The following is an 889,577-nucleotide window of genomic DNA, read 5'->3' as shown; positions in this document are numbered from 1 at the left end:
GAGATGGAGATTGAGCATGCTCGCGCCATGGCTGGCCAACCGGTTGATACAACGCTCATTCGACCGGCAAGGGATGATCCCGCCACGCGCATGATCACGACGACTTCGCCCGCCGCGATCCTTCAGCCCAAGAGTTCGCTCAGTCTCGCTGAGGCGTATCGTAACTATATAAACGATCCGACACGCGCGTGGACCGCAAACACGCGAAAGGCGTATGAGACGAGCCGAAAGCTCGCTATCTCGCTAATTGGTGGGGCGGTGCCCGTCGCGTCTATTTCGCGCGCGCACTGCCGCGAGATGCTCGATGTGCTGCGCTTCCTTCCAGCTAACGCGAGCAAACTTTTCCCGAAACTCTCGCCGCGCGAGGCGGCTGAGCGCGCACGCTTGCGCGGCAACATCAAGATCATCAGCGCGGCAAACGCCAACTCCCTCATGTCGAACATGAGCAGCTTCCTAAACTGGGCCGTCAATGAGGAACTGCTGGCTCGAAACCCGGCTCGCGGGCTGCGCTTGCCTGATCCCATTAACAAACGCGACAAGCGCCTGCCGTTCGAGCGAGAGCAGCTTCATGCAATCTTCGACGCGCCGCTCTATCGCGGCTGCGTCGATGGGGGACGTGGTTACAACAAGGTCGGTGACCAGCGACCACGCGACGCGCGATTCTGGGTGCCGCTGATCGCGTTGTTCTCGGGTGCGCGGCTCGGCGAAATCTGCCAGCTTGATACCACCGATATCCGAGCAGTTGATGGCGTCGAATGTATTGTCGTTAGCCTACGGTCACTGGTGGGGACCACCGACAAGCAGTTGAAGACCACCGCCAGCGATCGGCTTATCCCGGTCCACCCCACCCTCATAGGCTGCGGTCTCCTCGGCTTCGTCGAGGCGAAACGGGAGAAAGGCGAAAAGAAGTTGTTCAACGATATTGCAACGGGCTCGACCGGGTCGAGACCGGTGGCCTTCAGCAAATGGTTTACCCAGTTCCTCCGTGCCTGCGGTGCGCAGCGGAGCCGCACCTCGTTCCATTCTTTCCGCCACAACTTCAGGGACGAGTTACGCGCCGCGCGCATCGATCATGGCATTTCCCTGCTGCTCGGCGGATGGACAACGGGCTCGTCCCGAACCGCTGTCCATGAAAACTACGGCAGCGGCTATCGCGTAGCAGCCCTCAATGAGGCCGTGCGCAAGCTTACGTTCGATCAAGTGGATGTCCGCCATCTGCTTCTTCGCGCTATTTCAATTCAAGACGAGGCCGACGCGTCTCGTGGAAGTGCCGATATGTCGCAAGGCCAACGGGGGGGGGGGGCTTAAGAATCTAACTTTCCCGACGATCTGAGCGCGACACTCCTACGCTTGCTTCACACCGGCATATGTTCTCGCAGCAACAACGATCGCGGTTTTCATCTCCGCAACCGCAGTGTCGATGTCTGCGCATTCCTTGTTCAGGCGCGGCATCCAAGCGCGCCGATCAAGATCGCCATCCGCTCGATAGGCCTGCTCAAGCTCCGACGCGAACCGATTGAAACTACCACGGGCATCGAGCACTTTGGCAAGGGCGGGACGGACGCTTGGAAAATATATCTCGACGAGCATCGTCATTGTCTCATGACCTCCATGCTCTCGCTTCTGCGAATAACCGGCCTGCATCTCACGCATTTGGCTCCAAGTCGCCTCACCTTTGACAAGCGGGAAGAAGGGTATGCTGTAGATTGACAGCGCTCGACCAAATTCATCGCTGGCGAGATAGAGAGTTTCTGCCTTTGTGCGCATGAACTGTTGCTGGTCCTTGCGCCGGTTGAGCCATGACGTGACGACCGCTGATGTGATCCCACTGCTCAGGACGGTGCAAAGGCCAAGCCCGAGTGTAATCCAGTCTCTCGTATCCACTACCGCTCGCCTAAGCTGTCTGAAAAACGACTTGGCTATAACCTTCAAAGCCGACCCCGCCGTTTCCAATCTTTTCAAATGGGTTCGCGCGCTTACGCATTTCCTCGATCACGGATGTCGCGGCGTTATGACAGGCTTTCAGAAGCATGCCGCCAAGCGTGTCTGTCTCTCGATCGGAGGCATATACCAGCGTCGCCCATTCAGGCAGCAATTGGTCACCGTAATAGCCAATTTTCCGTGCGTTGATATCGCTATGCAGCCCAAGCTCGCTGTCGGTCACAAGAGCCAGCCTGCCATGTCGGCTGGGATCATATGCAGGAGAAATGTTGTTCATGAGCGTAAGATGCCAGCCGATCCGCTCGGGGTTTACGCCGTCTTCGATGCCAACGATAAAATAGGCTGCAAGCGGATTGTAAGGGATATCGCCAGTATGCTCGCTAAGCTTCACGGGGATAAAATAGGAAAAGCAAACCGCACATTGTTTGCCCCCTATAGTGCGCTTGTTGGTATCCATCGCAACGACGTTCTCGAAGCTTTTCAGAGCATCGTCGGGATCAAAAGGTGCACCGGGTTCGTGTGGAACTGAGGAGACAACCTTATCCTCCTTTCCAGTGTCACGCTTGTAGCTGCGCACCACCCTCGTTGATCCGGCTTCTGCTCCTACAAGTTCGATTTTCCCGGTTCGGGAGTCATAACGAACGTGTATCTCGCCGGTTTCACGCGCGTCAACGATGCCGTAGACGTAATCGTCGCGCTGTTTACTCTTGCCATGCTTCTTCGCCATTTAATTCTCGATTTTTAACTACCCAAAGCAACACAGCATCAATTTCCGTTTGCGCAACACTAAATTGCAGGTCGCTTGGTTCCCCAATTCGGCGGGTAGCAGTCACGGCGCTCGATAAGGACGTTTTTCCGCGACTTTCCGCCCGATGATTGGTCATTTTCCCGTAGCAGTTTGTCGTAGCAAACGCTCTCTGGGGACCGTCTTTCCGACGATCCCCGTGCATTTTCAATGCTTTGAGAGTAGCTGGTGCCCAGAAGAGGATCGAGCATCACCGATGTTGCGGACCCTACTTGGGCAGGCGAAGGGACAGCACTGGTGGTCACCTGATCGACGGTCTTATCATCGTCTCGGTTAGCACTTCCGGAGGCTATCCGATCACTCTCCGAGCCTACGCCGATGCCGATCTGATCAGGCTCGACCGTTTCTGCGCTGACGATTGAGGTAACGATGTTTGGAGCGTTTGGATCGATCATGCCGCCACAGTCACATGGATCGTCAGTTCGTCAATGAGTTCGTGGCGTCGGAGGATCGTGCGCAAAAATGAAGGCCGTGCGACTGGCACGGCCTCATTCCCCATCCATGACCGGAAAGATGACAGTCATCGATAGTGCGGTGGTATTTATCGAGTGCCGAAGGCAGGGATGCCCAACTGTGCGGCGATCATGGGATCGAGGCGATAGGACCGTGCTTCGCGTGCGCGACCGCTAAATTTCAGGATGCCGGGCTTGCGACCGTCGGCGCAAACGAAGCGACCATCTTCGCCGTCGATCAGGATGGCACGGGCGAAGTCTGTGATGCTAGTCGGTTTACTGCGGCGGTCCTTCCCGAATTGGAAAGTGCCGTCGATGATGGCGGCGAAGCGTTCGTCGCCATCGCTGTCGATCAGGGCGAGCTTGAGATCTTGATTCATTTCAGCCTCGTTCGTTGTGAGTGAGGCCAACTCAGCTACACACGAAGGCTTCCAATAGCCAATGGCTTTAGAGGCGGCATATATGACGCCTTTCTTTTGCCACATTGGTCGCTTATATGCCGCCTTGCCCGAGCAGGATGCGCCTAACGCATCAACGCGACGGCTACGCCATTACGGCTACCTCATAGAAGGAACAATACAATGTCGAATAAGACCTACACGATCGATTCCGTGTCGCTGCAATCGGACCCGAACATGTCCGATCTGTGCTTCTATCCCGGCTCCCACACCGCCGCATACGAGTCGGAGACCGGACAGGCCATCCATGATTTCCTGACCTCGCGCTTGGGTGTGGCAGTGCTGATGGGCGCGGTGATCGCCGCGCCGTCGCGTCCTCCGGTAATCGCGACCGAGCCATTCGTCGCCAAGCTGATCGGCGATGCTGCATTCACTGACGAGATGAAGAAGTATACCGGACGCGTCGTCCGCCAAATCATTGAGCATCTCGGCGGTCAGTTTGTCCGTCGCGGCGTAAAGGTGACGGTGATCTCGCGTTACGGTAGCGGATCAATCTACACGTTCGGCGGGAAGCTTGCTTTGGAAGTCGCAACCTAATCCCACCAGAAGTCAGATCACTATGAGGGCCGGGACGATCTTCGTTCCGGCCCTTGCTATGTTCACCGCTTCCTCGGCTCGAAGAACGCAGCGGTCTTTGCAATGCAGCCTTCGGGCATCGCTTTTCTCTTCGTCTGCACATAACCCGCCTCGGCCATGACCTCGGCCATGAAGGTGCCAGCCCAGCTTGTCGTATCATGGTTGCCATACCGAGAGCCCAGCGCGTTGCTGAGCATGGCATCCACCCCTGCCATTGCGGGAAGACCCTGATCTGACGCGTGCTTGCCTGCTGCGCGCGCCTCGTCCGACATGATTATCTCTTCGATCTCTTGGATCGTCGGATGGTCGCGCGGAAGACCACCACCGGCACGGGTGAGCAGATCATGCTCGACGAAGATGTCGATGATGCGCTGTGCCTCGGGTGTGGCATTGGCTCGCGCATTATCGAACAATGCCTCCCGCTTTTCGGGAGACAAGGCTTCGATCTTCTCTTTCGTCCATTCCATATAGCCGCTCCTATGCTGCCAGCGCCCGATATACGCTCGCCCGACCGATACCCATCTCACGTGCGATCGCTGCCGGTCCCAGACCATTGTCATGAAGCTCGCGGACACGATCGGGATCGACGGTTGGTTTCCGGCCTTTGTATTTCCCGGCGAGCTTGGCCTTTTCGATTCCTTCGCGCTGGCGTTCGAGCCGGATATCGTTTTCGAACGAAGCCACGGCCCCGAGGATCGCGAGCATCAAGCGCCCGGTGCTGGAATCAGTATCGACGCCGGACTGGTTGAGGCAGCGGAACGCGACCTTCTTCTCGGTCAGCGTCTCGATGATCCGGTGGAGGTCGCCGACGCTTCGGGCCAGACGATCAAGTCTCGTCACGACGAGCGTGTCGCCTTCACGGACGAAGTCGATCGCATTGGCCAGTTCGATACGATCCTTCATTGACCGTCCACTCAGCTTTTCGGCGAACACCTTCTCGCACCCGGCGTTGACCAGAGCTTCATTCTGGATGTCGAGCGACTGCCCGGTTGAACTTACGCGCGCATAGCCAACGAACATCGGGTCTCCTGTCTCAATAAGGTGTAGACCCAGACTCTCATATGTTTCAAAAATGTCGAACTAATTCTAATGAGACGCGGCGATCGTCTCGCCGGTGATGTCTCGTGAGGGTTTGCCTCAATGGGACGGTGAGAACGGCAGCTTGGTTAGACGATCGGCGACCGCTTGAAGTTCGATGCGTTGGTTTTCGACGGTCCGGGTGTCGGTGGAGACACGGGTGTAAATGGCGACGCGTTTGCTCATCCGGGAAGGGTCTCACAGATCGGCAGTTCGTCAAGCAGTTCATCTTGCGCATCAGGTCGTAAGCAACGAGCCGTCTCACGGCAGGCTTGCATGTAATTCGATGAGAAGCCAAGGCTTCCTAACATCATGGGGGAGACAATGACGGTGGAGCAGCTTTGGAAGTCAATAAAAGAATACGGCCCGATCGTGATTTCTATCGCCGCCATTCTCATTACAGTTGGCGTCTATATGAACACCGTGGACGGTCTGGAAGAACGGGTCGCGAAGTTGGAAGCGCAGCCGCGAGTCATCCAAACTGCCCCCGACCCGAGATTAGAAGAGTGCGCGCGTCTTGCGCGTTCTGCGTATGGCGATGGTTCTCGAAGCGAGATGGATGAGCGCACCGACATCTTGATGCTTCGCCTCGGCTGCAATCAAAAATCTACGAACGGTTCTGAACCCTAAGCGCTCTCGTCCTTTCCCCAAGCTCTCGATTCAGGAATGGCCAAAACAGGCCGTCCGCATCGGTGGAAAAACGTCGATCAAAATGCTCAGCGACAACGAGGGTTTTGGAATAGGGATCGATGCTCAATTGGGCGTCATTGCTGAGAACATCTCAATAGGGTCTATCCACATGTTGCCGCGTGATGGTGGGAAGCGAAATGATCCGCTCAGATCGGTATACATGGAGAGATAAAAGGGTGGGCGAGACCGAGGTGATAAGCGTCCTACACTCGTTGGAAGCTAAACGGCGCGACGTAATTGCCGGACCTTTGCCACAACTTCATGGCGATCCCGTGCATCTGCCTCATAGCTGGCTTACGAAGGTCCTTTGCGTGGTAGGGGATCACGACATGCGCCTTAGCGCGCGAGATCGCGACATTGATCAGGCGGTCGCCTTCCGCCCCGTTGAAAAATGTGCTCGACGCATCCACCGGGTCGAAGATGACCAATGTCCGCTCGCTGCCTTGCGCACGATGCACCGTGCTCACGCTCACCTGCCCGTGATCGCGGCGCAGCATCGATCTCAATAGAGCCACTTGCGCTCGGTAGGGCGTGAGGACCACGATGTCCTTCGGGTCCACATAGGAACCGGCCAGTTCATCCAATGCGGCGAGCACCAGCTTGGCGGATTCGAACCGGATGAAGCCACCATATTTGGTCGAGAATGTCGCTTCCTCGCGCACCGGATCGAAACAGACCCTCGGCACTTCGCGCCCGTTGACGAAAAAGGGTGAACGGCTCGCCCGCCATCCCTCATCGCGGTTGGCCTTCTTACAGACGAGCAGGTCGCCGCCGTAGAATGTCGTGCCTACGATATGACAGATAGCCTGCGCCATACGCGATTGCTCGTTCAGCCGCTCAGTTCTCGCATGGGCGAAAACATCGAAGGCGGTGCGGGTGAGAGCCCCGCGAACCGCCGCGCTGTCCGATCTGGCGATGGGAGAAAGCTGCTGGGGATCGCCCGCAAAGATCGTCTGCGCGCCCAGCGCGGCCATCATCATCGCGGCGGGGCCGAGCACCTGTGAGGCTTCATCGCACAGCACGAAGGGGAAGCGCGGGTTTTGCAGGCAGTGATGCCAGCGCACCGCCGTGGCGACGGTGACACCGACGACGCGCGCGGAGGCGGCGGTCGTCTCGATGTCGGCACTGAGATTCTGGCGGGCAGCATCCATCCGGCCCTTCCACTTCACATAGTCGGCAATCTTCGCCTTGGGCGGCTCGGAGGCTTCGAGCACGAGGTATTCGTTGACCTTCTGCGCGATCCCCGGTGCCAGCAGATGTGGTCGATCGACATATTTGCGCGGATCGAAGTGCGCGCCGATCCGCTTCACCTGTGCGGCCAGATCGCCCTTGCCGATCCGCTGTAGCCAGTCGTCGATCGAGAGGATCGCGGTATCCACGGCGACATTGGTCGGCCCGACGACGAGGATGCGGGCCTTGGGGAAACGGCGCAGCAGATAGGCGGCGATGGCTCCGATCGTATAGCTCTTGCCGGTGCCGGGAGGGCCGATCACAATGGAGCATCGATAGGCGGTGTTCTGGACCGCCTCGACCTGCCGTTTTCGAAGGTCCGCGAAGTCAGGCGGAAGGGGCCTGACCTCCTGAATGGGATCGACATCCAGCTTCGACTGCTTGAGCGCTTTGGCGGCTCGATCCGCCATCGGCCCCTGCCACATCTCGATGAGCGGGCCGAGAAAGTCATTGAGGAAGACCCATGCGGTCTCACCCTCCTTCGGTGCCGCACCTTCGAGCGGCTGCACCACCACCCGGTCATTATCGACATCAACGAACTTGATTATCCCGCCAAACTCAAGCTCGCGGCCCCAGCGGATGCGCCCGCCTTCCAGCCCTTCGTCCAGCGGCACCTTCTTCCGTGCGGCTCCCGGCTTCATCGACAGGACGATGAATTCGTCCGCCCATTCGGCTCCCAGCACGGTGAACGGCGCACCCTGAAGGGTCAGCGCCCGCTCGCTGGTCAACGCCTCAATGATCCTCTCGCGCGTAAGCCCCACGGCGTCCCCCGATGCCTTGGGTGAGAGAGTGGTCGGAAGGGTATGAATTTGCAACGAGGAATGCGTTTTGCTGGCGACATCCTGCCCTCGTCACTATGCTGTCGGGATGAATCCTGTTGAGATCGAAGAAGCCGTTTCGCAGCTTGCGCTTGAACCCTTTGACCGGGGGGAGTTTCCCTTTTCGTTCCTGCGCGCCTTCGGCAACCCCGAGACGACCATCAAGCGACTGCGCGCCGGTTCGACCAACCAGTCCGATGTCGGCGGCGTGCTCCAGCGCAGCAACATCCACATCGCGACCTGCGATGCCGGTGAGGTCGAGGCTACGCTCGGCCTGCTACGCGACAGCCCGAAAACGGCGACGGCCAAGGCCAAGTTCATCCTCGCGACGGACGGCGATTCCTTTCAGGCTGAAGATCGGACGAGCGGTGAGACGGTCGCGTGCAACTATGCCGATTTCCCGGATCACTTCGGCTTCTTCCTGCCGCTCGCGGGCATCACCACCGTCGAGCAAATCCGGGAAAGCTCGTTCGACATCCGGGCGACGGGGCGTCTCAACAAGCTCTATGTCGAGCTTCTGAAGGACAACCCTGACTGGGCGAAGGCCGAGCGTCGCCCGGACATGAACCACTTCATGGCACGGCTGATCTTCTGCTTCTTTGCGGAGGATACCGACATCTTCGTCGGCGAGGGGCTGTTCACCAAGACCGTCGAGCAGATGAGTGCGCGGGATTCATCAGACACCCACACCGTCATCAGCGAGATTTTCCGCTCGATGGATACGAAGATCGCGGATCGCCAGTCGGCGGGGATTGCGCGCTACGCCAATCAGTTTCCCTATGTGAACGGCCAGCTTTTCAGCGGCAGCACCGAGGTGCCGCGCTTCACCAAGATTGCCCGTTCCTACCTTAACCACATCGGCAACCTGAACTGGAAGAAGATCAACCCGGACATCTTCGGGTCGATGATCCAAGCCGTGGCCGACGACGAGGAGCGCGGTGCGCTGGGCATGCACTATACAAGCGTGCCGAACATCCTGAAGGTGCTGAACCCGCTGTTTCTCGACGATTTACGTGGGAAGCTGGAAGAGGCGGGCGATAATGGCCGCAAGCTGCTTAACCTGCGCAACCGTATGGCGCGGATCAGGGTGTTCGATCCAGCGTGTGGGTCGGGCAATTTTCTCGTCATCGCCTATAAGCAGATGCGAGAGATAGAGGCCGAGATTAACCGGCGACGGGGCGAACCTGATCGGCGAAGCGACATTCCGCTGACAAATTTCCGAGGGATCGAACTTCGCGACTTCCCGGCAGAGATCGCGCGGCTTGCTCTCATTATCGCAGAGTTTCAGTGCGATGTATTACATCGCGGGCAGCAGGAAGCACTCGCCGAATTCCTACCTCTGAATTCCGATAATTGGATCACCTGCGGCAATGCGCTTCGACTTGATTGGATAAGCATCTGTCCGCCAACCGGGACAGGTGTAAAGCTCAAGGGTGACGACCTGTTCGAAACGCCTCTCGATCAGTCTGAGATCGATTTTGAGAATGCTGGTGGAGAAACCTATATTTGCGGAAATCCACCTTATCTCGGAAGCACATGGCAAAACGAGGATCAAAAAGCCGATCTGGAGAGACTCTTCTCTCGTCGAATCACAAGCTGGAAGTCACTCGATTATGTGGCTGGATGGTTTGTTAAAGCAGCCGATTATGGTCTTCATACACAAACTGTATCAGCTTTCGTCACCACCAATTCTATTTGCCAAGGGCGTCAAGTCGAAAGCCTGTGGACCATCATTTTCTCTTTAGGCTACGAAATCCGATTTGCGCACACATCCTTCAAATGGAAAAATCTCGCGAGTCACAATGCGGGTGTCACGGTGGCAATCGTTGCCATCGCAAATAATTCTAACCGGGCTAAAATTCTCTACTCTATCAGCGAGGATGGCGAAACGGTTTCAAAGCAGGTCGAAAATATCAACGCTTATCTCGTTGCTGCGCCGCATATCATCGTTGGCGGCATGTCGAAAACTGCTGACGGAAGGCCCGATTTCATTTCAGGCAATGTTGCTGACGACGACGGAGCTTTATTTGCTGCGTCGATTGAAGAATTTGGCGAAATTCCACCAAATGCGCGACACATGGTCAGAAGGTTCCTCGGGTCAAGTGAACTTATTAATGGAAAACAACGATATTGCCTCTGGATTGAAGATTGCGATCTTGAGATCGCGAACCAAATATCGAATTTTACCGAGCGTTTTGAGAAAGTGAGAACTAAGCGCTCCAATCCCAAAGCAGGCCCGCGAGCGAAATCATCAGCACACGAGCCTCATAAATTTGCATTTCGGTCAAATCGTGAAGAGCGGGCAATAGTGATTCCTCGTGTTTCATCGGAAAACCGTCCCTACCTCCCAGTCGATCTGGTGGATCGTTCAGTAATTTTGGGCGATAGAAATTTTGCGCTGTATGACGCTGATCTCTGGAATATGGCGCTGATCGCATCGCGCCTTCATTGGGTGTGGATTGGAACGGTATGCGTGAGAATGAGAACGGACTTCTCCTATTCTAACACGCTTGGCTGGAATACCTTCCCGCTTCCAAAGCTTACCGATCAGAACCGGGCTGACCTCACGCGCTGCGCAGAGAGCATCCTCTTAGCTCGCGAAGCGCATTTCCCGGCTACGATCGCGGACCTCTACGATCCTGACGAAATGCCCGAGAACCTGCGTCATGCTCATGAGGAAAATGACGAAGTGCTCGAACGCATTTACATCGGTCGCCGCTTCCGCAACGACACCGAGCGTCTCGAAAAGCTGTTCGACCTCTACACCAAGATGACCGCCAAGAAGGTGGCGGCGTGAGCAAGCCGGATCGAGTTTTTCTCCAAATGTGGGGACCGACGCGCGATCACCTGATCGCGAACCACGACTTCTATGTCGCGGAGGCGAAGCGTCGGCTACTCGATCCGTTCGACGACGAGACGATGAAAGCCGATGCCGATCGTCACGCGGATGCGTGGCTGGCCGAGCGAGGAAGATATTTCAATCCCGACCGTGACGATCCGGGCGACTATTATGAACGGGCATACGACGAAAACATAAGCTTCTATCTCAGCCTCGTCGGGTTGCGCGAAAACACCCGGCTAAGCATCATCGCGGGCATGTCTCACGAGTGGGAGAAACAACTTCGCGATTGGTTGGGCAAGGAATTCGGGCATCACGGCTTCGGCAATCACACGCACGGCGCTGTATGGCGGGTCACTTTTGATGATCTGATTGATTTGCTCGAATGCTGCCAGTGGCCGGTGAGGGCGCGCCGCTATTTTCGTGATCTGCACCTGTGTCACCTTGTGACCAATGTCTACAAGCACGGCAACGGCGCGTCATTTCAGGCTTTGAAGGCGCTTGCGCCCGATCTGGTCGGCAAAACGGATGACCTCCCCGCGTTTTTTGTATCTGCACTCGACTTCACATCGCTGAATGTCGGGGATGCAGACCTTGCGCGCTTTGCCGACGCCATCGGCACGTTCTGGCGTGATGTGCCGGAGAACATCTTCTTCTCACAGGTCGCCGAGCCGCCGAAATGGCTCGAACGCGCTCTGAAGAAGGAACAAGAGGAACGCGCGAAGTGATCGGCGCGCGCGTAGCGCGGGGCGCTTCATGACGAATCAGGATCGCTCACCGGGATGGGACAAACGAGAGGTTAATCGCATCGCCAGCGATCTCTATGGCGGTCTCGGCGCACTGTTCGACGCTCATGGCTGGACGACAGATGGTCGCGTCATCAGCCAGATCGCTCCGACCAAGGTCGTCCAGACCTATGGCAGTGTCGAAGCGTTCGCGCGCGCCCATGCGGATGGCATCGATCAAAATCCGATGCTCAACCCGATGGCGGCTATCGCGGGTGATCCGCCCGAAGTCTGGCTGACTAGCCTGTATGGCTTCACGACTGAAAGCTGGGGTTTCCTCGGCTTCACCGATGTCAGGATGAGAACGGCCTTCCTGAACAAGAGCAAGTCGGGGGCGCTGGTCGTGGTGTATGCGGCTGGCCGAGCGCCAGCGGATTTGCGCGGCAAGGTCTTGGGCGTCCAGCAGGTGTCCCACCGCATCGGAACGAAGTGGGACTTCCTCGCGCCCGAGCGGGTGGGTGTGGAGCGCGCCGATCCCGATCGCGCGGCCAAATGGCTTCATGCGCTGAAGCTGATACGCGGGTGGCGGGTTGCGCCCGAATGTCGCCCGTCGATCGAGGAATTCGCGCCCGAAACCTATAATGCCAGAAACGCGAGGGCCATCGGCTCGATGTGCTTGCGGCTGACGCCCTCCGAAGCGCGGCGGGTGCTGGACCTCAACCTTGTTGAGATTCCCGTATATGGCGGTGCCCACGTCGAGCCACAGCTTCCCGGTCCTGCCACACAGGTGCTGCTCCCAAGTCGACCGGGACCGGTGTCTCAATCGGGCTACATGGTCCGTGAGGCTGAGGGACCGAAGCACCTTTACATCCTCCGCCTGCACGGGGACGCCGACAAGTTTCTCGGTTATGAGGCATCCGGTCATTCGATCATAAAGGTCGGCTTCTCGGTCAGCCCACAGACCCGGTGCGATGCGCATAACGGCGCGCTCCCGGCCTGTGCGTTCGAATGGAAGATCGAGAAATCCACATATGCGGAGCAGCGATCTCCGTTTCCCTCGTCGCGCCACGCGCTGGCCGGGGAAGGTGAGATGAAGAAGTTGCTTGCTAACGAGGGCAAATCGCTCGGCGGAGAATTTTTCCTCGCCGAGACAAAATCAGTTGATCGCGCATGGAAGGCTGCGATCCTTGCAGCCGAGAATTGGAAATCATGACCACTGCCAAGCCCATACCCGCCGTCTCGTTTCAGACCGCCCGCACCGGCATCTCAGCCAAGCCCAATGCGATGGGCATGCGCGAGATGCAGGAGCGCGCCTATAACAAACGGGGTGAGCAGTATCTGCTGATCAAGTCGCCCCCCGCCTCGGGGAAGTCACGCGCGCTGATGTTCATTGCGCTCGACAAGCTCCACAATCAGGGGCTGAAGCAGGCGATCATCGTCGTGCCTGAGAAGTCGATCGGCGGCAGTTTCTCAGACGAGCCGCTCTCCAAATTCGGTTTCTGGGCCGACTGGACGGTGAAGCCGCAGTGGAATCTGTGCAACGCGCCGGGGCCGGATGAGGAGCGCGTCGATCCCTCCAAGGTCCGCGCGGTCGGCCAATTCCTCGCCAGCGACGACCACGTGCTGGTCTGCACTCATGCGACCTTCCGCTTCGCGGTCGAGCAGCTTGGCGTCGAGGCGTTCGACGACCGGTTGATCGCGGTGGACGAGTTCCACCATGTCTCGGCCAGCGCCGACAATCGCCTCGGAAGCCAGCTTGCCGACTTCATCCGCCGCGACAAGGCGCACATCGTCGCGATGACGGGCAGCTATTTCCGGGGTGACGCGGTGCCGGTTCTCATGCCGGAGGATGAGGCACGGTTCGAGACGGTCACCTATACATATTATGAGCAGTTGAATGGCTATGAGCATCTCAAGACCCTCAACATTGGCTATTTTTTCTACTCCAACCGCTATCTGAGCGCGATTGAGGCGGTTCTCGATCCAGCCAAGAAAACGATCGTCCACATCCCCTCGGTGAATTCGCGCGAAAGCACGAAGGACAAGATCAAGGAGGTCGAGGAGATCATGGAGTATCTGGGCGAATGGCAAGGTGCCGATCCCCAGACCGGCTTTCACCATGTGAAGCTCCCTGATGGTCGGGTGATCAAGATCGCCGATCTGGTCGATGACAGCGACCCCGCGAAGCGGGCCAAGGTGCTCGCCGCGCTGAAAGACCCGGCACACCGCAACGACCGCGATCATGTCGATATTATCATCGCGCTGGGCATGGCGAAGGAAGGCTTCGACTGGATTTGGTGCGAGCATGCACTGACGGTCGGCTATCGGTCGAGCTTGACCGAAATCATCCAGATCATCGGACGCGCCACCCGCGATGCGCCGGGGAAGGAGACCGCGACCTTCACCAACCTGATCGCTGAGCCGGATGCATCCGAGGCGGCGGTGGTCGGCGCGATCAACGACACCCTCAAGGCCATAGCCGCCAGCCTGCTGATGGAACAGGTGCTTGCGCCGAGGTTCACCTTCACGCCCAAGGATCGCGGCCCGATCGAAGATTTCGACTACGGCCCCGGCGGCTATCAGGAGGGGCAGACCAATGTCGGCTTCAATGAGGAGCGCGGCCAATTCCACTTCGAGATCAACGGCCTTGTCGAACCCAAGAGCGAAGAGGCCGTCCGCATCTGTCAGGAAGACCTGAACGAGGTCATCACGCAGTTCGTGCAGGACAAGACCGCCCTTGAGCGCGGTATGTTCGACGAGGAAGTGGTGCCCGAGGAACTGACCCAGCTTCGCATGGGCAAGATCGTGCGCGACCGCTATCCCGAGTTGAGCGCCGAGGATCAGGAGGCTGTTCGCCAGCACGCCATCGCCGCGCTCAATCTGACCCAGCGCGCGAAGAAGCTCGCCGGGGGAGGTGATGCTGAGGATGGCGAGCCTAAGCTGAACACCGCCCTGATCGATGGCGTGCGCAAGTTTGCGATGGATGTCCGCGATCTGGACATCGATCTGATCGACAGCATCAATCCGTTCGAAGCAGCTTATTCGGTGCTCGCCCGGTCCATGGATGCCAACATCCTCAAGCAGGTGCAGGCCGTGATTTCGGCGCGGAAGGTGAAAATCTCGCCCGAGGAGGCCCGCGACCTCGCCGAGCGCGCGCTGCGGTTCAAGAAGGAGCGCGGACGCCTGCCCGACATCAACGCGCAGGATGCATGGGAGAAGCGGCTCGCGGAAGGGGTTGCCGCCTTCGCCCGCTATCGCGCAGAGGCTGCTGCCAATGGCTGACCTCTCTGATGATGAACTGCTCGCCGAACTTGGCGTAGCGATCGAGCAACCCAAGGCCCGGACCTACACGCCCCGCGAGGAACGGATCATCGCGGGGTTTGAGGATGTTGTGCGCTTCCATGACGAGCATGGTCGCGCGCCCCTGCACGGTGAGGATCGCGACATCTTCGAGCGCCTTTATGCCGTTCGCCTCGACCGCCTGCGGGAACTCGACGAATGCCGCGAGCTTCTCACGCCACTTGATACCCATGGCCTGTTGAATATCGCTGAGGCGGAAGCTGCGATGCCCGTCGAGAACATCGACGACGACGCCCTGCTCGCCGAGCTTGGGATCGCGGTCGATCCTGCCGCTGATGACATTCGCGTGCTGCGGCATGTGCCGTCCGCCGACGAGCGCCGTGCGGCTGAGGAAATTGCGAACCGCGAGAAGTGTGAGAACTTCGCCGCATTCAAACCCCTGTTCGAACAGGTCGAACGCGACCTCGACAGCGGCGCGCGCGTGACGCGCCCATTCGTGAAAGACGCCGGGTTCCTCAAGGCTGACATCACCAAGGGCCAGTTCTTCATTCTTGGCGGGCAGATCGCCTATGTCGCCGAGGTGGGCGATCCCATCCGCGCGCCCAACGGTGAGACGGACGCCCGCCTGAAGGTGGTCTATTCGAACGCCACGGAGAGCAACCTCCTCCTGCGCTCGTTGCAGCGGGCGCTCTATAAGGATGATGCGGGACGGCGGATCACCGAACCCGAGGCAGGCCCGCTGTTTTCAGCCACGGCGGAAGATGGCGATTTGGAGAGCGGCACCATCTATGTCCTGCGCAGCAAATCAGACCACCCGACCATTGCTGAGCATCGCGACCTGATCCACAAGATCGGAGTGACAGGTGGGTCCATTGAGGCCCGGATCGCAAATGCGGCGAAGGAAGCGACCTACCTTTTCGCGGGTGTGGATGTCGTTGCCAGCTACACACTGTTCAACATCAATCGCGCCAAGCTGGAAGCCCTGATCCACCGCGTGTTCGCGGCGGCGCAGGTTGATCTGACGGTGCAGGTTGGAAGCCCGGTCAAGCCGCGCGAGTGGTTTCTCGTGCCGTTGCAGGTAATCGATGAGGCCGTGGATCGGATACGCGATGGTTCAATCACCGGCTACATCTACGATCCGAAGCAGGCGGCGTTGGTATCTGCCTAAAACCTCTCAGCCAAAATGCTGCTCAGCATAGAATTTGTATATTTTTTGTTGATTCTGCAAAACTGATGGCTTAGCGTTCACGTGACTTAGACGGGGAGGTCGGCGTGGCCGCTGATATCGATGCTGTTCGCAAGGCGCTTACGCCTTATCACGGAAAAATTCATGCCAGTGTGCTGGGTGGCTTTGCTGAATGGCGAGACACTCAGGCCTTCCGCGTCTCGAAGGGCTACGCGCCGAACCTCTACTCCCGCACCAACTCGAACGACATCTTCGACGCCATCATGCGCCGTGCGATTCCGCTACTGGGCGCTGAGGAGCGCGTCTTCGTTAAAACGGAAGCGCAGACCGCCAAGTTCGTCATCGCCGGTGTGGCTGCACGCTTCAAAAAGGCGGGAGAGGACGGCCTCGGTTGCAACATTCCGACGCAGGCGGCGATGGCTTTCATGGATGCGGAGCGCACCCTCCCCGGCCTTCCTCCTGAGACTGCCAAGATTGAGTTGATCTGGGAGCCGAACGCGATCTGGACCAAGGTTGAGCGGGTATTGGTCGTCGCTCGTGATGGTGACCGTCTGCTGTGGGATTATGAGATCGTGGCCGACGCCGGTGAGGGTGAGATCACCCCGCTGACTCTGACGGGCCGCAGCGACCAGCCGGACGATGCGAGCGATCTGGTCAAGCCAAAGGTTCTTCCGCAGATCATGCCCGAAGCGAAGTAGGGATTGTGTCTACTGTTGGCGATATGCTGCGCTTAGCGCGGCAGCGATTGGGATTTACGCAAAAGGCTGCTGCCGAACGGATGGGCGTAGCCCAGCCCGTATTATCTCGTTTCGAGAACGGACCTACGGAACCTGACGATAGCTTCTTGCACAAGGCCGCATCGGTCTACAGCCTGCCCCGCGAGTTCTTTGACCTGCGCGACCCTGTTTATGGCCCACCGGTAAGTGTCCACCCGATGTTGCGAGCAAAGGCCGACATCTCAGCGCGTGATCTCGACATGGTGGTTTCAGAGATGAATCTCCGGGTCATGCATGTGCGCCGCTTTCTCGACGCGGTGGACTACGCTCCCACCAGCACGCTGCCGTCGTTGGAGATCGAGCAATATGGCTTGCCAGAGCGAGTAGCGAGTGTGGTCAGGGCGCACTGGGGTGTTCCATCTGGGCCAGTCAAGAATCTGACCACGTTGGTGGAGCGATCAGGCGTCATTGTGGGCACATCGGATTTCAGCGGTGCATCGGTCAGCGGCATGACTTTTCGTGTGCCGGGTCAGCCACCGTTGGTGCTGCTGAACAGGAATCACCCGGCTGACCGCATGAGGTTCACTCTTGCGCATGAGCTTGGGCATCTGGTCATGCACCGCTTCCCAACCCCCGAGATGGAAGACGAAGCGAATGCCTTTGCGTCCGCTCTCCTTCTCCCGGAAAGGGAGATGCGCGAAGCGTTCGCTGGTCGCAGGATCACGCTGGAATTGCTCGCTGCGCTCAAACCCGAATGGCGCGTGGCAATGCAGGCGCTGCTCATGCGCGCAAAAGGGTTGGGCTATCTTACAGATAATCAGAACCGATATCTTTGGCAGCAGATCAGTTCGCGTGGCTGGCGGACGCGAGAGCCATCCGAGTTAGATTTCCCGCATGAGCGCCCGACCGTGCTCAATGCCATCATTAATGCGCACTTTTCTGATCTGGGTTTCACCATGGCGGAGTTGAGTCGCCTCGTGCCGTTGCATGAGGCGGAATTCGTCAAGATGTATGACCTTGCCGACGATGGTCCGAGCAAGCCGCGATTGCGCTTAGTTGTTTGATTTTTGGCTGCGCCTGACGCGAAGCCGATGGAAGGGGGACGCATGCAGCCCAGCTACATCTGGGTAACGAATGTTTTCACGCAGCGGACCCGCTACATGATGCAACGCTGTTCGAGTGCGCCAGACACAACTGGCCTACTGCTGGTTTAGCATAATGGCCCCGATAACGACGGGACTTCTGTTCCACGGCGATGATCTGGGCTGCAAGGCGTTCCTCGCCGGACAACCTGCACACTATGTCTACATCTTACGCCGTCCGGATGGGCGTCCGTTTTATGTCGGTAAGGGCTACGGCCCGCGAGTCTTTCAGCATGAGAATGAGGCACGGCATCCAAACAATCGCCTGTCGAACGCCTACAAGCTGAATGTCATTCGCTCGATCTGGAAAGCCGGTCTCAAGCCCCTCTACGAGATCGATCTGGTCACTGCGTCGGCGGACGAAGCCTATGCACGAGAAGCTGCTCTGATCGGCCTGATCAAACGGCTTCACGAGGGCGGGCCGCTGACAAACCTTGCGGCGGGAGGTGGTTCGACAGCGGGACCGGCCCCAGCTTCCGTAGAACGGCACTCCGCCACGCTGGGTGGCATCCCGGATGATAATCCCGAACGCGCGACCCTGAACGGGTTCGTTCTCAGTATCGCGCATATGAATTCGGTTGTCATTAAACCGATCGGGCAATTCATCGCTCGCCCGACAATCCCGTTCCCCAACAAATCTCGCCAGTTATCGCTCCGACAAGCAGTTGCTGTGATCGCCTCCGCCGCAGCCAATGGGATCAACATGGACGGCGATTGCCAAATTCCACGCAGGGTGATCGTAGATGGTGTCGCAGGCTTAATTGAAAATGGCGTTTCGTGTGATTTACTGACCAGCAAGGCCGTTACCGTCACAGCCGCGCCAAGCCCAGCCGATGAGCACTTTGTGATGAACGCGCAGCAAAGCGCCTCTATCGTCGGCCAGTTGGGCAGACAAAAGTGCTTTGATCTCGGGGTGCTGTCTGGGCGTTAAGCGCCCAAATGACGCAAGCGGCTCTCATACTCGTGAACCATCGCGCGAAACTGGGCCGCGCGACCGTGATCGCCGCGAGCTTCCGCCTGTGACAGTGAATATGCCGCGTCGCTAAGTTTCCGTTGCAGTCTCGCGATCTCGCGAGCCCGGTCATCGTAGCCAAAGTTATCGTCATCGCCTTCCCGACCGACAAACGCGAAGCCGAGATAGATGACGCATGACGTCACCAGAATCGTCGATACTTCTATCGGCTCACCTTTCGTAAGTCCCAGCACCTGCCCAAGATATGCAATCCAGCAGAGGCCCAGAAGGCAATAGAAGCCAAATCTTCGTGCGGCGCTCCATGTCGAGATATCCAGCACGCTCATTCGTGACCCCCTTGCGCTCTTAACCGATACCGCTTATTTAAGCGGTATCGGTTAAACGTCAATTGCAGAAATCATTGATTGGGGACTGGATGCGAGAAACCGATACCGCTATCTCTCGCCGAGTGACGAAGCCAAAAATCTTCGACGAAGCCTTACACGTGCGGGCGCGTAAGGGAACGAGGGCGCGTATCGATCGGCTTCGAGGTGATATGCGGCAGGGCGACTTCGTTCGTTTGCTGCTTGAGGAAGCCTTGGATCGCCGTGAACACGGCGAACCTTCTCAGGGTTCTGGCGGTAGTCCTGACTGATCGTCAATCCGTGCCCATGGTCGCAGGTGCACAGAAGGAACAAGGCTTCGAAGGCGAGCAATCTGCTCTTCAGACCCTCCCCAAATCAAGAGCATCAGGGAAAATGGTGCGGGCCATGCAATGCCTTGGGCACTTTCAAAACGCATTCGTCCGCCGAGAAATAACGTGTGAGCTTCACGGCTAACTCGCGCCTGATACGTTTCAGAATCGGTGCGGACCGGGACCAACATCACTATCGTTTGCACTTCTTGATCGGCCCAAGCGCTTGCTGCTCGCGCCATCCATTTCGTCACCGCTGAATAAGGTGGATTGACGAAAGCAAGCCGATGGCCCGCCCATGACGAAGATAAGCCGCATTCGGGTAGAATTATGCGCCTGCGTGCCGAAACCGCAGCCAGTTCATGTCCGCAGGGGTCAAGATCGATTGGGCCGAACGCTTCGACGATGTGCGCCAAAAACCATGCCGGAGTGAAGCGCTTGTCGCGCTCGTCATGACTGCGTGGATCGAAGGCCCATGAGGCTCGGGCTGGTTCCGTCTTTTTCGCGGCAGGAGCCAAAGCTTTGAGCAATAGGATCAGCGACGCAACGGTGCCGTGGCCATTTTCGATCGCTTCAACAGTTCGATGATCGAGCATCGATTTCTGAGCAACGTCGCGTGTGGTCATGCCAAGTCGAATGCGCCGTGCTCGTAATTGATCGGGCAAACGCCCCCCTCGCGCCACGCCTGAAAGGCGAAATCCGATCTCATCCATGGCTTTGCACAGCAGCGGAATCGAGCCGATCCCAGCCTCCAACCGCGTAATCGCCAGTCGAGCGACGCCCAATCTGGATGCCAGTTCGCGCTGCGACATTCCGCAAGCGATCCTCGTAGCCGAAATTTCAGAAAGCAAATTCATAAACAAGTTGGTATCATATTTTGCTCGCCCCGCCAGTGCGGGTTCGCGCTACTGATTACTCGGGCAAAGCCCTTGTCGCGGCTGCGCCGCCCCATTGAAGCAGCAACAAATGGAACCCGCGAAAACGAAGGTTCAGGCAATGGAGAGCGAGAGCGATGCCATTGATTGAGCCTTTGATTTCGCCGTCGATCCGTTCGAAGTCGATGACGACGGGGGACGGATCGAGGTTATAACATACATGACCGGCCACGCCGAATTGCGTGCCCGATCACCCGAAGCGCGATCTCAGTCGCCTGCGTCCCGCAGCCGCCAAACATCGCTCTCGGCATTCCATTGAACTCATGTGGATGTCACGGTGAATTAGCTATAGATTGTAAGGGAATAGAGCGTGACCTATCAATAGTAGCGCCATTTTCAGAAACATATCGACTTATGGAGACCAAGTGATCCAAAAAAGTTACAGCCTTTCGGAATCAATCGAAAGCATGGAGTAACATGGATCGTATAATGGTGAAAGTTTATTATGATAATAGGCCGTGCGGATCAGGTAAGACATACGCAGAGCTTTTATATATGGTAGTTAACAGAGGGAAATACCTTCTTGCCGTCGATAGAAAGGAGGCGATGCGTGACCGTGAGAAAGAAATTCAGAGGCTCGCGCGTAAGGCAGGAAAACGCGTCGCCACGGTAATCCTGATGAGCGGTGATCATAATCATCAATCGAGTGCTGGCTCAACGACGTTTCAGGTGTCGACATCGGTCCGCGCTGCTGTCGCTGCCATCCCCTTCGTTCACGACATTGGCCATGTCGTTGTGATTATCAGTCATGAGGCGCTGAAACTCGCCGACCTCGACGGCTTTTCGGGATGGCATCTCGTGATCGACGAGACCCCGTCCATTCTCGATCAGCAAGGTCTCCAAACCGATCTAACCCGCGACTTCTTTGAAAAGCACTATAAGCTGAATGCGAATGGGAAACGTTCGGAGATCACTTCGGTGAGCCGAACGACCGCCGCTGACCTGCGTCGGGACACGCTCGCGAGTCCCATCGCAGTGATGCATTCGCGTGTGCTGTCCGATCGCACAGTCGTGTTGACTGACATTATGGATTGGAAGGAACTTAGCGAGGATGGACAATGGACTTGGACCTCGATCTGGTCGCCCGACCAGTTGGCGGTGTTCAGCAGCGTCTTGATCCTCGCCAATGCTTTCGAGAGATCGTTGACGTTCGCGATCCTGAAAAGGGTCTGGCCTGAGATAGAATGGGTTCCTCATCACAGGCTGGCGCTCCGCCAATACCGTCCGCGCAAGATGGTGATTCGATATTTTGCCGATAGGCACGCGGCGTCACGGTCGCTGTTTTCATCAGACCTTGGGAAAGACCGTCTTGCAAAAGTGGCGCGCTGGATCAGCGCCGAAGTCGAACCTGCATCGCATATTTGGACATGCAATCAGGCCGACGCCGCCGTGATTCAAAAACATCTTAGCGAGCCGACGAGACTGTCCCCTCGCCAAGCGGGCAGCAATTCTTTCGCGGCGGCGACTACGGTGTCCGCCATCTACACCGCCAAGGCGACGCCAGCCGAGCGGACGCTGTTTCGTGATCTCGGCATCGATCCGCACGTCGCCACCGAGACGCGCGAGTTTGAAACGATCTTCCAATTTGTGTGCCGCTGCGCCGTGCGAGACCCTGAAAACGATCAAGATTTGACGGTTCACGTATACGACCGAAATCAGGCCGCGTATCTCGCCGAACTGTTCGCAGCGACGGGGTATGTGGACGCGACGACGGAGTTGATCGACCTCGGTTTCGCTGATGCGCTACCGCCGCGCGGGAAACCCGGACCGAAGATCAAACCGAAGTCTGCCGCCCAGAAAGCCGCTCGCGACGAAAAAGCGAGGTCCAAAGCGCGCAACCGGAAGCGGAGGCAGCGAGCACGAAACGCAATGGCGCAAGATCAAATGAAGGAAAATTCAGCGCAGCGTAGATTGTGGGTAAAGGGGCGTCGATAAAGGGGGTGGGAGGCGTCAGGCGGTGGAGCCTGATGCCTCTCCCACGTCGCTACCTGTCGTTCGACGACGGAACCGCCAAGCGATTCACGATCATCCATAAGGCTTGATTTTCTTCACCCGTCAGATTTCGGGCTAACCAATCGAAAGTTCCCCCACGTCCGGGTAAACGTGGTATAATAGCCGCATGCAAAAGCCGCACGGAAAGGCCCCCGGTCTTCGATTACGATAATCGGAGACCGAAATGACAAACATCACATCATTCAACGGATGGTTGCTCGACCGCGCGGTCGAAATCGACGAAAATCATGCAGGGTTTGCGGGTCATCTCCTCCGCGCATCGATTGAACGCCGTCATGTTATTGCGGCCCATCTGTCAGTTCCAAAACCTATCCGGCGCATCGGCTCAGATGCTGAACTTGGAGCATTTCTTTCCCGCGCTTCACACGACGAAATTCTCGGAGCCGCGTTTGGAGAAGTGCCGACCGGATTTCGCGCAGCACTCGGACGGGGCAGTGCTCAGCCCTACAAACCACGGCATTACAGGTATCTTCACGGGCTAATGTCCGCATCATCGCGGCCCACCGTTCAACGCCTTCTGCCGAAGTTGGCGCGCGTCAATCCTACTCGCCTCAGGATCATTCGTGCGCTGCCCGCCGACCTTCACTTCGCGCCGCTGGTAATGGGACTTCGTAGCGTGGACGCGGCGCGCGATCTTTCCGTTCTTATCGGCTTGCTGGAGGAGGCGGGGGCGAGCCGTGCCGCGATGGTCGCGGCCCTCGCAGAAGTCTCCGACATGGACGGCGTTAGAAAATTTGCGAAACGCTGGGCATTTCGGATTGCTCTGCCGGATCATCCTGTTCCGGCCATCGACGGCTACCGTCCGATCGTCGAAACTGCTGAACTTCGGAAGCTGTCGATCCAGTTTCGTAATTGCGCGCGCAATTATCTCGCGAACTCGCTCGAAGGAAGGTCGGCATTTGCGGTGGTCTCCAATGGCGCAGTGGAATCGGTTGTTCATTTGGTCCGGCAGAAGGATCGCTGGTGCATCGACGATTTCTACGCCCGTGAGAACATGCCTCCCGATCGTCGTCTCGTCGAGCGGTGGACTAAGTTTCTTGCTTCGCACAACATCACGGCGCGCCAATTTCGCCGTGATTCCACGCATCGCTGGGGCAGCTTGCGAAGGATCGCCGGATATGTGGATTATGAAGAAGAGGTTCTTGCCTGACTAAATAAGATATGACCTTTTCAACCACCGAACTCCAACTCCTTCAGCAGGAGCACCAGACATATCTCGACCGGATTATTCCGACGATAAAACAACGATTGCGCGCGCGAGGCATTTCTCCGGAACAGATCGCGCGTTACGTCGAGGAGCTACCGAAAGCGCATTTCTTGATGACCCTTGCGCGGGTCCTCAAGGCTCCCCGTTTATAGAAAAGCTTCCAATATTTGCGGCTCTGATCAACCTCACAGGTGGGCGAGCCCATTGGAGCAGTGATCGAAACGGCGCTCATACCGCTGGCATGAAGCTGCAAGTCATCTACTCACGATTTCTCACCCGCGCTGTTCGAAATCCATTCCTCAAACCGGCGAACTGCCTCAACCGCTTCTGGAGGAAATTCAGCGGGTAATGTTTCCGAATTATAGCCCTCAGCTACAAGTTCGTTGTCGTTTGAAAGGTCCCTCAATTCAAAGCAGCGAGCAAAATCGTATAGCTCCATACCAAGTTTAAAGCCGCCAAAGGTTACGCTGAAAGAAAAATAACCGAGTGGATTGTCAAAGTTTGGTTCGCTCATCACCACATCCTTTTTAGTGCGCTGCGATGCGCAGCGTTTCAATGTGGCAGTCCATATCTCGGCTAATCTGGCTGTCCGCAATACCCTTTTGAAACATTCTGCACGCGATTAGGAGCGCTTGACCAAGCATCCATCGTCCATCTCAAGCGGTATACCGATCTGAGCGGATCATTTCGCTTCCCACCATCACGCGGCAACATGTGGATAGACCCTATTGAGATGTTCTCAGCAATGACGCCCAATTGAGCATCGATCCCTATTCCAAAACCCTCGTTGTCGCTGAGCATTTTGATCGACGTTTTTCCACCGATGCGGACGGCCTGTTTTGGCCATTCCTGAATCGAGTGATTGGGGAACGTGGCCACCGCGCACCTCAAGCTGATCTATTCAACAATCTCATAGGGCCATTGCCAAGGAGATTGCAGGAAGGGTGTTCCACCTTTGATGTCGGACTCTTTGACCCAGATGCGGAAACGGGACCCGACAGGATGCAGATCGCGCAACTTTCGAGACCATTGCACCTTCATGTCCTGCGGGAACATCTGACCGGCAATCGGTCGCAGACGGACCTCGAATTTGCTCCCAGCCTTCCGGGCCGAATAGCTCTCGACAATAATCTGGTGGTGATGTTCCCATGGCATTGCCATCGATTCTGATGCTCCCGTTCCGATAGAACCAAGGCACTGGGTTATGCGCGGACCAGCATCAACTAAAGGCAAAAAGCATCGGGACCCAGAATCCTCAGTCTACATTTGTTGTCTCGGAATCGAGTGCATGCAGAAATGGGTCGTTTACCGTTCGGGCGATAATGTCCGGTCATCATGATGTATGGCCCGACCGACATGTGGAACGAAGACAACGCCATTTATGACGATGGTGAATGGATCACGTGGACCGAGATCAATTCGCATCTCGAACGGCTGGAGTTCCAAGCGCGCTTCCCCAACCTCGATGTTGATCTGGTGCCAATCTTCCAAGACCTGCTTTCGGTGGCTCAGAACTATCACTGGCTCACCGGGAGCCATTTACAGGTCTATGGCGATCTCGGTGAACTCTATGGTGCGATCACCCACGGGATCAAACTGCATCGCAATTATGCGCAAGGGTCAGACGGCAAACTCGGCAATCACTTCGTCGAAGTGAAGACCATCACTCCGTTCAAGCGCAACGACACGATCACGCTCAACCTCAAACGCAACTTCAGCAAAGTGTTGATTGTCAAGATCGACAGCGCTTTCGAAGTGCAGGGCAAGCTGATCGATCGCAAGGCGCTCCCTAAGGTGAAGGGTGACAAGCTATGGCTTAACTGGGGGGACTTCGACCATGTCGAGATGTCTCACGCCTCCTTCGCGTAGTGATCGACTGAATCCAAGGTGCTGCCGGGCTCTTGATGTAGGCGGCCAATTGGAGTTACCAGCATACGCTCAGCATACGGTGCTCGTCCTTTCGGGATGACATCGGGAAATAGGCTGCAACAGGGCAGGGCGAAATTCGGCGAATTCGGGTGAGTTGGTGATTGTCAGAGCCGTCAGAAATGGCGCTTCTGATCATTCGTAATGATGGGGCCACAGGTTCGAGTCCTGTAAGCGGCACCACAAATCCCCGAAAATCCGTGACTTTCTCCACCAACAGTTGGCAATTGTGGCGCTCAAAAGCGTCCCACAATTTCCGAGAGCCGCTTTTCCCATATTTGTAGCGCACGACGCTTTTCGGCGTAGTAGTCATTGCGGTCATAGATGCCCTCAACGCCGCCGATCGCGTGGCTCATCACCCGCTCGATGTGGTCCTTTGCGATGAGACGGTTGCCCTGAGGGTCGCGGATGCCGTTGGCGTGAGACGAGAAAGTTCGCCTCAGATCGTGGAATGTCCAATGAGGAAACGCACACCCCTCCGGCGCGGCGAGTTTGACGACGGCCTCGCGAATTCGTTCCATAGATTTGCTGAACCCTGAGATGTGACGCGGGGCTTCGCCTGTGCGATGGGATGGAAATAGATAGGGGCTCGTCGACTGTTGGAGACGTCTTTTGATAATCGCCCAAGCTTGATCGCCCACCGGGACGATGTGGGAATTACCGTTCTTCATCCGCGCACCTGACAGTTCAAGATGCCGCTCGGCGGGATTAATTTCGAAGGAGGTGAGGCCGAAAATCTCGGTCCTGCGTTGCCCTGTAAGCAAGCCAAGTCTGTATGCATCTGCCCACACCAGCGGTTGGTCATCGAGAGCCATCCACAGCCACCGAATTTCCATAGCATTGAGGAAGCGCTGTCGCTTTCGTGTCGCGCCTATGGACAAGTCTTCAGCAGGATTGGAGCGCAACCCCGTCGTTCGTCGTTCCGCCTTGGCCCATTTGAAGAATGCCTTGAGATAGGCGGCGGCGGAATTAGCTGCTGCCATATCGCCGTCGTCTCGAATTGACTGGATAATGTCGAACAGCGTGTCGTCAGTCACGTCGGTAATGAGGCTTGAGCCGATCTCGCTCTGAAATCGCCTGCGCCACGCTCCTTTCTTGTAGGAAATGGTGCTGGGTTTGTTGCCCGACTTTCCATGCACATTCGTGCCAGTTTCAAGGCCGCCGATATATCGATCCCAAGCTTCCTCACAGGTCATTGCGGTTGCTGAGACGCTAATGTCGCTCGTTCCGACGCCATGGGTCAGGTAGACATCCTCGCCTGCATTAAGGTCGGCAACAATCTTGCAAGCCTTGATGCGTGCGTCGGCCAGACCAAGCGCTGGAAACCGCCCAAGCGTAATCACGCGAGGTATTCCGCGAACTCGTGCCCTCCAAACCCAAGTCTTCCCCGATTTTGTAACTTTGAGGGCCAAGCGATTGCCATGGGGATCAAGGATGATCGCATCCTCACCCCCGTGCTTGACGGCCATGAGCCCTTTATGATTCCAACTGACCATGCCGATCACCGTATGCTGGCATACGCAGCGAGCATGGCATTCGAGGATTATTGGATGCTATCGTTCAGCGCGCACTCGCGCCAAAAATACCCCAAAAATTAGCCCGACCGTATGCTGAGCGTATGCTGGGGACGCTTTTGAGCGCCACAATTGCCAACTGTTGGTGGAGAAAGTCACGGATTTTCGGGGATTTGTGGTGCCGCTTACAGGACTCGAACCTGTGGCCCCATCATTACGAATGATGTGCTCTACCAACTGAGCTAAAGCGGCAACGAGGGGCGCCTCTACCAGCGTGCCGGAACGAAGACAAGCACCCTCGCGCAGAAACTGATCCTGGCCCCATGGGGGAGCCTTCGGCGGTACGGAACGGCGTCTGGGCGCAGCTTCGCAGCATTTTCCTTGTGAAACGAACTTCGCCATCGGACGCTGCTTTGCATTCGATTTCAGATATCTATCAAATGCGCCCATCCGGCCGGCAGAAAGGCCACCTCCGCCTGCTCGGGTGTGCGTTCGTCCTTCGGTCCAAGAATGAGCGTGGGCCCAAATCGGAGCTCGGCGTCGAGCTTCCCGACGCGTTCGAGGAGAGTCGGGGCGATCATTCCTGACGGGGGCGATTGGAACGACCATAGCTACCGGAATTTTTCCGACCAGATATTCTTCGGCACGGACGACAAAGAGGTACTGCTTCTGCGTCCGCAGCGGAGAATTCGCGATGGCTCAATTCGTCGCGCAGGCCGTTGCGTCCGCAGAAAATGGGAGCATTCTTCTCCTCGTTGAGCCGCAGACTCGTCTTCACCCCACGATATTTCGACCTTAGCCGGACGACCATATGGCCGTCCGGCCTGTGTCGCCTGTCAGGTCGCGGCCAGCGGATCGCTGATGCCATGGGTGCCGCGTTCGATCCGCCCGGCGAGGCGGGCTTCCATGCCGGGTAGCGTGACGGTGACGTCGTACCAGCCATGCTCCTTTGCGGTGGGCCAGTTCGCTACCGCCTTGCCGCGGTTCGCGACGGTCACCGTTCGCGCCGCTGCGGCGGTGTAGGCGTCGCCGGCGATGCGTATCTGCTGCACTTCGCGTCCGTCGTTGGTGAAGGCGAAAGCGAGCTGTTGCCCGGCGTGGCGCATGGTCATCGCAGGCGCGGCCGCGGCTTCGCCGAGCGTGCCGCGGAAGGCGCGATGGAAGCCGTTGGGGCCGAGGATCCAGAGGTCGAACGCCCCGCCGGATGCGGCGTCCCAGCTGTCGCTGATCGCTTTGCCCGCCTCGACCGTATAGCGGCGCGGGATGCGGTCGAGCCGGTTCTTGTCGTAGACGTGAAAAACCGCGCCCGCCGTGCCCTCGTTGATGAAATCGAGCACGATCGACTGGCCGCCCGCGTCGATGCGTGCGTCGACGTGGAGTCTATAGGGGAGTGCACGCGAGCGGCGGATGCCCCGCTCCTGAAACAGCTCCTGCGGCGCGCGCGGCGGCAGCGCCTTCGGCCGCTGGAGATGCGCGTCGAGGATCGTCGTCGAACCGCTGACGTCGGGGAGTGCGGGGAAGGCGGCGTCGGCGCCCTTCGAGAAATCGAAGCAGGAGGTCAGGTCGCCGCAGACCGACCGGTGCCACGGGCTGATCGCCGGGATGGTGACCCCGAAGCGCTTTTCGAGGAACTGACCCACCGAGGTGTGGTCGAAGACCTCGCTGCTGACCCAGCCGCCCTTGCTCCACGGCGAGACGACATACATCGGCACGCGCGGGCCGAGCCCGAAGGGGCGCGTCGTTCCCGAAATAGTGTCGTCGCGCGACAGATATTTGTCCTCATGATCGTCGAAATAATGGCCGGGCAGCGCGAGCGTCGCCTTGCCCGCGAGCGTGCCGTCGGCGTTGTACGACGGCGGCGCGGCGGGGGGCAGATGGTCGAACAATCCGTCATTCTCGTCGAAGGTCTGGAAGAAGACGGTGCCCGCCCATGTGTCGGGATTGGCGGTCAGCGCATCGAGCACGCGCGCGGTGAATTCGGCGCCCTCGATCGGCGTCGAGGCCGAGGGATGCTCCGACCATTGCTTGGGCGGCAGCACCCATGACACCGCGGGCAGCGTCCCGTTTTTCGCGTCCTCGGCCAGCTTTTCGAGCGAATGATGCGACATGCCGCGTTCGTAGATCGGCAAACCCGGCTTCGCGTCGCGAAAACCCTTGAACGCGAGGCCGCCGTGCATGGCACCGGTCCAATTGTCATTGGGGTCCTGATAGATGCGCCAGTCGACGCCCGCCGCCTCGAGCACTTCGGGGATCGTCGCCCATTCGAGCGCGTTGCCGGCATAGGTGTAGCCGGGTTCGGGCAACGCGCCCTTGATCCAGCAGCGGAGGTTGTTGGGTTCCGATTTGTCGTCGCGGCAATTGGTCCCGGTGGCGGCGACCTCCGGATCGAAATTGGAGCCGGACCAGAAGACGATGCGGTTGGGATCGGTGCCGGTGGTGATCGAGCAATGATAGGCGTCGCAGATGGTGAAGGCTTCGGCGAGCGCGAACTGGAAGGGAATATCCTCGCGCCTGTAATAGCCCATCGAATAGTCGGTCTTGAACTTCGGCCACAATCCGAACTTGCCCTGGTTCCATGCGGCCTGCGCGTCGGAAAAGCTGTGCGGGGTGCCGGGCACCTTCAGCGCGTTGGTGCGCGCGGTGTCGAGGTGGAAGGGCGGCAGATCGCGCGCACCATTGCTCTGGAACCAGACATTCTTGCCATCGGGGAGGGGGATCGGGTGGCGGTCGCCAAAGCCGCGCACGCCCTTCATCGTCCCGAAATAATGATCGAACGAGCGATTTTCCTGCATCAGGATGACGATGTGGCGCACATCCTTGATCGTGCCCGTCGTACGCTTGGCGGGGATTGCCAGCGCGCGGCCGATGCTGGCGTGGAAGGCCGCGGCCGATCCCGCGACGCCGGCCGCTTTCAGGAAATTACGTCTCGACTCGCTCATGCAAACTACTCCGGGTTGGAAGAAAGGGCTGGTTTTATCGCCACGCCCGACGCGCCCGCGACGCGATCAGGTCGAGGGTCAGGATGACGAGGAAAATGGCGATCAGGATCGTGCCGACATGGCCATATTCATACATGTCGAAGCGGCCCTTCAATTCCTGGCCGATACCGCCCGCGCCGACGAGGCCGATCACTGCGCCCATGCGGACGTTGCGGTCGAAAGTGTAGAGCGTGCAGGCGATATGCTGCGGCAGGATCTGCGGCAGGACGGCCGTGCGCCAGATCGTCAGTCGCCCGGCGCCCATCGCCGCCAGCGCGGCTTGCGGACGCGGGTCGGCATCCTCGATGTCGTCGGCATAGAATTTCCCGAGGAAACCCGCCGCATGCAGGCCAAGCGCGAGCACCCCGGCGATCGGGCCGAAGCCGTAAGCGACGACAAGGAACAGGGCGGAGACGAGTTCGGGCACCGCGCGGAGAAAAGCCGATGCGGCGCGTGCGGCGGTGCGGACCGCGGGGTGCGGCGTGACGTTGCGTGCCCCGAACAGCGCCAGCGGCAGCCCGATCAGCACCGCGATCAGCGTGCCCCAAAGCGCGATCTCGATCGTCTCGATCATCTTCGCCGCAACGTGAAAGGCATAGCCGAAGGGTTCGACCAGCCACGCGGTGCGCACGACGCGCTCCTCGTGGCGCAATGTGTCGGGATCGAGCTCGCTGACGCGCGTTTCGACCGTTTTTATATGCGCGAAGAGGGGGAGGCGCCCGGGATCGAAATTCTCGATCCGGCTCACCTCGCGCCGCGACGATAGCTGGATCGGTACCAGCTGGCTGAGCGTCGACGCCAGCCCCCCGGCGACCTGCGAGTGATCGACGAGCCCCGCTTCTGCCAGTACCGCTTCGCCGCTGAGCGCCAGCATCCGCCCGATTTCGACGCGCTGGCCGGTGTAGCCGAACAGCAGCAGCACTGCGACGAGCAGCGCGGCGGTCCGCGCATTGAAAACAGCCGGGAAGCGCCAGGGGAGGGGCGCATTCATGACCGCGCTGCCACCAGGCGCGGCCGTGCCATGTCGCCGTCGAACATGGCGGCGGTCCCGTCGAAGACGATGCGACCGGCGTCGAGCAGGATGATGCGGTCGGCGAAGCGGCGCGCGAGGTCGGGCTGATGCAGGCTGCAGACGAGCGTTGCGCCGAGGTCGCGCGCTTCGTCGCGAAGCAGGGCCAGCGTCGCTTCGCCGGTCGCGGGGTCGAGGCTGGCGACGGGTTCGTCGGCAAGGATGATCGCCGGGCGGTGGAGAAGCGCGCGGGCGATTGCGACGCGCTGTTGCTGGCCGCCCGAGAGGCTGTCGGCGCGGCGCGCAAGATGGGTTTCGTCGAGCCCCAGCGCGGCGAGCAGCCGGGCCGCGCGCTCGCGTGCGGGCCGCGGGTAGAGGCCGGTGAAAGAGCGCCAAAGCGCGATATCGGCGACCGCCATGACATTGCCCGCGACGCGCGCCCGTCCGCACAGCGCGAAATCCTGCGGGACCAGCCCGAAGCGGCGGCGGAGCGCGGCGCCCAGAGGCGCGCCATCGTACAAGATGCCCCCGGTGTCGGGGGCGGTCATTCCCGCGATCACGCGCAGCAAGGTCGATTTGCCCGCGCCCGATGCCCCCAGCACGGCGCAGAACTGGCCTGCGGAAATGTCGAGCGATATGTCGGCGAGAGCTTCGGCGCCGCCGGGATGGCGGACGCCGAGATCGATGATGCGGATGTCGATCATCGGCGCGGCCTCGCGGCTGACTTGCGCAGCATCTCGTTTTTCAGCGCATCGCTGATTTGCGCCATTTTCCGCGCCGCGGGGGCGAAATGGTCGGGGGCGATCTGGCCGACGTAGGAATCGACCTGCGCGCCACCATAGCCGCGGATCATGGCGGGCGCGACGTCCGGCCGGTCGTCGAGATTCTCGAAGGCCGCGCGCAGTTGCGCACGCAGTCCAGGCGGCAGGCGGGGGCTCGCGATCAGCGGCGGATAGGGGATCGGGTCGCTCCGCGCGATCACGCGCAGCGACCGCGCACCGGGGACATTGGCGCGTACCGCCTTGTCGTAGGAATCGAAGGAAAGCGCCGCAGCGTCGACTTCGCCATTGATCAGCGCCGCGAGACTGTTGGCGTGGGTGCCCGTCATGCGCACCGCGGACAGGTCGCGCGCCGGATCGATGCGGGCATCGAGGAGCATGGTGACGGGAAAGACGAAGGCCGAGGTCGAGTTGACGTCGCCAAAGGCCACGCGTTTGCCGGGCAGGTCGGCGATCGCGTGGATGGAGGATTCGGGGCGGACGAACAGCCCGGCATAGTAGACCGATCGACCCGATTTGACCGCGACCGCCAGCGGTTCGGCGCAGCCGCGCTTGCGGGCCTGCAAATAGGTGACCGGGCCGACGAAGGCGATATCGGCGACATTGTTACACATCGCCTCGACCACCCCGCCGTAGGATTGGGCGACCTTCAGGTCGAAGCGCATCCCGGTGCGGCGTGCCACCGCGTTGAAGATCGGTCGATAGTCGGCGAGCGTGCCGCTCTCGGTCCCGCCGTCGGCGGGGATCAGCAGCACGCGCAGCGGCGGCGGCTGTGCCGATTGCGGACGCCGTGCCAGCCAGCCCGCGCCGACGGCGAGCATCGCCGCCAGCACGCCCGCGAAGATCCAGCGTCCCATATGCAACCTCCATCGACCCGTAAGACGGAGGGCTGCTAGGGGCGGGCTGTGACAATGCCATGAACCGGACTCCAAACGGGCCCGGCGCCGTCGCCGGTGCCGGACCCGCGAACGATCAGAATTTGGTCGTGTAGGAGATGTAGACGCTGCGCGGCTTGCCCTCGAACTCATAGCCGTAGAAATATTCGGGGCTGTTGAGCGCGATCTCGCCGCGGTTGAACGCCGAGCTGTAGCGCATGTTGCCATAGCCGTAGCGCTCGGCATATTTCTTGTCGAAGATGTTGACGATGCGCAGCTGGAACTGGTGTTGGCGCTCGTCGCCCGCGCGATAGCCGATCGATCCGTTCATCAGGAAATAATTGCCGAAATTGTGGCGCAGCGACTGGTTGACGCCGCCGGTCGCATATTCGGCGCCCTGGTAACGCGGGAACAGCGTGATGTGGAAACGCTCGTCCGGGCTGCGCCAGCTGACATTGCCGCCGATCATATATTCGGGGGTCTCGTTGATCTGCAATTTGCTGCCGTCGAGATGCGCCTTTTGCTTGGTATAGTTGACGCTGAACGAGAGGCCGTTGCCGACCCGCACGTCGAGTTCGGCGGTCAGCCCGCGGATCTGGGTGATCCGGTCGTTGTTGAAGAAGGTGTTCGGGGTCAGGCCCGACGTGCTCTGGATGCGGTTGGTGACGTCGGTGCGGAAGGCGCCGATTTCGGCATTCACCGCGACATTGCCGAAGTCGGTCGCAAAGCCGACGCCGCCATTATAGGTTTCGGTCTCTTCGGTCTTGAGATTGGGATTGCCGACCAGCGTCGGCGTATCGATGAACAGTTCGTTGGTCCGCGGCAGGCTGTACGAGGTGCCGCCGTTGCCGCGGATATAGAAGTCGCCGATCGGCTGGCGGAAACCGAATTTCCAGATCGTGCGCGATCCGAAGCTGTCGGCGAAATCGGTACGCAGCGCGAGCGACAATTTGGTGTCGCGGCTGAACGGAAGCACCGGGCGGAAATCGGCGTAGACGCCGGTGATCGTGTTCGACTTGTTCGAGATCGGGAAGACGGGGTCGGAATCATTCTTGTACGAAACGACCTGGACGCCGGTGACCAGTTCGAACAGGTCGGGATAGGACAGGGTGTTGCGGAGGTTGAGCCCGAGTTCGCGGAAGCCGCCGACCTTCGAATCCTTGCCGAAGCCCTTGTTGGGGAAGGGTATCGACTTGCCGGTGGCGTCGCCGAACGCGATCGGCTTGCCGGTCGAGGGATCGGTACAACCCGTGGCGACCTTGCAGATTTCGGCGTAGGTTTCGGTGTTGTTGAGCCGCGGATTGCTCCAGTAGCCGGCGATCTCGGTGTAGACATGGTCCGACCAGCGGCGGTCGAGCGTGACGTCGATGATCGGATAGCGCACGCGGTTCGGTGAATAGGTTTCGGCGTCGGGGAACGGATCGTGGAACTCGATCTGGGTATATTGCCCACCCACGCGAAACTCGCTCCTGTCGTCGACCTTCCACAGATATTTGAAGCCGAGATTGCCGCGGTTGAGCGGATATTTCTGGATGCCGCCGGCCTTGGCGACATTGTCGACATAGGATTCGGGGGCGAAGATGCGCGGACCGTCGGTCTGGATGCTGCCGCCGTAGAACATCAGGCTGTGGCGCCCGTCGGCGTCGAGCGGGAAGCTGGCGTTGCCCCAGATTTCGCGCGTGTTGAACGCGCCATATTGCGCGCCGAATTCGAACTTGCTGGTGCCGTCGGGGCGCTTGGTGACGAGGCTGATCACGCCGATGCCGCCGTTGCTGCCAAAGAAGAGGCTGTTGCCGCCACGGAACACCTCGGCGCGCTCGATCATGTGCGGGTCGATCGTCGTCGTGCCCCAGATATCCTCGAGCGCGGGGCCGCGATCGTAAAGCGGCACCCCGTCGAGCACGACCAGCGTGTCGCGGTCGCTGCCGCCGTCGAGGCGGATCGTATATTCGCCTTCGTCGGGCGAATAGCCGATGTTGGCGCCCTTGATCAGGAACTGGGCGATTTCGGCGAAGTTGGTCGCCCCGGTCTCGGCAATCTGCTCGGCGCTGATGATCTGGACGGCGTTGCCATATTCGATCGCCTGCGCCGCGGTCGGTGTCGCTTCGGCCGTCACCGATCCGGTCACGACGATCTCGTCCCCGGCCTCGGCGGCGTCCGCTGCCGCTTCGGTGGCGAACGCGGCGCAAGGCAGCGCGCTGGCGGTCAGGAACAGGCCAAGACGAACGGCGGCACGAAATTTGGGAGAGTTTTGCACAATATTGCCCCTGTTGAAGGATCGCGGTCACATTGGCAGTGCAGGGGCCGGTCGCGTTGGGCGACTCGATGCTGCGCCGCATCAATGTTCGAGGCCCGGCTAGGCGCGGCATGTGACAGTTGAATGAAATTTTCTCATTTTTATGATATCATTAAATGAGGATATTTTGTTCTTGAGATGGGGGGATTCCGGGGTAGCATGATCGGTCCCAAGGGGGTTGGGCAACGGATTCAGTCAGAGAATTTCCGGATATGACCGAGAAAATCACGGAAGAACGGGGCGCGGCCGATGATCGGGGGCCGGTCGAAAATGCGCTTGTACGAATGAGGATGGCGCATGGCGGTATGGCCAAGGGCGCGCGACGCATCGCCGACTATATCCTTGCGCAGCCCGAGGGAATCGTGCGGATGTCGATCACCGAACTCGCCGACGCGGTCGGGGTGAGCGAGGGCAGCATCGTCAATTTCTGCCGCGGTATCGGCCTCTCGGGCTTTCAGCATCTGAAGCTCAGCCTGGCGCGCGAGATCGTCGAGCCGGTGCAGTTCATTCATGAAGACGTCGGGCGCGACGATGATATGGATATGATCTGCCGCAAGGTCTTTCATTCGGGGATTCAGGCGCTGCGCGATTCGCTTTCGGTGCTCGATCCGCAGTCGCTCGCGCGCGCCGTCGATGCGATCCGCACGGCAAAGCGTGTCGAAATCTATGGCATCGGATCCTCGGCGCCGATGGCCGAAGACGCGCATTATCGCATGCTGCGCATCGGGCTCGACGCCCGCGTGGTCACCGACAGCCATGTCCAGGCGATCAGCGCCTCGCGCTGCGACCCCGATGTCGCGGTGCTGACGATTTCGCACAGCGGCGCGACGCACGAGACGGTCGCCGCGACGCGGCTCGCGAAGGAGGCGGGCGCGCGGACCATCGTCATCACCAATTTCGCGCGTTCACCGATCCAGGCGCATGCCGATGTCGTGCTCTTTACGATGGCGCGCGAAACGCGCTTTCGCACCGAGGCGATGACGAGTCGTATCGCCCAGCTCTGCGTCGTCGATGCCCTGATCGCGGCGCTCGCGCTCGGCGATTATGACCATGCGATCGATACGCTGCGCCAGACCTTCGAGGTGCTCTCGATCAAGCGTTTCTGACCGGCTGTCGGGATGCGCAATGGCTTGGGGTGGCAGGAACTCGTCCCCGCGCCTGAACGCCGCCGATCCGCAAATGGCAATCGGGACACGATCCTTCCGTCCCCGATCCGGTTGGCCGGCTCACCGGCCCCTCGGTTTCTACCGATATATCGCGCGCGAGGTCTGGTGATCATGCCGGTCGACGCCCGCTCCGTGGCATGCGCTATCCAGCCCACCGTTCGGGCGATGGCGAACAGGCCGAAACCCGACCGCGGCGGCGAAAATCGCCACCCACCGCGGCGGGGTTCGATCCGTCGGCGAGAATGCCAAGGTTCGACGCGTCGTCATGACGCCTGCCCGTGGGAGAGGGCGCCGTCCCGGCTAATAGCCTTTGCGGCCGGGCTGCGCGAGTTCGGCTTCGGAGGGCCAGTGTCCCTGCGGATTTTCCCGGATGATCTCGGTCAGCAGCGCCTTTGCGCCCGCCTCGTCGCCGGCGAAGCGGCGCTCCATCGCGATCGCGAACTTGATCGTGCTGTCGCGCGTGTCCTTGAAATCCGCGGGGTCGAGCCGGCCCTGCATGATCTGGACCGCCTGGTAATAGGTGAAATTCTCGATCAGTTTCAGCCCCGGTTCGATCGCGTCGATCGCCGCGCGCGCCTTGTCGTGCTGGCCCATCTTGCGCAGCGCGATATAGGTCCAGTAGGCGGTCGGCACGCGCATGTCGTCGCGCGCGAAATCGGCCGCAAGCTCGAGCGACCGGGCCATTCCGGTTACCATCGTCGGATAGTCGCCGGTCGCGAAGCTGGTCTGCGCGTGATAATAGACGATGTTCCCGCGATAGGTGCTGATCGTCAGCCCGATCGGGTTGGGCATGCCGTCGGGTTCGAAGCTGTCGGGGGTGTCGCCCATCAGTTCGAGCGCCTTTTCATAGTCGGCGAGCGCTTCCTCGAAGCGCCGCGCGCGCGTCAGGTCGCGGGCGCGGAAGCGATAGAGTTTGTAGCTGTCCGGGAACTGCTCGATCCCGGCGCTGAACGCATCGACCGCGTCGCAGATGCGACCGGCATAGTCGAGCCGGCGCCCGTACCAGATATGGCTGTCCTCGCGGCCCGGTGCGATGCGCAGCGCCGCCGCCGCGATCGCGATATCCTCGTCGAGCATCTTCTGCGTCGCGGCCGGATATTCGGGGATGGTCAGCTGGGTGCCGATCAGGCTCGTCGCGCAACGCCCCGCGTCGGCACCGGGGACATCGGCCGACGCGGGGGCTGCCGCCAGCAGCATGGACAGGGCGATGGCGGCGCGGAGCGGGAGCCGGCTCATCCGATCACTTCCTGATAGATGCGGCGGACGTTGGTCCCCATGATCTTTTCGACGACGCTTTCGGGGTATCCCAGCTTGCGGACGCCGTCCCACACGACTTCCATGCGCCGCGGGCCGTTGAGTTCGTTGATGAACAACGGCCAGTCGGCGTCGTTGAAATTGGCACCCTCTTCGGCCTTGAGTTCGGCGATATAGGCATCGGTCATTTCGACGACGCGGTGGTCGCGGTCGCTGCCGATCGCGACATGGTCGGCGCCCATGACATTGACCGCATGCGCGATGTGGCGGAAATATTCGGGCAGCGCGTCATCGCGCTTCGTCGTCAGGAACGGCCGCATCTGGCAGATTCCGGCGACCCCGCCGCGGTCGGCGAGCAGGCGCAGGTTCGCGTCGGTCGTGTTGCGGATATTGCTGTGCACCGCCATGCACGCGGTGTGCGAGACGATCACGGGCACCTTCGACGCTGCGATCGTGTCGGCCATCGTCTGCATGTTGGAATGGGAGAGGTCGATCAGCATGCGGCGTTCGTTCATGCGGCCAACGAGGTCGCGGCCGAAGTGCGTCAGGCCGTTCGCGCCGAGTTCCTTGCATCCCGCGCCGGCCCAGTTCTGGTCGTTGTAGGTGATCTGCGCCGACGTCACGCCAAGCTTGCGGAACAGGTCGACATTGTCGAGATCGCGGCCGAACTGGGTGCTGTTCTGGAACAGGTAGAAAAGCGCGAGTTGACCGTTCCGGCGCGCGACTTCGATGTCGCTGGCCTTCGTCGCCTTCAGGAACAGCTCGGGGTGTTTCGCGATGTGTGCATCATGGTCGAGCACGGCCTGGATGGCTTCCTCATAGGCCTGACCTTCATAGACCTTGGGATCGCAGAGGGTGACGGTGATCGCGTCGAGGCCGCTCGCGCGCATCTCGCCGATCAGCGCCGCATCATATTCGAAGCGCACTTCGCCCATCGCGTCAAAGGTGAGGGGGCGCGCCTTCGCAAACGCCGCCGTCGCGGGTGCCAGCGCCATCGTGGCCGACAAGGCCGCCCCCGACAGGATGAAATTCCGTCTGTCCATAGCTTCGCCCTCTCCAATTCTCTATTGGAAAGAAATTAGCGTATCGGAAAATTATTGCAAGCGTCGATCGGATCCGGCGGCGGGGAATCAGCCGGTGTTGACCCACAGCACGACGGCGTCCTGCTCGCTCGTCGAATAGCAGGCGTGCTGCATGCTGCTGTTGATGTAGATGCTGTCGCCGACCCCGAGGATCGCGGGTTCGTAATGCTCGGTCTGGAAACAGATTTCGCCTTCGAGCACGTAGAGGAATTCCTCGCCGCTGTGCTGCGACCAGCTCTTGAAATCCTCGAGGCTGCGCGCCTTGATCGTTGTGACGAAGGGCAGGAGCTTCTTGTTCTTGAGTTCGGCCGCGATCAGCCGGTGGCGATAGACCGCGGTTTCCATCAGGCGCCCGGCGCCGTCCATCGTGACGCTGCGCCGTCCGGTCGCGCCCTGGCCCGAATTGCTTGCGAACAATTCGGTGATGTCGATGTCGAAACCGACCGCCAGCTTTTGCACGACGTCGAACGTCGGCGACATCTGGTCGTTCTCGATCTTCGAAAGGGTCGAGGCTGCGAGCGCGGTCAGGCGCCCCGCATCCTCCAGCGTCATGCCCCTTTCGCGGCGCAGCTGGCGCAATCGCTCGCCCAGATGAAAGGTTTCGGAACGAGGCCGCCGGGCGCTGCGCACAGCGTCCAGAACGTCCGGCTCGTTTCCACTCCTGGGCGGCATAAGTCTCCAATCCTCAACTTGCTCGAGATCGTGCGGCGATCGGGGACGGGGAATGATCCGATCAATCGTCCGTCGCAATCTATAAAACACAAATTTCCGATAGGCTACGGGATTGGCATATACGCTATGCCTTTCATCGCCGTGCCTACCGGAAATCCATGCTCGTCTCGAACGAACGGGATCAGAACTTAAATTTGGCGTTCAAATAGTAAAATCCGCCCGCGACCCCGAACACGCTGTGGTTGTCGTAGATCAGGCCGGCGCGCGCGCGCGCTGCGCCGCGGCCCGGGGGGAAGATGTTGAACAGGTTGCGCGCGCCGATGCTCAGGTCGACATTCTCGATACCCGAATAGGTCACTTCGGCGTCGAACAGCGTCACCGCCTTGCGCGGCAGGAAGCTCGCGCCGTCCAGCCGGCGCCAGGCGCCATAATGGATCGCACGGCCCATGAAGGCAAAGTCGCCGACCTTGGTCGTCGCCGAGAAATTGCCGCGCCAGCGCGGGGTGCCGCGTTCGAACTCGGTGACGATCGCGGGGCTGAAGCCCGGGGGCGGCGCGCCGCGCAGATGCTGCTCGTTGTAGTTGACCGCCAGGCTGAAGTCGGTCGAGGCATTGTCCGACCAGCTGTGGCGATAGGTGCTCACCAGGTCGAAACCGCGCACGCGCGTGTCCATCTCGTTCTGGAAATAGCGCACCTGCTCGATGTCGGCGCCGTTGGGGAAACCGATCGCGGCGAGCGCCGCGCGTTCGGCCGCGGTCGTGTTGCGCGACGGGGTCAGAAGCAGGCGGTCGTCGACGTCGATCTGGTAGAAATCGAGCGTGGTCAGGAACCCGTCGATGCCGGTGAAGACGATGCCCGCCGACATGTTGAACGAGGTTTCGGGGGTCAGCGCGTTCGACCCGAACACCTTGGCCGCGGGCGAACCCGGGACCAGCACGGCGTCGAGGATGAAGCCGCCGAGGCCGTCGAGCTGCGAGGTCAGGCTGGTGCCGAACACCTGACCGGCGGCCGGGGCGCGGAAGCCTGTGCTGACTGACCCGCGCAGCGCGAAGGCGTCGCTCAGCTCGAAGCGCGTCGCGGCCTTGTAGCTGAAATTGTCGCCGAACTGGTCATAATCCTCGTAGCGCGCGGCGACCGACAGGTTCCACCAGGGGGTGATGTCGGCATCGACTTCGCCGAACACCGCATAGCTCTTCGAATCGAAGCTGCCGGCGAATTCGGGCGAGAAGCCCTGGAAGCCGTTCGATCCGGCGGGCAGATCGCGCAGCGGCCCGGTGAGGTAGCTGGCGAGGTCGCCCTCGCCGATGACATAGGTTTCCTTGCGGTAGCTGGCACCCGCAAAGGCGAGGATATTGTCGGTCAGTTCATACGACAGCTCGGCGTCGAACTGCAGTTCGCGCTGGGTCAGCGAACCCGGCTTGAACGAGGTCGGCGAATTGACCCCCATCGACGCGTTGATCGTGCCGGTGATCGTATAGTCGACGGTGTTGGTGCCGTAGCGCGCCGACAGGTCCCACTTCAGGCGGCCGACCTCGTCGCGCAGCCCGACGAGCGCGCTGAAATCCTCGAGGTCGCCCGAAAATTCGGGGGTGAAACCGCCCGGATAGATGGCGGCGAGGTTGAACAGCTGCGGGTGGGCGGGGCTGAGGTCGAACGCCGAATTGGCGTAGGTGCTGTGGCCGTTGAGGCCGCCCGCCGCGAACGGCTGGCGCAGGCCGAAGGTCACCGAGCTTTCGCCCGTCATATAGTTGCCGAACGAATAGAGTTCGAGCTCGTCGCCGAGTTCGACACCCGCGTTCCACACCGCCTTGAAGGCCTTGTAGCGCGGGTCGAGGTTGCCCTCGGGATGTTCGGGCACGCCCGGAACGCCCTGCGCGCGCAGCGCCTCGGCCCCCGCGTGGGTTGCCTTCTTGGCATAGGCCTTGGCCTGGTCGGTATATTGGGCGGCGATGTTGAAATAGGCGTTGTCGCCCACCGGCACCGCAAGGTGGCCCTGAAGGTCATAGGTGCGGCCGCCCGACGAATAATATTCGCCGACCTGCCCGATGAGCGAGCCGCCGCTCTTCTGCTTCTTGAGCTCCATGTTGATCACGCCCGCGATCGCGTCCGAGCCATATTGGGCCGACGCGCCGTCGCGCAGCACCTCGACGCTCGACAGGGCGATTGGCGGAATGACGTTGAAATCCTGCCCCTGCGAACCCGAGGTCGAGGCGTGGCCGGTCCCGATCTGCACGATCGAGGCGCGGTGGCGGCGCTTGCCGTTCATCAGCAGCAGCACGTGATCGGCCGGCGAGCCGCGCAGCGTGATCGGACGCACGAAGGACGATCCGTCGTTGCCCTGGAGTCGTTGGGCGTTGAACGCGGGGACCAGCGTGCGCAGCGCATCGTTGACGTCCGAATAGCCCGTCGCGTTGATCTGTTCGGGCGAGATGACGTCGATCGCGACCGAACTGTCGGTGATCGAGCGATCCTTGCGGCGCGTGCCGATGACGACGATGTCGCTGCCGCCATCGCGGGCGTCGGCGCTGTCATCCGCCGGCGGCGGCGTCTGTTGTGCATAAGCGGCTGGCGCCATCGCGAATGCGAGAGTCGATGACAGCAGCAGGCGTGACACGATTTTCGACATATTCCCTCCTTTTGGACCCGTTTTCCCGGCCAGAATCTTTTCTGATTTCCGGTCCATGCCAAATTTTCCATAATTTTCCTATCATAAAATTTATTGCCCCTCCAGCAATAACTTCCTATGCGAATGGAGTGGCGCCGCAGACGGGGTCCGCGGGGCGAGGGCCGACAGGAGAATTTGCGTGAACGGCACGGAAAAAAGGCCGGCTCGGGGCCGGTGGGGGCGGGGCTCCGCCGCGGCGGTCGCGCTCGCTGCGGGGCTGCTGGCGGTGCCCGCGGCGCGGGCCGTGCCCGCCGAAGCCCCGCGGGCCGACACGCTGCTGATCCACGCGGGTGCGGTCATCGCGGTACCCGGCGAGCGGCCGCTCGGGCCGAGCACGATCATTGTCGAAGGCGACCGGATCGCAGCGATTCGCGCCGGCCATATCGAGCTGCCCGGCGCGCGCGCGATCGACCTGAAGGGCCGGACGGTGCTGCCCGGGCTGATCGACACGCACGTCCATTTCAGCTTTTCGCCTGAAACGAAACTATGGTCGGCGGCGATCGACACGCCCGAGGATGTCGCGCTCTTCGCCTTTGCCAATGCCAAAAGGACCCTGGAAGCGGGTTTCACTACGGTGCGCGACGTCGGCTCGGACGGCTATTCGATCCACGCGCTGCGCGATGCGGTGAACGAGGGGGCGCTCGTCGGGCCGCGCATCTTCCTTTCGGGCACGTCGCTGTCGATCGTCGGCGGGCATGGCGACATGTCGGGGCTCAACCGCAAGACGACCGAGGCGCTCTATCCCTATGACTATACCGGCGCCTGCACCGGCGGCGTCGAGTGTGCGCTGCGCGTCCGCGAAGCCGCCAAATATGGCGCCGACCTGATCAAGATCACCTCGACGGGGGGCATCATGTCGCAACAGGCGCGCGGCCTCGGCCAGCATCTCAGCGACGAGGAGCTGAACGCGATCGTCACCACCGCGCACAGCCTCGGTCTCAAGGTCGCGGCGCATGCGCATGGTGGCGCGGGCGTCGCGGCTTCGGTGCGCGCCGGGGTCGATTCGATCGAGCATGGCACCTGGCTCGATGAAGAGACCGCACAGGCGATGGCAAAGCGCGGGACCTGGCTGGTGCCGACGCTGGGCCTGCTCGACGGGCGCAAGGACGCCGATGCGACCCCCGAAGTGCAGGCAAAGATGGCCGAGGCGCGAGCCGTTGCCGGCCGGAACATCCGCCTCGCGGTCCGGTACAAGGTCAACATCGCCTTCGGTACGGACGCGGGTGTGTCGCCGCACGGGCAGAATGCGCGGCAGTTCCGCCATATGGTCGAACAGGGGCCGATGACGCCGGCCGCCGCACTCCGCGCCGCCACGGTCGATGCCGCGGCGCTGCTCGGGCAGTCGGGCAATATCGGTACGATCGAGGCCGGGAAGTTCGCTGATCTGATTGCGGTCGCGGGCGATCCCTATCGCGATGTGACGGTGCTCGAACATGTTTCCACCGTCATCAAGGGCGGTCGCGTCATCGTACAGGAAGGCGCTGCCAGCCCGTGATGCCACCCTCGGGTATCTCCCTCATTCTCCCCATTTCAACGGACAATAAAATGAACGCTCTGGATACGAAAATCTCCCATCACGCCGCACCGGGCGCCTTTGCCCAGGAGGTGGCCGGCATCTTCGACGAACTCGGGCTGTCGCTCGATGCCAGCCGGGGTACGGACCTCGAGGTTCGTTCGCCGATCGACGGTTCCGCGCTCGCGCTCCTGCGCACCGACCGGGCGGGCGACATGGACGCCATGGTCGCAAACGCCCGCACCGCTTTTGCCGCCTGGAAGGACGTGCCCGGCCCGCATCGCGGCGAGCTGGTCCGCCGCTACGGCCTGCTCGTGCGCGAGCACAAGGAGGCGCTGTCGCGGCTTCTGACCATCGAGAATGGCAAGATCCTCACCGAAGCGCGCGGCGAAGTGCAGGAGGTGATCGACATCTGCGAATATGCCGTCGGCCTGTCGCGCCAGCTCTTCGGCCTGACCATCGCGTCGGAACGCGCCGAGCACCGGCTGACCGAATATTGGCACCCGCTGGGCGTACTCGGGCTGATCTCGGCGTTCAACTTCCCCGCCGCCGTGTGGGCATGGGGGACGACCGTCGCGCTCGTATGCGGTGACAGCGCGATCTGGAAGCCGTCGGAAAAGACTCCGCTCACCGCGCTCGCCTTTGCCGGTCTGTTGCAGCAGGTTGCGGCCGAATACGACCTCGCGCCCGATCATCTGGTGCAGGTCGCGATCGGCGACGCCGCGTGCGGCGCGATGCTCGCCGATCACCCCGATGTCGCAATCCTCAGCGCGACGGGCAGCGTGCGCATGGGGCAGGACGTCGGTGTGCGCGTCCAGCGTCGCTTCGGCCGCCCGATCCTCGAACTCGGCGGCAACAACGCCGCGATCGTCGCGCCGAGCGCCGATATGGGGCTGGCTCTGCGCGGCACCATCTTTGCGGCGACGGGCACCTGCGGCCAGCGCTGCACGACGCTGCGCCGCCTGATCGCGCACGAGGATATCCGTGCCGGATTCGTGAAGCGACTGATCGCCGCGGTCGGCAGCCTCAACATCGGCAGCCCGCTCGACGATGCGACGCACGTCGGCCCGCTGATCGACAAGGCGGCGTTCGACGCGATGCAGAGGGCGCTCGAACAGGCGCGGCGCGAGGGCGGTACCGTCCACGGCGGCGAGCGGATCGAGGTCGCGGGATCGCCCGACGCCTGGTATGTCCGCCCCGCGATCGTCGAAATGCCCGCCCAGACCGACATCGTCCGCGAGGAAACCTTCGCCCCGATCCTTTATGTCCTGTCCTACACGGCATTCGACGATGCCATCGCGCTCCAGAACGGGGTGCCGCAGGGGCTGTCGTCGTGCGTGTTCACCGGCGACGTGCGCGAAGCGGAGAAGTTCCAGTCGGCGCAAGGCAGCGATTGCGGCATCGTCAACGTCAATATCGGGACGAGCGGTGCGGAGATCGGCGGCGCCTTCGGGGGAGAGAAGGTCACCGGCGGCGGCCGCGTGTCGGGGTCCGACAGCTGGAAGAATTATATGCGCCGCGTTACCGCGACGGTGAATTACTCGACCTCGCTGCCGCTTGCGCAGGGCGTGAAGTTCGATCTCGACATCGACTGAAGACACGGAATTTGTTCGGAGAGGATCTATGATGAAATCCAGCCATTTGAAATTGCTTGCGTCGGCCGGCCTGCTGCTGGTCGCCGCGCCGCTCCCCGCTGCGGCGCAGGACGGCAGCTTCCAGGGCACCTCGCTGCTCGGCCAACCGATGTATACGGCGCCCTCGCGCAACGCGAATGTCGCCGCGACCGAGACGCTCGAGCGCGCGGCGCGCGACGCCAAGGCCGCGTTCGACGCGAACATGACCGTCGACAGCGCGACCTGGTACGGCCGTATCCTCTTCTATCAGGGCTATACGAAGGAATCGGCGGCGGTTTACGATCAGGCGCTCAAGCGCTTCCCCAATTCGGGCAAGCTGCTCCGCCACCGCGCGCATCGCCATTTCTCGCTGCGCGAATTCGACAAGTCGATCGAACTGGGGCTGAAGGCGGCAAAGCTCTACGAGAACCAGCCGCTCGAGCGCGAAAAGCCGGGTCCCGACTATTTCAGGGGCGACCCCGATGTCGTGCAATATTATCTCTATTACCACCTCGGCCAGGCCTATTTCGGCAAGCATGATTTCGAAAATGCCGCGAAATGGTTCGCCAAATCGGCGGAATCGGCGGCCTTCACGCACGATGTCGAGGCGCGCACCGCGAACACCTATTGGGAATATCTGTCGCTGGCGCGCGCGGGCAAGCTGCGCGAGGCGCAAAAGCTGCTCGATGCTTATGACCTGACGCTGTTCGAAGTGCATCCGAAGGGCGGATCGGATACCTATTTCGACGGCATCCAGCTGTTCAAGGGCAACCGCGCCGCCGACAGCTTCTTCAGCGACAAGGACAGCGGCCGGGCTTTCGCAACCGCCGACGGCGTCGCGGCATCGACCGCATACAGCCTGGCCAACTATTATATCCTCAGCGGCGAGCCCGAAAAGGCGAAGCCCTGGCTGCAGCGCTCGATCAACGTCGACAGCTGGAGCTTCTTCGCGCGCATCCAGGCCGAAGCCGACTGGGTGCTGCTGTTCCCGAACGAAAAGCCGTGAACTGACGCGACCGGGCAGGCGGCGGACCCGAACGATCGGGCCGCGAATTTGGGGAGAGATGCACCGTGAACAATTGGACCCGCCGCAAACCCGTGGTGGCAGCGCAAGGGCGCAGCGCCGACGCGCTGCCGCCCAGCCTGTCGTGGCCGCAGCTCATGGCGCTCGGTGTCGGCGCGATCATCGGGACGGGAATCCTGACGCTGATCGGCGTCGGCGTCGACCGGGCGGGTCCGGCGGTGCTGATCTCCTTCGCGATCGCCGGCGTGGTGTGCGCCTGCGCCGCGCTCGCCTACGCCGAACTCTCGTCGATGATGCCCGCCGCGGGCAGCGCCTACAGCTACTCCTATGCGGGGATCGGCGAAGCCTTCGCGTGGGTGGTCGGGTGGAGCCTGATCCTCGAATATTCGCTCGTGGTCTCGACCGTCGCGGTGGGCTGGTCGGGCTATGCGTCGCCGCTCCTGATGGGGATCGGTTTCCCCGAAGCGCTGACGCGCGGGCCCGAACTCGGCGGGCTGATCAACCTGCCCGCGATCGCGATCATCGCCGTGGTCGCCGGCCTGCTGCTGCTTGGAACGCGCGAAAGCGCGCGGATCAATTCGGTGCTGGTGGTGGTAAAGATCGTCACGCTGCTGCTCTTCGTCGGCTACAGCCTGCCCTATTTCGACGCGGCGAATTTCGACCCCTTCATGCCCTATGGCTATGCGGCGCATGTCGATGGCGACGGGGTGCAGCGCGGGGTGATGGCCGCGGCGGCGATCATCTTCTTCGCTTTCTACGGCTTCGACGCGATTTCGACCGCGGCAGAGGAGACCAGGCGCCCGGCGCGCGACCTGCCGATCGCGATCATCGGGTCGATGGCGGTGTGCACGCTCATCTACATGCTCGTTGCCGCGACCGCGGTCGGCGCGCTGCCGTTCGCGCGCTTCGCCGACAGCCCCGAGCCGCTCGCGCTGATCCTGCGCTCGATCGGGCAGGGCGGCATCGCACAGGTCGTCGCGACCACCGCGGTCGTCGCGCTGCCGACCGTGCTGCTCGCCTTCCTCTACGGGCAAAGCCGCATCTTCCTCGCGATGGCGCGCGACGGTTTCCTGCCGCAGCGGCTCGCGCACATCTCGCGGCGCGGTACTCCGACGCGGATCACGCTGCTGACCGCGGTGATCGTCGCGGTGCTCGCGGGGCTGCTGCCGATCGGCAAGGTCGCCGCGCTCGCCAACGCCGGGACGCTGATCGCCTTCATGGCGGTCGGGCTTTGCCTGCTCGTGCTGCGCCGCCGCGCTCCCGACGCGCCGCGCCCGTTCCGTGTCCGCGCGGTGTGGCTGGTCGGCCTCGGCACGATCGGCGGCTGCCTGTATCTCTTCTTCAGCCTGCCGGTCGAAACGTTGCTGTGGTGCCTCGTCTGGAACGCGATCGGCCTCCTGCTCTACGCCGGCTACGGGCAGCGGCGGAGCCGGCTGGCCGACACCCGGGCCTGACCGCGGAGCAGCGTGGTGCGGCGATCGACTGCCGCGCGATCCGCCGGTGTAGACCGGGTTCTCGCGCCGCGCTGCCCTATTGCGCGAGCAGCGTCGACAGAAAGCGCTTGTCCGACCATTCGTCCTCGCGGCCGGCGAGCATCGCGGCGACGTCGAGGCGGGCCTGGCGGACGATGGTCAGTCGCAGCGACGGGATGACGTAGAGGCGCTGGTCGCCGGCACCCGCCGCGACGACCAGGTCGGCGGGCAGCCCGGCGGGGTCGATGATGTCGGTCGACCGGGTGACGGGATCGTCCGATGCGGTCGCCCGCGGGAGCCACCAGGTGAGGCCGTAGGCCGGATTGGCTTCGCTGCCCCGGAACAGCGCGGCAAAGGTGGTTTCGTCGACCAGCGGTTTGCCGCCCGACCGGCCGCCGAGGCGCACGAACTCGCCGATCTTTGCCCATTCGGTCGCCGCAAGCGCTAGCCCCTGCGGCATCAGCGGATGGCCGTCGGGCCCGTTCCTCCACCCGCCGACCCTGACGCCGAGCGGGGTCAGCAGCCGCCGTTCGAGATAGCGGCGCGGGTCGGGGGCCTGCCCCGCGGCGGCGAGCTTGCGGCGCATCACCTCGCCGAAGATCTGCAGGGGCGTCGGGCCATACTGGAATTTGGCGCCGGGCTTTGCGGTGAGCGCAATGTCGAGCGACGCCGCATAGCCCTGCGGACGGCCGACCGCCGAGGGCTGGCCGCTGGTCATCGCGAGCAGCTGGCGCAGCGTGATCGCAGCCTTTTCGGGGTCGCCGCGCCATTCGGTGATCGTCGCCGCCGCCGACTCGTCGAGCGTCAGCAGCCCGTCCTGCACCGCCGCCGCCGCCATCAGCCCGACGAGGCTCTTGGTCCCCGACCAGAGCTCGTGCGGCGTGGCCGTGTCCTCTGTCTCGCAGACCGCCTCGCCGTCGCGCAGGACGAGCAGCGCGAGCCCCCTGTTCGCGTTCGAATAGGCGATCGCCGCGGCGCAGCCGGGGATCGTCTCGCTCGCCGTGGCCGACGCGGGCAGGGGGATCGTCGCCGCAGCGGCGGCAAGCACAAGGAGGTGGCGTGCGATCATCTTCCGCTCCCGGGATTCGCTGACTTGTCTTCGCAAATATTATCGATAATAAACGTCGTTGCAATCGAAGATTGTCCCGCTCGTCACCCGGGCTAGGATGGGACGCCCGGATGGGGAGCAGGCAAGGCATATGGCGGCGATGACGAGCGACGAGGACAATGCGCCGACGCAGGACCGCGTGATCGCGCGGCTGCTGATCGACGATATCGTCGCGTGGCGGATCCCGCCGGGGTCGTGGCTGCGCGAACGCGAGATCGCCGCGCGCTTCGGGGTGAGCCATGCCCCGGTCCGCGAGGCGTTCCGCCATGTCGCGAGCCTCGGCCTGATCAAGGTCGTGCCCTGGCGCGGCGCCTTTGCGATCGACGTCGACGATCACGGGGCCGACGAGATCTACGAATTGTGGAAGGCGCTGTTCGGGGTCGTCTGCCGGCTCGCCTGCACCGCGATGAGCGATCGCGACGGGCGCGAACTGATGCACCGGCTCGTCGAATATAAGGATGTGACCGAACGGACGACCAATTCGGCCGAGCATCTCCGCGTTTCGAACCGCATCGGGCGCTTCATCGCCAAACGGTCGAACGCACCGCTGGCGCTCGAGCTGCTCGACCGGCTCGCGCTGCTCGCCCGCTGGCAGCATAATGTCTATACCGACGAATTCGTCGCCGCGCATGGCGAGGGCGAGGTCGGGCGCCGTTCGGCGGTGCTCTACGAACAGCTCTGCCGCCATATCGTGGCGCGCGAACCCGACGACGCCGACCGCGTCGCGCGCGATCTGATCGCGACCTCGCAGCAGAATTTCGCCGAGGCGCTGGCCGACTACAAGGCGCGGCGGGTCAGGCCGAAGCCCGGGCGCCGCCGCGCCAAGGCGACATGACGCGCGGCCCGACCGGCCGGCGCAGCCTGCTGAAGGCGGGGCTCGCGGCGCCGCTCGCGCTTCAGGCTGGCGCGGCGGTGCCCGCCGCCGCCCGGTCCGCGGACATGGCGATGTTCGAACCCGAACGCCTCCTTGCCGATGTCAAAGCCTATGCCGGTGCCGGGAACAAGCGCTCGGGCGGGCCCGGCGACCGCTGGACCGCCGACTGGACGGCGAAGCGCCTCGAGCGGGCCGGCTTCGCGGTCGAGCGCCAGCGTTTCGAGGCGCCCTGGTTCGACGCCAGCGCCTGCCATCTCCGGATCGGCGATCTCCGCGTCGAGCTGGTCGCGCAGCCGCTCGCCGTGCCGACCGCGCTGGGCGGACTGGCCGCGCCGCTCCGGCTTGCCGAGCTTCCGGGGCGTCTCGATGGCGCCATCGCGCTCGTTCGCCTGCCGCACCGGCGCTGGTCCAGCCTCCTCGACCGCACGGTGCGGGCCGCGCTGGCCGACGCGATCGAGCGGGGGGCGGCGGCCGTCATTCTCGTGACGATGGGCCCGACCGGCGAAGCGCTGCTGCTGAACGTTCCCGCCGATCGCCCGGCATCGGCGCGGCCGCTCGCGCTGCTCGCGCCGCGCCTTGCGGCGCCGGTCGTCGAGGCCGCCCGCCACGGCCGCGAGGCGCGCCTCATTCTGGCGGGCGAGGGCGGTACGCGCCCGGCGGAAAATGTGATCGGGCGGATTCTGCGTCCGGGGCAGCGATGGATCGTCGTGTCGACCCCGCGATCGGGGTGGACCGACTGCGCCGGCGAACGGGGGCCCGGGATTGCGATCTGGCTCGCGCTCGCCGGCTGGATGTCGCGCGCCTTTCGGCGGCACAGCCTGCTGTTCGTGTCCAACAGCGGGCACGAATATGAAAATCTCGGCGCGTCGCATCTCGTCGAGGCGTTCGGTCCTCCGCCGGCCGAGACCGATTTCTGGCTGCATCTCGGGGCCAATGCCGCGACGCGCGACTGGCACGAGATTCCAGGGCAATTGCTGCCGCTGCCGAGCGCCGATTCCAATCGTTTCCTCATGCTCTCACCCGATCTCGTCGCGCGCGCGCGGGAGATTTTCAGGGGGCAGCCGGGAATCGAAATGGCGTATCCCTCGGGCGAGGGAACGGCGGGCGAGCTCACCGAGATCGTCAGGGCCGGCTATCCGCGCCATGCCGGGATTTTCGGCGCGCATCGTCACCACCATGCCGCAACCGACGATTTTTCGACCGTCGCGGCCGAGCCGCTCGCCGCTACGGCGCGCGGCTTTCGTGACCTCCTTCTCCACGCGGTTCCTGCTCACCGCTGATCGCTGAAAGGCGTCTCCGGCGCTTTCCGGCTTGACTCGCGTCGCTTGATGCACAAAATTATCGATAATAATAGCACAATACATCTGGGAGGGATTCATGGAGCGCAAGGCGCATCTTCTGTTCTGCACGGTTGCGGTCTGGTCCGCGACGGCGGCTTCGGCCTTCGCGCAGGAGGCGGCGGCCGACGCACCTCGCTCCGAATCGTCGGCCGACACGGTCGTCGCCGACACCGGCGACACCGGCGACGACGGCGCGATCGTCGTCACCGCCCGGCGCCGCGAAGAGCGGCTCGCCGATATTCCGACCGCGGCGTCGGTGATCGACGGGGCGGCGCTCGCCGATCGCGGCGGCGCGACGGGCAGCGGCGAACTGCTCGCCGACCAGCCGAGCGTCCGCTTCAACAACCTCAGTTCCTCGATCACGTCCGAAATCTCGATCCGCGCGTCCTCGACCGCGCGTGCGACCAACGGCGATCCGAGCGTCGGCCTCTATCGGGGCGGCGCCTATATCGCGGGCGGCCCGGTCGGCGGGCGCAACTTCACCCGCCTCGACCTGCTCGACATCGGCCGCGTCGAGGTGCTGCGCGGTACGCAGGGCGCGCTCTATGGCCGGAACGCGGTCGGCGGGGCGATCAACATCATCTCGGCCGAACCCGAATTCGACCTCTCGGGCTGGGGCAGCGCGCGCTACGCGTTCGAAACCGACGCGCTGCAATTGCAGGGTGCGGTCAACGTCCCGCTCGGTGACGGGATCGCGATGCGGCTCAGCGGCGATCTGGTCGAACAGGACAAGGGCTTCTTCTACAACCCCGACAACGACGTCTATTTCGATCGGCAAAAGGGGCACGGCCTGCGCGGCCAGATCCGCGTGAAGCGCGGGCCGGTCGATGCGATCGTCATGGCCGAAACGCAGCGGCTGACCACGCCCGCGATCCATTACCAGATCTTCATTCCCGCCGGCACGCCGGGCTTCCCGGGCGGCTATGTCCAGGACCGCTTCAACTATCCGTGGAACACCGCGCCGCGCGCGTCGCAGGACATCGACGGGTTGCAGGCGATCGTGCGCGTCGACCTCGGCGGTGCCGACCTCAGCTCGACAACCTCGTACCGCAGGCGGCACAGCGAATATGATCTCGACAATGACGCGGTCAGTCCGGCCGAACTGGCGCGCGCGCGCGCCGCGGGCCAGGTCGGCGCTCTGACCCCGATCGATCCGAACAGCGCCTCCTATGTCGTCGACACCACCGACAATTTCTCGCAGGACATCCATGTCGCCGGCAGGTCTGACCGGCTGACCTGGCTCGTCGGCGCCGACATGCTCCTGCTCGACAGCGATTTTTCGGTCACGACGACGCGCACCCCGACCCCCGCCAATCCCTCGCCCGGCAACATCGCCCCCGCGCGGCTCCATTTCGAAAGCTATGCCGCGTACGGCTCGCTCGGTTTCGATATCAGCGACAGCCTCAACCTGACCGGCGAGTTGCGCTACACGCACGACAGCCGCAGCATCACCGCGCGCCTTTATGATCTGGGAACGGGGCTGCCGACCGGCGGACCGTCGCGGATCATCGACGACAGCATCACTGCCGACAATCTCTCCTACAATGCGACGCTGTCGTACAAGCTCGCTTCGGGCATCCTCGCCTATGCCAAGGTCGGCAGCAGCTATCGCGCCGGCGGCTTTAACACGCGCCTTTCCGATCCGCGCGCGCCGAACCCGGTCGAGGTGCTCTTCGGCAACGAGAACAGCACGTCGTACGAGCTTGGCATCAAGGGCAGCCCGATGCGCCGCGGCTATTTCGCGATCGCGGGCTATTATACCGATCTCGAGGATCTGATCGCGCAGGTCGACGACGGCTGCGCGCTGACCAACCCGACCTGCCCGGTCGCGGCGGTCAGCTACCTGACCAATGCCGGCGATGCGAAAAGCTGGGGGATCGAGGCCGAATATAGCCAGGGCTTCGATCTCGGACCCGGCAGTGGACGGCTCGCGTTCAGCGGATCGCGGCAGGGCGGCCAGGTCCGGAGCGGTCGCTACGACGGGCTCGACCTCGCGCAGGTTCCCGACTGGCTCGCGTCGGCCAATCTCAATCTTCGCTATCCGGTCGCGAACGAGGTGACGCTGACGAGCAATATTCTCGTGAGCGGGCAATGGGGCGGCAAACAGGAACTGACCGCGACCTCGGTCGACCTCGACGACTATGTTCTCGTCAATCTTCGCGTCGGGGTCGAGTTCGGCAAGGTCGGCATCAGCGTCTTCGCCAACAACCTGTTCGACAAGATTTATTATGTCGCACAGGCGCCGACGATCAATCGCTACAGCCAGCCGCGCGTGATCGGCGTCGAAGGACGCATGTCCTTCTGACCCGCCGGCCGCGCGGCGCGGCCCCTCCTTTTCGAAACGGTGCAACGAAGACGGGAGAGCAGAGATGGCTGAACGAAAGATATTGGCGTGGCTCGCGGCCGGTGTCGCGGTGGTCGGGGCAGGGGCGTTCGCCGCGCAAACGCGCATGGCGGGTCCGGACGGCGGCGACGCGCCTCCGATGGTACAGCTACCCCCGCTGGCGGTGCCTTCGTCCAGGACCGCGTCGCCGGCCGTGGTTCCGTCGGCCTTGACCGGCCTGACGACCACCGCCGGCGGCTATACCTATGACTGGACGGCACTTCAGGCCGCGATCGACGCCGACAGCGAGGTCGCCAACGGCTATTTCATCGTCGGCAACGCGACAGACCCCGACTATTTGTTCGCATATGAAAAGGGCAGTTTCGGGATCGACCGTGTCACCCCGCTTGCCTCGGCGTCCAAATGGTTCGCCGGAGTGCTGGCGATGCGGATGGTGCAGGCCGGCATCGTGACGCTCGACGATCCGATGCGGCCATCGCTGGCCTTCTGGACGACGAGCGGGACAAAGAAGGACGTCAAGCTCAAGCATGCGCTGTCGATGACCTCGGGGTTCAACGGAAGCCCGCTCGTCGGCGGCTGCCAGCTGACGCCGGCACTGGTCCTCTATAATTGCGCCAAGAATATTCACGACCTGCGCTACGACATCCTGCGTCCCGGCAATGCGCCCGGCGCGCAATACAGCTATGGGCCGCATGCGATGCAGGTTGCGGGCGCCTATCTGGAGGCGAAGGACAGCAGCATCCAGCCGGGAACATCGCCCGCTCGCGAGCGCACGTTCCACGAACTGTTCGCCCAGCATGTGACGACCCCGCTCGGAATGGCCAGCACGACCTGGTACGATCCCGCGGGCAGCGCGCCGACCAATCCATGGGTCGCGGGGGGCGCCTATTCGACGCCGCGCGACTATGCGAAACTGTTGCGCGCGCTGCTCGGCGGGGCCTTCGTCACCGACATGGCGGGCTTCACCCAGCAACGGACGGCGGGGCTGCCGCGCATCTTCGTTCCGTCGGGCGCGACGGGTTGGGAATATGCGCTGGGATCGTTCGTCGAATGCGACACGGTTGCGGCTTGCGCGACGTCAAAGGTCAATTCGTCGCCGGGGGCGTATGGCTGGGTCGGATGGATCGACCGCGACACCGGCTATTACGGTCTCATCGCAACCGAGATATCGAGCGGCGGCGACCGCAAGGGGGTCGAGCTCGAACAGGAGATGCAGGGGCTGATCGAAGCCGCCATTGCGAGCCGAACCCCGATACCCTGAAGGTAGCGGACCGAATGGGGACGTCGTCCCCGCTTCCCGCCGCATGAGGCCGCAGGCGGACGCGTCCGCCCGCGGTCCGTGCGGCGGCTTTTCCAGGCTGCGCCTGCGAACCGGGTCGGTACGGCCTCCCCGTGCATCGGCGGAGGGCGGCTTGCGCGCGCGAACAATGCTCCCCTCAAGGGGAAGAGATATCTGTCCAATTTTCTGAAAAGACGCCATATTCTGGCGATGATGGTGCGGTCGAGAAGACTCGAACTTCCACGGCCTTTCGGCCACAACGACCTCAACGTTGCGCGTCTACCAGTTCCGCCACGACCGCACATCATGATGGTCCGGACGGGCCGGCACCAGGTAGGAGCGGGCGCCTAGCAAAGCTTTCCGGGTGATGCAAGCGGGCTGTGGCGCATTTATTTTTCCCGACGCGAAGTCGCGGCCGCGCGCGCCGCGGCGCCTGTCACCGAAACGACTCCAAACCGTCACCGCACTGTCATCGCTCTGGCGTCAGACCGTCACCGAATCACCCTAGTGGCGGCGGCATCGGGGGTGTGGAGGGATTCCTCCTTCGCACCCGCCGGTGATTTTCAGCAGGGGCGCCGCTCGACCTTTTGGGGGCGCACAGCGGACAACGGAGAATTTCATGGCGGCTTTCGCGCGCGTTCGTTTGGTCATGCTCAGCGGCGTGGCCTGTTCCATTCTCGCGGCGTGCGGTGCCGATGGCGTCGCCTCGCCGGGCGAGGGCGTCATCGTGATTCCGACGCCGACCCCGACCCCGACCCCCACGCCGACCCCCACGCCGACCCCGACCGGCGTCACCCCCGCCGCCAACTGCCCGTCGATCACCGGCGCGGTCCAGCTCACTGATCTTGGCACGATCAGCGGCCCGCAGGGCACGTGGCGCAATTGTGGCTTCCCCGCGCGCTTCACGGCCTCGACCGCGATCCCCAAGGTCGCGGGTGTCATCTACTCGCTTCCCGGCCGCGTCGACGTCGGCACCGACCAGGGTGCGGCGAGCACCAACACCGACGTCACGCTGACGATCGATCCGGGCGTTACCATCTTCGGCGCGACGGGCGTCTCCTACCTCGTCGTCAACCGCGGTAACCGCATCGACGCGGTCGGCACCCCGACCCAGCCGATCGTCTTCACCGGTCGCGGCAACGTCGTCGCCACCCCCGACGACAATGCGTCGCAGATGTGGGGCGGGGTCGTCCTGCTCGGCCGCGCGCCGGTCACCGACTGCCTCGCGCCCGCCGCGACGCCGGGCACCGTGGCGTGCGAACGCGATACCGAGGGCACGTCGAACGCGCTCTACGGCGGCGCGCAGCCGGCCGACAATTCGGGCCGCATGTCCTACGTCCAGATCCGCTATTCGGGCTTTGTCCTCAGCGCCGACAAGGAACTGCAGGGGCTGACCCCGTCGGGCACCGGTTCGGGCACCACGATCGAGAATATCCACGTCCACAACAGCTCGGACGACGGCATCGAAGTGTTCGGCGGCCGCGTCAACATGCGCAACATCGCGATCACCGGCGCCGAGGATGACAGCCTCGACACCGACGTCGGCTACAAGGGCAACATCCAGTATCTGCTCGCGGTCCAGCGCGCCGGCGGCGGCGTCGGCGATTCGATCATCGAGGCCGATTCGAACGGCAACGAGGACGCGGTTCCGCGCCAGAATGTCGCGATCTCGAACTTCACCTTCGTCCAGCGCGCCAACGGCGCGGGCAATGCCGCGGCGGTGCTGATCCGCGGCGGCGCCGACTATCGCCTGATGAACGGCATCTTCGTCTCGCCGGGCGTGTCGTGCCTCCGCCTCAACTCGGCGACGACGGTGCAGACCACGGGCGCCGACGAGGCGGGGCCGCCGAAGTTCGACTCGGTCGTGATGCAGTGCGGCGGCACGGGGCCCTTCACCGGCTCGGGCGGCGTGACCAACGACGCGGTCGCGGCGATCTTCAACGCCGGCACCAACAACAGCTCGACCTTCACGCCGTCGCTGACGGGCGTCTATGTCAACGGTGCGAGCGAGACCGGCCGCGCGGTGTTCAACCCGACGAGCATCAGCAGCTTCTTCGCGGTCCCGACCTATATCGGCGCGGTCCGCGACGCGAGCGACACCCGCTTCCAGGGCTGGACCTGCAACAGCGCGACCGCGAGCTTCGGTTCGTCGAGCGGCGCCTGCAACGCGATCCCGGTCTGACGCGCCTTCGCGCCCGAACAGGAGCGGGGCGCGCCACGAGGGTGCGTCCCGCTCCGCTTATCATCGAATAACAGGGGTTTTTACGGCCATGACCAACAGGTCGCTTTTCGCCAGCATGCTGCTCCTCTCATCGGCGATGGTCTCGCCCGCCGCACTGGCACAGGACGCCGCGCCCGCGGGGGCGGCCGCCGAAACGCCGCCGGCCGCCGACGCGGCGACGCCGGCGGAGGACGAGGCCGACGTCTCGATCCCCGGCGGCGCGAACCAGGAGATCGTCGTCACCGGCCGCTACACCCCCAATGTCGTCCGCGCGACGCCCGAGGTCGTCTCGGTGCTGTCCTCGGCCGATATCGCGCGCACCGGCGAGGGCGACATCTCGGGCTCGCTCCAGCGCGTCACCGGCCTGTCGGTGGTCGGCGGCGGTTTCGTCTATGTCCGCGGGCTCGGCGACCGCTATTCGCTCGCGCTGCTCAACGGGTCGCCGCTGCCCAGCCCCGAACCGCTCAAGCGCGTCGTCCCGCTCGACATCTTTCCGTCGAACGTGATCGATTCGACGCTCGTCCAGAAAAGCTATTCGGCGAACTTCCCCGGCGAATTCGGCGGCGGGGTGATCAACCTCACCACCAAATCGACCCCGCGCGAGAATTTCCTGACCGTCTCGGGCGGCATCGGCTGGGACAGCGAGACGACGAACGAGCTCGGCTACACCTATTATGGCGGCGACGCCGACTGGACCGGTTTCGACGACGGCACGCGCGACGTGCCCGACCTGCTCAAATCGGCCTTCGCCAGCGGCAAGCCGATCATCGACGGCGCCGATTTCAGCCGCCAGGACCTGCAGGCGATGGCGATGCAGCTCGTCAACGCGCCGACCGCGCTGCTCCAGCAGAACAACCATATCCCGGTCAACTGGTCGGCGGGGCTCACCGGCGGGCTGACGATCCCGATGTCCGACGGCGAACTCGGCATCATCGCGACCGCCGGGATCAGCAACAAGTGGCGCACGCGCGACACGCTGCAACAGACCTCGGTCGAGGCCGACCTGTCGGGCGATCCGCAGACGAGCTACAACCGCGTCGTCACCGACAACCGCGTCGTCGTCAACGGCCTGCTCGGCTTCGGGCTCGAACTCGGCGAGCACAAGCTGCGCTGGACCAACCTTTATATCCGCGACACGCTCAAGCAGGCGCGGCTCGCGCTCGGCACCGACGCGAACCAGGTCGGCCGCGACATCATGAAGCAGGACACCGCCTGGTACGAACGCCAGCTGATCAACACCCAGTTCGTCGGCGAATTCCATTTCGACCGGTTCAAGCTCGACCTGCGCGGCGGCTACGCCAATTCGCAGCGCGAAGCGCCATACGAACGCAGCTTCACCTATGTCCGCACCAACCTGCCCACCGCGCAGGACCCGGTCGGCGACAAGTTCGTCAACGATCTTGGCGGCAACCGCGGCGACGCGACGATCGCCTTTTCGGACCTGAATGAGGATCTGTGGTCGGGCGGTGTCGACCTGTCGTACGAAATCGCGCCGCAAATCAGCGCGACGGTCGGCTACGCCTACAGCGACACGCACCGCGTGTCCGAACGCCGCGCCTTCCAGTTCCGCGCGTCGAACCTGCCGGTCGCGGTGCAGCAATTGCGCCCCGACTATCTGCTCTCCGACGCGACGATCCAGCTCTACGACATCACGCTGCTCGAAACCTCGGCGCAGGACGGGACGGCGGCCTTCGACGCCAAGCTCCGCACGCACGCGGGTTATGCTCAGCTCCAGGCCGAACTGACCCCGGGGGTCAACATCAACGCGGGCGTGCGTTACGAGGACGCCCGCCAGGCGGTGTCGCCGATCGACCTGTTCAATTCGGGCGCGTCGTCGATCGTCCCGACCAACCTTGCCAACGACTATTGGCTGCCCGCGGTGACGCTGACCTGGGAAGTCGCGCCCGACATGCAGCTGCGGCTCAGCGGGTCGAAGACGATCGCGCGCCCGCAGTTCCGCGAACTCGTGGCGCAGGTGTACCAGGACCCCGAATCGAACCGCCTGTTCCGCGGCAACCCGTCGCTGACCGACAGCGAATTGTGGAATGCCGAAGCGCGTTACGAATGGTATTTCGGACGCGACCAGCGCTTCACCGTCGCGGGCTTCTACAAATCGATCGACAAGCCGATCGAGGCCTATACCTCGATCTCGGATTCGTCGGTGAACACCAGCTATGCCAACGCGCCCAAGGCGAAGCTCTACGGCGCCGAGTTCGAGCTGCAGAAATATGTTCCGCTCGACACGCTGTCGGATGCGCCCTTCTGGCAGAGCCGCCGCCTCGTGCTGATCGGAAACTATACCTGGACCCGGTCCGACATTTCGGTCGGCGACGGCGACACGACGGTGATCAACGGCATCGTCCAGGATGCCGCGAACTTCTTCACCGACGGCACGCCGCTCACCGGCCAGTCGGACCATCTGGTCAACGTCCAGATCGGACTCGAGGATCAGGACAAATTGTCGCAGCAGACGCTGCTCCTGACCTATGCCAGCCCGCGCGTCACCAGCCGTGGTCCGTCGGGGCAGCCCGACCTGATGGAAAAGCCCGGAATCCAGCTCGACTTCGTCGCGCGCCAGGGGCTGACGCTGTTCAAGAAGGAAATCGAGCTCAAGTTCGAGGCGCGCAACCTGACCGGGCGCACCTACAAGGAAGTGCAGGAATCGGGCGACAACCGCATCTTCTTCAACCGTTACAAGCTCGGTCGCAGTTTTTCGCTGAGCGCGTCGCTGAAATTCTGATGAAAAATCCTCCCTGCCGCAAGGCGGCGGGGAGGGGGACCACGCCCGAAGGGCGTGGTGGAGGGGCGTCGACGCTGCGTCCATGCCCCTCCGTCGGCCCCGCGGGTTGCCGCTCCCCCCGTGGCCTGGGCACGCGAAGGCCCCATGCGGCGAGCCGCCGCACCCCGGACTCGCCCCTCTGACAAAAAACTGTAATCTTCCCGTCAACTGATTGTCACCGATCGCGCCTAGGCGATTCGCGAGACGCAATTTCAGTCGGGGGTTTGGGCAGATTTCATGGCGACGCTGATGTCCGGATCGGCCGTTCGGTTGCCGCGTGCGCTGCCGGCATGGCTGCGCCCGCGCCGCAAATCGCCGCGCGCGCTCGCGCCGCTCCTCCTTGCCGGACTGCTCGGCTTCCTTCTCGTCTGGCAGGCGGTGCGCCTCGTCTGGGCGCTGATCGTGCCGCTGTCGCCGCTCGGCGCGTGGCAACCGCAGGCGGCGGTGATCGCCTCGCCCGCCGAACGCCGCGCGCTCTTCGCCAGCTTCGACCCTTTTTTCCGTACCGGGGGACAGGGCGCCGCGAACGCCACCGTCACCGCGCTCGGCCTGACGCTCTACGGCATCAACCTCAACGAGGCGACCGGCGGCGGTTCGGCGATCATCGCTGGCGAGGACGGGGTGCAGTCGAGCTATGCCGTCGGCGACGAGATCGCGCCGGGGGTCAAGCTTGCCGGCGTCGCCTTCGACCATGTGCTGCTCGATCGCGGCGGTGCGCGCGAAAGCCTGTTCCTCGACCAGAGCGGCGAGGCCGCGGTCGCCGCGCCCGCGACCCCGTTGCCCGCGCCGACCCCCGAAGTGGGGGCTGCCCCGGCGACCGGCGGCGAACTTTCGCCCGCCGCGCTCAAGGCGGGCGTCGGCTTCGCGCCGCGTACCGAGGACGGGCGCGTTACCGGCGTCACCGTCCAGTCGCAGGGCGACGGGGCGGCCTTCCGCGCCGCGGGCCTGCGCCCCGGCGACGTGATCCGCGGCGTCAACGGCCGGCCGATCGGCTCGGCGGGCGACGCCGCCGCGCTCGCGGGTCAGCTGACTCCCGGCGCGCGCCTCTCGCTCGAGGTCGAACGCGGCGCCAGCGTCGTTCCCATCGCCATATTTGTCTCGAAGTAGAGTTTATGCGTCTCAAACTGTCCCTGATGCTTGCCGCCGCACTGGTTTCGGCCGCGCCCCTCCCGGCGTCCGCGCAATATACGCTTAACGTCCGCGACGCCGATATCCGCGCCTTCATCCAGGATGCGGCGCGGATCACCGGGCGCACCTTCGTCATCGACGGGCGCGTCAATGGCAAGGTGTCGGTGGTCACCGATCGGCCGCTGTCGCGCAGCGAATATTTCGAGATTTTCCTCGCCACGCTGCGCTCGAACGGCCTCGTCGCGGTCCCCGGCCCGAACGGCGCCTATCGCATCCAGCCGATCGACGGCGCGGCGGCGCAGCCCGGCCGCATCGGCGGCAGCGGCGCGGCGCAGAACCAGTTCGTGACCGAGATTATCCGCCTGCGCCACATCGACGCGGTCGCGGCGGTCGAAACGCTGCGCCCGCTGGTCAGTCCGCAGGGTTCGCTGACCGCGAACCGCAACGCCAACAGCCTTGTGGTCGCCGACTTCGCCGACAATATCCGCCGCATCCGCGCGCTCGCGGGCAGCATCGACCGCGACACGACCACCAGCCAGATCGTCACGCTCAAAAATGCCGGCGCGCGCGAAATCGCCGCCGCGCTCCAGGCGCTCGTGCCTGCGGCGGGCGAGGGCGCGCAGTCGCCCGTCGCGATCGTGCCGATCGACAGCAGCAACGCGATCGCGCTGCGCGGCGACCAGGCGCTCGTCGCGCGCTTCGTCGTGATGGCGAACGACCTCGACGCCAAGGCGGCGGGTGGCACCGAACTCCGCGTCTACTGGCTCCAGCACGCCAATGCCGAAACCCTGTTGCCGACGATCCAGCAACTCGTCGGCGGGGGCAGCGATCCCGCGCAAAAGGCCGGCTTGCCGCCGGCTTCCTCGTCATCGACCCCGTCGGGCGGCAGCACGTCGGCGGCCCCTGTCTCGGCTGCTGCGCCCGCCCCGGCCGCGGTCGGCGGCGCGGGCGGCAGCATCGCGACGCGCGGCCCCGCGATCGTCACCCGCTACGAGGGCGCGAACGCGATCATCGTCGCCGCCAACAGCGAAGTGCAGCGGATGCTCGGCGAACTGATCCGCCAGCTCGACAGCCGCCGCGAACAGGTTCTGGTCGAGGCGATCGTGGTCGAAATCGGCGACGATGCCGCGAAACAGCTGGGCGTCCAGTTCCTGCTCGGCGGCAAGAATATTCCCTTTGTCGCGACCAGCTACACCAATGCCCAGCCCAACATTCTGACGATCGGCGGCGCCATCGCCGCGAACCAGCTGTCGCAGCAGACGACGACGGTCAACGGCACCACCACGGTGACGCAGACGACAAGCTCGCTCGGCAACAGCCTCCAGGAAGCCGCCGCGGCGTCGCTCCTGTCGGCGACCGGCGGCTTCGCGGGCTTCGCCGGGGATATCGGCAAGAACACCGTGTTCGGCGCGATCATCAACGCGGTGCGCTCCGACACCACGTCGAACCTGCTCGCGACGCCGCATATCGTGACGCTCGACAATCAGGCGGCGAAATTCCTCGTCGGACAGGAAGTCCCGATCACGACGGGCGAGGCGCTCAGCGATAATTTCGACAATGCCTTCCGCACCGTCCAGCGCGAGGAGGTCGGCATCAAGCTCGAGGTCACGCCGCAGGTCAACGGCGCGGGCGAGGTCAAGCTGTTCCTCCGTCAGGAAGTGTCGAGCGTCGCGGGCCCCGTCTCGTCGCGCAACAGCGACCTCATCCTCAACAAGCGGGCCTTCGAAACCGTGCTGACCGTCGACGACGGCGAGATTCTCGCGATCGGCGGACTGCTCAACGACGATGAGCGGCGGACGCTCCAGCGCGTGCCGCTGCTCAGCGACATTCCCTTGCTCGGCGAACTGTTCAAATCGCGCAGCCGGACGCGTGCCAAGACCAATTTGATGGTCTTCATCCGGCCGACGATCCTGCGCAACCGCGAGGACAATGCCGCGCTGACCGCGCGCCGCTACGGCTATATCCGCGACACCCAGCTGCGCCGGAACCCCGACGATGAACCCGCGATCGACACGCTCGTCCGCGACTATATGGGCGCGACCCCGCCGTCGCCGCCGCAGCCCACCGACATCACCGTCGGGCCGGTCAACCTCCCCGCGCTGCGCAGCGAGGGCGGGACGATCTCGACCACCGACGTTCCCCCCTCGATTTCGGAGGCGCCCGCGCCCCCGCCCGGAGAGTTTCCGTGACCGATCCCGAACCGATCGCCGCTCCCCCGGCGCCGGTCGATATCCCCTACGGCTTTGCCCGCACCCACGGCGTGGTCATCGCGCCGGGGGAGGATGGTGTGTGGCGGGCGACGCTGCGCGGGGGCAGCGATCCCGCGGTGCTGATCGAGGTGAAGCGCTATCTCGCGGCGCCGCTCACCGTCACTACCGCCGATAGTGCCGATTTCGACCGGCTGCTCTCGGACCATTATGCCGTCGATGCGTCGGCCGCGGCGATGGCGGGATCGCTCGACGGCGGCGATCTGGATTTCAGCCTGCCCAGCGCCGAGGACCTCCTCGACAGCGCCGACGACGCACCCGCGATCCGGCTGATCAACGCGATCATCGCCGAAGCGGTGCGGCAGGGCGTCAGCGACATCCACATCGAACCTTATGAAAGCGGGCTAGTCGTCCGCATGCGCACCGACGGCGTGCTGCGCGAACATCTGCGCATGCCGCCGCACGTCGCCCCCGTTGTCGTCAGCCGCATCAAGGTGATGGCGCGCCTCGACATCGCCGAACGCCGCGTGCCGCAGGACGGGCGCATCGGCCTGACGCTCGCGGGCAAGGCGGTCGACGTCCGCGTCTCGACGCTGCCGAGCCGCGCCGGCGAACGCGTCGTGATGCGCATCCTCGACAAGGACAGCGCCGGGATCGACTTCGACATCCTCGGCCTGACCGGCGCCGCGGACCAGATCCTGCGCGAGGCGCTTGCCGAACCCAACGGGATCATCCTCGTCACCGGTCCGACCGGCTCGGGCAAGACGACGTCGCTCTACGCCGCGCTCAAGCAGTTGAACGACGGCCAGCGCAATATCCTCACCGTCGAGGATCCGGTCGAATATGCCGTCGACGGCATCGGCCAGACGCAGGTGAATGCCAAGGTTGGGCTCGATTTTGCCGCCGGTTTGCGCGCAATCCTGCGTCAGGACCCCGACGTCGTGATGGTCGGCGAAATCCGCGACCGCGAAACCGCCGACATCGCGGTGCAGGCGTCGCTCACCGGTCACCTCGTGCTGTCGACGGTGCACACCAACGATGCGGTGGGCGCGATCACCCGACTCAAGGATTTGAAAGTCGAGCCTTTTCTTCTGGCATCGACGCTGCGCGCGGTGATCGCGCAGCGCCTCGTCCGCAAGCTCTGCGACCAGTGTCGCGAGCCGGTCCAGGCCGACAACAGCATCGCCGCGATGCTCGGCCTCGACATCGGCACCGTCGTCTGGCGCGCCAAAGGCTGCAACGATTGCACCGGCACCGGCTTCAAGGGCCGCGTCGGAGTATTCGAGGCGATCAAGGTCGACGAGACCGTGCGTCGCTATATCTACAATGGCGGCGACGAGGCGATGATCGCAAAACACGCTTTCCTCAAATCGCCGACGCTCGCCTCGGCGGCGCGGACGATGGTGGCAAAGGGGCTGACCACCGCCGAGGAAGCGATCCGCATCGCGCGGCGCGAGGATGTCGATGCCTGATTATCGCTATGTGGCGATCGATCCGCAGGGCCGCGAGCGCAAGGGACGGCTGACTGCCGTCAACGACGATGCGGCGTGGGCCGACCTTGTCGCCCGCAGGTTCCACATCGTTGCGGTCGAGGCGGCGGGGGCGAAGCCTGCGGGCCGTTCGCTGCTCGCCTTTCGCCGGACTCGATTGAGCAGCAAGGACCTCGCGCTCTTCACCCGCCAGCTCGCGACACTTGCGGAGGTCGCGCCGCTCGAAGAAGCGCTGCGCACGCTGACGCGCCAGAGCGAGGCCGAAAGCGCGCGCGCGGTGATCGGCGACATCCATGCCGGCCTGCTCGAGGGGCGACGCCTCGGCGATGCAATGGCCCGCCAACCGCACAGTTTCCCGCCGCTCTACCGTGCGATGGTCGCCGCCGGCGAGACGACGGGCAGTCTGACAGTGATCCTCGCGCGGCTCGCCGACCTGCTTGAGCGCCAGGCCGAGGTGCGCGGCAAGCTGATCGCCGCGCTTGCCTATCCGATCGTGCTGGCAGTGGTCGCGATCGGCGTCGTCGCGGCGCTGATGATCTTTGTCGTGCCGCGCGTCGTCGAGCAGTTCACCGACACCGGGCAGCAATTGCCCTTTCTGACCCGCGCGGTGATCGCCGTCTCGAACTTCGCGGCGAACTGGTGGTGGCTGATCGCCTTGCTGCTCGCAGCGAGCATTTTCGGCTGGGTCGCGGCGATGCGCCGTCCAGTATTCAAGGCGCGCGTCGATGCGCGGCTGCTGCGCCTGCCCGTGCTCGGGCGGCTGCTACGCGATCTCTACGCCGCGCGTTTCGCGCGTACGCTGTCGACGATGGTGTCCAGCCGGTTGCCACTGGTCGAGGGGCTGCGCCTGACGGTGCCGACGATCCGCAACGCGGCGCTTGCCGGCGCCACCGCGGCGATCGTCGACCAGGTGCGCGCGGGGGGCAGCCTGTCGGCCGCCTTGCGCGATGCCGGAGTCTTTCCGCCGCTGCTGGTCTACATGACCGCGAGCGGCGAGAGCGCAGGGCGCCTCGAGCAGATGCTCGAACGCGCTGCCGACTATCTCGAGCGCGAGTTCGACCGTTTTACCGCCGCCTCGATGGCGCTTCTCGAACCTGTCATAATTGTCGTTATGGGGTCGTGCGTCGCCCTCATCATCCTTGCCATCCTGCTGCCGATCCTCCAGTTGCAGAACCTAGCCGGACTTTGAAAATGTCGCTGATGAAGCTTTTCTTTCGCCTGATGCTCGACCCCGCCCGCCCATCGGCCGCCACGCGCCGCAAGAAGGACGAGCGCGGTTTCACGCTGACCGAACTGATGGTCGTCATCTTCATCATCGGCCTGCTCGCGACGGTGGTCATGATCAACGTCCTCCCGAGTCAGGACAAGGCGATGGTAACCAAGGCAAAGGCCGACATCGCGACGCTCGAAACCGCGCTCGAACAGTATCGCCTCGACAATCTGGTCTACCCTGCATCGGGCGACGGGCTGAATGCACTCGTCACCGCGCCTCCCGCGCTGGCCCAGCCCGAACGCTATCGCCGTGGTGGCTATATCAAGACGCTGCCACAGGATCCGTGGGGGCGCCCCTATCACTACCAAGCGCCCGGTGCGAACGGGAAGGCGTTCGACGTGTGGTCAATGGGCGCCGACGGGGCTCCCGGCGGGACTGATGAAAATGCGGACATCCGCGCCGACAGCTGATCCCGTGCGGCCGAACGGCTTCACCCTCGTCGAACTGATGGTTGTGCTGGCGATTCTCGGACTCGCCGCGACTGCGGTCGTGCTCACCATCCCGGGCGAGGAGCGCAGCGTGCGCAGCGAGGCCGACCGGCTCGCCGCGCGCCTTGCCGCCGCGCGCGATGTTGCGGTGGTTGAGGGGCGGAGCGTGGCGGTGAATTTCGCGCCGTCGGGTTACGGGTTCGAGCGGCGGATCGCGGGGGAATGGCAACCGCTACCGGGCCGAGCCTTCGAACAGCGCAACTGGCCGTCTGGCGTGCACTTCGTCGCCGCAAACGGGCAGGGGGGGGCACGCGTCCTCTTCGATCGCGTGGGCACCAGCCCGACGCCGCAGGCGATTGTGCTGGCGGGCGGCGACGCGCGCGAGGCTGTGCGTGTCTCGGCGACCGGGGAGGTCAGCCGTGGCGAATGAACGATCCGAAACCGCAGAGTGCGGCTTCACCCTGCTCGAAATGCTTGTTGCCCTGAGCATCATCAGCATCGCCGCGCTGACGCTCGTGCGCCTCGATGCCTTTGCAGTCCGCAGCGCGGGCGACCTCGACGAGCGTACGATGGCAGGCATCGTCGCGCAGAACCGCGCGGTCGAATTGTGGACCGATCCGGCGCCGCCGACGATCGGCAGCAACGTCTCGTCGGTCGCCAACGCCGGGCGCAACTGGCAGATCGAGCAGCGTGTCGCGCCGACCGCCGACGACAGCCTGCTCCGTATCGATCTCACCGTGCGTCCCGAAAGCGGCCGCGGACAAGCCACCCTCACGATCATCCGGCCCAGCCGATGAAGGGGCGCGATCCATCCCAACCCCCGGTCGTCCCGCGCTTGCCGAAGGGTAGTTGTTTCATTCGGCCTCGCCGGAAGAGGGGCAATGCTTCGACAGGCTCGGCACAAACGGGAGTGGGGCAAGGCGACGGCGGTTTCACCCTCGTTGAAATGCTCGTCGCGCTCTCGCTCTTCGCGGCGATCGCTGCGATGGGGGTCGGGCTGCTGCGCAGCAGCATCGACACGCAGGATGCGGTGCAGGGCCGGCTCAAAGCGATGGGCAGTGTTAACCGACTGCGCGCGCTGATGGCGAATGATCTGGCGCAGGCGCTCCCGCGCGCGACGCGCGGACCGTCAGGAGAGACGGTTCCTGCCTTCGTCGGTTCCGAAAACGGCTTTGCGCTCGTTCACGGCGGTGCCGGGTCGCTCGAAACCGGGTCGCGACCCGACGTCGAGCGCGTCGCCTATGCCTTTTCCGGCGGCGAATGGCGCCGCGCGGTGCAGCCGATGCTCGACGGTGTCGCGCCCGGCGACGGCGATCGCCTGATCGGCGAAGTGACCGGCGTTGCGCTCCGCTATCGCGACGATCAGGGACAATGGGGCGGAAGCTGGATCTCTGATCCCGGTGATCGCCTGCCGCGCGCGGTCGAGGTGCGGCTGACGCGCCAGGGTCGCGCGCCACTGGTGATGATCTTCCTGACGGCGCCTGCGCCGCCACCGTCTACGGTTCCGGTCAAGGACGGTGCACCATGACCGGACGTCGGTCCGACGAAAGGGGGGCGGCGCTGCTCAGCGTCCTGCTGCTGGTGTCGGTGATGGCGGTGATCGCCGCAACCGCGCTCGACCGGCTGACGCTCGCGACGCGCATCGCGGGCAGCGTCGCGACGGTCGACCAAGGGCGCGCTTTTGCTTTCGCCGCCGAGGAAATTGCCTTGCGCCGCGTTGCCGACCTTGTCGGGCGCGACAAGGCAAAGCTCACTTTGGTCGGCGACTGGCTCGGCCGCGATTTCACTCTGCCGCTCCCGGGCGGGCACGGCACGGCGCGCCTGAGCGATGCCAATAACTGCTTCAATCTCAACAGCCTGGTTGCCGAAACCGCACCGGGACGATTCAGCCAGCGCCCCGGCGCGACCGGCCAGTTCGCCGAGCTGATGACCTTGCTCGGCGTCGGCGCCGACGAGGCAAGGATGATTGCGGGCGCCACCGCCGACTGGCTGGACAGCGACAGCATTGACGGCCCGCTGGGCGCGGAGGACGGCGTTTACCGTTCCCTGCCGGGCAGTTACCTGCCCGCCAACCGCACGATGGTCGATATCAGCGAACTGCGGGCGGTACGCGGCGTCACGCCCGGGATTTACGGCCGGCTGCGGCCTTGGCTCTGTACGCTACCCGTCGCCGAACCGGTGAAGCTCAACGTCAATACGCTGTCGCCCGCACAGGCACCGCTCGTGGCAATGCTTCTGCCGGGGCAATTGAGCGTCGCCGATGCGCGCGCGGCGCTGGTCGCGCGCCCTGTCGGCGGCTATGGCAGCAGCGTGCGATTCTGGCAGTCCGGGCCGCTGGCCCGCCTGACTCCGCCTGACGATGTCGCCGGGCAGGCGGGGGTGGCGAGCCGCTGGCTGGCGCTGACGACCGAAGTGACGATGGGGGATGGTTTCTTGACGGCGGATTCGCTCATCGATGCCTATGGTGGGGCACCCGCTGCCGGGGCCGCGCGTCCCGTCATCGTGCGCCGCGACTGGGGCGAAGCCGACTGATATGGCGCGGACCCTGCTTATCTGGCTGCCGACGCAGGCCGCGCTTTCGGGCGGTGAGGCTTTGCGGCCCGCATGGCTGCGCGTCGATGACGGTGTGATCGTCGATTCGGGACAGGATGACGGCTGGGTTGATGCATGGGAAAAGCCTGACGAAGAGGGCGACGATCGCTTGATTGCGCTAGCTCCGGCCGCGGACGCCCCGCTTCGCTGGCGCCACTATCCCGACGCCGCGCCTGCACAGGCGGCGGCGGTTGCGCGGATCGATACGCTGCGCGACAGCTTGGGCGACGCGGCGGCGTTGCACATTGTCGCCGGTCAGGCGGCGCAAATCGGGCAAGCGGTGCCCGTCGTGGTTACCACGCATTCGGCAATGACCGCATGGAACGACTGGTTGAAGGCACAGGGGTTGGTCGCTGAAGCGATTCTGCCAGCCGCTGCGACCGTGCCGCCGCCCGACGAGGATAGTCTGTGGTCGGTTGAGGTGGGGCGCGAACGGGTGCTGCGCAGCGTCGACCGTGCGTTCGCATCCGATCCCGAACTCGACCAGCTGGTCGCGGCGGGGCGGCCGATCGTGCCGCTCGATCCCGACCGAATGCGTGAGGCACTGTTGCTCTCGCTCTCGGCTCCGCCGCTCGATCTGCTCAGCGGTGCGTGGCAGCCCAAGCGGCGCTGGGCGATCGATCCGCTGCTCGTCAAATGGATCAAGCGTCTCGCCATAGCCTTGGTGGCGATCAGCCTTTTGATCCCTCTCGTTCACGCCATCCGTCTTTATGCCGACACCGATCGCGCGGACGCGGTAGCGGTCGCAACGGCGAAGAAGGCGGGAATCGGCGCGAGCGATGCCGCCGCCGCCGAGGCCGAACTCGATCGCCGTCTCGCCGCGGCGGGGGGCGGGCCGCTCGCTTTCTCGGTACCCGCCTCGGCGCTCTACGAAGCGATGCAGGGCGCGCCCGGCGTTGCGCTCAAGAGCCTGTCGCATCGCACGGATGGTACGCTGACCGCGATGCTTGTGGCGCCGCGCGTCGAGGATCTCAATGCGGTGCTGCTTGCGTTACAGGCGAGGGGTTACAAGGTTACTGCCCAAGCGGGTGCGGGCACCGACGGGCAGCAGACGGCGAATATCACGATAAGGGCGGTGCCATGATCGCGCGGATCGGCAATTGGTGGCAGGGGTTGTCGCGCCGCGAGCGCTGGCTTGTCGGCGCGGCGGGCGCGCTCGCGCTCGGCGTGCTCGGCTGGGCACTCGGGCGGCCGGCCATCGCCATGTTTGTCGATCTCGAAAGCCGCCATCGCGCCGCCGTCGAGCGCGAGGGGCGCGTCGTCGCCAAGGTGCAATTGCTCGGCCAGCGTCCGGCCGGCGCTGCGGCTGCAGCCGCCGATGCGACGCCTGTCGACCAGCTTCTCGCGCAATCCGCGGGCGATATCGGATTGACGCTCGACCGCAACGAGGCGCGCGGGCCGGGACAGGCGACGATCGCCATCGCCACCGCCAAGGCGCCGGTGCTCGCCGACTGGCTCGCCGGTCTGGAAGCGCAAGGCTTCGTCGTCGATCAGCTGACGATTACGCCGGGGAACGATGGCACGGTCGGCATGACCGCCGAATTGCGGCGGGGCGGGGCGTGATGCGTCGCCGTATAATCGTTGCTGCGATCTTGATCGCTCTCATCCTGGTCGTCGCGACCTTTCCGATGCGGCTCGCGCTCGCCATGGCCGGTGCCGAACGATCGGGGCTCACCGCGCGCGAGGTGACGGGATCGGTCTGGGCCGGCGAACTGGTCGAGGCCCGGCTCGGTGCGCTGCCGCTCGGCAATGTGCAGGCCAGCCTGTCGCCGCTGGCGTTGCTGGGCGGAAATGTCGAACTGGGTTTTGTGCGTTCCGACGCGCGGCTCGGCGAACTTGCGGGGCGCCTGCACGGCAGCGATCCGCGCGGTGTATCCGGTCTCGTCGGGGCCACCTCGCTGTCGGGCGGGCTCGGGGTCGTCCCCGTCGACAGCCTGCGGTTCGAGGGCGTCGAAGCCCGGTTCGATGATCGCGGGCGCTGCATCGCCGCGGGCGGGCGGATCCAGTTGGCGGTGGGCACGTCGATCGCCGGCCTCGACCTGGCGCGTGGCCTGTCGGGTCCGCTGCGCTGCGTCGACGGGCGGGCGCAGGCGGCCCTCACCAGCCAGTCGGGGATGGAACGGCTCAGCTTGAGTTTTGACGGCAGCGGCGCCTATCGCGCGCGCTTCGCGATCGCTGCCGATGACCCCGCTCTGGCGGCGGCGCTGACGGCGATCGGCTTTCGTGCCGGTGATGGCGGGTTCGTGCTGGTCGCCTCGGGCCGGTTCTGAACGATGATCGCGGCGCTCGACGCCTTGCCCCATGGCGCCGGCGTCGCGCTTGCCGCGCTGATAGGGCTGGTTCTCGGCAGTTTCATCGCAACGCTGGTGCTGCGCTGGCCGGCCGGGCGTTCGATACTGGGGCGCTCGCGCTGCGACGGCTGCGACCGCGTGTTGGGACCACTGGAGCTTGTCCCGCTTGCGTCGGCGCTGGCGTTGCGTGGCCGGTGCCGGGGGTGCGGTGCGCGGATCGATCCGTTCCACATGCAGGTCGAACTCGCGTCGGGGCTGATCGGGGCGCTGGCGCTGGCGATCATGCCGGGGATGGCGGGCTGGCTGTGGGCGCTGTTTGGCTGGCTGCTGCTGCCCCTCGCCTTGCTCGACGCGCGGTTCATGTGGTTGCCCGACCGCCTCAACGGTGTGCTGGCCGTCGCCGGCCTGCTTCTCGCCGGACCATTGCTGGGTACGAGCCTGTTCGATCGCTGGATCGGCGCGGTCGCGGGCGGTGTGCTGCTTGCTCTCGTCGCGCTCCTTTTCGAACGGGTGCGCGGGAAACGGGGCATGGGGGGCGGGGATCCCAAGCTCGCCGCGGCGACCGGCGCGTGGATCGGTTGGCAGGCGATGCCGCTGATGATCCTTCTCGCGAGTGCGGGCGGGATGCTGTGGGCGCTCTGCACGCAAGGAAAAGGGGACCGCCCGCTTTCACTGCGCGCGATCCCCTTCGGTGTTTTTCTGGCCGTTGCCGCCTGGGCGACGGTGGCCTTGTGGCCGCTGCTCAGCGCTGGATGACTACGGTCACCGCGCGGCGGTTCTTGGCATAGGCGTCCTCGGTCGAGCCGAGCTCGGCCGGACGTTCCTTGCCATAGCTGATTACCTGGATGCGCGACGGATCGATGCCGAGCGATGCGAGATAGTTTTTCGCGGCGTTGGCGCGGCGTTCGCCGAGCGCGATATTATAGTCGCGGGTGCCGCGTTCGTCCGCATGGCCCTCCAGCAGCACACGCACCGCGGGGTTGCGCTGCAGCCACTGGGCCTGGCTCGCCAGCGTCGCCTGGTCCTCTGCATCGACGTTGAACTGGTCGAAACCGAAGAAGATGCGGTCCGACGAGACGCTGTTGACGAAGTCCTGTTGCGAGCCGGGGATGATGCCTCCGGTCCCCGGTCCCGTATCGGTGCCTCCGGTGCCCTCGGGGACAGGCGGCAGCGTTTCGGGCGCCTTTTTCGAGCAGGCCCCCACGGCGAGCATCGCGATCGCGGCGACCATGGCGGTGGTTTTCTTTATCGTCATGTTTTCGTCCCTTTCGTGTTGTTCCGGATTGTCCTGTTCAGGCGCAGCTTAACCCATGTTGAACCCGGGGGTCCAACCCTGGTTTCCCTTTTTGGTTCCGTCAGCCGCGCAAGCCCTTGGTTTCCCGTCAGGGCCGGACCGGACCCCAGCTCGGGTCGGATCCATCCTGCGGGGTCGGCAGGCGCCGCATGTTCACGCCGGTCAGGTCAACCTGCCACAGGCTCGACTTGCCGTCACGGCCCGCCGACGTGCGGAAGAACTGGATGACGCGGCCGTTCGGCGACCATGTCGGCGCTTCGTCCTGCCAGCTGTTGGTCAGCAGCCGCTCGCCGCCGCCTGCCGGTGTCATGACACCGATGCGGATATTGCCGCCTCCAAGCCGGGTGAAGGCGATCAGATCACCGCGCGGCGACCATTCGGGGGTCGCGTAGCGCCCGCCGCCGAAACTGATCCGCTGCTGGTTCGACCCGTCGATGTTCATCGTATAGATTTGCTGGCTGCCCGACCGATCGCTTTCGAACACGATCTTCCTGCCGTCGGGCGAAAAGCTGCCGCCGACGTCGATGCCGGGGGTGCTGGTCAGCCGTACCGGCGTGCCGCCATTCGCCGACACGCGATAGATGTCGGTGTTTCCGCCGACCGCCATCGAGAAGAGGATCTGTGTTCCGTCGGGCGACCAGCGCGGGGCGAAGGTCGCGTTGCGGCTTTCGGTCACGAGCTTCTGCGTACCCGCGTCGACATCATAGACGAAAACGCGGACGCGGTCGTTCAGATAGCTGACGTAGACGATCTTCTTGTAGTCGGGCGAAAAGCGCGGGCTAAGCGCGAGCGCCTGGCCGTTGGTGATGAAGCGGTGGTTGCCACCATCCGAATCCATGATCGCGAGTCGCTTGATCCGGTTCCCCTTGGGACCACTCTCGGCGATGTAGGCGACGCGGCTGTCGAAGAAAGGCGATTCGCCCGACAGGCGCGAATAGATGGCGTCGGCGCACTTGTGCGCGGCGCGGCGCCAGTCGGAAGGCTGGATTTCGAAACCCTGCCGCACCAGCTCGCTGCCGAGATCGGTGTCATAGAGATAGCAGCCCACGACCAGCCCGCCGGTGCTGTTGGTGCGCACGAAGCCGTGGACGACATTTTCGGCGTTGCGTGCCTGCCAGTCGGCGAAGCGCGGTGCGGTGACTTCGGGCATGGAGATGGCGCGGACGCTGCCGGGGCCGAGCGGGGCGTAAAGGCCGCTGCGTTCGAGGTCGGCGGCGATGACCTCGGCGATCTGGCGCCCAAGGCTGTCGGTGCGCAGACCCGCGACGGTGGTGACCGCGGGGGTGGCAAGTGCGGGGACGGCGATGACGGTGCGGTCCTGCGACAGCGTTCCTTCGATCGTTTCGCGCGGCTCGGTCTGGGCGGTTGCCGGAGGCGCGACGCTTTCCTGTGCGAACGCGGGCGCAGTGGTCAGCATAAGGGCGAGCGTCAGGGTGATCGGGCGCAACATGGACTACCTCTTGATGAAATCGAGCGTGTAATTCTGCCAGAAGCTGTAATTTTCTTCGGGCAGGTCGAAGGGCGCGGCGAGTTCAACCGCGCGTTTTGCGCACTCCTGGTGGCGCTGGACCTGAAACTTGTTGCTGTCGTTCTCACCGGTGGTGGTGACGCCGGAGAAGCCCGCGAGAGCGCCCGACGGGGTCAGGCGGAATTTCACCACGGTCTTGAGCTGATCGACATCGACGCCACTGACGCGGCAGCTGTCCCAACGCGGACGGATGGCCGCCTTGATGCTGACATCGATCGATCGCCGCACCTCGGCCGCCGTCTTGCTCGCGGGCGCGCCCTTACTCGGCGCTTTGGTCTGTTCGCGGCCCAGTCCTTCGGTGATTCCGTCGAGACGGCCCGTCGGGCGGGCGCCCGCGTTTTTAGTCGGCGCCTTGGGGGCCGCTTTGGGCGGTGCCTTCTTCGCGGCCGGAGGCGCCTGCTTCGGCGGCGGCTGTTTGGGGCGTGCGACCTGCTTGGGGGTGGGCGCGGGGGGCGGACGCACCACGGGTTCAGGAAGCGGCGGGGCGGGGGTCGGCAGAGGCTCGGGCGCCGCTATGTCTACCGCATCCTCTTCGCCGAGCCGCGCGGCGGGCGGTGTATCGCTGATCACCGGTGCGCTGGATTCGGTTGCGGTTTCGGCGATCAGGTCCACCTCCATCGGCGGATTGTCGAATCGGCGATCGCCTGCGGTCCATTGCACCGAAAGCAGGCCGATGATCAGCACATGCGCGACCACCGCGATCGCAATGCCGCGTTGCTGATTGCCCCTGTCTGCCGGTGTTGCGGCCATGATCGTCAGCCTATTGACCGGTTTCTGAACCATCGGTGACCGCGGCTTCGGCGGTGGTCGGGGTTTCCCCCTGGGCACCCGTCGTCACCAGCGCAATCCGCGACAGTCCAGCGCGGTTGAGTTCGCCCATCACGCGCATCACGCGACCATAGTCGAGCCCCTTGTCGGCGCGCAGCATGATCTGTTGCGGGCGCTCTCCTTCCTTCTGCGCCGCGGCGATCGCGTCGAGCCGTGCGGGAAGCTCGCTCTCGGGAACGACCTCTTCGCCGATATAGATGGTGTCGTCGGCATTGATCGACAGCTGAACCGGTTCCTGCTCCTCGGTCTCGACAGGCTTCGCCCGGCTTTCGGGCAGGTCGATCGGTACCGCGGAAGCGAGCAAGGGTGCGGTGATCATGAAGATGATCAGCAGCACAAGCATGACGTCGACCAGCGGGGTGACGTTGATCTCCGACATCGGTGCGCGGTGTGCGCCGCGACCGCGCCGACGGCCGGCGCCGGTGGAAGGGCCCGACATCGCCATCAGGCGTCGACCTCGAGCTCGCGGCTGAAGGTCGCGTGGAGCCCGTCGGCGAAGCGGCCCAAGCGCGATTCGAGGCGGTTCAGCCGCTGCGAGAAGCTGTTGTAGGCGATGACGGCGGGGATCGCGGCGAACAGGCCGATCGCAGTGGCGAACAGCGCCTCGGCGATGCCCGGCGCGACGACGGCCAGGCTGCTGTTATTCTCGGCGGCGATTGCGGTGAAGCTGCGCATGATGCCCCAGACGGTGCCGAACAGCCCGACGAAGGGCGCGACCGAACCGATGGTCGCCAGCACGCCGATCTTTTCGGCGAGCTTGTCGACCTCGCCCGCCACTGCGCTGTGCATCGCGATGCCCAGCCGTTCGCGGGTGCCGTCGCGGTCGACGGCCTTACCCGCGGTCGACCGGCGCCATTCGGAAATGCCCGCGCCGAGGACCTTGGCGCTCGGCAGCTCCTCGCGGCCGTTTTCCTCGTAAAATTTGTCGATATTGCCCGCGCGCCAGAAATCGCGTTCGAAGCGCTCCGATGCCGCCATCATCTTGCCCACGCCGCGGCCGTGGGTGAAGATCACCGCCCAGACGTAGATCGAAGCAGCGAGCAGGCCGATCATCACGGCCTTCACGATGATGTCGGCCTGAAGGAACAGCGCGATCGGCGACAGCGTCGCCGCGTCGGCGGCCAGCTTGATATTGTCTAGCAAGGGGAGGTCTCTCCATTCATGACGGCGGTGAAGCGTTGGATCCAGTCCGCGGGCTGGCGACGGGGCCGTCCCTCGGGCGACAGGAAGGCCGCGGTGACGCGGCCCTCGGTAAGCGTGTCGGAGCTGAACGCATCCTGACCGCGAAGGATGCGCTGCGCGATGATCACGCTGGCGCCGCGCACCGCCTCGACCGTACTGACGACCAGCAGGTCGTCGTCGAGCCGGGCGGGGCTGCGATATCTGATGGCGAGGTCGGTGACCGCCCAGGCGCCTTCGCCCGCTTCCATCGCCGCGCGCTGGTCGATGCCGGCGAGGCGCAGCATGTCGGAGCGCGCGCGCTCCATATAGCGCAGATAATTGGCGTGATAGACGATGCCGCTGAGGTCGGTGTCCTCGAAATAGACGCGCGCGCGGAAGTGATGCGCGGCCCCGGCGAAAGCGCCGGGGACAAAAGGAGGAAGGGCGTCGTTCATTGTCCCGACCGATAGCGATGCAACGACTCGTCGCAAACCCCTGATCAACACTTCGTCGCGGTGGCGCGGCGATTGGTGGCAGAAAAGTGCGGAAGTTGGCGAAGGTGCCGCGCGGCGCCGATCACGCCTCGGGGGCGAAGAGGCTGTCCTGCGATCCCGCGGGTGGCGATAAACCCAAATGTTTCCATGCGCTTGCGTTTATCATTCGGCCGCGAGCAGTGCGCGCGATGAGCCCGATCTGGAGCAGATAGGGTTCGATCACATCCTCGATCGTGTCGCGGGGTTCCGAAAGCCCCGCTGCGAGCGTTTCGACCCCGACCGGTCCGCCGCGATAAATGTCGGCGATCATTAGGAGATAGCGCCGGTCCATCGCATCGAGCCCGAGCGCGTCGACTTCGAGCCGGTTGAGCGCTGCGTCGGCCGCCTTTGCATCGACGATCGCATGCCCGGCGACGGTCGCGAAGTCGCGCACGCGGCGCAGCAGCCGCCCGGCGATGCGCGGGGTGCCCCGCGCGCGGCGGGCGATTTCGAGCGCCCCGTCGGGGGCCAGCGGCAGCGCGAGCAGCCGCGCGGCGCGCGTGATCACCTGTTCGAGTTCGGCGTGGGTGTAGAAATTGAGCCGCACCGGAATGCCGAAGCGGTCGCGCAGCGGGGTGGTGAGCAGGCCCTGCCGCGTCGTCGCGCCGACGAGGGTGAATTTGGGCAGGTCGATGCGCACGCTGCGCGCCGAGGGGCCTTCGCCGATCATGATGTCGAGCGCGCGGTCCTCCATCGCGGGGTAGAGGATTTCCTCGACCGCGGGCGACAGGCGGTGGATTTCGTCGATGAACAGCACGTCGCCGTCATCGAGGTTGGTGAGCAGCGCGGCAAGGTCGCCCGCCTTGGCGATCACCGGGCCGCTGGTCGAGCGGAAGCCGACGCCGAGCTCGCGCGCGACGATCTGCGCCAGCGTCGTCTTGCCGAGCCCCGGCGGGCCGAAGAAGAGCACATGGTCGAGCGCATCGCCGCGCGCCTTCGCGGCCTCGACGAAGATGCGCAGATTCTCGCGCGCCGCCGCCTGTCCGACGAATTCGGCGAGCGACTTGGGCCGCAGCGCGGCGTCGGCATCCTCGGGGGTGCGGTGCGGGGTGGTGAGGGCCGGCTCAGTCATGGTGCTCTATTGCCTCGCCGGTGATCGAAACCCAAGGCTCCTTGCGTTCCTCCCAGACCGAATAGTCGGGGACGAAGCCGTGGCCGGGTTCGAAATTGCCGAGCGGGATCGCATAGGCGTCGTGATAGGGTCGCGCGCGATACCAGACGCCCGCGCCGCAGGTGGAGCAGAAGAAGAAGTCGGCGGTGTGGCCGCTGGCGCCGGCATATTGCCACATCCTCGCGTTCGCCTCGCCCTCGATGCGGAGCTGTTCGGCGGGGAAGCGCACCTGCGCCGCAAAAGCGCTGCCGCTGCGCGCCTTGCACTCGCGGCAGTGACACACCGACACGCGGATCGGCTCGCCGGTGCAGGCGATGCGGATCCGGCCGCAGCGGCAGGCGGCGTTGCGAACGCGGTCGGTCACTTGGCGGCCTTCTTGAGCGCCACACGCACCAGCGCGTCGAGACTGGCGCCCGCGCCCAGTTCCTCATTCGCCGCGGCGACGGCGGCGCTGGCTTCGCCGGGTTTGAAGCCGAGGCTGGTGAGGGCGGCGACGGCGTCACCGAGCGGGCCCGCGATGGCGGTGCCGGGGATGCTCGCTCCCCCCGCGATGCCGCCCAATGCCCCGGCCTTGTCCTTCAGCTCGTGCGTGATGCGCTGCGCGAGTTTGGGGCCGACGCCGTTTGCCCGCGCGATCATCGCGCTGTCGCCGCTGGCGAGCGCGCGCTGGAGTTCGCCGACTTCGAGCGCCGAGAGGATCGCCAGCGCGACCTTGGTGCCGACGCCCTGGACGTGGGTGAGCAGGCGGAACCAGTCGCGTTCCTCGGCGCGCGCGAAGCCGAGCAGGCGCAGGAAATCCTCGCCGACGAGCATTTCGGTGTGGATGGTGACGTCGCTGCCGACGCGGCCGAGCGCGTCGAGGGTGCGCGCCGATGCCTCGACCAGATAGCCGACGCCGCCGACGTCGATCACCGCATGGCCTGCGCCGCTGCTGTCGAGCTTTCCGGTGAGTTTCGCGATCATGCGACCGGGTTAGCGCGGCAGGAATGAAAAGGGAACAAAATTGGTTCGCACGAAGACACAAAGACACAAAGGGGGTAGCGCGAGACGGAGCAGGTTGTTCCCCGGCGAAAGCCGGGGCCCAGATGCGGCGTTGATATGGGCCCCGGCTTTCGCAGGGGAGCAGTTCCTCTTCGCGCCTTTGTGCCTTCGTGTGAGGATTCTTCCTGAATCCTATCGCAACGGCCGGTGGTGGGCGTGGCAGATCGCGACGGCCAGCGCGTCCGCGGCATCGGCGCCCGCAACCTTCGCGCCGGGCAGGAGGATGCGCAGCATCGCCTGCACCTGTTCCTTCGCCGCGCCGCCGGTGCCGACGATCGCCTTCTTGACGACGCGCGGCGCATATTCGCCGACCGCGAGCCCGCCGCGGGCGCAGCCGAGCAGGACGACGCCGCGCGCGTGCGCGAGCTTGAGCGTCGATTGCGGATTGTCGTTGACGAAGACCTCCTCGACCGCGGCCGACACCGGCGCATGGTCGGCGATCACCGCGGCGAGCACGGTGTCGAGATAGGCGAGCCGGTCGGGCAGGGAGGCTTTGGCGTCGGTCTTGATCTGGCCGTTGGCGATATGGCTGATCCGGCTGCCTTCGACGCGGATCACGCCCCAGCCGGTGCAGCTCAACGAGGGATCGAGGCCGAGGATGATCATAATTTTGATCCTCCCTGTGCCGCAGGCATGGGGAGGTGGCAGCGCGAAGCGCTGACGGAGGGGCCATGACACATTGACCCCTCCACCACCGGCTTCGCCGGCGGTCCCCCTCCCCATCGCATTGCGACAGGGAGGATTTTCATCAACCCAGCTTTTCCATCACCGCGTCGGGGATTTCGTAATTGCCCCACACGGTCTGGACGTCGTCGTCGTCGTCGAGCGTGTCGATCAGCTTGAAGAGCGTCTGCGCGATGCTTTCGTCGGCGATTTCGCTCTTGAGCGTCGGCCGCCACGCGAGTTTGACGCCCTCCGCCTCGCCGAGCTTGGCTTCGAGCGCCTTCGCGACTTCGTGCAGGCTGTCGACGCTGGTCCAGATGTCGTGGCCGTCGTCGGACGATTCGACGTCGTCGGCGCCCGCGTCGAGCGCGGCCTCGAACACGGCGTCGGCGTCGCCGGCCCCGGCGCTATAGTTGATCAGGCCGAGGCGGTCGAAGCCGTGGCTGACGCTGCCCGAGGTGCCGAGGTTGCCGCCATTCTTGCTGAACGCGGTGCGGACGTTGGTCGCGGTGCGGTTGCGGTTGTCGGTCAGCGCTTCGACGATCAGCGACACGCCGCCCGGGCCATAGCCTTCGTACCGGATTTCCTCGTAATTGTCGCCGTCGTTGCCCGCCGCCTTGTCGATCGCGCGCTGGATATTGTCCTTGGGCATCGACTGCGCCTTGGCGGCGTTGACCGCGGCGCGCAGGCGGGCGTTGGCGTCGGGATCGGGCAGCCCCATCTTCGCCGCGACGGTGATTTCGCGGCTGAGCTTCGAGAAGAGGCTGCTGCGCTTTTTATCCTGCGCACCCTTGCGGTGCATGATGTTCTTGAATTTGCTATGGCCGGCCACAGCCTACCTCCATCCGATGGAAAATTGTGACGCCGCCCTAGCGCGGCGAAGGGCCGCGCACAACCGGAGCCGGTGCGGTAGAGCGCGGCGAAGGACCGGCGTCGTCAGAGGACGACCGCCGTCCCGCTGGCCGACACCATCAGCATCGAGCCGTTCTGGCCGAGCACTTCGTAATCGAGGTCGACGCCGATCACGGCGTTGCCGCCGAGCCGCGCGGCTTCGGCTTCCATCTCGGCGATCGCTTCCTTGCGGGCGCGGGCGAGGACATCCTCATATTTGCCCGAGCGGCCGCCGACGATGTCGGTGATGCTGGCGAACAGGTCGCGGAACAGGTTGGCGCCGACGATCACCTCGCCGGTGACGATGCCCAGATATTCGCGGACCGGACGGCCCTCGACGGCGTTGGTGGTGGTGCTGAACATAGGGAGATTCCCTCCTGCCGGGGTTTTGGATATGAAAGGTGATCGCTTGGCATGCGGTTGGTCGCAACAAATGGGGCGGGACGTGACGGAAATCAACGATGTACGCCCAAGCTTTATTCGCGTGCTGATACTCGATGTCGATGACGCGTTGCGACGCCAAAAGGCGGATGACAGTTCGACCAACCGAAGAGGCCTGATCCGCACGCTTATTGCAGCCGTCGAAGGGCAGGCATGGATTTATCGCAGGCACGTGGTCGAGGCTGCCGACGAAATCGGTGTCCTCGAAGAGGCCGAAAGAATCGCGCTTTCAGAATCGATGGTTACGGTCGATGACACCGGCCGCATATCGAAGCAGCCGCGATTCCTGTCCACGGCAGCCTCGATCCGGTTGACGAGCCGCATAGCGGCAAAATTCGCTCCCGACGCGACCCCCGATTTCGGTGGTGCGGGATGGGCCGACCTCAAAGGCACGATCGCCCTGAGAAACCGGATCACCCACCCCAAGCAAAATGAGGATCTCGAAATTTCCGAAGACGACATTCGTCGGGCGTTGCTGGCATTTCACTGGTTCAGTGAGGCGATCGTTTCCGTCATGGAAAAATCCAACGCTGCCTTCCGAAGCCATGTGGCCAGTGTGACGGCCATCCTGGAGCTTCTGAAGGCAGGCGATGGGGACATGCTCAAACTCTACTGGGAAACAAACCCATAATCCTCAAGCGAGGCCGAGGGCCGCCTTATATGTGTCCAGAATGGCTTCCATTTCCATCCGGTCGTGTTGGGACATCTTCCGCAGCTTGATCACCTGCCGCATGATTTTGGTGTCATAGCCCTGGGCCTTGGCTTCGTTATAGGTGTCGCGGATATCCTCGCCGACGCCCTTTTTTTCTTCTTCCATCCGCTCGATGCGCTCGATGAACAGGCGCAATTGCTGGTCGGCTGTGGTGGCTTCGCTCATTTGGGACTCCGCTGGATGGATGATGGCTGCGCGAGAATCGCGCCTGGCGCGTCCCTAGCGAGGTCGGGGATTCTTCGCCATGCTTTCTTCCATCCGCGCGAGCTGTTCGGGGGTCGCGGGGGTGTGGTGGAGCGCCTTCCACGCGGTGGTCGGCATGCCGTGGACGATCGCGCGGCCGGCCTCCTTGTCGAGCCCGCCGGCCTCGGCGATCCAGTCGCCGAGGCAGTTGCGGCAGAAACCCGCGAGCCCCATCAGGTCGATGTTCGCGGCGTCGCTGCGGTGGCGGAGGAGGCGGACGAGGCGGCGGAACGCCGCCGCGGCGGCGGCATCGTCGAGTGTGTCGAGCGCGTCGTTGGCGGGCGGGGCGTCTTCGCTGCAGGACATGGTCGGGCTCCATCGGTCGCGGGGAGGGCGTGAATAGCTATACGCAGCTTGCCTTGCCCATCGCAACGCGCCTAGGCAAGCCGCCGACATTCACCCCCATTTCGACCGGAGCTTTCGTGGTCCAGAGTTTTACCCCCCGCCAGCGCAAGGTCCGTATCCTCGCGACGCTGGGCCCCGCCAGCGCCAATCCCGCGATGATCGCCGAACTGCATCGCGCGGGCGCCGACGCCTTTCGCGTCAACATGAGCCATGGCGATCATGAAGGCCATGCGAAGGTGATCGCGGCGATCCGCGCGCTCGAGAAGGAAACCGGGCGGCCGACGACGATCCTCGTCGACCTGCAGGGGCCGAAGCTGCGTGTCGGGGCGTTCCGCGACGGGCCCGCCGAACTGGTCAAGGGCGCGGGCTTTGTTCTCGACGCCGACCCGGCGCCCGGCGATGCGACGCGCGTCCATCTGCCGCATCCCGAGCTGTTCGCGGCGCTCGAAGCCGGCACGCGGCTGCTGATCGACGACGGCAAGCTGGTGCTGCGCGTGCAGGCGGTTTCGCCCGGGCGGATCGAGACGGTGGTCGAGGTCGGCGGCAGGATTTCGGACCGCAAGGGGGTCAACGTTCCCGATGTCGTGGTGCCGCTTGCGGCGCTGACCGAAAAGGACCGCCGCGACCTGACCTTTGCGCTCGAACAGCATGTCGACTGGATCGCGCTGTCGTTCGTCCAGCGCCCCGAGGATGTCGCCGAGGCGCGGCGGTTGATCGGCGGCAAGGCGGCGCTGCTCGTCAAATTCGAGAAGCCCGCGGGGGTGCAGCGGCTCGAGGAGATCCTCGAGCTCGCCGACGCGGCGATGGTCGCGCGCGGCGACCTGGGGGTCGAATTGCCGCCCGAAGCGGTGCCGCCGCTCCAGAAGCGGATCGTCGCGACCGCGCGGCGGATGGGCAAGCCGGTGGTCGTCGCGACGCAGATGCTCGAATCGATGATCGTCTCGCCCTCGCCGACGCGCGCCGAAGTGTCCGACGTCGCGACCGCGGTCTATGACGGCGCCGACGCGATCATGCTGTCGGCCGAGACCGCGGCGGGCGCCTGGCCGGTCGAGGCGGTGACGATGATGGACAGCATCGCGCGATCGGTCGAAAGCGATCCCGACTATTACCGCCGGCTGCACTTCACCGAGACGGTGCCCGACGCGACGACCGCCGACGCGCTCGCCGAGGCGGCGGGGAGCATCATCGGGACGATCGCGGCCGACGCGATCATCTGTTTCACCGCGTCGGGATCGACCGCGCGCCGCGTCGCGCGCGAGCGGCCGGGCGCGCCGCTGCTGGTGCTGACGCCCAGGAAGGAGGCGGCGCGGCGCATGGGGCTGCTCTGGGGCGCGCATGCGGTGCCGACCAAGGACATCGGCAGTTTCGAGGAGATGATCGCCAAGGGCAAGCGCATGGCGCTGCGCCATGGGATCGGGCGCGCGGGTGCGAAGCTGGTGATGATGGCGGGGGTTCCGTTCGGCACGCCGGGGTCGACCAACGTGCTCCACGTCGCGACGCTGACCGGCGACGAGCTCAAGGGTTACGCCTGAGCGATTCAAATCGGCACAAAAGTTAGCGGTCGATTCAGGAAGTTGCGAACTTGATTCAGTTCGGGACGCGCAAAAATGGTAAATCTCCTTTGCACCATTGACGTGCGGCGGCATAGTCGGTGCAGATGGCGCGTCGGACCCGCATCGGGGGGATCCGCATCACAGTCCGGAGGTCAAATTCGCGTGTCCGCCCCGTTCCGTTTTCCGCGCTTTTTCGTCACCAGCCCCGCGCCATGCCCCTATCTGGCGGGCAAGACCGAGCGCAAGGTGTTCACCGAGCTCAACGGCCACAGCGCGGGCGAACTCAACGATGCGCTGGGACGCATCGGCTTTCGCCGCAGCCAGTCGGTCGCCTACCGCCCGAGCTGCGCCGACTGTTCGGCATGCGTGTCGGTGCGCGTCGCCGCGGCCGATTTTGCGCCGAGCAATTCGCAGAAGCGCAACCTGCGTCGCAACGGCGACCTGGTCGCCACCGCGTGCAAGCCCTGGGCGACAGAGGAGCAGTACGCGCTGCTGCGCGCCTATCTGGGCGCGCGCCATCCCGATGGCGGCATGGCCGACATGGACGAGCAGGATTTCGCCGACATGGTCGAGCAGACCCCGGTCGATAGCTATCTGATCGAATATCGCGAGCCGCCGGCGGCCGACGGCAGTCGCGGCCGGCTGATCGGCTGCTGCCTGACCGACCGGCAGGGCGACGGACTGTCGATGATCTACAGCTTCTTCGACGCAGCGCACCCGATGCGCGAGGGGTTGGGGACGTATATCATCCTCGACCATGTCGCGCGCGCATCGAGGGCCGGGCTGCCCTATGTCTATCTCGGCTACTGGATCGAGAATTCGGCGCGCATGGCGTACAAGGCGCGCTTCCGTCCGCTCGAACGACTGGGTCCCGACGGCTGGTCGCGCTTCGAGCCGATCGCGTCGGACGCGATCGCGGCCCAGTTCGAGCTGGCCTGAACGCGCCGTTGACGCGGGGCGATTTCCATATCATTGAACGGACAGGGGAATAAGAGGCGGGAAACGAAGGAGACCGCCTTGTTTCGAAACCGTACCGCCATCCGGATGCTGTTCCCGGCCGCCCTGTTCAGCCTGCTCGCCGCTTCGCCCTCGCTGGCAATGCAGCGGAGCGAAGGTGCGGGAACCCGCAACGGCTCGACGATCAACGGCGTCGACCAGATGCACGAGGTCGATTGTGAAGGACGCCCCGCCGAAGTGTCGGGGACGGGCAACCGCATCAGTTTCACCGGTGACTGTCCCGCGCTGACGGTCAACGGAGTCGACAACCGGATCGCCATCGTCCTGCGTCCCGGCGCGCCGCTCAGCGTCTCGGGCGTCGACAATGTCGTGACATGGCGCGTGAACGGAAAGGGCAAGCCGCGCATCGCGGTACAGGGCGTCGACAACCAGGTCCGGCCCGCACCCTGACGGGCGACAACCGCTCTGTTGCGAACGTATCGCAGCAAGGCGAATCTCTGCCTCGCTTGTTGACCTGCCCTCGCTTTCAAGGGCATAGCTTTCGTTCCAGGACATAAGTCCGGGTCGCATCCGTTTTGTGTTCGCCGGGGGGCTGGCGATAGGGGGACAGGGATGCCCGTGCGCAGGTTCGTCAACGTCATGGCCGGATTCGCTCGCGTCGCCCGCCGTGAGGGCGCGCGCGCATGAGCGAGCCGGCTCCCGATATCGTCCGGGTCGCGATCATCGGCTCGGGTCCCGCGGGGCTGAGCGCGGCGTCGCGCGCGGGACAGCTCGGCATGAGCCACGTCCTGCTCGAAAAGACCGACCATCTCTCCGACACCATCTTCAAATATCAGAAGGGCAAGCGTGTGCTCGCGACGCCCGATCGGCTCGACCTGCGTTCCGACTGCCGTTTCGCCGAGGGCGCGCGCGAATATATCCTCGCCAACTGGGACGAGGATGCGGCGAACAACAAGGTCAACGTCGTCAAGCATGCCGAGGTCACCGAAGTGACCGGGCAGCAGGGCGCGTTCGAGATCAAGACCGCCAGGGGCGACGTCTACAGGGCCGAAAATATCGTCCTCGCGATCGGCACGCAGGGCAATCCGAACCGGATGCGCTGCGGCGGCGCCGACCTGCCGCACATCATCTACACGGTCGACGACCCCGAGGATTTCAAGGACAAGCATATCACCGTCGTCGGATCGGGCGACGCGGGGATCGAAAACGCGCTCGGGGTCGCCGAGGAAGCGCTCGAAAACACCGTCACCATCCTCAATCGCTCAAAGGATTTCGCGCGCGCCAAGGCCAAGAATGTCTCCGACATGATGGAGGCGGGCGAGAATGGTTTCATGTCGATCCGCACCGAGACCCAGCCGAAGCTGGTCGAACCCGGCTGGCTGACGCTGGAGACCCCGACCGGCGACGAGCGGATCCAGTGCGACGTGATCGTCGCGCGACTGGGATCGGTCGCGCCGCGCGGCTTCGTCGAATCGATGGGGATCGAGTTTACCGGTCCCGACCGCGAAGCCTTTCCGAAACTGTCGCCGACGTTCGAATCGACGGTTCCCGGCATCTTCGTGATCGGCGCGCTCGCGGGTTATCCGCTGATCAAGCATTGCATGAATCAGGGTTATGACGTCGTCGAGTTCATCAACGGCAACACCGCCCTGACCCCCGCCGACGAGAAGGATCTGGCGGCGATCTTCGCCGACCTGCCGGAGAAAAAGACGGTCAGCGAGTGGCTGGAATATCTGCGGTCGCGGGTGCGCATCTTCGCCGACGTGTCGCCGCTCCAGATGCGCGAATTCATGCTCGATTCGAAGGTCGCCTTTTACCGCAAGGACGACGTCGTTTTCGAAAAGGGCGAACCGGGATCGTCGTTGTTCGCGATCGCCGACGGTCATGCGCTGGTCGAGGTCGGTCCCGATTTCACCGTGCCGATCGAGGAAGGGTCGATCTTTGGCGAGGTCGGGCTGATTTCGGGCCGCAAGCGCGGCGCGACGATCCGCGCGGGTGAGGACAGCATCTTCGTCGAGGTGTCGCGCACCGCGGCGCTCAAGCTGATGGCGGCGGTGCCGGGCGCCAAGCGCGTGATCAACCGCATTTCGCTCGAACGCCAGCTGCTCCAGATCTTCAAGGGTGGGCTGACCGTCGAGGATCTGGGCCCCGTCGTCGACACCGCCGAGGTCGAACGCGTACCCGCGGGCAAAGTCGTGCTAACCGAGGGCGAGCAGGGCGACGACGTCTATGTCATCCGGTCGGGGTCGATGGTGGTCGAGAAGGATATCGGCGGCAAGCCGATCTTCCTGCGATATCTGCCTGCGGGCAGTTTTTTCGGCGAAATGGGCGTGCTCAGCGGGGCGCCGCGCAACGCCACGGTGAAGGCGGCGGTCGGGGCCGAACTGATCAAGCTGACCGGCGACAGCTTCCGCAAGATGCTGGCCAAACGGCCGCAGGTCCGCGAGGCGACCGAGGCGGCGGTCGCCGAACGCGCGCAGATGAACAACTTCATCGAATCGCGCAAGGCCAGCTATTCGAGCGCGGTCGATCTTTATTCGGACACCGCCAGCTTCATCATGAAGGAAGGGTTGGGCGAGGCGACCGACGCGCTGCTGATCGACGAGAATCTGTGCGTCGGCTGCGACAATTGCGAAAAGGCGTGCGCCGACAGCCACGAGGGCCTGTCGCGGCTCGATCGCGAGGCGGGCAAGACCTTTGCGCACCTGCATGTCCCGACGAGCTGCCGCCACTGCGAGCATCCGCACTGCATGGCCGATTGCCCGCCGAACGTGATCCATCGCGGCCCCGACGGCGAAGTGTTCATGGAGCCGGGCTGCATCGGCTGCGGCAACTGCATGCGCAACTGCCCCTATGGCGTGATCCGCATGGAAGCGGCGCCGCCGCCCAAGCCGAGCCTGCTGCGCTGGCTGCTCACCGGCTTTGGTCCGGGGCCGGGCGAACCGTCGCCCAAATGGACCAAGAAGCAGCTGGGCGAAGAGAAACCCAAGAAGATCGCGGTCAAATGCGACATGTGCAAGGGTATCGCCGGCGGCCCGGCGTGCGTGCGTGCGTGCCCGACCGGCGCCGCGATCCGCGTGTCGCCCGAGGAGTTCCTGTCGATCGCGCGGCTCGAGGAGGACGCCGGCTGATGGCCAGTCTGTTTTCGCGAAAATTTTTGGGGCGTCGCAGCAAGGCGACCCAGGTCGAGCGCGTGCGCGAGCGGCGCCACGAGGGCTTTTTGCGTTACGCCGGTTTCCGTTGGGCGAAGATTTCGGGCGGGCTGTGCCTGCTGATCATCGTCTCTTACATGCTGGTCGACGTCACTCCGCGTCACAATGGCGGCAGCTGGTACGGCTATACGCTCGGCACGCTCGGCGCGGGGCTGATCCTGTGGCTCACCGCGCTGGGGTATCGCAAGCGCAAGATGACGCGCGATTACTGGTCGCTCAAGGCGTGGACCTCGGCGCATGTCTATCTGGGGCTCAGCCTGATCGTCGTCGGCACGTGGCACACGGGATTCCAGCTCGGCTGGAACGTCCATACGCTCGCCTGGACGTTGATGATGCTCGTCATCCTGTCGGGGATGTACGGCGTGGTGGTCTATGCGATGCTGCCCGCCGCGCTGTCGAACAACCGCGACGAGATGACGCAAATGCAGATGCTGGAGGCGATCCGTGCCTTCGACCGCCAGCTCCACGTTGCGGCGCAGCCGCTGACGCCGCAGGATACCGCGCCCGTGCTCGCCAGCCTCGACGAGGATCCGTTCGCCGGCGGGATCCGCGCGCGTCTGTCGGGGCGATACCCCAATGACGCGACGGCTGCCGCGCTGCGCGCGCTCGGCGCGTCGCGCAGCAGCGAGATCGAGGCGCGCGACAAGGTGATCGGGCTGTTGTCGCAGAAAGAGGCGGCGCTCGCGCGGCTGCGCCAGCACCTCCGCCTGCGCGCGCTGCTCGAAATCTGGCTCTATGTGCATGTGCCGCTGACCTTTGCGCTGATCGCGGCGCTGTCGGCGCACATCATCAGCGTCTTTTTCTATTGGTAAGGCGGGGGAGGGGACCCATGAGCTTCATCCTGCGCCGGATCTCGACGACGAAGACGGGCAAGCAGATCATCCGCGACCAGGCGCTGCCCGGCGATACGATCACGCTCGGCCGCGAGGGCGGCAATGTCATCCATATCGCCGACCTGGCGGTGAACCCGCACCACGCGACGATCAGCAGCACCGACGGGCGGCATGTCCGCATCGCCGCGCTGGAGGGGCTGGGGTTCGATATCAACGGGCGGCCGGAAACACTCGCCGATATCGACAGCGCGGCGGGGGCCGAGCTGCGTTTCGGCGGGCACCGGCTGACGATCGCGCGCGAGGCCGAGCAGATCATCCTGCTCGTCGAACGCATCGACGAACTGTCGCAGTCGTCGAAGGACGTTGACGAGGTCAAGGCCTTCTCGCTGGCGGGGGTGATGCCGGGCAAGCGCGTCGGCGCGTGGACCTTTGCGGTGCTGATGCTGCTCGCCTTTCTGGTCGGGCCGATCTGGGCGTGGCACAGCTATCGCAACGTCGACGAACGGCCGCAGGGGTTCCACGCCGACAGCAGCTGGAGTTCGGGGCCACTGTCGAGCGCGCACAAGAGCCTGAAGGACGATTGCCAGTCGTGCCACGTCGAGCCGTTCGTCGCGGTGACCGACACGGCGTGCGTCGGCTGCCACACCGGCGAGCACAAGGCGATGAGTGCGGCGCACGCCAATGCGCCCACCGCGATGCTGCTCGCCGCGCGCGCGCCGAAGGGTGGGTTCGACAAATTGCTCGCCAATGTCGGCGAGGCATTCAACCGCCCGCAGGGGCGCTGCGTCGAATGCCATACCGAGCATGAAGGCGCGGGGCCGATGGCGGCGACGCCGCAGAAATTCTGCGCCGACTGTCACGACGGTATGGCGGGGCGGCTGAAGGCTGCGGGGCATCCGACCGCGCTCGCCGATGCGTCCGATTTCGGTACCGGCCATCCGGAGTTCCGCCCGCTTGTCCGCGCCGCGCCGGGGGCGAAGCCGGCGCGCACGCCGATGACCAAGGGGCTGGTCGACTACAACGGCCTCAAATTCCCGCACGACCTGCACCTGCAGGCGACCGGCGGGGTCGCGCGCATGGCGGCGAGCTTCCGCGGGCGCTACGATTTCGGCAAGCAGCTCGAGTGCCAGAACTGTCACCGCGTCGAGGCCGACGGGGTGCGCGTGAAGCCGGTCGAGATGGAGCGCGACTGCGCGATGTGCCACAGTCTGGCGTTCGAGACCGTGGGCGGGGTGACGCGGACGCTGCGCCACGGCGAGCCCGGACAGGTGGTCGCCGACCTCACCGCCTATTATCGTTCGACCCCGCCGGCGCGCCCGCTGCAACTCGGCGGCATGCAGCGGCGGCGGCCGGGCGCCTATGCCGAAGGGCAGGTGTACAACATCTATTTCCGCGAGGTTGCGGTGCGCCCCGGCCGAGCGGAGGATGCGGTGCGCGCGGTCTTTTCGAAGGGCGGGGCCTGTTACGACTGTCACACCATCTTTGCTCCGGCATCGGGTAACAATTGGCGCGTGATGGCGGTCAACCAGACGCCGCGCTTCCTGGAGAAGGGCTGGTTCGACCATGACGCGCACCGCGAGACCGACTGCGCCGACTGCCACACCGCGGCCGAAGGGTCGAAGGCGTCCACCGACTTCCTCGTTCCCGGCCTCACCCAGTGCCGCGACTGCCATGTCGGCGAGGACGGCGCGCGGCTGGTGAAGGTCGAGACCGCGACCGAATCGCCGTGCGCGATGTGCCACGAATATCACAGCGACGACGGCAAGCCGTGGATGCCCCCGCAGCAGCGCAAGAAGAAAGTGATCGCAATCACAGACGCGCCGGGGCAAGGGCGGCAGACTGGGCGCAAGGTCACGGCTTCGACAGGGCGGGGGCTCTATGAGGTGACGTGGCGGGCCCCGGTGTTGCGCCAGGCGGAACGGGGCGGATGAACAAGGGGCGGTCGGACCAACCGGCCCAAGGCAGGGGACGCGCATGCTGATCGCCCAGATCACCGATATCCACATCGGGTTCGATCCGGACAATCCGGCCGAATATAACCGCAAGCGGCTCGACGAGGTGCTCGACGTGCTGATCGAGGGCCCGAACCGGCCCGACCTGCTGCTCGCCACCGGCGACATCACCGACCGCGGCGATCCCGACAGCTATCGCCGCCTCGCCACCGCTTTCTCGCGCTGCCCCTTTCCCGTATGGCCTAGCGTCGGCAATCATGACCTGCGCGCCAATTTCCACGCGCAGTTCCCGGGCTTCGCCGACGGCAACGGTTTCGTCCAGTACAGCGTCGACCTGCCCGAACTGCGGCTGGTGACGATCGACACGCTCAAGGAAGGGCGCCACGGCGGTGCCTTTTGCGAAGGTCGCGCGGCGTGGCTCGACGCAGAGCTGGCGAAGGTGCCCGACAAGCCGACCTATATCGTGATGCACCATCCGCCGGTCGAGAGCGGGATCGAGTGGATGAACACGCATCCCGACGAGCCGTGGGTCGCGATCTTCACCGACGTCGTGCGGCGGCACGGCCAGGTGCGCGGGCTGATCTGCGGGCATCTGCATCGCAGCGTCACCGTGGCGTGGGAGGGGCGGACGATCGCCATCTGCTCGTCGACCGCGCCGCAGGTGTCGCTCGACCTTCGCCCGATCGACGAGGATCATCCCGATGACCGCCCGATGATCGTCGCCGAGGACCCCGCCTATGCGCTCCACCGCTGGAACGGACGCGAACTGGTGAGCTTCTACGACCATGCCGGCGCACACACGATGCTCGCCAAATATGACGCGCGGCTGCAGCCGCTCGTGCGCGAACTGAAGGCTGAGCGGCCGGGTTAATAGCCGAGCAGCAGGTCGACCTGCGGCGCGACGGCTTCGCCGCGGTGCCAGCGGCCGAGATTTTCGAGGAAACGCTCGGCGGACCGGAGGAACATCTTGTCCTGCGCGCGGCCTGACAGGTGCATGGTGATATGCGCGTTGTCGAGGCTCCACAGCACATCGTCGACGGGCAGCGGCTCGGGGTTGGTGACGTCGAGGAAGGCGGCGCCGATCTGCTGGCTGTCGAGCGCGGCGACGAGCGCTGCCTGGTCGACGACGCTGCCGCGCGCGATGTTGACCAAAGTCGCCGTCGATTTCATCGCCGCGAGTTCGGCGGCGCCGATCATGCCGTCGGTCTCGGGCGTCGCGGGCACCGCGAGGATCACCCAGTCATAGTCGCCGAGCCGTTCGCGCCACTGGTCGGGACCGAGGGAATTGGGGCCCGGTGTCCGGCGCACGATGGTGACGTCGACGTTGAACGCCCGCAGCCGCTCCTCGACCAGCTTGCCGATCGCGCCGTAACCGAGCAGCAGCGCCTTCGACCCGTAAAGTTCGACCTTGCCCGGAGATTCGTGCAGCCACTCGCGGCGTTCCTGCGCGCGCACGACCTCGCGATAGCCCTTGGCGACGGTGAGCATGCCCATCACGACATATTCGGCGATGGTGATCGCGTTGATGCCGACGCCGTTGGTGACGACGGTGCCGCGCTGCGCGAGCAGGTCGAGCGGGATGCCGTCGACCCCGGCATAGATCGAATTGAGCCATTTCATCCGTGTCGCCGCGGTGATCGCGGCGGCCATGTCGCGCTTGTCGTACATGTCGAACCAGCCGATTTCGGCTTGCGGCGCGAGGCTCATCGCTTCTTCCTTTGACTGGAAGAAAAGCGGCTCGACCCAGTCGGGGAGGCGGTTCTCGACGAGCGGCCGGATCAGGCCCGAGAGGACGGTGACGGTTTTGGTCATAAATCTTCCTTTTTGTCCTCCCCATCGACCTGCGATGGGGAGGTGGCATCGCGAAGCGATGACGGAGGGGCCTTGGCGAACTCTACCAAGCGATTTTCGACAATGTCGACAATAGATTGGGCAACGGAAACCAGACTGTCCAGCGCGTCGCGAGCGGAAAGTCACAATGTGTTGATACGGCGAGCGTGCAGCCATTGGTGCGGACGGATCGGGCGAGTCTGTCAGGACGCATCGTCGTTACCCCTCCACCACTCGCTTCGCGAGGGGGGCCCTCCCATCGCAAGTCGATGGGGAGGATTGGAAACCTCCCGACCCTCTCCGCTGAGTTGCAATGGGGCGGTGGCAGTCCGCAGGGCCGAGGGAGGGCCGTCAGGCCTCCAGTCGCCAGTCCCAGCCGAGCGGGTCGCCGTCCATCACTTCAACCCCGGCGGCGATGAGTTCGTCGCGGAGCGCGTCGGAGGCAGCGAAATCCTTGGCCGCGCGGGCTTCCTTGCGGCGCACGAGCGTGGCTTCGATCGCCTCCGCGGTGATCGTTGCTGCCTTCGGGCGAAGGCGCAGGTCGGCGCGGTCGATCGTCAGCAGGTCGAGACCGAGCACCGCATCCATCGCGGCGATCGCCGCGCGTTTCTGTCCGGCGTCGAGCTTTTTCATTGCCGCCGCATCTTCGAGCAGGGTCAGTGCGACCGCGGTGTTGAGGTCGTCCGAAATCGCCGCATCGAATTTTGCGAGCAGGTCGGTCAGGCGGCGGTCGGCCACCGCGACCGGATCTGCCTCGCGCACCGATGCCGCCGCCATCACCAGCCGCTTCAGCCGCGTCAGCGCCGCACCAAGCCCCTCCCAGGAAAATTCCAGCTCGCTGCGGTAGTGCGCCTGAAGGCACATCAGCCGGTAGGCGAGGGGGTGATAGCCGCGATCGACCAGCAACTGAAGCCGCAGGAATTCGCCGGTGCTTTTCGACATCTTGCCGCCGCGGTCGATCAGGAAATTATTGTGCATCCACAGCCGCGCGCCTGAATGTTCGGCGCAATCGAGGCTGCCGCAGCCGCGATACGCCTGATTCTGCGCGATCTCGTTGGGGTGGTGGATTTCGCGGTGATCGATGCCGCCGGTGTGGATGTCGAACGGCATGCCGAGTTCGGCCTCGCCCATCACCGAGCATTCGAGATGCCAGCCCGGCGCGCCGCGACCCCACGGCGAATCCCATTCCATCTGCCGCGTCTCGCCCGCCGGGGTCTTGCGCCAGATCGCGAAATCGGCGGCGTGGCGCTTGCCCTCCACCTCTTCGATCCGGGCTTCGCCTTCGTCGGTCACCGCGCGCGCGAGCCGGCCGTAATCGGCAACGGTCGAGACGTCGAAATAGAGGCCGCTTTCAAGTTCGTAGCAATGCGCGTCGGCGATCCGCTTCGCAAATTCGATCATGCGCGGAACATAGTCGGTCGCGACGGTCCATTTCGCGGGGCTGCGAACATGGAGCCAATCGAGGTCGCGCTTGAACTCGGCGGTATAGAAGGCGGCGATGTCCCACGCGGTCTTGCCCTGCTGCGCGGCCGCTTTCTCCATCTTGTCGTCGCCGGCATCGGCGTCCGACGTCAGATGGCCGACGTCGGTGATGTTGATGATGTGGCGCAGCGCATAGCCCTTGAACGAGAGGGCGCGGCCGAGGGTGTCGGCGAAGACATAGGCGCGCATATTGCCGATATGCTGGTAGTTATAGACCGTCGGACCGCAGCTGTAGACACGCGCCTCGCCGGAGTGGACGGGCTCGAAGATTTTGAGACTGCGCGTCAGGCTGTTGAACAGCTGGAGCGGCGGGGCAGGGGTGTCGGTCATCCCCGGCCCATGCCCCGCACCGGGGTTTGCCGTCAACCGGATTGCACGCACGGGATATGCGGAGGGGAGACGGTGCCGCGCTATGGCCCTTCCGTCAGCGCTACGCGCTGTCACGTCCCCGTCGCTGCGCGGCAAGGCTGAATGGCAGTAAGCGACCGGAAGCGGCCATTCTTCTCCCCTCCCGCTTGCGGGAGGGGTCGGGGGTGGGCCGCGGCGTCGCGATGGCCCACCCCGCTGCGGCTAGCCAGCAAGCTGGCAAGCCTCGCTGCCCCTCCCGCACGCGGGAGGGGAAACCGGTTCGTCGCTCAATCCGCAGCTCCCCACCCCAAAGCGGGCCTCTGCTTTCAGGGGTGGCGAAGCATTCCCGGACCGACGCCGGCCTATTCGCTCGGCGGCGACCACAGGTCGTCGTTGCCCGCGCCGGTCACCGGATCGTCGACGAGCGGCTCGCCGGTGAGCGGATCGAGGTCGCGCATCGTGATCAGCGGGGTCGGAAGGCCCTGACCCTCGCCGTTCTTGCCCGCGCTTTCCTTGTCCTCTTCCTCGATCAGGTCCTGCACCGGGAAGCTCGTTTCGAACTCCTGGAAGGCGCAGGCGCCCGAGCTGACGATCAGGCAGCCGTTCATCGTCGAGCGCGGGTCGAAACTGCCCCCGGTCGAGGGCGCGCTGCCCACCGCGGTGCCGTTGATCGAAAGCTGCGCGATGGCGTCGAGCCCGGTGACGGGCCCCGAGGCGCCGAGATGGACGCCGTTGACGACGATCCGCGTGTCGGTCCCCGCGGTGGTCACATTCAGCCCCTGCGCCCCGAAGGTCAGCCCGCGGCGTTCGGCGAAACGCGTGCCCGCGCCGCTGTTCTGGACGTAGAAGCCGCCCTCGACGCCGACATCGATGCCGCCCGCGTAGAGCGCGCCATCGTCGCTGGTGATGCCGTCATTCTGCGCCAGCCGGTCGTCGATCGCGTCGGTATCCGCGGCCGCCGCGACGTCGGCGATCACGCTTGCGGTCGCGACGATGACGTCCGCCGACACGAGGGTCAGCAGGCCGGCGGGGGTGGTTGTCCCGCTGCTGCTGGCGCCGGTCAGCCTGATCGAACCTTCGCCGAGGATCACCTCGAGCGCGTCGCGTGCGCGGATCGTGAGGCCGTTGGTGTCGCTCATGCCCGTGAACAGCACGTCGCCGACCACCCGCGCCTTGCCCGGGGTTTCGATCGTCAGCGTTCCGCTGGTGCCGAGGTTGCTGCCCGATCCGCCCGCGGTCATCGTGAAATCGTCGATGATCACATCGGGCTGGCTGCTGCTGCCGACCGAGCCGATCGGGAGCCCGCCGGGCGCGGCGGCCACGAAACCGCCGTTGTTGTTGTCGACCTGCGGCGCGAAAATGCCGATGTCGGTGCCGTAGAGGCGCGTCATTTCGGCGGCGTCGAGATGGTAGCCGCTGCGCGTGCCGGTTCCGCCGACGAAGGTCTGGGCGCGGCCGTTGGTGTTGCGCAGATCGAGCGTCCGGGTGGTGCCCGTGGTGCCGACCCGCCCGTTCGACGCGATCGCGATATCACCTGAGCCGAGCGATATGTCGCGCGCCGTGACCACGCCGTTGACGGCGAGCGTCCCGCCGGCTTCGCCGAGCAGGCCGTTGGTCGCGGTCACATCGCCGAGGGTGAGTGCGTCGTCGGCGCCGAGCTGGGCATCGGCGGCGGCGAGCTGGGTCACGGCGAGGTCGCCGTTGGTCGAGCGCAGCGTCGCGCGGCCCGCGACGTTGGCCGCGGTCACCGACAGGTCGCCCGTGCTGGTGACCGAAGCGTCGCCAACAGCGGCATCGAGCGCGCTGAACACGAGGTTGCCGCTGCCACCGGCGATCGTGATGCTGTCGCCGCGCGCTGCGACGGGCCCCGCCGAGGACAGGCCGTCGACCAAGATGGCGCCGCCGTCGCTGGTCAGGCTGGTCGCGCCGCCGCCTGCAACGAAGCCGGCGGTGAGGCCGTCGGCGCCGTCGAGCGCAAGCGTGCCGCCCGCGCCGGTTGCCGCGCGGCGCACCGCGAGCGTTGTTCCGGCGGTCAGCGACAGGTCGCGCCCCGCGCGCACCGCACCGGCGTCGATGTCGCCCGATGCGGTGACGGCGAGGTCGCGGCCCGCGACGATTGCATCCACCGGATCGCCATTGGGTTCGCCGAGGGTCGCCGTCGTGATCGCGGCGGCGCCGATCGTCGCGTCGCGGCCGGCGCGCACCGGGGCGGTGACGGCGACGGTGCCGCTCGACCCGACGATGATGTCGTCGAAGGCGTCGAGCCCGTCGAGGGTCGCGTTGCCGCTCTGGGTGCGGATGCTGCTGTCGCCGCCGGTCTGGCCGAGCCCGAGCGTCGTCGCGCCGCTGACCGCCAGCGTCGTCGCCGCATCAAGGACAATGTCGTCGCCTGCCGACAATCCGGTCGCCGTGATCGATCCGCCGCTTGAGCGCAGGTCGATGTCGGCGCCGTCGAGCGACGAGACGCCCTCGCCCTGCCCGATGGTGAAGCCGCTCGCGCCGTAGACGAGGGCAAAGCCGTCGAGGCCTTCGCCGGTCGCGCTGACGCCGGTCGCGGTGATCGCGCCGGCGGCACGGACGTCGAGGTCGTCACCGACGGTGATTTCCGAAAGGTCGGCGGTGGTCGCGGCCAGGACGAGCATATCCTCGCCCGCGCTGGCGTTGGTCAGCGTCGCCGCGCCGCCCGCATTGACCCCCAGCGTGCCCGCGGCGCTGCTGTCGGTCAGCGTCACGTCGCCGCTCGCATCGACGAAGACATGACCCGCGGTTTCGACGTCGCCATTGCTCAGGTCGACGAAGCCACCGGCGGCGTTGGCCGACGCGGCGATATCGCCCCCGGCGCTGAGTGCGATGTCGCCGCCCGCAGCGTAGCTGCCGGTGATGTCGCCAGCGGCGGAAACACCGATGTTGCCCGCAGTATCGGCGCTGGCGATGCTCACCGGTCCGCCCGTCGCGGTCGCGGTCAGCGAGCCGCCCGCCTGGACATTCCGGAGCGCGATGCTCGTCGCATCGAACACCACATCATCGGCCGAGAAAATATCGCCGGTGACGGTGAGCGCCCCGGCGACCGTGCCGCGGACGTTGCTGCCGATTTCCTCGCCCTGCGGGTTGCTGCCGTCGGCGCGCATCGAGGCGATGGTGACATTGCCGCCTGCGCCGAGCACGATATCGTCGCCCGCGACGAGCGCATTGAACTGCCCGCCGCCCGCGGCGTCGAGGATCACGTCGGTGCCCGCGTCGATCGTCCCGGTCGAATTGATCGCGCCGCTGGTCGCGGTGAGCGCGACATAGGTGTTCGACGAGACATCGTCGACCGAGATCGAACCGCCGGTCATCTCGACGAAATTGCCGCCGCGCGTTTCGCCAGACACGCCGATCGCGCCGGTCGCCTGAACCTCGACCGAGGCCAGCGTGGTGACGTCGCCGTCGGCGGTCACGTCGCCGCCCGTCGCGCGCAGGACGATCTGGCCGCTGTTGCCGTCGGCGTTCATGAGGGCGACGTTGCTGCCTTCGATGAACATGCCGCCGCTGGCGATGTCGCCGGTGACATTGACTGCGCCGCCGGCGTCGATGAAGCTGTAGTCGGCGGTGATCGCGCCGGTGTCGACGGTGCCGCCGGCGGTCAGCCGCGTCTGGCCGACCGTGCTGGTCGCACCGGTGATGGCGATGCTGCCCGGCGTGTCGACATAGGCGCCAGAATTGTCGGATTCATTGTCGAGACCGCCCGCTGTAGTGAGCAGCGAGGCGGCGGTCACGTTGCCGTTCGCCGCGATGCGGATGTCGTCACCCGCGGCGAGGTCGGCGAAATTGCCGTCGGCTGCCGAGGTGATGGTGAGGTCGTGCCCCGCCGACAGTGCGCCGGTCGCGGTGATGCCGCCGCTGGTCGAGGTCAGCAGGATGTCGGTGCCCGCCGTCACCGATTCGAGATCGAGCGCGCTGCCGGTGATCGTGGTGACCAGTCCCGAACGGAGGGTGCCGGTCGAGCGCACGACGTCGCTGGCGGTTGCGGTCAGATTGTCGAAGGCGTTGGCGTCGGCCGCGTCGATCGTGCCCGCCGAAGCGGTCAGCGCGATGCTCGAGAGGTCCGCCGGACTCGTCTGGATCTGCCACATGTCGGGTCCGCCCGACGAGAAGGGGCCGAAGATCAGGCTGCGCCCGTCGGGACCGGCGCCGGTGGTCGAGACCGTGTCGACGATCACGCAGCAGGTACCGGCGACGATCATGTCGTCGCCCGCGACCGAATTGGTCACCGTCGCCGTGTTGCCAGCGAGGACATAGAGATCCTCGCCCGCGGTGGTTCCCGCGACGGTCGCGTTGGTGCCCGCGCGGACGCCAACCATCGTCGCGGCGCCGCTGCCCGTGAGCAGGTTGGCGGTGCCGCCGGCGTTGACGAACACATAGCCCTCCGACACGCCGTTCGGCCCGACATAGCCGCCGCTGGTCGCCGCCTGCGCCGTGACATTGCCGTCCGCGGTCAGGGTGATGTTGCCCTGCGCGGCGAAGGCGCCGCCGATATCGCCGGTCGCGTTGACGGTGATGTCGCCGTCGGTCGTCGCCGAGAGGCTGGCGTTGCCGCCGGTCGCGCCGGCGAACAGCGACGCCGAGGTGACGACGCCGTCGTTGATGCGGATGCTGTTGCCGACCAGCGTGACGTTGCCGCCGGCATCGATGCCGTTGCCAAGGATACCCTCGGCCCCCGGCGCGGTCCCGGTCGCGTTGAGGCCGACGGTGGTGCCAGCCGTGATGGTGTCGAAGACGATCGACTGGCCGTTCACCGATACAAAACCGCCCGCCGACGAATTGCCGAGGTCGACCGCGCCGACCGCGGTGATGTCGATGTCGCCGCCGGTGATGATCGAATTGGGTCCGGTCGCGAAACTGCCCGCGTCGGCGACGAAATCATTGTCGGCTTCGGCGTGGTCGACGCCGGCCGCGCCGACGGTGCCGATGACGATGTTGCTGCCATCGAGTTCGGAATCGAGCCCGGTGCCGTCGGTGATCAGCCGGCCGGCGACGATGGTGCCGCCCTGCAGGTTGATGTCGTCGCCGGCGATGGCGTTGGCGATCGCGGTTTCGTCGCGGGCGCTGGCGACGAGGTCGTCGCCCGAACGGGTGGTGCCATAGACGTTGATGCGCCCGCCGTCGGCACGCAGCAGCGTCGAACCGCCGGCGTCGAGCGAATCGACGTCGATCGCGCTGTTGAGGCCCGTTACGGTCATCGTCAGGCTGGTGCCCGCGCTGACCAGGCTGCCCGGCGCGCTGCGGATGCTGTTCGCCGCGGTGAAGGACGCGCTGCCGCCGGTCTGGATCGTCGGCGCGGTACCGGCGCGGAAATCGTGACGGATATCGACCTGGTCGTCGGCGGTGACGTCGAGCGTTCCGCCGACGTTGAACTGGCCGGTGCCCTGGGCATAGACGCCCACCGAGCTGCCCGTCGTCAGCGATACGGCGCCGTCGGTCTGGATCAGGCCGCCGTCGTTGATGCCAAGGAAGATGCCCGCGGGTGCGAGGTCGGTGTCGTTGTTGGTGAGCACCGCAAAACCCGCCGCCGTGACGGTCAGGCTGGGCATGGTGATGCTGCCGTCGGCGATCAGTTCGACGCGGCCGGCGGTGTCGCCGCTGGCGTCGATGACGGTGTCGCCGAGGTTGATCCGGCCGCGGTTCGATGCCGAATTGCGCGATTCGAGGACGACGGTGCCGCCCTGGGTGCCGAAGCTGCCGCCGCCCGCGCCGATGCCGCCGCTGCCGTCGCCGCCGTTGCCGCCATTGCCCGACGTGCCGTTCGCCACGATCGCGACGCTATTGCCGCCCGAGGTGATGGTGCCGCCGTTGGCGGTCAGCCGCACGGTGCCGCCGTTGCCGCTGCCGCCGATGCCGCCGTCGCCGCCGATGCGCCCCTGGACGATGTCGTCGGGGGTGCCGGGAATGCCGTCGGGACCGGGCAGGGTGATCGAGCCCGGGTTGCCGCTGCCGTTGCCGCCGTCGCCGCCGATCCCGCCACTGCGGAGCCCCGCGACGCCCGAGCTACCGATCGCGACTTCGATCGTCCCGTCATTGGCAACCAGTTCGACGGTGCCGCCGCGACCGTCGCCGCCGTCACCGCCGCGTGGCCCGATCAGCGGACCGTTGCCGCCGAACAGGCCGCCGCTGCCACCGTTGCCGCCGGTGCCGGTGGTGATGAAATTGGCGTCGGTGACGCGCGCATAGGCGCCCGTGCCTTCGGCGCGGACGCGCGCGGTGCCGCCCTCGGCATAGCCGCCGCGCCCGCCTGCGCCGTTCATGGCGCTGCCCCCGGCGCCGCCGTCGGCGCGCGCGTCGAGGACGACGCCGCCGGTCGAGGCGCTGATGTCGGTGATCACCAGTTCGGCGGTGCCGCCGCGCGCTTCGCCGCCATCGCCGGCGATATTGCCCGCGCCGCCGTCGCCGCCGCGCCCGGTCGCCAGGCTTCCGATATCGCCCGTCGTGGTGATCGTGGTCGCCAGCCCGATGGTCGCGGTGCCGCCCTGGCCGTTGCCGCCATTGCCGCCGCGTCCCGCAGCGGGTGACGACGACGAGCTGAAATCGAAGAACTGACCGCCGTTGCCGCCGACGCCGCCGGCATCGGTCGTGATGTCGGTGGCGGTCAGCGAGCCCGCAGTCAGCGTGATGGTGGCGGTGCCGCCGAGCGCGCCGCCGCCGTTGCCGGCATTGCCCGCGATGCCGTTGCCCGAGAAATAGTCGCCGCCGCCGCCGCCGAGCCCCGACGCGAAGGCGCTCAGCGTCGTGGTCGTGACCACGGCGTCGCCGTCGAGCGTGATCGTCGCGGTGCCGCCCTGGCCGAAACCGCCGTCTTCGCCGTCTACCGCGTTGGCCGGGTCGCTGTCGGTGCCCGGATCGCCGAAACCGCCGCGGCCGACCGCCTCCGCGGTGATGTCGCTCGCGGTGAGCGCGCCGCTGGCGAGCGTGATCGTGGCGGTGCCGCCCATGCCCATGCCGCCGAGGCCGCTGCCGCCCGAGCCGTCGGCTGAAACCGCAAGATTGCTGAGGTTCACCACCCCGCCGGTCTGCGAATAGGCGGCGAGGCCGCCGCTGCCCAGGCCATCGCTGTCGCCGGTCTCGCTGCCGAAGCCGCTGGCCGAAAGCTGGATCGAGTTGCCGGTGAGCTGCCCTCCCTGCACGTCGAAGGTGACGTCGCCGCCATAGCCCGCGGCGGTGCCGCGCAGAAAGCCCGCCCCCTCGAACGGGGCCTGCGCGCGCCCGTCGGCATTTGCGAAAATGTCGGTGAAGTTGATCGTGCTGGGGTTCAGATTATTGTCGAGCGACTGGAACAGGATCGACCCGCCGCGCCCGGCAACAAGATTGCCGGCCGCGCTCTGGTCGCCGCCCGCGATTCCCGTCGCTTCGAAAAAGGCGCGTGTGCCGAATGTCAGGGTGCCGCCGTCGACAACGACACCGATGCGGCCGCCTGTCGCGGGCGATCCGCCCTGCGATACGCCGGCTCCCGCGTTGGTTTCGAAACGGCTGATGTTCGAGGTTCCGGTCGAGCTGATGGTGCCGGTATTCGCGGCGCGCAGGTCGATCGTGCCGCCCTGGGCGGCGCCGCCGAGGCCGGTGCTGTTGTCGCTGGCGGCATTGGCGTCGACGCTGAAGAAGTCTGCGGTAATCGTGCCCCCGTCGGCGGTGAAGTCGATGTCGCCGCCGGTGGCGCTGCCGGTGCTCGCCGGAATGGCAAAGCTGAAGCCGCCCGCGCCAGCATCGACCCGAAATTCGCCGAGCGTCGTGATGCGGCTGTCGCCGCCGCTGCCGACGGCGGCGACGCGGACCGTCCCGCCCTGTGCGTTGCCGCGATTCTCGCCCGCAGCCGCAGTGGCGCTGGCGTCGAGAATGATCGAACCGCTGGAGGTCAGCGCCGCGCCGCCGTTCGCGGTGATGTCGATATCGCCGCCGGTAGCGTCGCCGGTGCGCGAACTGGTGCCGTTGCTGCTCGTCGCACCCCCGCTGGTGGCGCGTACGTTGACCGTCAGCGAATTCAGCGACGCCGACAGGCCGCCGTCGGCGCTGATCGTCGCATTGCCGCCCTGCGCGTCGCCGCCCGCGCTGCCGTCGCCGTTCGCGCTTCCCCCGGTGCCCGCCGCATTGAGCGTCGCGTTGCCGAGCAGGGCGGTCGTGGTCTGGTCGCCCGACAGCACCAGTTCGACCGTGCCGCCGGTGCCGTTGCCGCCCGCCGCTGACAGGAAGGTGCCGATGTCGATTTGGAGGGGAGAGCCGCCGATCCCGCCCGCGATGATCGTGGTGGTCGGCGCGGAGAAATAGGTGCCGGCGTCGGCGACCTCGATACGCGCGGTGCCGCCCTGGCCGTTGCCCGACTGGACATTGCCGATCTGGCCCGCGCCGCTGGCGTTGACCGTGACGCTGGCGTTGGCGGTGATGCTGCCGCCGCCGCTCGCAACGATGCCCGCCGAGCCGCCGGTGCCGTTGCCGCCGCGATCGGCGATGATGATGTTGGACATCGAATCGATGGTTACGCCGCCGCCGCGGCCGCTGGCCGACACGTCGATGACATCGGCCGTCAGCGTGCCGCCGATGCCGCTGACCGCGATGTTCGCGGTGCCGCCGAAACCGCCGCCGCCGCTGCCGTCGCTGGCGAGACCGCCGGTGGCCGTCGCCGCGACCGCGACGCCGACCGCCTGGACGTCGCCGCCCGCGATCGACAGCGTCGCGGTGCCGCCGCGGCTGTCGCCCGTCGTCGCGTCGGGGCGCCCGCCGGCGAGGATCGACAAATTGCCGCCGGGACTGCTCGGCAGGCCGACGCGGAAGGTGCCGCCATCGTCGACGTTCAGCGTCGCGCTGCCCGCCGCCGCGCCGCTGCCGTTCGACTGGAGGGTGAAGTTGCCGAAGGCGCCGCCGCTCTGATTGGTGCCGATCGACACGGTCGCGCTGCGATCGCCGATGAAGGTGCCGTTGCCCTCGACGAAGAAGCGGCCCTGTCCGGGCGGGGGGGCGGAGGGCAGGACGGGCGGAGGGAGTTGCTGCACCGCGCCGCCGGTGAAATCGCCGCTGGCGTGCGCCACCACGTTGCTGGCGAACAGCACGTCGTTGGCCACGATGTTGGCGGCGGTCGTGTTGACCGGCGCCGCCGCGATTTCGCCGCCGACGATGTTATAGCCCGCCGCGAGGCGCACCGAACCGTCGGGCTCGGTCTGCGCGCTCAGCGCGTCCTGATAGCCGATCTGGCCCGAGATCAGCATGGTGACCGCGTCGTTCTTCGGGATCGCGACCATGTAGACGCGGCTCTGGTCGGTATCGCCTTCCTGATGCGCGGGCCCGCCGGTGATCCCGCTGTGGGTGATCGCGTTGCCGCCCTCGGCCCCGACGGTGACATTGATGTCGAACAGGCCGTTGTTGATCGTAATGTCGGCCTGTTCGGCGGCGACGAGCGCCGACGATCCGTCACTGCTGATCGCACCCGACTGGACGATGCGCGGCGCGACGAGGGCGACATAGCTGCTGCCCGGATTGCCGGGCTTCATGGCGTTGATGAAGCTGCGCGGGGCGATTTCGATCGCCGCGGTGCTCCCCGGCGCGCCGCGAAAACGGATTTCGCCGCCGGAACCGAAGAGGCCGTCGTTGAAGTCGATGTCGTTCGCGGTGAGCACGAGGCTGCCGACGTTGAGCACGGCGTTCGTGCCGATCAGGATGCCGCCGGCGTTGTAGAACCAGATGTTGCCGCCCTGCGGCGCGCTCGATCCCGCCGCCGGCGTTCCGACATAGGAATTGACGTTGCCGTTGATCGCGATCTGCTGATTGAGCGGGATCGGATTGCCGGCCCCGTCGCGCGCGACGAAACGGTTGAGAACGGTGTAATCGCCGGTCCCGTAATATTCGAGCGTGTTCCCGGTCGCGAGAAACTCGATCGGCGAGCCGGCGGGTGCGGTGCCGCTGGGAGTCCAGTTGATGACGGTCTGGTTGCCATTCGCGACGACCTGCGTCGTGTTGGGCTTGCCGACCGGGGCGTTGTCGATCGTCGCGGTGCCAAGCCCAGTGCCGATTACGACTTCGCCCGACCCCAGGACCTGCGCCCGCGACGGGCCGCCGAATGCGAGCGCCGAGAGCCCGGCAGCGATCGCGCAACTCGCCAAAAGACGCTGCTTGCCCGTGCGGGCGGGCGAAATCGAAGCGGTGGCACGCATGGCGAAAATCCTCGAAGCAAGGCTCATGTCAGCGTGCCCGCACGCCGAACTGGGTGGTGAAGGAGAGGAGGAAGCGCGGGTCGGGTTTTTGCGGCAGGAAACCCGCGCGGTTGAGCGGCACCGCGACCGTCATGTCGATCCGCCCGATGTCGCCATAGGCAAGGCGGAGCCCGCCGCCGGCCGAGTAGAGTTTTTGCGGGTTGAACCCGGCGAAGGCGCTGTCCTTGTTCCACACCCAGGCGGCGTCGAAGAAGGCGAAGGGCTGGAGGGCGAGGCTTTGGCGGTTTCGCGGAATGAGCGAGCCGTAGCGCGCCTCGAGCGACACCGCGACGCCGCTGTCGCCGATCACCGTGCCGGGGTCGAAGCCGCGCCCGATGGTGAAATTGCCCCCCGAAAATTCCTCGTAGGCGAGCAGCGGGTCGCTCGCCCATTGCGCGCGCGGCGCCGCCGACAAGGTGAAATTCTTGGCCGGACGCCATTCGGCGAGCGCGTTCGCGCGCACGAGGAAGGCGTCGGGTTTGCCCTCGATGCGCGACAGCGGGATCGCGCCGGGCAGGAAACAGGCGGCGCCGGTCGGGCCGCAATCGTCGCTGGCACCGAGGAATTTCACACCCTGCCGCGCCTCGACCGAGGTGCCGAAGAACCAGCGCGGTTCGGCGGGGCTGAAGCCGCCGCGCCCGGCGACCGACGCGGGGTCGGTCCAGCTGGCATCGGCGCGCAGGTTGAACACGCGCAGCCGGTCGCGGTTGAGCGCCGCGGCGCCGAGCCCGATGTCCTGGTTGATCAGGTCGAGCCCGCCGGTGACCGTGACCTGGTGCGCCTGGGTGAGTACGAGTGGATAGGATGCGTACAGGCCGATCACCTGCGTTTCCGACTTGATCGGCAGCGCGGCGACGTCGGGCCGTGTCCAGGCGTAGGTGAAGCTGCCGCCGAATTTCAGCCCCTCGTCGCCGACGCGGAATTCATGCGCGACCTGCGCGACATTCTGTTCGTCGAAATCGGGGGTCGAATAGAAGCTGACCGTGGTGAGGTCGCCCATGCCGGTCAGGCCGGGGATGCGCGCACGCACTATGCCGCCCCAGCGGCCGACGTCCTTCGACCCGAAATTCTGGACATTGGCGTCGAAAATCGCGGCGGTGCGGTCGACCGTCACTTCGCCGACGACCTCGCCGGGGACCGCGCCGGGGCGCAGCGTCAGCCGCGCCGACAGGCCCGGGATATCGCGCGCGAGCAGCAGATAGCGCTCGGCGTCGATGATGTTGAACACCGGCTGGTCGCCAAGGTGCGACAGATAGCGCTGGAGCAGGCCCTCGCTGGCGCCGGCATCGCCGCGCACCTCGATCCGGCTCATCCGCGCCGCGAGGATGTCGAGCTTGACGATGCCGTCGCCGATCGTCTGCGGCGGCACGCGCACCGCAGCCAGATAGCCCTTCGCGCGCAGGATCGTCGCCGCGCGGTCGCGGATGTCGCACACGGCGGCGATCGGCAGATCCTGCCCGACGCGATCGCGCCAGGCCGGGTCGAGCATTGTCCGGTCGATCCCCGCGACGTCCGAAAATTCGACGCCGCGCAGCGTGATGCGGATCGCCGCGAATTCGGGGTTGGCGAGCGGGCAGGGCGCGCGCTCGATCGCGTCGTCGGCGGTGACGATCTGTTCGGCCGGGGACGGTGCCTGGAGCGGGGCGGGGCGCTGGATTTCCTCGCGCGTCGGGATCTGCGGGGTCGCGACCTGCGCGTGCGCCGCGGCGGGAAGCGCCGCCAGTAACAGTCCGGGGCCGGCGAGCGCTCCCCTCAGCCCACGCCGCGTCGGACGGGCGAGGCCCGCCTGCTTCCGATACCCCTTGACGTTCATCGTCACCCCTTGCCCTCGATCCCGCCCGGCGGTGTCGCCGCGCGGTCCATTCATCATGCCCAGTCGCGATGACGACTGCGCGAATTTTCGACCCAAGGAAAGGATTTGCCGCTCGTGTGGCGGCTTTTCATTCCATTATTATCAGATGGATGGGGTCGGTTCAATGCCCGCCCGGCTCCATTCATCCCGTTGCCGACGCGGGATCCTGCAACGCATCGACCAGCCGGTCGAGCTGCGGCGTGCAGCCCTTTGCGGTCAGGATGTCGGCCGAGGCGTCGGGGGTTTCGGGGAGGGTTTCGAGCGGGGTGAAGCGTATCGTTACCGGCGCGGCGAGCCCGCCGCCCGAGAAGCGATAATCGACGCCATATTGCAGCGGCACGTCGGCGGGCCAGCGCTTGAACTGCGAATCCGCTTTGAGTTCGGCGCGGCCGGTCTTGCCCGCGCCTTCGACCGTGACGATCGTGCCGGTGCTCGCGTCGGGACGCCACAGCAGCAGCGCGGCGGGGTCGGCGACGCAGAAGGTGCCGCCCTCGCGATAGTCGAGCAGCCAGAGGTTGGGCGCACGGACATAGGCGGGTTCGATTTCGCCCGGGCCGCGCGAGGCTCCGGCGCGCGATTGCAGCGGCGGCTTTTTCGCGATCATGCGCGACACCGTCGACCCCATCGACTGGCTGACCTGCACGACGCCGCTGGCGTTGAAGGTGCCGGCGCCGCTGAGCGTGCGCGTCTTGCCGCTCTGGATCAGCACCAGCTTGTCGCCCGCGACCAGCGTCACGCGGTCGCCCGCCTTGAATTTGGTGCCGGTCGGATATTTGGTCGCCGACGGCCCCGTCGACCGGACGACCATCGACTGCGCCGCGGCGGCGCCGGCGACGGCGATGGCGATACAGGCGGCCGCGGTGGTCAATCCCAGCCGGCCGATCCGGAAATCAGGACAGGACATAGCTCGCTCCTTCTTCGGTCTCGTTCAATCGTTCTATCAAGAACATGATGGATGGTTCCTGACTGAATTCCCCGGCCAGCGCTGTGGCACAGGTCACAAAGACATTTTTATCGCCCGCGGCGTGCGCGGCAACCATTTCGGCGATCCGCGCGCGCTGCTCCGCCGACAGGTCGGGGCGCGGGGTGAAGACGTCGACGGGCTGCGCGCGGCCGCGCAGGGTGACGCGGCCCATCGGCACCAGATCGTCGCGGCCGGCGCGCGCCGCGGCCTCGGCCGAGATCAGAACCCCGGTCTTGAGGCTCTTGTTCGCCGCCTCGAGCCGCGAGGCGGTGTTCATGCTGTCGCCGAGCGCGGTATACTGGATGCGGCCTTCGCCGCCGAAATTGCCGACGATCGCGTCGCCGACGTGCAGCCCGACGCGCGTCATGCCGAGCGGCGGCACGTCGGCGGCGGCAAGGTCGACGCGGAATTTCTCGCCCGCCCGGTACATGGCGAGCGCCGCGGCCGCCGCCTGCGGGCCGTCGTCGGGGCGGCTGAGCGGAGCCCCCCAGAACGCGACGACCGCGTCGCCGACGAACTTGTCGATCGTGCCGCCGTGCGCGAGCACGACGTCGGAGAGGCGGTCGAGATATTCGTTGAGCAGTCGCGCCACGGTTTCCGGGGTCGTCGCGTGGCTCAACTTGGTGAAGCCCTCGAGATCGGTGAAGACGCAGAAGATGTTGCGGCGTTCGCCGTGCAGCGACAATTGTTCGGGGTCGCGCATGATCTGCGCCGCGACATCGGCAGGCAGATATTTGCCGAGCGCCGATTGCGCGAAGGCGCGCTGGCGCGAGCCGATCGTCCGCGCCGCGCTGCCGACCGCGACGAACCCGAACAGCCAGCCGAGCGCCTGGCCGAAGGCGGGCAGGTTCGTCGTGTCGACCCCGATCTTTTGCAGCCAGAAGGGGTAGGCGAGGAAGAAGACCATCTGGAGCGCGAAGATCAGGATCACCCAGCGCGCCTTGAGGTCGACGAGGCTGGTGATCCCGCCCGCGATCACGACGAGCAGCGCGAGCAGCCACAGTCCCCAGCCGGGCACCGGCCGCGACCAGGCGCCGTCGAGCTGCTGCGCCAGCATGTGCGCGTGGACCTCGAGCCCGATCATCGTCTCGCGTTCGCCCGACTGAAGGTCGGGCAGGCGGCTGAGCGGGGTGCTGAACTGGTCGTTGTCGATGATGTCGCCGCCGATCAGCACGTATCGCCCGCGGACCAGTTCGGCGAAGCCGGCGCGCGTTTCGGCATCCATCGGCACCGCGAAGGTGTCGATCGGGATGTTGGCGAACACCGGTTCCTCCTGATCCGCGGTCGCGCGTTCGGGCATCAGAAAGCGGATATTGCCCTGATAGTCGGCGTGCGCGGGATCGACCGGCGCCAGCGCGTTGGCCATCAGCGGGGGCAGGCCTTTGGGCCGGTCGGGCCAGTTGCGCACGACGCCGTCGTCGGTCGCCATCAGCCGGACGCTCGTCGGCCGCGTTCGGTCGGTGGTGACGTCGGTGAGGAAGGATTCGAGGAATTTCTGCTGTTCGAAATAGATGGTGTTGGGGTTGCTGTCCTGCGTGACGTAGGCGAGCCAGGTCGGCGTCCGCATCGCGCGCAGCTGCGCCTTGAGCGCGTCGTCGTCGGGCCGCGGCGAATCAAAGAGGATGTCGATGCCGATCGCCTTTGCCCCCATCGCGTCGATGTTGGCGAGCGCGTGGGTCAGCAAGGTGCGGTCGAGCGGCGAGCGGATGCCCGTGTTGAACAAAGTCTCGTCATTGTAGGTGACCATGACGATCCGCGGGTCCTGGCTGACGTGCGGGGCCATCAGCGTCGCGCGGCTGTCGTAGAGCGCGCGTTCGGCGTCGCCCGCGAGCGGCAATTGCCAGCTCATCCGCGCGATGAACACCGCGACGAGCAGGAACAGGATCGTCGTCGCCATGCGCGCCGGGCCGAGCTGCGTCGCCAGGCGCCGCAGCTGCTTGCGCAGCGGCACGGCGGCGGGCCGGTCGGGCGGCGCCTCTGTCGCGGTTGCCGGGGCGTCGGTCATCGGGTCAGCGCGCGGCGCGGCCCGTCGTTTCGCCGGCCTGTGCCGTGACGGCGGCGGGGCCGGCGTGCAGCAGCGCCTGCGCGCCGTCGCCGATGATCGCGAAACCCGCCCAGTAATAGGGGTGCGATGTCTGTTTATCGTCCATCAGCCGTACCTGCGTCGCCCACAGCGCGTCGGCGACGCTTTCGCCCTGCTGCGCCGCGAACAGCCCGCCGATCAGCCGCTTGGTCGCGTCGAAATCGTCGGGGGCGGGCCAGTGGCTGGCGATCACCGAGCGGCCGCCGGCGCCGATGAAGGCGCGGACCAGCCCGTCGAGTGCGTTGCCGCCGCCGCTGGCGAGACCCGCTTCGCGCGTCGCGCCGATCGACGCTGCGCCCGCCGTGTCGCACGCCGACAGGATGACCAGATCGGCGTCGATCTTGAGATCGTAGATTTCCTGAAAAGTCAGCAGCCCGTCCGAATCGCGGTCGCCGAACGAGGTGACGAGCGCGGGACGCGCGGGGCAGGAGGGGCGCGGCGCGGTGACGAGCCCGTGGGTCGCGAAATGGATGATGCGATAATCGTTGAGGTCGCCGCGCGCCTTGACCGCGGTATCGGTGAAGGCGCCACCGGTGAGCAGCGCCGCCGACGCGTCGCCCATCGCGCTGCGCGCGGTGGTGAGTTCGTCGGCGGAGATCGGCCGGTTCCACTGGGCGAGATCCCACTGGCAGCTGCCGTCGATCCCTCCCGCGGCGCCGCGGGTGCCGAGCGACGGCAGGACGGTGCCGACCGGCTGGTTGTGGCCGAGCCCGAAATACTGGTTCGTTGCCTTCGACGGCGGGGCCTGTCGCGCGTTGCGAAAGGCGAGCGCCGAGACCGCGGTGCTCGGCCGCGTCGCGCGTCCGAGCCATGCGATGCGGCGCATGTCGAAGGCATCGGCTTCGGGGTCGAGCAGCTTGGCTTCATATTCGTCGAGGCCGGTGTCGGCGGTGATCAGCAGATTGATCGGCAGGCGCAGCATGGCGCCGTCGGGTTCGAAAATCAGATGCGGCGTCGTCGGCAGCCGGTCGGCGACCGGAGCGAACAGTCCGGTATAGAGGCTGCGCGCGGTGGCGGCGTCGAAGGGATAGGTCACCCGGCGCCCGCCCTCGACGATCGAGATGGTCGACCGGATGCTGTCGACCGCGGTGTCGAGTTGGGACGCAGAGAGTCCAGCGCGCCACAGTTTCGCGCCGGCGGGGTCGATCAGCATCGCATAGACCGCGTCGCCGACGACGAGCATCTTGAGATAGGCTTCGTCGGGGCGGAGCGCCTGTTGCAGTTCGGCGAGGTCGAGCTTGCCGGGGGCGACGACGCGATATTGCGGAAAGGCCGAGAGCCGGGCGACGGTTTCGGCCTGCTGGAAACCGAGATTGTCGAGCCGCGTCTTCAAGTCGGCACGCAGCGTGTCGATTTCGGGGGCTTCGGGCAATTGCGCGAGGCGGGCGTCCTCGATCCGCGCGCGTTCGATGTCGCGGTTCAGCGTCGTGGCCTGGCGGAAGAGGCGCGCGCCTTCGTCGCTTCCGCTCGACAATTCGCGCGCGAGCACCGCCTGCGTGTCGGCAACGCCGGGGCGTACCTGAAGCTGGCTTGCGACGAAGAAGTCGCCGATCGCGGCCGGATCGGTGGCGGACCGTTCGGCGAGCAGCCGGTAATAAGGCGCCATCATGTTGGCCATGCCGGTCGTCGAGCGCTGCGATCCCGCGAGCGCGCCGACGACCGCGCGATAGATGGTCAGCGCTTCGTTGTTGCGGCCCTGGCGGGTCAGGAAAGCCGCGTAGCGGGCCCGCGCCGAGGCGAGGGCGTTGGTTTCGGGATATTCGATCGCAAGCGCATTGACCGATTCGAGGAAACGCGCGTCGGCGGCGGCGCTGTCGCCCGACGCCTCCTCGGCGAGAGCGAGTTCGCCGAGCATCTGCGAGCGCAGCCGGATGATCGAGGTGACGCGGCCTTCGCGCACCGCCACGGCATCGGCCAGTCCTTTGATCTGCGCGGCCTTCGCCGCCGCGGCATTGCCGCGCAGCCGTTCGACCGTGCCGAGCAGGTGGACCGCCTGCGCATCGATGATCTGCGCGCGTTCGAGCGGGGTCAGCCGCTCGTCGTCGGACGTCTGGCGGATGGCGCGGGCGCCGCTGCCACTGTTCACCCCGGCGACGATTTCCGGGGTCAGCGTCACCGCGCCGTCCGTGACCGTGACCGCGCCGGTGAGCGGGGCGATCGGTGTCGTCAGTATCGCGGCGGCGCCGTCATAGTCGCGCTGGTTGAGCGCGTGGATTGCACGAAAATTGCGGCGCAGGCGCAGCTGGACGGGGTCGGCGGTCGGGATCGCCTCGACCTCGGCGAACAGGCGTTCGGCTTCGGGGAATTCGCCGAGGTTCGATTTCTGGAGCGCGCGGTTGAGGGTGAATTCGGTCGGGTCGATGCCCGCCGCAGCCTGCTCCTCGAGCGCGCGGCGCGACAGCGCCTCGAAAAATTCGGCGGCTTCGGCATAGTCGCCGCTGTGGTTGCGGCGATACCCCTCCGCGAGCGCGCGGTCGACATCGATCGCTCCCGCAAGCGTGCGCGCAAAGCCGTCGTTGCCGCCGACCGAGGTGGTCGCGACGTCGATGACCCCCGACGCGACCTTGCGCCGCCGGATCGATTCGAGCGCAAGCGTCAGCGCATCGTCATAGGCGGAAAAACCCTCGACCGTGTAAGCGGTATTGCCGGCGGACTCGATGCGGGTGGTCCACGCGACGTCGCTGTCCTTGACGGTGCAGCGTTCGGGCCCGGCGCAGACGATCGACGCGCCGCGGGCGCGCTCGATCCGCGCCGCCGCGTCGGCCGGGGTGGCGCGCAGCATGCGAACATAGCCGACCGGCTGGCTCGCATCGCGGCACAGGATGGTCCACGCGCGGTCGAACATGCCGGTGATCACGGGGTCGCGCACCGTCGCCTGGACCTCGCACAGCGACCCGCCCTTGTCGCCGATCGCGAAACGGTCGCGCAATGTCGGGTCCTGTACTTCCTGCGCCGCTGCGACCGCGGGAAGGCCCAGAACCAGGGCCCCCAGAGTCGTCAGCGCATACGGACGTCGAGCGGTCATCGTCGTAATCCCCCAAAGCAGGCATCAGGGCACCCGGCAGCTCTATGGCGGCAAGGCGCAGTCATTCGTTGCTGCGGTACGACCCATAACCGTTGCCGTGAACCCTAAACCCTTCGGATGAAAAAGGGAAGTGATCTGGGGCACAGGTGCCTTGCGCCGCACCGCCCGGCGACCTATCTGCGAGGCATTGGGTTAATTCCGGCGAGGACAAGATGAGCACATTCGACGATCGCGAAAAGGCATATGAGGCGAAGTTCGCCCGCGACCAGGAGGTGCAGTTCCGCATCACCGCGCGGCGCAACCGGCTCGTCGGCGAATGGGCGGCCGCGCGCATGGGGCTGACCCCCGAAGAAACCGACGCCTATGCCAAGGCGGTCGTCCAGGCCGATTTCGAAGAAGCGGGCGACGAGGACGTGATCCGCAAGCTCGCGGGCGACCTGACCGCCGCGGGGGTCGAGATCAGCGACGCGGAAATTCGCGAGGCGCTGGGCGAAAAGACCGTCGAGGCGCGCCGCCAGTTCATCGACACGCTCTGACCACGGGGCGGGGCGCACGCGATGGGCATGGCCGAATCCGACCTGCGGGCGATGATCGTCGCGGCCTTTCCCGATGCCGCGGTGACGATCACCGACCTTGCGGGCGACAATGATCATTATGCGGCGCATATCGTGAGCGAGGCATTTCGCGGCATGACGCGCGTCGCACGGCACAAGGCGGTCTATGCCGCGCTCGGTGGCCGCATGGGCGGCGAACTTCATGCCTTGCAATTGACCACCGCCGTCCCTTCATAGGGGCGAGAGGGATTTTCGGGCGCGATGGCGCCCCATCGGAGACAGGACATGACCGAAGCCACCAACGACCGCATCGCCAAGCTGGTCGCCGATCACCCCGTGCTGCTGTTCATGAAGGGCACACCGCTTTTCCCGCAGTGCGGCTTTTCGTCGCGCGCGATCGCGATGCTCGACCGCCTCGGGGTCGAATATGACACCGTCGACGTGCTGCAGGACATGGAAATCCGCCAGGGCATCAAGGACTATTCCGACTGGCCGACGATCCCCCAGCTGTATGTGAAGGGCGAGTTCATAGGCGGCTCCGACATCATGATGGAAATGTGGGAAGCGGGCGAACTGCACCAGCTGATGACCGGAATCCCGACGCGCGCCGAATAGGGCGCGCGCGGCGATGAGCGACGAAAAGCCCTGGCCCGACAGCATTCGCGCGGGCGATTGCGAGCAGCACGAGCCGCTGGTGCGGCGCGTGCTCGCGCCCAACCCGTCGCCCTATACCTTCACCGGTACCCAGACGTGGATCGTCGGCGCGGGCGCCGACGTCGCGGTGATCGATCCGGGCCCGACGGGCAGCGGGATGAGTATCGGCGATCCGCCCGACGCGAACGGGCAGGGGCATGTCGACGCGATTTTGCGCGCGGTCGAAGGCCAGCGCGTCGCGGCGATCCTGTGCACGCACACCCACCGCGACCACAGCCCCGCCGCGCGGCCGCTGAAGGAAGTGACCGGCGCGCCGATCATCGGCTGCGCCCCGCTCGCCCTTTCCGACGACGGCCCGCGCGCCGATTCGGCGTTCGACCCCGACTATGCCCCCGACCGCGTGCTGGCCGACGGCGAGCGGATTTCGGGCGACGGCTGGACGATCGAGGCGGTCGCGACCCCGGGGCATACGTCGAACCACCTCTGCTTCGCGCTGCCGGAGAGCGGCGCGCTGTTCACCGGCGATCATGTCATGGCGTGGTCGACGAGCGTCGTCAGCCCGCCCGACGGCGACATGGCAGCCTATATGGCGTCGCTTGCCAAGCTCTATGAGCGCGACGATCGCGTCTATTATCCGGCGCACGGTCCGGCGGTGAGCAAGCCGAAACAGCTGGTGCGCGGCATGCTCGGCCATCGCAAGCAGCGTGAGCGGCAGATTCTGCGGGAACTCGAAAAGGGCACAAGCGTCATCTCCGACATGGTGCAGCATATGTACAGGGGGCTCGACCCGCGCCTGACCGGCGCTGCCGGACGCTCGGTGCTGGCGCACCTGCTCGACCTTGAGGCGCGCGGCCGCGTCGCGCGCGACGACGAGCAATGGCGGCTCGTCGCATGAGCGTCGCATGAGCAAGGGGCTGTTCCGCGTCGCGCTGGTCGCGGTGCTTGCGGCCGCGCTCTTCCTCGGCTGGCGCGCCTGGCAGGACTGGCAGCGCGGCTACGAACCCGAAACCGTCGTCGCGGCGAGCCTGCAGGGGTTGCAGGAACAGAATGTGCTGGTGCCCTTTACCGCGCGCTACGTCGCGGTGGTGACCTCGACGCAGAGCCGGCTGGGGCTCGAGGCGAAAAAGACGCTGATCATGCCGGGAACGGTGCGCTACGAACTCGACCTCGCGAAGTTGAAGCCGTCGGACCTCGACTGGGATGCGGCGACGAACGCGCTGACCGTGACGCTGCCGCCGCTGCGCCTTGCGGGCCCCGAGATCGACATCGACGCGATCAGCGAATTTCAGGGCGGAATGATCCTGCTGACCCTGACCGACGCCGAAAAGACGCTCGACGCCGCGAACCGCAAGGCGGCGCAGGAAGAGCTGATCAAGCAGGCGAAGGGGGCGACCCCGATGCGCCTCGCACAGACCGCGGCGCGCAATGCGATCGAACAGAGTTTCGCGATGCCGCTCCGCGCGGCGGGGATCGACGCGAAGGTGACCGCGCGTTTCGCGTCGGAGCCGGCGCGCTGAACCATCTTTCCCGCCGGGCATCGCTGCGCTAGTCAGGCGCATCGGAACCGGGCCGAGGGGGATTGGCATGGCGACGGCAATGACGGGTGCGGGGCGCGTCGAGCGCTTCTGGCAGCGGCTGGCGATCGGGCTCGCCATCTTCATCATCCTGGGTTTCGTGCAGTTCGCGCTGCGCGGCTTCGCCGACCCGGTCGCGGCGCCCTGGTGGGTGCACCTGCAGGGGGCGGCGATGCTCGCCTGGCTGGGGCTGTTGATCGTCCAGCCGATGCTCGCGATGCGGGGCGACATGGCGCAGCACCGCCGGCTCGGCCGGATCGGCGGCGGACTTGCCGCCTTCATCGTGCTGCTCGGCATCTTCACGGGCTGTGCGGCGCTGGCGCTGCACCGTTTTCCGCCTTTTTTCGCGCCGCCCTATTTCCTGGCCCTGACCGCGACCGAATCGATCGTGTTCGGCGCGATGGTCTGGTCGGCAATCCGCCGCCGCCGGACGACCGACTCGCACCGGCGGTTGATGATCGGGGCGACGATCATCATCCTCGAACCCGCGCTCGGCCGGCTGCTGCCGATCCCGATCATGGGGCCGTGGGCCGAACCCGCGGTCGCGCTGGGGCAACTCGCGGTGGTCGTGATCGTCGCGGCCTATGACCGGCGCACGCTGGGGCAGGTGCACCGCGCGACCTGGATCGTCGCGGCGGTTGTCATCGCGACGCGCATCGCCATATCGCTGCTTGCGACGACGCCCCCCGTCGTCGCGCTCGCGGAACGGCTGACCGGTGGCTAGCATCGGGTTTGCCCTGCCGCCGGGTGCGGTGTAGAGGGGCGCCCAAGGCAAAAGCCACATAAGGACAAAGCGATGACTGCTCCCATCCGCGAGAATCTCTCGGGCCTCGACCTGCGCGCTGAAATCGACCGCCTGCGCAAGGAACGCAATGCCGTCATCCTCGCGCATTATTACCAGAAACCCGAGATTCAGGATCTTGCCGACTTTGTTGGCGATTCGCTCGAGCTGTCGCGCAAGGCTGCAGAGACCGACGCCGACGTGATCGCCTTTTGCGGGGTCAAGTTCATGGCCGAGACCGCAAAGATCCTGAGCCCCGAAAAGATCGTCGTGCTGCCGGACATGGACGCGGGCTGTTCGCTGGAGGACAGTTGCCCGCCCGAACAGTTCGCGCGGTTCCGCGCGCAGCATCCCGACCATATCGCGCTGACCTACATCAACTGCTCGGCGGCGGTGAAGGCGCTCTCCGACATCATCGTCACCTCGTCGAGCGCCGAGACGATCATCAGCCAGATTCCCGCTGACCAGAAGATCATCTTTGGCCCCGACCGCCACCTCGGCGGCTATATGAACCGCAAGTTCGGCCGCGACATGCTGCTGTGGCCGGGGGTTTGCATCGTGCACGAGGCGTTCAGCGAGACCGAATTGCTCAAGCTGAAGGCGCAGCACCCGGGCGCTCCGGTCGCGGCGCACCCCGAATGCCCGCCCTATATCGTCGACCATGCCGATTATGTCGGCTCGACGAGCGGCATCCTGCAGTTCGCGAAGACCTTCGACGGCGACACGCTGATCGTCGCGACCGAGCCGCACATCATCCACCAGATGGAAAAGGCGCTGCCCGAGAAGAATTTCATCGGCGCGCCCGGGGCCGACGGCAACTGCAACTGCAACATCTGCCCCTATATGGCGCTGAACACGATGGAGAAGCTCTACCTTGCGCTGCGCGATCTCGAACCGCGGATCGAGATGGACGAGGAATTGCGCCTCGGCGCGAAGAAGAGCCTCGACCGGATGCTCGAAATGGCATCGGGCACGGTGGGCAAGGGCGACCTCGGCCGCGCCTGAGTCGCGGACGCCCGAGGCCGAGTCGCGGGCGTGCGCCGTGCGGCGGGCGTGCTGCGGCGAATCCGAAAATGCTGCACTGCTGTTACAAAAATGCTGCAGCGAATCCGCTTGTTGCTAATGCCGGACTTATCCACAGTCGGTAGCGGTTTTGGCGTGTTTTTCGTGCGTTTTCGCTTGGTGTCGCGCGCGCTTCATGACAGCTTTCAATCATCGGACGAGAGAGACGTCGGACCACCGGGACAACAGGGTTGGTTGCAAGACCAGCCGGAAGAGAACGGACCGGACCAGCGAGGACATCGAACGATAGCCTGATCACGGAACGCAGCGATTCCCACGAGTTGAGGCGAACCCGATCGGGACAGGAAATGCAGTCCATCGCTCGGACGGCAGATGCTTCGGCAGACGCAGCGAAGAGATGATGAAGGGCTTTCCAGGTGCGGCCGGCCCCCGAAAGGGGGCCGACCAAACCATCGCCGGGTAGCTCCGGACTGTGCCGCAGATCGCGTTTTGCGGGCCGCCGATCGCAAGAGAAGCGGACCGGGATGGGGTCTTGGCAGGCTGGGCCGGGAGGACGCCGGATAGTGGGGGTTGGCAGCGATGCCGGCCCCCATTTCGTTTGCGCGGCCGCGTTCGGGCGAAGCGCAGTTTCCGCGTTATCCTTGTGCTTTGGCCTCGTCGCGGTTCTGCTTCAGGCGGACGAAGGTCCGATTTCGACCGGAGGCGGCCATTCTTCTCCCCTCCCGCTTGCGGGAGGGGTCGGGGGTGGGCAGCGGCGTCGCGATGGCCCACCCCGCTGCGGCTAACCAGCAAGCTGGCAAGCCTCGCTGCCCCTCCCGCACGCGGGAGGGGAAACCGGTTCGTCGCTCAATCCGCAGCTTCCCACTCCAAGACGGACATCGCCTGCAAATAGGCCTTTCCTATATTATCCGGCTGTGTCGTCCTTCGTCGGACGCTTTCATTTGGAGAATAAAAGCGGTCGCGGCCCGGCTTGCCAATGCGGCCACGGCGCCCCGGCTCGGGCGCCTCCAGTCCGGCGCGAAGCCCCAATCGGGGAAGCGCACAGGGCTGACCTTTATTGAACTTTGGAAGGCCGCGCGGCCCTTGCGCCGACCGGATCCAACCCGGGAGACGGAAGGCCATGGCGGTTTGCCCGCCCCAAGCCGACATGCCGTCCGGCGCTGTCGCGCGATCGGTCGCGACGGCGCCTCTGTGCGAAAAAAGGACAGCCTGTGATGGCCATCACACCCTGGGTGTGCGCCGCCGGCTATCTCGGCGCTGCGACCCGGAACAGTTCCCCGATCGGAGCTGATCCCACTATCCCGGCCGCGCCTTTCGGGGCGGGCCGGGAACCTTTTTCGCCCTCATCGCATTGTGCTGACATCGGCAAAACGACATTCGGACGCGACCGCGCGTTGCCGAAAACCAACCGGCCTGCACGTTGCGGCGCCGGGCGAGAAGGGAGTCTGTCATGGGTATCATCATCACGTTGATCGTCGGCGGCATCATCGGCTGGCTCGCCAGCATCGTCATGCGCACCGACGCGCAGCAGGGCATCATTCTCAACATCGTCGTCGGCATCGTCGGCGCGTTCCTCGGCAACATCCTCGGCGGCATGTTCGGCATGGGCGCCGACCTCAGCACCTTCAATCCGATCGGCCTGCTCTGGGCGTTCATCGGTGCCGTCGTGCTGCTGGGCATCATCAACCTGTTCCGCCGCGGCAGCGTCCGCTGACATGTGCCAATTCACTAGTGTAGCCAATTCACTAGTGTATCGGACTGAACTGGTTTAACTTCCATCGGCCTGCAACGTCAGGCGTCCCAATGATCGCAAGGGGGTCAAAGTTATGATCGATTTCATCATTGCCATCATCGTCGGCGGTATCATCGGTTGGCTTGCCAGCATTGTGATGCGCACCGACGCGCAGCAGGGCATCTTCCTGAACATCATCGTCGGCTGCATCGGTTCGATTCTCGGCCGGCTCCTGCTCGGCGGGTTGATCGGTGGCGGTCATCTGCGCGGCGACGCGTTCGACTGGCGGACGCTTCTGACCGCGTTCGTCGGCGCGATCATTCTGCTCGCGATCGTCAATCTGGTGCGACGCGGTCGCGTTCGCTGACGCGGCGCAACGGTCCGGTACGGACCCGGTTTGAAGAGCGGTCGGCGCGAGCCGGCCGCTTTTTCGTTGCGAGGTGAGACATGCACCGCAAGGCGGTGCCGGTCGCGCCGCATTGGAGTGGTCCGGAGGCCGGTTCGATCCCCCTTGTCAGTGGTGATCTAATTCGATAATACACCACGGAAAGGCGGAGGGGATTCCGTCTGGTGAAACGAGGGGGCAAGGGTCGCAAAGGCCCGTGCATGCCGGCGCCGAGGAATTGGCGTGAACTACGAGCGGAAAGTGGGATCGATGGACAGCCTGGCGGGCACGACGCAGAGCTATTACGAAGAAGCCGACAACCGGCGGCGCCGGACGCGGCTGATCATCGCGGTCGTGCTGATCGCGCTCGCGCTTGCCGCCGCATGGTTCGCCTTTTCGGCGGGCAAGGGTGACGGCGCGGCGACTGCGGGCGGTACCGGCGCTGGCGGCGAGTCGACACAGAGCGTTCCGAACATCACCGTGGTGATCCCGGGCAAGCAGTCGGTGCAGGCCGAGATTGCGGCGAACGGCACGATTGCCGCGCGCCGCGAGATGCCCGTCGGCGTTGCAGGTGAAGGCGGCCAGGTGGTGCGCGTTCTGGTCGAACCCGGCCAATGGGTCGGCGCGGGGCAGACGCTCGCGGTGATCGACCGGTCGGTCCAGACCCAGCAGGCCGAGGCGCTCGCCGCCTCGATCCGGGTGTCGCAGGCCGATGCGAGCCTCGCACAGGCCGAGCTCGAACGCGCCGAGGCACTGGTCGGCCGCGGCTTCATTTCCAAGGCCGATATGGACCGCAAGCGCGCCACGCGCGACGCCGCCAATGCGCGCGTCCGCGTCGCGCAGGCGCAATATGCCGAAGCGCGCGCGCGCAACGGACGGCTCAACATCGTCGCTCCGGCGGCGGGGCTGGTGCTCACGCGGCAGGTCGAGCCCGGCCAGATCGTCGGTGCGGGCAGCGGTGTGCTCTTCCGCATGGCGAAGGGCGGCGAGATGGAAATGCTGGCGCAACTGGCCGAAGCCGATTTGCAGCGCGTCGCCGTGGGTACCCGTGCAACGGTGACGCCGGTCGGGACGAGCCTCAACATCGCAGGCCAGATCTGGCAGGTGTCGCCGGTCATCAATCCCGACACGCGTCAGGGCACCGTGCGCATCGCGATCCCCTATACGGCGGTCCTGCGTCCCGGCGGCTTCGCCGACGCGCGGCTGATCTCGGGATCGGCCGAAGCGCCGCTGCTCCCCGAAAGCGCGGTACAGAGCGGCCCCGAAGGCAGCTTCGTGCTGGTCGTCGGCAAGGACAACAAGGTCGAGCGCCGCGCGGTCAAGGTCGGGTCGGTGTCCGACGCCGGCGTCGCCATCGCATCGGGCCTGAACGGCAACGAGCGCGTGGTCGTGCTGGCCGGAGCCTTCCTGAACCCCGGCGACACGGTCAAGCCGGTGCTTCAGAAGGCGTCGGACTGATCCATTCGAATATCGGACCTGCGCACAAGGGCGTTTGAACCATGAGCTTCCGCAACATTTCCGCCTGGTGCATCCGCAATCCGGTGCCGCCGATCGTCCTGTTCGCGCTGCTGCTGCTGGCGGGTATCGTCAGTTTCAACCGCATGGACGTCAACGACAATCCCGACGTCGAATTCCCGGCGGTGCAGGTGCTGGTATCGCAGCCGGGCGCCGCGCCGACCGAGCTCGAGACACAGGTCACCCAGCGCGTCGAGGCCGCGGTGCGCGCGGTCAGCGGCGTCGAGGACATGTCCTCCTATGTCGGCGAAGGCAGCAGCAGCACGATGGTGCAGTTCGCGATCGGCACCCCGATCGACCGCGCCTATAACGACGTCAACCAGGCGGTTCAGCAGATCCGCAGCGACCTGCCCGACGGCATCCTCGAGCCGCAGGTGGTCCGCGTCGATTTCGCCGGCGGACCGATCACCTATTTCGCGGTCGAGGCGACCGACATGACGCTCGAACAGCTGTCGTGGTTCGTCGACAACACGGTCGCCAAGGACCTTCTGTCGATCCCCGGCATGGCGCGCGTGCGCCGGTCGGGCGGGGTCGACCGCGAGATCCGCGTCATCCTCGATCCCGCGCGCATGCAAAGCTATGGCGTGACCGCAAGCCAGATCAACCAGCAGCTGCGTCAGGTCAACGTCAACGCCGCGGGCGGGCGCACCGAAATCGCCGGGTCCGAACAGGCGGTGCGCGTGCTCGGCAACGCCGGTACCGCGAACCAGCTCGGCAACTACCAGCTGTCGCTCGGCAACGGCCGCACGATTCGGCTCAGCGACGTCGCGACGGTCACCGATGGCTATGCCGAACAGCGCAACCTCGCCAAGATCAAGGGCCGGCAGGTGCTGTCCTTCTCGATCGAAAAGGCCAAGGGCTCGTCGGACGTCACCGTCCACGACGAGGCGATGAAGAAGCTGGCCGAGATCAAGAAGAACAACCCCAAGGTCAATTTCAAGATCCTGTTCACGCGCACCGAATATACCAAGGAACAATATCGCAGCTCGATGGCCGCGATGATCGAGGGCGCGATCCTCGCGGTGGTCGTCGTCTTCCTGTTCCTGCGCGACTGGCGCGCGACGATGATCTCGGCGCTCGCGATCCCGTTGTCGGCGATCCCGACCTTCTGGTTCATGGACATGATGGGCTTTTCGCTGAACGGCCTGTCGCTGCTCGCGCTGAGCCTTGTCGCGGGGGTGCTCGTCGACGACGCGATCGTCGAGATCGAGAATATCGTCCGGCACATGCGCATGGGCAAGACCGCCTATCAGGCGTCGATCGACGCCGCCGACGAAATCGGCCTCGCAGTGGTCGCAACGACGATGTCGATCGTCGCGGTCTTCCTGCCGGTCGCGCTGATGCCCGGCGTGTCGGGGCAGTTCTTCATCCAGTTCGGGATGACGGTCGTCTTTGCGGTGCTGGTCAGTCTCGCGGTCGCGCGCATGATCACGCCGATGATTGCGGCGTATTTCCTGTCGGCGCAGGGCGAACAGGAGCATGCCTCGGGGCCGTGGGTCGACCGCTACGAAAATGTGCTGCGCTGGACGCTCGACGACAGCAAGCACAAGAATGTGCGCGCACGCTTCGAGGCGACGGCAACGCGGCTGACCTTTCTGATCCCGGCCTTCCTGGTCGCGGCGGCCGCGCTGGTCGCGATGACGATGATGTATTTCCAGCCGGTGCCGGTCGGAGGGAGCGCGCCGAATGCGGCGATACACTTCCTGCTGGCGACGCCGGCCGCGACGCTGGTCGCCTTTCTGCTGAGTGCGCTGCTGTCCATCCTTCTGGGCGCGCTGGCCTATGCAGCCGGAATGCGCCGCTGGGCCTTCACCCATTGGGCGAAATTCATGCTCCAGCGTGCCTATGCGCGGCTGTTCGACCATCGCGTGTGGATCGTCGGGATCGGTGTGGCAGCATTCGTGTGGAGCATCATACTGTTCATGACGCTGCCCAGCCAGTTCCAGCCGACGATCAACAGCGACTACAGCCAGATCACCTATGAACTGCCGCCGGGCTCGACGCTGGCGCAGAGCGAGGTGATATCGAACCAGATCAATGCGATCCTGGAGGCCGACAAGAATGTCGAGAACGCCTTCTACGACGTCAATGTGGGCGGCGGTAGCGTCTATATCACGCTGAAGAAGGCGCGCGAGACGAGCAGCGTCGACTGGGAACGCAATCTGCAGCCCGAGATGGCGGCCATCCCCGATGCCCGCGTGTCGTTCCAGAGCCAGGCCGGCGGTTTTTCGGGTCGCGACATCAGCTTCATCATCGGCGGCGACGATCCGGTCGCGCTCGAGAAGCACGCGCTCAAGATCGTCAAGGAGATGAGCACGCTCAAGGAACTGCGCGCGGTTCGTATCGAAGGCGACATTCCGCGCCCCGAGATCATCGTAAATCCGCGCATGGACCTTGCCGCCGACCTTGGTGTCACCACCGCGGCGCTCAGCCAGACGATCCGCATCGCGACGCTGGGCGACATTGACCAGAATGCGGCGAAATTCTCGCTGTCCGATCGCCAGATCCCGATCCGCGTCCTGCTGTCCGAAGATTCGCGCCGCAGCCTTGCGACGCTGGAAAATCTGCCGGTGCCGACGACGCGCGGGACGACGGTTCCGCTGAAGTCGGTCGCAGAGATCAGCTTCGGCGCCGGGCCGACCGAGTTGCGCCGGTACAACCAGACGCGCCGCATCGTCATCGGCGCCGACCTCGCCAAGGGGCTGGTGACCAGCAACGCGCAGGAAAAGATCGACGCGCTCCCCTCGGTCAAGAATATGCCGCAGGGCATCCGCAAGATCGTGCAAGGCCAGCAGAAGTTCATGGAGGAACTGGCGATCAACTTCGTGATCGCGGTCGTCGCGGGGCTGGCGCTCGTCTTCTCGACGCTTGTCCTGCTCTACCGCCGTTTCCTCTCGCCGCTGGTCAACATGTCGTCGTTGCTGCTCGCGCCGCTCGGCGGCCTTCTCGGCCTCTGGGTTGCCGGCATGGAAATCTCGATGCCCGTCTATATCGGCATCCTGATGCTGCTCGGCATCGTTGCCAAGAACTCCATCCTGCTCGTCGACTTCGCGATCGAGGAGATGGATCATGGTATCGCCAAGCGGGCGGCGCTGCTCGACGCCGGGCGCAAGCGCGCGCAACCGATCGTCATGACGACGATCGCGATGGTCGCAGGCATGGTGCCGACGGCGATCTCGCTGTCGGGCGACGGGGCATGGCGCGCGCCGATGGGGGTGGTGGTGATCGGGGGGCTGTTCCTGTCGACGTTGCTGACTTTGCTGATCGTGCCGGCGGGTTTCAGTCTGGCCGACAGCATCGAGAAACGCCTCGGCCGTTTCTTCTCGCGCAATCTGCTGACCTACCGGCACGGCGACGATACGAGGCCGCATGGCGCACCCGCGACGCACCCGGCCGAGTAATGGCGCGTCGCGGTTGCAACCTTTGCGCCGTGACGCCATTTGAGGGTCATGACGGAAAGCGTTTCGCCGCAGGCTGATACCGGACACGCCCACCCCCCTCTCATCAGCCGGGGGGTGGGCGTTGCCGTTCCGACGGGCGGACTCAACGTCCGCGTCGTCGCGACGGGCATGCTCATCGTCATGGCGCTCGTCTTTGTCGGCGCCAAATATTATCAGGACGTCCACCCCGCGGTCGGCTTCGTGCGCGCCTTTGCCGAGGCGGCGATGGTCGGCGGGCTCGCCGACTGGTTCGCGGTCACCGCGTTGTTCCGCCACCCGATGGGGCTGCCGATCCCGCACACCGCGATCGTGCCGCGCAACAAGAACCGCATCGGCGACACGCTCGCGCGTTTCCTGCTGACCAATTTCCTGCTGCCGCGGCTGATCGCGCGCAAGATGCAGAGCGTCGACGTCGCGGGCGCGGTCGGCAAATTCCTGTCCGAACCGGGCGAGGGCGGCGGGCGCCTCCGGCTCGGCGCGTCGCGGATCATCGCCGACGGGCTCGGCGCGCTCGACCAGCAGCGGCTTGGCGGCATGGTCAAGTCGGCGATCGCCGACCGCTTGCGCGAACTCGACGTCGCGCCGCTGCTCGGGCAGGCGCTACAGGCGGCGCTCGCCGAGGGGCGGCACCAGCCCTTGCTCGACGCGATGGTCAAATGGGGATCGAAGACGCTCGAACTCAACGAGCATCTGATCCACCAGATGGTCCACGACAACAGCAATGCGATTGTTCGCTTTACCGGCCTCGACGAGAGCATTTCGAACCGTATCGTCGCGGGGCTGTCGAAGCTGCTCAGCGAGATGGCGGTCGACGAGACGCACCCGCTGCGCATCCGCGTCGAGGAAGGACTCGCCAAGATGGCGCTCGACCTCCAGCACGACCCCGAGGTGCAGGCCAAGGTCGCGCGGGTCCGCGACGAACTGCTCGAGAACAGGGCGGTCAAGCGCTGGCTCGACGGTTTGTGGGAACAGGGGCGCGGCGCGCTGCTCAAGGCCGCGCGCAACCCCGACACGATGCTGGCGGGGCGGATCGGCGAACTGGTTACGCAATTCGGTTCGATGCTGGGCGAGGATGCGCATATCAAGCGCACGCTCAACCGCTATGCGCGCCGCGCGGTGGTCGGCATGGTCGACAGCTATGGCGAGACCGCGCTCAAGCTGGTCTCCGACACGATCCGCGGCTGGGATGCGAAGACGATCACCGACCGGCTGGAAAATGCGGTCGGCGACGACCTGCAATATATCCGCATCAACGGCACGCTGGTCGGCGGGCTGGTGGGGGTGCTGATCCACACGGTGGATGTGCTGATCTGATCAAAATCTTGTCCTTGCGGGGAGTGAAACGGCGCGGCATCCAGAATGCGCGGTAACCGCCCTCGATTGCTTCGCTTCGCTCGCAATGACGAGATTTGGGACCTAGCCGCAGGCCGCCAGCCCCTCGCGAAAGGTCGGATATTTGGGCGTCCAGCCGAGCAGGCGCCGTGCCTTGCCGTTCGCGACGCGGCGGTTTTCGGCGTAAAAGGCGCGCGCGGCAGGGGACAAGCCGGCTTCATCGAGCGTCTGCATCGGCGGCAGCGGCGCGCCGAGCCGCGCGCAGCCCCATTCCACGAGCCGGTTCTGGTGACAGGGTTCGTCGTCGGCGAGATTATAGACTCCCGCCGAACCCCTGAACGAGGCGATCACGCCGCCGGCAATGTCGTCGACGTGTACGCGGCTGAAAACCTGGCCGGGCAGGGCGATGCGGTGCGCGCGGCCTTCGACGATGCGGTCGAGGATCGAGCGGCCCGGGCCGTAGATGCCGGGCAGGCGGAAGACGCGCATGTCGCCGCGCAGCGCCGTCCAGGCCGCGTCGGCGGCGTTGCGGTCGGGGCGGCGTCCCCGGACCGGTGCGCTCTCGTCGATCCACGCGCCGCGCGCATCGCCGTAGACCCCGGTCGAGGACAGGTAGCCGGTCCATGTCGCAGGCGCGAGGGCGATCGCGTCGCCATAGCGAGCGAGCACGGGGTCGGTGCCGTCGGCAGGCGGGACCGACGACAGGATATGCGTCGCCGTGCGCAGCGCCGCGCGCACGGAATCGTCATCGGCAAAGGCGATACTGCCCGCGCGCCCGTCGCGCGTCGTGCCGGTGACGTCCCAGCCGCGCGCCTCGAGCCGCCGCGCGAGGTGGCCTGCGGCATAGCCCATTCCGAATATCAGCATCTGTCCCATGGCGCGCCTTATTGCGCGGCGCGCGGCCCAAGCCTAGACCGGGTGATCGACAATTTCCGTAGCCCTGAGCCTGTCGAAGGGCGCTTCGCGGTGAGGCGCCCTTCGACAGGCTCAGGGCTATGGTGCAGAGCATAGAGAATGGGTTTCACGAGCATATGACCGACGCTTCCTCGACCCCCGCCATTCCCGTCACGATCCATCGCGGCGATTATCGCCCGCCCGAATGGCAGGTACCCGACATCGCGCTCGACTTTGCGCTGGGGATCGAGCGGACCGCCGTGACCGCCGCGCTGTCGGTGGTGCGCGCGGTTCCGAACCCGGCGGCGCTGGTGCTGCGCGGCGACGGTATCGCGGTGCAGGAGGTTCGCGTCGATGGCGCGGTCTGGAACGACTGGCGCATGGATGGTCCCGATCTGATCGTCGATCTGGGCGAGCGCGACGCCGCGACGGTCGAGGTCGACACGCTGATCGATCCCGGCGCCAACACGCAGTTGATGGGGCTGTACGCGTCGAATTCCATGCTCTGCACCCAGTGCGAGGCCGAGGGCTTCCGCCGCATCACCTTCCACCCCGACCGCCCGGATGTGCTCAGCCGCTATCGGGTCCGCATGTCGGGGGACAAGGCGCTGTTCCCGATCCTGCTGTCGAACGGCAATTGCGTCGCGCAGGGGGATGGCGAGGGCGGCAGCCACTGGGCGCTATGGGAAGATCCCTGGCCCAAGCCCTCCTATCTCTTTGCGCTCGTCGCTGGCGATCTGGTCGTCAATCGCGACCGCTTCACCACCATGTCGGGGCGCGAGGTCGAACTCGGCATCTGGGTTCGCGCGGGCGACGAAGATCGCACCGGGCATGCGATGCAGGCGCTCAAGGACAGTATGGCGTGGGACGAGCGCGTCTACGGCCGCGAATATGACCTCGACCTGTTCAACATCGTCGCGGTCAGCGACTTCAACATGGGGGCGATGGAGAACAAGGGGCTCAACGTCTTCAACACGCGCTACATTCTCGCGGACGCCGATACCGCGACCGACCTCGACTATGACGGCGTGCAGGGGGTGGTCGCGCACGAATATTTCCACAACTGGTCGGGCAATCGCGTCACCTGTCGCGACTGGTTCCAGCTGAGCTTGAAAGAGGGGTTCACCGTCTTTCGCGACCAGAGCTTTTCGGCCGACATGGGGTCGGCGCCGGTCAAGCGGATCGAGGATGTCCGTCTGCTCCGCGCGGCGCAGTTTCCGGAGGACGCGGGACCGCTCGCGCACCCGATCCGCCCCGACTCCTACCAGGAGATCAGCAACTTCTATACCGCCACCGTCTATAACAAGGGCGCCGAGATCATTCGCATGATGGCGACGCTGCTTGGCCCTGACCGCTTCCGCAAGGGCACCGACCTCTATTTCGACCGCCACGACGGCGAGGCCGCGACGTGCGAGGATTTCGTGCGCGCGATGGAAGAAGGTGGCGATATCGACCTGTCGCAGTTCCGCCGCTGGTACGAACAGGCGGGGACGCCGCGGCTGGCGCTGTCGCTTGCCCAGGAGGGGGGTGACTGGTTCCTCGACGTTGCGCAGACGGTGCCGCCGACCCCGGGCCAGCCCGAAAAGGCGCCGATGATGATGCCGCTGCGCCTCGCCGCCTTTGCGATGGACGGCAGCGGCGCGGCGATGGCCGACACGCTGGTGACGCTCACCGGGGCGAGCCAGCGCGTGGCGCTCGGGCGCTTCGCGGCGCGACCGGCGCTTTCGGTCAATCGCGGTTTCTCGGCGCCGGTGATCGTCGATTATGTCCGGGCTCCCGGCGAACTCGCGTGGCTTGCGGCGCACGACGACGATCCGTTCGCGCGTTACGAGGCGCTGCAGCAGCTGATGCTCGACACGCTGGTTGCAGGGGTGTCGGGCGAAAAGGCCGATCATGCGGCGGTCATCGATGCCGTCGCGGGCACGCTCACCGGGCGCGCCGGCGATCCGGCCTTTGTCGCCGAGGCGGTGCTGTTGCCGAGCGAAGCCTTTATCGGCGACCAGATGGTGATCGTCGATCCTGACGCGATCCGGCGCGAACGGCTGGCGTTGCAGACGGCGCTCGGCCGTGCGCTCGAAAACGAATGGCGGGCGGTGCTGTCGGGCGCCGCCCCGCTCGCGACCGACCTGAGCCCCAAGGCCAAGGGCGGCCGCCGTCTGCGCGGTGTCGCGCTCGCCTATCTGGCGGCGACGGGGTTCGCCGACGTGCCCGCGCTGGCGTTCGGCATCTTCTCGGACGCCGACGGCATGACCGAGCGGCAGGCCGCGCTCGCGACACTGGCGCATGGAGACAGCGACGAGCGGGTGGCCGCGCTCGACATCTTCTACCAGCGCTATCGCGACAACCCGCTCGTGCTCGACAAATGGTTCCAGGTGCAGGCCTGGTCGCTGCGCCCCGACACGGTGGGCGCGGTGCGGACGCTGGGTGAGCATCCCGACTTCACCCTGACCAACCCCAACCGGGTGCGATCGCTCTATGGCGCGCTGACGGGCAATCAGGCGGCGTTCCACCAGGCCGATGGCGCGGGGTACCGGCTGATCGCCGACCTCGTCATCGCGCTCGATCCGAGAAACCCGCAGACCGCGGCGCGGATGATCCCGCCGCTGGGGCGCTGGAAGCGTTTCGACGAGGCGCGCGGCGCGAAGATGAAGGCCGAACTCGAGCGCATCCTCGCCCAACCGGGACTGTCGCGCGACTCCACCGAGCAGGCGTCGAAGAGCCTGCTGGGGTGAGGCGTGCGCGGGGGCGAGGATTGACGGCAGCGTTGGGGTGGGGAGCCGCCATGACCTTGTTTCGTCGTCCCGCGTTGGCCGGGTCGGCGCAAGGGCTGCGCGGCATTTTCAAAGTTCAGTAAAGTTCAGCCCTGCGCGCTTCCCCGATTTGGGCCTCGTGCCGTGCCGGATGCGCCCGGCCGGGTGCGCCGCGGTCGCATCGGCTAGCCGGACAGCGACCGCCTTTATCCGCCAGATGAAAGCGCCGGACGAAGGCGGGCACAGCCGGATAATTTGGGAAAGGCCTATTTGCAGGCGATGTCCGTCTTGGGGTGGGGAGCGGACGTTCCCTTGAATCCTCCCTGTCGCGTAGCGATGGGGAGGTGGCAGCGGCGTCAGCAGCTGACGGAGGGGCCGACGCCGTCAGGCGTCGCAGGGCCTTTCGGCCCCTCCACCAGTCCCCCTCCCCATCGCTGCGCGACAGGGAGGATTTCCGATGCCCGCAACCGGTCGAGAGAAGGCAGCGGCGTTTGCGCCGTGGGTTCCGTCGTGGAGGGCGCCCGGGAACCGGGCCCGTGCCGCGCGCGCAAAGCAAAAGGGGCGCCGCCTTCCGGCCGCGCCCCGTTCGTTCCGCAGTCGGATCGATATTATCGCGATGCCAGCCGGACCGCCCCGGGGGCCGCGGCCCACTGGATGCTCTCGGCACCGTCCATCTTGCGGATGAAGCACGACTGGCCGACCGCGCGCAGGTCGCCGCACAGGCGTGTCGCGTCGGCCTGCGTGCGGATGCCGTTGACCGTCAGGCGATAGAAGGTGCGGCCGTTGACCTTGGCGGCGTGGCTCGACGCGGGCAGGGCGGCCAGCTGACCGTTGCGCTTTTTGAGCGTGTTCCACTTTTCCTTGGCGATGCCCAGCGTGTCGTAGGCGCCGAGCTGGACCGCCCATCCCGAAGGTCTTTTCGCATCGAACGCGGCGAGTTGCGGCACGAACTTGACGGCAAGATCGCGCGCTTCCTCGTGGAAGGGGCGCTTGGCCGACGGCGCGGCGCGATAGGGTTTGGCATCGGCGAGGATCACCGGTGCAGCGGCGGGCGAGGGCAGTTCGGTGACCGGCACGACACCATTGGCATCGCGCTGCGGCATCGGCAGCGCGACCGTCCGGATCGGCGAGGTGTCGGCGACCGGCGGTGGCGGCGCGAAGCTGTCTACCGGCGCCGGATCGGCGCTGGCGAGCTGGACCGGTTCGGGGGCGGCCGCCATCTGCACATCGGCGAAATTGGCGAGCGCGAGGCGCACCGGCATGCCGGCGTCGGCCTTCGGCCTGGCACCGATCAGGCTGGCGACGCGCAGCGACTGGCTTTCTTCCTGCGCGAGCGTCGACCATTCGGCCATGCGCGCTTCGACCTTGGCCAGCGACAGATCCTGTGCCGCAAGGACGCGCGCCTGTGCCCAGCGACCGTCGAGCGCATAGGCGAGCGCGAGATTCTGGCGCGTCCGTGCGCTGGCGCCCTCGGCGCGGGCGGCTTCGGTGAGCACATAGATCGCCGAATTATTGTCCCCGGCGAGCGCATAGGCGAGCCCCATGTCCGAGGCGGGGAGGGTGTCGCGGTGCGCGTTGATGAGCGCGAGCGCGTCGCTCGTCCGGCCCTGGCCGAGATGCGCGAGGATCAGCGCGAGCACCGTGTTGCCGTCGGTGTTGCCCAGCTCCATCGCCTCGGTCAGCGCGGTGGCGGCCGATGCGAAGCGGCCGTCGTTGAGGTAGGCCTGACCGAGCAGCGCGCGATAGCCGCCATCGCGCGGGCTCGCCGAGACGGCGGCTTCGGCGAGGCCGACTGCCTTGCCCGCCTTGCCGCTTTCGAGCGCGGTGCGGGCCTTGTCGGCCGACTTGCCCGCGGTTTCGGGTTTTCCGAGCGCGTTCGACGGCGCGTTGGCCATCTTGCTCGAGCTGCAGCCGGTGGTCGTGATACCGAGCACGAAGCCCGACACGGCCAGTTTCATCAGCAGGTTGCGGTTCATCGAAAGATCCCCCTCAATTCGCTTCGGGCCGGCGGCTCAGGACGCCGCGCGGCGCATCGGACGTTCGGCGGGCACGCGGCTCGCCATCGCGTCGATCTCGGGCAGCGAGGCCAGATAGTCGTCGAGCAATTCGGTCAGGATGACCTGCGACGAGCGTCCGGTCACCGCGCTGGCGAGGCGCAGGCGCAGGTGGCGGTCGGCGTCGAGGCGCAGCGTGAACGCCGCCTTTTCGCGGGCGCGCAGCGTGCGCGGAGCGCGCGGCGCCTTGGGTTCGGCGGGGCGCGCCTCGACCTTGCGCGCGACGGCGGCGACGCGTTCGCTCAGCGATTCCTGCTGGCGGACGATCTCGGGGATCGGCGGCGGGGCCGCGGCCTCTTCCTCGAACTGCCACTCCTCGGCGATCTCGTGGCCGATGCTGTCGCCGACGGCCTGTTCGGCCTCGACATTATGTTCGGGCACCGATCCCGCGAGCAGCGGTTTCAGGTCGACCAGATCCGCGGGTTCGCTCGACTGCACCGGATCGACGTCATAGCCCATGTCGTTCCAGCCGAGGTCGTCATAGCCGGTGCCGGCCATCGGCGCGGGGCCGCTGCCGAGCGGCTGGCGGCGCATCGCGGGGCGCGCCGCGCCCTTGCGGGCGAGCAGGCCGGCGCTCAGCGAAGCGAGGGGTTTGGGTTCGCCCATGGCTTCCATCTCCCCTTACTGACCGGCGATGCGGCGGCCGAAGCCTCCGCCCATCGGGCGCACGGTGCCATAGCCGCTGTGTGTCGGCATCGGCGACGAAAAGACCGTGCGGCGGAAATTCTTCTCGAGCCGGTCGTTCATATAGGTCCACAGCTGGCGGACCTCCTCGGCCGAGCGGCCGTTGGGGTCGACCTCCATCACCGTGCGGCCGTCGATCATCGAGGCGGCATAGTCGGTGCGGTGGTGCAGGGTGATCGGGGCGACGGTGCCGTGCTGCGACAGCGCGACCGCGGCCTCGCTGGTGATCTTGGCCTTGGGGGTGGCGCCGTTGACGACGAAGACCAGCGGCTTGCCGGCGCGTTCGCACAGGTCGACGGTGGCGCCGACGGCGCGCAGGTCGTGCGGGCTGGGGCGCGTCGGCACGACGATGAGTTCGGCGACCGAAATGACGCTCTGGATCGCCATGGTGATCGCCGGCGGGGTGTCGATGACCGCCAGCTTGAAACCCTGCTGGCGCAGGATTTCGAGATCGGAGGCGAGCCGAGCGACGGTGGTCTGGGCAAAGGCCGGAAGGTCGGTTTCGCGTTCGTTCCACCAGTCGGCGAGCGAGCCTTGCGGGTCGATGTCGATCAGGACGACGGGCCCTGCTCCGGCAAGCTGGGCCTGCACCGCGAGATGTCCCGACAGGGTCGTTTTTCCCGACCCGCCCTTTTGTGAAGCCAATGCCAAAACGCGCACGACTGTCCCCCTGAAATGGCAACCAATTGCGGCGCGGAATGCCATGGCGGGAGCTAAGATTGGGTTAACGATGTCAAAAAGAAGGTGAAGGCTTCGTGGGCAGTCGTGGTAAACACAGGCTTAAGGTCAAGCTGTCCCGTATCGGACCAGAATCGGACGGATGTGATTGTCGCTAACGCGCTGTTAGCCAATTACGCCTAGGGCGGGTTCGGGGACTGTCGATCGCCGCGTTCGCGCGCGGCGCGTCGCACGTCAGTGGAGACTATCATGCCTAAGTTCCGCATCGCGCTTTTGCTGGCCTTGCCGCTATCGGGAACGGGGCTCGCGATGCCTGCGGCCGCGGCGCCCGCCGCCAAGCCGGCGGGCGCGGCGCAGCCCGATGTCAAGGCGGGGGTCGATGCCTGGGAAGGCGGCGATTATCAGCGCGCGGTCGCGATCTGGCGCCCGCTGGCGCTTGCCGGAGACCCCGATGCGCAGTTCAACCTGGGGCAGGCGTACAAGCTGGGGCGCGGCGTTCCCGCCGACATGGCGCAGGCCGAGACCTGGTACACCCGCGCCGCAAAACAGGGACATCTCCAGGCCGAGGACAATCTGGGGCTCGTGCTGTTCACGGGCAACCGCCGGCAGGAAGCGATGCCGCATATCGTGCGGTCGGCCGCGCGCGGCGAACCGCGGGCGCAATATGTCTTGGGCACCGCGCATTTCAACGGCGACCTCGCCGCGCAGGACTGGCCGCGCGCCTATGCGCTGACCAAGCGCGCGAGCGACGCCGGGCTCGGCATCGCCTCGGCGCGGCTGGCGCAGCTCGACAATCTGATCCCGCTCGAGCAGCGGCAGGCGGGGCTGGCGCTGATTCCCGAAATGGAGAAGAGCGAGCAGCGCGCGCGCCTTGCCGCGGTCAACGCCGCGGCGCCGGCTCCCGCGCAGCCCGCGCCGTCGCCGGTCAAGACCGCGAGCCTGCCCGCGTCGGTTCCCGGCACAAGCTACACCCCGCCGCCGGTGATCGCACCGGTTCCGGCTCCGGTCGCGCCCGTGCCCGTCAAGCCGGTGTCCGGTCCCGCCGCCACCGCCGCAGCTGCGGCCGCCGAAGCCGCCGCCGCGGCCAAGGCGGCGCCGCCGGCAGCGCCCGCCGAACCCGGAACCAGCTATGCGCCGCCGCCCGAAAAGCCCGGTGCTCCAGCGGAGAGCCCGCCGGTGCCGGTGAAAGCCGCCACCCCGAAACCCAAGCCCGCGCCGCCTGCACCCGCACCCGCAGCTTCATCATCCGCCGCGGCCGACAATTGGCGCGCACAGCTCGGCGCTTTTGCGCAGGATGGCAACGCCCGGCGGCTGTGGAGCGCGCTCGAGAAGAAATATCCGGCGATCGCTGCGAACCAGCCCTATCTGGTCAAGAGCGGGACGCTCACGCGCCTTCAGGCGGGCAATTTCGCGATCAAGGCGGACGCCGACCGCTTCTGCGCCACGGTCGGATCGGCGAGCCAGCCGTGCGTGGTGATGCGCAGCCGCTGAGCCGCGCCGATCAGCCCCCGGCGCTGAGCAGGAACAGCCGGGTTCCGTCCTGCGAGACGAGTTCCAGCCCTTCGTCCGTGGTGCGTGCGCTGCGGACAAGCTCCAGCCCGTCGAGGAAGGCGATGGTTTCGCGGACCAGCGGGCATTTGTCGTCATAATAGGCCTCGACGTCGCTGATGGTGAGCGCCGGCAGGTTCATGGTGACGGTGCCGCTCCAGCCGGTCGCGCAGGGCGTCTGGCCATCGGCGCTCCGGCCATCATTGATGGTCAGGGTGGGCGCGCCCATCGTGCCGACGGCATCGGTCTGTCCGGCAAAATCGATCACCACCCATGACAGGTCGAACAGGTCGCGGCTCAGCGGGACGGCAGTCTGCGCCGTGGCGGGCGCGGAGAGGGCGAGCAGTGCGGACGCGGTGGCGGCGGCGAAGAGGCGGGACATTCGGTTCGGCATGGCAATTCCTGAAAGACGGGATGAAGGGTTCGAACGGTCGGGCGGCGTCGGCACCGACCACCGGTGGCTAGCGGGTCGGCCGGTCGCCGCCTGTGAGGGCGATCACCGAAGGCCGGGGTGAAGCGGTCCAATGGCGTCGACGCGGCGCGGGCCGGCCGACCCCGCAGGGCCGGCGCCGACATAGGGTAGGTGAGGCTGAATTGGAGATTAAAAATTTGACAAATAAAGATTTTTTGTAACAAGCCGCCCGCAATTGCGCTGGAGGATCGATAGGATGATGTCGACATTTTTGCGGTGGAGCCTGATTGTGGCGGGGACGGCATCGGCTGCCGCTACGCCGGTCGCGGCGCTGGGGCGGGACGAAGGCCGCGACCCCGCCTTTCTGCCACGCTTCGCCGGGGCCGAAATCCGCCGCTATCGTCAGCCGTCGCTGGACGAGATCGTCATTCCGACCGGCGCGGTCGCCGATGCCGAGCGTCCGGCAAGCGTCGAGCTTCTGCACGGCGAGGTTGCCCATATCGACTATCGCGTCGAGCCGGCGGTGGCGCCGCTCGCGGTCGAGCAGCATTATCGCAAGGCGCTTCAGGACGCGGGCTACGGCATCCGCTTCGCCTGCCGGGGCGCGCAATGCGGCCCCGACATGGGCGTGCTGATCCTCAACAGCGGACGGGTCGCGCCCTCCGGGCTGGCGAACGGCATCTTCGGCGACCAGATCCGGGTTCTGGTGGCGCAAAGGGGAAGAGACTGGGTGCTGATGCACGTCAACGTCGGGCCGCAGGCGGCGCTGGTCTATGTCGCCACCGTGACGGACGGCGTGGCGCCGCAATAGCCGTGCGGCGCTCCTCTGTCGGTCAGCTGGTCGAAAACAGCTTCGTTCCGACGACGCCGACGACGATCAGCGCCATGAAGCCGATCTGCACCGGGCTGACCTTCTCGCCGAAGATGACGACGCCGCCGATAATGACCCCGACGGCGCCGAGGCCGGTCCAGATCGCATAGGCGGTGCCCGCCGACAGGTCGCGCATCGCGAAAGCGAGCAGCGCCATGTTGAGGAAGCTCAGGGAGACTGGGACGGCGGAGGCTTGCCAGGTGCCGAGCGTGGCCGCCCATTTGAGGCTGAGCGCCCAGCAGATTTCGGTAAAGACGGCGATACCCAGGATGAACCAGCCCATGGCGGATTCCTTTCGGCTGCGGGCTCGAAAGGAAATGTGCCGGCCGGAAACCCGGAAGAGGCCGCACGCAGGGACACGGGACTGTCGGCGGTCCCCCTAGGTGCGGCGGGATGAAATGGCAAGCCGGGACGGGCGGGTTGCACGGCCGCCCGGGTTGGCGGCTCAGCTTGCGAGCCAGTCCGCGACCTCGACCGCGACCTTGTTCGCGGCGCGTGCCAGCGCTTCGCCGACGGGCTTCGCCTCGACCTTGCCGCCGAGCGCCTCGCGCACCTCGAAGCGGCGCTGGGTAACCGACTTGCCGCCCGCGGCGACGAGCATCGCCTGGTAGACGACGACGGCTTCGTTGGTGCGCGCATCGACGCCGAATTCCATGAGCTGACCCGCAAGCTGTTCGCCCGGCGCGGTCAGATATTGCCCCTCGTCGAGCACGACGCGGCTGGTGCGCGCGGCAACGGTTTCGCTGATCAGGCGCTGGAATAGACGCTGCGGCGCCTCGACCCACTGTGCGTCCTGAACATAGGCGACGCTCGATCCGTCCTGCTGCACCGGGATGCGTACCGTGCGCAGCTTTTGCGGCGCGGTGGGGATCAGGATGGTCAGCGCCTGTGCCTCGGTCGCGGTGCGCGCGGCGCCCGCGGGCGGCGCGGCGTCGGCGTCGAGCGTCAGCAGGAACGGGGGCGGCTTCGCCCCGAAGCTGACGCAGGCGGAGAGCGTCGCGGCGGCCGCCGCAAGGAGCAGCGGCGTGCGGAGGCGGCGGGTCATGGACATCATCCTCATGGCTTGTAGTCGGGCAGCTTGCTGCCGCCGATGACGGCGCCCGCGCCCTGCTGGTCGAGCTTGTCGGTCAGGCTGGAGAGCGAGGCCGAAGTGCGGCGAAGGTCGCGGATCAGCGCGTTCGCCTCCGGGATCGTCGTCTGGCTGAAGGTCTGGAGACCCGGGCGCGCGTCGGCGATCGCGCCTTCGAGCGTCTTCATCGACGCGTTCGCCGATGCGAGCGTGTCGCGCAGATTCTTCATCGCGGGATCGATGTTGCGGTCGACCGTGCCCTGCGTCGCGGCGGCGAGATTGCCGATCTGTTCGGCGGCGAGGCCGGTCTGCTGGATCGCGATGCGCGTGTCGGCGAGCGCGCGTTCGATCGCGGGACCGTTGCGCGCGAGGATCGCGGTCGATGCCTCGACATTGTTCAGGATGCCGCGGATGCTCGCCTGATTTTCGTCGTCGGCCATTTCGGCAAGGCGTTCGGACAGCGTCGAAAGCCGCTGGAGCAATTGCGGCGCGGTGTTGAGCAGTTCGCCGAGCCCGCCGACGCGGACGGGGATGGTCGGCTTGCCCGCCGGACCCTTGTCGGTGATCGGCGGCGCGCCCTTGACCCCGCCCGCGAGCGAAATCTGCGACACGCCGGTAAAGCCGACCCCTTCGAGCGCAGCGGTCGTGCCCTGGAGGATCGGGACGCCTTCGTTGACCTCGATGCGGACGCGGACGAAGCCGGGGTCGTCGGGGAGCAGCGCGATGTCGCGCACCTGCCCGACGGGGACGCCCGAATATTGCACCTGCGCGCCCTTGTTCAGCCCGTCGACCGCCTGCTTGAAATAAATGTCATATTCGCGCTTCGCACCGCCGCTGTCGTTGGCGAGCCAGACGACGAAAAAGGCGAGCGCCGCCGTGAAGAAGAGGACGAAGGCGCCGACGAGGACGTTGTTCGAGCGAGTTTCCATCTGCTGTTCCTATCGCCGCCCCGCGGTTTGGTTCCCGCTCGCGGCCGCCCGGCCGCGGGGACCATTGAAATAATCCTGTATCCACGGATGCTCGGTGGCAAGCAGTTCCGGGATGGTGCCGACCGCGATCACCTTTTTCTCGGCGAGCACCGCGACGCGGTCGCAGGTCGCATAGAGGGTGTCGAGGTCGTGGGTGATCAGGAATACGGTGAGCCCCATCGTGTCGGCGAGCCCGCGCAGCAGTTCGTCGAACTTCGCGGCGCCGATCGGGTCGAGCCCGGCGGTCGGTTCGTCGAGGAAGAGGAGCGCGGGGTCGAGCGCGAGCGCCCGCGCAAGCCCCGCGCGCTTGACCATGCCGCCGGAGAGTTCGGCGGGATATTTGGGGCCGGCGTCGGGGGGCAGGCCGACCATCTGGACCTTGTAGGCGGCGATCTCGTCGAGCAGCCGCTGGTCCATGCGCGGATAATATTCGCGCAAGGGGACCTGGATATTCTCGGCGACGCTGAGCGTCGAGAAGAGCGCGCCGCCCTGGAACATCACGCCCCAGCGGCGGCGAAGGTCGCGCGATTCCTCTTCATCGGCGATCTCGCCGAGCGACTTGCCATAGACCTCGATCTCGCCCGCGGCGGGGATCTGCAGGCCGACGATCGAGCGCATCAGCACCGACTTGCCGGTGCCCGAGCCGCCGACGACGCCGAGCACCTCGCCCGAGCGCACGTCGAGGTCTAGCCCGTCGTGGATCACCGCGTCGCCGAACTGGTTGCGCAGGCCGCGGATGCAGATCGCGCGTTCGAAGGTTTCGGGGCGCACCGCGTCGGCGGCGGCGAGTTCCTCGGCGATCGCCTGTTGCTGCTCGTCGTCGGGTGCCATCAATTCCATCCGATCGACGAAAAGAAGACCGCGAACAGCGCGTCGAGGACGATGACGAGGAAGATGGCGGCGACGACCGCCGAGGTCGTGCGGCGACCGACTTCCTCGGCATTCTGGCGCACCTGCATGCCTTCGTAGCAGCCGGTCACGCCGATCAGCACGCCGAACACCGGTGCCTTGATCAGCATGATCCAGAAATCGGTCATCGGGATGATCTCGCGTAGCCGCTGGATATAGGTGAGCGGCGGCATGTCGAGCCCGACCCAGACGAAGGCGCCGCCGCCGATGATCGCGCAGATGCTGGCGTAGAAGCCGAGCAGCGGCATGGTGATTGTCGACGCGGCGACGCGCGGCAGCACGATCGCTTCCATCGGCGAGACGCCGATCGTGCGCATCGCGTCGATTTCCTCGGTCAGTTTCATCGTGCCGATCTGGGCGGCAAAGGCGCTGCCCGAGCGACCCGCGACCATGATCGCGGTCATCAGCAGGCCGAGTTCGCGAATCGAGGCGCGCCCGACGAGGTTGATGGTGAACACTTCCAGCCCGAACTGGCGGAGCTGCACCGCGCCCTGCTGCGCGATGACGATGCCGATGAGGAAGCTCATCAGCCCGATGATCGGCAGCGCATCGAGGCCGACGGTCTGAAATCGCGTGACCACCGCGTTCCAGCGCAGCCGCCGCCGTGCGCGGATCTGGATGCCGAGCGCGATGATCATCGCGCCGAAGAAGGCAACGATGCCGAGGAGTTCGTGCCAGATCGAGCGGCTTGCGGTGCCGACCTGTTCGAGCATGCGGACCCAGGCGGGGCGGCGGTCGCTGTGGACGCGATATTCGCTCTTGTCGCTGGCGAGCGCGTCGAGCAGCCGCTGGGCGTCTTCGCTCGCCCCGGTGATCCGGGCGCCGCTGTCGCGCGCGGTGCGCGTGACGATCCACGCGCCGACGGTGTCGATGCGCTCGACCGCTGACAGGTCGAGCGAGGCGATCGGGCCGATATCCTCGAGGCGCGCGGGAAGATCGCCGAGGCGCGCGAGCGTCAGCCGCCCGGTGAAGCGGACATCGGCGCCGCCGGCGCCATCGCTGTGTTCGAAGTCCGCCTTGGCCACCATCGTGCGACGACCTTGTATTATTTGGGGAATGACGGCAAGCCATTCCACCTTGGGCGAGGCGGTCCGGTGACAGGCTTGGCCCGGCCGCGCGGGGAGGCTAAGGGCCTGTGATGGATGAATTGTCCGTCCCTGCCGCCCCGGCCTACACGCATCGCGTCGCGATGTACGACATGGACCGCACGATCACCCGTGCGGGTACCTACAGCGGTTTCCTGATGCACGTCGTGCGGCGGCGCCAGCAGTGGCGCGCGCTCTTGCTGCCGCTCGTCGGAGTCGCGGGGCTTGCCTACACGCTGCGGCTGATCGACCGGTCGCGGCTGAAGGCGATCAATCTGCGGCTGCTCGTCGGCCCGCGGTTTCGCCGCGACGAGATCGCGCCGCTCGCCGAAAGCTATGCCGACAAGGTGGTCGCGCGCGGGCTGCACGCGGCGGCGCTCGACCAGCTTGAGGCCGATCGCGCCGCGGGGTATCGCGTGCTGCTCGCGACCGCGTCCTTCCACCTTTATGTCGATGCGATCGCGCGGCGGCTGGGGATCGAGGATGTGCTGGCGACGCGGCTCGACGAACCCGACGGCGCCGATCATGTCCATGCCCGCCTGTCGGGCGCCAATTGTTACGGCGAAGACAAGTTCGCGCGCATATCGGGCTGGCTGGCCGACAATGAGATCACGCGCGAGGACGCGCATATCCGCGCCTATTCGGACCATGTCTCCGACCATCCGATGCTGCATTTCGCCGACGAGGCGGTCGCGACGACGCCGTCGCGCGGGCTGAAGAAGCTCGCACCGCAGATGGGGTGGATGGTGGTCGACTGGCGAGCGCGGAAGTAGGATTACGCATCGTCATTGCGACCCCGGCAAAAGCCGGGGGAAGCAATCCAGAGCAGGTTTGCGCACCTCCGGATTGCCGCGTCGCCTTCGGCTCCTCGCAATGACGAAGTCAAACGGCCTCCAGCGCCTGCGCGAAGTCGGCGATCAGGTCGTCGGCGTCCTCGATGCCGATCGACACGCGCACGAGATTGTCGGTGATGCCGAGTGCCTTCTTGCGGTCCTCGGGGACCGACAGGTGGGTCATCGCGGCGGGGTGGCTGGCGAGCGTCTCGGTGCCGCCGAGGCTGACCGCGAGCTTGGCGATCTTGAGCGCGTCGAGGAAGCGGAAGCTTTCGGCCTCGCCGCCCTTGATGAACAGCGAAAAGGTCGATCCCGCGCCGCTGCAATGGCGGTCGAAGATATCCTTCTGGCGCGGATCGCTGATGAAGCCGAGATAGCCGAGCCCTTCGACCTTGGGATGATCGCGGAGATAGGTGCAGACCTTGAGCGCATTTTCCCCCGCGCGGCTCATCCGCAGTTCGAGCGTTTCGAGGCTGCGGAGCAGCATCCATGCGGTGTTGGGGTCGCAGATCGTGCCGATCGTGTTGCGCATCGGGCGGATCGCGTCGATCAGCCGCTGGTCGCCCGAGACGCCGCCTGCGACGAGGTCCGAATGGCCGCCGGCATATTTGGTGAGGCTGTAGACGACGAGTTCGGCGCCCTGGTTCAGCGGCTGCTGCCACAGCGGGCCGAGGAAGGTGTTGTCGATCGCGATGGCGGGTTTCTGGTCGCCGGGGAAGGCCGCGTCGCGGGCGGCGCGCACCGCCTCGACGTCGACGAGCGCGTTGGTCGGGTTCGCCGGACTTTCGAGATAGACGAGCGCCACCTTGCCCCCCTTTTCGTCGGCGAGGGTCCGGGCGCGGGCGAGGATGGCGTCGAGTTCCTCGCGCGTCGCACCGGCGGGGAAGTCGAGGAAGCTGACCCCGAAGCGCGACAGGATGCGCGCGATCAGCGTTTCGGTCGCGGCATAGAGCGGGCCCGAATGGACGATCACGTCGTTCTGGCTCACGAGCGCGAGCAGCAGGGTGGCGATCGCCGACATGCCGCTGGAAAAGACGAGGCAGTCGTCGGCGCCGTCCCAGACGGCAAGGCGATCCTCGAGGATTTCCTGGTTGGGGCCGTTGAAGCGCGAATAGACGAGGCCGTCGGCCGGCCCCTGCCGCTTGCCGGTGATATGTTCGAAGAAGCGCTTGCCCGCCGCCGCATTTTCGAAGGCGAAGGTCGATGTGAGGAAGATCGGCGGCTTGAGCGATCCTTCGGAGAGCATCGGGTCGTAGCCAAGCCCCATCATCAGCGTCGCCGGGCTGAGGTCGCGGTCGCCGATCTTGCGGGTATTGGTCTTGGGTTTGCCGCGCATGGCCATGAAATGCTCCTTGGATGATTGCCCCGTCCTATAGCAGGAGCGGTTTCGATTGAAACCAGTTCCGCCGGTTCAGGCGAGCATAGCGATGCTCCAGATGACCCCGATGAGCAGCGGCACGCCGATGACGTCGAGCGCCAGCCCCGCCTTGAGCATGCGCGGCAGCGCGATGTGGTCGGTCGCCCACGCCAGCGCGTTGGGACCGGTGCCTGACGGAAGCATGAAGCCCCAGCTCGCCGCCATCGCGACGGGCAGCGCGAGCAGCACCGGATCGACCCCGGTTGCGGCGATCAGCGCCGCGAGCACGGGCATGATGCCGCTTGCGGTCGCGACATTGCTGGCGAATTCGGTGATCAGGATCGTCAGCGCGACGATGACCGCCGCGAGCAGGATCGTCGGGATGCTGCCGAGCGGCGCCAGCACTGCGCCCAGCCAGGCGGCGAGCCCGCTTGCGGTAATCGCCGCGGCAAGCGCGAGACCGCCGCCGAACATCATGATCACGCCCCAGGGGGCGCGGTCGGCCTCTTTCCAGACGAGCAGCGGACGGCCGGTACCGTCGGGCAGGACGAAGAGCAGCAGGCTGCCCGCGACCGCGATGGTGCCGTCGGTCAGTGCGCCCTTGGGGAGCAGCGGCTCGATCCACGGCTGGGCGATCCAGGCGACGAGGACGAGCAGGAAGACGGGGACGACGCGGCGTTCGGCGGTCGACCAGATCGCCTGCTGGCCGAGCGCCGTCGCTGCCGTCTGCCCGTCGAACGGGTGCGCCGACAGCCGCTGGACACGCGCGATGATGAACATCGCCGCGGGGGTGGCGAGCAGCACGACGGGAACACCGTAGATCGCCCAGTCGAGGAAGGAGATGCGCAGCCCGAGTGCCTTTTCGATCAGGCCCGCGGCGATCGCGTTGGTCGGGCTGCCGACGAGCGTGCCGAGCCCGCCGATCGAGGCGGCGAAAGCGATGCCCATCATCACCGCGCCCGCGAAGCCTTCGCGTTCGCCCTCGGCGATGCCGCCGGCGCGCACGACGGCGAGCGCGATCGGGATCATGATCAGCGCGGTCGAGGTGTTCGAGATGAACATGGAGAGCAGCGCGGTCGCCGCCATGAAGGCGAAGAGCAGCCCGGTCGCGGTCGGCGCGGCGCGCTTGAGCAGCGCCAGCGCGAGCCGCCGGTGCAGCCCGACCCGCTCGATCGCGAGCGCGAGGAAGGCGCCGCCGAGGATGAGGAAGAGGATCGGTGAATAATATTCCTTGGCGATGGCGTTGGCGTCCATCACCCCGAAAGCGGGGACGGTGAGGAAGGGCAAAAGCGCGGTGACGGTGAGCGGCAGGGCCTCGGTCATCCACCAGATCGCCATCAGCACGGTCAGCGCGGCAACGCGCCACGCGGTGGTTTCCATGCCGGCGGGGGCCGGCATTGCCAGCATGAGGACGAAGACCAGCAGTCCGCCGATCAGCCCGAACAGGCGCGTTTTTGTCATCCTTCCCCCATTTTCCGTCTCTTTTTACTCGTCATCCCGGCGAAGGCCGGGATCTCCACATCGCGTCGGAGGGCAACGGCGAGATCCCGGTCTTCGCCGGGATGACGAAGCAGATATCGGGCATCGATTATTTTGCGAGTCCGATCACCGACAACTGGCGCCCATAGCTGTTTTCGGCCCTGTGGCACGCACGGCGGTAACTGAAATAACCCTCGGCATCGGCATAGGTATCCTGTCCGCCGATGGCAATTCGCGTCACCCCGGCCGCCGCGAGGCGCGCGGCGACATAGGCGGCGATGTCGAACATCGCATGACCCGGTCTGCCCGCTGCGAAGAAGCGTTCGTTGGCGGGATCGTCGGCAACGAAAGTGGCGACGAAGCCGTCATCGACCTCGTAGGAGGCACGGCCGATGCACGGCCCGATCGCGGCGGCGATGCCTGCGCGCGTCGCGCCGAGGCTTTCCATCGCGTCGAGCGTCGCGTCGGTAATCCCGGCGATTGCGCCCTTCCATCCGGCGTGCGCAGCGGCGACGACGCCGGCCTCGCGGTCGGCGAAGAGGACCGGGACGCAGTCGGCGGTCAGGATGCCGAGCAACAGGCCCGGCGTTCGCGTCGCGAGCGCGTCGGCTTCGGGCCGGGTGAAAAGATCGCTGCTGCCGTCGACGGTGACGCAGCGGTTGCCGTGGACCTGGTAGAGCCCGGTCAGCGCCGCGCCGGGGATGAGCGCGTCGCCGACGCGCCGCCGGTTCTCGGCGATCAGCGCGGGGGCGTCGTTCGAGCCGAGGCCGCAGTTGAGCGAGGCGAGATCGCCCGTCGAAACGCCGCCCCGGCGGCCGAAGAAGCCGTGCACGACGCCATCGAGGGTGGGCGCAGTGACAAAGGGGACGGTCACAGGTCGAGCCTCCAGATGCGGTCCTCGTCGATGTGGTTGCCGACGCGGAACGGGTTGCGGCCGACATCGACAAAGCCGTAGCGGCGGTAAAAGGCCTGCGCGCGGGGGTTTTCGGTGAAGACCGAGAGGTAGAGGATCGCCGCGCGGGTCCGCGCCCAGGCGATCCCCCATTCCATCAGCGCGGCGGCGACGCCGCTGCCTTTCGCTTCATGATCGACATAGAGCTGGTGGAGCTCGGTCGCATCCTCCGAAGGCTGGCCGGCGGGCAGGTCGAAATCGATCGGGCCGAGCTTGACGAAGCCGAGAATCGCGCCGCCGTCGCCGCGGACCAGTGCGATCGTCCAGTCGGGATCGGCGAGTTGCGCGCGGATGCGGTCGGGCGGGTTCCAGCCCGTAAGGAAGCTCGCGAGGTCGGCGGGATCGTAGATATGGCCGAAGGTATGCCGGAAGGCGGTTTCGGCGAAGGCCGACAGCGCGTCGGCGTCGTCGGGGCGGGCGAGGGTAACGACGGTCATGCGGAAAATCCTGCGGGAAGCGGCCATGCGGGCGCGGTGAAGGCCATGGCCTTGAAGAGCGTGCCCATCGCGTCGGGTTCGACCAGGCGGTCGCGCTGGCCGCGCAGTTCGTCGGCGCGGCCGGGCGATGCGGCGGCGAGGGTTTCGAGCCGTGCGTCGATGCCGAGGCCGCGGAGCCAGTCGCCCTGCGTCGCCAGCGTGCTGGCTTTGACGCCCGCGGTACGCGCGGCGTCGGCGAGTGCGGTGAAATCGACATGCGCGGTGAGGTCGGCTTCGCCGGGATCGGTGAAGGGATCGGCGTATTGATGCGCTTTCATCGCCTGCAGCGTGTCGCCGACGGCCGGGCCGGCATAGCCATAATCGATCGCGAGCAGCGCGCCGCCCTGTCGCACGAGGCGAAAGGCGCAGCGCTGCAGGATCGTGGCGGCGACGGGTGCGGTCTCGACGATCGCGCCTTCGGCGGCATCGCGCAGCGCCGCGGGGATCGCCTCCTCGGCCGGCACCGGACCCGGCACGGCGACGAGGCCGCGCTCGCCGCGTTCGACCATCCGTTCGCGCCAGCCGTCGCGGGTACGAACATATTGGTGGATCGGCAGCGCATCGAAAAATTCGTTGGCGACCATGATCAGCGGCGCGTCGTCCGGCAGGGCGTCGACCTCGTCATGATGCTCGGCGCCGGGCAGGCGGGCCAGCTGGGCGGCGCGCAGCGTCGGGCTGGTCTCGACGAGGTGGATGCCGGCGGGCACGCAGCCGAAGCGCGCCGCGGCGCGCAGCGCGTCGGCAGCGAGCGTGCCGCGGCCGGGACCGAGCTCGGCATAATGAAAGGCCGGGCGGCCGGCGCGCGACCACAGGTCGGCGATCCAGAGGCCGACGAGTTCGCCGAACATCTGGCTGATCTCGGGCGCCGTGGTGAAATCGCCCGCGGCGCCGAGCGGATCGCGCGTCGCATAATAATGCGCGTTCGCCGCCGCCATATAATCGGCGACGGTCGTCGCGCGCGCCGCCGCCACCTGCCTGATCAGTTCCTCGGGCGTCGGCGGGCCGTCAGGCAATTGCATCGGGTCCCGCAATCGGCTCGACGCGCTGGCGCCGCCGCTTTGCGGTCAGCACGAGCCACAGGCCGATCAGGATCATCGGCACCGTCAGCCACTGTCCCATCGACAGGCCGGTCGCCTCGACGATGTTCATCCGCTGCGCATCGGGCTGGCGGAAGAATTCGACGATGAAGCGGCTGAGGCCGTAGATGATCGACGCCGTGCCGACGAGCAGGCCGGGCTTGTAGCGCGCATCGGTGCGCCAGAAGAGGAAGGCGAGCACCGCCATCATCACCAGCCCCTCGAGCCCCGCTTCGTAGAGCTGGCTGGGGTGGCGCGGATCGTCGGTGCCGCTGCCGGGAAAGATGATCGCCCAGGGCACGTTGGTGGCGCGGCCCCAGAGCTCGCCGTTGATGAAGTTGGCGAGGCGGCCGAGGAAGAGGCCGAAGGGCACGGTGCACGCGATATAGTCGCAAAAGCGCAGGAAATCGAGTTTTTCGCGGCGCGTGACGTACCAGATCGCGACCAGCACGCCGATTACGCCGCCGTGGAGCGACATGCCGCCGTCCCACAATTTGAAGATTTCGAGCGGCTCCTGGATATAGCGTTCGAGATTGTAGAAGAGCACATAGCCGAGGCGCCCGCCGAGGATGATGCCGAGCATCGCATAGAAGATCATGTCGTCGGCATGGCGGCGCGCCATCGGAGCGCCGGGCTGCGCGATCAGCCGGAGCAGATACCAGTAGCCGAGGAAAATGCCCGCGAGATAGGCGAGCGCATACCAGCGGATGGGAAGGCCGAACACGCTGAAGGCGATTTCGGAATTTTCGCCCATCAGGTCGTGGAAGTTCACATATTGCGTCGCTTCGGCTAAGGTTGCAAAAAGAAACATATAGTCGCGCTGTCCTTCCCCAGGAGAGGCCTTCCCCATAGGGGGTAAGGCGAGCGAGACCAAGAGGAGAGATGCCCGATGCCATCCGCGCTCGATTTGCGCCTGGAAGCCGCCTATAATCTGATCACCGGCCCGGGCGGGCCGATCCAGGTCGGAACCGTCGAACGCTTCGGCGTGCAGATGCCGATCATCACCAACGCGCCGACCAATCTGGCCGATTATATCGCCTTTTTCGCCGCGACGCACGGCGATGCGACCTTCCTGGTCGAGGGCGGCGAACGGCTGAGCTTCAAGCAGGTCTATGCCGCGGCGCGCAAGGTTGCGGCGGGGCTGGTCGAAGGCCATGGCGTGCAGCGCGGCGACCGCGTCGGCATTGCGATGCGCAACGCCAACGCCTGGTGCGTGACCTATGTCGGGGTGCTGCTCGCGGGCGGCTGCGCGACGCTGCTCAACGGCTGGTGGCAGGGCGGCGAAATGGCCGCGGGAATCGCCGACAGCGAAACGCGCCTCGTCGTCGCCGACGTCCAGCGCGCGGCGCGGCTGGCCGAGGTCGAGCATGGCGCCAAGGTGATCACGCTTGACCTCGCGCAGCCGATCGATGCCGCGATCGCGCCGATCACCGATGCGGGCGGCAGCGCCGAGACGGCCCTGCCGCAACTCACCGGCGACGATCTGGCGACGATCCTCTTCACCTCGGGGTCGACGGGCCAGTCGAAGGGCGCCTATTCGCGCCACCAGGCGGTGGTGCAGGGCATCTTCAACTATGTCGCGCAGACCGCGAGCATCGTCCATCTGCTGACCGAGGACGGGCTGATGTCGGACATCCAGCCCGCGACGCTGATCTGCACCCCGCTGTTCCACGTCACCGCCGAGATTCCGGTGTTCCTCCAGAGCTTCGCGCTCGGCCGCAAACTCGTATTGATGCCGAAATGGAACGCCGAGGAGGCGATGCGGCTGATCCAGGACGAGCAGTGCAATTATTTTGTCGGCGTGCCGCTGATGAGCTACGAAATCCTGACCCATCCGAGCCGCAAGAATTACGACCTGTCGACGTGCAAGAGCTACGCCGGCGGCGGCGCGCCGCGTCCGCCCGAGCATGTGAAGCGTTTGTCGGAGGAGATGGGCGACGCCAAGCCGCTGCTCGGCTACGGCCTGACCGAAACCAATGCAGTCGGGTGCGGGATCATCAACGAAAATTATCTCGAAAAGCCGCTGTCGACGGGGCCGGCGTCGAAACCGCTGGTCGATCTGGCGATCCTCGATGACAATGGCGCGCCGCTCGCGCAGGGGCAGGTCGGTGAGGTGTGCATCCGCTCGATCGCCAATTTCGAGGGCTATTGGAACAACCCCGAAGCGACGAAGGCGGCCTTTTTCGACGACGGCTATTTCCGCACCGGCGACCTCGGCTATCTCGACGCCGACGGCTATCTGTTCATCGTCGATCGCAAGAAGGACATCATCATCCGCGGCGGCGAGAATATCAGCTGCCAGGAGGTCGAGGCGGCGATCTATGAACATGAAGACGTCAACGAATGCGCGGTGTTCGGGCTGCCCGACGAAAGGCTCGGCGAAGTGGTCGGCGCGGTGATCTGGGTCAAGCCCGGCAGCGGAGCCGACGCCGATGCGATGACCGCCTTCATCGCCCAGCGGCTCGCGCCGTACAAGGTGCCGAGCAAGATCTGGATGTCGAACGAGGCGCTGCCCAAGCTGGGCAGCGAGAAGATCGACAAGGTGTCGCTGCGGAGCCGCTATCGCGAGACCTATCAGGCGGAAGTCGCGGCATAGGTCGGCATAGGGCATCTCCTCCCGTCATCCCGGCTTTCGCCGGGATGACGATCGAAAGGTGGACTGGAGACATATGAACGAAGGGCAGGTTCCAGTTCCTCCGCCTCCCCGGCCGCCGCCGCGCCTTTATCGCCACCGCCTCCCGGTACGGCTCTGGCACTGGCTCAACGCGGTGACGCTGCTGATCCTGCTGATGAGCGGGCTGATGATCTTCAACGCGCATCCGCGGCTCTATTGGGGCGATTATGGCGCGAACGCTGATCATGCCTGGCTGGCGATCGCCTCGACCCCCGACACCGGCTATCTGCGTATCGGCGACACGCGCATCGAAACGACAGGACTGCTCGGGCGCTGGACCGACGGCGACGGGGTCCAGCGGACGTGGGCCTTTCCCGGCTGGGCGACGATCCCGACCAGCTATGACCTTGCGAGCGGGCGGCGCTGGCATCTTTTTTTCGCGTGGATGCTCGCGGGCGCGCTGACCCTGTTCATGCTGTGGAGCCTGTTCGGCGGGCATGTGAAGCGCGACCTGCACGTGCGCCGGCACGAATGGGCGCCGCGCCACATCTGGCAGGACATTCGCGATCATGCGCGGCTGCGTTTTCCGGTGGGCGCGGCGGCGGCGCGTTACGGTATTTTACAGAAGCTGAGCTATATCGGCGTGATCTTCGTCCTGTTGCCGCTGATGATCTTCACCGGGCTGGCGATGTCGCCGGGGGTGAACGCCGCGTGGCCGTGGCTGGTCGACGTCTTCGGCGGGCGCCAGTCGGCGCGCTCGGTGCATTTCATCGCGGCGTGGGCGCTCGTCGCCTTTTTCCTGATCCATGTGACGATGGTGCTGCTCACCGGACCGGTGAACCAGTTTTGCGCGATGCTGACCGGCTGGTTTCGCCTGCCGCCGGAGAGAGAGAGATGAGCGGCGGGCTGATCCTGCCGCGGCGTCGGCTGATCGCGGGCGCGGGCGGTCTGGCGGCGAGCCTGCCGCTGCTCGCCGGCTGCGACGCGATCAACGAGGCGCCCGCGGTGCGCAAGATATTGTCGATGGGCGAGGAGATGCATCGCGCGAGCCAGCGCGCGCTGATGGACCGCGATGCGCTGGCGCGCGAATTTACCCGCGCCGACCTGTCGCCGACCTTCCGCTCGAACGGGACGAAACTGCCCGCAGGCGACGCCTATGCCGCGCATGCCGCGAGGGGCTTTGCCGACTGGCGCGTCAGCGTGTCGGGGCTGGTGGCGCGGCCGCTGTCGCTGTCGCTCGCCGATATTCGCGGCATGCCGCAGCGTAGCCAGATTACGCGCCACGACTGCGTCGAGGGGTGGAGCGCGATCGGCGAATGGACCGGGGTCCAGCTGTCGCGCATCCTCTCCGCGGCAGGGCTGAAGGACGCCGCGCGCTACATTGTGTTTCGCTGCGCCGACCGCATCGGCGACGCGCTCTATTACGAAAGCTGCGACCTCGTCGATGCCCTCCATCCGCAGACGATCCTCGCATGGGCGCTCAACCGCGCAATCCTGCCGATCGCCAACGGTGCGCCGCTGCGCCTCCGGATCGAGCGCCAGCTCGGCTACAAGCACGCCAAATATCTGACCGGGATCGAGGCGGTCGCGAGCCTTGCGGCTATCGGCGCGGGCAAGGGCGGTTTCTGGGAGGATCGCGTCGATTATGAATGGTACGCCGGCATCTGACGGGAACCGATACCGGGCATCGTCGGTTCTGTTCGCATAACGATGTCGATACTGCATCCGTTCCTCTCCCGCGTGGTCCGCAAGGGCCGGTTGACCGTCGTCCTGCCCGATGGCGGACGGGAGGCGTTCGGCACGCCCGCGCCGGGCTTTCCCGAGGTGACGATCGGCTTTGCGAGCGGCCGGGGCATGCGCCGCATCCTCCTCGATCCGCGGCTCGGTGCAGCCGAGGCCTTCATGGACGGCGACCTGCGGATCGTCGAGGGCGACATCATGACGCTGATCGGGCTGATCCGCATGAACACGCCGTGGGACCGCGGCGCGACGCTGAAGGACAAGGGCTGGCTCGGCCGCCGCGCCGAATGGGTGTCATCGCGGCTGGGTTCGATCAACCGCCGCCGCCAGTCGCGCGCGAACGTCCGCCATCACTACGACATCGGCAACAACCTCTATCGCCTCTTTCTCGACGCCGACATGCAGTACAGCTGCGCCTATTGGACGCGCCCCGGCATGACGCTGGAAGCGGCGCAGGTGGCGAAGAAGGCGCATATCGCGGCGAAGCTCGCGCTCGCGCCCGGGCAGCGCATTCTCGACATCGGCTGCGGTTGGGGCGGGATGGCGATCACGCTGGCCGGGCTGGCCGATGTCGAGGTGCTCGGCATCACCCTGTCGGAGGAGCAGCTCGCGCTGGCGCAGGAGCGCGCCGCGGCGGCGGGGGTGGCCGAACGCGTGCGCTTCGAACTGGTCGATTATCGCGATCTGGCCGCGCGCGAGGCGGGACGTTTCGACCGCATCGTGTCGGTCGGCATGTTCGAACATGTCGGAACGCACAATTTCGAGACCTTCTTTCGCGCTTGCGCGAACCTGATGACCGCCGACGGGGTGATGCTGCTCCACACGATCGGCCGCTTCGGCAAACCCGGTGCGACCGACGCCTTCACGCGAAAATATATCTTTCCCGGGGGGTATATCCCGGCCCTCAGCGAGACGCTGGCGGCGAGCGAGAAGAGCCGGCTGATCGCCACCGACGTCGAGACGCTGCGGCTGCATTATGCGCTGACGCTGCGCGAATGGTATGCGCGGACGGTCGCGCACGAGACCGAGATCGTCCGGATGATGGGCGACCGCTTCTTTCGCATGTGGACCTTCTACCTTGCCGGCGCGACCGCGGCGTTCGAGAGCGGCGGCATGGGCAATTTCCAGATCCAGTTTGCGCGGAGCCGCAATGCGCTGCCGCTGACGCGCGACTATATGCACATGGCCGAACGCGGTTACGTCGGGTAGCGCGCGTTCATCACGTCCCAGCTCAGCGCGACGATCCGTTCGAGGACCTCTAGATCGACGTCGGCGAGCTTGGTCACGTAGAGGCAGGCCTTGCTCGTCCTGTGCTTGCCGAGCTGCGCGAACAGCGCGCCGGCCTCGGCCTGCCGGTCGCCATAGTCCATCATCACATAGAGCGTGATTGCGGCCTTGCGCGGGCTGAAGCCGGCGCGGCACATCGTCCCCGAATGGCCGCTATCGTAGCGATAGTTATAGCTGCCGTAGCCGATGATCGACGGCCCCCACATTCTGGGCTCGAGCCCGGTGACGCGGCGGTGGATGGCGTCGATGACCGGGGCTTCCTCGCGGCGGCGCGCTTCGGGGAGCGAGGCGATATAGCCGGCGACCGTCGCATCGGTCGCCTTGGTCTTGATCTCGGTCTTGGCCATCGGGTCTCTCCTCAAGCTTCGGCGCGGCGCATCAGCAGGCGCGCGGCGGGGCCGAAGCCGATCAGCGCGGCGCCGAGGAAGGGCAGCGCGACGACCCAGAGGCGGACCCCGGTTACCCCCAAGGGACTCGCGATGCTGATCGCCGCGGTCATCGCGAGCCCGGTGCAGATCATCAGCATGCCGAGGATCAGGCGGACATGGGGGACGTCGCCCTCGGCCGTCTTGCCGCCGCTTTCATGGCGCGCGAAGAGCAGGATGAAGGGGAAGAGCACGGCGATGTAGAGCGCGAACCAGAGCGGGCGCGCCAGCCACCATTCGCCGCTGCCCGGTGCGGCGTGCAGGCCGATGCCGCCGAGCAGCCAGGCGGCGACCATCACCAGCACGAAGGCGGTCAGGTGCCAGAGATAGACGGTCATCACCATGCCGTTGATCAGCACGACCGCGGTCCATGCGGTGATGCCGTCCAGCATCGCGCGCGCCGGCCTTTCGAGCGCGAGCGCCAGCCCGGTCTGCGCGACGCCGAGCGCGAGCAGCGCAAGCGTCGGCGGCATCGAATTGCTCAAGGTCGCGCCGGGCACGCCGATCATCGCGACCGGATAGGGCCCGAAACCGACGAGCAGCGCCAGTGCGGCCAGACCGGCGGCCGCCCAGAGCAGCGGCACGGCGAGGCGGCCATCGTGCCACGCATAGCCGAGCTGGTGGATCGCGACCCAGACAAAGGCGAAATTCAGGAAATTGACATAGGGAATGCCAAATTCGAGCGTGGCGACGTCGACAGCGATCGCGGCGGCGACGAGCGCGAAAAAGGAAGCGAGGCCGAAGCGCTTCCAGGCCGCGTGCGTCAGCGGCGTCAGCGCGGTGACGATCAGATAGACGGCGAGGAACCAGACGGGGACGAGCGCGAGCTGCGCCGCCATCTTCACCACCGTCCGGTCGATCCCGACCTGTGTGCCGAACAGGGTGACGAGCGCCCAGATCGTGAGCAGCGGCAGCACCGGGTTGATCAGCCGCCGGATGCGTGCCGCGAACCATGCGGTGAAGCGGCCGCCCTTGCGCCGCGTCGCCGCCCACGACAGCCCGTTCGAAAAGCCGCCGACGAGGAAGAAGAGCGGCATCACCTGAAAACCCCAGGTCAGCCACTGCGTCCAGGGCAGGATGCCGAGCAGATGTCCGCCCTCGACCGCGCCGTCCTTCATATAGGGCGCGGCGACGAGCCAGTGACCGACGACGACCGCGAGGATCGAAAAAGCGCGCAGGAAGTCGACATAGCGGTTACGCTCGGGCGGCGCCTGCAGCGCCATTGCGCGGGCCCGCGACCAGAGCGTCTTTCCGGGCGGCGTCGCGGTGTCCATATCTCTCTCCTCGCCCGACAAGTAGACGGCAGGGAATGATAATGGGTTGGCCGCGATCCGCAACGGACGATGGTCGGGAAGGCATGCCCGAACGCCGGGAGCGGTGAGCGAAGCATCGGGAGCAACGCCTGTCCGGGCAGGATCGCGGCGCCGCTTTGCGCCGCATATGGACGCGGCGCCTACCCGTCGCAGTCGCTCCAATAATCCTTGTTGGTCGTGCAGCTTTGCAGCCCCGAAAAATGATTGACCGTGCACACGGTCTTCATCGGACAGGCCTTGTATGCGCGCGGAACATATTGCGGCGGGGCCTTGGCCTTGGTGAAGGCCGCGATCACCTGCTCGCGCATCGGGATCAGCTTGGTACGGATATTCTCGTCACCCTTTTCGATGCCGAGTTCGATCCAGTAGAGGATCTCGTCCTCATGCTTCAGCGGGTCCTTCATCTGGAGCAGCGACGAGGCCGCCATGACGGCGCCATAGGCTTCGCCCTGCTCGGCGACGGTGCGCGACAGGCGATAGGCGAGGGCGAAGTCCTGCTTTGCGCCGCGGCCGCTGTTGATCATGTCGAACGCCATGATGATCGCATAGAAATGCCCGCGTTCGGCGGCGGCGCGGAACTGCTCGAACGCCTTCTTATAGTCGCGCTTGACGCCCAGCCCCTCGTGATAATGGAGCCCGACGCGATAGATGGCGTCGATATGACCGGCGGCGGCCGACTGGCTGAGCAGTTCGAATGCCCTGGCATAATCCTGCGTCGCGCCGAGGCTGCCCGACGCATGGATGGTGCCCATGGTAAACAGCGCGACGGGATCGCCGAGCTTCGACGCCTCGTTGATCATCTCGAGTCCGTCCTGCGCGCTGCCGCCCGCGACCGTGCCGTTGAGCCAGGCGATGCCGAGGTCGCTGAGCGCCGCGGGGTCCTTTTGCTTGTGATAGAAGGCGGCGGCGGTGTCGCGGCCCTCGATCGTCCGGATGTACCAGTTGCCGCCGCGCGCGATCATTTCGGGCAGCGGCGGTGCACACGGCGTGCCGGCATTCGCCGCGCCTTCGTGCGCGACGGCCCATTCGCGGGCGGCGGGCGAAATCGCGGCGCCGGCCTGCATGTCGGCGACCAGCCGGTCATAGGCATTGTGGCAGTCGACGCTCTGGTGAAATTCGCGCGACGGGTCGAGCATGACGCCGTCGGCATTGGCGGTGGTGGAGGAAGAGGCCGTCGCCAGCGCGAGCAGGGGCGCGGCGAAGCTCAGCAGCATTCGCATGATCGATCATCCCAAAGGTCGCGTCCCCGCCGCCACCCTGCCACGGCTTCGGGCCCGAAACTTGTAGGAACGCGCCAAGGCGTTGCGCGCGCGGGCCGGGCCTGCTAGCCGCGCCGCGTCTTTCTTCCGCCAAGGGTGTCACCATGTCCGAGTCCATCAAGCGCGTCGTCCTCGCCTATTCGGGAGGGCTCGACACGAGCGTCATCCTGAAATGGCTGCAGGTCACCTATGGCTGCGAGGTGGTGACCTTCACCGCCGACCTCGGGCAGGGCGAGGAACTCGAGCCCGCGCGCGCCAAGGCCGAGCTGATGGGGATCAAGCCCGAGCATATCTATATCGACGACGTCCGCGAGGAGTTCGTGCGCGATTTCGTCTTTCCGATGATGCGCGCCAATGCGCGCTACGAGGGCGATTATCTGCTCGGAACCTCGATCGCGCGCCCGCTGATCTCGAAGCGGCTGGTCGAGATCGCCAAGGAAGTCGGCGCCGATGCGGTCGCCCACGGCGCGACGGGCAAGGGCAACGACCAGGTCCGCTTCGAACTGTCGGCCTATGCGCTGAACCCCGATATAAAGGTGATCGCGCCGTGGCGCGAATGGGACCTGACCAGCCGCACCGCGCTGATCGACTTCGCCGAGAAGAACCAGATTCCGGTGCCCAAGGACAAGCGCGGCGAAAGCCCCTTCTCGACCGACGCCAACCTGCTCCACACCTCGTCGGAGGGCAAGGTGCTCGAGGATCCGTGGGAAGAGACGCCCGACTATGTCTATTCGCGCACGGTGGACCCCGAGGACGCGCCCGACACACCCGAATATATCACGATCGATTTCGAAAAGGGCGACGGCGTCGCGCTGAACGGGCAGGCGATGTCGCCCGCGACGCTGCTCGCGGCGCTCAACGACCTCGGCCGCAAGCATGGCATCGGCCGCCTCGACCTCGTCGAGAACCGCTTCGTCGGCATGAAGTCGCGCGGCATGTACGAGACCCCCGGCGGCGAAATCTATGCGCGGGCGCATCGCGGCATCGAGAGCATCACGCTCGATCGCGGCGCGGCGCACCTCAAGGACGAGCTGATGCCGAAATATGCCGAGCTCATCTACAACGGCTTCTGGTTCGCGCCCGAACGCGAGATGCTGCAGGCGGCGATCGACCATAGCCAGACGAACGTCACCGGCACGGTCCGGCTCAAGCTCTACAAGGGCAACGCGAGCGTCGTCGGACGCAAGTCGCCGTTCAGCCTGTACAGCGAGCGTCACGTCACATTCGAGGACGACGCCGGCGCCTACGACCAGAAGGACGCGGCAGGCTTCATCAAGCTCAATGCCCTGCGCTTGAAATTGCTGGCAAAACAGGGGCAGTAAGGCCGTCGGGCAGGGACCTGCTCCACCGCGAGCCGGTCCCGCTCGCTCTGCCGCTCGCCGCCGCCGGGTTCGTTGCGCACCGCCGTGTCGCGGGCGAACCGGTCGTCGATCGGGGCGAGGCGGCGGATTTCGGGCCAAAGCGGACGGGCCATCCCGAATCGGGATGCGCAGCACCGCAAGGGAATCGACGCCGCCGCACAGCGATGATAAATGGCCGCTGACCGGCAGCTTGGCCACCGGCGGCGCGGGGGCGGCCGCTTGGCGAATATTCACGACCGACGAGAAAGACTAGCGACAAGGTAAACGAAACGACCGGGGACGAGGCTGCCGCCATCCTTTGGAGTGGGCGACATGGACGACGAGACGAGCGGGGGCTTTTCATCGGATCGTGACGAGTGGCAGGAGCGCCATCTCCTGTTTCCGCGATATGGTTTGCGCGTCAGCCGGCACGGGATGCGGCTTCGCATCATCTGGCCGGGCGCCTATCAGGTTCGCTGGTCGCGCACGCATCGCCGCTACGTCTATCGTCGCTACTGAGCCGCCGGTCGAATCAAGCATTAGCGTCGGACCCGCGGCTGCGCTAAGGCGCGGCGCATGACCGCGACCCGCTTTTTCTCCGACAATGCCGCGACCGTCCATCCCAAGGTGATGGAGGCGCTCGCCGCTGCCAACCATGTCGACACCGCCTATGACGGCGACGCGCTCAGCCGGTCGCTCGACGCCGCCTTTTCCGACCTGTTCGAAACCGACTGCGAAGTCGTCTGGATCGCGACCGGGACCGCGGCGAACAGCATCATCCTCGCGCATTTCGTGAGGCCGTGGCAGGGGATCCTCTGCTACGAGGAAGCGCATATCGAGGTCGACGAGTGCGGTGCGCCGAGCTTCTATTCGGGTGGCGCGCAACTGATGACACTGCCCGGGCAAGGGGCGAAGATCGATGCCGACGCACTCAGGGCGCGGATTTCGGGGATCCGCCAGGATGTGCACCAGGTCCAGCCTGCCGCGATCAGCATCACCAACGCGACCGAATATGGGCTGGCATGGCGCCCTGACGAAGTGCGCGCGATCAGCGCGGTCGCGAAGGAAAAGGGGCTGAAGCTCCACATGGACGGTGCGCGTTTCGCCAACGCCGTCGCTTTCCTCGATTGCGCGCCCGCCGACGTGACGTGGCGCGCCGGGGTCGACGCGCTGTCGTTCGGTTTCACCAAGAATGGCGCGATGATGGCCGAGGCGCTGGTCTTTTTCGGGGGCAGTGGCGGCGCCGGGGTGCGCGAACTCAAGAAGCGCGGCGGGCATCTGCTCAGCAAGGGGCGCTTCGTTGCGGCGCAGATCCGCGCGATGCTCGACGACGATCTGTGGCTCGCCAACGCGCGCGCGGCCAATGCCGGCGCACAGGCGCTCGCGGCGGCGTGCGGCGACCGGCTGCTGCATCCGGTCGAGGCGAACGAGCTGTTCGTGCGGATCAGCGCCGAGGATGCGGCCGATCTGCGCGCGAAGGGCTTCGACTTCTATGACTGGGGCGACGGCGCCGCGCGGCTGGTGGCAAGCTGGGATCAGGACGCGGCGGCGGTGGCGCCGCTCGCCGCGGCGATCGCGGCGCTGTGACGATGGACGGCCCTTTCGGCGGCGTTCCAGCGCGCGAGCGCGCTGCATGAGTTCTTCGCCCTCGCTCCTCACCCCGCGCATCCTGCTTCCCTTCGCGCTCGTCACGCTGATCTGGGGCTCGACGTGGATCGTCATCACCGGGCAGCTCGGGGTCGTGCCGCCGAGCTGGTCGGTCGCGTACCGCTTCTTCGTCGGTGCCGCGGCGATGTTCGCCTATGCGGCGTGGCGCGGCGAACGGCTGACGCTGTCGGGGCGGGCGTGGGGCTTCGCCGCGCTGCTCGGACTGGCGCAGTTCGCGTTCAACTTCAACTTCGTCTACCGCGCCGAACAGCATATCACCTCCGGGCTGGTCGCGGTGCTGTTCGCGCTGCTGATCGTGCCGAACACGCTGCTCGGCCGGCTGTTCCTGAAGACGCGGGTCGAGGGGCGCTTCCTCGCCGGCGCGGCGATCGCGATCGTCGGGGTCGGGATGATGATCCTCCACGAATATCGCGCCGCTGCGGTCGGCGCGGGCGAGGTGCTGATCGGCACCGCGCTCACGCTCGCCGGCGTGATGAGCGCGTCGACCGCCAACGTGATGCAGGGCACGGGGATCGCGCGCGCGCAATCGATGGTGGTGATGATCGCCTGGGCGATGCTGTTCGGCGCGCTCGGCGACGCGAGTTTCGCCTGGATCACGACGGGCCCGCCGGTGATCGAGGCGACTGCGGCCTATGTTGCGGGTGTGCTCTATCTGGGGGTGATCGCCAGCGCAGTGACCTTTCCGCTCTATTTCAATATCATCCGTGCCGTTGGGCCGGGGCAGGCGGCATGGTCGAGCGTGCTGATCCCGATCATCGCGATGGGTTTTTCGACCGTGCTCGAAGGGTATCGCTGGGCGCCGCTGTCGATCGCGGGCGGCGCGGTGGCGCTGATCGGGCTGGTGATCGCGGTGGTCAAGCGGCCCGAGAAGCCGTCGGTGAGCGGCGGCAACATGGTGTCAGTGCCGTGCGACAAGGATGATTGAACCGCCTGGTCGGCCGGCCGGCACGACCCGCGCGATCGAACTGGACGCTGACCGGTTTTTTCCGCATCCTGCGATGCGGGCCAGCCACCGGTGACGACCGGTGCGGCCGCAGTCCGGCCGGCGCGGTCGCCCGGCTTCGATGGGAGAGACACCGATGAAAAATCGCCTCAAGATTGCAATGATCATCGGGTTCGGCCTGTCGCTGGCGGTCGCGCCGATGCCGGGGGTTGCAGCGCTTCAGCAGGGAGCGAAGGCGCCAGACTTCACGCTCCAGGCCGCGCAGCGCGGCAAGGCCTTCAGCCTGTCGTTGAAGCAGACGCTGCGCAATGGGCCGGTGGTGCTCTATTTCTTCCCCGCCGCCTTCACGCCGGGGTGCACGGTCGAGGCGCACCTGTTCGCCGAGGCGAATGGCCAATTCAACCAGCTGGGTGCGCGCGTCATCGGCGTGACGGCGGGCAACATCGATCGCGTCGCGGAATTCTCGCGGTCGGCATGCCGCGACAAATTCGCCGTGGCAGCCGATCCGGGCGCAAAGGTCGCGGCGCAATATGACGCCACGATGCCCGGGCCGAACGAGACAACACTGTCGAGCCGGACGTCCTTCGTCATCGCCCCCGACGGAACGATTTTGCTCAGCTACACCGATCGCAAGCCGCAGGCGCATATCGAAAAGACGCTGGCGGCGGTGCGCGCGTGGAACGCCCGGAATCACTGAGACAGGGGTTCGAGACGGATCGGGAGGCGGGCGGACACGCTGCGGTGTCGGGCGCGTCATTTTGAACGGAATAGCATGAAAACAACGACACTCGGGTTCGCGCTCGCCTTCGCCACCCTGTCCTCGCCCGCTGCCGCGCAGCCGGCGTGCACGCCGGGGACCTATGCCGCCGCGAGCGGCGATTTCGTCGTTCTCGCACCGGCGCCGAACATTGCCGCGCCGGGGCTGCGCTACCTGTTCCGCGACGGGCGCCGCGGCGCGACGAGCGACGCGGGCGTCCCGCTGCGGTGCGAGAATGATGCGGTGACGGTCGGAAACGCGCGCTGGCAGCGCATCGCCTTTCGCGAAACGCCGACCAGCTTCGACAGCGTCGCGACAAAGTTGACGGGGGTGCTGATCGAACCGCCGGGTGCGGCCGACCCGAAGCGACCGCTGGTGGTGATGGTGCACGGGTCCGAGCGCACGTCGCCGATCGGCGGGGTCTATGGCTATGCGATGGCGGCGCAGGGGTTATCGGTCTTCGTCTACGACAAGCGCGGGACCGGCGGGTCCGAGGGCGAATATACGCAGAACTTCGAGTTGCTCGCGGCCGATGCGGCGAAGGCGCTGGAGACGGCGCGTGCGCTGGCGCCGGGGCGGTACGGGCGCGCGGGCTTCTTCGGCGGTAGTCAGGGCGGCTGGGTCGCGCCGCTCGCGGCGACGCGCGCGCCCGCCGACTTCGTCGCGATCGGCTTCGGCCTCGTCGCCTCGCCGATCGAAGAGGATCGCGAGCAGATGGTGTCGGAGGTCCGCGCGGCGGGGCTCGGCAAGGACGCCGAAGCGCTTGTCGGCCGACTGTCGGCGGCGACCGCGAAGCTGCTGCTGTCCGGTTTCGAGCAGGGTTATGCCGAACTCGACGCGGTGCGCGCCGAGATGGCGCGCCAGCCGTGGGCGGTGAAGATCGAAGGCGAATATAGCGGCGCGATCGCGCGCCTGCCGGACGACGAATTGCGCCGCGTCGGGCGCGCGCGCTTCGACAATCTGGAACTGATCTGGGACTATGACGCCGTCGCGGCGCTCAAGCGACTCGATGCGCCGCTGCTGTGGGTACTCGCGGGCGAGGATCGCGAAGCGCCGATCGAGACGACGCGCGCGGCGCTGATGGGCCTGAAAGCTGCCGGCAAGCCGATCGACGTCTATCTTTTTCCGCAGACCGACCATGGCATGTGGGAATTCGTCACCGATGCGCAGGGCGAGCGACAGGTCACGCGGATCACCGACGGCTATCTGAAATTGCTCGGCGACTGGGTCCGGAGCGATGTTCATGGCGCCTATGGCCGCGCGGAGCGTCTGACGGCGCAATAGTGCGGAACCATAGCTCCGAGCCTGTCGAAGGGCGCGCCTCGGACAGGCGCCCTTCGACAGGCTCGGGCCTATGGTGAAATTCGGCCGATGAAGGCGCTAGCCCGCGCTGATCCGTTCGATATCGGCACCGACGGCCTGGAGCTTTTCCTCGAGCCGCTCGTAGCCGCGGTCGAGGTGGTAGACGCGGTTGACCTCGGTCTGGCCCTGCGCCGCGAGCCCGGCGATGATCAGGCTCATCGACGCGCGCAGGTCGGTCGCCATCACGGGGGCGCCGACCAGATGGTCGACCCCGCGTACCACCGCGCTGCGGCCGCGCACGTCGATGTCGCAGCCCATCCGCGCGAGTTCGGGGACGTGCATGTAGCGGTTTTCGAAGATGGTTTCGGTGAACAGGCTGGCACCGGTGCCGAGCGTCGCCATCGCCATGAACTGCGCCTGCATGTCGGTGGCGAAACCGGGGTAGGGCGCGGTCGACAGGGTGACGGGCTGGGCACGTCCGTCCATCGCGACGCGGATGCCGGTCTTGGTGACCTCGACCGTTGCGCCGGCGTCGCGCAGCGCGGCGAGCGTCGCTTCCATCTCGCTTGCCTTGGCGCCGACGAGTTCGACGTCGCCCTGGGTGATCACCGCGGCGCAGGCATAGCTGCCTGCCTCGATGCGGTCGGCCATCACGCGATAGGTCGCGCCATGGAGGCGGTCGACGCCCTCGATCGTCAGCGTTTCGGTGCCGATGCCGTCGATCTGCGCTCCCATCGCGACGAGGCAGTTGCACAGGTCGACGATCTCGGGTTCGCGCGCGGCGTTTTCGAGCACGCACGTGCCCTTCGCCAGCACCGCGGCCATCACCGCATTTTCGGTCGCGCCGACCGAGACGACGGGGAAGGTGAACTTGCCGCCCTTCAGGCGTCCGCCGGGGGCGACGGCCTTTACATAGCCCGAGGCGAGTTCGATTTCGGCACCGAAGGCTTCGAGCGCTTTCAGGTGGAGGTCGATCGGGCGGTTGCCGATCGCGCAGCCGCCGGGCAGCGACACCGTCGCTTCGCCTGCCCGCGCGAGCAGCGGGCCGAGCACGAGGATCGATGCGCGCATCTTGCGCACGATGTCATAGGGGGCGACGGTCGAGGTGAGCGTGGTCGCGCGCGCGGTCATCACGCGGCCGAAATCCTCGGGTCGCGATCCCTCGATCGTCGTCGAGCAGCCGAGCTGGTTGAGCAGGTGGCCGAAGCCATCGACGTCGGCGAGACGCGGCAGGTTCCTGAGCGTCAGCGGCTCGTCGGTGAGCAGCGCGCAGGGCAGCAGGGTGAGCGCGGCGTTCTTGGCGCCGGAGATGGGGATACGGCCCTTGAGTCGCTGGCCGCCGCGTATGACGATTTGATCCATCGGCTGTCTTTAGCGGATGCGCGGAGGCGCGCAAGCGCGCGGCGCGGCGCACGTCGATGGTTAAGCTCTGATTTCACCGCCCTTCTTTTGCGATGGCAAAGCAGAGCGAAAGATGGAAATATCGCTGCAAATATCGATTGGTAAAGGATCGGGGACAGAACGGGTTCGACTTCAACAAAAGGGGCAAGGACATGAGGAATATTGTCGTCACCATCGCCACATCGGTTTCGCTGGTCGCCACGCCGGTCGCCGGCCCCGCCTTCGCCCAGTCGACCTTGCCCTATCCGCCGCCCGGCGGGCCGCAGATCCAGCCCCCGCGCCCCGGAGACGGTTTCGCCGGAACGCTCCGCTGCGAATCGCGCAACAACAAGACCAAGCGCTGCTATGCCCGCACCGAAAACCGCGTCGAGCTGCGGCGCGTCGTCGGCGGGCGTTGTTCGAAGGGCCGCGACTGGGGCTTCACCGCGAGCCAGATCTGGGTGTCGGGCGGTTGCCGCGCCGATTTCGCTTACGGCTATGCGGGCGGCGGCGGGGGTGGCTATCCGGTGCCGCTGCCGCAGCCGGTGGGCGATTATGCGGGGACGATCCGCTGCGAATCGCGCGGCAACCGTTACGAGCAATGCAACGTCCGTACCGACAACCGCGTCGAACTGCTGCGCCGGCTCGGCGGACGCTGCAACGCCGGGCGCCAGTGGGGCTATACCTCGAGCCATGTCTGGGTGAACGAGGGCTGCCGAGCCGAGTTCGGTTATGGCTACCGCGGCAGCACGCGGCCGCCCGAAAAGGACAAGGGGCCGAGCACCGGACTGATCGTCGGCGGTATCGTCGTCGCGGGCGGGCTGATCGCGCTGCTCGCGAGCCAGGGCAAGAAGAAGAAGGAAGGCGAGGCGGCGCCGGTCGAAGAGACGGTGACGCCGACCTATCCCGCCGGGCCGCCGGCCACGCTCTCCGCGAATCTCTCGGCGCTGCCGGCCGCGGCGCGTCCGTCGGTGCAGAATTGCCTGAACGATGCGGCGCGGCAGATCGGCGTGACGGGCGGCACCCGGCTGTCGTACGACCGGCTGGTCAATCTCGAGCAGGGCAATGGCGGCTGGCGCATCCGCGCGGCGATGACCGCCGCCTATCCCGACGGCAATCGCACGCTCGAGATGTATTGCCGCGCGACGCCGACGCAGATCATCCAGCTCGACTTCAGCTAGGGTCCTGGTGCTGGACGCAGGGGGCGCCGGCGCTATGGTCGTCATCCCGGCGAGATCCGGGATGGCGAATCTCGGAACGAAGCTGGGTCGGCAAGTGATGGTGAAGGATCGTGGGGGCGCCATGGCGGCGCTCTGGTCGCGGGCGTATCCGCTGCTGACGGTGACGGCGCTGTTCTGGGCGGGCAATTCGATCGTCGCGCGTGCCGCGCGCGATCTGGTGCCGCCCGCCGCGCTGTCCTTCTGGCGCTGGGCGTTCGCGCTTGCGTTGCTGCTCCCGCTGGCCTGGCCGCATCTGAAGCGCGACCGGGACGTGCTGCGCGCGCACTGGCCGGTCATGGCGGTCCTCGGCGCGCTCGGCATCGGGGCGTTCAACACGCTGCTCTATACCGGGCTACAAACCACCACCGCGCTCAATTCGATGCTGATCCAGTCGGCGCAGCCGGCGCTGATCCTGATGCTCGGCGGTCTGGTGATGCGCGACCGGACGAATGCGCGGCAGGTCGCGGGCGTGCTGGTGTCGCTCGTCGGGGTGCTGACCGTCATCGGTCGCGGCGATCCTGCGCTGCTGCTGGCGCTGCGGCTCAATGCCGGCGACGCGATCATCGCCCTCGCGGTGCTGCTCTGGGCGCTCTATTCGGTGCTGCTGCGCCGCCGTCCGCCGGTGCATCCGCTCAGCCTCCTCGCGGCGACGATCATGGTCGGGCTGGTCGTCATCGCGCCCTTCTATATCGCCGAGATCGCCTCCGGGCGGCTGATCGTCCGCGCGCCGGGAAGCGCGCTTGCCATCGCCTATGTCTCGATCTTCCCGTCCTTCCTCGCCTATCTGTTCTTCAACCGCGGGGTCGAACTGATCGGGTCGGCGGCGACCGCGCAATATATGAATGTGATGCCCCTGATGGGGGCGGGGCTGGCGATGCTGTTCCTCGGCGAAACGCTCCACCTGTTCCATGTTGCCGGATTGGGGCTGGTGGTCGCGGGCATCTGGGTGGCGGGGCGTCCCGCGACCGAATAGCGGGTCAGCCGAGCGCCTCCTCGACCTGATCGAGCCGGTCCTTGCCGAAGAACATCTCGGCGCCGACGAAGAAGGTCGGTATGCCGAATACGCCGCGCGCGACCGCGGCGTCGGTATTTTGGGCCAGCTTCGCCTTGATGCCGGGCTCCTGCGTGCGCGCGAGCAAGGCGGGGCCGTCGAAGCCGTTCGCCGACAGGAAGGCGGCGGCGACTTCAGGATCGTCCATCTTGAGCCCGTCCTCCCACATCGCGCGGTTCACTGTGTCGACATATTCGTCGAGCACGCCTTCGTCCCCGGCGACGATCGCGCCGCGCATGATCAGCAGCGTGTTGACCGGGAAGTGCGGGTTGAGACGGAATTTGGTCAGGCCGTGCTTCGCGATGAAGCGCCGCATTTCGAGATGTTCATAGGCGAGTTTCGCGGGGGCGTCGGCATATTGGACCATCGGCGCCTTGTTGCCCGTCGCCTTGAAGATGCCGCCGAGCAGGCAGGGGGTGATGACGAGGTCGGCGCCGGTGCGGTCGAGCAGGTCGGGCAGCGCCTTCAAGGTCAGATAGGCGTTGGGGCTACCGAAATCGAAAATCAGTTCCAATGTCTTTTCAGGGCTTTTGGTCACCATTTTTCTCCCCAAGGGCGGAGGTCGAGTTCGTGCGTCCAGGCGCTTTTCGGCTGCTTGTGGAGCATCACATAATTGGCGGCGATGGCCACGGGATCGAGGATCAGTTGCTGCGCCTTGGCCTTGTCGAAATCGGGATGGCGGCCCCTGATGAAATCGGTGTCGATCGCGCCGTCGATGATGGTGTGCGCGACATGGATGCCCTGTGGTCCGAGTTCGCGCGCCATCGACTGCGCGAGCATGCGCAGCGCGCCCTTCGCCCCCGAAAAGGCAGCAAAACCCGAGCCGCCGCGCAGACTCGCGGTCGCGCCGGTGAAGATGATGGTGCCGCGGCCGCGCGGCGCCATGCGCTTCGCCGCCTCGCGTCCCATCAGGAAACCGCCGAGGCACGCCATTTCCCAGACCTTGGTGTAGACGCGCACGGTCGTCTCGGTGATCGGGAAGTTCACGTTCGCGCCGATGTTGAACACCGCGACCTCGACCGGCCCGACCTCGGCTTCGACCTGATCGAAGAGGGCAATCATGTCATCCTCTTCGCGCGCGTCGCCGGGGAAGGCGCGCGCCTGATGCCCAGCGTCGCGGATCGATTGCGCGAGCGTTTCGAGCTGGCCGGCGTTGCGCGGGCGGCGGTTGACGCAGGCGGTGAGGCCCTCGGCGGCAAAGGCCCGCGCGATCGCGCCGCCGGTGGCGTCGCCGGCTCCGATGATCACGGCGGCGGGTTTGGGCATGACGACTCTCCTCTTGCCGTGCATCGTAACTATGATAATCATAGTGACAAGCAAAAAATTGAAGCGCGGCGGGGTAGATTGATACAAGGTTGTTCGTCATTGCGAGCGAAGCGAGGCAATCCAGTGCGGTTACCGCCCACTCTGGATTACCGCGTCGCCTTCGGCTCCTCGCAATGACGAGGTATTGAGGAAATCCATGCCCAAACGTGCAGACCTGTCGGATACCTTCTGCCCCGTCGGGCGGTCGGCCGAACTGCTCGGCGATCGCGCGGTGCTGCTGATCCTGCGCGAACTGTTCTTCGGGCGCCGCCAGTTCGAGCTCATCGCCGCGAACACGCGGCTGGGGCCGCAACTCGTCTCGGCGCGGCTCAAGCTGTTGGAGAGGGAAGATGTGGTCGAGCGCCGCGCCTATCAGGACCGGCCGCCGCGCCACGAATATCGACTGACCGACAAGGGCAAGGATATGTTCGGCGTGCTCTATGCAATGCGCGGCTGGGCCGAGCGCTGGGCCTATGCCGAGGGCGAGACCGGCGGCGGGCCGGCGATGCGCTATGTCCATCGCGCGTGCGGGACCGATGTCGGGACGGCACTGGTGTGTCCGGGCTGCGGCGCGGCGCTGGGCTATGGCGATCTGAAGGGCGAGCCGTCGCCAGCGCTCAGGGCCGAGCAGGCGGCGCGGTCGGGGTAGACGTCGGGTCGCGGTCTGATAGGCTTGCGTCTCGATGCTATGGAGGTGCCTGTGCGCGGCCGATCAGTTGCCAGTCTTGGCGCCCTTCTGGCTTTTGCCATGCCGGTGCATGCGATTCCGCCGCCACCGCCGCCGCCCGATCCGGTGGTGATGACCGAAGCCGATAAACTGGCTGAAGCGCTGGTAGCGCTGGACGATGGAGACTTGCGGTTGCGGGCGCGCTCCGCGCTGTCCCGGGAGGCGTTCAACTGGCTGATGAATGTCCATCCCGATGTTCGGGAACCCGCTGTTCACCGGGCATTTCTCGATGTCGTTTATGCCCGCGCTGACGCGATCTGGCCCGAAGAACAGGTCAACATACGGGCGGGACTGGTGAGCCAGTTTCGGTTGATGACGGCGACCGACCTAATCGCGGTGCGGAGTTTCATCGCCAGTCCTGCCGGGCAGAATTTTGGCCGGATCCTCGTCGACTCCTATTTCGGCCTAGCCGACAGGACGGCAAGCGAAGTCCTGTACCGCCGGTTGTTTCCGGAGCTGCCGGGGCTGCTTGACACCGCGCAAAAGCGGGCCGCCGAATAGGCGTCAGGCCTTTTCCAGCGTGCACTGCAGCGGGTGCTGGTTCTGCCGCGCGGCGTCCATCACCTGATTGACCTTGGTTTCCGCGACCTCGTAGCTGAATACGCCGCACACGCCGACGCCCTGCTGGTGGACGTGCAGCATCACCTGTGTCGCCTGTTCGATGTCCATGTTGAAGAAGCGCTGGAGCACCATCACGACGAACTCCATAGGGGTGTAGTCGTCGTTGAGCAGCAGCACCTTGTACATCGAGGGCTTCTTGGGCTTTGCGCGCGTACGTGTCGCGATGCCGACGCCGGGGTTGCCGGGCGCGCCATCATCCTTGTCCGCCATGGCGCGGACCGGCTGGAAGGTCGGGATTGGAAGCATCGTCACCAAATATCGCACGCCGAAGGGGAATCGCAAGGGGGAGGGGCGTCATTAACCCCTTTTCGTCCCCCCGCGAAGGCAGGAGGGGCGGCAAAAACAAGAACCGCCCGCTTCCCGGAGGAAGCGAGCGGTCTTGGTTGCGTCGGCGCAGGCGGGGAGGAGGGGAGAGAGTGCCCGCGCCAACTGCGGAAGTGAAGGTCCTTAGGCGGCCTTCATCTTCGAGCTGATGACCGAAACGCGGTTCGAAATCGGCGCGAAGCTCTCGTTGGCGAGCTTGACGACCAGTTCGCTGGTCTTCGAAGTCTGCGCAACGGCGGCGTCGAACGCCTTCTTGCTGTTCTCGGCATAGAGCTTGAAGAATTCGGTCGGCGACTTGACGGCGGTGTAGCCCTTCAGCGCGGCCGACGTGTCTTCGAAGCTCTTGCGGGCGAAGGCGACGCCTTCCTGGCCGAGCGTCTCGAAGCCCTTGGCTGCGATCTTGCCCGACTCGACGAGCGCTTCGACGTTTGCCTTGTTGAACTCGACGGCTTCTTCGGCGAGCTTGCTCGACTTGGCCATCGCTTCCTTCGCCTTTTCATTGAAATCGGCGGTCAGCGCTTCGGCGCGGGTCTTGGCGTCTTCAGCGAACTTCTTGACGGTGTCGTTCATGGTCTTGAATCCTTTGGTGGCGGCGGCGACGGGCTTCGGCGCGGCCTTCAGGGCTTTGGGGGCAATCGTCTTCGCGGCAGCCTTCTTCGGGGCGGCCTTTTTGGCGGCCGGCTTTGCAGCATTCTTTTGGACCGGCTTGGCCTTCGCCTTTTCGGTCGGGGTCTTCACGGGCGCCGCAGCGATCTTTTCCGCCGAGGGGGCGGCAACCGCGGGGGCCGCAGGAGTCGCCACCGGCTTGGCGGGCGTTTCCAGCGTCGCGGCTTCGAAGGCCTTTTCGGCACTATCCATCTTGGTAGCCATCGGGACAACTCCTTTATGTTGCAGTGCACAATATAGGAGCGGAGCGGCGATTTCAAGGATATTTTTGTGCAGCGCACAAAAATATCGCAAGAGCCGCCCCTGACGCGATATATTCGCTAGATATTACCGCTGCTTGACATAGCGGCCGGGTGCATCCTCGATCGCTTTTTTGGTCCCTTTTCCGGGGATGCGCGCGCCCTTGGCGGGGATTCTGGCGCTATCCTGCGCGGAAATCCAGCCGATCCAGTGCGGCCACCAGCTGCCCTTGGTCTCGGTCGCACCCGCAACAAATTCGTCGAGCGTCGCGGCACGATTGTCGCCGGTCCAATATTGATATTTGCCCGCGGCGGGCGGGTTGACCACGCCCGCGATATGCCCCGATCCCGCGAGCAGAAAGGTCTTCTCGCCCGACAGATGGTCCATCAGCCGCCAGACGCTGGCGAGCGGGGCTATATGATCCTCGCGTCCGGCCTGGATATAGGCGGGGGTCTCGATCTTGCGGAGGTCGACCGGCGTGCCGCACACCGACAGGCTGTTCGGGATCACCAGCCGGTTGTCGCGATACAGGTCGACCAGATACTGGCGGTGCCATTTCGCGGGCAGGTTGGTCGTGTCGCCGTTCCAGTAGAGCAGGTCGAAGGGCGGATAGTCGTTCCCGAGCAGGTAATTGTTCACGACATAATTCCAGATCAGGTCGCGCCCGCGCAAGCTGTTGAAGGTCGCGGCCATATAGCGCCCGTCGAGGAACCCCTGCGCCGACAATTGCTGGAGCAGCGCCAGATAGCTCTCGTCGACGAACAGCTTGAGGTCGCCTGCCAGTTCGAAATCGACCTGCGCGGTGAAGAACGTGACCGACCGCACCTTTTCGGCCTCGCCCCTGGCCGCGAGCATCGCCAGCGTCGCGGCGAGGGTGGTGCCCGCGACGCAATAGCCGATGGCGTGGACATGCGGCACCTTGAGCAGGGTGCGGATCGTGTCGATCGCGTCGACCTGCGCCGCGACATAATCGTCCCAGACGACGTCCTTCATCGACGCGTCGGCCGATTTCCACGACACCATGAACACCGACAACCCCTGTTCGACCGCCCATTTGACGAAGCTTTTCGCGGGGTTGAGGTCGAGGATGTAGAAGCGGTTGATCCACGGCGGGAAGATGACGAGCGGGACGGTGAAGACATCGCCGGTCACCGGCGCATAATGGATCAGCTGATACAGATCGGTCTCGTGGATCACCTTGCCCGGCGTCGTCGCGATATTGACCCCGACCTCGAACGCGTCGGGGTCGACGTGGCTCAATTGCCCGCGTGCGAGATCGGCGAGCATGTGACGGAGGCCCTTGAGCAGGCTCTCGCCGCGCGTCTCGACCGCGCGCTTGATCACCTCGGGATTGGTCGCGGCGAGGTTGGTCGGCGAAAAGGCGTCGGCCATGCTCTTCGCGGCGAACTCCATCTTGGCGCGCGCGTCGGCGTCGAGCCCCGACAGCTGGCGCGTCGTTTCGAGCAGCTGGTCGGACAAGAGGCCATAGGTCTGGCGGATCAGTGCAAAGACGGGGTTCGCCGTCCAGTCGGGATCGGCGAAGCGGCGATCCTTCGCGGGGGCTTCGGTGACCGGCGCGAAGGACGGGCCGAGCGTCGCGAGCGAGGTCCAGAAATGGACGCCCTGTTCCCACATCTTTGCCGATTGTTCGGCCCAGAGCTTCGTCGCCGGGCTGTCGAGCCATTTGGCCGGGTCGAACAGCGGCGTGGCTGCCTTTTCCGCGTCGGCCTGACCCATCGCATATTCGAGCATCATCTGCTGCGCCCGCGCCATCACGCTCGTCCAGTGCTGCAGGTCGTCGGGCGAGGGCAGGAAGGGATTGGCGGTGCCGCTGCCGTCGTTCTCGCCCGTATCGCTCATGTCTGCTTGTTCCCGCTTCTCAGTGGCGCCAATTCGCCTATAACAAGGCGCGTCGCGACTGGCGACAGCCCTTCGCGAACATATCGTCCTGTAACGAAAAGGAGTTGTTCTAGTTTCCCATGTCCGAAGATGAATTCTATCGCATCAAGCGCCTGCCGCCCTATGTCATCGCCGAAGTCAATGCGATGCGAGCGGCCGCGCGTGCCGCGGGCGAAGACATCATCGACCTGGGGATGGGCAACCCCGACCTGCCGCCACCCGCGCACGTGATCGAGAAATTGTGCGAAGTGGCGATGAAGCCCGACGCGCACGGCTATTCGCAGTCGAAGGGCATTCCGGGACTGCGCCGCGCGCAGGCCAATTATTATGCGCGCCGCTTCAACGTCGAACTCGATCCCGAAACCGAGGTCGTGGTGACGATGGGGTCGAAGGAGGGGCTGGCCAGCCTCGCGACCGCGATCACCGGCCCCGGCGACGTTGTGCTGGCGCCGAACCCCAGCTATCCGATCCACACCTTCGGCTTCATCATCGCCGGCGCGACGATCCGCAGCGTGCCGACGACGCCGAACGAGGATTACTGGCGCGCGCTCGACCGCGCGATGGCCTTCACCGTGCCGCGCCCGTCGATCCTGGTGGTCAACTATCCGTCGAACCCGACCGCCGAATCGGTCGACCTTGCCTTCTACGAGCGGCTCGTCGCCTGGGCGAAGGAGAACAAGGTCTGGGTCCTCAGCGACCTCGCCTATTCGGAACTCTATTACGACGGCAACCCGACCCCTTCGATCCTGCAGGTGCCGGGGGCGAAGGATGTCGCGATCGAATTCACCTCGATGTCGAAAACCTATTCGATGGCGGGCTGGCGCATGGGCTTCGCGGTCGGCAACAAAAGGCTGATCGCGGCGATGACGCGCGTGAAGTCGTACCTCGATTATGGCGCCTTCACCCCGATTCAGGCGGCGGCCTGCGCCGCGCTCAATGGGCCGCAGGACATTGTCGCGAAGAATCGCGAACTCTATCAGAAGCGCCGCGACGTGATGGTCGAAAGCTTCGCCCGGGCCGGCTGGGATATCCCGAGCCCGCCCGCGTCGATGTTCGCCTGGGCGCCGCTGCCGCCCGCGCTCAAGGAGATGGGCAGCCTCGAATTTTCGAAGCAGCTCCTGACCCATGCCAAGGTCGCGGTCGCGCCGGGGGTCGGCTATGGCGAGGACGGCGAAGGCTATGTCCGCATCGCGATGGTCGAGAATGAGCAGCGCATCCGTCAGGCCGCGCGCAACATCCGAAAATTCCTGCAGATGCACGGAGTCAACACGCCGTCGGTCGCGGCCGGCGGCGGAGGATAATGTCGGCCGACGCGAGCGCGATTGCGCAGACGATCCAGCTGTCGGTCACGCCGGTGTTCCTGCTGGTGGCGACCGGCAGCCTGCTCAACGTCATCGCCGGGCGCCTGGCGCGCGTCGTCGATCGGTCGCGCAACCTGATGGAGCGCCTGCCGGGCACCGAAGGCAGCGAGCATGAACGGATCGTCGGCGAACTGCGCATCGCCGACCGGCGGATGGGGATCATCAACAATTCGATCCTGTCGGCGGTGGCGTGCGGCATCGTCGTGTGCGTGCTCGTCGCGCTATTGTTCACCCAGGCCTTCACCGGCATCAACCTGGGGGTTGCCGCGTCCTGGGCCTTTGCGGCGGCGATGCTGTTGCTGCTCGTCTCGCTGATCCTGTTCCTCGTCGAGGTGCGGCTGGCGGTGCGTGCGATCCACGTGCCGATCGAACTGCTCGAATTCGAGGAAAAGGGCCGGAACCGGCCAGCGTAAAAGATGGCGTCCTAAATATCCCGTCATTGCGAGCGAAGCGAAGCAATCCAGAGCAAGCGTAGACCGCCCTGAATTGCTTCGCTTCGCTCGCAATGACGATTGATTGTTACGGTTCAACGCCCACCCTGAAAGCCGGCGCCACGCGCTTGCGGCTCGCCTGTTCATAGGCATAGCCTGCCGCGAGCACGTCGGCGTCAGCCCATTTGGGGCCGATGATCGACAGGCCGACCGGCAGGTCGCCGACCGCGCCCATCGGGACGGTGAGGTGCGGATAGCCGGCGACGGCGGGAAGCTGGCTCGCGCTCGGGCCGCTGTAATCATCCCCCTTGCCGAGCGTGCTGACCCACGCCGGGCCGTTGGTGACGCCGACGAGCAGGTCGACCCGGTGTACCGCGCGCAGCCGGTCGATCCCCTCGGGCCCCGCGAGCCGCGCCGCGGTGTCGCGCGCGGCGATGTAGGCGGGGCTGTCGAGTCCGCCCTTGCTTTCGGCGAGTTCGAACAGCGACTGGTCGAACCATTCGAGCTCCGCGGGGTTCGCGCGGTTGAAGGCGATGAGGTCGGCGAGCGTCTTCGGCCCGTCCGGCGCGGGCAGCGTCGTCAGATAGGCCGCCATGTCGGCCTTGAGTTCGGTCAGCAGTACCTCGAACTCGGCATCCTCCAGTTCGGCAAGACCGGTGCGGCTGTCGGCGATCTCGACGATCGTCGCGTCGAGCGTCTCCATCTGCTTCAGCGCGGCGTCGAACAGCGCGGCGATATCGGCACGGTCGCCGATCCGGTCGCGCAGGACGCCGATGCGTTTGCCGCGGAGCGCGTCGGGGGACAGCGCCGCGACATAGTCGGCCTTGCGGGCGTCGGCTTCGGCGGTCGCGGGGTCGGCGGGGTCGCTGCCGGCGATGACGTTCATCACCGCCGCGGCGTCGTGCACGCTCAGCGTCATCGGTCCCGCGGTGTCCTGGCTGTGGCTGATCGGCACGATATGCGTGCGGCTGACCAGCCCGACCGACGGCTTGAAGCCGACGATGCCGTTGAGCCCGGCGGGGCAGGTGATCGAGCCGTCGGTTTCGGTACCGATCGCGAGCGGCGCGAGGCTGGCGGCGACCGCCGCGGCGCTGCCCGATGACGACCCGCATGCGTTGCGGTCGAGCGCGTGCGGGTTTTTCGTCAGTCCGCCGATTGCGCTCCACCCGCTGGTCGAATGGTTCGACCGGATGTTCGCCCATTCGCTGAGATTGGTCTTGCCGAGGATGACCGCGCCCGCGTCGCGCAGGCGCGCAACGATGGAGGCGTCGCGGTTCGTGACATTCTCCTTGAGCGCCAGCGAGCCGGCGGTAGTCGGCAGCGGCCCTGCCGCCTCGATATTGTCCTTGAGCAGGACCGGGATGCCGTGGAGCGGGCCGCGCGGTCTGCCCGCCCGGCGCTCGAGGTCGGTCCGGTGGGCATCACTCGTGGCGGCGGGAAAGGTTGCGATGACGGCATGCAGCTGCGGTCCGGCATCGTCGAGTGTGCGGATGCGTTCGAGATAGGCCGATGTGATGACGTCGCTGCTGATCTCGTCGCGCACCATTTCCGCCTGCAGCGTCGCGGCGTCCTTGCCTTCGACGGGGGGCAGTGGCGGCGGCATCGCCTGCGCCGGAGCAAGGTCGAGCAGGGCGGCGGCGGCGAGCAGCGAAATTTTTTGCATGGCCGGCAGGCTGGCAGCCGTAGCGGCAATTGCAAGGGCGGATTTTCGGCACGCCGCAACGGCGTTGACACCAAGGTTCCAATCTGCCCCCTTGGCGGCGGGAGAAAATGATGACCGAAAAAACGGCCGTGTCGCAAGGCCTCGTTCCGCCATCTTCCGACAGCGTCGCCGCGCAGACGCGGACGATGCTGTGGGTGCTGCTGATCGTCTATATCTTCAACTTCCTCGATCGCCAGATCGTCAATATCCTTGCCGAGCCGATCAAGGCCGACCTTGGTCTCAGCGATACCGAGCTCGGGCTGCTCGCGGGGCCGGCGTTCGCGGTCTTCTACGCGCTGCTCGGCATTCCGATCGCGCGCTACGCCGACCGCGACGGGACCAATCGCATCCGGCTGATCTCGCTTGCGCTCGCGATCTGGTCGGCGATGACCGCGGTGTGCGGACTCGCGCAGAATTTCGTGCAGCTGCTTTTCGCGCGCATCGGGGTCGGTATCGGCGAGGCCGGTTGCACCCCGGCGGCGCATTCGCTGATCAGCGACAGCGTGCCGCCCGCAAAGCGATCGTCGGCGATCGCCTTCTACGGCATGGGGGTGCCGATCGGTTCGCTGCTCGGGCTGATCATCGGCGGCATCGTCAACGATCTCTACGGTTGGCGCGTCGCGCTGATGCTCGTCGGGCTGCCGGGACTGGTGCTGGCGCTGGTCGTGCTGTTCGTACTGCGCGAGCCGCGGCACCTGCGGCCGGCGGAGGCGGTCGCGGCGACCGCCCCCGAGCCGTTGTCGACCGGTGCCGCGATGCGCGAAATCTTCGCCTCGCGCGCTTTCGTCTACATATTGATCGCGGCGTCGGTCACCGCCTTTCTCGGCTATGGCAAGGCGTTGTGGACGATCAGCTTCTTCATCCGCAGCCACGGCCTGTCGACGACCGAGGCGGGATTGTCGATGGCGGTCGTGCTCGGGCTGGCAGGCGTGCTTGGCACCTGGCTCGGCGGCAAGGTGGCCGACCGGTTCGGCGCGCACGACAAGAGGCACATCCTGACCTTTCCCGCCTATGGCATGGCGTTCGGGGCGCCCGTCCTGTTCCTCGGCTATTACATGGAAAACTGGATGGTCGCGGTTGCACTGCTGATCGTGCCGACGGTGCTCAATTCGGCCTATTACGGGCCCGCCTATGGCTGCGTGCAGGGACTGGTGCGGCCGCAGGCGCGCGCGGTCGCGGCGTCGATCATGCTGTTCGGCCAGAATCTGATCGGGCTCGGCTTCGGTCCCTTCCTGTTCGGTGTGCTGTCCGACGCGCTCGCGCCGACCTATGGCCAGGAAAGCGTGCGCTACGTCCTCTACGGCGCGGCGTGGTTGGGGCTGATCCCCGCTTTCTTCTTCTGGCGTGCGAGCCTGCGGCTGAACGCCGAACTCAGGACGAGCTAGGGCTAGAAGGGCGCGGCCTGTCCGGCGCGTTGCCCGCGCGCGGCGTCAATCCACCAGCCGAGGTCGTCGGCGAAACGGGGAAAGGCTTTCGCGATGCGTCCGCCGTCCTCGCCCGCCGGCAGGCCTTGCTCGTCGAACGCACCGCCGATGCGCGCGAGCGACAGCGGCGTCGAGGTCACGACCATGCCCATCGCACCCAGCGTCGTGCGCCATGCGGTCGCGGCGCGGACGCCGGCGAAGGGGCCTGCCGAATAGGAAGCGATCGCCGCGGGCCGCCACGCGAATTCGGGGAGGAAATGATCGACCAGATTCTTGAGCCCCGGTTGCAGCCCGCCATTATATTCGCCGGTGACGAAGACAAAGCCGTCGGCCGCCGCGATCGACGCGGCGAGTGCGGCCATTGCGGGCGGCGCCTCCCCGGCGCGATAGTCGCTGTGGCGCTGGTCGAGCATCGGCAGGTCGACAGCCTTGGCGTCGACCAGTTCGGCATTGTCGCCGCGCGCGCCGATCGCCTCGACGATCCAGCGGGCGAGCTTGATGCCCTGCCGGTCGCGACGATAGCTGCCGTAGAAGACGAGGATGGTGCGGGACATGCGGGGGACTCCTAGGGGGTGATGGTGATCGGGGTGCCGTCGGGGACGATATCCCATAATTGCTCGATCTCGGCGTTCGATACCGCGATACAGCCGTCGGTCCAGTCGTGCGTCAGCGTCGGTCCGGGCCAGGCATTGGGCTGGCCGTGGATGAAGATGTCGCCCCCGGGGGAGCGCCCGCGCGCCTTGGCATAGGCGCGGTCGGCGGCGTTGGGATAGGAGATGCGCAGCGACAGGTGGTAGGCGCTCTTCGGATTGCGGCCGTCGATGACATAATCACCCTCGGGGGTGCGTTCGTCGCCCTCGAAGCGCTTGTGTCCCGACGGCGCGTCGCCGAAGCGGATGTTCGTGTAGCGCGCGATCTCGCGACCGCCATCATAAGCGATCAGTGTGCGTTTGCTCTTGTCGACCAGCAGCCGGTCGGCCTTTGTCCCTTCGCGAGGCGGCGGCGAAGCTGCGGTTCCGCAGGCGGCGAGCAGCAAACATGCGAGGGGGAGGGCACGGCGCATGCCCCCGACCCTAAGCTTCTGTCGCGATCGGGCAAGTGGTTGCCAGCGCCGCCGCTCCGGTTAAGATGGTCGCGGGGGGGACCAGCCATGACCATATTTCGCACGCCCGATGCGCGCTTCGCGGCGCTGCCCGACTGGCCTTACGCGCCGCAATATCGGGAGGTCGAGGGCGGACTTCGTGTCCATTATGTCGACGAGGGCGCGCGCGACGCGCAGCCGGTGCTGATGCTGCACGGCGAACCGACCTGGGGCTATCTCTACCGCAAGATGATCAGGCCCGCGGTCGATGCGGGGTTTCGTGTCGTCGTACCCGACCTCATCGGTTTTGGCCGCTCGGACAAGCCGCTCGACGCCGGCGCCTACAGCTATGCGGCGCAGGTCGCATGGATGCGCCAGTGGATCGAGGCACTGGATTTGCGAAACATGATCCTCGCCTGTCAGGACTGGGGTTCGCTGATCGGGCTCAGGCTGGTGGCGGAGATGCCCGAGCGCTTCGCCGGGGTCGCGCTGTCGAACGGCGGCCTGCCCGAGGGGCAGCCCGCGCCGCGCGCCTTTGCGATCTGGCGGGCCTTTTCGCGCTTCAGCCCGGTCTTTCCGATCGGGCGCATCGTCAATGCCGGCGCGAAACGGGTGCTGACGCCCGGCGAGATCGCCGCTTATGACGCCCCCTTTCCGACGCGCAGGTCAAAGGTCGCGGCGCGCATCTTTCCGTCGTTCGTGCCGTTGGGAGACAATGTCGCGGTGCCTGACCAGAAGCGCGCGTGGGAGGCGCTCGAGCGTTTCGACCGACCCTTCCTCTGCTGTTTCGCCGACGGCGATCCGATCACCCGCGGCGGCGACGCGCTGTTCACCGCCCGCGTGCCCGGTGCGCGCGGCATGGCGCACCGCACGCTGCACGGCGGACATTTCATCCAGGAAAACGACCCCGAAGGTTTTGTCGCGGCAATCCGCGACGTCGCGGCGGCGGGCCGCTGATCCTCTCCATGGCCGCGCCACGGGGAGGATCGGTGATCAATCGCTGAACGGATCGCGGATCAGGATCGTGTCCTCGCGCTCGGGGCTGGTCGACACGAGCGCGATCGGGGTTTCGATCAGTTCCTGCACGCGCTGGATATATTTGATCGCCTGCGCGGGCAGGTCGGCATAGCTGCGCGCGCCCGCGGTCGATTCGTGCCAGCCGTCCATTTCCTCGTAGATCGGCTCGACCTCGGTCTGATCGGCGGAATGCGCTGGGAAATAGTCGAGGATCTTGCCGCGCAGGCGATAACCTGTGCAGATGCGGATGGTGTCGAAGCCGTCGAGAACGTCGAGCTTGGTAAGCGCGATGCCGGTGACGCCCGACACGGCGCAGCTCTGGCGCACCAGCACCGCGTCGAACCAGCCGCAGCGGCGCTTGCGTCCGGTGACGGTGCCGAATTCATGGCCGCGCTCGCCGAGCTTCTGGCCGGTTGCGTCCTCGAGTTCGGTCGGGAAGGGACCGCTGCCGACGCGCGTCGTATAGGCCTTGGCGATGCCGAGCACGAAGCCCACCGCCGAGGGGCCGAGCCCCGATCCGTTCGCGGCGGTGCCGCTGACCGTGTTCGAACTGGTGACGAAGGGATAGGTGCCGTGGTCGACGTCGAGCAGCACGCCCTGCGCACCTTCGAACAGGATGCGCGCGCCCGCCTTGCGGACCTTTTTCAGGCGCTTCCACACCGGCTGGGCATATTCGAGCACATAGTCCGCGATCTCGGCGAGGTCGGCCTTCAGCCGGTCGCGGTCGATCGGCGGTTCGCCGAAGCCCGCGCGCAACGCGTCGTGGTGCGCGGTCAGGCGGTCGATCTGCGGATCGAGCTTGTCGAGGTGCGCGAGGTCGCAGACGCGGATCGCGCGGCGGCCGACCTTGTCCTCATAGGCAGGACCGATGCCGCGCCCGGTGGTGCCGATCTTGCCCGCGCCCGCGGCGGTCTCGCGCAGCGCGTCGAGGTCGCGGTGGAAGGGCAGGATCAGCGCGCAATTGTCGGCGATCGCGAAATTCTCGGGGTTAATGGCGACGCCCTGGCCGCGCAGCTTGGCGATCTCGTCGCGCAGCGCCCACGGATCGAGTACGACGCCGTTGCCGATGATCGACAGCGTGCCGGTGACGATGCCCGAGGGGAGGAGCGAGAGCTTGTAGACCTGTTCGCCGACGACGAGAGTGTGCCCGGCGTTATGTCCGCCCTGGAAACGGACAACGGCGTCGGCGCGGCTCGCAAGCCAGTCGACGATCTTGCCTTTGCCCTCGTCGCCCCATTGCGACCCGATGACGGTAACATTTGCCATGATGCTGTCCTGCTGAGCGGCCAATTTTCGGCCCGGCGCGGCCTTAGCGGATTTGGCCGCAGAGGCAAGGGCGGCGGGACATCGCGCCAATCCATTTTGCACCCCTGCCAACCGGGTGCGAGGTTGCCGCGGGGACGGGGGCGGGTGGGCGCTCCAGACCTTGTCCGCCGGGCCGCGCCATGATCTATCGATGCGATGACCGATCCCGACGCGCCCCACCACGCCCATATCTATTACAATCCCGCCGAACGGGCCGCCGCGGCGATGCTGCGCGAAGCTTTCGACAGCGACCCCGCGATCCTGTTCGTCGGGGCGATGACCGACGGTCCGGCGGGGCCGCATCCGATTGCGCAATATGAGGTGCATTTCCTCGGCGCTGCGGTGCCCGCGGTCGTCGCGGCGATCGAAGCGGCGGGGCTGCGCGCGCTCGTCCATCCGCTGACCGACGACGACCTTGCCGATCACACGACGCTGGCGCACTGGATCGGCGAATCGGTCGCGCTCGACGTGAGCGTGCTCGATCCGCCGGGGGTCAACCAGGGGATTCCGCGCTTCGGGGTGTCGGACTTCTGATTTTTCAGCCGTAGCCCGGAGGCGGGTTCAGGCCTCTACTGGCCCGTCGGGGCCGAGGCGCCAGGCACAGCCGAGCGCGCGCGCATCATCGCCGTCGGACAGCGCCGCGACCGTCTGCCAGTCGTCGGCACGCAGGCTGGCGGCGATGGCGGGATCGTGGCCGAGCGGCAGGAAGATGCGGCGTTCGGCGATATCTTCGGCGCCCAGTCCATCGTCGATCAGCGGGTCGGGGTAGAGCGAAAAGCCGATCGCGGTTTCTTCGCGGCTTTCGCCGACCGGGATCGCATAGCTGCCGCCGCGGCCGATCGCGTCGCCCTGGCCGGGGACGAAGATCTGGAAACCGAACCAGCTCTGATAGGCGAAGCCGTGGCGCTCGGTCGGATCGAGCGTCAGGTCGGCGCGGTCGCGCACCGGCGCCGCGATCGCTTCGAGTGCGTCGATGCGGCTGGTCAGGACTCCGGTGGTGTCGAAGGCGCGCAGGTCCGCGATCGCCTGGTCGAACGGTCCGGTCGCGCGCAGCAGCGGCAGGTAGCTCGCGGCGCCGAGGCGGACGAGCGCGCCGGCATCCTTGGCATCGAGCGCATCGCGCAGTTCGTCGCGCGATGCCGCGACCGGCAAGGTCCCGGCGAGCAGGTCGACGATGTCGGGCAGGGTGAAGTCGATCGTCGCACCGCCGATGCCCGCGGCGTCGAGCGCGTCGATCGCGACGGTCACGATCTCGCGCGCCGCGGCGACGCCGTCGCTGCCGATCAGTTCGGCGCCGACCTGGAGCATCTCGCGCGCGGGGCGGAGCTGACTCGCGCGCAGCTTGACCACCTGCCCGGCGTAGCAGAGCCGCAGCGGGCGCGGCGCGGCGGCGAGAAGCGACGTCGCGATGCGGCCGACCTGCCGCGTGATGTCGGGGCGCAGCGCGAGCGTGCGCTGCGACACCGGGTCGGTGAAACGGAGCAGATCGCGCGCGCTGCGGTCATCGTCACCGCCCAGCGTCTCGCGAAATTCGGCGAGCGGGGGCGACACGCGACCATAGCCGTGCGCGCGCATCGCATCGACGAGCGCGCGGGTGACGCGCGACGCCGCCTCGGCCTGCGCGGGCAGGCGGTCGCGGAGGCCTTCGGGCAGCAGGGCAGGGGCCTTGGTCATCGGTGCGGCCTTAGGCTGGTCGCGCCCGGAGTCAACGATCCGGTGCGATTCGTCCGCGTCGGGTGGCGCCGAAACACCTTGGAGGAGAGAGAGCCTGTTTCAGCATCCCGGTCTCACCCGACGCGGACTGGAGCGGGCTTGAAGCTTAGAAGTTCAAGCCCTTCACCGTCTTGACGCCGGGCAGCTGGCACAGCTGCCACAGCAGGGGTTCGGGCATCGCCGAATCGAGCGACAGCAGCAGCACGGCCTCGCCGCCCGCAGCGCGGCGGCCGAGGTGGAAGGTGCCGATGTTGAGTCCCGCGTCGCCGAGCGTCGTGCCGATACGGCCGATGAAGCCGGGCGCGTCCTCGTTCACGATATAGAGCATGTGGCCGTCGAGGTCGGCCTCGACCTTGATCCCGAACATCTCGACGAGGCGCGGGTCGCCGTTGCTGAACAAGGTGCCCGCGACCGAGCGGTCGCCCTGTTCGGTTGCCACGGTGACGCGGACGAGCGTGTGGTAATCGCCGTCGCGGTCGTGGCGCACTTCGCGCACGTCGAGCCCGCGCTCGCGCGCGAGGTGCGGGGCGTTGACCATGTTCACGCTGTCCGAATAGCGGCGCATCAGCCCGGTGAGCACCGCGGCGGTGATCGGCTTCAGGTTGAGTTCGGCGGCGGCGCCCTCGACTTCGACCGAGATGGTCGTAAGGTTGTCGTGCGCGAGCTGGCCGACAAGGCTGCCGAGCTTTTCGGCGAGGCTCATATAGGGGCGCAGCTTCGGCGCTTCCTCGGCCGACAGGCTGGGGACGTTGAGCGCGTTGGTGATCCCGCCGGTCAGCAGGTAATCGCTGATCTGCTCGGCCACCTGAATGGCGACATTGACCTGCGCCTCGTCGGTCGACGCGCCGAGGTGCGGAGTGCAGATGAAGTTCGGCGTGCCGAACAGCGGATGGTCGGCGGCCGGCGGCTCGGTCTGGAACACGTCGAGCGCCGCGCCCGCGACATGGCCGCTGTCGAGCGCCGCCTTCAGCGCCGCTTCGTCGATCAGCCCGCCGCGCGCGCAGTTGATGATGCGCACGCCCTTTTTGGTCTTCGCGAGATTTTCGGCCGACAAAATGCCGCGCGTCTGGTCGGTCAGCGGCGTGTGCAGCGTGATGAAGTCGGCCTTGGCGAGCAGAGTCTCGAGGTCGGCCTTTTCGACGCCCAGCTCGATCGCGCGCTCGGGGGTCAGGAAGGGATCGAAAGCGACGACCTTCATGCGCAGCCCGATCGCGCGTTCGGCGACGATGCTGCCGATGTTGCCGCAGCCGATCAGGCCGAGCGTCTTCGAGGTGAGCTCGACGCCCATGAAGTCGTTCTTCGGCCATTTGCCCGCCTGCGTCAGTGCATTGGCTTCGGGGATCTGGCGGGCGAGCGCGAACATCATCGCGATCGCATGCTCGGCGGTGGTGATGCTGTTGCCGAAGGGCGTGTTCATCACGATGACGCCCTGCTTCGACGCCGACGGAATGTCGACATTGTCGACGCCGATCCCGGCGCGGCCGACGACCTTGAGGTTCGTTGCGGCGGCGAGAACGTCGGCGGTGACTTTCGTGGCCGAGCGGATGGCGAGGCCGTCATAGTCGCCGATCATCGCGATCAGCTCGTCCTTGGTCTTGCCGGTGATGACATCGACGTCGATGCCGCGTTCCTTGAAGATTGCGGCGGCTTTGGGGTCCATCTTGTCGCTGATGAGGACTTTGGGTGCGGTCATTGGTTTTCTCCGTCATCCCAGCGAAAGCTGGGATCGTTGGGAATGGGTATGATCGATAGCGGTCCCAGCTTTCGCTGGGACGACGTCAAGCGTTGAGCGAGGCGTAGGCCCAGTCGAGCCAGGGGCCGAGCGCTTCGATATCGGCGGTGTCGACGGTTGCGCCGCACCAGATGCGAAGTCCCGGGGGAGCGTCGCGATAGCCCGCGATGTCGTAGGCTGCGCCTTCGGCCTCAAGCAGCCCTGCGAATTTCTTGATGAAATCCGCGTCGGCCCCGGCGACCGACAGGCAGACCGAGGTCTTCGAGCGGCTGGCGGGATCGGTCGCGAGATGGCTGAGCCACTCGCGGTCGGCGACGATCTTGTCGAGCGCCGCGGCGTTCGCGTCGCTGCGCGCCTTCAGCCCGTCGAGGCCGCCCAAGGACTTCGCCCATTCGAGCGCGAAGATCGCGTCCTCGACCGCGAGCATCGACGGGGTGTTGATCGTCTCGCCCTTGAACACGCCCTCGGCGAGCTTGCCCTTCGACACGAGGCGGAACACCTTGGGCAGCGGCCAGGCGGGGGTGTAAGTTTCGAGGCGTTCGACGGCGCGAGGGCCGAGGATCAGCACGCCGTGACCGCCTTCGCCGCCGAGCACTTTCTGCCAGCTGAAGGTCGCGACGTCGATCTTGTCCCACGGCAGGTCGTAAGCGAACACCGCCGAGGTCGAGTCGGCGAAGGACAGACCTTCGCGGTCGTCGGGGATCCAGTCGCCGTTCGGGACGCGGACGCCGCTGGTGGTGCCGTTCCAGGTGAAGAGCACGTCGTTCGACCAGTCGACCTGGGTCAGGTCGGGAAGCTGGCCGTAATCGGCGCGGATGACCGTCGGGTCGAGCTTGAGCTGCTTGACGGCGTCGGTGACCCAGCCCTCGCCGAAGCTCTCCCATGCGAGCGTCGTGACCGGGCGCGCGCCGAGCATCGTCCACATCGCCATTTCAAAGGCGCCGGTGTCCGAGCCCGGAACGATGCCGATGCGGTGCGTGTCGGGAAGCTGGAGCATCTCGCGCATCAGGTCGATGCAGAGAGCGAGGCGCGTCTTGCCGATCTTCGCGCGATGCGAGCGGCCGAGCGATTCGGTGGCGAGTTTTTCGGGGGTCCAGCCCGGCGGCTTGGCGCAGGGACCGGAAGAGAAGAAAGGACGCGCAGGCGCTGCCTGCGGTTTACGCACTTCAGTCATGTAGACTCTCCTTACAGAGAGCTCGCGCGGCGTTGGGACCGCGTGGCCCGGCGCTGCGTTTAAGGGGAGCCGCGCAACTGTCAAACAAATTGCGCCGCCCGCGCGAAATTATCGACGAACGGAATCGTGGGTTAGCGACTTGTTAACCAAATCGTCGATATTTTGACGTCATGGCGAAACCCGCGTTCCTCCGGCTCCGAGTCCTGATCGCAAGCGCCGCGGCGCTCGCGCTTTCGGCCTGTTTCGGAGCCCCCGAGGTTATGAAGGGCGGCACCGGATCGAAGCAGGCGGCATCGAGCGGACCCAAACGGCCGCAGGTGAGCGGTGCGCCCTCCTTTAACAGCCCCGAGGCGCAGCAATGCGCCTTCGACCTGAAGCAGGCGGGGGTGAAATTCACGCCGCTGCCGAACCAGGACCATGGCGGCGGGTGCAGCTCGATCGATTCGGTCAAGCTGCTCGACGTCGGCACGCCGACGTCGGGGCTCGGCGCGATGACCTGTCCGCTCGCGCGCAACTTCGCGGCGTGGGCGCGCTATGCGGTCAAACCCGCGGCGCGCCAGTATCTCGGGACCGAGGTCGTCAGGATCGAAACCTACGGCACCTACAGCTGCCGCAATATCTATGGCGGCCGGTCGGGGCGCCTGTCGCAGCATGCCTATTCGAACGCGGTCGACGTGGCGGGCTTCGTGCTTGCCGACGGGCGGCGCATCATGCTCGACGGCGGCTGGAAGGGCGACCGTGCGTCGCAGGAGTTCCTGCGCGCGCTGCACAAATCGGCGTGCCGGCGGTTCGGGACCGTGCTCGGTCCCGACTATAATGCGGCGCACTATAATCATTTCCATTTCGACATGAGCGGCAACGGTTACTGCCGCTGAACCGCGGCGCGTCTTGGCTTTCGGGGCGGAAGCGGCTAGCCGTTCGCCAATGACAAAAGACAAACAACCCCATCGTTCGCGTTTCCACAAAGCCAAAGACGACGCGCAGTTCGCCAAACAGGCGACCACCACCCCGCAGACGGCGGACCCCGCCTACAAGCTCGCCTTTCAGGACAAGGACTTCCTGCTGCGTGAGGATCTGCGCCCGGTGCGCTTCCAGCTCGAGCTGCTGAAACCCGAACTGCTGCTCGACGAGGCGGGGATCGAATCGACGCTCGTCATCTATGGTTCGGCGCGCATTCCCGAGCCGTCGCAGGCCGACGCGCTCGAAAGCGCCGCGACCGATGACACACAGCGCAACATCGCACGCCGGCTGAAGGCGAAGGCCAAATATTATGACGAGGCGCGCGCGCTGGCGCGGCTCGCGAGTCAGGTTCCGTGCGACGACAAGGGCTGCCGCCACTTCGTCGTCTGTTCGGGCGGCGGACCGTCGATCATGGAAGCGGCGAACCGCGGCGCCGACGACGAAGGGCGCGAATCGATCGGGCTCAACATCGTGTTGCCGCACGAGCAGGCGCCGAACCGCTTCGTCACGCCGTCGCTGAGCTTCCAGTTCCACTATTTCGCGCTCCGCAAGATGCACTTCCTGCTCCGCGCGCGCGCGGTCGCGGTCTTCCCCGGCGGTTTCGGCACCTTCGACGAAATGTTCGAGCTGCTGACGCTGATCCAGACCGGCAAGATCAAGCCGATCCCCATCGTGCTGTTCGGCGAGGAATTCTGGCGCCGCGTCGTCAATTTCGACGCGCTGGTCGAGGAAGGCGTGATCAGCGCCCGCGATCTTGGCCTGTTCCGCTTCGTCGAGACCGCCGACGAGGCGTGGAAGATCATCTCGGATTTCTACGAGGGCGCCGACGCGCGGAGCTGAATTCCCGTCGCGCCGCGCCGCATCGACCGGTGCGGCGCGGTTCGCCTGCCGGGCGGGTACGCGATGACGAAGAAGCCGTATGAAGGCCTGCGTCAAACCCCGACAACCGACGGGAATAGATAATTGTCCGGATCGATCCAGCGGCGTCCTTCCGGACCGGCGCAGCAGGATTATTTCTGGGCTTCCAGATAGAGAAGCAGCGCCTTGCGGTCGGCGGGGTCGTAGACGCCGGCAAAGGCCATGCGCGTGCCGGGCAGGTTCTTCATCGGCTCGGCCAGATACGCGTCAAGCGTCGCGACGTCCCAGACGCCGCCCTTTGCCTTCATCGCCGACGAATAGTTGAAGCCGGCGTGCGACGCGACCGCGCGGCCGACGACGCCGTGCAGATTCGGGCCGATGCCGTTGCGGCCGTCCTTGTCGATCGTGTGGCAGGCGACGCAGCGCCGGAAAATCTGTTCGCCCATCGCCGCGGTCGGTTCGACCGCGGGGGTGTCGGCGGCGGCCGGAGCCGCGGCCGAATCGCCGGGAGCGGTTTCGGCCGCCGGATCGGCCTTGCCGCAGCCGGCGAGCGCCAGGACGCCCGCCAGCAGGACGGGCGCGAGACGCATTATTTCTTGGCTTCGGCCGGGGCCGGCGCTGCGGCGGCGCCTTCGGCGGGTGCGGCCGGTGCGGCGGCCGCGCCATCGGCCGGGGCGGCGGCGCCCTCGGCTGCCGGAGTTGCGCCCTCGGCGGGCGCGGCGCCTTCAGCCGGTGCGGCTTCGGGGGCGGGCAACGGCAGGTTCGAACCCATGCTGTTCATGTAGACGATCAGGTTGGCGCGATCTTCGGGGTTGCCGAGACCGGCGAACGACATCTTGGTACCGGGCGCATATTTGCTCGGCTTGGTCAGCCAGGCGTCCATGCCCGCGAAATCCCAATTGCCGGGAACGCCCTTGAGCGCGCCCGAATAGGCAAAGCCCGGGACATGGCCGTGGGCCTTGCCGAGCGCGCCCCACAGATTCGGACCGATGCCGTTGGCGCCGCCCTGTTCGATCGTGTGGCAGGCGGCGCACTTCGCGAACACGGCCTTGCCCTTTTCGGCGTCGGCGGCAGCGAGAAGGTTGGGAAGCGGCACCGCCGCGGCTCCGCCGCCGGCACCGGCGTCGGTGTCTTCGATGACGAAACCAGGCTTTTCGGGCGCATGGCCGGCCGACAGCATGCCCGTGCCGATCGACAGGCCGAGGGCGCAGATGCCGGCAAACAAGACCCAGCCGGCGATAGTGTTGTTGCGATTGTCCATGCTCTGCAGCCCCGTACGCTCGCGCCCGTGATCGGGCGCATGTCTGATTTGGTCGACCCCTTACTGGTGCGCGCGCGGCGGCGCAAGGGGATGAAAGGGCTTTCGCGCGGTTGCGTGAAATGCGGTGCCCCGCTATGCGCCGCCGCGCACTTCGGGAAGGCGGATATGGGCAGCTATACGGTATCGGCGCAGCGACTGGTCGACACGATGAAGGAGGCGGCGCTTGCCGAGCCCGCGCGCGGGCTGGCTTTTCAGGGCGCGCCCGGCGCGAACAGCGACCTTGCCGCGCGCGAATATGATCCCGATGCGCTGCCGCTTCCCTGCTACAGCTTCGAGGATGCGATCGAGGCGGTGCGCGACGGGCGCGTCGACCGCGCGATCATCCCGATCGAGAACAGCCTGCACGGCCGCGTCGCGGACATCCATTTCCTGCTCCCCGAATCCGGCCTGTCGATCGTCGGCGAGCATTTCCTGCGCATCCGCTACGGGCTGATGAGCCGCAATCTCGGCCCGGTGACGCGCGCGATGAGCCACGAGCAGGCGCTCGGCCAGTGCCGTCAGTGGCTGCGCGCCAATCACATCGATCCCGTCGCGCACAGCGACACCGCGGGCGCCGCGGCGTGGGTCGCCGACAGCGACGAGGTCGGGCTCGCCGCGCTCGCGCCGCCGCACGCTGCCGATCTCTACGGGCTGACGCTGCACGGCACCGGCATGGAGGACGCCGATCACAATATGACGCGTTTTGTCGTGCTTGCGCGCGAGCCGCTGGCCGAACTGCCGCAGGGCGTACCGCTGATGACGACGTTCATCTTCGAGGTGAAGAATATCCCCGCGGCGCTCTACAAGGCGCTCGGCGGCTTTGCGACCAACGGCGTCAACATGACCAAGCTCGAAAGCTATCAGGTCGGCGGCAGCTTCGCCGCGACGACCTTTTATGCCGACATCGTCGGTGCGCCCGGCGAGGAACATATCGACCGGGCGCTCGAAGAGCTCGATTTCCAGACCAAGTCGCTGCGGCTGCTCGGCACCTATCGCCAGGCGCGCGTACGCGGCTGACGACGGCGATCGCGCAAATCAGTCGCGTCGGTGCGCGAGCTGGCGCGCGGTCGTGAAGCTCTGCGTCACGAACAGCGTGACGAGAATGCTCGAGACGAGCAGGCCGAACAGGTCGAACGCCGAAAAATTGATGCCGCGGACGTCGGCGCCGCCGACGACCGGCATCAGCGCGGTCATCGCGATCAGCATCAGCCGCAGTTCGGTCGGGCCGCCCGCCATATAGGACAGGCGGAATTCGCCGACGACCTTGGCGGCGAGGAAGGTGTGGATCGCGAGCAGCAGGTAGCCGATCACCGCGATCAGCGCGACGTCGAAGCGCATATAGGGGCTGAGCCCGATGCCGCCGACCATCAGCAGGATCGCGAGCCCGTCGACACTGTGGTCGACGAAATAGCCGTAGGAGGGGCGCTCGATCCGCCGCCAACGGGCAAGGCTGCCGTCGAGCGAGTCGCCGAACCAGTTGACGACATAGCCGGTGATCGACAGCGCGAGCCACGCCGGGCTCAGCCAGCTCAGCATATAGCCCATCGCCACCATCGCCGCGCCGAGGAAGCCGAGCGTCGTCAGCTGGTCGGGGGTGACCCACATCGGCAGGCGCGCGCAGAGCCAGTCGAGCAAGCGGCGTTCGCGGCGCGCGAGGATATTCTGCTGGATGCGGACAGGGGGTGTCGCCTGCCGGGGGTTGCTGCTCATATCGGCCTTTCGTCGAGAGCTGTCACATCTGTGTCAGCCAGACGTCACGGAGCGGCCATAGGCGCTTTTCGCAGGCGGCGAAAGGGCGCCGGGTGCGGTCAGTCGCGCCAGGGACCGATCTCACCGACTTCGCCGACGGTCCGGTGGCGCACCGCGCCGTCGAGCCAGACGATTTCCCACATCGGGGCCGGGCGCGCCCATTCGCCGATGACGAACAGCGGCAGACGGTTCGCGGCGACGAAGGCGAAGTCGTCGGCGGTCGGGCCGGGGACGACGGTTTCGGTGCGCTGGTGCAGCCGTACGACCGCGAGCGTGCCGTCCGGCGGAGCGGGGAGCGACTGGCGCACCGGGATCGCAAGGCTCGCGCCGATGTCGGGATTGCCCCGGCTGTCGCGGACCAGCAGCAGGATCTTGTCGGCGGTCGGGTAGGGGCCGCCGACGGGCCGCCCCGCAACCTTGCGCCCCGCGATCGCGGCAAACAGCCGGATATCCTCGTCGGGGATGGCCGCGGGGGCGGCCGCAACCGCGGGCAGGGTAACGACGACGGGCGGCGGGGCCGGGGGCACCGCGGGGGGGATCACCGGATCGGCCGCAAGGATTGTCAACAACAGGGCGGGAATCATCATGGCGGCATCGTAGGGGTTACAGCAGGACCGGCAATATCTTGCGCGCTTCGGCCGCAGGAACCTCGGTCATCAGTTCCAGCAGACTGCCAACCACGGCGCAGCGGTCGGCATCGGGCGGGCTGTCCGATGACAGTGCGGCGCGCACGCGCGCCTCGGGTAGTCCCGATCGCTTGATCAGCTTGCCGATCAGCGCGCCCGAAATATCGGCCTTGTCCGAAACGAGCGGCCATTCGCGGCCGTCATATTCGTCGTGGACCACCGAAAACATGCGATAGCCATAGTCTGCCGGGACAGTGTCCGCATTGTTGCCCTGTCGGAGGTAGGAGCGCGGATTATTGGTGAATGCGGCGCAGGCCGGCGCATCCTTCTTCAGCGTCTTGATCATCCCGACCCGGAATCGGGCATCGGCGACCTGTTGCTCGTACGGCAGCTTGTCGATGATGTAATAATAGGTGTCGGTGATCTCGCGCATCATCGCGCGGTCGCGGGGTTCGGCGGAATCGGCAAAGCGTGCCCCGGCCCTGCCCAGCGTGTCGTACATGTGGGGGCTCTTCTGCTTGAGCGTTTCCGGGGTGCGTCCATCGGCGGCGGCGCCGGGAAAGCGGCTCGCGACAAAGGCGGCGACCGCATCATCGGCCTGCTGTTTTTCGGCAACGGCCGCCGCCTGACGGTCGATGCCCGTCGATGCGCCACCGTCGAGCATCCGCGGCAGCATGGCGAAGAAGATCGCGACCAGTACCAACCACACCCAGGGATTGGGGCCGCTGACGCCGCCGTTCGCTGTCTTCTTTTCCCAGCGCGCGACGAGGTCGGACTGCCAATGTTCCTGTTCGAGCCAGGGATAGTCGCGGCGGATCGTCGCGATCAGGTTTCCCATCCGCTGCTTGTCGACCGCGCGCAGCCACAGCGGGCCCTTGGGCTTGCCGCGCGCGAGTTCGATCCACTCGCGATGATAGGCGTGGCCCGGCGTGCCGAGCTCGCGCACGAGGCTGTGCCCTTCGTGCGCGTTGAACAGCCAGGGGATTGCGGGATGAATACCCAGTTCGTGGGCGCGGGCACTCCACTGGAAATGCTCGGCGATGCGCGGAAACAACGCTGCGCCGCGCGGGTAGCGCTCGGCGAGCAACTGCGCGAGCCACGTCTCCACGCGCGCATAATGGCCGAGGTCGGCCATGCGTTCGTCGGCGAGCAGCGCGTCGAGGTGCGCGTGCAATTCCTCGACCTGCGACGGAGCCATCTCGCCTTCGCCCGTGAAAAGCTCGACCATGCGCTGGAAACACTGCTCGTCCTCGTCGTTGTAGTCGACCGTGAACCGGGGCTTTTCCTCAGGGCCCGGCGCGGGAGGCGGCGGCGCGGCGTCGCCGTCGAGCGGGTCGCCCAGGCCGAAATCGTCGGCCTGCGTCTCGTCGTCTGCCAGCTGCGGCGGATGCAGGAAATGCCCCGACAGCGCGGCATCGCGCGCGTCGCGCAATTCCATGAACGCCTCGGTCGCGGCGTCGGGGTCGAGCGCTTTCAGCAGCCGGGCATAGGCCTCGCGGATGGTCTTGCGGTCGTCGGTCGGTGCGATGCCGAGGATCGGCCACGGCCAGTGCAGGCCGCTCACAGGCGGTAGTCCCTTTCAAGCTCGCCGAGCGCCGCGCTGAACGCCTCGCGCGCCTTTTCGATCGCGCGCGGGTCCTGCGTTTCGATCACGCCCTCGAAGTCGAGCAGCATGCGCGCGATATGCTCGCGCCGCTCGTCGATGAAATCCTCGTAGAGGCGCGCCGCCCAGCCGAGCACATATTGGTTCTCGGCGGCGTCGCGCGGGTGCGTCTTGAGCGCGGCGAGCTGTTCGCGCCGCGCCGCGAGCTGCTCGGCGGTCAACGCTTCGGCATCGTCGCTGATCAGCATCGACCGGGTCTCGCCGGTTTCGGGGATGGTCACGTCGACGTCGAGCAGGCCCGAGGTGTCGTAGGTGAAGCGGCAGTCGATCGACACCTGTCCCGCGGGCTTTTTGGGGATCGGAAATTCCATCGTCCCGAGCAGGATGTTGTTAGCGACCTCGCGCGATTCGCCCTGGTAGATGTTCAGTTTGATGTGCGTCTGGTTGTCCGACATCGACGCATAATTGTTGGTGCGGCTGATCGGGGTCGGGCTGTTGCGGCTGATGATCGGCGAGAACAGCCCGCTGCGCAGGCGGCCGTGGCTGTCATATTCGGTGACCTCGACCCCCAGGGTGAAGGGGCAGATGTCGGTGAGCCGTACTTCGTCGAGCGCGGCGTTGCGCGCGACCAGCCCCGCCTGGATCGCGGCGCCGATCGCCACCGCATGGTCGGGGTGGACGACATGGTTCGGAAAGCGTCCGAACATCTTGGTGATCGCCTTGCGGATGATCGGCATGCGCGTCGCGCCGCCGACGAGCACGATGTCGCTCAGCGCCTCGATCCGCAAATCGCTGTCGCGCAGCGAGCGCAGGATCGGATCGCGCAGCCGGACGAGCAGCGGCTCGGCGAGCTTTTCGAAGGTTGCGGCATCGATCGACAGGTCGAACTGACGCTCGCCGACGGTCAGCGCGACCGTGGCTTCATCCCGGTCGGTGAGCATGCGCCGCGCGCTGTCGGCGGCCTGGAACAGTCGTGCCTGGAGCAGGTTGCTGCGCACATCGGTGGGAAATTCATGGCGCTCGGTCCAGTGGGCGACGATCGCATCGGTAAAATCGTCGCCGCCGAGCCGGTTGTCGCCCGACGAGGCGCGCACCTCGACGATCGCGTCGAACATCTCGACGATCGACACGTCGAAGGTGCCGCCGCCGAGGTCGAAGACGAGGAAGGGTTCGCGATCCTCCTTGTCGGCGATGCCAAAGGCGAGCGCCGCGGCGGTCGGTTCGTTGAGCAGGCGCGCGACCTTGAGGCCCGCGAGTTCGCCCGCGCGGCGCGTCGCCTTGCGTTGCTTGTCGTTGAAATAGGCGGGGACGGTGATGACCGCCTCGGTCACCTCCTGCCCGGTCGCGGCCTCGATATCCTCTTTCAGGCTGCTCAGCACGATTGCCGAAAGATCCTCGGCGCGGAACGAGAAACGGCCGATCTTGATCGTCTTGTTCGTGCCGATGAAGCGCTTGAAGCTGGTGATCGCCTCGGCGGGCTTGAGCGCCCAATGGTTGAGCGCGGGCTTGCCGACCAGCGTCGTCCCGTCGGGCAGGATCGCGACCGCCGAGGGGGTCAGCAGGTCGCCCAGCGCATTGGGGATCAGCCTCGTTTCACCATTTTCAAAAAGTGCCGCCGCGCTGTTGGTCGTTCCCAAATCGATACCGACGATCATCCTGCCCCCGAATAGCCCTCAAGAGTCGCTGCGCGACATTGGTCCGACATGCACCGACCTCCGCGCCGGATCAACGAAAGTTCGCGGATATCAATGCGCTTCGCCCCAGCTCTTGCCGGTGCCGATCTCGACCTCGAGCGGGACCGACAGCGTCAGCACCGGTTCGGCGGCGCCCATCATCACGCGGCGGATGACGTCGCCCGCCGCCGCGGCCTTGCCTTCGGGTGCCTCGAACACGAGTTCGTCATGAACCTGGAGCAGCATCTTCACCTCGGCGAGGCCGGCTTCCTCCAGTGCCTTCGGCATGCGCGCCATCGCGCGCTTGATCAGGTCGGCGCTGGTACCCTGGATCGGGGCGTTGATCGCGGCGCGCTCGCTGCCCGCGCGCTCGTTCTGGTTCGGCGCCTTGATGCGCGGGAACCAGGTCTTCCGGCCGAACAGGGTCTCGGTATAACCCGTCGCGCGCGCGCGCTCGAGCGTGTCCGTAATATAGTCGCTGATGCCCGGAAAGCGCTCGAAATAGCGGCTGATCAGTGCCTGCGCCTCGTCGGGAGTGACTTCGAGCCGGCCCGCGAGGCCCCAGCGCGAGATGCCGTAGAGGATCGAGAAATTGACCGTCTTCGCCTTGGCGCGGGTGTCGCGGTTGACCTCGCCGAACAGCTCGATCGCGGTCGCGGCGTGAATATCCTGCCCCTGCGCAAAGGCTTCCTTGAGTTCGGGGACGTCGGCCATGTGCGCGGCGAGACGCAGTTCGATCTGGCTGTAGTCGGCGGCGATCAGCACATGCCCCGGTGCGGCGATGAAAGCGTCGCGGATCTGGCGCGCGGTTTCGGTGCGGATCGGGATATTCTGAAGGTTGGGATCGGTCGACGACAGCCGTCCGGTCTGTGCGCCGACGAGGCTGTAGCTGGTGTGGACGCGGCCGGTCTTCGCATTGATCTGTTGCTGGAGCGCGTCGGTGTAGGTCGACTTGAGCTTGGCGAGCTGGCGCCATTCCAATATCTTGCGCGCGATCGGCACGCCGTCGCGTTCGAGCCGTTCGAGTTCGTTCTGATCGGTCGACCAGTCGCCCGACTTGCCCTTGCGCCCCCCTTTCAGTCCCAGCTTGTCGAACAATATCTCGCCGAGCTGCTTGGGGCTGCCGATCGCGAAGGGCTGGCCCGCCAGTTCGTGGATCTCGCCTTCGATGCGCAGCATCTCGTTCGCGAACTCGCCCGACAGTCGCGCCAGATAGTCGCGGTTCACCATGATCCCCGCGCGTTCCATCGTCTCGATCGTCGCGACGAGCGGGCGGTCGACCATCTCGTAGACACGCGTGCCGCCTTCGAGCGGCAGGCGGAGCTTCAAGAGCTTCCACAACCGCCATGCGACTTCCGCATCCTCGGCCGCATATTGCGTCGCGCGGTCGAGCGGAACTTCGGCGAAGCTGATCTGCGACTTGCCGGTGCCGCATACCTCCTTGAACGACAGGCAGGCATGGTCGAGGTGGAGCTTGGCCAGCTCGTCGAGCCCGTGCTGGTGCTTGCCGGCGTCGAGCGCGAAGCTCATCACGAGCGTATCGTCATAGGGCGCGATCGTGATGTCGTGCTGTGCGAGAACCCCGATGTCATATTTCAGATTGTGCCCGACCTTGAGCACCGCATCGTCGGCGAACAGCGCGCGCAGGCGGTCGAGCGCGTCGGCCAACGCGATCTGTTCGGGTTTTTCGGCGAACATGTCGGTGCCGCCATGGCCGAGCGGAATGTAGCAGGCCTTGCCCGCGCCGGTCGACAGGCTGACCCCGACGAGGGTGCCGGTGACGCTGTCGAGGCTCGCGGTCTCGGTATCGACCGCGACGACATGCGCGGCCTTCGCTTCGGCGATCCAGCGGTCGAGCGCTTCGACCGTGGTGACGGTTTCGTAAAGCGAACGGTCGATTGCGGACCATGCGGGCAGCGCCGGGGTCGACGGCGCGGGGGGTGTTGCAGGCGCCGGTGCCGCGCCGGCGCGCGGCAATGTCGGCGGACCGCCCGGCGTCGCGCCATTGTCGAGCTTGGCTGACAGCGAGCGGAAGCCATGCTCGTCGAGGAAGGCCTTGAGCGGTGCGGGCGGGATCGCGCCCAGCTTCAGATCGTCGAGCGCGTCGGGCAGCGGGCAGTCGCGCTTGAGCTCGACCAGGATGCGCGACAGCCGGGCCATGTCGGCATGCTCGATCAGATTTTCGCGCAGCTTCGACGCCTTCATCGTCTCGGCGCCCGCCAGCGCCTTTTCGAGGTCGCCATATTCGGTGATCAGCTTGGTCGCCGTTTTCGGTCCGACCCCGCGCACGCCGGGGACATTGTCGACGCTGTCGCCCATCAGCGCGAGCACGTCGCCGACCAGATCGGGGGGGACCCCGAACTTCTCGTTGACCGCGTCGAGGCCCAGCCGGACATTCTTCATCGTGTCGAGCATGTCGACGTGCGGGCCGTCCGCGGGTTCGCGGATCAGCTGCATCAGATCCTTGTCGCTGCTGACGATCGTGACGTCCCAGCCCGCTGCGACCGCGGCCTCGGTATAGCTGGCGATCAGGTCGTCGGCCTCGAAACCCTCCATCTCGATGCAGGGCAGCGAAAAGGCGCGCGTCGCGTCGCGGATCAGCGGGAATTGCGGGCGCAGGTCCTCGGGCGGCTCGGGGCGGTTTGCCTTGTACTGGTCATAGATTTCGTTGCGGAACGACTGGCTCGAATGATCGAGGATCACCGCAAGGTGCGTCGGATCCTCGGCATCGTTGAGGTCCTTCGCCAGCTTCCACAGCATCGTCGTATAGCCGTAGACCGCACCGACGGGCACGCCCTGCGGGTTCGTCAGCGGCGGCAGGCGGTGATAGGCGCGGAAGATGTAGCTGGAGCCATCGACCAGATAGAGATGATTCTTTTCGGACATGGCGCGGGGTGTAGCAGGCGAGTGGCAGGCGGCCTAGCCACGCGGCTTCGGCGGCAGGTCGAAATGGAGCACCTCCTCGCGCACACCGAGCTTGGTGTAGAGCGCGATCGCGGGCGGATCGACATAGTCGGCCTGCACGAACACCGCCCAGGAGCCGGTGTCGGCGGCGATATGCTGGAGCTCGGCGATCAGCGCGGTCGCAACGCCGCGGCGGCGATGCGTTTCGGCGACGGCGAGGTCATAGAGATAGATTTCGCGTCGCGCCGCCTCGAGCTTGGGCAGTTCATAGGCAGTAAGTCCGCCGATGATCGCCCCTTCGCTTTCGGCGACAAGCAGGATGATCGTCTCGCGGCCAAGCTGGTGCGCGAGCCAGGCGTCGTCAGGCGTGTCGCGGCGATAGGTCTCATGATCCTCGAAGGCGTCGGCGTAGAGCGCGTTGAGGTCGCGCATCGCCCCGATGTCCGCGGAGCCGAGGCGGCGGACCGTCAGGCTCATCGATAGTCGATTACGAGCTTTGCTGCGGCCTCAACCGCCGCCTTGCGTGCATCGTCGGTGGTGCCGCCTGCGACCTTCGCGAGTGCGACACCCATGCGGCGGTACGGGCGGGTGACGGGCTTGCCGAAAATGCGGGCGTCGACCGCGGTGTCGCCGTCGGGCGGGGTCAGCGCCTCGGCAAGGCCCGTGATCGCGAAGTCGCTCGCGTCGCGGTCGGCGAGCAGCACCGCGCTCGCGCTCGCCTGCGGAACGTTGATGGCGGGGATCGGCAGGCCGAGAATCGCGCGCGCGTGGAGGTCGAACTCGGACAGCGACTGCGAAATCAGCGTTACCATCCCGGTGTCGTGTGGGCGCGGTGACAGTTCGGAAAAGATCACCGCGTCGCCCTTCACGAAAAACTCGACGCCGAAGATGCCGTGGCCGCCGAGCGCGTCAACGACCCTGGTGGCCATGTCCTGCGCGCTGGCGAGTGCGGCCGCCGACATCGCCGCAGGCTGCCAGCTTTCGCGATAGTCACCGCGCTCCTGGCGATGACCGATCGGCGGACAGAAGGAAACGCCACCCTTGTGGCGTATGGTGAGCAGCGTGATTTCATAGTCGAAATCGATGAACGCCTCGGCGATCACGCGGAGGCGATCGCCACGCATGCCGGCGGCGGCATAGTCCCACGCGGCGGCGATTTCATCTGCGCCCCTGACCGTGCTCTGCCCCTTGCCCGACGACGACATGACTGGCTTGACGACGAGCGGGAAACCGATGCGCGCGGCGGCGTCGTCGAGTTCCTCGCGGCTGGTCGCATATTCGAAGGTCGAGGTAGCGAGCCCCAATTCGCTCGCCGCGAGGTCGCGGATCGCGTCGCGGTTCATCGTCAGTTGCGCGGCGCGCGCCGAGGGAACGACATGGAAGCCTTCGGCTTCGACCTCGGCCAGGATTTCGGTGCGGATCGCCTCGACCTCGGGGACGATATGGTCGGGCCGGTGTTTCGCGATCGCCCCGCGCAGCGCTTCGCCGTCGAGCATCGAGAAGACCTCGAAAGCGTCGGCGACCTGCATTGCGGGCGCGCCTTCATAACTGTCGCACGCGATCACCCGGCAACCGAGCCGCTTCGCCGAAGTGACGAACTCGCGGCCGAGTTCGCCCGAGCCGAGGAGGAGGATGGTGGCGGTGGGGGTCATTCGGGCCAACTTTCGGTGTCGTGATCGGGGTGCTGGTGATTGGTGGCACGGATCGCGTCGACGAGGTCGCTCATCGTCTCTTCGGTCGTGCCCTCTTCGGTCAGCGCGGGAAGCGCGTCGAACCACGGCATGCGCCCTTCGGTGCCGAACTGGACCCGCGGCGGGAAGGCCCCCGGATTGTCGAGCGAGCCCGTCGTGACGCTGAGGTGCCGGCTGCCGGCATAATCATAATAGAGCGGGGTGCCGCAGGCCCGGCAGAAACCGCGCTCGACATGCTCCGAGCTTCTGAAGGTCGCGGGGGTGCCGCGCGTCCAGATGAGCGCGTCCTTTGGAATGCCGATCAGCGCGATGAAGAAATTGCCCGCCGCCTTCTGGCACATCCGGCAATGGCAGATATGCGACGTGTCGAGCATCGCGCTCGCGCGATAACGCACCGCGCCGCACTGGCAGCCGCCGGAGGCTGTAACGTCGATTCGCTCGGGCTTGTTCATGCCATATCACTCCTGCCAGCGATCATGCGGTCAAAGAGTGTAGCCGAAGATTTCCAGTTCGTCCGCATTCAACCGTTCGACCAGACGGCGGGCCTTGTCCGATTCGCCGAACAATTGCTGTGCGCTGCTGTTCTTCGGTCGCGTTCCGTTCTTGGTCGTGATTCGGGCGAAACACTCGCTCAGCCCTGCCAGTCCGGGCATCTCGGCTTCGAGCGCCGCGATATCCTCGGCGAAATGTTCGAAGCGGATATAGGTGTCGATGACATTGCGGTCGTCGATCCGGTATTGCGCCTTGTTCTGGGTCAGCACCGCCTCGTTCGCCAGGCACCAGGTTTCGAAAGGCTCAAGTTCCTGCCGGTTTCGCTGGCGCCAGAAATAGGAAGACACGACCATGTCGTACGGATTGCGCACGATCGAAACCTTGCGGCACGCATTCCAATCGGCGTCGCCGACACGGGCCTTCGCGTCGGCAGCGGAAATATGATTATAGAATTTGCGGGCTTCTTCCTTCAGCCGGATCGCCAGCAGCGTTTCGCGTGGCGCGCGGAGCAGCCCTTCCACATACGACCAGCGATAATTTTGCGGGCCGCAAAAGCCGAGCCGCGATCGGATCGCTTCGTCGACCATCATGATCGGCGTGACGACGTCGCCGGCATCGGCGAATTTGGACAAGGCGATTTCGAAAGATGTCCCCGCGACCTTTCGGGGTTTGAGAAACAGCAGATTGTGGCCGCGAAGCAGCAGCATGATTGGTCCCCCCCATTATTGCGGCGAGCCCGCCCCCGAACTCGCCCCAACATGCGCTATGTGCCGGCTATTCCCACTCGATCGTGCCCGGCGGTTTTGACGTATAGTCATAAACGACACGATTGATACCCTGTACCTCGTTGATGATGCGCGTCGCGCAGCGGCTGAGGAAGCTCGCGTCGAAGGGGTAGATGTCGGCGGTCATGCCGTCGGTCGAGGTGACGGCGCGCAGCGCGCAGACATGGTCGTAGGTGCGCCCGTCGCCCATTACCCCGACGGTCTTGACCGGGAGCAGCACCGCGAAAGCTTGCCAGATTGCATCATAGAGGCCCGCGTTGCGGATCTCCTCGAGGTACACCGCGTCGGCCTTGCGCAATATGTCGCAGCGGTCCTTGCTGACTTCGCCCGGAATGCGGATCGCGAGGCCGGGGCCGGGGAAGGGGTGGCGACCGACGAAGATGTCGGGAAGGCCGAGTTCCTTGCCGAGCAGGCGGACCTCGTCCTTGAACAGTTCGCGCAGGGGTTCGACGAGCTTCATGTTCATCCGCTCGGGAAGGCCGCCGACATTGTGGTGGCTCTTGATCGTCACGCTCGGCCCGCCGGTGAAGGAAACCGATTCGATCACGTCGGGGTAGAGCGTGCCCTGCGCGAGGAAGTCGGCGCCGCCGATCTTCTTCGCTTCTTCCTCGAACACGTTGATGAATTCGGCGCCGATGAACTTGCGCTTCTTTTCGGGGTCGGTGACCCCCGCGAGCCCCGCCATGAAGCGTTCCTCGGCGTCGACGACGACGAGCGGGATGTTGTAGTGGTCGCGGAACAGGCGTTCGACCTGCTCGCGCTCGTTCATGCGGAGGAGGCCGTGGTCGACGAAGACGCAGGTGAGCTGTTCGCCGATCGCTTCGTGGATCAGTACCGCGGCGACCGCGCTGTCGACCCCGCCCGACAGGCCGCACAGCACGCGCTGGTCGCCGACCTGCGCGCGGATTTCGGCGATCTTGGTGGCGCGGAACTCGGCCATCGTCCAGTCGCCCGAGCAGCCGCAGACGTGGCGGACGAAATTGGCGATCAGCTTTGCGCCGTCGGGGGTGTGCACGACCTCGGGATGAAACTGCGTACCGTAATAGCGGCGCTCATCGTCGGCGATCAGCGCGAAGGGCGCGCCGTCGCTGATCGCGACGATGCGGAAGCCGGGCGCGAATTGCGTGACGCGGTCGCCATGGCTCATCCACACCTGATGACGCTCGCCGACCTCCCACAGGCCGTCGAACAGGACGCAAGGCTCGGTGACGGTCAGGAAGGCGCGGCCGAATTCGCCGTCGCGTTCGCCATCGGCGCCGCCGGGCTCGACCTGTCCGCCGAGCTGCTGGCTCATCACCTGCTGGCCGTAGCAGATGCCGAGGATCGGCAGGCCGCTGTCGAAGACGGACTGCGGGGCGCGGGGGCTGCCGGCGGCGGGGACCGACGCGGGCGAGCCCGACAGGATAACGCCCTTGGGCTGCATGCGTTCGAGCGCGGCTTCGGCGGCGCTGAAGGGGACGATCTCGCTGTAGACCCCCGCTTCGCGGACGCGGCGGGCGATCAACTGGGTCACCTGCGATCCGAAATCGACGATCAGGATGGATTCGCCGGTTTCGGCTTTGGGGGCGGGAGCAGTGTCGGGAATCGGCATGGCTGGCCGATAAAGAGGCGCGCCGCCGCTGTCCAGCGGTCGATATGGCCCGTTCGTGGAACTTCGGTGGCCTTGCCATATTGTTGCGACAAACGCCGCCTAGCTGAACGGCCATAACCGCTGCGTGTCAGCGCGGGTTCAGCCCGACCCGGTCAAAAGAACCGGAGACAGAACAGAAAGCGCCTCTCCCGATGTCCTACCGCCCTTCCTCCCTTTCGGTTCGTGCCGCGCTGCTCGCGGCGGGCGCATCGCTGGCGGCGCCGGCGATCGCGGAAACCGCGGCCCCGGCGGTCTCTGTGACCGCGATGGCCGGCCAGCCTGCCGATGATCGCGTCGCTGTACCCGAAGAGGATTATGACGATATCGACGGCGAGGAAATCGTCGTCACCGCGCCGCGGCTCGCCGGCCAGCTCGACACCGATTTCGCGGCCGAGGCCGAACTCGACGAGGCGGCGATCGCCAGTTACGGCGTGTCGAACGTCGAGGAACTGCTCACCGCGCTCGCGCCGCAGACGCGCTCGGGGCGCGGACGCGGCGGCGGGCGGCCGATCATCCTCGTCAACGGGCGCCGCGTGGGCGGCTTCGGCGAGGTTCGCAACCTGCCGCCCGAAGCGATCGCCAAGGTCGAGATTTTCCCCGAGGAAGTCGCGCTGCAATATGGCTATTCGGCCGACGAGCGCGTCGTCAACCTCGTGCTCAAGCCCAACTTCCGCCAGGTCGCGATCGAGGCCGAGGGCGGCATTCCGACGCAGGGCGGACGTTTCCAGAGCGAGATCGAACCGAGCTTCCTGATGATCGGCGACAAGGGACGCTTCAACCTCAACGGCGGCTGGGAGCACAAGACGATGCTGCGCGAGGATGAGCGCGATCTCGACTATGATCCCCTCACCAATCAGGCGGACGAAGCCCCCGCGCGCAGCCTGCTCGCCGCGACCGACGAGTATAAGGTCGACGCGACGATCCAGCGCAGCCTCAACAAGCTGACCGACGCTTCGCTCAACGTCCGGTTCGACCAGACCGACTCGCTCTCGCTGCTCGGCCCGCGCCTGAACGATGTGACCGATCCGCTCAAACGCGATGGCCGCAGCCGCAACCTTGCGGCGACCGCCAGCGTCAACGGCATGCTCGGCGACTGGCGCTGGTCGCTGTCGGGCAATTATGCCGACGCGGACCAGCGGACGCTGACCGACCGCAACACGGCGGCGGCGGCCCGCGACCGCTTCGACAGCAGCCAGCAGACCTTCGGCGGCAGCGGCAACCTTTCGGGCACCGTCACCGAGGGCTGGGCGGGGCCGATCCGCCTGTCGGCGACCGCGAGCTATTCAGGGCTGCGCTTCGACAGCCGGTCGGACAATGCTCGCGGAATCACGACGACCGATCTGGCGCGCGACCTGCCCGGCGTGTTCGGCTCGCTGACCGTTCCGCTGCTCGACCCTGAATATGAGGTGGGCAAGATCGGCCGCGTGTCGCTGACGCTGAGCGGCCAGTATCAGGACCCGAGCGATTTCGCGGCGCTCAAGAGCTGGGGCGCGAACCTCAACTGGGGCGTCACCGACAATTTGTCGCTGATTGCGAGCTTCAACAATGACGAGGCCGCGCCGGGCATCCAGCAGCTGGGTGCCGCGCCGCTGGTGACCCCTGCGGTGACCTATTACGATTTCCGCACCGGCCAGACGGTACAGATCGAGACGACGACGGGGGGTAATCCCCTGCTGCTCGCCGAGCAACGCCGCGACCTCAAGCTGGGGCTCAACTGGTCGCCGCCGATGCTTGAGGGGTTGAATGTCTCGATCAACTACAACAGCAACAAGAGCTACGACACCGCCAACAGCTTTCCGTTGCTGACCCCCGAGATCGAGGCGGCCTTCCCCGACCGCGTGACGCGCGACATCGACGGCGTGCTGATCGCGCTTGATCAGCGGCCGGTCAATTTCGATCGCAGCGAAAATTCGCAAATTCGCTGGGGCTTCAACTTCGGCAAGAGCTTTGGTCAGCAAGCTCAGGGTGGTCCGGGCGCGGGTGGGCGTACGGGTGGCGGTCGCCCCGAAGGTGCGGGCGCTGCACGCGCGCCGGGCGGCGAGGGCGGTCCTCCGCCGGCCGAGGGCGCGCGGCAGGAGGGGGCTGCTCCGGGCGGTCCCGGTGCCGGCGGACGCGGCCCCGGTGGCGGTCCGCGGATGGGTGGTGGTCGCGGCGGCCGAGGCGGTCCCGGCGGGATGTTCGGCGGACCGCAGGGCGGGCGCTGGCAGGTGTCGTTCTACCACACGATCAAGCTCACCGACAAAGTGCTGATCCGCCCCGGCGTCCCCGAACTCGATCTCCTGAACGGCTCGGCGACGGGCAACAACGGCGGCAGCAACCGCCATCTGTTCGAACTCGACGGCGGTCTGTTCAACAAGGGCATGGGGGTTCGGCTCAGCGCGAAGTATGACAGCGGCAGCACCGTCACCGGCGGCAGCGCCGGCGACCTGAAGTTCGGCGACCTTGCGACCTTCAACCTGCGCTTCTTCATGGACTTCAACCAGAAGGCCAAGCTGATCGAAAAGCTGCCTTTCCTCAAGGACTCGCGCTTGCGCCTGTCGGTCGACAATCTCTTCGACGCGCAGCGCCGGATCACCGATGCGAACGGCCGCGTGCCGTTCAACTACCAGCCGGGCTATATCGACCCGCTCGGGCGCTATGTCGAACTCGAGTGGCGCAAGGCGTTCTAGGCAGCGACGCTCGCGGCGCCGGCGGGGAGCTCGCCCGCCGGCTCGGCCGGCACGAAGGTCAGCGCCTTGACGAATTGCGCGGTGCATCCTGCCCAGTGATAGCGCGCGCCGAGCGCCGCTGCCGCGCTGCGGTCGCACGCGATCGCGTTCGTGATCGCCGTGTCCAGATCGTCGTCGAGCGCGCCCGCTCCATCGCGGACGATGTCGCCGGGTCCCGGCACCGGATAGGCTGCGACCGGGGTGCCGCACGCCAGCGCCTCGATCACCACCAGCCCGAAGGTGTCGGTCTTGCTGGGGAAGACGAAGACGTCCGCGCCGGCGAAGGCCGCGGCGAGCGCTTCGCCGCCGAGCTTGCCGAGAAAGAGGCTGCCCGGATAGCGCGCGCGCAGGTCGGCGAGCGCGGGGCCGTCGCCGACGATCACCCTGGTTCCGCTCTGTGCGGTGTCGAGGAAAGCCTCGATATTCTTTTCGACCGCGACGCGGCCGACATAGAGCTGGATCGGCCGCGCGAGGCCGGCATAGGCCGGGTGCGGCGCACGGTCGGGGCGGAACAGCGCGTGGTCGACCCCGCGCTCCCACATCATCGTCTGGTCGAGGCCCTGCTCGGCGAGCTCGCGCATCAGGCTGCGCGTCGCGACCATGATGTGCCGCGCGGGGCGGTGGAACCAGCGAATGAAGCGCCAGACGAAGCCGGGCGAGACGGGAAGGCGCGCCGCGACATAATCGGGAAAGCGCGTGTGATAGGCGGTGGTGAAGGGGAAATTGTTGCGCAGGCACCAGCGGCGCGCGGCCATCCCCAGCGGTCCCTCGGTCGAGATGTGGATCGCCTGCGGAGCGAAGGCGCGGATGTGGCGTCCGACGCGGCGCCAGCCGGCGAGCGCGAGCCGGATTTCGGGGTAGGAGGGGCAGGGGATCGAGCGGAACAGGTCGGGCGAGACGATGCCGACGACATGCCCCGCGGTGCGCAGTTCGGCGATGGTCGCCTGCAAGGTGCGAACGACCCCGTTGACCTGCGGTTCCCAGGCGTCGCTAACGATCAGGATCCTCATCAGGCGGCCTTGGCCGCCGCCGGCAGCGCGAGCGGGGTCGGTGCGTTGCGGGCCGCGACTTCCTGCGCCCAATGCAGGATTTCCATCCGGCCGTCGTGATGCTCGACCAGCGCGGTGCAGCCTTCGACCCAGTCGCCGTCGTTATAATAGTCGACGCCGTCGATTTTGCGCATCTCGGCGCTGTGGATATGGCCGCACACCACGCCGTCGACCCCGCGCGAGCGCGCGGCATGCGCGACGACTTCTTCGTAGCGGCCGATGAACTGGACGGCGTTCTTGACCTTGTGCTTGGCGACCATCGACAGGGACCAATAGGGCAGGCCGAAACGGCTGCGGATGGCGTTGACCACCACATTCATCTTCATCAGCGCGGTGTAGGCAGCGTCGCCGACGAAGGCGAGCCAGCGGTGCGCGAGCATCACCGCGTCGAATTCGTCGCCATGCACGACCAGCAATTTGCGCCCGTCCGCGGTTTCGTGGATCGCCTCGCGGCGGATTTCGACCCCGCCGAAATCGAAGCCATCGAACGGCTTGACCATCTCGTCATGATTGCCGGGAACATAGACGACGCGCGTTCCGCGCTTGGCGCGCTTGAGCACGCGCCACACGACGTCATTATGCTCGGGTGGCCAGAAATGGCGCTTTTTGAGTCGCCAGCCGTCGATGATGTCGCCGACGAGGTAAAGCGTCTCGCAATCGACATGGTCGAAGAAGTCGATCAGCAGCGGGGCGTTGCACCCGCGCGTGCCGAGATGGATATCGCTGACCCACACGCTGCGATAGCTCCGCCGCTCGCCGATGATGCGCTCGGGAATATGGGGGTCGGTGGTAAAGGGATCGGGAAAACGGGCGGGGATGGGCAGGGTCGAGATCGATGCCATGTCTCACTCCGGTGGCAGCCTTGGCTGCCCACGGGCTAGACAGGAGTTTTGTTACAGCGCGCAAAGCGAAGTCGCGACAGTTCGGAGAAAGTTTCGCGGCGGTTTGGTGACGGCCTTCCCGATCCTCCCTGTCGCGTAGCGATGGGGAGGTGGCAGCGCGAAGCGCTGACGGAGGGGCGAAGGCGCGGACCTGGCTGGCCCCTCCACCGCTCGCTTCGCGAGCGGTCCCCCTCCCCACGGCTTCGCCGCAGGGAGGATCAAATGCGCCTTATCACCAGATTGCGGATCTCGCTCATATCCTCGATCGCGAAGCGCACGCCTTCGCGGCCGAGCCCGCTGTCCTTGACCCCGCCATAAGGCATGTTGTCGACGCGGTAGCTCGATACGTCGTTGACGACGATGCCGCCGACGTCGAGATGGTCCCACGCCTCGAGCACCTTGTGCAGGTCGCTGGTGAAGAGTCCGGCCTGGAGGCCGAACTTGCTGTCGTTGACCTCCGCAAGTGCCTCTTCCCATTTCGAGAATTTCGACAGCACCACGACCGGGCCGAAGGCTTCCTCGACCACCACATCGGCATCGGCGGGCACATTTTCGAGCAGTGCGGCTTCGAGCATATTGCCCGCGCAGCCGCCGCCCGCGAGCAGGGTCGCGCCCGCGGCGACCGCGGCGTCGATCCATCCTTTCAGCCGTGCAGCTTCCTTGGCCGAGATCATCGGGCCGATGAAGGTGTCGCGAAGCTTGGGATCGCCCGATTTCAGCGTCTTGACCTTCGCGGTGAGCCGATCGCGGAAGGTCTCGTAGATGTCCTCGTGGATGATCACGCGCTGGACGTGGATGCAGCTTTGCCCCGACTGGTAGTAGCCGCCGAAGATGATCCGCGCGAGCGCATGGTCGAGGTCCGCGTCCTTGTCGACGACGACCGCGGCGTTGCCGCCGAGTTCGAGCACGACCTTCTTCTTGCCCGCCTTTGCCTTCAAATCCCAGCCGACGCCCGGCGAGCCGGTGAAGGAGAGCAATTTGAGGCGCTCGTCGGTGGTGAACAGGTCGGCGCCGTCGCGGCTCGCGGGCAGGATGCTGAACGCGCCCTCGGGCAGGATATCGCATTCGGCAAGCACCTCGCCCATGATGATCGCGCCCAGCGGGGTCATCGAGGCGGGCTTCATCACGAAGGGGCAGCCGATCGCGATCGCCGGGGCGATCTTGTGCGCGGCGAGGTTGAGCGGGAAGTTGAACGGCGAGATGAAGCTGCACGGGCCGATCGGCACGCGCTTCCACATTCCCATATAGCCCTTGGCGCGGGCCGAAATGTCGAGCGGCTGAATCTCGCCGTAATTGCGCACCGCTTCCTCGGCGGCGATGCGGAAGGTGTCGATCAGGCGGCTGACCTCGCCCTCGCTGTCGGCGATCGGCTTGCCCGCCTCGACGCACAGCGCATAAGCGAGTTCGTCGGCGCGCTCCTGGAAGCGCGCGACGCAATGGTTGAGCACGTCGCGCTTCTCGAAGCTCGCCAGCCGCGCCATCGGCTCGGCCGCGCGCACGGCGCCCGCGATAGCCTCGTCGATGACGTCGGGGGTGGCAAGCGCGGTGCGGAACGCGACCTCGCCGGTATATTTGTCGATCACCTCAAGATCGGTGTTCGGCTGCACCGCCTTGTTGTTGAGGTAGAGCGGGTAGACGTCCTTGAGTTTCATTCAGCTTCTCCAATACTCGCCAAAGCTGTCATCCCCGCGAAAGCGGGGACCCAGGAGCGGCCTTAACCGTTCAGTCGATCGTACAGATCGAGCCACTGCGGATTGCCACGCTCGATCAATTCCAGTTTCCACGCCCGCCGCCATTTCTTGATGGCTTTTTCGCGCGCGATGGCGTCGTTCACGTTGGTAAAAGCTTCGGCATGGACCAATCGATGCACACCGTATTTCGAAGCAAATTTCGCGCCTTTACCGTTCCGATGCTGCCACATCCGCTGAGCCAAATCACCCGTTACACCCGTATAGAGTGTGCCGTTGCGCGCGCTGGCGAGGATATAGACATGATAGGTCTGGTTCATTCGACTCCTGGGTCCCCGCTTTCGCGGGGATGACAGACGGACGCTGCTTCATGTCATCCCCGCGAAAGCGGGGACCCAGGAGCGGTCAACACGACCCTACAACTCCTTCGACAGCTTCTTGATGTCGATATTCAGAATCTGGTCATTCTCCGAATAGTCGACCGGGCAGTCGATCAGGTGCACCCCCGGCGTATCGCGCGTATGGGCGAGAAGCTCCTTGAGGTGCGCCGCCCTTTCGACGCGATAGCCCTTGGCACCATAGCTTTCGGCATATTTGACGAAATCGGGGTTGCCATAGGTCAGGCCCCAGTCCTTGAACCCCATGTTCGCCTGTTTCCAGCGGATCATGCCATAGCTGTTGTCGTTGAGGATCAGCACGGTGAGGTTGAGCCCGAGGCGCACCGCGGTCTCCATCTCCTGGCTGTTCATCATGAAACCGCCGTCGCCGCAGATCGCCATGACCTTGCGGTCGGGATAGATCATCGCCGACATCATCGCGCTGGGCAGCCCCGCACCCATCGTCGCGAGCGCATTGTCGAGCAGAACGGTGTTGGGGCGATAGGCGGTATAACCGCGCGCGAACCATATCTTGTAGACGCCATTGTCGAGACAGATGATGCCGTCGTCGGGCATCGCGTCGCGGATCGACTGCACCAGATGCGGCGGAAAGATCGGGAAGCGTTCGTCCTTTGCCAGCGGCGCCGTGTGCTCGACCTCGGCCTGGCGATAGGCGAGCAGATGGTCGAACTTCCATCCGCCGTTGGGGACGATATCCTCCTTCATCTGCCACACCGCATTGGCGATGTCGCCGATCACCTCGATATCGGGAAAATAGACCGGGTCGACCTCGGCGGTCTTGCTCGACACATGGATCACCTTCGGCCCGCCCTGCTTCATGAAGAAGGGGGGCTTTTCGATCACGTCATGGCCAAGGTTGACGATGCAGTCCGACGCCTCGACCGCGCGGTGGACGAAATCGCCCGCCGACAGCGCGGCACAGCCGAGGAATTTCGGGTGGCGCTCGTCGATCACCCCCTTGCCGAGCTGGGTGGTGAGGAAGGGAATGCCGGTCTTTTCGATGAATTGCAGCAGCATGCGGCTGGTCATCGTGCGGTTCGCGCCCGCACCGATGACGAGTACGGGCGACGTCGCCTCCTCGAGCGCCTTCACCGCCTCGCGGATCGACTTGACGTCGGCGTTGGGGCGGCGGCTGTGGCTGCGTTTCAGCGGCAGGCTGTCGGTATGTTCGTCGGCGATGTCCTCGGGCAGCTCGATATGCACCGCGCCGGGCTTTTCTTCCTCGGCCAGACGGAACGCCTCGCGCACGCGGCTCGGGATATTGTCCGACGACGCCATCTGGTGCGTATATTTGGTGATCGGCCCCATCATCGCGACGACGTCGAGGATCTGGAAGCGGCCCTGTTTCGACTTCTTGATCGGCTTTTGCCCGGTGATCATCATCATCGGCATGCCGCCCAATTGCGCATAGGCGGCCGCGGTGACGAAGTTGGTCGCGCCGGGGCCGAGCGTCGCGAGGCAGACGCCGGTCTTGCCGGTGTGGCGCCCGTAAGTGGCGGCCATGAAACCCGCGCCCTGTTCGTGGCGGGTCAGGATCAGCTTGATCTTGGTCGATCGCGACAGGCTGTCGAGAAAGTCGAGATTCTCCTCGCCGGGAACGCCGAAAATATATTCGACGCCCTCTTCCTCGAGGCAGTCGATGAACAGGTCGGATGCTTTTTTCATGTGACAGTCGCCCCCTCAGCCTCGCATCGGATGATGCGGCCCCTGGTCGTGCCGGCGACCCCCAGCACAGTTCCGGCACCGCGGCGCTCGTCGTAAATCCGCGAGTCCCTGCTGCACCGGGAAGCGGTTGTAACGAGGGGGAAAGGGGTTGTCACGGGGGGCGTGGCGAGGTGATCGATCCGCCTTGCCTTGGCGCCGCCGGGCCTTTCCGCTTGGGATGGCCCCGATATTCTCCGTTTCTTAATCGGCAATGTTCATTGTCGCCGCGCGAAGGAGGCGTTCCGATGTATCAAACCTTGCTGCTGACGCTGGTCGATTGGCTCATGCCCAATCCCGAAACGGACACGCCGGTCCGATGGGCGATGCGCATCGCGCTGCTTGTCGTGCTTGCCTGCGCGTATACGGCGCTTCGCTAGGGCGCCGGCGGTTCAATCGATGTCGAAGAGCCCCGCGAGCTGCTCGACCATCGTACCGCCCAGCTGTTCGGCGTCCATGATCGTCACCGCGCGGCTGTAATAGCGCGTCACGTCATGGCCGATGCCGATCGCGCACAGTTCGACCGGCGAGCGGTTCTCGATCCATTCGATGACCTGGCGCAGATGCTGGTCGAGATAGGCGCCGTGATTTACCGACAGCGTCGAATCGTCGACCGGCGCGCCGTCGCTGATCACCATCAGGATGCGGCGTTCCTCGGGGCGGTTGATGATCCGCTGGTGCGCCCACATCAGCGCCTCGCCGTCGATATTCTCCTTGAGCAGCCCTTCGCGCATCATCAGCCCGAGCGACTTGCGTGCGCGGCGATAGGGTTCGTCGGCGGGTTTGTAGATGATGTGGCGCAGGTCGTTGAGGCGGCCGGGGTGCGGCGGGCGCCCCGCGGCGAGCCAGTCCTCGCGGCTCTGCCCGCCCTTCCAGGTTCGCGTCGTGAAGCCGAGGATCTCGGTCTTCACGCCGCAGCGTTCGAGCGTACGCGCGAGGATGTCGGCGCTGATCGCCGCGATGCTGATCGGGCGCCCGCGCATCGACCCCGAATTGTCGATCAGCAGGGTGACGACGGTGTCGCGGAAATCGGTGTCGCGTTCGATCTTGTACGACAGCGAACTGCCGGGCGAAACGATGACGCGCGCGAGGCGGGCGGCGTCGAGCTGGCCTTCCTCCTGGTCGAAATCCCACGCGCGGTTCTGCTGCGCCATCAGGCGGCGCTGGAGGCGGTTGGCGAGCTTGGTCACCGCGCCCTGCAAATGCGTCATCTGCTGGTCGAGATAGGCGCGCAGCCGGGTCAGCTCGTCGGCGTCGCAAAGCTCGGTCGCGGCGATGATCTCGTCATGCTTTTCGGTGAAGCGGATATAGTTGAAATCGGGGATGTCGCTCGGCAGGCGGTTGGGCCGCACGGGCAGCATGCCCTCGTCGCCTTCGCCGCCCATTTCGGGCTCGCCGTCGGCTTCCATCTCCTGCGCGTCGGGGTCGCTGTCGCCGTCGTCGGCCTGGTCGCCCGCCATTTCGGCGCGCGCGTCAGCCTGCGATTCGCCGGCGCCGCCGTCCTCGCTCTCCTGCTCCTCGGGCGATTCCTCGGCCTCGCTCTGGTCATCCTCGCCATTGTCCTCGGCGCCTTCCTCCATCGGCTCGTCGCCATGGATCAGGTCGAGGTGACGGAGCGCAAGCTTGGCGGTCTCGGCAAAGGCGGCCTGATCGTCGAGCAGCATCGACAGCGCGGTGATGTCGCCCCCGGCGTCCTTGCTGATCCATTCGCGCACCAGCGACAGGCCGGTCTCGGTCCCCTGCGGCGGGGCTTCGCCGGTCAGCGCTTCGCGCAGCAGCAGTTCGAGCGCGCTCGACACCGGGACGTCGTCGCGGTTCTGCGCGCGCGTGATCGGGTCCGACCGCATCCGCATCGCGAGGCTCGCCGACAGGTTGGCGCGCATGCCTTCCATGTTGCGCGCGCCCAGTGCCTCGATGCGCGCGCGCTCCATCGCGTCGAACGCGGCAGCGGCGAGCGGCTCGCCCGGACGCGCCGCGGCGTGCAATTTCTCGCTGTGGTGCTTCATGCGCAGCGCATAGCCATCGGCGAAACCGCGCGCTTCGGCGACCTGCTCGCGCGGTAGCGTGCGCGACGGGGTCGGCACCTTGATCTGCTTGCCGATCGTGACCGGGGCGTCGGCGGTGAAGCCGACCTCGACCTCGCTGTCGCGCGTCACCGCGCGCGCGACGCTCGACAGCGCGGCCTTGAAATCGTCGAGGGGAGAAGAGGCGGACATGAGTCGGCTCTAACCAGCTTTGACGGCGGAAGAAAGAGCTACTCCAATCGTCGCCCCGGACCTGATCCGTGGTGATGAAAGACGGCGTCGGCGGCGTGAATGCCGTGCCCGCTTGACGCGAACGGAAGGCGGGCGCATCCGCGCCGGATGCACTCTTCCGCGCTCTCCCCCATGAAAAAGCCCTGGATCGTCATCGCCTGTGCGGCCTTCATCGTCACGCTGGCGATGGGGGTGCGCCAGTCGTTCGGGCTGTTCCTGCCGCAGATGAGCGTCGATATCGGGATCAGCCGCTCGGACTTCGGGCTCGCGATGGCGCTCCAGAACCTGCTGTTCGGGCTGGTCCAGCCCTTCGTCGGCGCGCTTGCCGACAAGCATGGCGCGGGACGGATCGTGCTTGCCGGGGCGCTGCTCTATGCGCTCGGGCTGCTCGGCGCGGCGCTGGCGACCGACGCGCTCGGGCTGCACATCAGCTTCGGCTTGCTGATCGGCATGGCGCAGTCGGCGACGACCTTCGTCGTCGTGCTGGGCGCGGTGGGGCGCGTCGTCAGCCCCGAAAAGCGCAGCGGTGCCTTTGGCATCGTCACTGCGGGCGGCTCGCTCGGGCAATTCCTCGTCGTGCCGCTTGCGTCGATGCTGCTCGGCGACATCGGCTATCATCAGACCCTGTGGATCATGGCGGGGCTCGTCGCGCTGTGCGGATTGCTCGCGATCGGGGTCGCGGGGCGGACCGACGGCGCGCCGGGCGTCGTGCAGGAGGTCGAGCAGAGCGCGCGCGACGCGCTGCGCGAAGCGGCCGCACACCGCGGCTACTGGTTGCTCAACGCGGGTTTCTTTGTGTGCGGTTTCCACATCGCGTTCATTGCGACACATCTGCCCGCCTATCTCGACGACAAGGGGCTCGGGACCCAGATCGGCGGGCACGTGCTCGCGCTGGTCGGGCTGTTCAACATCCTCGGTTCGTATGTCTTCGGCCGCGCGGGAGACATGATGCGCCAGAAATATGTACTCTCGGCGCTCTACACGGCCCGCTCGGCGGTGATTGCGCTCTTCCTTGTCCTGCCGCTCAGCCATGCCAGTGCGCTCGTCTTCGCGGCCGCGATGGGGTTTCTCTGGCTTGGCACCGTGCCGCTGACCAGCGGCATCGTCGGGCGTATCTTCGGCATCCGCTATCTTTCGATGCTCTACGGCATCGTCTTTCTGAGCCATCAGGTCGGCAGCTTCTTTGGCGCATGGATGGCGGGGCTGATCTTCGATGCCACCGGCAGCTACAATATCGCCTGGGGTTTCGCGATCGCGCTCGGCCTGTTCGCGGGGCTCGTCCACCTGCCGATCGCCGACGCCCCGGTCAAACGGATGCAGCCTGCATGAAGCTTCAGCGACAGGATGCCATCGCGCTCGCGCTGTTCGCGGCGGTCGCGATCGGCGGGCTCTGGATCTGGCGCGGCGAGGGCCCCGTCGTCTGGCTGACCGACGTCGCGATCATGTGCGGCTTCCTCTGAAGTCCGCGCTCACTCGTCTTCGTCGCCGGGCGTCCGGCTGCAGGCCAGATCGTGGTCGGGCTTGGGGTCGGCGGGGTCGGGGACCAGCCGGAACACATGCGCCAGATGCGTCGCGACGCGCTCCGGCCGGCTTTCCTTGCCCGCGATGGCGTCGATGAAGTCGCGGCACGCGACCGCGCTGCGCAGGAAATTGCTGTGCCCGGTCGATCCCTGCGACACTTCGGTCGTGTCGACGACGGTCAGCCCGGGGACCGCGGCGGGGTAGCAGCGTTCGGGGAGCCCCTTCGCCTTGAGGTCGGCCGCTGCGAACGGATCGAAGCAATAGGGCGATCCCAGCCGCGGATAGCCGTGCACCGCGCGCGATATCGCGAGCGCCTTGTCCTTCAGCGAGGCATAGACGGTGATGCGGCGGCCGAGCGCGACGCGGTCCGCCGCGAGCAATTCGCCGCCGATGTCGCGTTCGAAAGTCTCGCGGTCGATGTCGGGCGACGCGAGGATGATCGTCGCGATATTGCCGGTGCGGTCGGCGCGCCGTGACAGGCGGTCGGCCGACGCGATCGCGGGGATCACCAGCCGCGCGCCCAGCGAGTGCGACACGACGACGATCTCCTTCACCCACGGCTTGTCGGCAAGGCCGCGCAGGAAGTCCCGGAAATTGTTCACATCGTGATACATGTTGGTTTCGTCGACCGCGTAGCCGAGCACTTCGCCCTGCGAGGGCCAGCTATATTCGACGACGGGCCCGTCGAAGCCCGTCATGCGTGCGATCTGCGCGGCGTCTTTCGTCGTCGTTTCGAACGTCTCGCGGTAGCCGTGGACATAAAGGAGGACGCGGCCCTGCCGCCGGTCGGTCTCGGCCTGCAAGCTCTTCCACCAGTCACCCTCGTCCTGAAAGGCAATCGGCGCGCGCAGCTTCGTCTTGCCCGCGATCTCGGTCGGGCGCGGCGCCGCGGCACGACCGTAGCGGAGCCGGTCGCCGCGATAGGCGAGCAGGCGGATGTCGGCGGTGCGGCAATCGGGCAGTCGGCTGGTGACGAAGAACAGCGGCAGCGCTTCGCCATCGACGATCGCACCGGGCTGCGCGGAGCAGCGCGGGTCGGCGACATAGTCGGCATGGCGAATCTTGCCGTAATCGACCGGCGTGATGCAGCCGGCGAGGGCGAGCATGGCCAGCGCGGCTGACGCTGCGCGGAGGATGGGTATGGCCGGGTGCGCAGGGCGTATCATGTCGGGCATCGGCGGGCGTGGCACATCATGACCGCGTCTTATCCGGCCACGCGGCTGTCAGGCAAGGCCAGCAGGGGCAGCATGCGCCGGGCGATCCGGCGCGCGCCGGCGAGGGTCGCATGATTGTCGTCCGAATAGAGGAGCTCGCCGTCGATCGCATAGGGGCAGAGGCCGTCGCGGCATAGCGCCGGACCGGGGTCGACGACCGTCACGGCGCCGGGCGCGGCAAGTGTCGCGAAGTCGGCGCGGAGCGCGGCGCTTTGCGCGCGATATTCGCGCTCGGAGATCGCCGTCGGCACGTCGCTGCGCGCGTTCCACAGCCGCCGCACCAGCCCGCTCGGCACGTTATAGTGCGGTTTGGGCAACGGGCCGACGATGATCACGCGCTTGCCAGCTCTCCGCATCGCCTTGACGCTCCGTCGCAAACCGGCGAGCCGCTGTTCGCGGCCAAGGCCGAGGTGGCGCTCATAATAGGCGATCAGAACGACGGTCTCGACCGACGGCATCGCGGCCAGATCGGCGGCGATCCGGTCGTTGAGAGCAGCGCAGCCGGAGTGTCCCGCAATGTTTGCCCCGATCAGCGGCGGGCAGCCGGGCGAGGTGAAACGGGCGATCGAGCGGTTCATGCCCGCCAGTTCGTCGCCGAGCACATAGCCGAGCTGCTGGCTGTGGCTGTCGCCCCAGATCGCGATCTCGGGCGGCACCGTCCGGTCGCCGAAAAGGCAGCCGGGGGCGGGCACGAAAGGCGAGGGGACGGGGGCGCAGGCGCTACGCTCCTTGCGGACCGCCAGCAGCGCCCGTTCGCGCTCGGGCAGCCGGTCGGGGAAACCCCGCGCATGGATCAGCGCGGTGGTCGCCGCGACGACGAGGCCGGCGGCGAGCAGCGCCGCGCCATAGACGCGGATCGCTGAGGTCCCCGGGCGGTTGGCCCAGCGTCGCACCGGGCGTTCGACGACGAACCAGCCGAGCCAGGCGAGCAGCAGCGATGCGAGCAGGAGCAGCAGGCGCCAGCCGGGCGGCAGCGGCTCGATATGCCAATATTGTGCCAGCATCAGCAGGGGCCAGTGGGCGAGGTAGAGCGAATAGGAAATCAGCCCCAGCCCGCGGATCACGGGCATCGACAGCAGCCGCGCCACCGGGTTGGCGGGCGCGCCGAGATTGGCCGCCAGCAGCAGCGCCGTGCCGGCGACGCACAGCAATTGCCACGCCGCGCGGGGAAGGAAACTCAGCGGCATGGCGACGAAGGCGGGGATCAGCATCGCGAGCGCCCCGGCCGTGGCTGCGACGAGCGCGACACGCGGGGACCATATGCGGACCGGCATGACGGCGATCGCAACTCCCGTCAGGAACTCCCACGCGCGCAGCGACGAGAAATAAAAGGCGTGGCGCGGCTCCCCGACCCCGATCAGCAGGTAGGCGGCGAGGCTGGCCGCCAGCAGCGCCAGGATGGCGGACAACCGGAACAGTCCGAAGCGATGGAGCAGCAGCGCGGCGATCGGGAAGGCGACATAGAATTGCGCCTCGACCGACAGCGACCAGCTGTGCAGGAAGAACATGTCGCGCCGCGGCCGCCCCATATAGTCGTGCTGGGGTTCGTAGAACCAGTTGGCGATGCTGAGGCTCGCCGCGCGGATCTCCTGCGCGAGCCGGGCGAAATCGCCGGGCAGCAGCAGCCAGTAACCCGCCGCCAGCGTCACCGCGGCGACCGCGAGCAGTGCCGGCGCGATTCGCGCGATCCGCCGGCGATAGAAATCGACGATGCCGAAGCGCCCGCCGACGAGCGCCGTCCGCACGATCCCTCCGATCAGGAAGCCCGAGATGACGAAGAAGATGTCGACGCCGAGGAAGCCCTGCGCCGCACCGGCAAAGCCGAAATGGAACAGCAGGACAAGCGCGATCGCGACCGCGCGCAGCCCGTCGATATGACCATGGTACGATGTCGACCTGGGCGATTCGGCCGTCGTCATCGTGCGGGCGCTATTTCCCGATCACGCCCTCGGGCAGGTCTTCGCCGAACACGCGCTGGTAATATTCGGCGACGATCATCCGCTCGGCTTCGTCGCACTTGTTGAGAAAGCTCAGACGGAAGGCGAAACCGATATTGTTGAAGATCGCGGCATTCTGTGCCCAGCTGATCACCGTGCGCGGCGACATCACGGTCGAGATGTCGCCGTTGATAAAGCCCTGGCGCGTCAGGTCGGCGACCTTGACCATGTTGGCGACGGTCGTGTCGTCGGTCCCCGGTACCTTGGCGAGGATGATCGCGCTCTCGGTCGCGGCCGGGAGGTAGTTCAGCGTGACGACGATGTTCCAGCGGTCCATCTGGCCCTGGTTGATCTGCTGCGTGCCGTGATACAGCCCGCTCGTGTCGCCCAGCCCGACGGTGTTCGCGGTCGCGAACAGGCGGAAATGCGGGTTCGGGCGGATGACGCGATTCTGGTCGAGCAGGGTCAGCTTGCCCTCGGCCTCGAGCACGCGCTGGATCACGAACATCACGTCGGGACGGCCCGCATCATATTCGTCGAAGACGAGCGCGGTCGGCGTCTGCAGCGCCCAGGGGAGCAGACCTTCGCGGAATTCGGTGACCTGCTGACCGTTCTTGAGCACGATCGCGTCGCGCCCGACCAGGTCGATGCGGCTGATGTGCGCGTCGAGGTTGACGCGGATGCACGGCCATTTGAGCCGGGCCGCGACCTGCTCGATATGCGTCGACTTGCCCGTGCCGTGATAGCCCTGCACCATCACGCGGCGGTTGAACTTGAACCCCGCGAGGATCGCGAGCGTCGTGTCGCCGTCGAAGACATAGGCGGGGTCGAGGTCGGGGACGCGTTCGTCGGCCTCGCTGAACGCCGGGATCTTCATGTCGATATCGACCCCGAAGACCTCGCGTGCGTCGACCTCGATATCGGGCGCGCTGAGAAGCGTCGAGCCGTGGTGGTCGGGGAGGCTGTTCGGGATATCGGTCATGGCAATGTTCCAACGGGACAGGCAGGGAAGGTCGCCGCACGGCGACGGGTCGGCTAGCCGGTATCGCCATGGGTTGCGGCTTGCAACGTCTATTCTAGAGGATGTCGAGTGCCTTGAGCACCGACGACTGGTCGTAATAAGGGCGTTCGCAGACGATCCTGTCGCTGCCGGGGGCGAATTCGAAGCTCGCCGCCATGCGCACGCGAAACGCCTTGCCGGTGGGCTCGATCGTGCGCAGCCCGAGCCTGAGCGGGCCGAGATGCGTGCCGGTCAGCCAGAATTCGACGAGCACCGTGTCGCTGTCCGGATCGGCGGCGATCGCAATCACTTCGTTCGCCTGGTCGGGAAAGGGTTCACGCGACGAGGAGAAATAGGATCGCACCGCGGCCTCGCCGTCGAAGATCGCACCCGGCCCCAGCAACTCGTAGCGCGGATGCTCGAAGGTCGCGATGACGCCGTCCCAGTCGTGCGCGATTTCCAGCGCCATATGGCGCCGGACCATCGCGATGCGCTTCTCGTCCAGCTCGGTCATCGTCGTCTCCCTATGCGAAGGCCTTTGCCTTGCGCAGCAGTTGATATGCCGCAACCACCTCGCCGAGTCTCGTTTCATGGCTGCGGTCGCCGCCGTTGCGGTCGGGGTGATATCGCCGCACCAGCTCGCTGTAGCGGCGACGCAGCGCACCGCGGTCGGCGCGGCTTTCGAGCCCGAGCGTGTGCAGCGCGCGATGCTCCTCGCGGGTGAAGCGCGGATCGGCCGCTTCGCGCCGCGCCTCGTCCATCCGCTGGCGGAACCGCGCGCCGAGTGCGTCCATCGGATCGCGAAAATCGGCCCAGCGCGGCGGCAGGTCGGCACTGCCCGCAGCGCGGAAGGCGCGGCTTTCGGTTTCCCAGCCCGCGGTGGGTGACTGCGCCGCCATGATCTGGTCGGCGTTCATCCCGTCGAAGAAATTATAGCTCGCGTTGAATTCGCGGACATGGTCGAGGCACAGCCAGCGCCAGGGTGGCGGACCGTCGGGCGAACGATGCGACGACACCGGCGCCCGGAACTCGCCCGCTTCGCGGCATCCGGGCACGGCGCAGACTTCTTCGCGATCGACGCGGCCGTGAAAGCGGGACGGGCGGGCAGAGGAGGACAAGGCAGGCCTTCGGGAAGCGGGGGAGGCCTTATCATTTGGCGACGCAGCGCCTATGGTCAACCCCATGACGACCCCCGGACCCGTACAGCAAGAGATGGAAAGCCTGCTCCGCGCGGCTTTTCCCGACGCGATTTTCGCCCTCAGCAACGACAGCGCCAGCCATCACGGCCATATGGGCGATGACGGCAGCGGCGAATCGCATTTCAGCCTGAACATCGAATGGGTGGGCTTTGCCGGCATGAATCGCGTCGCGCGTCAGCGCGCCGTGAACAAGGCGCTGGGCGACCTGCCGGGACAGCGCGTGCATGCGCTGGCGCTCCGCGCGACGGTGCCGGGCGAAGGCTGAATGATCGCGCTCGCGCTGCTGCTGTCCGAGCCGATCGTCATGCCGCCGCCGTCGGTGCGTCCGCCGATGGCGACTTCGCGCGCGCCGGCACGTCTTGCCTTCGATGTCGACGCGCAACGCTATGCGATGCCGGTTCCGACCGGCTATTGCACCGCGCGGAACCTGCCCGCGATGTACACCGAGGACACTGTCAACGAGGCCGGCGTGATATTGGCAAAGCTCGCCTTTGTCTTCCTGTGCGAGACGATCGGCAAGGGGCCGAACGATCAGGATTTCATCTACCTAAAATATCTCAAAAACTATCGAACGCGTTTTGCCGATCGCGCTGAATTCATCAGCGCGACCGCCGCCAAGTTCGCCAGCCCCGAATATCTGAAGCAGCGCGAGTCGGAAGAATTTTCGGATGATGTCGAGCGGAATACGGAGCGCGACACCGGTGCGAAGGTCGAGGCCGACATCTCGGGCGTCGCGCTCGGCCATGATGATGCGTGCATCTATACCGGATCGCGTATGACGATCACTGCGACGGCAGAACGCGAGACGATTACGATCCTGACGGTGACCTGTACGACGATGATCAACGGCCGGATCGTGACCGCAGACATCGCCAGCCGCGCGGATCGCGGTTTCGATTTCGACGCCTTGATTCCCCGGCTGAAGCAAGCCGTCGAAACGATCGAACCGGTGGGAATGTAGGAGAAGCGGACGATGACGACGGACAAGGTCAATCTGGCCGACGCTTTCGCGACGTTCCACGATCACTGGAATCCGCGCGTTGCGGGCGATATCAACAACTTCCAGATCAAGCTGGTCAAGCTCGATGGCAAATTCGACTGGCATCACCATGATGTCGAAGACGAGTTGTTCCTCGTCGTCGCGGGGCGGATGAAGATGGCGTTCCGCGACCGCGACGTGATCGTCGAACCCGGCGAGTTCATCATCGTGCCGCACGGAACCGAACATTGTCCCGAAGCGCTCGACGGCGAATGCCAGGTGCTGCTGCTCGAACCGGGTTCGACGCTCAATACCGGCAATGTCGAAACCGAAAAGACTCGCAAGACCCTGGAAAGGCTGGACTGACCGATGGACGTCATCACCCCCTCGAGCCACGATCTCGGCGCCTTCGAAGTGCGGCGCACGCTGCCGAACAAGGCGCGCACGATGGTCGGGCCCTTCATCTTCGTCGACCAGTTCGGTCCTGCGCATTTCGATATCGGCCGCGGCATGGACGTGCGCCCGCACCCGCACATCAACCTCGCGACCGTCACCTATCTGTTCGAGGGGGCGATCGAGCATCGCGACAGCCTCGGCACCTTTGCGACGATCCGTCCCGGCGCGTGCAACCTGATGACCGCGGGGCGCGGCATCGTCCATTCGGAGCGCACCCCCGCGGCCGAGCGCGCGACCGGATCGCCCATTTCGGGAATGCAGACCTGGCTCGCCTTGCCCGACGGCAAGGAGGAGATCGACCCGGCGTTCGAACATGTCGCGAAGGACGACCTGCCGCTGGTCGAGGACAGCGGCGTATCGGCGCGCATCATCATGGGCAGCCTGTGGGGCGCGACAGCGCCGATCACCCAGCATGCCGCGACCATCTATGCCGACATCCTGATGAACGCGGGCGCGACGATCCCGATTGAGGCCGAGGCCGACGAGCGCGCGATACTGGTCGCGCTCGGCGATGCGAGCCTCGATGGCGAAGCGCTCGAGCGCTACAGCCTTTATATCCTGAAACCCGGTCAGGCGATGACGCTGCGCGCCGACAGCGATGCGCGGGTGATGCTGCTCGGCGGCGAGGCGTTCACGACCCCGCGCCATGTGTGGTGGAATTTCGTGAGCTCCAGCCGCGATCGCATCAACGCGGCGAAGCACGACTGGAAGGACCGCAAATTCCCGCTCGTCCCCGGCGACAGCGAGGAATTCATTCCGATCCCCGAGATCCCCAAGACGGTGAGCGATCCGTGAGCCTGTTCCTTGCGCTCGCGCTGGCTGGGGCGCCCGAACCGGTCTTTGACTGCGCGATCGGCGCCAGGCGGCTGACGGTGACGCAGCAGGGAAAGGCGCTCGTCTATCGCTACGGGACGGGACGGAAAGTCGAACTGCGGCTGGTCGCCGATGCGGCGAGCGGCCGCCTCTTCTATCACCGCACGCTTTATGCCCGCGGTGAGGACCAGACTTTGCGGTTCGTCAACGGTGACTACAGCTACATCGTCTACGCCCATTGGACCGCACCGAGCATGGGGATGACCGAAGAAGGCGGCAGTCCCGAGATCGCCTATGGCGGACTGATCATCCTCAAGGACGGCACCCAAATCTCGTCGCGACGCTGCAATGACGAGGGCGGTGACATGCGCGAATGGCCGATCTTCAAGACGCTGCCGGTCGATGAGGAGAACCGGGTGCCGACGTTCTGATTTTTTCATCGGGCGGCGCCGCGGCTTTGGGGTGGGGAGCGGACTGCCCGTTTTCAGTCGTCATCCCGGCGAAGGCCGGGATCTCGCCGGAGCATCATGGCTTGCAGGGTGGGATCCCGGCCTTCGCCGGGATGACGGAAAATGACCGAAGTCCGCCCTCCGTGCACCCCGGCGAAAGCCGGGGTCCATTGCAGAAACACGCCGGGTTCGTGTCGGCATTCTGGGCCCCGGCTTTCGCCGGGGTGCGCATCTCTATCGGCGACTAACGGTCGTTGGCGGATATCTAAATCCTCCCTGTGGCGAAGCCATGGGGAGGGGCCGCAGCGCTGCGTCCTTCGCCCCTCCGTCAGCGCTTCGCGCTGCCACCTCCCCATGGCTTCGCCACAGGGAGGATCTTGAAGTTCGCAACCGGTCGTGAGTCGACGCCGCGCCGCTTGCCAGCTCCGCCGATCCCAGCCATCAGGTTGCGAAACGCAACCCGAGGGAGAGCAGGATGACCGGCGATTTCGAGCAGCAGCGCGTGAAGCTTTCGACCGGGGTCGAACTCGATGTCGTCGACATGGGGCCGCGCGACGCGCCGGTGCTGATCTTTCTCCACGGCTTTCCCGAATCGCACCGCACCTGGAGGGGCCAGCTGCCGCATTTCGCGACCCGCTTCCGCTGCATCGCGCCCGACCAGCGCGGCTATCGCGGGTCGTCGAAACCGCAGGAGGTCGACGCCTATTCGCCCGACAAGCTGATCGCCGACGTCTTCGCGCTCGCCGACGCGCTGGGCGTCGAAACCTTCACCATCGTCGGCCACGACTGGGGCGGGGCGATCAGCTGGGGCGTCGCGCTCGGCGGCCAGCCGGGCGGGCTGCACCCGCAATGGGCGGGGCGCGTAACGCGCGCGGTGATCGCCAACGCGCCGCACCCCGGCATCTTCGGCCGCCTGCTCCAGGTCGATCCGGCGCAGCGCGCGGCGAGCCAGTATATCCGGATGTTCCGCGAACCTGCGAACGACGCACTCGTCCGCGAACAGGGGCTCGCGGGCCTGCTCGCCAAGGCGTTCGAAGGGCGGCTCGAGGGAGCGCCGACCCCGCCCGAGGAGATCGTCCGCTCGCTCGCCGACTGGCAGGATCGCGACACCTGTTTCGGGATGCTCAACTGGTATCGCGCCTCGCCGATCGAGGTGCCGGCGATGGATGCGCCCTACGCCGAACCGCCTGCGATGCCTTTTCCGAAGCTCATGATCCCGACGCTGGTGATCTGGGCGCTCGACGACGTCGCGCTGCCGCCGTCGAACCTCGACGGAATGGCGGAGCTGGTTCCGAATGCCGCGATCGTCAAGGTGCCCGGTTGCGGCCATTTCGTGACGTGGGAGGCCCCCGACGCGGTCAACGCGGCGATCGACGCCTTTCTCGCGCCGGACGGCTGAAAAAGCTGGCGGGCGGCCAAAGGGGGAGAGACCGCCCGCCGGGAGGGGTCACTTGGTCGTGTAGCCGCCGTTGACCAGGATCGTCTGGCCGGTCATCCACCAGCCGTCGGTCACGAGGAAGCGGATCCACGGCACGATATCCTCGATATGCGTCAGTCCGGTCGGGCTGAAGGGCGACAGCGCCGCCGCCGACTTGTGATAGGCGACCGCCTCGGGCCCTTCGGCGGGGTAGAAGAAGGGCGTGTCCATCGGACCCGGTCCGATCGCGGTCACCGAAATGCCGCGGTCGCCGAACTCCTTCGACGCGGCGCGGGTATAATGTTCGACCGGCGCCTTGGTGCCAGCATAGCTTGAATAAAAGGGCGTGTATGCGCCGAGCAACGACGTGACGAGCGTGCAGATCTTGCCATTGTCACTGACATTTTTGCCCGCCTCTTTCAGGAAGAAAAAGGCGGTCTTTGAATTGACCGCGCTCATCGCGTCAAACTCGGCTTCGCTGATCTCGACCATCGGCTTTTTCAACACTTTGCCGACGGTGTTGATCGCGATGTCGATGCCGCCCATCGCGGCCTTTGCGTCGGCAAATAGTCGCTCCATCGCCGCCGCGCTCGTCAGGTCGGCCTGGAATGCATGCGCTTCGATGCCTGCCGCGCGGATCGCATGGACGGTGTCGTCGGCTTCGGCGCGTGATGCGTCGCTGTTATAGTGAACCATGACGGCACGGGCGCCCTCTATGGCAAAATCGCGGGCGATGAGGCCGCCGAGATTCTTGGCGCCGCCGGCGATGAGGACGGTTTTTCCGTTGAGGCTGTGGTCGGGCATGGTCTGTTTTCCGGAAAGGCTGGAGGCGTGGGATTCGAATGTAGGCGCGTCCGAAAAACGAGGCTTTCAGATTCTCCCAGAATTGGCATGATGGCGCCATGGATGGGGTGGGGATCAGCGCGGCCCGTATCGTCGACCGGATCGGTGGCCCCGAAAGCTGGACGATCGAGTCGGGCGTCCACGCGCTGATGCTGCATGAGGCGGGCAGCTATCACCGGCTGGAGACCTGGCTCGACGGACGGCGCACCTCGCTCGGCGATCCCTTGCCCGGCGAGCTGTGGCTCGCGCCGGCGGGCCATCATTATCGCGCCCGGGCCGAAGGCGGCGCGGTGCGCTATGTCCGTGTCGCCATCGACCCCGGACTGTTGCCAATCGGCGCATCGGCCCGTGCGCTCGCCAGCCACCGCGATCCCGCCATGGCGACGCTGGTCCGCGCGCTCGCCGATGACGACCGGATGGCAGCGGATCCCCTCCTGACGCTGCTCGCCGCCGCGGTCGAGGGTGTGCCGGTGGCGCGGGCGTCGGCGCGCACCGAGCACCGAATCGACGCGCTGCTCCCGCTGATCGAGGCGCGGATCGAAAACCCGTTCACGGTCGAGGAGATGGCGGCGGAGGCGGGCATGTCGGTCAACAGCCTGATCGTCCATTTTTCGCGCGCGACGGGACGCACGCCGCGGCAATATCTGCTGCGCCAGCGGCTGCGCCGCGCCTGCTGGTATCTGATGAACCGGCCGCTGACGGTCGCGGAGATCGCCTTTGCCACCGGCTTTTCGAGCCACGCACATCTGTGCGCGGCCTTTCGCGACAAGCTTGGCCTGTCGCCGGGCGAATGGCGGATGCGGTACGCCGGGGTCGCCACGACGGGGGAGGAATGATCATGTCGCATACCGCCATCATGCTGATCGCGGGGATCGCGTTGCTGATCGTGCTGCGGCTGGCGATCCGCGATCGTCGCCGTGCGACGCGGTTGTTCATCCTGCTGTGGCTGATCGTCTCGATCGGCAACCTGCTCGTCGGCGTCCTCTACGCCGGTTATGGCTGGGCCGAGGAAGCCGCGATCTGGATTCTCGTGTTCGGTGCGCCGGCGGCGGTCGCGGTGGCCGCGGCCCTGTTCGGCGCCGATTCCGAATCCTAGTCCTCGGGACGGAGCAGGCAGCCGCTGGCCCCCGCGTAGCGCGCGCTGCGCGAGGCGAGCAGCGGGACGCTGCCAGTGATCGTCTTGGTTGCCGGGTCCTCGCTCAGCGAGACCAGCTCCATGCCCGGTTCGAAATCGGTGGCGCAGCTTTCGAGGCTGCGCCCCTGGACGTAGCGGCACGAGCAGCCGACGCGCGCGGCATAAGCCGACCCAAGCTCGGCCTGCGCGCGGAATGACGGGAATTTCCAGACCAGAAATCCGGTCGCCAGCACCGCGAGGATCAGCGCCCACGGCAGGCAGCCGCCCCAGCGGTTTCCGCGCCGACGCCCGCGCAGCCGCGCCGGGACTTCGGGCGGGGGCACCGACGGCGTGGGGGCGGGCGGCTCGGGCGTTGCCGTCGCGGGCGGGTTGATGTTAGTCACCCGGTCCATGATCACGAAAAAACTGCTGCTGGCAAGTGGCGCGCTCGCGCTGGTCGGGGCCTGGTCGCTGACGCAGGCGGCGGGGCAGGGGACGATCGCGCCCGCGGCGCCCGCCCCGGCGATCGGCCCACCGGATGCGGTCGCGGCAGCGGAGGCGGTGCCGCCGCCTGACGCGCTCGCCCCCGCGATCAGGGCAAGGGCCGACGCGCTGTTCGTCGACGCCGACGATGTCGGCGAGACGCGGGCGCTGCTGGTGCTGCGCGACGGCGATCTGGTCTACGAACGCTATGGTCAGGGTTTCGGACCCCAAAGCAAGATGATCAGCTGGTCGATGGCCAAGACGATCACCGCGGTGCTGACCGGCTTCCTCGTTGCCGACGGGCAATTGTCGCTCGACGGTCCGGCGCCGGTCGCGGCGTGGCAGCGCAGCGGCGATCCGCGCGGTGCGATCACGCTGCGCCACCTGCTGCACATGTCGGCGGGGCTCGAACATGTCGAGAATGGCGATCCGATCTGGGACGGCGACACGGTAGCGATGCTGTTCGGCAACGGTGCGGGCGACATGGCGGGCTTCGCCGAAGCCAAGCCGGCCGCGGCGGCACCGGGGGAGATGTTCAACTATAGTTCGGCGACCAGCGTCATCCTCGCCGACATCCTGGCCGACACGCTGACCCCGTCGAAGAGCCCCGACGCGCGGCGCGAGGCGGTGCGCGAGTTCATCGCGGGGCGCCTTGCCGAGCCGCTTGGTATGACCAGCCTGACCCCCGAATTCGACGCCGCGGGGACGATGATCGGCGGGTCGATCATGCACGCGACCGCGCGCGACTATGCGCGTTTCGGCGAATTCCTGCGCAATCACGGCGTCGTGAACGGCCAGCGGCTGCTGCCCGAAAGCTGGATGCGCTTCATGCTGGCCCCGTCACCGCGCGACGGCGGTTACGGCGGGCACATCTGGCTCAATCGTCCGCGTCCGCGCGGATCGGACGCCGCGCTCTGGCCCGACCGCGGCCCGAACGACCTGTTCGCCTGCATCGGGCACCAGGGGCAATATATCATCGTCTCGCCGTCGCAGCGCCTGACGATCGTCCGGCTCGGCGTGACCAGGGGCGATCAGTTTCCCGAACTTCGTCGCCATCTCGCCGACCTGGCGGCGGCGCTATAGCAGGAATTCGCCGACCACGGTCGTCACGCATGTTCCGCTGAGCTCGACCATCGCGCCGTCGAGCCGGCAGCCGACATGGCCGCCGCGCGCGGAGGATTGATAGGCTCCGAATTTGTCGCGGCCGAGCCGCGCGCTCCAATAGGGCGTGAGCACGCTGTGCGCCGATCCGGTCACCGGATCCTCGTCGATCCCGGCGCCGGGGGCGAAGCAGCGGCTGACGACATCGGCGCTCGACGGATCACCGGCGCCGGGCGCGGTCGCGATATAGAGGATGTCGCCGTCCGCCTTCAGCGCCCGCAGGTCGGGATCGAGCGCGCGCACGCTCGCGGCGTCGGGATAGACGACCAGCGCATAGCCGCCGTCGTGCCACAGCGTCTCGACCGGGTGGCCGCCCAGCGCCCTGACGGTGCCGGGCATCGCCTTGGCGGCCGGCGGATAGGCGGGGAGCGCCAGCTTGTAGCCGTCCTCGCCGTCGCGCGCGACGCGCAGGATGCCCGCCTTGCGCGTCCGGAAGCGCATGTCGTCGCGCCACGGCGCGGCCGACAGCAGCACATGGCCGCTCGCGAGCGTCGCATGGCCGCACAGCGCGACCTCGACCCCGGGGGTGAACCAGCGCAGCTCATAATCGGCTTCGCCGCTTTCGTCGGGGATCAGGAAGGCGGTTTCGGCGAGGTTGTTCTCGGCCGCGATCGCCTGGAGCACATCGTCGGCAAGCCATTCGTCGAGTGGCATCACCGCGGCGGGGTTGCCGGTGAAGGGCCGGTCGGCGAAGGCGTCGACCTGCGTGATCGGAAAGCGGCGCCAGCTCATGGATAAAGCAGCCCGCTGGTCCAGCCGCCGCCGTCGCGCTCGAAACGCGTGCGTTCGTGCAGGCGATGCGCTCGATCCTGCCAGAATTCGATCGCGTCGGGCGTCACGCGCCAGCCCGACCAGCGCGGCGGACGCGGAACATCCTGTCCTTCGAAACGCGCCTGCATGGCGGCGAAGCGCGCCTCGAACGTCTCGCGGTCGGCGAGCGGGCGCGACTGGTCGCTGGCCCAGGCACCGAGCTGGCTGTCGCGGCTGCGCGTCGCGAAATAGGCGTCGGCGGTCGCGGCGTCGACGGGCGTCACGGCGCCTTCGATGCGGATCTGGCGCCGCAGCGACTTCCAGTGAAAGAGCAGCGCGACATGCGGGTTCGCCGCCAGTTCGCCGCCCTTGCGGCTGTCGAGGTTGGTGTAGAAGATGAAACCGTCGGGGCCGTGTCCCTTGAGCAGCACCATGCGCTGCGACGGGCGTCCGTCGGGCGTCGCGGTCGCGAGCGCCATCGCGTTGCTGTCATTGGGCTCGCTCGCGCGCGCTTCGGCGAACCAGGAATCGAACAGGGCAAAGGGATCGGTCATGCGCGCGCTTCTAATGCGCGGCGCCCGCGGGGTCGAGGCTCAACGTCATTGCGCGCGGCGGAACTTGACCGCCGAAACGGCCGTTCCCACATGGCGCACGCAATCGGGCCTTTCCGGCCAACATCTTATCGGGCTACAGGAGAAAAATGGCAGATCCCTATTCCACCCTTGGCGTTGCGAAGAGCGCGAGCGAAGCGGAGATCAAATCCGCGTATCGCAAGCTCGCCAAGGAGTTGCACCCCGACAAGAACAAGGACAATCCGAAAGCGTCGGAGAAATTCTCCGACGTCACCCGGGCCTATGACCTTCTGTCCGACAAGACGAAGCGCGGCCAGTACGACCGCGGCGAGATCGACGCCGACGGCAATCCCGCGATGCCCTTTGGCTATGGCGGCGGCGGTTTTCGCGGCGACCCGCGCGGGCAGGGCGGCTTTGGCGGCGGGTTCGGCGGCGAGGGTGCCGATTTCGGCGATATCTTCGACGGCCTGTTCGGCGGGCGCGGCGGTGGAGGCGGCTTCGGCGGTTTCGGCGGACGCAGCGCGCCGCCGCAGAAGGGCGCGAACGTCGCCTACCGTCTGGCGGTCTCCTTCGTCGACGCGGCGACGCAGGCGATGCAGCGGATCACGCTCGCCGACGGCAAGACGATCGACCTCAAGCTGCCCGCGGGGGTCGAAACGGGCACGCAGATGCGGCTCGCGGGCAAGGGACAGCCGGGCCCCGGCGGCAGCGGCGACGGCATCGTCACGATCAGCGTCGGCGACCATCCCTTCTTCGTGCGCGAGGGCGGCAATATCCGCCTCGATCTGCCGGTGACGCTGAACGAGGCGGTCGCAGGCGCGAAGGTCAAGGTGCCGACGGTCGACGGACCCGTGATGCTCTCGATCCCGGCCGGATCGACCTCGGGCAAGGTGATGCGCCTCAAGGGCAAGGGCTTCAGCCAGAAGGGCGGCGGTCGCGGCGATCAGCTCGTGCGGCTGATGGTCGACCTGCCCGCGGGGGATTCTGCGCTCGAGGCGTTCGTCGCCGGCTGGACCGACGCGCGCGCCGTCAGGGCCGACCTCGGCGTGTGATGCGTGGCTGATCGCGCCGAGAAAGGGATCGTCGCGGCGCTCGAGCGCGAAGTCGCCGAGGAGGTCGCCGACGAGTTTCTGGCCGAAGGTCATTCGCCGCATTCCCCCGAAGCGCGCGCCGAGCGCGAGAAACGCGTCAAACTGCGCGCGCGGGCGCAGGGGGTCATCGATCGCGGCAAGGAAACGCTGGGTCCCGGCACCCGCGTGTTCCGCATCGCCCGTCGCGTCGTCGTCGGAACCTACACCGACGGCTTCATCCACGCGGGCAATCTCGCCTATCTGGCGCTGATCGCGCTCTTTCCCTTCTTCATCCTGCTCGCGGCGGCGCTGTCGCTGTTCGGCGGCAGCGCGGGCGGCGAGGCGGCGATCGAGGCGATCTTCTCGCTGATGCCGCCGACCGTCGCCAAGGCGCTGGCGGGGCCGATCCGCGAGGTGATGACCGCGCGCACCGGCATCTTCCTCTGGCTCGGCGCACTCGTCGCGCTGTGGACCGTCGGCAGTCTCGTCGAGACGATCCGCGATATCCTGCGCCGCGCCTATGGCACCCATTTCAGCCGCGGCTTTTTCCACTACCGGCTGCTGTCGATCGGAATCATCACCGGCGCGGTCGTGCTGATGCTGCTGTCGTTCAGCATGCAGGTGCTGATCGTCGGGATCGAACAGTTCGTCACGCGCGTGCTGCCGCAGGAGTTCCAGGCGTGGGGCGTCGTCGCCATTTCGCGCGGGGTGTCGGGGGCGGGGCTGTTCCTTGCGATCTACATGCTCTTCTACAGCCTGACGCCGTCGAAATACCGGCGGCTCAAAAACTGTCCGAAATGGCCGGGCGCGCTGTTTACCACATTGTGGTGGATCGGCGTCACGCTGGCACTGCCGCCGCTGCTCGCGGGGCTGCTCAGCTATGACGCAACCTATGGCAGCCTGGCGGGTGTCATGGTCGCGCTCTTCTTTTTCTATCTCGTCGGATTGGGTATGGTGATCGGCGCCGAACTCAACGCCGCGCTCGTAGAGGTTGAGGATTTGGGACACGACGCTATTGGGCGCGTGGACGACGTGACTGTCGGAAATGAAGAGGCCGGAGAAAATATATGACGGGTCTGATGAAGGGCAAGCGCGGGCTGATCATGGGGCTTGCGAACGACAAGTCGCTCGCCTGGGGGATCGCCAAGGCGCTCCACGGTGCGGGCGCCGAGCTGGCGATCAGCTATCAGGGCGACGTGATGCTCAAGCGCGTGAAGCCGCTGGCGGACGAGCTCGGCTGCGATTTCCTGATCGATTGCGACGTCGCCGACATGGCGAATCTCGACGCGGCCTTCGCGACGCTGGCCGAGCGCTGGCCGACGATCGATTTCGTCGTCCATGCGATCGGCTACACCAACAAGGAGGCGCTGCGCGGCCATTATGCCGACGTCGGGCTAGAAGACTTCCTGATGACGATGAACATCAGCGTCTACAGCTTCACCGCGGTCGCGAAGCGCGCGGCGGCGATGATGACGCCCTTCGATCCCGAAACGGGCAAGGGCGGCGGTTCGCTGCTGACCCTCAGCTATTATGGCGCCGAAAAGGTGATCCCGCACTACAACGTCATGGGCGTCGCCAAATCGGCACTCGAAACCAGCGTCAAATATCTCGCCAACGACTACGGCCCGCAGGGCGTGCGCGTGAACGCGATCTCGGCCGGCCCGATCAAGACGCTCGCGGCTTCGGGCATCGGCGATTTCCGCCTGATCCTGAAATGGAACGAGTATAACGCCCCGCTGCGCCGCAACGTCACCATCGACGATGTCGGCGGATCGGCGCTCTACCTGCTCAGCGACCTCGCGAGCGGGGTGACGGGCGAGACGCACCATGTCGACGCCGGCTATCATACGATCGGCATGAAGCAGGAAGACGCCCCGGACATCGCGCTTGCCTGATACGCCGGTCATCCGATCCGCGCGCGCGGAGGATGCCGGGGCCATCGACGGGGTCATCCGCGCGGCGTTCGCCGCGACGGCGCATGGCTATCAGGGCGAGGCCGATCTTGTCCGCATGATCGAGGCGGACGGCGACGCGCTGGTGTCGCTGGTCGCGGACGCCGGCGGCGCGATCGCCGGGCATGTGCTGTTCAGCCGCATGTATGGCGAAGCCGATGGCGCCGCGCTTTCGGCGGCGGGATTGGCGCCGGTTGCGGTCTCGCCCGACCGCCAGGGCCGCGGCATCGGTGATGCGCTGATCCGCGCAGGGCTCGATGCGCTGCGCGATCGCGGCGTGGCGATGAGCTTCGTGCTCGGGCACGCGGCCTATTATCCGCGTTTCGGCTATTCGCCCGAGCTTGGCGCGCGCTTTGCCTCGCCTTTCGCGGGACCGCATTTCATGGCGATGATGCTGGACTCGGGCGCGGCTTGGCCGCAAGGCGGCCGCGCCGACTATGCGCCCGCATTCGGCCGACTGGGACAGGACTTATGAGTTTCAACAGCTTCGGACGCGTATTTCGCTTCACGACGTGGGGCGAAAGCCATGGACCGGCACTCGGCGCGGTCGTCGACGGCTGTCCGCCGCGGCTGTCGCTCGGCGAAGGCGATATCCAGCCCTTTCTCGACAAGCGCCGCCCCGGCCAGTCGCGCCATACGACGCAGCGGCAGGAACCCGATCAGGTGCGCATCCTGTCGGGGGTGTTCGAGGGCAAGACGACGGGGACCCCGATCAGCCTGATGATCGACAATGTCGACCAAAGGTCGAAGGATTACGGCGACATCGCGCAGGCCTATCGTCCCGGCCACGCCGATTACGCTTATGATGCCAAATACGGCATCCGCGACTATCGTGGCGGTGGCCGGTCGAGCGCGCGCGAAACCGCGGCGCGCGTCGCCGCGGGCGGCGTCGCGCGGCTGATCATCCCCGACGTCCAGATTCACGCCTGGGTCGCCGAAATCGGCGGCGACGCGATCGATCCCGCGAACTTCGACCTCGAAGAGATTGATCGCAATCCCTTCTTCTGCCCAGACCCCGTCGCGGCGCAGCGCTGGGAAGGGCTGATGGACGCCGCGCGCAAGTCGGGGAGTTCGCTCGGCGCGGTGATCGAATGCGCGGCGAGTGGCGTGCCGGCCGGCTGGGGGGCGCCCGTCTATGCCAAGCTCGACAGCGACCTCGCCGCCGCGATGATGGGAATCAACGCGGTGAAGGGCGTCGAGATCGGCGCGGGTTTTCATGCAGCGCGGCTGCGCGGCGAGGAAAATGCCGACCCGATGCGCCCCGCGAGCGACGGCAGCAACCGCCCCGATTTCCTGTCGAACAACGCCGGCGGCATCGCGGGGGGCATTTCGACCGGCCAGCCGGTGATTGTCCGCGTCGCCTTCAAGCCGACGAGTTCGATCCTCACCCCGGTGCCGACGATCAACAAGGCGGGCGAGGCGGCCGACATCGTGACCAAGGGCCGGCACGACCCCTGCGTCGGCATCCGCGGCGCGCCCGTGGTCGAGGCGATGATGGCGCTCGTCCTCGCCGACCACAAGCTGCTCCACCGGGCGCAGTGCGGATAAGCGCGACGTGGATCCCGTCGCCGCCCTGATCACCGAGTACCGCGCCGTGCTCGGGCTGGTGGTGCTGGCGGGGATCTTCATCGCTTTTCTGTGGGAGCGTTTTCCGCCGTCGGTGGTCGCGGTCGCGGGTGCGGGCGTGATGCTGGCGCTCGGCCTGCTCGACGAAAAGGCGGCATATGGTGTCTTCTCGAACAGCGCGCCCCTCACCGTGGGCGCGATGTTCATCCTCTCGGGCGCGCTGATCCGGACCGGGGTGATCGACAAGGTCGGCAATTATGTCGTCGGCCGGGCGCGCCGGAACCCCCGGCTCGCGGTTGCCGAAGTGTTCGGCGGCGGCTTGCTCGTCTCGGGCTTCATCAACAGCACGCCCTTCGTCGTGGTGATGATGCCGGTCTGCTTCCGGCTTGCCGAGGCGCTCGGCGTGTCGCCGAAGAAGCTGCTGATGCCGCTATCGGTGATCGCGGTCCTTGGCGGTTGCCTGACCCTCATCGGCACCTCGACCAACCTCGTCGTCGCGGGGATTGCCGAGCAGGCGGGGCTCGAGCCCTTTGGACTGTTCAGCATCACCCCCTACGGTCTCGCGATCGCGGCTGCGGGCGTGCTCGGACTGCTCGTGATGGCGCGTTTCCTGCCGTCGGACTATCCGCGCATCGCCGAGCGTGCCGACGGGTCCGAGCAACTCTACCTCACCGAACTCGGGCTCGCGGAGGGCGATGCGGCGATCGACATGGCGCTCGACGCGGTGAATATCGGGGTGCCGCCCGGTCAGGTCGTCGGGGTGATCGCCGGCGGCCGGCTCATCTCTGGCGAGGAGGCGCAGCACCACCGGCTTGCGGCCGGCAATCGCATCGTCGTGCGGATCGACGGTGCGGCGCTGATGACGCTGCGCGCCGAGGGCCGCTATGTGATGGGCATCGGCGGTGATACGGGCGACAAATCGACCGTGGTCGAAGTGACGATCGCTCCCAACCACCGCGCGATCGATCGCCCGCTTAGCGAGATTCCGTTTCTCCAGCGCCAGCGCGTCCGCATCCTCGGCGTCGCGCGTTTTCGTCACAATCCGGGGCCGACGCTCGCCGACAACAATATCCGCGCCGCCGACCGCCTGCTCGTCGAGGCCGACGACGCCAATATCGGGCTGCTCCGCGAAAATACGGGACTGATCGGTCTCGCGATGACGTCGATGACCGCCTTTCGCCGTCGCAAGGCGTGGATCGCGATGCTGGTGATGGCAAGCGCGGTGCTGCTGTCGGCGACGGGGGTGATGTCGATCGGCGTCGCGGCCTTCATCGGCGTCGGCATCGTGCTCGTCACGCGCTGCCTCGACGCGACCGAGGCGTGGCGCAGCATCGACGGCGACGTGCTGATCCTGATCTTCGCGATGCTCGCCGTGGGCGCCGCGCTCGAACAGGCGGGCTCGGTCGCGCTGATGGTCGACGCGATCCAGCCTTTCCTGATGCATGCGCCGCGCTGGGCGGTTATCGCGACGGTCTATTTTTCGGCGTTGCTCTTGTCCGAACTGCTCAGCAACAATGCCGTTGCGGCGCTGATGGGGCCGCTGGTAATCGGTATCGCCGAGGCGACGGGGGTGTCGCCCTATCCGCTGCTGATCGCACTGATGATGGGGGCGTCCGCCTGTTTCGCGACCCCGGTCGGCTATCAGACCAATACGCTCGTCTATGCCGCCGGCGATTATCGCTTCACCGATTTCGTCAAGATCGGGGTGCCGCTCAACATCCTGACCGGCGTCGCGGGCTGCTTCGCGCTCGCCTTTTGGACGCCCTGACCCCGCGCCCTTGACGCTGCGGGCCGCGACCGCTCAAAGGGGCGCATCCTCGCGCCGCGATCGGGACGCGAACAGACAAGGTTTCAGAGGGGGGAACGGCCGCATGGACCGTAAACTGACGTGGTATATTCTCGCCGGCATGGTGCTCGGCGTGGTCGTGGGCTATGCCGTCCACGTCGGGCTTCCGGCCGACAATGCATGGTTCGGACATCTGTCGAAGACGTTCAAGCTGCTGTCCGACATTTTCCTCAATCTGATCAAGCTGCTCGTTGCCCCGCTGGTGCTGTCGACCATCGTCGTCGGCATCGCGCATATGGGCGACAGTTCGGCGCTCGGCCGTATCGGCACGCGCGCGATCATCTGGTTCATCACCGCCAGCTTCGTGTCGATCGCGCTCGGCCTGCTGATGGTGAACCTCTTCACCCCCGGGGTCGGCGCCCCGATCCCCGATGCCGCCGAAGCCGCGAAGATGGTGGGTGAGGTGAAGAAGCTCGACGCGTGGGAATTCACCCTGTCGATCTTCCCCAAGAATGCGCTCGAGGCGCTGGCGACGAACAATATTCTCCAGATTCTCGTTTTCTCGGTCTTCTGCGGTGTCGCGCTGTCGGCGATCGGCGAAAAGGGGGCTCCCCTGGTGCGCGGCGCCGATGCGCTCGCCGAGATGATGCTCCAGATCACCGGCTATGTGATGCGCTTTGCGCCCTTCGCGGTGTTCGGGGCGATCGCCAATGTCGTCGCGAAGAGCGGGCTCGGCATCCTCGCGACCTATTTCGAGCTGCTCATCGAATTCTATGCTTCGCTGATTCTGCTGTGGGTCATCCTGCTGACGGCCGGCTGGGTCTTCCTGCGTCAGCGCATCTGGATGCTGATCCGCTATATCCGCGAACCGCTGCTGATCGCCTTCTCGACCGCGTCGTCCGAAGCGGCGCTGCCCAAGATGTTCGAACAGCTCGACCGCTTCGGGGTGCCGCGGCGCATTTCGGGTTTCATGCTGCCGCTCGGCTACAGCTTCAACCTCGACGGTTCGATGATGTATATGAGCTTCGCGACGATCTTCATCGCGCAGGCTTATGGCATGGACCTGTCGATCAGCACCCAGATACTGATCCTGCTGACGCTGATGATCAGCTCGAAGGGGATCGCAGCGGTGCCGCGCGCCAGCCTGGTCGTGATCACCGGCACGCTCGCGCAGTTCGGCCTGCCGGTCGAAGGGGTCGCGATCATCCTCGCGATCGACCAGTTCCTCGACATGGGCCGCACCGCGACCAACGTCGTCGGCAACGCGGTGGCAACCAGCGTCATCACCAAGTGGGAAGGCATGCTCGAAGTGCCCGATCCCGCCGAGATGGAGCTGCCGCACGCCCCCGCCCATACCGCGCACGGCGGCGCGCGCGGGCTCGTGCTGGAAGAGGATATGGTCCGCGATGAACGGAGCAGGACCGACTGATCGTCGCATCCGTCCGGATCGGCTGCTTGCCTGAAGGCGCTCGCCGCGGGCGCTCTCATGGAACCCCCGGGCGCGATCTGCGTGATGATGGAGGGGACGGGGAAGGCAAACCCGCGGCCGACGTCTGACGCCTGACGTCCGGCCGCCCTGCGCAGGGCGCGAGGGAGCCGGACGATGGCAGAGACGGAAGCGGGCTCGACCGCAGGGCGCGACGAGGCGCGCGCGCGGCGCCTGCAATGGCGGATGCTCGCCGGATTCCTCGTCGGTCTCGCGGCGGGGCTGGCGGTCCATTATGGCGCCGGCGAAGCGCGGTGGGTCGGCGAGGCGATCTTTTATCTGGGCAAGGTCGGCGACGTCTTCCTGCGCTTGCTCTTCATGCTCGTCATCCCGCTGCTCGTTTCGGCGCTCATCGTCGGCGTCGCCGAAATGGGGGAGGTTCGCGCGCTCAGGACGGTCGGGTTGCGCACCCTGGTCTACACCATCGTCGTTTCGTCGATCGCGGTCGCGATCAGCCTGCTCCTCGTCAACCTGCTCCGGCCCGGCGCGGGGGTCGATCCGGTGCTGGCGAACTCGCTGATTGCCGAAGGCGCCGAACGCGCGGGGAGCATCATCCAGACCAGCCGCGAGGCAAAGGCCGGCGCGGACGCGATCGTCGCCATCGTCCCCAATAATGTCTTCCTTGCGATGAGCGAGAGCGACGTGCTCGCGGTTATGTTCTTCGCGCTGTTCTTCGGCATCGGGCTGATGCTCGTCCAGACCCCGCAGACGCAGGCGCTCAAGGCCGCGATCGAGGGCGTGTTCGAGGTCGCGATGAAGCTGATCGGGTTGGTCATCCAGCTCGCGCCGATCGCCATCTTCTGTTTCATGTTCAATCTGGGGGCGCAATTCGGCGTCGACCTGCTGGTCCGCCTGTCGGCCTTTGTCGGGGTGGTGCTGCTCGCGCTCGGGCTCCAGATGTTCGTGGTCTTCCCGATCCTGCTCAGACTGCTGGCGAAGAAGTCGCCGATCGCCTTTTTCCGGCAGACGCAGGAGGCGTTCGTGATGGCCTTCGCCACCGCCTCGTCGAACGCGACCCTGCCGACCGCGCTGCGCGTCGCGCGCGACCGGCTGCGGCTGCCCGACCGCGTCGCGCGTTTCGTGCTGACGATCGGCGCCACCGCGAACCAGAACGGCACCGCGATGTTCGAGGGCGTGACCGTGCTCTTCCTCGCGCAATTCTTCGGGGTCGACCTGACGCTGCAGCAACAGGTCATGGTGATGGCGGTGTGCATTCTCGGCGGGATCGGCACCGCGGGGGTGCCCGCCGGATCGCTGCCGGTGATCGCGCTGATCCTCGCGATGGTCGGGGTGCCCCCCGCGGGCATCGGGCTGGTGCTCGGCGTCGACCGCTTTCTCGACATGTGCCGCACGACGCTCAACGTCATCGGCGACCTTGTCGCCGCGACGGTGGTGTCGGCGGGGATCGGGGACGAGCCGGCGGCGGAGGACGTCGCCGCCGGCTGATCCGTCTATTGCTCGCGGACCTGGTTCTGGCGCTCGACGCGGCTCGGTCGCGGCGGGGTCGGCCGGCTCGGCCGCGGCGCGCTCGCAGCGGGCGGCGGCGGCGGTGCCGGCCGCGCGGCGGGGGCCGGACGCGCGGGCTGTGACGCCTGCGGCCGGTCGGGGCGCGGCGCGGGCTGCCACGGCTGCCGCGGCCGGTTCACGCCGCCGGTGCCATCCTGCGACGGGCGCGGCCGGCCGGCGCCCGGAACGCGGTCGGGCCGGCCGGGGCGATCCGGCGTCGCGGCCGGCGGATTGGGATTGCCGCCGCCCGCGCCCGGACGACCGGGACGGGTGCCGTGCGGACGATCATTGTCGTGGTCGCCGCCCCAGCCGCCGGGGCGGCCGGGCCGAACCGGGTTGCCGGTGGTCGGCGGCGTGCCGTTGCCCGCGCCGGGGCGATCCGGACGGGTGCCGTGCGGACGATCATTGTCGCGGTCGCCGCCCCAGCCGCCGGGGCGGCCGGGCCGAACCGGATTGCCGGTGGTCGGCGGATTGCCGTCGCCCGCGCCGGGGCGGCCCGGGCGGGTGCCGTGCGGACCATCATGGTCGCGATCGCGGTCCCAGCCGCCGGGACGCCCCGGCCGGCCGTCGCCGCGCGGGCCGTCATGGTCGCGGCCGCGCCAGCGCCAGTTGGGGTCCTTGCCATGATGTTTCCACCAGGCGCGGCGCCCCCCCCAATAGTTCAGATACTGGCCGCGGAGCGGGTAGCGGTTGCGGTAGTTGTCGAACATCCACAGGCCGTAGCCGGGGTAATAATAATTGTCGTACCAGCCGCCGCCGAAACCGATGTTGACGAAGCCGCCGCCATAGTCGCCGCCATCGTAGCAGTCGTAGCCATAACCGTCGTCATAGGCATAGGGGTCATAGTCGTAATAGGCGTCGCCGTAGCGCGCCCGGCAGTCGTTGCTGGCATAGCCGTCGCTGTACGCGCCATTGACGTCGCCATAATAGCAGCCGCCCAACGTGGTCGTCGCGAGCGCGCCGAGCAGCAGGGAGAGGGGACGGCGAAAGGATTTTGCCATGTTCGGTCCTTCGAAACGACCCGGGTGCGGGCCGATCATCATGATGCCGGATTGCGCGAGTCGAGTTGAATTTGCGGTGAATGGTGCCGCGGCCTGCTCGCGGCGTTACTTGCATCGATGTCAGTAGTCCGATAGGCTTCGCCCGAAACCCAACGACGAGGACCTTCCGCATGAACGCCCCCGCCCAGATTCAATGGTCCGAAAAGCGCTTCGGCCCCGAAACGCAGCACTGGTTGCCCCGCAATCCCGGAACGACGCTCGACCATATACCTGGCGAGGACGGGCTGCCGGTGCTCGGCACGACGCTCGACCAGCTGCGCGACTATCCAGGATTCGCGCGGCGCATGGTCGCCAAATATGGCCGCGTTTACCGCAGCAACAGTTTCGGCGGGCGCAGCGTCGCGCTGCACGGTCCCGAGGCGAACGAACTGGTGATGTTCGACCGCGACAAGATCTTCTCGTCCGAACAGGGATGGGGGCCGGTGCTGAACCTGCTCTTTCCGCGTGGACTGATGCTGATGGATTTCGAAAAGCATCGCGCCGACCGCAAGACGCTCTCGGTCGCCTTCAAGCCCGAACCGATGCGCCACTATGCCGATTCGCTCAACGCGGGGATCAAGGACCGCGTGGCGCGGTGGAGCGGCAAGACCTTTGCCTTCTATCCTGCGATCAAGGAACTGACGCTCGACCTTGCCGCGACCAGCTTCCTCGGTATCCCCTGGGGCCCCGAAGCGGACAAGGTCAACAAGGCCTTTGTCGACATGGTACAGGCGTCGATCGGCATCGTGCGCGTGCCGCTGCCCTTCACCGCGATGGGACGCGGGGCGAAGGGGCGGGCCTATCTGGTCGACTATTTCGGCCGCATGGTGCCCGAACGGCGCGAGGGCGCGGGCGAGGATATCTTCAGCCAGATCTGCCGCGCGCGCGACGAGAATGGCGACTATCTGAGCGCCGATGCCATCGTCGACCATATGAACTTCCTGATGATGGCGGCGCACGACACGATCACCAGCTCGGTCACCTCGCTCGTCTGGATGCTCGCCAAACACCCCGAATGGCAGGACCGCCTGCGCGAGGAAATGCTCGCGGTCGCGCCGGCGGGCGAGGGCGTCGGGCACAACAGCCTCGGCGAGCTCGAACTGACCGAATGGGCGTTCAAGGAATCGCTGCGCCTGATCCCGCCGGTCCCGACCTTTCCGCGCCGCGCGCTCCGGGATTTCGAATATGGCGGCTACCGCATCCCCGCGGGCACCTCGGTCGGGGTCAGCCCCGCGGTCACGCACATGATGGAAGAGCATTGGCCCGATCCCGAAAAATTCGACCCGATGCGCTTCTCGCCCGAGGAAGTGCGCGGCCGGCACAAATATGCGTGGGTTCCCTTCGGCGGCGGCGCGCACATGTGCCTGGGGCTCCACTTTGCCTATATGCAGGCGAAAATCTTCTTCCATCACGTCGTCACCACGCACCGGATCGTCGTGGCGGAGGGCTATGACCCCGAATGGAAGATCTTGCCGATCCCGCGACCGAAGGACGGGCTGGTCGTGACCTTCGAACCGATCGCCTGATCGCGAGGCGAGGGGCGCTCGCCCGACGCCGGGCCATTGTGCTCGGCGGGCCGGCGCCCCACTATGGCGGGGTGAAGACCCTTCGCCCCTATCTCGTCTGGTTCGCCGTTGCCCTGCTGCTCAGTCTCGCCGCGATTCGCGCGATGCAATGGGTGCGCGATCATCCCGAACATGATCCCGCCGCGCGCTTCGAACTTGCGCATCCGCAGGGCTGGGCGACGCATCGCAAGCTGATCGGGCTGGCCGGCGACGATGCCGCCTGCTTTGCCGCCTTCGATCGCGCGAACGCCGGTTACGAACGGCGTCCGGTGGTGGGACAGGATCAGTGCCGCGCGAGCCAGCGCATGGTGCTCACGGGCAATCGGCTGGTGCCGACGATGCGCCCCGCGAACGCCGCGCCCGGCTGTGCGGTCACCGCGGCGATGGCGCTGTGGACCCGCGACGTCGTCCAGCCGCTCGCGCAGCAATATTTCGGGCAGAAGGTCGTCCAGCTCGAAAATCTGGGCAGCTACAATTGTCGCAAGATCGCGGGAAAACAGGCGCAGAGCCAGCATTCGACCGCCAATGCCATCGACATTTCCGCCTTTGTGCTCGCCGACGGGACGCGGATCGCGCTGATCAACGACTGGGAACCGGGCGACCGGCGCGGCGAATTCCTCCACGCGGTGCGCGACGGATCGTGCGACCTGTTCAGCACCGTGCTCTCGCCCGACTATAACGCCGCGCACGCCGACCATTTCCATCTCGACATGGCGAAACGGACCGTGGGCTGGTCGGTGTGTCACTGAGCCGTTGCAAGCCGTGCCATCGCCCGGTGACCCGGACGCGGCGGAACCGCCCGTGGCTCAGACGGTAAAGCTCTCGCCGCAGCCGCACGCGCCCTTGGCGTTGGGGTTTTCGAAGACGAAGCCCGCGGCGAAATCATCCTCGACCCAGTCCATCGTGCTGCCGATCAGGTACAGCACCGACGCGCCATCGATGTAGAAGACCCCGCCGGGGGTCTCGATCTTCTCGTCGAACTTCACCTCTTCGGTGACATAGTCGACCGAGTAAGCGAGCCCCGAGCAACCGCGGCGCGGGGTCGACAGGCGGACGCCGATCGCCCCCTCGGGGGCCGACACCATCAGCGTCGCGATCCGCTCTTCGGCGCCGGCGGTGAGCGTCACAGCGGCGGGCCGGGCGCGGGTCTTGGTCTCGGTCATCACAGCATTCCCAGCTCGAGGCGCGCTTCGTCGCTCATATTCTCCGGACTCCACGGCGGGTCCCAGACGAGATTGACCTCGGCATCGCCCACACCGGGAACCGCGCCGACGCGCAGCTCGACCTCGGCGGGCATCGATTCGGCGACCGGGCAATGCGGCGTCGTCAGCGTCATCGTGACCATCACATGCCCCTCGTCGATCTCGACATTGTAGATCAGGCCGAGGTCGTAGATGTTCACGGGGATTTCGGGGTCGTAAATATCCTTGAGCGCACCGACGACCGCCTCGTAAAGGTCGCCGCCGACCGCGCCCGGTTCGCTCGCCGCGGGCTTGGCCGCGAGGAATCCTTCGAGATAGTCGCGCTTGCGCTCCAGCTTTTCGGGCGCCGTTTCGACGTCGCCGACGCGCGCTTTGGGCGGCGCCTCGACGCTCGTCACTTCCTCGACCCTGATCGTCCGTTCCTCGTTCATCCGAAAATCCTCTCGACGCGAGCGAGGCCGTCGATCAGCGCCGCCACATCGTCGTCATTGCTGTAAACGCCAAAACTCGCGCGCGCGGTCGCGGGCACACCCAGATGCTCCATCAGCGGCTGTGCGCAATGATGCCCGGCGCGGATCGCGACCCCGCTTTCGTCCAAGATAGTGCCGATGTCGTGCGGATGAACCCCCGCCATCGCAAAGCTTACGATTCCGGCGCTGTTTTCGGGGCCGAACAGCGTGATGCTGTTCCGCCGCGCGAGTGCCTCGCGCAAGGTCCCGACCAGCGCGACCTCATGCGCGTGGATCGCCGCGACGCCGACCGCATCGACATAATCGATCGCCGCCGCGAGCCCGATCGCCTCGACGATCGCGGGCGTGCCCGCCTCGAAGCGCGTGGGGGCGGGGGCGTAAGTCGTCTTGGCAAAGGTCACGCGGTCGATCATCGATCCGCCGCCCTGCCACGGTGGCAGTGCGTCGAGCTTATCGCTCCACAGCACGCCGATGCCCGTCGGGCCGTAAAGCTTGTGCCCCGAAAAGACATAATAGTCGCAGCCGAGCGCGGCGACGTCGACCGGTAGCCGCGGCACCGCCTGGCAGCCGTCGACCAGCAGTTCGGCACCGACGCGGTGCGCGAGTTCGGCCGCGCGGGCGACGTCGAGCGGGCTGCCCAGCACGTTCGAGACATGCGCGAAGGCGACCATCTCATGGTCAGGGGTCAGCATCTTTTCGGCTGCATCGAGGTCGATGCAGCCGTCGGCGGTGAGCGGGCACACGTCGACCTGCCAGCCCGCCAGCTGCCACGGCACGATATTGCTGTGATGCTCCAGCACCGACAGCAGCACGCGGCCCTTCTTGGGGTGCGAGTAAGCCACGAGGTTGATCGCCTCGGTCGCGCCGCGCACGAAGGCGATCTGCTCTTCCTTCGCGCCGATAAACGCCGCGATCCGCCGCCGTGCCGCCTCATAGGCGAGCGTCATGTCGGCCGATCGCGCATAGACGCCGCGGTGCACGGTCGCATAGTCGCGGCCCATCGCATGGACCGTTGCGTCGATCACCGCCTGCGGCTTCTGCGCGGTCGCGGCGGTGTCGAGATAGTGCCAGCCGGGCGTCAGGCCCGGGAAATCGGCGCGGACGTCGGGGAAGGTGCGGAGGGCGGTCGTGGTGCTCACACCAGCTCCCCCAATTTCGCGAGTGCGAGCGCCTGCAACTGCTCTTCATCCTCGGCGCCGTCGAAGACGCCCGCGACGAAGGCCTGCAGCAGGATCTTCTTCGCTTCGGCCGGAGGAAGCCCGCGCGACTGGAGATAATAGAGGCTCATCGCGTCGAGTTCGCCGATCGCGCAGCCGTGCGCGCATTTGACGTCGTCGGCGAAGATTTCAAGCTCGGGCTTGGCGTTGGCGGTCGCGCTGCGGTCGAGCAGCATCGCCTTCACATCCTGCTCGCTGTCGGTCTGCTGCGCATCGCGCGCGACCGCGACCTTGCCGAGATAGGTGCCGGTCGCGGTGCCGCCGAGGACCGACCGCACCATCTGCCGCGACGTCGCGCCGGGTTTGGCGTGGGTGACGGTGGTGACGATCTCGAGATTTTGTTCGCCGCCGCCGATCTGCGCCGCGCCGAGGTTGAAGTCGGCACCTTCGTGCAGCGTCACGGCGAGTTCAATGCGGCCATAGGCACCCCCGATGTTGAGGACGTGCAGGGATGCCGTCGCGCCCTTGCCGACGCTCATTTCGATCTGATGGATCGCGCCTTCGTCCTGGACGATCGCGCGCCTGAAATCGCCGCCCGCGGGCACGACGATGCTCTCGGGCGCGGGCAGCGGCCACGCCGCGGTCACCGCTTCGATGTCGCTATAGCGCCACGCTTCGTCGCGCCGGGTGGGGACGGCGGTCATCCGATCCTCCCTGTGCCCGCAGGGCATGGGGAGGGGAACCGCTCGCGTAGCGAGTGGTGGAGGGGCGGTGTCATGGCCCCTCCGTCAGCGGCTGCGCCGCTGCCACCTCCCCATCGCTTCGCGACGGGGAGGATCAAGGCGTGCGCGCGCATCACGCCGCGATCTCCGCATAGCCTTCGCGTTCGAGTTCGAGCGCCAGTTCGGGGCCGCCCGACTTGACGATGCGCCCGCCCGCGAGGACGTGGACGAAATCGGGCTGCACATAGTCGAGCAGGCGCTGATAATGGGTGATCAGCAGCACCGCCTTGTCGGGGCGGCGCATGATCGCGTTGATCCCGTCGCCGACGACGCGCAGCGCGTCGATGTCGAGGCCCGAGTCCGTCTCGTCGAGGATCGCGAGCTTGGGATCGAGGATGCCCATCTGCACCATCTCGTTGCGCTTCTTCTCGCCGCCCGAGAAACCGACGTTCACCGGGCGCTTGAGCATGTCCATGTCGAGCTTGAGCAACCCCGCCTTCTCACGCGCGAGCTTCAGGAAATCGCCGCCCGACAGCGGTTCCTCACCGCGCGCCTTGCGCTGGGCGTTGAGGCTCTCGCGCAGGAACTGGACGTTCGACACGCCGGGAATTTCGACCGGATATTGGAAGCCGAGGAACAGGCCGGCGGCGGCACGCTCGTGCGGATCCATGTCGAGCAGATCCTGCCCGTCGAAGGTCGCCGACCCTTCAGTGACCTCGTAACCGGGCCGCCCGCCAAGGACGTAGGAGAGCGTCGACTTGCCCGCGCCGTTCGGGCCCATGATCGCATGGATTTCGCCCGCATTGATGGCGAGCGACAGGCCCTTCAGGATCGGCTTGTCGGCGACGGTGGCGTGGAGGTTATCGATTTTGAGCATTATATATCCGCAATAATTCAGGGTTTTGTTTCAGGTGGCGTGCGAGCCGCACGTCGCGAAGGCGCTTCGCCAGTCGGTGAATATAAAAGAAGGCGAGCAATGCGCCGACCGAGGCTGCGGTCGGATTATCCCGAGTGAAGCCGAGATAGCTCCCCGCGCAGCAGAGCAAGAGCATGAACAATGCAAACCAGAACTCGCTTCCGAGATTTTCGGGCAAATCGTTGCTCACCCAACTGACCCCTCAAGGCTGATCCCCAGCAGCTTCTGCGCCTCGACGGCAAACTCCATCGGCAGCTGCTGCAGCACTTCCTTGGCGAAGCCGTTGACGATCAGCGCCACCGCCTCTTCCTGCCCCAGCCCTCGCTGCATCGCGTAGAAGAGCTGGTCGTCGCTGATCTTGCTCGTCGTCGCTTCATGCTCGACGGTCGCCGTGGGGTTGCGGACCTCGATATAGGGCACGGTATGCGCCCCGCACGCGCTGCCGAGGAGCAGGCTGTCGCACTGGGTGAAGTTGCGCACCCCCTCGGCATTGGGCGCGACGCGGACGATGCCGCGATAGGTGTTGTTCGACTTGCCCGCGCTGATCCCCTTAGAAACAATGGTCGAACGCGTGCGCTTGCCATTGTGGATCATCTTGGTGCCGGTGTCGGCCTGCTGGTAATTGTTGGTGACCGCGACCGAATAGAATTCGCCGACGCTGTCGTCGCCGTTGAGCACGCAGCTCGGATATTTCCACGTGATCGCACTGCCGGTTTCGACCTGCGTCCACGATACCTTGCTGCGCTTGCCCTGGCAGAGCGCGCGCTTGGTCACGAAATTATAGATGCCACCCAGACCCTCGGCATTGCCGGGGTACCAGTTCTGGACGGTCGAATATTTGATCTCGGCATCGTCCAATGCGACGAGCTCGACCACCGCGGCATGGAGCTGGTTCTCGTCGCGCATCGGCGCGGTGCAGCCTTCGAGATAGCTGACGTAAGCGCCCTTGTCGGCGACGATCAGCGTCCGTTCGAACTGCCCCGTATTCTCGGCATTGATGCGGAAATAGGTCGACAGCTCCATCGGGCAGCGCACACCCTCGGGCACATAAACGAACGTCCCGTCCGAAAAGACTGCGCAGTTCAATGTCGCGAAATAATTGTCGTGCATCGGCACGACCTTGCCGAGCCACTTCTTGACCAGCTCGGGATATTCGCGGATCGCTTCGCTGATCGAGAGGAAGATCACGCCCGCGCGCTTCAGTTCCTCGCGGAAGGTCGTCGCGACGCTGACGCTGTCGAACACCGCGTCGACCGCGACCTTGCGCGCGCCCTCGACGCCCGCGAGCACCTTCTGCTCCTCGATCGGGATGCCGAGCTTTTTATAGACTTCGAGGATTTCGGGATCGACCTCGTCGAGGCTCGAGAGCTTCGGTTTCGCCTTGGGCGCCGCGTAATAATAAGCGTCCTGATAGTCGATCGGCGGGACGTTGAGTTTCGCCCAGTCGGGCGTCTCCATCGTCTGCCAGTGGCGGAACGCCTTCAGCCGCCAGTCGAGCATCCATTCGGGCTCGTTCTTCTTGGCCGAGATGAAGCGGACCGTATCCTCGGTCAGCCCCTTGGGCGCGAAGTCGGTCTCGATCGCCGAGGACCAGCCATGCTCGTAATCGGCGACTTTCGCCGCGGCGTCGTGCGCGGCCTGATCCTTGATTTTCACTTCATCCATCTCAAAAACCCGTTCGTGCTGAGCTTGTCGAAGCACTGCTCTTTTCTGTGCCGCTGCCCACAAGGAAGGACGACCCTTCGCCAAGCTCAGGGCGAGCGGCTTTGGGAAGCACGCTCAAACTCGCCAGACTGATCCCCGCCAGCGCCCCGCGCACCGCGCCGTTCACCACGCCCCAGTGCGGCTGCACCTTGCAGCTGCCCTCGAGCGAACAATCGTGGCGCCCCTCGGCGACGCACGCGGTGAGCGCGATCGGCCCTTCGACCGCCTCGATGATGTCAGCGACGCTGATCGCCGCCGCGGGCCGCGCGAGCCTTACCCCGCCGCCGCTGCCGCGCGACGCGACGAGCAGCCCGGCCCGCGCGAGCCCGCTTACCAGCTTCTGCGCCGTCGGGCCGGGAATGCCCGTCTGTTCGGCGAGCATGCCGGCGTGAATCGGCACCGACCCGCACTGGCGGGCGGCGGCGCTCATCAGCACCACGGCATAGTCGGCAAGGTTGGACAGGCGCATCGTTTCTCCGTTCGCAAATTGCGAACGATTCTTAACTGGAGTAAATTACTCCACTTATATAGGCGGGGCATCGCCGCGGCGCAAGCAAGCGCGGTCAGGAACGCGCAAACAAAAAAAGGCACCCACCCGGCCGGAGCCGAATGAGTGCCAAGATGAAGGTCTCTAGTCCTCGCGAGGAGGAAGAGCTCTTCTGGGTCGCAGCACCCGAATATGGCGCCGCGCTGAGTCGCGATTGTACGGAAACGCCAAAACGACGATCGGCGAAATTTTTGATGGTGAACGGTCCGCTCAGGTATCCGATACCATCGGGCTCACCCGGCCGGCGAGTTTCTTGCGGCCCTTGGCCGTCGCCTCGGTGTAGCTCGACGGCCGTGCGAGCTGCCCCGGCGTGGCGCCCGCGAAGCGCTTGATCTCGCGGATCAGGTGCGACTGGTCGTAAAAGGCATCGCCGAGTTCGGCCTCGTCGAGCTTTTCGCCGCGCGCGAGAATCGCCGCGGCGCGCACCGCGCGATATTTGCGCGCGAGCATCCGCGGCGACAGGCCGTAATAATGTTTGGTCATCCGCTCGACCGAACGGATCGACATGCCCGTCGCCTCGACCAGATCGGGGACCTGCGGCGACGCCGATTCGGTCAGCCAGCGGTCGACGATCCGGATGAACCACAGCGGTGCCGGCTGGTCCTGCTTCAGGATCTCGCGCACGATATTGTTCGCGATCACCAGCCGTTCCTCGACCGTGTCGGTGCCGAGCAGCGCGGCGCTGGCCTCGCCGATCCAGTCGCCGAACAGGTCGGTCGCATCGATCGCGCGATCGGTGAATTTCTCGGCGCCGTCGCCCATCAGCGCCGCCCATCCGGCGGGCATCAGCCCGAAGCCATAGAGGCAGGTCGGCCCGCGGCAGATCGCGCGCACGCGGCCGCTGGTCGGCCCGATCACCTGCGCCGAAAGGGCGGCTTCATGGTGTCCGTCGGCGAACACATATTCGCCGTCGGCATAGGTCAGGAACCGGAATTGCGGTCGGTCGGCGCGTTCATATTCGTCGAACACGGGCATATCGATGCGCGCGAAATAGAAACTGGACACCAGTTCGGCCAGATCGGGATCGGGCGCGAAATAATGCAGTTCGAACGGCGCCTTTGCATCCGCGCCCGCGGGCGTAGAGGAAGTTTCCGACATCACGAGACCGACCCCCGGGCGACTTTGTGCCGCCGCTCTGACTTGGGAAAACCCTTTGCCTTTTGGTGCGGCGCGTCAAGTCGCAATCGTCAATCGCGTTAACTCTTCCGGGTCGCGATCCACGCGTCGACGCGCCGTTCGAGGACGTCGAGCGGCACCGGACCCGATTCGAGCACGACCTGGTGGAAATCGCGATAGTCGAAGCGCGGGCCCAGCGCGGCCTGCGCGCGGCCGCGCAATTCCATGATCTTGAGCTTGCCGATCAGATAGGCGGTCGCCTGTCCCGGATAGACGACATAGCGCTCGATCGCCTTTTCGATATCGCCATCGGGGTTCGGCGTGTTGGCCTTGAGGTAGGCGATCGCCTGTTCGCGGCTCCAGCGCTTGTCGTGGATGCCGGTGTCGACGACGAGCCGGCACGCGCGCCACAGCTCCATGCCGAGCCGCCCGAAATCGCTGGAGGGATCGGTATAGAAGCCCATGTCCTTGCCGAGTTCCTCGGTATAGAGGCCCCAGCCCTCGGTATAGGCGGTGAAGCCGCCGAAGCGGCGGAAAGGCGGCAATCCCTCGAGTTCGGTCTGCACCGCACGCTGGAGGTGATGCCCGGGGACGCCCTCGTGATAGGCGAGCGCCTCGAGCTCGGTCTTCGACATGTCGCGAAGGTCGTAGAGGTTCACATAATAGGTCCCGGGGCGCGATCCGTCGGGCGAGGGCGAGGAGTAGAAGGCCTTGCCCGCCGATTTCTCGCGGAACGCCTCGACCGGCTTCACCACCAGCGGCGCCTTGGGCAGCGTGTGGAAGAAGGCGGGCAGGCGGGCTTCCATCGCCTTCACATGGCTGTCGACGTCGGCCAGATAGCCCTCGCGCGTCGTATGATAATATTGCGGGCTGGTGCGCAGATGCTGGAAAAAGGCCTGCAGGTCGCCCTTGAAGCCGACCTTTTCACGGATCTTGTTCATCTCGCCGTGGATGCGCGCGACTTCGGACTGGCCGAGGTCGTGGATCTCGGCCGCGGTCATGTCGGTCGTCGTGTAGCTCGCGAGCAGGGCTTCATAATAGGCCTTGCCGCCGGGCATGCGCCACACGCCATCCTCGGTCGGCGCGGTGGCCTGCTGGCGCTTCATCTCGGCGAGCAGGCGCGTGTAGGCGGGGCCCGCGCTTTCGGCCCACGCTGCCCTGGCGGCGCCGGTCAGCCGCGCCTTCTCGGCCGCGTCGACATCGAGCTTCGCGATCTTTGCCTCGATGTCCTCGATCACCGCATTGCCGGGCTTGAGCAGGTTCTCGATGTCGGAAATGACATAGGGATAGACCCATTTCGGCGGGGCATATCCCTTCGCTGCGCGTTCGGCCGACTGCGCCGACAGCGCGTCGAGAACGGGCCCCATCCCGCGGATGCGCGCGACATAGGCTTCGGCCTCGGCGACGCTGGCGACGCGGTGCATGTTGATCAGAAAGGCGGGCATCTGGCTTTGCGCGCCGTTCATCTGGTCGAAGACATAGCCATGGTCGCGGAACGGGAAGAGGCGTTCGGCGCGCGCCGCCTGCGCCTCGAACAGCTCGAACGACAGGGCTTCGTCGGGGGAAAGCGCGGCGGGGTCGAAGCTCGTCTTCAGCGCCGCCGCGGTCGCAGTCTGCAGCTTGTGCCGCGCGACCTCGGCCTCGTCGCTGACGTCGGTCCATTTGCCATAGTCGCCGTCGCGAATTCCGCGCCGCGCCTTGCTTTCGGGCGACAGCGACAACTGGGCATCGTCATATTTCCGGAACAGCTCGGCGAGCCCCGCGCCCGCGGGGGCGACCTCGGCGGGCGGCGGCGCGGTCGACGCGGTGACGGGCGCCCGGTCGGCCGCGGCCGGCGCGCAGCCCGCGACGGCGAGCGCGAGCAGGCAGGTGGAAAGGCTGGCGGCGAGGCGGGCGTGCGACACGTTTTTCTCCGGCTTGTCGTTGGACTTGGCTGACCGGGGAGGGGCTTGCCATAGCCCCCCGCGCGGCGCAATGGCGGGGACCATGTCGCTCTTCGCCTCGCTCACCGACGCCGCCTATGCGCTCGCCCGTCCGATCGTCAACGCCAGCGACGGCGAGGCGGCGCACAATCTCACCATCGCCGCGCTCGAACCGCTGCCGCCGGCGAAGACCGCGCTGACCAGCCCGATCCTCGCCACCGAGGTCGCGGGACTGCGCTTCCCCAACCCGGTCGGGCTCGCGCCGGGCTTCGACAAGGACGCGCGCGCCGCGGCGGTGATGCCGCGCTTCGGTTTCGGCTTCGTCGAGGTCGGCACGCTCACCCCGCTGCCGCAGGAGGGCAATCCCCGCCCGCGCCTGTTCCGCCTCGTCGAGGACAAGGCGGTGATCAATCGCATGGGGTTCAACAACGGCGGACAGGCGGCGGCGGCGGTGCGCATCGCGGCGATGCGCACGTGCGGGATCGCGGTGCCGCTCGGCATCAACATCGGCGCGAACAAGGACAGCGACGACCGTATCGCCGACTATGCGAAGGGCACCGCGGCGATGGCGCCGCTTGCCGACTATCTCACCGTCAACATCAGTTCGCCCAACACGCCCGGGCTGCGCGCGCTACAGGACAAGGGGGCGCTCGAGGCCTTGCTCGACGCGGTCGCGGCGGCGCAGCCCGCCGACGGTGCGAAACCCGTGTTCCTCAAGGTCGCCCCCGACCTCGAGCCCGCCGACATCGACGATCTGGTGACGGTGGCGATCGACAAGCGGCTCGCGGCGCTGATCGTCTCGAACACGACGATCGGACGCCCCGCGCTGCGCTCGCGTCACGCGGGCGAGGCGGGGGGGCTGTCGGGGGCGCCGTTGCACGATCTTGCGCTCCAGCGGCTCCGGGATTTTTACAGCGCCAGCGGCGGCCGGGTGCCGCTGATCGGCGTCGGCGGGATCGGGAGCGCCGAACAGGCGTGGGCCCGCATCCGCGCCGGTGCCAGCCTCGTCCAGATCTATTCGGCGATGGTCTACGCCGGCCCGGGGCTCGCGCAGCGCATCGCGCGCGGGCTGGAGGATCTGGCGGTACGCGACGGCTTCACGCGCGTCGCCGATGCGGTCGGGGTGGGTGCGTGAGCCGGCCCGCGGTCATTCGACGGTGGCAAGCGGCGGGTGCGGCCTTGCGCTAACCGAACCGCCGCGCCAATGTCGCGCGATGTTCAAACGATTCCTCACCAGCGTCGCCCTTGCCACCCTCGCCATTCCGTCGCTCGCGGCGGCGCAGGGGGTGACCTCGTCCGCCGATCCGCGCGCTACCGAAGCGGGGCGGCAGATCCTCCACGAGGGCGGCTCGGCTGCCGATGCCGCGATGGCGATGATGCTCGTGCTGACGCTCGTCGAACCGCAATCGAGCGGGGTCGGCGGCGGCGGTTTCCTCGTTTATCATCAGGCGAAAACCGGCGAGATCGGTACGGTCAACGGCCGTGAAATGGCCCCCGCGAGCGCGAAGCCCGAACGCTTTCTGGGCGCGGACGGCCAGCCGCGCGGCTATGGCGATGTCATTCCCGGCGGGCTGTCGGTCGGTGTGCCCGGCAATGTCCGCCTGATGGAACTGACCCACAAAAAATGGGGCAAGCTTGAATGGAAGGCGCTGTTCCAGCCGGCGATCAAGCTCGCCGACGCGGGGTTTCAGGTCACCCCCGCGCTTTATGGCTGGCTCGAACGCTATCAGGATACGTGGAAGGATTTCCCCGCCGCGCGGGCGCTCTACTATGTCGACGGCAAACCCGCGCCGGTCGGCACGCTGATCAAGAACCCGGCCTATGCCGCGCTGCTGCGCGATATCGCCGCCAAGGGGCCCGATGCCTTCTACACCGGCGCCAACGCTCGCGCGATCAGCGACGCGGTGGCGAAATCGGTGCGCAATCCCGCGACGATCACGACCAGGGATATCGCCGCCTACAAGGCGCAGGACAAGCCCGCGGTTTGCACCACCTATCGCGTCTACAAGGTCTGCGGCATGGGCCCGCCCTCGTCGGGCGCGACCACCGTCTTCGGCATCCTCGGCATGATCGAGGGCTGGGACATGAAGGCGATGGGCAAGGATAATCCGATGAGCTGGCACCTGCTCGCCGAAGCGATGCAGCTCGCCTATGCCGACCGCGAGATGTATCTGGGCGACGGCGATTTTGTCGAGGTTCCGGTGAAGGGACTGCTCGACAAGGCCTATCTGGCCGAGCGCCGCGACCTGATCTCGCCCTACGGCAAGGCCGCCGCCTATCCCGCGGGTTCGCCGCCGGGCGCGCCGAAGCGCAGCCCTTCGGGACCCGTCGCCGAACAGGGGACGACGCATTTCGTCGCGGTCGACCGTGACGGCGATGTCGCCGCGATGACCTCGACGATCGAAAGCATCTTCGGCAGCAATCTGGTCGCGAACGGATTCTTCCTCAACAACGAACTCACCGACTTCGATCTCAGCCCGGTCCGGGCCGGCGCGCCCGCGGCGAACCGGGTCGAGCCGGGCAAGCGCCCGCTGTCGTCGATGTCGCCGACGATCGTCTATGGCCCCGACGGCAAGGTCGTCTTCGCGGTCGGCTCGGCGGGCGGCAAGCGCATCATCATGCACGTGACCAAGGCGCTGGTCGGCGTCCTCGACTGGGGGCTCTCGGCCGAAGACGCGCTCGCGCTGCCCAACCTCTTTTTCGGCCGCGACGGCGTGCTGATCGAGAATACCGAGGCGGGCAAGGCGATCGCGGAGCGGATGGCGCCCTTCGGCTATGGCTTCACCGCCACCGATCTCGGTTCGAAACTCAACGCCGCACAGCAGGTCGACGGCGTCTGGCACGGCGCCGCAGATCCGCGCGGGCCCGGCACCTCGTCGGTCGACGGCGCCCCCCCGCAAGGCTAAGAACCCCAAAAAAAGAGCGGACATGATCCTCCCCGGGAGAGCGTAAGGCATGAAGCTGGAAAACCCCCATCTCGACCAATTTCCGAGTCTGGTCGCGATGTTCTTCGACCGCGCGGACAAGGGCGGCGACGACCCCTTCCTGTGGCGCAAGGCCGACCGCGCGTGGCAGCCGCTCTCGTGGCGCGAGGTCGCCGAACAGGTCGCGGCGCTGGCGCACAACCTCCGCAAGCTGGGGCTGAAGGAGGGCGACCGTGTCGTGCTGGTGAGCGAGAACCGGCCCGAATGGTGCATCGCAGACCTCGGCATCATGGCCGCGGGCTGCATCACCGTGCCGACCTACACCACCAACACCGAACGCGATCACCAGCACATCCTCGACAACAGCGGCGCGCGCGCGGTGATCGTGTCGACCGCAAAGCTGGCGCGGGTGCTCATGCCCGCGGTGATGCGCTCCGACGCGCAGCACGTGATCACGATGGAAAGCCTGCGCGTCGGCCAGCAGGGCGACGTGCGCATCCACGACTGGGCGCCGCTGGTCGAAGGCGGAGCGACCTTCGTCGAGGAGACCAGGGCGCGCGGGCTCGGCGTCAAGCGCGCTGACACCGCCTGCCTGATCTACACCAGCGGCACCGGCGGCGCGCCGCGCGGCGTGATGCAGCATCATGGCGCGATCCTGCACAATGCCGCGGGCGCGGCCGAGGTTCTCGTCAACGACTTCGGCATCGGCGACGAGGAGGTGTTCCTGTCGTTCCTGCCGCTGAGCCACGCTTACGAGCATTCGGGCGGGCAGTTCCTGCCGATCATGGTCGGCGCGCAGATCTATTACAGCGAGGGCCTCGAAAAGCTCGTTTCGAACATCGAGGAGACGCGCCCGACGATCATGGTCGTCGTGCCGCGGCTGTTCGAGGTGATCCGCGCGCGGATGATCAAGTCGGTCGAAAAACAGGGCAAGCTCGCCAACTGGATGCTGGGCCAGGCGCTGCGCGTCGGCGAAAAGGATTATGAGCGGCGCATGGGGGTGCTCGACCGCCCGGTCGACCTCATCCTCGACAAATTGTTCCGCCCCAAGATCCAGAAGCGTTTCGGCGGTCGGATGAAGGCGCTGGTGTCGGGCGGCGCGCCGCTCAACCCCGAAATCGGTGTGTTCTTCCACTCGATCGGGCTGACCCTGCTCCAGGGCTATGGCCAGACCGAAGCGGGGCCGGTGATCAGCTGCAACCGCCCGAGCGCGGGGATCAAGATGGACACCGTCGGCCCGCCGCTGATGAACACCGAGGTCCGGATCGCCGACGACGGCGAGATCCTCGTCCGCGGCGAACTGGTGATGAAGGGCTATTGGCGCAACCAGGCCGAAACCGAGCGCGTGCTGGTGCCCGATCCCGCCGAACCCGGCGGCGCGCCCTGGCTGCACACCGGCGACATCGGCCATATCGACGACAAGGGCCGCATCGTCATCACCGACCGCAAGAAGGACCTGATCGTCAACGACAAGGGCGACAATGTCTCGCCGCAGCGCGTCGAGGGCATGCTGACGCTCCAGCCCGAGATCCTGCAGGCGATGGTCTATGGCGACAAGCGTCCGCACCTTGTCGGCATCCTCGTGCCCGATCCCGAATGGGCCTTCGAATGGGCCGAGGCGGAGGGGTTGCCCAAGGATATCAAGCTGCTGCGCGAACATGAAAAGTTTCGCGCCGCGCTGCGCGAGGCGGTCGACCGCGTCAACGCGCAGCTCTCGGTGATCGAAAAAGTGCGCAAGTTCGATTTCGCCGACGAGGCGTTCACGATCGAGAACGAACAGATGACCCCGTCGATGAAGATCCGCCGCCACGTGCTCCGCGACGTGTACGCCGACCGGATCGCCGCGCTGTACCGGGGGTAGCATCGTGATGCCGCGCGAGCGGCCGCTTTGGGGTGGGGGGCAGACGCTCCCTTGTATCCTCCCTGTCGCGCAGCGATGGGGAGGTGGCAGCGGCGTCAGCCCGCTGACGGAGGGGCCGACGCCGTCAGGCGTCGCGCGACCTTTCGGCCCCTCCACCACTCGCTGCGCGAGCGGTCCCCCTCCCCATGGCCTGTGGCCACAGGGAGGATTTCCGATGTCCGCAATCGGTCAAAAGCCGATCGCCTGTTCCGTCCCGGCACGCCCCTCCCCGGGCACGCACCGTCGCTACGGCGATATGATCAATGACAGGCGGGGAGTGCGACCCGAAGAGCTCGGTGCAAACCGACGCCCCGCCTGCCGCTGAACCGGTGGTTCAGCCTTCGTTCCCCGCCGGTTTGCGATAGGGAACGAAATCGCCAAGCACGCAGGTCGGACCGCGGATGCCGCTCGAGCGGTCGACCAGATGAAAGAAATCGCCGGCGCAGGTCTGCGACCCGAACTGGCGCACGACCATGATATCGCTGTCGCGCGCGAGCCCCGGACAGCTGCCGCGCAAATCGTTGCGGTACACGAGCCGGCCCGACTGGCGGTAGAGCAGGATATCGTCCGACACGCGGATCGTCTCGTTGCTGGCGGCGTTCGAGATACAGCGCACCGGCTCGCCGGGAACCTTGCCGCCGAGCTGCTTGTCGAGCAGCTTCGCCTGCTTGGGCGTCAGCGCCTCGGCGCCGGGCGCGGCGGTGCCGGCCGGCGCACAGCCCGCGACAAGCGGCGCGGCGACGGTAACGAAAACCGCGGCGATCAGGGGATGGATCTTCGCCATGACAGGCTCCTGCGACGATGGCCGGTTAGGGCCGGGGCGATGAATGGTTGCTGAAGCGGCTCATGCGGCGTCCTTGAGCGCGCGGATGCGGGCGAGTTCGGCGGCGTCGGGCGCGCGCAGGAAGGGGTTGGTCGCGCGCTCGGCGCCGATCGTCGTCGGCACCGTTGCCTCGCCCGCCGCGCGCGCCGATTCGACCGCAGCGAGGCGCGCGGCGAGTGCGTCGTTGCCGGGGTCGACGGTCACCGCGAAACGCGCGTTCGACAGCGTATATTCGTGCGCGCAATAGACGCGCGTTGCGTCGTCGAGGGTGCCCAGTTTCTGCATATTGGCGAACATCTGCTCGGCGGTGCCCTCGAACAGGCGGCCGCACCCCATCGCGAACATCGTGTCGCCGACGAAGATCGCGGCGTCATCGGCGAAATGATAGGCGATATGGCCCGCGGTGTGCGCCGGCACGTCCCACACCTCGGCGACCGCCGCGCCGAGCGTCACCCGGTCGCCGCCCTTGACCTGCACGTCGAGCGTCGGGATGCGCGCAAACTCGGCCGCGGGGCCGGTGATCGTGCACCCTGTGGCTTCCCTGATCGCGGCGTTGCCGCCGGTGTGGTCGGGGTGCCAGTGGGTGTTCCAGATGTCGGTGATCGTCCACCCGCGCGCGGCGGCGGCTTCGAGCACCGGTTCGGCGACCGCGGGATCGACGACCATCGTCGCTCCGCTGTCGCGCTCGTGGAGCAGCCAGACATAATTGTCGCTGAGGACGGGAATACGGACGATCTCCAGCGCAGCCACGCTCTTCTCCTTTTGCGCCGCCCTTGTCCCGAAGACGGACCGGGCGGCCGTCAGCCTTGATCTTCGCCCGCCGCGATCGCGTCATAACCCTGCGGGTTGAACGCGATCAGGCAGAATCCGTTGCCGAAGGGGTCGGCGAACATCGCCTGCTGGCCATAGGGCAGGTCGGTCGCCGGGTCTTCGAGTGTCGCGCCCGCGGCGACCGCGCGCGCGATGGCGGTGTCGAGGTCGTCGACAATGAAGTCGGGATGCACCGGTGTCCAGTGGCGGTTGTAGCGGCGGAAGTCGCCGCCCGCGGGGCCGATCGCCGATCCGGCGCGTTTTTCGAGCAGATAGAACCGGGCGCCGTCGCCGATCAGCTCGACAATGGTCGATCCCAGCCGGCGCCCGGCGGCGAAGCCCAGCCCCTCGGTATAGAAACGCTCGCCGGCGGCGAGGTCGGGCACGTCGATGTTGATCAACAGGCCCGGCATCGCGTGTTTACCAGCTGCCGGTATTCGGCATCGACGCCCAGGGTTCCTGCGGCGGCAGGTGGCCGTCCTGCAGCAGCTCGACCGAAATGCCGTCGGGCGAGCGGACGAACGCCATGTGGCCGTCGCGCGGCGGGCGGTTGATCGTCACCCCGGCATCCATCAGCCGCTGGCACGTGGCGTAGATATCGTCGACGCGATAGGCGAGATGGCCGAAATTACGCCCGCCCGAATAGGATTCGGGGGCGCTGCCGTCGGCAGGCGGCCAGTTCCAGGTCAGCTCGACTTCGGCGATCCCCGCCTGTCCCGGCGCGGCGAGGAAGATCAAGGTGAAACGGCCCGCCTCGCTGTCGAAACGGCGGATTTCCTCCAGCCCGATGAGCCCGAAGAAGGCGATGGTCGCGTCGGGATCCGACACGCGGATCATCGTGCGCAGAAATTGCGTCATGCCCGCACCATAGCCGCGATCAGGCGAAATGAAACCGCCTTGCTGCCGGTCACGCGGCGGGCGGGCGACGCAGGATCCGGTCCATCGCCTTGCCCTTTGCGAGTTCGTCGACCAGCTTGTCGAGGATGCGGATCTCGCGCATCGTGCCCTCCTCGATGTTCTCGACGCGCACGCCGCAGACGACGCCGGTGACGAGCGACCGCGCGGGATTCATCGCGGGGGCCTGCGCAAAGAAATCCTCGAAACTCGTCGCTTTCGCCAGCTGGTCGTCGAGCGCCTGCTGGCTGTAGCCCGTAAGCCAGCGCAGGATTGCGTCGACCTCGGCCCGCGTGCGGCCCTTTTTCTCCGCCTTGGCGACATAGAGAGGGTGGACGCTCGCGACGCTGACCGAAAAGATGCGATGCTTCGTCATGCCGCCTCCTGTCGCGGTTCAGTCGCGCAGGCGCCGGCCCTCGAAATTTTCGAACAGCGACACGAACGCGTCGGGCACCGGCGCGGGCGCGCCGCGTGCCTCGGCGACATGGACGCTAACCTCCAGCCCGGTCGCGCGCAAATCCTCCGCGCCCTTGCCGTGCAGTTCGAACAGGAAGGTCATCGAGCTGCGGCCGACGCGCGAGCAGCGCACGCAGATGTCGATTTCCTCGTCGAGCAGGATCGGCACCTTGTAATCGATCTCGGCGCGCGCGACGTGGAATTCGGGGCTCTCGCGCTCGGGCCACGTGTCATAGACTCCCGCGGCGCGCCAATATTCGGTGATCCCGATGTCGAAATATTCGAGGTAGCGGCTGTTGAACACCACCGCCTGCGCGTCGATTTCGGCGTAGCGGACGCGTTTGGTCAGGTGGAATTTGAAGTCGCTGCGGGCCATGATGATCCTTTGCTAGGGCGTCGCGAGGCGCGCGACGGTGTCGATGAGCAGCGCGATGTCGCCATCGCGCGAAAGCCGGTGGTCGCCGCCCTTGACCAGCGTGACCTGCACGTCGTCGCTGGCGAGCGCGGCCGACAGGCGCAGGCTGATCGCGCTCGGCACGTCGCCATCGTCCTCGCCGTGGAGCAGCCGGACGGGGCAGGCGAGCGCGATCGGCGCTTCGAGCAGGCGGTTCGCTTCGCCCGACTGCCAGAAGCGGCGCGTCGTCACATAGGGTTGGTCGCTGTACGGCGTTTCCTCGCGCAGTTCGCCCTCGGCGAGGATGATCGCCTTTTCTTGCGCGGTGAAGCCCCAGTCGGTGAAATCGGGCGCCGCGGCGATGCCGACGAGCCCCGCGACGCGTGCCGGTCCGTCGCGCGCGACAAGCGCGAGCGCGGCGAGCAGCATCAGCCAGCCCCCCATCGACGATCCGACGATGACGACGGGTCCCGCGACGCGGGCGTCGATCAGGTCGAGTATGTCGCCGCGCCAGTCGAGCAGGTCCTGTTCGGCGAACAGCCCGTCCGACGTCCCGCATCCGGCATAGTCGAGGAGCAGGCACGCATGCCCTTCGGCCGTCGCCCAATCGAACAGGGCGGTCGCCTTGCCGCCCTCCATGTCGGACATGTAGCCGGGCAGGAAGACGATCGTCGGACCCGCGCCGGTCACATGACGATAGGCGAGCCGCGGCCGCGCCGCGCGCTCGAGATACTGGATCGGGCCGGCCACGCCGTTCAGATCACCCAGTCGATGGTGTTCATCTGCATCACCGCCTGCCCCTTGGCGCGGCGCTGTTCGACCATGATCTTGTTGAGCCGCGCGATCGTGTCGCTGCCGGTGGTGATGCACCAGCCGGGAACGACCGCATGGACCAGCGCGCAAAGGCCGCCATAGATCATCGTCGCGCCGAAACGCGAGGCGACGCCGAAATGCTCGATGTAATTTTCATCGACGCTCTTCGGATGATCGACGAACAGGCGCTTGAACATGGGGGAGGCTCCTTTTCCGTTGGGCCGCCCTAGCGGGGGAGCGGGGAGGGGGCAAGGGTGACCGCCAGCGGCAAGCGCTACTCGGCCAGAAATGCGTCCACGGCCTTTGCAAAAATCTCCGGCTGGTCGAGCATGATGAAGTGGCGGCTGCCCCGCACCATCTCTGCCTTGAAACGCGCGACCCCCGCATATTGCGGTTCGAACGCCGCCTTCGCGCGCTCGGCGGGCATCGCGCCGTCGTCCTGCGCATAGAGCAGCGTCACTGGCGCCTTCACCGCGGCGAGTTCGCCGCGCATGTCGGTGGTCATCACGTCGCGAAAGACCTGCGCCGCGACGCGCGGGTCGGCGTCGCGCGTCCAGCGCGCGATCGCCGTCCGGCCCGCCGGTGTGTTCGACATGCTGCCGGCCACGCTCATCGGTCCGGGATCGGCGACCGGGCCCTCGGGCTTCGGCTGGCCATATTGCGCGCGCATCATTGCCGCCATGCGGTCGGCCTGCGGCGTCACGCTTTCGACCGTCGCGGCGGGGTCGAAAAGCGTGCCGATGAACGGCACAGCGTCGACGATCATCAGCCTGCCGACCTCGTCCGGCGCGCGCGCCGCGACCATCAGCCCGGTCAACCCGCCCATCGAATGCCCGATCACCGCGGGTGCGGGGCGCCCGGCGTCGGTGATGCAATCGTCGATATAGTCGGCGACCTCGGCCGCCACCCCGTCGAGCACCGGTCCTTCGGCATTGATCCCCGCTTCGTCGCCGAAACCGCGAATCTGGACGCGGTGCAGCCGGTATTTTCCCTTCAGCCGCGCGGCGGTTGTATCCCACACCGCGCGCGGGCTCGACAGGCCGGGGATCAGCACCACGTCGGGGCCCCCAGGAGCGTCGGCACCCTCGACCAGCACGGTGATGCGCTTGCCTTCGTTGAGCCCGGCGGGGCAGGGTTCGGCCGCGCCGGCGCGCGCGCCGACGAGCAGCGCGATGCCCAGAATGAACGTCGCGGCGACGGAAAAACGATGGTTCATGGCGTCAGTCCTTCTGGAAAATCTCTTCGATGCGCATGCCGAACAGGTCGGCGATGCGAAAGGCGAGGGGCAGCGACGGGTCATATTTGCCGGTCTCGATCGCGTTGACCGACTGGCGCGACACCTCCAGCCGTTCGGCAAGGTCCTGCTGGCTCCAGTCGCGTTCGGCCCGCAGGACCTTCAGCCGGTTCTTCACGGACAGGCCCCGCTGTCGCCCAGCGTCAGCCGGTTCACCAGCGCGCCGACCCCGAGGCCGAGGCACCAGACCGGAAAGACCCAGAAAAGCGGGACGCGCGGCACGTCGGTGTAAAGCTCCAAGATGCCCCAGGTCGCGGTGAGCGCCAGCGTCAGCCCGGTCGCGACCAGCGCCTTGCGCACTTCGAGCAGGCGGAGATATTCATCCTTGAGTTCGCTGAAATAGCTACCGATCGCCCAGATGAAACCAAGGATCGCGAGGCCGGGGACCAGCGCGATGCCGATCGTCAGCGGCGTCGCCGTCGCGCCCTCGGGGATGATCGCGCTCGCGGCGAAGATCGCCGCGACATAGGCGATCGAGACGGGGATCATCCGGCCGATATAGCGGCGCTGTGCGGGGTCCATCGCCATCGGTCAGGCCGTCCGGGTGCAGCCGCGGCGTGCCCCGGAGAGCGTCGCCACCATCACCAGCGGCAGCACCGTGACCAGCGAATTGGCGACGGACGCCGGGATGATGTCGGCGGCGCCGGCTAGCGCGATCGACAGGATGGCAAGCGCCCAGGGCAGGGCGCGAAGCATTTGCGACATCGGTCAAGCTCCCTTGGTAATAAGTAAAGGAACATTGACATGATGATTTGTCGTTGTCAAGTGTCATTGACAAAGTGACAAGGGCGCCAATCTTTGCACGGCATTTCGGGCGAGCTGCGGTGGCGCAGCCGCCAGTTGGCGAGATGCGCCACCGCGAGCGTCAGCGCGCCGAGCGAGGTCAGCAGCCGGTCGGCGGCTTCGCGATCGGACAGGCCCAGCCAGCCCTGGTGCGCCGCCAGTCCCAGTGCGAGCAGGCCGAGTCCCGCGCCCGCGAGCAGCCCCGGCGCGAACCGGCCGTGCCGTCGCCATCCGTCGCGCATCGCGACAAGGGCGGTGGGCAGCGCGAGCAGCAGGATCGCGGCGTGGACCCCCTCGGGTAGCGCGAGCCAGACGCTCAGCGCGGGCGCGAGCAGGATCAGCAGCGGCAGCGCGAGGCAATGGATAAGGCACGTCGCCGAGAGCGCGACGCCGATCATGTCGGCGAGGCGCGGGCGCGAGGCGGGGAGGCACATGGCGGGACTTTCGCGGGAGGGCGGGAAGGGGAGCGCTGCCCAGATAATGATATAATGTATCATTGCAAGGGCGATTGTGAATCCGCCCCTTGCCGCTCCTTTCGCATACTGGCAAAGGGGCGCAGTTTTGGCGCCCTTTCCGGGCGTCGACCCGAACCGCCAGAAAGGCCGATTTCTCGATGTCCCAGATGATCCGCGTCACCCTTCCCGATGGCTCTGCCCGTGAAGTCGCGCGCGGGACTACCCCGGCGCAGATTGCGGCCGACATCGCGCCCAGCCTCGCCAAGGCCGCGCTCGCCGCAAAGATCGACGGCGAACTGCGCGACATCATGCGTCCGCTCGAGGAGGATACGAACCTTGTCCTGGTGACCAGCCGCGACGAGGCCGACGCGCTCGAACTCTTCCGCCACGACTTTGCGCACGTCCTCGCCGAAGCGGTGCAGAACCTGTTTCCGGGCACGCAGATCACCTTCGGCCCTTCGACGAACGACGGCTTCTACTACGACTTCGCACCGACCGCCGAGCATGGCCCGTTCCGCGACGACGAACTGCCGCTGATTGAGGAGGAGATGCGCCGGATCATCGCCGCCGACCTGCCGCTCACGCGCGAAGTGTGGGAGCGCGACAAGCTGATCGCCAAGTGGCAGGCCGAGGGCGAGAGCTTCAAGGCCGAATGGGCGCACGAACTGCCCGAGGGTGAGGAACTGACCGTCTACCGCTCGGGTGACGGCTGGATGGACATGTGCCGCGGCCCGCACCTCGCCTCGACGGGCAAGCTCGATCCCGCGGCGTTCAAGCTGACGCGCGTCTCGGGCGCCTATTGGCGCGGCGACCAGAAGAATGCGCAACTCAGCCGCATCTACGGCACCGGCTGGCTCAACAAGAAACAGCTCGCCGAGCATCTCGTCCGGCTCGAGGAGGCCGCGAAGCGCGACCACCGCAAGATCGGCCGCGAAATGGACCTGTTCCACCTGCAGGAAGAGGCGCACGGCAGCGTCTTCTGGCACCCCAAGGGCTATCGCATCTACCGCGAGCTCGAGGCCTATATGCGGCGCGCGATCGACGGTGCCGCCTATCAGGAGGTCAAGACGCCGCAGGTGATGGACGCGCGCCAGTGGGAACAGTCGGGCCACTGGGGCAAATATCGCGAGAATATGTTCGTCATCCCCGACGAGGTGCCGAACATCGAGGACGAGGGGCCGATCGTCTCCGATGCCGCCGAGTGGATGGCATTGAAGCCGATGAACTGCCCTGCGCATGTCCTGATCTTCCGCCAGGGGATGAAGTCGTATCGCGACCTGCCGCTGCGCATGGCCGAAATGGGCTGCTGCCACCGCAACGAGCCGCACGGCGCGCTGCACGGCATCATGCGCGTGCGCCAGTTCACGCAGGACGACGGCCACATCTTCTGCCGCGAGGACCAGATCGTCGACGAAGTGCGCGATTTCTGTGCGCTGCTCGATCGCGTCTACAAACAGCTCGGCTTCGAAAACTATGCGGTGAAGCTCGCGCTGCGTCCCGAAAAGCGTTTCGGGACCGAGGAAATGTGGGACAAGGCCGAGGCGGAACTGCGCGAAGCCGTCGTCCGCGCCGGCATGGCGACCGAGGATTATGGCTGGGAAGAACTGCCGGGCGAGGGCGCCTTCTACGCGCCCAAGCTCGAATTCCACCTGACCGACGCGATCGGCCGGACGTGGCAGTGCGGGACGATCCAGTCCGACCGCGTACTGCCCGAACGCCTCGACGCGAGCTACATCGGCGAGGATGGCGAGCGCCATCGCCCGGTGATGCTCCACCGCGCGATCCTCGGCACCTACGAACGCTTCATCGGCATTTTGATCGAGCATTTCGCGGGCCGCTTCCCGACCTGGCTCGCGCCCGTGCAGGCGGTGGTCGCGACGATCGTTTCGGACGCCGACGATTATGCGAAGGATGCGGTGGCGCAGCTCGCCGCCGCGGGCATCCGCGTCGACAGCGACCTTCGCAACGAGAAGATCAACTACAAGGTCCGCGAACACAGTCTCGCCAAGGTTCCCTATCTGCTCGTCGTCGGCAAGCGCGAGGCCGAAGAGGGCACGGTCGCGATCCGCACCCTCGGACAGGACGGCCAGCGCATCATGCCGCTGGCGGAGGCGATCGCGATGCTCAAGGCCGAGGCGACCCCGCCCGACCTCAGGGATTGAGCGCGCCGGCGAAGCGCCGCCGCGGGCTCTGGCTGATCGGCCTGCTGCTCGCCGGGCTTGCGCTGGCCGGCAAGGGATTGTGGAACGCGCGCGCCGAACCGGTCGTGCGCACCGCCAGCCTCGCGGTCGCGGGCTGGCCCGCCGATGCGCCGCCGATGCGCGTGCTGCTCATCTCGGACTCGCATGTCGCCGGTCCCGACATGCCGCCCGCGCGGCTGCGCGCGATCCTCGAGCGGCTCAATGCGCTGCAGCCCGACCTGATCCTGCTCGCGGGCGATTTCCATAGTGAAAAGCTGGTTGCGACGCGGCACTATTCGGCGGCGGACGTCACCGCACCCTTCGCCGCGGCGAAGGCGAAATATGGCGTGATCGCGGTGCTCGGCAATCACGACTACTGGTTCCAGCCCGAACCGATCGCGCGCGGCATGCAGGCCGCGGGGGTCACCGTGCTGCGCAATCAGGCGGTGCGCCGCGGACCACTGGTCATCGGTGGGGTCGACGACGAAGTCACGAGGCACGACAATCTTGCGCGGACCTACGCCGCGATGGATGCGCTCGGGCCCGGGCCGCGCATCCTGACGACGCACAGCCCCGACATCGTGCCCGACCTGCCTGCGCCCGTTGCGGCGGTGTTCGCGGGGCACACCCACTGCGGCCAGATCGCGCTGCCGCTGGTCGGGGCGCTCACCTATGCATCAGACTATGGCGACCGTTTCGCGTGCGGCGCGATGACCGATCGCGGACAGAAACTCTTCGTCGGCGCCGGACTGGGAACGAGCATCCTGCCGCTGCGCTACGGCGTGCCGCCCGATGTCTGGCTGGTGACTTTGGGCCCGCCGGCATGAGTGCCATCGGTATCGGCCGGCACGACGCGCATGCGCGCCTGCCCCGGCACCGTCATGCCGATGCCTATATCGCGCTCGTGCTCGCGGGCGGCTATCAGGAGGCGGGCGACGAGGGGCGGATCGCGGCTCGCCCCGGCACCGTCATCGTCCACGGCCGCTGGACCGCGCATCAGGACAGTTTCGGGGCAATCGGTGCCCGGGTGCTGAATCTGCCGTCGATCGACGGTCTCGCCGCCGGGGTGGGTCACATCGCCGATCCCGACACTGCCGCGCGGCTCGCCGAGCGTGATCCGCATGCCGCCGCCGAACATGTGCGCGACAGCCTGCGCCCCGGCGCAACGCGACTTTCCGACTGGCCCGACCTGCTCGCCGCGGCGCTCCGGAACGACCCCGACGTCGCGCTCGCCGACTGGGCGCGTACGGCCGGTCTCGATCCCGCGTCGGTCAGCCGCGGTTTCGCGCGCGCCTATGGCGTCAGCCCCAAACGGTTCCGGCTCGAGTCACGCACGCGCCGCGCGCTCGCGGCCCTCGACGGGTGGACCGGCAATCTGGCCGGACTGGCGGCAGATCAGGGCTTCGCCGATCAGGCGCATCTGACGCGCTCGGTCGCCGCGCTCACGGGGGCGCCTCCGATCCGCTGCCGGGCAAAGTCCGTTCAAGCCGGGAGCTGCGTTCGGGGATAGAAAGGGGGCATGGATCGCCGCCTCTTCCTCGCCGCCGCTCTTGGCAGCTTCGCCGTCCCCGCTCTCGCGCAAAACGCGCGCCCTCCGATGCGTACACGATGGAAAGTCCGGGCGTCCGAAGGCTTCGATGCGCTCGCCTTCCTCGGGCCGCTCGCGGGCGGCACCCTGTATCTCGACTATTACAAGGCCGACGCCGACGCCTTTGCCGCGCGCTTGCCCGGCGCCGTCCGCGCCGACATAGGCGCGTTGTGGAAGGAGGCAGAAACGGCGAAATTCGGACTGCTCGGGCCGAATCTGTCGGTCCTCTTTTCGAACGGCAACGACAGCGATCTCGCGACGCTGATCGCCGGTGCCGCCGACCCCGAGGCGCAGCTGCTGCCCGCCTATCGTGCCAGCCCCTATTGGGCCGAAGCCGACTGGCGCTGGTTCACGGGCGCCGCGCCGCGGTTGAAAGCCGTGTTCGAAGCGATGCAGACGGCGGATTTTGCGGCCTTTCGCCGGACTCGCATCGGCGCCATCGACGCGCGTATCGCCGACCTGACGCGCGATCTCGCCGACTATGACGTGATCCGCTGGCACGAAAAGCTCACCGGCCGCAGTTTCGACCCGCAGATCGAGGTCGTGCTGCTGCAATTCTGCAAGCCGCATGGGATCAAGGTGCAGGGCCAGACCTTCCTTCAGGCCACCGACTGGGGCGTGCCGGTCACGGTTCGCAACGCCGCGCACGAGATGCTGCACCCGCCGGTGCCGATGGATGGACCGGCCGCCAGGGCGGCGCTGGCGCTGCTCGAAAAGGACGCGCTGATCATGCGCGTGGTCAGCGAGCATGATCCCAAATGGGGCTATACGACGCTCGACGGGCTGCTCAACGAGGATCTCGCGCAGGCGCTCGACCAGCTGATCGCCGAGGCACTCGGCGTCGCGCGCAATCCCGCCGACCGCTGGCGCCGCTCCGACGACGGCATCCACGTCCTCGCCGGCGCCTTCTATGGCATGTTGCGGCAGGACAAATGGGTCGAAACCGGCGGTTCGATCGAAACCTGGCTGGACGATGCAATCCGCGCGGGCCGCCTCGCGCCTGCGAGGCTCCACGCCGCGGCGGCGCAGGTGCTCGAACGGCCGGTCGACCGGCTCTGGCCGCTTTCGTAAGCCGGGGCTAGCCGCACCCATCGTCCTGCGTTAGGGCGCGCCTTCGACCATCGGGGGTAGCCTTTGTCCTTTTCGTCCGCTTCCGTCCGATGACGGGCATCCAGCAACTTGTCGGTCTTGCGCCGCTGACCCTTGCCGGTGCGGCGGCGATGACCTTCGGCGCCGCCTATGTGCGCGGACTCACGGGTTTCGGCATGGCGATCATCCTCGTGCCGCTGCTCGGGCTGATCATTGCGCCCGCCGAGGCGGTGGTGCTCGGCATCCTGCTCCAGCTGCTGATCGGGCCGGTGGGCATCCGCATCATCCTCGCCGACGCCGACCGGTCGACTGCGATCCCGATCGCGCTGGTCGCGATGGCGACGACGCCCGTCGGCATGGTCGCGCTCGATGCGACGCGTCCCGACATCGCGCGGCTGCTGATCACCCTCGCGGCGGTCGCCGCCTTCGTCGCCGTGCTGCTTCCCAAGCATCCCGACGGACACCGGCCGGGCCGCGCCGCGGTGGCGGGGACGGGGCTTGCATCGGGCATCCTCACCGGCTTCGCGGCGATGCCGGGGCCGCCGGTCGTGCCCTTCTATCTCCGCCGCTCGCTCGATCCCAAGGTGGCGCGCGCGTCGATGCTGCTGATCTTCTTCGGCACCGCGATCGCGGGTACGCTTGCCGCCCTGTGGGTCGGCATCGCGACGCTGAAGCTGTTCCTGATTTCGCTGCTTCTCTTCGCGCCGATGTGGCTCGGCAACCGCATCGGCGCGCGCCATTTCGGCCGCGTTGCGCCGCATGTGTGGCAGGCGATGGTCGCGCTCGTGCTCGGCATCGCCGCGGTTTCGGCGGTGGTGCGGCTGCTGAACTAAAGGTCGCGCAGCGCCTGCGCCGGCTTGGCCGACAGCAGCGGCCAGCTTCCCGCGATCCCGATCAGGAAGGCAAGCCCCGCGCCGCCGAGCAGCGTGATCCCGACCGCGAACGGATCGGGCGCGAAGGCGAAGTCGAAGATCTGGGTCACGACATACCAGGCGGCAGCGAGCCCGAGCCCGAGCGCCAGCGCCGCGACGACCGCCGCGAGCACCGCATATTCCAGCCCCTGTGCACCCAAAATCTGCCCGCGCGTCGCGCCGAGCAGCTTCAGGATGACGCTGTCATAGACGCGCCGCTCGCGGCTCGCCGCGATCGCGCCGATCAGCACCGCGATCCCCGCAAGGATCGCAATGCTCGCCGCCGCGGCGATCGCCTGGCTCATCTGGGTGAGCAACGTCGTCACCTGTCCGATCACATCCCGAACCGCGATCACCGAGGCGGAGGGAAAGGCGCGCGGGATGCTGCGCGCCAGCTCGGTCTCGGCGCCGGGGCCGACCGCGACCGTCGCGACCATGTTGTGCGGCGCCGCATCGAAACTGCCCGGCGAGAAGACGAGCACATAGTTCAGCCCGAAATTGTCCCATTCGACGGTGCGCAGGGAGGCGACCCGCGCCTGGACCTCGACCCCCAGCACGTTGACCGACAGCGTGTCGCCGATCTTGAGCCCGATCGAGGTCGCGACCTCCTGCTCGACGCTGACCAGCGGCGGTCCCTTATAGTCTGCCGCCCACCAGCGCCCGGCGACGAGTTCGCTGCCGTTGGGGAGCGCCGGGCTGTAGGTCAGCCCGCGGTCGCCGCGCAGCACCCACGCCCCCTCGGGCAATTGTTCGAGTTCGTCGACGCGCTTCCCGGCATATTCGGTGACGCCGCCGCGCAGCGCGGGGATCAGGTTGATCTCGGCCCCGGGATCGGCCTTCGTCACCATCGCGCGAAAATCCGCGGCGCCGTCGCGCGGAATGTCGAGCACGAAAAAGCTCGGCGCGCGCTGCGGCACGGTGCGCGCAATCTCGGCGGTGATGCTCGTCTGCACCGCCGCGAGCGTCACGAACAGGGTCAGGCCGAGCCCGAGCGCCACCACCAGCGCCCCGGTCGCCGCACCGGGACGGTGCAGGTTCGCGACCGCGAGGCGGAGCAGCGGTTGCCGGGGCCGCGGCACGCGGCTTGCGATGGTGCGCACCAGCCAGCCCATCGCGACGAGCAGCAGCAGCAGCGCCGCGGCCGCGCCGACGAAACCCAGCGCGAACAGTGGTTCGCGCGCGGTGCCAATCGCAATCGCGACCACCGCCGCCAGCGCGCCGCCCACCGAAAGGACCGTTCGCATCTCGGGCCGCGCGAGTCCTGACACGGTGGCGCGGTACAGCCCCGCCGCGGGCACGCGCCGCGTCGCGGCGAGCGGGGGTAGGGCAAAGGCGATGGCGATCAACAGGCCATAGGCGGCGCTGATCGCGAGCGGCAGCGGATAGAGCGCGATCCCCGGCTTGACGGGCAGCACGTCGCCCGCGACCGCGGTGATCGCTGCGGGGGCGAGCGCGCCGACCGCCAGCCCGGCGAAGATCGCCAGCGCGGCGACCGCCAGGATCTGCAGGCCATAGATGCGCATCACCGTGCTGCTGTCGGCGCCGAGCACCTTGAGCGTTGCAAGCCCCGGGCGCTTGCCCGCAAGATAGGAGGCGACGCCGTTGCCGACGCCGATGCCCGCGATCACCAGCGCTGCAAGCCCGACCAGCGACAGGAATTGCCCCATGCGTTCGATGAAGCGCCGGGTTCCCGGTGCGCCGTTGCTGCGGTCGGTGATGTCCCAGCCCGCGCCGGGGAACTGCTTTTCGAGCGCCTTGCCGACGGCTGCGGGGTTGGCGTCGTCGGGGAGGCGGACGCGATATTTGCTTTCATAAAGGCTGCCGGGCTGGATCAGCCGCGTCGCGTCGAGATCGGCGATGCCGATGATCGCGACCGGACCCAGCGCAAAGCCCTCGCCGAGCCGGTCGGGTTCGTCGGCGATGATGCCGTCGATACGAAAATTCTTCTCGCCGAACTTCACCGCCTCGTCGACACTCAGGTCGAGCCGCGAGGCGAAGTCCTTGCCGACCCAGATCGTGCCGGCGGGCGGCGGACCGCGCCGCGCACCGCTTTCGAGCCGCATCGTGCCATAGAGTGGATAGGCGGCGTCGACCGCCTTCAGTTCGGCAAGCAAGGCGTCGCCGCCGGGCGCGTTGGCCATCGCGCGCAACCGCACCGTTGCGGAGGTCGTCCCGGCGCTGCGGAACGCCGCCATTTCGGCCTCGTTCGCCTGCCGCTGGGGCATGCCGAATTCGATATCGCCGCCGAGGATCGTCTGCCCGCGCGTCTCGAGTTCGGCGGTGATCCCGCGCGTCAGGCTGCCGATCGCCGCGAGCGTCGCGACGCCGAGGAACAGGCATACCGCAAGCAGGCGAAGCCCGCGGATGCGTGCCGCCAGATCGCGTCGCGCGATGCGCCAGAGGGTGGCGAGGGGGAGCATCTAAATCCTCCCTGTCGCGAAGCGATGGGGAGGGGGAGCGTCCGCGAAGCGGATGGTGGAGGGGCCGCGACGCCAGCGCCATTGCCCCTCCGTCAGCGGCTGCGCCGCTGCTATCTCCCCATGGCTGCGCCACAGGGAGGATATGTGCGCCATCATCACGTGGCCCGTTCCTCGATCCGCCCGTCGTGCATCACGACGACGCGGTCGCAATGTTCGGCGAGCTCGGGATCGTGGGTGATGATCAGCAACGTCGCGCCCAGCGCGGCGCGGCGCGCGAAGATCAGCTCGATGATCGCATGGCCGGTCGCGGTGTCGAGATTGCCCGTGGGTTCGTCGGCAAAGATGATCGCGGGCTCGCTCGCCATCGCACGCGCGATGGCGACGCGCTGCTGTTCGCCGCCCGACAATTGCGCGGGATAGTGCGTCAGCCGGTGGCCGAGCCCGACGGCTTCGAGTTCCTGAGCCGCGCGCCCGAACGGGTCGGCAATGCCTGCAAGTTCGAGGGGCACCGCGACATTTTCGAGCGCGGTCATCGTCGGGAGCAGGTGGAACGCCTGGAGCACGATCCCGATCCGCCCGCGCCGCGCCCGCGCCAGCGCATCCTCGTCGAGCGCGGTGAAATCCATTCCGGCGACCTGCACGCTGCCGCCGCCCGCGCGTTCGAGCCCCGCGAGCACCGCCATCAGCGAGCTTTTACCCGACCCCGACGGGCCGAGCAGCGCGACCGACGTGCCCGCCGCGACCTCCAGATCGACACCGCGCAATATTTCGACGGGGGCCTTGTCGCTGCCCAGCGTCAGCGTCACATTGCGGGCGGCGATCGCCACATCGGGCGACGGTCGTTGGGCATCGGTCAAGAAGGGACCCTTTGGAATGAACAAGGCCGGATGGCGTTCGTTTGCAATATATGGTTGTGTGCTCGCGCTTTGCCAACCGCTCGCCGCGTGCGGACCGGCGGAAAAGGCGGCGCCTTCGACCAACGATGGCGCTGCTTCGACGAAAGCGGCCACGATCCCCGCCGACGCGCCGCTCGTCATCGCCTTCGGCGACAGCCTCTATGCCGGATATCAGCTCGGCCCGAAGGAAGGGCTGGCGCCGCAGCTTCAGGCGGCGCTTGCCGCCGACGGGGCGGTCGCGCGCGTCCAGAACGCCGGCGTGTCGGGCGATACCACCGCCGCGGGGCGCCAGCGCCTCGCCTTCGTGCTCGACAATGCCCGGACAAAGCCTGCGGTGGTGCTGCTCGGGCTCGGCGGCAACGACATGCTGCGCGGGATCGACGCGGCGCAGACGCGCGCCAATCTCGATGCGATGCTCGCCGAACTGCACAAGCGGGGCATTCCCGTCGTGCTCACCGGCATGGTCGCGGCGCCGAATCTCGGCGCGGACTATGCCGCGAAATTCAACCCGATCTTTCCCGAACTCGCGGCCAAATATGACGCAAGCCTCTATCCCTTCATCCTCGACAATGTCGTCACCGACAAGGCTTTGATGCTCGGCGACAATATCCATCCCAATGCCCAGGGGGTGAAGATCATCGCCGAAGCGCTCGCCCCGCTGGTCGAGGAGCAATTGCCGGGCGCCGACTGAGCGATCTTCGCCGCCGTCCGATGACGGCGAAGGTCAGCCGGGGAGCAGTTTTTCCGCGCGCACGCGCCACGTCTTCGCAAGGGCCTCGGTCGTCGCCAGCGTGCGCAGCGCGGCGGGCTCGCGTTTCCCGCCGCCGCCGATCAGCAGCGTGAACACGCGTTCGACGCTCCAGTCGGGCAGCGGGCGTTCGACCAGCGCCAGCGCGTCGCCGGCTGCGACCGAGCCTTCTTCGATCACCCGATAATACCAGCCGCTGCGGCGCGTGCTCACCACCGTCGCGGGCACGCTCGCCACGCCGAAGCGGTGGCCGAGCTTCCAGCAGGGCTGGCGTCCCTGGCTGATCTCGACGAGTGCGCTGCCGAGCCGGTAGCGGTCGCCGAGGCAGGCTTCGCTCTCGACCAGCCCGGCGGTCGAGATATTTTCGCCGAACGCGCCCGGCGCCGCGAGCAGCGCATGATCGCCCAGCGTGCCGCGCCACCAGTCATAATGGTCGCGCGGATAGTGATGGATCGCCTTGTCGGGGCCGCCGTGCACCATCAGGTCGGCCTGTTCGTCGCCCGCGATGCCGAGGAAGCCGACGTGCAGCGCCCCGGCGACGGGCGTCTTGGCGATCGCGCTCGCTTCGCCCTTGGCGCCGAAGCGCCGCGCCTTGCCGGTCAGCACCGCGTCGATCCGAAAAGTCATGCGGCCTCCTGTTCGGCACAGATCGACCCGGCGTCGGCGGGGGTGAGCGCGGTGGCCAGAAGCGCGCAGAAATGGGGGTTTCCCTGCGGGGAATCGCGGTCGAAATGGCGGCAGTCGGCGCACAGGCCGAACGCGCGATAGCCCCGGGCAGCGAGATGGGCCGTCAGCATCCGCTCGAGCAGCGGCGCAAAGGCCGCGCGGTCGGCCGCCGTCATGCGGGCGAGCATCGCGTCGGCAATGCCGTCGGGCGCTGCGTCGAGCGTCGCGCGGCCGGCGGGGGTGAGCGCAAGCCGCACGACACGCCGGTCGTCGGGGTCGGCCGCGCGCTCGACCAGCCGTTTGCGTTCGAGCGCCGCGATCGTCTGCGACACCGTGCCCTTGGTCTGCCCGAGCCAGAGCGTAAGTGCACCCGGTGTGCGCGAGAAGCGGTTGGCGACGGCGAGATAGCGCAGCGCCTGCCATTGCGCCGGATTGAGCCCGGTCGAATAGCCGTCGCTCGCGATCAGGCGCGCGGCGCGTGTGAGCATGTCGGAGAGGCGATCGGTCATCGGCCCAATGGTATCGACTAAAAACCATTTGCTCAACCCCTGTGAAGGGGGCAGGTTATTGGTATCGAGTCGCTATTAGTTGCGATCGACAGGAGGAGTGACGACATGACCGAGAAAGCGATCTTCTATCATGCGGGCTGCGCGGTGTGCGTCGCGGCGGAACGGGCCGTGGCCGATGCGATCGATCCCGTCCGGTATCGCGTCGAGAGCGTCCATCTGGGCGAGGCGCCGGACCGGATCGCCGAAGCGGAGGCCGCGGGCGTGGTTTCGGTGCCCGCGCTCGTGTTCGGCGGCGGCGCATATCATATCAACCATGGCGCTGCGCTCGATGCGCTGAAATAGCGGGCGGGCATGAAAAAGGGCGACCCTCGCGGGCCGCCCTTTCCATGTTCGTTTCGGGTTCCGAAAGATCAGAACGCGAAGCCAACGCCCGCGACGAAGCTGTCGTAGTCGCTGAAGTTGTTGATGAACTGGTGGCGATATTCCAGCTTGCCGTACACGTTCGAGCCGAACTTGTGCTGGTAGCCGGCACCGATGTACGGATCGTCGATCTGGCCGAAGGTGTAGCCGCCGGTGGCGTACAGCTTGCCGCTGGTGCCGACCTTGGCACCGGCGCGCGCGCCGGTCGAGAACTGCACCTTGGTGCCGCCGACGAGGACCTTGTCGCCAGCGATTTCGGCGCCGATGAAGGCGGTGTCGCCGAGGTCGAAATCATAGCCTGCGGCAACGCCGAGCACGCCTTCTTCGTCACCGCCACCGGTGACCAGGCCGCCGCGCACTTCGACGCGACCTTCGCCGCCTTCGGCAGCCATGGCGGGGGTTGCAACGATGGCCGTCAGGAGAGCGGCTGCAACTGCGAATTTCTTCATTATCTTGTCCTTTTCTTTCACGGGGTCGTTTCGTTTTTTGGTCGCGACCCGAGCGCCTAAATGGCGTTTGAAGCTGTCGCGTCAATGAACGCACCGTTCAGAATATGACAATTTTCTTACCTGTGTTGTTTTTGCAACACAGGGGGAGGGGTAGGAATATGGTGCGCGATGCGACCCCGAAAGGTCTTTGCAACATACTGGAAACGCCAGATTTTCTGGCGGTTTTGGCGCGAAGGGCGTCAGCCCAGCGCGGCCTGCTTTTCCTCGGCGATGCGGTCGAGTTCGGCGCGGCTCGGTTTGGTCGCGGCGCTCTTGAGCTGGCCGCAGGCGGCCATGATGTCGCGCCCGCGCGGGGTGCGCACCGGCGCCGAAATGCCCGCCTTGAAGATCAGGCTGCTGAACGCGCGCACCCGCTCGGGCGAGGAGCATTCATAGGGCGCGCCGGGCCAGGGGTTGAAGGGGATCAGATTGACCTTCGCGGGCAGCTTGTACTGCTTGATCAGCCGGACGAGCTCGCGCGCGTCGTCGTCGCTGTCGTTCTTGTCCTTGAGCATCACATATTCGAAGGTGATGCGCCGCGCATTGTTCGCGCCCGGATAATCGGCGCACGCCTGAAGCAGTTCCTCGATGCCGTATTTGCGGTTGAGCGGCACGATCTCGTCGCGGATTTCCTTGGTCACCGCGTGGAGCGACACCGCAAGATTGACCCCGATCTCGTCGCCCGCGCGCGCCATCATCGGCACCACGCCGCTCGTCGACAGCGTGATGCGGCGCTTCGACAGCGCGAGCCCGTCGCCGTCCATCACGATCCTGAGCGCGCCCTTGACCTCGTCGAAATTATACAGCGGCTCCCCCATGCCCATCATCACGATGTTGGTGAGCATGCGCCCGTCGGCGGTATAGTGGCCCGCCGCATCGTCGTCGGCGTCCTCATCCTCGGGATCGGCGCCAAAGCCCGCCATCGTGCCCTTGGGCCATTCGCCGAGCGCGTCGCGCGCGAGCAGCACCTGCCCGACAATCTCGCCCGCGCCGAGGTTGCGCACGAGGCGCATCGTACCCGTGTGGCAGAAACGGCAATTGAGCGTGCAGCCGACCTGGCTTGAGACACAGAGGGTTCCCCGATCGGCGTCGGGGATGAATACCATCTCATATTCCTGGCCGTCGGCGGCGGCGAGCAGCCATTTGCGCGTGCCGTCGCTCGACACCTGCGCCTCGCGGACGGTCGGGCGGCCGATGATGAAACGGTCGGTCAGCCAGGGGCGCATCGTCTTGGCGATATCGGTCATCGCCTCGAAATCGGTGACCCCGCGGTGATAGATCCAGTGCCAGATCTGCTTGGCGCGCAGCTTCGCCGCCTTGGCGTCCAGCCCGGCCTCCACCAGCACGCCCCCGATGGCGTCGCGGGTCAGCCCGACAAGGTCGATACGGTTGCCCCCGCGCAGGGGAACGGTGCCCGTGGTCACGGGATCGATATGGCCGGGGATCTGCATGATGCGCGGCCATATAGGGGGGAAGGGCGCTTTAGGCAATAATGGCCCCGCCTCCGGTGAAAGCGGGGCGGAGGGCTTCAGTGGGGCAGCGATTCGCCCAGGGCTTCCTCGAAATCTTCGATCGACCCGACCTGTTCCTCGTGCGGCAGCCCCGGCGCCTGCGGAAAGATCGCGTCGAGCCGGCGCTTGAGCGTGTCGTCGAAGGTCGGCTGGTTCGAAATCCGCGCGTTGCACACTGTCAGTTCGGAGCGGATCGCGCCCTTGATTCGCTCGAGCCCATCGGGCGTCAGGATGCCCGCGTTGAGCAGTTCCTCGCATAGTTGAATCAGCCCGACCGTCGTCGCATGGGCGCGCAGGCCGATGAAATCGAGCGTGCGATGGCGCTCGCGGGCTACCGCGTCACAGCGGCTCTGTGCAGTCATCTCCGACATTCTCCCTCTCCGATCCTTCAACGCGGTGCGCCTTCGGGGCGTCTGTCCGCGTCGATTGGTTGCGATGATGCGCCAAGAGGGGGGTGTGGGCAAGAGCTTATGTAACTAAGTGTCCCGTCCGGGGGCGTTCCGCGCAATTCTTCTCTCGGACGGCTGCGGGCCGGTCGGCATCCGGTATTGTGCCGCAGGTGATGGCGATGCCGACCTTGCGGCGCCGGTCATTTCTGGATCGAAGTCACCCGGATGGGGTCCGCGCGCGTCGCGCCGGCGACGACCGCGCCGGCCTTCGCGGTCGCGAGGTGCCGTGTCTCGCGGCGGCATTCGCGTACCTCGTTCCTGCCTTCAAGGTCGAAATCCGAGGCGGTTCCGCACACCGCGACGACGGCGCGCCAGATTCGCCGGTCGAGCGTCCGGGTGCCCGCTGCGGTGCGGAGGTCGAGGTCCTTGTGCGGGACGACGACGCTCGGATTCGCGGGTGACGTCCGGGCGAAGGCGGGCTGGCCGGCCGCGGCGGCGGCGAGCACGGCGAGGATCAGAAGCTTTTTCATCTCATGTCTCCATCGACCGGCCGGAAAGGAGGGGAGGAAGCCGGTGGAGACCGAGATAATCCCGACGCCGCGGCCGCGGGAGCAACGAGTTTGCGCACCCATTCTGCAAAATTGCAGAATGCCGTCGCGGGCATTATGACGCACAAGGTGCCATGTACGACTGGAACGATCTCAAATCCTTCCTTGCGGTAGCCGAGACGGGGAGCACCCTCTCGGCGGCACAGGCGCTGCGCGTCAGCCAGACGACCGTCGCGCGGCGTATCGCCGCGCTCGAGGCGGCGACCGGGCTGGCGTTGTTCGAGCGCCGTCAGGCGGGCTATGCGCTGACCGCGGCGGGCACGGCGCTGCTCGAAAACGCCGCCGCCGTGCGCGACGCCGCCGAGCGTTTCGGCGAAGCGGCGGGCGCGCGGTCCCGCGACGCGGGCTGCACGGTGGGCCTGACGGTCATGGAGATTTTCGCGGTCACCATCCTGCCGCCGATCCTGCGCGACCTCCGCGCGGCGCACCCCGACATCCACATCCATCTCGATACGTCGGACGAACCGCGCGACCTGGCGGCGGGCACCGCGGACATCGCGATCCGCAGCAGCAAGCAGCCCGCCGGGGCGGGGCTCGTCGGGCGGCGCATCGCCGACAATCCATGGACGCTCTATTGCAGCCGCGACTATGCCGACCGCCACGGCATACCGCACACCCGCGACGAGCTTGCGGCGCACCCGTTCATCGGTGGCGGCGGCGGGGTGTGGGAACCCTATCAGGCATGGCTGCGCCAGTACGGGCTCGAGAGTTCGGTGGTGATGCAATATGACAGCGCCTCGGGACTGCTCGCCGGGGTGCGCTCGGGCATGGGGCTCACCATCCTGCCCGCCTTCCTCGCCGACCGCGAACCCGACCTCATCCGCTGCATTCCGCCGCGAATCGAGGACACGACGGGTCTTTGGCTGCTGACGCACGAACGGTTGCGTCATGTTCCGCGCGTGCGGATGGTGCTCGATTTCCTCGCTGCGGAGCTGACGAAATTGGGGCGGGGGTAGGTGCTGCCATCCGCTTTGCGAAGCAATGTCGGCTTAGGGGTGGGAAGCGAACGTTTGCTCTCAGTTTGTACCCCGGCGAAAGCCGGGGCCCAGGGCGTTAGAAAGTCAGCGTTGCGTAGTTCCGCTTTGGGCCCCGGCTTTCGCCGGGGTGCACATCTCTATCGGCAACTACCGGTCGCTCGCCGTCGCTCCTCCCTGTCGCGCAGCGATGGGGAGGTGGCAGCGGCGTCAGCCGCTGACGGAGGGGCCGACGCCGTCAGGCCTCGCGCGACCTTTCGGCCCCTCCACCACTCGCTGCGCGAGCGGTCCCCCTCCCCATGGCTTCGCCACAGGGAGGATTTCCGACGTCCGCAACCGGTCGAGACCGGTCACGCGACTACCGCCGAAAATCGCTTTCCTAAAATGCCGCACCATGCTCCAAGCTGGTCAATGAACCCCGGCCCGCCTCGTCCCATTGTTATCAATCCAGCCGCCCGGTTCCGCGCGACACCGCAATCGCGAGTAAAGTTACCCAGTTTTCTGCGATTTCTTGCCGCCCGCCTGTCCGTTTTTCTCGTTATCGCGGACGTGATCCGCAATCCATGCCGGCTGGCGCATGCCGATCGACCAAAGACCGACGACGACGTCACCAAAAAACGTGCATTGCGAGTAAAGTTGCGCAGAAATCTGCCACTTTTCCAACCCGCCTCAGCCCAGCCTCGCGCATCCCAGCGCCGCGGCATCGATCGCCGTTGCCGCGCCGCGCAGGCGATAGGTGTCGGCGATCGCGCCGCCGCTGGTGGCGCTGCTCTCGATGCTCATGCTTGGGGCCGATCGCATCGCGGCGATGATCGCGGCGTCCATGCGCGCATCGCTGGCCCAGCCGTGGACGCCGTTGCCCGCGAGGATGAAGCGGCGGCTGCCGATCGTCAGGCGCAATTCGCTGCGCGCAGCGCGCGGTTTCGACAGGCGGACATAGAATTGGCCGCGGACATTCGACCTGGGCCAGTAACCGACGCTGGCATAGGCGCGCACGGCGGGCGACCCGATCGTCGCCGCCGGGGTGGCGATCGCGTAGCAGCGCGGCGTTGCGGGATCGCGAAACGCGCCCCAGCCGTCGAAGATGCCGAGCGCCATGCGCGGCGCGGCCAGCGCCGCCGCGGGCAGGGCGGCGAGCAGCAGCGACAGGGCGAACAGGCGACGCATGGTGCATCGATTGCGCGAACCGCCCCGTTTTGCAAGCATCGCTTGCGCACGGCGATGCGCACGTTAAGGAAGGTGGACATTTTCGGGGGCAGGGAATCGCGGTGACGAATCGCCCGTGACGTCCGCCTCTTTCAGGGACTTCTCCCGCAAGCCAGGGTGACGGATTAGAATGAAAGCGACGATCGAACGCGCAGTGCTTCTGAAGAGCCTCGGCCACGTCCAGTCGGTGGTCGAACGGCGCAATACCATTCCCATTCTGTCGAACGTGCTGATCGAGGCCGATGCCACCGGCCAGCTCAAGCTGATGGCGACCGACCTCGACCTCCAGGTCGTCGAGACGATCGCCGCAAAGGTGGAGACGCCGGGGACGACCACCGTGTCGGCGCACACGCTTTTCGAAATCGCGCGCAAGCTGCCCGAAGGGGCCGAGGTCAGCCTCGCCGCCGCAGAGGGCAAGATGCAGGTCAAGGCCGGCCGCTCGAACTTCAACCTGCCGACCTTGCCGCGTGACGATTTTCCGGTGATCGCCGAGGGCGACCTGCCGACCAATTTCGAACTGCCCGTTGCCGAGCTGATCCAGATCATCGACAAGACGCGCTTTGCGATCTCGACCGAGGAAACGCGCTATTACCTCAATGGCATCTTCTTCCACGTTGCCGAGGATGCGACGGGGCCGGTGCTCAAGGCCGCGGCGACCGACGGTCACCGCCTCGCGCGCTACACGGTGACGCGTCCCGATGGCGCGGCGTCGATGCCCGACGTGATCGTGCCGCGCAAATGCGTCGGCGAAATCCGCAAGCTGCTCGACGAAGCCGAGGGCAATGTCGAGATCAGCCTGTCGGCGACCAAGATCCGCTTCCAGCTCGGCAATGCCGTGCTGACCTCGAAGCTGATCGACGGAACCTTCCCCGATTACAGCCGCGTCATCCCGACCGCGAACGACAAGCTGCTCAAGGTCGATCCGAAGAGCCTGTTCCAGGGCGTCGACCGCGTCTCGACGATCGCCAGCGAAAAGACGCGTGCGGTCAAGGTCGGGCTCGATAAGGATCGCATCACGCTCAGCGTCACCAGCCCCGAAAACGGCACGGCGGCCGAAGAGCTTGCCGCGGGTTATGACAGCGAGGCGATGGAGATCGGCTTCAACGCGCGCTATTTGAGCGACATCCTCGGCCAGGTCGACGGCGACAATGTCGAACTCCACCTCGCCGACGCCAACGCCCCGACGCTGATCCGCGAAAGCGAAAAGAGCCCGGCGCTCTATGTGCTGATGCCGATGCGGGTCTAGGCCCGGCCGCGACGAAGCGGTCCGAAAGGAAAAAGGCCCCGCAAAGTGCGGGGCCTTTTCTTATCCGGCTTTCGCGACCCGCCAGATCACCCCGCCGGTGTCGTCGGCGATCAGTGCGCTGCCGTCCTTCGCGACTTTCACGTCCGCAGGACGACCGCGGGTCGTCTTGCCGTCCTTTGCCAGGAACTGGTCGAGCAGGATGATCGGCAACGCATCCGCCGGTTTGCCGTTGGCGCCGAATTTGACGAACACGACATCGTAGCCCGCAACCGGTTCACGGTTCCACGATCCGTGGCGCGCGACGAGCGCACCGTTGGCGAAGCGCTCGCCGAGGTCGAGCCCCTGGGTGAACGTCATGCCGAGCGGCGCGGTGTGCGCGCCGAGCCCATATTCGGGACGCTTGACATATTGGCGGCGATCCTCGGCCTCGGGCGGCACGCGGGGATCGATGAAACCGCCCCAATAATACCAGGGCCAGCCATAGAAATCGCCCTCGTCGACCGACGCCATATAGTCGGGAACGAGATCGGAGCCGAGCATGTCGCGCTCGTTGACCACGGTCCACAACTGGTCGCTGCCGGGATAGAAGGCGAGGCCGACGGGGTTGCGGATGCCCGCTGCGAAGGTGCGCATATATTTGTTTTCGGGCCGGACCTCGAGCACGCTGGCGCGGCGGAATTCGGCGTTCATGCCTTTCTCGCCGATGTTCGAATCGGCGCCGACGCCGATGTAGAGCCAGCCGTTTGGTGCCGCGGCGAGGCTCTTGGTCCAGTGGCGGTTGGTGCCCTTTGCGGGCAGGTCGACGACCTTCACGGGCTTGCCGCTCATCTTCGTCTCGCCGGCGACATAGGGAAAGGCGAGCAGGGCGTCGGTGTTGGCGACGTAGAGCGTGTTGCCGACCAGCGCCATGCCGTAGGGCGAATTGAGACCCTCGATATAGGGCGTCTTCACCTCGGCCTTGCCGTCGCCGTCGGTATCGCGGAGCAGGGTGATGCGGTTCGCCGATGCGCCGCCGGCGCCGGCCTTGCTCATCAGGCGGCCCATTACAGCGCCTTCGATCCCCGATGTGTCGCGCGGCGGGCTCTGGGCCTCGGCGGCCAGCACGTCGCCGTTCGGCAGCACAAAAATGGTGCGCGGGTGGTCGAGCCCTTCGGCGAACCGCTGTACGTTCAGCCCCGGCGCGGCGCGGGGAGCCTCGCCCGCCGGCCATTTGGTTGCTTCGGGGACGTTGGTCGTGGGGATCGTCTGCACATCCTGTGCCCCCATGATCGGGACGCGGCCGCTCGTCTCGGCGGTCGAGAAGCGCGCCACATCGGGGCGCGACATGACGTAGAGCGTGATGCCGCCGACGATCAGGAGCAGCAGCAGGGCGAGGGCGACATATTTCAGGATCTTGCGCATGGATCCTGTCTACACGCACCGGCCGCGGCGTCAAAGGGACGAAAGGGGGCGCATTCGCGGTTAACGAGCGGGGCGCAGCAATTAACCTTACCGGGCTGTTCAGTACTATTGGGAACGGCGCGGTCAGGCGGTCACGCTAGGATGATCGCCATGACCGGGGACAGTTTTCAATTGCCAGCGCCATTTCTCGCGGACCGGGGGACGGTCGACGATGCCGACCGGCTGATCCGCGAGCATGGCGACGAGGCGGGTTTCGCGGCCGCCGCGCGCGCCGAGCAGTTCCGCGCGCTCGGCAATCACATCCACTTCGCGCGCTGGCGCCAGATCGAACGGCTCATCACCTATCTGGCGATCGAAACCGCACTCGATACGGTGCACTGAGGCTCAGAGCCGGAGGCCTGCAGTCTCGGGCAGGCCCGCCATGATGTTGAGGTTCTGGACGCAGGCGCCGCTGGCGCCCTTGCCCAGATTGTCGAGCCGCGCGACCAGCCGGAGCTGGGTGCCGTCGACGCTGGCGTAAAGCATCAGTTCCATCGCGTCGGTCGCGGTATCGCCCTTGCGGAGCAGCAATTCGCTCTCGTCGCCCGCACGCCGCACGCTCACCAGCTGCGACCCTGCATAATGCGCCGCGAGGGCTTCATAGGCCGCATCGGCGGCCGGCGCGTCGAACGCCAGGGGCACTTCGACCAGCATGCCGCGATAGACCGGCACCACCGCCGGGGTAAAGAGCGGCGGATGGGAGAGGCCCGCGCCTTGCTGCATTTCGGGCACATGCTTGTGGCCGAGCGACAGGCCATAGCTGCGAAAGCCGATGTCGGTTTCGGTCTCGAAGCGCGCGATCAATTCTTTGCCGCCGCCCGAATAGCCCGACACCGCGTTGACGCTCAGCCGCGCGTCCTTCGCGACAATCTTCGCCGCCACCAGCGGCGCGATGAGCGCAAGGAAGCCGGTCGGATAGCAGCCGGGATTGCTCACCCGCGCCGCCGCGGCGACAGCGGCGTGCTGTCTGGCGTTCAGTTCGGGAAAGCCGTAGGTCCAGCCCGCCGCAACCCGATGCGCGGTCGAGGCGTCGATCACCTTGGTGCGGGTGTTGGCGATCATCGACACCGCCTCGATCGCCGCCGCGTCGGGCAGGCAGAGGATGACAAAATCGGCGTCGTTCAGCGCCTCGCGGCGCGCGGCGGCATCCTTGCGCCGTGCCTCGTCCAGCGTGACCAGGCTGAATTCGCTGCGCCCGGCCAGCCGCTCGGCGATTTCGAGGCCCGTCGTTCCCGCCGCGCCGTCGATGAAAACCGTCTGTGTCATAAATTATCGCAGTCTTTTGTATCCGCGCACCGGCGGGTCATGATCCTTGGCCGCCGAGCGTGCGATCACGTCGGCGAGCGGTTCGGTCTGGACGGCCATCCATCGTCGGCTCGCATGGATGATGTTGCGATCGTCGGTCATGATACCGACGTGCCCGGGAAAGAAGACAAGGTCGCCGCGCGCGAGCTCGCCGGGGAGCACGTCCTTGTCGGGGCCGAGCGCGGCGAACTGAAGATCGCTGTCGCGCGGCAATTGTACGCCCGCCGCCGCCCATGCCAGCTGGACGAGGCCCGAACAGTCGATGCCATTGGCGGTGCGTCCGCCCCACAGATAGGGTGCGCCGGTCAGGGCTTCGGCGATGCCGGCCGGGTCTGCGCTCTTCGCGCCGGCGTCGACAAGCGCGGCAAGCGGCAGATAGCCGTGCGCGGTGGCGAGCCATTCGCCCTCGACGCTGCCCATGACCAGCGCGCCGCGGGGCAGGATCGCCGTGCCGCCTGCCGCGGCATCGGGCGCGCTGTGCAGGATCGCTTCGGCTGCCGCGACCCGGTGGCTCGGGGCGATCGGCGAGCCAAGTGCGTCGGCGGCGAGATAGCCGACATAATGGTCGGCGAGGCAATAGCCCCACGCCCAGCCGCCGGTCAGATCGAGCAGCGCAAACCCCTCGCCGAAGAGGAGTTCGCTGGTCTGGTCGGCGTCGAGCGACGGCGATCCGCGCAGGACGGCCGAGGGCAACAGGCAGCTCGTCATCATCGGCGCGGCATAATGGGGGGCAAAATGCTGTCCCGCGACGGCAATGTCGGCCAGGTCGGGACGAATGGCGACGATGCGCGGATCAAAAGCCTGCGACGTGCCGGTCAGCCCGAAGCGGTCGCGCCCGGCACCGACGACGCCGGGGCGTCCCATGCGCACGCGGCTCGCCGCCAGATATTCGCCACCTTCTGCTGTCAATTCTGTGTCCGATATTTCGTGAGACCGCCATCGGGCGGACAATCGCGGCGCATTAGACCAGCGGTGCCACCTTGATCAAGCCGGATCGCTCTTGCGCCGACGGTCGTAGCGCGCCTGCAGCATCGCCCATGCGGCGCGCAGCCCGAGCGCGGCGCCGCCCTTGGGCCGTCCGGGCTTTGCCGACGGACGCCACGCGAAGGTGTCGAGATGCGCCCAGACGATGCCTTCGCCGACGAAGCGCTTGAGAAACAGCGCGGCGGTGATCGTACCGGCGAAGGGCGAGGAGCCAGCATTGCCGAGGTCGGCGATGTCGGTTTCGAGCAATTCGGCATAGCCGTCCCACAGCGGCATGCGCCACAGCGGGTCGTCGCGGTCGATCCCGCCCGCCAGCATGGCTTCTGCCAGCGCGTCGTCATTGGCGAAGAGCGGCGGCAGGTCGGGGCCGAGCGCGACGCGGGCGGCCCCGGTCAGCGTCGCGAAATCGACGATCAGTTCGGGCTTGCCCTCGCTCGCCTTCGCGAGCGCGTCGCCGAGCACCAGCCGGCCCTCGGCATCGGTATTGCCGACCTCGACCGTCAGGCCGAGCCGGCTGGTCAGCACGTCGCCCGGACGAAAGGCATCGGCCGAGATCGCATTTTCGGCCGCCGCGACAAGGCAATGGAGGCGCACCGGCAGCCCGCTCGCCATCACCAGTTCGGCGAGCGCCAGCACATGCGCCGCGCCGCCCATGTCCTTCTTCATCAGGCGCATGCCCGCCGACGGCTTGATGTCGAGCCCACCGCTGTCGAAACTGATGCCCTTGCCCACGAGCGCGACGCGCGGGTGATCGGGTTTGCCCCACTCGATCTCGATCAGCCGCGGCGCATGATGTTTCGCCGCCGCCCGCCCGACGGCGTGGATCATCGGAAAGCCCTGCTCGAGCGCTTCGCCCTTGGTCACGGCAACCGTGGCGCCATGCGCTTTGGCGATGCGTTCGGCTTCCTTCTCGATCGCGGCGGGCCCCATGTCGGCGGCGGGCGTGTTGACCATGTCGCGGACCAGCGCCGTTGCGCGCATTTCGGCGACCATCGGGGCGATCGCGCCGACGTCGCCGGTCAGCAGGACGCGGGTCCCGCGCGCTTCGGCCTTGGGACGGTAGCGGTCGAAACGATATTGGCCGCTCATCCAGCCGAACAGCGCCTTGCCGGGCTGGCGGCCGTCGAGGCGGTAGCGTCCCTCGGGCAAGAGCTGTCCCAGCTTGGCGAGGCACCAGGCCGACAGATTGTCGCTGTCGGCCACCGCGGTGACGACCGACCAGTCCTCCGGGCCGTCGCCGGGCAGGATCGCATGCGCAAAAGCTTCGGGTTTGTAGGCCGCCGCGGCGAGTGCGGCGCGTTCGCGCGCGCTTCGTCCCTTCAGCCAGCTGTCGTAGCTCGCCTTGTCGACAAGGTGGATCATACGGGCATCCTGCCCCTTGTCGGGCTGGATCAGGTCGGAATAGTCGGTCATGCAAAACTGCTAGGCCTGCAGGGAAACTTTGTCGATTCCCGGCGTTATCCGCGCATGAAGCTTTCACATCCCTCCCGTTTCGCTGCGGCCCTTGCGCCGCTGGTGCTGATCCTGGCCGCCTGTTCGGGTGAACCCGAACCGACGCCTGCTGAAAAGGCGGCCGCTGCCGCCGTGCCCGGTGCTCCGCCGAGTGCGGCTGAAAATTTGAAAGCGGCGAACGCCGTCGCATCGAATGTCAGGGAGGAGGGCGAACTGTTCGAGTTCGCCTACAGCTATCCGAAAGAGGCGGCCGCGCTTCCCGGGCTGGCGGAATGGCTCGACGCTGATCGTGCGGCCAAGCGCGATGCGCTCGCGGCGGAATCGCGGCGTGATCAGGCGCTGGCGAAGAAGGAAGGGTTTCCGTACCGCCCGCACAGTCACCTCCAGGCGTGGCAGCGTGTCACCGACACACCGCGTTTTCTCAGCCTGTCGAGCGAGATTTCGACCTATACGGGCGGCGCGCATGGCATGACGAATTTCGACACGCTGCTCTGGGATCGCAATCACGCGGCGCGGATCAAGCCGCTCGACCTGTTCGTCAGCGGAGAGGCATTCGATGCGGCGATCCGCGATGACTTCTGCGCCGCGATCAAGCGCGCGAAGGCTGCGAAGGGTATCCAGCCGCCCGATGAGGCCGACTCGGTCTTCGCGAAATGCCCGCCGGCTTCGGCGCAGACGATCTGGCTCGGATCGTCCGACGGGCGGCGCCTCGACCGGATGACGATCGCCATCGCGCCCTACGAGATCGGCGCCTATGCGGAGGGCGACTATCGCATCAATCTACCCGTGACCGCCGCGCTTTTACGCGCCGCCAAGCCCGAATTCGCCGCCGACCTTCGGGCGGGTAGGTAGGAACGACACGATGGCCAAATCCCCCCGGGCCGGCAAGGTCGGCGAAACCGCAGCGGACAAGAAGGGCAAGAAGCGCGCGGCGGCGAAGTTGAAGAAGGAGATCGGCACCGGCAAGACGATCGTCAGGCCCCCGGCGGATCGCGAGGCCGATCTTGATCGCGCGCCCCGATGGCAGCCGCGTTATCCGGGATCGGGACGGCTTGCGGGCAAGGTCGCGATCGTCACCGGCGGCGACAGCGGTATCGGGCGTGCGGTCTGCGCGCTCTTCGCGCGCGAGGGCGCCGATCTCGCCATCGTTTATCACAGCAACAGGAGCGACGCCGACGACACCGTAGCGATCGTCGAGGGCGAGGGGCGCCGCGCGGTCAGTATCAAGGCCGACGTCGGCAAGCCGGGTGCGGGCTCCAGGATCGTGGAGAAGGCAGTGGCGAAGCTCGGCCGCCTCGACATCCTCGTCAACAATGCCGGCGAGCAGCATCCCGCCGAGGACATTCGGGACATCAGCCCCGAACAGCTTGAGCGCACCTTTGCGACGAACATCTTCGGTATGTTCTATCTCGTGCAAGCCGCGCTGCCGTACCTCGGGAAGGGGGCGGCGATCGTCAATTGCACCAGCGTTACCATGTACCGGGGATCGGGCGGCCTGCTCGATTACAGCGCCACCAAAGGAGCGATTACCGCCTTCACGCGCTCGCTCAGCGAAAATCTGGTCGCAAAGGGGATTCGCGTCAATGCGGTCGCACCGGGACCGATCTGGACCCCGCTCAACCCGCGTGGCGGTGCGCCCGCCGACAAGATAGCGACCTTTGGCGAAAGCACGCCGATGAAGCGCCCGGGCGAGCCCAATGAGGTTGCACCGTGCTTTCTGTTCCTCGCCTGCGACGACAGCAGCTATATGTCGGGCCAGGTGCTGCATCCCAACGGCGGGACGATCGTTAACGGATAGGGGGCAGGCAGGAGAAAGCCGATGCCAGCCAGGTCCAAAGCCCAGCAGAAAGCCGCCGGAGCCGCACTGAGCGCCAAGCGCGGCGATACGCCCAAGTCGAAGCTCAAGGGCGCGTCGAAGGAAATGGTCCGGAGTATGACCGAAAAACAGCTTGAGGATTTCGCCCGCGGTTCGACCAAGGGCAAACCCGAGCATGTCGATTGAGGCGAGACGGCGGGTTCCGGCCGGTCGGGGCCGTCTCTTGTTGTTACCCGGGATTTGATACGGGGTTCCTTGTCGCTGCGTTGCAGGGACGAATCCCCTTCAAGTCCGAGAGGACGGATGGAATGACGGCAAACGACCGTTAGTCGCCGCTAGAGATGTGCACCCCGGCGAAAGCCGGGGTCCGGAATGCCGGCACGAACCCGGCGTGTTCCTGCACTGGGCCCCGGCTTTCGCGGGCGCGCAGGGAGGGCTGGCGTTGGTCATTTTCCGTCATCCTGGCGAAAGCCGGGATCCCGCCCACAAGCCATGATGAACCGGTGAGATCCCGGCTTTCGCCGGAATGACGACCGGAAATGGTCGGGATCCGCTTCCCACCCCAAACCCGCCTTGCAAGCTTGCAGCAGTCGAAAGAAAAAGGCTCCGGAACGATGTTCCGGAGCCTTTTCTGTCTCTCGCGAGCGGGAAGCGATCAGGCTTCTTCGCCCTCGGCGTCCGCAGCAGCGACGTCCGAAGGGGGCGTGCCCTCTTCATATTCGTCTTCGCTGTCGGGTTCCAGCGCCGACGCAACCGCTTCGGCCTGTTCTTCCTCGAACATCGCGGCGATGACGTCGATGCCCTGCTTCTGCATTTCGGCCTCGTCGGGCGAACGCGCGACGTTGACGCTGACGGTCACGATGACCTCGGGGTGCAGCTTGACCTTGACGTCGAACAGGCCGAGCGACTTGATCGGGCGCTCGAGCTCGACCATCGCCTTGGTGACGGCGGCGCCGTCCTCGACCAGCGCGTCGACGATGTCGCGCACCGAAACCGAACCGTACAGCTGGCCGGTGTTCGACGCCTGACGGATCAGGACGACCTGCTTGCCGTCGATGTCCTTCGAACGGCCTTCGGCGGCGGTGCGGCGTTCGGCGTTGTCGGCCTCGATCTTTGACCGGTTGGCTTCGAACAGCTTCTTGTTGGCTTCGTTCGCGCGCAGCGCCTTGTTGTTGGGCAACAGATAGTTGCGGGCAAAGCCGTTCTTGACGGTGACGACGTCGCCGATACCGCCCAGTTTCTCGATACGTTCGAGCAGGATGATTTCCATCGTTCCGCCCTCCTTACTTCACGATGTAGGGGAGCAGGCCGATATGGCGGGCGCGCTTGATCGCCTTCGCCAGCTCGCGCTGCTTCTTGGTGGACACCGCGGTGATCCGCGACGGGACGATCTTGCCGCGCTCCGACAGGTAACCCTGGAGCAGGCGGACGTCCTTGTAATCGATGACCGGTGCGTCCTTCGCGGTGAAGGGGCAGGTCTTGCGGCGGCGGAAAAAGGGTCGTGCCATGATCGTTATCCTTATTCTTCGCCGTCGCGTTCACGGCCGCCACGGCCGCCACGACGTTCCTGCTTGCGCATCATCACCGACGGACCCTTTTCGAGTTCGTCGACCTTGATGGTCATCCAGCGGATGATGTCTTCGTTGATCGCCGCCTGGCGCTCGATCTCGGCGACGGCTTCGCCCGGCGCTTCGGCCGACAACATCACATAATGACCCTTGCGGTTCTTCTGGATCTTGTAGGCGAGCTGCTTCAGGCCCCAGGTTTCGGTCTTGTGAACCTGGCCCTTATATTCGCCGATGACGTTGGTGACGGTTTCCGCCAGCGCGTCGACCTGAGCCTGGCTCAGGTCCTGACGCGCGATAAAGACATGCTCGTAAAACGGCATGGAGCGCTTCCTTCGATTTGGCCGATCGCTGGTCCCGCGCCAATCGCGAAACCCCTCCGGCTGTCGTCCTGCCCTGCGATACTGGTGCAAAGCAAATCGGGGCGACGGCACAGAGCCTCGCCCCAATCCGGCGCGCCTATACAGATTCGCGCGGGAAAATCAAGCGCGGGCGAGCCGTTCCAGCAAGTCGCGCCCGAAGTCGGTCAGCGTGTCGTCGCGCGCGCCGAGAATGAGGATGCGGTCGCCCGCCTTCGCTTCGTCAAGCATCGCAGCGCCGCAGTTTGCACGCGTCGTCAGGTGGAGCGCATCGCCGCCGCCCGCAACGATGTCGGCGACCAGCGCCTCGCTGCCCGTGCTGCGGTCGACGGTGCCGCCGAAATAGACAGGGTCGCACACATAGAGCTTGTCGCTGCCGCGCATTCCGCGGGCAAAGCTCGCCGCCAGTTCCTTGCCCATCTGGCGCAGCGGGCCATAGCCGTGCGGCTGGAAGAAGAAGAGGGCGCGCCCCGGCAGTTCGGCGACCGCAGCGAGGGTCGCTGCGACCTTGTCGGGGTTGTGCGCGAAATCGTCGATGACCGTGATGCCGCCGGCCTGTCCCAGCACTTCGTAACGGCGCGCGAGCCCGGAGAAGCCTGCGAGCGCATCGGCGGAATCCCCGATCGCGATGTTGAGCGCGCGCGCGGCGGCGATCGCGGCGAGCGCATTCATCGCATTGTGGCGCCCCGGCATGCGCAGCCGCACCGTGCGCTGCGTGCCCGCGAACTGCACGGTGAAGCGGCACCCGTCGGGCAGCGGCTCGAAATCGCTGCCACGCACCGCCGCTCCTTCCGAAAAGCCGAAGCGGATCACATTGCCGCCCGCCAGCAGCGGCGCGGATTCGGGATCGTCGGCGTTGATCACCGCGACGCGCGCCTTTGCCGCGAAATCGCCGAACAGCGCGTGCAGCTCGTCGAGGCTCTTGTGGTCGAGGCTGATGTTGGTGACCACCGCGACATCGGGGCGGTAGAGCGCGATCGAACCGTCGCTCTCGTCGACCTCGCTGACATAGGTCGCCGGATCACCGACCAGCGCGCTCGCGAAGGGCATGGCGTCGCTGGCGAAATTGCGCATCACCGCGCCGTTCATCACCGTGGGCTTGCGGCCGAGGCTTTCGAGGATCCATCCGATCATGCCGGTGACGGTCGACTTGCCGCTGGTGCCGCCGATCCCGACCGCCTGCGCCGCGTTGTTGAACAGCGCGGCGTTGAGTTCGGCGCGCGTCATGCGGGGCAGGGCAAGGGCGTTCGCGGCGGCGACGTCGGGCACGCTGTCCTCGACCGCGGCCGAGGCGACGAGCGTCTGGCCCGCCGCGATGCCGCTGCCGTCCTGCGGGAACAGCGCGATGCCGCGGCCTTCGATCCAGCCGAATTTCTCGGGGCTGCGGCCCTGGTCGCGGCTGCGATCCGACCCCGAAACCCGCGCGCCGCGCGCCGCGACGATCATCGCCAGCGGCAGCATGCCCGACCCGCCGATGCCGCAAAAGAAATAGGATTTGTTTTCCGCCATGGCGCGGCGTTATGGCCTCGGCGAAGGGTTTGCAACACAGGGCGACATTCCCTTTCCCGTTCGCATCGAGCGAAGTCGAGATGCCCATCGACTTGGCGCTTGCCCTCGGGGTGTCTCGACTTCGCTCGACACGAACGGAATCTATAGGCCGGTCATGCGCATCGGAATTGTCGCTCCTTCGACCCCCATTCTCCCCGACGATGCCGAGGCGGTGCGCGCGCTGGCGAGTCTGGGCTATCCCGGCGTCGAGCTCGAATTCGACCCGCAATGTTTTGCGGTGCACGGTCATTTCGCGGGCGAGGACGGGCATCGCTTCGCGGCGCTGGTCGAGATGGCGAACCGCCCCGACATCGACGCGGTCTGGTTCGCACGCGGCGGCTATGGCGCGTGCCGCATCGCCGAAGCGGCGGTCGCGGCGATGACCGATGCCGCGCGCGGCAAGGCCTTCCTCGGCTATTCGGACCAGGGCAATCTGCTCGCCTGCCTCTATCGCGACGGCTTCGACCATGTCGCGCACGGCCCGATGGTCGCCGACGTGCGCCGCGAGGGCGGCGATGCCGCGGTATTGCGCGCGCTCGACTGGCTCGTCGCGCGCGATCCCGCGGCGTGCGAGCCGGGGCTCGAACATGGCGCGCGCCACGCGGCGTTCAACCTGATGACGCTGTCGATGCTGCTTGGCACCCCGCTCGAACCCGACCTTGCGGGGCATGTGCTGCTGGTCGAGGAGGTCAGCGAATATCTCTACGCCTTCGACCGCGCCTTCTTTCATGTCGCAGGCTATCTTGGTCCGCGCGGGCTCGCCGGGCTCCGCCTCGGCCGCGTCAGCGACGTTCCCGAAAACGACCGTCCGTTCGGCATGGACGCGGAGGAGATCGCGCAGGACTGGTGCGCACGCGCCGGCATTCCCTTCCTCGGCCGCGCCGACATCGGCCACGACGCGGCGAACAAGGTCGTGCCCTTCGGCTTGCATCGCGCGGGGTGAGCGAATAGGCGCGGCCCATTCAAAAACGCTAGGGGACGCAATATGCGCGCATTCATCTTTCCGGGTCAGGGCAGCCAGTCGGTCGGTATGGGCAAGGCGCTCGCCGACGCATCGCCGGTCGCGCGCGAGGTGTTCCAGGAGGTCGACGAGGCGCTCGGCCAGCATCTCTTCAAGCTGATGAGCGAGGGTCCCGAGGATCAGCTGACGCTCACCGAAAACGCCCAGCCGGCGATCATGGCGAACGCGATCGCCACTCTGCGCGTGCTCGAAAAGGAAGGCGGCGTGACGCTTGCGGGCAAGGCCGATTATGTCGCGGGCCACAGCCTCGGCGAATATAGCGCGCTCTGCGCCGCGGGCGCCTTCGACCTCGCGACCACCGCGCGGCTTCTGAAGACGCGCGGGCAGGCGATGCAGGCGGCGGTGCCCGTCGGTGTCGGCGCGATGGCGGCGCTGCTCGGCGCCGATATCGAGACCGCGCAGAAGCTCGCCGATGCCGCCGCCGAGGGCGAGGTCTGCACCGTCGCCAACGACAACGACCCGTCGCAGGTCGTGATCTCGGGCCATAAGGGCGCGGTCGAGCGCGCGGTCGCGCTGGTCAAGGATTATGGCATCAAGCGCGGCGTGCTGCTGCCCGTGTCGGCGCCCTTCCACTGCCCGCTGATGCACGCGGCGGCGGATGCGATGGCCGAGGCGCTCGCCGCCGCCGCGCCTGCCGCGCCGCTGGTCCCGGTGGTCGCGAACGTCACCGCCAGCCCGGTGAGCGACGCCGACACCATCAGCGACCTGCTCGTCCAGCAGGTCACCGGTCGCGTCCGCTGGCGCGAAAGCGTCGGCGCGATGGAGGATATCGGCGTCCACCAGTTCGTCGAATTCGGCGGCAAGGTGCTCGGCCCGATGGTCAAGCGCAGCGCGTCGGGTGAGGTCGAAGTGACCAGCGTCATTTCGATGGACGACGTCGAAGCTTTGCTCAAGACCCTCTAAGATCCAGATTTCGGGAGACTCATCAATGTTCGACCTCACCGGCATGACCGCCCTCGTCACCGGCGCCTCGGGCGGCATCGGGTCCGCCATCGCGCAGGCGCTCGCGGCGCAGGGCGCGCGGCTCGCGGTTTCGGGTTCCAACGCCGAAAAGCTCGAAGCCTTTCGCGCCAGCCTCGGCGGCGACCATGTCGCCTTGCCGTGCGACCTCGGCGATGGCGCCGCGGTCGACGCGCTCGTTCCCGCGGCGGTCGAAGCGCTCGGCGGCAAGCTCGACATCCTCGTCAACAATGCCGGCGTCACGCGCGACAATCTGATCCTGCGCATGAAGGACGACGAATGGTCGGATGTCATCCGCATCAACCTCGAGGCCAATTTCCGCCTCGCACGCGCCGCGGCGAAGCCGATGATGAAAGCGCGCTTCGGGCGCATCATCTCGATCACCAGCGTCGTCGGCGCCACCGGCAATCCGGGGCAGGCCAATTATGCGGCGTCGAAGGCAGGCGTGACCGGCATGACCAAGGCGCTGGCGCAGGAGCTGGCGAGCCGCGGCGTCACCGTGAACTGCGTCGCGCCCGGTTTCATCGCCACCGCGATGACCGAAGTGCTGCCCGACGCGCAGAAGGAGGCGCTCAACACGCGCATCCCGGCGGGCCGCATGGGCGAGGGCAGCGACATCGCCGCCGCGGTCGTCTATCTGGCGTCGAAGGAAGCGGGCTATGTCACCGGCCAGACGCTGCACGTGAACGGCGGCATGGCGATGCTGTCCTGACGAACGGCGATTTCCGGGGGCTGTCCCGGGGAAGGGAATGACGATGCTGAAATCACTGCTGGCGGGCGCGGCGCTGCTGCTGGTCGCCGCTCCGGGCGCCGCCGCGGCACAGGCAGGCGCGGCGCTCGATTGCGTGGTGCAGGCGACCGACGCCGATCTCAAGGCGTCGATCGGCAATGCGATGACCGGCGCGGGCGACGATGCGTCGCGCGAGGCGCTGTTCAAGCGGCTCGCGGCGGTCGTCGACGGCTGCATCGGGCGCCACGGCATCGCCGACGCGCAGAAGGGCGATTATTTCGACTATAGTCTCGCGCGCATCTCGCGCGAGTGGTTGATCGGTGAGCTTACCCGGTCGAAGCTTTCGAACCTGCCGGTCGACAAGGTGCTCGATTTCGGGCCTGACGGGGCGAATCCCGACCTGTCGGCCGACATGACCGACGACCAGATCGGGGCGATCGTGCAGGCCTATACCGACGCCGGGATCGATATCGAAACCATCGACCAGACGGTGTGGGAAAAGGTCGGCGCCTACGCCGCGGCGACCTCGATCTACTGGAACAAGCGCAAGGCGCTGCCCTTCTGACCCCCGGCCCGCCCGGCCCGGCGGCGGCCGGGACCGGGCGGCTGGCGGGCTGCGGTCAGAAGCTCGCCCGCGCGGTGATGCGGATGTCGCGCCCGGCCAGCGGCACATAATCCTTGGTAAAGCTGGCGTGGCGCCGCGCGTCGACGTCGAAGATATTGTTCGCGGCGAGGCTCAGCGTCAGATTCTTCGTGTCGGGTAGCGGACGCCAGCTGATCGACGCGTTGACCAGCGTGAAGCCGTCGGTCGGCGTCTCGAAAGCGGCGATGCGCTTCTGGTCGTCGGTCCACTCGACCTCGACGCGCGCATCGACGCGCTCGCCCTGCGCCTCGATCCCGCCCAGCACGCGCAACGGCGGGATGCGCGGCACGTTGCGGTCGGCCCCGGCGCCCTTGATCGTCGCGCGCGTCATGTCGGCGGTGACGTCGCCGACGATGTTGAAACCGCCGACCTGTGCCAGCCGGGCGCTCGCCTCGGCCTCGAAGCCCCATACGCGCGCGTCGCGCTGGAAATAGCGGAACACGGGCAGGCCGTCCTCCTCGGCGCCGGTCGCGGCCGAATAGATGAAGTCGTCGAACCAGTTGGAATAGCCGGTGAGCGACAGGTTGAACGCGTCGGTCTTGACCTTGAACGACGCCTCGGCGCCCCAGCTCGCCTCGCGCTTCAGGTCGGGGTTGCCGACCTCGAAGCTCTGCGTCGCGATGTGCGGGCCGTTCGAGAACAGCTCCTCGGCCGAGGGAGCACGCACCGCGCGCGCGACCGACACGCCGAACTTTACGGTTTCGCCAAGGTCATAGGTGGCGCCGAGCGCGCCCGAAAATGTGTCGAAACTGCGGGTGATGCCCAGCGTCGGCGCGCGTACGCTGGTCGCCTCGAACCGCCCCGCGGCCTCGAGTCCGATCGGGCCGGCGGTCCATTCCTGCAGCGTGAACAGCGCGAACTGGTCGGTCAGGTTGCGCGGCACGAACGCCTCGGCGCCGACCGCGTCGAAATCGCGGTGGCTGTACTGCACCCCGCTCGCGCCGCGCCAGCCGCCGCGCTCGTTCTGGGCCAGCTCGAGCCGGCCCTCGACGCCCGTGTTGGTGAACACCGTGCCGACCGCGTCGCCTTCATATTCGGTGTGCTCATAATCGGCGTAGCCTGCGCGGATGCGCAGCTTGTCGAAGAAGCCGTCGCCCATCTCGACCTCGCCGCGCAGGTCGGCGCGCCATTGCTTGAGGCCGATGGTGACGGGGCCTTCGCCATGATCGTGGCCGTGGTCGTCGTCGTCATGATCCCCGCCATGGTCGTGCGCGGTGTCGGGGCGGCTCGGGACGCCGTAATTGCTGTCGAAATAGCTCAGCGAGATGCCGAGCTGGCCGCCGTCGTTGATCAGCGACAGTCCGCCGGCGGCGGTCCAGGTCTCGCTCGCGGTGTTGGCGATCTTGCCGCGCGAATTGGCCTGCGCGGTCAGTTCGGCCGCCTCGTCGGCATGGCCGTCCTCGATCTCGTGCTCGGCGAGGTGGAGCAGGTCGCCACGAATGCCCGGCGCAAAGACATAGCCGCCCGCGCGCGCGTCGCCGCTCTTGCGCCAGCTGCCGTCGAGGTGCGCGACGATCTGCGGCGACAGCGCGACGTCGATCGAGGCGCCGGCGTTGCGGTCGTTCGCGGCGGTCGCATAGCCGCCGATCGCGTCGATATGGACATGGTCGGCGGGGACCTTGCGCGGAATCCGGCGGTCGAACAGATTGACCGCGCCGCCGATCGCCTGGCTGCCGAACAGCAGCACCGCGGGGCCGCGCAGGATTTCGATGCGTTCGACGGTCAGCGGGTCGATCGTCACGGCATGGTCGGCGGAGGTGTTCGACACGTCGATCGATCCGATGCCGTCGGTCAGCACGCGCACGCGCTCGCCCGAAAAGCCGCGCAGCACCGGCCGCGACGCGCCGGGGGCAAAGCTCGTCGCCGACACGCCCGGCTGGCGCGTCAGCGTGTCGCCGATCTGCCCGCGAATGTCGCGTGCCAGCTCTTCGCCCTCGAGCACCGAGACATTGCCGAGGATGTCGAGGCTGCGGACATAGGGCGCGGTGACGACGATCGGACCCGAATCATGCACGTCGTCGCCGGCGGGCGCGTCGCGCTCCTGCGCAAGGGCGGGGGCGGCAAGGACCAGCCCGAGGGAAAAGGCGGCAGAAGCAAGCAAGCGCATGGGGAGGGGGTTCCTGTTGTGATGGGCGACTGCGGCGGGTCAGTAATGATATACTGTTACAATGGCAAGCGCCGCTGTTGCCGTTCGTCGGCGCCAGGGAGCCGTCTGTCGACAAGCTGTGTGGGAAGGCTGCTGCCGAGGGGCGTCCGGGACCGACAGATTGCGGACATCAGGCGGGCGCGGTTCGTCTTTCGGTGAAGACAGGGCTCGCCGCCAATCGGAAGACAGCCATCCAGCCACGCGGGATGTTGTGTAGACCCAAATGTCCAAGCGCCATCCATCGTGCGAGGAAGAGTCTTGCCATCGGATGCCCTTGGTCGGCAGCATGCTCCATCAAAGGACGGACTTTTTGGCATGTTCGTGGGGTCTTCGAACGCGCGTAACGACACCAGCCCAGCCAGAAATAGGCAGGCACGAAGCCCGACGCGACGGCTCCGTTCAGGGTGCTTTCGCAATCATCATGATGTCCTAATTCGGCGAGCAGGCGGGCGTAACAAAGCGTAGCCATCCAGGACCCTGCGCCTATGGCGCGATGATAGTATTTCAAGGCCATATCCGGATCGGCCGCGATTCCGGTACCGGTCCAGTAATGCACCCGACTTTTTCCATCGACCAGGCCGAACCGCCTTCTGCGGCTTCAAGGTATAGCTGGAAAGAAGCTGTCGGATCGTCTTCGGCTCTCTTGCCGGCACGCTGGATCAGGTCCCAGCTATCGTCCGTCTCCTCGGATAGAAGTTCGGTTTGGTTGGAAATGTCCCTTTCCCACGCATCCGAGCGCGCCCAAAGACGGTCCCACTCCACGTCGCGTTTCGCGCAGGTCAATTGGCTCACCATCCGTACATGTGACCATCGGTTTCGCTATCCTTGGCCTGCCGAATTCTACCGCGCTTGATGCCCGCTTTCCACCCCATCTTCGTCGTTCGCTGTCGATCGGGAGCGAATATCAGGAAACGACCGGTTGCGGACGTTAGCTTCCCGCTCGATGGCGTGGTTTGGGGTCAAACCAACTTGGCTCCGCTGCACCTTCAGGCCAATAACGACTGTATCGGAGGCCGCCAGTCGCCTTGCTGATTAATAGCCATTCCTTGTAAGATGGGTTAGGAAACGACATCTGCACAAGAAAATCAGCAGCAGTTTCGAGGATTATGTCGATAGGGCATGAACGTGCCAGACCATTTAGCATCATGTCGGCCATCCACAGGGCTGTCGCTCGATCAGTTGGGCCTGTTCTACTAACACACTTTAGGCGCTCTCGTTGATCCGCAATCCAACGCGCTATCCCACTATGATGTTTATAGGCCTCTGCTAAGGACAGCGCTTGACGTGCCGCTTCCAAATCCGACGGAACTTGATGCACGGTACTGTTTCGGGTGAAGTCGTCCCAGATTTCTAGGAGATATTCTGCTTTTGGGCAGCTTGGATCGGCCGCCAAATCCAAAATCGTGGCTGCGAAACTCCAATCATGAAGGACAAGGTCCTCATCTTGTTGAACAAGTTCGGCCTCGAGATCGAATGCCCAACGGCGGATCATAACCTCATCAAGTACACCTTCATCGAGGAGATAACGTTCCACGCACGCCCCTTACCCTGCTAGTCCGTGCGATGGGTATTGCAGTAGTCACGTGCTCAAGCAACGTCTGCTTCCCACCCCATAGCGGCCGTGCCTGGAATGGATTAGCCCCGGAGCCCTTTTTAGGGATTCCGGGGCTATCGACTGCGGCCCAGTGCAGCCCTATTTTTTCGGCGGCGCCTTCGCGGGCGCGGTGCCGCCCGCCTTCACCGGCAGCTTGTTCGGCACTTCATACGGCGACCCCATGGCAACCATGTGGCTGATCGCGATACGGCGCACGGGCAGAGCCTTCGGCTGGATGCCCTGATAGGAAAAGCTGGTCGCGCTGTGGCATTCGAAACAGTTGTTGCCCTGCTGCCCCTTGGCGCTCTGGAGGAAGGTCTCCGCGGTGCTGTTCATCAGGCTGATCGCGCCGACCGCGTTGGTCTGGTTCAGCTTCTGCCAGTTGGGGTTGGTCGTGACATAGCGGTTCGGCTGGAACCACACCGTGCCGATCAGGTTGTAATTCTGGATCGGCGAATTGTTCGGGAAGCTGGCGGCTTCCTTTTGCGATGCGGCGTTGATCGCGGCGATGTTCGCGGGGCCGTTCGGCTGCGTGTCGCCGCCGGTCCGGTTCATCTGGACGATCTGCGTCGCCGGCGAGAACGTCCCCGTATTCGCATCGAAGCTGACGGTCGCGGGGGTGGTGTTGGTCTCCACCAGCAGCGCCGCCTGCGAAAAGGGCGTGCCTGCCTTGTAGAAGGTATGATGGTTCGGGTTGCTGGCATTGGCATCAAAGACGAAGCTGTTGTCGGCAAACATTGGCGCATTCAGCTTGTGCTCGAAGGTCGCCCACAGGAATTCCGGGTGGTTCTCGACATAGCCCACGACATGCGTGCCGACGAGCGCAACCGTCGCCACTTCATACCGGCCGCTCGGCACGGCGATGCAGCCGGTGTCCGTGCAGCTATTCTGCAGCACCGGTACCTCGGCGCTTGTCGTATAGGCTCCCGCAGGCGCGGTTTCGCCGTCGGCGAGCCGGTACCAGGTGGCTTTGACGATCGCATCGCCGGGAGAGAAATAATCGTCATGGTTCGGATTGCTTTCATAGGCGCCGGTGGCGATCAGATTGCGTTTGACGACGTCGAAATAGTTCGACGTCATATGACTCGATGCATAGACCGGATAGCCGTTGGGCCCGATAAGCATGCTGCCGTCGGCCTCGACGATCGCCCCGTCCTGATTGTTTGCGCCCGGCGCCGTGGGGACCGGTTTCATATGGGCGTCGAGCCGCAGCAGCGAGGTGCGCGGGACCCTGGCGGTGTTGGCGAGCAGATCATCGGGGACCCGCCAGGTCAGAAAGCGCGGGGTGCCGTTGATCGGCGCATTGGCCCAGACAAAGGTTTCCCACGACCATTGATTGAACAGGCAGTCGTCGGCGGTCGCGCTCATCGCCGTCGGCATCGTCGCGGTCGGGCCGAGATAGGCTTCGAGCCCTTCGGCCCAGCCCAGACCTTCGGGACAGCTGCCTGCCGCGGCGACCTTTGTGCCCTTTTCGCCGTAGCCACTGTCCTGGCACCCGGCGAGCAGCATGGCTGCGATCAATCCTGTTGTAGTCGAAAAAAGTTGTCTTGCGGGGAATATGCTTTCAGAAAAATCCATGATGCGCCCTCCTCATGAACTTATTCAAGTTACTACGGAGAAGGTTGGGAGTAAATACTGAGGGGCGGAGCGGGATTTAATCCGCACATATATTGATACCAATCTGGATGTGTCTTCGCTTTCCCGATTTTTCATCCCGCCGACGTGCGCATCGACGGACTGGATTCCATTGGCGCAATCCGGCATCATCCGCGGCAATTGCCGGGCAATTGAGGGGGAGGGGAATATGCGCGCGATTGTTGCGGGAGTGGCGGGGCCGATGGTCCTGATGGTTTCGGGTTGCAGCTACCAGGCGGCACTCGACAAGATGGTGTCGCCCGAGCGACAGAAGGAAATTGTCGATATCGGGCAGCGTTTCTGCACCGACCCGGTTGCCAACACGCGTTTGCTGCATCCGGAGATCGCCGGGACCGCGGCGGAGGCGGCGCCGTTGCTGCCGCGCGAATGCCCCGCAGGTCGCGCGACCTGGCAGCTCGCGTCCTATCAGTGGAAAACCAACGTCGAACCCGGGCTGAAGCAGCAGCAGGAAGAGGCCGTGGTCATCGGCACGGGCAAGGGCAAATGGACGACGGTGTCGCTGCGCTTCTTCGCCGAGAATGGCGGGCCGACGCAGATCACCTCGTGGAATGTTCTGGGCAGCGCGACCAAGCCTGACGCCCTGCGCTTTGCCGAACAATATGAAACCGGGGTGAAGGTGATCGCAGCGGTCGGTGCAGCCGTGCTGCTGGCAATCGGCGGATTGGTGTTCTGGCTGGTGCGGCGTAGCCGGGCCCGAAAGGCCGCTACGCCGCCGCTCGCCTGATTACTCGGCCGCCTCGAGGGCCGGCGCCGTTTCGGCGACGTGGGGCTTGCCGAATGCCAGCACGCCGTCGTCGATCGCGCCGGTGCGCATGTCGATGCGATCCTGGATGTAATTCTGGCTGAGCCGCCAGGGCAGCGCGACCGCGCTTTTCGGCATGATGTGCAGCGACCGCTGGATATAGCCCGACGAGAAGTCGAAGATATTCTCCTCGGTCAGGGTCGACGGATCCTCGAGCAGCGGGAGCGCGATCTCGGTTCCCGTCGCCCGCATGTGATTGAGCACGCGGCAGACATATTCGGACACGATGTCGGCGCGCAGCGTCCAGCTGGCGTTCAGATAGCCGAACACCGCCGAGAAGTTCGGGACGTTCGAAAACATGCACGCCTTGTAATAGAAATGCTCGCTCCAATCGACGGGATCGCCGTCGACGCGAACCGGTATCTTTCCTGCGACCGCCAGCTTGAGCCCGGTCGCGGTGACGATGATGTCGGCGTCGAGGTGCTGGCCCGACTTGAGCTGGATGCCGGTCGCGTCGAAGCGCTCGATATGGTCGGTCACGACCGACGCCTTGTCGGCTTTCATCGCCTCGAAGAAGTCGGCGTCGGGGACGAGGCACAGCCGCTGTTCCCACGGATTGTAGGGCGGGGTGAAGGCCTTTTCGTCATAGCGGTCGCCGAGCGCGGCCTTGACCTTCTTGGTCAGGAAATCCTTGACCTTCTGGGGCTTGTCGCGGGCCTTTTTGAAGACGATGTCCTGCAGCTTCACATTCTTGAAGCGGGTGATCTTGTAGGCGAGTTCCTCGGGCAGGATCTTGCGCAGGAAATTGGCGAAGCCGTCCTTGGCGGGACGGATCGCGTACCAGGTCGGGGTGCGCTGGAGCATCGTCACGTGCCCCGCCTCCTTTGCCATCGACGGAACAATGGTCACCGCGGTCGCGCCCGAACCGATCACGACGACCTTCTTGCCCTTGTAGTCGAGGTCCTTCGGCCAGAACTGCGGGTGCAAAATCTGTCCTTGGAAATCGGCCCGGCCGGCGAAATTGGCATCGAAGGGCTCGTCATAGTCATAGTAGCCCGCACCGAGATAGAGCCAGCGCGCGGTCGTCGTCGATTGCGTCCCCTGGCTGTCCTCCATCGTCACGGTCCAGCGGGCGTCGGCGCTGTCCCAGTCGGCGCCGACGACCTTGCGATCGAAGCGGATACGCTCGCGGATGCCGCGCTCGTCGACGATGCGGTTGAGATAGTCGAGAATCGCGGGGCCGTCGGCGATCGATTTTTCATGCTTCCACGGCTCGAAGACGAAGCCCAGCGTGTGCATGTCGCTGTCCGATCGGATGCCGGGGTAGCGGAACAGGTCCCATGTGCCGCCAAGGTCGGCGCGGCGTTCGGCGATGCCGAAGCTGCGGTCGGGGCAGTTCATCTGCAGATGCACCGCCATGCCGATGCCCGAGATGCCGGCGCCGACGATCAGCACGTCCTGATCGACCGGCGCGGCCGCGTTGCTTCCCGTGCGCTCCATGGTCGCGGTACCTGCCATGATTTCGTCTCCCATATATCTTTAGGATGCAGCTTACGCACCACGTTGCATTTTGCAATCGAATTGACGTTAACGGAAAGCGGGCGGGGAAGGCGGCTCCGCTTGCTGCTGTCACATTAATGTCATAGGGGCGAAACCGATTTGTCACGCATCGGCGAGCGCGCCGGGCCAAGCATAGGAAAGGACTGATAAAATGCGTCAAATTGCGGTCCTTCCCTACCGATTCGGCGGCCCCGCACAGGATGGCCCGACCGAAATCCTGCTCATCACCTCGCGCGAGACCAGGCGCTGGGTGATCCCGAAGGGCAATCCGCTGACCGGCATGACCCGCCACGCCGCCGCCGCGATCGAGGCCGAGGAAGAGGCGGGGGTGATCGGCGCGGTCTGTCCGACGCCGATCGGCAGCTACCAGTATCGCAAGCGCCGCGCCAATGGCGCCGCGGTGATGCTCGACGTCGAAGTGTTCCCGCTCGCGGTCACCAACGAGCTTCCCGAATGGAAGGAAGACGGCGAGCGTGACCGCCAGTGGTTTCCGTTCCACGCCGCCGCGGCTGCGGTGGAGGAGCCCGATCTGCAAGCCTTGATCCGATCGTTCGGCGACAGCGGTTTCCGCGCCGCCGCGCGGCCGGACGGGGTCGTTTTCAATGTTGCCGAAAAAACAGGGGTCAACCGCATGTTCGCATGGTTCCAGCGCTTGCTGCCGCGACAGGGCAATTTCTTCGAACTGTTCGAAAGCCACGCCGCGACCCTCGTCGCCGGGGCGAATGCGCTGTCGCGCCTGCTGCAGGGCGGCAACGGCATGGCCGACCATATCCAGGAAATCATCGAGCGCGAGCATGACGCCGACGCGATCACCCGCGAAGTGCTGCAGACGGTGCGCCGGACCTTCCTGACGCCGTTCGATCGCAGCGCGATCACCGACCTGATCGCGTCGATGGACGATGCGATCGACGAGATGCAGAAGACCGCGGGCGCGGTCGACCTGTACGACGTCACCGAATTCGAGCCCGAGATGCGCGACATCGCGGGGATCATCGTCGACGCCGCGCGGCTCACCGCCGAGGCGCTGCCCCTGCTCCGCAACATCGGTGCCAACGGGCCGCGGCTGCACGAACTGACCGAGCGGCTGGTCCGCATGGAAGGGCATGCCGACGAGATTCACGCGGCGGGACTCAAGCGCCTGTTCCGTGAAATCGGCGCGACCGACACGACGCAATTCATCATCCGGCGCGAGCTTTACCGCCATCTCGAAACCGTCGTCGACCGGTTCGAGGACGTCGCCAACGAAATCGACGGTCTGGTCATCGACCACGCATAAGCGGGGGCGTCCACCATGCACGAAATCGCCTTTCCCCTGCTCGTCGGCCTCGTCATCCTGGCGCTGGCGTTCGATTTCCTCAACGGACTGCACGATGCGGCGAACAGCATCGCGACCGTCGTCGCGACGCGGCTGCTCAAGCCCGTCCAGGCGGTGATCTTTGCCGCCTTCTTCAACTTCGCCGCCTATTTCCTGAGCCTTGCCTTTCCGGCGCTGCACAAGGTCGCCGAGACGATCGGCGCGGGGTTGATCGACAAGGATCTGGTGACGCCCGCGGTCGTCTTTGGTGCGCTGGTCGGGGCGATGTTCTGGAACGTCGTGACCTGGCTCAAGGGCATTCCCTCGTCGTCGAGCCACGCGCTGGTCGGCGGCATCGTCGGTGCAGGCGTCGCGCATGCCGGGTTCGAGGGCATCCAGTGGACCGGCCTCAACAAGACGGTGATCGCGATCTTTCTGTCGCCGATGCTCGGCATGCTGCTCGCGATGCTGGTCATGCTGCTGAGCAGCTGGGCGCTGCGCCGCGCGAGTGCGAAATTCGCGGAGCGGACCTTCCGCACGCTCCACCTCTTCTCTTCCGCGGCCTATTCGCTGAGCCACGGGCTCAACGACGCGCAAAAGACGATGGGGATCATCGCGGTGCTGCTCTACTCGACCGGATATCTGTCGGGCGAGTTCCATGTTCCGCACTGGGTGGCATTCGCCTGCTATATCGCCATCGCGCTCGGTACGCTGTCGGGCGGGTGGAAGATCATCGAAACGATGGGCGGGCGCATCACCAAGCTGTCGCATCATCAGGGTTTTGCGGCGTCGACCGGCGGCTCGATCATGGTCTTCACCGCGAGCCTGCTCGGTATTCCGGTGTCGACGACGCACACGATCACCGGCAGCATCATCGGCGCCGGCGTTGCGCGCCGCGCGAGCGCGGTGCGCTGGGGTGTCGCGAGCAACGTCGTCGCGGCGTGGTTCATCACCATCCCCGCCAGCGCGGTCGTCGCGGCGCTCTTCTACGCGCTCACCCGCCTTTTCTGACCCGAGCGGGGTTGTGTTCGAGTGAGAACATAATAAGAACATGTCGGTCGATGCGATAGCGGAGAACCGGTCATGGCGGGTGATTTCGATTTCCAGATCGGCAGCTGGCGGGTGCGGCATCGCCGCCTGAAAGCGCGGCTGGTCGGCTGTGATGATTGGGAAGAGTTCTACGGGCTTTGCGACATGCGCCCGATTCTGGGCGGCGATGGCAATGTCGAAGACAATATCCTCCATATCCCCGGCGGAACCTACCGGGCGATCGCGCTGCGTTCCTTCGATCCCGCCCGAAAGAGCTGGGCGATCTGGTGGCTCGATGCCCGCAGCCCGCACAGTCTGGACGTCCCGGTCATCGGCCGGTTTGCGGATGGCGTCGGGCATTTTTACGCCGACGACACGCTCGACGGGCGGCCGATCCGGTTGCGCTTCATCTGGAGCCGCACCGACAGCGCATCGCCGCGCTGGGAGCAGGCGATGTCGGCCGATGGCGGCGCCAGCTGGGAAGTGAACTGGACGATGGATTTCATCCGGCGATAGCCGGGCTGTCCCGTTTCACCTCGTCGGGCGGTAATCGACACGCGCGCCGCCGGTCATCCGCACCGGCAGGTAGAGGCCGTTGCCATAGGCCCGGATCGCGCCGGTCTCGAAACCGTCGACATGGGTGCGGATGACGAAGGGCCCCTCGCGCCGCTCGTCGACTGCGCGGCGGATCTTGCCCTGCAGTTCGGCGAGGTCGCGCGCGAAATTCTGGGTCAGCGCCTCGGCGATTAGCGGTGCGAATTCCTCGCTGCGCCCGATCAGGATGAGCACGTCGCCCGCGACGCCGTCGGTGTCGCCGTTGATCACGAGATCGGTGAAGCGGATTTCGGCCGACCCGGGCGCATTGACCGGGATCGCGGTCATCCAGATCCGCCCGTGCGTCGGCTTGCCGGTGCGCGCTTCCAGCCGGGCATCGACGTCGACGCCCACAGCGACGCGGCCGCCGGGGGCTCCATAGACGGTCGACGGGCCGAACTTGACCATCATCGGGCCGATCTTGGGCAGTACGAAGGGACGCGTCGCGCGCTTGGCGAGCGCGCGGTCGATCACCGGCTGCAACGGCGCATAGTCCGCGACGACGGGAACGCGGATGTCGAGATGCGGACGCGGCGTCTTGCGGACCAGCGCGGGCAGCGGCGTCGGGTCGGGGGCGGCCGGCCGGTCCCCGACGAAGGTTTCGGTGAGCCCTTCGATCCCGAGATCGAGCCGCAGCCGCTGGCCGTCGAGATGGTAGCCGCCGTAAAGGATGCGCTGCGGCGTGACGCGCATCCACACCGGCGGGTTCTGATGGTTGAGTTCGAGCGCGGTGAAGCTCTGTCGCCAGATGTCGGCCGCCTGACGGCGCAGATCGATCTTTACGATCTCGCGGTTCACCTCGCGCTCGATGCCTGCGACCACGGGTTTGAGCCTGGCATCGGCTTCGTCGGTGAAGGTGATGCGCTTGCCGAGGAAGTCGATGCCAGGCGCACTGGTCCAGCCATAGGCGATGCGCGCCTTGCCCTGCATGCGCCAGTTCGCGGCGAGGTCGAGCCGGATGCGCGCGTGAACGAGCGCCGATCCGGTCGCGGTCTCGCCCTTGAGCACCCCGCCGACGTCGCGCGCGCTGATGCGCGCATTGATCGGCACATCGACGACGATTTCATTGCCTTCGCCGCGAAACTTGAGCGGCCCGCGCGTGACCTGCCCGACGATCGTGCAGGGGATGGCGGGGGTGACCTTGACCTTCCTGCCGAAAACCTTGACCCGCTGCGGCGGGACGCACGCCTTTTCGTGGCGGTCGATTGTCCACAGCGTCCGCGGGATCGCGCGTTCCAGTTCGCGCTTGAGCGGGCTGATGTCGGCGTTGATCGGAACCGCGATCAGCGAGGTCTGCGTCGGCGAGGGCGCGGTGTCGGTGGCGCGCGGCGGGGCTTCGGCGCCGCCCTTGGCGGGGTCGCAGGCGGTGAGCGCCGGTGTCAGCAGCAAAGTCGTGATAGCCAGTGGGATCAATCGCATGTGGTGCCCCTGATGCGGTGTCAGCTTCCATAACATGGCGGGCGCGAACCTGTTCCCTACCGAATGGATCCGGTGGAACGGAAACGAAATCCCCCTTGCGAGAGCACCCTGCTTCGGCTTCCGTCCGTGGTGCCCGTCTCGGCGGCGCGTGAGCGAAGGCGCCTTGGTATTCCTCCCCACTGAGGCGGTGGCTGCTGGTCGCCACCGACAGGAGCCGGGGAAGGCGGCTTGGCAATCGGGCCGGGTGTCGGCACAACGATTCCATGACATGGGGAGGGTTAATTTTGTCGCGATCGACTTTGGGGAGCGTCCTAGGGGCACTGATGGCGTTTGCGGCCGTGCCGGCATCTGCGCAGGAGGGCGGCGACGGGGCATCAGCGCGGATCAACTATACAACTTACAGCGACGATCAATTGTCGAGTGCGTTTGATGCGCAGGTGGCGCTCGACCAACCCGACTGGTGTCGTGTCATGGTGCCGTTGACGCGCCAGATGATCACGCGTGGCAGTTTTTCGTCGCGGCTCGACGCGCTCGAAGCCTATTCCAACCTGATGTGCTCGGCCGGCGAGAAGCGTTGGTCGGACGCCTATATGTGGATGATCGCGCTGGAGCGGAGGAGCGGCAAGCCGTCGGCCTTTCCGATGGGGGTCGGGGTCTCTCACCTCGCCGAACGCTATGACGCCGCCGAGGAAAGGCTTTTCGCATACATTGATGCCGACGACCGGATGACGCTGACCGACGGCGATTCGAAAGTCGTGTGGGATCTGGCTCAAGCCTATGTGAAGGCGAAGGAGCGCGAACGCAGTCTTGCACTTTTTCGCGCCCTGATACGCCCCGAACGGTTGGCGAAGTTCCCCGCCGCGGATCGGGATATCATCGGCTCGGAGCTTTTCCAAATTGAGGTGGAGACCGGAGACACGACCGCTGCCGCCACGAACCTCGCTTATTTGAAATCCCCCTATGCCTTCAAATCGGCTTTGGGGGATCGCCGCTACGCGAAGCTGTGGCCGCAGATCGAAGCTAAGGCTGGCCGCAATATGGTGCACGTGATCGACGCGCAGGTTGATCGGAGCAAGGCAGACTTTGAGGCCGCGCCAGATAATATGGCGCTGATGAAGGACCTCGCAAATGCCTATCTGATCGCGGGGCGCTTCGATGATGTCGTGACTTTGGTTGGCGCACACGAACCGGCTCGCGACGCCTATGCCGATATGTTGACCGAGGATATGGGATGGGCGCTCAACGTAAAGGTCTATGCGCTCGACGCGCTGGACCGTTCGGCTGAGGCCGAGATGATTTTCGACGATATCGCAGCGCTTGATCTCGACGGACGATCGCGCGGCTGGCTGGTCAATTTCGTCATCAACCGTGCTCTAAGATTCGTCGACCTGGGACAGGGTGAAAAGGGGCTTGCCGCCGCCAGCCTAGCGAAAGAGGTCGCTGCTGAAACAGGGAATGAATTTGCCCGCATGCTCGTACGGCGTGCGACCCTATGCGCGCTGCAGGCCGAGGGGCGTACGGACGAGATGCCACCGTTGGTCGCCGAGGTCATCGAGCACCAAGCGGAGGCGCCTGCGGAGGCTGCCGCAGCGTTGCTGTGTGCCAATGCGGACGATGAAGCGGCGCGGATTGCACGCGCAGCGCTCGAAGATCCGACGCGTGCGGGCGCGATGATCAACGCGCTGCAGTCGCGTGAATTCGAACTTTTTTACAATGATTCGGTAACGCCGGGTATGTTCGATCGCATTCGCAAGCGACCGGATGTGGCGCCGCTCTTCGACAAGCACGCGCGCGATATTCCGCGCGATTTTGCGCCGCCGTTCACCGAGCGTCGGTCTGCCTTGCGTGCGGCGCGTGACGCGGCGGAATAACTGCCGCCAAGCGCTCTGTTTTAGCCCGCGACCACCCCGAACAGGTCGTGCTCGTCGGCATCCTCGATCGCGACGTCGACGATGTCGCCGGCCCTGAGCGTCGCCGCGACGTCGCGCAGATAGACATGGCCGTCGATCTCGGGTGCGTCGGCCTGGCTGCGGCCGGTGGCGCCGATGCTGCCGTCCCAGTCAGGATCGTTGGGGTCGGCTTCGCCGACTTCGTCGATGATCACGGGCAAAGTGCGGCCGATCTTGGCCTCGAGCTTCGCGGCGCTGATCGCGGCGGTCTTGGCCATGATGCGCTGGAAACGTTCTTCTTTGACCTCTTCGGGCACGGGGTCGGGCAGGGCGTTCGCCTGCGCGCCCGCGACGGGTTCGAAGCGAAAGGCGCCGACGCGGTCGAGCTGGGCTTCGTCGAGCCAGTCGAGGAGATATTGGAAATCCGCCTCGGTCTCGCCCGGGAAGCCGACCACGAAGCTCGATCGGATCGCGATGTCGGGGGCGATCGCGCGCCAGCTTTTGAGCCTTTCGAGCACCTTCGCTTCGTTCGCGGGGCGCTTCATGCGCTTGAGGACGCTGGGCGACGCGTGCTGGAAGGGGATGTCGAGATAGGGCGTCAGCAACCCCTCGGCCATCAGCGGGATCACCGCATCGACGTGGGGATAGGGGTAGACATAGTGGAGGCGCACCCACGGGGCCTTGCCTTCGCTGGTCCGAAGCTGGCCGAGTTCGCGGGCGAGGTCGGTCATATGAGCGCGGACTTCGCGGCCCTTCCACTCGCGCGGATCGTGGCGCGTGTCGACACCGTAAGCCGACGTATCTTGGCTGATGACGAGCAGTTCCTTCGTCCCCGCGGCGACGAGCTTTTCGGCCTCGCGCAGCACCGCGTCGATACGGCGGCTGACCAGCTTTCCGCGCAGGTCGGGGATGATGCAGAAGGCGCAGCTGTGGTTGCAGCCTTCGGAAATCTTGAGATAGCTATAGTGCCGCGGCGTCAGCTTGAGCCCGCCTTCGGGTACCAGATCGACGAAGGGCCCCTGCGTCGGCGGCGCGGCGTCATGCACCGCATCGACGACCTGTTCGTACTGGTGCGCGCCGGTGACGGCGAGCACCTTCGGGAAGCGCGCGCGGATCACCTCGGCCTCGTTGCCCATGCAGCCGGTGACGATGACGCGGCCGTTTTCGGCCATCGCCTCGCCGATCGCCTCGAGGCTTTCCTCCTTGGCGCTGTCGAGGAAGCCGCAGGTGTTGACGAGCACGACGTCGGCGCCGGCATAGTCGGGCGAGAGGCCGTAGCCGTCGGCGCGCAGCTTGGTGAGAATCCGTTCGCTGTCGACGAGCGCCTTCGGGCAGCCGAGCGACACCATGCCGACCTTCGGCTGGGCAGGGAGGGTTTTGACTGTCATGATCGGTCGCGCCCATAATCGATTCCGTCGCGCTTGTCACGCGCGGCGCTTGGCGCCATGCGGAGGCGCAAAACCGGTAATGCGAGGTGGACGATGGCGATAGGTGTCTGGGCGGCGATTTCGGCGGCGGTCGCGGTGGCGGCGGGGGCGTTCGGCGCGCACGGCGCGGCGGGGCCGCAGCAGGCCGAATGGCTGCGCACCGGCGGATTGTACCAGCTGATCCACGCGGTTGCGGCGCTGGCGATCATGGGCGTCGCGCGGGGCCCGGCGATCGTGCTGCTCGCGGGCGGGGCGCTGTTCGCGCTGACGCTCTATGCCATGGCGCTCGGCGCGCCGCGCTGGCTCGGCGCGATAACCCCGGTCGGCGGCACCCTGCTGATCATCGGTTGGCTGTGGGCGGGGTGGATTTACTGGCGGGGGTGAAGGCCGGAAGCCGCCCTGTCGAGGCCAGATCGGTCTTTCGTCACGGCGCTGCATGGCGCTGAGTGTATCGGCGTTTATCCCGCTCGCATCCGTATGGCGTCATTGCGCGCGAGGCGAAGCAATCTCCGGCCATCGCTCTGTCTTGCCGATGGCAGGAGATTGCTTCGTCGCTCCGCTCCTCGCAATGACGATAAAGGAGCCACGGATGCCAAGGGGATAAACGCCCAGCGTATCGACCGGTGCCTTGCCGAGAAGCGCCCTTCGACAGGCTCTGCGCTGCGGCGCAGCCTGATCCCGACCGTCTAACCCGCGGCCACGCTCGCCTCGCATTCCTCGCAGCGGACGACTTCGACGACCTGGTCGCCCGGTTCGAGCCGCCGCGCCTCGGGCTCCCAGAAGCCATAGGGCTTGCCCGCGCGATAGATGCGCAGTCCGCGCCCCTCGCTCGCGAGTTCGTCGATGCTGCGACCCACTTCCTCGGCCGCCACGGGCCGTTCGCGCAGCTGGACGCGCCCGCCGATGCTGGCGAGGTCGGCCATATAGTCGGCGACATGCGCGCCCTGCGCCGATCCGGCGAGCAGCAGCCCGGTGAAGCTGACCGGGTTGATGACGTTGTTCGCGCCCGCCTGCCGCGCGAGCAGTTCATTGTCCTGCGCGCGGATGACGACGCTGATCGGGACATGGGGCGCAAGGTGGCGGACGGTGAGCACCATCAGGATCGAGCTGTCGTCGCGGCCCGCCGACACCAGCACCGACTGCGCCTGTGCGATGCGGACGTCGATCAGCGTGTCGTCGTTCGAGGCATCGCCCTGGAGGACGTTGCAGCCCATCGCTTCGGCCTGCTCGATCCGCGCCGCCGACTGGTCGATGACGACGATGCAGCCGGGGTCGGTGCCGCGCGCGATCAGTTCCTTGACCGCCTCGCTGCCGCTGATGCCGAAGCCGAGGACGACGATATGATCGGTGAGCTTTGCTTGAATGCGGGCCATGCGCCATTTGTCCCATGTGCGTTTGATGACGAAATTATAGGCGGTGCCGACGAAGATGAAGAGCACCATGATGCGGATCGGGGTGACGATCACCGCCTCGATCAGCCGCGACCGGTCGGACACCGGCGCGATGTCGCCGAACCCGGTGGTCGTGACCGAGATCATCGTGAAATAGACGACGTCGAGGAAGCTGATGTGCCCGTCGTGGCTGTCCTTGAGCCCGGCGCGGTCGATCCAGTGGACGAGGATGACGACCCCGATCAGGAAGAAGGCAAGCCCCAGCCGCGCGATGACGTCGGCCCAGATCGGCCATTTCGCGGCGCGGCGCAGCAGGTTGAAGCTGTGCTGCAGGTGCAGTTTCGGGTTGGGCTTGCGGCTCATCGGGCAGGCAGCTGCCTGAGCGGGTCGATCGGCAGGCGGTTGCGGCGCAGCTGGAAGTGGAGCTGCGGCGATTGCACCTGGCCCGTCGCGCCGGCGCGGCCGATGACCGCGCCCGCCTTCACCGCCTGGCCGCGCCGCACGTCGAGTTGCTGCGCATGGCCATAGGCGCTGACCCACCCGCCGCCATGGTCGATCAGGATCAGCCCGCCATAGACCCCGATCTGGTCGCCGGCATAGGCGACGACGCCGTCGGCGGCGGCATGGATCGGGGTGCCCGCGGCGACCGCGATGTTGATGCCGTCGTTGACCTTGCCCGGCGCGAGCGGACCGAATTTCGCGATCACGCGCCCGTCGAGCGGCCAGCGGAAGCGGCCCGAAAAAGCGGCGGGCGGGGCGATCGCCGTGGTGACGGCGCCGCGCGGGGCGGCGCTGGCCGTCGCGGGCGCCCGGTTTTCGGCGAGCGCGGGCTGGCTGCCCGTCGCGATATCGTCGATGTCGAGATTGAAGGCGGCGGCGCGCGCGGCGATGTCGACCTGCTGCGGGGTCTGCGCGCGTGCGGCGTTGGGCAGCTTCAGCCGCTGGTCGATGCGCAATATATAGGGTTCGCTGAGCGCGTTGAGCGTCACGATCTCGCCCCAGTCGACGCCATAGGCCTGCGCGATGCCGATCCCGGTCTCGCCCGCGCCGACGCGGTGGTAGAGGCCCGCGGGAATGCGCAGCCGCTGGCCGGGAACAAGGCGGAAGGGGGTGGACGAGGCGTTTTCGATGCGGATCGCCTCGACGCCCGCGCCGGTGATCTCGCTGATTTCCTGGATCGACTGGCCGCGGCTGACGATATGGATCGACGCCTCGACGCGCTGCGCATTGGGGACGACCGGCTGGAGCGTCCAGGTCGGGCGGCTGTCGCCGCCGGTGACGCGCTCGGCGGGCGGGAGCGGGGCATAGCCCGGCGTCGGCGCCGGGGTCGGCGCGGGCGCCACCGCGCGGTGCGGCGGCGCGGACGCGGGAATGCAGGCCGCGAGCGGCGCGGCGAGCAGCGGAAGCAGGATCAGGCGATGCGGACGGTCCCCCATGCGCCTTATGTGCCAAAGCCTTGGCGGCTTGACCAGCCGCGACGTCATGGTGGCGGGCGGCGGGTCGGGGACAGGCGCGCACGCGGGCCGGGGTACGGAAGGCGGACCGTCAAACCTCGACATGCTGAAACAAGGTCGGGGCGACGAGATCGGATTCACTCGGCTTTCGGCCGTTTTCGGGTTTTCGCCGCGTGGTTCCGGATCAATCCTGCCGCGGCGCCTTCGGTTTCCATGTCACGACGCGGTAGACGTAGAGCAGGATGATCGAGCCGATCGCAACCAGCGCGACGGGGCCGATGAAGCGTTCGACCTCGTGGAACTGCCGGCCGAACCAGCTGCCCGCGCCGGCGAGCGCAGCGATCCAGATCGTCGATCCGGCGGCGGTCCAGAGCAGGAATTTGAGCTGGTTCATACCGACCATGCCCGCGGGCAGCGAGATCATCGTGCGCGCGATCGGCAGAAAACGGCAGACGAAGACGATGCCCGAGCCATATTTGAGGAACCAGTCGTGCATCTTCTCGACCTCGTCCCAGTCGAGCGTCAGCCAGCGCCCGAAGCGGTCGACGAGCGGCTTCAGCCGTTCGTAGCCGAACCAGCGCCCGATCCAGTACCACACCCAGTTGCCGAGCGTGGTGCCGATCACCGCCACCGTCACCAGCGTCCAGTAGTCGAAGCGACCCTGGCCGACCATCACGCCGCCGAGCCCCATGATCACTTCCGACGGGATCGGCGGAAAGACATTTTCGAGGAACATCAGGATCGCGATGCCGAGGTAGCCCCACGACTGGATGAGATCGAGAATGAATTCGGTCATGGGGAGGTCCTGCAACGGGTCTTCAAAGGCGCGTCATTGCGAGCGGAGCGAAGCAATCGAGGGGTATTCGATACCCCGCCGGATTGCCGCGGGCCTACGGCCCTCGCAAGGACGAGGCAAAGGAAATCGTCAGCCGATCCGGCGCGCGATGGCGTCCCAGATCATGCCCGCGGTGTCGCTGTTGTTGAAGCGGTCGATCGCGACGATGCCGGTGGGCGAGGTGACGTTGATCTCGGTCAGCCATTCGCCGCCGATCACGTCGATGCCGACGAAGATCAGCCCGCGTTCCCGGAGCGCGGGGCCGAGCGCGGCGCAGATTTCAGCTTCGCGCGGGGTCAGTTCGGCCGCCTCGGCATAGCCGCCGACCGCGAGGTTCGAGCGGAACTCGCCTTCGCCGGGCTTGCGATTGATCGCCCCTGCGACGACGCCGTCGACGAGCACGATGCGCTTGTCGCCCGAGGCGACGCTCGGCAGGAACTGCTGGACCATGAAGGGTTCGGGCCACACCTGGCCGAAGAGTTCGACGAGCGCACCGAGGTTCGCGCCGTCGGCGTCGACCTTGAACACCGCCTTGCCGCCGTTGCCGTGCAGCGGCTTGATCACCACCGCGCCGTAGCGCGACTGGAAATCCCTCACTGCGTCGAGGTCGCGCGTGACCATCGTCGGCGGCATATAGTGCGCGAAATCGAGCACGAAGACCTTTTCGGGGGCGTTGCGCACCGAGACGGGGTCGTTGACGACCAGCGTCTCGTCCCGGATGCGTTCGAGCAGCCATGTGCCGGTGAGATAGCCGAGGTCGAAGGGCGGGTCCTGCCGCATCAGCACGACGTCGACGTCGCGGCCGAGGTCGAGGATGACCGGATCGCCGAAACGGTAGTGCGCACCCGCCTCGCGCTGCGCCTCGAGCACGCGATGGGCCTTGGTCGTGAGCCGCCCGGCCTCCCACGTCAGTCCGCGCACGTCGTAATGATAGAGGGTGTAGCCGCGGTCGAGCGCGCTGAGCATCAGCGCGAAGCTGCTGTCGCCGGCGATGTTGATGCCGTCCATCGGATCCATTTGTACCGCGACGCGCAGGGTCATGCTTTGCTCCATCACAAATATGCCGTTCGCCCTGAGCTTGTCGAAGGGCCGTTCTTTTCTGCGGCGTCGCAAAGAAGGACGGTGCTTCGACAAGCTCAGCGCAAACGGGGGAGGGGGACTCCCGATGTCTGTCCGACGCCTAGGGTTGCCAGACGTGGACCAGATGGCGCGGCAGGCGCCGCGGCGCAAGGAGCATCACGTCGATGCGGATGTCGTCGCGCGGCCGCGCGAAGCGCGAGCGGAGCATTTCGGCGGCCGCGGCGACGCGGCGCAGGCGGTACGGATCGATCGCGAGATCGAGGTCGGCGGGCCGGTCGCGCCATTTGACCTCGACGAAGGCGACGACGCGGCCGCGCCGTGCGACGAGGTCGACCTCGCCCACGGGGACGCGCAGCCGTTGCCCCAATATCCGCCATCCGTGCAGCCGCAGCCACCAGGCGGCGCGGCGTTCGGCCTTGCGCCCGCGCGCTTCGGCCGCGGCGCGCTTCACCCCGCGTCTTTCAGTGCGAGCGCGCGGGCATAGACGTCGTGGCGGTCGAGCCCGAAGCGTTTGGCGACCGCCTTTGCCGCCTGCGCGACGGGCTTGTCGGTCATGGCGTCGCGCAGCGCCGCGTCGAGCGTCGTGTCGTCGGCGGCTTCGGGTAGGGCCTCTCCCGGCGGTGCGACGACGATCACGATCTCGCCCTTCGGTGGCGCATCGGCATAGCGCGCCGCGAGGGTGGTCAGAGGGCCAGTGACGCATTGTTCGTAGAGCTTGGTGATTTCGCGCGCGACCGCGGCTTCGCGGTCGCCGAGCCCGTCGGCGAGCGCGGCGAGGCTGGCGGCGAGGCGCGGGCCGCTTTCGTAGAAGACGAGGCTGGCGCGCAGCCCGGCGAATTCGGCGATGGTGTCGGCGCGCGCCTTGGCCTTGTTCGGCAGGAAGCCCGCGAAGAGGAAGCGGTCGCTGGGCAGCCCCGACAGGGTGATCGCGGCGATCGCGGCGCAGGGACCCGGGATGGTGGTGACGTGGCGCCCCGCCGCGCGTGCGTCGCGCACCAGCTTGTACCCGGGGTCGGAGATCAGCGGCGTGCCCGCGTCGGAGACGAGCACGACAACTTCTTCGGCCATGCGCGCAACCAGCGCGGCGCGGGTGCGTTCGTCGCTATGGTCGTGATAGGGGGTCATCGAAATGCGCAGGCCGAGATGCGACAGCAGCTTCGCTGTCACACGCGTGTCTTCGGCCGCGATCAGGTCGGCGCGGGCAAGCGTCGCCGCGGCGCGCGCGCCGATGTCGCCAAGGTTGCCGATGGGCGTCGCGACGATATAGAGACCGGGGACAGGAGAATCTGAGATGGTGGAATTCGGCATGACGCAGCAGATGGCAGAAACTGCGGCGCAGCGCCAAAACAATGCGTCGCCGCGGCGGCAAATGCTGCGCATGGCGGCGACGCTGGCGATGGCGGGTTTTCTGGCGGCGTGCCAGGTCGTGCCCAAGGGCGACGGCCCCGGCACCGCGCCGCCGCCGCCGAAAACGTCCGAAACCGACATCGGACCCGGCCTGCCGACCGATACCGACCGCCACCGCGTCGCGCTGCTCGTGCCGCAGACGGGACCGAACGCCGACGTCGGCACCGCGATCGCCAATGCGACGACGCTGGCGCTGCTCGATACCAAGACCGAACGGCTGCGCATCACCACCTATGACACCGCGCTGGGCGCCGCCGCCGCGGCGCGGCAGGCGGTCGCCGACGGCAACAAGCTGATCCTCGGCCCGCTGCTGACCGAGGACGTCGCCGCGGTCGCGCCGATCGCGCGCGACGCAAAGGTCCCCGTGCTGAGCTTCTCGAACGACAGCGGCGTCGCGGGCAACGGCGTGTTCATCATGGGCTTCGTCCCCGGCCAGTCGGTCGAGCGCGTCGTCGGCTATGCGCGCGGGCAGGGACATACGCGCTTCGGCGCGCTGGTGCCCAAGAATGTCTATGGCGACCGCAGCCTCGCCGCGTTGCGCGCCGCGGTCGCGCAGGCGGGCGGCACGCTGGTCGCCTCGGAAAGCTACGACCGCAGCGCAACCGCGCTGTCGGGCGCGGCGCGGCGGCTCGCCAACGGCCCGGCGATGGACGCGGTGCTGATCGCCGATTCGGGCGGCAATGCGATCCGCGCGGTGCCGGTGATCAAGAGTAGCGGCCCCAAGCAGATTCTCGGCACCGAATTGTGGAACACCGAATCGTCGCTGGGCAGCAACGCCGCGATGCGCGGGGCGTGGTTCGCGAGCGTGTCCGACGGGCTCTATGGCCAGATGGCGACCAGCTACCGCAATCGCTTCGGCAAGGCGCCATACCGGCTTGCCAGCCTGGGGTATGACTCGGTGCTGCTGACGGTGCGCATCGCGCGTGACTGGAAACCGGGGACCAGCTTTCCCGCTAACCGGCTGCTCGCCGCCGACGGCTTCGGCGGAATCGACGGCATCTTCCGCTTCAACAACCGCGGCATCGCGACGCGCGCGCTCGAGGTCAGCGAAGTGGGGGCGGGCGGTTTTCGCGTGATCGACCCCGCGCCGACCAAATGGGATGCCGGGCGGTAAGGACACCGCCTTAGTGGCATCGCCGCCACAGTCGGGCAAAAAGCGTTACGGCGGCGCGCCTCGCGGCCTTTACGCCGCGCCCGCGTTCACTATATGAGCATGGCGCGCGGGCGCATCGATTCCGCGCGCCCTTCGACAACGACCAGGAGATAAAGCAATACGCCCGCCCATGACACGCCGCCCGATGGCACCGCTGCCGCCGAAGAACGGCCCGCGATACAATGAATTCATCGCCTCGCCCAAGGTCCGCGTGATCGACGAGGAAGGCGAAAATCTGGGCGTAATGCTGACCGCCGAAGCCATCGAGCAGGCGGCCGAAGTCGGGCTGGACCTGGTCGAAGTCTCCCCCAACGCCGATCCGCCGGTGTGCAAGTTCCTCGACGTGGGCAAGTTCAAATACGAAGCCCAGAAAAAGGCGAACCTCGCCCGCAAGAGCCAGAAGACGCAGGAGATCAAGGAGATCAAGATGCGTCCGAACATCGACGACCACGACTTCGAAGTGAAGATGAAGAAGGTGTTCGACTTCCTTGGCGAAGGCGACAAGGTCAAGATGACGATGCGTTTCCGCGGCCGCGAGATGAGCCACACCCAGCTCGGGCTCAACGTGCTCCAGCGCGTCGCCGAGATGACGGCGGAAATCGCCAAGGTCGAGGCGCACCCGCGCACCGAGGGTCGCCAGATGCTGATGGTCCTCGCGCCGAAATAAGCGCCGGCGGCGTCAGCCGATCCGAAAATCGAGGGCGGTCGTTCCGTTGGAGCGGCCGCCCGCTTCGTATCGGCGTTCGGTCATGCGCACCGTGCCGTCGGTGGCGACCGCGACGAGGGTCGAGGCGCGCGTGCCGTAAACATCGCCGCCCAGGAACAGCGCCGGGTCATCCTCTTCGGCCAGCGTGTCGAGCAGGGTGGCCGGATCCGCGCCCGCCTCGACCGCAGCCGCGAGCGCGTTGCGCAGCCGCTCGGCGCGCGGGCAGGGCTCGTCGACGGGTTCGTTGGCGAGCGCGTGCACGCCGGGCGCCAGCGGCATGATCAGCGGCACCGGCCGGCTGGTGAGCAGCCGCGCCTCGCCGCCGCCGACCGCAAAGAGATTGAAGGCGTTGAAGCGCCGCAAATCCTCCGCCGCCGGGTCGCTGAAGCGTCCCTGACCGCGCAGCAGGTCGCTGACCAGCGCGCCGCGCGATTCTTTGGCCGGATCGGGCATCGCGCCGCGGACGTTGGTGACGACGACCGCGCGCCCGCTCGGCGCATGGACCCCGAGCCAGGTGCCCCCGGCCTGGAGGTCGCGGCCCGCGACGATGCCGCTGCCGTCGTCCCATAGGTGCAGCGGCGCGGCGGGGCGGCCGTGGAACTCGTCGCGGTTGCCGACGAGGATCAGCGGCCAGTCGGGGTGGACGCGGTGGGCAAGGGCGACGACGCACATGACGGGGCCTATCGGGTGCTGCGCCGCATTTGCCAAGCCCGTTCACGGCGCGCCGCTGTATTGCGGAGCTATATCACCGAATTGCCGGTGGCGGCGAAGCATGCTAGCTTCATCGGCGTTTCTGGAGGGGGAGACCGATTATGATACAAGCTGGCAAAACGCCCTGGCACCTGTGGGTCGTCGCGGGGGCTTCGTTCCTGTGGCACATGATTCCGGTGTCTGACTATGTCGGGTTCAAGACCAAGGCGGCTTGGTATCTGGAAGGCGCGCAGTTGAAGCCCGAACAGATCGCCTGGATCGATGCCTATCCGATGTGGGCCGATATCGGCTGGGCGCTCGGCGTCTGGGGCGCGATGGCGGGAACCCTGCTGTTGCTGGCGCGCAGCCGCCATGCAGTGACGGCCTTTCTGGTCTCACTGGTCGGCCTCGGGTTGATGAGCATCTATCAGGTCGGGCTCAAGTCGGCAGAGTATCAGGCGCTGTTCGGCACCAGCGTCCTGGGCTTCCTCTTCGTCATCTGGGTCGTCGCGATCGCGTTGTTCTTCTATGCCCGCGCGATGGCGGGCAGGGGCGCACTGCGCTGACGGAGGGGCCGACGCCATCAGGCGTCGGGCGACCTTTCGCCCCCTCCACCATCGCTCGCGGCGGTGGTCCGCCTTCCCGTGGCTTTGCCACAGGGAGGATATATGTCTGCGGCAGCCGCTGTCCCGTCGTTGCCATCCCGCGCCTGAATCCGGGCCGATTTCCCCCTTTCGCGCAGACGGGCGCCGATTATGTCCGCGGGGCAGGGCTAGCGTGATCATTTGCCGTCATCAGATGCGCGGGGAAGGGGGCAACGAGGGTTTGGGCGTCTTTCCAGTCGGCGGCCAGCCAGCGCTCCTCGTCACCGGCGTGGAGGATCAGCGGCATCGCACCGGCGGCGAGGCGCGCGACGAGCGGGTTGGGATCGGTTGCCAGCAGCGCGAAATGCGGGATCTCGTCGGCGAAGCGGACGATCCCCGCGAAGGCGAAGAGCGGCCGGTCGGCGACCGAGAGCCACAGCTGACGGCGGCGGCCCGCGGCGCCCGACCACAAGGGATAGCTTGTCGCGGGGACGAGGCAGCGCAGCTCGCTGTGGCGCAGCGTGCCGATCCAGAAGGGGCTCGCCAGGTTGCGCACGGTCGTCACAGGGGCGTCGCCGCGCGGCGGCGGGACGCCCCAGAACATCGGGCGCAGGCGGCGCAGGCCCGATTTGGCGTCGCGGACGATGACGGGTCCCGGACGGCCCGGCGTGACGTACCCGCCGCTCCACGGATCGCCGCCCGCATCGGCGCCGAAGGTCGCCGCGACGGCGGCGGCCGGGGCGTCGAGGCGGTAGAGGTGCGTCAGTCCGGCATCGCCCCATAGGCGCTGCGCAGTGCGGCGAGCGAGGCGTCGTGGGTCAGGTCGAGCTGGAGCGGGGTGACCGAGATATAGCCGTCGTCGATCGCCTCGAGGTCGCTGTCGTGGCCGAGGCTGTGCTCGATGCCGTGGAGGCCGAACCAGTAATAGCGATAGCCGCGCGGATCGGTGCCCTCGACGATCGAACCGCGGCCGTAATCGTGGAAACCCTGCCGCGTGACGCGGATGCCCTGGACGTCGGCGGCGGGGATGGCGGGGAAGTTGATGTTGATCAGCGTGCGCGGCGGCATGTCCCGGTCGAGCAGCGGGCGCAGCACCTTGGCGCCCCAGGCTTCGGCCGCCTCGAAGGGGACATTGTCGCCCATGCCTTCCTTGGCATAGACTTGGCTGAGCGCGATCGCGCGGATGCCCGCGAGCGCGCCCTCGATCGCCGCCGAGACGGTGCCCGAATAGGTGATGTCGTCGCCGAGATTGGCGCCGCGGTTGACGCCCGAGAGGATGAGGTCGGGCTTTTCGGGCATCAGCCTGCCGATCGCCATCATCACCGAATCGGTCGGGGTGCCGGTGCACGACCAGCGGCGCGGCCCGTGCTCGCGGATGCGCACCGGACGCGACAGGGTGAGCGAGTGGCCGGCGCCCGACTGTTCCTCGGCGGGCGCGCATACCCAGATATCGTCGCTGAGCTGGCGCGCGATCGCTTCGAGCACCGCCATGCCGGGGGCGTGATAACCGTCGTCGTTGGTGAGGAGGATGCGCACGTTTTGGTTCTTTCAGACTCGTTCGCCCTGAGCTTGTCGAAGGGCCGTCCTTTCTTTTCGCAACGTCAAAGAGAAGAACGGTGCTTCGACAAGCTCAGCACAAACGGATTAGGGGGTGAGCGAGGTGATCCCGCCCATGTAGGGCAGCAGCGCTTCCGGAATCGCGACGCTGCCGTCGGCCTGCTGGTAATTTTCGAGGATTGCGACCAGCGTCCGCCCGACCGCGAGCCCCGAACCGTTCAAGGTGTGGACAAACTCGTTGCCCCCCTTTTTCTGGCCGGAACCCGTTGGGCTTCCGGCGGGGACGCCCTCGCGGCGGAAGCGCGTGTTCATGCGGCGCGCCTGGAAATCGCCGCAGTTCGAACAGCTCGAAATCTCGCGATAGGCGTTCTGCCCGGGCAGCCAGACTTCGAGGTCATAGGTCTTGCGCGCGGCGAAACCCATGTCGCCCGCGCAGAGCAGCATCTTGCGGTACGGCAGGCCGAGCCCTTCGAGGATCAGCTCAGCGGCGCGCGTCTTGCGTTCGAGTTCGGCGTCGCTGTCCTCGGGACGGACGACCGAAACCAGCTCGACCTTCCAGAACTGGTGCTGGCGGATATAGCCGCGCGTGTCGCGCCCCGCCGAGCCCGCCTCGGAGCGGAAGCAGGGGGTGAGCGCGGTCATGCGCAGCGGAAGCTGATCTTCGGGCAGGATGTCCTCGCGCACCGCGTTGGTCAGGCTCATCTCGGAGGTCGAGATCAGCCAGCGGCCGTCGGTGGTCTGGAACAGGTCCTCGCGGAACTTGGGGAGCTGCGTCGTGCCGAAGGCGGCTTCGTCGCGGACCATCAGCGGGGTCGCGCATTCGGTGTAGCCCTGTTCGACCGTCTGGCGGTCGAGCATATATTGGCCGAGCGCGCGTTCGAGCCGCGCCATCTGGCCTTTGAGGAAAGCGAAGCGCGCGCCCGACATCTTCGCCGCGGTCTCGAAATCGAGCCCGAGCGCGGGGGCGAAATCGGCGTGCTCCTGCGGCGCGAAGTCGAAGCTGCGCGGGGTGCCCCAGCGCGATATCTCGACATTGCCGTCTTCATCCTCGCCCTCGGGCACGTCGGCGGCGGGGAGGTTGGGGAGCGCGGCGAGCTTGTCCTGCAAGGCGGCGAGCTGTTCGCGTTCGGCGTCTTCCTGCGCCGGGAGCGATGCCTTGAGTTCGGCGACCTCGGCCTTGAGCGCCTCGGCCTCGTCCTTGCGGCCCTGCGCCATCGCCTGGCCGATCGCTTTCGACGCTTCGTTGCGGCGCGCGAGCGATCCCTGGATTTCGGTCTGGAGCGCGCGCAGCGACGCGTCCATCGCGAGGATTTCGGCGGACAGGGGGGCAAGGCCGCGGCGCGCGAGGCCGGCGTCGAAAGCTTGCGGGTTTTCGCGGATCAGGCGGATATCGTGCATGGCCGCGCTATGGCGTCGCGGCTGGCCGGGCGCAAGTATGATCCTCCCCATGGGGAGTTGGCAGCGGCGTAGCCGCCGACCGGGGGCATGGCGCGACGTTGCCGCCCCTCCACCACCGCCTGCGGCGGCGGTCCCCCCTTCCCGCGGCTTCGCCGCAGGGAGGATTATCGTTCCAGCAGCGCGGCGAGCTGGTTCAGCACTGTCCCCCAGCCGTCGTGGAAGCCCATCGCTTCATGCTTTGCCGCATCGTCGGGGGTGCGATGCAGCACGCGCGAGGTGTAGAGCGTGCCGCCGTCCCGCGCTTCGAAGGTCAGGATCGCGGTCAGCGCGAGCCAGGGTTCGAGCGGTTGCCAGCCTTGCTTGAGAACGGTGGTCCAGACCAACCGCTCGTGCGGCACGGCTTCGAGGAAACAGCCCTCGACGTGCGGCTGCCAGTCGCCGTTACCCTCGCGCATATGCGTCTCGAAACCGTCGCCGGGGTGAAGATCGAGCCTGACCACACGGCATGCGAGCGGCGCCGGAATCCACCAGCGCGCGAGCTTGGCGGGATCGGCCCACGCGTCCCACACCGCGGCGGGCGGGGCGGCGATGCGGCGTTCGATCGTGAGTTCGGTTTCGGCGGACATGATCATCCCTCCGCTGGTTGCGATTCGACGAAGGCGGCGAGGCGGTCCGCGCGCCCCTGCCAGACGGTGCGTTGTTCGGCGAACCAGTCCTCGGCCGCGGCGAGTCGCGCGGCCTCGACATGACAGGTGCGCACGCGGCCGCGCTTTTCGGAGCGGACCAGCCCCGACGCTTCGAGCACCGCGAGATGCTTGAGAAAGGCGGGCAGGCCGATCGCGAAGGGTTCGGCGAGCTGTTTGACCGGTGCCGGCCCGCGCATCAGCCGGCCGACCACCGCGCGCCGCGTCGGGTCGGCGAGAGCATGGAACAGCGTGTCGAGTGCGGGCTGTTGGTTTGCCATGTGGTGAAGTTTAATTGAAGTATCGCCGATTGGCAAACTATCTGTCGGAGCCAAAAGAAAGGGCCGCCTTTTGGGGGCGGCCCTTCGACAGGTGGCGGGACGAACCCGCCGCCAGTGGATGGCTCAGGCCGCGTCGCGGTCTTCGTCGTTGCGGTTGGCGGCGCGGCGGCGCGCGACGAGCGCGGCGGCGGCGGCGCCGAACAGCAGCAGCATCGGCGGGGCGGGAACCGGCGTGGGGTCGCCCGACGAGCTGCTGGTGCTGCCGCCCGAACTCGACGACGAGGAAGAAGAGGACGAGGAGGATGACGAGCTCGACGACGAGCTGCTGCTCGACGAGGAGGAACTGCTGCTCGATCCGCCGAAGCTGCTCGTGCCGCCCGTCGCGCCCGACGAGGTCGCGCCCGACGAGCTGCTGCTCGACGAGGACGACGACGAACTGCTCGACGAGGAGGAGCTGCCCCCCGAGGAACTGCTGCTCGACCCGCCCGAGCTCGACGACGAGGAGCCGCCCCAGCCCGAGCTGCCCTTCGACGAGCTGCCGTGGCCGTGCGAGCTGCCGCCCTTCGACGAGCCGCCCGACGAGGAAGAGCTCGACGACGAGGAGGACGAAGAGGAAGACGAGCTCGACGACGACGAGCTGCTGGTCGAGGTCGTGTTGCCCGACGTGGTCGAAACATTGCCCGAGGTGGTGCTGACGCCGCCGGTCGAGGTCGAGATGCCGCCGCTGGTCGTGGTCGTGCTGATCCCGCCGGTCGTCGTCGACGACGAGGTCGTGCTGACGTTGCCCGACGTTGTCGAGGTCGTCGACGCGACATTGCCCGAGGTGGTCGAGGTGACATTGCCCGACGTGGTGGTGGTCGTGGTCGTCGTGCTCGACGGATTGGGTTCGCCGCCCGACGTGCTCGACGTGCCCGTCGAGGTCGTGGTCGAGGTGATCACGACGCTGCCGCTGCTGCCGCCGCCCGACGAGCCGCCGAAGAAACCGCCGAAGAAGCCGCCGCCGAAACCGCCGCCGAAACCGCCGCCGACCACGGTCACGCCGCCGCCGCTACCGCCGCCTTCCCATCCGCCGCGCGCGGGGAAGGGGGCATAAGGGATCGGGGGCAGCGGGATCGTCTGGGTGACGACCTGCGTCTGCGGGGTCACGGTGCGGATGACCTTCTTCGTGGTCACGACGCGGCGCACGCGCTTGACCGGCTTCTTTGCGGCGTAGCGCTTGCGCACGACCTGCTTCTTGCAGCAGTTCCCGGCCTTCTGGACCTGGGCCGTGGCGGGCACGTCGCTGATCTTCATCGCGCCGGTGCCGATGATCGCACCGCCGCAGGTGCAGGCGCAGAGCTTTGCGAGGGCCATTCGGACAGACATAAATTGCTCTCTCTTTTCCCGTTGCTTGGTGGGAAGGCGCCACCCCCGGCACCTGTTTGCACCTCTGTTAGCGCCAAAAGGCCAAAGCTTTGTGAACGCGTCCACGGTGTTAACCGCGTTTGACTGTCCGACAGCGGGAAAAGGGTCGCGGAATCAACCCTGCAGGCCTCATATGTGCCAAAATCGGACAGGAGTTGGCTCGATTCTCTCGATTTGGTTAACCGCAGCGCGTGCGCCGGGGCAAATCGGGACGCGCGCGCGGCATCGGGAATCGCTCGCGCGGCGCCCGCCGGTTCACCGGCGCTTCACGCAGCGCGCGCTATCCGCCGCTTCGGCGCTTGTATCGCCTTCGTCGGCTGGTTATAGGCGCGCCACTCCCCGGTCCGCCACGCCCGGCGGCACCGCGAGACGAAAGGACGCAAGAGCCCGTCATGCCCACTCAGACCGCCGACATTGGTGCAGACGCGCTCCGCGAAGCCAAATCCAACCTCGATTCGGACTATCTTCCCAGCGACAGCGAAGAATTCATGAACGAGCGGCAGCAGGAATATTTCCGCGGCCTGCTGCTCGCGTGGAAAAAATCGATCCTGTCCGAATCCGAATCGACGCTGGCGCACCTGCAGGACGGCCCGCTGCGCGAGCCCGACCTGGCCGATCGCGCGTCGAGCGAGACCGACTGGGCGATCGAACTCAGGACCCGCGACCGCCAGCGCAAGCTGATCGCCAAGATCGATTCGGCGATCCGCCGCATCGACGAAGGCGAATATGGCTATTGCGCGGTGACCGGCGAGCCGATCTCGCTCGCGCGGCTTCAGGCGCGCCCGATCGCGACGATGACGCTGGAGGCGCAGGAGCGCCACGAGCGCAACGAGCGGATTTCGCGCGAAGACTGACGCGCTCCCCGCGCCCATCGCCGCATTCTGCCCCGCGGCGGGACGCAAACCGCTCCGTTTACGGTATTTACGTTTCCGCAAGGGCTGCGCCCTAGATTCGCCCCCTCGACTGTTACGGGGAAGATCGGCGATGGATTCGCAAGGGCCAGCATCTTTGGACGAGGAAGTCGCGGCGCTGTCGCGCGGCGCCGACCGCGACAGCCTGTTCATGCAGGCCAATGTCATCATCGCCGGCAGCACCGAACCCGTGCTGGTGCGCGTGCGCAACCTGTCGGCGGGCGGGATGCTCGCCGAAAATCCGGTCCGGGTCGAACAGGGCGCCGCGGTCGAGGTCGAACTGCGCAACGTCGGCCCGGTGCCGGGACGCATCGTGTGGGCGGGCGAGGGGAAGTTCGGGATCGCGTTCGACCGGGCGGTCAATCCGCAGGCGGTCCGCCGTCAGGTTGTCAACAAGACCGAGCTTCCGGTCAGCCTTTCGGGGCTGGGCCTGAGCAAGGGGCGGCCGGCGATCCGTCCGCGCTGACCCGTTCCGCTTGCGGAAGGAGCAGCCGGGGATCGCGGCCGGAAACGGGGCCGTATCGTGTACGGCCCCGGCGATCGTCAGGCGATCGCGTGCAGCTCTTCCTTGATCCTGAGCTTCTGTTTTTTCAGTTGTGCCAGCACGCCCACGTCGGGAGCGGGGCGCCGTTCTTCATTCGCAATCTTCGCGTCGAGGTCCGCGTGGCGGGACTTCAGGGCGGAAAGGTGCGAGATGTTCATCGGCCAGTCTCCTTCATTGCGACTCGGTTGGCAGGACGGAGTTAATCATGGATCGGCGCCTTTGTCGCGGGGGGAGCGGGCCGATTCGCCGAGCCGGTTCCCGTTGCGGACAAAATGCGATTCTGGCAGGAGGGGATTTGTGACGTCCGAAGAAATCACCCAGCGCCTCGAACTGCTCCGCGTCGAACATCGCGACCTCGACGCCGCGATCACCGCGCTCGGCGCCGCGGCGATCCCCGACCAGCTCCAGCTCGCGCGGCTCAAGAAGAAGAAGCTGAAATTGCGCGACGAAATCGCCTGGTGCGAGGACCAGCTGCTTCCCGACATCATCGCATGACCCGCGGCGCCCCGCCGCCGGGTTCCGAAAAATGGTTAGCGCGCTTGTAAGCGGGCGCGGTGGCATGGCATTCCCGCACCATGATCCGGGGGCACATAAATCGAGCGGCGATCGGCCTGCCGGTCCAGCGCGCGCAGGTCGAAAATCTCTATGTCGAGGCGATGCTGCTCGCCGACGAGGCGTACACCGCCTTTGCAACGCAGCGCGGCGCGTTTGCGCACGATGCGCGGCGCGGCGCCGACGACAGCCTGCTCCAGGTCAGCCTTGCCTGCGAATCGCTCAAGACGACGACGCGGCTGATGCACATCATCGCCTGGCTGCTCCACCGCCGCGCGATGATCGCGGGCGATCCCGGCGCGGGTCCCGACGACAGCGCGGCGCGGATCGGCGAGCCGGTCGCCGCCGACTGGGCGATTTGCGACCGCCTCGATGGATCGCTGCAGCGGATCGTCGCTGCGAGCGAGCGGTTGTTCGAGCGGATTGCCGCGCTCGAGACGGGCTGGGAAAGCCCGCTCGCCGTGACGCCGGTGCAGGCGATGCTCGCCCAGCTCGAGGCGCGGCTCTGAACCGGGGAAGGCTCACCGGGCGGAGGCGGGCGCGGGAAAATGGTTTAAATCGACCGGTTGCGGACGTCGGAAATCCTCCCCGTGGCCGCAGGCCATGGGGAGGGGGACCGCCGCCGCAGGCGGTGGTGGAGGGGCGGCCGAAAGGTCGCGCGACGCCTGACGGCGTCGGCCCCTCCGTCAGCGCTGCGCGCTGCCACCTCCCCATCGCTGCGCGACAGGGAGGAGCAACGGAAAGCGACCGTTAGTCGCCGCTGGAGATGCGCACCCCGGCGAAAGCCGGGACCCAGAATGCCGACACGGATCTCGCGTGTTGCTGCAATGGACCCCGGCTTTCGCCGGGGAGCACGAAGGGCTGGATTCGGTCATTTTCCGTCATCCCGGAAATGGGCGACGTCCGCTCCCCCCAAGCCGACGTCATAGTAACGGCCCTAGGTTGAATCGACATTCAGCACCAGAAGGCGATGGCGGCGAGGTATAGAGTTGCGAGGTAGTTGTGTGGGAGGCGGTCGTATCGCGTGGCGACGCGGCGTAGCTGTTTGAGCTTGCCGATGGTGCGCTCGATCCGGTTGCGAAGCCTGTAGATGGCAGGGTCGAAATCGCGTCGGCGTGGCATGCAGACGCGCTGGGGGATGACGGGCCGAGCGCGGCTGGTTTCGACATGGTCGAGGATGGCGTGGCTGTCATAAGCCTTGTCGGCGAGGACATGGCGAGCGTCGAGACCGGTCAGCAACGGGATCGCGAGCTTGGCATCGCTGACATGGCCGCCGGTCAGGATGAAGCGCACCGGTCGTCCGAAGGTATCGACCGCGATATGCCATTTGGAGGTCAGTCCTCCTCGGGAGCGCCCCAGAGCCTGGTCGCCGAGCCCCCTTTTTGACCCGTCGCCGCTTGGGCATGGGCGCGCACGATCGAGCTGTCGATCATCAGATACTCATTGTCCCGATCGCGGGCGAGCGAGGTGAAGATGCCTTCCCACACCCCGGCAGCGGCCCAGCGGGTGAAGCGCTTGTGAACAGTCTTGTACTTGCCATAGCGCTCCGGCAGGTCCGACCAGCGCGCACCCGACCGCAAAACCCACAAAACACCGTTCACAAACAGGCGGTTATCCAATGCTGTGCGGCCAGGATCAGATGCCTTGCCGGGCAGCATCGGCGCGATCCGAACCCACTGCGCCTCGCTCAACTCGTACCGCTTGATACCCATGATACCTCCGCAATCTGCGGAAACTCATGAATCAGACACCAACGCTCTTGGGAATCCCTGAATGTCGATACAGCCTAGCCCAGCCACTCGACCCACGCCCCGTGCGCGTGCGCGCGGCCGAGCATCGTCGGGGCGCCGCCGCCCGGCCAGTGGCGCACCACCAGTTCGTGGTGGTGCACGGTCCGGTTCGCTTCCAGCGCGATCCACGCGAGCGGGCGCTCCGGCGTCGCGCGGGCGCCGGCCGCCTCCATCGCGGCGGTGACGCGCGCCTGCTGGTCGGCGGGGACATATTGCCAGACGATCGAGTGCATCAGCACGCGCGTGGTGCCCGCGGCTTGCGGTTTTGCCAGTTCGGCCTCGACGAAATCGGCGGCGTTCATCCGGACGATATCGGGCTTTTCCTCGGTCGCGGCGGCGATCGCAGCCTCCATCCGCGCGAAGCGGACATGATGTTCGGGCCAGATATAGGCCTTGAGCCGCAGCGCCTGTACCGGGTCGGTCAGATCGACGGGGGCGACGTCGCAGCCGTGGGTGCTGGCGATCCCGATCCTGTGCTGTGGCGGATGGTTCCCGCGCCATTCGGGGGCAAAGGCCATCGCCCCGGGCTGCGGCCCGACCTGCACCCCGGCGAGGTCGTAATGATAGCGCGCGAGCATCAGGTTGATCCCCGCGCTCGACCCGATCTCGAGGCACTCGAAGCGCGGCGGCAGGCCCCGGTCGGCGAGCCACAGCATCGCGGCGATGAAGTTCGACGAGCGCCCCGCCTCGTTGGTCTGCGGCGGGCCGTCGAGCCACGGGAGCAGCACCGCCTCGTGCCGCGTCACCACCCCGGCGACGATCGCGGCGTCGTTGATGTCGTCGGCATCGGCATAGACCGGCGCCAGTTCGGGGGCAGCGCCCGCGAGGTGGAGCGCGTGGAGCCCGCCCGCGGCGCGCAGCGGCAGTGCGTCGGCGAGCGGCGCGCCCTGCCACCCCGCAAGGCGGCGCGCGAAACCGGTCGCGGGGCGGTCGAGCAGCGCCGCGAGCGCCGCGACGATCCGCGCGGTCACCGGGGCGTCGTTGGCGCGGCAATAAAGCACCTGGTTGTGAAAGGCGGCGCGCACCGCGTCGCCGCCGGTGTCGCCGAGTTCCATCGGCTGGTAACGCTCGCTCATTGCCCTTTCTCCCGTCGCCGCTTATGGGCTGGCGCGCTTATGCCCGAACCGATCATCTTTGCCATCCCCAAGGGACGGATCCTCGACGAGGCGCTGCCGCTGCTGGCGAAGGTCGGCATCGAGCCCGCCGCCGATTTCTTTGACAAGAAGAGCCGCGCGCTCATCTTCGGCACCAACCAGCCGCATGTCTCGCTGATCCGCGTGCGCGCCTTCGACGTCGCGACCTTCGTCGCGCACGGCGCGGCGCAGCTCGGCATCGTCGGCTCGGACGTGATCGACGAATTCGATTATTCGGAACTCTATGCCCCCGTCGACCTGGGCATCGGCCATTGCCGCCTGTCGCTCGCCGGACCGGAGGGCAGCGCGCCGCCGGGAATCGGGTCGAGCCACATCCGCGTCGCGACCAAATATCCGGGGACGACGCGCCGCTGGTTCGAGGCGCAGGGCATCCAGGCCGAGTGCATCAAATTGAACGGCGCGATGGAGATCGCGCCAAAGCTGGGGCTCGCCTCACACATCGTCGACCTTGTCTCGACGGGGCGGACGCTCGTCGAAAATGCGCTCGCCGAGCAGACCGTGATCAGCGAGGTATCGGCGCGGCTGATCGTCAACCGCGCGGCGTTCAAGCTGCGCTCGGCGGAAGTGCCGGCGCTGGTCGAGAAGTTCCGCGAGGCCGCCGGCAATGCGGCGGCTTGACGCCTCCGAGCGTGGCTTTGCCGCCGAATTTGCCGCGCTGGTCGACGACCGGCGCGAAAGCGCGCCCGACGTGTCGGCCGATGTCGCGGCGATCATCGCGCGCGTCCGCGCCGAGGGCGACGCCGCACTCGCCGACTATACCGCAAAGTTCGATCGCTTCGATCTCGACGCGAGCGGCTGGCGCATTTCGAAGGAGGCGTGCGCCGCCGCCTATGCGGCGCTGGTGCCCGAACTCCGCGACGCGCTGAACCTCGCCGCGACGCGCATCCGCGCCTATCACGCCGCGCAATTGCCCGAGGATCGCGATTATCGCGACGGCGCCGGGGCCCGCCTCGGCGCGCGCTGGAGCGCGGTCGACGCCGCGGGGGTCTATGTCCCCGGCGGGCGCGCCGCCTACCCCTCGTCGGTGCTGATGAACATCCTGCCTGCCAAGGTTGCGGGGGTGGGGCGCATCGTGATGATGACCCCGACCCCGGGCGGCGAGGTCAATCCGGTGGTGATGGCGGCCGCGCATATCGGCGGGGTCGACGAGATCTGGCGCGTCGGCGGCGCGCAGGCGGTTGCGGCGCTCGCCTATGGCACGACGAAGATCGCGCCGGTCGACGTCGTCACCGGTCCCGGCAACGCGTGGGTCGCCGAGGCGAAGCGACAGGTCTATGGCGTCGTCGGCATCGACATGGTCGCGGGACCGAGCGAGATCGTCGTCGTCGCCGACGCGAAGAACGATCCTCATGTCATCGCCGCCGACCTCCTGAGTCAGGCCGAGCACGACCCGACGAGCCAGTCGATCCTGTTCACCGACGACGGCGATTTCGCCGACGCGGTTGCGGCGGCGGTCGCCTTCGTCATCCCGACGCTCGCGACCGCGGCGACGATGCAGGCGAGCTGGGCCGACAATGGCGCGGTGATCGTGGTGCCGGCGCTGGCCGACGCGATCCCGCTGTGCGACCGGCTGGCACCCGAGCATCTCGAGCTTGCGGTCGACGCCGATGTCGCCGATGCGCTGTTCGCCAGGGTGCGCCACGCGGGATCGGTGTTTCTCGGCCGCCATACCCCCGAAGCGATCGGCGACTATGTCGCGGGGCCGAACCATGTCCTGCCCACCGGCCGCCGCGCGCGCTTTTCGAGCGGGCTGTCGGTCACCGATTTCATGAAGCGCACGAGCTTCCTCGCGCTCGACGCGGCGTCGCTCGGGGCGATCGGCCCCGCGGCGGTCGCGCTCGCGGGGGCCGAGGGGCTTCCCGCCCACGCGCTCAGCGTCCAGAACAGACTGAAGTAGACAAAGCCATGAACAAACGCGCCCAATCCCGTTCCGCCGCCCGCCTTGCCGCCGTGCAGGCGCTCTACCAGCACGAGATGGAAGGGACTCCGGTCGCGACGCTGGTCCATGAATTCCACCAGCACCGGATCGGCGCGACGATCGAGGACGCCGAATATGCCGGCGCCGACGTCCCCTTCTTCGACGATATCGTCAAGGGCGCGCTCGCGCGGCTGGCCGAGGTCGACGCGGCGATCACCGCGCGGCTGGCGAGCGGGTGGACGATGGACCGGCTCGACCGCACGCTGAAGGCGATCCTGCGCGCCGGCACCTACGAACTGATCGCGCGCGGCGACGTGCCGGTGGGCGCAGTGGTCAGCGAATATGTCGATGTCGCCAAGGCCTTTTTCGACGCGCGCGAGGCGGGCTTCGCCAACGGTCTGCTCGACGCGATCGGCAAGGACGTGCGCGCGAAAAGCTGAGCCGTTCTCTCAGCCGTTCGGGCTGAGCTTGTCGAAGCCCCGTCCTTCTTTTAGCGACGTCAGGAGAAAGGGCAGCCTTTCGACAAGCTCGGGGCGAACGGAGGTCGTAAATTGAGCGAAGCCGATTTCATCGCCCGCCTGCGCACCATCGCGACCGATCCCGCGGCGCGCGGCCTCGCCGACGATGCCGCGGTGTGGGAGGGGTTGGCGCTCACCCACGACATGATCGTCGAGGGTATCCACTTCCTGCCCGACGACACGCCGCAGGACGTCGCGTGGAAACTGGTCGCGGTGAACCTGTCCGACCTCGCGGCAAAGGGCGCGGCGCCCGTCGGGGTGCTCGTCGGCTACAGCCTCGGCGATCCCGCGTGGGACGAGGCGTTTGCGCAGGGGCTCGACCTCGCGCTGCGGCGCTTCGGCGTGCTGCTGCTCGGCGGCGACACGGTGCGCGTACCCGACGGGGCGCCGCGCAGCTTCGGGCTCACCGCGATCGGCCGCGCGCCCGAGGGCGGTGCGCCGACGCGCGGCGGCGCGAAGCCCGGCGACCAGATCTGGGTCACCGGCACCATCGGCAACGCCGGACTGGGGCTCGCGATGCGGCTGGGGCAGGAGGAGGCGAACGAGACCTGCCTCACCGCCTATCGTCGCCCGCAGCCGCAGCTGACCTTCGGCCAGGCGGTGGCGCCGCTGGTGCATGCGATGATGGACGTGTCCGACGGGCTGCTGATCGACGCGCAGCGCATGGCCGAGGCCAGCGGGTGCGCGTTCGGCATCATGATCGAAAGGGTTCCGCTGTCGGCGGCGCTGCTCGCGGTGCGCCCCGATGTGCTCGACACGCGGCTCGCGGCGGTGACCGCGGGTGACGATTACCAGCTGCTGTTCACCGCCGATCCGGGGCAGGCGCCGCGCATCCGCGATATCGGATCGGCGCTGAACGTCGCGGTCACCCCGATCGGCCATACCGGGGTCGGCACGGGGCTCGTGCTGACCCACAATGCCCAGCGACTGGTGCTGCCGGCGCGCCTCGGTTTCACGCATTGACACGCTAACCGACGAAAAACCGTGAAAAGACCGGGCTTGCCCTGCGCTTTCTTTCTTCCCATAACCCCTGCGTCTAAATTTGGGGCGGTCGCATCAGGGGAGAGAGCGTACCGGCAACAATAAGTCGGACGTGCTCGACTGCTAACCTGTGTCCGCCCTCTTCATTGGGGAAGGAACAGACACGCATGGATCCGGTTTTGATCGCGATAGCGTGCGGCCTCGTGGCCGTACTCTATGGCTTCGTTACCTCCCGGCAGGTGCTCGGCGCCTCGGCCGGTAACGAAAAGATGCAGGAAATCGCAGGCGCCATCCAGGAAGGCGCCAAGGCCTATCTGGGCCGCCAATATCGCACCATCGCCATCGTCGGCGTCGTCGTGGCCGTACTGGTCGGGGTCTTCCTCGGTCCGATCTCGGCGAGCGGCTTCGTGATCGGGGCGGTGCTGTCGGGCGTCGCGGGCTTCGTCGGCATGAACATTTCGGTCAAGGCCAATGTCCGCACCGCGGCGGCGGCGCAGACCGGACTGCAGGCCGGCCTGACCATGGCGTTTCGCGCCGGCGCGATCACCGGCATGCTGGTGGCGGGCCTCGCGCTGCTCGCGATCGCGGTCTTCTTCTGGTATCTGACCGGCCCCGGCGGCTACAGCGTCGGCGGTGACGACCGCACCGTCGTCGACGCGCTCGTCGCGCTCGCCTTCGGCGCCTCGCTGATCTCGATCTTCGCGCGTCTCGGCGGCGGTATCTTCACCAAGGCGGCCGACGTCGGCGCCGACCTCGTCGGCAAGGTCGAGGCGGGCATTCCCGAGGACGATCCGCGCAATCCCGCGGTGATCGCCGACAACGTCGGCGACAACGTCGGCGACTGTGCCGGCATGGCGGCCGACCTGTTCGAAACCTATGTCGTCACCGTCGGCGCCACGATGGTATTGACCGCGCTGCTGCTGAAGGGGGCGGGCGACGCGCTCGTCCCGCTGATGAGCCTGCCGCTGCTGATCGGCGGCGTGTGCATCATCACCTCGATCATCGGCACCTATTTCGTCCGCCTGGGTTCGTCGAACAATGTCATGGGCGCGATGTACAAGGGGTTCCTCGTCACCGCGGTCCTGTCGATCCCGGCGATCTGGTTCTCGACCCAGTTCGCGCTCGGAGACATGGCGACCAATATCGCGGGCACCGATTTCAACGGCGAGGACCTGTTCTTCTGCTCGCTGCTCGGGCTCGTCATCACCGGACTGATCATCTGGATCACCGAATATTATACCGGCACCAACTATCGGCCGGTACGTAGCATCGCCAAGGCATCGGAAACGGGCCACGGCACCAACGTGATCCAGGGCCTCGCCATCAGCCTTGAATCGACCGCGCTGCCGACGCTCGTCATTTGCGTCGGGATCATCGTCGCCTATCAGACCGCGGGCATCATCGGCATCGCCTTCGGCGCCACCGCGATGCTCGCGCTCGCGGGCATGGTCGTCGCGCTCGACGCCTATGGCCCCGTCACCGACAACGCCGGCGGCATCGCCGAAATGGCGGGCCTCGACGACAGCGTGCGCGAAAAGACCGACCTGCTCGACGCCGTCGGCAACACGACCAAGGCGGTGACCAAGGGCTATGCCATCGGTTCGGCGGGGCTCGCGGCGCTGGTGCTGTTCGGCACCTACACCGCCGACATCGCCGAATATTCGGCGAAGCTCGGCATCGACGCGCCGCTGACCTTCTCGCTCTCGTCGCCCTATGTCATCGTCGGGCTGCTGCTCGGCGCTTTGCTGCCCTATCTCTTCGGTGCGATGGGCATGACCGCGGTCGGCAAGGCGGCGGGCGATGTGGTCAAGGACGTCCGCGACCAGTTCGCGACCAACAAGGGCATCATGGACGGCACCAGCCGCCCCGACTATGCCCGCACCGTCGATCTGGTTACCAAGGCCGCGATCAAGGAAATGGTGATCCCGTCGCTGCTTCCGGTGCTCGCGCCGATCGTCGTCTATTTCGTGATCCGCAGCGTTGCGGGTCCGGCGGCGGCATTGGAAGCGCTCGGCGCACTGCTGCTCGGCGTGATCGTCGGCGGGCTGTTCGTCGCCATCTCGATGACCTCGGGCGGCGGCGCATGGGACAATGCTAAAAAGTACATCGAAGACGGCAACCACGGGGGCAAGGGCAGCGAGGCCCACAAGGCCGCGGTGACCGGCGACACCGTCGGCGATCCGTACAAGGACACCGCGGGTCCGGCGGTCAACCCGATGATCAAGATCACCAACATCGTGGCGATCCTGCTCCTCGCGGCGCTGGCGCACGGCGCGGCCTAGGCCGCACCGGCCTTCGGGCAAAACGAAAGCCCCGCCGGCGCAATCCGGCGGGGCTTTTTCGTATCTCGATTCACGCCACCCCCGACCTGGTTCAGGATGGGCAGAGGGGAGGTCATCCGAGGGGGCAGAGGTAGAAGGCCGTTGCTGATGGCCCCTCCACCGTTCACTTCGCGCTCGTGGCTTTCATCTGCTGCGCATAGCCTGCGCGAACCATCGCGTTCATCTGATCGAACAGCGCGTCGGGGTCGCTGCGGCGCAAGGCGGCGATCGCCGTCTCCATGCCGCCGGCGACGACGAGTTCGCGCGTCCCCGCGTCGACCGCGGCGAGAATCTCGCTTGCTGCGAAATCGGGCGACAGGCCGTTGTCGATCGCGTCGTCGCTCGTCCCGCGAACGCTGCCGTCGGCGTTGAGCGCGTTGCGGCTGACGTTGGTCGCGACCGATCCCGGCGCGACGACCAGCACCTTCAGCCCCAGGTGCGCATTCTCGGCGCGGACGCTGTCGTGGTAGCCGATCAGCCCGTGCTTCGCCGCCGAATAGGCGCTGCGTAGCGGTACGCCCGCGATCCCCGCGACGCTGGAGATGGCGACGATCTGGCCGCCGCCGGCACCGACCATGCGCGGCAGCAGCGCCTGCGTCAGCGCGATCGGCGCGAGCAGGTCGACCGCGACGATCCGTTCATAGACCGCGAAGTCGGTCTCGATCGCGAGGCTGCGCTGCGAGATGCCGGCATTGTTGACGAGGCCGTCGATGCGTCCGCCCCAGTCCCACGCCTGTTCGACGAGGCGGGGAATCGCCGCATAGTCGGTCGCCTCGAAGGGCAGGATCATCGTGCCCGCGCCGCAATCCCTGGCCACCGCATCGAGCGCGGCGACGTTGCGGCCCGACAGGATCAGCCGCGCGCCGCGCGCCGCGAGCGCGCGCGCCAGCGCCGCGCCGATGCCCGACGAAGCCCCTGTAATCCACCAGCATTGACCCTGCATGGCATCCTCCCCATCTGTGATTTCGTGCCAGCGTGGAACGGGTCCGCGGGAGCGTCAAGCCGCCAACCCGCGGTTTTCCGCGCAAGGGGTGGCAATTTTGTTGCGACGCTGTTATAATAAATATCAACACGCCGACATTCTGCCTCTTCCCGTCGCTGGGCTGGGGCACGTTCGACGTTCCGATGGAGCCATATCCCTTGCCACTTTGACGGGCTAGCGCCGACGAAATGCCTCGATCCCCCTCTTGCGAGGGCCGGATGGACCCGCGTTGACGCGCTTCTCCCGCCCCGGCAGGGCACAGAAAGGAACTTGCATGTCCGCAAACACCCTCCTCTTCGAAGTCGGTGACTATGTCGTTTATCCCAAGCATGGCGTCGGGCGCGTCATCGAACTGCAGAAGTCGGAAATCGCCGGCATGCAGCTCGAACTTTACGTGCTGCGGTTCGAAAAGGAAAAGATGACGCTGCGCGTTCCCACGAACAAGGCCGAAGGCGTCGGCATGCGCAAGCTGTCGTCGGACAAGACGCTGAAGGAAGCGCTGCAGGTGCTGACCACCAAGCCCAAGGTCAAGCGCACCATGTGGTCGCGCCGCGCGCAGGAATATGAAGCGAAGATCAATTCGGGCGACCTCGTGTCGATCGCCGAAGTGACCCGCGACCTGTTCCGTGCCGACGACCAGCCCGAACAGAGCTATTCGGAGCGCCAGATCTTCGAAGCGGCGTCGAGCCGCCTCGCGCGCGAACTCGGCGCGATGGAAGAGAGCGACGAAAAGACCGCGCAGGCGAAGATCCTCCAGATCCTCAACGAGCATGCGCCGAAATATTACACCGAGAAGGCGGTCTGACGCGACGCGGCAGCCCGTCCCGGCGAAGGCCGGGATCTCGGTGAACCAAAAAGGGCGGTCCTGCGGGGCCGCCCTTTTTTGCTGCCGTCATTGCGAGCGCAGCGAAGCGATCTCCAGCATCGTTTCCGCGGTGCCGGTGGCCGGAGATTGCCGCGTCGCCTTCGGCTCCTCGCAATGACGGGGCTTAGGGATAAGTCGCGCGCACGAAATAGAGCCCGTCGGGGGGCGCATTCAGCCCCAGCGCTTGCCGGTCGGCGGCGTCGAGCGCGGCCTTCAGGTCGCGCGCTGACCATTTTCCATGCCCCACCAGCGTCAGTGAACCGACCATCGAACGCACCTGATGGTGGAGGAAGCTGCGCGCCGCGGCCTCGATGATGATCTCCTCGCCGTGGCGGCTGACCGACAGCCGGTCGAGCGTCTTCACCGGGCTTTCGGCCTGGCAATGCGCCGAGCGAAAGGTCGTGAAATCGTGCATCCCGATCAGCTGCTGCGCCGCGGCGTGCATCGCGTCGGTATCGAGCGGGCGCGCGACCTGCCACGACAGACCCTTGTCCCAGGTCAGCGGCGCGCGGCGGTTGACGATGCGATATTCATACGAACGGCCGGTGCAGGCGAAGCGCGCGTGCCAGTCGTCGGGGACGATTTCGCACCCGATGATCGCAATCGGGGCGGGGCGGAGCTGTGCGTTGAGCGCTTCGGTCAGCTTGAACGGGGTCAGCGGCTTGTCGATATCGACATGCGCGCGCATCGCGATTGCGTGCACCCCGGCGTCGGTGCGCCCGGCGCTGAACACCGACACCGTTTCGGCCGTGAAGCGGTGAATGGCTTCCTCGATCGTCTGCTGGACGCTCGGGCCGTGCGCCTGGCGCTGCCAGCCCATATAGGGGCGGCCGTCATATTCGATGGTGAGGGCAAATCTGGTCATCGGCGCCCCTTAGCCGTTCGGGCCGCGCGAAGTCGAGATGCCCCAAGGCCTGGCGCTTGCTTACACGTGTCTCACGTCGCTCGACACGCACGGAAACTCAGGTGAGGCGGGTGGCTTTGGGGATGGCGCGGCCGCGCAGCAGTTCGGCGGCGTCCATCGCGGGCTTGCCCGCGCGCTGGACGCGCGTCGTGCGGATCGCGCCGGGGTTGCACGCGATCGTCAGCGCATCGTCGAGCGTAGTGCCGGGCGCCGCGCCGGCGATCGTCTCGGCGGGATGCACGACCTCGGCCGCCAATATCTTGTAGCGTTCGCCGTCCAGTTCGAAAAAGGCCCCGGGCATCGGGTTGAACGCGCGGATCTGGCGCTCGGTCTGCACCGCGCTCACCAGGAAATCGAGCCGCGCCTCGCTCTTGTCGATCTTGGCCGCGTAGGTGACGCCGTCGTCGGGCTGCGCGGCGGGCGCAAAGGCGTCGAGGTCGCCCAGCACCCTGACCATCATCGCGGCGCCCATCGCGGCGAGTTCGTCGGTGAGCATGCCCGCGGTCTTGCCCCGGGTCGGCGTGGCTTCGACCAGCCGCATGCCGCCGGTGTCGAGCCCGGCATCCATCTGCATGATCGTCACGCCGGTTTCGGTATCGCCCGCGAGGATCGCGCGCTGCACCGGCGCCGCGCCGCGCCAGCGCGGCAGGATCGAGCCATGGACGTTGAGGCAGCCGGCGCGCGGCGCGTCGAGGATCGCCTGCGGCAGGATCAGGCCGTACGCCGCGACCACCGCGACATCGAGATCGAGCGCCGCGAAATCGGCCTGCGCCTCTTCGCTGCGGAGGCTCTTCGGCGTGCGGACGGGCAGGCCATGCGCCTCGGCCCATTGATGCACCGCGCTCTGCTGCAATTTCTTGCCGCGCTGCGCGGGGCGGGGCGGCTGGGTGTAGACCGCCACGATCTCGTGCCCCGCGGCGTGGAGCGCGGCGAGCGTCGGTACCGCAAAGGGCGGCGTTCCCATGAAGGCGATGCGCATGGTGGGGGGCTTTGGCGGAGGGATACGCAGCGCGCAAGTCCCTCTCCCGACGGGAGAGGGGATATTGTGCATGTTATCCGCACTCACTACCACCACCGCATGGCCTCCACCGAAATCGAAGCCCTCGTCCAGCAACTCGCCCGCCTGCCGGGCCTCGGTCCGCGCTCGGCGCGGCGCGCGGTGCTGCACCTGATGAAGAAGCGCGAGAGCAGCTTCGCGCCGCTGCTCGCGGCGCTGCAGACGGTGTCCGAACGGCTCGTCACCTGCACCATCTGCGGCAATGTCGACACGCGCGATCCGTGCGCGATCTGCGCCGACTCGCGCCGCGACACCCGCAGCCTGTGCGTCGTCGAGGAGGTGTCGGACCTGTGGGCGCTCGACAAGTCACGGCTGTTCCCGGGCAAATATCATGTGCTCGGCGGGCGGCTGTCGGCGCTCGAAGGCGTGCGGCCGCAGGACCTCAGCATCGATACGCTGGTCGCGCGCGTCGCGGCGGGCGGGATCGACGAGGTGGTGCTGGCGATGAACGCGACGCTGGAGGGGCAGACGACCGCCCATTATCTCGCCGAGCGGCTGGAGGGCTATCCGGTGCGGCTGACGCAGCTCGCGCACGGGCTGCCGGTGGGCGGCGAGCTCGATTATCTCGACGAGGGGACGCTGGCGCAGGCGCTCAGGGCGCGGCGGCCGGTCGGGTGAGGCGGCTTTCGATCCTGCCGCTATTGCTGCTGTCCGCGTGCGCCACGCGCGAGATCAAGCCGGCCGAGGCCGAGATGGACCGTGTCGAGGCGGCGCTGGCGGCGGTGCCCTGTGTCGCGAGGCTCGCCAGTCTGGATCGTCACTATTATTACCGCCCGCGCTATTATGCCGAAGAGATCGCAGCGGCGAAGAAGGAAGGCCGACCGCCGCGTTCGAGCAACCGGGTGACGTCGGTGGTGCAGTTCGACCTTGTGCCTGCACCTGCCGACCGGGCCGGCGCGCGGACGAGCCATGCGGTTCCGCCGCAAGGACCGGGCGCGGGCGATGGGGCGGTGCATGGCGCCTATCATCTGGAAACGGGCGAGCTCGATCTGGCCGGTTGCGCGTCGGCCGCAGATGTGGCGGCTTAATAGGTCGACAAGAAGTGCAGCACGTCTTCCTTGCTGCACACACCCTCGCCAAGCGCGAAGAAGGCGAGCAATGTCAGCGGCTTTTGAGCTTGGGCGGCCGCCGCGACCTTGTGATGACCGTCGATCAGATAGTGCGCCATGCACCAGTGCGGAGCGCCGCGCACGACTTCCTTGATGTCGAGAACCGACAGGGAGACGGCCGTCGATGATCGTCCGGAATCGATTCGCGCACGATAGGATGCGACGGTCGTGGGATCGATGGCCTGCGCCAAGGGCATGACGAAATCATATCTGGTTCCACCATAGCCATTGGGATCTTCCCCCTACCGCTATTCCCGACCGACCGTACAACCGGTAATAGGGAGTATTGGTCGTGAAATAGAGATCGAAAAACTCTTCGCCGGGCAGCCAGTGACGGTCTTTTGCAGATGTCAGGTCTTCGAAGAAATAGTCGCCCGGCTGACCCGGTTCGATCCGGATTGGCAGGCATTTCAACAGCGCCACGACATATTCACCTTCGGGGATCAATGTGCCTATGGCGTCGATCACGCGCTGCTTCAATTCGACCAAGCCCGTGGCGAGTGTCTCCCGCAACGCGTCCATTTCGGCGATCGGCATCGGGACTGCGCGCTGTTCGAACATGAAGCCGCAGGTGTCGCAGCCGTTGCCGATCCATGCGACATTGGCGTTGTGGATCGTCAGATGCCGGTTCCATTCGACCCCGGGGCCAAGGCTTCCCGCTTTGGAAAGGCCGACAACGGGTGCCGTGCTGCCCAGCCGGATCTGTTTGCGGGTGCGCGGGTGGAACAATTGAGCCATGGCCCCGACTAAGACGGTCTCAGCCTTTGCACCAGCCTTGACTCTGTACGGCGGCATTCATACCTGCACGCCATGGCCCTACTCCCCATCATAGAGACCCCCGATCCGCGGCTGCGCGTCATTTCGAAGCCCGTCGAGACGTTCGACGCCGAGCTCAAGACGTTGATCGCCGACATGTTCGAGACGATGTACGACGCCCCCGGCATTGGGCTCGCCGCGATCCAGGTCGGGGTGCCGAAGCGGATCCTCGTCATCGACCTTCAGGAGGTCGATCCCGAGGACGAGGAGGGCAAGCGCGTCATCCGCGAGCCGCGCGTCTTCATCAATCCCGTCTTTTCGGACGAGAGCGAGGAGCATAGCGTCTATCAGGAGGGGTGCCTGTCGGTTCCCGAACAATATGCCGATGTGACGCGCCCCGCCGAGGTCACCGTCGACTGGCAGGACGCCGACGGCAAGCCGCACCGCGAACGCATGACCGGGCTGATGGCGACGTGCATCCAGCACGAGCACGACCATCTCGAGGGCATCCTGTTCATCGACCATCTGTCGCGGCTCAAGCGCGACATGGTGCTGAAGAAGCTTGCGAAGCTGCGCAAGGCGGCCTGACCCTGCCACGAACAAATATCCCGGCGAAAGCCGGGATCGGGCGCCAGAGCGCCAAAGGAACCCCGGCTTTCGCCGGGGTTCGCATTTTGGGGAGGCCTATCCCGCCTTCGCCACCCCGACCATCGCGGGGCGCAGCAGGCGATCCTTCATCATGTATCCGGCCTGCATTTCCTGCACGATCGTGCCGGGTTCCTTGTCGCTCGGGATTTCGAGCATCGCCTGATGCTGGTTGGGGTCGAGCGGCAGGCCGATCGCGGCGATGCGCGTGATGCCGTGGCGTTCGAACACGCTCATCAGTTCGCGCTCGGTCGCCTCGAGCCCGGTAACGAAGGGCTTGAAGCCTTCGTCGGCGCGCTGCTCGTCGCCGATCGCGGCGAGCGCGCGGCCGAGGTTGTCGGCGACCGACAAGATGTCGCGCGCGAATTTGGTTGCGGCATAGGCGTGCGCGTCGGCGATTTCCTTGTCCTTGCGCCGCGTCACATTCTGCGTTTCGGCGCGCGCGTAGAGCAGGTCCTGCTGCAACGCGGCGAGCTGTTCGGCGAGTTTCGCCACTTCGTCATTCTCGCCGGGCGTCGCTTCGGTCGCATCGGCCTCGGCCGCGACGGTCTCGGGGGTCAGCGCGTCGTCGTCGACGGGCGTATCATTGTCCATATTCGTCATAAACCTATCGTATCAGTCTGGAGAGCGATTGAGCGGTGAAATCCACCATGGGTACGATCCGCGCATAGTTCAAGCGCGTCGGGCCGATTACTCCGACGACGCCGACCACCCGACCGTCGCTGCCATGATAGGGCGCGGCGATAACCGACGAGCCCGAGAGCGAGAAGAGCTTATTCTCCGACCCGATGAAAATGCGGGTCGCGCTGCCTTCGCGCGCGCTGTCGAGCAGCCCGGCGATTTCCTGCTTGGTTTCGAGTTCGTCGAGCAATTGCCGCACGCGGTCGAGGTCGCCGACCGCGCTCTCGTCGAGCAGATTGGCTTGTCCGCGGACGATCAGCACCGGGCGATCGGCGCCGTCGGACGACCAGATGGCGAGCCCGCGCGACACCAGATCCTGCGCGGCGCGGTCGATCGCGATCCGTTCGGCCTCGATTTCGCGCCGCACGCGCGCCATCGCTTCGGCGAGGGTCAGGCCCGCCAGCGTGGCGCTGATGTAATTGCCCGCCTCGACGAGCGCCGAGGGGCCCAGCCCCGGGGGCACGTCGATGACGCGATTCTCGACCGCCCCGTCGCCCGCGACGAGCACGACGAGCGCCTGGGTTCCCGACAACGGCACGAAGGCGAGCTGTTTGAGCACGCGCTCGTGCTTGGGGACAAGCACGAGCCCGGCGCAGGCCGAGAGGCCCGATAATGCGGCGGTGGCCTGCGCGAGCGCGCTTTCGATCGGTCCGGCGTCCGAGAGCGAGGCCTCGATCTGTGCGCGGTCCTCGGCACTCGGTTCGGCGACCTGCATCATGCCGTCGACGAACAGGCGCAGTCCCTGTTCGGTCGGCAGGCGCCCGGCGCTGGTGTGCGGGCTGGCGAGCAGGCCGAACTCCTCGAGGTCCTGCATGACGTTGCGGATCGACGCGGGCGACAGGTTGAGCGCGGCAAGCTTCGACAGGGTGCGCGATCCGACCGGCTGGCCGGTTTCGAGATAGGCGTCGACGACCATCCGGAACACGTCGCGCGCGCGCGTGGTGAGTTCGGTGATCGGCGGCGTGGTCATGGAGGGGATTTAGGGATGGCGAGGGGTGGGGGCAAGCTTCGCGGTCCAACGATCCTCCCTGCCGCGTCGCGGTGGGGAGGGGTGGGGAGGGGGACCGCTCGCGCAGCGAGGGGTGGAGGGGCCGGCAACGTCGCACCATCGCCCCTCTGTCAGCGCTTCGCGCTGCCACCTCCCCATGGCTCCGCCACAGGGAGGATTGCGTTACGCCGGATCGCCGCTAGCCTCCCGCCCGGGGGAGAATGCCATGACCACACGCCCGCTCAATCAGGATGACCCGCTCGACGATTTCGAGCATCGCGACATCGCCCTGCTCGGCCGCAAGCAGCGCGTCTATGCGATGGGCCGCGGCCCCGCGGTGATCGTGATGACCGAAATGCCCGGGATCAGCCCGCATGTCGCGCGTTTCGCGCGCTGGGTCGTGGGTGCCGGCTTCACCGTCTACATGCCGCATATCTTCGGAAAGGACGGCGCGGTGCCGCGCATGCCCGGCGCGCTCTTCACGATGCTCGGCGGCTGCGTCAGCCGCCAGTTCCGGGCGTTCCAGGCGAATGAAAGCTCGCCCGCGACGCGGTGGCTGCGCGCGCTCGCGGCGCTCGCGCACAAGGAGTGCGGCGGCAAGGGCGTCGGGGCGATCGGCATGTGCTTCACGGGCAATTTCGCGCTGTCGATGATGCTCGAACCGTCGGTGCTCGCCCCGGTCCTCGCGCAGCCGTCGCTGCCGCTCAACGATCCCGCGGGCCTGCACATCGCCCCCGACGAACTCGCCGCGGTCAAGGCGCGGATGGAGGCCGAGGATCTGACCGTGCTCGCCTACCGCTTCGAGGGCGACAAATATTGCAGGGCGGCGCGCTTCGCGGCCTATGAGGACGCACTCGGCGACCGCTTCGTCGGCAGGGTGCTGCCCGACGAGGCCGCGAACCCCGACAGCCCGATGAAAAACCCGCACAGCGTCGTGACGATCCACCTGATCGACGAGGCGGGGCAGCCGACGGTACAGGCGCGCGACGAAATCCTCGATTTTTTCCGGATGCGGCTGCGCTAGTGCCTCATTCGCTGCGATAGAGGCGGCCAGCTACCTCGGGCCGCAGATCATATTTGTCAGGGAGCAACGGGGAGAAGGGGGCGACGGCGCCATCGAGGTTCGTTGCATTTGCCTTCTCGTTCGCAATACACTTTGCGTTGCCAGGTAGCTTCGCTTTCTCCCCATACACCGAAAGCGTCGCCATCCGGGCGCCTGATTTCGTAATTGCCAACAATCGATCAGGAAACGACAATGTCCTACGCTCGCATCCTGTCGAATAGGTGCTCTTCTGATATTTGGGCGCTTTCCATTCGGCTTTCCATGACAACCGCTCCAGGCGATCGACAAATCTCCCCAGGGCAGCCGGGCCAAGCGTCAATTCGGTCCGCGCCACTTTCGGCTCGTCCCACTTTTCCTTTTCATCAAGGTCTGATCCGAAATCCGCCGCTCGCACGCATCCATGGTCATCTGGCCGTTGGGCGTACCAGCTGATTTGCGTCTTTCCGGTACGTTCGATGATGATCTCGCGCTCAAGCGGGCAGTCGCCGAGAAGCGCCAAGCGACCGTGTTCGACGTTGCGCACGTAGATGATCTGCTCGAAGCCATCGATCCGGTTCGACGAGCTGTCGGACGTCACGCCGCCCAACGCGACGCCGATCGCTATCAGCGTTGTCGTTGTAACCACTATCGCGGCGTTTCTTCGCATGGGCCGAGCTTAGGCCGCCGACATGGAATTGCCATTTCCTTTTTCTGGTCAATGGCGCGAAGCACGGCTAAGCGCCCCGCACACTTCACAGGAGAATCCCGACATGCGCCCTTCCGGCCGCGCGCCCGACCAGATGCGTCCCATCGCCATCGAGACCGAATTCACCATCCATGCGGAGGGCAGCGTGCTCGTCGCCTTCGGGAACACCAAGGTGCTGGTGACGGCCAGCGTCGAAGAAAAGGTGCCGCCCTTCCTGCGCGGCAAGGGGCAGGGCTGGGTGACGGCCGAATATGGCATGCTGCCCCGCGCGACGCACACGCGCGGCAGCCGCGAGGCGGCGAAGGGCAAGCAGTCGGGCCGCACGCAGGAAATCCAGCGGCTGATCGGCCGCAGCTTGCGCGCCGTGGTCGATTTCAAGAAGCTCGGCGAACGGCAGATCGTGATCGACTGCGACGTGCTGCAGGCCGACGGCGGCACGCGCACCGCGTCGATCAGCGGCGCGTGGGTCGCGCTGCGGCTCGCGGTCGACAAGCTGATCGCGGCGGGCGCGCTGGCCGAGGATCCGATCGCCGATCAGGTCGCGGCGATCTCGTGCGGCATCTACAACGGCACGCCGGTGCTCGACCTCGACTATGACGAGGATTCGGTCGCCGAGGCCGACGGCAATTTCGTGCTGACCGGCAAGGGCCAGATCGTCGAAGTACAGGCGAGCGCCGAGGGCGCGACCTATGACGAGGAAGGCCTGCTGCGCCTGCTCCGCCTCGCGCGCATCGGCTGCGCCGACATCTTCGCCGCGCAGGCGAAGGCGGTGGGGCGCTGAGTTCCATTTTCGTCACCCCGGGCTCGACCCGGGGTCCCGCTTTGCGTCATCCGAGGAGCGGGACCCCGGATCAAGTCCGGGGTGACGATGACAGAAAGGGCTCGCCATGACCCACCGCAAACTGACCCCCGGCAAGCTCGTCATCGCGAGCCACAATGCGGGCAAGGTGCGCGAGATTCGCGCGCTGCTCGAACCCTTCGGGATCGAGCCGGTGTCGGCGGGCGACCTCGGCCTGCCCGAGCCCGCGGAGACGGGAACGACGTTCCGCGAGAATGCGCTGCTCAAGGCGCATGCGAGCGCGTCGGCGGCGGGGCTTCCCGCGCTCGCCGACGACAGCGGGCTCGAGGTCGCGGCATTGGGCGGCCGGCCGGGGGTCTATACCGCCGATTGGGCCGAGCGGCAGTGGTTCGAGGGCAATCCGGGGCGTGACTGGTATCTGGCGATGGGCAAGGTCGAGGGCCTGCTCGCCGCACAGGGGCTCGACGTCGATCGCAGCGCGCGCTTCGTGTGCACGCTGGCGCTGGCGTGGCCCGACGGGCATGCCGATGTTTACGAAGGTGCCGCGGAGGGGAGCCTGACCTGGCCGCCGCGGGGGAAGCTGGGTTTCGGTTACGACCCCGTCTTCGTTCCGACCGGTAATTCGCTGACTTATGCCGAAATTGACCCGGCGGAAAAGCATGCGATCAGCCACCGCGCCGACGCGTTCGCCAAGCTCGTCGCCGGGGCCTTCGACTAGCGGAAATTTTACCCGGGTAAATTGACTCAAATTTTATCCGGGTATAATGGGGCCGCATGACCCACGATACCGAAACCGTCACCGCCTTTCTGGGCGACATGCAACTTGCGTCGGGGCGCCGCGATGCGGTCACGCGCACGATCGAGGACCGTTTTCCCGCCGATATTGGCGCAATCCTCGTGTTCGACGACGCGACCGGCAAGCTGACCGATCTCGACTATTGGGACGTGGCGAGGGCCGCTCCTGCCGCGGGGCGGCCGAAGCTGGGCGTCAGAGCGCGCGAAGTGACGCTGTTGCCGCGGCACTGGGACTGGCTCGCGGCGCAGCCCGGTGGAGCGTCGGCGGCGCTGCGGCGACTGGTCGAGGCGGCGAGCAAGCGCGCGCCCGACGCGAAGCAACGCAGGGACGCGGCCTATAATTTCATGAGCCATGCCTGCGGCGACCGCCCCGGCTACGAAGAGGCGCTGCGTGCACTCTATCGCGACGACGAAGCCGCTTTCGGTGCGCTGATCATCGACTGGCCTGCGGACATCCGCGCGCATATCGGGCGTCTGCTGGCGTCATAGGACGAAGACCGGGCGATTCGGGCTTTGGCCCTAACGGGGAAAGGGAGTAGGGGCGGCCGATGGCCGAACCGCTCGCCCTCTATGTTCATTGGCCCTTTTGCGTCAGCAAATGCCCCTATTGCGACTTCAACAGCCATGTCCGCGAAAGCGTCGATCAGGAGGTCTGGCGCGCGGCGCTGCTCGTGGATTTGCGGCATGAGGCGGCGCTGCTGCCGGAGCGGCGCGTGTCGTCGATCTTTTTCGGAGGCGGGACGCCGAGCCTGATGCCGCCCGCGACGGTGGCCGCGGTGATTGCCGAGGCCGGGGCGCTTTGGGGGCTCACCGCCGACTGCGAGATCACGCTCGAAGCCAATCCCAATTCGGTGGAAGTTGCCGCTTTCGCCGATCTGGCCGCGGCGGGGGTCAATCGCGTGTCGATCGGCGTCCAGAGCTTTGACCCCCAAGTGCTTGAATTTCTGGGGCGGGCGCACAGCGGCGACGAGGCGCGGCGCGCGATCGCGGCGGCGCAAACCTGTTTCGACCGCGCAAGTTTCGACCTGATCTATGCGCGGCCGGGGCAGATGCTGGCCGACTGGGAGCGCGAACTGGCGGCGGCGCTGGCGTTCGGGACCGGGCATCTGTCGCTGTACCAGCTGACGATCGAGCCGGGGACGCGTTTTGCGACGCTCGCGGCGAAGGGCCATCTCGTGATCCCTGACGGCGATGCCGCGGCGGACCTGTTCGACGCGACGCAGGCGATGACGCGCGCCGCGGGGCTGCCGCGCTACGAGGTGTCGAACCACGCGCGGCCGGGCGAGGAGAGCCGGCACAATCTGACCTATTGGCGTTACGGCGACTATGCCGGGGTCGGGCCGGGCGCGCACGGACGGCGGCTCGCACAGGCGACCGAGCGCCACAGGAAGCCCGAGAATTTTGTCGCGGCGGTGACACGCAACGGCCACGGGCTGAAGGCCGAGGCCGACCTGCCCGCGCACGAGCGCGCGACCGAAGCGATGCTGATGGGGCTGCGGCTGAGCGAAGGCGTCGACCTGGCCCGCATCGAGGCGCGAAGCGGGCTGGGACGCGAGGCGTTCGTCGATGCGGAGGCGGTGGCGCGGCTGGTGGGCATGGGGCTGATGTGCGCCGGGGGCGATCGTCTGGTCGTCACCGATGAGGGAATCCTGCTCCTCGACTCGATCCTTTCCGAGGTGGTTCGGACGGGATAAACTCCTCCAAAGCCCGTTCGCCCTGAGCTTGTCGAAGGGCCGTTCTTCCTTTTGAGGCTGGAAGAAAGGACGGGGCTTCGACAAGCTCAGCCCGAACGGAATATGAATTGGCCGACGGATTGATCCGCGACTGGGATGCTCATCTGGCGCACGAAAGGCGCCGGTCGGAGCATACGCGGCGCGCCTATATCGCGACCGCCGAGCGTTTCTGCCTCTTCCTGTCGCACCATCACGGCGGCGCGGTCGATGCCGCGCTGCTGCGGCGGACGAGTGCCAACGACCTGCGCGCCTATCTGGCTACGCGGCGCGCCGAGGGGCTGGGCAATGCCTCGGCGGCGCGCGAGCTGAGCGCGCTGCGCGGCTTCCTGCGCTTCGTCGGCGGCGAGGGCGCGACGCTCCCCGCGCTGCGCGGGCCGCGCGTCAAGAAGGGGCTGCCGCGCCCCGTCGCGCCCGCCGAGGCGATCGCGCTGGCGCAGGACGTCGAGGACAATGCCCGCGAGGGCTGGGTCGGCGCGCGCGACTTCGCGCTGCTGCTCCTGCTCTACGGCGCGGGGCTGCGCATCGGCGAGGCGCTCTCGCTGACCGGCGCGGCCTTGCCGCTCGGCGAGACGCTGCGCGTCACCGGCAAGAGGAACAAGACGCGCGTCGTGCCGATCCTGCCCGCGGTTGCCGCGGCGGTGGCGCGCTATGCCGCGGCGTGCCCCTGGCCGCTGGGCAAGGAGACCCCGCTTTTCCTCGGCGCGCGCGGCGGGCCGCTCCAGCCCGGCGTGGTGCGCGCGAGCGTGCGCTCGGCGCGGCGCGCGCTCGGGCTGTCCGAACGCACGACGCCGCACGCGCTGCGCCACAGCTTTGCGACGCACCTGCTCGCGGGCGGCGCCGACCTGCGCAGTTTGCAGGAACTGCTCGGCCACGCGAGCCTCGCGTCGACGCAGGTCTACACCGCGGTCGACGCGGCGCACCTGCTCGACATCTACCGCAATGCGCATCCGCGGGCGTGAGGCGGCGGCGTTCGGCCGCGCGGCAACAGATATTGGCAATCCTTCCCATCGCCTCGCGCCAGGGAATATCCGCGTTCGCTGTTGGCCGAACGCTGCCCCGCGCGCCGGGGCTTAGCGCGCGCGGATGAAGGCGCGGACGTCCTCGGACAATTTGTGGCGGTCCTCGTCGCGGATATACATCATGTGGCCTGCGTCATAATAGGTGTAGCGAATGCGGTCCTGCGGGATGCCGGTGCGCGAGAGCGCATATTCGGCGGCGAAAAAGGGCGTCGCGAAATCATAATAGCCCTGCGCCACCAGCACCTTCAGCCCCGAATTCTCGCGCAGCGCCTGCCCGATATAGGGCGCGACGTTGAGATAGGCGTTGGTGTCGCGCCCGCCGAGGCGCCAATCCCACTGGCCGCCGATGCGGCCGATCGACTGATATTCGCGGTCGGTCTTGAACCCCAGGCCATCGCGCGCCCAGCTGTTGATCGCGGCGGTGTAGCTCGCGTCGATGCCATAGAAGCTGGGATCGTTGTCGGGGGTTTCGCCGGCGCTGTCATAGTCGCGGCCGGTGTAGCGGCTGTCGAGGCGGCCGACGGTGAGGCCGCGGTCGCGCAGCAGTTCCTTGTAGAAACGCGCGGGCGTGACGCGCAGGTCGGCGGCTTCGAGGAAGGTCTCGCTGAGCCCGGTGAAGCGCGACAATTCGCGGCGGATCGCGGCGCGTTCCTCGCCCTGCAGCTTCTGGCCCTTGAGCAGCGCGGTCGCATAGGGGCCGATCGCCCATTGCCGGGCTTCCTCGGCAAAGGCTTCGGGCGACGCGGCGCTCGCCTTGCCGTGATAGAGCGCGGTGACCGCCATCGAGGGCAGGTTGGTGACCGGCGACAGTTCGTTGCCCGGCGTGTCGGCGCCCGCGGCGAAATCGAGCACGGTCGAGATCAGGATAATGCCGTTCAGGGCAACATCGTTGTACGTCTCGTTCATCAGCTGGTTCGCGACCGCGGCCGAGCGCGTTGTGCCATAGCTTTCGCCGCCGAGGAATTTGGGGCTGTTCCACCGGCCATTGTCGTTGAGCCAGCGGCGGATCACCTCGGCGACGAGCTTCGCATCCTGCGTCACGCCGTAATAATCCTCGGGCTTCGCCTTGCCGATCAGGTGCGAGAAACCGGTGCCCGGCGGGTCGATGAAGACCACGTCGGTCACGTCGAGCAGCGCGTCGGGGTTGTCGACGATCGGATAGGGCGGGGCGCCGTCGTCGACGCCGGTACCGGGGATCGCGACGCGCTTGGGCCCGAACGCGCCCATCATCAGCCACACCGTGCCCGATCCCGGACCGCCGTTGAACAGGAAGGTGATCGGGCGGTTCGGGTCGCGCGGTTCCTTGACATAGGAGGTGGTGACGACCGCGACTTCGGGCACGCCGTCCTTGTTCCTGATGATCGTCTCGCCGATCGTCGCGGCATAGCTGATCCGCTGGCCGCCGAAGGTGCCGCTGAGCCTGGTGGTGCGAACCTGCGGTTCATAGTCGGCAGATTTCTCCGCCTTCGCCTTCCCGCCCGAGGAGTCGGCGGCGGGCGCGTCCTGCGCCTGAACGGTGGCAGGCGCGGCAAAGGCAAGCGCCAGGGCGATGAGCGACGGACCCGATTTCATATGATTCTCCCCGGTTGAGGCGGCGGACGCTAATCGGCGCGCGGGGAGGGGGCAAGGTTGCTTGTCGGCTGCAGCAGGGCTTTGGTCGAAGGCAAAGAGGCCTTAGTGGTTATGTTACCCTCGCTCCTTATTGTCGACGCCACCTGCGCGGCTTGTACCCTCCATTGGTCCTACTTCTTCGTTGGAGGTTCCTGCTGACACCAGAGCGTGAGCCAAGGACGAGTCCTTGAGGTATCGGATCAATGCCGAACTGTTCGGCTACTCGGGGTTCCGCACCCTTCAACATGTAAAGTCGGAGGCCGTGGCAATTGTAGACGAATGTCGTGTGAATCGCATTCGACGGCAGTTGTTGCCCAGCAAGCTCCCGAACCCAAATTGGCAGCCTGCCAAGAAACTCGGTTTTCATGTCCTTGGGAATATGGAGCGCCCAATGAAGGCCCGGACCGCCTTTGCCCTCGCGGACCCAAATGTATGTCGGAGGAACCGAATGTCGATTGGCTTTAGCGCGACGGAACCACGGACAAAAGCGCTGTGAGATCAGCTTTGAAACAAAGGTACTTGCTTGTTCTTCAACGACCCCCGCGAGATGCAAATTCAGGGTGACGCTGATATTCAGCGGAACACCCTGAAGCCTTGCAAACTTTTGGGCGTGGTGAGTTGCGTGGACGCGTCGGTACGACAGTCCCCGTGACGATCTGACCATGCCTTATGTTACGCCGTCGGCACGCGGTTAGCAATATGTTCGTGAAGCGTACGCAGATGTTCCTAAAGCGTGTATATATACTATTAGAGCGCTACCGCCCCCACTTGGTCTTGCTCTGTTTCCCGAAGCGGCCCTTGCGCGTGCCCGGCTTGCCCTCGTTCGAGCGGCCGACGCGCGGCGCGACCTGGTCGTCCGGCGGCAGACCGAGTTCGTCGGCCTCCAGCCGGCGGATTTCGTCGCGCAGGCGGCCGGCCTGCTCGAATTCGAGGTCGGCGGCGGCGTCGCGCATCTGTTTTTCGAGGTCCTGGATATAGGCGCGCAGATTGTGCCCGACCATGTGCTGCGGCTTGTCCTCGCCGATGTCGATCGTCACCTGATCCTTCGACGCGACATGCGCGATGATGTCGCCGATGTTGCGCTTGATCGTCGTCGGAGTGATGCCATGCTCGGCGTTATAGGCTTCCTGCTTTTCGCGACGGCGGTCGGTTTCGCGCATCGCGCGTTCCATGCTGCCGGTGATGCGGTCGGCGTAGAGGATGACGCGGCCGTCGACGTTGCGCGCCGCGCGGCCGATCGTCTGGACGAGGCTGGTCTCGCTGCGCAGGAACCCTTCCTTGTCGGCGTCGAGGATCGCGACCAGCCCGCATTCGGGAATGTCGAGTCCCTCGCGCAGCAGGTTGATCCCGACCAGCACGTCGAATACGCCGAGCCGCAGGTCGCGGATGATCTCGATGCGCTCCAGCGTCTCGACGTCCGAGTGCATGTAGCGGACCTTGAGCCCCGCTTCGTGGAGGAATTCGGTCAGATCCTCGGCCATGCGCTTGGTCAGCGTGGTGACGAGCGTGCGATATCCGGCCGCCGCGGTCGCCTTGGCTTCCATGATCAGGTCGTCGACCTGTTCCTCGACCGGGCGGATGATCACCGGCGGATCGATCAGCCCGGTGGGGCGGATCACCTGCTCGGCGAACACGCCCTGCGTGCGGTCCATCTCCCACGTCCCCGGCGTCGCCGAGACGCTCACCGTTTGCGGGCGCATCATGTCCCATTCGGAAAAGCGCAGCGGCCGGTTGTCGATGCACGACGGCAGGCGGAAGCCATATTCGGCGAGTGTGATCTTGCGGCGATGGTCGCCCTTTGACATCGCGCCGATCTGCGGGATCGTCTGATGGCTTTCGTCGACGAAGAGCAGGGCGTTGTCGGGCAGATATTCGAACAGCGTCGGCGGCGGTTCGCCGGGCAGGCGGCCGGTGAGGAAGCGGCTGTAATTCTCGATCCCCGCGCAGCTGCCCGTAGCGGCGATCATCTCGAGGTCGAAATTGGTGCGCTGTTCGAGCCGCTGCGCCTCGAGCAGGCGGCCCTCGGCCTCGAGTTCCTTGAGGCGCTCGGCGAGTTCGTGCCGGATCGCCTCGGTCGCCTGCTTCAGCGTCGGGCCGGGGGTGACATAGTGGCTGTTCGCATAGACGCGGACATAGTTGAGGCTCGCGATCTTCTTGCCGGTGAGCGGGTCGAACTCGGTGATCTCTTCGATCTCGTCGCCGAAGAAGCTGACGCGCCAGGCCATATCCTCATAGTGCGAGGGGAAGATTTCGAGGCTGTCGCCGCGCACGCGGAAATTGCCGCGCGCGAAGGCGGCGTCGTTGCGCTTGTACTGGAGCGCGACGAGCTTGCGGATGATCTCGCGATTGTCGGCGACCTGACCCTTTTTGAGGTCGAAGATCATCGCCGAGTAAGTCTCGACCGAGCCGATGCCGTAGAGGCACGACACCGACGCCACGATGATCACGTCGTCGCGTTCGAGCAGCGCGCGCGTTGCCGAATGGCGCATCCGGTCGATCGCTTCGTTTACCGAGCTTTCCTTCTCGATGTACGTGTCTGACCGCGGCACATAGGCCTCGGGCTGGTAATAGTCGTAATAGCTGACGAAATATTCGACCGCATTGTTCGGGAAGAAGCTCTTGAACTCGCCATAGAGCTGCGCCGCGAGGATCTTGTTCGGCGCGAGGATCAGCGCCGGGCGCTGCAATTCGTCGATCACCTTCGCCATGGTGAAGGTCTTGCCCGACCCGGTGACGCCGAGCAGCACCTGGTCGCGCTCGCCCGCGCGCGCGGTGTCGACCAGCTCGCGGATCGCGGTTGGCTGGTCGCCTGCGGGGTCGTAATCACTGACCAGTTCGAAGGCCTTGCCGCCCTCGACCTTGTCGGGGCGTGCGGGGCGGTGCGGGACATAGTCCGCCGCCGTGTCGATTTCGTCGAGCGAGGTGCGAATCTGAATTGCCATCGCCGCCAATATGGAGGTTATGGGCGCCAATCCAAGGCCAAAGGCACGGGATGGGGCTTTCGAGGAGAATGGGGTGTCACTGCCTGTTTTGCCGTTCATTTTCATGGCAATGATGACGCAGGAGGGCGGCGTCGCCGCACCGGCTGCGCCGCCGACCGACAGCGCCGGACCCGCAAGGAGCCCGGCGATGGTCGAAGCGCTGGCGAACCAGGCGCAAATGGCACGGGGCCCGCGGCTGATCGGCGATTTTCAGCCCGCCCATAGCCTGGAACAGCGCGCCGCCGGGATGCAGGGGCAGGGGCGCGTATCGATGATCGTGACCGCCGAGGGGTATGTCGATGAGGCTTCGATCCGGTACAGCAACGCGCCGCCCGAACTTGACGCGTCGGCGCTGGCCGCGGCGCGCCTGCTGAAATTCACGCCGGCGGTCGACAAGGCGGGCAAGGCGATTGCGGTGCCCGCGCTGTTGCCTTTTTCGTTCGAGGCGGCGAGCGGTCATCCCATGTATGCGGTGCGCGTCGAACCGGTCTTCAGCGACGCTGCGCGCGCGGCGGGCGAGCATGGCAAGGTCGTGATCGACGGCAAGATCGGTCCCGACGGGCGGCTGGTCGATACCACGATATTCCAAAGCAGCCGGTCGGCGATGCTGGACGCGGCGGCGCTGGAGGCCGCCAACGCGTCGCGCTATCGACCCTATCGCGACGGCGCGGGCAAGCCGTTTGCACTGCCGGTGCGGATACCCTTCAGCTTCGACAATTATCGTACGCCGGGGCCGGGCGGCGGCGTCTTGCGCTATCGCTGCGACCAGTTCGCGCGCGACGAAAGCTGGTGGGCGGCGAATTGGCCGGCGAACGAGAAGAATGAATTCTACACGATGATGCTGGGGCTCAGCGCGCTGTCGCAGGACATGCTGAGCGGCGTGTCGCAGTTCAGGGAAAAGAAGGCCGCGTTCGACATGCGCTATGCGGCGGCGCGGCTCGAATGCGTGGCACAGCCCGACAAGCTGTTCGTCGACGTGATGAAGGTCGAAGGACCGATCGCGCGGAGGATGGCCGAGCGGGCGAAATAGCGCCGCGATATTAGCCGTTGCCAGGGCGGTCGATATGGTAAGGAGTGGCCGTGTCCACAATCGGACTCGGCAGGGGAAATAGCATGAAAAAGACTCTGATGCTCGCGGTCGCGAGCAGCCTGGTGCTGGCTGCGTGCGGCGACAAGGCGTCGAAGGACGGCGAAGGCGGCAGCGCGGCCGCGGCGAAGACGCCCCCCGAAAAGCCGCAGCCGGGGAGCTGGTCGTCGAAGATCGAGGTGGTCGAGTTCAAGGGTGAGGGCGTTCCGGCGAACGCCAAGGACCAGATGAACCAGATGTTCGCGGCGATGAGCGGCGTCAGCGTCTGCATCACGCCCGAAGCTGCCGAGCAGCAGGATATCGCCAAGCGGATTTCGCAGATGGGTTCGCAGGGGCAGGACTGCACGATCGACAAGGAAAACCACAGCGGCAAGAACGTCGATTTCGCGGCGACCTGCAAGCGTCCGGGCGGCGAGATGAAGATGGTCGCAAAGGGCACCAGCGGCGCGACGGCGCAGGATGTGACGATGACGATGACGATGCTCAAGGCCGGCGGCGGCGAGGAAGGCACGATCGTCATGCGCGTCTCCGGCGCGCGCAAGGGCGAATGTGGTCCGAACGACATCACTCCGCCCGCCGAACCCCCCGAGCCGCCCGCCAAGAGCTGATCGCGCGGTCGCCGGCCGTCATGCGGCGCTGGCACGCAACCCCCGGTCTTTTCATGCGTTTTCGATCCGTCCAGCAGGAGGATGATACGCATGAACAAATTGGTGACGGTTGCGGCGCTTGGCGCCGCCTTGATGGTGGCCGGTTGCGGCAAATCGGATGAAGCGGCCAAGGCCGGCGGTGATACGGCCGCGAGCGGCACCGCCGCCACCGGTACGGGCGACGCGCCCGTCGCGGCGGCCGGGGCGGTCAAGCGCGAGGCGGGCAACTGGAAGACCGATATCAAGCTCGTCAAGTTCGACATGCCCGGCATGCCCGCCGCGGCCAAGGACCAGATGAGCAAGCAGTTCGAGACACAGAGCGGCTCCGAACAATGCCTCACCCAGGCGCAGGTCGACCAGGAGAATATCTCCGAGGCGCTGTCGAAGGGCTATGGCGAGGCGTGCAGCTGGTCGAAGAACGCGGTCGGCGGCGGCAAGCTCGACGTGGCGGGTACCTGCACCGCCAACGGCCAGAAGGTCGATCTGGCGATGCTCGGGACGCTCGACCCCAGGAAGACCGACATGCTGATCACCTCGAAGGGCCCGGCGCCCACGGGCGGCCAGATGGAGGTGCAGATGCAGGTCACGAGTACCCATATCGGACCTTGCAAGAGCTGAGGCGACTGATATCTCCCGAGCGCGGAGGCGCGCGGCCGGCCGGCCGCGCGCCTCTTTCTTTTGCGGGGGAAACGCGATGATCGGCTATGTCACCATGGGGACCAACGACATCGAGCGGGCGCGGGCTTTCTACGCCGCGCTGCTCGCGACGATCGGCGCGAGCGAACTGATGCGCATGTCCGACAGCGAGGCGAACGGCTTCACCCTCTACGGCACCGGCTGGGGCCAGCCGGGGATCGCGGTGACGCGGCCCCATGACGGCCAGCCCGCCGATCGCGGCAACGGCCATATGGCGGCGCTCGTCGTCGACGAACGCGCCAAGGTCGACGCGCTCCACGCGCGGGCGCTCGAACTGGGCGGGACGTGCGAGGGCGCGCCGGGCGTGCGCGGCGAGGAAGGCGCGCAAGCCTTCTACGCCGCCTATTTCCGCGACCCCGACGGCAACAAGCTGTGCGCCTTCCGGATCGGGCCGGCGGCCTGAGCGCGACCGGCTGGCTCGATCGGCGCCGGACGCCGCTCCTTGCCGGGCTCGCGGCGGGGCTGGTCGCGGTCGCCGCGGCGCTGGTCGCAGGGCACGGTGCCCCGCAGGAGGCGCTGCTTGCGGCGCGCTGGACCGCGCGCGCCGCGGCGCCGCTGTTCCTCGTCGCCTATCTTGCCTCGACGCTTCGCACGCTGTGGCCGGGGCCTGTCACCACGGCGCTCCGCCGCCGCCGGCGCCAGTGGGGGCTGGGTTTCGCGCTCGCGCACAGCATCCATCTCGCCGCGCTGCTCGTGAACATCCTCGCCTTCCGGCCGCGGCCGGTCGCGACGCTGGTCGGCGGCGGCCTTGCCTATGCGCTGATCTATCTGATGGCGCTGACCTCGAACGACGCGTCGCAGCGCCTGCTCGGGCGCGGGTGGATCTGGCTTCACCGCATCGGCATCCACCATGTCTGGCTGGTCTTCACGATCAGCTACACGGGCCGGGCGTTCCACGCCGATCCCGGCTACCATGCCGAGGGGCGAATTTTGGCGCCGCTCTTCCTTGCCGCGCTGGCGCTCAGACTCTATGCGCAGTGGCGGCCGCGCCGCTAGGCGCAACAGACGGGTATCGATGATCGTGGGAAGCGGACTTGCCGGGCGGAAAAACGGGTGGGGCCATTTCGCCGCCCGGCGAAGTCTCTGTGTATGAAGCCGTCCAATCCTGCGACAGGTGCCAGGGACCAGCTCGCACCCGTCGATCGATCGACTTCAATTCGTCGAGCCGGGCAAGGCCCGGACCAGACAGCAACGTCCTGGAAGGCGTCGCCACGCTGTTGGGATGCCCGATATGGGACAAGATGGTGAGTTACATCGGGTCACGTAGCGGGTTGTCGCATTCGGGTAAGCAATTATTAACCTCGTTTCGCCTTTTTGCGTGCGCTCTTGGGGTTCGCGCAATTATATGTTAGGAAGGCTGGCTTTGTTGTTACCGTTACATAGAAGTAACAACGCTGGTCGCGCCCGGTTATTGGCGTATCTACCGCACCGCAGCCCGTTCGAGGGCATTGAAGGGTAGTGATGGACCGCACGAAGGCGAGCGTGGGACAGGACGGCGGCGACACCGAACAGGTGATCGCGAGCGAGTTGGTGCACCTTCTCGAATCGCCGATGTTCGTGCGTTCGCCGGTGCTGTCGCGGCTCCTGCAATATCTGGTCGACCATCGGCTGCAGGGCAATCGCGCGGCGCCCAAGGCCTATGCGATCGCGACCGAAGCGCTGGGCCGCAGCGCCGATTTCGATCCCGCGGTCGACAGCTATCCGCGCGTGATGGTCGGTCGGCTGCGCAGCCTGCTCGACCGCTATTATTCCGAAAAGCCGTGGCTCCACCGTCTGCGCGTGCCGCAGGGCAGCTACGAGGTCGTCGTCCAGTATCGCGCGGCGCCGCCGGGCGCGCGCGGCGGCGATGCGGGCGAGGCGCCGCCGGGCGAGGAGGCGGGCGCTGCCGCGGCCGCCGGCGCGCCGCCGTCCGCGGGCGGCGCCGCGTCCGGAGCGTCGTCGTTGCTTCCCCCCATGCCGCGCCCGCGCGCGCGCTGGCTCTGGCTCGGCTTCGTCGTCGCGCTCCTTCTCGCGGCGCTCGCGGGCTGGCTGGCCGCACGGTCGAGCGGTTCGCTGCTGGGAAGCGATTTCGTGCCGATGCCGACGATCGAGGTCAGCAAGCCGGTGGCGGGTGAAACGGGACCGTCGCGCGCGATGGCGCGCGCGCTCGACAGCAAGCTGCGCGACGGGCTGCGGCGATTCGAGCTGATCCAGCTGCTGGCGGCGCGCGATCCCAAGGCGGCGGGCGCGCAACTGCGTGCCGACTATCGGCTCGACGCGTCGCTCGTCCGCACGCTCCAGGGGCCGGTCGACGTCACGCTGGTGCTCAACCGCGTCGCCGACGAGCGCGCCATCTGGTCGCAGCAGATCCGGCTGACCGATCAGGATATTCCCGAATTCACCGGGATCGAGCCCGCGATCGCGCAGGTGGCGGGCGATTATGGCGTCGTCGTGCGCGACCAGTTGCAGCGCCAGCCCGACAATTATGCGTCGGGTTTCCCCTGTCTGGCGCAGTTCAACCGGACGCTCCAGATGCGCAATCCCGAACGGGTCCGCCGCGTCGACCGCTGCCTGCGCGCGACGCTCGTCGACCTGCCGCAGGACCCGGTGCCGCTCGCGGCGCTGTCGCTGCTGCGCTTCGGCGACTGGCAACCGCAGCGCACGACCGACGAAGGAAAGAAGGCGTTCGCCGAGGCGCAGCTTTTCGCGAAGCGCGCCTATGATGCGGGGCCGACCAGCGCCGCGGGGCTGTTCGCGATGGCGCGCGCGCATTTCTATCGCGGCGAATGCGGACGCGGGGCGGTGATGGGCGAGGCGGCGGTGACGCTCAATCGCTACGACGCCGATCTCACGGGCTTCCTCGGCCTGTTCAAGGCCGCGTGCGGCGACCGCGAAGACGGCGCGGCCTTGCTCGCGCGCTCGGTCGCGCTCGACGCGTCGCATCCCGGCGTCCCCGCGGTCACGCTGGCCTTTCTCCGTTCGCAGCAGGGCGATCAGGCCGCGGCGCTGGCATTGCTCGACAGCCTGCCGTCGCCGAGCAATCTCGAGCCGCAATATCTGATGGTGCGCTCGATCGTTCTCGCGCGAATGGGCGAAGTTGAACAGGGGCGGCGGGTGTGGCGTCGCCTCCTCGACTATACCCACCAGCCCGCGAGCGCGTCGCCCGAACGCGTCCTCGGGCGGTTCATGATTTCGCCCGCGGTGATCGCCACCGCCTCGGACGCGCTGCGCCAGTCGGGCGTGGTCGGTGCCGGGGCCGCCGCGGGGCCGAAGCCGGGGAGGGGCGGCTGACGCGGCCGGCCGCGTGCCCCATGTCCACGGGGCCGGCCCGCGCGGCTCCCGCCTTTCGCCGGTCTTGCGGTATCGGAGTTGTTCGACCTTGATCGCGGCGGCGGCATTCCCTATTTCGGCGCCAGGTGCCGGTGGGGCAGAAAGGGGGACGGTCGGTCGATAGCGCCGCAGGCGAGGCATTGGCCGATCCGCATGCGCCGGGCACCCCGACGCCAGCCCTCTTGCCAGCCCGGCTGGCGCACATTAGGGCAAATTCACATTCACGGCTTAGTCAGAAAAGGAATAGCGCATGAGCGATTCGGCCGAAAAAGTTAAGAAGATCGTCGTCGAGCATCTGGGCGTCGAAGCCGACAAGGTCACCGAAGAAGCGAGCTTCATCGACGATCTGGGCGCGGACAGCCTCGACATCGTCGAGCTGGTGATGGCGTTCGAGGAAGAATTCGGCGTCGAAATTCCTGACGACGCGGCGGAAAAGATCGCCACCGTCAAGGACGCGATCGACTATATCGAAGCGAACAAGGGCTGATTCAGCCTGTCCGGCCTGGCCGGATGCGGCGGCGACGCTGCCCACGCATTTCCGGCTTCCCGGTCTCGAGCGCTCGCGCGCAGTGACCGGGAAGCTTTTTTTATGCGCTGAGCTTCTCTAGAAGCGCCGACGATGATGATGCGGGCCGCCGCGCGGACGGGGCCGACGAAAGGAATGATTATGCGCCGGGTTGTGGTGACGGGTTTGGGTTTGGTGACGCCGCTGGGCGGAGACGTCGAAACCAGCTGGAAAAATCTGATCGCCGGGAAATCGGGCGCGGGGCCGATCACGCATTTCGATGCATCGGACCAGAAATGCACGATCGCGTGCGAGGTCAAGGGCCCCGACCATGAATATGGGTTCGATCCGGGCAAGCGCGTCGACCACAAGGTCCAGCGCCAGGTCGATCCCTTCATCATTTTCGGCATCGACGCCGCGGGGCAGGCGCTCGAGGATGCGGGCCTGACCGACCTCACCGAGGAACAGAAGGTGCGCGCCGGCTGCTCGATCGGCTCGGGCATCGGCGGCCTGCCGGGCATCGAGAGCGAGAGCCTGCTGCTCGCCGAAAAAGGGCCGGGCCGCGTCAGCCCGCACTTCGTACACGGCCGCCTGATCAACCTGATCTCGGGTCAGGTCAGCATCAAATACGGCCTCAAGGGCCCGAATCATGCCGTCGTCACCGCCTGCTCGACCGGTGCGCATTCGATCGGCGATGCGGCGCGGATGATCCGCGACGACGACGCCGACATCATGCTCGCGGGCGGCGCCGAGGCGACGATCTGCCCGATCGGCATCGCGGGATTCGCGCAGGCGCGTGCGCTCAACATGAGCTACAACGACCGCCCCGAACAGGCGAGCCGTCCCTATGACAAGGACCGCGACGGCTTCGTGATGGGCGAGGGCGCGGGCGTCGTCGTGCTCGAGGAATATGAGCATGCCAAGGCGCGCGGCGCGAAAATCTACGCCGAAGTCGTCGGCTATGGCCTGTCGGGCGACGCCTATCATGTCACCGCGCCCGATCCTGAAATGGACGGCGCTTTCCGCTCGATGAGCGCGGCGCTGAAGAAGGCGGGCATGACCCCCTCCGACATCGACTATATCAACGCCCACGGTACCTCGACGATGGCCGACACGATCGAACTCGGCGCGGTCAAGCGCCTGTTCGGCGATGCGATGGCCAATGTCTCGATGAGCTCGACCAAGTCGGCGATCGGCCACCTGCTCGGCGGCGCGGGCGCGGTCGAGACGATCTTCTGCATCCTTGCGATCCGCGACCAGATCGTCCCGCCGACGCTCAACCTCGACAATCCCGACGAGGGCACCGAAGGCGCCGACCTGGTTCCCAAGGTGGCGAAGAAGCGCAAGGTCAAGGCCGCGCTCAACAACAGCTTCGGCTTCGGCGGCACCAACGCCAGCCTGATCGTCAAAGCGGTCGATTAGTAGCTAATCCTCCCTGTCGCGAAGCGATGGGGAGGGGGACCGTTCGCGAAGCGAATGGTGGAGGGGCCAGCGACGTCGCGCCGTCGCCCCTCCGTCAGCGGCTGCGCCGCTGCCACCTCCCCGTCGCTGCGCGACAGGGAGGATTAAAACCTCTTTCCTACATTATTACGCCGTGCTTTACCTCTCGGCACGACCCGCCGGCCACCGGCGCTAAGGCGGCAAAGGAGACAGTTTCGGCGTGCGCGTCCGAGTCCTTTGTCTCCTTAAGGCCCGGAATCAGGAGAATATCGTGCATCGGTTCCGCTGGCTGACGATTATGATCGCCGCCCTGCTCCTCGCCGCCTGCTCGGGCGGCGCGCCGAAGGATGCGGAGGTCGTGATCCCGCCGGGCGCAAGCATCGCGAAGGCGGGACAGATCCTTGAGGAAGCGGGTCTCGTTTCGGCATCAGAGTTTCGCAATCAGGCGCGCTTCTTCGGGGGCGACGATCCGATCAAGCCGGGCGAGTATAAGATCGAGAAGGGGATGGACGCGGGCGACATGCTGGCGCTGTTCCAGTCGGGCAAGACGATCCAGCGGCTCGTGATGATCCCCGAAGGCATGCCGTCGATCATGGTCCGCGACCGGCTGATGGCCGAACCGCGGCTGAAGGGTGACATTCCGGTGCCCGCCGAGGGCAGCATCTTGCCCGATAGCTATGCCTTCACCACCGGCGAAAGCCGCGCTGCTGTCGTCAAGCGCATGCAGGCGGCGATGGACAAGGCGTTTGACGAACTCTGGGCGAAACGCACTCCGCGCGCGGCGGTCAAGGACCGGAACGAGGCGATGACGCTCGCCTCGATCGTCGAAAAGGAAACCGCGGTGGCATCCGAACGCCGCACCGTCGCGGGGGTCTATACCAACCGCCTCGGCGTCGGGATGCGGCTCCAGGCCGACCCGACGATCATCTATCCGATCACCCGCGGCAAGCCGCTCGGCCGGCGCATCCTGCGCTCCGAAATCCAGGCGGTGAACGACTACAATACCTATGCCATGGCGGGGCTGCCCAAGGGGCCGATCGCCAACCCCGGCAAGGCGTCGATCGCCGCGGTGCTCGATCCCGAGGCGAACGACTATCTCTTCTTCGTCGCGAAAGGCGACGGCAGCCATATCTTCGCGCGCACGCTCGGCGAGCATAATGCCAATGTGCAAAAATGGTACGCGCTCCGCCGCGAGCGCGGGGAGATGGAGTAGGGGCTGATTGCCGCCCGTACGGGGCGGCGGAGGAGGGATCCGGGATGCGCCACCTGTTGGGACTGTCCGCCGCGGCGTTCGCGCTTGCCGCCTGCATGAACGGCGGCGGCGCGGCCGAGACGGGAGCGATCGACGTCCGCATCGAAACCGGCCCCCGCCTTGGCGCACCACGCGCGACGCACCAGCTCGTCGCGGCAGGCGAGGGGCGGCTGCTCGCGATCGGCGGCTGCGTCCGGACGGGGTGCGAGGCCGGGCCCGCCAGCGGCACGGTCGACATCATCGACGCGCGACGTATGGTGCTTGCCGGTAGCGGGGAATTGCTGGCCGCGCGCATCCAGCCGTCCGCGGCGGTGCTGCCCGGCGGACGGGTGCTCGTGCTCGGCGGCTGGGTCGGCGGGCGCGTCAGCGCGACGACCGAAATCTTCGACCCCGCGACCGGGCATTCGGTCGCGGGTCCGGCGATGGCAGGGCCGCGCAACGCGCCGACGGTGGTGGTGCTGGCCGATGGCCGCATCCTGATCGCGGGGGGCTATGACGGCAGCGATGTGCGCGCCGATGCCGAGATTTTCGACCCCGCCTCGGGGACGATGACCGCGACGGCGCCGCTGGGTACCGCGCGCAGCGGCGCGACGGGAACGCTGCTCGCCGACGGACGCGTGCTCGTTGTGGGCGGCGGACGGCCCGACCGCGCGCCGCGACGCGCGCTGGCGAGCGCCGAGCTCTTCGATCCCGCGACGGGGCGCTTCGACCCCGCCGGGACACTGGCGCAGGCTCGCTACAAGCATGGCGCGCTGCGTCTCGCGAGCGGCGACGTGCTCGTCGTCGGGGGCTCCGACGCGCGCGACTATGACGGCAAATTGCGCTCGGTCGAGCGTTTCGACGTCGCCGCGGGGCGTTTTGTGCCCGCGGGGCGCCTCGCCGATGCGCGCTTCAAGATCGCCGACGGGCTGCTGTTGCTGCCCGGCGAGCGCGTGCTGGTGGCGGCGGGCGATACCGCCCCCGAAATCTTCGACGTCGCCGGCGGCACCGGCCGGCGGCTCGCCTATGACCTTGGCGGGCAATGGAATTACATGACGCTCGTCCGCGCCGATGCCGGCACCGCGCTGCTCGCGGGCGGGTATCGCGAAGGGCGGATCGAACCGACCGACCAGAGCTGGATCATCCACCTGCCCGGGGGAGGCGAATCGTGACGACCGCAAAATTATTCCTCCACGGCGTCCCCGACAGTCCGGCGATCTGGCATCCGCTGCTTGCCGAGCTGAAGCTCGGCGGCACGCCCGTCGCCGTTCCCGCGCTCCCCGGCTTCACCGGCCCGCTCCCCGCGGGGTTTCCGGCGACGAAGGAGGCCTATGCCGACTGGGCGGTGGGTGAGGCCGCGGCGCTGTTCGCGGCGCACGGCCCGATCGATATCGTCGGGCACGACTGGGGCGCGCTGATCGCGCAGCGGGTGGCGATGCTGCGACCCGACCTCATCCGCAGCTGGGCGGCGTCGAACGCGGTGATCGACCCCGACTATCGCGGGCACCGCGTCGCGCGCATCTGGAACACCCCGATATTGGGCGAGATTTTCATGGCGCTGAGCACGCCGGCCAAGCTCGCCCAGGGACTCGCCGCACAGGGCATGCCGGCCGACATAGCCGCCGAAGAGGCGGCGCAATGGACGCACAAGGACAAGCGTCGCGCGATCCTGAAACTCTACCGGTCGGCGAAGGGGCTGAGCTTTGCGCACGACTGGGCACTCGATATCCCGAAACTGCCCGCGAAGGGCGCGCTGATCTGGGGCGCGGACGATCCTTATGTCGACCTGTCGGTCGCGCAGCGTTTCGCCGCGAACCGCGGCGTGCCGCTGACCGTCATCGAAGGCGCGGGGCATTGGGCGATTGCCGAGCGGCCGGTCGAGGTCGCCGCGGCGCTTCGGACCTTTTGGGAGGAGCGCTAAGCGCCGGATAATATTATGTCATCGTTTTATACGATTATTGTGACCGACTTTATCGATTGGCGCGCGCCGGGCGGTTCGGCGAAGGGCACGGCCATCGCGACGGGGCGTCCCATGGACGTCGGCCATCCCCCAAGCGCTAGCCGCGCCCATCTCCGTCCGTGAACAGCGATCCGGTCATCCCCCCTCCCGACCGGGCCGCTGGAGCCGCGCCCATCATCGTGACCGCGACGATGGGTGCGGCCGACCAGCGGCACTTCGACGCGCTGCGCGCGCGGTATTTTCCGCCCGACCGCAATGTTCTCGCCGCGCATATCACCCTCTTCCACCAGCTGCCGCCGTCGGCACTCGGCGAACTCGAGCGATTGATTCGCGCCATCGCGGCGGACACCTCGCCGCCCGCGGCGTCGCTGCGCGGGATATATTCTCTCGGGCGGGGCGTGGCCTTTCGCATCGAGAGTCCTGCCCTGCTCGCGATCCGCACGCGCATGGCGGAGCGGTTCGCCGGCCTGCTCACCGCGCAGGATCGGGGGACGCCGCAACTCCACATCACCATCCAGAACAAGGTGGATGCGGGCAGGGCGCGGGCACTGTTCGCCGAACTGGACCGCAACTTTCGCCCAGGCCCGCTGGAAATCGTGGGACTCGCGGCGCATCACTACCGCGGAGGCCCGTGGGAAACGGCATTCGCGCGCAATTTTCGCGGAGCGCGCAGAGGATATTGACCGCGACCGGCGGCGTGCCTATAGGCGCACCTCGCCCAAGCGGCGGCCTTTCGGGGCGGAGTAGCTCAGCAGGTTAGAGCAGCGGAATCATAATCCGCGTGTCGGGGGTTCGAGTCCCTCCTCCGCTACCACGAAATTCGCGGATTTCTGCGGCAGCAAGTGCTACCAACCCCCCTTCAAATTTGCAGACTGCCTGGCGACCGACGAATGTCCGAAATGGGGTGGGAAGCGGACATTAGGTTTCCTGCGCCGCCAGCCCCTCGGCTTCGATCAGCAATTCGCGCAAAACGATAACCGATTCCTCTGTGAGAGGGCCGGTCACGGCCGCCGCCCTGCGCCTGATATCGTCGAGCTGCGAATTAGCGATTGGCACCGACGTGAAATCATCCCAATCCCAGTCTGCGCCGGTTCCTTCAATATGGTCCCGCAAGGACTTTGCGACGTCTGTGGCTGAAAGCTTCGCCTTCAAATTTAAGAACCAAGATAGCAACCCAGCGAACACGGCAACTGGAAACGCAAGGACAATCAGTAAGGCTTTTGAGGTTGTCGAAGTCGTCGTCTGCATCGCGGGAGCTTCCCAGATTCCACCAATGTCCACAATCGGTCGTTTTCTGCCATCACGCCGCGAACTAGGTCGAACGGCGAAAACGGGGTGGTTAGCTGCCAACCAGCCCAGCTTTATGAAGCGCGCTTCGGGAACGAAAACGGATTCGAGCGCATCTGTCGCGTTGCTCGGCTGGCGCATCATTAGGACAGTCACACCGCTCCGAAAGCCATTCAAGATCAGCGGGATCAAGCCATAGCGCAATCCGTCCAGCTACAATTTCGCGCTCCGAATCTGTTGGCTTCACTGGCTGCGACATAGGCAGATTGTAGCTAATGGTGCCACACAAGCAATGTCCGCAATCGGTCGCTGCTGCCCCCGGCGATCTTGGCTAATCAGGGTAGAACCTTGAGCGGTCTGCAATCTCGCCGGTGCCTCTGATTTCGTCGAGATCAAACGAAAAGACTTTTTCGATTTCTTCAAAAAAGATGCCGTAGGCGACGACATCTTCTGACTCTGGGCTAGAGCCGCTTGGTTCTTCCGAGTACGATTTTCCGAGTATGTAGCCGAACATCCCAATTAGATCGGGATTTTGGCGGCAAACCAAGATTTCGACCTTCTCATAGAACTGTAGCGCCATCGCTCACTCCCCCTCTGGCAATTTGCCATTGGAAGCGAATGTCCGCAATCGGTCGATTCCCGACCTTACGCCACCCCGAGATCGGTCGCGCGGAAATCCCCGGCCCGATGATCCGCCGATTTGACATGGCGCAATGTTCTTGCTGCGGCGGCGCGGCAAAGCCGCCGGGTTGACGGCGCAGGGCGGGCGGGCGAGAGGAGAGCGCCGGGTCGCGCCGGGCAAATGGCTGGACCCATAGGGCCGGCTCCCCTAAGGACGACGCGAAACCGATGCACGCCTATGCCAACCCCACCCGTTTCCTCGCGATTGCGAAGCCGCTGACGCCGTGGTTGCTCGGCGTCGGTGCGCTGCTCGTGCTGGCGGGGGCTTTTGCCGGGCTGACGATGGTGCCGGGCGATTACAAGCAGGGTGAGACCGCCCGTATCCTGTACGTCCATGTGCCGTCGGCGTGGCTCGGCATGGGCGGCTGGACGTCGCTCGCCGTCGCGGGGCTGGTCCAGCTTGTGTGGCGCCACCCGCTGGCGGGGATCGCCGCGCGCGCGATCGCGGTGCCGGGCATGCTGTTCACCGCGCTCTGCCTTGTCACGGGATCGATCTGGGGCAAGCCGACGTGGGGCACCTGGTGGGAATGGGACGGCCGGATGACGTCGATGCTGGTGCTGCTGTTCCTCTATGCCGGTTTCGTCGCGCTGACGAGCGGCGACGAGGGGCAGAGGCAGGGCGGCACGCTGTCGCGCGGCGCGGCGATCTATGCGCTGGTCGGCGCGATCAACATTCCGATCATCAACCGCAGCGTCGTGTGGTGGAACAGCCTGCACCAGGGGCCGAGCATCACGCTGGGCGGGTCGAGCATCGACGGGGCGCTGCTGTGGCCGCTGGGATTGACCGTATTCGGCTTTTCGCTGCTGTTCGGTGCGATCGTGCTGATGCGGATGCGGCGGATCATTGCCGACAACCGGGTTGCAGCGCGGCTGCGGCGGCTCGCCGACGACGAGGGGATCTGACCGATGGCGGGAGTGATCAGCGGGGGCGGGCAGTGGGCCTATGTCCTTGCCGCCTATGGATTGACCGTGCTGCTCACCGGCGCGGTGCTGTGGGCGAGCTGGCGTGCGATGACGAAAGCCGAGGGGCGCAGCGACGCGCTGCGTAAGGACCGGAAATGAAAGCGAAACATCAAAGACTGATCCTCGCGCTCGTCGCGGTTGCGGGAATCGCGGGGGCCGGCGTGCTCGGCGCGAGCGCGCTCCGCGACGAAGCCGCCTATTTCCGCACCCCGGTCGAGGTCAAGGACGGCAAGACGAGCGTCGGCGAGCCGATGCGGCTGGGCGGCATGGTCGCCGCGGGCAGCATCGTGCGCCAGCCCGACGGGCTGACGATCCGCTTCGTCGCGACCGACGGCAAGGCGTCGGTGCCGGTCGAATATACGGGCATCGTCCCCGACCTGTTCGCCGAGGAAAGCGGCATGGTCGCCGACGGACGGATGCGCTCCGACGGCACCTTCGTCGCCGACCGCATCCTCGCCAAGCATGACGAACGTTATATGCCGCCGCAGATGGGCGACATGCCCGAAGGCGTAGCGAAGATGGCGCCGAAGGCATGATCGCCGAACTCGGGCTCGCCCTCTTGTGGATCGCGGCGGCGCTGGCATGCCTGTCGCTGGTTGCGGGCATCCTGTTCGTGCGCGGCGGCAACCGCGACCTCGCGGCGCTGGTGCGCCCCGCGAGCGTCGCGCAGGGCGTGCTGACCGCAGCGGCCTTCGGCCTGCTGATCGCGCTGTTCGTGCGGTCGGACATGTCGGTCGAACTGGTTGCGCGCAACAGCAACAGCCTGAAGCCGATGATTTTCAAGATCGCGGGCACGTGGGGCAATCACGAAGGGTCGATGCTGCTCTGGCTGACGATCCTGACGCTGTCTGGGGCATTGATCGCGATCTTCGAGAAGCGGCTGCGCGAGGACACGCTGATCGCGACGCTGGCGGCGCAGGCGGCGCTGGGGCTCGGCTTCTTCGCCTTCCTGCTCTTTTCGTCGAACCCCTTCAAGCGGCTCCCCGTCGCGCCGCCCGACGGGCAGGGGCTCAACCCGCTGCTCCAGGACATCGGGCTCGCCTTCCATCCGCCGACGCTCTACGTCGGCTATGTCGGGCTGTCGGTGGCATTCAGCTTTGCCGTCGGCGCGCTGATCACGCGCGAGATCGGTCCCGCCTTCGCCCGCGCGATGCGGCCGTGGGTGCTCGGCAGCTGGATTTTCCTGACGATCGGGATCACCGCGGGCAGCTATTGGGCCTATTACGAGCTCGGCTGGGGCGGCTGGTGGTTCTGGGATCCGGTCGAGAATGTTTCGCTGGTGCCTTGGCTCGCGGGTGCGGCGCTGCTCCATTCGGTCGCGGTGACGGCGACCCGCAACGCGCTGCGGGCGTGGACGGTGATGCTCGCGGTGATCGGTTTCTCGATGTCGATGGTCGGGACCTTCATCGTCCGGTCGGGGCTGCTGACCAGCGTGCACAGCTTTGCGGTCGACCCCGAGCGCGGTACCTTCCTGCTCGTGCTGATGGCGATCTACATCGGCGGCGCGCTGACCTTGTTCGCGCTGCGCGCGGGCACCGTCGCCGAAGGCAAGAAGTTCGCGCTGATGAGCCGCGAAGGCTCGCTGGTGATCAACAATCTGCTGCTGACGACGATCCTCGCACTCGTGCTGCTCGGGACGCTCTATCCGATCGTCGCCGAGGCGATGGGCGAGAAGATTTCGGTCGGGCCGCCCTACTACAACAAGGTCGCGGGGCCGCTGGCGCTGATCCTCTGCCTCGTGATGGTCGCGGGGCCCTTGCTGAGCTGGCGCAAGGATGACGGCAAGAAGCTGTGGTCGCGCCTGCCGCTCGCGGTGTTCGCGGGCGCGCTGATCCTGTTCGGGCTGGTCCTGTTCGGCGGCAAGGTGGGCATATTGCCGTTGCTGGGGATGGCCGTGGCGGGCGTTGTCGCGGTTGCAAGCCTCGCGCCTTTGTGGGGCCGCAACCTGCGCCGCACGCCGCTCCCGACCTGGGGCATGGTGATCGCGCATTTCGGCGTCGCGGTCTGTCTGGCCGGGATGGGCGCCGAAAGCGCCTTCATCAAGGAGCGGCTGGTCGCGGCGAAGCCCGGGGACGTCGTCAAGGTCGCCGATTTCGAGGTGCGTTTCGCTGGCGTGAAACCCGTCGCCGGGCCGAACTATACCGCGATCGAGGGCACGCTGGTCGCGACGACGCCCGGCGGCGGCACGCATGTGCTGAAGCCCGAATCGCGCATGTTCCCAGGCCTGATGGGGACGGCGCCGACCGAAACCAACGAGGCGGCGCTGCTGACGCGGCCGGGCGGCCAGCTCTACGCCGTTCTCGGTCAGCCGGTGGTCGGGGCCGACGGCGCCGACCGGTATCAGCTGCGCTTGTGGTGGAAGCCGCTGGTTTGGTGGATATGGCTCGGCGGCGCGCTGATCGCGCTCGGCGCCACGCTCTCGCTGCTCGGGCGCGCGCAATTGTTGACGATCTGGCGCGTGCGGCGCGCCCGCAGGAATGAGGAGCGCTTTGCGCCATGAAGAATCGTTGGGTCCTGTTCGTTCCGTTGGCGATCATGGGGCTGCTCTTCGGCGCCTTCATCTATCGGCTGACGACACCGGCCGACACGCTGATCCAGTCGCAATGGATCGATAAGCCGATGCCGCTGTTCGACCTGCCGCCCGCGACCGCGGGAGTCGAGGGACTGAAGAGCAGTCAGCTTGCCGACGGCCGGCCGCGGCTGGTCAACGTCTTTGCCAGCTGGTGTATTCCGTGCCGGGCCGAAGCGCCGCAACTCGAGGCCCTGAAAAAGGCAGGGGTGCCGATCGACGGTATCGCGATCCGCGACCGGCCCGAAGATGTTGCCGCCTTTCTCAACGAATTCGGTAATCCGTTCGACCGCATCGGGGCGGACACGCAGAGCAGCGTCCAGATCGCGCTGGGTTCGTCAGGGGTGCCCGAGACCTTCCTGATCGATGGCAAGGGGATCATCCGCGAACAGATCCAGGGCGTGATTCTGGCCGAACAGGTGCCCGAGATCATCGCCAAGCTGGAGGCGATGAAGTGAGACTGGCGGGCGCCCTGCTGGCGCTGTTCGCACTGGTCGCGCCACCGCTTGCGGCGCAGGACCGGCTGCCGCCCGCGCCCTATGCCTATCAGCAGCTGAACGACCCGGCGAAGGAAGCCCGCGCGAAGGCGCTGATGGACACGCTGCGCTGCCTGGTCTGCCAGGGGCAGTCGATCGCCGACAGCGATGCGCCGCTGGCGGGCGACATGCGCCACGAAGTGCGCAGCAAGATCGCCGCCGGCGAAAACCCCGATGAAATCCGCAAATGGCTTGTCGCGCGCTATGGCAATTGGGTGACCTACGATCCGCCGTTCGATGCGGCGACGGCGCTGTTGTGGCTTGGTCCTCTGCTGTTCCTCGGCATCGGTGGCTGGCTCGCGTTCGGACGTTTCCGGCGCGGCGACGGCGAAGGGGAGGATGCGGCATGACCTGGCTCTGGGTAGTACTGGCCGCGATCGTCACCCTCGCCGGTCTCTTCTGGGTTGGCAGGATGCCCGCCGGGGCGCGGCCGCTCGCGGCAGCGGCGGTGATGCTCGGGCTCGCCGGCTATGCGTTGCAAGGCAGCCCTTCGCTGCCGGGCAAGCCCGTGGCGGCGCCCGCCGAGCCCGAAGGTTTCGGCGAGGCGATCACCGACCAGCGGCGGGGCATGGCAGACCGGTTCGGGCCCGCGGCGCAATGGCTGGGCATGTCCGACGGCTTTGCGCGCACGGGCAAGACCGCGCTGGCGGCGCAGACGCTCGAAAAGGGGCTCGCGAAATATCCCGACAATGTCGACCTGTGGGTCGGGCTGGGCAATGCGCTCGTCGCGCATGGCGGCGGGGCGATGTCGCCTGCGGCGGCGCTGGCGTTCGACGAGGCGGCGAAGCGCGATCCGTCGCATCCCGCACCGCCGTTTTTCGCAGGGCTGGCGATGGCGCAGGGCGGCGACCTGAAGGGGGCCGAAGCGGTATGGAGCCAGTTGCTCGAACGCAGCCCGCCCGACGCGCCCTGGCGCGCCGACCTCGAAATGCGGCTCGCGCAACTGCGCCGGGCGCTCGGGCCGCAGCTGCCGCCCGAGACGGCGACGGAGCGCTGAAATCTCTGCTATTCGTCCGATGCCGGCTCGGCTAAAGGCGCGCGATGACTGCTGAGTCGCAACATGCGGCTGGCGGCGCCGATGGTGTCGCCGCGGGCGCCGCCGACACCGGCCATCACGGCCACGGGCACCAGGGGGATGGCAGGCTGAAGCTTGCCGTCGGCGCGATTGGCGTCGTGTTCGGCGACATCGGCACCAGCCCGCTGTATGCGTTCCGCGAAACCTTTGCCGGGCATCATCCGATCGAGCCCGACAGGCTGCACATCTATGGCGTGCTGAGCCTTGTCTTCTGGTCGATGATGCTCGTCGTGACCTTCAAATATGTCATGACGATCATGAAGGCCGACAACAAGGGCGAGGGCGGCAGCCTGGCGCTGCTCGCGCTGATCAGCCGTTCTTCCGAAGGCAAGCGCTGGACCTGGCCAATCGTGCTGCTCGGCGTGTTCGCGACTGCGCTCTTCTATGGCGACAGCATGATCACCCCGGCGATGTCGGTGTTGTCGGCGACCGAGGGGCTCGAATATGTAAACCCAGGGTTCGAACCCTATATCGTGCCGATCGCGCTGGCGATCCTGATCGGGCTGTTCGCGATCCAGGCGCGCGGAACGGCGAAGGTCGGTGCGCTTTTCGGGCCGATCATGCTCGCCTATTTCCTGATGCTGGCGGTCCTCGGCATCATCCATATCGCCGACAATCCGTGGATCATCGTCGAGACGCTGAACCCGCTCAACGCGCTGCGCTTCTTCTATCTCGACGGTTTCACGGCCTTCATCGCTTTGGGTGCGGTCGTACTCGCGGTGACGGGCGCCGAGGCGCTCTATGCCGACATGGGGCATTTCGGACGCGGTCCGATCGGGCTGTCGTGGCTCTGTTTCGTCCTGCCCGCGCTGATGCTCAACTATATGGGGCAGGGCGCGATGGTGCTTGCGGCCGAGGTTGGACCGCGCGCCGATCTCATTTCTGACCCCTTTTTCCAGATGATGCCCGATGCGTGGCAGGTCCCGGTCGTGCTGCTCGCGCTCGCGGCGACGATCATTGCCAGCCAGGCCGTGATCTCGGGCGCCTTTTCGCTGACTCAGCAGGCGATCCAGCTCGGCTTCATGCCGCGCCTGCGCGTCGAGCACACGAGCGCGTCGGCGCAGGGGCAGATCTATATCCCGATGGTCAATTGGGGCCTGATGGTGATGGTCATCATCCTCGTGCTCTTCTTCGGATCGTCGAGCAACCTTGCTGCGGCCTATGGCATCGCGGTGACGGGGGCGATGTTCATCGACACCTGCCTGCTCAGCGTCGTGCTCTTCACGCTGTGGAAATGGCCGGCGTGGAAGGCGCTCCCGCTGCTCGCGGTCTTCTTCATCGTCGATATCGCCTATTTCGGCGCCAATCTGATCAAGGTGCCCGACGGCGGCTGGGTGCCGCTGGCGATCGGCCTGACCATCTTCACCCTGCTCACGACCTGGTCGCGCGGGCGCAAGCTGATGCAGCAGGAAATGGCCGAAGGCGCGATGCCGATCCCGGTGTTCGTCAAGTCGGCGGCGAACAGCGCGACGCGGGTGCCCGGCACCGCGGTGTTCATGACGTCGAGCGCCGATGGCGTCCCGCACGCGCTGCTCCACAATCTGAAGCACAACAAGGTGCTGCACGAGCGGATCATCCTGTTGACGATCAAGATCGCCGACGTGCCCTTCGTTGACGAGAAAAAGCTCTACACGCTCGACGGTCTGGGGCAGGGCTTCCACCGGCTGATTCTGAACTATGGTTTCATGCAGCCGGTCGACGTTCCCGCGGCGCTGCACCGCGTCACCGGCTGTGGCGGCGATTTCAAGATGCTCGAGACGAGCTTCTTCCTTTCGCGCCAGACGCTGATCGCCGCGGCCAAGCCTGGGATGCCGATTTGGCGCGAGAAATTGTTCGCGTGGATGCTGCGCAATTCGGAAAGCGCGATGGAATATTTCCGCCTGCCGACGAACCGCGTGGTCGAACTGGGCAGCCAGGTCGCGATCTGATGCCACTCCGTTTCGGAGGCATCGGTCGCGTGGCGACTTGAAGCGCCGCGGCGATCTTGCGAAGCAGCGGGAAGCCGAAATGAGCAGCGGAGCCTGACGAGATGAACGGCGGCAATCGCGACAGCCCGATGCCTGAGGACCGTCCGTTTGCGCTGCTTGTCGCCTCTGCACGGCCGGTCGATGTAGAAACCGCGCTGCGTCACATGGGGTTACAACCCGAAGCGCTTGCCGGGGATCCGGGGGCGTTCCGTCTGCGCCTTGGCTCGTTGCAGGTCCTGATGGCGCACGCGGGGCCCGACTGGACGACACTGGCCGATCCGCAAGCCCGCAGCACCAGCGTGCTTGGCGCTGCACTGGACCCGCAGTGGCGCGACGCATGTTGGGGCATCTGTCCCGAGGGCGAAAACGACGCGGGAGGGCAGGCGCTCTATCGACTGGCGCAGATGATGGTGCTGCTGATCGATCTGCTCGGTGCGGTGCATCTCTTCTGGGCACCTGCACGGCTGTGGAGCGAGGCGGGAGCGTTCCGGCGCGCGGTTGCCGAGATGGAGGCGAGCGGGATGCCGCCCGTGCTGCACCTCGTCGCCTTTCGTCGCCTGGACGTGGCGGGCAGGGCAGCCGTGGCGACGCGAGGGCTGGCCGCCTTTGCCGGGCAGGAGGTTGAAGCAGCGATCCCGCCGGGGTGGGACATGGCGGCGATGGTCCGGCGGCTCGCACGGGTCGCGCTCGACATCATGCTCCATGGGCCGATCCGTCAGGCCCAGCAGGCGCCGGGGCTCGAAGCCGGCGAATGGGTGGCGATGACGCCGCGCCCCGGAAGCGAAGGCGCGCCCGGTGCGGTGCGGGTCGCGTTCCGCCGCGACGGTTGACGTGCCACAGCGCTCCTGCTCCGGCCGGTCAGGGCAGCGCTGGCGCGGAACGGTCGGTGCGGCGACGGGGTATCAGCGGCACCACCTGATCCCGGTTGCCCTCCTTGCCCGGCCGCAGATGGTCGCGATGTTTGATCAACTGGGCGCAGAGGGTTTCGCGCTGCACCGTTTCGAACTCAACGGACTCGCGCTTCCGGGTGACGAGCGGCTGGCGCTGCAGTCGGGCCATGCGCTCCATCGCGGGCCGCACCGGGCGTATAGCGATGTGGTGACGGCGCGCGTCGAGCGGATCCGGGTCGATTTTTCGGGTGCTGCCGGCGGCGATTGCCGCGCCGCTCGCCGGACCGCTGTCATGCGCCTGCGTCTGCTGCAGGACACGCTGCGGCGATCGCTCACCGACCGGCATGGCCTGCGTTTCTGGCTCAACCGGCGCGACCCGATGCGACTGTTCCTCGACCGGCCCTATCTCGACAATGCGATCGAGCGGTTGTTCGGCGGAGACGAGCGCGCGGGCGCCACCTACAGCCGGACCTTCGCCTGAAGTTCGGCATAGGCGTCGCGATATTGCGCTTCGAGTTCGGCGACGAAGTCGGCGACCGGGAGCACCGAGCGGACCGGGCTGATTCCCTGGCCCGAGCCCCAGATGTCCTTCCACGCCTTGGCCTTGGTGTTGCCCCCCGAGCCGAAGTTCATCGTCTTCAAGTCTCCCTCGGGCAGATTGTCGGGGTCCATGCCCGCCGCGGCGATCGAACCGCGCAGATAATTGCCGTGCACCCCGGTGAAGAGGTTCGAATAGACGATGTCGGCGGCGCGGCCCTCGACGATGCCGTTCTTGTAACCCGGATCGGCGTTCGCTTCCGCCGTCGCGATGAAGGCGCTTCCCATATAGGCGAGGTCGGCGCCGCACGCCTGCGCGGCGAGGATCGAGCGGCCGTGGCCGATCGCGCCCGACAAGGCGACCGGGCCGTCGAACCATTCGCGGATTTCCTGCACCAGCGCGAAGGGCGACTGGACGCCGGCGTGGCCGCCCGCACCCGCGGCGACGGGGATCAGGCCGTCGGCGCCCTTTTCGACCGCCTTGCGAGCGAAACGGTCGTCGATGACGTCGTGGAGGGTGATGCCGCCCCAGCCGTGCACCGCCTGGTTGAGTTCCTCGCGGGCGCCGAGCGAGGTGATCGTGATCGGCACCTTCCACTTCTCGCAGGTTGCGATGTCGGCTTCGAGCCGGTCGTTCGACTTGTGGACGATCTGGTTGACCGCGAAGGGCGCCGACAGGCGGTCGGGATTGTCGCGATCCCACGCCGCAAGTTCTTCGGTGATCTGGTGCAGCCATTCGTCGAGCAGCGATTGCGGCCGGGCGTTGAGCGCCGGGAAGCTGCCGACGACGCCCGCCTTGCACTGGGCGATGACGAGTTCGGGCCCCGAGACGATGAACAGGGGCGAGCCGATGACGGGCAGGCGCAGGCGGTCGAAGATCGGGGGAAGGGCCATGGAATCAGTCTCTCTGGTTGCGATATGCAACTAACCTTAACGTAAACGGAAAGCGAGGCAAGGGGGGTGTCGCTGCGCGCTTTTGGGAGGGGGCATGCCGGTGCAAGCGGCACTGCGATGCGCGTTCCGGGACGGGACGAAGGACCTACGCCGTGGGTGGCCCCTTGATCTCGACGACATTGCCCTCGGGATCGCGGATGTAGATCGAGGGGCCTTCGCCTTCGGCGCCGTAGCGCGGGCCCGCCTGTTCGACCGCGATGCCGTGCGCGGCGAGGTGGGCGCGGATCGCGGCGTCGTCGAAGGCGTCGATGGCGAGCGCGAAATGGTCGAGGTTGCGGCCTTCGGCGCCGGGCGGCGCCCCGCCGGCGGCGCCGAGCGGACCGTCGACGGCGACGAGGTCGATCAGCGATGCGCCGGCGCGCAGCTGGAACAGGCCGATTTCGGCCTGGTCGCGTTCGTCGGTGCAGCCGAGCACGTCGCGGTAGAAGGCCTGCATCGCGCCGAGGTCGACGACGCGCAGCACGACATGGTCGATACCGCGCAGCGCGAAGGGGGGACGGGTCATGATGCGGCTCCTTGCTCGCTCAGTTTTGCTCGCTCAGTTCAGCGGTTCGCCCGGTTCGCGGCACTTGAGGTCGATCACCCGCGCCTCGAGCGCGCTCGGCGCGCCGCCGAGGCGCTTGCGCTCGTCGGCGGCGCAGTGTTCGGAACGGGTGCCGGTCCGGCGGCCACGCTCGAGCGCCTCGGCGACCGCGAGCACGTCGCCGAGTTCCTGCCGGCTGAGCTGGCGGACATGCTTGCGGCCGGTCATCAGCGCCTCGTAATTGGCCTGCGCCGCGGCGACGCGCGCCGGATCGAAGTTGAGAGCGGGCGGCTGGGCCAGTGCGAGCGTGGCGGCGAGTGCGGCGGTCAGCATGGCTTTTCCTTTCCTAGCGCGACCCGATCCCGGGCCCCTGTGCGTCCTTCCAGTCGACGCGGTAGAGGTCGAAGCGCCGGTCGCGCAGATTCTGCACCGCGCCGCTCTGGCGGCTGGTGAGCAGGTCGGCGAGGCTCAGATCGGCGATCGCGATCGTCTCGGTGTTCGGCGCGGTGTCGGCGGCGACGCCGTCGCGGGCAAAGGCGAAGTCCGACGGGGTCAGGATCGCGCTTTCGGCATAGTGGATGTCCATATTCTCGACATTGGGCAGGTTGCCGACGACCCCCGAGGTGACGACATAGCATTGATTTTCGACCGCGCGGGCGTGGCAGCAATAGCGGACGCGGAGATAGCCGCGGCGCTCGTCGGTGCAGAAGGGGACGAAGAGCATCATCGCGCCCTGGTTGACGAGGTGGCGGGCGAGTTCGGGAAACTCGCTGTCGTAGCAGATCATCACCCCGATCGGCCCGCAATCGGTGTTGATCGCGTCGGCGCCATAGCCGCCCTTGATGTTCCACCAGCGGCGTTCGGACGGGGTCGGGTGGAGCTTCTCCTGCGTGTGCACCGACCCGTCGCGGAGGAAGACATAGGCGATGTTGCGGATGTCGCCGCCCTCGACCCGCGTCGGGTGCGAGCCGCCGACGATGTTGATATTGTAGCTGACCGCGAGCTTTTCCATGAAGGCGACGTAGCGGTCGGTGTAATCGGCGATCTTCTGGATCGCCTGTTCGGGGGGCAGCTTGTTCTTTTCGATCGACAGCAGTTCGAGCGTGTAGAGTTCGGGGAAGGTCACGAAATCGCTGCCGTAATCGGCGGCGACGTCGACGAAATATTCGACCTGCTCCTCGAACTGTTCGATGCGGTCGATGCCGCGCATCTGGAACTGCACCGTCGCGACGCGGACCGAGGCGGGGAGGCGGTCGGGGGCGGTGCCGCGCGCCCGCGCCCCGGCGTCGCGCGCCGGCGGGGCGAGCGGATTGTCCCACAGCATCAGCACCGCATGCCCGCCGCTTTCATGGTCGGTGGGCAGATAGTCGTGGAGCACGCCGCGCGCCTGGAACCCCTGGTTGATCTGGAAATTGATCACCGGATCGCGCAGTTGCTTGTCGAGCACCGCGGCCAGATAGGCCTCGGGATCGGGATATTTGCGGCGGCGGCGCGCATAGCCCGGCATGCGCCCGCCAAAGGCGATGCCCTTGAGCTCGAGCGCCTGGCACAGCTCCTGCCGCTTGCGGTAGAAGCGCTGGCCGATGCGCAGCCGCCGGTAATCGGGGTCGACGCACACCTCCATGCCGTAGAGGATGTCGCCGTCGGCGTCGTGCGCGGTGCCGAAGCCGCCGCCGCTGATCGCGGTCCAGCGATGGTCGGCGAGCGCGACCGCTTCGGACACGATGAGCGTGGCGCAGAAACCGACGATCACCCCTTCATATTCGGCGAGGAACTGGCCCTCGGGGAAATTGTTGATCTGGCCGCGGATCTGCGCCGCCGAATAGGCCTCGGCGCGGCCGTAGACCTTGGCGGTGAGGCGCGCGATCGCGGCGGCGTCGCGCGTTTCCGAATGGCGGATGACGAGCTTGGGGGCAGTGGAGTCCATCGCCCCGGCATAATCGCCGCGCCGCCGCCTGTCCAACCGCGGGGACGGACGACGCCAGCCCGTCAGCCCGTCGCGGTGCGCGGCCCTGCGCGGCCCGCCCCCGCACCGGACGCGCCGGAGGCACCGGGCGCCGCGGGGTCGTTGGCGGGGTCGGGGAGCGCGAAGAAGGCGCGGCGCGCGGCCTCGCCCGCGCGGCGCAGCGGCGCGCAGGCGCGCGCGTGCGCCGCGTCCCACGCTTCCTCCTCGTCGGGGTCGAGCGTGCGCTCATACTCCTCCTCGCCGAAGCGCCCCTCTTCGTCGCCCAGATAATCGTCGGGCGGCGGGAAATTGGTGCGCCATTCGCCCTGCTCCTCGTCGTACCAGACGGTCATCGCGGCGGCCTCTTCCTCGGGGGTCGGCTCGGCCTGCGGTCCGGGGTGCGGATCCGGGTCGGAAACGGCGGAAAACTGCGCAACTTCATTCGCGATCGCGCTGTCCTTCCACAGCGTCGCGAGCGGGTTCGCCCGGTTGTCGCACCCCGCGAGCCAGAGCGCGAGCGCGGCGGCCATCCCGCCCGCGGATGCGTCGTCGACGCGCGCGGTGCCGGGGCAGTCGGGCGCGTGGTCGGGCGCGCCGTCGTCGGGGAGGCCGGGCGCGTCTTCGCCAGGGCGGGCGGTTGCGTGCGCGGCCCCGGCGGCGCGTGCGGCCTCGGCCGCGTCGAACAGCGACAGGAAACCCGGCCAGTCGCCGGCGACGAGCTGCGCCAGCATCGCCTCGCCCGGCCATTCTCCTTTTTCGGGCGCGCGCGTCTCGACCATGCGGTCGAGACGCGCGAGCATCGCGAGGCCGAGGCGGCTGTCGATGCGGCGGCGTTTGTAGAGGCTGCGGTCCTCCTCGCGCATCACGGTGGTCATCTCGTCATGCCCCCAGATCGCGCGGTCGAGCAGTTCGTCGACCAGCCGCCCGCGCGCGATCAGCACCGCCGCGGCGCAACCGAGCTTGAACGCTGCGCCCTGCGGCCGCTGTTTGAGCTGATAGACGGCGGCGGGCGACATGCCGACGCGCGCGGCCGAAATCTTCACCGACCCGGTGGTGGCGAAACTCTCCAGAAACTCGCGCTGGAGCCGCGGCGTCCAGTGATAGCTGGCGGGGGCGGGAATGTCGGCGGGATCGGGAGGAAGGTTTTCCATCGAGTCGTTACTTTTGGTAAGGTGAAACTGGAAGAATAAACCATATGGGTGAAAATTAGGAAAGGGAGATTTTGGAGTTTGAAGCGGCTTCCTTTGCGCCATATCGGCTGTAATTTTAGTTACCTTTGTGAAATTTGTTGACTATATAAAGTCTAGCGACAGCCTGTGCAATTTGGGGAGGGGCTAGGGTGCAGTCGAAATGATCCCAGAATTTGGGCTAGGCAGTGTTTTGCCTCCATTCATGGATGAAGATGTTGTTGGGCAATTCGCGCCGCGTTCGCCGTACCAATCGACAATGTCGGAGTTTGTTGTTCGTTTCGCTACCTCTCCGGAGCGAGCTGCGATCCTGCGTGGCTTTTTGGAGTACAGAGAGGGACTGCGTCAGATCGGGTTTGTTGAAGGGTTTCAGTGGATTGACGGAAGCTTCGTCGAAGCTTGCGAGCAGGTGAACGGTCGACCACCGGGCGACGTTGATGTCGTTTCGGTTGTCCATAGACCTGTCGCACATGCTGCGGAACAAGATTGGTTAGCTTTTCTCGATCAGCACGGGGATACCCTGCTGGATCAGGCACATTGTAAGGTAACCTATTCCTGCGATTCGTACTTCATCGATCTAGACATTCCCCAGCGGATGATTTCCGAGCAGACAGCCTATTGGTTTGGCCTGTTTAGTCACCAACGAGATACCTTCCGCTGGAAGGGGCTGGTCCAACTGGACATTCAGTGCGATGATCAAATTGCGACTGAGGCTTTGGAAGAGATAGAGGCGGCGGGATGGTAACAAAGATCCATCGCAACGCTCTCCGAAGCGAGATTGCCACACTTCGCAGCATGCTGGAGCATTCGGGCGGGCGGGATCCTTTGGGTTCCCGGTCTTTGCAGAAGCGGCTTGCTATCTTGGAAGCGGAGTTGGCAGAGGCCGAGGGGCAGGAGCTGCACGTGGCTCAAGTCGCACTCGTATTTGATGGTGAACCTGTCCGTGGTTCGTCAGCGATTGAGGCGGACTTTGCTGGGCGAGCATTGCAAGATTATCAAGAGTTGGTCGCAAAGCATGTTGCTGTAGAGGGAGGGCAGCTAGCTGAGCGAGGCCGGTTGCCCGACCAAATTCACCAGCAAGCGCGTATGAACGTGACCGGCCTTGTCCACGGCTCATTCGGTTTCATTCTTCAAGAAGACAATGGCGCTCAATTGGGCATGTTTGAATCTGCTGCTCAGAAGGCAGTGCGCTCCGTCACCGACTTGCTCACCCAAGTTGCAGATGTCGACGGCCAGCAATTCGAGGCGAGGCTTGATGAACTCGATATTCGGATTTTTCAGACACTCAAACGTTTCGTTAGTACGCTCCATCGCGCTCGGTCGACCCTGCGAGTTGCGGAAGATCGGCGCGAATTGAAACTGGACGTTGTGAGCGTCGAACGAGCGTTCGATCGCGTGTCTCGGGTTGATGTCGAAGAGCTGGATGAGGTGAGTGAAGGCGAACTTCTTGGGCTAGTTCCTGTCCAGCGCAGATTTGAGTTTAGACGCGGCGACGATGGCGAATTGTTGCAAGGACGTGTGGCGCCTAACCTCAGTGCTGACTATTTGGAGCGCATTGAAAGAGAAGGCCTCATAGCTGGTGGCCGTTGGCGCGCAACTATCCGCACTAAGACGGTCAATCATCCGGACGGACGTCATTCGTCCGTGTCGCGCGTACTTATTGATCTGGTTCGACTCTAATTCCGCCCAATTCGCCGGACTTAGGATTGCCGGTACATTCGCGGTTGCGACGTCGGTATCAAGGCTCCGGCCCGACTGAAATGTCCTCGCAGATCGTAAGGCGGCGTTTCGATACTCGCCCCTCCACCACTCGCTTTGCGAGCGGTCCCGCTGGCGCTGCGCGCCGTCTGCGACTCCCCCATCGCTTCGCGACAGGGAGGATTGGGGGGGCTTGTCCGGAATGGGGGTGGTTCGGCTTTCGGTATTCCTCCCTGTGCCGTAGGCATGGGGAGGGGGACCGCCGGAGGCCGTGGAGGGGCGGCGGCGTTGCGTTCTTTGCCCCTCCGTCAGCCGCTTTGCGGCTGCCACCTCCCCATGGCCTTTCGGCCACGGGGAGGATTGGAGTGGGAGGTTGGGGTGCGGCAGACTTCCAAGGATACCGTCAAGATGGCGCGCGGGTTGCGGCGGGTTATGTCGCCGCCTGAAGTGCTTTTATGGCAGCGGTTGCGCTTGCGGCCTTGCGGGGTGAAGTTTCGGCGGCAGCATCCGGTGGGTGCCTATGCGGCGGATTTTTATGCGGTCGATGCGCGGATGATCGTCGAGGTGGACGGGTTGGCGCACGATGCCCGGGCGGAACGGGATGCTGGGCGCGATGACGGGCTCAGGGGGCAGGGGTTTGTCGTGGTGCGGGTGGCGGCTGTCGACGTGTTGAGGGATGTTGACGCTGTTGTCGATGGGTTGGTTCGGGTGATTTTGGCGTCGCGCTAGGGGGCCCTCCACCACGCCCTTCGGGCGCGGTCCCCCTCCCCATTGCTTCGCAACAGGGAGGATTTCGGCTCGCTTCGCATCGCTTGTTCCTCCCTGTGCCGCAGGCATGGGGAGGGGGGACCGCGAAGCGGTGGAGGGGCGGACTTCTACGCGCCGTTGGCGGCGCTGAGGATCGCCCGCACGCTCGCGGTCGCGACGTCGGTGTCGAGGCCGCAGCCGAACAGGCTCTTGCCGTCGGCGGTGCGGCATTCGACATAGGCCGCGGCCTGCACATTGCTGCCCTGGCCGATCGCGTGCTCGCTGTAATCGACGATGTCCATCACGGGGCCGCCGCTTTCGCTCAAGGCGGCGATGACGCTCGACATCAGGCCGTTGCCGCGGCCGCTGACGCTGCGCGGCGTGCCGTCGATGGTGAGCTTGCCCGCGAAGATGCGGTCGGCGCCGCTGTGCGTTTCGGACCAGTCGACGAGCTGGAAGCGCCGGGCTTCGGTCGCGAGATAGGTGGCCTCGAACGCCTGCCAGATGTCGTCGGCGGCGAGCTCGCGGCTCGTCTCGTCGGCGAGCGCCTGGACGACGTGGCTGAAGCTCGCCTGCATTTTCTTGGGCAGTTTCAGCCCCTTGTCCTGTTCGAGCACCCACGCGACGCCGCCCTTGCCCGACTGGCTGTTGACGCGGATCACCGCTTCGTAGCTGCGCCCCAGATCGGCGGGGTCGATCGGCAGGTAGGGAACCTCCCATTTTTCGTCATTCTGGCGTTCGCGCGCGGCGAAGCCCTTCTTGATCGCGTCCTGGTGGCTGCCCGAGAAAGCGGTGTAGACGAGGTCGCCGCCATAGGGATGGCGCGGGTGGACGGGGATGTTGTTGCAATATTCGACCGTCTGGATGACCTCGTCGATGTTCGAGAAATCGAGCTCGGGGTCGACGCCCTGCGTGTACATGTTGAGCGCGACGGTGACGAGGCAGGTGTTGCCCGTGCGCTCGCCATTGCCGAACAGGCAGCCCTCGACGCGGTCGGCGCCCGCGAGCAGGCCGAGTTCGGCCGCCGCGACGCCGGTGCCGCGGTCGTTGTGCGTGTGCAGGCTCAGGATCGCGGCGTCGCGGTTCGGCAGGTTCTTGCCGAAATATTCGATCTGGTCGGCGTAGATGTTCGGGGTCGCCGCCTCGACCGTCGCGGGCAGGTTGAGGATGATCGGGTTTGCCGCGGTCGGCTGCAAAATCTCCATCACCGCGGCGCAGCATTCGATGCTGAAATCGAGCTCGGTCGAGGAGAAGCATTCGGGGCTGTACTGGAAGCGCCAGTCGGTGCCGGGCAGGCGCGCGGCATTGTCGCGCAGCTGCTTCGCGCCCTCGACCGCGATCGCCTTGATCTCGGGCTTTTCCATGCCGAACACGATCTTGCGCCACGCGGGGGCGACGGCGTTGTAGACGTGGACGATCGCGGTTTTCGCGCCGGCGAGGCTGTCGAAGCTGGTGCGGATCAGGTCGGCGCGGCTCTGCGTCAGCACCTGCGGGGTGACGTCGTCGGGGATGCGCCCCGAGCGGACGAGGCCCTGGATCCAGTCGAAATCGGTCGCGCCGCTGGCGGGGAAGCCGACCTCGATCTCCTTGAGCCCGCATTTGACGAGCAGGTCGAAGAAGCGCGTCTTCTTCTCGGCGTCCATCGGGTCGATCAGCGACTGGTTGCCGTCGCGCAGGTCGGTCGAGAGCCAGATCGGCGCGCGCGTGGTGACGCGGCCGGGCCATTCGCGGTTCGCCAGCGGAACCTGCGGAAAGGCGGAATATTTCGCGGACGGGTCGCGGAGCATGGTCATGGGAAAACTTCTTCTGCTGTGGGTTTCGGTCTGCTGTCGGTCGGGCCCTTGGGCGCGTTGGCCGGCGACTAGCGCAGGCCGAAGGTCACGCCCAAGGGCGTGTAAGTCGCAGAAGAAGGAGGGCGTTGCCGCGCATGCGCAGGCTATTGGTTGAAAATGGCGCGCTTGGCAAGGGGTGAGTGCGAAAATTGCGCACGCGGACCGGGAAGGCGGGGGCGATCAGCCCGCCACCCACCCGACCTGCGGGTCGGTGAAATCGACGACGTCGGCGAGTTCGTGGACGTTGGCATAGCCATAGCCGGCGAGGTTGATGAAGGTCTGGATATTGAGCGCGAGCGGCGCCGATTTGAGCGGCACCGGGCTGGTGTGGTTCGAGAAATTATTGTTGCAATAGATGAGGATGCGGCGGTTCGGATCGGCGCCGATCACCGCCGCGAGACTGTCCGCGGTGAAATCGGTGAGCGGCAGGTTGACCGCGCCCGCGATATGCCCGCGCGCGAAGGCGTCGCGCGAGCGCGCGTCGAGGAGGAGCGTGCCGGGCTCGGCCGCGGCGGCCTTGAAGGCGGCGAAGCCGAGCAGCCGTTCGGCGCGCCGCGGCGCGACGCTGGCGGTGAGCGCCTGGAAGCCGGGATAGTCGATCTGGGTATTGCCGGGCGCGGGCGCGCTTTGGACGAGCGGGCCTTGCGCGAGCGCGGGGGCCGCGACGAGCATGAGGATGGAGAGCAGGGCAGCGCGCATGATAATCCTCCCGTCGAGGCCCGCGAGGATAGGCGCGCGAACATGGCCCTGCGATGAACTTTCGCGCCGCGGCGGTGGCGGCGGGACCGGCGCGGCGCCGGACCCGCCGGACCGGTCAGGCGGCCTCTGCCTCACCTTCGCCTTCGCCTTCGTCCTCACCCTCGTCTTCGTCTTCGTCGTCGAACTCGAAAATCTCGTCCTCGATCATATTGTCGATCGCGTGGACGCGCACGCCGACCACCCACTCCTCGAGCGGGCCTTCCCACACGGCCTCGACGGGCGCGGGGGTTTCGGCGGCGGGGTCGGAGGGACGGTCGCCGACGAGGTCGAAATCCTGATAGCCGTCCTCGGGCGGGGTGACATGGACGTGCGGTTCGAGCCGCACCTTTGCCCAGCCCGCGGTGGGGGCGAGGCCCTCGGCCTCGACGGTCAGCAGGGGGCTTTCCTCGTCGCCGCCGACGAAGGCACTCAGTTCGACGATTTCACGCACCAGTTCGCTCATCGCACGCACTCCTCGCGAAAGAAAAGGGGCGGGCGCCGTCGCCGGCCCCGCCCCGATCCTACGCGGCGCGTGTGACAGCTGTGCGCGCGCCTACTGTTTTTCGAAGGCGGCGTGGATTTCGAGCTCGACCTCGTCGCTGACCGCGGGAATGCCGAAGGTGATGCCGAAATCGCTGCGCTTGATCTTGCCCTCGGCCTGGAAGCCGACGGTCGCCTTCTTGTTGTAGGGGTTGGTGCCCGCGCCGTGGAAATCGACGTCGAGCGTGACCGGTTTGGTGACGCCGTTGAGGGTGAGGTTGCCCGTCACCTTCGCCTCGTCGCCGTCGTCGTCGAGGACGATTTTGGTCGAGACGAATTTGGCGTCGGCGGGGGCGGCGCCGAAGAAGTCGGGCTTGCCGCCGTCCTTGCCCGCGCGCAGCAGGTGGGCGGTGAGGCCGGCGCTGGCGGTGGTGACCTTGGCGACCGGGATCGTCACGTCGAGCCGCGCCGCGGCGAGGTTCGCGGGATCGATCGCGAGCGTCCCGGTGACGTCGCCGAAGATGCCCGAATATTTGCTGAAGCCAAAATGGTCGACCTCCCACACCACCATCGTGTGGCCGGGGTCGGCGGCGTAGGTGCCCGCGGCGACGCGCGCCCGGTCGGGGGCGCCCGGAGGGCCGCTGTTCTGCGCGATGACGGGGACGGCGGCGATGACGAGGATCGGCGCGGCGAGGATGGCGAGGGGGCGGATGCGGGGACGGGCGAGGCGCATGCGGGAAAACTCCGTGCAAAGGGGAACGGCGGCGCAGGCTAGGGCGGCGAGGGGCGCGGCGTCAATGGATCGCGGACGTCCGGCGCGGCGCAGGGTGGAAACGCTGCGTTTCCGCTTGGCGCGCATGCGGCGGGGCAGGCTGCGGAGCGGCAAACGCCTTCGGCCCTTACCGCCCCGCGCAAAGCAGGCTAGGCTGCCGCCCATGTTCGTCACCCCGCCCCGGCCATGATCAGCGAGTCGAGCGCCATCGCCGCCGCGGGCGCGTGGGTCGCCGGGGTCGCGACCGGATCGATCGCGACCGGGGTCGCGACGATCGCGATCGCCGGGGTCGGCTTCTCGATGCTCGCGGGCCGGATCGACGTGCGCCGCGGGGCGGCGGTGATCCTCGGTTGCTTCATCGTCTTTGCGGCGCCCGCGCTGGCGGGCGCATTCGTGCAATGGGCGGCGGGCGGCGAGGATGAGCGGCTGGCCGCCGCCGCGGCGCCGATGGCGCCGACCCCGGCACCGCCGCCGCAGCAGCCGCGCGACCCCTATGCCGGGGCATCGCTGATCCGTTAGCGCGGGGTGCGTTAAATTCGCATCATGCCCGAGCCCGTTTGTGCCGAGCCTGTCGGGCCGAAGGCGGCCGCAGGCCTGCCACCGTTCTTCTTCCTTCACCGTTGAAACAAAGGACGGCCCCCTTCGACTGCCTGCCAAGGCAGGCGCTCAGGGTTGAACGAGGCACGTGACTCGTTCAACGCTTCGACAAGCTCAGGGCGAATGGTTCATATGTAACGCACGCTGCTCCATGGGATGGCGCGCGTTCCGCATGCCCCGTTCGGCATGATCGGGCAAAGGCGTCCGGGGATTGTACGGATCGCGCGGGATGCGCGCAGGCCGGGCGATCCGGCCGCGGGCGCGCTTCAGCGCGACTGGCGGCGTTCGGCGAACCATTGACGCAGCATCGCGCTGGTGCAGCCGGAGAAGCCGTAGGAGCCGACGACCGAGCAGCTGTTCGGGCGCCCGAGGCGCGCGACGTCGTCGTGCGCCTCGACCGCCGAGGCCCAGCTGCCGCCGCCCGCGGGGGCATCGTCCTTGAGCTCCTCGCGCAGCTCGACGGGGACGCGATAGCGGTCGGATTCGGGGCGGCGCGCGCAGACGATGATTTCGTCGCCCTCGGCCTCGGGGCAGGGTTCGTCGCCATAGGCGATAAGGATCGAAAAGCGGTCGGGCGGGCGCGAGCTTTGCGCGAGATCCTCGACCTGCGCCGCCGCCGGCGCGGCAAAGGCGAGCGCCGCGAAGGGCGCGAGCAGCAGGCGGGTCGGGTTCGTCATCGGCGCATATTCCCTCGATCCCCGTCCCTGTCGCCGAGCTTTAGGGGTGAAAGATGAACGGGAGCCGAACTGACGACGCGAGAGCGGTCCCGGCGGGGGAGGGCCGGCGTGGCAATGTCGGGGTCGGGGTGGGAAGCGGACTCGTCTCCTGACTTCGTCATCCCAGACTTGATCCGGGATCCATGGCAGCGTCGAAGTCATGGACCCCGGATCAGGTCCGGGGTGACGATGAAAGACAGGCGCGTAGCGGGTCGAAGCGACCCCGCTCCTCCCTGTCGCGTAGCGATGGGGAGGTGGCAGCGGCGTCAGCCGCTGACGGAGGGGCCGACGCCGTCAGGCGTCGCAGGGTCTTTCGGCCCCTCCACCACTCGCTGCGCGAGCGGTCCCCCTCCCCATGGCTTCGCCACAGGTAGGATCTATGTCAGCAACCGGTCGTATTCTTCCAACCCTCCCTGTCGCGCAGCGACGGCGAGGCGGCAGCGCTACGTAAAGCCAGCCTGACAGAAGGCTGACATTGATCACCTTCAATGATTCAGGCTCTCCATGAGCCGATATGATCTGACCCATTTCGAGTGGCACGTGACCGGGCCGCTCCCGCTCAACATGGCGAGAGGAGCACCGCGCACCGGATGAACCAACTCGCGCGCCCGGGAGGAATGGTCGGCGGCCTTCCCAAAAGCGAACGGCTCCTGTAGGGCGGCCGGGTGACTGATTGTGCAACCTGTGTCGTTCGCAACCGCGCGATTTGTGCCAGCCTCGACGCCGCCGAACTGGCGGCGCTGGGAAAGATGGGGCGTCGCCAGAAAGTACGGCAGGGACAGACATTGTTGTGGGAAGGCGACGGGGCACCCGTCGTTGCCAACGTCCTGACCGGCGTCCTCAAGCTGGTCGTGTCGACCGCCGACGGACGCGAGCAGATCGTCGGCATCGTTTTTCCGTCGGATTTTATTGGGCGGCCTTTTGGGCGGGAGAGCCCTTACAGCGTTACAGCCATGACCGACGCGGAAGTGTGTATTTTCAATCGCAACGCGTTCGACGATTTTGCGAGCACGCACCCCGATCTGCAGCAGAAACTGCTTCGCCGCACGCTCGACGAGCTCGATCGCGCGCGGCACTGGATGATGCTGCTCGGCCGCAAGTCGGCGTCGGAGAAGGTCGCGTCCTTCCTGCTCGAAATGTCCGAGCGATTGTCGGGGCAAGGGTGCGAGGGCGGCCGGAACGCGGCGTTCGAGCTGCCCTTCGGCCGCCAGCAGATCGCCGATATCCTGGGACTGACGATCGAGACGACGAGCCGCCAGCTCACCAAAATGCGCGCCGACGGCGTCCTCGACCTGCCCTCGCGCCGCGAGATCGTGATCAACGACCGCGCGGCGATGGAAGAACTGGCAGGCTAGAACCGACCGCCGGCGCCAGTTGGGAGGCTAGAAACGGAAGCCGACGCCCGCGCTGATCACCCACGGGTCGAGGCGGTGTTTGGTGCGCAGCACTTCGGTATTGCCGGCGAACCAGCGCGCGGTCGGGCGCAGGAAATAGCGCTTGGCGTCGAAGGTCACCGACAGCCCCTTGTCGTTGACGGGCACGTCGACCCCCGCCTGGAGCGCGACGCCGAAGGTGTCGTTCATCTTTTGCCGCGTCGCGCCGAGCGTCCGCGTCGTCGCGCCGGGCTTTTCGTCGATGAAGATGAAATAGCTGGGGCCCGCGCCGACATAGGGCTGGATGCCGCCTTCCTTGCCGAAATGATATTTGAGCGTCAGCGTCGCGGGGACGATCTTGGCATCGGACACGAGTTCGGCGCCGGCGAGCGCGCCGCGGCCATCGACGTCGTGCTGGGTCACCCCGGCGATGGTTTCGATCGAGAGCGCGTCGGTGAGATAATATTCGACCGCGACGGTCGGCACGACATTGTCGTTCGCCTTTGCCTGGCTGCCCGCGGGCAGGCCGATCGCGTCGAGTTCGACGTCCTTGATCTTGCCGTCGGGCGCGACGAGCGTGCCGAGCAGCTTGAATTGCACGTCACCCTGCTTGGCCGCGGCCTGACCGGGCACCGCCAGCGCGGCGGCGAGGGCGATCAGGGGGAGATATTTCGTCATGCTATTGGCTCCTTGGTTGACGGAGCGGCTTTTGCGACGGGCGCGACGGGCGCGCATTGACGCGGCGCAAGAAGTTCCTTGATCCCGATCAATGTTTGTCCGAGGCTTAGGGGCCAAGGGCGGTTTTGATCCGCGCGGCACAATGCGCCGCGCCCAGCGGAGACAGGGAAAATGGACAGTCTGGTAATGAAGGCGGGAGGCTGGCTGGCGCTGGCCTTTCTCGCGCTGGTGATGGCGGCGTTGGCGGTCGATGCGCCCTTTGCGGTGCATATGGGCATCGTCGCGGTCGCCTGCTTCGCCATGCTGTGGGCGACCGTCTCGCGCGCCGACTATGCGGGCATGGCGCGCGGCCTGTTCAAGATGCCGGCCGACGAGGGCGTCTATGACGACGATCCGGTCCGCTGGGGCGTGATCGCGACGGTCTTCTGGGGGCTTGCGGGCCTTGCCGTCGGACTGATCATCGCGTTGCAGCTTGCCTTTCCGGTGCTCAACCTCAACCTCGAATATACGACCTTCGGGCGGCTCAGGCCGCTGCACACGTCGGCGGTGATCTTTGCCTTTGGCGGCAACGCGCTGATCGCGAGCAGCTTTTACGTCGTCCAGCGCACCTGCCGTGCGCGGCTGGCGTTCCCGACGCTCGCGCGCTTCGTCTTCTGGGGGTACCAGCTTTTCATCGTGCTCGCCGCGACCGGCTATCTGATGGGCATGACGCAGAGCAAGGAATATGCCGAACCCGAATGGCATGTCGACCTGTGGCTGACGATCGTCTGGGTCGCCTATCTGGCGGTGTTCGCGGGCACGCTGGTCAAGCGCCGCGAGCCGCACATCTATGTCGCCAACTGGTTCTACCTGAGCTTCATCATCACCATCGCGATGCTCCACATCGTCAACAACCTGTCGATTCCGGTGAGCATCGTCGGTTCGAAGAGCTATTCGGCCTTTGCCGGGGTGCAGGATGCGCTGACCCAATGGTGGTACGGGCACAATGCGGTCGCCTTCTTCCTGACCGTGCCCTTCCTGGCGATGATGTATTATTTCGTGCCCAAGCAGGCCGAACGCCCGATCTACAGCTATCGCCTGTCGATCCTCCACTTCTGGTCGCTGATCTTCCTCTATATCTGGGCGGGTCCGCACCACCTTCACTATACCGCGCTGCCCGACTGGGCGCAGACGCTGGGCATGGTCTTCTCGATCGTCCTGTGGATGCCGAGCTGGGGCGGCATGATCAACGGTCTGATGACGCTGAACGGCGCGTGGGACAAGATCCGCACCGACCCGATCATCCGCATGATGGTGATGGCGATGGCCTTTTACGGCATGGCGACCTTTGAAGGTCCGATGCTGTCGATCAAGGCGGTGAACAGCCTGTCGCACTACACCGACTGGACGATCGGCCACGTCCACGCCGGCGCGCTGGGCTGGAACGGCATGATCATCTTTGCCGCGGTCTATTATCTGGTGCCGCGCCTGTGGGGCAAGAAGCGCCTCTACAGCCTGCGCATGGTCAACTGGCACTTCTGGCTCGCGACGGTGGGGATCGTGTTCTACGCCGCCGCGATGTGGGTCGCCGGCATCATGCAGGGCCTGATGTGGCGCGAATATGGGGCCGACGGCTATCTGGTCTACAGCTTCGTTGAGACCGTCGCTGCGATGCACCCGATGTACATCATCCGGGCCGCGGGCGGGGCGCTCTACCTCGCCGGGTTCCTGGTCATGATCTACAACGTCTGGGCGACGATCGCGGGCCGCGTCCGCGAGGAACGGCCGATGACCGAGACGCCGCACAATGCCGCAGCGGACCGCCCGCTCGCGCCCGTCCCCGCCGAATAAGGAGCCAGATAATGGCCAGTGAAAAAGCCGAAAAGCGCTTCAGCCACAAGCGTATCGAGCGCAACGTCAGCCTGCTGGGCTTTCTTGCCCTGATCGCGGTGGTCATCGGCAGCATCATCGAGATCGCGCCGCTGTTCTGGATCGACAACACGGTGGAGAAGGTCGACGGCATGCGACCCTATACCCCGCTCGAGCTGGCGGGCCGGAACGTCTATATCCGCGAGGGCTGCTACACCTGCCACAGCCAGATGATCCGTCCGTTCCGCGACGAGGTCGAGCGCTATGGCCATTACAGTCTGGCGGCGGAAAGCATGTACGACCATCCGTTCCAATGGGGGTCGAAGCGCACCGGGCCCGACCTGGCGCGCGTCGGCGGCCGCTATTCGGACGAATGGCACAAGGCGCATCTGATCGACCCGCGCAGCGTCGTGCCCGATTCGATCATGCCCGGCTATGCCTTCCTCGCCGACCGCGACCTCGACATGGGCGACATGCGCAGCGACCTGACCGCCCTGTCGCGGGTCGGCGTGCCGTACAGCAAGGAAGCGATCGCCGCGGCGAACGACGATGTGAAGGCGCAGGCCGATCCCGACGCCGGCGGCGCGGCCGACCTGCAGAAGCGCTACCCGAAGGCGCAGGTGCGCGATTTCGACGGCAATCCGGCGCGGATCACCGAAATGGACGCGCTGATCGCCTATCTCCAGATGCTCGGCACGCTGGTCGACGTCGAAAAGGCGGCGCCGCAGGAACAGGGCGACGCCCCCGCCGTCCAGTCGGGGAAGGCGCCGTGAGCTATAACGACCTGCGCCATTTCGCCGACAGCTGGGGACTCCTCGGCATGGCGATCATGTTTCTGATCTTCGTCGCCTGGCCGTTCCGCAAGGGTGCGCGTCAGCGCAACGAGGACGCCGCGAACATGATCTTCAAGGAAGACGACCATGGCTGACAAAAAACGTATCGATGAAGTGACCGGAATCAGCACGGTCGGACATGAATGGGACGGGATCGAGGAACTCGACAACCCGATGCCGCGCTGGTGGCTGTGGACCCTCTATGCCACGATCGTCTGGGGCGTCGTCTATGTCATCCTCTATCCGGCCTGGCCGCTGGTCAACAGCGCGACCAAGGGCGTGCTCGGCTGGACCAGCCGCAGCCAGCTGGCCGAGGAAATGGCGGCCGACGCCAAGCGGCGCGCGCCGGTGGTCAACGCGATCGCGGCAACCGCGATCGTCGACCTGCCGGGCAAGCCCGAACTGATGCAGGCGGCGGTGCAGGGCGGCAATGCGGCGTTCAAGGTGCATTGCGTCCAGTGCCATGGCGCGGGCGGTGCGGGGGTGAAGACCCTCTATCCCAGCCTGACCGACGACGACTGGCTGTGGGGCGGCGACCTGGCGAACATCGAATATACGGTGACGCACGGCATCCGGAACCCCGACCACAAGGAGACGCGCACCAGCCTGATGCCCGCCTTCGGCCGCGACGGCATCCTCGATGCGGCGCAGGTCAACGACGTGGTCAGCCACGTCCGGGTGATCAGCCGGCAGGAAAAGCCGAGCGCGTCGTCGACGCGCGGCGCGGCGCTGTTCGCTGCCAACTGCGCGGTGTGCCACGGCCCGGCGGGCGAGGGCGACCGCAAGGTCGGCGCGCCCAAGCTGACCGATGCGATCTGGCTGTACGGCGGCGATCGCGACAGCCTGGCCGCGACGATCCACCAGCCGCGCAACGGCGTGATGCCGCGCTGGAACAACCGGCTCGACCCGGTGACGATCAAGATGCTGTCCGCCTATGTCTATTCGCTCGGTGGCGGCGAGCAGACGCCCGCAGTCGCGGTCGGAGTTGAACAGAAAGCGACGGGAGCCGATGGCCAGCCCTGAGAATCTCGCCGGACCATCCTCGTCGCTCTACGAAGCGCGGAAGGGCGTTTACCCCAAGGCGGTAAACGGCCCTTTCCGCCGCTTCAAATGGGTGATCATGGCGGTCACGCTGGCGATCTATTACGGGACGCCGTGGATCCGCTGGGACCGCGGCCCCTATGCCCCCGACCAGGCGGTGCTGGTCGACCTCGCCAACCGCCGCTTCTACATGTTCCAGATCGAGATCTGGCCGCATGAATTCTATTATGTCGCGGGCCTGCTCATCATGGCGGGGATCGGGCTGTTCGTCGTCACCAGCGCGGTCGGCCGCGCCTGGTGCGGCTATGCCTGCCCGCAAACGGTGTGGACCGACCTGTTCCAGCATGTCGACCGGCTGGTCGACGGCGACCGCAACGCGCAGATCCGCCTCGCCAACGGGCCGTGGACCGCCGAGAAGGTCGCCAAGCGGACGCTGAAATATGCGATCTACCTGACCATCGCCTTCTGGACCGGCGGCGCATGGATCATGTATTTCGCCGATGCGCCGACGCTGACAGTCGATTTTTGGACCGGGCAGGCGGCGCCGATCGCCTATGCCACGGTTGCGATCCTGACCGCGACGACCTTTCTGCTCGGCGGTTTCCTGCGCGAGCAGGTGTGCATCTATATGTGTCCCTGGCCGCGCATCCAGACCGCGATGATGGACGAAAAATCGCTGCTGGTGACGTACAAGGACTGGCGCGGCGAGCCGCGCGCAAGCGTCAAGACCGCCGAGAAGAAGCCCGGCGCCTTTGGCGACTGCATCGATTGCAACCAGTGCGTCGCGGTGTGCCCGACCGGGATCGACATCCGCGAGGGACCGCAGATCGGCTGTATCACCTGTGCGCTGTGCATCGACGCGTGCGACGGGGTGATGGCGCAGGTCGGGCGGCCGCGCGGGCTGATCGATTATTGCACGCTCGACGATGCGACGCTCGAAAAGGCGGGCGGGTCGGCGCAGCCGGTCCGCAAGACGCTGCTGCGGCCGCGCACGCTGATCTATTTCGGCCTGTGGGCGGCGATCGGCGTCGCGATGCTGTTTTCGCTGGGGCAGCGGACGCGGCTCGACCTTGCGGTCCAGCACGAGCGCAGCCCGCTCTATGTCCAGCTGTCCGACGGCCATATCCGCAACAATTACACGCTGAAGCTGCGCAACATGGAAACGCGGCCGCGGCGGGTCGAGATCGTGATCAGCGGGCTCGACGGGGCGGTCGCCTGGTCCGAGGCCGGATCGCGCGAACGCGCCGGACAGCGGATCGAAATGCAACTGGCGCCCGACAGCGTCACCAGCGTCAAGCTGTTCATCGCGGCGCCCGGCGACGGGCCGGCGCGGCAGGACTTCACGATCGCGACGCGCGGGCTCGACGGCGACCCGCACGGCGACAGCGACACCATCCAGTTCGACCGGCCGGAGACGGGACAATGAGCGACGACAAGGCGGGCAAGCCCTTTACCGGGCGGCACATGGCGATGATCCTGATCGCCTTTTTCGGGGTCGTCATCATCGTCAACCTGGTGATGGCGCGCTTTGCGGTGACGACCTTTGGCGGCAAGGTGGTCGAGAACAGCTATGTCGCCAGCCAGCATTATAACGAATGGCTGGAGCGCGCCGAGGCGCAGGAACGGCTGGGCTGGGAGCAGGTGATCGGCGTCGATCCCGACCGCCACGTCCGGCTGGCGGTGCGCAAGGACGGCGCGGCGCTGACCGGGCTGGCGGTGACCGCGACGCTCAACCATCCGCTCGGCCGCGCCGCGCCGGTGCCGGTGCGCTTCGTCGCGGCGCCCGACGGCAGCCTGCGCTCGGCGGCGCCGCTGCCCGCGGGGCGCTGGCGGATCGACCTCAGCGTGCGGCACGGCACCGACACCGCGCATTACCGGACCGAGCTGCAATGACCGCCGCGGCGCTGATCGAACGCGACTTTGCGGTGCCCGCGATGCGCTGTGTGGGGTGCATCGCCAAGCTCGAGCAGGGGCTGGTGCGCGACGGGCGCATCGCGGCGGCGCGGGTGAACTTCACCGAAAAGCGCGTCCACCTGTCCTTCCTGCCCGACACCGACCTGCCCGACCTGATCGGCGCCTTTTCGACGCTGGGGTTCGAGGCCTATCCGATCGGCGACGAGCCGGGCGAGGGCGATCCCGAGGCCGAGACGAGCCGCGAACTGCTGCTCGCGCTCGGCGTCGCGGGCTTTGCGATGATGAACGTGATGCTGCTGTCGGTGTCGGTGTGGTCGGGGGCGACGGGGGCGACGCGCGACCTGTTCCACTGGCTGTCGGCGGCGATCACGCTGCCCACCGTCGCCTTTTCGGGGCGGCCCTTCTTCCGCTCGGCGTGGCGCGCGCTGCGCCACGGGCGGACCAACATGGACGTGCCGATCAGCATCGGGGTCGCGCTGGTGTGCGCGATCAGCCTCTACGAAACCGCGATGAGCAGCGCGCACGCCTATTTCGACGGCGCGGTGATGCTGCTCTTCTTCCTTTTGTGCGGGCGCGCGCTTGACAGCGTGATGCGCGACCGCGCGCGCGGCGGGGTGACGCAGTTGCTGCGCAACATGGGGCATGGCGCGATGGTCGTCGAGGCCGACGGGCGCAGCCGCTGGGTCGACGCGGCGGCGCTGGCGCCCGAGATGGTGATGATCGTCGCGGCGGGCGAACGGCTGGCGGCCGACGGCATCGTCGTCGGCGGGGCGAGCCGCATCGACCTGTCGCTGCTCACCGGCGAGAGCGCGCCGCAGGCGGTCCACGCCGACGCGCGGGTGCATGCGGGGACGCTCAACCTCGACGCGCCGATCCGCGTGCGCGTGACGGCAGCCGGCCCCGATACCGCGCTCGCCGACATCGCACGGCTGATGGGCGAGGCGGCGCAGGGCAAGTCGCGCTACGTCCGCTTTGCCGACCGCGCGGCGCGGCTCTACGCGCCCGCGGTGCACCTGCTCGCGCTGACCGCCTTCGCCGGCTGGATGATCGCGGGGGCGGGGTGGCACCACAGCCTGCTGATCGCCGCCGCGGTGCTGATCATCACCTGCCCCTGCGCGCTGGGCCTGGCGGTGCCGGCGTCGCAGATCGTCGCGGCGGGCGAGCTGATGCGGCGCGGGGTGCTGATCAAGGACGGTTCGGCGCTCGAACGCCTGTCCGAGGTCGACCATGTATTCGTCGACAAGACGGGAACGCTGACGCTGGGGCGGCCCGAGCCGATCGGGCTCGACGCGATCGACGCCGACACACGCGCGCTGATCCTGGCGCTGGCGCAGGCGAGCCGCCACCCGCTGAGCGACGCGCTGACGCACAACCTCCAGCCCGAAGTGCGCGCGGCCGAGGTCGACGCGATCCGCGAGACTCCGGGCTTCGGGGTCGAGGCGCGGTGGCGCGGGCGCACCGTGACGCTCGGCCGGCCGCAGCGCGGCGAACTGGGCGACGCGCTCGCCACCGAGCTGGCGATCGACGGCACTCCTGTCGCGACGATCCGCTTTGCCGATCGCCTGCGCCCCGACGCGCGCGCGACGATCGACGCGCTGCGCGACGCCGGGATCGCGCCGATGATCCTGTCGGGCGACCGCGCCGAAGCCGTGGCCCCGGTCGCGCGCGAACTGGGGCTGACCGCGCAGACGGGGATGAGCCCGCAGGACAAGCTCGCCGCGATCGCCCGCGGTGCCGCGCAGGGCCACAAGGTGCTGATGATCGGCGACGGGCTGAACGACGGGCCGGCGCTCGCCGCCGGGCACGCGTCGATGGCGCCGGGATCGGCGAGCGACGTCGGCAAGAATGCCGCCGACTGCATCTTCCTGGGCGACCGGATGATGCCGGTGGTCGAGGCGATCCGCATGGCCCGGCGGACGCAGCGGACGGTGAAGCAGAATTTCGCCATCGCGATCTGCTACAATATCATCGCCGTCCCGCTGGCCTTCATGGGGCTGGTGACGCCGCTGGTCGCCGCGATCGCGATGTCGGGATCGTCGCTGATCGTCGTCGGCAATGCGCTGCGGCTGAAGCGGGCGCTGCGATGAACGGGCTGGTCTTTCTGATCCCGATCGCGCTGGGGCTGGGGCTGCTGGGCCTCGGGGCCTTTGTCTGGTCGCTGCGCCGCGGGCAGTTCGACGACCTCGACGGCGCGGCGCTGCGCATCTTCGTCGAAGACGAAGAGGATGAGGAAAAGGGCAAGCCATGACAGCCCGCCCCTGGCCCTTGCTGGTCGCCGCCGCGACGCTGATGCAGCCGCCGGTTGCGGCCGAAGCGCATGTGATGACGATTCCGGCCTGCGGCGGCGCGGCCGCCGAACGCATGCTGGTACCGGGCGACCCCGCCGACCCCGCGCAGCGGCGCGAATGCGCAAAGGCCTGTCACGCGATGACCGACCGGCGCGGCAAGGGGAACGGCAGCAAAAGAGATTGCTGCTGATCGCGCAGCATTGATCCCGGTCAATGTCATGCCGTCCTTGCGCGGCTAACCACATAATATGTGGACCTATCATCCCGATCTGCTCGCCCGGCCCGTGCCGCGATACACCAGTTATCCGACCGCGATGGAGTTCGCCGAAACGGTCGGGGCCGAGGAGTATGCGCGTGCGCTCGACGGGCTGGAGGCGGCGACGCCGGTGTCGCTCTATGTCCACATTCCCTATTGCGAGCAGATCTGCTGGTATTGCGGGTGCAACACCGGCGCGGCGGGGCGCAAGCAGCGGCTGACCGATTATCTGGACGCGCTGCGCGACGAGATCGCGCTGGTCGCGAAACGGCTCGGCGGGCGCGTCCGCGTCCAGCGCATCGCGTTCGGCGGCGGCAGCCCGAACGCGATCGCGCCGGTCGAATTCGTGCGCCTGCTCGACCGCATCCTGACGGTGTTCGACGCGAGCCGGCCCGACATCTCGATCGAGATCGACCCGCGCGGCTTTACCGCCGAATGGGCGCTTGTGCTTGCTGCGTCGAACGTCACGCGCGTGAGCATGGGGGTCCAGACCTTTGCCCCGCACATCCAGGCGGCGATCGGGCGCGTCCAGCCGCTCGCCGATATCGAGCAGGCGATGGCGGCGCTGCGGCTGCGCGGGATCGACGCGATCAATTTCGACCTGATGTACGGGCTGCCCGACCAGAGCCTCGACGATCTCGACGCGACGCTCGACGAGGCGATCCGGCTGGCGCCGAGCCGCATCGCGCTGTTCGGATACGCCCACCTGCCCGACATGCTGCCGCGCCAGCGGCGCATCGACGCGACGAACCTGCCCGACCAGCGGCTGCGGTTCGAACAGGCGGCGCTCGGCTATCGGCGGTTGACCGGGGCGGGCTATATCCCCGTCGGTTTCGACCATTTCGCGCGGCCCGACGACCCGCTGGCGACCGCCGCGGCCGAAGGGCGGGTGAACCGCAATTTCCAGGGCTTTACCGAGGATGACGCCGAGGTTCTGATCGGTTTCGGCGCCAGCGCGATCAGCAAATTCCCCGACCTGCTGGTCCAGAACGAAAAGCGCGCGGGTCCGTATCGCGCGCTGGTGGCCGAGGGACGGCTGACCGCGGTCCGCGGGGTGCGCGTCGGCGAGGAGGAACGCGTCCGCGCCGCGATCATCCGCGACCTGCTGTGCCGCGGACAAGCCGACCTCGATCACCGCTGGGCAGAAGCGGCGCGTGTCGCGCTGGCGGGGCTGGAGGCGCGGAACCTGCTCGAATGGGAGGGCGACAGGCTGCGGATCGGCGCCGATGCGCTGCCTTACGCGCGGCTGATCGCGGCGCAGTTCGATGCGGTCCGCGGCAGCGTGTTCGCCGATGCGGTGCCGATGGGGCTGTCGGCATAGCGGGGCTTGGCGGGATAGTCTTCTGGCGCACGCGTCGCCGATCCCTTTCTTCACGGTTCAAAGAAAGAGCGGCCCTTCGACAGGCTCAGGGCTACGGTGATGAGAGCTTTTCCGGACAGGCCGGCGTCAGGCGTCGCCTTCGTCGATCCGCAGCGTGAAGGCGGCTTCGGCCATCGTCCGGCCGTTGACGATCAGTTCGATCGCGTGACGCCCCGGGTGGTGCCGCCGGGTGCTGAAATCGCGGATCGTCTGGCGGATCGACAGCGATGCTGCGGCTCCGGCGGGAAGGTCGAGGCCTTTCCATTTGAAGACCTTGGCCGCGGTCCGGCCGCCCGGGCGGGCGTAGTGGATGCGATAGTCGACGACCAGCGCCTGCGCCGCGGGCGCGGTCGAGACGAGGTCGGCGTCGAGCCGGATCGGTGCGCCGAGGCGCAGCACCGCCGGTTCGACCGCAAAGCGCCGGACCGCGATATCGGCGCCGTGGCCGACGCCGATCAGCGCCAGCGCGCGCGGCTCGCCCGCCTTGATCAGCGTGCGCAGCGCGTGGCGGACGATCCAGCGCGTCGCCGGCGCGTCCTGCGACCAGCCCGCGAGCCGGTCGAGCAGCCAGTCGGGGCGTTCCCTGGCGATGTCGTTGAGGTGGTTGGCGACCGACTTGCGGACATAGGCCGCGGGGTCGGCCTTGAGCGCTTCGAGGATCGGCGCGCCGAGCGTCGGGTCCGCCTTGAGCGCGGGGACGCGCGCCGCCCACGGCAGGCGCGGGCGGCAACCCTCGCTCGCGAGGCGGCGGACATGCTCGTCGCCGCTTTTTGTCCAGCGCTGCATGGCGCCGAGCGTGCGCGTGCCGTCCTGCGCCAGAAAGGGCCGGATCGCGAATTCGGCGGTGCCGAAACGGGTAAGATCGGCGAGCGCCGCCAGCGAGGCGTCGATGTCCGCCGTCCCCCGGCGCGCGACATATTCGGTGATCGCGACCGCCTGGAAGCCGTGCGTCAGCCGCGGGGCCATCGCGCGGAGCAGGTCGAGCGCGGACGGGTAATCCTGCGGCAGCGCGGGGACGAGCGCGTCGGCGATGTGGCGCACGCGTTCCATGATCGAGAGCGGTTCGAGCCCGTCCGACGCCGCCGCGAGAAAGGCGGCCCGGTCGAAGCGCGGCGAGGCGGCGGTGCCGGCGTCGGCGATGGTTGCCAGCGCCGCGGGGCCGAGCAGATCCTTGAGGAGCGGCGATGCGCCCGCGGCGGTCACGGCGCCTTTGGCGCGCGCAGCGCGTCGGCCGCCCAGTCGGCGGAGTGGACCGCGGCCTCATAGGCGGCGAGATGCGCGGGATCGGCTTCGAGCCAGCGCGTCAGCGCGTCCCAGTCGTCGAACGCGGGGTCGCCGACGCGGATCGCCCAGTCGCGGGCGACCTCTTTCAGATCGGATGGATGCGTCGGCATTCGCCACTTCCCTGTCTCGACGGGATTTTATCCCATGACGAAGCCGGGACCGCTATTCCGCATCGAAACGCGTCTTCAGATCGGCGAGCGTCCGATACGCCTTTTGCAGATCCTTTTCGACCGAACTCAGGCTGATCCCCCATTCCGCCGCGATATCGGCCTGACCGACGCCGTCAAGCCGGTAGCGCCGGAAAATTGCATCGACGCGGGGGCCGAGCGTGGCGAGCGCGGTTTCGACCGCGGCAATCTGTTCGCGCGCGATCAGCGCGCGTTCGCCGCCCGGCTGATCGCCGGGGGCGTCGGCCAGCGCGTGCCAGTCGGTCTGGCGTCGGTCGCGGCTGAGTGCCGCGCGCCGCGTGTCGCGCATCAGATTTTCGGCGGCGCGGAACAGATAGGACAGCGGCTCGCCGACGGGGCGGTCGGTGAGCGCGCCGAGCTTTTGCCACAGGTCGTGGAACAGGTCCTCGGCCTGGTCGCCCGCGCCGCGCGCGGCGAGGAACCGCACCAGCCGCGGTCGCTCGCCGAGAAGCAGCTGCCGGAGTTTCGCCGCGGTGTCGCTCGCCGCCATCGCTCAGCGCACCGCTTCGCCGCTGGGGAGGGCCGCGTTGAGGGCGTCCGCGCCCGCCGGCGCGGGGGATGCGCGGCGGCCGGCGAATTGTGAGACATGGGGGGCGGACGGCACCTGCACGGCGACCCGGCGCGGCGCGGCGGGGGCGGACGCACCGCCGAACCAGCCGAGCGGGTCGGTGGCGCGGCCGTCGACACGGACTTCGAAATGCAGGTGGGTGCCCGTCGAGCGGCCGGTCGAGCCCATCAGCGCGATCGGTTGTTGCCGGGCGACCGCGTCGCCGCGGCTGACGAGCAGCCGCGCGAGGTGCGCGTAGCGCGTGGTGAGCCCGCCGCCATGGTCGATCTCGACCATCCGGCCATAGCTGCCCGCGGTGCCGGCAAAGGCGATCGTACCGCCCGCCGACGCAAGGATCGGGGTGCCCGCGCCGCCCGGAATGTCGAGTCCCATGTGCATGCGGCGTCGGCCGTGGATGGGGTCGGTGCGCAGGCCGTAACCCGACGAGCGGCGGGGCAGTATCGCGGGACCGGCCTGCGGATCGGGGGCGGCCGTGGCGGGAGCGGGTTCGAGCGGGGGCGCCTGCCACTCGGTCATCCGCTCGCGAAAGGCGGTGCTGTCGCCCGCGGGGAGCGCCGCCTGCTCGGCAGCGGCCGCGCTTCCGGCGACGCCGGGAAGCGACAGGAGGAGGAGCAGGCGAAGAGCCGGGGGCACAGGCATTTCCTGTAATGACGGAACGGCGTGCAGCCACCCTTGATCGGCCAGCGGAAATATTTTTCTGCCCAAATCGTTGCGGAACCGGCCGCGTCCCTTCGTCTTCCATCGTGTCACCAGCCTTTGCACCGAAGGGAGACGGAAGATGAATTCCACCGAAAAGCGCATGCTCGACATGCTCAAGAAGGGGCGCGACCACCATGGCGTGGTTGCCGTGAAGGCCGAGTTCGAAGCCGAGGGCACGCGCCCCGACGAACTGCTCCGCCTGCTCGAACTGGCGTGGCGCGCCGACCTCAAGCTCGCGCTCAAGATCGGCGGCTGCGAAGCGGTGTCGGACCTTCATGCGTCGAAGCTCTATGGCGCCGACTATATCATCGCGCCGATGGTCGAGACGCCCTATGCGCTCTCCAAATTCGTCGATGCGGGGCAGAAGCTCTACGGCGCCGAGCGCGGCGACACGCGGCTGCTGTTCAACCTCGAAACCGAAACGGCGCTGCAGAATCTCGATGCGATGCTGCCGCTTGCCGCGGGGATCGACGGCATCGTCTTTGGCCGCGTCGATTTCACCCTGTCGCGCGGCATGGCGCGCGGCGCGATCAACGACCGGTCGATCACCGATGCGGTGCTGCGCGTCGCGCACGCCTGTGCCGACCATGATCTCGAGCTTGTCGTCGGCGGTTCGGTGGCGGTCGAGGCCGCCGCGGCGCTGCGCGAGGTGCGCGCGGTGCGGCTCGACCGTTTCGAAACGCGCAAGGTCGTGTTCGACGGCGCCGCGGTCGAGGGCCCGGGCTTCGAGGCCGGGGTCGCCAATGCGGTCGCGTTCGAGCTGGCGTGGCTCCAGAACAAGCGCGACTATTATGGCGCGATCGCCGCGGAGGATCTGCCGCGCATCCGCATGATGGAAGAGCGCAGCGCGGCGGGCAAGCGCGCGCACCTCGCCAGCGTCGCCGCCTGACGCCGATGGACCTGCGCGACCGGGTTTCGATGCTGATGCGCGACGTCGCGGCCAGCGCGGTGATGCCGCGCTTTCGCCAACTCGCGCCCGGCGAGATCGACGAAAAGACGCCGGGCGAGATCGTGACGATCGCCGACCGCGACGCCGAGGCGCGGCTGCACGCGGGGCTGGCCGCGCTGGATCCCGGCGCGCGCATCGTCGGCGAGGAGGCGGCGGGGCAGGACCCGCGCCTGCTCGACGGCATCGGCGACGGGCGCGTCTGGCTGATCGACCCGCTCGACGGCACTGCCAATTTTGCCGAAGGGCGCGCGCCCTTCGGGCTGATGGTCGCGCTGGTCGAGGACGGCGAACCGGTTGCGGGCTGGATGCTCGACCCGCTGAGCGGACGGATGTGCCACGCCGAACGCGGCGGGGGCGCGAGCTGCGACGGCCAGCCGGTGCGCGCGCGTGCGGCGCTGCGCACCCCGCCGCGAGCGGCGCTGGGCACGCATTTCATGACCGCCGAACGGCGCGCGCGCGTCGAGGCGGCGGCCGAGGGCGCGCTGGCGGTGCAGCCGGTGCCGCGCTGCGCCGCCGAAAGCTATCCGCGCCTTGTGCTCGGGCACGACGATATCGCGCTGTTCCAGCGCATCCTGCCGTGGGACCATGCCGCGGGCGCGCTGTTCCTGACCGAGGCCGGGGGCAGGGCGACGCATTGGGACGGCACGCCGTGGCGCGTCGGCGGCGCGGGGCAGGGCATGCTCGCCGCGGCGACCCCCGACCTGTGGCGCGTCGCCGCCGAGCTGTTGCTCGGCGTGCTCGCCGAGACCGCCGCGAACGAAGAAGGCATCGCATGATGATCGGGTCTAGACCGCTGGCAGCGGGTTCGCTGGTGCTGGCGCTGAGCCTTGCGGCGCCGCTGTCGGCGCAGCTCGCGCCGCCGGTGGGCGGCACCGGCGCGGGGGGCGGGATGGCGACCGAACAGATCGCGGTGCCGCCGGTCGAGATCGGGACGGTCGAACCCGCGGTGATCGCGGCGGACGATCCCGTGCGTCCGGGCGAGCCGGGGGGAGCGGTTGCGGCAAAGGCCCCGCCGCCGCCCAACGAGTTCGAGACGTGGGTGTCGGCGGTCGCGGGCAAGCCGCTGCGCCGCTTCGGGGCCGAACTGCTCGTCCCCGGCGCGCGCGATTTCACCGCACCGCCGACCACGGCCATTCCTCCGGACTATCGCCTGGGCCCCGGCGACGAATTGCTGCTCGGGCTCACCGGATCGGTGCAGGCGTCGGGGCTGCGCCTCGTCGTCGACAGCGAAGGGCGGATCTTCGTGCCGCGCGTCGGTGCGGTGCGCGTCGGCGGGGTGCGCTACGGCGACCTGCACGGGGTGATCGAGCGCGAGGTGTCGCGTCAGTATCGCGGTTTCCACCTCGAGGTCGGGGTCGCGCGGCTGCAGGGCCTGACGGTCTATGTCACCGGCTTCGCGGCGCGCCCGGGTTCCTATACGGTGAACAGCCTGTCGACGCTGGTCAACGCGGTGCTCGCGGCGGGCGGTCCCGCGGCGGGCGGCAGCTTCCGGTCGATCCAGCTCCGCCGCGGCGGGCAGCTCGTCTCGGATTTCGACCTCTACGACCTGCTGCTCAAGGGCGACAAGCGCGGCGATGCGGCGCTCCAGAACGGCGACGTCATCTATATCGCGCCCGCGGGCGCCGAGGTCGCGGTGATCGGCAGCGCCAACCGCGAGGCGATCTTCGAGCTCGCGCCGCAGGAAGTGCTGACCGACGCGATTCTCTATGCCGGCGGGGTCAACACCGTCGCCGACGACAGCCGGCTGATGCTGCTCAACGCGCTCAGCCCCGACGCCGCGGGCTGGCGCGAGGTTTCGGCCGCCGACGCGGGCACGCAAAAGGCGCGGCGCGGCGACGTGATCCGCATCCTGTCGAACATCGGCATCGCGCGGCCGCTGCGCCAGCAGCCGGTGCTCGTCACGGTCAGCGGCGAGGTCGCGCGCCCCGGCCATTATTATGTCCAGCCGGGCACGCGCATGGCCGACGTCGTCGCGCAGGCGGGCGGGCTGACCACCGAGGCTTTTCCCTATGCCAGCGTGATCAAACGCGAGAGCGTCAAGCACCAGCAGAGGCTGAGCTACGACCGCGCGATCGACGATGTCGAACTGCTCCTGTCGAGCCAGCCGGTGACGTCGGTCAACCGCGCGCAGCTCGTCCAGCCGGGCAATGTCGCGCTGATCAAGTCGATCGTCGAGCAGCTCCGCCGCCGCGAGCCCGACGGGCGGCTCGTTTTCGATCTGCCGGTCGATGCCGCGGCGCTGCCCGGCGACCTGATCCTCGAGAATAACGACAATATCCATGTGCCGTCGCGCCCGGTGACGGTCGGCGTGTTCGGTGCGGTGCCGAGCCCCGCCTCCTTCGCCTATCGCCCCGGCGCGACCGTCGGCGATTTCGTCGAATCGGCGGGCGGTTTCCAGAAGATCGGCGACAAGAGCGAGGTGTTCGTGGTGCGTGCCAACGGCACGGTGGTGGCCGAGGGCAAGCGCACGCTGCGCGCGCCCGCGCTGCCCGGCGACCTCGTCTATGTCCCGATCGACGCCAACCGCGGCGAGTTCTGGGCGCGGCTGCGCGACATCACGGGCAGCCTGTTCGGCGGGCTGGTCGGCGCGGCGTCGGTGAAGGCGCTGGTCGAATGACCCGCGTGACCGCCTGGATCGCCGACCCGCGGCTGCGCCGCCGCGCCTATGCGCTCGCCGCGCTGGTCCTCGCGCTGCTGACGGTCTTTCCGCAGCCCTATGTCGCGCGCGCCAAGATCCTGCCGCAGGACAGCAACAGCATCGGACTCGGTTCGATGATGAACGCGCTCGGCGGCCAGCTCCAGGGCTTTGCCGCGCTGTTCGGCGGCGCGAAGCAGCAGATCGACATGTATCTGGCGGTGAGCCGCAGCGACGAGGTCACCGCGGCGGTGATCAAGCGGCTGAAGCTGGTCGGCGAGGGGGGCTATGCGTCGCCCGAAAAGGCGCGCATCGCGCTGGCGCGCAAGGCCGACATCCACTCGCTGACCGGCGGCATGATCGAGATCGAGGTGCGCACGCACGACGCGAAGGAGGCCGCGGCGCTGACCGCGGCCTATGTCGAGGCGATCAGCGACCGCATCGTCGCGCTGGGCAAGGACCGCGTCGAACGCAAGCGCGCCGTGGTGATGCAGCGTTTCAAGGAAGCCGCCGACCGCGTCGCCGGGACCGAGAGCGCGCTGAACGACTTCCGCCGCCGCAACCGGCTCGCCGAACCGCAGGCCGAACTCGGCTCGGCGCTGTCGGTACGCGCGGGGCTCGAGGCGCGATTGCAGGCGAAGCAGGTCGAACTCACGACGCTGCAGAAATTCCAGGGACCCGAGAATCCGCAGCTGATGGCGGTGCAGTCCGAGGTCGCCTCGCTCCGCGCCCAGATCGCGCGCAGCGCGACCCCCGCGTCCGGCGCGGCGGGCCCGAATGTCGCGGGGCTGAGCGAGGTGTCGGGCGAATATCTTGACCTCTATCGCGACTATCGCTTCGCGCAGGCGCTGTACGAGGTTTATGCGCGTTCGTCCGAAGAGGTCGCGGTCGAGACGCTCGCGGGCGAGACGGCGTCGAGCGTGCAGGTGCTGGAAGCGCCGCGGGTCGACGCCGACCGCAAATATAATATCGCCGCGGTCGCCTTGCTCGCGCTCGTCGTCCTCGGCGCGCTGTTCACCGAAATCTATGCGCCCGCGACCGGCGTCCGCCTGTTCCGGAGCCGGGGGACGGACGGCGCGCCATGACCGCGGAGGAGGGGCGCCCCGAACTGTCGATCGTCATTCCCTGCTTCAACGAGGCAGAGAATGTCGCGGCGATCGTCGCGGCGGTGACCGCCGAGGCGGTGCGCCACGCGGCGAGCCACGAGATCATCCTGATCGACAATGGTTCGACCGACGGCACGCGAGCGATCATGCGCGAGTTGTGCCGCGTCGATGCGCGCGTTCGCGTGATCTTCAACAACCGCAACTACGGCCAGATGCGCTCGCCGACCTATGGCCTCTATCAGGCCGAGGGGCGCGCGGTGATCGGGATGTGCGCCGATTTCCAGGACCCCCCCGATATGATCGGCGATTTCGTCGCGCAGTGGCGCGGCGGCGCACAGGTCGTACTCGGCCAGCGCCGGTCCGAGCGGGCGGCGCTGCCGCTCCGCGCGGCGCGGCATCTGGGCTATGCCTTTCTGCGCCGCTTCGGCGACTATCCGGTGATCCCCGGGGCGACGGGGTTCGGGCTGTTCGACCGCGCGGTGATCGACACGCTGGCGGCGTGGAACGAGCCCGAACCCTTTTTTCGCGGCATGGTCGTCGAGAGCGGTTTCCGCCTCGCGCTCGTGCCGTTCGACCGGCCGCAGCGCGCGGCGGGCGAGAGCAAGAATGATTTTGCCGCGCTCGCCTCCTTTGCGCTGTCGGGGCTCGCGGGATCGGCGAAGTCGCTGCTGCGCCTGCCGCTGCTGCTGTCGGGCTGCACGATGGCGCTGGCCTTCGTGCTGCTGGTCGGCGGTATCGCCGCGCTGGCGCTGGAGGGGCCGGTCTGGGCGCTGCTCGGCCTTGCGCTCGGCGCCGCGCTCTTTGCGGTGTTGCTGCTCTTCCTCGGGCTGATCGGCGAGCAGGTCCGCATGCTCGCCGAGCGCAGCCGCGGCGTGCCGCTGGTGATCGAGGAGGAGCGCATCAACTTCCCGCCCGCGCGCCGGCGTCCCGCCGCGCGCACGCTGATCCAGCGCCCGTGACGCGCGCGCGCACCCGCCTGCGGCCGCTGCTGCCCGAGATCGCGCTCGCGCTCGCGGTGCTGGCCAGCCTCGGCTGGACGCTGCGCCTTTTCTTCGAATTCGGCTATCTGTCGCAGCCCTTCGTGTTCGACACCAACGACACGTTCATGGACTGGTTTAACACCGCCTATTGGGCGAACAACCGCGGCATCTACGACGTGTGGCGGAGCATCTATCCGCCGCTCTCCTTCGTCTTTCTCGATGCGACCAGCCTGCCGGGCTGCTATCTGCAATCCCCCTTTTACGCGCGCGATTGCGACTGGCTGGCGCGTTCGACCATCACCGCCTTCTACCTTGTCGACGTGGCGCTCGCGTGGATCTGTTTCCGCCGTCTCGACCGCCGCACCGCGCCGATGCGCACGGTCGCGATCGCGCTGGGGCTGCCGATGCTGTTCACGCTCGAGCGCGGCAATCTGATCCTCGTCGCCTTTGCCTTTTTCATCGTCGCGCACGGGCCGGTCACCGCGTCGAAGCCGTGGCGATGGTTCGCCGCCGCGGTGACGATCAACTTCAAACCCTATCTGGTGCTGCCGATGTTCGCTCATGCGGTGAAGCGCGACTGGCGCACGCTCGAGGTCGCCGGGATTGCGACGATCGCGCTCTATCTCGTCACGCTCGCGCTCGTCGGGTCGGGCACGCCGATGGAACTCGCGTCGAACACCGCCAACTGGGTCGTGTTCCAGGGCGGGCAGGTGTGGAACGAGGTCAATTATTCGACGAGCTACGCCCCGCTCCTGATGTTCCGCACGCTCGATGTCCCGCTGCTGCAATTCGTGCCGTCGCGGCTGATCGAGACGATCGAATTTCTGGTGCCGATCGTGATCCGCTCGACCCAGCTGGTCGCGCTCGCGGCGCTTGCCGCGGCCTGGCTCCAGCCGAAGGCGCTGCCCGCGCAGCGCATCGCGGCGATCCTGCTCGGCGCCTATCTGGTGACGCAGTCGCCGGGGGGATATACCCAGCTTTTCCTGCTGTTCCTCGTGCTGATGGAGCGCTGGAGAGGCGTGGGGCCGATCGCCGCCATCACCGCAGCCTATCTGCTCTGCCTCGTCGGCGACTGGCCGCTCGCGACCGTCCTCGACGTCACCGGGACGAGCTGGCTCGGCGAGCGCACGGTCACCGCGAGCTTCGGGCTGACCGCGGGGCATTTTCTCCGGCCGGGGCTGATCGCGCTGATCGTCTGGGCGCTCGCGCTCGACAGCCTCGCGCGCGTCGTGCGCGCGCACCGCAGCGCACGCCCGTCGCTGGGGCTGGCGGCGGCATGATCCTCGCCGAAGACCTTGCCGCGATCGATCGCCAGCTTGCGCCGCACTGGCCGCGGCTGAACGGCGCGCGCCTCTTCATGACCGGGGGCACGGGCTTCATCGGGCGCTGGATGCTCGAGGCGCTGGCGGTCTCGGACTGCGATGCCGAGGTCGTGATCCTGAGCCGCGATCCCGATGCCTTTGCCGCGCGCGCGCCGCATCTGGCCAGGCGGTTCCAATTCGTTGCGGGCGATGTCTGCGACTTTGTCGCGCCGCCGGGCGGATATACGCACATCATCCACGCCGCGACCGACGCGAGCGCGCATCTCAACGCGCATGACCCGCGCCGGATGTTCGACACGATCGTCACCGGCACCCGCAAGACGCTCGATCTGGCGGTCGAGCGCGGGGCAGGGCGGATGCTCTTTTTGAGTTCGGGGGCGGTCTATGGCGCGCAGCCGTGGGACGTCACGCATGTCGCCGAGGCGTGGCCCGGCGGCCCCGATCCGCGCGATCCCAAATCGGCCTATGGCGAAGGCAAGCGCGCCGCCGAACTGCTCTGCGCCATCTATGGCAAGCAGTTCGGGCTCGACGTCGTGACGTCGCGCATCTTTGCGCTGCTCGGCCCCTTGCTGTCGCTCGACATCCATTTCGCCGCGGGCAATTTCATCCGCGACGCGATGGCGGGGCGGGCGATCCGGATCGAGAGCGCGGGCAGCGCGGTGCGCTCCTATCTCTACGCCGCCGACCTGACCGCGTGGCTGTGGCTGATGCTGCTGCGCGCGCCGCGCGGCGCGACGTGGAACCTGGGGTCCGAGGAAGCGGTGTCGATCGCCGATCTCGCGCGCCGCACCGCCGCCGTGCTCGGCGGTCCGGGTGTCGAGGTGCTCGGGCGCGCGGACGCGGGGTGGAACCCCGGCCGCTACGTCCCCTCGACCGCGCTCGTCCGCGACCAACTCGGCGTCGCGCCGACAGTCTCCCTCGATGCGGCGATCCGCCGCACCGCAATCTTCAATGGATGGAAAATATGAGCCAGATCAAGCTCTCCGACTGGGTCGCCCAATATCTCGCCGATCGCGGACTCACCGACGTGTTCATGCTGACCGGCGGGGGCGCGATGCACCTCAACCATTCGCTCGGCACGCATCCCGCGCTGACGACCACCTTCACGCACCACGAACAGGCGCTGTCGATGGCGGCCGAAGCCTATTACCGGCTCACCAACCGGCTCGCGCTGGTCAACGTCACTTCGGGACCCGGCGGCACCAATGCGATCACCGGCGTCTATGGCGCCTTCGTCGATTCGATCGGCATGCTGGTGATTTCGGGGCAGGTGAAGACCGAGACGACGGTGCGCGCGACCGGGCTGCCGCTGCGCCAATATGGCGATCAGGAACTCGACATCGAGGAACTGGTGCGCCCGATCACCAAATATGCGGTGATGGTGACCGACCCGCGCTCCATTCTTTATCACCTTGAAAAGGCGATATACCTGGCGACGAACGGGCGGCCGGGACCGGTGTGGCTCGACATTCCGCTCGACGTGCAGGCGGCGAAGATCGATCCCGGCGATCTGCTCCCCGGCTTCGACCCCGCCGAGCTCGACGAGCCCTGGCGGCGCGACGATCTGGGCGCGGTGGCGGCGGAGATACTGGAGCGTATCGCCAAGGCCGAGCGGCCGGTGGTGTTCGCCGGCAGCGGGGTGCGGCTGAGCGGCGCGCATGCCGCCTTCATCGACCTGATCGAGCGTCTGGGGGTTCCCGTCGTCACCGGATGGAACGCGCATGACGCGCTGTGGACCGACCACCCGCTCAACTGCGGCAAGCCGGGAACGGTGGGCGACCGCGGCGGCAATATGGTGACGCAGAGCGCCGACCTGCTGCTCGTGCTGGGGAGCCGGCTCAATATCCGGCAGGTGAGCTACAACTGGTCGAGCTTCGCGCGCGAAGCCTTCAAGATCTGGGTCGATATCGACCCCGTCGAGCTCGCCAAGCCCAATGTCGTGCCCGACATGCCGGTGACGGCGGACCTTGCCGCGCTGATCCCCGCGCTGCTCGCCGCGCCGTGGGCGGGGCCGACTGCGGCGCATCGCGACTGGCTCGGCTGGGCGCGCGCGCGCGTCGCGGCCTTCCCCGCGGTGCTGCCCGAATATCGCGAGCATGACGTGCTGGTGCACCCCTATGTCGCGATGGACGAACTGTTCGCGCAGCTGGGCGGCGAGGACATCGTCGTGACCGGCAACGGCAGCGCGTGCGTCGTCGGTTTCCAGGCCGCGCACCTGCACCGGGGGCAGCGCCTCTGGACCAATTCGGGCTGCGCGACGATGGGGTACGACCTGCCCGCGGCGATCGGCGCCTGCGCGGCGACCGGGAGGCAGCGGCGCGTCGTCGCGATCGCGGGCGACGGCAGCATCATGATGAACCTGCAGGAGATGCAGACGATCGCGGGTTACGACCTGCCGGTGAAGGTCATGCTGATCAACAACAGCGGCTATGTCTCGATCTTCCAGACGCAGCGCAATTTCTTCAACGGGGTCGAGGTCGGCGGCGGACCCAAGAGCCATGTGACCTTTCCCGATTTCGCGAAGATCGCGGCGGCCTTCGGCTTCGCCTACGCCCGCGCCGACGACCATGCCGGGCTGGCGGGGGCGATCGCGGCGACGCTGGCGGCGGACGGACCCGCGCTGTGCGAGATCATGGTCGACGAGCATGTCGGCTTTGCACCCAAGCTCGGCGCGAAGCAGCACCCCGACGGGCGCATCACCTCGCCCGCGCTCGAGGATCTGTCGCCCTTCCTGCCGCGCGAGACGCTCGCGGCGAACATGCGCATCGCGCTGCTGGACGAAGCGTGAGCGGGGCGGTGACCGGACGTTTCCTGCGGCTCGGCACGCCGGTGCGCTTCCTTGCCGCGGGGGCGCTCAACACCGCGTTCGGGCTCGCCTTCTATCCGTTGCTGCTGTGGGCGGTGCCGGGGTTCCGCACCCATTATCTGGTCGCGCTGGGCGTCGCGCAGATCGTCTGCCTCTGCTTTGCCTTCGCGACCTACAAGCTCGGTGTGTTCCGCACGCGCGGCGACCTGCTGCGCGAATTCGGAACTTTCTCCAGCTTCTATGCCGCGAATTACGCCGCCAACTGGGCGGCGCTGCCGCTGCTCGTCGAGCTGGGTGGCGTGCCCCCGGCGATCGCGCAGGTCGGCTTCACGCTCGTCCTCGTGATCGGCAGCTGGTTCTGGCACAGCCGCGTCACCTTTCGCGCGCGCGGCGAGGGATGACGCGCCCGGCGCTTCGCGACCGCGCTTGCCCGCTCTGCGGCTCGCACGATGCGCGCGCCGAGGTGGCGAGCGCGCCGCGCGCCGAGGCCTGTTCGCTCCGCGACCTCCACGCCTATTGGTACGGGATCGACCGCGAGCGGCGTTTCTTCACCTATCATCGCTGCACCGGCTGCGGGCAGCTTTACAACCGCGCCTTCTTCGACGCCGCGCAGCTCGCGAGCCTCTATTCGGCGATGCTGCCGAATATGGCGGCGGTTCCCGAAAGCGCGGTCCGGGCGACGCAGCGCGGCTATTACGACGATGTCGCGGCGTCGGTCGTCGCGGGGGGCGCTTATCTGGAGATCGGACCCGATGTCGGGCATCTTGTGCGCGAGGCGGCGCGGCGCGGGCGTTTTCGCCATTTCTGGCTGTTCGAGCCCAATCGTGCAGTCCATCCCGCGCTGAAGCGCGCGGCGGGGGCGGTGCCGACGACGATCGCGGACGGGATGACCGACCTGTCGGCGGTTCCCGACCGCTCGGTCAGCCTCGCCGCGATGGTGCACGTGCTCGACCATCTGCTCGATCCCGCGGCGATGCTGCGCGCGGTGCGTGTGAAGCTGCGGCAGGGCGGGGTGCTGATGATCGTCACGCACAATGAAGGTTCGGCGATGCGCCGCCTGCTCGGGCGCCGCTGGCCGGTCTTCTGCCTCCAGCATCCGCAGCTCTACAATCCGCGGACGATCCGGCGCCAGCTCGAGCGTAGCGGTTTTGGCGCGATCGAGGTCCGGCGCAGCCGCAACGTCTTTCCGGTCGATTTCCTCGCGCGGCAGGCGTTGCAGGCGGCGGGATGGCCCGGCGCGCGGGTGTCCCTGCCGCGATGGCCGGTCGGGTTGCGGCTCGGCAACATGCTCACGCTCGCCAGCGCCGACTGAGATGGCGGCGTCGGCTTCCCGGCAGCGCTGGCCCGAACGCGCGGCGCTGCTCGTCATCCTGCTTGCCGCGCTTGCGCTGCGGCTCGACGGGGTGGGCTTCGGGCTGCCGTCGCTCAACGACCCCGACGAGCCGCTGTTCATGATGACCGCGCTCGAAATGCTGCAGAAGCAGAGCCTCAATCCCGGCTGGTTCGGTCATCCGGGGACGACGACGCTCTATTCGCTCGTACTGGTGATCGTGACGGTGGGCGGGATCGGCCTCGCGAGCGGACGCTTCGCCGACGTCGATGCGTTGGCTGCGGCGGCGTACGCCGATCCGGGAATATTGTTCCTGCCCGCACGGCTGATGATCGTGGCGTTCGGCCTGCTCTGCGTCTGGCTGACCTATAGGCTCGGCAAGCGGCTCGGCGGTGCGCGGCTCGGGCTCGTCGCTGCGGTGATCCTCGCGGTCAATGCGGTGCATATCGAATATTCGCAGATCATCCGCACCGACGTGCAGGCGAGCGCCTTCATGCTGCTCGGCGCGGTTGCCGCGCTCGGCATCGCCGAACGGGGGCGGCGGCGCGACTATGCGCTGGCGGGGGTGTGCGCGGGGCTTGCCTGCGCGACCAAATGGCCCGCGGCGGCGATCGGGGTGACGGCGCTGTGCGCGTGGGCGGGCCGCCTTGCGGAGGGCCAGCGCGACCGGGGCGGGCCGGCATTGCTCGGCGCGGCCGCGGCCCTGACCCTGATCCTCGTTTCACCCTATCTGCTGCTCGACCACGCCACCGTCGCGCAGAACCTGTCGGGCGAGGCGCGCCCCTTTCACCCCGGCGCGACGGGGGGCGGGTTTTTCGCCAATCTCGGCTGGTACGCGGCCGGGCCGCTGCTGTCGTCGCTGGGCTGGATCGGGCTGGCGCTCGCCGCGACCGGGCTTGTCTGGGGCGCGGGAAGGACGCGGTACTGGGCGGTCGTCATCCTGCCTTTCTGCCTGTTCTTTCTCGCGATGATCAGCCTGCAGTCGCTGCGCTGGGAGCGCTGGATCGTCCCGCTGCTGCCGTTCGCGGCGCTGGCCGCCGCGCGGGCCCTGTGCGGGCTCGCCGCGCTTCTGCCCGCGTCGCGTTGGCGCTCCGCCCTGCTGGCGGGCGCGCTGATCGCTGTGCTTGCGCCGATGATCGGCGCCGCGCGCAGCGACGCGACCGAGCGCCGCCATGATACGCGCCAGCTCGCGACCGCCTGGCTGCGCGCGCATGCGCCCGCGGGCAGCCGCATCCTCGTCGAGCATGCCGCCTTCGACCTGATGGCAAGTCCCTATGACCTCAGCTTTCCGCTCGGGTCGGCGGGCTGCGTCGACGTGCGCGCGCTGCTCGCGGGGCGGGTGCGCTATTCGCGCGTCGAAAGCCTGCGGGGCCAGAGCGCGATCGTCGACATCGGCCATGTCGACCCCGCCCAACTGGCGACGTGCCGCGCCGATTTTGTCGTCGTCAGCAATCGCCTGCGTTACCGCGCCGACCCCGCCGCCTGGGCGGGCGAACTGGCGCGCTACGATCGCCTGCTCGCGGGCGCGCGCCTGCGCTTTGCTGCAAGGGCGGAGCCGGGCAGGCGCAGCGGACCCGCAGTCGAAGTCTACGAGCTGCGGCCTCCCCGCGGAGCCGGGGAACCGGGGCCTAGCTGATGCGCGTCCAGATCTTGGTACGGCAAAAGACCGCGACGCAGCCCTTGAGTTCGAGCTTGCCGTTCGGCAGCAGCTTGAGCTGTCCGCGCGATGCGCCGTCGCCGGTTTCGGGGTCGTAGACCGGGCCGCCCTTCCATTCGCGCGGGCCGCCGGTGAAGCCGTTCAGAACCACGAGCCCCTTGAGCTTGCGCTGACGGAGCCTGGGGTCGGAATTGCGCACGTCGCGCAGGTCGGGGTTCGCGCGCAGCCGCTGCGCATCGACGACCTTGCCGCACAGCGCCGACCCGCAGCGATAGATTTCGACGCGGCCGCCCTCGCTGCCCGTCGCCCACACACCGGTGATGTCGGCGGCCGAGGCGGCGACGGGGAGCGCGAAGGCGGCGGAGGCGGCGGCGAGCGCCAGCGCGCCGCGCATCATGCGGCGAGCCCCTGCGGCTTGCCGGCTTCGAGCAGGCGCAGCGCGTCGGCCAGCAGCGGGCGGTCGTCGACCTCCCACGGGTGGAAACCCGGCTTCATATAGGTGAAGACGCCGCGCAGCAGCGCGCGCATCAGTCCGTGGCGGCCATAGAGCCATGCAAGCAATTCCTTCCACGTCGCGAAATCGTTGCGACCGTCCTGACGCAGCAGGTCGGCGGTGTTGCGGAAGATAACATAGTGGAAGCGCAGCGTCGTCACCCCCATCACCGTACAGCGCTTCAGCCAGCGGCGCGCCGGCGTCATGCCGCGCGCGGCGTGGAGGTACGTGTCGAAGGCGACCGCCTTGTGCTCAATCTCCTCGATCGCGTGCCAGCGCCACAGCTGGCGCGCCTCCTCGGCCGCACCGCCGAGATGGTCGGGATTGGCGAGCGCGTCGTGCGCGAGCGTGGCGGTGAAATGTTCGAGCGCGCAGGTCGCGGCGAGCTGCTGGATCGGCGAGCGGCGCTTCACCCACGCGATCGTCCGCCGCGCGCGATCCTCGGCCGAAGCGATGTCGAAGCCCGCATCCTCGGCCTGGCGGTTGAACACTACATGTTCCCGCGAATGCATCGATTCCTGGTAGAGGAAATCGTCGATCTGGCCCCGCAGCGGCTGCGGCGTGCCGTCGCGATAATGGCGCACCGAGGTCATGAAGAATTTCTCGCCGACCGGGAAGGTCGAAGAGAGGGCGTTGAAAAAGGCGGTGCGGCCCGGATCATTGCTGTGCCACCAGCGCGGGGGCGGGGTCTCGCGCCCGAATTTCAGGTCGCGCTTTTCGATATGGAGATCGCTGGGCGTGTGGGTCGCCGTGGACATGGTCTTCTCCTGCGAATCATTACATTGACATCAATGTTTATATCATTTGGTCGCGGGATCGGCAAGCCCGCGCGCGGGAACGATCGGGCGGGGCCGGAGGCGCGCTTTCGCGATTGTGACAAACGCGCGGCATTGCGCTAAGGGGCGGCGCAACGGCCCCGTGGGGTGGCGGCTGCAAAGGACAGCGATGACGTACAAGCAAGCGCGCCCGCAACCGAAACGGCGCAAGCGGCTCGGCGCCGAAGTGCGCGAAGAGGGGCTTGCCGCAGCGCGGCGGTTGTTGCTCGCCGGCGGCCCGTCGGCGGTGACGCTCGCCAACATCGGCGAGGAAATCGGCATGTCGCATGCCAATGTCCTCCATCATTTCGGTTCGGCGGCGGCGTTGCAGTCGGCGCTGATGGGGTCGATGATCAACGATCTGACCGTCGCGCTCGACGACGTCGTGACGCTGCTCAGGACCGACGCCGCGGCACCGCGTGCCGTCGCCGACCGCGTGTTCGATGCATTCGACAAGGGCGGGGCGGGGCCGCTCGCGGCATGGATCATCCTGTCGGGGGACCTCGGCCAGCTCGAGCCCGTGCGCGATGCGGTGCGGGCGCTGGTCGATGCGATCGTGGGGCAGACGGGCGATGCGGCGGCGACCGAGCGCGTGCGCGCCGCGGTGCTGATGATGGCGGTGAGCGCGTTCGGCGATGCGGTCATCGGCCCGAGCATCCGCGGCATGCTGGACCAGGACAGCGACGCGATGCGCGACCTGATCGCGCGCATGCTGCCGCTGTTCCTGCTCCCGGGCGGGATTCCGCCGGCGTCACCGCCTGTCGTTGCCTGAGGCCGCCGACCCGCCGGTCAGTTGGCCGAAAGCAAGATCTCGCTGTCCGATGCCGAAACGCGGTGCGCGGTGCCGTTGAGTTCGAGCGCCTTGACGAAGCCGTCGACGTCGCCCGATTTGAACACGCCGACGACGTCCTTTGCGGGAATCGTCCCGTCCTTGAAAACGAGCTTGCGGTCCGAATAGCGGTTCATTTCGGCGATCGCGTCCGACAGCGGATCGCCCATGAAGATGAGGCGGCCGTCGGTCCAGCTCGTTTCCTTTTCGACATCGACGCGGTTCATCGTCCAATTGTGGTCGGCGCCGATCACGAGCTGCGCGCCGGGTACCATATCGGCGCTGTTCCCGGGCTTCGATCCCGGCGCCGCTTCGGCGACGCGGACCTTGCCCTCGGCAAGGGTCACGACCATGTTGCCGTTGTCGAAGCTCACCTCGAACGCCGTGCCGAGCGCGCGCACGCTCTTGTCGCCCGCGACGACGATGAAGGGGCGCGAGGGGTCCTTGGCGACGCGGAAAAAGGCGCGGCCGCCGAGCAGTTCGACCCGTCGTTCATGGGCGTTGTCGCCCAGCCGCACCATTGTTTCGGCGTCGAGCGTCACCACCGACTTGTCGGGAAGCGTGATCATCGTGCGCTGGCCGGTTCCGGTGCGGAAAACCTGCTGTTCCGATGGGGCCGGGGCGCCGGCGCCGAACAGGCCGCTATCGAGCGCGGTCCAGCCGATCGTGACCGCGAGGAGCAGCGATGCGGCCATCGCGAGCGCGCGCCAGCGTTGCGGCGGTGCCGGAACCTCGTCGGGTTCGGCGATGGCGGCGCCGGCCGTGCGCAGCGCGGGGTCTTCGGCGGCGGTGCCGGCGATCGCCCAGACGCGCGCGACGCGATCGTAGGCGAGGCGGTGATCGCCGGACATGTCGAGCCATTCGCGAAAGCGCCGCGCATCGTCGACCGTCATGTCGCCCGACCGTTCGAGGTTGAACCATTGCGCGGCCGCGGAACGGATCGCCGCGCGCGCGGTGGCCTGCGCGCCGCTCATGCGTCGGCCTCCATGGCTTCGGCGAGCCGGACGATCGCGCGGTGCATCAATTCCTTCACCGATTCCTTCGAAATGCCCATGCGCTGTGCGATCGCCTGATAGGTGAGATTTTCGAAGCGGTGGAGCTGAAACGCCTCGCGCGCGCGCGGCGGCAGTTTCGATATCGCCTCGACCACGCGCAGATATTCCTGCTGGCCGATCGCGATCCGTTCGGGCGACAGCTGGTCGGCGATTTCGAGGCTTTCCTCGAATTCGTCGTGGAGGAAAGCCGAACGCGCGGCCTGACTGCGGTAGCGGCTGATCAGGACGTTGCGCGCGGTGGTGAAGAGGTAGCGTTCGACATTGTCGATCGGGGTGCTGAGCTGCGCGGCCTGCAGCCGCACGAACACGTCCTGCACCAGATCATCGACGTCGGCATCGTGCGCGCGGCGGCGAAAGAAGCGGCGCAGTCCCGGGCCATAGGCGGTCATCCATTCCGCCAGGTTCCGGTCCTGCTGAGGTACCGCCATCGTCAGCGCAGATCCTGCAAAGGCAAGCATGGCCAGCCGCTCCCAACCCCAAAATCCATTCCGGCAGCATCCTCACCATGGTCGATCCCCGTTTTTCCGGGGTTGATCGGGCAGACGCTGGGCGCGGCAAAGAGGGGGGATGGGGTGGCCATTATTTCTGTATTCATAGTCGCACCGGTTCGAATTTGCGCAAACCGCAATTTTCATTAACATCGATGAAAATTACAGGGACCATCCCCCCGACGCCGGGATCATGGCGTCTGACCCAGTGAGGCCGATGAAGGGCGCGACCGCAACGGGAAGGAAATTCCCGGGCGAAAACAGGGAGAGGGAGAGGGGAATGCGTTTCCAGGGACGGGGTTTGCGTAAGATTTTTCTGGGCAGCGTGGCAGTGGGATGCCTCATGCTGTCGGCCAATGCGGCGTCGGCGCGCGATCGCGTGACCGCCTACAAGATTCCGGCCCAGCCGCTCGACCGGGCGCTGCGCGACTTCGGGCTGCAGAGCGGCATGACGATCATGGGCGAGTCGGTGATCATCCGCGGCAAGCGGAGCGCGGGGTTCAGCGCCAGTTCGGATCCCGAAACGGCGCTCCAGACGCTGCTGCGCGGCACGGGGCTCAGCTATCGCCGCGACGGCAATGTCTTCGTGGTCACCCCGGAGGGAAACGCAAATCCCGCGACGAGCGCCGCACCCGCCGCCGCGATCGAGAGCAATGACGAGATCATCGTGACCGCGCAGAAGCGCGAGGAAAAGATCATCGACGTGCCGATCGCGATGACGGCGCTGTCGGGGCAGGCACTCGACGACCGCAAGATCGAGGGCGGGTCGGAATTGCTGCGTGCCATCCCCAACGTCAGCTTTTCCAAGACCAATTTCAGCATGTATAATTTTCAGATCCGCGGCGTCGGAACGCAGTCGATTTCGGCATCGAGCGATCCGGCGGTGGCGGTCAGCTTCAACAATACGCCACTCGTGCGAAATCGCCTTTTCGAATCCGAGTTCTTCGACATGCAACGGGTCGAGGTTCTGCGCGGTCCGCAGGGCACTCTCTACGGCCGCAATGCGACCGCAGGCGTCGTCAATCTCATTCCGGCCCTTCCCGCTTCCAGCTTCGGCGGAGAGATCAAGGGCGAGGTCGGAAGCTTTGACACGACCCGATTGAGCGGCATGCTCAACGTGCCGCTGGGGAATACGCTCGGGGTACGGGTCGCCGGCGCGTGGACCAAGCGCGACGGGTTCGACTATAACAGCTTCACGCAGCGTCGGGTGAACGGCCGGGACCTGTGGTCGACGCGGGCAACTCTGGCGTGGGAGCCGAGCGATCGTTTCCGCGCCAGTCTGATCTGGCAGCATTTCGAGGAAGACGACAACCGCTCGCGCACCGGCAAGCAGCTTTGCACCAATGACCCGGGCCCCACGAAGGTTGGCAACGTCAACGTCCCCAACGCGATCCTGCAGGGGCGGCTGAGCCAGGGATGTCTGCCCGGTTCGCTATATGACGATGCAGCCTATGGCGTGCCGAACGGCACCAGCCTTGTCTATCTGTATGTGCCCGCCACGATCAACATCGGCTACGACAGTCCGACCTTCCCGAAGAACCGGGTGATGCTGACCAAGGGAACCGATCCCTATGCCGGCGTGACGCAATCGCGCAATCTCCGCGAGATCTCGACGAGTTTTGACCCCGTATTCAGGGCCAAGAACGACATCATCCAGTTCAATATGGATTTTGATCCTTCGGACAGTTTGAAGATCGTTTCCCAGACCGCCTATGCGCGCGATCGCTTCTACTCGATGCAGGATTACAACCGCTTCGTCGGAAATCCTCTTTTCAACGATTCAACGCAGCGGCTCTTTGACGTCATCGGGCGCCCGCTGGACACGGTCAACTATCCCGGGCCGACCCCCGGGGGCGTATTCTGCGATCCGCAACTCGGCTGTTCCGATCGCATGGTTTCGGCGGATTTGAGCCGGTCGCGCAACCGCCAATGGTCGCAGGAACTTCGGCTCCAATCGAGTTTCGACGGGCCGGTCAACTTCCTGGCCGGAGTCAACTATCTCGATTTCAAATCGCAGGACGATTATTACGTCTTCAACAATATGTTCAGCTTGCTCGCGGGATGGTTCTACAACAGGCAATCTCCCAATCTGATCGGAGGAAATAACGGGCAGTTGCCATGTGAACTCGGTTTCGAGGGTCGGGAATGCGTCTATGTCGACCCCAATCCGATCGACAAGCTCAACAACCAGGGGCATAATTATTTTCTCAGCCAGAACGGCATTCGCATTCGCTCCTGGGCGGCCTTCGGGGAAGTCTATTGGGACCTCGGCGATACGCTCAAGCTGACGCTGGGCGGGCGGTATACGCACGACCGCAAACGTTCCACGCAGATCCCGAGCCAGTTGCTCCTGGGCGGAGGGGTGGACAACACGCTCGGCCTGCCTGCCGGGGACACGACCGGCGGGCGTGTCAACAGCGGTTATCCGGCCCTGGCCGATATTTCCCAGAAATGGGGGCGGTTTACCGGCCGGGCGGTTCTGGACTGGAAGCCCGATACGAGTTTTTCCGATGAAACGCTGGTCTATCTGTCTGCCACGCGCGGCTACAAGGGCGGCGGTACCAATCCGCCGCGTGTCGATTTCAACCCGGCCGTCGTGCAGTACCAGTTTCTCCCCCAGACGTTCCGCCCCGAATATGTCAACGCATTGGAGATCGGAACGAAGAACAGCTTTTCCGGTGGGCGATTTACGCTCAACGCGACCGGTTTCTATTATGATTACAAGGACTATCAGGTCTCGCAGATCGTTGATCGCATCGCCTACAACGAGAATTTCGACGCCACGTCATGGGGGTTGGAGTTCGAAGCCGCATGGCGTCCGTCGCGCGCGTTCAGGATGGATGCGAACCTCGGCTATCTGCGTACCCGGCTGAAGGATGGATCGCAGTCGATCGACGTGATGAACCGCACCCAGGGGGATCCCGACTGGGTCGTCGTCAGGCCCTGGCTGCAGGTGCCGTCGAACTGCATCGCACCCCGTGCTCTTGTGGAGAAAGTCCTTGCGAGGCCCCTCTCGCCGGAAACCGCCCTGGCAACGCTCTGCCCGGGGGCGGATCGAATCGGCACGTGGGACCCGTCCCGGCCGTCAAAGGGGCTGAACTATGGGGCGCTCTATGGCGTAACCTATAATCCGCTGGCTCCGTATAATCCCGACACCGTGGGTTTGCCGATTGCGCAGGGCGGCAGTGGCGCGCCGAATGGCGGGCGCGGCTTCTATGCGGATCTCGGGGGCAACGAATTGCCCAACGCGCCGCGCTGGTCGATGAATGTTGGCGCACAATACACCTTCTTCCTCGATAGTGATGATTGGGAGCTGACCTTCCGAGGCGACTATTATCGCCAGTCAAGCAGCTATGGCCGCGTGTATAACACGGCGTTTGACCGCCTGCGTGCGTGGGACAATGTGAACGTCGCCGTCACGCTGACCCGTCCGGACTCCGGACTGGCATTCCAGCTCTATGTGAAGAACCTGTTCGACAAGACCCCGATTACGGGATTTTTCGTCAACTCGGACGACACTGGATTAACAACAAACGTATTTACGCTCGATCCTCGGATAGTTGGATTTAATGCGTCTGTGAAATTTTGACCTTAAAATGTTGAGATGTGACTTATTATTATTGATATTCCTGGGTAGTTCATTGTAAAATAATACAGAAGAAATTGATTCGTCTTATATCTTAATCTGCTGATCATTATAAATTCTTGATCACGTCTACTTCGTGATTTGGAATGCTGCGTCCTTTTTTTGGCGTTAGCTTGTGTGGTGCGAATTGCACTTGAGTAGTATTGGGAGAGAGAATGATGAAAAAGCTTCTTACTGCGTTTGCGAGCTGTGCGGCGCTGGCTGGCGCCCAGACTGCGGCGGCACATGGTCATATCGACCCGTATATCACGCCCGCCGCGCCCTGGGTCATCGAAGGCACAACGACGGTTTCGAAGGGGATCACGCTCGACTGCGATTTCAAGCTCACGCTCACCGGGCCTGAAGACAATCCCGACACCGGCGGGCCGGGCGTCAGCCACACGGACGTGCATCACCTGACGGCGAACCTCGAACTCACGGGCGGCGGTGGGCTGTGCTCGCTGGTCACCGTGGATCCGATCCCGGCCCCGAACGTGGAGTATTCCGGCAGTTCGAATACCGGGACGTTCACGCTGCGCAATGTCTACGCGCATACGATCACGCTCGGCGACTGCACCGGCGATATCAATGTCGCGTGGAACAACGGAAACGTGACGTTCAATCAGACTCTGCCGGCTGCGACGGCCGGGTCGCCCTGCACCCTGGCGGGCGCGGGTATCCTGACGTCGCCTGCCGGCGGTCAGGTAAAGCCCTGATCCAGGCATCTGCTTCCTCCGGGAAGTATGTTCATCCTTGGAAACTGGCGGGCGGGTGGTTTCCACTCGCCCGCCTTTTCCCCGCGTCGGGACAGATATTGAACCGATACTGGTCCGAGGCAGTTGGAGGGCGATATGAAAAGGAAAATTCTCGCTTTTGTGGCCGGCGTCCCCCTTTTGGCAGCGCAAGCCGCTTCGGCACAGATCCTCGAGCCGGATGGAAACTGGACCTTCCAGGGGACCGTCATGGTGACCGGATTGGGGGCCGGCCCCTTTCCCTGTACCATGAATGTATCGGTTCTTGTCCCGGATAACAGCCCGCATCCGCCGCTGTCGGGGCATCCGGCGGGACCGCACGGTCACGGGGTGACGTCCGTCGACCTCGACGTGATCGCAGGGGATCCGCGTTGCGGCCTGGTCAGCATTCGTTCCAACCCCCATTCCGCTACGGTTGCCCAGGCCGGCCTCGATACCATCATCACGCTGAAGGATGTCGATCTGGGTTCCATTTCGATTGGGGGCTGTTTTGGCGATGTGGCCTTGAAATTTGAAGACAGCCCGGATCTCCTGAAAGTCGACGCGCTCGTGCCGGAATATTCGCCGGGAACCGGGGTGTGCAAAATCGTCGGATCAGCCTCGCTTTTTTCGCCTGTCGATGTCAGCGTCACCTTTTGAAGCAGCGCCGGATCGGGCCGCGGCTTCATGGTGACCTTGCACGTCATCCGATTTCCTCCAATCGAGAGGCGCGCCTTTTCGGACGAGCGAGGCGATCGAGCGGGCTTTTCATGGCAACGAATGAGAGTGCGGACATGAATAGCTGAAGAAAATGAGGCTGAAAGCAATTCAGTTCCGGCTTTTGACGCTGCTGCCGTTGTTCGTTGTCGGCGAAGTGGCGGCTCATGCCGAAACCGACAAGGGGGACGTCGCGGCGGGGAGTGTTTCGCAAGGAACCTCCCCGCCGGGCGTTGTCGCCTTGCAAGAGCAACCCGACGAGATCGTCGTTACGGCCGACAGGCGCGGCGAAGCCGCGGTCGCCTCTGAAAGTGAATTCAATGAAGACGAGATCGCCAGCCACGGTGCCGACAGCATCCAGGATCTCGTGGTGCGGCTCGCCCCATTCATCGGCAATGATGGTGAGGAGCCTGTCGTTCTCATCAACGGCAAGCCGGTGGGTTTCGATCGTTCGATTCTCTTCTATCCCCCGGAAGCGCTGGAGAGGCTGGCGGTTCTGAAACCGGAGGCGGCAGCGCACTATGGCGAACGTCCGGGCCAGCGCGTCGTAAACCTGGTACTGAAGAAAAATTTTTCGACATGGGATGCCGACACCGGGATCAATTTCGCGACGGCAGGCGGTCGATACGGCGGCTCATTTTCGGTCCGGCGAACAGCGATCAATGGCGATATCCGCTGGAATGTTCAGGCCGGGGCGGGAGGCGACAGCGCGCTTTTCAAGTCGGCCCGCCGCATCCCCGCCCGCGAAGGGGTATTCGACAGTGTCGGTTTCATCGCGGCGCCGGGAGGAGGGGAAATCGATCCCGCGCTCAGCCTTGCGGTCGGCCGACCGGTATTGGTCGCTGCCATCCCTCCAGGGACGCGAACCGAAACAGCGATTCTCGACGATTTCGTTGCGACCGCGAATATGGTCCATGCCGTCGATCCCAATCGGTTCGAAACCCTCCAGCCTTCTCAGCGCAATGCTTCGATCATCATCGGAATCACGCGTCCTTTCGGAAGGTTTTCCGCGTCGCTGAATCTCAACGCCGGTCGAAACAGCAGCGACGGCTTGCGCGGCCTGCCGATGGCTTCGGTGATACTTCCCGCAGGGCATCCCTCGTCGCCTTTTGCCGAAGACGTGCTCCTGACGCGGCCGCTCGCGGACGAACGACCGCTACGCACCGGCAATGATGCGACCTCGGCCGGTGCGTCTCTCTCGATCAATGGCGCCATCGGCGGTTGGCAAACCAGCGTCGGGATCAGCTATTCGCGGAACTGGACGAACAATCTGCTGGAAGCCGGCATTGATACGGCGCGCGCGCAGGCGCTCATCGACGCTGCCGATCCACGCTTCAATCCCTTTGGCGTCTGGGACGACAGCCTTCTCATCGCAACGCGCAGTCGCACGAACAGCGAAAATCTTGGCGCCAGGCTCAATGTGCGCAAGACCGTTGCGGAGCTTCCCGCAGGCCCCGTCGTTTGGAATTTTACCGCGCTTGCCGGGAGCAACCGCACCGAAGGCCTGCGATACGATGCGGCAGGCGCCCTGGTCGGGACAAGCCGCATATTGCGACGGCATTCGAACGGGCAAATGACAATCGCCGTACCAATTTCTCGCCGCGCCGCAGAGGAGGCGAGTCTCCTCGGCAACCTGTCCGCCGAAATCAGCGCCGCCATACAGGCAATGACACGGAGCAGTCCGCAAAAGCGGTTCGGCGGCAATCTTAGCTGGTCGCCGTCCCCGGTTGTCCAGCTTAGAGCATCGATCGACTATGTCGAAACCGTGCCCTCGTTCGAGCAACTCGATGCGCCGTTCCTGGCAACCATCAACCGCATCTTTGACTATGTACGCCAGGAAGTCGCCGAACCGGTGTGGATCACGGGCGGCAATCCCGACCTGCGCCGGGGGCGTCAGCAGGCGTTGTCGATCGCTGCCAGCGTCCGGCCTCTGGGAAATGAAAGCTTCGCGATCAACATGGCCTACCGGCAATCGGTGGCCAAGGGCGGAGTGGCTGCGTTTCCCGAACTGACACCGGTCATAGAGGCGGCCTTTCCCGAGCGCGTGACACGCGATGGCGAGGGGCGGCTGGTCTCGGTCGACGCCCGCGCGATCAATATTGCGCGCGATACCAATTCGGATTTGTCGACCGGGGTGGCGCTGCGCCTGGGACAGACACGTCCGGGCGGGCAGGGCAAGGCACCCGCCAACCCCCTCCAGTTCAGCGTCTCGCTCAATCATCGCTGGCGACTGAAGGACGAGTTGCAGACCCACCCCGGCCTGCCGGTGATCGACCAGCTCGCGGGCAGCGGGCAATCGCGTCACAATGTCTCGCTGCAGGTCACCGCGGGCAAGCGCGGGATCGGCGCGACGATCAACGGAAACTGGAGCAGTCCGGCCGAGGTGGCGAACGGCGACCAGCGCTTCCGCTTCAAGCCGCCGATGCTGTACAACCTGTCGTTGTTCGTCGAGCCCGACCGGTTGTCCGGCGGGTCGAAAAAGCGCTCGCTGTTCAAGGATCTCAAACTCTCGCTCGACGTCCAGAATCTCTTCAACGGCTATCGCCGCGTCACGCTGGAGGACGGGAGCGTTCCGCAGGGCTACAGCCGCGACGAGATCGACCCGCTCGGCCGCACCGTCCGCCTGACGGTCCGCAAGAAATTCTAGCGGGCGCGATCGGGCCGCCGGTGCCTTGCCGGCGGCGCGCGAACCGGCCTTTCCATTCGCGATGGCCATCGCCCGTCCACCCTGTATGATGGGCGCAGGCAAGCGCTGCAGAGATGGTCCGATGTCCGGGAACAGGCCGAAGTACAGGAATTACACCAGCCCCGCGGGCGGCTGGGGCGCGGCGGCGGCGACCGCGAAGGTGCTGATGGAGCAGAGCGTCGTCGGCAAGGGATCGCGCGCCTTGCTCGCGATGAACCAGCCCGGCGGGTTCAAATGCCCGAGCTGCGCCTTTCCCGATGCGACCTGCACCAAGAAGCTCGAGTTCTGCGAGAATGGCGCGAAGGCGCTCGCGCACGAGGCGACGGCCTTTCGGGTGACGCGCGATTTCTTTGCGCAGCACAGCGTCACCGACCTGATGGCGCAGTCGGACTATTGGCTCGAAATGCAGGGGCGGCTGACCGAGCCGATGCGCTACGACGCCGCGACCGACCATTATGTGCCGGTGAGCTGGGACGACGCCTTTGCGATGATCGGCCGGCACCTCGGCGCGCTCGACGATCCGAACGAGGCCGAATTCTACACCTCGGGGCGCACCGCGAACGAGACCGCCTTCCTCTATTCGATCTTCGTGCGCGAGTTCGGCACCAACAATTTCCCCGACTGTTCGAACATGTGCCACGAACCGACGAGCCGCGGGCTGCCGCATTCGATCGGGGTCGGCAAGGGGACAGTGGTCCTCGACGATTTCGAGCATGCCGAGGCGATTTTCCTGATCGGGCACAATGCCGGGACCAATGCGCCGCGGATGATGACCCCGCTCGTCGAGGCGCGCAAACGCGGGGTGCCGATCGTCGCGGTCAACCCGATGCCCGAACGCGCGCTGATCAAATTCACCGAGCCGCAGGACATCGTCCAGATGGCGACCTTTGGCGCGACCGAGATCAGCAGCGAATTCGTCCATATCGCGATCGGCGGCGACCTTGCGCTGCTCAAGGGCATGATGAAGGTGCTGTTCGAGCGCGATGCGGCGGGCGAGGCGGTGCTCGACCGCGATTTCATCGCCGCGCATACGGCGGGGTACGAGGCGCTGCGCGCGGATGTCGACGCGGCCGACTGGGCCGAGATCGTCGCGGTGTCGGGCATCGACGAGGAACAGATCCGGCGCTGCGCCGAAATCTATATCCGCTCGAACGCGACGATCATCTGTTACGGCATGGGGATCACCCAGCATCAGGAGGGTTCGCGGCTCGTCCAGCAGATCGCCAACCTGCTGCTGCTCAAAGGCAATTTTGGCAAGCCCGGCGCGGGCATCTCGCCGATCCGCGGCCATTCGAACGTGCAGGGCGACCGGACGGTCGGCATCGACGAGAAGCCGTCCGACGCCTATCTCGACAAGGTGCGCGAGGTCTTCGGGTTCGAGCCGCCGCGCGCGCACGGGCACCACACGGTCGAATCGGTCGCGGCGATGCAGGCGGGGACCGCGAAGGTCTTTATCGGGCTGGGCGGCAATTTCGTGCGCGCGGTGCCTGATACCGAGCGCGCCTATGCTGCGATGCGCAAACTCAAGCTGACCGTCGGCATCGCGACCAAGCTCAACCGCGGGCATCTGGTGCACGGCGAGGAAGCGCTGATCCTGCCGGTGATCGCGCGGTCGGAGCGGATCGAAACCGCGAAGGGCGAGCAGTTCGTCACGATCGAGGATTCGATGTCGAACGTCACCGCGTCGCGCGGGGTGCTCGATCCGGCGAGCGAGCATCTGCTGCCCGAGACCGAGATCGTGTGCCGCATGGCGATGGCGACGCTGCCCGGCAGCAAGACCGGCTGGGCGCGCTACATCGACGATTACGACGCGATCCGCGACGCGATCGCCGCGGTCTATCCGGCGATCTACGGGCGCTTTTCGGAGCGGATCAAGGACCCGGCGGGTTTCCACCTCGACATCCCGCCGCGCCGCCGCGTGTGGGCGACCCCGAACGGCAAGGCGAATTTCCTGATCCTGCCGGGGCTCCACGCCAACGCGCCCGTCGCCGACCCCGCGATGCTGCGGCTCGCGACGGTGCGTTCGCACGACCAGTTCAACACCACCGTCTACAGCTACAACGACCGCTACCGCGGCGTGTACGGCGACCGGATGGTGCTCTTCGTCAACGCCGGGGACCGCGCCGCGCGCGGCTTCGAGGCGGGAGCGCAAGTGACGCTCGAGACGATCAGCCCCGATGGCGTCGTGCGCCGCGTCGAGGGGCTTACCCTGCTCGACTATCCGATGTCGCGCGGCGCGGTGGCGGGCTATTATCCCGAACTCAACCCGCTGTTGCCGCTCGCTTATTACGACAAGGTCAGCGGCTGTCCGGCGGCAAAATCGATCCCGGTGCGGATCGTCGCCGCGGGAGCCTGATCCGCGTGGCGGGCGGGCGGGGCTTCGCGCCGGGGCGCCATATCGCGCCGCTTCGTTTCCTGCTCTTCGCCGCGGTCCAGATCGTCGCGTCGGGCGGTGCGCATGCGCTGGGGTACGACGCGCGGACCGCGCTGCTGATCGGCTTCGATGCAGCGGCGTTCGTCTTCCTCGTCTCGGTCGTGCCGCTGCTGTCGGGCGACGCCGACGCGATGCGCCGGCGGTCCGAGGAGAATGACGCGAACCGCGCGGGGCTGCTTGCGGTTTCGGTCTTGCTGTCGCTGGTCGTCCTGTTCGCCGTCGGCGCGCTGATCGCCGACCCGGGCAGCATCGGGCGCGGCGATGTCGTCCTGATCATCGTGACGCTGGTGCTCGCGTGGCTGTTCGCGAACATGGTGTTCACGCTCCACTATGCGCATCTGTTCTACCTGCGTGCGAAGGGGCGCGACCGGGGCGGGCTCGAGATGCCGGGGACGGCCGAGCCCGATTATTGGGATTTCCTCTATTTCGCCTTCACGCTGGGCATGACCTTTCAGACCTCGGATGTCAGCATCACCGGCGCGCATATGCGGCGCGTCGTGCTGGGCCATTGCATGGCGGCCTTCCTGTTCAACATGGGAATCCTGGCGTTCACGGTGAACGCGCTCGGCGGGCTATAGGTCCGCCAGCCGGTCGAGGTCGCCCGGACTGTTGATGTTGGGCGGGACGAAAGCGGCGGCGACGGCGCGCGCGCCGATACGGCGCGCGAACGCCTTCATCGACCGGTCGCGATCCTCGCCGAGCAGGGTTTCGAGTTCGTCGCAGGCGGACACGGGCCACAGACCGATGACCGGCTGGCTTTCGAGAAAGGCCGGGGCGGGGGCAAGCTGCGCGCGCAGGTCGGGCGGCAGGCGCACGCAGTCGACCGATATGCTGAGCAATTGTTCGAAACCGTTCGCGCGGGCATGGCGCAGCGCGCCCGCGATGCCGCCGAGCGGCCCCCGATCGGGCGCGGGCCAGTCGGCGACCGGCGGCAGGCCGGCGACGACGCGGCCGACCACGATCGCCGCGTCGACATGCGGGTGCAGCGCGGCGATCGCATGGTCGAGCAGGCTGTGGCCGGCGAGCATCGCCGCCGCCTTGTCCGACCCGAAGCGCATCGAACGCCCGCCCGCGAGCACCGCGCCGAGCGTCTTCACGCGATCATTCCGTGCGGGTCGCTGACGATCAGCGCCGAATCGGCGCGCGCCAGCGCGACGAGCGTCAGCCCTGCGGCGGCCGCGCGCTCGGCGGCGAGGCTGGTCGGGGCCGAGATGGTGACGAGCATCGGGCAGCCCGCACGCACCGTCTTTTCGACCAGTTCGTAGCTACACCGCGCCGACAGCAGGATGAAACCGGTGCCCGGATCGACCCCGGCCCGCGCCAGCGCGCCGATCAGCTTGTCGAGCGCATTGTGGCGCCCGACATCCTCGCGGACGAACCGGATCGTGCCGTCGGGCGCGCAGAAGGCGGCGGCGTGCGCGGCGCCCGTCGCGCGGCCGAGCGGCTGGTGATCCGCCAGCGCCGCTAGCGCCGCGGCGATCGCGGCGCGCGTCGTTGCGATCCGCGCCGCGACGGGGGGCAGGGGGCGCAGCACCTCCTCGATATTCTCGATCCCGCACAGGCCGCAGCTGCTCTCGCTCACGCGCCGGCGGGCGCGGTCGAGCGCCTTGTCGGTGCGTTCGGGGGGCAGCCAGATGCGCAGCGCGACGCCGCCTTCGACCGGATGGACATCGATGCTGCGGATATCGGCGGCGCTGTCCGCCAGCCCCTCGGCGAGCACGAAACCGGTCGCATAGTCCCGAAGGTCCGCGGGGGTCGCCATCATCACGGCATAGCCGATGCCGCATATTTCGACCGAGACCGGCGTTTCGACCGCGATCTCGCGGAAAAGGTCGGCGTCGGCGACGCTACCGAAGCCGAGCCGGCGGACGGGCAGGGACTGGGTCGACGAAGCGGCCATGGGCCAGCCATAGGCGTCCGGGCGGCAGGTGCAAGCGTCTCGACCCGAAGCGGGGCGGCCGTCCACCGATGCCGAAGCCGGGTTCGGGCAGCCGTGACGGCTGGTTCGGGTACGGCGCGATCGGGAAGGTGCCCCGCCTCCTCGGTGAGACGTAGGAGAGAGGGAAGCGGGGCGCGCGGGCTTAAGCAGGTCCGGGATTGCGGCGCGATGAACGAAAATGAACTTTTTCAGACTTCTATGTCGCGAGGGAAGCCGGGCAGGTCGGCTTACCCCGCCCAGACTTGCGCATAGAGCATCGCCATTTCGTCGGCGTCGGGGACGCGCGGATTGTTTGCGGGCGATCCCGACGCCGCCGCCTGCGCACACATCGTCGGGACGAGCGCCTCCCAGCGCGCCGCGTCGATGCCCCACGCGGCGGGGCCCGGGACGTCGAGGTCGCGGTTGAGCGCGGCGAGTTCGTCGAGCAGGCGCGCGACCGCCGACTGGTCGCCCTCGGACGCGTCGGCGATGCCCATGGCGCGTGCGCAGTCGCCGTAACGGTGCAGCGCCGCGGGCGCCGACCAAGCGGTGACGGCGGGTAGCAGCATCGCGTTCGACAGCCCGTGCGGGACATGGAAATGCGCCCCGATCGGGCGGCTCATCCCGTGGACGAGCGCGACCGAGCTGTTCGAGAAGGCGATTCCCGCCTGCGTCGCGCCGAGCATCATCGCTTCGCGCGCCGGGGCGTCCATCGGATCGGCGCACACGCGGCGAAGATTGGGGGCGAGCGCGCGCATCGCAAGCAAGGCCATGCCGTCGCTGAACGGATTGGCGCGTTTCGACACATAGGCCTCGATGGCGTGGACGAGCGAGTCGATGCCGGTGTCGGCGGTGAGGCGCCTCGGCTTGGTGAAGGTCAGTTCATAGTCGACAAGCGCCGCGACGGGCAGATAGGCGAGGCCGGGGCAGAGCATCTTTTCGTCGGTCGCCTCGTCGGTGATGATCGTGAAGCGCGTCGCTTCCGACCCGGTGCCCGCGGTGGTCGGGATGGCAATGATCGGCAGGCCGGGTTCGTCCTGCACATGCGGCGCCTTGTAATCGGCCATCGCGCCGCCGTGACGGGCGAGCAGCGCGATCGCCTTGGCGCTGTCGAGCGGGCTGCCGCCGCCGAAGCCGATGACGCAGTCATGATCGCCGTCGCGGAGGAACGCGAGCCCCGCATCGATCGAGGCGACCGTCGGGTCGGGGACGGTGTCGGCGAAGATTCGGGCGGCGATACCCGCCTTTGCCAGTCCTTCCTCCATCTCGGCGACGCGGCCGCTGCCGGCGAGATAGGGATCGGTGACGATGAGCGGCCGCGACAGGCCGAGCGAGGTCAGCACGTCGGCCAATTGCCTCGACGCGCCGCCGCCGATGCGCAGGATGCGGGGCAGGGCGATGCTGGCAATGCTCAATCTCATTCTCCTCGACCGGACGCCGCGCGATTGCCCGGAAACGCGCGCGTGAATCCGCGCCCGCCGCGTCCGCCGTCCCTTGTTTTTCCGACGTTGGAAGAAAAAGCGCGCTTCGACAAGCGTCGGCCCCCAAGCGGCGGAGGCGCAGCCCGCGGTGCCCGAATAAGCGCTTGGGTTTGCCCGGCCGCCACCGCATAAGGGCTTCAAAACAGGGAGAGGCATGGTGGAACAGCAGCACGGGACGGACGACGGGACGGCGGGCCGGACGCAGGCGATCGAGGCCGACGAACGCTACCGGCGGCTCGTCGCGACGCGGTCGCGCTTCGCCTGGACGCTCACCGCGCTGATGCTCGTCATCTATTTCGGCTATATCCTGCTCATCGCCTTCGAACCGCAGTGGCTCGCGCGCCCGATCGGAGCGGGAGTGACCTCGATCGGCATCCCGCTGGGGATCGGCGTCATCGCCGCCGGTATCGTGCTGACGGCGCTTTATGTCCGCCGCGCCAATGCGGTGTTCGACCGCGACCTCGACGCGCTGCGCAAGGATCATGGCGCATGAGCGGCTTTCGCATCACGCGGACCGCGCTGATCCTCGTCGCGCTCGGCTGGCCCGCGATCGCCGCCGCCGATGCGCTGACCGGCCAGACCGAGCAGCAGGCGGCGAACTGGCCGGCGATCCTGATGTTCTCGGCCTTCGTGCTCGCGACGCTGGGGATCACGCGCTGGGCGGCGAGCCGGGTGCGCACCGCGTCCGATTTCTACACCGCGGGCGGCGGCATCACGGGTTTCCAAAACGGGCTGGCGATCGCGGGCGACTATATGTCGGCCGCTTCCTTCCTCGGTATTTCGGCGCAGATTTTTTCCGACGGCTATGACGGGCTGATCTATTCGACCGGCTTCCTCGTCGGCTGGCCGATCCTGCTCTTCCTGCTCGCCGAACGGCTGCGCAACCTCGGCCGCTACACCTTCGCCGACGTCGCGAGCTTTCGCTTCGCGCAGCCGCCGGTGCGCATGTTCGCGGCGTTCAGCACGCTTGCGGTGGTGCTCTTCTACCTCATCGCGCAGATGGTCGGCGCGGGGCAGCTCATCAAGCTGCTCTTCGGGCTGCCCTATGCCACCGCGGTGCTCGTCGTCGGGGTGCTGATGACCTGTTATGTGCTGTTCGGCGGCATGATCGCGACGACATGGGTCCAGATCATCAAGGCGGTGCTGCTGCTCGGCTGCGCGAGCTTCATGGCGCTCGCGGTGCTGTGGAATTTCGGCTTCTCGCCCGAGGCGCTGTTCGCGAGGGCGGTCGAGGTCAAGACGGGCCTCGCGGCCTCGGCGGGGGCGGCGCCGGCCGAGGCGGCGGCGAAGGGGCTGTCGATCATGGGCCCGGGCGGCTTCATCAAGGATCCGCTGTCGGCGATCAGCTTCGGCATGGCGCTGATGTTCGGGACCGCGGGGCTGCCGCACATCCTGATGCGTTTTTTCACCGTTCCCGACGCCCGCGAGGCGCGCAAGTCGGTGCTGTGGGCGACCGGCTGGATCGGCTATTTCTATATCCTGACCTTCATCATCGGTTTCGGGGCGATCACCTTCGTCGCCGCAAATCCCGACTATCTGATGCCCGACGGCAGCCTGAAGGGCGGGGGCAATATGGCGGCGATCCACCTTGCCGCGGCGATCGGCGGCGACCTCTTCCTCGGCATCGTCAGCGCGGTCGCCTTTGCGACGATCCTCGCGGTGGTCGCGGGGCTGACCCTATCGGGCGCCTCGGCGGTGTCGCACGACCTCTACGCCTCGGTGATCAAGCGCGGCGCCGCGCAGTCGGCCGACGAGCTCAAGGTGTCACGCGCCACCGTGCCGGTGCTGGCGCTGATCGCGATCGGGCTCGGTATCGCCTTCGAGAAGCAGAATGTCGCCTTCATGGTCAGCCTTGCCTTCGCGCTCGCGGCGTCGGGGAATTTCCCCGTGCTCGTCATGTCGCTGCTGTGGCGCGGCTGCACGACGCGCGGGGTCGTGGCGGGCGGGCTGGTCGGGGTCGCGCTGGCGCTGGTGCTCACCATCCTGTCGCCGGCGATCTGGGAGGCGGTGCTCGGCCATGCGGACGCGCCTTTCCCCTATAGTTCGCCGACGATTTTCTCGATGCCGATCGCCTTCCTGACGATCTGGCTGGTTTCGCTCGCCGACAACAGCGGTCGCGCGGCGGTCGACCGCGCGGGCTATGCCGCGCAGCGGGTTCGCGCCGAGACCGGGATCGGCGCGGCGGGGGCCTCGGGGCACTGAAGGCGCCGCCGCGGCGGCCGAGCAGTCGCGGTTCTGCCGCAACCTTTTTTGGGCGCATATTGTCCGTTCCGGGACACGCTGCGTCACAACGGGCTTGCGTTAATGCGTCCTTCATGATTCACTCGGGCGATAAGATAATGGGGTCGGCGTCCGCCGATGGTTTCGCAGCGAGCGGGGACTAGATATGAGACATCACGCCCGGCCGGGCGCGACGACGCCTGTTGTGCGTCGTCCAGTGGCGCACGAGGGGCGGCGCCGCGGCCGCGCGCGCGTCCGTTTACACTTGGTTAGTAAACTTGATTTCGACTCGTGAACCACTATTCCCGAACCGTGCAAGGCGATCCCGATAATTACATCAGCCTCCTGTCGGCCGCGCAAATCGAAACGCTGCGGCATGTTTTCGAGCACAAAAATTCCAAGGAAATCGCCCGGCTGATGGACGTGTCGCCGCACACGGTCGACGAGCGCGTGCGGCGGGCCCTAAAAAAACTCAACGTTTCCAATCGCGTGGATGCCGCAACGATATTGGCTCGTAACGGTGTCTTCGACAATGTTACCCCCTATCAGCCTTTGACATATCAACCATCCGACCTAGCCGACGATGCCGCCACCGACGATGCGGACCGGGGGCAAGGTTCGGTCTGGCAGCTGCTCAACATCGGTCTGCCATTTCCCACCAGGTCCCAGCCGACCAATCGGCACGGGTTGATGGAAAGGATTATCTGGCCAATCCTGATCGCATTCGCGACGATTTTGGCCTTCTCCGCCCTCTATTCGATCCTTGTCGGACTTGGTCGGGTTCTAAGCTGACCGAATGCTGCGGGGGGGTCCTCAGCATTCTCTTTCAAGGACCAGGACAATGCTGAACGAACGAGTTTCCGCAGCGAAGAAGATCGCCTCCGAACTGCATCACGCCGAGGATGCCATCGACGAAACGATGATCCGCATCGCCCAGCTGGCCGCGACGCTGCCCACCGTGCGCCGCGACATCAACATGTCGGCGATCGTCGGCCAGGAAGCGATGGCGAAGGTCGCCAATGCCCTCGCCGCCGCCGGCGAGGTCCGCCAGCTGCTGACCGACGCGCATCTGGCGCTGACCGCGACGCAGAAGCAGGTCGGGCTCGGAACGCGCATGTTCGGCGCCGGGGTGAAGCCGCCCGCCGCGTCGCTCGTCGAGCAGGGGAGCAACGACGGGGCGGACCGGCTGGCGCACGCCGGCTGATCCGACCCCGGAAGGTTGACGAATATCATGTGGACCGTGGCGGTCTATTATTCCGTCCTGCTGATCACGATCGTCGTCGCGGTGAGGCGCGGCGGCATCTTCGAACGCTGGGCGGCCTATACCGCGCTGATCGCCTCGGTCTGCACCACCATCATGTCACCTGCTCCGCTTTGGACGGACATCGAAATCAACATCTTCATCATCGACCTTGTCGTTCTGGCAAGTTTCTGGTTCATCGCATTGAAAACCGATCGTTTCTGGCCCTACTGGATCACCGGCTGGCAATTGATCGCGATTCTCGGGCACGTCCAGAAGCTGATGTTTTCGGAGATATTGGCGCGCCCCTATGCGCTGCTTTCGATGTACATATCCTACCCGATCCTGTTCGTGATCATCTACGCGGCGGGATCGGCGAAGCGGAGGGGTGACGTGCGGGCGACGGCTTGACCTCGCCCTCCAAGGGTCATCACATGCAGCAATTTTCGAACCAGGAAATGGCCGAAATCCGGTCGCGGATCGATCAGATACAGGAAATGCTGACCGGGTCGGGGGGTATCCAGCCCGCGGCGGCGGCGCAGCCCGACCGTATCGACGGCATCCGCACGCCCCTCGACGCGTCCGAAGCGGCGCTGATCGACCAGATTTCGTTCAGCATCCAGATGCGGCGCGCGCGCAAGGGCCATTTCGGCAGCAGCCAGCTGTCGGGACCGACCTGGGACATGATGCTCGACCTGATGCTGGCGAAGACCAACGGCCGCGAACTGAGCGCGAGCGATCTGGCGACGGGGGCGGGGGTTCCGCTGTCGTCAGGGCTGCGCATGATCGCGGTCCTCGAACAGGCGGGGCTTGCCGAGCGCTTCACCGACACGCGCGACCGGCGCCGGTCGATCGTTCGCCTGACCGATCATGGCAGCGCGAGCATGGCGAGCTATTTCGCAAAGATGAGCCAGGCGTGGGCGAACCGCCACCGCCGGGCGATGTGAGCCCCTCCCGGTCGGGATGCGGCGGCTGGTCCTCCCCGGCCGCCGCGCCCGGCCATCGCGCGGTGCGCAGCGCTATTCGGTGATTTCGCGCAGCATCCGGTCGACCCTGGCCATCGCGCCCGCCTTGATCTGGCACACCCGCGCCGCGCTGACGTCGAGCGTCAGCCCGATCTCCTGCAGATTGAGTTCTTCGAAGAAATAGAGCTGCAGCACGAGCTGTTCGCGTTCGGGGAGCCGCGCGATGCATGCGCCGAGCGCTTCGAGCAGATCGTCCTGCTCCATCCGCGCGTCGGTGCCCTCGCTGTCGTCGGCGAACAGGAAGCTGCCGTCGTCGACCATCGCGTCGAGCGAGGTCGAGCGGCCGTAGGTCGCGCTGCGTTCGAGCGCGAAATATTCCTCGGGGGTCATTTCGAAAGCGGCGGCCATCTCGGCGGTCGTCGGCGCGCGCATCAGATGCTGTTCGAGCGCGGCGCGCACCGATGCGATGCGCCGCGTCGCGACCATCGCCGAGCGGCCGACGTCGGCCTCGCGGCGCAGCTGGTCGATCATCGCACCGCGGATGCGCGTCGAGGCGTATGTGGCGAAGGCATAGCCGCGATCCTCATAGTGGCGGCTGGCCTCGATCAGCGCGATCAGTCCGGTCTGGACCAGATCGTCGAGGTCGCTCGTCCGCGACAGCCGCGAAAAGACCTGCCAGGCGATCTTGCGGACCAGCGGCGCATATTCGTCGATCAGCTGTTCGGCGCTTGCCCCATAGCCCTGCGGCGAGGCCGCGCGCGCCGCGGCGCCTGCGAAATGTTCGGCAGGCTCAATTTTCATGATGATGGTCCTTCATCTGGTCGGCGTCGCCGCCGGCGAGGCGGGGCACTTCGGCGCCGATCGTCGCGACGATCTCGGTCGCCTTGGTCGGCGGAATTTCGAGGTAGGAAATGACCGCGACGTCGGGGAAGGTCGCGCGCACGAGGCGCGACAGCGGCGGGCGGCAGATCGGCGAGGCGACGAGCGCGAAGCTGCGCGTCTGGAGGAGCAGCGGCTCGACCGCCTGGCCGATCTGTTCGATGATCTTCATCGCCATGCCGTGCTCGAACGGCCATTCGGCGCCCGGATTGGCGCGCACCGCCTGATTGAGCAGCATCTCGATCTCGGGGCTGAAGGTGACGACGGGGAGCGGCATGCGGCTGGGCACGATCGTCTGGACGATCAGCGCGCCGATGCGCTGGCGCACGGCCTCGACCAGATCGGTTTCGCCGAGCTGCTGCCCCGAGACCGCGACCATCGCCTCGGCGATCTTGCGGAAATCGCGCAGCGGCACGCGTTCGATCAGCAGCGCCTTGCACAGGCTGGCGACGCGCGGCAGCGGATAGCCGCCGGGCGTCAGGCTGGCCGCGAGCTGCGGATAATGCGCCTTCAGATGCTCGACCAGCGCCTGTGCATCGTCGATGCCGAACAGTTCGGCGGCCGACCCTACGATGCTGTTGTTGAGGTGGGTGGCGACGACGGTCGCGGGGTCGACGACGGTGTAGCCCGCCGCGATCGCGTCGGCCTGCGCCGCACGCGGGATCCACAGCGCGTCGAGCCCGAAGGTCGGGTCCTTGCACGGCCGGCCGGCGACCTTGGTGACGATGTCGCCCGAGTCGAGTGCGAGCATCTCGTTGGGGAATACTTCGTCCTCGCCGACGATCACGCCGGCGACCGAAATGCGATAGACGTTGCCGGGCAGCGACAGGTCGTCGCTGACCTTGACCGCGGGGATGACGAAGCCGAGCTCCTTCGACAGCTGGCGGCGGATTCCGGTGATGCGGCCCATCAGCGGAGCGCCCTTGCGTTCGTCGACGAGGCTGACCAGCGCATAGCCGATCTCGAGCTGGCACGCGCTGGCGTCGCTCACATCGGCCCATTCGATATGGTGCGGATCGGCGGCCGGCGCGCTCGCTTCGGGTATGGCGGCGGCGTTCGCCGCGGCGGCGCGGCGGAGCTGCCAGCCCATCGCGAACGACAGCGCGGCGGCGGGCAGGATCAGCATCTGCGGCATCGCCGGAACCATGCCGAGGATGAACAGGATGCCGCCGACCGCGAACCAGATGTGCGGCGAGGCGAATTGCGAGCCGATCTGACCCGACAGGTCGAGCGGCGAATTGACGCGGGTGACGATCGACGCGGCGGCGATCGACAGCAGCAGCGCCGGGATCTGCGCAACGAGCGCGTCGCCGATCGCGAGCGTGACATAGGTACTGCCGGCTTCGGAGAAGCTCAGCCCGTGGCTGAAGACGCCGAGGATCAGCCCGCCGATGATGTTGACGAACAGGATCAGGAGCCCGGCGACCGCGTCGCCCTTCACGAATTTGGAGGCGCCGTCCATCGAGCCGTAGAAATCGGCTTCGGTCGCGACTTCCTGGCGGCGCGCCTTGGCTTCGTCGGGGGTGAGCAGGCCGGCGTTGAGGTCGGCGTCGATCGCCATCTGCTTGCCCGGCAGCGCGTCGAGGGTGAAGCGCGCCGACACTTCGGACACGCGCCCCGCGCCCTTGGTGATCACGACCATGTTGATGATCATCAGCACGACGAAGACGAACAGGCCGACGACATAGTCGCCGCCGATCAGCACCTGCCCGAAGGCTTCGATGACATGGCCCGCCGCATGCGTGCCCTCGTGTCCGTGGACCAGCACGACGCGCGTCGAGGCGACGTTGAGGGCGAGGCGGAAGAGGGTGGTGAGCAGCAGCACGGTCGGAAAGGCCGAGAAGTCGAGCGGCTTCGCCGCCGACAGCGCGACCATCAGCACCGCAAGGCTGATCATGATGTTGGCGATGAAGCTGACGTCGAGGATGAGCGGCGATACCGGGATCACCATCAGCGCGACGAGGATCAGCATCCCGGCGGGGAGCGCGGCAGCGCCCGCAAAACGGCCGACCCGGTTCGCGTTCAGCGAAGCGCTCATGCGGCGCCTCCGAGCGAAGCGAGGCGCTGATAGGCCTGGGCGGCGAAGCCCATCGACAATTTCCTGGGCATCGGCTGGATATCCATCATCGGCAGCGGCGGACGGCCGCCATCCTGCGTTCCGCTCGCGCTCGCCATCCGCATGCTCCATCCGGGGGCGGGCGGGGGGCCGAAGCCGCCCGGCAGAAGGCCGGGTTCGCCGCCTTCGTCGAGCTTGGCGCGGAAGCGTTCGCGAATGTCGTTCAGGCTGCGCATGCTGCCGTCGGAGGCATAGAAGACCGAGCGGTTGGCGGCGGCCGCCTCGGGCATCATCGTCGCGCCGGGCTGGTCGGGATCGGCCGCCCAGGCGGACAGGAAGCGCACCGCGCCCCCCGAGCCCAGAAAGTGCGCGAGATAGAGGTCGACGGGTTCGGCGGCGCGGCCGGTCCGGCTTTCGACATAGGCGCGATTGTCGGCGGTGAAGGCTGCCGCCATGCTCGCCGAGGCGGCGGGGTCGTTGCGCAGGTCGAAAATCTGCTGGCGCAGCGCCGGGTCGGCGATCGACAGGCGGCCCGCGGCGTCGCGGCCGATCGCGTCGGCGGCCCAGCCGAGGCCGTGATCGGCGCCGTGCCGGTCGAGGGTCGCAAGCCAGGTCGATTTGGTGAACTGGTAAAGCCCGCGCGCCGACGAGGTCGGCGCCTTGGCGGTCGGATCGAAGCGGCTTTCGACGCGCGCGACGTCGACCAGATAGTCGAAATCGATCCCGGTGCGCGCCGACGCATCCTGCACCGCCGTCATGACGGGCGAGGCGATGCCCTGACCGGGCGCGGCGTTGTTGATCGTCGTCATGGCTTTTGGTTCCGCTGCATTCGGGAGACCAAAAGCAATCATCATGCCATTCGCTGAAAATGGCCGGTTATCGGTGTGTTATCAGTAGGAGAGCGCGATCCCGCCCGATTGCGATCCGCGGATCGCATGGTTTCTGTCAATCCTCTGACGTGTCCAGTCCTTGAGGATGTTGACGCGGATCGCCGCGGCTTCGAGCTTGCGCAGCACGCGTTCGATCAGCAGGCGCGCATGCTCCTCGCGGCCACCCGGAACCCGGCTGCCCTGGAACAGGATCACCGCGGTCGCGAGCGCTTCGGTCGCGGCGATGATCGCGCCGGCGTCGTGCCCGTCGAGCGCCGCGACCAGCGCGTCGAGCTGGACCTGCACATCTTCCATCGGCGTCGGCATCAGGCCTTGCCGCCGCTATAATGCTGGAGCATCGCCCGCGCCGTGGCGCCGGGGTCGAGCTGGTAGCGCCCTTCGGCGATCGCGCTGCGGATCGCGGCGACGCGCGCGCCGTCGACCGGTGCCGGCTGGCTGGCGATATCGGACGCAAGACCGATCAGGCTCGCGGCCGCGACCGGGTCGGCGGGTTTCGCCTGCGCGGGGGCCGGCGCCGGGCCGGCAGCGTGGCCGGACAGGCGGCGCACGGCGCCGATGCGCACGACATTGCTGACCTGAAGGCCGATCTTGCCGTCTCCCGTCATGTCCGCCTCCTTGTCCTTGCGTCGGAAAATCGACGCTGCGTTCGAGGGCTATAACGGACCGGCAAAGCGGGGATTAAGGCGCGGCCTCGGAAAAAATCAAAGAAAAGGCCCGCCGGCGTCGGAAAACCGACAGCGGGCGGGCCGGGGCAAGCGCGAAAAGCCGCGTCAGTCGGCGAGACGGGCGCGACCGGGGCCGGTGACGATGGCGCTCAGGCTGCTCTTGGCGTCGCTGCCGCGCAGCGCGATCAGGTCGCCGACGCGGCCGTCCTGCGTCGCGGTGGCCGAATAGCTGATCGCGAAGCTGGCGGTATCGATCGTGACGCGGACATTGTCGCCGCGGCGGATAACGGGTGCGGCGGCGGCGGGCTTGGCGACGAAACCGCCGCCGGCGGCGGCGTTCGCGGGGCCGCTCATCGGTACGCGCAGCCGCCAGCCGAGCGACGAGCAGCGGACCGCGAGGGTCTGCGCATCGATCGCGGTGACCGACGCCTGTTCGGGGCAGCGCGCGAGCCGGATGCGGCGGTCGATCGGGGTGGCGGTGCGGCCCATCGTGCTCGCCACCATCTGGGTGAGCAGGTCGATCGTTTGCCAGTCCTCGAGGGGAAGCTGGCCGGGGGCCTCGGCGGGTGCCATCATGGCAAGTGCGGCGACACCCAGGGCAAGATTGCGGTTCATGACCCATCTCCTTCGGTCCAAAATGGTCGCCCGCCTGATTGCAGGATGTGTGCCAGTCGCGCTTTGCCGCGCTTTTGCGGGTGCGCGCGGGACGAGGCGTCAAAAATCTGACCCCCGCCGCGCACCAGCTGTCGGTGCTTTGGCAGATGCATATTCAAGATACTGAAAATCATCAGAAAAACGAATTTGGCACGCCCATTGCATTTTGCCTTGGTGTTTCCGCGCGTCTGCGCCGGCCGGTGCCGGACGGGACCGCCCAAACAAGGCCCGTCGTCGGCAGGACGACAAGCGAAGGAATGGTACGATGGCATCCGACAAGCTCTTTGGCATCCACGCCACCGCGCTTCAGCTGCGCAGCCAGCGCATGATGATGCTGGCGTCGAACATCGCCAACGCCGCGACGCCCCATTACAAGGCGCGCGACCTCGACTTTTCGAAAGCGCTCGACCTCGCGCAGCAGGGCGGGTCGATGGAGGGCGCGGTCGCGTATCGCGTTCCCGTTCAGGCGTCGCTCGACGGCAACACCGTCGAGATGGCGACCGAGCAGACGGCCTTCGCCGAAAACGCGCTCGCCTATCGTTCGAGCCTGTCCTTCCTGTCGGGGCGCGTCAACACGCTGACCCGCGCGCTGAAGGGCGAATGACGATGAACGGCAATTTCTCGGTCTTCGACATCAGCGGCCGCGCGATGTCGGCGCAGCTCGTCCGGCTCAACACCACCGCGTCGAACCTTGCCAATGCGGGAACCGTCGCGGGCAGCGAGACCGGCGCCTATCGCTCGATGAAGCCGGTGTTCCGCACCGTGATGGACGATCATGGCCGGGCGACGGTGCAGATCGATCAGGTCACGACGACCAAGGCCGCGCCGTCGAAACGGCACGACCCCAACAACCCGCTGGCCGACAAGGACGGCAACGTCTGGGAGGCCGCGGTCGATAGCGCCGCCGAGCTGGTCGAGATGGTCGAGACCGCGCGCCAGTATCAGAACAATGTCCAGGTCCTCGAAACCGCGAAGGGCCTGATCAACGAAACTCTCAGGATGGGACAATAAGATGGCCGTCAGCAGCGTCACCAACAACAGCAATGTCGTGCTTCAGCCCAAGGGCAGCGCGAACCAGATGGGGCAGGGTGATTTCCTGCGCCTGATGACCGCGCAGCTGAGCCAGCAGGACCCGTTCAACCCGGTCGATAACCAGGCGATGGTCGCGCAGATGGCGCAATTTTCGAGCCTCGCCGGGATTACCGAGACCAACACCACGCTTCAGCAGATTTCGGAGCAGCTCAAGGCGCAGACCGACCTGCTCAAGGACATCAAGGCGGCCACTCCGGCGCCGACCACCACCCAGACCACCACGCAGGAGGGATAATCCCATGTCGTTCTATACCTCGCTTTCGGGCCTCAAGGGCGCGCAGACCGAAATGTCGGTCGTCTCGAACAATATCGCCAACGCCGGATCGATCGGCTTCAAGCGCAGCAAGGCGCAGTTCGGCGACATCTTTGCCGCGTCGCCGAACCAGTCGACCAAGATGATCGCGGGGCAGGGCACGCGCCTCAACGGCATCACCCAGCAATTCACGCAGGGGTCGTATGAATCGAGCGAGAAGACGTTCGACATGGCGATCGTCGGCGACGGCATGTTCGTCGTGAAGGGCGAGCCGCCGCGCAACCAGGTCACCTACACGCGCAACGGCTCCTTCTCGCCGCTCGAGGACGGCCGCGTGATCGATTCGACCGGTGCGACGCTGCAGCTGCTGCCCGTCGACGCCGCGGGCAACGTCACCAGCCGCGACCTTGGCGCGACGCAGGATTTCGTGGTGCCACAGCACGCGCCGGGCAATCCCGACGCGGCGCTCGTCAACATCTCGATCGGGCTCGACGGGCTTGCCACCGCAACCTTCGCCGACGGGTCGGACCAGACGCTCGGCAAGATTGCGATGGCGACCTTTCCCGCGATGGAGGGGCTGCGCCCCGTCGGCGACGCGCATTGGCAGTCGACCGGCGAAAGCGGTCCGCCGACGATCGACGCCGCGACCAACGGCCCGATGGGATCGATCCGCTCGGGCGCGCTCGAGCGCTCGAACGTCGACATCACCGAGGAGCTGGTGATGCTGATCGCCGCGCAGCGCAATTTCCAGGCGAACGCCAAGGCGATCGAGGGTGCGTCGGCGCTGACCCAGACGATCATCGGCCTGCGCTGACCCCGACCGACTAACCGCCCGCCGGAAGGATTCCCATGGACCGCGTCATCTATACCAGCCTCACCGCGATGCGCGGCAGCATGGCCCGGCAGACGGCGATCGCGAACAACCTCGCGAACGCCCAGACGCCGGGGTTCCGCGCCGACCTGGCCGAGGCGCAGACGCTGTGGCTGGATGGCAATGGCATCGGCGGCCGCGCCGTGTCGTCGGAGGAAGTCGTCGGCGCCGACATGCGCGCCGGCACGATCACCGCGACCGGCCGTGACCTCGACATCGCGATGGCGGGCGACGCGATGCTCGTCGTCCAGGCCCCGAACGGCGAGGAGGCCTATACCCGCCGCGGCGACCTCCAGATTTCGCCGAGCGGGCTGCTGACCACGGGCGATGGCAACCCGGTGCAGGGGCAGCAGGGACCCGTCACGATCCCGCCCGCCGATTCGATCAAGATCGACCAGGAAGGCCACGTCTTCGTCGTTCCCGCAGGCGGCGACCCCGAGAACCCGCTCGAAGTCGACCGGCTGCGGCTTGCGACGACCACCGGGTCGGACGTGGTCAAGGGGCTCGACAATCTGTTTCGCGTGCGGAACGGCGGGATCCTGCCCGACGATCCCGAAGCGCGCGTCATCACCCGCTCGATCGAGGGCTCGAACGTCACCGCGACGGTCGCCCTCGTCGACATGATCGAGGCCAGCAAGGCCTGGGATTCGCAACTCAAGCTGATCGAGGACGCGCGCGACATGGACAGCGCGACCGCCAACCTGATGCAGCTGCCCCGTTAAGGAGATACGATAATGAGCTATGGTGCCTTGCACGTCGCGCGGACCGGTCTGGATGCCCAGGGCTTCCGGATGCAGGTGATCGCGAACAACCTCGCCAACGTGAACACCACGGGCTTCAAGCGCGACCGCGCCAATTTCGAGACGCTGGGGTACCAGATCATGACGCAGGCGGGGGCGCCCTCGTCGGCGGAAAACCGCTATGCGACCGGGCTCAACCTCGGCACCGGGGTCGAGCTGGCGGGCACGTCGCGCATGGATACGCAGGGGACGCTGCAGACGACGGGCAACGCGCTCGACATCGCGATCGAGGGCGCGGGCTATTTTCAGGTCCAGATGCCCGACGGGCGTATCGGTTACACGCGCGCGGGCAATTTCAACCGCGCGGCCGACGGCACGATGATCACCGCCGACGGCAAGCCGCTCCAGCCGCAAATCCAGATCCCCGAGGATGCCACGGGCATCTCGATCGGGGCCGACGGCACCGTATCGGCGCAGGTCGCGGGGCAGGCCGATGCGACCGAACTCGGCCGGATCGAGGTCGCGCGCTTCGCCAATCCTTCGGGATTGCAGGCGATCGGCGACAATATCCTGGTCGAGACGGCTTCGTCGGGCGCGCCGCTGGTCGGCGCGGCGGGCGAGGAAGGCCGCGGCACTCTGCGCGGCGGGATGCTCGAAGGATCGAACGTCAATGTCGTCGAGGAGCTGGTCGACATGATCGAGACGCAGCGCGCCTATGAGGTCAATTCGAAGATGATCCAGGCCACCGACGAGATGCTGAAAAATGCCACGCAGACGCTCTGACGCGATCGCGGGCGCCGTCCTTCTGCTGGCCGTCGCGCTGCCCGGCGCGGCGCAGGCCAAGAAGGACAAGGTCGCCCCCGACGCCTTTTCGGTCACATTGCCCGAACCGGTGCCCCCGGCACCGCCGGCGAACGGCTCGATCTTTCAGGGCGGCTATGTGCCGCTGACTTCGGGCGCGCGCGCGGGGCAGGTCGGCGACATTTTGACCATCCAGCTCGTCGAGCGCACGATGGCGGCCAAGAGCAACAGCGCGGGGACGACGCGCGACGGCAATATCGGCCTGACCCCGCCGACGACCGGCCCGCTGTCGCTGTTCGACCCGAGCGACGTCGCGATGGGCGGCGGATCGCAGTTCAAGGGCAAGGGCGAGGCGACGCAGTCGAACACGCTGTCGGGGGAAGTCACCGTCACCGTCGCTGCCGTCTATCCGAACGGCACGATGCTGGTGAAGGGCGAGAAGCTGCTCACCCTCAACCGCGGCGACGAGCGCGTCCAGATCGCCGGGATCGTCCGGTCGGCCGACATCGGCCCCGACAACCGGGTGCTGTCGACGCGCGTCGCCAACGCCCACATCCGCTACGTCGGCAAGGGCGAGATCGCCCGCGCCAGCCAGCAGGGCTGGCTCCAGCGCTTCTTCTCGATCATCAGCCCGTTCTAAGAGGGATCCTATCGTGCGCCAGCGTCACGCTCTTCTCACCTTCCTCGCGCTCCTGATCGCCAGCTTCGCCCTGTCGGCGCCCGCGGCGGCGCAGCGCATCAAGGACATGGGCCAGTTCCAGGGCCTGCGCGCCAACCAGCTCACCGGCTACGGCATCGTCGTCGGGCTCGCGGGGACCGGCGACGACAGCCTCGATTATTCGACGCTGGGCATGAAGGGCGCGGTGCAGCGTTTCGGGCTGACCTTGCCGCCGGGGGTGAACCCGGCGCTCAAAAATGCCGCGGCGGTGATGGTGACGGCCGAACTGCCGCCTTTCGCCAAGCCCGGCCAGCGGCTCGACGTCACAGTGTCGGCGATCGGCAAGGCCAAGAGCCTGCGCGGCGGCACGCTGGTGCTCGCGCCGCTTTATGGCGCCGACGGCCAGATCTATGCGATGGTGCAGGGCAACCTCGTCATCGGCGGGCTGGGCGTCGATGCCGCCGACGGGTCGAAACTGACCGTGAACGTCCCCTCGAGCGGGCGTATCGCCAATGGCGCGACCGTCGAGCGTGCGGTCGATACCGGTTTTGCGACGGGCGACTGGCTGACCTTCAACCTTCACCAGTTCGACGCGACCAACGCCAAGCGCGTCACCGACGCGATCAACGCCGCGGTGCCGGGCAGCGCGTCGATGATCGACGGCGCGAGCATCGCGATCCGCACCGCGGGCAACGGCGACGAACGCATGCGGCTGATCTCGCAGATCGAAAACCTTGGCGTCCAGCGCGCCGAGCCGCCGGCGAAGGTCATCGTCAACGCGCGCACCGGCACGGTGGTGATCAACGGCGCGGTCCGCGTCGGGACCGCCGCGGTGTCGCAGGGCAAGCTCACCGTCTCGATCAAGGAATCGCCGATGGTCGTCCAGCCCGCGCCGTTCAGCCGCGGCCAGACCGCGGTCGAACAGTCGAGCAATGTCGAGGTGACCGAGGAATATCGTCCGATGATGGCGGTCAAGCCGACCGCCTCGCTGTCCGAGCTCGTCGATGCGATCAACCGCATGGGCGTCCCCCCCGGCGACCTTGTCGCCATCCTCGAGGCGCTGAGCCAGGCCGGCGCGCTCACAGCCGAACTGGTGATCATATGACGACACCCATTTCTTCGATCGGCGCGGCCCCGGCCCCGGCCGGCGGCGGCGACGGCGGGCTGCGCAAGGCGGCCGAGGCGTTCGAGGCGGTGATCCTGCGCCAGCTGATGGCGTCGATGCGCCAGGCGAAGCTGGGCGACGACATCTTCGGGTCGAGCGCGACCGACAATTTCCGCGAAATGGCCGACGCCAAGACCGCCGACACGATGGCCTCGCTCGGCCAGTTCGGGATCGCGGCGCTGGTCGAGGCGCAGTTCCGCGGCCGGGCGTCAAGCCTTGGCGGAGGCCCGCAATGAGCGACCTCTTGAGCATCGGCTACAGCGGGCTGCGCGCCTATTCGCGCGCGATGTCGACCGTGGGCGACAATATCGCCAACGCCCAGACCGTCGGTTATGCGCGGCGCACGCTGGCGCTGCGCGAAATGGCGAGCGGGACCGAATCGGCGCTTGTCGGCCGCAACGTCAGCGGCGGCGGGGTCACGATCGGCGGGCTCGATCGCTCGGTGGACAAATGGCTGATCGACGATGCGCGCGTTTCGGCGGGCGACGCCGATCGCGCCGCGACGCGGCTGTCGTGGATGACCCGCGTCGAAGGCGCGCTCAGCGACGACAGCAACGGCATATCGACCAACCTCACCAAATTGTTCACCACCGCCGACCAGCTTACCGCCGACCCGAACAACCCGACCTTGCGCGCGCAATTCCTTCAGTCGGCGGCCGACATCGCGACGGGTTTCCGCGACAGTGCGGGGCAGCTTTCGGGCATGGCCGACGGCATTTCGGGCGCGGCGCAATCGTCGGTGAGCGAGCTCAACGCCAATCTCGACGCGCTCGAGGGGATCAACGCCGGCCTGCGCAAGGCGCGTCCGGGGTCGACCAACGAGGCGAGCCTGCTCGACGAGCGCGACCGGCTGGTGGGTGCGATCTCGTCGCAGATGGCCGTGACGCCGAGCTACGACGACAAGGGCACGGTGACGCTGCGCGCGACGTCGTCGGGCGACACGCTCGTCGGCGGCGGAACGGTCACACATGTCGCGGTCACCGCCGCGGCCGACGGCCGGCTGAGTTTCTCGGCCGGCGGCGCTGCGATCGATCCGGGGTCGGGCAATCTGGCCGGGCTCGGGCAGGCGGCGGACCATGTCGCCGATCAGCGCGCCGGGCTCGACGCCGCGGCGGCGCAGTTCGCGGGCCAGCTCAACGCGGCGCATCAGGCGGGCATCGATGCGAACGGCAATGCCGGGCAGCCGCTGTTCGCCGGCACGACCGCCGCGACGCTCACCGCGACGCCGCTGTCGGCCGATCAGGTCGCGGCCGCCAACGCGAGCGGGAGCAACGGCAATATGCTCGCCTTCGGGGCAATGCGCGGCGCGAACGATCCCGAAGCCGCCTGGTCGGGCCGGCTCGCCATGCAGGCGCAGGCGACCGCCTCGGCGCGCGCGCAGGAAGCGGCGGCGTGGACGCGCGCCGACGGTGCTGCTGCCGCGCGCGACAGCGTGAGCGGGGTCGATCTGGACCGCGAGGCGGCCGACCTGCTGCGTTTCCAGCAGGCCTATTCGGCGGCGGCGCGCACGATCCAGGTCGCGCGCGAAACGATGCAAGCGCTGCTGAGCGCGATTTAAGGAAGGGACCGCGCGATGATCAACGCCGTCGGGAACCGCATGACGCGCGAAATCGCGCGCCAGGCGAAACTGGCCGACCAGCTCGAACGCCTGCAGGTGCAGATTTCGAGCGGCAAACGGCTCCAGCGCGCCTCGGACGACCCGGTCGCCGCACGGCGCATCGCGACGATCGGCAAGACGCAGGCGAGCGCCGCGACATGGGCCGCCAACGTCAAGACCGCCGAATCGCGGGTCGCGCAGGCCGACACGGCGCTGGGATCGGTCGGCAATCTGCTCGTCCGCGCGCGCGAGTTGACGCTGTCGGCGGCCAGCAGCACGACCAACCCGGCCGACCGCGCGAGCATCGCGGCCGAGCTGGCGGGGATCGCCGACGAGATCCACGGTTTTGCCGCGACGCGCGACGCGAATGGCGAGCCGCTGTTCGCGGCGGGCAGCGCGCGTCAGGTGCGCTTCGACGCCGACGTCAGCTTTGCGCCGGTGCCGTCGGCGAGCGACGTCTTTGTGATGGGGGGCAACAGCCTGTCGACCGGGCTGCGCGATGCCGCTGCGGCCGTGGCCTCGGGGGATCAGGCGGCGATCGGCAGTGCGCTGACCGCCTTGTCCGACGGGGTTTCGCACGTCGCCGACCAGCGCGGCGCGATGGGCCTGTCGGCGGGGCGGCTCGAACGCATCGGCGACAGCCTGAAGGCGCGCGGCATCGAGCTTTCGGACGAACGCTCGGCGGTCGAAGACACCGACCTGTCGGTCGCGATCGCGCAGCTCAACGCGCAGGATATCACGCTCCAGGCAGCGCAGGCGGCCTTTGCGCGCATCAACCGGCAGACACTGTTCGATATTTTGGGCTGATCGCCCTCAATCTTTCGCCGCCGCTGCCGTTAATCATCAAGACGTCCCGTTTTGCCGGGGGTGAAACCCCCGACTGGAGTAGACCTGCATGTTTCCCGTTGTCGGCATCATCGTCCTGCTGCTGCTGGTTTTCGGGGGCTTCGCGCTGACCGGCGGCAATCTCGAACCGGTGCTGCACGCGTTGCCGCACGAGATGCTGATCATCGGCGGCGCCGCGGTCGGATCGCTGATCATCGGCAATTCGGGCAAGGAACTGAAAGCGCTCGGCGGCGGCTTTGCCAAGGTGTTCAAGGGGCCGACGTACAAGAAGGCCGATTATCTCGACTGCATCCTGCTCGTCTCGACGCTGATGAAGATGATGCGCACCGAGGGGCCGGTCGCGGTCGAACCGCATATCGAGGATCCCGCGAATTCGCCGATCTTCCAGCAATATCCGCGGCTCGCCAAGGACCAGACGCTCGTCCACCTGATCTGCGACACGCTGCGCCTCGTCGTCGTGTCGTCGGGTACGCTCGACCCGCATGCGGTCGAGGAGGTGATGGACAGCGCGCTCAAGAACCACCACCATCATGCGATCAAACCCGCCGACGGCCTGCAGAGCCTCGCCGACGCGCTGCCCGCGCTGGGCATCGTCGCGGCGGTGCTCGGTGTCGTCAAGACGATGGGGTCGATCGACCAGCCGCCCGAGGTGCTCGGCGCGATGATCGGGTCGGCGCTCGTCGGCACCTTCCTCGGCGTGCTGCTCGCCTATGGTCTCGTCGGCCCCTTCGCGACGCGCGCACGCGCGGTGATCGAAAGCGACGCCGCCATCTATCACACGGTCAAGCAGCTGATCATCGCCTCGCTCCACGGCCATCCGCAGCCGCTGGTCATCGAAGCCGCGCGCTCGGGGGTCGACCATGACAACCAGCCGAGCTTTGCCGAGGTGTTCGACGGGATGCGGGGCCGCTGATGGCTGCGCGTCCGAATACGCCGCTCCGCCCGATCATCGTCAAGAAGGTCATCCAGGAAGCGCATGGCGGCCATCACGGCGGCGCGTGGAAGGTCGCCTATGCCGACTTCGTGACCGCGATGATGGCGTTCTTCCTGCTGATGTGGCTGCTCGGCGCGACGACCGAGAAACAGCGCAAGGCGCTCGCCGACTATTTCGCGCCGACGATCGTCCAGACGAAGCAGGACACCGCGGGTTCGACCGGGCTGTTCGGCGGAGAGTCGCTGGTCGCCGTCGACAAATATCCGCACGAGGCGGGGCAGACCGGCACCAAGGCGATGACGATCCCGCGCGACGCGACCGGCGGCCCGCGCGAGGCGATGGGGCGCGACCGCGAGCGCGCGAAGTTCCAGGCGCTCGCCAAGGCGCTGATGGTGCGGATGGAAGCCAAGGCCGAACTGCGCCGGCTCGCGCCCAACGTCCGCTTTACCGAAACGCGCGAAGGGCTGCGCATCGACATCGTCGACGATGCCGACTTTGCGATGTTCGCGATCGGCACCAATCAGCTGACCCCGCCCGCGAACCGCCTGTTCGGCGAGATCGCGTCGCTCGTCGCCGACGTGCCCAACCAGCTGATGATCCGCGGCCACACCGACGCGGCGCCCTGGTCGGCGAAGGCAGGGACGAACAACTGGCGCCTGTCGGTCGAGCGCGCCGAAGTCTCGCGCCAGTATCTCGAGTTTCGCGGCATCGCCGCCGACCGCTTTTCGCGCATCGAAGGGGTCGCCGATCGCGAACCCTACGTCCCGTCGAACCGATTCGACCCGCGCAACCGGCGCATCTCGATCACCCTCGGCTGGGACGATTAGTGCCAATCTGGCAGCATTGTCATCGTTAACGACGTGATTGCGCAGGCAATGCTGCCAATCTGGCAATAACTCTTTGTTTTGAATGGGTTAGTGCGAATGCGTTAGCGTCTTGTTTACCAATTTCGTCAATTTCCTGATCCATCGAGAGAGCGCCGGGGGGCGCGGTGGAGACCGAAATGACTGAGGTGGGGCGAAACGGCGACCAGGCCGTGCTGGAAACATTGATCATCGGGCAGAGCCCGGCGACGGTCCGACTGCGCGAGATGATCCGCCGCGTCGCCCGTTCGAACGCATCGGTCATGCTGTGCGGCCCGTCGGGGTCCGGCAAGGAACTGGTGGCCCGCGCGATCCACGACGAAGGCGCCCGGTCGGGCAAGGCCTTTTCGGCGATCAACTGCGGTGCGATTTCGGCCGACCTCATCGAATCCGAGCTCTTCGGCCATGAAAAGGGCAGCTTCACCGGCGCCCATGCCCGCCGCACCGGCCATTTCGAGGCCAGCGAAGGCGGCACCATCTTTCTCGACGAAATCGGCGACATGCGCTTCGACATGCAGGTCAAGCTGCTCCGCGTGCTCGAAGAGCGGACGATCGTCCGCGTCGGCAGCAGCGAGGTCCGCCCCATCGACGTGCGCGTCATTTCGGCGACGCACCAGGATCTCGGCGCCGCGATCGCCGATGGCAAGTTCCGCGAAGACCTGTTCTTCCGGCTCGGCGTGGTTGTGCTTCAGGTCCCCAGCCTTGCCAGCCGCGTCGAGGATATTCCCGCGCTGATCCGTCATTTCCAGCGCAAGATGCCCGCCGACGCCAAATGCCGCTACGACGATGCCGCGATGGCGCTGCTGATGCAGCACGACTGGCCGGGCAACGTCCGCGAGCTACGCAACTTCGTCGAGCGCGCCAGCGTGCTCCACGGCGGCGAAACGCTGGGCATCGAGGATGTCGCCATCCTGATCAACCCCACGGCCGCGCTCCAGCCGCGGCGGACCGCGCCCGCGGCGCCGGTGGCGATGCCGATCGAGTGCGACGACGCCGCGCCCGCCATGCCGTTCGGCAAGACGCCGGCGCCGGGTCGCCCGATCGACCTCAAGCGCGAGATCGAGACGATCGAGCTCGAACAGATCCACGTCGCGCTCGACCTGGCCGACGGCATCATTTCGGAGGCCGCACGCCTCCTGACGCTCAAGCGCACGACGCTGATCGAAAAGATGCGCAAATATGGAGTTCAGCAACAGGCAGCCTGAGCGTCCCCACCCGTCTCAGTGCCGCTGAATCGGCACCGGTTCGCTTCCCACCCCATACCAGTCCCCACCTTGGTCGCGGGGCAGGGGAGCGAGCCGGTGCCGTACCCGTTTGCGCCGATGATTTTCCCGATGTTTACGATAGTGCCGCGCAAGGGCGCACCAGCGGCCGGCCCCGAGGGTCGGTCCTAGCGCAATTGCCGCCAGGCGCCGCTGACCGTCTGGATCCCGTCGAGCAGTTCGGCCAGCCCGTCGGCATCGTTCGCCGCGACCGTCTTGTCGAGCTTGCGCCGCATGCTGGCATAGACGCGCGACAGCGCGGCGGCGACGTCGCCGCCTGCCTCATGGTCCAGTCCCGCGTCGAGCCCGATCAGGATCGCGCGCGCGCGATGCGCGGGTTCGGTGGCCGAGATCGGCTGCCCCTGCCGGACCATCGCACCGAGCACGCCGACGGCGACCTCGAGCTCGTCGTAGAGCATGGTGACGAGTTCGACCGGGTCCGCGCCGGCGGCGCGGCTTTCCGCCTGCATGCGGCGATAATGACCCGTCGCCCGGACGGTCGAAGCGGTGGCTGCCACGATCGTCGCCCTCAGCTCTTATACTGATTGTTCCAGATCTCGATCTGTTGCTCGAGATAGGATTGGGTCGCCTTGAACGCCGCCAGCTTGGCGTCGAGACCGCCGAACTGCTTTTCGAGCCGCGCCTTGTAGGCGCTTTCGCGCAATTCGATCGCCTCGAGCTGCTCGGTCAGCGTTTCGGCCTTGTCGGCGAGCGATTTCGAGACGCGGTCGATCACCCCGTCGGTCGCGATCGCCTTGTCGCGGATCGCATCGAGCGCAAAGGCGATGCCGGGGTCGCTCGTCTGGTTATGCGTCGCATCGCGGCGCGGGTTGAAGATCGCTTCGACCGCGCCGGCATCGGCCGCCAGTATCTTGTCGAGCTTTGCCGTGTCGAGCGCCAGCGTCCCTTCCTTGGTGGTCGCGATGCCGATGTCGGTCAGCTTGTTGATGCTGCCGTGGCTGGTGAGCACCTTGCTCATGAGATTGTTGAGCTCGCGCTCGAGTTCGCGCAGCCCCGTGGTCGCCCCCGACAGCTTGGTCGCTGCGGTAATGCTGGTCTTGAGCTGGTTGTACACCGCGACGAAATCGCCGACGGTCTGCTTGATCATGTCGAGCGGGCGGCTCGCGCCGATGTCGACCGGCTGGCCGGGAGCGGCCTTCTTGAGCGTCAGCGACATGCCGGGGACGACGTCGTCGACGATGTTGGTCGCGCGGCTGAAGGCGATGCCGTCGATCATGAACCGGGCGTTCGTCGCCGACTGGCCCAGCGTCATGCCGCCGCCCGAACCATAGGAAAGTGCGGTGAGGCCGGGATCGGCGCCCGCGTCGGCGGTCAGCGTGAAGCCGTTCGCTTCGCCCGTCGGACCCTTGACGATCATGCGATGCCCGCCCTCGTCGGCGATGATCGACGCGGTGACGCCCGCGCCGCTCGCGTTGATCGCATTGGCGAGGCCGTCGAGGCTGTTGTTGGTGCTGCCGATCGAGATCGTCTTGGCGACCCCGCCGACGGTCAGCGTCATCGTCCCGGTGCCGATCGCGGCGGCCTTGTCGGCGACGATACCCGAAAACACCGTCTGCGCGCGCGCGAGCTGGGTCACCTCGACCGTCGCCGAGAAGCTGTCGGCGGTCATTCCGGCGCGCGCGGTCGCGCCGAGCACGCTGTCGTCCGAAACCGTCGGGGTGCTGCGCAGCGTCCCGTCGGATATCATCTGTTCGAGCGAGTCGGCAAAACCGACGAGGTCCGATCGCGCCTGTCCGAGCGCGCTGATCCGCGCCTGGTTCTGCTTGGCGAGCTGGGCGACGCGCTCGACCTTCGGTGCGCGCGACGCGGCCGACAGGTCTGCGACCAATTGCGCGACGTCGACGCCCGATCCGAAGCCGAGGCTGTTGGAGATTGAACTGACCATGGTCTGTTAACGGCGCGGCGCGGCGGCGATTAAGCCTGTTTTCGCCCCTCGGGGTCGAAGCGGTGCGAGGCGGGCACATCGACCGCGGGCTGCGCGAGCCCGTCGGCGACCGCGCGTTCGAGGCGGAAGACGAAGGCGAGGATCGTCGCGACCGCGACGAACAATTCCTCGGGGATCGTCCGCCCGGCGCGTGCGGTGAAATAGATGGCGCGGCAGAGCTGCGGATATTCGAGCATCGGGACGTTGGCGGTGCGCGCGAGGTCGCGGATCGCGAGTGCGACGTCGCCGCGCCCGCGCGCCACGACGACGGGCGCGGCATCGACCCCGGGGCGATAGCGCAGCGCGACCGAAAAATGGGTCGGGTTGGTGAGGATCACCGTGGCGTCGGACACCGCCTTGCGCGCCGAACCGCTCAGGATTTCGTGCGCGCGCTGGCGCTGTGCCTGCTTGAGTTCGGGGGCGCCGTCGGACTGGCGCATCTCCTCCTTCACTTCCTGCTTGCTCATCATCAGCCGCTTGCGCCGCTGCATCCATTGCACGGGCACGTCGATCAGCGCGATCACGACCAGCCCGCCGGCCATCGTCATCACCGCCTGGCCGACCGCCTGGCCGGCGAGGCCGATCGCACCGTTGAGGTCGCTCGCGGCCATCTGAACGATCGCGGGCAGATTCTTTGCGACGAGCCAATAGCCGATCGTGCCGAGCAGCAGCACTTTCGCCAGCGCTTTGCCCAGTTCGGTCGCGCCCTGCGCGCCGAACATGCGCTTGAGCCCGCTCATCGGGTTCATGCGGTTGCCCTTGAAGGCGAGCGCCTTGCCGCGCCAGCCCATCGAACCGAGCAGCGCGGGACCGGCGACGGCGGCGAGCAGCGCCGCGGCGAACAGGCTGGCGAGCGGCAGAACGACATAGAAGCCGACACGCAGCAACGCTTCGGCCGGGGCGAAATTCGCGATGTCGCCATGGTCGATCGTCAGTCCGCGCGTCACGACCTCGCCCGCCGAGCGCACGAACCAGCCGCCCGCGGCGAGCAGCCAGCCCGCGGCGACGAGCATCATCAGCGCGGTTGCGAGTTCGCGCGACATCAGCACATCGCCCTCGCGCGCCGAATCGGCGAGTTTCTTGGGCGTCGGAAGTTCGGTCTTCTGGTCCTTTTCGGTCTGCCCGGCCATCGATCAGCCCGCCGCGACCATGCGCGCCGCATCGAGCGCGTCGGAGAGGATCTGGGCCAGCGCTTCGGCCATCACCGGCGTCGCGACGCCGAGCAGGATGACGCCCGCGAGCAGGGTGGCCGGAATGCCGACCGCGAACAGGTTGAGCGCCGGCGCCGAGCGGCCGATCACGCCCATGATGATCTGGACGAGGATGAGCACGAAACCCACGGGCAGCGCGATCGTCAGTCCGGCGGCGAACATCAGGCTGCCGAAGCGGATGATCCCGCCGATCGCATCCCACGAGGGAAAGGCGCCGCCGGGGGGCAGCGCGTCATAGCTGTCGACGATGATCGAGATCAGCACGAGGTGGCCGTCGGCGGCGAGGAAGATCGCGGTCGCGAGCATCGAGAGAAACTGGCCGATCGCCGAGCTGGCGGTGCCGCTCAGCGGATCGACCATCGACGCGAAGCCGAGCCCCATCGCATTGCTGATCGCCTCGCCGCCGAGCAGCGCCGCGGCGAGCCCCATCTGGAGCACGAAGCCCATCGCGAGGCCGATCACGACCTCGCCGGTGATCAGGATGAAGCCGGGGAAGGAGACGAGCCCGTCGGCGGGCAGCGTCATGCCCGAGGCCGCGACCGCGGGAACGCCGACGGCGAGCGCCATCACGAGACGGAGCTGGATCGGCACATTGGTCGCGCCGAATACCGGGGCCGCGAGGAAGGCCGCGCCCGGGCGGATCATGCCGAGCATCCACAGCTGGAGCATCGCTTCCACATTCGGGATGTCGGCGGGGTTCATGCCGGCTTATCGGACGAGCGTCGGAATCTGGGCGAAGAGTTCGCGCGTGAAGTCGGTGAGCAGGACGAGAATGCTGCCGCCGAAAATCGCGAGGCAGATCGCGGCGACGATCAGCTTGGGCACGAAGGTCAGCGTCTGTTCGTTGATCGAGGTCGCCGCCTGGACCATGCCCAGCAGCACCCCGACGACGAGCACGGGGATCAGCAGCGGGGCGGTCGCGAGCGCGAGGATCCACAGCGACTGCTGCGCGACTCCGATGAAATAGTCGGCTTCCATGCCGCTACGTCCCGAAGGAGGAGGCGAGCGAGCCCATCGTCAGCGCCCAGCCGTCGACGAGGACGAAGAGCAGCAGCTTGAAGGGCATCGAGATGATCGTCGGCGACAGCATCATCATGCCGAGCGACATCAGCGCCGACGCGACGATCAGGTCGATGATCAGGAAGGGCAGGAAGATCAGGAAGCCGATCTGGAAGGCGGTCTTGAGTTCGCTGGTGACGAAGGCGGGGAGCAGGATCGAGAAGGGTACGTCCTTCGGGCTCGCGTAGCTGGGCGCCTTGGCGATCTTGGCGAACATCATCAGGTCGGACTTGCGCGTCTGGGTCAGCATGAAGCCGTGCAGCGCGTCGCCCGAACGCACCACGGCGGTGCCGATATCGATCTGTTCCTGGCCATAGGGGGCGATCGCGACGCGGTTCACTTCGCTGATCACCGGCTGCATCACGAACAGCGAGAGGAAGAGGCTGAGACCGACGAGAACCTGGTTGGGCGGGGTCTGTTGCAGCCCGAGCGCGTGGCGCAGGATCGACAGGACGATAATGATCCGCGTGAAGCTGGTCATCATGAGGAGCAGCGACGGCAGCACCGTCAGCAGGCTCATCAGGACGAGGATCTGGAGCGAGAGGCTCAAGGGGCGGCCGTCGCCGCCGATCTCGTTCACCGCGCGGCTGAGGCCGTCGGCGGTCTGGGCATAGGCCGAAGGCGCCGCAACGAGCAGCGCGAGGCCCGCGCCGAGCGCGACGGGACGAAGCCAGCGGCTAGTCGACATGGAAGTCGCCCTGGCTGTTGTCTGCGAGGCGGGTGATGCCGCTCCGCGACACCGCCAGCAAGATGCGCTGGCCGGCGAATTCGACGACGGTGAGCTTGCTCCCGGGACCGAGCGGCAGCATGTCGATCATCTCGATCGCGCGCGCGCGCTTCGCGCCCTGTCCGGGCAGCTGCAGCGTGCCCATCTGGACCTTTTTCCACAGCCAGAGGCTGCCCCACGCCATGCCGCCGACGAGCGGCAGCAGGATCAGCAGGCGCAGGATATATTCGAACATCAGGCCCTCCGGTCGAAACCGGCGAGCCCGCGGTCGGCGGCGACGACCTCGGCGACCTGGATGCCGTAGCGCCCGTCGACGTTGACGATCTCGCCGCGCGCGATCAGCGTGCCATTGGCATAGATGTCGAGCAGGTCGTTGGCGGCGCGATCGAGTTCGACGACGCTGCCTTCGCTCATCGAGAGGAGCTCGGCGAGCGTCATCGAGGTCGAGCCGACCTCGACCGACACGCGCAGCGACACGCCCGCGAGCAGGTCGAAATTGGGCGCGGACGCGATGTCCTTGTTGCCGCGGCGATCGCGGGCAGGGGCTTCGCCGATGTCACTCATGGTCCGGTCCTTTTTCGATCGCTTCGATCATGATGGCGGCGTTGCCGTTGGCTTCGCCGATGGAACCGACCGCGAAATTGCGACCGGCTACGGTTATCGGAACATTGCGCGGAATGGTTAACGGAATGATATCACCGACCTCCAAACCGAGCAGTTTGACCAAAGAAATTTCGGGACGGGCGAGAACCGAGCGCACCGGAAGGCGCACGCCCTTGAGCGCGCCGTTCAGCGTCGCGTTCCAGGCGGCGTCGACCGGCGGCGTTTCGCGCGCGTCGGCGGCGGGTTCGACGTCGGCGATGCCGCGCAGCGCCGCGACCGGATAGGCGCAGGCGATCGTCCGGCCGTCGAGCACGCCGCCGCGCAGCGTGAAGCGCTGGACGAGCAGGTCGTCGTCGGCGCGCACTGCAGCAAGCTTGGCGGGATCGCTGGTCACGCAGTCGAGTTCGGGCGCGAGGCCGATCCTGTCGCCCCACGCCGCGGCGAGCTGCAGCCCCATGTCGCCGCCGAGTCGGGCGGCGAAGCGCTCCTCGGCGTCGGTCAGTTCCTCGCGCTCGCTCGCGAGCTGGCCCTTGCCGCCGTAGAAGATGTCGACGAGCTGGAGAAGCAGCGCGCGCGAACCGGCAAGCAGGACGGGACCCTTGAGCGGCTGGGCGTGATAGCGCCAGAAGATCGCAGGGGCCGACGCGCTGCACCAGTCGGCGAAGCGCATCTGCTCGGCGTCGGCGCGTTCGACCTGAACGGTCGGTGCGCCGAGCGCGCGGATCAGGTCGCGCAGGCTGCGCGCAAACTGGTTGGCGACCGTCTCGAGCAGCGGAAAGGCATAGCCGTCCTCGGCCTTGCGCAGCAGCAACGACGCCTTGGCGTCGGTCGCCGCCGCGGCCCTGGCGGCCGGCGCTTTCGGCGCCTTGAAGGGATTGCCCTTGGCGCTCACTGGATCACCATGCTCGTGAAATAGACATTGTCGATGCCGCCGAAGCCTTCCTTGTCGCGCAGCACGGTGTTGATCGCGCCCGCGAGCTGGCGTTGCAGCTGCTGTTTGCCGTGCGAGGTGGAGATCAGCGCCGGATCCTGTTCGGCGAGAACCATCAGCACCGCCGAGCGGATCGGCACTTCCTGGCGGCGGACGTTCGCGATCACCTTGCCGTCATAATAGGTCGACAGGCTGATCCCGACCTGGAGGAAACCCGACCCGTCGGCGAGGTTGGTCGTGAAGGCCTGCTCGATCGGATAATAGGTGATCTCATATTTGCGCGGGTCGACCTTGTAGCGATCGTTGGGAACGATGACGGTGCCGACCTTCGGCGGCGCCTCCTCATTCTTCTTCGCCTCGGGCGCGGCCTCGCCATCGGCGCTGCGCTTGACCAGCCGGGGATAGAAATCCTCGGGCTTCGGCGGGGAGGCGGCCATGCCGACGCCGAAATACAGCCCCGCACCCGCGCCGGCGCCGATCAGCACCGCCGCCCCGACGGCGATCATCAGCAGCTTCTTCATCTTGCCCTTCTTCACGGGTTCGGCCTCGGCCTTGTCCTTGCTCATCGTTCAGCTCCTCGTCAGGCAAAGCGGCCGCGGCGACCCGCGGCATGTTCGGTTTCGCGCGCGTCGGCGCGGTCATCGGCGGTTTCGATCAGGTGCGCGGCGTCGGGGGCCGGGGCGCGGCCCTGGCCGTGCTGCGACTGGCGCCCGGTCTCGTTGGGGGTGCAGTTCACCTGCGCGTCGGCAACGCGGACGCCCTGCTGGCGCAGGTCCTCGACGAGGCGCGGCTGCGCGGCGGCGACGATCGTGGCCGCCGCCTCGTTCTGCGTGTCCATCCGGACCGTCACGCCCTCGTCGCCCGCCATCATCGCGACGTCGAGGCGGCCGAGGTGGCGCGGCATCAGGCGAAAGCTGACCTCGTTCGTCGCCGATTTGGTCGCGGCGATGTCGGAGGCGAGCTGTTCGATCCAGGCGTCGTCGCTCGTGAGATCGAGCGTGCGCTCCGCAACGATGACGGGCTTCGCCGCCTCGGCGATCCCCGCCGCGGAGGCCGCGGGCTGGGTGAAGAGCACCGCCATCGACGGCTCGGCGGCGGGCCGGGCCGCCTGCGGTTCGGCGGCGGCGAGTGCCGGTGCCGGCAGCGGCTGGGCGGCGTCGCGCGGCCGGGGCGTGACCATCGGCAGCGCGGCGGCTTCGTCGCGGCGCGCGGCCGGGCGCGATGCGCTTTCCGCGGCGGGTTTGGGGGCGGCGGGCGTGACGGTCGCGGGCGGCGTCGGCAGCCCGGGCAGGGCTGCTGCACCGGCCTCGGCGTCTGCGCCGGCCGCTTCGCCGTCGGCGACGGCTTCGCCCGGCTGCGCGCCGGCGGCAGGCTTGGCGGGCTGCGCGGCAGTGGGGGCGGCAAAGCGGCCGATCGCGTCGACCAGCCAGTTGGCGGCGGTCACGGCATCGTCGGCGGTCGGAACATCGGCTTTCGGCGCCGGGGCGACGGCGCCGGTTTCAACTTCGACCTGTGGTTCGGGAGCCGCCGCCGGGGGCAGGGCGAGGGCGGGCTGCGCGGCCTGCGGTGCCGAGGCGGCCGCGGCATCGGGCAGCGCCGGAGCCGATCCGGCGGGCAGGGTGAAGGCCGGCAGGGCAGCGACCGCGCCGGTTGACGCGGGCGCCGCCGCATTCGCCTGTACGGCGACGAGTTGCTCGAACCCGCCCGCTTCGCCGGCGCCCTGCGGCAGCGGCAGCCCCGTCGCCGCGAGCGGCGCGAGCAGCGTGGGAACCGAGGTTTGCGGCAACGCGCCCATCATGCGACGCCGCCGTCGATCAGGCGCAGCCGCATGCCGCCGCGCGCGCGGTGCGGACGGTTGGCGTCGCTGCGGCGTTCCATTTCGGCCTCGGCGGATTTGCGGCTGCGTTCGTAGAGGCGCACCGCCGATTCTTCCTTGGCCATCGCGCTCTGCGCGAGCGCCCCCATCTGGTCGCGGCGCGCGCTGGCGCCCGCCAGCGGCGCGACGAGGTTTTCCTTGGCCATGTCGAGCCGCATACCGAGCTCGCCGATCGTGTTGAGCGCGCGCCCGGCAACCGCTCCCTTCGCCATCGCGAGGTCGGTGCGTAGCGTTTCGAGGCGCTTCGCGAGTTCGACAAGGTTCGCGAGCTCGCCATTGGCGCGCGCAAGATTGGCCTCCGCCATCTGATGTTCCACGCTGCGAACGCGAATGATCCGTTTGCGGCGCGCGGTGCGAGAGGTCATGCACTATATCCTTCTACGAGGGTTTGACGGGAAATTTCGAAATCGACCTGAGCCTTGGCCGGCTGCGACACGAAGGCGAGCTGGTCGGCGCGGCGGGCGATGGCTTCGTCGAGCACCGGATCGCCCCCGGCGACGTAGGCACCCATCAGCATCAGGTCGCGATTTTCTTCATAGGCCGACCAGAGCTGGCGAAAGCGCGCGGCGGCGGCGGCATGTTCGGGATCGACCGAGTCGACCATCGTGCGCGACAGCGATCGCGCGACGTCGATCGCGGGATAGACGCCCTGTTCGGCCATGGCGCGCGACAGGATGATGTGGCCGTCGACGATCGCGCGCGCGCTGTCGACCACCGGATCCTCGATGTCGCCGCCGTCGGCGAGCACGGTGTAGAGCGCGGTGACCGATCCGCCGGTCTGGCGGTCGATGCCGGCGCGTTCGCAGAGCGAGGGAATCAGGGCGAAGACCGACGGCGGATAGCCCTTCATCGTCGGGGGCTCGCCCAGCGTCAGCCCGATCTCGCGCTGCGCATGCGCGACGCGGGTCAGGCTGTCGATGAGCAGGAGCACCTTCTTGCCCTCGTCGCGAAAGGCTTCGGCGATCGCGGTCGCGCGCATCGCGGCGCGCAGACGAAGCAGCGGCGGATGATCGGCGGGAACCGCAACGACGACCGATTTCTTGCGTACCGCGGGAGGGAGCTTGGTTTCGACGAAGTCGCTGACCTCGCGGCTGCGCTCGCCGATCAGCCCGACGACGATGACGTCGCAGTCGGTGCCGGCGATCATCTGGCCCATCAGCACCGACTTGCCGACGCCTGAACCCGCGACGATCGCGACGCGCTGGCCCTCGCCGACGGTGAGCAGCCCGTTGATCGCGCGCACGCCCATGTCGAGCGCGCGGGTGACGCGACCGCGGCGCAGCGGATTGACCTTGCGCCCGGCGAGCGGCCACAGGAATTGCGACTTGACCGGCGGGCGGCCGTCGAGCGGATTGCCCTGTGCGTCCATGATGCGGCCGAGCAGGGCCTTTCCGACGGGAACCATCGACGATGCGCCGTGCGGCTCGACCGGCGCGCCGGTGACGAGCGGCTTGTTCATGTCGAAGGGCAGGACGAGGCTGCGGTGGCCGCGAAACCCGACGACCTCGCCATAGACATAGTCGTTGTCGGCCGACTTGATGCGGACGTTGCTGCCCAAGGGCTGCGGGAAACCCGACACCTCGAGCATGATGCCCTCGTGCGCGACGAGCGTGCCGATGCGGCGCGGGCTGGCCCTGGCGATGTCGACGGGGGCGAGCAATTGCTGCGCCGAGAGGGCGAGGCGGCGGGTCATGCGGCGTCATCCTCGCGGCCGAGTGCGGCGCGCAGTTCATTGAGATAGACGGCGCGGCCATGTTCGATCCAGCCCGCCGAGGTTTCGATGCGGACGGTCCCGCGGAGCATCGCAGGGTCGGCCTCGATCGGCAGGCGGATGTTCGCATCCATCAGCAAGGCGGCATCCTGCGGATGCACCCACAGGGAGCGCGCCTTGTCGGCCTCGGCGACGAGCGCGGCGGCGATCTCGGCCTGATCCTTCAGCCATTCGGCGTCGATCGGGGCGCTGACGACGATCTGGCGGACGAGCCGCTCGACGGTCTCGGCGATGAGCTGCGCCAGTTCCTCGCTCGGTTCGTCCTGCAGCGCCTCGGCGCCCGCGACGAGCGCGAGCAGCTGCGCCCGCTCGACCGCGAACGCGGCCTCGGCCAGGCGCTGGCCTTCGGCGAGCCCCTTTTCGAACGGGTCTTCGCCGGGCTCGGCTTCGACCGGTGGCGGCACCGCGTCGGCGGTTTCGCGCGCGCGGACGGCGGGATCGAAGGACAGCGGCCGGAAACCGCCGGGCTTCGCCATCGCCATCGCGAGCGCGGTGGGAGCAAAGCTCTGGTCAGACATAGTCGTCGCCCGCGCCGGCGATCATGATCTCGCCCGACGCCGCCATCTGGCGGACGACCTGCATGATGCTCTTTTGCGCGTCGTCGACGTCGGTGCGCTTGACCATCGTCATTTCGGCCATTTCGTCGCGGATCGTTTCCGACGCGCGCTTCGACATCGTCGACAGGCAGAGGTCGACCATGTCGTCGTCGGCGCCCTTGAGCGCGATCGCGAGCTGCGCCGCGTCGACGCCGCGCAGGATGGTGCCGAGGCTGCGCATGTCGAGGTCGCGCAGATTTTCGAAGATGAACATCTCTTCCTCGATCGTCTGGGCGAGCTGGCGGTCGGCCTTCTTGAGGTTGCGGATCGTCCGTTCCGACAGCGACTTGGGCATCTTCTTCATGATCTTGGCGACGTCGCTCGGGCCGCCGATCGGCTGCTTGGCGACGCGCTGACCGCCGACATTGGCGGCGGCGAGCACCGATTCGAGATCCTCGATCGCCGCGGCGGGCACCGAAGTAAGCTGCGCGGCGCGAAGCACGAGGTCGGCCTGGAGCCCTTCGTCGAGCGTTTCGATCGCGCGGGCGGCGATGTCGGGGACGAGCACCGAAAGGATTAGCGCGCCGACCTGCGGATGTTCGCTGGCGAGCAGGCCGCTGATCGCGTCGATGTCCATCCAGCGCAGCATTTCGAGCGAGGCGGCGCTGCGCTGCGGCGCGACGGTCGCGAGGATATTGTCGGCGCGGACATTGCCGACCGCCTGCGTCATCACGGTGCGGATGCGCGTGTCGGCACCGATCGCGAGCGCGCTGACGTCGCGGCTGCGCGCGACGAAGCGGTCGAGCGCCTGCTCGATCTGCACCTCGTTGGCGTTGGCGGCGTCGAACATGCCCTTGGCGAGGAGGCGCACCTCATCGGGATCGAGATGTTTGAGGATGGTCGCCGCTTCGCTTTCGTCGAGCAGCATCAGCAGGATCGCGGCGGCCGCCGATCCTTCGACCGGGGCTTTGGCGGGGGCGCTGTCGATCGCGACGTCGAGCTCAGCCACGGGCGCCCTCCTGCATCAGCTGGCGTACGACGAGCGCGGCGCGGGCCGAATCCTGACGGACGAATTCGCGGACGAGATTGGCGCGCGCTTCGTAGCTCGGCGCCGCCTCGATCATGTCGAGCGTGATCTCGCGGCCGCGCGGGCGGGCGAGTGCAGCCGTGCCGCCTTCGCCGCCGGCGGCCGCCATCAGCGATTCCTCGAGCGCGGCGTTGCGTTCGGCGCGTGCGGCGGCGCGTGCCTTGGCGGCCTTGATCAGCGGCCGGCCGATGAAGAGGAAGGCGAGGAGCGCGATGAGCAGCGCGCCGACCTGCTGGACCAGCGGGAGGAACCAGCCCTGTTCGTAGAAGGCGGGCGCGGCATCCTCGATCTTGGCGAAGGGGCGCTGGCCGATCGCGACCTGATCGCCGCGGTTGGCGTCGAAGCCGATCGCGCCCTTGACCAGATTGTCGATCTTGGCGAGGTCGCCCTGGCTCAGCGCCTTGCTGCCCTGATTGAGCGCGACGGCGACCGATACGCGGCGAAGCTGGCCCTGCGGGCGGTGCGTCACCGAAATCTCGCGGCCGACTTCATAGGCGCGGGCGGCATTTTCGTTGCTGCTCGTCTGGCCGCCGGCCGGGGCGGCGCCGGGAGCAGGCGCCGCGTTGAGGGTCGAGGCCGGCGGGGGCTGGTTCGACAATGCGCCGGGAATGCCGACGGCGGGCGGCGAGCCTTCGCCGCTGACCGAGCGCGTCACCTGTTCGCTGCGCAGCGCGCGGTCGTTTTCGGGAAAGCTTTCGCGCGTCGCCTGGCTTTCGGACATGTCGACGTCGGCGTGAACCTCGACGGTATAATTGCCGGCGCCGAGCATCGGGCCGAGCAGGCTGTCGAGCGCGCGGCGGAAGCGATCCTCGACCTGCGTCTGGAGCTGGAAGGCCTGCATGTCGCTCGACGTCGCGCTTTCGGAGAGCAGCGCGCCGCGCTGGTCGATCACCGACACCTGATCGGCGTTCATGCCGGGAACCGACGAGGCGACGAGGAAGCGGATCGCCTGCACCTGACCATCGGACAGGGTGCGACCGTTCTGGAGCGTGAGCATCACCGACGCGGTGGCAGGCTTGTCCTCGCGGACGAACAGGCTGGGTTCGGCGGCGGCGATGTGAACGCGCGCGCCCTTGACCGCGTCGATCGCCTCGATCGTGCGCGCGAGGTCGGCTTCGCGCGCGCCGCGCAGCGTTTCGCCCTCGATCGCGCGGCTCGCGCCCATCGGGAGCGAACCGATCATCTCGCTGCCGTCGGCGCCCGCCTTGGGCAGGCCCTGGCCGGCGAGCGCGATACGCGCCTGGTGGAGCTTGTCGGCGTCGACGGTGAGCGCGCCGGTGGCGGGATCGATCGTATGGCCGATGCCCTGCGCGGTCAGCGCGTCGGCGACCGCGGCCTTGTCGGCGTCGGCGAGCCCGGCAAAGAGCTGGGTCTGCGGCGCGGCGGCGGTCGCGAAATAGGCGAGCGCGGCGATGCCGATCGCCGCGGTCGTGGCGATTGCGGGGAGCGCGCGCTGGACGGCGGGCTGGCGCACGAACTGCTGAAGCGGTTCGAGCCGGCCGCCGAAGCTGGGGACGGGGAGGCGGTTGGCGCCCGTATCGACGGGGGTCAGGGCTTGGGTCTCGGCCATGGATTACACCGGCATGTTCATGATGTCGCGATAGGCGGACAGCAGCTTGTTGCGGACCTGCAGCGTCGTTTCGAAACCGAGCGAGGCTTTCTGGCGCTCGATCATCACGCTGACGATGTCGTGCGTGTCGCCGCGCTCATAGGCTTCGGTGACGTCGCTGGCCTTCGACTGCTGTGCGTTGACCTGCTGGATCGCGTTCGAGATCGCCGACCCGAAATCGGCCATGCCCGTCGTGTCCTGCACGCCGTCGGTCGCGCTGCCGCGACCCGCCGCGCGTTGCAGCGCCTGGTTCTGATTGAGGATCGAACTGCGCATCTGCAGCAGCCGGCTCTGGTCAATCGTGCTCATGCTTCCCATCCGTTCCGAAGCGGCATCGCGCCGCGTACAGAATGAAATGCAAAGTGCGTGCCAAAAATATTTTTCGTTGAAATACAGGTGGATATATTTGGATTCTGTCGCCACGACATCCGCTTCGGCGTTTTTTTGACGCCGCGGCTTAAGCCCCGCCGCCGCCCGCCGTTAACGCAATCGTGAAGCTCGCCGAGCCGCACACCACGGGAATGGCCCTTGGGGGGCCGGAAAGGGAATGAAATGACTGTTATCAACACCAATGTGAGCGCGCTTCGCGCCCAGAACAATTCGCGTGTTGCCAACCGCATGCAGTCGCAGGCCATGGAACGTCTGTCGAGCGGCAAGCGCATCAACAGCGCGAAGGACGACGCCGCCGGCCTCGCCATCGCGACCCGCATGGACGCCAATGTTCGCGGCCTGAACCAGGCCGTCCGCAACGCCAACGACGGCATCTCGCTGGCGCAGACCGCCGAAGGCGCGATGGGCGGCATCTCGAATATCCTCGTCCGCATGCGCGAACTTGCGATGCAGGCGTCGACCGGAACGCTTGGCGACGACGACCGCGCCGCGATCCAGACCGAAGTCACCGCGCTGGTTTCACAGATCGGCGACATCGCCACCCGTTCGGACTTCAACGGCACGAAGCTGCTCGACGGCACCGCTTCGCTGAGCATCCAGACCGGCGTGAACAGCGGCGAAACCGTCGCGATCACCATCGGTGACCTGCAGGCCGACGCGATCGGCGAACTCGATTCCGGCGGTGCGCTGGTCAGCGGTTCGGCGGTTTCGGACATCGATCTGTCGACCGCGTCGGGCGCTTCGGACGCGCTGGCGATCCTCGACGGCGCGATCCAGACGGTCGCGACGCAGCGCGCCAACCTGGGTGCGCAGCAGAACCGCCTCGAAGCCACTGTCGACAATTTGACGTCGACTGTCGTGAATCTGGCGGACGCCAAGTCGCGCATCGAAGACACCGACTTCTCGGCGGAATCGACGAAGCTCGCGGCGGCCGGCATCCTCGCGCAGGCCTCGACCGCGATGCTCGCCCAGGCGAACCAGAGCCAGCAGGGCGTGATGAACCTCCTGCGCTAAGACGCGTTACCAAGAATTCAGGCCATATTTGGTTGGTCCCTTGATGGCCTGATTCGCGATGCCCCGGTCCCCCACGACCGGGGCATCCACCTTTCTGGGGTACTTAGAAGGCGAAGGCTTGCCCCCGACCGGCAAATGATCCAACGGGTTCCGCGAAAGCCATAGGGGAACCAGGACATGAGCCAGCATCAGACCGCCGCCGCGCAGACCGTTTCCGATCGCGCGCGCGAAATCGGCGAACGCGTCGAAACCTTCGTCCGTACCGTCGTCGCGCCTTACGAGGACGACCCGCGCCGCGACCATCACGGCGCCCCGACCGATGAACTGGTCGACGAACTGAAGGAAAAGGCGCGCGCCGCCGGTGTCCTGACCCCGCACATTCTAGCCGATGGCGACCATCTGTCGCAGGTCGAAACCGCTTATGTGTTGCAAAAGAGCGGCCTGTCGCCGCTCGGCCCGCTTGCGTGCAACACCGCGGCACCCGACGAAGGCAATATGTATCTGCTCGGCAAGGTCGGCAGCCCCGAACTGAAAGAGCGGTTTCTGAAGCAACTCGTCGAAGGCCGGGCGCGCTCGGCCTTCTTCATGACCGAGCCCGCCGAGGACGGCGGCGCGGGGTCGGACCCGTCGATGATGCAGACGACGTGCCGGATGGACGGCAACCACTGGGTCATCAACGGCCGCAAATGCTTCATCACCGGCGCCGACGGCGCCCGGGTCGGCATCGTCATGGCGAAAGCCGAGGATGTCGCGCAGGGCGGCGGCGCCTGCATGTTCCTCGTCGACCTGCCCGATCCCGCGATCCGCATCGAGCATGTGCCCAACACGATCGACAGCTCGATGCCCGGCGGCCACGCGACCGTGATCATCGACAATCTGCGCGTCCCCGCCGACCAGATGCTGGGCGAGGCGGGCGAGGGGTTCAAATATGCGCAGGTGCGCCTGAGCCCGGCGCGCCTGTCGCACTGCATGCGCTGGCACGGTGCCTGCCAGCGTGCGCACGAGATCGCGACCGACTATGCCAATCGCCGCCACGCCTTCGGCAAGCCGCTGATCGACCATGAGGGCGTCGGCTTCATGCTCGCCGAGAATCTGATCGACCTGAAGCAGGCCGAACTGATGATCCGCTGGTGCGCCGAGGTGCTCGACACCGGCGATCTCGGCACCGCCGAAAGCTCGATGGCGAAGGTCGCGGTATCCGAAGCGCTGATGCGCATCGCCGACCGCTGCGTCCAGGTGATGGGCGGCACCGGGGTCACCGACAAGACGATCGTCGAGCAGGTGTTCCGCGAGGTTCGCGCCTTCCGCATCTATGACGGCCCCACCGAGGTCCATAAATGGAGCCTCGCCAAGAAGATCAAGCGCGACTGGAAAAACGCCGGCGCGGCATAAGAGCCAAGGGTGCGGGCCGGGCGTCGCCGCCCGGTCCGTGCTAGGCGCTATTTGTAGATGCAGCTATCCAGTCCGTCGCGGCGGACCTGCCCGATGCGCGCGGCGATGGTGTTGCCGTAGCGGCGGGTGAAGCCCGACGGGCTCACCGCCTCGCGCTTCTTGGGCAGCGGCAGGATCGCGGCGATGCGCGCAGCTTCGGCCGGGGCGAGTTTCGCCGCACTTTTCTTGAAATAACGCTGTGCACCCGCCTCGACGCCATAGGTGCCGATCCCCGTCTCGGCGACGTTGAGATAGACTTCCATGATCCGGCGCTTGCCCCAGATCTGTTCGATCAGGAAGGTGAACCACACTTCGGGCACCTTGCGGACATAGCGCGTCCAGCCGCTGCCCTGCCACAGGAAGACATTCTTGGCGGTCTGCTGGCTGATCGTCGAACCGCCGCGCAGGCGTTTGCCCTTGCCGCTGGTGTTGCGCTCGATCGCCTGTTCGATCGCGTCGCGGTCGAAGCCGTCGTGGCTGCAGAATTTGCCGTCCTCGGCAGCGATCGCGGCGCGCACCATGTTGCGATCGATATTGTCCAGGCTTTCCCAATCCTTGGTGATGCCGTTGCCGTCGAGCAGCATCGTCAGCGTCACCGGCGGGGGCACGACGGCATAGACGAGCACCCACGCAACCGAGGCGATCACGAACCAGAGCAGCCATTTGAAGGGTCTCAGATACCAGGGAAGCTTGCGCCCGGGCGCGCGTGATTTCGTTGCCATGCGGGCAAAGTAGCTTCTTGCCGCGGCGAGGCAAGCGGACTTGATCCCGCAGCCGGCTTCCTCGACAAGAATAAGAGGACAGGAAGGGAAATGCGATGCTGCTTCGACCGATGGCGCTGATCGCGGCGTTCGCGGCCGCCACGCCCGCCGCGGCGGAAGGCGCGCGCGATCTCTGTCCCGACCGGCCGGGTCTCGGTACGCCGGCGTGCACGGTCGCGGTGGGCGACGTGGTGGCCGAGCTGGGGATCGGCGACTGGACGCTCGAGAAGGATGGCGACCGCCGGACCGACAGCTGGGCCTTCGGCGACGCGCTGCTGCGCGCGGGGCTGACGTCCTCGCTCAAGGTGCAGGTCGGCTGGACGATGCTGGGGCATGTGCGCGAGCGTGACCGGACGACGGGCGAGACCGCCCGGTTGACCCGAACGGGCGACGTCACGCTCGCGTTGCGGCAGAATTTGCGCAATCCCGACGGATCGGGCTTTTCGGCCGCCGCGATGCCCTATGTGACGTTGCCGCTCGGTGGGGCGGGGGTCGGTGCGGGCGATTGGGGCGCGGGGCTGATCGTTCCGGTCAGCTTCGAACTGGGCGCGCTGTCGGTCGGCCTGACGCCGCATGTCGACGCCGCGGTCGATGCCGACGGCGACGGGCGCCATCTGGCGTTTGGATCGGTCGCCGGGCTGGGGTTCGACCTCTCCGACACCGTGTCGGCGGCGGTCGAGGTCTCGTTCAGCCGCGATCGCGACCCGGCCGGGCGTGCGACCGCGTGGCTCGCGGGATTTTCGGCGGGGTGGCAGCCCGGTGCCGACAGCCAGTGGGACGCCGGCGTCAACGTCGGGCTCAACCGCGACAGCCCCGATCTCCAGCTTTACGCGGGCTATGCACGGCGCTTCTGAACGATCCCGTTCAGTCGACGATCACCTTGCCCGTCATGCCCAGCGACGAATGCATGAAGTGCGAGCAATGCGCCTTGTAGGTGCCGGCGCGCGGAACCAGCGTCACGTCGCTGCTCTCGCCCTTGCCGAGCGAAATGCGGCCTTTCGTGCCGCCGACGCGCGCACGGTTCGCGGCGTCCATCGTCGCGGCGGCAAAGAAATCCGCGGCGGTGAAGTCGTGCCCGCCCGATCCGTTGTTGACGAAATGGATCGTCACCGGATGGCCGGCGTGGAGGTGCAGGTCGGCGGGCGTGAAGCTGAAGTTGGCGAGCGCCACCGTCACCTTCGCCGGGGTTTCGGCAGCGGTGACGGGGACCGCGAGAACGAGCGCGGCGAGGGTCAGGGGCAGGATACGCATCGGACGGACTCCTTCGTGCCGGAAAAACCGGCGTGGGTCGGCCCCGTTGTTCCCCTGTGGCTCAGGCGCCGACCAGTCGCCTTTCGCCCGCGAGCTTGAGCATCGCCTTTTGCAGCTTTTCGAAGGCGCGAACCTCGATCTGGCGCACGCGTTCGCGACTGACATCATAGACCTGGCTCAGATCCTCGAGCGTCTTCGGGTCGTCGGTCAGGCGGCGTTCGGTCAGGATATGGCGCTCGCGCTCGTTGAGCGTTTCGAGCGCCTCGTTGAGCAGCGCGTGGCGCACGTCGCGTTCCTGCGCCTCGGCGACGCGTTCGTCCTGCAACGGGCCCTCGTCGCCGAGCAGATCCTGCCACTGGCTGTCGCCGTCCTCGCCCATCGGCACGTTGAGCGACGTATCGCCGCCCATCGCCATGCGGCGGTTCATGCTCACAACCTCGTCCTCGGTCACGCCGAGGTCGGTCGCGATCTTGGCAACATGTTCGGGCGACAGGTCGCCGTCCTCGAACGCCTCGAGATTATTCTTCATCCGGCGCAGGTTGAAGAAGAGCTTCTTCTGCGCCGCGGTGGTGCCCATCTTCACAAGGCTCCACGAGCGGAGGATGAATTCCTGGATCGAGGCGCGAATCCACCACATCGCATAGGTGGCGAGGCGAAAGCCGCGGTCGGGATCGAATTTCTTCACACCCTGCATCAGCCCGATATTGCCTTCGCTGATCAGTTCGCTGACCGGCAGGCCATAGCCGCGATAGCCCATCGCGATCTTGGCGACGAGGCGGAGGTGGCTGGTGACGAGCTGCGCCGCGGCTTCATTGTCGCCATGCTCCTGAAAGCGCTTGGCGAGCATGAATTCCTGTTCGGGGGTGAGCAGGGGGAATTTGCGGATTTCGGCCAGATAGCGGTTCAGGCTCGCCTCGCCGCCGAGCGCGGGCACCGTAGCTGGAACATTGCTTTTGTTGGCCATTGGAGAGTGTCTTCCCTAAAATCCTGTGGTCATTGTGCCGCGATTGGATTTCGCGGTCAAAATAGATTTTCATTCGAAACCTAAACGCGCAATATGTCGATCAGTTCCCGCATATCGGGGGGCAATTCGCTGTCGAGCGCGACGACGTTACCGGTCACCGGATGAATAAAGCCCAAATGGGCGGCGTGCAATGCCTGCCGCGCGAAATTCCGCGCTTTCAGCACGTCCGACAGCGGCTTTCTGGCGCGGCCATAGACCGGGTCACCGACGAGCGGATGGCCGATGTGCGCCATATGGACGCGCACCTGATGCGTGCGGCCCGTTTCGAGCCGGCATTCGACGAGTGTCGCGCCGTTCAGCGCTTCGATCGTCCGGTAATGGGTGATCGCATGCTTGCCGCGGCCCGCGGCGACGACCGCCATCTTCTTGCGGTTCGTGCCCGACCGGCCGAGCGCGGCGTCGATCGTGCCGTTGGCGGGCATCGGCCGTCCGGTGGCGAGCGCACTATAGCGGCGGTCGATGCTGTGCGCGGCAAACTGCTTCGCAAGCCCCTCGTGCGCCTTGTCGTGCTTGGCGGCGACGAGCAGTCCGCTGGTATCCTTGTCGATGCGGTGGACGATCCCGGGACGCGCGACACCGCCGATGCCCGACAACTGGCCGGCGCAATGGTGGAGCAGCGCGTTCACCAGCGTGCCGTCGAGATTGCCGGCGGCGGGGTGGACGACGAGGCCCGCGGGCTTGTCGACGACGATCAGATGTTCGTCCTCATAGGCGACGACAAGGTCGATCGCCTGCGCTTCGTTGTGCGCGGGCGCCGGGCGGGGCAGGCGCAGTTCGAACGTCGCGGGCGCCGGCGCCTTGGCCGAAGGGTCCCACAGCGTGGTGCCGCGCGCATCGGCGACGCGGCCGCCCTTGATCAGGCTCTTCACGCGCTCGCGCGACAGGTCGGGAAGGGCTTCGGCAAGGGCGCGGTCGAGGCGTAGTCCGGCGGCGCGCTCTTCGAGCGCTACGGTCAAGACTTGTTCATCCCCCTGCATCGCTCGCGATATGGTGGGAGGTGCGCGATTTTCAAGATGGCGCAGGGGGATCGCGCTTGCCCTGCGGGGCGTCGCTGCCCTAGGAGCGTGGGCGGACCCGAAGCGGTCCACTGCGCTGGGGAGCCCGTTCATCCATGTCCGACGATCGCGTCGATTTTGCCTCGATGCTGGCCTCGCGCCTGTGTCACGACCTTCTGAGCCCCGTCGGGGCTTTCGCCAACGGGCTCGAACTGCTCGCCGACGAGAAGGATCCCGCGATGCGCGAGCGCTGCATCGACCTGCTCGAACAAAGCGCACGCACCTCGGCGAACAAGCTCAAATTCTTCCGTCTCGCCTTCGGGTCGGCGGGCGGTTTCGGCGAGCGCGTTCCGCCCGAGGAAGCGAAGGCGGCGATCGAAGGAATCATCGGCGACCGCGCGATCACCCTCAACTGGATGATCGGTGCCGACCCGCTGCCCAAGCCCGCGGTGAAGATCGTCCTCAACCTCGCGCTGATCCTCGTCGACGCGCTGGTGCGCGGCGGGCGGCTCGACATCGGGTGCGAGACGCAGGCGAGCGGGATCGAGATCGCGCTGCATGTCGAGGCCGAGCGCATCTTCCTCGATGCCGATGTCGAGCGCATCCTGGCCGAGGGTGAGGGGGCATCGGCGATGACCTCGCGCACCGCGCCGGCGATCCTCGTCCAGGCGGTCGCGGCGCAGAATGGCGGCACGGTGATGCTCGCGCGCGAGACACCGACATCGCTGCTCGTCGGCGCCGTGCTGCGCGGCTGAACGCGGCATTCGCGTCCTTCGCGGGTATTTTCGGGGCGCCGTCGCGGCGCCGATCCCCCCTGTCGTGCGCGCGGTGCGTCTGACACTATGCCTCCTTCCGATGGGCAGACCTGCCGCCGGGGCTTTGCCCTCGGCGGCCTTCGTCTGCATGCGCCGGCAATAGGCCCAGATTGGCAGCGATTGCGCTCTGCGCCGGGCCATGTGTAAAACCTTGTTTAACCATTGTCCTTCATGGTGGCGGCCCTGAATATTGGGGGCGTGCCGATAGCGTGATGGACGATCTGCTCAACGATTTTCTGGCCGAGACGGCGGAAATTTTGTCCGAGGCCGGCGGCGCGCTCGTGGCGTGGGAGGCTGATCCGGCCGACCGCGCCCAACTCGACGCGATCTTTCGGCTCGTCCACACTATCAAGGGCAGTTCGGGTTTCCTGTCGCTGCCGCGTGTCACCGCGCTGTCGCACGCGGCGGAGGACGCGCTCGACCAAGTGCGGCGCGGCAATCGTCCCGCCAACGCTGCGCTGGTCACCGCCGTGCTCGCGATCGTCGACCGGCTGGGCAGTCTCTGCACCGCGCTCGGCACGGCAGGGATCGAGCCCGAAGGCGACGACCGCGACGTGATCGACGCGATCGCGGTCGTCGATGCCGGCGCGGACGCGGCGCCCGTGGTGGTGCCCGTTGCCGAGGACGCCGTGCCCGCCGAAGACGAGATCAGCGCCGACCTGTTGCAGAGCTGGCGCTCGATCCGCGTTCCGCTGCCGCTGCTCGACAGCGTGATGACGGGGGTCACCGACATCGTCCTCGCGCGCAACGAATTCGCGCGGATGCTCCGCGAATCGGGCGCCGACGCCTCGGTGATCGCCTCGTTCGATCGCCTGTCGGACTCGATCGCGGGAATGCGCCAGTCGGTCAGCCAGATGCGCATGCAGCGTATCGACAAGCTCTTTTCGCCGCTGCCCCGGATCGTCCGCGACCTCGCGCAGGAGCTGGGCAAGAAGGTGCGTTTTGCGACGAGCGGCGGCGAGGTCGAGCTCGACCGCGAGATGATGGAGAATATCCGCGATCCGCTGATCCACATCGTCCGCAACGCGATCGACCATGGGATCGAGCCGCTCGACGAGCGCGTCGCGGCGGGCAAGGGCGTCACAGCAAGCATCGCAGTGTCGGCGCGCCAGTCGGGCAACCAGATCGAGATCGAGGTGCGCGACGACGGCCGCGGGCTATCGCCGGACCGGCTCGTCGCCAAGGCGCTGGCCGTGCGCGTGATCGGCGAGAGCGAGGCGCGGGCGCTGAGCCCGCGCGAAAAGCTCGAACTGATCTTTCGGCCCGGCTTTTCGACCGCGGCCAGGGTCACCGCGATATCGGGTCGCGGCGTCGGCATGGACATCGTCAAGGCGAATGTCGAAAAGATCGGCGGCGTCGTCGACCTGCGCAACGAGGAGGGGCGCGGGCTCGCGATCGTGCTGCGCGTCCCGATGACGCTGACGATCATCTCGGGCCTGATGGTGCGCGCGTCGGGGCAATATTTCGCCATTCCGCGCGGTTCGGTGCGCGAAATCCTGCTCGAGACGAGCGACAGCGTGCGCATCGACCGCGTCGGCGGCGGCGAGCTTGCCACCGTGCGCGGCGAGCAGTTCCCGCTGTTGCGGCTCGAACATGTGCTCGGCTGCGCGGTCGATACGAACGAGGATGCCGACGATCGCGCGATCATCCTCGTGCGGCCGGGGCAGGGGCTGAGCTACGCGCTGAGCGTGGCCGCGATCCACGACCATGAGGAACTGGTGATCAAGCCCGCCGCGCCGATGATCATGGCGACCGGCCTCTATGCGGGGACGACCCTGCCCGACAACGGGCGTCCGGTGCTGCTGCTCGACGTGCAGGGACTGCTCGCCGCCGCCGGCGTCGACGCATCGGAGGCGGGCCGGCTCCACGACGCCAATGCCGAAGCCGCCGCCGAGGTCGCCGCTGCACGCGACGCGGCGCAACTGCTGCTGTTCCGCGACGCGGGCGACCGCGTACGCGGCGTGCGCCTGTCGGTGATCGAGCGCGTCGAAGAGGTGCCCGCGCCGGCGCTGTTCGAAAGCGCGGGTGCGGTGCAGGTGCAGATCGGAGATCACATCTATCCCGTCCACGCCGCGCGCGTGCCCGAGGGGCAGGGGGCGGTGAAGCTGCTCCGCCTCCACGACGGCCGCTCGGTGCTCTGCTATCCGATCGAGGGGGTGATCGATATCGTCCGCCTTCCCGACGCGGTGCAGCCGGCGCCAGCGCCGGGGCTGATCGCGGGCGTCGTGCTGATCGGCGGCGAGCCCGTCGAGCTGATCGATCCCTTCTGGCTGATGGCGCAATATGGCGCCGACGAGGCGGCGCATCCCGTCCGCGAGCCGCTGTGCCGGCTGGTCGAGGACGCTGACGGCTGGGCGAGCAATTTCCTCGCGCCGATCCTGCGCAGCGCGGGGTACCGCGTGGTCGGCGGCGACGATCCCGAGGGCGTCCGCGCGGACGTCCAGCTCTGCCTCGCCGAAACCGGCGCCCCGACGGGGCCGCTCGCCGCCGACGTGCCGCTTGTCCGGCTGCGCTCGACGGTTGCCGCCGCGGGGCCCGGGGACGACAGCATCTATCGTTACGATCGCGCCGCGCTGCTCGATGCGCTGCGCAGGCAGGTTGCAGGAGGCCGCCCATGATGGAGAAGCTCTATCTGATCGCGCGCATCGCCGACACGCGCGTCGCGCTGCGCAGCCGCGCGATCAATTCGGTGGTAACCGTCGGCACACCCGTCGAGGTTCCCGCTGCGCCGCCGCACGTCGCCGGACTGTTCGCGCTGCGCAGCCGTGTTTTCACGCTGATCGACCCGCACGTCGTGATCGGCCTGCCGCCGGTCGCGGTCGCGCCGGGGCAGCGGGTGATCGTCGTCGACGTCGCCGAGCACGGCTATGCACTGCTCGCCGACGCGATCGAGGATGTCTGTTTCATCGAGGCGCCCGAGACGCGCGTGACCGGCCGGCTGCTGCCGGGCTGGGCGCGCGTCGCCGACGCGATGATCGAACATGAGGGCGCGTCGCTGCTCGTCGTCGATCCCTCGCATTTCATCACCTTGCCCGTCGCACGGGCCGCCTGACGTTAACGGCCTGCACACGCTTTTCGCGGTAGCAAGGCACATCCCGGGGGTCGGAGTAAATCATGTCGAAATCCTGTCTGGTTGTCGATGACAGCAAAGTGATCCGCAAGGTCGCGCGTCATATACTGGAAAGCATGGCCTTTTCGGTCGAAGAGGCGGCCGACGGACAGGAGGCGCTGACCTTTTGCCGCGCCAATCGTCCCGACGTGATCCTGCTCGACTGGAACATGCCGGTGATGAGCGGGATGGAGTTTCTCGGCGCGTTCAATGACCTCGACTACGGGCATGAGGAACGGCCGCGGGTCGTCTTCTGCACCACCGAGAACAGTATCGACCATATCCGCACCGCGATCGAGGCGGGGGCCGACGAATATGTGATGAAGCCGTTCGACCGCGAAACGCTCGAAGGGAAGTTGCAGCTCGTCGGCGTCGCCTGAGGCCGCGCGTGGCAGCGTCCCAGCCCCTGATCCGCCAGCCCGCCGCGGGCGATGACATGCCCTCGGTGCGCAGCGTCCGCGTCATGCTCGTCGACGACAGCCTTGTCGTCCGCTCGATCCTCGAACGCATCATCGACCAGAGCCCGGGGCTTTCGATCTGCGCTTCGGTGGCGTCGGCGGGCGATGCGCTAGCCTATCTCGCCCGCGAACCGGTCGATGTCGTGGTGCTCGATATCGAAATGCCGGGAATGAACGGGATGACGGCGCTGCCGCTCATCCTCGAGCGTGCGGCCAATGCGCGCGTGCTCATCCTCTCCTCCAATTGCGTCGAAGGCGGCCCGGCCGCGATCGAGGCGCTCGCGCTGGGGGCCAGCGACACGCTCGCGAAGCCCGGGCGCGGCAGTTTTTCGGGGCGCTTCTCCGAAGTGCTGACTGACCGCATCCGCTCGCTCGGCGAGCAGCCGTCGCTGCCGCCGGTCGCGCTGCGCGTCGCCGAGCGGCCCGCGCCGCGGGTGCCGCCGGCCGCAATCGCTCCCGACCAGCCGCTCGAATGCATCGCCGTTGCGGCCTCGACCGGCGGGATTCCGGCCTTTGCGAGTTTCCTGGCGCATCTCGATCCGCGCATCGCGGCGCCGATCCTGCTGACCCAGCATCTGCCCGACGCCTTCATGGAATTTTACGCGAAGCAGATCGCGACGATGACGTCGCGGCGTGTTCTCGTCGCCGCGGCGGGCATGCCGGTCGAGAAGAATCATATCTACATCGCGCCCGGCGATGCCCATCTGCTCGTCGTTGCGACGGGCCGCCGCCGCGAGATCGCGCTCGATCACCGGCCCGTGGCCAATGGTTGCTGCCCTTCAGCCGATCCGATGTTCGATTCGCTGGCCGAGGTCTATGGCGCGCGCTGCGCCGCGGTGGTGCTCAGCGGCATGGGACGCGACGGCGCCGACGGCGCCGCGCGGCTCAAGGCGGCGGGGGGCACCGTCTTTGCGCAGGCGCCCGAAAGCTGCGTCATCTGGGGCATGCCGGGTGCGGTCGCCAAGGCGGGGATCGCCGCCGCGACGCTCAACCCCGACGCGATCGCGCTGATGCTCGGCAGCTTCCTCAAAGGACGGAACCGGCCATGATGGGGGGGACGGCCAGCGAGTCCGCCTATCGCGTGCTGATGGGGGTGCTCGAATCGCGTACCGGGCAGACGCTGTCGCCGAACCGCATCTGGCGCATCGAAATGTCGCTGAAGCCGGTGATGCAGCGCCACGGTATCGCCGACCTCGACGCGCTCGTCGCTGCGCTGGTCACCTCGAACAGCCGCCAGCTGCTCGACGATACGGTCGATGCAATGCTCAACAACGAGACATTTTTCTATCGCGAACACAGCGTATTCGACGACATAGCGAAGACGGCGCTTGAGGAGGTGCGGCGGATCAACGCCGACCGGCGGCGGTTGACCATCTGGCATTGCGGCGTGTCGACGGGGCAGGAAGCCTATTCGATGGCGATGCTGCTCGCCGAGCAGGAAGCGCGGTGGGCGGGGTGGCAGGTCGACATCGTCGCGACCGACGTCAGCTATCATGCGATCGGCCGCGCGCGCGTCGGCCTCTACAGCCAGTTCGAGATCCAGCGCGGGCTGCCCGTGCAGCGCATGGTCCGCTGGTTCGACCAGACCGACGCGGGATGGCTCGCCAAGGCCGACCTGCGCCGCCGGATCGATTTTTCGGTGCAGAACATGCTCACCGACCGGCCGCCGCTGGCGAGCCCCGCCGACCTGATCTTCTGCCGCAACCTTTTACTCTATTTTTCGCTGCCGATGCGGCAAAAGGCCTTTGCGCGGCTGCGCATGGTCGCGGCGCCACAGAGTTTCCTCGTGCTCGGCGCGGGCGAGACGGTGCTGGGGCAGACCGACCAGTTCGTATCGAGTCCGCGCCTGCGCGGCCTCTACGAACCCGCCGACCAGCAGGTGCGCCGGCCGCAGGCCGCCTGACGGCGTCCGCGCCTTGCATTTTGGTGACGGCTGGCGCAGGTGAAGGGCGAACGAGACAGGATCGGGCCGCAAACCGCATGAGCGATTTTATCGAACGTTGGTCCCCCAATTTCGACGAACGCCTGTTGCCGGTTTCGATGATCGTCCTGCACTATACCGGTATGAAGAGCGGGGACGAAGCCATTGATTGGCTGGCCAATCCCGAAGCAAAAGTTTCCGCGCACTATGTCGTCGGCGAGGATGGGCAGATTGTCCATATGGTGCCCGAGGACAAGCGCGCCTGGCACGCCGGGCGCGCGCGCTGGCGCGGCACGAGCGACATCAATTCGGCGAGCGTCGGGATCGAGATCGTCAACCCGGGGCACGAACATGGCTATGTGCCCTTTCCCGATGCGCAGGTCGCGTCGGTCGTCCGGCTGGTCCATATGATCAAGGACCGGCACGAGATCACGCGCGGCAATGTCGTCGGCCACTCCGACGTCGCACCGACGCGCAAGCAGGACCCGGGCGAGCTTTTCCCATGGAGCGCACTGGCGCGCCGCCGGCTTGCGCTGCCGCGCCCGACCAAGAAGCTGACCGATCCGCTGTGGACCGATGCGGGTTTCCTGCTTGCGCTCGAACGCTTCGGCTACGACGTGACCGACGGCTTCGCCGCGACGGTCGCCTTCCAGCGACGCTTCCGCCCCGAACTGATCGACGGCACGATCGACGGCGAATGCCGCGCGATCCTGCTGGCGCTGCTGCTGCCGCAGCCCGAAGGGGACTGATCGGCCGGTTTCGACCGATTGCGGACATTGGCTTTAGATGTATCCTCGGCGCTATCCACTAAATGTCCGGGGAGTGATCCATGATCGGCAGGCGAAAAGCAATCACAGCGGTGGCGTGCGCCACGTTCATGCCGGGAACGGCACTGGCTTGTCAGATATCGTCGCCTCGCCGCGACCCTATATTTGATAGACAGGCGCAAGAAAATCGCTTGAGACTAGTCGAAAGGTTTTTTGAAAAGATCGATCGGGCAGGGTCGTTCGAAGAAATCGAGCGCTCGACCGAGAGTATGCGACGGGCCAGTTTTCGGTGGCCCGCTCCGCAACCAGCCGAACTGCTGGAAGCCACGCCAGTGGGCGATTTGGTGATTGCGCGCGCGCGAAGTATTGAAGCGACGCCCGAGAACGAGTGCAATTCGTTCGCTATGGTTCACGCTTACTACGCGTTCCATTTCGACCAAGACAAGATCGCTCTGATGAATACGATTAGCTATGGCTGACCTGCTTTATCGTATGGCTGCAGGCGACATCAGGAAAGCTTCGATTGAGGCAGCGGCCCCTCGGGCTTCTCTGGCCGGCCCCAGGGGGTAATGGAGATTGCTTCGCCGAGATGAGGCCAAGGTCACTCTTCAGCAGCCGCGTCCTGCGTCCGCTTCCCACCCCAAAACCGATGCGCCGCGGCCGGATCAGCCTTCCAGCAGCGCGCGGGTCGCGGCGGTGACGTCGTGCTGGCGCATCAGGCTTTCGCCGACGAGGAAGCTGTTCACGCCGCTGTCCGCGAGGCGGCGGCAGTCGGCGTGGGTGGCGATGCCGCTTTCGCCGACGAGCAGCGTACCGGGGGGCACGAGGCTGGCTAGGCGTTCGGTGACCGCAAGGTCGGTTTCGAACGTCCGCAGGTCGCGGTTGTTGACGCCGATCAGGCGCGAGCGGAGCTGCGTCAGCGCACGCTCCATCTCGGCCTCGTCATGGACCTCGACGAGCACGTCCATGCCGCGTTCGAACGCCGCGGCCTCGATCTCGCGCATGGGGGCATCGTCGAGCGCGGCGACGATGATCAGGATCGCGTCGGCGCCGATCGAACGCGCTTCGGCGACCTGCCAGGGGTCGACCATGAAATCCTTGCGCAGCACCGGCAGCGCGCAGGCGGTGCGCGCCGCGATCAGAAATTCCTCATGCCCCTGGAAATATGGCGCGTCGGTGAGCACCGAGAGGCAGGCGGCGCCGCCGGCTTCATAAGCGCGCGCGTGGGCAGCGGGGTCAAAGTCCTCGCGGATCAATCCCTTGGACGGCGAAGCTTTCTTGATTTCGGCGATGAGCGCGAATTTTCCGGCGTCGATCCTCGCTTGCAGCGCGGCGTGGAAACCGCGCACCGGGCCGGCGTCGATCGCGTCGAGATCGGCGACCGAGCGCGACTGGCGGCGTTCGGCGACTTCTTCGGCCTTGGTCGCGAGGATTTGGGTGAGCTTGTTCATTTATAGGCGATCCAGCAGTCGAGCAGCGTGTTGGCGAGACCCTTGTCGATCGCTTCGGCGGCTTCCTCGACGCCGCCGACCAGCGTGTCGACCGCGCCGGCGACGATCAGCGCCTCGGCGGCGTTGTAGAGCACCGCGTCGCGATAGGCGCCGGGTTCGCCCTGGAGCAGCGCGCGCAGCGCGCGGGCGTTGTGCGCGGCGTCACCGCCGCGGATGTCGGCGAGCGGGCGCGTCGGCAAGCCGGCGTCGGCGGCGTGGCTGCGCTGCATCAGCACGCTGTCGCGCGTCACCACCGCGACCTCGTTGCCGCCCGCGAGCGAGAGTTCGTCGAGCCCTTCGTCGCCCGAAATCACGCGCGAATGGTCGGTACCGAGCCGGTGCAGTGCCTCGGCATAGACGGGGACATAGGCGGGGCGCGCGATGCCGACGAGCTGGCGCGCGACGCGCGCGGGATTGGCGAGCGGCCCCATCAGGTTGAAGATCGTGCGCTGGCCGATCGCCTTGCGGATCGGCATGATGCGCTTCATCGACGGATGGCGCGTGCCGGCGAAGAGGAAGCAGATGCCGAGGTCGGCGAGCTGTTCCTGCGCCATGCGGTCGGCGCGGTTCATGTCGAGTCCGAGCGCCTCGAGCGTGTCGGCGGCACCAGATTTCGACGAAGCGGCACGATTTCCATGCTTTGCGACCGGAACTTCGCACGCCGCGACGACAATCGACACCGCGGTCGACACGTTGAGCGTGTGGTGGCCGTCGCCGCCGGTGCCGCAGACGTCGATCGCGCCCGCGGGCGCCTCGATCGCGATCAGCCGGTCGCGCATCGCCTGCGCCGCGGCGGCGATTTCGACCATCGTCTCGCCGCGGTTGGAGAGGGCGATGAGGAAATCGGCGACCTGTTCGTCGGTGCCGCCGCCATCGAGCATCGTCGCAAAGGCGTGTTCGGCCTGATCATGGTCGAGCAGTTCGGCCGGATCGGGCAGGGGGCCGAAGCGGCTCATGCCGGCATGCGCTCGCGGACGGGCAGCCCGGCGAGGCGGAGGAAGTTGGCGAGCATCGCATGGCCATATTCGGTGGCGATGCTTTCGGGGTGGAACTGGACGCCGTGGATCGGGAGGCCGGTGTGACGGAAGCCCATCACCGCGCCGTCGTCGCTGGTCGCGTTGATCGCGAGCGCGGGCGGGATGTCGACGACTTCGAGGCTGTGATAGCGCGTCGCGGTGAGCGGCGAGGGCAGGCCGGTGAACAGGCCGGTGCCGTCGTGGCAGACGGGCGACGTCTTGCCGTGCATCAGGTGGCCGCGCTGCACGGTGCCGCCGAAATGCTGGCCGATCGCCTGATGGCCGAGGCACACGCCGAGCAGCGGGCGCGCAGCGTCGGCGCAGGCGGCGACGAGGTCGAGGCTGATTCCGGCTTCGTTCGGGGTGCACGGGCCAGGCGAGATGAGGATCGCATCGGCGCCGGTCGCGAGTGCCGCCGCGGCGGTCAGCGCGTCGTTGCGTTCGACGCGCACCTCTGCCCCGAGCTCGATCAGATAATGAACGAGATTGAAGGTGAAGCTGTCGTAATTGTCGATGACGAGGATCATGATCGGGCGCCCTAACGGTTTTGCGGGGGCGGGGGAAGGGATAGAAGCTTGGCGGTGCGCAAGCCGCGCTTTGCGCCGGTCAATCGATCATGCGCACGACGACCTTGCCCTTTGCGCGGCCCGATTCGAGATAGGCGATTGCCGCGGCGATGTCGGCGAAGGGAAAGATGCGGTCGATCACCGGTTCGAGCTTGCTCTGCGCGATAAGCGCCGCGAGTTCGGCGAGTTCGGCGCCGCTGGGGTGCATGAAGAGATAGCGGTAGGTGACGCCATGGCGGCGCGCCTTCGTACGAAGCGCAAAGCTGGCGAACCAGAAGAGCGCGGCAAGCAGCGCACCGCGGCCGAGATCCTTGGTGGCGGTGCGCGGTTCGGGCATGCCCGCGACCGAGACGACGGTCGCGCCGGGCTTGACCACCGAGAAGCATTTTTCGAGCGTGTCGCCGCCGATCAGGTCGAAGGCGCCGTCCATGCCCTGTACGATGTCCCCGAAATCCTGCGTGGTGTAATCGACGACATGGTCGGCGCCGAGCCGTTCGACGAGGGCGCGACCGCGCGGCGAGGCGGTGGTGGTGACCTCTGCCCCCAACCATTTGGCGATCTGGATCGCGAAGGTGCCGACCCCGCCCGCGCCGCCGGGGATGAAGACGCGGCTGCCCGGCTGGAGTTTCAATTCGTCGCGCAGCGCCTGAAGCGCGGTCAGCCCCGCGAGCGGGACACCCGCAGCGGCGGTGAAGTCGAGCGACGCGGGCAGGTGCGCGGCGTGATCGGCGGGGACGAGGGCCATTTCGGCGAAGGCGCCCATGCGGTCCTTGGGCACGCGCGCGAAGATGCGGTCGCCGGGCGCGAAGCCGGTGACGTTCGCGCCGCACGCCGCGACCACCCCGGCGAGTTCATTGCCCATGACGACGGGCATGTCATAGCCCTGGACGATCTTGAGCATGCCGTCGCGGGTCTTGAAATCGACCGGGTTGAGCCCCGCGGCGTGGACGCGGACGAGCAGGTCGCCGGGGCCGGGCGCAGGCGCGGGAACCTCGCGCAATTCGGTGGCTTCGGGGCCGCCGTAGCGGGTGAGGACGAAGGCTTTCACGGCGTTTCTGCCAGCAGTTTTGCGAGATCATCCTTCCAGAATTTCGCCCAGGTATGCGTGCTATGGCCCTTGGTCTCGGCGCTGGCCGGGATGAGGATGAATTTCGCGCGTGGCATGCGCGGCGCGGCCTTTTCGGTGATGCCATAGGCCGGCGGATTGATGAAATCGTCGGCGCTGTTGATCCACAGCACCGGCACGGCGATTTTTTCGAGGTCGGGCCACGGGTTGTAGCTGCGCGAGCTGTCGAGCTGGTAGATCGTGTCGTTGGCGTCGTTGCGACCGTAGGTACGCGCGAACGCCTCGTCCTTGTATTTTTCGGCGGCTTCGCGGGTCGGATATTGCGCCTGCAGCGCATAGGGGTTGGCGCCCGCGATCAGGTTGAGCGAGGCGGCGGTGCGCAGCCCGGCGGCGGGCGGTTCGCTGTAGTTGCCGTCCTTCCACAGGGGATCGGCCTTGATCGCGTCGATCGACAGCGTGCGCCACATCCGGTTCTGCCCCGCGATTTCGACCGGCAGGCAGGCGAAGGGTGCGAGGCGCTCGGCGAAGCCGGGGTGCGTTTCGCCCCAGACGAAGGCGTGCATGCAGCCCATCGAGGTTCCGAGGATGAGCTTGAGCTTCTGCACCCCGAGTTTTTCGGTGAGCAGCCGGTGCTGCGCCGCGACCATGTCGGCATAATCGTAGCGCGGGAATTTCATGCGGAGCCCGTCGCTGGGCTTCGACGAGCCGCCGTGGCCGATATTGTCGGGCAGGATGATGTAATATTTGGCGGTGTCGAGCGGCTGGCCGGGGCCGAAAAGCTCGTTCGCGAACTGCGGCTGGAAGAATTGCTGGCCGGTGCCGCCGGTGCCGTGGAGGATCATCACCGCGTTGGTGACATGGCCCGCCTTGTCGCGCCGCGGGGAACCGAGCGTGGTGTAGTGGAGCTTCAGTTCGGGGAGTTTCTCGCCCGAGGCGAAGGCGAAATCCTTGATAATGGCGTCGGCTTCGGTCGCGCCTTCCACTTGAGCGTGGGCCGGGGAAACGGCTGCGAGCAGCAGGGCGAAGGGAGCGATGAATTTCAGCATGGAGCGAAGCTAGTCCCGTGAGCGATGAGTGACAAGGATCAGCGGGCCGAGCGGGTAAAGGCCGTCGATGCGGCCGGTCGCCGGGTCCCAGAGCGCCGAGACGGTGCCGTCGAGGAAGAGCGCGTCGCGGGTTCCGGCATGGTCGCGCATCAGTGCGGCGAGCGTGCCGAAGGACACCGGCTCGTCGGAAATGACGAAATGCGCGCGACCCTCGGCATCGACGCCGACCGCGTTGCGGATCTTGCGCGACGTGCCGTCGGGCGAAATCCGGGGATGGAGTTTGCCGTCCAGCAGCAGCATCGGGCCCGACTGGGTGCCGAAATTGGGTCGCTGCACGACCCTGGCAGCGAAATCGTCGCTGGTCATCACCCGCCAGTCACCGTCGGCGGCGCCGAAGAAGACACCATTGGGTTTCAGGTAGAAATTGCCACCGCCGTCGCGGCTATTCAGCGGATAGAGGCGTTCGCCGTCCTCGGCATAATAGCCGATTGGCTCGCTGCCCGTGTCGTACATGCCGCCGTTGACCGCGAAGGCGACCGTGGCGGGATCGACATCCTCGGCAAGGCCGGCGAAGCCGCGGTAGATCACGCCGTTCTTGCCGGTGATTTTTGTCGTGATGCGGTGCCGGCCGGGCACGGCGATGCATTCGGTGAAGCGCTTGCCGTCGAAGGTGATGGGCTTGCAGGCCGAGGGCGCGTGCGGTTCGGCGGGCGGCCCAGCCTCGTCACGGCTCAGCGCGACATAGGTCCCGGAAAGGAGCGCGGCGCCCAGCAGGAGCGCCGCGCGGCGTTTCACTGGCCGTAGCCCGGCGTCCCTGCGATGCGCACCGCCTCGCGGGCGGCGGCGAAGAGCGCCCCGGCCTTGGCCTCGCACTCGCGCTGCTCATAGGCGGGGTCGCTGTCGGCGACGATGCCCGCACCCGCCTGGACGTGCATCTCGCCGTCCTTGACGATCGCGGTGCGCAGCACGATGCAGCTGTCCATGTTGCCGTCGGGCGCGAAATAGCCGACGCCCCCGGCGTAAGGCCCGCGTGCGTCGGCCTCGAGCTCGGCGATGATCTGGCAGGCGCGTACTTTGGGCGCGCCGCTGACGGTGCCCGCGGGGAAGCCCGCGAAGAGCGCGTCGATCGCGTCCTTGCCCGGCGCGATGCGGCCGATGACGTTCGACACGATGTGCATGACGTGGCTGTAATATTCGACGGTGTAGCTGTCGGTGACGGTGACGCTGCCGCCGATCGCCGCGCGGCCGACGTCGTTGCGGCCGAGGTCGAGCAGCATCAGATGCTCGGCGCGCTCCTTGGGATCGGCGAGCAGGCTTTCGCGATTCTCGACATCCTCGGCGCCGGTGCGCCCGCGCGGGCGCGTTCCGGCGATCGGGCGGATCGTGATCTCTTCGTCGCGGACGCGCACCAGAATCTCGGGCGACGAACCGATCAGCGCGAAGCCGGGCAGGTCGAGGAAATAGAGGAAGGGCGAGGGATTGATGCGGCGCAGCGCACGGTAGAGGTCGAACGGCGGCAGGTCGAACGGGGTGGAAAAGCGCTGCGACAGCACGACCTGAAAAATATCGCCCGCGGCGATATAATCCTTTGCGGCCGCGACCATTTCGGCGAAGCGCACCGGGCTGGTAGCGGGATTGGCGGCGATCGTCGCCGGATCGACAAGCGTGGCAGCGCGCGAGCTGTGCGGGTTCGCGCTTGCAAGGCGCGCGGCGATGGCGTCGAGCTTTTCCCCGGCGGATTCGATCATCCGGTCGATCGCGCCATTGGCATCGGGCCAGATCGGGGCGATCAGGAAGAGCTCGTCGGCAAGCCGGTCGAAGACGAGGATGACCGTCGGGCGCACGAACACCATGTCGGGCAGGCCGAGCCCGGCGCCCGGTGCGCGCGGAATGCGCTCGACGAGGCCGATCGTTTCATAGGCGAAGAAACCGACGAGCGTCGCCAGCGCCTTGGGCAGACCGTCGGGCACCGCGAAGCGGCATTCGGCGACAAGGTCGCGCAGCGCCTGGAGCGCGGGGGCGGCAACGGGCGCGAAGGTTGTGCGGTCGCGCTGCCAGTCGCGATTGATCCGCGCGGCGTCGCCGGTCACTTCGAACATCAGGTCGGGGTCGAGCCCGATCAGGCTGTAGCGCCCGCGCGTCTCGCCGCTTTCGACCGATTCGAGCACCCAGTCGCCGCGACCGGGCTCGATCAGCTTGAGCGCCGCCGAGACGGGGGTTTCGACATCGGCGATCAGCCGTTGCCAGACGACCGCGCCTTCGCCGCGCGCGAGCGCTTCGAGCGCCGCGGCGCGTCCCTCCAGCGACATGCGAAGCCCGGTCCTATTCGGCGACCGGCAGCTTGCCGGTCAGTTCGTCGCGGAGCTGATCGAGCAGCTTCTGGTTGATCTTCACTCCGACGCGCTTGCGCGCTTCGGTCATCATCTGCGCGACGAGTTCGTTGCCGAAGGCCGGGGCGAGCGGACCGGCGATCGCCGTGACGCGCGCGGGCTCGATCGCCTTGGGGTCGGGGCGCTCCACCTTGCCGAGCGAGAGCACCATCCAGCCGCGGTTGCCCGGGATTTCGAGCGTCTTGACGCTGTTCTGGGCCATCGAGAAGAGCAGCGCGAGTTCGGGCGGGACGGGCTGTCCGCCGGCGCCGAGTTCGCCGCGCTTGCCGCCGATCGTCTGGACGGTGCCGATGTTCGAACCCGCGGCGCGCGCGGCGTCGGCGAAGGCCTGCCCCCCCTCGACCGCCTTGGCGAGCGCGCGCGCCTTGTCGCGCGCGACCTTCTGTCCCTGCGCGAGCTTCCAGTCGGCGAGCAGGTCGGCACGGATCTGGGCGAAGGGCGGAGGGGCTGCCGCAGCGATCGACTTCACCGCATAGACCGCGAATTTCTCGTTCTCGACCAGCGTCGCGAGATGCGCTTCGCCTTCGCCGCTGCCCTGGAAGGCCTGGGTGATCATCGGTGCGAGGTCGGCCGCCATGGCAAAGCCGGGCTGCGCCGGGGCGCGGCCGTTGGGCAGGATCGCGGGGGTCTCGACGAGCGTCAGCTTGCGCGCCTCGGCGATTTCTTCGATCGAGGTGCCGCTGTTCACCGCATCCTGAATGGCGTTGTAGAAGGTGATGATGCCTTCGTTGGCCTTGTTCTTTTCGAGCTGTTCGCGAATTTCGGGGGTTGCCTGCGCGAGCGTGCGGGCCGGGGTCGCGGTGATCGCGTCGACCTGTGCGACCGACCAGCCGAGATCGGTCTGCGTCGGGCCGAGCACGTCGCCGCGGCCGGCGGCGAAGGCAGCCTTGGCGGCGGCGGCGTTGGTCTGGCTCGAATAGGCGGTCTGCGTCACGTCGCCCGACGAGGCGGCGGTGAGGCCCGACGCCTTGGCGGCGGCGGCGAGGCCGGTGCCGCTGCGGACCTTGGCCGCGATGCTGTTCGCGGTCGCCTGATCGGGGGCGATCACCTGCATGAAGCGGCGCGTTTCGGTGGCCGCGAAGCGCGCGGCGTTCGCCTTGTAGATGTCGGCGATTTCCTTGTCGGTGACCGCGGCGGCCGGGGCGATCGCGCGATCGAAGAGTGCATATTGCAGCACGCGCCGTTCGGGGATGCTGAAGCGCGCGCGATTGTCCTTGAGATAGGCCTGCAGCGCGGCGTCGCCCGGATCGGCGGTCGGCGCGAAGCTGCTCGACGGAATGTAGACGGCCTGACCCTGCCGCTCTTCGAGCAGGAGCGCGGCATAGGGCGCCGCCATCGCGGGCGCGATGCGCGGCATCGTGCCGACCGGAACCGCGAGCTGTTCGCCGAACAATTGCTGTTCGATGTCGGCGCGCAGCTGTGCCTCGCTGAGGTTGTTGTCGCGCAGGAAGGCGGTGTAGCGCGCCTGGTCGAAGCTGCCCGAGACGCCGGTGAAGACCGGCAGGTCGGCGATGCGCCCGTCGACGAGGCGCTTGCTGAGGCCGAAGCCGATCGTGCGCGCATATTGGCTGAAGGCGATGCCGTCGACCATCTGGTCGAGCGTCTGCTTGAGCCCGCCGCCTTCGACGAAGGCGTCCATCGTCAGGCCCGGCTGCTGTTCGCGTGCTTGGTCGTAAGAGCGGCGCACCTGGTCGCGCAGTTCGGCGAGGCCGATGTCGGTGTCGCCGACGCGCGCGACATTGGCGCCGCCGATCCCGCCGCCGCCGAAGCTCGAACTGCCGGTGACGTCGCTGAGCGCGAAGGCGAGGCCGACGAGTGCGACGAAGGCGAGGGCGAGGACCTTGCCCAGCGTGGAGGAAAAGAGGCGGCGGATCGCGGTAATCATCGAGCGGGCATTCTTTCCTTGGGGGCGCGGGCGACGCGCGGTCAGGCGCTGCTTTAGGGAAGCAGGCCAGCCGCATCAAGGCGGGAAAGGGCCGCGGCGCCTTTGTCCCGCGACTTGCCTATCGCGGCTGCGGGCCGCTAGGGGGCGGGGCAATCGAAACTGCAGCGAGAAGGACGAGCGATGGCACGGCGCAAATATGTGGTCGGCAACTGGAAGATGAACGGGCTTCGGGAGTCGCTCGACGAAGCGGGTGCGATCTTTGCCGCAGCCGCCGAACATCCGTCGGTCGATGTCGCGCTGTGCCCGCCCTTTACGCTGGTCGGCGCGATGGCGGCCGCAGCGCCCGGAGCGGCGGTCGGCGGGCAGGATTGCCATGCGGCGGCTTCGGGCGCCTATACCGGTTCGGTCGCGGCGGCGATGCTGGTCGATGCCGGTGCGCGGATCGTGATCGTCGGCCACAGCGAGCGCCGCGAAGGTTGCGGCGAGAGCGATGCCGATGTGAAGGCGAAGGCCGAAGCCGGGCTCGGCGCCGGGCTCGACGTCATCCTGTGCGTGGGCGAACCGCGCAAGATCCGCGAATCGGGCGGGGCGATCGACTTCGTCCTCGCGCAGGTCCGCGAATCGCTGCCCGACAGCTTCGACCCGACGCGGCTCGCGATCGCCTATGAGCCGATCTGGGCGATCGGGACCGGGCTGGTGCCGACGACCGAAGATGTCGCGGCGATGCACGGTTCGATCCGCGCGGCGCTGTCGGAGCGGATCGGCGCGGGCGCGGAAAAGATGCGGCTGCTCTACGGCGGATCGGTCAACGGCGACAATGCCGCCGAATTGCTGGGTGCGGGCGACGTCGACGGCGCGCTCGTCGGCGGTGCGAGCCTGACGGCGGGCAAGTTCCTGCCGATCGTGGCGGCGGGCGCGGCGCTTTCGTAACGGCTGGCCCCCGCGAAAGCGGGCGCGCGAGCAAAGTTGCACCAGACCGCCGGCCGTCCCTGCCTTCGCGGGGGCGACGGGAGTCCTTGCGGGTTGAAGAAACGCCGCTTCGTCTCTATGTGCACCGCCAGATCGGCCGGTTGACGGTCCATCCCGTTTTCAGGAATTTTCGATGTCGAACCTCTTCACCTTCCTGCTCGTCGTCCAGGCCGTCGTCGCGGCCGCGATGATCGGCGTCATCTTGATGCAGAAGTCGGAAGGTGGCGGGCTCGGCGTCGGCGGCAGCCCGGCCGGACTGCTTTCGGCGCGCGGCGCGGCGGACTTCATGACGCGTGCCACCACCATTCTCGCGACCGCCTTTGTCGGCCTGTCGATCGTCCTCGCGGCGATGGCCTCGGTCGGCGGTACCGGCGGTTCGACGATCGATACCTCGCTGTCGAAGAGCGGCCAGGCGGCCGGCGGCAGCGCATCGCCGCTGACCGCGCCGGCGCAGGCCCCGGCGGCCGGCGCCCCGGCGCAGGCGCTGCCCAGCGACGATCCGCTTGCGGCTGCCGCCGCGGCGGCAGCGGCCGACAGCGCACCCGCGCAGCAGCCGGCCCCAGCCAAGAAATAAGCGCGGGCGCCGTCCGGCGCCTTCGCATTCGCCGCGGCGGAATATTTTCCGCCGCATGTGATTCGACGGCTTGCGCCGTCCCCCTCCTGTTGAGTAAGTCTTTCCTCCCATGGCGCGGTTCATTTTTATCACCGGCGGCGTGGTCTCCTCGCTTGGCAAAGGTCTGATGGCGGCAAGCCTCGCGGCTTTGCTGCAAGCGCGTGGCTATCGCGTCCGTATCCGGAAGTTCGATCCCTATCTCAACGTCGATCCGGGCACGATGTCGCCCTATCAGCACGGCGAGGTCTATGTGACCGACGACGGCGCCGAGACCGACCTCGACCTCGGCCATTACGAGCGCTTTACCGGCGTCGCGGCGCGCCAGAGCGACAATGTCACCTCGGGCCGCATCTATCAGCAGATCATCACCAAGGAACGCCGCGGCGACTATCTGGGCGCGACGGTGCAGGTCGTCCCGCACGTCACCGACGCGATCAAGGCTTTCGCCCGCGCCGAGACCGACGACCTCGATTTCGTGCTGTGCGAGATCGGCGGCACCGTCGGCGACATCGAATCGCTTCCCTTCATCGAGGCGATCCGCCAGCTGCGCAACGAGGAAGGGCGCGACAAGACGCTGTCGGTCCATGTCACGCTGGTGCCGTACATCGCCGCCGCGGGCGAACTGAAGACCAAGCCGACCCAGCACAGCGTGCGCGAACTGGCGTCGCTCGGCGTCCAGCCCGACATATTGCTGTGCCGCTGCGAAAAGCCGCTGCCCGAGGGCGAGCGCGCGAAGATCGCGCAGTTCTGCAACGTGCGCAAGGAAGCGGTGATCCCGGCCCTCGACGCCGATTCGATCTATTCGGTGCCGGTACAATATCATGGCGAGGGGCTGGACAGCGAAGTGCTGCGTGCTTTCGGTATCCACGACGCGCCCGATCCCGACCTGACCCGCTGGTACGATATCATGGATCGCAAGCGGCACCCCGAGGGCGAGGTGACGATCGGCGTGGTCGGCAAATATGTCTCGCTGCCCGATGCGTACAAGAGCCTCAACGAGGCGCTGGTGCACGGCGGCCTCGCGCACCGCGTCAAGGTGAACATCCGCTGGCTCGATGCCGAGATGTTCGAGGCCGATGACGATCTTGCCGCCAACCTCGAGCCGCTCCACGGCATTCTCGTCCCCGGCGGTTTCGGCGAGCGCGGGTCCGAAGGCAAGATTTCGAGCGTGCGCTTTGCGCGCGAACGCGGCGTACCCTTCCTCGGCATCTGCCTCGGCATGCAGATGGCGTGCATCGAGGGCGCACGCAACACGAGCGGGATCGCGGGTGCGTCGAGCACCGAATTCGGTCCGACCGACGAACCCGTCGTCGGCATGATCACCGAATGGATGAGCGCCGAGGGGCTGCAGCAGCGCGGCGCCGACACCGACCTGGGCGGCACGATGCGGCTCGGCGCCTATGAGGCGAAGCTGTCGCCGAACAGCCATGTCGCGGCGATCTATGGCGCGAACGCGATCAGCGAGCGCCATCGGCACCGCTACGAGGTCAATGGCGCGTATCGCGACCGGCTCGAATCGGGCGGACTGGTCTTTTCAGGCATGTCGCCCGATGGCATGCTGCCCGAAATCGTCGAGCGGCCGGACCATCCCTGGTTCATCGGGGTGCAATTCCATCCGGAGCTCAAGTCGAAACCCTTCGAGCCGCACCCGCTGTTCGCCGGGTTCGTCGAGGCGGCGGTGAAGCACAGCCGGCTGGTCTGACGCCGGCAAACAGGGGAAGCAGGGCTTATGGATCACGCGAAACTCGCCGCACTTCAGGGCCCCGACAGCATCTTCACCGGACTGGGCGCCGACGACTGGGCCGAGATTGCGGGGCGCGCGGTCGAAATGCGCTTCGCCAAGGGCAAGGAATTGCTGGCGCAGGGCGATGCGGGCGACAGCCTGCTGATCCTGACCGAGGGCAGCGCGCGCGTGTCGATGCTGACCGCGGGCGGGCGCGAGATCGTGCTCGCCTATGCCGAGCCCGGTGCGGTGCTCGGCGAGATCGCGCTGCTCGACGGCGGCGAGCGCACCGCATCGGTGACCGCGACGAGCGCGGGCAGTGCGCTCCAGCTCGGCCGCAACGCGCTGCGCGACTTCGTCACCAGCCACCCCGATTTCGCCTGGTCGCTGATGCAGCAGCTCGCGCGGCGACTGCGCACCGCCGACCAGACGATCGAGAGCGACCGCGCCTATGCCTCGGGTCCGCGGCTGGCGCGCTATCTCAAGCGTCTGATTCGCAAGGACAGCCCCGAAGCGGCGCGCGTGGAGCTGAGCCAGACCGAGCTCGGCAATTTCGCGGGGATGAGCCGCGAGCATATCAACCGCCAGCTCAGGAGCTGGGAGGAATCGGGGATCATCTCGCTCGAGCAGGGACGGGTGCGCGTGCTCGACGTCGATACGCTCGAGGATATCAGCGAGAGCGAGGGCTGAAGCGAAGATCCCCCGCTTGCAGGGGCGGCGCGCTGCGCCGGAATCAGAGTTTCACGCAGGAATCACAACGCCCGGGCCTCGATATCGAGACCCGGGCGCCTGTGACGAACATCGCCATCCCCCTTTGCGCAGGCCAGGCGAAAGGCCTGCACTCCCTGGAACCGGGCCTTCGGGCCGCTTGATCCAGAAGTCGTTGGGCTAGGGCGCGCGAGGCGGATTGTCACCCTCTGGCGGCACCCGCGGCGTCACTTTGCGGCGCGCTGTGGCCGTTGGGCAACAGATTCTGCGACTCGTTCGCAACAATCGCCGTCGCAGCGGCCCATTGCCAGCGCCCGGGCCGCCCCCTAAAGCGGCGCCATGACCGCCATTTCGCGCGCTTGCGAGGGACCGACCGCATCATGATCCTGCGTCCATATGAGCGCACCATCTTCAAACGCTATCTGCTGCCGCAACGCGGCGAGGGCTTCATCTTTGTCGCCGCGGCGTTCAGCTTCACCGCCGTCATGCTCGGCGTCGCGGCGCTGGTGATCGTGATGAGCGTGATGAACGGCGTGCGCGCCGACCTGTTCGACAAGATCGTCGGACTGAACGGTCACGCGGTGGTGCAGGGGTTCGGCGGACGGCTCGACGACTGGCAGGGCATGCTCAAGGAGGTCAAGGCGACCCCGGGGGTCGTGTCGGCGACCCCGTTGATCGAACAGCCGCTGCTCACCACCTTCAACGGCCGCGTCGAGGGCATTTTGGTGCGCGGCATGACCGTCGCCGATATCCGCCGCAACGAGGTGCTGGGGGGCAAGGTCGGGCAGGGCAGCCTCAATGCGCTGATCCCGGGATCGGGCAATGTCGCGATCGGCACCGAACTGGCGCGCAACCTGGGCGCGACGGTCGGGTCGAGCATCACGATCATCAACCCCGCGGGGCGATCGACCCCCTTCGGCACCGTTCCGCGCGAGATCAGCTATCGCGTCGCCGCGGTGTTCGAGATCGGCGTGTATGATTTCGACAAGGCCTATGTCGTGATGCCGATGGAGGATGCGCAACTGCTGTTGCTCACCGGCGACCAGGTCGGGATGATCGAGATCAAGACCAACGACCCCGACCGCGTCGGCGAGATACTGGCGCCGCTGCAACAGAAGATTGCGGCGCAGGCGATCATTTCCGACTGGCGGCAGATGAACAGCAGCCTGTTCGAGGCGCTGTCGATCGAGCGCGTCGCGATGTTCGTCATCCTGTCGCTGATCGTGCTCGTCGCGGCGTTCAACATCATCTCGTCGCTGATCATGCTGGTGCGCGCCAAGACGCGCGACATGGCGATCCTGCGCACGATGGGCGCGCCGCGCGACGCGGTGATGCGCATCTTCATGGCGATCGGCCTGTCGATCGGCGTTGCGGGCACGCTGGTCGGCATGGCTATCGGGTTCGGGCTGCTCTATTTCCGGCAGGGTGTGCTGCGGTTCTTCGAATGGGTGAGCGGCCAGCCGCTGTGGGACCCGTCGATCCGCTTCCTCACCGAACTGCCGTCGAAACCCGACCCGTTCGAGATCGTCGGCATCGCGCTGATGGCGATTGTCTTCAGCTTCCTCGCGACGCTCTATCCGGCGCTCAAGGCGGCGAACACCGACCCCGTGCAGGTGCTGCGTTATGAATGAGCTCGCGCTTCAGCTGACCGACCTTCGCCGCAGCTTCACGCAGGGCGAGGTGACGATCGACGTTCTGCGCGGGGTCAACGCGAGCTTGCGCCGCGGCGAAATCGTCGCGCTGCTCGGCCCGTCGGGATCGGGCAAGTCGACGATGCTGCAGGCCGTCGGGCTGCTCGAGGGCGGCTTTCAGGGCAGTATTCGCATCGACGGCGAGGACGTCACGCGCTTCGACCAGGGCGAGCGAACGAAGATACGGCGCGAGAAGATCGGCTTTGTCTATCAATTCCATCACCTGCTCCCCGATTTCAACGCGATCGAGAATGTCATCCTGCCGCAGCTGATCCGCGGTGCGCCGCAGGCCGAGGCAGAGGCGCGCGCCGCCGACCTGCTCGGCCGGCTGGGGCTTGCCGAGCGGTTGCACCACAAGCCGAGCAAGCTGTCGGGCGGCGAGCAACAGCGCGTCGCGGTCGCCCGCGCGCTCGCCAACCGGCCGTTGCTGGTGCTCGCCGACGAACCCACCGGCAACCTCGACGAGGCGACCGCCGACCGCGTGTTCGACCAGTTCGTCAAGCTGGTGCGCGACCATGGCTCGGCGGCGCTGGTCGCGACGCACAACGAACGGCTCGCGGCGAAGATGGACCGCGTCTTGCGCTTGCACGACGGGCATATCGAGGCCTAGGCTGCGGTTTCAACCGGAGGGGACCGACGATGGCGCTTTACGATCTTTCCGCGAAGCTGCCCGGTGGCGGCACGCAGTCGCTGGCCGATTACCGGGGCAAGGTGCTGCTGATCGTCAACACCGCGTCCAAATGCGGCTTCACCCCGCAATATGAGGGGCTGGAGGAACTGTATCGCGATTACAGGGATCGCGGGTTCGAAATCCTCGCTTTTCCGTGCAACCAGTTTGGCGCGCAGGAGCCCGGCGATGCGGAGGAAATCAGGAATTTCTGTTCGCTGACCTATGATGTCAGCTTTCCGCTGATGGCGAAGATCGACGTCAACGGCGACGGCGCCGACCCGATCTTCCAATATCTAAAAAAGGAAAAGACCGGGCTGCTGGGCAGCGGGATCAAGTGGAACTTCACAAAATTCCTCGTCGGGCGCGACGGCAAGGTGGTGTCGCGCCACGCGCCGACGACCAAGCCCGAACAGCTCCGCAAGGAGATCGAGGACCTGCTGGGGTAGCGCCGCCCGATCGGGCAGGCGGGGCGGGACGGGGGCGCAGGCACCCGGTACGGAAACGGGCTCAACCTGACGCGAAGCCGAAAGCCCCCTTCCCGGAGAGGAAGGAGGCGTTCGCTGAGAAGTTTGCCTCGCCCGGATCGAGCGTAGGCCCGACCCGTCGCCGGGTACTTTCCGGACAGGCGCCCTTCGACAGGCTCGGGGCCACGGCGAGGAACGATCCGGACTAGCCGGACGCGAAGCTATGCTAGGCTAGGTAGGTCGCGTCGGCGAGGCTGATCGTCACCGGCGGCGGGGTCAGGAATGGCTGCGTCAGGGTGCTCGCGATCATCCCCATGACGATATAGACGACGATCGTCGCGACGATGATGATCACGACATAAAGCACCGCGCGGTCCTGCGGCACCTTCATCACTGGGGTGGCGCCGAGATAGAGGAGGTAGAGACCGTAGAGGCCGGCGAGGATGCCCAGCGCCGCGACGGCGGGTACCAGTCCGAAGACGCCGCCGAGATAGCCCGCGGTGGCCGAATAGGCGGCGAGCTTCATCGCCTGGGTGCGATCCGATGCGCCGCCGAACTGGGGGGCGAGCGCATCGATGATGAAGGTCAGCACCCACACCGACACGAGTGCGAGCACATAGGACACGACCGCCTGCGTCAGTCCGCCCATCAGCGTGGGTTTGAAACTGATGCCGAGGAACTGCAGTCCGAAGACCTGCATGCCGATGAAACCGGCGATCGGGCCGATTGCGGCGAGCGGGACGACGTAGCGCATGAAGATCGCCTGCGCCGAGTCGGGTTCGGCCGCTACGGTCTCCCATTCGGTTTTAGGTTGCAATATCATGGCCTTGGCTCGATCGATCAAACCGGCGGAACCAGGCTGGCCGGGCGTTGTCATGACGGTCTCCCCTTTGCTGTTTCGACGGACGCGATTGGGACATGGATTGGCGGCGGATGCAATGGCGCCGATCACAGATGCGGCGGGCGCGATGGGCCTTTCGCGAATCGCGCCGCGCGCCTAGCGTCGCGCGATGGCCTACAGCCCCTTTGTTCCCCTGCGCGTCTTTTCCAGTTTCACCATGCTGGAGGGGGCGATCGAGCCGAAGTCCATTGCCAAGGCGGCGCGCGAGCGCGGCTTTCCGGCCGTCGCGATCTGCGACCGCAACGGGCTCTATGGCGCGATGGCATTCGGCGACGCGTGCAAGGCGGCAGGGGTCCAGCCGATCGTCGGAATCTTCCTGAGCGTCGCGCGGCCGGGGCCGCGGCTCGCGAACGGTGCGCCGCAGATCGACTGGCTCGCGCTCTATGCGCAGGACGAGGCGGGGTACGACAATCTGTGCGCGCTGGTATCGGCGGCGCATCTCGGCCGCCCGGTGGAGCAGGACCCGCACGTGCCGCTGTCGGCGCTCGCGGGCAAGGCCGACGGGCTGATCTGCCTGACCGGCGGCGGCGAGGGCGCGCTCGCGCGGCTGCTGGCGGGTGAGCAGAAGACGGCGGCGAATGACTATGTCGAACAGCTCGAAGCGCTGTTCGCGGGACGGCTCTATATCGAATTGTCGCGGCGCGGCGATGCGACCGAGAAGGCGGCCGAGGCGGCGCTGATTGACCTGGCCTATGCGCGCGCGCTGCCGCTGGTCGCGACCAATCCCGCCAATTTCGTCGAGCCGCAGTTCCACCCCGCGCATGATGCGATGCTGTGCATCGCGCAGTCGGCCTATGTCGAGAGCGAGGACCGCCGCGTTTCGAGCCCCGAGGCGTGGCTCAAGCCCGCCGAGGCGATGGAGGACGCGTTCAGCGACCTGCCCGAAGCGATCCGTAACAGCCTGACCGTGGCGCAGCGCTGCGCCTTCATGGCGCCGAAGCGCAAGCCGATCCTCCCCAGCCTCGCGGGCGACCGCGAGGGCGAGGCGGCGCAGCTTGCCGCCGATGCGCGCGCCGGGCTCGAGGCGCGGCTCGCGCACTATCCCGATCTGGGCGAGGAAGAGCGCAACGCCTATCTCGCGCGGCTCGATTTCGAGGTCGGGGTCATCGTCCAGATGGGCTTTCCCGGCTACTTCCTGATCGTTGCCGACTTCATCAAATGGGCGAAGGCGCACGACATCCCGGTCGGGCCGGGGCGCGGGTCGGGCGCGGGAAGCCTCGTCGCCTGGGCGCTCACCATTACCGACCTCGATCCGCTCAAACTCGGCCTGCTGTTCGAGCGCTTCCTCAACCCCGAACGCGTCTCGATGCCCGACTTCGACATCGACTTCTGCGAAACGCGGCGCGGCGAGGTGATCCGCTATGTGCAGGAGAAATACGGCCGCGATACCGTCGCGCAGATCATCACCTTCGGTAAGCTCAAGGCACGTGCGGTGCTCAAGGATACCGGACGCGTGCTCCAGATGAGCTATGGTCAGGTCGACCGGCTCGCGAAGCTGGTGCCCAACCATCCGACCGACCCGTGGACGCTCGAACGCGCGCTGAACGGCGTCGCCGAGCTGATGACCGAGTATAAGCAGGACGACGGGGTGCGCCGCCTGTTCGACATGGCGCGCCAGCTCGAAGGCCTGCCGCGGCACAGCTCGACGCATGCCGCGGGCGTCGTCATCGGCGACCGCCCGCTCGACCAGCTCGTCCCGCTCTATCGCGATCCGCGGTCGGACATGCCGGTGACCCAGTTCGACATGAAATATGTCGAGAGCGCGGGGCTGGTGAAGTTCGACTTCCTGGGGCTGAAGACGCTGTCGGTGCTCAAGGAAGCGCGGCGGCTGCTCGCGCTGCGCGGGGTCGACGTCGATCTCGACGCGCTCGGCTGGGACGATCCGGGGGTCTATGAACTGCTCCAGCGCGGCGAGACGGTGGGGGTGTTCCAGCTCGAATCCGAAGGCATGCGGCGCACGCTGTCGGCGGTGAAGCCGACCAATTTCGGCGACATCATCGCGCTCGTCGCGCTGTATCGGCCGGGGCCGATGGACAATATCCCGCTGTTCGGCGCGCGCAAGAACGGGCGCGAGGCGATCGCCTATCCGCACCCGCTGCTCGAAGGCATTCTCGCCGAAACCTATGGCATCTTCGTCTATCAGGAACAGGTGATGCAGGCGGCGCAGATCCTGGCGGGCTACAGCCTCGGCGGCGCCGACCTGCTCCGCCGCGCGATGGGCAAGAAGGTCCAGGCCGAGATGGACGCGCAGCGCGAGACCTTCGTCAAGGGGTGCGGCGAGCATAACCAGATCGCCCCCAAGGCGGCGAACGAACTGTTCGACTTGATCGACAAATTCGCCGGCTATGGCTTCAACAAGAGCCATGCCGCGGCCTATGCGCTGCTGTCGTACCAGACGGCGTGGCTGAAGGCGCATTATCCGCACGAATTCTTTGCCGCGTCGATGTCGTTCGACAGCCACCAGACCGACAAATTGTCGATCTTCATCGACGACATGCGCCGGCTGGGCGTCGCGGTGACGCCGCCGTCGGTGAACGACAGCGAGGCCGATTTTGCGGTCGGCCGGTCCGACGAGGGGCTGGCGGTGCGCTACGCGCTCGGCGCGCTCAAGGGTGTCGGCGAGAAAGCGATGGAAGCGCTGGTCGCCGAGCGCCACGCGCACGGCGATTTCGCGAGCCTCGACGACTTCGCCGGGCGCATCGACCCCAAGCAGCTCAACCGGCGTCAGATCGAAGCGCTCGCCGCGGCGGGTGCGTTCGACTGTGTCGAGCCCGAGCGCCCGCGCGCCTTTGCGGGAGCCGAAGCGCTGCTCGCCTGCGCCAACAGCTCGGCGCACGAGCGCTCGACGGGGCAGGGCGGGCTGTTCGGCGGCGACATCGCGATCGCCCCCGCGCTCCAGCTGCCCGCCGCCGAGCCCTGGACGCTCGCCGAGCGGATGACGCGCGAGAAGGAGGCGTTCGGCTTCTATTTCTCGTCGCACCCGGTCGAGCAATTTGAGGCCATCATTCTGGCGCGCGGCGCGCGCAGCTATGGCGACATCTGCGACAATGTCGAAATGACGCCGGGCACGCGCATCCCGATGGTGATGGCGGCGATGGTCGAAAGCGCGCGTCCGCGCGTGTCGCAGCGCGGCAACCGCTTCCTCAACCTGACGTTGTCGGACCGCAGCGGGCAGTTCCAGTCGAGCTGTTTCGACGAGATGGCGGGCAAGACGCTCGAGACGCTGGCCGCCGAGGGCGGCTGTGCGATCCTGTCGGTCGAGCTCGACCTGCTCGAGGGCGAGGAAACGCCGCGCGTCACGGTGCGCGGCGCGCAGCCGCTCGCCGACATCGCGGCGACCGCCGCGCTCCAGCTCGAATGCCGTGTCGACGCGGCCGCGGCGATCGACGAGATCGCGCGCTTCGCGGCGAGCAGCGACGAGGCGCGCGGGCGGATCATCGTCACCACCCCCGACCCCGACACGGGGCTCGACATTCGCATCGAGCTGGGGCGGCGTTTCGTGCTCAACCCCGATCTGGTCGCGCGGCTCGACATGGTGACGGGGATCGCCGATCCGCGGCTGTCGCTCGTCGCGCCGCGCGATTTCCGGGTGCGATAGATCCGATGACGCGAACGACCCGGGGGAGCTGCCTTTGCGGCGCGGTCCGGTTCGAGGTGTCGGGCGACTTCGACGCCTTTTTCCTGTGTCACTGCTCGCGGTGCCGCAAGGACAGCGGCTCGGCGCATGCGGCGAACCTGTTTTCGGCGAGCGCGACGATCGCATGGCTGGCGGGACGCGAGCGGGTCACCTCCTGGCGCCTTCCCCGCAGCCGCCATGCGCGAAGCTTTTGCGGCGCGTGCGGCAGTGCGCTGCCGAGCGTGCAGATGGACGGGGCCCTGCTCGTCGTGCCGGCGGGGAGCCTCGACGATCCGATCGCGATCCGGCCGACCGCGCATATCAGCTGCGCGAGCCGCGCGGACTGGGATATCGGGCTGGAGCATGTCGCGAAGCTGGACGGCTTGCCCGGCTGAGGCCGTCGTTGCGGCAGGAAAATGCGCCTTTGGCCTTGCGCGGTGCGCCCTGCCGCCCCTATCCCGGAGCAAAGCCATAAAGAGGATGCCGAACCGATGGGAATGCAGGGCCAGCCGCTACTTGTCACCAGCCTGATCGACCATGTCGCGCGCGAGCATGGCGGGCGCGAGATCGTTTCGCGCTGGGCCGACGGGAGCATGACGCGATCGAGCTGGGGTGAGGTCGGTACCGACGCGCGCCGCTTCGCCGCGGCGATGGTGCGGCTCGGCATGCGGAAGGGCGATCGCATCGCGACGCTGGCGATGAACCACGGCCATCATCTGGTCAGCTGGTACGGCAGCGCGGGCATGGGCGGGGTGCTCCACACGGTGAATCCGCGGCTGTTCGACGAGCAGCTCGTCTATATCGTCAACCATGCCGAGGATCGCGTGCTGCTGTTCGACGCGGCCTTCCTGCCGATCGTCGAGCGGCTGCGCGACCAGCTCCCCACGGTCGAGCATTTCATCCTGTTCGACGCGCCGGCGCGCGACGGCTTTCTTTCCTACCGCGACCTGATCGACGCCGAGGACGGCCGCTTCGAATGGGTCGAGCTCGACGAGCGCGATCCGGTCGGTCTCTGCTACACCAGCGGCACGACGGGCAATCCCAAGGGCGTGCTCTATGAGCACCGCTCGAACGTGATCCACGCGATCACCGAAATCCAGCCCGACGTGTTCGACATGTCGAACCGCAGCGTGATCCTGCCGATCGTGCCGATGTTCCACGCCAACAGCTGGGGCATTCCCTTTGCGGCGGCGACGGTAGGGGCGAAGCTCGTCTTTTCCGCCACCAACGACGCGCAGGTGCTGTGCGACCTGATGCACGAGGAAGGCGTGACCCACAGCGCCGGGGTGCCGACCGTGTGGCTCGCGATGTTCGCGCATATGGACGCGACGGGGATCGGCTACGGCAAGCTTTATCGCGTGATCATCGGCGGGTCGGCGGCGCCGCGCGCGATGATCGAACGCTTCATGAAGGCGGGAGTCGACGTCGGCCACGCGTGGGGCATGACCGAGACGAGCCCGATCGGGACGATGGGCAAGCGCCCGTGGAACTGGGACGAGATGGGGTTCGACGAGCGCGTCGACATCGTCTGCCGCCAGGGCTGCCCGCCGTTCGGGGTCGAGCTGCGCATCGTCGACGACGAGGATAATATTCTGCCGCGCGACGGCGAGACGAGCGGGCGGTTGCAGATCCGCGGGCCGTGGATCATCCAGCGCTATTTCAAGGCCGGCGAGGATGCCGCCGACGATGATGGCTGGTTCGACACCGGCGACGTGTCGGTGATCCACCCCGACGGCGTCATGCAGATCACCGACCGCGCCAAGGACGTGATCAAGTCGGGCGGCGAGTGGATCAGCTCGATCGAGCTGGAAAATGCCGCGGTCGGCGCCCCCGGGGTGCAGGAAGCCGCGGCGGTCGGCGTCTTCCACCCCAAATGGGACGAGCGCCCGGTGCTGCTGATCGTGCGCAAGCCCGGCGCCGCAGTGAACGAGGCGGAGATCGTCGAATATCTGAAGGACAAGGTCGCGAAATGGTGGCTGCCCGACGAGGTGATCTTCGTCGAGGACCTGCCGCACACCGCGACGGGCAAGATATTGAAGCGTCAGCTGCGCGACGATTACAAGGATTACCGGCTGCGGTCGCTGGCGGAGGCCTAAATTCCCAAATGCCGTTTGCCCTGAGTTTGTCGAAGGGCCGTTGTTTCTTCGGGGTAACGCGACAGAAAAACGGTGCTTCGACAGGCTCGGCACGAACGGATTTGGGTTGGGCTTCAGAACATCTCCATCTGCCCGTCGCGTTCGGGCGGGCGGAACAGGTCGCTGCGCAGCGGCGGGAATTTGCGGTCCATGCCATGTTCGCGCGCGGCGCGCTTGACGCGCTGGCGGATGAGCTGCGGCCAGACGCCGTGCCCCTTCATCCGCGAAAAGAAATTCGGATCATTGTCACGGCCGCCGCGAATGTCCTGGACCATGTGCATCACCTTGTCGGCGCGGTCGGGGTAATGTGCCGCGAGCCAGGCGCGAAACAGCGGCGCGACCTCGTGTGGCAGGCGCATCAATATCCAGGAGGCGCGGATCGCCCCGGCTTCGGCTGCCGCCTTCATGATCGCCTCGATCTCGTGGTCGGTGATTGCGGGGATGATCGGCGAGATATTGACCTGCGTCGGCACTCCGGCGTCGATCAGCGCGCGGATCGCCGCGAGCCGGCGACGCGGGTGCGGCGCGCGTGGCTCTAACGTGCGCGCGACCCCGGGATCGAGTGTCGTGACCGATACCGCCACGCCGACCAGATCGTCGCGCGCCATGGCGGCGAGCAGGTCGATGTCGCGCAGCAGCCGGTCGGACTTGGTGGTGATGATCAGCGGATGTTTCGTTTCGGCGAGCACCTCGATGATCGCGCGCGTGATCCCCCACTCGCGCTCGATCGGCTGGTAGCCGTCGGTGTTAGTGCCGATCGCGATCGGCGCGACCCGATAGTTGCGCTTGGCGAGTTCGGCGCGCAGCAGTTTCGCGGCATCGGGTTTGGCGAACAATCGGCTTTCGAAGTCGAGCCCCGGCGACAGGTCGTGAAACGCGTGGGTCGGGCGCGCGAAGCAGTAAATGCAGCCATGCTCGCAACCGCGATAGGGATTGATCGAGCGGTCGAAGCCGATGTCGGGCGATGCGTTGCGCGCGATGATCGTTTTCGGATGCTCGACGGTCACCGAGGTGCGCAGGCGCGGTGCCTCGCCGTCGATCCCCTCGGCCGCATCGAGCCAGTCGCCGTCGGCCTCGCGGGCGAGCGATCCGGTGCGCGTCGGGCGGAGGTTGGTCGGCGCGCCGCGGCCGGCGATCGGGGGCAGGGGTTTGGGCGATTCCACTTGGCGAGGATATAGCGCCGAATGGAACAAAGAAAGAACATTTCTCTTCCATCGTCATTCCCGCGAAAGCGGGAACCCAGTTCCAGCAGCTAGGGTTAGCGCAATTTCGCTCTGGGTCCCCGCTTTCGCGGGGATGACTAATATGGTTGTTATTCGGTCAGCCGGGGGATCAGATCGACGAAGTTGCAGGGCTTGTGCCGGCTGTCGAGCTGCGACGCGAGAATGCCGTTCCACGCGTCCTTCACCGCACCGGTCGAGCCGGGGAGCGCGAAGATATAGGTGCCGCGTGCGACGATCGCGCAGGCGCGCGACTGGATCGTCGAGGTGCCGATGCTCTGGTAGCTCAGCCAGCGGAACAATTCGCCGAAACCCGGAATGTCCTTGCCGTCGAGCATGTGCAGCGCTTCGGGCGTCACGTCGCGGCCGGTGACGCCGGTGCCGCCGGTGGTGATCACCACGTCGACGCTTGCGTCGTCGATCCAGTTGTGCAGGCGCGAGACGATCAGCGACTTTTCGTCGGGGATGATCGCGCGGTCGGCGAGGATATGGCCGGCACCGGTGAGCAGGTCGACGAGCGTGTCGCCGGACCGGTCGTCGGCGGCGCTGCGGCTGTCCGAAACGGTCAGGACGGCGATGCGGACCGGCCTGAACGCCAGACTTTCGTCAATCGGCATTGGCGAGGCTGCCGGCGTAGCTCAGGCGGACGCGGTCCTTGCTGTCGGGGAAGCGCGGCCATTTGCCCTGCGCGAGCGCGGCGCGGCTGACCGAGGGTTTGCCCTGCTGCGCCTCGTACATCCAGTAATTGCGCAGCACGATGCCGACATAGCCGCGCGTTTCCCAATAAGGGATCGATTCCATGTAGAGCAAAGGGTCGCCCTGATCGCGGATTTCGCTCTGCCAGCGCGCGATCGGCGCGGGGCCGGCGTTGTAGGCGGCGATCACCTTGGGCAACTGGCCGCCGGTCGAGCCGTCGCGGCTGAGATATTCGAGGTAACGCTGGCCGAAATCCATGTTGACCGCGGGCGATTTGAGATCGCCGGGCCCCGCTGCGTCGCCGTTCCAGCGCGCGAGGTCGCGCGCGGTGCCCGGGCGCACCTGCATCAGACCCATGGCGCCCGCGCCGCTGACCGCAGCGCGTTGAAAGCGCGATTCCTGCAACGTGTGGGCAAAGACCAGCGCCGGGTCGACGCGCCAGCCGCCGTTCGGTTCCCACCTGGGTTGCGGATAGCGCGTCGCGGCGGCGAGCTTGCGGCCCTGCGGGGTGTTGTGCGCGAGGTAGAGCTGCGTTTCGGGCAGGCTGAGCGCCCCCGCGAGCCCGATCAGCTGTTCGTGCTGGTCGCCGCGGCCGATGCGGGCCTGGTGGCGGATAACCGCGTCGGCATATTTTTCTTCGCCGATCTCTGCCAGCGCAATCGCGACGCGGACGTTGGGCTGATCCTCGAGCGCGCGCCAGGCGCTGCGGTCGGCGCGGACATTCTGCTGCTGGTGGACCGCCGCCTGCCCGAGCGTTTCGGCGGCGAGCAGGCCGTAGAAGGTTTCCTCGTTCGCGGCGGCGGCGCGCAGGCGCTGCTGCACCGATGCGGGTTCGCCCGCCGCCATCGCGGCGCGCGAGGCCCAGTAATGGCCCGCCGCGCGCAATTCGCTGTCGGGCGCTTCCTTCGCGACGCGGTCGAAGGCGACGAGCGCGGTGCGATAGTCGTGGAGCCGCCACGCCGCGAGCCCCTGAACCCATGCACCCTGCGTCGCCCATGGCCCGCTGCTCTGCGTGCACGCCAGCGACAGCCGCAGCGCGCTCTGGTCGTCATTTTCGATATAATAGGACCAGGCGACCTTCTGCGTCCATTCGGCGCGGGCGTCGGGTGAGAGCTTGTCGATCACCGCGTTGAGCAGCGCCTCGGCGCCGGCGGGATCGTCGTTTTTGATTCGCTCGGGAATGCTGCTCGAGAGGCCGTTTGCAAAGGGGTCGTTGACGCTGTTCGCGCCGACGCGCCGCGGGGCGCTGCCCGACCAGCTCAGCCGCGCCTGCGCCGGCAGCGTCGGGACATCGGTCGCGCCGCGGCGTGCGGCGAGGCGCCCGAGCTGCTCGGCCTGCGGCAGGCTGGGCGATCGCGCCAGAATCGGCATGATGTCGGCGACCTCGGCGCGCGGGCTGTTGGCCGCGGTCAGCAGTTCGGCGCGCAGGAAATCGTTCAGCGGACCGTTGTCGGCACCGTCGAGCAGCGCCTTCGCTTCCGCCCAGCGCTGGCCGCGGATCGCGGCAACGACCTGCGAATAGGTTTGTTTCTGCTTCGACGACAACACCGACGGTACCGTCTGCGGCGCCGATGCCAGCGGAAAGGCGGCGTCGGCGGCGAGCGCGGGCGCCGCGGTCAGGGTGGCGGAAAGAAGCAGGGTGGCGCCGAGCGCCGCGGTCATATTTTTCATCTGTCAACGTCCCCGGTTGAACAGTTTGAGGCTATCCCAGGCCGCCGCCTTGTGCGCGGGCCGGGCCAGCAGCATCGCGGGGTGCGCGACTGCCGCCGCCTCCATCTTGCTGCCATCTTGGTTAATATCGAGTAACCTTCCGCGTGCGTCGGGTAGCGCGATCTTCGCCGCCATTCGCGTGATGTCGCTGCCGACAAGGAGCAGCCGGCCGGGCCGCGCGAGGCGCAAGTGGTGCCAGAGCAGCCGGTCGAGATCGGCCGCAGCCTCGGCGTCGCAGCGCCCGCCGGGGGGGCGCGTGACAGCAAGGCTGGCCAGATAGCAGGCGTCGCGTGTCATGCCGATCGCGCCGAGCATCGCATCGAGCAGCTTGCCCGCGGGGCCGCTGAAGAGGGTTCCGTCGCGCTGGTCGTCGATTTCGGGCCAGGCGGTGAGCAGCATCAGCGGCGCACCGGCCTCGCCGACCGGGAGCACGCGGCGCGCGTCCCACTGGCTGCCCGGCACGTCGGGATGCCCGGCGAGCCAGATGCGGAAGGCGTCCCAGTCCTCGGGAAGCTCGACGGGCCCCTTTTCGGCGGGGGCGTCGACGGCTTCCTGCCGCTGAAGCGCCGCGGGCAGCGGGAGGGGTTCGGGTTCGGCCGCAACGATGATCCGCGGCTTGGGTGCCGCGTCGTTTGCCGCGGGCACGGCGAGCCAGCCCGCCGGTGCCTCGCCGACGAGCGCGTCGACACCCGCAAGCGACCACCAGTCGCAATAGCTTTCCGCCAGCAAGGCCGATTGTTGCCCACCCATGAAATTGTTTCAAACAGGCGGTTGACGGACGCGTCAATTGGCGGGCATCGGAAATCGTGACAGAATGAGCGCCGGACACGATGAATGATCGGCGCGGGGACGGCAGAAAGGTATTTGCGGTGAGCGAACGGGAATCGATGCCCTATGACGTGGTCATCGTCGGCGCAGGGCCGGCGGGGCTTTCGGCGGCGATCCGCCTCAAGCAGCAGGCGAATGAAGCGGGCAGCGAATTGTCGGTCTGCGTCCTCGAAAAGGGATCCGAAGTCGGCGCGCATATCCTGTCTGGGGCGGTCATCGACCCCAGGTCGCTCGACGAACTGATTCCCGACTGGCGGACGCAGGGGTGCCCGCTCGCCGAAGTGCCGGTCAACGACAATCAGCATTGGGTCCTGACCAAGACGAAGAAGTTCGGCGTGCCGCACTTCATCACCCCGGGCTTCATGCACAACAAGGGCACCTATACCGGCAGCCTCGGCAATCTGTGCCGCTGGCTTGCCGAACAGGCCGAGGGGCTGGGGGTCGAAATCTTCCCCGGCTTCGCCGCGGCCGAAATCCTCTATAACGAGAATGGCTCGGTGAAGGGCGTCGCGACGGGCGACATGGGCATCGCGCGCGACGGCAGCCACAAGCCCGACTATGCGCCGGGACTCGAACTCCACGCCAAATACACCTTCTTTGCCGAGGGCGTCCGCGGACACCTGACCAAGATGCTCAAGCCGCAGTTCGCGCTCGACAGCGACTGCGAGCCGCAGGTCTATGGCATCGGCATCAAGGAATTGTGGGACATCGATCCCGCGAATCATGCACCGGGCCGCGTCATCCACACGCAGGGCTGGCCGCTTGACGAAAATTCGAACGGCGGCGGCTTCCTCTATCACCAGGCGAACGGGCAGGTCGCGCTGGGCTTTGTGACCTGGCTCAACTATCGCAACCCGCACACTTCGCCCTTCCAGGAAATGCAGAAGTGGAAGACGCACCCCGAGATCGCGAAGATCCTCAAGGGCGGCAAGCGCATCTCCTACGGCGCGCGCGCGATCAGCGACGGCGGCTATCAGTCGGTGCCGAAGCTGGCCTTCCCTGGCGGTGCGCTGATCGGCGACACCGCGGGTTTCCTCAACGTGCCGCGGATCAAGGGCACGCACACCGCGATGAAATCGGGCATGATGGCCGCCGAGGCCGCCTTTGCTGCGGTGGCCGCGGGCCGCGAGGGCGACGTGCTCACCGCCTATCAGGACGCCTATGACGACAGCTGGGTCAAGAAGGAGCTGAGCGTCGTCCGCAACGTACTGCCGCTGGTCGAAAAATGGGGCGATCTCGCGGGAACGATCCTCTCGGGCATGACGATGTGGCTCGAAACGCTGGGCGTTCGCGTGCCCTTCACGATGAAGCACCATCCCGACAATGCGTCGCTCTATCGCGCCGACCAGATGCCGAAGCCCGACTATCCGAAGCCCGACGGCGTGCTGACCTTCGACCGTCTCTCCTCGGTGTTCCTTTCGAACACCAACCACGAGGAAGATCAGCCGGTTCATCTTCAGCTCAAGGATCCGACGATCCCGGTCGAATATAATCTGCCGCTCTACGACGAGCCCGCGCAGCGTTATTGCCCGGCGGGTGTCTACGAGATCGTCGGGCAGGACGAGGGCGATCCCAAGTTCGTGATCAACGCGCAGAATTGCGTGCATTGCAAGACGTGCGACATCAAGGATCCGACCCAGAACATCAACTGGGTCACTCCCGAAGGCGGCGGAGGCCCCAATTACCCGAATATGTAAGGCCGGCGCATCGGTCGCGGCGCTTGTCGCGATCGCAACGTTCCTGACCCCTTCGACGGCCGGCGCCGACGAAGGCGAACGTGCGACGCTGGGCGCACTAGCGCGTGCCGCGCTGGCCGAGGATGCCGGCGATCCGCAGCTGGCACTCGCCGCGCTGACGACGGTGGCGAGCGCGTCGCCGAACCTGCCAGGACTGCGCGGGCGGATGCTCGAACAGGCGATCGAGGCGGGCGACCTTGCCGCCGCGCGCAGCGCCGCGGGGCTGTTATGGCAGGCGGGCGACCGCCGTTTCGATGCGCAGCTTGTCCTGATCGTCGATGCGATGCGCCGATCCGACTGGAAGGCGGCACAGGCCTATGTTGCGGGACGCGCCGCTTCGACGGGCGGCGATGCCGTCGCGCGGCTGGTCGGGCCGCCGCTGGCGAGCTGGATCGCGCTGGGCGCGCGCGAGAAAATGCCCGAACGGCATCTGCTCGATGCAGGCGGGCGCGCCGCGCCGCAGCCGGCATTCCAGCTCGAGGCGGCGCTCGTCCAGCTGGCGGGGCGGCGGCCCGCCGATGCGGTGGCGCTCGCCGACAAGGTGACGCTGACCGACCGCACGAGCCAGCTTGTCGCGATGCGCGTCGCGGCGGCACTCGACAAGGCGGGCGAGGGCGCAGCGGCGAAGCGGCTGCGTGGGCGGATCGCGCTTGCCGCGGGCGAACGCGAGGACCCGTTGTTGCTGCTTCCCGATCAGGATGTGGCCAGCGCGCGCGCTGGCGTCGCACACTGGTTCGCGCTGCTCGCCGACGGTTTTGCGCGCACGCCGAACAGCAATCCGAAGGTTCCCCTGCTGTTTGCGCGCGTCGCCTTCTGGCTCGACGGCGCGGACTGGCAGGCGCGCTCGGCGCTGGTCGAGGCGCTCGACCGCAACGATCGCAAGGCCGACGCACTGAATTTGCTGCAGGACGCGTCGCTTCCCGCGGTGCTGGCGATGCGGCAGGCCGAATTGCTCGCCGACACCGGTAAGGTTCCCGAGGCCCTCGCGCTCGCCGAAAAGGCGGCTGCGGGCGAGGCTCCGGGGCGCGGGCTGCTCGTGCGCTATGCCGACGTCGCGCGGCGCTCGAACGATGCGAGCGCGGCCGAGCGGGCCTATGCGCGGCTCGAGCGGGATCTGGGCGACAATGAGTTCGACCGCGCGCTGCACGGAAATATCCTGATCGCGCGCGCCGAACTTCTGCTTCAGGCGGGCGACTGGGATGCGGCCGAACCGCTGCTCGCCAAGGCGGTCGCGCTGCGCCCGAACGATCCGGCGATCCTCAACTTCGTCGGCTATTCGTCGATCGAGCGGCGCCGCAATGTCGACGCGGCCTTTGCGCAGATCGAAGCCGCCTGGGCGCAGGACCCGCAAAATGCGGCGATCACCGACTCGCTCGGCTGGGCCTATTTCCTGACCGGACGCGCCGGGGAGGCGGTGCCGCTGCTGGAGAAGGCGCAGGCCGGCGATCCCGGCAATGCGGTGATCGTCGAGCATCTGGGCGATGCCTATTGGACGGCAGGCCAGCGGTATCAGGCACGCTATACCTGGCGCGCGGCGGCGCTGCTGGCCGAGGCCGAGATGGCGACGCGGATCGAAGCGAAGCTGCGCGACGGGCTGACCCCCGCGACGACGGCGCCATGACAAGGCTGGCCGAGACCGGCTGGGCGAAGATCAACCTGGCGCTGCACGTCCGCGCACGGCGCCCCGACGGCTATCATGAGATCGAGACGCTATTCGCTTTTGTCGACCATGGCGACGGGATTATGGCGCGGGTCGCCGAAGCCGACAGCCTGAAGATCGACGGCGAGTTTGCCGAAGGGCTGAGCACGGCCGCCGACAATCTGGTGTTGCGCGCGGTCGCGCTGCTGCGCGCGCGTTATGGCGCCGATCGCGTGCCGCCGCTCGCGGTGACGCTGACCAAACGGCTGCCTGTCGCGGCGGGGATCGGCGGTGGATCCGCCGATGCCGCTGCGATGGCGCGGCTGATACGGACGCATTTCCTGCCCGAGCTGGGCGACGGCATATTGGCGCGGGTGGTGACGCCGCTGGGCGCCGATGTCGCCGCCTGCGTGGCGAGCCGGACCTGTCTGGGGACCGGCGTCGGCGAGGAACTGTCGCCGGTGCCCGAACTCAGGCTCGGCGGGACGCCGGTGCTGCTGGCCAATCCGCGGCAGCCGGTGACGACGGGGCCGGTATTCGCGGCGTGGGACGGGATCGACCGCGGCGCGCTCTACGGCGATCCGGCAGGGCGGGCAAAACTGCTCGCGGCGCGCAACGACCTGCAGCGTCCGGCGATCGCGCAATGCCCGGCGATCGTCGATGTTCTGACCGAACTCGGCGCGCTTGGCCCGTGGCTCGTGCGCATGTCGGGATCGGGGGCGACCAGTTTCGCGCTGTTCGACGCGCTCGCCGAACGCGACGCGGCGTCGGTGAGGCTGGCGCAGAGCCATCCGCACTGGTGGCAGATGGCCGGGGTGCTGCGATGAACGAGGCATGGACCGCGCTGGGAGCGCCGCGCGCGGGTGGAATATTGCTGATCGGCGACCATGCGTCGAACCTTGTGCCCGCCGACATCGATCTGGGCATCGATCCGGCGTTGCTGAACGCGCATATCGCCGTCGATATCGGCGTCGCCGCGGTTGCCGAGCGGCTGGTCGATGCGGGTGCGGTCGATGCCGCGATCCTCGGCGGCGTGTCGCGGCTGGTGGTCGATTGCAACCGCGACGTGGATGCGCCGGGCGCGGTGCCGATCGCGAGCGACGGACATGCGATCCCCGGCAATGCGCTGGATCATGCGGGGCGCGAGGCGCGCATGGCGCGGTTCTTTCATCCGTATCACGACCATATCGCGGCGACGGTGGCGGCGCAGCGCCCGGCGATGATCCTGTCGCTGCACAGCTTTACGCCGTCGCTGGCGAGCGATCCGGAGCAAGCGCGGCCGTGGCAGGTCGGGGTACTCTACAACAAGGACGAGCGGCTGGCGGCGCCGGCAATCGCGGCCTTGGCGGAAGAGGGGCTGATCGTCGGTGACCAGCTTCCTTACTCGGGCAAGCTGCTCAACGCGACGATGAACCGCCACGCCGAGGCGAACGGCATTCCCTATGTCGGGATCGAGATGCGGCAGGATCTGGCGGGCGATACCGCAGGGCAGGCCTTGTTCGCCGAACGGCTCGCGCGCATGCTGGGCAGACTGGCATTGAATGTTGCAGGGTAGGCGTGTAGAGGCGCCGTTCTTCGTCATAATTTGAAATATTATTATCGGGAATGCCAAAAATGCCTTCATATCGTTCGCGCACCACCACCCATGGCCGCAACATGGCCGGTGCCCGCGGCCTCTGGCGCGCAACCGGGATGAAGGACAGCGACTTCGGCAAGCCGATCATCGCGGTGGTCAACAGCTTCACCCAGTTTGTGCCCGGCCACGTCCATCTGAAGGACCTGGGGCAGATGGTGGCGCGTGAGATCGAAGCTGCGGGCGGGGTCGCGAAGGAGTTCAACACGATCGCGGTCGATGACGGGATCGCAATGGGGCACGACGGCATGCTCTATTCGCTGCCGAGCCGCGACCTGATCGCCGACAGCGTCGAATATATGGTCAACGCCCATTGCGCCGATGCGATGGTGTGCATTTCCAACTGCGACAAGATCACGCCCGGGATGCTGATGGCCGCGCTGCGCATCAACATCCCGGTCATCTTCGTATCGGGCGGCCCGATGGAAGCGGGCAAGGTCGTGCTCAAGGGCAAGGAGGTCGCGCTCGACCTGGTCGACGCGATGGTCGCCGCCGCCGACGAAAAATACAGCGACGCCGAAGTGACCGCGATCGAGCAGGCGGCGTGCCCGACGTGCGGCTCCTGTTCGGGCATGTTCACCGCCAATTCGATGAACTGCCTGACCGAAGCGCTGGGGCTGTCGCTGCCCGGAAACGGCTCGACGCTGGCGACGCACGCCGACCGCAAGCAGTTGTTCCTGCGCGCCGGCGCGATGATCGTTGAGATGTGCCGCAGGCACTACGAGGAAGAGGATGCGAGCGTCCTGCCGCGCAATATCGCGACCTTCGAGGCGTTCGAGAATGCGATGAGCCTCGACATCGCGATGGGCGGGTCGACCAACACGGTGCTGCACCTGCTCGCCGCCGCCTTCGAAGCCGGGGTCGATTTCACCATGGCCGACATCGACCGGCTGTCGCGGCGGGTGCCGTGCCTGTCGAAGGTCGCGCCGGCGAAGAGCGACGTCCATATGGAGGATGTCCACCGCGCGGGCGGGATCATGGCGATTCTGGGCCAGCTCGAGCGCGCCGGTCTGCTTCATGCGCATCTGCCGACGGTCCACAGCGCGACGCTGGGTGACGCACTCAACAAATGGGATATTTCGCGCACCAACGACCCCGAAGTGCAGACCTTTTTCAGGGCGGCCCCGGGCGGCGTCCCGACGCAGACCGCGTTCAGCCAGGACCGGCGCTGGGACGAACTCGACCTCGACCGCGAAAGCGGCGTGATCCGCTCGGCCGACCATGCGTTCAGCAAGGATGGCGGGCTGGCGGTGCTGTCGGGCAATATCGCGCTCGACGGCTGCATTGTGAAGACGGCGGGCGTCGACGAGAATATCCTGACGTTCAGCGGCCCGGCGAAGGTCTATGAGAGCCAGGATGCCGCGGTCGCGGGAATCCTGACCGGGCAGGTCGAGGCGGGCGACGTCGTGGTCATCCGTTACGAAGGGCCGAAGGGCGGACCCGGGATGCAGGAAATGCTCTATCCGACGAGCTACCTCAAGTCGAAGGGGCTCGGCGCCGCGTGCGCACTGATCACCGACGGACGCTTTTCGGGCGGCACGTCGGGCCTGTCGATCGGCCATGTCTCGCCCGAAGCGGCCGAGGGCGGCGCGATCGGGCTGGTCGAGAATGGCGACCTGATCAATATCGACATTCCGTCGCGGACGATCACGCTGGCGGTCGCCGACAGCGTGCTGGCCGAGCGCCGGGCCGCGATGGACGCGAAGAGCGACGCCGGCTGGCAGCCCGAAAAGGCACGCCCGCGCAAGGTTTCGGTAGCACTTCAAGCCTATGCTGCGATGACGACGAGCGCCGCTCGCGGGGCGGTGCGCGACCTGTCGCAACTCGCCAATCGTGGCTCAGGGGGAAGCAAGGGTTGAGAATTTTCGCGATCGCGGCGCCGCCGCTGCTGCTGCTCGCGGGATGCAGCGACAGACCCGACAATGGCGATATGGCCGAAGCCGAGGCGCGCGCGTCGCGCGATGCGGCGGATGACGGCCGTATCGAATGCGCGCTCGAGGGAGCCAAGTTGTTCGACCGCACCTGTACGGTTCAGGAAATGAACGGCGCCGACGGGACGGTGCTGATCGTCGGGCGCGGCGATACCGGTTATCGTCGTCTGCTGATCACCACCGACGGTCGCGGCGTGATCTCCGCCGACGGCGCCGAGCCCGCCAAGGTGACGATCGCCGGCGAAAAACTGATCGAGGTGGCGATCGGCGCGGATCGCTATCGGTTGCCTGCGAATACGGGCGGGTTGAACTGAGGTTTTTGCAGTTTCAGGGTGGGAAGCGGATCGTCCTCCATGCCCGTTCGCTCGACACGAACGGACTTGAGCGAAGCGATTCGTCCGCAACCGGACGTTTCCCGCCGCCCCTCTCCACGATCTTGCTTATGGGCCGCGTCGCCCGCCGGCGTCAGGCGATATCGAGCGACGCCGCGATCGTGGTCCACACCTGCGCGAGGTCGTCGGGCGCGATGCAGTAGGGGGGCATGACGTAGACGCTGTTGCCGAGCGGGCGGAGGAGGACGCCGTGGTCGCGGTAGAAGGCGATCAGGCGCGGGGTGAGGGTCGAGAGATAGCCCGAATCGGGGACGGTGATGTCGAGCGCGGCGATGGTGCCGAGGCGGCGGGGATTGGCGACGCGCGGGTCGTGCGACAGCATCGACAGATGCGCCGCCTGCGCGTCGGCGAGCGCGTCGATCCGCGCCTGCACCGGCTCGTCGCGCCAGATTTCGAGATTGGCGGCGGCGGCGGCGCAGGCGATCGGGTTCGCGGTGTAGCTCGACGAATGGTAGAAGGTCTTTGCGCGGTCGGTCGAATAATGCGCCGCAAATATCGGCTCGATGCAGAGCGTCACCGCGAGCGGCAGCGCGCCGCCGGTCAGCCCCTTCGACAGGCAGACGATGTCGGGAATGACCCCCGCCTGGTCGCAGGCGAAGCGCGTGCCGGTGCGCCCCCAGCCGGTCATCACCTCGTCGGCGATGAAGAGCACGCCGTGGCGCGCGCAGATGCTGCGCATTTCGGCGAGCACCCATGCGGGATAGATCAGCATGCCCCCGGCGCCGAGGATGAGCGGTTCGACGATGAACGCCGCGGGCTTTTGAACGCAGGCCGCGTCGAGCGCATCGAGCGTTGCCTGTTCCAGGCCTTCGTGCGGGAAGGGGATGGTGTCGACGTCGAAGAGCAAAGGTTGCCAGGCGCGATTATAGACGCCGCGCTCGCCGACCGACATCGTGCCGATCGTGTCGCCGTGATAGCTGTGTTCGAGGACGAGGATGCGGCTGCGCGGCTCGCCGATGTTATACCAGTAGCCGAGCGCCATCTTGAGCGCGACCTCGACGCTGGTCGACCCCGAGTCCGAGAAGAAGACCCGGGTGAGCGGGTCGGGGGTGATGCGGATCAGTTCGGCGGCGAGGCGCTCGGCGGGCTCGTGCGTCCAGCCGGCGAAGATGAGCTGGTCGAGCCTTTCGGACTGGTCGCGGATCGCCGCCATGATGCGCGGGTGCGCGTGGCCGTGCGTCGTCACCCACCAGCTCGAGACGGCGTCGATCCAGTGGTTGCCGTCGGCGTCGTAGAGCCGCGCGCCCTCGCTGCGGGCGATGAGCGGGATGGTGTCGCCGAGGCCGTGCTGGGTGAAGGGGTGCCAGATGGGGGAGGGGAGGTTGGTCATCGCGGGCGCCATACAGGCATTTGCGTTTTTCGCGAATCCCCGAGTGGAGCGCGACGATGGACGTCGCGGCGGCGTGCGCCTAAACGATTGGCCCGTCGAAACTTTGCCGGAGCAATGCGATGCGCTTCCCGATCGGTCCCGGTGCCCTGGCGGTGCTGTTCGCCAGCCTGTCCCCCGCGGCGGCGCAGGAGACGCCGGGCGTGGCGTGGAGTGCGCCCGCGACGGTGCAGGTCGCGGCCGAGGAACGGCGCTTTACGAGCCGCGGCGCCGAACTGGGCGGGACGCTGCTCGTCCCGCGCGGCGACAGGCCGGTGGCGGCGGTCGTGGTGACGCACAGCGCTTCGTCGCCGCTCGGCGACGCGTCGCTCTACGATCATCTGAAGACCATGCTGCCCGCGCTGGGGATTGCGGTCTTTACCTATGACCGGCGCGGGTCGGGGCGATCGGGAACCGAGAATGCCGGGGGCGATTACGCGCTGCTGGCCGACGATGCCGCGGCGGCGGTGCGCAGCCTGCAAGCCGATCCGCGCATCGACCCGCGGCGCGTCGGCATCTGGGGGCTGAGCCAGGGCGGCTGGATCGGTCCGCTGGCGGCGGCGCGCAGTTCGGATGTCGCCTTCGTCGTGTCGGTGGCGGGACCGGTCGTCACCGCGGACGTCCAGATGATTTTCTCTTCGACCAATCATCTGCGGGCGAACGGCCATTCGCAGGCCGAGATCGAGCAGATGGTCGCGACGCGCAGGGCGGTCGACGATTATATGCGCGGAACCGGAAGCCGTGAGGCCGCGCAGGCGCTGGTCGACCGGGCGAAGACGCAGCCGTGGTTCAAATATCTCTATATGGGCGAGACCGTGCGCGACCGGTCGGTGTCGGGGTGGCGCCGGGAGATCGAGAATGACCCGCTGACCAATTTGACCGCGGTCACCGTGCCGGCGCTGGTGCTGTACGGCGCCAACGACGCGGTCGTGCCCGTCGCCGAGTCGACCAAACGGCTGGCCGCGGTGGCGCCGAAAATGCCCAATATGACGGTGCATGTGGTGGCGGGGGCGGACCATGCGATGCAGATGGCGGCCGACGAGAAGACGTCGCTCGACCCCAAGCACGACGGCACCGAACGGCCCGATTCGGCCGAATATGTCGCGGTGCTGACGCGCTGGCTCGCCGAACGGGGGCTGGTCGCCGACTGACCGGCGGCGACGCCGCTAGACGAAGTCGGCGCGGTCGAAGCTCGCCGCGAAGGCCTGCGCCAGCGCGTCGGGGGTGAGCGGATCGACGATCGGCAGGCGGCCGAGGCGGCGGACGCCCGAGAGGTCGGCGACGATCGCCTCGCTGTCCTCCACCGGATCGCCGAGGAAGGCGAGGCCGTGGATCGGGACGCCGCGGCTGCGCAGCGCCTCGATCGTCATCAGGCTGTGGTTGATCGTGCCGAGCCCGGTGCGCGCGCAGACGATCACCGGGACCTGCCAGCGCGCGAAGAGGTCGGCGTAGAGCAGGGTGCGGGTGACGGGGACGAGCGCGCCCCCCGCGCCCTCGACGATCAGGTCGCCGGAGGGCGGCGTCAGCGCGTCGGGATCGAGGGCCACGCCGTCGATCTCGGCCGCAAGATGCGGCGAGACGGGGGTGACGAGGCGGTAGGCCTCGGGCAGGACCGCGACGCCCGCGAGGCGCGCCACCGCCTCGCTGTCGGTTTCCTCTTCGAGGCCCGACTGGATCGGTTTCCAATAGGGGATGCGCAGCGCGCCCGCGAGCGCGGCGGCGAACACGGTCTTGCCGATGCCGGTGTCGGTGCCGGTGACGACGAAGCGGGTCATGCCGCGGCCATCGCGGCTGACAGGCTTTCGGCCATCGCGTCGATGTCGCGCTCGCTGGCGTTGAGCGTGAGCGCGACGCGCAGCCGCGCGCTCCCCTGCGGCACCGTCGGCGGGCGGATGCCGCGCACGTCGAAGCCGTCGGCCTTCAGCGCTGCGGCGATGCGCATCGTGCGTGCATTGTCGCCGATCACGACGGGGATGATCTGGCTGCCGCTGGGGGCGATGCCGAGCGCGGCGAGGCGGTTTTCGGCGTGGCGGACGAGCGACTGGAGGCGCGCGGCGCGCTCGGGCCCGGTCGCGACGATTTCGAGCGCCTGGCGGACGAGCCACGCCATCAGCGGCGACGGCGCGGTCGAGAAGATGAAGGGGCGGCCGCGGTTGACGATGAAGTCGCGCACGATCGCCGGGCCGCAGAGCAGCGCGCCTTCGCAGCCGAGCGCCTTGCCGCAGGTGTGGAGGGTGACGAGATTGTCGCGGCCCGCGAGGGCGTGCGCGAGCCCCTGTCCGGCGGGACCGTAGACGCCGGTCGCATGCGCCTCGTCGACGACGAGCACCGCGTCGTGGCGGTCGGCGACCGCGGCAAGCTCGGCGAGCGGGGCGATGTCGCCGTCCATCGAATAGAGGCTTTCGACCGCGATCCACGGCGTGCCGGTGCCGCCGCGCGCGCGCCAGGCGGCGATCGTATCGGCGAAGGCCTGCGGATCATTGTGCGCGGCGGCGATGCGGTCGGCGCGGCCGAGCTTCATGCCGTCGTGGACGCTCGCGTGGATCAGTTCGTCGTGGACGATCAGGTCGCCGCGCTGCGGCAGCGTCGCGAAAAAGGCCGCATTGGCGGCGAAACCGGTGGGGAAGAAGAGCGCCGCCTCGCTGCCGTAATGGCGCGCGGCGTGCGCTTCGAGCGCTTCATGCTCTTCATGGTTGCCGCGTAGCAGGCGCGAGCCGCCCGATCCGGCGGGGAGTCCCGCCGCGAGCCCCTTCGCCATCGCCTCGTTGAGCGAGTAGGAGCCGGCGAGCGCGAGATAGTCGTTCGAGGCGAAGTCGATCCCGGCGCGCGGCGCGAGCGCGCGGCGGCGGTCGCCGGCGGCGAGCGCGGCGAGATCGGCGTGGTGGGCGGCGAAGGGGGAGGGGGGCATCATTTTCTTTCACGCGTCGTGGCGGGGAGCGGCAGGCGGCGCGGCAATCCGGAGCGGGCGCAAACCCCGCGGGACTGCTTTCCCCGGCTTGCGCCGGGGTCGCCTGGCGAGGTTCAGGGCCGCAGGGCCTGCCGTTCTTCGGCGGTCAGCCGGTACGGGGTCGCGACCGGTTCGAGCGTCGCGGGGTCGAAGAGCGCCGCGCGGCGACGGTCGCCCGAAACAATGTCGCGGATCGCCCGCGCGAAGAAGCGCCGCATCAGCGTGACCATGCTCATTCGGGGCAGGCCGCTGGTGTCGCCGGTGCCGTCCTGCGTGAAGAGATGCCCGCGCGGCGGGCCGAGCAGCCGGTCGCGCGCCGCGGGATCGCAGGCGCCGAGCTGGACCGTGATGAAGGGAAGCCGCCCGGTCGCGACGGTGTTGAACAGCGGCATTCGGCAGCAGGCGGCGTACCAGCGCAGCGTCGGCTTGTCGGTCAGATGGACGCAGGCGAGCCGGTCGCGCCCGGTGTCGAGCCGCATGCGCGCGCACCGCGTCTGGTAGAGCGCGGTGCCGCCGTGCGCGTCGAGCAGCTGCGGGTGGCCGAGATAATCGACGAGATGCTGGCAATCGGAGCAATGGCATATGAGGTGATCGCCCTCCGCGCCGATGCGCAGCGTTCCCGAAACGGCGCCGCATTCGCAGGCGAAGGGAAGGTCGGACGACATGGCCCGGTCCTAGCGCTTCGCCGACCGATGGGGAAGGCGTTGCCGCCGGCCCATATGGAATCCTCAATTCGTCATCCCGGCGAAGGCCGGGATCTCATCCTCGCGATAGAACGAGGCGGCGAGACCCCGGCTTTCGCCGGGGTGCCGGCCTGTCGGGGCCGTCAGTTCTTCGACTTGTCGACGAGCTGGTTCTTGGCGATCCACGGCATCATCGCGCGCAGTTTTTCGCCGGTCTGTTCGATCGGGTGCGCGGCGGCGGCCTTGCGGCTGGCCTTGAGCTCGGGTTGGCCGGCCTGGTTGTCGAGCACGAAATCCTTGACGAAGCGGCCCGACTGGATGTCCTGAAGCACGCGCTTCATTTCGGCCTTGGTCTCTTCGGTGATGATGCGCGGGCCGGTCTTGATGTCGCCATATTCGGCGGTGTTCGAGATCGAATAGCGCATGTTCGCGATGCCGCCTTCATAGAGGAGGTCGACGATCAGCTTGGTTTCGTGGAGGCACTCGAAATAGGCCATTTCGGGCGCATAACCCGCCTCGACCAAAGTTTCGAAACCCGCCTGGATGAGGTGGGTGATGCCGCCGCAGAGCACCGCCTGTTCGCCGAAGAGGTCGGTTTCGCACTCTTCCTTGAAGGTCGTCTCGATGATGCCGCTGCGGCCGCCGCCGACGGCGCTCGCGTAGGAGAGGGCGAGTGCCTTGGCAAAGCCGTTGCCCGACGCGCCCGCACCCTGCGCTTCCTGCGCGACCGCGATCAGGCAGGGGACGCCGCCGCCCTTCTGATATTCGCTGCGCACGGTGTGGCCGGGGCCCTTGGGCGCGACCATGAAGACGTCGATGTCGGGGCGCGCGTCGATCAGGCCGAAGTGGATGTTGAGGCCGTGCGCGAAGGCGAGCGCGGCGCCGGGCTTCATGTTCGGGCCGATGTCGTCGGCGTAGATCTTCGCCTGATGCTCGTCAGGAGCGGCGATCATGATCACGTCGGCCCATTCGGCGGCTTCCTTGTTGGTCATGACCTTGAAGCCCGCGGCCTCGGCCTTTTTGGCGGTCGCCGAACCCGGGCGGAGCGCGATCGCGACGTCCTTCACGCCGCTGTCGCGCATGTTCTGCGCGTGCGCGTGGCCCTGGCTGCCGTAGCCGACGACGGCGACCTTCTTGCCCTTGATCAGATCCTGGTCGGCGTCGCGATCGTAATAAACCTGCATGTCATTCTTCCCTATTATTCGTCATCCCAGCGCAAGCTGGGATCGGTCTCGGTTTTAAACTGCGTGCGATCCCAGCTTTCGCTGGGATGACGGTGACTCAGAGCGCCTCCGGCCCGCGGCCGATGGCGACGACGCCGGTGCGGCCGACCTCGACCAGCCCGCATTCGCGCATCAGCGCGATGAAGCGGTCGACCTTGTCGCTGTTCCCGGTGATTTCGAAGATGAAGCTGGTGAGCGTGGTGTCGACCACCTTGGCGCGAAACACGTCGGCGAGGCGCAGCGCCTCGATGCGCTTTTCGCCGGTCCCCGCGACCTTGACCAGCGCGATCTCGCGCTCGACGTGCGCGCCCTGGTCGGTGAGGTCGGTGACCTTGTGCACCGGAACGAGGCGGTCGAGCTGCGCGATGATCTGGTCGATGACCGGCGGCGGTCCCGAGGTCACGATGGTGATCCGCGACAGCGCATGGTCGGCGGTGATGTCGGCGACCGTCAGGCTTTCGATATTATAGCCGCGCGCGGTGAACAGCCCGGTGATCTTGGCGAGCACCCCGGCCTCGTTGTCGACGGTGACGGCGAGCACGTGGCGCTCGCCCGTTTCGGTTTGGATTTTCATGGATTTACACCAGTGCCTTGGCTTCGTCGTCCATCGTGCCGGTGACGTCGCTCGGCTGGAGGATCATGTCGGTGTGCGCCGCGCCCGACGGGATCATCGGGAAGCAGTTGGCGAGTTTTGCGACGCGGCAGTCGACGATCACCGGACCCGGGGTCTCGATCATCGTGCGGATGCCGTCCTCGAGCTCGCCCAGCGTGTCGATGCGCAGCCCGGTCCAGCCATAGGCGTCGGCGAGCTTCACGAAATCGGGCAGGCTGTCCGAATAGCTGTTCGAATAGCGGCTTTCGTAGGTCAGCTCCTGCCACTGGCGGACCATCCCCATCCATTCATTGTTGAGGATGAAGATCTTCACCGGCAGGCGGTACTGGCTGACCGTGCCCATTTCCTGGATGTTCATCTGGAGCGAGGCTTCGCCCGCGATGCAGATGACGAGGCGGTTCGGGTTGGCGATCTGTGCGCCGACCGCGGCGGGAAAGCCGTAGCCCATCGTGCCGAGCCCGCCCGAGGTGAGCCAGCGGTTGGGCGCCGAGAAGCCGAAATGCTGCGCCGCCCACATCTGGTGCTGGCCGACCTCGGTGGTGATGATCGGGTCGCGCCCGCGCGTCGCGTCGAACAGCGCGCGCACCGCGCGCTGCGGCATGATTTCGGCGCCGGCTTCCTTCTTTTCGGGGAAGTCGAGGCAGCGCGTGGCGCGCCAGCCGTCGATGCGGCGCCACCATTCGCCATAGTCGCGCGCCTTGTGGTTCTTGTCCTGCCACGCCGCGATCAGCGCGTCGAGCGCGCGGCCGGCATCGCCGACGATCGCGAGGTCGACGGGGACGATCTTGTTGATCGACGAACGGTCGATGTCGATGTGGATCTTCTTCGAATCGGGCGAGAAGGCGTCGAGGCGGCCGGTGACGCGGTCGTCGAAGCGCGCGCCGACCGCGATGATCAGGTCGGCACGGTTCATCGCCATGTTCGATTCATAGGTGCCGTGCATGCCGAGCATGCCGAGCCATTTGGGATCGTCCGACGGGAAGGCGCCGAGCCCCATGAGGGTCGAGGTGATCGGCGCGCCGGTGAGCGACACGAGCTGGCGCAAGGCGGCGCTGGCGTCGGGGCCGGCGTTGATCACCCCGCCGCCGGTGTAGAAGACCGGGCGTTCGGCGGCGGCGATCATGTCGATGGCCTGGCCGATCGCGTCGGCGTCGGGTTCGACCTGCGGACGATAGCTCTGGTGGTCGATCATCGCGGGCACGCGATAGGTGCCCGTGGCGACCTGCACATTTTTCGGGATGTCGATGACCACCGGGCCGGGGCGGCCGTGGGTGGCGATGTAGAAGGCCTCGTGCATGATTGCGCCGAGGCGGTCGGGGTCCATCACCAGATAATTATGCTTGGTGCAGTGGCGGGTGATGCCGACGGTGTCGCATTCCTGGAAGGCGTCGGTGCCGATCAGCGTCGTCGGGACCTGGCCGGTGAGCACGATCATCGGGATCGAATCGAGCAGCGCGTCGGTGATGCCGGTGACGGCATTGGTCGCGCCTGGGCCCGAGGTGACGAGCACGACGCCGGGCTTGCCCGTCGAGCGCGCATAGCCCTCTGCCGCGTGGGTCGCCGCCTGTTCGTGGCGCACGAGGACATGCTTGATCGTCGGGTGGTTGAAGAGCGCGTCGTAGATCGGAAGGACTGCGCCGCCCGGATAGCCGAACACTGTATCGACCCCGAGGTCGACCAGCGCCTGAACCACCATGTCGGCACCGCTCATTTCCGTCACGATTTTACTCCTTCCTCGATCCTTGCAGGCGCGCAAGCGGGGGCGCTTGTGCGCTGCAACAGGGCTGCGGGCAATAGGTGCATGATTCTATCTTGTCAACAGCGTATCGCGTAATTTTATTGCTAATTGGTCAATTGAATCGATGGATAATGACTCGTCGTGGCGTGGCCAGCCCGCAGGCGGCTGGTGGCGGAACCACGTATATTGGCGCTTGGCATATTGGCGCGTTGCGGCCTGCGCCTGTTCGAGCGCGGCGTCGCGCGACAGATCGCCGCGCAGCAGCGCCGCGATCTGCGGCACCCCGATCGCGCGCATGGCGGGAAGGTCGGGGTCGAGATCGCGCGCGAGCAGTGCCTCGACCTCGGCGATCGCGCCGCCGTCGAACATCGCTTCGAGCCGGCGGTCGCAGCGCGCGCGGAGCCAGTCGCGCGGCGGCAGCAGGATCATCGGCGCGAGGGCGATGCGGTCGGCGATGCCGCCTTCGCGCGCCTCCTGCCATGCGGCGAGGGTGCGGCCGGTGGCGCGGACGACCTCGAGCGCGCGCGCGACGCGGGTGGTGTCGGCGGGGGCGAGACGCGCCGCGGCGGCGGGATCGGCGAGCGCGAGCGCGGCGTGCGCGTCGGCGACGGGCAGCGCGCGCACGGCCTCGCGGATCGCCGGGTCGATGTCGGGGACGGGCGCGATGCCGAACAGCAGCGTGCGCAGATAGAGGCCGGTGCCGCCGACGAGGATGGGAAGCTGTCCCGCGGCGTGCGCGTGCCCGATCAGGTCGCGCGCCGCATCGGACCAGCGCGCGGCGTTGCAGGCGTCGGCGGCGTCGACATGACCGAAGAGATGGTGCGGCACGCCCTGCATTTCCTCCGCGGTCGGGCGGGCCGAGAGGATGGCGAGGTCGGCATAGACCTGGCTCGCGTCGGCGTTGACGACGATGACATCCTGGCCGATGCTCTTTGCGAGCGCGACCGCCAATGCGCTCTTGCCGCTCGCGGTCGGTCCGGCAATAAGCGCCACCGGCGGCCGCCGGGCGTCGAGAAAAGGAGAATGGGCCATGTTCGTCGCGACGCTGATAGCAGCCGGAAAGCTGACCGACGAGGTGGTTCGCGAAGCGATCGACCGGCTCGACGCGACGGGGCACGACGTCGGCGCGCCGCACTGGCTCGACGAGCATGACGCCGCCGACATCATGTTCCAGGGTAGCCTGGTCAGCGCGCGCGCCGAACTGGCGAAGATGGATCATGGCGCGCTCGACGTCGTCGTCCAGCCGCTGGGCGACCGCGCCAAGAAGCTGATCATCGCCGACATGGATTCGACGATGATCACCGTCGAATGCATCGATGAACTGGCCGATTATGCCGGGATCAAGCCGCAGATCGCGGCGATCACCGAGCGCGCGATGCGCGGCGAACTCGATTTCCGCGCCGCGCTGTTCGAGCGCGTCGGGCTGCTCGCGGGGCTCGCCGAAAGCGTGCTAGCCGAATGCCGGATGGAGCGGGTGAAGCTGACGCGCGGGGCGCGCACGCTGGTGCAGACGATGAAGGCGCACGGCGCGCATGCGGTGCTGATTTCGGGCGGCTTCACCGCCTTTGCGGGGCCGGTGGGCGAGGCGGTCGGTTTCGACAAGGTCGTCGCCAACCATCTGGAGATTGCGGGCGGCCAGTTGTCGGGGCGCGTGCTCGAACCGGTCGTCGACAGCGCCGCGAAGCTCGACACGCTGCGCGCCGAGGCCGCCGCGCACGGGCTGCCGCTGGCCGAGACGCTGGCGGTCGGCGACGGCGCGAACGACATTCCGATGATCACCGCCGCGGGGCTGGGGATCGGTTACCACCCGCACCCGGCGTGCGCCGAGGCGGCCGACGCCGCGATCCGGCACCACGACCTGACCGCGCTGCTGTGGGCGCAGGGCTATCCGCGGCGGTCGTGGGTGATGGGCTAGGGCCGATCGACATTCCGTTCTGGTGGCCTGCAAATGGCGGCCTTCCGCGCTTCCGGTGCTCACGTGCCATGAGCACGCTGCGCTCCGGGTCACGGAAAACCACCATTTTCGACTCGCCATCTCCTGAATGTCGATCGGCCCTAGAACGACGGCGTCCGGTCGGCCGCCGCCGCGGTGTCGGCATTTTTCGCCTGTTGCTGCGTCGCCGCGATCCTGGCGTCGGTTTCCTGCATGACCTTTGCCGCATAGCTGCCGTTGTCGAGGCTCAGCCGCATGTTCGACACCAGCTGCGGGTTGCCCGAATCGATGCCGATCCGCGCAAAGATGCTCGATCCGCATTGCGCATCGCGCGCCGCATAGCCGTCGCCGCCCCAGCAGCGGTTCTGCATCATGCCGTCGCTCGTTCGCGGCAACGGCGCACCGGCGCTGTCGCGCGCGATGCCGATCTCTTCGGCGAGGCCGCTTCCCATGTTGGGCGGCGCGATCGGTTCGAGCGCGCCATATTTGGCGACGAGTTGCTCCTTCGTCTTGTCGATCAGCGGCTGGCCGCCGGCATAGAAGAAGATCTCGCGATACACGCCGATGACGCGCTCCTCGCCCTTCAGCCCGTAGATCTCGACGCTGACCTTGTCCTGCGACTTGTCGTCCGAACGGCCGCCGACGATGCTGAGGCGCATATAGGTGCCGTCGGGCAGCCAGGGCACGCCGGTGCCGCTGCGCGGGGCATAGTCGGCGCGGTAGCCGGCGTCGGCGCATTTGAGCGCGGCGATCGCCTCGGCCCCGGTCATCCCGATCGCGACGCCCTGGATGGTGGGCGCGCCGGCGGGTGCCTTGGGGCAGGCCGATGAGGTCGACGCGGCGGGTGCCGCGTCGGTCGTCGCGCCGCCCTTGTCCTTTGCCCGATCGCCGGCGTCGCCGCCGCCGCCGCATCCCGCGAGCAGCAGCATCGCCGCCGCCCAAAGTCCCGTGCCCGTGTTCAATTGCATCCGACCCTCCACTCAAAGAAACCCAAACCCGATGGGCGGGGTTCGGCCTAGGCGGGCGGATCGCGGGGGTCTTGACGGACTTCTGAAGAATTTCTGAAGCCGGGCCGCGGAAAGGGCGGGGGCTAGCGGATGCGGATGCCGCCCTTCCAGAGCATCGTTGCGCGGCCCTGCACCGGCATGCCGTCGAACGGGGTGTTGCCCGCCCACGCCGCCATCTTCTTGGCATCGACCTGCCACGGGGTGCCCTCGTCGATCAGGATGAGGTCGGCTTCCATGCCGGGTTCGAGGCGGCCGGCATCGAGGCCGAGCAGCGTCGCGGGGTTGGCGGCGAGCAGGTCGAAGAGCCGCGCGGGCGAGACATGGCCGTCGCGGACGAGCTGGAGCCCCATCGCGAGCAAAGTCTCGGCGCCCGCCATGCCCGGCAAAGCTTCGGCGAAGGGTAGGCGCTTGTCTTCGGGCCCGCGCGGGTCGTGGCCCGAGGCGAGCACGTCGATCGTGCCATCGGCGATCGCGGCAAGGCAGGCGCGGCGGTCGTCCTCGCTGCGCAGCGGCGGCGACAGGCGCGCGAAGGTGCGGAAATCGCCGATCGCGGTGTCCGAGAGGAAGAGATGCGCGGGGGTGATGCCGCAGGTGACGGGGAGGCCCTTTGCCTTGGCTTCGCGGATCAGGTCGAAGCCATATCCGGTCGTGACCTGACGAAAATGCAGCGGTGCGCCGGTTTCCTGGACGAGGATCAGGTCGCGCGCGATCGCCATTGCCTCGGCGATCGCGGGGGCCGAGGCGAGGCCGAGGCGCGTCGCCATCTCGCCGTCGGTCGCGACCGCGCCCGCGGTCAGCCCTTCGTCCTCGGCATGCGCGATGACGGTGAGGCCGAGCGAGGCGGCGTAGGCGAGCACGCGGCGCATTACGCCGCTGTCGGCAATGCGTGCACGGCCGGTGGCGACGGCGCGCGCGCCGGCCTGTTTCATCAACCCGATCTCGGCGAGTTCCTTGCCCGCGAGGCCCTTGGTCGCGGCGGCAATCGGATGGACCCAGAGGTCGGGCTTGCCGCCCTTGGCGGCGCGCTCGACGAGCCCGGCGCCGTCGAGCGGGCCGCTGTCGGGCATCAGCGCGGCGCGCGTGATACCGCCGAAATGAAAGGCGGGCTTGTCGGTCGCGAAGACGCCGAGGTCGATGATCCCGGGGGCGAGCCACTGGCCGTGCGCGTCGACGGTTTCGGTACCGATCGGCGTGTCCGACGGGTTGAGCGCGGCGATGCGGCCATCCTCGACGAGCAGGCTGACGCTATCGCCGCCGAGCAGGCGCGCGTTGGCGATCAGGAGCGGGGTCAGTTCCATCCCGCGACTCCCCGCTTGCGGCGCGTCAATATGTCGAGGCACGCCATGCGCACCGCGACCCCCATTTCGACCTGTTCGGTGATCGTCGAGCGCGCCGGGTCGTCGGCGACGCTGCTGTCGATCTCGACCCCGCGGTTCATCGGGCCGGGGTGCATCACGATCGCGTCGGGCTTCGCCTTTTCGAGGCGTTTGGGGGTGAGGCCGTAGAGCGCGTGATATTCGCGCGCGCTGGGGAGATAGGCGCCGTCCATGCGCTCGTTCTGGAGGCGGAGCATCATCACGACGTCGGCGCCGGCGATGCCTTCGTCCATGTCGGTGAAGGTCGTGACATGCAGGCGCTCCATCGCGGGCGGGGTGAGCGTCCGCGGCGCGACGACGCGCACCTCGTTGCCGAGCAGGGTGAGCGCGAGAATGTTCGAGCGCGCGACGCGGCTGTGGAGGACGTCGCCGCAGATCGCGATCGTCAGCCCCTCGACGCGCCCGAGGCGGCGGCGGATGGTGAGCGCGTCGAGCAGCGCCTGCGTCGGATGTTCGTGGCGGCCGTCGCCGGCGTTGAGCACGGGGCAGTCGACCTTGTCGGCGATCAGTTGCACCGCGCCCGACGAGGCATGGCGGATCACCATCGCGTCGGCGCGCATCGCGTTCAGCGTCATCGCGGTGTCGATGAGCGTTTCGCCCTTCTTCACGCTCGACTGCGCCGCGTGCATGTTGACGACGTCGGCGCCGAGGCGTTTTCCGGCGATTTCGAACGACAGCAGGGTGCGCGTCGAATTTTCGAAAAAGGCGTTGATGATCGTCAGCCCCGCGAGCCGGTCGTCATGCTTGGCGGCACCGCTGCGGTTCATTTCGACCCACTCTTCGGCGGCGTCGAGAACGTAGCTGATCTCCCACGGAGTGAGCTGGGCGATGCCGGTGAGGTGGCGGTGCCGAAAGGCATCGCCGCCGGGCGGATAGTCGCTGGCGGGTCGGATGGTTGAGGCTGTCATTAAAGCCGAGCGTCTATGCCGAGCCCGCGAAAATCGCAAGTCGAGATCCTCCCTGTTGCAAAGCAATGCGGAGGTGGCAGCGCGAAGCGCTGACGGAGGGGCCAATAGCGTGACGTCGCGGCCCCTCCACCACGCGCTACGCGACAGGGAGGATCAGTCGGTCGACAAGGCCGAGCGCCCAGAACGCCAGCAGCAAGGTCCACAATATGAGCCAGACCAGCATCCACATCGCGAAGGGCTGTTTGCGCGTCTTGTGGCGGACGAGGCGCGCGGCGGCGGCGGTGCCGAGCGCGCCGCCGAGAAAGGCCCAGCGGAGCAGCGTCGATTCGGGGATGCGCCGCGCGCCGGCTTCGGCGCGGCGCTTGTCGACGACCATCAGGCCGAAACCGATGCCGTTGGCGGCGGCGAGCCAGTAGAGGATATAGTCGGTCAAGCGCGCGGGCCGTCAGCGCGTCATGGCGTCAATCGCGCCCTGGAGGATGAAGGCGGCGGCGGCGCTGTCGACGCGTTCCGCGCGTTTCGCGCGGCTGACGTCGGCGGCGATCATCGCGCGCTCGACTGCGGCGGTCGACCAGCGTTCGTCCCAGAGCAGCAGCGGCAGCCCGAGTGGCGCGAGGTTGCGCGCGAAGGCGCGCGTCGACTGGGTGCGCGGGCTGTCGGTGCCGTCCATGTTGAGCGGCAGGCCGACAACGAGGCCGATGATGCCATGCTGCGCGATGAGCGCTTTGAGGGCTTCGAGGTCGACCGAGAATTTCTTGCGGATGAGCGTCTTGTCGGGGGTCGCGAAGCTCCAGTTCACATCGCAGAAGGCGACGCCGATGGTCTTGGTGCCGACGTCGAGGCCCATCAGGCGTCCGCCGTCGGGCAGCGCGGCGGCGAATTCGGGGGCGGCGGTGGTGATCATGACAAGCCCTCTCTACCCGTTCGTGTCGAGCGAAGTCGAGACACCCATCGGGGCGCGTGACTTCGGGGTGTCTCGACTTCGCTCGACACGAACGGAATTAGGGCTGGGCACGCTTCATCAAGCTTTCGCTTTTGCAGCGGTCTTGGTCGCTTCCACCGGCTCGGGCGGCGCGAGCGGTGGGACGGGCGAGGGTTTGCCTTCGTAGGTCGCGAGCCGGCGCAGCACGTCGGCGCGGACATTCTCCCAGAAGAGGGTGATGTCGAAGACGTGGTAATTATTGCCCGGCAGGACATAGCTCGGGGCATAATCCTTGGCGATGTCGGCGTTGCCGATCATCAGCAGGCCGCGCGCGTCGTCGCAGTGCGCGCCGATCTTGCCGGCGACCAGCGTGCCGCCCTTGAAGCCGTCAACGGGCTTGAGCGTGCCGAGATTGGCCTGAGCCTTCGCCGCGGTGTCGGGGATGCCGGTCAGCGGATTGGTGCACAGCATGCGCGTGTCGCGGCGCGGGCGGCCGTCGAAACCGACGGTGCCGTCATAGGCGTCCAGCACCATCGACGGATCGGCGGGTTCGGCGAAGCTCGCCCAGCTGAGGATGCAGCCCTTTTGCTCGGGGGTCTGGCAGGCGGGGAGGCCGAGTCGGGCGATGTCGGTGTCGACGCTGACCGGCCAGCCGATGATGTACGCCGCGACGATGCGTTTCGCGAGCGGAGTGCCCGCGATGCGGTTCTTGAGCAAGGTGGTGAGGTGGAGCGCGCCCTGGCTGTGCCCCGCGAGGATGATCGGCTTGTTCGCCGGAATGCCCTCGAGGAAGGCGTCGAAGGCCTGTTCGACGTCGCGATAGGCGGCGTCGATCGCCTTGCCCGCGGTGACGCGGTCCTCGGCAAGAAAGGCGCCCAATGTCGCCTGCCGGTAGCGCGGCGCCCACACCTCGCCCGCATCGCCGAACGCACTCGCCATGCCCTGCATGAACAGCGTCGCGCGGTGGTTGGCGTCGCGGTCGTCGAGCGGGGCGTTCCAGCTCGAGCGGCTGTAATAGCTCGTCGGGTGGACGAAGAAGATCGCGGCGTCGCCCTTTGGCACCGGTGCGTCGGTCGCCGGCGCGGCGGTTGCCGCCTTTGCGGGCGGGATCAGCTTGTCGGTCGCGGCTTTGGCGCTGTCGGGCGCGCGGCCATCGCCACCCGGCTCGGGCGGGCGCCAGCCCGACGGGTCGTTTTCGAGCCCGGGGCGCGCGAACCACATGTTCGGATCGTCATAGGCGTTGGGCGCCGCGGCGCTCTGTTCGACGAACTGGGTGCTGGGGACGAGCGCGGTGCGCGCGAACCAGCCCGGCGCGAGCTGATAGGCGATGCCGATGCCGAGCAGGATGAAGATGACGGCGGCGATGAGGTAGAGAAATTTGCGGGCCATTGGGGCTCCATGGGGCGGGGAGAGGGGGAGGCGGTCTGGTTCTTGCCTCTTTATCCGCTCGCATCGCGCGAAGTCGAGATACCCATCGTCCGTGCATGACCTGAGGCTGTCTCGACTTCGCGCGACACGAACGGAAAAACGGTCCGGTCGTCCGGTGCCGCGGCGCGCTATTTGGCTTGCCGCAGCGCGCCAAACAAGCCCAGATGTGGGGATGACCGAGACCCATGCAAGCGGGCCCGCGCCCGATTCGCCGCATCTGTCGCACCGGCTGGACGCGAGCGACGCGCCGTGGCCGCAGCGGCCGTGGATCATGGCGACGCTGTGTGCGCTTGGCGGGCTGTTGTTCCACATGTTCGTCGACCGCAAATATGTCGCCGAACCGGCCCCGTTGCTCGACGCGGCGGCGGCGTTCGTCGCGGTCGCGACGCTGGTCTTCGTGCTGGGGGTCGAGCGGCGGCGCTGGCACTGGGCGGCGGGGTTCGCGCTCGCATGGGGCGCGGTGATGGCGCTGATCGTGTGGAATGGCGCGGGCTATAACGTCCAGGCGTCGCCGTTTGACTGGCCGTTCTGGTCAGGAATCCTCGCGGTGCTGGTCGCGACGCCCTTGTTCCAGACGCGGCGCGACGTCGCCGCCGACTGGCGGTTCTGGAAATTGTGGCAGATGCCGTACGACCGGCTGCACAGCCACGCGTGGACCGACGCGGTGCTGGGTGCGGCGGGGCTGGCCTTTACCGGCGTGACCTTCCTGCTCGTGCTGCTGATCGGCGAGATGTTCAACGTGATCGGCATCACGCTGATCCGCGACCTGTTCAACGGCGAATGGTTCGGCTGGATGCTCGCGGGCGCGGCGTTCGGCGGCGCGGTCGGGCTGCTGCGCGAGCGCGACCGACTGGTTTCGACCCTGCAGCGGCTGGTGATGATCGTGCTCGCGGTGCTGGCGCCGGTGCTGGCGGTGGCGCTGCTGCTCTTCCTGCTCTCGCTGCTCGGAACGGGCCTTCAGAAATTGTGGGATTCGGGCTTTTCGACCGCGGCGCTGATGTTGGCGGCCGCGGCCTTTGCGGTGCTGCTGCTCAACGCGGCGATCGGCAACGGGCGCGAGGAGCGGTCGCCGAACCGCCTGTTGCAGGGCGCCGCCGCGGCGCTGGCGGTCGCGGTGCTGCCGCTCGCGGGGATCGCCTTTTACGCGATGCATTTGCGCGTGATCCAGTACGGCTGGACCCCCGAACGCATCTGGGGCGTGATCGCGGCGATCATCGCGCTCGCCTATGGCGTCGCGGGGCTGTGGGCGGTCGTGAAGGGGCGGCGCGATTTCGACGACCTGTTGCGGCCCTTGCAGCAGCGGCTGGCGATCGGGCTGGTGTTGCTGGCGCTCTTTCTGGCGCTGCCGATCGTCGATTTCGGTGCGATCTCGACGCGCGATCAGGTTGCGCGGCTGCAATCCGGTGCCGTCAAGGCGGAGAAATTCGACTGGGCGGCGATGGCGTTCGATTTCGGCCCGAGCGGGCGCAAGGCGCTGGGCGAACTGGCGAAGGCGGCCGACAAGACGAAAGCGGGCTTCGCGAGATGGGCACTGAAAAGCCGGGACCGTTGGGCGCTCGATCACGACGGCGCGGATATGACGGCGCGCGACGCCGCTTTCGGTGCGCGCCGGATCGAGGAGAAAGTCCGTGTATTCCCGGCGACCCGGCCGCTGTCCGCCGAACTTTATGCGCTGCTGGACGAGCGGAGCTTTTGCCGCACGGCGCCCTGCATCGCGCAATGGGTCGGCGACAGCCACGTCGCGGTAGTCTCGCATACCGGCATGGTGTCGCACTTCGCCATCGATCCCAAGACGAAGGTCTGGAGCGACTATTATGAGGGAAGGGACCCGGCTGAACAGAAACAGCGCGAGCTGACCGTCGACGACGTCGAAAAGGGCGGGGTCGAAGTGCGCAGGGTGACGCGCCGGCAGATGTTCGTCAACGGCAAGCCGGTGGGCGACGATTTCGAATGAGTTGCTCCTCCCTGCCGCGGAGCGGTGGGGAGGGGGACCGTCGGCGTAGCCGATGGTGGAGGGGCTGCGTCATCGCCCCTCCGTCAGCGCTTCGCGCTGCCACCTCCCCATGGCTTCGCCACAGGGAGGATCATGGTTGAAGCGATCCGGCGGGGGTGCTAGCGGCGCGGCTTCGTTAAAGTTAGGGCGATCATGGCAATCGATCAGGCAACGGTCAGGAAAATAGCGTCGCTGGCGCGCATCGCGATCAGCGATGCCGAAGCCGCCGCGATGGAAGGCGAACTCAACGGCATCTTGGGCTGGGTCGAGCAACTCGGCGAGGTCGATGTGACCGGGGTCGAGCCGATGACCGCGGTGATCCCGAACAGTCTGCGGCTGCGCGACGATGTCGTCGACGCCGACCCGCTGACCGGCGGCAACCGCCGCGACGATATTCTCGCCAACGCGCCCGCGCCGCAGCACGGGTTCTTTGGTGTTCCCAAGGTGATCGAATAGTGACTGATCTTACGAATCTTACCGTCGCGCAGATCCGCGACGGGCACCGCGCGGGTGATTTCAGCGCCGTCGAGGTCGCCGAGGCGTTCAACGCCAATGTCGCGGGCGCCAAGGCGCTCAACGCGTTTATCGTCGAAACCCCCGAGCATGCGCTGGCCGCCGCGAAGCAGGCCGATGCCGACCGCGCCGCGGGCAGCCTCAAGCCGCTGTCGGGCGTGCCGATCGGGATGAAGGATCTGTTCGCGACGAACGGCGTCCAGACCACCGCGGCGAGCCATATGCTCGAGGGTTTCGTGCCGCGCTACGAGTCCACCGTGTCGCAGAAATTGTGGGACGCGGGTTGTGGCATGCTCGGCAAGCTCAACCTCGACCAGTTCGCGATGGGATCGTCGAACGAGACGAGCTATTTCGGCAATGTGATCTCGCCCTGGCGGCGCAACGACGGCGGCAACGCCGCGCTCGCGCCGGGCGGCTCGTCGGGCGGTTCGTCGTCGGCGATCGCGGCGCGGCTGTGCCCCGCGGCGACGGGCACCGACACCGGCGGCTCGATCCGCCAGCCCGCGGCCTTCGTCGGTATTTCGGGCATCAAGCCGACCTATGGCCGCTGCTCGCGCTGGGGCATCGTCGCCTTCGCAAGCTCGCTCGACCAAGCGGGGCCGATGGCGCGCGACGTGCGCGACTGCGCGATCATGCTCGAGAATATGGCGGGCTTCGATCCCAAGGACGCAACGAGCCTGAACATGGCTGTGCCAAATTGGGAAGCGGCTTTATCGAGTGATCTCAAGGGCAAGAAGGTCGGTATTCCCAAGGAATATCGCCTCGAAGGCATCGATCCCGACATCGACGCGATGTGGGATGCGGGCATCGCGATGCTGAAGGATGCGGGGGCCGAGGTCGTCGAGATCAGCCTGCCGCACACCAAATATGCGCTGCCGGCCTATTATATCATCGCGCCCGCCGAGGCGTCGTCGAACCTCGCGCGCTACGACGGCGTGCGCTACGGGCTGCGCGACCTGCCGCAGGGCGCGGGGTTGCAGGACATGTATGCCGCGACGCGTGCCGACGGCTTCGGGCCCGAGGTCAAGCGCCGCATCATGATCGGCACCTATGTGCTGTCGGCGGGCTTCTATGACGCCTATTACACGCAGGCGCAGAAGGTGCGGACGCTGATCGCGCGCGATTTCGAACAGGCGTTCGGGGTGTGCGACGTGATCCTCGCGCCGACCGCGCCGTCGGCAGCGTTCGGGCTGGGCGAAAAGATGGCCGATCCGCTGGCGATGTATCTGAACGATGTGTTCGCGGTGCCCGCGAGCCTTGCGGGGCTGCCCGCGATGTCGGTTCCCGCCGCGCTGAACCGCGAAGGGCTGCCGCTCGGGCTGCAGATCATCGGCAAGGCGTTCGACGAGCAGGGCGTGCTCAACGCCGGGCTGGCAATTGAAGAGCGGGCGGGCTTCAACGCCCGCGCCGAAAAGTGGTGGTAAGATGAGCGATTATCGCATCAAGGGCGAAACCGGCGAATGGGAGGTCGTGATCGGCCTCGAGGTCCATGCGCAGGTCACCTCCAACGCCAAGCTGTTCTCGGGCGCCGCGACGGCGTTCGGCGCCGAGCCCAATACGCAGGTGTCGCTGGTCGACGCCGCGATGCCGGGGATGCTGCCGGTGCCGAACCGCGAGTGCATCCGCCAGGCGGTGCGCACGGGCATGGCGATCGAGGCCGAGATCAACAAATGGTCGCGGTTCGACCGCAAGAATTATTTCTATGCCGATCTGCCGCAGGGGTACCAGATTTCGCAGCTTTATCATCCGCTTGTCGGCGAAGGTTCGCTGACGATCGAGGAAGATGAGAAGGCGGGGATTCCCGAAGCGAAGCGCATCGGGATCGAGCGCATCCATGTCGAGCAGGACGCCGGCAAGCTGATGCACGACCAGCATCCGACGATGTCCTACGTCGACCTCAACCGCAGCGGCGTCGCGCTGATGGAGATCGTCTCGCGCCCCGACATGCGCTCGCCCGCCGAGGCGGGGGCCTATGTGCGCAAGCTGCGCTCGATCCTGCGCTATGTCGGCTCGTGCGACGGCAATATGGAAGAGGGCTCGATGCGCGCCGACGTCAACGTCAGCGTCCGCAAGCCCGGCGACGAATTCGGCACGCGCACCGAGACGAAGAACGTCAATTCGGTGCGCTTCGTGATGGCGGTGATCGAGGGCGAGGCGAAGCGCCAGGTCGAACTGATCGAGAGCGGCGGCACGGTGGTGCAGGAAACGCGGCTCTACGATCCCGACCGCAACGAGACGCGCTCGATGCGGTCGAAGGAAGATGCGCATGATTACCGCTATTTCCCCGATCCCGACCTGTTGCCGCTCGAACTCGACGATGCGTTTCTGGCGGAATGCCGCGCGAGCCTGCCCGAACTGCCCGACGCCAAGCGCGCGCGCTATCTGGCGGCGGGGATTTCGGCGTACAATGCCGACGTGCTGACCGCCGAGGTCGAGGCGGCGCGCTGGTTCGACGCGCTGCTCGAAGCGGGCGCGAAGCCCGTCGCGGCGGCGAACTGGGTGACGAGCGAGCTGTTCGGCGCGCTCAACCGCATGGGTCGCGATATTTCCGACTCGCCGGTCTCGCCCGGGCAGGCCGCTGAATTGCTCGGCCTTGTCGCCGATGGCACGATTTCGGGGACGATCGCGAAGACGGTGTTCGAGAAGATGCTCGAAAGCGGCGACGCCGCGGGCGCGATCGTCGAGCGCGAGGGGCTGAAGCAGACGAGCGACACCGACGCGATCGAGGCCGAGATCGCCAAGATCCTGACCGCCAACGCCGACAAGGTCGAGCAGTACAAGGGCGGCAAGGAAGCGCTGTTCGGCTTCTTCGTCGGGCAGACGATGAAGGCGATGCAGGGCAAGGCGAACCCGCAGGTCGTCAACGAACTGCTGAAGAAGGCGCTCGGCTGATCGGCCGAGTGACCGGGTTCACAGCGAATTCACCGGCCTTGTTGTCAGGGGCATTGAAATCAATGCATGATGGCGATGAAGGATGGCGACGATGAAGCGATTTCTGGTTCCTGTCGGCGGCGCGCTGGCGCTGGTTCTGGGCGGCGCGGCGAGCGCTGCGACGGCGCCCGCGGTGAGCGACGGTTACGACTGGGCGATGCGCGTCAACGACGAGGAGCGCGTGCAGAGCGCGATCCTTGCCTATGAGGTCGACGGCACCGACGACCAGCCGCTGAACTTCAGCTGCGAGGAGGGCGGCGACCGCGTCTTCGCGGGGATTTCGGGCGGCGCGCCCGACCTGACCGCGATCGAGTTCGAATCGGGCGACCAGCGCGTGCGCCTGACGGGGACGACCGACGCCGACGAGCTGCCGACCTTTACCGCGCAGGAAATGCCCGCGACCTTTCCCTTTTTCCGCGCCTTTGCCGCGAACGGCTGGCTGCGGATGACCGCCGACGGCACGGTCACCGACATGGCGGCGACCGCGAGGGGCGCGCAGGCGATCCGGGATTTTGCGGCCTTCTGCGCGGGTTGACGCGGCGCAGCGCCTGCTGCGTGCGCTGCTGGCGCTGTGGATGATGCTCGCCTGCGCGGCGCTCGCGCGGGCGGGGACGGTCGTCTTCGAGAATGTCAATGTCGTGCCGATGGACCGCGAGCGCGTCATCGCGCGTACGACGGTGATCGTCACCGACGGGCGTGTCGCGAGCATCGGGGCCAAAGCGAAGCTGCCCGCCGGAACGCCGGTGATCGACGGCAAGGGCGGCTGGCTCGTCCCCGGGCTCGCCGACATGCACAATCATGTGACGACGCGCGACGACCTGCTCCTGCTGCTCGCGAACGGCGTCACGACGATGCTCAACATGGGCGAGGCGACCAACGCCTTTGCCGGGCGGACGCGGATCGCGGTCAATGCGGGCGAGGCGCCGGGGCCGCAAATCTTCACCGCGCTCGCGGTCGACGGCGATCCGCAATATGGCCATCTGGTGATCCGCACCCCCGAAGAGGCGCGCGCGATCGTGGGGATCGCGAAGACCAACGGCTACAGCTTCATCAAGGTTTACAATAATCTGTCGGCCGATGCTTTCATGGCGCTGGCCGACGAGGCGCGGCGGCGGGGCGTTGGGGTGGTCGGCCACAATGTGAAGGCGGTCGGGCTCGCGAAGCAGCTCGCGGCAGGGCAGGCGATGGTCGCGCACGTCGAGGAATTCTTCTACGGCTTCTTTCCGGAACCGCCCGCCGACGATCCGCACGCGCCCCCCGCCGACGCACAGATTGCCGCGGCGATCGCGCTGGTGCAGGCGCACGGGGCATATGTCGTCTCGGACCTTTTCACCTATCGCACCATCGCGGCGCAGTTCGGCCGGCCCGAAGCGGTGGCGGCCTATCTCGCGGCGCCCGAGGCGCGCTACCTGTCGCCCGACGACCGGATCGGCTGGGCGGGGTCGGGCTATCAGAAAAAGCCGGTCGACCTGGCGCGGCGCGTGGCGTTCGAGGCGCGCTTCGTGAAGGCGATGGCCGACGCCGGCGCGCCGCTGATCGCCGGCGGCGATGCGCCGACGATCCCGGGGCTGGTGCCCGGCTTTGCGCTGCACGCCGAGATCGACGCGATGCGGACGGCGGGACTGACGCCCTGGCAGGCGCTGTCGGCGGCGACGCGCACGCCGGGCGAATTCATCGCGAAGACGGTGCCGGGGGCGGCGAAGTCCGGCGTGATCGCACCGGGCGCGCGCGCCGACCTGTTGCTCGTTGCCGAGAATCCGTTGGCGAACCCCGCAACGCTGCGTACCCCGCTGGGGGTGATGGCGGGCGGGCGCTGGCACGATGCCGCGGCGCTGGCGGCGATGCTCGCCGGGGTGGCGGAGCGGCGCGGGGCAAGCGGGCGCTAGCGGGCGGGCCGGACGTTCACGAGCCCGTTTTTCGTCCAGATCAACAGACCGCCCGATCCGTCTTCGGCGCGTGAAACGAGGGGGCCATAGAGGCCGGCGCCAAAAGCCTTCTCCCGATCCTTGGCGTCGAAAGCCTTGAGTTCGGCGGGGGCGAGGTTGAGTGCGTAGGGGATCAGCCGCTCGAGCTCGGCAAAGGCGACGGTCAGCGAGCTTTTGGCCAGCGCGCCGTCGGCGGCACTCCACAGCGCGACATTTTCGCCATGGTCGTAGGAGCGTTTGGGCAATTCGATGATGCTTGTGATGGTCTGGCGATAGAAGGCCGGGGTTACCGTTGCCGCCTTGTCGCCCTTGGCGGCGACGCGGCGGGCCAGCCGGATATCCGCATTGACGCGAATCTGGGTGAAATCGGGGGACAGTCCGTAATTGTATGTGATGAAGGCGATTTGCGGCGTTTCGCCGTCGGCGACGAATGCGCTGCGAACGGCAGGCGAGGCGTCGGCGGACAGCAGGATTCGCTGCGGAGCGAACCATTGCGGGATCGCGAGTGCCCGTTCGGTGCTTGCGAGGGCGAGTGCCGCGACGTCAAAATCCCCGAGCGCTTCGCGCAACGGTACGACCGTCGCGTCGGCGCGCTGCTGTGCATTTTCAGTCATTCGCTCGCGCTTGTCGTCCATCCCGCTGATGATCAGCATGCCGAGCAGCCCGCCGCCGCCGCTGTCGTCGGTCATGACCCGTCCGATATCGACGCTTGTCGCGATCTGTTGCTGTGCCAGAACGATCTGCACCGCACGGCCGCCGGCGACGGCCCGGTCCTTCTCGGCGAGCGTTGCGGGCGCATCGGGCGCATCGGGCGCCTTGGGGGCCGCGAGGCTGACGGGGGCGACGAGGACGGTGGGCGCAGCAAGAGCGGCGCAGATGAAATTCCGCAAGCAAGCCTCCGGATCAAAAAGGGAAAAGAGGCCGGGAATCCCATCGGATTCCCGGCCCCGGCCGGCTTACTTCGCGGCCTTGATGCCTTTCGCATATTCGAGGAAATTCTTGACGAACACGTCGCGCAATTCCTTTTCGGCTGTTTCGGTCTCGTCGGTGGTCTTGGGCGGGAAATGCTCAAGGCCGTTTCCGCCGCGCCCCTTGACCATGGCGGTCTTGGTCTTGCCGCCCCGGAAATCCTTGAAAATGAAACGGTTGTTGAGTGACCGGCCGTAGATCGCCTTTTTGGTGTAGAAATTTTGCGTCACGAGCAGTTCGACATAGCAGGGCGCCGTCGAGTTGCTGAGGCGCGTCGTCGCCTTGGTCGACACCTTGCGGTCGGCGATCGGCGTTTCCCAGATGATCTGCGACGGCGGCAGCTTGAGCGCTTCGAGAAGGTCGATCGATTTGAGCGCGTCGACCTGCATCTGCGGTCCGAGCGCTTCCTTCAGATATTCGGCTTCGCTGAGGTTGCGGTCCTTGTTTGCCGCGGCGTCGGCGACGGCGCCGACAATCCCGAAGCCCGAGAGCCATCCGGTCGTCTGGGCCTGGCCTTCGAGTGTCGGAAAGATGCGCAGCTCGCAGGAGGGCGCGGCGACGGGTGCCGCGGCGGCTTCGAGGACCGGCGTCGTCGCTGCCACTTCGGGGACGGAACCCGCATCCTGCGCGATGGCTGGTGCGGCGGACAGGCACGTCGCGGCGATCGCGGTTGCGACGGCTGGGGGTAGGAATTTCATCGTCATTCTCCTGTTGCAAACTGTGTTTGGAATGGGGTGGTGGTCAGCGCGAAGGACGCTGCGTCGATTTCGGCGACGGGAAGCGGCGGGACGGGGTAGGCGATCTCTTCCCCCGTGCGCGCCTGAAGCTCGCGCCCCTTCGGGATTGTGCCGGGCTTGCCCTTGATGAACCCCGCAAAAACACCGACTGCAAACCACGTGGCAACGGTGGCGCCATTCTTATTGCCGCCTTCTTCCCGGTAGCGACCATCGAGCCGCACTTGCCGGTTCCCAAGGGCCAGCCCGCGAAGCGTGATGCCGATGATGCCGGGTTTGCCAAAGCTTCCCTTGTTGGTGACGAAGGTCACTTCGCCGTAGCCGGTGGTGCCTCGCGGTATGACGGTGCGGTTGAGATCGACGACATCGTGCAGCACGGTGACGCCGAACCGGTCGCCGACGGCGCGATCCATGCTCGACAGTTCGTCATCGAGCATCAACGCGACGGGCGTGCCGGCGGGCAGGGTCGCGGTCGTGCCGGCGGGCGCTGTTTCCTTTTCGGCAATCGGCGATTGCGCACCGCCGCTCGTCCCGAGCAGCGCGGCCAGACAGACGGCTGCCGACGTGCGGCGAGCCCAGCGCCCCCATTGCATCCTTTTGCGACCCCCAAGGGGCCCACCCCCCGGCGGACCCTTTCCGGTTGCTAGCCGGGTCGAGCGCCTTTGCAAGTCTTTTTGCGCAAGCGGAAATTCATCGGGAGACGGAGGTCAGAAGCGGCGGGTGCCCGCGCCCCGGGCGTCGCTGCCGCACTGGCCCGGGAAAGTGGTCACCGTCTCGATCGTGAGGCGCCCCGAGCGGCGATCGACCGTCAGCGTCGGCTTGCCGGGCCCGTTGATGCGGTTGCTGGCGGCTGTGCGATCGGGGGGCGACGAGGTGCCGATTTGGCGTCACTCCTTCGCCTTCCACACGCTCCGGCCTTCCTTCACCGTTTCGAGCACGCGGATCGCCCTGATCGCATCGACGGGGGTCGTCAGCGGGTTTTTGTCGAGGATGACGAAGTCGGCGAGCAGGCCGGGCCTGATGCGGCCCTTGCGATCTTCCTCGAAGATCTGCCACGCGGGGCCGGTGGTGAGCGCCTGGAGCGCGCCATAGGCGTCGAGGCGTTCGGCGGGGCCGCTGACGACGCCGGTGGGCGAGACGCGCGCCATCGAGGTCCAGAGCATGAAGCGCGTGTCGAGCGGGGTGACGCTGAAGTCGCTGTGGTTCGACGGGATCAGCCCCGCGGCGCGCGCCGAGACGAAGGGGCTGATGAAATCGACCACCCCGGCGGGGAAGTTGGTGCGGTGGACGTCGCCCCAATACCAGGCGTGGTTCGAGAAATAGGCGGGGCCGACGCCGATGCGCCGGTACGCGGGCAGCTGGTCGCGGCGCTGGAACTGCGAATGGATGACGATCGGGCGGCGGTCGTCGGCGGCCTTGATCCCGAGCGCGTCGAAGCCGCGGATCGCCATGTCGATCGCGGCATCGCCATTGGCGTGGACGAACAATTGCCAGCCGCGGGCGTGGACCTTGCGCGCCTGTGCCTGGAATTCGGCGTCGGACACGATCGGCTGGCCGTGCCAGGGGTGGTCGCCCTCGGGGCTGCCGCGCGCGTAGTCGCGCGTGAAGAAGCCGGTGCGCGCCTGCACCGAGCCGTCGAGCACGAACTTGATGCCTTGCAGCTTCACATGCCCCCGATACGCCCCGAAGCGGATATCGGGGTTTGCGAGCAGCGCGTCGAGCCCGGTCGAAAAGGGGAGGAGGGCGAGGTCGATGCGCAGCCGCTCGCGCGCCGCCGGGCTGGTCAGGAAAGCGATGTCGGGCGGCTGCGACGCGCCGTCCTGCGCATGGGTGTAGCCCTCGGCGAAATAGCGGTCCTGCGCGGCGTCGAGCGCCGCGAGCTTCTGTTCGGGAGTCGGCTGCGGAAGCGCTCCGAACACGGGGTAGAGCGCCTTTTCGAGGAGAACGCCGTTGAGCTTGCCCGCGGCGTCGCGCGGCATGATGCCGCCTTCGGGCACCGGCGTCTTCTCGTCGATGCCCGCCGCGGCGAGGGTGGCGCTGTTGGCGACGAGCCCGTGCAGCGAGACGTGGAGGACGACGATCTTGCGGTCGGCCGCGACCGCGTCGAGCTCGGCGCGGGTGATATGGCGCTTTTCGGCGAGGTTTTCATGGTCATATTGCCCGACGATCACCCAGCCGCCGGCGGGAATCGCGCGCGCCGCGATATAGTCGCGGATCGCGGCCTGTAGCCCGGGGATGTCGGTGACCGGCGGGTGGCCGCCGTCGCGCAGGTCGAGCCCGCCCGCCATCATCGTTGCGACGGTGAAGTGCGAATGCGCGTCGATGAAGCCGGGGAGCATGGTCGCGCCCTTGAGGTCGCGGACAACCGCATCCTTGCCCGCCGCGGCGCGCGCCGCCTTCTCGGGGCCCGCAAAGGCGATCCTGCCGTCGCGCGCGACGACGGCTTCGACCGTCTGCGGCGTGTCGCCGTCCATCGTGACGATCGTGCCGCCGCGGTAGAGGGTGGCGTCCTGCGCGGCGAGCGGCGTGGTCGTGAGCAGCAGCGCGAGCGCCGCGGTAATATGTTTCATCCTGTCAGTCTCCCGCCGCCATCAGTGGCGGCGGGGGAGGGGCGCGGTCAAGTGCTTAGCCAGCTAAACTTTCCGCGCGCGCGCCGCGCCGGGGTCACACCTGTCCGGGCGGGACTTCGCTCGGACCGCGGCCGGGCTGGTCGATGTCGCCGCCGCCGGGGCTTCCGGGGATTTCGAGCGGCTGGCCGGCGGGGTCTTCGAGCGGGGCGGGCTGCACGGGCCTTTCGGGCGGCGCGACCGGATCGATCACGTCGGGTTTGGGTTTGGGGAGCGGATCCGCGGCGTGGACGCGGAGGCTGGATTTGAAGGGCATCGTCATTCTCCTCACCCGGTCAACGAGCGGGAGGGGGCGGGCGTTCCGAACTTCGCCCGCGGGGGCGTTCCGGGCCTTGCCCTCCCTCGCGGGTCTGCTATAGCGCCGCGCGGCCCGCACGGGCGTGCGCGGCACCTCCGCGCCTATCCGTGCACCCGGCCGACAGCTCCTGCGGGCGTGGCGGAATTGGTAGACGCGCTGGTTTTAGGTACCAGTATCGCAAGATGTGGGGGTTCGAGTCCCTTCGCCCGCACCAGTTCCGCAAGCTGAAGCCGGGACCCAGCAACGCCGCCGTCCGGCCGGGGTTGTCGAAACGAGATTTTGAGCAAGGATAAGACCAAGGCAATGAAGACCGTCGAAACGCTGAACGAAGGCCTGAAGCGCGAATATCGCGTCACCATCACCGCCAAGGATATCGACGCGCGCGTCGACGACGAGGTGAAGAGCATTGCCCCGACGGTGCGCATGCCCGGCTTCCGTCCCGGCAAGGTTCCGCCGAACCTGATCCGCAAGATGCACGGCGCCGCGCTGTCGGCCGACGCGCTGAACAAGGCGATCGACCAGGGCGTGCGCGACCTGATCGCCAAGGAAAAGCTGCGCCCCGCGCTGCAGCCCGCGGTGACGCTGGGCGACGGTTACGAGACCGGCAAGGACGCCGAACTGACCGTTGCGCTGGAAGTACTGCCCGAAATCGCCACCCCGTCGATCGAGGGGCTGAAGCTCGAGCGCCTGACCGTTCCCGCCGATGATGCCGCGGTGATGGGCAAGATCGAGGAATTCGCCGCGCAGATGAAGCGCTTCGAAGACGCGCCGAAGACCCGGAAGGCCGCGACCGGCGACCAGGTCATCATCGACTTCGCGGGCAGCGTCGACGGCGTCGCCTTCGACGGCGGCACGGGCGAGGACATGGCGGTCGAAATCGGCGCGGGCCAGCTCATCCCCGGTTTCGAGGACCAGCTCGTCGGCGTGAAGACCGGCGACGAAAAGACCCTCAAGGTGACCTTCCCCGACGATTATCCGGTCGAGGACCTGAAGGGCCAGCCCGCCGAATTCGCGATCACCGTCAAGGCGATCAAGGTTCCGGGCGAGTCGAAGATCGACGACGAGTTCGCCAAGTCGCTCGGCCTCGAAAGCCTCGACAAGCTCAAGGAGCTGATGAAGGACCAGGTCGAGCAGGAACTGAACGGCCTGACGCGCACCCACATGAAGCGCAAGCTGCTCGACCAGCTCGCCGCGAGCCACGATTTCGACGTGCCGCCGACGATGGTCGAAGCCGAGTTCGGCCAGATCTGGCAGCAGCTCGAGCATGAAGCGAGCCACGAGGAAGACCCCGAGGCGGCGAAGGCCGAACTCGAAAAGGACAAGGACGAATATCGCAGCATTGCGGTGCGCCGCGTCCGTCTGGGCCTGCTCCTGTCCGAAATCGGCCAGGCGCACGGCGTGCAGGTCAGCCAGCAGGAAATGCAGCGCCTCGTCATGCAGGCGGCGCAGCAGTATCGCCCCGAAGACCGCCAGCGCTTCGTCGAATATGTCCAGCAGGACGCGCTCGCCGCGGCGCAGCTCCGCGCCCCGCTCTATGAGGACAAGGTCGTCGACTTCCTGTTCGAAAAGGCCGAGATCAGCGACCGCGAAGTGACGCGCGAAGAGATCGAGGCGGCGATCGAGGCCGACGACGACGGCCACGTCCACGGCCCGGGCTGCGGTCACGACCATGACCACGACGCCAAGCCCGCGAAGAAGGCGGCGGCGAAGAAACCCGCCGCCAAGAAGGACGCGGTGAAGGACGAAGCCGAGGAAGAAAAGGTCGCGGCCCCCGCGAAGAAGGCTCCGGCGAAGAAGGCTGCGCCCAAGGACGAGCCGGCCGCCGAGGAAAAGCCGAAGAAGGCTCCGGCCAAGAAGGCGGCTACCAAGAAGTAAGACGGTCTGGCCGTCGCTGAAAAAGGCCGGTAGGACGATGTCCTGCCGGCCTTTTTCGTGCGCGGCGCGGGGGATGGGCGATGGGGAATGAATACAGCGGGCTTTCGCGACGCGCCCTGATCGCGCAGGGCGCCGCCGCGCTGGCGATGCTGCCGCTCGCGGGACGCGCCGCCGCCGCCATGCCGCGCTGGTCGCCCGAGGTCGCGGCGCTGATCGACGCGATTCCCTTCGAACGGATCGAGGTGCCCGGCGCGCAGGCGCTCGCGCGGCGGGAGGCGCTGCGGACGGCGCGCCCCGACGTCTGGCCGGTGATCGTCGGCGGCGACGAGGATCTGGGGCAGCTTGCCGACCAGATCGGGATGATCGACGAACGGCCGGTCGAAGCCATCCTCGCGGCGGCGGCCAGGCTCGAGCATCCGAAGAGCCTGTCGGACTTGCGCGCGAAGGAGCAGGCCGACTGGCGCGCCTATCTGAAGGCGCATCCCGAACTGGGGCCCGAGGATGAGGATTATGTCGCCGAACTGGGCGAATGGCCCGCGGTGCCGCCGCAGGAGCCGGAGCTGACCGTCGCGTCGGATATCCGCACCGGGCAGCCCTATGCGCACGCGCATATCCTGCTGCTGCCGACCGTGCGCGGCTTCGAGGCGCCCGCCTATCTGAAATGGGGCGGCTGGAATGCGTGCCCGCCGCCTGAAATCCATGTCGCGGCGCTGCGGCGCTGGGGCGCCGACTATGGCGCCGAGATCGTCGGGATCACCGGCGACGTGATGAATGTGCGCGTGAAGCGGCGCCCCGCGACCCGCGACGAAGCGATCGCGCTCGCGCGCGAGCAATATGCCTATTGCGCCGACATCGTCGACCAGGGCGTCGACAGCATCGCGGCGCTCGCCGCCAGCCTGATGGCGTCGGACTGGTGGTATTTCTGGTGGGATTGATCGCCCGCGCTCAGAGCGCGCGCGCCCAATATTGCAGCCGGTGGGTCTCTTCGCCGCCGCCGACGACCTTCCAGTCGAACGACGCCGTCACCCCCGCCAGCGGCGCATAGCCGCGGCCGCGCCAGAAGGCGTCGAGCGGGCGGTGATCCGCGGGGCGGGTGGGGTGGCCGACGGCACGGATGACGCTGCAGAAGGCGGCGTGCGCGGCGCCGAGCGCGCGTGCCTGCGCTTCGCGATGGTCGAAGAAGGCGTGGCCGATGCCGCGGCCGCGATAGCCGGCCAGCAGCACCGATTCGCCGAAATGGAAGGTGCGGCCGATGTCCAAGCCCGCGGCGGCGAGCGGTGCGCGCCAGGCGTCGTCCTGCGCCGCGAGCGGGGCGGCGGTCGCGGCGCCGACGATCCGCTCGCCGTCGCGCGCGACGACGACGACCGCGCCGTCGGCGGCGGCGAAGCTGGCGAGATAGGCGGCCTCATAGGCGGCGTCGCCGTCGTAGAGATAGGGAAAGTCGCGGAACACCGCGATGCGCAGCGCGGCGAGCGCCGGGATGACTTCGGTCAGGCCGGCGCCGGTGACGGGCGCGACGGTCAGGGTCATCCGCCGACCTGTTCGAGCCAGTCGGCGAGATTATAATAGGTGGTGATGCGGTCGATCAGCCCGTCGGCGTTCACCGACAGGAAGGCGCCGGCGGGAAGAGTATAGGTCTGGCCGCGCGCGTCGGGCAGGCCGTCGTCGGTCGCGAGATAGGTGCCGTTCACGGTGAATTCGGCGGCGGCGCGCGACCCTTCGGCAAAGATCACCATGTCGGTGAGCCGTTCGCGGTAGCAGCGCGTCATATGCGCGTTGAAGGCCCCGAACAGCGCTTTGCCGTGGCGCGGCTTGCCCTGGTTGACGTCATGGCGGACGTCGTCGGCGACGAGCGCGAGCATCGCGTCGGTGTCGCCGGCGTCGAACGCGGCATAATAGGCGGTGACGACGTCGCGGGTGGTCATATGATTTTTGGTCCTCGAAGCAATCCAGCGCAGTCTGCACCGAAACCGGATTGCCGCGTCGCCTTGCCCCCTGCAATGGCGAAGATCGGCAAATGGCCGGTCAGATCACCGCCATATTGTAGCAATGCCAGCTGAAAATCGCCGCGGCGCCGCGGTGCGGGCGCCAGGGTTCGGCGAGCGTGCGCACCGCCTTTTCCGCCGGACGCGCGTCGAGCCGGAGGATGCGCCCGACCGCTTCCTGCACCGCGAGGTCGCCCGCGGGCCAGATGTCGGGGCGGCCCTCGGCGAAGAGCAGATAGATTTCGGCCGACCAGCGGCCGATGCCCTTGACCCGCGTGAGCAGCGCGATCGCTTCCTCGTCGTCGGCGGGGAGCGCGTCGAAGGACAGGTCGCCGTCGATTACGAGCTGCGCGAGGCTCTTGGCATAGCCCTGCTTCTGCGCCGACAGGCCGCAGGCGCGCAGTGCGTCGAAATCGGCGGCGGCCATCACCTCGGCGGGACAGCCGGCGCCGAAACCGGCCTCGAGCTTGTTCCAGATCGAGGTCGCGGCGGCGACGCTGACCTGCTGGCCGACGATGGTGCGGAGCAGGGTGGTGTAGCCGGGTTCGCGAATCCGCGGTTCGGGATAGCCGGCATGGCCGAGCGCGCGCGCGAAATGGGGTTCGATGCCCGCGAGCGCATCGATTCCGGCGTTCAGCTGCTGCTGGCTCAGGCCCATCGCGATATTCTCCTTTTGTTCCCCACCTGTCTACCTAGCAGCGCTTGATTTGTCGCGCAACGCGCGACATAGCCCACCCGAATCAAACGATATGGGGATGAGCATGGCCAAGCTGATTGTGGTGACGCGCGACGGGACCGAGCACGAGATCGAAGGCGACACCAGCCTGACCGTGATGGAGAATATCCGCGACGCCGGTTTCGACGAACTGCTCGCACTGTGCGGCGGCTGCTGCAGCTGCGCGACCTGCCATGTCCATGTCGAGGCCGGCGACGCCGCGTCGATGCCCGCGATGAGCGAGGACGAGAACGACCTGCTCGATTCGACCACCGACCGCGACGACAATTCGCGCCTGTCGTGCCAGATCCCCTTCACCGACGCCCTCGACGGGCTGAAGGTGCGGATCGCTGCCGAAGACTGACGCTTCCTCGAACAATCGTCATTGCGAGCGAAGCGAAGCAATCTCCAGCTATCGGCAAGACACTGGCCGGTAGCTGGAGATTGCTTCGTCGCGACGCTCCTCGCAATGACGGTCGTTACTTGCCCGCCGTCGCCACCGCGTAGAGCGCGATCGCCGCGGCGTTCGAGATGTTGAGGCTCTCCATCCGCGGCGAGATGGGGAGCTTTGCCAGCACGTCGCAATGCTCCATGACATTGTGGCGCATGCCGTCGCCTTCGGAGCCGAGCACCAGCGCGACCTTGCTGCCGTCGAGGGTTTCGCCCAGCGTCGTTTCGGTGTCGCCCATCAGCCCGATGCGCCAATATTGCGCCTCGGCGACCTCCTCCAGCGCGCGCGACAGGTTGACGACGCGCACCCACGGCACGGTTTCGAGCGCGCCCGACGCCGAGCGCGCGATGACGCCGCTTTCGGGCGGGCTGTGGCGGTCCTGGGTGATGATCGCCGCGGCGTCGAACGCCGCGGCCGAGCGCAGCACTGCGCCGATATTGTGCGGGTCGGTGACCTGGTCGAGGATGACGAGCGGGCGCTTGCTGCCCGCGTCGACCTCTGCCTGGAGCAGGTCGCCGAGATAGATGCCCTCGAGCGGGTCGACCTCGATCACCAGCCCCTGATGCGGCGCGTCGCGTGCGACGAGTCGCGCCAGGTCTGCAACGTCGGCATAGGTGACCGGAATCACCGGCGGCAGGTCGAGCTGGCCGAGCGCTTCGCGCGTGCCCCAGATGCGCTTGACGGTGCGTTCGGGGTTGGCGAGCGCGGCGAGAACGGCGTGGCGGCCCCAGAAACGGACGGCCTGGCCGCGCGAATTCTGGCCCTGCGGGCGGCGGTGACGGGAAAATTGTCTCATGGGCGCGCCTTTCCCATGACTGCCATTGACAGGCAAGCCTCGTTTCGCCATTGGACCGCTTCCCAAAGCGGGCCCCATGGACAGGTGGCCGAGTGGTTAAAGGCAGCAGACTGTAAATCTGCCCGGGTTTCCGTACGCTGGTTCGAATCCAGCCCTGTCCACCACCCTCGGGTCCGAGGGCATCCCCTAAAATCCCTAGAAATGGCAGAAAACCTAGCGTATCATCGCATGGTTCGGTCCTCTGCGTTCCACTCCGTTTCACTGCAGCTCAGCAAAAACTGTGGGAGGAATGTGGGGATAGATTTTTTAGCCTTCGAGAATCGGTCTCCCAGGTGTGGGGATAAAATTTGGGGGTAACCCTATGAAAAAGCTTACAGCTTTCGCGATCAAGGCAGCTATGACACGTCCTGGTACCTACCAAGACGGTGACGGGCTGTTTTTGAAGGTAAACAAAAGCGGCGGCGCGTATTGGCTTTTGCGTCTGCAACGTGACGGCAAGCGTCATGATATCGGCTTGGGCAGCGCCAAATTGTTATCGCTCCTGGAGGCTCGTCAAAAGGCCAATGAACTTCGCAAGGCGGTCAAAATCGATCGCCGCGATGTACTGGCGGAAAGGAAAGATGAAGCCGCGGCCAAGGTGACCTTCCGCGAAGCCGCGCGCCAATATCATAGCGAGAATGCAGCAGGCTGGAAAAGCGCCGTTTATGCGCGCCAGTGGCTTGCCAGCCTCGAAAGTCACGCCTTTCCGAAATTGGGCGACATTCCCACCGGGCGAATCACGGCCGCGGCGATTATCGACGTGCTGTCGCCGATCTGGCAGGAGATTCCCGAAACGGCGCGCCAAGTGCGAAACCGGATATGCGTCGTCCTCGATTATTCCCACGCGAAGGGCTGGCGTTCCACAGAGGCGCCATCGGGCAACGGCAGCTTGAAAGCGGGACGGGGCTTGCCGCGTCAGGTGAAAGCGCGGGAAAATCGTAAGGCCATGTCGTATACCGCGCTTCCTGCCTTCATCGCAGCTCTGCGGCAAAAGCCAGCTTTTGGCCGATTGGCGCTCGAACTGCTCATCCTCACGGGCGTGCGAAGCCAGGAAGTCCGATTTGCTACATGGAGCGAGTTCGATTTCGAAGGGCGGCTCTGGACCATTCCAGCCGACCATATGAAGCGAAGTAAGACCCACATGGTTCCGCTGTCCGATGCGGCTCTGGGGGTGCTGGCCAAGGCGAACGCCTTCCGGCTTCCGGGCACCGATGTCGTTTTTCCAGGCGTGGCTGGAAAGCCTATGTCCGACATGACCTTGCTGAAAGTGCTACGCGACATGAAAGTGCCGTTCCATGTCCATGGTTTTCGATCGACATTCACCGACTGGGCGGCCAACGAAGACTTTGCTGATGCCGTGGTGGAAGCGGCGCTGGCTCACAAGACACCCGACGCCGTGCAGGCGGCCTATCGCCGCACAACCTATCTTGGCACGTCCGCGCAGCCGGGCGCCCGCGTCAGGCTGATGGAGGCGTGGGGAAGCTATTGTACCGGCAGCGCCGCCGGAGCGGACACTATGGTTTCGCCGGCCGAAGGCGAGCGTAGCCTCAATTGAGTGCGCACTGGCGGCGGCGGGCCTGTCGCCAGTGCGTGATTTCACGGTAAGCCGAGAGCGGGCGAGGATCTCGGCCGTCGCGAAAGCGTCTCCCGGGCTTCAGGACGCGGGCCGTCCGGCCATCCAGTTTTCGATCTCGGATTCACGCCATGCGACGCATCGGCGGGTGAGTTGAAGCTGGCGCGGAAAGCTGCCGTCGTGGATTTGTCGGTAGAGCGTCGCGCGGCTGAGGCCGGTCCGGTCGAGCACGCTTTGCATTCGCAGAAATCGTTCGGGTTCCATGACATATCCTGTCTTCGCTTTGACACTCCCGAATGCGATCTGGATGTGCGGAATCCTTCGATCAAGCCTCGGCGGCCGGTGATGGGCGGGCGTGCGGCGATGCGCCGGCAGGTGCTGCACACCGTTCCGCCATGCGATATCGTGCACGACCCTGCCGGCGTGTGCCGTCAATCGAACCATGGACCGCTGAGCGGCGCGGCGAGATAGCGGCGCGCGAGCCTCGCCGGTCTCAAGCTTGCCGACACCAGCATAACGAGCGCGGTCCTTGTGCCGGGCAAAGCGGCGGAGACGTCGATCGCCGGCGATACGGCGGGATATCGCAGCTTCTGCCGTGTCGTCGCGCACGTCCGTTCAGCGCCCGGGTCCGACATCGGCGTCGAAATCTGGTTGCCGTTGGAGGGATGGGCCGGCGTCTTCCATGGCAATGGCAACGGAGGCTTCGCCGGCATACTCGCGGGCGGCTATTCGGGGATGGCGGATGGTCTGCGGCGCGGCTTTGCGACCGCGACGACCGATGCCGGGACGGCGCCCGCGACGCCGCTGGAGGGCGATGCCCTCATAGGCCAGGACCGCAAATGGCGCGACTGGGGACGGCTCTCGACCCATGTCATGACCACCACCGGCAAGGCGATCACCAATGCCTTCTATGGTCAGGCGGCGAAACGCTCCTATTACACCGGCTGCTCGACCGGTGGACAGCAGGGGCTCATAGAGGCGCTCTATTATCCTGAAGACTATGACGGGATTCTCGTCGGCGCGCCGGTCATGAACCGGACCTGGGGCCATGCCGCGGTCTTATGGGACTATGCCGCCGCGCATCGCACGCCGGGCAGCCTGCTATCGGATACCAAGCTCAGACTGCTGAACAAGGCCGCGGTCGCTACCTGCTGGAAGCAGGGGCACGGCCTTGCGGGCGACCGGTTCGTCTCGGATCCGATGAGCTGCACATTCGATCCCGCTGTCCTCGCTTGCAAGGGCGGGGCGTCCGACGCTTGTCTCACGCCGGCTGAGGTCGAGACCGCCCGCGCTTTTTACTCGGGTCCACGAACCGCGGAAGGCAAGACAAGCTACTTCGGCTGGTTGCCCGGTAGCGAGATGCCCGACACCTTCGGCTGGGCTTTTCTCCAGAAGCCGATCAACGAACAACCGCCTTTCGGCGCCCTGTTCAAATGGGTGTTCGGCGCCGACTGGGACTGGAAGAGCTTTGACTTCGACCGCGACATGCCGCTGGTCGATCGGCGTTTGGACGCGATCGTCAATGATGCGACGCGCGGCAGTCTCAAGGCATTTGCCGCCCGCGGCGGCAAGCTGATCGTCTATCATGGGCTCGCCGATACGCTCGTCGCGCCGGGGCAGTCGGTCGCCTTTTACGAACGGCATGCGAAGGATTTCGGCGGCGTGGACAAACTCGCGAACAACGCGCGCCTGTTCCTCGCACCTGGTATGATGCATTGCGGCGGTGGCGCCGGTCCCGATGCCTTCAATGGCACGCTCGGTATCCCGCCGCAGCCGCCCGGCTATGACGCGGGACACGACATTTTCTCGGCGCTGATCGACTGGGCCGATGGCGGCAAGGCGCCTGAGAGCATCATCGCGACCAAGTTCGCGAGCGACGATGCCGGAAAGGTGGAAATGCAGCGGCCGCTGTGTTCCTATCCCAAAAAAGCAGTATACCGCGGCTGGGGTTCGACCACTTCAGCGAGGAATTTCAGCTGCGCCGCGCCGGGCGCGCGTTGAGGGACGGATGCTGAACCGCAGGGAGTTTTCGGGTCTCGTTGCGACGGGCTCGGTAGCGTCGGTCGCCGTGCCTGCCTTAGCGTCCGCGCCAGATACCGAAGGGACGATAGGGTTTCACAATTTGGCGTCGTCCAACGTGCCGGGCGATGTCGGCGTCGCGATCTATGAACCGCCGGGCTATGATGCCGCGCGCGCGGACGCGTACCCGCTGCTTCTTTGGCTCCATGGGGGGAATGGCAGCGAGAAAGATATACTCTTCTTCAAGAGCGTCTTCGACCGCGAAATTGCATCTGGCCGCGTGCCGCCGCTCGTCATCGCGACCCCGAGCGGGCGCCGCTCGCTCTATATGGACTTCCTCGACAGTAGCGAGCGCTGGGAAAGCTATATCCTGTCAGACGTGCTGCCCTTCGTTCGCCGGTCGGCGCATGTCGAAGTGTTACGCGAGCGGACCTTCATCGGAGGCGTATCGATGGGCGGCCTCGGCAGCCTCCGGATCGCGTTCAAGCATCCCGAGCTGTTTGCCGGCGTCATCGCGCTCGAGCCTGCGATCGAGGCGGCGCTGGAATGGACAGGGGCGGGGACAGAGACGCGCTTCTGGCGGCCGGAGCGCGCCTTGCATCCGATGTTCGGCAACCCCGTCGATCGGGGCTATTGGGCGGCGAATAATCCCGCGACGATCGCGAGCGTTGCGCCCGGCCGATTGCTCGATCTTCGCATCTATATCGAGGTCGGCGACCAAGACGCGCTCTATCTCTACGAAGGTGCGGAATATCTGCACCGGATCCTGTTCGACGCCGGGCTCGCGCACGAATATCGACTGGTACACGGTGCCGATCATGTCGGCCCATCGCTCCTGCCGCGCATGGCAGATGCGCTGGGATTTCTTGGACGACAGCTGTCGCCGCCCGGCTGGATCGACCAAAACGTCCTGACCTTTCGCAGTGCGATGGATGAGGGCAAGCGCGCTGCCGGGATCGAGGTGGAGCAGGCCGATCCTCGCCGCCTGAACCATCGTTGAAGAACCGTCTGGCAAATCATCGCACGCGGAATGCAGATCGTCTGGTCTCCGTTCGCCGGGGCCGGGCTTACGCGACCGTCCGTATCGGCCTGTTTTGGCGTTTCGATACAATCATCGGGTGGTTGGCCGATATAGTGGCGCCCCTGCGACCCAGAAGCGTTCTTCCTCGTCGAGGACGAATCTTCATTACTGGCGCCCGTCGGGTTTCAGCCCGACGGGCGCCATTTTGTTTCCCCACAGGATCGAAAACGGTCGCGGCCATGATCCGGTACGCTGCACGGAACGTGGCGGCTGCATGGGCGGCCTCATATTCAGGGATCAGGGCCTCGGTGCCGGGTTCTCGCGGGAGCACGGCACAGTGTCCGGGAATGCAAGCCAATGATGCCGATCCTTCGTCCACACCGCTTGCGCGGGCGCGGGAAATGCCGGGTCCTCGAACGTACCGGCAGCGATCCCGACAAGGTGGGGGAGGCGCTCGGCTTCCCACCAGAGCGACGTTCCGCACTTGCGGCAGAAATGGAAGGTGATCGGAAATCCGCTCGCCGAGTCCCGGCGAAATGTGCCGCAATCGCCAGACATTTGCCGGACCGATCCACGCGGGAAGAAAGCGGCGACGCTGAAGAGCGATCCGGTACGACGCTGACAATCGAGGCAGTTGCATAACGAGATCTTGGCCGGTTCACCGGTGCATTCGAGCCTGACCGCTCGGCAGTGGCACGCCGCTTCTCTGGTCATAAGGCGATTACATCATTTTGAAGCGGCACACGCAAGCGGTGCCCGCCGTGCGGTCGTCAGAGCGGGGTCAAAAAGGCCGGTAGAAGCTGAACAGCTCTGCGTCGCAGTCGCCGTATCCGCCGATCAGGCCGCGCAGAAGCTGCGCCGCCATCATCGAAAAAGTGATGCCGTTGCCGCCGTAGCCCATCGCGGCATAGCAGTTCGGCATGCGCGGAATGCGGCCGACGGTCGGCGTGCCGACGGGGCTGTTGCCGAAGCTTCCCGTCCAGGCATAAGCGGGTGTCGGATCGAGGCCCGGCAGGAGTCTTCTGAGCTTGGTCGCGAGGCGTTCGGCCTTCGCCCCGATCATGGCGTCGCGCCGCTCCTCGTCGTCGAACGGCTCATCCTCTCCGCCGCAAATGACGGCACCGTCCGGCGTGGTGCGGACATAGAGATAGGGGTCGGATGCCTCCCATATGAGATCGGCGCCGGGCCAGATCGCTTTCGGCTGGGGTGCGGTGGCGATCGACCAGGTCGACATGATATAATTGCCCTTCGACGGGATTCCCTTGAGGCGCTCATAGCCCGTCGCGATCACAAGATGGCGCGCCTTTACGACATGCCCCTCGCGCGTTCGCACGGTAACGCCCCGGTCATGCGGTTCGATCGCGCTGGCCTCGCAGGGCGCGTGAATGCGGCATCCCGCCGCCTGCGCGACGCGCAGATATTCGATCGTCAGTTGCCGCGGATCGGCAATATAGTTGCCATGGCCGATGATCGCGTGCCGGCGGGGGATGCCATAGCGCCGCTCGGTCTCGGCGGGGCCGATGAGTTCGACTTCGAACCCGGCACGGCGCCGCGCATCGGCCTCGCGCGCGAGTCCGGCCGGATCGAGGATATTGCCGTCGAGATAGACCGAGCCGCGCGTCGCGGCTCCCACGTCGAGCCCGAGCCTTTCAGTGCGCTCGCGCAGCGCATCGACCGCCAGTCGCGAGCGCTGCCAGATCCGGGCCGCACGATCATGCCCGATCCTGTCCGCCATGAGGCTGAGCGGCGTGTCGAGTTCATATTGGAGCATCGCGGTGGACGCGGTTGTCGATCCCAGCGAGGGACCGCGTCGGTCGATCACGATGACCTCATGGCCGGCCTCGGACAGCGATTCGGCAATAAGGGCGCCTGAAATTCCTGCGCCGATCACCAGCACCCCGCACACCGCGTCCTGTTCGAGGTGTTGGGTCTTGAGCGCGGGTCTCCGCCGATCCATCCAGATCGAGCGCCCGGTGCGCAGATCGCGACGCTCGGTCGGCGAGATTTGGTTCGTCGTCATTGAGGGGGGCGCCGCAAGAGGAAAAGGGTGTTTTTGGAAGAAGCACATCATGTGCCGCCCGCGGCTCCAGGAGAGCCCCGCGGGCGGCGGCATGCTTAGCACATGGCGCCGGCAGACAGCCAGATCTCCGTGCGGCCCGTGCGGATTTATAAACCGGAATCGGATCGAAAAGTTTCAGCGAGTGCCGAAAATATATTCATGCCGTTCGCCGCAACTATCAGGCCTTGTCATTGGTTCGAGTGGGCATCGATCGATAATCTTCCCGAGCTGGCAACGGCAGCAAATCTGTGGACCCGCTTCGGCGGGTTCCTTTTTGCGCCCGTCGGCAGCGCTTCTCCCGAACGAAAGGAGCTTTCATGAAGAAACCGGCAATCATCGCAGCCCTCGGTGCGGCTGTCACGGCGCCTGTCGTCTGGGCGGCCTGGAAATATATTCCGCGACCGGGACCCGTCGGGAACCCCGCCGTGCCCGAACCCGCCAAACCGGTCGATCTCGTTCGTTACGGCGGCCGCTGGTACGAGCAGTTCCGCTACGAGGCTTCCTTCCAGAAAGGCATGGATGCCGTGACCGCCGATTACAGCCTGGGTCCCGACGGCAGCGTTCGCGTCGTCAACCGCGGACGCAGGGGCGGCGAGGTAAGCAAATTTGACAAGTCGGTGGGTAGGGCAAAGGTCGTCGACAGGGCGACCAACGCCAAGCTGAAGGTGCGCTTCTTCGGGCCTTTCGCAGGCGATTATTGGGTTCTCGACCATGGCGACGATTATGACTGGTCGATCGTCGGGGAGCCATCTGGCCGGTATCTCTGGGCGCTGACCCGCGAGGCCCGGCCCGGCCCCGAGATTCTCGAGCATCTCGAAGACCGGGTGCGGTCGCTCGGCTACGACTGGTCGCTGGTCCGGATCACGGCGCAGTAGATCATAACCCGCATCCATAGCCGGATTTGCGGGAGCGACGAGGCGCGCCGGATCGTCCCGCCAGCGCCGCCAGATTGATCCATGTTAAATTTCGCCCCGGCGTGCCGGCACCGCCTCGTACCGGGGGCTTGCGCCCGGCCCGATCCCCCGCCATGCAGCGACACCAGTCGGCGCGCGGGGGAACCGGATAAGATGACATCGGAAAAGCTCGCGTCGCTCGGACGCGACCGGCGCGCAAGCCGTGTCATCATCGCCTTGCTTGCTCTCGGTTTCACAGCGCTGCTCGTGGCCGCGGCGGCGACCTACTGGACGCAGCGGCAGAATGAAGAGAATGCGCAGCTCGTCTCGCACACACTCGCGGTCGAGGCGCGCCTCGGCTCCTTTGCGAGTGTCAACGAACGGATGGAAACCGCGCGCCGCGGGCTTCTCCTCACCAACGATCCTGCCTTCGCCCGTATCATGGCGGCTGCGCAGCGGAGTGCTATCGCGCAGGTAAAGGATCTCGATGGGCTAATCAGTGACAATCCGGGGCAGCGCGCCCGCGCCGCGCGCCTCCGCGAGCTTCTCGATGCTTATCAGGCCTATAACCGTGAAGCGGTTGGCGGCGATGCCGCCGCGCGCCGCGCGGTTGTCGAGGGTTTCATGACCGATACGGGCGTCGCTTATGTCCGCGAGGTTCGCAGCGTCGTCGACGCGATGCTGGCGGAGGAGCTTGGACTGCTTCGCGAGCGTGAGGCCGAGCAGCGGCGTACTCAGGCCTTGTTCAACACCACGCTGCTGCTGACCGGAATGCTGATCGTGGCGGTCGCCGCCGTCACCCTGCTTCTCATTCGCCGTAATCTCGCCGAGCTTCGCGAGTCGCGCGAGCAGCTTCGGATATTGAATGAAGATCTGGAAGAACTGGTAGACGCGCGGACCGCCGAACTCAGCCGGGCCAATGCCGAGATCCAGCGCTTTGCCTATATCGTCAGTCACGACCTGCGGTCGCCGCTCGTCAACGTGATGGGCTTCACCGCCGAACTCGAGGCCGCCCGCAAGGCGATTGCCGATTATCTCGCGCGGAGCGATGCCGGGACGTGGCAGGCCCCCGATGGGCCGACCCGCCTCGCGATCGAGGAGGACCTCCCCGAGGCGATCAATTTCATCCGCAGTTCGACGCAGAAGATGGATCGCCTCATCAACGCGATCCTCAATCTCTCGCGGCAGGGAAGGCGCTCGCTGGCCCCCGAGCGGCTCGACCTTGGCGTCCTTGTCAAAGGGATCGCCGAGAGTCTCGAACACCGCATCCAGGAGACGGGTACACGGGTCGAGATCGGCGATTTACCCGGGATCGTGAACGACCGGCTCGCGGTCGAGCAAATCCTCTCGAACCTCGTCGAAAATGCCCTGAAATATCTGAAGCCCGGACGCGCCGGCGTCATCACCGTCAGCGGGAGTACGGAATATGGCCGGGCCTTTGTCGAGGTGAAAGACAATGGGCGCGGGATCGACCCGCGCGACCATGACCGCATATTCGACCTTTTCCGAAGGTCGGGAACACAGGACCAGCCCGGTGAGGGCATCGGTCTCGCACACGCCAGGGCGCTCGCCTATCGCCTCGGCGGCACGATCGACGTGCAATCGGTTCTGGACGAGGGGTCGACCTTCCGTCTCAGTCTGCCGATCGAATGGAAAGGCGGAGATGAAAATGCCTGATCAACAACAACCCGTGAACATCGTGATGATCGAGGATGACGAAGGTCATGCCCGGCTGATCGAGAAGAATATCCGCCGCGCCGGTATCTCGAATACGATCCATCATTTCACCGACGGCACCTCGGCGCTCGCCTTTCTCTACGATGCCGAGGACGGGCCCGCGCGCAACGGTCCGGCGCTCGTCCTGCTCGATCTCAATCTGCCCGACATGAGCGGCACCGACATTCTCGCCCGATTGAAGGGCGATGGAAGCGCGCTGCGCCGCACGCCCGTTGTCGTGCTCACCACGACCGACGACAAGGTCGAAATCCAGCGCTGCTATGACCTCGGCTGCAATGTCTACATAACGAAGCCGGTGAACTACGAAAATTTCGCCGATGCGATCCGCCAGCTTGGTCTCTTCCTTTCGGTGATCCAGGTCCCCGACCCGGATCCGGCTTGAGAAGCGGGGCGTCCGCCGCCGTGGCGCATATCCTCTATATCGATGACGACGAAGGCATAAGGCGTCTCGTCTCGCGCAATCTTGCGCGCGACGGGTTCGAGGTCAGCCTCGCGGCGAGCGGCGCCGAGGGCGTGGCGATGACCCGCGAGGGACGATTCGATCTGATCGCCGTCGATCATTATATGCCCGGGCAGGACGGGCTTGCGACGCTCGAAGCCCTGCGCGCGATCGCGGGCTGTCCGCCAGTCGTTTATGTAACGGGCTCGGAGGAAAGCCGTGTCGCGGTGGCCGCTCTCAAGGCGGGCGCCGATGACTATGTCGTGAAATCCGTGGGCGCGGATTTCTTCGATCTGCTCGCGAACACCTTCGGACAGGTTCTCGAACGCGCAGCCCTCCGCCGCGACCGCGAGCGGGCCGAGGAGGAATTGCGCGCGAGCAATGCACGGCTCGAGGCGCTCCTCAAGGAGGTCAATCACCGGGTCGCCAACAATCTCCAGATGATCATGTCGTTCGTCGCGCTGCAGGCCAAAACGCTGCCCGATCCAGAGGCACGCGAGGCGCTGCAGAAGACGCAGCAGCGGATTGCGACCGTCGCGCAGGTCAACCGCCGTCTCTACACGACCAATGACGTCGAATATGTCGCCATGGACGATTATCTGGCGGGCCTCGCCGCCGATCTTGGCGAGAGCTGGTCGACGGGCGCGGCGCGCCGCGACGTGCGGACCGAGGTGGAGCCGCTGCGGATCGCGACCGACAAGGCCGTCGCGCTGGGCATGATCGCCAATGAGTGGGTCAGCAATGCCTGCAAATATGCCTATGATGTGGCGGACGACGGGCAAATCCGGATCGGGCTCAGCCGTGTCGGCGACCGATCGATCGAGTTGAGCGTCGAGGACGATGGTCCGGGTTTCGCGAGCGACCGGCCGGCGCAGGGCACGGGACTCGGTACGAAGCTCATCGCCGCTATCGCAAGGACGCACCGCGCCGAGGTTCATTACGGGACGAGCGAGCGGACAGGGAAAGGGATGCGCGCGCGGATAGTGCTTCCGCTCGCGGCGCGCGAACTACGCGACTGAGCGGGGATTCAGGCGAGCGCCTTGCCCGCGAGCGCGTCGCAATCGGCGGGCGCTGCGCTCGGGGTGGGAGGCTTGCCGCGATCCTTCCGCAATCCGAGGGCGCTTCCGATCGAGCGCCCGATCGCGCCGATGATTCCGCCCGACTTGCCAGTGGGCTTTCCAGGCGGCGCAAGCGTGATCGACGGGCTCGACAGCGTTCCGCCGATCCTGATCGGATCGACGAGCTTGAGTGCGGCGTCACCCTTGGATGCACCACCGAATATGAGCGCGATCGTCTCGCCGTCGAGGTCGATCCGGCCGCGTGCAGCGCCTTTCGAAATACTGGTGTCTATGAGCAAGGGCGCGGGCGTGAGGAGACCCTGACGCACAGTGAAGGCGAGGACGGCGCAGCGGATGGGGACCATCGCGTCGTCGTCGCCAAGCTTCTGTCCGATCGCGCCGCCAAGATCTTGCCCCAGGATGAAGGCGGCCGCCCGGTTCATGGCGCCGCCGCGCGCGACAAAGGCAATCTTGCCGTTGCCGCCGGCGAAAGCGGCGCGGATCGTGTCGCCGCGCCCCTGCAGGCGGACCAGGCCTTCGAGCGGCCCGCGGATCATCGACGGCTGCCCTACGAGGGTGTCGAGCGAGGTGCCGGTCACCCGCAGCTCGGTGGAGAGAAGGGGGGCGCTGCCTCGGGAATCGACCTTGACCCAGCCGGTCATCTGCCCTCTGTCGAGGCCGGCAACGGCGTTGCGAAGCGTAAGCACGCGCTTCTCCAGAACGAGATCGCCCTTGAGGCTGCGGAAGGCCGAGCCGCCCTTGATGAGGAGCCGCGGCGCGTTGAACCTTATGATACCGTCGGTGGGCCCAATTTTCGAGAGGTTGATGCGCGTCTCGGGGATGATGCGCGGACCGGTCCGGGCTTCCCGCACGCGGGCCGCCGCGAGCCCTGCATCGTCTGCAAGATCGTCGAAATCGAATTGCGGCGCATCGATCGTCGCGTCGATCCTGGTGCGCCCCTCGCGCTTGAGGACACTTGCCTTCGCATGGATCGTCGAGCGGCCGATCGTGCCGCCGAGCCTGTCGATGAACCAGTCGGGCCCGCGGCGCCGGACTTTGCCCTCGAAGTCGATATCCTGAGTGCCGAAGAGCCCCGCTTCGATGATATAGTCGAGCTGCTTGAGAGTCTGCCCCCGCGTACTCATCTCGATATCCATCTCACGCATGTTCAGCCCACCCGCCATCGTGCCTTTGGCATCGAGCCGGAACGTCGGCGACGCGAGGCTGGCCGAAAAGGGCCAGGACGCCGAGCCCTTTGCGGCTCCGAGCGGTGCGCCCGTTGCTATAAGGCGCGCAGGAACGCCGTCGAAGCGGCCTTCGGCGCGCAGCGTGACGCTGCGGTCCGCCGCTGCCTCTAGCGTTCCGGCAATGTCGAGACGGCGCTTTGCGTCGAGTAGGCTGAAGCGGCTGTCCCTTATGCTCAGCGCGTCGAGCTTCAGCTCGCGGTCGGCCTCATCCGGTCTCTTATCCCCGGAGCCTTCCCAATTGCTCTTGCCATTGGCGTCGCGAACGAGATTGGCTTCGAGCCCGACGATGTCCAGCGAGCGAATGGCGGGGTCACCCGAGAGCAGTGACAGGATCGGTGTCCGGGCGCTCGCGCGCCTGACCTTGAAAAGCGACCCTGTGCCGGCCCACGTCGGCTGCGCGATGCTGACATCCTCGACGACGAGCGTGGGTGTGAAGGAGAAAAACTCCGCACGCGACAGGGCGCCGATGCGGACCGGGGCGCCGAAATGTTCGCCAAGCTGGCGTTCGGCAGTGCCGTGCAGCACCGAAACGGGAAAGGCCCCGATTCCGAGGGCGCCGATAATCAGAAAAGCGCCGCCCGCGCCCGCCGCGAGCCTCGCGCGGCGCGAGAGAGCGTCGAACCCAAACTTTCCGTGACGAAAGAGCATGCCGCTGGTTGTCGTGGTCATCTTGCCCCTGTCGCCTTGCCCGCTCCCACCCGGGCACGGAAAAGTCCGCGCGACAGGGCCGCGCGGACTTTCTTCGATCCAGGAAGGATCAGTAGCTGTTTTCGAACTCGTCAATCTCGCGCTCGGCTTCATCCTGCGCGCGACCATATTTTTCCTGGATTTTACCAGCCAGAATCTTGCGGTTGCCGTTGATCTGGTCGAGCTCGTCGTTGGTGAGTTCGCCCCACTTCTTCTGGACATGGCCTTTGACCTGTTCCCAATTGCCCTTGATCGTATCGCTGTTCATGATCAGTCTCCGTTGAAGTTCGATCGTTTAACGCGGGGCGCACGGCGACTGTTCCTCCGAAAGCTGAATTTGTGCCGCGTGCGAACGACTTGCATAACATAGGTTAAGCTTATGATTTCAATGGAACATTGGGGCCGGAAAGCCTCTCCTCGATACCCGCTTTGGGCGGTTTCAGGAAGAGGACTGGCGGTTCGCTCGGAACAATCAGCAGGGCGGCAATCAGCCGGGCGGCGGTCGCCAGCAGGAACGGCAGGACCGCCGGAACCGTCCGCCGGGCAAAGAGCGCATGGATGACCGGAACCCGGGCAGAAGCGATGATCGGAATCGTCGGAACCGCTGACCGCAGTCCTGCTTCTCGTATCTGGAAGACCGCTCGCGCGCGCCCGTTTCGTCCCTAATCCTTCTCGGTCGCGAGGGTTGCGAGATTTCCGTTTGCGTCGACTGAGGTGACCAGTAGCGTGTAAAGGAGCCTTCCTGCATCGTCGACGCACTCGACGCGCAGTCCGTGGTCGTGTCGCAGAATATGAGGGTCGTCGGCGAGAAGGCTTCCGCCATAGCGTATCGCCTCCAGTCCCGCGGTTTTGTCATCGGGAAGGTTGATGCCTACTTCGTCGATCTCGCGATAGCCGTCACGTGTGTGGAAGAAATAACGTCCCATCTCGTCTGCTCCTTCGGGGGTCAGGGCTGGTCACGGTGGAGATAGAGGTCGGAGAATTCCGCAGTGCCGATCAATGATTGCAGATCGGCGATGCGAATACCGCGGCCGTCGCGGGCGATGGCGCCCGTGCGTTCCAGCGCCTTCAGTGTCCGGTTCACATGGACAGGGGTCAGACCGAGCACGTCGGCGAGCTGTTCCTGGGTGAGCGGCATTTTGTGAATGTCGAGGCCGCCCGAGCCGGTATCGAGCAGCCGGTAGTGGAGCTCGCAAAAGAGGTGCGCGAGACGCGCGAGCGCATTCCGGCGGCCATTGTTGAGAAGCCATTCGCGGCCGATCGAGGCTTCGATGAGAATGTCGACCATGACGGCGCGCGCGATTGCGGGACGCGCCTGTACCAGGCGTTCGAAATCCGAAATCATGATGACGGTCAGTTCGACGGCGGTCAGCGCCTGCAGATTATGATCGACGGTGCGAAGATACATCGACTGGAAGTCGAGCGGGTCGCCCGGGATCTTGATCGAGACGATCTCGCGCCCGCCGCCCTCGGTTATCTTCTGCCGGTAAGCGAAGCCCGACCGCAGGACCGGGCAGATATCGGACCGGTCGCCTTCGCGCAAAATATAGTCGTTGGGCTCGAGGCGCCGCGTCTGGTGCGGAAGAGCGGCGATCGCCGCCTAGTCCTCGGTCGAAAGCAGGCTGTGGCTGAGCAGCTTCGCAAGAAAGATCGCCATGCCCGGCGGCGCCATATCCCGATCGAACATTATGCCAGCTCTCCTCATCTAACGTCTGACGGTACATCCGCTGCCGAAATGCGAGCGACGTCGTCATGGTTCCCGCGGGGCTGACAGGGGGCTCGCCACGTCTCAGGCATCGGCGCCGACACGCACCACGGTCTCTATGATTGCGTCGCAAAATGCCGGCAGATCGTCGGGACAGCGGCTGGTGATAATATTGCCGTCGACCACGACCTCTTTGTCAAAGACTTGGGCGCCGCCATTGGCAACATCGGTGCGGATCGACTTGTAGCAAGTCATGTTTCGGCCTTTCGCAAGGCCCGCCTCGACGAGCAGCCAGGGCGCATGACAGATCGCTGCCACAGGCTTGTCGGCGTCGGCGAAAGCCTGGATGAGCGCGATCGCCTCCTCCTCGACGCGCAGCAGGTCGGGGTTGATCTGGCCGCCGGGTAGTACAAGTGCGTCGAAATCTTCGGCGCGGGCGTCCGCGATCAGCAAGTCGACGTCGATCTCGTCGCCCCAATTGTCGTCGTCCCACCCCTCGATCTGTCCCTCTTTCAGAGACGCGACCCGGACCTCGGCGCCGGCCTCCTCCAGTTTTTCGAGCGGAACCTCAAGTTCGGACTGCTCGAATCCATCGGTTGCCATGATAAGAATGCGGCGAGCGGCGAGGGGCGCGTTCATGGGAATTTCCTTTTCGAATGATATCGGCAACGGGGGACGGCGGACCAGCGCGTTTCGGTGTCGTCACGTCGCTCGGGATTTAGCCGTTCCCCGATATAGCGAAGCCGGACCGTGCGGGAGCGACGGCCCGGCCCAGAGAGCGCCGCAAACGCGCTCGTCTGTCGCTGGATGATCAGCGGTTCTGACGATTTTCGTCGTCGCGGCCGGCCTGGTTGCCACCCTGATTGTCGTCCTGGTTCTGGTTCGGCTGGCGGCGGGTCTGATCCTGCTGTTCTTGCTGGCCGTCCTGACCGGGGTTCTGGTTGGGCTGGTTGCCGCCCTGCTGGTTATTCTGCGCCATGATGGCCTCTCCTTCGCGGTGTTGCCCTCGGGGGTGTGGGCCTCATGGAGACGCGCTGGATGGGCAATTGTTCCATTAAAATCATGAACTTAATCTATGTTATGAAACCCATTTGTCAGCGATATTGCTGGAACCAAATATGTTCGTCTGCGTTGTCGTCTGCGTTGCGTGCACATCCACTTCGGATGAATGGTACGGCGTGCTTCGCTGCCTCTTCGCTTGCGCGCGGGGCGCGAGGACGCGCCCAACAGCGGGAGAAATATCATGTTCAGATGGGCCATCATCTTCGCCGTCGTCGCCCTTGTCGCAGCGTTGCTCGGCTTCGGTGGCATCGCCGGTCTCTCGGCCGACTTTGCGAAGATTCTTCTCGTCATCGGCGTCGTTCTTTTCGTTGTTGCCTTCGTCTTCGGGCGCGGTCGCCGCACACTGCCATGATCTACCGGGCTCTGCAGTTCGGAGCCCCGCCTTCCGGGGATGATGGAAGCCTCCTTCCGTCTTCCCCCACGGGTGCCGGCGGCCAACCCTTCGGTCGCCGGCACACGACTATGTCAGGGCGCGCGTAGCGTGGGCGGCAGGCCGTCCTTGCAAAGCCACCCTTCCATTATCCGGTTACGCCCGATGGCCGCTCCTTCAAGGTTCGCGGTCGCCCCCTTGGCGCATATCAACCCGGCATTGTCTGAAGACGATCGCGCGCGTCTTGCGTCCCAGCGGATGGCAGCGCGGAGCGCGGTTCGTGCGGCACGAGGCGGGAAGGACGCAGCCGCCATTCGCCGGGCGAGGGCGGCCGTCGATCGCGCCAAACGGGCGCTTGGCGAGCGCGGCCCGTGCGGTGAGCCGACGGTCCTCCCGACTTCGATCGCCACAAGGCGATCAACATGGCTTATGCTGGCGCTGCCGCCGGATTGAACTGTCAGGGTTTAGCGGTCATCAGCGGGGCGGTTGAACCGCGGTGGACGGTCAGTATCACGCTGCCGAGCCCGGCGGCGGGGATGATCTTCAATCGCTCGGAACCGATGCCCCGTTCATCGAGCATGGTTGCCAGCGCCTTCGCCTGGGCCTCGTCCCCCGCGATTTCGAGCGATGCAGCCGGAGCGGCACGGAGGATAGTCGCGAGATCGGCCGCGGATCCAAGTCCTTTGCTGGTCAGCCGCGGCCGATCTTCGTCGAATCCGGCAAATGCGAACCGCGCTTCGTCGCCTTCGCGCGATGCCAGCCATTCGGCGATCCCGCGAGGCAGCGAACCCTCGGCAGCGACGAAGGTCGAGCCGTCGGGAAGGGTCAGTAGCGCGTTGACCGGGCCGCTGGGCGACGCGGCCTCGACGCTTTGGGCACCGCATGACTGTAGCGAGAGGGTCGCGGCCCCGATCGACAGGGCCGATGCCATAACCAACAGCAAGCGCGTCATATTATCTCCCTTTCCTGTTGTTTGCTCAACGCGCGCCGAATGCCGATGTTGCCAGGCAAAAAGGCTTCAGCGCGTCCCGGATCGGGCCATTACGCGAGGTCGCGCACCTTGGGCTCGCGGTCCCAGCGGCGGCGCGTGCCGACCTTTATGAAATCGGCGAGAGCGACGATGCCCTCGTCGAACTCCACCCCGGCCTTGTCGAGCAGCACCCGGCTCGCTTGGTCGTGCGCGATCGTCTTGCAATGGCCGAAGGCGTCCATGAACCATTGCACCGCCGCGCCTTCACGGCTGAGCTTGTTCGCGGCCTCTTCGGTCAGGACCGAGGCCACCGCGTCGAACAGCACCGAGGGCGAGCCGGCGAGCTGCCCGTCGGCCTTCAGCGTTCCGCCGGACACAGGAATGCCGCCGACTTTGGGGGCGACGAGGAAGGTGCTGCCGCCGGCTTTCTCGATCTGCGTCCTGAGCTTGTAGATCGTGTCCTTATCGGAGCCTTCGGCGAACAGGATCGCGACTTTTCGTCCCTTGATGTCGGGACGGTCGTCCTTCTGGATCGACAGCGCATCTGACGGCGCCATGTCGATGGCGGCCTTGGCGGGCTTGATCCTCGCGGGAAGATCGGTCGCGAGCCCCTTGGCGACGCGCTTCGCGAGATCCTCGTCGATATTGCGAAGCTGACCGACGACGCGGGCGCGGACATGGTCGAGCGTGACCTTCGAGAGCTCGAACACCAGCGCCGAGGCGATATGTGCCTGCTCGTTCTCCGTCTGCGAGCAAAAGAAGAGCCGTGCCTGGCTGAAATGATCGGCGAAGAGGTCGGCGCGGATGCGCAGCTTCTCGGCCGGGTCGTTCCGTTCGTTGTTCGCCGGAAAAGTGGTGAAGCCGGCGTCGGGGCAGGCGCGCGGACCTGCATCCTCGCCCGCTTCGGCAAGGCTGTTCGGCTCGTAATTGGCGCGGCCCTTGGGAACCAGCGTCTGCATCAGCCCGTCGCGCTGGAAATTGTGGAACGGGCATTTGGGCGCGTTGATCGGGATCTGGTGGAAGTTTGTCGTCCCGAGCCGCGACTTCTGTGTGTCGAGATAGCCGCGCATCGCCGTTCAGCACCGATCCCTCGGCGAGGAAGAGGGCATCGCGCCCGTCGCCCATGTCGATATCGCCGTTGATCGTGCCCGCGTTACGGATGCTGTCGTCGCCGGTACCGGTCGCGATATCGTCGTCGATGACGCCGCCGGACCCGTTTTCGATGCTGTCGTTCCCGTCCGCGAGCAGGATGTCGCCGTTTATGCGCCCGGCGTTGCGAAGCTCGAAGCGCATGCCGTCGTCGCCGCGGATCGCCTGCGCGCCGGCGGTCATGCCGGCATGGCCGATGGTTCCGAGCGCGGCGTTGGTGATCTTGTGCACCATTTCGGGGCCGCCGATATTGTTGCTGAACGCGATCACCGCGCGATCGGCCGCAATACCGGCAACGTCGATGATCCCTTCGTTGACGATTTCGATATTGCCGTCGTTCAGGTCGAGCGCTGCATCGGTGCCGCCCGTCGAACGGATGACCGCATTGGGGCGGTTCACGACACTGCCGCCGCGGCCCATATAGATGCCGTTGCTGCCGGCGATGATTTCCGACGAATTGTCGACCGTCGACCGGTCGGTCAGCACCACGCCATTGCCCTCCGCCGCGCGGACGGGCGCAAGGATGCTGACATCGGCGCGCTCGCCACTGATCGCGGTGCCGCCGAGACCGCCTATTTCGATCAGCGCGTTGGGGCCGGCGTGCAGGATACGGGCATTGCCATAGGCGAGGATGCCGCCGCCATAGGGGCCGTCGGCCTCGATGCGCCCGGCGTTCTCGATGATGGTCGTCAGCCCGGCGCCGCTTTGTTCAACCAGGATGCCGAAATTATTGGCGCCCCGCGACTGGCTGTTGTCGACGGTCAGCGTGCCATTGTTCGTGATTCGCGCGCCGGCCCGAAGGCTCTTAACCGATATGGCCGAGGAGAGGTCGCCACGGATCGTGCCGTCGTTGACGATTCCGGCGCTGCCCGGGCCGCCGGTCACGCCCGATCCGGGAGTTCCGGCCGCGGGGGTGATGGTGCCGCTGTTCCGGAACTGGTCGATGTCAACGGGTACGGCGACCGGTCCCTCATTGTCGCCGGTACAGGTCAGGATCTTGCGCTGCTGGTCGTCGATCAGGGTCGTGCAGGCGGCGCGGGCCGGCTGCGCCGTTCCCAGTGCGACGAGCGCAAGCGTTCCGTAGAGCGCCGAAGCGCCCAGAAGATTGGGTTTGCAATTCATAGATGTCCTACCGGCGCACGCCGGCCTCCTTGATACACATGATGGGGTGATGGCCCGCCCGCCATCGGGGGTATGGCGGACGGACCATGCGAACCTTCCGCACATGGCGATCAGGCTCTTTTCGGGGTGCGATCCCGGTTCCTGAGTTGCCCGCGCAAGCGAGAGCACCCCGGTGGAGGGCCGAATAGTCAAAGGATCGCGGGCTCCGCCTCGTATGAATGAATGAGGCGAAGCAGTTTTTTTGCGTGTCTGGGGACGGACGGATCGTCCTTCCGGTACGTTTGTCCGCATTCCGCCGATGGCGCGGAGGGGCGATCCTGACCTTGATCAGGATGGCTGCCCATGAATTCCCCTTCGCCGCACGACGGCCGTTTCACGATGCTGATCGACGCCGTCTACAAGGCCGCGACCGATCGCGACGGCTGGCGACCCTATCTCGACCTGGTATCGCAGACATTCGGCAGCGTCGCCGCGATGCGGATCGCGCGCAGCAGCAATCTGACCGACGTCCGGTCGGCCGAAGCAACGATCGACCCCGACTATCTGGACCGATATTATCGGCACTATGCCGGCAAGGACCCGATGTCCGAACGCGACCGGGTCGCGGCGTCGCCGCCGATCGTGGTGCAGGAGGCGCTGATTTCGATGGCCGACCTGCGGCGCACCGAATTCCATGCCGACTGGATGCGCCCGCAGGGGCTCGATCTTTCGATGCGGTGGCGCGTCGATGCCCCGATGGGGGTGATGGACCTGTTGCTGCTGCGCCCCGAAAGCGCGGGCGCGTTCAGCGCCGACGAGCAGGCGCTCAGCCATGCCCTGCTGCCGCATCTGCGCCGCGCGATCATCATCGCCAACCGGCTCAACGTCTTCGATGCTGCCGACGCCGCGTCGCTCGACGCTTTCGAGCGGCTGGGGGCGGGGGTGCTGCTCGTCGACGCGCGGCGCACGATCCGCTTTGCGAACGGGGTCGCGGAAACGATGCTCGAGGCGGGCGACGGGCTGTCGTCGACCGGCGGCCGGCTCTGTGCCGGCGGCGCCAGCGACCAGCGGCTCACCCGGGCGATCGCCGACGCGGCCGGGCAGGGGCGATACGCCGCGGGGCGGACCGCGACGCTGGTCGCGGTGCCGCGCGCGAACAGCCCCAATCCCCTGTCGGTCGCGGTCAGCCCCTATTCGGAAGCGCGTCGTTCGCTGTTCGACGGCGGGCCGCTCGCGCTGGTCATCGTCGGCATGCCCGACCGGCGCGCGGCCTTTCCTGTCGAGGCGCTCCGCGATCTTTATGATTTCACGCCGGCCGAAGCGCGGCTCGCGGTGGCGCTGTGCAACGGCACCAGCCTCGCCGATCATGCGCGCGCCAGCGGCGTCGCGCTGACCACTGCGCGGACGCACCTGACCTCGATCTTCCTGAAGTCTGGCGAAAACCGGCAGGCCGACCTGATCCGCCGGTTGATGAACGACCCGGTCCTGTTGCTCGCGCGATGATCGCGGGGCTCAGTCGGCCTTTTGCAGCCAGGGATTGCCGGTCAGCAGGCGGACGAGATCGGCCTGTCGGTTCGTGTTCGTCTTGGAAAATATGGCGGCGAGGTGGGTGCGGACCGTCGACAGGCTGACCCCCGTGGACGACGCATAGGAGGGCAGGGTGGTGCCCGACGCGATCGCCGCGGCCAGCCGCGCTTCGGCGAGGGTCAGGTCGAAAGCCGATCGCAGCGCGCCGGTGTCGAGGTCGACGGACCGGCTGCCGTCGCTGACGACGACAAGCGCGAGCGGCCCCGTACCGAACATGATCCGGTCGCGTTCGTCGAGCGGCGCGATGTTGAGCGAGAGCGGCGACCCGCCGGTGCGCGGAACCGACAGGATCTTGCCCGTGCGCCCGCCGGCCTCGCGGCCGCTGCCGGTCGCGGCGTCGATGGCGGCGCGCAATCCGGCGTCGAGCGCGGGCCGGGTCAGGCCGAGCCGGCCGCCCGGCGCACGTAGCGCGCTTTCGGTGGCGAGCAGTCGCTCGGCGAGCGGGTTGGCGAAATGGATCCGGCAACCGGCATCGACGAGCAGGGCGCCGACGCCGAGCGTGTCGAAGGCGCGGAGCATGCCCGAACTGCGTTGCTGGAACGCCTCGAGTACCTGCCCGAGTTCGAGCGCGCGGCTCATGTGGGGCAGGATATCGGCCAGCAGCCGCTGTTCCTCGCCGGTGAAAGCGCCGAATTCGGGGCCGCGGATGATCCCCAGATTATAGGAGAAGTCGTGACCGTCGCGGAGCAGGCAGGAAACGCCGTGCTTCAGCCCCTGCGGCTGCATCCAGTCGCCGTAAAATTCGGTGCGTTCGAGCCGGTCGTTGCTCACCAGCCCCTCCGAGGGGACGATGGCGCGCGCCGAGGTTGGGCGGTCGACCTCGGTCACCCAGACGTTGCGACTGTGAAAATGTTCCCTGTAGAGATCGCCGAACTCGCCGAAATTGTCGAAGAGCGGGCTGTTGTCGCCGGGATTGCGGTTGGGCCAGCGATAGATCGTCGAAAAGCCGGAGAATGTCCGGGTGATCTGGTCGAGGAACGCGGCCCAGCGCTCGGGATCGACCGCGCAGGCATAGACGCTATCGATCAACGCGAGGCGTCCCTCCGCTCCATCCCCCGCGCTGTTCCTCATGTCAAAAGCCTGGCCCGACCTTTTCGTGTGATGCCCGGAAGCCGGCCCGGACGACGCCGGGATCGCTACGTGCGTCTACGCCAGATTTTCAACCCCCGTGCAATCGGCATTCGCCGGGCGTTCGCGCCTCGGCTGGCGTCGATCATGCGCGGAGGGGCGGTGCAGCGCGGCGTGCATCCCGGAGTCCGAAGATTATTTCTTTGGAACGCGCGATGAGCCGCATTTTCCTATCGGATTTTTCTTCGGGATCAAAAGGCTTCGCCGACTCCGTTTCGCATGGGAAAATGACGTTCGGCCGGGATTGGATGATTATATTATTAGTTTTCATATCGATATGTCGCGACGTTCGAATCTTCCCGCCGAACCGCCTTTTTGGGGGATTTGTTGACAGCCCTGTCAGCCGCTCCCGCATATCCGAAGATATGACGATTTTTTTACACATCGGCGAATAAATTCCGGCATTGAGGCGGAAATACCACGTACATTCGGGGTGTGAGCTGTTAGCATCAGAAAAATTCAAAAATGGGTCCACGGTTGAAAAAAGGGGAAGACTGAATGCGAAATCACGGAAGAAATGTTCGCCGTGGCGCTTGGGCGGCGCGCACTGCGCTCCTGCTGTCCGGCATGTGCGTGATCGGCGTCTCGCCTGCGATGGCGCAGGAAGAGGACGCCGGGCAGGGCCAGGACGTGGCGGCTTCGACGGGCGGCGAAATCGTCGTTACCGCGCTGAAGCGCGGGACGCGCCTGCAGGATACGCCGCTGGCCATTTCGGCGGTGACGGGCGATTCGCTCGAGCGCGCCGGCACGACCAGCTTTACCGAACTGACCCAGAACACCCCGAGCCTGCGGATCGTCGACAATGGTCCGGGCAACCGGCGCGTCATCCTGCGCGGCGTCGTCGGCGCCGGTGAGCCGACCGTCGGCGTCTATTATGACGAATCGCCGGTCGCCGGATCGGTGGGAACGACCAGCGACGCGGCAGGCAGCACGCCCGACTTCCGCGTCTTCGACGTCGAACGCGCGGAAGTGCTTCGCGGGCCGCAGGGAACGCTCTACGGTTCGGGTTCGATGGGCGGAACGGTGCGCATCATCTATGAAAAGCCGAAGGCCGACCAGCTCGAAGGCGCGGCGAGCGTCAATCTGTCGGCGGTGAAGGGCGGCAATCCGGGCGCCACCGTCGACGGCATGATCAACCTGCCGATCGTCTCCGACAAGCTCGCGCTGCGCGTCGTCGGCAGCTATCAGCAGTTCGCGGGCTACATCGACAACAGCTACTACGGCACGAAGAACATCAACGACGGCTACAGCTACAGCGGCCGCGCGCTGCTGCGCTTTACCCCCACCGACGAGCTCACGATCGACCTCGGCGCCTATTACACCAAGGTTTCGACCGACGCATCGCGCTGGTTCTTCGAAACGGGTCAGCGCCACACGACCAACGCGCGTTCGGAATCGGGCAATTATGACGAGAACCGGATCTACAGCGGTACGCTGCGCTACGATTTCGGTCCGGTCGCGCTGACCGCGGTTTCGACCTATTTCGATCGTGATCGCATCGTCGTCGGCGACGTCAGCGACAATTTCAACGGCCGCGACACCGCGACGGGCTGTGCGACCTATCTGAAACCGGTCGGCGGCGTGTGCACCCCCGCACAGCTTGCGCCCTATCTCGCGCTGACGCGGACCATCCAGTTTTCCAGCCTGTACCAGCCGCAGAGCGTGAAGAACTGGTCGAACGAGGTCCGGCTTTCGTCGACCGGCAGCGGCCCGTTCAACTGGACGGTCGGCGGCTTCCTCGAGGATCGCAAGTCGAAGGTGCGTTCGACGCTGCTGAGCGCCAGCCCGCTGACCGGCGAACTCAATCCGTTCGTCGCCGCGAACATCTATTACGACCGCACGATCAACGACCATCTGAAGCAGAAGGCGCTGTTCGCCGAACTGTCGTACAAATTCTTCGACAAGCTGACCGCGACGGTCGGCAGCCGCTGGTACGAATATGACAAGACGGTCGGCGGCGTCGTCGATCAGGGTCAGATCCACTACGCGTCGGTGCCGTCGGCCTATACCGAGGCGAACACCACCGAAAACGGCTTCGTCCACAAGTTCAACCTGTCGTACGAATTCAGCCGCAACCTGATGATCTATGCGCAGGCGGCCGAAGGCTTCCGCCCGGGCGGCGTCAATCAGGCGATCGGCCTGCCGGTCGCGCTGACCGGCTACAGCGCCGACAGCCTCTGGAACTATGAACTGGGGGTCAAGAGCCAGCCGATCCAGGGCGTCTACCTCAACCTGACGGGGTACCAGATCGACTGGACGAACATGCAGGTGTCGGCGCGTACCGCGGGCACGGGATCGGTGTTCGGCCTGATTTCGAACGTCGGCGCGGCGCGGATCAAGGGCGTCGAACTCGAACTCAACGCGACGCCGGTCCAGGGACTCTCGCTGATCGCCAACGTCGGCTACACCGACGCGAAACTGTCGGAGGATCAGGTCAGCTCCATCGTCGTGGCCGCCGGCCGCAAGGGCGACAGGCTGCCGTTCGTGCCCAAGTGGAACGTCAGCGCGTCGGCCGAATATGTCTGGACGCTGAGCGACACCCTCGAAGGATCGGTGCGGCTCGACGGCAGCTATGTGGGTTCGTCCTATTCGACGCTTGCGAAGACCGACGTCTACCGCCGCAAGGTCGACGACTACGGGCTGATCAACGCGCGGATCGGCATCCAGGCGCCCGACGGCAACTGGAGCGCGAACCTGTATGTGAACAATCTGTTCGACGCGCTCGCGATCACGACCAAGTCGAGCAGCGCCAACACGGGCGGTCTGACGGTCACGCACGGCGCGCCGCCGCGCACGATCGGCGTCGCCTTCACGAAGCGGTTCCGCTGATGAGAGGCGGGCGCGGCCGGAGCATTCCGCCGCGCCCGCCATCTTTGGCGACATATTCGGATCTTGATGGGTTTTCAGGGGAGAGCTTGAGATGGTGAAATTGCGCGTGGCCGCATGGCGGACGCTGATGGCCGGGACGGCCGGACTCTTGTGTTCCATTCCGGTGGCATCGGCGCAGGCGCAAAATGCCGCGCCCGCCGCCGAAGCGGTCAAGCCGCGCGCCGGTGCCATCGCGGCGCCTGCCCGGCAGGCAGGCGAAGGCGCCGGCCCGTTCCGCAAGATGGTGATCCGCGGCGTGACGCTGATCGACGGCAGCGGCGCCCCGCCGCGCGGCCCGGTCGACGTCGTCGTCGAAAACAACATCATCACCTCGATCGAGGCAGCGGGTACGCCCGGGTTGCCGCTGGTGTCGGGCCGCGCGCCGCGCGACGCTGACTATGAACTCGACGCGACCGGCATGTTCATGCTGCCCGGTTTCATCGACATGCACGTCCACGGGTCGAGCGACGACAAGGCGCCCGACCTCAGCTATTCGTACAAGCTGTGGCTGGCGCATGGCGTCACCACGGTCCGCGGCGTCGATCTGGCGCCCTTCGAAATCTCGCTGAACGAGCGCGCGCGGTCGGCGCGCAACGAGATCGCCGCGCCGCGCATCTTTTCCTACCATCGCCCGGGATCGGGCCGCGGCTGGACCGGCGGGCTGACCAACACGCCCGAAAAGGCGCGCGAATGGGTGCGCTGGGCCGCGAAGGCGGGGATCGACGGGATCAAGGTGGCGGCCGATCCGAACCAGCCGCCCGAAGTGCTCGAGGCGATTTATGACGAAGCGAAAAAGCAGCATATCGGGACCGTTGCGCACCTGTCGCAGGTCGGCGTCGCGCGGATGGACGCCCGGCATGCAGGCGAAACCGGGCTCGGCACCGTCACCCACTTCTATGGCCATATGGAATCGCTGCTGAAGGAAGGCCCGGTCCAGAACTGGGATCCGAGCTACAATTACATGGACGAGCAGGATCGCTTCAGCAATGTCGCCAACCTGTATCGCGAGAGCTTCGAACCCGGCACCGACGAGTGGAAGGACTATCTCGAGACGCAGAAGAAGAATGGCGTCACCTTCGACCCGACGATGACGATCTACGCCGCGTCGCGCGACCTGATGCACGCGCGCAATGCCGACTGGCACGGCAAATATACGATGCCGCAGCTCTGGAACTTCTTCCAGTCATCGCGCGAGAACCACGGGTCCTATTTCTTTGACTGGACGACCGAGAAGGAAGTGCGCTGGCGGAATTTCTACAAGAAATTCATGCATCTGGTGAACGACTACAAGAATATCGGTGGTCGCGTCACCACCGGATCGGACTCGGGTTTCATCTTCAAAACCTATGGCTTCGGCTATGTCGAGGAACTCGAACTGCTCCAGGAGGCCGGCTTCAACCCGACGCAGGTCGTGCAGGCGGCGACGCTGAACGGCGCGCTGACGCTCTACGAACCGAAGGGCAATGTCGCGCCCCCGATCGGCACGGTGCGCGTCGGCAAGCTTGCCGACATGGTGCTGGTGAAGGAAAATCCGCTCCAGAACTTCAAGACGCTCTATGGCACCGGGGCGCTGCGCCTCAACGAGCAGACGCAGAAGCTCGAGCGCGTCGGCGGGGTCAGCTACACGATCAAGGACGGCATCGTCTATGACGCGAAAAAGCTGCTCGCCGATGTCGCCGAGATGGTGAAGGCCGAAAAGCGGCGGATGGGGCTTCCCGAAGAGGGCGTTCCGCTGCCCTGAACCGATCGCCGGGGCGGTGCAGACGCCGCCGCCCCGCCGCTCGATCGTACATACACAAGCTGGTCAATCAGAACGGGGAAACGGGTCGAATGAAGTTGAAGCTAACCAAAATAGCGCTGGCTGCGGCATTGCTCGCGGTGCCGGCAACCGCGCACCAGGCCGGCGAGAAAAAGGCTGCCGCGGCGGCCGAAACCTTCCCGGTCAGCGCAGGCGCGCCGGCGCGCAAAGCCGGCGAGGGTGCGGGCCCGTTCCGCAAGATGGTCATCCGCAACGCGACGATCATCGACGGCACCGGCGGACCGCCGCGCAGCCGTTTTGACATCGTCGTCGAAGGCAACCGCATTACGTCGATCAAGCAGTCGGGCTGGCCGGGGCTTCCCTCCGCCGCCAATCGCGCGCCCGACGATGCCGATTATGAAATCGACGCGACCGGCATGTACGTCATGCCCGGCTTCACCGACATGCACGTCCACCTGCCCGGCGCCGACAAGGCGCCCGACGCCAGCTATGCCTACAAGCTGTGGCTCGCGCACGGCGTGACGACGGTGCGGGGCGTGCCGCTGGGCGCGCCCGCGGTCGCCAGCCGCGAGAAGGACCGCTCGGCGCGCAACGAGATCGCCGCGCCGCGCATCTTTAACTATCAGACGCTGGGGGCCGGCTGGACCGGCGGGGTGGTCGACACGCCGCTCAAGGCTCGCGAATGGGTGCGCTGGGCCGCGAAGAACAACATCGACGGCATCAAATTCTTCAATCGCGAGAATGAAACCCCCGATGTCTTTTCCGCGGCGCTCGACGAAGCGAAGAAGCTTGGTCTCGGCACCACCGCGCACCTCAGCCAGATCGGCGTTGCGAATTTCAATGGCCGCCAGGCGGGTGATGCCGGGCTGAACACGATCACCCACTATTACGGGCATATGGAATCGCTGCTCAACGGCCGCGCCATCCAGGATTTCCCGTCGCAATATGATTACAACAACGAGCAGCACCGCTTCGGCGAGGTCGCCGAGATCTGGGATCAGGTTTACGGGCCCGGCACGAAGCAGTGGCAGGAATATCTGGAAGCGCAGAAGGCGAACCACGTCACCTTCGACCCGACATTCAACATCTACGCCGCGTCGCGCGACCTGATGCGCGCGCGCAATGCCGACTGGCATGCGCGCTATACCACGCCCCAGCTCTGGAACTACTTCCAGTCGACCCGCGACAATCATGGTTCCTATTTCTTCGACTGGACGACCGAGAATGAATTTGCGTGGAAGAAATTCTACGGCCTCTTCATGCGGTTGATGAACGATTACAAGAATATGGGCGGTCGTGTCACGGTCGGCACCGACTCGGGCTTCATCTGGAAAGTCTATGGCTTCGCCTATGTCGAAGAGCTGGAATTGCTGCGCGAGGCGGGCTTCTCGCCGCTCGAGGTGATCCGCGCCGCGACGATGATGGGCGCGCAGACGCTGTACGAACCGCGCGGTGAAACGCCGCCGATCGGCGCGGTGCGCGCAGGCATGCTCGCCGACCTCGTGGTCGTACCGGAAAACCCGCTGCAGAATCTCAAGACGCTCTACGGCACCGGCTTCCAGCGCCTCAATTCCGAGACGAACAAGCAGGAGGTCGTCGGCGGGGTGAAGTTCACCATCAAGGACGGCATCGTTTACGACGCGAAGCAACTGCTCGCCGACGTTGCGGCGATGGTCGAAAGCGAAAAGGCCAAAACCGGCCAGTAACGCGCGGTTTTCCGCCGAGAGCACCGGCGCCACGCCTGCCCCTGACAGGCATGGCGCCGGTTACCGATGTCGATCCCGACCGTCGTGATGGTCGGGCGGGGGACGTTCATGTCATTTCTTACCAGACGAAAATCGATCGAAACGGTCACCGCCGTCAACGAGGCGCAGCGGCTGCACCGGACACTGGGTTGGCCGCACCTTGTGGCGCTGGGCGTCGGAGCGATCGTCGGCACGGGAATCTATACGCTGATCGGCGTCGGTGCCGAGCGCGCGGGCCCTGCGGTCCTCGTCGCCTTCATCGTCGCCGGGCTGGTCTGCGTCTGCGCCGCGCTCGCTTATGCTGAGCTCGCGACGCTGATGCCGGTTTCGGGCAGCGCCTATACCTATAGCTATGCGGTGATCGGCGAAGGCGTCGCGTGGGTGATCGGCTGGAGTCTCGTGCTGGAATATTCGGTCGTCTGCGCCGCGGTCGCCGTCGGCTGGTCGGGCTACGCCGTCGGCTTTCTGCAGGCGGCGGGGATAGACGTTCCGCTCGCGCTCGCTGCGGGGCCGCATGCGGGAGGGATCATCAACCTTCCCGCGATCTTCATCGTCGCCGCGGTTGCGGGCATGCTGCTGATCGGCACGCGCGAAAGCGCCTCGGTCAACGCCATCCTCGTCGTGCTCAAGCTGGGCGCTCTCGCGGCGTTCGTCCTGCTCGCCCTGCCGGCGTTCGAACCCGGTCATTTCGACCCCTTCATGCCCTATGGTTTCGCGGCGCACGAGGTCGACGGACAGGTGCGCGGGGTGATGGCGGCGGCCGCGATCATCTTCTTCGCCTTCTACGGCTTCGATGCGGTGTCGACTGCGGCCGAAGAGGCCAAGAATCCCGGCCGCGACCTCACGATCGGGATCGTCGGGTCGATGGTCGTGTGCACGGTCGTCTATATGCTGGTCGCCGCGGCCGCGATCGGCGCGATGCCCTTCCTCGAATTCTCGCGTTCGGGCGAGCCGCTCGCGCATGTCCTGCGCACGCTGGGCCATCCCGGGGTCGCGACGCTGATCGGCGCGGTGGCCGTGGTCGCACTGCCGACCGTGATCCTCGCCTTCATGTTCGGGCAGAGCCGCATCTTCTTCGTGATGGCGCGCGACCGGATGCTCCCCGAGCGGCTGGGCCGGCTGAACCGGCGCGGGACCCCCGTCGCCGTCACGGTCGGCACCGCGGCGGTAGTCGCGGCGATCGCGGGCTTCTTCCCGCTTTCCGAAATCGCTGAGCTGGCGAATGCGGGAACGCTGGCGGCGTTCGTTGCGGTCGGGCTGTGCCTGATCATCCTTCGCGTCCGCCAGCCGGACCTGCCGCGGGTGTTCCGCGCGCCAATGCCCTGGGTGGTCGGTCTGGTCGCGATCGGCGGCTGCATCTACCTGTTCTTCAGCCTGCCGGCGATCACGCAGAGCCGGTTCCTGATCTGGAACGTGATCGGCGTCGTCGTCTATCTGGCCTATGGCGCCCGCAAGAGCCGGCTGGCCGGGCAGGCGACCTAGACGTGCCCGGCTGATGTCACAGGGGCAGGCTGGTCACGTTCTTGACTTCATCGAGAACGGCATAGGTTCGCGTTTCGCGGATGCCGGGCATGTGAACCAGCGTGTCGGCAAGGAACGTCCGGTACGCGGCCATGTCGCGCACGCGGACCTTGATCAGATAGTCGAACCCGCCCGCGACCATGTGGCATTCGAGGATTTCGGGCATGGCCGACACCGACGCCGCGAATTCCTTGAACACGTCCCCCGTCGTGCGGTCCATCAGCACCTCGATGAAGATCAGCAGCGACCGGTCGAGCTTGTTCGGATCGAGCAGGGCGTGGAAGCCGAGGATATATTCCTGCTCGCGCAGCCGCTTCAGCCGGTCGAAGCAGGCCGATGGCGAGAGGCCGCAGCGATTGGCCAGTTCCTGATTGGTGATCCGGCCTTCGGCTTGAATGATCTTGAGGATGCGATGGTCTGCTTCGGTGAGCATCGAAGATTCTCCTGACATGATCGGATATCGCTCGATGATAATTTCACGTTTCGACAGAAAGCTCAAATTTATTCCGGAATAATGACGGAATCGACGAGCCGGACTGGAGGAGTTTTGCAGTGAGTGAGAAAAAGCAGCGCATGTGCGTCGTCAATCCCGACCTAGTCGACGAGATCGGCCATCTGGTGGGCGGACAATGCGAGATCATGACGCGGATCGGCATCAGCTGGAACAGCTGGATCAAAATTGCCGGCGGATTGCCCGTCCGGCATTCGCTGGCGCACCGGTTCAAGGCACGCGTTCTGGCCGACGCCGACAGGGTCGAGGGTTTCCAGCAGAAATTTCCCCTGCCGGGCGGGGGGCTCGACTATGCCGCGCTCGAAGACGCCTTCCTGCTGCCGAGCCCCGCGACGCGTGCGGAGCCGAACATGCTCCGGTCCTGAAAGCGCCAGCCGGCGGCGAGCGCCGATGACCGGCGACGGCGTCAGCTCCAGCCGCCGCCGAGAGCCTTGAACAGGTCGATCCGCGCCGACCCCAGTTGCTGTTCGGACTCGGCCAGCGCGGCGCGGGCGTCGATGAGCGATTGCTGCGCGATGACGGTGTCGAGCAGCGATACCGATCCGGCGCGATAGCGGGCCTGCGCGAGGTCGTAGGCGGTTCGGGTCCGATCGTGCGCTTCGGCGAGCGCGGCGCGGCGCTGCTGCCGGGCGTCGTAGCGCGCGAGCGCCTGCTCGACCTCCTTGAGCGCAGCGATCACCCTGCCGTCGAACGCGGCGAGCGAGGCGTCGCCCTGTGCTTCGGCCTGTCGGACCCTTGAGCGCGCGACCGCGATATTGGGAAAGCTCCACGACAGCAGCGGGCCGAGCGAAAAGCTGAAGCTGTCGCTGCCCTTTATGGCGTCGTTGCGCAGGATATTGCCATTCGCGCCGAGATGGATGCGCGGATAGAGATCGGCCATCGCCACGCCGATGCGCGCAGTGTCGGCAGCGAGGCGGCGTTCGGCTTCGCGCAGGTCGGGGCGACGGCGGAGCAGGGCGTTGCCGTCGCCGACCGGAAGCGTGGCCACCGGCGCGGGAATCCGGGTGCAGTTCCCGACCCCGGCGGGGATGTCGCCGGGCTGGCCGCCGAGCAGCGCCGCGAGTTCGAGCAAGGCGACGCGGCGCCGGCCCTCGACCTCGGGAATCGCGGCGCGCGCCGTCGCGACGCTGCCCGCGGCGCGCTCGACCTCAAGCTGGCCGACCGATCCGGCGCGCTGCTGCGCGGTCACGATGCGCAGGCTGTCCTCGGCGGTTGCGAGCGAGGCGCGCGCGATCGCCGCCGACGCGCCTAAGGCGCAGACGTCGCCATAGGCCCGCGCGGTTTCGGCGGCGACGGTGACGCGGACGGCGTCGCGGACCGCCGCGACGGCATCGGCATCGGCGCGCGCTGCGCCGATCGCGCGGCCGACGCGTCCGAACAGATCGACCTCCCACGCGACCGTGAGCCCGCCGCTGTGCGTCCATTGCCGGTCGCTGGCGGGCTGCGCAAAGTCGCCCGCAGCACTGCCGTAGCTGGTTCCGCCGCTGACATCGGTTGTCGGGAGGCGCCGGGCGCGGGCTTCGCCCAGAACGGCGTCGGCCTTTGCCAGATTGGCGTTCGCGACGCGCAAATCGGTGTTGGCGGCGAGCGCGCGTTCGATCAGGCTGTCGAGGATCGGGTCGTTGTAGAGGCGCCACCAATGATCGGGCAGTTCGGCCGCGCCGTCGACGCCGGCGGCGGCGGTCGTATAGGCGCCCGCCGCCTTCACCACCGGTTGCGGCGGCGCGTAGCGCGGGCCGGCGGCGCAGCCGGCGGTGGTGAGGGCGAGCAGGAAAAGCAGCTTATGCATATGCAATCTCCGCCGCCGCCAGTTCGGTTTCGCGCACGCTGTGCGACGCGGCGCGGTGGTCCCTGGCGATCAGGCTGTAGACGGTGGGAAGGACGAAGAGGGTGAACAGGGTGCCGATCAGCATGCCCATCACGACGACGATGCCGATCGCGAAGCGGCTCGAAGCGCCCGCGCCGTTGGCGAACAGCAAGGGGACGAGCCCCGCGACCATCGCCGCGGTGGTCATCAGCACCGGCCGCATGCGCACCGCTGCCGATTTGCGGATCGCCGCGATCCGGTCGAGGCCCTCATGTTTCTGGATCTGGTTGGCGAAGGACACCATCAGGATGCCGTGCTTCGAAATCAGGCCGATCAGCGTCACCAGCCCGATCTGGGTGTAGATGTTGAGCGTCGCGTAACCGAGCCACAGCGGCACCAGCGCCCCGCAGATCGCGAGCGGCACGGTGACGAGGATGACCAGCGGGTCGCGGAAGCTTTCGAACTGCGCCGCGAGCACGAGGAAGATGACGATCAGCGCGAAGCCGAACGAGATCGTCAGCCGGTCGCCCTCGGTCACATATTGACGGCTGTCCGAAAGCCAGTCGACGCTGGTTCCGGCGGGCAGCGGCTGGCCTTTCAGGAAGTCGACCGCCTGTCCCATCGTCACGCCGGGCGCCAATATGGCCGAAAGCGTGACCGAGTTCATCTGGTTGAACTGCGACAGCCGGTTGGCGCCGGGGTGCATCTCGACGCTGGTCACCGTCGACAGCGGCACCAGCGTGCCCGACGCGGTCTTGATGTGATATTGGCCGAGATTGGCGGGTGTCAGCCGATGCGCCGAGGGAACCTGCGCGATGACGTCGTAGGACCGGTCGTGCCAGTTGAAGCGGTTGACGTAATTTTCGCCGACCATCGTCGCCAGCGTGTCGGCGACGGCTTCCATGGTGATTCCCATTTGGCCCGCCTTGGCGCGGTCGACAGCGATCCGCGCCTCGGGGCTGTCGAAGGCGAGGTCGCTGTCGACGAAGGCGAACAGCCCGCTCTGCCAGGCGGCCCCCTTCACCTTCTCCAGCGCCGCGTACAGCACCGGAAAATCGTCCGAAGACCGGATGACCATCTGCACCGGCAGGCCGCCGCTCGAGGCGGGCAGCGCGGGGGGCTGGAAGGCAGCGGCGTAGACGCCGGTGATCCCCGCGCCCCTGGCATTGAGCTCGGCCTGGATCGCGTCGGCGCCGCGTGCACGGTCGCCCCATTCCTTGAGGATGACGCCGCCGAAGCCGTTGTTGAGGCCGTCGGTGCCATTGTCGAACCAACTGCTCACATATTCGGGCAGCCCGCGGAACATCCGCTCGACCTCATGGGCGTAGCGCGCGGTATAGTCGACATTGGCATATTGCGGCGCCTTGGTCTGGACGAAGACATAGCCCTGGTCTTCCTGCGGCGCGAGTTCGCGCTGGGCGCCGGTGAACAGGATGACGATCGCGCCGAGCACCACCGCACCGACCAGCATGACCGCGGGCCGCGCGGCCAGCGTCGCGCCGAGCAGGCGACTGTACCCCGCGGTCGCGCGTTGCATATTGTGCTCGATCGCCCGCGACAGCCGGCCCTCGTTCATCTGGCTATGGAGGAGCAGGCTGCTCATCATCGGCGACAGCGTCAGCGCGACGACTCCCGAAACGACGACCGCCCCGGCGAGCGTGAAGGCGAATTCGCGGAACAGCGCGCCGGTGAGCCCGCCCATCAGTCCGATCGGGGCATAGACCGCCGCGAGCGTCAGCGTCATTCCGATCACCGGCCCGACGATCTCGCGCGCGCCGAGCAAGGCGGCGCGGACCGGCGACAGGCCCTCCTCGATATGCCGGTGGATATTTTCGACCACGACGATCGCGTCGTCGACGACCAGGCCGATCGCCAGCACCATTGCGAGCAGGGTCAGCAGGTTCAGCGAAAAGCCGAAGGCGAGCATCAGCGCAGCGGTGCCGACGAGCGACAGCGGGATCGTCACCACCGGGATAAGCACCGCGCGCAGCGAGCCGAGGAACAGGAAGATCACGATGATCACGATGACGATCGCTTCGACCAGCGTCTTGCTGACCTCGTCGATCGAGGCGTTGACGAAATGGGCGACGTCGAACTGGCTGATCACCTCGACCCCCGGCGGCGCCACGCGCTGCATGTCGGGGACGAGCGCCTTGACCGCCTTCACGATTTCGAGCGGATTGCCGTCGGGGGTGGGTGTGATCGCGATGGTGACCGACCGGCGGCCCGAGGTCATCGCGCTGCTGTCGTAATTCTGGCCGCCGATCTCCACGGTCGCGACGTCGCCGAGCCTGACGATTCCGCCGTCGACGCGCTTCACCACCATCTGACGGAACGCCTCAAGGTCGCGCAGGTCGGTGCCGGCGGTGATGTTGATCGCGGTGTCGGTGCCTTTCAGACGCCCCGGCGCGGACTGGACATTGTTCGCGCGCAGCGCTGCGGCGATGTCGCCGGCCGACAGGCCCCGCGCGGCGAGGCGCACGGGATCGACCCACACGCGCATCGCCAGCGTCTGGCCGCCGCTGATTTCGGCCGATGCGACCCCGGGAACCGCGGTGATCAGCGGCTGCGCGATGCGCGTCGCGAAGTCGGTGATCTGCGGGACGGGCAGGGTGTCGCTGACGAACGCCAGATATTGCACCGCCGACGCGCCGTCGGTCATCTTGGTGATGACGGGGTCGTTTGCGCCCGCGGGCAGGCGATATTTCACCTGCTGCACCTTGGCCAGTATCTCGGTCATCGCGCGGTCGGCGTCGGCGTTCAGCACCAGCTTCGCCTTGACCTGGCTCTTGCCGAGCGTCGAGGTCGAGGTGAGATAGTCGATGCCGTTCGCGGTTGCGATTGCCTGCGCGATCGGGGTGGTGACGAAACCCTGCATCACGTCCTGCGTCGCGCCGGGATAGCCGGTGTCGACGACGATCGTCGCGCTCTCCATGTTGGGATATTCGCGCACCGGCAGCGAAAAGAGCGCCGCGCCGCCGACGAGCAGGATCAGCAGGCTGACGACGACCGCGAGGATCGGGCGGCGGATGAAGATATCGGTAAAGGCCATCTCAGCGCCCCCCCTTGGCCGGCGCCGGGCGCGCGGGTGCCAGCGTGACCGGAGCGCCGGGCTGGACGCGGAGCTGGCCGTTGGTCACGACGATATCGCCGGACCGGAGCCCGCTGGTCACGACCACCCGGTCGCCGAAGCGGCGGCCGGTGGTGACCGGCACCACCTCGGCGGTGCCGCCGCGGCGGTCCTTGCCCATCTTCACGCGCATCACGCTGTCGCCCGATGCCGATGTCTGGATCGCGGTCGCGGGGACGACGAGCGCGCCGGCGATCGGCGGCAGCGCGAGCCGCGCGGTGACATACATGCCGGGCCGCAGCGCGAGGCCCGGGTTGGGCAGCGTCGCCTGAACCATGACATTGCGCGTCTCCTTGCCGACCTGCGGCTCGATCGCGGTGACGCGGGCGGTGAAGCGCCGGTCGGGCCAGGCGTCGGAGAGGATGTCGACCACGGCGCCCGGCTGCAGCCGCGAAAAGTCCTGCTGCGGCACGGCGAAATCGACATAGAGGCTGTCGAGTGCGGTCAGCGTCGCCACCGGGTCGCCCGGATTGAGATATTGCCCCGGGTTGACCTGCCGGACACCCAGCGTGCCGGCGAAGGGCGCGCGAAGCTGTTTCTGGAAGAGGCGGGCATCGATCTGCCGGACTGCGGCATGCGCCTGCGCATGCTCGGCGCGCCGCTGATCGAGAAGTTCGCGCGGTTCGGCACCCGATGGCGCGAGCTCGTGCGAACGTGCGAGCTGCAAGCCCGCGAAATCGGCCTTCGCCTGCGCTGCGGCGCGGTCGGCCCGCTCGGGCGCGTCGAACAGCTGCACGAGCAATTCGCCTGCGCCGACGCGGGCGCCTGCCACGAAGCGGATCGCGGTCACGCGCCCCGCAACTTCGGGGGCGAGCACCACTTCGCGAACGGCGCGGAGCGAGCCCACGGCTTCGAGCGCGGCGGCGACGTCGGTCGGCGTCACCACGATCGTAGAGACCGGCACCGGCGGCATCGGGCCCACCGCATTCTCGGCGGTTCGGGCCGACCGCCAGGCGTAGAGGCTGCCCGCGAGCAGGAGCAGCGCGATCGCCGCAAAGAATATCGGGCGTCCGCGCGGCGGGCGGGATCGCGTGGGTTCGGCGGGGGTTTGGGCAGGAGACACGGGAGGACCTCATGAATGCCGACGCTGGGCCGGTTCGTTGCACAGGATTGCCGCAGGTGGCGGCGGGGTCGCGGGAGGCGGGCGGACGCATGCCGCCAGATCGCCCCGGTCGCGGCGGAGATTTCACTCCCGACGGTCGGGTGTCGGTGTCGCCACGTCGTCGGGCCCTGTCCTCGGGCGCGTGTTTCTCCTTGCGCGGGCAGGGCGGACACGCGGGAGAGACCGCGAGGGCGCGGCAGGTTTTGCGGCGGGAAAAGCCGTTTTCCGATTGTCGATATGCAAGGAAATGCTCCGTTCGCGAATCGTGGAGCCTCTCCATAAAAGCTCAACCCAGATTGAGGTAAAGCGCCAAGGTGCGGGAATGAGGCGGGGCGTCGATGCCGCGGCGCGCTGCCGGTCATGCGCTGCTCGCGATGCTGCATGCGCCGAAAGCGGCGCGCGCTTGAGCGTTCGGTCGGGCGCGGCCGTCGGTTCGGCGCATCCGCTGCACGCCCCGACAGCAGGGCATTTGGGGGCTGGGCCGCGAAATGCGACACGGACGGCCCTTGCCGTTCGACAGGAGCGTTCCATGTTCAAGCCCATTGGCGCGGTCTCCGCGCTATGCCTCGCCGCCGCGGCGCTGCTGGCCGGCCCCGCCGCGCTGGCACAGGGAGCCGCGCCGACCAGTTCGCTCGGCACCGGTGCCAGGGTTTATGACCAGAATGGTGAGGAGGTCGGCCGGATCGTCAAGGTGTCGGGCGACAAGATCGCGGTGTCGATCGACGGTAACGGGCTGGTCGTCCCCAGAAACGCCTTTGTGAAGGGCGCCAAGGGACCCGCGCTCAAGGCGCCCAAGGCCAAGATCGTCGCAGTGCTGAAACAGGCCGAGGCCGACGCGGCGGCGGTCGACGGGGCGCTGAAGCCGGGCGCCGAAGTCCGCAGCGCCGATGGCGCCGCGGTGCTGGGCAAGATCACCGCGATAGCGCCGCAGGGCGCCGTGCTGACGACGCGCGAGGGCAATGTCACCATGCCGCGGGCGGCCTTCTTCCTGTCGGACAAGGGGCCGGCGGTGAAGGTCAATGAAAAGCAGTTCGTCGAGGGCGTCAAAGCGGCGCGGGCGCGCAAGAAGGGCGGTTGATCGCGGCCCGGGCGACCGAAAGGAGCGAGACAATGACGATCGAGGCGGCGCTGTTCGGGATCGAGCAGGGGTTCTGGCTCGAAGGCGAGGCCTATTTTCTGGCGCATGTCGACGAGCGCTGCCTGCTCGCTTTTCCGCAGGCGGGGGAAATGCACGGCGTGCATTCGCGCGAAGCGGTTGCGGCGACGGCGACCAGCGCGAACCGGTGGCGCGACCTGACGATGCGCGACCGGCACCTGCTGCACGATGGCGGCGACTTCGCGGTCATCAGTTACCGGGCGGAGGTGACGCGCGCCGACGGCGAGCCCTATGCCGCGCTGGTCAGTTCGGCCTATGTGCGACGCGCGGCGGGCTGGAAGCTGGCATTTCACCAGCACTCGCCGGTCTGAGTTCCCGGCATTCGCCGGGCCGCGCCTCGCCAATGGGCAAAGGTTGCGATCTTCCGAACGAGCCGCGAGGTCGGGGCCGCGCCGCGATCCGCGATGTCGGCGCGTCAGTCGACGATATCGCCGCGTTCCTGCATGCTCATCATCGTCGCGGTCAGGAATGCGACGAGCTTTTGGTTCGCGCCGCGATCGGCGAAGACTTCGGCGACCGCCAGCGTCAGGGTCCGGCCCGCCTTGACGACGCGCCCGCGCGCAATGATCCGGTCGCCGACTGCCGGCGCGACCAGGTTGATCTTGAATTCGGTGGTCAGGACGCCGTGCCCGGCGGGCATGAGGCTCAGCGCCGCATAACCGGCCGCGGTATCCGCGATGGCGCTGACCGCGCCGGCATGAACGAAGCCGTGCTGCTGCGAGACCGCGGACGATGCGGGGAGGATGATCTCCACGGCGCCCGGTGCGATGTCGCCCAGAACGGCGCCAAGCGTCGCCATCAGCCCCTGTTTTGCAAAGCTTCCGCGAATTCGCGCTTCGACGCGAGCCTGTTCAGCAGCCTGTTCGTTCGTCATCGGGCATCGTTGGCAGCATCGTGCCCGGGTGGCAATGCATGCCTTGCCATGCGCGTCGGGGCCCGCGGAACGCAGACGGGGATTGTATCGGTCTCGGCGACTTGGTAACCGTGCGGCATGGTCGCCAGCGCCGCCCTTTTGCACGACATGGCCGAATATCCCGTGTCGGTGGCCCCTCCCGTCGCGCTGCCTGACGCGACGATCGGAACCGTGCGCGCCGGGCGCCGCCGCCACCGTTCGCCTTGACCGCCGCTGGCTGATCCGGCCGGCTGAACGCCCGCGCTTCGCCGCGGGACAAGATTGTTTCAGGTGATTTCCAATGACAAACCGTTATTTGTCGGCGTTCGTGCCGACGGGTGTTTTCGTGCTGCTGTGGAGCAGCGGCGCGATCGTTTCCAAGATCGGTCTCGAGCACGGCTCGCCGTTCGCGTTGCTCATCGCGCGCTATGGCGTCGCCCTCGCCATTCTCGTCGCATATGCGATCTGGCGCGGCACGCTGCTGCCCGCGCGCGGATCGCGGCCGCGTGTCGTGCTCGTCGGCCTGCTGATCGCGGGGGTCTATTCGGCTTGCTATCTTCTCGCGCTCGACAACGGGATGACTCCGGGGGCGCTTGCCACCTTACTCGGCGTGCAGCCGATCCTGACCGTCTTCCTGACCGAACGGCGCGCCACGGCTCCACGCCTGTTCGGGCTGGCCTGCGCGCTCGGCGGGCTGACGCTCGTCGTCTTCGACGGGCTGGCGGCGGCAAGCTTTGACGCGCTGGGGCTCCTGTTCGCCGGCCTTTCGCTGCTCGGGATCACGGCAGGGTCGATCGTCCAGAAGCGCGAAACGCAGGCGCCGTGGGCGGTGCTGCCGTTGCAATATGGCGCCGGACTCGCCTTCGCCGGGGCGGTCGCGCCGTTCGGGCCGCTGCATGTTTCGTGGGATCCGGGTTTCCTGTTGCCCGTCCTCTGGCTCGGGCTGGTCATCTCGGTCGGGGCGACCTTCCTGCTCTACAGGCTGATCGCGCGCGGCAATCTGGTCAATGTCACCAGCCTCTTTTACCTCGTCCCCGGGGTGACCGCGGCCATGGATTGGCTGCTGCTCGGAAACCCGATGCCGATGCGCGCGCTGGGCGGGCTCGCGCTCGTCGTGGTCGGACTAGTCATCGTGTTCCGGCAAAGGCCGCTTTGACAGCAAGGATCAGCCGCGCCGTTCCGCAATCGAGCAGGTGTGGAGCGGCGAAGGCCCCTGATCCCGTCAATTTGCGGAGGCGCGGCACGGTTGCCGAAATGGTCGTGGATGCGACCCATTCGCTTCGATTTTCCGCGAGCGCGTGCATGTCATTGCTGGTCTGTTTCGAGACAACGGGCTTGCCCAGGGCGGAGGATCGCTCCAAAGGCCGCGTCCGGTTGTCGAATATTGGGAAGGGGACGGGACCGGCGTCATGCGCCACCGGACCTCGCACAACACCGCCTTCCGTTTTTCTGCAGGAGACCAGATCGTGAGCGATACGCTTCCCGACGCCATTCTCGACCAGTTGTTCCGCACCGCGCGTTCGTACAACGGCTATCTCGACAAGCCCGTTTCGCCGGCGCAGCTTCGCGCCATCTGGGACCTGATGAAATTCGGCCCGACCAGCGCCAACAGCCTGCCGGCGCGGATCATCTGGTGCGTAACCGACGCGGCGCGCGACCGGCTCGCCGGGCTCGTGTCGCCGGGCAATGCCGCCAAGGTGCGCAGCGCACCGGTGACCGCGATCATCGGGATGGACCACGCCTTCTACGAGCTTCTTCCCGAACTCCTGCCGCACGCCGACGCGCGCAGCTGGTTTGCCGGCAACGACGAACTCGCGCGGACGACCGCCTTTCGCAACTCGAGCCTGCAGGGCGGTTATTTCATCCTCGCCGCGCGCGCGCTGGGGCTCGACACCGGGCCGATGTCGGGGTTCGATCACGACGCCGTCGATGCCGCCTTCTTCGCCGACCAGCCCGGCGTGAAGAGCAATTTCATCGCGACGCTCGGCTATGGCGATCCCGCGAGCATTTTCGAGCGCAGCCCGCGCCCCGACTTCGAGCGCTTCAACCGGATCGCCTGATCGCGGCCGCTCAATCGCCTGCGGGCCGGCCGGTCGAACTGCGCAGCACCAGCTCGGACGAGCTGATCGCGTGGTAGGAGGCGACCAGCTGGTCCCCGGGGGTGCGCAGCCGGTCCATGAACCACAGCGCGCAATTGGTCGCGAGCGACTGGATCGGCGGGCGGATCACCGTGATCGGCGGCTGCCACCATTCGCTCCAATTGGGGTCGCCGAAACCGATCACCGACATCTGGTCGGGAATGTCGACGCGCGCCCGGCGCAGCGCGGCGATGATCCCCATCGTGACATGCGCCGACCCCGAAAGGATCGCGGTCGGCCGTTCGGGCATCGCGAGCACCTCGTTGACCGCGCGCTCGCCCCAGGTCGCGGTCGGCGTGCCCAGACAGACGGTGAGCGCCTCCGGTGCGATGTCGCGCTTGCGATAGGCTTCGTGCACGCCCTCGAGCCGGCGGCGGCCGGTCGACAGCCGCTCCGACGCGGCGACATAGGCGATCCGGCGATGCCCGAGGTCGAGCAGATGGCTCGCGGCGCGCTCCATCGCGTCATTGTCGTCGATCCCGAACCAGAGGTCGTCGGGGCCGCTGGCGTAGCGCAGCAACTGCACGTGCGGCACCTGGCGAAGCAGCGCGACGCCCTCGCGCTTCAGCCCCGCGCTCGGCACCAATATGATCCCCGCGACCCGCGCGCCGACGAAATCGCGGATGTGGCGCATCTCGGTTTCGGGGTCGTCACCTGTTATCGATAGCACAATCCGATAGCCTTCGCGATCGCAGCTTTCGGACAGCGCCTGGGCGATCGAGGCGAAGAAATCATTCTGGATGTCGGGCAGGATCAGGCCGATCAGATTGCTCGATCCGCCGCGCATCATGCGCGCCGGGAGGTTCCCGACATAGCCGAGTTCCTCGGCCGCCTTGCGAACGGCCTGCTTGGTCTTTTCGCTGATACGCGGGTCACCGGACAGCGCACGTCCGATGGTAGACACTGAAAAACCTAGCTTTATCGCAATATCTTTGGTCGTCACCATGATTGGCCATCCTTGTCCCCCGGCGATCCGGCCGCGCTGGAGCCCCCGGTTGCGGGGCGCTCGCCGGCCCGGCGGATCGCCGCCGCATCCTTGCAGCGCGCCTTCATAGGTCATCGGGCGACGGGCGCGCAACTCCGCGATCCGATCGTATGGTTGCCATATGCTCTGTTTATGCTATCGATGGCGCAAATGAGGCGAGAGGAGCGCGAGATGATTCGCACGATTAATCATGTGAAATTCCACCATGAAGGCGACATGGAAGCCATCAAGCGCTTCTTCGAGGATTTCGGCCTGTTCGTGTCGCACGAGGACGAGGCGCGCGTCTATTTCCGCGGCTATGAAAGCCGCCCCTTCATCTATGTCGCCGAACGCGGGCCGCGCCGCTTCGGCAGCATCGGCTACGAAGTCGAAAGCCGCGAAGCGCTCGAAGCGCTGGCGACACGCTTCGGCACCCCGATCGTTGACGGCACCACGCCGTGGGGCGGCGAGCAGATCACGGTCCGCGACGCCGACGGCAATGAAATCGAGCTGGTCCACGGGCTTCGGCAGCTCGACCCGATCCCGCTCCCGCGCGAGGCGGTGCCGCTCAACACCGGCAACCTCGTCCAGCGCCGCGGCCGCTTCCCGATTTTCAAGCGCGGTCCCGCGCCGGTGCTGAACCTCGCGCACGTCGTCCAGAACACCCCCGATCCGGGCCGCCTGATGGACTGGTATGTCGACAATCTGGGGGCCTATCTGTCCGACGTCATCATGACCGGCGAGACCCGCGCGGGCGCCTTCATCCGCTTTCCGCGCGGTGCCGAATATGTCGACCACCACAATGTCGCGGTGTTCCAGGGTCCCGCGAACACCGCGCAGCACAGCTGTTTCCAGACCATCGACGTCGACGCCGTCCACATCGGGCATCAGTATCTCGCCGACAAGGGCTATCGCCCGGCGTGGGGCGTGCTGCGCCATGCCGTCGGCGGCGCGCTGTCGGACTATTGGTACGATCCGTCCGACTTCCGCGTCGAGCATGTGACCGACAGCGACCTGCTCAACGACGAATATCCGACCGGATACCATCAGCGCAGCCCCGAAATCGGGATGCAGTGGGGCGGCGACATGCCGGATCACTTCCGCGACTGACGGCCCCGCCGCGACACCTGACCGGAGAATTGGGAGCGTTTCAATGCAGGAAACCCGCGACGCCGCGTTCGAGCGCGGCATGGCGATGCGCAAGCGTATCGCCGGCCCCGTCAGCCGCCCATCGGGCCTCGACGAGGATCTTTACGACCTGATCATCCGCTACGCCTTCGGCGACGTGTGGAGCCGCCCCGGGCTCGACATCGACCAGCGGCGCCTGCTGACGCTGTCGATGACGCTCGCGGGCGGGCATCTTGAGGAATTCAAGCTCCACCTGCGCTTCGCGCTTGCCAACGGGATGGACCGCGCGGTGGCCAAGGAACTGATCATTCACAGCGCTGTCTATTGCGGCATCCCGGCCGCGCTCGGCGCCTTCCGCGCCGCCAGCGACATCTTCGCCGAATTCGACGCACAGCCCGGCGCGGGCGAAGCCGAAGCCTGACCACGTCGGCCGCGCCGGCACCCAGCAGACGGGATCACATGATGCAAAGTTCCAATCTGGCGGAATGGAAGTCCGGCTGGCCGGTGGTCCTCGTCGGCGTCGCGGGTGCCGCGACCTCGTCGATCCAGACCGTCGCCCTCAGCCTGATCATCCCGTCGCTGTCGGCCGAACTCGGCTGGTCGCGCGCCGCAATCTCGGTGAGCTTCACGATCACCACGCTCGGCGCGCTGCTGCTCAGCCCGCTCGTCGGCGCGCTGCTCGACCGCGTCGGCACACGCCGCGTCGCGATCGTCGGGGTCCTGCTGAAGGCGGCCGCGCTCGCCGCGGTCTCGCTGACCACGTCGGCGATCTGGACATGGTATCTGGCGTGGATATTCGTCGCGATCGCGGCCCCCTTCGCCAGCCTGGTCGTCTGGACCAAGGCGGTCGCCGGGCGCTTTGCCAAACAGCGCGGACTGGCGCTCGCGATCACGATGACCGGGCTGCCGATCGCCAATATCCTCTTCACCTTCGTCGCCTCGACGACGATTGCGGCGATGGGGTGGCGCGCGGTCTATCCGGTGCTCGCCGCCTCGGCGCTGTGTGTCGTGCTGCCGCTTGCCTTCTTCTTCCTCTATGACCAGCGCGACCTGCTGCGCCGCAAGGCGGCCGAAGCCGGCGAAACGGTGCAGGCGGCGCTGCCGCGCGTGCTCGGCCACGGCGCCGAGGTCCGCGACGCGCTGCGCAATCGCCGCCTGTGGCAGATTTTGATCCCCGGCTTCCTCGTCTCGATGTCGCTCGGCGGGCTGATGGTCCACCTGCCGTCGATGGTCACCGACGCCGGCGCGACGCCGGCCGAAGCCGCAACTGTCTTCGCGCTCGCCTTCGGCCCCTTCGCCTTTGCCGGGCGCGTCGCGACGGGCGTGCTGCTCGACCGGCTGCACGCGCCCTTCGTCGCGGGCATCGCCTTCATCCTGCCCGCGCTCGCCGCAACGATCTTCTATTTCGCGAACGGCGACATCACCTGGCTGATCGCCGCGGGAGCGCTCGCCGGCTGCGCGCTCGGCGCCGAACTCGAAGGCATCGCCTATCTGATCAGCGTCTATTTCGGACAGAAGAACTACGGTTTTCTCTACGGCATCGGTTTCGGCTTCTATTCGATCGGCTTCGGCCTCGGCCCCGTCGTCGCCGGCTATATCTACGACAGCTCGGGCAGCTACGACCGCTATTTTGTCCTGATCGCCTCGGCGCTGCTCGTCGCCGTGCCCTTCATCGCCTTCCTCGGGCGCTACCCCGACTGGACGAACGCGGCCGACGGGACCGCCGCCGACACCTGATTTTTTGAAAGCTTCAGTCGTCCGGATTGCCGGGTCGACGCGAAACAAGTGGGAGACTGACTATGAAAAACATGAAACTGATCCTGCGCGCGGGCATCGCCGCGGCGGGCCTGATCGTCGCGATGCCGGCGTTCGCGCAGGAGGCCGACGCGGCCGCCGACGCGGGCGCCGATGCCGCATCGTCGGGGATCGAGGACATCGTCGTCACCGCGCGCAAGCGCGCCGAAAGCGTCCAGGACGTCCCCGTCGCGATCACCGCGATGAGCGGCGACCAGATGGTCGACCGTTCGGTCAAGGACATCACCGACATCGCCGCCTCGACCCCCAGCTTCTTCGCGCAGACGTCGAGTGCGGATCCCGCGGCGCTGCTCGTGTCGATGCGCGGCCAGTCGGCAACCGATGCGCTGATGACGCTCGACTCGCCGGTCGGCGTCTATGTCGACGGCGTCTACCTGCCGCGTTCGATCGGCCTGCGCGCCGCGATGGTCGATATCGAGCGCGTCGAAGTGCTGCGCGGCCCGCAGGGGACATTGTTCGGCAAGAACACGACCGGCGGCGCGGTCAGCATCACGACCCGCCAGCCCGATCTTCTCGAAACGGGCGGCTTCGTCAGCATGATCCTCGGCGAACGCGGCAAGATGGAGGCGACGGGTGCGCTCAACGTCCCGCTCGTCCGCGACGTGCTCGCGGTGCGCGCGGTGGTCCAATATTCGGGGAACAACGGCTATGGCCGCAACCTCCTCGGGCAGCGGATCGGCGGCGACGTGACCAAGACGGGGCGGCTCAACGTCGCCTTCGCGCCCAGCGACCGGCTCAGGGTCAATCTTTCGGCCGACTATCAGCGGATCAAGGGCGACGGCATCATCACGCGCCTTTCGTGGCTGAACCCGATCGGCGGCGCGGCGCCGCTGCCCGCACCGACCAATTTGCTGCGCGCCACGCTCGCGCAGCAGGGGCTGGCCGATACCCCCGCGAACCGCGCCACCGCCTATGCCTTTTTGCAGCAGGCGTTGCTCGGCAACGGCACGGGGTCCTTCTACGACGCGCCGACCACCTCGCCGCAGTCGAACGAATATGAAGGCTATGGCGTGTCGGGGACGATCGAATATGACGTCAGCGACTATCTGAGCGTCAAGTCGATCACCGCCAACCGCTGGGCCGACCGCGACAGCTATGTCGATTTCGACGGCACGCCGATGGTCCTCTTCGAACCGCATTATGTGACGCAGTCGAAAGTCTTCAGCCAGGAACTGCAGCTCCTGTCCGATCCGGCCGAGCGCCTGTCGTGGATTCTCGGCGGCTATTATTCGAAGGAAACCGGCAACGAATTCACGGTCAGCCGCACGCTGCCGCCGATCCTGCCGACCAATCCGGGGATCAGCGACGGCGACGTCACGAACAAGAGCGTCGCGGTGTTCGGGCAGGCGAACTATCGCGTTTCGGACGCGGTGCGCGTCACCGCCGGGCTGCGCTGGACCGAAGAGACCAAGTCGCTGCTGACGCGCAACCGCAACGCGCTTGGCTGCAATATCCCGACGTCGATCCGCATCAACGGCGCCTGCGAGGGCTATCTGTCGGACACCTATTCGGACTGGTCGTACCTGGTCAGCCTCGACTGGACCCCGGGTTCGGGCACGCTCTTCTATGCGCGCACCTCGCGCGGCTTCAAGGGCGGCGGGCAGAACCTGCGCGGCCAGGCCTCGGACCCGCGCACCTTCAACCCCTTCCGGCCCGAAACGGTCACCGACTATGAAGTGGGTGCGAAGCTCGACCTGTTCGACCGCCGCCTGCGCATGAACCTCGCCGGCTATCACGCCATCTACGAGGACATCCAGCGCAGCACGAGCATCCAGCCGCCGGTGGGCAGCGCGACGACGCTGATCACGAACGCCGCGAAAGCGAAGATCAACGGGATCGAAGCCGAGATCACCGCCCAGCCGACCGACCGGCTGACGCTGAACGTCAACTCGAGCTATACCGATGCGGGCTATTCGCGCTTCATCGACCCGATCCTCGGCGACCGCAGCGACGAACGCTTCCCCGTGCCGCGCTGGACGCTGGCGACGAACCTGACCTACGAACTGCCGACCTCGCTCGGCGACCTCAAGTTCATCGCAGGCTGGAACTGGCGCAGCGCCACGTCGCTTCGCCCGGCGGCACTGGTGCAGTCGAGCGTGACGCAGAAGGCCTATGGACTGGTCGATACGCGCATCAGCCTGCACGTCGATGCGATCGATGCCGATGTGGCGGTCTTTGCAAAAAACCTGTTCGACAAGAAGTATATCGTCGGTGCGGTCGATCTCGACCGGACGCTCGGATACAACATCGTCAACGTCGGAACGCCGCGCCTGATCGGCGTCGAATTCCGCAAGAGCTTCGGCAGCCGTTAAATGTGATCGCGGTGCTATCGTTAGCTTTCGTGGCTGGCGACGGCACCGCTCCATCCCCAATGTGGAGGAAGATATGAGCTTTGCACTTTGCGTTCTGGAAAAGAACGGCCAGCAAATCCCCGCCGTCAAAATCGGCGACCAATTTTACGCGCTGAGCGACGTCGCCCCCGGGCTGATCGCCAATCCTGCCGAAGGCTTGCTCGACCTGCTGCCGCAGTGGGACGAGAGTTTCGCGAAGCTGGAACAGGCCGTCGCCGGTTTCGACGGCACGGGCAAGGCGACGCTGACCCCGGGCGCCGACGGCGTGCGCTACGACCTGCTCGTCACCAACCCCAAGAAGATCGTCTGCGCGGGGATGAATTATTACTGCCACCTGCGCAAGGACGCCAAGCGCGAGATCAAGAAGGAGGATTATGACTGCCTCTTCTTCCTCAAGGGTTCCGACCAGCAGCTCGCCGCCGACCGCACCATCCCCTTCCCCAGCCACACGGTGAAATATGACTGGGAAGTCGAGATCGTCATCGTGATCGGCAAGGAAGGCCGGAACATCAAGGCCGCCGACGCGGCGCAGCACATCGCGGGCTATGCGGTCGGCAACGACCTGTCGGCGCGCGACTGGCAGTTCAACCCGCGCCACATCCGCCAGTTCGACCTCGTCGCCGGCAAGGCGTTCGACAACGCCGCCCCGGTCGGTCCGTGGCTGGTTCCCGCCAAGTTCGTCGACATCGAAAATCTGTGGCTGAAGCTGTGGGTCAACGACGATCTGAAGCAGGATTCGACGACGAAGGAGATGATCTGGACCGTCGGCGAACTGATCGAATCCTACAGCTCGCACAGCACGCTGCGCCCGGGCGACCTGCTGTTCACCGGCGCGCCCGCGGGGGTCGGCATGGCGACCGACACCTATCTGAAGCCCGGCGACGTCATGGTCGCCGAGGTCGAAGGCCTCGGCCGCCTCGAAACGCGGCTGCGCGCCGACTGACGAACGGGTGGGGCCGACGCGCGCCGGCCCCGCCAACCGGACACGGGAATGAACCAGACCATGGACCTGCACGCGCCATCCGATGCGGTGGACGCGATCGTCGCCGCTTTGCTCGAATGCGGGGTCGTCGCGAGCGAAGCCGACGTCCGCCGCGTCGCGCCGATATCGGGCGGGGTGTCGTGCGACGTCTATCGCGTCGACCTGACCGACCGCACGGTGTGCGTGAAGCGCGCGCTGCCCCGGCTGCGCGTCGCCGCCGTCTGGGAGGCGCCCGTCGAACGCGCGGCCTTCGAGGTGCTGTGGCTGCGCAAGGCGCAGGCGAGCGGCCTGTCGGTGCCCGAGGTGCTGGCCTGGCTGCCCGAACGCAACATGTTCGTGATGCAGTGGTTCGATCCCCCTGCGCATCCGGTGTGGAAGGCCGAACTGCTGGCCGGCACGGTCGACACCGGCTTTGCCGCCGGGGTCGGCGCGGCGCTTGCCGCGATCCACAATGCCACCGCCTTCGACGACGCGGTGGCGCGCGATTTCGCCAGCGACGACCTGTTCCGCCAGCTCCGCATCTCGCCCTATCTCGATGCGAGCGCCGCCGCGCACCCCGACCTCGCCGGGCGCATCGGCGCGATCGCGGCGCGGCTCGCCGAAACCAGAATTGCTCTCGTCCACGGCGACGTCAGCCCCAAGAATATCCTGCACGGCCCCCAGGGCCCCGTGATCCTCGACGCCGAATGCGCCTGGTACGGCGACCCGGCGTTCGACGCCGCCTTTTGCCTGACGCACCTGCTGCTGAAATCGCTGCAGCGCAAAAGCCCCGCCATGCTCGTCGCTTTCGACGCGCTCGCGGGGGCCTGGCTGGGCGCCGTGCGCTGGGAGGACCCGGCCGCGCTGTCGCGCCGCACCGCGCCGCTGCTCGCCGCGCTGCTCCTCGCCCGCGTCGATGGCAAATCGCCGGTCGAATATCTCGATGATCCCGCGCGGGATTTCGTGCGGCGCTTCGCCCGCGAAGCCCTCGCTTCTCCGGTCGGCGACGACGCCGACCTCGCTACGCTCAGAAGGAACTGGTCCCAATGCATGGCAGCTTGATGAACAACAGGATTTCCCGCGTCCACGCCCGCTCGGTGTGGGATTCGCGCGGGCGTCCGACGGTCGAGGCCGAAGTGCATCTGGAGGGTGGCGCCATCGGCCGCGCGATCGCCCCCGCGGGCGCCTCGCGCGGCAAATATGAGGCGGTCGACCTGCGTGACGGCGGTGCACGCCACGGCGGCATGGGGGTCGAAAAGGCGGTCGCCGCGGTCAATGGCGAGATCGCCGCCGCGCTGCACGGCGCCGACGTCCGCGATCAGGGCGACATCGACGCCGCGCTCTGCCGGTCCGACGGCACCCCCAACAAATTGCGCTTCGGCGGCAATGCGACCGTCGCGGTATCGATGGCGGCGGCACACGCGGCGGCGGCGGCCGAAGGCGTGCCGCTGTGGCGCTGGCTGGCGCAGGACGGGCCGGTGTCGCTGCCGCTCCCCGAAATCCAGATTTTCGGCGGCGGCGCGCACGCCGGGCGGCGCACCGACATCCAGGATTTCATGGTGATGGTACCGCGCGCCGGTTCGATCCGCGAGGTGCTGGAGGTCACCGGCAACGTCTATCGCGCCGCGGGCGAAGTGATGCACGATCGCGGCCGGCTCGCCGGCACCGCCGACGAGGGTGGCTGGTGGCCGATGTTCGACACCAACGAGCAGGCGCTCGAAACTTTGGTCGAGGCGATCGAACGCGCGGGGCATCGCCCCGGCGAGGACGTCTTCATTTCGCTCGACATCGCCGCCAGCGAATTCGCCGACGGCAACGGCTATGTCATGGCGCTCGACGACGCCCGCGCGACGAGCGCCGAAATGGTCGAGCGCGTCTGCGCCTGGGCCGATCGCTATCCGATCCTGTCGATCGAGGACCCCGTGGGTCAGGACGACACGCCGGGGATGGTCGCGGTGACGCAGCGGCTGGGCTCGAAGATCCAGATCATCGGCGACGACTATCTGGTGACCAGCGCCGAGCGCGTCGCCCGGGCCGCGCAGGCGGGCGCGTGCAACGCGGTGCTCGTCAAGGTCAACCAGGCCGGATCGGTGAGCGAGGCCAGGGCGGCGCTCGATGCCGCGCAGGCGCACGACTGGGCGACGATCGTCTCGGCGCGATCGGGCGAGACCGAGGATCTGACGATCGTCCATCTCGCGGTCGGCTGGAACGCGCGCCAGCTCAAGGTCGGCTCGTTCGCGCGCTCGGAACGGATGGCGAAGTGGAACGAACTGCTGCGCATCGAGGAAGCGATGGGGGCCGACACCAGGTTCAACGGCATCGCCGCCTTCGCGCCGACCGTCAACGCGGGCCTCGGCGCATGAAGGCGGTGCTCCACTATCGCGCGAGCCCCGGCTTTCGTGCGTCGCTCGCCGCGCTCGCCGACGAACTCGCGATCGTCGTCGTCGACGAGGACAGCCCCGACTTCGGCCGCGAGATCGCCGATGCGGAGGTCTTGCTCCACGTACTGAAACCAGTGACGCGCGACATGATCGCGGGCGCGCCGCAGCTCCGGCTGATCCAGAAGATCGGCGTCGGGGTGAACACGATCGACCTCGATGCCGCGCGCGAGCATGGCGTCGCGGTCGCCAACATGCCCGGCACCAACAGCCAGGCGGTCGCCGAACTGGCGCTGGGGCTGATGATTTCGGTGCTGCGCCGCATCCCGGCGCTCGACGCGCTGACCAAGGAAGCCGCACAATGGGCGCCCGAGCCCGCGTTGCTCGACACCATGGGTGAAATCGGCGGCCGCGCCGTCGGCTTCCTCGGCTTCGGTGAGGTTCCGCGCCGGATCGCACCCGCGGTCGCAGCGCTCGGCGGACGGGTCCTCTTCCACGATCCTGCGGCGAAGGACCAGACCATCGGCCAGCCGGTCGATCTGGACACATTGTTCGCCGAAAGCGACATCCTGTCGCTTCATGTCCCGCTGACCGACGGCACACGCGAAATCGTCGACGCCGGACGGCTGGCGGCGATGCGCCCCGGCGCGATCGTCATCAACACCGCACGCGGCGAACTGATCGACGAAGCCGCGCTGTTTGCGGCGCTCGCGAACGGGCGTCTGCGCGGCGCCGGGCTCGACGTGTTCGCCGCCGAACCGGTGCGCCCCGACAATGTGCTGCTGACGCTGCCGCAGGTCGTCGCCACCCCGCACCTCGCGTGGCTGACCCCCGAAACGCTGGCGCGCAGCATGGCGGTGGCGCGCGAAAACTGCCGCCGGATCGCGGCGGGCGAAGCGCTGCTCTACCGCGTGGCATGACGAGGACAGGATGATGGACCGACCGACGACGCTTCCCGCGCTCGCCGCGCATTTCGCGGCGACCACCCCCGACAATCCCGCCTTCGTCTTTGCGGGACGGACGATCGGCTTCGCGGCATTCGCGGCGCGCTGCCGCCTTGTCGCGGGGGCGCTCGCCGCCGCGGGCGTCGGTCCGGACAGCCGCGTCGCCTGGCTGTCGAAAAACCATGTCGCGGGTTTCGAACTGTGGGTCGCGGCGAACATGCTCGGCGCGACCTTCGTCCCGCTCAACTGGCGCCTCGCGCCCGACGAACTCGCCTTCATCATCGCCGACGCCGAAGCGCCGCTGCTCTTCGCTTCGGCCGAATATGACGCTGCGGCGCGGCAGGCGGCGGGGGGGCTCGATATCCGTATCGTCGTGCTCGACGAAGGCGCCGACTGGGCGAACGGCGCGACCCCGCTGGCCGAAACCGCCGCGGACGCCGCCGAGGCCATCTCGCTCCAGCTCTACACCTCGGGCACGACGGGCAAGCCCAAGGGTGCGATGCTCAGCCACCGCGCGCTGCTCGGCGCGCGGCCGCTGTGGCGCGACATCGACTGGTATCGCTGGGACGACGGCGACGCGGGGCTGCTCGCGATGCCGATGTTCCATATCGGCGGCATGGGCTGGGCGCTGATGGCGTTCGATTCGGGCCGCCCGAACATCATCCTGCCCGAATTCGATGTCGAGACGATCCTGTCGCTGATCGAGGCGCGCGCCTTTTCCAAGACTTTCCTCGTCCCCGCCGCGCTGCAACTGCTGCTCGACCATCCGCGCGCCGAGGCCATCGACTTCGGCGGCCTTCGGACCATCCTCTACGGCGCCAGCCCGATGCCGATGGCGGTGCTCGATCATGCGATGCGGCGGCTGTCGTGCGATTTCGCGCAGCAGTACGGGATGACCGAAACCTCGGGCACCGTGGTCGCGCTGGCGCCCGCCGACCATGTCCCCGGCAACCCGCGGCTGGCCTCGGCGGGGCGGGCACTGCCCGGCGTCGAGCTCGAGGTCCGCGATGCCGAGGGCAAGCCGCTGCCTGCCGGCGAGACCGGCCAGATCGCCATTCGCGCCCCGCTCAACCTCAGCGGCTACTGGCGCCGCCCCGACGCGACCGCGGCGGCGATCGACGCCGATGGCTGGCTGCTCACCGGCGATGCCGGCTATCTCGACGCCGACGGCTATCTCTTCGTGCGCGACCGGCTCAACGACATGATCATCAGCGGCGGCGAGAATGTCTATCCGGCCGAGGTCGAATCGCTGCTGTCGGGCCATCCCGCGGTCGCCGAGGCCGCGATCGTCGGCATGCCCGACGCGAAATGGGGCGAGGCGGTGACCGCCGCCGTCGTGCTGCGCGACCCTGGCGTTGCCGATCATGACATCATCGACTGGATGCGCGGACGCATCGCCGCCTACAAGATCCCGAAGGCCATCGTCCGGCTCGACGCGCTGCCGCGCAACGGCGCGGGCAAGATATTGCGCCGCGCGATCCGCGAGGAACTGGCGGCGCGTGGGAGTTGATCCACGCCCAATGGCTTCCTGCGCGGCGTGAACTGACGGTCCGGGGCGATCCGACCGCCGGCAACGGTCGTCATTGCGATCGGGCATGATCGCATCGGGGGCAGGACAGGGCGTCTGTCGCTACCGATCAACGATATGCTTGCCATGGATCGGACCCGCGACGGACGCATGCCCATGGCTGGTGCGCGGTTTCTGGTCCTGCGCCGTCCGCCGCCTTCTCCAGTCGGATGCGAAGGCGCGGGCGCCGCCAATGCAGCGTCGCAAAACGGCCCGTTCGTCGGCGATGGCCTGCGTGATAGGCGGAACTCAGCGCAACCGGCGTGACCGACCCGGTAGAGGGCAGGGGCGAGCTGTTTTCACAAGCGAGTGCGCACGTTCGTCGCGTCGGGAGGCGTCTTGAGGATTTCATTCACGCTCGTGATAGTGAATATTGACTCTTGTGAGAGTGTCGTCGATAGATGCTGTCCAGATCGGCAGCGACGACTGCCGACGGGAGGGAGAGTTTTGTATGAAGGCTCAGCTTTTTGCGTCCGCCTCGGCGGCCGCCCTGTTCGTGTCGCCGGCCGTCGCCATGGCCCAGTCCGCGGGAGGCGTCGCGCCGGCTGACACCGTTGCCGAAGGACAGCGCGACGAAAACGACATCATCGTTACCGCGACGCGCCGTGCCGAGCGGCTTCAGGACGTCCCGCTCAGCGTCACCGCCTTCGGCCAGCAGGAACTCGACGACCTCGGCGTCGTCGGTTTCGAGGGCATCGCCCAGAATACGCCGGGCATCGTCGTCAACCGGCCGACCCAGAATTTCAACAATTTCACCAGCCGCGGCATCAACACCAACGGCTATTCGGCCGGGCTGCAAAGCGCGGTCGCCATCTATGTCGACGAACTGCCGATTTCGGCGAACGGCAATTCGACGATCCTCGACCCCAATCTGTACGACGTCGAGCGCGTCGAATTCCTGCGCGGGCCGCAGGGCACCTTGTTCGGATCGAATTCGCTCGCGGGCGCGATGCGCATCCTGACCAAGAGCCCCGACCTCGACGAATTCCAGGCATCGGCGAGCGTCGATATCGGACTGACCGGATCGAGTTCGGTGCGCCAGCGCTACAATGCGATGGTCAACGTCCCGATCATGAAGGACGAAATCGGGCTGCGCGTCACCGGCTACTACCGCGACGAGGACGGCTGGGTCGACAATATCGGCACCGGGGTGAAGGATTCGAACAGCCTTGAGGCCTATGGCGGGCGCGCGATCCTGCTGCTCCAGCCGAGCGACCGGATGAAGGTCAAGCTGCTCGCATCGTACGAGAACAGCAAACCCGCCGACTCGGCGCTGACCAACCCGCTGCTCGGCAAGTTCGTGCGCCGCTCGGACCGTCCCGACCTGTTCCAGGGCAAGCTCACCAATTACAACATCACGGTCAATTACGAGTTTGATTTCGCCGAGTTGATCAGTTCGACGACGCTGTCCGACTATGACGCGTCCTTCTACGTCGACCTTGCGGGCACGTTCGCCCAGGCCTTTCCCTTCGCGCTCGACGCTTATGGCTATGACGATCTGTTCGTCCAGGAAACGCGGCTCGTGTCGCGCCACGACGGGCCGTTCGAATGGGTCGCGGGCTTTTTCTATTACGACAAGCGCCGCACCGTCGATTTCGCTTATCGCTCGAGCCCCGAATATCTGGCGGCGAAGCGGCTGACCGGGCTGCCGAACGAATATTACCAGCGCTTCAACAGCTACACCGACCAGACCGAGATCGCGGGTTTCGGCGAAGCGACCTATCGCTTCAGCGACCGCTTCTGGATCACCGGCGGGCTGCGCTACGGCAGCACCGAGGTGCAGAGTTTTACCCGCGGGGGCGGCTACAACAGCAATTATCTGACCGCCGCCTTCTTCAACCTTCAGAATCTCGCGCTGACGGTCACGCCGATCGATTATGCCGCGGGGCTCAAGGTCAAGGACGATCGCCTGTCGTGGAAAGGCAGCGTGTCGTGGAAACCGACCGACAGTCTGACCACCTACGCCACGGTGTCGACGGGTTTCCGGACCCCCGTGGTCAATGCGCGCGCCGGGCTGGTGAGCACGATCAACCCCAACGACATCGTCATTCCCGACGGTGCCAAGTCCGACAGCGTGACCAATTACGAACTCGGCCTGAAGGGGCGCTGGCTCGGCGGCGACCTCACCGCCAATCTCGCGGCCTATTATATCGACTGGAAGGATATCCAGGTCCAGGCGAACCGCGTGTCGGATTCGATCCAGTTCGCGACCAACATCGGCGCGGCGGAGAGCTACGGGCTCGAGTTCGAGGTCATGGCGCGGCCGGTTGCGGGGCTCAGCCTCGCGCTCAACGGTTCGTTCAACCGCGCCAAGGTCACCGAGCTGACCGCGGTCGAAGCGGCGATCTCGGGGGCCGAGATCGGCACCCGGCTCGCTTCGCCGAAATTCCAGGGGTCGGGCACGCTGCGCTACGATTTCGCGATCGGCGGGTCGAACAGCGCCTTCGCCGCGGTCAATGTCTCGCACGCGGGGGCCTTCCCCAACCAGTTCCCCAACGTGCCGGGCAATCCCAATGCGGTCAGTCCGACCTATGACTTCACCGAAGCCTGGACCAACGTGAACCTGTTCGCGGGGGCGAAGCTCGGGGCGCTCGACCTCACCGCCTATGTCGAGAATATCTTCGACGACAGCTCGATCACCTACGTCCATCCAGAGGCGTTCCTCGACGGCCGTTACGCCCGGCTGCGGCCGCGCACGATCGGCGTCCGCGCCAATTATCGCTTCTGATCGGCGACGGGGATGAACGCTCGAACGATCCGCCGTCTGTCGCTTCCGGTACTTGCCGCCGTGGTGCTGTTTTCGGCGCCCGCGGCGGCGGTACCGCTGGTCGCCGCGCCCGCGGGCACCGTGACGGGCAGCGAGGCGAAGGGCGTGCGCGTATTCAAGGGCATTCCCTATGCCGCGCCGCCCGTGGGCAAGCTGCGCTGGGCGCCGCCGCAGCCGGCGCTCGCGTGGGACGGCGCGCGCGATGCGACCAGATTCGGCGCCGCCTGCCTCCAGCCGAAACCGCGCGGGCCCAGCATCTACGGCTGGGACCTGCCGGCGATGAGCGAGGATTGCCTGTCGCTCAACATCTGGGCACCCGAGGATGCGGCGAATGCGCCGGTGTTCGTGTGGATCCACGGCGGCGCGCTGACCAGCGGGTCGGGGGGCGACCCGCTCTATGACGGCAGTGCGCTCGCCGCGCGCGGCATCGTCGTCGTATCGATCAACTACCGGCTCGGCGCGCTCGGCTGGTTGGCGCACCCGGCGCTTAGCGCCGAATCGGTCGATGGCGTGTCGGGCAATTACGGGCTGCTCGACCAGATCGCGGCGCTGCAGTGGGTCAAGCGCAACATCGGTGCCTTCGGTGGCAGCGCGGGCAATGTGACCATCGCGGGTGAATCCGCGGGCGCGCTCAGTGTCATGTATCTGATGACCGCGCCGCAGGCGCGCGGCCTGTTCCACAAGGCGGTCGCGCAGAGCGCCTACATGGTGTCCGCCCCCGCGCTGCGCGGAGCATTGAACGGCATGGTTCCCGCCGAGACGCAGGGCGCTGACCTTGCCGCGAAGCTCGGGGCGGCCGACCTCGCGGCGCTGCGCGCGATGCCGGCGGAGGAGATTGCCGAAAAGGCCCCGGCGACCGGCTATTTCCCGTTCCCCGTGATCGACGGTCAGGTCGTTCCGCGCCAGCTCGTCGACAGCTTCGACCGCAACGAACAGGCAGCGGTGCCGATCCTCGCGGGCTTCAACGCCGGCGAAATCCGCTCGCTGCGCTTCCTGCTGCCGAAGCCGCCCGCCGGTGTTGCCGCGTACGAAGCGGCGGTTCGCACCGGTTACGGCGACCTCGCGGGCGCCTTTCTCGCGCGCTATCCGGCGAAGGCGATCGAGGAGAGCATGCTCGCGGCGACGCGCGACGCGATGTACGGCTGGACATCGGAGCGGCTGGTCTCGAACCAGGCCGCGCTGGGGCAGGGCGCCTATTATTATTATTTCGATCATGGCTATCCGGCGATGCAGGAATGGAATCTCCACGCCTTCCACGCCGCCGAACTGCCCTATGTCTTCGGCACCGCGGGGCGGACACCCCCCCTGTGGCCCAAGATTCCCGACAGCCTGACCGAACGCAAGCTGGCGGGCGCGATGGGCGATTATTGGGCAAGCTTTGCCGCGACCGGCATCCCGCGCGCAAAGGATGCGCCCGACTGGCCGTCCTACGCCGACGGCCGCGGCTACCTCCATTTCGCCGGCGCGCCGCGCGCAGGGCGCAACCTGTTCCCCGGCGCCGCGGCGCTGCACGAGGCGGTGGTGTGCCGCCGCCGCGCGGCGGGCGACATACCGTGGAACTGGAATGTCGGGGTCGCGTCGCCGCCGCTGCCGCCGAAGGCCGAGGGGTGCCAATGACCGACGGTGCGATGCAGGATTACGGCCTGACGCTCGACAAATTCCTCTCCCACGCTGCCAAATGGCATCCCGGCGCCGAGCTGGTGTCGGCGGGGACGGACGGGACGGTCGAGCGGATGCGCTATGCGGTGCTCCACGATCGTGCGCGGCGCGTGTCGGGGGCGCTGCATGCAATGGGGGTGCGTGCCGGCGACCGGGTCGCGACCCTCGCGTGGAATACGCGCGGGCATTTCGAAAGCTGGTACGGGATCATCGGCATGGGCGCGGTGTGCCACACGCTGAACCCCCGCTTGACCGCGGCGCAGCTCGGCGCGATGCTCGCGCAGTCGGCGGCGGGGATTCTGCTCGCCAGCCCCGACTTGCTGCCGCTGGCGCGCGCCGCGATCGAAAAGGGCGGTGCGGTCAGGCGCATCCTGCTGCTCGACACCCCTTCGGGCGACGTCGCGGCGCTCGACACCGCGATCGCCGCGGCGCCGACGGACGTCGCATGGGGCGCGTTCGACGAGACCAGCCCCTCGGGACTCTGCTTTACTTCGGGTACCACCGGAGCGCCCAAGGGCGTCACCTATACCCACCGCGGCTGCTACCTGCACACGATGCGGCAGCTTCAGGCTGATGTGATGGGGGTGCGCGCGCGCGACGCGGTGCTTGCGGTGGTGCCGATGTTCCACGCCAATGCCTGGGGGCTGCCCTTTTCGGTCCCCGCTGCCGGTGGCAAGCTTGTGCTGCCCGGCCGCCACAGCGATGGCGCGCATCTCGCCGCGCTGATCCGGTCCGAGGGCGTGACCGCAGGGGTCGGCGTCCCGACCGTATGGCTGGGGCTGGTCGACCATCTCGAGCGTGAGGGCGGCGAAGTACCGTCGCTCGAGCGCATCCTCGTCGGCGGCGCGCCGATGCCGCCGGCGCTGATGGAGCGGATCGAGCGGCGGCTGGGCGCCGAGGTCCAGACGAGCTGGGGCATGACCGAATTGTCGCCGCTCGGAACCGCCGCGGTGCCCGGCGATCCCGGCCGCCGGGCGGGGGTGTCGGGGCGTCCCGCGATCGGCATCGACCTGCTGCTCACCGATGCCGACGGGCACGCGATCGCCGATCAGCGCGCGGGCGAGGGGCATTTGCGCGTCCGCGGGCCGAGCGTCGTCGGGCGCTATTTCGGGCACGACGAACCCGCGACCGACGCCGACGGCTGGTTCGACACCGGCGACCTCGCGCGCATCGACGCCGAAGGCAATCTGACGATTACCGGCCGCGCAAAGGACCTGATCAAGTCGGGGGGCGAATGGATCAATCCCGCCGAGATCGAGGCGCTGGTCGGTGCGCTGCCGCAGGTGTCGCTCGCCGCGGTGATCGGGCGGGTGGACCCCAAATGGGGCGAGCGCCCGATCCTGATCGTCGAAACCAATGATGCGACGGTCGGCGACGATGATCTGCTCGCGCCGCTGCGCGACCGGGTCGCGTCGTGGTGGGTTCCCGACGCGATCGTCCGCCTGGCCGCCATGCCGCTCGCGCCCACGGGCAAGATCGACAAAATGCAATTGCGGGCGGATTACGGACAGGTGTAGGCCGGTCGCGGTCGCCGCGGCAGGAACAAGGGTGCGGAAGGAATAGGATTTGGCGTCGAAGGCAAAGACTGTGGCGAAGCGGCCGTCGAAAGCGGAACAGCGCGCCGAAATGATGGAGCAGATTCTCGATGTCGCCGAATATCTGTTTTCGAAGCACGGCTTTTACGGGGTGACGCTAAAGGATGTCGCCAAGCAGGTCGGTGTCCATCACACGTTGCTCAACTATTATTTCGACGACAAGAAGACGCTGTTCGATGCGGTCTTCGCGCGGCGTGCGGTCGTCACGATCGACAAGCGGATGCAGGCGCTCGACGATTATGATCGCGCGGCGGGTGGCGCCCCGACGGTCGAGGGCGCGCTCCATGCCTTCCTCGACACCGACCTCGATCTCTACATTCAGGGCGGCGAGGGCTGGAAGAATTACGGCGCCTTTGGCGCACAGGCGTCGAACAGCCCCGAAGGCGCCGAATTCATGGACAAATATTTCGATCCCGTCGTGCTGCGGCTGATCGACATATTGAAAAAGGCGCTCCCCGACGCCGCCGAGGAGGATATCTTCTGGGGCTATCATTTCGTTACCGGGGCGTTGATGTTGACGCTCGCGCGCACCGGACGCATCGACAAATTGTCGCACGGACTGTGCCGCTCGGACGATTATGCCGCGGTCAAGGCGCGCATGGCGCGCTTCATGGCGGCGGGTTTTCGCGACATCTGCAACCAGCGCAAGGCCGAACGCGAGGAGTAAGGCGCGGCGCGGGGCTGCCCCCGACGCGTTCGCGACAACCCGGGGTCTGGTGAAGGCATGGTGATTTAACTAACTCACTGGTGAGTTAATAAAAACGAGGGAGAGGCGAGATGGATCTGGCGGGACGCGTTGCTGTCGTCACCGGCGCGGGGGGCGGGCTAGGCCGCGCGCACGCGCTGCTGCTCGCGCGCCACGGCGCGCGCGTCGTCGTCAACGATCGCGAGGCGACCGCGGCGGAGCGGGTCGCGGCCGAGATTGCGGCGGCGGGCGGGCAGGCGATGGTGGCACCGGCGTCGGTGGCCGACGAGGGCGAGGTTGCCGCGATGATGGACGCCGCGACGGCGGCGTGGGGCGGCATCGACATCCTGATCAACAACGCCGGCATCCTGCGCGACCGGAGCTTCGCCAAGATGGACCTCGCCGATTTCCGACTGGTCGTCGATGTTCACCTGATGGGCGCGGCGATCTGTGCGAAGGCGGTGTGGGACCAGATGCGCGACCGGCGCTTCGGTCGCATCGTCATGACGACCTCCTCGTCGGGACTCTACGGCAATTTCGGCCAGGCCAATTATGGCGCCGCCAAGATGGCGCTCGTCGGGCTGATGCAGACGCTGGCGATCGAGGGCGAGAAATACGGCATCCGCGTCAACTGCCTCGCGCCGACCGCGGCAACCGCGATGACCGACGGGGTGCTTGCCGCCGGGGCGCTCGCGCATCTGGCGCCCGAGGCGGTGAGTCCGGGGCTGCTCGCGCTGGTCGGCGAGGATGCGCCGACGCGCGCGATCCTGTGCGCCGGGGCAGGACATTTCGCGTGTGCGAACATCACGCTGACCGACGGGCTGTTCGTCGGCGCGGGCGACGACGCCGCGGCACGGGTCGTTTCCGGATGGGACCGGGTTGCCGACCGTCGGGGCGAAATTGTCCCCGCTTATGGTTTCGCGCAGGCCGAACGCGAACTGGCGAGTGCGGGCTGCACGGCGCCGACGATGGCGGTTGTGTACTGAACATCCCCGGGAGCGTGGCGGACGGGCCGGACAAGTCCCGCCGCCGCTGCCGGGGCGAGAGGGAGAGAGACTATGGCAGACCAGATGGAGAGCCCGGCGGTTGGATCCGGCATGGGACAGAGCGAGCGGCGCGTCATCGTCGCATCGTCGCTGGGGACGGTGTTCGAATGGTATGATTTCTACCTCTACGGCCTGCTCGCTACCGCGCTGTCGCGCCATTTCTTTGCGGGGGTCAACGAGACCACCGGCTTCATCCTCGCGCTGATGGCCTTTGCCGCGGGGTTCGCGGTGCGCCCCTTCGGCGCGCTGGTCTTCGGGCGCGTCGGCGATGTCGTCGGGCGCAAGAATACCTTCCTCGTCACGATGGCGATCATGGGGTTGTCGACCTTCGCGGTCGGTTTCCTTCCGGGGTACGACACGATCGGCATCGCGGCGCCGATTATCCTGATGATCCTGCGCCTGCTCCAGGGGCTCGCGATCGGCGGCGAATATGGCGGCGCGGCGGTCTATATCGCCGAACATGCGCCGCCGGGAAAACGCGGCTTCTACACCAGTTTCATCCAGACGACCGCGATGCTCGGGCTGATCCTCGCCTCGTCGCTGGTCGTCGGGCTGCGCACCGTGATGGATGCCGACAGCTTCAACGACTGGGGCTGGCGGCTTCCCTTCATCTGCTCGATCATCCTGCTCGCGGTCACGCTGTGGATCCGCGTGCAGCTCGAGGAAAGCCCGGTGTTCCAGCGGATGAAGCAGGCGGGGGCGACATCGAAGGCGCCGCTGCGCGAAGCCTTCGGCGAATGGAAGAACCTCCGGCTGGTGCTGATCGCGCTGTTCGGCGCGGTCGCGGGGCAGGCGGTGATCGGCTTCGCCGCGCATCTCTACCCGCTCTTCTATCTCGAAAAGATCGCCAGGGTCGACGGCGCGACCGCCAATTTCCTCGTCGCCACCGCGCTGTTGCTGATCATCCCCAGCTTCGTCTTCTTCGGCTGGCTCAGCGACCGGATCGGCCGCAAACCGATCATGATGACCGCGTGCGTGATCGCGGTCTTCACCTATTTCCCGCTCTACAAGGCGCTCGTTGGGGCCGCGAACCCGGCGATGGCGGCGGCGGTCGAGCGTGCGCCGGTGACCGTCGTCGCGCATGGTGGAGACTGTTCGTTCCAGTTCGACCCGATCGGCAAGAACAGCTTCGACCGGACGAGCTGCGACATCGTCAAATCCTACCTCGCGCGCGGCGGGATCAACTATGCCAATGCCGAGGCGCCCGCCGGGACGATCGCGACGGTGCGCATCGGCGACGAAACCCACGCCGCGCCCGATCCTGCGCGGCTCGCGGGCGACGCGAAGGCGGCGGCCATCGCCGCGCTCCACGAAGAGGTGCAGGCGGGGCTCACGCGCGCCGGCTATCCCGCCGCCGCCGATCCCGCCGCGATCGACAAACTCCGGGTGATCCTCATCCTCTGCGTCTTCGGCATCCTCGCGACGATGGTCTATGGACCGCTCGCGGCGCTGCTCGTCGAACTGTTCCCCGCGCGCATCCGCTATTCCTCGCTGTCGCTACCCTATCATATCGGCAACGGCTGGATCGGCGGTTTCATGCCGACGATCGGCTTCGCGATGGTCGCGGCCACGGGCAACATCTACCAGGGGCTCTGGTACGCGGTCGTGATCGCCGCGGTGACCGCCGTGGTCGGCATCCTGTTCCTGCCCGAAACCTACAAGCGCGACATCGACGCCTAGCGGGAGGGGGCGAGCGATTGCCGGTCGCGCCGGCGATCTTTTCTTTCGCGCCGGCCCGACATAGGATTGCCGCCTCTTTCGGCAGGGGAGGGGTTATGAAACGATTGTTGGCGGCCATGCTTCTGGTGGCGGCAAGTCCGGTGCCATGTGTCGCGGCGGACACGAGCGAGGCGGCCGCGACGGCGGCGGCCACCGGCTTCGTCGTCGAGGCCGAGGCGTTCATGCGCGACTATGCGAACGATCTGGTCACCGGCGACCGCGCGGCGATCGTGGCGCGGTACGATCCCGCGGGCGCCTATCTGATGGGCGGCGGACTGAAAGCCTTCGAACGGCACCCGGCGATCGAGGCGCGCTACGCCGCCGACAGCTGGACTCGGCCGGCCAGTTTCGAGTGGCGCGACCTCAGCTTCGATCCGGTCGGGCCCGATGCGGTGCTGGTCGCGGGGCTGTTCGACTGGGGCTGGGGCGACGCGCCGATCGAGACCTGGTCGTATACCGCGGTGCTCGTGCGGCGCGGCGGCACGCTGCGCATCCGCCTCGAACATGAGGACCCGACGCTGCCTCCCGCCGACGCCGCGGTCGAATAGGCCTGCTGCGCTCGGGTTTCGGACGCCGGCAGGCACGCACGCGGGGGTTTTGATGGCGACCGGCCGACCGCCGCGCCGATGGAGGGGACGTCATGCGCAATCCGGTCCGGTCGGTGCTGCTGCACCTGTCGCTGGTCATCCTCGGCGTACTGCTGCTGGGGATCGGCGTCGCGCGCCTCGACCGCGCCGGCGATCAAGGGGCGACTGCGCTGGTGATGGCGGCGGGCGTGCTGCTGCTCTTTTTCTGCCCGGTCTTCCTGATACGCGCGCTGCTGCTCGCGCGGGGGCGGGCCCGGTTGCTGCGCGGCGAGGGCGAAATCGCGCGCTGGCGTGTCGGGCCGGCCGACTGGGCGGCGTTCCACGCCTTCGATGCCGCGCGTTCGGCGAGCGATCCCGCGCGGCTCGGCAACGAAGCCCTGCCGCGCGCCGATGTGCCCGCCGAGGGGGCTGAAATCATCGCCGGGCGGACCGCGATCCTCGTCGACGGCAGCTATCATGTGCTGCGCCCGCGCGGCATTCCCGAACTGCAGGCGATGCGCTGGCTCGCGGTCGCGGGCACCGACCTCGCGTGCCTCGAATTCGCGCTCGCCTATCCGGCCAAGAGTGGGACGGTGCGGACGGCGCTGCGCGTGCCGGTGCCGTCCGCGGCGACCGATGCAGCGCGCGAGGTTCAGCGCTGGCATGCGGCGCGTATCCCGAGCGGCGAAGCGCTCGCGCTCGGCGGCAAGGCGCGGGCGCTGCGCGTCGCGCTGATCTTCGCCGGTGCGGGAGCCGCCGCGATCGCGATCGCGCTGGCGTGGGGGCTGCCCGCCGCCGACGCCGTCGACCCCGAGGATTTCGGCGCCGTCGCGCCCTGGCTGCTCGCCGCAGCGGGCGGCGGCGCCCTGCTGACCGCAGGGGTCGTCGCGCTGATCGCGCTGCTGCGGGGGCGGGCGGACTGACCCGCGATCCTCGTCGATGCGGTTGACAGCCGCACGATGATCGGCCGCACTCGCGGCCCCGCCGCTGCCTATTTCGTGTCGACCAGTTCGCGCAACAGAAATGCGTGGAGCATCGCCGCGCGCACTGCATCCTCGGCGTGGTCGGCGCCGACCGAATGGCCGCCCTCCAGATATTCGTGGTAATAGACGCGGTTGCCATAGTCCTTGAGCCGCGCCGCGAATTTGCGCGCGTGGCCGGGATGGACGCGATCGTCCTTGGTCGAGAGGTAAAGGAAGATCGGCGGATATTTCACGCCCTTGCGGATGTTCTGATAGGGCGAATATTGCGAGATAAAGGCCCAGTCCCCGGGTTTGTCGGGATCGCCATATTCGTCCATCCACGACGCGCCCGCGAGCAGCTTGGTATAGCGCTTCATGTCCTTGAGCGGCGAGCCTGAGATCACCGCGCCATAAAGGTCGGGGCGCTGTTCCATCGCCGCGCCGACGAGCACGCCGCCGTTCGATCGGCCCGAGATCGCGATCTTGCCCTTGGCGCTGACTCCGGTCCGGACCAGATCCTCGGCGACCGCGTGGAGATCGTCGAAGCTGTTCTGGCGCTTTTCATAGAGCGCGGCCTGGTGCCAGGCGGGGCCATATTCGCCGCCGCCGCGGATATTGGCGAGGACATAGGCATTGCCGTTCTCGACCCAGAACAGCCCCAGCGGGCCGGCGCGATAGGGCTGGCCGGTCAGATACCCCGGCGTCTGCGCGGCGCGGAAACCGCCATAGGCGTGGACGAGCGCGGGGACGGGGGTTTCGCTGTCGCTCTTCTTGCGGACGAGGAAATAGGGCACTTTGGTGCCGTCCTTCGACGTCGCGAAGCGTTTCTCGACGTGCATCTGGCTCGCGTCGAACAGCGCCGGCAGGCTCTGGAGGGTCTGCGGCGCGCCGGTTTCGGTCACGGCATAGAGGGTGGGTGGCTGGAGCATCGTCTCGGCGGTCGCGAGCAGGCGGTCGCTCTTGCCGATCGCGCCCGCGATCTGCACCGTCGCATTGGCGGCGAGCGGGACTTCCTTCTGGCTCCAGCGGCCGTTCGGCTGGTCGCGGCGCAGCGCGAACAGCTTGCCCTCGACATCGTCGAGCGCCTTGACCCACAGGATATGGTCGGTCGCGGCGACGCTTTCGATCGCCTGCGCCTTCGTCGGCGTCATCACCGGGACGATCGGGACCTGGCGGTCGGCGGCCATGTCGGCGAGCGACAGCGAGATCAGCGATCCGGCGGGAAAGCCCTCGCCGAAATCCTCGTTGAGAAAGACGATCGCCTGCCCGTCGATCACGTCGCGCAGGTCGGCGCTCTCGGGAATGATCGTGCTCTTGTACGCCGAACGGTCGGCGTTCGGCAGGTAGTGGCGGGTGGTGTAGAAGCTCATGTTGCGGCTGATCACCGGCCAGCGCGTGTCGCCGTCCATGAAGGCACCGACCCCCATGCCGACGTCGGCGGCCTCGCCCTCGACGAGCGTCACAGCCGCGGCGAGCGGGGTGCCGCGCGTCCAGCGCTTGACGATCCTGGGATAGCCCGAACTCGTCATGCTGCCCGCGCCATAGTCCGTCGCGACGAGCAGATGGTCGGCATCTTCCCACGTCACGCTGCTCTTGGCGAGCGGGACGGTGAAGCCGCCCTCGACGAAGCTTTTCGTCGTGCGGTCCCATTCGCGGACGATATCGGCATCGGTGCCGCCCGGGCTCAGCGAGACGAGGCAGCGCCGGTAGTCGGGCGCGAGACAGTCGGCGCCGTGCCACACCCAGCTCTGCTTTTCGGCCTTGCCGAGCGCGTCGACGTCGATCAGCACCGTCCATTCGGGCTTGCCCGACAGATAGGCATCGAGCGGGCTCTGGCGCCAGACACCGCGCGGATTGGCGGCGTCGCGCCAGAAGTTGGTGATCGTGTCGCCCATCACCGCGTCGGGTATCGCGATCTGGCGGTCGTCGTCGAGGATGGTGCGCGCGCGCTGGCGGTCGGCCTCGAAGCCCGGACGGCCGGTGATCAGCCGGTCGGTGGCGGCATTTTCCTTCTTGACCCAGTCGAGCGCCGCCTTGCCCTCGATATCCTCCAGCCAGAGCCAGGGGTCTTCGGCCTCCTTTGCGGCAGCCGCGACGGCGGTGAAGGAACAGCCGAGGGCGAGCGCGGCGAGTGTGGCGCGGAACATCCGGATCTCCGATAGAATCTGAAGGCGCTGTGCTAGCACCATCAGACAGTCGGAGGGAAGCAGCGACTATTGATCGATGATCATCGTCCCCGGGTGATGCTTGTCGAGATGCTTCTTGATGATCTTGAGGTTGCGCGTGTTCGACCGGAAGAGAAGGTCGAAGGCATCGCCGACGAGCGGGATCGCGCCCAGCGTCGTGTCGACGCCGAGATTGCCGATCATCCGCCAGATCTTCCATTTCGGCATGCCCAGGTTGCGAGCCTCCCAGATCAGATAGGCGCCCATCAGGCCGGATATCACGTCGCCGACGACGGGGACGAGCCCGACGATCGCGTCGAGCCCGACCGGGCGGTTGATGCCCGGGATGGTGAAGCTGCGTTCGAGCAGGAATTCGAGCGTCTCGACGCGCTTGCGCAGCGCCGCGGGGTCGCGGCGGTCCTGAATCAGGGCATCGAACATCGCGTCGGTGTCGCGGGTCGAAGGGGCCATCCTTGGGTCCTTTTCGGCAGCGCCCGGATTTGCGGCGCCGCTGTATTATCTGGGTAAGGCAATAAGGCGATTCAAGGGGTGCTGGCCGCGGCCGTTGGCGCGCAGCGCGGTCAGCCGCTGCGCCGCGACCGACCAGCGCAGCGGCGTCGCGATCGGGATGAAGGGCGAATAGCCCGCCAGCCGCACTTCGGCCTCGCCGATCAGCCGCGCGCGCTCGGCGGCGTTCGGCGCCGCGGCGGCTTCGTCGATCAGCGCCTGCGCATCGCGGTGACAGATGGTGTCGGGTCGGCACGACAGGCGGCGCAGGCCCCACAGCGCGTCGTCGTTGGGCATCACCTCGTCGATCAGGCGGAGCTCGGCAGGGGCGCCCGTCGCGACGCGGCGGGTCGGTACGCCGAGGCGGGCAAGATCGGCGGCGACATAGGCGAAGAGGATGCGCCCGCCGGGCGAATCGGGAACCGCGATACGCAGCGTTTCGATTTCGCGTCCGCCCGCGCGCCACGCGTCGATCGTGCGCTGCGCCTGCACGAAGCGCGACTGTTCGTCATAGTCGGCCCACGCCGGCAGCAGCGGCGCCGGGCCGGTGTCGCGCGTGTAGAGATCGGGACGCAGCGTCATCTGCGGCTCCCATTCCTGAAGCCCGAAGGCGGCGATCAGCCGTTCGCGGCGGATCGCGCGCGACAGCGCTTCGCGATTGGCCTGCACCGCGAGAAAGCCCTCGTCGCTGACGAAGCTGAGCCCGAACAGCCCGGGCACCGGATCGACGACGAGGCGCGAGCGCCCGATGTTCGAAGCCGCGAAATAGGGAAGGGTGGAGAAGCGCCCGCCGACGACGCCGTCGGCATAGCCATTTTTGAAGCGCGCGAGCGCACGCGGCGCGGTGGTGCCGGTGAGTTCGATCGACGCGGCGGGATCCGCCGCCGCGGCCTCGGCCGCCTCGGGGTCTTCGGCCAGCGGGTCGGGGACCGGCGACAGCAGCGCCGACCGGCCGTTGCGCCGCGCGCGCATCGGCCCCCAGCCGAGCCCGCGGTTGACGATTGCCATCGAGGGCTGTGCGAGCAGTTCGAGGATCGCCGGTTGCGGCACCGACAGGCGGATCTCGACCACCGTTTCGGTCATCGCCTTGATCGTTTCGATTTCGGGGAAATCGTCCTTGAGCACGTGCCGGCTGCGCGGCGCGAGATAGGATTGCAGGATGCGGGCGACGTCGGCGGTGGTGACCTTGCGACCGTTCGCCCATTTGGCCTCGCGAATGCGGAAGATATAGCTGCGGCCGTCGGCGGTGACCGTCCAGCGTTCGGCGAGGCCGACGTCGACCTGTCCCTCGGCGTCGAAGGTGACGAGGCCCTGCGCGCTGAGGTTGAGCAGCGCCGCATTCGCGGCGTCGAGCTCGCCGTTGATCGGGCTCGGCGAAGCGGCGAGCGTCCCGATCGCCGCAATGCGCACCGGCCCCGCCTCGCCGAACAGCCCGCAGCTGCCGAGCGTCAGCGCCAGCAGTCCGGCGGCGCCGGCCCGTAGCATCAGTCTTTTCTTCGCGGGGATATCGATCGTCGGCGGCATCGGTGCCATCATAGCCATGCGGCACGAAACGGGAAGGGTGCTAACGCGCCGCGGCGTGCGGCGGTTGGTGCGGACGGCGGGACTTGAACCCGCATATCCAGAGGATGGCAGATTTTAAGTCTGCTGCGTCTACCGATTTCGCCACGTCCGCACGCCGGTGCCGGTCAAGCCGATGCCCCGGGGCAGGTCAAGCGCTGTTTGCGGGTTCACCCGATCGGCTCCGTCAGCTAGACGAATGACGATGACAGCTGTCCTTACCATTTCCGGCCTCGGCAAGACGTACAAGAGCGGTCACACCGCGCTGTCGTCGGTCGATCTCAGCATCAACAAGGGCGAGATTTTTGCGCTGCTCGGGCCGAACGGCGCGGGCAAGACGACGCTGATCAGCATCGTCTGCGGGATCGTGACCCCCTCGAGCGGCACGGTGACGGTCGGCGGCCACGACCATCAGCGCGACTATCGCGCGGCGCGCTCGATGATCGGGCTGGTGCCGCAGGAACTGCACACCGATTCCTTCGAGACAGTGCTGACGACGGTGAGCTTTTCGCGCGGGCTGTTCGGCAAGCGCGCCAACCCCGCCTTCATCGAACAGCTGCTCCGCGACCTGTCGCTGTGGGACAAGCGCGACGCGAAGATCATGGAGCTGTCGGGCGGGATGAAGCGCCGCGTGATGATCGCGAAGGCGCTCTCCCACGAACCCGAAATCCTGTTCCTCGACGAGCCGACCGCGGGGGTCGACGTCGAACTGCGCCGCGACATGTGGCAGATGGTGCACGGGCTGCGCGAGCGCGGCGTCACGATCATCCTGACCACCCATTATATCGAGGAGGCCGAGGAAATGGCCGACCGTGTCGGGGTGATCAGCAAGGGGCAGCTGATCCTCGTCGAAGAGAAGCATGCGCTGATCAAGAAGCTCGGCCGCAAGACGCTCACGCTCAACCTCGCCGAACCGCTCGCGGCGGTGCCCGCCGAACTCGCCGACTGGAAGCTCGAGCTCGCGGGCGACGGACACGAACTCGTCTATGAATTCGACAGCCAGGCCGAGGCGACGGGGGTGCCGTCGCTGCTGCGCCGGATGAGCGACATCGGGGTCGGCTTCAAGGATCTCCACACCAAACAGAGTTCGCTCGAGGAGATTTTCGTGGGACTGGTGCATCAGCCGCGCGGCGGCGAAGGAGCCGCGGCATGACCGCCAACTGGCGCGGCGTGCGCGCGATCTATCTCTTCGAACTCGCGCGCTTCGGGCGCACCGTCTGGACCAGCCTCGCGCTGCCGGTGATCACCACGGCGCTCTATTTCGTCGTCTTCGGATCGGCGATCGGCGGGCGGATGAGCGAGGTGTCGGGGGTCCCCTATGGCGCCTTCATCGTCCCCGGGCTGATGATGCTGACGATGTTCACCGAAAGCATCAGCAACGCCAGCTTCGGCATCTACATGCCCAAATGGTCGGGAACGATCTACGAAATGCTCTCGGCGCCGCTGTCGCCGCTCGAAACGGTGATCGCCTATGTCGGCGCCGCGGCGACGAAGTCGCTGATCATCGGCGCGATCATCTTTGCCACCGCGCATCTGTTCGTCGACGTGCAGGTCGCGCATCCGCTGTGGATGGTCGCCTTCATGGTGCTGATGGCGGTGACCTTCTGCCTCTTCGGCTTCATCATCGGCATTTGGGCGCAGAGCTTCGAGCAGTTGCAGGTGATCCCGCTGCTGGTCGTCTACCCGCTGACCTTCTTGGGCGGCGCCTTCTATTCGCTCGACATGCTGCCCGCGGCGTGGCGGACGATCACCCTGTTCAACCCCGTCGTCTATCTGATCAGCGGGTTTCGCTGGACTTTCTTCGGCAAGGGCGACGTCGGCATCGAGGTCAGCATGGGCGCGGTCGCCTTTTTCTTCGCGCTGTGCCTTGCGGTGATCTTCTGGATGTTCCGTACCGGCTACCGGCTCAAGAACTGAGCGCCGACAGCCTTCACGCCCGCGCAAGGGCGCGCCGGAAGCCGCCCGGGGCGTCGCCGACGGCCCCGGTTGGCTTCACGACAATCGCAGTGACCGAAATGCGCGGCGTCAGCTGTTCAGCCGCTCGCGCATTTCCTTGCCCGGCTTGAAATAGGGCACGCTCTTGGCCTGCACCGCCACCGCGGTACCGGTGCGCGGGTTGCGCCCGGTGCGCGAGTCGCGGCTGCGGGTCGAAAAGGCGCCGAAACCGCGCAATTCGACGCGGCCGCCGTTCGCGAGCTGGTCGACGATCGAATCGAAGAAGGCATCGACGATCTTTTCGACCTCCTCAAGTCGCAAATCACTGTTTTCGCTTGCGATTTTTTGAACCAATTCCGACCGGATCATTGGCTTCCCCTTATTGTCACGCGCATCCTGAGATGCAGGAATTCCGGTCGTTGCCGGCCCTGGCGTGAGACCCCTCCCAACGCTGTCCTCAGACTAACATGAATCGGGGGGCGGTCAAAAGCATATCGCCGAATCAAAAGGCCCGCCGGACGCATCCGGCGGGCCTCCTGTCCCGTTTCGGCAAAGGGGCTGGAATCAGCCCTTCTTGCCGGCCTTCAGCGCTTCGCCGAGGATGTCGCCGAGCGAGGCGCCCGAGTCCGACGAACCGTACTGCGCAACGGCTTCCTTCTCTTCGGCGATCTGCATCGCCTTGACCGAGAAGCTGGGCTTCTTCGAGCGGTCGAAGCCGATGACCATCGCGTCGAACTTCTGGCCGACCTGGTAACGCTCGGCGCGCTGCTCGTCGCGGTCGCGGCCGAGGTCGGCGCGCTTGATGAAGCCGGTCGCACCGTCTTCGCCGGCCTGGACTTCGAGGCCGTTGTCGCGGACTTCGAGGACCGAGACGGTGACGATGTCGTTCTTCTTCAGCGAACCCGCGGCGCTGGCGCCGCCGCCGACGGCCGGAGCACCCTTTTCAAGCTGCTTGATGCCGAGGCTGATGCGTTCCTTCTCGACGTCGACGTCGAGAACGACGACCTGAACGGCCTCGCCCTTGCGGTGGAGGTGCAGCGCTTCTTCGCCCGAGATGCCCCACGCGATGTCCGACATGTGAACCATGCCGTCGACGTCGCCGGGCAGGCCGACGAACAGGCCGAATTCGGTGGCGTTCTTGACTTCGCCATCGACGACCGAGCCGACCGGGTGGGCGTCGGCGAACGCGCCCCAGGGGTTCGACTGGGCCTGCTTGAGGCCGAGCGAGATGCGGCGCTTGTCGCTGTCGACTTCGAGGACGATGACGTCGACTTCCTGGCTCGTCGAAACGATCTTGCCGGGGTGGACGTTCTTCTTGACCCACGACATTTCGCTGACGTGGACCAGGCCTTCGATGCCGGGTTCGAGTTCGACGAACGCACCGTAGTCGGTGATGTTCGTGACGGTGCCCGAGAGCTTCGCACCGACCGGGTACTTGGCGGCGACGCCTTCCCACGGATCGCTTTCGAGCTGCTTCATGCCGAGGCTGATGCGCTGCGTGTCGCGGTTGATGCGGATGATCTGCACCTTGACCGTGTCACCGATGTTGATGACTTCGCTCGGGTGGTTGACGCGCTTGTAGCTCATGTCGGTGACATGGAGCAGGCCGTCGATGCCGCCGAGGTCGACGAACGCACCATAATCGGTGATGTTCTTGACCGCGCCTTCGATGATCTGGCCCTCTTCTAGGTTCTGGATCAGGCCCGAACGCTGTTCGGCGCGCGTTTCCTCGAGGATGGCGCGGCGCGACACGACGATGTTGCCGCGACGGCGATCCATCTTGAGGATCTGGAACGGCTGCGGCAGGTCCATGAGCGGGCCGACGTCGCGCACGGGGCGGATATCGACCTGCGAACCCGGAAGGAAGGCCACGGCGCCGCCGAGGTCGACGGTGAAGCCGCCCTTGACGCGGCCGAAGATGACGCCTTCGACGCGGGCTTCCTTGTTGAATTCTTCTTCGAGGCGATCCCACGCGGCTTCGCGGCGCGCACGGTCGCGCGACAGCATGGTTTCGCCATTGGCGTTTTCGACGCGGTCGACATAGACTTCGACTTCGTCGCCGACCTTGAGGTCGGCCTTCTGGCCGGGCATCGCGAATTCGCGAAGCGCCACGCGGCCTTCGCTCTTCAGGCCGATGTCGATCACTGCCAGGTCGTTTTCGATCGCGGTCACGGTGCCCTTGACGACGCGGCCTTCAAAGCCGCCATCAGCACCACCCAGCGATTCGTCGAGCATCGCGGCGAAATCGTCGCGCGACGGAAAAGCCGTAGAGGCCATAGATGTGTTCCTTACTTCATTGTTTCCGGCCAAGCGGTTGGATCCGCTGGTCTTGTGGCCGAACCGTCCCGCCCGCCGGATGCGATGCAGGACATCCTTGGGGCGCAGGATCGGTGAAGCGCGGACAAGGCAAAAAGGCGCGACGGGTGTGTCCCGTCACGCCCGACGCCCGGTTGGGGCGGCGGCCTGTCCGTTCTTCGACCGGACCGGAAGCCCGTCGGACGGCGCGCATATAGTCGCGCGGGCGGCCGGCGGCAAGGCAAAAGGGCGGAGGCCCGGCCGGCCGCTGCCGCGCCGGCCGCGATATTCAGGAGGATCGCCCGACCCGCCCCTCGACAAAGGCGATGGCGGCGGCGATCGCTGCATCGCGGTCGAGCGCCGTATTGTCGAGCAGCAGCGCGTCGGCCGCGCGCAGCAGCGGGGCGTCGGCGCGGCCGGTATCGCGGGCGTCGCGGGCGTGGATGTCGGCGAGCACCGCCTCGTAACTCACCTCGACCCCGCGTCCCAGCATTTCGGCATGCCGCCGCCGCGCGCGCTCCTCGGGCGATGCGGTGACGAACAGCTTGGCGTCGGCGTGCGGCGCGATGACGGTTCCGATGTCGCGCCCGTCGAGCACCGCCCCGCCGGGCTGGTTCGCGAAATCGACCTGCCGCTGGAACAGCGCGGCGCGCACCGGCGGATGGACCGAGACGCGGCTCGCGAGGCTGCCTGTGCTTTCGTAGCGCAGCGCCGGGTCCTCCAGTAGCGTAGCGGGAAAGTCGCACGCGGCGAGCGCGTCGGCGGCCTTGTCGGGGTCGCCGTGATCGAGCTGGGTCTGGTATCCCACCGCGCGATAGAGCAGCCCGGTGTCGAGCACCGGTAGCCCGAAATGCGCCGCCAGCGCGCGCGCGATCGTGCCCTTGCCCGACGCGGTGGGGCCGTCGACGGCGATGATCATCAGTTGATCTGGAACGCGTCGATGCGCGCGCTGGTCAGACGGTTGTCGGGGCCGAACAGCAGCTTGAACCAGCCGCCGTTGTCGAACGATCCGCTGCACGATGCGATGCCCGGACCCTCGCCGGCCTTGCCGGGTTCGAGGCAGTCGACCGCGATTTCGGGCAGCAGTGCACGAACGCCGGCCAGCACGTCGGCGCGCGACCGTGCGGTGCCGATGCCGAGCGCCGCGATCGGGCGATCGCCCCGCATTGCAGTATCGACCAGCTTGATCGCCAGCGTGTCGCCGGCGAAGATATGGCGCACCCCTTTTTCGTCTTCCCACTCGCAGGCGATGCCTTCGTCATCGTCGCACACGTCGCCGTTGACCAGCCTGCCGATCGCCTGGGGCGTGCTTCGGAGGTTGAGCGGGTAGCGTGAAAAGCTCGCGTCGGCGCGGTCGAACGGGTCGGCGATGCGCTCGGCGGCATGGGCGGGCGTGGTGCCGAGAAGCGCGGCGGCGATCATGGCGAGGGCGGGGCGTGTCTTCACGAACATATCCTTTGGCGGGCTGTTGACCGGCCCGGTCGCTCGCACGGTGCGGCCTCCGCCACGATGACCGCGGTCACAGCAAAGGGAAATCCGCGATGCGGCATCATGCGTCATGGCCGCGTCCCTGAAGCTGGGCGAGCAGCGTTTCGAAATTGGGAAAGCTCGTCGCGACCGGTTCCATGTCGTCGATCGTCACCGGCGCCTTGCTGACCAGACCCGCGATCGCGAAGCTCATGCAGATGCGATGATCGAGATGGCCCGCGATGGTGGCGCCGCCAGGCAGCGCGTCGCCGCCGGTGCCATCGATCACCAGCCCGTCGGCGCTTTCCTCGACGCGCGCGCCGATTGCCGCAAGGCCGGCCGCCATCACCGCCAGCCGGTCGCTTTCCTTGACGCGCAGTTCGTCGAGCCCGGTCGCCACCGTGCGTCCCTCCGCGAGCGCCGCGGCGACGAAGAGGATCGGATATTCGTCGATCATGCTCGGCGCGACCGCGGGATCGACGTCGATTCCCCTGAGCGCGCTGTGGCGCACGCGCAGGTCGGCGACCGGTTCGCCGCCGACCTCGCGGGCATCGATCAGTTCGATATCGCCGCCCATCTGGCGCAGCACCTCGATCAGGCCGGCGCGGGTCGGGTTGAGCCCGACATTGGCGATCGTCACGTCCGAACCGGGAACCACCAGCGCCGCGACGATGAAAAAGGCTGCCGACGACGGGTCGCCGGGGACAGTGATCGTCTGCGGCCGGAATTCGGCTTCGCCGGTCAGGCGGATGTGCCGCGTGCCATCGGCGGCGGTCTCGACCGTCAGTTCGGCGCCGAAGCCCCGGAGCATCCGTTCGCTATGGTCGCGCGTTGGTACCGGCTCGATCACTTCGGTGACGCCGGGCGTGTTGAGCCCGGCAAGCAGCACCGCGCTCTTCACCTGCGCCGATGCCATCGGCAGGCGATAGGCGAGGGGGATGGCGGGGGCGAGCCCGCGCATCATCAGCGGCAGGCGGCCGCCGGGCGAGGCGCTGATGTCGGCGCCCATCTGCGACAGCGGATCGATGACGCGGCCCATCGGGCGGCCCGACAGGCTGGCGTCGCCGGTGAAGGTGACGGTGATCGGGTGGCTCGCGACAAGCCCCATCAACAGGCGGGTCGAGGTGCCGCTGTTGCCCATCTCGATCGCTCCGCGCGGCTGGAGCAGCCCGCCGACCCCGACGCCGTCGATCACCCACTCGCCGTCGTCGCGACGGTCGATCGAGGCGCCCATCGCGCGCATTGCGGCGGCGGTCGCGAGGACGTCATGGCCTTCGAGCAGCCCGGTGACGCGGCTCGTTCCGACCGCGAGCGCCGACAGCATCAGCGCGCGGTGTGAAATGCTCTTGTCGCCGGGAATCGTGATCCGGCCGTGAAGCGGGACAGAGGCGGAGAAGGTGCGCGGACTGGCGGTTTGATCGATCATGGCGTGCGGCTTTTGACAGCGGCCCTGCAATCTGGCAAGGCGCACGCCGATTTGGCGGATAGCTATTCAGTTCCCGCCGTTTTTCCGATATTTTTATCCTGTTTCCAGAAGGATACGAGGTTCATATGGTAAAGGCTGAATGGGGCACGAAACGCAGCTGCCCGAAATGCGCCACCCGATTCTATGATCTGACCAAGGACGATCCGGTCAGCTGCATCAATTGCGGATATGCGTGGCTTCCGGAATCGGTGCTCAAGTCGAAGCAGCCGATGCCGTTCGAGGAAGTCGCGAAGCCCGGCAAGGCCGCGCCCGAGACCGAGTCCGACGACGATCTGGATCTGGACGTCGATGTCGACGAGGACAGCGATTCGCCCGACAATGACGTCGACCTCGGCGGCGACGACGATCTGGGCGTCGCGACGGGCGACGACAACGACGACGAAAGCTGATCTTTTTCGCGCGAGGTCAAAAAAGCGTCGCGAGATGCATTTGACCTCTTGCATATGGGGCGGGCGCTGGTAAAGGCGGCGTCCCGGTCGCACCACCCAGGGCGGCCAGCGAAATGGCACGGGGCCTTAGCTCAGCTGGGAGAGCGCTACAATGGCATTGTAGAGGTCAGCGGTTCGATCCCGCTAGGCTCCACCATTTCCCGAAAAGGCCCGCGCGCATCGCGCCGGGCCTTTTTTCTTGGGCAATGCGGCGCGTGCGGACCCGCCGCGCGGGCGGCGGTTTTCGGCCGACGGGAATGACCGGCGGCAAGCGACGCGCAACAAGTGCAAGATCCTGCCTGCGCCGCAGGCATGGGGAGGTGGCAGCGCGCCGCGCTGACGGAGGGGCTATGGCGCAACGCTGCCGGCCCCTCCACCATCCGCTTCGCGGACGGTCCCCCTCCCCATCGCTGTACGACAGGGAGGATATGGATATCCACTAACGACCGTTAGTCGCCGCTAGAGATGTGCACCCCGGCGAAAGCCGGGGCCCAGAATGCCGACACGAACCCGGCGTGTTTCTGCAATGGCCCCCGGCTTTCGCCGGGGCGCACGAAGGGCTGGATTCGGTCATGTTCCGTCATCCCGGCGAAGGCCGCAATCTCACCGGTGCATCATGGCTTGCAGGACGGGATCCCGGCCTTCGCCGGGATGACGACTGAAAACGGGCAGTCCGCTCCCCACCCCAAAGCGGCCGTGACCGCCACGATCGAACCTGCGACGCGGTTTATTCGGCGGCGTCGGCGGTTTCGAACACCGGCTGCATCTCGATCGGGTCGGCCAGGCTGATGCGGTCGAGAATCGATGCGGTGTCGTCGCGCACCTTCAGCATCAGGCTGCGCATGCGGCAGTCGACCTCGGGCAGGCAGTTCTTGCAATGCTCGTGCGCGTTGCGCGCGGCGCAGGGGACTAGAGCGAGCGATCCGCGCGTCAGCCGCACGAGGTCGCCATAGCTGATGTCGATCGGGGGCAGCGCGAGCTGGTAGCCGCCGTCGCGGCCGCGCTGCGAGATGAGCAGCCCCTCGCGCGCCATTTCGGACAGGATCACGGTCAGGAATTTGGGCGGAATGTTCTGCGCCTCCGCAATGTCCGCAAGCTGCACCTGCCCCTTGCCCCAATGGTCGGCGAGGTGCTGGAAGGCACGGATCGTATAGCGGGTCTTTTGCGACAGCATGGAGCGTTACTGATCCATATTCAGCTCTAATTCAACCGGTCTGCATGACTTATCGTGCGGAGTTGATGAAAATCACAGCGAGTGGCATGAGTCACCGATAAAAGGGTCGCCGAAGCGTCCCCGCAGTGGGCGGATTTGGCTGGAGCATATTCGATGCGCAAGATTTTGGGAGTACCGGCGGTTCTGGCCGCCTGTCTGCTCGCGGTGGCGCCCGCGCAGGCGCAGTTCGGCGGGCTGCTGCGCAAGGTGACCGCGCCGACTCCGGCGCCGAGCCCGAGCGAAAGCGACAATGGCGGCTGTCCCAAGGGCAAGAAGGGCAGCGGCGTCGGACGCAGCATATTGGGCGGCGTGATCCGCGACGCTGTCGGCGACGCCGCGAGCAAGGCGGGTGTCTACAGCTATGTGCCGATTTCGGAGGTGAGCGGGACGCTGACCGACGCGATCGCGTGCCGACTCGATCCGGGCGAGCAGGTCCAGGCGGCCGCCGCGACCGAAGAGGTCACGCGCGGCGAGGAAGTCGGCGCGACCGCGAACTGGACCAGCGCGACGCGCGAGAATGTCAGCGGGTCGTCGACCGTGGCGTCGATCAACGACGAAGGCGGCGGGCGCAAATGCATGAACGTCAACGACTTCATCATCGTCGACGGCGAGGAGACGCAGGTCAGCAAGCGGATGTGCAAGGGACCGGGCGACACCCGTTATGTCCTTGCGGCGTAGAATAGCGCGACTCGCACTCGCGGCGGTCGCGCTGGCCGGCCTGACCGGCGCGGCGGAGGTCGACCCGGCGAATCCGACCTGTCCGCTCAACCCGAACTGGTCGGCCAATCCGACCATGAAACTGACCGTCGAGAAGCGCGGCGGCATGAAGGTAATGCTCGCCGAGGGACGCGTCGACGCGGGTCTGCCCGACCGCCTGGCCGCGGCGCTCAAGGCCAATCCCGACGTCAGCGAGATCTGGCTGCGGTCGCCGGGGGGCGACGCGCGGGCGGGCAATGCCGCGGGCCGGATCATCCGTTCGAATCTCGGCGTGGCGACGCGCATTCCCAGCGGCTGGGCCTGCTTCAGCGCCTGCAACTTCGTCTTCATGGGGGGCGCCCCGCGCGTCATCGATCAGGGCGGGGTGTTCATGGTCCACATGTTCACGCGCACCGGCGACCGCTCGGCGATCGACATGAGCGTCGCGATGGGCACCGATGCGACCAAGGAACTGATCGGCAGCATCGAGCAGGATTCGGCGCTGCTCGCGAGCGAGGACAATGATTTTCTGATCCGCATGGGTGTGTCGCGCAAATTGCTGACCGACATCATGTATCGGCAACAGGCTGTCGCGACCGACGAGGACAAGTCGACGCGGCGCTGCCTGACGCTCGACGAAGCACTGAAATACGGGGTTACCTACGCCCCCGAATAGGGCAACGGCGACGGTGCACGGGCGGGAAGGTTGCAAGCTGCAACGAATGGCCTACACTCGCCCGAAACCGGGAGAGGCTGCCATGACCGATATGACGCACGATCACGCGACGTTCCGTTCGATGATCGACGGGACGCAGGAAGATTGGGATATCATCGCGCGCGAGCAGAAGGAGTTCGCGCCGCAGAATGGCAAGCGCATTCTCGAGCATCTGAAGCTACTCGGCGGGGATTACGGGGGGTTTCCGGTCGACAGGCTGGAACATTGTCTGCAGACCGCGACGCGCGCCCACCGCGACGGCCGCGACGAGGAATATGTCGTGATGGCACTGCTCCACGACATCGGCGACACGCTCGGTGCGTTCAACCATCCCGACGTCGCGGCGGCGATCCTGAAACCCTTCCTTTCCGAAGAGAATCTGTGGATCGTCCAGCATCACGGCATCTTCCAGGGCCATTATTTCTTCCATTATCTCGGCCTCGACCGCGACATGCGCGACCAGTTCCGCGATAACCCGCACTATGCGGCCTGCGCCGAATTCTGCGAGAAATATGACGCGCCGGCGTTCGACCCTGACTATGCGAGCGAACCGCTGGAATTTTTCGAGCCGATGGTGATGCGTCTCTGCTCTTACCCGCGCGCGAGCATCTACAAGAAAGTGATGGTCGAGGAAGCCGCGGAGTAGCCTGGGAAGCTCGCCCCCGCCTGAGCGGGGGGCGTTGCTTTTATTTGCCCTTGAATTCGGTCTTGCGCTTCTGCTGGAACGCCAGCACGCCTTCGACCGCATCCTCGCTGTTGCCCGCGACGAACTGGCCCATCGCCTCGGCATCGAGGGTCTGGCTGTAATTTTGCGACAGGCCGGCGCGCAACACCTGGCGCATCGTGCCGAGCGATACCGTCGGGCCGTTCGCGAGGCGCGTCGCGAGCGCCTTTGCCTCGGCCAGCAGGTCGGCGTCGTCGACGCATTTATAGACCATGCCCCATTCGGCCGCCTGTTCGCCGCCGATCTTTTCGCCAAGCATCATCATCTGGGTCGCGCGGGGCAGGCCGATCAGGCGCGGGAGCAGCCACGACGACCCCCCGTCGGGGACAAGGCCGATGTTGACGAAGGCCTGAAGGAAATAGGCCGATTTGCCGACGAGCGTGAAGTCGCCCGACAGCGCGAAGCTGCACCCCACGCCCGCTGCCGGGCCGTTGACGGCGGTCACGACGGGAATGTCGAGGTTGGCGAGCGCGAGCAGCATCGGGTTGTAGTGATTGCGCAACGCCTTGCGGCTGTTGGCACCGCCGCCGACCGCCGATGCGGCGCGGTCGCCGCCGAGGTCGGCGCCCGAGCAGAAGCCGCGTCCCTCGCCGGTGATCAGCAGCGCGCGTGCGCCGAGCGAGGGCAGATGGTCGAGCGCGTCGCGAATCTCGTCGGCCATCGCGGGCGGCATCGAATTGAGCCGTTCGGGACGGTTGAGCGTCAGCGTCGCGACATGGTCGGCGACCTCGAGCTTGATCGTTTCGTAATTGGGGGTGCTGGTCATGGGGAAGAACTCCTCTCGCGGCGGCCTTGTCGCCTTACCTTTACGTTCACGTAAAGTTGTGGCCGATTCGCCCCCCGAGCGCAAGGGGGAAGGGGCGCCGCCGGGCCCGATCGCGACCGGGAGCGCCGGATGCGGAGATTTGTTCGACGGAGGCGCGGCGGAGCTATTGGGCTTTCTCATCCTCGACAGGCACTTGGGGTTCGATCCGCACAAAACGCATTTCCCCTTCCTTGCGCGTCAGTACGGCCCCGCGGTCGCGCGCCGCGAGGCAGGCGCCGGTCAGGTCGACCAGTCCGAGGTCGTTGGGAATGAGCTGCACATGCAGCCGCCCCTTGTCCGCCTCGGCCAGTTCGAAACGCGGTGCGCCGATGTCGTAGATCGGCTCGTGTATCTCGATCCAGCGCGGGACGCGCTGCTCGCCGTCGGGCAGGCTCCAGCCGTTATACTGGGTATAGCCCGTGACGGGATCGCCGCTGTCGAACCCGATGACGAAATCGACCCCCGACACCGCTTCGCCGTTGGGCCAGGTGACCAGGATCGTCGGCACGACGCCCTCGATCGCGACGGGTTCGGCCCTGGCGAAGGCCGGGGGCACCGGCTTGGGTTCGGTGATAAGGCAGATGCGTTCGCCCTCGGCCCGCCAGCGCCCTTCCGAAAATTCGTCGAGCGCGCCGGCGGCGAGCCCATAGCGAAAGCTGCCGTCGGCCGCGATGAGCAGGCCACCCCCGACGTCGGGACCTTCGGCGAGGCGATATTCGCCGATCAGGTCGTGCGCCGCCGCGGACGCGGTCAGGGCGGCGAGCGCGAGAACAAAGAGGAAGCGTCGCATCGCGCGATGCTGCACCCGTTCGCGGTGCGGCGCCAGCCCCTTTCCACGCCCTGCCGCACCTGCTAACCGCCGCCGCCATGACCGCCCCGCATCCCGACCGCCGCACCTTCGCCATCATCTCGCACCCCGACGCGGGCAAGACGACGCTGACCGAGAAACTGCTCGTTGCGGGCGGCGCCATCCATATGGCGGGCGAGGTCAAGGCGCGCGGTCAGGCGCGGCGCGCGCGCTCCGACTGGATGAAGATCGAACAGCAGCGCGGGATTTCGGTGACCTCGTCGGTGATGACTTTCGAGCATGCCGGGCTGGTCTTCAACCTGCTCGACACGCCGGGGCACGAGGATTTCAGCGAGGACACCTATCGCACACTGACCGCGGTCGACAGCGCGGTGATGGTGATCGACGCCGCGAAAGGCATCGAGCCGCAAACGCTCAAGCTGTTCGAGGTGTGCCGCCTGCGCTCGGTGCCGATCATCACCTTCGTCAACAAGGTTGACCGCGAAGGCCTGCCGCCGTTCGAACTGCTCGACGAGGTCGCCGACCGGCTGGCGCTCGACGTCTGCCCGATGAACTGGCCCGCGGGTATGGGAGGGCAGTTCGAGGGGATTTACGATCTCGTCGATCCTGCGATCATGAAGCCCGGCGGCGATGCATCGCGCATGTACGAAGGGCACCGTGCCAAGGTCGCCGGGCTCGACGATCCGGCGCTCGCGGCGGAACTGTCGGCGGGCGGGCTCGCGCATCTCCGGGAAGAGACCGAGCTCGCTTCGGCTTGCTATGCCCCCTTCGATGTCGATGCCTATCGCAACGGCGACCTGACCCCGGTCTATTTCGGCTCGGCGCTCAAGGAGTTCGGCGTCGTCGATCTGCTCGCGGCGCTCGCGAACCACGCGCCCGGGCCGCAGCCGCAGCCCGCCGAACCCGCGCCGGTGCAGCCGGGCGACGACGCGGTCACCGGTTTCGTGTTCAAGGTGCAGGCGAACATGAACCCCGCGCACCGCGACCGCATCGCCTTCATGCGCCTCTGTTCGGGCCGGTTCGAGCGCGGCATGCGGCTGATGCAGGGCGGGACGGGCAAGGCGATCGCGATCAGCCGCCCTATGCTTTTCCTCGCGCAGGACCGCGAAATGGCCGAGGAGGCCTTCCCGGGCGACATCATCGGCATCCCGAACCATGGCACTTTGCGCGTCGGCGATACCCTGTCCGAACGCACCGACATCACGATCACCGGCCTGCCCAATTTCGCGCCCGAGCTGCTGCGCCGCGTCGCGCTCGTCGACCCGACGCAGACCAAGAAGCTCCGCAAGGCGCTCGACGACATGGCCGAGGAGGGGATCATCCAGGTCTTCTATCCCGAGATCGGCGCCAACATGATCGTCGGCGTCGTCGGTCAGCTTCAGCTCGAAGTGCTGATCAGCCGGCTCGACGCCGAGTACAAGGTCGAGGCGAAGCTCGAACAGTCGCCGTGGGACACTGCGCGCTGGATCGCGAGCGACGATGCCGCGGCGCTCAAGGCGTTCCAGGCCGACCATCGCGGCGCCAGTGCCACCGACCGCGACGGCGCGCCGGTGTTCATGGCAAAGGATGCGTGGGAGGTCGGCTATGTCACCCAGCGCCACCCGGCGATCCGGTTTACCGCGACGAAGGAGCGGCGGTTCGCGGTGGCGGGGTGATTCGCGGGAAGGTGCGAGGATTTCTGGTAGCCCGTTCGTCCTGAGCTTGTCGACGGGCAGTTCTTTTCTGTGACGCCACAAGAAGAACGGTGGTTGGCCTGCGGTCGCCTCGGGCCCGACAAGCTCGGCACAAACGGAGAGAGGAAGCCTTGGTGGTTTCGCGCCTTTGTGCGCGCTAGATCAGACTCAGCAGATCGGCCGGTCCCGTCGCTTCTTCCTCATCATCCTCGCCCTCGAACTTGCTCAGCGTGACCCCCAGCAACCTTATGCCCTGTTCCACCGGAAGCAGCGGCGCGAGGATCGTCTCGCCGACGGCGAGCAGCCCCGCTCCGTCGCCGATCGCGAACGGCACCGATCTCGCGCGCGTGATCGTCCGGAAATCGGCGTAGCGCAGTTTCAGCGTCACCGTGCGTCCGCGCGCGCCCTTTTTTGCGGCGCGGTCCCACACCACAGTGCAGACATGCGCGAGCGCCTCGCGGATTTCGGTATCGGTGATCAGGTCGTTGAAGAAGGTGCGCTCGCCCCCCAGCGATTTCAGCGGCCGGTTCGACCTGACGCGGCGATGGTCGATCCCGCGCGCCAGGTTGAACAGCCAGTCGGCGCTGTTCCCGAAATGCAGGGCGAGCCACTCCCTCTCCTTCGCCGCAAGGTCGGCCCCCGAAAACACGCCCAGCGCCTCCATTTTCGACGCGGTCACCGGCCCGATGCCGTGGAAACGGCGGATCGAGAGCGTCTGGACGAACGCTGCGCCCTTGCCGGGCGGGATGACGGTCATCCCGTCGGGCTTGTTCTGATCCGACGCCAGCTTGGCGATGAACTTGTTGTACGACACGCCCGCGGAGGCGGTGAGGCCGGTCTCGTCGCGGATGCGGCGGCAGATCAGCCTCGCGGTCGCGGTGGCGCTGCCGAGCCCGGTCTTGTCGCGGCTGACATCGAGATAGGCCTCGTCGAGCGACAGCGGCTCGACCTCGTCGGCATAGTCGCGAAAGATTGCGCGAATCTGGTGCGAGATGTCGCGATAGACCTCGAAGCGCGGCGGCACGAAGATCAGCCCGGGGCACTGGCGCTTTGCGGTGATGCTCGGCATCGCCGACCGCACCCCGAACTTGCGCGCCTCGTAGCTCGCCGCCGCGACGACCCCGCGCCGCGACGATCCGCCGACCGCGACGGGCTTGCCTCGCAGCGCCGGGTCGTCGCGCTGTTCGACCGACGCGTAAAAGGCATCCATGTCGACATGGATGATCTTGCGGACCGGAAACTCCGCCGCATCGATATCGTCCTGATCTTCGCGGTCCTCCACGGCGGCAATCTACCGCGTTTCCCAAATGTTCTCAATGGGCCCGTCGCGGGACGCTTGACGGCGGCCGGGCAAAATGGCAAGCGCCGCCAGCCTTGGAGACGCGGGTATAGCATAGTGGTAATGCTCTAGCCTTCCAAGCTAGCTAGGCGGGTTCGATTCCCGCTACCCGCTCCAGAGGCCCTTCCGAGAACGTCCGGCAACGTCCAGAAATCGTCTGATTTCTCCCGTTTTTTCTGCTATAATCGTCCCTGCTGATGTGGGCGTATCCCGACGCACCCGGAAAATTTGCGGGTATATTTGAGGGTATCTCCCGAGCGGTGATGGAGAGATACCCCCATGGGACTGACAGCAGTAGCGATCAAGGCGGCGAAAGGCCGCGACAAGCAATACAAAATGAGTGATTCGGGCGGCCTCTGGAGTCTCAAGCCCGGCAAGGACGAAGAACTGAGTTCGTTCTTCGTTGCCTTCACCCGGGCCGAACAGCGGGCATTTTTCACGAGTTGCAGGGAGCGCGGTGGAGGTATCCCGCTGGCTTGAGCAATTGCTGGGCGATGGCGTTCCGCGAATGACGGGGCCGCTCGACCTTTAAATGCCCCGCTGCCTAGCAATTTTCGCGTGATCGCTGAGGGCCGATTACCACTCTGGACAACGCATCGAGGGGAGTCTGAACCGCCGGTTCGGCCAATCCCTCATCGGACTCTACCAGAGTGTGGCGGCCGCCGTTGCAGGCCAGCGCCCCGCGACACGCGCCGCGTAAATCATCCTGCTGGTCTCAGCGCGGCGTTGCCGCTCACGCACCGATATCGCCTGCATTCCAGTCAGGCCGAGCCCGATCTCTCTCAGCCGCCCGATCATGTCGGTCTTGTCTTTCGGCAGCGGGTGGAAGACACTGCCACCGCGGCCACCTCCCGGGTCCTTGTGGGCAGCAGTGAAGCGAGGCCGCCAAGCGAGGCGTCCCTGATCGCCGCCGGCATCGTGTCGGCTATGCCTTTCGACAGCGCGTCCCAGTCGGTCGCGCGCGGATCTTCGTCGTGCCCGTTGACGCTCACAGACCGCGCGGCTGCATCGCGCTGCTCCTGCTGCTCCTGCTGCTCCTGCTGTTCGCGCTGCCGAATGGCGAAACGCGTCGGTCTCCATCGTCAGGCGAGCGGATGATTGAGTTCGAGGCCGAGCTGCTGGCGCCCGACGAGTTCGCGCGTGGTGTCCCAGTCCCAGAAGGCGTGCGAGCAGACGGTGTTGAGGTCGCGCCAGAAGCGTTGCAGCGGCTGGTCGACATGGAAGCTCGACGCGCCCGCCGCCGCCATGATTGCATTGGCGCTGTCGCGGACATGCTGCGAGACGAAAGCGAGATGCCCCTTGAGCGCGATGCGGTCGTCGAGCGTGAAAGGCCGCTCGTGGAGAATCGCGTCGACCTTTGCGATCAGCCCGCGCGCCAGATCGTGCGCGATCATCGTGCGCAGTTCGAGGTCGCCGAGCGCGACATGCGCGTGCTGCTGGTCCTTGACGACCGAGCCGCTGAAATTGCGCACCCGTTTGGCGACGATCTCGCGATAGGCGCGCATCATGCCCGCGAGGCCGCCCGACAGCACGCCGACGACGGTGCAATAGGCGAGCGGCAGTTGCGGCATCGAATAGAGCGGATTGGCATATTGCGCCGACCCCGCCGTCGGTCCGGCGCGGAATTCGGCGCCGTTGGTGACGCGATAGTCGGGGACGAAGGCATCGTCGATGACGATGTCGTTGCTGCCGGTGCCGGCCATTCCGGTCATGTGCCACACATCCTCGACGCGGACGTCGGCGACGGGCAGGGCAAAGGCGCGCGGCCCCTCTTCGGTCAGCCCGCTGACATAGACCCAGTCGGCGTGCATCACCCCCGATCCCCACGAGGCGCGGCCGCTGACGCGCCAGCCGCCTTCGGCGTGCACCGCCTTCATCGTCGGGGCATTGGCGCCCGGCATCAGCGTGAACCCGCGCGCCCCGAAAATCTCCTGCTGGAGCCGGGCGCTGAACTTCGCGGCATAGACATTGTGGTTGATGTAGAAGGACGCGATCCAGCCGGTCGAAACGCACGCGGCGGCGATCTCTTCGACCACCGCGAACATCGTGGGCAGGTCGGATTCGGGCGCTCCCCACTGCGCCGGGACGAGCATCTGGAGAATTTCCGCCCCGACCAGCGCCGCGATCGTTTCGTCGTGCGGCTTGCGCAGCTTTTCGGCGTCGCGCGCGCGTTCGGCGATGATCGGGGCGAGCGCGCGGGCACGTTCGATCAGCTGTTCGTTGGTGGTTGGCATCGCGAATCTCCCTCTGGTTGGTTAGGGGGCTAAGTATTAAATAGTCACATGTCTATTAAAATTTCACGAGCGACGGTTTCCGATGCTATGGGACAGAGCATGGACGAGGATATTCAGCACAGCGGCCGGCGCCGCGGCCGCCCGGCGAGCGCCGGGGACATGGCGGTCGACGAGGCGGCGTGCCTGCACGCGGCGCTTTCGGCCTTTGCCGAACATGGCTTCGAGGGGACGTCGGTGCGCGAGCTCGCGCGCACGCTCGGGATCAGTCACGGGCTTCTCGGCGCGAAATTCGGGTCGAAACGTGCCCTGTGGGAGGCCGCGGTCCGTCACGGAATGGATCTGCTCCATGCCCATATGTCGGGATTGCCCGGGGACCCGGGCGGCGACGGCGATATCGTCGAGCGCATGCGCGCCGCGTGCCGCAGCTTCGTCGTCGGGCTGGCCGAGGTTCCGGCGATCATCCAGTTGATGAACGTCGAAGGCGCGCGGGCGGGCGACCGGTTGACCTTCATCGCCAACAGTTTTTTTCGCGGCCGCGTCTGGCCGATCCAGAGTCTGCTCGTCGAAGGGCAAAAGGCGGGCGTGTTCCGCGCGGTTCCCGTAGCGGTCCCTTTCACGCTGCTCGCGCACGGCGCGGGGGCGCTGATCGCGCTGCGACCGCTCGTCGAGGCGACCGGAGCCGGGCCTCGTCCGACCGGGGCGAACCCGCTCGACCATGCCATGGCGGCGGCCGATCTGATCGTGCAAGGCCTGATCGCCGACGCGGGCGGTTGACAATCATAACTCTGCGGTTATGAAAAATTCATAGCCAATGAGTTATGAGTTTATGATCGATGCCCGTGATTTGCTTTTCCGCACGCTTGCCGATCCGACGCGGCGCGCGATCTTCGAGCGGTTGTGCCGCGACGGCGAGCAAACCGTCGGCGCGCTGACGCAGCGCGCAGGCGTGTCGCAGCCCGCGGTGTCGAAGCATCTCGCTGTACTGAAGGCAGCGGGGCTCGTTCTCGACCGGCCCCAAGGGCGTCAGACGCACTACCGCGTCCCGCGCGGGGCGCTGGCGCCGCTCGCCGACTGGACGCGCGATATGGAGAGTTTCTGGGAGCATCGTTTCGACGGACTCGACGATCTGCTGAAGAGGATGGATCAATGAACCCTTCCGCTGCCGAAACGCGTATGGTGATCGTCGAGCGCGAATTCGCGCACCCGCCGGCGAAGTTGTGGCGCGCACTGACCCAGCCGCACCTCGTTGCCGAATGGCTGATGGCGGGCGATGTCGCGGCGATGCCGGGGCATCGTTTCAGCTTTGAAGCCGACTGGGGTGCCGTCGATTGCGAAGTGGTTGCGGTCGAGCCCGAGCGCAAGCTGTCGTACAGCTGGACCGGCAAAGGGCTGGAGAGCGTCGTCACCTGGACGCTGACGCCCACGGCGGGGGGCACGCATCTGCGCATGGAACAGGTCGGATTCCGGCCCGAACAGGCGCTCGCCTATCATGGCGCCAGGGCGGGCTGGCCGCGTTTCCTGAACCGGCTCGAGGCGTTGCTGGCGACGGGCGATTGACGAGGACCGCGAAAGGAGAATTGCATGCGCTGGAACGTCTGGATCAGGCAGGCGCACCGCTGGGTGTCGATGTTGTTCACCATCGTGGTTGCGGGGATTTTCGTGGCGCTCGGGCTCGGTAGAGAGCTTGCCGAATGGGCGTTTTACCTGCCGCTGCCGCCGCTGTTCCTGCTGCTGGCGAGCGGGCTTTATCTTTTCGCCTTGCCCTATTTCGTCCGGGCGCGGCGCGGTGCGGAGGTCGGCTGATGGCGGGCGCAAAGGGCGAGGTGGTGCTGCTCTCGGGCGGTAATCCGCAGATTGCCAAGGGCGACGGCGACGCCCCGGTGCAGGCCTATATCGCGGCGATGCCGGGTTGGAAGAGCGCGGCGGGCAAGGCGCTCGACGCGCTGATCCAGCGAACGGTGCCGGGGGTCGAGAAGGCGGTGCGCTGGAACTCGCCCTTTTATGGACTGCCGGGGCAGGGCTGGTTCCTCAGCTATCACTGCTTCACCAAATATATCAAAATCACTTTCCTTCGCGGCGCACGGCTCGACCCGCTGCCGCCCGTGGGGTCGAAGGATCCCGACACGCGCTACCTGCATATCGTGGAGGATGAGCTGGTCGACGAGGCGCAACTCGCCGACTGGATCCGTCAGGCCGCGGCAATACCGGGGTGGAAACCCTGACGGGAGGGATGACATGGCGAGGAATGAAAGCGGCAAGAGCCCGTCGGAACTGATCGACCAGCGCATCGCCGAACTCGGCGACTGGCGCGGCGAAACGCTGGCACGGATGCGCTTGCTGATCAGGGAGGCGATCCCGGGCGTCGTCGAGGAATGGAAATGGCGCGGGGTTCCGACCTGGTACAAGGACGGGATCATCTGCACCGGCGAAACATATAAGGACAAGGTCAAGCTGACCTTTGCCAGGGGCGCTGCGCTCGACGATCCGGCCAGGCTGTTCAATGCGAGCCTCGACGGCAACGTGCGCCGCGCGATCGATATCGCGGAGGGGGAAGCGGTCGATCCGGCGGCCTTCAGGGCGCTCGTCGGTGCGGCGGCCGATCTCAACGCGGCGCGCTAGTCCGGTCGCGGACGCGTGACGGCACGCCTCCGCGACCCGACCGGTCAGAAGCGTTCGCCGACCAGTTCCTCGCTCTTTGTCCAGAGCGCCTGCGCACGCGCGACGTCGAGGGCATAGGAACGCACGCCATCGCGGATACCGTCGCCTTCGACGATCGCACCGACGCGGCAATCCTCGCAATAGCGCCCGCCGACCGCCTCGGCATCGGCAACCGCCGCCGCCCAGACCGAGGTTGCGGCACCCTGCGGGATCGATTTGTACTCGAACGCGGGCGCGCCTGTCGCGGCGGCGGTGGCGTTGAGCTGCGCGACGAGGGCTTCCATGTCCTCGTCGGACAGGTGGCGGCCGAGCTCGGTGGCGATGCCGCCCGGATGCACCGCGACCGCGCGAACGCCCCTGTCCCGGTGCCGCCGGTCGAATTCGACCGCGAACAGGATGTTGGCGGTCTTCGACCGGCCGTAAGCGATCCACGGATCATAGGGCGCGGCGTCGAAGTTCGGATCACCCAGATCGACATCGGCAAAGCGATGCCCTGCCGACGCGAGGTTCACGAGCCGCCCGCCCGCGTTGATCAGCGATGCGATGCGGTTGATGAAGGTGAAATGGCCGAGGTGGTTGGTGCCGAACTGGGTCTCGAAGCCGTCGGCGGTGCGCCCCTGCGGGGTCGCCATCACCCCGGCGTTGGCGATGACGATGTCGAACATGCGGCCGTCGGCATGAAGCGCATCGGCGGCGGCGCGGACGCTGGCAAGCGAGGCGAGGTCGAGCGCGATCAGGTCGAAGCTGCCACCGCTGGCATCGGCGGCGGCACGGACGGCGTCGGTCGCCCGCCGCGCCTTGGCGAGATCGCGTGCGGCGCCGACGACATCGGCGCCACGCGCGGCGAGCGCGCGTGCGGTCTCGACACCGAGGCCGGCCGACACGCCGGTGACGAGGATGCGTTTGCCGGAGAGGTCGACGCCGGCAAGTACGTCGTCGGTGGTCGATTTGGCATTGAACAGGGTCATGCAAAGGCTCCTTGGAGTTGACGGGGGCGGGGATGTCCCGTCCTTGCCGCAAATAGCGCCGGCGGCGGCAAAGACGGTGCCCGATCGTGGCGATCGCTTGCCTGATCCTCGCAAAACGCGCTAAATGTCGTGGAGCGCTCTTGCGGATGGAGGCGTCGCGGACGAGGTGGGATCCATGCAGGATGGTCTTGAACCGATACGACGACAGGCGATGCGCCACGCGAATTCGCCATATGACGAGACGGTCATTCCTCGGGTTGCGCTCGCGACGCTCACCGCGCCCAGCAGCGGCATCGTCAGCATCTACGAACCCGTGACCTGCCTGATCCTGCAGGGAACGAAACAGGTGGTGATCGGGGACCAGCTGCTTCGATACGACAGCGCAAGCTATTTCGTCGCCTCGCTCGACCTGCCTGCGGTCAGCCATGTCGTCGAAGCGAGCATCGAGCGGCCCTATGTCGCGGCGGCGCTGACGCTCGACCGCGCGGTCATTGCCGATCTGATCGCGACGATGCCGGCAGAGATGATCGGCGCCGGCACCGACAGCATGGATGGGCCGGGCTTTGCGGTGAGCGCGGTGACACCCGATCTCGTCGAAGCCTGGGCGGGGCTGCTCGCCTTGCTCGATCGTCCCGACGATGTCGCGATGCTGGCGCCGCTGCGCGAGCGCGAAATCCTCTATCGCCTGCTGCAGGGACCGCTCGGCGGTCAGCTTCGCGAGATTGCGCAGAGCGACAGCCGCACCGCGCAGATACGTCGCGCGATCGAATGGATGCGCAGCCATTACGAAGAGGCGCTACGGACCGCTGCGCTCGCCGAGATTGCGGGGATGAGCGTCGCCTCCTTTCATCGTCACTTCAAGGCCGCGACCGCGATGAGCCCGCTCCAGTATCAAAAGCTGTTGCGGCTGCATGCGGCGCGGCGCCTGCTCGCGGGTGGAGCCGAAGCGAGCCGCGCCGCCTATGCGGTGGGCTATGAGAGCGCGTCGCAGTTCAGCCGCGAGTATCGCCGCGCCTTCGGCCTGCCGCCATCGCACGATGCCGAACGACTGCGCGGCACCGCCTGGCAGGCCGTCGCGGCCTGATCGTGCCCATGCTCACCGGGACGGTCCGAAAAAGAGATTGGCAAGCCGGGCGGGCGTAACCACATAGGCGCCGACTGCCCGTCGCAGTCCATCATCCACAGGGGTCCGTTTTCATGAGCCAGTTCGACTATGATCTCTTCGTCATCGGCGCGGGGTCGGGGGGCGTGCGCGCCAGCCGTATCGCGGCGTCGCACGGCGCTCGCGTCGCCGTTGCCGAGGAACATCGCGTCGGCGGCACTTGCGTCATCCGCGGCTGCGTTCCCAAGAAGCTGCTCGTTTACGGCGCGCATTTCGCCGAGGATTTGAAGGACGCGCGCAAGTTCGGCTGGGACGTGCCCGACTGCAAGTTCGACTGGGACGTGCTGCGCGACAATGTCCTTGCCGAGGTCGACCGGCTCGAAGGCCTTTACGGCCAGACGCTCGACAACCACAAGGTCACCGTATTCCGGTCGCGCGCGACGCTGGTCGGGCCGCAGAAGGTCCGGCTCGCCGACGGGCAGGAATTGACCGCCGAACGCATATTGATCGCAACGGGCGGCTGGCCCTTCGTCCCCGAATTCCCGGGAAGCGAGCATGCGATCACGTCGAACGAGGTCTTCCATCTCGAGACGCTGCCGAAGCGGATCGTGATCGCGGGCGGCGGCTATATCGCCAATGAATTCGCCGGCATCTTCAACGAATTCGGCAGCAAGGTGACGATCGTCAACCGCGGCGACACGATTTTGCGCGGCTATGACGAGCAGATCCGCGACCGGCTGCTGCAGATCTCGATGACCAAGGGGATCGATTTCAAGTTCAATGCGCCGTTCCGCTCGATCGCGAAGAACGACGACGGGTCGCTCACCGTCACGCTCGACAATTGCGAGCCGATCGTCGCGGATGCGGTGCTGATCGCCACCGGGCGAACCCCCAATACCCGCGGCCTCGGCCTCGAGGCGGCGGGGGTCGAACTCGACGATCATCAGGCGATCAAGGTCGATGAGACGAACCAGTCGTCGGTGTCGAGCATCTATGCGGTCGGCGACGTCACCAACCGCATCCAGCTGACCCCGGTGGCGATCCGCGAAGGGCAGGCCTTTGCGGATTCTGTGTTCGGGGGCAAGCCGACGGTCGTCGATTATGCCAATGTGCCCAGCGCGGTGTTCTGCCATCCGCCGATCGGCGCGGTCGGGATGACCGAGGCACAGGCGCGCAACAAGCTGGGGTCGATCCGTACCTACACCAGCGATTTCCGTGCGATGAAGAATGTCCTTGCGGGCCGCAACGAGCGTGCGCTGTACAAGATGATCGTCAATGCCGCGACCGATCAGGTCGTCGGACTGCACATGATCGGTCCCGACGCACCCGAAATCCTCCAGGCTGCGGCGATCGCCGTGAAGGCGGGGCTGACCAAGGCCGACTTCGACGCCACGGTCGCACTGCACCCGAGCATGGCCGAGGAACTGGTGCTGATGAAATGACCGCGCCGACCGGCTTTTCGTCCGACGAACGGGCGCAGTTGCTGGCGGTGAAAGGGGTTGGCCCGACGGTCGTGGCGCGGCTGGAGGAAATCGGCATCGTTTCGCTGGCCGATCTCGCGACGCGGGACGCCGACGACATCTGCACGCGCGTCAGCCTGCTGCTCGGCGCCAGCTGCTGGCGCAACAGCCCGCAGTCGCGGGCCGCGATCGCCGGCGCCATAGCGCGGGCGAAGGACCGGCTGACGGCGCGCTGAAACCGCCGGCTTCCGCCGGGATGCGGCAGCTGTTAGTCTCCCGACCGCAAACGACGGGAGGCGGCGCATGGCGGGAACGGCTTTGGTCACCGGGGGCAGCGGCTATATCGCGGGCTTTCTGATCCGGCAGCTGATCGGCGAGGGCTGGAACGTTCGCACCACCGTGCGCAACCTGACACGCGAACCCGAGGTCCGCGGCTGGCTCGATGTCGACGACGCCAGACTGCGCCTTTTCGCCGCGGACCTTGAGCATGATGCCGGCTGGGCGGAAGCGGTCGCAGGGTGCACGCATGTCGCGCATGTCGCCTCGCCCTTTCCGCTGGCTGTTCCCGGGCATCCCGACGAGTTGGTCGTGCCGGCGCGCGAAGGCGCTTTGCGCGCGCTTCGCTTCGCGCGTGCGGCGGGCGTGAAGCGTTTCGTCCTCACATCGTCGATGGCGGCGGTCGCCTATGGCCATGGCAAGGGCCGGGACCTCTATGACGAGGGCGACTGGACCAATCTCGCCAACCCTGAGGTCATGCCCTATCCGCGCTCGAAGACCGTCGCCGAGCGCGCGGCGCGTGACTGGGTGACGGCCGAGGGCGGCGATATGGAGTTCGCATCGGTCAACCCCGCCGCGGTGTTCGGCCCGCTGCTGTCAGACGATCTGTCGACCTCGATCGAGGTCGTGAAGCAATTGCTCGAGGGCAGGGTTCCGATGTGCCCCGACGTCGGTTTCGGTATCATCGACGTGCGCGACGTGGCCGACCTGCATTATCGCGCACTGACGGCCGAGGGGCTTCGTGACGAGCGCTTTATCTGTTCGGGGCCGTTTCTGAAGTTCATCGACGTCGCGCATATCCTGCGGGCGAATCTCGGCGCGCAGGCGCGCAAGGTCCCGACGCGCAGGATGCCCGGCTGGCTGCTCAAGGCGCTCGCGATTTTCCGGCCCGAACTCAGGCAGGTCGTTGCCGAACTGGGCAATGTCCGCGGCGGCGACAGCCGCCATGCGATGGAGAGGCTCGGTTGGACGATGCGGCCGCCGGAGGAAGCCATCCTTGCGACGGCGCATAGTCTGATCGAGCGGGGGATCGTGAAAAACTAGCCGATCCGGTAGGGTACGACGTCGCGCCGGTCGGGGTCGACGAGGATCGGCCGGTCGCTGGGCGGGAAGGCGCGCTGGTCGCAGTCGTCGCGCGGGCAGATGCGGCACGAGGAGCCGATGCGCGTCGCGGCATGGGCGGCGGCGACATCGACCCCGTCGGCATAGACGAAGTCGCCGGCATATTGCGCCTCGCACCCCAGCGCGACGGCGTAGCGGCGCGGGCTGCGCGCATAGCTTCCCGAGGGTTTCACCAGCCCCTTCGCCATCGACACGTAACGGAGGCCATCGGGGGTTTCGGCGAGCTGGAAGATGATGCGGTCGGGGATCGCCGCGGCCTCGTGGACGACCCATAAAGGACAGGCGCCGCCGAAGCGTGCGAATTGCAGACGCGTCGCGCTATGGCGCTTGGTGATGTTGCCCGCCATGTCGACGCGGCAGAAGAACATCGGGATGCCGCGCGCGCCGGGGCGCTGAAGCGTAGAGAGGCGGTGGCAGGCCTGTTCGAAGCTCACGCCATATTCGAGCCGCAGCCGGTCGATGTCGTGGCGCACCGCGCGTGCGCTGGCGCGAAAGGGGGCATAGGGCATCAGCACCGCGCCAGCGGCGTAGTTGGCCAGCCCGACATGGAGCAGCTGGCGCGCGGCGGTGGTGCGCAGCGGCGACGCCTCGACCACCGCGGCGATTTCGTTCGCTAGCGCCAATGCTGCGAACTGGTGCGCGAGCTGGAAGCGGCGGGTTTCGGGCGGCTGCGACGGGTCGATGACGAGGTGGCGCATCGTCGCGTCATAATCGCGCAGCGCCTGTGCCTGCTGATAGACGATTGAAATGCCGAGCGCGTCGCGCAGGCGACGCTCAATGGTTTCGATCGCGGGCGAGGGCGATTTGCCGCGTAGCCCGGCCGCGAGTATCTCGGCGGCGCGGTCGATGCTGTCGACATAGTTTCCGGCGTCGTGGAACCAGTCGCGAACCTCCTCCCACGGCAGACGGCTGCCCTCGGCGGTGCCGCCGGTCAGCGCCTCGTCGATCATCTGCAGGCGCTGGCCCGCGCGGCGGTAGGCGGCGTGGAGCGCGACGAACTGGTCGGCGAGCTGGGGTTGCTGGAGCGCGGCGCGCTCGAGTTGCTCGGGGGGCAGGGGGGAGGCGGCGAAGAGCGGGTCGGCAGCGGCTTCGCGCAGCGCCCCCGCGCGGCGGTCGCCGGTATCGGCGGAGACTTCCTCCCATTCGAGCGGGAAGAGGCGTTGCAGCCGGTCGAGCAGCGCGGGGGTCAGCGGGCGGTCGTCGTGCTCGATCTGGCTGAGGTAGGAGGCCGAGATGCCGAGCTGCGCGGCGAAGTCGGCCTGGCGGAAGGCGCGGCTTTCCCGAAGTTGGCGAAGTTGCCGCCCAGCGTAGAGTCGGGTGGGGGTCATGGATGCAAGGCTAGTTTGCAAATATGAACTTTGCAACTTTGCAAATTCGCATTTGCATCGGGGCGCGGGCGGGGGCAGGGGGTGCGTTCGAGAACAACCGGAGAGACGCATGTCCGCCAATATCGCCGAAATGGAAGCCCGCCGCGCCGCCGCCGCCCTGGGGGGCGGGCAGAAGCGCATCGACGCGCAGCACGCCAAGGGCAAGCTGACCGCGCGCGAGCGGCTCGACGTGCTGCTCGACGAGGGCTCGTTCGAGGAGCTTGATACCTATGTCGAGCATAATTGCACCGATTTCGGCATGCAGGATCAGAAGGTTCCGGGCGACGGCGTCGTCACCGGATCGGGCACGATCAACGGCCGCCTCGTCTATGTCTTCAGTCAGGACTTCACGGTTTTCGGCGGCTCGCTGTCCGAGCGTCACGCCGAGAAGATCATGAAGGTGATGGACAATGCGATGAAGGTCGGCGCGCCGGTCATCGGCCTGAACGACAGCGGCGGCGCGCGCATCCAGGAAGGCGTTGCGTCGCTTGGCGGCTATGCCGAGGTGTTCCAGCGCAACGTGCTGGCGTCGGGCGTGGTGCCGCAGATCAGCCTGATCATGGGCCCGTGCGCGGGCGGCGCGGTTTACAGCCCCGCGATGACCGACTTCATCTTCATGGTGAAGGATTCGAGCTACATGTTCGTCACCGGTCCCGATGTTGTCAAAACCGTTACCAACGAGGTGGTGACGCAAGAGCAGCTCGGCGGCGCGATCACCCACACGACCAAGAGCTCGGTCGCCGATCTGGCGTTCGAGAACGACATCGAGACGCTGCTCGCGGCGCGCGATTTCTTTGATTACCTGCCCGAAAACAATCGCAGCGGCGTGCCGGTGCGTCCGACGAGTGACCCCTATGACCGCGCCGAGATCAGTCTCGACACGCTGATCCCGCCCAATGCGAACCAGCCGTACGACATGCACGAACTGATCCGCAAAACGGTCGACGAGGGCGATTTCTTCGAGGTGCAGCCGGCGCACGCCGCGAACATCATCGTCGGTTTCGGACGCATCGAGGGGCGCACGATCGGCATCGTCGCGAACCAGCCGATGGTGCTCGCAGGCGTGCTCGACATCAATTCGTCAAAGAAGGCCGCGCGCTTCGTTCGCTTTTGCGACGCGTTCGAAATCCCGATCGTCACCTTCGTCGACGTTCCCGGTTTCCTGCCCGGCACCGCGCAGGAATATAACGGCATCATCAAGCATGGCGCGAAACTGCTCTTCGCCTATGCCGAAGCGACGGTACCCAAGATCACGGTGATCACGCGCAAGGCCTATGGCGGCGCGTATGACGTGATGGCGTCGAAACATCTGCGCGGCGATTTGAACTATGCCTGGCCGACCGCCGAGATCGCGGTGATGGGCGCGAAGGGCGCGGTCGAGATCATCTTCCGCAGCGATATCGGCGACCCCGAAAAGATCGCGCAGCGGACGAAGGAATATGAGGACCGCTTCGCGAACCCGTTCGTCGCGGCATCGCGCGGCTATATCGACGAGGTGATCCACCCGCACAACACGCGCAAGCGGATCGCGCTGGGGCTGCGCAAGCTCAGGAACAAGCAGCTCGAAAACCCGTGGAAGAAACACGACAATATTCCGCTGTGATAATCGGCGTCACCCCGGACTTGATCCGGGGGGCCGCTCGGCAACGTCGCAAAGCGGGATGCCGGATCGAGTTCGGCATGACGAATGGAGAGTTATTCGGCCTGTGATGGCCGACACAAGCTTTCCGGCGGGTTGGAGGCAAGGGTAAAGGGCGGCTAGGATGCTGCCGCGATGCCCTTGATTCCAAATGAGGTTTGAAGATGCGAAATTTGCTTCTTGGTGCCCTGATCGTCCCCGCGCTGCTGGCTTCGTCGGCGGCGTCGGCGTTCGATCCCGATACCCCTGTCGGCAAGCCCGAGCCGGCCTTTCCGATCACGCTCGGCAGCGAGGAAAGCGAAACGATCGACATTGCGTTCCGTGCGGCCTTCGGTCTCGGCAAGGGCGCCGTGGCGATGGCGGCGCGCGAAATCGACGGGCGGACCTATCATTTCCGTCCCGCCGCGATCCACCTGTTGCCGAACAATGTCGGCGTGCTGCTGAGCCTCGGCAGCCTCGACGAGGCCGGGCATGGCGACGGCGGGATCAACGCGATCCACTATCTGCAGGGCGGCCCGTCGGGCTGGCAGAAGCAGGGTGAATGGTTTGACCGTGGCGCGGTCGGCACCGTCGGCAATGCCGCGACGTCGTGGGCGTTCAGCGACGCGATCGGCAAGAATCCCTATCTCGTCACCGCGGGCGGCGGGGTGTGGCAGGGCTGCGCGATCAGCACCGCGACGCTGACCGAATTGACCCCCGATGGCCCGGTCGATCGGGCGGGCTTCACCGACGCGATGAGCTCGGGCGCGGGCGTCGGGCAGGCCGATGGCGAATATGAGGGCAAGATCGTCGCGGCCGAGCCCGACAAGAGCTTCACTGTCGGCTACACCGGCACGCGGTCGTTCACGCAGCGCTATGTGTTGAAGGACGGCAAATATGCACTGGTCGGCGCCGACCGGGTTCCGGGTTGCTGAGGCGCGGGTGATGGAATGGTTCTGGGCCGCCATCTCGGTCTGCTGGACCATCGGTGCCTGGGTCATTGCCCGGACCGCATGGGCGATGGCGCGCCATTGGGGGCAGGCGGGCGTCGTCGACCGGGGCATGGGGCGCGGCCTGTCGCGCGAGGATAATCCGGTCGGCTTTGCGCTGGCGTATCGCGGGACGCAATTCGTCGCGCTGTTGGGACTGGTTTTCGTCGCGGTCGGGATCGCGATCACATTGGGATGGATATCGAGGGCTTTATGAAACTGGGACGTTTGAACCATATCGGCGTTGCGACGCCGTCGATCGCCGACAGCATCGTCTTTTACCGCGACGTGATGGGCGCGACGAAGATCCACGAACCCTTCGACCTGCCCGATCAGGGCGTGAAGGTGTGCTTCGTCGATACGCCGGGCGCCGATGGCGCGCTCAACGGCACGCAGATCGAACTGGTCGAGCCGCTGCCGGGCAACACGTCGATCGCGGGCTTCCTGCAAAAGAACCCTGCGGGCGGGCAGCACCATGTCTGTTATGAAGTCCCCGACATCTACGCCGCCAAGGCCGCGTTCGAGGCGCTGGGCAAGCGCGTGCTGGGCGAGCCGCGCATCGGGGCGCACGGGACGCTGATTTTCTTCCTGCACCCCAAGGATATGGGCGGGGTGCTGACCGAGATCATGGAAACGCCGAAGGAGGCGCATTGATTTCCCGTTCCCCGGCGAAAGCCGGGGCCCCCGACTTCTGGACCCCGGCTTTCGCCGGGGCATAACAATGAGACTGTATATGACCGACAAGCCGACCATCGACCAATGGGCCGCCGCCGCGACCAAGGAAGTCAAGGGCAAGGACCTGACCTGGGCGACGCCCGAGGGGATCGACGTCAAGCCGCTCTATACGGCCGACGATGTGACCGTCGATCCTGGCTTGCCCGGTTTCGCGCCCTTCACGCGCGGCGTGCGCGCGTCGATGTATGCGGGGCGTCCGTGGACGATCCGGCAATATGCGGGCTTCTCGACCGCCGAGGAATCGAACGCCTTCTATCGCCGCAACCTCGCCGCGGGGCAGAAGGGGCTGTCGGTCGCGTTCGACCTTGCGACGCACCGCGGTTATGACAGCGACCATCCGCGCGTCGTCGGCGACGTCGGCAAGGCGGGGGTCGCGATCGACAGCGTCGAGGATATGAAGATCCTGTTCGACGGTATCCCGCTCGACCAGATGTCGGTTTCGATGACGATGAACGGCGCGGTGATCCCGATCCTCGCTTTCTTCATCGTCGCGGGCGAAGAGCAGGGGGTCGAGCGCAAGCTGCTCGACGGGACCATCCAGAACGACATCCTGAAGGAGTTCATGGTCCGCAACACGTACATCTATCCGCCCGAACCGAGCATGCGGATCATCTCGGACGTCTTCGGCTACACCAGCCGCGAGATGCCCAAGTTCAACAGCATCTCCATCTCCGGCTATCATATGCAGGAAGCCGGCGCGACGCAGGTGCAGGAGCTGGCCTTCACGATTGCGGATGGCGCCGAATATGTGCGCTACGGCGTCGCCTCCGGCCTCGACATCGACAAGTTCGCCGGGCGCCTGTCCTTCTTCTTCGCGATCGGCATGAACTTCTTCATGGAGATCGCCAAGCTGCGCGCCGCGCGCGTGCTGTGGCACCGCGTGATGACCAATCTCGGCGCCAAGGACGAGCGGTCGAAGATGCTGCGCACGCACTGCCAGACGTCGGGGGTCTCGCTGACCGAGCAGGACCCGTACAACAATGTCATGCGCACGACGATCGAGGCGATGGCGGCGATGCTCGGCGGCACCCAGTCGCTGCACACCAACGCGCTCGACGAGGCGATCGCGCTGCCGACCGACTTCTCGGCGCGTATCGCGCGCAACACCCAGATCGTCATCCAGGAAGAGACCGGGATGACCAAGGTCGTCGATCCGCTCGGCGGCTCCTATTATGTCGAGGCGCTGACGCAGGAACTGGTCGACAAGGCGTGGGAGATCATCGAGCGCGTCGAGAAGGAAGGCGGCATGGCGAAGGCTGTCGCCGCTGGCTGGCCCAAGGCGATGATCGAGACCGCTGCCGCAGCGCGGCAGGCGCGCGTCGACCGCGGCGACGACGTGATCGTCGGGGTGAACAAATATCGCCTCGCCAACGAGGATCTGCTCGAAACGCTCGAAGTCGATAACACCAAGGTCCGCGAGGCGCAGATCGCGCGCATCAACAAGATGAAGGCGAGCCGCGACGAAGCCGCGTGCCAGGCGGCGCTCGACGCGCTGCGCAAGGCGGCGGCGGGTGAGCAGTCGATCGAGAACAACCTGCTCGCGCACGCGGTCGAGGCGGCGCGCGCGCGCGCGACGCTCGGCGAAATCAGCCTTGCGATGGAGGAAAGCTTCGACCGCTATGGCACCCAGCCGACGCCGGTGAAAGGCGTCTATGCCGCGCCCTATGAAGGCGATGCGCGCTGGCAGCAGGTGCTCGACGGCGTCGCCGCGGTCGAGCGCCGCATGGGGCGCAAGCCGAAACTGCTCGTCGCCAAGATGGGGCAGGACGGCCACGACCGCGGCGCGAACGTCATCGCCTCGGCCTTCGGCGACATGGGCTTCGATGTCGTTTCGGGGCCGCTGTTCCAGACTCCCGAGGAGACGGTGGTGCTGGCGCTCGACAGCGGCGTCGACGTCGTCGGCGCCTCGAGCCTTGCCGCCGGGCACAAGACGCTCATCCCCGAGCTGATCGGCAAGCTGCGCGAGGCGGGGCGAAGCGACATCAAGGTGATCGCGGGCGGGGTCATTCCGCCGCAGGATTATGACTATCTGCGCGACGCCGGGGTGCAGGGCATCTATGGCCCCGGGTCGAATGTCGTCGAATGCGCCGCCGACGTGCTGCGCCTGCTCGGGCATAATATGCCCCCGCTGGAGGATGCCGCATGACCGAGATGAAACCCGAAACGCTGAGCGTCCACGCCGGCACCGCGCCCGACCCGACGACCAAGGCGCGGATCACGCCGATCTACCAGACCGCATCCTATGTCTTCGACGATGTCGATCACGCATCGCGGCTGTTCAACCTCCAGGAATTCGGGAACATCTACACCCGGATCATGAACCCGACCAACGGCGCGCTCGAAGGCAAGATCGCCGCGCTCGAGGGCGGACAGGCGGCGCTGGCGGTCGCATCGGGACATGCCGCACAGTTCCTGGCGTTCCACACGCTGATGGAACCGGGGTGCGAGATCGTTGCGGCGAAGAAGCTGTACGGCGGGTCGCTCAACCAGCTCGGCCAGAGCTTTCGCAAGATGGCATGGACGACGCATTTCGTCGACGCCGACGATCCGGCGAACGTCGCGGCCGCGATCAACGACAAGACGCGCGCGGTGTTCATCGAGAGCCTCGCCAACCCCGGCGGGGTGGTGCAGGACATCGAGGCGATCGCCAAGGTCGCGCACGACGCGGGCGTGCCGCTGATCGTCGACAACACGATGGCGACCCCGATCCTGTGCCGGCCGATCGAGCATGGCGCCGACATCGTCGTCCATTCGACCACCAAATTCTTGAACGGCCACGGCAATGCCATCGGCGGGGTGATCGTCGACGCGGGATCGTTCGACTGGGCGAAGGGCGGCAAATATCCGACGCTGAGCGAACCCAACGCTTCGTATCACGGGCTGAAATTCACCGAGGCGTTCGGCAATCTCGCCTTCATCCTCGCCGCGCGCACGCTCGGACTGCGCGACCTGGGACCGGCGCTGGCGCCGATGAACGCCTTCCTCGCGCTGACCGGCATGGAAACGCTGGCGCTGCGCATGGAGCGGCATTGCAGTAATGCGATCACGCTCGCCAAATGGTTGCAGGCGCATCCGGCGGTGAGCTGGGTTTCCTATGCCGGGCTGCGCGACAACCCCTATCACGAGCTGGCGCACAAATATCTGGGCGGCAAGGGCGGGTCGGTGTTCACCTTCGGCCTCAAGGGTGGCTACGACGCCGGGGTCAGGCTGGTGTCGTCGGTCAAGCTGTTCAGCCATCTCGCCAACCTCGGCGATACGCGCTCGCTGATCATCCACCCCGCCTCGACGACGCACAGCCAGTTGTCGGCCGACGAACTGGTGCAGGCGGGCGCAGGCCCCGACGTGGTGCGCGTGTCGGTGGGCATCGAGCATATCGACGACATCATCGCCGACCTGGCGCAGGCGCTGGACGCGGCGGCTTGATGTCGCGGATCGCCTCGCTTGCCCTGCTGTTGGCTGTCGCCGCACCCGCGGTGGCGAAGGCTGACCTTCGTCCGAGCGACTATCGCCCGGGCGTGACGGTCGAGCCCCTTTACCGGCAGCAGATCGACGCCGTCTATCACACCGACTGGTCGGGGCGGCTTGAAAAGACCGATGGCGGCTGGCGCGACGTCTATTTCGAAACCGGCGACAAATTCGTCAACAAGGGGCTGATCAGCTTCAACTGCGCCCGGCCGAAGGCGGATATCGGGCTGATCCTGTACGGCACCGGCGCCTATGGCGATGCCGGCGATCGGCGCGTCGTCCGCGTCCGCTTTGCCGATCGCAAGGCGTGGGCGGCGGACCGGTTCGCACCCCTCGCGGGGGAAACTCCGCCCCACCCATTCTACCTCGCGGCGCACAAGCGCTTCTGCCGATAACAAAGGGCCGTTCCCATGACTCTCCCCCCCGCCGAAAACCTGCCCCGCACCGACTGGACGCGCGAAGAAATCGCCGAACTGTTCGACCTGCCGTTCGACGAGCTGATGTGGGAGGCGCAGGGCGTCCATCGCCGCCACCACGCGCGCGGAGAGGTGCAGCTGTGCACGCTCCTGTCGATCAAGACCGGCGGCTGCGCCGAGGATTGCGGTTATTGCTCGCAGTCGGCGCACGCCGAGACGGGGCTGAAGGCGACCAAGCTGATGGACGTGCGCGCGGTGTTGCAGGCGGCCGCCGAAGCGAAGGATGCGGGCTCGCAGCGTTTCTGCATGGGCGCCGCGTGGCGCAACCCCAAGGATCGCGACATGCCCGCGATCGTCGAGATGATCGAAGGCGTGCGCCAGATGGGCATGGAAACCTGCATGACGCTGGGGATGCTGACCAAGGAGCAGGCCCAGACGCTCGCGGTCGCGGGGCTCGACTATTACAACCATAATGTCGACACGAGCCCGGAGAATTACGAGAACATCATCTCGACCCGCACCTTCCAGGACCGGCTCGACACGCTGGAGGAAGTTCGCAGCGCGGGCATCAACGTCTGCTCGGGCGGGATCGTCGGCATGGGCGAGACGCGCGGCGATCGGGTCGGCTTCATCCACGCACTCGCGACCTTGCCGCGCCATCCCGAAAGCGTGCCGGTCAATGCGCTGGTGCCGGTGAAGGGCACCGTGCTCGGCGACATGCTCGCCGACACCCCGCTTGCCCAGATCGACGAGATCGAGTTCGTGCGCACCGTCGCGGTCGCGCGCATCACGATGCCGCTGAGCATGGTCCGCCTGTCGGCGGGGCGCGAGAGCATGTCGGAGGCGACGCAGGCGCTCTGCTTCATGGCGGGCGCGAACAGCATCTTCACCGGCGACAAATTGCTCACCACGGGCAATCGCGGCGACAGCGCTGATGCTGCGCTGTTCGCGAAGCTCGGGATCGTGCCGATGGTGAGCGAAGAGCCGATGCGCCGCGACGAGGCGCTGGAAGCGGCCGAATAGTGACCCGCAAGCCGCTCCTTGCCCTGTTGACCACGCTGTTCTTGCTGCCCGCTTCGTGCGCGAGCGGCTACGCCGCAAACCGGATGCAGGGGGTGCGGCTGGGCACCGAAGCGGGCGCGGGCGGGCCTTTGTGGGTCGAAAATCTGCTGTGGCTCGGCGCGCTGGTGCTGGTCATCGTCTGGGCGCGGCAGATGAAACGGATTTTTCCGGCGCCCGCGGCGCCGCAGGAGACGGGCGAATGATGCTGATGTCGTTGATGCTGTTTGTCGCCGCGGCCGAGGAGCCGGAGTTCGATTGCGACAATCCGCAATATCAGATCGAGATGAACCACTGCGCCTATCGCGACTATGAGGCGGCCGATGCCGAGCTCAACGTGCAATGGAAGCTGACGTCCGCGAAGATGAAGCAGATCGATGCCGAGTTCGACGGCACATATGACAATCGGCCGGGCTATCACGACACGCTGTTGGCCGCGCAGCGCGCCTGGCTGACCTACCGCGACCGGCATTGCGAGAGCGAAGGCTATTCGATGCGCGGCGGATCCGCAGAATCGATGGTGATCAGCGGCTGCCGCGCAACCCTGACCAGAGAACGTACCGAACAACTCAAGGCACTTGTCGAGGAATATTGATGTTCAAGAAAATCCTGATCGCCAACCGCGGCGAAATCGCCTGCCGCGTCATCAAGACCGCGCGCCGCATGGGCATCGCCACCGTCGCCGTCTATTCGGACGCCGATGCGCGCGCGCTCTTCGTGCAGATGGCTGACGAGGCGGTGCATATCGGTGCCTCGCCGGCAGCAGAATCCTATCTGATCGCCGACAAGATCATCGCCGCGTGCAAGGCGACCGGCGCCGAGGCGGTGCATCCGGGCTATGGTTTCCTGTCCGAGCGCACCAGTTTCGCCGAGGCACTCGCCAAGGAAAATATCGCCTTTATCGGACCGCCGGTGGGCGCGATCGCGGCGATGGGCGACAAGATCGAGTCGAAGAAGCTCGCGATGGAAGCCGGCGTCAACGTCGTCCCCGGCTTCGTTGGAGAGATCGAGGATACCGAGCATGCGGTGCGCATCTCGAACGAGATCGGTTATCCGGTGATGATGAAGGCCAGCGCCGGCGGCGGCGGCAAGGGCATGCGCCTGGCGTATAGCGAGCAAGACGTCCGCGAGGGCTTCGAGAGCGTCAAGCGCGAAGGGCTCAACAGCTTCGGCGACGACCGCGTGTTCATCGAGAAATTCATCCTCAACCCGCGCCACATCGAGATTCAGATCCTCGGCGACCAGCATGGCAACACGCTGTACCTCAACGAACGCGAGTGCAGCATCCAGCGCCGCCACCAGAAGGTGGTCGAGGAGGCTCCGTCGCCCTTCGTCACCGAAAAGATGCGGAAAGCGATGGGCGAGCAGTGCGTCGCGCTGGCGAAGGCGGTCGGCTATTACAGCGCGGGCACGGTCGAATTGATCGTGTCGGGCGCCGATCCGACCGGCGAGAGCTTCTACTTCCTCGAAATGAACACACGCCTCCAGGTCGAGCATCCGGTGACCGAAGCGATCACCGGCATCGACCTGGTCGAGCAGATGATCCGCGTTGCCGCGGGCGAAAAGCTCGATCTGAAACAGGAGGATGTGAAGCTCGACGGCTGGGCGATCGAGAACCGCGTCTATGCCGAGGACCCGTATCGCGGCTTCCTGCCCTCGACCGGGCGGCTGGTGCGCTATCGCACCCCGGTGCCGGCGTGGGAGGGCGACGAGCGCGGCGAGGACGGCGTGCGCGTCGATGCCGGGGTCGAGGAAGGCGGCGAAGTGTCGATCTTCTACGACCCGATGATCGCCAAGCTGATCACCTGGGGCAAGACGCGCGACGAGGCCGCCGACCTGCAGGTCGCGGCGCTCGACCGCTTCGAACTCGAAGGGCTCGGCCACAATATCGACTTCCTCTCGGCGATCATGCAGCACCCGCGCTTCCGCTCGGGCGAGCTGACGACGGGTTTCATCGCCGAGGAATATCCCGAGGGGTTCCATGGCGCCGACACCGATGCCGACGTGACGCGTGCACTCGCCGCGATCGCGGGCTTCATGGCTTCGGCCGAGGCCGATCGCGCGCGGCGCACCGACGGTCAGCTCGGCGACCGGCTCGATCCGCCCGCCAAATGGCAGGTGACGATCGACGGCGAAGCCCACAAGGTCAAGCTGGGCAAGAAGCATATCAAGGTCGACGGCGACAAGGTCGATATCGCGCTGGAATATGCACCCGGCGACCGGCTGGTCGTCGCCGGGATCGACGGCAGCGAGCTCGCGGTGAAGGTCGCCAGAACGCGCAGCGGCTGGCGCATGACGACGCGCGGGCGCATCCACGAGGTGCGCGTGCTGCCTTGGCACGTCGCGCCGCTGGCGACGCACATGATCGAAAAGGTGCCGCCCGACCTGTCGAAATTCCTCATCTGCCCGATGCCGGGGCTGCTTGTGACGCTGCACGTCGGCGAGGGCGACAAGGTCGAGGCGGGCCAGCCGCTCGCGACGGTCGAGGCGATGAAGATGGAGAATATCCTGCGCGCCGAAAAGGCGGGGGTCGTGAAGACCGTGAACGCGGCGCAGGGCGACAGCCTTGCGGTCGATGCGGTGATTCTGGAGATGGAATAGCCTGGCGCTTCTCGTCATTGCGAGGAGCGAAGCGACGAAGCGATCCCGAGTGGCGCAGGGCCGCTCGGGATTGCTTTTCCCGGCTTTCGCCGGGATCGCCATGACGGAGTTTATTTGAATGCACGTAAATCACGACGCGGGTGCCCCCGCTGGCGACCCCATTGCCTTCGACGATTTCCTGAAGGTCGACATCCGCATCGGCACGATCGTCGCGGCCGAACCCTTTCCCGAGGCACGCAAACCCGCGTTCAAGCTGAAGATCGACTTCGGCCCCGCGATCGGGGTGAAGAAGAGCAGTGCGCAGATCGTCGATCGCTACGCGCTGGAGGAACTGCCGGGGCGGCAGGTCGCGGCGGTGGTCAATTTCCCGCCGCGCCAGATCGGCAAGTTCATGTCCGAGGTGCTGACGCTGGGCTTCGCCGACGAGGAAGGCGCGGTGATCCTGTTCGCGCCCGACCGTGCGGTGCCCGACGGGTCGCGGCTGTTCTGAGCTTTCCCAGGCCGCCGGTCGGGTCTAGCCTCTCCGGCAAAGGGGAGGAACGATCATGACTTTGCCGGTAACCGCCTTCGTCGGCGCCGTCTGCGCATTTTTGCTGCTGTTCACCGCGATCCTGACCGTGCGCCAGCGGCTGCGGCTGAAGGCCGCCTTCGGCGATCACGGTGATACGAAACTGATCGCGGCGAGCCGCAGCCACGGCAATCTGGCCGAACATGCGCCGATCGTGGTGATCCTGCTCGGCCTGCTCGAAAGCGCGCGCGCCAATCATATGGCGCTGATGGCGATCGGCGCGCTGTTTCTGATCGGCCGCGTCGCGCACATCATCGGCCTGCATGCGCCCGCCGAACCCGGCAAGCCGCCTGTGCCGCGCCAGATTGGCGTGGTCGCGACATGGGCCACGCTGCTGGTGCTGGGCGGGTGGACCCTGTGGATGCTGGCAACGGTGAATTTGTGAGAGGCTCGCCGCCGCCTGACTGAATGGCGGTTTTGGGGTGGAAAGTGGACGTTGTGGCTAAGCGGACGTCGACTATCCCAAACCACTAGCCATGGACTTGCTAATGGGCATCGTGGCCAACGCGAGCAAGAGACGTTTCATAGGCGGCGACAGCCCTACGAAACTCTAGCTGCTTCCGTTCAAGCGCCTTGCGTCGAGTGTAGGCGATAAATGAAAAAAGGACCGCACCGCCGATCATCGGCATCACGCCATCAAGTTCACGCCATTTCGCATAATAATAGGCTGCTCCGGCAACCAACGTAGCCGCCATCACCCAGGCTGTCCAAGTAATGAAGCGCTCCGTCTGCCAAGAGTCGCTCGGCTCAGGGCGGCCACTGTGCCGGTTGGTTGTATGGTCATGGAAACCGATCATCGCGACACTGTTTCATAAGAGGCTGGCAATCGCAACAAGCCCGATGATCGCGCAACCGCAGGCTAGCGGCAATTTTAACATCCGCAACCGGTCGCTTGTTGCCGCGCAGTGACGGGGAGGTAGCAGTGCGAAGCGCTGACGGAGTCAGCGTCGCGCGACCTTTCGGCCCCACCACCACCACCCGCGGCGGTCCTGCTGGCGCTATCGTCGTCTTCGACTTTCCCATGGGTTTCCGCCATAGGGAGGATACAGCAGCGGCGCCGGTCGCCGGCGAATATTCGGCATCCGACCGACCCAAAATGCCGCGCCACACGACGGCGCTTGCGGCGCTCAATCCTCCACCAGCGCCACCGCGCGAATCCAGCCCGCGCTCGCGCGCTCGATCTTCACCGGGAAGCAGCTCAGCGTCCAGCCGGTCGGGGGCAGGGCGGCGAGGTTGGTGAGTTTTTCGATCTGGTAATAGGGCCGGATCCGGCCCGCCTTGTGGCCTTCCCAGATGATCGACGGGTCGCGGGTTTCGGCCCAGCGCTTCGCGGTGTGGCTGAACGGCGCGTCCCAACTCCACGCGTCGGTGCCGACGACCTGCACCCCGCGCTCGGTCAGGTAGAGCGTCGCTTCCGCGCCCATGCCGCAGCCCTGGTCGGTGAAATTGTCGGTGCCATAAAGCGCGCCCGACTGGACGAGGACGATGTCAAAGGGCTGGAGCGTGTGGCCGATGCGCGCGAGTTCGGCTTCGACCTCGGCGGCGCCGATCACATGCCCCGCGGGGCGACCCGAAAAATCGAGCTTCACCCCGGGGCGGAAGAAGAGGTCGAGCGGCGCTTCGTCGATGCTCGGCGCCGGGGTGGCGCCGCGATCGGTGGTCGAGTGGAAATGCCAGGGCGCATCCATATGCGTGCCGTTGTGCGTGCTGAGCGTCAGGCTCTCGACCGCCCAGCCTTCGCCGTCGGGCAGATCGTCCTTGACAAGGCCGGGGAAGAACATCGCGATCTGTTCCCACGTATTCTCGTGGGTCATATAGTGGATCTGGGGCCGCATCACCGGCGGATCGGACACCACGTCGTTGGTGATCGGGATCGAAAGGTCGATGAAGCGGGTCATGCCGCGAAGCTGCCCCCACGCGCCCGCTTGTGCAAGGCCGAACAGCGTTTATGACGGAGCCCGAAAAATGTTCCGCCCGCGCGGCGGGATGAGGGAGAGTATATGACCGCAAGTGCCGCCGGCGCCCGTCATGGCGCGGACTATCAGCCGACCGCGAAAGATATTCGTATGGTCATCGCCGCATCCTCCGCGGGGACGATCTTCGAATGGTATGATTTCTTCATCTACGGCACGCTGGCGGCGATCATCGGCAAGGCGTTTTTTCCCAGCGACAATGCGACGCTCGAGATATTGCTGGTGTGGGCCGGTTTTGCGGTCGGATTCGGGTTCCGGCCGCTCGGCGCGGTGCTGTTCGGTTTCCTCGGCGACCGGCTGGGACGCAAATATACCTTCCTCGTCACCGTCACGCTGATGGGCGTCGCGACCGCGGGGGTCGGCATGATCCCGTCGGCGACGACGATCGGGATCGCCGCGCCGATCATCGTCATCGCGCTGCGCATCCTGCAGGGGCTCGCGCTCGGCGGCGAATATGGCGGCGCGGCGGTCTATGTCGCCGAACATTCGCCGCCCGAAAAGCGCGGTTTCTATACCAGCTTCATCCAGGCGAGCGTCGTCGGCGGCTTCGTGCTCAGCCTGATCGTCGTGCTCGGCTGCAAGGCGGTGATGTCCGACGCCGTGTGGGAGGCGTGGGGGTGGCGCGTGCCGTTCCTGCTGTCGATCATCCTGCTCGCCATCTCGCTGTGGATGCGGCTCAAACTGTCCGAAAGCCCGGTGTTCCAGGCGATGAAGGCCGAGGGCGAACTGGCGAAGAATCCGCTGAAGGAAAGCTTCACCTATCCGGGCAACAAGCTGCGCATCTTCGTCGCGCTGTTCGGTATCGCCGCGGGGCTGACGGTGATCTGGTACACGGCGATGTTCTCGGGTCTGTCGTTCCTCAAAGGGCCGATGAAGGTCGAGGATAGCGCGGCCGAGATCATCGTCGGGATCGCGGCGGCGCTCGGCATGGGGTTCTTCCTGTGGGCGGGGCATCTGTCCGATCGCATCGGGCGCAAGAAGCCGATCGTCCGGGGCTATGCCGCGACGCTCGTGCTGCTCTTTCCGCTGTTCTGGCTGATGGGGAGCGTCGGCAATCCGGCGCTGACCGCCGCGGCCGAAAAGGCGCCGGTGGTGGTCACCGGATCGCAGTGCAGCTTCGACCCCTTTGCGCAGAAACAGGCGACCGCGTGCGGACGGACGCTGGGCGAGCTGACCAAATTGGGAGTGCCCTATGATGTCGTGGCGCACGGCGGCGGTTTCGACAGCGTCCGGGTGACGATCGGCGGACGCGAGGTTGCGGGCGAGGATCCCGCGGTGCTCAAACCCGCGCTCGAGGCGATGGGCTATGATTTCGAAAAGCAGGTGCCGGGGCCGCTCGGCATCGCGGTGATCGTCGCGGCGCTGCTCGGACTCAGCGCGCTGTCGGGCTTCACCTATGGCCCCGTCGCGGCCTTGCTCTCCGAAATGTTCCCGCCGCACGTGCGCTATTCGTCGCTGTCGATTCCCTATCATCTCGGCACCGGCTATTTCGGCGGCTTCCTGCCGCTGATCGCGAGCTTCATCATCGCCAAGACGGGCGATGCCTATGCCGGGCTGTGGTACACATGGGGCGTGGTGCTGGTCGCCTTCCTCGTGTCGTGGTTCTGGCTGAAGGAGCCGGTCGAGGGGCAGTGGGACCGTGGGCCCGGCGCACCGGGCGCCTGAGCGCGCCATTGGCGCTGCCGCCGACCGGGGGTAGGGGCAGGGCATGATCACCATCGCCCCGCCGCAGCGCCTTCGCCTCGATTCCGCCGCGCTGGTTTCCAACTGGCGCTGGCTTGCCAAGGCGAGCGGCGCGGCGGCGTGCGGCGCAGCGATCAAGGCCGACGGCTACGGCCTTGGCGCGCGCGAGGTCATGAAACGGCTCGCGGCCGCGGGCTGCCGCGATTTCTTCGTCGCAACCTGGGCCGAGGCGGCGGCGCTGATGCCGCTACCCGCGGGGACGGCGCTGTCGGTGCTCCACGGCGTCGGGGCGAGTGACATGGTCGCTGCGCTGACGCTTCCTGTCCGTCCGGTGCTCAACAGCGTCGAACAGGTCGCGCGCTGGCGCGCGGCAGGCGAGGGGCGGGCGTGCGACGTGATGGTCGATACCGGCATGGGCCGGCTCGGGCTGACCGCGGCCGAGGCGACGGGCGGCGCGCTCGCCGGGCTCGCCGTTGCGACATTGCTGAGCCACCTTGCCTCGGCCGACGAGGAGAGCGCGCAGAATGCGCGGCAGCTGGCGGCGTTCCATGCGGTACGCGACGCCGTGCCCGCGCAGCGCTACAGCCTCGCCAACAGCGCCGGCATCTGTCTCGGCGCCGACTATGGTTTCGACCTGACGCGTCCTGGGATCGCGCTCTACGGCGGTCTGCCGCGTCCCGAGGCGGCGGGGCACATCCGTCAGGTCGCCTTTCCCGAGGCGCGCGTGCTCCAGGTCCGTGAGGTCGCGGCGGGCGAAACGGTCGGTTACGGCGCGACCTGGACCGCGTCCGCGCCCGCTCGGATCGCGGTCGCCAATATCGGCTATGCCGACGGCTATCTGCGGTGCCACGGCGGCGGCACCGGTTCGGCGTGCTGGCAGGGCCGCGTGCTGCCCGTCGTCGGCCGCGTGTCGATGGACCTCACCGCCTTCGACGTCGGCGATGCCGCGATCGGCGAAGGCGACTGGCTGACGCTCGATTACAACCTGCCCAAGGTGTCGGCGCGCTGCGGGCTGTCGCAATATGAACTGCTGACCGGGCTCGGGGCGCGGTTCGGGCGCGACTGGCGCTGACGCGTCATGACAATCGCGGATTGGCTTGTACGATTTCATTCATGCGCAATAAAAAAGGGCCCCGGTTTCCGGGGCCCTTTCTTTTGAGGTTCGAAGTTCGAGTTAGAACTTGAACGAGCCGTTCACAAAGAACGTACGGCCGCGGTAATCATACCCCGAATAGAGCGGCGCGTTGCCGATCGTCGTGTAGCCAATCGCGGTGATCCGCGGCGGCTTGCGGTCGAAGAGGTTCTGGACACCCGCCGTGAACTCATACTTGTCGGCAATGTTGAACTGGATCGATGCCGAATGGACGAAATAATTCCCGACCTCAAGATAGTAGTTGTCCTTGTAAGCCTGGACCAAATCCGGATCGGAAACACCGGTCAGTTCGTCATATGCGAAGTACTGGTAGGTCTTTTCACGGTCGCCATCGATCCAGTCGACGCCATAGCGGAAGGTCACGTTGTCGAGGCGGTAAGTCGCGTCGAAGTTACCAACCCAGTCGGGGCTGGTGACGGTACCGTTCAGGTCGGTCAGGAACTCCTCAGGGAAGAGGCGGCTCGACTGTTCGGTGTACTTCGTGACGTTGGCGTTCAGCGTGAAGCGTCCGCCGAAGAGGTCACGCGAGTAACGGCCGTTGAACTCGAAACCCTTCACGATGTCTTGCGACAGGTTGACGTAGCTGCCGATCACTTCAAGCGCGTTGTTGGAATCGCGCGTTACGAAGCGACAGAAGCCGGCATTCGGATCGAAATTCGGGTCCGAATAGCAACGGTTCATGATCGTCGAGGCCGTCAGGTTCGCCACGCCGTTGCTGACTTTCGTGTCGAAATAGTCGAGCGCGAGCGAGAGCTGGCCGAACGATTCAGGCAGAACCGGGCGCAGGACAACCCCGACCGTCCAGCTCTTCGAGGTTTCAGCCTCAAGGCCGGCTTCCGCACCGCCGACCGTGAAGGTCGTGATGCCGCTGGTCTGCTGGAAGTCCGCCGGCAGGCCGATCGACGCGCAATTCTGCGCGATGATCTTCTCGTTCGGCGACTGATCAGCCGGAACCGGCAGGTCGTCGCAGGGATCGAGCGAGCCGCTCAGGAAGCCGCTGGTGGCGCCGAGGAACTGCTCGGCAAGTGCCGGAGCGCGGTACGATGTGCCGTAGCTTGCACGGAAGCCAACACCGCGGATCGGTTCCCATTCGGCCGCGATCTTGTAGGTCGTGTCCGAACCGTAGGAAGCATAGTCGGTGTAGCGCGCCGAACCCGTCAGATTGAGGCGGTAGAAGCCCGGGGTGTCCGACAGGATCGGCAGGAAGATTTCGCCGTAGACTTCCTTGACATTATCCTTGCCGACCGTGGGCGTGCCCGCGGTCAGGCCAAGCAGGTTGCCGTTGATCGAGTTGGGATCGGGCTGGTCGTTGATGCTCTGGCGGCGATATTCCGCGCCCAGCGCGAGCTGCGCATCTCCGCCCGGCAACGCGAACAGCGGACCATCGACGTTGAACGCGAAGGTCGTTTCGCGGAACTTGGTCTTGCCGATCGTATTGACGAGAATCCAGTCGCGGAAATCCTGCGGAAGACGGCCGCCGATGACGTCCGCCGACAGCACAGGAGCGACGACGCAGTTCCGATTGACCGCCTGCGAGGCGCAGCTGAAGGTGCCATTGCCGTTTGCAACGGCGTCGAGCGAAGCCGCGAGGCGATCGATCAGGAAGGATTCGATCTCGTACGAGCCATCGTTCCACGACTTGCCGACATAGGCGTCGTAGCGCCAGCCCGGAGCGAAGAAGTCGCCGCGGACCCCGCCGCCAACACGAACATAGTCAACCTGCTGCTTCGAATCGGTCAAACCGAAGCCGATAAACGCGCGGGCCGCGACGATCTTGCCGCCCGAGGTTTCGTTCGGGTTCAGGAAGGCGCCGTTGCGAAGGTTTTCGGGGAGCAGCGGGCTTCCGCGGACGTAGTCCAGCGAAAGCTGGCGATACAGCGGCGACTCCGACTTGCGGCGGGTGGCGAGGAATTCACCGTAGATTTCGGCATCGCCGAGAATGTCGGTCTTGTACGTCCCCGACAGGAAGCCCGTATAGATTTCGGCCTGGGTGATCAGCGGCTCTTCCTGCGACGCGGGGTCGAAGGTGTCGCGGTCATAAGTGCCGACGCCCAGATAGCCGGGGAACGGACCGGTGGTAACGCCAGGGGCCGGAACAAAGCGGTTGAAATTGCCAACCTGGCCGCTGGTGCGACCGATAGCCTGACGCGTCGGTGCACCGAGCGTGTTGATTGTTACACCGCCGTTGTCGAGCGTGAAGCAGTTGCGCGGGTCGCCGATGGGGAAAGCGTCCCCCGATCCGAATTCCGAACCTTCGCCGTCGAGGAAGCCGCCGACCGGGCAGCTGAGCCACGGCACGTCGTTGAGCGACAGCTGATCGCGCTTGCGGTATTCGAGCGAGCCGATGATGCTGAGACGGTCGCTTTCAAAACCGAAGCTCGCGGCAACGCGCCGGTCGATGCCCGCGCCGACTTCCGGAATGTTGACCTGAGCGTCGATCTGCAGCCCGCGCAGCTTCTGGTCGGTGATGATGTTCACGACGCCCGCGACGGCGTCCGAGCCGTAGATCGACGAAGCGCCGGCTTTCAGAACTTCGATGCGATCGACGATCGCGGTCGGCAGGACGTTAAGGTCGGTGGCGAGCACCGAACCGCGCGTGCCGCCCGGCGCGAGGCGACGGCCGTTGAGCAGGATGAGCGTACGGCTCGGGCCGAGGCCGCGCAGGCCCAGCGTGTTGGCGCCGGTGCCACCGTCGGTGACGAAGCCGCCGTAGAAGTTGTTGATCTGGCCGGCGCCTTGTGTGACCGCAGTGCTCTGCAGGGCATCGGTGGCGCTGTTGAAGCCAGCCTGAGTGATTTCGTCCGACGTGATGACAGTGATCGGCTCTGCGGCGGTGAATTCGTCGCGGCGGATGCGCGAACCCGTGACGACGATGACATCGGATTCTTTGGTGGCGGTTGCCTCGTCCGCCGAAGCAGTTTCTTGGGCAAGGACTGGCTGACTCGCAGATATAGCTACTGCAAAAGCAGCAGCACCCATAAGCAGGTGCGACTTATTCATCAATGTAACTCCCCGGTTGTCCGTTCAAAAATCGAGATGAACGGATTGGGCATAGACAAAGACGGAAATTGAAATGCGCACAAGTCCTTGATGGCAATTTTCTGACGAGTCGAAGCTATCGGTGTGACATTGTGTCATTTTCGCAACAGTAGGCGGCAGGTGCGCCGGAAAAGCGCTGCGTAACATGATTGTGGCGTCGTGACACGAAGCATGGTTTTTTGCCTGGAAGGCGTGTGATTGTGTCAGTTTAAAAGTTTCATGTGTAACTATATTGCGTGAGTTGATTTGGCGCGATTTGCGGCTGGTAGAGGTGATGTGCGTTGATCGGGCGCCGCTGCGGTCTGCGGTGCTGTCGCCAGCGAAGGCGAATCGCTCCATCGTCTAGCCGCCATGTTGCGATGCATCATCTAATGATCTAATGCCTTGCTTTCATAATTATGCCCGACGCGGCGGGGGTCGCCTTTTTGTCACGGGCCGAGGGAGTTTTTCACCATGGCCAAGCCCAAGGCGCCGGCCGACGACGGCGTCGTCACGATTAAGAAATATGCGAACCGGCGGCTCTACGACACCGAGCGCAGCTGCTACATCACGCTCGAGGATCTGGGCGCGATGGTGCGCGAGGGGCGGGAGTTTCGGGTTGTTGATGCCAAGAGCGGTGACGACATTACACACAATGTGCTGACGCAGATCATCATGGACACCGAGACGCGCGGCGAGACGCTGCTGCCCGTGCCCTTCCTGCGCCAGCTGATCGGGCTCTACGGCGACAAGATGCAGGCGATGGTGCCGCAATATCTGGAAGCGTCGATGGCGAGTTTCCGCAAGAACCAGCAGGACGTGCGCGCCGCGTTCGAGGGCGCGCTGGGAGCGAACCCGCTCGCCGAACTGACGCGCCGCAACCTCGAGATGTTCCAGCAGGCGGCGGGCGCCTTCATGCCAGGCGTCGGCACCGGCAAGGCCAAGGACGCCGAGATCGCCGCGCTCAAGGCCGAAGTGGCCGAACTCAAGGCCGAACTCGCCAGGAAGAAATAGTCAGGGCTTCTCCCGCCCGCAGCGACGGAAAACACGAAAATCATGGTCAAACATGCGCTCAGCGTAACCCGTCAGGCCGACTTCGCGGCCTGGTATCAGGATGTCATTGCCGAAGCCGATCTCGCCGAGGAATCGGGCGTGCGCGGCTGCATGGTGATCAAGCCGTGGGGCTATGGCATCTGGGAACGCATCCAGAAGGTGATGGATGCCGCGATCAAGGATGCGGGGGTCCAGAACGCCTATTTCCCGCTCTTCATCCCCTTGAGCTTCTTTGAGAAGGAAGCTGATCATGTTGATGGTTTTGCAAAGGAAATGGCGGTCGTCACCCACCATCGCCTGATCGGGGACGGCAAGGGCAAGCTGGTCCCCGATCCCGAGGCGAAGCTCGAGGAGCCGCTGATCGTCCGCCCGACGTCGGAGACGGTGATCGGCAATGCGATGAGCCGCTGGGTCCAGAGCTGGCGCGACCTGCCGCTCAAGGTCAACCAGTGGGCGAACGTCGTGCGCTGGGAAATGCGCACGCGCATGTTCCTGCGCACGAGCGAATTCCTGTGGCAGGAAGGCCATACTGCGCACGCCGACAAGCAGGATGCGATGGCCGAGACGCTGCGCGCGCTCGAAATGTACCGCGCCTTTGCCGAGGATGTGCTGGCGATGCCCGTCGTCGCCGGAGAAAAGCCCGAGAACGAGCGCTTTCCGGGCGCGGTCGCGACCTATTCGATCGAGGCGATGATGCAGGACGGCAAGGCGCTGCAGGCGGGCACCTCGCATTATCTGGGCACCGGCTTCGCCGAGGCCGCGAATATCCGCTACCAGGACAAGGAGGGCGGCCACAGCCTGTGCCACACGACGAGCTGGGGCACCTCGACGCGCATGATCGGCGGCGTCATCATGACGCATGGCGACGACGATGGCCTCCGCTGTCCGCCGCGCATCGCGCCGCACCAGATCGTGATCGTGCCGATGCTGCGCGACAATGACGAGGATGTCGCGATCCTCGATTATTGCCGCGACCTCGAAGCGCAGTTGAAGGCGCTTGACGCGTTCCGTGAACCGGTGCGCGTGCTGCTCGATACGAGCGGCGCGAAGGCGCAGACCAAGCGCTGGGGCTGGGTCAAGAAGGGCGCTCCGGTGATCGTCGAGATCGGTCCGCGCGACGTCGCGGGCGGCAATGTCGCGGTGATCCGCCGCGACCGGCTGTATCAGGAGAATGGCAAGCTCGACACGGCGTTTGTCGCGAAGGACGATTTCGTCGCGGACGCGGTGGCGATGCTCGAGGCGATTCAGGCCAGTCTCTACGCCGAAGCCAAAGCGCGGCTCGATGCGAACATCAGTCGCGATATCACTGATTTAAAAGCGCATTTTTCGGGCGACGACAAGTTCGTGGGCTGGGCCGAGGTGCAATGGTCGCGCCCGACGGGTGCGGTGCTCGACGGCATCGTCGAGCAGTTGAAGGCGCTCAAGCTGACGATGCGCAACACGCCGCTCGACGCGGCGCCGGCCGACGGCGCCTGTATCTTTACCGGCGAGCCGGCGGTCGAACGGGTTCTGGTGGGGCGCACCTATTGATATCGAGGTCGCGAAGGACAAGGGTTCGCACGAAGACACAAAGGCACGAAGGGGGCGGGGCATGGACATTGAACAGCTCTGCTCCATCGTGGTCGATGCGGGTTTCAAGCTTCACAAGGACATAGGCCCCGGATTGCTGGAATCTGCCTATGAAATCATGCTCGCCGCGAAGCTTGAGGCGACGGGTTTGAAAGTCGATCGGAAAATGCCGATCGATCTTCTTTATGACGGCGTGGTGATATCGAGCGCCTTTCGCCCCGATCTGCTCGTTGAAGATCGCCTCATCATCGAACTGAAATCGACCGAGGCAACGCTGCCTGTTCACGCGAAGCAGGTTGTGACCTATTTGCGTTTGATGGGCTTGACCCACGGATTTGTTATGAACTTCGGAACTCCCACCTGCAAAGACGGCGTCCGGCGGCTGCTGAATGACCCGAGCCTCTTCGTGTCTTCGCGTCTTCGTGCGAACAAATTTGGCGACACCCGATGAAAAAGCCCAAGCCGCAGCCCGGTCTTCCCTCGCGCGAACAGGTCATGCGCTTTATCGCAGACAGCCCCGGAGCGATCGGCAAGCGCGAGATCGCCAAGCATTTCGGGCTGCACGGCGCCGAGAAGATCGCGCTCAAGGCGCTGCTCAAGGACATGACCGACGAGGGGCTGGTCGACATGGCCCCGGGGCGGGCGTTCCACAAGCATGGCGGATTGCCGCGCGTCACGGTGCTGCGCGTCGCGGCGATCGAGGGCGATGCCGTGTGGGCGGTGCCCGACCGCTGGGAGGGCGCGGGGCCGCCGCCGCGGCTGCGCGTGATGGAGAAGGGGCGGCGCAGTGCCCTCGGCGTCGGCGAACGCATTCTTGCGCGCACCGAGGAGCGCGGTAACGGCCATGTCGCGCATCCGATGAAGACATTGCAGTCGAGCGCCGAGCTGGTGATCGGGGTGCTCGTCGCCGACACCGGTCCGGGCGGCAAGCCGATGACCTGGCTGCGCCCCGCCGACAAGCGCGCGCGTTTCGACTTCGCGGTCGGCGACATGGGCGATGCGGCGATCGGCGACCTCGTCCGCGCCGAACTGACCGGGCGCGGCCCGGCGACCAAGGCCAAGGTGATCGAGCGCATCGGCGACCCCTTCGCGCCCAAGGCGCTGAGCATGATCGCGATCGCGCGCCACGAAATCCCGCACGTCTTCGGCGCCGAAACGCTCGCCGAGGCCGAGACGGGGGCGAAGCTGCCGCTGACCCCCGACGGCCGCGAGGACCTGCGCGACCTGCCGATCGTCGCGATCGACCCGATCGACGCGCGCGATCATGACGATGCGGTGTGGGCGGCGCCCGACGAGGATGCGGGCAACAAGGGTGGTTTCAGGGCGATCGTCGCGATCGCCGACGTCAGCTTCTATGTCCGCCCCGACGGCGCGCTCGACCGCGAGGCGCGGCGGCGCGGCAACAGCGTCTATTTCCCCGACCGCGTCGTGCCGATGCTGCCCGAAACCCTCTCGGCGGGGGTGTGTTCGCTGAAGGCCGGCGAGGATCGCGCGGCGATGGCGTGCCATCTGGTCATCGACCGGCACGGCAAGGTGACGTCATGGCGTTTCACGCGCGCGCTGGTGCGACTGCGCGCGAACATCGCCTATGAACATGCGCAGGCGGCGTATGACAAATCCACGTCGCCCCGGCGAAAGCCGGGGCCGCAGGCGGTCGGGCAGGACGCCAGCGATCCCAGCTTGCGCTGGGATGACGATATTATCCCCGCGTTGCAGAATCTCTGGGCTTGCTGGGCGCTGCTCGCGAAGGCGCGCGCCGCGCGTTCGCCGCTCGACCTCGACCTGCCCGAGCGGCAGGTGATCCTCGACGAAGCGGGGGGCATCGCCGAAATCCGCGTCCGCGAGCGGCTCGATTCGATGCGGCTGATCGAGGATTATATGATCGCGGCGAACGTCGCGGCGGCGAAGGCGCTCGAGGCGAAGAAGTCGCCGGTGATGTACCGCATCCACGAGCCGCCGAGCCGCGAGAAGCTCGTCAGCCTCAAGGAATATCTCGAAACCTTCGACCAGAGCTTCGCGCTGGGGCAGGTGATCACGCCCGCGGTGTTCAACCGCCTGATCGACGGCTTTTCGGAGGACGACCGCCTGCCCGAGATCATGCAGGCGATCCTGCGCAGCCAGACGCAGGCCTATTACGGCCCCGCCAATGCGGGGCATTTCGGGCTCGCGCTCGGCAGCTACGCGCATTTCACCTCGCCGATCCGCCGCTACGCCGACCTGATCGTCCACCGCGCGCTCGTCGACGGCTATCGGCTCGAAGTGCCCGGAAAGGCGAAGGATCTTCCCGCGCGCACCGGGCTGGGCGAGGCGGATGCCAAGGGGCTGTCGCGCATCGGCGAGGCGATCAGCGCGCTCGAGCGCCGCGCGATGGAGGCCGAGCGCGAGACGATCGACCGCTATGTCGCGGCGTATCTCGCGAACAAGACCGGCGAGATCGTCGCGGCGCGGATCACCGGGGTGCAGCCCTTCGGCTTCTTCGCGACGGTCGACGGGCTTGGCGGCGACGGGCTGGTCCCGGTGTCGACATTGGGCAACGAGCGCTTCTTCTACGACGAGGCGGCGCGTTCGCTCGACAGCGAGCATGGCCGGGTGAGCTATACCGTCGGCCAGCGGCTCGACCTTCGCCTGATGGAGGCAAATCCGGTGAGCGGCGCGCTGCGCTTCGAGCTTCCCGACGCGCCCGAGGGCGGCTTTCGCAACCGTCCGGTGCGGCGCGACGGGGCAAAGAAGGACAAGGCGGGCAAGCATATGGTCGGCAAGCGCGGCCGGCCCGCGAATATCAAGCACAAGGGCAAGCGGCGCTGAACTCCCCTCCCTGAAAGGGAGGGGGTGGGGGTGGGTGCGAGCGAAGCGAGCCGTGCCGTAGTGACGTCGCCGACCCACCCCCAGCTGCGACTAGCCAGCAAGCTGGCAAGTCTCGCTACCCCTCCCTTGCAGGGAGGGGAGATTACTTCCCCGCCAGCCCCGCCAGCCTCGCCAGCAAAGCCGCGCTCTCCGCATCCGCCGGGAAAAAGGCTTCGATCGCCAGTTCCGACAGCGTGATGTCGACCGGGGTGCCGAAGATCGTCACCGTCGACACGAAGGAAATCCGCCCGGCGATCGTGTCGAGCACGAGCGGCACCGCGATGCTGCTCACCGCGCCGTCATTGTCGTTCGCGGGCCCCGGGTAGGCGGCGATCTCGTCGCGCAGCGCGATGAGTCCGGCGTCGGCGCTCGCCTCGATCTGGAGGTCGAGCCGGTGGAGGATATGCGCGCGCCAGAGGCCGTAATTGGCGATCTGCGGCGCGAGCCCTTCGGGGTGAAGCGCGATGCGCAGCGCATTGACGGGCGGCGCCAGCAGGGCAGGCGACACCTGTTCGATCAGGATCGCGATCGCGTCGTTCGCCGCGACCATGTTCCAGTGGCGGTCGACCGCGAGTGCCGGATAGGGTTCGTGCCCGCGGAGTATATGTTCGACGATCGCCTTCATTCCCGCCATTTCGGCGCTGTCGAGCGGCCGTTCACGATAGTCGGGGGCGTAGCCGGCGGCGAGCAGCAGCGCGTTGCGCGCGCGGTGCGGAACGTCGAGGCAGTCGGCGATCCGCTGGAGCATCGCCGCGCTCGGTTTCGAGCGGCCGGTCTCGATGAAGCTCAAATGGCGGGTCGAAATCTCGCTGTCGAGCGCGAGGTCCATCTGGCTCATCCGGCGGCGCGTGCGCCATTCGCGCAATTGTTCGCCCAGTGGTGCGACGTGCATCATCGTCTCCTTCGCAGTGCAGGCTAGACGCCGGCTTTCGGCATTTCCATTACCTCGGGCGTAATCGACGCGCTGCAATTACGGGTTCACCTGGGCCGGGTTCGAAAGGAGAATCCATCATGTCGATCCGCAACCTCAAGACCATCCTGATCCTCGACGCCGCGACCTGTGCGGGCGTCTTCCTCCTCGGCCTGTTCGCCGCGGCGCCGGTCGGCGCGCTGCTCGGCCTGCCCGCGGGCGTCGTCGCGACCGGCGGCTGGATCTGCCTCGCCGCGGCGCTGCTGATGCTGTTCGCGGCGCGGCAGGCGGTGCCGGGCGCCGCGCTGATGAAGCTGATCGCGCTCGGCAATATCGGCTGGGTGGCGGCGAGCCTGGGGGTGGTCGCGGCCTTCGGCGCTGCGATGACCGGTCTCGGCCTCGTCGTCGTGCTGGCACAGGCGGCCGCCGTGCTCGCCTTCGCCATCGTCGAATGGAAAGGCGCGGATGCGGGCGGGCGCGTCGCCGCCGTCTGAAACCTCGTCATTGCGAGGAGCCGAAGGCGGCGAAGCAATCCGGGGCGGCGCAGTACCGCCCTGGATTGCTTCCCCCGGCTTTCGCCGGGGGCGCAATGACGAACGGTTTGAAAGCGATTTCAGCTCAGCGCGTCGAGCCGCGCGATGTCGATGCCGCCGGGCACGAGCATCACCGGGCACGGCAGACCGCCGGCATCCTGACCGGTGAAATGCGCAACCAGCGGTCCGGGCGCGCCCGACGCCGCGGTCGCGAGCACCAGCGCCGCGATCTCGGCATCGCCCGCGATCACTTCGCGCACCACTTCTGCGGGCTTGCCCGTCCGTACCATGATCTGCGGGGTGACATTGCCCTCCTGCGCGATCGTCGCGGCCGCCGCGGCGACGAGTTCTTCGGCATGTTCGCGCGCCTCGGCCTCGATCGTCGCCTGGACGCCGCCGAAAGCGACGAAATCCTGCGGCGGGACGATCGCGAGTACCGCGACCCCGCCGCCGGTGCGCACGGCGCGGCGCGCCGCGAAGCGCAGCGCCAGCGCCGCTTCCGGGCTGTCGTCGATCACCACCAGATAGGTCCGCATGCCCCCGACCCCTTATGCTTTTTGCGGGTGGAGAGTGCGTCACATTCGTATGAAACGCAAGTTCGCCCGATGGACCTTGACCACGCAACCGCTTATGGCGAGGAGAACGCAAGGAACAGGGCGCCCGCCCTAACGTCATCCGGGACAAGGAAACTCATGCCGATCGAACTCAAAATGCCCGCGCTTTCGCCGACGATGGAAGAGGGCACGCTCGCCAAGTGGCTGGTCAAGGAGGGCGATACGGTGAAGTCGGGCGACCTGCTCGCCGAGATCGAGACCGACAAGGCGACGATGGAGTTCGAAGCGGTCGACGAGGGGGTGATCAGCCAGATCCTCGTCGCCGAGGGCAGCGACAATGTGAAGGTCGGGACCGTGATCGCGGTGATTGCGGGCGAGGATGAGGACGCGGGCGCGGCGAAGGCGGCTCCGGCGGTGAAGGAAGAAGCGCCCAGGGCGGCCGAGCCCGCCAAAACCGTCGCCCCAGCGAAAGCTGGGGCCGCTCCCGTCAGTGCACCCACGCCAGCGGTCCCAGCTTTCGCTGGGACGACGGACGATGGCGAGCGCATCAAGGCGAGCCCGCTCGCCAAGCGGATCGCCGCCGAAATGGGCATCGACCTGTCGACCATCACGGGCAGCGGCCCCGGCGGCCGCATCGTCAAGGACGACCTCGAGGGCGCCCCGGCGGTCGCGCCCGCTGCTGCGGCTGCAGCTCCGGCCGCGACCGCCGCCGTACCGGCGGCCGCTCCGGCGCCCGCCGCGGCCGGACCGATCCCCGATTTCGGTATCCCGCACGAGGACGAGAAGCTCAGCGGCATGCGCAAGACGATCGCGCGCCGCCTGAGCCAGTCGATGCAGGAAGCGCCGCATATCTACCTGACGGTCGACATCCGCCTCGACGCGCTGCTCAAATTGCGCGGCGAGCTCAACGCCAGCCTCGAGGGGCGCGGCGTCAAGCTCAGCGTCAACGACATGCTGATCAAGGCGCTCGCGGTCGCGCTCGAGCGCGTGCCGGCGTGCAACGTCAGCTTCGGCGGCGACGTGATGCGCCGCTACCAGCGCGCCGACATTTCGGTCGCGGTGAGCATCCCCGGCGGGCTGATCACTCCAATCATCACCGACGCCGGCGGCAAGTCGATGTCGAAGATCTCGACCGAAATGGCCGAACTCGCGGCGCGCGCCAAGGAAGGGAAGCTCCAGCCGCAGGAATATCAGGGCGGTACCGCCAGCATCTCGAACATGGGGATGATGGGGATCAAGCAGTTCACCGCGGTGATCAACCCGCCGCAGGCGATGATCATGGCGATCGGCGCGGGCGAGAAGCGGCCGTACATCGTCGACGACGCCCTGTCGGTCGCGACCGTCATGACCGCCACCGGCAGCTTCGACCACCGCGCGATCGACGGCGCCGACGGCGCGCTGCTGATGAAGACCTTCAAGGAACTGGTGGAAAGCCCGCTGGGGCTGGTGGCCTAAACCGCTCCCGTTCCATCGGGCTTCCGCCATGTCGCGCTGAAGCTCGACCCCGCCATGCCGATCGACAGGCCGAACGGGGCGAGCAGCCCGCCGATCGTGCGCGCGGCGCGCAGTCTGGCGGGGGGCTGGCCCATCGCGGCGCGGGCGGCGCACCAGCGCGCGCCGCGGTCGGCGCGGTCGAGGTTCGTATAGCCGCGAAAGGCGCGGAGGATCGGCAGCGGGTTGACCCCGCGTTGCGGCGGCTCGCGGCGTCCGAACAGCCGGTCGAGCGCGCGCGGCCAGTAATTGACCAGCCAGCGGCCCGAATGCACCTCGCGCGGTGCGAGGCGGCTCGCGGTGCCCGAGACGATGACCAGCCCGCCGGGTTTGAGTACGCGGCCGATCTCGGCGAGCACCGCGGGAAGATGGCCGGGGACGACATATTCGAGCACGCTGATGCACAGGATGATGTCGAAGCTCGCGTCGGCGAAGGGCAGGGCGCGCGTATCGGGCAGGTGGTGCAGCGCGATGCGGTCGCCGAAGCCGTGGCGTGCGGCGTTGGGGCGGGCGAGGGCGATCGCGCCGGCGTCGACGTCGATCGCGGTGACCCGCGCCCCCATCGCCGCGGCGACGATCGAGCTTGCGGCATAGTTGCAGCCGAATTCGAGCAGGTCGGCACCGGTCACGTCGCCGGCGTAGGCGGCGAGCAGGTGGCGGACCTCGTTCCAGGCGACGGGGACGTAGCCGCCGACCCAGCGGTCGTCGGGGTCGAGCCCCATCGCCTGCGCCTGCGCGCGAAAGCGCGCGTCGCCCGCCGGGTCGACGACGGCAGGGGCGTTCGCGTCGGGGCGCGGCGGGACGGAATAGCTATGGGTCGGTTGCATGGGCGTGGCGACGATCCTAAACGCAAGGCATGAAATCATCCTTAACCCACCGGAAACAGCCGATTTCCGTAGCGGCGCGGCGGGGGCGACGGTTTTGCGAAGGCCTCTATGCCGCGCGCCGGGTTCAGGCTATTCGCGCTTCGGATATCAGGTAAAAAGGGACGCCCAGCATGGCTGACACCAATTATGATCTCATCGTCCTCGGCTCGGGTCCCGGTGGCTATGTCGCGGCGATCCGCGCGGCGCAACTGGGCCTGAAGACCGCGATCGTCGAGCGCGAACTGCTCGGCGGCATCTGCCTCAACTGGGGCTGCATCCCGACCAAGGCGCTGCTCCGCTCGGCAGAAATCTATCACTATATGCAGAATGCCGGCGCATACGGCCTGAAGGCGGCCGAGATCAGCGCCGACATCGACGCGGTCGTCAAGCGGTCGCGCGGGGTCGCGAAACAGCTCAACCAGGGCGTCGCGCACCTGATGAAGAAGCACAAGATCGCCGTCCATATGGGCACCGGCAAGCTCACCGCGCCGGGCAAGCTCGAAGTGACGGGGGAGAAGAGCAGCGAGACGCTGACCGCCAAGAATATCATCGTCGCGACCGGCGCGCGCGCGCGCGACCTGCCCTTCGCCCCCGCCGACGGCAAGCGCATCTGGACCTATCGCCACGCGCTCGTCCCGCCCGAAATGCCGAAAAAGCTTCTGGTCATCGGATCGGGAGCGATCGGGATCGAATTCGCCAGCTTCTACAAGGACATGGGTGCCGACGTTACGGTCGTCGAGATGCTGGACCGGCTGGTGCCCGTCGAGGATGCCGACGTTTCCGCCTTCCTCGAAAAGGCGCTCAAGAAGCAGGGCATGACGATCCACACCGGCGCCGGGGTCGAGGAGCTGAAGGCGACCGCGACGGGTGTTTCGGCGAAGATCAAGGGCAAGGACGGCAAGGTCGAAAGCGCCGAGTTCAGCCACGCGATCGTCGCGATCGGCATCGTCCCCAACACCGAGAATATCGGCCTCGAAGCGCTCGGCGTGAAGACCACGAAGGGCCATATCGACACCGACGCGATGTGCCGCACCAACGTCCCCGGCCTGTGGGCGATCGGCGACGTCACCGCGCCGCCGTGGCTTGCGCACAAGGCGATGCACGAATCGATCATCGCGGTCGAGGCGATCGCGGGCAATCATCCGCACGCGATGGACGTGCGCAACATTCCCGGCTGTACCTATTGCCGCCCGCAGATCGCGAGCGTCGGGCTGACCGAGGCGAAGGCGAAGGAGCTGGGGTACGAGGTCCGGGCCGGCACCTTCCCCTTCATCGGCAACGGCAAGGCGATCGCGCTGGGCGAGGCCGAAGGCTTCACCAAGACGATCTTCGACGCCAAGACCGGCGAACTGCTCGGCGCGCACATGATCGGCGCCGAGGTTACCGAACTGATCCAGGGCTATACGATCGGCAAGACCGCCGAGCTGGTCGAGGATGATTTCATCGGCACCGTCTTCCCGCATCCGACGCTCAGCGAGACGATGCACGAAGGCGTGCTCGCGGCGTTCGGTCGCCCGCTGCACATCTGATGCCGTCCGGGCCGCGGCGGCGACGCGCGCGGCCCGGGGCATTGGCGCTTTCGGTCCCGGGACCGAAGGCGGCAGGCTGCGCCCGATGAACCCGTCGATCCTCCATTTCTCCCGCGCGGGAAACGCCCTCAAGGCGCTGTTTTTCATCGGATTCGCGGCGCTGGCCTTTGTCGTGGCCGGCGCGCTCCACCGCGAGGACGCAGCGCCGCCGCCGCGCATCGATTTCGACGGCGCGGTCCCGCCGCCGCCCGCGCCGCGCCGCGATCCGCTGGCGCCGGTCAAGATTCCCGCGCTGATCGTCGCGGGGGGCGTGTGTCTGTTCCTCGCGGGACGGCACGGCGCACGGATGGTCACGCGGCGCGTGGCGGCCCGCATCGAGGGCGGACATCTGCATTGTCATGCGAGCCTGGTTTCGGCTGCCGAGCCGATCCCGGTCGCCGCGATCGTCGACGCGGTCTTCGATCGCGCCGACCGCCTGCCCGGCGAGGGATCGGGCGCGGTGCGGCTCGGCGCGCGCCTGCGGCACGGTCTGTATCTGCGCTACATGGTCGACGGTTCGCTCGGCGAGCTGCGGCTGGCCGACAATGATATCGACGGCGGGGCCGAGCAGTTGCGCCGTTTCGCGGCGCATCTCGACGCCTGGCGCCAGTCGGCGGCGCGGACCGCGCAGCGGGGCTGATTTGCAGCGGCGACGCGATTTTGCCATGGCAGCGCGATGACTTCGCCACATTCGAACGCCGTCCTGCCGCCGCCGTATCGCAACGCGCTCGTCGCCGTCGTCCTGCTGTTCCTGTTGACCAGCGCGATGGTCTGGTCGGGCCACACCGAGGCGATCGATCGCCGGATCGGCGCGGCGCTCGGCCTGTCGGCCGAGAGTTCGCCGCGCTGGCTGATCCTCTTCATGCAGGGCGTGAGCTGGTTCAACGGCGGCCTGCCGCGCTGGGGAATCGTGATCCTTCTGTGCCTGCTCGTCTGGCACTGGTGCGGGCCGCGCTGCGCGGTGGCGCTCGGCGGCGCGTCGCTGCTCGCGAACCTCGCGTCCAGCCTGCTCAAGATGGGTTTCGGGGTGGCGCGACCCGACATCGTCCCGCACCTCGACCACCAGACGAGCTTTTCCTACCCCAGCGGCCATGCGACGAGCGCGGCGGTGGTCTATCTGCTGCTCGCGTGGCTCGCGCCGCCGCGCTGGCGCGGTGCGGCGTGGGCGCTCGCCGCGGCCATGATCCTGCTCGGCGGTCTTTCGCGCATGATGCTGGGCGTTCACTGGGCGAGCGACGTCGCCGGAGGCACGTTTCTCGGCGCCGCCTTCGCCCTGCTCGGCGCCGCATTCGTGCGGCGGGGCCGGGCGGCATAAGGAAATCCTAACCGCGCGGCGCTATGGCGATGCGAACGTTGGAGGATTTCGCATGCGCAGTGTCGTTGCCTGGCTCGCTGCCCTTGTCCCGGTGGCCTATATCGGTTTCCTGCTGTGGCATTTCATGGGGGTCGGCGGCAATTCGATGGAAGGCGTCGTCGGCATCGGCCTCGGCCCCACCGTGCTCGGCCTGTCGATCGTCGCGCTGCTATTCCTGATCGCACCGCTGGTCAGGCTGATCCGCGCCGTATCGGGCACCAACCGGGTGCCCGGCGCGAGCCTGAAGGTCGGCGACGACCTGCCCGCGACCGAGGGATTCGACGCCGATGCCGCGCTTGCGCGCTATATGAGCGAGCGCGGCGAAGCGCCCGCGCTGGTCGAGGAACGCCCCGCCGCCCCGGCGCCGCGCCCGCAGTTCGGCCGCAAGGTCGTCTGACCGGCCCGGGCCCGGCGCTTCGCCGGGCCGCTCTGTACCACGGAAAAGTGCGCCGGCCTCGTCCGCATTGCGCATCCTGCTCAGCTTGCGTTCAGCGTTTTGCGGCTATTCGGGCTGTCGTTATGACAGGCTTTGGCGCGTTTGCGCTGGACCAGCGGGCGTGTCCGCTGATACGGAGCGTCCCGGAACCTTCTTCATAGGGTGAAAATGACCAAAATTTCGACCATCTTCGGCTTCGCTGCCGTTGCCGCCGTCGCCGTGACGCCGGTGCTGGCCCAGACCGTCGCCGATACCGACGTGCCGAACACCAGCCTCAACATCCCGGGCAATGTCCAGGTCTATGGCGACGCCAAGTCGAACGTCTATCGCCCGTCGGCGACGGTGAACGGCGAGATCATCACCGCGACCGACATCGAACAGCGCATGGCGCTGATCCGGGTCGCGAACAACAATATGGAACTGCCCGCCGATCAGGAACAGGCGCTGCGCCAGCAGGTGTTCAGCAACCTGATCGACGAGAAACTGCAGATCCAGGAAGCCCGCGCGGCGGAGATCACGATCGACGAGAATCTGGTCAACGACCAGTTCGCGCGGCTCGCGGCGCGCTACAAGCAGTCGCCCGAACAGTTCACCGCCTATCTGGCGTCGAAGGGATCGTCGGCAGCGGCGGTGAAGCAGCAGATTCGCGGCGAATATGCGTGGGACCGCCTGTTGCAGCGCAACGTCCAGTCGACGACCAACGTGTCGAAGGACGAGGTCGACGCGATCTACAAGCGGACGATGGAAGCCAAGGGGCAGGATGAATTCCACCTCGCCGAAATCTATCTGACCGCGACTCCCGAGACCGTCGAGGCGGTGGCGCAGAATGCGCAGAAGATCGTCCAGGCGCTCCAGGGCGGGGGCAGTTTCCAGGCCTATGCCCGGCAGTTCTCCGAAGCGTCGACCGCGGTCGTCGGCGGCGATCTTGGCTGGGTGCGCGCCGGCCAGCTGCCCGACAGCATGGCCGATGCCGCGCGCCAGATGCAGCCCGGCCAGCTCGTCGGACCGATCGAGGTTCCGGGCGGCGTGTCGATCATGCTGATGGTCGACCGGCGCCAGGTGCTGACCGCCGATCCGCGCGATGCGGTGCTCAGCCTCAAGCAGATCTCGCTCGATTTCCCCGCCGGCACGACCGAGGCGAAGGCCTCCGAACTCGCCGGGCAGTTCGCCGAAGCGACGCGTTCGATTGCGGGTTGCGGTGCCGCCGACGCGGTGGCGCAGAAGCTGGGTGCCAGCGTGGTGTCGCGCGACGGCATTTCGATGCGCCAGCTTCCCGCGCCTTTACAGGGCACGCTGATCAACCTGCAGGTCGGCCAGACCACGCAGCCGTTCGGCGCGGCGAACGAAGGCGTGAGCGTCCTGGTGCTGTGCGGCCGCGACGTGCCGAACACCGTGGCCGAGCCCAATATCGAGGAAATCGAGAACCGGCTGCTCGAGGAAAAGGTCAACAAGCGTGCCCAGCGCTATCTGCGCGACCTGCGCCGGGATGCGGTGATCGACTTCAGCTGATGAGCGATTTTGCACAGCCGCGGCCGATCGCGGTCACCCTGGGTGACCCGGCCGGCGTCGGCCCCGAAGTGACCGCGCGCGCCTGGGCGGCGCGGCGCGAGCACGACCTGCCGCCGTTCGTCGCGATCGGCGATGCGGCCTCGATCGCGGCCGTGTGGGACGGCCCGGTCGAGCGCATCGACGACATCGCCGACGCCGTCCGGCGGTTCGACGACGCATTGCCGGTGTGGCATCTCGAGGACAGCGGGCCGGTCGTGCCCGGATCGCCGAGCAAGGCCGGCGCGACCTGTGCGCTCCATTCGCTCGAAACCGGGATCGGGCTTGCCCGCACGCCCGCCGCCAGCGCGCTCGTCACCGGGCCGGTGTCGAAGCTCCAGCTCTATGGTGTCGGCTATACGCATCCGGGCCAGACCGAATTCATCGCCGAACGCTGCGGTGTGACCGCGACCAATGCGGTGATGATGCTCGCCGGGCCGTCGCTGCGCGTCGTGCCGCTGACGGTGCACATCCCGCTCGCCGAAGTGCCCGAGCGGCTGACGCAGGAACTGATCGTCGCCAAGGCGCGGATCACCGTGCGCGCGCTGAAGCGCGATTTCGGGATCGAGCGCCCGCTGCTCGCGATCGCCGGGCTGAACCCGCACGCGGGCGAGAGCGGCGAGATGGGCGACGAGGAATTGCGCGTCATCCGCCCCGCGGTCGAGCAGCTGCTCGCCGACGGCATCGCGATCGAGGGGCCGCTCGCCGCCGACAGCCTGTTCGCGCCCAATGTCCGCACGCGCTACGACGCGCTGCTCTGTCCCTATCACGACCAGGCGCTGGCGCCGTTCAAGGCGCTGCATTTCCACGACGGGGTTAATCTGACGCTCGGGCTGCCGATCGTGCGCACGTCGGCCGACCACGGCACCGCGTTCAACATCGCGGGCACCGGCGCCGCCGATCCGGGGCCGACGATCGCCGCGATCCGCATGGCGGCCGAACTCGCGGCGACGCGCGAGCGCAACTGCGCCCCCGCCGCGTGACGCGTCCGCCCGCGCCGACCCTGCCGCCGCTGCGCGAGACGGTGCGCGTGCACGGCCTGTCGGCGAGCAAGGCGCTGGGGCAGAATTTCCTCTTCGACGAACAATTGCTCGACCGCATCGCGGCGCTTCCGGGCGAGCTTGACGGCGAGACGGTGTTCGAGGTCGGCCCGGGGCCGGGCGGGCTGACGCGCGCGCTGCTGCGCGCCGGGGCGCGGGTGATCGCGGTCGAGCGCGACGACCGCTGCCTGCCCCTGCTCGGCGAGCTGTCGGCCGCCTTCGACGGGCGGCTGGCCGTGCTTGCCGAGGATGCGATGGCTATCGACGCCGACGTCGAGGCGGGCGGCCCCTATCACATCGTCGCGAACCTGCCCTATAACGTCGGCACGGCGCTGTTCACGCGCTGGCTCGAACCCGCGAGCTGGCCGCCGCTCTGGAAATCGCTGACCCTGATGTTCCAGCTCGAGGTTGCCGAGCGCATTGTCGCGCAGCCCAATACCTCGGCCTACGGGCGGCTGAGCGTGCTCGCGCAGTGGCGCTCTACCGCGAAGATCGCGATGAAGGTGCATCGTTCGGCCTTCACCCCGCCGCCCAAGGTGATGTCGGCGATCGTCCATGTCGTGCCCGCCGGACAGCCCGCGGACGTCGATCCGAAAATCCTGTCGAAGCTGACCGAGCGGGGTTTCGGGCAGCGGCGCAAGATGCTGCGACAGAGTCTGAAGGGCGTCGCGGGAGCGATCGAGGCGCTGGAGGCGTGCGGCATCGACGCGACGCGCCGCGCCGAAACGGTCACCGTCGCCGAATGGGTCGAACTGGCGCGCGCGCTGGGACGGCGGGGCGGCTGACGGCCCCGGATTGGCGGCGCGATTTTCCGCTGTCCTAACCCGTTTTGTTTTGCCATCTTGTTTGCGGGCATCGGCAACAGGGGCGGTTTGATCATGCAATCGAGAGTGAAGTTCGGGACTTTTCTGCGCGGAATCGCCCTGGGCGGCACCATGTTCGCCGCGGCGGTGACCGTGCCGGCGCAAGCGCAGGACGGCAGCGGCCAGACGGTGATCACCGCCGCGCGCTACCTCGACGTGCTGTCGGGCAGAACGGTCGACTTCCCTGCGATCTTCGTCGGTCCCGACGGACGCATCACCAGCATCGCCGACGCGCGCACGGTGCGCTGGGGGGCAGACGTCAGGCACGTCGATCTGGGCGACAAGACGCTGCTGCCCGGGCTGATCGACATGCACGTCCACCTCGACGGCCCCGCCGACATCGGCGGCTATCGCGGGCTTGAATTCACCGACAGCTTCTGGGGCATGACCGCGGTCAAGAATGCCAACGACATGCTGAACGCGGGCTTCACGACCGTGCGCAACGTCGGTTCGTCGGACCGCAACGACGTCGGGCTCAAGCAGGCGATCGACGCGGGTTACGCCACGGGGCCGCGCATCGTGCCCGCGGGCTATGCGCTCGGCGCGACGGGCGGACATTGCGACAGCACCTTCCTGCCGCCGAGCCTCGAAAAGAAGGACGGCAAGGAAGAAGGGATCGGCGACAATCCCGAGGAACTGCGCTACCAGGTGCGGCGCCAGCGCAAATATGGCGCCGAGGTGATCAAGGTGTGTGCGACCGGCGGCGTTTTCTCGCGCAACACCGAGCCGGGGCAGCTCCAGGTGTCCGAAAAGGAACTCGCGGCGATCGCCGACGAGGCGCATCAATGGGGGCTGCGCGTCGCCGCGCACGCGCACGGCGCCGAGGGCATCCGCGCCGCGATTTCGGCGGGGATCGACACGATCGAGCATGTCAGCCTGCTCGACGACGAGGGCATCCGCCTCGCGCTCGCGCGCAAGCGGCCGGTGTGGTTCTCGATGGATATCTTCAACACCGAATATACGCAGGCCGAGGGCGCGAAGAACGGCGTGCTCGAGGATAATCTGCGCAAGGATCGCGAGATCGCGCAGATCCAGCGCGACAATTTCCGCAAGGCGCACAAGGCTGGGGTGCGCATGGTGTTCGGGTCCGACGCGGGGGTGATGCCGCACGGACAGGTCGGCGGCCAGTTCCGCGTGATGGTCGAATATGGGATGACCCCGCTGCAGGCGATCCAGGCGGCGACGAAGAACGGCGCCGAGGCGCTCGGCCGCGAAAAGGACGTCGGTGCGATCGCGGTCGGCCGCTATGCCGACATCATCGCGGTCGACGGCGACCCGCTGGCCGACGTGCGCCAGCTCGAAAGCGTCGATGCCGTGGTCAAGGGCGGGGTGTTGGTCAAGGGCCTGTAAAGAGCAATCACCGTAGCCCTGAGCCTGTCGAAGGGCGCCTATCCGAGAAGCGCCCTTCGACAGGCTCAGGGCTACGGCTTTTTTACACCACCAGCTTGTCGATCATCGCCTCGTGCATCTCGGGGGTCAGGTTGAGCACCGCCTCGGCATAGGTCGCCACGTCGCCATGGTCGCGGCGCACCGTCGCGAGCGCGGCCTCGAGGAAGGCGGGGTTCACCGACATCAGCGCGCGGATGGCATCCTCGTCCATCTCGACGCCGTGACGCGCGCGGATGTGCCCCGCGCCCTGCGCGATGCGCTCCTCGATCTTGCCGGCGCTGTTGGTGAGCAGATAATCCTGCATCAGATCATCCTCGTGGACGCCGAGCAGCCTGTGGACGACCGCGACCGCGAAGCCGGTGCGGTCCTTGCCCGCGACGCAGTGGACGAGGCTGGGCGCGTCATATTCGGCGAGCGCCGACAGGTAGAGCCGCAGCGTCGCGACCAGCGCGGGGCGATAGGGCATGCCGGCGTAGGTGTCGATCATCCGCGCCCGTGCGGTCTGGGCGTCGATCGCGCCGCCTGCTGCCTGCAAATGCGGCGCGAGGCCCGCGGTGACGCCGCCCGCGAACAGGACGCGCGCGCTGAAACTCTCGCTGCGACGGCAGACATGCTCGGCGCGCTCGTCGTCGCCGCGCAGGTCGATCACGGTCTCGATCCCGAGCGCGTCGATCGCGGCGAGATCTTCGTCGCTCGCCTCGACATGGTGCGCCGAGCGCCACAGTACACCGCCGCGGAGCCGCCCGCCCCCCTCGACGTCATAGCCGCCATAGTCGCGGAAATTGTGGATGCCGGACAGCGGCAGGACGCGCTCGGCGAGCATGGTCAGTCTCCTGTGAAAACGGGCGGGCGTTTCTCGACGAAGGCGTTGATCGCCTCGCGATTGTCGGCGGTTTCGTGGACGATCGCCTGATAGGCGGCGCTGAGTTCGAGGATGTCGCTCATCCGGCTGTGCTGCGCCTCGCGGAGCAGGCGCTTGGTGAGCCGGAGCGCGCGCGGCGGATTGCACACGATGCGTTCGGCGATCGCGATGGCGCGACCCAGCAACTCGGCGTCGGGCACGACTTCGGTGACGAGGCCATAGTCCTTTGCCTGCGCCGCGCCGAAACGGTCACCGGTCAGGAACAGCTCGGCGGCGCGCGGATAGCCAAGAATCTTTTGCAGGAGCCAGGCGCCGCCGTCGCCGGGGACGATGCCTACCTTGATGAAGCTGCACGCGAACTGGGCGCTCTCGGCCGCGATGCGGATGTCGCAGGTGCAGGCAAGGTCGGCGCCGAGGCCGATGGCGTGGCCGTTCACCGCGGCGATCATCGGGACTTCGCAGTCCATCAGCGCACGGATCACCGCCTGCACGCCCTTGCGGTAGTTGGCGCGGGTCGAATCGGGCTGGTCGAGCACCCCGATGCCCTGCCGGTCCTTCATGCCCTTGAGGTTGCCGCCGGCGCTGAACGCCTTGCCGCTGCCGGTCAGGATGATCGCGCTGACGCTACGGTCGTCGCCAAGCGCGCGCAGCGTGTCGATGATGTCCTGACAGTCTTCGTGGGTGCCGATCGCGTTCATGCTCTCGGGCTTGATCATCGTCAGAATCGCGATCTTGCCGCGCCGTTCGACGCTCAGAAATTCGCCCATGATAGTCTCCTTATCGGCCGCGACAGGCTACGCCTCGCCGCGGTCTCGTGCAAGTTCAGCGCACCGCGCCACCGCTGCGCAGCGCCGCGATCTTGTCGGCGTCGTAGCCGAGCCCGGCGAGGATCGTGTCGCCGTCGGCACCGACCACCGGGGCCGGGCGCGGGGTGTCGGCGACCGTCGCCGAATAGCGCGGCGCGGGCGCCGGGTGCGGCACACCCGCGACGGTGACGAAGGTCTCGCGCGCGACATTGTGCGGGTGGTGGGGCGCCTCGCTCAGCGACAGGACGGGGGCGAAGCAGACGTCGGTCATCTCCATCAGTTCGCACCATTCGTCGCGCGTCCTGGTCGCGAACAGCGCGGCGACCTTTTCCTTCTTCGCGGGCCAGTTCTCCTGATCGTCCTGCACGTCGAAGTCGGGATCGGCGTCGAGCCCGGTCTTGGCGCGCAGCAGCGCATAGAATTGCGGTTCGATCGATCCGATCGAGATGAACTTGCCGTCGCTGCAGGTGTAGGTGTCGTAATAGGGTGCGCCGCCGTCGAGCCGGTTCACGCCGGCTTCGTCCTTGAGTACGCCGGCGCCGTGGAACCACCAGCTCATGCCCGCGAGCAGCGCCGATCCGTCGGTCATCGCGCAGTCGATCACCTGGCCCTCGCCGGTTTTCGCGGCGTGGAGGAGCGCGCTCGACATGCCGAAGGCGAGCATCATGCCGCCGCCGCCGAAATCACCGACATAGTTGACCGGCGGCACGGGCTTGCCCCCGCGCACGCCGACCGTGTGCAGCACGCCCGAGAGCGAGATGTAATTGATGTCGTGGCCCGCCGCCTGTGCATAGGGGCCGAACTGGCCCCAGCCGGTCATGCGGCCATAGACGAGCTTTGGATTGTCGGCGAGCAGCACATCGGGGCCGAGGCCGAGGCGTTCCATGACCCCCGGGCGATAGCCTTCGATGATGCCGTCGGCGCTCTTGCAGAGGTCACGCGCGGTCTGCACGGCGTCGGGATTCTTCATGTCGAGCGCGATCGAGGTGCGGTTGCGCGACAGCGGATCACGCGGGTCCATCATGCCGCCGGGGCGGTCGATGCGGATCACTTCGGCGCCATGGTCGGCGAGCATCATGCCGCAGAAGGGGCCGGGGCCGATACCGGCGAATTCGATGATGCGGATGCCTTTGAGCGGGCCTGCCATGTCTCTTTCTCCCTAAGTTTCAGGCGGCCATGCCGATGCCCAAAGGGCAGGGCAAGGCCAAAACGCTTTGTGTCGATGGATGAAACCGCGGTGCAGCCGCTTTGTCACAAAGCGTGCCTATCGCCCGCGGCAAAGCTGATTTCCGGAGTCGTACCAGATGCTCGATCGCCGCCGTTTCGCCATGACCGCACTCGCCTTTGGCGGGCTTGCGCTGCAGAGCCGCGCGGCGGCGGGCGGCATGATGGCGGTCGATCCCGGCTATGGCCCGTTGCAGCCCGATCCGGGGGGGCTGCTCGACCTGCCGCCGGGATTTTCCTATCGTATCGTTTCGCGGTTCGGCGAGGCGATGAGCGACGGCTATCGCGTGCCCGACCGCGCCGACGGCATGGGCTGTTTCAAGCTGGGGGGCGGCAAGGTCGCGCTGGTGCGCAACCATGAACTGGAACCCAAGCATCTCGGCGATGGGCCGCTCGCGCCCGGCGCGGCGGTGCCCGCGGGGACGTTCGACAGCGCCGCGGGCGCGGCGCTGCCCGGCGGGACGACGACGCTGGTGCTCGACGCCGATACGCTGGCGGTCGAGACACAATATCTGAGCCTGCTCGGGACGATCCGCAACTGTTCGGGCGGGGTGACGCCGTGGGGCAGCTGGCTGAGCTGCGAAGAGAGCGTCGACGGTCCCGGCGAAGGCGTCGGCAAGCCGCACGGCTGGATCTTCGACGTGCCCGCCGATGCCGGCAAGCTGGTCGGGGCCGAGCCGCTCAAGGCGATGGGGCGCTTCAACCGCGAGGCGGCGGTGGTCGATCCGCGCACCGGGGTCGTCTATATGACCGAGGACCGCGACGACAGCCTCTTCTATCGCTTCCTGCCCGACGACGCGGGGGCGCTGCACAAGGGCGGACGATTGCAGGCGCTGGCGTTCGACGACCCGTGGCTGCGCGACAGCCGCAACTGGGACGGCACGAAATTCGCGCCCGGCAGCTGGCAATTCGCGCGCTGGATCGATCTCGACGACGTCGAAAGCCCGCGCGACGATCTGCGCGTACGCGGGGCAAAGAAGGGCGCGGCGGTCTTTGCGCGCGGCGAAGGGATCCACTGGGGCAAGGACGAACTTTATTTCACCTGCACCTCGGGCGGGCGCGCGGGGCAGGGGCAGATCATGCGCTATCGCCCCTCGCGCCACGAAGGCAAGGACCGCGAGAAGGCGATGCCGGGACGCATCCAGCTCTTCCTCGAATCGACCGACCCCGCACAATACAGCTTTGGAGACAATCTCACCGTCGCGCCGAACGGCCATCTGATCGTTTGCGAGGATCAATATAGCGACACCGTCGACAATCATCTGCGCGGAGTGACTCCGTTCGGCGAGGTCTATGCCTTCGGCCGGGTGCGGACGCAGACCGAGCCGGCAGGCGCGTGCTTCGCGCCCGACGGCCGGACCTTGTTCCTCAACCTCTACAGCCCGGCGATGACGCTCGCGATCCGCGGGCCGTTCTGAACGAAGCCCCTCGCGGAGAGGGGCTTCGCGTCAGTGTCAGATGCGTTCAATGATGATCGCCGGGGCCATGCCGCCCGCGGCGCACATGGTGACGAGGCCGTAGCGGCCGCCCGAGCGCTCGAGTTCGTCGAGCGCGGTGCCGATCAGGATCGAGCCAGTGGCGCCGATCGGGTGGCCGAGCGCCATGGCGCCGCCGTTGATGTTGACCTTTGCGCGGTCGAGATCGAGGTCGCGGATGAACTTCTCGGCAACCACCGCGAAGGCCTCGTTGATTTCCCAGACATCGATGTCGTTCGTGGTCAGGCCGGCCTTTTCGAGCACCTTTCTGGCCGCGGGGACCGGGGCGTTGAGCATCAGCGTCGGATCATCGCCCTGGTTGGCGTAGGCGACGATGCGCGCGCGCGGCTTCAGGCCGTGCTTGTCGGCATAGTCCTTCGAGGTCAGCAGGATCGCGGCCGCGCCGTCGACGACGCCCGACGAGTTGCCGGCGTGGTGGACGCCCTTGAACTCGAGGTCGGGGTAGCGGCGGGTGATCTGCTTGCGGAAGGTGACGCCACCGCCGAGGTCGAAGTCGGCGAGCGCGTCGAAGCTGGCCTTGAGCCCGGCGAGGCCTTCGGCGGTGGTTTCGGGGCGCGGGAATTCCTCGCGGTCGAGCGCGACGCTGCCGTCCTCGTTATGGACGGGGACGACCGACTTGTCGAAGCGCCCCTCGGCGATGGCGACCGCCGCGCGCTGCTGGCTGACGAGCGCGAGAGCGTCGACGGCTTCGCGGCTGATGCCTTCGAGCGCGGCGATCGCGTCGCCGCACACGCCCTGGTGCGACTGCGGGTGGATCGCGTCGAGTGCGGCGTTGCCCGACCCCATGCCGAGCGGCTTGATGCCGGCATTGGCTTCTTCGGCGCCGATCTGCGCGGTGTAGCTCATCATCTCGGTGCCGCCGGCGATGACGCAATCTTCCATGCCCGACATGACGGTCGCTGCGGCGAAGTTCACCGAGCTGATGCCGCCGCCGCAGAAGCGGTCGAGGGTCGTGCCCGACGCCGTGACGTCATAGCCCGCGGCGAGCGCGGCCATGCGGCCGAGGTCGCCGCCCTGCTTGCCCTTTTGCGTCGAGGTCGACCAGATGATGTCGTCGACGGTCGCGGTGTCGAGATTGTTGCGTTCCTTGATCGCCTTCAGCACCGTCGCGGCGAGGTGTTGCGGGTGGAGGTGCGAAAGCGCGCCCTTGCCGGGCTTGCCGATCCCGCGCGGGGTGCGGACGGCATCGATGATATAGGCTTCGGACATCACAGGTTTCCTTCTTCGAGGGGAGTTTGACGATTAACGCGGGGCCATGCGGATCGCGCCGTCGAGGCGGACGGCCTGGCCGTTGAAATAGGAGTTGCGGATCATTTCCATCGCGAGGCTGGCATATTCCTCGGCGTGGCCGAGCCGCTTGGGGAAGGGGACCGACGCGCCGAGGCTGGCGAGCACGGGTTCGGGCAGGCCGGCGACGAGCGGGGTCTTGAACACCCCGGGCATGATCGAATTGACCCGGATGCCGAGGTCCATCAGGTCGCGCGCCATCGGCAGGACGAGGCCGTTCACCCCGGCCTTGGCCGAACCGTAGATGACCTGGCCGATCTGCGCATCCTGCGCTGCGACCGACGCGGTGAGCACGATCGCGCCGCGCTCGCCGTCTTCGAGTTCGGGGAGGGTCGCCATGCCTTCGGCTGCGATCGACGCGACGCGGTAGCTTGCGGTCAGGATGCCCGCGACGCCATAGGCATAATCCTCGGTCGGGGTGCGGCGGAAGCTGCCGCTCGCCTTGTCGAAAGCGAGCGTCTTGCCGCGCCGCGAGGTCATCGCGCAGTGGACGCAGATGCGCTCCTGTCCGTGCGCGGCGCGCGCGGCCGCATAGCCATCGAGGACCGACTGCTCGTCGGTGATGTCGACATGAACGAACAGCCCGCCGATCGCCTTGGCGACTTCCTCGCCGAGCGCGTCGTTGATGTCGAAGATGGCGACCTTGACGCCCTGCGCCGCGAGCGTCTCCGCCGTGGCGCGGCCGAGGCCCGAGGCGCCGCCGGTGACGACGGCGGCCGTGCTGGAATCGATCTTCATGCGCTGGCCCTCCTCAGGCCGGAATCTGGTTGAACGGTACGCCCTTGTCGGGGCGGTGATCCTGCGGGAGGCCGAGGATCTTTTCGGCGATGGTGTTGAGCAAAGTCTCGTCCGAGCCCCCCGCGATGCGGCCGGTCGGCGCGTTGATCCAGCTCGACGTCCAGTCCTCCTTCTGCGAGGCATGATCGTCGTAACCGAAGCCGCCCGACCCCTGGAGGTCGATCGCAAGCTCCGACAGCTTCTGGCGCGAGCGCACCGCGACGAGCTTGTTGAGCGACCCCTCGGGCCCTGGCGTCATGCCCGCCTGCATCATCGCCATCGCGCGCGCGGTGATCGACTGGAGGCCGCTCCGCATCGCAAAGTTGCGCGCGATCTGCTGGCGGATACGGCCATCCTCGATCGCCGGCTTGCCGTTGAGTTCGACCTCTTTCGCCAGATCGACGAACAGGTCGAGGTGCGGGCCGAAACCGGCGCTGTCGGTCGCGACATAGCGTTCGATCATCAGCGTCGCGATCGCGACCGCAAAGCCGCCGCCGACCGGCGACATGCGGTGATCGTCGGTGATCTTCACATCGTCGAAGAAGACTTCGTTGACGTGGCTGTCGCCGCCGACGAGCTTGATCGGGCGCACGGTGACGCCCGGCGCCTTCATGTCGACCCAGAAATAGGTGAGGCCCTTGTGCTTCACGACATTGGGGTCGGTGCGAACGACGATGACGCCATAGTCGCAATATTGCGCCCAGCTGGTCCAGATTTTCTGGCCGTTGATTTTCCATCCGTTGCCGTCGGCCTCCGCCCTGGTGCGCAGGCCCGCGAGGTCCGAACCGCCCGCAGGTTCGGAGAAAAGCTGGCACCAGATCTCTTCGCCCTTCAGCGCCTTCAGAACCCGTTCCTTGACGAACTCCTTGTCGCTGCCGAATTGCATCAGTACCGGGATCGGCATGCCGAGCGAGATGCCGAAATAGAAGCTCGGGAAGCCGTGCTTCATTTCCTCGGTATCGAAGGTGACTTTTTCGAGGTGGCCGAGGCCCTGGCCGCCGAACTCGGTCGGCCAGTTGATCCCGGCATAGCCCGCGTCGAACTTGGCGCGCTGATATTTGCGGCCGACGGCGAGATCCTCCTCGACGCTCAATCCCTTGCGGGCTTCCTTGCCGAAGGTCGGGACCATCGATTCCAGCCAGGCCGCCGCCTTGGCGCGATAGGCTTCAAGGTTGCTCATGCAGCTTCTCCCGTCAGGCGGTCGACGAGGACGTCTTCCCAGAAAAACAGATTGCCCTGTTCGATGGCAAGGCTGCGCGCGCGGCGCGTGTGGAGGTGGAGCCCCAGTTCCCACGTCACGCCCATGCCGCCGTGAATCTGCACGCAGTCGCGCGACGCGGTGTCATAGGCCTCGGTCGCCGAGAGGCGGGCGGCGGCGGCGGCGGTGACGAAGTCGGCCTGTCCCTCGCGCGACGCAGCGTGAATGCAATTGGCGCGCGCCAGTTCGACATGGCCGTAAAGCTCGGCAATCCGGTGCTTGATCGACTGGAAGGCGCCGATCGGCTGGCCGAACGCCTTGCGCGTCACGGCATAGTCGCGGGCGATTTCCATCATCACCTCGGCGCCGCCGGCCTGTTCGTGCGCGGTGATGACCGCCTGCAACGCCAGGACGTGGAGTGCCGCATCGCGCGCCGCATCGCCCGCGACGAGCGTTTCCGCGGGCGTCGCCTGGAAGACAAGGTCGGCGAAGAGACGGCTGTTGTCGAAGCTGTCGATCGTGTTGCGCCGCGCGCCCGCCAGTTCGGCGATGACCAGCGCGGGCGTGCCGGAGCTGTTGGCGAAAACCACTGCAATGTCGGCGGCGAGACCGCCTGATACGCCGGTCGCGGTCCCGTCGAGGCGATTGTCGGCCAGCGTGACCGCGGGCGCTGCCGGCAGCGCGCTCGCTCCCGATGCGAAGGCCACCGCCCCGATCGTCTCGCCGCTTGCGAGCCCGGGCAGGTATTTCGCCTTCTGCTCTTCGCTGCCGTACAGCTCGATCGCCTTGGCGGCGCCGAAGCTGGAGGTGAGGAAGGGCGCACCGCTCAGCGAGCGGCCGGCTTGATGCGCGATCAGCCCCAGTTCGATCAGCCCGAGGTCGAGCCCGCCATAGGCTTCGGGCAGCGCGAGGGCGGTCCAGCCCTGTTCCTTCGCGGTGGTCCAGAAGCCGTCATGATAGCGGCCGGTGGTTTCGAGCAGCGGCAGCAGCTCGTCCTTGTTCACCCGGGCTTCGAGCACGCGCCGCGACTCGGTCGCGATCGCCTGTTGCCCCTCGTCGTATAAAATCGACATGCGCGTTCGAGTCCTCACCCTCTGTGTGTTGCGGTCATCCAACCGGACGTTGACGTAAACGTCAAGCAGTAGTTGACGCTACGGCTATCGGACCGTGAATTTCTTGGCCTTGTCGGCCATCAGCGCGGCGCGGTTCACCTGCGGCACGCCGACCGGATTGCCGATCTGGCAATATTTGAGACCCTGTTGCAGCGCGACCGAGCGCGGCAGGTCGAGCGATTCCCAGATCGCCTTGACCGATCCGGCCGTCGCGGCGGGGGGCTTGGCAGCGATCGTCGCCGCGAGTTCGGCGGCGCGGGGCCAAAGTTCGTCGAGCGTCGTGATTTCGCTGACCAGTCCGATGCGCAGCGCGGTGCCCGCGCCGATGCGTTCGTCATTGCCGAGCAGCACCATGCGCAGCACGTCGTGGAGCGGCATGTGATAGGTCATGCCGATCGGTTCGAGCGCGCTCGTCATGCCATAAGTCACGTGCGGGTCGAAGAAGGTCGCGTCCTCGGAGCAGATGATGATGTCGCTCTCGTTGAGCCAGTAGAAGGCGCCACCTGCCGCCATCCCGTGCACCGCTGCGATCACCGGCTTCCAGCAGTTCATCGACTTGGGGCCGAGATAGTTGCCCGGATCCTCGCAGTGCCAGATGTTCGCGAGGTCGACGACGGTGCCGCCCGGCTTCTGCGATTCCTTGACGTCGACCCCGGTGCACCAGGCCTTGCCCGGCGCGGCGCGCAGCACGCAGCAGTGGACGTCGTCCTCGCGCCCGATCCACTTCCACAGATGTTCGAATTCGTCCATCATCCGCCTGGTGAAGCTGTTCATCGCTTCGGGGCGGTTGAGCGTGATCGTCGCGACATGGTCGGCGACATCGACGAGGATGGTTTCATATTGCATGGCCAGCGATTCCCCTCCGGGCGTTTGTCATGGTTGACCTAGTTATACAACTCGCTATGACATGGATCGCAACGATTGGGCAAGGGCTGCGATGAATTTCGACCTCAGCGATGAACAGAAAATGCTCGGGGAGCAAGCCCGGGCGCTGCTTTCCGACCTCTCCTCCTTCGACCGGCTGCGGGTGCTGATCGATTCGGGCGCCGAGTGGGACGAGCCGCTGTGGCGCGCGCTCGCCGACATGGGTTTCCTTGGCGCGGCGATCCCCGAGGCGTATGGCGGGCTGGGGCTCGGCGCGCTCGACCTGGGGGTGATCATGGAGGCGCTCGGCGCCGCTAACGCAGCGGTGCCGTTCATGAGTTCGATCGTGCTGGGCGCCGAAGCGATCCGGCTGGCGGGCAGCGAGGCGCAGAAGGCGGCGTGGTTGCCGAAACTCGCGAGCGGCGAGGCGGTCGCGACCTTCGCCTATGCCGAGGGGCCGGGGCCGGTGTTCGCGACCGGCGTGACGCTGGAGGGCGGCAGGCTCAACGGCAGCAAGTCACCCGTCGCCGACGCCGGTATCGCCGATGTCGCGGTGGTGCTCGTCGCGGGCGGCGGGTTCGCGCTCGTCGAACTCGGACAGCCCGGCGTGGCGAGGACCAGGCTCGACAGTTTCGACCAGCTCCGCGCGCATTACCGCCTCGATTTCGCCGAAGCCGCCGCCGAAGCCATGCCCGGCGCGGGCAAGCTCGACCGATTGATCGATCAGGCCGCGGTGCAGGCGGCGTTCGAGGCGGCAGGGGCGGCCGAAGCGTGCCTGAAGATGGCGCGCGACTATGCGATGGAGCGGCAGATGTTCGGGCGCCCGCTTGCCGGCTACCAGGCGATCAAGCACAAGCTCGCCGATGTCGCGGTGGCGACCGAACTGGCCAGATCAAATGCATATTATGGCGGCTGGGCGGCCGAATCCTCCCCCGACGATCTGCCCGCGGCGGCAGCGGCGGCGCGGCTTTCGGGTATCAAATGCCTCGAAATGGCGGCGCGCGAGAATCTCCAGGTCCATGGCGGCATCGGCTATACGTTCGAGGCGAATTGCCATTTCTATTACCGGCGCGAGCGGATGCTCGCCGTACATCTCGGCAATCGGGGCTTCTGGGCCGACCGTCTGCTGAATGCCCAGCCGGGAAGCCAGGGAAAGGCGGCATAAGATGGATTTCAACGACAGCCCCGCCGAAGCCGCCTTCCGCGCCGAAGCGCGCGACTGGCTTGCGGCGCACGCCCCGGCGCACGAACTGGCGGCCGGCACGAAGATGCCCGACACCGAGGAAGCCGATCGCGGCCGCGCATGGATGCGCGAGCTCTATGCGGGCGGCTGGTCGGGGCTGACCTTTCCGAAAGCGCTTGGCGGGCGTGGCCTGTCGGGGCCGGAAGCGGTGATCTTCGCCGAGGAAGAAGGCAAATATCATCTGCCCAAGGGACCTTTTACCTCGATCGGCACCGGCATGGCGCTACCGGTGATCGCGAAACACGGCACGGAGGCGCAGAAACAACGCTTCATCGAGCCGACGCTGAAGGGCGACATCACCTGGTGCCAGCTCTTCTCCGAACCCGCCGCGGGATCGGATCTCGCCGCGCTGCGGACCAAGGCGGTGCGCGCCGACGACGGCTCGGGCGACTGGATCGTCAACGGCCAGAAAGTCTGGTCGAGCTGGGCGCACCTCACCGACTGGGGCATCCTCGTCGTGCGCACCGATCCCGCGCTGCCCAAGCACAAGGGGCTGACCTTCTTCGTCGTCGACATGAAGACGCCGGGGATCGAGACGCGCCCGATCCGCCAGATTTCGGGGGCGAGCGAATTCAACGAAACCTTCCTGACCGACGTGCGCATTCCCGATGCGAACCGCCTCGGCGCCGAGGGCGAGGGCTGGGCGTGCTGCATGACCGTGCTGATGGGCGAACGCCTCGGCTCGGGCGCGCACCGCAGCGGGGTCGAACCGCTGATCGACTATGCCGCCGCGACCCCCGACGGGCAGGGCGGCACGATGCTCGACGATCGCGCGATCCGCCAGCAGCTTGCCGAGGCGCTGGCCGAGGAACAGGGCGAGCGATTCTTCCAGGCGCGGCTGCGCACGATGGTGTCGAAGGGCGAGAACCCCGGTGCGCTCGCGGGCATGGTCAAGCTCGCCTATGCGTCGCGCTATCAGAAGACCAACGGCCTTGCGCTCGAACTGCGCGGGCTCGCGGGGATCGCGCCCGAGGCAGGCGATACCGCGACCGGCGACGTCCAGTACGACTATATCTATTCGACCGTGATGCGCATCGCCGGCGGCGCCGACGAGGTGCTGCGCAACCAGATCGCCGAACGCGTGCTCGGCATGCCCGGCGAGGTGCGGATGGACAAGGATGTCCCGTTCGAAAGCCTGAAGGGGTAGGCTATTCACCGTAGCCCTGAGCCTGTCGAAGGGCGCCTATCAGAGAAGCGCCCTTCGACAGGCTCAGGACTATGGTTTTTCTTATCCCGACCTCAGGCCACCCGCCGCCGCGCCTCGGCGGCATTCGCCAGGGGCTCGGCCAGTTCCTTCTTCAATATCTTGCCGTTCGGATTGAGCGGCATATGGTCCATCACGACCAAAGTCCGCGGGACCTTGTTGTCGCCGAGATGTTCCTTGCAGAAGCCGATGATCTCGTCGGGAGTCGCGGCCTGTCCCGGGCGCAGCGTCACCGCGGCGGCGATGTCCTCGCCCAGCACGTCGTGCGGCACCCCGACCACCGCCGCCTGCTGCACCGCCGGGTGGAGGTGCAGCACGGTTTCGATTTCGAGCGGGGTGATGTTGTAGCCGCCGCGGATGATCAGCTCCTTCGACCGGCCGGCCATGATCAGGTCGCCGTCTTCGTCGACGAAACCGAGGTCGCCGGTCTTGGTCCAGCCGCCCTTGAAGCTTTCGGCGGTCGCTTCGGCATCGTTCCAGTAGCGTCGCGCGTGTTTCTGCCAGCCGTAGATCTCGCCGACGATGCCGGGTTCGGCGATGACCGCTCCGGTCTCGTCGCGCAACTGCATGTGCGCGGGCATCCGCCCGACGCAGCCGGGTTTCAGAACCTGTTCCTGGCTCGAGGTGCCGATGCCGACCCCGCCTTCGGACATGCCGTAGCTGTTGCGGATGCGCAGGTGCGGCCACAGTTCGGCGGCGCGCTTGACCGAATCGTGCGGCAACGGCGCGGTGCCGGTCATGAGATATTTGACCCCCGCCATGTCGTACTCGCCGACATCGGGGTGGTCGAGCACGAGCCGCAGCATCGAGGGGACGAGATAGACGAGGTTCGGTCGCTTTTCGCGTGCGAGGTCGAGAAAACCCTTGGGGTTGAACTTCGGCTGCGTGATCGCGGTCGCGCCGCCGCGCGCGGGCAGCATGACGATGCCGATATTGCCGCCCGATCCGGTGAGCGGCAGCGCGCTGAGCGTCGAGCGCGAGCGGTCCATATTATAGCCGGTGACCCCGGTCATGAGGTCGGGGTGCGAGACGACGACTCCCTTGATCTTGCCCGTGGTGCCCGAGGTGCCAAGGATTTCGGCGTCGGCGCCGGGGTCGAGGCTCGCCTGGTCGGGGAGCGCGGCGATATCGCGCGGCATCGCGTCGACGTGCCAGGAGCCCGCGAGGTCGAGGTCCCGCACCAGGTCGGGCGCGTCGGTCAGGCAGAAGCGCGGCTCGCACAGCGCGGCATAGTCGGCGATTTCGCGCGGGTTGAGGCGGGTGTTGATCGGGCAGGCGATGCCGCCGGCGCGGAAGACCGCGAAGACCGCGATCGCCATTTCGACCGCACGCGCGTTGCTGATCGGCAGGAAGACGCGGTCGCCGGGGACGAGCCCCGCGGCCGCGAGCCCGCCGCCGACTTCATCGGCCTCGCGATCCCATTCGGCGAAGCTGATCTGCCGCCGCGTATCGTCGTGCGCGATCGCATCGGCCTGGTGCGAAGCGCGCACCTTCAATGCATCGCTGATGCGGCGTACGTTCATGATCGGCTTTATCCCCTTGCGTCGCTGTTGGGGATGTATTACCTAGTTATATAACTCGTGACAAGGGAGATATGCGATGGCCGAAACGAAAAGCGACATCAAGCAGAGCGATGAGTGGCAGAAGGCCGTCGCTTACGAGATTACAGACGAAGATATCGAGCGGCAGCGCAAATTGCTGGGTTTCGACCAGGCGGCGAAGACCCGCGAATATATCCAGACCGCAACCGAGGATAATATCCGCAATTTCGCGCACGGCATGGGCGACGACAAGCCGCTCTACACCGACCCGCATTATGCGAGGAAGACGCGCTGGGGCAGCGTGATCGCGCCGGGGATGATGGCGGGCATCATCAACCGGCCGATGAAGGGCGACCCCGTCCCCGACGAGATCAAGGCGCTGAGGAAGAGCCTGTTCCGCGGCATCCACGTCTTCGTGTCGGGATCGCAGTGGGATTTCTATCGCCCGATCTTTCCGGGCGACACGATCTACAGCTTCAACGGCGACGAGACGTGCGAGGTCAAGCAGTCCGAATTCGCCGGCAAGTCGGTGATCACCGTGCGCCGCGACGTCAAGATGAACCAGCGCGGCGAGGTCGTCGCGGTGTACCGCATCCTGCGCGTGCTCACCGAGCGCAAGACCGCCGCCAAGAAGGGCAAATATTCGGCGATCGAACCCGCGTCCTACACCGACGAGGAAATGCAGGCGATCGAGGATATCTACGCCGCCGAGCGCGTCCAGGGCGCCGAGAAGCGCTGGTTCGAAAATGTCGAGAAGGGCGATTCGCTGGGCCTGCAGGCCAAGGGGCCGCTGACCGTCACCGACGTCATCTGCTTCCACGCCGGCGGTTACGGCTTCGTGCCCTATGCGCCGACCGCGAACCGCCTCGCGCACAAGAATCGTCAGCGCATCCCCGCCTTCTATGTGAAGAACGAGCATGGCATCCCCGACGTCGCGCAGCGGCTGCACTGGGACCCGCTGTGGGCGCAGGCGATCGGCAATCCGATGGCGTATGACTATGGGGTGATGCGCGAGAATTACCTGTGGCAATATCTGAGCGACTGGGCGGGCGACGACGCGGTCATCACCCACATCCACGACGAGATCCGCAAGTTCAACTATATGGGCGACGTCCAGCGCGTCACCGGCGAGGTGCTGGCGAAGCGGCAGGAGGGCGGGCAGAGCCTGGTCGACGTCGCGGTCAAATTCACCAACCAGCGCGACGAGGAAACGGTGCGCGCGACCGCGACGATCGCGCTGCCGAGCAAGGATCGCCCGTTGCCGCTGTACCCGCAGGTGCCCGACGAACTCGCCGAGAAGGCCGTGCGCATGCTGGCACGCCACCGCGAACTCGGCGGGGATTGACCGGGCGGTCCTTTCCCTATCTCGTCACCCTGAACTTGTTTGGTGATTGTCCTGGCGGGAGAGGTAAGATGCTGTTCCCCGGCGCAAGCCGGGGCCCAGATGGCAAATGCAGCCTTCTCCTCCTGGACCCCGGCTTGCGCCGGGGAACGGCTGCTTGGCCGACGGGAGACAATCACCAAGAAGGCTCAGCATGAAGAAAAGAGGGATGGCGGGGAGAAATTATGAGCGAAATCCTGATCGACGATGATGCGGGGGTCCGCACCATCACCCTCAACCGGCCCGACCGGCTCAACGCGCTGACCGGATCGATCATGGCGCCGCTCGCCGACGCTTGCGCCGACGCGGCGCGCGATGGATCGGTGGGCTGCGTGATCGTGACCGGGGCGGGGCGTGGTTTCTGCGCCGGCGGCGACCTCAAGGAGGGCGGCGCCGACAAGGCGGTCGTGCCTGCCAATGCCGAGACCGGCAGCCGTACCGAACAGGGCTTCGTGCGGCTGCGCGGCTTCATGGAAACCTCGCGGCTGCTCCACGAAATGCCCAAGCCGACGATCGCGATGATCAATGGCCCGGTGGCGGGGGCGGGGATCGGCATCGCGGGGGCGTGCGACCTGCGCTTCGCCGCGAAGAGCGCGAGTTTTCTGACCGCCTTCGATCGCATCGGCGGCGGCGGCGATTTCGGATCGACCTGGTTCTGGACCAAGATCGTCGGCACCGGGGTGGCGCGCGAGCTTTTCCTGCTCGGCGAGAAACTGTCGGCGGAGGAGGCGTTTGCGAAGGGGCTTTACACGCGCCTGTTCGACGACGCGACTTTGGCGGGCGAGACGATGAAGGCCGCCCGCCGCCTCGCCGACGGGCCGCGCATGGGGTATCGTTATATGAAGGCGAACCTCAACAATGCCGAGGACTGGGCGTTCGAGGCCGCGCTGGATGCCGAGGCGCTCAATATGGGGCTGTCGACCAGCGCCACCGCGATGATCTGGCGGGAGAAGAAGAAGCAGGAGGAACAGGGCGGTGGCTGATTTCGCGCATATCCGGATCGACCGGCACGACGCAGGCATCGCGGCGGTGGTGGTCGCGCGCGCCGATATCGGCAACGCCTCGTCGCCTGAGATGCTCGGCGAAATTCGCGACGCCTTTGCCGCACTGTCGGCCGACCGCGAGGTCCGTGCGATCGTCTTTGCCGCCGAGGGCAAGCATTTCTCGGTCGGCGCCGATTTTGCCTTTTTGCAGCGGCTCACGGGCATGACAGCCAGCGAGATCAAGGACACCGTCTACGCCAATTTCCAGGGCGCGGCGCGCGCCATCTATCGCTGTCCGAAGCCGACGCTGGCGCTGGTGCAAGGGGCGGCGGTGACGGTCGGGTGCGAGCTCGCGCTCGCGTGCGATTTCCGTATCGCGGCCGACAGCGCGATGTTCCAGGAAAGCTGGATCAAGCTGGGCATCATGCCGCCGCTCGGCGGGACTTTTTTGCTGCCGCGGATCGTCGGGCTGGGCCGCGCGATGGAGATGTGCCTGCGTGGCAAGCAGGTGCGTGCCGAGGAAGCGCTCAGCATCGGGCTGGTCAGCGAGGTGGTCGCAAAGGACGAATTGTCGGCGCGCGGCATGGATCTCGCCCGCGAACTCGCGGCATCCGCCCCGCTCGGCTACGCGACGGTCAAGCAGTCGATCCAGCGCGCACTCGAAAGCAGCATGGAGGCCGAGTGGCAGGCGAACCTGCCCAATCAGGCGCTGCTCCTCGGCAGCAAGGACCATCGCGAGGGGCTGGCGGCGGTGACCGAAAAGCGCGCGCCGGCGTTTACCGGGGAATAATCGCCCGCGTGATTGAGGCCGTGGCGAAAGCCGGGGGGGAGCAATCCGGGGCCGTTTAGAGTATCATCCGCAAAATTTGCACCCTCCCCAAGCCCGTTTGTGCTGAGCTTGTCGAAGCACCGCTCTTCTTCATTCACCGTTGAAAGAAAGGACAGCCCTTCGACAAGCTCAGGGCGAACGGTTCATATTAAACCCACGCTGCTCTAAGCGATCGTCACTCCGCTCCTCGCAATGACGAGGTTCATGACAGTTCCTGTCCCGGCGCGACGAAGATCGTCTGCGTGCCCTTGGCATAGACGCCATCCGCGTCGGCAAAGATATTCTGCGCGACCGCATGGCCGTTGCCCGCGCCTTCGGTGAAGGCGTCGAGCAGGAACCATTCGCCGCGCGGCTTGCGGAAGAACTGGATCGAGATGTCGAGATTGGCATAGCTCCATTCGGCGGCGTGGGTCGAACTGCCGACGCCGTTGCCGAAATCGGCGAAGAGGCAGGCCTTGGCAAAGGGCGAGGCGGGAGTGCCGAGCACAACCTCGCCGTCCATGCGCAGCCACACGACGCCGCGTCCCGGCGCGCGGGCTTCGCCCATGACCGGACGGGTTCGGATCGCGCCTGCCATCGTCGCCCCGGCGAGGAAACGGCGTTCCTCGACCTCCAGAGGGGCGGGGTGCGGCTGCGGCGCGGGGACGGTAGGGGTGTCGAGATGGCGCGCGAGCAGCAGATGCGCCTGCGCCACCAGCTTGCCGTCCGCGAGCAGTTCGATCCGGTGCAGTTGCGCCTGCCGCCCCTGGCGGACCGGCACGAAACGCGGGGTCAGCGCCGCGTGCGGCACCACGCCCAAGATGTCGATCGTGAGGCGGCAGACCTCGAACGCGGGATCGAATCCCGCCTCCTCGACGGCATGGCCGATCAGGGCCGCGATCGGGCCGCCCGCGACCGCATTGGCGAACCATGGATTGCGCGCGAGGCCCGAAGGAAGGAAGCTGTCGCCATCGCGGACGAAATAATGCGGGATGCGGTCGGTGGGATCACTCATGCGGCGCGTCCTATCACGCTTCCCGTGCAACACAACATGTTTGACGTAGTTATATAACTCGGGCATAGGATTCGCCGGAAACGAGGGAGACGAGCGATGGATCTGAGCTATGGCGAAGCCGCCGAGGCCTATCGCGCCGAAGTGCGGGCCTTTCTGTCGCTGCACTGGCCGCCGCCCGCCGAGCTGCGCGGCCCCGACCTGAAGGCTTTCGTTCGCACCTTTCGCGCGCTCGCGACCGAGCAGGGGCATCTCTATCGCGCGATTCCAAAGCAATATGGCGGGTCGGAGCAGCCGGTCGACGTGATCCGCGCGCAGGTGATCCGCGAGGAATATCAGCGCGCGCGCGCGCCGATGGAGGTCGGCGGTAACGGCATGAACATGACCGTGCCGACGCTGCTCGAAAAGGGCAGCGAGGAGCAGAAGGCGCTTTTCATCCGGGCGACGGTCGAAGGCGATTATATCTGGGGGCAGGGTTATTCGGAGCCCGGTTCGGGCAGCGACCTGGCCAGCGTGCGGACGCGCGGCGAATTGTCCGCCGACGGCAGCAAATGGATCATCAACGGCCAGAAGATCTGGACGTCGCAGGGCATGCAGGCGACGCACATGTTCATGCTGGTGCGCACCGAACCCGACGCGCCCAAGCATGACGGCATCACCTATCTGCTGATCGATCTGGACCAGCCGGGCATCACCCGCCGCCCGATCCGCCAGATGACCGGCGAGGAAGGCGACCATACCTTCTGCGAATTCTTTTTCGACAATGCCGAGACGCCGGTGAGCTGGCAGGTCGGCGCGCGCGGGCAGGGCTGGTACGTCAGCCGCACGACGCTGAAGCACGAGCGCGCGAGCATCGGCGGTGCCGACGGGCTGGGCCGCCAGTTCGCGAAGCTGGTCGAGCTGGCGAAGGAGGTCGGGCGTATCGACGAACCGCTGGTGCGCGACAGGCTGGCCCAGATCGAGGGGTTCGTGCTGTCGCACCGCTATTCGAGCTATCGCCTGTTCAGCTGTGCCGCCGCGGGCGAGGATGCCGGGCCGGTGGCGCTGATGATGAAGCTGCTGCTGACCGAGACCGGGCACGAAATGGCATTGCTGGCGCAGGAACTGATCGGCGAACATGGTTTCGTCGAACCCGTGGGCGCGGGCGGGCGCGGCCATCGCGGGCCGCGGGGCCCCGAAAAATGGATGGACCAGATCATGGGCAGCCTCGGCAATTCGATCGCGGGGGGCGCATCGAACATCCAGCGCAACATCATCGGCGAACGCGGGCTGGGCCTGCCCCGCGACCTGGCGATGAGCGGGGAGCGCTGAGCGATGCATTTTCACCTGACCCCAGAACAGACGGCGATTCAGGACGCGGTCCGCGGGACGCTGGCCGACCATTGGCCGATGGAAAGGCTGCACGCCTTTGCCGACGGTGCCGACGATTTCGACCGGGCGAGCTGGGACGCGCTGATGGCGCTCGGGATCGGCGGCTTGCTGGCGCCCGACAGCGGCATGGGGCTGCTCGAGGCGGCGCTGGTCTGCGAGATCGCGGGCGAGGCGGCAGCGCCGGGGCCGCTGATCGGTCAGCTGCTGGCCGTCGCAGCGGTGGCGTGCAGCGGCGATGCCGCGGCGAAGGCGCATCTCGACGGACTGGCCGGGGGGACAAAGGTCGCGGCGCTGGTCGACGGCGGCAGCGCCTATGTCGCCTGCGCGCGCGCCGCCGACCTGTTCCTGATCGTCGACCGGGCAGCCGGGGTGCGGCTCGTCGCCGCCGCGGACGCAACGATCGAGGCGGTTCCGGCGTCCGACCGCAGCCGGCCGGTGTCGAAGGTCGGGGTTGCGGCCGACGCCGGCACGGCGCTGTTCGCGGCGTCCGACCCGATGACCGCCCGCCTTGCCGACGCGGCGCTGGTGCTCGTCGCCGCCGACGCGCTGGGGGGCGCGCAGAAAGTGACCGACATGAGCGTCGCCTATGCCAAGGAGCGCGAGCAGTTCGGCCAGCCGATCGGCCGTTTCCAGGGGCTGAAACACCAGCTCGCGCACATGGCGCTCGACGTCGAGCCCGCGCGCGCGCTCGTCTGGTACGCCGCCTATGCGTGGGATTCGCAGCTGCCCGACGCGCCGCGCGCCGCGGCGATGGCAAAGGCCCACCTGTGCGACGTCTACGTCAGGGCGACCCGGGCGGCGGTCGCCGCGCACGGGGGTATCGGGTACACTTGGGAATATGGACTCCATTACTGGTTTCGTCGCGCGGCTTTTGACCGGGCATGGCTCGGAAGCCCCGCCGCGCACCGCGCGCGGGCGGCGGCGCTCGCGGGATGGTGACGCGGTGAGCGACGCCGCCGACCCGCTGCAGCTCGCCCCCGGCGTGCGCCGGCTGCGCCCCGACGATCATTTCATGATCCTGTCGGAAACCGATGCGTCGCCGATGCATGTCGGCGCGCTGATCCTGCTCGACGTGCCCCCCGCGGAGCAGGAGGGGTTTGCCGCCGCGATCCGCCGCCAGTTCGCCGAGCGGCTGCCCGCGACGCCGCTGCTCGCGCGGCTTCACGAAGCCCCCGACGGGTTCGATTCGGACGTCTGGGCCGATCTGGCGACGTGCAATCTCGATGCGCTCGTCGCGGTCCAGCCGCATCCAGGGGCGTGGAGCGAGGCCGAACTGTACGAGGCGGTCGCGATGCTCAACATGCGGCGGCTCGACCTCGAAGGGCCGCCCTTTGCGGCGCATGTCTTCGAACGGCTCGCGGACGGCGGCAGCGCGCTCTACCTCAAGATGCATCACAGCGTCGCCGACGGCATCGGCTTTCAGACGGTGCTCGGGCTGCTCAGCGATGCCGCCCCGCCGGTGCCGCCGCGCAGCGCCGATGCGGTGCTGCCCGACGCGGGCACCTGGCGCGTGCTGGCGCAGACGCACTACGCCGACCAAGCCGAATTGCGCGCCGCCCAGTCGGAGCGGCGCAAGGCGGCGCTCGCCGAACTCGAGGGGCACAAGGGCGAACGCGCGTCGACGCCGCAGCTCAGGATGTCGGGACCGACCTCGGCGCGCCGCCGCTATGCGACGATCAGCGTGCCGCTCGCGCGGGTCAAGGCGGCCGGGCAGGCGCTGGGCGCGACGGTCAACGACATCTTCCTGACGCTCGCGAGCGGAGCGATCCGCGCCTTTCTGATCGAGGCCGGCGACCTTCCCGACACCCCGGTGGTGATCAATTCGGCGCGCTCCTATCGCCGCCCCGAGCATGGCGATTTCGGCAACCGCATCGTCGCGCTGCACCCGCATCTCGCGACGCATCTCGCCGATCCGGTCGCGCGGCTGCGCGCGATCCAGGCCTCGATGGCGGCCGAGATGCGGCGGACACCGCACGACGAGGCGCTGCTCGACGCCGCCGACAAGCCCTTTGGCGCCAAGGACCGCCGCGCCGCCTTTGCCGAGCGGATGGCGGGCGGCAGGAGGCTATTGCCGGGCAATCTGACATTGTCGAACGTGCCGGGGCCGGCCGCGGCGCGCAGCTATGCGGGCTTTCGCCAGCGCCACAACTATCCGGTGCCGATCATCGGATCGGGCCGTTTTCTCAACATTACCTCGCGGCGCAGCGGCGACAATCTCGACATGGGCGTGATCGCCGATGCCGAAAAGATCGCCGACGCGGGGCGCATCGCGGCGCTGTTCGCCGCCGCACTCGACGAACTGGAGGGGCTTTAGATGACCGACGATCTGGCGTTCAGGCCGGAAGACGACCGCTATCACCAGCTGTCCGACGATCCTTATGAGACCGAGACCAACTGGTGGTCGTTCAACATCCCCGAACGCAAGATCGGCTGCTGGATCCACGCGCCCTATTATCCGAACCGCAAGGCGGTGACCTGGCGCATCTTCGCGTGGGACGATGAAGGCTATGACCAGGCGCGGATGGCCTATTACCGCAAGGTCGAGGAAGCGGCGATGCCCGACGCCCCCGACCTCACCGACATCGTCTTTCCGGGCGACAGGAACGGGGCGGGCTACAGCCTCAGGATGATCGAGCCGGGGATGAAATATCATCTGCAGTATGAGGACCCGGCGCGCGGCTTTGCGCTCGACTTCACGCACACCGGCCTCCACGAACCGCATCGCTTCCCGCCCGGCAAGCCGCCGTTCATGGCGACCCCGCATTACGACCAGCTCGGCCATGTCGAGGGCTGGATGACCCTGCGCGGCGAGAAGATCCGCATCGACGGCATCGGCGTGCGCGACCGCACCTGGGGGCCGCGCGGCGGGCCCTATGCCGCGAGCCCCAAAGTCTATGCGAGCGACATCGAGCGGGTGAAGCACCCCGGCGGTGCGCGCTGGCGCGAGATCGAACGCGAGCGTGGGCGCGGGCGCATCCAGTATATCTTCGGCCACCGCAGCGACGGCACGGGTTTCCTCGGCTTCGCGCGGGTGCAGGACGGCGACGCCGAGGGCTGGTCGCCGATGAATGCGGGCTGGATCCGCCGCGACGGCCAGTTCGGCAGCCTCGACGCGAGCAAGTCGCGCATGCGCGTGTTCCGCAGCCCGCACACCGGCTGGAGCACGCATATGCAGGTCGAGCTGGTCGACGAGCATGGCCGCGAAATGAAGAGCGAAGGCTTCACCGTCAGCACGATGAGCGAGGCAGGCTATGGTGTGAACCAGCTGATGCGCTGGGACATTGACGGCGGCATCGGCTGGGGCGAGGATCAGGATGTGTGGAACCCCATCCATTTCGTCCGCGTGCTCGACGCGCTGAAGGCCACCGCCTGACCGCGATGTTCGCGAACCTTGCGCTTCCGCTAATGTGCGCGCCAATGAGCTTTGCTTCGTCGGTGCCGCTCGCCACCGCCTGTTGCCGCGCGGGCGTCGTCGGCGGCTGGCAGGGCGGCACCATCACGCCGTTCGAACAATTCGAGGATTATCTGAAGGCGCTTGCCGACGCGGGCGGCGCGCCGCCGATCGTCAACATGCCCGCGCGCTGGGGCAGCGATCCCGCGGGCGCCGACCGGCTCGACCTGCTGGAGCGCTATCGCGTCCCGCTCGTCCTCTCGAGCCTCGGCGACCCGTCGGCGCTCGTCGAGCGGGTGCATGGCTGGGGCGGGCGGGTCGTCCACGACGTCACCACGATGAAGCATGCCGAAAAGGCGATCGCGGCGGGCGCCGACGGGTTGATGCTGACCTGCGCCGGGGCCGGCGGGCATACGGGTTTCCTGACCCCGATGGCGTTCGTACCGGCGGTGCGGCGGATGTTCGACGGCTTGCTGATCGTCGCGGGCGGCATCGCCGACGCGCACGGAATCGCCGCAGCGCTGGCGCTCGGTGGCGACATTGCGTGCATGGGGACGCGCTTTATCGCGACCCCCGAAAGCGGGGTGGTCGCGGGACATCGCGACATGATCCCCGCGGTCGGCGCCGACGACATCGTCGCTTCGGCGGCGATGAACGGCGTGCCCGCGCACTGGATGCGGCAATCGATTGAGGCGGTCGGGCTCGATGCGAAAGCGCTGCCCACTGTCCGCTCGCCGATGCCCGAGGGCGTGAAACCGTGGCGCGATATCTGGAGCGCGGGGCAGAGCGTCGGGCTGATCGACGCGGTCGAGCCGGTTGCGGCGTTGGTCGCGCGGTTGAAGGGTGAGTTCGAGGCGCTGCCGGTGGGACCGGACTGGCGCAGGCGGTTGGCGGACGTGACGGCGGATTGGGGGTGAACTGGCGGCAAGGGCATCGTCATCGCGCGTAGCGAAGCCGTCTTCGGCGCTTCGCCACGGTGCACGGCCAGAGTTCTGCCGGGCCTCAACCGAACCGTAGCCCTGAGCTTGTCGAAGGGCGCCTCGCCGAGACGCGCCCTTCGACAAGCTCAGGGCTACGGTCATGAACGATCTGGCCCGAACAGGGCGGACTATTGACCCGTCACCAGCACGACGCGCCCCGCGCTCTTGCCCGCCGCCGCATCGGTCATCGCCGCGCGGAACTGGTCGAGCGGATAGGTCCGTGCGATCGCCGGGCGCAGCTTTCCTTCGTCTGCCAGTGCGAAGATCGTGTCGCGGTTCGCATCGCTCCTTTCGGGTTCGAAGATGCCGAACTGGCGGATGTCGACCCCGATCAGGCTTGCCCCCTTGAGCAGCGGCAAATTGGTCTTGAGCGCCGCGATGCCCGCCGGGAAGCCGATCACCAGATGCCGCCCGTTCCAGGCCAGCGAGCGAAAGGCGGGGTCGGTCGCGTCGCCGCCGACGGGGTCAAAGACGACATCGACCCCCTTGCCGTCGTTCGCGGCCTTCACGGCCTCGCGCCAGTCGCTGCTGCGCGCGTCGACCACCGCATCGGCACCGCCCGCGATCGCGAGGTCGCGCTTGGCCGCATCGGACGCCGATCCGATCACCCGCGCGCCGAGATATTGGCCGATCTGCACCGCGGCATAGCCGGTGGCGCCGCCCGCGCCGAGCACGAGCAGGGTCTCGCCCGCCTTGAGCCCGCCGCGATCGACCAGCGCATGCCAGGCGGTCGCGTAGCTCACCGGGAACACCGCGGCCTCGGCAAAGGACAGGGCGTCGGGCATCCGGCGTACGACGCGCGCGGGCAGGTTCGCGGCGTCGGCGAACATGCCGCCCCAGCCGCTTGCGACCACCCGGTCGCCCACCGCAAACCCCGACACCTCGGCGCCGATGGCCTCGACGACCCCCGCGCATTCGCTACCGGGAATGAAGGGGACGGGCGGTTTGACCTGATAGCCGCCCCCCGCAGTGAGCACGTCGACGAAGCTGATCCCCGCCGCCCTGATAGAAATCCTTACTTGAGTGGGGGAGGGCGGACCCGGATCATGATCGACGAGCGTGTAGTTTTCGGGCGGGCCGAGTTCGTCGGCACGCACGGCGCGGGGCAGGGGAGCAGTCATCGGACACCTCTTGTCATTGCGAATTTAGAAGTATAACCAAGTTATATAACTATTGGAGGATAGGCTGATGGCTTTCAAGACGCGGATCACCGAAATGCTGGGGATCGAACATCCGATCGTGCAGGGCGGCATGCAGGCCGTCGGCACCGCCGAGATGGCGAGCGCGGTGTCGAACGCCGGCGGCCTTGGCATCATCACCGCGCTGACCCAGCCGACGCCGCAGGCGCTGCGCGACGAGATCGAGAAGTGCCGGTCGATGACCGACAAGCCCTTCGGCGTCAACCTGACCGTCTTTCCGACGATCAACGCGCCCGACTACAACGCCTATGCCGATGCCGTCGTCGAGAGCGGGGTCAAGATCATGGAAACCGCGGGCACCCCGGCGGTGCGCGAGATCTGGGCGCGGGTGAAGCCGCACGGCGTCACTATCCTGCACAAATGCACCGCGGTGCGCCACGCGCTGTCGGCCGAAAAAGCCGGCTGCGACATCATCTCGATCGACGGCTTCGAATGCGCGGGGCACCCGGGCGAAGACGACATCCCGGGGCTGATCCTGATCCCTGCCGCCGCCGACAAGGTCAAGATTCCGATGCTGGCGAGCGGCGGTTTTGGCGACGGCCGCGGGCTGGTCGCGGCCTTGAGCCTTGGCGCCGAGGGGATCAACATGGGCACGCGTTTCTGCGCGACGAAGGAAGCGCCCGTGCACGACAATGTGAAGCAGGCCTATGTCGACAATGACGAGCGCGGAAGCTTCCTGATCTTCCGCAATTTCAAGAACACCGCGCGCGTCGGCAAGAGCCCGGTCAGCGAGGAGGTCGTCCGCCGCCTTGCGCAGCCCGACGCCAAGTTCGGCGATGTGCAGGAACTGGTGGCGGGCACCGCGGGGCGTGAGCTGCTCGCTACCGGCGATCTTTCGAAGGGCGTTTTCTGGGCCGGGATGGTGCAGGGGCTGATCCACGATATTCCGACCTGTCAGGAACTGATCGACCGGATCATCTCGGAGGCCGAGGCGATCATCGATCAAAGGCTGGCCGGGTTCCGGCGATAAGCTAATGGCCCAATCCTCCTTGTCGCGGAGCGATGGGGAGGTGGCAGCAGCGCAGCCGCTGACGGAGGGGCAAGGACGCGACGTCGCAGCCCCTCCACCCTTCGCTTCGCGAACGGTCCCCCTCCCCATCGCTTCGCGACAGGGAGGATTATCATTGCTGCCCGCCGTCGACGCGCACCAGCGCGCCGGTGGTGTAGGATGATGCCGGGCTGGCGAGCATCAGGGCGGCGGTGACGATCTCCTCGGGCCGTCCGGGGCGCCCCAGCGCCACCGGCTGGCTCTCGCGCTTCTTCGGGTCCCATGCCTCGGCGATGTCGGTCAGGAAGGGGCCGGGGCTGATCGTGTTGACGCGCACCTTCGGCGCATATTCGCGGCTCAGCGACACGCTCATCGCGTTGAGCGCCGCTTTTGCCGAGCCATAGGGGACGACCATCGGCAGCGGCATCAGCGCGCCGGTCGAGCTGATGTTGATGATGCAGCCGCCGCCGGCCTCGCTCATCCGGTGCGCGACCTGGCTGGCGAGCCGGAACGGGCCCTTGAAATTGAGGTTGAGCACCGAATCGAACAGGTTTTCGGGCATTTCATGGCTGGGGCAGGCGGGCGACATGCCGGCATTGTTGATCAATATGTCGATACGGCCGAACTCGGCATAGACGGCCTCGACCAGCCCGTCGATCTCGTCCCAGCGGCCGCAATGCACGCCGTAAGCCATCGCCTTGCGACCGAGCGCGCGGCATTCGTCGGCGACGCTCTCGCAATTTTCGAGCTTGCGGCTCGCGACGATCACGTCGGCGCCGCGTTCGGCAAGCGCCTTGACCATGCGGTAACCGAGCCCGCGCGAGCCGCCGGTGACGAGCGCGACCTTGCCGGTGAAATCGAAAAGCGGATCGGGAATCATCTCATTCTCCTGTCGGGGGGGCGGTCATTGCCGCGGCGGCGGCGAGCAGCCCGGCGTTGCAGCGCTGGGCCGCCGCGGCGTCGGGCAGCGCGTTGAAGGCGTGGATCGCGCCGGCGTAGCTGTGGAGTTCAACGGACACGCCCGCCGCGGTCAGGCGCCGCGCATAGTCGAGATTCTCGTCGAAAAAGAGGTCGAGGCTCCCCGTCGCGATATAGGCGGGGGGCAGGTTCGCAAGGTCGTCGGCGAGGCTGGGTGAGAACCAGCCCTTGCGGGCATCGTCGGCGGCGTAATCGCCCTGCAGCGCGCTCCAGCCGAAGCGGTTGCTTGCGCGCGTCCAGATGAACTCGCCGGTGACGGGATTGTTGTAGGGGCAGCTGTCGCCGCCGGTGCGATGGTCGAGCATCGGATAGGTGAGCAATTGCCCCGCGATCGCCGGGCCGCCGAGGTCGCGCGCCATGATCGCGAGCGCCGCGGCGAGGCCGCCGCCCGCGCTTTCGCCCGCGACGACGATCCGCGCCGGATCGAAGCCGAGCGTGTCGGCTTGCCCGGCGAGCCACAGGAGTGCCGAATGGCAATCCTGCTGCGGCGCCGGAAAGGGATGCTCGGGCGCGAGACGATATTCGACCGAGGCGACGGGGACGCCCGCCGCCATCGCCAGCGCCGCGGGACCCGCCTGGATCTGGGTCGCCGACCCCATCACCATGCCGCCGCCGTGGATGTGCAGGATCGCGCCGCCGCCCGGACGCGGCGCCGGCGGGCGATAGAGGAAGACCGCAATGTCGGGGCCGCCATGGACCGACGGCACGCGTCGTTCCTCGGGGGCGATCACCGGGGGCGGCATGAAGGCATAGGTCTGTGCCGCGCGGGCACGGATGTCGGCGATCGGCGCCGCGTCGAGGTCGACGCGCGGGAACAGGTCGAGCAGCGGCAATATCTCGCGGTCGACGAGATGGCGGGTGTCCATGCGAAACTCTCCTCTCAGCCCCGCGCCCGGATCGCCTCCAGCCGGGTCGGGATATGTTCGCTCGGGAAGAGTCCCGGCGCGGGTCGAGCGTTCCTGATATACGCCCTGGCGACCTGCACCTTGTGCACTTCGGTGGGGCCGTCGGCCAGCGCCATTGCGGGCAGCCCCATCCACATGTCGGCGAGTGGCAGTTCCAACGTCATGCCGAGGCTGCCGTGCAACTGGATCGCGCGCTGGACGATGTCGTGATAGACCTTCGCCATCTGGACCTTGCACATCGCGATATGGGTGCGCGCGCCGCCGTGCGGCAGGCGCCCGGCCTCGACCTCGTCGATGATCCACGCGGTTTTGAGCACGAGCAGGCGGAATTGTTCGAGTTCGATGATCGAATCGGCGATCGCGCCCTGCACGAACTGATGCTCGCTGAGCAGCTTGCCCTGCGTGCGGCGCGACACCGCGCGTTCGAGCATCATGTCGATCGCGCGCTGGCATTTGCCGACGGTGCGCATCGCATGGTGGACACGCCCGCCGCCGAGCCGCGCCTGCGCGACCTTGAAACCTTCGCCGGGGGCGCCGAGCATCGCGTCCAAGGGCACGCGGACCTTGTTGTAGCGGATATAGGCGTGGGTGCCGTCGTCCTCGCCCTTGCTGTCGCCCATCGTCTGCGAATGGCGGATGAATTCGACCCCCGGCGTGTCGGTGGGGACGATCAGCATCGACATGCGCTCGTGCGGGGCGTTGTCGGGGTTGGTGACGACCATCACGATCAGGAAGGCCGCGAAGCGCGCGTTCGACGAGAACCATTTTTCGCCCTCGATCACCCATTCGTCGCCCTCGCGCCAGGCGCGGCAGGTGAATTCCTTGGGGTCGGCGCCCGCTTGCGGCTCGGTCATCGAAAAGCAGGAGACGATGGTGCCGTCCATGAGCGGTTTCAGGTAGCGCGCCTTCTGTTCACCGGTGCCGAACATCGCGAGGATTTCGCTGTTGCCGGTGTCGGGCGCGGCGGTGCCGAACACCGTCGGCGCCCAGTAACTGCGCCCCAAAATCTCGTTCATCAGCGCGAGGGTGAGCTGGCCGTAGCCGGGGCCGCCGAGCTCGGTGCCGAGGTGGCAGCCCCATAATCCCTGCGCCTTCACTTGTTCCTGGAGCGGCGCCATATAGGCGCGCGATTCGCCGTTCGCGACGTCATAGGGCGCGCCGTGGCCGGGAAAGAGCAGATCCATCGGTTCGCACTGCTCGCGGACGAATTTCGCCATCCAGTCGAGCTTCGCCTGCAATTCGGGTTCGATGCGGAAATCGATCATGCGCTGTTCCTTGGTTAGCCGATGAGGGGGGTTAGCCGATGAGGCGGATCAGCTTTTCGGCTTCGGCGAAATTGCCGCGAACCAGCCGGTCGAAGAAGCGCCCGGTCTCGGCGCTCAAAATGCCTTTGGCGGCTTGCGCGACCTTGTATTCGAGGATGCAGCCGCCCTTGAACATCGCGAGGATGAGGTAATAGTCGAAGCTCGCCATGTCGCGGCGGGTGCCCGCGGCATAATGCGCCATCAGCTCCTGCCGGGTCGGCCAGTCCATGACATTGTAGAGCGATTTTTCGGGAATATGGCCGGGGAAGCGCTCGTCGCGGATACCGTTGCAGAACCAGGCGAGGTCGAGCAGCGGGTCGGCGATCGTCGACAGCTCCCAGTCGATCAGCGCGGTGAGCCGGCACGGCGGGTCGAAGGCGAAGAGCGCATTTGGGGTGCCGACGTCGCCGTGGATGATGCCGGGGCGGAAGTCGGCGGGCCGGTTCGCGCGCAGCCAGTCGCGCGCGAGCGCATAGCCCGGCAGCTCGCGCCACTCGAAATCGTAAAGCTGCTTGTAGCTTCTGATCTGGCCTTCCCAGCGGTCGACCTGGCGCTCGAGGAAATTGTCGGGGCGGCCGAAGTCCTCGAGGCCGACGGCCCTGTAGTCGACGTTGGCGAGCGCGATCAGCCCGTCGACCATCGCGAACGGCACTTCGCGCGCGTGCGGGGGCCGGTCGAAGGGTGGCCGGTCGTGGATCCTGCCATCGGTCAGGTCGGCGGGCCAGCCCTCGACGCGGTCCATGACATAGAAGGGCGCACCGATCACGTCGGGGTCGGCGCAGCTGCCGTGGCATACGGGGTGAGGGACGTCGGTGCCGTTCAGCGCCGTCAGCACACGCGCCTCGCGCAACACGCTTTTCTCGCTGCCCGGCGGCGGCACCGCGGGCGGGCGGCGCAGGACCAGCGTCCGGTCGCCACGGTTCAGCGAGAGGATGACGTTCGAGGTGCCGCCGTGGATTTTTTCGACGACCAGCGGTCCGTCGCCTAGCGCGGGGATATGCACGTCGAGCCACGGCGTCAGGCGCGCGGGATCGGCCAGCGCGTGCAGGTCGTCGCTCATCCGTCGCGCTCCTTCAGATAGGCTTCGATCTCCGACCGGATCGCATGCATCCGCTCGGCGGCATCGGCGAAGGCGGGCGCGTCGACGCGCGCGAGCACGGCGCGCGTGACGACCTCGGCGCGCGCATGGTCGGCCGCCTTCAGCGCGCGCCCCGCCTCGGTCGCGACGATGAGCGACGCGCGCTTGTGTTCCGGATTGTCGGCGAAACCGACCAGCCCCAGTTCGGCGAGGCGGTTGGCGGCGCGCTGCACGACCTGCCGCGGATGGCCGAGGCTGCGGCCGATCTGCGCGACGGTCGGCGCGCTCGCGGCGTTCACCACTGCGGTCAGCACGGTGAGCTCCATTTCGGGCAGGCCGCTTTGCGCACGCGTATCGGCGTAGAGCGCGCGCATACGCCCGCGCAGCCGTGCCACCTCGTCGGCGAATCGTTCGAATTCGGTGAAGCGTTGAGACATGGCACCTTGATGTCCATTTGACACTAAGGTGTCAATGTATCTCGTGCCGCGACCCGGTCCCGATCGGCGATCCGTCCGTTCTTGCGGAAAAGCGCGGTTCCCGGATCAGCCCCGCGACGAAGAGCGGAGGATCAGCGCGTCGTCATCCTGTCGAACAGCGAGCCTTCGGCCTGCCAGTCGATCCGCACCCGCCGGTGCGCGAAGCGCCAGCCGTGCGCGGTAAGGACCAGCCGGTCGTCATAGGTGCCGCTGTGGTCGGGGCCGAAATTGCTGTGGACGGTGAAATAGCTGCGCGCGCTGGCGGTGTCGCCGTCGACCGCGATCAGCGGATTGGTGATGTGATGGCGCACGAAGGTCAGTCGCGGGTCGCGCGTTCCCGCCGACAGCGCGGCCTTGATCGCCGCGGGGCCCTGCGGTGCCTTGCCCGTATATTCGAGCACCCCGTCGTCGGCGAAACAGGCGGTCATTGCGTCGAGGCGGCCGCGGTCGCCATTGTAGGTGTAGCGCGCGAGCAGGTCGCGGATCGCGTCGCGGTCGGCGGCCAGGCGGATCTGCGGGTCAGCCATTGTAGTGCAGTTCCAGCCCGGGCTCGTCCCAGCGCATCTTCGCGATCCGCCCGGTCTGCGACAGGGTGATATAGGCGTCCTGCCGGTCGCCGCCGCCAAAGGCGATGTTGGTGACATAGGGTTCGCCCGCGATGTCGAGCTTGGTCACCCGCCCCTCGGGAGTGATCGTCGTGATGCCGCCCTGATAGAGCGTCGCGACGCAGATGTTGCCCGCTGCGGTCACCGCGAGACTGTCGAAACCCACCGGCCCCGGCGCGGTCGCCACCCACGCGGGGCGCTGCGCCTCGAGCCGGCGGTCGTAGCGCCACAGCCGCGCCTGATGCGTGTCGGCGACATAGACGTGGCGTCCATCGGGCGAGAGGCCGACGCCGTTGTACGACACCGCATGCCGGTTGATTGCGACGACGTCCGATCCGTCGGGCTGCGCGCTGAAGAGCCCGCTCGCGGTGCGGACGCCGTCGTGCGTTTTGCCGAGGTCGGTGAACCACATGCGCCCGTCGGCGTCGAAGACGATGTCATTGGGCGCCTGCAAGGCGATGCCGCCGCACGCGTCGTAGAGCCGCTCGAACTTGCCGGTGGCGAGGTCGACGCGCTCGATACGCCCCTCGTGCCCCGGCCCATGCGCATTCTGGAAGCGGACGAGATCGAGCCCGCCGTTGTTGCACAGGTAAAGCGCGCCGTCGGGCCCGATCGCGGCACCGTTCGGGCCGCCGCCGATCTCGCAGACCACTTCGGTCCGCCCGTTCCAGCAGCGCGTGATGCGCCCGCCGGCGAGTTCGACGACGATCACCGATCCGTCGGCCATCACCACGGGCCCTTCGGGAAAGGCGAGTCCCTCCGCGACGATTTCCATCACCCTCTCCTGTATAACCTAGTTAGTCATGTCTTGACATGCGGGAGCGGGACGCGCAACCCTGCCCGCAAGGAGAGAGACTTGCCCGTTCCAGCCCACCACATCGTGGCGACCCCGCCGCCGTTCGACGCGCCGCCCTATCCGGTCGACATTTTTGCAGGACGGACGGTGCTTGTCACGGGCGGCGGTTCGGGCATGGGGCTCGCCATGGCCAAGGCCTTTGCGCAGGGCGGGGCGAATGTCGCGATCATGGGGCGCAGCATCGAGCGCGCGCAGGAAGGCGCCGCCGAGGTCGCGGCGATCGGCGTGCGCACGCATGCGATGAGCTGCGACGTGCGGTTCCCCGAAGCGGTTGCAGCGGCGTTCGACGAGGCCGAGGCCGCGCTGGGCCCGGTTTCGCTGCTCGCCAACAATGCCGGCGCCAATTTCCCGATCCTCGCCGAGGATATCTCGCCCAACGCGTGGAACGCGGTGACGCGGATCGCGATCGACGGAACCTTTCTCTGCTCGACCGAATTCGCCCGCCGCCGCATCGCGGCGTCAGAGGGCGGCGCGATCGTCAACAACAGCGCGCAATATATCTGGACAGGCTTTCCCGGCGATGCGCACAGCGCCGCCGCCAAGACCGCGCAGGCGACAATGACGAAGAAGCTCGCCGCCGACTGGGCGCCGTACGGCATCCGCGTCAACGCGATCGCGGCGGGCTTCTTCCCGCACGCGACCTCGACCGCGGGCAACCGCGAGGGCGGGACCGAACCGCTCCAGAATATGATCCCCGCCGGACGCACCGGCAGCATCCGGGAGTTCGGCTGGCTCTCGGCGATGACTTGCACGCCCCTGTTCGGCGGAATGACGGGGCAGGTGATCGTGCAGGACGGTGGCGAGAGCCTGCGCCGGTCGCTGATCATGCCCGATTATGTGCCGCCGCGCGAACGCGCCGACGGACCGTGGGGGTGGAAATGAACGACTGGCTGGCGGGCAAACGCGTGCGGATCGAGGGTGACAACCCCGCGATTGCCGCGGCATTCGAGGCGGCGGGTGCGGCACCGGCGGGTGACGACGACTGCGACATCTGGGTCCATGTCGCCCCGCCAACGCCGGTCAGGGCGGCGCACGAACTCACCCACGCCCAATGGCGTGCGGCGATGGACGCCGGGCTCGATCGCCGCTTCCTCGGCGCAAGGGATTTTGCCGCGCAACGCCGCGCGCGCGGGCAGGGCGGGGTGATCCTCTTCATCGGCGCGCCCGAACAGGCGCTCGGCGCCGATCAGGCGGCGGCTGCGGGCGCACTCGGCAATCTTACAAAGACGCTGGGCGTCGAGTGGGCGCGCGACGGCATTCGCGTGAACAGCATCCTGACGCACGAAAGCGGCGACACGCTCGGCCACCTCGCCGCCTACCTCGCCAGCGACTATGCCGCCTATGTCACCGGGGCGGTGATGGGGGTGGGCCTCGATGACTGACCGCATCCGCCTCGACGGGCAGGCGGCGTTCGTCACCGGCGGCGGCGGCGGCATCGGCCGAGCGATCGCGATCCGGCTCGCCGAAGCGGGCGCCGATGTTGCGATCTATGACATCTTTCCCGAGCGCGCCGAAGAGGCCGCCGGGTGCGTTCGCGAGACAGGGCGCCGGGCGCTGGCGATCGCCGGCGACGTGATGGACGGCGACGCGTTGCGCGCGGCGGTCGATCGCGCCGCGGACGCATTCGGCCGGCTCGACATCCTTGCCAACAATGCCGGCGGGGTGTCGGCGCGGCCCTTCCTCGAACAGAGCGAGCGCAGCATGCGCAAGCATATCGACATCAACCTGATGTCGATGCTGATCGCGACGCAGGCGGCCGCCAGGCATATGGTCGCGGGCGGGCGCGGCGGTTCGATCGTCAATGTTGCGAGCATCGAGGCGAGCCGCGCGGCGCCGAATTTTGCGGTCTATGCCGCGTGCAAGGCGGGGATGCTCAGCTTCACCAAATCGATGGCGGTCGAACTGTCGGGGCACGGCGTCCGCGTCAACTGCATCGCCCCCGACCATACGATCACCCCCGGCAACCAGGGGAATCGCGCCGGTCCCGTCGACCCCGCGACCTGGAAACACCGCAGCGAGGAGGAGGTCGACGCGATGAACCGCCTGATCCCGCTGGGGCGCGAGGGTGTCGATATGGAATGCGGCGATGCGGCGGTGTTCCTGTCGAGCGCGATGGCGAGCTATATCACCGGCGTGCTGCTGCCGGTCGACGGTGGAACATGGGGGTCGTCGGGCTGGGTCCGCGCAAGAAACGGCAAATGGACACTGAACGAAGGCCTGTCCTTTGGGAGCTAAATAGAAGAAATCGCCGCAACATTGCGGGGTTGCGCCAAAAGCCCTAAAGGCGCAGCTAGAGTGAGTACAAATGAAACGATCCGGGCAGGGGCAGGATTTGTGAATATGGAAAATGGCAGCGCGCGCATCCGGGTGCCGAAGACTTCGGAACTGGTTGCCGATCAGATCAGGGCCCAGATCATCCGCGGCGAACTGACCGAAGGGGATTCGCTGCCGCCCGAGGGCACGCTGATGACGACGCTCGGCATTTCGCGCCCGACGTTGCGCGAGGCCTTTCGCATCCTCGAGGCCGAGAATCTGATCAGTGTCGTGCGCGGTTCGCGCAGCGGTGCGCGCGTGCACCAGCCCTCGACCGACCTCGTCTCGCGCTACGCCGGCTATGTGCTCGAAGCGCAGGGCACGACGATCGCCGACCTCTATGCCGCGCGGCTCGCGATCGAGCCGACCGTCGTGCGCTGGCTCGCCACCGCCAAGGGGCAGACGCCGGGCTTCGCGCGGCTGAAGCAGGTGCTCGCCGATCTCGACGCGATGCTCAAGGCCGAGGGTTATGCCGAGTTCGTCGACAATGTCTCGCACTTCCACCAGACGCTGGTCGAGGCGACGGGCAACAAGACGCTGAGTTTCATGAACCGCATGCTGCTCAACCTCGGCCGGCATCACCAGAACGACTATCAGCGTCGCCACCCGCGGACGACCGAGGACAAGTACAAGAGCCTGCGCGCGGGCTTCAAATCGTTCGAGAAGCTGGTCACGATGATCGAGGCCGGCGACGTCGAGGGCGCGGTCGCGCACTGGCGGCTCCACCTGCGCAACGCCAACGAGACGTGGGCGACGCGCGGCGAGGGCGAACGGATCGTCGACTCGCTGCACGGATGAACTTCATCGACGCGATCATCGCCGCCGCAGCGCGCGCTCCCGCTGCGGCGCTGACCGTCGTCTCCGATACATGCCCCGCCGAAACGACGCTCGGCGATGTCGTCGCGGCGGGCCGCCGCATGGGCACGCGAATGACGGCGGCGGGGATCGTTCGCGGCGATGTCGTCGCCTGCATGCTGCCCAACTGGCGCGAATGGCTCGTCGTCGCGGTCGCGGCGGCGCAGGCGGGGGCGGTGATGCTGCCCGTCGTCACCATCTACGGCGCGAAGGAACTCGGTTTCATCCTGCGCCAGTCGGGCGCCAAATGGCTTTTCACCCCCGACCGCTTCCGGGGCGTCGATTACCGGCAGGTGGTGGCCGATTGCGGCGCCTTGCCCGCGCTCGCGCGCCATGTCTCGACCGGCCCGGATTTCGGTGCGCTCGAAGCCGACGGCTCGATCGCCGACCCGGTGCCGCGCGCGGAGGATGAACTGGCGCTGCTCGTCTATACTTCGGGCACCACCGCCGATCCCAAGGGCGTGATGCACAATGCCCGCGCGATCCTTGCCGAAATGCAGTCGATGCGCGAGATGCGCGGCGGCGGCGGCGGCGGCGGCGGCGGCGACGACGAGGCGGTGATATCGCCCTGGCCGCCGGGGCATGTCGCGGGCGCGCTGTCGATGTACCGCTTCCTCTGCCAGGCGACGCCGCTGGTGCTGATGGACCAGTGGGACGCGGCGCGCGCGGCCGAACTGATCGCACGGCATCGCATCGCCTTCACCTCGGGCACGCCCTTTCACCTGTCGGGACTGATGGCGGCGGCCGACGCGCACGGTCACGACCTGTCGTCGCTCCGGCATTATATGGTCGGCGCGGCACCGGTGCCGCCCTCGCTGATCGCGCGCTGTCAGGCGCAGGGGCTCGCGGTCTTTCACTGCTATGGGTCGAGCGAGCATCCGACGGTGACGTCGGGGATCGCCGAAGATCCGCTCGACAAGCAGCTCGACACCGAAGGGCGCGCGATCCCGGGGTCGGAACTGCGCTTCGTCGACGATGACGGGCATGACGTCCCCGCGGGCGAGGATGGCGAGATCTGCACGCGCGGCCCGGAATTGTTCATGGGCTATCTCGACCCCGCGCTGAACGAAAGCGCCTTCCTGCCGGGCGGCTGGTATCGCAGCGGCGATATCGGGCGGCTCGATGCCGACGGCTATCTGCTGATCACCGACCGCACGAAGGACATCATCATCCGCGGCGGCGAGAATATCGCGTCGAAGGAGGTCGAGGCGCTGCTGCTGGCGCATCCGAAGATTGCCGATGCCGCCGCGGTCGCCGCACCCGACGATCGCATGGGCGAGGTGGTGCGCGCGTGCGTCGTGCTGGCGCCGGGGGAGACGCTGACGCTGAACGAACTGCGCGACCATTTCTTCGCCGCGGGGATCGCGAAGCAGAAGACGCCCGAGCGGCTGAGCCTGTTCGCCGAACTGCCACGCAATGCTTCGGGCAAGGTGCTGAAGCACGAATTGCGGCGGACAGTTTAAAGCCCCTCCCCTTTAGGGGAGGGGTTGGGGTGGGGGCCTGCGAGATAGTGCAAGGCCCATGGCCCCCACCCGCTGCGACTAGGCAGCAAGCTGCCAAGTCTCGCCGCCCTCGCCTAAAGGGGAAGGCGTGCTCTAGTTCCGCATGATGAACCCGCCGTCGACGTTGAGCGCCTGCCCGGTGATCCAGTCGCCCGCGGGCGAACAGAGCAGCAGCAGCGCGCCGACGAGATCCTGTGGTTCGCCGCGCGGTTGCTTGACCACGCGCGCCATCGCCGCCTGGACGAAGGGGCTTTCCTCGGGGGTCAGCGCCTTGCCCGCGTCGGACATCGTCATCCCCGGCGCGATCGCGTTGACGTTGATGTTCATCCGCCCGAGTTCGGTCGCGAGCGTCGTCGTCAGCCCGAGCAGCGCGACCTTGCTGATCCCGTAGGTGGTCTGCGCGGGAAAGCCGCCCGCCGACAGCTGGTTGACGATCTTGCCGCCGCCGCGCGCCTGGAACAGGGGCACCGCCGCCTTCGAACAGATCAGCGCGCCGGTCAGGTTGACGCGCAGCAATCGGTCGAAATCGGCGATGCTCGTGCTGATCGCGGGGGTGCCGACCGCCTCGACCATCAGCGCGGCGTTGTTGACGAGAATGTCGAGCCCGCCGAACGCGCTCTGTACCGCGTCCATCATCGCGCCGACCGATGCCTCGTCGGCGATGTCGACCTCGACTGCGACGGCCTTGCCGCCCGCGGCGGTGATTTCTCCCGCGACGCGTTCGGCGCCCTCGCGGTTGAGGTCGGCGACGACGACGCTCGCCCCCGCATTGGCGAGGCCGACGGCATAGGCGCGGCCGATGCTGTTGCCGCGCCCGCCCGCGCCAGTGACGATCGCGACCTTGCCGTCGAGGCGGAACTGATCGTTGGTGAAATCACCCATGGTCACGCCTCCTGCTTCGGGAAGATCGGAGCGCCGACGCCGATGGTGACGGTCTTGTAGTGGAGGAATTCGTCGATCCCCGCCTTGCCGCCTTCCTTGCCGAAGCCCGAGATGCCGATGCCGCCGAAAGGCGTGTGCGGATTGATCTGGAATCCGCCATTGTTATAGACGCCGCCCGCGTTGAGCCGTTCGGACAGGCGGTGGACGCGCTGGAGGTCGTTCGACTGGATATAGGCGGCGAGGCCATATTCGCTGTTGTTGGCGATCGCGACCGCCTCGTCCTCGGTGTGGAATTTCATCACGACGACGGCGGGGCCGAAGATCTCGACCTGACTGATCTCGTGATCGGGGTCGGCATCGACGATCAGCGTCGGTTCGATGAAATTGCCCTCGGCGAGATCGCCGCCGCAGCGCCCGCCGCCGAGCAGGAAGGTCGCCGCGCCGTCGGCCTTGGCGCGGTCGAACATGCCGGTGATGCGATCGACCGCCGCCTTGTTGATCACCGGGCCGACCGCGACGGTCGGATCGAGCGGGTCGCCGACCTTGAACTGGCCGATGATCGCTTTGAGGCGCGCGACGAAATCGTCGTAGATGTCGGCGTGGACGAGCTGGCGGGTGGGGAGGGCGCAGCCCTGGCCCGACAGGCAGCCGACGGTCCAGAACACCGCGCGTTCGGCTGCCGCCTGGATGTCGCAGTCGGGAAAGACGAGGCTTGCCGACTTGCCGCCGAGTTCCATCACCGACGGCTTGATCTCCTCGGCGCAGGCGGCGAGGATCTTGCGCGCGGTGATGGGTCCGCCGGTGAAGCTGATCTTGCGGATCTTCTTGTGGCGGACGATCGCCTCGCCCGCCTCGGCGGTGCCGGGCAGGATCGACAGCACGCCGTCGGGCACGCCGGCCTGCTTGCACAATTGCGCGAACAGCTCGGGCGCGAAGGGGGTGATTTCGGCGGGTTTGCAGATCACGCAATTGCCCGCGGCGAGCGCCGCGGCGACCTTCATGCCGAGCGAGATCAGCGGACCGTTCCACGTGATGATGATGCCGACGATGCCGATCGGTTCGGGCACGGTGTAGCTGAGTTCGCCGCGCGTATCGAAGGTGCTGAGGAGTTCGCCCGACATCTTGTCGCACCAGCCCGCATAATAGCGCGTCCAGCCGACCGCGGTGTCGACCCCGCGCTCGCCGACCATCAGCGTCGTGCCGCCGTCGAGCGCCGCCATTTCGGCAAGCTTCGTCTTGTTCGCTTCGAGCAGGTCGGCGAGGCGATTGAGGATATCGCGGCGCGCCTCGGGTGCGGTGCGGCGCCATGACTCCTGCACCGCAGCGGCCTTGGCGACGGCTTCTTCGACTTCCTTCGCGCCGGCGAGCGGGATATCGGCCTGGACCTCCTGCTTCACCGGGTGGAGGTGCGGATGCGTACCCCCGCTGCCGCTCGTGCGTTGTTCGTGCCCCAGATGCAGATGCACTGCGGGTGCTGCGCTAGCCATGTCTCTTGTCTCCCAATGAAAGTCTTCAGGCGTCCCACGCCAGATGCAGATGTTCGAGCGCCATCACGCTGCCGCCGCGGCAGCTTTCGTCACCTTTGGCAATTTGCCGGAAATGGCCGACGCGGGCGAACCAAGCGCGGTAGAAGATGATCAGCTCCATGCGCGCGAGGTGCAGGCCGAGGCATGTGTGGATGCCCGAGCCGAAGGCGGCGTGGCGGTAGAATTGACGCTCGACCGAAACGGTTTTCGGGTCTTCGGTCAGCCCTTCGTCCCAGCCCACAAGCGGCAGCGGCGCGAGGATGCAGTCGCCGGCGCGCAGCTGCGCGCCCTCGAGTTCGGTGTCCTCGACGATATAGCGCGGGGTCGCGACGAAGGCGTAGCGGCGCAGCAATTCCTCGACCATGTTCGGGATCACTGCCGGATCGTCGATCGCACGCTGACGCAGCTTTTCGTCGTGCGCGAGGTGGCGCATGCCGAAGCTCATCGCGTTCGTCACCGTGTCGAGCCCGGCGAGGAACATCAGAAAGCCGATCGACATCAATTCCTCGAAGGCGAGCTTGCGCCCGTCGACTTCGGAAACGATGATCTTCGAGATCATGTCGTCGCGCGGTTCGGCCATGCGTTGCTGGATTAACTTGGCAAGATTGCCGACGATCTGCTGCGCGAGGCCGTTGCGAACTTCGTTGCTCGCCTGCGAGTTGAAGAAGCCAGTGACGAGTGCGCGGAATTCCTCGAACTTTTCCATCGGGAAGCCGAACAATTCCATGAACACCGCAACCGGCAGGCGCGACCCGATCGCGCCGACGAATTCGCATTCGCCATGGCCGACGACCTCGCCGAGCAACGCGTCGGTCCATGCCGCGACGCGGTCTTCGAGCGGTTCGATCGCTTTCGATTCAAAGAAGGGGCGCAGCATCTGCCGATACGCACGGTGCTCGGGCGGATCGAGCATTTCGGGGATCATCTTCGGCTGGTTCGGATTGGGCGGGATCGACAGATAGCGGCTCGAGAAAATCTCTGGGTGCCGCACGACATGCTGCACCGATGCGGCCGTGTTGCAGACCCAGTGGCCACCGTGCGCGCTGGTCCAGAACACCGGCGGGGCGGTCTCCTTCAGCTCCCAGTATCGCGCGTGGCAATCGGCGAGCAGGCCGGGGTCGGCGATATAGTCGAACTCATGGACCGGCGAACGCGCCGGGGATTGCGACTCGGTCATCCATCCTCTCCTCTTGACGTAAGTAAACGATCGTTTACATTCGGAGTCAACGGAGAGATGCGATGGCGACGACGACTGAAACACCCGCGCGCGACGCGGACCGGACGCGAACCGCGATCCTCCATGCTGCGCAGCAAATTTTCGCGACCAAGGGCTTCGCCGAGGCGGGGGTGCGCGACATCACCGCGCTCGCCGGGGTCAATCCGTCGCTGGTCAGCCGCTATTTCGGCGGCAAGCTCAAGCTGTTCGAGGCCGCGCTCGACGCCGCGCTCAACACACGGATGATGACCGACCTGCCGAAGCAGGGGTTCGGGAAGGCGATCGTCGCGCGCTTTGCCGACGACGACGATCGCGTCAGTCCGCTGCCCATGATGTTTCGCGCCGCTGCCGACAGCGAGGCGCGCGCGGTGGCGCAGCGATTGCTGCGCGAACGCGTGTTCGATCCGCTGCAGCACTGGTTCGGGGGCGAGGCCGCGGCGGTGAAGGCGGCGCGTTTCATGATGGTCTCGCTCGGCTTCTTCGCCTACCGCGACCAGCTGCCGCTCGCCGAATTCGCCGGACCGGTCGAACCCGGCCTGCGGCGATGGCTGGAACAGGAATTCCAGGCCATCGTCGACGACTGACACGGCTCAGGCCGCGAGCAGGGCCGCCGCGTCGACCGACGCGACGAATTGCAGCAGATGCGCGCGCTTCAGGCAGAAGTGCGGGAACGCCTCGTCGGTCATGCCGATGCCGCCGTGAATCTGGATATTGGCGCGGCCGTTATCGAGCGCCGCCTGATCGGCGAGGCGTTTCGCCGCGGCGACATGGAAGGTCGTGTCGGCATCCTCCGCGTCGAGCGCGCAGGCGGCATAATAGAGCTGCGAGCGCGCGACCGCGGCGCGCACCGCCATGTCGGCGCACATGTGCTTGATCGCCTGGAACGACCCGATCGGACGTTCGAACTGTTCGCGGACCTTGGCATAGTCGACCGCCATGTCGCGCGCCGCATCGGCGCAGCCGACCGAAAAGGCGGCGGCCAGCAACTGCAGGTGAAGCGCGGCGCGCGGGTCGTCGACCGTCTCGGTCAAGGGCATCGCGGACAGCCGGACCAGCGTGGCAGAGGGGTCGAGGGAGTGGCCGGGAACGAGCCCGGCGGGCAGGGCGAAATGGCCGATCCTTCCGTCGAAAATGCCGAGCCCATGCTGCGCAGCATCGCCATCGAGCAGACGCAGGCCGTCTGAAGCGGCGACGGCCAGTGCGGTCTTGCCGCGCGTTCCCGTCCAGCGGGCGGCGACCGCCGAAGCGGGCAACGCGACCGGTGCCAGGTGGCGGCCGAGTTCGGCAAAGACCAGCACCTCGGTCGCATGATCGAGCGCGAGGCCGCCATTCGCTTCGGGCGCGGTGATGCCCGGCAGGCCCATCGCCTCAAGCTGGTTCCACAGGTCCGCCGGGCGATCGCGGGCGTCCTCCAGCGGCATGGTGTCGCGGCACCAGTCGGCGGTCGCGGTGACGAAGGCGCGCTGGTCGTCGTCGGGGGTCAGGTTCATGAGGCGTCCTTGGTTTCTGGGCCCCGACCGGTGCCGGGGCGCGATGCCCGCTGCGCGTTCATCGCGATCTGGGTAGGCCGAGCAGGCGCTCGCCGATGATGTCGCGCTGGATCTGCGCGCTGCCGCCGGCGATCGTCCCGGCAAAGCCGCGCAGATAGTCGCCGACCGCATTGTCGTCGCCATAGGCGAAGTCGAGCATCTCGGGCCCGGCCAGCGCCACCGCCATGCGGTCGAGCCGCTGGCCGAGTTCGGCGGTGAACAGGCGGATCAGCGATGCCTCGGCGCCTGGCTGGCCGGTGCGCACGACTTCGGAAATGTTGCGATAGGTCATGGCGCGCAGCGCCGCGACCTCGGCGCGCATCTGCGCCAGTTCGTGAGCGATGCGGTCGTCCCCGATCATGCCGTTCGCGCGCGCTGTCGCGATCAGGTCGTCGATCTCCTGCCCCTGCTTGACCTGGTCGGCGATGAAGCCGGTGCCGCGCTCGAAGCTCAGCGTCGACATCGCGACCTTCCAGCCGTTGCCGAGCCCGCCCACGACATTGGCGAGCGGGATGCGAACGTCGTCGTAGAAGACCTGCGCAAATTCGATCTGTCCCGACATCTTGCGGATCGGGCGGACGGTGATGCCGGGGGCGTGCATATCGCAGATGACCCAGCTCAGCCCGCTGTGCCGGCGCGATCCGTCCTCGGTGCGCAGCACCAGTTCCTGCCAGTCGGCGACATGCGCGAAGCTGGTCCATATCTTCGACCCGTTGACGACGAGTTCGTCGCCCTCGATCCGTCCGCGCGTCTTGATCCCGGCGAGGTCCGATCCCGCGCCGGGCTCCGAGAAACCCTGGCACCAGATCGCCTCGCCCGTCAGGATGCGCGGCAGGTGGTATGCCTTCTGCTCTTCGCTGGCGTTGATGATCAGTGTCGGGCCGCCGTGATTGATGCCGACGAAGTTCGCGCCGATCCACGGCGCGTGCGCCTTGGCATATTCCTCGAGCCAGATGACCTGCTGGACGATCGACAGCCCGCGGCCGCCATAGTCGGTCGGCCAGTTGATCCCCGCCCAGCCGGCGTCGAACAATTGCCGCTGCCACGCCTTGTCGAACCCGATCGCGTCGGCGGCGTCGAGCGGGCGCGTTTCGGCGGGGACATTGGCGTGCAGCCAGTCGCGGCACTCTTCGCGAAAATGCGTTTCCTCGGGTGAAAAGCCGATGTCCATCAAGCGTCCCCCCGCGTTTTCGCGATTGCCGCCTTCGCGCTGCCGCTTTCGATCGCGCGCTTGCCGAACTGTTCGCGGATCGGCACGAATTCGGGCATCACCAGCGACCGGCGGAGCCAGTTGGCAGCATCGACGACCAGCGTGTGGCCGCTGATGTAGCTGGCGTAGGGCGAACAGAGGAAGGTCGCCGCCCAGCCGAGTTCGCGCACCTCGCCGACGCGTTGCCCCGGTATCGTATTGTCGCCGCGCTCGCCTTCGCGGTGGCGCGTCATGTGGCCGGGCAGGTCGTCGTGCGGAAAGCGCCCCGGGGCGATGCAGTTGACGCGGATGCCGTCGGGTGCCCATTCGACGGCGAGGCTCTGGGTGAGGTTGGTGACGCCGGCCTTCGCCGCCGCCGAGTGCGAGGTACCGGGGCCGCCGGTCCAGCTGTAGGTCGCGCCGATGTTGAGGATCGCGCCGGGCTTGCCGTCGCGCAGCCGCCGGATCGCGAATTCGCGGCTGCAATTATAGGTGCCGTTGAGCACGATGTCGACGACGGTGCGAAAGCCGTTGGGGGTCATTTCCTCGGCGGGCGCTGGGAAATTGCCCGCGGCATTGTTGATCAGCACGTCGACCGGGCCGAACTGGGCCTCGATCGCGTCGAAGGCGCGTGCGATCGCGTCGGGATCGCGCACGTCGCAGGCGACCGCGATCGCCTCGGCGCCGACCGCCCGGATTGCCGCCAGCCCGGCTTCGAGATGTTCAGGCTTGCGGCTCAGCACCGCGATCCTGGCGCCGAGCCTTGCAAACTCGACCGCCATGCCCTTGCCGAGCCCGGTGCCGCCACCGGTAACCGCGACGACCTGTCCGGCATAAGTGCCGTCGGGCAGCGCCTTGGCGCCGGGCGGGGGAGGGGAAGGGAGCGCCATCTTATTTCCCCTTGTAGCTGGGTGCGCGCTTCTCGCGGAGCGCAGCGCGGGCTTCCTGATAATCCTCGGTCTTGAACAGATAGGATTGGGCGTAGAGCTCGGCGCGGGTGCCGGTGCGGATCGTCGAGCCGTGCATCAGGTTGATCATCTCCTTGGCCAGCGCGAGGTTGATCGGCGGTTTCGCCGCGATATCGCGCGCGATTTCCAGCGCGCGGGCATCGAGTTCGTCGGGCGCGACGACGAAATCGACTGCGCCCCATTCGAGCGCGGTCGCGGCGTCGATCTTCCGCCCGCTCATCACCATATATTTGGTCCGCGACGGGCCGATCAGCGCGGTCATCATCTGCGTCCCCCCGGTGTCGGGCAGCACGCCGTAGAGGATTTCGGGCAGCGCCATCTTGAGGCTGGTGTCGGAAATGCGAATGTCGGCGGCGAGCGCGAGTTCGCATCCGCCGCCGATCGCGCCGCCCTTCAGCGCCGCGATGATCGGCTTGGTCGATTCCTGCATCCGCAGCCGCCCCTCCTGATGCCGCCGGATGAAGTGGAAATCGCTCTCGTCGCGCGCGCGGTGGCCGAGCACATCGGTGTCGCGCCCCGAACAGAAGCTCTTGCCTTCGGCGCGGATCAGGATCGCGCTGCTGTCGCTTTCGTCGAGCGCCTCGCCAAGCAGCGTCTGGAACAGCGACGACATGTCGTCGTCCATCGCATTGTGCCGGTCGGGCCGGTTCAGCGTCAGGATACGCAGCGCGCCGTCGCGCTCGCTCAGGATCAGTCGAGACATGTCCACTCCCTTTTTCTTTTCGGCAGGGCTTGCACCACATGTATAACTAAGTCAATTATGTTGAACGATATGGGGAGAGCGTAATCGATGGAACTGAGCGGAAAAACGGCGCTCGTCACCGGCGCCTCGCGCGGTATCGGCGCGGCGATCGCGCGGCGACTCGCGGGGGCCGGCGCGCATGTCGCGGTCAACTATGCGGGCAGCCGCGACGCCGCCGAAGCGCTGGTCGCGGAGATCGTCGCGTCGGGCGGCAAGGCCTTTGCGGTGCAGGCCGACGTCGGTAGCCTCGACGGCATTCGCGCGATGCTCGCCGCGTGCGACGCGGTGTTCGGCGGGGCACCCAGCCTCGACATATTGGTCAACAACGCCGGGGTCGGCGGCGAAGGCGACGCCGGCAGCCTTGCCAAATGCAGCGAGCAATTGTTCGACCGCATGATTGCGGTGAACCAGAAGGCGCCGCATTTCATCACCCAGTTCTGCCTCGAACGCCTCCGCGACGGCGGGCGCATCGTCAACATCGGCTCGCTCGGCGGACGCTCGGCGCTCCCGCCCTTCGCCGCCTATGCCGCGACCAAACGCGCGTTGCAGAGCCTCACCATGTCGACCGCGGTCGTCGTCGCGCCGCGCGGCATCACCTGCAACCTCGTCGCACCCGGTGCGGTCGACACCGAATTCAACAGCGCGCTGCTCGAAAAACCCGGCTGGGCCGAAAGCACGGCGAAGCTCACCCCGATGAAGCGCCTCGGCGTCCCCGACGATATCGCCGGCGCCGTGATAATGCTCGTCCGCGACGACGCGCATTGGGTCACCGGCCAGATCGTCGAAGCGAGCGGGGGGCTGTTCCTGTGAGCGAATTGATCGGCAAGACCGCGCTCGTCACCGGCGGATCGCGCGGAATCGGCGCGGCGATCGTGCGGCGGCTGGGACAGGCGGGGGCGCATGTCGCGGTCAACTATGCCGGGAGCAAGGACGCCGCCGACGCGCTGGTCGCGGAGATCGTCGCGGCGGGCGGCCGGGCCTTCGCGGTGCAGGCCGACGTGTCGTCGCTCGCTGGAATCGAGGCGATGTTCGCCGCCTGCGATGCGGAGTTCGGCGGCGCGCCCAATCTCGACATATTGATCAACAATGCCGGGGTCGGCCGCGGCGGGCGCGACGGTTCGCTCAAGGGCGCGGACGAGGCGCTGTTCGACGAATTGTTCGCGGTCAATGTGAAGGGGCCGCATTTCGTGACGCAGGCGGCGTTGCCGCGCCTCCGCGACGGCGGCCGCATCGTCAATATCGGGTCGATGTCGGGCAAGGTCGGCCAGCCCTTCGCCGCCAGTTATGCAATGACCAAGCGTGCGATCCAGAGCCTGACGTTTTCGACCGCGCTTGCGGTGGCGAAACGCCGGATCACCTGCAACTGCGTCGCCCCCGGCGCGGTCGCGACCGACTTTATCGCGGCGCTGCGCGAACAGCCCGGCTGGGACGAAGCGACCGCGAAGCACACACCGATGGGGCGGGTCGGCGAGCCCGGGGACATCGCGGGCGCGGTCATGATGCTGCTCGGCGACGACGCGCGCTGGGTGACAGGGCAGGTGATCGAAGCGAGCGGAGGCCTCGCGCTCTGATGGCGATGATGACCGAGAAACTGCGTGCGATCATGGCACTCGATCCCGATCGCACCGAGATCGATTTCGAAGGCGCCGAATATAGCTGGGCGCGGATCGCCGGCAATGTCCGCGCGATCGAGGCGGCGCTCGACGCGATGGGGCTGCCCGAGGATGCGCGCGTCGGCATCATGCTGCGCAACCGCCCCGGCCATGTCGCGGCGATCGTCGCGGTGCTGTCGACCGACCGCTGTCTCGTCACGCTGAACCCGGTGCTGCCCGACGCGCGGCTGTTCGCCGATGTCGAAGGGCTGGAGCTGCCGGTGGTGATCGCCGACGCCACCGACCTTGCGCGCCCGGGCCTCGCCGAAGCGCTGGCGCGTGCCGGGTCGGCGGTGATCGAGGTCGGACCGCGCCTGGAGGGCGTTCGCATCGTCGCCGGAGATGTCCGTGCTGCGATGCAGACCTCGCCCGGGGTCGCGATCGAGATGCTGACTAGCGGCACCACCGGTGCCCCGAAGCGCGTACCGCTGAGCCGTGCCGCGTTCGACGCGAGCTTTCGCGGCTTCGCCAAATATGAACGTGGCAAGAGCTTCGACGATCCGCCGCGGCTCGGATCGGGTGTGACGATGGTCATGAACCCGCTGACCCATATCGGCGGCATTTACGGCTGCATCGGCGCGCTGATGGCAGGGCGCAAGATCGCGCTGCTCGAAAAATTCAGTGTCGACGCGTGGGTCGATGCGGTGCGGCGCCACCGGCCCGCGGTCGCCTCGGCGGTGCCCTCGGCGGTGCGCATGCTGCTCGACGCCGATGTCGATCCGGCCGATCTTTCCAGCCTCAAGTCGCTGATCTCGGGGACCGCGCCGCTGTCGCCCGATCTCGTCGACGCCTTTTACGCGCGTTACGGCATCCCGATCTGCGCCAATTACGGCGCGACCGAATTCGCGGGCGCGGTCGCGGGCTGGACGATCGACGATTTCCACCGCCACTGGACCGAGAAGCGCGGCGCGGTCGGGCGCGTCCACGCCAATATGGAGGCGCGCGTCGTCGATCCCGAGAGTGGGGCGGTCCTGCCGTCCGGCGAGGAAGGCCTGCTCGAACTCAGGGGCGAGCAACTCGGCAACGGCCTCGAATGGCTGCGCACCACCGACCGCGCGATCCTCGACGCCGACCGCTTCCTGTTCATCCGCGGCCGCGCCGACAATGCGATCATCCGCGGCGGCTTCAAGATCCACCCTGACGACGTCGTCGGGATACTCAACACCCACCCGGCGGTTCGCGAGGCGGCCGTCGTCGGCGTGCCCGACGCGCGGCTCGGCGCGGTTCCCGCCGCGGCGATCATCCTCAGGGACGGTGCCGCAGCGCCGGCGGCGGACGAGCTCAAGGCGTGGCTCAAGGACCGGCTGATCGCCTATCAGGTGCCCGTCCATTTCCGCATCGTCGCCGATTTTCCGCGCACCCCGTCGATGAAACCGTCGGCGCCGGGGCTGCGCGCGCTGTTCGAAGGAGAGGGCTGATGGAAAGTTTCGCCGGCAAGTCGGTGATCGTGACCGGGGGCGGCAAGGGGGTTGGGCGCGGTATCGCCGAGGCCTTTGCTGCGGCGGGTGCCGAGGTCATGCTCGGCGCGCGTACCATCTCCGCCGCCGAGGATGTGAAGGCGGCGATCGAAAGGGCGGACGGCATCGCCGAATGCTTTGCCGCCGACATCGCGAAACATGCCGACTGCCGCGCACTCGTCGGGGCGACGGCGCAGGCGTTCGGCGGGGTCGATATCGTCGTCCATGCCGCCGCGGACATCCCGCACGGCGGGCTCGGCCATGTCGACGACGAACGGCTCGAAGCGGGGTTTGCGAGCATCGCCAAGGCGGCCTGGTGGCTGCTCGACGCCGCGCGCCCGCATCTCGTGAACGCCCGCGACGGCGGGCGCTTCATCGCGATCGGATCGGTCAACGGTACCTTCAGCGTCGTCCCGAACATGACCGCCTATGGCATGGCGAAGGCCGCGCTCGACGCCTTCATTCGCGCCGCGGCGGGCGATGTCGTGGGCGAGGGGATCACCGTCAACGCGGTCAATCCGGGGCTCGTCGCGAGCGACCGCGCCCGGTCGGTGCTCGGTGACGAGGGGCTCGCCGCCTATGGCGCGACGGTGCCCGTCGGGCGTGCGGGGACACCCGCCGACATCGCCCACGCCTGCCTTTTTCTCGCCTCGGCGCGCTCGGACTATATCACCGGCACGACGATCAAGATGGACGGCGGCTCGACCGTCGCGGCGTCGCCCGGGCGCAATGATATTTTGCAGGAACGGCTGAAGCTCCAGCACGGAAAGGCGCCCTGATGGACCTCGGCATTTCGGGAAAGGTTGCGCTCGTCTTTGGCGGTTCGAAGGGCATCGGGTTGGGCTGTGCGCATGAATTCGCGCGTGAAGGCTGCAAAACCGTCATCGCTGCGCGCACGAAGGCGACGATCGACGACGCGGTGGCCGAGGTGCAGGCGGCGGGTGGCCAGGCCGTCGGCATCTCGGCCGACTGCACGAGCAAGGATGGGATCGCCAACGCGGTGCGGGCGGCAACCCACGCCTTCGCACCTCCAGACATCCTGATCTTCAACGTGGATTCGGGGCCGAAGGGCAGCTTCCTCGAGGTCGACGACGACACTTTTGCCGCGGCGAACACCAATAATGTCATGGCTTTCCGCTGGGCGGTGCAGGCAGTGATTCCGCACATGCAAGCGCGGGGCTGGGGGCGTATCCTGACCATCGGCACCAATTCGGTGAAGGCGCCGCACCGCAAGCTCGCGCGCGCGGCGCAGAACACGTACCGCGTCGGTGCACTCGCGCTGTCGAAGACGCTCTCGGCCGAACTCGGCCCGATGGGGATCACGGTCAACACGCTCGGCACCGGCGCGATCGCGACCCCGCAGTTCAAGGAGGTCTTTACGAAGATCGCCGCCGAGCAGGGCCAGAGCTACGACGAGCATATCGCCGAGCGCACCGCCGCTTACCCAATCCCACGCATGGGCACGCCCGAGGATATGGCGGCCGCCGCCGCTTTTCTCTGCTCCGACCGCGCGGGTTTCATCACCGGACAGGTGCTGGTGATCGATGGTGGCAATCTCGAAGTTCTGCAGTAACGATTAGCAATCAAAGGAAATGACATGAAACTGGGAAGTGACATTGCGGCGGTGGTGACGGGCGGTGCGTCGGGGCTCGGCCGCGCAAGCGCCGAAGCGCTGGCGGGCGAGGGGGTGAAGGTCGCGATCTTCGACGTCAACGAGGAAGGCGGCAAGGCCGTCGCCGACGCGATCGGCGGGGTGTTCTGCAAGGTCGATATCACCAGCGAGGACAGCGTGGTTGCCGGGTTCGAGGCGGCGCGCGGCGCGCACGGACAGGAACGCATCCTGGTTCATTGCGCGCAAATCTCGAAAGGCGGCAAGACCGTCCGCTACGACAAGGCGACGGGTGGCTATGTGCGCTATTCGACCGACGACTACGCCTTTTCGGCGCAGGGCATCCTGATTGCCAGCTATCGGCTCGCCTCGCTCGCGGCGCTCGGCATGGCCAATGCCGATCCGCTCAACGAGGATGGCGAGCGCGGCGCGATCGTGCTGACCGCGTCGGCCGCGGCGCAGGACGCGCAGATCGGGCAGGTGGGCTACGGCTCGCTCAAGGCGGGCGTGAACGGGCTCGTGCTGCCGCTGGCGCGCGACCTGATGGACCTCGGCATTCGTGTCAATTCGATCATGCCCGGCATCTTCGCGACCCCGCCGATGCTCGCGGTCAAGGACAAGGCGCCCGCGATCTTCGAAGGGCTCGCCGCGTCGGTGCCCTTTCCGAAACGCCTTGGCCATCCGCACGAATTCGGCAGCCTTGTGCTCGAACTCGCGCGCAACGGCTATTTCAACGGCCAGACGCTCCGCCTCGACGGTGCGATCCGCATGCCCCCCAAATAGGCCCCAAGCAGGAATGATGATTTGAACGCACCCCAGCAATTTCCGTTCGCGTGCCGGTCGGCCGGACCGGCACCGCTCCGCCGCCCGGGTTCGATCCGGCGCACCACCTCGATCGATTCAGACTGGCCCGACGGGTTCGGCGAACCGTGGATCATGACGGGGCGCGCGCGCGACCTGCTCACGTCCGATACCGGCGAGGCGGTCGAACTCGCGGGCGGCGAGTTCCGCATCCGGACCTCGCCGGCCCGCGAGATACTGGAAATTGCCGTCGCTCCCGACCATGCGCGCGCGCAGGACATGGTCGGGGTGCGGGCGGGGGGAGCGAGCCGTACGGGGCTTGCCGAAACCCTCGGCGAGCTTCGCGGTACGCCGCTGTTCCAGGTGCTCGACGACTTCGCCGGCGCCAGCCTGGTCGCGGGATGGATCTGGTCGCGCTGGGTGCCCGACTGGCACGCGCGTATGCGCGCGGCGCGCGCGCAGTCGCCCGCGGGCAACAAGGGGCGCATGGTCGGCATCTGCACCGGCTTTACCGAAGGTGCCAGTTCGCTGGCCGATGACGGTACGGTCGATCATGGCGATCAGTCGGCGACCGAGGTCGGTCCACTGGTCAATCCCGACGACCCTCTTGGCTGGCACGAACTGCCCGAGCAGGCAGGGCGTCCGCTCGCCCGCCGTGCCCGCCGTATCGATGTCTGGCGCGCCGAGGGCGTGCTCAAGGTCGATGCCGGTTTCCAGGACAGCGGCCCCAATCCGCAGGGTACGCGCACCGCGATCCACGAATATCGCGTCTATGCCGAGGTCGACGAGGCGAGCGGGACGCTGCTCGCGCTGCAGGCATTGCCGCTGATCCTGCCGTTCCGCGAATGTCCCGGCGCGTCGATGAAGGCGTCGCGCATGGTCGGGCAGAATGTCGGGGAGTTTCGTCAGGCGGTGCTCGACACGCTCGCCGGAACCGTGGGCTGCACCCATCTCAACGACGTGCTGCGCGCGCTCGCCGATGTGCCCGCGCTGGCAAGAAGCCTGCCCGACTGAAGGAGTGCATACGCGTTCCGTAACGGCATGCGAGAAAATCGCGCAACCCACTTGTCTGTCTTGTTAGACTTAGTTATACAACTCGGGAAGCGGGGACGCCAGGAAGCCTCGCGGGGAGGATGTTGACCATGATTTTCAAGCAAAAGCGCGATTCGGTCCGGATGCTGGCGACGGTGTCGCTCACCGCCGTCGCCCTGTCGTCGGCCCCGGCCTTTGCCCAGGCGGCTCCCGCAGAGACCCAGTATGACGACGACGCGATCGTCGTGATCGGCGTGACCAAGCAGGACGCCAATATCCAGGACACGCCGATCGCGATCACCGCGTTCAGCGGCGAGACGCTGAACGAGCAGGGTATCTCCAAGGTCGAGGATATTGCGAGCTTCACTCCCGGCTTCAACATCCGCGGCGCCGGCAACAATCCGACGGCCTTTTCGCTCGCGATGCGCGGTCAGGTCCAGAACGACAATATCGCGACGCTCGAACCGTCGGTCGGGACCTATCTCGACGAAATCTACGTCGCGCGCGCCTATGGTCTCAACGTCGAACTGGTCGACGTCGAGAATGTCCAGGTGCTGAAAGGTCCGCAGGGGACGCTGTTCGGCCGCAACACCTCGGCGGGTGCGGTGCTGATCCAGACCGCCAATCCGCGCTACGACGAAATCTCGGGCAAGCTCAGCGCGACCTATGGGCGCTTCGACGAGCGCACCGGGCAGGCGGTGCTCAACCTCGGCCTCTCGGACAGCCTCGCGATCCGCGGTGCGCTCTATTACCAGAAGCGCGACGGCTACAAGACCGACGTCAACACCGGCGCCAAATATGAAGGGCGCGAGACGATCAACGGCCGGGTCAAGCTGGGCTGGAAGCCCACCGACACGCTTGAGGTCCTGCTGTCGGGCGAATGGTACGACACCTATATCGACGGTCCGGTCCGCCAGAACCTCTTCTTCAACGCCCCCGCCGCCTTTGGTCCCGCCAAGCCGATCGTCGACGGTATCGCCGCGGCCGAGCGTGCCGATTTCGGCGGCAACCCCAATCTCGCCGCCTACACGCCGCCGTCGGCCGTCGTCGGCGCCGATCCGCGCGGGCCGTTCAACAAGACCCAGACGCAGACCTATTCGGCGAAGTTCATTCTCGACACCAACTTTGGCCAGATCCGCTGGATCAACGGCTATCGCGGCGTCCAGAGCGAGAATCTGATCGACCTCGACGGATCGAGCGTCGTCGGCCACTTCACCGAGGGCACGCAGGACCTCAAGCAATATTCGTCCGAGCTCCAGCTGACCGGCACCGCGCTCGACGACCGCCTGAATTTCGCCACGGGCATCACCTATTTCCGCGAAACCGGGTTCGACCAGTCGCGCTCGAACCTGTTCAACGGCAAGTTCACCGCAGGGCCAACGGTTCCGCCGCAGTTCGTGGGCCGCACCAACTGGTCGAACTTCTCGGGCCAGCTCGATAACGACAGCTATGGCATGTACGGCCAGCTCAACTACAAGCTGACCGACGCGCTCCGCGTCACCGGCGGCCTGCGCTATTCGATCGACGACAAGCGCGTGACCACCCAGACGGGCGACGTGGTCGACAATACCGGCCAGTTCGTGCGCTGCACGCCCGCGACCGTGGCGATCCCCTGCGACCGCGAACGGCACAAAACCTTCACCAACCTCTCCTACACGATCGGCGTCGACTATGACGTGACCGACGACATTCTTGTCTATGCCAAGCACAGCAAGGGCTATCGTTCGGGCGCGCTGCAGTTGCGCACGGTGACCCTCGCGGACTCGATCCCGTCGGATCCCGAAATCGTGCACGAGCAGGAAATCGGCATCAAGACGACCTTCCTCGACGGGCGTGCGCGCTTCAACGTCGCGGGGTATCACAACAAGGTGCGCGACGCGCAGCGCAGCCCGGTGCTCGCTCCCAACGGCATCAGTCAGACGGTGATCGAAAATGCCGACACCGAAACCTGGGGCGTCGAGGCGGATGCGTCGATCGAAGTCGTCGACGGCTTCACCCTCTTCGCGTCGGGCGCGCTCAGCGACCCCAAATATACGCGCTACGAGGGCAAGGCGCTCGACGGCGTGCCGCCGAACCAGGCGATCGTGACCGTCGACAAGAGCGACTATCTGCTCATCGGTCTGGTCAAGAAGCAGTTCACCGTCGGTGCCAACTACAAGCAGGACTTTGGCGGGGTCGGGCTTGACGCCAACATCGTCTATGCGTGGCAGGGCAAGATGCCGCAGATCGACATTCCGGTGAACATGTTCACCTCCACCGCGCCGGGCGGGCTCGGGCTGACGCAGGCGCAGGCCGATCAGCTCGCGGCGGTGGCGCAGTCGGGATCGCTCGGCCTGCTCAACGCGCGCGTCGCGCTCAGCTTCGGCCCCGAGAAGAATTTCGAGGTCGCGCTGTGGGGCAAGAACCTCACCAACGATCAGGAACAGCAATACACGCTTTTGCTGAGCAACATCTATGTCGGGACGTCGTACAACGAACCGCGCAGCTATGGCGTGACCGCCAGCTTCAAATTCTAGGAACCACAGGGCGCTCTCAAGGGAGCATTGGGGGAGGGACGGGCGACCGGACCTCCCCTCTTTTTTGTCCGTCCTCCCGGCGAAAGGAAAAGCATGTCTTCGGAACCTTCGAGCCGCCGCGGCCTGACGCTCGGCCTGCTCGTCGTCGTCGCGATCCTGAGCTATGTCGATCGCCAGGTTTTTACGCTCTTCCAGGACGACATCAAGGTCGAGCTCGGGCTCGACGACGCGCAGCTCGGCCTGCTCACCGGCATCGCCTTTGCGGCCTTCTATGCGCTCGCGGCCTTTCCGATCGCGCGCTACGCCGACCGCGGCGATCGCCGTCTGGTCATCGCGATCTGCGTGTCGATCTGGAGCATCGCGACCGCGCTTTCGGCCTTCGCGCATAATTTCTGGCAGATGCTACTCGCGCGCGTCGGACTTGCCGCGGCCGAAGCGGGGGCCGGGCCGGCGGGGCTGTCGCTGCTCACCGATATCTTCCCCAAGGATCGCCGCACCACGGTGATCTCGATCATGCTCGCCGCCAATGCGGTCGGCCTGTCGGGCGGGCTCGCGCTCGCGGGCTGGCTGTCGCAATGGTACGACTGGCGGACCGTCTTCCTGATCGTCGGGCTGCCCGGCGTCGGGGTTGGCCTGCTCGTCTATCTGCTCGCCGCCGAGCCGAGGCGCCGCGGGGCCGTCGCGGCCGTCCCGCCGCGCCAGTCGAGCGTCGGCGAGGTGCTGCGCACGATGGCGGGCAATCCCTCGCTGCGCTGGGTCGGGCTGCTGCTGTGCATGGTGCCGCTCACGGGCTTCGCCTTCATCCTGTGGGGCGCCTCCTTCTTCCAGCGCGTCCACGGCATGGACAAGACCGAAACCGGCTTCTGGCTCGGCGGTGCGATGGCGGCGGGACTGGTGATCGGCAATCTCGTCGCGGGCTGGGTCAGCGACCGCTACGGCAAGGCGAACCCGCGTTTCAACGGCTGGTTCGCGGGGATCGGGCTGCTTGTTTCCTTTCCCTTCGGTCTCTATTTCGCGATCAGCGACAATGCCTATGTCGCGCTTGCCTGTTTCGTCGTCGTCAAGTTCATGATGACGCTGCATCTGGGCCCGATCATCGCGCTCTGCTTCGCGCAGGTGCCCGAACAGATGCGCGCGATGATGTCCGCGACGATCAACATGTTCATCGGGCTTGCGGGCGTGGGGCTGGGCGGCACCGTCGCGGGCTTCCTCAGCCGCTATTTCACGCCCGGATACGGCGACCTCTCGCTCCAGCCGTCGCTGGCCACGCTCAGTTTTTGCCTGCTGGTCGGCGGGGTCGCCGCGATCATGGCGGGGCGGACGGCAAGGCCGCTGGAGGCGTGACCTCCCCAAGCATCGTCATTGCGAGCGAAGCAATCCAGAGTGGCGTAAACCCGCTCTGGATTGCTTCCCTTCGCTCGCAATGACGCAATGAATCGAATGCGTCGAAAGCTTACGCCGCGACCTTCGCGCTCGTCGCCACCACCGGCTCGATCCCGAACAGCCGCGCGGCGTTCAGTCCCAGGATATTGCGCCGGACTTCGTCGCTGACGTCCATCCCGTCGAACAGTTCGTCGACGATGCGGCGGCTGATCGGGAAGGTGCCTTCGGCGTGCGGATAGTCCGATCCCCACATGACGTTCTTCGCGCCGGGTAGCCCCGCTGCTGCCGAGGCGATGCATGCGCGGTCGTGCTGGAAACTTGCCCACACCTGATCGTCGACGATCCGGCTCGGCGAGCGGCCGAGCTTGGGAAAGACGAAGTTGGCATGCGCGACCGACACCTCGTCCATGCGTTCAGCGAGCGCGACGAGCCAGCTCGCGCCGCTCTCGATGAACGCCACTTTGGCGCCCGGATTGCGGTCGAGCACGCCGCCCGCCACCAGGTACATCACGCTGTGCTGCGCGTCGTTCATCTGGTTGGTGTAGTTGATGATCCCGGCGCCCGGGCCGCGCTCGACGATCACGCTTTCCAGCCCCGTGCCGGTGTGCATCACGAACACGATGCCCAGCGTCGCGGCGCGGGCGAAGATCGGGTCCCACGCCTCGCTGTTATATTTGGGCAGCGCCGGGGGCGTCGTCGCGGGCAGCATGGCCGCGGTGAAACCCTTAGACGCCAGATAGTCGAGCTCGGCGAGCGTGTTCGAGAAATCGAGTACGGGCAGCATGCCGCAGCGCACGAAGCGGTTCGGATGGCCGCCGAGGAAGGCGTCGTTCCAGTCGTTGTAGAGCCGCGCCGACGCCGCTTCGGCCTCGGGATCGTCGAGGCAATAGAGCCACAGGCCGAGCGACGGGAAACAGATTTCGCTGTCGATCCCCTCCAGCTCCATATCCTCGAGCCGGCCCGGGATTTCGCGGATGCCCTTGCGCTGCGCGTCGCCGAGCTGCTTCTCGCGATGCTGGCCGACGCGCAGGCGATAGATGATCTTGTCCTTGGTCCCGGTGACCAGATATTCGCCCTCCATGCGGGCGTGGATCGCGTGATCCTTGAGTGACGCGGGCAGGCCGTCGAGGAAGATGTCGGCGGGTTCCATGATGTGGCTGTCGGCGCTGAAGATGAAGGGTTTCACGGCAATCTCCTCTCGACTCGCTGATCGATCTCTGCGCGATTAAAAGATACCTAGTTATATAAGTCAAGCGCCGCATGGGATAGACATCATCCATCTTGTCGCATAAATAGATATCTAATTGAACGTGAATGCCCAATCTCCGTTCGCCCTGAGCTTGTCGAAGGGCTGTCCTGTCTTTGGGCCTCGAAAGGAAGAACGGTGCTTCGACAAGCTCAGCACGAACGGGTGAGGGGAGAGGCGTCGGAAACGTTGGCGAGCCGTACCGCCCGCCAGCTTTCTCAGCTCAGCCTCGCCGCCGACCCCGGCACGCATCTCGGCGCCGAGGACGATCTGATCGCACGCTTCGGCGTCAGCCGCCCGACGCTGCGGCAGGCGGCGAAGCTCGTCGAGCGCGACCGGCTCATCAGTATCCGCCGCGGTGCGCAGGGCGGCTATTTTGCCGCGCGCCCCGACGCGCGCGACGCGATCCAGTCGCTCGCGCGTTTTCTCCGTATGAAGGGCGCGGACCTGCTCGACGTGATCCAGGTGACGCGTCCGGTATCCGAAGAGGCCGCCGCCGCTGCCGCGAACAGGCGCGGCAACGCCGACGTCGCGCGGCTGCGCGCCTTTGCCGCGACGATCGACGCCAACGACACGCCGCGCGAGCTGATCGCCGCCGAGGTCGAAATGGCGCGGCTGATCTCCGCGATGAGCGGCAATCCGGTCGTCGAACTGGTGATGGAGATCGGTTACAGCTTCGGTCTCGACGAACGCGGCAGCGACCTCTACGCCGATCCCGACCGTCGCGACCGGACGCGCGCGATGCAGCGCAGCCTGATCGCCGCGATCATCGACGGTGACGCCGACATCGCGCGGCTGATGATGCGGCGCCGGTCGGAACAGTTCGACGCGTGGCTGCACGCGGCAAAGAAGGATCAGGAATGAGCATCGTCGAATATCGGGGTTTCGCGGGGGTCCGGCTCGAGGCCGAGGTCGCGGGTTCCGAAAACGACCCCGCGGTGCTGCTCGTCCATGGCGCGGGGCAGACCCGCGGCGTATGGGCGAGCGTCGCCGATGCGCTCGAACAGGCGGGGCGCCGCGTGATCAGCCTCGACCTGCGCGGTCATGGCGGCAGCGAATGGCCCGAGGACGGCCGCTATGATTTCGAGGCGCTGGTCGAGGATTTGCGCGCCGTGCTCGCACAGATGGGGACGCGTCCCGTCGTCGTCGCGTCGACGCTCGGCGGCTGGATCGCCAGCGCCGCGCTCGAACGCGATGCGGCGCTGCTCGCATCGGGGCTCGTGCTCGTCGATTCGCCCGTCGACGTCGATCCGGCGGTGGCGCGGCGGGTCGGCGAACGGCTGCGCGAGGCCGCGACGCTCGCACCGGGGCAGGCGCGCTGGGACCTGCGATTGTTCGATACGCTCGACACCTCGGCAATGGCCGACCGCCTCGATGGGATCGCCGGCAAGCTCGCGCTGCCGACGCTCTATGTGCGCGGCGCGATCAGCGAACTCGTGTCGCGGACGGATGCCGCCGCGTTCGTCGCCCAGCTGGCCGACGGCGAACTGGCCGAGGTCGAGAACAGCACGCTCGTCGTCACCGACGACCGCGCCGACGCGCTCGGCGGCTATCTGATCGACTTTCTCGAACGCCGCGCCCCGCGCGGGTCGCCCGAATATCGCGCGGGCAGCGACGCTCGCACCTTTCGCGATGCGCTCGGCTGTTTCGCCACGGGGGTGACCGTCGTCACCGCCATCTGTCCCGACGGCACGCCGATCGGGTTGACCGCGAACAGCTTCACCTCGGTCTCGCTCGATCCGCCGCTGCTGCTCGTCTGCATCGCCAACAACGCCGGCAGCGCCCCCTATCTCAAGGATGCCGAACGCTTCGCGGTCAACGTCCTCCAGATCGGCCAGCAACCAACCTCGAACCGCTTCGCGGGCAAGGGCGAGGATCGCTTCGGCATTACCCCGTGGGAACTCGGCGAATTTGGCACGCCGGTGCTCAGCGGATCGCTCAGCAGCTTTGAATGTTCGCGCGATGCGGTGCACGACGGGGGCGATCATTTCATCCTCGTCGGACGCGTGCTCAAGGCGATTTTCGAGCCGCGCCGCGACCCCTTGCTCTATTTTCGCGGCAAATATCGCAAACTCCATTTCGCTTGACGGCTGGACAAGCAGCCGCCAGCATCATATCCAACCTAGTTATATAACTAGGATTCGGAGGAGAGGCGGATGGCCTGGGTCAATCAGGACAAGTGCGCGATCGTCGGGGTCGGGGCGACCGACTATTATGTGCGCGGCAAGAGCTGGCCGCGCACGATCAACGACATGGCGGCCGAGGCGATCGTGAACGCCTGCGCCGACGCGGGTATCAGCCACAAGCAGATCGACGGCTTCTCCTATTATTCGACCGCGGGCGCGGGCTATCTCGACAAGTTCGACACCGCCAGCCTGATGGAAACGCTCGGCATGCCGCACATCAGCTGGTCGGCGACGCTGACAAGCGGCGGCGGCGGCTGTCCCGGCGCGATCGGGCTCGCGACCGCGGGGCTGATGAACGAGGATTGCACCTATTCGGTGACGCTGATGGCGCTGCAGCAATTGCCGCAGCATCGCCTCGGCGTCGTTTTCGGCTCGGCGGCGCCCAACCCCGAAAACAGCTTCCTCCAGCCGTCGGGGCTCGTCGGGCCTGGCCATCTGATGTCGGTGCTCGCACGCCGCCATATGCATCTTTACGGCACGACGCAGGATGCCTTCGGCGAGGTGGTGATGGCGACCCGCGCCAACACGCACAACCGGCCGAAGGCGGTGCGCAAGGCGCCGCTGACCAAGGAAGAATATGACGCCTCGGTGATGCTCGCCGACCCGCTCCGCCGTCTCGACTTCTGCCTCGAAACCGACGGCGCGGTCGCGGTGATCACGACGACGATGGACCGCGCGAAGGACTGCCGCCACAAGCCCGCGGTGGTCCACGCCGCTGCGCATGGCGGCCAGCGCGAATGGGGTAGGGCCTTTGCGTGGATGGGTATGCCCGACCCTCATTTCGCGAGTTCGGGGCACAAGTTCACCGCCGACCGCGTGTGGGCGCAATCGGGCCTCAGCGCCAAGGACATGGATGTCGCGCTGATCTACGATCACTTCAGCCCGATGGTGCTGATGCAGCTCGAAGATTACGGCTTTTGCGAAAAGGGCGAGGGCAATGACTACGTCCTGTCGGGCAAGCTGCGCTACGATCCCGCGACCGGTAAGGGCGTCAACGGCGGCGTCCCGGTGAACACCCATGGCGGCAACCTCAACGAAGCCTATATCATTGGCATGACGCATATCGTCGAGGGCGTCGAACAGGTGCGCGGTACCGCGATCAATCAGGTCAGGGACGCCGAATTCGCGCTCGTCTCGGGCGGCCCCGCGTCGCTCCCCGTCTCCAGCCTCATCCTGCGCAAGGACTGATCCCATGACCTACGGCCCCGCCCGCGCGCTTCCCGGCGACCAGATCCGCATCACCACCAACCCTGATACCGAGCCCTTCTGGCACGCCGCGAAGGAGGGCAGGCTCACCGCGTGCCAGTGCGGCGATTGCGGCCATTTCCGCATGCCGCCGACCGCGGTCTGCCCCGAATGCGGCAGCCGCGCCAAGGAGTGGCCGACGCTTCCCGGCACCGCGACGATCTTCAGTTTCGCGATCTGCAGCAAGAATCCGAAAAATGGCGAGGATTATGTCTATGCCCCCGTCGTCGTCGATCTCGACGGCGCGCCGGGCACGCGGCTCAACGCCAATGTCTCGGGCTGCGATGCCGAGGATGTCCATATCGGGATGAAGGTGACCGTCGACTGGACCCCGATCCAGGACGGCTGGGTCCTCCCCAACTTCCGCAAGGTCTGAGCGATGCTCGGCGACCTTCGTATCGTCGAGATCGGCGAGGGCATGGCGGTGCAGGTCGCCGGGCTGATGCTGGCCGAACTCGGCGCCGACGTCCTGAAGGTCGAGCGCCCGGGCGGCGACCCCGCACGCGGCACCGCGCCCTTCGCCAACTGGAATCGCGGCAAGAAGAGCCTCGTCCTTGATATCGAAACGCCCGAAGGACTGGCGATGCTCGACGACCGCCTCGCCGGCGCGGACGCCTTGCTTCACCAGTTCACGCCCTTGCGTGCAAAGGCGTTCGGGCTCGACGACGCGAGCCTCGCGGCGCGCCATCCGCATCTCGTCGTCACCGCTATCACCGGCTCGCCCGCGAACCATCCCGATGTCGAGCGCAGCGACGACGAACTGCTCGTCGCGGCGCGCGTCGGGGCGATGTACGAAAACGACGGCCACCGCGCCGGCCCGATCGTCTACCGCTATCGGCAGGGCAGCTGGTCCGCGGCGCATCTCGCCGCCGCGGGACTGCTCGCGCGGCTCGTGATGCGGCTGCAAAGCGGGAAGGGAGGGGCGGCACACACCTCGATCTTCCAGGGATTCCTCGCGACGCTGCCGCTCGTCTGGGCGCGCAACAGCGAAGGGCCGATGCCCAATCCCGTCCCCTATCCGCCCGACAAGCCGCGCGCGATCGCGCAGCAGCTCTTCCAGTGCGCCGATGGCGACTGGCTCCAGATCATGGATCCGACGCGCCAGTTCGACTATGCGACGATGCCCACCATGTGGGACGTCATGGCCGAAACCGACATCGACCTCGAAACCGAGGCCGGGCAGGCCGAAGCCTTCCGTCGCCGCCCGCTCGACGCCTGGCTCGCCGACCTGCGCGCCGCCGATATCGCGGCCGAGCCAGCCTTTCCGATGGGTGGGGTGTTGCGACACGAGGACGCGATCGCCAACGGCTATGTCGTCGACGTCGACGACCCCGACTTCGGCCCGACGCGCCAGCCGAACGTGCCCTTTCATACCAACGCCGACCTGCCGCAGGGCCGCCCCGCGCCGCGTCTCGGCGAGGGCGGCGACGTCGATTGGGCGCCCCGACCGGGCCCGGCGGCGAGCGCAGCCCCCGCCGAAGTCCTCGAAGGCGTGCGCGTGCTCGACCTTGGCATGTTCCTTGCTGGACCGATGGGACCATCGATGATGGGCGACATGGGCGCCAACGTCGTCAAGGTCGAGGCACTGACCGGTGATCGCATCCGCTTCATGCACCGCTATTATCAGGCCGCGGCGCGCAGCAAGCGCAGCCTCGCGCTCGACCTGACCAGGCCCGAAGCGCAACCGATCCTTGAACGGCTGCTGCAATGGGCCGAACTGGTGCACCACAATATGCGCTTCAGGGGCGCCGCGAAGCTCGGCCTCAGCGAAGAGGGCATCCGCCGGTACAATCCCGACATCGCGTTCAACTATTCGAGCGCCTATGGTCAGCGCGGCGCGCGCGACAACTGGCCCGGATATGACTCGATCTTCAACGCGATCGCCGGCTGGGAGTTCGAAAATGCGGGTGAGGGCAACCGTCCCGTCTTCAACCGCCCCGGCACGATGGACGTCGCAACCGCGCAAAGCAGCCTCGTCGAACTGATGGCCTCGCTTTACGCAAAGCGTACGACAGGGCGGGGCTATACGACGCACACCTCGCTGCTCGGGATGGCTACCTTCACGCAGGGCGAGCGGCTGATCGGCGCCGATGGCGAATTGACCGGCACCTATCATCTCACCAGCGACCAGACCGGCTTCTCGCCCTATCATCGCATCTACCAATGCGCCGATGGCGCGTGGGTCGCCGTCGCTGCGCACAAGCCCGGGCAGCAGGCTGCGCTCGGCGAGCTGCTTGGCGAGGATTTCGAGGCCGGGGCCAAGGCGCGGGGCGCCGCCGACCTGCTGGCCGACCTCGAAACCGTCGGCGTCCCCGCCGACGCGGTCAATTTCGAAAATGCGATGCACCGTTTCTTCGACGACCCGCAGAATCGCGAACTGGGCCTGATCTCGGCCCTGCCCCAGCCGCTCTACGGCATAGTCGAGCAGCCCGGCGCCTTCTGGAATTTCGGCGACACGCCGGTGGTCTTCAAGCGCTGCTGTCCCGCGGTCGGCGAGCATAGCGACGAAATCCTCCGCGAAATCGGCTATTCGGATGCGGAGATCGCCGCTTTCCGCGCAGCGAAGGTCGTCGGATGAGCCACCCGCACGAGCGTCTCCCGCCGGACCTTGCGTCTGCGGTCGAAACCGCCAGCGGCGCAAGCGTCGTGGCGGTCCGCCCACGCGGCGGCGGCGGCGCCTCGCGCGAAGGTGCCGAACTCGACCTTTCCTGGCCCGACGGGCGCACCGTCAGCGCCTATATGAATTACGACGTCCACAAGGCGGGGGCGGGCGACGACGCTGCCTTCCTGCGCGAAGCAGCGGTGCTGCGCGCGCTCTCGGGCCCGCTCGCCGACGCGGGTGTCCGCGTCGCGCCTTTCTATGCCGCGGTCCCCGACCAGCGCGCGCTCGTCTGCGGCCTCGTTTCGGGCAAGGACCGGTTCGGGGGCATCGCCGACGCGGCGCAGCGCGACGCGCTCGCCGCCGATTTCATGGGTCAGCTCGCCGCGCTCCACCGTATCGACGTCGCGGCGACCCCGGTCGAGGGTATGGGAGCGGTCGAGCCCGCCGAAACCTTTATCCGCCGCCGCATCGCCGAACTGCGCCACGGCAACGGCGGCGGGAACTGGGATCCGCTGATCCACCTGTCGCTGAACTGGCTCGAAGCGAATATCCCCGCCGGCATGCCCGCGCCGGTGATCGTCCATGGCGACGCCGGTCCCGGCAACTTCCTCTACGAAGGCGACCGGGTCACTGCGCTGCTCGACTGGGAACTCGTCCACTACGGCGACCCGATGGCGGACCTTGCGATGCTCGCGCTGCGTATGCTGTTCCAGGGCTTCGTGCCCTTGCCGCAGGCCTTTTCTGCCTATGAAGCGGCGGGCGGGCATCGGATCGATCTTGCGCGTATCCGCTATTGGCGTCTGCTCTTCCAGACCAGCTTCGCGCGGCGCTCGCGCTACGACGATCCCGACGCGCCGCCACCCCCCAATCTCGGCATGAACCTCGTCTATTCGACGATCCACCGCCGCGTGCTGTCGCACGCGCTGGCTGAGGCTGCCGGCATCGCCTTGCCGTCCGTCGTGCTACCCGATGCCCCGCGCGGCGCGCACGACAAGAGTTTCGCCATCGCTCTCGACGACATCCGCGACACCATCGTCCCGCGCCTCGCGGACCAGCAAGCCGCGGTAAAGGCCAAGGGCATGGCCCGCCTCATCAAATGGTGGCGGGCTATCGAGCGTTTCGAGCCCGGCTTCCACGCCGCCGAAAAGGCCGAGATCGAAGCCGCGCTGGCGCTCGATTTTCCCGATTACCGCACCGCCTGGTCCGCTTTCCGCGACGCCGTCGCGGGCGACCGCATCGCCACCGACGCCGCGATCATCCTCTGCAACGCGCATGAGGTGCGCGAAGCGGCGCTGATGGCCGACGCGATGGGCGGCCTCGCCGACACGAAATTCGCACCGCTGCAATAAGATCTGAAAGGGTAGAGACCATGTCGAAGGATATTCTGGGCTATAGGGGCAAGCGCGTCGTCGTCATGGGCTGCTTCTCGGGCACCGGCGAGGCTTGCGCCCGCGCGCTCGTCGATCTCGGCGCCGAGGTGCATGGCGCCGACATCAAACCCTCGCCCGTGAACCTCGCGAGCTTCACTGAAGTCGATCTCAAGAACCCCGATGCCATCGCCGCGGGCATCGCCAGCATCGGCGGCAAGATCGACGCCGTGTTCAACGTCTCGGGCCTGCCGCAGACCTTCCCGGGCGAGGATGTCGTCACGGTCAATTTCCTCGGCATCCGCGCGTGGACCGAAGGCTGGATCCCGCACCTCAACCCCGGCGCTGCGATCGTTTCGGTCTCTTCGCTCGGCGGCATGAAATGGTTGACGCGCCAGCCGCTGCTCCGCGAGTTCATCGCGATCGAGGATTTCGCCGAGGCGCGCCAATGGTATCTCGACCGCGCCGAGGAAGTGGGCGATCCCTACAGCCTCGCCAAGGAAGCGATCAACACCTGGACGCAGGTCCGCGCGCCTGACCTGATCGGCCGCGACATCCGCATCAATTGTACCATGCCCAGCCCGATCGACACCCCGATGCTCGGCGAATTCCGCAAGGTCGCGGGCGACGCGGTGCTCGGAGCCTTTGCCAAGGCCAAGGGCCGTTACTCGACCGCCGAGGAACAGGCGCTGCCGCTGATCCTGCTCAACAGCGATGCCGCGAGCTTCATCAGCGGGGTGTGCCTGCCCGTCGACGCGGGCCTTGCGGGCGGCCTCGCGACGGGCGTGCTCGACATTCAGAAGATGATCGCCGAAGCGGCGGGCTGAATCGGTCCGCCCGCCGCCTCCCTCGCGAGGGGGAGGCGGCAGGCGGGCGGGTCTATTCGATCCGGGGCGCGGCACCCGTCGACGAAGCCGCCGCCTCTTGCACCGCGCGGCGTCCGCGGGTCCGCCCGAACAGCGGAAAGAACACCTCTTCGTACCAGGGTGGGGTCGGGCCGGGCAGGCCGTATTGTGCCGGTCGGCCTTCGGGAATGTGGAGCGTGCCGAACAACCGGTCGAGGAAGGAAAAGGTCACCGCATAGTTGCGATAGGCGGCGCCGTCGCGGCCATAGCCATGGTGCGTGTGGTGGATGCCCGGCGACACCAGGAATTTCTCGACCGCGCGAAACGCCGGCCCGAACCGCGGCGAACGCCGGATTTTGTCGTCCCAGCGGAAGTGGGCGTGGGTGACAAGATTCCAGCCATAGACGGTCAGCAGGCTCGCCACCGCGGCGGGTTCCTGTCCGAAATAGACCGCTGCGCCGAGGATCCACGTCGTCGGGACGAAGATCGTCCACAACGGATGGATGCGCAGCGTCACGAGCACATTCATATATTTGCCGGCATGGTGCGTGCGGTGCAGTTTCCACAGCCAGTCGCGTCCGGGCTTGCCCTTGGCCTCGTGCGCCCAGCGATGCACCCAGTAGAAGGTGAATTCGCAGGCGAAGAGCAGCACCAGATAGGCGGGGAGGAAGGCGATGTCGGCGAGCGCGCCGCGTCCTGCCGGAAAGAGCGCGGTCAGCGCGAAGGCGATCGCGAGCGCGAGGAACGGCCGCGTCACCACCCGCGCAACCGCGATGCACAGGATCAGCGTCGCGAAATCGTTGCGGCTGTAGATGCCGCGATGCGCCCCGCGCAGCAGTTCGAGCACCAGCACCGCCGCCGTCGCGGGAAGAACATAGATTCCGATTTCCATCTCAAACCCCTTTCGCCGGGCGGTGTAGACAGGCCCAGAAAATTCCTCCAATGAATGTTATTCGACATATTGATAACTAATAGGAATGATGGAGCTTCGCCATCTCGTGCATGCCAAGGCGCTGGCCGAAGAGGGGAGCTTCGCCGCCGCCGCCGACCGGGTCGGACTGACGCAGCCCGCGCTTTCGAAAAGCATCCAGGCGCTCGAGGCCGAAGCGGGCATCCGCCTTTTCGACCGCAGCAAGCGCGGGGTTTCGCCGACCGTCGCGGGCACCGCCTTGCTTCGCCGCGCGGTCGGGCTGCTCGACGGGGTCGCGGACCTGAAGGCCGAATTGTCGGGGATGCGCAGCGGGCGCCTCGGCAAGGTGCATATCGGGCTGGGCCCGCTGCCCGCGAAACTGGCGCTGGCGGCGGCGATGACCCGCTTCGCACGCGACGAAACCGGGGTGGAGATTTCCGCCGAAATCGGGTCGGCGCCCAACCTGCTGATGAAACTCGCGCAGGGCGAGCTCGACTTCCTGATCGCCTCGCTGCCCCCGGGGACCGCGATCGAAGGCATCATGACCACCCGCGTCGGGCTGATGCCGCTGGCGCTGCTCGCGCGGCGCGGCCATCCGCTGTTCGGCCTGGATGCGCCGGGTGAGGCCGATTTCGCGCGCTATCCGGTGCTCGGCGGCACCTTTTCCGAACCGCTGGCCTATGGTCGCCGCAGCCGCGACGGGGGCTATCATCCGCTGCTGTCGTGCGACGATTACGACCTGCTCGCGCGGGTCGCGCTCGACAGCGATGCGCTCGTCGTCGCGACCCCGGCCCTCACCGATTTCGGCTGGCCCTATGCGCTGCTCGAAGCGCTGCCGCTGCCGGCGTCATGGCCCGTCGACTATCGGCAGGGGCATCTGGTGCTCGCGGTGCGCGAGGGCAAGATGATGGCTCCCGCGGCCGGGCTGGTGCTGGCCGAACTCCGCCGCCACCTCGATGCGGCGCTGGCCGGTTAGCCTCTCGCGATCGGGGCGGACCGTTGACCGCCCCTGCGGTCAGTCGCGCGCGCCCAGCATCATCGCGATGCTGTGCGCCGCCGCGGCCTTCAGGTCGTCGTAACCGACGCCGTCGGCGTGGCTACTCATCGGGCCGATCGCCGACAGGCGTTCGAGGATCATCAGCACCGTGCCCGCGCACGACCGCGGCGACAGGCCTGCGGGCGTCCGTCCCGCGGCCTGCGCCCGCACGACCTGTTCGCTGATCGCGTCCATCATCGGCCGTGCCTGCGTCATCCGCGCTTCGTAGAAGCGCGTGTCGCCTTCCTCGGCGGCGAGGTTGCGGACGACGAAGATCGTGCGGTTGCGGTTCCACAGCTCGGTATATTCGTCGACGAAATCGCGTGCCGCGTCGGCGGCGCCGGGGGCAAGCCAGTCGCGCGCGATGATCGCATCGAGCGCGGGCGAGGTCTGGCTGGCGCTTTCGAGTGCCGCGAGCACGACTTCGGGCACGCCCTTGAAATAGACATAGAAGGTCGCGGGCGACGCCTGCACCGCGCGTGCGACGTCGACCACCGACACGTCGCGCAGCCCGTGCGTTTCGAGCAGCGCGACCGTCGCATCGATCAGCTGCTGCCGCGTGCGCTGACCCTTTGCGCCGAGCTTGCGTCCGCTCGCGTCGGGGATGGTTTCCGCCGTATTGATTGCCTGTTGCTGCGCCAAAACGATGATCCTGCCCCGATTTCTTCCCGCCATCCTAACAGCGGGCTTGCGATATGGCAAAAAATTGACGTATCGTCAAAAATGACACGACAACGATAGAAATCGGGGATTCGGGATGGGAAGGCTTGCGGGCAAGGTCGCGATTGTGACCGGTGCGTCGAAAGGGATGGGACGGCATTTTGTCGCCGCGATGGTCGAGGCGGGGATGAAGGTCGCCTGCCTTGCCCGGCCTTCGGACGAACTGGCGTCGCTCGCCGGCGAATTCGGCGACGCGGTGCTTGCGCTGCCGTGCGACGTCGCCGCGCCCGATGCGGTCAATGCCGCCGTCGCGCACACCGCCGAGCATTTCGGCCGGATCGACGTGATCGTCGCCAACGCCGCGATCTTCCACCCCTTCGCGTTCGAGGCGGGCAGCGACGACATCATCCGCAGCCATATCGACATCAACGTCCTGGGCGTCGCCTGGCTGGTTCGCGCCGCGATCCCGCACCTGCGCGAAACCAGGGGACAGGTGGTCGCGATCAGCAGCGAATCGGTGAACATGCCGTTCCCGATGCTGGCGCTCTACGCCGCGACCAAGGCGGCGGTGGAGACCTTGTGCCACGGGCTGCGCGACGAGCTGCGCAGCGACGACATCCGCGTCACCGTGCTGCGATCGGGATCGGTCAAGGGCGGGTCGGGCGGCAAGAGCTGGTCGCAGGAGACCGTCGCGGCCTTTTACAAGAAGATCGTCGAGACCGGTCACGCCGCGATGACGGGCGAGGGGGCGACCCCCGAATCGATGGCCGAGGCGCTGCTTTCGGTCATCGGCCTGCCCGCCGACATCGGCGTCGACCTGATCGAGGTCCGAGCCGCGCAGGTCGGGGTGCCCGAGGGTGCGAAGAAGGTCGACGGGTGAGCCTTTCTCGCTCCAGCAGCCGCAATCCCGAGTCCGTCGAAGGGTGCTTCTCGGGCAAGCACCCTTGGACGGGCCCAGCGCTATGGCGCCGACGCGCATGACGGCTCCTTCCCGCAACCTTCCGCTCGTCATCGGCGCGCTGTGGATCGCCGAGGTCACGGGCTCGTTCGAAACCGCGATGATCCTCGCCGCGCTCAAGAAGCTGATCGAGGATTTCGGCAGCCCTGCGATGGTCGGCTGGCTGATCACCGGCTATCTGATCGTCGGCGCGGCGATCGCGGCGATCGTCGGGCGGCTGGGCGACCTGTTCGGGCGACGGCAGGTGCTCGTCGTCGTGCTGGCCATCGGTGCGGCGGGTTCGCTGATCAGCGCGCTGTCGACCAATTTCCCGGTGCTCCTCGCCGGTCGGCTGATGCAGGGCGTCACCGGCGCGATCCTGCCGCTGTGCATCGGCCTCGTCCACGAAAATGCCGGCAAGGAACGCGCCCCGATGGCGATCGGGCTGATGATCTCGGGCGCCTCGATCGGCACCGCGGCGGGGCTGGTCGTCGGCGGGATGATCGTCGACAGCTTCAGCTGGCACGGCGTCTTCTTCACCAGCGCGGGGCTGTGCGCGGTGTCGGCGCTCGCGATCTTCGCGCTGTTGCCGCCGTCGCCGCGGCACCCCGCGACGCAGCGCGTGGACTGGCTGTCGGGGCTCGCCTTTGCGCCCGGCGTCGCGCTGGTCCTCGTCTATTTCAGCATGGGCAAGGACTGGGGCTGGTCCGCGCCGCTGCCGCTCGCCGCGCTGGGTACGGGACTTTTGCTCACCCTCTGGTGGTGGCGCGCCAGCCTTGCCAGCCCTAACCCGCTGATCGCGGTGCGCAGCTTTTCGGATCGCACGATCGCCATCGGCAGCGCGGTCACCGCGCTGGTCGCGATGAGCGCGCTGCAGATCACGGTCTTCTTCTCGCTCTTCATGCAGGCGCCCGCGTGGACGATCGCTGGACTCGGCTTCACCGCGACGCTCGCGGGGGTCGCCAAGCTGCCCTCGAACCTCAGCTCGGTCTTTGCGGGGCCGCTCGGCGGCTGGCTTGCCGCGCGCGGGGGCGGGCGTTTCGCGCTGATCGCGGGCGGCATCGTCACCGTCACCGGCTGGCTGCTCTGGTTCGTGATCGACGTCGACAGTTTCGCCAAGGTCGTCGTCCAGTTGATCGTGATCAGCTTCGGCACCACCATGCTCTTTTCGGTCGCCCCGACGATCATCGCGCAGGCCTCGCCGCCCGAACGGATCAGCGAGATTTCGGGCCTGCTCACCGTCATCCGCCAGCTTTTCATGGGCATCGGTGCGCAGATGGTGACGACGCTGCTCGCCGCCGACGTCGTGCGGCGCGGCACCGAAGCCTATCCGTCGCCCTTCGCCTATGACGTCACCGTCGCCGTCATCGCCGCTTTGTGCACCGCCGCGGTGCTCACCGCGCTCGCGCTGCCGCGCCAACAGCCATCGCAGGAATTGCCATGAGACCGCTTCCCGAACTCACCCCCGAAAACACCGCCTTCTGGACCGGCGGCGCCGAAGGCAGGCTGATGATCGCCTTTTGCGACGATTGCGCCCGCGCGATCCATCCGCCGCAGCTCGTCTGTCCGGAATGCTGGAGCGAAAAGGTCGAAAGCCGGGCGGTCCCCGGCACCGGCACGGTCTATACCTATACCGTCAATCATCAGCCGTGGGCCCCCGGCATGGCGGTGCCCTTCGCGCTCGCGGTGGTCGATCTCGACGGCGCGCCGGGGGCGCGCGTGACGGCCGAGGTGGTGAATGCCGATCCGGAAAGCATCGCCATCGGGCAGAAGATGAAGGTCGGCTTCCTCAACATCGACGATGTCTGGTTCCCGCAGTGGGAGCCCGCGCAATGACCCTCAACGCCGCCATCACCGGCGTCGGCATGTCCGACATCGGCCGCAAGACGGGTCGCCCCGCGATGATCCATCTCGCCGAAGCCGCGCGCCGCGCGCTCGAATGCGCGGGGCTCACCAAGAACGATATCGACGGCATTTCGACCTATCCGGGCAAGGCCGACAATTCGCCCGGGATGTCGCCGCTCGGCACCGGAGAGGTGCGCAACGCACTCGGGCTCAAGACGCGCTGGCACAGCGCGGTCCCCGACGGGCCGTCGCAGATGGCACCCATCCAGGTCGCGGCGATGGCGGTCGCGACGGGGCAGGCGCGGCATGTCCTCTGCTTCCGCGCGCTCACCGAAAGCTCGTCGCAGACCGCGAGCCAGCGCGCGAGCATCCCCGGCGCGGGCCGCGCGCGGCTTGGCGGCTGGTACAGCTATCTGGTACCCGCCAACGCGATGTCGGCGTCGAACTGGGCGGGCTGGATGGCGCAGCGCTATTTCCACGAATTCGGCATGACGCGCGAGCATCTCGGCCTCGTCGCGACCGGCCAGCGCGCCTTTGCGCAAGCGAACCCCGCGGCGGTGATGCGCACCCCGCTGACGATGGAGGATTATCTCGGCGCGCGCATGATCTCGTCGCCGCTCGGTCTGTTCGACTGCGACGTGCCGATCGACGGGGCGTGCGTCGTGATCGTCTCGGCCGCCGATGCGGCGAAAGATTGCGCGAAGGCCCCGCTCACGATCGAGGCCATGGGCGCCGCGCTCGGCTCGCAGGAAACCTGGGACCAGCGCGCCGACCTCACGACCATGGGTGCCCATGACAGTGCCGCCGACATGTGGGCGCGCACCGACCTGAAGCCCGCCGATGTCGATGTCCTCGGTCTCTACGACGGCTTCAGCATCTTCGTGCCCTATTGGCTCGAAGCCATGGGTTTCTGCGGCCATGGCGAGGCGAAGGATTTTATCGCCGAGGGGCATATCGGCCCCGGCGGGCGCTTTCCGGTGAACACCGGGGGCGGGCAATTGTCGGGCGGGCGCCTGCATGGTTTCGGGCTGTTACACGAGGTCTGCACCCAGCTTTGGGGACAGGCCGGCGGGCGTCAGGTCGATGGCGCGAGCGTGGGTGCGTGCGGCATGGGTGGCGGCTTCATTGCGGGATCGATGCTGATCCGGCGGGCGTGAGAATCGGTGGCCAGACAATCACCGTTCGTGCTGAGCTTGTCGAAGCACCGTTCTTCTCTTTGACTTCGAAAAGAAACAACGGCCCTTCGACAAGCTCAGGGCGAACGGATTTATAGGTCTGGCGCGGTGATATCGATCCAGCGGCGCTCGTCCGACGCCAGTACCGCCGCTTCGACGACTTCGTGCACGTGCAGCGCCTGCGCAAAATCGGGAGCGGCCGATCCCGCCCCGCCGATCGCATCGCGCATCTTCGCAAAGATCGAGGCCAGCGCGAGCAACCCCGTCTCGGGGCGATCCGCGACGGCATGGCACCCCGGCACCGCGAGATATGTGGGTTCGATCGGCAGCTGTTCCATCGCCGCGCTGCCGAGCGCCGGATTCTGCGTCCCGAACAGCCGCGTATCGTGCGCCATCGGGAACACCGGTGCACGCGCTTCGAGCCGCCCCTGCGAACCCCAGACCGAAAAGCGGAAACCCTCGCCGCCGATCTTGGCCCAATTGGCTTCGAGCCGCGTCGGCAGCCCCGAGGCGTGGCGCAGCAGCAGCGAGGCGCGGTCGGGTACCGCGGGACGGATGGTCTCGCCGTCCAGCGGCCATGCCCTCAACGCCAGTGACTGGTCCGAAGCCAGTGACGCCACCGGCCCGAAGAAGTGCACCAGCAGGTGCAGCATATGGCTGCCGAGGTTGCGTCCCGCGCTCGCGCCGTTGGCGGGGTCGGCGAACCAGACATAGCCGGGCACATTGGTCTGCGCGGCGCTGAACAGTGGCACTTCGAACGCGACGTCGGCGCCGAACACGTCGCCGATCCAGCCGGCTTCGATCATCGCCTTCATCTGCACCATCGCGGGCACCGCCTGCATGAAGGCGTCGACCACCGCGACCGTCCCCGCACGCCGCCAGGCGTCGTGCATCGTGCGCGCGTCGGCGAGGTCCTTCGCGAAGGGAATGCCGTTATAGACATGCTTGCCCGCGCCGAGCGCCGCCATCACCATCGCGTGGCGCAGCGGCGGGCGCGTGCCGCAATCGACGATGTCGATGTCGGGATCGGCCGCCATCGCGCGGAAATCGTCGAAAGCGCGCGCGACCTTGAAATCCTCCGCGGCCTTTGCTGCGGTTTCGGGCCGCGAGGTGCAGATCGCCGTGACTTCGATGCCGTCGAGGCTGCGCCAGGCCGGAAGATGCGCTTTCGCGCCCCAGGCGGCGCTGATGATGCCGACGCGAAGGGGAGGGGACGCCATGCCGTGCCCGCCGGTCAGGCGATCGCCTTGCGGTTCTTCAGATCCTCGATCCGGTCCCAGTCGAGCCCCAGTTCCATCAGGAAGAGTTCGGTATGCTCCGACGCCTCGGGCGCGCGGGTGTTCTCGACCCCCGCATGGTTGAACTGCACGGGGTTGGCGACGAGGCGGATCGGTGCGCCGCCGTCGGCGGACTCGACCTCGAAGATCAGGTCGTTCGCCAGCACCTGCTCGTCGCTCGCGACGTCGTGCACCGACTGATACGCCGCCCATTGGCCCTTCATCGTCTTGAGATGCTGGCACCAATAGTCGAAGGGTTTCGCCGCGATCGCCGCCTTGACCAAGGGATAGGCCTCCGCCGCATTCGCCATGATCGCCTCGGCGGTCGAGAAACGTTCGTCCTGCGCCGCCTCGGCGAGGCCGAGATGCCCGAAGACATCCTCGATATAAGGTCCGGGTGACAGCACGGTCAGGTTGATGAACTTGCCGTCGGAGGTCTTGAACACCCCCATGAAGGGGTTGGTCCCGACCGACTGCCCGCCACCGGGCATCAGATTCTCGAACGGGTCCTTGTCCAGTTCCATCGCGACGTCGACCGAGCAGGCGGTCGCCCAGATGCCCGACGACAGCAGCGACACATCGACCTCGGTCGCCTCGCCGGTGCGCTCGCGGTGGAACAAAGCCGCGGCGATCCCGCCCGCGATGTTCATGCCGCCGATCGTGTCGCCATAGGCCGGCCCCGGCTGGGTCAGCGGGCCGTCGAGGTCCTTGGGTGTCACCAGCACCGCCGACCCGCCGCGCGCCCAATAGGCGGTGCTGTCGAACCCGCCCTTGTCGCGCTCGGGCCCCTTGTCGCCGAAGGCGCTGCCGCGCACATAGATGATGTCGGGGTTCGCCGCGCGGATATGCTCGATGTCGATCTTGAGCTTCTGGCGCGCCGAGGGGAGGTAGTTGGTCAGGAAGACGTCGGCGGTCTTCGCGATCTCGTAGAGCAGTTCGCGGCCTTCCTCGGTCGAGATGTCGATCCCGACGCTGCGCTTGCCGCGATTGGGATGCTGCATCAGCGACGAGCGTTGCGGATTGACCGCGAGCCGCTGCAGCATCTGGATGCCGCGCTGCGCGTCGCCGCGCACCGGATGCTCGATCTTGATCACATCGGCGCCCCAATCGGTCATCACGCCGCCGGCGGCCGGAACGAAGGTGAATTGCGCAACCTCGAGGACGCGGATGCCCTCCATGACCTTTGTCATCGCCGTGTCTCTCCCTTTTGGCCCTTATTCGGCGTGAAAGCTGATCACCTTTTGATAGGTGAATTCGTTGAGGCCATCCTCGCCATATTCGCGGCCGTAGCCCGAGCGTTTGATGCCGCCGAAGGGCGCGTCGGACTGCATCGTCCCCGCACCGCCGTTGATCGAAACCCCGCCGGTGCGGATCTTGAGCGCCATGCGATAGGCTTCACCGGCGTCGGCCGAATAGATCGCGCCCGACAGGCCGAAATCGCTGTCGTTCGCCATCGCGATCGCCTCGGCATCGTCGTCGAAGCCGATGACCGCGCCGATCGGCCCGAACACCTCTTCCTGCGCGATGCGGCTGTCGTTCCGGACATTGTCGAACAAGGTCGGCTCGTAATAATAGCCCTTGTCGAGACCGTCGGGCCGCTTGCCGCCGGCAACGAGCGTTGCACCCTCGTCCTGCGCGATCGCGACATAATCCTCGGTGCGCCGCCGCGCGACTTCGCGGATTAGCGGACCGTAGTTGACGCTCGGGTCGACCGGGTTGCCGATCTTGAGATGCCCGAGCATCGCCTTCATCGCCTCGACGAACTGCGGGCGGACGCTGTTGTGGACGAGGTGGCGCGTCGTGAGCGCGCAGCCCTGGCCGCAGTGCGTCGTGAAGCCCATGATCCCCGCCGCCGCGGCCTTGGCGATATCGGCGTCGGCGCGCACGATCAGCGCCGACTTGCCGCCGAGCTCCATGACGATACGCTTCAGCGTCGGCGCCGCCTGCGCCTGGATCATCGACCCGACCTTGTCCGACCCGGTGAAGTGGACCAGGTCGACGCGCGGGTCGGTGGTGAGCAGCTTGCCCGTCTCGATATCGCCGGTGACGATGCTCAGCACGCCCTTGGGCAGCCCGACCTCGTCGGCGATTTCGCCGAGGATCAGCGCCTGCATCGGCGTGTAGGGCGAGGGTTTGAGCACCACGGTGCAACCGACCGCGAGCGCGGGGATCACCTTGCCGATGTTGAGGAAGAAGGGGAAATTATAGGGTGAGATCGCCGCGACGACGCCGACGGGCTCGCGGCTCACCACCCCGGTGCCGAGCGTCGTGCGACCCTGCGCATTGGGGGTCAGCTCGACCGGGAGCGACGAGACCGCGGGGCGCGAGGCGACCTCGACCGTCCGCCGCGCGTGCTTCATCGGGATGCCGTACTGCAGGAATTCGGCGAGCATCCGCGTCGCGCCCGCTTCGGCGACGATCATGTCGACAATCTCGCCCTTGCGCGCGTCGAGCGCGTTCAGGAAGCGCGTCAGCACCGCCTGTCGCTCCGAAACCGGCAGATGCGGCCAGTCGCCCTTGTCGAACGCCGTGCGCGCGGCGCCGATCGCGGCATCGACCTGGGCCGCGCTGCCGACCGGGGCTTCGATCAGCAGGCTTTCGTCGGCGGGATTGATCACCGCCTCGCGCTGGTCGGTCTTTTCCCATTCGCCGCCCACGTAAATGGCGTCGGCATATTTCAGAAATGCCATGTTTTCCTGTCCTTATGAAGCGGCTTTGGCATCCCAGACGATCGGCAGGTTGCGGATCGACAGGAGGCTGGGGACGACCGTCGTGTCGGCGCCGTCCCTGACGCGGAATTCGTGCGGGATGCGCTCGAACCACAGATCGAGCAGCACGCGCAATTCGCGCCGCGCGAGATGCGCGCCGAGGCAGATATGGACCCCGCCCGCCAGCGTGAAATGACGGTTGTTCTTGCGCGCCGGATCGAAGCGGTGGGGGCATTCGAACTGTTCGGGGTCGAAGTTGCCCGAGGTGTTGAACACCGTGACCCAGTCGCCCGCCTTGATCTGGACGCCGTGCCATTCGAAATCGCGCTTCACCTTGCGGCCCGAATTGACGAGCGGCTGGGTGCGCAGGAATTCCTCCACCGCCGAATTGATCAGCCCCTTGTCGGCGCGGATCTGCGCCTGGAGTCCGGGGTGCATCGCGAGGCGGCGGAACATCTGGCTGACGGTCGAGGCGACGGTGTCGAGCCCGCCGAGCCACAGGAACCAGGTCATGCCGATGACTTCGTCGTCGGTCAGCTTCTGGCCGTCGATCGCGCCGTTGGCGATATAGCTGCCGAGCGTGTCGTCGGGCGCCGCCTGCTTCTCGGCAATGAAACCGCGCAGATAGGCGAGCACGCCGCGCAGCGCCTGGGCCTTCTTCTCCAGGTCGTCTTCGTGCAGGATGTTCCATTCCCAGTCGAGGAACTGTTCGAACATCGTGAAGGGGAAGCCCATCAGGTCGAGGAAGACGCGCACCGGGAACACGCGCCCGAAGTCCCAGGCGATGTCGACCTCGCCCTTGTCGGCGAAGCGGTCGATCATGCCGCCGATGATCTCGCGGATACGCGGTTCGCGCTCGTTCATTGCGACCGGGGTGAACCAGGGGTTCAGGAACTTGCGGTATTTGCCGTGGTCGGGCGGATCGATGCCGAGCGGGATCGACGGAAAGCTCTCGCCCGCGAGCAGCTGGAACTGCGCGACGCCCTCCGACGAGAAATGGTCGTTATCCTCGTAGACGCGGCGGATATCCTCGTAGCGGGTGACCACCCACGCGCCGTGGCGATTGCCGCTGATCGGCCAGGGATAATAATGGATGCGCGGAAAGCCGTCCTCGCGCACCACGTCCATCGGTCGATAGGGTTCGACGAGGTCGTTGGGGACGATCCCGGCCGCGAAGCGCGTGTCGAGCACCCGTTCGGGCGGGACATGCGCGGGGACGGGGGGCGCATCGGCACCGGCGCGGGCGACCGGACAGCGCGACAGGGTTTCGGTCATCGGTGCCTCCGTTCAGGCCGAGGCGAACATGCGTTCGATGTCGCCCGAGGTGATCGGGCGGCGCGCCTTGCCGATCGCGTCCATGCTGTCGGTCTTGAGCCCGCCGAGGTTGTGGCGCGGACTGACGTCGACATGTTTGCCGAGTTCGCGCAGGTGCCCGACGGTGCAATTCTCGCGCCCGCCGTTGAGCGCAAAGGCGTCGAAGCTGTATTCGCGCATGACGTTGAGGTGGGTGATCTTGTCGATCGTTTCTTTCGCGAGCCCGTTGACCGACGCCCACAGATATTCGGGGACATTGGGCCACACCGTGTCCGAATGCGGATAGTCGCATTCATAGGCGACCATGTCCTCGTTCATATATTCGAGGTTCTTCACCCCGAACTGGTCGTCGATGAAGCAGCAGATGATGTGGCGCTTGAACAGGTCCGACGGCCGTTCGCCCTTGAAATCGGTGTAGGTCCATTCGTGGTGATGTTCGTGCGTGAAATCGGCGCGCTCGAGGAAATAGGGAATCCAGCCGATGCCGCCTTCGCTGAGCGCCATGCGCAGGTCGGGGTAACGCTGCCAGAAGGTGGCGAAGGTCCAGTCGGCCGCCGAATTGGCGATCGAGATCGGCATCGCGGTGATCCACGCATCGATCGGGCTCTCGCTCGACGGATGCATCGCGCGCGCGCCGGTGCCGATATGGCAGTTGATCACCATCTTGTAGTCGGAACAGGCCTTCCAGAAGGGCTCCCAATATTCATTGTGGATGCTCGGCAGGCCGATGTTCGCGGGATTGTCGGAAAAGCTCACCGCGTGGACGCCAAGGTCGCTCATGCGCTTCAGCTCGGCGAGCGTGTCGTCCATGTTCCACATCGGAATCAGGCACATCGGGATAAAGCGGCCCGGCGCGCTCGCGCACCATTCCTGCACATGCCAGTCGTTCCACGCGCGGCAGGCGAGCAGCGCCTCTTCGGGGTCCTTCTGCGCCATGCCGACGAAGGTGCCGCCGGCGAAGCTCGGCATGGTCGGGAAATTCAGCGAGGCGAGGACGCCGTTGGCGTTCATGTCGTCGACGCGCAGCTTGGCGTCATAGGTACCCGGGCGCAGCTGGTCGAAGGCGCTCGGTTCCATGCCATATTCGCTGCGCGGGCGGCCGACGACGGCGTTGAGGCCGATCGTGGGGAAACGCTGGCCGTTCCAAAGCCAGATGTCCTTGCCATTGTCCTGGACGATGCGCGGCGCGCGGTCCTTTTTCCCTTCGGGATAGTGGCGGATGAAGGCCTCGGGGGGCTCGACCGCATGATCGTCGACGCTGATGATCACCATGTCGTCCATCTGCATGGCGACTCTCCTCTCAAATGATTTGTTGTTGCGGTCATCATCGCAAAAATTGACGATGTGTCAACTATTGGATTATGACATAGTTAAATAAGTGGGAGAGCATATGATCACGCGAACATTGCCGGTGATCGACCGGGACAATCGGGCCTATTGGACGTGGGGAGGCGAGGGCAGACTCGCGATCCACCGCTGCGCCGCCTGCGAATATTATGTCCATCCGCCGGTGCCCTTCTGCCCGCGCTGCGAGAGCCGCGACGTCGCGCCGCAGGCGGTGTCGGGGCGCGGCCGGGTGGTGACCTTCACGGTCAATCACAAGGCGTGGGTGCCCGGTCTCGCCGAACCCTATGTGCTCGCGCTCGTCGCGATCGACGAGCAGGACGATGTGCGCCTGGCGTGCAATATCGTCGATTGTCCGCCCTCCGACGTCGCGTTCGACATGCCGGTCGAGGTGGTTTTCGAACCGGTCGAGGACCTGTGGATTCCACTCTTCCGACCGGTGCAGTCATGACCCGCTTCGCCGAAAAGGACACCGCGATCACCGCCGTCGGCATGTCCGAAGTCTCGCGCGGCGCGACGAAGTCGGCGCTCGCGCTCACGGTCGATGCCGCGCTCGAAGCCATCGCCGACGCCGGCCTGACCCGCGCCGACATCGACGGCATCGCGACCTGGCCCGGCGAGCGCGCCGACGGGTCGGGCTTTTCGCCCGTCGGCTGCGCCGCGTTGCAGGATGCGCTGCGGCTCGAGGTCGGCTGGTACGGTGGCGGCGGCGAGGCGCCGGGCCAATATGGTGCGGTTTTCAACGCGATCGGGGCGATTTCCGCCGGGCTTTGCCGCAACGTGCTGATCTTTCGCACCATGTACGAGGCGACCGCGCGCAAGACGGCCTATGCCAATTCACTGCTCCGCGAAGGCCAGCGGCAGGCAGGCCCCTTTGCCTGGTACGCGCCCTATTACACCTACGCCGCGGCGCTCCAGCAGGCGCTCTTCTTCAACCTCTATGTCCACAAGAGCGGGATCACCCCCGAGCAGGTGGGACAGATCGCGGTGAACCAGCGCCGCAACGCCGCGCTCAATCCGAACGCGATCTACAAGACCCCGATCACCATCGACGATTATCTGGCGTCGCCGCTGATCGCGACCCCGCTGCGGCTCTATGATTGCGACGTGCCGATCGACGGCGCGGCGGCGATCATCGTGTCGCGGATGGATGTCGCGCGCGACTTGCCCAACCCACCGATCCGTATCGAGGCGATCGGATCGTCGATGCGCTACCGCAACAGCTGGACCCAGCTCGACGCGCTCGACACGCAGGCGCAGCCGAAGGTTGCAGAAATGATGTGGGGGCGCACCGACCTCAAACCCGCCGACGTCGACATCGCGCAGCTTTACGACGGGTTCAGCTTCCACACGATCAACTGGCTCGAAAATTTCGGTTTCTGTGATCGTTATGGTGCGAAGGATTTTATCGAGGGCGGCCGCCGCATCGCATTGGACGGTGATTTGCCGGTCAACACCGGCGGCGGCGCGATGTCGGGCGGGCGCCTCCACGCCTATGGCGCGGTGCACGAAGCTTGTACCCAGCTGTGGGGACGGGCGGGGGCCCGGCAGGTGCGGGGCGATCCGCGGGTGTGCGCGACCTCGACCTCGGGCGGTCCGCTGGCGGGGGCGATGCTGCTGGTGCGCGACTAGCGGCGGGTCGCTCCGGGCGCGTTCGTCGAAGGGGCGGAGGCGCCCGCGGCTCAGCCCTGCCGGACGGTTTCGCCACCGATCAGCGTGAGCGCGACCGAACCGAGGGCTCCTGCATCTTTCGGCCAGTCATACAGGATCAGATCCGCGGGACCCCCGACAATGAGCGGCGATTGATACAGTGCGAGCGCCTCCGCCCGCCCGACCGCTTCGCTGCCGCCGATGACATCGCCCCCACGCGTTCGCCGGTCGGTTGCCGCGCGCAGGGCAATCCACGGATTCGCATCGCCATAGGGCGCATCCGATCCGCCCAGCACCCGTACTCCGCCGCGGACGAGCGAGCCGAGCCGGTAGAGATCGTCGAGCTCCGCCGCGTCGATCTGGGCGCGGTAGCGGTCGCCGCGGTCGTGGATGAAATTGGGCTGCGTCACCACCGTCAGCCCCGCCGCGGCGACATCGCCGATCAGGCTTGCGGGGATCATCCCGCCATGCTCGATCCGGTCGCCCGGGTGGGCGCCGCCGGCCGCTTCGAGCGCCCCCAGAAAGAAGAGGAGTTCGCCCAGCGTCACGCAGTGCGCGGCGACCTTGCGCCCGCGTGCGCGCGCCGCGGCGATCCGCGCCGCGACGGCCTCCACCGGCGGCAGGTCGTTCTCGTCGAGCAGCAATTTCACCGGACCGAGCGCATAGCCATCGCCGGGCGGCAGGTCTTCGGTTCCCATCATCACCAGCCGCTGCGGCATCGCACCGGCGAGCAGCGCCGCCTCCGCGCGTCCGTTCGCCGCGCCCGCGTCGGTCACCCCCGTCACGCCCCATTGCGCGAGCCTCGCCCCCAGCGCGGCGAGCGAGGGCGGCGCGCCGCCGATCCGCTCGCGCAGCCAGGCGTCGCCGCGCCAGATCCGGCCGTCGGGCGCGCCCTCGGCGTCGCGTCCGACGCAATCGGGAAAGGGCGGGGGGCCGAGCGCGGCAAGACCCGGACCGTTGAGCAGCCAATAGGCGCCGGTGCGATCCTGCACGCGCAGCGGCCGGTCGGGCAGCCATGCATCGAGCGCCGTGCGATCGGGCAGCCCCGCGACGCGCTCGTCATAGCCGGTCGCACGCACCCAGCTGCCGGGCGCGCCGGGGGCAGCGCGCAGGCCGGCGATCACCGCCTCGACCGTGCGGCAAGCCGAAAGATCGACCGATTCCATCCGTGCTGCGGTCGCGAACAGGTGCAGATGATGGTCGTGCAGCCCCGCGCCGAGGGTTAGCCCGCGCGCGTCCTGTTCGAGGCCGCGCCCCGTGACCGCGGGTGCCATCGCCGCGATCGTCCCGTTGCGGATCGCGACCTCCAGCCGCGCGCCCGCCGCATCGCGTCCGTCCCGGATGATCAGGTCGAAGACATCGCTCATGCGAGGGCCCGTGCAAAGCCTGCCGCGGTCCCGGCGAGCGGAACGTCGAGCAATCCGCAGCGCCCGGCGGCGAGCGCTTCGAGCGCCAGCGTCGCCGCGGTCATCCCGGTCAGCGGATCGGCGAGCGCGTCGCCGATGAAGCGGGGGGCACCGTCCTCCCGGCGCAGCAGGCCGCCCGCCGCGGCGCAATCGTCGCCGAAGCCGACGCGCATCGCCGCCGTGCCGGTCCAGCCATGTGCGGTGATCGCGACCCAGAGCAGGTCGGGATTGTGCGCGAACAGCGTGGCTTCGTCGAGCCCGAGCCGCGCCAGCGCGTGCGGTCGCGCCGAGGTGATCAGGACGCGCGCGCCGGCGATCTGCGCGCGCAGTTCGGAACCGGCAAGATCGGTGCGGATGCGGCGTTTGGCGCCGTTGAGGCGCGCGTCGAGCGCGGGGGTGTGGAGCGGCGTGGGATCGGGCCGCGCAGCGCTTTCGACCTTGGTCACCGCATGGCCCGCCTCGGCGAGCAGCGCGCCGCAATAGGGGCCTGCCCACAGCGCCGACAGGTCGAGCACGATACCGTTTCCGGCGCTGCCCCGTGCCAGCGTGGCTGTCGCGGCCGGACCGGCTTCGCCGACCTCGGCCACGGGCAGGTGCAGTTCGGCCCCCGCCTGCGCCATTTCGCGCGCGTCGCGATCGCGCGCGGCGCGTGCGATGGCCTCCCACGGCTCGGCGCCGAAGTCGGTGCCGGTCCACGCGGGGACCATGTCGCGATCGTCGTCGCGCGCCAGCGACACCGCGATCCATCCGTCGCGGCAACGCACCAGCCGGCAATGGCGGTTGGGCGACCATAGGCCGGGCTCGGCGAGCGCCAGATCGTCGGCACGCGACAGGGCGGTGCGCGGGTCGAAGGCGATGCGCCCGTCCGAGGCGGCGACCAGTCGCTTCCCCGCCTCGGCCATCGCGTCGAGCAGCCTGCTCATGCCGCCGGCTCGATCGCGTGAACCAGACCCCAGTCGAGCGCCTGCGCCGCGCCGACGCGCCGTGCAGAGAGCAGCATCCACAAGGTCCGGTGCCGCCCGATTGCGCGCGCCACGGTCACGGTGCCGCCGGCGCCGGGAATGAGCCCCATCGTCACTTCGGGGAGCTGGAACCAGGCGTCGGCGCCCGCGATCCGGCGATGCGCCGCGGCGGCAACCTCGATCCCCGACCCGACGCACGCACCGTGCAATCGGACCTCCGCGCGTGCGGCGAGCGCATCGAGCGCGCGCGCGCAGCTGTGCAGCGTCCGCACGGCATGCGCCTCGGCAAGGTCGCGCGCCGTCCCGAATTCGGCGAGCGCGCCGCCGGTCGAGAAACATTTGCCCGCGCCCTGCAGCCGCACCATGGGACGGCCCGGGTCGTCGAGCGCGTTGGCGAGCGCCTCGTACAGCGCGTCGCGCATCGCCGCCGACATGGCGTTGCGGTTGGCGGAATCGTCGAGGGTGAGGGTGATCCGGTCGCCGTCGCGTTCGATGCGCAGGGGCTCCGCGGGAACGGACAGTGGCTGATGGGTATCTGTATGTGCGCGCCAGCGCGCGAATTCGGAACCGCCGAGCAGGCTCGAATAGGCGAGCGATTCGACCGCCAGCGCATCGGCGAAGGGCAGTTTGGACGTCAGGCGCAATATCTGCGCCGCGATCGTCGCCGCGAGCGGGTTCGTTCGCACCGCATCGGCGAGCCGGTCGGCATCGGCCGGTTTCCGGATCGAAACCCAGGGACGCGGAGCTCGGTCCGCGACGGTCAGCAACAGGTCGAAATCGTCGACGACCACCGCGGGCAGGACGCCGTCGCGATCGACCCCGATCACCACCGCCTGGATCGGCGCCCGGGGCCGCCGCCAGCCTGCCGCGTCGACGAGCAGCACCGGCTGCCCGCCCGGCGCGGACAGGCGGTCCGCGTCGAGATGGTCGGGCCGGGTCATCGCGCCGTCCTACCCGGCGCAGACCTCGTCCGCCAGTTCCGCCTTGAGCAGGCGGCGCAGCAGCTTGCCGGTCTCGTTGTAGGGAAGTTCGTCGCGCACATACCATCGCTCGGGCGTCTTGGTCGAACGCAGCTTGCCACGGATCGTCGCCGCCATCGCTTCGGTGTCGGGCGTGCCCGATCGCGACACGATCACCGCGACGACCTTTTCGCCCCACGTCTCGCACGGAACGCCCAGCACCGCGCAGTCGGCGATGTCGGCAAAGCCGCGCAGTACATCCTCGATCTCGCCGGGCGAGATATTCTCGCCGCCGCGCACGATGACGTCGTCGAGCCGTCCCTCGACGAACAGATAGCCGCCCTCGTCGAGCCAGCCCGCGTCGTTGGTTGCGAACCAGCCGTCGTCGGCGATCGCCTTCTTGTGCAGATATTCGCCCGAGACCTGCTCGCCGCGCACATGAATCTCGCCATGCTCGCCGGGGGCGCAGCACGACCCGTCCTCGCGGCGGATTTCCAGCTCGACGCTCGGCAGCGGCTGGCCGACCGAAGCGATGCGGCGGCGTACCGCGGGATCGCCGGAGGCAAAGGCGGCGCGATGGTCCTCGGCGCCGAGCAGCGCGATCGTCGAGCTTGTTTCGGTCAGTCCATAGGCGTTGACGAAGGCGACGTGCGGCAACGCGTCGAGCGCGCGCGCGATCACCGGTTCGGGCATCTTGCCGCCGCCATAGGACAGCGCGCGCAGCGCCGGGAGGGTCTCGCCCGTCTCGGCCATCACGTCGAGGATGCGGCCGAGCATCGTCGGGACGACCATCGCGTGGGTGATTCCCTCGCGGGCGGCGGTGGCGACCCATTCTTCGGCGGTGAAGGCGGGCAGGTAGACGATCCGCCGCCCGCCATAGGCCGAGGTCAGGATCGCCGAGATTCCCGCGATATGATAGGACGGCACGCTGACCAGCGCCGCCTCGTCCTCGCCCGCGCCGAGGAATTCGACCGTCGCCATCACATAGGCGGTCAGGTTGGCGTGGCGCAGCACCGCGGCCTTGGGATCGCCCGTGGTCCCGCTGGTGAACAGCAGCACCGCCATGTCGTTTTCGGCCTCGGGAAGATCGCGCTTGTCGGGCGTCTCGCCGGCCAGGAAACGCGCCTCGAAGGCGCTGCGCGCGACGATCTCGACGCCTTCGACCGGCGTCAGCCGCGGCAGCATCGAGTCGTCGGCGACCAGCATCGCGGGGGCGGTGCGCGCGACGAGCTTGTTGAGGTCGGCGTCGGCAAGGCGATAGTTGAGCGGCACGAAGGGCGTGCCCGCCATCCCGCTGGCAAAGAGCAGCACGGGCAGGGCGTTGCCGTTCATCCCGAGGAAGGCGGTGTTCACCCGGCCTTTTTCCGCAAGCCACGCCGCGACCTGCGTCGCGCGCGCGCGATAGCTTTCGAAATCGAGATCTTCCCCGGCCCCGCCGAGCGCGGCCCGGTCCGGACAGGCGTCGGCGGCGATATCGAGCAGCAGCGGCGTGCGCATCGTGTCAGTCCGACGCGGGCAGCGGCTTGGCGCCCTTGACCGTCATCGCGACGCCATTGAACGCCAGCGAACCCTTGCCGGCCTTGGCGCCGAGCACCTCGAGTCCGCTCGCCTCGTCGACGTAGCGCTTGCCGATCGCGACGCCCTCGGCGAAGTCCGGGCTGACCGCGCCGCCCGGCGCCGCGGCATCGTCGATCGGCAGCACCGCCGCGCCGCCGCACTGGAGTTCGCCCACGGTGCTCGGGGGGCGCACGACGACCAGCTGCGCGTCGCACACTGCGCTCTTCCAGCGCGAACCCGGCTTCAATTCCATGACCATTCGTCCTTTCCCGTGCCAGTCGGCCCCGGGCCGCCTGTCCTCTTTCTTCCGCCAATAAGTCAATCGACATAGAAAGTAAACGTAGTTATATAACTCAAAACAGCAGAGGGACGAGGATGCATCCACGGCATTTTGCGCGCGTGTCGCCCGATCGGCCGGCGGTCGTCATGGCGACGACCGGCGCGACGACCAGTTACGCCGAACTCGAAGCGCTCGCAAATCGCGGCGCGCAGCTTTTCCGCGCCCATGGCATCATGGCGGGCGATACGGTTGCGGTCTGGCTCAGGAACTGCGCCGAATATTTCGCGATCTACTGGGCGGCGCAACGCGCCGGCCTTTATCTCTGCCCGATATCGAGCCAGCTCACGGCGGAGGAAGCCGCCTACATCCTCAACGACAGCGGTGCGAAGCTGCTGGCGACCCACGCCGATGTGCCGGCCGCGGCGACGCTGGTCGCGCAAAGCCGAACGCTCGCGCCCGCGGTCGCCGATATCTACGATCTCGGGACCGGGCTCGCGCCGCTGCCTTCGTGGCCGCATGCCGTGGCGGCACAGGCTGACACCCCGATCGCCGACGAATCGGCGGGCTACCACCTCGTCTATTCCTCGGGCACGACGGGGCGGCCAAAGGGCATCCGGCTGCCGCTGTCGGGCGAGCCCGCCGACGCGCCGCACATGCTCGCCGACCGGATCGGCGGGCGCTATGGCGTCGGCGCGCACAGCGTGCTGCTCTCGCCCGCACCGCTCTACCACACCGCGCCGCTCGCTTATGGCATGGCGGCGCATCGGCTCGGCGCGACGCTCGTCATCATGGACAAATTCGATGCCGGCGAGGTGCTGCGCTTGATCGAAGCCTATGGCGTCACCTTCATGCAGATGGTCCCTACGATGTTCATCCGCCTGCTGGCGCTGCCTGAAGCGGTGCGCGCGCGCCACGACCTTTCGTCGCTCGACAAGATCGTCCACGCCGCGGCGCCGTGCCCGGTCGAGGTCAAGCGCCGGATGATCGAATGGCTCGGCCCGATCATCTATGAATATTACGGCGGGTCGGAGGGGAATGGCTCGACCTTCATCACGCCGCAGGAATGGATCGAACATCCCGGCTCGGTTGGCCGCGCCGACTGGGGCACGCTCCACATCTGCGACGAAGCCGGCGGCGAGGTCGGGCCCGGCGTCGACGGGCTGGTCTATTTCGAGGGCGGCTGGGACTTCCAGTACCTCAACGATCCCGAAAAGACGCGCGATGCGCGCCATCCGCTGCACCCGGGCTGGTCGACGCTCGGGGATATCGGCCATGTCGACGAAGCGGGCTATCTCTATCTCACCGACCGCAAGAGTTTCATGATCATCTCGGGCGGGGTGAACATCTATCCGCAGGAAGCCGAGAACCTCCTCATCCAGCATCCCGAGGTCGCCGACGTCGCGGTGATCGGCGTGCCGCACGCCGAGATGGGCGAAGAGGTCAAGGCGGTCGTCCAGCCGAAGAATTGGAACGACGCCGGCCCCGACCTTGCCGCGCGCCTGATCGCCCATTGCCGCGACCATCTCAGCGCGGTCAAATGTCCGCGCTCGGTCGATTTCGACCCTGCGCTGCCGCGACACGACACGGGCAAGCTCTACAAGCAGGACATCCGCAAGCGCTACTGGCCCTAGCCGCGGCGCCTAGCTTCTTCCGGGCCCCCACAGGATCAGCGCGGCGCCGCCGAGGCAGACGAGGCCGCCGATCAGGTCCCAGCGGTCGGGTGACACGTCCTCGACCAGCTTGAGCCAGACGAGCGAGGCAATGATGTAGATACCGCCGTAGGCGGCGAAGGCGCGGCCCGCGGCTTCGGCCTCGACGCGCGTCAGCGCATAGGCGAAAAAGGCGAGCGCGAGCGCGCCGGGGACCAGCCACCAGGGCGACTTGTCGAGCCGCAGCACCGACCAGAAGGCGAAGCAGCCGCCGATCTCGCCCAGCGCCACCAGAATATACCAGCCGATCGTCGCCAGCGGCGCGGTCATGCGTGCGCGCCTTCGCACAGGCGATGGTCGCCCAGCGCCTCGATGACGCGGCAATCGCCCGCCAGCCCGCCGCGGCAACGGCCGACGATCCGCGCCAGTTCGTCGCGCAGGCTCGCCAATTGTGCGATCTTTGCCTCGACCTGTTCCAGATGCCCGCTCGCGATCCGGTCGGCCTCGGCGCATTCGCGCTCGGGATGGTCCGACAGGTCGAGCAGCGAGCGGATTTCGTCGATCGTGAAGCCCAGGTCGCGCGAATGGCGCACGAAGGCGAGCCGCTGGCGGTGCGCGTCGCCATAGCTGCGGTAATTGGCTGCGGTGCGGTGCGGTTCGGGGAGCAGGCCGATGCGCTCGTAATAGCGGATCGTTTCGATATTGGCGCCGGTGGTGCGCGCGAGTTCGCCGATTTTCATGCCTTGACCCCGTAGTTGCTACAGGGTGCATATAGGCGGTCGACTCGAAACCCCAAGGAGATTCGGCCGATGTCCGACCAATGCTGTGCCGGCAAAAGCGGCAAGACCGCGCTCAACGACCCGCGGTGGCGGCGCGTGCTGTGGATCGCGCTCGTCGTCAACGCGGGCATGTTCGCGGTCGAGATCGCTGCCGGGGTCGCTGCCGATTCGCGCGCGCTCCAGGCCGATGCGCTCGATTTTCTCGGCGACGCCGCCAATTATGCGATCAGCCTCGGCGTCGCGGGAATGGCGCTGGCGTGGCGCGCCCGCGCGGCGCTGTTCAAGGCGGCGACGATGCTCGCGTTCGGGATCGCGGTGCTCGCCTCGACGGTCTGGGGCATCGCGACGGGAACCGCGCCGCACGCCGAGACGATGGGGTTCGTCGGCGCCGCGGCGCTCGCCGCCAACGTCGTCGTCGCGCTGATGCTCTATCGCTGGCGCACCGGCGACGCGAACATGCGATCGGTGTGGATCTGCTCGCGCAACGACGCGATCGGCAACCTCGCCGTGCTTGCGGCGGCGCTCGGCGTTTTCGGGACCGGGCAGGGCTGGCCCGACCTTGCCGTCGCGGCGATCATGGCCGGGCTTGCGATCTGGGGCAGCCTCGACGTGTTCCGGCAGGCGCGCGGCGAACTGCGCGGGGGGCACGCGGTCGAAGCGGTCTGACCGCTATCCGGCCCAATATCGAGCGGAGAAACGACATGGGTGCAGACCATGATCATGGCGAAGGCGGACACGCCCACAATCACGCGGCGGGCGCCAATGCGCGCAGCCTTTCCATCGCACTCGGGCTGACGGGGACCTTCCTCGTCGCCGAACTGGTCGGGGCGTGGCTGTTCAACAGTCTCGCGCTGCTCTCCGACGCGGCGCACATGTTCACCGATTCGGCGGCGCTGGCGATCGCGCTCGCGGCGATCCGCATCGGGCAGCGCCCGGCGGACAACCGCCGCACCTACGGCTATCGCCGCTTCGAGATTCTTGCCGCGGCGTTCAACGCGGTGCTGCTGTTCGTCGTCGCGGGCTTCGTCCTCTACGAAGGCGTGCAGCGCTTCTTCACGCCGCCCGAGGTCCAGTCGCTCGGCATGCTTGCGGTCGCCAGCGGCGGGCTGGTGATCAACCTCGTGGCGATGCGCATCCTCGCGGGCGGGAAGGAGGCAAGCCTCAACGTCAAGGGCGCCTATCTCGAAGTGTGGGCCGACATGCTCGGTTCGGTGGGCGTGATCGGCGCGGCGCTGCTGATCTGGGCGACGGGCTGGAACTGGGTTGACCCGATCGTCGCTATCGCGATCGGGCTGTGGGTGCTGCCGCGCACCTGGATATTGCTTCGCGACACGACGCACATCCTGCTTCAGGGCGTGCCGCGCGGATTCGATCTCGACGCGGTGCGCGCCGCGATGCGCGCCGAACCGGGGGTGGCCGACGTGCACGACCTGCACCTCTGGTCGGTCGCCGGCGACGACGCCAGCCTGACGGCGCATGTCGTCGTCGCCGACGGGCAGGCGGTCGAGGGCGTGCGCACGCGGCTCGCCGCGATGCTCGAGGACCGCTTCGCGATCCATCATGCGACGATCCAGACCGAGACGGCGCCCTGCGCCGACGCGGACATGCTGCACGCCTGATCGGCCGGGGTCAGCCCGGCTGGTTGTACATCTCGGTCGGCCCCGGATATTCGCGGCCGTCGTCGAGCCCCTTGCCGATCTCGCGCTCGGACAGCGCGTTCACCATCGCGTTGAGGCGCAGCACCGTCTTGCGATGCTTGGGATCGTTCGCGAGGTTGACCAGTTCCTTCGGGTCGGCGTGGGTGTCGTAGAGCTCGAGGTCGTTGCGCGTGCTCAGCGTTTTCCAGTCGGTCGGCATATGGTGATGCGCCGGCGCGAAATAGCGCGCGAACTTCCAGCGGCCGTCGTGCACGCCGCGGTGCAGGCGGCGTTTCGACAGGTCATAGACCTTCGAATAGTCGGGGATCGTCTCGCCCGGGGGACGGGGGCCGACGGTGCGCGCCGAATTGGGTTCCCACATGTGCGCGACCGCATAGTTGAAAAAATGGCCGCGCTTGTCGCGTTCGGTCGGCGCATCGGGCGCCCCGAGCAGCGCCGAGACGTCGACCCCGGGCAGGCCCGGAAACCGGCTCGTCGCTTCGTCGGCGGAAAGGCCGGCGAGCGCCATCAGCGTCGGCGCGATGTCGACCGCGCCCATGAGACCCTTGGTGGCGCGGCCGCCCGCGAAGTCGGGGTGCGCGATGATCATCGGGATGTTGGTTTCCTCGCGGTACATCGTGCCCGCCTTCTGCCGCATCCCGTGCGCGCCCGCGCGTTCGCCATGGTCGCTCGTGTACATGATGATCGTATTGTCGATCTGGCCGCTCTCCTTGAGCGCCCAGAGCAATTGCCCGAGCCGCCGGTCGACGTCGCGCAGGCAGTTGTAGTAATAATTGTTGAACCGGTGCCACGACGCTTCGTCGTCGTGCGGCATCGGGCCATAGAAGAGGTCGTTCAGCCGCACGATCGCGCGGTGCGCCTCGGGCTTGGTGCTGAGGTCGTCCTTGTAGAAGCTCTCGGGCAGGTCGAACTTGTTGTCGGTCTCGTAGATCGGGTCGCCCGGCTCGCGGCGCAGCGGCGCCAGGATGTCGGGATGGGTGCGGTGTTTCGCCTGTTTGCCCGTCGCGTCATAGAACATGATGTCGTGCGGATTGATGAGGCCGACGACCATGAACCACGGCTTGCCGCCGGCCTTGTCGCGCCGGGTGAAGTCGAAGATGCTGCGCGCGGCGTCGCCCGCCACGAACATGTCGGCGCGATAGCCGTCCCAGGTCAGCCCCAGTTCCTCGCCGTCGAAGCCGTAATCGTGGAAGCCGTATTTCTCCATCGCGCGTTCGGTGTTGGGATAGACACCGCCGACGACGCGGTTCCAGTTGCGCTCGAAATTGATCCGGCTGAGGTGCCACTTGCCCTTGTAGCTGGTGTAATAGCCCGCGGCCTGCATCATGTGGCCCAGCGTCGGCATGTCTTCGGCCGCAACCGGGTTGGGGGCGTTGTCGCTGTTCAGGAACAGCCCCGTCTGCTGGGTGTGGTGACCCTGGAAGATCGTCGAGCGCGACGGGGTGCACGGCGTCGTGTGGACGTGATAATTTTCGACGAGCATTCCGCGTTCCATCAGTTCGCGATGGTGCGGCAGCTTTTCGAGCAGGCCCTTGGGGTAGCTGGCGATGCCCTGTTCCTGGTCGGTGACGATCATCAGGACGTTGAGCTTCTTGCCGTTCTTCGCCAGCGCCGGCATCGCGAGCCCCGCGGCGGCGAGCGCCCCCATGCCGCCAACGAACGTCCGGCGATTCACATCCCAACCCATTACTCTCTCCCGTCTTGATTCCCTGTCGAGTCCCGCCCGCGACGCTGCGTGCGCCGCGGGCGGTACGGCCTCAGAACTTCACCGCGAAATCGACGCCGAATTCGCGCGGCGCCTGATAGAATTGCGAGATCGGCGTCGCGCCCGCGTTGGTCGCACCCGACATCACCTTCTGGTCGGTCAGGTTGGTTCCGTACAGCGTGACCTTCCACTGTTCGTCATCGCCGGCGACGGCGATGCTGGCGTTGAGCAGCACGACTTCGTTGCGGTAATAGCCGGGGTTGTTGCTGCGTCCCCAGGTGTTGAAGCGCGACGAATAGCGTGCGTCGCTGTGCAGCTTCACTTCGCCGAACGAGGTCGGGATCGCATAGTCGACCGACAGGCTGCCGCTCCACTTGGGTGCGTTCGCAAGGTCGAGGCCCGACGAGTCGACCGGGACGGCGAAGGTACCGTTGGGCACGCCGTTGATCAGGATCGGCGTCGCGGGCCCGCACTGGCCGACCTCGGGCGCTCCGTTGGTGAACACCCCGTTGGTGTCGGCGCAGAAGTCGGTGTAGCGCGCGTGCAGATATGCAACGTTGGCACCGATGGTGAAACCGGTCGCCGGCCGCAACAGACTTTCGATCTCGAAGCCGTAGATTTTCGCCGCGGCGATATTGGTCGTGACGTTTTCGGCGCGCACCGAACCCATCTTGGTCACCGAGCTTTGCAGGTCGCGGTAGTTGTTGAGGAAGCCCGCGACGTTCAGGCGCAGCAACCGGTCGAACAGGTCGGTCTTGGCGCCAAGCTCGAACGCGGTGACGCGCTCGGGGTCATAGGGGCCGACATTTTCGGGGATGGTTCCGCGCGAATTATAGCCGCCCGCCTTGTAGCCCTGCGAATAATTGGCGTAGACCATGGCGTCGGGGGTCACTTCGTAATTGACCGTCAGGCGCGGCGTAAACTCGGACCAGCTCGACTTGAGGCTGCTCGCGAAGGACGACACCTGATTGCCGTTCAGCAGCACCTGCGACGCGATGTCATATTTCTTGCGGTCGTGGCTGTAGCGACCGCCCATCGACAGGGTCAGCCCGTCGGCGGGGTGCGCGTTGACCAGCGCGAAGATCGCGTAGCTGTCGGTGTCCTGATGCAGTTGCGCGAGCGTGGTCGTGGTCGGCGTCGCGAGCACGGTGTTGAACTGGCGCCACTTGTCGGCCTGGTAATAGAGGCCGACGACGAAATCGACCGGTTCACCTTCCGGCGAGACGTAACGCAGTTCCGCGCTTTTCGACTCGCCCGAAAAGTCGCGCGTCACGTCGAGCTGCGGCGCGGGGGTGATCAGCCCGTCGAAGTCGCCGCGCGTGACATAGGTCAGATGACGATAGCCGAGCACCGAACTGATCGTGCCCCAGCCCACATCGAGGTTCGAGTTCCACGACCCGCCATAGCTTTCGGTGTTCGCATAGGGGTCGAACAGCACCGCGGCCTTGTAGACGTCGGTCTTCACCGCGTCGGGGAGCAGGTCCCAGTTGGCATCGCCATTGTCGAGCACGTGCGGTGCCGGACCCACGGTCTTCTGTTTCAGCCAGTCGACGATCACGGTCGAATCGAACGCGCCGCCCTGATCATATTCGAGTGCGCCGCGGACCGACTTGACGTTGGCGCCGTTGAGGCGGTTGCCGGTGATGACGTTGCGCGCATAGCCGTTGTAGTCGCGGAAGTTGACGGCGACCTTGGCGGCGAGCGCGTCGCCCGCGAAACGGCCGGTATTCACCTTGCCGCGGAACTGCTTGAGCCCGTACGAACCGAGCGAAACGCGGGCTTCGCCGCCGAAATCGTCGGTCGGCCGCGCGCTGATGACGTTGATCGTGCCGGCGAGGTTGTTCTTGCCGAACAGCACGCCCTGCGGGCCTTTCAGTATCTCGATGCGCTCGACATCGAACAGGTCGAGCATCGTGCTCGACACGAAGGGGATGTAGACGCCGTCGATGATCGTGCTGACCTTGGGGTCGGCGTTGGGATCGGGATCGGCGGTGCTCATGCCGCGGATCGAGATCATCGGCACGTTGGCGACGAGTCCCTGCGTCTGCAGCACGACGTTCGGCGCGAGGCCGTTCAGGCTGGTGATATTGGTGCTGCCGCTCGATTCGACCATGTCGGAGTTGAAAGCCGAAATGGCGATCGGCACATCCTGAACGCTTTCCGAGCGGCGCTGCGCGGTGACGAGAATCTCGCCATAGCTGTTGTCGGCGGCATCATTGCCGGTCGCCGTGTCGGGGGCGGCGGCATCCTGGGCATATGCGGGCGCCGCCGAAAGCGCGATCGCGGCGGTTGAAAGCAAAAGCAAAGCGGTCTTCATTCTGTCCTCCCGTTCGAGGGCCGCGCGCGTCCGTACCCGCACGCGTCGTCGCGGCGGATATGCGGCATGCGCACCGGCCTCTTCAGTCCATGGAACGGGGCCTCGCTGGCGGAGGTCGTCTTGCCGGCGGCGCGGGATATCTGTCGTATCCTCGGCGGGTGCCGTCGGGCCTGATCCTCGTTCCCGTCGGCGGTCATATCATGGCAAAATAATACTTCAAGTGCTAAGCATTGCATTTATGTGAAAATCGAAAATGGCGGAAAAGCGCTTGCTTCGTCCCGGTCCTCCTGCATATAAGTTAGATATCTAAGTATTTTTGGTGCGCGCATGGGCGTGCGAGGCAGGGCAAGGCAAATGGCAGGCACAGGGCGGGGCCGCACGCTTTACGACAAGATCTGGGACGCACATGTCGTCGCCGACGACGAGGGCGAATCGATCCTCTACATCGACCTCCACCTGCTGCACGAGGTCACCTCGCCGCAGGCCTTTGCCGGACTCGCCGAAGCGGGGCGGGGGGTGCGCAGGCCCGATCGCGCGCTCGCGCTGTCCGATCATAATGTGCCGACCGAAGGGCAGGCCGCCGGCCCCGCGGGCGTGGCCGACGAGGAGGCGCGCGCGCAGCTCGAGATGCTCGAGATCAACGCCGACCGTTTCGGCATCGAACGTTTCGCGATGGGCGATCCGCGCGGCGGCATCGTCCATGTCGTCGGCCCCGAACAGGGACGGTCGCAGCCGGGCATGACGATCGTGTGCGGCGACAGCCACACCTCGACGCACGGCGCGTTCGGGGCGCTGGCATTCGGCATCGGAACGAGCGAGGTCGAGCATGTGCTCGCGACGCAGACGATCCGGCAGCGCCGGTCGCGCAACATGCGGATCACCGTCGGCGGGCAGCTGGCGCCGCATGTCCATGCCAAGGATCTGGCGCTCCATCTGCTGCATGCGGTCGGCGTCGACGGCGCGACCGGGCACGTCATCGAATATGCCGGCGAGGCGGTGCGCGCGCTGTCGATGGAGGCACGGATGACGCTGTGCAACCTCAGCATCGAAATGGGCGCGCGCGCCGGGATGGTCGCACCCGACGAAACGACCCTTGCCTATCTTCGCGGGCGTCCATCGGTCCCGGCGGACTGGAGTGCGGCGACCGCGCGGTGGCGGACGCTTGCGAGCGATTCCGACGCGCGATTCGACCGCGAACTGCATATCGATGCCGGCGACGTGCGGCCGATGGTCAGCTGGGGCACGAATCCCGCGCAGGTCATCGCGCTCGACGCCATCATTCCCGACCCGGCGGCTGCGGCCGATGCCGATGCGCGTGCCAGTGCAGAGCGTGCCCTGGCCTATATGGGGCTGGCGCCGGGTGCCCCGATCGCCGGGCAACGGCTCGACCGCGTGTTCATCGGCAGCTGCACCAACAGCCGGATCGAAGACCTGCGTATCGCCGCGGCGGTCGCGCGCGGCCGCCGTGTCGCGCCGCACGTTCGTGCGATGGTCGTGCCGGGTTCGGGGCTCGTGAAGCGGCAGGCGGAGGCCGAGGGGCTCGATATCGTCTTTCGCGACGCGGGGTTCGACTGGCGCGAACCCGGCTGCTCGCTGTGCGTCGGCATGAACCCCGACCGGCTCGCGCCGGGCGAGCGCTGCGCCTCGACCTCGAACCGCAATTTCGAGAACCGGCAAGGACGCGCGGGCCGGACGCACCTGATGAGTCCCGCGCTCGCCGCGGCAAGCGCGATCGCGGGGGAGATCGCATCGCCCGCGATGCTGGGCCAGCCGCACGAGTGAACGAACGCCGATGAGGCTGGCATGGGGAGGGCGCTGGTCCAACCCGGCGCCCATTCGGCGACGAGCTGCCTAGGCGGCGGCTTCGAAGCGCGCGATGGCGTCGGTATGGCGCAGCGTGCGGCCGATGTCGTCGAGCCCCTGCATCAGGATTCGCCGATCGTCGGCATCGACCGCAAAGGCGATCGTTTCGCCCGACGCCAGCGCGATGTGCTGCGCTTCGAGGTCGATTCCGATCGGTGCGAACTGCGCCAGTTCGGTTTCGCGGCGCAGCCGGTCGCAGACGGCGTCGGGCAGGCGGATCAGCAGCAGCCCGTTCTTGCGGGCATTGCTGGCGAAGATGTCGCCGAAACTTGGCGCGATGACGCAGCGGATGCCGAAGCCGGTCAGCGCCCACACCGCATGCTCGCGCGACGATCCGCAGCCGAAATTGCGGTCGGCGATCAGGATCTGCGCCGTGCGGCACGCGGGGCGGTTGAGGATGAAATCGTCGCGCTCGCCGCCGTCGGGGGCGAAGCGCAGTTCCTCGAAAAGATGCGCGCCGAGCCCGTCGCGCGTCAGCGCCTTCATGAAACGCGCGGGGATGATCATGTCGGTGTCGACATTGGCGAGCGGCAAGGGGGCGGCCACCGCGTGCACCCGGACAAACTTCTGCAACCTGGCCTCCATCGGCGATAAACTTAGATTGCTAAGTAAATGCACAAGGTCGCTTTGTCCAATCCTATCCGCAAGTTGATGCGAAATGGCGACGATCGGGGTTGCCGCCCGATTCTTCGGCCCCTAAGCTTCCACTTTGGCGCAGCCGCAGGGGGCGGGCGCAGGGGAGCAGGTTCATTGGCCAAGGCAGAGCAGAATTTCCGGCATCCCGCCGAATATTACACCAATCCCGACAACAGCATCGGCTATCTCGCGCGCGTCGTTTTCCGCTCCTTTTCGCGGCTGCTTGAGCGCCGGACGCTGACGCACGACGTGTCGGCGGGGCAATGGCGCTTCCTGCGCCAGTTGTGGCGCGAGGACGGCATTACCCAGCGCGAGCTGAGCGAGCGCGTGGGCATGCGCGAGCCGACGACGGTCGTCGCGCTCAAAGGGCTGGAAAAAGCGGGTTTCATCACGCGCAAGAAGACCGAGGACGATCGCCGCAAGACGTTCATCTTTCTCACCCCGCACGCGCGCAAGCTCGAACTGGTGCTCGCGCCGATGAACGCCGAGATCCACGAGATCGCGACGCGCGGGCTGAGTGACGACGAGGTCGAGGTGCTGCAGCGGCTGATGCGGCGCGTGATCGAAAACCTGGCCGACGAAACGCGCAAGCTTTCGGTGCTGTCCGACGTCAAGGCTTGATCCCGGCGCCGCGAGTTGCGATGCCCTCCGCGAATCGGTTAGCATTCTAACCATTATCGGCGGAGGGATTCATGACGAGGATTGCGGTGATTGTCGGCAGTACGCGCGACGGTTCGTTCAACCGGGCGCTCGGCGCGCTCGCTGCGGCGCGGCTGGAGGCGCATGGCGCCGATGTGACGATCGTCGACCTCGCGGCGCTCGATCTGCCGATCTACACCACCGCGATCGAGGCGAATGCCTTCCCCCCGGACGCGCTGAAGCTCAAGGCGCTGCTTGCGGCGCAGGACGGCCTGCTCATGGTGTCGCCCGAATATAACGGCTCGATCCCGGCGCTGCTCAAAAATGCCATCGACTGGGCGTCGCGCCCCACCGGCGACGAAGGGCCCGTCGCGCTCGTCGCCTTTCGCGGCAAGGCGGCGGCGATCATGGGGGCTTCGATCAGCCCCTTTGGCGGCATTCGCGGCCTGATGCATCTGCGCCAGATTCTCGGCACGATCCAGATGCTGGTGATCCCCGACCAGGTGCTCGTTCCGAACGCCCATGCCGCCTTCGACGAGGCGGGGCAGCTCAAGGAGGCGCTCCCCGCATCGCTGGTTGACATGACCGCCGGCCGCCTCGTCGCAGTGGCGACGGCGCTCGCGACATAGGGGCGCGCGGCGCGCGCGGGACCCGATGGAATCGGAACCGCGCGCTCAGTCGACCAGGGCGCGCTTCCTTGTGGCCGCCTGGGGGATGCGCTCGATATTGTCGCCCCAGTCGGCTTCGAGCGCGGCGAGCAGGGCGTCGAAACGGTCCTGCCCGAGTACTTCGGCGATCTGGGCGGTCAGCGTGTCCATCGCGCGCTGGGCATCCTGCCGCATCCGCGCGCCGGTTTCGGTGAGGGACAGGATCATGTGCCGCCGGTCGTCGGGGTCGGTTTCGAGCCTCACGATCCCCAGCTTCACCATCTGGCTGATCGTGCTGTGGATCGCCTGACGCGATACGCCCAGATTGCGCGCGATGTCCGAGGGGCGCACGACGCCGCTGACGATATTGGTCATCACCATCGACTGCGGGCGGCTGACATCGGGCCAGCCGCGGTCGTGCAGACGGGCCTGAAGCCCTTCGTCCATCCAGCAAAAGCGTTGGAAAAGCGCGATGATGAGTTGATTGGTGCGCATGTTATGCTATCGATAGCCTTCAGCCGGCGGATGATCCACTCCAGCAAGCTAGAAGAGCGAGGCGGGTGAGGCAAGGCAGAGCGGCGTTGCAAGATCGAAATACTTAGTATACTATCCATTTAAGGACAGGGGAGAAGGCCGCATGGACGGTTTGATGCAGAATGTGCCGCTGACGGTTGACCGGATCATGGATCATGCGGCGACGTGGCACGGGCAGCGCGAGGTCGTGTCGCGCGATGCCGAAGGGCGCGTCACCCGTTCGACCTATGCCGCGATTCATGCCGACGCGAAGCGCGTCTCGAACGCGCTCGCGGCCGAAGGAATCCAGCCGGGCGACCGCGTCGCCACGATGGGCTGGAACAGCGCGCGCCATCTGTCGGCCTGGTACGGCGCGTCGGGAATGGGCGTGGTCCTGCACACGCTCAATCCGCGGCTGTTTCTCGAGCAGATCGCCTATATCGCCAATCACGCCGGAGACCGGTTGCTGATCGCCGACCCGGCGACCGCCGATCTGGTCGCGGAATTGCTGCCGCAGGTGCCGAGCATCGAGAAGGTGGTCTTCTTCTGCGACGCCGCATCGCTGCCGCAAACCAGCTTTCCCGCCGTCGCCTTCGACGACTGGATCGCCGACCGGTCCACCGACTTCGCGTGGGGCGGTTTCGACGAAAATACGGCCTGCGGGCTTTGCTACACGAGCGGCACGACGGGCAATCCGAAGGGCGTGCTCTATTCGCACCGCTCCAACTATATCCACGCGCTGATGACCCTGCAGCGCGATGCGCTCGGGCTGTCGGCGCGCGACACGGTGCTGTTGGTCGTGCCGATGTATCACGCCAATGCGTGGGGCGTCGTCTATTCGGCGCCCGCGGTCGGCGCGAAGCTGGTGCTGCCGGGGCAGCGCATGGACGGCGAATCGATCTACAATCTGATCGAGCAGGAGGGCGTGACCTACTCCGCCGCGGTGCCGACGGTGTGGCAGATGCTGCTCACCTATATGCAGGAAAACGGCAAGCGCTTCACGACGCTCGAGCGTGTGACGATCGGCGGGTCGGCGTGCCCCGAATCGATCATCCGCACCTTCCGCGACGATTATGGCGTCGATGTCATCCAGGGCTGGGGGATGACCGAAACCTCGCCGCTCGGGACGGTATCGGTCCCGAACGCATCGGTCGCGGCGAAGGGCGACGACGAGCAGATGGCGTACAAGCTCAAGCAGGGGCGGCTGCTCTGCGGACTCGACATGAAGCTGGTCGACGATGCCGGCAAGCGCCTGCCGCACGACGGCAAGACGCCGGGACGGCTGATGATCAAGGGACCGACGATCGCGGGCGGCTATTATGGCGGCGACGGCGGCGACGTGCTCGATGCCGAGGGGTTTTTCGACACCGGCGATGTCAGCACGATCGATGCCGAAGGCTATATGCAGATCACCGATCGCGCCAAGGACGTCGTCAAATCGGGCGGCGAGTGGATCAGCTCGATCGAGATCGAGAATATCGCGATGGGGCATGGCGCGGTCGCCAACGCCGCGGTCGTCGGGGTTGCGCACCCCAAATGGGATGAGCGGCCGATCCTGCTGTGCCAGCTGAAACCCGGCGCCAGCGCCGATGCCGCCGACATCACCACCTATCTCGACGGCAAGATCGCCAAATGGTGGCTGCCCGACGATGTCCTCTTCGTCGACGATATCCCGCTCGGCCCGACCGGCAAGATCGACAAGAAGGCGATCCGCGCCGGGCTCGAGGGGTATCAACTGCCCTTCGAAGTCAGCCGATAATCACAGCAACGACAAACAGGAGAGACGATGATGGACCCCAACGGCACCGAGGGACTCGACGCGCAATTCATCGGACGCGTGTCGCCGACCGCGCCGCGTATCCAGGCGGGTGGCCACCCGTGCCAGGGCATCTACTGGACCGAGGCGGGCAAGCGCCCCAAGGTCGCGATCATCGCCACCCACTATAATGTCGATTTCAAGGAACATTATATCGCGCCCTATTTCGCGCGGCAGGGGTTCGGCTTCCTCGGCTGGAACACGCGCTATCGCGGTTTCGAGGACCAGTTCCTGCTTGAACATGCGATCCTCGACATCGGGGTCGGCATGAAATGGCTGAAGGAAGAGGCGGGGGTCGAGCAGATCGTCATCCTCGGCAATTCGGGCGGCGGCTCGCTGATGGGCGCCTATCAGGCCGAAGCGATCGCGCCGACGCTGACCGACCGCCTGCCTGCGGTGGGGCAGGATGCGCTGGCGAGCCTCGTGAAGGGCGATCTCTACATCAGTTTCAACGCGCACCAAGGGCGGCCCGAAGTGCTGACCGACTGGATGGACGCGTCGGTGATCGACGAGAATGATCCCGTTGCGACCAATCCCGAACTCGATCCGTTCAACCCCGACAACGGCCCGCCCTATTCGGACGAATTCATCGCCAAATATCGCGCCGGCCAGCGCGCGCGCAACCAGCGGATCACCGACTGGGCCAAAGCCGAACTCGCGCGCCTCAACGCCGCGGGCATCCCCGACCGCATCTTTCCGATGTTCCGCTGCTGGGGCGACATCCGCTGCGTCGACCCCGCGATCGATCCGTCGGACCGCAAACCCAACTGGTGCTATCGTGGCGACCCGAAGATCGCGAACCGCACCCCGAGCATCGGCCGCGCGAACACGATTCGGACCTGGCTCAACATGTGGAGCCTCGAAACCTCGCCGTGCCAGGGGCAGCCGCACCTGGCCAAGCACGACACCCCCGCGCTCGTCGTGCAGGGGACGGCCGACACCGGCGTCTTTCCGAGCGATGCGCGCAAGATCTTCGACTTCCTCGGCTCGACCGACAAGACGCTCGAACTGATCCCCGGCGCGCATTATTTCGAGGATTCGATCGAGGAACGGCAGAACGCCGCCGACCTTGTCGGCGCGTGGATCCGGGAGAAGCTGTAAGTGGACACGGCGCCCGCCGATATTGTCGAGGGGCTGCGCGCGGCCGGGCTGGTCGGGGCGGGCGACGTTCGGCTCGAACCCCTGACCGGCGGCGTGTCGTGCGACGTGTGGAAGGTCGAGGCGCAATCGGGCCCGATCGTCGTCAAGCGGCCGCTCGAGCAGTTGCGCGTCGCCGCCGAATGGCACGCACCCGTCGAGCGCGGGCAGAGCGAGGTGCGCTGGCTGCGCCGGGCGCGCGGGGTCGACCCGCATCTGGTGCCCGAAGTGCTGGCCGAGCTGCCCGGATACGGCTTTGCGATGCGATTCCTGCCGGGCTGTCCGATGTGGAAGGACGAGCTGACCGCGGGGCGGGTCGATCCCGCTTTCGCGGCGCAGGTGGGGCAGGGGATTGCCGCGGTTCACGCCGTCACGGCACACAGCGACCGCGATCGCGCCGCCTTCCCCAACGATGCGATGTTCCGCGCCCTGCGTGTCGATCCCTTCCTGCTCCATGTGGCGCGGAACGACGCCGAACTCGCGCCGGTACTGACCGCGCTCGCCGACGATCTGGCCGCGTGCAAGATCGCGCTCGTCCACGGCGACGTCAGCCCCAAGAATATCCTTGTCAGCGCCGACGGACCGGTGTTCCTCGACGCTGAATGCGCGGTCTATGGCGATCCGGCCTTCGATCTTGCATTCTGCACCACGCACCTGCTCCTCAAGGCGGTGTGGCTGGACGACGCCCGGCTGCGCGAGGCCGCGGTCGCGCTGGTCGAAGCCTATCGTGCCCGGATCGACTGGGAAGACGCCGCCGACCTTCTGCTCCGCGCGGGCAAGCTCACCGCCGCGCTGCTCCTCGCGCGCGTCGAGGGCAAGTCGCCCGCGCCCTATCTGACCGATCCCGGTCACAAGCATGTCGTGCGCGATCAGGCGCGCGCGCTCATTCTCGCGCCGCAGCCGATCGACGCGCTCGTCGCCTTCTGGAAAAGGACTAGTTCATGACCTCGCGCATCGCCTCCGTCACAGGCCGCCAGCTCTGGGATTCGCGTGGCCGCCCTACGGTCGAGGCCGAAGTCGTGCTCGAATCGGGCGTGGTCGGACGTGCGATCGCCCCGGCGGGCGCCTCGCGCGGCGCGCATGAAGCGATCGACCTGCGCGACGGCGGCGACGCCTTTGGCGGCTATGGCGTCAACGGCGCGGTGGCAGGAATCGGCGCCGAGATCGCCGGCGCGATCGCCGGTATGGACGCGCGCGAGCAGGCGGCGGTCGATCAGCTGCTGTGCGACCTCGACGGCACTCCCAACAAGGCGCGGCTTGGCGCCAATGCGGTGGTCGCGGTGTCGATGGCGGTGGTGCATGCGGCGGCGGCGGACGCGCGCGAACCGTTGTGGCGTTACCTTGCAGGCGGACGCAAGGTCCGCATCCCGCTTCCCGAGATCCAGATTTTCGGCGGCGGGGCGCACGCGGGACGCCGCACCGACGTGCAGGATTTCATGGTCATGTGCCCGAAGGCAGGCAGCTTTCGTCGCGCGCTCGAAATCACCGACGACGTGTACCGCGCCGCCGGCCGGCTGATGGAAGCGAAGGGTCCGCTCACCGGGGTCGCCGACGAGGGCGGCTGGTGGCCGAACTTCGCGTCGAACGAGGACGCGCTCGACACGCTAACCAAGGCGATCGAGGCGAGCGGCCACCGTGCAGGCGAAGACGTCTTCATCTCGCTCGATATTGCCGCCAACGAACTTGGCGATGCTTCGGGCTACAGCCTCGCGCTCGACGACGGGCGCCTGACGAGCGAAGCGATGGCGGCGCGCATCGTCGAATGGGCGCGGCGCTATCCGATCCTGTCGATCGAGGATCCTGCGGGGCAGGACGACTGGACGGCGATGGCCGCCGTGACCGCCGCGATCGGCGACCACGTCCAGATCATTGGTGACGATGTCCTCGTCACCAATGCCGAGCGTGTCGTGCGCGCAAGCGACGCAGCGGTGTGCAACGCGGCGCTGATCAAGGTCAACCAGGTCGGCACGGTCACCGAGGCCAAGGCGGCGCTCGACGCCGCGGTCGTGCGCGGCTGGGGCGCGATCGTCTCGGCGCGCTCGGGCGAAAGCGAGGATGTCACCATCGCGCATCTCGCGACCGGCTGGGACGCGGGGCAGTTGAAGGTCGGCAGCTTCACGCGCTCCGAACGCATGGCGAAGTGGAACGAGATGCTGCGCATCGAGGAAGCGATGGGTCCCGATGCGGTGTTCGCGGGCTTTTCGGCCTTCGCCGGCGCGATCGGCCGCGTGCCCGCATGATCGTCCTCCACGCGCGCCCGAGCCCCGGCTTCCGCGACGCGGTCGACGCTATTTTCGGCGCAGGCGTCGTGACGCATGTCGACGAGGCCGAGCCGCTGGACGGCGTGGCGAGCGAGATTACCGCACTTCTCCACGTGCTCACGCCGGTGACTCCAGGCTTCATCGCGTCGGCGCCGAAGCTCGAGCTGATCCAGAAGCTCGGCGTCGGGGTGAACACCATCGCGCTCGACGCGGCGCGCGATCATGGCGTTGCCGTGTGCAACATGCCCGGCACCAACAGCCAGGCGGTCGCCGAAATGGCGCTGTCGCTGATGATGGCGGTGCTGCGCCGCACCTGCTTCTTCGATGCACGGACGCGGGCCGGGGAGGGGTGGACCGCCGATCCGTCCGAACTCGATCAGGTCGGCGAAATCGCCGGGCGCACGATCGGGCTCGTCGGTTTCGGCCATTCGGCGCAGCTGCTGGCGCCCGCGCTGGCGGCGCTGGGGGCAAAGATCGTCTACACCGCGCGCAGCCCGCGCGATGTGCCCTATGAGTTCGTGCCGCTCGAGCGCCTGCTGGCGGAGAGCGATATCGTATCGCTGCACATCCCGCTCACCGACGAGACGCGGGCGAGCATCGATCCCTTCGCGATGAAGAAGGGGGCGATCCTCGTGAACACCGCGCGCGGCGAACTGGTCGATCAGGCGAGGCTGGTCGAGGCGCTGACCAGCGGTCAGCTGCGCGGCGCCGGTCTCGACGTCTTCGCCGAGGAGCCGTTGCCGCGCGGCAATCCGCTGCTCGGCCTGCCGGGCGTGGTGCTGGCGCCGCACATTGCCTGGCTCACCCCCGAAACGCTCGTGCGCAGCCTGACGGTGGCGCACGAGAATTGTCGCCGGCTCACCGCCGGCGAACCGCTCCTGCATCAAGTCATATGAAACACTTCGTCATTGCGAGCGAAGCGAAGCAATCCGGAGCGGTTTACGCCTGCTCTGGATTGCCGCGTCGCTTCGCTCCTCGCAATGACGAAACTTCAGGATTGAACCCATGACTCTCCCCATTGTCCTCATCACCGGCCAGCTCCTGACCGACGCGGTCTGGCAGCCCTTGCTCGACGCATGGCCGGACCGCGAAGTCATCGTCGCCGATAACCGGAGCGACGACACGATCGAAGGGTTTGCGCAGCGGCTGCTCGACAATGCGCCGTCGAAATTCATCCTCGTCGGTCACGCCATGGGCGGTTTCATCGCCTTCGAGGTGATGCGCCGGGCGCCCGATCGCGTCGCCAGGCTGGCGCTCATCTCGACCCTCGCCTCGGCGGACGGTCCGGCGCAGACTGCGCGTCGGCAGGGGTATATCGACCTTGTGACGAGCGGGCGGTTCGATCAGGTCGTCGAGGAGCGCATCCCGATCCTCTTTCCCGAGCACAAGCGTGGCGACGAGCGTCTTCTGGGAATCGCGCGGCAAATGGCGGCCGACACCGGCGCCGAAACCTTCCTCGCCCAGCAGCGCGCGATCATGGCGCGCATCGACAGCCGCCCGCGCCTTGGCGAGATTGCGGTGCCGACGCTGCTGATCTGGGGCGAGCAGGACGGGATCACCAGCCGCGCGCATCATGACGAGATTGCCGGGGCAATCCCCGGCGCGCGGCTCGAAGTCGTGCCGGGCACGGGGCATTTGCCGACGGTCGAAGCGCCGGAGGTGGTGGTGCCGTTGCTGAGCGAATTTATCGACGCCTGACCCCTCCCGCACGCGGGAGGGGCAGCGAGACTTGCCAGCTTGCTGGCTAGCCGCAGCGGGGTAGGCAATCGAGCCGTCGCTGGCCCACCCCAGACCCCTCCCGCAAGCGGGAGGGGAGCCGTTCATTTCAGTTCCGCGCGCACCATCGCCGCCCCGTCGACCATCGCCTTCAGCTTGGCCTGCGAATGCTCGCGGCTGTGGTATTTCATCCCGCAGTCGGGCGCGATCCACAGCCGTTCGGCGTCGACGTAACGCAGCGCCTCGCGGATGCGGCCCGCGACCACTTCGGGTGTCTCGACCTCGGGGATCGACAGGTCGAGCACGCCGTACATGATCGTCTTGGTCGGCAGCTCGGCGAGGATCGCGGGGTCGAGCCCGGGCTGCGCGGCCTCGATCGAGATCACGTCGATCGCCGACGCTTCGAGCTCGGCGAGGAAGTCATAGGCCTTGGGCTTCGGCCCCGTCGCGCCTGCTCCGTGATGCACCATCGCATAGCCGAAGCAGATGTGCAGCGCGGTCGTCCCGCCCACGCCGTCGAGCGCGCGGTTGATCGACTCGATCGCATAGGCGTTGGCTTCCGCGGCGCGCGCCTGCAGATAGGGTTCGTCGAGCTGGACGACGTCGACCCCGGCCGCAAACAGGTCCTTCACCTCGGCATTGACCGCATCGGCATAGTCCATCGCGAGCGACCGTTCGTCGGGGTAAAACCCGTTTTCAGCCTGTTGTGTCATCGTGAAGGGGCCGGGCAGGGTGAGCTTGACGGGCTTCGTCGAATGGCGCCGCAGGAAGGCGGCGTCCTGCGCCTCGATCGGCGCGATACGGCGGATCGGACCCGAGACGAGCGGCACCGGATTGGCGTTGCCCGTGCGGTCGATCGCGGTGCCATGCTTTTCGGTATCGATACCCGACAGCGCCGTCGCCAGCCGGTTCGAATAGCTTTCGCGGCGCATTTCGCCATCGCCGACGATGTCGATCCCCAGTTCTTCCTGATCGCGGATCGCCATCAGCGTCGCGGCTTCCTGTGCATCCGCCAGCCAGGGTTCGGGGATGCGCCACAGCGTCTCGGCGCGGACGCGCGGCGGCAGGCTGGCTTTCAGCCGTTCGCGATCGATCAGCCAGTCGGGCTGGGGGTAGCTTCCGACGATCGTTGTCGGCAGGATAGGGTGTTCGAACAAGGCCGGTCCTCTCGATTTTAGGGCTGGTCAAAGATTTACTTAGTATTCTATCCAATTCAAGCGAAACAGCTGCGTGAGGAGAGGAAAATGATCGATCTGGACGCCATCCGGACGCTGGCCGACATTCCGGCGGCGCAGGCGCGCAAGCGGGGCGATGCGGTTGCGGTGAAATATGGGACCCGCGAGACCAGCTTTGCCGAGCTCGATGCGCAGTCGAATCGCGTTGCGCATGCGCTGATCGCTTCGGGCGTGGGCCCGCGCGACCGTGTGTCGGCGCTCACCAAGAACCACGACGGCTGGTATCCGCTCTTTTTCGGCACCGCGCGCGCGCGCGCCTGCCTTGCGCCGGTCAATTGCCGCCTCGCGCCGGCGGAAATCGGCTTCATCGTCGGCGACGCTGCACCCAAGCTGCTCTTCGTCGGCGAGGATTTCTTCGATGCTGCGCTCGCCGCGGTGGCCGACCTCGCCAGCCCGCCGCGCCTGATCGCGCTCTATGGCGCACACCCGGCGTTCGAGCCTTTCGAGCAATGGCTCGGCGATGCCGCGGCCACCCCGCTTCCCGGCCCCGAACTCGCCGACGACGTGCTCCAGCTCTACACCAGCGGCACGACGGGCCGCCCCAAGGGCGTCGTCCTTACCCACGCCAATTACCGGACCTTCCTGGAGGCCGCGACCGAGGTCGACGGCTTCGCCTATGGCGAGGACGAGACGGTGATGATCGTGATGCCGCTGTTCCACGTCGCGGGGACCAACGTCAGCTTCTCGGGCCTTGCGCAGGGCGGGCGCCTTGTCCTCGTCAAGGATTTCTCTGCACCCGATGCGGTGCGCATGCTGCGCGAGGAACGGGTCGCGCATGCCTTTCTTGCGCCTGCGATGATCCAGATGATGCTGCTCCAGCCCGAGGTGGGCGCGGGGGCCTATCCCGAACTCAAGTCGATCGCATATGGTGCCTCGCCGATCGCCGAGGACGTGCTGCGCCGCGCGCGCGCGACCTTCGGATGCGACTTCGTGCAATTCTATGGCATGACCGAGTCCGCCGGGGGCGGCTCCTATCTTTCGCCCGGCGCACACGACCTGCCGGGCAAGCTGACATCGTGCGGCAAGCCGTGGCCCGGGGTGGAGATGGCGATCCTCGACGGCGACGGCGCCGAACTCGGTGACGGTGCGATCGGCGAGATCGCGATCCGCGGTGGCATCGTGATGAAGGAATATTGGCACCGCGAGGGTGCGACGGCCGAGACGCTCGCGGGCGGCTGGCTCCACACGGGCGATGTCGGCTACCGCGACGCCGACGGCTTCTATTTCGTCCACGACCGGATCAAGGACATGATCGTCTCGGGCGGCGAAAATGTCTATCCGGCCGAGGTCGAGAGCGCGATCATGGGCTGTCCCGGGGTCGCCGACGTCGCGGTGATCGGTGTACCCGATGACAAATGGGGCGAATCGGTGAAGGCGCTCGTCGTCGCCTCGGCCGACGGCGCGCCCGACCCGGCCGCGGTCATCGCGTGGGCGCGCGACCATATTGCGGCGTACAAGGCACCGAAAAGCATCGAATTCATCGATGCGCTGCCGCGCAACCCGTCGGGCAAAGTGCTGCGGCGCGAACTGCGCGCACCCTATTGGGAGGGACGCGACCGCGCGGTGGGGTAGCGCGCAGGGCAGGTGCGCGCTTGGCGATTGCCACCGCGCGCCGGGCCGCCTATTTCGGTTGCATCGAAAAACCAATTGCACCGGAGAGATGCGCCATGACCGACCTGCCCGCCACCAACCTCGTCATGCTGACCTTGGTAAAGCCCGAGGGCGAACTCGAGGTGTTTTTCGAGCGGCGCCCGATGCCCGAGCCGAAGCCGCACGAGGTGCTGGTGAAGGTGCTCGCGACGCCGATCAATCCGTCGGATCTGGGCTTGCTCTTCGGCGGCGCCGACATGTCGACCGCACGCGCCTCGACGCGTGACGGGCTGCCGGCGATCACCGCCGATATCCCTCCCGCCGGGATGCGCGCGATGGGCGGGCGGATCGGCGACGCGCTTCCCATCGGCAACGAGGGCTGCGGGCTGGTCGTGAAAGCGGGGGAATCGCCCGAAGCCCAGGCGCTGCTCGGCAAGACGGTCGCGCTGCTCGGCGGCGAGATGTACGCCGAATATCGCTGCCTGCCGGTGCAGATGACGATGGAACTGCCCGCCGGCACCGATCCGGTCGACGGCGCGTCGTGCTTCGTCAATCCGCTGACCTCGCTCGCCTTCACCGAAACGATGCGGATGGAGGGGCACAGCGCGCTGGCGCACACCGCCGCGGCGTCGAACCTGGGGCAGATGCTGGTCAAGATCTGCGCCAAGGACGGTATCCCGCTGGTCAACATCGTGCGCAGCGATGCGCAGGTCGCAATTTTGAAGGGTATTGGCGCGACGCATATCGTCAACAGCAGCGCCGACGATTTCCAGGACCGGCTGGTCGACGCGATCGTCGAGACCGGCGCGACGCTGGGCTTTGACGCGATCGGCGGCGGCAAGCTGGCCGGGCAGATATTGTCGGCGATGGAGGTCGCGGCGGTGAAGCGGATGACGACCTACAGCCGCTACGGTTCGGACAGCTTCAAGCAGGTTTATATCTATGGCGCGCTCGACGTCGGACCGACGATCCTCAACCGCAGCTTCGGGCTGACCTGGGGGCTGGGCGGCTTTTTGCTCACCCCGTTCATGCAGAAGGCGGGCTGGGAGGTCGTCGGGCGGATGCGCCAGCGCGTCGTCGACGAACTGACGACGACCTTCAAGAGCCACTACAGCCACGAGATTTCGCTGGTCGAGGCGCTCAACCTCGACACGGCGCACGCGTACAACGCCAAGCGGACCGGCGAGAAATATCTGATCCGGCCGTAGGGCGGCGCCCGGATCCTTAAAATCGAGGCCATGGCTCGACGGGCCGTCAGGGACGGCTCCGTCGACCAATCGACTCGCTCCGCCGCAAAATGAGGGTGGATCGCTTGCGAGCGCGGAATCGCGTCCATAGGGTCGTGCCCATCGATCAGATCATGGGAAACAAGATGTCAGCTCTCAAATTCGCCGCAACGCTCGGCGCGGTGCTTGCCCTGACCGTTCCGGCCGCGGCCAGCGCCGAGAGCGTCGCGGTCGAAGGCAATCTTGCGCGGGCGCAGGGGCATTGGGGCGGGGAACTCGGTGCGGGCTATGGTTTCCGTGCCGGCCCGATCACATTGCGCCCGATCGGCGGGCTGCTGATCCATTCGGACAATGACGAGCGCGAGATCAAACCCTATGCCAAGGCCGAGGCGACGGTGACGATCCCGGCGTTCGCCGAAATCGGCGCAGGCGCGCGGATCAGCGGCGACCGGACGCGAATCTATGGTACGGCGGCGTTCGACCTGCTGCCCAAGCTGAAGTTGAAGGGCAATCTGGGCGATCGCTATGCCGCGATCGGGATCATGGGGCAGTTCTGACCGGACGCTGACGGACGGCGGCTACGCCCTCGTCACCGTTTCATGCACTGCCGCGTGTCGTCGCGCTTGTATTCGCTGCAATTCCACAGCGCCTTTTCGAAACCCGCCTTGTCGTCGCGAAGGTAGGAGAAGGTCATGCCGGCGCGCTGGGTGTCGCTCATCGCTTCGCTTTCGGGCTTGAGCACCGGGTTGGTCCAGCCCATGAACTTGCAATATTCGCGGGTACCGCAAAGGCGCAGCGCGAGGGTGACGAAGCTTTCGGGTGCCGCCTTGCGATCGAGAAGGATCGTGATCGTCTCGCGCCCGCCCGAGACCACCTGACCGGGAACCGGTGCATTGGCAGTGATGCGCGCTTCGCCCGCGGCGGCGTCGACGGCGGCATCGGCGAGCCCCGTGGCGCCGCCGAGATGTAGCGGGGACAAGCCCGCCATCTTGGCGACCGGCGTCTCGGTCCCCGCGACATTGCCGCGAAAGGCGCCGGGCGTGCCCCAGTAGCCGGGCCAGCGGAAGAAGAGGTGGGTATCGACGATGGCGATCTTTTCGAGGCTGTCGCTCCAATAGGGGCGCACCCAGTCGGTGTGATAATGCGTCGCGAGTCCGACGCGCGGATCGACACCGCCCGCGAGCGCGATTTCGGCGTTTACCTGCGCGCGCGTCCAGGCCGCGTCCGAATAGCGGCGTGCGAGCGCGCCGTCGCAGGTGAAGGTGAACTGACAGCCCGTAGTGCGTTCGGATCCCTGGAACACCACGCCGCAGATCGATTTGGGAAAGGCAGGGTGGCGGACGCGATTGATCACGACCTGTCCGACTGCGCGCTGGCCCTGGCTATCGTCACCTGCCTCGTAGAGCATCGCTGCGGCGAGGCAGTCGCGTGCACGGCCACGGTTGTCGGCATCGCCCGAATAGACGAAGGGGCGCGCCGCGACGAAGCCCCTGGTGACCAGCGGGATCTTTGCGTTGGCGGCACGTGCATCGGCTTCGTCGACCGGTGCGAGGTCCATCGGCAGGACCTCGGGGATGGTATTCGCCGGAGGGGCTGCGGGAGGGATGCGGACGCTGTAGCGCGGCGCGTCGCTCGCCGTGCTCGCATAGAGCACGGCGGCGATCGCCGCGACCGACAGCAGCGCGAACGCCCACGCCGACCAGTCGCGCCGCAGGGGCAACGTGCGGGAAAGCCCCCTCGGGATCATGCGCCGGATCAGATTTCGGGCAGGAAGTCGGGCACCGACAGATAGCGTTCGCCGGTGTCGTAGTTGAAACCGAGCACGCGGCTGCCCGCGGGCAGTTCGGCCAGCTTCTGGGCGATCGCGGCGAGCGTCGCGCCCGACGAGATGCCGACGAGCATGCCTTCCTCGGTCGCGGCGCGGCGGGCGAAATCCTTGGCGGCGGCGGCGTCGACCTTGATCACGCCGTCGAGCAGGTCGGTGTGCAGGTTGCGCGGGATGAAGCCGGCGCCGATGCCCTGGATCGGATGCGGCGCGGGCTGGCCGCCCGAAATCACCGGCGAGGCCTCGGGTTCGACCGCATAGACCTTGAGGTTCGGCCAGCGTTCTTTCAGGAATTTCGCGGTGCCGGTGATGTGCCCGCCGGTGCCGACGCCGGTGATCAGCGCGTCGATCGGGCTGTCCTTGAAATCCTCATAGATTTCGGGACCGGTGGTGCGGAAATGAACGTCGATGTTCGCTTCATTTTCGAACTGTTGCGGCATCCAGGCGCCGGGGGTGGTCTCGACCAGTTCGATCGCGCGCTCGATCGCGCCCTTCATACCCTTTTCGCGCGGCGTCAGGTCGAAGGTCGCGCCATAGGCGAGCATCAAACGGCGGCGTTCGAGCGACATGCTTTCAGGCATGACGAGCACGAGCCGGTAGCCCTTGACCGCGGCGGCCATCGCGAGGCCGATGCCGGTGTTGCCCGACGTCGGCTCGACGATGGTGCCGCCCGCCTTGAGGCTGCCGTCGCGTTCGGCCGCCTCGATCATCGCAAGGCCGATGCGATCCTTGATCGACCCGCCGGGGTTGCTGCGCTCCGACTTCACCCAGACTTCGGCGTCGGGGAACAGCCTGGCGACCCGGATGTGCGGGGTGTTGCCGATGGTGTCGAGAATCGAATTGGCTTTCATGGTCGGAATGCACTTTCCCTATGTTCGAAGCGCGGATCGCGGCGGACCCGGTTGGGCCAGTCGCCGGCCCGGATCCAAAGCTTTTCGTCGGCGAGGGCCGGCGTCGGCGCGGGTTGTAACGATGCGAGCAGATACTGTCCATAAGGCCAGTCGCCGATGCCCGAATCGGCATTGATATGGCCGAACGGACCCGCATTGACGAAGCGGGCATCCCATTGCCGCGACAGGCGCCAGACATGCGCGGTCTTGGCATACGGGTCGTTGTCGCTGGCAACGACGATCATCGGGGTGCGCGCCGTGAAGGCGGGGGCATCGGTGAAGGCGGCGACGCGGCTGTCGCGGCGAAGATCCGACAGGTCGGGCGGCGCGACGAGCAGCGCCCCGGCGATGCGGGTCCGGGCGAAGCCGCCGGCACGGGCGAACCAGTGAGCAAAGGCGTGGCAGCCGAGGCTGTGCGCGGCGATCAGGATGGGGGCATCTTCGCCGGCGACGGCTTCGTCGATGCGTTCGACCCACTGGTCCTTGTCGGGCGCATGCCACTCGCCGAGGTCGACGCGTTCGCAATCGGCGAACTTGTGTTCCCACAGGCTCTGCCAGTGGCGCGGGCCGCTGTTGTCGAGGCCCGGAATCGTCAGGATTTTGTGACGGATGGTGCTGCTGTGCATCTCGGATTCTCCATGATGGGGACAGGGAAAACCGCGGTGACGGGTGCAGTCGAGATAACTCAATTAAATAAATTGACAATGACTTTGTGGCGAAAGGACAGCCGATTGCGATGAGTTGATGCGGCGGCGCCGGGCCGCCGCGGAAATGCGTCAGCCGGTCTGTTTAAACTGGGGTTCGAAGGTGCGCGCGCGGCGCAGTTCGGGAAACAGCCACGCCCAGAGGGCCGTTACGCCAACCGCTGCGGCGCCGCCGACGACGACCGCGGCAACAGGACCGAGCGCCGCGGCCATCGAACCCGCGCGCATCTCGCCGAGTTCGTTGGAGGCCGAGATGGCGAGCCCTGACACCGCGCTGACGCGGCCGCGCATATGGTCGGGGGTGTTGAGCTGGATCAGCGTGCCGCGCACGAAGACGGAGAACATGTCGGCCGCGCCGAGCAATGCCAGCATCGCGAGCGAGAGGAAGAGGTTGGTCGACAGGCCGAAGGCCATGGTGGCGAGGCCGAACACCGCCACCGCCCACAGCATCTTGACGCCGACGTTGCGCTCGATCGGGCGCCAGGCGAGGCCGAGCGCGACGACGGCGGCACCGACCGCGGGGGCGGCGCGCAGGAAGCCGAGGCCTTCGGGGCCGGTCTGGAGAATGTCGCGCGCATAGACGGGAAGCATTGCGGTTGCCCCCGACAGGATCACCGCGAACAGGTCGAGCGTGATCGTGCCGAGAAGGAAACGCTCGCGCCAGGTGAACTGCAGCCCGTCGGCCATTTCGCGCAGTGGGTGGCGGCGGACCTCGGCCTGCGGCGGCAGGACAGGGCGGACGCGGCTGATCGTGAAGGCCGAAACGGCGAGCAGCACGCCAGCGAAGATGTAAACCGAGGTCGGATGCGCCGCGTAGATCAGGCCGCCCGCGGCGGGACCGATCACCGATGCCGATTGCCAGGCGATGCTGCTCATCGCGATCGCGCGCGGCAGCACGGCGGGGGGCACGATGTTCGGGGCAATGGCGCTCATCGCGGGGCCCGAGAAAACGCGTGCGACGCCGTGCAGCGCGGCAAGGCTGAAGAGCAGCGGCAGGGTGAGCGCGTCGGTCCAGGTAAACCAGCCGAGCGCGGCAGCGATTGCAAGGTCGATGAGATTCGAGAAGATCGCGACGCTGCGCCGTTCGAAGCGGTCGGCGACCCAGCCCGCAACCGGCGTCAGCAGTGCGAGCGGCACGAACTGGAACAGCCCGAGCAGCCCGAGCTGAAACGACGCCTCCTTGATCGACATGCCGTAGTCGGTGCGCGCGGTGTCGTAGAGCTGGTAGCCGATGACCACGACCATCGCGATCGTCGCCATGACCGCGGTGAAGCGCGCGAGCCAGAAATAGCGATAGTCGACGAAGCTGAGCGGCGAGGGGGGCCTGGAAGGCGTTTCGGGCAGGGCCGGCTCATCGCTGTCGGGAGGGAGGATCGTCGCCATCGCTTTCGCCCTAGCCCGCTTTTCGCCCCTGTCCACACCGCATGGGGCTGTCGTTCGTCGATTAGGAGGTGCCACCCCCCAACCCGGCTGGCAGAAGTGCGCCGTTGGTTTCGGGGAGATACGATCTATGACACGCAAATTCGCTCGTTTTGCCGGTCCCGCGATGGCTGCCACGCTGTTGATACTCGCCGGTTGCAATGCGTCCGGCGACAAGGCTGCACAGGCATCGGACGCGAAGAACTGGACCGAGTTCCGCGACAATTTCCTGGCGGGATATTTTCCGCTCAACCCCAATTTCGCGGTCTACCAGGGCAAGCACGAGTTCGACGGGCAATTGCCCGACTGGTCGCCCGCAGGCCTCGAAAAGCAGGCGACCTTCCTCGAAAAGACGATCGCCGACGCCAAGGTGTTCGACGGCGAGATGACCGACGCCGAGAAATTCGAGCGCGACTATCTGATCAAGGTCGCCGAAGGGCAGCTCTTCTTCCTGCGCGACACCGATTTTGCGGCGAAGAACCCGGCCTTTTATACCGGCGCACTCGACCCCAACGTCTACATCGCGCGGCCTTATGCCGATGCGACGACGCGGATGAAGGCGTTCATCGCCTATGCGGAAAAAGTTCCTGCGGCGGCCGCGCAGATCAAGGCGAACCTCAAGCTTCCGCTGCCCGCGACCTTCGTCAAATATGGTACGGCGGGCTTCGGCGGCTTTGCCGACTATTACAAGGGCGATGCCAAGGCGGCCTTCGCATCGGTCAAGGACGAGGCGCTGCAGAAGCAGTTCGACGAAGCCGCTGCGAAGGCCGGTGCAGCAATGACCGACCTTGCCAAATATGTCGGATCGCAGCCCGGCACCGCCGACGGCTATGCGCTCGGCGCCGACAAGTTCGCGAAGATGATCCTGACCAACGAGGGGGTCGACACCCCGCTCGATGAACTGGAACGGATCGGACAGGCCGATCTCAAGCGCAATCAGGATGCGCTGAAGGCCGCCTGTGCGACCTATGCCGCCGGAATGACGATCGCCGACTGCATGAAGAAGATGAATTCGGACAAACCCGCCGACGGGCCGGTCGCCGAAGCGCGGCGCCAGCTTCCGACGCTGCGCGCGTTCCTGATCGAGAAGGATCTGGTGACGATCCCCGGAACCGAACAGGCGCAGGTCGAGGAGTCGCCGCCCTACAACCGGCAGAACAGCGCCTACATCGATATTCCCGGGCCGTATGAAAAAGGCCTGCCGTCGGTCTATTATATCTCGCCACCCGATCCCGCGTGGGACAAGCAGACGCAGAACGACTTCGTGCCGGGGCGCAAGGACCTGCTCTTCACCTCGGTGCACGAGGTGTGGCCGGGGCACTTCCTCAACTTCCTCCATTCGAACCGCGCGACAAGCATCTTCGGCAAGCTGTTCGTCGGCTATGCCTTTGCCGAAGGCTGGGCGCACTATACCGAGGAGATGATGTGGGACGCCGGGCTGGGCGCGGGCGATCCCGAAACGCACATCGGCCAGTTGTCGAACGCATTGCTCCGCGACTGTCGCTATCTTTCCGCGATCGGCCTCCACACCAAGGGCATGACGGTCGCGGACTCCGAAAAGCTGTTCAAGGAACAATGCTATCAGGACGAGGGCAATGCGCGGCAGCAGGCGGCGCGTGGCACCTATGATCCTGCCTATCTCAACTATACGATGGGCAAGCTGATGATCCGCAAGCTGCGCGATGACTGGACCAAGGGTGACAAGACGAAGTGGAAGGCGTTCCACGACGAGTTCCTGTCCTACGGCGGTCCGCCGATCCCGATGGTGCGCGCGGCGATGATGAAGGAAGATGCGCCGAAGGCGGTGTTCTGATCGCGGCCGGGAACAGCTTTCGGTGAGGCGGCGCGCATGTGCCTAACGCTGGCCAATCGCGTCGCCTCCCGCTAGCCTTGCCCTGTAAAGGGGCTGGTCGATGGTCGATGTCTTCATTTCCTATTCGCGCGACAACAAGGATCGCGTCGCGACGATCGCGCAGGCCGTGGAGGCGGCGGGCTACGACGTCTGGTGGGATGCCGAACTGCCGCCGCACCGCAGCTACGGCGATGTGATCACCGAAAAGATCGGCATGGCGAAGGCCGCGATCGTCGTCTGGTCGCAATCCTCGGCGCAGTCCGAATGGGTGCGCGCCGAGGCCGATGTCGCGCGCAACCAGAAGAAGCTGGTGCAGACGGCGATCGATGACGTCATGCCGCCACTGCCGTTCAACCAGATCCAGTTTGCCGAGCTTGCCGACTGGCAGGGTGAACCCGACCATCGTGGCTGGCGCAAGGTGCTGATGAGCCTGGAGGAATTGTGCGGGCGGGCACCGCCGGCGGCGGCTCCCCCGGTTGCCGCTCCCGCGCCGCCACCGCGGCCAGCGCCCGCCGAAAGCGGCGCCGCTCCGCAGCGCTCTTCGCCACTGCCCTGGATATTGGGGGCGGCCGCGATCGCCGCCGCGGCGCTCGTCTGGTGGCTCCTGCAGCCCGCGCCGATGCGCACGGCGACAAGCGAAGGATCGGGGGCGGGAAGCGTGGCGGTGGCGGCGGACCTCGGGACGGGCGCAGCCGACGCCAAGCCGGTCGAGGCCTTTGTCCTCGCCGCGGTGATCGACGACCCCGAGGGTTTCACCAATATCCGCGCGAAGCCGACGGCGCAGTCGGCGATCGTCGGCAAGGTGCTCGAGGGCGAGAAGTTCCTGACCTACCAGCAAGGCGGTGCCTGGTGGCGCGTGCGCAAGGGGGACGGCACCACCGGCTACATGTTCCGCAAGCTGATCCGCGTTCTCGACGGGCCGACGCCCGATCCCGCTCCGGGCAGCGGCGCCGATGCGTCGATCGCGGCGGGCCCCATGCCGAGCGGCGTCGGCGGCAGCGGGGTCGTCATCCCCGACAGCAGCGAGCGATTGCTGTCGGCGGACGAACTCGGCAATTACAGTGCGCTCGAACTGCGCGTCGCGCGCAACGAGATTTTTGCGCGCAACGGCCTTCGTTTCAGGGATGCGCGCCTGCGCGCCCATTTCAGCCAGTTCGACTGGTACCGTCCGACGACCGACAACGCGCAGCTGTCGCCGGTCGAAAAGGCCAATGTGGCGCTGCTGAAATCGGCCGAAGCCGCGGCACGATGAGCGAAGAGGTGCGGCCAGACTGCGCGGCCATCGAAAGCGAGGTCGCACAGCGGCTGGGGCAGGGCGATGCGCTGAGCGCGTTCGACTGTGCCGCCGCGGCGCGGCGCGGCGGTATCGACAGTCCGCGACTGCGCTATCTGATGGTGCGCGCACTTGCGGCATCGGGCGACAGTCTGGGCGCGATGCATCTTTACCAATCGCTCGATCTGGGAGCATCGGGCGACGTCGACAGCCTCGCGCTCGCAGGGCGGATATGGAAGGACCGGGCGTTCGACAATCCCGTCGCCGAGCGCCGTCGCTGGCTCGAAAAGGCGGCTTCGGCCTATCATCACGCATGGGAAGTGTCGGGCGCGACCTTTCCGGCAATCAATGCCGCCAGCCTGTTTGCGCTGCTCGGTGAACGCGAGCGCGCCGCCGCGCTGGCCGGACCCATCGCGGCAGCGGGGGCCGCGGGCAATTATTGGGACGCGGTCACGCTGATCGAGGCCCTGTTGCTGCTGGGGCGCGGCGAGGATGCGCTGCGGCACGCAAAAGCGCTGGAGATCATAGGCAGCGCGGGAGCGGGCGACCGCGCGTCGACCTGCCGCCAGTTCCTGCGACTGGCGCGCAGCGGCGCGGTCGAGGCGGAGAGCGCCGAAGCCATCGTCGACCTGCTGCGCCCGCCGCCGGTGGGTGTCTATTGCGGGCGCATGTTCCGCGCCGGGGGCGAAGGCGAGGCAGGCGCGCGACGCGCGATCGCCGCGGCACTCGACGACCAGCCGCTGTCGGCACTGATCGGACCGCTCGCGTGCGGCGCGGACATCCTCTTTGCTGAGGAAGCGATCGCGCGGAGGATCGACCTGACGATCATCCTGCCCTTTGCCGAGGAGGATTTCATCGCCCAGTCGGTGCGGTCGGGCGGCGAGGCATGGGTGGCGCGCTACGAGCGCTGTCGCGATGCCGCGGCCATGGTCCATTTCGCGAGCCATTCGCGCTTCGTCAGCGACGATTGCCAGTTCGTCCTGGGTTCGCACACCGCGATGGGGCTCGCGAAGCTGCGCGCGCGCGAACTGGAAGCCGAGGCGATCCAGTTGGCGGTGGTCGATCCTGACGTTGCGGCGCGCAGCGCCGATGCGATCGCCGGCACCAATGCGGATATTGCGCTATGGCAAAGGCATGGCGGACGGACGGTGACGATCCCCGTCGGCGGGCTCGACCGCGCGCTGCAGTTCCCGCCCGCGCCCACGCCTCCCGCGGGAACACGGCGCGGACTCTACGCGATATTGTTTGCCGATTTTGCCGGTTTTTCAAAGCTTGGCGAGGCGGAGCTGCCGATCTTTGCACATGAGGTGATGGGCGGAATCGGGCGCGTGCTCGACGAGTTTGGCGAGGCGGTGCTGTTCCGCAACACCTGGGGCGATGCGGTATATGCGATCATTTCGGATCCTGCGATCGCGGCGCGGATTGCGCTGGCCATGCAGGCGCAACTCGACGTGTTGCCCGCGGGGCTTGGCCTTGAAGGGCACAAGGCGGGGATGCGCACCGGCATCCACTTCGGGCCGATCTACCGCGGGCAGGATCCGGTCGTCGGCAACGAGCTTTGGTACGGGACCGAAGTCACGCGCACCGCGCGGATCGAACCGGTGACGCTTGTCGGCCAGATCTATTGCACCCAGCCGATGGCGGCGATGCTGGCGCTCGGCGACGCGCGCGAATTCGACTGCGACTATGTCGGCAAGGTTCGGCTCGCCAAGGATTATGGCGAACTGGCGCTCTACCGCCTGTCGCGCCGAGCGACCTAGGGCGCGCGCAGCCGCGCGACGAAGAAGCCGTCGAGGCCACCGGCGTCGACCAGCAGGCCGGGCAGGGTCCGGACGAAGCCCCGTGCGGTCGGGGCGATGCCGACGGGTAGTTCGTCCGCGCGGGCCGGGTCGATGATCCAGCCGGGATGGTCCGCGAGAAAGGCGGCGATCCGTTCTTCGCCTTCGGCGGGTTCGAGCGAGCAGGTAGCATAGACGAGCGTGCCGCCCGGCTTCACCCACTGTGCGGCGCGGACGAGCAATTCGGCCTGCAATTCCGCCATTTCGGCAATCTGGCGCGGTTCGATGCGGTGGAGCACGTCGGGATGACGGCGGAAGATGCCGGTCGCCGAGCAAGGCGCGTCGAGCAGCACCGCATCGGCAGCCTCGCCGGGTTGCCAGGTGCGGATGTCAGCCTGGACGACAGCGGCTTCCAGGCCGGTGCGGTCGAGATTTTCCTCGAGCCGCGCGAGGCGCTTGGCGCTCGAATCGACCGCGACGACCGACCAGCCGGCGGCGGCGAGTTGCATCGTCTTGCCACCCGGTGCTGCGCACAGGTCGAGGGCCGAGCGGCCGTTGCCGGTGCCGAGCAGGCGGGCGGGAAAGCTCGCGGCGAGGTCCTGGACCCACCAGCCGCCTTCGCGATAGCCGGGCAGGTCCTCGATCGCCTGTCCGCGCGGCAGGCGGAGGTGGAGCGGAGCGAGCGGGCGGGCGTCCTGCCATCCGACGGGATCGGGTTCCCCTGAAAAGCTGAGGTCGACCGGCGGTGCGGCGCTCCATGCGGTTTCGGCTGCTGCAACGGTGGCGTCGTCCCAGGCCGCCGACCAGCGTTCGGCGGTCGCGGGCGGCAGGCTCGCGCCCGGAGGAAGCTGCCAGTCTTCCTGCTGCGCGCGCGACAGGAGCGCGTGGACGAGGCGGCGCGGACCGCCGTCCACGAGCGGCAGCGCGGTCGAGACAACCGCATGCGCGGGGGTCTTCAATATGAGCAACTGCGCGAGCGCGAGACGCAGCACGGCGCGTGATTTCACATCTTCGGGCAGCGGCTGGGCGGTCGCGTCATCGATCAGCGCGTCGATGTCCGTCATCCAGCGCAGTGCCTCCGAAACGATCGCGACGGCAAAGGCGCGGTCGGCAGGGGGCAGGCCCTGCGTCGCCGCATGTGCGGCGATGTCGAGCGGATCGCCGCGGCGCAACACGGCGTCGATCAGGCGCAGTGCCGCCTTGCGGGTTGCGGTACCCGGCGGATCGGCCTGTTCGGAGCGGCGGGGACGGCGCGGACGTCGATCAGCCATGGCGGGCACAGGGGCGGTTGGCGTGAAACACGGAAACTCCTATAACATCGGCGTGATGACCGAAAACAGCAAAGCAGATACGATCGGCGGCACCCCGCGCGCGGCAAAGCGGCCCGCGCATGTGAAAGCCCCCGAAAGCTGGACCAACGACCCCGTGCCGCCGCCCGAGCCGATCCGCGAGGATGCGGCTGCCGAGCAGCCCGGCGGACGCAATCCCGTTCGCTATGGCGACTGGGAGCTCAAGGGATTGGCGATCGATTTCTGACGCGTCGGCAGCGACGGTCAAAAGGGATTCATTCGCCCGATCAGCCCGGTGCGGTCGACGAACTGATGCTTGAGCACCGCCGCGACGTGCAGCAGCACCAGCGCGAGCATGGTCAGGCCGAGCGCTTCGTGCCGGTCGTGCATCGCATCGGCAAGCGCCTCGTCGGCGCCCGCAAGCGCGGGGACGGTAAACAGGCCGAAAAAGTCGATCGGGCGATCCGCGGCTGAAAACCAGATCCAGCCCGAGAGCGGGAGAAGGATCAGCAGCGCGTAGAAGAGAAAATGGACGATGCGGCTGACCGGGCGCTGCCAGGCGGGGGTGCCCGCAGGCGGCGGCGGTGCGCGATGGGCGATGCGCCACAGGATCAGCAGGACAGTGAGTGCCAGCACGGCGATGCCGAGCGGCTTGTGGATGTTCATCGCGGCGGTCCGGGTCGCCCGCGGCAAACCCTCGGTCAGCATGGCGAGTGCGATGTTGGTGACGACCGCCGTTGCGATCAGCCAGTGGAGCCAGATGGCCACACGCGTATATCGCTGCGGCGCGATGTCGGACGCGGTTGTGGCCATCTGCTTGTTCTCCTCAGGCGACGGGCGCCTCGCTGACGAGCGGCACCTTGCCCGACCGGACCTGTTCGGCAAAGATTTCGCGCATCAGCTGAAGCGAGAAAAGGTGCGCGAAGATCAGGCCGAGCATGCCGTTCTGCATCATCTTGCGCAGCACGTCGCCGCGCAGTTCGCGCAGCTTGTTCTCGTCGACCATCTTGAAGCCGCGATAGATGAACGGCTTGTCGCTGCCTTCGGGCTGGATGGCAACTTCGCCGTCCATCAGCAGGTCGGCCTTCTGCAGTTCCTCGATGAACTGGCCGGTGCGCTGTCCGGCTTCCTCGAAATTCTTGCAGAATTCGAGCACGGCCTTGGTCGGTTCCGTCGGTTCGCCATTTTCGAACAGCGCGTCGCCTTCTTCGAATTCACCGACCGCACCCGAGGTCGGGTCGAAGCAGAGCGAGAGTTCGTCGGTGTCGGGGCGCAGCTTGGCGAGCATGAAGGGATAGCGGCGAACATAGGCCGGGACATAGACCGGGTTGATCAGCTTGCCTTCGGCGTCGACGAAGGTGTTGACGCCTTCGTTGAGGCCCATCAGCGCCAGCGGCACCGGATTGTCGCCCGCCGAAAAGACGATCGGGTAATAGCGCGACGCCGAGATGAACTCGTCCGAGGTGAGCGGAACCGCGTGCTGGTCGATCAGGAAATCCGCCTTGTCGAGCGCGCGGGCGCGGAAATTGGCGTGATCGACGCTCGAAAGCGGCATGAGGTCCTTGTAAAAAAGCGGCAAATTGGCGGCGGGCGCAGTGGCCATGGTCAAGCTCCGAAACGAACGGCCCGCGACATGCAGGCGAAAAGTGCGATGGAGCGCCTTATTGGGCCGCGCGCCGCGACGCAAGGGGCCGATGGCGGCGCGCGTGCGATCAACCGATCAGCTTGGCGGGATTGAACAGTCCGGCGGGGTCGAGCCCGGCCTTGATCGCGCGCAGCGCGCCAAGGCGCGCAGGGCTGTCGAGCTCGGCAAAAATGTCGCGTTTCATCTGGCCGATCCCATGTTCGGCGGAGATCGAGCCGCCGAGTTCGAGCACGTGGGTATAGACCAGCCGGCTCGCCGCTTCGCCGTGCGCAGCCAGCCATGCGCTGCCGTCGCTGCCGGCGGGCGGCTGGACATGGTGATGGACGTTGCCGTCGCCGAGATGCCCGAAGGACAAGGCGCGCGCGCCGGGAAATGCGGCCGCGAGACGGTGCGGATTGTCGGCGATGAAGCGCGGCATCAGGTCGACCGGCACGCTGACGTCGTGCTGGATGGCGGGTCCCTCGGCGCGTTCGGCTTCCGAGATCGAATCGCGCAGGCGCCAGAAATCCTCACTCTCGCGGTCGCTCTGGGCAATCGCGACATCGTCGATGAGGCCGCTTTCGAGTGCTGCGGCGAGTTCGCCCTCGATCCGGGCGGGCAAGTCGTCGGCGACCGTTCCCGTGAGCTCGATCAGCGCGTACCAGGGGTGGCTGGCGGCAAGCGGCGCTCGCGTTTGCGGGATGTGGCGCAACACCGCGTCGAGGCAGCCGTGCGGAACGATCTCGAATCCTTCGAGCGGGGCGCCTATCGCCATGTCGAGCCGGTGCAGCAGGAGCCGGGCTCTTTCGGGCGATTCGAGGCCGACCCACGCGGTGCAGCGCGCTTCGGCCGCCGGAACGAGGCGAAGGCAGGCGGCCGTCACGATGCCCAAAGTACCTTCGGCGCCGCACAGCAATTGCCTGAGGTCGTAGCCGCGATTGTCCTTCTTGAGCGGCGCCAATCCGTCAAAGAGGCTTCCGTCGGGCAGGACGGCCTCGATTCCCGCAACGAGTGCGCGCATCGTGCCGTGGCGCAGGACCTGCGTGCCGCCGGCGTTCGTCGAGACGAGCCCGCCGATCGTCGCGGATCCCTTGCCGCCGAGCGTCAGCGGAAAACGCAGGCCTTCGGCAAGCGCGGCATGGTGGAAATTTTCAAGGATCACCCCGGCTTCGACCACCGCCATCCGTGCGTCGGCATCGATCGCGCGGATGCGGTTCATACGGCGCGTGCTGAGCAGCAGCTGGTCTCCGCTCGCGTCGGGGGTCGCGCCGCCAACCATGCCGCTGTTGCCGCCTTGCGGAACGATCGCGACGCGTTCGTCGGCGCACAATCGCACCACCTCGGCCACCTCGTCAGCCGTCGCGGGCGACAGCATCGCGGCGGTACGGCCGTGATATTTGCCGCGCCAGTCGGTCAGCCAGGGCGAGAGGGCATCGGGATCGCGCTCGAAACCCTTGGGGCCGAGCAGTCGCGCGAGCCGATCGAGCAGCGCGGGCGAGGGCGCGCGGGTCATGCGTTTCGGGCCCCGTACTTTGCGCAACGTTGCGGCAATTTGCCTCGACAACAGTTCATTTGCTGTTCAATCATCTTCGCTAAGGGGGTGGCAATGGACGAGAAGACCTCTTTCGTCCAGCCAGGATCGGGTTCGGGAGCTGAAGGGTGGGTTTCGCAGATCGTCAACAACAGGCGGAACGGATGGTGAGCCGCCCGTGGTGATGGCCGCCGCCCTGTTGCTGGTCGCGGCGGCGCCCGCGGCCGATGCCGAAGTGCCCTCCGCCGCGCCCGAGTCGCTGACGGCAATCCTGCCGTTGCCCGAAAGCGCCGATGCGCCGTGGTTTCAGGTCGTGATCGAGCAGCAGCTGATCATTCGCGTTCCCGCGCAGCGCTCGTCGCTGACGAATTTCGCCGCCAGCCCGGGCCCGGCTCCGCGCGTTCGCGAAATGCCGGTGGTCTGGAAAGAGAAAAAGGGCCCCAAATGCGTCGCGATGCGCAATATCATGGGGATGCAGGCGGTGCAGCGCGACAGCATCGACCTGATCACGCGGCAGAAGCAGCGGCTGCGGGCGCAGCTCAATCGCGGCTGCCGTGCGCTGGACTTTTATGCCGGATTCTACATGAAGGAAAACAAGGACGGCCGGCTTTGCGAGGATCGCGACGAAATCCATGCGCGCACGGGCGCGAAATGCGAGATCGACAAATTCCGGCTGATGGTTGCGGTCCGCGACGAAGACTGACCGCGGATTAATCGCCCGCTTTCGACGGCTTTTCTTGACTTTCCGTCAACAGTTCCGCAAGGGCCGCCGCAGCGATTGCCGGCGTGGGACGGCGCGCGGCTTCAAATTCCGGACAAGTTGACCCTATGAAATTTGCCGACCTCGGCCTTTCCGACGAACTTATGCGCGCCATCGACGAGTCGGGTTACGACACGCCGACCCCGATTCAGGCCGGCGCGATCCCCTCGGTGCTGATGATGCGCGACATGATCGGTATCGCGCAGACGGGAACGGGCAAGACCGCCTCGTTCGTTCTGCCGATGATCGATATCCTTGCCCACGGCCGCGCCCGCGCGCGCATGCCGCGCTCGCTGATCCTCGAGCCGACGCGCGAACTCGCAGCGCAGGTCGCGGAAAACTTTGAAAAATACGGCAAATATCACAAGCTCTCGATGGCGCTGCTCATCGGCGGCGTCCAGATGGGCGACCAGGTCAAGGCGCTCGAAAAGGGCGTCGACGTGCTGATCGCGACCCCGGGTCGCCTGATGGACCTGTTCGAGCGCGGCAAGATATTGCTCACCGGCTGCAACCTGCTCGTCATCGACGAAGCCGACCGCATGCTCGACATGGGCTTCATCCCCGACATCGAGAATATCTGCACCAAGCTGCCCGCGAATCGGCAGACTTTGCTGTTTTCGGCAACGATGCCGCCGCCGATCAAGAAGCTGGCCGACAAATTCCTGTCGAATCCCAAGACGATCGAGGTCGCGCGCCCGGCGAGCCGCAACGAGAATATCGAACAGTTCCTGGTCAAGACGAGCGAACGCGGCAAGCGCGACACGCTGCGCGACTTGCTCGACGCCGAGGATATCAGCACCGCGATCATCTTCTGCAACCGCAAGACGACGGTGCGCGAACTGGCCAAGTCGCTGCAGCGTTCGCGCTTTGCGGCGGGCGAGATCCATGGTGACATGGACCAGTCGAGCCGCATCGCCGAACTCGACCGCTTCAAACGCGGCGATATCAATATCCTCGTCGCATCGGACGTGGCGGCGCGCGGGCTCGACGTGAAGGGCGTGACGCACGTCTTCAATTTCGACGCGCCCTGGCACCCCGACGATTATGTCCACCGGATCGGCCGCACCGGCCGCGCAGGCGCGAAGGGGCGGGCGTTCACATTGGTGTCGCCTTCGGACGATGAGGCGATCGACAATATCCAGAAGCTGACGGGCTACACCATACCGGTCTTCGATACCGGCAAGGCAGGCGCTGCGCCGGCGAAGGACGCGCCGCGCGAAGAGCGCGAGCCGCGTCGCGAAAAGTCCGAACGCGGTGGTCGCGGCGGCAAAGCGAAGCGCACCGAGACCGAAAGGCCCTCGGCGAAGCCCGCGCGCAAGGGCGATGACCGCAAACCGGCGCCCGCGAAGCATCGCCAGCAGGACGACGATGGTCCGGATGACGGCTGGAACGGTCCGATGCCCGATTTCCTGTCGGTCGGTTTCGGAACCTTGACGACCGGCTGATCGGCCCCGTCGAATTTGCGTGAGCGTGCCGTGTGCCTCGCTTGATGCGAGCGGGGCCGGTGCCGCGCGAGGTTCGTTGTCGATCGAAAGCGCCAATGCCTGGCAGGTTGCAAGCGCGGCCTTTCGCTGTGCGGCCGCTGTCAGGCTTCAGAGCCGAACCAGCATCTTCCCCATATTCGCACCCGCGAACAGTCCGAGGAAGGCCTCGGGCACCGTTTCCAACCCCTCGTGCACCGTCTCGCGCATCGTCACCGCGCCGCTGGCGATCAGGCCCCCCATGTCGGCGTAGAATTCTTCCATGCAGTCGAAGAACTGGTCGGTGTAGATGAAGCCTTCCATGCGGATGCGGGCGGGAATGGCCCGGATAATGTACTTCATCTCCTGTGCCTTGCCGTCGTTGTAGACGTCGATCATCCCGCAGATCGCGAAACGGGCAAAGTCGTTGGCGGCCGCAAAGGCCGCGTCGAGATGCTCGCCGCCGACATTGTCGAAATAGACGTCGATGCCGGGCTTGCCGAGCTTTTCGAGGGCTGCCGCAAGTTGCGGGAGCACCGGCCCCGCCTTGTAGTCGATCACCGCGTCAGCGCCGAGATCGTTCACCCATGCGCATTTGTCGGGCCCGCCGGCCGAGCCGATCACGGTCATCTCGCGCGCCTTCGCGATCTGGACCACTGCCGACCCGACGGCGCCTGCCGCCGCCGACACGAACACCGTGTCCCCGGGCTTTGCTGCGGCGACGCGGAGCAGGCCGATCCATGCGGTCCCGCCGGTCAACCCCATATTGTGCAGGAAGGTCTGCGGCGGCATGCCCGCAACCAGCGCTTCGTCGGGCAGCTTGAAGGGCGACATGTCGAGGCCGATCACCCCTTCGTCGCGCCAGCCGCCCATGTGCAGGATCAGGTCGCCTGCGGCAAAGCCGTCCATTGTGCTTTCGACGACTTTGCCAATCGCGCCGCCGGTCATCGGCTGGTCGATCTGGAACGATGCCGCATAGCTTTTCGCGTCGTTCATCCGGCCGCGCATATAGGGGTCGACCGACAGCCAGAGATTGCGGACGCGCAGCTGGTCGGGCTGGAGGGAGGGATCGGGCAATTCGCGCAGCGCGAAATTATCCATCGTCGGCAGACCCGCCGGCCTGCTGGTCAGGTGCCACGCTCGCGCCATCCTATCCCCCTCAATCTATGTCGTTCGCCCAATCATCAGAAAAGCCGTTGCCAGCAACATCGAGTGCGGTTAAGAGCCGCCCGGTCGCGGGGCCGTAGCTCAGATGGGAGAGCGCTGCAATCGCACTGCAGAGGTCAGGGGTTCGATTCCCCTCGGCTCCACCAGCGACCCTTTCCCCATCCGAAGCCTTTGACCGCCGAGCTCAGCCGGCGTAGTCGCGAATCATGTTCTTCGCGATGACTAGCTGCTGGATCTGCGTCGTCCCTTCATAAATGCGGTAAATGCGGCAGTCGCGATAGAAGCGCTCGGCGAGATACTCCTTGAGATAGCCGGCGCCACCGTGAATCTGGACGACGCGATCGGCGACGCGGCCGCACATCTCACTCGCGAACATTTTGGTTGCGGCGGCTTCGACCAGAATCTTCTCGCCGCGATCGGCGCGCGCGCAGGCATCGTTCAGCATGCATTCGGCGGCGTAGATTTCGGCCTTGCTGTCGGCGAGCATCGCCTGGATCAGCTGGAAATTGGCGATCGGTTCGCCGAACGCCTTGCGTTCCATCGCATATTTGAGGCCGGCGTCGAGCATCCGCTTGGCATAGCCGACGCTGGCGGCGGCTACCGACAGGCGTCCGTTGTCGAGGCTCTGCATCGCGGCGCGGAAGCCGATGCCTTCCTCACCTCCGAGCAGCGCGTCGCCGTCGACGTGCACATCCTCGAGGATCACGTCGGCGATCTGCGAGCCGGCCTGCCCCATCTTGCCGTCGGGTTTGCCGATCGACACGCCCGGCGCGTTGCGGGGAACGAGGAAGGCGCTGACATGCGCGTTCTTGGGCAGCGCCTCGGCATTGGTGCGCGCCATCACCAGGATGACGTCGGCAAAGGGGGCGTTGGTGATGTAGCGCTTGGTACCGTTCAGGACATAGCCGTTGCCGTCGCGCACTGCGCGGGTTTTCATGGCCGCGCTGTCGGAACCGCTGTCGGGCTCGGTGAGGCCGAACGCGGCGATTGTGCCCGTTGCCAGTCTGGGCAGCCATTCGGTCTTTTGCGCTTCGGTGCCGAAACCGATCAGCGACTTGCAGACCATGCCGATGTTGATCGAGACGATCGAACGATAGGCGGGCGAAGCATAGGCAATTTCCTTGATGAAATTGACATATTGGCTGACATTCATGCCCGCGCCGCCATATTCGACGGGCATGGTGATGCCGAACAGGCCCATCTCGCGCATTTCGTCGAGGATATCGTCGGGAACGCGGCCGAGTTCCTCCAGCTGGCCTTCGGCCGGGATCAGACGGTCGCGCACATAGCGCTGCAACTGCTCGATGAAGGCTTCGTAGATATCGGCGTCCATGCCCGGATTTGTCATTGTGTCAATTCCTCCCAAATTCGCAATTCGCATAGCAGGGAGGAGGGGCAATGCCAGCCCCTATCGGCCGGGAACGGCGCTCCGCCGTTCCCGGCCGGCACGGCTCAGCCTGCGGGTGGCGGGGTGGTTTCAGAGGGGACCGGGCGAGCGAGACGCGCCCGGAACCCTGTCATCAACGGGCTGCGCCAAAGCAGCAGGATCAGTGCGAGAAGAAGGACCCATGGCAGCGCCGCGGCCCCGAGCGTGAGGACCAGGGAAAGTGCGGTGCCGCCGCTGAGCATCAGTGTTTCGCCAGCGTCGGCGAAGGGATTCTTGTGCCCGATTCCGGGCAGGCCGCCATTTCCGAGATAGTTGAAGACCACGGTCGTCGAAGCGATCCGCGCTTCGCTCTGCCGGCGTGCTGCGCGCTCGTCGCCGAGATGGCCCTTGAGTGCCGCGATCTGGCCGAGCAGTTCGGCGCGCTCGCTCTTGTCGAGCCCGCCCGCCTTCAGTCGTCCCTCGAGGCGTTCGACCTCTGCCGCGGCGCCCGCGCTGCGCTGTTGCGACGCGTCGATCTGGGTGCCGACATCTTCACCAGCGACCGTCGCGTCGGCGAGTACGCCCTCGGCCTTTTCGATGCTGGCGATCGCGTCGGCACCGAAGCGGCGGGCGATGCCGGGGTCGAGCTTGAACTGGGTTTGCGCCTCGACGCGCTTTTCGTCGTTCAACTGGTAGCGGACATCGACGATACGGCAGCGTGCGGTGCCGAGCATTTCGCAGGCCTCGGCGTGTTCCTGCTGGACCCTGGCGATACGGTCGTCGTCGAGGCGGAAAGCGTAGCTATAATCGAAAGCGACGCCTGGGGCGGCGGTGGTGGCGACGCCGGGGACCTCGGCATCGGTCGAACGTGCCGCCGGGGTGGTGCTTTCGATCGCGGCGTCGGCGGCGGGGGAGGAGGCAGGGGCGTCTTCGGCGGCCTGCTTTTCGCTGCAGCCGACCAGGGCGAGCGCCATCGCGCCCGCTAAGAGCTTAATCTTCATGCAGATTCTCCCAAAACGCGACTCGGGTCGCGTGGGATAGCATATCATAACTAATAAAGTAGACAATAGGGGTTAGGCGAGCTTGATGAAGCTGTCGAGCACCCTCTTGCTGCCGGCCTGCTCGAATTCGACCTCGAGCTTGTTGCCGTCGATGTCAGCGATTTCGCCATAGCCGAACTTTTCGTGGAAGACGCGCATGCCGACCGCGAGATCCGCGCGCGGTTTGGCGCCGACCGATGCGGCAGGGCTCCGTTCGGAGGGAGCCGGTGCACGCGTGATCGTCGACGAACTGGCGACGGCGCGTTGCCATGCGGGGCCGCGCGTCATCGTGCGCGCGGCGTTGCGCTCGGCGACGTGGGCGAACGGGTCGCCTTGCGCCGACCAGTTGGCGCGCCACAGGCTCTGTCCGCCGCCGAAGCTGTTTTCGCTCTCGACATGTTCGGGCGGGATTTCGCCGATGAAGCGGCTGGGGATGCTGCTCATCCACTGGCCGTAGATACGGCGGTTCGCGGCATGGTAGATGGTCGCGCGCCGGCGTGCCCGCGTGATTGCGACATAGGCGAGGCGGCGTTCCTCTTCGAGGCTGGCGGTGCCGCCTTCGTCCATCGAGCGCTGCGACGGGAAGACGCCATCTTCCCAGCCAGCGAGGAAGACATGGTCGAATTCCAGCCCCTTGGCGGCGTGGATCGTCATGATGGTGACGGTTTCGGCCTGATCGTCATTGTCGCGGTCCATGACGAGGCTGACATGCTCGAGGAAAGCCTCGAGCGAGTCATATTCCTCCATCGCGCGGACGAGCTCGGACAGGTTTTCGAGGCGGCCGGCGGCCTCGACGCTGCGGTCGGCCTGGAGCATCGCTGTATAGCCCGATTCATCGAGAATCAGCTGGGTCAGCTCGGGGTGCGAGAGCTCGTTCGCCTTCGTGCGCCAGCCGCGCATCTGCGCGACGAAATTGGCGAGCTGACGACGTGCCTGCGGGGTGAGCTCGTCGGTTTCGATGATCCGCGATGCCGCGTGGAGGAGCGGCGCCTGTTCGTGCCGCGCGAACTGGTGAATGCGCTGGATCGCCTTGTCGCCGAGCCCGCGCTTGGGGACGTTGACGATGCGTTCGAACGCGAGGTCGTCGGCGGGCGACTGGACGAGGCGCAGATAAGCGAGCGCGTCGCGAATCTCGGCGCGCTCGTAGAAGCGGAAGCCGCCGACGATGCGGTACGGCATGCCGATCGCGATGAAACGGTCTTCGAATTCGCGCGTCTGGAACTGCGCGCGGACGAGGATCGCGGCGCGGTCGAGCGAGACGTGCTGGCGCTGGAGGCTTTCGAGCTCTTCGCCGATCCGCCGCGCTTCCTCGGGGCCGTCCCACACGCCGACGACGCGCAATTTGTCGCCGGGTTCGAGGTCGGTCCAGAGCGTCTTGCCGAGGCGGCCGCTGTTCTGGGCGATCAGCGCCGATGCCGCCGCGAGGATCTGCGGGGTCGAGCGATAATTTTGTTCGAGCCGGATCACGGTCGCGCCGGGGAAATCCTTTTCGAAGCGCAAGATGTTCGCGACCTCGGCGCCGCGCCACGAATAGATCGACTGGTCGTCGTCGCCGACGCAGCAGATATTCTTGCGGGCCTGCGCGAGCAGCCGCAGCCACAGATACTGGCTGGCATTGGTGTCCTGATATTCGTCGACGAGGATATATTTGAAGCGTTGCTGGTATTGTTCCAGCACGTCGCGGTGGTTTTTGAGGATCACCAGCATGTGCAGCAGCAGGTCACCGAAATCGCAGGCGTTGAGCGTCTTCAGCCGGGCCTGATAGAGGGCGTAGAAATGCTGGCCCTTGCCGTCGGCGTAGGCCTCCTTGTCGGCGGCATCGAGATCGGGCGGGGTGAGGCCGCGGTTCTTCCACTTGTCGATCAGCCCGGCGAGCTGGCGCGCGGGCCAGCGCTTCTCGTCGAGCCCCTCGGCCTGGATCAGCTGCTTCAGGACGCGAAGCTGGTCGTCGGTGTCGAGGATGGTGAAATTGCTTTGCAGTCCGACGAGTTCGGCGTGGCGGCGCAGCATCTTGGCGCAAATGCTGTGGAAAGTGCCGAGCCAGGGCATCCCCTCGACCGCGTCGCCGATCATGCGCCCGATGCGTTCGCGCATTTCGCGCGCCGCCTTGTTGGTGAAGGTGACCGCGAGAATTTCGGACGGCCACGCGCGTCGTGTCGCCATGATATGCGCGAGCCGCGCGGTGAGCGCCGCGGTCTTGCCGGTGCCGGCACCCGCGAGCATCAGCACCGGGCCTTCGGTGGTGAGCACCGCCTGCCGTTGCGGACCGTTCAATCCTTGCAGATAGGGCGGGTCCGACGGGTCGGGGCGGGTCAGGTCGGGCATCGAGGCGGAGGTATCGTTCACGCGCGAACGATTAGGGAACAGCGCGCGACCTGTCCAGCACGCCGCGACGGAATGTCCCGAGGGGCCACCCCCCTTTGCAAAGGGGGCGGCCGTTGGGACCGGTCAGTCGACCATATCGGCGACGAGGCGCCGGAGTTCGCGGCGCGACAGTGTCGGGCGGCGACGCAGAACGGACGGGGCCGTAATTGCCCTTCCGGCCAGCGCAAGCGCGGGAAGCGCAGGAAAAATTTGTATATTCTGAAACATAGTCATCATCTTTATCTTTGAATCGGGTTTTTGATTGCAGTTTGAGTTGGCGAGAATCAACGCCGCTGGCGTTGGGCGGTGACCGGAGAATTGCCGCGCTCGCGATAGACGAGACGGCCCTTGCTGAGGTCGTAGGGGGTCATTTCGATCCGCACGGCATCGCCGACGACCGACCGGATGCGGAAACGCCGCATCCGGCCGGCGGTATAGGCGATGATGCGATGACCATTTTCGAGCACGACACCGAAACGGGCGTCGGGCAGGATTTCATCGATCACCCCGTCGAAGGTGAGAACTTCCTCCTTGGCCAAGGTCAGGCCGACTGGAGGTTCACGGCCGAGGTCTTGCCGTTGCGACCGGTTTCCAGTTCATACGAGATGCGCTGGTCCTTGTTGAGCGTCGCCATTCCGGCGCGCTCGACGGCGGTGATGTGGACGAACGCGTCGCCCGAGCCATCTTCATTCGAAATGAAGCCATAGCCCTTGTCGGTGTTGAAGAATTTGACGGTGCCGATCGGCATGGGTGTTTCCTTTCACGAAAACAGGGAATCCACCGGCAAAAGCACCGGCGGAGCTGGTAGCGAGTGAAGGGAAGTATCCGCCCCCGAAAGGGTATCAAATTTCCGTCGCAGGCGACGTTAGCCCGCCCGATATAGGGCAAGGCGAATGAAAAGTCAAGGATTCTGCCCTTTTGGGCGTGTCGACTCGCCAGATTGGGGTTGCGTGCGCCGGGCGAAGGCGTCCATGGCGCGGCGGAAGCAGCAGGGAGAGAGCGTGTGGCCGTGGACTTGGCACCCTATCGCAAGAACCGGCGCATCCTGACCGCGAGCCTGGTCGGCACTGCGGTCGAATTCTATGATTTCTACATTTACGGCACCGCCGCGGCGCTGGTGTTCGGGCCGCTCTTCTTTCCCTCGGAATCGCCGTCGGCGCAGCTGATGCTCAGCTTCATGAGCTTCGGGCTCGCTTTTTTCGCGCGTCCCGTCGGGGCGATCGTGTTCGGCCATTATGGCGACCGCATCGGGCGCAAGTCGACGCTCGTCGCATCGTTGATGCTGATGGGTATCTCGACGCTGCTGATCGCCTTTCTGCCGACCTATGCGATGGTCGGCTGGGTGGCGCCGCTGCTCCTCTGCCTGCTGCGCTTCGGCCAAGGGTTCGGGCTTGGCGGCGAATGGGGCGGGGCCGCGCTGCTGGCGGTTGAAAATGCCCCCCCGGGCTGGCGCGCGCGCTTCGGTATGGTGCCGCAACTCGGCGCGCCGGTGGGCTTCATCGCTGCGAACGGACTGTTTCTTCTGCTTGGCCTTGGGCTCAGCGACGCCGAATTTGCGGCGTGGGGCTGGCGTATTCCCTTCCTCTTCTCGGCGGTGCTCGTCGGACTGGGGCTGTGGGTGCGCCTCAAGATCGGCGAGACGCCTGATTTCGCGGCGGCGCTGGAGGCGGACAAGCCGGTGAGCGTGCCGATCGGCGTCCTGCTGAAGCGTCACCTGTTGCCGACGCTGGCAGGGACCTTCGCCGTCGTCGCCTGTTTTGCGATCTTCTATCTCGCGACGAGTTTTGCGCTCGCGCACGGGACGGCGATACTCGGTTATCCCAAGGAGCAGTTCCTGCTGATCCAGCTCGGCGCGATCCTGTTCATGGCGGCGGGGATCGTCTTCGCCGGTTACTGGAGCGATGCCGCGAGCGCGCAGAAGGTGCTCGCGTGGGGGTGCGGGGCCACGATCCTCGTGGGTTTCCTGTTCGGGCCGGCGCTCGCGTCGGCGAGCTGGCCCCTCATCTTCGCGGGACTCGCGATCTCGCTGTTCGTCATGGGGCTTGTCTACGGCCCGCTCGGCGCGTGGCTGACCGGACTGTTTCCGGTCGAGCTGCGTTACACCGGGGCGTCGGTGACCTTCAACGCCGGGGGCATATTGGGCGGTGCCGCGGCGCCGATCATCGCGCAGGCGCTGGGCGACTGGCGCGGGACCGGCGCGGTCGGGCTCTATCTGGCGCTGGCCGGGGTTGTCAGTTTTGCCGGACTGCTGATGGTGCGCGCGCGCGGCCCGGCGCTCGCCGACAACTGATCAGGAGAGCCGGAGCAAAGTCAGCTTGGCCTTGCCGACCTTGCGTTGCGCGTCGATTTCGAACCCCGCGACGTCGACGCTCTCCTTTTCGGCGGTCTCGATCGATATCCAGCTTTCGGTACCGATCCAGCCGAGGCGATTGAGCTTGTCGAGCGCGACGCTGCCCGCGCCGGTCGTATAGGGCGCGTCGAACATCAGCAGGTCAAAGCTGCGCTTTGCCGGGCCAAGCGCGAGGACGGAGCCCGCGCGGACATCGGCGCGCGGCGCGGCGCCGAGCACGGACAGATTCGTCCTGAGCGCGTCGAGCGCGTCGCGATCCTGTTCGGCAAAGAGGCAATGCGCGGCGCCACGCGACAGCGCTTCGATGCCGAGCGCGCCCGAACCCGCGAAAAGATCGGCGACTTGGAGTCCCTCAAAGCTGCCGAGGCGGCTCGCCAGCATCGAGAAGAGCGTTTCGCGCGTGCGGTCGGCGGTCGGGCGGGTCGCGTCGTTTCTGGGCGCGAGCAACTTTCGGCCGCGCCATTCGCCTGAAATCACCCTCATTTGTCGAGGCGCCGCCGGAACTGGAACAACGCATCGCGCGGGACGATTTCGACCTGACCCACGTCGAGGTCGGCGATCGTAAATTCGCCGTAGCGGGTGCGGATGAGGCGACTGACCTGGAGTCCGAGATGTTCGAGAACGCGGCGGACTTCGCGATTCTTGCCTTCGGTCAGCGTCATCTCGATCCACTGGTTGCGCCCGGTGCGGCGTTCGAGATTGGCGTCGATCTTGCCATAGCGGACGCCGTCGATCTCGATTCCCTCGACGAGATCCTCGAGCTGGGTCTGGCTGATGTCGCCGAAAGCGCGCGCGCGATAGGTCCGCTCGACCCCGCTTGCGGGGAGTTCGAGCTGTCGCTTGAATTCGCCGTCGTTGGTGAGCAGCAGCAGCCCTTCGGTATTATAGTCGAGGCGGCCGACGGGCATCAGCCGCGGGAGCCCTTTGGGCAGCAGGTCGTAGATCGTCTTGCGCCCCTTCGGATCGCGCGCCGCGGTGATGCATCCGGCGGGCTTGTGGAAGCGGTAGAGGCGCGTCGAGACGGGCTTGGCGACCGGATTTCCGTCGACGGTCAGGCCCTCGAGCGAGGCGAGCAGCGGCGCGGGCTGGACGATGATCTCGCCGTTCAGCGCAATGCGCCCTTCCTCGATCATCCGTTCGACGTCGCGGCGCGATCCGACCCCGGCGCGTGCGAGCAGCTTGGCGATGCGTTGCGGCCCGTCTTCACGCTCCGACTCGTCCGTCCCGGGTTTGCGCGGCGCTGTGGCGCCGCGTGCGGCGCGTCGTCCGCGCGGGACTTCGCGGCCATCGTCGGTGGGGCGTGCGGTTCGGGGTCCCGAACGGGGAGGGCGGCGGATGGTCATGGGAACGGTTGCAGCTTTCTTGTCGTTATCCGGAGCAAAAGTGTTGCTCTGTGAGCACGCTCATAGCCGGAAATGCACCGCCTCGTCGATGGCAAGCACATGCCCGCTTGCACGAGACCGGAGGGAGCGTCATGTCGCCGCTGAAGGGAGTTGTCATGCTGTTTGCGTCCCGCCCGTCGTGCATCAAGCGGCTGCTGGTCATCGAGGATGATCCGCTGGTTGCGTTCGATAATGAGCGGACGCTGCTCCATGGCGGCTATGAGGTGATTGCGACGGTCGATTCGGGCGAGGCCGCGGTGCCCGTGATGGCATCGGAGGCGATCGACGCGCTGGTGCTCGATCTGACGCTCGCCGGGGACATGACCGGACGCGATGTTGCGCGGCTTGCGCGCGACCGCGGGATCGCAGTGTTGCTGGTGACCGGTGCGCCGCCCGCGGATGCGGGCGAGATCGCTCTGGCCTGCCTCGCCAAGCCGCATAGCGCGTCGGCGCTGGTGTCGGCGCTCAAGGCGATCGAGACGATGATCTGCCAGCAGAAGCCGCCGCGCAAGGTCAGCGGCCTGGAGACCTATTGGCGGCCAGAGGCAGCATAAGCTGCACCGCTTGGCGCAGCCCGCCATTTAGCCGCTTCCAATTTGATGCCGAAGCTTTAGGCCTTTCGCTCGACGTTCGCAGGGTGCGGCGGAAGGGGAGAAAAGCGACGTGCAAGCCGAAACCTTGACGCCGGGGCAACGCAGCTGGAGCGCAAGCGTCCGCCCCTATCTCGAACGGGCGCCGCTGGCGGCACTCCTTTTGGGTATTTCGTCGGGTTTCCCCTTTGCGATGATCGGGGCGACGCTGACCACGCGGCTCGCGCAGGACGGGTTTCAGAAATCGTCGATCACCGCGTTTTCATTGGCCTTCCTCGTTTACAATCTGAAACCCTTGTGGGCCTGGGCCGTGGACTCGGTGCGCCTTCCGGGGATCGGCCGAATGGGGCAACGGGTGTCCTGGCTGATCGTAACGGCGGCATTGGTGATGCTTGCGGTGGCAAATCTCGCGATGGTCGATCCGACGAACGTCGGCGGATCGCCGGCGGGACAGGTCATGCAATTGTTCGGTCTGGGTCGCGAAGGCGAATTCGCGGCCCTGTTCGAAATGGCCGTCGGCGCGATTCTTGTCGGGTTCGCCGGCGCGACCTTTGACATCGTGATCGATGCCTATCGCATCGAGATATTGAAACCCGAGCAACTCGGCGTGGGGTCGGGCATGTCGCAATATGGCTGGCGGCTCGGGTCGGCAGGTGCGGGAGCGCTGGCGCTCTTCCTGGCTGCCCGGCACGGCTGGGAAGCCGCCTATGTGGTTTGCGCCATGTTCGCGTTGCCCGCCGTCGTCGCGGCATTCTGGGTCGGCGAGCCCGAACGGCACCGTGAGGCGGTAACGCGAGAAGGGCGCCCCGGGATCGTCGCCGGGATAGTCGGTCCGTTCACCGAATTCTTCAGCCGGCATGGTGCGTGGCTGGTGCTGTTGTTCATCCTGCTGCACAAGATCGGTGATACGCTTGCGAATTTGACGCTGCGCCTGCTCCTCGACGACTTGGGTTTCAGCAATGACGAGATCGCCATCTATGACGTCGGGATCGGTTTCTGGGCCTATTTGATCGGCATCTTCATTGGCGGCATCCTGTATGCCCGCATCGGTATGAAAAAGTCGGTGCTTTTGAGCCTTGTCCTGATGGCCATCAGCAATTTCAGCTTCGCGTTGCTCGCAATGGCGGGGCACAGCAATTGGGGGCTGGCGGGCGCGATCGGGTTCGAAAATATCGCGAGCGGGATCGGCGGTGTCGTTGTCGTCGCTTATTTCTCGGCGCTGTGCGACTTGCGCTTCACCGCGGCGCACTATGCACTGATCAGTTCGGCCGCAAGCGTCGTCGGGCGCTTCCTGACGGGAACCACGGCCGGCGCGATGATGGAAGAGTTCGGGAATGTGAATTTCTATCTCTTCACCGTCGTTGCGGCGCTGCCGGGTATCATCCTGTTCTGGTTGATGATGCGGAGCGGGCTGGTCGATGCCTCCGTCGGCACGGCCGGTGCCGTCCCCGCTGACGATCCGGCCCCGGTCAAACCGGCCGCCGGATCATAATGGTCAGGCGGGCCACTCGCCGTTGAGATCGAGTGCCTGCCCGACGAGATAGAGTGAGCCGCCGATCAGGATGTTGCGCGTCGGCTCATCGACCGCAAGCGCGCGGATCGCTGCCGTCAGGTCGATGGCTGGGCGCACCTGGGCGATGCCGGCTTCGCGTGCGATAGCAGTGAGATCGTCGGGCGCGTGGTGCTCGTGTCCGTCGATCGGGACCGCGATGAGGCGACCGACGTGCGGGGCAAGCGTCCGCAGAAAGCCAGCAGCATCCTTGTTGGCGAGCATCCCGAGGACGAGGTCGATCGGTGCGCTGCGCGCGAGCGAAGCACCAAGGAAGTCGGCAAGCTGGTACGCGGCGTCGAGGTTGTGGCCGCCATCGACCCAAAGATTATGCCCGGTCGGGAGCATGTCGGCGAGGGGACCCGGCCCCAGCAACTGCATCCGTCCAGGCCAGTTTGCCGCGGCGACGCCGCGCGCGATCGCTTCGGCAGACGGGCGTGGTCCGGGGGCAAGATGAAGCATGGCGATCGCCAGCCCGGCGTTGCGGCGCTGGTGCGCGCCCGCCATGCGCGGAGTTAGCAGGCCGGTCGAGATTTCGTCAGCGCGCCAGCGAAAGGCGTCGCCGTCCGCTTCCACCGTCCAGTCGGTGCCTTCGGCAAAAACGCTCGTGCCCGCAGCGGCGGCGCGCTCGGCGACAATGGCTGCGACCGCGGGCGGATAGGCGAGTGTCGCGAGTTTGGTTCCCGGCTTGACGATTCCAGCCTTTTCGAACGCGATACGCTGTGCGGGATCGGCCGGCGTGTCTGTTTCGGGGGCGAGCAGGAAGGTTTCATGGTCGATGCCGAGCGACGCGATTCCGCACGCCGCCGGAGCGGGGATGACATTCGTCGCATCGAGGCGTCCGCCAAGCCCGACTTCGAGGATCAGGTCGTCGGCAGGGGTTCGCGAAAATGCCAAAAAGGCGGCCGCGGTGGTGACTTCGAAGAAGCTCGCCTGCAAACCCTCGGCCGCATCGAGGACTTCGGCCAGCAGCGCGGCGAGCTGTGCATCGCCGATGAGTTCGCCGGCCGGGCGGATGCGCTCGTTGAAACGGACAAGGTGCGGACTGGTATAGCTGTGGACGCGGCGGCCGTCGGCTTCGAGAATCGCGCGGAGATAGGCACAGGTCGACCCTTTGCCGTTGGTGCCGGCGACATGAAACGTCCGCGGGAGCCGCACTTGCGGGTTGCCGAGCCGATCACAAAGCTCGGCAATGCGTTCGAGCCCGAGGATATCGCGACCGGGCGACAGCGCGGCGAGGCGGTCGAGCTGGGCCTGAACGGCAGGATCGGAACTGTGGGCGTGGTCGGGCATGGGCCGTCTCTGGAATTCTCTAAAGCCGCTCGCGTTTCACTCGCCGCAGGACCATTCTTCCCTTGCGATCATCGAAAGAAGAAAGGGCGGTGCTGCGACAAGCTGGGCGGCAAACGGAAAATGGATCGTGGGTCGGGGTCTATGCGGCCTTTTCGGGGGCCAGATAACCGATCAGGCGACCGAGCGTCGCCGGCAGTTCCTTGCGGTGCACCACCATGTCGATCATCCCGTGATCGAGCAGATATTCGGCGCGCTGGAATCCTTCGGGCAATTTCTCGCGGATCGTATTCTCGATCACGCGCTGGCCTGCAAAACCGATCAGCGCCTTCGGCTCGCTGATCTGGACGTCGCCGAGCATCGCATAGCTGGCGGTGACGCCGCCCGTCGTCGGGTCGGTGAGCAATACGATATAGGGCAGCCCGGCACGGCGCAGGCGTGCGAGTGCGACGGTCGCACGCGGCATCTGCATCAGCGACAAGGTGCCTTCCTGCATGCGCGCACCGCCCGCGGCGGTGATTGCGATATAGGGACAGCCCTTGCGGATTGCTTCCTCCACCCCTGAGACGAAGGCTTCGCCGACCGCAACCCCCATCGACCCGCCCATGAAGGCGAAATCCTGAACGCCGACTACTGCCGGATGACCGCCGATGCGACCGAAGGCGTTCTGATACGCGTCGCGGTCGCCCGTTTGCGCGCGGGCCGCCTTGATGCGGTCGACATATTTCTTGGTGTCGCGGAACTTGAGCGGATCTTCGGGGGCTGCGGGGGCTGCGATCAATTCGTGCAGGCCGCCATCGAAGAGCTGGAGAAAACGTTCGCTTGCGCCGATGCGATCGTGATGGTCGCAGCGCGGGCAGACGTTCAGATTGTCCTGCCATTCCTTGACGAACACCATCTGCTGGCATTCACGGCATTTGTGCCAGAGATTGTCGGCGGTGTCGCGCTTTGCGGCGAAGGGCAGGGCGTTGCGAACGCGGTCGAGCCAGCTCATGCGGCGATCTCCTTGGCGCCGTGAATAGCATCGGCGAGGGTGCGGGTGAAGGCCTCGACATGCGGCGCCGCAGCGTCGCCATGCTCGGCGATGATATCGATGAAGGCCGAACCGACGACGACGCCGTCGGCGACGCGCGCGATCTGCGCGGCCTGCGCGGGCGTGCGCACGCCGAATCCGACCGCGACGGGCAGGTCGGTGGCGGCCTTGAGGCGCGTCACCGCTTCCTCGATGCTCGCCTGCGCGGCTTGCTGGAGGCCGGTGATGCCGGCGACCGAAACATAATAGAGGAAACCGCCCGCGCCCGCGAGCACCGCGGGCAAGCGCGTCGGGTCGGTGGTCGGGGTGGCGAGGCGGATCAGGTCGACCCCGGCGGCGCGCAGCGCGGGACCGAGTTCGGCATCTTCCTCCGACGGGATGTCGACGCAGATGATGCCGTCGACCCCGGCCTTCGCGCATTCGGCGGCGAACCATTCGGGGCCGCGCACGGTCATCGGATTAGCATAGCCCATCAGGACGAGCGGGGTGTCGGGATGGCGGCTGCGGAAGCTCGCCGCCATGGCGAAGATGTCCGCGGTCGTGGTGCCCTTGGCGAGGCTGCGCAGGTTCGCGGCCTGGATGGCGGGGCCGTCGGCCATCGGATCGGTGAAGGGCATGCCCAGTTCGATCACATCGGCGCCGCCGGCGACGAGCGCGTCGAGGTTCGCGGCGGTGTCGCCGTCGCCCGCGGTGATGAAGGCGACCAGCGCCGTTTGCGGCTTGGCGAAGGTGGCGGCGAAGCGGGTCACAGCTTTACCCCCAGCGCGTCGGCGACGGTGAAGATATCCTTGTCGCCGCGGCCCGAGCAGTTGACGATGATGATCTTGTCCTTGCCGAGCGTCGGCGCGATGCGTTCGGCGGCGGCGATCGCGTGGGCGCTTTCGAGCGCGGGGATGATGCCTTCGAGCTTGGTGAGCTTCTGGAAGCTTGCGAGCGCCTCGGCATCGGTCACCGGCTCATACCGCACCCGCCCGATGTCGTGGAGCCAGCTATGCTCGGGGCCGATGCCCGGATAGTCGAGCCCGGCCGAGATGCTGTGCGCCTCGGTGATCTGCCCGTCCTCGTCCTGCAGCAGATAGGTCTTGTTGCCGTGCAAGATGCCCGGGCGTCCGCCCGCAAGGCTCGCGGCATGCTTGCCCTCCAGCCCTTCGCCCGCCGCTTCGACCCCGACGATCTCGACGCCGGCGTCGTCCAGAAACGGATGGAACAGCCCGATCGCGTTCGATCCGCCGCCGACGGGGGCGATCAGCATGTCGGGCAGGCGGCCCTCGGCCTCAAGAATCTGCGCCTTCGCCTCGTCGCCGATCACCGACTGGAAATCGCGCACGAGTTCGGGATAGGGGTGCGGCCCCGCGACGGTGCCGATGATGTAGAAGGTGTCGTGGACGTTCGCGACCCAGTGGCGCAGCGCTTCGTTCATGGCATCCTTGAGCGTCTTCGCGCCGCTCTCGACCGCGACGACTTCGGCGCCGAGCAGCTTCATGCGGAAGACGTTCGGCTGTTGCCGCGCGACGTCGACCGCGCCCATGAAGATCGTGCAGGGCAGGCCGAAGAGCGCGGCGACGGTCGCGGTCGCGACGCCATGCTGGCCCGCGCCGGTCTCGGCGATGATCTTCGTCTTGCCCATCCGCTTCGCGAGCAGGATCTGGCCGATGCAATTGTTGATCTTGTGCGCGCCGGTGTGATTGAGATCCTCGCGCTTGAGGTAAATCTTCGCCCCGGCGAGATGTTCGGTCAGTCGCTGCGCGAACCACAGCGGGCTCGGCCGCCCGACATAGTTCTTCAGCAGGTCGTCGAACTCGGCCTTGAATGCGGGGTCGGCCTGCGCCGCGCGATATTCGCGTTCGAGGTCGAGGATCAGCGGCATCAGCGTTTCGGCGACATAGCGGCCGCCGAACTGGCCGAAATGGCCCCGATCGTCGGGGCCGGTGCGGAGGCTGTTGGGTAAGTCGGTCATCGCCCGGCCGCTTTAAGGAAAGCCGCCATCTTGTCCACATCCTTGATGCCCGGCGCACTTTCGACGCCCGAGGAGACGTCGACCAGCGGCGCCTGCGTTGCTGCGAGCGCTTCGCCGACATTGGCCGGCGTCAGCCCGCCGGCAATGCCCCAGTCGACGGCGTGGCGATGACCGACGAGCAGCGACCAGTCGAAGCGTGTGCCGGTGCCACCCGGAAGCGCCTGCGCCGGCGCGTCGTAAAGGAGGCGATCGGCGACGCCATGATATTGCTGCGCGCGGGTGAGTGTACCGGAGTCGCGCAAGCCGACAGCTTTCCACGCTTCGACCTTGGTGTTCGCCTTGACCGCGGCGATCCATTCGGGCGTCTCGCTGCCGTGGAACTGGATGATGTCGGGACGTACCGCGCTCCACGCTGCGCCGGTGATTTCCGGACCGGCATTGACCAGAAGCAGCGCGACCCGGACCGCGTCGCCAGCGAGCTGGCGCAGCGCCGCGGCGGTCTTGAGATCGACGTGGCGCGGACTCGGTTCATAGTGGACGAGGCCGATGTGCGTGGCGCCGAGGCGGATGGCGGCATCAACGCTTTCGGGCGTCGAAAGACCGCAGATTTTGACGAGTGGGGGCATGTTCTGTCTCTCACGATCTGGATCGGCTCGTTTGCAACGAGCGAAGCCGCGATGCCTGTCGGTTTGGCGCTCGGCCCGGGGGGCGTCCTGACGTCGCTCGATACGACCGGACCCCGGGTTCGGCGTTCGTGCTGCTAGAGCGTCGCTTCGATCTCGCGCGCGGCCAGGTCGGGGTCTTCCGACTGGCTGATCGGGCGCCCGACGACGAGGATCGAGGCTCCGTCGCTCATCGCCTGCGCGGGGGTGACGATGCGTTTCTGGTCGCCCGCCTTGCCGTTGGTGGGGCGCACGCCGGGGACGACGAAAAAGCCGCTGGGCCATGCATTGCGCGCCGACCTTACTTCCTGTCCCGAGCAGACAATGCCGTCGAGACCCGATTCGCGCGCGAGCCTGGTCAGCCGGACGACCTGATCGTGCGGCGTGCCGCCGACCCCGATATCGTCCAGGTCGGGGGCGTCGAGGCTGGTCAGGACGGTGACTGCGACCACCTTCGTATGCTGACCGGCCGCCGCCTTCGCCTCTTCGAGCATCGCGCGCCCCCCTGCTGCGTGGACAGTCAGGATCGCAGGTTCGAGCGGGCGCAGCGCCTGGATCGCTTTTGCGACGGTGTTGGGGATGTCGTGGAGCTTGAGGTCGAGGAAGATCGGCAGGCCGAGCTTCGCCATTTCGTGGACGCCGTGGTGGCCGTTGGCGCAAAAGAATTCGAGCCCGAGCTTGAGCCCGCCGACATGGTGACGGACCTTTTGCGCAAGCATCAGCGCTGCATCGAGGTGGGTGGTGTCGATGGCGAGATAAAGAGGCGAGGTCATGTGCTGCTCAAGGGTGAAGGGGGAACATCATTGACCGGCGCCAAGGGCGGCGTCGGTGCGGGTTCGGCGACCGGGTCGGCGGGGCGGTTCGCCATCGCGCGCAGATCGCTGAGCTGGCGCTCGCTATGATCGAGCCGGCGCTTGAGCGACCATCGCGCGGCGCGCAGCGCGACCCACAAGGGAATGCTCCCGATCAGGAAGGAAACGAGGATCAATACGGGCAGCTTGGTGTCGAGAACCTGGCCGGGCCAGATCGTGACGGTGACCGGAATCCAGTTCGCCATCGAGAAGATGACGAGCACGGCAGTGAGCAGCACCCAGATGATCGTTCGTACGATTCCCATGCGGCATGCTCCTCCATTTGCGCCCTTGCCGCGAGTCCTAGGCGAGTTCGGCGCGGGTTTCCACCCCTCCACCGCGACGGTGACCAATGCGTCCACGGCCCGGCGGAGCCCAAGCGTTCGTGTTGCGGCAACCATGAACGTGCAGCGGTGCATAGGCGCGAAGCGGCGGCGGGCATGCGCGCGCAAGGTCGGGAGCCATTGATTAACCACTCCTTTTCGTGTCGTTCGGGCTATCTTCTGCTACGGGTGGATGGACGTGGGCGCTTGCCCGAAACGATGGAATCCGGACATGCAGCGTGGGTCGATGTGGTGGCGGGCGGTCAAGGCGAATGGGCTGCTCATCGCTGCCTGTTCGGGCGCCCTCCTGATTCTGCTCTTTCTCGCGCTCGCCATCGATCGGGAGTTCGCCGAAAATGCGCGCCTGCGTGAGCAGGTTGCGGCGTCCTATGACGCCAGAGCGTCGCTACAGGCGGTTCTGACGCGACATCAGGATCTCGAACTCGGGCAGCGCGGCTATGTGATCACGGGCGATCCGGCGTTTCTCGAACCCTATCGGAACGCGGAAGCGCGTATCGACAGGAATATCGATGCGTTCGAGCTTCTGGCGGGAGGTCGCGAGCAGGCGCGGCTCATCGACCAGTTGCGGCAGGCCTCGGCGCAAAAGCGGCGCTTCGCCGCACAAACCATAGAATTGGTGGAGGCGGGACGACGCGGCGAGGCGATCGACCTGATCGCGAACGGCGAAGGCAAGCAGTCGATGGATCAAATCCGGACGCTCGTCGGCAAGATTTCGGAGGGCGAACGACAGGAATTGCAGCAACGCACGGCCGTCGCGGATGCCGCCCGCCGCGCCCTGAGGCAGCGGACCTTTGCGCTCCAGATCGGGCTGATCGTGTTGCTCATGCTGTCCGCGCTACTGATCGCGCGCAGTCAATCGGCGCGAAAGGAGGCGCATCGCCGCTCGCGGGACCTTGCCGCACGGCAGGAAGCGATATTCGACAGTGCCAAGGACGGCATGATCGTGCTGAACCCCAGCGGCAGCATCGAAAGCCTGAACCCCGCAGCGGCCGCCATGTTCGATACTCCGCCCGTTTCACTGCTGCGGCGCGACATCGGTTCGCTTTTCGAGGTGGCTCCCGATCGCGGGCAGGTCGAAACCTTTCTGCGCCGTCTGAAGGCCAACCGAAAGGAACATCACGGGCAGATACAGGAATTTGTCGGACGCCGGGGGGACGGGACGACCTTTCCGCTGGAAGTGTCGGTCAGCCCGGTGCACCTCGCCGACGGGACTTCCTTCCTCGCGGTGATCCGCGACATCAGCGAGCGCCGGGAGGTCGAGCAGATGAAAGGGGAGTTTGTGGCGACGGTGAGCCACGAACTGCGGACCCCGCTCACGTCGATCGCGGGTTCGCTGGGCCTCATCAGCGGGGGTGCGGCGGGCGAAGTGCCGCCGAAGGTCGCGCGGTTGATCGAAATCGCGCACAGCAATGCGGCGCGGCTGGTTCGGCTGATCAACGACATCCTCGATATCGAGAAGATCGAGGCGGGGCGCATGGCGTTCGATGTCCGACCGCTTGCGCTCACGTCCGTGCTGGACGCGGCGGTGCGTCAGACCGAGGGATTCGCGCACGACTATGGTGTGGCCGTCCGTATCGAACCCTTCGCGTCCGACGCCGCGGTGCTGGCGGACGAAGACCGGCTGATGCAGGTCATCACCAATCTTTTGTCCAATGCGATCAAATTTTCCCCGCGCGGCGAAACGGTCAGCGTCGAGGTCGTGCCGCTCGATCGGCGTTACCGGATCAGCGTTGTCGATCGCGGCGAGGGGATTCCGGCGGCGTTCAGGGACCGGGTCTTCGGAAAATTCGCGCAGGCCGATGCATCGGATTCGCGGCAAAAGGGCGGGACCGGCCTCGGCCTCAGCATCGTGCGCGAAATCGTCGTCCGGCTGGGCGGCTCGGTGAGTTTCGACAGCGTCGAAGGCGAAGGCAGCGCATTTCACGTCGATTTGCCTGCGGCCGACGTCCCGGGGGCTTCGGTCGCGCCGCTCGACCCGCCTTCGCCATCGTCCGGCGACGCCTTGCTCCCTCTCGTCCTTCACGTCGACGACGATCCCGACATGCTGGCGGTTGTCGCTGGCGTCTTTGATGGCAAGGCGGTGCTGCATTCGGCCGCGAGCGTGGCCGAAGCGCGCGCGCTGATCGATCGGAACCGCTACGATGGGGCCATTCTCGACGTCGGGATGCTCGACGGGATCGGAACCGATCTTGCCGTACCGCTTCGCAAGCAGTCGCCTGCGCCGGCGGTGATCCTGTTTACCGCGCAGGAGATCGACAATCATGCGGACGGAGTCGATCTGGTGCTGATCAAGTCGCGTGCGAGTCTCGATATTCTGGTGCGGGAAACGCTGGACCGCGTCGAAGCGGCACGGAACGGGACGGGGGGCGATCGATGAGTTGCCGGATCCTCTATGTCGATGACGAAGCCGACATTCGCGAGATCGCCGAGATGGCGCTGGAACTGGACCCGCAGTTCAGCGTCCGGAGCTGCGGATCGGGGCGCGACGGAATTGCGCAGGCGCGCGACTGGCAACCCGATCTGATTCTGCTCGATGTAATGATGCCCGAACTCGACGGTTCCGCCGTGCTGGGGCAGCTACGCGCGGATCCGGCGACCGAGGCCATTCCGGTTGTTTTCATCACGGCACGGACGCAGGCGCACGAGGTCGCGCATCTTCGTGCGCTCGGTGCCCGCGGGGTAATCGCCAAGCCTTTCGATCCCATGCTGCTGGTGCGGCAGGTCCGCGACTTTCTCGATGGATGAGATCGACACCCGTCTCGCCGCGCTGACCGCACGCTTCGTGGTGCAGGCTGAAGAGTTCGCAATCGTCATCGAGGCGTGTCTGGTGCGGGGGGCGTGGGACGAACTGATGATGCCCTGTCACAGTCTCGCGGGGCGGGCGGGCATGTTCGGTCACGCCGCGATCGGCGACGCCGCGCGAGCGGTCGAGGAAGCGGTCGGTGCAGGCGCTTCGCCCGATGAAATTCGACGACTGGCCGCCGGGTTGCTCGATCGCCTGCGCAGCTTGCGTCAGGAGCGCTGAAAGCCCTTTCGGACCATCGGACCCCATCCCTGTTTTTTTCGAACGAACTGCCACCAGCCGCGCACGCGCCAGAAGTTGTTGAGTTGACGGTATCCGAAATTCTCCAGCACTGCGACGAGGGTCAGGGTCACGAGGTCGCGGGCGCGCGGAAGACGGCGGAGCTGCACTTCCTCGAGGATCAGCGTCGCGACGCTGATGAAGATGCCGAAGGTGAAAATGACAGCGACGAACGCCAGCAAATAGTCGAAGGAAACGAGCCCGAGCAGCCAGAGCGGCGGGACGAGGATATATCCCGCGACCTCGACGATCGGGCCGATGACGTCGACGATCCAGACCTGGCCAAAGCCGAGAAAGCCGATCCGGCCATAACGCGGGTTGAGGAACATGTCCTTGTGCGTGCGGTAGGTTTCGAGCGAACCGCGCTGCCAGCGCGCGCGCTGGTTGCCCAGAATGTCCAGCGTTTCGGGCGCTTCGGTCCAGCTGACCGGCTCGGGAACATAGACGATCCGGTAGGGACGTTTCTGGTCGCGCATGCGGCGGTGCAGTTTGACGACGAGTTCCATATCCTCGCCGACCGTATCCGCACTGAACCCGCCCACGTCGATGACGCTGTTGCGCCGAAATAATCCGAACGCGCCCGAGATGATCATGAGCGTTTGCATCTCGCTGAGCCCGAGCCGCGCCATCAGGAAAGCGCGCAGATATTCGACGACTTGGACGAGCGCGAGAAAGTTCCGGGGCAGGCGCGCCTCGAGCACGCGCCCACCCTCGACGCGGCAGCCGTTGGCGATGCGGATCGTGCCGCCGACCGCCACCGTGCGCAGGGGATCATCGATGAAGGGGCGGACCGCGCGCATCAGCGCATCGGGTTCGAGCAGTGTGTCGGCGTCGATCACGCACACCAAAGGTGTCCGCGCCACGTTGATACCCGCATTCATCGCGTCGGCCTTGCCGCCGTTTTCCTTGTCCACGAGGAACAGGCGCGGCCGTTCGGGCGCCGCGTAGAGACCGCGAATGGGTTGGTGCGCGATTGCCCGGTCGTGGTAACGCGTGACGGGGACCATGCCATAGTGATCGATCACGACCTGGAGCGTCGAGTCCTTCGAACCATCGTTGACCACGATGACTTCGAAATCGGGATAATGGAGCGCGAGCAGGGCATCGACGCTTTCGATGATCGTGAGTTCTTCATTATAGGCCGGCGCGACGATCGCGATCGACGGGGCAATGTCGGCGAAGCGGTCCCACAGCGCGCTGGTCGACGAAAACGCCGGCCGGCGATGCAGGGCGACCGCGGCGAACGCCAGCTGAATTACGTAGAGAAAAACCTGCACCAGACCGCAGGCAATGACGAACCATGTGACGATCTCGGCGGCGCGAAAGGTCCAGGCCGGAAGCTCCGTCATAGCGAGATTCCTCGTTCGGCAAGCATTGTAACGGCGGCCTCGCGCGCCTGCTCGCCGCCGTCTTTTGCCGTTTTTCGCATGCGGGCGACCCCCGGCTCACCGAGCAGCAGCAGCGCTTCGGCGGCGCGGAAGCGGACCCACCATTCGGGCGCATCGAGCAAATCGGCAAGCAGGTCGGCGCTTTCGAGAAGCGCGATCCGTCCCGCCGCGCCCGCCGCGGCGACCCGCGCCGGCATCGAACTGCTGGCGAGCCCGGCCAGCACGGCCTCGCGCGCGGCGGGGTGTCCGATCCGGCCGAGCGCGTGGAGATAGCGCGGCAGTTCTTCGCCGTCGTTTGGCGCGTGAAGCCCGAGCTCGACGATCGCGGGAACGAGCCGGTAATCTCCCGTCACCGCCAGCGCCTCGATCGCGGCGAGCCGGATCGAGAGCGGCAGGGCGGGGTCGAGGACGAGTGCCTGCACCTCGTCGGGCGCGTGGTCGGCATAGTGGCGAAACAGGCTGATGGTCAGCAGCGAGGAATGCCCTTCGCGCAGCGCGAGGCGGGCCACCAGTTCGTCGAGGCCCAGCGGATCGTCGCCGCTTGCGAGCGCCAGCGCGGCGGCCAGCCGGATATCGTCGTCGCGGTCGGCCAGCGCCTTCATCAGCGCCTCGCGCGACATCGCATCGTCGAAAAGGGCAAGGCCCTGCACCGCGATCATCCGCCGTCGTCTGGAGAAGGACCGTGTCTGGCGTCGCAGTCGCTCGGGAACGCCCAGCGCGCGCGCCTTTTCGACGAAGCGGGTCCGCTCGTCGCCGCGGACGAGTTGGATGAGATCGAGAGTCAGGTGCGTGACGACCGGGTCGGGGATGCCGTTGAGATTCGTCTCGGGCGTGTTGGCGCCTGCCATGAGGAGTGGCGCGAGGCGTCGGCGGGCCGCAAGCAGCCGGTCCCGGTGCCAGGTCGATGCGACCCGCAGGACGACGAGGATTGTCATCACGACGAGGGCCGTCCCGGCGAAAAGCAGCGAGACGTCCCATATCAGGTGCAGCATCGTCAGAAGCGGAGTCCGAAGCCAGCCGAGAGCTGGGTCCGGTCGGCGCCCGTGGCACGATCGTCATGAGCGAGATTCAGGCGAAGGGTGCGGCCGCGTCCGATGTCCAAGCTGACGCCGCCGAAAAAGCTGCGAACATCGACGACGGTCCCTTCGTCGGTGTCGGGTGCGTCGGCGTAGCCGGCGAAAAAACGGAGCGCGTCGTTCGCCTCGATGTCGCCGCGCACCAGATAGCCCGAACGGTGCGTTCCCTTCTCGTCGAAGAGATTGATCCACCGGCCCGTGAACCACATCCGGCCGCCGACATATTGCTCGATACCCGGCGAAAGGCTTTGCACGTCGCCGCTCGCGAAGCGAGCCTGCCGGGCGTCGAGGGTCAGCACCGTTGCATTGGGACCCTCGTGCACGCGGACCGTCCCGCCGAGGCCGATCTGCCATTCGGGGCGGAAGTCGGCGTCGGGCGTGCCGCCCAGCGTTGCGTAGAAACGTGCCGCGTCGGACAGGCGATAGTCGACCTGCAATTCGCCGTAGACATCGCTGCGACCGAAACGCCGCGCATATTCGGCGCGTGCACCGACGGTAGCGACCGGCCCCTCGCGGCGGATCTGGAGGGCGAGTTCGCGCCAATCGCGTTGGGGCGCGTCGACCCAGCTATAGGCTGCGTCGACATCCATTTGCCACCGGTTTGCTGCGGGCGCATCGGCGAGTTGGCGCCGCAACGCGACCACGTCGGGGTTGCCCGGCTCCACACCATCAAGCGCGCGCAGGGCGGCCGCCCGATCTCCGCGACGCTGTGCAATCCGTGCGAGGCCGATGCGGGCGTCCGCGTAGCCCGGTGCAATGGTCAATGCGGAATTGAAAGCGGCCTCGGCGGTATCGAGCTGTCCCAGCGCGAGCCGGGCGAGGCCGAGCTGCACCCAAGCGTCGCTGTTCCGTGGATCGATTGCGACTAGCGGTTCGAGCAACGCTGCGGCGCGCGCGGGATCACCTGCCAGTCGCGCTTCGACGGCCCGGTCATAGTCGCCCGGGGCGGCGGGCTGGGCCCACGCCGTCACGGCCTGGCTCAGCGCGAGGCACAGCAGCAACGACCGCTTCATCGGCGCGCCGCCAGCAGGCGGGTCAGACGGCTCATCAATTCCTCCGGGATGAAGGGTTTTACCAGATAGTCGTCGGCGCCCAGTTCGAGCGCGCTTACAATGTCGCGCTCTTGCCGTCGGGCGGTCAGCATGATGACCGGAATGGTCGCCGTCGCGGCGTCGGCGCGCAGGCGGCGAAGCACCTGCTGGCCATCGAGAACGGGCATCATCATGTCGAGAACGATCGCATCGGGCCGGCGCTCGATTGCCTGCTGGACCGCGGCTCCGCCGTCGTTCGCCACGAGCACCTGAAAACCCCGGCCGACGAGCCGGTGATTGAGAAGTTCGACCAGCAATTCATCGTCGTCGCATACCAATATGGTCTGCATTGTCCTCTGAATCTCCGTAATTTTACCGTCGAACTCAATAGCATGGCGTCGGTAGCATTACACAGCTGCCGTCCCGTTTCGCGGTGAACCGAAACAATGATCGCCTCGAAGCGACGCGACGCGTCCATTCTGTCCCGGGCTGGCACCGAGTTTGAACCCGGGCTGGCGCTGCATTTGAAACGGCGTGGCGGGGGCGCAGGTGCTTGCGGACAAAGCGGCTTTGCCCTATGCTTTCATCTGCATTTGAGGAGGCTGACCATGACCGACAAGCAGACTGCAGATCTTGGCTGCGACAACCAGCTTCGTTCGGACGAGGTGACTTCGGTCGCCAAGGAGATTTGGTCGAAGCCCGAAATTGCTGACTACCAGCCGGTCACAGTGGCGCGCGGGATCAGCTACCGCATCGGGGACGGCATCAGCAACCTCAGCTGAGTCGCATTAACGCTCCGGCCACAGGATGGCGTTTTGACCGATACGAACAGTTTCGGGGCCGTTTCTGTTTGCCGTGTGGACGCCAAAACGTATGAATTTGGCGGGTTGCGGCTGTCATCGTCGCTCGACTTGCCACTTCTTGCTGCACTGCCAGCCGCTGCGCCGAACAGCGATGTCGATATCCTCATCAGCGTCTCGCGTTCGGCCTTGCCTGACGGACCGTTGGTGCACCAGTCGTCGGGACGTTTCGGCCTTGCCTTGCATCGTCTCGGTTCGGGTTGGGTTTTTCGCCACCGCGACATAGGCGTCGTTGTGGATGCTGAAGGGCTGCGGCTGGTCTGCCATTGCCCCCGTCCATCCGACGGGCTCCTGCTCGCCGAAATTCTGGTCCGGCGCATCCTGCCCAAATTATGCTATCGCCACGGCCGCTTGCCGCTTCATGCAGCGACGCTGGCCAACGGGGCAGGGGGGCAGGGCGCGCGCGCGGCGATGCTCCTCGGAACATCGGGGAGCGGCAAGTCGACGCTGACCGCGGCACTGGCGCGATATCGCGGCTGGCGGATTTTCGGTGACGACATGTCGATCCTCGATGACAGACGGCATCCGGCCGTGTTTGGCGGCGTTGCGGGCGTGTCCTTGTGGCAGGATGCGGTGGACGGGCTCGATATCGCGTCCGACGAGATCGTGCCGCTTGCCGGCTATGAAGGCAAATATGCCTACCGGCCCGGTGCCGGACCTTCGGCAGCGCTTCCGCTGACCGCCATCATCCTTCTGTCGGTGGCGACCGACGCAGATGTGATCCGGCTGGAGCGGTTGGAGGGGCCCGAAGTGCTGGTCATGCTCTGTTCGCAGATCGTGCCTTTCAACCCGCGCGACGTCGCGGAAAGTGGAGATTTGATGCGACGGCTCGGCCAAGTGACGCGCGACGTGCCGGTTTTCGCGCTCGCCTATCCCCGCCGCTATGCGAAGCTGTCCGCGGTTACCGATGCGATCGCGACGCTTGTCGACGGACCCGCGTCGTGACGCGCTACGATCTCTCGCTGGCGGCGGCGGATTATGCGCCGTGGCAGGGCGCACCGCGCAAAAGCCTGATCATCGCCAGCCATCCAAGATCGGGCAGCACGATGCTGGGAGAGGCGATCGCCTTTGCCGGCGGACTGGGCTGTCCGCTGGAGTATCTCCACCGCGGTTTCCGCCCGGCGCTTGCCGAGCGTTGGCAGGCGCCCGATCTGGAGGCCTATGTCGCGGCGATGCATCGGCACCGCACCGATGCGAACGGGACGCTGTCGATCAAATTATTCTGGCAGGACATCGGCGAACTCCTGCTGGAGCGCCGGCCGGATTATGATCTGGAGCTTCTGGAACGCCCCGCGGAGGAGACGCCGGTCGAGGACTATCGTAGCATCGCCGCGATGCTGGGGACGATCCTGCCCAATCCGCACTATGTCTATCTGTATCGCCGCGACGCCTTGCGGCAGGCGGTGTCGTCGCTGATCGCGACCCAGACCGGGATATGGCGGCTGCTCGAAGGCGCGGCGGGGAGGCCGGCGGCAGGCCCGGCGGAATATGATTATGATCGCATCATGGCTCTGCTCGCCTTCGGCGCGTTCAGCCATGGTCACTGGCGCGCATTCTTCACGGCGAATGGCATCGCGCCGCACGTCATCGCTTATGAGGATATGGTGGCAGACCCCGATCGCGTCATCGGCGCGCTGCTCCGCGAGCTTGGTGGAGAAAATGATGTTCCCCGACCGCGCCGGATGCAGCGGCAGGCGGACGGCGTCGGGGACGCGATGATGCTGCGCTTCCTGCAGGACAATGCGCTCCGGCCGGCATGAGCGGTCCCATCGGCGTCAGTTGACCGTCAGCAGCCCTTTCGTCCGCATCGCGTCGATGAAATCGGCCAGCTCGGTGCGGCAATCGGCGCCGCCCATATCGAATCGCGATTCCAGTTGCCGGACGATCGTCGCAAGATCCTTTGGCGTGTCGAGCAGGTCCCATATGGTCGACGCCATCGGGTTCAGCTGAAAGAAATGCCCGCTGTCGATGTTCAGGATGACGACCTGGCCGTCGACTTCGGATGACACCAGCGTATCGACGCGCCCCACAACGCTCTCTTCGGCTATCATCGCTATATCCCTGTTTTGCTGCATTACTGCGCGAACGCATATTCAAGCCAGATGTCGGTCGCAACCATGTTCCAGACCGCGGCGTAGGCGGACATTGGGGGAGGCCCCGAACCCGTCTGCCGCCACGCCAGATGCTCGGCCTGGATGGTTTCGAGCACGGCGGGATCGACCCAGCCGTTCCTGACGCCGTGCATCTCGCGAAAGGGGCGGGCCTTCAGCCTTTGCGTGACGGCATCGATGATGGGCGCCGAGATATTGGCCTTGGTGGTCCGCTGACGGATTTTTTCGGGCAGAACGCCGCGCGCCGCTTCGCGGAGCAGATATTTCTTGCTGTCGCCGCGTCGCAACATGTCTCCCGACGCCCCCATCAGGAAGCGCGTCAGGCGCAGGTCGTGAAAGGGATGACGCAATTCCATTCCCTGACTCGACACATAGCTGAAGACATTGTCCATGTTGATATGGCGCCGTGCCAGCGAATAGACGCGGTAGCGCTGGGTCTGGTAAAAATGTTCGAGGGGTGGGGGTTGCGGGGCGGCCGCCCATCGATCAGCCAGATCGATCCGGCGGGCCCAGTCGGGCGAGAGCCAGGCGGGCATGTCGTGCGAAAAGTCGAGATGGGGGTGCAACACGCGCTCACGCCGCCGTTTCGACACCAGCGGACCGAGGGCCTCCGCCAACAGCGCCCGCGCGGCGCGCGGCGGATGGCGCCAGCCCGCGCCGACGGTCCCCGCTTCGCGCGCAAGGCGGCCCCATCGGCCGCGCCGCAGCAGATCGGGCCAGTGCGCCCGCGATCCCGCAAGCCAGTCGTCGCCGCCTTCGCCGGTCAGCGCGACGCGGATACCGCGGCCGGCCATATGCCGGCACATGGCCTCGATCGTGCCCGCCGTATTGGGGCGGAGCGGCAGGTGCAGGGTGTCGGCGCACCAGCGCGCGGCGGCTGCTTCGTCGAACCGGGCGCCTTCGACCATGGCCGATTGCAGGTCGCATTGCCGTTCGACCTCGGCGATCCATAGTCCTTCGTCGCAGATTTCGCCCGGATAGCGCGCCGAGATCGCCTCGACCATGCCGGGGATGCGACCGCCCCGTACCAGCTGGTCGATGCGGCAGACGACGGCCGACGAATCGAGGCCACCCGACAATTGCGCTGCGACGCCGCCCTGGCAGCGGGTCGTAGCGATCAGCGCCTGGTCGAACAGCGTCCGAAAGTGTTCGACATGCTCGGCATCGGACAGGTGGGACTGGTCTTCGAATGGGCCTTCGAACCATCGCCAGGTCCGGACATCCTCATCCTTGAGGAGCAGTGCCGCGCCGGGTGGCAAGCGGTGGATGCTTTCCCAAAAGGTGTCGGTATCGGTGACGAAGCGGGCGGCCAGATGCTCGCCGATCGCCCCTTCGTTCAGGCGGCGGGGAAGGTCGAGCCCGCGTACCAGCGTCGAGGGTTCGCTCGCAAAGGCAAAGAAACCCTTTTGCCGCGTCCACAAAAAGGGACGCATGCCGACCGGTGACCGCGCCGCGAACAGGCGGCGCAGCCGCGGCTGCCAGATGGCGAACGCATAGTCGCCGACGAGCTGTTGCGGCAGGGCTTCGCCGAAGCGATGGTGGGCGGTAAGCGCGATGGCGCCGTCGGCAACTCGCGGGCCGGGATCATCCGGGCCGAGCGCGGCGCGCAGTGCATCGCGATTGTCGAGCCGGCCGTCGAACAGAATGACGTCGCCCGAGGCGCGATCGATGTGCGGCTGGGTCTCGCCGACCGCTTCGGGCGTGGTGTGCAGGGCGAAACGGAGGAGGCCGGCGGGACCGTCCTGCCAGCGATCGATGCCGTCGATCCCCAGATGCGGCGTCGCGTCCGCCATCCGCTCGAGCGGGCCCGATGTCATCGACCGGCCGTCGGTATAGACCAGCCCTGCGATTCCGCTCATGCGCGCCGCGCGATCAGGCCGCTTGCCGCCGCCTTGTCGAGAAAATCGGCTACATCGCCTGACAGCACATCCATCGGCGCGTCGTAGCGAGCGGCCAGTGCGGCGGCGATCTGCGCTTCGTTCGCGGCGCCGTCGAGCATCCGCCAGATGTCGGAGGCGTGCTCGCTGAGCGCGTGATAGCTTGCGCGTTCATGATCGAAGAGCAGGAGCGGACCGCCATTGTCGGTCCAGCTGATCGCCGGATTTGGTACAAATATCCGGTTCTCACCATTCCATGCCATGCATGGCCTCCGTCTTGTGCGCGCGTGATTGGGTCGGAACCTGCCCCGGCGATACCAGCGGTCGGTTCATTCGCCAACCGTGCAAGCCGAGGCGACGGCTGCGTGGGCTACAGGCTCAGCCAGCCGCCGAACACGCGGCGCGGTCCGCCCCGGATCAGCGGGGTCACGCGATGGTGGAGCCGCGGACCGATTCGGAACAGCGTCAGGGTTCCTGCGGGTTGTGCTTCCTGACGGAACAGGGTGCGTTTCTGCCCTTTTTCCCTGATCTCGAACACGCCGCCGTCATAGTCCGCATCGCTGAGGTGCACCGTCAGCGCCAGCCGGCGCAATCCGCCGTCGTTCAGATCGTCGTGCCAGCCCAGCCCTTCCGCCGTCGCGGGGGCCATCTCGCCGATCAGGCCGGTGACGTGGTGCAGCGGTTCGCTTTCGGCGATCGCGGCCGCCCATTGGAGGAAATTGGGCCGTTCCAGGAGAAAACGCAGCAACCGGCCCGCCTGATCGCTCTTTTCGACCGTCCGCGATCCCACGCCGACAATCGTTTCGGGAACGAAGGCGCCGTTGCGGCAGAGGCTCAGCGTCCGGTCGAGGAGGCCATCTTCCCACTCCGGACGGAAAGACAGCGCCGCGTGCCGGGACAGGGCCGCGCGCGCCTGCGCGACGGCAGCTGTGCCGTCATCGATTTCGGTTCGCGCTGCGCCGATCCGAAGCGAATGTCGAATGGTCGCCGTTGTCATGGCGCATGGTCTTTGCCGACATTGGCGCAGCCCGTAAAGCGGCAGGTTTTGATGGCGGCGGCTTGCGGCACCGATATAAGGGCGGCGATGGATAAAAATGACCGATTGCAGGGGTTCGAAGCGCTCGCCCGCCGCGCCGAGGGCAATGCGACCGCGCTCGCGGGGCTTTCACTGCTGTACAGCAGCGATGGCTGGAAGGCGCGCGCGGCCGAAATCGCTTCGCAGGTTCTGACGCTGCCCGACGGCGACGTGGGCGCCCGGACGATCGCACGGCACGTCATCACGACCGACGTCCCGCAATGGCACTTCGTCATCGTCACCGATCTGGCGCGCAACCTGGCCTATGACGCGGCGCTGCGCCGTGCGGTGACACCCGAAAGCCGCGTGCTGGAAATCGGCACGGGGAGCGGCCTGCTGGCGATGATGGCGGCGCGGGCCGGCGCGGCGCATGTCTATACGTGCGAAATGGAGCCGGCGGTCGCGATGACGGCGCGCGAGATTATCGCGCGGAACGGGTTTGCCGACCGGATCACGGTACTCGACAGGCATTCGAAGGACGTGACGGCGGACGAGATCGGCGGCCCGGTCGATATCCTCGTGTCCGAGATCGTCAGCAATGAAATGCTGGGGGAAGGGGTTTTGCCGGCGATGGAGGACGCGATCGCGCGTCTGGTCAGGCCCGGGGGCGCAATCATCCCGGCGCGTGGGACGATTCGCGTCGCCCTGGCCCATCTGGCCGATCTTCCGGCATCGATGGGCGACGTATCGGGATTCGACCTGTCGCCGTTCGACAGGCTGCGCGAACCCAATTTCCGGATTCCGACCAACCGCCGCGGACTGTCGCTGTGCAGCGACGCGGTCGACCTGTTCGCGTTCGATTTCGCATCGCCCGGTCCATGGACCGGCGCGCGCGGGCAAGCCGCTGTCGCCGCCACCGGTGATCGGGCCAACGGGCTGGTGCAGTGGATCACACTCGATATGGACGGGGTGACGGCGTACGAAAACCGGCCGTCACCCGAGGCCGAACCTTCGGCGTGGGCGGCGGTCTTTCACGCGTTTGAAACCATGCTCGACCCGTCGGCCGGTCAGGATATTTCGATCCTGGGCCAGCATGACATGGCGAATGTCAGACTGTGGATCGATCCGCCGCCGCCAGCGGAAACCGCGCGAGCTCGGTGAATTCGTCAAGGCCCTTGCAGCCGACGACATCGATATCGCCCGCGCGGACCCAGACATGCGCGATCATGCCCTCATCCGGGCGATTGGCGACGCCATAGTGCAGCGTCGCCGGCACATGGCGCCGCGTCAACAGCCATTGCGCGGCGAATCCCTGTTCAAAGCAAAGTGCGCGCCAGGGCACCCGCCGTGCGGCGGCCCAGATTGCCCAGCGGATTTCCGCGATCAGCTGTTCTTGGCTATCCCGGTCGGGAAAGGGCGGCGGAGCATGGGTTGTCCGCGCCGCGATGTGCCGAAAGGGGAAAAAACGACGCAGCAGGGCGACGAGCGCGAGCATCAGTGTCGTCGCGACGAGCAGGCGCTGTCTTTCCAGCGGTAGTCGAACGAAGCGGATGATCGGCATGGCCCTGTGTCATAGAGCGACCGGTGTCGCGCGCAAAGCCGGTACCGCAGGGCTCGAACAGCTCTCCGCGGAGCCTGCTCGCTGACGTGTCGGCGAGACTTGCATCAATGGCAGGCCACCGGTTCCCCGACCGCGGCAGAATCGCTATCGCGCGACACCGCTCTGCCGCGTCGCGCGATAGCGGTGGGCTCAGTCGAACACGCGCGCGAAGATCGTGTCGACGTGCTTCAGGTGATAGTCGAGGTCGAACAGCGCGGTGAGATCGTCGGCCGAGAGCTTCGCGGTGACATCGGCGTCGGCCTTGAGCAGGTCGAGCAGCGACAGCTGGCCGTCCGATTCCCAGACCTTCATCGCGTTGCGCTGGACGAGGACATAGCTTTCCTCGCGGCTCGCACCCGCCTGTGTCAGCGCGAGCAGCACGCGCTGCGAATGGACAAGCCCGCCCATGCGATCGAGATTCTTCTGCATCCGTTCGGGATAGACGAGCAGCTTGTCGACCACCCCGGTCAGCCGCGCCAGCGCGAAATCGAGGGTGATCGTCGCGTCGGGGCCGATGAAGCGCTCGACCGACGAGTGGCTGATGTCGCGTTCGTGCCACAGCGCGACATTCTCCATCGCCGGAATCGCCGCGCTGCGGACCATGCGCGCGAGACCGGTAAGATTTTCGGTCAGCACGGGGTTGCGCTTGTGCGGCATCGCCGACGAGCCCTTCTGTCCCGGCGAGAAATATTCCTCGGCCTCGAGCACTTCTGTTCGCTGAAGGTGGCGGACTTCGACGGCAAGGCGCTCGATGGACGACGCGATGACGCCCAGCGTCGCGAAGAACATCGCGTGACGGTCGCGCGGGATGACCTGCGTCGAGACGGGTTCGACCGCAAGGCCGAGCTTGGCTGCGACATGCGCTTCGACACGCGGGTCGATGTTGGCGAAGGTGCCGACCGCACCTGAAATGGCGCAGGTCGCTATTTCGGCGCGCGCCGCGAGCAGACGCGTCTTGCAGCGCGAAAATTCGGCATAGGCTTCGGCCATCTTGAGCCCGAAGGTGACGGGTTCGGCGTGGATGCCGTGGCTGCGGCCGATCGTCGGGGTGAGCTTGTGTTCGTAAGCCCGTTTCCTGATCGCCGCGAGCAACGCGTCGAGGTCGGCGAGCAGGATGTCGGCCGCCTGCGCAAGTTGCACCGCGAGGCAGGTGTCGAGCACGTCGCTCGACGTCATGCCCTGGTGCATGAAGCGCGCCTGTTCGCCGACATTTTCGGCGACCCAGGTCAGGAAGGCGATCACGTCATGCTTGGTGACGGCCTCGATCGCGTCGATGGCGGGCACGTCGATGGCGGGATTGGTGGCCCACCAGTCCCACAGGGCCTTCGCGGCGTCCTTCGGGACGACACCGAGGTCAGCCAGCGCGTCGGTGGCGTGCGCTTCGATCTCGAACCAGATTCGGAAGCGGTTCTCCGCCGCCCAGATCGCGGTCATCTCGGGTCGGGCGTAGCGGGGAACCATGGTTTTTCCTTCCTTTAGGATCGATTTGTCGCGGAATCGGCGCGGGAACGCGACGGGGCGCGCCCTAGCAGGGACAAGGCGCTTCGCCAATCGGCGCTGCGATGCAACTTACGCTTTCTCCGGCCGATTGACTCCATGCCCCTTCAGGACAGCGGCGCGCAAGGCGAAGCGTCGCTGATGAAAACAGGAGAGTATCATGTTGAAACAAATGCTTTTGATCGGCGCCGCGGCGATCAGCTTTCCCGCGCTGGCGCAGACGCCGCCGGCCGATGATCCGAACGCGCCCCCCGCGCAAACCGAACCGGCGCCTCCGGCTGGCGAGCCGGCGGAGCCCGCACCCCAACCGACTCCGGCGCCCGATGCGTCAACCACGCCGCCGGCCGGTGAGGCTACAATTGCTCAGCCGGCACCAGCGCAGGGCACCGCAGCCACCCCGACGCAGGTCGCCCAGATCGTGAACCAGGAGTTTCCGACTTATGACGCGGATTCGAACGCCGAGTTGAGCGAAGCCGAATTTGCGGCATGGATGAAGAAGCTGCGTGCTGCAACCGAGCCGAGCGTCGACGTCGAGTCGGTCGAGGTGCAGACATGGATCGGACAGGCCTATTCGGCTGCCGATGCCGACAAGTCGGGCAGCGTCAGCAAGGAAGAGCTGACCAGTTTCCTGTCGCGCGGCGCCTGAAGGCGCTTCCTGACCGGGTGGTGAAGCCGTCGGAGAAATCCGGCGGCTTCATCGCGTTCGGCGTAGCGGCGCGGCGAGGCGCGTGAACGGAGGCGTCACTGCGCGGGCTGCTCGACCTCGACGATCGTCAGCTGATGTTCGGCGCCGCGTTGGTCGGGCCACAGGATAGACTGACCGGTGCTCAGCCCGATCAGTCCCGCGCCGACGGGGGTCAGGATCGAGATGCGGCCGGCATCGATATTGGCTTCCCCCGGATAGACGAGTTCGACCGTGCGCTGATTGCCCGTTTTTTCGTCGGTGAAGGTCACTCTCGATCCCATCGTGACGACGTTGGAACGAATATCGGCGGCGCTGCAAATGTTGGCGCGATCGATTTCATCGAGCAGCAGTTCGTGGTGACGCGGCAGATCGTGCTGCTTTTGCAGCGCGAGTTCGGTCAGCCGGTCGGCCTCGCGGTCGATCATATGGATGGGCGGCCGCGCCGCCGCCGGGTTCTTTTTCTTGGACATATGCGGACTTTCCGGAATGGCGGGCGCCCGAAATTTTGCGTGCACGCCGAATTGGGACGGAATGTGCCCCGGGTTCGGGGCAGTCGCGCCTGAACCCGGGGCTAAAAGCCCGCGAGAAGCTGTCCTCCGTGAAAACGGAAGCGGAGAAGGCCGCGTCGAATCTGCATCGCGCGATGATGTGACCGGCGTCGGAGAAAGTCAAATGGCCATGCAGCGGGTCCGCTGCGGCTAGAGTAGCCCCATCGCGCGCATGCTGCGATAATCGGAGCCGCCGATGACGATGTGGTCATGCAGCGAAATACCGAGCCGTTGGGCGGCGTCGGCAATGTCGCGGGTGATCGCGATATCCTGCCGGCTCGGTTCAGGGCTGCCGCTCGGGTGATTGTGGACCAGAATGATCGCCGCAGCGCCGAGTTCGAGCGCGCGCTTGACGACTTCACGGACGTAGATGGCCGACTGGTCGATCGATCCTTCGCTGGCAAGTTCGTCGCGGATCAGCATGTTTCGCGAATTGAGATAGAGGACGCGAACGCGTTCGATGTCGAGCGGCCCCATGTCGGCGCGAAGATAGTCGAGCAGTGCGTCCCAACTCGACAGCAGGGGGCGTTCGGCGAATTCACCGCGAAGCATGCGCAGACTCGTCGCCTGGACGATCTTGAGCGCTGCGATCGCGCTATCGCCGAGCCCCTCCACGCGGCGCAGCGATTCGGGGTCGGAGCTGACGAGCTGGGCGAGCGAGCCGAATTCACGCAGCAATGCCTTGGCCAGCGGCTTGGTGTCGCGGCGGGGGATGGCGAGTGCGAGCAGATATTCGATCAGCTCATAGTCGGCGAGCGCGTCGCCGCCCCCGCCGAGCAGGCGGCTGCGGAGCCGGGCGCGGTGGCCTGCATGATCTGCCTCGTCCCCCATCGAGCCGGGAATAACCCGCTTGTCGGTCGCACTCAACGGCCATAAGGTTTCGCGCTTATGGCACCGTCCTGTTTTTCGCAGCCATTTGCGCCATTTCGGCGTTATCTCGTTGCACAGGGCGAACCCGTCGGGGCGCGAGAGGATCAGCAGAAGGCGCCATGACCGACGACATCGCCGATAGCGAAAATGTGCCGAAGCGCCGACGTCGTATCAAGAAACGCTGGCTGACGAGCGGCGCGTTGATCGTGCTGGTGGGCGCGCTGTGGCTCGCCCGCGAGCCGATCGCCGACCGGTTCGTGCGCGAACAGCTCGACACGCTCGGTGTGCCCGCGAGTTACCAAATCGAGGAGATCGGGCTCCGTACCGAGCGCCTGTCGAACGTCGTCATCGGTGATCCGAAACGCCCCGACCTGACGGCAAGGAGCGTCGAGGTCGCGCTGGGCTATGGTTGGCGTGGCCCGTATGTGTCGTCGATCACCGCCGACGGTGTACGGCTTTACGGCCGGTTCATGGACGGGCGGCTGTCGCTCGGCGCGCTCGACAAATTCCGCGATCCGACGAGTACCGATCCGCTGGCCTTGCCCGATCTGGCCGCGACACTGAGCGACGCCCGGGCGCGGATCGAGACCCCGTGGGGCACGGTAGGCGCGGCGCTGAGCGGCAAGGGACATTTGCAGCGCAATTTTGCGGGAACGCTGGCGCTGCTGGCGCCGCGCGTGATTGCCGGCGGCTGCGCCGCGGAGGCGATGAGCTTTTACGGTCCGGTGACGGTACGAGGCATGAAGCCGCGATTGAAAGGCGCCCTGCGCGGGCGGGGCATGACCTGCTCGGACGGAGCGATCGCCGCGACGGCACCGCAGGTGGCCCTCGACGTGACGCTGGGCGAAGATCTGGCGAGTTGGGATGGTCGCGCCGACGCTGTGGTTGCGGCACTTGCGGCCGGCCCAGCCCGCGCCGAGCGCGTCGCGCTGCTCGCGGGCTTCAAGGGCAACGCAGCACGGACGGCGCTGACCTTTGATGGCGAGGCGGTATGGCTGACGGGCCCCGACTTTGCCGCGCGCCGGGTCGATATCGACGCCACAGGTGAAGTGGGGGATGCCGCGCCGCGATTCGTGGGAAGCCTGCGCTTCGCGCAGGCGGCGGCCAGCCCCTCGCTGCGCCAGCGGATTGCGGCGAGCGCGAAGGGACTCGACGGCACCCCCGTCGGGCCGTTGGCGGGCAAGGCCACCGGTGCGGTTGCGCGGATGCTGGCCAGCGTCGGCGGCAAGGCCGATTTCGCGCTCGTCGGCGAAGGGCGGACGGCGCGGATCGAGCTCATCGCGCCCGAAATTTCCAGCGCGAGCGGCGCGCGGCTCGCGGGCAGTCCCGAAAGCCGAATCGCATGGCTGTTTGCCACGGCCAGGCCGGCATTCACCGTGCAGGGGCAATGGCGCTTCGGTGGCGGCGACCTGCCCGCGGGGATGCTCGATCTCGACCGGCGCGCCGACGGGACGCTGAGCGGGCTCGCGCGGATGGAGCCCTATGTTGCGGGGAATGCGCGGCTCGCGATGCAGCCGGTCCGCTTTTCGAGCGGGCCGGGCGGCGCGATGCGCTTTACGACACTCGCCGAGCTGAGCGGGCCGATCGCCGGTGGCCGCGTCGAACGGCTTCGCGTGCCGCTGGCGGGGGCGTTGGGCGCAACCGGCACGCTGGCGCTGAACGGCGGGTGCAGCCGCGTCGCAGCCGACCGGATCGCTGTGAGCGGGTTCGGCTTCGCCGCGCCGGCGATCGACCTGTGCAGCCGCGCGGGACAACCGCTGCTGTCGATGGGACCGGGCGGGATCAAGGGCCAGGTTCGCGTCCCGCGCATCGCGCTCCGGGGGACGAGCGGAACGTCGCTCTTCACATTGGCATCGGGACCGGCGGATTTCGACCTTGCCACGATGCGCTGGTCATTGGCGGGCGCCGATGTCCGGCTCGGCGAGGGGGATGATGCGACCTGGTTCACCGCAGCGCGCCTGAGCGGTCGACCGGATGGGCGCGGGATGGCGGGCGATCTCGCCGGGGCGGCGGCCAGGATCGGTGCGGTGCCGCTCAACATGAACGAGATCGACGGTGGCTGGCGCTTCGCCGACGGAGCGCTCGCACTCGACGGCAGGATGCTGCTCACCGACGCCGAACCCGACGCGCGCTTCTTTCCGCTGTTCAGCGAGAATGCGCGGCTCGTGCTCAGGGATGGGGTCATCGATGCGACGGCGGGTTTCGCCGAACGGCGGACGGGGACCAAGATCCTTGACACGGTCATTCGCCACGAACTGACCGGGGGCACGGGTTTCGCCAGCCTCGATATCGGCGAACTGCGATTCGGCGACGCGTTCCAGCCCGACCAGCTCACACGTCTCGCGCTCGGCGTCGTCGCCAATGTGCAGGGGACGGTGCGCGGCGAGGGTCGAATCGACTGGTCTCCGGCGGGCGTGACCAGCCGCGGGACCTTTGCGACGACGGACGCCAATCTTGCCGCGGCCTTCGGTCCGGTGAACGGGCTGACCACGACGCTGACTTTCGACGACCTGATCGGCCTGCATTCGGTTCCGAACCAGAAGGTGACGATGGCCGAGGTCAATCCGGGCATACCGGTGATCGACGGCACGATCGAATATCAGCTGCTCGGCGACAATCGCATCCGCATTCAGGGCGGCCGCTGGCCGTTCGCCGGCGGCGAACTGCTGCTCCATCCGACGACGCTCAACTTCAACACCGATCAGCCGCGGCGTCTGACGTTCGACATCGTCGGGGTCGATGCCGCGATCTTCCTCCAGAATTTCGGCTTCGACAACATCAACGCGACCGGAAAATTCGACGGTACGTTGCCGATCGAGTTCAGCGGGCTCGGCGGACGGATTGTCGATGGACGGATCGATGCCCGGGCGGGCGGTGGTACGCTTGCCTATGTCGGCGAATTGTCGAACCGTAACCTTGGTGCGATTGCCAATTTCGCTTTCGGTGCGCTCCGTTCGCTGAAATATGACGATCTGACGATCATCCTCAACGGCGATCTCGACGGCGAGATGGTGACCGACATCCGCTTCGGGGGCGTCGGGCAGGGGCAGGGGGCGACGCAGAATTTCATCACCCGGCAGGTCGCCAAGCTGCCCTTCGTCTTCAACGTAAAGATTCAGGCCCCCTTCCGCCAGTTGATCACTTCGGCCAAGGGATTTTATGATCCGGCGATCTACATCGAACAGAATCTGGGCGCGCTGATGCAGGCGCAACAGGATGCCGAAGCAGCCGCAACCAGTCCGCCCACCGTTCAGCCCCCAGCAAGCGAGCCCGTGCAATGACGATGACAAGAGAAAAAGCGAGGAGGCTGGCCATCGGCGGTCGGTGTCTGGCGGTGGTGATCGGAGCGGCGGGGCTGACCGCCTGCGTTCAGATCGACACCCCCGACAAACCGATCGAGATCAACCTGAACATCAACATCAAGCAGGAAATCGTGTACAGGCTGGATGGTGACGCCAAGAAGCTGATCGAACAGAATAGCGAGATATTCTGAGGTCTTGGAAAGACTGGGGAATGATTGAGATGAGCAAGAATATGTGGAAACCGACCGGAATCGCGATGGCTGCCGTGGCTGTGACCGCGGCGCTGGCGTTTGCTGTGCCCTCGGCGATGGCGCAGCGCGACCCGGCGTATGAAGCCGCGCGTTCGGCGGGCCAGATCGGCGAGCAACCCGACGGTTATCTCGGTTTTGTTTCGACGCCGACCCCGGCGGTGCGCGACATCGTCAACGACATCAATATCAAGCGCAAGGCTGCCTATACCAGCGGCGCGCCTGCGGGCAGCACGGTCGAGCAATTTGCGTTCGTTACCGGGTGCAACCTCATCAACAAGACCAAGCCGGGCGAGAAGTACAAGGCGCCCGACGGTAGCTGGAAGACGCGCGACAGCGGCGCGCCGGTGCGGGATTCGCGCTGTCCCTGAAGTCTTTGCTGCAACGATGGCGCCCGAGGGTGCCCAATGCCGCCGCGCCCCTAAACGCGGCGGCATTTTCGTTTGCGGAAGGTCGCCGCATTTTGTGCACCTGCACAGACTATTGCGTCGCGGCTGCGCGCGGGCATTGACTTAATGGGGCGGCATTCCTAAACGGACCGCGCCTTAGGGGTCCCCCGGATTTTCGGGCCTTTTTTTGCAGGCAGAATCGGGAGTTTCCCGCTCTGTTTCAGGAGGATGGCAAGAGATGACGGGGAACGGCAGCGATCCGGAACCAGCTTCGGAGGATTCGCGCCTGGTCTCGCTCGAAGAGCGATTGGACCGGGCCGAAGCCGCAGAGGCGAAACGGACCGCGGTAAACGCCGGGCCGGAATCCGATGCCAATTACCGGCTCGGTAACCGCGTCCTGGCCGAACTGCTGGGCGGAATGATCGGCGGAGCGCTGTTCGGCTGGCTGATCGACCGTTTTGCGGGAACCTCGCCCTGGGGCCTGTTGGGGATGTTGTTCATGGGAATCGTCGTGGCGTTCCGGAATATCATCCGCCTGACATCGACGCCCCGCAAATAGCGGGATGTAGGCGAAATTTTCCGCGGGACGGCCTGATGTGCCGCCCCGCAATGCGCGTGGAGTGAAGAGTGGCGGCGGAATCCGGCAAGATCGACCCGATGCACCAGTTCGAGGTGACCCCGCTTGGCGGCGGCTTCAACCTTGGCGGTCACGAGATCCTGTTCACCAACAGCGCGCTGTGGATGGTGATCGCGGCGATGGTACTCGGCCTGTTCATGTGGGGCGGCATGCGTCGCCAGCTCGTTCCCGGCCGCTGGCAGGCCGCGGTTGAGGGCTTCACCGGTTTCATCTCGAGCATGATGACCGCGAATATCGGCAGTGAAGGGCGCAAGTTTACGCCTTATGTCTTTTCGCTCTTCATGTTCATCCTCTTTTGCAACCTGCTCGGCATGCTGCCGCTCGGCGTGCTCGGGCTGCACCCCTTCACCGTCACCAGCCATATCGCGATCACCGGCGTTCTTGCGCTCCTCTCCTTTTCGATCGTGCTCATCGTCGGTTTCTGGCGCCACGGCCTGCACTTCTTCTCGCTGTTCGTGCCGCACGGTACGCCGCTGCCGATGATTCCCTTCATCGCCGTGATCGAGTTCATCTCCTTCATGATCCGCCCGTTCAGCCTTGGCCTGCGTCTGTTCGTCGCGATGACCGCGGGTCACGTGCTGCTGAAGGTGCTGTCGGGTTTCGTCATCAACGGTTTCAACGCTGAAAATGTCGTGATCGGCTCGGTCGTGTCGCTGCTCAGCTTTACCCTGATGATCGGCATCAGCGCGCTCGAGCTGCTCGTCGCCGGCATCCAGGCCTATGTTTTCGCCCTGTTGACCTCGCTTTACATCAACGATGCGGTCAACCTTCACTAATCCCGTTTAAAACCAAACGATTCTACCAAGGAGTTACGATAATGGACGCAGAAGCAGCAAAGCTGATCGGTGCCGGTCTGGCCGCTATCGGTGCCGGCATGGCCGCCATCGGTGTGGGTAATGTGTTCGGCAGCTTCCTCGAAAGCGCGCTGCGCAACCCCGCCGCCGCCGACGGTCAGCAGGGCCGCCTGTTCATCGGCTTCGCCGCTGCCGAACTTCTCGGCCTGCTGGCGTTCGTCGTTGCGATGATCCTGCTCTTCGTCGTCTGATTTCGGACGATATCGGGTGATGCCGGTCCCGGCGGGACCGGTTTTGCCTGCGCAGGTTTTTCAAAAGTTTAAGGCTCGCCTTTCATGCCCCAGATAGCCCAGCTTACCGCTGACAATTGGTATCTTGCCTCGCAGCTTTTCTGGCTGCTCGTCGTGTTCGCCGGCATTTATGTCGTGATCGGTCGCGGCATGCTGCCCAAGATCGAAGCGACGGTGGACGCCCGCGACCGCAAGGTGGCGGACGATCTGGCGGCGGCGAAGGCGGCGCATGCCGCCGCCGACAGCCTCGAAGAAAACTACCGCCAGCAAAGCGATGCGAGCCGTGCCGCGGCGCAGAAGGCCGTGGCCGATGCCAAGGGCAAGGCCGCGAAGGACGCCGAAAAGCGTCTCGCGAAGGTCGATGCGGAGATGGCCGAAAAGCTGGCTTCGGCCGAGGCCGACGTCTCGGCGGCGCGTTCGTCGGCGATGGCCGAGATCGAATCGGTCGCGGCCGAAGCGGCGAGCGATCTCGTTGCCAAGCTGTCGGGCGTGACGGTGGCTGCGGCGGACAGCAAAGCGGCAGTGAAGGCGGTGCTCCATGGCTAATTTCGGACTTTTCCTTTCGGAAGCCGCGGGCGAGGCGCACGCCACTCCGACCGCGTTCGGGATGGATGCGACCGTGTGGGTGTCGATCGCGATGCTCGTTTTTCTGGGTATTCTTGCGTGGAAAAAAGTGCCTGCGGCAATCGGTGCGATGCTCGACGGCAAGATCGCCGAGATTTCGAAGCAGCTCAACGAAGCCGAACAGCTGCGCCTCGATGCCGAGTCGCTGAAGGCTGAATATGAGGCCAAGCTCGCCCGTGCGGCGAAGGAAGCCGAAGAGCTTCGCGCGCGCGCCGACGCCGAAGCCGAGGCGCTCGTCGAAAAGGCGAAAGCCGACGCCACCGCGCTGATCGCGCGCCGCAAACAGATGGCCGAGGATCGCATTGCCGCGGCCGAAGCCACCGCGTTGAGCGAAGTCCGTGCTGCCGCCGCCAAGGCCGCTACCGAGGCCGCAGCCAAGCTGATCGCCGACAAGCACGACGCCAAGGCGGACAAGGCGCTGGTCGACGACGCGATCGCGGCGGTCGCAAAAGCCTGACGTTTGCCACGCAGCTGAATACAGGGCGCCCGCGGATTTCCGCGGGCGTTTTGCTTTCAGCCTTGCCCCGCAAGCCCGGCTACCCAGGCCTTGGTTGCGGGGCAGCTGTCCATCGCCCTTGCATAAGCGGCGCGCCCGGTGGTCCGGTCGATATAGGCTCGTTCGATCGCGCCATGTCCGAAACCGATGGTCCGTTCGGCGAACTGCAGCGCATAGGTCACCGAGATATCGGCAGCGGTAAAGCGCTCACCGGCGATATATGGCGTGCTTGCCAGTTGCCGGCTGACCAGTCCGAGCCGACTCTCGAAAATGCCGCGCGCCCATTGGGTGGTCCAATTGCCCTTCTCGGCTTCCGGCGCCAGGATGTCGGTCGCGACGATCGCATTGACGGGTCCTGCCAGCCCCGCTTCGCCCATATGCAGGAATTGCAGATAGGTCGCGAAATCTGCGTCACCGACTGCCGGTGCCAGCGAACCCGGACCGTATCGGGCCAGCAAATATTGCATGATCGCAATCGACTCGACCATCACCGTATCGCCGTCGACGATCGCCGGGATGAAACCGGCGGGGTTGATCACGAGAAACTCCTGATCATTCTCGATCCCGTCGAGGAGGTCGACCGGTCGCGGTCGGTAGGGGAGGCCCATCTCTTCGAGCAGCCACATCACGCGGAACCCGCGGCCTTCGCCATACACCGTGATCATATGTCGTTGCCCTTCAAAATTTGATCATGATCCGCCGCGCGAGCGCGGGAGACATGCTGTGTACCAGTCGCAGCAGCTTGGTCTGCCCCACCGCAACCTCCGCGCGGTTCGCCTTGATCCCCGCAACGATCTCGGCGGCGCAGTCCGCCGCGCTCATCATCTTGCCGCCGCGCCCGGTGGTCATGTTCGTTGCGACCAGCGGCGGCAGGGCTTCCAGCACCTTCACGCCGCTGTCCTTGAGCTGGTAGCGAACGGCCTGGGTATAGCTGCGCAGCGCGGCCTTGGTCGCGCAATAGATCGGCCCGCCGGCGCGCGGCGCGATCGCCAGACCCGATGTGACGTTGACGATCATCGCCTCGCCCTGCGCTTTGAGTTGAGGCAGCAAGCGGGTGGTCACGGCGATCGGTGCGTAGAAATTGGTGTCGATGCACTGCGCCGCGCTGGCCAGCGAAGCGATATCGTCGAGCGCATAGTCGCTGCCGACGCCGGCATTGTTGACCAGCAGTGCGAGCGGTTTGCCCGCAACGCCTTCGACCACCGCATCGATCCCGGTGGGACCCGACAGGTCGCCGACGATGATCCCGAACCCCAGCGCAGCCATCGCCTGCAGTTTTTCCGGCGAACGCCCGCTGACGATCACATCGGCGCCCAATCCCTGCAACTGCAGCGCAATTTCCCGACCGATCCCGTCGCTGCCGCCGGTAACCAATGCCGTTTTCCCGCGAACGTCCATGCGACCCCTCCCATGGTGGTTTTACCTGTCGCACTATGGCGGCTCGCATCGTCCTCGCCTACATGCAAAATCATGGCTCGCCCGAACGCTCCCGATCGATTCAACGAAGAGAAAGCGACATATGTGATCCGCGGCAGCGGTGAGGAGGGTGACAAGCCCGACCTCGAGCGCGGCGCCGAAGTGATACGCGGCGTCGTTCGCAAGCTTCCGACGCGCCCCGGCGTCTACCGCATGCTCGATGCGCGCGGCGATGTGCTGTACGTCGGCAAGGCGCGCGCGCTCAAGAATCGCGTGACCAACTATACGCAAGTCGCGCGACTGCCGCAGCGCCTCCAGCGCATGGTGTCGCAGACGCGCGCGATGGAAATCGTCACGACCAACAGTGAGGCCGAGGCGCTGCTGCTCGAAGCGCAACTGATCAAGCGCTATCGCCCGCCGTATAATGTGCTGCTGCGCGACGACAAAAGCTTTCCGTTCATCCTGCTGCGCACCGATCATGACTTCCCCAGGGTGCAGAAGCATCGTGGCGCGCGGCGCGCGAAGGGACGTTATTATGGGCCGTTTGCGAGTGCGGGATCGGTAGCGCGGACGCTCAACGCGCTGCAAAAGACCTTTCTGTTGCGCAGTTGCACCGACAGTTTTTTCGCGAACCGTTCGCGGCCATGCCTGCTCTACCAGATCCGCCGCTGCTCGGCGCCGTGCGTCGATCGCATCGGCAAGGATGATTATGCCGCGCTGGTGGGCGATGCGCAGGACTTTCTCGAAGGGCGCTCCACTGCCGTCCAGAAGCGTCTCGGCGACGCGATGACAAAGGCAGCCGAGGCCATGGACTATGAGCAGGCGGCGGTGCTGCGCGACAGGCTGAAGGCGCTGACCTTCATCCAGGGTAGCCAGTCGGTGCACGCCGACGGGCTGGGGGATGCCGATGTTTTCGCGCTCGCGGCGAAGGGTGGGCAACTCTGCGTCGCAGGCTTCTTCATCCGCGGCGGGCAGAATTGGGGGCATCGCAGCTTCTTTCCCGCGCATGTCGCCGGTGTGCCCGAAGAGGAGGTACTCGAAAGCTTCCTGATGCAATTTTACGAGGGGGTGCCGCCGCCGAAGACGATTCTCGTCGACCGCGAGCCCGCCGAATGCACATTGCTCGCCGAAGCGCTCGGTGAAGTGGCGGGGCGCAAGGTCGAGATCAGCGTGCCGCAGCGCGGTAACCGCAAGCGGTTGCTCGAACAGGCGGTGCGCAACGCGGGCGAGGAACTCGACCGCCGGCTCGCCGAGAGCAGCAGCCAAGCGAAGCTGGGGCGCGAACTCGCCGACCTGTTCGACCTCGATGCGCCACCGCAGCGGATCGAGATCTACGACAACAGCCATATCCAGGGCACCAATGCGCTCGGCGCCATGGTCGTTGCGGGTCCCGAGGGCTGGATCAAGGGCGCGTACCGCAAGTTCAACATCAAGCGTGCCGAAACGCAACCGGGCGACGATTTCGCGATGATGCGCGAGGTGTTCCAGCGCCGCTTCGCGCGCGCGATCGAGGAGGATCCCGAACGGACGAAAGGCGAATGGCCCGATCTGGTGCTGATCGACGGCGGCAAGGGGCAGGTGTCGGCGGTGTCGGATGTGTTTGCCGAGCTCGGAATCGACGATCTTCCCTATGTCGGCGTCGCCAAGGGACCCGATCGCAACGCCGGACGCGAGACTTTTTACCTGCCCGACGGGCGCGAATTCACGCTGCCGCCGAACAATGCCGTGCTCTTCTATATCCAGCGGCTGCGCGACGAGGCGCACCGCTTTGCGATCGGCGCGCACCGGCAGAAGCGCGCGAAGGCGACGGGAAGCTCGCCGCTCGACGAGGTGCCGGGCATCGGCCCGGCGCGCAAGAAGGCCCTGCTGATGCACTTCGGCACCGCGCGTGCGATCCGTGGGGCGAGCCTCGACGATTTGAAACGCGCGCCGGGGGTGAGCGCGGGGGTCGCGCAGGCGGTGTATGATTTCTACAACCCCGGCGGATGAAGGACGACGTCTCTCGGCGGCGGTCGCCGCCGAGATGGCGCAACAGGGAGAAGACGGATCATGGATTTTGCAGCCGCCATGCCGCTTGCCGGGACGCTGGGCGTCGTAATTCAGGAAGGGACGAAGGACCGCGTGGCCGGAACGCTTCCCGTGCGGCCCGAAATCTGTACCGCGGGCCACATCGTCCACGGCGGCGCGATCATGGCCTTTGCCGATTGTCTGGGAGCGGTCGGGGCGTTCCTGACCCTGCCCGAGGGCGCGACGGGCACGACGACGATCGAGAGCAAGACAAATTTCCTCGGCGGCGGTCCGGTCGGGTCGGTGCTCGTCGGTGAAGCGGTGCCGGTGAAGATCGGCAAACGCCTGTCGGTGTGGCAGACGCGCATCCGCACCGAAGAGGGCGCCGAAGTCGCGTTGGTGACGCAGACGCAGATGGCGCTTTGGCCAGCCTGAGCGCCGAGGCGATCGTCTGTGCGGTACGCGCGCACGGCGAGCATGGCGCGATCCTGCGCGCATTGACGCGCGAGGCGGGGCTCGTCGCCGGCTATGTCCGCGGCGGGCGATCGCGGCGGCTGCGGCCGATCCTGATGCCCGGAAACCGCATCGCGCTCGAACTGCGGGCACGGACCGAAGAGCAGCTTGCCGGAGCGACGGCCGAATTGCTGGAGAGCCGCGCACCGCTGCTCGCCGAGCCATTGCCTGCCGCAGCAATCGACTGGGTGACCAGCCTGACCGCCGCCACTCTGCCCGAAAGCCAGCCCTATCCCGCGCTGTACGCCGCGTTGTCGGCGCTACTCGACGCGATCGGCGTCGCACCGGCGGCGCGGCAATGGGCGGCGGCGCTGGCACGCTACGAACTGCTTTTGCTTGCCGAACTCGGTTTCGGGCTCGATCTCGACCAGTGCGTGGCCAGCGGGGCGGCGCATGATCTCGCCTTCGTCAGCCCCCGGTCGGGCGGCGCGGTCAGCATCGCGGCGGCCGCGGGTTACGAGGCACGCCTGTTTCGCCTGCCGCCGTTCCTGCGCGGCGCCGACCCCGATCCGTCGTTGCCCGACGCGCTCGACGGACTGGTGATCACGGGTCATTTCCTCGATCGCGACCTGCTCGACGGACGCAATCATGACTTGCTGGTGACGAGGGAAAGATTGATCGCGCGGCTCAAGAGGGCGGTTGCGTGAGGCGGCCGTGCTGCCTAGAGGGGCAGCGTCACACCACGGCTGTATGCCCTTTCCGTTTGTGCTGAGCTAGTCGAAGCATCGTCCTAATTCGTGGCGGCGCCAGAGCAGAGCGGCCCTTCGAAAGAAATCGGGGCGGACGGCGTATTTCGAGCGCGTGGCGTTCGGAAACGAAAGGGCGAGAATTGAACATCCTGCTGCTGGCCGGCGACGGCATCGGTCCCGAGATCATGGCAGAGGCCGAAAAGGTGCTGGCTGCACTCGCGCTGCCTGTCGTGCTCGACCGCGCACTCGTCGGCGGAGCGGCCTATGAAGCCACCGGGCATCCGCTGCCTCCCGAGACATTGGCAAAGGCCAGGGCTGCGGACGCGATCCTTTTCGGTGCGGTCGGCGACCCGCGTTTCGACAATGTCGAACGCCATCTGCGCCCCGAACAGGCGATCCTCGGTCTCCGCGCCGAACTGGGGCTGTTCGCGAACCTGCGTCCCGCCAAGCTGTTTCCGGGGCTGGAGGATGCGTCGGCATTGCGCCCCGAAGTCGCCTCGGCGATCGACTTGCTGATCGTGCGCGAGCTCAACGGCGACGTCTATTTCGGCGAAAAGGGCACGCGCACGACCGCGACCGGCGAGCGCGAAGGCTATGACGTCATGGCGTATAGCGAGAGTGAGGTACGACGCATCGCGCACGTCGCTTTTCGTGCGGCGCAAGGGCGGCAGAAGCGGCTGTGCTCGGTCGACAAGGCGAATGTGCTGGAGACGTCGCAGCTCTGGCGCGACGTCGTTGTCGAAGTGTCCCGCGAATATCCCGACGTGGCGCTCACCCATATGTATGTCGACAACGCCGCGATGCAGCTCGTGCGCAACCCCGGCCAGTTCGACGTCGTCGTTACCGGGAACCTGTTTGGCGACATCCTGTCCGATCAGGCGTCGATGTGCGTGGGCTCGATCGGGCTGCTCGCATCGGCTTCGCTGAGCGAGGGCACGCAGGGGTTGTACGAACCGATCCACGGCAGCGCACCCGATATCGCGGGCAAGGGCGTTGCCAACCCGCTGGCGATGATATTGTCGCTCGCGATGCTGCTGCGCCATTCGGGCGGCGACGAGTCGAGCGCGGCGCGGATCGAGGCGGCGGTGGCCAGGGTGCTGGCTGACGGATGCCGCGGCGCCGATCTGGGGGGCAATATGGGAACGACGGCATTGGGCGATGCGGTGGTTTCGGCTTTGAACGGATAAGATGATGAAGAAGACGACGGGTTTCGATCGCAGCAAGACGCGCCAATGGCAGCCCGCGACGCAGGCGGTGCGCGGCGGCACGTGGCGCAGCGAGCATGGCGAGACGTCGGAGGCGCTCTTCCTCACCTCGGGCTACACCTATGAAAGCGCCGAGGAAGTCGCGGCGCGTTTTGCCGGCGAAGAAACCGGTATGACCTATTCGCGCCTGCAGAACCCGACCGTCGCGATGCTCGAGGAACGTATCGCGCTGATCGAGGGTGCCGAGGCGTGCCGCGTCCAGGCGACCGGCATGGCGGCGATGACGACCGCCCTGCTGTGCCAATTGTCCGCCGGTGATCATGTCGTTGCGGCGAAGGCTGCGTTCGGTTCGTGCCGCTGGCTCGTCGATCATCTGTGTCCGCGCTTCGGGATCGAAACCACCGTCGTCGACGGGCGAGACAATGACGCGTGGGAGCGCGCGATCAAGCCGAACACCAAGGTTTTTTTCTTCGAAACTCCCGCCAATCCGACGATGGACATCGTCGACATGAAACATGTCTGCGGACTGGCGAAGGCGCATGGCATTACCAGTGTCGTCGACAATGCCTTTGCGACCGCCGTGCTCCAGCGCCCGATGGATTTCGGTGCCGACGTCGTGGCCTATTCGGCGACTAAGCTGATGGAAGGGCAGGGGCGTGTCCTTGCCGGTGCCGTGTGCGGAACCGAGAAATTCATCAACGATGTTCTGCTTCCGTTCCAGCGCAACACCGGGCCGAACCTCTCGCCGTTCAATGCCTGGGTGGTGCTGAAGGGGCTCGAGACGCTCGACCTGCGGGCGCGGCGCCAGTCGGAGAATGCGCTCGCCGTGGGGCGCGCCATCGAAGGTCGCGTCGCGCAAATGCTCCATCCGGGGCTCGCCAGCCATCCGCAGCACAATCTGGCAATGAGCCAGATGGCAGCCTGCGGACCGATCTTTTCCTTCATTCTCGATGGCGGACGCGAACAGGCGATGGCTTTCCTCAACGCGCTCGAACTGGTCGATATTTCGAACAATATCGGCGATTCTCGAAGCCTTTGCTGTCACCCTGCCTCGACGACCCACTACGGCGTCAGTGCTGAGGCTCGCGCCGACATGGGAGTGGTCGAGGGCATGTTGCGGATCAATATCGGGCTGGAGGATCCGCGCGACGTGATCGCCGATCTGGACCAGGCATTGACCAGGGTCGGGCTTTAGGCGATTCTGGCAGGGTGATGATCGACTCCTTCTTTCCCTACGCCGAAACGACCGGAACCGTGACGGTACGCGTCGCGGTGAGCTACTTGCCCGAACAATCGCATCCGTCGCTTGGTCGCTGGTTCTGGGCCTATCATGTGCGGGTCGAAAATCATGGCGACGGCGCAGTTCAACTGATCAGCCGCCATTGGCGTATCGTCGACGGCCACGGTCAGGTGAGCGAGGTCGAGGGCGAGGGTGTCGTCGGCGAACAGCCGCTGATTCAGCCCGGTGGCGCTTATGACTATGTGTCGGGCTGTCCGTTGCCGACCCCCGAAGGGTCGATGATCGGCAGCTATGACATGGAAACCGCCGACGGCTCGCACATGCTGGTCGCCATTCCGCATTTTGCCCTGAAGATGCCTGCGACCGCCCCATGAAACGCACCCATTTGCCGCTCAATGCGCTGCGCGTGTTCGACGCGGCCGCCCGCCACCTGAGCTTCACCCGCGCCGCCGACGAGCTGGCCGTGACCCCCGCCGCCGTCGGGCAACAGATTCGGGCGCTTGAGGATATGCTGGGGGTCGTGCTGTTCCGCCGCACCCCCAAGGGACTCGAACTCACCGGCGAAGCGCATGCGGGGCTCGACGCGCTGCGCCAGGGCTTTTTGCAGTTCGAGGAATCGGTGCGTGCGATGCAGGCCGGGCAGTCTTCGCAGTCGCTGACGATCGCGGCACCGCGCGATCTGACCGCCAAATGGCTGGCGCCGCGGCTCGCGCGTTACAGCCAGCAGGCCCCCGACGTGCGCTTCACGCTTGTGTCGGCGGACGGCGGGATCGACTTTACCGAGGCGAACCTCGACCTTGCAATCTTCTGGACCGATGGCGCGGGCGACCATGAAGGGGTTGCGCTGTCGGAGGCGACGATGGTCACCGTGGCTGGACCGGGCAGCGAAAGCGATACGCGCATTGCCTGGCCGGGGTGTCCGGTCGACGACGGCGAACCCGCGTTGCGGCTCGGCGACGCCGGGCTCGCGATCGACGCGGCCGCGAACGGGTTGGGGCAGGCCAATGTCCCCGCGATGCTCGCCGAAGCCGATATCGCGTCGGGCCGGGTGCGTGTGGTGCGCGAAGCATTTGCCGCGAAGCGCGGCTACTGGCTTGTCGCGCCGACACCGCAATGGCGACAGGCGAAGGTCAAGGCGCTCGTCGCTGCGTTGACCGCCTAGAGTGTTTTCAAGTCAGGTGGACCCACCTGACGGCCCGGAAAATACGGGGAAAACAAAATCGAGAGTGCCGGGCGCATCATTTCGCGGCCAGCGCCAAGAGCCGCGTAACCAGCCCGACCATCGTGTCGGTCGCGACTTCGGCTTCGGGGTTGTTCCAGCTTGCGGTGACGACAAAGACCTTGCCGTCGGACTTGCGCTCGCCGAGCAGGCTCATCGAGATGACCCCGAGTTCGGAGCCGCCCTTGTAGCCGAGCCAGCGCCAGGCGGCGCCCGCGCCCGGGCCGACCCCGTTGTTGATCGCCATCGCGGCCATCATCGGTTCCGATCCACGCGTGCGCAGATCGCGCATCAGCCGCGCGATATCGTTCGGGCTCGCGAACCATTCGAGGCTGTCGATGAAGCGGGGGCCGCCGGAAAAGCTGACGCCGTCGACGTTCGCAAGGACCAGCCGGTCGCGACTGGTATCGATGAGCTTGCGCTGCGCACCGTCATCGCCCGCGATGAAGGCGGCGCGCTCGGCGGCGAAATTATTGCCCTTGAGTGCAAAGGCCTCGACCGTCGTCAGAAAAGGGATGTTGCGCGATGGCGCGCTGTGTCCCGTAGCTGTCATTCGGGCTTCGATATTTTCGCGTCCGAGAAGGTGGATCAGCGTGTCGGTGGCGCCGTTGTCGCTGACCGAGATCATCCAGTTGGCAAGCGTCTGCAGCGTGACCGGCATGCCCTTCGGCCAGTTGGCGGTGCCCGCGGAGGAAAAGCTGGCGTGCGACAGCGGGACGACATCCGACCATTTGCGTTTTCCGCTGGCTACCTGCGCCGCGAGTTCGTTCAGGACGTAAAGCTTGAAGGTCGATCCGATCGCGAACTGGGTATCGGGATGCAGCGCAACAAGGGGGGTGATCGCGGTGCCATCGAGCTCGGCCACGAGGAAGCCCGCGGCGCCGGGAAGGGCGGCGAACTCGGTCGAGACCTTGGCGAAGTCATCGTTCGCCATCGCGAAATGGGTAAAAAGCAGCCCGAATACCTTCGCGTCGGGATCGGCTCCGGCTTCGAGCGAGATCGTGCCGATCCCCTTTTCGAAGCGAAGCAATATGGTCCCGGATCGGCCGTTGGTCGAGGTCGCCTTGTCGAGCGACAAGGGTTGGCCATATTGCGCGATCAGGCTCGCTGTGATTGCGTCGAATTTCGCCTTGGGCACCGCAGTCTGGAACGAGGCATCGAAATAGTCGGCATAGGCGATGCGTCCGGCGAGCAGATCGACGAGTTGTGCCGCCCGGCGCTCGAAGGCCGTCGGCGCTGGAGCGTTCGCCTCGGGGGGCTGCGCCGCGGCGGGGAGCGCCGGCGTCAGCGTAGAAACCGCGAGCAGAGCAGCGAGCAAGACCCTCATTTTATATCTCCTTCGGAGGTGCTGTGCGGTCGATGCGATCGATCTGCATACGCAGCATGGCCGCGGCACGGAGGTTGAGCAACCAGATGCCGGTGAAAAGCATCAACGGCAGCGCGACGTAGGCGGCGAAACCGAGCGGGTGTGCACTGCCCGCGGCAAGCGCCTGCCCCACCATGAAAACGAGCAGCCCCGGCAGCATTGGCGCAAGATACCAGAGGCCGACGCGCGCGAGCATATGCTCCTCGCGCACCAGCCGGTCGCGGTAGTGGCTTCGGATATCCGCAGCTTCGGCTGTCGGATCGGGGCGCGGACTGCGAAGCGCGAGCTGCCATGTGACGAACAGCGTGCCGGCGATCACCAGCAGGCTGCCGATCTTGAGGAGCGGTTCGGGCAGGATCGCGGCATAGACGGCAAAGGCGGCGGCGACGAAGGCGGCGGCGATATATTCGCGCCGGTTGCGGCGACCGACAATGCCGTCGAACGTCGCGGCGCGGCGCTTGACCTCGTCGAGCGGCAGGGGCGCGAGCCCGGTATCGTCTGCCTGCCACAGAATGCGGATATCGTCGGTCATCGGACGTCTCCCTGCCCGGCGAAACGGCGCGCGAGCATTGTTTTGAAACGATGAATCTTGGTCGCGACGGCATCGGCGGAAACGCCGGTGATCTCGGCGGTCTCGGTGCCCGTCACGCCTTCGAGGTAGAGGAGGAGGATCTGGCGGTCGGGCGGATCGAGGCGTCCGACGATCGAAAGGACCAGCGCCATCGCCTGCTCGTTCGTGGCGCGATCGAGCGGTGACGGCGCGTCGTCGGCAAGATCGAGGTCTTCGATGGACGACCAGCCATGGCGGTTGCGGCGCTGCTGCTGCAGCACGTGCGATGTCGCGCGATTATGTGCGACGCGCCAAACCCATGTGCCGAGCGAGCAACGACCATCGAAGGCGCCAAAGCTCTGCCATAGCGCGACCTGCAACTCCTGCTCCAGATCGCGGCGCAGGTCGGCGTCGGCTTCATAACCGCGCGCAAGGCGTACAAGCGCGGGCCCGAAGCGCGCCATCGCCTCGACAAACAGATCATCCTGCCGGCTGCTTCTCATTCCCGTCTCCGGCCGTCCGTGTCGCATGCCCTTTTAGTCGAAGGCGCCGCGACTTTCTGACGGCGGATGGGGAATATTCCGGTCAGGCGTCGATCGCAGCCTCGTCGAGGCTCGCGGCATTGGCCTGAATGAACTGGAAACGATGTTCGGGATGCTTGCCCATGAGCCGGTCGACGAGGTCTTTCACCAGGTGCCGCTCCTCATATTCCTGCGGCAGCGTGACGCGCAACATCGAGCGCGTTGCGGGGTCCATCGTCGTTTCTTTCAATTGGTTGGGGTTCATTTCTCCCAAACCCTTGAAACGCCCCACCTCGACCTTCTTGCCCTTGAACAGCGTCGCTTCGAGCTCGGCGCGGTGCGCATCGTCGCGCGCATAGGCCGAGGTGCTTCCCGCGGTGAGGCGGTAGAGCGGCGGCTGCGCGAGATAGACATGGCCGTCCCGGACGACGTCGGGCATTTCCTGAAAGAAGAAGGTCATCAGCAAGGTCGCGATATGCGCGCCGTCGACGTCGGCGTCGGTCATGATGACGATCTTTTCATAGCGCAGCCGGTCGGCGTCGCAATCCTTGCGCATGCCGCAACCCAGCGCTAGCGCAAGATCGGCGATTTCCTGATTGGCGCGGATCTTGTCGGCGCTGGCGCTTGCGACGTTCAAGATCTTGCCGCGGATCGGCAGGATCGCCTGGGTCTTGCGATCGCGCGCCTGTTTGGCGCTGCCGCCTGCGCTATCGCCTTCGACGATGAACAATTCGGTGCCCTCGGGACCATCATTCGCGCAATCGGTGAGCTTGCCGGGCAGGCGCAGCTTGCGCCCGCTCGTCGCGGTCTTGCGCTTGACCTCGCGCTCGGCCTTGCGCTTGAGCCGCTCGTCCATGCGTTCGAGGATGAGGCCGAGGAGCGCGCGGCCGCGATCCATATTGTCCGACAGGAAATGGTCGAAATGGTCGCGCACCGCATTTTCGGTAAGGCGCGCCGCCTCGGGGCTCGACAGCCGGTCCTTGGTCTGGCTCTGGAACTGCGGGTCGCGGATGAAGACCGAGAGCATCATCTCGCCGCCGTTGAAGACGTCTTCGGCGGTGATCTGCGCCGCCTTTTTTTGCCCGATCAACTCGCCGAATGCGCGCAATCCCTTGGTCAGCGCCGCGCGCAACCCCGCTTCATGCGTGCCGCCGGCGGGGGTCGGAATGGTGTTGCAGTACCAGCTGTAAGAGCCGTCGGACCAGAGCGGCCAGGCGATCGCCCATTCGGCACGCCCCTGATCGCCCGAGAACTCCTGACCCCCGACGAAGGGTTCGGCCGTCGCACATTCACGCGTGCCGATCTGCTCCTTGAGATGGTCGGCAAGGCCGCCGGGAAACTGGAAGACCGCCTCGGCGGGGGTATCGTCGCCGATCAGTTCGGGGGCGCATTTCCACCGGATTTCGACCCCGGCGAACAGATAGGCCTTCGAGCGGGCCATGCGATACAGGCGCTGCGGCTTGAAACGGCCATGCTCGCCGAAAATTTCGGGGTCCGGTATGAAGGAAACGCTGGTTCCACGCCGGTTCGGCGTGGGGCCGAGTTCCTCGAGCGCGCCAAGCGGGGTTCCGCGTGAGAAGCGCTGACGATAAAGAAGCTTGTTGCGCGCGACCTCGATCGTTGTTTCGGTTGACAGCGCGTTGACGACACTCACTCCGACACCATGAAGCCCGCCCGAAGTGGCATAGGCCTTGCCTTCGAACTTGCCGCCCGAGTGGAGCATGGTCATGATGACTTCGAGTGCCGACTTTCCCGGGAATTTGGGATGCGGATCGACGGGCATGCCGCGTCCGTTGTCGACGATGGTCAGGCGGTTGCCGACGTCGAGCGTGACTTCGATGCGCGTCGCGTGGCCCGCGACCGCTTCGTCCATGCTGTTGTCGATCACTTCGGCGGCGAGATGGTGGAGCGCGCGCTCGTCGGTACCGCCGATGTACATGCCCGGGCGGCGGCGGACAGGTTCGAGCCCTTCGAGCACCTCGATCTGCGAGGCGTTGTAGCTGTCCTGGACGGGAGCGCTGCTGTCGAACAAATCGTGACTCATGTCCGTTTCTATAGGGGGGCGGGAGTCGCGGTGGCAAGGCCGGTGTTGGCGCTTTGATCCCATACTGCCGTCCGGCTCCGCGCTAGGATGGGGGAAGCGGAGGAGGGGGTGATGGCAAACTATATCGACGATGATATCGTGGTGTTGCGCCGCGACGATGGGCGGACATGGGAGCATTATTGGGGCGATCCCGTTGAACATATGCCCGCCGGCGACCTGCCCGGGAAAATGCGTGTGCGCATGCGCGGCGAGGACGGACGGTTGTGGGACGGTTTCATCAGTGACAAGACCCGTTTGCGATCGACGCCCGTCCTCTGGCTGTCGATGATCGACGTGCAGCAGGGCGACGGTCTGATCCTCGAAACTCCCGGCGGGAAAACGGTACTGATCGACGGCGGCGATAACAAGCTGTTCGCGCGGCATGCCGCCAAGCGCTATCCCGGCAGCAGCGACACGCGGCCGAAGATCGTCGATGCGATCATCGTCACGCACGGCGACGCTGACCATTTCAAGGGCCTGTCAGAAATCCGCGCGTCGGAATCCTCGAGCAAGTCGCTCTTCATCGCGCCGCGACGGATATTCCACAACGGACTGGTGAAGCGGCCCGGCAATCTGCCCAACAACAAAAAGCGTCCCGATGTCGAGATGTTCGGCGCCACGAGGAAGGTCGATGGACGCACTTTCGCGATCGAACTCGTCGACGATCCGCGCGGCGTGGTGGCGTCAGAGCGCAACGGGCCGTTCAACGAATGGTGCGCGACCCTCGACCATTGGGGAGACCGGACCGCCGCGGCGACCGGCAAAGCGATGGAGGTGCGCCGGATCGACCACCGTTCCGGCGACGCTTTTGCATTTCTGGCTGAAGAGGGCATCGAGATCGAATTGCACGGACCGATCGTCGAAGATGCCGCCGGAGCCGCAGGGCTGCGTTTCTTTCGCAAGCCGCCGAAAAATGCGGCGTTGATGGTGGGGACGGTGGCGGGGGCGGGGGGAGCGGTGTCGGCGTCGCATACTATCAACGGACATTCGATAAGCTTTCGAATGCGATACGGGAATGTCCGATTCCTGATGACGGGCGATCTCAACCATGAATCGATGCAGATGCTGCGCGAAACGCTGCCCGACGCGTCGCTGGCGACCGACATATTGAAGACGCCGCACCACGGTTCCTCGGACTTCGAGATGAACTATCTGCTTGAGGCCGCCCCCGTCGTGTCGCTGATCTCGTCGGGCGACGAGAATGCCAGCAAGGAGCACATCCATCCGCGCGCAACGCTGATGGCGGCGCTCGGCAAGGCGTCGCGCACCACGCCCGCGATCATCTTCAACACCGAACTCGCGGCCTTCTTTGCCTATCGCGGCAAGGTGACCGCCCAAAGCGGCGGCCCGCCTTTCGACGGCTTCCAGCGGCTCAATTTCGGGATCATCCATATCCGCACCGACGGCGAGCGCGTGCTGGCGTTCACGCACAGCGGCGAACGCGGCCTCAACGAGGCGTACCGTTTCACCGTGTCGACCACCGGCGCGGTCACCTTCGCCGACGAAGCCGTGCGGCGGGCCGCGCCAAGGGCCTGACACCCGCCCCGGCGCGGACATGTCCGACGTGCGATTCGGGGGTGCGACCGAAGGCCGCGCCGCGGCTCCGTTCACCCCGTTTTCGGCACAGCGAGGAACCCCGCTTCGTCGCCGCCGGTTTCTCCACCGACTGCAAAGTCATCCAAAAAGTGGAGCAACATAATGAAAACCCTCTCTCTCCTCGCCGCGACCGCGGCGGCCCTGTCGCTCGCGACGCCCGCCCTGGCGCAGGGCGATCGCGACAAGTCGCAGGATTTCAACGGCCCCTATATCGGCGTGTCGGGCGGCTATACCGTCCAGCCGAACGACGGGCGCGAGACGTTGATCTTCGACACCAACCAGGACGGCAGCTTCGACGATAGCGTCAACACGAGCACGGGCGACAACGCCTTCGCGCCCGGCTTCTGCGGCGGGGCCGCGACGGGCACCGCCAACCTCGATTGCCGCAACGACAAGGACGGTTTCGAATATTTCGCGCGCGCGGGTTACGACAAGCGCATGGGCAATTTCGTGCTTGGCGCGGTGATCGAGGGCGGCCGCAGCGAAGTGCGCGACAGCGTCAGCGGCTTTTCGGGTACCCCCGCGAGCTATACGATGAGCCGCGAAGCCGACTGGCAGGCCGGGGCGCGGTTGCGCGCGGGCTACACGCCCGGCGGCGGCGTGCTCTTCTATGCCACCGGCGGCGGGGCCTTCGCCAAGCTCGACAACCGCTTCACCACGACCAATGCGGTCAACAGCTTCGCCGACAACGGCAAGACCAACGCGTGGGGCTATTCGGCGGGCGGCGGCGCCGAGGCGATGCTGACCGACAAGATTTCGCTCGGTCTCGAATATCTCTACACCGACCTCAAGGACGATGACTATGTCGTCAACGTCGGCGCCGGGAGCGCGCCCGCAACCAACCCGTTCCTGCAAAATGGCACGGGTACGGACATCAAGCGCAGCAACGACAGCCTGCGCACGCACAGCGTGCGTGCGACCCTGAATCTGCGCTTCTGAAGATCGCTGCTGGCGGGAGCGGGAGGCGTCGGGTCCAATGGACCCGGCGCCTTTCCGCTATGCGCGCGCCTCCTGACGGGCGTGCGGCGCCGCGAAAATCGCGAAATTGCCGTTGGCGCTGCTGACGAGGCGCCCGCCCTGATAGAGGCGCGCCTCGATATTGGCGACGCGCTTGCCGCGGTGGAGCACTTCGGCATCGCAGGTCAGCCGGCCTTCGCCGACGCGGACATGGTAGTTGAACTTGATCTCGAGCGTCGCGCACCACTGATCGTCGCCAAGCAGGCTGGTCAGGGCGCCGCCCATCGCCGTGTCGGCGAGGCTGTAGGCGACGCCGCCATGCGCGGCCCCCTGCGGGCTGAAATGGCGCGCAGGCTCGACGTCGATCGCCATCGAACAACGCCCGTCGCCACGCTCGACCATCTGGAAGCCGAGCATGCGCGCGAATTCGAACTCCTGCCCGAAGGGCTTCACCGGACGCGCGGTCCGCCAAAGGGCGGCGGCGGCGGCGGGCGGCGCGTGCCGCGCGGCAGCTGGGCCTGGTAGGCGCGGCCGCAATGCTCGACGCAATAGGGGAAGCCGGGGTTCACCGCTTCACCGCAGAAATGGAAATCGGGCTCGCCCGGATGCCCCATCGGCCAGCGGCAGATGCGGTCGTTGAGGTCGAGCAGGGTGGTCTTGCCGGCGATTTCGGGGCTCGGCTTGGCGGGCACGAGACGACGCGGCGGCGCGGGCGGGATCGGCGCCTGCTGATCGCCCGGACCCTGGCGGATGAAGCCGCCGGGGCCGATCGAGACGACGCGCGGCGCGTCGGGCTTGGGCGCGGCTGCGACGCTGCCCTCGTCATCGGCGTTCGCTTCGGGCGCGGGGCGCGGATCGGGGCGCGCGGGCGCGGCGGGGCGCGCAGGCGCCGGCGCGGCGACGCGCGCCACGGGTGGCGCCGCCACGGGTTTGGGAGCCGGCGGCGCAGCGGGCTTTGCCGGCTTGACCTTTTCTGTCGCCTTGACGGGCGAGGGGCGCGATTTCAGGCCGAGGCGGTGCGCCTTGCCGATCACCGCGTTGCGGCTGACACCGCCGAGTTCGTCGGCGATCTGGCTGGCGGTCAGCCCCTTTTCCCACATGTTGCGCAGTTGCTCGATGCGCTCGTCGGTCCAAGACATCTTCTAAAATTCCTCATCATTCCGCGGAGGCGGCTCCGCCGGCAATCCGCCGTCGCCGGCCAGCTTGCGGGAAAGTCGGGGAGGCGATAGGCGAGAACGCCATGAACGACCAGCCCCAATTTTCGACCCGCGACTCGGGTGATTCCGCCGCCGCCCGCCCATTCGCGGAACCCGGCGTGCCGCATATCCGGACATTGAACGTACCGGGCATGCAGGCGCTATATGTCAAGGAGGTGCGTCGCTTTTTCAAGGTGCAACTCCAAACTATCTGGGCGCCCGCGATCACGACGCTCCTTTTCCTTGTCATCTTCACCGTCGCGCTGGGCGGTGCGGGGCGCAGCGTCATCGGCGTGCCCTTCGCCGATTTCGTCGCACCGGGGCTGATCATGATGGCGATGCTCCAGAACAGCTTCGCCAATTCCTCCTTTTCGCTGCTCGTCGGCAAGATCCAGGGAACGATCGTCGACTATCTGATGCCGCCGCTCGCAGTGGGCGAGCTGATCATCGCATTGATCGGTGCGGCGGTGACGCGCGCGGTGCTGGTCGGGCTGGCGCTCTGGCTGGCGATGCTGCTGTGGCCCGGGGTGCATGTGATGCCCGGCCATTTCTGGGCGGTCGTCGTTTTCGGCCTGCTCGGCGCGGCGATGCTCGGCTTTCTCGGCCTGATCACGTCGGTCTGGGCGGAGAAGTTCGACCATGCGGCGGCGGTGACCAATTTCGTCGTGACGCCGCTGGCGCTGCTGTCGGGCACCTTCTATGCGATCGACAGGCTCGCGCCGACCTTTCAGGCGATCGCGCATGCGAACCCGGTCTATTACGCGATCATGGGCTTTCGCTACGGTTTCATCGGCACGGTCGATTCGACGATCGCCAATCCGATCGGAACGGCGGTCCTCGTCCTGGTCGGGGTCAATGTGGTGCTCGGCCTGCTGACCTACCGCCTGCTTGCGTCGGGGTGGAAGCTCAAGGCCTGACCCGCGCGCCAGCCTGAGAGGCCGATCGGCATTGGCGGTTCCGCTACTCGCGTGCCATCGGCACGCGGCGCTCCGGGGCGCCGAAAACCGGCACTTCCGGCGCAACATCCCCCGAATGTCGATCGGTTCCAGAGCGGCGTGCGTCCAATATGAACCGTTCGCCCTGAGTCTGTCGAAGAGCCGTTCTTACTTTAAGCGGTAAAGAAAGAAGGACGGTGCTTCGACAAGCTCAGCACAAACGGGCTTGGAGATGATGCAGATTTGACGCCCTAGTGGCGGTGGATCGCGCGCAGGCGGTAACGGCCCTGATCGGGACCTTCGAACATCGCCTCGATCTGCGGATGGTCGACGGGGCCGCTGTCGCCGTCGGCAACCAGATTCTGCTGGCTGACATAGGCGATGTAGGACGAATCCTCGTTTTCGGCGAGCAGGTGGTAGTAAGGCTGTTCCTTCGCAGGCCGGATCGCCTCGGGAATCGCCTCGTACCATTCGTCGCTGTTCGAAAAGACGGGATCGATGTCGAACACGACCCCGCGAAAGTCGAACATCCGGTGGCGCACGATATCACCCGGCGCGAAGCGGGCCCGTTCGATCAGCGGGGGCACGAGTCGGCGGGCGGTGTCGGAAAGCATGTCGGACGGTGATTCTAGCGTCATATTATCAATCTATGACGATTCCGCGGCCGTTCAAGTGCGATAACATCCATTCCGGGCCTCGATCGGCGGCCAAGACAAGCGCGCCGGCCCCGCGAGCAGGGCCGGGGAGGCGTGGTCATTCGGGGGCATCGACGAAGATCGGCGTTCCCGCGGCTTCGAGGCGCAGAAGGCCGCGCCCGATGCGGACGATGCGGAGGGGCGCCTGTTTTTCGTCCAGCCGGCGGCGCAAGAGCAGCAGCCGGGTTTCGAGATTGTCCTTGATGTCGGGCATGCGCGGCGCGAGCGCCAGGCGCAGTTCGCGGTTCGAAAACTGGCTGCGCCCGTCGGCCAAATGCCATTCGAGCATCTGCCGCAGCAGCGCGCCGGCGATGCCTTTGACCACATAGGTGTCGTTGACGAATATGCTGTCGTCGAGGCGATGATGGGCAATGCGGATGTCGCCCCCCTTCGTTGCGCGGTCGCGGATGGACGGATCATGTCCGGGGTCTGCGGTCGTCGCGAGGCGCTCGCCCGCCTTCAGCGTCCGCGCCGCTTGTCCCGCCAGTATTTCGAGTGCGGCCTCGTCCTCGTCCCGAAACGCCATCCGGTCGGGGCTTTCGACGAACAGGACGCCGATTGCGTCATCGCGGACGAGCATCGGGACGGCGATCTGGCTCATCGCGTCGGGCAGTTGGGGAAAGGCGACGATGCGCGTGCTGTTCTCGGTCCCCTCGGCGTCGGTGGCGATCGCTTCGCCGAAACGGCGCACGCGGCTCATGTCGTTCACCTTGATCGGTCGGCCGCTTCGCGCCGCGGCGCCGATCAGCCCCTCGTCCGGCGCGACCTCCGAGCCGAGCCCGGACCGTTCGTATCCGAGGCTGCCGGTCGTGACGAGGCGGCCGCCGTGGAGATCGGCGATCAGGACCAGCGCGTTGGGATATCCGAGAAGATCGCGCACGCAGTGGAGCAGACCGTCGATGATGCCCTCGGCTTCGACCTCGCGCTCGATCGCCCTGCCGGCTGCCGCGAGCGCGGGGAGCGCGATCGGGCCGCGCTTCGGTGGCGCGGGGAGGGCTTCGACAGGCGAAGAAACCGCCTCGATGGCGCGAACATGAAAAATGTCGGCGCTGCGCAGCCGCATGACGTCCGACATGCCGACCTGCGCGCTGCTCGCCTTGAGTTGCAGGGCGATCTTGTCGAACAGCGCGCCGGTGTCGACCGAGCGGACATAGGCGATGTCGAGCAGATACTGGTCGCCGGTGAGGCAGTCGACGAGAATCAGGGTGACCTGCGGATTGGCGCGAATATTCGCCGCCGTCTTGGCGAAGAACTGGTTCGAAAGCGCGACATGGTCGTCGTCGACGCGCACGACGTGCGACAGATAGGAAATATTGGGCATGCCGTCGGCGGCGGCGGTCGCAATGATCGAAGGAATGACCCCCTCGAAACAGGGTTCAAGGTCGGCGAGGCGCACGGTCATCGGGCCTCCGTCCCGGCGAGCATGCCGGCCTGCGGACCCGGCGTCTGGATATAGATTTCGCACGTCCGGAGCCGGGCGACCTTCGCGTCGTGGGCGGTCAGCCATGGCGCGATGATTGGGGGCGGCACGCCGAGTGACGTCAGCGCGTCGGTGGCGTCCGCCATGAAGCGGTCGGCGCAAGCGAGATCGGATGCTTCGGCCCCGCGCATCGCGGCGGGCCCCTTAATCTGGTAGGTCATATAGTCGGCGGGGCTGACGAAGGTCGCGGCAAGCCGTCCCGTCTGTTGGATCGAGGTTGCGACCCGCGGCCATTGCCAGGCCGAGAAGATCACGTCGATCGTCTCGCGGTCTTCGAGGACCTGAACGCCTATCCCCCGCCCGGCGGCGGGGCGCCCCTGTGCGTCGACCCCCGCGACGATGCACATCAGGGGACGCCGCAAAAATTCGACCAGCCTGTCGTCGAGCCGCATCGTTCCCCCCTGTGCCCCCGCCATTTAGCAAGCTTTTAGGAAATCGGGCACGCTTTGCACATTCATTTAGGAACGCCGCGCCGCGGCACGGGCTATCGCTCGACATCGGCGGGGGCGACGCAAGGATCGTTTCGACCCGCGGTCATTCATTCGTCCGGGCGCGAGATTCGGCGCGGACACAGACATGCAACAGGAGACGCCGGAATGGCGCATGGGCCTTTGAACGAAAATGACATGGCGCTGAGCGCCGGGCAGCTCGACGCATATCTCGCCAGGATCGGGTGCGATGTTCCGGTGTCGCTCGATTTTCAGGCGCTGGCGACGCTGCATCGCGCGCATTTGATGCACTTTACCTGGGAGGCGCTGGACGCCTTCATGGGCTGGCCCTCGTCGCTCGCGCCCGACGCGGCCTTTGCCAAGATGGTCGAGGGGCGGCGCGGCGGCTGGTGCTACGAGATGAACGGCCTCTTCGGCGCGGCGCTTGCGGCGCTCGGGTTTCGCGTGACCCGCCTTTGCGGATGCGTCGACCGGGGCAAGCTCGGCGACATGGCGATCGGAAACCACCTCACGCTGCGCGTCGATCTCGACCGGCCCTATCTGGCCGAAGTGGGCGTCGCCGATGCGCTGATCGAGCCGGTTCCGCTTGCCGTCGGGCCGATCCGCCAGCGCGGGTTCGACTTTTCGATCGGCGCGACCGACGACGGCTGGATGCGGCTCCACAACCATGCGTACGGCGTCGCGCGCACGGTCGATTTCAGACCGGAGCATGGCGACGAAGGCGCGCTGGCGGCGATGCAGGGCTGGCTGATGCAGGATGCGGCATCGCCCTTCACCAACGCGCTCGCGATGTTCCGGCACGTCGAGAACGGTTATCTCAGCCTCCAGAACGACGGCCTGCGCCGGGTGACCGCGACGGGCATCGACGAACAGCGCATCACGAGCGCCGACCATCTGGCCGACATATTGGCGACGCTGTTCGCGCTCGACATCGCCCGGCCCGGAGAGGTGTGGGAGCGGGTCCGGGCCGTGGGGCGCGGCGAGGCGGCCTGATCCGTCGACGAGACGCGTGCCCTACTGGCGCGGCCACCGTCCGGCGTATCCGCGACACAGCGGACCCGATCGTGGCTCGCCGCGTGCCCGCCTTCGCTCTAACCGGTGTCCGGGGGAGCGGGTGGCAGGAGACCGGACTATGAGCGCGCTTTCGAACTGGCCCGAGGGGCACCGCGCGCCCGATGCGGACGCGCGCGGCGGCGCGGCGCCGACGATCGAGGAGCATGCGATGAGCCTCCAGCTCTACCGGAGCGGGATGCTGTCGCTGACGCGGCTCCAGCTGGCGCTCGAACGCGGCGACCGGCCGCGCGCGATGGAGGCGATCGACGATCTTCACGCGCTCGACGTCGAGATCGAACGCGTCATCGCGGCGCTGCCGCTGGCGTCCGACGAGGTCCGGCAGGGCCGGATCGGACGCAGCGTGCGGCAGGGCAAGATGGCGGTGGCGTTCGAAAAGCTCGCGCTGGCGGGCGGGATCAGCGGCCCCGACCTCGCGTCGCCGCCCGCCCTTCCGGGGCGCCGCCCCGCTCCGGACGCAGCGGAGCGCGAACCCGCGGTCGCGGCCGAATGGCCTCCGGCCGAATCCCGCGGAGCGCGCCTGCTGCGCGACTATGCGCCGCGCGCGGCGGTGCTGCTCGCGATCGTCGCGGCGACGTGCGCCATCCTCCTTCTCGCATTGTAGGCGGCGTCCTGCGGCGTGGCCGGGCGGCGCGGGCCTCACAGGGAAAAGTCCATGCGGCATGGAATGCGGGAACGAAAAAGCCGCCCCGGTGAAAAGAGGCGGCTTATCAACGCGCTAGGCGAAACAGATGGAAGAGAGTGAGGGGTTTTGGAAAAAACCTAAACATTCGGAATGATTTAGGTAACTCGCTCGCCCGGATTTCCTGCCGCACATCCTACCTCGCGCATCCCGAATGCGCGTTTCAGACCGTGATTTATATGGCCAGAATAGCCGATGCTCGTCGATAGTTTTCGACGATAGGCCAGCCTGCTTTGAGGCCAATGAGGATGCCCGGGGTAATGCCATGGTCTTGGAGCAGGCGATGATCCTCACCTCACACAATCTGGCGACGGTGTTTGAGCAACTGCCGCTCCGCGAAGTCAATTTCGGCCGAGCCGCGACCGCTTCTTTCGAATGGATCGCACAAAACCTGCAAAAAAAGCCGCCCCATCGCCACGCAAGGCTGATCGCGATCAAACAGTCCGCTTATGCTTGGCGGCAGATGGTCGCCTACCTCTCGCGTCTCGAAAAGAACGAGCAATTGCAGGCCTATGCAACGATGAGGGCGCGCCTTGCGACCTGTCCAGCAGATTTGCAGGTGCAGCTTGGGATCATGCTGGGGCGGCTAGGAGAGAAAATTGAGAACCAGCATAAATCGTTTTCGGACAGAGGCTACTTTCTAGGTTGGACCATGGGGTCGCATCCGTTGATGAGCGAGTAGCATCAAGAACATTGAACATGATGCCTCAGCTGCCCGTGGCCCGCCCCAATCTCGTACAAAAATGCCAGGTAACGGATGGCCGCGTGCGGTCAGTCTTCTTTCAGCAACCAGCAAATTGAAAGCGGCCAGTCATTTGGGGCGGACGGTCAAATGTCCTGCTTTGCCATCAGGCTTTGGCGCTTCTCGACCAGAAAATCGACAAACACGCGCAACTTCAGCGGGATTTGCTCACGTGAAAGCGTATAGAGGTTGAAGCCATCGAACGGCCTGCACCAAGGCTCCAGCACGCGGATCAAACCGGGCCGGCGGCAAGCTTTGGGAGCAAGCATGACGACGGCCCGAGTTCGTCCCCGGAGTGGACTGTGGGGGGACGCTAGAATTTCTTCGACACGTTGAAACCGATGATACGGGGATCGAGCGTGAAGACGTTGGTGCTCAGTCCCGTGTCGTCCGCATTGGTGAATGCGTCGGTGATCGGTGTCTTGTCGAACAGATTCTTGACGTAAAGCTGCATTGCAAAACCGCTTTCGGGACGTGTCAGGGTCACGGCAAGATTGGCATTATCCCAGGCTTTCAGCCGGTCATAGGTCGTATTATAGATCCGCGCATAGCTTTTCGACTGACGGTAATAATCGCCGCGGAAAGTCAGCTCCCAGTCGCCACCTTCGATGAAGAACGTGTATTGCGCACCGATATTGGCCGTGATGCGCGGCGAGTTCGGCAGTTCGTTGCCCGAAAGGTCGGCCATGAACCCGCGACCCGTATTGGGCGCGCCGCTTCCGCCATCCGCGATGTTTCGTCCGATCGTATCCGGGTTGTAGGGCGCGAACGGATCATAGGTGAAGCCGAAAAGGACGTCATAGGGCACGCCCCCCGCAATGGCGGGATTGAAATCGCCGATCCGGTTGCTGCCGGGGCATAGGGCCGGCAGCGCCAGTTGATGGAACGAGGGGTTGCCCGCCAGGATTCGCTCGACAAGAACGCGCGGTGCGATGCAGTTGGACGGCGCCTGCAACCAGGGACGCAGCACTACCCAATCCTCATTGCCCTGCGTTCGGTTCATGACATCGATCGATTCCGAACCCTTCTTGAGGCGGGTCCGCAGATAGCCGAGGTTGGCGTCCATCCGGAAGGCACGCGACGGACGCCAGGCGGCCTCGAACTCCAGCCCCCAGCTCGTCGCGTCGAAATTCTCGTTGAAGGCGATGCGATCGACGATCTGCGAAATCTGGTAGTCCTTGTAGTCGTAGTAGAAGGCCGTGGCGTTCAGCGTGAAGCGTCCACCGTCGAAGCTGTTCTTCGTGCCGATTTCAAAGGCATTGAGATATTCCGGCCGGAATGTCCCTTCCAGCGGCTGATATTGCACGATCGCCGGATTGATATCGACCCGCGGCGGGTTGGTGCCGCCGCCCTTGTAGCCACGCGAGGCCGAGGCGTAGACCAGCGTATCGTCGGTGAAAGCCAGGTCGGGCTTCCAGTCGAGCACCAGCCGGCCGGTGAACTTGTTCCATTTCTGGCGAATGTCGGGAAGCGCGGGATAGCCGCTGTTCACGCGGCCGCCCGTATTCTGTCCGGGGAACATGGTCTCCGTTCCGCCCGCCAGCATGAGCTGGCTTGGTACCTGCGTCGATATCTTGCGGTCCTCGGTGTAACGAAGGCCCGCCGTCAGTTTCAGCCTGTCGGTCATATCCCAATAGAGTTCGCCGAACAGCGCGCGCGATTTGATGCGAATGCCGTTCTGGCTGAGGAAATAATTGTGCCCCTGATTGTCGAGGCTGCCGATCGGATTCGGATCGACATAGATGCACTCGAGTTCCTCATAACCGAGCGGACAAGAACGCGGTGTCGGAAGTCGGGTTACAGGGTGCATAGTCGCATAAAAATATTGCGCGATCAGCGTGAAGAAATTGTTGAAGACATAATAATCGTCCTGCGATCTGAAATCGAGGTAATTGGCACCCAGGTTGAAGTTGACCGGACCGTCCCAATCGGATTGCAGGCGCAATTCCTGGGACCATTGCCGGTTGCGCGACTGGCTGATGTCCACCGAAAGAAGGCGGTCCGAACAACCTAGCTGCGGGTCGCAGAATTTCCCTCCGGGCGTTCCTCCCGGATAGAGCGTCGTATCGATCGGCTGGTTCAGAACGTTGCGCAGATCGGGTTGAGCCGAATCGTTGAAGATTGGCGCCGTGACGAACCGATTATAATCCTGCGAGGAGTAATATCGGTCGCGTGCATAGGCGGTCTGCGACACCAGTTTCAGCCCGTCTGACGGTTCGAACTCAATGTTGAACTGCACTACGTCATTTTTCGCACGGAACACCGGGTCATAGCTCGTCGCAATTTCCCTGAGGTTGCGCGATTGCACGACGCTGGCGAACGGGTCGCCTTGCCGGATCATCGTAATGTTCCGACGGGTACCGGGTTCGCGCCCGATGCTGACACCAATGGGCGCAATGACATAGGACAGCGAATAGCCGTTGGGCGCGTCGAAGGCAGCGTCATCATAGAGCGAGCCGGGAAGGCAGCCCTGGCTCATACGGGCAGCAACGATCGGATCCGTGGTCGTCGAATTACCGACCTGGTACAGGCCCGGATCGGTCGTGCACAGGCTCTTTCCCGTTCGCGACCGGTTGTCGTCCTCTTCAAAATGCTGCCAGATGACGTTGGCCCGAAAACGGTCACTCGGCTCCCAGGCGATCGACGCGCGCGTCGACCAGAGGTCGCGGCCATTGACACGCTGCTGCGTGAATGTGTTGTAATCGAACCCGTCGCGCTTGGTCATTGCGCCCGCGACGCGCACACCCAGCGTGTCGGTGACCGGCAGGTTGAGCATGCCGCTGAGGCGGCGCGTGGCGAAGCTGCCGACCTCTCCCTTCACCTCGCCGCCGAAATTGGCGCTAGGCAGCGCCGGGATCATGTTGACCACCCCGCCCGTCGCGTTGCGGCCGTAAAGCGTGCCCTGCGGCCCGCGCAGCACCTCGACGCGCTGAAGGTCGAAGAATTCAGACTCGAAGAGGCGGTTGCGCACGAGGGGCGTGTTGTTGAAACTGACCGCAACCGCCGGGTCGCTCGACGCGGAGATTGCTTTGGTCCCGATCCCCCGGATCGAGAAATTGTACATGCTGAAATTGCTTTTGGAGAAATTGACGTTCGGCACCGCGCGCAGCAGTTCGGCGCCGCCCTCGATCTTGCGATCGTCGAGCGCGGCGCCCGACAGCGCGGTCATCGCGATGGGAACATCAGTGATCCTTTCCTCGCGCTTCTGCGCGGTGACGACGATTTCCTCGTGATGCTGGCTCTCCCCGGCCGATGTCGGATTGGGTCTGGCTTCGCGCTCGACCACATAGGCACCATGAGCGGTGCGGCGCGCGCGCAGCCCGCTGCCGCGCAGGGCTGTCCCCAGTGCCTGATCGGCGGTCAGCGCCCCGCGAACCGCAGGCGCTCGCAGACCCTGCACGTCACCCGCCTGGAAAATGACCTCGCTGCCCGTCTGACGACCGATCTGCGTCAGCGTGGTGGAAAGCGACTGGGCCGGAATGTCGAGCCGCTTGGCCTCTGCCGCCTGCACCGGCGCCGGACTGGCGACGCTTGTCGCGACCGCGGCGCCCCCCAGATACATCGCCGCCTTGAACGAAATCGCAGTGCGTCCTGCCAATGCCATGTTTGCCTCCCCCTGATGTTGCGTTTCCGCGAGCGCCGCTTGCCGGCGTCGGACATCAGAACGTGAGTGGAGGAAAAATCCGTACCGGGATTTGCGTAATATTTCCCGGAAGCGCCCAGGAACGGCTTTTCCCTAGCGTCCCGCGGCGTGTAACTCGACGGTGCCGTCGGGAAGCGGATGCTGGCGAACCGGCAGTAGTTCGCCGACGATGGCCGCAAAACGATCGGGACTGCCGGTGCGGAACACGCCGCTGACCCGCAGATTGCCGACGCGCGGATCGGCGATGACGAGTTGCTTGCCGGCGTAGCGATTCATCTCGGCCACCGCCTCGGCGAGCGTCGCGTCCTCGAACTCGACGAAGCCTTCGCGCCAGCGCAGTTGCTGGTCGACGTCGACTTTCGTCAGTCGCGGCCTCGCGCCGTCCACGGTCACCAGCGCCTGTCCCGGGGCCAGAACGGTGGGGACCATGATGGGGCCGTTCCTGTCCGGCCGGTCCTCGACCTCATCGACGACCACCTTGCCCTCGACGAGGGTGACCTTCACACGATCGGCATCGAACCGTACCTCGAACACCGTACCCAGCGCGGTGACTTGCCGGTTTCCGACCTGCACGACAAAGGGACGGTGCGCATCCCTGGCGACTTCGAACAGCGCCTGGCCCTTGATCAGGCGGATCAGGCGGCGATCGGCGCCATAGCCGACGCGGATGCGGCTGTCGGTGTTGAGCGTAATGGTGCTGCCGTCGGCCAGGCGGACGGTGCGGCGCTCTCCCCTCGCTGTTACAAACTCGCCATTGGTGCTTTGCTGCGCGCTTCTCGCTGCCTCTGGCGGGGATTGAACGGCTATGCGCTGTCCGTCTCCAGCGGGCGGGGGCGTCAGGATGTTGCCCTGGAACAATAGGACGGCGAGCAGCGAGGCGGCGATCCCGACGCCCGCGCCGAGCCAAAGTCCGCGCCGGGGTTCGCGCCCGGCGGCCAGCGCCGAGACGCGCAGGGCGTCGAGCGCCGGATCACCCTGCACATCGTCGAACAGGCTCCACGCGGCCTTCGCGCGCGCAAAGGCGGCGGCGTTGGCCTCGGATTCCGCCCGCCAGGCATCGAAGGCCGCCTGCTCGTCCGGGGCAAGCGTCGATGTGTCCATGCGGACCATCCACGCAGCCGCGGCCTCATCAGGGGCAAGCCCGCGAAGCGATAAAGCGGAAGGCTTGGCCGTCATTCGGGATCAACGCGTCGCATGAGGTGAAGAACGGCACGCTGGATATGCTTCTCGACCGCGCTCACCGATAGTCCGAGCCGCGACGCGATATCGCCCAACCGCATGCCTTCAAGCCGTCTCAGCACAAATATCACCCGTGTCCGTTCGGGCAGTTCGAGCAGCGCGGCGGTCGCGCGCGCGAGTTCCTGCCGATCGATAAGAACGTGCTCGGGAGAAAAATCCGTACCTCCATGCTGATTTTGATCGAAGGGTTCATGGACGTCGGAACGGCGCGAGAGCCTTTGGCGCAAATGATCGGCGAGGACGCTGCTGGCGGTTTCGAATACATAGGCGCTGAGGTTCTGACGCTCCAGTTCGGATGTTCCTCCGCGCTTGATCAGCCGTTCGAACACCGCCTGGACCATGTCTTCAAGGTCGGCGCCGTTTCGCGTCCGACGGCCGAAATAGCTCAGCAGCGAACGACGAAATTCACGATCAAGACGGTCCACAGCCGCCCTGTCAGCATCGTTATATTCAAATCGTCGCTGTCGTCCGATCATGTTCCTCACCCTCGCGCGCGAGGATGATTCACAATTGCAGTCTCTACAAGATGGCTTTTCGCCTTTCGCTTCGGGGAGCCGCCAGAAGCTTGGCGGTGGCTTCGCGAAAGGTTGGAGTGCCTTGCGCCTTCCGGCGCTCGAAAAGCGGGGCCAGCCCGATCTCGACCTGACTGCGGATTTCCCGCGCTCGCTCGCGGGCATCGGCGAGGCTGACCTTGGAGGCGCTGCCCAAGCCGAAGTCCCGGCGGTTGCCCGCCTTTTGGACCCGGCATGCCCAGCTCTTGCTGCCTCCCGGCTGCACGACGAGATAGAGGCCGTCACCATCGGAGAATCGTCCGGGACGGGTAGCCGACTTAACAGCGCTGACCGATAGCCTTTTCATGCTGATCTTTTCCCACGTTTTTTACCACAAATTCAAATGTGCGGGTCTGGACAGCATGGGTACATGAGGACACGAAACACCCCGGAGAGCCCAGGTTGTCCTAGGCTCTCGGCGGATGGTCGTGAATGTGTGAAAACAAGAAATTGGAGGAGAGTGAGGGATTCGAACCCTCGGTACCGTTGCCGGCACTTCGCATTTCGAGTGCGACGCTTTCGACCACTCAGCCAACTCTCCTCGCTGAGGCGGACGCCCCTAGCGAAGGGGGATCAATGATGCAACCCCTCCGTGTCAAACAAAGTGCATTGTTCGTGAAGAATGAAGGAAAACAGCGATGTAGAAGCCGATACCCGGATGGTTAAGCGCTTGCTAGCCATCGGCAATCCTGTCATGCTGTCCGCAGGAGAGGGCGGCTTTGCGGAGCCGGCGAATCTTCGGGCCCGACGGAAATGACGCAGGCGGGGGGTCGCACTGCGCTCGTCCTTTCGTTCGGTGCCATGCGTGGGAACTGTTCCGGCCGGCCGGGCCTTTGCGGGCCGGCACCGGGCGATCATGGGGGAATATCGATGAACAGATATGTCATACGCGGCCTGATGGCTGCATCCGCGGCGACGCTTGCCATTCCGCTGGCGACGCCGGCTTCGGCGCAGGCGACGCGGACGTGGATTTCGGGGGTCGGCGACGACGTCAATCCGTGCAGCCGTACCGCACCGTGCAAGACCTTTGCCGGCTCGATTGCAAAAACGGCGGCGGGCGGCGAGATCAACTGCCTCGACCCGGGCGGTTTCGGTACGGTGACGATCACCAAGTCGATCAAGCTGCTGTGCGACAATGTCGGCGGCGGGATCACCGCCTCTGGCACGAACGGTATCACGATCAACGCCGGGGTGGACGACGTCATCGTCATCAGCGGGCTCGAAATCGACGGGTTGGGCACCGGGGTCAATGGCATCCGTTTCCTTGGCGGCGGCGGGCTTCACCTGCGCAATTCGACAATTCGCGGTTTCAAGTCGGCAACGAGCTATGCGGTGAATTTTGCGCCGACCTCGCTCGCCGCGACACTGGTCCTCGACAATGTGACGATCGTCAAAAACGGCCTGGCGAATAATTCGGGGGGCATCCTGATCCAGCCCGCGGCCAATGTCGCAGTGACCTTTGCGATCGACAAGGTGAAGATCGCCGACAATGGCGGAACGGGGCTGCGCGTCGATACGACGGGCATCAACGGCGCATCGGTCAAGGGTGTCGTGTCGAACAGCGTCTTCGCCGATGCCGCCAACGCCGTGTTTGCGAAGGTCCCCGCCGGTAGTACAGCCAACATCCTGGTGGCCGGGAACAGCATCGGCACCAACCAGAACGGCGTTGTTTCGCAGGATGTCGGTGCGACGGTTCGCGTCAGCGACAACCTGATCTCGTCGAACAGTGCCTTCGGCGTCCGTTCGATCAGCGGCGGGACGTTGATCAGCTATGGCGACAACGAGCTGACGAACAACGGCACCAACGGCACCTTCACCAGCACCGTTTCCAAGCAGTAACCGAATGGCGCGGCTCGAAGCTGGCCGCCCTTCTCACCGCTATCTGGAGAGATCATCATGAAAATTCGCACCAAAGGGCTGTTCTACGCCTTGCTCGCGGTCGGCGGCTCGCTGACCTTCGCTGCTCCCGCTTCGGCGCAGGCGACCCGAACCTGGGTCTCGGGCGTCGGCGACGACGCCAATCCGTGCAGCCGTACCGCGCCGTGCAAGACCTTTGCCGGCTCGATTTCGAAGACCGCTGCGGGCGGCGAGATCAACTGCCTCGACCCCGCCGGCTTCGGTGCGGTGACGATCACCAAGTCGATCACGATCCGTTGTGACTTCACCGTCGGCGGCATTCTGGCATCGGGCGGGAACGGCATCAACGTCAATGCCGGAGTCAATGATACGGTCGTCCTGAGCGGTCTCGATTTCGACGGCTTCGGCCAGGGCCTGTTCGGGGTCCGTATCGTGCAGGCGGGCAATGTCATCATCCGCAACTCGAGCTTCCGCGGATTTCGCGGCACCAATGGCGGGGCGATCGGTTTCCAGCCGGCGAGCACCGGTGCGTCGCTGACGGTCGACAATGTGACGATCGTCAATAATGTCGCCACGACCAACGACAGCGGGGCGATCGTCATCGCTCCTGCCGCCAACGTCGCTGCGACCTTTGCGCTCAACGATGTCCGCGTCACCGACAACAACGGGTTCGGCCTTGGCATCATCACCGACACGGTGACGGGTGCAAGCGTCAAAGGCACGGTGACGAACAGCCTGTTCACCGACAATACGAGCGCCGGCATCATCGTGCAGTCGTCGACGACGCCGCTGCAACTGCTGGTGAAGGACACGGTCATCAACGGCGGCGGGCTCGGCCTGGTTGCCGGGGGCGCCGGCGCATCGGTGCAGGTCAGCGGCAGCAAGATCACCCAGACGACCACCGGCCTCACCGTGCTGACCGGGGCATCACTGACCAGCTTTGGCGACAATATCGTCGCCGGCAATGTCAGCAATGGCAGCTTCACCGGCCCCGCAACCAAGCAATAATCGCGGGACAAACGGATAAGGGGGCGCTCGGCCGGCGGCCGGGCGCCCTTTCTTTTGCCCGCTAGACTTCGCGCAGCTTGACCTCGGCGATCCGGCGCTGGCCGCCGGTGCGGTCGAGCTGGACAAAGACGTCGACGGTCGAGCGGACATAGTGATGGACGTCGGCGCGGTCGAGCCGGCTGCCCGCCTGGAGCACGAGCAGCGTGAGCTGTTCGATCGCGCGCTCGGGGCTGTCGGCGTGGATCGTCGTCATCGATCCGGGATGTCCGCTGTTGACCGCGCGCAGGAAGGAAAAGGCCTCCACGCCACGCAGTTCGCCGAGGATGATACGGTCGGGACGCAGGCGCAGCGAGGCGCTGAGCAGATCCTCGGCGCTCGTGTGTGTTTCCCCCAGCGCGCTGCGCGCCGCGAGCAGGCCGATCGCGTTCGGATGGTGGATCGTGATTTCGGGCGTGTCCTCGATCAGGATCAGCCGCTCGCTTGTCGGCACCTCGCGCAGCAGCGCGTTGAGGAAGGTGGTCTTGCCCGAAGAGGTGCCGCCCGAGATCAGGACGTTGCGACGGTTCTGCACCGCTGCACGCAGGAGGGCGGGGATATCGCCGGCGTCGAGCAGCTGCTGGAGGCGCCCGTCGAGCGCGCTTGCGTCGCCGATCCGCCCGGCCCTGGTCGCATCGAAGGCGCCGCTGCCGGCATAATCCTCGAGCCGGAGGTCGGGGGAGACATGTTTGCGGATCGCGAGGACGACGCCGCCGCGGGTCGCGGGCGGCGCGACGATCTGGACACGCGCGTCGTCGGGCATCGTCGCCGAGAGCAAAGGATGTTCGCGGTTGATCCCCTGATGCGACAGCGACGCGATCTGGCGCGCGAGCCGTTCGAGCAACTGCTCGGTCAGCGCCGGAATCGCGTGGGTTTCGATCTTTCCGCTCAGCGATTCGGCCCAGGCTTCGCCGGGGCGGTTCACATAGATGTCGGTGACGTCGTTCCGGTCGAGCAGGGGGGCGAGCGGCGCGAGATAGCTGCGGAAATAGACGCGATCGTCGGCGAGCGCCGCGATGCTGCCCATCAGCGGCGCTCCACGCCCGAGAAGTCGAGATCGCGCGCGACGAAGACCGATATGCTCGTGCCCTGGGCGACCTTGAGCGTCGGGGCGATGTTGGCGGGCTGCGGCCGCTGCGTCCCGGTGCCGCCGGGCAGGATGACCACCGGCGAGTTGGTCGCGCTCGCCGCGGCGTTGACGCCGATGTCGAGCACCGACTGCAGGATCGCCTCGCCGAAGCGCGAGAAGAAATGGCTGTTGACCTTTGCCTTGATCCCGCCGCGCCCAAGCGGATCGCCCGAGGGCGAATTGAGTGCGATGGTCGCGCCGTCGGGACGGATGAGGCGCGTCCAGGTGATGAAGGCGCGTTTTTGGCCCTGCGTCGCTTCGGAGCGATATTCGCCGATCAGGCGGCTGCCGCGCGGGATCAGCACACGGCTGCCGTCGAAGCTGCGGACGTCGCGCTGGACCACCGCGCGCGAGAAGCCGGGGCGCGACGAATCGAGCGGTGTTTCGAGCACCGCGGGGATCAGCGATCCCTGAACCACCGTCGTCGACCGGTTCGCGAGGACGCCCGCGCGGACGCGCCCCGCCTCGGCAGGTGTGGCGCCGCGCGGCGTCTCGCCGCCGCTGCCGTCGGCGTTCGGCGTTCCGGTCGTCGCCCCGCCGTCATAGACGAGCACGGGACCGGCGTTGACCGGGCGCGGCGGTGCGGGCGGCGGATCGTAGCTCGGCGGCGGCCCGGGCACCGGCTGGGGCACGTAGACGATCTGCGGCGGCGCCGGTGGCGCGCTGGGCAGCGTGCCGGTCGCAGGCGTTTCGGGCAGCACCGGCAAGCGCTGCGGCGGTTCGGGATAGCTGGGAATCGCCAGCGGCGGCGGCGCGGCGATCAGCGCGGTGCCCTGTCCCGCGATAGCGGGCGCTTCGGCCGCCTGTCGGCGGCCTTCGAGCGCGACGAACAGCACGACCGCGGCGAGCACCGCGACGCCGGCCAGGAGCGGCGTCGGCAGGCCTTGCCGCGGGCGGCGCACAACCGGCGCGTTGGTCGCGCGCGGGGTTTCGGGCGGGATATCCGGTTCGGTCATCGGACGCGTGCCTCGCTGCGCCGCACGGCGCGCGCGAGCTTCCCATCGAGCCGGAAGACGAGGCGCGGGATCACGTCGTCGATGGTGAGAATGCCGTCGCGCATCATCGCGTCGACCAGCTTTTCCTGCCCCAGTTCGTCGACGATATAAACCGCCGGAAGCATCGCATCCTCGTGCCACTGCATATAGGTACGCTGGCCGTCCTCGCTGATCGCGCTGGGATAGAGCGCGCGCGTGCCGGTGAGTTTGTAGAGTCCCTGGTCGACGCGCTGTTCGTCGGGCGGCGTCGAGACGGGCGTCGGTTCGGGATAGGCGAAACGGACGATCTGCGCCGCGCCCGCGCCGCCATAGTTCGACGGCGCCAGTTCGAACAAATAGGTGCGCGTGCCGGTGACCACCGTCATGTTGGTGGTGACGCCATATTGCAGCGGCTTGATGAACAACCGGTCGCCGCGGCGGCTGGGCGAGACCTGCCATGCCGCGCTGTCGCCGAGCGCGATATTCTCGATCGTCTCGTCGGCCGAGATTTCGACCGTGAGCTGATAGCCCGGTGCCGCGGTCAGGCGCACGACCTTGCCCTCGGCATAGGTCACCGCCTGGATCGCCGGATCGATCCCGATCGGCTGGGGATCGACCTGTGCCGCCGCAGGAAGCGCGAGCAGCGCCGCGAACAGGAGCGGCGGGAACCGGGTCACAGCGTCACCTGCGTGCCATCGGGCATCACCTTGACGACGTCGCCGCGGCGGCGTCCGTCCGGTTGCGCACCGGGCTGGGGAAGGGTGGCGGCCGCGGCGCTTGCCTGACCCGGAGCCTCGCTTTCCGAGGGGGCCGGGCGGGCGTCGGCGGGGGCCGGCGGCGGCAGCATTTCGGCATCGCGGCGGTAGCTCACGACCTGGAAGCCGAGCGGGTTGAACACGCGGTCCTCCTGCTTCATCGGCTCGCCAGAATAGCGATATTTGACCGTCGACACCCAGCTTTGCGCGGGTTGCCATTCGCCGGTCGCGTCGCGGCGGCGCGTGTCGAAGCGGATCAGCGCGACGCTTGCGCTGATCGGCGAGATGCTCTTGACCTGCGTTTCGACGGTGGTCGTGCGCGGATAACGCGCGAGCGGGCTGGCCGGGTTGTCGGCCTGCATCAGCGCAAGATAGTCGGTGCGCGCCTTGTCGGCCGACCACAGCGCGACCTTGCGATAGTCGTTCTGGACCGCGTCGACGTCGTAATTTTCGCGCGCGATGACATATTGGACGAGGAAGCTCTGGGTCAGGGCGGTGTCGCTGGTCACCCGTGCGGGCTGGAGCGGGTCGAGCGCCTGCACGAAACCCGTGTGGCGGTCGACCAGCAGCGTGTAGGGCTGAACCGTCTTGAGCGGCGTCAGAAAGACAAGCGCCAGCGCCTCGATCAGCGCAATCGCGGCCGCGACGCTCGCGACGATCCAAGCCGTCCGGCGCGACCTGGTCAATTCGGCGTGGCGATCGGCGCCCCAGCCCTCGGCCGCCTGCAGATAATCTTCGCGAGTCTGTTTCATATCCTGTTTCATCACCGTGTGTCCCGCCGGCTGCCGCTCGTCGAGGTCCGGCCCGTCGTGCGACGGCGCGGTGCACCGTCGCTGCCGGTTTCAACCGCTACCCGCCGGGCGTCGCGCGCGCCCGCGCTGCCCGCGGCCGCCGCGACCGCGCGCGCGCGCGTCTGGCTTCCTGCGCCGCCGCCCGCGGCCGTCGCTTCGCGCCGCTGCATCGCTTCGACGGCATCGACGACGACCGCCGCTCGCGAGCGCGGATCGCTGCGTTCGGCGGGCTGGGCGTTCGTGCGCGCGTCGAGCGTCGTCGTCCCGCGCATCGATGCCGGCAGATATTGCTGCGTCCATTGCCAGCGCGGCAGCCCGAGGCCCGCGGCGACGTAGAAGGAGACGGCGAGCACCGCGAGAGTGACGAAGGCGAAGACGATCGCGAGGGCCAGCAACTCGGTCGCGGCGCCCGGAATGGCATAGCCCGACGCGCGGATATTGATCAGCGTGACGATGCGCGGCTGGACGATCGCGGTCTGCACCGCGAGGACGAGCGAACTCGCGGTGGTCGCGAGCGTCAGGCCGACCAGCCCGCGCAACCAGCCGCCGAACAGCCCGCGCGTCGCGTCGAAGAGCAGGAAGGCGATGAAGAGCGGTCCCAGCGCGAGCAGGACCCCGGCCGCGAGGCGGGTGAGGGCAATGCTGCCGAGCGAGCCGGCGAGGAAGGACATGCGCGCGGCGCCGAGCGCCTTGGCTTCATAGGTGGTGTCGGGGTCGATTCCCTGATCGTCGCTGACCCCCGCGCGGTTGGGATCGTTGCCGACCCCCCAGGCGTTGAGCGTGCGCAGCGCGCGATCGGTTTCGGACAGGCGGGTGGCCATGCTCTGGTCGCTGCCCGCGAGCGATGCCGCGCCGCCGACGGTTGCCCCGAGCTGTGCCGGCGTGTCGATGGCGACGTCATAGACGAGGGTGCGGAACGCCGGCCAGCTCGTCGCGAGCGCGACGACGATGCCGATCTTGGCGATGATCAGCAGGCCGCCGCCCAGGTCGGGTCCGCGTCCGACGAACATGCGATAGCCGATGAACGCGATGAACAGCGTCAGCATCGCGGTCAGGAAGGCGGCGATGTCGGACCCCGGTGCCGAGAGCGCCAGATACCCCGCGTTGCCGATGGTCTGCGCCTGGCATTCGATGGCCTTCAGCGTTCCGGCGACAAAGCTGTCGCCGGCCGATGGCACTGCGCAGGGGGCGAGGGCGATGCTCATGCGACCGCCAGCAGGCGCGACATCCACACGCCGGGGTCGTCGCCCGCGGTCTCGCGGATCTGGTCGAGCAGCCGGACCGTGCGTTCGCGCCCCGACAGGATCGTCAGCATGTCGCGTTCGCCGGTCAGGTTCAACCGCACGACGACGCTGTCGTTGCCATGCTTGACGAGGAAGCAATGCGCGTTGTCGGGCAGGGTGCGGATGAGCTGATACTCATGCTCGGTGAGGCCGAAGCCGTCGATATAGTCGGCCGCGCGCGCCTTGGGGTTGGCCATGAAGATCTGCGTCGCAACCTGTTCGATCAGCGCGCTGGCGATCTTGCTTTCGAGCGCATCCTGCGCGCTCTGCGTCGCGAAGCCGACGATGCCGTTGCGTTTGCGGATCGTCTTTTCCCAATCCTTGATCCGCCGGACGAACACCTCGTCGTCGAGCGCCTTCCATCCTTCGTCAACCACGATGATCGTTTTCTCGCCGGTCAGCCGTTCCTCGACGCGGTGGAAGAGATACATCATTGCCGGGGTGCGCATCGCCGCGTCGTCGAGAATGACGGTCATGTCGAAGCCGATCGTGGCGCTGTCCATGTCGGTCAGATCCTCGACATTGTCGAAGAGCCAGGCGCGCTCGCCGTCGCCCCACCAGGGTCGCAGGCGCGACCACATGTCGTCGGCGCGCGGGCGGTGGCCGCCGCGGAACAGCTCGGCGACGTGGCGCAGGCGGCGATGCGCGGGCGGCTGGGCGTAGCTCGCGTCGACCGCATCCTTGATCTGCGCCATTTCCTCGATGCTGGCGCCGCCGACGAGTTGCGCCAGCCAGTCGATCAGGAACTGGCGGTTCACCGGCGTGTCGTCGAGCTGAAGCGGATTGAGCCCGCTCGCTACGCCGGGGCGCAGCTGGTCGTACCGGCCGCCGATCGCGCGGATGAACAGCTCGGCGCCGCGATCCTTGTCGAAGAAGATGATCCGGGGATCGAAACGCCGCGCCTGCGCGAGCAGGAAGTTGACGACGACGGTCTTGCCCGACCCCGACGGCCCGATGACGGTGAAGTTGCCGAGGTCGCCCTGGTGGAAATTGAAATAATAAGGTCCCGCGGCGGTGGTTTCGAACACCGTCACCGCCTTGCCCCAGGCATTGCCGTCGGCGCGGCCCGCGGCGAAATTATGACCGCTCGCCAGCCCGGCGAAATTGGCCGACGAGATCAGCCCGCGGCGGACGATATATTTGAAGTTGCCGGGGAACTGCGACCAGAAGGTCGGCTCGAGCGCGATATCCTCGCGCACCGATATGATGCCGAGTTCGGCGAGCGACGCCTGGACGTCGGCGATGTTGGCGCTGACCTCTTCCTCGCTCGCGCCGTGCACCGCGATCGTCATATGATGCTCGCCGAACGCCGCGCGCCCCGCGGCGACATCGTCCTTGGCCCGCGACAGCTGGTCGCGCAGGCTGATCGCCTCGTCCTCGGTCGAGCGCATGCGGCGCAGCGCGAGGTTCATCTTGCCGAGCGCGGGCTGGCGGTCGACGAAGGCGAAGCTCTGCGTCATCACCATCTCGAACGGCAGGCGGAGCAGCTCGTCGAACATGCCCGTGGCGGTCGATGATGGATAATCCTTGATCGCGACCATCCCGACGAAACGGCGGTCGGCGGTGCCCGAGGGGGCGAGTTCGATCGTCTCCGCCCCGAAGCTGATCCGCCGGTCGGGCAGATAGTCGCCCGCGTCCTGATAGGGTGCGAGCAGGCGGCGCGGTTCGCCCGAATAGAGCTGGCCGAGAAATTCGAGCGGCTCGGAGCAAAGCCCCTGATCGCCATCGTAAAGGCCGAGAAGTTCGGGTTCGTAGCTGCCGAGCTGCGCGACCAGCGCCTCGCGCGCGGTGTCGAGCAGGCGCAGTTCCTGCGCGAGGCCGGCCTGATAATCCTGCCCGGTCTGACCGAGCCAGCCCGACAGCCGGTCGAGAACGCCCATGCGCCCCGGCGCCGGGCGGCGGACGAGGGTCAGATAGAGGTCGTTGCGATAGAGCTGGCGCGTCGCAAGCCGCGCCTGCCAGCGCGCGTCGAGCCCCGCCGAAAAATCATCGCCGAACTCACCGTCGAGGGTGATGCCGGCCTCGCGCCGAACGACGTGGTGATAGAGCGCGTAGCGCGACGATCCGATCGCCTGAAGCATCGCGTCGCGGAGCAGCTTGCGATAGTTGAGTTCGTCGCTATCGGCGGTCTCGAACAGGATTCCGCGCAAGCGGATGACCTGCATCAACAGGCCGTCGCGGGTCTCGATCGTGTGATCGTCGGCGTGGCGCGCATAGGGCAAATGCTTGCCCGCGGACACCTCGCCGCCGTCAGGCGCCGCAGCCGGGCGTTTCAGGGGCGATAGGAATTGCACTGCCACGTCTTGAAATTTTTCACGCGCGGACAGCGGCTGACCTTGGTCAGCCAGATGTCGAAGAAGCGCGGTTCGCGCAGGCAGAGGAGCGCGCCGACCAGATGCACGACAAGCGCGCCGACGAGCGCCCAGACCGAGCGGAAGATCAGGAACAATTCGGTCGCGACGATCGCATTGATCACGAAGAAGCTGTAGGTGACGCCCGCGAACATCTGGGGCCGCGTCAGCGCCACGAACAAGGTGTCCCGGTCGAGGTCGCTCATCGCGTTCCTCCTAAAGCCCGGTACTCGATGCCGACTGGATGCCGGCGACGATGCTCGCGGCGCCGAACAGGATGAAGCAGCCGAGGATCACGGTCGCGCCGTAGCGCCAGTTGATCCGTCCGGTGAGCATGAGGAAACCGACCGAGGCGACCGCGATGATCGCGACGACGGTCGCGACGGTGCCGAGCAGTGTTCCCTGAAGCCAGCGCACCGCCGAGACGATCGCACCCGAGCCTTCGGGGTCGGGCAGGCTGCTCTGCGCATGCGCGAGCGACGCGTGGAACAGCGTCGTCATCGAGGCTGCAATTGCCGCAAGCCTGGTACCCAGTCGTCGCAAGTCTCTTCCCCCCGGCCCAAAACGGGCCACATCATCCCCAAGCCTAAATGTCTATAGGCAAAGGGGTTGGCGGCGCAAGGCCGATGCGCCGTCCACCGCAACCATTCGTCGTGTCATTCCGGGAGCGACGTCGCCGTCAGGGAAACCCGGTATCAGCGCGCCGCGGGCGAATCCGCCTCCCACCAATAGGGTGCGCGTGTCGCGCCGCCCGTCCCGGTTTCGTTCATCGTCAGCGGATCATAGAGCCGCCCGCCGAGCATCACGCGGTGAATCTTGTCGGTGTTCCGGATATCCTGCGTCGGGTCGGCGTCGAGAATGACGAGGTCGGCCAGCTTGCCCGCCTCGAGCGAGCCGACATCCTTGCCATAGCCGAGCGAGGTCGCGGGCATGATCGTCGCGGCGCGCAGCGCGTCGATGTTGCTCCAGCCGCCGCGCACGAACGACCAGATTTCCCAATGCGCACCGAGCCCGGACTGCTGGCCGTGCGCGCCGATCGACACGTTGCGCCCCGCCGCGGCGATCTTGCCCGCCTCGCGCGCCGAATCATCGTCGACATAATCGCTCTCGGGCGCGATCACGCGGCGCTTGTTGTTCGCCGCGAGTTCGGCGGGCGGCGCGTGGCGCGACAGGATCGGGTGCTCCCAGACATTGGTATGCGCACGCCAGTAGGGATCGCCCGCGGGGCCACCGTAGGTGACGACGAGCGTCGGGGTGTAGTCGACCCGGGTCTGCCCCCAGAGCTGCACCAGATCCTTGTAGAAGGTGTGGAGCGGGATATTGTGCTCGACGGTCGAATTGCCGTCCTGGATCAGGGTGACGTCCTGCGTGAAGAGCGAGCCGCCCTCGGGCACGACGGTCATGCCTTCGGCCTGCGCCGCCTTGACGACCATCTGACGCTGTTCGCGGCGCGGCTGGTTGTAGTTCTTGACGCTGTGGGCGCCCTGCGCCTTCAGCCGGCGGACATGCGCGAGCGCATCGTCATAGCCGTTGATCTCGGCATAGACCCCGGCGGCCTTGGCACCATAGATGATTTCACCGGTCGAGAAGATGCGCGGCGCGAGGATCAGCCCGGCGCGCTGCATCTCCGACGAGACGAAGATTTCGGACGCGCGCGACGAGGGGTTGTGACTGGTCGTCGTGCCCATCGCGAGATTGACGATTTCGGACCAGTTCTGTTGCGGCACCAGTTCGTCGTCGCCGTGCGCGCCGTGCGCATGCGCATCGACGAAGCCGGGGACGATCGTCTTGCCCGCCGCGTCGACGGTCACCGCGCCCGCGGGAACGGTGATCGCGCCCGCCGGCCCCACCGCGGTGATGCGGTCGCCCTCGATGACGATCGCGCCATTCTCGATCACCCCGCCGGACTTGTCGGCCATGGTCACGATCTTCGCGCCGGTGATGACCACCGTCCCCCGGGGCTTTGCCGCGACCTGTGTCATCGCCAGCGAGACACCGGTCGTCGGCGGGGTGAATTTAGGCGCCTTGTCGTCGGTCGGTGCGTTGGCGAAGAGCTGGCCGAGGTCGGCGCTGAACAGCGTTGCGCCGCGGCTCCAGTGGAGGCGTTTGCCGCCGTCGGACCAGTGGATATAGTCCGCGCCGCTGCCGCTCACCCGCGTGACGGGAAGCGCGCCGCTCTTGGTGCCCAGCGGCACATCCTGTCCGCCCGGCATCAGCGGGGTGACATAGGCGTCGTAATTCTGGCGAAAGGCGAGGGTGCGGCCGTCGGGCGATATTTCATAGTCGCTGACCAGTTCGCCGCTCGCGTGGACGCGCTTGTCCTGGCCGGCGAGGTCGGTGCTCACCAGCTGGCTCTTGCCGTCGGCGGCGCCGACCATGAAGACGCGGTCGTTGTCGGCGCCATATTGCGGCTTGGCGGCGCCCGGCGCGACACGGTCGGGCGTGCCGCCCGCCGCGGCGATGCGGTAGACGCCGGGATCCTCGCTCCAGCGGCCCGAGGTGAGCCCGCCGCTGCCGCGGCGTTCGAAGACGATCGTCTTGCCGTCGGGAGAAAAGCGCGGTTCGGCGTAGTGGCCGGGAACGCTGGTGACCTTGCGCGACGCGCCGCCGGCTGCCGGGGTGACATGGATTTCGCCCATGCCGGCATCGGTCCAGCGCACGAAGACGATCGACCTGCCGTCGCGCGACCAGCTGGGCCACAGTTCGAAGGCGGCGTCCTTTGCACCGGTGAGGCGGCGCGCGGTTCCGCCGTTTGCGGGCTGGATCCACAATTTGCCGAGCGTTTCGAACACGACGCTGCGACCGTCGGGCGAGACCTCGGCCCAGCGCGGCATTCTGGTCTCGAAGCGGTCGGGGGCAACCTCGACCGCGGGGTGCGTCGCATCGACGATCACACGGTCGTCGTTGACCTGAAAGGGAATGACGCGCGCCTCGCCGCCGGCTGCGGCGACGCGGCGGAGCTTGCCGCCCGCCCAGAAGACGATGTCGCGGCTGTCGGGGGTCCACGCCATGTTGGGATAGACGCCGGTGACTGCCCAGGTTTCCTGCACATCCTGGTCGAGCGCGTCGTAGACCTTCTTCTCGATCCCCGAGGCGAGGTCCTTTACATAGAGTTTCGATTGGGTGCCTTCGCGGCGAACGAAGGCGAGGCGCTTGCCGTCGGGCGAGGGAGTCGGGCGCACCGCGCCGCCGGCCCCCGAGGCGGCAGTGCTCGTCTCGCCATTCTCCAGATCATAGCGTTCGATGTGGAACAGGTCGGTGTTGCTGTCCTGCGCATATTCGAAGATCGGCCCGGGGGTGACGTTGCGCGTGTAGTAGACGCTCTTGCCGTCGGGGGCGAAGATCGGTTCGCCCAATTCCTTCTGGTGGCGCTCATTGGGCCGTTTGACGAGCAGCACGCCCTGGCCGCCCGAGACATGGTACAGCCACACCTCGCCGGTGCCGAGCGAGCGACCGGTGGTGAAATGTTTCTTGGCGACGATATACTGCCCGTCGGGGCTCCAGTTCGGCTGGTTGAGCAGGCGGAAATCTTCCTTGCTGAGCTGCCGCTTGTCGCTGCCGTCGCGGTTCATGACCCAGATATTGTCACCGCCCGCGCGATCGGAGACGAAGGCGATGCGGCTGCCGTCGGGCGAGAAGCGCGGCTGATGTTCGAAGGCGAGGCCCTCGGCGATCCGCGTCGGCGTACCGCCCTCGATCGGCATGGTGTAGATGTCGCCGAGCAGGTCGAAGGCGATCGTGCGGCCATCGGGCGCGACGTCGATGTTCATCCAGCTGCCCTCGTCGACCGCGATCGCTACCTTGCGCGTCGTCATCCCCGGGGGCGCGTTGACGTCCCACTTTTCGTCCTTCTTCGCGTCGGCGTCGCTCGCGGCGGCGGGCACCACGGCGGTTTGCGCGAAGACCGAGGTCGAACAGGCCAGCGACATGGCCAGGGCGAGTGCAAAGCGCGCCATCATATTATCCCCTGTTGAAATTATGATGCGACCATATGGCTTTGGTTCGCGAGCGCAAGGCCGGGGTTTCGACGAAGCGGCGCGGCGGGTCGATGGGCGGCGGCCGGGCTTGCGGCCCGGCCGGCTCCGTTGGCAAGCCCGGGACGGGCTTGACCCGGCACGCGCCTTTCCCTTCAAGAGGTGCAGGCCCCGGATCAAGCCAGGGGCGACGGGAGGGACATCATATGCCGCTCAACGGTATCCGGGTGCTGGATTTCGGGCGCTATATCGCGGGCCCCTATGTCGGCGCGCTGCTCGCCGACTATGGCGCCGACGTGATCCGGATCGAGGCGCCGGGCGGTAACGAGGATCGCTTTTCGGTGCCCGTCGCCGACGACGGGTCGGGGGGCATGTTCCTCCAGATGAACCGCGGCAAGCGCTGCCTGACGCTGAAACCGGGCAGCGAGGCGGGGTGCGAGATCGTCCGCAGGCTGGTGGCGACGGCCGACGTCGTCATCGCCAACATGCCCGACGATGCGCTGGTCAGGCTGGGGCTCGACCATGACACGCTGTCGGCGATCAACCCGGCGATCATCCTCGTCGCGGCTTCGGCGTTCGGCAGCGAGGGGCCGCTGGCGCACCATGTGGGATTTGACGCGGTGGGGCAGGCGATGTCGGGGGCGGCGCACATCGCCGGCCAGAATGGCGCGCCGGCGCGGGCGCAGGTCAACTATGTCGATTTCACGACGGCGCTGCACTGCGCCTTCGGGGTGATGCTCGCGCTGCGCGATCGCGAGCGGACCGGCAAGGGGCAGCGGGTGTCGGGGTCGCTGCTCGGCACCGCACTTGCCGTCTCGAACGGGTTGACGATCGACCATGCGATCAACGGCGTCGAGCGCGGGATGCTGGGCAATCGCGCCTTCAGTTCGGCGCCGACCGACATTTTCGCGACGCGCGACGGCTGGATCATGACGCAGGTCGTCGGCAATCCGATCTTCGCGCGCTGGGCGCGACTGGTCGGGCGCCCCGATATGGCTGACGATCCGCGCTTTGCCAGCGACATCGCGCGCGGCGACCATGGCGCGGAGTTGAGCGCGATGATGGCCGAGTGGTGCGCGGCGCGGAGCAATGAAGAGGCGCTGGCCGAACTCGGCGCGGCGAAGGTGCCCGCGGGGCCGGTGCTCAAGCCGTCGGAGGCGCTGGCGCACCCGCAGGTCGCGGCGACCGGGCTGGTCGATGCGATGGCCTATCCGGGCGCGTTCGGCGCGGCGCCGGTCGTCCGGACGCCGATCACCCTGTCGGCAAGCGCCAAGGCGGCGCCTGTACCGGCGCCGCGCGTCGGCGAGCATAGCGACGCGATCCTTTCCGACATCGGTTACGACGCCGACGCGATTTCGGCTTTGCGCGCCGAAAGGATAATTTGAAACGTCCCGGCTGGACGCCCGGATGACGGATGGTTAGATACCGATCAGTACATAATATCTCACAGGAGTATCCCGATGAGCGACGCCACCGACTATGTTCCGCCGAAGGTCTGGGAATGGAACAAGGAGAATGGCGGGCGCTTCGCGAACATCAACCGCCCGATCGCCGGGGCAACGCATGACAAGGACCTGCCCGTCGGCAAGCACCCGCTCCAGCTCTATTCGCTCGCGACGCCCAATGGCGTGAAGGTGACGGTGATGCTCGAGGAACTGCTCGCGCTCGGTCACGCCGGCGCCGAATATGACGCCTGGCTGATCCGCATCAACGAAGGCGATCAGTTTTCGAGCGGCTTCGTCGGCGCCAACCCCAACAGCAAGATTCCCGCACTCGTCGATCATGGCGAGAGCTCGCCGGTGCGCGTGTTCGAATCGGGATCGATCCTGATCTATCTCGCCGAAAAGTTCGGCGCCTTCCTGCCCAGCGAACGCGCCGCCCGCGCCGAAACGCTGTCGTGGCTGATGTGGCAGATGGGCAGCGCGCCCTATCTCGGCGGCGGTTTCGGCCATTTCTATGCCTATGCGCCGTTCAGGATCGAATATGCGATCGATCGCTTCGCCATGGAGGTCAAGCGCCAGATGGACGTGCTCGATCGCCGGCTCGCGGAGAGCGAATATCTGGGCGGCGCGGACTATAGCATCGCCGACATGGCGACCTGGCCCTGGTACGGCGCGCTTGCCAAGGGTCTGATCTATGAGGCGGGCGAGTTCCTGCAGGTGCAGGATTACAGGAATGTCCAGCGCTGGACCGATGCGATCGCGGCGCGCCCGGCTGTCCGGCGCGGGCGAATGGTCAACCGCGTGATGGGGGATCCTGCAAGCCAGTTGCACGAGCGCCACGATGCGGCGGACTTCGATACGAAGACACAGGACAAGCTTGCGCCCGCCAGCGAAAAGTGACCCGGAACGGATTGTATATGGACCCGGCCCGACATTGTTTGGGTTGATTCGGTTCGAAATTGCGCTACCCATCACGCCCATGGGGTAAGGGAGACAGGGGGTGGGCATGCTGCGCAAATCGGTTTTGATGTCGGCGTCCGTGATCGCGATGGCTGGCGTGGCGGCTGCCTCGTCGGCGATGGCGCAGGATAATTATGTCGGCCAGATACTGAAGACCGGCGCCAATTTTTGCCCGCGCGGGACGGTTGCCGCCGATGGTCGCCTGCTCAGCATTGCGCAGGAATCGACGCTGTTCGCCCTTTATGGAACGACCTACGGCGGCGATGGCGTGACGACGTTCGCCTTGCCTGATTTTCGCGGGCGATCCTCGATGAACGACGGCCAGGGGCCTGGGCTGACCAACCGCGTGCTCGGCGAGAGGGCCGGCACCGAAACCGCCACCATGACGATCGCCACGATGCCGCGGCATGAACATACGGCGCTGATCCGCACGACGTCGCAGGCGGGCGATTCGATGAAGGCGTTTCGCAACTATTTCGCGACGACCCCCTTAAATAAATATGTCACCGGCACCGCGCCTGCCGCCCAGTTGATGGCGATCGAAACGCTCGATTTGCGGCACGTGGGCGGCGATCAGGCATATGATCATCGGGCGCCGACGCTAACCATCCGCTATTGTGTGAACATCAACGGCATTTTTCCGTCGCAGAACTGATCGGGCTACGGGCCCGATGGCGGGCAAAGGGCAAACGAGGGGGGTATGACATGCGGCACCGGAAATCCTTGGCGCTGGCGGCGGCATCGGGCATGGCTATCGCCGCGTCGTCGCCCGCTGCGGCGCAAACCTTTTTTCTCGGACAGATGATCGAGACCGGGGCCAATTTCTGCCCCAGAGGCTTTGCGAGCGCGAGCGGGCAGATTCTGTCGATTCAGCAGAATACGGCGCTCTTTTCGCTGCTTGGCACGACCTATGGCGGCAACGGCGTCACCACCTTCGCACTGCCCGACATTCGCGGGCGGATGGTCATCGGCGTGGGGGCCGGCCCGGATGGAACGGTGCAACTTGGGCAGGTCGGCGGATCCGAAACCATAACCCTGACGCTCGCCAACTTGCCGGCGCATATTCACCCGGGTTTTATCCACACGGTGAATGCCAACGGGAACGATATCAAGCCGTTCCGCAACGCCTTCGCGGTAACCCCGGACAAGCAATATAAGGTGCCGCCTGCGACGGGGCCGAGCGCTCTCGACGGCGTTCTGCATGCCGATACGGTGTCGGTCCAAAAGACCGGCGGCAGTCAGCCGATGAGCAACATGTCGCCGTTTCTCGTGACTCGACACTGTATGGCGTTGGTGGGTATTTTTCCGTCGCGCAATTGAAGGTGCCGTCGCGGTAACATGGAAATTTGGGAAATCGGGAGGCGGGCATGACAGGTAGGGCGGCAATTCGGAACTTCGCGCTGGCGCTTGCGGCCGGCGGCAGCAGCTTTGCCTATACGGCGCCAGCGTCTGCGGATGCTGCAAGTCCCTATGTCGGCGAAATCATGCAGGTCGGATTTACTTTCTGCCCCCGCGGCTGGATGGCAGCGCAGGGACAAATTCTCTCCATCGCACAAAATACGGCACTGTTTTCGCTGCTCGGCACCAACTATGGCGGCAATGGCCAGACGACTTTCGCGCTCCCCAATTTTGCGGGCCGGACGGCGAACCTCGACGGGCAGGGGCCGGGGCTGAGTCCCTATGTGATCGGCGAGCAGGCCGGGGCGCCGAGCACAACGCTGACCATCGCCAATATGGCGCGACACGATCACCGCGCGGCAATCCAGACCGCCAACGCGGCCGCGAACAGCACGAGTGCGAACGGCAACGCGCTCGCCTATTCGGCGAACAACAGCTATGTTTCGGGCACGGTACCGTCGGGTAATCTGATGGCGCCGGGCATTGCCGACTCGGGAATTGCCGGGCAATCGCAGCCGGTGTCGAACCGCCCGCCCTATATCGCGCTCAACTGGTGCATTGCAGTTGAGGGCGTATTTCCGGCGCGCAACTGATCACGGACTTGCCGGATGATTTCGGTGATTCAATCGGGTGCCGCGCGTTCGTAAATTGACTTTGGTTCAAATTGGTCTAGCTTTTTTTTAGGGCAATCGGGCAGGGGGCTGGGCGATGGCATTCGCGCGCAAAACAAGTCTTTATCTTTCCGCGGCCGCCGTGGCGGCCGGTACAGGACTGTCGGGGTCGGCGTCGGCGCAGGACTTCTACCTCGGCGAACTGATGAAGGTCCCGTATAATTTCTGTCCGCGCGGAACGCTGGAGGCGAACGGCCAGCTGGTTTCGATCGCCCAGGAAAGCGCACTCTACGCGCTCTACGGAACGACCTATGGCGGTGACGGCGTGACCACTTTCGCGATGCCCGGCATGGCGGGCCGCTATTCGATGCACGAGGGCACGGGCGCTGGCCTGTCGCCGCGGGTCCGGGGGCAGACGGGCGGGACCGAAACCACCACCCTGACGAT

The 889,577-nt window shown here is 66.5% G+C and carries 864 protein-coding genes, 11 tRNA genes and 1 pseudogene (2 of these 876 cut by a window edge); 465 read left to right on the top strand and 411 right to left on the bottom strand.

Annotation, left to right across the window (positions count from 1 at the left end):
- Nucleotides 1–1,308: the 3' portion of a DUF6538 domain-containing protein gene (locus EAO27_RS13085; protein WP_347567083.1), read on the top strand. The gene continues 162 nt to the left of window position 1, outside the view; the window shows 1,308 of its 1,470 coding nt (coding positions 163–1,470); the start codon falls outside the window, past its left edge; the stop codon is at nucleotides 1,306–1,308.
- Between the two features lie 36 nt (nucleotides 1,309–1,344).
- Here the strand turns inward: EAO27_RS13085 and EAO27_RS13080 are convergent, their stop codons facing one another.
- The 4 genes from EAO27_RS13080 to EAO27_RS13065 all read right to left on the bottom strand — a co-directional run bounded on the left by EAO27_RS13080 (nucleotide 1,345) and on the right by EAO27_RS13065 (nucleotide 3,578).
- Complete coding sequence (locus EAO27_RS13080; protein ID WP_242770423.1) at nucleotides 1,345–1,884, bottom strand: hypothetical protein; 540 nt, start codon at nucleotides 1,882–1,884, stop codon at nucleotides 1,345–1,347.
- 10 nt (nucleotides 1,885–1,894) lie between these two features.
- Nucleotides 1,895–2,668, bottom strand: coding sequence for a hypothetical protein (locus EAO27_RS13075; protein ID WP_242770420.1), 774 nt, complete (start codon nucleotides 2,666–2,668; stop codon nucleotides 1,895–1,897).
- A 59-nt stretch (nucleotides 2,669–2,727) separates the two neighbouring features.
- Entirely contained in the window at nucleotides 2,728–3,141 is a 414-nt protein-coding gene (locus EAO27_RS13070) for a hypothetical protein (RefSeq protein WP_242770418.1), read from the bottom strand.
- Nucleotides 3,142–3,287: 146 nt separating this feature from the next.
- Nucleotides 3,288–3,578, bottom strand: coding sequence for a hypothetical protein (locus EAO27_RS13065; RefSeq protein ID WP_242770415.1), 291 nt, complete (start codon nucleotides 3,576–3,578; stop codon nucleotides 3,288–3,290).
- A 201-nt stretch (nucleotides 3,579–3,779) separates the two neighbouring features.
- Here EAO27_RS13065 and EAO27_RS13060 point away from each other — a divergent pair, with 201 nt between their 5' ends.
- A complete protein-coding gene (locus tag EAO27_RS13060; RefSeq protein WP_242770412.1) occupies nucleotides 3,780–4,193 on the top strand; it encodes a hypothetical protein in 414 nt (137 codons plus the stop codon).
- 62 nt (nucleotides 4,194–4,255) lie between these two features.
- On the opposite strand, the gene EAO27_RS13055 is transcribed toward EAO27_RS13060, so the two are convergent.
- Complete coding sequence (locus tag EAO27_RS13055) at nucleotides 4,256–4,699, bottom strand: hypothetical protein (RefSeq protein WP_242770409.1); 444 nt, start codon at nucleotides 4,697–4,699, stop codon at nucleotides 4,256–4,258.
- Between the two features lie 10 nt (nucleotides 4,700–4,709).
- The gene (locus tag EAO27_RS13050) at nucleotides 4,710–5,252 is read right to left on the bottom strand and encodes a recombinase family protein (RefSeq protein WP_242770407.1); all 543 of its coding nucleotides are present in this window, start codon (nucleotides 5,250–5,252) and stop codon (nucleotides 4,710–4,712) included.
- A gap of 381 nt (nucleotides 5,253–5,633) precedes the next feature.
- Here EAO27_RS13050 and EAO27_RS13045 point away from each other — a divergent pair, with 381 nt between their 5' ends.
- Nucleotides 5,634–5,939: a hypothetical protein gene (locus tag EAO27_RS13045; protein ID WP_242770405.1), complete on the top strand. Its 306-nt coding sequence runs from the start codon at nucleotides 5,634–5,636 to the stop codon at nucleotides 5,937–5,939.
- A gap of 263 nt (nucleotides 5,940–6,202) precedes the next feature.
- On the opposite strand, the gene EAO27_RS13040 is transcribed toward EAO27_RS13045, so the two are convergent.
- Nucleotides 6,203–7,957, bottom strand: a complete 1,755-nt coding sequence (locus EAO27_RS13040) for an ATP-binding protein (RefSeq protein ID WP_242770403.1) — start codon at nucleotides 7,955–7,957, stop codon at nucleotides 6,203–6,205.
- 139 nt (nucleotides 7,958–8,096) lie between these two features.
- On the opposite strand from EAO27_RS13040, the gene EAO27_RS13035 reads away from it, so the two are divergent.
- From EAO27_RS13035 to EAO27_RS13000, 8 genes are all read left to right on the top strand, one after another.
- Nucleotides 8,097–10,844: a DNA methyltransferase gene (locus EAO27_RS13035; protein WP_242770401.1), complete on the top strand. Its 2,748-nt coding sequence runs from the start codon at nucleotides 8,097–8,099 to the stop codon at nucleotides 10,842–10,844.
- Nucleotides 10,841–11,614, top strand: a complete 774-nt coding sequence (locus EAO27_RS13030) for a hypothetical protein (protein ID WP_242770399.1) — start codon at nucleotides 10,841–10,843, stop codon at nucleotides 11,612–11,614. The genes EAO27_RS13035 and EAO27_RS13030 overlap by 4 nt, the downstream gene beginning before the upstream one ends.
- 28 nt (nucleotides 11,615–11,642) lie before the next feature.
- Entirely contained in the window at nucleotides 11,643–12,824 is a 1,182-nt protein-coding gene (locus EAO27_RS13025) for a hypothetical protein (RefSeq protein WP_242770397.1), read from the top strand.
- Complete coding sequence (locus tag EAO27_RS13020; protein ID WP_242770394.1) at nucleotides 12,821–14,893, top strand: pseudomurein-binding repeat-containing protein; 2,073 nt, start codon at nucleotides 12,821–12,823, stop codon at nucleotides 14,891–14,893. Before EAO27_RS13025 ends, EAO27_RS13020 begins: the two co-directional genes overlap by 4 nt.
- The gene (locus EAO27_RS13015) at nucleotides 14,886–16,079 is read left to right on the top strand and encodes a GIY-YIG nuclease family protein (RefSeq protein ID WP_242770391.1); all 1,194 of its coding nucleotides are present in this window, start codon (nucleotides 14,886–14,888) and stop codon (nucleotides 16,077–16,079) included. Before EAO27_RS13020 ends, EAO27_RS13015 begins: the two co-directional genes overlap by 8 nt.
- Nucleotides 16,080–16,183: 104 nt before the next feature.
- Complete coding sequence (locus EAO27_RS13010) at nucleotides 16,184–16,795, top strand: hypothetical protein (protein WP_242770387.1); 612 nt, start codon at nucleotides 16,184–16,186, stop codon at nucleotides 16,793–16,795.
- A 23-nt stretch (nucleotides 16,796–16,818) separates the two neighbouring features.
- Complete coding sequence (locus tag EAO27_RS13005; RefSeq protein ID WP_242770384.1) at nucleotides 16,819–17,877, top strand: XRE family transcriptional regulator; 1,059 nt, start codon at nucleotides 16,819–16,821, stop codon at nucleotides 17,875–17,877.
- A gap of 154 nt (nucleotides 17,878–18,031) precedes the next feature.
- Entirely contained in the window at nucleotides 18,032–18,886 is an 855-nt protein-coding gene (locus tag EAO27_RS13000; protein ID WP_242770382.1) for a GIY-YIG nuclease family protein, read from the top strand.
- On the opposite strand, the gene EAO27_RS12995 is transcribed toward EAO27_RS13000, so the two are convergent.
- Together EAO27_RS12995 and EAO27_RS12990 are read right to left on the bottom strand one after the other, a co-directional pair.
- Complete coding sequence (locus tag EAO27_RS12995) at nucleotides 18,883–19,254, bottom strand: hypothetical protein (protein ID WP_242770380.1); 372 nt, start codon at nucleotides 19,252–19,254, stop codon at nucleotides 18,883–18,885. The genes EAO27_RS13000 and EAO27_RS12995 overlap by 4 nt on opposite strands.
- 280 nt (nucleotides 19,255–19,534) lie before the next feature.
- On the bottom strand, nucleotides 19,535–20,458 hold the full coding sequence (locus EAO27_RS12990) for a DNA N-6-adenine-methyltransferase (protein WP_242770378.1): 924 nt from the start codon (nucleotides 20,456–20,458) through the stop codon (nucleotides 19,535–19,537).
- Nucleotides 20,459–21,082: 624 nt separating this feature from the next.
- Here EAO27_RS12990 and EAO27_RS12985 point away from each other — a divergent pair.
- The 3 genes from EAO27_RS12985 (at nucleotide 21,083) to EAO27_RS12975 (ending at nucleotide 23,908) form a co-directional block, all read left to right on the top strand.
- On the top strand, nucleotides 21,083–22,471 hold the full coding sequence (locus tag EAO27_RS12985) for a hypothetical protein (protein ID WP_242770376.1): 1,389 nt from the start codon (nucleotides 21,083–21,085) through the stop codon (nucleotides 22,469–22,471).
- 241 nt (nucleotides 22,472–22,712) lie between these two features.
- Nucleotides 22,713–23,699 (top strand): hypothetical protein, encoded by a 987-nt coding sequence (locus EAO27_RS12980; RefSeq protein WP_242770374.1) that lies wholly within the window; start codon nucleotides 22,713–22,715, stop codon nucleotides 23,697–23,699.
- Nucleotides 23,700–23,710: 11 nt separating this feature from the next.
- A complete protein-coding gene (locus EAO27_RS12975) occupies nucleotides 23,711–23,908 on the top strand; it encodes a hypothetical protein (protein WP_242770372.1) in 198 nt (65 codons plus the stop codon).
- A gap of 110 nt (nucleotides 23,909–24,018) precedes the next feature.
- Here EAO27_RS12975 and EAO27_RS12970 read toward each other — a convergent pair whose 3' ends face one another.
- On the bottom strand, nucleotides 24,019–24,270 hold the full coding sequence (locus EAO27_RS12970; protein ID WP_242770370.1) for a hypothetical protein: 252 nt from the start codon (nucleotides 24,268–24,270) through the stop codon (nucleotides 24,019–24,021).
- 242 nt (nucleotides 24,271–24,512) lie between these two features.
- Between EAO27_RS12970 and EAO27_RS12965 the strand changes: the two genes are divergently transcribed.
- The 3 genes from EAO27_RS12965 to EAO27_RS12955 all read left to right on the top strand — a co-directional run bounded on the left by EAO27_RS12965 (nucleotide 24,513) and on the right by EAO27_RS12955 (nucleotide 25,865).
- Complete coding sequence (locus EAO27_RS12965; protein WP_242770367.1) at nucleotides 24,513–24,926, top strand: hypothetical protein; 414 nt, start codon at nucleotides 24,513–24,515, stop codon at nucleotides 24,924–24,926.
- A 165-nt stretch (nucleotides 24,927–25,091) separates the two neighbouring features.
- Nucleotides 25,092–25,625: a hypothetical protein gene (locus EAO27_RS12960; RefSeq protein WP_242770365.1), complete on the top strand. Its 534-nt coding sequence runs from the start codon at nucleotides 25,092–25,094 to the stop codon at nucleotides 25,623–25,625.
- Between the two features lie 169 nt (nucleotides 25,626–25,794).
- Nucleotides 25,795–25,865, top strand: a tRNA-Thr gene (locus EAO27_RS12955).
- Between the two features lie 53 nt (nucleotides 25,866–25,918).
- On the opposite strand, the gene EAO27_RS12950 is transcribed toward EAO27_RS12955, so the two are convergent.
- The 7 genes from EAO27_RS12950 to EAO27_RS12920 all read right to left on the bottom strand — a co-directional run bounded on the left by EAO27_RS12950 (nucleotide 25,919) and on the right by EAO27_RS12920 (nucleotide 35,094).
- Nucleotides 25,919–27,151, bottom strand: a complete 1,233-nt coding sequence (locus EAO27_RS12950; RefSeq protein WP_242770363.1) for an integrase family protein — start codon at nucleotides 27,149–27,151, stop codon at nucleotides 25,919–25,921.
- Nucleotides 27,152–27,372: 221 nt separating this feature from the next.
- Nucleotides 27,373–27,448: transfer RNA gene (locus tag EAO27_RS12945), tRNA-Thr, on the bottom strand.
- Between the two features lie 584 nt (nucleotides 27,449–28,032).
- Nucleotides 28,033–30,135 carry a phospholipase C, phosphocholine-specific gene (locus tag EAO27_RS12940; RefSeq protein ID WP_242770361.1) on the bottom strand — a complete coding sequence of 701 codons (2,103 nt, stop codon included), beginning with the start codon at nucleotides 30,133–30,135 and terminating at the stop codon, nucleotides 28,033–28,035.
- A gap of 34 nt (nucleotides 30,136–30,169) precedes the next feature.
- Nucleotides 30,170–31,165 carry a phosphonate ABC transporter, permease protein PhnE gene (phnE, locus tag EAO27_RS12935; RefSeq protein WP_242770359.1) on the bottom strand — a complete coding sequence of 332 codons (996 nt, stop codon included), beginning with the start codon at nucleotides 31,163–31,165 and terminating at the stop codon, nucleotides 30,170–30,172.
- Complete coding sequence (locus EAO27_RS12930) at nucleotides 31,162–31,887, bottom strand: ATP-binding cassette domain-containing protein (RefSeq protein ID WP_242770357.1); 726 nt, start codon at nucleotides 31,885–31,887, stop codon at nucleotides 31,162–31,164. The genes phnE and EAO27_RS12930 overlap by 4 nt, the downstream gene beginning before the upstream one ends.
- Nucleotides 31,884–32,819 carry a phosphate/phosphite/phosphonate ABC transporter substrate-binding protein gene (locus EAO27_RS12925; RefSeq protein ID WP_242770355.1) on the bottom strand — a complete coding sequence of 312 codons (936 nt, stop codon included), beginning with the start codon at nucleotides 32,817–32,819 and terminating at the stop codon, nucleotides 31,884–31,886. The genes EAO27_RS12930 and EAO27_RS12925 overlap by 4 nt, the downstream gene beginning before the upstream one ends.
- Nucleotides 32,820–32,934: 115 nt before the next feature.
- Complete coding sequence (locus tag EAO27_RS12920) at nucleotides 32,935–35,094, bottom strand: TonB-dependent receptor plug domain-containing protein (protein WP_242770353.1); 2,160 nt, start codon at nucleotides 35,092–35,094, stop codon at nucleotides 32,935–32,937.
- A gap of 251 nt (nucleotides 35,095–35,345) precedes the next feature.
- Between EAO27_RS12920 and EAO27_RS12915 the strand changes: the two genes are divergently transcribed.
- On the top strand, nucleotides 35,346–36,239 hold the full coding sequence (locus EAO27_RS12915) for a MurR/RpiR family transcriptional regulator (RefSeq protein WP_278190096.1): 894 nt from the start codon (nucleotides 35,346–35,348) through the stop codon (nucleotides 36,237–36,239).
- Nucleotides 36,240–36,599: 360 nt separating this feature from the next.
- On the opposite strand, the gene EAO27_RS12910 is transcribed toward EAO27_RS12915, so the two are convergent.
- The 4 genes from EAO27_RS12910 to EAO27_RS12895 all read right to left on the bottom strand — a co-directional run bounded on the left by EAO27_RS12910 (nucleotide 36,600) and on the right by EAO27_RS12895 (nucleotide 41,933).
- Nucleotides 36,600–37,535 carry a hypothetical protein gene (locus EAO27_RS12910; RefSeq protein ID WP_242770347.1) on the bottom strand — a complete coding sequence of 312 codons (936 nt, stop codon included), beginning with the start codon at nucleotides 37,533–37,535 and terminating at the stop codon, nucleotides 36,600–36,602.
- Complete coding sequence (locus tag EAO27_RS12905; protein ID WP_242770344.1) at nucleotides 37,532–38,596, bottom strand: membrane dipeptidase; 1,065 nt, start codon at nucleotides 38,594–38,596, stop codon at nucleotides 37,532–37,534. The genes EAO27_RS12910 and EAO27_RS12905 overlap by 4 nt, the downstream gene beginning before the upstream one ends.
- Before the next feature lie 87 nt (nucleotides 38,597–38,683).
- A complete protein-coding gene (locus EAO27_RS12900; protein ID WP_278190095.1) occupies nucleotides 38,684–39,307 on the bottom strand; it encodes an XRE family transcriptional regulator in 624 nt (207 codons plus the stop codon).
- A 181-nt stretch (nucleotides 39,308–39,488) separates the two neighbouring features.
- Nucleotides 39,489–41,933 carry a TonB-dependent receptor gene (locus tag EAO27_RS12895; protein ID WP_242770338.1) on the bottom strand — a complete coding sequence of 815 codons (2,445 nt, stop codon included), beginning with the start codon at nucleotides 41,931–41,933 and terminating at the stop codon, nucleotides 39,489–39,491.
- A 178-nt stretch (nucleotides 41,934–42,111) separates the two neighbouring features.
- On the opposite strand from EAO27_RS12895, the gene EAO27_RS12890 reads away from it, so the two are divergent.
- The 4 genes from EAO27_RS12890 (at nucleotide 42,112) to EAO27_RS12875 (ending at nucleotide 47,576) form a co-directional block, all read left to right on the top strand.
- On the top strand, nucleotides 42,112–43,467 hold the full coding sequence (locus EAO27_RS12890) for an amidohydrolase family protein (protein ID WP_242770335.1): 1,356 nt from the start codon (nucleotides 42,112–42,114) through the stop codon (nucleotides 43,465–43,467).
- Between the two features lie 50 nt (nucleotides 43,468–43,517).
- Nucleotides 43,518–45,080 (top strand): aldehyde dehydrogenase family protein, encoded by a 1,563-nt coding sequence (locus EAO27_RS12885; protein ID WP_242770333.1) that lies wholly within the window; start codon nucleotides 43,518–43,520, stop codon nucleotides 45,078–45,080.
- 28 nt (nucleotides 45,081–45,108) lie between these two features.
- On the top strand, nucleotides 45,109–46,104 hold the full coding sequence (locus EAO27_RS12880) for a hypothetical protein (RefSeq protein WP_242770331.1): 996 nt from the start codon (nucleotides 45,109–45,111) through the stop codon (nucleotides 46,102–46,104).
- Nucleotides 46,105–46,169: 65 nt separating this feature from the next.
- Entirely contained in the window at nucleotides 46,170–47,576 is a 1,407-nt protein-coding gene (locus EAO27_RS12875) for an amino acid permease (RefSeq protein WP_242770329.1), read from the top strand.
- Nucleotides 47,577–47,652: 76 nt separating this feature from the next.
- On the opposite strand, the gene EAO27_RS12870 is transcribed toward EAO27_RS12875, so the two are convergent.
- A complete protein-coding gene (locus tag EAO27_RS12870; protein ID WP_242770327.1) occupies nucleotides 47,653–48,663 on the bottom strand; it encodes a serine hydrolase domain-containing protein in 1,011 nt (336 codons plus the stop codon).
- Nucleotides 48,664–48,793: 130 nt separating this feature from the next.
- Between EAO27_RS12870 and EAO27_RS12865 the strand changes: the two genes are divergently transcribed.
- The 4 genes from EAO27_RS12865 to EAO27_RS12850 all read left to right on the top strand — a co-directional run bounded on the left by EAO27_RS12865 (nucleotide 48,794) and on the right by EAO27_RS12850 (nucleotide 54,521).
- A complete protein-coding gene (locus EAO27_RS12865) occupies nucleotides 48,794–49,537 on the top strand; it encodes a GntR family transcriptional regulator (protein WP_242770325.1) in 744 nt (247 codons plus the stop codon).
- On the top strand, nucleotides 49,534–50,856 hold the full coding sequence (locus EAO27_RS12860) for a hypothetical protein (protein WP_242770323.1): 1,323 nt from the start codon (nucleotides 49,534–49,536) through the stop codon (nucleotides 50,854–50,856). The genes EAO27_RS12865 and EAO27_RS12860 overlap by 4 nt, the downstream gene beginning before the upstream one ends.
- A gap of 97 nt (nucleotides 50,857–50,953) precedes the next feature.
- Nucleotides 50,954–53,221, top strand: a complete 2,268-nt coding sequence (locus EAO27_RS12855) for a TonB-dependent receptor (protein WP_242770321.1) — start codon at nucleotides 50,954–50,956, stop codon at nucleotides 53,219–53,221.
- Nucleotides 53,222–53,285: 64 nt separating this feature from the next.
- A complete protein-coding gene (locus EAO27_RS12850; RefSeq protein WP_242770320.1) occupies nucleotides 53,286–54,521 on the top strand; it encodes a serine hydrolase domain-containing protein in 1,236 nt (411 codons plus the stop codon).
- Between the two features lie 232 nt (nucleotides 54,522–54,753).
- On the opposite strand, the gene EAO27_RS12845 is transcribed toward EAO27_RS12850, so the two are convergent.
- Nucleotides 54,754–54,840, bottom strand: a tRNA-Leu gene (locus EAO27_RS12845).
- Nucleotides 54,841–55,158: 318 nt separating this feature from the next.
- Here EAO27_RS12845 and EAO27_RS12840 point away from each other — a divergent pair.
- The 15 genes from EAO27_RS12840 to EAO27_RS12770 all read left to right on the top strand — a co-directional run bounded on the left by EAO27_RS12840 (nucleotide 55,159) and on the right by EAO27_RS12770 (nucleotide 71,704).
- Nucleotides 55,159–56,721, top strand: coding sequence for a hypothetical protein (locus EAO27_RS12840; protein ID WP_242770317.1), 1,563 nt, complete (start codon nucleotides 55,159–55,161; stop codon nucleotides 56,719–56,721).
- 88 nt (nucleotides 56,722–56,809) lie between these two features.
- Nucleotides 56,810–59,500, top strand: a complete 2,691-nt coding sequence (locus EAO27_RS12835) for a TonB-dependent receptor (protein WP_242770314.1) — start codon at nucleotides 56,810–56,812, stop codon at nucleotides 59,498–59,500.
- Between the two features lie 288 nt (nucleotides 59,501–59,788).
- On the top strand, nucleotides 59,789–60,646 hold the full coding sequence (locus EAO27_RS12830; protein WP_242770312.1) for a type II secretion system protein N: 858 nt from the start codon (nucleotides 59,789–59,791) through the stop codon (nucleotides 60,644–60,646).
- 5 nt (nucleotides 60,647–60,651) lie between these two features.
- Nucleotides 60,652–62,856 carry a type II secretion system secretin GspD gene (gene gspD / locus EAO27_RS12825; protein WP_242770310.1) on the top strand — a complete coding sequence of 735 codons (2,205 nt, stop codon included), beginning with the start codon at nucleotides 60,652–60,654 and terminating at the stop codon, nucleotides 62,854–62,856.
- The gene (locus EAO27_RS12820) at nucleotides 62,853–64,346 is read left to right on the top strand and encodes an ATPase, T2SS/T4P/T4SS family (RefSeq protein WP_242770307.1); all 1,494 of its coding nucleotides are present in this window, start codon (nucleotides 62,853–62,855) and stop codon (nucleotides 64,344–64,346) included. The genes gspD and EAO27_RS12820 overlap by 4 nt, the downstream gene beginning before the upstream one ends.
- Nucleotides 64,339–65,553, top strand: coding sequence for a type II secretion system inner membrane protein GspF (gene gspF, locus EAO27_RS12815; RefSeq protein ID WP_242770305.1), 1,215 nt, complete (start codon nucleotides 64,339–64,341; stop codon nucleotides 65,551–65,553). The genes EAO27_RS12820 and gspF overlap by 8 nt, the downstream gene beginning before the upstream one ends.
- Before the next feature lie 2 nt (nucleotides 65,554–65,555).
- Nucleotides 65,556–66,047 carry a type II secretion system major pseudopilin GspG gene (gene gspG / locus EAO27_RS12810; RefSeq protein ID WP_278190094.1) on the top strand — a complete coding sequence of 164 codons (492 nt, stop codon included), beginning with the start codon at nucleotides 65,556–65,558 and terminating at the stop codon, nucleotides 66,045–66,047.
- The gene (locus EAO27_RS12805; RefSeq protein ID WP_242770301.1) at nucleotides 66,022–66,495 is read left to right on the top strand and encodes a GspH/FimT family pseudopilin; all 474 of its coding nucleotides are present in this window, start codon (nucleotides 66,022–66,024) and stop codon (nucleotides 66,493–66,495) included. The genes gspG and EAO27_RS12805 overlap by 26 nt, the downstream gene beginning before the upstream one ends.
- Nucleotides 66,485–66,862 carry a type II secretion system minor pseudopilin GspI gene (gspI, locus tag EAO27_RS12800; protein ID WP_278190093.1) on the top strand — a complete coding sequence of 126 codons (378 nt, stop codon included), beginning with the start codon at nucleotides 66,485–66,487 and terminating at the stop codon, nucleotides 66,860–66,862. The genes EAO27_RS12805 and gspI overlap by 11 nt, the downstream gene beginning before the upstream one ends.
- 113 nt (nucleotides 66,863–66,975) lie before the next feature.
- A complete protein-coding gene (locus EAO27_RS12795; protein WP_242770299.1) occupies nucleotides 66,976–67,593 on the top strand; it encodes a type II secretion system protein GspJ in 618 nt (205 codons plus the stop codon).
- On the top strand, nucleotides 67,590–68,597 hold the full coding sequence (gspK, locus tag EAO27_RS12790) for a type II secretion system minor pseudopilin GspK (protein ID WP_242770297.1): 1,008 nt from the start codon (nucleotides 67,590–67,592) through the stop codon (nucleotides 68,595–68,597). Before EAO27_RS12795 ends, gspK begins: the two co-directional genes overlap by 4 nt.
- 1 nt (nucleotide 68,598) lies before the next feature.
- Entirely contained in the window at nucleotides 68,599–69,741 is a 1,143-nt protein-coding gene (gene gspL / locus EAO27_RS12785; protein WP_242770295.1) for a type II secretion system protein GspL, read from the top strand.
- On the top strand, nucleotides 69,738–70,220 hold the full coding sequence (gene gspM / locus EAO27_RS12780; RefSeq protein ID WP_242770293.1) for a type II secretion system protein GspM: 483 nt from the start codon (nucleotides 69,738–69,740) through the stop codon (nucleotides 70,218–70,220). Before gspL ends, gspM begins: the two co-directional genes overlap by 4 nt.
- A 29-nt stretch (nucleotides 70,221–70,249) precedes the next feature.
- Nucleotides 70,250–70,927 (top strand): type II secretion system protein N, encoded by a 678-nt coding sequence (gspN, locus tag EAO27_RS12775; protein WP_242770291.1) that lies wholly within the window; start codon nucleotides 70,250–70,252, stop codon nucleotides 70,925–70,927.
- 3 nt (nucleotides 70,928–70,930) lie between these two features.
- On the top strand, nucleotides 70,931–71,704 hold the full coding sequence (locus EAO27_RS12770) for an A24 family peptidase (protein WP_242770289.1): 774 nt from the start codon (nucleotides 70,931–70,933) through the stop codon (nucleotides 71,702–71,704).
- Here EAO27_RS12770 and pal read toward each other — a convergent pair.
- From pal to EAO27_RS12710, 12 genes are all read right to left on the bottom strand, one after another.
- Complete coding sequence (gene pal, locus EAO27_RS12765) at nucleotides 71,691–72,197, bottom strand: peptidoglycan-associated lipoprotein Pal (protein WP_347567147.1); 507 nt, start codon at nucleotides 72,195–72,197, stop codon at nucleotides 71,691–71,693. The two genes, EAO27_RS12770 and pal, sit on opposite strands and share 14 nt — an antisense overlap.
- Before the next feature lie 133 nt (nucleotides 72,198–72,330).
- Nucleotides 72,331–73,692 (bottom strand): Tol-Pal system beta propeller repeat protein TolB, encoded by a 1,362-nt coding sequence (gene tolB / locus EAO27_RS12760; protein ID WP_242770284.1) that lies wholly within the window; start codon nucleotides 73,690–73,692, stop codon nucleotides 72,331–72,333.
- A gap of 3 nt (nucleotides 73,693–73,695) precedes the next feature.
- On the bottom strand, nucleotides 73,696–74,520 hold the full coding sequence (locus EAO27_RS12755; protein WP_242780696.1) for a hypothetical protein: 825 nt from the start codon (nucleotides 74,518–74,520) through the stop codon (nucleotides 73,696–73,698).
- 10 nt (nucleotides 74,521–74,530) lie between these two features.
- Complete coding sequence (tolR, locus tag EAO27_RS12750; protein WP_242770282.1) at nucleotides 74,531–75,043, bottom strand: protein TolR; 513 nt, start codon at nucleotides 75,041–75,043, stop codon at nucleotides 74,531–74,533.
- The gene (gene tolQ, locus EAO27_RS12745; protein WP_242770280.1) at nucleotides 75,043–75,741 is read right to left on the bottom strand and encodes a protein TolQ; all 699 of its coding nucleotides are present in this window, start codon (nucleotides 75,739–75,741) and stop codon (nucleotides 75,043–75,045) included. Before tolQ ends, tolR begins: the two co-directional genes overlap by 1 nt.
- The gene (locus tag EAO27_RS12740; RefSeq protein ID WP_242770278.1) at nucleotides 75,735–76,214 is read right to left on the bottom strand and encodes a YbgC/FadM family acyl-CoA thioesterase; all 480 of its coding nucleotides are present in this window, start codon (nucleotides 76,212–76,214) and stop codon (nucleotides 75,735–75,737) included. Before EAO27_RS12740 ends, tolQ begins: the two co-directional genes overlap by 7 nt.
- A 121-nt stretch (nucleotides 76,215–76,335) precedes the next feature.
- Nucleotides 76,336–77,364, bottom strand: coding sequence for a Holliday junction branch migration DNA helicase RuvB (gene ruvB / locus EAO27_RS12735; protein ID WP_242770276.1), 1,029 nt, complete (start codon nucleotides 77,362–77,364; stop codon nucleotides 76,336–76,338).
- The gene (locus EAO27_RS12730; protein WP_242770274.1) at nucleotides 77,357–77,767 is read right to left on the bottom strand and encodes a GFA family protein; all 411 of its coding nucleotides are present in this window, start codon (nucleotides 77,765–77,767) and stop codon (nucleotides 77,357–77,359) included. The genes ruvB and EAO27_RS12730 overlap by 8 nt, the downstream gene beginning before the upstream one ends.
- Entirely contained in the window at nucleotides 77,764–78,366 is a 603-nt protein-coding gene (gene ruvA / locus EAO27_RS12725; RefSeq protein ID WP_242770270.1) for a Holliday junction branch migration protein RuvA, read from the bottom strand. The genes EAO27_RS12730 and ruvA overlap by 4 nt, the downstream gene beginning before the upstream one ends.
- Before the next feature lie 210 nt (nucleotides 78,367–78,576).
- Nucleotides 78,577–79,050 (bottom strand): crossover junction endodeoxyribonuclease RuvC, encoded by a 474-nt coding sequence (gene ruvC, locus EAO27_RS12720; protein WP_242770267.1) that lies wholly within the window; start codon nucleotides 79,048–79,050, stop codon nucleotides 78,577–78,579.
- Between the two features lie 142 nt (nucleotides 79,051–79,192).
- The gene (locus EAO27_RS12715; protein WP_242770264.1) at nucleotides 79,193–79,939 is read right to left on the bottom strand and encodes a YebC/PmpR family DNA-binding transcriptional regulator; all 747 of its coding nucleotides are present in this window, start codon (nucleotides 79,937–79,939) and stop codon (nucleotides 79,193–79,195) included.
- Nucleotides 79,940–80,043: 104 nt separating this feature from the next.
- Complete coding sequence (locus EAO27_RS12710; RefSeq protein WP_242770261.1) at nucleotides 80,044–80,361, bottom strand: heavy metal-binding domain-containing protein; 318 nt, start codon at nucleotides 80,359–80,361, stop codon at nucleotides 80,044–80,046.
- 82 nt (nucleotides 80,362–80,443) lie between these two features.
- Here EAO27_RS12710 and EAO27_RS12705 point away from each other — a divergent pair, with 82 nt between their 5' ends.
- The gene (locus EAO27_RS12705; RefSeq protein WP_242770259.1) at nucleotides 80,444–81,070 is read left to right on the top strand and encodes a hypothetical protein; all 627 of its coding nucleotides are present in this window, start codon (nucleotides 80,444–80,446) and stop codon (nucleotides 81,068–81,070) included.
- 3 nt (nucleotides 81,071–81,073) lie between these two features.
- Here EAO27_RS12705 and EAO27_RS12700 read toward each other — a convergent pair whose 3' ends face one another.
- Nucleotides 81,074–81,316: a DUF2312 domain-containing protein gene (locus tag EAO27_RS12700; RefSeq protein ID WP_242770256.1), complete on the bottom strand. Its 243-nt coding sequence runs from the start codon at nucleotides 81,314–81,316 to the stop codon at nucleotides 81,074–81,076.
- 54 nt (nucleotides 81,317–81,370) lie between these two features.
- A complete protein-coding gene (locus EAO27_RS12695; protein ID WP_242770253.1) occupies nucleotides 81,371–81,700 on the bottom strand; it encodes a DUF1244 domain-containing protein in 330 nt (109 codons plus the stop codon).
- Between the two features lie 116 nt (nucleotides 81,701–81,816).
- On the opposite strand from EAO27_RS12695, the gene pyk reads away from it, so the two are divergent.
- The 7 genes from pyk (at nucleotide 81,817) to EAO27_RS12660 (ending at nucleotide 91,117) form a co-directional block, all read left to right on the top strand.
- A complete protein-coding gene (pyk, locus tag EAO27_RS12690) occupies nucleotides 81,817–83,271 on the top strand; it encodes a pyruvate kinase (protein WP_242770250.1) in 1,455 nt (484 codons plus the stop codon).
- 183 nt (nucleotides 83,272–83,454) lie between these two features.
- Complete coding sequence (locus EAO27_RS12685; RefSeq protein WP_242770247.1) at nucleotides 83,455–84,231, top strand: arginyltransferase; 777 nt, start codon at nucleotides 83,455–83,457, stop codon at nucleotides 84,229–84,231.
- A 78-nt stretch (nucleotides 84,232–84,309) separates the two neighbouring features.
- Nucleotides 84,310–84,699: a DUF3060 domain-containing protein gene (locus EAO27_RS12680; protein WP_242770244.1), complete on the top strand. Its 390-nt coding sequence runs from the start codon at nucleotides 84,310–84,312 to the stop codon at nucleotides 84,697–84,699.
- A 233-nt stretch (nucleotides 84,700–84,932) separates the two neighbouring features.
- The gene (locus EAO27_RS12675; RefSeq protein WP_242770241.1) at nucleotides 84,933–87,380 is read left to right on the top strand and encodes a cyclic nucleotide-binding domain-containing protein; all 2,448 of its coding nucleotides are present in this window, start codon (nucleotides 84,933–84,935) and stop codon (nucleotides 87,378–87,380) included.
- Nucleotides 87,380–88,273, top strand: a complete 894-nt coding sequence (locus tag EAO27_RS12670) for a hypothetical protein (RefSeq protein WP_242770238.1) — start codon at nucleotides 87,380–87,382, stop codon at nucleotides 88,271–88,273. Before EAO27_RS12675 ends, EAO27_RS12670 begins: the two co-directional genes overlap by 1 nt.
- A gap of 17 nt (nucleotides 88,274–88,290) precedes the next feature.
- A complete protein-coding gene (locus EAO27_RS12665; protein ID WP_242770235.1) occupies nucleotides 88,291–90,225 on the top strand; it encodes a cytochrome c3 family protein in 1,935 nt (644 codons plus the stop codon).
- Between the two features lie 43 nt (nucleotides 90,226–90,268).
- Entirely contained in the window at nucleotides 90,269–91,117 is an 849-nt protein-coding gene (locus tag EAO27_RS12660; RefSeq protein ID WP_242770232.1) for a phosphodiesterase, read from the top strand.
- Here EAO27_RS12660 and EAO27_RS12655 read toward each other — a convergent pair.
- The 7 genes from EAO27_RS12655 to EAO27_RS12625 all read right to left on the bottom strand — a co-directional run bounded on the left by EAO27_RS12655 (nucleotide 91,114) and on the right by EAO27_RS12625 (nucleotide 112,038).
- Nucleotides 91,114–92,058 carry a D-2-hydroxyacid dehydrogenase gene (locus tag EAO27_RS12655; protein WP_242770229.1) on the bottom strand — a complete coding sequence of 315 codons (945 nt, stop codon included), beginning with the start codon at nucleotides 92,056–92,058 and terminating at the stop codon, nucleotides 91,114–91,116. The two genes, EAO27_RS12660 and EAO27_RS12655, sit on opposite strands and share 4 nt — an antisense overlap.
- 369 nt (nucleotides 92,059–92,427) lie before the next feature.
- Nucleotides 92,428–93,888 carry a cysteine--tRNA ligase gene (cysS, locus tag EAO27_RS12650; RefSeq protein WP_242770225.1) on the bottom strand — a complete coding sequence of 487 codons (1,461 nt, stop codon included), beginning with the start codon at nucleotides 93,886–93,888 and terminating at the stop codon, nucleotides 92,428–92,430.
- A 380-nt stretch (nucleotides 93,889–94,268) separates the two neighbouring features.
- Nucleotides 94,269–104,075: a hypothetical protein gene (locus EAO27_RS12645; protein ID WP_242770223.1), complete on the bottom strand. Its 9,807-nt coding sequence runs from the start codon at nucleotides 104,073–104,075 to the stop codon at nucleotides 94,269–94,271.
- A 28-nt stretch (nucleotides 104,076–104,103) separates the two neighbouring features.
- Nucleotides 104,104–105,927 (bottom strand): ShlB/FhaC/HecB family hemolysin secretion/activation protein, encoded by a 1,824-nt coding sequence (locus EAO27_RS12640; RefSeq protein WP_242770221.1) that lies wholly within the window; start codon nucleotides 105,925–105,927, stop codon nucleotides 104,104–104,106.
- Nucleotides 105,928–106,108: 181 nt separating this feature from the next.
- Nucleotides 106,109–106,870, bottom strand: a complete 762-nt coding sequence (locus EAO27_RS12635) for a hypothetical protein (RefSeq protein ID WP_242770219.1) — start codon at nucleotides 106,868–106,870, stop codon at nucleotides 106,109–106,111.
- A complete protein-coding gene (locus tag EAO27_RS12630; protein ID WP_242770217.1) occupies nucleotides 106,857–108,935 on the bottom strand; it encodes an adenylate/guanylate cyclase domain-containing protein in 2,079 nt (692 codons plus the stop codon). Before EAO27_RS12630 ends, EAO27_RS12635 begins: the two co-directional genes overlap by 14 nt.
- A gap of 4 nt (nucleotides 108,936–108,939) precedes the next feature.
- On the bottom strand, nucleotides 108,940–112,038 hold the full coding sequence (locus EAO27_RS12625) for a CHAT domain-containing protein (protein ID WP_242770215.1): 3,099 nt from the start codon (nucleotides 112,036–112,038) through the stop codon (nucleotides 108,940–108,942).
- A gap of 212 nt (nucleotides 112,039–112,250) precedes the next feature.
- Between EAO27_RS12625 and EAO27_RS12620 the strand changes: the two genes are divergently transcribed.
- The 12 genes from EAO27_RS12620 (at nucleotide 112,251) to EAO27_RS12565 (ending at nucleotide 125,010) form a co-directional block, all read left to right on the top strand.
- Entirely contained in the window at nucleotides 112,251–112,574 is a 324-nt protein-coding gene (locus EAO27_RS12620) for a DUF1476 domain-containing protein (RefSeq protein WP_242770213.1), read from the top strand.
- Between the two features lie 21 nt (nucleotides 112,575–112,595).
- A complete protein-coding gene (locus EAO27_RS12615) occupies nucleotides 112,596–112,829 on the top strand; it encodes a BolA family transcriptional regulator (RefSeq protein ID WP_242770210.1) in 234 nt (77 codons plus the stop codon).
- A 48-nt stretch (nucleotides 112,830–112,877) separates the two neighbouring features.
- Nucleotides 112,878–113,207: a Grx4 family monothiol glutaredoxin gene (gene grxD / locus EAO27_RS12610; RefSeq protein ID WP_242770207.1), complete on the top strand. Its 330-nt coding sequence runs from the start codon at nucleotides 112,878–112,880 to the stop codon at nucleotides 113,205–113,207.
- Nucleotides 113,208–113,220: 13 nt separating this feature from the next.
- The gene (locus tag EAO27_RS12605) at nucleotides 113,221–114,141 is read left to right on the top strand and encodes an MBL fold metallo-hydrolase (protein ID WP_242770205.1); all 921 of its coding nucleotides are present in this window, start codon (nucleotides 113,221–113,223) and stop codon (nucleotides 114,139–114,141) included.
- Between the two features lie 7 nt (nucleotides 114,142–114,148).
- Nucleotides 114,149–114,763 carry a DUF4230 domain-containing protein gene (locus EAO27_RS12600; RefSeq protein WP_242770202.1) on the top strand — a complete coding sequence of 205 codons (615 nt, stop codon included), beginning with the start codon at nucleotides 114,149–114,151 and terminating at the stop codon, nucleotides 114,761–114,763.
- Between the two features lie 67 nt (nucleotides 114,764–114,830).
- A complete protein-coding gene (locus tag EAO27_RS12595; protein ID WP_242770199.1) occupies nucleotides 114,831–115,544 on the top strand; it encodes an adenylate cyclase in 714 nt (237 codons plus the stop codon).
- Nucleotides 115,545–115,616: 72 nt separating this feature from the next.
- Nucleotides 115,617–116,606: a quinolinate synthase NadA gene (gene nadA / locus EAO27_RS12590; protein WP_242770196.1), complete on the top strand. Its 990-nt coding sequence runs from the start codon at nucleotides 115,617–115,619 to the stop codon at nucleotides 116,604–116,606.
- Between the two features lie 1,468 nt (nucleotides 116,607–118,074).
- On the top strand, nucleotides 118,075–118,338 hold the full coding sequence (locus EAO27_RS12585) for a GlsB/YeaQ/YmgE family stress response membrane protein (RefSeq protein WP_242770193.1): 264 nt from the start codon (nucleotides 118,075–118,077) through the stop codon (nucleotides 118,336–118,338).
- 112 nt (nucleotides 118,339–118,450) lie between these two features.
- Nucleotides 118,451–118,723 carry a GlsB/YeaQ/YmgE family stress response membrane protein gene (locus EAO27_RS12580; protein ID WP_242770190.1) on the top strand — a complete coding sequence of 91 codons (273 nt, stop codon included), beginning with the start codon at nucleotides 118,451–118,453 and terminating at the stop codon, nucleotides 118,721–118,723.
- A 288-nt stretch (nucleotides 118,724–119,011) separates the two neighbouring features.
- On the top strand, nucleotides 119,012–120,199 hold the full coding sequence (locus EAO27_RS12575) for an efflux RND transporter periplasmic adaptor subunit (RefSeq protein WP_242770187.1): 1,188 nt from the start codon (nucleotides 119,012–119,014) through the stop codon (nucleotides 120,197–120,199).
- 41 nt (nucleotides 120,200–120,240) lie between these two features.
- Nucleotides 120,241–123,657: an efflux RND transporter permease subunit gene (locus tag EAO27_RS12570; protein WP_242770185.1), complete on the top strand. Its 3,417-nt coding sequence runs from the start codon at nucleotides 120,241–120,243 to the stop codon at nucleotides 123,655–123,657.
- 168 nt (nucleotides 123,658–123,825) lie between these two features.
- Complete coding sequence (locus EAO27_RS12565; protein ID WP_242780584.1) at nucleotides 123,826–125,010, top strand: DUF445 domain-containing protein; 1,185 nt, start codon at nucleotides 123,826–123,828, stop codon at nucleotides 125,008–125,010.
- Between the two features lie 102 nt (nucleotides 125,011–125,112).
- Here the strand turns inward: EAO27_RS12565 and EAO27_RS12560 are convergent, their stop codons facing one another.
- Nucleotides 125,113–125,904, bottom strand: coding sequence for an SDR family NAD(P)-dependent oxidoreductase (locus tag EAO27_RS12560; protein ID WP_242770182.1), 792 nt, complete (start codon nucleotides 125,902–125,904; stop codon nucleotides 125,113–125,115).
- A 155-nt stretch (nucleotides 125,905–126,059) separates the two neighbouring features.
- On the opposite strand from EAO27_RS12560, the gene pepN reads away from it, so the two are divergent.
- Nucleotides 126,060–128,654 (top strand): aminopeptidase N, encoded by a 2,595-nt coding sequence (gene pepN, locus EAO27_RS12555; RefSeq protein WP_242770179.1) that lies wholly within the window; start codon nucleotides 126,060–126,062, stop codon nucleotides 128,652–128,654.
- A gap of 626 nt (nucleotides 128,655–129,280) precedes the next feature.
- Here pepN and EAO27_RS12550 read toward each other — a convergent pair.
- Genes EAO27_RS12550 through EAO27_RS12540 form a run of 3 tightly spaced genes read right to left on the bottom strand, consistent with a single transcriptional unit; the run spans nucleotide 129,281 to nucleotide 132,070 of the window.
- Nucleotides 129,281–130,648 carry an SPOR domain-containing protein gene (locus tag EAO27_RS12550; protein WP_242770175.1) on the bottom strand — a complete coding sequence of 456 codons (1,368 nt, stop codon included), beginning with the start codon at nucleotides 130,646–130,648 and terminating at the stop codon, nucleotides 129,281–129,283.
- A gap of 36 nt (nucleotides 130,649–130,684) precedes the next feature.
- Nucleotides 130,685–131,332: a hypothetical protein gene (locus EAO27_RS12545; RefSeq protein WP_242770172.1), complete on the bottom strand. Its 648-nt coding sequence runs from the start codon at nucleotides 131,330–131,332 to the stop codon at nucleotides 130,685–130,687.
- A gap of 15 nt (nucleotides 131,333–131,347) precedes the next feature.
- Nucleotides 131,348–132,070, bottom strand: coding sequence for a ParA family protein (locus tag EAO27_RS12540; protein WP_242770169.1), 723 nt, complete (start codon nucleotides 132,068–132,070; stop codon nucleotides 131,348–131,350).
- Nucleotides 132,071–132,337: 267 nt separating this feature from the next.
- On the opposite strand from EAO27_RS12540, the gene EAO27_RS12535 reads away from it, so the two are divergent.
- Nucleotides 132,338–133,579 (top strand): SPOR domain-containing protein, encoded by a 1,242-nt coding sequence (locus EAO27_RS12535; protein WP_242770166.1) that lies wholly within the window; start codon nucleotides 132,338–132,340, stop codon nucleotides 133,577–133,579.
- 10 nt (nucleotides 133,580–133,589) lie between these two features.
- Here EAO27_RS12535 and EAO27_RS12530 read toward each other — a convergent pair whose 3' ends face one another.
- Entirely contained in the window at nucleotides 133,590–134,018 is a 429-nt protein-coding gene (locus EAO27_RS12530; RefSeq protein ID WP_242770163.1) for an META domain-containing protein, read from the bottom strand.
- 286 nt (nucleotides 134,019–134,304) lie between these two features.
- Here EAO27_RS12530 and EAO27_RS12525 point away from each other — a divergent pair, with 286 nt between their 5' ends.
- A complete protein-coding gene (locus EAO27_RS12525; RefSeq protein WP_242770160.1) occupies nucleotides 134,305–134,859 on the top strand; it encodes a DUF4892 domain-containing protein in 555 nt (184 codons plus the stop codon).
- A gap of 22 nt (nucleotides 134,860–134,881) precedes the next feature.
- Here the strand turns inward: EAO27_RS12525 and EAO27_RS12520 are convergent, their stop codons facing one another.
- From EAO27_RS12520 to EAO27_RS12500, 5 genes are all read right to left on the bottom strand, one after another.
- On the bottom strand, nucleotides 134,882–135,202 hold the full coding sequence (locus EAO27_RS12520; RefSeq protein WP_242770157.1) for an SMR family transporter: 321 nt from the start codon (nucleotides 135,200–135,202) through the stop codon (nucleotides 134,882–134,884).
- Between the two features lie 162 nt (nucleotides 135,203–135,364).
- Nucleotides 135,365–135,964 carry an ABC-type transport auxiliary lipoprotein family protein gene (locus EAO27_RS12515; protein ID WP_242770154.1) on the bottom strand — a complete coding sequence of 200 codons (600 nt, stop codon included), beginning with the start codon at nucleotides 135,962–135,964 and terminating at the stop codon, nucleotides 135,365–135,367.
- Between the two features lie 11 nt (nucleotides 135,965–135,975).
- Nucleotides 135,976–136,917, bottom strand: a complete 942-nt coding sequence (locus tag EAO27_RS12510) for an MlaD family protein (protein ID WP_242770151.1) — start codon at nucleotides 136,915–136,917, stop codon at nucleotides 135,976–135,978.
- 9 nt (nucleotides 136,918–136,926) lie between these two features.
- Nucleotides 136,927–137,787: an ABC transporter ATP-binding protein gene (locus tag EAO27_RS12505; protein WP_242770148.1), complete on the bottom strand. Its 861-nt coding sequence runs from the start codon at nucleotides 137,785–137,787 to the stop codon at nucleotides 136,927–136,929.
- The gene (locus EAO27_RS12500; RefSeq protein WP_242770146.1) at nucleotides 137,787–138,893 is read right to left on the bottom strand and encodes an ABC transporter permease; all 1,107 of its coding nucleotides are present in this window, start codon (nucleotides 138,891–138,893) and stop codon (nucleotides 137,787–137,789) included. Before EAO27_RS12500 ends, EAO27_RS12505 begins: the two co-directional genes overlap by 1 nt.
- 110 nt (nucleotides 138,894–139,003) lie before the next feature.
- Between EAO27_RS12500 and EAO27_RS12495 the strand changes: the two genes are divergently transcribed.
- Nucleotides 139,004–139,723 (top strand): HAD-IB family hydrolase, encoded by a 720-nt coding sequence (locus EAO27_RS12495; protein WP_242770144.1) that lies wholly within the window; start codon nucleotides 139,004–139,006, stop codon nucleotides 139,721–139,723.
- A 109-nt stretch (nucleotides 139,724–139,832) separates the two neighbouring features.
- Here EAO27_RS12495 and EAO27_RS12490 read toward each other — a convergent pair whose 3' ends face one another.
- From EAO27_RS12490 to lgt, 6 genes are all read right to left on the bottom strand, one after another.
- Nucleotides 139,833–141,125: a cystathionine gamma-synthase family protein gene (locus EAO27_RS12490; protein WP_242770142.1), complete on the bottom strand. Its 1,293-nt coding sequence runs from the start codon at nucleotides 141,123–141,125 to the stop codon at nucleotides 139,833–139,835.
- A gap of 69 nt (nucleotides 141,126–141,194) precedes the next feature.
- On the bottom strand, nucleotides 141,195–142,601 hold the full coding sequence (locus EAO27_RS12485) for a DASS family sodium-coupled anion symporter (protein WP_242770140.1): 1,407 nt from the start codon (nucleotides 142,599–142,601) through the stop codon (nucleotides 141,195–141,197).
- A gap of 127 nt (nucleotides 142,602–142,728) precedes the next feature.
- Nucleotides 142,729–143,493 carry a peptidoglycan editing factor PgeF gene (gene pgeF, locus EAO27_RS12480; protein ID WP_242770138.1) on the bottom strand — a complete coding sequence of 255 codons (765 nt, stop codon included), beginning with the start codon at nucleotides 143,491–143,493 and terminating at the stop codon, nucleotides 142,729–142,731.
- Complete coding sequence (locus EAO27_RS12475) at nucleotides 143,490–144,008, bottom strand: GNAT family N-acetyltransferase (protein ID WP_242770136.1); 519 nt, start codon at nucleotides 144,006–144,008, stop codon at nucleotides 143,490–143,492. Before EAO27_RS12475 ends, pgeF begins: the two co-directional genes overlap by 4 nt.
- Nucleotides 144,005–145,066, bottom strand: a complete 1,062-nt coding sequence (locus EAO27_RS12470; protein ID WP_242770133.1) for an SAM-dependent methyltransferase — start codon at nucleotides 145,064–145,066, stop codon at nucleotides 144,005–144,007. Before EAO27_RS12470 ends, EAO27_RS12475 begins: the two co-directional genes overlap by 4 nt.
- On the bottom strand, nucleotides 145,053–145,934 hold the full coding sequence (gene lgt, locus EAO27_RS12465) for a prolipoprotein diacylglyceryl transferase (protein ID WP_242770130.1): 882 nt from the start codon (nucleotides 145,932–145,934) through the stop codon (nucleotides 145,053–145,055). The genes EAO27_RS12470 and lgt overlap by 14 nt, the downstream gene beginning before the upstream one ends.
- A 78-nt stretch (nucleotides 145,935–146,012) precedes the next feature.
- Between lgt and EAO27_RS12460 the strand changes: the two genes are divergently transcribed.
- From EAO27_RS12460 to EAO27_RS12445, 4 genes are all read left to right on the top strand, one after another.
- On the top strand, nucleotides 146,013–147,719 hold the full coding sequence (locus tag EAO27_RS12460) for a class I adenylate-forming enzyme family protein (protein WP_242770127.1): 1,707 nt from the start codon (nucleotides 146,013–146,015) through the stop codon (nucleotides 147,717–147,719).
- Nucleotides 147,720–147,792: 73 nt separating this feature from the next.
- Nucleotides 147,793–148,635, top strand: a complete 843-nt coding sequence (locus EAO27_RS12455; RefSeq protein WP_242770125.1) for a cytochrome b/b6 domain-containing protein — start codon at nucleotides 147,793–147,795, stop codon at nucleotides 148,633–148,635.
- A complete protein-coding gene (locus EAO27_RS12450) occupies nucleotides 148,632–149,405 on the top strand; it encodes a molybdopterin-dependent oxidoreductase (RefSeq protein ID WP_242770123.1) in 774 nt (257 codons plus the stop codon). Before EAO27_RS12455 ends, EAO27_RS12450 begins: the two co-directional genes overlap by 4 nt.
- Nucleotides 149,406–149,447: 42 nt before the next feature.
- Nucleotides 149,448–150,686 carry a cyclopropane-fatty-acyl-phospholipid synthase family protein gene (locus EAO27_RS12445; RefSeq protein ID WP_242770121.1) on the top strand — a complete coding sequence of 413 codons (1,239 nt, stop codon included), beginning with the start codon at nucleotides 149,448–149,450 and terminating at the stop codon, nucleotides 150,684–150,686.
- On the opposite strand, the gene EAO27_RS12440 is transcribed toward EAO27_RS12445, so the two are convergent.
- From EAO27_RS12440 to EAO27_RS12430, 3 genes are all read right to left on the bottom strand, one after another.
- A complete protein-coding gene (locus EAO27_RS12440; RefSeq protein ID WP_242770119.1) occupies nucleotides 150,674–151,111 on the bottom strand; it encodes a DUF1801 domain-containing protein in 438 nt (145 codons plus the stop codon). The two genes, EAO27_RS12445 and EAO27_RS12440, sit on opposite strands and share 13 nt — an antisense overlap.
- Nucleotides 151,112–151,122: 11 nt before the next feature.
- Nucleotides 151,123–152,463, bottom strand: coding sequence for an acyltransferase (locus EAO27_RS12435; RefSeq protein ID WP_242770117.1), 1,341 nt, complete (start codon nucleotides 152,461–152,463; stop codon nucleotides 151,123–151,125).
- 179 nt (nucleotides 152,464–152,642) lie between these two features.
- Nucleotides 152,643–153,722, bottom strand: a complete 1,080-nt coding sequence (locus EAO27_RS12430) for a tetratricopeptide repeat protein (protein ID WP_242770115.1) — start codon at nucleotides 153,720–153,722, stop codon at nucleotides 152,643–152,645.
- A gap of 143 nt (nucleotides 153,723–153,865) precedes the next feature.
- Between EAO27_RS12430 and EAO27_RS12425 the strand changes: the two genes are divergently transcribed.
- The 6 genes from EAO27_RS12425 to EAO27_RS12400 all read left to right on the top strand — a co-directional run bounded on the left by EAO27_RS12425 (nucleotide 153,866) and on the right by EAO27_RS12400 (nucleotide 159,753).
- Nucleotides 153,866–155,083 carry an argininosuccinate synthase gene (locus tag EAO27_RS12425; RefSeq protein WP_242770113.1) on the top strand — a complete coding sequence of 406 codons (1,218 nt, stop codon included), beginning with the start codon at nucleotides 153,866–153,868 and terminating at the stop codon, nucleotides 155,081–155,083.
- Nucleotides 155,084–155,434: 351 nt separating this feature from the next.
- Complete coding sequence (locus EAO27_RS12420; protein WP_242770110.1) at nucleotides 155,435–155,620, top strand: hypothetical protein; 186 nt, start codon at nucleotides 155,435–155,437, stop codon at nucleotides 155,618–155,620.
- 57 nt (nucleotides 155,621–155,677) lie between these two features.
- Nucleotides 155,678–156,688 (top strand): beta-eliminating lyase-related protein, encoded by a 1,011-nt coding sequence (locus tag EAO27_RS12415; protein WP_242770107.1) that lies wholly within the window; start codon nucleotides 155,678–155,680, stop codon nucleotides 156,686–156,688.
- A gap of 46 nt (nucleotides 156,689–156,734) precedes the next feature.
- Nucleotides 156,735–157,694 carry an EamA family transporter gene (locus EAO27_RS12410; protein WP_242770104.1) on the top strand — a complete coding sequence of 320 codons (960 nt, stop codon included), beginning with the start codon at nucleotides 156,735–156,737 and terminating at the stop codon, nucleotides 157,692–157,694.
- Nucleotides 157,695–157,848: 154 nt separating this feature from the next.
- A complete protein-coding gene (locus tag EAO27_RS12405; protein WP_242770101.1) occupies nucleotides 157,849–158,409 on the top strand; it encodes a peroxiredoxin in 561 nt (186 codons plus the stop codon).
- 75 nt (nucleotides 158,410–158,484) lie between these two features.
- The gene (locus EAO27_RS12400) at nucleotides 158,485–159,753 is read left to right on the top strand and encodes an alpha/beta hydrolase (protein ID WP_242770098.1); all 1,269 of its coding nucleotides are present in this window, start codon (nucleotides 158,485–158,487) and stop codon (nucleotides 159,751–159,753) included.
- Nucleotides 159,754–159,849: 96 nt separating this feature from the next.
- Here EAO27_RS12400 and murA read toward each other — a convergent pair whose 3' ends face one another.
- Nucleotides 159,850–161,133 carry a UDP-N-acetylglucosamine 1-carboxyvinyltransferase gene (murA, locus tag EAO27_RS12395; RefSeq protein WP_242770096.1) on the bottom strand — a complete coding sequence of 428 codons (1,284 nt, stop codon included), beginning with the start codon at nucleotides 161,131–161,133 and terminating at the stop codon, nucleotides 159,850–159,852.
- Between the two features lie 191 nt (nucleotides 161,134–161,324).
- On the opposite strand from murA, the gene EAO27_RS12390 reads away from it, so the two are divergent.
- Entirely contained in the window at nucleotides 161,325–162,332 is a 1,008-nt protein-coding gene (locus EAO27_RS12390) for a DUF3011 domain-containing protein (RefSeq protein WP_242770093.1), read from the top strand.
- 121 nt (nucleotides 162,333–162,453) lie between these two features.
- Nucleotides 162,454–163,344: a DMT family transporter gene (locus EAO27_RS12385; protein WP_242770091.1), complete on the top strand. Its 891-nt coding sequence runs from the start codon at nucleotides 162,454–162,456 to the stop codon at nucleotides 163,342–163,344.
- A gap of 4 nt (nucleotides 163,345–163,348) precedes the next feature.
- Here EAO27_RS12385 and EAO27_RS12380 read toward each other — a convergent pair whose 3' ends face one another.
- A complete protein-coding gene (locus EAO27_RS12380) occupies nucleotides 163,349–163,963 on the bottom strand; it encodes a 2-hydroxychromene-2-carboxylate isomerase (RefSeq protein WP_242770089.1) in 615 nt (204 codons plus the stop codon).
- The gene (locus EAO27_RS12375) at nucleotides 163,957–164,688 is read right to left on the bottom strand and encodes an SDR family oxidoreductase (protein ID WP_242770087.1); all 732 of its coding nucleotides are present in this window, start codon (nucleotides 164,686–164,688) and stop codon (nucleotides 163,957–163,959) included. The genes EAO27_RS12380 and EAO27_RS12375 overlap by 7 nt, the downstream gene beginning before the upstream one ends.
- A 196-nt stretch (nucleotides 164,689–164,884) precedes the next feature.
- Here EAO27_RS12375 and EAO27_RS12370 point away from each other — a divergent pair, with 196 nt between their 5' ends.
- Nucleotides 164,885–165,376 (top strand): helix-turn-helix domain-containing protein, encoded by a 492-nt coding sequence (locus EAO27_RS12370; protein ID WP_242770084.1) that lies wholly within the window; start codon nucleotides 164,885–164,887, stop codon nucleotides 165,374–165,376.
- Between the two features lie 99 nt (nucleotides 165,377–165,475).
- Nucleotides 165,476–165,955 (top strand): hypothetical protein, encoded by a 480-nt coding sequence (locus EAO27_RS12365; RefSeq protein WP_242770081.1) that lies wholly within the window; start codon nucleotides 165,476–165,478, stop codon nucleotides 165,953–165,955.
- Nucleotides 165,956–165,958: 3 nt separating this feature from the next.
- Here the strand turns inward: EAO27_RS12365 and clpS are convergent, their stop codons facing one another.
- The 3 genes from clpS to phaC all read right to left on the bottom strand — a co-directional run bounded on the left by clpS (nucleotide 165,959) and on the right by phaC (nucleotide 169,165).
- The gene (gene clpS, locus EAO27_RS12360; protein WP_242770078.1) at nucleotides 165,959–166,321 is read right to left on the bottom strand and encodes an ATP-dependent Clp protease adapter ClpS; all 363 of its coding nucleotides are present in this window, start codon (nucleotides 166,319–166,321) and stop codon (nucleotides 165,959–165,961) included.
- Nucleotides 166,322–166,522: 201 nt separating this feature from the next.
- Nucleotides 166,523–167,269, bottom strand: coding sequence for a phasin family protein (locus EAO27_RS12355; protein WP_242770076.1), 747 nt, complete (start codon nucleotides 167,267–167,269; stop codon nucleotides 166,523–166,525).
- A 123-nt stretch (nucleotides 167,270–167,392) separates the two neighbouring features.
- Nucleotides 167,393–169,165 (bottom strand): class I poly(R)-hydroxyalkanoic acid synthase, encoded by a 1,773-nt coding sequence (gene phaC, locus EAO27_RS12350; protein ID WP_242770074.1) that lies wholly within the window; start codon nucleotides 169,163–169,165, stop codon nucleotides 167,393–167,395.
- A 119-nt stretch (nucleotides 169,166–169,284) separates the two neighbouring features.
- Here phaC and EAO27_RS12345 point away from each other — a divergent pair, with 119 nt between their 5' ends.
- Together EAO27_RS12345 and EAO27_RS12340 are read left to right on the top strand one after the other, a co-directional pair.
- Nucleotides 169,285–170,505 carry an LL-diaminopimelate aminotransferase gene (locus EAO27_RS12345; protein ID WP_242770072.1) on the top strand — a complete coding sequence of 407 codons (1,221 nt, stop codon included), beginning with the start codon at nucleotides 169,285–169,287 and terminating at the stop codon, nucleotides 170,503–170,505.
- A complete protein-coding gene (locus EAO27_RS12340) occupies nucleotides 170,505–170,978 on the top strand; it encodes a DUF2721 domain-containing protein (RefSeq protein WP_242770070.1) in 474 nt (157 codons plus the stop codon). Before EAO27_RS12345 ends, EAO27_RS12340 begins: the two co-directional genes overlap by 1 nt.
- A gap of 106 nt (nucleotides 170,979–171,084) precedes the next feature.
- Here the strand turns inward: EAO27_RS12340 and EAO27_RS12335 are convergent, their stop codons facing one another.
- Nucleotides 171,085–172,659 (bottom strand): amidase, encoded by a 1,575-nt coding sequence (locus tag EAO27_RS12335; protein WP_242770068.1) that lies wholly within the window; start codon nucleotides 172,657–172,659, stop codon nucleotides 171,085–171,087.
- Nucleotides 172,660–172,766: 107 nt separating this feature from the next.
- On the opposite strand from EAO27_RS12335, the gene EAO27_RS12330 reads away from it, so the two are divergent.
- Nucleotides 172,767–174,083, top strand: coding sequence for an MFS transporter (locus EAO27_RS12330; protein WP_347567081.1), 1,317 nt, complete (start codon nucleotides 172,767–172,769; stop codon nucleotides 174,081–174,083).
- A 2-nt stretch (nucleotides 174,084–174,085) separates the two neighbouring features.
- Here EAO27_RS12330 and EAO27_RS12325 read toward each other — a convergent pair whose 3' ends face one another.
- Nucleotides 174,086–174,676, bottom strand: a complete 591-nt coding sequence (locus tag EAO27_RS12325; RefSeq protein ID WP_242770065.1) for an NADPH-dependent FMN reductase — start codon at nucleotides 174,674–174,676, stop codon at nucleotides 174,086–174,088.
- An 11-nt stretch (nucleotides 174,677–174,687) separates the two neighbouring features.
- On the bottom strand, nucleotides 174,688–175,185 hold the full coding sequence (locus EAO27_RS12320; RefSeq protein WP_242770062.1) for a L,D-transpeptidase family protein: 498 nt from the start codon (nucleotides 175,183–175,185) through the stop codon (nucleotides 174,688–174,690).
- A gap of 87 nt (nucleotides 175,186–175,272) precedes the next feature.
- Between EAO27_RS12320 and EAO27_RS12315 the strand changes: the two genes are divergently transcribed.
- Nucleotides 175,273–176,160 (top strand): haloalkane dehalogenase, encoded by an 888-nt coding sequence (locus EAO27_RS12315; RefSeq protein WP_242770058.1) that lies wholly within the window; start codon nucleotides 175,273–175,275, stop codon nucleotides 176,158–176,160.
- A 36-nt stretch (nucleotides 176,161–176,196) separates the two neighbouring features.
- Here the strand turns inward: EAO27_RS12315 and EAO27_RS12310 are convergent, their stop codons facing one another.
- Nucleotides 176,197–177,486, bottom strand: a complete 1,290-nt coding sequence (locus EAO27_RS12310) for an adenylosuccinate synthase (protein WP_242770055.1) — start codon at nucleotides 177,484–177,486, stop codon at nucleotides 176,197–176,199.
- 195 nt (nucleotides 177,487–177,681) lie between these two features.
- Between EAO27_RS12310 and EAO27_RS12305 the strand changes: the two genes are divergently transcribed.
- A complete protein-coding gene (locus EAO27_RS12305) occupies nucleotides 177,682–178,059 on the top strand; it encodes a DOPA 4,5-dioxygenase family protein (RefSeq protein ID WP_242770052.1) in 378 nt (125 codons plus the stop codon).
- Between the two features lie 27 nt (nucleotides 178,060–178,086).
- Here EAO27_RS12305 and EAO27_RS12300 read toward each other — a convergent pair whose 3' ends face one another.
- From EAO27_RS12300 to EAO27_RS12290, 3 genes are all read right to left on the bottom strand, one after another.
- Nucleotides 178,087–179,199, bottom strand: coding sequence for an ATP phosphoribosyltransferase regulatory subunit (locus EAO27_RS12300; protein WP_242770049.1), 1,113 nt, complete (start codon nucleotides 179,197–179,199; stop codon nucleotides 178,087–178,089).
- Between the two features lie 145 nt (nucleotides 179,200–179,344).
- Nucleotides 179,345–180,931 carry a phosphoglycerate dehydrogenase gene (serA, locus tag EAO27_RS12295; RefSeq protein ID WP_242770046.1) on the bottom strand — a complete coding sequence of 529 codons (1,587 nt, stop codon included), beginning with the start codon at nucleotides 180,929–180,931 and terminating at the stop codon, nucleotides 179,345–179,347.
- A gap of 85 nt (nucleotides 180,932–181,016) precedes the next feature.
- A complete protein-coding gene (locus EAO27_RS12290; RefSeq protein WP_242770043.1) occupies nucleotides 181,017–182,144 on the bottom strand; it encodes a phosphoserine transaminase in 1,128 nt (375 codons plus the stop codon).
- Between the two features lie 170 nt (nucleotides 182,145–182,314).
- Between EAO27_RS12290 and EAO27_RS12285 the strand changes: the two genes are divergently transcribed.
- A complete protein-coding gene (locus EAO27_RS12285) occupies nucleotides 182,315–183,019 on the top strand; it encodes an extensin family protein (RefSeq protein WP_242770041.1) in 705 nt (234 codons plus the stop codon).
- A gap of 49 nt (nucleotides 183,020–183,068) precedes the next feature.
- Nucleotides 183,069–183,944 carry an LOG family protein gene (locus tag EAO27_RS12280; protein WP_242770038.1) on the top strand — a complete coding sequence of 292 codons (876 nt, stop codon included), beginning with the start codon at nucleotides 183,069–183,071 and terminating at the stop codon, nucleotides 183,942–183,944.
- Between the two features lie 170 nt (nucleotides 183,945–184,114).
- Here EAO27_RS12280 and EAO27_RS12275 read toward each other — a convergent pair whose 3' ends face one another.
- The gene (locus EAO27_RS12275) at nucleotides 184,115–184,552 is read right to left on the bottom strand and encodes a cytochrome c family protein (RefSeq protein ID WP_242770035.1); all 438 of its coding nucleotides are present in this window, start codon (nucleotides 184,550–184,552) and stop codon (nucleotides 184,115–184,117) included.
- Nucleotides 184,552–185,223, bottom strand: a complete 672-nt coding sequence (locus EAO27_RS12270; RefSeq protein ID WP_242770032.1) for a cytochrome c family protein — start codon at nucleotides 185,221–185,223, stop codon at nucleotides 184,552–184,554. Before EAO27_RS12270 ends, EAO27_RS12275 begins: the two co-directional genes overlap by 1 nt.
- A 165-nt stretch (nucleotides 185,224–185,388) precedes the next feature.
- Between EAO27_RS12270 and EAO27_RS12265 the strand changes: the two genes are divergently transcribed.
- The gene (locus tag EAO27_RS12265) at nucleotides 185,389–186,279 is read left to right on the top strand and encodes a prephenate dehydratase (protein ID WP_242770029.1); all 891 of its coding nucleotides are present in this window, start codon (nucleotides 185,389–185,391) and stop codon (nucleotides 186,277–186,279) included.
- Nucleotides 186,280–186,297: 18 nt separating this feature from the next.
- Here the strand turns inward: EAO27_RS12265 and EAO27_RS12260 are convergent, their stop codons facing one another.
- From EAO27_RS12260 to guaA, 10 genes are all read right to left on the bottom strand, one after another.
- Nucleotides 186,298–186,972, bottom strand: a complete 675-nt coding sequence (locus tag EAO27_RS12260; protein ID WP_242770026.1) for a CDP-alcohol phosphatidyltransferase family protein — start codon at nucleotides 186,970–186,972, stop codon at nucleotides 186,298–186,300.
- Between the two features lie 98 nt (nucleotides 186,973–187,070).
- Entirely contained in the window at nucleotides 187,071–187,598 is a 528-nt protein-coding gene (locus EAO27_RS12255; RefSeq protein ID WP_242770023.1) for a hypothetical protein, read from the bottom strand.
- Nucleotides 187,599–187,614: 16 nt separating this feature from the next.
- Nucleotides 187,615–189,201: a J domain-containing protein gene (locus EAO27_RS12250; protein ID WP_242770021.1), complete on the bottom strand. Its 1,587-nt coding sequence runs from the start codon at nucleotides 189,199–189,201 to the stop codon at nucleotides 187,615–187,617.
- The gene (locus tag EAO27_RS12245; protein WP_242770019.1) at nucleotides 189,198–190,895 is read right to left on the bottom strand and encodes an Hsp70 family protein; all 1,698 of its coding nucleotides are present in this window, start codon (nucleotides 190,893–190,895) and stop codon (nucleotides 189,198–189,200) included. The genes EAO27_RS12250 and EAO27_RS12245 overlap by 4 nt, the downstream gene beginning before the upstream one ends.
- Nucleotides 190,896–190,985: 90 nt before the next feature.
- Nucleotides 190,986–193,799: a DNA polymerase I gene (gene polA, locus EAO27_RS12240; RefSeq protein ID WP_242770017.1), complete on the bottom strand. Its 2,814-nt coding sequence runs from the start codon at nucleotides 193,797–193,799 to the stop codon at nucleotides 190,986–190,988.
- A 33-nt stretch (nucleotides 193,800–193,832) separates the two neighbouring features.
- Complete coding sequence (locus tag EAO27_RS12235; protein WP_242770015.1) at nucleotides 193,833–194,294, bottom strand: AAC(3)-I family aminoglycoside N-acetyltransferase; 462 nt, start codon at nucleotides 194,292–194,294, stop codon at nucleotides 193,833–193,835.
- Nucleotides 194,291–195,469: a formate-dependent phosphoribosylglycinamide formyltransferase gene (gene purT, locus EAO27_RS12230; RefSeq protein ID WP_242770013.1), complete on the bottom strand. Its 1,179-nt coding sequence runs from the start codon at nucleotides 195,467–195,469 to the stop codon at nucleotides 194,291–194,293. Before purT ends, EAO27_RS12235 begins: the two co-directional genes overlap by 4 nt.
- Nucleotides 195,466–195,960: a GFA family protein gene (locus EAO27_RS12225; protein WP_242770011.1), complete on the bottom strand. Its 495-nt coding sequence runs from the start codon at nucleotides 195,958–195,960 to the stop codon at nucleotides 195,466–195,468. The genes purT and EAO27_RS12225 overlap by 4 nt, the downstream gene beginning before the upstream one ends.
- A 30-nt stretch (nucleotides 195,961–195,990) precedes the next feature.
- Nucleotides 195,991–196,707 (bottom strand): sulfotransferase family protein, encoded by a 717-nt coding sequence (locus tag EAO27_RS12220; RefSeq protein WP_242770007.1) that lies wholly within the window; start codon nucleotides 196,705–196,707, stop codon nucleotides 195,991–195,993.
- 67 nt (nucleotides 196,708–196,774) lie between these two features.
- Entirely contained in the window at nucleotides 196,775–198,376 is a 1,602-nt protein-coding gene (guaA, locus tag EAO27_RS12215) for a glutamine-hydrolyzing GMP synthase (protein WP_242770004.1), read from the bottom strand.
- Nucleotides 198,377–198,567: 191 nt separating this feature from the next.
- Between guaA and EAO27_RS12210 the strand changes: the two genes are divergently transcribed.
- Nucleotides 198,568–201,084, top strand: coding sequence for a TonB-dependent receptor (locus tag EAO27_RS12210; protein WP_242770001.1), 2,517 nt, complete (start codon nucleotides 198,568–198,570; stop codon nucleotides 201,082–201,084).
- On the opposite strand, the gene EAO27_RS12205 is transcribed toward EAO27_RS12210, so the two are convergent.
- The 5 genes from EAO27_RS12205 to EAO27_RS12185 form a co-directional block, all read right to left on the bottom strand.
- Nucleotides 201,081–202,133: a glycosyltransferase family 1 protein gene (locus tag EAO27_RS12205; RefSeq protein ID WP_242769997.1), complete on the bottom strand. Its 1,053-nt coding sequence runs from the start codon at nucleotides 202,131–202,133 to the stop codon at nucleotides 201,081–201,083. The two genes, EAO27_RS12210 and EAO27_RS12205, sit on opposite strands and share 4 nt — an antisense overlap.
- Nucleotides 202,133–203,014 carry a UDP-2,3-diacylglucosamine diphosphatase gene (locus tag EAO27_RS12200; RefSeq protein ID WP_242769995.1) on the bottom strand — a complete coding sequence of 294 codons (882 nt, stop codon included), beginning with the start codon at nucleotides 203,012–203,014 and terminating at the stop codon, nucleotides 202,133–202,135. The genes EAO27_RS12205 and EAO27_RS12200 overlap by 1 nt, the downstream gene beginning before the upstream one ends.
- Nucleotides 203,015–203,271: 257 nt before the next feature.
- A complete protein-coding gene (locus tag EAO27_RS12195) occupies nucleotides 203,272–204,705 on the bottom strand; it encodes an aldehyde dehydrogenase family protein (RefSeq protein ID WP_242769993.1) in 1,434 nt (477 codons plus the stop codon).
- Nucleotides 204,706–204,767: 62 nt separating this feature from the next.
- The gene (locus EAO27_RS12190) at nucleotides 204,768–205,061 is read right to left on the bottom strand and encodes a GIY-YIG nuclease family protein (RefSeq protein WP_242769991.1); all 294 of its coding nucleotides are present in this window, start codon (nucleotides 205,059–205,061) and stop codon (nucleotides 204,768–204,770) included.
- A 96-nt stretch (nucleotides 205,062–205,157) separates the two neighbouring features.
- Nucleotides 205,158–206,804: an acetolactate synthase large subunit gene (locus EAO27_RS12185; RefSeq protein WP_242769989.1), complete on the bottom strand. Its 1,647-nt coding sequence runs from the start codon at nucleotides 206,802–206,804 to the stop codon at nucleotides 205,158–205,160.
- Nucleotides 206,805–207,088: 284 nt separating this feature from the next.
- On the opposite strand from EAO27_RS12185, the gene EAO27_RS20930 reads away from it, so the two are divergent.
- Complete coding sequence (locus EAO27_RS20930) at nucleotides 207,089–207,220, top strand: hypothetical protein (protein WP_278190092.1); 132 nt, start codon at nucleotides 207,089–207,091, stop codon at nucleotides 207,218–207,220.
- A gap of 12 nt (nucleotides 207,221–207,232) precedes the next feature.
- Here EAO27_RS20930 and cobT read toward each other — a convergent pair whose 3' ends face one another.
- On the bottom strand, nucleotides 207,233–209,056 hold the full coding sequence (gene cobT / locus EAO27_RS12180; RefSeq protein WP_242769987.1) for a cobaltochelatase subunit CobT: 1,824 nt from the start codon (nucleotides 209,054–209,056) through the stop codon (nucleotides 207,233–207,235).
- Nucleotides 209,057–209,227: 171 nt separating this feature from the next.
- Here cobT and EAO27_RS12175 point away from each other — a divergent pair, with 171 nt between their 5' ends.
- Together EAO27_RS12175 and EAO27_RS20925 are read left to right on the top strand one after the other, a co-directional pair.
- Entirely contained in the window at nucleotides 209,228–210,424 is a 1,197-nt protein-coding gene (locus EAO27_RS12175; protein WP_242769985.1) for an MFS transporter, read from the top strand.
- Nucleotides 210,421–210,555: a hypothetical protein gene (locus EAO27_RS20925; RefSeq protein WP_278190091.1), complete on the top strand. Its 135-nt coding sequence runs from the start codon at nucleotides 210,421–210,423 to the stop codon at nucleotides 210,553–210,555. The genes EAO27_RS12175 and EAO27_RS20925 overlap by 4 nt, the downstream gene beginning before the upstream one ends.
- A 9-nt stretch (nucleotides 210,556–210,564) precedes the next feature.
- On the opposite strand, the gene EAO27_RS12170 is transcribed toward EAO27_RS20925, so the two are convergent.
- The 5 genes from EAO27_RS12170 to EAO27_RS12150 all read right to left on the bottom strand — a co-directional run bounded on the left by EAO27_RS12170 (nucleotide 210,565) and on the right by EAO27_RS12150 (nucleotide 215,822).
- Nucleotides 210,565–211,722, bottom strand: coding sequence for an alpha/beta hydrolase (locus EAO27_RS12170; protein WP_242769982.1), 1,158 nt, complete (start codon nucleotides 211,720–211,722; stop codon nucleotides 210,565–210,567).
- Nucleotides 211,723–211,820: 98 nt separating this feature from the next.
- Nucleotides 211,821–213,749 (bottom strand): acyltransferase family protein, encoded by a 1,929-nt coding sequence (locus EAO27_RS12165; protein ID WP_242769979.1) that lies wholly within the window; start codon nucleotides 213,747–213,749, stop codon nucleotides 211,821–211,823.
- Nucleotides 213,750–213,759: 10 nt separating this feature from the next.
- Nucleotides 213,760–214,749, bottom strand: coding sequence for a cobaltochelatase subunit CobS (cobS, locus tag EAO27_RS12160; RefSeq protein ID WP_242769976.1), 990 nt, complete (start codon nucleotides 214,747–214,749; stop codon nucleotides 213,760–213,762).
- A gap of 94 nt (nucleotides 214,750–214,843) precedes the next feature.
- Nucleotides 214,844–215,281, bottom strand: a complete 438-nt coding sequence (locus EAO27_RS12155) for a nuclear transport factor 2 family protein (RefSeq protein WP_242769973.1) — start codon at nucleotides 215,279–215,281, stop codon at nucleotides 214,844–214,846.
- Nucleotides 215,282–215,291: 10 nt separating this feature from the next.
- Entirely contained in the window at nucleotides 215,292–215,822 is a 531-nt protein-coding gene (locus EAO27_RS12150; protein WP_242769970.1) for a J domain-containing protein, read from the bottom strand.
- Nucleotides 215,823–215,949: 127 nt separating this feature from the next.
- Between EAO27_RS12150 and EAO27_RS12145 the strand changes: the two genes are divergently transcribed.
- The 6 genes from EAO27_RS12145 (at nucleotide 215,950) to EAO27_RS12120 (ending at nucleotide 220,062) form a co-directional block, all read left to right on the top strand.
- Nucleotides 215,950–216,231 carry a BolA family protein gene (locus tag EAO27_RS12145; RefSeq protein ID WP_242769966.1) on the top strand — a complete coding sequence of 94 codons (282 nt, stop codon included), beginning with the start codon at nucleotides 215,950–215,952 and terminating at the stop codon, nucleotides 216,229–216,231.
- Nucleotides 216,232–216,927, top strand: a complete 696-nt coding sequence (locus EAO27_RS12140; protein WP_242769963.1) for a hypothetical protein — start codon at nucleotides 216,232–216,234, stop codon at nucleotides 216,925–216,927.
- A 12-nt stretch (nucleotides 216,928–216,939) separates the two neighbouring features.
- Nucleotides 216,940–217,311, top strand: a complete 372-nt coding sequence (locus EAO27_RS12135) for a cupin domain-containing protein (RefSeq protein WP_242769960.1) — start codon at nucleotides 216,940–216,942, stop codon at nucleotides 217,309–217,311.
- Nucleotides 217,312–217,314: 3 nt separating this feature from the next.
- Nucleotides 217,315–218,196 (top strand): pirin family protein, encoded by an 882-nt coding sequence (locus EAO27_RS12130; RefSeq protein ID WP_242769959.1) that lies wholly within the window; start codon nucleotides 217,315–217,317, stop codon nucleotides 218,194–218,196.
- Entirely contained in the window at nucleotides 218,193–218,645 is a 453-nt protein-coding gene (locus tag EAO27_RS12125; protein WP_242769957.1) for a hypothetical protein, read from the top strand. Before EAO27_RS12130 ends, EAO27_RS12125 begins: the two co-directional genes overlap by 4 nt.
- 493 nt (nucleotides 218,646–219,138) lie before the next feature.
- Nucleotides 219,139–220,062 (top strand): alpha/beta hydrolase, encoded by a 924-nt coding sequence (locus EAO27_RS12120; RefSeq protein WP_242769955.1) that lies wholly within the window; start codon nucleotides 219,139–219,141, stop codon nucleotides 220,060–220,062.
- 48 nt (nucleotides 220,063–220,110) lie between these two features.
- Here EAO27_RS12120 and EAO27_RS12115 read toward each other — a convergent pair whose 3' ends face one another.
- Nucleotides 220,111–220,884, bottom strand: coding sequence for an SDR family oxidoreductase (locus EAO27_RS12115; RefSeq protein ID WP_242769953.1), 774 nt, complete (start codon nucleotides 220,882–220,884; stop codon nucleotides 220,111–220,113).
- A gap of 107 nt (nucleotides 220,885–220,991) precedes the next feature.
- Here EAO27_RS12115 and EAO27_RS12110 point away from each other — a divergent pair, with 107 nt between their 5' ends.
- Nucleotides 220,992–221,759, top strand: a complete 768-nt coding sequence (locus EAO27_RS12110; protein ID WP_242769951.1) for an AraC family transcriptional regulator — start codon at nucleotides 220,992–220,994, stop codon at nucleotides 221,757–221,759.
- A gap of 2 nt (nucleotides 221,760–221,761) precedes the next feature.
- Nucleotides 221,762–222,019: a hypothetical protein gene (locus tag EAO27_RS12105; RefSeq protein ID WP_242769949.1), complete on the top strand. Its 258-nt coding sequence runs from the start codon at nucleotides 221,762–221,764 to the stop codon at nucleotides 222,017–222,019.
- On the opposite strand, the gene EAO27_RS12100 is transcribed toward EAO27_RS12105, so the two are convergent.
- Complete coding sequence (locus EAO27_RS12100) at nucleotides 222,016–222,450, bottom strand: hypothetical protein (protein WP_242769947.1); 435 nt, start codon at nucleotides 222,448–222,450, stop codon at nucleotides 222,016–222,018. The two genes, EAO27_RS12105 and EAO27_RS12100, sit on opposite strands and share 4 nt — an antisense overlap.
- Between EAO27_RS12100 and EAO27_RS12095 the strand changes: the two genes are divergently transcribed.
- Nucleotides 222,449–223,603: a serine hydrolase gene (locus tag EAO27_RS12095; RefSeq protein WP_242769945.1), complete on the top strand. Its 1,155-nt coding sequence runs from the start codon at nucleotides 222,449–222,451 to the stop codon at nucleotides 223,601–223,603. The genes EAO27_RS12100 and EAO27_RS12095 overlap by 2 nt on opposite strands.
- Here EAO27_RS12095 and EAO27_RS12090 read toward each other — a convergent pair.
- Both EAO27_RS12090 and pdxH read right to left on the bottom strand, forming a co-directional pair.
- Entirely contained in the window at nucleotides 223,598–224,413 is an 816-nt protein-coding gene (locus tag EAO27_RS12090; RefSeq protein WP_242769943.1) for a PhzF family phenazine biosynthesis protein, read from the bottom strand. The two genes, EAO27_RS12095 and EAO27_RS12090, sit on opposite strands and share 6 nt — an antisense overlap.
- Nucleotides 224,410–224,985, bottom strand: a complete 576-nt coding sequence (gene pdxH, locus EAO27_RS12085) for a pyridoxamine 5'-phosphate oxidase (protein WP_242769941.1) — start codon at nucleotides 224,983–224,985, stop codon at nucleotides 224,410–224,412. Before pdxH ends, EAO27_RS12090 begins: the two co-directional genes overlap by 4 nt.
- Before the next feature lie 146 nt (nucleotides 224,986–225,131).
- On the opposite strand from pdxH, the gene EAO27_RS12080 reads away from it, so the two are divergent.
- The 8 genes from EAO27_RS12080 to EAO27_RS12045 all read left to right on the top strand — a co-directional run bounded on the left by EAO27_RS12080 (nucleotide 225,132) and on the right by EAO27_RS12045 (nucleotide 234,309).
- Nucleotides 225,132–226,055, top strand: coding sequence for a DnaJ C-terminal domain-containing protein (locus EAO27_RS12080; protein WP_242769939.1), 924 nt, complete (start codon nucleotides 225,132–225,134; stop codon nucleotides 226,053–226,055).
- Nucleotides 226,056–226,058: 3 nt separating this feature from the next.
- Nucleotides 226,059–227,144 carry a YhjD/YihY/BrkB family envelope integrity protein gene (locus tag EAO27_RS12075; protein WP_242769937.1) on the top strand — a complete coding sequence of 362 codons (1,086 nt, stop codon included), beginning with the start codon at nucleotides 226,059–226,061 and terminating at the stop codon, nucleotides 227,142–227,144.
- A complete protein-coding gene (fabI, locus tag EAO27_RS12070) occupies nucleotides 227,141–227,968 on the top strand; it encodes an enoyl-ACP reductase FabI (protein ID WP_242769935.1) in 828 nt (275 codons plus the stop codon). Before EAO27_RS12075 ends, fabI begins: the two co-directional genes overlap by 4 nt.
- Entirely contained in the window at nucleotides 227,961–228,500 is a 540-nt protein-coding gene (locus tag EAO27_RS12065; RefSeq protein ID WP_242769933.1) for an N-acetyltransferase, read from the top strand. Before fabI ends, EAO27_RS12065 begins: the two co-directional genes overlap by 8 nt.
- A complete protein-coding gene (gene aroC, locus EAO27_RS12060) occupies nucleotides 228,497–229,573 on the top strand; it encodes a chorismate synthase (protein ID WP_242769931.1) in 1,077 nt (358 codons plus the stop codon). Before EAO27_RS12065 ends, aroC begins: the two co-directional genes overlap by 4 nt.
- A gap of 7 nt (nucleotides 229,574–229,580) precedes the next feature.
- On the top strand, nucleotides 229,581–231,359 hold the full coding sequence (locus EAO27_RS12055) for an SLC13 family permease (RefSeq protein ID WP_242769929.1): 1,779 nt from the start codon (nucleotides 229,581–229,583) through the stop codon (nucleotides 231,357–231,359).
- Nucleotides 231,360–231,462: 103 nt separating this feature from the next.
- The gene (locus EAO27_RS12050) at nucleotides 231,463–232,806 is read left to right on the top strand and encodes a dicarboxylate/amino acid:cation symporter (protein ID WP_242769927.1); all 1,344 of its coding nucleotides are present in this window, start codon (nucleotides 231,463–231,465) and stop codon (nucleotides 232,804–232,806) included.
- Nucleotides 232,807–232,980: 174 nt separating this feature from the next.
- Entirely contained in the window at nucleotides 232,981–234,309 is a 1,329-nt protein-coding gene (locus EAO27_RS12045; RefSeq protein ID WP_242769925.1) for a dicarboxylate/amino acid:cation symporter, read from the top strand.
- A 5-nt stretch (nucleotides 234,310–234,314) separates the two neighbouring features.
- Here the strand turns inward: EAO27_RS12045 and EAO27_RS12040 are convergent, their stop codons facing one another.
- Complete coding sequence (locus EAO27_RS12040) at nucleotides 234,315–235,370, bottom strand: hypothetical protein (RefSeq protein ID WP_242769922.1); 1,056 nt, start codon at nucleotides 235,368–235,370, stop codon at nucleotides 234,315–234,317.
- A gap of 170 nt (nucleotides 235,371–235,540) precedes the next feature.
- On the opposite strand from EAO27_RS12040, the gene EAO27_RS12035 reads away from it, so the two are divergent.
- Both EAO27_RS12035 and EAO27_RS12030 read left to right on the top strand, forming a co-directional pair.
- Nucleotides 235,541–236,935, top strand: a complete 1,395-nt coding sequence (locus EAO27_RS12035; protein WP_242769919.1) for a cytochrome P450 — start codon at nucleotides 235,541–235,543, stop codon at nucleotides 236,933–236,935.
- Nucleotides 236,936–237,006: 71 nt separating this feature from the next.
- Nucleotides 237,007–237,723 (top strand): extensin family protein, encoded by a 717-nt coding sequence (locus tag EAO27_RS12030; RefSeq protein ID WP_242769917.1) that lies wholly within the window; start codon nucleotides 237,007–237,009, stop codon nucleotides 237,721–237,723.
- A gap of 57 nt (nucleotides 237,724–237,780) precedes the next feature.
- Here the strand turns inward: EAO27_RS12030 and EAO27_RS12025 are convergent, their stop codons facing one another.
- From EAO27_RS12025 to EAO27_RS11980, 10 genes are all read right to left on the bottom strand, one after another.
- Complete coding sequence (locus EAO27_RS12025; RefSeq protein ID WP_242769914.1) at nucleotides 237,781–238,137, bottom strand: iron-sulfur cluster assembly accessory protein; 357 nt, start codon at nucleotides 238,135–238,137, stop codon at nucleotides 237,781–237,783.
- Nucleotides 238,137–238,607 carry an SUF system Fe-S cluster assembly protein gene (locus tag EAO27_RS12020; protein WP_242769912.1) on the bottom strand — a complete coding sequence of 157 codons (471 nt, stop codon included), beginning with the start codon at nucleotides 238,605–238,607 and terminating at the stop codon, nucleotides 238,137–238,139. The genes EAO27_RS12025 and EAO27_RS12020 overlap by 1 nt, the downstream gene beginning before the upstream one ends.
- Complete coding sequence (locus EAO27_RS12015; protein WP_242769910.1) at nucleotides 238,604–239,785, bottom strand: cysteine desulfurase; 1,182 nt, start codon at nucleotides 239,783–239,785, stop codon at nucleotides 238,604–238,606. Before EAO27_RS12015 ends, EAO27_RS12020 begins: the two co-directional genes overlap by 4 nt.
- Entirely contained in the window at nucleotides 239,782–240,507 is a 726-nt protein-coding gene (locus tag EAO27_RS12010) for a SufD family Fe-S cluster assembly protein (protein ID WP_242769908.1), read from the bottom strand. The genes EAO27_RS12015 and EAO27_RS12010 overlap by 4 nt, the downstream gene beginning before the upstream one ends.
- A 151-nt stretch (nucleotides 240,508–240,658) precedes the next feature.
- Complete coding sequence (gene sufC, locus EAO27_RS12005; RefSeq protein ID WP_242769905.1) at nucleotides 240,659–241,402, bottom strand: Fe-S cluster assembly ATPase SufC; 744 nt, start codon at nucleotides 241,400–241,402, stop codon at nucleotides 240,659–240,661.
- On the bottom strand, nucleotides 241,386–241,631 hold the full coding sequence (locus EAO27_RS12000; protein ID WP_242769903.1) for a hypothetical protein: 246 nt from the start codon (nucleotides 241,629–241,631) through the stop codon (nucleotides 241,386–241,388). The genes sufC and EAO27_RS12000 overlap by 17 nt, the downstream gene beginning before the upstream one ends.
- Nucleotides 241,628–243,106, bottom strand: coding sequence for a Fe-S cluster assembly protein SufB (gene sufB / locus EAO27_RS11995; protein ID WP_242769901.1), 1,479 nt, complete (start codon nucleotides 243,104–243,106; stop codon nucleotides 241,628–241,630). The genes EAO27_RS12000 and sufB overlap by 4 nt, the downstream gene beginning before the upstream one ends.
- A gap of 1 nt (nucleotide 243,107) precedes the next feature.
- Nucleotides 243,108–243,614, bottom strand: coding sequence for an Rrf2 family transcriptional regulator (locus EAO27_RS11990; RefSeq protein ID WP_242769897.1), 507 nt, complete (start codon nucleotides 243,612–243,614; stop codon nucleotides 243,108–243,110).
- A 288-nt stretch (nucleotides 243,615–243,902) separates the two neighbouring features.
- Nucleotides 243,903–244,790: a helix-turn-helix domain-containing protein gene (locus EAO27_RS11985; RefSeq protein ID WP_242769894.1), complete on the bottom strand. Its 888-nt coding sequence runs from the start codon at nucleotides 244,788–244,790 to the stop codon at nucleotides 243,903–243,905.
- 98 nt (nucleotides 244,791–244,888) lie between these two features.
- Entirely contained in the window at nucleotides 244,889–246,712 is a 1,824-nt protein-coding gene (locus EAO27_RS11980; RefSeq protein WP_242769891.1) for a DUF885 domain-containing protein, read from the bottom strand.
- Between the two features lie 82 nt (nucleotides 246,713–246,794).
- Here EAO27_RS11980 and EAO27_RS11975 point away from each other — a divergent pair, with 82 nt between their 5' ends.
- From EAO27_RS11975 to EAO27_RS11965, 3 genes are all read left to right on the top strand, one after another.
- Nucleotides 246,795–247,865, top strand: a complete 1,071-nt coding sequence (locus tag EAO27_RS11975; protein WP_242769888.1) for a quinone-dependent dihydroorotate dehydrogenase — start codon at nucleotides 246,795–246,797, stop codon at nucleotides 247,863–247,865.
- A gap of 79 nt (nucleotides 247,866–247,944) precedes the next feature.
- Nucleotides 247,945–249,636, top strand: a complete 1,692-nt coding sequence (gene ggt, locus EAO27_RS11970; protein WP_242769885.1) for a gamma-glutamyltransferase — start codon at nucleotides 247,945–247,947, stop codon at nucleotides 249,634–249,636.
- Nucleotides 249,637–249,685: 49 nt separating this feature from the next.
- Nucleotides 249,686–251,515 (top strand): AMP-dependent synthetase/ligase, encoded by a 1,830-nt coding sequence (locus EAO27_RS11965; RefSeq protein ID WP_242769882.1) that lies wholly within the window; start codon nucleotides 249,686–249,688, stop codon nucleotides 251,513–251,515.
- 373 nt (nucleotides 251,516–251,888) lie between these two features.
- On the opposite strand, the gene EAO27_RS11960 is transcribed toward EAO27_RS11965, so the two are convergent.
- The 13 genes from EAO27_RS11960 to EAO27_RS11900 all read right to left on the bottom strand — a co-directional run bounded on the left by EAO27_RS11960 (nucleotide 251,889) and on the right by EAO27_RS11900 (nucleotide 258,255).
- A complete protein-coding gene (locus EAO27_RS11960; protein ID WP_242769880.1) occupies nucleotides 251,889–252,338 on the bottom strand; it encodes a hypothetical protein in 450 nt (149 codons plus the stop codon).
- A gap of 60 nt (nucleotides 252,339–252,398) precedes the next feature.
- Nucleotides 252,399–253,127 carry a hydroxyacylglutathione hydrolase gene (gene gloB, locus EAO27_RS11955; protein ID WP_242769878.1) on the bottom strand — a complete coding sequence of 243 codons (729 nt, stop codon included), beginning with the start codon at nucleotides 253,125–253,127 and terminating at the stop codon, nucleotides 252,399–252,401.
- 50 nt (nucleotides 253,128–253,177) lie between these two features.
- Nucleotides 253,178–253,600 carry a VOC family protein gene (locus EAO27_RS11950; RefSeq protein ID WP_242769876.1) on the bottom strand — a complete coding sequence of 141 codons (423 nt, stop codon included), beginning with the start codon at nucleotides 253,598–253,600 and terminating at the stop codon, nucleotides 253,178–253,180.
- A gap of 7 nt (nucleotides 253,601–253,607) precedes the next feature.
- On the bottom strand, nucleotides 253,608–254,045 hold the full coding sequence (locus tag EAO27_RS11945; RefSeq protein ID WP_242769874.1) for a VOC family protein: 438 nt from the start codon (nucleotides 254,043–254,045) through the stop codon (nucleotides 253,608–253,610).
- A gap of 49 nt (nucleotides 254,046–254,094) precedes the next feature.
- Nucleotides 254,095–254,457, bottom strand: a complete 363-nt coding sequence (locus EAO27_RS11940; protein WP_242769872.1) for a DUF2200 domain-containing protein — start codon at nucleotides 254,455–254,457, stop codon at nucleotides 254,095–254,097.
- An 18-nt stretch (nucleotides 254,458–254,475) separates the two neighbouring features.
- Nucleotides 254,476–254,913: a thioesterase family protein gene (locus EAO27_RS11935; RefSeq protein WP_242769870.1), complete on the bottom strand. Its 438-nt coding sequence runs from the start codon at nucleotides 254,911–254,913 to the stop codon at nucleotides 254,476–254,478.
- A gap of 12 nt (nucleotides 254,914–254,925) precedes the next feature.
- Nucleotides 254,926–255,681: an alpha/beta hydrolase gene (locus tag EAO27_RS11930; RefSeq protein WP_242769868.1), complete on the bottom strand. Its 756-nt coding sequence runs from the start codon at nucleotides 255,679–255,681 to the stop codon at nucleotides 254,926–254,928.
- 5 nt (nucleotides 255,682–255,686) lie between these two features.
- Nucleotides 255,687–255,941, bottom strand: a complete 255-nt coding sequence (locus EAO27_RS11925) for a DUF6356 family protein (RefSeq protein ID WP_242769865.1) — start codon at nucleotides 255,939–255,941, stop codon at nucleotides 255,687–255,689.
- 77 nt (nucleotides 255,942–256,018) lie between these two features.
- Nucleotides 256,019–256,960, bottom strand: a complete 942-nt coding sequence (locus EAO27_RS11920; RefSeq protein ID WP_242769862.1) for an alpha/beta hydrolase — start codon at nucleotides 256,958–256,960, stop codon at nucleotides 256,019–256,021.
- 4 nt (nucleotides 256,961–256,964) lie between these two features.
- Nucleotides 256,965–257,156, bottom strand: coding sequence for a helix-turn-helix transcriptional regulator (locus EAO27_RS11915; RefSeq protein WP_242769859.1), 192 nt, complete (start codon nucleotides 257,154–257,156; stop codon nucleotides 256,965–256,967).
- Nucleotides 257,153–257,566, bottom strand: a complete 414-nt coding sequence (locus EAO27_RS11910; RefSeq protein ID WP_242769855.1) for a hypothetical protein — start codon at nucleotides 257,564–257,566, stop codon at nucleotides 257,153–257,155. The genes EAO27_RS11915 and EAO27_RS11910 overlap by 4 nt, the downstream gene beginning before the upstream one ends.
- 3 nt (nucleotides 257,567–257,569) lie before the next feature.
- On the bottom strand, nucleotides 257,570–257,743 hold the full coding sequence (locus tag EAO27_RS11905) for a hypothetical protein (RefSeq protein WP_242769852.1): 174 nt from the start codon (nucleotides 257,741–257,743) through the stop codon (nucleotides 257,570–257,572).
- A gap of 56 nt (nucleotides 257,744–257,799) precedes the next feature.
- On the bottom strand, nucleotides 257,800–258,255 hold the full coding sequence (locus EAO27_RS11900; RefSeq protein ID WP_242769849.1) for a MerC domain-containing protein: 456 nt from the start codon (nucleotides 258,253–258,255) through the stop codon (nucleotides 257,800–257,802).
- A 179-nt stretch (nucleotides 258,256–258,434) separates the two neighbouring features.
- On the opposite strand from EAO27_RS11900, the gene thrS reads away from it, so the two are divergent.
- The 5 genes from thrS to EAO27_RS11875 all read left to right on the top strand — a co-directional run bounded on the left by thrS (nucleotide 258,435) and on the right by EAO27_RS11875 (nucleotide 263,966).
- Nucleotides 258,435–260,438 (top strand): threonine--tRNA ligase, encoded by a 2,004-nt coding sequence (gene thrS, locus EAO27_RS11895; protein ID WP_242769846.1) that lies wholly within the window; start codon nucleotides 258,435–258,437, stop codon nucleotides 260,436–260,438.
- Entirely contained in the window at nucleotides 260,435–261,283 is an 849-nt protein-coding gene (locus tag EAO27_RS11890) for a metallophosphoesterase (protein ID WP_242769844.1), read from the top strand. The genes thrS and EAO27_RS11890 overlap by 4 nt, the downstream gene beginning before the upstream one ends.
- Nucleotides 261,280–261,966 (top strand): AraC family transcriptional regulator, encoded by a 687-nt coding sequence (locus EAO27_RS11885; RefSeq protein WP_242769841.1) that lies wholly within the window; start codon nucleotides 261,280–261,282, stop codon nucleotides 261,964–261,966. Before EAO27_RS11890 ends, EAO27_RS11885 begins: the two co-directional genes overlap by 4 nt.
- 9 nt (nucleotides 261,967–261,975) lie before the next feature.
- Entirely contained in the window at nucleotides 261,976–263,115 is a 1,140-nt protein-coding gene (locus EAO27_RS11880; protein WP_242769838.1) for a hypothetical protein, read from the top strand.
- Nucleotides 263,116–263,204: 89 nt separating this feature from the next.
- Nucleotides 263,205–263,966, top strand: a complete 762-nt coding sequence (locus EAO27_RS11875) for a sulfite exporter TauE/SafE family protein (RefSeq protein WP_242769835.1) — start codon at nucleotides 263,205–263,207, stop codon at nucleotides 263,964–263,966.
- Here the strand turns inward: EAO27_RS11875 and EAO27_RS11870 are convergent.
- Nucleotides 263,963–266,464 carry an FtsX-like permease family protein gene (locus EAO27_RS11870; RefSeq protein ID WP_242769833.1) on the bottom strand — a complete coding sequence of 834 codons (2,502 nt, stop codon included), beginning with the start codon at nucleotides 266,462–266,464 and terminating at the stop codon, nucleotides 263,963–263,965. The two genes, EAO27_RS11875 and EAO27_RS11870, sit on opposite strands and share 4 nt — an antisense overlap.
- Nucleotides 266,465–266,619: 155 nt before the next feature.
- Nucleotides 266,620–267,321, bottom strand: coding sequence for an ABC transporter ATP-binding protein (locus EAO27_RS11865; protein ID WP_242769831.1), 702 nt, complete (start codon nucleotides 267,319–267,321; stop codon nucleotides 266,620–266,622).
- A gap of 16 nt (nucleotides 267,322–267,337) precedes the next feature.
- On the opposite strand from EAO27_RS11865, the gene EAO27_RS11860 reads away from it, so the two are divergent.
- Nucleotides 267,338–268,051, top strand: a complete 714-nt coding sequence (locus tag EAO27_RS11860; RefSeq protein WP_242769829.1) for an arylesterase — start codon at nucleotides 267,338–267,340, stop codon at nucleotides 268,049–268,051.
- A 33-nt stretch (nucleotides 268,052–268,084) separates the two neighbouring features.
- Here EAO27_RS11860 and EAO27_RS11855 read toward each other — a convergent pair whose 3' ends face one another.
- Together EAO27_RS11855 and EAO27_RS11850 are read right to left on the bottom strand one after the other, a co-directional pair.
- Nucleotides 268,085–268,735 carry an MOSC domain-containing protein gene (locus tag EAO27_RS11855; RefSeq protein ID WP_242769827.1) on the bottom strand — a complete coding sequence of 217 codons (651 nt, stop codon included), beginning with the start codon at nucleotides 268,733–268,735 and terminating at the stop codon, nucleotides 268,085–268,087.
- A complete protein-coding gene (locus EAO27_RS11850; protein ID WP_242769825.1) occupies nucleotides 268,732–269,283 on the bottom strand; it encodes a MarR family transcriptional regulator in 552 nt (183 codons plus the stop codon). The genes EAO27_RS11855 and EAO27_RS11850 overlap by 4 nt, the downstream gene beginning before the upstream one ends.
- 105 nt (nucleotides 269,284–269,388) lie before the next feature.
- On the opposite strand from EAO27_RS11850, the gene EAO27_RS11845 reads away from it, so the two are divergent.
- The gene (locus EAO27_RS11845) at nucleotides 269,389–269,625 is read left to right on the top strand and encodes a thioredoxin family protein (RefSeq protein WP_242769822.1); all 237 of its coding nucleotides are present in this window, start codon (nucleotides 269,389–269,391) and stop codon (nucleotides 269,623–269,625) included.
- Nucleotides 269,626–269,693: 68 nt separating this feature from the next.
- On the opposite strand, the gene EAO27_RS11840 is transcribed toward EAO27_RS11845, so the two are convergent.
- The 4 genes from EAO27_RS11840 to EAO27_RS11825 all read right to left on the bottom strand — a co-directional run bounded on the left by EAO27_RS11840 (nucleotide 269,694) and on the right by EAO27_RS11825 (nucleotide 272,621).
- The gene (locus EAO27_RS11840) at nucleotides 269,694–270,152 is read right to left on the bottom strand and encodes a hypothetical protein (RefSeq protein WP_242769819.1); all 459 of its coding nucleotides are present in this window, start codon (nucleotides 270,150–270,152) and stop codon (nucleotides 269,694–269,696) included.
- Nucleotides 270,153–270,391: 239 nt separating this feature from the next.
- Nucleotides 270,392–271,642, bottom strand: a complete 1,251-nt coding sequence (rlmN, locus tag EAO27_RS11835) for a 23S rRNA (adenine(2503)-C(2))-methyltransferase RlmN (RefSeq protein ID WP_242769816.1) — start codon at nucleotides 271,640–271,642, stop codon at nucleotides 270,392–270,394.
- Nucleotides 271,643–271,719: 77 nt separating this feature from the next.
- Nucleotides 271,720–272,064 (bottom strand): hypothetical protein, encoded by a 345-nt coding sequence (locus EAO27_RS11830; RefSeq protein ID WP_242769813.1) that lies wholly within the window; start codon nucleotides 272,062–272,064, stop codon nucleotides 271,720–271,722.
- Between the two features lie 227 nt (nucleotides 272,065–272,291).
- Nucleotides 272,292–272,621 (bottom strand): UrcA family protein, encoded by a 330-nt coding sequence (locus EAO27_RS11825; RefSeq protein WP_242769810.1) that lies wholly within the window; start codon nucleotides 272,619–272,621, stop codon nucleotides 272,292–272,294.
- A gap of 152 nt (nucleotides 272,622–272,773) precedes the next feature.
- Here EAO27_RS11825 and EAO27_RS11820 point away from each other — a divergent pair, with 152 nt between their 5' ends.
- Nucleotides 272,774–273,655, top strand: a complete 882-nt coding sequence (locus EAO27_RS11820; RefSeq protein ID WP_242769807.1) for a LysR family transcriptional regulator — start codon at nucleotides 272,774–272,776, stop codon at nucleotides 273,653–273,655.
- 507 nt (nucleotides 273,656–274,162) lie between these two features.
- Here the strand turns inward: EAO27_RS11820 and EAO27_RS11815 are convergent.
- Entirely contained in the window at nucleotides 274,163–274,336 is a 174-nt protein-coding gene (locus EAO27_RS11815; protein ID WP_242769804.1) for a hypothetical protein, read from the bottom strand.
- 6 nt (nucleotides 274,337–274,342) lie between these two features.
- Nucleotides 274,343–274,840 (bottom strand): hypothetical protein, encoded by a 498-nt coding sequence (locus tag EAO27_RS11810; RefSeq protein WP_242769801.1) that lies wholly within the window; start codon nucleotides 274,838–274,840, stop codon nucleotides 274,343–274,345.
- 169 nt (nucleotides 274,841–275,009) lie between these two features.
- Between EAO27_RS11810 and dnaN the strand changes: the two genes are divergently transcribed.
- A complete protein-coding gene (gene dnaN / locus EAO27_RS11805; protein ID WP_242769799.1) occupies nucleotides 275,010–276,125 on the top strand; it encodes a DNA polymerase III subunit beta in 1,116 nt (371 codons plus the stop codon).
- Nucleotides 276,126–276,185: 60 nt separating this feature from the next.
- Here dnaN and EAO27_RS11800 read toward each other — a convergent pair whose 3' ends face one another.
- Entirely contained in the window at nucleotides 276,186–277,526 is a 1,341-nt protein-coding gene (locus EAO27_RS11800) for a sorbosone dehydrogenase family protein (protein WP_242769797.1), read from the bottom strand.
- 150 nt (nucleotides 277,527–277,676) lie between these two features.
- Here EAO27_RS11800 and EAO27_RS11795 point away from each other — a divergent pair, with 150 nt between their 5' ends.
- The gene (locus EAO27_RS11795; protein ID WP_242769795.1) at nucleotides 277,677–277,907 is read left to right on the top strand and encodes a hypothetical protein; all 231 of its coding nucleotides are present in this window, start codon (nucleotides 277,677–277,679) and stop codon (nucleotides 277,905–277,907) included.
- Between the two features lie 3 nt (nucleotides 277,908–277,910).
- On the opposite strand, the gene argC is transcribed toward EAO27_RS11795, so the two are convergent.
- The 3 genes from argC to EAO27_RS11780 form a co-directional block, all read right to left on the bottom strand.
- The gene (gene argC, locus EAO27_RS11790) at nucleotides 277,911–278,831 is read right to left on the bottom strand and encodes an N-acetyl-gamma-glutamyl-phosphate reductase (RefSeq protein WP_242769793.1); all 921 of its coding nucleotides are present in this window, start codon (nucleotides 278,829–278,831) and stop codon (nucleotides 277,911–277,913) included.
- Nucleotides 278,832–278,834: 3 nt separating this feature from the next.
- Entirely contained in the window at nucleotides 278,835–279,779 is a 945-nt protein-coding gene (locus tag EAO27_RS11785) for a C40 family peptidase (protein ID WP_242769791.1), read from the bottom strand.
- 75 nt (nucleotides 279,780–279,854) lie between these two features.
- The gene (locus tag EAO27_RS11780) at nucleotides 279,855–281,267 is read right to left on the bottom strand and encodes a leucyl aminopeptidase family protein (RefSeq protein WP_242769789.1); all 1,413 of its coding nucleotides are present in this window, start codon (nucleotides 281,265–281,267) and stop codon (nucleotides 279,855–279,857) included.
- Between the two features lie 54 nt (nucleotides 281,268–281,321).
- Between EAO27_RS11780 and EAO27_RS11775 the strand changes: the two genes are divergently transcribed.
- From EAO27_RS11775 to EAO27_RS11765, 3 genes are read left to right on the top strand one after another with little or no spacing between them, the layout of a single operon-like run.
- Nucleotides 281,322–282,158 carry a DUF4163 domain-containing protein gene (locus EAO27_RS11775; protein WP_242769787.1) on the top strand — a complete coding sequence of 279 codons (837 nt, stop codon included), beginning with the start codon at nucleotides 281,322–281,324 and terminating at the stop codon, nucleotides 282,156–282,158.
- Nucleotides 282,159–282,168: 10 nt separating this feature from the next.
- A complete protein-coding gene (locus EAO27_RS11770) occupies nucleotides 282,169–283,104 on the top strand; it encodes an SDR family oxidoreductase (RefSeq protein WP_242769784.1) in 936 nt (311 codons plus the stop codon).
- A gap of 21 nt (nucleotides 283,105–283,125) precedes the next feature.
- Nucleotides 283,126–283,308 (top strand): DUF3008 family protein, encoded by a 183-nt coding sequence (locus tag EAO27_RS11765; protein ID WP_242769782.1) that lies wholly within the window; start codon nucleotides 283,126–283,128, stop codon nucleotides 283,306–283,308.
- 469 nt (nucleotides 283,309–283,777) lie between these two features.
- On the opposite strand, the gene rplI is transcribed toward EAO27_RS11765, so the two are convergent.
- The 4 genes from rplI to EAO27_RS11745 all read right to left on the bottom strand — a co-directional run bounded on the left by rplI (nucleotide 283,778) and on the right by EAO27_RS11745 (nucleotide 286,555).
- Nucleotides 283,778–284,392 carry a 50S ribosomal protein L9 gene (gene rplI / locus EAO27_RS11760; RefSeq protein WP_242769780.1) on the bottom strand — a complete coding sequence of 205 codons (615 nt, stop codon included), beginning with the start codon at nucleotides 284,390–284,392 and terminating at the stop codon, nucleotides 283,778–283,780.
- Nucleotides 284,393–284,405: 13 nt separating this feature from the next.
- Nucleotides 284,406–284,630 carry a 30S ribosomal protein S18 gene (rpsR, locus tag EAO27_RS11755; RefSeq protein ID WP_194955021.1) on the bottom strand — a complete coding sequence of 75 codons (225 nt, stop codon included), beginning with the start codon at nucleotides 284,628–284,630 and terminating at the stop codon, nucleotides 284,406–284,408.
- An 11-nt stretch (nucleotides 284,631–284,641) separates the two neighbouring features.
- Complete coding sequence (gene rpsF / locus EAO27_RS11750; RefSeq protein ID WP_242769777.1) at nucleotides 284,642–285,010, bottom strand: 30S ribosomal protein S6; 369 nt, start codon at nucleotides 285,008–285,010, stop codon at nucleotides 284,642–284,644.
- 159 nt (nucleotides 285,011–285,169) lie between these two features.
- Nucleotides 285,170–286,555 carry a Mur ligase family protein gene (locus tag EAO27_RS11745; protein WP_242769775.1) on the bottom strand — a complete coding sequence of 462 codons (1,386 nt, stop codon included), beginning with the start codon at nucleotides 286,553–286,555 and terminating at the stop codon, nucleotides 285,170–285,172.
- 154 nt (nucleotides 286,556–286,709) lie between these two features.
- Here EAO27_RS11745 and EAO27_RS11740 point away from each other — a divergent pair, with 154 nt between their 5' ends.
- From EAO27_RS11740 to EAO27_RS11725, 4 genes are read left to right on the top strand one after another with little or no spacing between them, the layout of a single operon-like run.
- Entirely contained in the window at nucleotides 286,710–287,537 is an 828-nt protein-coding gene (locus EAO27_RS11740) for an LD-carboxypeptidase (RefSeq protein ID WP_242769773.1), read from the top strand.
- A 42-nt stretch (nucleotides 287,538–287,579) separates the two neighbouring features.
- On the top strand, nucleotides 287,580–288,518 hold the full coding sequence (gene fabD, locus EAO27_RS11735; RefSeq protein WP_242769771.1) for an ACP S-malonyltransferase: 939 nt from the start codon (nucleotides 287,580–287,582) through the stop codon (nucleotides 288,516–288,518).
- A gap of 25 nt (nucleotides 288,519–288,543) precedes the next feature.
- The gene (fabG, locus tag EAO27_RS11730; protein ID WP_242769769.1) at nucleotides 288,544–289,287 is read left to right on the top strand and encodes a 3-oxoacyl-[acyl-carrier-protein] reductase; all 744 of its coding nucleotides are present in this window, start codon (nucleotides 288,544–288,546) and stop codon (nucleotides 289,285–289,287) included.
- A gap of 43 nt (nucleotides 289,288–289,330) precedes the next feature.
- A complete protein-coding gene (locus EAO27_RS11725) occupies nucleotides 289,331–289,870 on the top strand; it encodes a hypothetical protein (RefSeq protein ID WP_242769767.1) in 540 nt (179 codons plus the stop codon).
- 55 nt (nucleotides 289,871–289,925) lie between these two features.
- Here EAO27_RS11725 and EAO27_RS11720 read toward each other — a convergent pair whose 3' ends face one another.
- The 4 genes from EAO27_RS11720 to EAO27_RS11705 form a co-directional block, all read right to left on the bottom strand.
- Entirely contained in the window at nucleotides 289,926–292,055 is a 2,130-nt protein-coding gene (locus EAO27_RS11720; RefSeq protein WP_242769765.1) for a TonB-dependent receptor, read from the bottom strand.
- A 169-nt stretch (nucleotides 292,056–292,224) separates the two neighbouring features.
- Nucleotides 292,225–292,650 (bottom strand): hypothetical protein, encoded by a 426-nt coding sequence (locus EAO27_RS11715; RefSeq protein ID WP_242769763.1) that lies wholly within the window; start codon nucleotides 292,648–292,650, stop codon nucleotides 292,225–292,227.
- A gap of 372 nt (nucleotides 292,651–293,022) precedes the next feature.
- A complete protein-coding gene (locus EAO27_RS11710) occupies nucleotides 293,023–293,628 on the bottom strand; it encodes a hypothetical protein (RefSeq protein ID WP_242769762.1) in 606 nt (201 codons plus the stop codon).
- 159 nt (nucleotides 293,629–293,787) lie between these two features.
- Nucleotides 293,788–295,197: a hypothetical protein gene (locus EAO27_RS11705; protein WP_242769760.1), complete on the bottom strand. Its 1,410-nt coding sequence runs from the start codon at nucleotides 295,195–295,197 to the stop codon at nucleotides 293,788–293,790.
- A gap of 295 nt (nucleotides 295,198–295,492) precedes the next feature.
- On the opposite strand from EAO27_RS11705, the gene EAO27_RS11700 reads away from it, so the two are divergent.
- A complete protein-coding gene (locus EAO27_RS11700; RefSeq protein ID WP_242769758.1) occupies nucleotides 295,493–296,068 on the top strand; it encodes a hypothetical protein in 576 nt (191 codons plus the stop codon).
- Here the strand turns inward: EAO27_RS11700 and EAO27_RS11695 are convergent, their stop codons facing one another.
- Nucleotides 296,069–297,604, bottom strand: a complete 1,536-nt coding sequence (locus tag EAO27_RS11695) for an NAD(P)/FAD-dependent oxidoreductase (protein WP_242769756.1) — start codon at nucleotides 297,602–297,604, stop codon at nucleotides 296,069–296,071.
- Between the two features lie 193 nt (nucleotides 297,605–297,797).
- On the opposite strand from EAO27_RS11695, the gene EAO27_RS11690 reads away from it, so the two are divergent.
- The 3 genes from EAO27_RS11690 (at nucleotide 297,798) to EAO27_RS11680 (ending at nucleotide 300,485) form a co-directional block, all read left to right on the top strand.
- The gene (locus tag EAO27_RS11690) at nucleotides 297,798–298,922 is read left to right on the top strand and encodes a DUF47 family protein (protein WP_242769754.1); all 1,125 of its coding nucleotides are present in this window, start codon (nucleotides 297,798–297,800) and stop codon (nucleotides 298,920–298,922) included.
- 15 nt (nucleotides 298,923–298,937) lie between these two features.
- Nucleotides 298,938–299,951, top strand: a complete 1,014-nt coding sequence (locus tag EAO27_RS11685) for an inorganic phosphate transporter (protein WP_242769752.1) — start codon at nucleotides 298,938–298,940, stop codon at nucleotides 299,949–299,951.
- A gap of 72 nt (nucleotides 299,952–300,023) precedes the next feature.
- Nucleotides 300,024–300,485: a DUF1579 domain-containing protein gene (locus EAO27_RS11680; RefSeq protein ID WP_242769750.1), complete on the top strand. Its 462-nt coding sequence runs from the start codon at nucleotides 300,024–300,026 to the stop codon at nucleotides 300,483–300,485.
- A 15-nt stretch (nucleotides 300,486–300,500) separates the two neighbouring features.
- On the opposite strand, the gene EAO27_RS11675 is transcribed toward EAO27_RS11680, so the two are convergent.
- The gene (locus tag EAO27_RS11675; protein ID WP_242769748.1) at nucleotides 300,501–301,982 is read right to left on the bottom strand and encodes a DUF4403 family protein; all 1,482 of its coding nucleotides are present in this window, start codon (nucleotides 301,980–301,982) and stop codon (nucleotides 300,501–300,503) included.
- A 323-nt stretch (nucleotides 301,983–302,305) separates the two neighbouring features.
- Between EAO27_RS11675 and EAO27_RS11670 the strand changes: the two genes are divergently transcribed.
- The gene (locus tag EAO27_RS11670; protein WP_242769746.1) at nucleotides 302,306–303,853 is read left to right on the top strand and encodes a hypothetical protein; all 1,548 of its coding nucleotides are present in this window, start codon (nucleotides 302,306–302,308) and stop codon (nucleotides 303,851–303,853) included.
- A 20-nt stretch (nucleotides 303,854–303,873) separates the two neighbouring features.
- Here the strand turns inward: EAO27_RS11670 and rimO are convergent, their stop codons facing one another.
- Nucleotides 303,874–305,259 (bottom strand): 30S ribosomal protein S12 methylthiotransferase RimO, encoded by a 1,386-nt coding sequence (gene rimO / locus EAO27_RS11665; protein ID WP_242769744.1) that lies wholly within the window; start codon nucleotides 305,257–305,259, stop codon nucleotides 303,874–303,876.
- Between the two features lie 93 nt (nucleotides 305,260–305,352).
- Here rimO and EAO27_RS11660 point away from each other — a divergent pair, with 93 nt between their 5' ends.
- Entirely contained in the window at nucleotides 305,353–305,682 is a 330-nt protein-coding gene (locus tag EAO27_RS11660) for a DUF423 domain-containing protein (RefSeq protein WP_242769742.1), read from the top strand.
- 302 nt (nucleotides 305,683–305,984) lie between these two features.
- Here the strand turns inward: EAO27_RS11660 and EAO27_RS11655 are convergent, their stop codons facing one another.
- From EAO27_RS11655 to rsmI, 6 genes are all read right to left on the bottom strand, one after another.
- Entirely contained in the window at nucleotides 305,985–307,052 is a 1,068-nt protein-coding gene (locus EAO27_RS11655) for a potassium channel family protein (RefSeq protein WP_242769740.1), read from the bottom strand.
- A complete protein-coding gene (locus EAO27_RS11650; RefSeq protein ID WP_242769736.1) occupies nucleotides 307,049–308,125 on the bottom strand; it encodes a M23 family metallopeptidase in 1,077 nt (358 codons plus the stop codon). Before EAO27_RS11650 ends, EAO27_RS11655 begins: the two co-directional genes overlap by 4 nt.
- 202 nt (nucleotides 308,126–308,327) lie before the next feature.
- Entirely contained in the window at nucleotides 308,328–308,939 is a 612-nt protein-coding gene (locus EAO27_RS11645; RefSeq protein WP_242769734.1) for a DedA family protein, read from the bottom strand.
- A 129-nt stretch (nucleotides 308,940–309,068) separates the two neighbouring features.
- The gene (gshB, locus tag EAO27_RS11640) at nucleotides 309,069–310,019 is read right to left on the bottom strand and encodes a glutathione synthase (protein WP_242769732.1); all 951 of its coding nucleotides are present in this window, start codon (nucleotides 310,017–310,019) and stop codon (nucleotides 309,069–309,071) included.
- Nucleotides 310,020–310,158: 139 nt separating this feature from the next.
- The gene (locus tag EAO27_RS11635) at nucleotides 310,159–310,509 is read right to left on the bottom strand and encodes a YraN family protein (protein WP_242769730.1); all 351 of its coding nucleotides are present in this window, start codon (nucleotides 310,507–310,509) and stop codon (nucleotides 310,159–310,161) included.
- Complete coding sequence (rsmI, locus tag EAO27_RS11630; protein WP_242769728.1) at nucleotides 310,506–311,366, bottom strand: 16S rRNA (cytidine(1402)-2'-O)-methyltransferase; 861 nt, start codon at nucleotides 311,364–311,366, stop codon at nucleotides 310,506–310,508. Before rsmI ends, EAO27_RS11635 begins: the two co-directional genes overlap by 4 nt.
- 61 nt (nucleotides 311,367–311,427) lie before the next feature.
- On the opposite strand from rsmI, the gene EAO27_RS11625 reads away from it, so the two are divergent.
- Together EAO27_RS11625 and infC are read left to right on the top strand one after the other, a co-directional pair.
- Nucleotides 311,428–312,579, top strand: a complete 1,152-nt coding sequence (locus EAO27_RS11625; protein WP_242780580.1) for a penicillin-binding protein activator — start codon at nucleotides 311,428–311,430, stop codon at nucleotides 312,577–312,579.
- 169 nt (nucleotides 312,580–312,748) lie between these two features.
- Entirely contained in the window at nucleotides 312,749–313,285 is a 537-nt protein-coding gene (gene infC, locus EAO27_RS11620; RefSeq protein ID WP_242769726.1) for a translation initiation factor IF-3, read from the top strand.
- 12 nt (nucleotides 313,286–313,297) lie between these two features.
- Here infC and EAO27_RS11615 read toward each other — a convergent pair whose 3' ends face one another.
- Entirely contained in the window at nucleotides 313,298–313,996 is a 699-nt protein-coding gene (locus tag EAO27_RS11615) for an NRDE family protein (protein ID WP_242769724.1), read from the bottom strand.
- Between the two features lie 140 nt (nucleotides 313,997–314,136).
- On the opposite strand from EAO27_RS11615, the gene EAO27_RS11610 reads away from it, so the two are divergent.
- Entirely contained in the window at nucleotides 314,137–314,580 is a 444-nt protein-coding gene (locus EAO27_RS11610; protein WP_242769721.1) for a hypothetical protein, read from the top strand.
- A 187-nt stretch (nucleotides 314,581–314,767) separates the two neighbouring features.
- On the opposite strand, the gene EAO27_RS11605 is transcribed toward EAO27_RS11610, so the two are convergent.
- The 5 genes from EAO27_RS11605 to EAO27_RS11585 form a co-directional block, all read right to left on the bottom strand.
- A complete protein-coding gene (locus EAO27_RS11605) occupies nucleotides 314,768–315,364 on the bottom strand; it encodes an SOS response-associated peptidase family protein (RefSeq protein WP_278190164.1) in 597 nt (198 codons plus the stop codon).
- A complete protein-coding gene (gene surE, locus EAO27_RS11600; protein ID WP_242769718.1) occupies nucleotides 315,361–316,134 on the bottom strand; it encodes a 5'/3'-nucleotidase SurE in 774 nt (257 codons plus the stop codon). The genes EAO27_RS11605 and surE overlap by 4 nt, the downstream gene beginning before the upstream one ends.
- A 108-nt stretch (nucleotides 316,135–316,242) precedes the next feature.
- A complete protein-coding gene (gene serS / locus EAO27_RS11595) occupies nucleotides 316,243–317,553 on the bottom strand; it encodes a serine--tRNA ligase (protein ID WP_242769716.1) in 1,311 nt (436 codons plus the stop codon).
- 164 nt (nucleotides 317,554–317,717) lie between these two features.
- Nucleotides 317,718–318,179, bottom strand: coding sequence for an SRPBCC domain-containing protein (locus EAO27_RS11590; protein ID WP_242769714.1), 462 nt, complete (start codon nucleotides 318,177–318,179; stop codon nucleotides 317,718–317,720).
- A gap of 2 nt (nucleotides 318,180–318,181) precedes the next feature.
- Nucleotides 318,182–318,517, bottom strand: coding sequence for a metalloregulator ArsR/SmtB family transcription factor (locus tag EAO27_RS11585; RefSeq protein WP_242769711.1), 336 nt, complete (start codon nucleotides 318,515–318,517; stop codon nucleotides 318,182–318,184).
- A 232-nt stretch (nucleotides 318,518–318,749) separates the two neighbouring features.
- Between EAO27_RS11585 and EAO27_RS11580 the strand changes: the two genes are divergently transcribed.
- The 3 genes from EAO27_RS11580 (at nucleotide 318,750) to EAO27_RS11570 (ending at nucleotide 321,298) form a co-directional block, all read left to right on the top strand.
- The gene (locus EAO27_RS11580; RefSeq protein WP_242769709.1) at nucleotides 318,750–319,610 is read left to right on the top strand and encodes a hypothetical protein; all 861 of its coding nucleotides are present in this window, start codon (nucleotides 318,750–318,752) and stop codon (nucleotides 319,608–319,610) included.
- A 703-nt stretch (nucleotides 319,611–320,313) separates the two neighbouring features.
- A complete protein-coding gene (gene dksA, locus EAO27_RS11575) occupies nucleotides 320,314–320,775 on the top strand; it encodes an RNA polymerase-binding protein DksA (RefSeq protein ID WP_242769707.1) in 462 nt (153 codons plus the stop codon).
- Between the two features lie 154 nt (nucleotides 320,776–320,929).
- Nucleotides 320,930–321,298: a PilZ domain-containing protein gene (locus EAO27_RS11570; RefSeq protein WP_242769704.1), complete on the top strand. Its 369-nt coding sequence runs from the start codon at nucleotides 320,930–320,932 to the stop codon at nucleotides 321,296–321,298.
- 77 nt (nucleotides 321,299–321,375) lie between these two features.
- Here the strand turns inward: EAO27_RS11570 and EAO27_RS11565 are convergent, their stop codons facing one another.
- Nucleotides 321,376–321,534 carry a YdcH family protein gene (locus tag EAO27_RS11565; protein ID WP_242769701.1) on the bottom strand — a complete coding sequence of 53 codons (159 nt, stop codon included), beginning with the start codon at nucleotides 321,532–321,534 and terminating at the stop codon, nucleotides 321,376–321,378.
- Nucleotides 321,535–321,673: 139 nt separating this feature from the next.
- Between EAO27_RS11565 and EAO27_RS11560 the strand changes: the two genes are divergently transcribed.
- Nucleotides 321,674–321,871 (top strand): DUF465 domain-containing protein, encoded by a 198-nt coding sequence (locus EAO27_RS11560; RefSeq protein ID WP_242769698.1) that lies wholly within the window; start codon nucleotides 321,674–321,676, stop codon nucleotides 321,869–321,871.
- A gap of 80 nt (nucleotides 321,872–321,951) precedes the next feature.
- Nucleotides 321,952–322,437, top strand: a complete 486-nt coding sequence (locus EAO27_RS11555; protein ID WP_242769695.1) for a DUF1465 family protein — start codon at nucleotides 321,952–321,954, stop codon at nucleotides 322,435–322,437.
- Between the two features lie 445 nt (nucleotides 322,438–322,882).
- Here the strand turns inward: EAO27_RS11555 and EAO27_RS11550 are convergent.
- Nucleotides 322,883–323,586: pseudogene (locus EAO27_RS11550) on the bottom strand (IS5 family transposase).
- A 128-nt stretch (nucleotides 323,587–323,714) separates the two neighbouring features.
- Nucleotides 323,715–324,794, bottom strand: a complete 1,080-nt coding sequence (locus tag EAO27_RS11545; RefSeq protein ID WP_242769691.1) for a DUF2332 domain-containing protein — start codon at nucleotides 324,792–324,794, stop codon at nucleotides 323,715–323,717.
- Nucleotides 324,795–324,833: 39 nt separating this feature from the next.
- Here EAO27_RS11545 and hisG point away from each other — a divergent pair, with 39 nt between their 5' ends.
- The 5 genes from hisG (at nucleotide 324,834) to EAO27_RS11520 (ending at nucleotide 330,571) form a co-directional block, all read left to right on the top strand.
- Nucleotides 324,834–325,490, top strand: a complete 657-nt coding sequence (gene hisG / locus EAO27_RS11540) for an ATP phosphoribosyltransferase (RefSeq protein WP_242769689.1) — start codon at nucleotides 324,834–324,836, stop codon at nucleotides 325,488–325,490.
- Nucleotides 325,477–326,769: a histidinol dehydrogenase gene (gene hisD / locus EAO27_RS11535; protein WP_242769687.1), complete on the top strand. Its 1,293-nt coding sequence runs from the start codon at nucleotides 325,477–325,479 to the stop codon at nucleotides 326,767–326,769. The genes hisG and hisD overlap by 14 nt, the downstream gene beginning before the upstream one ends.
- Nucleotides 326,770–326,777: 8 nt before the next feature.
- Nucleotides 326,778–327,230: a transcription antitermination factor NusB gene (gene nusB / locus EAO27_RS11530; protein WP_242769685.1), complete on the top strand. Its 453-nt coding sequence runs from the start codon at nucleotides 326,778–326,780 to the stop codon at nucleotides 327,228–327,230.
- Between the two features lie 111 nt (nucleotides 327,231–327,341).
- The gene (thiL, locus tag EAO27_RS11525) at nucleotides 327,342–328,271 is read left to right on the top strand and encodes a thiamine-phosphate kinase (protein ID WP_242769683.1); all 930 of its coding nucleotides are present in this window, start codon (nucleotides 327,342–327,344) and stop codon (nucleotides 328,269–328,271) included.
- A gap of 185 nt (nucleotides 328,272–328,456) precedes the next feature.
- Entirely contained in the window at nucleotides 328,457–330,571 is a 2,115-nt protein-coding gene (locus EAO27_RS11520) for a sodium-translocating pyrophosphatase (RefSeq protein ID WP_242769681.1), read from the top strand.
- Between the two features lie 163 nt (nucleotides 330,572–330,734).
- On the opposite strand, the gene EAO27_RS11515 is transcribed toward EAO27_RS11520, so the two are convergent.
- Nucleotides 330,735–331,553, bottom strand: a complete 819-nt coding sequence (locus EAO27_RS11515) for an SDR family NAD(P)-dependent oxidoreductase (RefSeq protein ID WP_242769679.1) — start codon at nucleotides 331,551–331,553, stop codon at nucleotides 330,735–330,737.
- Nucleotides 331,554–331,866: 313 nt separating this feature from the next.
- Here EAO27_RS11515 and EAO27_RS11510 point away from each other — a divergent pair, with 313 nt between their 5' ends.
- Nucleotides 331,867–332,397: a CarD family transcriptional regulator gene (locus EAO27_RS11510; protein ID WP_242769676.1), complete on the top strand. Its 531-nt coding sequence runs from the start codon at nucleotides 331,867–331,869 to the stop codon at nucleotides 332,395–332,397.
- 184 nt (nucleotides 332,398–332,581) lie between these two features.
- Here EAO27_RS11510 and truA read toward each other — a convergent pair whose 3' ends face one another.
- On the bottom strand, nucleotides 332,582–333,322 hold the full coding sequence (gene truA / locus EAO27_RS11505) for a tRNA pseudouridine(38-40) synthase TruA (RefSeq protein ID WP_242769673.1): 741 nt from the start codon (nucleotides 333,320–333,322) through the stop codon (nucleotides 332,582–332,584).
- 97 nt (nucleotides 333,323–333,419) lie between these two features.
- Nucleotides 333,420–334,340, bottom strand: coding sequence for a methionyl-tRNA formyltransferase (gene fmt / locus EAO27_RS11500; protein ID WP_242769670.1), 921 nt, complete (start codon nucleotides 334,338–334,340; stop codon nucleotides 333,420–333,422).
- Between the two features lie 99 nt (nucleotides 334,341–334,439).
- Here fmt and recR point away from each other — a divergent pair, with 99 nt between their 5' ends.
- Together recR and EAO27_RS11490 are read left to right on the top strand one after the other, a co-directional pair.
- Nucleotides 334,440–335,036 (top strand): recombination mediator RecR, encoded by a 597-nt coding sequence (recR, locus tag EAO27_RS11495; RefSeq protein WP_242769666.1) that lies wholly within the window; start codon nucleotides 334,440–334,442, stop codon nucleotides 335,034–335,036.
- Nucleotides 335,033–335,446 carry a hypothetical protein gene (locus EAO27_RS11490; protein ID WP_242769663.1) on the top strand — a complete coding sequence of 138 codons (414 nt, stop codon included), beginning with the start codon at nucleotides 335,033–335,035 and terminating at the stop codon, nucleotides 335,444–335,446. The genes recR and EAO27_RS11490 overlap by 4 nt, the downstream gene beginning before the upstream one ends.
- On the opposite strand, the gene EAO27_RS11485 is transcribed toward EAO27_RS11490, so the two are convergent.
- Both EAO27_RS11485 and EAO27_RS11480 read right to left on the bottom strand, forming a co-directional pair.
- A complete protein-coding gene (locus EAO27_RS11485) occupies nucleotides 335,443–335,718 on the bottom strand; it encodes a hypothetical protein (RefSeq protein ID WP_242769659.1) in 276 nt (91 codons plus the stop codon). The genes EAO27_RS11490 and EAO27_RS11485 overlap by 4 nt on opposite strands.
- A gap of 13 nt (nucleotides 335,719–335,731) precedes the next feature.
- Nucleotides 335,732–336,265: a hypothetical protein gene (locus EAO27_RS11480; RefSeq protein WP_242769657.1), complete on the bottom strand. Its 534-nt coding sequence runs from the start codon at nucleotides 336,263–336,265 to the stop codon at nucleotides 335,732–335,734.
- 72 nt (nucleotides 336,266–336,337) lie between these two features.
- Here EAO27_RS11480 and def point away from each other — a divergent pair, with 72 nt between their 5' ends.
- Nucleotides 336,338–336,871 (top strand): peptide deformylase, encoded by a 534-nt coding sequence (gene def, locus EAO27_RS11475; RefSeq protein ID WP_242769654.1) that lies wholly within the window; start codon nucleotides 336,338–336,340, stop codon nucleotides 336,869–336,871.
- 96 nt (nucleotides 336,872–336,967) lie between these two features.
- Here the strand turns inward: def and grpE are convergent, their stop codons facing one another.
- Together grpE and hrcA are read right to left on the bottom strand one after the other, a co-directional pair.
- A complete protein-coding gene (grpE, locus tag EAO27_RS11470; protein WP_242769651.1) occupies nucleotides 336,968–337,531 on the bottom strand; it encodes a nucleotide exchange factor GrpE in 564 nt (187 codons plus the stop codon).
- Between the two features lie 4 nt (nucleotides 337,532–337,535).
- Nucleotides 337,536–338,579, bottom strand: a complete 1,044-nt coding sequence (gene hrcA / locus EAO27_RS11465; protein ID WP_242769649.1) for a heat-inducible transcriptional repressor HrcA — start codon at nucleotides 338,577–338,579, stop codon at nucleotides 337,536–337,538.
- A gap of 244 nt (nucleotides 338,580–338,823) precedes the next feature.
- On the opposite strand from hrcA, the gene EAO27_RS11460 reads away from it, so the two are divergent.
- Nucleotides 338,824–339,621, top strand: a complete 798-nt coding sequence (locus EAO27_RS11460) for a dienelactone hydrolase family protein (protein ID WP_242769647.1) — start codon at nucleotides 338,824–338,826, stop codon at nucleotides 339,619–339,621.
- Nucleotides 339,622–339,625: 4 nt separating this feature from the next.
- On the opposite strand, the gene EAO27_RS11455 is transcribed toward EAO27_RS11460, so the two are convergent.
- Complete coding sequence (locus EAO27_RS11455; RefSeq protein WP_242769645.1) at nucleotides 339,626–340,306, bottom strand: hypothetical protein; 681 nt, start codon at nucleotides 340,304–340,306, stop codon at nucleotides 339,626–339,628.
- 103 nt (nucleotides 340,307–340,409) lie between these two features.
- Between EAO27_RS11455 and rph the strand changes: the two genes are divergently transcribed.
- The 5 genes from rph (at nucleotide 340,410) to EAO27_RS11430 (ending at nucleotide 344,631) form a co-directional block, all read left to right on the top strand.
- Nucleotides 340,410–341,126, top strand: a complete 717-nt coding sequence (gene rph / locus EAO27_RS11450; protein WP_242769643.1) for a ribonuclease PH — start codon at nucleotides 340,410–340,412, stop codon at nucleotides 341,124–341,126.
- A gap of 106 nt (nucleotides 341,127–341,232) precedes the next feature.
- Nucleotides 341,233–341,862, top strand: a complete 630-nt coding sequence (gene rdgB, locus EAO27_RS11445) for an RdgB/HAM1 family non-canonical purine NTP pyrophosphatase (protein ID WP_242769640.1) — start codon at nucleotides 341,233–341,235, stop codon at nucleotides 341,860–341,862.
- A gap of 56 nt (nucleotides 341,863–341,918) precedes the next feature.
- Entirely contained in the window at nucleotides 341,919–342,428 is a 510-nt protein-coding gene (locus EAO27_RS11440; RefSeq protein ID WP_242769637.1) for a DUF2239 family protein, read from the top strand.
- 59 nt (nucleotides 342,429–342,487) lie between these two features.
- Nucleotides 342,488–343,633 (top strand): radical SAM family heme chaperone HemW, encoded by a 1,146-nt coding sequence (gene hemW / locus EAO27_RS11435; protein WP_242769634.1) that lies wholly within the window; start codon nucleotides 342,488–342,490, stop codon nucleotides 343,631–343,633.
- Nucleotides 343,634–343,740: 107 nt separating this feature from the next.
- Nucleotides 343,741–344,631, top strand: a complete 891-nt coding sequence (locus EAO27_RS11430) for a tyrosine-type recombinase/integrase (protein ID WP_242769631.1) — start codon at nucleotides 343,741–343,743, stop codon at nucleotides 344,629–344,631.
- A 111-nt stretch (nucleotides 344,632–344,742) separates the two neighbouring features.
- Here EAO27_RS11430 and EAO27_RS11425 read toward each other — a convergent pair whose 3' ends face one another.
- Together EAO27_RS11425 and uvrB are read right to left on the bottom strand one after the other, a co-directional pair.
- The gene (locus tag EAO27_RS11425) at nucleotides 344,743–346,263 is read right to left on the bottom strand and encodes a peptidase S10 (RefSeq protein ID WP_242769628.1); all 1,521 of its coding nucleotides are present in this window, start codon (nucleotides 346,261–346,263) and stop codon (nucleotides 344,743–344,745) included.
- Nucleotides 346,264–347,057: 794 nt separating this feature from the next.
- Nucleotides 347,058–349,244, bottom strand: coding sequence for an excinuclease ABC subunit UvrB (uvrB, locus tag EAO27_RS11420; protein WP_242769625.1), 2,187 nt, complete (start codon nucleotides 349,242–349,244; stop codon nucleotides 347,058–347,060).
- Between the two features lie 103 nt (nucleotides 349,245–349,347).
- Between uvrB and EAO27_RS11415 the strand changes: the two genes are divergently transcribed.
- The 13 genes from EAO27_RS11415 to EAO27_RS11355 all read left to right on the top strand — a co-directional run bounded on the left by EAO27_RS11415 (nucleotide 349,348) and on the right by EAO27_RS11355 (nucleotide 360,972).
- On the top strand, nucleotides 349,348–350,313 hold the full coding sequence (locus EAO27_RS11415) for a TonB family protein (protein WP_242769622.1): 966 nt from the start codon (nucleotides 349,348–349,350) through the stop codon (nucleotides 350,311–350,313).
- Between the two features lie 83 nt (nucleotides 350,314–350,396).
- Entirely contained in the window at nucleotides 350,397–350,978 is a 582-nt protein-coding gene (locus EAO27_RS11410; protein ID WP_242769619.1) for a DUF3617 domain-containing protein, read from the top strand.
- A gap of 90 nt (nucleotides 350,979–351,068) precedes the next feature.
- Nucleotides 351,069–351,635, top strand: coding sequence for a DUF3617 domain-containing protein (locus EAO27_RS11405; protein ID WP_242769616.1), 567 nt, complete (start codon nucleotides 351,069–351,071; stop codon nucleotides 351,633–351,635).
- Between the two features lie 76 nt (nucleotides 351,636–351,711).
- Nucleotides 351,712–352,116, top strand: coding sequence for a VOC family protein (locus tag EAO27_RS11400; RefSeq protein ID WP_242769613.1), 405 nt, complete (start codon nucleotides 351,712–351,714; stop codon nucleotides 352,114–352,116).
- Nucleotides 352,086–352,709, top strand: coding sequence for a hypothetical protein (locus tag EAO27_RS11395; protein WP_242769611.1), 624 nt, complete (start codon nucleotides 352,086–352,088; stop codon nucleotides 352,707–352,709). The genes EAO27_RS11400 and EAO27_RS11395 overlap by 31 nt, the downstream gene beginning before the upstream one ends.
- A gap of 465 nt (nucleotides 352,710–353,174) precedes the next feature.
- Nucleotides 353,175–354,983, top strand: coding sequence for a tetratricopeptide repeat protein (locus EAO27_RS11390; RefSeq protein ID WP_242769607.1), 1,809 nt, complete (start codon nucleotides 353,175–353,177; stop codon nucleotides 354,981–354,983).
- Between the two features lie 289 nt (nucleotides 354,984–355,272).
- Nucleotides 355,273–355,509: an acyl carrier protein gene (locus EAO27_RS11385; protein WP_003039428.1), complete on the top strand. Its 237-nt coding sequence runs from the start codon at nucleotides 355,273–355,275 to the stop codon at nucleotides 355,507–355,509.
- Between the two features lie 180 nt (nucleotides 355,510–355,689).
- The gene (gene fabF / locus EAO27_RS11380; RefSeq protein WP_242769605.1) at nucleotides 355,690–356,949 is read left to right on the top strand and encodes a beta-ketoacyl-ACP synthase II; all 1,260 of its coding nucleotides are present in this window, start codon (nucleotides 355,690–355,692) and stop codon (nucleotides 356,947–356,949) included.
- Between the two features lie 316 nt (nucleotides 356,950–357,265).
- Nucleotides 357,266–358,180, top strand: a complete 915-nt coding sequence (gene mltG / locus EAO27_RS11375) for an endolytic transglycosylase MltG (RefSeq protein WP_242780576.1) — start codon at nucleotides 357,266–357,268, stop codon at nucleotides 358,178–358,180.
- A gap of 44 nt (nucleotides 358,181–358,224) precedes the next feature.
- Nucleotides 358,225–359,370 carry a hypothetical protein gene (locus EAO27_RS11370; protein WP_242769603.1) on the top strand — a complete coding sequence of 382 codons (1,146 nt, stop codon included), beginning with the start codon at nucleotides 358,225–358,227 and terminating at the stop codon, nucleotides 359,368–359,370.
- Entirely contained in the window at nucleotides 359,367–360,119 is a 753-nt protein-coding gene (locus EAO27_RS11365) for an alpha/beta hydrolase (protein ID WP_242769601.1), read from the top strand. Before EAO27_RS11370 ends, EAO27_RS11365 begins: the two co-directional genes overlap by 4 nt.
- A 230-nt stretch (nucleotides 360,120–360,349) precedes the next feature.
- Nucleotides 360,350–360,841 carry a 2'-5' RNA ligase family protein gene (locus EAO27_RS11360; protein WP_242780574.1) on the top strand — a complete coding sequence of 164 codons (492 nt, stop codon included), beginning with the start codon at nucleotides 360,350–360,352 and terminating at the stop codon, nucleotides 360,839–360,841.
- A gap of 54 nt (nucleotides 360,842–360,895) precedes the next feature.
- Nucleotides 360,896–360,972: transfer RNA gene (locus EAO27_RS11355), tRNA-Met, on the top strand.
- Nucleotides 360,973–361,076: 104 nt separating this feature from the next.
- Here the strand turns inward: EAO27_RS11355 and EAO27_RS11350 are convergent.
- Both EAO27_RS11350 and EAO27_RS11345 read right to left on the bottom strand, forming a co-directional pair.
- Entirely contained in the window at nucleotides 361,077–361,637 is a 561-nt protein-coding gene (locus tag EAO27_RS11350) for a hypothetical protein (RefSeq protein WP_242769599.1), read from the bottom strand.
- A 139-nt stretch (nucleotides 361,638–361,776) separates the two neighbouring features.
- Nucleotides 361,777–362,025 (bottom strand): hypothetical protein, encoded by a 249-nt coding sequence (locus EAO27_RS11345; RefSeq protein WP_242769597.1) that lies wholly within the window; start codon nucleotides 362,023–362,025, stop codon nucleotides 361,777–361,779.
- 269 nt (nucleotides 362,026–362,294) lie between these two features.
- Between EAO27_RS11345 and ccmC the strand changes: the two genes are divergently transcribed.
- The 10 genes from ccmC (at nucleotide 362,295) to EAO27_RS11295 (ending at nucleotide 370,607) form a co-directional block, all read left to right on the top strand.
- On the top strand, nucleotides 362,295–363,029 hold the full coding sequence (ccmC, locus tag EAO27_RS11340; RefSeq protein WP_242769595.1) for a heme ABC transporter permease CcmC: 735 nt from the start codon (nucleotides 362,295–362,297) through the stop codon (nucleotides 363,027–363,029).
- A 3-nt stretch (nucleotides 363,030–363,032) separates the two neighbouring features.
- Nucleotides 363,033–363,188 (top strand): hypothetical protein, encoded by a 156-nt coding sequence (locus EAO27_RS11335; protein WP_242769592.1) that lies wholly within the window; start codon nucleotides 363,033–363,035, stop codon nucleotides 363,186–363,188.
- Nucleotides 363,185–363,625 (top strand): cytochrome c maturation protein CcmE, encoded by a 441-nt coding sequence (ccmE, locus tag EAO27_RS11330; RefSeq protein WP_242769589.1) that lies wholly within the window; start codon nucleotides 363,185–363,187, stop codon nucleotides 363,623–363,625. The genes EAO27_RS11335 and ccmE overlap by 4 nt, the downstream gene beginning before the upstream one ends.
- A complete protein-coding gene (locus EAO27_RS11325; protein WP_242769585.1) occupies nucleotides 363,622–365,589 on the top strand; it encodes a heme lyase CcmF/NrfE family subunit in 1,968 nt (655 codons plus the stop codon). Before ccmE ends, EAO27_RS11325 begins: the two co-directional genes overlap by 4 nt.
- Nucleotides 365,586–366,116: a DsbE family thiol:disulfide interchange protein gene (locus tag EAO27_RS11320; RefSeq protein ID WP_242769582.1), complete on the top strand. Its 531-nt coding sequence runs from the start codon at nucleotides 365,586–365,588 to the stop codon at nucleotides 366,114–366,116. Before EAO27_RS11325 ends, EAO27_RS11320 begins: the two co-directional genes overlap by 4 nt.
- Complete coding sequence (locus tag EAO27_RS11315) at nucleotides 366,113–366,544, top strand: cytochrome c-type biogenesis protein (RefSeq protein ID WP_242769579.1); 432 nt, start codon at nucleotides 366,113–366,115, stop codon at nucleotides 366,542–366,544. The genes EAO27_RS11320 and EAO27_RS11315 overlap by 4 nt, the downstream gene beginning before the upstream one ends.
- Complete coding sequence (locus EAO27_RS11310) at nucleotides 366,541–367,191, top strand: cytochrome c biogenesis factor (protein WP_242769576.1); 651 nt, start codon at nucleotides 366,541–366,543, stop codon at nucleotides 367,189–367,191. The genes EAO27_RS11315 and EAO27_RS11310 overlap by 4 nt, the downstream gene beginning before the upstream one ends.
- A gap of 44 nt (nucleotides 367,192–367,235) precedes the next feature.
- A complete protein-coding gene (locus tag EAO27_RS11305) occupies nucleotides 367,236–369,197 on the top strand; it encodes a potassium transporter Kup (protein WP_242769573.1) in 1,962 nt (653 codons plus the stop codon).
- Between the two features lie 101 nt (nucleotides 369,198–369,298).
- Nucleotides 369,299–370,066, top strand: coding sequence for a hypothetical protein (locus EAO27_RS11300; protein WP_242769570.1), 768 nt, complete (start codon nucleotides 369,299–369,301; stop codon nucleotides 370,064–370,066).
- Nucleotides 370,032–370,607 carry an AHH domain-containing protein gene (locus EAO27_RS11295; protein ID WP_347567064.1) on the top strand — a complete coding sequence of 192 codons (576 nt, stop codon included), beginning with the start codon at nucleotides 370,032–370,034 and terminating at the stop codon, nucleotides 370,605–370,607. The genes EAO27_RS11300 and EAO27_RS11295 overlap by 35 nt, the downstream gene beginning before the upstream one ends.
- Here the strand turns inward: EAO27_RS11295 and EAO27_RS11290 are convergent.
- From EAO27_RS11290 to EAO27_RS11270, 5 genes are all read right to left on the bottom strand, one after another.
- Entirely contained in the window at nucleotides 370,586–371,557 is a 972-nt protein-coding gene (locus tag EAO27_RS11290; RefSeq protein ID WP_242769564.1) for a nitronate monooxygenase family protein, read from the bottom strand. The genes EAO27_RS11295 and EAO27_RS11290 overlap by 22 nt on opposite strands.
- A 145-nt stretch (nucleotides 371,558–371,702) precedes the next feature.
- A complete protein-coding gene (locus tag EAO27_RS11285) occupies nucleotides 371,703–372,122 on the bottom strand; it encodes a VOC family protein (protein ID WP_242769561.1) in 420 nt (139 codons plus the stop codon).
- A gap of 33 nt (nucleotides 372,123–372,155) precedes the next feature.
- Nucleotides 372,156–372,473 (bottom strand): hypothetical protein, encoded by a 318-nt coding sequence (locus tag EAO27_RS11280; RefSeq protein ID WP_242769558.1) that lies wholly within the window; start codon nucleotides 372,471–372,473, stop codon nucleotides 372,156–372,158.
- Nucleotides 372,474–372,486: 13 nt separating this feature from the next.
- Entirely contained in the window at nucleotides 372,487–374,067 is a 1,581-nt protein-coding gene (locus tag EAO27_RS11275) for a bifunctional GNAT family N-acetyltransferase/carbon-nitrogen hydrolase family protein (RefSeq protein ID WP_242769556.1), read from the bottom strand.
- A gap of 62 nt (nucleotides 374,068–374,129) precedes the next feature.
- Nucleotides 374,130–375,236 carry a hypothetical protein gene (locus EAO27_RS11270; protein ID WP_242769552.1) on the bottom strand — a complete coding sequence of 369 codons (1,107 nt, stop codon included), beginning with the start codon at nucleotides 375,234–375,236 and terminating at the stop codon, nucleotides 374,130–374,132.
- A 241-nt stretch (nucleotides 375,237–375,477) separates the two neighbouring features.
- On the opposite strand from EAO27_RS11270, the gene EAO27_RS11265 reads away from it, so the two are divergent.
- From EAO27_RS11265 to EAO27_RS11255, 3 genes are all read left to right on the top strand, one after another.
- Nucleotides 375,478–376,017: a hypothetical protein gene (locus tag EAO27_RS11265; RefSeq protein WP_242769549.1), complete on the top strand. Its 540-nt coding sequence runs from the start codon at nucleotides 375,478–375,480 to the stop codon at nucleotides 376,015–376,017.
- Nucleotides 376,011–376,952, top strand: a complete 942-nt coding sequence (locus EAO27_RS11260) for a hypothetical protein (RefSeq protein ID WP_242769546.1) — start codon at nucleotides 376,011–376,013, stop codon at nucleotides 376,950–376,952. Before EAO27_RS11265 ends, EAO27_RS11260 begins: the two co-directional genes overlap by 7 nt.
- A 396-nt stretch (nucleotides 376,953–377,348) precedes the next feature.
- Nucleotides 377,349–377,699: a DUF559 domain-containing protein gene (locus EAO27_RS11255; RefSeq protein WP_242769544.1), complete on the top strand. Its 351-nt coding sequence runs from the start codon at nucleotides 377,349–377,351 to the stop codon at nucleotides 377,697–377,699.
- 146 nt (nucleotides 377,700–377,845) lie between these two features.
- On the opposite strand, the gene leuA is transcribed toward EAO27_RS11255, so the two are convergent.
- From leuA to EAO27_RS11235, 4 genes are all read right to left on the bottom strand, one after another.
- Nucleotides 377,846–379,504: a 2-isopropylmalate synthase gene (gene leuA, locus EAO27_RS11250; protein ID WP_242780572.1), complete on the bottom strand. Its 1,659-nt coding sequence runs from the start codon at nucleotides 379,502–379,504 to the stop codon at nucleotides 377,846–377,848.
- Between the two features lie 225 nt (nucleotides 379,505–379,729).
- A complete protein-coding gene (locus EAO27_RS11245) occupies nucleotides 379,730–380,248 on the bottom strand; it encodes a rhodanese-like domain-containing protein (RefSeq protein ID WP_242769542.1) in 519 nt (172 codons plus the stop codon).
- 115 nt (nucleotides 380,249–380,363) lie between these two features.
- Complete coding sequence (locus EAO27_RS11240) at nucleotides 380,364–380,750, bottom strand: hypothetical protein (RefSeq protein WP_242769540.1); 387 nt, start codon at nucleotides 380,748–380,750, stop codon at nucleotides 380,364–380,366.
- Between the two features lie 90 nt (nucleotides 380,751–380,840).
- On the bottom strand, nucleotides 380,841–381,500 hold the full coding sequence (locus tag EAO27_RS11235; protein ID WP_242769538.1) for a YceI family protein: 660 nt from the start codon (nucleotides 381,498–381,500) through the stop codon (nucleotides 380,841–380,843).
- Between the two features lie 225 nt (nucleotides 381,501–381,725).
- Here EAO27_RS11235 and EAO27_RS11230 point away from each other — a divergent pair, with 225 nt between their 5' ends.
- Nucleotides 381,726–382,058: a TrbC/VirB2 family protein gene (locus EAO27_RS11230; RefSeq protein WP_242769536.1), complete on the top strand. Its 333-nt coding sequence runs from the start codon at nucleotides 381,726–381,728 to the stop codon at nucleotides 382,056–382,058.
- 344 nt (nucleotides 382,059–382,402) lie between these two features.
- Here the strand turns inward: EAO27_RS11230 and EAO27_RS11225 are convergent, their stop codons facing one another.
- Nucleotides 382,403–382,813: a hypothetical protein gene (locus EAO27_RS11225; RefSeq protein ID WP_242769534.1), complete on the bottom strand. Its 411-nt coding sequence runs from the start codon at nucleotides 382,811–382,813 to the stop codon at nucleotides 382,403–382,405.
- A 704-nt stretch (nucleotides 382,814–383,517) separates the two neighbouring features.
- Here EAO27_RS11225 and EAO27_RS11220 point away from each other — a divergent pair.
- Nucleotides 383,518–384,207: a Crp/Fnr family transcriptional regulator gene (locus tag EAO27_RS11220; protein WP_242769532.1), complete on the top strand. Its 690-nt coding sequence runs from the start codon at nucleotides 383,518–383,520 to the stop codon at nucleotides 384,205–384,207.
- A 27-nt stretch (nucleotides 384,208–384,234) separates the two neighbouring features.
- Here EAO27_RS11220 and EAO27_RS11215 read toward each other — a convergent pair whose 3' ends face one another.
- Entirely contained in the window at nucleotides 384,235–384,903 is a 669-nt protein-coding gene (locus tag EAO27_RS11215; protein WP_242769530.1) for an OmpW family outer membrane protein, read from the bottom strand.
- Between the two features lie 171 nt (nucleotides 384,904–385,074).
- On the opposite strand from EAO27_RS11215, the gene ccoN reads away from it, so the two are divergent.
- From ccoN to hemN, 10 genes are read left to right on the top strand one after another with little or no spacing between them, the layout of a single operon-like run.
- Nucleotides 385,075–386,733, top strand: coding sequence for a cytochrome-c oxidase, cbb3-type subunit I (gene ccoN, locus EAO27_RS11210; RefSeq protein ID WP_242769528.1), 1,659 nt, complete (start codon nucleotides 385,075–385,077; stop codon nucleotides 386,731–386,733).
- 11 nt (nucleotides 386,734–386,744) lie between these two features.
- Nucleotides 386,745–387,524 carry a cytochrome-c oxidase, cbb3-type subunit II gene (gene ccoO, locus EAO27_RS11205; RefSeq protein ID WP_242769526.1) on the top strand — a complete coding sequence of 260 codons (780 nt, stop codon included), beginning with the start codon at nucleotides 386,745–386,747 and terminating at the stop codon, nucleotides 387,522–387,524.
- On the top strand, nucleotides 387,521–387,679 hold the full coding sequence (locus EAO27_RS11200) for a cbb3-type cytochrome c oxidase subunit 3 (protein ID WP_242769523.1): 159 nt from the start codon (nucleotides 387,521–387,523) through the stop codon (nucleotides 387,677–387,679). The genes ccoO and EAO27_RS11200 overlap by 4 nt, the downstream gene beginning before the upstream one ends.
- On the top strand, nucleotides 387,672–388,607 hold the full coding sequence (gene ccoP / locus EAO27_RS11195; RefSeq protein WP_242769520.1) for a cytochrome-c oxidase, cbb3-type subunit III: 936 nt from the start codon (nucleotides 387,672–387,674) through the stop codon (nucleotides 388,605–388,607). The genes EAO27_RS11200 and ccoP overlap by 8 nt, the downstream gene beginning before the upstream one ends.
- A complete protein-coding gene (gene ccoG, locus EAO27_RS11190) occupies nucleotides 388,594–390,051 on the top strand; it encodes a cytochrome c oxidase accessory protein CcoG (RefSeq protein WP_242769517.1) in 1,458 nt (485 codons plus the stop codon). Before ccoP ends, ccoG begins: the two co-directional genes overlap by 14 nt.
- Nucleotides 390,048–390,518 carry a FixH family protein gene (locus EAO27_RS11185; RefSeq protein WP_242769514.1) on the top strand — a complete coding sequence of 157 codons (471 nt, stop codon included), beginning with the start codon at nucleotides 390,048–390,050 and terminating at the stop codon, nucleotides 390,516–390,518. Before ccoG ends, EAO27_RS11185 begins: the two co-directional genes overlap by 4 nt.
- Nucleotides 390,515–392,626 (top strand): heavy metal translocating P-type ATPase, encoded by a 2,112-nt coding sequence (locus EAO27_RS11180; RefSeq protein WP_242769510.1) that lies wholly within the window; start codon nucleotides 390,515–390,517, stop codon nucleotides 392,624–392,626. The genes EAO27_RS11185 and EAO27_RS11180 overlap by 4 nt, the downstream gene beginning before the upstream one ends.
- The gene (ccoS, locus tag EAO27_RS11175; RefSeq protein WP_242769507.1) at nucleotides 392,623–392,787 is read left to right on the top strand and encodes a cbb3-type cytochrome oxidase assembly protein CcoS; all 165 of its coding nucleotides are present in this window, start codon (nucleotides 392,623–392,625) and stop codon (nucleotides 392,785–392,787) included. The genes EAO27_RS11180 and ccoS overlap by 4 nt, the downstream gene beginning before the upstream one ends.
- Nucleotides 392,784–393,017, top strand: a complete 234-nt coding sequence (locus tag EAO27_RS11170; RefSeq protein WP_242769504.1) for a hypothetical protein — start codon at nucleotides 392,784–392,786, stop codon at nucleotides 393,015–393,017. The genes ccoS and EAO27_RS11170 overlap by 4 nt, the downstream gene beginning before the upstream one ends.
- 58 nt (nucleotides 393,018–393,075) lie before the next feature.
- On the top strand, nucleotides 393,076–394,404 hold the full coding sequence (gene hemN, locus EAO27_RS11165; RefSeq protein WP_242769501.1) for an oxygen-independent coproporphyrinogen III oxidase: 1,329 nt from the start codon (nucleotides 393,076–393,078) through the stop codon (nucleotides 394,402–394,404).
- Nucleotides 394,405–394,530: 126 nt separating this feature from the next.
- On the opposite strand, the gene EAO27_RS11160 is transcribed toward hemN, so the two are convergent.
- Genes EAO27_RS11160 through EAO27_RS11145 form a run of 4 tightly spaced genes read right to left on the bottom strand, consistent with a single transcriptional unit; the run spans nucleotide 394,531 to nucleotide 397,116 of the window.
- A complete protein-coding gene (locus EAO27_RS11160; RefSeq protein WP_242769498.1) occupies nucleotides 394,531–395,646 on the bottom strand; it encodes a DNA alkylation repair protein in 1,116 nt (371 codons plus the stop codon).
- Complete coding sequence (locus EAO27_RS11155; protein WP_242769495.1) at nucleotides 395,643–395,837, bottom strand: DUF4880 domain-containing protein; 195 nt, start codon at nucleotides 395,835–395,837, stop codon at nucleotides 395,643–395,645. The genes EAO27_RS11160 and EAO27_RS11155 overlap by 4 nt, the downstream gene beginning before the upstream one ends.
- A 52-nt stretch (nucleotides 395,838–395,889) precedes the next feature.
- Complete coding sequence (locus EAO27_RS11150) at nucleotides 395,890–396,405, bottom strand: sigma-70 family RNA polymerase sigma factor (RefSeq protein WP_242769492.1); 516 nt, start codon at nucleotides 396,403–396,405, stop codon at nucleotides 395,890–395,892.
- Between the two features lie 3 nt (nucleotides 396,406–396,408).
- On the bottom strand, nucleotides 396,409–397,116 hold the full coding sequence (locus tag EAO27_RS11145; RefSeq protein WP_242769489.1) for a M23 family metallopeptidase: 708 nt from the start codon (nucleotides 397,114–397,116) through the stop codon (nucleotides 396,409–396,411).
- A gap of 145 nt (nucleotides 397,117–397,261) precedes the next feature.
- Here EAO27_RS11145 and EAO27_RS11140 point away from each other — a divergent pair, with 145 nt between their 5' ends.
- Genes EAO27_RS11140 through EAO27_RS11090 form a run of 11 tightly spaced genes read left to right on the top strand, consistent with a single transcriptional unit; the run spans nucleotide 397,262 to nucleotide 409,946 of the window.
- Nucleotides 397,262–398,071 carry an aldolase/citrate lyase family protein gene (locus tag EAO27_RS11140; RefSeq protein WP_242769487.1) on the top strand — a complete coding sequence of 270 codons (810 nt, stop codon included), beginning with the start codon at nucleotides 397,262–397,264 and terminating at the stop codon, nucleotides 398,069–398,071.
- Nucleotides 398,072–398,076: 5 nt separating this feature from the next.
- On the top strand, nucleotides 398,077–398,907 hold the full coding sequence (locus EAO27_RS11135) for an inositol monophosphatase family protein (RefSeq protein WP_242769485.1): 831 nt from the start codon (nucleotides 398,077–398,079) through the stop codon (nucleotides 398,905–398,907).
- Nucleotides 398,904–400,748, top strand: coding sequence for an SLBB domain-containing protein (locus EAO27_RS11130; protein WP_242769483.1), 1,845 nt, complete (start codon nucleotides 398,904–398,906; stop codon nucleotides 400,746–400,748). The genes EAO27_RS11135 and EAO27_RS11130 overlap by 4 nt, the downstream gene beginning before the upstream one ends.
- Nucleotides 400,745–401,851 carry a capsule biosynthesis protein gene (locus EAO27_RS11125; protein WP_242769481.1) on the top strand — a complete coding sequence of 369 codons (1,107 nt, stop codon included), beginning with the start codon at nucleotides 400,745–400,747 and terminating at the stop codon, nucleotides 401,849–401,851. The genes EAO27_RS11130 and EAO27_RS11125 overlap by 4 nt, the downstream gene beginning before the upstream one ends.
- Nucleotides 401,848–402,831 carry a glycosyltransferase family 2 protein gene (locus EAO27_RS11120; protein ID WP_242769479.1) on the top strand — a complete coding sequence of 328 codons (984 nt, stop codon included), beginning with the start codon at nucleotides 401,848–401,850 and terminating at the stop codon, nucleotides 402,829–402,831. The genes EAO27_RS11125 and EAO27_RS11120 overlap by 4 nt, the downstream gene beginning before the upstream one ends.
- Entirely contained in the window at nucleotides 402,828–404,132 is a 1,305-nt protein-coding gene (locus EAO27_RS11115; protein ID WP_242769476.1) for a hypothetical protein, read from the top strand. Before EAO27_RS11120 ends, EAO27_RS11115 begins: the two co-directional genes overlap by 4 nt.
- Entirely contained in the window at nucleotides 404,129–405,142 is a 1,014-nt protein-coding gene (locus EAO27_RS11110; RefSeq protein ID WP_242769473.1) for an NAD-dependent epimerase/dehydratase family protein, read from the top strand. Before EAO27_RS11115 ends, EAO27_RS11110 begins: the two co-directional genes overlap by 4 nt.
- A complete protein-coding gene (locus EAO27_RS11105; RefSeq protein ID WP_242769471.1) occupies nucleotides 405,139–406,962 on the top strand; it encodes a thiamine pyrophosphate-binding protein in 1,824 nt (607 codons plus the stop codon). Before EAO27_RS11110 ends, EAO27_RS11105 begins: the two co-directional genes overlap by 4 nt.
- 8 nt (nucleotides 406,963–406,970) lie before the next feature.
- The gene (locus EAO27_RS11100) at nucleotides 406,971–407,381 is read left to right on the top strand and encodes a GtrA family protein (RefSeq protein ID WP_242769468.1); all 411 of its coding nucleotides are present in this window, start codon (nucleotides 406,971–406,973) and stop codon (nucleotides 407,379–407,381) included.
- Entirely contained in the window at nucleotides 407,378–408,292 is a 915-nt protein-coding gene (locus EAO27_RS11095) for a class I SAM-dependent methyltransferase (RefSeq protein ID WP_242769465.1), read from the top strand. The genes EAO27_RS11100 and EAO27_RS11095 overlap by 4 nt, the downstream gene beginning before the upstream one ends.
- A 1-nt stretch (nucleotide 408,293) precedes the next feature.
- A complete protein-coding gene (locus EAO27_RS11090; protein WP_242769462.1) occupies nucleotides 408,294–409,946 on the top strand; it encodes a glycosyltransferase family 39 protein in 1,653 nt (550 codons plus the stop codon).
- On the opposite strand, the gene EAO27_RS11085 is transcribed toward EAO27_RS11090, so the two are convergent.
- Both EAO27_RS11085 and EAO27_RS11080 read right to left on the bottom strand, forming a co-directional pair.
- Entirely contained in the window at nucleotides 409,939–410,364 is a 426-nt protein-coding gene (locus EAO27_RS11085) for a DUF2147 domain-containing protein (RefSeq protein ID WP_242769458.1), read from the bottom strand. The two genes, EAO27_RS11090 and EAO27_RS11085, sit on opposite strands and share 8 nt — an antisense overlap.
- Nucleotides 410,361–411,218, bottom strand: coding sequence for a metal-dependent hydrolase (locus EAO27_RS11080; protein WP_242769456.1), 858 nt, complete (start codon nucleotides 411,216–411,218; stop codon nucleotides 410,361–410,363). Before EAO27_RS11080 ends, EAO27_RS11085 begins: the two co-directional genes overlap by 4 nt.
- A 187-nt stretch (nucleotides 411,219–411,405) precedes the next feature.
- Here EAO27_RS11080 and EAO27_RS11075 point away from each other — a divergent pair, with 187 nt between their 5' ends.
- Nucleotides 411,406–412,047 (top strand): TetR/AcrR family transcriptional regulator, encoded by a 642-nt coding sequence (locus EAO27_RS11075; RefSeq protein ID WP_242769454.1) that lies wholly within the window; start codon nucleotides 411,406–411,408, stop codon nucleotides 412,045–412,047.
- Nucleotides 412,048–412,064: 17 nt separating this feature from the next.
- Here the strand turns inward: EAO27_RS11075 and EAO27_RS11070 are convergent, their stop codons facing one another.
- On the bottom strand, nucleotides 412,065–413,078 hold the full coding sequence (locus tag EAO27_RS11070; RefSeq protein WP_242769452.1) for a FecR domain-containing protein: 1,014 nt from the start codon (nucleotides 413,076–413,078) through the stop codon (nucleotides 412,065–412,067).
- Complete coding sequence (locus EAO27_RS11065; protein ID WP_242769450.1) at nucleotides 413,075–413,587, bottom strand: sigma-70 family RNA polymerase sigma factor; 513 nt, start codon at nucleotides 413,585–413,587, stop codon at nucleotides 413,075–413,077. The genes EAO27_RS11070 and EAO27_RS11065 overlap by 4 nt, the downstream gene beginning before the upstream one ends.
- A 340-nt stretch (nucleotides 413,588–413,927) precedes the next feature.
- On the opposite strand from EAO27_RS11065, the gene EAO27_RS11060 reads away from it, so the two are divergent.
- The 6 genes from EAO27_RS11060 to EAO27_RS11035 all read left to right on the top strand — a co-directional run bounded on the left by EAO27_RS11060 (nucleotide 413,928) and on the right by EAO27_RS11035 (nucleotide 424,418).
- Nucleotides 413,928–417,236, top strand: coding sequence for a TonB-dependent receptor (locus EAO27_RS11060; protein WP_242769448.1), 3,309 nt, complete (start codon nucleotides 413,928–413,930; stop codon nucleotides 417,234–417,236).
- 212 nt (nucleotides 417,237–417,448) lie between these two features.
- Entirely contained in the window at nucleotides 417,449–417,988 is a 540-nt protein-coding gene (locus EAO27_RS11055) for a hypothetical protein (RefSeq protein ID WP_242769445.1), read from the top strand.
- Between the two features lie 135 nt (nucleotides 417,989–418,123).
- Nucleotides 418,124–418,663 (top strand): hypothetical protein, encoded by a 540-nt coding sequence (locus tag EAO27_RS11050; RefSeq protein ID WP_242769441.1) that lies wholly within the window; start codon nucleotides 418,124–418,126, stop codon nucleotides 418,661–418,663.
- Nucleotides 418,664–418,814: 151 nt separating this feature from the next.
- Complete coding sequence (locus EAO27_RS11045; RefSeq protein WP_242769439.1) at nucleotides 418,815–421,367, top strand: TonB-dependent receptor; 2,553 nt, start codon at nucleotides 418,815–418,817, stop codon at nucleotides 421,365–421,367.
- Between the two features lie 121 nt (nucleotides 421,368–421,488).
- Nucleotides 421,489–423,762, top strand: coding sequence for an FdhF/YdeP family oxidoreductase (locus tag EAO27_RS11040; protein ID WP_242769436.1), 2,274 nt, complete (start codon nucleotides 421,489–421,491; stop codon nucleotides 423,760–423,762).
- A gap of 5 nt (nucleotides 423,763–423,767) precedes the next feature.
- Nucleotides 423,768–424,418 carry a DUF1345 domain-containing protein gene (locus EAO27_RS11035; protein ID WP_347567063.1) on the top strand — a complete coding sequence of 217 codons (651 nt, stop codon included), beginning with the start codon at nucleotides 423,768–423,770 and terminating at the stop codon, nucleotides 424,416–424,418.
- Here the strand turns inward: EAO27_RS11035 and EAO27_RS11030 are convergent.
- From EAO27_RS11030 to EAO27_RS11020, 3 genes are all read right to left on the bottom strand, one after another.
- Nucleotides 424,413–424,937, bottom strand: coding sequence for a molybdenum cofactor guanylyltransferase (locus EAO27_RS11030; protein ID WP_242769433.1), 525 nt, complete (start codon nucleotides 424,935–424,937; stop codon nucleotides 424,413–424,415). The genes EAO27_RS11035 and EAO27_RS11030 overlap by 6 nt on opposite strands.
- Nucleotides 424,934–425,740, bottom strand: coding sequence for a formate dehydrogenase accessory sulfurtransferase FdhD (gene fdhD, locus EAO27_RS11025; protein ID WP_242769430.1), 807 nt, complete (start codon nucleotides 425,738–425,740; stop codon nucleotides 424,934–424,936). The genes EAO27_RS11030 and fdhD overlap by 4 nt, the downstream gene beginning before the upstream one ends.
- Before the next feature lie 266 nt (nucleotides 425,741–426,006).
- Nucleotides 426,007–427,179, bottom strand: coding sequence for an iron-containing alcohol dehydrogenase (locus tag EAO27_RS11020; RefSeq protein WP_242769428.1), 1,173 nt, complete (start codon nucleotides 427,177–427,179; stop codon nucleotides 426,007–426,009).
- A gap of 214 nt (nucleotides 427,180–427,393) precedes the next feature.
- Here EAO27_RS11020 and EAO27_RS11015 point away from each other — a divergent pair, with 214 nt between their 5' ends.
- The 6 genes from EAO27_RS11015 (at nucleotide 427,394) to EAO27_RS10990 (ending at nucleotide 431,646) form a co-directional block, all read left to right on the top strand.
- Complete coding sequence (locus EAO27_RS11015; protein ID WP_242769426.1) at nucleotides 427,394–427,732, top strand: DUF485 domain-containing protein; 339 nt, start codon at nucleotides 427,394–427,396, stop codon at nucleotides 427,730–427,732.
- Nucleotides 427,729–429,441, top strand: coding sequence for a cation acetate symporter (locus EAO27_RS11010; protein ID WP_242769424.1), 1,713 nt, complete (start codon nucleotides 427,729–427,731; stop codon nucleotides 429,439–429,441). The genes EAO27_RS11015 and EAO27_RS11010 overlap by 4 nt, the downstream gene beginning before the upstream one ends.
- Nucleotides 429,442–429,750: 309 nt before the next feature.
- Entirely contained in the window at nucleotides 429,751–430,251 is a 501-nt protein-coding gene (locus EAO27_RS11005; RefSeq protein WP_242769422.1) for a helix-turn-helix transcriptional regulator, read from the top strand.
- 49 nt (nucleotides 430,252–430,300) lie between these two features.
- On the top strand, nucleotides 430,301–430,663 hold the full coding sequence (locus EAO27_RS11000) for a hypothetical protein (protein ID WP_242769420.1): 363 nt from the start codon (nucleotides 430,301–430,303) through the stop codon (nucleotides 430,661–430,663).
- Between the two features lie 15 nt (nucleotides 430,664–430,678).
- A complete protein-coding gene (locus tag EAO27_RS10995) occupies nucleotides 430,679–431,110 on the top strand; it encodes a hypothetical protein (protein ID WP_242769418.1) in 432 nt (143 codons plus the stop codon).
- Between the two features lie 23 nt (nucleotides 431,111–431,133).
- Nucleotides 431,134–431,646 carry a winged helix DNA-binding protein gene (locus EAO27_RS10990; RefSeq protein WP_242769415.1) on the top strand — a complete coding sequence of 171 codons (513 nt, stop codon included), beginning with the start codon at nucleotides 431,134–431,136 and terminating at the stop codon, nucleotides 431,644–431,646.
- A 72-nt stretch (nucleotides 431,647–431,718) separates the two neighbouring features.
- On the opposite strand, the gene EAO27_RS10985 is transcribed toward EAO27_RS10990, so the two are convergent.
- From EAO27_RS10985 to EAO27_RS10960, 6 genes are all read right to left on the bottom strand, one after another.
- On the bottom strand, nucleotides 431,719–432,465 hold the full coding sequence (locus tag EAO27_RS10985; protein WP_242769412.1) for a FliA/WhiG family RNA polymerase sigma factor: 747 nt from the start codon (nucleotides 432,463–432,465) through the stop codon (nucleotides 431,719–431,721).
- Entirely contained in the window at nucleotides 432,455–434,581 is a 2,127-nt protein-coding gene (flhA, locus tag EAO27_RS10980) for a flagellar biosynthesis protein FlhA (RefSeq protein ID WP_278190090.1), read from the bottom strand. The genes EAO27_RS10985 and flhA overlap by 11 nt, the downstream gene beginning before the upstream one ends.
- Nucleotides 434,578–435,408 (bottom strand): transglycosylase SLT domain-containing protein, encoded by an 831-nt coding sequence (locus tag EAO27_RS10975; RefSeq protein ID WP_242769409.1) that lies wholly within the window; start codon nucleotides 435,406–435,408, stop codon nucleotides 434,578–434,580. Before EAO27_RS10975 ends, flhA begins: the two co-directional genes overlap by 4 nt.
- 81 nt (nucleotides 435,409–435,489) lie before the next feature.
- Complete coding sequence (locus EAO27_RS10970; RefSeq protein WP_242769406.1) at nucleotides 435,490–435,795, bottom strand: hypothetical protein; 306 nt, start codon at nucleotides 435,793–435,795, stop codon at nucleotides 435,490–435,492.
- Complete coding sequence (gene flgM / locus EAO27_RS10965) at nucleotides 435,795–436,094, bottom strand: flagellar biosynthesis anti-sigma factor FlgM (protein ID WP_242769403.1); 300 nt, start codon at nucleotides 436,092–436,094, stop codon at nucleotides 435,795–435,797. Before flgM ends, EAO27_RS10970 begins: the two co-directional genes overlap by 1 nt.
- A 165-nt stretch (nucleotides 436,095–436,259) precedes the next feature.
- Nucleotides 436,260–436,769, bottom strand: coding sequence for a flagella basal body P-ring formation protein FlgA (locus EAO27_RS10960; protein ID WP_242769400.1), 510 nt, complete (start codon nucleotides 436,767–436,769; stop codon nucleotides 436,260–436,262).
- Between the two features lie 304 nt (nucleotides 436,770–437,073).
- Between EAO27_RS10960 and EAO27_RS10955 the strand changes: the two genes are divergently transcribed.
- From EAO27_RS10955 to EAO27_RS10890, 14 genes are all read left to right on the top strand, one after another.
- On the top strand, nucleotides 437,074–437,412 hold the full coding sequence (locus EAO27_RS10955) for a flagellar basal body protein (protein WP_242769397.1): 339 nt from the start codon (nucleotides 437,074–437,076) through the stop codon (nucleotides 437,410–437,412).
- Nucleotides 437,409–437,819, top strand: coding sequence for a flagellar basal body rod protein FlgC (flgC, locus tag EAO27_RS10950; protein ID WP_242769394.1), 411 nt, complete (start codon nucleotides 437,409–437,411; stop codon nucleotides 437,817–437,819). Before EAO27_RS10955 ends, flgC begins: the two co-directional genes overlap by 4 nt.
- A gap of 1 nt (nucleotide 437,820) precedes the next feature.
- Nucleotides 437,821–438,135: a flagellar hook capping FlgD N-terminal domain-containing protein gene (locus EAO27_RS10945; protein ID WP_242769392.1), complete on the top strand. Its 315-nt coding sequence runs from the start codon at nucleotides 437,821–437,823 to the stop codon at nucleotides 438,133–438,135.
- A gap of 4 nt (nucleotides 438,136–438,139) precedes the next feature.
- Entirely contained in the window at nucleotides 438,140–438,967 is an 828-nt protein-coding gene (locus EAO27_RS10940) for a flagellar hook-basal body complex protein (protein ID WP_242769389.1), read from the top strand.
- A 35-nt stretch (nucleotides 438,968–439,002) separates the two neighbouring features.
- Nucleotides 439,003–439,746, top strand: a complete 744-nt coding sequence (flgF, locus tag EAO27_RS10935; protein ID WP_242769387.1) for a flagellar basal body rod protein FlgF — start codon at nucleotides 439,003–439,005, stop codon at nucleotides 439,744–439,746.
- Between the two features lie 12 nt (nucleotides 439,747–439,758).
- Nucleotides 439,759–440,547, top strand: a complete 789-nt coding sequence (gene flgG / locus EAO27_RS10930; RefSeq protein WP_242769384.1) for a flagellar basal-body rod protein FlgG — start codon at nucleotides 439,759–439,761, stop codon at nucleotides 440,545–440,547.
- Entirely contained in the window at nucleotides 440,528–441,205 is a 678-nt protein-coding gene (locus EAO27_RS10925; protein WP_242769381.1) for a flagellar basal body L-ring protein FlgH, read from the top strand. Before flgG ends, EAO27_RS10925 begins: the two co-directional genes overlap by 20 nt.
- 52 nt (nucleotides 441,206–441,257) lie before the next feature.
- Nucleotides 441,258–442,328, top strand: coding sequence for a flagellar basal body P-ring protein FlgI (locus EAO27_RS10920; RefSeq protein WP_242780554.1), 1,071 nt, complete (start codon nucleotides 441,258–441,260; stop codon nucleotides 442,326–442,328).
- The gene (locus tag EAO27_RS10915; protein ID WP_242769378.1) at nucleotides 442,325–442,624 is read left to right on the top strand and encodes a rod-binding protein; all 300 of its coding nucleotides are present in this window, start codon (nucleotides 442,325–442,327) and stop codon (nucleotides 442,622–442,624) included. Before EAO27_RS10920 ends, EAO27_RS10915 begins: the two co-directional genes overlap by 4 nt.
- Complete coding sequence (flgK, locus tag EAO27_RS10910) at nucleotides 442,621–443,946, top strand: flagellar hook-associated protein FlgK (RefSeq protein ID WP_242769375.1); 1,326 nt, start codon at nucleotides 442,621–442,623, stop codon at nucleotides 443,944–443,946. The genes EAO27_RS10915 and flgK overlap by 4 nt, the downstream gene beginning before the upstream one ends.
- A 15-nt stretch (nucleotides 443,947–443,961) precedes the next feature.
- Nucleotides 443,962–444,792 (top strand): flagellin, encoded by an 831-nt coding sequence (locus EAO27_RS10905; RefSeq protein WP_242769372.1) that lies wholly within the window; start codon nucleotides 443,962–443,964, stop codon nucleotides 444,790–444,792.
- An 88-nt stretch (nucleotides 444,793–444,880) separates the two neighbouring features.
- Nucleotides 444,881–445,744: a flagellar motor stator protein MotA gene (gene motA / locus EAO27_RS10900; RefSeq protein WP_242769369.1), complete on the top strand. Its 864-nt coding sequence runs from the start codon at nucleotides 444,881–444,883 to the stop codon at nucleotides 445,742–445,744.
- Nucleotides 445,744–446,592: a flagellar motor protein MotB gene (locus EAO27_RS10895; protein ID WP_242769366.1), complete on the top strand. Its 849-nt coding sequence runs from the start codon at nucleotides 445,744–445,746 to the stop codon at nucleotides 446,590–446,592. Before motA ends, EAO27_RS10895 begins: the two co-directional genes overlap by 1 nt.
- Before the next feature lie 176 nt (nucleotides 446,593–446,768).
- The gene (locus EAO27_RS10890) at nucleotides 446,769–447,833 is read left to right on the top strand and encodes a sigma-54 dependent transcriptional regulator (protein WP_242769364.1); all 1,065 of its coding nucleotides are present in this window, start codon (nucleotides 446,769–446,771) and stop codon (nucleotides 447,831–447,833) included.
- A 185-nt stretch (nucleotides 447,834–448,018) separates the two neighbouring features.
- Here the strand turns inward: EAO27_RS10890 and EAO27_RS10885 are convergent, their stop codons facing one another.
- The 17 genes from EAO27_RS10885 to fliE are packed head-to-tail and all read right to left on the bottom strand — an operon-like array spanning nucleotide 448,019 to nucleotide 461,554.
- Nucleotides 448,019–448,408, bottom strand: coding sequence for a flagellar protein FliS (locus EAO27_RS10885; RefSeq protein ID WP_242769362.1), 390 nt, complete (start codon nucleotides 448,406–448,408; stop codon nucleotides 448,019–448,021).
- An 11-nt stretch (nucleotides 448,409–448,419) separates the two neighbouring features.
- A complete protein-coding gene (gene fliD / locus EAO27_RS10880) occupies nucleotides 448,420–449,796 on the bottom strand; it encodes a flagellar filament capping protein FliD (RefSeq protein WP_242769360.1) in 1,377 nt (458 codons plus the stop codon).
- 29 nt (nucleotides 449,797–449,825) lie between these two features.
- Nucleotides 449,826–450,965, bottom strand: a complete 1,140-nt coding sequence (locus EAO27_RS10875) for a flagellar type III secretion system protein FlhB (protein WP_242769358.1) — start codon at nucleotides 450,963–450,965, stop codon at nucleotides 449,826–449,828.
- A 3-nt stretch (nucleotides 450,966–450,968) separates the two neighbouring features.
- Nucleotides 450,969–451,748 carry a flagellar biosynthetic protein FliR gene (gene fliR / locus EAO27_RS10870; protein ID WP_242769356.1) on the bottom strand — a complete coding sequence of 260 codons (780 nt, stop codon included), beginning with the start codon at nucleotides 451,746–451,748 and terminating at the stop codon, nucleotides 450,969–450,971.
- Between the two features lie 6 nt (nucleotides 451,749–451,754).
- Entirely contained in the window at nucleotides 451,755–452,024 is a 270-nt protein-coding gene (locus EAO27_RS10865) for a flagellar biosynthetic protein FliQ (RefSeq protein ID WP_242769354.1), read from the bottom strand.
- 4 nt (nucleotides 452,025–452,028) lie between these two features.
- Complete coding sequence (fliP, locus tag EAO27_RS10860; protein WP_242769351.1) at nucleotides 452,029–452,793, bottom strand: flagellar type III secretion system pore protein FliP; 765 nt, start codon at nucleotides 452,791–452,793, stop codon at nucleotides 452,029–452,031.
- The gene (locus EAO27_RS10855; RefSeq protein ID WP_242769348.1) at nucleotides 452,783–453,067 is read right to left on the bottom strand and encodes a flagellar biosynthetic protein FliO; all 285 of its coding nucleotides are present in this window, start codon (nucleotides 453,065–453,067) and stop codon (nucleotides 452,783–452,785) included. Before EAO27_RS10855 ends, fliP begins: the two co-directional genes overlap by 11 nt.
- Nucleotides 453,067–453,396, bottom strand: a complete 330-nt coding sequence (gene fliN / locus EAO27_RS10850) for a flagellar motor switch protein FliN (protein ID WP_242769345.1) — start codon at nucleotides 453,394–453,396, stop codon at nucleotides 453,067–453,069. Before fliN ends, EAO27_RS10855 begins: the two co-directional genes overlap by 1 nt.
- Entirely contained in the window at nucleotides 453,389–454,327 is a 939-nt protein-coding gene (locus tag EAO27_RS10845) for a flagellar motor switch protein FliM (protein WP_242769342.1), read from the bottom strand. Before EAO27_RS10845 ends, fliN begins: the two co-directional genes overlap by 8 nt.
- Nucleotides 454,324–454,932: a flagellar basal body-associated FliL family protein gene (locus EAO27_RS10840; protein WP_242769340.1), complete on the bottom strand. Its 609-nt coding sequence runs from the start codon at nucleotides 454,930–454,932 to the stop codon at nucleotides 454,324–454,326. Before EAO27_RS10840 ends, EAO27_RS10845 begins: the two co-directional genes overlap by 4 nt.
- Nucleotides 454,933–454,946: 14 nt before the next feature.
- Nucleotides 454,947–456,164, bottom strand: coding sequence for a flagellar hook-length control protein FliK (locus EAO27_RS10835; protein ID WP_242769338.1), 1,218 nt, complete (start codon nucleotides 456,162–456,164; stop codon nucleotides 454,947–454,949).
- Nucleotides 456,161–456,607 (bottom strand): hypothetical protein, encoded by a 447-nt coding sequence (locus EAO27_RS10830; RefSeq protein ID WP_242769336.1) that lies wholly within the window; start codon nucleotides 456,605–456,607, stop codon nucleotides 456,161–456,163. The genes EAO27_RS10835 and EAO27_RS10830 overlap by 4 nt, the downstream gene beginning before the upstream one ends.
- Nucleotides 456,604–457,935 carry a FliI/YscN family ATPase gene (locus EAO27_RS10825; RefSeq protein WP_242769334.1) on the bottom strand — a complete coding sequence of 444 codons (1,332 nt, stop codon included), beginning with the start codon at nucleotides 457,933–457,935 and terminating at the stop codon, nucleotides 456,604–456,606. The genes EAO27_RS10830 and EAO27_RS10825 overlap by 4 nt, the downstream gene beginning before the upstream one ends.
- Nucleotides 457,932–458,531 (bottom strand): FliH/SctL family protein, encoded by a 600-nt coding sequence (locus EAO27_RS10820; protein WP_242769332.1) that lies wholly within the window; start codon nucleotides 458,529–458,531, stop codon nucleotides 457,932–457,934. Before EAO27_RS10820 ends, EAO27_RS10825 begins: the two co-directional genes overlap by 4 nt.
- Complete coding sequence (locus EAO27_RS10815; RefSeq protein ID WP_242769328.1) at nucleotides 458,524–459,558, bottom strand: FliG C-terminal domain-containing protein; 1,035 nt, start codon at nucleotides 459,556–459,558, stop codon at nucleotides 458,524–458,526. Before EAO27_RS10815 ends, EAO27_RS10820 begins: the two co-directional genes overlap by 8 nt.
- Entirely contained in the window at nucleotides 459,551–461,206 is a 1,656-nt protein-coding gene (fliF, locus tag EAO27_RS10810; RefSeq protein ID WP_242769324.1) for a flagellar basal-body MS-ring/collar protein FliF, read from the bottom strand. Before fliF ends, EAO27_RS10815 begins: the two co-directional genes overlap by 8 nt.
- 3 nt (nucleotides 461,207–461,209) lie before the next feature.
- Entirely contained in the window at nucleotides 461,210–461,554 is a 345-nt protein-coding gene (fliE, locus tag EAO27_RS10805; protein ID WP_242769320.1) for a flagellar hook-basal body complex protein FliE, read from the bottom strand.
- Between the two features lie 243 nt (nucleotides 461,555–461,797).
- Between fliE and EAO27_RS10800 the strand changes: the two genes are divergently transcribed.
- On the top strand, nucleotides 461,798–462,649 hold the full coding sequence (locus EAO27_RS10800; RefSeq protein ID WP_242769317.1) for a flagellin: 852 nt from the start codon (nucleotides 461,798–461,800) through the stop codon (nucleotides 462,647–462,649).
- A 177-nt stretch (nucleotides 462,650–462,826) separates the two neighbouring features.
- Nucleotides 462,827–464,041 (top strand): acyl-CoA dehydrogenase family protein, encoded by a 1,215-nt coding sequence (locus EAO27_RS10795; RefSeq protein ID WP_242769314.1) that lies wholly within the window; start codon nucleotides 462,827–462,829, stop codon nucleotides 464,039–464,041.
- A 47-nt stretch (nucleotides 464,042–464,088) separates the two neighbouring features.
- Here EAO27_RS10795 and mtgA read toward each other — a convergent pair whose 3' ends face one another.
- Entirely contained in the window at nucleotides 464,089–464,802 is a 714-nt protein-coding gene (mtgA, locus tag EAO27_RS10790; RefSeq protein ID WP_242769312.1) for a monofunctional biosynthetic peptidoglycan transglycosylase, read from the bottom strand.
- 95 nt (nucleotides 464,803–464,897) lie between these two features.
- Here mtgA and EAO27_RS10785 point away from each other — a divergent pair, with 95 nt between their 5' ends.
- Nucleotides 464,898–465,695 carry a transporter gene (locus EAO27_RS10785; RefSeq protein WP_242769310.1) on the top strand — a complete coding sequence of 266 codons (798 nt, stop codon included), beginning with the start codon at nucleotides 464,898–464,900 and terminating at the stop codon, nucleotides 465,693–465,695.
- Nucleotides 465,696–465,705: 10 nt separating this feature from the next.
- On the opposite strand, the gene EAO27_RS10780 is transcribed toward EAO27_RS10785, so the two are convergent.
- From EAO27_RS10780 to EAO27_RS10770, 3 genes are all read right to left on the bottom strand, one after another.
- Nucleotides 465,706–466,092 carry a cupredoxin domain-containing protein gene (locus tag EAO27_RS10780; RefSeq protein WP_242769308.1) on the bottom strand — a complete coding sequence of 129 codons (387 nt, stop codon included), beginning with the start codon at nucleotides 466,090–466,092 and terminating at the stop codon, nucleotides 465,706–465,708.
- A gap of 61 nt (nucleotides 466,093–466,153) precedes the next feature.
- On the bottom strand, nucleotides 466,154–467,056 hold the full coding sequence (gene rpoH, locus EAO27_RS10775) for an RNA polymerase sigma factor RpoH (protein ID WP_242769306.1): 903 nt from the start codon (nucleotides 467,054–467,056) through the stop codon (nucleotides 466,154–466,156).
- An 80-nt stretch (nucleotides 467,057–467,136) separates the two neighbouring features.
- Nucleotides 467,137–468,093 (bottom strand): RluA family pseudouridine synthase, encoded by a 957-nt coding sequence (locus EAO27_RS10770; protein WP_242769302.1) that lies wholly within the window; start codon nucleotides 468,091–468,093, stop codon nucleotides 467,137–467,139.
- A gap of 134 nt (nucleotides 468,094–468,227) precedes the next feature.
- Between EAO27_RS10770 and EAO27_RS10765 the strand changes: the two genes are divergently transcribed.
- The 8 genes from EAO27_RS10765 to EAO27_RS10730 all read left to right on the top strand — a co-directional run bounded on the left by EAO27_RS10765 (nucleotide 468,228) and on the right by EAO27_RS10730 (nucleotide 475,660).
- Nucleotides 468,228–468,866 (top strand): histidine phosphotransferase family protein, encoded by a 639-nt coding sequence (locus EAO27_RS10765; RefSeq protein WP_242769299.1) that lies wholly within the window; start codon nucleotides 468,228–468,230, stop codon nucleotides 468,864–468,866.
- A 272-nt stretch (nucleotides 468,867–469,138) separates the two neighbouring features.
- Complete coding sequence (locus EAO27_RS10760; protein ID WP_242769296.1) at nucleotides 469,139–471,544, top strand: chemotaxis protein CheW; 2,406 nt, start codon at nucleotides 469,139–469,141, stop codon at nucleotides 471,542–471,544.
- On the top strand, nucleotides 471,541–471,978 hold the full coding sequence (locus tag EAO27_RS10755; RefSeq protein ID WP_242769293.1) for a chemotaxis protein CheW: 438 nt from the start codon (nucleotides 471,541–471,543) through the stop codon (nucleotides 471,976–471,978). Before EAO27_RS10760 ends, EAO27_RS10755 begins: the two co-directional genes overlap by 4 nt.
- Nucleotides 471,979–472,040: 62 nt before the next feature.
- Nucleotides 472,041–472,415: a response regulator gene (locus EAO27_RS10750; protein ID WP_242769290.1), complete on the top strand. Its 375-nt coding sequence runs from the start codon at nucleotides 472,041–472,043 to the stop codon at nucleotides 472,413–472,415.
- Between the two features lie 8 nt (nucleotides 472,416–472,423).
- A complete protein-coding gene (gene cheB / locus EAO27_RS10745; RefSeq protein WP_242769286.1) occupies nucleotides 472,424–473,542 on the top strand; it encodes a chemotaxis-specific protein-glutamate methyltransferase CheB in 1,119 nt (372 codons plus the stop codon).
- Nucleotides 473,539–474,396 (top strand): CheR family methyltransferase, encoded by an 858-nt coding sequence (locus tag EAO27_RS10740; RefSeq protein WP_242769283.1) that lies wholly within the window; start codon nucleotides 473,539–473,541, stop codon nucleotides 474,394–474,396. Before cheB ends, EAO27_RS10740 begins: the two co-directional genes overlap by 4 nt.
- 77 nt (nucleotides 474,397–474,473) lie before the next feature.
- Nucleotides 474,474–475,163: an N-acetylmuramoyl-L-alanine amidase gene (locus EAO27_RS10735; RefSeq protein ID WP_242769280.1), complete on the top strand. Its 690-nt coding sequence runs from the start codon at nucleotides 474,474–474,476 to the stop codon at nucleotides 475,161–475,163.
- 80 nt (nucleotides 475,164–475,243) lie between these two features.
- Nucleotides 475,244–475,660 (top strand): hypothetical protein, encoded by a 417-nt coding sequence (locus EAO27_RS10730; RefSeq protein ID WP_242769278.1) that lies wholly within the window; start codon nucleotides 475,244–475,246, stop codon nucleotides 475,658–475,660.
- 186 nt (nucleotides 475,661–475,846) lie between these two features.
- Here the strand turns inward: EAO27_RS10730 and trpC are convergent, their stop codons facing one another.
- The 8 genes from trpC to EAO27_RS10690 form a co-directional block, all read right to left on the bottom strand.
- Entirely contained in the window at nucleotides 475,847–476,632 is a 786-nt protein-coding gene (gene trpC / locus EAO27_RS10725; protein ID WP_242769275.1) for an indole-3-glycerol phosphate synthase TrpC, read from the bottom strand.
- On the bottom strand, nucleotides 476,629–477,627 hold the full coding sequence (trpD, locus tag EAO27_RS10720) for an anthranilate phosphoribosyltransferase (protein ID WP_242769272.1): 999 nt from the start codon (nucleotides 477,625–477,627) through the stop codon (nucleotides 476,629–476,631). Before trpD ends, trpC begins: the two co-directional genes overlap by 4 nt.
- Nucleotides 477,624–478,214 (bottom strand): aminodeoxychorismate/anthranilate synthase component II, encoded by a 591-nt coding sequence (locus EAO27_RS10715; RefSeq protein ID WP_242769269.1) that lies wholly within the window; start codon nucleotides 478,212–478,214, stop codon nucleotides 477,624–477,626. The genes trpD and EAO27_RS10715 overlap by 4 nt, the downstream gene beginning before the upstream one ends.
- Nucleotides 478,215–478,293: 79 nt before the next feature.
- Nucleotides 478,294–479,301, bottom strand: a complete 1,008-nt coding sequence (locus EAO27_RS10710) for an NADP-dependent oxidoreductase (RefSeq protein WP_242769266.1) — start codon at nucleotides 479,299–479,301, stop codon at nucleotides 478,294–478,296.
- A complete protein-coding gene (locus EAO27_RS10705; RefSeq protein ID WP_242769264.1) occupies nucleotides 479,298–480,365 on the bottom strand; it encodes an alpha/beta fold hydrolase in 1,068 nt (355 codons plus the stop codon). Before EAO27_RS10705 ends, EAO27_RS10710 begins: the two co-directional genes overlap by 4 nt.
- A gap of 9 nt (nucleotides 480,366–480,374) precedes the next feature.
- Nucleotides 480,375–481,160 (bottom strand): phosphodiester glycosidase family protein, encoded by a 786-nt coding sequence (locus EAO27_RS10700; RefSeq protein WP_242769262.1) that lies wholly within the window; start codon nucleotides 481,158–481,160, stop codon nucleotides 480,375–480,377.
- Nucleotides 481,157–482,674, bottom strand: a complete 1,518-nt coding sequence (locus EAO27_RS10695; RefSeq protein WP_242769260.1) for a chorismate-binding protein — start codon at nucleotides 482,672–482,674, stop codon at nucleotides 481,157–481,159. Before EAO27_RS10695 ends, EAO27_RS10700 begins: the two co-directional genes overlap by 4 nt.
- A 13-nt stretch (nucleotides 482,675–482,687) precedes the next feature.
- Nucleotides 482,688–484,640 carry a peptidylprolyl isomerase gene (locus tag EAO27_RS10690; protein ID WP_242769258.1) on the bottom strand — a complete coding sequence of 651 codons (1,953 nt, stop codon included), beginning with the start codon at nucleotides 484,638–484,640 and terminating at the stop codon, nucleotides 482,688–482,690.
- A gap of 180 nt (nucleotides 484,641–484,820) precedes the next feature.
- Between EAO27_RS10690 and tpiA the strand changes: the two genes are divergently transcribed.
- From tpiA to EAO27_RS10655, 7 genes are all read left to right on the top strand, one after another.
- Entirely contained in the window at nucleotides 484,821–485,570 is a 750-nt protein-coding gene (gene tpiA / locus EAO27_RS10685; protein WP_242769256.1) for a triose-phosphate isomerase, read from the top strand.
- A gap of 172 nt (nucleotides 485,571–485,742) precedes the next feature.
- A complete protein-coding gene (secG, locus tag EAO27_RS10680; protein WP_242769254.1) occupies nucleotides 485,743–486,183 on the top strand; it encodes a preprotein translocase subunit SecG in 441 nt (146 codons plus the stop codon).
- 109 nt (nucleotides 486,184–486,292) lie between these two features.
- Nucleotides 486,293–487,924 (top strand): CTP synthase, encoded by a 1,632-nt coding sequence (locus EAO27_RS10675; RefSeq protein ID WP_242769251.1) that lies wholly within the window; start codon nucleotides 486,293–486,295, stop codon nucleotides 487,922–487,924.
- Between the two features lie 27 nt (nucleotides 487,925–487,951).
- Nucleotides 487,952–488,635, top strand: coding sequence for a Crp/Fnr family transcriptional regulator (locus tag EAO27_RS10670; RefSeq protein ID WP_242769248.1), 684 nt, complete (start codon nucleotides 487,952–487,954; stop codon nucleotides 488,633–488,635).
- A 398-nt stretch (nucleotides 488,636–489,033) separates the two neighbouring features.
- Nucleotides 489,034–490,284: a lipoprotein-releasing ABC transporter permease subunit gene (locus EAO27_RS10665; RefSeq protein ID WP_242769245.1), complete on the top strand. Its 1,251-nt coding sequence runs from the start codon at nucleotides 489,034–489,036 to the stop codon at nucleotides 490,282–490,284.
- A complete protein-coding gene (locus EAO27_RS10660; protein ID WP_242769243.1) occupies nucleotides 490,277–490,954 on the top strand; it encodes an ABC transporter ATP-binding protein in 678 nt (225 codons plus the stop codon). The genes EAO27_RS10665 and EAO27_RS10660 overlap by 8 nt, the downstream gene beginning before the upstream one ends.
- Before the next feature lie 29 nt (nucleotides 490,955–490,983).
- On the top strand, nucleotides 490,984–491,460 hold the full coding sequence (locus tag EAO27_RS10655; protein WP_242769241.1) for a glutathione peroxidase: 477 nt from the start codon (nucleotides 490,984–490,986) through the stop codon (nucleotides 491,458–491,460).
- A 244-nt stretch (nucleotides 491,461–491,704) separates the two neighbouring features.
- Here EAO27_RS10655 and EAO27_RS10650 read toward each other — a convergent pair whose 3' ends face one another.
- Complete coding sequence (locus EAO27_RS10650) at nucleotides 491,705–492,295, bottom strand: Yip1 family protein (RefSeq protein WP_242769239.1); 591 nt, start codon at nucleotides 492,293–492,295, stop codon at nucleotides 491,705–491,707.
- Nucleotides 492,296–492,488: 193 nt separating this feature from the next.
- On the opposite strand from EAO27_RS10650, the gene dnaE reads away from it, so the two are divergent.
- The 3 genes from dnaE (at nucleotide 492,489) to EAO27_RS10635 (ending at nucleotide 498,091) form a co-directional block, all read left to right on the top strand.
- Nucleotides 492,489–495,977, top strand: a complete 3,489-nt coding sequence (gene dnaE / locus EAO27_RS10645) for a DNA polymerase III subunit alpha (protein ID WP_242769237.1) — start codon at nucleotides 492,489–492,491, stop codon at nucleotides 495,975–495,977.
- A 5-nt stretch (nucleotides 495,978–495,982) separates the two neighbouring features.
- Nucleotides 495,983–496,390, top strand: coding sequence for a GFA family protein (locus EAO27_RS10640; RefSeq protein ID WP_242769236.1), 408 nt, complete (start codon nucleotides 495,983–495,985; stop codon nucleotides 496,388–496,390).
- A gap of 96 nt (nucleotides 496,391–496,486) precedes the next feature.
- On the top strand, nucleotides 496,487–498,091 hold the full coding sequence (locus tag EAO27_RS10635; protein ID WP_242769235.1) for a long-chain fatty acid--CoA ligase: 1,605 nt from the start codon (nucleotides 496,487–496,489) through the stop codon (nucleotides 498,089–498,091).
- A gap of 113 nt (nucleotides 498,092–498,204) precedes the next feature.
- Here EAO27_RS10635 and EAO27_RS10630 read toward each other — a convergent pair whose 3' ends face one another.
- The 4 genes from EAO27_RS10630 to EAO27_RS10615 all read right to left on the bottom strand — a co-directional run bounded on the left by EAO27_RS10630 (nucleotide 498,205) and on the right by EAO27_RS10615 (nucleotide 502,506).
- Nucleotides 498,205–499,266: a PA0069 family radical SAM protein gene (locus EAO27_RS10630; RefSeq protein ID WP_242780552.1), complete on the bottom strand. Its 1,062-nt coding sequence runs from the start codon at nucleotides 499,264–499,266 to the stop codon at nucleotides 498,205–498,207.
- A 176-nt stretch (nucleotides 499,267–499,442) separates the two neighbouring features.
- Entirely contained in the window at nucleotides 499,443–499,967 is a 525-nt protein-coding gene (gene moaB, locus EAO27_RS10625) for a molybdenum cofactor biosynthesis protein B (RefSeq protein ID WP_242769233.1), read from the bottom strand.
- Complete coding sequence (locus EAO27_RS10620) at nucleotides 499,957–501,717, bottom strand: lytic transglycosylase domain-containing protein (protein WP_242769231.1); 1,761 nt, start codon at nucleotides 501,715–501,717, stop codon at nucleotides 499,957–499,959. The genes moaB and EAO27_RS10620 overlap by 11 nt, the downstream gene beginning before the upstream one ends.
- 3 nt (nucleotides 501,718–501,720) lie before the next feature.
- On the bottom strand, nucleotides 501,721–502,506 hold the full coding sequence (locus EAO27_RS10615) for a uracil-DNA glycosylase family protein (protein WP_242769229.1): 786 nt from the start codon (nucleotides 502,504–502,506) through the stop codon (nucleotides 501,721–501,723).
- Nucleotides 502,507–502,625: 119 nt separating this feature from the next.
- On the opposite strand from EAO27_RS10615, the gene EAO27_RS10610 reads away from it, so the two are divergent.
- The 6 genes from EAO27_RS10610 to EAO27_RS10585 all read left to right on the top strand — a co-directional run bounded on the left by EAO27_RS10610 (nucleotide 502,626) and on the right by EAO27_RS10585 (nucleotide 509,837).
- Nucleotides 502,626–504,281: an electron transfer flavoprotein-ubiquinone oxidoreductase gene (locus EAO27_RS10610; RefSeq protein ID WP_242769227.1), complete on the top strand. Its 1,656-nt coding sequence runs from the start codon at nucleotides 502,626–502,628 to the stop codon at nucleotides 504,279–504,281.
- 163 nt (nucleotides 504,282–504,444) lie between these two features.
- Nucleotides 504,445–505,941, top strand: a complete 1,497-nt coding sequence (locus EAO27_RS10605; protein WP_242769225.1) for a tetratricopeptide repeat protein — start codon at nucleotides 504,445–504,447, stop codon at nucleotides 505,939–505,941.
- A complete protein-coding gene (locus tag EAO27_RS10600; RefSeq protein ID WP_242769223.1) occupies nucleotides 505,938–506,786 on the top strand; it encodes a 4-(cytidine 5'-diphospho)-2-C-methyl-D-erythritol kinase in 849 nt (282 codons plus the stop codon). The genes EAO27_RS10605 and EAO27_RS10600 overlap by 4 nt, the downstream gene beginning before the upstream one ends.
- Nucleotides 506,783–507,514, top strand: coding sequence for an N-formylglutamate amidohydrolase (locus tag EAO27_RS10595; RefSeq protein ID WP_242769222.1), 732 nt, complete (start codon nucleotides 506,783–506,785; stop codon nucleotides 507,512–507,514). Before EAO27_RS10600 ends, EAO27_RS10595 begins: the two co-directional genes overlap by 4 nt.
- 59 nt (nucleotides 507,515–507,573) lie before the next feature.
- Entirely contained in the window at nucleotides 507,574–509,451 is a 1,878-nt protein-coding gene (ilvD, locus tag EAO27_RS10590) for a dihydroxy-acid dehydratase (protein ID WP_242769221.1), read from the top strand.
- A 71-nt stretch (nucleotides 509,452–509,522) separates the two neighbouring features.
- A complete protein-coding gene (locus EAO27_RS10585; protein WP_242769220.1) occupies nucleotides 509,523–509,837 on the top strand; it encodes a hypothetical protein in 315 nt (104 codons plus the stop codon).
- A gap of 151 nt (nucleotides 509,838–509,988) precedes the next feature.
- Here EAO27_RS10585 and EAO27_RS10580 read toward each other — a convergent pair whose 3' ends face one another.
- The gene (locus tag EAO27_RS10580) at nucleotides 509,989–511,245 is read right to left on the bottom strand and encodes an adenosylmethionine--8-amino-7-oxononanoate transaminase (RefSeq protein ID WP_242780363.1); all 1,257 of its coding nucleotides are present in this window, start codon (nucleotides 511,243–511,245) and stop codon (nucleotides 509,989–509,991) included.
- A 119-nt stretch (nucleotides 511,246–511,364) separates the two neighbouring features.
- Between EAO27_RS10580 and EAO27_RS10575 the strand changes: the two genes are divergently transcribed.
- Nucleotides 511,365–512,432, top strand: a complete 1,068-nt coding sequence (locus tag EAO27_RS10575) for an alpha/beta fold hydrolase (protein WP_242780361.1) — start codon at nucleotides 511,365–511,367, stop codon at nucleotides 512,430–512,432.
- 15 nt (nucleotides 512,433–512,447) lie between these two features.
- Here EAO27_RS10575 and bioD read toward each other — a convergent pair whose 3' ends face one another.
- The 7 genes from bioD to miaA all read right to left on the bottom strand — a co-directional run bounded on the left by bioD (nucleotide 512,448) and on the right by miaA (nucleotide 519,517).
- Nucleotides 512,448–513,056, bottom strand: a complete 609-nt coding sequence (gene bioD, locus EAO27_RS10570) for a dethiobiotin synthase (RefSeq protein WP_242780359.1) — start codon at nucleotides 513,054–513,056, stop codon at nucleotides 512,448–512,450.
- Entirely contained in the window at nucleotides 513,053–514,192 is a 1,140-nt protein-coding gene (locus EAO27_RS10565) for an 8-amino-7-oxononanoate synthase (protein ID WP_242780357.1), read from the bottom strand. Before EAO27_RS10565 ends, bioD begins: the two co-directional genes overlap by 4 nt.
- Nucleotides 514,193–514,302: 110 nt before the next feature.
- A complete protein-coding gene (locus EAO27_RS10560) occupies nucleotides 514,303–514,893 on the bottom strand; it encodes a DUF6151 family protein (protein WP_242780355.1) in 591 nt (196 codons plus the stop codon).
- Between the two features lie 161 nt (nucleotides 514,894–515,054).
- Nucleotides 515,055–516,095 (bottom strand): ketol-acid reductoisomerase, encoded by a 1,041-nt coding sequence (gene ilvC / locus EAO27_RS10555; RefSeq protein WP_242780354.1) that lies wholly within the window; start codon nucleotides 516,093–516,095, stop codon nucleotides 515,055–515,057.
- 97 nt (nucleotides 516,096–516,192) lie between these two features.
- Nucleotides 516,193–516,708, bottom strand: coding sequence for an acetolactate synthase small subunit (gene ilvN, locus EAO27_RS10550; RefSeq protein ID WP_242780351.1), 516 nt, complete (start codon nucleotides 516,706–516,708; stop codon nucleotides 516,193–516,195).
- A 4-nt stretch (nucleotides 516,709–516,712) separates the two neighbouring features.
- Nucleotides 516,713–518,467 (bottom strand): biosynthetic-type acetolactate synthase large subunit, encoded by a 1,755-nt coding sequence (gene ilvB, locus EAO27_RS10545; protein ID WP_242780349.1) that lies wholly within the window; start codon nucleotides 518,465–518,467, stop codon nucleotides 516,713–516,715.
- Between the two features lie 87 nt (nucleotides 518,468–518,554).
- A complete protein-coding gene (miaA, locus tag EAO27_RS10540) occupies nucleotides 518,555–519,517 on the bottom strand; it encodes a tRNA (adenosine(37)-N6)-dimethylallyltransferase MiaA (RefSeq protein ID WP_242780347.1) in 963 nt (320 codons plus the stop codon).
- Here miaA and serB point away from each other — a divergent pair.
- A complete protein-coding gene (gene serB, locus EAO27_RS10535) occupies nucleotides 519,516–520,400 on the top strand; it encodes a phosphoserine phosphatase SerB (protein ID WP_242780345.1) in 885 nt (294 codons plus the stop codon). The two genes, miaA and serB, sit on opposite strands and share 2 nt — an antisense overlap.
- 140 nt (nucleotides 520,401–520,540) lie before the next feature.
- On the opposite strand, the gene EAO27_RS10530 is transcribed toward serB, so the two are convergent.
- From EAO27_RS10530 to EAO27_RS10505, 6 genes are all read right to left on the bottom strand, one after another.
- Nucleotides 520,541–521,386, bottom strand: coding sequence for a hypothetical protein (locus EAO27_RS10530; RefSeq protein WP_242780343.1), 846 nt, complete (start codon nucleotides 521,384–521,386; stop codon nucleotides 520,541–520,543).
- Nucleotides 521,387–521,508: 122 nt separating this feature from the next.
- Nucleotides 521,509–522,723, bottom strand: coding sequence for a dihydroorotase (locus tag EAO27_RS10525; protein ID WP_242780341.1), 1,215 nt, complete (start codon nucleotides 522,721–522,723; stop codon nucleotides 521,509–521,511).
- Nucleotides 522,714–523,709, bottom strand: coding sequence for an aspartate carbamoyltransferase catalytic subunit (locus EAO27_RS10520; protein ID WP_242780339.1), 996 nt, complete (start codon nucleotides 523,707–523,709; stop codon nucleotides 522,714–522,716). The genes EAO27_RS10525 and EAO27_RS10520 overlap by 10 nt, the downstream gene beginning before the upstream one ends.
- 136 nt (nucleotides 523,710–523,845) lie before the next feature.
- Nucleotides 523,846–524,142 (bottom strand): DUF1294 domain-containing protein, encoded by a 297-nt coding sequence (locus tag EAO27_RS10515; protein WP_242780337.1) that lies wholly within the window; start codon nucleotides 524,140–524,142, stop codon nucleotides 523,846–523,848.
- Nucleotides 524,143–524,154: 12 nt separating this feature from the next.
- The gene (gene ruvX / locus EAO27_RS10510; RefSeq protein WP_242780335.1) at nucleotides 524,155–524,613 is read right to left on the bottom strand and encodes a Holliday junction resolvase RuvX; all 459 of its coding nucleotides are present in this window, start codon (nucleotides 524,611–524,613) and stop codon (nucleotides 524,155–524,157) included.
- Between the two features lie 117 nt (nucleotides 524,614–524,730).
- Nucleotides 524,731–526,020 carry a DUF3089 domain-containing protein gene (locus EAO27_RS10505; RefSeq protein WP_242780333.1) on the bottom strand — a complete coding sequence of 430 codons (1,290 nt, stop codon included), beginning with the start codon at nucleotides 526,018–526,020 and terminating at the stop codon, nucleotides 524,731–524,733.
- Between the two features lie 211 nt (nucleotides 526,021–526,231).
- On the opposite strand from EAO27_RS10505, the gene EAO27_RS10500 reads away from it, so the two are divergent.
- From EAO27_RS10500 to EAO27_RS10475, 6 genes are all read left to right on the top strand, one after another.
- A complete protein-coding gene (locus EAO27_RS10500) occupies nucleotides 526,232–528,013 on the top strand; it encodes a DUF4153 domain-containing protein (protein WP_242780331.1) in 1,782 nt (593 codons plus the stop codon).
- 192 nt (nucleotides 528,014–528,205) lie between these two features.
- Nucleotides 528,206–528,508, top strand: coding sequence for an Asp-tRNA(Asn)/Glu-tRNA(Gln) amidotransferase subunit GatC (gene gatC / locus EAO27_RS10495; RefSeq protein WP_242780329.1), 303 nt, complete (start codon nucleotides 528,206–528,208; stop codon nucleotides 528,506–528,508).
- Nucleotides 528,508–529,989: an Asp-tRNA(Asn)/Glu-tRNA(Gln) amidotransferase subunit GatA gene (gene gatA, locus EAO27_RS10490; protein WP_242780327.1), complete on the top strand. Its 1,482-nt coding sequence runs from the start codon at nucleotides 528,508–528,510 to the stop codon at nucleotides 529,987–529,989. Before gatC ends, gatA begins: the two co-directional genes overlap by 1 nt.
- Nucleotide 529,990: 1 nt before the next feature.
- The gene (gene gatB / locus EAO27_RS10485; RefSeq protein WP_242780325.1) at nucleotides 529,991–531,457 is read left to right on the top strand and encodes an Asp-tRNA(Asn)/Glu-tRNA(Gln) amidotransferase subunit GatB; all 1,467 of its coding nucleotides are present in this window, start codon (nucleotides 529,991–529,993) and stop codon (nucleotides 531,455–531,457) included.
- Between the two features lie 91 nt (nucleotides 531,458–531,548).
- Entirely contained in the window at nucleotides 531,549–532,031 is a 483-nt protein-coding gene (locus EAO27_RS10480; protein WP_242780323.1) for a hypothetical protein, read from the top strand.
- The gene (locus EAO27_RS10475; protein WP_242780321.1) at nucleotides 532,009–533,382 is read left to right on the top strand and encodes an amidohydrolase family protein; all 1,374 of its coding nucleotides are present in this window, start codon (nucleotides 532,009–532,011) and stop codon (nucleotides 533,380–533,382) included. The genes EAO27_RS10480 and EAO27_RS10475 overlap by 23 nt, the downstream gene beginning before the upstream one ends.
- Here the strand turns inward: EAO27_RS10475 and EAO27_RS10470 are convergent.
- The 5 genes from EAO27_RS10470 to EAO27_RS10450 all read right to left on the bottom strand — a co-directional run bounded on the left by EAO27_RS10470 (nucleotide 533,379) and on the right by EAO27_RS10450 (nucleotide 538,007).
- A complete protein-coding gene (locus EAO27_RS10470) occupies nucleotides 533,379–534,311 on the bottom strand; it encodes a hypothetical protein (RefSeq protein WP_242780319.1) in 933 nt (310 codons plus the stop codon). The genes EAO27_RS10475 and EAO27_RS10470 overlap by 4 nt on opposite strands.
- A 66-nt stretch (nucleotides 534,312–534,377) precedes the next feature.
- Nucleotides 534,378–535,088, bottom strand: coding sequence for a hypothetical protein (locus tag EAO27_RS10465; RefSeq protein ID WP_242780317.1), 711 nt, complete (start codon nucleotides 535,086–535,088; stop codon nucleotides 534,378–534,380).
- Between the two features lie 2 nt (nucleotides 535,089–535,090).
- Complete coding sequence (locus EAO27_RS10460; protein ID WP_242780315.1) at nucleotides 535,091–535,717, bottom strand: hypothetical protein; 627 nt, start codon at nucleotides 535,715–535,717, stop codon at nucleotides 535,091–535,093.
- A 294-nt stretch (nucleotides 535,718–536,011) separates the two neighbouring features.
- Entirely contained in the window at nucleotides 536,012–537,694 is a 1,683-nt protein-coding gene (locus tag EAO27_RS10455; protein WP_242780313.1) for an amidohydrolase, read from the bottom strand.
- 94 nt (nucleotides 537,695–537,788) lie between these two features.
- Nucleotides 537,789–538,007 carry a hypothetical protein gene (locus tag EAO27_RS10450; RefSeq protein WP_242780311.1) on the bottom strand — a complete coding sequence of 73 codons (219 nt, stop codon included), beginning with the start codon at nucleotides 538,005–538,007 and terminating at the stop codon, nucleotides 537,789–537,791.
- Nucleotides 538,008–538,178: 171 nt separating this feature from the next.
- On the opposite strand from EAO27_RS10450, the gene EAO27_RS10445 reads away from it, so the two are divergent.
- From EAO27_RS10445 to EAO27_RS10435, 3 genes are all read left to right on the top strand, one after another.
- A tRNA-Leu gene (locus EAO27_RS10445) sits at nucleotides 538,179–538,263 on the top strand.
- Between the two features lie 89 nt (nucleotides 538,264–538,352).
- Nucleotides 538,353–539,924: a trigger factor gene (gene tig, locus EAO27_RS10440; RefSeq protein ID WP_242780309.1), complete on the top strand. Its 1,572-nt coding sequence runs from the start codon at nucleotides 538,353–538,355 to the stop codon at nucleotides 539,922–539,924.
- An 80-nt stretch (nucleotides 539,925–540,004) separates the two neighbouring features.
- On the top strand, nucleotides 540,005–540,859 hold the full coding sequence (locus EAO27_RS10435; RefSeq protein ID WP_242780306.1) for a DUF4253 domain-containing protein: 855 nt from the start codon (nucleotides 540,005–540,007) through the stop codon (nucleotides 540,857–540,859).
- A 10-nt stretch (nucleotides 540,860–540,869) separates the two neighbouring features.
- Here the strand turns inward: EAO27_RS10435 and EAO27_RS10430 are convergent, their stop codons facing one another.
- The 3 genes from EAO27_RS10430 to EAO27_RS10420 all read right to left on the bottom strand — a co-directional run bounded on the left by EAO27_RS10430 (nucleotide 540,870) and on the right by EAO27_RS10420 (nucleotide 542,567).
- Nucleotides 540,870–541,454, bottom strand: a complete 585-nt coding sequence (locus EAO27_RS10430; RefSeq protein ID WP_242780304.1) for a GNAT family N-acetyltransferase — start codon at nucleotides 541,452–541,454, stop codon at nucleotides 540,870–540,872.
- Nucleotides 541,451–541,849 (bottom strand): ketosteroid isomerase-related protein, encoded by a 399-nt coding sequence (locus EAO27_RS10425; protein WP_242780302.1) that lies wholly within the window; start codon nucleotides 541,847–541,849, stop codon nucleotides 541,451–541,453. Before EAO27_RS10425 ends, EAO27_RS10430 begins: the two co-directional genes overlap by 4 nt.
- Before the next feature lie 100 nt (nucleotides 541,850–541,949).
- Nucleotides 541,950–542,567, bottom strand: coding sequence for a DNA-3-methyladenine glycosylase 2 family protein (locus EAO27_RS10420; RefSeq protein ID WP_242780300.1), 618 nt, complete (start codon nucleotides 542,565–542,567; stop codon nucleotides 541,950–541,952).
- A gap of 103 nt (nucleotides 542,568–542,670) precedes the next feature.
- On the opposite strand from EAO27_RS10420, the gene EAO27_RS10415 reads away from it, so the two are divergent.
- On the top strand, nucleotides 542,671–542,988 hold the full coding sequence (locus EAO27_RS10415; protein WP_242780298.1) for a 2Fe-2S iron-sulfur cluster-binding protein: 318 nt from the start codon (nucleotides 542,671–542,673) through the stop codon (nucleotides 542,986–542,988).
- Between the two features lie 115 nt (nucleotides 542,989–543,103).
- Here the strand turns inward: EAO27_RS10415 and rlmB are convergent, their stop codons facing one another.
- Nucleotides 543,104–543,871 (bottom strand): 23S rRNA (guanosine(2251)-2'-O)-methyltransferase RlmB, encoded by a 768-nt coding sequence (gene rlmB, locus EAO27_RS10410; RefSeq protein ID WP_242780296.1) that lies wholly within the window; start codon nucleotides 543,869–543,871, stop codon nucleotides 543,104–543,106.
- A 78-nt stretch (nucleotides 543,872–543,949) separates the two neighbouring features.
- Between rlmB and EAO27_RS10405 the strand changes: the two genes are divergently transcribed.
- Both EAO27_RS10405 and EAO27_RS10400 read left to right on the top strand, forming a co-directional pair.
- Nucleotides 543,950–544,035 (top strand) — tRNA-Tyr (locus tag EAO27_RS10405).
- A gap of 197 nt (nucleotides 544,036–544,232) precedes the next feature.
- Nucleotides 544,233–545,465, top strand: a complete 1,233-nt coding sequence (locus tag EAO27_RS10400) for a site-specific integrase (protein ID WP_242780294.1) — start codon at nucleotides 544,233–544,235, stop codon at nucleotides 545,463–545,465.
- Between the two features lie 99 nt (nucleotides 545,466–545,564).
- Here the strand turns inward: EAO27_RS10400 and EAO27_RS20970 are convergent, their stop codons facing one another.
- A complete protein-coding gene (locus EAO27_RS20970) occupies nucleotides 545,565–546,092 on the bottom strand; it encodes an AlpA family phage regulatory protein (RefSeq protein WP_347567144.1) in 528 nt (175 codons plus the stop codon).
- Between EAO27_RS20970 and EAO27_RS10390 the strand changes: the two genes are divergently transcribed.
- Together EAO27_RS10390 and EAO27_RS10385 are read left to right on the top strand one after the other, a co-directional pair.
- On the top strand, nucleotides 546,015–547,484 hold the full coding sequence (locus EAO27_RS10390; RefSeq protein ID WP_242780292.1) for a tannase/feruloyl esterase family alpha/beta hydrolase: 1,470 nt from the start codon (nucleotides 546,015–546,017) through the stop codon (nucleotides 547,482–547,484). The genes EAO27_RS20970 and EAO27_RS10390 overlap by 78 nt on opposite strands.
- Before the next feature lie 7 nt (nucleotides 547,485–547,491).
- Nucleotides 547,492–548,502, top strand: coding sequence for an alpha/beta hydrolase-fold protein (locus EAO27_RS10385; RefSeq protein WP_242780548.1), 1,011 nt, complete (start codon nucleotides 547,492–547,494; stop codon nucleotides 548,500–548,502).
- Between the two features lie 318 nt (nucleotides 548,503–548,820).
- On the opposite strand, the gene EAO27_RS10380 is transcribed toward EAO27_RS10385, so the two are convergent.
- Both EAO27_RS10380 and EAO27_RS10375 read right to left on the bottom strand, forming a co-directional pair.
- Nucleotides 548,821–549,237, bottom strand: a complete 417-nt coding sequence (locus EAO27_RS10380; RefSeq protein WP_242780290.1) for a GFA family protein — start codon at nucleotides 549,235–549,237, stop codon at nucleotides 548,821–548,823.
- A gap of 67 nt (nucleotides 549,238–549,304) precedes the next feature.
- Nucleotides 549,305–550,543: an FAD-dependent oxidoreductase gene (locus tag EAO27_RS10375; RefSeq protein ID WP_242780288.1), complete on the bottom strand. Its 1,239-nt coding sequence runs from the start codon at nucleotides 550,541–550,543 to the stop codon at nucleotides 549,305–549,307.
- 102 nt (nucleotides 550,544–550,645) lie between these two features.
- Between EAO27_RS10375 and EAO27_RS10370 the strand changes: the two genes are divergently transcribed.
- The 5 genes from EAO27_RS10370 to EAO27_RS10350 all read left to right on the top strand — a co-directional run bounded on the left by EAO27_RS10370 (nucleotide 550,646) and on the right by EAO27_RS10350 (nucleotide 554,670).
- Entirely contained in the window at nucleotides 550,646–550,903 is a 258-nt protein-coding gene (locus EAO27_RS10370) for a hypothetical protein (RefSeq protein ID WP_156420429.1), read from the top strand.
- Entirely contained in the window at nucleotides 550,900–551,457 is a 558-nt protein-coding gene (locus EAO27_RS10365) for a lipocalin family protein (RefSeq protein WP_242780286.1), read from the top strand. Before EAO27_RS10370 ends, EAO27_RS10365 begins: the two co-directional genes overlap by 4 nt.
- A gap of 192 nt (nucleotides 551,458–551,649) precedes the next feature.
- Nucleotides 551,650–553,152 carry a sensor histidine kinase gene (locus tag EAO27_RS10360; RefSeq protein WP_242780284.1) on the top strand — a complete coding sequence of 501 codons (1,503 nt, stop codon included), beginning with the start codon at nucleotides 551,650–551,652 and terminating at the stop codon, nucleotides 553,150–553,152.
- Nucleotides 553,145–553,594, top strand: coding sequence for a response regulator (locus EAO27_RS10355; protein ID WP_058806897.1), 450 nt, complete (start codon nucleotides 553,145–553,147; stop codon nucleotides 553,592–553,594). The genes EAO27_RS10360 and EAO27_RS10355 overlap by 8 nt, the downstream gene beginning before the upstream one ends.
- 20 nt (nucleotides 553,595–553,614) lie before the next feature.
- Complete coding sequence (locus tag EAO27_RS10350) at nucleotides 553,615–554,670, top strand: response regulator (RefSeq protein ID WP_242780282.1); 1,056 nt, start codon at nucleotides 553,615–553,617, stop codon at nucleotides 554,668–554,670.
- Between the two features lie 8 nt (nucleotides 554,671–554,678).
- Here EAO27_RS10350 and EAO27_RS10345 read toward each other — a convergent pair whose 3' ends face one another.
- The 6 genes from EAO27_RS10345 to EAO27_RS10320 all read right to left on the bottom strand — a co-directional run bounded on the left by EAO27_RS10345 (nucleotide 554,679) and on the right by EAO27_RS10320 (nucleotide 559,327).
- Complete coding sequence (locus tag EAO27_RS10345) at nucleotides 554,679–556,625, bottom strand: AsmA-like C-terminal region-containing protein (RefSeq protein WP_242780280.1); 1,947 nt, start codon at nucleotides 556,623–556,625, stop codon at nucleotides 554,679–554,681.
- 88 nt (nucleotides 556,626–556,713) lie between these two features.
- Nucleotides 556,714–556,911 (bottom strand): CsbD family protein, encoded by a 198-nt coding sequence (locus EAO27_RS10340; protein WP_058806891.1) that lies wholly within the window; start codon nucleotides 556,909–556,911, stop codon nucleotides 556,714–556,716.
- A 394-nt stretch (nucleotides 556,912–557,305) separates the two neighbouring features.
- Nucleotides 557,306–557,569, bottom strand: coding sequence for a hypothetical protein (locus EAO27_RS10335; RefSeq protein ID WP_242780278.1), 264 nt, complete (start codon nucleotides 557,567–557,569; stop codon nucleotides 557,306–557,308).
- A gap of 20 nt (nucleotides 557,570–557,589) precedes the next feature.
- A complete protein-coding gene (locus EAO27_RS10330; protein WP_347567146.1) occupies nucleotides 557,590–558,237 on the bottom strand; it encodes a Crp/Fnr family transcriptional regulator in 648 nt (215 codons plus the stop codon).
- 195 nt (nucleotides 558,238–558,432) lie between these two features.
- On the bottom strand, nucleotides 558,433–558,987 hold the full coding sequence (locus tag EAO27_RS10325) for a type 1 glutamine amidotransferase domain-containing protein (protein ID WP_242780274.1): 555 nt from the start codon (nucleotides 558,985–558,987) through the stop codon (nucleotides 558,433–558,435).
- A gap of 172 nt (nucleotides 558,988–559,159) precedes the next feature.
- A complete protein-coding gene (locus tag EAO27_RS10320) occupies nucleotides 559,160–559,327 on the bottom strand; it encodes a hypothetical protein (RefSeq protein WP_242780272.1) in 168 nt (55 codons plus the stop codon).
- Nucleotides 559,328–559,591: 264 nt separating this feature from the next.
- Between EAO27_RS10320 and EAO27_RS10315 the strand changes: the two genes are divergently transcribed.
- Nucleotides 559,592–559,762: a DUF1328 family protein gene (locus tag EAO27_RS10315; protein ID WP_082662608.1), complete on the top strand. Its 171-nt coding sequence runs from the start codon at nucleotides 559,592–559,594 to the stop codon at nucleotides 559,760–559,762.
- 475 nt (nucleotides 559,763–560,237) lie between these two features.
- Here EAO27_RS10315 and EAO27_RS10310 read toward each other — a convergent pair whose 3' ends face one another.
- The gene (locus tag EAO27_RS10310; protein WP_156420426.1) at nucleotides 560,238–560,732 is read right to left on the bottom strand and encodes a hypothetical protein; all 495 of its coding nucleotides are present in this window, start codon (nucleotides 560,730–560,732) and stop codon (nucleotides 560,238–560,240) included.
- Nucleotides 560,733–560,821: 89 nt separating this feature from the next.
- Entirely contained in the window at nucleotides 560,822–561,820 is a 999-nt protein-coding gene (locus EAO27_RS10305; RefSeq protein ID WP_347567143.1) for a catalase-related domain-containing protein, read from the bottom strand.
- Between the two features lie 268 nt (nucleotides 561,821–562,088).
- Between EAO27_RS10305 and EAO27_RS10300 the strand changes: the two genes are divergently transcribed.
- Both EAO27_RS10300 and EAO27_RS10295 read left to right on the top strand, forming a co-directional pair.
- Nucleotides 562,089–563,054, top strand: coding sequence for a hypothetical protein (locus EAO27_RS10300; protein WP_242780270.1), 966 nt, complete (start codon nucleotides 562,089–562,091; stop codon nucleotides 563,052–563,054).
- Nucleotides 563,055–563,363: 309 nt separating this feature from the next.
- The gene (locus EAO27_RS10295; RefSeq protein WP_242780268.1) at nucleotides 563,364–564,503 is read left to right on the top strand and encodes a hypothetical protein; all 1,140 of its coding nucleotides are present in this window, start codon (nucleotides 563,364–563,366) and stop codon (nucleotides 564,501–564,503) included.
- Nucleotides 564,504–564,512: 9 nt separating this feature from the next.
- On the opposite strand, the gene EAO27_RS10290 is transcribed toward EAO27_RS10295, so the two are convergent.
- A complete protein-coding gene (locus EAO27_RS10290; protein WP_242780266.1) occupies nucleotides 564,513–565,616 on the bottom strand; it encodes a hypothetical protein in 1,104 nt (367 codons plus the stop codon).
- A gap of 666 nt (nucleotides 565,617–566,282) precedes the next feature.
- On the opposite strand from EAO27_RS10290, the gene EAO27_RS10285 reads away from it, so the two are divergent.
- From EAO27_RS10285 to EAO27_RS10270, 4 genes are all read left to right on the top strand, one after another.
- The gene (locus EAO27_RS10285) at nucleotides 566,283–568,544 is read left to right on the top strand and encodes a TonB-dependent receptor (RefSeq protein ID WP_242780264.1); all 2,262 of its coding nucleotides are present in this window, start codon (nucleotides 566,283–566,285) and stop codon (nucleotides 568,542–568,544) included.
- A 91-nt stretch (nucleotides 568,545–568,635) separates the two neighbouring features.
- Nucleotides 568,636–570,324: an amidohydrolase family protein gene (locus EAO27_RS10280; protein WP_242780262.1), complete on the top strand. Its 1,689-nt coding sequence runs from the start codon at nucleotides 568,636–568,638 to the stop codon at nucleotides 570,322–570,324.
- Between the two features lie 89 nt (nucleotides 570,325–570,413).
- The gene (locus EAO27_RS10275) at nucleotides 570,414–572,048 is read left to right on the top strand and encodes an amidohydrolase family protein (protein ID WP_242780260.1); all 1,635 of its coding nucleotides are present in this window, start codon (nucleotides 570,414–570,416) and stop codon (nucleotides 572,046–572,048) included.
- Between the two features lie 108 nt (nucleotides 572,049–572,156).
- Nucleotides 572,157–573,569: an amino acid permease gene (locus EAO27_RS10270; RefSeq protein WP_278190163.1), complete on the top strand. Its 1,413-nt coding sequence runs from the start codon at nucleotides 572,157–572,159 to the stop codon at nucleotides 573,567–573,569.
- 16 nt (nucleotides 573,570–573,585) lie between these two features.
- Here the strand turns inward: EAO27_RS10270 and EAO27_RS10265 are convergent, their stop codons facing one another.
- Entirely contained in the window at nucleotides 573,586–574,041 is a 456-nt protein-coding gene (locus EAO27_RS10265; protein WP_242780256.1) for an Lrp/AsnC ligand binding domain-containing protein, read from the bottom strand.
- A gap of 119 nt (nucleotides 574,042–574,160) precedes the next feature.
- Between EAO27_RS10265 and EAO27_RS10260 the strand changes: the two genes are divergently transcribed.
- Entirely contained in the window at nucleotides 574,161–574,484 is a 324-nt protein-coding gene (locus EAO27_RS10260) for a hypothetical protein (RefSeq protein ID WP_242780254.1), read from the top strand.
- A gap of 41 nt (nucleotides 574,485–574,525) precedes the next feature.
- Here the strand turns inward: EAO27_RS10260 and EAO27_RS10255 are convergent, their stop codons facing one another.
- From EAO27_RS10255 to EAO27_RS10245, 3 genes are read right to left on the bottom strand one after another with little or no spacing between them, the layout of a single operon-like run.
- Nucleotides 574,526–575,908, bottom strand: a complete 1,383-nt coding sequence (locus tag EAO27_RS10255) for a TolC family protein (RefSeq protein ID WP_242780252.1) — start codon at nucleotides 575,906–575,908, stop codon at nucleotides 574,526–574,528.
- Nucleotides 575,901–578,978: an efflux RND transporter permease subunit gene (locus tag EAO27_RS10250; protein WP_242780250.1), complete on the bottom strand. Its 3,078-nt coding sequence runs from the start codon at nucleotides 578,976–578,978 to the stop codon at nucleotides 575,901–575,903. Before EAO27_RS10250 ends, EAO27_RS10255 begins: the two co-directional genes overlap by 8 nt.
- A gap of 1 nt (nucleotide 578,979) precedes the next feature.
- Nucleotides 578,980–580,119, bottom strand: a complete 1,140-nt coding sequence (locus EAO27_RS10245) for an efflux RND transporter periplasmic adaptor subunit (RefSeq protein WP_242780248.1) — start codon at nucleotides 580,117–580,119, stop codon at nucleotides 578,980–578,982.
- Nucleotides 580,120–580,687: 568 nt separating this feature from the next.
- Here EAO27_RS10245 and EAO27_RS10240 point away from each other — a divergent pair.
- Together EAO27_RS10240 and EAO27_RS10235 are read left to right on the top strand one after the other, a co-directional pair.
- Complete coding sequence (locus EAO27_RS10240; protein ID WP_242780246.1) at nucleotides 580,688–581,236, top strand: hypothetical protein; 549 nt, start codon at nucleotides 580,688–580,690, stop codon at nucleotides 581,234–581,236.
- 32 nt (nucleotides 581,237–581,268) lie between these two features.
- Nucleotides 581,269–581,625 (top strand): hypothetical protein, encoded by a 357-nt coding sequence (locus EAO27_RS10235; RefSeq protein ID WP_242780244.1) that lies wholly within the window; start codon nucleotides 581,269–581,271, stop codon nucleotides 581,623–581,625.
- A 104-nt stretch (nucleotides 581,626–581,729) separates the two neighbouring features.
- Here the strand turns inward: EAO27_RS10235 and EAO27_RS10230 are convergent, their stop codons facing one another.
- On the bottom strand, nucleotides 581,730–582,188 hold the full coding sequence (locus tag EAO27_RS10230; RefSeq protein WP_242780241.1) for a PaaI family thioesterase: 459 nt from the start codon (nucleotides 582,186–582,188) through the stop codon (nucleotides 581,730–581,732).
- A 319-nt stretch (nucleotides 582,189–582,507) separates the two neighbouring features.
- Here EAO27_RS10230 and EAO27_RS10225 point away from each other — a divergent pair, with 319 nt between their 5' ends.
- Nucleotides 582,508–583,362 carry a DMT family transporter gene (locus EAO27_RS10225; protein ID WP_242780239.1) on the top strand — a complete coding sequence of 285 codons (855 nt, stop codon included), beginning with the start codon at nucleotides 582,508–582,510 and terminating at the stop codon, nucleotides 583,360–583,362.
- 310 nt (nucleotides 583,363–583,672) lie between these two features.
- Nucleotides 583,673–584,266 carry a malonic semialdehyde reductase gene (locus tag EAO27_RS10220; protein WP_242780237.1) on the top strand — a complete coding sequence of 198 codons (594 nt, stop codon included), beginning with the start codon at nucleotides 583,673–583,675 and terminating at the stop codon, nucleotides 584,264–584,266.
- Between the two features lie 10 nt (nucleotides 584,267–584,276).
- Here EAO27_RS10220 and EAO27_RS10215 read toward each other — a convergent pair whose 3' ends face one another.
- Nucleotides 584,277–585,290 carry a LacI family DNA-binding transcriptional regulator gene (locus tag EAO27_RS10215; protein WP_278190151.1) on the bottom strand — a complete coding sequence of 338 codons (1,014 nt, stop codon included), beginning with the start codon at nucleotides 585,288–585,290 and terminating at the stop codon, nucleotides 584,277–584,279.
- Between the two features lie 210 nt (nucleotides 585,291–585,500).
- On the opposite strand from EAO27_RS10215, the gene EAO27_RS10210 reads away from it, so the two are divergent.
- The 17 genes from EAO27_RS10210 to EAO27_RS10130 all read left to right on the top strand — a co-directional run bounded on the left by EAO27_RS10210 (nucleotide 585,501) and on the right by EAO27_RS10130 (nucleotide 607,412).
- A complete protein-coding gene (locus tag EAO27_RS10210) occupies nucleotides 585,501–586,418 on the top strand; it encodes a VOC family protein (protein ID WP_242780233.1) in 918 nt (305 codons plus the stop codon).
- Between the two features lie 43 nt (nucleotides 586,419–586,461).
- Nucleotides 586,462–586,857 carry a carboxymuconolactone decarboxylase family protein gene (locus EAO27_RS10205; protein ID WP_242780231.1) on the top strand — a complete coding sequence of 132 codons (396 nt, stop codon included), beginning with the start codon at nucleotides 586,462–586,464 and terminating at the stop codon, nucleotides 586,855–586,857.
- Nucleotides 586,858–586,895: 38 nt separating this feature from the next.
- Entirely contained in the window at nucleotides 586,896–588,173 is a 1,278-nt protein-coding gene (locus EAO27_RS10200) for an MFS transporter (protein ID WP_242780229.1), read from the top strand.
- 62 nt (nucleotides 588,174–588,235) lie between these two features.
- Nucleotides 588,236–590,563, top strand: a complete 2,328-nt coding sequence (locus EAO27_RS10195) for a TonB-dependent receptor (RefSeq protein ID WP_242780227.1) — start codon at nucleotides 588,236–588,238, stop codon at nucleotides 590,561–590,563.
- Between the two features lie 73 nt (nucleotides 590,564–590,636).
- Nucleotides 590,637–591,545: a fumarylacetoacetate hydrolase family protein gene (locus tag EAO27_RS10190; RefSeq protein ID WP_242780225.1), complete on the top strand. Its 909-nt coding sequence runs from the start codon at nucleotides 590,637–590,639 to the stop codon at nucleotides 591,543–591,545.
- Between the two features lie 48 nt (nucleotides 591,546–591,593).
- On the top strand, nucleotides 591,594–592,625 hold the full coding sequence (locus tag EAO27_RS10185) for a phosphotransferase (protein ID WP_242780223.1): 1,032 nt from the start codon (nucleotides 591,594–591,596) through the stop codon (nucleotides 592,623–592,625).
- Nucleotides 592,625–593,926, top strand: coding sequence for a phosphopyruvate hydratase (gene eno / locus EAO27_RS10180; protein ID WP_242780221.1), 1,302 nt, complete (start codon nucleotides 592,625–592,627; stop codon nucleotides 593,924–593,926). Before EAO27_RS10185 ends, eno (EAO27_RS10180) begins: the two co-directional genes overlap by 1 nt.
- Nucleotides 593,923–594,861: an NAD(P)-dependent oxidoreductase gene (locus EAO27_RS10175; RefSeq protein ID WP_242780219.1), complete on the top strand. Its 939-nt coding sequence runs from the start codon at nucleotides 593,923–593,925 to the stop codon at nucleotides 594,859–594,861. Before eno (EAO27_RS10180) ends, EAO27_RS10175 begins: the two co-directional genes overlap by 4 nt.
- Before the next feature lie 10 nt (nucleotides 594,862–594,871).
- Nucleotides 594,872–596,395 (top strand): long-chain-fatty-acid--CoA ligase, encoded by a 1,524-nt coding sequence (locus EAO27_RS10170; protein WP_242780217.1) that lies wholly within the window; start codon nucleotides 594,872–594,874, stop codon nucleotides 596,393–596,395.
- 508 nt (nucleotides 596,396–596,903) lie between these two features.
- Nucleotides 596,904–599,180, top strand: a complete 2,277-nt coding sequence (locus tag EAO27_RS10165) for a TonB-dependent receptor (protein ID WP_242780215.1) — start codon at nucleotides 596,904–596,906, stop codon at nucleotides 599,178–599,180.
- A gap of 12 nt (nucleotides 599,181–599,192) precedes the next feature.
- Nucleotides 599,193–600,836 (top strand): carboxylesterase family protein, encoded by a 1,644-nt coding sequence (locus tag EAO27_RS10160; RefSeq protein WP_242780212.1) that lies wholly within the window; start codon nucleotides 599,193–599,195, stop codon nucleotides 600,834–600,836.
- The gene (locus tag EAO27_RS10155; protein ID WP_242780210.1) at nucleotides 600,833–602,395 is read left to right on the top strand and encodes an AMP-binding protein; all 1,563 of its coding nucleotides are present in this window, start codon (nucleotides 600,833–600,835) and stop codon (nucleotides 602,393–602,395) included. Before EAO27_RS10160 ends, EAO27_RS10155 begins: the two co-directional genes overlap by 4 nt.
- Before the next feature lie 49 nt (nucleotides 602,396–602,444).
- The gene (locus tag EAO27_RS10150) at nucleotides 602,445–603,140 is read left to right on the top strand and encodes a TetR/AcrR family transcriptional regulator (protein WP_242780208.1); all 696 of its coding nucleotides are present in this window, start codon (nucleotides 602,445–602,447) and stop codon (nucleotides 603,138–603,140) included.
- A 110-nt stretch (nucleotides 603,141–603,250) separates the two neighbouring features.
- A complete protein-coding gene (locus EAO27_RS10145) occupies nucleotides 603,251–604,144 on the top strand; it encodes an SDR family NAD(P)-dependent oxidoreductase (RefSeq protein WP_242780206.1) in 894 nt (297 codons plus the stop codon).
- A gap of 72 nt (nucleotides 604,145–604,216) precedes the next feature.
- Nucleotides 604,217–605,884 (top strand): MFS transporter, encoded by a 1,668-nt coding sequence (locus tag EAO27_RS10140; protein ID WP_242780204.1) that lies wholly within the window; start codon nucleotides 604,217–604,219, stop codon nucleotides 605,882–605,884.
- Between the two features lie 95 nt (nucleotides 605,885–605,979).
- Nucleotides 605,980–606,471, top strand: a complete 492-nt coding sequence (locus EAO27_RS10135) for a hypothetical protein (RefSeq protein WP_242780202.1) — start codon at nucleotides 605,980–605,982, stop codon at nucleotides 606,469–606,471.
- A gap of 92 nt (nucleotides 606,472–606,563) precedes the next feature.
- Entirely contained in the window at nucleotides 606,564–607,412 is an 849-nt protein-coding gene (locus tag EAO27_RS10130) for a hypothetical protein (protein WP_242780200.1), read from the top strand.
- 68 nt (nucleotides 607,413–607,480) lie between these two features.
- On the opposite strand, the gene EAO27_RS10125 is transcribed toward EAO27_RS10130, so the two are convergent.
- The 4 genes from EAO27_RS10125 to EAO27_RS10110 all read right to left on the bottom strand — a co-directional run bounded on the left by EAO27_RS10125 (nucleotide 607,481) and on the right by EAO27_RS10110 (nucleotide 611,798).
- Nucleotides 607,481–609,598 carry a prolyl oligopeptidase family serine peptidase gene (locus EAO27_RS10125; RefSeq protein WP_242780198.1) on the bottom strand — a complete coding sequence of 706 codons (2,118 nt, stop codon included), beginning with the start codon at nucleotides 609,596–609,598 and terminating at the stop codon, nucleotides 607,481–607,483.
- 66 nt (nucleotides 609,599–609,664) lie between these two features.
- Nucleotides 609,665–610,087: a DUF4112 domain-containing protein gene (locus EAO27_RS10120; protein WP_242780196.1), complete on the bottom strand. Its 423-nt coding sequence runs from the start codon at nucleotides 610,085–610,087 to the stop codon at nucleotides 609,665–609,667.
- A 45-nt stretch (nucleotides 610,088–610,132) separates the two neighbouring features.
- The gene (locus EAO27_RS10115; RefSeq protein ID WP_242780194.1) at nucleotides 610,133–611,665 is read right to left on the bottom strand and encodes an ABC transporter substrate-binding protein; all 1,533 of its coding nucleotides are present in this window, start codon (nucleotides 611,663–611,665) and stop codon (nucleotides 610,133–610,135) included.
- Nucleotides 611,666–611,712: 47 nt separating this feature from the next.
- Nucleotides 611,713–611,798 (bottom strand) — tRNA-Leu (locus tag EAO27_RS10110).
- Between the two features lie 90 nt (nucleotides 611,799–611,888).
- Between EAO27_RS10110 and EAO27_RS10105 the strand changes: the two genes are divergently transcribed.
- Complete coding sequence (locus EAO27_RS10105) at nucleotides 611,889–612,836, top strand: ABC transporter ATP-binding protein (protein ID WP_242780192.1); 948 nt, start codon at nucleotides 611,889–611,891, stop codon at nucleotides 612,834–612,836.
- A complete protein-coding gene (locus EAO27_RS10100; protein WP_242780190.1) occupies nucleotides 612,833–613,600 on the top strand; it encodes an ABC transporter permease in 768 nt (255 codons plus the stop codon). Before EAO27_RS10105 ends, EAO27_RS10100 begins: the two co-directional genes overlap by 4 nt.
- A gap of 108 nt (nucleotides 613,601–613,708) precedes the next feature.
- On the opposite strand, the gene EAO27_RS10095 is transcribed toward EAO27_RS10100, so the two are convergent.
- The 5 genes from EAO27_RS10095 to aroA form a co-directional block, all read right to left on the bottom strand.
- Complete coding sequence (locus EAO27_RS10095) at nucleotides 613,709–613,987, bottom strand: integration host factor subunit beta (protein ID WP_242780188.1); 279 nt, start codon at nucleotides 613,985–613,987, stop codon at nucleotides 613,709–613,711.
- Nucleotides 613,988–614,182: 195 nt separating this feature from the next.
- On the bottom strand, nucleotides 614,183–615,895 hold the full coding sequence (rpsA, locus tag EAO27_RS10090; RefSeq protein WP_242780186.1) for a 30S ribosomal protein S1: 1,713 nt from the start codon (nucleotides 615,893–615,895) through the stop codon (nucleotides 614,183–614,185).
- Nucleotides 615,896–616,202: 307 nt separating this feature from the next.
- Nucleotides 616,203–616,832: a (d)CMP kinase gene (locus EAO27_RS10085; protein WP_242780184.1), complete on the bottom strand. Its 630-nt coding sequence runs from the start codon at nucleotides 616,830–616,832 to the stop codon at nucleotides 616,203–616,205.
- Nucleotides 616,832–617,359, bottom strand: a complete 528-nt coding sequence (locus EAO27_RS10080; RefSeq protein WP_242780182.1) for a hypothetical protein — start codon at nucleotides 617,357–617,359, stop codon at nucleotides 616,832–616,834. Before EAO27_RS10080 ends, EAO27_RS10085 begins: the two co-directional genes overlap by 1 nt.
- 103 nt (nucleotides 617,360–617,462) lie before the next feature.
- Complete coding sequence (gene aroA, locus EAO27_RS10075; RefSeq protein WP_242780180.1) at nucleotides 617,463–618,806, bottom strand: 3-phosphoshikimate 1-carboxyvinyltransferase; 1,344 nt, start codon at nucleotides 618,804–618,806, stop codon at nucleotides 617,463–617,465.
- Nucleotides 618,807–618,931: 125 nt separating this feature from the next.
- On the opposite strand from aroA, the gene EAO27_RS10070 reads away from it, so the two are divergent.
- Nucleotides 618,932–619,255, top strand: a complete 324-nt coding sequence (locus tag EAO27_RS10070; RefSeq protein ID WP_242780178.1) for an FYDLN acid domain-containing protein — start codon at nucleotides 618,932–618,934, stop codon at nucleotides 619,253–619,255.
- 120 nt (nucleotides 619,256–619,375) lie between these two features.
- A tRNA-Ala gene (locus EAO27_RS10065) sits at nucleotides 619,376–619,451 on the top strand.
- 570 nt (nucleotides 619,452–620,021) lie between these two features.
- Here the strand turns inward: EAO27_RS10065 and EAO27_RS10060 are convergent.
- Nucleotides 620,022–620,468 (bottom strand): Rrf2 family transcriptional regulator, encoded by a 447-nt coding sequence (locus EAO27_RS10060; RefSeq protein WP_242780176.1) that lies wholly within the window; start codon nucleotides 620,466–620,468, stop codon nucleotides 620,022–620,024.
- 153 nt (nucleotides 620,469–620,621) lie between these two features.
- Between EAO27_RS10060 and EAO27_RS10055 the strand changes: the two genes are divergently transcribed.
- From EAO27_RS10055 to EAO27_RS10045, 3 genes are all read left to right on the top strand, one after another.
- Complete coding sequence (locus EAO27_RS10055) at nucleotides 620,622–621,185, top strand: hypothetical protein (RefSeq protein ID WP_242780174.1); 564 nt, start codon at nucleotides 620,622–620,624, stop codon at nucleotides 621,183–621,185.
- On the top strand, nucleotides 621,169–621,879 hold the full coding sequence (locus EAO27_RS10050; protein ID WP_242780172.1) for a hypothetical protein: 711 nt from the start codon (nucleotides 621,169–621,171) through the stop codon (nucleotides 621,877–621,879). Before EAO27_RS10055 ends, EAO27_RS10050 begins: the two co-directional genes overlap by 17 nt.
- A gap of 82 nt (nucleotides 621,880–621,961) precedes the next feature.
- A complete protein-coding gene (locus EAO27_RS10045) occupies nucleotides 621,962–622,564 on the top strand; it encodes an HD domain-containing protein (RefSeq protein WP_242780170.1) in 603 nt (200 codons plus the stop codon).
- 40 nt (nucleotides 622,565–622,604) lie between these two features.
- On the opposite strand, the gene EAO27_RS10040 is transcribed toward EAO27_RS10045, so the two are convergent.
- Nucleotides 622,605–623,408 carry an enoyl-CoA hydratase-related protein gene (locus EAO27_RS10040; protein WP_242780168.1) on the bottom strand — a complete coding sequence of 268 codons (804 nt, stop codon included), beginning with the start codon at nucleotides 623,406–623,408 and terminating at the stop codon, nucleotides 622,605–622,607.
- Nucleotides 623,409–623,571: 163 nt separating this feature from the next.
- Nucleotides 623,572–624,237, bottom strand: coding sequence for a hypothetical protein (locus EAO27_RS10035; protein ID WP_242780166.1), 666 nt, complete (start codon nucleotides 624,235–624,237; stop codon nucleotides 623,572–623,574).
- A 77-nt stretch (nucleotides 624,238–624,314) separates the two neighbouring features.
- Between EAO27_RS10035 and EAO27_RS10030 the strand changes: the two genes are divergently transcribed.
- The gene (locus EAO27_RS10030; RefSeq protein WP_242780164.1) at nucleotides 624,315–625,910 is read left to right on the top strand and encodes a peptide chain release factor 3; all 1,596 of its coding nucleotides are present in this window, start codon (nucleotides 624,315–624,317) and stop codon (nucleotides 625,908–625,910) included.
- 175 nt (nucleotides 625,911–626,085) lie between these two features.
- Here the strand turns inward: EAO27_RS10030 and dinB are convergent, their stop codons facing one another.
- The gene (gene dinB, locus EAO27_RS10025) at nucleotides 626,086–627,219 is read right to left on the bottom strand and encodes a DNA polymerase IV (protein WP_278190162.1); all 1,134 of its coding nucleotides are present in this window, start codon (nucleotides 627,217–627,219) and stop codon (nucleotides 626,086–626,088) included.
- 91 nt (nucleotides 627,220–627,310) lie between these two features.
- On the opposite strand from dinB, the gene EAO27_RS10020 reads away from it, so the two are divergent.
- Nucleotides 627,311–627,384: transfer RNA gene (locus tag EAO27_RS10020), tRNA-Gly, on the top strand.
- 162 nt (nucleotides 627,385–627,546) lie between these two features.
- The gene (locus tag EAO27_RS10015; RefSeq protein WP_242780162.1) at nucleotides 627,547–627,747 is read left to right on the top strand and encodes a hypothetical protein; all 201 of its coding nucleotides are present in this window, start codon (nucleotides 627,547–627,549) and stop codon (nucleotides 627,745–627,747) included.
- Nucleotides 627,748–628,349: 602 nt separating this feature from the next.
- Here EAO27_RS10015 and EAO27_RS10010 read toward each other — a convergent pair.
- Nucleotides 628,350–629,501, bottom strand: a complete 1,152-nt coding sequence (locus tag EAO27_RS10010; RefSeq protein WP_242780160.1) for an acyl-CoA dehydrogenase family protein — start codon at nucleotides 629,499–629,501, stop codon at nucleotides 628,350–628,352.
- A 99-nt stretch (nucleotides 629,502–629,600) separates the two neighbouring features.
- Between EAO27_RS10010 and EAO27_RS10005 the strand changes: the two genes are divergently transcribed.
- Genes EAO27_RS10005 through EAO27_RS09980 form a run of 6 tightly spaced genes read left to right on the top strand, consistent with a single transcriptional unit; the run spans nucleotide 629,601 to nucleotide 632,120 of the window.
- A complete protein-coding gene (locus EAO27_RS10005; RefSeq protein ID WP_242780158.1) occupies nucleotides 629,601–630,275 on the top strand; it encodes a TetR/AcrR family transcriptional regulator in 675 nt (224 codons plus the stop codon).
- 37 nt (nucleotides 630,276–630,312) lie between these two features.
- Nucleotides 630,313–630,651 (top strand): metalloregulator ArsR/SmtB family transcription factor, encoded by a 339-nt coding sequence (locus tag EAO27_RS10000; RefSeq protein ID WP_242780156.1) that lies wholly within the window; start codon nucleotides 630,313–630,315, stop codon nucleotides 630,649–630,651.
- Complete coding sequence (locus EAO27_RS09995; protein ID WP_242780154.1) at nucleotides 630,648–631,058, top strand: SRPBCC domain-containing protein; 411 nt, start codon at nucleotides 630,648–630,650, stop codon at nucleotides 631,056–631,058. Before EAO27_RS10000 ends, EAO27_RS09995 begins: the two co-directional genes overlap by 4 nt.
- Nucleotides 631,059–631,082: 24 nt before the next feature.
- Complete coding sequence (locus EAO27_RS09990; protein ID WP_242780152.1) at nucleotides 631,083–631,304, top strand: hypothetical protein; 222 nt, start codon at nucleotides 631,083–631,085, stop codon at nucleotides 631,302–631,304.
- Nucleotides 631,304–631,723 carry a DUF1801 domain-containing protein gene (locus tag EAO27_RS09985; RefSeq protein WP_242780150.1) on the top strand — a complete coding sequence of 140 codons (420 nt, stop codon included), beginning with the start codon at nucleotides 631,304–631,306 and terminating at the stop codon, nucleotides 631,721–631,723. The genes EAO27_RS09990 and EAO27_RS09985 overlap by 1 nt, the downstream gene beginning before the upstream one ends.
- A 13-nt stretch (nucleotides 631,724–631,736) precedes the next feature.
- On the top strand, nucleotides 631,737–632,120 hold the full coding sequence (locus EAO27_RS09980; RefSeq protein ID WP_242780148.1) for a DUF1801 domain-containing protein: 384 nt from the start codon (nucleotides 631,737–631,739) through the stop codon (nucleotides 632,118–632,120).
- A gap of 44 nt (nucleotides 632,121–632,164) precedes the next feature.
- Here the strand turns inward: EAO27_RS09980 and EAO27_RS09975 are convergent, their stop codons facing one another.
- Nucleotides 632,165–633,127 carry an SDR family NAD(P)-dependent oxidoreductase gene (locus tag EAO27_RS09975; protein ID WP_242780146.1) on the bottom strand — a complete coding sequence of 321 codons (963 nt, stop codon included), beginning with the start codon at nucleotides 633,125–633,127 and terminating at the stop codon, nucleotides 632,165–632,167.
- A 175-nt stretch (nucleotides 633,128–633,302) separates the two neighbouring features.
- Here EAO27_RS09975 and EAO27_RS09970 point away from each other — a divergent pair, with 175 nt between their 5' ends.
- The 4 genes from EAO27_RS09970 to EAO27_RS09955 all read left to right on the top strand — a co-directional run bounded on the left by EAO27_RS09970 (nucleotide 633,303) and on the right by EAO27_RS09955 (nucleotide 637,009).
- Nucleotides 633,303–634,211, top strand: coding sequence for an AraC family transcriptional regulator (locus tag EAO27_RS09970; protein WP_242780144.1), 909 nt, complete (start codon nucleotides 633,303–633,305; stop codon nucleotides 634,209–634,211).
- A gap of 113 nt (nucleotides 634,212–634,324) precedes the next feature.
- Nucleotides 634,325–635,671 carry a glutathione-disulfide reductase gene (gor, locus tag EAO27_RS09965; protein ID WP_242780142.1) on the top strand — a complete coding sequence of 449 codons (1,347 nt, stop codon included), beginning with the start codon at nucleotides 634,325–634,327 and terminating at the stop codon, nucleotides 635,669–635,671.
- Complete coding sequence (locus EAO27_RS09960; RefSeq protein WP_242780140.1) at nucleotides 635,668–635,925, top strand: helix-hairpin-helix domain-containing protein; 258 nt, start codon at nucleotides 635,668–635,670, stop codon at nucleotides 635,923–635,925. The genes gor and EAO27_RS09960 overlap by 4 nt, the downstream gene beginning before the upstream one ends.
- A gap of 67 nt (nucleotides 635,926–635,992) precedes the next feature.
- Nucleotides 635,993–637,009, top strand: a complete 1,017-nt coding sequence (locus EAO27_RS09955) for an NAD-dependent epimerase/dehydratase family protein (protein WP_242780138.1) — start codon at nucleotides 635,993–635,995, stop codon at nucleotides 637,007–637,009.
- Here EAO27_RS09955 and EAO27_RS09950 read toward each other — a convergent pair.
- Nucleotides 637,006–638,415, bottom strand: coding sequence for a helix-turn-helix transcriptional regulator (locus EAO27_RS09950; RefSeq protein WP_242780136.1), 1,410 nt, complete (start codon nucleotides 638,413–638,415; stop codon nucleotides 637,006–637,008). The genes EAO27_RS09955 and EAO27_RS09950 overlap by 4 nt on opposite strands.
- Before the next feature lie 109 nt (nucleotides 638,416–638,524).
- Between EAO27_RS09950 and EAO27_RS09945 the strand changes: the two genes are divergently transcribed.
- The 13 genes from EAO27_RS09945 to EAO27_RS09885 all read left to right on the top strand — a co-directional run bounded on the left by EAO27_RS09945 (nucleotide 638,525) and on the right by EAO27_RS09885 (nucleotide 650,290).
- Nucleotides 638,525–640,057: an acyl-CoA carboxylase subunit beta gene (locus EAO27_RS09945; protein ID WP_242780134.1), complete on the top strand. Its 1,533-nt coding sequence runs from the start codon at nucleotides 638,525–638,527 to the stop codon at nucleotides 640,055–640,057.
- A 200-nt stretch (nucleotides 640,058–640,257) separates the two neighbouring features.
- A complete protein-coding gene (locus EAO27_RS09940; protein WP_242780132.1) occupies nucleotides 640,258–641,007 on the top strand; it encodes a hypothetical protein in 750 nt (249 codons plus the stop codon).
- Nucleotides 641,008–641,017: 10 nt separating this feature from the next.
- The gene (locus EAO27_RS09935) at nucleotides 641,018–641,278 is read left to right on the top strand and encodes a hypothetical protein (protein WP_242780130.1); all 261 of its coding nucleotides are present in this window, start codon (nucleotides 641,018–641,020) and stop codon (nucleotides 641,276–641,278) included.
- On the top strand, nucleotides 641,275–641,715 hold the full coding sequence (mce, locus tag EAO27_RS09930) for a methylmalonyl-CoA epimerase (RefSeq protein WP_242780128.1): 441 nt from the start codon (nucleotides 641,275–641,277) through the stop codon (nucleotides 641,713–641,715). Before EAO27_RS09935 ends, mce begins: the two co-directional genes overlap by 4 nt.
- A gap of 79 nt (nucleotides 641,716–641,794) precedes the next feature.
- Nucleotides 641,795–643,942, top strand: coding sequence for a methylmalonyl-CoA mutase (gene scpA / locus EAO27_RS09925; protein ID WP_242780126.1), 2,148 nt, complete (start codon nucleotides 641,795–641,797; stop codon nucleotides 643,940–643,942).
- Nucleotides 643,939–645,219 (top strand): O-acetylhomoserine aminocarboxypropyltransferase, encoded by a 1,281-nt coding sequence (locus tag EAO27_RS09920; protein ID WP_242780124.1) that lies wholly within the window; start codon nucleotides 643,939–643,941, stop codon nucleotides 645,217–645,219. Before scpA ends, EAO27_RS09920 begins: the two co-directional genes overlap by 4 nt.
- Nucleotides 645,219–645,656, top strand: coding sequence for a hypothetical protein (locus EAO27_RS09915; protein ID WP_242780122.1), 438 nt, complete (start codon nucleotides 645,219–645,221; stop codon nucleotides 645,654–645,656). Before EAO27_RS09920 ends, EAO27_RS09915 begins: the two co-directional genes overlap by 1 nt.
- A 15-nt stretch (nucleotides 645,657–645,671) precedes the next feature.
- Nucleotides 645,672–646,700, top strand: coding sequence for a biotin synthase BioB (gene bioB, locus EAO27_RS09910; RefSeq protein WP_242780120.1), 1,029 nt, complete (start codon nucleotides 645,672–645,674; stop codon nucleotides 646,698–646,700).
- A gap of 26 nt (nucleotides 646,701–646,726) precedes the next feature.
- Complete coding sequence (locus EAO27_RS09905) at nucleotides 646,727–646,942, top strand: hypothetical protein (protein ID WP_242780118.1); 216 nt, start codon at nucleotides 646,727–646,729, stop codon at nucleotides 646,940–646,942.
- Entirely contained in the window at nucleotides 646,939–647,331 is a 393-nt protein-coding gene (locus tag EAO27_RS09900) for a lysozyme inhibitor LprI family protein (protein WP_242780116.1), read from the top strand. Before EAO27_RS09905 ends, EAO27_RS09900 begins: the two co-directional genes overlap by 4 nt.
- On the top strand, nucleotides 647,331–649,337 hold the full coding sequence (locus EAO27_RS09895; protein WP_242780114.1) for an acetyl/propionyl/methylcrotonyl-CoA carboxylase subunit alpha: 2,007 nt from the start codon (nucleotides 647,331–647,333) through the stop codon (nucleotides 649,335–649,337). Before EAO27_RS09900 ends, EAO27_RS09895 begins: the two co-directional genes overlap by 1 nt.
- Nucleotides 649,338–649,455: 118 nt before the next feature.
- Entirely contained in the window at nucleotides 649,456–649,827 is a 372-nt protein-coding gene (locus tag EAO27_RS09890; RefSeq protein WP_242780112.1) for a tRNA-binding protein, read from the top strand.
- 55 nt (nucleotides 649,828–649,882) lie between these two features.
- Nucleotides 649,883–650,290 (top strand): MAPEG family protein, encoded by a 408-nt coding sequence (locus EAO27_RS09885; RefSeq protein ID WP_242780110.1) that lies wholly within the window; start codon nucleotides 649,883–649,885, stop codon nucleotides 650,288–650,290.
- 100 nt (nucleotides 650,291–650,390) lie between these two features.
- Here EAO27_RS09885 and EAO27_RS09880 read toward each other — a convergent pair whose 3' ends face one another.
- Both EAO27_RS09880 and EAO27_RS09875 read right to left on the bottom strand, forming a co-directional pair.
- A complete protein-coding gene (locus EAO27_RS09880; protein WP_242780108.1) occupies nucleotides 650,391–650,702 on the bottom strand; it encodes a hypothetical protein in 312 nt (103 codons plus the stop codon).
- Nucleotides 650,703–651,032: 330 nt separating this feature from the next.
- Complete coding sequence (locus EAO27_RS09875; RefSeq protein WP_242780106.1) at nucleotides 651,033–651,803, bottom strand: cyclase family protein; 771 nt, start codon at nucleotides 651,801–651,803, stop codon at nucleotides 651,033–651,035.
- A 102-nt stretch (nucleotides 651,804–651,905) separates the two neighbouring features.
- Here EAO27_RS09875 and EAO27_RS09870 point away from each other — a divergent pair, with 102 nt between their 5' ends.
- Together EAO27_RS09870 and alr are read left to right on the top strand one after the other, a co-directional pair.
- On the top strand, nucleotides 651,906–653,543 hold the full coding sequence (locus tag EAO27_RS09870) for an MFS transporter (protein WP_242780104.1): 1,638 nt from the start codon (nucleotides 651,906–651,908) through the stop codon (nucleotides 653,541–653,543).
- 43 nt (nucleotides 653,544–653,586) lie between these two features.
- On the top strand, nucleotides 653,587–654,633 hold the full coding sequence (gene alr, locus EAO27_RS09865) for an alanine racemase (RefSeq protein ID WP_242780102.1): 1,047 nt from the start codon (nucleotides 653,587–653,589) through the stop codon (nucleotides 654,631–654,633).
- Between the two features lie 102 nt (nucleotides 654,634–654,735).
- Here alr and EAO27_RS09860 read toward each other — a convergent pair whose 3' ends face one another.
- Together EAO27_RS09860 and EAO27_RS09855 are read right to left on the bottom strand one after the other, a co-directional pair.
- A complete protein-coding gene (locus tag EAO27_RS09860) occupies nucleotides 654,736–657,714 on the bottom strand; it encodes a TonB-dependent receptor (RefSeq protein ID WP_242780100.1) in 2,979 nt (992 codons plus the stop codon).
- Nucleotides 657,715–657,738: 24 nt separating this feature from the next.
- On the bottom strand, nucleotides 657,739–658,092 hold the full coding sequence (locus EAO27_RS09855; protein ID WP_242780098.1) for a hypothetical protein: 354 nt from the start codon (nucleotides 658,090–658,092) through the stop codon (nucleotides 657,739–657,741).
- 114 nt (nucleotides 658,093–658,206) lie between these two features.
- Between EAO27_RS09855 and phaR the strand changes: the two genes are divergently transcribed.
- The 4 genes from phaR (at nucleotide 658,207) to EAO27_RS09835 (ending at nucleotide 663,159) form a co-directional block, all read left to right on the top strand.
- Entirely contained in the window at nucleotides 658,207–658,746 is a 540-nt protein-coding gene (gene phaR / locus EAO27_RS09850; protein ID WP_242780096.1) for a polyhydroxyalkanoate synthesis repressor PhaR, read from the top strand.
- A 42-nt stretch (nucleotides 658,747–658,788) separates the two neighbouring features.
- On the top strand, nucleotides 658,789–660,315 hold the full coding sequence (gene proS, locus EAO27_RS09845; RefSeq protein WP_242780094.1) for a proline--tRNA ligase: 1,527 nt from the start codon (nucleotides 658,789–658,791) through the stop codon (nucleotides 660,313–660,315).
- 61 nt (nucleotides 660,316–660,376) lie between these two features.
- Entirely contained in the window at nucleotides 660,377–660,805 is a 429-nt protein-coding gene (locus EAO27_RS09840; RefSeq protein ID WP_242780092.1) for a GxxExxY protein, read from the top strand.
- A complete protein-coding gene (locus EAO27_RS09835) occupies nucleotides 660,802–663,159 on the top strand; it encodes a VacB/RNase II family 3'-5' exoribonuclease (protein WP_242780090.1) in 2,358 nt (785 codons plus the stop codon). The genes EAO27_RS09840 and EAO27_RS09835 overlap by 4 nt, the downstream gene beginning before the upstream one ends.
- 142 nt (nucleotides 663,160–663,301) lie before the next feature.
- Here the strand turns inward: EAO27_RS09835 and EAO27_RS09830 are convergent, their stop codons facing one another.
- Nucleotides 663,302–664,093 (bottom strand): helix-turn-helix transcriptional regulator, encoded by a 792-nt coding sequence (locus tag EAO27_RS09830; RefSeq protein WP_242780088.1) that lies wholly within the window; start codon nucleotides 664,091–664,093, stop codon nucleotides 663,302–663,304.
- Nucleotides 664,094–664,209: 116 nt separating this feature from the next.
- Between EAO27_RS09830 and EAO27_RS09825 the strand changes: the two genes are divergently transcribed.
- Nucleotides 664,210–664,602, top strand: a complete 393-nt coding sequence (locus EAO27_RS09825; protein ID WP_242780086.1) for a hypothetical protein — start codon at nucleotides 664,210–664,212, stop codon at nucleotides 664,600–664,602.
- Nucleotides 664,603–664,721: 119 nt separating this feature from the next.
- Here the strand turns inward: EAO27_RS09825 and EAO27_RS09820 are convergent, their stop codons facing one another.
- Nucleotides 664,722–665,177: a universal stress protein gene (locus EAO27_RS09820; RefSeq protein ID WP_242780084.1), complete on the bottom strand. Its 456-nt coding sequence runs from the start codon at nucleotides 665,175–665,177 to the stop codon at nucleotides 664,722–664,724.
- Between the two features lie 156 nt (nucleotides 665,178–665,333).
- Between EAO27_RS09820 and EAO27_RS09815 the strand changes: the two genes are divergently transcribed.
- Entirely contained in the window at nucleotides 665,334–666,650 is a 1,317-nt protein-coding gene (locus tag EAO27_RS09815) for a pyruvate dehydrogenase complex dihydrolipoamide acetyltransferase (RefSeq protein ID WP_242780082.1), read from the top strand.
- Here the strand turns inward: EAO27_RS09815 and EAO27_RS09810 are convergent.
- A complete protein-coding gene (locus tag EAO27_RS09810; RefSeq protein WP_242780080.1) occupies nucleotides 666,647–667,513 on the bottom strand; it encodes a class I SAM-dependent methyltransferase in 867 nt (288 codons plus the stop codon). The two genes, EAO27_RS09815 and EAO27_RS09810, sit on opposite strands and share 4 nt — an antisense overlap.
- Nucleotides 667,514–667,683: 170 nt before the next feature.
- On the opposite strand from EAO27_RS09810, the gene lpdA reads away from it, so the two are divergent.
- The 8 genes from lpdA (at nucleotide 667,684) to EAO27_RS09770 (ending at nucleotide 675,708) form a co-directional block, all read left to right on the top strand.
- On the top strand, nucleotides 667,684–669,081 hold the full coding sequence (gene lpdA, locus EAO27_RS09805) for a dihydrolipoyl dehydrogenase (protein WP_242780078.1): 1,398 nt from the start codon (nucleotides 667,684–667,686) through the stop codon (nucleotides 669,079–669,081).
- A gap of 85 nt (nucleotides 669,082–669,166) precedes the next feature.
- Nucleotides 669,167–669,760 (top strand): hypothetical protein, encoded by a 594-nt coding sequence (locus tag EAO27_RS09800; protein WP_242780076.1) that lies wholly within the window; start codon nucleotides 669,167–669,169, stop codon nucleotides 669,758–669,760.
- Between the two features lie 36 nt (nucleotides 669,761–669,796).
- Entirely contained in the window at nucleotides 669,797–670,435 is a 639-nt protein-coding gene (locus tag EAO27_RS09795; protein ID WP_242780074.1) for a phosphatase PAP2 family protein, read from the top strand.
- Between the two features lie 52 nt (nucleotides 670,436–670,487).
- Entirely contained in the window at nucleotides 670,488–670,871 is a 384-nt protein-coding gene (locus EAO27_RS09790) for a hypothetical protein (protein WP_242780072.1), read from the top strand.
- A gap of 207 nt (nucleotides 670,872–671,078) precedes the next feature.
- On the top strand, nucleotides 671,079–672,419 hold the full coding sequence (locus EAO27_RS09785) for a peptidylprolyl isomerase (protein WP_242780070.1): 1,341 nt from the start codon (nucleotides 671,079–671,081) through the stop codon (nucleotides 672,417–672,419).
- On the top strand, nucleotides 672,419–673,438 hold the full coding sequence (gene pdxA / locus EAO27_RS09780) for a 4-hydroxythreonine-4-phosphate dehydrogenase PdxA (RefSeq protein ID WP_242780068.1): 1,020 nt from the start codon (nucleotides 672,419–672,421) through the stop codon (nucleotides 673,436–673,438). Before EAO27_RS09785 ends, pdxA begins: the two co-directional genes overlap by 1 nt.
- Nucleotides 673,435–674,280, top strand: coding sequence for a 16S rRNA (adenine(1518)-N(6)/adenine(1519)-N(6))-dimethyltransferase RsmA (gene rsmA, locus EAO27_RS09775; RefSeq protein ID WP_242780066.1), 846 nt, complete (start codon nucleotides 673,435–673,437; stop codon nucleotides 674,278–674,280). Before pdxA ends, rsmA begins: the two co-directional genes overlap by 4 nt.
- 150 nt (nucleotides 674,281–674,430) lie before the next feature.
- Nucleotides 674,431–675,708 (top strand): amidohydrolase family protein, encoded by a 1,278-nt coding sequence (locus EAO27_RS09770; protein WP_278190161.1) that lies wholly within the window; start codon nucleotides 674,431–674,433, stop codon nucleotides 675,706–675,708.
- Between the two features lie 82 nt (nucleotides 675,709–675,790).
- Here the strand turns inward: EAO27_RS09770 and EAO27_RS09765 are convergent, their stop codons facing one another.
- Genes EAO27_RS09765 through EAO27_RS09755 form a run of 3 tightly spaced genes read right to left on the bottom strand, consistent with a single transcriptional unit; the run spans nucleotide 675,791 to nucleotide 678,562 of the window.
- Entirely contained in the window at nucleotides 675,791–676,570 is a 780-nt protein-coding gene (locus EAO27_RS09765; RefSeq protein ID WP_242780061.1) for a tyrosine-protein phosphatase, read from the bottom strand.
- 2 nt (nucleotides 676,571–676,572) lie between these two features.
- On the bottom strand, nucleotides 676,573–677,376 hold the full coding sequence (locus EAO27_RS09760) for a crotonase/enoyl-CoA hydratase family protein (RefSeq protein WP_242780059.1): 804 nt from the start codon (nucleotides 677,374–677,376) through the stop codon (nucleotides 676,573–676,575).
- Between the two features lie 55 nt (nucleotides 677,377–677,431).
- Nucleotides 677,432–678,562 carry a CaiB/BaiF CoA-transferase family protein gene (locus EAO27_RS09755; RefSeq protein ID WP_242780057.1) on the bottom strand — a complete coding sequence of 377 codons (1,131 nt, stop codon included), beginning with the start codon at nucleotides 678,560–678,562 and terminating at the stop codon, nucleotides 677,432–677,434.
- A 157-nt stretch (nucleotides 678,563–678,719) separates the two neighbouring features.
- On the opposite strand from EAO27_RS09755, the gene EAO27_RS09750 reads away from it, so the two are divergent.
- Nucleotides 678,720–680,057, top strand: coding sequence for an alkaline phosphatase PhoX (locus EAO27_RS09750; RefSeq protein ID WP_242780055.1), 1,338 nt, complete (start codon nucleotides 678,720–678,722; stop codon nucleotides 680,055–680,057).
- A gap of 36 nt (nucleotides 680,058–680,093) precedes the next feature.
- Here the strand turns inward: EAO27_RS09750 and EAO27_RS09745 are convergent, their stop codons facing one another.
- The 5 genes from EAO27_RS09745 to EAO27_RS09725 form a co-directional block, all read right to left on the bottom strand.
- Nucleotides 680,094–681,344 carry an acetyl-CoA C-acetyltransferase gene (locus EAO27_RS09745; RefSeq protein ID WP_242780053.1) on the bottom strand — a complete coding sequence of 417 codons (1,251 nt, stop codon included), beginning with the start codon at nucleotides 681,342–681,344 and terminating at the stop codon, nucleotides 680,094–680,096.
- A gap of 33 nt (nucleotides 681,345–681,377) precedes the next feature.
- A complete protein-coding gene (locus EAO27_RS09740) occupies nucleotides 681,378–682,160 on the bottom strand; it encodes an SDR family oxidoreductase (protein ID WP_242780051.1) in 783 nt (260 codons plus the stop codon).
- Between the two features lie 13 nt (nucleotides 682,161–682,173).
- Nucleotides 682,174–683,379, bottom strand: coding sequence for an acyl-CoA dehydrogenase family protein (locus tag EAO27_RS09735; RefSeq protein ID WP_242780049.1), 1,206 nt, complete (start codon nucleotides 683,377–683,379; stop codon nucleotides 682,174–682,176).
- The gene (locus EAO27_RS09730; RefSeq protein ID WP_242780047.1) at nucleotides 683,376–684,470 is read right to left on the bottom strand and encodes an acyl-CoA dehydrogenase family protein; all 1,095 of its coding nucleotides are present in this window, start codon (nucleotides 684,468–684,470) and stop codon (nucleotides 683,376–683,378) included. Before EAO27_RS09730 ends, EAO27_RS09735 begins: the two co-directional genes overlap by 4 nt.
- A gap of 84 nt (nucleotides 684,471–684,554) precedes the next feature.
- Complete coding sequence (locus EAO27_RS09725; protein WP_242780045.1) at nucleotides 684,555–685,355, bottom strand: enoyl-CoA hydratase/isomerase family protein; 801 nt, start codon at nucleotides 685,353–685,355, stop codon at nucleotides 684,555–684,557.
- A gap of 61 nt (nucleotides 685,356–685,416) precedes the next feature.
- Between EAO27_RS09725 and EAO27_RS09720 the strand changes: the two genes are divergently transcribed.
- Both EAO27_RS09720 and EAO27_RS09715 read left to right on the top strand, forming a co-directional pair.
- Nucleotides 685,417–686,538: an acyl-CoA dehydrogenase family protein gene (locus EAO27_RS09720; RefSeq protein WP_242780043.1), complete on the top strand. Its 1,122-nt coding sequence runs from the start codon at nucleotides 685,417–685,419 to the stop codon at nucleotides 686,536–686,538.
- Between the two features lies 1 nt (nucleotide 686,539).
- Nucleotides 686,540–687,763 (top strand): acyl-CoA dehydrogenase family protein, encoded by a 1,224-nt coding sequence (locus EAO27_RS09715; protein WP_242780041.1) that lies wholly within the window; start codon nucleotides 686,540–686,542, stop codon nucleotides 687,761–687,763.
- A gap of 92 nt (nucleotides 687,764–687,855) precedes the next feature.
- On the opposite strand, the gene EAO27_RS09710 is transcribed toward EAO27_RS09715, so the two are convergent.
- The gene (locus tag EAO27_RS09710) at nucleotides 687,856–689,343 is read right to left on the bottom strand and encodes a class I adenylate-forming enzyme family protein (protein WP_242780039.1); all 1,488 of its coding nucleotides are present in this window, start codon (nucleotides 689,341–689,343) and stop codon (nucleotides 687,856–687,858) included.
- Nucleotides 689,344–689,419: 76 nt separating this feature from the next.
- Here EAO27_RS09710 and EAO27_RS09705 point away from each other — a divergent pair, with 76 nt between their 5' ends.
- From EAO27_RS09705 to EAO27_RS09695, 3 genes are all read left to right on the top strand, one after another.
- Entirely contained in the window at nucleotides 689,420–690,706 is a 1,287-nt protein-coding gene (locus tag EAO27_RS09705; RefSeq protein WP_242780037.1) for a MaoC family dehydratase N-terminal domain-containing protein, read from the top strand.
- A gap of 221 nt (nucleotides 690,707–690,927) precedes the next feature.
- The gene (locus EAO27_RS09700) at nucleotides 690,928–691,725 is read left to right on the top strand and encodes an enoyl-CoA hydratase-related protein (RefSeq protein WP_242780035.1); all 798 of its coding nucleotides are present in this window, start codon (nucleotides 690,928–690,930) and stop codon (nucleotides 691,723–691,725) included.
- Entirely contained in the window at nucleotides 691,718–692,515 is a 798-nt protein-coding gene (locus EAO27_RS09695) for an enoyl-CoA hydratase/isomerase family protein (RefSeq protein ID WP_242780033.1), read from the top strand. The genes EAO27_RS09700 and EAO27_RS09695 overlap by 8 nt, the downstream gene beginning before the upstream one ends.
- 241 nt (nucleotides 692,516–692,756) lie before the next feature.
- On the opposite strand, the gene EAO27_RS09690 is transcribed toward EAO27_RS09695, so the two are convergent.
- The gene (locus EAO27_RS09690; RefSeq protein ID WP_242780031.1) at nucleotides 692,757–693,548 is read right to left on the bottom strand and encodes a thioesterase family protein; all 792 of its coding nucleotides are present in this window, start codon (nucleotides 693,546–693,548) and stop codon (nucleotides 692,757–692,759) included.
- A gap of 96 nt (nucleotides 693,549–693,644) precedes the next feature.
- On the opposite strand from EAO27_RS09690, the gene EAO27_RS09685 reads away from it, so the two are divergent.
- Genes EAO27_RS09685 through EAO27_RS09665 form a run of 5 tightly spaced genes read left to right on the top strand, consistent with a single transcriptional unit; the run spans nucleotide 693,645 to nucleotide 699,224 of the window.
- On the top strand, nucleotides 693,645–694,856 hold the full coding sequence (locus tag EAO27_RS09685; RefSeq protein WP_242780029.1) for an acyl-CoA dehydrogenase family protein: 1,212 nt from the start codon (nucleotides 693,645–693,647) through the stop codon (nucleotides 694,854–694,856).
- Between the two features lie 3 nt (nucleotides 694,857–694,859).
- Nucleotides 694,860–695,855: an acyl-CoA dehydrogenase family protein gene (locus tag EAO27_RS09680; RefSeq protein ID WP_242780027.1), complete on the top strand. Its 996-nt coding sequence runs from the start codon at nucleotides 694,860–694,862 to the stop codon at nucleotides 695,853–695,855.
- A gap of 4 nt (nucleotides 695,856–695,859) precedes the next feature.
- The gene (locus EAO27_RS09675; RefSeq protein ID WP_242780025.1) at nucleotides 695,860–697,230 is read left to right on the top strand and encodes a wax ester/triacylglycerol synthase domain-containing protein; all 1,371 of its coding nucleotides are present in this window, start codon (nucleotides 695,860–695,862) and stop codon (nucleotides 697,228–697,230) included.
- The gene (locus EAO27_RS09670; protein WP_242780023.1) at nucleotides 697,231–698,289 is read left to right on the top strand and encodes a hypothetical protein; all 1,059 of its coding nucleotides are present in this window, start codon (nucleotides 697,231–697,233) and stop codon (nucleotides 698,287–698,289) included.
- A gap of 44 nt (nucleotides 698,290–698,333) precedes the next feature.
- Complete coding sequence (locus EAO27_RS09665) at nucleotides 698,334–699,224, top strand: nitronate monooxygenase (protein WP_242780021.1); 891 nt, start codon at nucleotides 698,334–698,336, stop codon at nucleotides 699,222–699,224.
- A 191-nt stretch (nucleotides 699,225–699,415) separates the two neighbouring features.
- Here EAO27_RS09665 and EAO27_RS09660 read toward each other — a convergent pair whose 3' ends face one another.
- Entirely contained in the window at nucleotides 699,416–700,408 is a 993-nt protein-coding gene (locus tag EAO27_RS09660) for an NADPH:quinone oxidoreductase family protein (protein WP_242780019.1), read from the bottom strand.
- A 67-nt stretch (nucleotides 700,409–700,475) separates the two neighbouring features.
- Here EAO27_RS09660 and EAO27_RS09655 point away from each other — a divergent pair, with 67 nt between their 5' ends.
- The gene (locus EAO27_RS09655) at nucleotides 700,476–701,456 is read left to right on the top strand and encodes a nitronate monooxygenase family protein (protein WP_242780017.1); all 981 of its coding nucleotides are present in this window, start codon (nucleotides 700,476–700,478) and stop codon (nucleotides 701,454–701,456) included.
- A gap of 151 nt (nucleotides 701,457–701,607) precedes the next feature.
- Here the strand turns inward: EAO27_RS09655 and EAO27_RS09650 are convergent, their stop codons facing one another.
- The 7 genes from EAO27_RS09650 to EAO27_RS09620 form a co-directional block, all read right to left on the bottom strand.
- Nucleotides 701,608–702,354, bottom strand: coding sequence for an SDR family NAD(P)-dependent oxidoreductase (locus tag EAO27_RS09650; protein WP_242780015.1), 747 nt, complete (start codon nucleotides 702,352–702,354; stop codon nucleotides 701,608–701,610).
- Nucleotide 702,355: 1 nt separating this feature from the next.
- Nucleotides 702,356–703,318, bottom strand: a complete 963-nt coding sequence (locus tag EAO27_RS09645) for an alpha/beta hydrolase (protein ID WP_242780013.1) — start codon at nucleotides 703,316–703,318, stop codon at nucleotides 702,356–702,358.
- A 14-nt stretch (nucleotides 703,319–703,332) separates the two neighbouring features.
- On the bottom strand, nucleotides 703,333–704,622 hold the full coding sequence (locus EAO27_RS09640) for an acyl-CoA dehydrogenase family protein (RefSeq protein WP_242780011.1): 1,290 nt from the start codon (nucleotides 704,620–704,622) through the stop codon (nucleotides 703,333–703,335).
- Between the two features lie 31 nt (nucleotides 704,623–704,653).
- A complete protein-coding gene (locus tag EAO27_RS09635) occupies nucleotides 704,654–705,721 on the bottom strand; it encodes a phosphotransferase family protein (RefSeq protein WP_242780009.1) in 1,068 nt (355 codons plus the stop codon).
- On the bottom strand, nucleotides 705,718–706,176 hold the full coding sequence (locus EAO27_RS09630; protein WP_242780007.1) for a helix-turn-helix domain-containing protein: 459 nt from the start codon (nucleotides 706,174–706,176) through the stop codon (nucleotides 705,718–705,720). Before EAO27_RS09630 ends, EAO27_RS09635 begins: the two co-directional genes overlap by 4 nt.
- 131 nt (nucleotides 706,177–706,307) lie before the next feature.
- Nucleotides 706,308–706,742, bottom strand: a complete 435-nt coding sequence (locus tag EAO27_RS09625) for a nuclear transport factor 2 family protein (RefSeq protein WP_242780005.1) — start codon at nucleotides 706,740–706,742, stop codon at nucleotides 706,308–706,310.
- Complete coding sequence (locus tag EAO27_RS09620; protein WP_242780003.1) at nucleotides 706,735–707,595, bottom strand: SMP-30/gluconolactonase/LRE family protein; 861 nt, start codon at nucleotides 707,593–707,595, stop codon at nucleotides 706,735–706,737. Before EAO27_RS09620 ends, EAO27_RS09625 begins: the two co-directional genes overlap by 8 nt.
- 81 nt (nucleotides 707,596–707,676) lie before the next feature.
- Between EAO27_RS09620 and EAO27_RS09615 the strand changes: the two genes are divergently transcribed.
- The 5 genes from EAO27_RS09615 (at nucleotide 707,677) to EAO27_RS09595 (ending at nucleotide 712,307) form a co-directional block, all read left to right on the top strand.
- On the top strand, nucleotides 707,677–708,558 hold the full coding sequence (locus tag EAO27_RS09615; RefSeq protein ID WP_242780001.1) for an SDR family oxidoreductase: 882 nt from the start codon (nucleotides 707,677–707,679) through the stop codon (nucleotides 708,556–708,558).
- On the top strand, nucleotides 708,555–709,058 hold the full coding sequence (locus tag EAO27_RS09610; protein ID WP_242779999.1) for an SDR family oxidoreductase: 504 nt from the start codon (nucleotides 708,555–708,557) through the stop codon (nucleotides 709,056–709,058). Before EAO27_RS09615 ends, EAO27_RS09610 begins: the two co-directional genes overlap by 4 nt.
- On the top strand, nucleotides 709,051–709,911 hold the full coding sequence (locus tag EAO27_RS09605) for a glucose 1-dehydrogenase (protein ID WP_242779997.1): 861 nt from the start codon (nucleotides 709,051–709,053) through the stop codon (nucleotides 709,909–709,911). The genes EAO27_RS09610 and EAO27_RS09605 overlap by 8 nt, the downstream gene beginning before the upstream one ends.
- Before the next feature lie 105 nt (nucleotides 709,912–710,016).
- The gene (locus tag EAO27_RS09600; RefSeq protein ID WP_242779995.1) at nucleotides 710,017–710,787 is read left to right on the top strand and encodes an FCD domain-containing protein; all 771 of its coding nucleotides are present in this window, start codon (nucleotides 710,017–710,019) and stop codon (nucleotides 710,785–710,787) included.
- Nucleotides 710,784–712,307, top strand: coding sequence for an AMP-binding protein (locus tag EAO27_RS09595; protein WP_242779993.1), 1,524 nt, complete (start codon nucleotides 710,784–710,786; stop codon nucleotides 712,305–712,307). The genes EAO27_RS09600 and EAO27_RS09595 overlap by 4 nt, the downstream gene beginning before the upstream one ends.
- A gap of 132 nt (nucleotides 712,308–712,439) precedes the next feature.
- On the opposite strand, the gene EAO27_RS09590 is transcribed toward EAO27_RS09595, so the two are convergent.
- From EAO27_RS09590 to EAO27_RS09580, 3 genes are read right to left on the bottom strand one after another with little or no spacing between them, the layout of a single operon-like run.
- A complete protein-coding gene (locus EAO27_RS09590) occupies nucleotides 712,440–713,228 on the bottom strand; it encodes an SDR family oxidoreductase (protein ID WP_242779991.1) in 789 nt (262 codons plus the stop codon).
- A 2-nt stretch (nucleotides 713,229–713,230) separates the two neighbouring features.
- Nucleotides 713,231–714,715, bottom strand: a complete 1,485-nt coding sequence (locus EAO27_RS09585; protein ID WP_242779989.1) for an aldehyde dehydrogenase family protein — start codon at nucleotides 714,713–714,715, stop codon at nucleotides 713,231–713,233.
- 25 nt (nucleotides 714,716–714,740) lie between these two features.
- Nucleotides 714,741–715,931 carry a cytochrome P450 gene (locus EAO27_RS09580; RefSeq protein WP_242779987.1) on the bottom strand — a complete coding sequence of 397 codons (1,191 nt, stop codon included), beginning with the start codon at nucleotides 715,929–715,931 and terminating at the stop codon, nucleotides 714,741–714,743.
- Nucleotides 715,932–715,993: 62 nt separating this feature from the next.
- Between EAO27_RS09580 and EAO27_RS09575 the strand changes: the two genes are divergently transcribed.
- Nucleotides 715,994–716,554, top strand: coding sequence for a TetR family transcriptional regulator (locus EAO27_RS09575; protein WP_242779985.1), 561 nt, complete (start codon nucleotides 715,994–715,996; stop codon nucleotides 716,552–716,554).
- A 6-nt stretch (nucleotides 716,555–716,560) separates the two neighbouring features.
- On the opposite strand, the gene EAO27_RS09570 is transcribed toward EAO27_RS09575, so the two are convergent.
- From EAO27_RS09570 to EAO27_RS09555, 4 genes are read right to left on the bottom strand one after another with little or no spacing between them, the layout of a single operon-like run.
- A complete protein-coding gene (locus EAO27_RS09570; protein ID WP_242779983.1) occupies nucleotides 716,561–717,460 on the bottom strand; it encodes an acyl-CoA dehydrogenase in 900 nt (299 codons plus the stop codon).
- A gap of 58 nt (nucleotides 717,461–717,518) precedes the next feature.
- A complete protein-coding gene (locus tag EAO27_RS09565) occupies nucleotides 717,519–718,670 on the bottom strand; it encodes an acyl-CoA dehydrogenase family protein (RefSeq protein WP_242779981.1) in 1,152 nt (383 codons plus the stop codon).
- Complete coding sequence (locus tag EAO27_RS09560) at nucleotides 718,670–719,578, bottom strand: SDR family oxidoreductase (protein ID WP_242779963.1); 909 nt, start codon at nucleotides 719,576–719,578, stop codon at nucleotides 718,670–718,672. The genes EAO27_RS09565 and EAO27_RS09560 overlap by 1 nt, the downstream gene beginning before the upstream one ends.
- 1 nt (nucleotide 719,579) lies before the next feature.
- Entirely contained in the window at nucleotides 719,580–720,359 is a 780-nt protein-coding gene (locus EAO27_RS09555) for an enoyl-CoA hydratase/isomerase family protein (RefSeq protein WP_242779961.1), read from the bottom strand.
- A gap of 87 nt (nucleotides 720,360–720,446) precedes the next feature.
- Between EAO27_RS09555 and EAO27_RS09550 the strand changes: the two genes are divergently transcribed.
- From EAO27_RS09550 to EAO27_RS09510, 9 genes are all read left to right on the top strand, one after another.
- On the top strand, nucleotides 720,447–721,208 hold the full coding sequence (locus EAO27_RS09550; RefSeq protein ID WP_242779959.1) for an SDR family oxidoreductase: 762 nt from the start codon (nucleotides 720,447–720,449) through the stop codon (nucleotides 721,206–721,208).
- Entirely contained in the window at nucleotides 721,205–721,969 is a 765-nt protein-coding gene (locus EAO27_RS09545) for an SDR family oxidoreductase (RefSeq protein WP_242779957.1), read from the top strand. Before EAO27_RS09550 ends, EAO27_RS09545 begins: the two co-directional genes overlap by 4 nt.
- Nucleotides 721,969–723,468, top strand: a complete 1,500-nt coding sequence (locus EAO27_RS09540; protein WP_242779955.1) for a fatty acid--CoA ligase family protein — start codon at nucleotides 721,969–721,971, stop codon at nucleotides 723,466–723,468. Before EAO27_RS09545 ends, EAO27_RS09540 begins: the two co-directional genes overlap by 1 nt.
- A complete protein-coding gene (locus tag EAO27_RS09535; RefSeq protein ID WP_242779953.1) occupies nucleotides 723,468–724,286 on the top strand; it encodes an SDR family oxidoreductase in 819 nt (272 codons plus the stop codon). Before EAO27_RS09540 ends, EAO27_RS09535 begins: the two co-directional genes overlap by 1 nt.
- Complete coding sequence (locus EAO27_RS09530) at nucleotides 724,286–725,080, top strand: SDR family oxidoreductase (RefSeq protein WP_242779951.1); 795 nt, start codon at nucleotides 724,286–724,288, stop codon at nucleotides 725,078–725,080. Before EAO27_RS09535 ends, EAO27_RS09530 begins: the two co-directional genes overlap by 1 nt.
- Nucleotides 725,081–725,104: 24 nt before the next feature.
- Nucleotides 725,105–725,899: an SDR family oxidoreductase gene (locus EAO27_RS09525; protein WP_242779949.1), complete on the top strand. Its 795-nt coding sequence runs from the start codon at nucleotides 725,105–725,107 to the stop codon at nucleotides 725,897–725,899.
- A gap of 21 nt (nucleotides 725,900–725,920) precedes the next feature.
- Complete coding sequence (locus EAO27_RS09520) at nucleotides 725,921–726,931, top strand: DUF2889 domain-containing protein (RefSeq protein WP_242779947.1); 1,011 nt, start codon at nucleotides 725,921–725,923, stop codon at nucleotides 726,929–726,931.
- Between the two features lie 128 nt (nucleotides 726,932–727,059).
- On the top strand, nucleotides 727,060–729,465 hold the full coding sequence (locus tag EAO27_RS09515; RefSeq protein WP_242779945.1) for a TonB-dependent receptor: 2,406 nt from the start codon (nucleotides 727,060–727,062) through the stop codon (nucleotides 729,463–729,465).
- Between the two features lie 93 nt (nucleotides 729,466–729,558).
- Nucleotides 729,559–730,809, top strand: coding sequence for an MFS transporter (locus EAO27_RS09510; RefSeq protein WP_242779943.1), 1,251 nt, complete (start codon nucleotides 729,559–729,561; stop codon nucleotides 730,807–730,809).
- Nucleotides 730,810–730,918: 109 nt separating this feature from the next.
- On the opposite strand, the gene EAO27_RS09505 is transcribed toward EAO27_RS09510, so the two are convergent.
- Nucleotides 730,919–732,034 carry an amidohydrolase family protein gene (locus tag EAO27_RS09505; protein ID WP_242779941.1) on the bottom strand — a complete coding sequence of 372 codons (1,116 nt, stop codon included), beginning with the start codon at nucleotides 732,032–732,034 and terminating at the stop codon, nucleotides 730,919–730,921.
- A gap of 249 nt (nucleotides 732,035–732,283) precedes the next feature.
- Between EAO27_RS09505 and EAO27_RS09500 the strand changes: the two genes are divergently transcribed.
- The 7 genes from EAO27_RS09500 (at nucleotide 732,284) to EAO27_RS09470 (ending at nucleotide 740,321) form a co-directional block, all read left to right on the top strand.
- Nucleotides 732,284–732,958 carry an FCD domain-containing protein gene (locus EAO27_RS09500; protein WP_242779939.1) on the top strand — a complete coding sequence of 225 codons (675 nt, stop codon included), beginning with the start codon at nucleotides 732,284–732,286 and terminating at the stop codon, nucleotides 732,956–732,958.
- On the top strand, nucleotides 732,955–734,181 hold the full coding sequence (locus tag EAO27_RS09495) for an alpha/beta fold hydrolase (protein ID WP_242779937.1): 1,227 nt from the start codon (nucleotides 732,955–732,957) through the stop codon (nucleotides 734,179–734,181). Before EAO27_RS09500 ends, EAO27_RS09495 begins: the two co-directional genes overlap by 4 nt.
- Nucleotides 734,182–734,250: 69 nt before the next feature.
- Entirely contained in the window at nucleotides 734,251–735,468 is a 1,218-nt protein-coding gene (locus tag EAO27_RS09490) for a thiolase (protein ID WP_242779935.1), read from the top strand.
- A gap of 4 nt (nucleotides 735,469–735,472) precedes the next feature.
- The gene (locus tag EAO27_RS09485; protein ID WP_242779933.1) at nucleotides 735,473–735,901 is read left to right on the top strand and encodes an OB-fold domain-containing protein; all 429 of its coding nucleotides are present in this window, start codon (nucleotides 735,473–735,475) and stop codon (nucleotides 735,899–735,901) included.
- A gap of 3 nt (nucleotides 735,902–735,904) precedes the next feature.
- On the top strand, nucleotides 735,905–738,103 hold the full coding sequence (locus tag EAO27_RS09480) for a CoA transferase (RefSeq protein ID WP_242779930.1): 2,199 nt from the start codon (nucleotides 735,905–735,907) through the stop codon (nucleotides 738,101–738,103).
- Nucleotides 738,100–739,476 carry a phosphotransferase family protein gene (locus tag EAO27_RS09475; protein WP_242779928.1) on the top strand — a complete coding sequence of 459 codons (1,377 nt, stop codon included), beginning with the start codon at nucleotides 738,100–738,102 and terminating at the stop codon, nucleotides 739,474–739,476. The genes EAO27_RS09480 and EAO27_RS09475 overlap by 4 nt, the downstream gene beginning before the upstream one ends.
- A gap of 20 nt (nucleotides 739,477–739,496) precedes the next feature.
- On the top strand, nucleotides 739,497–740,321 hold the full coding sequence (locus tag EAO27_RS09470; protein ID WP_242779926.1) for a coniferyl-alcohol dehydrogenase: 825 nt from the start codon (nucleotides 739,497–739,499) through the stop codon (nucleotides 740,319–740,321).
- A 52-nt stretch (nucleotides 740,322–740,373) separates the two neighbouring features.
- Here EAO27_RS09470 and EAO27_RS09465 read toward each other — a convergent pair whose 3' ends face one another.
- Nucleotides 740,374–741,231: a sterol desaturase family protein gene (locus EAO27_RS09465; RefSeq protein ID WP_242779924.1), complete on the bottom strand. Its 858-nt coding sequence runs from the start codon at nucleotides 741,229–741,231 to the stop codon at nucleotides 740,374–740,376.
- Nucleotides 741,232–741,316: 85 nt separating this feature from the next.
- On the opposite strand from EAO27_RS09465, the gene EAO27_RS09460 reads away from it, so the two are divergent.
- Nucleotides 741,317–742,225, top strand: coding sequence for a LysR family transcriptional regulator (locus tag EAO27_RS09460; RefSeq protein ID WP_242779922.1), 909 nt, complete (start codon nucleotides 741,317–741,319; stop codon nucleotides 742,223–742,225).
- A gap of 39 nt (nucleotides 742,226–742,264) precedes the next feature.
- On the opposite strand, the gene EAO27_RS09455 is transcribed toward EAO27_RS09460, so the two are convergent.
- Nucleotides 742,265–742,927, bottom strand: coding sequence for a TetR family transcriptional regulator (locus EAO27_RS09455; RefSeq protein ID WP_242779920.1), 663 nt, complete (start codon nucleotides 742,925–742,927; stop codon nucleotides 742,265–742,267).
- A gap of 115 nt (nucleotides 742,928–743,042) precedes the next feature.
- On the opposite strand from EAO27_RS09455, the gene EAO27_RS09450 reads away from it, so the two are divergent.
- The 4 genes from EAO27_RS09450 (at nucleotide 743,043) to EAO27_RS09435 (ending at nucleotide 746,884) form a co-directional block, all read left to right on the top strand.
- Complete coding sequence (locus tag EAO27_RS09450; protein ID WP_242779918.1) at nucleotides 743,043–743,825, top strand: SDR family NAD(P)-dependent oxidoreductase; 783 nt, start codon at nucleotides 743,043–743,045, stop codon at nucleotides 743,823–743,825.
- Nucleotides 743,826–743,922: 97 nt separating this feature from the next.
- Entirely contained in the window at nucleotides 743,923–745,326 is a 1,404-nt protein-coding gene (locus EAO27_RS09445; RefSeq protein ID WP_242779916.1) for an MFS transporter, read from the top strand.
- A complete protein-coding gene (locus tag EAO27_RS09440; RefSeq protein ID WP_242779914.1) occupies nucleotides 745,323–745,718 on the top strand; it encodes an OB-fold domain-containing protein in 396 nt (131 codons plus the stop codon). Before EAO27_RS09445 ends, EAO27_RS09440 begins: the two co-directional genes overlap by 4 nt.
- Complete coding sequence (locus EAO27_RS09435) at nucleotides 745,715–746,884, top strand: thiolase family protein (protein WP_242779912.1); 1,170 nt, start codon at nucleotides 745,715–745,717, stop codon at nucleotides 746,882–746,884. The genes EAO27_RS09440 and EAO27_RS09435 overlap by 4 nt, the downstream gene beginning before the upstream one ends.
- 110 nt (nucleotides 746,885–746,994) lie before the next feature.
- Here the strand turns inward: EAO27_RS09435 and EAO27_RS09430 are convergent, their stop codons facing one another.
- The 5 genes from EAO27_RS09430 to EAO27_RS09410 are packed head-to-tail and all read right to left on the bottom strand — an operon-like array spanning nucleotide 746,995 to nucleotide 753,488.
- Nucleotides 746,995–748,122 carry a Gfo/Idh/MocA family oxidoreductase gene (locus EAO27_RS09430; RefSeq protein ID WP_242779910.1) on the bottom strand — a complete coding sequence of 376 codons (1,128 nt, stop codon included), beginning with the start codon at nucleotides 748,120–748,122 and terminating at the stop codon, nucleotides 746,995–746,997.
- Between the two features lie 14 nt (nucleotides 748,123–748,136).
- Complete coding sequence (locus EAO27_RS09425; protein ID WP_242779908.1) at nucleotides 748,137–749,369, bottom strand: CoA transferase; 1,233 nt, start codon at nucleotides 749,367–749,369, stop codon at nucleotides 748,137–748,139.
- 24 nt (nucleotides 749,370–749,393) lie between these two features.
- Nucleotides 749,394–750,869, bottom strand: a complete 1,476-nt coding sequence (locus EAO27_RS09420; RefSeq protein ID WP_242779906.1) for an aldehyde dehydrogenase family protein — start codon at nucleotides 750,867–750,869, stop codon at nucleotides 749,394–749,396.
- 12 nt (nucleotides 750,870–750,881) lie between these two features.
- Nucleotides 750,882–752,162, bottom strand: coding sequence for a cytochrome P450 (locus EAO27_RS09415; protein ID WP_242779904.1), 1,281 nt, complete (start codon nucleotides 752,160–752,162; stop codon nucleotides 750,882–750,884).
- A gap of 12 nt (nucleotides 752,163–752,174) precedes the next feature.
- Nucleotides 752,175–753,488: an amidohydrolase family protein gene (locus EAO27_RS09410; protein ID WP_242779902.1), complete on the bottom strand. Its 1,314-nt coding sequence runs from the start codon at nucleotides 753,486–753,488 to the stop codon at nucleotides 752,175–752,177.
- A gap of 103 nt (nucleotides 753,489–753,591) precedes the next feature.
- On the opposite strand from EAO27_RS09410, the gene EAO27_RS09405 reads away from it, so the two are divergent.
- Complete coding sequence (locus EAO27_RS09405; RefSeq protein ID WP_242779900.1) at nucleotides 753,592–753,996, top strand: OB-fold domain-containing protein; 405 nt, start codon at nucleotides 753,592–753,594, stop codon at nucleotides 753,994–753,996.
- Nucleotides 753,993–755,177 (top strand): thiolase family protein, encoded by a 1,185-nt coding sequence (locus EAO27_RS09400; protein WP_242779898.1) that lies wholly within the window; start codon nucleotides 753,993–753,995, stop codon nucleotides 755,175–755,177. Before EAO27_RS09405 ends, EAO27_RS09400 begins: the two co-directional genes overlap by 4 nt.
- Before the next feature lie 50 nt (nucleotides 755,178–755,227).
- Here the strand turns inward: EAO27_RS09400 and EAO27_RS09395 are convergent, their stop codons facing one another.
- Genes EAO27_RS09395 through EAO27_RS09375 form a run of 5 tightly spaced genes read right to left on the bottom strand, consistent with a single transcriptional unit; the run spans nucleotide 755,228 to nucleotide 760,332 of the window.
- Nucleotides 755,228–756,562: an amidohydrolase family protein gene (locus EAO27_RS09395; RefSeq protein WP_242779896.1), complete on the bottom strand. Its 1,335-nt coding sequence runs from the start codon at nucleotides 756,560–756,562 to the stop codon at nucleotides 755,228–755,230.
- A complete protein-coding gene (locus tag EAO27_RS09390; protein ID WP_242779894.1) occupies nucleotides 756,559–757,524 on the bottom strand; it encodes a CoA transferase in 966 nt (321 codons plus the stop codon). The genes EAO27_RS09395 and EAO27_RS09390 overlap by 4 nt, the downstream gene beginning before the upstream one ends.
- Nucleotides 757,521–758,504, bottom strand: a complete 984-nt coding sequence (locus tag EAO27_RS09385) for an enoyl-CoA hydratase/isomerase family protein (RefSeq protein WP_242779892.1) — start codon at nucleotides 758,502–758,504, stop codon at nucleotides 757,521–757,523. The genes EAO27_RS09390 and EAO27_RS09385 overlap by 4 nt, the downstream gene beginning before the upstream one ends.
- Nucleotides 758,505–758,513: 9 nt before the next feature.
- Nucleotides 758,514–760,019 (bottom strand): AMP-binding protein, encoded by a 1,506-nt coding sequence (locus EAO27_RS09380; protein WP_242779890.1) that lies wholly within the window; start codon nucleotides 760,017–760,019, stop codon nucleotides 758,514–758,516.
- Between the two features lie 4 nt (nucleotides 760,020–760,023).
- Nucleotides 760,024–760,332: a hypothetical protein gene (locus tag EAO27_RS09375; protein WP_242779888.1), complete on the bottom strand. Its 309-nt coding sequence runs from the start codon at nucleotides 760,330–760,332 to the stop codon at nucleotides 760,024–760,026.
- Between the two features lie 122 nt (nucleotides 760,333–760,454).
- Here EAO27_RS09375 and EAO27_RS09370 point away from each other — a divergent pair, with 122 nt between their 5' ends.
- Nucleotides 760,455–761,990, top strand: coding sequence for an acyl-CoA synthetase (locus tag EAO27_RS09370; RefSeq protein ID WP_242779886.1), 1,536 nt, complete (start codon nucleotides 760,455–760,457; stop codon nucleotides 761,988–761,990).
- A gap of 9 nt (nucleotides 761,991–761,999) precedes the next feature.
- On the opposite strand, the gene EAO27_RS09365 is transcribed toward EAO27_RS09370, so the two are convergent.
- Nucleotides 762,000–762,338, bottom strand: a complete 339-nt coding sequence (locus tag EAO27_RS09365) for a YnfA family protein (protein ID WP_242779884.1) — start codon at nucleotides 762,336–762,338, stop codon at nucleotides 762,000–762,002.
- Nucleotides 762,335–762,748: a helix-turn-helix domain-containing protein gene (locus EAO27_RS09360; RefSeq protein ID WP_242779882.1), complete on the bottom strand. Its 414-nt coding sequence runs from the start codon at nucleotides 762,746–762,748 to the stop codon at nucleotides 762,335–762,337. Before EAO27_RS09360 ends, EAO27_RS09365 begins: the two co-directional genes overlap by 4 nt.
- 69 nt (nucleotides 762,749–762,817) lie before the next feature.
- Here EAO27_RS09360 and EAO27_RS09355 point away from each other — a divergent pair, with 69 nt between their 5' ends.
- Complete coding sequence (locus EAO27_RS09355; RefSeq protein WP_242779880.1) at nucleotides 762,818–763,453, top strand: cation transporter; 636 nt, start codon at nucleotides 762,818–762,820, stop codon at nucleotides 763,451–763,453.
- A gap of 35 nt (nucleotides 763,454–763,488) precedes the next feature.
- Nucleotides 763,489–764,406: a cation diffusion facilitator family transporter gene (locus EAO27_RS09350; RefSeq protein ID WP_242779878.1), complete on the top strand. Its 918-nt coding sequence runs from the start codon at nucleotides 763,489–763,491 to the stop codon at nucleotides 764,404–764,406.
- Between the two features lie 10 nt (nucleotides 764,407–764,416).
- Here EAO27_RS09350 and EAO27_RS09345 read toward each other — a convergent pair whose 3' ends face one another.
- Both EAO27_RS09345 and EAO27_RS09340 read right to left on the bottom strand, forming a co-directional pair.
- Nucleotides 764,417–766,132: a sulfatase-like hydrolase/transferase gene (locus tag EAO27_RS09345; protein ID WP_242779876.1), complete on the bottom strand. Its 1,716-nt coding sequence runs from the start codon at nucleotides 766,130–766,132 to the stop codon at nucleotides 764,417–764,419.
- Between the two features lie 70 nt (nucleotides 766,133–766,202).
- On the bottom strand, nucleotides 766,203–768,467 hold the full coding sequence (locus tag EAO27_RS09340; RefSeq protein ID WP_242779874.1) for a TonB-dependent receptor: 2,265 nt from the start codon (nucleotides 768,465–768,467) through the stop codon (nucleotides 766,203–766,205).
- A gap of 354 nt (nucleotides 768,468–768,821) precedes the next feature.
- On the opposite strand from EAO27_RS09340, the gene leuC reads away from it, so the two are divergent.
- Complete coding sequence (gene leuC, locus EAO27_RS09335) at nucleotides 768,822–770,249, top strand: 3-isopropylmalate dehydratase large subunit (RefSeq protein ID WP_242779873.1); 1,428 nt, start codon at nucleotides 768,822–768,824, stop codon at nucleotides 770,247–770,249.
- Nucleotides 770,250–770,318: 69 nt separating this feature from the next.
- On the opposite strand, the gene leuD is transcribed toward leuC, so the two are convergent.
- Nucleotides 770,319–770,903, bottom strand: coding sequence for a 3-isopropylmalate dehydratase small subunit (gene leuD, locus EAO27_RS09330; RefSeq protein ID WP_242779871.1), 585 nt, complete (start codon nucleotides 770,901–770,903; stop codon nucleotides 770,319–770,321).
- A 177-nt stretch (nucleotides 770,904–771,080) separates the two neighbouring features.
- Between leuD and EAO27_RS09325 the strand changes: the two genes are divergently transcribed.
- A complete protein-coding gene (locus EAO27_RS09325; protein ID WP_242779869.1) occupies nucleotides 771,081–771,587 on the top strand; it encodes a MarR family transcriptional regulator in 507 nt (168 codons plus the stop codon).
- 71 nt (nucleotides 771,588–771,658) lie between these two features.
- On the top strand, nucleotides 771,659–772,234 hold the full coding sequence (locus EAO27_RS09320; protein WP_242779867.1) for an NAD(P)H-dependent oxidoreductase: 576 nt from the start codon (nucleotides 771,659–771,661) through the stop codon (nucleotides 772,232–772,234).
- A gap of 45 nt (nucleotides 772,235–772,279) precedes the next feature.
- On the opposite strand, the gene EAO27_RS09315 is transcribed toward EAO27_RS09320, so the two are convergent.
- The gene (locus EAO27_RS09315; protein WP_242779865.1) at nucleotides 772,280–772,747 is read right to left on the bottom strand and encodes a MarR family transcriptional regulator; all 468 of its coding nucleotides are present in this window, start codon (nucleotides 772,745–772,747) and stop codon (nucleotides 772,280–772,282) included.
- A gap of 142 nt (nucleotides 772,748–772,889) precedes the next feature.
- Between EAO27_RS09315 and EAO27_RS09310 the strand changes: the two genes are divergently transcribed.
- The 6 genes from EAO27_RS09310 (at nucleotide 772,890) to EAO27_RS09285 (ending at nucleotide 779,677) form a co-directional block, all read left to right on the top strand.
- Nucleotides 772,890–774,524: a long-chain-fatty-acid--CoA ligase gene (locus EAO27_RS09310; protein WP_242779863.1), complete on the top strand. Its 1,635-nt coding sequence runs from the start codon at nucleotides 772,890–772,892 to the stop codon at nucleotides 774,522–774,524.
- Between the two features lie 27 nt (nucleotides 774,525–774,551).
- Nucleotides 774,552–775,682: an alpha/beta hydrolase gene (locus EAO27_RS09305; RefSeq protein ID WP_242779861.1), complete on the top strand. Its 1,131-nt coding sequence runs from the start codon at nucleotides 774,552–774,554 to the stop codon at nucleotides 775,680–775,682.
- Entirely contained in the window at nucleotides 775,683–776,663 is a 981-nt protein-coding gene (locus tag EAO27_RS09300) for an aminoglycoside phosphotransferase family protein (protein WP_242779859.1), read from the top strand.
- Nucleotides 776,660–777,958: a phosphopyruvate hydratase gene (gene eno, locus EAO27_RS09295; protein ID WP_242779857.1), complete on the top strand. Its 1,299-nt coding sequence runs from the start codon at nucleotides 776,660–776,662 to the stop codon at nucleotides 777,956–777,958. Before EAO27_RS09300 ends, eno (EAO27_RS09295) begins: the two co-directional genes overlap by 4 nt.
- Entirely contained in the window at nucleotides 777,955–778,875 is a 921-nt protein-coding gene (locus EAO27_RS09290; protein ID WP_242779855.1) for an NAD(P)-dependent oxidoreductase, read from the top strand. The genes eno (EAO27_RS09295) and EAO27_RS09290 overlap by 4 nt, the downstream gene beginning before the upstream one ends.
- A gap of 109 nt (nucleotides 778,876–778,984) precedes the next feature.
- Entirely contained in the window at nucleotides 778,985–779,677 is a 693-nt protein-coding gene (locus EAO27_RS09285) for an alpha/beta fold hydrolase (protein WP_242779853.1), read from the top strand.
- Between the two features lie 122 nt (nucleotides 779,678–779,799).
- On the opposite strand, the gene EAO27_RS09280 is transcribed toward EAO27_RS09285, so the two are convergent.
- On the bottom strand, nucleotides 779,800–780,852 hold the full coding sequence (locus EAO27_RS09280; protein WP_242779851.1) for a cobalamin-independent methionine synthase II family protein: 1,053 nt from the start codon (nucleotides 780,850–780,852) through the stop codon (nucleotides 779,800–779,802).
- Between the two features lie 87 nt (nucleotides 780,853–780,939).
- Here EAO27_RS09280 and EAO27_RS09275 point away from each other — a divergent pair, with 87 nt between their 5' ends.
- The 3 genes from EAO27_RS09275 (at nucleotide 780,940) to EAO27_RS09265 (ending at nucleotide 784,303) form a co-directional block, all read left to right on the top strand.
- Entirely contained in the window at nucleotides 780,940–782,502 is a 1,563-nt protein-coding gene (locus tag EAO27_RS09275; protein ID WP_242779849.1) for a long-chain-fatty-acid--CoA ligase, read from the top strand.
- Between the two features lie 95 nt (nucleotides 782,503–782,597).
- Nucleotides 782,598–783,728, top strand: a complete 1,131-nt coding sequence (locus EAO27_RS09270; protein WP_242779847.1) for a zinc-binding dehydrogenase — start codon at nucleotides 782,598–782,600, stop codon at nucleotides 783,726–783,728.
- Between the two features lie 164 nt (nucleotides 783,729–783,892).
- Nucleotides 783,893–784,303: a hypothetical protein gene (locus EAO27_RS09265; RefSeq protein WP_242779845.1), complete on the top strand. Its 411-nt coding sequence runs from the start codon at nucleotides 783,893–783,895 to the stop codon at nucleotides 784,301–784,303.
- Between the two features lie 32 nt (nucleotides 784,304–784,335).
- On the opposite strand, the gene EAO27_RS09260 is transcribed toward EAO27_RS09265, so the two are convergent.
- The 4 genes from EAO27_RS09260 to EAO27_RS09245 form a co-directional block, all read right to left on the bottom strand.
- Nucleotides 784,336–785,466 carry a cell wall hydrolase gene (locus tag EAO27_RS09260; protein ID WP_242779843.1) on the bottom strand — a complete coding sequence of 377 codons (1,131 nt, stop codon included), beginning with the start codon at nucleotides 785,464–785,466 and terminating at the stop codon, nucleotides 784,336–784,338.
- A 35-nt stretch (nucleotides 785,467–785,501) separates the two neighbouring features.
- Nucleotides 785,502–786,422: a cysteine synthase A gene (cysK, locus tag EAO27_RS09255; protein ID WP_242779841.1), complete on the bottom strand. Its 921-nt coding sequence runs from the start codon at nucleotides 786,420–786,422 to the stop codon at nucleotides 785,502–785,504.
- Complete coding sequence (locus tag EAO27_RS09250) at nucleotides 786,419–787,087, bottom strand: alpha/beta hydrolase (protein ID WP_242779839.1); 669 nt, start codon at nucleotides 787,085–787,087, stop codon at nucleotides 786,419–786,421. The genes cysK and EAO27_RS09250 overlap by 4 nt, the downstream gene beginning before the upstream one ends.
- A gap of 150 nt (nucleotides 787,088–787,237) precedes the next feature.
- Nucleotides 787,238–788,548 (bottom strand): MFS transporter, encoded by a 1,311-nt coding sequence (locus EAO27_RS09245; RefSeq protein ID WP_242779837.1) that lies wholly within the window; start codon nucleotides 788,546–788,548, stop codon nucleotides 787,238–787,240.
- Nucleotides 788,549–788,675: 127 nt separating this feature from the next.
- On the opposite strand from EAO27_RS09245, the gene EAO27_RS09240 reads away from it, so the two are divergent.
- From EAO27_RS09240 to EAO27_RS09230, 3 genes are all read left to right on the top strand, one after another.
- Complete coding sequence (locus tag EAO27_RS09240; RefSeq protein ID WP_242779835.1) at nucleotides 788,676–790,397, top strand: DUF885 domain-containing protein; 1,722 nt, start codon at nucleotides 788,676–788,678, stop codon at nucleotides 790,395–790,397.
- Nucleotides 790,398–790,497: 100 nt separating this feature from the next.
- Complete coding sequence (locus tag EAO27_RS09235) at nucleotides 790,498–791,688, top strand: YARHG domain-containing protein (protein ID WP_242779833.1); 1,191 nt, start codon at nucleotides 790,498–790,500, stop codon at nucleotides 791,686–791,688.
- The gene (locus EAO27_RS09230) at nucleotides 791,685–793,469 is read left to right on the top strand and encodes an adenylate/guanylate cyclase domain-containing protein (RefSeq protein ID WP_242779831.1); all 1,785 of its coding nucleotides are present in this window, start codon (nucleotides 791,685–791,687) and stop codon (nucleotides 793,467–793,469) included. The genes EAO27_RS09235 and EAO27_RS09230 overlap by 4 nt, the downstream gene beginning before the upstream one ends.
- Here EAO27_RS09230 and EAO27_RS09225 read toward each other — a convergent pair.
- Nucleotides 793,466–794,758: an RsmB/NOP family class I SAM-dependent RNA methyltransferase gene (locus tag EAO27_RS09225; protein ID WP_242779829.1), complete on the bottom strand. Its 1,293-nt coding sequence runs from the start codon at nucleotides 794,756–794,758 to the stop codon at nucleotides 793,466–793,468. The two genes, EAO27_RS09230 and EAO27_RS09225, sit on opposite strands and share 4 nt — an antisense overlap.
- Before the next feature lie 22 nt (nucleotides 794,759–794,780).
- Here EAO27_RS09225 and EAO27_RS09220 point away from each other — a divergent pair, with 22 nt between their 5' ends.
- Complete coding sequence (locus EAO27_RS09220; RefSeq protein ID WP_347567141.1) at nucleotides 794,781–795,023, top strand: DUF1674 domain-containing protein; 243 nt, start codon at nucleotides 794,781–794,783, stop codon at nucleotides 795,021–795,023.
- A gap of 17 nt (nucleotides 795,024–795,040) precedes the next feature.
- On the opposite strand, the gene EAO27_RS09215 is transcribed toward EAO27_RS09220, so the two are convergent.
- The 3 genes from EAO27_RS09215 to EAO27_RS09205 all read right to left on the bottom strand — a co-directional run bounded on the left by EAO27_RS09215 (nucleotide 795,041) and on the right by EAO27_RS09205 (nucleotide 797,913).
- On the bottom strand, nucleotides 795,041–795,589 hold the full coding sequence (locus EAO27_RS09215; RefSeq protein ID WP_242779827.1) for a cytochrome b: 549 nt from the start codon (nucleotides 795,587–795,589) through the stop codon (nucleotides 795,041–795,043).
- Nucleotides 795,590–795,602: 13 nt separating this feature from the next.
- Nucleotides 795,603–796,379, bottom strand: coding sequence for a SapC family protein (locus EAO27_RS09210; RefSeq protein ID WP_242779825.1), 777 nt, complete (start codon nucleotides 796,377–796,379; stop codon nucleotides 795,603–795,605).
- Between the two features lie 109 nt (nucleotides 796,380–796,488).
- A complete protein-coding gene (locus EAO27_RS09205; protein ID WP_242779823.1) occupies nucleotides 796,489–797,913 on the bottom strand; it encodes an FAD-binding oxidoreductase in 1,425 nt (474 codons plus the stop codon).
- On the opposite strand from EAO27_RS09205, the gene EAO27_RS09200 reads away from it, so the two are divergent.
- Both EAO27_RS09200 and EAO27_RS09195 read left to right on the top strand, forming a co-directional pair.
- Nucleotides 797,912–798,634: a hypothetical protein gene (locus EAO27_RS09200; RefSeq protein ID WP_242779822.1), complete on the top strand. Its 723-nt coding sequence runs from the start codon at nucleotides 797,912–797,914 to the stop codon at nucleotides 798,632–798,634. The genes EAO27_RS09205 and EAO27_RS09200 overlap by 2 nt on opposite strands.
- 125 nt (nucleotides 798,635–798,759) lie before the next feature.
- A complete protein-coding gene (locus EAO27_RS09195; protein WP_242779819.1) occupies nucleotides 798,760–800,136 on the top strand; it encodes a DEAD/DEAH box helicase in 1,377 nt (458 codons plus the stop codon).
- Nucleotides 800,137–800,283: 147 nt separating this feature from the next.
- Here EAO27_RS09195 and EAO27_RS09190 read toward each other — a convergent pair whose 3' ends face one another.
- On the bottom strand, nucleotides 800,284–801,300 hold the full coding sequence (locus EAO27_RS09190) for an NADP-dependent oxidoreductase (protein WP_242779817.1): 1,017 nt from the start codon (nucleotides 801,298–801,300) through the stop codon (nucleotides 800,284–800,286).
- 88 nt (nucleotides 801,301–801,388) lie between these two features.
- Here EAO27_RS09190 and EAO27_RS09185 point away from each other — a divergent pair.
- Nucleotides 801,389–801,464: transfer RNA gene (locus EAO27_RS09185), tRNA-Ala, on the top strand.
- 38 nt (nucleotides 801,465–801,502) lie between these two features.
- Here EAO27_RS09185 and EAO27_RS09180 read toward each other — a convergent pair.
- The 5 genes from EAO27_RS09180 to EAO27_RS09160 form a co-directional block, all read right to left on the bottom strand.
- Entirely contained in the window at nucleotides 801,503–802,666 is a 1,164-nt protein-coding gene (locus EAO27_RS09180) for an acyl-CoA dehydrogenase family protein (RefSeq protein ID WP_242779815.1), read from the bottom strand.
- Nucleotides 802,667–802,770: 104 nt separating this feature from the next.
- A complete protein-coding gene (locus EAO27_RS09175) occupies nucleotides 802,771–803,685 on the bottom strand; it encodes a DUF4349 domain-containing protein (RefSeq protein ID WP_242779813.1) in 915 nt (304 codons plus the stop codon).
- 72 nt (nucleotides 803,686–803,757) lie between these two features.
- Nucleotides 803,758–806,049, bottom strand: coding sequence for a UvrD-helicase domain-containing protein (locus tag EAO27_RS09170; RefSeq protein WP_242780542.1), 2,292 nt, complete (start codon nucleotides 806,047–806,049; stop codon nucleotides 803,758–803,760).
- A 323-nt stretch (nucleotides 806,050–806,372) separates the two neighbouring features.
- Nucleotides 806,373–806,627: a translation initiation factor IF-1 gene (infA, locus tag EAO27_RS09165; RefSeq protein ID WP_242779811.1), complete on the bottom strand. Its 255-nt coding sequence runs from the start codon at nucleotides 806,625–806,627 to the stop codon at nucleotides 806,373–806,375.
- A gap of 2 nt (nucleotides 806,628–806,629) precedes the next feature.
- On the bottom strand, nucleotides 806,630–806,836 hold the full coding sequence (locus EAO27_RS09160; protein ID WP_242779809.1) for a cold-shock protein: 207 nt from the start codon (nucleotides 806,834–806,836) through the stop codon (nucleotides 806,630–806,632).
- A 255-nt stretch (nucleotides 806,837–807,091) separates the two neighbouring features.
- On the opposite strand from EAO27_RS09160, the gene EAO27_RS09155 reads away from it, so the two are divergent.
- On the top strand, nucleotides 807,092–808,378 hold the full coding sequence (locus EAO27_RS09155) for an MFS transporter (RefSeq protein WP_242779807.1): 1,287 nt from the start codon (nucleotides 807,092–807,094) through the stop codon (nucleotides 808,376–808,378).
- Here the strand turns inward: EAO27_RS09155 and rsmD are convergent, their stop codons facing one another.
- Together rsmD and EAO27_RS09145 are read right to left on the bottom strand one after the other, a co-directional pair.
- On the bottom strand, nucleotides 808,379–808,921 hold the full coding sequence (gene rsmD / locus EAO27_RS09150) for a 16S rRNA (guanine(966)-N(2))-methyltransferase RsmD (RefSeq protein WP_242779805.1): 543 nt from the start codon (nucleotides 808,919–808,921) through the stop codon (nucleotides 808,379–808,381).
- On the bottom strand, nucleotides 808,918–809,781 hold the full coding sequence (locus tag EAO27_RS09145; RefSeq protein WP_242779803.1) for a pseudouridine synthase: 864 nt from the start codon (nucleotides 809,779–809,781) through the stop codon (nucleotides 808,918–808,920). Before EAO27_RS09145 ends, rsmD begins: the two co-directional genes overlap by 4 nt.
- A gap of 155 nt (nucleotides 809,782–809,936) precedes the next feature.
- On the opposite strand from EAO27_RS09145, the gene EAO27_RS09140 reads away from it, so the two are divergent.
- Both EAO27_RS09140 and EAO27_RS09135 read left to right on the top strand, forming a co-directional pair.
- Nucleotides 809,937–810,374 (top strand): response regulator, encoded by a 438-nt coding sequence (locus EAO27_RS09140; RefSeq protein ID WP_242779801.1) that lies wholly within the window; start codon nucleotides 809,937–809,939, stop codon nucleotides 810,372–810,374.
- A 109-nt stretch (nucleotides 810,375–810,483) separates the two neighbouring features.
- The gene (locus EAO27_RS09135; RefSeq protein WP_242779799.1) at nucleotides 810,484–811,902 is read left to right on the top strand and encodes an MFS transporter; all 1,419 of its coding nucleotides are present in this window, start codon (nucleotides 810,484–810,486) and stop codon (nucleotides 811,900–811,902) included.
- A 3-nt stretch (nucleotides 811,903–811,905) separates the two neighbouring features.
- Here EAO27_RS09135 and EAO27_RS09130 read toward each other — a convergent pair whose 3' ends face one another.
- The 7 genes from EAO27_RS09130 to EAO27_RS09100 all read right to left on the bottom strand — a co-directional run bounded on the left by EAO27_RS09130 (nucleotide 811,906) and on the right by EAO27_RS09100 (nucleotide 818,018).
- Nucleotides 811,906–813,252 carry a folylpolyglutamate synthase/dihydrofolate synthase family protein gene (locus EAO27_RS09130; RefSeq protein ID WP_242779797.1) on the bottom strand — a complete coding sequence of 449 codons (1,347 nt, stop codon included), beginning with the start codon at nucleotides 813,250–813,252 and terminating at the stop codon, nucleotides 811,906–811,908.
- Between the two features lie 139 nt (nucleotides 813,253–813,391).
- A complete protein-coding gene (gene accD / locus EAO27_RS09125) occupies nucleotides 813,392–814,243 on the bottom strand; it encodes an acetyl-CoA carboxylase, carboxyltransferase subunit beta (RefSeq protein WP_242779795.1) in 852 nt (283 codons plus the stop codon).
- A complete protein-coding gene (gene trpA, locus EAO27_RS09120; RefSeq protein ID WP_242779793.1) occupies nucleotides 814,240–815,031 on the bottom strand; it encodes a tryptophan synthase subunit alpha in 792 nt (263 codons plus the stop codon). Before trpA ends, accD begins: the two co-directional genes overlap by 4 nt.
- On the bottom strand, nucleotides 815,028–816,239 hold the full coding sequence (trpB, locus tag EAO27_RS09115; RefSeq protein WP_242779791.1) for a tryptophan synthase subunit beta: 1,212 nt from the start codon (nucleotides 816,237–816,239) through the stop codon (nucleotides 815,028–815,030). Before trpB ends, trpA begins: the two co-directional genes overlap by 4 nt.
- Nucleotides 816,236–816,865, bottom strand: coding sequence for a phosphoribosylanthranilate isomerase (locus EAO27_RS09110; protein WP_242779789.1), 630 nt, complete (start codon nucleotides 816,863–816,865; stop codon nucleotides 816,236–816,238). The genes trpB and EAO27_RS09110 overlap by 4 nt, the downstream gene beginning before the upstream one ends.
- Nucleotides 816,866–816,999: 134 nt before the next feature.
- A complete protein-coding gene (gene pyrF, locus EAO27_RS09105; RefSeq protein ID WP_242779787.1) occupies nucleotides 817,000–817,674 on the bottom strand; it encodes an orotidine-5'-phosphate decarboxylase in 675 nt (224 codons plus the stop codon).
- On the bottom strand, nucleotides 817,671–818,018 hold the full coding sequence (locus EAO27_RS09100) for a LapA family protein (protein ID WP_242779785.1): 348 nt from the start codon (nucleotides 818,016–818,018) through the stop codon (nucleotides 817,671–817,673). The genes pyrF and EAO27_RS09100 overlap by 4 nt, the downstream gene beginning before the upstream one ends.
- 289 nt (nucleotides 818,019–818,307) lie before the next feature.
- Between EAO27_RS09100 and EAO27_RS09095 the strand changes: the two genes are divergently transcribed.
- From EAO27_RS09095 to EAO27_RS09085, 3 genes are read left to right on the top strand one after another with little or no spacing between them, the layout of a single operon-like run.
- The gene (locus tag EAO27_RS09095) at nucleotides 818,308–820,473 is read left to right on the top strand and encodes a CHASE3 domain-containing protein (protein ID WP_242779782.1); all 2,166 of its coding nucleotides are present in this window, start codon (nucleotides 818,308–818,310) and stop codon (nucleotides 820,471–820,473) included.
- Entirely contained in the window at nucleotides 820,470–820,841 is a 372-nt protein-coding gene (locus EAO27_RS09090) for a response regulator (protein ID WP_242779780.1), read from the top strand. The genes EAO27_RS09095 and EAO27_RS09090 overlap by 4 nt, the downstream gene beginning before the upstream one ends.
- Complete coding sequence (locus EAO27_RS09085; RefSeq protein ID WP_242779778.1) at nucleotides 820,834–821,121, top strand: Hpt domain-containing protein; 288 nt, start codon at nucleotides 820,834–820,836, stop codon at nucleotides 821,119–821,121. Before EAO27_RS09090 ends, EAO27_RS09085 begins: the two co-directional genes overlap by 8 nt.
- On the opposite strand, the gene EAO27_RS09080 is transcribed toward EAO27_RS09085, so the two are convergent.
- From EAO27_RS09080 to EAO27_RS09065, 4 genes are read right to left on the bottom strand one after another with little or no spacing between them, the layout of a single operon-like run.
- The gene (locus EAO27_RS09080) at nucleotides 821,109–822,527 is read right to left on the bottom strand and encodes a glycosyltransferase (protein WP_242779776.1); all 1,419 of its coding nucleotides are present in this window, start codon (nucleotides 822,525–822,527) and stop codon (nucleotides 821,109–821,111) included. The genes EAO27_RS09085 and EAO27_RS09080 overlap by 13 nt on opposite strands.
- The gene (locus tag EAO27_RS09075) at nucleotides 822,524–823,558 is read right to left on the bottom strand and encodes a HEAT repeat domain-containing protein (protein ID WP_242779774.1); all 1,035 of its coding nucleotides are present in this window, start codon (nucleotides 823,556–823,558) and stop codon (nucleotides 822,524–822,526) included. The genes EAO27_RS09080 and EAO27_RS09075 overlap by 4 nt, the downstream gene beginning before the upstream one ends.
- Nucleotides 823,559–823,560: 2 nt before the next feature.
- Complete coding sequence (locus EAO27_RS09070; protein WP_242779771.1) at nucleotides 823,561–824,655, bottom strand: YaiO family outer membrane beta-barrel protein; 1,095 nt, start codon at nucleotides 824,653–824,655, stop codon at nucleotides 823,561–823,563.
- Nucleotides 824,652–825,023 carry a response regulator gene (locus tag EAO27_RS09065; protein WP_242779769.1) on the bottom strand — a complete coding sequence of 124 codons (372 nt, stop codon included), beginning with the start codon at nucleotides 825,021–825,023 and terminating at the stop codon, nucleotides 824,652–824,654. The genes EAO27_RS09070 and EAO27_RS09065 overlap by 4 nt, the downstream gene beginning before the upstream one ends.
- A gap of 258 nt (nucleotides 825,024–825,281) precedes the next feature.
- Here EAO27_RS09065 and EAO27_RS09060 point away from each other — a divergent pair, with 258 nt between their 5' ends.
- The 3 genes from EAO27_RS09060 to EAO27_RS09050 are packed head-to-tail and all read left to right on the top strand — an operon-like array spanning nucleotide 825,282 to nucleotide 827,293.
- A complete protein-coding gene (locus EAO27_RS09060) occupies nucleotides 825,282–825,455 on the top strand; it encodes a hypothetical protein (RefSeq protein ID WP_242779767.1) in 174 nt (57 codons plus the stop codon).
- A 33-nt stretch (nucleotides 825,456–825,488) separates the two neighbouring features.
- Complete coding sequence (locus EAO27_RS09055) at nucleotides 825,489–826,478, top strand: hypothetical protein (RefSeq protein ID WP_242779765.1); 990 nt, start codon at nucleotides 825,489–825,491, stop codon at nucleotides 826,476–826,478.
- Complete coding sequence (locus EAO27_RS09050; protein ID WP_242779763.1) at nucleotides 826,475–827,293, top strand: Stf0 family sulfotransferase; 819 nt, start codon at nucleotides 826,475–826,477, stop codon at nucleotides 827,291–827,293. The genes EAO27_RS09055 and EAO27_RS09050 overlap by 4 nt, the downstream gene beginning before the upstream one ends.
- A gap of 15 nt (nucleotides 827,294–827,308) precedes the next feature.
- Here EAO27_RS09050 and EAO27_RS09045 read toward each other — a convergent pair whose 3' ends face one another.
- From EAO27_RS09045 to EAO27_RS09030, 4 genes are all read right to left on the bottom strand, one after another.
- The gene (locus EAO27_RS09045) at nucleotides 827,309–827,584 is read right to left on the bottom strand and encodes a PqqD family protein (RefSeq protein ID WP_242779761.1); all 276 of its coding nucleotides are present in this window, start codon (nucleotides 827,582–827,584) and stop codon (nucleotides 827,309–827,311) included.
- A gap of 23 nt (nucleotides 827,585–827,607) precedes the next feature.
- A complete protein-coding gene (locus EAO27_RS09040; protein ID WP_242779759.1) occupies nucleotides 827,608–829,503 on the bottom strand; it encodes an asparagine synthetase B in 1,896 nt (631 codons plus the stop codon).
- The gene (locus EAO27_RS09035) at nucleotides 829,500–829,784 is read right to left on the bottom strand and encodes a PqqD family protein (RefSeq protein WP_242779757.1); all 285 of its coding nucleotides are present in this window, start codon (nucleotides 829,782–829,784) and stop codon (nucleotides 829,500–829,502) included. The genes EAO27_RS09040 and EAO27_RS09035 overlap by 4 nt, the downstream gene beginning before the upstream one ends.
- A gap of 107 nt (nucleotides 829,785–829,891) precedes the next feature.
- Nucleotides 829,892–830,092: a 2OG-Fe(II) oxygenase gene (locus tag EAO27_RS09030; RefSeq protein WP_242779755.1), complete on the bottom strand. Its 201-nt coding sequence runs from the start codon at nucleotides 830,090–830,092 to the stop codon at nucleotides 829,892–829,894.
- Here EAO27_RS09030 and EAO27_RS09025 point away from each other — a divergent pair.
- Nucleotides 830,087–831,697 carry a 50S ribosomal protein L11 methyltransferase gene (locus EAO27_RS09025; RefSeq protein WP_242779753.1) on the top strand — a complete coding sequence of 537 codons (1,611 nt, stop codon included), beginning with the start codon at nucleotides 830,087–830,089 and terminating at the stop codon, nucleotides 831,695–831,697. The two genes, EAO27_RS09030 and EAO27_RS09025, sit on opposite strands and share 6 nt — an antisense overlap.
- Here the strand turns inward: EAO27_RS09025 and EAO27_RS09020 are convergent.
- Nucleotides 831,645–832,097, bottom strand: coding sequence for a lasso peptide biosynthesis B2 protein (locus EAO27_RS09020; protein WP_242779751.1), 453 nt, complete (start codon nucleotides 832,095–832,097; stop codon nucleotides 831,645–831,647). The genes EAO27_RS09025 and EAO27_RS09020 overlap by 53 nt on opposite strands.
- A 189-nt stretch (nucleotides 832,098–832,286) precedes the next feature.
- Nucleotides 832,287–833,597, bottom strand: a complete 1,311-nt coding sequence (gene purB, locus EAO27_RS09015) for an adenylosuccinate lyase (RefSeq protein WP_242779749.1) — start codon at nucleotides 833,595–833,597, stop codon at nucleotides 832,287–832,289.
- A 196-nt stretch (nucleotides 833,598–833,793) separates the two neighbouring features.
- Here purB and EAO27_RS09010 point away from each other — a divergent pair, with 196 nt between their 5' ends.
- Complete coding sequence (locus EAO27_RS09010; RefSeq protein ID WP_242779747.1) at nucleotides 833,794–834,279, top strand: calcium-binding protein; 486 nt, start codon at nucleotides 833,794–833,796, stop codon at nucleotides 834,277–834,279.
- A gap of 95 nt (nucleotides 834,280–834,374) precedes the next feature.
- Here the strand turns inward: EAO27_RS09010 and rnk are convergent, their stop codons facing one another.
- Complete coding sequence (gene rnk / locus EAO27_RS09005; protein WP_242779745.1) at nucleotides 834,375–834,788, bottom strand: nucleoside diphosphate kinase regulator; 414 nt, start codon at nucleotides 834,786–834,788, stop codon at nucleotides 834,375–834,377.
- 228 nt (nucleotides 834,789–835,016) lie between these two features.
- Nucleotides 835,017–835,697: a DNA repair protein RadC gene (gene radC, locus EAO27_RS09000; RefSeq protein WP_242779743.1), complete on the bottom strand. Its 681-nt coding sequence runs from the start codon at nucleotides 835,695–835,697 to the stop codon at nucleotides 835,017–835,019.
- Nucleotides 835,698–835,855: 158 nt separating this feature from the next.
- On the opposite strand from radC, the gene EAO27_RS08995 reads away from it, so the two are divergent.
- The 8 genes from EAO27_RS08995 (at nucleotide 835,856) to EAO27_RS08960 (ending at nucleotide 842,477) form a co-directional block, all read left to right on the top strand.
- Nucleotides 835,856–839,017 carry a YdbH domain-containing protein gene (locus EAO27_RS08995; protein WP_242779740.1) on the top strand — a complete coding sequence of 1,054 codons (3,162 nt, stop codon included), beginning with the start codon at nucleotides 835,856–835,858 and terminating at the stop codon, nucleotides 839,015–839,017.
- A complete protein-coding gene (locus tag EAO27_RS08990) occupies nucleotides 839,014–839,229 on the top strand; it encodes a YnbE family lipoprotein (RefSeq protein WP_242779738.1) in 216 nt (71 codons plus the stop codon). Before EAO27_RS08995 ends, EAO27_RS08990 begins: the two co-directional genes overlap by 4 nt.
- Before the next feature lie 65 nt (nucleotides 839,230–839,294).
- Nucleotides 839,295–839,657: a YdbL family protein gene (locus EAO27_RS08985; protein ID WP_242780540.1), complete on the top strand. Its 363-nt coding sequence runs from the start codon at nucleotides 839,295–839,297 to the stop codon at nucleotides 839,655–839,657.
- Between the two features lie 256 nt (nucleotides 839,658–839,913).
- Complete coding sequence (locus EAO27_RS08980) at nucleotides 839,914–840,234, top strand: AtpZ/AtpI family protein (protein WP_242779736.1); 321 nt, start codon at nucleotides 839,914–839,916, stop codon at nucleotides 840,232–840,234.
- A gap of 68 nt (nucleotides 840,235–840,302) precedes the next feature.
- Nucleotides 840,303–841,088 (top strand): F0F1 ATP synthase subunit A, encoded by a 786-nt coding sequence (locus EAO27_RS08975; RefSeq protein ID WP_242779734.1) that lies wholly within the window; start codon nucleotides 840,303–840,305, stop codon nucleotides 841,086–841,088.
- A gap of 41 nt (nucleotides 841,089–841,129) precedes the next feature.
- Nucleotides 841,130–841,357 carry a F0F1 ATP synthase subunit C gene (locus EAO27_RS08970; RefSeq protein ID WP_003044110.1) on the top strand — a complete coding sequence of 76 codons (228 nt, stop codon included), beginning with the start codon at nucleotides 841,130–841,132 and terminating at the stop codon, nucleotides 841,355–841,357.
- A gap of 84 nt (nucleotides 841,358–841,441) precedes the next feature.
- Nucleotides 841,442–841,942, top strand: a complete 501-nt coding sequence (locus EAO27_RS08965; RefSeq protein WP_242779732.1) for an ATPase — start codon at nucleotides 841,442–841,444, stop codon at nucleotides 841,940–841,942.
- Nucleotides 841,935–842,477: a F0F1 ATP synthase subunit B gene (locus EAO27_RS08960; protein ID WP_242779730.1), complete on the top strand. Its 543-nt coding sequence runs from the start codon at nucleotides 841,935–841,937 to the stop codon at nucleotides 842,475–842,477. The genes EAO27_RS08965 and EAO27_RS08960 overlap by 8 nt, the downstream gene beginning before the upstream one ends.
- 56 nt (nucleotides 842,478–842,533) lie before the next feature.
- On the opposite strand, the gene EAO27_RS08955 is transcribed toward EAO27_RS08960, so the two are convergent.
- On the bottom strand, nucleotides 842,534–843,181 hold the full coding sequence (locus tag EAO27_RS08955) for a glutathione S-transferase family protein (RefSeq protein ID WP_242779728.1): 648 nt from the start codon (nucleotides 843,179–843,181) through the stop codon (nucleotides 842,534–842,536).
- 13 nt (nucleotides 843,182–843,194) lie between these two features.
- Nucleotides 843,195–843,914 (bottom strand): SDR family NAD(P)-dependent oxidoreductase, encoded by a 720-nt coding sequence (locus tag EAO27_RS08950; RefSeq protein WP_242779726.1) that lies wholly within the window; start codon nucleotides 843,912–843,914, stop codon nucleotides 843,195–843,197.
- Nucleotides 843,915–843,986: 72 nt separating this feature from the next.
- On the opposite strand from EAO27_RS08950, the gene uvrC reads away from it, so the two are divergent.
- The 7 genes from uvrC to EAO27_RS08915 all read left to right on the top strand — a co-directional run bounded on the left by uvrC (nucleotide 843,987) and on the right by EAO27_RS08915 (nucleotide 850,748).
- Nucleotides 843,987–845,921 carry an excinuclease ABC subunit UvrC gene (uvrC, locus tag EAO27_RS08945; protein WP_242779724.1) on the top strand — a complete coding sequence of 645 codons (1,935 nt, stop codon included), beginning with the start codon at nucleotides 843,987–843,989 and terminating at the stop codon, nucleotides 845,919–845,921.
- 60 nt (nucleotides 845,922–845,981) lie between these two features.
- Nucleotides 845,982–846,374 (top strand): PaaI family thioesterase, encoded by a 393-nt coding sequence (locus tag EAO27_RS08940; protein WP_242779722.1) that lies wholly within the window; start codon nucleotides 845,982–845,984, stop codon nucleotides 846,372–846,374.
- A complete protein-coding gene (gene recO, locus EAO27_RS08935; protein WP_242779720.1) occupies nucleotides 846,362–847,099 on the top strand; it encodes a DNA repair protein RecO in 738 nt (245 codons plus the stop codon). Before EAO27_RS08940 ends, recO begins: the two co-directional genes overlap by 13 nt.
- 182 nt (nucleotides 847,100–847,281) lie before the next feature.
- Nucleotides 847,282–848,328, top strand: a complete 1,047-nt coding sequence (leuB, locus tag EAO27_RS08930) for a 3-isopropylmalate dehydrogenase (protein WP_242779718.1) — start codon at nucleotides 847,282–847,284, stop codon at nucleotides 848,326–848,328.
- A gap of 4 nt (nucleotides 848,329–848,332) precedes the next feature.
- On the top strand, nucleotides 848,333–849,541 hold the full coding sequence (locus EAO27_RS08925; RefSeq protein WP_242780538.1) for an aminotransferase class I/II-fold pyridoxal phosphate-dependent enzyme: 1,209 nt from the start codon (nucleotides 848,333–848,335) through the stop codon (nucleotides 849,539–849,541).
- A 17-nt stretch (nucleotides 849,542–849,558) separates the two neighbouring features.
- Entirely contained in the window at nucleotides 849,559–849,960 is a 402-nt protein-coding gene (gene apaG / locus EAO27_RS08920) for a Co2+/Mg2+ efflux protein ApaG (RefSeq protein ID WP_242779716.1), read from the top strand.
- Complete coding sequence (locus tag EAO27_RS08915; RefSeq protein WP_242779714.1) at nucleotides 849,957–850,748, top strand: LysR family transcriptional regulator; 792 nt, start codon at nucleotides 849,957–849,959, stop codon at nucleotides 850,746–850,748. The genes apaG and EAO27_RS08915 overlap by 4 nt, the downstream gene beginning before the upstream one ends.
- Before the next feature lie 76 nt (nucleotides 850,749–850,824).
- Here EAO27_RS08915 and EAO27_RS08910 read toward each other — a convergent pair whose 3' ends face one another.
- The 4 genes from EAO27_RS08910 to parE all read right to left on the bottom strand — a co-directional run bounded on the left by EAO27_RS08910 (nucleotide 850,825) and on the right by parE (nucleotide 855,286).
- On the bottom strand, nucleotides 850,825–852,132 hold the full coding sequence (locus EAO27_RS08910) for a serine hydrolase (protein WP_242779712.1): 1,308 nt from the start codon (nucleotides 852,130–852,132) through the stop codon (nucleotides 850,825–850,827).
- 1 nt (nucleotide 852,133) lies between these two features.
- Nucleotides 852,134–852,703: a hypothetical protein gene (locus EAO27_RS08905; RefSeq protein WP_242779710.1), complete on the bottom strand. Its 570-nt coding sequence runs from the start codon at nucleotides 852,701–852,703 to the stop codon at nucleotides 852,134–852,136.
- The gene (locus EAO27_RS08900; RefSeq protein ID WP_242779708.1) at nucleotides 852,700–853,224 is read right to left on the bottom strand and encodes a sigma-70 family RNA polymerase sigma factor; all 525 of its coding nucleotides are present in this window, start codon (nucleotides 853,222–853,224) and stop codon (nucleotides 852,700–852,702) included. Before EAO27_RS08900 ends, EAO27_RS08905 begins: the two co-directional genes overlap by 4 nt.
- Before the next feature lie 82 nt (nucleotides 853,225–853,306).
- Nucleotides 853,307–855,286 carry a DNA topoisomerase IV subunit B gene (gene parE / locus EAO27_RS08895; protein ID WP_242779707.1) on the bottom strand — a complete coding sequence of 660 codons (1,980 nt, stop codon included), beginning with the start codon at nucleotides 855,284–855,286 and terminating at the stop codon, nucleotides 853,307–853,309.
- 111 nt (nucleotides 855,287–855,397) lie between these two features.
- On the opposite strand from parE, the gene EAO27_RS08890 reads away from it, so the two are divergent.
- Nucleotides 855,398–856,861: an MBL fold metallo-hydrolase gene (locus EAO27_RS08890; protein WP_242779704.1), complete on the top strand. Its 1,464-nt coding sequence runs from the start codon at nucleotides 855,398–855,400 to the stop codon at nucleotides 856,859–856,861.
- A gap of 162 nt (nucleotides 856,862–857,023) precedes the next feature.
- Nucleotides 857,024–857,860, top strand: coding sequence for an outer membrane beta-barrel protein (locus EAO27_RS08885; RefSeq protein WP_242779702.1), 837 nt, complete (start codon nucleotides 857,024–857,026; stop codon nucleotides 857,858–857,860).
- Nucleotides 857,861–857,917: 57 nt separating this feature from the next.
- Here EAO27_RS08885 and EAO27_RS08880 read toward each other — a convergent pair whose 3' ends face one another.
- A complete protein-coding gene (locus tag EAO27_RS08880) occupies nucleotides 857,918–858,331 on the bottom strand; it encodes a PaaI family thioesterase (RefSeq protein WP_242779700.1) in 414 nt (137 codons plus the stop codon).
- Nucleotides 858,328–859,017: a GcrA family cell cycle regulator gene (locus EAO27_RS08875; RefSeq protein ID WP_242779698.1), complete on the bottom strand. Its 690-nt coding sequence runs from the start codon at nucleotides 859,015–859,017 to the stop codon at nucleotides 858,328–858,330. The genes EAO27_RS08880 and EAO27_RS08875 overlap by 4 nt, the downstream gene beginning before the upstream one ends.
- A gap of 101 nt (nucleotides 859,018–859,118) precedes the next feature.
- Here EAO27_RS08875 and EAO27_RS08870 point away from each other — a divergent pair, with 101 nt between their 5' ends.
- Nucleotides 859,119–859,991, top strand: a complete 873-nt coding sequence (locus EAO27_RS08870; RefSeq protein ID WP_242779696.1) for an ABC transporter permease — start codon at nucleotides 859,119–859,121, stop codon at nucleotides 859,989–859,991.
- Nucleotides 859,992–860,260: 269 nt separating this feature from the next.
- On the opposite strand, the gene hspQ is transcribed toward EAO27_RS08870, so the two are convergent.
- From hspQ to EAO27_RS08855, 3 genes are all read right to left on the bottom strand, one after another.
- A complete protein-coding gene (hspQ, locus tag EAO27_RS08865) occupies nucleotides 860,261–860,623 on the bottom strand; it encodes a heat shock protein HspQ (protein ID WP_242780536.1) in 363 nt (120 codons plus the stop codon).
- Between the two features lie 139 nt (nucleotides 860,624–860,762).
- On the bottom strand, nucleotides 860,763–862,106 hold the full coding sequence (locus EAO27_RS08860) for a GAF domain-containing protein (RefSeq protein WP_242779694.1): 1,344 nt from the start codon (nucleotides 862,104–862,106) through the stop codon (nucleotides 860,763–860,765).
- Nucleotides 862,103–862,600 (bottom strand): pyridoxamine 5'-phosphate oxidase family protein, encoded by a 498-nt coding sequence (locus EAO27_RS08855; RefSeq protein WP_242779692.1) that lies wholly within the window; start codon nucleotides 862,598–862,600, stop codon nucleotides 862,103–862,105. The genes EAO27_RS08860 and EAO27_RS08855 overlap by 4 nt, the downstream gene beginning before the upstream one ends.
- A gap of 210 nt (nucleotides 862,601–862,810) precedes the next feature.
- Between EAO27_RS08855 and EAO27_RS08850 the strand changes: the two genes are divergently transcribed.
- From EAO27_RS08850 to EAO27_RS08840, 3 genes are all read left to right on the top strand, one after another.
- Nucleotides 862,811–863,626, top strand: coding sequence for an arylamine N-acetyltransferase (locus tag EAO27_RS08850; protein ID WP_242779690.1), 816 nt, complete (start codon nucleotides 862,811–862,813; stop codon nucleotides 863,624–863,626).
- A gap of 139 nt (nucleotides 863,627–863,765) precedes the next feature.
- Nucleotides 863,766–864,308, top strand: coding sequence for a hypothetical protein (locus tag EAO27_RS08845; protein WP_242779688.1), 543 nt, complete (start codon nucleotides 863,766–863,768; stop codon nucleotides 864,306–864,308).
- Nucleotides 864,309–864,669: 361 nt separating this feature from the next.
- Nucleotides 864,670–865,068 carry a hypothetical protein gene (locus EAO27_RS08840; protein WP_242779686.1) on the top strand — a complete coding sequence of 133 codons (399 nt, stop codon included), beginning with the start codon at nucleotides 864,670–864,672 and terminating at the stop codon, nucleotides 865,066–865,068.
- 146 nt (nucleotides 865,069–865,214) lie between these two features.
- Here the strand turns inward: EAO27_RS08840 and EAO27_RS08835 are convergent, their stop codons facing one another.
- From EAO27_RS08835 to EAO27_RS08810, 6 genes are all read right to left on the bottom strand, one after another.
- Nucleotides 865,215–865,397, bottom strand: coding sequence for a LysR family transcriptional regulator (locus tag EAO27_RS08835; protein ID WP_242779684.1), 183 nt, complete (start codon nucleotides 865,395–865,397; stop codon nucleotides 865,215–865,217).
- 44 nt (nucleotides 865,398–865,441) lie between these two features.
- Nucleotides 865,442–868,690, bottom strand: coding sequence for a TonB-dependent receptor (locus EAO27_RS08830; protein WP_347567145.1), 3,249 nt, complete (start codon nucleotides 868,688–868,690; stop codon nucleotides 865,442–865,444).
- Nucleotides 868,691–868,864: 174 nt separating this feature from the next.
- Nucleotides 868,865–869,947 (bottom strand): FecR family protein, encoded by a 1,083-nt coding sequence (locus tag EAO27_RS08825; RefSeq protein WP_278190150.1) that lies wholly within the window; start codon nucleotides 869,945–869,947, stop codon nucleotides 868,865–868,867.
- Complete coding sequence (locus EAO27_RS08820) at nucleotides 869,944–870,486, bottom strand: RNA polymerase sigma factor (protein WP_242779680.1); 543 nt, start codon at nucleotides 870,484–870,486, stop codon at nucleotides 869,944–869,946. Before EAO27_RS08820 ends, EAO27_RS08825 begins: the two co-directional genes overlap by 4 nt.
- 43 nt (nucleotides 870,487–870,529) lie before the next feature.
- Nucleotides 870,530–870,868 carry an Arm DNA-binding domain-containing protein gene (locus EAO27_RS08815; protein WP_242779678.1) on the bottom strand — a complete coding sequence of 113 codons (339 nt, stop codon included), beginning with the start codon at nucleotides 870,866–870,868 and terminating at the stop codon, nucleotides 870,530–870,532.
- A gap of 144 nt (nucleotides 870,869–871,012) precedes the next feature.
- Nucleotides 871,013–871,102: transfer RNA gene (locus tag EAO27_RS08810), tRNA-Ser, on the bottom strand.
- Between the two features lie 81 nt (nucleotides 871,103–871,183).
- Here EAO27_RS08810 and EAO27_RS20920 point away from each other — a divergent pair.
- From EAO27_RS20920 to EAO27_RS08800, 3 genes are all read left to right on the top strand, one after another.
- Nucleotides 871,184–871,318: a hypothetical protein gene (locus EAO27_RS20920; protein WP_278190149.1), complete on the top strand. Its 135-nt coding sequence runs from the start codon at nucleotides 871,184–871,186 to the stop codon at nucleotides 871,316–871,318.
- A 140-nt stretch (nucleotides 871,319–871,458) separates the two neighbouring features.
- Nucleotides 871,459–872,400, top strand: coding sequence for a hypothetical protein (locus EAO27_RS08805; protein WP_242779676.1), 942 nt, complete (start codon nucleotides 871,459–871,461; stop codon nucleotides 872,398–872,400).
- 57 nt (nucleotides 872,401–872,457) lie between these two features.
- Entirely contained in the window at nucleotides 872,458–873,426 is a 969-nt protein-coding gene (locus EAO27_RS08800; protein WP_242779674.1) for a right-handed parallel beta-helix repeat-containing protein, read from the top strand.
- A gap of 61 nt (nucleotides 873,427–873,487) precedes the next feature.
- Here EAO27_RS08800 and virB11 read toward each other — a convergent pair whose 3' ends face one another.
- From virB11 to EAO27_RS08755, 9 genes are all read right to left on the bottom strand, one after another.
- Nucleotides 873,488–874,489, bottom strand: coding sequence for a P-type DNA transfer ATPase VirB11 (gene virB11 / locus EAO27_RS08795; RefSeq protein WP_242779672.1), 1,002 nt, complete (start codon nucleotides 874,487–874,489; stop codon nucleotides 873,488–873,490).
- Complete coding sequence (locus EAO27_RS08790; protein ID WP_242779670.1) at nucleotides 874,489–875,547, bottom strand: TrbI/VirB10 family protein; 1,059 nt, start codon at nucleotides 875,545–875,547, stop codon at nucleotides 874,489–874,491. Before EAO27_RS08790 ends, virB11 begins: the two co-directional genes overlap by 1 nt.
- The gene (locus tag EAO27_RS08785; protein WP_242779668.1) at nucleotides 875,544–876,242 is read right to left on the bottom strand and encodes a TrbG/VirB9 family P-type conjugative transfer protein; all 699 of its coding nucleotides are present in this window, start codon (nucleotides 876,240–876,242) and stop codon (nucleotides 875,544–875,546) included. Before EAO27_RS08785 ends, EAO27_RS08790 begins: the two co-directional genes overlap by 4 nt.
- Entirely contained in the window at nucleotides 876,239–877,072 is an 834-nt protein-coding gene (locus tag EAO27_RS08780) for a type IV secretion system protein (protein WP_242779666.1), read from the bottom strand. Before EAO27_RS08780 ends, EAO27_RS08785 begins: the two co-directional genes overlap by 4 nt.
- Before the next feature lie 11 nt (nucleotides 877,073–877,083).
- On the bottom strand, nucleotides 877,084–878,316 hold the full coding sequence (locus EAO27_RS08775) for a type IV secretion system protein (protein WP_242779664.1): 1,233 nt from the start codon (nucleotides 878,314–878,316) through the stop codon (nucleotides 877,084–877,086).
- Nucleotides 878,313–880,688 (bottom strand): VirB4 family type IV secretion/conjugal transfer ATPase, encoded by a 2,376-nt coding sequence (locus EAO27_RS08770; protein ID WP_242780531.1) that lies wholly within the window; start codon nucleotides 880,686–880,688, stop codon nucleotides 878,313–878,315. The genes EAO27_RS08775 and EAO27_RS08770 overlap by 4 nt, the downstream gene beginning before the upstream one ends.
- Nucleotides 880,667–880,951, bottom strand: coding sequence for a type IV secretion system protein VirB3 (locus tag EAO27_RS08765; protein ID WP_242779662.1), 285 nt, complete (start codon nucleotides 880,949–880,951; stop codon nucleotides 880,667–880,669). Before EAO27_RS08765 ends, EAO27_RS08770 begins: the two co-directional genes overlap by 22 nt.
- Nucleotides 880,952–880,961: 10 nt before the next feature.
- Entirely contained in the window at nucleotides 880,962–881,279 is a 318-nt protein-coding gene (locus EAO27_RS08760) for a TrbC/VirB2 family protein (protein ID WP_278190160.1), read from the bottom strand.
- 161 nt (nucleotides 881,280–881,440) lie between these two features.
- Nucleotides 881,441–884,701 carry an amidohydrolase family protein gene (locus tag EAO27_RS08755; RefSeq protein ID WP_242780529.1) on the bottom strand — a complete coding sequence of 1,087 codons (3,261 nt, stop codon included), beginning with the start codon at nucleotides 884,699–884,701 and terminating at the stop codon, nucleotides 881,441–881,443.
- Nucleotides 884,702–884,925: 224 nt separating this feature from the next.
- Between EAO27_RS08755 and EAO27_RS08750 the strand changes: the two genes are divergently transcribed.
- The 6 genes from EAO27_RS08750 to EAO27_RS08725 all read left to right on the top strand — a co-directional run.
- The gene (locus EAO27_RS08750; protein ID WP_242779658.1) at nucleotides 884,926–886,104 is read left to right on the top strand and encodes a CoA transferase; all 1,179 of its coding nucleotides are present in this window, start codon (nucleotides 884,926–884,928) and stop codon (nucleotides 886,102–886,104) included.
- 75 nt (nucleotides 886,105–886,179) lie between these two features.
- A complete protein-coding gene (yghU, locus tag EAO27_RS08745; RefSeq protein ID WP_242779656.1) occupies nucleotides 886,180–887,061 on the top strand; it encodes a glutathione-dependent disulfide-bond oxidoreductase in 882 nt (293 codons plus the stop codon).
- 106 nt (nucleotides 887,062–887,167) lie between these two features.
- Nucleotides 887,168–887,776 (top strand): tail fiber protein, encoded by a 609-nt coding sequence (locus EAO27_RS08740; RefSeq protein ID WP_242779654.1) that lies wholly within the window; start codon nucleotides 887,168–887,170, stop codon nucleotides 887,774–887,776.
- A 50-nt stretch (nucleotides 887,777–887,826) separates the two neighbouring features.
- Nucleotides 887,827–888,441: a tail fiber protein gene (locus tag EAO27_RS08735; protein ID WP_242779652.1), complete on the top strand. Its 615-nt coding sequence runs from the start codon at nucleotides 887,827–887,829 to the stop codon at nucleotides 888,439–888,441.
- Between the two features lie 47 nt (nucleotides 888,442–888,488).
- Complete coding sequence (locus EAO27_RS08730; protein WP_242779650.1) at nucleotides 888,489–889,112, top strand: tail fiber protein; 624 nt, start codon at nucleotides 888,489–888,491, stop codon at nucleotides 889,110–889,112.
- A 160-nt stretch (nucleotides 889,113–889,272) separates the two neighbouring features.
- Nucleotides 889,273–889,577: the 5' portion of a tail fiber protein gene (locus EAO27_RS08725; RefSeq protein ID WP_242779648.1), read on the top strand. 265 nt of this gene lie beyond the right edge of the window; 305 of the gene's 570 nt are visible here — the first part of the coding sequence; the start codon lies at nucleotides 889,273–889,275; the stop codon falls past the right edge of the window.

It is taken from the genome of Sphingopyxis sp. YF1 (genome assembly GCF_022701295.1).
GTDB lineage: Bacteria > Pseudomonadota > Alphaproteobacteria > Sphingomonadales > Sphingomonadaceae > Sphingopyxis.
The sequence above is the reverse complement of the archived record's forward strand: the minus strand, read 5'-3'. Positions and strand labels throughout refer to the sequence as shown.

What these genes read in the sequence shown, in the direction of transcription:
- EAO27_RS09225 (WP_242779829.1), bottom strand. Translation starts at nt 794,758, where the DNA reads ATGGCTGATCGACGTCCGCGCCGTCCCCGCCGCTCCGAACAGGCCGAT.
- EAO27_RS11150 (WP_242769492.1), bottom strand. Translation starts at nt 396,405, where the DNA reads ATGGCGGCGAGCGACACCGCGGCGAAACTCCGGCAGCTGCTTCTCGGC.
- dnaE (WP_242769237.1), top strand. Translation starts at nt 492,489, where the DNA reads ATGGCCTACAGCCCCTTTGTTCCCCTGCGCGTCTTTTCCAGTTTCACC.
- EAO27_RS09820 (WP_242780084.1), bottom strand. Translation starts at nt 665,177, where the DNA reads ATGCGGACCTATCTGGTGGTGATCGACGACAGCCCGGAAGCGGCGCTG.
- EAO27_RS11515 (WP_242769679.1), bottom strand. Translation starts at nt 331,553, where the DNA reads ATGCAGGGTCAATGCTGGTGGATTACAGGGGCTTCGTCGGGCATCGGC.
- EAO27_RS09400 (WP_242779898.1), top strand. Translation starts at nt 753,993, where the DNA reads ATGACCCGCTTCGCCGAAAAGGACACCGCGATCACCGCCGTCGGCATG.
- EAO27_RS10235 (WP_242780244.1), top strand. Translation starts at nt 581,269, where the DNA reads ATGACGATCGAGGCGGCGCTGTTCGGGATCGAGCAGGGGTTCTGGCTC.
- EAO27_RS10280 (WP_242780262.1), top strand. Translation starts at nt 568,636, where the DNA reads ATGGTGAAATTGCGCGTGGCCGCATGGCGGACGCTGATGGCCGGGACG.
- radC (WP_242779743.1), bottom strand. Translation starts at nt 835,697, where the DNA reads ATGGGGGACGAGGCAGATCATGCAGGCCACCGCGCCCGGCTCCGCAGC.
- EAO27_RS08815 (WP_242779678.1), bottom strand. Translation starts at nt 870,868, where the DNA reads ATGAAAAGGCTATCGGTCAGCGCTGTTAAGTCGGCTACCCGTCCCGGA.
- EAO27_RS10750 (WP_242769290.1), top strand. Translation starts at nt 472,041, where the DNA reads ATGTCGAAATCCTGTCTGGTTGTCGATGACAGCAAAGTGATCCGCAAG.
- EAO27_RS08840 (WP_242779686.1), top strand. Translation starts at nt 864,670, where the DNA reads ATGATCCTCACCTCACACAATCTGGCGACGGTGTTTGAGCAACTGCCG.
- EAO27_RS09270 (WP_242779847.1), top strand. Translation starts at nt 782,598, where the DNA reads ATGACCGACCTGCCCGCCACCAACCTCGTCATGCTGACCTTGGTAAAG.
- tig (WP_242780309.1), top strand. Translation starts at nt 538,353, where the DNA reads ATGAAGACCGTCGAAACGCTGAACGAAGGCCTGAAGCGCGAATATCGC.
- EAO27_RS11460 (WP_242769647.1), top strand. Translation starts at nt 338,824, where the DNA reads ATGACCACACGCCCGCTCAATCAGGATGACCCGCTCGACGATTTCGAG.
- EAO27_RS08985 (WP_242780540.1), top strand. Translation starts at nt 839,295, where the DNA reads ATGGCTGCCGTGGCTGTGACCGCGGCGCTGGCGTTTGCTGTGCCCTCG.
- hspQ (WP_242780536.1), bottom strand. Translation starts at nt 860,623, where the DNA reads ATGCTTTCCGACACCGCCCGCCGACTCGTGCCCCCGCTGATCGAACGG.
- EAO27_RS12870 (WP_242770327.1), bottom strand. Translation starts at nt 48,663, where the DNA reads ATGATCGCACGCCACCTCCTTGTGCTTGCCGCCGCTGCGGCGACGATC.
- yghU (WP_242779656.1), top strand. Translation starts at nt 886,180, where the DNA reads ATGAGCGACGCCACCGACTATGTTCCGCCGAAGGTCTGGGAATGGAAC.
- EAO27_RS10690 (WP_242769258.1), bottom strand. Translation starts at nt 484,640, where the DNA reads ATGATTACCGCGATCCGCCGCCTCTTTTCCTCCACGCTGGGCAAGGTC.
- EAO27_RS10175 (WP_242780219.1), top strand. Translation starts at nt 593,923, where the DNA reads ATGAAGGCGGTGCTCCACTATCGCGCGAGCCCCGGCTTTCGTGCGTCG.
- EAO27_RS09170 (WP_242780542.1), bottom strand. Translation starts at nt 806,049, where the DNA reads ATGCCCGACCTGACCCGCCCCGACCCGTCGGACCCGCCCTATCTGCAA.
- EAO27_RS09685 (WP_242780029.1), top strand. Translation starts at nt 693,645, where the DNA reads ATGGATCTGAGCTATGGCGAAGCCGCCGAGGCCTATCGCGCCGAAGTG.
- EAO27_RS11850 (WP_242769825.1), bottom strand. Translation starts at nt 269,283, where the DNA reads ATGACCGATCGCCTCTCCGACATGCTCACACGCGCCGCGCGCCTGATC.
- EAO27_RS12410 (WP_242770104.1), top strand. Translation starts at nt 156,735, where the DNA reads ATGAGTTCTTCGCCCTCGCTCCTCACCCCGCGCATCCTGCTTCCCTTC.
- nusB (WP_242769685.1), top strand. Translation starts at nt 326,778, where the DNA reads ATGAACAAACGCGCCCAATCCCGTTCCGCCGCCCGCCTTGCCGCCGTG.
- EAO27_RS12505 (WP_242770148.1), bottom strand. Translation starts at nt 137,787, where the DNA reads ATGGCACCCGACGACGAGCAGCAACAGGCGATCGCCGAGGAACTCGCC.
- EAO27_RS12855 (WP_242770321.1), top strand. Translation starts at nt 50,954, where the DNA reads ATGGAGCGCAAGGCGCATCTTCTGTTCTGCACGGTTGCGGTCTGGTCC.
- EAO27_RS12830 (WP_242770312.1), top strand. Translation starts at nt 59,789, where the DNA reads ATGTCCGGATCGGCCGTTCGGTTGCCGCGTGCGCTGCCGGCATGGCTG.
- EAO27_RS09635 (WP_242780009.1), bottom strand. Translation starts at nt 705,721, where the DNA reads ATGAGCGACGACCTGCACGCGCTGGCCGATCCCGCGCGCCTGACGCCG.
- EAO27_RS08820 (WP_242779680.1), bottom strand. Translation starts at nt 870,486, where the DNA reads ATGATCGGACGACAGCGACGATTTGAATATAACGATGCTGACAGGGCG.
- EAO27_RS10830 (WP_242769336.1), bottom strand. Translation starts at nt 456,607, where the DNA reads ATGACCTCTCGCACCGCGCGCCGCAAACGGATCATTCGCGTTCGCAGC.
- EAO27_RS10740 (WP_242769283.1), top strand. Translation starts at nt 473,539, where the DNA reads ATGATGGGGGGGACGGCCAGCGAGTCCGCCTATCGCGTGCTGATGGGG.
- EAO27_RS11060 (WP_242769448.1), top strand. Translation starts at nt 413,928, where the DNA reads ATGCGTTTCCAGGGACGGGGTTTGCGTAAGATTTTTCTGGGCAGCGTG.
- EAO27_RS09580 (WP_242779987.1), bottom strand. Translation starts at nt 715,931, where the DNA reads ATGACCGAGTCGCAATCCCCGGCGCGTTCGCCGGTCCATGAGTTCGAC.
- EAO27_RS10160 (WP_242780212.1), top strand. Translation starts at nt 599,193, where the DNA reads ATGAACGCTCGAACGATCCGCCGTCTGTCGCTTCCGGTACTTGCCGCC.
- EAO27_RS09800 (WP_242780076.1), top strand. Translation starts at nt 669,167, where the DNA reads ATGAACCCGTCGATCCTCCATTTCTCCCGCGCGGGAAACGCCCTCAAG.
- EAO27_RS20925 (WP_278190091.1), top strand. Translation starts at nt 210,421, where the DNA reads ATGAAGCTTCAGCGACAGGATGCCATCGCGCTCGCGCTGTTCGCGGCG.
- EAO27_RS12930 (WP_242770357.1), bottom strand. Translation starts at nt 31,887, where the DNA reads ATGATCGACATCCGCATCATCGATCTCGGCGTCCGCCATCCCGGCGGC.
- EAO27_RS11130 (WP_242769483.1), top strand. Translation starts at nt 398,904, where the DNA reads ATGATGATCGGGTCTAGACCGCTGGCAGCGGGTTCGCTGGTGCTGGCG.
- EAO27_RS09240 (WP_242779835.1), top strand. Translation starts at nt 788,676, where the DNA reads ATGACACGCAAATTCGCTCGTTTTGCCGGTCCCGCGATGGCTGCCACG.
- mtgA (WP_242769312.1), bottom strand. Translation starts at nt 464,802, where the DNA reads ATGGCAACGAAATCACGCGCGCCCGGGCGCAAGCTTCCCTGGTATCTG.
- EAO27_RS09895 (WP_242780114.1), top strand. Translation starts at nt 647,331, where the DNA reads ATGTTCAAGAAAATCCTGATCGCCAACCGCGGCGAAATCGCCTGCCGC.
- phnE (WP_242770359.1), bottom strand. Translation starts at nt 31,165, where the DNA reads ATGAATGCGCCCCTCCCCTGGCGCTTCCCGGCTGTTTTCAATGCGCGG.
- fabI (WP_242769935.1), top strand. Translation starts at nt 227,141, where the DNA reads ATGACGGGTCTGATGAAGGGCAAGCGCGGGCTGATCATGGGGCTTGCG.
- EAO27_RS12905 (WP_242770344.1), bottom strand. Translation starts at nt 38,596, where the DNA reads ATGGACAGACGGAATTTCATCCTGTCGGGGGCGGCCTTGTCGGCCACG.
- EAO27_RS10865 (WP_242769354.1), bottom strand. Translation starts at nt 452,024, where the DNA reads ATGGAAGCCGACTATTTCATCGGAGTCGCGCAGCAGTCGCTGTGGATC.
- EAO27_RS09290 (WP_242779855.1), top strand. Translation starts at nt 777,955, where the DNA reads ATGATCGTCCTCCACGCGCGCCCGAGCCCCGGCTTCCGCGACGCGGTC.
- EAO27_RS09210 (WP_242779825.1), bottom strand. Translation starts at nt 796,379, where the DNA reads ATGGCCACTGCGCCCGCCGCCAATTTGCCGCTTTTTTACAAGGACCTC.
- EAO27_RS13035 (WP_242770401.1), top strand. Translation starts at nt 8,097, where the DNA reads ATGAATCCTGTTGAGATCGAAGAAGCCGTTTCGCAGCTTGCGCTTGAA.
- fabF (WP_242769605.1), top strand. Translation starts at nt 355,690, where the DNA reads ATGCGCCGGGTTGTGGTGACGGGTTTGGGTTTGGTGACGCCGCTGGGC.
- EAO27_RS12135 (WP_242769960.1), top strand. Translation starts at nt 216,940, where the DNA reads ATGACGACGGACAAGGTCAATCTGGCCGACGCTTTCGCGACGTTCCAC.
- EAO27_RS10250 (WP_242780250.1), bottom strand. Translation starts at nt 578,978, where the DNA reads ATGGCCTTTACCGATATCTTCATCCGCCGCCCGATCCTCGCGGTCGTC.
- EAO27_RS12435 (WP_242770117.1), bottom strand. Translation starts at nt 152,463, where the DNA reads ATGGACACCGCGACGCCGCCCGGAAAGACGCTCTGGTCGCGGGCCCGC.
- EAO27_RS10460 (WP_242780315.1), bottom strand. Translation starts at nt 535,717, where the DNA reads ATGCAATGGGGGCGCTGGGCTCGCCGCACGTCGGCAGCCGTCTGTCTG.
- gatB (WP_242780325.1), top strand. Translation starts at nt 529,991, where the DNA reads ATGAGCGATTATCGCATCAAGGGCGAAACCGGCGAATGGGAGGTCGTG.
- EAO27_RS11885 (WP_242769841.1), top strand. Translation starts at nt 261,280, where the DNA reads ATGAGTGCCATCGGTATCGGCCGGCACGACGCGCATGCGCGCCTGCCC.
- EAO27_RS12280 (WP_242770038.1), top strand. Translation starts at nt 183,069, where the DNA reads ATGACAAAAGACAAACAACCCCATCGTTCGCGTTTCCACAAAGCCAAA.
- EAO27_RS12865 (WP_242770325.1), top strand. Translation starts at nt 48,794, where the DNA reads ATGGCGGCGATGACGAGCGACGAGGACAATGCGCCGACGCAGGACCGC.
- rlmN (WP_242769816.1), bottom strand. Translation starts at nt 271,642, where the DNA reads ATGCAGATCCCCGGCCATATCGATCCCGTGACCACGGGCACCGTTCCC.
- EAO27_RS10100 (WP_242780190.1), top strand. Translation starts at nt 612,833, where the DNA reads ATGACCGCCAACTGGCGCGGCGTGCGCGCGATCTATCTCTTCGAACTC.
- EAO27_RS10665 (WP_242769245.1), top strand. Translation starts at nt 489,034, where the DNA reads ATGATCCTGCGTCCATATGAGCGCACCATCTTCAAACGCTATCTGCTG.
- flgK (WP_242769375.1), top strand. Translation starts at nt 442,621, where the DNA reads ATGAGCGACCTCTTGAGCATCGGCTACAGCGGGCTGCGCGCCTATTCG.
- EAO27_RS10170 (WP_242780217.1), top strand. Translation starts at nt 594,872, where the DNA reads ATGATGGACCGACCGACGACGCTTCCCGCGCTCGCCGCGCATTTCGCG.
- EAO27_RS09345 (WP_242779876.1), bottom strand. Translation starts at nt 766,132, where the DNA reads ATGGGTTGGGATGTGAATCGCCGGACGTTCGTTGGCGGCATGGGGGCG.
- EAO27_RS11545 (WP_242769691.1), bottom strand. Translation starts at nt 324,794, where the DNA reads ATGAGCGAGCGTTACCAGCCGATGGAACTCGGCGACACCGGCGGCGAC.
- EAO27_RS09740 (WP_242780051.1), bottom strand. Translation starts at nt 682,160, where the DNA reads ATGAAGATCGATTCCAGCACGGCCGCCGTCGTCACCGGCGGCGCCTCG.
- EAO27_RS12130 (WP_242769959.1), top strand. Translation starts at nt 217,315, where the DNA reads ATGGACGTCATCACCCCCTCGAGCCACGATCTCGGCGCCTTCGAAGTG.
- EAO27_RS09525 (WP_242779949.1), top strand. Translation starts at nt 725,105, where the DNA reads ATGAAACTGGGAAGTGACATTGCGGCGGTGGTGACGGGCGGTGCGTCG.
- fliE (WP_242769320.1), bottom strand. Translation starts at nt 461,554, where the DNA reads ATGAGCACGATTGACCAGAGCCGGCTGCTGCAGATGCGCAGTTCGATC.
- secG (WP_242769254.1), top strand. Translation starts at nt 485,743, where the DNA reads ATGTCGAACCTCTTCACCTTCCTGCTCGTCGTCCAGGCCGTCGTCGCG.
- EAO27_RS11800 (WP_242769797.1), bottom strand. Translation starts at nt 277,526, where the DNA reads ATGCGCAAGATCCTGAAATATGTCGCCCTCGCCCTGCTGCTGCTCCTG.
- motA (WP_242769369.1), top strand. Translation starts at nt 444,881, where the DNA reads ATGTTTCCCGTTGTCGGCATCATCGTCCTGCTGCTGCTGGTTTTCGGG.
- EAO27_RS12020 (WP_242769912.1), bottom strand. Translation starts at nt 238,607, where the DNA reads ATGAACGAGGAACGGACGATCAGGGTCGAGGAAGTGACGAGCGTCGAG.
- rpsF (WP_242769777.1), bottom strand. Translation starts at nt 285,010, where the DNA reads ATGCCGTTTTACGAGCATGTCTTTATCGCGCGTCAGGACCTGAGCCAG.
- EAO27_RS12895 (WP_242770338.1), bottom strand. Translation starts at nt 41,933, where the DNA reads ATGTCGAAAATCGTGTCACGCCTGCTGCTGTCATCGACTCTCGCATTC.
- EAO27_RS09310 (WP_242779863.1), top strand. Translation starts at nt 772,890, where the DNA reads ATGGACGGTTTGATGCAGAATGTGCCGCTGACGGTTGACCGGATCATG.
- EAO27_RS12545 (WP_242770172.1), bottom strand. Translation starts at nt 131,332, where the DNA reads ATGGGCGAACCCAAACCCCTCGCTTCGCTGAGCGCCGGCCTGCTCGCC.
- flhA (WP_278190090.1), bottom strand. Translation starts at nt 434,581, where the DNA reads ATGAGCGCTTCGCTGAACGCGAACCGGGTCGGCCGTTTTGCGGGCGCT.
- EAO27_RS13070 (WP_242770418.1), bottom strand. Translation starts at nt 3,141, where the DNA reads ATGATCGATCCAAACGCTCCAAACATCGTTACCTCAATCGTCAGCGCA.
- EAO27_RS12155 (WP_242769973.1), bottom strand. Translation starts at nt 215,281, where the DNA reads ATGACCGAGCTGGACGAGAAGCGCATCGCGATGGTCCGGCGCCATATG.
- EAO27_RS10560 (WP_242780355.1), bottom strand. Translation starts at nt 514,893, where the DNA reads ATGTCGTCCGACCTTCCCTTCGCCTGCGAATGCGGCGCCGTTTCGGGA.
- gor (WP_242780142.1), top strand. Translation starts at nt 634,325, where the DNA reads ATGAGCCAGTTCGACTATGATCTCTTCGTCATCGGCGCGGGGTCGGGG.
- sufC (WP_242769905.1), bottom strand. Translation starts at nt 241,402, where the DNA reads ATGCTCAAAATCGATAACCTCCACGCCACCGTCGCCGACAAGCCGATC.
- EAO27_RS12235 (WP_242770015.1), bottom strand. Translation starts at nt 194,294, where the DNA reads ATGAGCCTGACGGTCCGCCGCCTCGGCTCCGCGGACATCGGGGCGATG.
- rsmI (WP_242769728.1), bottom strand. Translation starts at nt 311,366, where the DNA reads ATGCCGAATTCCACCATCTCAGATTCTCCTGTCCCCGGTCTCTATATC.
- EAO27_RS09140 (WP_242779801.1), top strand. Translation starts at nt 809,937, where the DNA reads ATGCTGTTTGCGTCCCGCCCGTCGTGCATCAAGCGGCTGCTGGTCATC.
- EAO27_RS11265 (WP_242769549.1), top strand. Translation starts at nt 375,478, where the DNA reads ATGGATGAAGATGTTGTTGGGCAATTCGCGCCGCGTTCGCCGTACCAA.
- EAO27_RS10275 (WP_242780260.1), top strand. Translation starts at nt 570,414, where the DNA reads ATGAAGTTGAAGCTAACCAAAATAGCGCTGGCTGCGGCATTGCTCGCG.
- EAO27_RS12040 (WP_242769922.1), bottom strand. Translation starts at nt 235,370, where the DNA reads ATGGCAAAATCCTTTCGCCGTCCCCTCTCCCTGCTGCTCGGCGCGCTC.
- EAO27_RS12445 (WP_242770121.1), top strand. Translation starts at nt 149,448, where the DNA reads ATGTCGATACTGCATCCGTTCCTCTCCCGCGTGGTCCGCAAGGGCCGG.
- EAO27_RS08875 (WP_242779698.1), bottom strand. Translation starts at nt 859,017, where the DNA reads ATGTCTTGGACCGACGAGCGCATCGAGCAACTGCGCAACATGTGGGAA.
- EAO27_RS11325 (WP_242769585.1), top strand. Translation starts at nt 363,622, where the DNA reads ATGATCGCCGAACTCGGGCTCGCCCTCTTGTGGATCGCGGCGGCGCTG.
- EAO27_RS10320 (WP_242780272.1), bottom strand. Translation starts at nt 559,327, where the DNA reads ATGGCGCAGAATAACCAGCAGGGCGGCAACCAGCCCAACCAGAACCCC.
- EAO27_RS12695 (WP_242770253.1), bottom strand. Translation starts at nt 81,700, where the DNA reads ATGTCCTGCAGCGAAGACGCCCCGCCCGCCAACGACGCGCTCGACACA.
- tolR (WP_242770282.1), bottom strand. Translation starts at nt 75,043, where the DNA reads ATGGCGATGTCGGGCCCTTCCACCGGCGCCGGCCGTCGGCGCGGTCGC.
- EAO27_RS11900 (WP_242769849.1), bottom strand. Translation starts at nt 258,255, where the DNA reads ATGTGCCTCCCCGCCTCGCGCCCGCGCCTCGCCGACATGATCGGCGTC.
- EAO27_RS11690 (WP_242769754.1), top strand. Translation starts at nt 297,798, where the DNA reads ATGCGTCAAATTGCGGTCCTTCCCTACCGATTCGGCGGCCCCGCACAG.
- EAO27_RS10315 (WP_082662608.1), top strand. Translation starts at nt 559,592, where the DNA reads ATGTTCAGATGGGCCATCATCTTCGCCGTCGTCGCCCTTGTCGCAGCG.
- fliN (WP_242769345.1), bottom strand. Translation starts at nt 453,396, where the DNA reads ATGAGTGACATCGGCGAAGCCCCTGCCCGCGATCGCCGCGGCAACAAG.
- EAO27_RS11300 (WP_242769570.1), top strand. Translation starts at nt 369,299, where the DNA reads ATGAACGGCGGCAATCGCGACAGCCCGATGCCTGAGGACCGTCCGTTT.
- EAO27_RS12300 (WP_242770049.1), bottom strand. Translation starts at nt 179,199, where the DNA reads ATGACCAAGGCCCCTGCCCTGCTGCCCGAAGGCCTCCGCGACCGCCTG.
- EAO27_RS10010 (WP_242780160.1), bottom strand. Translation starts at nt 629,501, where the DNA reads ATGCCAACCACCAACGAACAGCTGATCGAACGTGCCCGCGCGCTCGCC.
- EAO27_RS09380 (WP_242779890.1), bottom strand. Translation starts at nt 760,019, where the DNA reads ATGCGCACGCCGCTGCTGCTCGATATCGCCGCCGACGCCTGTCCGGAC.
- ilvN (WP_242780351.1), bottom strand. Translation starts at nt 516,708, where the DNA reads ATGAAAATCCAAACCGAAACGGGCGAGCGCCACGTGCTCGCCGTCACC.
- EAO27_RS09230 (WP_242779831.1), top strand. Translation starts at nt 791,685, where the DNA reads ATGAGCGAAGAGGTGCGGCCAGACTGCGCGGCCATCGAAAGCGAGGTC.
- EAO27_RS09465 (WP_242779924.1), bottom strand. Translation starts at nt 741,231, where the DNA reads ATGGAAATCGGAATCTATGTTCTTCCCGCGACGGCGGCGGTGCTGGTG.
- EAO27_RS12140 (WP_242769963.1), top strand. Translation starts at nt 216,232, where the DNA reads ATGATCGCGCTCGCGCTGCTGCTGTCCGAGCCGATCGTCATGCCGCCG.
- EAO27_RS10640 (WP_242769236.1), top strand. Translation starts at nt 495,983, where the DNA reads ATGACGCGAACGACCCGGGGGAGCTGCCTTTGCGGCGCGGTCCGGTTC.
- EAO27_RS10435 (WP_242780306.1), top strand. Translation starts at nt 540,005, where the DNA reads ATGGGGAATGAATACAGCGGGCTTTCGCGACGCGCCCTGATCGCGCAG.
- EAO27_RS09595 (WP_242779993.1), top strand. Translation starts at nt 710,784, where the DNA reads ATGAACTTCATCGACGCGATCATCGCCGCCGCAGCGCGCGCTCCCGCT.
- EAO27_RS10975 (WP_242769409.1), bottom strand. Translation starts at nt 435,408, where the DNA reads ATGACGACGATCAACAACGCCGCGCCCGGTCAGGGCATCGCCTCGCCC.
- EAO27_RS08970 (WP_003044110.1), top strand. Translation starts at nt 841,130, where the DNA reads ATGGACGCAGAAGCAGCAAAGCTGATCGGTGCCGGTCTGGCCGCTATC.
- EAO27_RS10890 (WP_242769364.1), top strand. Translation starts at nt 446,769, where the DNA reads ATGACTGAGGTGGGGCGAAACGGCGACCAGGCCGTGCTGGAAACATTG.
- EAO27_RS11975 (WP_242769888.1), top strand. Translation starts at nt 246,795, where the DNA reads ATGTCGCTCTTCGCCTCGCTCACCGACGCCGCCTATGCGCTCGCCCGT.
- EAO27_RS11765 (WP_242769782.1), top strand. Translation starts at nt 283,126, where the DNA reads ATGCCAGCCAGGTCCAAAGCCCAGCAGAAAGCCGCCGGAGCCGCACTG.
- EAO27_RS10480 (WP_242780323.1), top strand. Translation starts at nt 531,549, where the DNA reads ATGAAGCGATTTCTGGTTCCTGTCGGCGGCGCGCTGGCGCTGGTTCTG.
- EAO27_RS12915 (WP_278190096.1), top strand. Translation starts at nt 35,346, where the DNA reads ATGACCGAGAAAATCACGGAAGAACGGGGCGCGGCCGATGATCGGGGG.
- EAO27_RS10620 (WP_242769231.1), bottom strand. Translation starts at nt 501,717, where the DNA reads ATGAAAAATATGACCGCGGCGCTCGGCGCCACCCTGCTTCTTTCCGCC.
- EAO27_RS11510 (WP_242769676.1), top strand. Translation starts at nt 331,867, where the DNA reads ATGTCCGCAAACACCCTCCTCTTCGAAGTCGGTGACTATGTCGTTTAT.
- EAO27_RS13075 (WP_242770420.1), bottom strand. Translation starts at nt 2,668, where the DNA reads ATGGCGAAGAAGCATGGCAAGAGTAAACAGCGCGACGATTACGTCTAC.
- sufB (WP_242769901.1), bottom strand. Translation starts at nt 243,106, where the DNA reads ATGGATGAAGTGAAAATCAAGGATCAGGCCGCGCACGACGCCGCGGCG.
- EAO27_RS12305 (WP_242770052.1), top strand. Translation starts at nt 177,682, where the DNA reads ATGACCGATCCCGACGCGCCCCACCACGCCCATATCTATTACAATCCC.
- EAO27_RS12340 (WP_242770070.1), top strand. Translation starts at nt 170,505, where the DNA reads ATGTCGGCCGACGCGAGCGCGATTGCGCAGACGATCCAGCTGTCGGTC.
- rimO (WP_242769744.1), bottom strand. Translation starts at nt 305,259, where the DNA reads ATGACAGTCAAAACCCTCCCTGCCCAGCCGAAGGTCGGCATGGTGTCG.
- EAO27_RS12985 (WP_242770376.1), top strand. Translation starts at nt 21,083, where the DNA reads ATGCGTGACCGTGAGAAAGAAATTCAGAGGCTCGCGCGTAAGGCAGGA.
- EAO27_RS09890 (WP_242780112.1), top strand. Translation starts at nt 649,456, where the DNA reads ATGCACGTAAATCACGACGCGGGTGCCCCCGCTGGCGACCCCATTGCC.
- aroA (WP_242780180.1), bottom strand. Translation starts at nt 618,806, where the DNA reads ATGATCGATCAAACCGCCAGTCCGCGCACCTTCTCCGCCTCTGTCCCG.
- EAO27_RS09430 (WP_242779910.1), bottom strand. Translation starts at nt 748,122, where the DNA reads ATGGCGTCCCCTCCCCTTCGCGTCGGCATCATCAGCGCCGCCTGGGGC.
- rlmB (WP_242780296.1), bottom strand. Translation starts at nt 543,871, where the DNA reads ATGAGACAATTTTCCCGTCACCGCCGCCCGCAGGGCCAGAATTCGCGC.
- leuC (WP_242779873.1), top strand. Translation starts at nt 768,822, where the DNA reads ATGGCAGGCACAGGGCGGGGCCGCACGCTTTACGACAAGATCTGGGAC.
- EAO27_RS10835 (WP_242769338.1), bottom strand. Translation starts at nt 456,164, where the DNA reads ATGATGGGCGCGTTGCCGCAAACCTCGGTTCCCACGCTGCTCGCGCCG.
- EAO27_RS09605 (WP_242779997.1), top strand. Translation starts at nt 709,051, where the DNA reads ATGACTGACCGCATCCGCCTCGACGGGCAGGCGGCGTTCGTCACCGGC.
- EAO27_RS13055 (WP_242770409.1), bottom strand. Translation starts at nt 4,699, where the DNA reads ATGGAATGGACGAAAGAGAAGATCGAAGCCTTGTCTCCCGAAAAGCGG.
- EAO27_RS09285 (WP_242779853.1), top strand. Translation starts at nt 778,985, where the DNA reads ATGACTCTCCCCATTGTCCTCATCACCGGCCAGCTCCTGACCGACGCG.
- EAO27_RS10695 (WP_242769260.1), bottom strand. Translation starts at nt 482,674, where the DNA reads ATGTCGCTGGAGGGACGCGCCGCGGCGCTCGAAGCGCTCGCGCGCGGC.
- EAO27_RS12200 (WP_242769995.1), bottom strand. Translation starts at nt 203,014, where the DNA reads ATGGCATCGATCTCGACCCTGCCCATCCCCGCCCGTTTTCCCGATCCC.
- rnk (WP_242779745.1), bottom strand. Translation starts at nt 834,788, where the DNA reads ATGTCCAAGAAAAAGAACCCGGCGGCGGCGCGGCCGCCCATCCATATG.
- EAO27_RS11135 (WP_242769485.1), top strand. Translation starts at nt 398,077, where the DNA reads ATGGACCTGCGCGACCGGGTTTCGATGCTGATGCGCGACGTCGCGGCC.
- EAO27_RS10585 (WP_242769220.1), top strand. Translation starts at nt 509,523, where the DNA reads ATGGCCGAAGCCGAGGCGCGCGCGTCGCGCGATGCGGCGGATGACGGC.
- EAO27_RS09555 (WP_242779961.1), bottom strand. Translation starts at nt 720,359, where the DNA reads ATGTCTCGACTGATCCTGAGCGAGCGCGACGGCGCGCTGCGTATCCTG.
- EAO27_RS12370 (WP_242770084.1), top strand. Translation starts at nt 164,885, where the DNA reads ATGCCCAAACGTGCAGACCTGTCGGATACCTTCTGCCCCGTCGGGCGG.
- EAO27_RS09665 (WP_242780021.1), top strand. Translation starts at nt 698,334, where the DNA reads ATGAGCTTTGCTTCGTCGGTGCCGCTCGCCACCGCCTGTTGCCGCGCG.
- EAO27_RS11650 (WP_242769736.1), bottom strand. Translation starts at nt 308,125, where the DNA reads ATGGGGGACCGTCCGCATCGCCTGATCCTGCTTCCGCTGCTCGCCGCG.
- EAO27_RS09855 (WP_242780098.1), bottom strand. Translation starts at nt 658,092, where the DNA reads ATGGAGCGATTCGCCTTCGCTGGCGACAGCACCGCAGACCGCAGCGGC.
- EAO27_RS10660 (WP_242769243.1), top strand. Translation starts at nt 490,277, where the DNA reads ATGAATGAGCTCGCGCTTCAGCTGACCGACCTTCGCCGCAGCTTCACG.
- infC (WP_242769726.1), top strand. Translation starts at nt 312,749, where the DNA reads ATGACACGCCGCCCGATGGCACCGCTGCCGCCGAAGAACGGCCCGCGA.
- EAO27_RS09730 (WP_242780047.1), bottom strand. Translation starts at nt 684,470, where the DNA reads ATGTCGATTTTATACGACGAGGGGCAACAGGCGATCGCGACCGAGTCG.
- EAO27_RS10385 (WP_242780548.1), top strand. Translation starts at nt 547,492, where the DNA reads ATGCTGAACCGCAGGGAGTTTTCGGGTCTCGTTGCGACGGGCTCGGTA.
- EAO27_RS11270 (WP_242769552.1), bottom strand. Translation starts at nt 375,236, where the DNA reads ATGGAAAACCTTCCTCCCGATCCCGCCGACATTCCCGCCCCCGCCAGC.
- EAO27_RS12170 (WP_242769982.1), bottom strand. Translation starts at nt 211,722, where the DNA reads ATGCTCGCCCTCGCCGGCTGCATCACGCCGGTCGATTACGGCAAGATT.
- EAO27_RS12195 (WP_242769993.1), bottom strand. Translation starts at nt 204,705, where the DNA reads ATGAAACTCAAGGACGTCTACCCGCTCTACCTCAACAACAAGGCGGTG.
- EAO27_RS09680 (WP_242780027.1), top strand. Translation starts at nt 694,860, where the DNA reads ATGCATTTTCACCTGACCCCAGAACAGACGGCGATTCAGGACGCGGTC.
- EAO27_RS08780 (WP_242779666.1), bottom strand. Translation starts at nt 877,072, where the DNA reads ATGAAACAGACTCGCGAAGATTATCTGCAGGCGGCCGAGGGCTGGGGC.
- EAO27_RS09550 (WP_242779959.1), top strand. Translation starts at nt 720,447, where the DNA reads ATGGAACTGAGCGGAAAAACGGCGCTCGTCACCGGCGCCTCGCGCGGT.
- EAO27_RS10005 (WP_242780158.1), top strand. Translation starts at nt 629,601, where the DNA reads ATGGACGAGGATATTCAGCACAGCGGCCGGCGCCGCGGCCGCCCGGCG.
- hisD (WP_242769687.1), top strand. Translation starts at nt 325,477, where the DNA reads ATGCGGCGGCTTGACGCCTCCGAGCGTGGCTTTGCCGCCGAATTTGCC.
- EAO27_RS10105 (WP_242780192.1), top strand. Translation starts at nt 611,889, where the DNA reads ATGACAGCTGTCCTTACCATTTCCGGCCTCGGCAAGACGTACAAGAGC.
- EAO27_RS11780 (WP_242769789.1), bottom strand. Translation starts at nt 281,267, where the DNA reads ATGACCGACTATTCCGACCTGATCCAGCCCGACAAGGGGCAGGATGCC.
- EAO27_RS11215 (WP_242769530.1), bottom strand. Translation starts at nt 384,903, where the DNA reads ATGACGAAATATCTCCCCCTGATCGCCCTCGCCGCCGCGCTGGCGGTG.
- EAO27_RS12045 (WP_242769925.1), top strand. Translation starts at nt 232,981, where the DNA reads ATGGCAGAGACGGAAGCGGGCTCGACCGCAGGGCGCGACGAGGCGCGC.
- EAO27_RS13045 (WP_242770405.1), top strand. Translation starts at nt 5,634, where the DNA reads ATGACGGTGGAGCAGCTTTGGAAGTCAATAAAAGAATACGGCCCGATC.
- EAO27_RS10360 (WP_242780284.1), top strand. Translation starts at nt 551,650, where the DNA reads ATGACATCGGAAAAGCTCGCGTCGCTCGGACGCGACCGGCGCGCAAGC.
- EAO27_RS09390 (WP_242779894.1), bottom strand. Translation starts at nt 757,524, where the DNA reads ATGAGCAGGCTGCTCGACGCGATGGCCGAGGCGGGGAAGCGACTGGTC.
- aroC (WP_242769931.1), top strand. Translation starts at nt 228,497, where the DNA reads ATGAGTTTCAACAGCTTCGGACGCGTATTTCGCTTCACGACGTGGGGC.
- EAO27_RS11960 (WP_242769880.1), bottom strand. Translation starts at nt 252,338, where the DNA reads ATGGCGAAGATCCATCCCCTGATCGCCGCGGTTTTCGTTACCGTCGCC.
- EAO27_RS09485 (WP_242779933.1), top strand. Translation starts at nt 735,473, where the DNA reads ATGACCTACGGCCCCGCCCGCGCGCTTCCCGGCGACCAGATCCGCATC.
- EAO27_RS09700 (WP_242780035.1), top strand. Translation starts at nt 690,928, where the DNA reads ATGAGCGAAATCCTGATCGACGATGATGCGGGGGTCCGCACCATCACC.
- EAO27_RS12950 (WP_242770363.1), bottom strand. Translation starts at nt 27,151, where the DNA reads ATGGCCGTCAAGCACGGGGGTGAGGATGCGATCATCCTTGATCCCCAT.
- EAO27_RS12840 (WP_242770317.1), top strand. Translation starts at nt 55,159, where the DNA reads ATGGCGGCTTTCGCGCGCGTTCGTTTGGTCATGCTCAGCGGCGTGGCC.
- EAO27_RS11305 (WP_242769573.1), top strand. Translation starts at nt 367,236, where the DNA reads ATGACTGCTGAGTCGCAACATGCGGCTGGCGGCGCCGATGGTGTCGCC.
- EAO27_RS10055 (WP_242780174.1), top strand. Translation starts at nt 620,622, where the DNA reads ATGCGCAAGATTTTGGGAGTACCGGCGGTTCTGGCCGCCTGTCTGCTC.
- EAO27_RS12325 (WP_242770065.1), bottom strand. Translation starts at nt 174,676, where the DNA reads ATGTCCCGCACCATCCTCGTCTTCTACGGCAGCTATCGTCGCGACCGG.
- EAO27_RS09945 (WP_242780134.1), top strand. Translation starts at nt 638,525, where the DNA reads ATGTCCGCCAATATCGCCGAAATGGAAGCCCGCCGCGCCGCCGCCGCC.
- EAO27_RS10335 (WP_242780278.1), bottom strand. Translation starts at nt 557,569, where the DNA reads ATGGGACGTTATTTCTTCCACACACGTGACGGCTATCGCGAGATCGAC.
- EAO27_RS11880 (WP_242769838.1), top strand. Translation starts at nt 261,976, where the DNA reads ATGGATCGCCGCCTCTTCCTCGCCGCCGCTCTTGGCAGCTTCGCCGTC.
- EAO27_RS09880 (WP_242780108.1), bottom strand. Translation starts at nt 650,702, where the DNA reads ATGATCGGTTTCCATGACCATACAACCAACCGGCACAGTGGCCGCCCT.
- EAO27_RS09935 (WP_242780130.1), top strand. Translation starts at nt 641,018, where the DNA reads ATGGAATGGTTCTGGGCCGCCATCTCGGTCTGCTGGACCATCGGTGCC.
- gshB (WP_242769732.1), bottom strand. Translation starts at nt 310,019, where the DNA reads ATGACCCTGCGCGTCGCGGTACAAATGGATCCGATGGACGGCATCAAC.
- cobS (WP_242769976.1), bottom strand. Translation starts at nt 214,749, where the DNA reads ATGACCGATATCCCGAACAGCCTCCCCGACCACCACGGCTCGACGCTT.
- EAO27_RS09080 (WP_242779776.1), bottom strand. Translation starts at nt 822,527, where the DNA reads ATGACGGAGCTTCCGGCCTGGACCTTTCGCGCCGCCGAGATCGTCACA.
- EAO27_RS11830 (WP_242769813.1), bottom strand. Translation starts at nt 272,064, where the DNA reads ATGACTGCACAGAGCCGCTGTGACGCGGTAGCCCGCGAGCGCCATCGC.
- ccoS (WP_242769507.1), top strand. Translation starts at nt 392,623, where the DNA reads ATGAACGGGCTGGTCTTTCTGATCCCGATCGCGCTGGGGCTGGGGCTG.
- EAO27_RS12275 (WP_242770035.1), bottom strand. Translation starts at nt 184,552, where the DNA reads ATGCGTCTCGCGCCCGTCCTGCTGGCGGGCGTCCTGGCGCTCGCCGGC.
- EAO27_RS09095 (WP_242779782.1), top strand. Translation starts at nt 818,308, where the DNA reads ATGCAGCGTGGGTCGATGTGGTGGCGGGCGGTCAAGGCGAATGGGCTG.
- ccmC (WP_242769595.1), top strand. Translation starts at nt 362,295, where the DNA reads ATGCACGCCTATGCCAACCCCACCCGTTTCCTCGCGATTGCGAAGCCG.
- EAO27_RS09405 (WP_242779900.1), top strand. Translation starts at nt 753,592, where the DNA reads ATGATCACGCGAACATTGCCGGTGATCGACCGGGACAATCGGGCCTAT.
- ccoO (WP_242769526.1), top strand. Translation starts at nt 386,745, where the DNA reads ATGGCCAGTGAAAAAGCCGAAAAGCGCTTCAGCCACAAGCGTATCGAG.
- EAO27_RS10225 (WP_242780239.1), top strand. Translation starts at nt 582,508, where the DNA reads ATGACAAACCGTTATTTGTCGGCGTTCGTGCCGACGGGTGTTTTCGTG.
- EAO27_RS10340 (WP_058806891.1), bottom strand. Translation starts at nt 556,911, where the DNA reads ATGAACAGCGATACGATCAAGGGCAATTGGGAACAGGTCAAAGGCCAT.
- EAO27_RS12485 (WP_242770140.1), bottom strand. Translation starts at nt 142,601, where the DNA reads ATGACAAAAACGCGCCTGTTCGGGCTGATCGGCGGACTGCTGGTCTTC.
- EAO27_RS20920 (WP_278190149.1), top strand. Translation starts at nt 871,184, where the DNA reads ATGAAGGAAAACAGCGATGTAGAAGCCGATACCCGGATGGTTAAGCGC.
- EAO27_RS10145 (WP_242780206.1), top strand. Translation starts at nt 603,251, where the DNA reads ATGGATCTGGCGGGACGCGTTGCTGTCGTCACCGGCGCGGGGGGCGGG.
- EAO27_RS09530 (WP_242779951.1), top strand. Translation starts at nt 724,286, where the DNA reads ATGGACCTCGGCATTTCGGGAAAGGTTGCGCTCGTCTTTGGCGGTTCG.
- scpA (WP_242780126.1), top strand. Translation starts at nt 641,795, where the DNA reads ATGACCGACAAGCCGACCATCGACCAATGGGCCGCCGCCGCGACCAAG.
- EAO27_RS11385 (WP_003039428.1), top strand. Translation starts at nt 355,273, where the DNA reads ATGAGCGATTCGGCCGAAAAAGTTAAGAAGATCGTCGTCGAGCATCTG.
- EAO27_RS11010 (WP_242769424.1), top strand. Translation starts at nt 427,729, where the DNA reads ATGAGCGGCTTTCGCATCACGCGGACCGCGCTGATCCTCGTCGCGCTC.
- EAO27_RS12205 (WP_242769997.1), bottom strand. Translation starts at nt 202,133, where the DNA reads ATGAGGATCCTGATCGTTAGCGACGCCTGGGAACCGCAGGTCAACGGG.
- EAO27_RS11870 (WP_242769833.1), bottom strand. Translation starts at nt 266,464, where the DNA reads ATGCTCCCCCTCGCCACCCTCTGGCGCATCGCGCGACGCGATCTGGCG.
- EAO27_RS11310 (WP_242769576.1), top strand. Translation starts at nt 366,541, where the DNA reads ATGACCTGGCTCTGGGTAGTACTGGCCGCGATCGTCACCCTCGCCGGT.
- EAO27_RS09145 (WP_242779803.1), bottom strand. Translation starts at nt 809,781, where the DNA reads ATGACCATCCGCCGCCCTCCCCGTTCGGGACCCCGAACCGCACGCCCC.
- EAO27_RS12095 (WP_242769945.1), top strand. Translation starts at nt 222,449, where the DNA reads ATGATCACGAAAAAACTGCTGCTGGCAAGTGGCGCGCTCGCGCTGGTC.
- EAO27_RS09010 (WP_242779747.1), top strand. Translation starts at nt 833,794, where the DNA reads ATGTTGAAACAAATGCTTTTGATCGGCGCCGCGGCGATCAGCTTTCCC.
- EAO27_RS10955 (WP_242769397.1), top strand. Translation starts at nt 437,074, where the DNA reads ATGGCATCCGACAAGCTCTTTGGCATCCACGCCACCGCGCTTCAGCTG.
- EAO27_RS10030 (WP_242780164.1), top strand. Translation starts at nt 624,315, where the DNA reads ATGACCGCCCCGCATCCCGACCGCCGCACCTTCGCCATCATCTCGCAC.
- EAO27_RS12645 (WP_242770223.1), bottom strand. Translation starts at nt 104,075, where the DNA reads ATGCGTGCCACCGCTTCGATTTCGCCCGCCCGCACGGGCAAGCAGCGT.
- EAO27_RS10095 (WP_242780188.1), bottom strand. Translation starts at nt 613,987, where the DNA reads ATGATCCGGTCGGAATTGGTTCAAAAAATCGCAAGCGAAAACAGTGAT.
- EAO27_RS11795 (WP_242769795.1), top strand. Translation starts at nt 277,677, where the DNA reads ATGACCGGGGACAGTTTTCAATTGCCAGCGCCATTTCTCGCGGACCGG.
- EAO27_RS09960 (WP_242780140.1), top strand. Translation starts at nt 635,668, where the DNA reads ATGACCGCGCCGACCGGCTTTTCGTCCGACGAACGGGCGCAGTTGCTG.
- EAO27_RS08965 (WP_242779732.1), top strand. Translation starts at nt 841,442, where the DNA reads ATGCCCCAGATAGCCCAGCTTACCGCTGACAATTGGTATCTTGCCTCG.
- EAO27_RS11625 (WP_242780580.1), top strand. Translation starts at nt 311,428, where the DNA reads ATGCTGCGCATGGCGGCGACGCTGGCGATGGCGGGTTTTCTGGCGGCG.
- EAO27_RS12670 (WP_242770238.1), top strand. Translation starts at nt 87,380, where the DNA reads ATGGCCAGTCTGTTTTCGCGAAAATTTTTGGGGCGTCGCAGCAAGGCG.
- EAO27_RS09920 (WP_242780124.1), top strand. Translation starts at nt 643,939, where the DNA reads ATGACCGAGATGAAACCCGAAACGCTGAGCGTCCACGCCGGCACCGCG.
- EAO27_RS11825 (WP_242769810.1), bottom strand. Translation starts at nt 272,621, where the DNA reads ATGAAAAAGCTTCTGATCCTCGCCGTGCTCGCCGCCGCCGCGGCCGGC.
- EAO27_RS10635 (WP_242769235.1), top strand. Translation starts at nt 496,487, where the DNA reads ATGGGAATGCAGGGCCAGCCGCTACTTGTCACCAGCCTGATCGACCAT.
- EAO27_RS12660 (WP_242770232.1), top strand. Translation starts at nt 90,269, where the DNA reads ATGCTGATCGCCCAGATCACCGATATCCACATCGGGTTCGATCCGGAC.
- tolB (WP_242770284.1), bottom strand. Translation starts at nt 73,692, where the DNA reads ATGTTGCGCCCGATCACCCTGACGCTCGCCCTTATGCTGACCACTGCG.
- EAO27_RS11675 (WP_242769748.1), bottom strand. Translation starts at nt 301,982, where the DNA reads ATGCGATTGATCCCACTGGCTATCACGACTTTGCTGCTGACACCGGCG.
- EAO27_RS10035 (WP_242780166.1), bottom strand. Translation starts at nt 624,237, where the DNA reads ATGCGACGCTTCCTCTTTGTTCTCGCGCTCGCCGCCCTGACCGCGTCC.
- EAO27_RS12740 (WP_242770278.1), bottom strand. Translation starts at nt 76,214, where the DNA reads ATGAACGACGCCCTTCCTCCTTTTGTCCCCGGCGCTTTCGCCGGGGCC.
- proS (WP_242780094.1), top strand. Translation starts at nt 658,789, where the DNA reads ATGGTCAAACATGCGCTCAGCGTAACCCGTCAGGCCGACTTCGCGGCC.
- mce (WP_242780128.1), top strand. Translation starts at nt 641,275, where the DNA reads ATGAAACTGGGACGTTTGAACCATATCGGCGTTGCGACGCCGTCGATC.
- EAO27_RS10125 (WP_242780198.1), bottom strand. Translation starts at nt 609,598, where the DNA reads ATGTTCCGCGCCACACTCGCCGCGCTCGCCCTCGGCTGTTCCTTCACC.
- ruvA (WP_242770270.1), bottom strand. Translation starts at nt 78,366, where the DNA reads ATGATCGCGAAACTCACCGGAAAGCTCGACAGCAGCGGCGCAGGCCAT.
- EAO27_RS09610 (WP_242779999.1), top strand. Translation starts at nt 708,555, where the DNA reads ATGAACGACTGGCTGGCGGGCAAACGCGTGCGGATCGAGGGTGACAAC.
- EAO27_RS08845 (WP_242779688.1), top strand. Translation starts at nt 863,766, where the DNA reads ATGAGCGCGCTTTCGAACTGGCCCGAGGGGCACCGCGCGCCCGATGCG.
- EAO27_RS10195 (WP_242780227.1), top strand. Translation starts at nt 588,236, where the DNA reads ATGAAAAACATGAAACTGATCCTGCGCGCGGGCATCGCCGCGGCGGGC.
- EAO27_RS12500 (WP_242770146.1), bottom strand. Translation starts at nt 138,893, where the DNA reads ATGGTGGCCAAGGCGGACTTCGAACACAGCGATGGCGCCGGCGGCGCC.
- EAO27_RS12390 (WP_242770093.1), top strand. Translation starts at nt 161,325, where the DNA reads ATGAGGAATATTGTCGTCACCATCGCCACATCGGTTTCGCTGGTCGCC.
- EAO27_RS09245 (WP_242779837.1), bottom strand. Translation starts at nt 788,548, where the DNA reads ATGGCGACGATCCTCCCTCCCGACAGCGATGAGCCGGCCCTGCCCGAA.
- EAO27_RS09825 (WP_242780086.1), top strand. Translation starts at nt 664,210, where the DNA reads ATGTCGATCCGCAACCTCAAGACCATCCTGATCCTCGACGCCGCGACC.
- EAO27_RS11745 (WP_242769775.1), bottom strand. Translation starts at nt 286,555, where the DNA reads ATGGCGGAAAACAAATCCTATTTCTTTTGCGGCATCGGCGGGTCGGGC.
- EAO27_RS09090 (WP_242779780.1), top strand. Translation starts at nt 820,470, where the DNA reads ATGAGTTGCCGGATCCTCTATGTCGATGACGAAGCCGACATTCGCGAG.
- EAO27_RS12320 (WP_242770062.1), bottom strand. Translation starts at nt 175,185, where the DNA reads ATGCGCCGTGCCCTCCCCCTCGCATGTTTGCTGCTCGCCGCCTGCGGA.
- cysS (WP_242770225.1), bottom strand. Translation starts at nt 93,888, where the DNA reads ATGACCGACACCCCTGCCCCGCCGCTCCAGCTGTTCAACAGCCTGACG.
- EAO27_RS11820 (WP_242769807.1), top strand. Translation starts at nt 272,774, where the DNA reads ATGTACGACTGGAACGATCTCAAATCCTTCCTTGCGGTAGCCGAGACG.
- EAO27_RS12220 (WP_242770007.1), bottom strand. Translation starts at nt 196,707, where the DNA reads ATGCTGCTGCTTCGCGGCCACAATCTGCTGTTTCTCAAACCCCGAAAG.
- EAO27_RS09560 (WP_242779963.1), bottom strand. Translation starts at nt 719,578, where the DNA reads ATGGCGCTCCCTTCCCCTCCCCCGCCCGGCGCCAAGGCGCTGCCCGAC.
- EAO27_RS09750 (WP_242780055.1), top strand. Translation starts at nt 678,720, where the DNA reads ATGCTCGATCGCCGCCGTTTCGCCATGACCGCACTCGCCTTTGGCGGG.
- EAO27_RS11860 (WP_242769829.1), top strand. Translation starts at nt 267,338, where the DNA reads ATGAACAAGGCCGGATGGCGTTCGTTTGCAATATATGGTTGTGTGCTC.
- EAO27_RS09980 (WP_242780148.1), top strand. Translation starts at nt 631,737, where the DNA reads ATGGCGAGGAATGAAAGCGGCAAGAGCCCGTCGGAACTGATCGACCAG.
- hisG (WP_242769689.1), top strand. Translation starts at nt 324,834, where the DNA reads ATGCCCGAACCGATCATCTTTGCCATCCCCAAGGGACGGATCCTCGAC.
- EAO27_RS09160 (WP_242779809.1), bottom strand. Translation starts at nt 806,836, where the DNA reads ATGCCGATCGGCACCGTCAAATTCTTCAACACCGACAAGGGCTATGGC.
- EAO27_RS09100 (WP_242779785.1), bottom strand. Translation starts at nt 818,018, where the DNA reads ATGGGAATCGTACGAACGATCATCTGGGTGCTGCTCACTGCCGTGCTC.
- EAO27_RS09860 (WP_242780100.1), bottom strand. Translation starts at nt 657,714, where the DNA reads ATGAATAAGTCGCACCTGCTTATGGGTGCTGCTGCTTTTGCAGTAGCT.
- EAO27_RS13000 (WP_242770382.1), top strand. Translation starts at nt 18,032, where the DNA reads ATGGCCCCGATAACGACGGGACTTCTGTTCCACGGCGATGATCTGGGC.
- EAO27_RS12860 (WP_242770323.1), top strand. Translation starts at nt 49,534, where the DNA reads ATGACGCGCGGCCCGACCGGCCGGCGCAGCCTGCTGAAGGCGGGGCTC.
- EAO27_RS11480 (WP_242769657.1), bottom strand. Translation starts at nt 336,265, where the DNA reads ATGGCTCAATTGTTCCACCCGCGCACCCGCAAACAGATCCGGCTGGGC.
- EAO27_RS10215 (WP_278190151.1), bottom strand. Translation starts at nt 585,290, where the DNA reads ATGGTGACGACCAAAGATATTGCGATAAAGCTAGGTTTTTCAGTGTCT.
- EAO27_RS09045 (WP_242779761.1), bottom strand. Translation starts at nt 827,584, where the DNA reads ATGATAGCCGAAGAGAGCGTTGTGGGGCGCGTCGATACGCTGGTGTCA.
- EAO27_RS12315 (WP_242770058.1), top strand. Translation starts at nt 175,273, where the DNA reads ATGACCATATTTCGCACGCCCGATGCGCGCTTCGCGGCGCTGCCCGAC.
- EAO27_RS12290 (WP_242770043.1), bottom strand. Translation starts at nt 182,144, where the DNA reads ATGACTGAAGTGCGTAAACCGCAGGCAGCGCCTGCGCGTCCTTTCTTC.
- EAO27_RS11775 (WP_242769787.1), top strand. Translation starts at nt 281,322, where the DNA reads ATGAAGCTTTCACATCCCTCCCGTTTCGCTGCGGCCCTTGCGCCGCTG.
- EAO27_RS12550 (WP_242770175.1), bottom strand. Translation starts at nt 130,648, where the DNA reads ATGAACCGCAACCTGCTGATGAAACTGGCCGTGTCGGGCTTCGTGCTC.
- EAO27_RS12755 (WP_242780696.1), bottom strand. Translation starts at nt 74,520, where the DNA reads ATGGCCGCAACACCGGCAGACAGGGGCAATCAGCAACGCGGCATTGCG.
- gspF (WP_242770305.1), top strand. Translation starts at nt 64,339, where the DNA reads ATGCCTGATTATCGCTATGTGGCGATCGATCCGCAGGGCCGCGAGCGC.
- EAO27_RS09265 (WP_242779845.1), top strand. Translation starts at nt 783,893, where the DNA reads ATGTCAGCTCTCAAATTCGCCGCAACGCTCGGCGCGGTGCTTGCCCTG.
- EAO27_RS13005 (WP_242770384.1), top strand. Translation starts at nt 16,819, where the DNA reads ATGCTGCGCTTAGCGCGGCAGCGATTGGGATTTACGCAAAAGGCTGCT.
- EAO27_RS10840 (WP_242769340.1), bottom strand. Translation starts at nt 454,932, where the DNA reads ATGAGCAAGGACAAGGCCGAGGCCGAACCCGTGAAGAAGGGCAAGATG.
- EAO27_RS12175 (WP_242769985.1), top strand. Translation starts at nt 209,228, where the DNA reads ATGAAAAAGCCCTGGATCGTCATCGCCTGTGCGGCCTTCATCGTCACG.
- EAO27_RS11935 (WP_242769870.1), bottom strand. Translation starts at nt 254,913, where the DNA reads ATGGCCCGCAGCGACTTCAAATTCCACCTGACCAAACGCGTCCGCTAC.
- EAO27_RS09955 (WP_242780138.1), top strand. Translation starts at nt 635,993, where the DNA reads ATGGCGGGAACGGCTTTGGTCACCGGGGGCAGCGGCTATATCGCGGGC.
- EAO27_RS10760 (WP_242769296.1), top strand. Translation starts at nt 469,139, where the DNA reads ATGGACGATCTGCTCAACGATTTTCTGGCCGAGACGGCGGAAATTTTG.
- EAO27_RS11075 (WP_242769454.1), top strand. Translation starts at nt 411,406, where the DNA reads ATGACGTACAAGCAAGCGCGCCCGCAACCGAAACGGCGCAAGCGGCTC.
- EAO27_RS12330 (WP_347567081.1), top strand. Translation starts at nt 172,767, where the DNA reads ATGATGACCGAAAAAACGGCCGTGTCGCAAGGCCTCGTTCCGCCATCT.
- EAO27_RS10060 (WP_242780176.1), bottom strand. Translation starts at nt 620,468, where the DNA reads ATGCTGTCGCAAAAGACCCGCTATACGATCCGTGCCTTCCAGCACCTC.
- EAO27_RS11660 (WP_242769742.1), top strand. Translation starts at nt 305,353, where the DNA reads ATGGCGATAGGTGTCTGGGCGGCGATTTCGGCGGCGGTCGCGGTGGCG.
- EAO27_RS12850 (WP_242770320.1), top strand. Translation starts at nt 53,286, where the DNA reads ATGGCTGAACGAAAGATATTGGCGTGGCTCGCGGCCGGTGTCGCGGTG.
- EAO27_RS12520 (WP_242770157.1), bottom strand. Translation starts at nt 135,202, where the DNA reads ATGGGCTGGTTCATCCTGGGTATCGCCGTCTTTACCGAAATCTGCTGG.
- EAO27_RS10595 (WP_242769222.1), top strand. Translation starts at nt 506,783, where the DNA reads ATGAACGAGGCATGGACCGCGCTGGGAGCGCCGCGCGCGGGTGGAATA.
- EAO27_RS08730 (WP_242779650.1), top strand. Translation starts at nt 888,489, where the DNA reads ATGACAGGTAGGGCGGCAATTCGGAACTTCGCGCTGGCGCTTGCGGCC.
- EAO27_RS08885 (WP_242779702.1), top strand. Translation starts at nt 857,024, where the DNA reads ATGAAAACCCTCTCTCTCCTCGCCGCGACCGCGGCGGCCCTGTCGCTC.
- EAO27_RS10795 (WP_242769314.1), top strand. Translation starts at nt 462,827, where the DNA reads ATGAGCCAGCATCAGACCGCCGCCGCGCAGACCGTTTCCGATCGCGCG.
- EAO27_RS09110 (WP_242779789.1), bottom strand. Translation starts at nt 816,865, where the DNA reads ATGCCCCCACTCGTCAAAATCTGCGGTCTTTCGACGCCCGAAAGCGTT.
- EAO27_RS09200 (WP_242779822.1), top strand. Translation starts at nt 797,912, where the DNA reads ATGCGTTTCGGGCCCCGTACTTTGCGCAACGTTGCGGCAATTTGCCTC.
- EAO27_RS12185 (WP_242769989.1), bottom strand. Translation starts at nt 206,804, where the DNA reads ATGAAAAAAGCATCCGACCTGTTCATCGACTGCCTCGAGGAAGAGGGC.
- EAO27_RS12570 (WP_242770185.1), top strand. Translation starts at nt 120,241, where the DNA reads ATGAGCTTCCGCAACATTTCCGCCTGGTGCATCCGCAATCCGGTGCCG.
- EAO27_RS09275 (WP_242779849.1), top strand. Translation starts at nt 780,940, where the DNA reads ATGATCGATCTGGACGCCATCCGGACGCTGGCCGACATTCCGGCGGCG.
- EAO27_RS12880 (WP_242770331.1), top strand. Translation starts at nt 45,109, where the DNA reads ATGATGAAATCCAGCCATTTGAAATTGCTTGCGTCGGCCGGCCTGCTG.
- EAO27_RS10185 (WP_242780223.1), top strand. Translation starts at nt 591,594, where the DNA reads ATGAACCAGACCATGGACCTGCACGCGCCATCCGATGCGGTGGACGCG.
- EAO27_RS10085 (WP_242780184.1), bottom strand. Translation starts at nt 616,832, where the DNA reads ATGATCATCGCCGTCGACGGCCCCACCGCGTCGGGCAAGGGCACGATC.
- EAO27_RS11230 (WP_242769536.1), top strand. Translation starts at nt 381,726, where the DNA reads ATGATCAGCGAGTCGAGCGCCATCGCCGCCGCGGGCGCGTGGGTCGCC.
- EAO27_RS12255 (WP_242770023.1), bottom strand. Translation starts at nt 187,598, where the DNA reads ATGATGATTCCCGCCCTGTTGTTGACAATCCTTGCGGCCGATCCGGTG.
- cysK (WP_242779841.1), bottom strand. Translation starts at nt 786,422, where the DNA reads ATGAAAGCCAATTCGATTCTCGACACCATCGGCAACACCCCGCACATC.
- EAO27_RS11940 (WP_242769872.1), bottom strand. Translation starts at nt 254,457, where the DNA reads ATGACGAAGCATCGCATCTTTTCGGTCAGCGTCGCGAGCGTCCACCCT.
- EAO27_RS11065 (WP_242769450.1), bottom strand. Translation starts at nt 413,587, where the DNA reads ATGGCGGTACCTCAGCAGGACCGGAACCTGGCGGAATGGATGACCGCC.
- EAO27_RS08950 (WP_242779726.1), bottom strand. Translation starts at nt 843,914, where the DNA reads ATGGACGTTCGCGGGAAAACGGCATTGGTTACCGGCGGCAGCGACGGG.
- EAO27_RS11985 (WP_242769894.1), bottom strand. Translation starts at nt 244,790, where the DNA reads ATGTCGGAAACTTCCTCTACGCCCGCGGGCGCGGATGCAAAGGCGCCG.
- pepN (WP_242770179.1), top strand. Translation starts at nt 126,060, where the DNA reads ATGACCGACGCTTCCTCGACCCCCGCCATTCCCGTCACGATCCATCGC.
- EAO27_RS10300 (WP_242780270.1), top strand. Translation starts at nt 562,089, where the DNA reads ATGGCCGATGGTTCCGAGCGCGGCGTTGGTGATCTTGTGCACCATTTC.
- EAO27_RS09725 (WP_242780045.1), bottom strand. Translation starts at nt 685,355, where the DNA reads ATGCAATATGAAACCATCCTCGTCGATGTCGCCGACCATGTCGCGACG.
- EAO27_RS08855 (WP_242779692.1), bottom strand. Translation starts at nt 862,600, where the DNA reads ATGGCGGGGGCACAGGGGGGAACGATGCGGCTCGACGACAGGCTGGTC.
- EAO27_RS11140 (WP_242769487.1), top strand. Translation starts at nt 397,262, where the DNA reads ATGAATTCCACCGAAAAGCGCATGCTCGACATGCTCAAGAAGGGGCGC.
- EAO27_RS10000 (WP_242780156.1), top strand. Translation starts at nt 630,313, where the DNA reads ATGAGTTATGAGTTTATGATCGATGCCCGTGATTTGCTTTTCCGCACG.
- EAO27_RS09435 (WP_242779912.1), top strand. Translation starts at nt 745,715, where the DNA reads ATGACCCTCAACGCCGCCATCACCGGCGTCGGCATGTCCGACATCGGC.
- murA (WP_242770096.1), bottom strand. Translation starts at nt 161,133, where the DNA reads ATGGATCAAATCGTCATACGCGGCGGCCAGCGACTCAAGGGCCGTATC.
- argC (WP_242769793.1), bottom strand. Translation starts at nt 278,831, where the DNA reads ATGACACAGACGGTTTTCATCGACGGCGCGGCGGGAACGACGGGCCTC.
- EAO27_RS09445 (WP_242779916.1), top strand. Translation starts at nt 743,923, where the DNA reads ATGACGGCTCCTTCCCGCAACCTTCCGCTCGTCATCGGCGCGCTGTGG.
- EAO27_RS12080 (WP_242769939.1), top strand. Translation starts at nt 225,132, where the DNA reads ATGGCAGATCCCTATTCCACCCTTGGCGTTGCGAAGAGCGCGAGCGAA.
- EAO27_RS10430 (WP_242780304.1), bottom strand. Translation starts at nt 541,454, where the DNA reads ATGACCCTGACCGTCGCGCCCGTCACCGGCGCCGGCCTGACCGAAGTC.
- EAO27_RS11645 (WP_242769734.1), bottom strand. Translation starts at nt 308,939, where the DNA reads ATGACCGAATTCATTCTCGATCTCATCCAGTCGTGGGGCTACCTCGGC.
- leuA (WP_242780572.1), bottom strand. Translation starts at nt 379,504, where the DNA reads ATGCTCCGCGACCCGTCCGCGAAATATTCCGCCTTTCCGCAGGTTCCG.
- EAO27_RS12630 (WP_242770217.1), bottom strand. Translation starts at nt 108,935, where the DNA reads ATGACCGACGCCCCGGCAACCGCGACAGAGGCGCCGCCCGACCGGCCC.
- EAO27_RS10800 (WP_242769317.1), top strand. Translation starts at nt 461,798, where the DNA reads ATGACTGTTATCAACACCAATGTGAGCGCGCTTCGCGCCCAGAACAAT.
- EAO27_RS09690 (WP_242780031.1), bottom strand. Translation starts at nt 693,548, where the DNA reads ATGAGTGATCCCACCGACCGCATCCCGCATTATTTCGTCCGCGATGGC.
- rpsR (WP_194955021.1), bottom strand. Translation starts at nt 284,630, where the DNA reads ATGGCACGACCCTTTTTCCGCCGCCGCAAGACCTGCCCCTTCACCGCG.
- EAO27_RS12665 (WP_242770235.1), top strand. Translation starts at nt 88,291, where the DNA reads ATGAGCTTCATCCTGCGCCGGATCTCGACGACGAAGACGGGCAAGCAG.
- EAO27_RS11925 (WP_242769865.1), bottom strand. Translation starts at nt 255,941, where the DNA reads ATGTTCAAGCGCCTGTTCGTCGATCATCCGAAGAGCGTCGATGAAAAT.
- EAO27_RS12440 (WP_242770119.1), bottom strand. Translation starts at nt 151,111, where the DNA reads ATGGCCAAGACCGAGATCAAGACCAAGGCGACCGATGCGACGGTCGCC.
- hrcA (WP_242769649.1), bottom strand. Translation starts at nt 338,579, where the DNA reads ATGACCACGCCGCCGATCACCGAACTCACCACGCGCGCGCGCGACGTG.
- EAO27_RS11400 (WP_242769613.1), top strand. Translation starts at nt 351,712, where the DNA reads ATGATCGGCTATGTCACCATGGGGACCAACGACATCGAGCGGGCGCGG.
- EAO27_RS11965 (WP_242769882.1), top strand. Translation starts at nt 249,686, where the DNA reads ATGAAGCTGGAAAACCCCCATCTCGACCAATTTCCGAGTCTGGTCGCG.
- EAO27_RS08980 (WP_242779736.1), top strand. Translation starts at nt 839,914, where the DNA reads ATGACGGGGAACGGCAGCGATCCGGAACCAGCTTCGGAGGATTCGCGC.
- EAO27_RS08825 (WP_278190150.1), bottom strand. Translation starts at nt 869,947, where the DNA reads ATGACGGCCAAGCCTTCCGCTTTATCGCTTCGCGGGCTTGCCCCTGAT.
- fliP (WP_242769351.1), bottom strand. Translation starts at nt 452,793, where the DNA reads ATGTCGACTAGCCGCTGGCTTCGTCCCGTCGCGCTCGGCGCGGGCCTC.
- EAO27_RS11855 (WP_242769827.1), bottom strand. Translation starts at nt 268,735, where the DNA reads ATGACTTTTCGGATCGACGCGGTGCTGACCGGCAAGGCGCGGCGCTTC.
- EAO27_RS11700 (WP_242769758.1), top strand. Translation starts at nt 295,493, where the DNA reads ATGCGCGCGATTGTTGCGGGAGTGGCGGGGCCGATGGTCCTGATGGTT.
- EAO27_RS12910 (WP_242770347.1), bottom strand. Translation starts at nt 37,535, where the DNA reads ATGAGCCGGCTCCCGCTCCGCGCCGCCATCGCCCTGTCCATGCTGCTG.
- EAO27_RS09070 (WP_242779771.1), bottom strand. Translation starts at nt 824,655, where the DNA reads ATGAAGCGGTCGTTGCTGCTGTGCCTCGCGCTGAGCCAGGCCGTGACG.
- pdxH (WP_242769941.1), bottom strand. Translation starts at nt 224,985, where the DNA reads ATGACCGATCCCTTTGCCCTGTTCGATTCCTGGTTCGCCGAAGCGCGC.
- mltG (WP_242780576.1), top strand. Translation starts at nt 357,266, where the DNA reads ATGATCGCCGCCCTGCTCCTCGCCGCCTGCTCGGGCGGCGCGCCGAAG.
- EAO27_RS12620 (WP_242770213.1), top strand. Translation starts at nt 112,251, where the DNA reads ATGAGCACATTCGACGATCGCGAAAAGGCATATGAGGCGAAGTTCGCC.
- EAO27_RS10990 (WP_242769415.1), top strand. Translation starts at nt 431,134, where the DNA reads ATGCAGCAATTTTCGAACCAGGAAATGGCCGAAATCCGGTCGCGGATC.
- EAO27_RS09655 (WP_242780017.1), top strand. Translation starts at nt 700,476, where the DNA reads ATGGCTTTCAAGACGCGGATCACCGAAATGCTGGGGATCGAACATCCG.
- EAO27_RS12355 (WP_242770076.1), bottom strand. Translation starts at nt 167,269, where the DNA reads ATGGCTACCAAGATGGATAGTGCCGAAAAGGCCTTCGAAGCCGCGACG.
- EAO27_RS09915 (WP_242780122.1), top strand. Translation starts at nt 645,219, where the DNA reads ATGTCGCGGATCGCCTCGCTTGCCCTGCTGTTGGCTGTCGCCGCACCC.
- EAO27_RS10255 (WP_242780252.1), bottom strand. Translation starts at nt 575,908, where the DNA reads ATGCATAAGCTGCTTTTCCTGCTCGCCCTCACCACCGCCGGCTGCGCC.
- ccoN (WP_242769528.1), top strand. Translation starts at nt 385,075, where the DNA reads ATGGACAGTCTGGTAATGAAGGCGGGAGGCTGGCTGGCGCTGGCCTTT.
- EAO27_RS12120 (WP_242769955.1), top strand. Translation starts at nt 219,139, where the DNA reads ATGACCGGCGATTTCGAGCAGCAGCGCGTGAAGCTTTCGACCGGGGTC.
- phaR (WP_242780096.1), top strand. Translation starts at nt 658,207, where the DNA reads ATGGCCAAGCCCAAGGCGCCGGCCGACGACGGCGTCGTCACGATTAAG.
- trpD (WP_242769272.1), bottom strand. Translation starts at nt 477,627, where the DNA reads ATGAGCCGCTTCGGCCCCCTGCCCGATCCGGCCGAACTGCTCGACCAT.
- EAO27_RS12385 (WP_242770091.1), top strand. Translation starts at nt 162,454, where the DNA reads ATGGCGGCGCTCTGGTCGCGGGCGTATCCGCTGCTGACGGTGACGGCG.
- EAO27_RS09480 (WP_242779930.1), top strand. Translation starts at nt 735,905, where the DNA reads ATGCTCGGCGACCTTCGTATCGTCGAGATCGGCGAGGGCATGGCGGTG.
- EAO27_RS09535 (WP_242779953.1), top strand. Translation starts at nt 723,468, where the DNA reads ATGGAAAGTTTCGCCGGCAAGTCGGTGATCGTGACCGGGGGCGGCAAG.
- EAO27_RS10915 (WP_242769378.1), top strand. Translation starts at nt 442,325, where the DNA reads ATGACGACACCCATTTCTTCGATCGGCGCGGCCCCGGCCCCGGCCGGC.
- EAO27_RS10210 (WP_242780233.1), top strand. Translation starts at nt 585,501, where the DNA reads ATGATTCGCACGATTAATCATGTGAAATTCCACCATGAAGGCGACATG.
- fdhD (WP_242769430.1), bottom strand. Translation starts at nt 425,740, where the DNA reads ATGGCCGCTTCGTCGACCCAGTCCCTGCCCGTCCGCCGGCTCGGCTTC.
- EAO27_RS10575 (WP_242780361.1), top strand. Translation starts at nt 511,365, where the DNA reads ATGCGCTTCCCGATCGGTCCCGGTGCCCTGGCGGTGCTGTTCGCCAGC.
- EAO27_RS11290 (WP_242769564.1), bottom strand. Translation starts at nt 371,557, where the DNA reads ATGGCCCTTCCCCCGATCTTCGACCGCCTGCGCCTGCCCGTCATCGGC.
- EAO27_RS10190 (WP_242780225.1), top strand. Translation starts at nt 590,637, where the DNA reads ATGAGCTTTGCACTTTGCGTTCTGGAAAAGAACGGCCAGCAAATCCCC.
- EAO27_RS09370 (WP_242779886.1), top strand. Translation starts at nt 760,455, where the DNA reads ATGCATCCACGGCATTTTGCGCGCGTGTCGCCCGATCGGCCGGCGGTC.
- EAO27_RS10155 (WP_242780210.1), top strand. Translation starts at nt 600,833, where the DNA reads ATGACCGACGGTGCGATGCAGGATTACGGCCTGACGCTCGACAAATTC.
- EAO27_RS09645 (WP_242780013.1), bottom strand. Translation starts at nt 703,318, where the DNA reads ATGGACACCCGCCATCTCGTCGACCGCGAGATATTGCCGCTGCTCGAC.
- EAO27_RS11920 (WP_242769862.1), bottom strand. Translation starts at nt 256,960, where the DNA reads ATGAACCATCGTTTTTCCGTCGCCGCGACGTTCATTCTGGGCATCGCG.
- EAO27_RS10115 (WP_242780194.1), bottom strand. Translation starts at nt 611,665, where the DNA reads ATGGCTATGATGGCACCGATGCCGCCGACGATCGATATCCCCGCGAAG.
- EAO27_RS10905 (WP_242769372.1), top strand. Translation starts at nt 443,962, where the DNA reads ATGATCAACGCCGTCGGGAACCGCATGACGCGCGAAATCGCGCGCCAG.
- miaA (WP_242780347.1), bottom strand. Translation starts at nt 519,517, where the DNA reads ATGGCCCATTCTCCTTTTCTCGACGCCCGGCGGCCGCCGGTGGCGCTT.
- EAO27_RS09710 (WP_242780039.1), bottom strand. Translation starts at nt 689,343, where the DNA reads ATGAACGTACGCCGCATCAGCGATGCATTGAAGGTGCGCGCTTCGCAC.
- EAO27_RS12560 (WP_242770182.1), bottom strand. Translation starts at nt 125,904, where the DNA reads ATGGGACAGATGCTGATATTCGGAATGGGCTATGCCGCAGGCCACCTC.
- EAO27_RS09375 (WP_242779888.1), bottom strand. Translation starts at nt 760,332, where the DNA reads ATGGAATTGAAGCCGGGTTCGCGCTGGAAGAGCGCAGTGTGCGACGCG.
- EAO27_RS11415 (WP_242769622.1), top strand. Translation starts at nt 349,348, where the DNA reads ATGGCAATGATGACGCAGGAGGGCGGCGTCGCCGCACCGGCTGCGCCG.
- EAO27_RS09470 (WP_242779926.1), top strand. Translation starts at nt 739,497, where the DNA reads ATGTCGAAGGATATTCTGGGCTATAGGGGCAAGCGCGTCGTCGTCATG.
- EAO27_RS09770 (WP_278190161.1), top strand. Translation starts at nt 674,431, where the DNA reads ATGTTCGCCGCGGCGGTGACCGTGCCGGCGCAAGCGCAGGACGGCAGC.
- EAO27_RS12565 (WP_242780584.1), top strand. Translation starts at nt 123,826, where the DNA reads ATGCTCATCGTCATGGCGCTCGTCTTTGTCGGCGCCAAATATTATCAG.
- EAO27_RS11125 (WP_242769481.1), top strand. Translation starts at nt 400,745, where the DNA reads ATGACCCGCGTGACCGCCTGGATCGCCGACCCGCGGCTGCGCCGCCGC.
- EAO27_RS09870 (WP_242780104.1), top strand. Translation starts at nt 651,906, where the DNA reads ATGACCGCAAGTGCCGCCGGCGCCCGTCATGGCGCGGACTATCAGCCG.
- EAO27_RS10715 (WP_242769269.1), bottom strand. Translation starts at nt 478,214, where the DNA reads ATGATCCTCGTCATCGACAATTACGACAGCTTCACCTTCAATCTCGTT.
- ilvD (WP_242769221.1), top strand. Translation starts at nt 507,574, where the DNA reads ATGCCTTCATATCGTTCGCGCACCACCACCCATGGCCGCAACATGGCC.
- EAO27_RS11610 (WP_242769721.1), top strand. Translation starts at nt 314,137, where the DNA reads ATGATACAAGCTGGCAAAACGCCCTGGCACCTGTGGGTCGTCGCGGGG.
- EAO27_RS09075 (WP_242779774.1), bottom strand. Translation starts at nt 823,558, where the DNA reads ATGCTGCACCTGATATGGGACGTCTCGCTGCTTTTCGCCGGGACGGCC.
- EAO27_RS12365 (WP_242770081.1), top strand. Translation starts at nt 165,476, where the DNA reads ATGCCGGTGCATGCGATTCCGCCGCCACCGCCGCCGCCCGATCCGGTG.
- EAO27_RS12535 (WP_242770166.1), top strand. Translation starts at nt 132,338, where the DNA reads ATGCCTAAGTTCCGCATCGCGCTTTTGCTGGCCTTGCCGCTATCGGGA.
- EAO27_RS11345 (WP_242769597.1), bottom strand. Translation starts at nt 362,025, where the DNA reads ATGGCGCTACAGTTCTATGAGAAGGTCGAAATCTTGGTTTGCCGCCAA.
- EAO27_RS10970 (WP_242769406.1), bottom strand. Translation starts at nt 435,795, where the DNA reads ATGCCGACGCCGATGGAAGATGTGCAGGTCCAGCTCGACGCGCTGGTC.
- EAO27_RS09175 (WP_242779813.1), bottom strand. Translation starts at nt 803,685, where the DNA reads ATGAAGATTAAGCTCTTAGCGGGCGCGATGGCGCTCGCCCTGGTCGGC.
- EAO27_RS10285 (WP_242780264.1), top strand. Translation starts at nt 566,283, where the DNA reads ATGTGCGTGATCGGCGTCTCGCCTGCGATGGCGCAGGAAGAGGACGCC.
- EAO27_RS09940 (WP_242780132.1), top strand. Translation starts at nt 640,258, where the DNA reads ATGCGAAATTTGCTTCTTGGTGCCCTGATCGTCCCCGCGCTGCTGGCT.
- EAO27_RS09510 (WP_242779943.1), top strand. Translation starts at nt 729,559, where the DNA reads ATGTCTTCGGAACCTTCGAGCCGCCGCGGCCTGACGCTCGGCCTGCTC.
- EAO27_RS12265 (WP_242770029.1), top strand. Translation starts at nt 185,389, where the DNA reads ATGGGCAGCTATACGGTATCGGCGCAGCGACTGGTCGACACGATGAAG.
- EAO27_RS09790 (WP_242780072.1), top strand. Translation starts at nt 670,488, where the DNA reads ATGCGCAGTGTCGTTGCCTGGCTCGCTGCCCTTGTCCCGGTGGCCTAT.
- gspD (WP_242770310.1), top strand. Translation starts at nt 60,652, where the DNA reads ATGCGTCTCAAACTGTCCCTGATGCTTGCCGCCGCACTGGTTTCGGCC.
- EAO27_RS10295 (WP_242780268.1), top strand. Translation starts at nt 563,364, where the DNA reads ATGAATTCCCCTTCGCCGCACGACGGCCGTTTCACGATGCTGATCGAC.
- EAO27_RS10820 (WP_242769332.1), bottom strand. Translation starts at nt 458,531, where the DNA reads ATGTCTGACCAGAGCTTTGCTCCCACCGCGCTCGCGATGGCGATGGCG.
- EAO27_RS09035 (WP_242779757.1), bottom strand. Translation starts at nt 829,784, where the DNA reads ATGGCATGGAATGGTGAGAACCGGATATTTGTACCAAATCCGGCGATC.
- EAO27_RS09020 (WP_242779751.1), bottom strand. Translation starts at nt 832,097, where the DNA reads ATGCCGATCATCCGCTTCGTTCGACTACCGCTGGAAAGACAGCGCCTG.
- EAO27_RS12145 (WP_242769966.1), top strand. Translation starts at nt 215,950, where the DNA reads ATGACGACCCCCGGACCCGTACAGCAAGAGATGGAAAGCCTGCTCCGC.
- EAO27_RS08750 (WP_242779658.1), top strand. Translation starts at nt 884,926, where the DNA reads ATGCCGCTCAACGGTATCCGGGTGCTGGATTTCGGGCGCTATATCGCG.
- EAO27_RS11405 (WP_242769616.1), top strand. Translation starts at nt 351,069, where the DNA reads ATGAACAAATTGGTGACGGTTGCGGCGCTTGGCGCCGCCTTGATGGTG.
- EAO27_RS10785 (WP_242769310.1), top strand. Translation starts at nt 464,898, where the DNA reads ATGCTGCTTCGACCGATGGCGCTGATCGCGGCGTTCGCGGCCGCCACG.
- EAO27_RS08835 (WP_242779684.1), bottom strand. Translation starts at nt 865,397, where the DNA reads ATGCTTGCTCCCAAAGCTTGCCGCCGGCCCGGTTTGATCCGCGTGCTG.
- EAO27_RS11770 (WP_242769784.1), top strand. Translation starts at nt 282,169, where the DNA reads ATGGCCAAATCCCCCCGGGCCGGCAAGGTCGGCGAAACCGCAGCGGAC.
- EAO27_RS11080 (WP_242769456.1), bottom strand. Translation starts at nt 411,218, where the DNA reads ATGTCCACGGCGACCCACACGCCCAGCGATCTCCATATCGAAAAGCGC.
- alr (WP_242780102.1), top strand. Translation starts at nt 653,587, where the DNA reads ATGATCACCATCGCCCCGCCGCAGCGCCTTCGCCTCGATTCCGCCGCG.
- EAO27_RS12595 (WP_242770199.1), top strand. Translation starts at nt 114,831, where the DNA reads ATGGCGACGGCAATGACGGGTGCGGGGCGCGTCGAGCGCTTCTGGCAG.
- EAO27_RS10960 (WP_242769400.1), bottom strand. Translation starts at nt 436,769, where the DNA reads ATGAACCGCAATCTTGCCCTGGGTGTCGCCGCACTTGCCATGATGGCA.
- fliD (WP_242769360.1), bottom strand. Translation starts at nt 449,796, where the DNA reads ATGGTCAGTTCAATCTCCAACAGCCTCGGCTTCGGATCGGGCGTCGAC.
- EAO27_RS11095 (WP_242769465.1), top strand. Translation starts at nt 407,378, where the DNA reads ATGACGCGCCCGGCGCTTCGCGACCGCGCTTGCCCGCTCTGCGGCTCG.
- EAO27_RS10265 (WP_242780256.1), bottom strand. Translation starts at nt 574,041, where the DNA reads ATGCTCACCGAAGCAGACCATCGCATCCTCAAGATCATTCAAGCCGAA.
- EAO27_RS12605 (WP_242770205.1), top strand. Translation starts at nt 113,221, where the DNA reads ATGAGCGACGAAAAGCCCTGGCCCGACAGCATTCGCGCGGGCGATTGC.
- EAO27_RS11085 (WP_242769458.1), bottom strand. Translation starts at nt 410,364, where the DNA reads ATGATGCGCGGCGCGCTGGCGCTCGCCGCCGCCTCCGCCGCCTTCGCG.
- EAO27_RS12655 (WP_242770229.1), bottom strand. Translation starts at nt 92,058, where the DNA reads ATGACCAAAACCGTCACCGTCCTCTCGGGCCTGATCCGGCCGCTCGTC.
- EAO27_RS10825 (WP_242769334.1), bottom strand. Translation starts at nt 457,935, where the DNA reads ATGACCCGCCGCCTCGCCCTCTCGGCGCAGCAATTGCTCGCCCCCGTC.
- uvrB (WP_242769625.1), bottom strand. Translation starts at nt 349,244, where the DNA reads ATGGCAATTCAGATTCGCACCTCGCTCGACGAAATCGACACGGCGGCG.
- EAO27_RS08775 (WP_242779664.1), bottom strand. Translation starts at nt 878,316, where the DNA reads ATGAGCATCGCCCTCGCCCCCTGCGCAGTGCCATCGGCCGGCGACAGC.
- EAO27_RS10045 (WP_242780170.1), top strand. Translation starts at nt 621,962, where the DNA reads ATGACCGATATGACGCACGATCACGCGACGTTCCGTTCGATGATCGAC.
- EAO27_RS09410 (WP_242779902.1), bottom strand. Translation starts at nt 753,488, where the DNA reads ATGCAGATGGACGACATGGTGATCATCAGCGTCGACGATCATGCGGTC.
- EAO27_RS11170 (WP_242769504.1), top strand. Translation starts at nt 392,784, where the DNA reads ATGACAGCCCGCCCCTGGCCCTTGCTGGTCGCCGCCGCGACGCTGATG.
- EAO27_RS09620 (WP_242780003.1), bottom strand. Translation starts at nt 707,595, where the DNA reads ATGGAAATCGTCGCGGAGGGACTCGCCTTTCCCGAAGGGCCCGTGGTG.
- EAO27_RS09900 (WP_242780116.1), top strand. Translation starts at nt 646,939, where the DNA reads ATGATGCTGATGTCGTTGATGCTGTTTGTCGCCGCGGCCGAGGAGCCG.
- nadA (WP_242770196.1), top strand. Translation starts at nt 115,617, where the DNA reads ATGACTGCTCCCATCCGCGAGAATCTCTCGGGCCTCGACCTGCGCGCT.
- EAO27_RS11905 (WP_242769852.1), bottom strand. Translation starts at nt 257,743, where the DNA reads ATGTCGCAAATGCTTCGCGCCCTGCCCTGGGCGCTTGCCATCCTGTCG.
- rplI (WP_242769780.1), bottom strand. Translation starts at nt 284,392, where the DNA reads ATGGAAATCATCCTGCTCGAACGTATCGAGAAACTGGGCGGTATCGGC.
- EAO27_RS10375 (WP_242780288.1), bottom strand. Translation starts at nt 550,543, where the DNA reads ATGACGACGAACCAAATCTCGCCGACCGAGCGTCGCGATCTGCGCACC.
- EAO27_RS11945 (WP_242769874.1), bottom strand. Translation starts at nt 254,045, where the DNA reads ATGACGCAATTTCTGCGCACGATGATCCGCGTGTCGGATCCCGACGCG.
- EAO27_RS10530 (WP_242780343.1), bottom strand. Translation starts at nt 521,386, where the DNA reads ATGCAATTGAACACGGGCACGGGACTTTGGGCGGCGGCGATGCTGCTG.
- EAO27_RS12285 (WP_242770041.1), top strand. Translation starts at nt 182,315, where the DNA reads ATGGCGAAACCCGCGTTCCTCCGGCTCCGAGTCCTGATCGCAAGCGCC.
- grxD (WP_242770207.1), top strand. Translation starts at nt 112,878, where the DNA reads ATGACCGAAGCCACCAACGACCGCATCGCCAAGCTGGTCGCCGATCAC.
- EAO27_RS11040 (WP_242769436.1), top strand. Translation starts at nt 421,489, where the DNA reads ATGTCCGGGAACAGGCCGAAGTACAGGAATTACACCAGCCCCGCGGGC.
- EAO27_RS09490 (WP_242779935.1), top strand. Translation starts at nt 734,251, where the DNA reads ATGGCCTGGGTCAATCAGGACAAGTGCGCGATCGTCGGGGTCGGGGCG.
- ggt (WP_242769885.1), top strand. Translation starts at nt 247,945, where the DNA reads ATGTTCAAACGATTCCTCACCAGCGTCGCCCTTGCCACCCTCGCCATT.
- EAO27_RS10365 (WP_242780286.1), top strand. Translation starts at nt 550,900, where the DNA reads ATGAAGAAACCGGCAATCATCGCAGCCCTCGGTGCGGCTGTCACGGCG.
- EAO27_RS13060 (WP_242770412.1), top strand. Translation starts at nt 3,780, where the DNA reads ATGTCGAATAAGACCTACACGATCGATTCCGTGTCGCTGCAATCGGAC.
- fliR (WP_242769356.1), bottom strand. Translation starts at nt 451,748, where the DNA reads ATGAACCCCGCCGACATCCCGAATGTGGAAGCGATGCTCCAGCTGTGG.
- EAO27_RS12490 (WP_242770142.1), bottom strand. Translation starts at nt 141,125, where the DNA reads ATGGCCATGCGCGGCAAACCCAAGACCAATACCCGCAAGATCGGCGAC.
- EAO27_RS12980 (WP_242770374.1), top strand. Translation starts at nt 22,713, where the DNA reads ATGACAAACATCACATCATTCAACGGATGGTTGCTCGACCGCGCGGTC.
- EAO27_RS12885 (WP_242770333.1), top strand. Translation starts at nt 43,518, where the DNA reads ATGAACGCTCTGGATACGAAAATCTCCCATCACGCCGCACCGGGCGCC.
- EAO27_RS09840 (WP_242780092.1), top strand. Translation starts at nt 660,377, where the DNA reads ATGGACATTGAACAGCTCTGCTCCATCGTGGTCGATGCGGGTTTCAAG.
- EAO27_RS09590 (WP_242779991.1), bottom strand. Translation starts at nt 713,228, where the DNA reads ATGGGTGATTTCACCAACGATCAGTTCCGCCTCGACGGCAAGGTCGCG.
- EAO27_RS08900 (WP_242779708.1), bottom strand. Translation starts at nt 853,224, where the DNA reads ATGAGAAGCAGCCGGCAGGATGATCTGTTTGTCGAGGCGATGGCGCGC.
- EAO27_RS10520 (WP_242780339.1), bottom strand. Translation starts at nt 523,709, where the DNA reads ATGACAGCCTCAACCATCCGACCCGCCAGCGACTATCCGCCCGGCGGC.
- EAO27_RS09570 (WP_242779983.1), bottom strand. Translation starts at nt 717,460, where the DNA reads ATGAACCTGACCCCCGACGACGACCAGCGCGCCTTCGTCACCGCGACC.
- rph (WP_242769643.1), top strand. Translation starts at nt 340,410, where the DNA reads ATGCGCCCTTCCGGCCGCGCGCCCGACCAGATGCGTCCCATCGCCATC.
- EAO27_RS10940 (WP_242769389.1), top strand. Translation starts at nt 438,140, where the DNA reads ATGTCGTTCTATACCTCGCTTTCGGGCCTCAAGGGCGCGCAGACCGAA.
- EAO27_RS09425 (WP_242779908.1), bottom strand. Translation starts at nt 749,369, where the DNA reads ATGACAAAGGTCATGGAGGGCATCCGCGTCCTCGAGGTTGCGCAATTC.
- EAO27_RS09190 (WP_242779817.1), bottom strand. Translation starts at nt 801,300, where the DNA reads ATGGCGCGAGCGTGGCACCTGACCAGCAGGCCGGCGGGTCTGCCGACG.
- EAO27_RS12190 (WP_242769991.1), bottom strand. Translation starts at nt 205,061, where the DNA reads ATGAACCAGACCTATCATGTCTATATCCTCGCCAGCGCGCGCAACGGC.
- EAO27_RS09515 (WP_242779945.1), top strand. Translation starts at nt 727,060, where the DNA reads ATGATTTTCAAGCAAAAGCGCGATTCGGTCCGGATGCTGGCGACGGTG.
- dksA (WP_242769707.1), top strand. Translation starts at nt 320,314, where the DNA reads ATGCCCACTCAGACCGCCGACATTGGTGCAGACGCGCTCCGCGAAGCC.
- EAO27_RS11225 (WP_242769534.1), bottom strand. Translation starts at nt 382,813, where the DNA reads ATGACGAACCCGACCCGCCTGCTGCTCGCGCCCTTCGCGGCGCTCGCC.
- EAO27_RS10455 (WP_242780313.1), bottom strand. Translation starts at nt 537,694, where the DNA reads ATGAAACATATTACCGCGGCGCTCGCGCTGCTGCTCACGACCACGCCG.
- EAO27_RS09735 (WP_242780049.1), bottom strand. Translation starts at nt 683,379, where the DNA reads ATGAGCAACCTTGAAGCCTATCGCGCCAAGGCGGCGGCCTGGCTGGAA.
- tpiA (WP_242769256.1), top strand. Translation starts at nt 484,821, where the DNA reads ATGGCACGGCGCAAATATGTGGTCGGCAACTGGAAGATGAACGGGCTT.
- EAO27_RS09640 (WP_242780011.1), bottom strand. Translation starts at nt 704,622, where the DNA reads ATGATCGATTTCCGCATCGAACCCGAATTGCAGGCGAAGCTCGACTGG.
- rsmD (WP_242779805.1), bottom strand. Translation starts at nt 808,921, where the DNA reads ATGAGGGTGATTTCAGGCGAATGGCGCGGCCGAAAGTTGCTCGCGCCC.
- lgt (WP_242770130.1), bottom strand. Translation starts at nt 145,934, where the DNA reads ATGTTTCTTTTTGCAACCTTAGCCGAAGCGACGCAATATGTGAACTTC.
- EAO27_RS09835 (WP_242780090.1), top strand. Translation starts at nt 660,802, where the DNA reads ATGAAAAAGCCCAAGCCGCAGCCCGGTCTTCCCTCGCGCGAACAGGTC.
- EAO27_RS10310 (WP_156420426.1), bottom strand. Translation starts at nt 560,732, where the DNA reads ATGACGCGCTTGCTGTTGGTTATGGCATCGGCCCTGTCGATCGGGGCC.
- gspK (WP_242770297.1), top strand. Translation starts at nt 67,590, where the DNA reads ATGACCGGACGTCGGTCCGACGAAAGGGGGGCGGCGCTGCTCAGCGTC.
- EAO27_RS11320 (WP_242769582.1), top strand. Translation starts at nt 365,586, where the DNA reads ATGAAGAATCGTTGGGTCCTGTTCGTTCCGTTGGCGATCATGGGGCTG.
- EAO27_RS10015 (WP_242780162.1), top strand. Translation starts at nt 627,547, where the DNA reads ATGGGACTGACAGCAGTAGCGATCAAGGCGGCGAAAGGCCGCGACAAG.
- EAO27_RS11275 (WP_242769556.1), bottom strand. Translation starts at nt 374,067, where the DNA reads ATGGACTCCACTGCCCCCAAGCTCGTCATCCGCCATTCGGAAACGCGC.
- EAO27_RS08850 (WP_242779690.1), top strand. Translation starts at nt 862,811, where the DNA reads ATGGCGCTGAGCGCCGGGCAGCTCGACGCATATCTCGCCAGGATCGGG.
- EAO27_RS09715 (WP_242780041.1), top strand. Translation starts at nt 686,540, where the DNA reads ATGGATTTCAACGACAGCCCCGCCGAAGCCGCCTTCCGCGCCGAAGCG.
- EAO27_RS12310 (WP_242770055.1), bottom strand. Translation starts at nt 177,486, where the DNA reads ATGGCAAATGTTACCGTCATCGGGTCGCAATGGGGCGACGAGGGCAAA.
- EAO27_RS10855 (WP_242769348.1), bottom strand. Translation starts at nt 453,067, where the DNA reads ATGTTCGAATATATCCTGCGCCTGCTGATCCTGCTGCCGCTCGTCGGC.
- EAO27_RS11020 (WP_242769428.1), bottom strand. Translation starts at nt 427,179, where the DNA reads ATGAGATTGAGCATTGCCAGCATCGCCCTGCCCCGCATCCTGCGCATC.
- EAO27_RS09755 (WP_242780057.1), bottom strand. Translation starts at nt 678,562, where the DNA reads ATGGCAGGCCCGCTCAAAGGCATCCGCATCATCGAATTCGCCGGTATC.
- EAO27_RS08805 (WP_242779676.1), top strand. Translation starts at nt 871,459, where the DNA reads ATGGCTGCATCCGCGGCGACGCTTGCCATTCCGCTGGCGACGCCGGCT.
- flgF (WP_242769387.1), top strand. Translation starts at nt 439,003, where the DNA reads ATGGACCGCGTCATCTATACCAGCCTCACCGCGATGCGCGGCAGCATG.
- EAO27_RS12210 (WP_242770001.1), top strand. Translation starts at nt 198,568, where the DNA reads ATGTCCTACCGCCCTTCCTCCCTTTCGGTTCGTGCCGCGCTGCTCGCG.
- EAO27_RS09195 (WP_242779819.1), top strand. Translation starts at nt 798,760, where the DNA reads ATGAAATTTGCCGACCTCGGCCTTTCCGACGAACTTATGCGCGCCATC.
- EAO27_RS10140 (WP_242780204.1), top strand. Translation starts at nt 604,217, where the DNA reads ATGGCAGACCAGATGGAGAGCCCGGCGGTTGGATCCGGCATGGGACAG.
- EAO27_RS09385 (WP_242779892.1), bottom strand. Translation starts at nt 758,504, where the DNA reads ATGACCCGGCCCGACCATCTCGACGCGGACCGCCTGTCCGCGCCGGGC.
- EAO27_RS08735 (WP_242779652.1), top strand. Translation starts at nt 887,827, where the DNA reads ATGCGGCACCGGAAATCCTTGGCGCTGGCGGCGGCATCGGGCATGGCT.
- uvrC (WP_242779724.1), top strand. Translation starts at nt 843,987, where the DNA reads ATGGCTCGCCCGAACGCTCCCGATCGATTCAACGAAGAGAAAGCGACA.
- EAO27_RS11390 (WP_242769607.1), top strand. Translation starts at nt 353,175, where the DNA reads ATGGACCGCACGAAGGCGAGCGTGGGACAGGACGGCGGCGACACCGAA.
- EAO27_RS09205 (WP_242779823.1), bottom strand. Translation starts at nt 797,913, where the DNA reads ATGACCCGCGCGCCCTCGCCCGCGCTGCTCGATCGGCTCGCGCGACTG.
- EAO27_RS09785 (WP_242780070.1), top strand. Translation starts at nt 671,079, where the DNA reads ATGACCAAAATTTCGACCATCTTCGGCTTCGCTGCCGTTGCCGCCGTC.
- EAO27_RS12525 (WP_242770160.1), top strand. Translation starts at nt 134,305, where the DNA reads ATGATGTCGACATTTTTGCGGTGGAGCCTGATTGTGGCGGGGACGGCA.
- EAO27_RS09815 (WP_242780082.1), top strand. Translation starts at nt 665,334, where the DNA reads ATGCCGATCGAACTCAAAATGCCCGCGCTTTCGCCGACGATGGAAGAG.
- EAO27_RS08890 (WP_242779704.1), top strand. Translation starts at nt 855,398, where the DNA reads ATGGCAAACTATATCGACGATGATATCGTGGTGTTGCGCCGCGACGAT.
- EAO27_RS12975 (WP_242770372.1), top strand. Translation starts at nt 23,711, where the DNA reads ATGACCTTTTCAACCACCGAACTCCAACTCCTTCAGCAGGAGCACCAG.
- EAO27_RS09420 (WP_242779906.1), bottom strand. Translation starts at nt 750,869, where the DNA reads ATGGCATTTCTGAAATATGCCGACGCCATTTACGTGGGCGGCGAATGG.
- EAO27_RS12995 (WP_242770380.1), bottom strand. Translation starts at nt 19,254, where the DNA reads ATGAGCGTGCTGGATATCTCGACATGGAGCGCCGCACGAAGATTTGGC.
- EAO27_RS12380 (WP_242770089.1), bottom strand. Translation starts at nt 163,963, where the DNA reads ATGGTGACCAAAAGCCCTGAAAAGACATTGGAACTGATTTTCGATTTC.
- EAO27_RS12460 (WP_242770127.1), top strand. Translation starts at nt 146,013, where the DNA reads ATGCCATCCGCGCTCGATTTGCGCCTGGAAGCCGCCTATAATCTGATC.
- EAO27_RS12710 (WP_242770261.1), bottom strand. Translation starts at nt 80,361, where the DNA reads ATGTTCAGCACCACCACCAACGCCGTCGAGGGCCGTCCGGTCCGCGAA.
- EAO27_RS13020 (WP_242770394.1), top strand. Translation starts at nt 12,821, where the DNA reads ATGACCACTGCCAAGCCCATACCCGCCGTCTCGTTTCAGACCGCCCGC.
- EAO27_RS12090 (WP_242769943.1), bottom strand. Translation starts at nt 224,413, where the DNA reads ATGAGCTGGCGCCGCTTTCCGATCACGCAGGTCGACGCCTTCGCCGAC.
- EAO27_RS11875 (WP_242769835.1), top strand. Translation starts at nt 263,205, where the DNA reads ATGACGGGCATCCAGCAACTTGTCGGTCTTGCGCCGCTGACCCTTGCC.
- EAO27_RS09875 (WP_242780106.1), bottom strand. Translation starts at nt 651,803, where the DNA reads ATGACCCGCTTCATCGACCTTTCGATCCCGATCACCAACGACGTGGTG.
- EAO27_RS08740 (WP_242779654.1), top strand. Translation starts at nt 887,168, where the DNA reads ATGCTGCGCAAATCGGTTTTGATGTCGGCGTCCGTGATCGCGATGGCT.
- EAO27_RS09305 (WP_242779861.1), top strand. Translation starts at nt 774,552, where the DNA reads ATGATGGACCCCAACGGCACCGAGGGACTCGACGCGCAATTCATCGGA.
- EAO27_RS09215 (WP_242779827.1), bottom strand. Translation starts at nt 795,589, where the DNA reads ATGGCCACAACCGCGTCCGACATCGCGCCGCAGCGATATACGCGTGTG.
- pdxA (WP_242780068.1), top strand. Translation starts at nt 672,419, where the DNA reads ATGAGCGATTTTGCACAGCCGCGGCCGATCGCGGTCACCCTGGGTGAC.
- EAO27_RS09440 (WP_242779914.1), top strand. Translation starts at nt 745,323, where the DNA reads ATGAGACCGCTTCCCGAACTCACCCCCGAAAACACCGCCTTCTGGACC.
- EAO27_RS12105 (WP_242769949.1), top strand. Translation starts at nt 221,762, where the DNA reads ATGTCGCATACCGCCATCATGCTGATCGCGGGGATCGCGTTGCTGATC.
- EAO27_RS10370 (WP_156420429.1), top strand. Translation starts at nt 550,646, where the DNA reads ATGGCGCCGGCAGACAGCCAGATCTCCGTGCGGCCCGTGCGGATTTAT.
- virB11 (WP_242779672.1), bottom strand. Translation starts at nt 874,489, where the DNA reads ATGGGCAGCATCGCGGCGCTCGCCGACGATCGCGTCTATTTCCGCAGC.
- EAO27_RS12585 (WP_242770193.1), top strand. Translation starts at nt 118,075, where the DNA reads ATGGGTATCATCATCACGTTGATCGTCGGCGGCATCATCGGCTGGCTC.
- trpC (WP_242769275.1), bottom strand. Translation starts at nt 476,632, where the DNA reads ATGAACAAGCTCACCCAAATCCTCGCGACCAAGGCCGAAGAAGTCGCC.
- EAO27_RS09340 (WP_242779874.1), bottom strand. Translation starts at nt 768,467, where the DNA reads ATGAAGACCGCTTTGCTTTTGCTTTCAACCGCCGCGATCGCGCTTTCG.
- EAO27_RS12960 (WP_242770365.1), top strand. Translation starts at nt 25,092, where the DNA reads ATGATGTATGGCCCGACCGACATGTGGAACGAAGACAACGCCATTTAT.
- EAO27_RS11000 (WP_242769420.1), top strand. Translation starts at nt 430,301, where the DNA reads ATGCTGAACGAACGAGTTTCCGCAGCGAAGAAGATCGCCTCCGAACTG.
- EAO27_RS10765 (WP_242769299.1), top strand. Translation starts at nt 468,228, where the DNA reads ATGTCCGACGATCGCGTCGATTTTGCCTCGATGCTGGCCTCGCGCCTG.
- EAO27_RS12450 (WP_242770123.1), top strand. Translation starts at nt 148,632, where the DNA reads ATGAGCGGCGGGCTGATCCTGCCGCGGCGTCGGCTGATCGCGGGCGCG.
- EAO27_RS10230 (WP_242780241.1), bottom strand. Translation starts at nt 582,188, where the DNA reads ATGACGAACGAACAGGCTGCTGAACAGGCTCGCGTCGAAGCGCGAATT.
- EAO27_RS12640 (WP_242770221.1), bottom strand. Translation starts at nt 105,927, where the DNA reads ATGAACGTCAAGGGGTATCGGAAGCAGGCGGGCCTCGCCCGTCCGACG.
- EAO27_RS09315 (WP_242779865.1), bottom strand. Translation starts at nt 772,747, where the DNA reads ATGCGCACCAATCAACTCATCATCGCGCTTTTCCAACGCTTTTGCTGG.
- EAO27_RS12260 (WP_242770026.1), bottom strand. Translation starts at nt 186,972, where the DNA reads ATGAGCAGCAACCCCCGGCAGGCGACACCCCCTGTCCGCATCCAGCAG.
- EAO27_RS11565 (WP_242769701.1), bottom strand. Translation starts at nt 321,534, where the DNA reads ATGAACATCTCGCACCTTTCCGCCCTGAAGTCCCGCCACGCGGACCTC.
- EAO27_RS09795 (WP_242780074.1), top strand. Translation starts at nt 669,797, where the DNA reads ATGACTTCGCCACATTCGAACGCCGTCCTGCCGCCGCCGTATCGCAAC.
- EAO27_RS09990 (WP_242780152.1), top strand. Translation starts at nt 631,083, where the DNA reads ATGCGCTGGAACGTCTGGATCAGGCAGGCGCACCGCTGGGTGTCGATG.
- EAO27_RS09040 (WP_242779759.1), bottom strand. Translation starts at nt 829,503, where the DNA reads ATGAGCGGAATCGCAGGGCTGGTCTATACCGACGGCCGGTCGATGACA.
- EAO27_RS08990 (WP_242779738.1), top strand. Translation starts at nt 839,014, where the DNA reads ATGACGATGACAAGAGAAAAAGCGAGGAGGCTGGCCATCGGCGGTCGG.
- EAO27_RS10735 (WP_242769280.1), top strand. Translation starts at nt 474,474, where the DNA reads ATGAGCGATTTTATCGAACGTTGGTCCCCCAATTTCGACGAACGCCTG.
- flgC (WP_242769394.1), top strand. Translation starts at nt 437,409, where the DNA reads ATGACGATGAACGGCAATTTCTCGGTCTTCGACATCAGCGGCCGCGCG.
- purT (WP_242770013.1), bottom strand. Translation starts at nt 195,469, where the DNA reads ATGACCCCCACCGCCACCATCCTCCTCCTCGGCTCGGGCGAACTCGGC.
- EAO27_RS11615 (WP_242769724.1), bottom strand. Translation starts at nt 313,996, where the DNA reads ATGTGCGTCGTCGCCCTTGCCCACCGCGTCCACCCCGACTGGCCGCTG.
- EAO27_RS12600 (WP_242770202.1), top strand. Translation starts at nt 114,149, where the DNA reads ATGAGCAAGGGGCTGTTCCGCGTCGCGCTGGTCGCGGTGCTTGCGGCC.
- EAO27_RS09670 (WP_242780023.1), top strand. Translation starts at nt 697,231, where the DNA reads ATGACCGACGATCTGGCGTTCAGGCCGGAAGACGACCGCTATCACCAG.
- EAO27_RS09540 (WP_242779955.1), top strand. Translation starts at nt 721,969, where the DNA reads ATGGCGATGATGACCGAGAAACTGCGTGCGATCATGGCACTCGATCCC.
- EAO27_RS08790 (WP_242779670.1), bottom strand. Translation starts at nt 875,547, where the DNA reads ATGACCGAACCGGATATCCCGCCCGAAACCCCGCGCGCGACCAACGCG.
- EAO27_RS11260 (WP_242769546.1), top strand. Translation starts at nt 376,011, where the DNA reads ATGGTAACAAAGATCCATCGCAACGCTCTCCGAAGCGAGATTGCCACA.
- clpS (WP_242770078.1), bottom strand. Translation starts at nt 166,321, where the DNA reads ATGCTTCCAATCCCGACCTTCCAGCCGGTCCGCGCCATGGCGGACAAG.
- EAO27_RS12700 (WP_242770256.1), bottom strand. Translation starts at nt 81,316, where the DNA reads ATGAGCGAAGCCACCACAGCCGACCAGCAATTGCGCCTGTTCATCGAG.
- EAO27_RS10985 (WP_242769412.1), bottom strand. Translation starts at nt 432,465, where the DNA reads ATGAAAATTGAGCCTGCCGAACATTTCGCAGGCGCCGCGGCGCGCGCG.
- EAO27_RS11360 (WP_242780574.1), top strand. Translation starts at nt 360,350, where the DNA reads ATGGGTGCGGCCGACCAGCGGCACTTCGACGCGCTGCGCGCGCGGTAT.
- EAO27_RS12025 (WP_242769914.1), bottom strand. Translation starts at nt 238,137, where the DNA reads ATGACCGAGACCAAGACCCGCGCCCGGCCCGCCGCTGTGACGCTCACC.
- EAO27_RS12515 (WP_242770154.1), bottom strand. Translation starts at nt 135,964, where the DNA reads ATGACCCGCCGCCTCCGCACGCCGCTGCTCCTTGCGGCGGCCGCCGCG.
- def (WP_242769654.1), top strand. Translation starts at nt 336,338, where the DNA reads ATGGCCCTACTCCCCATCATAGAGACCCCCGATCCGCGGCTGCGCGTC.
- EAO27_RS11090 (WP_242769462.1), top strand. Translation starts at nt 408,294, where the DNA reads ATGGCGGCGTCGGCTTCCCGGCAGCGCTGGCCCGAACGCGCGGCGCTG.
- EAO27_RS11950 (WP_242769876.1), bottom strand. Translation starts at nt 253,600, where the DNA reads ATGCCGGGCCTGTTGATCAACATCGACGTGCCCGACCTCGCCGCCGGC.
- EAO27_RS09365 (WP_242779884.1), bottom strand. Translation starts at nt 762,338, where the DNA reads ATGACCGCGCCGCTGGCGACGATCGGCTGGTATATTCTGGTGGCGCTG.
- EAO27_RS08915 (WP_242779714.1), top strand. Translation starts at nt 849,957, where the DNA reads ATGAAACGCACCCATTTGCCGCTCAATGCGCTGCGCGTGTTCGACGCG.
- EAO27_RS09985 (WP_242780150.1), top strand. Translation starts at nt 631,304, where the DNA reads ATGGCGGGCGCAAAGGGCGAGGTGGTGCTGCTCTCGGGCGGTAATCCG.
- EAO27_RS10465 (WP_242780317.1), bottom strand. Translation starts at nt 535,088, where the DNA reads ATGAAATTCCTACCCCCAGCCGTCGCAACCGCGATCGCCGCGACGTGC.
- gatC (WP_242780329.1), top strand. Translation starts at nt 528,206, where the DNA reads ATGGCAATCGATCAGGCAACGGTCAGGAAAATAGCGTCGCTGGCGCGC.
- EAO27_RS12940 (WP_242770361.1), bottom strand. Translation starts at nt 30,135, where the DNA reads ATGAGCGAGTCGAGACGTAATTTCCTGAAAGCGGCCGGCGTCGCGGGA.
- EAO27_RS10380 (WP_242780290.1), bottom strand. Translation starts at nt 549,237, where the DNA reads ATGACCAGAGAAGCGGCGTGCCACTGCCGAGCGGTCAGGCTCGAATGC.
- EAO27_RS12580 (WP_242770190.1), top strand. Translation starts at nt 118,451, where the DNA reads ATGATCGATTTCATCATTGCCATCATCGTCGGCGGTATCATCGGTTGG.
- EAO27_RS08995 (WP_242779740.1), top strand. Translation starts at nt 835,856, where the DNA reads ATGACCGACGACATCGCCGATAGCGAAAATGTGCCGAAGCGCCGACGT.
- EAO27_RS08905 (WP_242779710.1), bottom strand. Translation starts at nt 852,703, where the DNA reads ATGACCGACGATATCCGCATTCTGTGGCAGGCAGACGATACCGGGCTC.
- eno (WP_242780221.1), top strand. Translation starts at nt 592,625, where the DNA reads ATGAACAACAGGATTTCCCGCGTCCACGCCCGCTCGGTGTGGGATTCG.
- EAO27_RS13050 (WP_242770407.1), bottom strand. Translation starts at nt 5,252, where the DNA reads ATGTTCGTTGGCTATGCGCGCGTAAGTTCAACCGGGCAGTCGCTCGAC.
- EAO27_RS12375 (WP_242770087.1), bottom strand. Translation starts at nt 164,688, where the DNA reads ATGCCCAAACCCGCCGCCGTGATCATCGGAGCCGGCGACGCCACCGGC.
- EAO27_RS10730 (WP_242769278.1), top strand. Translation starts at nt 475,244, where the DNA reads ATGATCGGCAGGCGAAAAGCAATCACAGCGGTGGCGTGCGCCACGTTC.
- EAO27_RS11810 (WP_242769801.1), bottom strand. Translation starts at nt 274,840, where the DNA reads ATGCGTCGCCTGTTCGCCCTGTCGCTGCTGCTCGCCGCCCTGCCCGCG.
- EAO27_RS09355 (WP_242779880.1), top strand. Translation starts at nt 762,818, where the DNA reads ATGTCCGACCAATGCTGTGCCGGCAAAAGCGGCAAGACCGCGCTCAAC.
- EAO27_RS12770 (WP_242770289.1), top strand. Translation starts at nt 70,931, where the DNA reads ATGATCGCGGCGCTCGACGCCTTGCCCCATGGCGCCGGCGTCGCGCTT.
- parE (WP_242779707.1), bottom strand. Translation starts at nt 855,286, where the DNA reads ATGAGTCACGATTTGTTCGACAGCAGCGCTCCCGTCCAGGACAGCTAC.
- EAO27_RS09600 (WP_242779995.1), top strand. Translation starts at nt 710,017, where the DNA reads ATGGAAAATGGCAGCGCGCGCATCCGGGTGCCGAAGACTTCGGAACTG.
- EAO27_RS09810 (WP_242780080.1), bottom strand. Translation starts at nt 667,513, where the DNA reads ATGCAACCGACCCATAGCTATTCCGTCCCGCCGCGCCCCGACGCGAAC.
- phaC (WP_242770074.1), bottom strand. Translation starts at nt 169,165, where the DNA reads ATGAGCGATACGGGCGAGAACGACGGCAGCGGCACCGCCAATCCCTTC.
- dnaN (WP_242769799.1), top strand. Translation starts at nt 275,010, where the DNA reads ATGAAAGCGACGATCGAACGCGCAGTGCTTCTGAAGAGCCTCGGCCAC.
- EAO27_RS11050 (WP_242769441.1), top strand. Translation starts at nt 418,124, where the DNA reads ATGAAAAGGAAAATTCTCGCTTTTGTGGCCGGCGTCCCCCTTTTGGCA.
- fabD (WP_242769771.1), top strand. Translation starts at nt 287,580, where the DNA reads ATGCGCGCATTCATCTTTCCGGGTCAGGGCAGCCAGTCGGTCGGTATG.
- EAO27_RS10050 (WP_242780172.1), top strand. Translation starts at nt 621,169, where the DNA reads ATGTCCTTGCGGCGTAGAATAGCGCGACTCGCACTCGCGGCGGTCGCG.
- EAO27_RS12835 (WP_242770314.1), top strand. Translation starts at nt 56,810, where the DNA reads ATGACCAACAGGTCGCTTTTCGCCAGCATGCTGCTCCTCTCATCGGCG.
- grpE (WP_242769651.1), bottom strand. Translation starts at nt 337,531, where the DNA reads ATGACGAATATGGACAATGATACGCCCGTCGACGACGACGCGCTGACC.
- EAO27_RS11585 (WP_242769711.1), bottom strand. Translation starts at nt 318,517, where the DNA reads ATGGCAAACCAACAGCCCGCACTCGACACGCTGTTCCATGCTCTCGCC.
- serS (WP_242769716.1), bottom strand. Translation starts at nt 317,553, where the DNA reads ATGCACGATATCCGCCTGATCCGCGAAAACCCGCAAGCTTTCGACGCC.
- EAO27_RS09995 (WP_242780154.1), top strand. Translation starts at nt 630,648, where the DNA reads ATGAACCCTTCCGCTGCCGAAACGCGTATGGTGATCGTCGAGCGCGAA.
- EAO27_RS11185 (WP_242769514.1), top strand. Translation starts at nt 390,048, where the DNA reads ATGAGCGACGACAAGGCGGGCAAGCCCTTTACCGGGCGGCACATGGCG.
- EAO27_RS12625 (WP_242770215.1), bottom strand. Translation starts at nt 112,038, where the DNA reads ATGACCGCTCGACGTCCGTATGCGCTGACGACTCTGGGGGCCCTGGTT.
- EAO27_RS12475 (WP_242770136.1), bottom strand. Translation starts at nt 144,008, where the DNA reads ATGACCGTCGTTACCCTCGCCCGCCCCGACGACGCCGACGCGCTGTCG.
- EAO27_RS11410 (WP_242769619.1), top strand. Translation starts at nt 350,397, where the DNA reads ATGAAAAAGACTCTGATGCTCGCGGTCGCGAGCAGCCTGGTGCTGGCT.
- EAO27_RS08860 (WP_242779694.1), bottom strand. Translation starts at nt 862,106, where the DNA reads ATGACCGTGCGCCTCGCCGACCTTGAACCCTGTTTCGAGGGGGTCATT.
- flgG (WP_242769384.1), top strand. Translation starts at nt 439,759, where the DNA reads ATGAGCTATGGTGCCTTGCACGTCGCGCGGACCGGTCTGGATGCCCAG.
- ilvC (WP_242780354.1), bottom strand. Translation starts at nt 516,095, where the DNA reads ATGCAGGTTTATTACGATCGCGACGCCGACCAGGATCTGATCAAGGGC.
- EAO27_RS11105 (WP_242769471.1), top strand. Translation starts at nt 405,139, where the DNA reads ATGAGCCAGATCAAGCTCTCCGACTGGGTCGCCCAATATCTCGCCGAT.
- EAO27_RS10205 (WP_242780231.1), top strand. Translation starts at nt 586,462, where the DNA reads ATGCAGGAAACCCGCGACGCCGCGTTCGAGCGCGGCATGGCGATGCGC.
- EAO27_RS09660 (WP_242780019.1), bottom strand. Translation starts at nt 700,408, where the DNA reads ATGACTGCTCCCCTGCCCCGCGCCGTGCGTGCCGACGAACTCGGCCCG.
- EAO27_RS09360 (WP_242779882.1), bottom strand. Translation starts at nt 762,748, where the DNA reads ATGAAAATCGGCGAACTCGCGCGCACCACCGGCGCCAATATCGAAACG.
- EAO27_RS08755 (WP_242780529.1), bottom strand. Translation starts at nt 884,701, where the DNA reads ATGGCGCGCTTTGCACTCGCCCTGGCCATGTCGCTGGCCTGTTCGACC.
- EAO27_RS11705 (WP_242769760.1), bottom strand. Translation starts at nt 295,197, where the DNA reads ATGCTGCTCGCCGGGTGCCAGGACAGTGGCTACGGCGAAAAGGGCACA.
- purB (WP_242779749.1), bottom strand. Translation starts at nt 833,597, where the DNA reads ATGGTTCCCCGCTACGCCCGACCCGAGATGACCGCGATCTGGGCGGCG.
- EAO27_RS11910 (WP_242769855.1), bottom strand. Translation starts at nt 257,566, where the DNA reads ATGGCGATGGACCCCGCACAGCGCCGCTATATCGGCCGGATGATCCCC.
- truA (WP_242769673.1), bottom strand. Translation starts at nt 333,322, where the DNA reads ATGACCAGATTTGCCCTCACCATCGAATATGACGGCCGCCCCTATATG.
- EAO27_RS10525 (WP_242780341.1), bottom strand. Translation starts at nt 522,723, where the DNA reads ATGGAACTGACCCCGCTCCTGATCGCCAACGCGCGCCTGCTCGGCGGC.
- EAO27_RS20930 (WP_278190092.1), top strand. Translation starts at nt 207,089, where the DNA reads ATGTATCAAACCTTGCTGCTGACGCTGGTCGATTGGCTCATGCCCAAT.
- EAO27_RS12100 (WP_242769947.1), bottom strand. Translation starts at nt 222,450, where the DNA reads ATGGACCGGGTGACTAACATCAACCCGCCCGCGACGGCAACGCCCGAG.
- thrS (WP_242769846.1), top strand. Translation starts at nt 258,435, where the DNA reads ATGTCCCAGATGATCCGCGTCACCCTTCCCGATGGCTCTGCCCGTGAA.
- EAO27_RS11120 (WP_242769479.1), top strand. Translation starts at nt 401,848, where the DNA reads ATGACCGCGGAGGAGGGGCGCCCCGAACTGTCGATCGTCATTCCCTGC.
- EAO27_RS12405 (WP_242770101.1), top strand. Translation starts at nt 157,849, where the DNA reads ATGAAAAATCGCCTCAAGATTGCAATGATCATCGGGTTCGGCCTGTCG.
- EAO27_RS11840 (WP_242769819.1), bottom strand. Translation starts at nt 270,152, where the DNA reads ATGAAGAAATTCGCAGTTGCAGCCGCTCTCCTGACGGCCATCGTTGCA.
- gspL (WP_242770295.1), top strand. Translation starts at nt 68,599, where the DNA reads ATGGCGCGGACCCTGCTTATCTGGCTGCCGACGCAGGCCGCGCTTTCG.
- EAO27_RS10925 (WP_242769381.1), top strand. Translation starts at nt 440,528, where the DNA reads ATGCCACGCAGACGCTCTGACGCGATCGCGGGCGCCGTCCTTCTGCTG.
- EAO27_RS10755 (WP_242769293.1), top strand. Translation starts at nt 471,541, where the DNA reads ATGATGGAGAAGCTCTATCTGATCGCGCGCATCGCCGACACGCGCGTC.
- EAO27_RS11235 (WP_242769538.1), bottom strand. Translation starts at nt 381,500, where the DNA reads ATGCGCCTCGCCCGTCCCCGCATCCGCCCCCTCGCCATCCTCGCCGCG.
- EAO27_RS08870 (WP_242779696.1), top strand. Translation starts at nt 859,119, where the DNA reads ATGAACGACCAGCCCCAATTTTCGACCCGCGACTCGGGTGATTCCGCC.
- EAO27_RS11455 (WP_242769645.1), bottom strand. Translation starts at nt 340,306, where the DNA reads ATGCGAAGAAACGCCGCGATAGTGGTTACAACGACAACGCTGATAGCG.
- EAO27_RS12010 (WP_242769908.1), bottom strand. Translation starts at nt 240,507, where the DNA reads ATGACCGCCGTCCCCACCCGGCGCGACGAAGCGTGGCGCTATAGCGAC.
- EAO27_RS10705 (WP_242769264.1), bottom strand. Translation starts at nt 480,365, where the DNA reads ATGCTGAAATTCATCGCTCCCTTCGCCCTGCTGCTCGCAGCCGTTTCC.
- EAO27_RS10415 (WP_242780298.1), top strand. Translation starts at nt 542,671, where the DNA reads ATGGCCAAGCTGATTGTGGTGACGCGCGACGGGACCGAGCACGAGATC.
- EAO27_RS13065 (WP_242770415.1), bottom strand. Translation starts at nt 3,578, where the DNA reads ATGAATCAAGATCTCAAGCTCGCCCTGATCGACAGCGATGGCGACGAA.
- EAO27_RS10130 (WP_242780200.1), top strand. Translation starts at nt 606,564, where the DNA reads ATGCGCAATCCGGTCCGGTCGGTGCTGCTGCACCTGTCGCTGGTCATC.
- EAO27_RS10070 (WP_242780178.1), top strand. Translation starts at nt 618,932, where the DNA reads ATGGTAAAGGCTGAATGGGGCACGAAACGCAGCTGCCCGAAATGCGCC.
- EAO27_RS08910 (WP_242779712.1), bottom strand. Translation starts at nt 852,132, where the DNA reads ATGAGGGTCTTGCTCGCTGCTCTGCTCGCGGTTTCTACGCTGACGCCG.
- EAO27_RS12675 (WP_242770241.1), top strand. Translation starts at nt 84,933, where the DNA reads ATGAGCGAGCCGGCTCCCGATATCGTCCGGGTCGCGATCATCGGCTCG.
- EAO27_RS11520 (WP_242769681.1), top strand. Translation starts at nt 328,457, where the DNA reads ATGGATCCGGTTTTGATCGCGATAGCGTGCGGCCTCGTGGCCGTACTC.
- EAO27_RS10670 (WP_242769248.1), top strand. Translation starts at nt 487,952, where the DNA reads ATGGATCACGCGAAACTCGCCGCACTTCAGGGCCCCGACAGCATCTTC.
- EAO27_RS09950 (WP_242780136.1), bottom strand. Translation starts at nt 638,415, where the DNA reads ATGACCCCCACCCGACTCTACGCTGGGCGGCAACTTCGCCAACTTCGG.
- guaA (WP_242770004.1), bottom strand. Translation starts at nt 198,376, where the DNA reads ATGCCGATTCCCGACACTGCTCCCGCCCCCAAAGCCGAAACCGGCGAA.
- EAO27_RS12510 (WP_242770151.1), bottom strand. Translation starts at nt 136,917, where the DNA reads ATGGAAACTCGCTCGAACAACGTCCTCGTCGGCGCCTTCGTCCTCTTC.
- EAO27_RS12165 (WP_242769979.1), bottom strand. Translation starts at nt 213,749, where the DNA reads ATGACGACGGCCGAATCGCCCAGGTCGACATCGTACCATGGTCATATC.
- ccoP (WP_242769520.1), top strand. Translation starts at nt 387,672, where the DNA reads ATGGCTGACAAAAAACGTATCGATGAAGTGACCGGAATCAGCACGGTC.
- flgM (WP_242769403.1), bottom strand. Translation starts at nt 436,094, where the DNA reads ATGACGGGAGACGGCAAGATCGGCCTTCAGGTCAGCAATGTCGTGCGC.
- EAO27_RS11070 (WP_242769452.1), bottom strand. Translation starts at nt 413,078, where the DNA reads ATGAGCGGCGCGCAGGCCACCGCGCGCGCGGCGATCCGTTCCGCGGCC.
- EAO27_RS09180 (WP_242779815.1), bottom strand. Translation starts at nt 802,666, where the DNA reads ATGACAAATCCGGGCATGGACGCCGATATCTACGAAGCCTTCATCGAG.
- EAO27_RS12925 (WP_242770355.1), bottom strand. Translation starts at nt 32,819, where the DNA reads ATGGGACGCTGGATCTTCGCGGGCGTGCTGGCGGCGATGCTCGCCGTC.
- EAO27_RS12345 (WP_242770072.1), top strand. Translation starts at nt 169,285, where the DNA reads ATGTCCGAAGATGAATTCTATCGCATCAAGCGCCTGCCGCCCTATGTC.
- rdgB (WP_242769640.1), top strand. Translation starts at nt 341,233, where the DNA reads ATGACCCACCGCAAACTGACCCCCGGCAAGCTCGTCATCGCGAGCCAC.
- EAO27_RS08960 (WP_242779730.1), top strand. Translation starts at nt 841,935, where the DNA reads ATGGCTAATTTCGGACTTTTCCTTTCGGAAGCCGCGGGCGAGGCGCAC.
- EAO27_RS10325 (WP_242780274.1), bottom strand. Translation starts at nt 558,987, where the DNA reads ATGAACGCGCCCCTCGCCGCTCGCCGCATTCTTATCATGGCAACCGAT.
- gspM (WP_242770293.1), top strand. Translation starts at nt 69,738, where the DNA reads ATGATCGCGCGGATCGGCAATTGGTGGCAGGGGTTGTCGCGCCGCGAG.
- EAO27_RS12400 (WP_242770098.1), top strand. Translation starts at nt 158,485, where the DNA reads ATGAAAACAACGACACTCGGGTTCGCGCTCGCCTTCGCCACCCTGTCC.
- EAO27_RS11180 (WP_242769510.1), top strand. Translation starts at nt 390,515, where the DNA reads ATGACCGCCGCGGCGCTGATCGAACGCGACTTTGCGGTGCCCGCGATG.
- EAO27_RS11670 (WP_242769746.1), top strand. Translation starts at nt 302,306, where the DNA reads ATGGCGTTTGCGGCCGTGCCGGCATCTGCGCAGGAGGGCGGCGACGGG.
- fliF (WP_242769324.1), bottom strand. Translation starts at nt 461,206, where the DNA reads ATGGCCGAGACCCAAGCCCTGACCCCCGTCGATACGGGCGCCAACCGC.
- EAO27_RS11740 (WP_242769773.1), top strand. Translation starts at nt 286,710, where the DNA reads ATGCGCATCGGAATTGTCGCTCCTTCGACCCCCATTCTCCCCGACGAT.
- EAO27_RS08955 (WP_242779728.1), bottom strand. Translation starts at nt 843,181, where the DNA reads ATGATCACGGTGTATGGCGAAGGCCGCGGGTTCCGCGTGATGTGGCTG.
- EAO27_RS11335 (WP_242769592.1), top strand. Translation starts at nt 363,033, where the DNA reads ATGGCGGGAGTGATCAGCGGGGGCGGGCAGTGGGCCTATGTCCTTGCC.
- EAO27_RS11045 (WP_242769439.1), top strand. Translation starts at nt 418,815, where the DNA reads ATGAGGCTGAAAGCAATTCAGTTCCGGCTTTTGACGCTGCTGCCGTTG.
- EAO27_RS12900 (WP_278190095.1), bottom strand. Translation starts at nt 39,307, where the DNA reads ATGCCGCCCAGGAGTGGAAACGAGCCGGACGTTCTGGACGCTGTGCGC.
- EAO27_RS12455 (WP_242770125.1), top strand. Translation starts at nt 147,793, where the DNA reads ATGAACGAAGGGCAGGTTCCAGTTCCTCCGCCTCCCCGGCCGCCGCCG.
- ruvB (WP_242770276.1), bottom strand. Translation starts at nt 77,364, where the DNA reads ATGACTGAGCCGGCCCTCACCACCCCGCACCGCACCCCCGAGGATGCC.
- EAO27_RS10505 (WP_242780333.1), bottom strand. Translation starts at nt 526,020, where the DNA reads ATGGCCCGCAAATTTCTCTACCTCATCGCCGCCGTCATCTTCATCCTG.
- EAO27_RS10120 (WP_242780196.1), bottom strand. Translation starts at nt 610,087, where the DNA reads ATGGCCCCTTCGACCCGCGACACCGACGCGATGTTCGATGCCCTGATT.
- EAO27_RS10270 (WP_278190163.1), top strand. Translation starts at nt 572,157, where the DNA reads ATGTCATTTCTTACCAGACGAAAATCGATCGAAACGGTCACCGCCGTC.
- EAO27_RS11695 (WP_242769756.1), bottom strand. Translation starts at nt 297,604, where the DNA reads ATGGCAGGTACCGCGACCATGGAGCGCACGGGAAGCAACGCGGCCGCG.
- EAO27_RS09885 (WP_242780110.1), top strand. Translation starts at nt 649,883, where the DNA reads ATGACTTTGCCGGTAACCGCCTTCGTCGGCGCCGTCTGCGCATTTTTG.
- gspG (WP_278190094.1), top strand. Translation starts at nt 65,556, where the DNA reads ATGTCGCTGATGAAGCTTTTCTTTCGCCTGATGCTCGACCCCGCCCGC.
- accD (WP_242779795.1), bottom strand. Translation starts at nt 814,243, where the DNA reads ATGAGCTGGCTCGACCGCGTTCGCAACGCCCTGCCCTTCGCCGCAAAG.
- polA (WP_242770017.1), bottom strand. Translation starts at nt 193,799, where the DNA reads ATGTCCGAAAAGAATCATCTCTATCTGGTCGATGGCTCCAGCTACATC.
- EAO27_RS12425 (WP_242770113.1), top strand. Translation starts at nt 153,866, where the DNA reads ATGTCCGAGTCCATCAAGCGCGTCGTCCTCGCCTATTCGGGAGGGCTC.
- hemN (WP_242769501.1), top strand. Translation starts at nt 393,076, where the DNA reads ATGTGGACCTATCATCCCGATCTGCTCGCCCGGCCCGTGCCGCGATAC.
- eno (WP_242779857.1), top strand. Translation starts at nt 776,660, where the DNA reads ATGACCTCGCGCATCGCCTCCGTCACAGGCCGCCAGCTCTGGGATTCG.
- EAO27_RS10425 (WP_242780302.1), bottom strand. Translation starts at nt 541,849, where the DNA reads ATGACCACCCGCGACGTCGTCACCGCCTATTATGCCGCGTTCGACGCC.
- EAO27_RS08765 (WP_242779662.1), bottom strand. Translation starts at nt 880,951, where the DNA reads ATGAGCGACCTCGACCGGGACACCTTGTTCGTGGCGCTGACGCGGCCC.
- EAO27_RS09085 (WP_242779778.1), top strand. Translation starts at nt 820,834, where the DNA reads ATGGATGAGATCGACACCCGTCTCGCCGCGCTGACCGCACGCTTCGTG.
- EAO27_RS12615 (WP_242770210.1), top strand. Translation starts at nt 112,596, where the DNA reads ATGGGCATGGCCGAATCCGACCTGCGGGCGATGATCGTCGCGGCCTTT.
- EAO27_RS09130 (WP_242779797.1), bottom strand. Translation starts at nt 813,252, where the DNA reads ATGCCCGACCACGCCCACAGTTCCGATCCTGCCGTTCAGGCCCAGCTC.
- EAO27_RS09395 (WP_242779896.1), bottom strand. Translation starts at nt 756,562, where the DNA reads ATGAGCGATGTCTTCGACCTGATCATCCGGGACGGACGCGATGCGGCG.
- EAO27_RS11285 (WP_242769561.1), bottom strand. Translation starts at nt 372,122, where the DNA reads ATGACCCGTCCCCCCTTCGCGCTGCGCGGTATCGACCATGTCGTGCTG.
- EAO27_RS09760 (WP_242780059.1), bottom strand. Translation starts at nt 677,376, where the DNA reads ATGGGCGAATTTCTGAGCGTCGAACGGCGCGGCAAGATCGCGATTCTG.
- hemW (WP_242769634.1), top strand. Translation starts at nt 342,488, where the DNA reads ATGGCCGAACCGCTCGCCCTCTATGTTCATTGGCCCTTTTGCGTCAGC.
- EAO27_RS10600 (WP_242769223.1), top strand. Translation starts at nt 505,938, where the DNA reads ATGACAAGGCTGGCCGAGACCGGCTGGGCGAAGATCAACCTGGCGCTG.
- EAO27_RS12050 (WP_242769927.1), top strand. Translation starts at nt 231,463, where the DNA reads ATGGACCGTAAACTGACGTGGTATATTCTCGCCGGCATGGTGCTCGGC.
- EAO27_RS09495 (WP_242779937.1), top strand. Translation starts at nt 732,955, where the DNA reads ATGAGCATCGTCGAATATCGGGGTTTCGCGGGGGTCCGGCTCGAGGCC.
- EAO27_RS10345 (WP_242780280.1), bottom strand. Translation starts at nt 556,625, where the DNA reads ATGACCACGACAACCAGCGGCATGCTCTTTCGTCACGGAAAGTTTGGG.
- EAO27_RS12115 (WP_242769953.1), bottom strand. Translation starts at nt 220,884, where the DNA reads ATGCCCGACCACAGCCTCAACGGAAAAACCGTCCTCATCGCCGGCGGC.
- EAO27_RS09705 (WP_242780037.1), top strand. Translation starts at nt 689,420, where the DNA reads ATGGCCGAAACGAAAAGCGACATCAAGCAGAGCGATGAGTGGCAGAAG.
- EAO27_RS10165 (WP_242780215.1), top strand. Translation starts at nt 596,904, where the DNA reads ATGAAGGCTCAGCTTTTTGCGTCCGCCTCGGCGGCCGCCCTGTTCGTG.
- EAO27_RS12245 (WP_242770019.1), bottom strand. Translation starts at nt 190,895, where the DNA reads ATGATCGTCGGTATCGATTTGGGAACGACCAACAGCGCGGCGGCACTT.
- EAO27_RS10450 (WP_242780311.1), bottom strand. Translation starts at nt 538,007, where the DNA reads ATGCCCTTCAAATCCAGCCTCCGCGTCCACGCCGCGGATCCGCTCCCC.
- EAO27_RS12415 (WP_242770107.1), top strand. Translation starts at nt 155,678, where the DNA reads ATGACCGCGACCCGCTTTTTCTCCGACAATGCCGCGACCGTCCATCCC.
- lpdA (WP_242780078.1), top strand. Translation starts at nt 667,684, where the DNA reads ATGGCTGACACCAATTATGATCTCATCGTCCTCGGCTCGGGTCCCGGT.
- EAO27_RS10355 (WP_058806897.1), top strand. Translation starts at nt 553,145, where the DNA reads ATGCCTGATCAACAACAACCCGTGAACATCGTGATGATCGAGGATGAC.
- EAO27_RS10895 (WP_242769366.1), top strand. Translation starts at nt 445,744, where the DNA reads ATGGCTGCGCGTCCGAATACGCCGCTCCGCCCGATCATCGTCAAGAAG.
- fmt (WP_242769670.1), bottom strand. Translation starts at nt 334,340, where the DNA reads ATGCGCATCGCCTTCATGGGAACGCCGCCCTTTGCGGTACCGACGCTC.
- ccoG (WP_242769517.1), top strand. Translation starts at nt 388,594, where the DNA reads ATGGCCAGCCCTGAGAATCTCGCCGGACCATCCTCGTCGCTCTACGAA.
- trpB (WP_242779791.1), bottom strand. Translation starts at nt 816,239, where the DNA reads ATGACCGACTTACCCAACAGCCTCCGCACCGGCCCCGACGATCGGGGC.
- EAO27_RS11725 (WP_242769767.1), top strand. Translation starts at nt 289,331, where the DNA reads ATGCTGAAATCACTGCTGGCGGGCGCGGCGCTGCTGCTGGTCGCCGCT.
- rpsA (WP_242780186.1), bottom strand. Translation starts at nt 615,895, where the DNA reads ATGGCCTCTACGGCTTTTCCGTCGCGCGACGATTTCGCCGCGATGCTC.
- EAO27_RS12420 (WP_242770110.1), top strand. Translation starts at nt 155,435, where the DNA reads ATGGACGACGAGACGAGCGGGGGCTTTTCATCGGATCGTGACGAGTGG.
- EAO27_RS12430 (WP_242770115.1), bottom strand. Translation starts at nt 153,722, where the DNA reads ATGCGAATGCTGCTGAGCTTCGCCGCGCCCCTGCTCGCGCTGGCGACG.
- EAO27_RS09320 (WP_242779867.1), top strand. Translation starts at nt 771,659, where the DNA reads ATGACGAGGATTGCGGTGATTGTCGGCAGTACGCGCGACGGTTCGTTC.
- EAO27_RS10420 (WP_242780300.1), bottom strand. Translation starts at nt 542,567, where the DNA reads ATGGGCCTGAGCCAGCAGCAGCTGAACGCCGGAATCGATGCGCTCGCG.
- EAO27_RS11280 (WP_242769558.1), bottom strand. Translation starts at nt 372,473, where the DNA reads ATGCTGACCGCCGCACTCGCCGCCACGCTCGCACTGGCCCAGCCGCCC.
- EAO27_RS12470 (WP_242770133.1), bottom strand. Translation starts at nt 145,066, where the DNA reads ATGCAATTGCCTGACGGCCCGCCGACGCCCGAGGAACTGATCAGGCAG.
- EAO27_RS09415 (WP_242779904.1), bottom strand. Translation starts at nt 752,162, where the DNA reads ATGACCGAAACCCTGTCGCGCTGTCCGGTCGCCCGCGCCGGTGCCGAT.
- serA (WP_242770046.1), bottom strand. Translation starts at nt 180,931, where the DNA reads ATGACCGCACCCAAAGTCCTCATCAGCGACAAGATGGACCCCAAAGCC.
- EAO27_RS12270 (WP_242770032.1), bottom strand. Translation starts at nt 185,223, where the DNA reads ATGGACAATCGCAACAACACTATCGCCGGCTGGGTCTTGTTTGCCGGC.
- apaG (WP_242779716.1), top strand. Translation starts at nt 849,559, where the DNA reads ATGATCGACTCCTTCTTTCCCTACGCCGAAACGACCGGAACCGTGACG.
- EAO27_RS10200 (WP_242780229.1), top strand. Translation starts at nt 586,896, where the DNA reads ATGATGCAAAGTTCCAATCTGGCGGAATGGAAGTCCGGCTGGCCGGTG.
- EAO27_RS10565 (WP_242780357.1), bottom strand. Translation starts at nt 514,192, where the DNA reads ATGATGCCCCCCTCCCCCTTCGCCGCCCACCACGCCGATCTCGCCGCG.
- EAO27_RS09350 (WP_242779878.1), top strand. Translation starts at nt 763,489, where the DNA reads ATGGGTGCAGACCATGATCATGGCGAAGGCGGACACGCCCACAATCAC.
- EAO27_RS11110 (WP_242769473.1), top strand. Translation starts at nt 404,129, where the DNA reads ATGATCCTCGCCGAAGACCTTGCCGCGATCGATCGCCAGCTTGCGCCG.
- EAO27_RS13015 (WP_242770391.1), top strand. Translation starts at nt 14,886, where the DNA reads ATGGCTGACCTCTCTGATGATGAACTGCTCGCCGAACTTGGCGTAGCG.
- EAO27_RS11685 (WP_242769752.1), top strand. Translation starts at nt 298,938, where the DNA reads ATGCACGAAATCGCCTTTCCCCTGCTCGTCGGCCTCGTCATCCTGGCG.
- EAO27_RS12575 (WP_242770187.1), top strand. Translation starts at nt 119,012, where the DNA reads ATGGACAGCCTGGCGGGCACGACGCAGAGCTATTACGAAGAAGCCGAC.
- EAO27_RS08940 (WP_242779722.1), top strand. Translation starts at nt 845,982, where the DNA reads ATGGATTTTGCAGCCGCCATGCCGCTTGCCGGGACGCTGGGCGTCGTA.
- cobT (WP_242769987.1), bottom strand. Translation starts at nt 209,056, where the DNA reads ATGTCCGCCTCTTCTCCCCTCGACGATTTCAAGGCCGCGCTGTCGAGC.
- EAO27_RS10875 (WP_242769358.1), bottom strand. Translation starts at nt 450,965, where the DNA reads ATGGCCGGGCAGACCGAAAAGGACCAGAAGACCGAACTTCCGACGCCC.
- EAO27_RS11590 (WP_242769714.1), bottom strand. Translation starts at nt 318,179, where the DNA reads ATGTCCGCCGAAACCGAACTCACGATCGAACGCCGCATCGCCGCCCCG.
- EAO27_RS11555 (WP_242769695.1), top strand. Translation starts at nt 321,952, where the DNA reads ATGATCCGGGGGCACATAAATCGAGCGGCGATCGGCCTGCCGGTCCAG.
- EAO27_RS11655 (WP_242769740.1), bottom strand. Translation starts at nt 307,052, where the DNA reads ATGAGCCGCAAGCCCAACCCGAAACTGCACCTGCAGCACAGCTTCAAC.
- serB (WP_242780345.1), top strand. Translation starts at nt 519,516, where the DNA reads ATGTTCGTCGCGACGCTGATAGCAGCCGGAAAGCTGACCGACGAGGTG.
- EAO27_RS09975 (WP_242780146.1), bottom strand. Translation starts at nt 633,127, where the DNA reads ATGACCCTGTTCAATGCCAAATCGACCACCGACGACGTACTTGCCGGC.
- EAO27_RS10580 (WP_242780363.1), bottom strand. Translation starts at nt 511,245, where the DNA reads ATGACCAACCTCCCCTCCCCCATCTGGCACCCCTTCACCCAGCACGGC.
- EAO27_RS08800 (WP_242779674.1), top strand. Translation starts at nt 872,458, where the DNA reads ATGAAAATTCGCACCAAAGGGCTGTTCTACGCCTTGCTCGCGGTCGGC.
- EAO27_RS09565 (WP_242779981.1), bottom strand. Translation starts at nt 718,670, where the DNA reads ATGGACATCGGCTTTTCACCCGAGGAAACGCATTTTCGCGAAGAGTGC.
- EAO27_RS09625 (WP_242780005.1), bottom strand. Translation starts at nt 706,742, where the DNA reads ATGGCTGACCCGCAGATCCGCCTGGCCGCCGACCGCGACGCGATCCGC.
- EAO27_RS12635 (WP_242770219.1), bottom strand. Translation starts at nt 106,870, where the DNA reads ATGTCCTGTCCTGATTTCCGGATCGGCCGGCTGGGATTGACCACCGCG.
- EAO27_RS13025 (WP_242770397.1), top strand. Translation starts at nt 11,643, where the DNA reads ATGACGAATCAGGATCGCTCACCGGGATGGGACAAACGAGAGGTTAAT.
- EAO27_RS10655 (WP_242769241.1), top strand. Translation starts at nt 490,984, where the DNA reads ATGGCGCTTTACGATCTTTCCGCGAAGCTGCCCGGTGGCGGCACGCAG.
- EAO27_RS12805 (WP_242770301.1), top strand. Translation starts at nt 66,022, where the DNA reads ATGCGGACATCCGCGCCGACAGCTGATCCCGTGCGGCCGAACGGCTTC.
- EAO27_RS09745 (WP_242780053.1), bottom strand. Translation starts at nt 681,344, where the DNA reads ATGTCCGAAGCCTATATCATCGATGCCGTCCGCACCCCGCGCGGGATC.
- EAO27_RS12035 (WP_242769919.1), top strand. Translation starts at nt 235,541, where the DNA reads ATGAACGCCCCCGCCCAGATTCAATGGTCCGAAAAGCGCTTCGGCCCC.
- EAO27_RS09460 (WP_242779922.1), top strand. Translation starts at nt 741,317, where the DNA reads ATGATGGAGCTTCGCCATCTCGTGCATGCCAAGGCGCTGGCCGAAGAG.
- EAO27_RS11155 (WP_242769495.1), bottom strand. Translation starts at nt 395,837, where the DNA reads ATGCCGACGCATCCATCCGATCTGAAAGAGGTCGCCCGCGACTGGGCG.
- EAO27_RS11015 (WP_242769426.1), top strand. Translation starts at nt 427,394, where the DNA reads ATGGTGGAACAGCAGCACGGGACGGACGACGGGACGGCGGGCCGGACG.
- EAO27_RS10945 (WP_242769392.1), top strand. Translation starts at nt 437,821, where the DNA reads ATGGCCGTCAGCAGCGTCACCAACAACAGCAATGTCGTGCTTCAGCCC.
- EAO27_RS08925 (WP_242780538.1), top strand. Translation starts at nt 848,333, where the DNA reads ATGAAGAAGACGACGGGTTTCGATCGCAGCAAGACGCGCCAATGGCAG.
- EAO27_RS12335 (WP_242770068.1), bottom strand. Translation starts at nt 172,659, where the DNA reads ATGCAAAAAATTTCGCTGCTCGCCGCCGCCGCCCTGCTCGACCTTGCT.
- EAO27_RS11370 (WP_242769603.1), top strand. Translation starts at nt 358,225, where the DNA reads ATGCGCCACCTGTTGGGACTGTCCGCCGCGGCGTTCGCGCTTGCCGCC.
- bioD (WP_242780359.1), bottom strand. Translation starts at nt 513,056, where the DNA reads ATGACCCGCTTCGTCGTCACCGGCACCGACACCGGCATCGGCAAGACC.
- EAO27_RS11245 (WP_242769542.1), bottom strand. Translation starts at nt 380,248, where the DNA reads ATGCGCGCTGCCCTGCTCTCCATCCTCATGCTCGTCGCGGCCCCCGCG.
- EAO27_RS09475 (WP_242779928.1), top strand. Translation starts at nt 738,100, where the DNA reads ATGAGCCACCCGCACGAGCGTCTCCCGCCGGACCTTGCGTCTGCGGTC.
- EAO27_RS10780 (WP_242769308.1), bottom strand. Translation starts at nt 466,092, where the DNA reads ATGCGTATCCTGCCCCTGACCCTCGCCGCGCTCGTTCTCGCGGTCCCC.
- EAO27_RS12970 (WP_242770370.1), bottom strand. Translation starts at nt 24,270, where the DNA reads ATGAGCGAACCAAACTTTGACAATCCACTCGGTTATTTTTCTTTCAGC.
- EAO27_RS10500 (WP_242780331.1), top strand. Translation starts at nt 526,232, where the DNA reads ATGACCGAGACCCATGCAAGCGGGCCCGCGCCCGATTCGCCGCATCTG.
- EAO27_RS11990 (WP_242769897.1), bottom strand. Translation starts at nt 243,614, where the DNA reads ATGCGCCTGTCCAACCTTGCCGACTATGCCGTGGTGCTGATGAGCGCC.
- recR (WP_242769666.1), top strand. Translation starts at nt 334,440, where the DNA reads ATGGCCTCCACCGAAATCGAAGCCCTCGTCCAGCAACTCGCCCGCCTG.
- ruvC (WP_242770267.1), bottom strand. Translation starts at nt 79,050, where the DNA reads ATGATCATCCTCGGCCTCGATCCCTCGTTGAGCTGCACCGGCTGGGGC.
- EAO27_RS11440 (WP_242769637.1), top strand. Translation starts at nt 341,919, where the DNA reads ATGACCCACGATACCGAAACCGTCACCGCCTTTCTGGGCGACATGCAA.
- EAO27_RS09630 (WP_242780007.1), bottom strand. Translation starts at nt 706,176, where the DNA reads ATGTCTCAACGCTTCACCGAATTCGAACGATTCGCCGACGAGGTGGCA.
- EAO27_RS10135 (WP_242780202.1), top strand. Translation starts at nt 605,980, where the DNA reads ATGAAACGATTGTTGGCGGCCATGCTTCTGGTGGCGGCAAGTCCGGTG.
- EAO27_RS11680 (WP_242769750.1), top strand. Translation starts at nt 300,024, where the DNA reads ATGGCGGGTGATTTCGATTTCCAGATCGGCAGCTGGCGGGTGCGGCAT.
- EAO27_RS09970 (WP_242780144.1), top strand. Translation starts at nt 633,303, where the DNA reads ATGCAGGATGGTCTTGAACCGATACGACGACAGGCGATGCGCCACGCG.
- EAO27_RS09235 (WP_242779833.1), top strand. Translation starts at nt 790,498, where the DNA reads ATGGTCGATGTCTTCATTTCCTATTCGCGCGACAACAAGGATCGCGTC.
- fabG (WP_242769769.1), top strand. Translation starts at nt 288,544, where the DNA reads ATGTTCGACCTCACCGGCATGACCGCCCTCGTCACCGGCGCCTCGGGC.
- EAO27_RS09830 (WP_242780088.1), bottom strand. Translation starts at nt 664,093, where the DNA reads ATGATGCACGTCGCACCACTGGGCGAACAATTGCGCGAATGGCGCACG.
- EAO27_RS11845 (WP_242769822.1), top strand. Translation starts at nt 269,389, where the DNA reads ATGACCGAGAAAGCGATCTTCTATCATGCGGGCTGCGCGGTGTGCGTC.
- moaB (WP_242769233.1), bottom strand. Translation starts at nt 499,967, where the DNA reads ATGCCGATTGACGAAAGTCTGGCGTTCAGGCCGGTCCGCATCGCCGTC.
- EAO27_RS09060 (WP_242779767.1), top strand. Translation starts at nt 825,282, where the DNA reads ATGACCGACAAGCAGACTGCAGATCTTGGCTGCGACAACCAGCTTCGT.
- EAO27_RS10040 (WP_242780168.1), bottom strand. Translation starts at nt 623,408, where the DNA reads ATGACCAGCACCCCCAATTACGAAACGATCAAGCTCGAGGTCGCCGAC.
- EAO27_RS11055 (WP_242769445.1), top strand. Translation starts at nt 417,449, where the DNA reads ATGATGAAAAAGCTTCTTACTGCGTTTGCGAGCTGTGCGGCGCTGGCT.
- EAO27_RS10305 (WP_347567143.1), bottom strand. Translation starts at nt 561,820, where the DNA reads ATGCGCGGCTATCTCGACACACAGAAGTCGCGGCTCGGGACGACAAAC.
- EAO27_RS12990 (WP_242770378.1), bottom strand. Translation starts at nt 20,458, where the DNA reads ATGAATTTGCTTTCTGAAATTTCGGCTACGAGGATCGCTTGCGGAATG.
- EAO27_RS10770 (WP_242769302.1), bottom strand. Translation starts at nt 468,093, where the DNA reads ATGCAGGGGGATGAACAAGTCTTGACCGTAGCGCTCGAAGAGCGCGCC.
- rpoH (WP_242769306.1), bottom strand. Translation starts at nt 467,056, where the DNA reads ATGGCCAACAAAAGCAATGTTCCAGCTACGGTGCCCGCGCTCGGCGGC.
- EAO27_RS08830 (WP_347567145.1), bottom strand. Translation starts at nt 868,690, where the DNA reads ATGTATCTGGGGGGCGCCGCGGTCGCGACAAGCGTCGCCAGTCCGGCG.
- EAO27_RS10400 (WP_242780294.1), top strand. Translation starts at nt 544,233, where the DNA reads ATGAAAAAGCTTACAGCTTTCGCGATCAAGGCAGCTATGACACGTCCT.
- EAO27_RS10615 (WP_242769229.1), bottom strand. Translation starts at nt 502,506, where the DNA reads ATGGGTGGGCAACAATCGGCCTTGCTGGCGGAAAGCTATTGCGACTGG.
- EAO27_RS09720 (WP_242780043.1), top strand. Translation starts at nt 685,417, where the DNA reads ATGGATCGCAACGATTGGGCAAGGGCTGCGATGAATTTCGACCTCAGC.
- EAO27_RS12530 (WP_242770163.1), bottom strand. Translation starts at nt 134,018, where the DNA reads ATGTCCCGCCTCTTCGCCGCCGCCACCGCGTCCGCACTGCTCGCCCTC.
- EAO27_RS09765 (WP_242780061.1), bottom strand. Translation starts at nt 676,570, where the DNA reads ATGCTCGCCGAGCGCGTCCTGCCGCTGTCCGGCATCCACAATTTCCGC.
- EAO27_RS12495 (WP_242770144.1), top strand. Translation starts at nt 139,004, where the DNA reads ATGGATGAATTGTCCGTCCCTGCCGCCCCGGCCTACACGCATCGCGTC.
- bioB (WP_242780120.1), top strand. Translation starts at nt 645,672, where the DNA reads ATGACTCTCCCCCCCGCCGAAAACCTGCCCCGCACCGACTGGACGCGC.
- pyrF (WP_242779787.1), bottom strand. Translation starts at nt 817,674, where the DNA reads ATGACCTCGCCTCTTTATCTCGCCATCGACACCACCCACCTCGATGCA.
- EAO27_RS09450 (WP_242779918.1), top strand. Translation starts at nt 743,043, where the DNA reads ATGGGAAGGCTTGCGGGCAAGGTCGCGATTGTGACCGGTGCGTCGAAA.
- EAO27_RS09065 (WP_242779769.1), bottom strand. Translation starts at nt 825,023, where the DNA reads ATGCAGACCATATTGGTATGCGACGACGATGAATTGCTGGTCGAACTT.
- EAO27_RS11720 (WP_242769765.1), bottom strand. Translation starts at nt 292,055, where the DNA reads ATGCGCTTGCTTGCTTCTGCCGCCTTTTCCCTCGGGCTGGTCCTTGCC.
- EAO27_RS10240 (WP_242780246.1), top strand. Translation starts at nt 580,688, where the DNA reads ATGTTCAAGCCCATTGGCGCGGTCTCCGCGCTATGCCTCGCCGCCGCG.
- EAO27_RS09575 (WP_242779985.1), top strand. Translation starts at nt 715,994, where the DNA reads ATGGCGACGACGACTGAAACACCCGCGCGCGACGCGGACCGGACGCGA.
- EAO27_RS09650 (WP_242780015.1), bottom strand. Translation starts at nt 702,354, where the DNA reads ATGATTCCCGATCCGCTTTTCGATTTCACCGGCAAGGTCGCGCTCGTC.
- EAO27_RS11240 (WP_242769540.1), bottom strand. Translation starts at nt 380,750, where the DNA reads ATGAGCGAACTGGTGCGTGAAATCGTCGAACTGAGTGCCTTCGTCGGC.
- EAO27_RS09250 (WP_242779839.1), bottom strand. Translation starts at nt 787,087, where the DNA reads ATGCACAGCAGCACCATCCGTCACAAAATCCTGACGATTCCGGGCCTC.
- EAO27_RS10675 (WP_242769251.1), top strand. Translation starts at nt 486,293, where the DNA reads ATGGCGCGGTTCATTTTTATCACCGGCGGCGTGGTCTCCTCGCTTGGC.
- ruvX (WP_242780335.1), bottom strand. Translation starts at nt 524,613, where the DNA reads ATGATCACCACCGCCGCCCCCGAATTCGCCGCCGCGCTGCCCGACGGC.
- ccmE (WP_242769589.1), top strand. Translation starts at nt 363,185, where the DNA reads ATGAAAGCGAAACATCAAAGACTGATCCTCGCGCTCGTCGCGGTTGCG.
- EAO27_RS09585 (WP_242779989.1), bottom strand. Translation starts at nt 714,715, where the DNA reads ATGGCTAGCGCAGCACCCGCAGTGCATCTGCATCTGGGGCACGAACAA.
- EAO27_RS11425 (WP_242769628.1), bottom strand. Translation starts at nt 346,263, where the DNA reads ATGAAATCGGGTCCGTCGCTCATCGCCCTGGCGCTTGCCTTTGCCGCG.
- EAO27_RS12225 (WP_242770011.1), bottom strand. Translation starts at nt 195,960, where the DNA reads ATGAACAAGCCCGAGCGAATCGACGTTACAGCCTCCGGCGGCTGCCAG.